General features: G+C 39.1%; 785 protein-coding genes, 8 tRNA genes, 1 rRNA gene, 1 other RNA gene, 3 pseudogenes and 2 riboswitches (1 of these 800 only partly in view). Of the genes and pseudogenes, 379 read left to right on the top strand and 419 right to left on the bottom strand.

What is annotated here, in order from left to right; genetic code table 11:
• Nucleotides 1-616 carry the 3' end of a DNA gyrase/topoisomerase IV subunit A gene (locus E4S40_RS03970; protein WP_135071138.1) on the top strand. The gene continues 1,997 nt to the left of window position 1, outside the view, so only the last 616 of its 2,613 coding nucleotides appear in the window; its start codon lies beyond the left edge, outside the window; the stop codon is at nucleotides 614-616.
• Between the two features lie 8 nt (nucleotides 617-624).
• Nucleotides 625-1,329 carry a TrmH family RNA methyltransferase gene (locus tag E4S40_RS03965; protein WP_135071135.1) on the top strand — a complete coding sequence of 235 codons (705 nt, stop codon included), beginning with the start codon at nucleotides 625-627 and terminating at the stop codon, nucleotides 1,327-1,329.
• A gap of 27 nt (nucleotides 1,330-1,356) precedes the next feature.
• Here the strand turns inward: E4S40_RS03965 and E4S40_RS03960 are convergent, their stop codons facing one another.
• Both E4S40_RS03960 and pckA read right to left on the bottom strand, forming a co-directional pair.
• The gene (locus E4S40_RS03960) at nucleotides 1,357-1,794 is read right to left on the bottom strand and encodes a peptidylprolyl isomerase (protein WP_135071132.1); all 438 of its coding nucleotides are present in this window, start codon (nucleotides 1,792-1,794) and stop codon (nucleotides 1,357-1,359) included.
• Between the two features lie 145 nt (nucleotides 1,795-1,939).
• Nucleotides 1,940-3,541, bottom strand: coding sequence for a phosphoenolpyruvate carboxykinase (ATP) (gene pckA, locus E4S40_RS03955; RefSeq protein WP_135071129.1), 1,602 nt, complete (start codon nucleotides 3,539-3,541; stop codon nucleotides 1,940-1,942).
• Between the two features lie 344 nt (nucleotides 3,542-3,885).
• On the opposite strand from pckA, the gene E4S40_RS03950 reads away from it, so the two are divergent.
• The gene (locus tag E4S40_RS03950; protein ID WP_135071601.1) at nucleotides 3,886-5,379 is read left to right on the top strand and encodes a peptide MFS transporter; all 1,494 of its coding nucleotides are present in this window, start codon (nucleotides 3,886-3,888) and stop codon (nucleotides 5,377-5,379) included.
• A gap of 54 nt (nucleotides 5,380-5,433) precedes the next feature.
• Here E4S40_RS03950 and E4S40_RS03945 read toward each other — a convergent pair whose 3' ends face one another.
• Together E4S40_RS03945 and tyrS are read right to left on the bottom strand one after the other, a co-directional pair.
• A complete protein-coding gene (locus E4S40_RS03945) occupies nucleotides 5,434-6,129 on the bottom strand; it encodes a TetR/AcrR family transcriptional regulator (protein ID WP_135071126.1) in 696 nt (231 codons plus the stop codon).
• Between the two features lie 125 nt (nucleotides 6,130-6,254).
• Nucleotides 6,255-7,550 carry a tyrosine--tRNA ligase gene (gene tyrS, locus E4S40_RS03940; RefSeq protein WP_135071124.1) on the bottom strand — a complete coding sequence of 432 codons (1,296 nt, stop codon included), beginning with the start codon at nucleotides 7,548-7,550 and terminating at the stop codon, nucleotides 6,255-6,257.
• 170 nt (nucleotides 7,551-7,720) lie between these two features.
• Between tyrS and E4S40_RS03935 the strand changes: the two genes are divergently transcribed.
• The gene (locus tag E4S40_RS03935) at nucleotides 7,721-10,948 is read left to right on the top strand and encodes a S41 family peptidase (protein ID WP_135071121.1); all 3,228 of its coding nucleotides are present in this window, start codon (nucleotides 7,721-7,723) and stop codon (nucleotides 10,946-10,948) included.
• 88 nt (nucleotides 10,949-11,036) lie between these two features.
• On the opposite strand, the gene E4S40_RS03930 is transcribed toward E4S40_RS03935, so the two are convergent.
• Nucleotides 11,037-11,366: a BlaI/MecI/CopY family transcriptional regulator gene (locus E4S40_RS03930; RefSeq protein WP_135071118.1), complete on the bottom strand. Its 330-nt coding sequence runs from the start codon at nucleotides 11,364-11,366 to the stop codon at nucleotides 11,037-11,039.
• 157 nt (nucleotides 11,367-11,523) lie between these two features.
• Nucleotides 11,524-12,273, bottom strand: coding sequence for an acyl-CoA desaturase (locus tag E4S40_RS03925; protein ID WP_135071115.1), 750 nt, complete (start codon nucleotides 12,271-12,273; stop codon nucleotides 11,524-11,526).
• 126 nt (nucleotides 12,274-12,399) lie between these two features.
• Here E4S40_RS03925 and E4S40_RS03920 point away from each other — a divergent pair, with 126 nt between their 5' ends.
• Entirely contained in the window at nucleotides 12,400-12,765 is a 366-nt protein-coding gene (locus tag E4S40_RS03920) for a phage holin family protein (RefSeq protein WP_135071112.1), read from the top strand.
• Here the strand turns inward: E4S40_RS03920 and E4S40_RS03915 are convergent.
• Nucleotides 12,748-13,191: an AlbA family DNA-binding domain-containing protein gene (locus E4S40_RS03915; protein ID WP_135071109.1), complete on the bottom strand. Its 444-nt coding sequence runs from the start codon at nucleotides 13,189-13,191 to the stop codon at nucleotides 12,748-12,750. The two genes, E4S40_RS03920 and E4S40_RS03915, sit on opposite strands and share 18 nt — an antisense overlap.
• A 77-nt stretch (nucleotides 13,192-13,268) precedes the next feature.
• On the opposite strand from E4S40_RS03915, the gene E4S40_RS03910 reads away from it, so the two are divergent.
• From E4S40_RS03910 to E4S40_RS03890, 5 genes are all read left to right on the top strand, one after another.
• Nucleotides 13,269-13,829 (top strand): hypothetical protein, encoded by a 561-nt coding sequence (locus E4S40_RS03910; protein WP_135071106.1) that lies wholly within the window; start codon nucleotides 13,269-13,271, stop codon nucleotides 13,827-13,829.
• A gap of 54 nt (nucleotides 13,830-13,883) precedes the next feature.
• The gene (locus E4S40_RS03905) at nucleotides 13,884-14,786 is read left to right on the top strand and encodes a histone deacetylase family protein (protein ID WP_135071104.1); all 903 of its coding nucleotides are present in this window, start codon (nucleotides 13,884-13,886) and stop codon (nucleotides 14,784-14,786) included.
• A 94-nt stretch (nucleotides 14,787-14,880) separates the two neighbouring features.
• A complete protein-coding gene (locus tag E4S40_RS03900) occupies nucleotides 14,881-15,477 on the top strand; it encodes an OmpH family outer membrane protein (protein ID WP_135071101.1) in 597 nt (198 codons plus the stop codon).
• Nucleotides 15,478-15,569: 92 nt separating this feature from the next.
• Nucleotides 15,570-16,541, top strand: coding sequence for a deoxyhypusine synthase family protein (locus E4S40_RS03895; protein WP_135071098.1), 972 nt, complete (start codon nucleotides 15,570-15,572; stop codon nucleotides 16,539-16,541).
• A 1-nt stretch (nucleotide 16,542) separates the two neighbouring features.
• The gene (locus E4S40_RS03890; protein ID WP_135071095.1) at nucleotides 16,543-18,168 is read left to right on the top strand and encodes an OmpA family protein; all 1,626 of its coding nucleotides are present in this window, start codon (nucleotides 16,543-16,545) and stop codon (nucleotides 18,166-18,168) included.
• Nucleotides 18,169-18,197: 29 nt separating this feature from the next.
• On the opposite strand, the gene E4S40_RS03885 is transcribed toward E4S40_RS03890, so the two are convergent.
• A complete protein-coding gene (locus tag E4S40_RS03885) occupies nucleotides 18,198-19,658 on the bottom strand; it encodes a Gfo/Idh/MocA family protein (RefSeq protein WP_135071092.1) in 1,461 nt (486 codons plus the stop codon).
• A 220-nt stretch (nucleotides 19,659-19,878) separates the two neighbouring features.
• On the opposite strand from E4S40_RS03885, the gene E4S40_RS03880 reads away from it, so the two are divergent.
• The 3 genes from E4S40_RS03880 (at nucleotide 19,879) to E4S40_RS03870 (ending at nucleotide 24,087) form a co-directional block, all read left to right on the top strand.
• Nucleotides 19,879-21,486 (top strand): beta-N-acetylhexosaminidase, encoded by a 1,608-nt coding sequence (locus E4S40_RS03880; protein WP_135071089.1) that lies wholly within the window; start codon nucleotides 19,879-19,881, stop codon nucleotides 21,484-21,486.
• Between the two features lie 136 nt (nucleotides 21,487-21,622).
• Nucleotides 21,623-22,981, top strand: coding sequence for an alanine/glycine:cation symporter family protein (locus E4S40_RS03875; RefSeq protein ID WP_135071086.1), 1,359 nt, complete (start codon nucleotides 21,623-21,625; stop codon nucleotides 22,979-22,981).
• The gene (locus E4S40_RS03870) at nucleotides 22,978-24,087 is read left to right on the top strand and encodes a glycerate kinase family protein (RefSeq protein ID WP_135071083.1); all 1,110 of its coding nucleotides are present in this window, start codon (nucleotides 22,978-22,980) and stop codon (nucleotides 24,085-24,087) included. The genes E4S40_RS03875 and E4S40_RS03870 overlap by 4 nt, the downstream gene beginning before the upstream one ends.
• Here E4S40_RS03870 and E4S40_RS03865 read toward each other — a convergent pair.
• The 6 genes from E4S40_RS03865 to E4S40_RS03845 form a co-directional block, all read right to left on the bottom strand.
• A complete protein-coding gene (locus E4S40_RS03865; protein WP_135071080.1) occupies nucleotides 24,072-24,512 on the bottom strand; it encodes a DUF6526 family protein in 441 nt (146 codons plus the stop codon). The genes E4S40_RS03870 and E4S40_RS03865 overlap by 16 nt on opposite strands.
• A gap of 38 nt (nucleotides 24,513-24,550) precedes the next feature.
• Nucleotides 24,551-24,697 carry a hypothetical protein gene (locus E4S40_RS17135; RefSeq protein WP_202615334.1) on the bottom strand — a complete coding sequence of 49 codons (147 nt, stop codon included), beginning with the start codon at nucleotides 24,695-24,697 and terminating at the stop codon, nucleotides 24,551-24,553.
• 84 nt (nucleotides 24,698-24,781) lie between these two features.
• Entirely contained in the window at nucleotides 24,782-24,958 is a 177-nt protein-coding gene (locus E4S40_RS03860; RefSeq protein WP_202615329.1) for a hypothetical protein, read from the bottom strand.
• A 54-nt stretch (nucleotides 24,959-25,012) separates the two neighbouring features.
• Nucleotides 25,013-25,492 carry a hypothetical protein gene (locus tag E4S40_RS03855; protein WP_135071074.1) on the bottom strand — a complete coding sequence of 160 codons (480 nt, stop codon included), beginning with the start codon at nucleotides 25,490-25,492 and terminating at the stop codon, nucleotides 25,013-25,015.
• A gap of 67 nt (nucleotides 25,493-25,559) precedes the next feature.
• Nucleotides 25,560-25,916, bottom strand: a complete 357-nt coding sequence (locus tag E4S40_RS03850) for a response regulator (RefSeq protein WP_135071071.1) — start codon at nucleotides 25,914-25,916, stop codon at nucleotides 25,560-25,562.
• 316 nt (nucleotides 25,917-26,232) lie between these two features.
• On the bottom strand, nucleotides 26,233-26,808 hold the full coding sequence (locus E4S40_RS03845) for a DUF4136 domain-containing protein (RefSeq protein ID WP_202615328.1): 576 nt from the start codon (nucleotides 26,806-26,808) through the stop codon (nucleotides 26,233-26,235).
• A 125-nt stretch (nucleotides 26,809-26,933) separates the two neighbouring features.
• On the opposite strand from E4S40_RS03845, the gene E4S40_RS03840 reads away from it, so the two are divergent.
• Nucleotides 26,934-27,416, top strand: a complete 483-nt coding sequence (locus E4S40_RS03840) for a deoxycytidylate deaminase (RefSeq protein WP_135071068.1) — start codon at nucleotides 26,934-26,936, stop codon at nucleotides 27,414-27,416.
• Here E4S40_RS03840 and murB read toward each other — a convergent pair.
• Nucleotides 27,413-28,426: a UDP-N-acetylmuramate dehydrogenase gene (gene murB, locus E4S40_RS03835; RefSeq protein ID WP_135071065.1), complete on the bottom strand. Its 1,014-nt coding sequence runs from the start codon at nucleotides 28,424-28,426 to the stop codon at nucleotides 27,413-27,415. The genes E4S40_RS03840 and murB overlap by 4 nt on opposite strands.
• 68 nt (nucleotides 28,427-28,494) lie before the next feature.
• Here murB and E4S40_RS03830 point away from each other — a divergent pair, with 68 nt between their 5' ends.
• Nucleotides 28,495-29,442, top strand: coding sequence for a succinylglutamate desuccinylase/aspartoacylase family protein (locus E4S40_RS03830; protein WP_135071062.1), 948 nt, complete (start codon nucleotides 28,495-28,497; stop codon nucleotides 29,440-29,442).
• 69 nt (nucleotides 29,443-29,511) lie between these two features.
• On the opposite strand, the gene E4S40_RS03825 is transcribed toward E4S40_RS03830, so the two are convergent.
• Entirely contained in the window at nucleotides 29,512-31,242 is a 1,731-nt protein-coding gene (locus tag E4S40_RS03825) for a phospho-sugar mutase (protein ID WP_135071059.1), read from the bottom strand.
• A gap of 88 nt (nucleotides 31,243-31,330) precedes the next feature.
• Between E4S40_RS03825 and E4S40_RS03820 the strand changes: the two genes are divergently transcribed.
• Entirely contained in the window at nucleotides 31,331-32,161 is an 831-nt protein-coding gene (locus E4S40_RS03820) for a hypothetical protein (protein ID WP_135071056.1), read from the top strand.
• Nucleotides 32,162-32,197: 36 nt separating this feature from the next.
• On the opposite strand, the gene E4S40_RS03815 is transcribed toward E4S40_RS03820, so the two are convergent.
• From E4S40_RS03815 to E4S40_RS03795, 5 genes are all read right to left on the bottom strand, one after another.
• On the bottom strand, nucleotides 32,198-32,782 hold the full coding sequence (locus tag E4S40_RS03815; protein ID WP_135071053.1) for a DUF502 domain-containing protein: 585 nt from the start codon (nucleotides 32,780-32,782) through the stop codon (nucleotides 32,198-32,200).
• Nucleotides 32,783-32,878: 96 nt separating this feature from the next.
• Nucleotides 32,879-33,973 (bottom strand): 4-hydroxyphenylpyruvate dioxygenase, encoded by a 1,095-nt coding sequence (gene hppD, locus E4S40_RS03810; RefSeq protein WP_135071050.1) that lies wholly within the window; start codon nucleotides 33,971-33,973, stop codon nucleotides 32,879-32,881.
• A 76-nt stretch (nucleotides 33,974-34,049) separates the two neighbouring features.
• Nucleotides 34,050-35,051 (bottom strand): 1-acyl-sn-glycerol-3-phosphate acyltransferase, encoded by a 1,002-nt coding sequence (locus E4S40_RS03805; RefSeq protein ID WP_135071047.1) that lies wholly within the window; start codon nucleotides 35,049-35,051, stop codon nucleotides 34,050-34,052.
• Nucleotides 35,051-35,950, bottom strand: coding sequence for a bile acid:sodium symporter family protein (locus tag E4S40_RS03800; protein ID WP_135071044.1), 900 nt, complete (start codon nucleotides 35,948-35,950; stop codon nucleotides 35,051-35,053). Before E4S40_RS03800 ends, E4S40_RS03805 begins: the two co-directional genes overlap by 1 nt.
• 205 nt (nucleotides 35,951-36,155) lie before the next feature.
• Nucleotides 36,156-36,476 carry a YbjQ family protein gene (locus E4S40_RS03795; RefSeq protein ID WP_135071041.1) on the bottom strand — a complete coding sequence of 107 codons (321 nt, stop codon included), beginning with the start codon at nucleotides 36,474-36,476 and terminating at the stop codon, nucleotides 36,156-36,158.
• Between the two features lie 145 nt (nucleotides 36,477-36,621).
• Here E4S40_RS03795 and E4S40_RS03790 point away from each other — a divergent pair, with 145 nt between their 5' ends.
• A complete protein-coding gene (locus E4S40_RS03790; RefSeq protein ID WP_135071038.1) occupies nucleotides 36,622-37,128 on the top strand; it encodes a hypothetical protein in 507 nt (168 codons plus the stop codon).
• A 22-nt stretch (nucleotides 37,129-37,150) separates the two neighbouring features.
• Here the strand turns inward: E4S40_RS03790 and E4S40_RS03785 are convergent, their stop codons facing one another.
• Nucleotides 37,151-38,734, bottom strand: a complete 1,584-nt coding sequence (locus tag E4S40_RS03785) for an ArnT family glycosyltransferase (protein ID WP_135071035.1) — start codon at nucleotides 38,732-38,734, stop codon at nucleotides 37,151-37,153.
• A gap of 130 nt (nucleotides 38,735-38,864) precedes the next feature.
• On the opposite strand from E4S40_RS03785, the gene E4S40_RS03780 reads away from it, so the two are divergent.
• A complete protein-coding gene (locus E4S40_RS03780) occupies nucleotides 38,865-39,776 on the top strand; it encodes a helix-turn-helix transcriptional regulator (RefSeq protein ID WP_135071032.1) in 912 nt (303 codons plus the stop codon).
• Between the two features lie 34 nt (nucleotides 39,777-39,810).
• Here E4S40_RS03780 and E4S40_RS03775 read toward each other — a convergent pair whose 3' ends face one another.
• The 4 genes from E4S40_RS03775 to E4S40_RS03760 all read right to left on the bottom strand — a co-directional run bounded on the left by E4S40_RS03775 (nucleotide 39,811) and on the right by E4S40_RS03760 (nucleotide 46,414).
• Nucleotides 39,811-41,913: a M28 family peptidase gene (locus E4S40_RS03775; RefSeq protein ID WP_135071029.1), complete on the bottom strand. Its 2,103-nt coding sequence runs from the start codon at nucleotides 41,911-41,913 to the stop codon at nucleotides 39,811-39,813.
• Nucleotides 41,914-42,015: 102 nt separating this feature from the next.
• A complete protein-coding gene (locus tag E4S40_RS03770; RefSeq protein ID WP_135071026.1) occupies nucleotides 42,016-43,317 on the bottom strand; it encodes an amidohydrolase family protein in 1,302 nt (433 codons plus the stop codon).
• An 18-nt stretch (nucleotides 43,318-43,335) separates the two neighbouring features.
• Nucleotides 43,336-44,718 (bottom strand): amidohydrolase family protein, encoded by a 1,383-nt coding sequence (locus tag E4S40_RS03765; protein ID WP_135071023.1) that lies wholly within the window; start codon nucleotides 44,716-44,718, stop codon nucleotides 43,336-43,338.
• Between the two features lie 19 nt (nucleotides 44,719-44,737).
• Nucleotides 44,738-46,414 (bottom strand): amidohydrolase family protein, encoded by a 1,677-nt coding sequence (locus E4S40_RS03760; RefSeq protein ID WP_202615327.1) that lies wholly within the window; start codon nucleotides 46,412-46,414, stop codon nucleotides 44,738-44,740.
• 226 nt (nucleotides 46,415-46,640) lie between these two features.
• On the opposite strand from E4S40_RS03760, the gene E4S40_RS03755 reads away from it, so the two are divergent.
• Genes E4S40_RS03755 through E4S40_RS03735 form a run of 5 tightly spaced genes read left to right on the top strand, consistent with a single transcriptional unit; the run spans nucleotide 46,641 to nucleotide 52,437 of the window.
• Entirely contained in the window at nucleotides 46,641-47,000 is a 360-nt protein-coding gene (locus E4S40_RS03755; protein ID WP_135071020.1) for a response regulator transcription factor, read from the top strand.
• 1 nt (nucleotide 47,001) lies between these two features.
• The gene (locus E4S40_RS03750) at nucleotides 47,002-48,564 is read left to right on the top strand and encodes a HEAT repeat domain-containing protein (protein WP_135071017.1); all 1,563 of its coding nucleotides are present in this window, start codon (nucleotides 47,002-47,004) and stop codon (nucleotides 48,562-48,564) included.
• Nucleotides 48,557-50,020 carry a glycosyltransferase family 2 protein gene (locus E4S40_RS03745; RefSeq protein ID WP_135071014.1) on the top strand — a complete coding sequence of 488 codons (1,464 nt, stop codon included), beginning with the start codon at nucleotides 48,557-48,559 and terminating at the stop codon, nucleotides 50,018-50,020. Before E4S40_RS03750 ends, E4S40_RS03745 begins: the two co-directional genes overlap by 8 nt.
• On the top strand, nucleotides 50,017-51,246 hold the full coding sequence (locus tag E4S40_RS03740; RefSeq protein WP_135071011.1) for a YaiO family outer membrane beta-barrel protein: 1,230 nt from the start codon (nucleotides 50,017-50,019) through the stop codon (nucleotides 51,244-51,246). Before E4S40_RS03745 ends, E4S40_RS03740 begins: the two co-directional genes overlap by 4 nt.
• Nucleotides 51,247-51,249: 3 nt before the next feature.
• Complete coding sequence (locus tag E4S40_RS03735; protein WP_135071008.1) at nucleotides 51,250-52,437, top strand: hypothetical protein; 1,188 nt, start codon at nucleotides 51,250-51,252, stop codon at nucleotides 52,435-52,437.
• On the opposite strand, the gene E4S40_RS03730 is transcribed toward E4S40_RS03735, so the two are convergent.
• A complete protein-coding gene (locus tag E4S40_RS03730) occupies nucleotides 52,434-54,374 on the bottom strand; it encodes an LTA synthase family protein (RefSeq protein WP_161971766.1) in 1,941 nt (646 codons plus the stop codon). The genes E4S40_RS03735 and E4S40_RS03730 overlap by 4 nt on opposite strands.
• Nucleotides 54,375-54,525: 151 nt before the next feature.
• Here E4S40_RS03730 and E4S40_RS03725 point away from each other — a divergent pair, with 151 nt between their 5' ends.
• The 4 genes from E4S40_RS03725 (at nucleotide 54,526) to E4S40_RS03710 (ending at nucleotide 57,703) form a co-directional block, all read left to right on the top strand.
• Nucleotides 54,526-55,071, top strand: a complete 546-nt coding sequence (locus E4S40_RS03725; protein ID WP_135071001.1) for a class I SAM-dependent methyltransferase — start codon at nucleotides 54,526-54,528, stop codon at nucleotides 55,069-55,071.
• 16 nt (nucleotides 55,072-55,087) lie between these two features.
• The gene (locus E4S40_RS03720) at nucleotides 55,088-55,339 is read left to right on the top strand and encodes a DUF3253 domain-containing protein (RefSeq protein ID WP_237563124.1); all 252 of its coding nucleotides are present in this window, start codon (nucleotides 55,088-55,090) and stop codon (nucleotides 55,337-55,339) included.
• A 38-nt stretch (nucleotides 55,340-55,377) separates the two neighbouring features.
• Nucleotides 55,378-55,959, top strand: coding sequence for a peptide-methionine (S)-S-oxide reductase MsrA (msrA, locus tag E4S40_RS03715; protein WP_135070998.1), 582 nt, complete (start codon nucleotides 55,378-55,380; stop codon nucleotides 55,957-55,959).
• A 76-nt stretch (nucleotides 55,960-56,035) separates the two neighbouring features.
• Nucleotides 56,036-57,703: a DUF6909 family protein gene (locus E4S40_RS03710; protein WP_135070995.1), complete on the top strand. Its 1,668-nt coding sequence runs from the start codon at nucleotides 56,036-56,038 to the stop codon at nucleotides 57,701-57,703.
• Nucleotides 57,704-57,849: 146 nt separating this feature from the next.
• On the opposite strand, the gene E4S40_RS03705 is transcribed toward E4S40_RS03710, so the two are convergent.
• Genes E4S40_RS03705 through E4S40_RS03695 form a run of 3 tightly spaced genes read right to left on the bottom strand, consistent with a single transcriptional unit; the run spans nucleotide 57,850 to nucleotide 62,305 of the window.
• Nucleotides 57,850-59,310 carry an amidohydrolase gene (locus E4S40_RS03705; RefSeq protein WP_135070992.1) on the bottom strand — a complete coding sequence of 487 codons (1,461 nt, stop codon included), beginning with the start codon at nucleotides 59,308-59,310 and terminating at the stop codon, nucleotides 57,850-57,852.
• Between the two features lie 42 nt (nucleotides 59,311-59,352).
• A complete protein-coding gene (locus E4S40_RS03700; protein ID WP_135070989.1) occupies nucleotides 59,353-61,227 on the bottom strand; it encodes a gamma-glutamyltransferase family protein in 1,875 nt (624 codons plus the stop codon).
• 10 nt (nucleotides 61,228-61,237) lie between these two features.
• Nucleotides 61,238-62,305 (bottom strand): carboxypeptidase-like regulatory domain-containing protein, encoded by a 1,068-nt coding sequence (locus tag E4S40_RS03695; RefSeq protein ID WP_135070986.1) that lies wholly within the window; start codon nucleotides 62,303-62,305, stop codon nucleotides 61,238-61,240.
• A 164-nt stretch (nucleotides 62,306-62,469) separates the two neighbouring features.
• On the opposite strand from E4S40_RS03695, the gene E4S40_RS03690 reads away from it, so the two are divergent.
• Together E4S40_RS03690 and E4S40_RS03685 are read left to right on the top strand one after the other, a co-directional pair.
• On the top strand, nucleotides 62,470-63,801 hold the full coding sequence (locus E4S40_RS03690; RefSeq protein ID WP_135070983.1) for a DEAD/DEAH box helicase: 1,332 nt from the start codon (nucleotides 62,470-62,472) through the stop codon (nucleotides 63,799-63,801).
• Nucleotides 63,802-63,834: 33 nt separating this feature from the next.
• Nucleotides 63,835-64,290, top strand: a complete 456-nt coding sequence (locus E4S40_RS03685) for a DinB family protein (protein WP_237563123.1) — start codon at nucleotides 63,835-63,837, stop codon at nucleotides 64,288-64,290.
• Between the two features lie 47 nt (nucleotides 64,291-64,337).
• Here E4S40_RS03685 and serA read toward each other — a convergent pair whose 3' ends face one another.
• Complete coding sequence (gene serA, locus E4S40_RS03680) at nucleotides 64,338-66,230, bottom strand: phosphoglycerate dehydrogenase (RefSeq protein ID WP_135070980.1); 1,893 nt, start codon at nucleotides 66,228-66,230, stop codon at nucleotides 64,338-64,340.
• A 216-nt stretch (nucleotides 66,231-66,446) separates the two neighbouring features.
• On the opposite strand from serA, the gene E4S40_RS03675 reads away from it, so the two are divergent.
• The 12 genes from E4S40_RS03675 to E4S40_RS03615 all read left to right on the top strand — a co-directional run bounded on the left by E4S40_RS03675 (nucleotide 66,447) and on the right by E4S40_RS03615 (nucleotide 76,971).
• Nucleotides 66,447-67,013 carry a DUF4920 domain-containing protein gene (locus tag E4S40_RS03675; RefSeq protein ID WP_237563122.1) on the top strand — a complete coding sequence of 189 codons (567 nt, stop codon included), beginning with the start codon at nucleotides 66,447-66,449 and terminating at the stop codon, nucleotides 67,011-67,013.
• Nucleotides 67,013-67,216, top strand: coding sequence for a hypothetical protein (locus E4S40_RS03670; protein WP_135070977.1), 204 nt, complete (start codon nucleotides 67,013-67,015; stop codon nucleotides 67,214-67,216). Before E4S40_RS03675 ends, E4S40_RS03670 begins: the two co-directional genes overlap by 1 nt.
• 84 nt (nucleotides 67,217-67,300) lie before the next feature.
• Nucleotides 67,301-67,672: a DUF983 domain-containing protein gene (locus E4S40_RS03665; RefSeq protein ID WP_135070974.1), complete on the top strand. Its 372-nt coding sequence runs from the start codon at nucleotides 67,301-67,303 to the stop codon at nucleotides 67,670-67,672.
• Nucleotides 67,673-68,310: 638 nt separating this feature from the next.
• Entirely contained in the window at nucleotides 68,311-68,970 is a 660-nt protein-coding gene (locus E4S40_RS03655; protein WP_237563121.1) for a TetR/AcrR family transcriptional regulator, read from the top strand.
• A complete protein-coding gene (locus E4S40_RS03650; RefSeq protein WP_237563120.1) occupies nucleotides 68,960-70,663 on the top strand; it encodes a peptidase domain-containing ABC transporter in 1,704 nt (567 codons plus the stop codon). Before E4S40_RS03655 ends, E4S40_RS03650 begins: the two co-directional genes overlap by 11 nt.
• Nucleotide 70,664: 1 nt before the next feature.
• Nucleotides 70,665-72,020 (top strand): HlyD family secretion protein, encoded by a 1,356-nt coding sequence (locus tag E4S40_RS03645; protein ID WP_135070965.1) that lies wholly within the window; start codon nucleotides 70,665-70,667, stop codon nucleotides 72,018-72,020.
• Nucleotides 72,017-73,411, top strand: a complete 1,395-nt coding sequence (locus E4S40_RS03640) for a TolC family protein (RefSeq protein ID WP_135070962.1) — start codon at nucleotides 72,017-72,019, stop codon at nucleotides 73,409-73,411. The genes E4S40_RS03645 and E4S40_RS03640 overlap by 4 nt, the downstream gene beginning before the upstream one ends.
• Before the next feature lie 16 nt (nucleotides 73,412-73,427).
• Entirely contained in the window at nucleotides 73,428-73,712 is a 285-nt protein-coding gene (locus E4S40_RS03635; protein WP_135070959.1) for a DUF1330 domain-containing protein, read from the top strand.
• A gap of 42 nt (nucleotides 73,713-73,754) precedes the next feature.
• Nucleotides 73,755-74,510, top strand: a complete 756-nt coding sequence (locus E4S40_RS03630; RefSeq protein ID WP_135070956.1) for a hypothetical protein — start codon at nucleotides 73,755-73,757, stop codon at nucleotides 74,508-74,510.
• Between the two features lie 131 nt (nucleotides 74,511-74,641).
• On the top strand, nucleotides 74,642-75,634 hold the full coding sequence (locus E4S40_RS03625; RefSeq protein ID WP_135070953.1) for a sugar kinase: 993 nt from the start codon (nucleotides 74,642-74,644) through the stop codon (nucleotides 75,632-75,634).
• 1 nt (nucleotide 75,635) lies between these two features.
• On the top strand, nucleotides 75,636-76,301 hold the full coding sequence (locus E4S40_RS03620) for a beta/alpha barrel domain-containing protein (RefSeq protein WP_135070950.1): 666 nt from the start codon (nucleotides 75,636-75,638) through the stop codon (nucleotides 76,299-76,301).
• Between the two features lie 58 nt (nucleotides 76,302-76,359).
• Nucleotides 76,360-76,971: a TIGR04282 family arsenosugar biosynthesis glycosyltransferase gene (locus tag E4S40_RS03615; protein WP_135070947.1), complete on the top strand. Its 612-nt coding sequence runs from the start codon at nucleotides 76,360-76,362 to the stop codon at nucleotides 76,969-76,971.
• 91 nt (nucleotides 76,972-77,062) lie between these two features.
• Here E4S40_RS03615 and E4S40_RS03610 read toward each other — a convergent pair whose 3' ends face one another.
• Together E4S40_RS03610 and gap are read right to left on the bottom strand one after the other, a co-directional pair.
• Nucleotides 77,063-78,112 carry a hypothetical protein gene (locus tag E4S40_RS03610; RefSeq protein ID WP_135070944.1) on the bottom strand — a complete coding sequence of 350 codons (1,050 nt, stop codon included), beginning with the start codon at nucleotides 78,110-78,112 and terminating at the stop codon, nucleotides 77,063-77,065.
• A 497-nt stretch (nucleotides 78,113-78,609) separates the two neighbouring features.
• Nucleotides 78,610-79,629 (bottom strand): type I glyceraldehyde-3-phosphate dehydrogenase, encoded by a 1,020-nt coding sequence (gene gap / locus E4S40_RS03605; RefSeq protein ID WP_394345390.1) that lies wholly within the window; start codon nucleotides 79,627-79,629, stop codon nucleotides 78,610-78,612.
• A 184-nt stretch (nucleotides 79,630-79,813) separates the two neighbouring features.
• On the opposite strand from gap, the gene E4S40_RS03600 reads away from it, so the two are divergent.
• Together E4S40_RS03600 and E4S40_RS03595 are read left to right on the top strand one after the other, a co-directional pair.
• Nucleotides 79,814-79,888 (top strand) — tRNA-Glu (locus tag E4S40_RS03600).
• Between the two features lie 32 nt (nucleotides 79,889-79,920).
• Nucleotides 79,921-79,992 (top strand) — tRNA-Glu (locus E4S40_RS03595).
• A 114-nt stretch (nucleotides 79,993-80,106) separates the two neighbouring features.
• On the opposite strand, the gene E4S40_RS03590 is transcribed toward E4S40_RS03595, so the two are convergent.
• The 5 genes from E4S40_RS03590 to E4S40_RS03570 form a co-directional block, all read right to left on the bottom strand.
• Nucleotides 80,107-80,760 carry an outer membrane beta-barrel protein gene (locus E4S40_RS03590; RefSeq protein ID WP_135070941.1) on the bottom strand — a complete coding sequence of 218 codons (654 nt, stop codon included), beginning with the start codon at nucleotides 80,758-80,760 and terminating at the stop codon, nucleotides 80,107-80,109.
• Nucleotides 80,761-80,922: 162 nt separating this feature from the next.
• The gene (locus tag E4S40_RS03585) at nucleotides 80,923-82,098 is read right to left on the bottom strand and encodes a helix-turn-helix domain-containing protein (RefSeq protein ID WP_135070938.1); all 1,176 of its coding nucleotides are present in this window, start codon (nucleotides 82,096-82,098) and stop codon (nucleotides 80,923-80,925) included.
• 83 nt (nucleotides 82,099-82,181) lie between these two features.
• On the bottom strand, nucleotides 82,182-82,739 hold the full coding sequence (locus E4S40_RS03580) for a hypothetical protein (RefSeq protein ID WP_135070936.1): 558 nt from the start codon (nucleotides 82,737-82,739) through the stop codon (nucleotides 82,182-82,184).
• Between the two features lies 1 nt (nucleotide 82,740).
• Nucleotides 82,741-83,763 (bottom strand): HAD family hydrolase, encoded by a 1,023-nt coding sequence (locus E4S40_RS03575; RefSeq protein WP_135070933.1) that lies wholly within the window; start codon nucleotides 83,761-83,763, stop codon nucleotides 82,741-82,743.
• A gap of 47 nt (nucleotides 83,764-83,810) precedes the next feature.
• Nucleotides 83,811-85,373 carry an arylsulfatase gene (locus tag E4S40_RS03570; protein WP_202615326.1) on the bottom strand — a complete coding sequence of 521 codons (1,563 nt, stop codon included), beginning with the start codon at nucleotides 85,371-85,373 and terminating at the stop codon, nucleotides 83,811-83,813.
• Nucleotides 85,374-85,712: 339 nt separating this feature from the next.
• On the opposite strand from E4S40_RS03570, the gene E4S40_RS03565 reads away from it, so the two are divergent.
• Together E4S40_RS03565 and E4S40_RS03560 are read left to right on the top strand one after the other, a co-directional pair.
• A complete protein-coding gene (locus tag E4S40_RS03565; RefSeq protein WP_135070927.1) occupies nucleotides 85,713-89,126 on the top strand; it encodes a HEAT repeat domain-containing protein in 3,414 nt (1,137 codons plus the stop codon).
• Nucleotides 89,123-89,977: a PIG-L deacetylase family protein gene (locus tag E4S40_RS03560; protein WP_135070924.1), complete on the top strand. Its 855-nt coding sequence runs from the start codon at nucleotides 89,123-89,125 to the stop codon at nucleotides 89,975-89,977. Before E4S40_RS03565 ends, E4S40_RS03560 begins: the two co-directional genes overlap by 4 nt.
• Before the next feature lie 78 nt (nucleotides 89,978-90,055).
• Here E4S40_RS03560 and E4S40_RS03555 read toward each other — a convergent pair whose 3' ends face one another.
• From E4S40_RS03555 to pdeM, 9 genes are all read right to left on the bottom strand, one after another.
• Nucleotides 90,056-93,058, bottom strand: coding sequence for a TonB-dependent receptor (locus E4S40_RS03555; RefSeq protein ID WP_135070921.1), 3,003 nt, complete (start codon nucleotides 93,056-93,058; stop codon nucleotides 90,056-90,058).
• Nucleotides 93,059-93,360: 302 nt separating this feature from the next.
• Entirely contained in the window at nucleotides 93,361-93,705 is a 345-nt protein-coding gene (gene gldC / locus E4S40_RS03550; protein ID WP_135070918.1) for a gliding motility protein GldC, read from the bottom strand.
• Between the two features lie 59 nt (nucleotides 93,706-93,764).
• The gene (locus tag E4S40_RS03545) at nucleotides 93,765-94,421 is read right to left on the bottom strand and encodes a CoA transferase subunit B (RefSeq protein WP_135070915.1); all 657 of its coding nucleotides are present in this window, start codon (nucleotides 94,419-94,421) and stop codon (nucleotides 93,765-93,767) included.
• Between the two features lie 33 nt (nucleotides 94,422-94,454).
• A complete protein-coding gene (locus E4S40_RS03540) occupies nucleotides 94,455-95,150 on the bottom strand; it encodes a CoA transferase subunit A (RefSeq protein ID WP_135070911.1) in 696 nt (231 codons plus the stop codon).
• Between the two features lie 11 nt (nucleotides 95,151-95,161).
• On the bottom strand, nucleotides 95,162-96,085 hold the full coding sequence (locus E4S40_RS03535) for a bifunctional riboflavin kinase/FAD synthetase (protein WP_135070908.1): 924 nt from the start codon (nucleotides 96,083-96,085) through the stop codon (nucleotides 95,162-95,164).
• Nucleotides 96,072-96,764, bottom strand: coding sequence for a tRNA pseudouridine(55) synthase TruB (gene truB, locus E4S40_RS03530; protein WP_135070905.1), 693 nt, complete (start codon nucleotides 96,762-96,764; stop codon nucleotides 96,072-96,074). The genes E4S40_RS03535 and truB overlap by 14 nt, the downstream gene beginning before the upstream one ends.
• A gap of 14 nt (nucleotides 96,765-96,778) precedes the next feature.
• Complete coding sequence (locus E4S40_RS03525) at nucleotides 96,779-96,982, bottom strand: DUF3098 domain-containing protein (RefSeq protein ID WP_135070902.1); 204 nt, start codon at nucleotides 96,980-96,982, stop codon at nucleotides 96,779-96,781.
• Nucleotide 96,983: 1 nt separating this feature from the next.
• Complete coding sequence (locus tag E4S40_RS03520; protein ID WP_135070899.1) at nucleotides 96,984-97,874, bottom strand: cell division protein FtsX; 891 nt, start codon at nucleotides 97,872-97,874, stop codon at nucleotides 96,984-96,986.
• A 55-nt stretch (nucleotides 97,875-97,929) separates the two neighbouring features.
• Nucleotides 97,930-98,574, bottom strand: coding sequence for a ligase-associated DNA damage response endonuclease PdeM (pdeM, locus tag E4S40_RS03515; RefSeq protein ID WP_135070896.1), 645 nt, complete (start codon nucleotides 98,572-98,574; stop codon nucleotides 97,930-97,932).
• Between the two features lie 124 nt (nucleotides 98,575-98,698).
• On the opposite strand from pdeM, the gene E4S40_RS03510 reads away from it, so the two are divergent.
• Nucleotides 98,699-99,142: a DUF2147 domain-containing protein gene (locus E4S40_RS03510; protein WP_135070893.1), complete on the top strand. Its 444-nt coding sequence runs from the start codon at nucleotides 98,699-98,701 to the stop codon at nucleotides 99,140-99,142.
• 7 nt (nucleotides 99,143-99,149) lie between these two features.
• Here the strand turns inward: E4S40_RS03510 and E4S40_RS03505 are convergent, their stop codons facing one another.
• The 13 genes from E4S40_RS03505 to E4S40_RS03445 form a co-directional block, all read right to left on the bottom strand.
• Nucleotides 99,150-100,211 (bottom strand): homoserine O-acetyltransferase family protein, encoded by a 1,062-nt coding sequence (locus E4S40_RS03505; protein ID WP_135070890.1) that lies wholly within the window; start codon nucleotides 100,209-100,211, stop codon nucleotides 99,150-99,152.
• Between the two features lie 2 nt (nucleotides 100,212-100,213).
• Complete coding sequence (locus E4S40_RS03500) at nucleotides 100,214-101,518, bottom strand: O-acetylhomoserine aminocarboxypropyltransferase/cysteine synthase family protein (protein WP_135070887.1); 1,305 nt, start codon at nucleotides 101,516-101,518, stop codon at nucleotides 100,214-100,216.
• A 132-nt stretch (nucleotides 101,519-101,650) separates the two neighbouring features.
• Nucleotides 101,651-101,761: riboswitch (SAM riboswitch) on the bottom strand.
• Between the two features lie 75 nt (nucleotides 101,762-101,836).
• The gene (gene can / locus E4S40_RS03495; protein ID WP_135070884.1) at nucleotides 101,837-102,490 is read right to left on the bottom strand and encodes a carbonate dehydratase; all 654 of its coding nucleotides are present in this window, start codon (nucleotides 102,488-102,490) and stop codon (nucleotides 101,837-101,839) included.
• On the bottom strand, nucleotides 102,487-104,031 hold the full coding sequence (locus tag E4S40_RS03490) for a SulP family inorganic anion transporter (RefSeq protein WP_135070881.1): 1,545 nt from the start codon (nucleotides 104,029-104,031) through the stop codon (nucleotides 102,487-102,489). The genes can and E4S40_RS03490 overlap by 4 nt, the downstream gene beginning before the upstream one ends.
• Before the next feature lie 79 nt (nucleotides 104,032-104,110).
• Nucleotides 104,111-105,448 (bottom strand): argininosuccinate lyase, encoded by a 1,338-nt coding sequence (gene argH / locus E4S40_RS03485; RefSeq protein ID WP_135070878.1) that lies wholly within the window; start codon nucleotides 105,446-105,448, stop codon nucleotides 104,111-104,113.
• Between the two features lie 4 nt (nucleotides 105,449-105,452).
• On the bottom strand, nucleotides 105,453-106,529 hold the full coding sequence (locus E4S40_RS03480; RefSeq protein ID WP_135070876.1) for a M20 family metallo-hydrolase: 1,077 nt from the start codon (nucleotides 106,527-106,529) through the stop codon (nucleotides 105,453-105,455).
• Complete coding sequence (gene argB, locus E4S40_RS03475; protein WP_135070873.1) at nucleotides 106,529-107,329, bottom strand: acetylglutamate kinase; 801 nt, start codon at nucleotides 107,327-107,329, stop codon at nucleotides 106,529-106,531. Before argB ends, E4S40_RS03480 begins: the two co-directional genes overlap by 1 nt.
• An 18-nt stretch (nucleotides 107,330-107,347) precedes the next feature.
• Entirely contained in the window at nucleotides 107,348-108,292 is a 945-nt protein-coding gene (locus E4S40_RS03470) for a Rossmann-fold NAD(P)-binding domain-containing protein (protein WP_135070870.1), read from the bottom strand.
• Nucleotides 108,293-108,307: 15 nt separating this feature from the next.
• Nucleotides 108,308-109,438: an aspartate aminotransferase family protein gene (locus tag E4S40_RS03465; RefSeq protein WP_135070868.1), complete on the bottom strand. Its 1,131-nt coding sequence runs from the start codon at nucleotides 109,436-109,438 to the stop codon at nucleotides 108,308-108,310.
• A 61-nt stretch (nucleotides 109,439-109,499) separates the two neighbouring features.
• A complete protein-coding gene (argC, locus tag E4S40_RS03460; protein ID WP_135070865.1) occupies nucleotides 109,500-110,468 on the bottom strand; it encodes an N-acetyl-gamma-glutamyl-phosphate reductase in 969 nt (322 codons plus the stop codon).
• A complete protein-coding gene (locus E4S40_RS03455; protein WP_135070862.1) occupies nucleotides 110,461-111,651 on the bottom strand; it encodes an argininosuccinate synthase in 1,191 nt (396 codons plus the stop codon). Before E4S40_RS03455 ends, argC begins: the two co-directional genes overlap by 8 nt.
• A 17-nt stretch (nucleotides 111,652-111,668) precedes the next feature.
• A complete protein-coding gene (locus tag E4S40_RS03450) occupies nucleotides 111,669-112,352 on the bottom strand; it encodes a GNAT family N-acetyltransferase (protein WP_135070859.1) in 684 nt (227 codons plus the stop codon).
• Nucleotides 112,353-112,725: 373 nt separating this feature from the next.
• The gene (locus E4S40_RS03445; protein WP_135070856.1) at nucleotides 112,726-113,979 is read right to left on the bottom strand and encodes an aminotransferase class V-fold PLP-dependent enzyme; all 1,254 of its coding nucleotides are present in this window, start codon (nucleotides 113,977-113,979) and stop codon (nucleotides 112,726-112,728) included.
• A 223-nt stretch (nucleotides 113,980-114,202) separates the two neighbouring features.
• On the opposite strand from E4S40_RS03445, the gene E4S40_RS03440 reads away from it, so the two are divergent.
• On the top strand, nucleotides 114,203-114,913 hold the full coding sequence (locus E4S40_RS03440) for a DsbA family oxidoreductase (RefSeq protein ID WP_135070853.1): 711 nt from the start codon (nucleotides 114,203-114,205) through the stop codon (nucleotides 114,911-114,913).
• Nucleotides 114,914-114,966: 53 nt separating this feature from the next.
• On the opposite strand, the gene E4S40_RS03435 is transcribed toward E4S40_RS03440, so the two are convergent.
• Nucleotides 114,967-115,884, bottom strand: a complete 918-nt coding sequence (locus E4S40_RS03435) for an SMP-30/gluconolactonase/LRE family protein (RefSeq protein ID WP_135070850.1) — start codon at nucleotides 115,882-115,884, stop codon at nucleotides 114,967-114,969.
• Nucleotides 115,885-115,890: 6 nt separating this feature from the next.
• On the bottom strand, nucleotides 115,891-116,790 hold the full coding sequence (locus E4S40_RS03430) for a TolB family protein (RefSeq protein ID WP_135070847.1): 900 nt from the start codon (nucleotides 116,788-116,790) through the stop codon (nucleotides 115,891-115,893).
• A gap of 49 nt (nucleotides 116,791-116,839) precedes the next feature.
• Between E4S40_RS03430 and E4S40_RS03425 the strand changes: the two genes are divergently transcribed.
• The 3 genes from E4S40_RS03425 to E4S40_RS03415 all read left to right on the top strand — a co-directional run bounded on the left by E4S40_RS03425 (nucleotide 116,840) and on the right by E4S40_RS03415 (nucleotide 118,719).
• Entirely contained in the window at nucleotides 116,840-117,922 is a 1,083-nt protein-coding gene (locus tag E4S40_RS03425) for an oxygenase MpaB family protein (RefSeq protein WP_135070844.1), read from the top strand.
• Nucleotides 117,923-118,031: 109 nt separating this feature from the next.
• Nucleotides 118,032-118,337 carry a DUF2752 domain-containing protein gene (locus E4S40_RS03420; RefSeq protein ID WP_135070841.1) on the top strand — a complete coding sequence of 102 codons (306 nt, stop codon included), beginning with the start codon at nucleotides 118,032-118,034 and terminating at the stop codon, nucleotides 118,335-118,337.
• Entirely contained in the window at nucleotides 118,330-118,719 is a 390-nt protein-coding gene (locus tag E4S40_RS03415) for a TM2 domain-containing protein (protein WP_135070838.1), read from the top strand. The genes E4S40_RS03420 and E4S40_RS03415 overlap by 8 nt, the downstream gene beginning before the upstream one ends.
• A 54-nt stretch (nucleotides 118,720-118,773) precedes the next feature.
• Here the strand turns inward: E4S40_RS03415 and E4S40_RS03410 are convergent, their stop codons facing one another.
• On the bottom strand, nucleotides 118,774-119,478 hold the full coding sequence (locus E4S40_RS03410; protein WP_135070835.1) for a hypothetical protein: 705 nt from the start codon (nucleotides 119,476-119,478) through the stop codon (nucleotides 118,774-118,776).
• A 47-nt stretch (nucleotides 119,479-119,525) separates the two neighbouring features.
• Between E4S40_RS03410 and E4S40_RS03405 the strand changes: the two genes are divergently transcribed.
• Nucleotides 119,526-120,047, top strand: coding sequence for a HEAT repeat domain-containing protein (locus tag E4S40_RS03405; protein ID WP_135070832.1), 522 nt, complete (start codon nucleotides 119,526-119,528; stop codon nucleotides 120,045-120,047).
• A gap of 41 nt (nucleotides 120,048-120,088) precedes the next feature.
• Nucleotides 120,089-120,712 (top strand): hypothetical protein, encoded by a 624-nt coding sequence (locus E4S40_RS03400; protein ID WP_135070829.1) that lies wholly within the window; start codon nucleotides 120,089-120,091, stop codon nucleotides 120,710-120,712.
• Here the strand turns inward: E4S40_RS03400 and hrpB are convergent.
• The 4 genes from hrpB to E4S40_RS03380 form a co-directional block, all read right to left on the bottom strand.
• Nucleotides 120,709-123,198, bottom strand: a complete 2,490-nt coding sequence (hrpB, locus tag E4S40_RS03395) for an ATP-dependent helicase HrpB (RefSeq protein ID WP_135070827.1) — start codon at nucleotides 123,196-123,198, stop codon at nucleotides 120,709-120,711. The genes E4S40_RS03400 and hrpB overlap by 4 nt on opposite strands.
• A gap of 63 nt (nucleotides 123,199-123,261) precedes the next feature.
• On the bottom strand, nucleotides 123,262-123,774 hold the full coding sequence (locus E4S40_RS03390; RefSeq protein WP_135071577.1) for a DUF2911 domain-containing protein: 513 nt from the start codon (nucleotides 123,772-123,774) through the stop codon (nucleotides 123,262-123,264).
• Nucleotides 123,775-123,888: 114 nt separating this feature from the next.
• The gene (locus tag E4S40_RS03385; RefSeq protein ID WP_135070825.1) at nucleotides 123,889-125,037 is read right to left on the bottom strand and encodes a Gfo/Idh/MocA family protein; all 1,149 of its coding nucleotides are present in this window, start codon (nucleotides 125,035-125,037) and stop codon (nucleotides 123,889-123,891) included.
• A gap of 147 nt (nucleotides 125,038-125,184) precedes the next feature.
• The gene (locus tag E4S40_RS03380; RefSeq protein WP_237563118.1) at nucleotides 125,185-126,300 is read right to left on the bottom strand and encodes an MBL fold metallo-hydrolase; all 1,116 of its coding nucleotides are present in this window, start codon (nucleotides 126,298-126,300) and stop codon (nucleotides 125,185-125,187) included.
• Between the two features lie 209 nt (nucleotides 126,301-126,509).
• Between E4S40_RS03380 and E4S40_RS03375 the strand changes: the two genes are divergently transcribed.
• Nucleotides 126,510-126,968, top strand: a complete 459-nt coding sequence (locus tag E4S40_RS03375; protein ID WP_135070823.1) for a (2Fe-2S)-binding protein — start codon at nucleotides 126,510-126,512, stop codon at nucleotides 126,966-126,968.
• Between the two features lie 2 nt (nucleotides 126,969-126,970).
• Entirely contained in the window at nucleotides 126,971-129,133 is a 2,163-nt protein-coding gene (locus E4S40_RS03370) for a xanthine dehydrogenase family protein molybdopterin-binding subunit (RefSeq protein WP_135070821.1), read from the top strand.
• 56 nt (nucleotides 129,134-129,189) lie between these two features.
• Here the strand turns inward: E4S40_RS03370 and E4S40_RS03365 are convergent, their stop codons facing one another.
• Together E4S40_RS03365 and E4S40_RS03360 are read right to left on the bottom strand one after the other, a co-directional pair.
• Nucleotides 129,190-131,229: a glutamine--tRNA ligase/YqeY domain fusion protein gene (locus E4S40_RS03365; protein WP_135070819.1), complete on the bottom strand. Its 2,040-nt coding sequence runs from the start codon at nucleotides 131,227-131,229 to the stop codon at nucleotides 129,190-129,192.
• Nucleotides 131,230-131,712: 483 nt separating this feature from the next.
• Entirely contained in the window at nucleotides 131,713-132,240 is a 528-nt protein-coding gene (locus E4S40_RS03360; RefSeq protein ID WP_135070817.1) for a Crp/Fnr family transcriptional regulator, read from the bottom strand.
• A 310-nt stretch (nucleotides 132,241-132,550) separates the two neighbouring features.
• On the opposite strand from E4S40_RS03360, the gene E4S40_RS03355 reads away from it, so the two are divergent.
• The 7 genes from E4S40_RS03355 to E4S40_RS03325 all read left to right on the top strand — a co-directional run bounded on the left by E4S40_RS03355 (nucleotide 132,551) and on the right by E4S40_RS03325 (nucleotide 143,440).
• Nucleotides 132,551-133,192 carry an RNA polymerase sigma factor gene (locus tag E4S40_RS03355; RefSeq protein ID WP_135070815.1) on the top strand — a complete coding sequence of 214 codons (642 nt, stop codon included), beginning with the start codon at nucleotides 132,551-132,553 and terminating at the stop codon, nucleotides 133,190-133,192.
• Nucleotides 133,189-134,247 carry a FecR family protein gene (locus E4S40_RS03350; RefSeq protein WP_135070813.1) on the top strand — a complete coding sequence of 353 codons (1,059 nt, stop codon included), beginning with the start codon at nucleotides 133,189-133,191 and terminating at the stop codon, nucleotides 134,245-134,247. Before E4S40_RS03355 ends, E4S40_RS03350 begins: the two co-directional genes overlap by 4 nt.
• 159 nt (nucleotides 134,248-134,406) lie before the next feature.
• Nucleotides 134,407-137,889 carry a TonB-dependent receptor gene (locus tag E4S40_RS03345; RefSeq protein ID WP_135070812.1) on the top strand — a complete coding sequence of 1,161 codons (3,483 nt, stop codon included), beginning with the start codon at nucleotides 134,407-134,409 and terminating at the stop codon, nucleotides 137,887-137,889.
• Nucleotides 137,890-137,900: 11 nt separating this feature from the next.
• Nucleotides 137,901-139,328 carry a RagB/SusD family nutrient uptake outer membrane protein gene (locus E4S40_RS03340; RefSeq protein WP_135070810.1) on the top strand — a complete coding sequence of 476 codons (1,428 nt, stop codon included), beginning with the start codon at nucleotides 137,901-137,903 and terminating at the stop codon, nucleotides 139,326-139,328.
• A 222-nt stretch (nucleotides 139,329-139,550) separates the two neighbouring features.
• On the top strand, nucleotides 139,551-140,960 hold the full coding sequence (locus E4S40_RS03335) for a sulfatase family protein (protein WP_161971765.1): 1,410 nt from the start codon (nucleotides 139,551-139,553) through the stop codon (nucleotides 140,958-140,960).
• A gap of 95 nt (nucleotides 140,961-141,055) precedes the next feature.
• Nucleotides 141,056-142,246: a Gfo/Idh/MocA family protein gene (locus E4S40_RS03330; RefSeq protein WP_135070806.1), complete on the top strand. Its 1,191-nt coding sequence runs from the start codon at nucleotides 141,056-141,058 to the stop codon at nucleotides 142,244-142,246.
• 51 nt (nucleotides 142,247-142,297) lie between these two features.
• Entirely contained in the window at nucleotides 142,298-143,440 is a 1,143-nt protein-coding gene (locus tag E4S40_RS03325) for a cysteine desulfurase family protein (protein WP_135070804.1), read from the top strand.
• 2 nt (nucleotides 143,441-143,442) lie between these two features.
• On the opposite strand, the gene E4S40_RS03320 is transcribed toward E4S40_RS03325, so the two are convergent.
• From E4S40_RS03320 to E4S40_RS03310, 3 genes are read right to left on the bottom strand one after another with little or no spacing between them, the layout of a single operon-like run.
• Complete coding sequence (locus E4S40_RS03320) at nucleotides 143,443-144,036, bottom strand: nucleotidyltransferase family protein (RefSeq protein WP_135070802.1); 594 nt, start codon at nucleotides 144,034-144,036, stop codon at nucleotides 143,443-143,445.
• Complete coding sequence (locus E4S40_RS03315) at nucleotides 144,033-145,151, bottom strand: XdhC family protein (RefSeq protein WP_135070800.1); 1,119 nt, start codon at nucleotides 145,149-145,151, stop codon at nucleotides 144,033-144,035. Before E4S40_RS03315 ends, E4S40_RS03320 begins: the two co-directional genes overlap by 4 nt.
• A 6-nt stretch (nucleotides 145,152-145,157) precedes the next feature.
• Nucleotides 145,158-146,417 (bottom strand): sterol desaturase family protein, encoded by a 1,260-nt coding sequence (locus tag E4S40_RS03310; protein WP_135070798.1) that lies wholly within the window; start codon nucleotides 146,415-146,417, stop codon nucleotides 145,158-145,160.
• Between the two features lie 157 nt (nucleotides 146,418-146,574).
• Between E4S40_RS03310 and E4S40_RS03305 the strand changes: the two genes are divergently transcribed.
• From E4S40_RS03305 to E4S40_RS03290, 4 genes are all read left to right on the top strand, one after another.
• Nucleotides 146,575-148,092 carry a M20/M25/M40 family metallo-hydrolase gene (locus E4S40_RS03305; RefSeq protein ID WP_135070797.1) on the top strand — a complete coding sequence of 506 codons (1,518 nt, stop codon included), beginning with the start codon at nucleotides 146,575-146,577 and terminating at the stop codon, nucleotides 148,090-148,092.
• Nucleotides 148,093-148,094: 2 nt separating this feature from the next.
• Nucleotides 148,095-149,240: a DUF819 family protein gene (locus E4S40_RS03300; protein ID WP_202615325.1), complete on the top strand. Its 1,146-nt coding sequence runs from the start codon at nucleotides 148,095-148,097 to the stop codon at nucleotides 149,238-149,240.
• Nucleotides 149,241-149,269: 29 nt separating this feature from the next.
• Nucleotides 149,270-149,737: a hypothetical protein gene (locus tag E4S40_RS03295; protein WP_317129210.1), complete on the top strand. Its 468-nt coding sequence runs from the start codon at nucleotides 149,270-149,272 to the stop codon at nucleotides 149,735-149,737.
• A gap of 386 nt (nucleotides 149,738-150,123) precedes the next feature.
• Entirely contained in the window at nucleotides 150,124-151,353 is a 1,230-nt protein-coding gene (locus E4S40_RS03290; protein WP_135070791.1) for a hypothetical protein, read from the top strand.
• Between the two features lie 102 nt (nucleotides 151,354-151,455).
• Here E4S40_RS03290 and E4S40_RS03285 read toward each other — a convergent pair whose 3' ends face one another.
• From E4S40_RS03285 to E4S40_RS03245, 9 genes are all read right to left on the bottom strand, one after another.
• Nucleotides 151,456-152,340, bottom strand: coding sequence for a glycoside hydrolase family 17 protein (locus E4S40_RS03285; RefSeq protein ID WP_135070787.1), 885 nt, complete (start codon nucleotides 152,338-152,340; stop codon nucleotides 151,456-151,458).
• A gap of 1 nt (nucleotide 152,341) precedes the next feature.
• The gene (locus tag E4S40_RS03280) at nucleotides 152,342-154,690 is read right to left on the bottom strand and encodes an MFS transporter (RefSeq protein ID WP_237563117.1); all 2,349 of its coding nucleotides are present in this window, start codon (nucleotides 154,688-154,690) and stop codon (nucleotides 152,342-152,344) included.
• 42 nt (nucleotides 154,691-154,732) lie between these two features.
• Nucleotides 154,733-156,010: a glycosyl hydrolase family 17 protein gene (locus tag E4S40_RS03275; protein ID WP_237563116.1), complete on the bottom strand. Its 1,278-nt coding sequence runs from the start codon at nucleotides 156,008-156,010 to the stop codon at nucleotides 154,733-154,735.
• A 30-nt stretch (nucleotides 156,011-156,040) separates the two neighbouring features.
• Entirely contained in the window at nucleotides 156,041-157,792 is a 1,752-nt protein-coding gene (locus E4S40_RS03270; RefSeq protein WP_135070784.1) for a glycoside hydrolase family 3 protein, read from the bottom strand.
• Between the two features lie 18 nt (nucleotides 157,793-157,810).
• Complete coding sequence (locus E4S40_RS03265; protein WP_237563115.1) at nucleotides 157,811-161,149, bottom strand: hypothetical protein; 3,339 nt, start codon at nucleotides 161,147-161,149, stop codon at nucleotides 157,811-157,813.
• A 204-nt stretch (nucleotides 161,150-161,353) separates the two neighbouring features.
• The gene (locus E4S40_RS03260) at nucleotides 161,354-163,852 is read right to left on the bottom strand and encodes an immunoglobulin-like domain-containing protein (protein WP_135070778.1); all 2,499 of its coding nucleotides are present in this window, start codon (nucleotides 163,850-163,852) and stop codon (nucleotides 161,354-161,356) included.
• Nucleotides 163,853-163,878: 26 nt separating this feature from the next.
• Complete coding sequence (locus E4S40_RS03255) at nucleotides 163,879-164,706, bottom strand: glycoside hydrolase family 16 protein (RefSeq protein ID WP_135070775.1); 828 nt, start codon at nucleotides 164,704-164,706, stop codon at nucleotides 163,879-163,881.
• A 34-nt stretch (nucleotides 164,707-164,740) separates the two neighbouring features.
• Nucleotides 164,741-166,147 carry an Ig-like domain-containing protein gene (locus E4S40_RS03250; RefSeq protein ID WP_161971764.1) on the bottom strand — a complete coding sequence of 469 codons (1,407 nt, stop codon included), beginning with the start codon at nucleotides 166,145-166,147 and terminating at the stop codon, nucleotides 164,741-164,743.
• A gap of 29 nt (nucleotides 166,148-166,176) precedes the next feature.
• Entirely contained in the window at nucleotides 166,177-169,317 is a 3,141-nt protein-coding gene (locus E4S40_RS03245) for a glycoside hydrolase family 2 TIM barrel-domain containing protein (protein WP_135070769.1), read from the bottom strand.
• A gap of 621 nt (nucleotides 169,318-169,938) precedes the next feature.
• On the opposite strand from E4S40_RS03245, the gene E4S40_RS03240 reads away from it, so the two are divergent.
• From E4S40_RS03240 to E4S40_RS03180, 13 genes are all read left to right on the top strand, one after another.
• The gene (locus tag E4S40_RS03240; protein ID WP_135070766.1) at nucleotides 169,939-170,364 is read left to right on the top strand and encodes an RrF2 family transcriptional regulator; all 426 of its coding nucleotides are present in this window, start codon (nucleotides 169,939-169,941) and stop codon (nucleotides 170,362-170,364) included.
• Nucleotides 170,365-170,408: 44 nt separating this feature from the next.
• Nucleotides 170,409-171,149, top strand: coding sequence for an iron-sulfur cluster repair di-iron protein (gene ric / locus E4S40_RS03235; RefSeq protein ID WP_135070763.1), 741 nt, complete (start codon nucleotides 170,409-170,411; stop codon nucleotides 171,147-171,149).
• A 40-nt stretch (nucleotides 171,150-171,189) separates the two neighbouring features.
• Nucleotides 171,190-171,681 carry a c-type cytochrome gene (locus E4S40_RS03230; RefSeq protein WP_135070760.1) on the top strand — a complete coding sequence of 164 codons (492 nt, stop codon included), beginning with the start codon at nucleotides 171,190-171,192 and terminating at the stop codon, nucleotides 171,679-171,681.
• Between the two features lie 181 nt (nucleotides 171,682-171,862).
• Nucleotides 171,863-172,261 (top strand): fasciclin domain-containing protein, encoded by a 399-nt coding sequence (locus tag E4S40_RS03225; RefSeq protein WP_202615324.1) that lies wholly within the window; start codon nucleotides 171,863-171,865, stop codon nucleotides 172,259-172,261.
• Between the two features lie 11 nt (nucleotides 172,262-172,272).
• Entirely contained in the window at nucleotides 172,273-174,231 is a 1,959-nt protein-coding gene (nosZ, locus tag E4S40_RS03220; RefSeq protein WP_135070754.1) for a Sec-dependent nitrous-oxide reductase, read from the top strand.
• 83 nt (nucleotides 174,232-174,314) lie between these two features.
• Nucleotides 174,315-175,394, top strand: coding sequence for a nitrous oxide reductase accessory protein NosL (locus E4S40_RS17130; protein WP_202615323.1), 1,080 nt, complete (start codon nucleotides 174,315-174,317; stop codon nucleotides 175,392-175,394).
• Nucleotides 175,395-175,404: 10 nt separating this feature from the next.
• Nucleotides 175,405-176,640 (top strand): nitrous oxide reductase family maturation protein NosD, encoded by a 1,236-nt coding sequence (locus E4S40_RS03210; RefSeq protein ID WP_135070751.1) that lies wholly within the window; start codon nucleotides 175,405-175,407, stop codon nucleotides 176,638-176,640.
• On the top strand, nucleotides 176,637-177,335 hold the full coding sequence (locus tag E4S40_RS03205) for an ABC transporter ATP-binding protein (protein ID WP_135070748.1): 699 nt from the start codon (nucleotides 176,637-176,639) through the stop codon (nucleotides 177,333-177,335). The genes E4S40_RS03210 and E4S40_RS03205 overlap by 4 nt, the downstream gene beginning before the upstream one ends.
• The gene (locus tag E4S40_RS03200; RefSeq protein WP_135070745.1) at nucleotides 177,332-178,114 is read left to right on the top strand and encodes an ABC transporter permease; all 783 of its coding nucleotides are present in this window, start codon (nucleotides 177,332-177,334) and stop codon (nucleotides 178,112-178,114) included. The genes E4S40_RS03205 and E4S40_RS03200 overlap by 4 nt, the downstream gene beginning before the upstream one ends.
• A gap of 106 nt (nucleotides 178,115-178,220) precedes the next feature.
• Nucleotides 178,221-179,276, top strand: coding sequence for a hypothetical protein (locus E4S40_RS03195; protein WP_161971763.1), 1,056 nt, complete (start codon nucleotides 178,221-178,223; stop codon nucleotides 179,274-179,276).
• Nucleotides 179,277-180,676: 1,400 nt separating this feature from the next.
• Nucleotides 180,677-182,143, top strand: coding sequence for an SLC13 family permease (locus tag E4S40_RS03190; protein WP_135070740.1), 1,467 nt, complete (start codon nucleotides 180,677-180,679; stop codon nucleotides 182,141-182,143).
• A 213-nt stretch (nucleotides 182,144-182,356) separates the two neighbouring features.
• Nucleotides 182,357-183,766: a sensor histidine kinase gene (locus tag E4S40_RS03185; RefSeq protein ID WP_135070737.1), complete on the top strand. Its 1,410-nt coding sequence runs from the start codon at nucleotides 182,357-182,359 to the stop codon at nucleotides 183,764-183,766.
• Between the two features lie 3 nt (nucleotides 183,767-183,769).
• Nucleotides 183,770-184,447, top strand: a complete 678-nt coding sequence (locus tag E4S40_RS03180; protein ID WP_135070734.1) for a LytR/AlgR family response regulator transcription factor — start codon at nucleotides 183,770-183,772, stop codon at nucleotides 184,445-184,447.
• Here the strand turns inward: E4S40_RS03180 and E4S40_RS03175 are convergent.
• Complete coding sequence (locus E4S40_RS03175) at nucleotides 184,444-185,328, bottom strand: AraC family transcriptional regulator (protein ID WP_135070731.1); 885 nt, start codon at nucleotides 185,326-185,328, stop codon at nucleotides 184,444-184,446. The genes E4S40_RS03180 and E4S40_RS03175 overlap by 4 nt on opposite strands.
• Nucleotides 185,329-185,457: 129 nt before the next feature.
• On the opposite strand from E4S40_RS03175, the gene E4S40_RS03170 reads away from it, so the two are divergent.
• From E4S40_RS03170 to E4S40_RS03155, 4 genes are all read left to right on the top strand, one after another.
• Entirely contained in the window at nucleotides 185,458-188,961 is a 3,504-nt protein-coding gene (locus E4S40_RS03170; protein WP_135071561.1) for a PVC-type heme-binding CxxCH protein, read from the top strand.
• A gap of 2 nt (nucleotides 188,962-188,963) precedes the next feature.
• On the top strand, nucleotides 188,964-189,824 hold the full coding sequence (locus tag E4S40_RS03165; RefSeq protein ID WP_135071558.1) for a sugar phosphate isomerase/epimerase family protein: 861 nt from the start codon (nucleotides 188,964-188,966) through the stop codon (nucleotides 189,822-189,824).
• 105 nt (nucleotides 189,825-189,929) lie between these two features.
• Entirely contained in the window at nucleotides 189,930-191,051 is a 1,122-nt protein-coding gene (locus tag E4S40_RS03160; protein WP_135070728.1) for a Gfo/Idh/MocA family protein, read from the top strand.
• A 186-nt stretch (nucleotides 191,052-191,237) separates the two neighbouring features.
• Nucleotides 191,238-191,960 (top strand): DUF2490 domain-containing protein, encoded by a 723-nt coding sequence (locus E4S40_RS03155; RefSeq protein WP_135070725.1) that lies wholly within the window; start codon nucleotides 191,238-191,240, stop codon nucleotides 191,958-191,960.
• Nucleotides 191,961-192,327: 367 nt separating this feature from the next.
• On the opposite strand, the gene E4S40_RS03150 is transcribed toward E4S40_RS03155, so the two are convergent.
• The 3 genes from E4S40_RS03150 to E4S40_RS03140 form a co-directional block, all read right to left on the bottom strand.
• Nucleotides 192,328-192,400: transfer RNA gene (locus tag E4S40_RS03150), tRNA-Thr, on the bottom strand.
• Nucleotides 192,401-192,509: 109 nt separating this feature from the next.
• Nucleotides 192,510-194,540 carry a DUF349 domain-containing protein gene (locus E4S40_RS03145; protein WP_135070722.1) on the bottom strand — a complete coding sequence of 677 codons (2,031 nt, stop codon included), beginning with the start codon at nucleotides 194,538-194,540 and terminating at the stop codon, nucleotides 192,510-192,512.
• A 48-nt stretch (nucleotides 194,541-194,588) separates the two neighbouring features.
• On the bottom strand, nucleotides 194,589-195,158 hold the full coding sequence (locus E4S40_RS03140) for a YqgE/AlgH family protein (RefSeq protein WP_135070719.1): 570 nt from the start codon (nucleotides 195,156-195,158) through the stop codon (nucleotides 194,589-194,591).
• Nucleotides 195,159-195,264: 106 nt separating this feature from the next.
• Between E4S40_RS03140 and pdxH the strand changes: the two genes are divergently transcribed.
• Complete coding sequence (pdxH, locus tag E4S40_RS03135) at nucleotides 195,265-195,900, top strand: pyridoxamine 5'-phosphate oxidase (RefSeq protein ID WP_135070716.1); 636 nt, start codon at nucleotides 195,265-195,267, stop codon at nucleotides 195,898-195,900.
• Here the strand turns inward: pdxH and bshB1 are convergent, their stop codons facing one another.
• The 8 genes from bshB1 to E4S40_RS03095 form a co-directional block, all read right to left on the bottom strand.
• Complete coding sequence (bshB1, locus tag E4S40_RS03130; protein WP_135070713.1) at nucleotides 195,901-196,620, bottom strand: bacillithiol biosynthesis deacetylase BshB1; 720 nt, start codon at nucleotides 196,618-196,620, stop codon at nucleotides 195,901-195,903.
• Nucleotide 196,621: 1 nt separating this feature from the next.
• Nucleotides 196,622-197,662 carry a peptidoglycan DD-metalloendopeptidase family protein gene (locus E4S40_RS03125; RefSeq protein ID WP_135070710.1) on the bottom strand — a complete coding sequence of 347 codons (1,041 nt, stop codon included), beginning with the start codon at nucleotides 197,660-197,662 and terminating at the stop codon, nucleotides 196,622-196,624.
• 7 nt (nucleotides 197,663-197,669) lie between these two features.
• Nucleotides 197,670-198,614 (bottom strand): thioredoxin-disulfide reductase, encoded by a 945-nt coding sequence (trxB, locus tag E4S40_RS03120; protein ID WP_135070707.1) that lies wholly within the window; start codon nucleotides 198,612-198,614, stop codon nucleotides 197,670-197,672.
• A gap of 146 nt (nucleotides 198,615-198,760) precedes the next feature.
• Entirely contained in the window at nucleotides 198,761-199,624 is an 864-nt protein-coding gene (locus E4S40_RS03115) for a sigma-70 family RNA polymerase sigma factor (protein ID WP_026951708.1), read from the bottom strand.
• Between the two features lie 56 nt (nucleotides 199,625-199,680).
• Nucleotides 199,681-201,828 carry a polyribonucleotide nucleotidyltransferase gene (gene pnp, locus E4S40_RS03110; protein WP_135070703.1) on the bottom strand — a complete coding sequence of 716 codons (2,148 nt, stop codon included), beginning with the start codon at nucleotides 201,826-201,828 and terminating at the stop codon, nucleotides 199,681-199,683.
• A 97-nt stretch (nucleotides 201,829-201,925) separates the two neighbouring features.
• Nucleotides 201,926-202,201, bottom strand: a complete 276-nt coding sequence (rpsO, locus tag E4S40_RS03105; RefSeq protein ID WP_135070700.1) for a 30S ribosomal protein S15 — start codon at nucleotides 202,199-202,201, stop codon at nucleotides 201,926-201,928.
• 60 nt (nucleotides 202,202-202,261) lie between these two features.
• A complete protein-coding gene (locus E4S40_RS03100) occupies nucleotides 202,262-204,052 on the bottom strand; it encodes an LptF/LptG family permease (RefSeq protein ID WP_135070697.1) in 1,791 nt (596 codons plus the stop codon).
• Between the two features lie 68 nt (nucleotides 204,053-204,120).
• Nucleotides 204,121-204,516, bottom strand: coding sequence for an START-like domain-containing protein (locus E4S40_RS03095; RefSeq protein WP_135070694.1), 396 nt, complete (start codon nucleotides 204,514-204,516; stop codon nucleotides 204,121-204,123).
• Nucleotides 204,517-204,730: 214 nt separating this feature from the next.
• Between E4S40_RS03095 and E4S40_RS03090 the strand changes: the two genes are divergently transcribed.
• A tRNA-Met gene (locus tag E4S40_RS03090) sits at nucleotides 204,731-204,804 on the top strand.
• A 259-nt stretch (nucleotides 204,805-205,063) separates the two neighbouring features.
• On the opposite strand, the gene rplT is transcribed toward E4S40_RS03090, so the two are convergent.
• The 5 genes from rplT to E4S40_RS03065 all read right to left on the bottom strand — a co-directional run bounded on the left by rplT (nucleotide 205,064) and on the right by E4S40_RS03065 (nucleotide 210,883).
• Complete coding sequence (gene rplT, locus E4S40_RS03085) at nucleotides 205,064-205,408, bottom strand: 50S ribosomal protein L20 (protein WP_135070691.1); 345 nt, start codon at nucleotides 205,406-205,408, stop codon at nucleotides 205,064-205,066.
• 93 nt (nucleotides 205,409-205,501) lie between these two features.
• Nucleotides 205,502-205,696 carry a 50S ribosomal protein L35 gene (gene rpmI, locus E4S40_RS03080; protein WP_024282492.1) on the bottom strand — a complete coding sequence of 65 codons (195 nt, stop codon included), beginning with the start codon at nucleotides 205,694-205,696 and terminating at the stop codon, nucleotides 205,502-205,504.
• A gap of 25 nt (nucleotides 205,697-205,721) precedes the next feature.
• The gene (gene infC / locus E4S40_RS03075; RefSeq protein ID WP_135070688.1) at nucleotides 205,722-206,273 is read right to left on the bottom strand and encodes a translation initiation factor IF-3; all 552 of its coding nucleotides are present in this window, start codon (nucleotides 206,271-206,273) and stop codon (nucleotides 205,722-205,724) included.
• 83 nt (nucleotides 206,274-206,356) lie between these two features.
• Entirely contained in the window at nucleotides 206,357-208,306 is a 1,950-nt protein-coding gene (gene thrS, locus E4S40_RS03070) for a threonine--tRNA ligase (protein WP_135070685.1), read from the bottom strand.
• 99 nt (nucleotides 208,307-208,405) lie between these two features.
• Nucleotides 208,406-210,883 carry a DUF5686 and carboxypeptidase-like regulatory domain-containing protein gene (locus E4S40_RS03065; protein ID WP_135070682.1) on the bottom strand — a complete coding sequence of 826 codons (2,478 nt, stop codon included), beginning with the start codon at nucleotides 210,881-210,883 and terminating at the stop codon, nucleotides 208,406-208,408.
• Nucleotides 210,884-211,048: 165 nt separating this feature from the next.
• Between E4S40_RS03065 and lhgO the strand changes: the two genes are divergently transcribed.
• A complete protein-coding gene (gene lhgO / locus E4S40_RS03060) occupies nucleotides 211,049-212,251 on the top strand; it encodes an L-2-hydroxyglutarate oxidase (protein WP_135070679.1) in 1,203 nt (400 codons plus the stop codon).
• Here the strand turns inward: lhgO and E4S40_RS03055 are convergent.
• From E4S40_RS03055 to E4S40_RS03030, 6 genes are all read right to left on the bottom strand, one after another.
• Nucleotides 212,248-213,765: an FMN-binding glutamate synthase family protein gene (locus tag E4S40_RS03055; RefSeq protein WP_135070676.1), complete on the bottom strand. Its 1,518-nt coding sequence runs from the start codon at nucleotides 213,763-213,765 to the stop codon at nucleotides 212,248-212,250. The genes lhgO and E4S40_RS03055 overlap by 4 nt on opposite strands.
• Before the next feature lie 46 nt (nucleotides 213,766-213,811).
• Nucleotides 213,812-214,768, bottom strand: a complete 957-nt coding sequence (locus E4S40_RS03050; protein ID WP_135070673.1) for a YheT family hydrolase — start codon at nucleotides 214,766-214,768, stop codon at nucleotides 213,812-213,814.
• 145 nt (nucleotides 214,769-214,913) lie between these two features.
• On the bottom strand, nucleotides 214,914-215,267 hold the full coding sequence (locus tag E4S40_RS03045; RefSeq protein ID WP_135070670.1) for a hypothetical protein: 354 nt from the start codon (nucleotides 215,265-215,267) through the stop codon (nucleotides 214,914-214,916).
• A gap of 7 nt (nucleotides 215,268-215,274) precedes the next feature.
• Complete coding sequence (locus E4S40_RS03040; protein ID WP_135070667.1) at nucleotides 215,275-216,480, bottom strand: BaiN/RdsA family NAD(P)/FAD-dependent oxidoreductase; 1,206 nt, start codon at nucleotides 216,478-216,480, stop codon at nucleotides 215,275-215,277.
• Nucleotides 216,481-216,505: 25 nt separating this feature from the next.
• The gene (locus E4S40_RS03035) at nucleotides 216,506-218,038 is read right to left on the bottom strand and encodes a helicase HerA-like domain-containing protein (RefSeq protein WP_135070662.1); all 1,533 of its coding nucleotides are present in this window, start codon (nucleotides 218,036-218,038) and stop codon (nucleotides 216,506-216,508) included.
• Nucleotides 218,039-218,122: 84 nt separating this feature from the next.
• Nucleotides 218,123-218,530 carry a DUF4332 domain-containing protein gene (locus E4S40_RS03030; RefSeq protein WP_135070659.1) on the bottom strand — a complete coding sequence of 136 codons (408 nt, stop codon included), beginning with the start codon at nucleotides 218,528-218,530 and terminating at the stop codon, nucleotides 218,123-218,125.
• Nucleotides 218,531-218,825: 295 nt separating this feature from the next.
• Between E4S40_RS03030 and E4S40_RS03025 the strand changes: the two genes are divergently transcribed.
• The gene (locus E4S40_RS03025) at nucleotides 218,826-219,425 is read left to right on the top strand and encodes a molecular chaperone DnaJ (RefSeq protein ID WP_237563113.1); all 600 of its coding nucleotides are present in this window, start codon (nucleotides 218,826-218,828) and stop codon (nucleotides 219,423-219,425) included.
• 27 nt (nucleotides 219,426-219,452) lie between these two features.
• On the opposite strand, the gene E4S40_RS03020 is transcribed toward E4S40_RS03025, so the two are convergent.
• Complete coding sequence (locus E4S40_RS03020) at nucleotides 219,453-220,055, bottom strand: tetratricopeptide repeat protein (RefSeq protein ID WP_135070656.1); 603 nt, start codon at nucleotides 220,053-220,055, stop codon at nucleotides 219,453-219,455.
• A gap of 10 nt (nucleotides 220,056-220,065) precedes the next feature.
• Nucleotides 220,066-220,881, bottom strand: coding sequence for a 2,3,4,5-tetrahydropyridine-2,6-dicarboxylate N-succinyltransferase (locus E4S40_RS03015; protein ID WP_135070653.1), 816 nt, complete (start codon nucleotides 220,879-220,881; stop codon nucleotides 220,066-220,068).
• 21 nt (nucleotides 220,882-220,902) lie between these two features.
• Here E4S40_RS03015 and E4S40_RS03010 point away from each other — a divergent pair, with 21 nt between their 5' ends.
• The 10 genes from E4S40_RS03010 to E4S40_RS02965 all read left to right on the top strand — a co-directional run bounded on the left by E4S40_RS03010 (nucleotide 220,903) and on the right by E4S40_RS02965 (nucleotide 230,405).
• Nucleotides 220,903-222,033: a glycosyltransferase family protein gene (locus tag E4S40_RS03010; RefSeq protein WP_135070650.1), complete on the top strand. Its 1,131-nt coding sequence runs from the start codon at nucleotides 220,903-220,905 to the stop codon at nucleotides 222,031-222,033.
• Nucleotides 222,034-222,343: 310 nt separating this feature from the next.
• A complete protein-coding gene (locus E4S40_RS03005) occupies nucleotides 222,344-223,009 on the top strand; it encodes a metal-dependent transcriptional regulator (protein WP_135070647.1) in 666 nt (221 codons plus the stop codon).
• A complete protein-coding gene (locus E4S40_RS03000; RefSeq protein ID WP_135070644.1) occupies nucleotides 223,006-223,920 on the top strand; it encodes a metal ABC transporter solute-binding protein, Zn/Mn family in 915 nt (304 codons plus the stop codon). Before E4S40_RS03005 ends, E4S40_RS03000 begins: the two co-directional genes overlap by 4 nt.
• Entirely contained in the window at nucleotides 223,917-224,705 is a 789-nt protein-coding gene (locus E4S40_RS02995) for a metal ABC transporter ATP-binding protein (protein ID WP_135070641.1), read from the top strand. The genes E4S40_RS03000 and E4S40_RS02995 overlap by 4 nt, the downstream gene beginning before the upstream one ends.
• The gene (locus tag E4S40_RS02990; RefSeq protein ID WP_135070638.1) at nucleotides 224,705-225,997 is read left to right on the top strand and encodes a metal ABC transporter permease; all 1,293 of its coding nucleotides are present in this window, start codon (nucleotides 224,705-224,707) and stop codon (nucleotides 225,995-225,997) included. The genes E4S40_RS02995 and E4S40_RS02990 overlap by 1 nt, the downstream gene beginning before the upstream one ends.
• Complete coding sequence (locus E4S40_RS02985) at nucleotides 225,984-226,883, top strand: metal ABC transporter permease (RefSeq protein ID WP_317129208.1); 900 nt, start codon at nucleotides 225,984-225,986, stop codon at nucleotides 226,881-226,883. Before E4S40_RS02990 ends, E4S40_RS02985 begins: the two co-directional genes overlap by 14 nt.
• 1 nt (nucleotide 226,884) lies before the next feature.
• A complete protein-coding gene (locus E4S40_RS02980; RefSeq protein ID WP_135070635.1) occupies nucleotides 226,885-227,340 on the top strand; it encodes a thioredoxin family protein in 456 nt (151 codons plus the stop codon).
• Nucleotides 227,337-228,719 carry a tRNA uridine-5-carboxymethylaminomethyl(34) synthesis GTPase MnmE gene (gene mnmE, locus E4S40_RS02975; protein WP_135070632.1) on the top strand — a complete coding sequence of 461 codons (1,383 nt, stop codon included), beginning with the start codon at nucleotides 227,337-227,339 and terminating at the stop codon, nucleotides 228,717-228,719. The genes E4S40_RS02980 and mnmE overlap by 4 nt, the downstream gene beginning before the upstream one ends.
• A gap of 274 nt (nucleotides 228,720-228,993) precedes the next feature.
• Nucleotides 228,994-229,611: an NADPH-dependent F420 reductase gene (locus E4S40_RS02970; RefSeq protein ID WP_135070629.1), complete on the top strand. Its 618-nt coding sequence runs from the start codon at nucleotides 228,994-228,996 to the stop codon at nucleotides 229,609-229,611.
• 119 nt (nucleotides 229,612-229,730) lie between these two features.
• Complete coding sequence (locus tag E4S40_RS02965) at nucleotides 229,731-230,405, top strand: ROK family protein (RefSeq protein WP_135070627.1); 675 nt, start codon at nucleotides 229,731-229,733, stop codon at nucleotides 230,403-230,405.
• A gap of 11 nt (nucleotides 230,406-230,416) precedes the next feature.
• Here the strand turns inward: E4S40_RS02965 and rfbA are convergent, their stop codons facing one another.
• The gene (gene rfbA / locus E4S40_RS02960) at nucleotides 230,417-231,286 is read right to left on the bottom strand and encodes a glucose-1-phosphate thymidylyltransferase RfbA (RefSeq protein ID WP_135070624.1); all 870 of its coding nucleotides are present in this window, start codon (nucleotides 231,284-231,286) and stop codon (nucleotides 230,417-230,419) included.
• 182 nt (nucleotides 231,287-231,468) lie between these two features.
• On the opposite strand from rfbA, the gene E4S40_RS02955 reads away from it, so the two are divergent.
• The 4 genes from E4S40_RS02955 (at nucleotide 231,469) to E4S40_RS02940 (ending at nucleotide 233,944) form a co-directional block, all read left to right on the top strand.
• Nucleotides 231,469-231,900, top strand: coding sequence for a (4Fe-4S)-binding protein (locus E4S40_RS02955; RefSeq protein WP_135070621.1), 432 nt, complete (start codon nucleotides 231,469-231,471; stop codon nucleotides 231,898-231,900).
• Nucleotides 231,901-232,129: 229 nt separating this feature from the next.
• Entirely contained in the window at nucleotides 232,130-232,378 is a 249-nt protein-coding gene (locus tag E4S40_RS02950; RefSeq protein WP_135070618.1) for an acyl carrier protein, read from the top strand.
• 68 nt (nucleotides 232,379-232,446) lie between these two features.
• Entirely contained in the window at nucleotides 232,447-233,109 is a 663-nt protein-coding gene (locus tag E4S40_RS02945; RefSeq protein WP_135070616.1) for a CAP domain-containing protein, read from the top strand.
• A 79-nt stretch (nucleotides 233,110-233,188) separates the two neighbouring features.
• Nucleotides 233,189-233,944 (top strand): hypothetical protein, encoded by a 756-nt coding sequence (locus tag E4S40_RS02940; protein ID WP_135070613.1) that lies wholly within the window; start codon nucleotides 233,189-233,191, stop codon nucleotides 233,942-233,944.
• A gap of 50 nt (nucleotides 233,945-233,994) precedes the next feature.
• Here E4S40_RS02940 and E4S40_RS02935 read toward each other — a convergent pair whose 3' ends face one another.
• The gene (locus tag E4S40_RS02935) at nucleotides 233,995-235,374 is read right to left on the bottom strand and encodes an MATE family efflux transporter (RefSeq protein WP_135070610.1); all 1,380 of its coding nucleotides are present in this window, start codon (nucleotides 235,372-235,374) and stop codon (nucleotides 233,995-233,997) included.
• Nucleotides 235,375-235,582: 208 nt separating this feature from the next.
• Between E4S40_RS02935 and mnmA the strand changes: the two genes are divergently transcribed.
• Genes mnmA through E4S40_RS02920 form a run of 3 tightly spaced genes read left to right on the top strand, consistent with a single transcriptional unit; the run spans nucleotide 235,583 to nucleotide 239,051 of the window.
• The gene (gene mnmA / locus E4S40_RS02930; RefSeq protein WP_135071549.1) at nucleotides 235,583-236,794 is read left to right on the top strand and encodes a tRNA 2-thiouridine(34) synthase MnmA; all 1,212 of its coding nucleotides are present in this window, start codon (nucleotides 235,583-235,585) and stop codon (nucleotides 236,792-236,794) included.
• A 7-nt stretch (nucleotides 236,795-236,801) separates the two neighbouring features.
• Nucleotides 236,802-237,518, top strand: coding sequence for a pseudouridine synthase (locus tag E4S40_RS02925; protein ID WP_202615322.1), 717 nt, complete (start codon nucleotides 236,802-236,804; stop codon nucleotides 237,516-237,518).
• A gap of 57 nt (nucleotides 237,519-237,575) precedes the next feature.
• Nucleotides 237,576-239,051 carry a M28 family peptidase gene (locus tag E4S40_RS02920; protein ID WP_135070607.1) on the top strand — a complete coding sequence of 492 codons (1,476 nt, stop codon included), beginning with the start codon at nucleotides 237,576-237,578 and terminating at the stop codon, nucleotides 239,049-239,051.
• A gap of 65 nt (nucleotides 239,052-239,116) precedes the next feature.
• Here E4S40_RS02920 and E4S40_RS02915 read toward each other — a convergent pair whose 3' ends face one another.
• The 4 genes from E4S40_RS02915 to E4S40_RS02900 form a co-directional block, all read right to left on the bottom strand.
• Nucleotides 239,117-240,400: a NupC/NupG family nucleoside CNT transporter gene (locus tag E4S40_RS02915; RefSeq protein ID WP_135070604.1), complete on the bottom strand. Its 1,284-nt coding sequence runs from the start codon at nucleotides 240,398-240,400 to the stop codon at nucleotides 239,117-239,119.
• Nucleotides 240,401-240,485: 85 nt separating this feature from the next.
• A complete protein-coding gene (locus E4S40_RS02910; RefSeq protein WP_135070601.1) occupies nucleotides 240,486-241,082 on the bottom strand; it encodes a bifunctional nuclease family protein in 597 nt (198 codons plus the stop codon).
• 5 nt (nucleotides 241,083-241,087) lie between these two features.
• The gene (locus E4S40_RS02905) at nucleotides 241,088-242,056 is read right to left on the bottom strand and encodes an electron transfer flavoprotein subunit alpha/FixB family protein (RefSeq protein ID WP_135070598.1); all 969 of its coding nucleotides are present in this window, start codon (nucleotides 242,054-242,056) and stop codon (nucleotides 241,088-241,090) included.
• 35 nt (nucleotides 242,057-242,091) lie between these two features.
• Complete coding sequence (locus tag E4S40_RS02900; RefSeq protein ID WP_135070595.1) at nucleotides 242,092-242,829, bottom strand: electron transfer flavoprotein subunit beta/FixA family protein; 738 nt, start codon at nucleotides 242,827-242,829, stop codon at nucleotides 242,092-242,094.
• A 74-nt stretch (nucleotides 242,830-242,903) separates the two neighbouring features.
• Here E4S40_RS02900 and E4S40_RS02895 point away from each other — a divergent pair, with 74 nt between their 5' ends.
• The gene (locus E4S40_RS02895) at nucleotides 242,904-243,239 is read left to right on the top strand and encodes a tetratricopeptide repeat protein (protein WP_135070592.1); all 336 of its coding nucleotides are present in this window, start codon (nucleotides 242,904-242,906) and stop codon (nucleotides 243,237-243,239) included.
• 67 nt (nucleotides 243,240-243,306) lie between these two features.
• Here E4S40_RS02895 and E4S40_RS02890 read toward each other — a convergent pair whose 3' ends face one another.
• From E4S40_RS02890 to E4S40_RS02880, 3 genes are all read right to left on the bottom strand, one after another.
• Nucleotides 243,307-244,305, bottom strand: a complete 999-nt coding sequence (locus E4S40_RS02890) for a zinc-binding dehydrogenase (RefSeq protein WP_135070589.1) — start codon at nucleotides 244,303-244,305, stop codon at nucleotides 243,307-243,309.
• A gap of 2 nt (nucleotides 244,306-244,307) precedes the next feature.
• Entirely contained in the window at nucleotides 244,308-245,885 is a 1,578-nt protein-coding gene (gene dnaB / locus E4S40_RS02885) for a replicative DNA helicase (RefSeq protein ID WP_135070586.1), read from the bottom strand.
• Between the two features lie 66 nt (nucleotides 245,886-245,951).
• A complete protein-coding gene (locus tag E4S40_RS02880; protein ID WP_135070583.1) occupies nucleotides 245,952-246,653 on the bottom strand; it encodes a lycopene cyclase domain-containing protein in 702 nt (233 codons plus the stop codon).
• A gap of 99 nt (nucleotides 246,654-246,752) precedes the next feature.
• On the opposite strand from E4S40_RS02880, the gene E4S40_RS02875 reads away from it, so the two are divergent.
• Entirely contained in the window at nucleotides 246,753-248,108 is a 1,356-nt protein-coding gene (locus tag E4S40_RS02875) for a UDP-N-acetylmuramate--L-alanine ligase (protein ID WP_135070580.1), read from the top strand.
• 1 nt (nucleotide 248,109) lies between these two features.
• The gene (locus E4S40_RS02870; protein ID WP_135070577.1) at nucleotides 248,110-248,916 is read left to right on the top strand and encodes a 3'-5' exonuclease; all 807 of its coding nucleotides are present in this window, start codon (nucleotides 248,110-248,112) and stop codon (nucleotides 248,914-248,916) included.
• Nucleotides 248,917-248,974: 58 nt separating this feature from the next.
• Here E4S40_RS02870 and E4S40_RS02865 read toward each other — a convergent pair whose 3' ends face one another.
• Nucleotides 248,975-249,781, bottom strand: coding sequence for a M48 family metallopeptidase (locus E4S40_RS02865; protein WP_135070574.1), 807 nt, complete (start codon nucleotides 249,779-249,781; stop codon nucleotides 248,975-248,977).
• Between the two features lie 92 nt (nucleotides 249,782-249,873).
• Here E4S40_RS02865 and E4S40_RS02860 point away from each other — a divergent pair, with 92 nt between their 5' ends.
• Nucleotides 249,874-250,380, top strand: a complete 507-nt coding sequence (locus E4S40_RS02860) for a DUF4442 domain-containing protein (protein ID WP_135070571.1) — start codon at nucleotides 249,874-249,876, stop codon at nucleotides 250,378-250,380.
• Here the strand turns inward: E4S40_RS02860 and E4S40_RS02855 are convergent.
• Nucleotides 250,377-251,114, bottom strand: a complete 738-nt coding sequence (locus E4S40_RS02855; RefSeq protein ID WP_135070568.1) for a hypothetical protein — start codon at nucleotides 251,112-251,114, stop codon at nucleotides 250,377-250,379. The genes E4S40_RS02860 and E4S40_RS02855 overlap by 4 nt on opposite strands.
• Before the next feature lie 55 nt (nucleotides 251,115-251,169).
• Entirely contained in the window at nucleotides 251,170-251,835 is a 666-nt protein-coding gene (locus tag E4S40_RS02850; protein ID WP_135070566.1) for a DUF6503 family protein, read from the bottom strand.
• A gap of 30 nt (nucleotides 251,836-251,865) precedes the next feature.
• On the opposite strand from E4S40_RS02850, the gene E4S40_RS02845 reads away from it, so the two are divergent.
• The gene (locus tag E4S40_RS02845; protein ID WP_135070563.1) at nucleotides 251,866-252,744 is read left to right on the top strand and encodes a glutamate--tRNA ligase family protein; all 879 of its coding nucleotides are present in this window, start codon (nucleotides 251,866-251,868) and stop codon (nucleotides 252,742-252,744) included.
• A 47-nt stretch (nucleotides 252,745-252,791) separates the two neighbouring features.
• Here the strand turns inward: E4S40_RS02845 and E4S40_RS02840 are convergent, their stop codons facing one another.
• The 4 genes from E4S40_RS02840 to E4S40_RS02825 all read right to left on the bottom strand — a co-directional run bounded on the left by E4S40_RS02840 (nucleotide 252,792) and on the right by E4S40_RS02825 (nucleotide 256,362).
• On the bottom strand, nucleotides 252,792-254,273 hold the full coding sequence (locus tag E4S40_RS02840) for a S10 family peptidase (RefSeq protein ID WP_135070560.1): 1,482 nt from the start codon (nucleotides 254,271-254,273) through the stop codon (nucleotides 252,792-252,794).
• A gap of 70 nt (nucleotides 254,274-254,343) precedes the next feature.
• A complete protein-coding gene (locus tag E4S40_RS02835) occupies nucleotides 254,344-255,051 on the bottom strand; it encodes a potassium channel family protein (protein WP_237563112.1) in 708 nt (235 codons plus the stop codon).
• On the bottom strand, nucleotides 255,048-255,845 hold the full coding sequence (locus tag E4S40_RS02830) for a PhzF family phenazine biosynthesis protein (RefSeq protein ID WP_135070557.1): 798 nt from the start codon (nucleotides 255,843-255,845) through the stop codon (nucleotides 255,048-255,050). The genes E4S40_RS02835 and E4S40_RS02830 overlap by 4 nt, the downstream gene beginning before the upstream one ends.
• 1 nt (nucleotide 255,846) lies before the next feature.
• The gene (locus tag E4S40_RS02825; protein ID WP_135070554.1) at nucleotides 255,847-256,362 is read right to left on the bottom strand and encodes a DinB family protein; all 516 of its coding nucleotides are present in this window, start codon (nucleotides 256,360-256,362) and stop codon (nucleotides 255,847-255,849) included.
• A 66-nt stretch (nucleotides 256,363-256,428) separates the two neighbouring features.
• Between E4S40_RS02825 and E4S40_RS02820 the strand changes: the two genes are divergently transcribed.
• The 6 genes from E4S40_RS02820 to E4S40_RS02795 all read left to right on the top strand — a co-directional run bounded on the left by E4S40_RS02820 (nucleotide 256,429) and on the right by E4S40_RS02795 (nucleotide 262,340).
• Nucleotides 256,429-257,772, top strand: a complete 1,344-nt coding sequence (locus tag E4S40_RS02820) for a M28 family peptidase (RefSeq protein WP_135070551.1) — start codon at nucleotides 256,429-256,431, stop codon at nucleotides 257,770-257,772.
• A gap of 95 nt (nucleotides 257,773-257,867) precedes the next feature.
• On the top strand, nucleotides 257,868-258,425 hold the full coding sequence (locus E4S40_RS02815) for a ferritin (RefSeq protein WP_135070548.1): 558 nt from the start codon (nucleotides 257,868-257,870) through the stop codon (nucleotides 258,423-258,425).
• Between the two features lie 242 nt (nucleotides 258,426-258,667).
• Entirely contained in the window at nucleotides 258,668-259,297 is a 630-nt protein-coding gene (locus E4S40_RS02810; protein ID WP_135070545.1) for a sterol desaturase family protein, read from the top strand.
• Nucleotides 259,294-259,929 (top strand): hypothetical protein, encoded by a 636-nt coding sequence (locus E4S40_RS02805; protein ID WP_135070542.1) that lies wholly within the window; start codon nucleotides 259,294-259,296, stop codon nucleotides 259,927-259,929. The genes E4S40_RS02810 and E4S40_RS02805 overlap by 4 nt, the downstream gene beginning before the upstream one ends.
• 222 nt (nucleotides 259,930-260,151) lie before the next feature.
• Complete coding sequence (locus E4S40_RS02800) at nucleotides 260,152-261,153, top strand: hypothetical protein (RefSeq protein WP_135070536.1); 1,002 nt, start codon at nucleotides 260,152-260,154, stop codon at nucleotides 261,151-261,153.
• Nucleotides 261,154-261,242: 89 nt separating this feature from the next.
• Nucleotides 261,243-262,340: a formylglycine-generating enzyme family protein gene (locus E4S40_RS02795; protein ID WP_135070533.1), complete on the top strand. Its 1,098-nt coding sequence runs from the start codon at nucleotides 261,243-261,245 to the stop codon at nucleotides 262,338-262,340.
• Nucleotides 262,341-262,380: 40 nt separating this feature from the next.
• Here E4S40_RS02795 and E4S40_RS02790 read toward each other — a convergent pair whose 3' ends face one another.
• A complete protein-coding gene (locus E4S40_RS02790) occupies nucleotides 262,381-262,974 on the bottom strand; it encodes a riboflavin synthase (RefSeq protein WP_135070530.1) in 594 nt (197 codons plus the stop codon).
• Nucleotides 262,975-263,082: 108 nt separating this feature from the next.
• Here E4S40_RS02790 and E4S40_RS02785 point away from each other — a divergent pair, with 108 nt between their 5' ends.
• The 5 genes from E4S40_RS02785 (at nucleotide 263,083) to E4S40_RS02765 (ending at nucleotide 266,368) form a co-directional block, all read left to right on the top strand.
• Nucleotides 263,083-263,748 carry a protein-L-isoaspartate(D-aspartate) O-methyltransferase gene (locus tag E4S40_RS02785; protein ID WP_135070527.1) on the top strand — a complete coding sequence of 222 codons (666 nt, stop codon included), beginning with the start codon at nucleotides 263,083-263,085 and terminating at the stop codon, nucleotides 263,746-263,748.
• A gap of 99 nt (nucleotides 263,749-263,847) precedes the next feature.
• Nucleotides 263,848-264,375: an acyl-CoA thioesterase gene (locus E4S40_RS02780; RefSeq protein ID WP_135070524.1), complete on the top strand. Its 528-nt coding sequence runs from the start codon at nucleotides 263,848-263,850 to the stop codon at nucleotides 264,373-264,375.
• Between the two features lie 70 nt (nucleotides 264,376-264,445).
• The gene (locus E4S40_RS02775) at nucleotides 264,446-265,030 is read left to right on the top strand and encodes a hypothetical protein (protein WP_135070521.1); all 585 of its coding nucleotides are present in this window, start codon (nucleotides 264,446-264,448) and stop codon (nucleotides 265,028-265,030) included.
• The gene (locus E4S40_RS02770; protein ID WP_135070518.1) at nucleotides 265,027-265,362 is read left to right on the top strand and encodes a DUF3817 domain-containing protein; all 336 of its coding nucleotides are present in this window, start codon (nucleotides 265,027-265,029) and stop codon (nucleotides 265,360-265,362) included. Before E4S40_RS02775 ends, E4S40_RS02770 begins: the two co-directional genes overlap by 4 nt.
• Nucleotides 265,349-266,368: a hypothetical protein gene (locus E4S40_RS02765; RefSeq protein WP_135070515.1), complete on the top strand. Its 1,020-nt coding sequence runs from the start codon at nucleotides 265,349-265,351 to the stop codon at nucleotides 266,366-266,368. The genes E4S40_RS02770 and E4S40_RS02765 overlap by 14 nt, the downstream gene beginning before the upstream one ends.
• A 16-nt stretch (nucleotides 266,369-266,384) precedes the next feature.
• Here the strand turns inward: E4S40_RS02765 and E4S40_RS02760 are convergent, their stop codons facing one another.
• The 3 genes from E4S40_RS02760 to accC are packed head-to-tail and all read right to left on the bottom strand — an operon-like array spanning nucleotide 266,385 to nucleotide 269,755.
• Nucleotides 266,385-266,972, bottom strand: coding sequence for a Maf family nucleotide pyrophosphatase (locus tag E4S40_RS02760; protein ID WP_135070512.1), 588 nt, complete (start codon nucleotides 266,970-266,972; stop codon nucleotides 266,385-266,387).
• Nucleotides 266,941-268,251: a DUF1015 domain-containing protein gene (locus E4S40_RS02755; protein ID WP_135070509.1), complete on the bottom strand. Its 1,311-nt coding sequence runs from the start codon at nucleotides 268,249-268,251 to the stop codon at nucleotides 266,941-266,943. The genes E4S40_RS02760 and E4S40_RS02755 overlap by 32 nt, the downstream gene beginning before the upstream one ends.
• A complete protein-coding gene (gene accC, locus E4S40_RS02750) occupies nucleotides 268,244-269,755 on the bottom strand; it encodes an acetyl-CoA carboxylase biotin carboxylase subunit (RefSeq protein WP_135070506.1) in 1,512 nt (503 codons plus the stop codon). Before accC ends, E4S40_RS02755 begins: the two co-directional genes overlap by 8 nt.
• Nucleotides 269,756-269,930: 175 nt before the next feature.
• On the opposite strand from accC, the gene E4S40_RS02745 reads away from it, so the two are divergent.
• Both E4S40_RS02745 and E4S40_RS02740 read left to right on the top strand, forming a co-directional pair.
• A complete protein-coding gene (locus tag E4S40_RS02745) occupies nucleotides 269,931-271,181 on the top strand; it encodes an aminotransferase class I/II-fold pyridoxal phosphate-dependent enzyme (RefSeq protein WP_135070503.1) in 1,251 nt (416 codons plus the stop codon).
• Nucleotides 271,182-271,282: 101 nt separating this feature from the next.
• Nucleotides 271,283-271,459: a histone H1 gene (locus tag E4S40_RS02740; protein WP_135070500.1), complete on the top strand. Its 177-nt coding sequence runs from the start codon at nucleotides 271,283-271,285 to the stop codon at nucleotides 271,457-271,459.
• A 58-nt stretch (nucleotides 271,460-271,517) separates the two neighbouring features.
• On the opposite strand, the gene E4S40_RS02735 is transcribed toward E4S40_RS02740, so the two are convergent.
• Nucleotides 271,518-273,359, bottom strand: coding sequence for a M1 family metallopeptidase (locus tag E4S40_RS02735; RefSeq protein WP_135070497.1), 1,842 nt, complete (start codon nucleotides 273,357-273,359; stop codon nucleotides 271,518-271,520).
• 167 nt (nucleotides 273,360-273,526) lie between these two features.
• Here E4S40_RS02735 and E4S40_RS02730 point away from each other — a divergent pair, with 167 nt between their 5' ends.
• Complete coding sequence (locus tag E4S40_RS02730) at nucleotides 273,527-276,652, top strand: VPS10 domain-containing protein (protein WP_237563111.1); 3,126 nt, start codon at nucleotides 273,527-273,529, stop codon at nucleotides 276,650-276,652.
• Nucleotides 276,653-276,786: 134 nt separating this feature from the next.
• Here the strand turns inward: E4S40_RS02730 and E4S40_RS02725 are convergent, their stop codons facing one another.
• Nucleotides 276,787-277,296 (bottom strand): hypothetical protein, encoded by a 510-nt coding sequence (locus E4S40_RS02725; protein WP_135070494.1) that lies wholly within the window; start codon nucleotides 277,294-277,296, stop codon nucleotides 276,787-276,789.
• Between the two features lie 125 nt (nucleotides 277,297-277,421).
• Between E4S40_RS02725 and E4S40_RS02720 the strand changes: the two genes are divergently transcribed.
• Entirely contained in the window at nucleotides 277,422-279,011 is a 1,590-nt protein-coding gene (locus E4S40_RS02720) for an ATP-dependent DNA ligase (protein ID WP_135070491.1), read from the top strand.
• Nucleotides 279,004-281,463: a ligase-associated DNA damage response DEXH box helicase gene (locus tag E4S40_RS02715; protein WP_135070488.1), complete on the top strand. Its 2,460-nt coding sequence runs from the start codon at nucleotides 279,004-279,006 to the stop codon at nucleotides 281,461-281,463. Before E4S40_RS02720 ends, E4S40_RS02715 begins: the two co-directional genes overlap by 8 nt.
• Here the strand turns inward: E4S40_RS02715 and E4S40_RS02710 are convergent.
• The 4 genes from E4S40_RS02710 to E4S40_RS02695 all read right to left on the bottom strand — a co-directional run bounded on the left by E4S40_RS02710 (nucleotide 281,460) and on the right by E4S40_RS02695 (nucleotide 286,628).
• Nucleotides 281,460-282,905 carry a TrkH family potassium uptake protein gene (locus E4S40_RS02710; protein ID WP_135070485.1) on the bottom strand — a complete coding sequence of 482 codons (1,446 nt, stop codon included), beginning with the start codon at nucleotides 282,903-282,905 and terminating at the stop codon, nucleotides 281,460-281,462. The genes E4S40_RS02715 and E4S40_RS02710 overlap by 4 nt on opposite strands.
• Nucleotides 282,906-282,908: 3 nt before the next feature.
• Nucleotides 282,909-284,255, bottom strand: coding sequence for a Trk system potassium transporter TrkA (trkA, locus tag E4S40_RS02705; protein ID WP_135070482.1), 1,347 nt, complete (start codon nucleotides 284,253-284,255; stop codon nucleotides 282,909-282,911).
• Nucleotides 284,256-284,389: 134 nt separating this feature from the next.
• Nucleotides 284,390-285,622, bottom strand: a complete 1,233-nt coding sequence (gene rmuC / locus E4S40_RS02700) for a DNA recombination protein RmuC (RefSeq protein WP_135070479.1) — start codon at nucleotides 285,620-285,622, stop codon at nucleotides 284,390-284,392.
• Nucleotides 285,612-286,628 carry an alpha/beta fold hydrolase gene (locus tag E4S40_RS02695; protein ID WP_135070476.1) on the bottom strand — a complete coding sequence of 339 codons (1,017 nt, stop codon included), beginning with the start codon at nucleotides 286,626-286,628 and terminating at the stop codon, nucleotides 285,612-285,614. Before E4S40_RS02695 ends, rmuC begins: the two co-directional genes overlap by 11 nt.
• 82 nt (nucleotides 286,629-286,710) lie before the next feature.
• Between E4S40_RS02695 and E4S40_RS02690 the strand changes: the two genes are divergently transcribed.
• From E4S40_RS02690 to E4S40_RS02675, 4 genes are read left to right on the top strand one after another with little or no spacing between them, the layout of a single operon-like run.
• A complete protein-coding gene (locus E4S40_RS02690) occupies nucleotides 286,711-287,946 on the top strand; it encodes an Nramp family divalent metal transporter (protein WP_237563110.1) in 1,236 nt (411 codons plus the stop codon).
• Nucleotides 287,947-287,996: 50 nt separating this feature from the next.
• Nucleotides 287,997-288,545: an RNA polymerase sigma factor gene (locus tag E4S40_RS02685; RefSeq protein ID WP_135070473.1), complete on the top strand. Its 549-nt coding sequence runs from the start codon at nucleotides 287,997-287,999 to the stop codon at nucleotides 288,543-288,545.
• 33 nt (nucleotides 288,546-288,578) lie between these two features.
• Nucleotides 288,579-288,941 carry a hypothetical protein gene (locus E4S40_RS02680; RefSeq protein ID WP_135070470.1) on the top strand — a complete coding sequence of 121 codons (363 nt, stop codon included), beginning with the start codon at nucleotides 288,579-288,581 and terminating at the stop codon, nucleotides 288,939-288,941.
• Nucleotides 288,938-289,378, top strand: a complete 441-nt coding sequence (locus E4S40_RS02675) for a hypothetical protein (RefSeq protein WP_135070467.1) — start codon at nucleotides 288,938-288,940, stop codon at nucleotides 289,376-289,378. Before E4S40_RS02680 ends, E4S40_RS02675 begins: the two co-directional genes overlap by 4 nt.
• 29 nt (nucleotides 289,379-289,407) lie before the next feature.
• On the opposite strand, the gene mscL is transcribed toward E4S40_RS02675, so the two are convergent.
• Nucleotides 289,408-289,833: a large-conductance mechanosensitive channel protein MscL gene (mscL, locus tag E4S40_RS02670; RefSeq protein WP_161971762.1), complete on the bottom strand. Its 426-nt coding sequence runs from the start codon at nucleotides 289,831-289,833 to the stop codon at nucleotides 289,408-289,410.
• A gap of 203 nt (nucleotides 289,834-290,036) precedes the next feature.
• On the opposite strand from mscL, the gene E4S40_RS02665 reads away from it, so the two are divergent.
• The 6 genes from E4S40_RS02665 (at nucleotide 290,037) to E4S40_RS02640 (ending at nucleotide 296,576) form a co-directional block, all read left to right on the top strand.
• Entirely contained in the window at nucleotides 290,037-292,094 is a 2,058-nt protein-coding gene (locus E4S40_RS02665; RefSeq protein WP_135070461.1) for a S9 family peptidase, read from the top strand.
• Nucleotides 292,095-292,183: 89 nt separating this feature from the next.
• Nucleotides 292,184-292,555, top strand: coding sequence for a methylglyoxal synthase (locus E4S40_RS02660; RefSeq protein ID WP_135070458.1), 372 nt, complete (start codon nucleotides 292,184-292,186; stop codon nucleotides 292,553-292,555).
• Nucleotides 292,555-293,541 carry a 6-phosphofructokinase gene (gene pfkA / locus E4S40_RS02655; RefSeq protein WP_135070455.1) on the top strand — a complete coding sequence of 329 codons (987 nt, stop codon included), beginning with the start codon at nucleotides 292,555-292,557 and terminating at the stop codon, nucleotides 293,539-293,541. Before E4S40_RS02660 ends, pfkA (E4S40_RS02655) begins: the two co-directional genes overlap by 1 nt.
• A 133-nt stretch (nucleotides 293,542-293,674) precedes the next feature.
• Entirely contained in the window at nucleotides 293,675-294,181 is a 507-nt protein-coding gene (locus E4S40_RS02650; protein WP_135070452.1) for a hypothetical protein, read from the top strand.
• A gap of 65 nt (nucleotides 294,182-294,246) precedes the next feature.
• Nucleotides 294,247-295,348 (top strand): peptide chain release factor 2 gene (gene prfB, locus E4S40_RS02645; RefSeq protein ID WP_135070449.1). Its coding sequence is split into 2 segments (ribosomal slippage): nucleotides 294,247-294,306 and nucleotides 294,308-295,348, totalling 1,101 coding nucleotides; the frame shifts between segments, so codons are not numbered across the junction.
• 43 nt (nucleotides 295,349-295,391) lie between these two features.
• Nucleotides 295,392-296,576 (top strand): MFS transporter, encoded by a 1,185-nt coding sequence (locus E4S40_RS02640; protein WP_135070446.1) that lies wholly within the window; start codon nucleotides 295,392-295,394, stop codon nucleotides 296,574-296,576.
• A 22-nt stretch (nucleotides 296,577-296,598) separates the two neighbouring features.
• Here the strand turns inward: E4S40_RS02640 and E4S40_RS02635 are convergent, their stop codons facing one another.
• The 5 genes from E4S40_RS02635 to E4S40_RS02615 form a co-directional block, all read right to left on the bottom strand.
• Complete coding sequence (locus tag E4S40_RS02635) at nucleotides 296,599-297,951, bottom strand: M24 family metallopeptidase (RefSeq protein ID WP_135071533.1); 1,353 nt, start codon at nucleotides 297,949-297,951, stop codon at nucleotides 296,599-296,601.
• A 62-nt stretch (nucleotides 297,952-298,013) separates the two neighbouring features.
• Complete coding sequence (locus E4S40_RS02630; protein WP_135070443.1) at nucleotides 298,014-299,357, bottom strand: MATE family efflux transporter; 1,344 nt, start codon at nucleotides 299,355-299,357, stop codon at nucleotides 298,014-298,016.
• Nucleotides 299,358-299,897 (bottom strand): NUDIX domain-containing protein, encoded by a 540-nt coding sequence (locus E4S40_RS02625; RefSeq protein ID WP_135070440.1) that lies wholly within the window; start codon nucleotides 299,895-299,897, stop codon nucleotides 299,358-299,360.
• Between the two features lie 55 nt (nucleotides 299,898-299,952).
• Nucleotides 299,953-300,447, bottom strand: coding sequence for an Lrp/AsnC family transcriptional regulator (locus tag E4S40_RS02620; RefSeq protein ID WP_135070437.1), 495 nt, complete (start codon nucleotides 300,445-300,447; stop codon nucleotides 299,953-299,955).
• Between the two features lie 198 nt (nucleotides 300,448-300,645).
• Nucleotides 300,646-301,860: a tetratricopeptide repeat protein gene (locus tag E4S40_RS02615; RefSeq protein ID WP_202615321.1), complete on the bottom strand. Its 1,215-nt coding sequence runs from the start codon at nucleotides 301,858-301,860 to the stop codon at nucleotides 300,646-300,648.
• A gap of 59 nt (nucleotides 301,861-301,919) precedes the next feature.
• Between E4S40_RS02615 and E4S40_RS02610 the strand changes: the two genes are divergently transcribed.
• A complete protein-coding gene (locus E4S40_RS02610; protein ID WP_135070434.1) occupies nucleotides 301,920-302,567 on the top strand; it encodes a sulfate ABC transporter permease in 648 nt (215 codons plus the stop codon).
• Here E4S40_RS02610 and E4S40_RS02605 read toward each other — a convergent pair.
• Nucleotides 302,558-302,701 carry a DUF2256 domain-containing protein gene (locus E4S40_RS02605; protein WP_135070431.1) on the bottom strand — a complete coding sequence of 48 codons (144 nt, stop codon included), beginning with the start codon at nucleotides 302,699-302,701 and terminating at the stop codon, nucleotides 302,558-302,560. The genes E4S40_RS02610 and E4S40_RS02605 overlap by 10 nt on opposite strands.
• A 1-nt stretch (nucleotide 302,702) precedes the next feature.
• Nucleotides 302,703-304,148 (bottom strand): cryptochrome/deoxyribodipyrimidine photo-lyase family protein, encoded by a 1,446-nt coding sequence (locus E4S40_RS02600; protein ID WP_317129206.1) that lies wholly within the window; start codon nucleotides 304,146-304,148, stop codon nucleotides 302,703-302,705.
• A gap of 63 nt (nucleotides 304,149-304,211) precedes the next feature.
• Here E4S40_RS02600 and E4S40_RS02595 point away from each other — a divergent pair, with 63 nt between their 5' ends.
• Nucleotides 304,212-304,496: a TIGR03643 family protein gene (locus tag E4S40_RS02595; RefSeq protein WP_135070428.1), complete on the top strand. Its 285-nt coding sequence runs from the start codon at nucleotides 304,212-304,214 to the stop codon at nucleotides 304,494-304,496.
• A gap of 28 nt (nucleotides 304,497-304,524) precedes the next feature.
• Here the strand turns inward: E4S40_RS02595 and E4S40_RS02590 are convergent, their stop codons facing one another.
• The 4 genes from E4S40_RS02590 to E4S40_RS02575 all read right to left on the bottom strand — a co-directional run bounded on the left by E4S40_RS02590 (nucleotide 304,525) and on the right by E4S40_RS02575 (nucleotide 306,866).
• Nucleotides 304,525-304,860, bottom strand: a complete 336-nt coding sequence (locus E4S40_RS02590) for a rhodanese-like domain-containing protein (protein WP_135070425.1) — start codon at nucleotides 304,858-304,860, stop codon at nucleotides 304,525-304,527.
• 79 nt (nucleotides 304,861-304,939) lie between these two features.
• The gene (locus E4S40_RS02585) at nucleotides 304,940-305,194 is read right to left on the bottom strand and encodes a hypothetical protein (protein WP_135070422.1); all 255 of its coding nucleotides are present in this window, start codon (nucleotides 305,192-305,194) and stop codon (nucleotides 304,940-304,942) included.
• On the bottom strand, nucleotides 305,173-306,048 hold the full coding sequence (locus E4S40_RS02580) for a sterol desaturase family protein (RefSeq protein ID WP_135071526.1): 876 nt from the start codon (nucleotides 306,046-306,048) through the stop codon (nucleotides 305,173-305,175). Before E4S40_RS02580 ends, E4S40_RS02585 begins: the two co-directional genes overlap by 22 nt.
• 8 nt (nucleotides 306,049-306,056) lie before the next feature.
• Nucleotides 306,057-306,866: a sulfite exporter TauE/SafE family protein gene (locus tag E4S40_RS02575; RefSeq protein ID WP_135070419.1), complete on the bottom strand. Its 810-nt coding sequence runs from the start codon at nucleotides 306,864-306,866 to the stop codon at nucleotides 306,057-306,059.
• 306 nt (nucleotides 306,867-307,172) lie between these two features.
• On the opposite strand from E4S40_RS02575, the gene E4S40_RS02570 reads away from it, so the two are divergent.
• Nucleotides 307,173-307,973, top strand: coding sequence for a universal stress protein (locus tag E4S40_RS02570; protein WP_135070416.1), 801 nt, complete (start codon nucleotides 307,173-307,175; stop codon nucleotides 307,971-307,973).
• Between the two features lies 1 nt (nucleotide 307,974).
• On the opposite strand, the gene E4S40_RS02565 is transcribed toward E4S40_RS02570, so the two are convergent.
• A complete protein-coding gene (locus E4S40_RS02565; protein ID WP_135070413.1) occupies nucleotides 307,975-308,631 on the bottom strand; it encodes a Crp/Fnr family transcriptional regulator in 657 nt (218 codons plus the stop codon).
• Nucleotides 308,632-308,887: 256 nt separating this feature from the next.
• On the opposite strand from E4S40_RS02565, the gene E4S40_RS02560 reads away from it, so the two are divergent.
• The 6 genes from E4S40_RS02560 (at nucleotide 308,888) to E4S40_RS02535 (ending at nucleotide 316,333) form a co-directional block, all read left to right on the top strand.
• Nucleotides 308,888-310,147 carry an NAD(P)/FAD-dependent oxidoreductase gene (locus E4S40_RS02560; protein WP_135070410.1) on the top strand — a complete coding sequence of 420 codons (1,260 nt, stop codon included), beginning with the start codon at nucleotides 308,888-308,890 and terminating at the stop codon, nucleotides 310,145-310,147.
• 104 nt (nucleotides 310,148-310,251) lie between these two features.
• Nucleotides 310,252-310,875, top strand: a complete 624-nt coding sequence (locus E4S40_RS02555; RefSeq protein ID WP_135070407.1) for a hypothetical protein — start codon at nucleotides 310,252-310,254, stop codon at nucleotides 310,873-310,875.
• A gap of 89 nt (nucleotides 310,876-310,964) precedes the next feature.
• Nucleotides 310,965-311,189, top strand: coding sequence for a FeoA family protein (locus E4S40_RS02550; RefSeq protein WP_135070404.1), 225 nt, complete (start codon nucleotides 310,965-310,967; stop codon nucleotides 311,187-311,189).
• A gap of 3 nt (nucleotides 311,190-311,192) precedes the next feature.
• Nucleotides 311,193-313,328 carry a ferrous iron transport protein B gene (feoB, locus tag E4S40_RS02545; RefSeq protein ID WP_135070401.1) on the top strand — a complete coding sequence of 712 codons (2,136 nt, stop codon included), beginning with the start codon at nucleotides 311,193-311,195 and terminating at the stop codon, nucleotides 313,326-313,328.
• A 166-nt stretch (nucleotides 313,329-313,494) separates the two neighbouring features.
• Nucleotides 313,495-314,970, top strand: coding sequence for a lipopolysaccharide biosynthesis protein (locus tag E4S40_RS02540; RefSeq protein ID WP_135070398.1), 1,476 nt, complete (start codon nucleotides 313,495-313,497; stop codon nucleotides 314,968-314,970).
• Nucleotides 314,971-315,412: 442 nt separating this feature from the next.
• Nucleotides 315,413-316,333 (top strand): universal stress protein, encoded by a 921-nt coding sequence (locus E4S40_RS02535; RefSeq protein ID WP_135070395.1) that lies wholly within the window; start codon nucleotides 315,413-315,415, stop codon nucleotides 316,331-316,333.
• On the opposite strand, the gene ypfJ is transcribed toward E4S40_RS02535, so the two are convergent.
• Nucleotides 316,330-317,226: a KPN_02809 family neutral zinc metallopeptidase gene (gene ypfJ, locus E4S40_RS02530; RefSeq protein ID WP_135070392.1), complete on the bottom strand. Its 897-nt coding sequence runs from the start codon at nucleotides 317,224-317,226 to the stop codon at nucleotides 316,330-316,332. The two genes, E4S40_RS02535 and ypfJ, sit on opposite strands and share 4 nt — an antisense overlap.
• 119 nt (nucleotides 317,227-317,345) lie before the next feature.
• Here ypfJ and E4S40_RS02525 point away from each other — a divergent pair, with 119 nt between their 5' ends.
• Nucleotides 317,346-318,125, top strand: a complete 780-nt coding sequence (locus tag E4S40_RS02525) for a 3-keto-disaccharide hydrolase (RefSeq protein WP_135070390.1) — start codon at nucleotides 317,346-317,348, stop codon at nucleotides 318,123-318,125.
• 47 nt (nucleotides 318,126-318,172) lie between these two features.
• Here the strand turns inward: E4S40_RS02525 and E4S40_RS02520 are convergent, their stop codons facing one another.
• From E4S40_RS02520 to E4S40_RS02500, 6 genes and pseudogenes are all read right to left on the bottom strand, one after another.
• Entirely contained in the window at nucleotides 318,173-318,589 is a 417-nt protein-coding gene (locus tag E4S40_RS02520) for an energy transducer TonB (RefSeq protein WP_135070386.1), read from the bottom strand.
• A 14-nt stretch (nucleotides 318,590-318,603) separates the two neighbouring features.
• A pseudogene (locus E4S40_RS17215) lies at nucleotides 318,604-318,924 on the bottom strand (energy transducer TonB); the annotation flags it as partial.
• Nucleotides 318,925-319,143: 219 nt separating this feature from the next.
• Nucleotides 319,144-319,746 (bottom strand): annotated as a pseudogene (locus E4S40_RS17210) (M56 family metallopeptidase); the annotation flags it as partial.
• A 128-nt stretch (nucleotides 319,747-319,874) separates the two neighbouring features.
• Nucleotides 319,875-320,249, bottom strand: coding sequence for a BlaI/MecI/CopY family transcriptional regulator (locus E4S40_RS02510; protein WP_135070380.1), 375 nt, complete (start codon nucleotides 320,247-320,249; stop codon nucleotides 319,875-319,877).
• Between the two features lie 130 nt (nucleotides 320,250-320,379).
• Nucleotides 320,380-321,213 (bottom strand): DUF4249 family protein, encoded by an 834-nt coding sequence (locus E4S40_RS02505; protein WP_135070377.1) that lies wholly within the window; start codon nucleotides 321,211-321,213, stop codon nucleotides 320,380-320,382.
• Nucleotides 321,213-323,600 (bottom strand): TonB-dependent receptor, encoded by a 2,388-nt coding sequence (locus E4S40_RS02500; protein WP_135070374.1) that lies wholly within the window; start codon nucleotides 323,598-323,600, stop codon nucleotides 321,213-321,215. The genes E4S40_RS02505 and E4S40_RS02500 overlap by 1 nt, the downstream gene beginning before the upstream one ends.
• Nucleotides 323,601-323,740: 140 nt before the next feature.
• Here E4S40_RS02500 and E4S40_RS02495 point away from each other — a divergent pair, with 140 nt between their 5' ends.
• From E4S40_RS02495 to dprA, 13 genes are all read left to right on the top strand, one after another.
• Nucleotides 323,741-324,706 (top strand): vWA domain-containing protein, encoded by a 966-nt coding sequence (locus E4S40_RS02495; protein ID WP_135070371.1) that lies wholly within the window; start codon nucleotides 323,741-323,743, stop codon nucleotides 324,704-324,706.
• A gap of 2 nt (nucleotides 324,707-324,708) precedes the next feature.
• The gene (locus E4S40_RS02490) at nucleotides 324,709-325,353 is read left to right on the top strand and encodes a hypothetical protein (protein WP_135070368.1); all 645 of its coding nucleotides are present in this window, start codon (nucleotides 324,709-324,711) and stop codon (nucleotides 325,351-325,353) included.
• Nucleotides 325,343-325,954: a hypothetical protein gene (locus E4S40_RS02485; RefSeq protein ID WP_135070365.1), complete on the top strand. Its 612-nt coding sequence runs from the start codon at nucleotides 325,343-325,345 to the stop codon at nucleotides 325,952-325,954. Before E4S40_RS02490 ends, E4S40_RS02485 begins: the two co-directional genes overlap by 11 nt.
• A gap of 44 nt (nucleotides 325,955-325,998) precedes the next feature.
• Entirely contained in the window at nucleotides 325,999-327,177 is a 1,179-nt protein-coding gene (locus E4S40_RS02480) for an acetyl-CoA C-acyltransferase (RefSeq protein ID WP_135071523.1), read from the top strand.
• A 45-nt stretch (nucleotides 327,178-327,222) separates the two neighbouring features.
• Nucleotides 327,223-328,287, top strand: coding sequence for a toxin-antitoxin system YwqK family antitoxin (locus E4S40_RS02475; protein WP_135070363.1), 1,065 nt, complete (start codon nucleotides 327,223-327,225; stop codon nucleotides 328,285-328,287).
• 81 nt (nucleotides 328,288-328,368) lie between these two features.
• Nucleotides 328,369-329,313: a phosphoribosylaminoimidazolesuccinocarboxamide synthase gene (locus E4S40_RS02470; RefSeq protein ID WP_135070360.1), complete on the top strand. Its 945-nt coding sequence runs from the start codon at nucleotides 328,369-328,371 to the stop codon at nucleotides 329,311-329,313.
• A gap of 8 nt (nucleotides 329,314-329,321) precedes the next feature.
• Nucleotides 329,322-329,711: an STAS domain-containing protein gene (locus E4S40_RS02465; protein ID WP_135070357.1), complete on the top strand. Its 390-nt coding sequence runs from the start codon at nucleotides 329,322-329,324 to the stop codon at nucleotides 329,709-329,711.
• Nucleotides 329,708-330,625: a ribonuclease Z gene (locus E4S40_RS02460; RefSeq protein ID WP_135070354.1), complete on the top strand. Its 918-nt coding sequence runs from the start codon at nucleotides 329,708-329,710 to the stop codon at nucleotides 330,623-330,625. Before E4S40_RS02465 ends, E4S40_RS02460 begins: the two co-directional genes overlap by 4 nt.
• Entirely contained in the window at nucleotides 330,622-331,413 is a 792-nt protein-coding gene (locus E4S40_RS02455) for a queuosine precursor transporter (RefSeq protein WP_135070351.1), read from the top strand. The genes E4S40_RS02460 and E4S40_RS02455 overlap by 4 nt, the downstream gene beginning before the upstream one ends.
• Nucleotides 331,414-331,628: 215 nt before the next feature.
• Nucleotides 331,629-333,362 carry a DEAD/DEAH box helicase gene (locus E4S40_RS02450; RefSeq protein WP_135070348.1) on the top strand — a complete coding sequence of 578 codons (1,734 nt, stop codon included), beginning with the start codon at nucleotides 331,629-331,631 and terminating at the stop codon, nucleotides 333,360-333,362.
• 74 nt (nucleotides 333,363-333,436) lie between these two features.
• Nucleotides 333,437-334,141: an RsmE family RNA methyltransferase gene (locus E4S40_RS02445; protein ID WP_135070345.1), complete on the top strand. Its 705-nt coding sequence runs from the start codon at nucleotides 333,437-333,439 to the stop codon at nucleotides 334,139-334,141.
• Between the two features lie 128 nt (nucleotides 334,142-334,269).
• On the top strand, nucleotides 334,270-334,623 hold the full coding sequence (locus E4S40_RS02440; RefSeq protein WP_135070342.1) for a MerR family transcriptional regulator: 354 nt from the start codon (nucleotides 334,270-334,272) through the stop codon (nucleotides 334,621-334,623).
• The gene (dprA, locus tag E4S40_RS02435; protein WP_135070339.1) at nucleotides 334,604-335,722 is read left to right on the top strand and encodes a DNA-processing protein DprA; all 1,119 of its coding nucleotides are present in this window, start codon (nucleotides 334,604-334,606) and stop codon (nucleotides 335,720-335,722) included. Before E4S40_RS02440 ends, dprA begins: the two co-directional genes overlap by 20 nt.
• On the opposite strand, the gene E4S40_RS02430 is transcribed toward dprA, so the two are convergent.
• The 8 genes from E4S40_RS02430 to E4S40_RS02395 all read right to left on the bottom strand — a co-directional run bounded on the left by E4S40_RS02430 (nucleotide 335,723) and on the right by E4S40_RS02395 (nucleotide 348,748).
• Nucleotides 335,723-336,274 (bottom strand): PepSY-associated TM helix domain-containing protein, encoded by a 552-nt coding sequence (locus E4S40_RS02430; protein WP_135070336.1) that lies wholly within the window; start codon nucleotides 336,272-336,274, stop codon nucleotides 335,723-335,725.
• Between the two features lie 6 nt (nucleotides 336,275-336,280).
• Nucleotides 336,281-337,129: a hydroxymethylglutaryl-CoA lyase gene (locus E4S40_RS02425; protein WP_135070333.1), complete on the bottom strand. Its 849-nt coding sequence runs from the start codon at nucleotides 337,127-337,129 to the stop codon at nucleotides 336,281-336,283.
• Between the two features lie 198 nt (nucleotides 337,130-337,327).
• Nucleotides 337,328-338,065, bottom strand: a complete 738-nt coding sequence (locus tag E4S40_RS02420; protein ID WP_161971761.1) for an energy transducer TonB — start codon at nucleotides 338,063-338,065, stop codon at nucleotides 337,328-337,330.
• 63 nt (nucleotides 338,066-338,128) lie between these two features.
• Nucleotides 338,129-339,082: a methylenetetrahydrofolate reductase [NAD(P)H] gene (gene metF, locus E4S40_RS02415; RefSeq protein WP_135070327.1), complete on the bottom strand. Its 954-nt coding sequence runs from the start codon at nucleotides 339,080-339,082 to the stop codon at nucleotides 338,129-338,131.
• Nucleotides 339,083-339,086: 4 nt separating this feature from the next.
• Nucleotides 339,087-341,774, bottom strand: a complete 2,688-nt coding sequence (metH, locus tag E4S40_RS02410; protein WP_135070324.1) for a methionine synthase — start codon at nucleotides 341,772-341,774, stop codon at nucleotides 339,087-339,089.
• Entirely contained in the window at nucleotides 341,767-342,822 is a 1,056-nt protein-coding gene (locus E4S40_RS02405) for a homocysteine S-methyltransferase family protein (RefSeq protein WP_135071520.1), read from the bottom strand. Before E4S40_RS02405 ends, metH begins: the two co-directional genes overlap by 8 nt.
• A gap of 67 nt (nucleotides 342,823-342,889) precedes the next feature.
• A riboswitch (SAM riboswitch) is annotated at nucleotides 342,890-342,989 on the bottom strand.
• An 86-nt stretch (nucleotides 342,990-343,075) separates the two neighbouring features.
• A complete protein-coding gene (locus E4S40_RS02400; protein ID WP_202615320.1) occupies nucleotides 343,076-344,392 on the bottom strand; it encodes a hypothetical protein in 1,317 nt (438 codons plus the stop codon).
• Nucleotides 344,393-344,446: 54 nt separating this feature from the next.
• On the bottom strand, nucleotides 344,447-348,748 hold the full coding sequence (locus E4S40_RS02395) for a PAS domain S-box protein (protein ID WP_135070321.1): 4,302 nt from the start codon (nucleotides 348,746-348,748) through the stop codon (nucleotides 344,447-344,449).
• A 1,121-nt stretch (nucleotides 348,749-349,869) separates the two neighbouring features.
• Between E4S40_RS02395 and smc the strand changes: the two genes are divergently transcribed.
• From smc to E4S40_RS02365, 6 genes are all read left to right on the top strand, one after another.
• Complete coding sequence (gene smc, locus E4S40_RS02390; RefSeq protein WP_135070318.1) at nucleotides 349,870-353,409, top strand: chromosome segregation protein SMC; 3,540 nt, start codon at nucleotides 349,870-349,872, stop codon at nucleotides 353,407-353,409.
• Between the two features lie 79 nt (nucleotides 353,410-353,488).
• Complete coding sequence (gene dcm / locus E4S40_RS02385; protein ID WP_135070315.1) at nucleotides 353,489-354,724, top strand: DNA (cytosine-5-)-methyltransferase; 1,236 nt, start codon at nucleotides 353,489-353,491, stop codon at nucleotides 354,722-354,724.
• Nucleotides 354,721-355,866: a restriction endonuclease gene (locus E4S40_RS02380; protein ID WP_135070312.1), complete on the top strand. Its 1,146-nt coding sequence runs from the start codon at nucleotides 354,721-354,723 to the stop codon at nucleotides 355,864-355,866. The genes dcm and E4S40_RS02380 overlap by 4 nt, the downstream gene beginning before the upstream one ends.
• Nucleotides 355,867-355,875: 9 nt before the next feature.
• Nucleotides 355,876-356,412 (top strand): hypothetical protein, encoded by a 537-nt coding sequence (locus E4S40_RS02375; RefSeq protein WP_135070309.1) that lies wholly within the window; start codon nucleotides 355,876-355,878, stop codon nucleotides 356,410-356,412.
• The gene (locus E4S40_RS02370) at nucleotides 356,409-358,382 is read left to right on the top strand and encodes an McrB family protein (protein WP_135070306.1); all 1,974 of its coding nucleotides are present in this window, start codon (nucleotides 356,409-356,411) and stop codon (nucleotides 358,380-358,382) included. Before E4S40_RS02375 ends, E4S40_RS02370 begins: the two co-directional genes overlap by 4 nt.
• 3 nt (nucleotides 358,383-358,385) lie before the next feature.
• Nucleotides 358,386-360,701, top strand: a complete 2,316-nt coding sequence (locus tag E4S40_RS02365; RefSeq protein WP_135070303.1) for a DUF2357 domain-containing protein — start codon at nucleotides 358,386-358,388, stop codon at nucleotides 360,699-360,701.
• Here E4S40_RS02365 and E4S40_RS02360 read toward each other — a convergent pair.
• A complete protein-coding gene (locus E4S40_RS02360) occupies nucleotides 360,678-361,163 on the bottom strand; it encodes a very short patch repair endonuclease (protein ID WP_135070300.1) in 486 nt (161 codons plus the stop codon). The genes E4S40_RS02365 and E4S40_RS02360 overlap by 24 nt on opposite strands.
• Nucleotides 361,164-361,420: 257 nt before the next feature.
• Between E4S40_RS02360 and E4S40_RS02355 the strand changes: the two genes are divergently transcribed.
• The 8 genes from E4S40_RS02355 to E4S40_RS02320 all read left to right on the top strand — a co-directional run bounded on the left by E4S40_RS02355 (nucleotide 361,421) and on the right by E4S40_RS02320 (nucleotide 373,914).
• Entirely contained in the window at nucleotides 361,421-361,903 is a 483-nt protein-coding gene (locus E4S40_RS02355; RefSeq protein WP_237563109.1) for a hypothetical protein, read from the top strand.
• A gap of 85 nt (nucleotides 361,904-361,988) precedes the next feature.
• Nucleotides 361,989-362,432 carry a hypothetical protein gene (locus E4S40_RS02350; RefSeq protein ID WP_135070297.1) on the top strand — a complete coding sequence of 148 codons (444 nt, stop codon included), beginning with the start codon at nucleotides 361,989-361,991 and terminating at the stop codon, nucleotides 362,430-362,432.
• 37 nt (nucleotides 362,433-362,469) lie between these two features.
• Nucleotides 362,470-362,946: a hypothetical protein gene (locus E4S40_RS02345; protein WP_135070294.1), complete on the top strand. Its 477-nt coding sequence runs from the start codon at nucleotides 362,470-362,472 to the stop codon at nucleotides 362,944-362,946.
• Nucleotides 362,947-363,188: 242 nt separating this feature from the next.
• Nucleotides 363,189-364,196: a hypothetical protein gene (locus E4S40_RS02340; RefSeq protein WP_135070290.1), complete on the top strand. Its 1,008-nt coding sequence runs from the start codon at nucleotides 363,189-363,191 to the stop codon at nucleotides 364,194-364,196.
• Entirely contained in the window at nucleotides 364,196-366,205 is a 2,010-nt protein-coding gene (locus E4S40_RS02335; protein WP_135070287.1) for a phospholipase D-like domain-containing protein, read from the top strand. The genes E4S40_RS02340 and E4S40_RS02335 overlap by 1 nt, the downstream gene beginning before the upstream one ends.
• A complete protein-coding gene (locus E4S40_RS02330) occupies nucleotides 366,189-369,644 on the top strand; it encodes a helicase-related protein (RefSeq protein ID WP_135070284.1) in 3,456 nt (1,151 codons plus the stop codon). The genes E4S40_RS02335 and E4S40_RS02330 overlap by 17 nt, the downstream gene beginning before the upstream one ends.
• A gap of 1,611 nt (nucleotides 369,645-371,255) precedes the next feature.
• Entirely contained in the window at nucleotides 371,256-371,852 is a 597-nt protein-coding gene (locus E4S40_RS02325; RefSeq protein WP_135070281.1) for a DUF4136 domain-containing protein, read from the top strand.
• Between the two features lie 1,291 nt (nucleotides 371,853-373,143).
• Nucleotides 373,144-373,914, top strand: a complete 771-nt coding sequence (locus tag E4S40_RS02320; RefSeq protein WP_135070278.1) for a DUF3667 domain-containing protein — start codon at nucleotides 373,144-373,146, stop codon at nucleotides 373,912-373,914.
• A gap of 9 nt (nucleotides 373,915-373,923) precedes the next feature.
• Here the strand turns inward: E4S40_RS02320 and E4S40_RS02315 are convergent, their stop codons facing one another.
• Nucleotides 373,924-374,556 carry a hypothetical protein gene (locus E4S40_RS02315; RefSeq protein WP_135070275.1) on the bottom strand — a complete coding sequence of 211 codons (633 nt, stop codon included), beginning with the start codon at nucleotides 374,554-374,556 and terminating at the stop codon, nucleotides 373,924-373,926.
• A 226-nt stretch (nucleotides 374,557-374,782) separates the two neighbouring features.
• Here E4S40_RS02315 and E4S40_RS02310 point away from each other — a divergent pair, with 226 nt between their 5' ends.
• The 5 genes from E4S40_RS02310 (at nucleotide 374,783) to E4S40_RS02290 (ending at nucleotide 381,476) form a co-directional block, all read left to right on the top strand.
• Entirely contained in the window at nucleotides 374,783-375,199 is a 417-nt protein-coding gene (locus E4S40_RS02310) for a hypothetical protein (protein ID WP_135070272.1), read from the top strand.
• 34 nt (nucleotides 375,200-375,233) lie between these two features.
• Nucleotides 375,234-375,656: a hypothetical protein gene (locus tag E4S40_RS02305; protein WP_135070270.1), complete on the top strand. Its 423-nt coding sequence runs from the start codon at nucleotides 375,234-375,236 to the stop codon at nucleotides 375,654-375,656.
• A gap of 757 nt (nucleotides 375,657-376,413) precedes the next feature.
• Nucleotides 376,414-378,396 (top strand): 7TM diverse intracellular signaling domain-containing protein, encoded by a 1,983-nt coding sequence (locus E4S40_RS02300; RefSeq protein ID WP_161971760.1) that lies wholly within the window; start codon nucleotides 376,414-376,416, stop codon nucleotides 378,394-378,396.
• 114 nt (nucleotides 378,397-378,510) lie between these two features.
• On the top strand, nucleotides 378,511-380,274 hold the full coding sequence (locus E4S40_RS02295) for a hypothetical protein (protein ID WP_135070264.1): 1,764 nt from the start codon (nucleotides 378,511-378,513) through the stop codon (nucleotides 380,272-380,274).
• 8 nt (nucleotides 380,275-380,282) lie between these two features.
• Entirely contained in the window at nucleotides 380,283-381,476 is a 1,194-nt protein-coding gene (locus E4S40_RS02290; protein ID WP_135070261.1) for a phosphatidylserine decarboxylase, read from the top strand.
• Between the two features lie 1,101 nt (nucleotides 381,477-382,577).
• Here E4S40_RS02290 and E4S40_RS02285 read toward each other — a convergent pair.
• The gene (locus tag E4S40_RS02285) at nucleotides 382,578-383,666 is read right to left on the bottom strand and encodes an aromatic ring-hydroxylating oxygenase subunit alpha (protein WP_135070258.1); all 1,089 of its coding nucleotides are present in this window, start codon (nucleotides 383,664-383,666) and stop codon (nucleotides 382,578-382,580) included.
• Nucleotides 383,667-383,724: 58 nt separating this feature from the next.
• On the opposite strand from E4S40_RS02285, the gene E4S40_RS02280 reads away from it, so the two are divergent.
• Complete coding sequence (locus E4S40_RS02280; protein WP_135070255.1) at nucleotides 383,725-385,029, top strand: APC family permease; 1,305 nt, start codon at nucleotides 383,725-383,727, stop codon at nucleotides 385,027-385,029.
• Nucleotides 385,030-385,052: 23 nt separating this feature from the next.
• Here E4S40_RS02280 and E4S40_RS02275 read toward each other — a convergent pair whose 3' ends face one another.
• A complete protein-coding gene (locus E4S40_RS02275; RefSeq protein ID WP_135070252.1) occupies nucleotides 385,053-385,502 on the bottom strand; it encodes a GNAT family N-acetyltransferase in 450 nt (149 codons plus the stop codon).
• A 161-nt stretch (nucleotides 385,503-385,663) separates the two neighbouring features.
• Between E4S40_RS02275 and E4S40_RS02270 the strand changes: the two genes are divergently transcribed.
• A complete protein-coding gene (locus tag E4S40_RS02270) occupies nucleotides 385,664-386,377 on the top strand; it encodes a GIN domain-containing protein (protein ID WP_161971759.1) in 714 nt (237 codons plus the stop codon).
• Between the two features lie 303 nt (nucleotides 386,378-386,680).
• On the opposite strand, the gene E4S40_RS02265 is transcribed toward E4S40_RS02270, so the two are convergent.
• Entirely contained in the window at nucleotides 386,681-387,727 is a 1,047-nt protein-coding gene (locus tag E4S40_RS02265; protein ID WP_135070246.1) for an NAD(P)-dependent alcohol dehydrogenase, read from the bottom strand.
• 80 nt (nucleotides 387,728-387,807) lie between these two features.
• The gene (locus E4S40_RS02260; protein WP_135070243.1) at nucleotides 387,808-388,434 is read right to left on the bottom strand and encodes a class I SAM-dependent methyltransferase; all 627 of its coding nucleotides are present in this window, start codon (nucleotides 388,432-388,434) and stop codon (nucleotides 387,808-387,810) included.
• Between the two features lie 308 nt (nucleotides 388,435-388,742).
• Here E4S40_RS02260 and E4S40_RS02255 point away from each other — a divergent pair, with 308 nt between their 5' ends.
• Nucleotides 388,743-388,943 carry a dodecin family protein gene (locus tag E4S40_RS02255; RefSeq protein WP_135070241.1) on the top strand — a complete coding sequence of 67 codons (201 nt, stop codon included), beginning with the start codon at nucleotides 388,743-388,745 and terminating at the stop codon, nucleotides 388,941-388,943.
• Between the two features lie 80 nt (nucleotides 388,944-389,023).
• On the opposite strand, the gene E4S40_RS02250 is transcribed toward E4S40_RS02255, so the two are convergent.
• The 5 genes from E4S40_RS02250 to E4S40_RS02230 form a co-directional block, all read right to left on the bottom strand.
• A complete protein-coding gene (locus E4S40_RS02250) occupies nucleotides 389,024-389,491 on the bottom strand; it encodes a hypothetical protein (protein ID WP_202615319.1) in 468 nt (155 codons plus the stop codon).
• A 207-nt stretch (nucleotides 389,492-389,698) separates the two neighbouring features.
• A complete protein-coding gene (locus E4S40_RS02245; protein ID WP_135070238.1) occupies nucleotides 389,699-391,153 on the bottom strand; it encodes a TolC family protein in 1,455 nt (484 codons plus the stop codon).
• Nucleotides 391,143-394,397, bottom strand: coding sequence for an efflux RND transporter permease subunit (locus tag E4S40_RS02240; protein ID WP_135070235.1), 3,255 nt, complete (start codon nucleotides 394,395-394,397; stop codon nucleotides 391,143-391,145). Before E4S40_RS02240 ends, E4S40_RS02245 begins: the two co-directional genes overlap by 11 nt.
• Before the next feature lie 28 nt (nucleotides 394,398-394,425).
• The gene (locus E4S40_RS02235) at nucleotides 394,426-395,514 is read right to left on the bottom strand and encodes an efflux RND transporter periplasmic adaptor subunit (RefSeq protein ID WP_135070232.1); all 1,089 of its coding nucleotides are present in this window, start codon (nucleotides 395,512-395,514) and stop codon (nucleotides 394,426-394,428) included.
• Between the two features lie 112 nt (nucleotides 395,515-395,626).
• Complete coding sequence (locus tag E4S40_RS02230; RefSeq protein ID WP_135070229.1) at nucleotides 395,627-396,049, bottom strand: hypothetical protein; 423 nt, start codon at nucleotides 396,047-396,049, stop codon at nucleotides 395,627-395,629.
• A 638-nt stretch (nucleotides 396,050-396,687) separates the two neighbouring features.
• Between E4S40_RS02230 and E4S40_RS02225 the strand changes: the two genes are divergently transcribed.
• From E4S40_RS02225 to E4S40_RS02205, 5 genes are read left to right on the top strand one after another with little or no spacing between them, the layout of a single operon-like run.
• Nucleotides 396,688-397,665, top strand: a complete 978-nt coding sequence (locus tag E4S40_RS02225; protein ID WP_237563108.1) for a fatty acid desaturase family protein — start codon at nucleotides 396,688-396,690, stop codon at nucleotides 397,663-397,665.
• A gap of 2 nt (nucleotides 397,666-397,667) precedes the next feature.
• Complete coding sequence (locus tag E4S40_RS02220) at nucleotides 397,668-398,864, top strand: DEAD/DEAH box helicase (protein ID WP_135070223.1); 1,197 nt, start codon at nucleotides 397,668-397,670, stop codon at nucleotides 398,862-398,864.
• A gap of 10 nt (nucleotides 398,865-398,874) precedes the next feature.
• On the top strand, nucleotides 398,875-399,120 hold the full coding sequence (locus E4S40_RS02215) for a cold-shock protein (protein WP_135070220.1): 246 nt from the start codon (nucleotides 398,875-398,877) through the stop codon (nucleotides 399,118-399,120).
• A gap of 4 nt (nucleotides 399,121-399,124) precedes the next feature.
• Complete coding sequence (locus E4S40_RS02210; protein ID WP_202615317.1) at nucleotides 399,125-399,319, top strand: cold-shock protein; 195 nt, start codon at nucleotides 399,125-399,127, stop codon at nucleotides 399,317-399,319.
• 41 nt (nucleotides 399,320-399,360) lie between these two features.
• A complete protein-coding gene (locus tag E4S40_RS02205) occupies nucleotides 399,361-399,555 on the top strand; it encodes a cold-shock protein (RefSeq protein ID WP_024282374.1) in 195 nt (64 codons plus the stop codon).
• Nucleotides 399,556-399,640: 85 nt separating this feature from the next.
• Here E4S40_RS02205 and E4S40_RS02200 read toward each other — a convergent pair whose 3' ends face one another.
• From E4S40_RS02200 to E4S40_RS02170, 7 genes are all read right to left on the bottom strand, one after another.
• Nucleotides 399,641-400,393: an SDR family NAD(P)-dependent oxidoreductase gene (locus tag E4S40_RS02200; RefSeq protein WP_135070217.1), complete on the bottom strand. Its 753-nt coding sequence runs from the start codon at nucleotides 400,391-400,393 to the stop codon at nucleotides 399,641-399,643.
• A 180-nt stretch (nucleotides 400,394-400,573) separates the two neighbouring features.
• Nucleotides 400,574-401,599: a hypothetical protein gene (locus E4S40_RS02195; RefSeq protein WP_135070214.1), complete on the bottom strand. Its 1,026-nt coding sequence runs from the start codon at nucleotides 401,597-401,599 to the stop codon at nucleotides 400,574-400,576.
• A 160-nt stretch (nucleotides 401,600-401,759) separates the two neighbouring features.
• A complete protein-coding gene (locus E4S40_RS02190) occupies nucleotides 401,760-402,719 on the bottom strand; it encodes a hypothetical protein (protein WP_135070211.1) in 960 nt (319 codons plus the stop codon).
• Nucleotides 402,720-402,723: 4 nt separating this feature from the next.
• Entirely contained in the window at nucleotides 402,724-403,839 is a 1,116-nt protein-coding gene (locus E4S40_RS02185; protein WP_135070208.1) for a hypothetical protein, read from the bottom strand.
• Nucleotides 403,840-404,024: 185 nt separating this feature from the next.
• Nucleotides 404,025-404,285: a (2Fe-2S) ferredoxin domain-containing protein gene (locus tag E4S40_RS02180; RefSeq protein WP_135070205.1), complete on the bottom strand. Its 261-nt coding sequence runs from the start codon at nucleotides 404,283-404,285 to the stop codon at nucleotides 404,025-404,027.
• Nucleotides 404,286-404,295: 10 nt separating this feature from the next.
• Complete coding sequence (locus tag E4S40_RS02175; RefSeq protein WP_135070201.1) at nucleotides 404,296-405,549, bottom strand: DUF819 family protein; 1,254 nt, start codon at nucleotides 405,547-405,549, stop codon at nucleotides 404,296-404,298.
• A 61-nt stretch (nucleotides 405,550-405,610) separates the two neighbouring features.
• A complete protein-coding gene (locus E4S40_RS02170) occupies nucleotides 405,611-406,243 on the bottom strand; it encodes an NUDIX hydrolase (protein ID WP_135070199.1) in 633 nt (210 codons plus the stop codon).
• 240 nt (nucleotides 406,244-406,483) lie between these two features.
• On the opposite strand from E4S40_RS02170, the gene E4S40_RS02165 reads away from it, so the two are divergent.
• From E4S40_RS02165 to E4S40_RS02145, 5 genes are all read left to right on the top strand, one after another.
• Entirely contained in the window at nucleotides 406,484-406,918 is a 435-nt protein-coding gene (locus E4S40_RS02165; protein ID WP_135070196.1) for a hypothetical protein, read from the top strand.
• A 464-nt stretch (nucleotides 406,919-407,382) separates the two neighbouring features.
• Nucleotides 407,383-409,107, top strand: a complete 1,725-nt coding sequence (gene aceK, locus E4S40_RS02160; RefSeq protein WP_135070193.1) for a bifunctional isocitrate dehydrogenase kinase/phosphatase — start codon at nucleotides 407,383-407,385, stop codon at nucleotides 409,105-409,107.
• Between the two features lie 66 nt (nucleotides 409,108-409,173).
• On the top strand, nucleotides 409,174-410,295 hold the full coding sequence (locus E4S40_RS02155) for an alpha/beta hydrolase (protein ID WP_135070190.1): 1,122 nt from the start codon (nucleotides 409,174-409,176) through the stop codon (nucleotides 410,293-410,295).
• 7 nt (nucleotides 410,296-410,302) lie between these two features.
• On the top strand, nucleotides 410,303-411,724 hold the full coding sequence (locus E4S40_RS02150; protein WP_135070187.1) for a leucyl aminopeptidase family protein: 1,422 nt from the start codon (nucleotides 410,303-410,305) through the stop codon (nucleotides 411,722-411,724).
• A 1-nt stretch (nucleotide 411,725) separates the two neighbouring features.
• Nucleotides 411,726-412,943, top strand: a complete 1,218-nt coding sequence (locus E4S40_RS02145; protein ID WP_135070184.1) for an ATP-grasp domain-containing protein — start codon at nucleotides 411,726-411,728, stop codon at nucleotides 412,941-412,943.
• 2 nt (nucleotides 412,944-412,945) lie between these two features.
• Here E4S40_RS02145 and E4S40_RS02140 read toward each other — a convergent pair whose 3' ends face one another.
• From E4S40_RS02140 to E4S40_RS02125, 4 genes are all read right to left on the bottom strand, one after another.
• Nucleotides 412,946-413,713, bottom strand: a complete 768-nt coding sequence (locus E4S40_RS02140; protein WP_135070181.1) for a TIGR02757 family protein — start codon at nucleotides 413,711-413,713, stop codon at nucleotides 412,946-412,948.
• Nucleotides 413,714-413,718: 5 nt separating this feature from the next.
• Nucleotides 413,719-414,273 (bottom strand): hypothetical protein, encoded by a 555-nt coding sequence (locus tag E4S40_RS02135; protein WP_135070178.1) that lies wholly within the window; start codon nucleotides 414,271-414,273, stop codon nucleotides 413,719-413,721.
• 60 nt (nucleotides 414,274-414,333) lie between these two features.
• Complete coding sequence (locus E4S40_RS02130; RefSeq protein WP_135070175.1) at nucleotides 414,334-414,909, bottom strand: DUF6992 family protein; 576 nt, start codon at nucleotides 414,907-414,909, stop codon at nucleotides 414,334-414,336.
• A gap of 98 nt (nucleotides 414,910-415,007) precedes the next feature.
• Nucleotides 415,008-416,168, bottom strand: coding sequence for a LysM peptidoglycan-binding domain-containing protein (locus E4S40_RS02125; protein WP_135070172.1), 1,161 nt, complete (start codon nucleotides 416,166-416,168; stop codon nucleotides 415,008-415,010).
• Between the two features lie 176 nt (nucleotides 416,169-416,344).
• Between E4S40_RS02125 and E4S40_RS02120 the strand changes: the two genes are divergently transcribed.
• The 8 genes from E4S40_RS02120 to E4S40_RS02085 are packed head-to-tail and all read left to right on the top strand — an operon-like array spanning nucleotide 416,345 to nucleotide 424,407.
• On the top strand, nucleotides 416,345-417,694 hold the full coding sequence (locus tag E4S40_RS02120) for an NfeD family protein (protein WP_135070169.1): 1,350 nt from the start codon (nucleotides 416,345-416,347) through the stop codon (nucleotides 417,692-417,694).
• Between the two features lie 27 nt (nucleotides 417,695-417,721).
• A complete protein-coding gene (locus E4S40_RS02115; protein ID WP_135070166.1) occupies nucleotides 417,722-418,099 on the top strand; it encodes a globin domain-containing protein in 378 nt (125 codons plus the stop codon).
• Entirely contained in the window at nucleotides 418,092-418,820 is a 729-nt protein-coding gene (locus E4S40_RS02110) for a lysophospholipid acyltransferase family protein (protein ID WP_135070163.1), read from the top strand. The genes E4S40_RS02115 and E4S40_RS02110 overlap by 8 nt, the downstream gene beginning before the upstream one ends.
• A 14-nt stretch (nucleotides 418,821-418,834) precedes the next feature.
• Nucleotides 418,835-419,122 (top strand): Asp-tRNA(Asn)/Glu-tRNA(Gln) amidotransferase subunit GatC, encoded by a 288-nt coding sequence (gene gatC, locus E4S40_RS02105; protein ID WP_135070159.1) that lies wholly within the window; start codon nucleotides 418,835-418,837, stop codon nucleotides 419,120-419,122.
• Entirely contained in the window at nucleotides 419,122-421,902 is a 2,781-nt protein-coding gene (locus E4S40_RS02100) for a tetratricopeptide repeat protein (protein WP_135070156.1), read from the top strand. The genes gatC and E4S40_RS02100 overlap by 1 nt, the downstream gene beginning before the upstream one ends.
• 60 nt (nucleotides 421,903-421,962) lie before the next feature.
• Nucleotides 421,963-422,679, top strand: a complete 717-nt coding sequence (locus E4S40_RS02095; protein ID WP_135070153.1) for an ABC transporter ATP-binding protein — start codon at nucleotides 421,963-421,965, stop codon at nucleotides 422,677-422,679.
• A gap of 57 nt (nucleotides 422,680-422,736) precedes the next feature.
• A complete protein-coding gene (locus E4S40_RS02090) occupies nucleotides 422,737-423,291 on the top strand; it encodes a cob(I)yrinic acid a,c-diamide adenosyltransferase (protein WP_135070150.1) in 555 nt (184 codons plus the stop codon).
• 48 nt (nucleotides 423,292-423,339) lie between these two features.
• Nucleotides 423,340-424,407, top strand: a complete 1,068-nt coding sequence (locus tag E4S40_RS02085; protein WP_135070147.1) for a branched-chain amino acid aminotransferase — start codon at nucleotides 423,340-423,342, stop codon at nucleotides 424,405-424,407.
• Between the two features lie 156 nt (nucleotides 424,408-424,563).
• Here the strand turns inward: E4S40_RS02085 and E4S40_RS02080 are convergent, their stop codons facing one another.
• From E4S40_RS02080 to E4S40_RS02070, 3 genes are all read right to left on the bottom strand, one after another.
• Nucleotides 424,564-425,778 (bottom strand): arginine deiminase, encoded by a 1,215-nt coding sequence (locus E4S40_RS02080; protein ID WP_135070144.1) that lies wholly within the window; start codon nucleotides 425,776-425,778, stop codon nucleotides 424,564-424,566.
• Nucleotides 425,779-425,908: 130 nt separating this feature from the next.
• Nucleotides 425,909-427,591 carry an AMP-binding protein gene (locus E4S40_RS02075; RefSeq protein ID WP_135070141.1) on the bottom strand — a complete coding sequence of 561 codons (1,683 nt, stop codon included), beginning with the start codon at nucleotides 427,589-427,591 and terminating at the stop codon, nucleotides 425,909-425,911.
• A gap of 52 nt (nucleotides 427,592-427,643) precedes the next feature.
• A complete protein-coding gene (locus E4S40_RS02070) occupies nucleotides 427,644-428,801 on the bottom strand; it encodes an acyl-CoA dehydrogenase family protein (RefSeq protein ID WP_135070138.1) in 1,158 nt (385 codons plus the stop codon).
• A gap of 162 nt (nucleotides 428,802-428,963) precedes the next feature.
• Between E4S40_RS02070 and E4S40_RS02065 the strand changes: the two genes are divergently transcribed.
• Complete coding sequence (locus E4S40_RS02065; RefSeq protein WP_135070135.1) at nucleotides 428,964-429,926, top strand: phosphotransferase; 963 nt, start codon at nucleotides 428,964-428,966, stop codon at nucleotides 429,924-429,926.
• A complete protein-coding gene (locus E4S40_RS02060; protein WP_135070132.1) occupies nucleotides 429,927-431,159 on the top strand; it encodes an ADP-ribosylglycohydrolase family protein in 1,233 nt (410 codons plus the stop codon). It abuts the gene before it with no gap.
• Nucleotides 431,160-431,210: 51 nt separating this feature from the next.
• Here E4S40_RS02060 and E4S40_RS02055 read toward each other — a convergent pair whose 3' ends face one another.
• From E4S40_RS02055 to E4S40_RS02040, 4 genes are all read right to left on the bottom strand, one after another.
• On the bottom strand, nucleotides 431,211-431,798 hold the full coding sequence (locus E4S40_RS02055) for a hypothetical protein (RefSeq protein ID WP_135070129.1): 588 nt from the start codon (nucleotides 431,796-431,798) through the stop codon (nucleotides 431,211-431,213).
• 374 nt (nucleotides 431,799-432,172) lie between these two features.
• Nucleotides 432,173-432,688 carry an acyl-CoA thioesterase gene (locus E4S40_RS02050; protein ID WP_135070126.1) on the bottom strand — a complete coding sequence of 172 codons (516 nt, stop codon included), beginning with the start codon at nucleotides 432,686-432,688 and terminating at the stop codon, nucleotides 432,173-432,175.
• A gap of 4 nt (nucleotides 432,689-432,692) precedes the next feature.
• Nucleotides 432,693-433,319: a bifunctional nicotinamidase/pyrazinamidase gene (gene pncA / locus E4S40_RS02045; protein WP_394345389.1), complete on the bottom strand. Its 627-nt coding sequence runs from the start codon at nucleotides 433,317-433,319 to the stop codon at nucleotides 432,693-432,695.
• Complete coding sequence (locus tag E4S40_RS02040) at nucleotides 433,312-434,799, bottom strand: nicotinate phosphoribosyltransferase (RefSeq protein ID WP_135070120.1); 1,488 nt, start codon at nucleotides 434,797-434,799, stop codon at nucleotides 433,312-433,314. Before E4S40_RS02040 ends, pncA begins: the two co-directional genes overlap by 8 nt.
• A gap of 160 nt (nucleotides 434,800-434,959) precedes the next feature.
• On the opposite strand from E4S40_RS02040, the gene E4S40_RS02035 reads away from it, so the two are divergent.
• The 3 genes from E4S40_RS02035 (at nucleotide 434,960) to E4S40_RS02025 (ending at nucleotide 437,149) form a co-directional block, all read left to right on the top strand.
• Nucleotides 434,960-435,571 carry an RNA polymerase sigma factor gene (locus tag E4S40_RS02035; protein WP_161971758.1) on the top strand — a complete coding sequence of 204 codons (612 nt, stop codon included), beginning with the start codon at nucleotides 434,960-434,962 and terminating at the stop codon, nucleotides 435,569-435,571.
• Nucleotides 435,561-436,325 (top strand): hypothetical protein, encoded by a 765-nt coding sequence (locus E4S40_RS02030; protein WP_135070114.1) that lies wholly within the window; start codon nucleotides 435,561-435,563, stop codon nucleotides 436,323-436,325. The genes E4S40_RS02035 and E4S40_RS02030 overlap by 11 nt, the downstream gene beginning before the upstream one ends.
• Nucleotides 436,326-436,423: 98 nt before the next feature.
• Nucleotides 436,424-437,149, top strand: coding sequence for a hypothetical protein (locus tag E4S40_RS02025; RefSeq protein WP_237563107.1), 726 nt, complete (start codon nucleotides 436,424-436,426; stop codon nucleotides 437,147-437,149).
• Nucleotides 437,150-437,198: 49 nt separating this feature from the next.
• On the opposite strand, the gene E4S40_RS02020 is transcribed toward E4S40_RS02025, so the two are convergent.
• Genes E4S40_RS02020 through E4S40_RS02010 form a run of 3 tightly spaced genes read right to left on the bottom strand, consistent with a single transcriptional unit; the run spans nucleotide 437,199 to nucleotide 441,711 of the window.
• Nucleotides 437,199-439,934: a CHAT domain-containing protein gene (locus tag E4S40_RS02020; RefSeq protein ID WP_135070111.1), complete on the bottom strand. Its 2,736-nt coding sequence runs from the start codon at nucleotides 439,932-439,934 to the stop codon at nucleotides 437,199-437,201.
• 19 nt (nucleotides 439,935-439,953) lie between these two features.
• On the bottom strand, nucleotides 439,954-440,829 hold the full coding sequence (locus E4S40_RS02015; protein ID WP_237563106.1) for a hypothetical protein: 876 nt from the start codon (nucleotides 440,827-440,829) through the stop codon (nucleotides 439,954-439,956).
• Nucleotides 440,830-440,883: 54 nt separating this feature from the next.
• Nucleotides 440,884-441,711, bottom strand: a complete 828-nt coding sequence (locus tag E4S40_RS02010) for a DMT family transporter (RefSeq protein WP_262710588.1) — start codon at nucleotides 441,709-441,711, stop codon at nucleotides 440,884-440,886.
• 112 nt (nucleotides 441,712-441,823) lie between these two features.
• Between E4S40_RS02010 and E4S40_RS02005 the strand changes: the two genes are divergently transcribed.
• Nucleotides 441,824-442,273 carry a peroxiredoxin gene (locus E4S40_RS02005; protein WP_135070108.1) on the top strand — a complete coding sequence of 150 codons (450 nt, stop codon included), beginning with the start codon at nucleotides 441,824-441,826 and terminating at the stop codon, nucleotides 442,271-442,273.
• Nucleotide 442,274: 1 nt separating this feature from the next.
• Here E4S40_RS02005 and E4S40_RS02000 read toward each other — a convergent pair whose 3' ends face one another.
• Nucleotides 442,275-442,925 (bottom strand): ABC transporter ATP-binding protein, encoded by a 651-nt coding sequence (locus tag E4S40_RS02000; RefSeq protein WP_135070105.1) that lies wholly within the window; start codon nucleotides 442,923-442,925, stop codon nucleotides 442,275-442,277.
• Nucleotides 442,926-443,065: 140 nt separating this feature from the next.
• Between E4S40_RS02000 and sucC the strand changes: the two genes are divergently transcribed.
• Both sucC and E4S40_RS01990 read left to right on the top strand, forming a co-directional pair.
• The gene (gene sucC / locus E4S40_RS01995) at nucleotides 443,066-444,280 is read left to right on the top strand and encodes an ADP-forming succinate--CoA ligase subunit beta (RefSeq protein ID WP_135070102.1); all 1,215 of its coding nucleotides are present in this window, start codon (nucleotides 443,066-443,068) and stop codon (nucleotides 444,278-444,280) included.
• Between the two features lie 8 nt (nucleotides 444,281-444,288).
• A tRNA-Arg gene (locus E4S40_RS01990) sits at nucleotides 444,289-444,362 on the top strand.
• A gap of 308 nt (nucleotides 444,363-444,670) precedes the next feature.
• Here E4S40_RS01990 and E4S40_RS01985 read toward each other — a convergent pair.
• Complete coding sequence (locus E4S40_RS01985; RefSeq protein ID WP_135070099.1) at nucleotides 444,671-445,552, bottom strand: DUF3078 domain-containing protein; 882 nt, start codon at nucleotides 445,550-445,552, stop codon at nucleotides 444,671-444,673.
• Between the two features lie 39 nt (nucleotides 445,553-445,591).
• On the opposite strand from E4S40_RS01985, the gene E4S40_RS01980 reads away from it, so the two are divergent.
• Complete coding sequence (locus E4S40_RS01980; protein WP_135070096.1) at nucleotides 445,592-445,867, top strand: DUF202 domain-containing protein; 276 nt, start codon at nucleotides 445,592-445,594, stop codon at nucleotides 445,865-445,867.
• A gap of 56 nt (nucleotides 445,868-445,923) precedes the next feature.
• On the opposite strand, the gene ppk1 is transcribed toward E4S40_RS01980, so the two are convergent.
• The 5 genes from ppk1 to E4S40_RS01955 all read right to left on the bottom strand — a co-directional run bounded on the left by ppk1 (nucleotide 445,924) and on the right by E4S40_RS01955 (nucleotide 452,462).
• Entirely contained in the window at nucleotides 445,924-448,050 is a 2,127-nt protein-coding gene (ppk1, locus tag E4S40_RS01975) for a polyphosphate kinase 1 (RefSeq protein ID WP_135070093.1), read from the bottom strand.
• An 89-nt stretch (nucleotides 448,051-448,139) separates the two neighbouring features.
• Nucleotides 448,140-450,098, bottom strand: a complete 1,959-nt coding sequence (gyrB, locus tag E4S40_RS01970) for a DNA topoisomerase (ATP-hydrolyzing) subunit B (RefSeq protein ID WP_135070090.1) — start codon at nucleotides 450,096-450,098, stop codon at nucleotides 448,140-448,142.
• A gap of 217 nt (nucleotides 450,099-450,315) precedes the next feature.
• Nucleotides 450,316-450,690 (bottom strand): CoA-binding protein, encoded by a 375-nt coding sequence (locus E4S40_RS01965; protein ID WP_135070087.1) that lies wholly within the window; start codon nucleotides 450,688-450,690, stop codon nucleotides 450,316-450,318.
• On the bottom strand, nucleotides 450,683-451,666 hold the full coding sequence (locus E4S40_RS01960; RefSeq protein WP_237563105.1) for a GNAT family N-acetyltransferase: 984 nt from the start codon (nucleotides 451,664-451,666) through the stop codon (nucleotides 450,683-450,685). Before E4S40_RS01960 ends, E4S40_RS01965 begins: the two co-directional genes overlap by 8 nt.
• On the bottom strand, nucleotides 451,641-452,462 hold the full coding sequence (locus E4S40_RS01955) for a 1-acyl-sn-glycerol-3-phosphate acyltransferase (protein ID WP_135070084.1): 822 nt from the start codon (nucleotides 452,460-452,462) through the stop codon (nucleotides 451,641-451,643). The genes E4S40_RS01960 and E4S40_RS01955 overlap by 26 nt, the downstream gene beginning before the upstream one ends.
• A gap of 252 nt (nucleotides 452,463-452,714) precedes the next feature.
• On the opposite strand from E4S40_RS01955, the gene E4S40_RS01950 reads away from it, so the two are divergent.
• The 4 genes from E4S40_RS01950 (at nucleotide 452,715) to msrB (ending at nucleotide 457,732) form a co-directional block, all read left to right on the top strand.
• The gene (locus E4S40_RS01950) at nucleotides 452,715-453,611 is read left to right on the top strand and encodes a class I SAM-dependent methyltransferase (protein ID WP_135070081.1); all 897 of its coding nucleotides are present in this window, start codon (nucleotides 452,715-452,717) and stop codon (nucleotides 453,609-453,611) included.
• Between the two features lie 3 nt (nucleotides 453,612-453,614).
• The gene (locus E4S40_RS01945) at nucleotides 453,615-454,799 is read left to right on the top strand and encodes an aspartate aminotransferase family protein (RefSeq protein WP_135070078.1); all 1,185 of its coding nucleotides are present in this window, start codon (nucleotides 453,615-453,617) and stop codon (nucleotides 454,797-454,799) included.
• 59 nt (nucleotides 454,800-454,858) lie between these two features.
• The gene (locus tag E4S40_RS01940) at nucleotides 454,859-457,234 is read left to right on the top strand and encodes a penicillin acylase family protein (protein WP_135070075.1); all 2,376 of its coding nucleotides are present in this window, start codon (nucleotides 454,859-454,861) and stop codon (nucleotides 457,232-457,234) included.
• An 81-nt stretch (nucleotides 457,235-457,315) separates the two neighbouring features.
• Nucleotides 457,316-457,732 (top strand): peptide-methionine (R)-S-oxide reductase MsrB, encoded by a 417-nt coding sequence (gene msrB / locus E4S40_RS01935; RefSeq protein ID WP_135070072.1) that lies wholly within the window; start codon nucleotides 457,316-457,318, stop codon nucleotides 457,730-457,732.
• Nucleotides 457,733-457,759: 27 nt separating this feature from the next.
• Here msrB and E4S40_RS01930 read toward each other — a convergent pair whose 3' ends face one another.
• On the bottom strand, nucleotides 457,760-458,326 hold the full coding sequence (locus E4S40_RS01930) for a Pycsar system effector family protein (protein WP_135070069.1): 567 nt from the start codon (nucleotides 458,324-458,326) through the stop codon (nucleotides 457,760-457,762).
• A gap of 181 nt (nucleotides 458,327-458,507) precedes the next feature.
• Here E4S40_RS01930 and E4S40_RS01925 point away from each other — a divergent pair, with 181 nt between their 5' ends.
• Nucleotides 458,508-459,395: a dienelactone hydrolase family protein gene (locus tag E4S40_RS01925; protein WP_135070066.1), complete on the top strand. Its 888-nt coding sequence runs from the start codon at nucleotides 458,508-458,510 to the stop codon at nucleotides 459,393-459,395.
• Between the two features lie 153 nt (nucleotides 459,396-459,548).
• Here E4S40_RS01925 and lysS read toward each other — a convergent pair whose 3' ends face one another.
• Nucleotides 459,549-461,255 (bottom strand): lysine--tRNA ligase, encoded by a 1,707-nt coding sequence (lysS, locus tag E4S40_RS01920; protein ID WP_135070063.1) that lies wholly within the window; start codon nucleotides 461,253-461,255, stop codon nucleotides 459,549-459,551.
• 88 nt (nucleotides 461,256-461,343) lie between these two features.
• Nucleotides 461,344-462,522 (bottom strand): proline dehydrogenase family protein, encoded by a 1,179-nt coding sequence (locus E4S40_RS01915; protein ID WP_135070060.1) that lies wholly within the window; start codon nucleotides 462,520-462,522, stop codon nucleotides 461,344-461,346.
• Between the two features lie 158 nt (nucleotides 462,523-462,680).
• On the opposite strand from E4S40_RS01915, the gene E4S40_RS01910 reads away from it, so the two are divergent.
• From E4S40_RS01910 to E4S40_RS01870, 9 genes are all read left to right on the top strand, one after another.
• Entirely contained in the window at nucleotides 462,681-463,748 is a 1,068-nt protein-coding gene (locus E4S40_RS01910) for a bifunctional 3-deoxy-7-phosphoheptulonate synthase/chorismate mutase type II (RefSeq protein ID WP_237563104.1), read from the top strand.
• A 425-nt stretch (nucleotides 463,749-464,173) separates the two neighbouring features.
• Complete coding sequence (locus E4S40_RS01905) at nucleotides 464,174-465,274, top strand: chorismate mutase (RefSeq protein ID WP_135070054.1); 1,101 nt, start codon at nucleotides 464,174-464,176, stop codon at nucleotides 465,272-465,274.
• A 183-nt stretch (nucleotides 465,275-465,457) separates the two neighbouring features.
• Entirely contained in the window at nucleotides 465,458-466,492 is a 1,035-nt protein-coding gene (gene aroB, locus E4S40_RS01900; protein ID WP_135070051.1) for a 3-dehydroquinate synthase, read from the top strand.
• 17 nt (nucleotides 466,493-466,509) lie between these two features.
• A complete protein-coding gene (locus E4S40_RS01895) occupies nucleotides 466,510-467,733 on the top strand; it encodes a 3-phosphoshikimate 1-carboxyvinyltransferase (RefSeq protein WP_135070048.1) in 1,224 nt (407 codons plus the stop codon).
• On the top strand, nucleotides 467,730-468,551 hold the full coding sequence (locus E4S40_RS01890) for a prephenate dehydratase (RefSeq protein WP_135070045.1): 822 nt from the start codon (nucleotides 467,730-467,732) through the stop codon (nucleotides 468,549-468,551). The genes E4S40_RS01895 and E4S40_RS01890 overlap by 4 nt, the downstream gene beginning before the upstream one ends.
• A complete protein-coding gene (locus E4S40_RS01885) occupies nucleotides 468,551-469,702 on the top strand; it encodes a pyridoxal phosphate-dependent aminotransferase (RefSeq protein WP_135070042.1) in 1,152 nt (383 codons plus the stop codon). Before E4S40_RS01890 ends, E4S40_RS01885 begins: the two co-directional genes overlap by 1 nt.
• Complete coding sequence (locus E4S40_RS01880) at nucleotides 469,699-470,550, top strand: prephenate dehydrogenase (protein ID WP_135070039.1); 852 nt, start codon at nucleotides 469,699-469,701, stop codon at nucleotides 470,548-470,550. Before E4S40_RS01885 ends, E4S40_RS01880 begins: the two co-directional genes overlap by 4 nt.
• Nucleotides 470,551-470,666: 116 nt before the next feature.
• On the top strand, nucleotides 470,667-471,647 hold the full coding sequence (locus E4S40_RS01875; protein WP_135070037.1) for a Kelch repeat-containing protein: 981 nt from the start codon (nucleotides 470,667-470,669) through the stop codon (nucleotides 471,645-471,647).
• Nucleotides 471,648-471,733: 86 nt separating this feature from the next.
• Nucleotides 471,734-471,943, top strand: coding sequence for a heavy-metal-associated domain-containing protein (locus E4S40_RS01870; RefSeq protein WP_135070034.1), 210 nt, complete (start codon nucleotides 471,734-471,736; stop codon nucleotides 471,941-471,943).
• Nucleotides 471,944-472,509: 566 nt separating this feature from the next.
• Here the strand turns inward: E4S40_RS01870 and tnpA are convergent.
• Nucleotides 472,510-472,971, bottom strand: a complete 462-nt coding sequence (gene tnpA, locus E4S40_RS01865) for an IS200/IS605 family transposase (protein ID WP_135070031.1) — start codon at nucleotides 472,969-472,971, stop codon at nucleotides 472,510-472,512.
• A 102-nt stretch (nucleotides 472,972-473,073) separates the two neighbouring features.
• On the opposite strand from tnpA, the gene E4S40_RS01860 reads away from it, so the two are divergent.
• From E4S40_RS01860 to E4S40_RS01830, 7 genes are all read left to right on the top strand, one after another.
• Entirely contained in the window at nucleotides 473,074-473,484 is a 411-nt protein-coding gene (locus E4S40_RS01860) for an HYC_CC_PP family protein (RefSeq protein ID WP_135070028.1), read from the top strand.
• An 81-nt stretch (nucleotides 473,485-473,565) separates the two neighbouring features.
• Nucleotides 473,566-477,399 carry an efflux RND transporter permease subunit gene (locus tag E4S40_RS01855; protein WP_135070025.1) on the top strand — a complete coding sequence of 1,278 codons (3,834 nt, stop codon included), beginning with the start codon at nucleotides 473,566-473,568 and terminating at the stop codon, nucleotides 477,397-477,399.
• A gap of 3 nt (nucleotides 477,400-477,402) precedes the next feature.
• Nucleotides 477,403-478,701: a TolC family protein gene (locus E4S40_RS01850; protein WP_135070022.1), complete on the top strand. Its 1,299-nt coding sequence runs from the start codon at nucleotides 477,403-477,405 to the stop codon at nucleotides 478,699-478,701.
• A 6-nt stretch (nucleotides 478,702-478,707) separates the two neighbouring features.
• Complete coding sequence (locus tag E4S40_RS01845) at nucleotides 478,708-480,483, top strand: efflux RND transporter periplasmic adaptor subunit (RefSeq protein WP_135070019.1); 1,776 nt, start codon at nucleotides 478,708-478,710, stop codon at nucleotides 480,481-480,483.
• Nucleotides 480,484-480,494: 11 nt separating this feature from the next.
• Nucleotides 480,495-481,058 (top strand): DUF3347 domain-containing protein, encoded by a 564-nt coding sequence (locus tag E4S40_RS01840; RefSeq protein WP_135070016.1) that lies wholly within the window; start codon nucleotides 480,495-480,497, stop codon nucleotides 481,056-481,058.
• Between the two features lie 258 nt (nucleotides 481,059-481,316).
• Entirely contained in the window at nucleotides 481,317-481,748 is a 432-nt protein-coding gene (locus E4S40_RS01835) for a CHY zinc finger protein (RefSeq protein ID WP_135070013.1), read from the top strand.
• A gap of 1,095 nt (nucleotides 481,749-482,843) precedes the next feature.
• Nucleotides 482,844-483,536 (top strand): PepSY domain-containing protein, encoded by a 693-nt coding sequence (locus tag E4S40_RS01830; RefSeq protein ID WP_135070010.1) that lies wholly within the window; start codon nucleotides 482,844-482,846, stop codon nucleotides 483,534-483,536.
• Nucleotides 483,537-484,139: 603 nt separating this feature from the next.
• On the opposite strand, the gene E4S40_RS01825 is transcribed toward E4S40_RS01830, so the two are convergent.
• The 39 genes from E4S40_RS01825 to alaS form a co-directional block, all read right to left on the bottom strand.
• A complete protein-coding gene (locus E4S40_RS01825; protein WP_135070007.1) occupies nucleotides 484,140-485,789 on the bottom strand; it encodes a hypothetical protein in 1,650 nt (549 codons plus the stop codon).
• Complete coding sequence (locus tag E4S40_RS01820) at nucleotides 485,789-486,496, bottom strand: WecB/TagA/CpsF family glycosyltransferase (RefSeq protein ID WP_135070004.1); 708 nt, start codon at nucleotides 486,494-486,496, stop codon at nucleotides 485,789-485,791. The genes E4S40_RS01825 and E4S40_RS01820 overlap by 1 nt, the downstream gene beginning before the upstream one ends.
• Entirely contained in the window at nucleotides 486,483-487,376 is an 894-nt protein-coding gene (locus E4S40_RS01815; protein ID WP_135070001.1) for an SGNH/GDSL hydrolase family protein, read from the bottom strand. Before E4S40_RS01815 ends, E4S40_RS01820 begins: the two co-directional genes overlap by 14 nt.
• Before the next feature lies 1 nt (nucleotide 487,377).
• Nucleotides 487,378-488,682, bottom strand: coding sequence for an MBOAT family O-acyltransferase (locus E4S40_RS01810; RefSeq protein WP_202615316.1), 1,305 nt, complete (start codon nucleotides 488,680-488,682; stop codon nucleotides 487,378-487,380).
• A gap of 116 nt (nucleotides 488,683-488,798) precedes the next feature.
• Nucleotides 488,799-489,905 (bottom strand): glycosyltransferase family 4 protein, encoded by a 1,107-nt coding sequence (locus tag E4S40_RS01805; RefSeq protein ID WP_135069995.1) that lies wholly within the window; start codon nucleotides 489,903-489,905, stop codon nucleotides 488,799-488,801.
• A complete protein-coding gene (locus E4S40_RS01800; RefSeq protein WP_135069992.1) occupies nucleotides 489,905-490,543 on the bottom strand; it encodes a class I SAM-dependent methyltransferase in 639 nt (212 codons plus the stop codon). Before E4S40_RS01800 ends, E4S40_RS01805 begins: the two co-directional genes overlap by 1 nt.
• Before the next feature lie 11 nt (nucleotides 490,544-490,554).
• Nucleotides 490,555-491,754 (bottom strand): glycosyltransferase family 4 protein, encoded by a 1,200-nt coding sequence (locus tag E4S40_RS01795; protein ID WP_135069989.1) that lies wholly within the window; start codon nucleotides 491,752-491,754, stop codon nucleotides 490,555-490,557.
• Nucleotides 491,751-492,890 (bottom strand): O-antigen ligase family protein, encoded by a 1,140-nt coding sequence (locus E4S40_RS01790; protein ID WP_161971756.1) that lies wholly within the window; start codon nucleotides 492,888-492,890, stop codon nucleotides 491,751-491,753. Before E4S40_RS01790 ends, E4S40_RS01795 begins: the two co-directional genes overlap by 4 nt.
• A 50-nt stretch (nucleotides 492,891-492,940) precedes the next feature.
• Nucleotides 492,941-494,092, bottom strand: a complete 1,152-nt coding sequence (wecB, locus tag E4S40_RS01785; protein WP_135069984.1) for a non-hydrolyzing UDP-N-acetylglucosamine 2-epimerase — start codon at nucleotides 494,090-494,092, stop codon at nucleotides 492,941-492,943.
• A 1-nt stretch (nucleotide 494,093) separates the two neighbouring features.
• Nucleotides 494,094-495,308: a glycosyltransferase gene (locus tag E4S40_RS01780; RefSeq protein ID WP_135069981.1), complete on the bottom strand. Its 1,215-nt coding sequence runs from the start codon at nucleotides 495,306-495,308 to the stop codon at nucleotides 494,094-494,096.
• Nucleotides 495,305-496,417, bottom strand: a complete 1,113-nt coding sequence (locus E4S40_RS01775) for a glycosyltransferase family 4 protein (protein WP_161971755.1) — start codon at nucleotides 496,415-496,417, stop codon at nucleotides 495,305-495,307. The genes E4S40_RS01780 and E4S40_RS01775 overlap by 4 nt, the downstream gene beginning before the upstream one ends.
• A complete protein-coding gene (locus E4S40_RS17060) occupies nucleotides 496,395-497,654 on the bottom strand; it encodes a glycosyltransferase family protein (RefSeq protein WP_161971754.1) in 1,260 nt (419 codons plus the stop codon). The genes E4S40_RS01775 and E4S40_RS17060 overlap by 23 nt, the downstream gene beginning before the upstream one ends.
• Nucleotides 497,651-498,181: an acyltransferase gene (locus E4S40_RS01770; protein WP_135069975.1), complete on the bottom strand. Its 531-nt coding sequence runs from the start codon at nucleotides 498,179-498,181 to the stop codon at nucleotides 497,651-497,653. Before E4S40_RS01770 ends, E4S40_RS17060 begins: the two co-directional genes overlap by 4 nt.
• Nucleotides 498,178-499,650: a lipopolysaccharide biosynthesis protein gene (locus E4S40_RS01765; RefSeq protein ID WP_135069972.1), complete on the bottom strand. Its 1,473-nt coding sequence runs from the start codon at nucleotides 499,648-499,650 to the stop codon at nucleotides 498,178-498,180. The genes E4S40_RS01770 and E4S40_RS01765 overlap by 4 nt, the downstream gene beginning before the upstream one ends.
• A complete protein-coding gene (gene wecB / locus E4S40_RS01760) occupies nucleotides 499,651-500,721 on the bottom strand; it encodes a non-hydrolyzing UDP-N-acetylglucosamine 2-epimerase (RefSeq protein WP_135069969.1) in 1,071 nt (356 codons plus the stop codon).
• Nucleotides 500,718-501,692: a Gfo/Idh/MocA family protein gene (locus tag E4S40_RS01755; RefSeq protein ID WP_135069966.1), complete on the bottom strand. Its 975-nt coding sequence runs from the start codon at nucleotides 501,690-501,692 to the stop codon at nucleotides 500,718-500,720. The genes wecB (E4S40_RS01760) and E4S40_RS01755 overlap by 4 nt, the downstream gene beginning before the upstream one ends.
• Before the next feature lie 2 nt (nucleotides 501,693-501,694).
• Complete coding sequence (locus tag E4S40_RS01750) at nucleotides 501,695-502,270, bottom strand: acyltransferase (RefSeq protein ID WP_135069963.1); 576 nt, start codon at nucleotides 502,268-502,270, stop codon at nucleotides 501,695-501,697.
• The gene (locus tag E4S40_RS01745; RefSeq protein ID WP_317129204.1) at nucleotides 502,267-503,433 is read right to left on the bottom strand and encodes a DegT/DnrJ/EryC1/StrS family aminotransferase; all 1,167 of its coding nucleotides are present in this window, start codon (nucleotides 503,431-503,433) and stop codon (nucleotides 502,267-502,269) included. Before E4S40_RS01745 ends, E4S40_RS01750 begins: the two co-directional genes overlap by 4 nt.
• A gap of 12 nt (nucleotides 503,434-503,445) precedes the next feature.
• On the bottom strand, nucleotides 503,446-504,480 hold the full coding sequence (locus tag E4S40_RS01740) for a nucleotidyltransferase family protein (RefSeq protein ID WP_161971753.1): 1,035 nt from the start codon (nucleotides 504,478-504,480) through the stop codon (nucleotides 503,446-503,448).
• 63 nt (nucleotides 504,481-504,543) lie between these two features.
• Nucleotides 504,544-505,728 carry a GDP-mannose 4,6-dehydratase gene (gene gmd, locus E4S40_RS01735; RefSeq protein WP_135069957.1) on the bottom strand — a complete coding sequence of 395 codons (1,185 nt, stop codon included), beginning with the start codon at nucleotides 505,726-505,728 and terminating at the stop codon, nucleotides 504,544-504,546.
• 79 nt (nucleotides 505,729-505,807) lie between these two features.
• Complete coding sequence (locus E4S40_RS01730) at nucleotides 505,808-506,194, bottom strand: four helix bundle protein (RefSeq protein WP_135069954.1); 387 nt, start codon at nucleotides 506,192-506,194, stop codon at nucleotides 505,808-505,810.
• Nucleotides 506,195-506,299: 105 nt separating this feature from the next.
• A complete protein-coding gene (locus tag E4S40_RS01725; RefSeq protein ID WP_262710582.1) occupies nucleotides 506,300-507,271 on the bottom strand; it encodes a GDP-L-fucose synthase family protein in 972 nt (323 codons plus the stop codon).
• Between the two features lie 199 nt (nucleotides 507,272-507,470).
• Nucleotides 507,471-508,091 carry a nucleotidyl transferase AbiEii/AbiGii toxin family protein gene (locus tag E4S40_RS01720; protein ID WP_135069952.1) on the bottom strand — a complete coding sequence of 207 codons (621 nt, stop codon included), beginning with the start codon at nucleotides 508,089-508,091 and terminating at the stop codon, nucleotides 507,471-507,473.
• Nucleotides 508,046-508,360 carry a DUF6922 domain-containing protein gene (locus tag E4S40_RS17320; RefSeq protein WP_135069949.1) on the bottom strand — a complete coding sequence of 105 codons (315 nt, stop codon included), beginning with the start codon at nucleotides 508,358-508,360 and terminating at the stop codon, nucleotides 508,046-508,048. The genes E4S40_RS01720 and E4S40_RS17320 overlap by 46 nt, the downstream gene beginning before the upstream one ends.
• 179 nt (nucleotides 508,361-508,539) lie before the next feature.
• On the bottom strand, nucleotides 508,540-508,959 hold the full coding sequence (locus E4S40_RS01710; protein ID WP_135069946.1) for an adenylyltransferase/cytidyltransferase family protein: 420 nt from the start codon (nucleotides 508,957-508,959) through the stop codon (nucleotides 508,540-508,542).
• A 510-nt stretch (nucleotides 508,960-509,469) separates the two neighbouring features.
• Nucleotides 509,470-510,030: a hypothetical protein gene (locus tag E4S40_RS01705; protein ID WP_135069943.1), complete on the bottom strand. Its 561-nt coding sequence runs from the start codon at nucleotides 510,028-510,030 to the stop codon at nucleotides 509,470-509,472.
• Nucleotides 510,031-510,071: 41 nt separating this feature from the next.
• Nucleotides 510,072-511,430 carry a hypothetical protein gene (locus E4S40_RS01700; protein WP_135069940.1) on the bottom strand — a complete coding sequence of 453 codons (1,359 nt, stop codon included), beginning with the start codon at nucleotides 511,428-511,430 and terminating at the stop codon, nucleotides 510,072-510,074.
• Between the two features lie 311 nt (nucleotides 511,431-511,741).
• Entirely contained in the window at nucleotides 511,742-513,133 is a 1,392-nt protein-coding gene (locus E4S40_RS01695) for a hypothetical protein (protein ID WP_135069937.1), read from the bottom strand.
• 835 nt (nucleotides 513,134-513,968) lie between these two features.
• Entirely contained in the window at nucleotides 513,969-514,931 is a 963-nt protein-coding gene (locus E4S40_RS01690) for a nucleotidyltransferase domain-containing protein (protein WP_161971752.1), read from the bottom strand.
• Nucleotides 514,932-515,240: 309 nt separating this feature from the next.
• The gene (locus E4S40_RS01685; protein ID WP_135069929.1) at nucleotides 515,241-515,690 is read right to left on the bottom strand and encodes a lasso peptide biosynthesis B2 protein; all 450 of its coding nucleotides are present in this window, start codon (nucleotides 515,688-515,690) and stop codon (nucleotides 515,241-515,243) included.
• A complete protein-coding gene (locus E4S40_RS01680; RefSeq protein ID WP_135069926.1) occupies nucleotides 515,674-515,949 on the bottom strand; it encodes a PqqD family peptide modification chaperone in 276 nt (91 codons plus the stop codon). The genes E4S40_RS01685 and E4S40_RS01680 overlap by 17 nt, the downstream gene beginning before the upstream one ends.
• A gap of 285 nt (nucleotides 515,950-516,234) precedes the next feature.
• Nucleotides 516,235-516,957 (bottom strand): hypothetical protein, encoded by a 723-nt coding sequence (locus tag E4S40_RS01675; protein ID WP_161971751.1) that lies wholly within the window; start codon nucleotides 516,955-516,957, stop codon nucleotides 516,235-516,237.
• Between the two features lie 542 nt (nucleotides 516,958-517,499).
• Complete coding sequence (locus tag E4S40_RS01670) at nucleotides 517,500-519,284, bottom strand: ABC transporter ATP-binding protein (RefSeq protein WP_135069920.1); 1,785 nt, start codon at nucleotides 519,282-519,284, stop codon at nucleotides 517,500-517,502.
• Nucleotides 519,268-521,088 (bottom strand): asparagine synthetase B family protein, encoded by a 1,821-nt coding sequence (locus tag E4S40_RS01665; RefSeq protein ID WP_135069915.1) that lies wholly within the window; start codon nucleotides 521,086-521,088, stop codon nucleotides 519,268-519,270. The genes E4S40_RS01670 and E4S40_RS01665 overlap by 17 nt, the downstream gene beginning before the upstream one ends.
• A 38-nt stretch (nucleotides 521,089-521,126) precedes the next feature.
• Nucleotides 521,127-523,571 (bottom strand): GumC family protein, encoded by a 2,445-nt coding sequence (locus tag E4S40_RS01660; protein WP_135069912.1) that lies wholly within the window; start codon nucleotides 523,569-523,571, stop codon nucleotides 521,127-521,129.
• A 1-nt stretch (nucleotide 523,572) separates the two neighbouring features.
• Nucleotides 523,573-524,379 (bottom strand): polysaccharide biosynthesis/export family protein, encoded by an 807-nt coding sequence (locus tag E4S40_RS01655; RefSeq protein WP_135069909.1) that lies wholly within the window; start codon nucleotides 524,377-524,379, stop codon nucleotides 523,573-523,575.
• Nucleotides 524,380-524,975: 596 nt separating this feature from the next.
• Complete coding sequence (locus tag E4S40_RS01650; protein WP_135069906.1) at nucleotides 524,976-526,094, bottom strand: TlpA disulfide reductase family protein; 1,119 nt, start codon at nucleotides 526,092-526,094, stop codon at nucleotides 524,976-524,978.
• 6 nt (nucleotides 526,095-526,100) lie between these two features.
• Nucleotides 526,101-527,561 (bottom strand): Asp-tRNA(Asn)/Glu-tRNA(Gln) amidotransferase subunit GatB, encoded by a 1,461-nt coding sequence (gene gatB, locus E4S40_RS01645; protein ID WP_135069903.1) that lies wholly within the window; start codon nucleotides 527,559-527,561, stop codon nucleotides 526,101-526,103.
• A gap of 19 nt (nucleotides 527,562-527,580) precedes the next feature.
• Nucleotides 527,581-530,205, bottom strand: coding sequence for an alanine--tRNA ligase (alaS, locus tag E4S40_RS01640; protein ID WP_135069900.1), 2,625 nt, complete (start codon nucleotides 530,203-530,205; stop codon nucleotides 527,581-527,583).
• A gap of 260 nt (nucleotides 530,206-530,465) precedes the next feature.
• Here alaS and E4S40_RS01635 point away from each other — a divergent pair, with 260 nt between their 5' ends.
• The gene (locus E4S40_RS01635; protein ID WP_135069897.1) at nucleotides 530,466-531,578 is read left to right on the top strand and encodes an alanine racemase; all 1,113 of its coding nucleotides are present in this window, start codon (nucleotides 530,466-530,468) and stop codon (nucleotides 531,576-531,578) included.
• 458 nt (nucleotides 531,579-532,036) lie between these two features.
• On the opposite strand, the gene E4S40_RS01630 is transcribed toward E4S40_RS01635, so the two are convergent.
• The gene (locus E4S40_RS01630; RefSeq protein ID WP_135069894.1) at nucleotides 532,037-534,217 is read right to left on the bottom strand and encodes an acylase; all 2,181 of its coding nucleotides are present in this window, start codon (nucleotides 534,215-534,217) and stop codon (nucleotides 532,037-532,039) included.
• 62 nt (nucleotides 534,218-534,279) lie between these two features.
• Nucleotides 534,280-535,170, bottom strand: a complete 891-nt coding sequence (locus E4S40_RS01625) for an aldo/keto reductase (RefSeq protein ID WP_135069890.1) — start codon at nucleotides 535,168-535,170, stop codon at nucleotides 534,280-534,282.
• 117 nt (nucleotides 535,171-535,287) lie between these two features.
• On the opposite strand from E4S40_RS01625, the gene pfkA (E4S40_RS01620) reads away from it, so the two are divergent.
• Nucleotides 535,288-536,262, top strand: a complete 975-nt coding sequence (gene pfkA / locus E4S40_RS01620) for a 6-phosphofructokinase (protein WP_135069887.1) — start codon at nucleotides 535,288-535,290, stop codon at nucleotides 536,260-536,262.
• A gap of 1 nt (nucleotide 536,263) precedes the next feature.
• Nucleotides 536,264-536,599, top strand: a complete 336-nt coding sequence (locus E4S40_RS01615; RefSeq protein WP_161971750.1) for a hypothetical protein — start codon at nucleotides 536,264-536,266, stop codon at nucleotides 536,597-536,599.
• Between the two features lie 18 nt (nucleotides 536,600-536,617).
• Here E4S40_RS01615 and miaA read toward each other — a convergent pair whose 3' ends face one another.
• The gene (miaA, locus tag E4S40_RS01610; RefSeq protein WP_135069880.1) at nucleotides 536,618-537,529 is read right to left on the bottom strand and encodes a tRNA (adenosine(37)-N6)-dimethylallyltransferase MiaA; all 912 of its coding nucleotides are present in this window, start codon (nucleotides 537,527-537,529) and stop codon (nucleotides 536,618-536,620) included.
• A 44-nt stretch (nucleotides 537,530-537,573) separates the two neighbouring features.
• Here miaA and E4S40_RS01605 point away from each other — a divergent pair, with 44 nt between their 5' ends.
• The 5 genes from E4S40_RS01605 to E4S40_RS01585 are packed head-to-tail and all read left to right on the top strand — an operon-like array spanning nucleotide 537,574 to nucleotide 541,319.
• On the top strand, nucleotides 537,574-538,329 hold the full coding sequence (locus E4S40_RS01605) for a response regulator (RefSeq protein WP_135069876.1): 756 nt from the start codon (nucleotides 537,574-537,576) through the stop codon (nucleotides 538,327-538,329).
• Nucleotides 538,326-538,703: a response regulator gene (locus E4S40_RS01600; RefSeq protein WP_135069873.1), complete on the top strand. Its 378-nt coding sequence runs from the start codon at nucleotides 538,326-538,328 to the stop codon at nucleotides 538,701-538,703. The genes E4S40_RS01605 and E4S40_RS01600 overlap by 4 nt, the downstream gene beginning before the upstream one ends.
• A 2-nt stretch (nucleotides 538,704-538,705) precedes the next feature.
• Nucleotides 538,706-538,984: a hypothetical protein gene (locus E4S40_RS01595; protein ID WP_135069870.1), complete on the top strand. Its 279-nt coding sequence runs from the start codon at nucleotides 538,706-538,708 to the stop codon at nucleotides 538,982-538,984.
• Complete coding sequence (locus E4S40_RS01590; RefSeq protein WP_135069867.1) at nucleotides 538,981-539,745, top strand: MBL fold metallo-hydrolase; 765 nt, start codon at nucleotides 538,981-538,983, stop codon at nucleotides 539,743-539,745. Before E4S40_RS01595 ends, E4S40_RS01590 begins: the two co-directional genes overlap by 4 nt.
• Nucleotides 539,745-541,319 carry an NFACT RNA binding domain-containing protein gene (locus E4S40_RS01585; RefSeq protein WP_135069864.1) on the top strand — a complete coding sequence of 525 codons (1,575 nt, stop codon included), beginning with the start codon at nucleotides 539,745-539,747 and terminating at the stop codon, nucleotides 541,317-541,319. Before E4S40_RS01590 ends, E4S40_RS01585 begins: the two co-directional genes overlap by 1 nt.
• 2 nt (nucleotides 541,320-541,321) lie before the next feature.
• Here the strand turns inward: E4S40_RS01585 and E4S40_RS01580 are convergent, their stop codons facing one another.
• From E4S40_RS01580 to E4S40_RS01555, 6 genes are all read right to left on the bottom strand, one after another.
• Nucleotides 541,322-541,687 carry a hypothetical protein gene (locus E4S40_RS01580; protein WP_135069861.1) on the bottom strand — a complete coding sequence of 122 codons (366 nt, stop codon included), beginning with the start codon at nucleotides 541,685-541,687 and terminating at the stop codon, nucleotides 541,322-541,324.
• A 1-nt stretch (nucleotide 541,688) separates the two neighbouring features.
• Complete coding sequence (locus tag E4S40_RS01575) at nucleotides 541,689-542,462, bottom strand: LytR/AlgR family response regulator transcription factor (protein ID WP_135069858.1); 774 nt, start codon at nucleotides 542,460-542,462, stop codon at nucleotides 541,689-541,691.
• The gene (locus E4S40_RS01570) at nucleotides 542,413-543,465 is read right to left on the bottom strand and encodes a sensor histidine kinase (protein WP_135069855.1); all 1,053 of its coding nucleotides are present in this window, start codon (nucleotides 543,463-543,465) and stop codon (nucleotides 542,413-542,415) included. The genes E4S40_RS01575 and E4S40_RS01570 overlap by 50 nt, the downstream gene beginning before the upstream one ends.
• Nucleotides 543,466-543,562: 97 nt before the next feature.
• Nucleotides 543,563-545,872: a fasciclin domain-containing protein gene (locus tag E4S40_RS01565; protein ID WP_135069852.1), complete on the bottom strand. Its 2,310-nt coding sequence runs from the start codon at nucleotides 545,870-545,872 to the stop codon at nucleotides 543,563-543,565.
• A gap of 135 nt (nucleotides 545,873-546,007) precedes the next feature.
• Nucleotides 546,008-547,432 (bottom strand): pyruvate kinase, encoded by a 1,425-nt coding sequence (gene pyk, locus E4S40_RS01560; protein WP_135069849.1) that lies wholly within the window; start codon nucleotides 547,430-547,432, stop codon nucleotides 546,008-546,010.
• A gap of 2 nt (nucleotides 547,433-547,434) precedes the next feature.
• Nucleotides 547,435-547,863, bottom strand: coding sequence for an IPExxxVDY family protein (locus E4S40_RS01555; protein WP_135069846.1), 429 nt, complete (start codon nucleotides 547,861-547,863; stop codon nucleotides 547,435-547,437).
• A gap of 152 nt (nucleotides 547,864-548,015) precedes the next feature.
• On the opposite strand from E4S40_RS01555, the gene E4S40_RS01550 reads away from it, so the two are divergent.
• Genes E4S40_RS01550 through E4S40_RS01530 form a run of 5 tightly spaced genes read left to right on the top strand, consistent with a single transcriptional unit; the run spans nucleotide 548,016 to nucleotide 553,240 of the window.
• Nucleotides 548,016-548,252 carry an acyl carrier protein gene (locus tag E4S40_RS01550; protein ID WP_024282156.1) on the top strand — a complete coding sequence of 79 codons (237 nt, stop codon included), beginning with the start codon at nucleotides 548,016-548,018 and terminating at the stop codon, nucleotides 548,250-548,252.
• Between the two features lie 19 nt (nucleotides 548,253-548,271).
• Nucleotides 548,272-549,522 carry a beta-ketoacyl-ACP synthase II gene (gene fabF / locus E4S40_RS01545; RefSeq protein ID WP_135069843.1) on the top strand — a complete coding sequence of 417 codons (1,251 nt, stop codon included), beginning with the start codon at nucleotides 548,272-548,274 and terminating at the stop codon, nucleotides 549,520-549,522.
• A 9-nt stretch (nucleotides 549,523-549,531) separates the two neighbouring features.
• Nucleotides 549,532-550,272, top strand: a complete 741-nt coding sequence (gene rnc, locus E4S40_RS01540; RefSeq protein ID WP_237563103.1) for a ribonuclease III — start codon at nucleotides 549,532-549,534, stop codon at nucleotides 550,270-550,272.
• An 18-nt stretch (nucleotides 550,273-550,290) separates the two neighbouring features.
• Nucleotides 550,291-552,132, top strand: coding sequence for an NAD(+) synthase (gene nadE, locus E4S40_RS01535; RefSeq protein ID WP_135069841.1), 1,842 nt, complete (start codon nucleotides 550,291-550,293; stop codon nucleotides 552,130-552,132).
• A gap of 1 nt (nucleotide 552,133) precedes the next feature.
• The gene (locus tag E4S40_RS01530) at nucleotides 552,134-553,240 is read left to right on the top strand and encodes a prolipoprotein diacylglyceryl transferase (RefSeq protein WP_135069839.1); all 1,107 of its coding nucleotides are present in this window, start codon (nucleotides 552,134-552,136) and stop codon (nucleotides 553,238-553,240) included.
• Here E4S40_RS01530 and yidD read toward each other — a convergent pair.
• The gene (yidD, locus tag E4S40_RS01525) at nucleotides 553,237-553,461 is read right to left on the bottom strand and encodes a membrane protein insertion efficiency factor YidD (protein WP_237563102.1); all 225 of its coding nucleotides are present in this window, start codon (nucleotides 553,459-553,461) and stop codon (nucleotides 553,237-553,239) included. The genes E4S40_RS01530 and yidD overlap by 4 nt on opposite strands.
• Nucleotides 553,462-553,518: 57 nt before the next feature.
• On the opposite strand from yidD, the gene E4S40_RS01520 reads away from it, so the two are divergent.
• The 7 genes from E4S40_RS01520 to E4S40_RS01490 all read left to right on the top strand — a co-directional run bounded on the left by E4S40_RS01520 (nucleotide 553,519) and on the right by E4S40_RS01490 (nucleotide 564,718).
• Nucleotides 553,519-554,961 (top strand): POTRA domain-containing protein, encoded by a 1,443-nt coding sequence (locus tag E4S40_RS01520; protein WP_237563101.1) that lies wholly within the window; start codon nucleotides 553,519-553,521, stop codon nucleotides 554,959-554,961.
• A gap of 105 nt (nucleotides 554,962-555,066) precedes the next feature.
• On the top strand, nucleotides 555,067-555,885 hold the full coding sequence (locus E4S40_RS01515) for a PorV/PorQ family protein (RefSeq protein WP_135069833.1): 819 nt from the start codon (nucleotides 555,067-555,069) through the stop codon (nucleotides 555,883-555,885).
• Nucleotides 555,873-557,975, top strand: coding sequence for a ComEA family DNA-binding protein (locus E4S40_RS01510; protein ID WP_135069830.1), 2,103 nt, complete (start codon nucleotides 555,873-555,875; stop codon nucleotides 557,973-557,975). Before E4S40_RS01515 ends, E4S40_RS01510 begins: the two co-directional genes overlap by 13 nt.
• Before the next feature lie 72 nt (nucleotides 557,976-558,047).
• On the top strand, nucleotides 558,048-560,465 hold the full coding sequence (locus E4S40_RS01505; RefSeq protein WP_135069827.1) for a zinc-dependent metalloprotease: 2,418 nt from the start codon (nucleotides 558,048-558,050) through the stop codon (nucleotides 560,463-560,465).
• A 173-nt stretch (nucleotides 560,466-560,638) separates the two neighbouring features.
• On the top strand, nucleotides 560,639-562,669 hold the full coding sequence (locus E4S40_RS01500) for a M3 family metallopeptidase (protein ID WP_135069824.1): 2,031 nt from the start codon (nucleotides 560,639-560,641) through the stop codon (nucleotides 562,667-562,669).
• Nucleotides 562,670-562,704: 35 nt separating this feature from the next.
• Complete coding sequence (locus tag E4S40_RS01495; RefSeq protein ID WP_135069821.1) at nucleotides 562,705-563,805, top strand: AI-2E family transporter; 1,101 nt, start codon at nucleotides 562,705-562,707, stop codon at nucleotides 563,803-563,805.
• Nucleotides 563,786-564,718 (top strand): tetratricopeptide repeat protein, encoded by a 933-nt coding sequence (locus E4S40_RS01490; RefSeq protein ID WP_135069818.1) that lies wholly within the window; start codon nucleotides 563,786-563,788, stop codon nucleotides 564,716-564,718. The genes E4S40_RS01495 and E4S40_RS01490 overlap by 20 nt, the downstream gene beginning before the upstream one ends.
• Here E4S40_RS01490 and E4S40_RS01485 read toward each other — a convergent pair.
• The 5 genes from E4S40_RS01485 to E4S40_RS01465 form a co-directional block, all read right to left on the bottom strand.
• Nucleotides 564,706-567,621, bottom strand: a complete 2,916-nt coding sequence (locus tag E4S40_RS01485) for an ATP-binding protein (RefSeq protein ID WP_135069816.1) — start codon at nucleotides 567,619-567,621, stop codon at nucleotides 564,706-564,708. The genes E4S40_RS01490 and E4S40_RS01485 overlap by 13 nt on opposite strands.
• A 134-nt stretch (nucleotides 567,622-567,755) precedes the next feature.
• Nucleotides 567,756-568,442, bottom strand: coding sequence for a DUF2490 domain-containing protein (locus tag E4S40_RS01480; protein ID WP_135069813.1), 687 nt, complete (start codon nucleotides 568,440-568,442; stop codon nucleotides 567,756-567,758).
• Complete coding sequence (locus E4S40_RS01475; protein ID WP_135069810.1) at nucleotides 568,442-569,017, bottom strand: hypothetical protein; 576 nt, start codon at nucleotides 569,015-569,017, stop codon at nucleotides 568,442-568,444. The genes E4S40_RS01480 and E4S40_RS01475 overlap by 1 nt, the downstream gene beginning before the upstream one ends.
• Before the next feature lie 81 nt (nucleotides 569,018-569,098).
• Nucleotides 569,099-571,363: an aconitate hydratase gene (locus E4S40_RS01470; RefSeq protein ID WP_135069807.1), complete on the bottom strand. Its 2,265-nt coding sequence runs from the start codon at nucleotides 571,361-571,363 to the stop codon at nucleotides 569,099-569,101.
• Between the two features lie 142 nt (nucleotides 571,364-571,505).
• On the bottom strand, nucleotides 571,506-572,813 hold the full coding sequence (locus E4S40_RS01465; protein WP_135069804.1) for a TIGR00366 family protein: 1,308 nt from the start codon (nucleotides 572,811-572,813) through the stop codon (nucleotides 571,506-571,508).
• An 85-nt stretch (nucleotides 572,814-572,898) separates the two neighbouring features.
• On the opposite strand from E4S40_RS01465, the gene E4S40_RS01460 reads away from it, so the two are divergent.
• Nucleotides 572,899-574,653, top strand: coding sequence for a sensor histidine kinase (locus tag E4S40_RS01460; RefSeq protein ID WP_262710581.1), 1,755 nt, complete (start codon nucleotides 572,899-572,901; stop codon nucleotides 574,651-574,653).
• Nucleotides 574,654-574,660: 7 nt separating this feature from the next.
• Here the strand turns inward: E4S40_RS01460 and E4S40_RS01455 are convergent, their stop codons facing one another.
• Nucleotides 574,661-575,677: an acyl-CoA reductase gene (locus E4S40_RS01455; RefSeq protein WP_135069798.1), complete on the bottom strand. Its 1,017-nt coding sequence runs from the start codon at nucleotides 575,675-575,677 to the stop codon at nucleotides 574,661-574,663.
• A gap of 122 nt (nucleotides 575,678-575,799) precedes the next feature.
• On the opposite strand from E4S40_RS01455, the gene E4S40_RS01450 reads away from it, so the two are divergent.
• The 5 genes from E4S40_RS01450 to cas6 all read left to right on the top strand — a co-directional run bounded on the left by E4S40_RS01450 (nucleotide 575,800) and on the right by cas6 (nucleotide 579,898).
• On the top strand, nucleotides 575,800-576,147 hold the full coding sequence (locus tag E4S40_RS01450; RefSeq protein ID WP_135069795.1) for a 4Fe-4S binding protein: 348 nt from the start codon (nucleotides 575,800-575,802) through the stop codon (nucleotides 576,145-576,147).
• 171 nt (nucleotides 576,148-576,318) lie between these two features.
• Nucleotides 576,319-576,648, top strand: a complete 330-nt coding sequence (locus E4S40_RS01445) for a DUF3276 family protein (protein WP_135069792.1) — start codon at nucleotides 576,319-576,321, stop codon at nucleotides 576,646-576,648.
• 77 nt (nucleotides 576,649-576,725) lie between these two features.
• Nucleotides 576,726-577,814 carry an AI-2E family transporter gene (locus tag E4S40_RS01440; RefSeq protein WP_135069789.1) on the top strand — a complete coding sequence of 363 codons (1,089 nt, stop codon included), beginning with the start codon at nucleotides 576,726-576,728 and terminating at the stop codon, nucleotides 577,812-577,814.
• Between the two features lie 4 nt (nucleotides 577,815-577,818).
• Nucleotides 577,819-578,916 (top strand): redox-regulated ATPase YchF, encoded by a 1,098-nt coding sequence (ychF, locus tag E4S40_RS01435; protein WP_135069784.1) that lies wholly within the window; start codon nucleotides 577,819-577,821, stop codon nucleotides 578,914-578,916.
• A gap of 97 nt (nucleotides 578,917-579,013) precedes the next feature.
• Nucleotides 579,014-579,898 (top strand): CRISPR-associated endoribonuclease Cas6, encoded by an 885-nt coding sequence (gene cas6 / locus E4S40_RS01430; RefSeq protein WP_135069781.1) that lies wholly within the window; start codon nucleotides 579,014-579,016, stop codon nucleotides 579,896-579,898.
• Between the two features lie 67 nt (nucleotides 579,899-579,965).
• Here the strand turns inward: cas6 and E4S40_RS01425 are convergent, their stop codons facing one another.
• Together E4S40_RS01425 and abc-f are read right to left on the bottom strand one after the other, a co-directional pair.
• Nucleotides 579,966-581,234: a type IX secretion system plug protein gene (locus E4S40_RS01425; RefSeq protein WP_135069778.1), complete on the bottom strand. Its 1,269-nt coding sequence runs from the start codon at nucleotides 581,232-581,234 to the stop codon at nucleotides 579,966-579,968.
• Between the two features lie 37 nt (nucleotides 581,235-581,271).
• Nucleotides 581,272-583,197 (bottom strand): ribosomal protection-like ABC-F family protein, encoded by a 1,926-nt coding sequence (gene abc-f / locus E4S40_RS01420; protein ID WP_135069775.1) that lies wholly within the window; start codon nucleotides 583,195-583,197, stop codon nucleotides 581,272-581,274.
• 90 nt (nucleotides 583,198-583,287) lie between these two features.
• Here abc-f and E4S40_RS01415 point away from each other — a divergent pair, with 90 nt between their 5' ends.
• Nucleotides 583,288-584,487 (top strand): PQQ-dependent sugar dehydrogenase, encoded by a 1,200-nt coding sequence (locus tag E4S40_RS01415; protein ID WP_135069772.1) that lies wholly within the window; start codon nucleotides 583,288-583,290, stop codon nucleotides 584,485-584,487.
• 28 nt (nucleotides 584,488-584,515) lie between these two features.
• Here the strand turns inward: E4S40_RS01415 and E4S40_RS01410 are convergent, their stop codons facing one another.
• The 10 genes from E4S40_RS01410 to E4S40_RS01365 all read right to left on the bottom strand — a co-directional run bounded on the left by E4S40_RS01410 (nucleotide 584,516) and on the right by E4S40_RS01365 (nucleotide 599,746).
• Complete coding sequence (locus tag E4S40_RS01410) at nucleotides 584,516-585,910, bottom strand: exonuclease domain-containing protein (protein WP_135069769.1); 1,395 nt, start codon at nucleotides 585,908-585,910, stop codon at nucleotides 584,516-584,518.
• Nucleotides 585,911-585,968: 58 nt separating this feature from the next.
• A complete protein-coding gene (locus tag E4S40_RS01405; RefSeq protein WP_135069766.1) occupies nucleotides 585,969-587,549 on the bottom strand; it encodes an NAD(P)/FAD-dependent oxidoreductase in 1,581 nt (526 codons plus the stop codon).
• A gap of 107 nt (nucleotides 587,550-587,656) precedes the next feature.
• Nucleotides 587,657-589,567, bottom strand: coding sequence for a polysaccharide biosynthesis protein (locus tag E4S40_RS01400; protein ID WP_135069763.1), 1,911 nt, complete (start codon nucleotides 589,565-589,567; stop codon nucleotides 587,657-587,659).
• A 200-nt stretch (nucleotides 589,568-589,767) separates the two neighbouring features.
• The gene (locus tag E4S40_RS01395) at nucleotides 589,768-590,424 is read right to left on the bottom strand and encodes a sugar transferase (protein ID WP_262710580.1); all 657 of its coding nucleotides are present in this window, start codon (nucleotides 590,422-590,424) and stop codon (nucleotides 589,768-589,770) included.
• A gap of 2 nt (nucleotides 590,425-590,426) precedes the next feature.
• Complete coding sequence (locus E4S40_RS01390) at nucleotides 590,427-591,563, bottom strand: DegT/DnrJ/EryC1/StrS family aminotransferase (RefSeq protein ID WP_135069760.1); 1,137 nt, start codon at nucleotides 591,561-591,563, stop codon at nucleotides 590,427-590,429.
• A gap of 99 nt (nucleotides 591,564-591,662) precedes the next feature.
• Nucleotides 591,663-592,829 (bottom strand): MraY family glycosyltransferase, encoded by a 1,167-nt coding sequence (locus tag E4S40_RS01385; protein ID WP_135069756.1) that lies wholly within the window; start codon nucleotides 592,827-592,829, stop codon nucleotides 591,663-591,665.
• A gap of 295 nt (nucleotides 592,830-593,124) precedes the next feature.
• Nucleotides 593,125-594,684, bottom strand: coding sequence for an alpha-amylase family glycosyl hydrolase (locus E4S40_RS01380; protein ID WP_135069753.1), 1,560 nt, complete (start codon nucleotides 594,682-594,684; stop codon nucleotides 593,125-593,127).
• Nucleotides 594,685-594,754: 70 nt separating this feature from the next.
• Entirely contained in the window at nucleotides 594,755-595,816 is a 1,062-nt protein-coding gene (gene fbaA / locus E4S40_RS01375; protein WP_135069750.1) for a class II fructose-bisphosphate aldolase, read from the bottom strand.
• A 17-nt stretch (nucleotides 595,817-595,833) separates the two neighbouring features.
• Entirely contained in the window at nucleotides 595,834-598,632 is a 2,799-nt protein-coding gene (locus tag E4S40_RS01370; RefSeq protein ID WP_135069747.1) for an alpha-amylase family glycosyl hydrolase, read from the bottom strand.
• A 79-nt stretch (nucleotides 598,633-598,711) separates the two neighbouring features.
• Nucleotides 598,712-599,746: a SusE domain-containing protein gene (locus E4S40_RS01365; RefSeq protein ID WP_135069744.1), complete on the bottom strand. Its 1,035-nt coding sequence runs from the start codon at nucleotides 599,744-599,746 to the stop codon at nucleotides 598,712-598,714.
• 345 nt (nucleotides 599,747-600,091) lie between these two features.
• On the opposite strand from E4S40_RS01365, the gene E4S40_RS01360 reads away from it, so the two are divergent.
• The 4 genes from E4S40_RS01360 to E4S40_RS01345 all read left to right on the top strand — a co-directional run bounded on the left by E4S40_RS01360 (nucleotide 600,092) and on the right by E4S40_RS01345 (nucleotide 605,983).
• Nucleotides 600,092-601,129: a LacI family DNA-binding transcriptional regulator gene (locus E4S40_RS01360; RefSeq protein ID WP_135069741.1), complete on the top strand. Its 1,038-nt coding sequence runs from the start codon at nucleotides 600,092-600,094 to the stop codon at nucleotides 601,127-601,129.
• A gap of 183 nt (nucleotides 601,130-601,312) precedes the next feature.
• Nucleotides 601,313-603,751, top strand: coding sequence for a glycoside hydrolase family 31 protein (locus tag E4S40_RS01355; protein WP_135069738.1), 2,439 nt, complete (start codon nucleotides 601,313-601,315; stop codon nucleotides 603,749-603,751).
• Nucleotides 603,752-603,817: 66 nt separating this feature from the next.
• Nucleotides 603,818-605,098 (top strand): MFS transporter, encoded by a 1,281-nt coding sequence (locus E4S40_RS01350; RefSeq protein ID WP_135071481.1) that lies wholly within the window; start codon nucleotides 603,818-603,820, stop codon nucleotides 605,096-605,098.
• Between the two features lie 12 nt (nucleotides 605,099-605,110).
• A complete protein-coding gene (locus E4S40_RS01345; protein WP_135069735.1) occupies nucleotides 605,111-605,983 on the top strand; it encodes an ABC transporter substrate-binding protein in 873 nt (290 codons plus the stop codon).
• On the opposite strand, the gene E4S40_RS01340 is transcribed toward E4S40_RS01345, so the two are convergent.
• The 5 genes from E4S40_RS01340 to dnaG form a co-directional block, all read right to left on the bottom strand.
• Nucleotides 605,954-607,906 (bottom strand): tetratricopeptide repeat-containing sensor histidine kinase, encoded by a 1,953-nt coding sequence (locus E4S40_RS01340; protein ID WP_161971749.1) that lies wholly within the window; start codon nucleotides 607,904-607,906, stop codon nucleotides 605,954-605,956. The two genes, E4S40_RS01345 and E4S40_RS01340, sit on opposite strands and share 30 nt — an antisense overlap.
• 88 nt (nucleotides 607,907-607,994) lie before the next feature.
• A complete protein-coding gene (surE, locus tag E4S40_RS01335; protein ID WP_135069729.1) occupies nucleotides 607,995-608,774 on the bottom strand; it encodes a 5'/3'-nucleotidase SurE in 780 nt (259 codons plus the stop codon).
• Nucleotides 608,774-609,424, bottom strand: a complete 651-nt coding sequence (locus E4S40_RS01330; protein WP_135069726.1) for a hypothetical protein — start codon at nucleotides 609,422-609,424, stop codon at nucleotides 608,774-608,776. The genes surE and E4S40_RS01330 overlap by 1 nt, the downstream gene beginning before the upstream one ends.
• 57 nt (nucleotides 609,425-609,481) lie before the next feature.
• Nucleotides 609,482-610,693, bottom strand: coding sequence for a bifunctional 3,4-dihydroxy-2-butanone-4-phosphate synthase/GTP cyclohydrolase II (locus tag E4S40_RS01325; protein WP_135069723.1), 1,212 nt, complete (start codon nucleotides 610,691-610,693; stop codon nucleotides 609,482-609,484).
• Nucleotides 610,694-610,773: 80 nt separating this feature from the next.
• Nucleotides 610,774-612,714, bottom strand: coding sequence for a DNA primase (dnaG, locus tag E4S40_RS01320; protein WP_135069720.1), 1,941 nt, complete (start codon nucleotides 612,712-612,714; stop codon nucleotides 610,774-610,776).
• A gap of 153 nt (nucleotides 612,715-612,867) precedes the next feature.
• Here dnaG and E4S40_RS01315 point away from each other — a divergent pair, with 153 nt between their 5' ends.
• The 6 genes from E4S40_RS01315 (at nucleotide 612,868) to E4S40_RS01290 (ending at nucleotide 620,308) form a co-directional block, all read left to right on the top strand.
• The gene (locus tag E4S40_RS01315; RefSeq protein WP_135069717.1) at nucleotides 612,868-613,962 is read left to right on the top strand and encodes an Mrp/NBP35 family ATP-binding protein; all 1,095 of its coding nucleotides are present in this window, start codon (nucleotides 612,868-612,870) and stop codon (nucleotides 613,960-613,962) included.
• Between the two features lie 3 nt (nucleotides 613,963-613,965).
• The gene (locus E4S40_RS01310) at nucleotides 613,966-614,214 is read left to right on the top strand and encodes a NifU family protein (RefSeq protein ID WP_135069715.1); all 249 of its coding nucleotides are present in this window, start codon (nucleotides 613,966-613,968) and stop codon (nucleotides 614,212-614,214) included.
• 13 nt (nucleotides 614,215-614,227) lie between these two features.
• Nucleotides 614,228-617,299, top strand: a complete 3,072-nt coding sequence (locus E4S40_RS01305; protein ID WP_135069712.1) for a M43 family zinc metalloprotease — start codon at nucleotides 614,228-614,230, stop codon at nucleotides 617,297-617,299.
• 204 nt (nucleotides 617,300-617,503) lie between these two features.
• On the top strand, nucleotides 617,504-618,178 hold the full coding sequence (locus tag E4S40_RS01300) for a PASTA domain-containing protein (RefSeq protein ID WP_317129201.1): 675 nt from the start codon (nucleotides 617,504-617,506) through the stop codon (nucleotides 618,176-618,178).
• A gap of 5 nt (nucleotides 618,179-618,183) precedes the next feature.
• Complete coding sequence (locus E4S40_RS01295; RefSeq protein ID WP_161971748.1) at nucleotides 618,184-620,010, top strand: T9SS type A sorting domain-containing protein; 1,827 nt, start codon at nucleotides 618,184-618,186, stop codon at nucleotides 620,008-620,010.
• 1 nt (nucleotide 620,011) lies between these two features.
• Complete coding sequence (locus E4S40_RS01290; protein WP_135069703.1) at nucleotides 620,012-620,308, top strand: rhodanese-like domain-containing protein; 297 nt, start codon at nucleotides 620,012-620,014, stop codon at nucleotides 620,306-620,308.
• A 38-nt stretch (nucleotides 620,309-620,346) separates the two neighbouring features.
• Here E4S40_RS01290 and E4S40_RS01285 read toward each other — a convergent pair whose 3' ends face one another.
• On the bottom strand, nucleotides 620,347-621,453 hold the full coding sequence (locus E4S40_RS01285; RefSeq protein WP_135069700.1) for a site-2 protease family protein: 1,107 nt from the start codon (nucleotides 621,451-621,453) through the stop codon (nucleotides 620,347-620,349).
• Nucleotides 621,446-622,075, bottom strand: coding sequence for an HAD family hydrolase (locus tag E4S40_RS01280; protein ID WP_135069697.1), 630 nt, complete (start codon nucleotides 622,073-622,075; stop codon nucleotides 621,446-621,448). The genes E4S40_RS01285 and E4S40_RS01280 overlap by 8 nt, the downstream gene beginning before the upstream one ends.
• A gap of 471 nt (nucleotides 622,076-622,546) precedes the next feature.
• On the opposite strand from E4S40_RS01280, the gene E4S40_RS01275 reads away from it, so the two are divergent.
• The 6 genes from E4S40_RS01275 to E4S40_RS01250 all read left to right on the top strand — a co-directional run bounded on the left by E4S40_RS01275 (nucleotide 622,547) and on the right by E4S40_RS01250 (nucleotide 629,506).
• A tRNA-Ile gene (locus tag E4S40_RS01275) sits at nucleotides 622,547-622,620 on the top strand.
• 49 nt (nucleotides 622,621-622,669) lie between these two features.
• Nucleotides 622,670-622,954, top strand: coding sequence for a GIY-YIG nuclease family protein (locus E4S40_RS01270; protein WP_135069694.1), 285 nt, complete (start codon nucleotides 622,670-622,672; stop codon nucleotides 622,952-622,954).
• 102 nt (nucleotides 622,955-623,056) lie between these two features.
• Nucleotides 623,057-623,350, top strand: a complete 294-nt coding sequence (locus tag E4S40_RS01265; RefSeq protein WP_135069691.1) for a GIY-YIG nuclease family protein — start codon at nucleotides 623,057-623,059, stop codon at nucleotides 623,348-623,350.
• Between the two features lie 114 nt (nucleotides 623,351-623,464).
• On the top strand, nucleotides 623,465-623,629 hold the full coding sequence (locus E4S40_RS17205; protein ID WP_237563100.1) for a GIY-YIG nuclease family protein: 165 nt from the start codon (nucleotides 623,465-623,467) through the stop codon (nucleotides 623,627-623,629).
• A gap of 528 nt (nucleotides 623,630-624,157) precedes the next feature.
• Nucleotides 624,158-627,121, top strand: a complete 2,964-nt coding sequence (locus E4S40_RS01255) for a DNA polymerase III subunit alpha (protein ID WP_135069688.1) — start codon at nucleotides 624,158-624,160, stop codon at nucleotides 627,119-627,121.
• Between the two features lie 174 nt (nucleotides 627,122-627,295).
• Entirely contained in the window at nucleotides 627,296-629,506 is a 2,211-nt protein-coding gene (locus E4S40_RS01250) for an adenylate/guanylate cyclase domain-containing protein (protein WP_135069685.1), read from the top strand.
• A gap of 90 nt (nucleotides 629,507-629,596) precedes the next feature.
• Here E4S40_RS01250 and E4S40_RS01245 read toward each other — a convergent pair whose 3' ends face one another.
• Both E4S40_RS01245 and E4S40_RS01240 read right to left on the bottom strand, forming a co-directional pair.
• Nucleotides 629,597-630,994, bottom strand: coding sequence for a S8 family peptidase (locus E4S40_RS01245; RefSeq protein ID WP_135069683.1), 1,398 nt, complete (start codon nucleotides 630,992-630,994; stop codon nucleotides 629,597-629,599).
• 89 nt (nucleotides 630,995-631,083) lie between these two features.
• Nucleotides 631,084-631,968 (bottom strand): PPK2 family polyphosphate kinase, encoded by an 885-nt coding sequence (locus E4S40_RS01240; protein WP_135069681.1) that lies wholly within the window; start codon nucleotides 631,966-631,968, stop codon nucleotides 631,084-631,086.
• A 101-nt stretch (nucleotides 631,969-632,069) separates the two neighbouring features.
• Here E4S40_RS01240 and E4S40_RS01235 point away from each other — a divergent pair, with 101 nt between their 5' ends.
• A complete protein-coding gene (locus tag E4S40_RS01235; protein ID WP_135069679.1) occupies nucleotides 632,070-633,215 on the top strand; it encodes an acyltransferase family protein in 1,146 nt (381 codons plus the stop codon).
• 81 nt (nucleotides 633,216-633,296) lie between these two features.
• Here E4S40_RS01235 and E4S40_RS01230 read toward each other — a convergent pair whose 3' ends face one another.
• On the bottom strand, nucleotides 633,297-633,863 hold the full coding sequence (locus E4S40_RS01230; protein ID WP_135071478.1) for a DUF3109 family protein: 567 nt from the start codon (nucleotides 633,861-633,863) through the stop codon (nucleotides 633,297-633,299).
• Nucleotides 633,864-634,209: 346 nt separating this feature from the next.
• Between E4S40_RS01230 and rnpB the strand changes: the two genes are divergently transcribed.
• An RNA gene (gene rnpB / locus E4S40_RS01225) (RNase P RNA component class A) lies at nucleotides 634,210-634,626 on the top strand.
• Nucleotides 634,627-634,643: 17 nt separating this feature from the next.
• Entirely contained in the window at nucleotides 634,644-635,801 is a 1,158-nt protein-coding gene (locus E4S40_RS01220; RefSeq protein WP_135069672.1) for a sigma-54-dependent transcriptional regulator, read from the top strand.
• A 185-nt stretch (nucleotides 635,802-635,986) separates the two neighbouring features.
• Here the strand turns inward: E4S40_RS01220 and E4S40_RS01215 are convergent, their stop codons facing one another.
• Nucleotides 635,987-636,982 carry a LuxE/PaaK family acyltransferase gene (locus tag E4S40_RS01215; protein ID WP_135069669.1) on the bottom strand — a complete coding sequence of 332 codons (996 nt, stop codon included), beginning with the start codon at nucleotides 636,980-636,982 and terminating at the stop codon, nucleotides 635,987-635,989.
• 62 nt (nucleotides 636,983-637,044) lie between these two features.
• Here E4S40_RS01215 and E4S40_RS01210 point away from each other — a divergent pair, with 62 nt between their 5' ends.
• Nucleotides 637,045-637,722: a hypothetical protein gene (locus E4S40_RS01210; RefSeq protein WP_135069667.1), complete on the top strand. Its 678-nt coding sequence runs from the start codon at nucleotides 637,045-637,047 to the stop codon at nucleotides 637,720-637,722.
• Nucleotides 637,723-637,856: 134 nt separating this feature from the next.
• On the opposite strand, the gene E4S40_RS01205 is transcribed toward E4S40_RS01210, so the two are convergent.
• Nucleotides 637,857-640,271, bottom strand: a complete 2,415-nt coding sequence (locus tag E4S40_RS01205; protein ID WP_135069664.1) for an alpha-ketoacid dehydrogenase subunit alpha/beta — start codon at nucleotides 640,269-640,271, stop codon at nucleotides 637,857-637,859.
• Between the two features lie 423 nt (nucleotides 640,272-640,694).
• Here E4S40_RS01205 and ald point away from each other — a divergent pair, with 423 nt between their 5' ends.
• Nucleotides 640,695-641,807: an alanine dehydrogenase gene (ald, locus tag E4S40_RS01200; protein ID WP_135069661.1), complete on the top strand. Its 1,113-nt coding sequence runs from the start codon at nucleotides 640,695-640,697 to the stop codon at nucleotides 641,805-641,807.
• Between the two features lie 73 nt (nucleotides 641,808-641,880).
• On the opposite strand, the gene E4S40_RS01195 is transcribed toward ald, so the two are convergent.
• From E4S40_RS01195 to E4S40_RS01185, 3 genes are all read right to left on the bottom strand, one after another.
• Complete coding sequence (locus E4S40_RS01195) at nucleotides 641,881-642,870, bottom strand: SH3 domain-containing protein (protein ID WP_135069657.1); 990 nt, start codon at nucleotides 642,868-642,870, stop codon at nucleotides 641,881-641,883.
• A gap of 86 nt (nucleotides 642,871-642,956) precedes the next feature.
• On the bottom strand, nucleotides 642,957-643,589 hold the full coding sequence (locus E4S40_RS01190; protein WP_135069654.1) for a LysE family translocator: 633 nt from the start codon (nucleotides 643,587-643,589) through the stop codon (nucleotides 642,957-642,959).
• A complete protein-coding gene (locus tag E4S40_RS01185; RefSeq protein ID WP_135069651.1) occupies nucleotides 643,586-645,136 on the bottom strand; it encodes a GH3 family domain-containing protein in 1,551 nt (516 codons plus the stop codon). The genes E4S40_RS01190 and E4S40_RS01185 overlap by 4 nt, the downstream gene beginning before the upstream one ends.
• Nucleotides 645,137-645,183: 47 nt before the next feature.
• On the opposite strand from E4S40_RS01185, the gene E4S40_RS01180 reads away from it, so the two are divergent.
• From E4S40_RS01180 to E4S40_RS01105, 16 genes are all read left to right on the top strand, one after another.
• Nucleotides 645,184-645,855, top strand: a complete 672-nt coding sequence (locus tag E4S40_RS01180; protein ID WP_135069648.1) for a YggS family pyridoxal phosphate-dependent enzyme — start codon at nucleotides 645,184-645,186, stop codon at nucleotides 645,853-645,855.
• Nucleotides 645,856-645,900: 45 nt separating this feature from the next.
• Nucleotides 645,901-646,281: a DUF423 domain-containing protein gene (locus E4S40_RS01175; protein WP_135069645.1), complete on the top strand. Its 381-nt coding sequence runs from the start codon at nucleotides 645,901-645,903 to the stop codon at nucleotides 646,279-646,281.
• The gene (locus E4S40_RS01170) at nucleotides 646,282-647,583 is read left to right on the top strand and encodes a D-alanyl-D-alanine carboxypeptidase/D-alanyl-D-alanine-endopeptidase (RefSeq protein ID WP_135069642.1); all 1,302 of its coding nucleotides are present in this window, start codon (nucleotides 646,282-646,284) and stop codon (nucleotides 647,581-647,583) included. It begins immediately after the preceding gene.
• An 80-nt stretch (nucleotides 647,584-647,663) separates the two neighbouring features.
• Entirely contained in the window at nucleotides 647,664-648,707 is a 1,044-nt protein-coding gene (locus E4S40_RS01165) for a S66 peptidase family protein (RefSeq protein WP_135069639.1), read from the top strand.
• On the top strand, nucleotides 648,704-649,426 hold the full coding sequence (locus E4S40_RS01160; RefSeq protein WP_135069636.1) for an SGNH/GDSL hydrolase family protein: 723 nt from the start codon (nucleotides 648,704-648,706) through the stop codon (nucleotides 649,424-649,426). Before E4S40_RS01165 ends, E4S40_RS01160 begins: the two co-directional genes overlap by 4 nt.
• On the top strand, nucleotides 649,423-650,103 hold the full coding sequence (locus tag E4S40_RS01155; protein WP_135069633.1) for a DUF4377 domain-containing protein: 681 nt from the start codon (nucleotides 649,423-649,425) through the stop codon (nucleotides 650,101-650,103). Before E4S40_RS01160 ends, E4S40_RS01155 begins: the two co-directional genes overlap by 4 nt.
• Nucleotides 650,104-650,238: 135 nt before the next feature.
• Entirely contained in the window at nucleotides 650,239-650,850 is a 612-nt protein-coding gene (locus E4S40_RS01150; RefSeq protein WP_135069630.1) for a fumarylacetoacetate hydrolase family protein, read from the top strand.
• The gene (locus tag E4S40_RS01145) at nucleotides 650,837-652,714 is read left to right on the top strand and encodes a M23 family metallopeptidase (RefSeq protein WP_135069627.1); all 1,878 of its coding nucleotides are present in this window, start codon (nucleotides 650,837-650,839) and stop codon (nucleotides 652,712-652,714) included. Before E4S40_RS01150 ends, E4S40_RS01145 begins: the two co-directional genes overlap by 14 nt.
• A gap of 26 nt (nucleotides 652,715-652,740) precedes the next feature.
• Nucleotides 652,741-653,190, top strand: a complete 450-nt coding sequence (bcp, locus tag E4S40_RS01140; protein WP_135069624.1) for a thioredoxin-dependent thiol peroxidase — start codon at nucleotides 652,741-652,743, stop codon at nucleotides 653,188-653,190.
• A gap of 12 nt (nucleotides 653,191-653,202) precedes the next feature.
• Entirely contained in the window at nucleotides 653,203-654,054 is an 852-nt protein-coding gene (locus E4S40_RS01135; RefSeq protein ID WP_135069621.1) for a transketolase, read from the top strand.
• A 23-nt stretch (nucleotides 654,055-654,077) separates the two neighbouring features.
• Nucleotides 654,078-655,040 carry a transketolase family protein gene (locus E4S40_RS01130; RefSeq protein WP_135069618.1) on the top strand — a complete coding sequence of 321 codons (963 nt, stop codon included), beginning with the start codon at nucleotides 654,078-654,080 and terminating at the stop codon, nucleotides 655,038-655,040.
• Between the two features lie 186 nt (nucleotides 655,041-655,226).
• The gene (locus E4S40_RS01125) at nucleotides 655,227-655,703 is read left to right on the top strand and encodes a GNAT family N-acetyltransferase (RefSeq protein WP_135069615.1); all 477 of its coding nucleotides are present in this window, start codon (nucleotides 655,227-655,229) and stop codon (nucleotides 655,701-655,703) included.
• Between the two features lie 102 nt (nucleotides 655,704-655,805).
• The gene (locus E4S40_RS01120) at nucleotides 655,806-656,537 is read left to right on the top strand and encodes a DUF2092 domain-containing protein (protein WP_135069612.1); all 732 of its coding nucleotides are present in this window, start codon (nucleotides 655,806-655,808) and stop codon (nucleotides 656,535-656,537) included.
• Nucleotides 656,538-656,549: 12 nt separating this feature from the next.
• On the top strand, nucleotides 656,550-657,551 hold the full coding sequence (locus E4S40_RS01115) for a DUF6515 family protein (protein ID WP_135069609.1): 1,002 nt from the start codon (nucleotides 656,550-656,552) through the stop codon (nucleotides 657,549-657,551).
• Nucleotides 657,552-657,643: 92 nt separating this feature from the next.
• The gene (locus E4S40_RS01110) at nucleotides 657,644-660,412 is read left to right on the top strand and encodes a carboxypeptidase-like regulatory domain-containing protein (RefSeq protein ID WP_135069606.1); all 2,769 of its coding nucleotides are present in this window, start codon (nucleotides 657,644-657,646) and stop codon (nucleotides 660,410-660,412) included.
• Nucleotides 660,413-660,561: 149 nt separating this feature from the next.
• Nucleotides 660,562-662,118 carry a glycoside hydrolase family 99-like domain-containing protein gene (locus E4S40_RS01105; protein WP_135069603.1) on the top strand — a complete coding sequence of 519 codons (1,557 nt, stop codon included), beginning with the start codon at nucleotides 660,562-660,564 and terminating at the stop codon, nucleotides 662,116-662,118.
• Nucleotides 662,119-662,146: 28 nt separating this feature from the next.
• Here the strand turns inward: E4S40_RS01105 and E4S40_RS01100 are convergent, their stop codons facing one another.
• Entirely contained in the window at nucleotides 662,147-663,712 is a 1,566-nt protein-coding gene (locus E4S40_RS01100) for a sulfatase family protein (RefSeq protein ID WP_135069600.1), read from the bottom strand.
• A gap of 212 nt (nucleotides 663,713-663,924) precedes the next feature.
• On the opposite strand from E4S40_RS01100, the gene E4S40_RS01095 reads away from it, so the two are divergent.
• Nucleotides 663,925-667,155: a S41 family peptidase gene (locus E4S40_RS01095; RefSeq protein ID WP_135069597.1), complete on the top strand. Its 3,231-nt coding sequence runs from the start codon at nucleotides 663,925-663,927 to the stop codon at nucleotides 667,153-667,155.
• Between the two features lie 194 nt (nucleotides 667,156-667,349).
• Entirely contained in the window at nucleotides 667,350-667,736 is a 387-nt protein-coding gene (locus tag E4S40_RS01090; RefSeq protein ID WP_135069594.1) for a hypothetical protein, read from the top strand.
• 283 nt (nucleotides 667,737-668,019) lie between these two features.
• Here E4S40_RS01090 and E4S40_RS01085 read toward each other — a convergent pair whose 3' ends face one another.
• Genes E4S40_RS01085 through E4S40_RS01075 form a run of 3 tightly spaced genes read right to left on the bottom strand, consistent with a single transcriptional unit; the run spans nucleotide 668,020 to nucleotide 670,529 of the window.
• A complete protein-coding gene (locus E4S40_RS01085; RefSeq protein WP_135069591.1) occupies nucleotides 668,020-669,009 on the bottom strand; it encodes an MlaD family protein in 990 nt (329 codons plus the stop codon).
• Entirely contained in the window at nucleotides 669,006-669,752 is a 747-nt protein-coding gene (locus E4S40_RS01080; RefSeq protein WP_135069588.1) for an ABC transporter ATP-binding protein, read from the bottom strand. The genes E4S40_RS01085 and E4S40_RS01080 overlap by 4 nt, the downstream gene beginning before the upstream one ends.
• Before the next feature lie 3 nt (nucleotides 669,753-669,755).
• Nucleotides 669,756-670,529, bottom strand: coding sequence for an MlaE family ABC transporter permease (locus tag E4S40_RS01075; protein WP_135071475.1), 774 nt, complete (start codon nucleotides 670,527-670,529; stop codon nucleotides 669,756-669,758).
• Between the two features lie 315 nt (nucleotides 670,530-670,844).
• On the opposite strand from E4S40_RS01075, the gene E4S40_RS01070 reads away from it, so the two are divergent.
• Nucleotides 670,845-671,231: a heme-binding domain-containing protein gene (locus tag E4S40_RS01070; protein ID WP_135069585.1), complete on the top strand. Its 387-nt coding sequence runs from the start codon at nucleotides 670,845-670,847 to the stop codon at nucleotides 671,229-671,231.
• Between the two features lie 5 nt (nucleotides 671,232-671,236).
• Entirely contained in the window at nucleotides 671,237-671,707 is a 471-nt protein-coding gene (locus tag E4S40_RS01065; RefSeq protein WP_135069582.1) for a heme-binding domain-containing protein, read from the top strand.
• 124 nt (nucleotides 671,708-671,831) lie between these two features.
• On the opposite strand, the gene E4S40_RS01060 is transcribed toward E4S40_RS01065, so the two are convergent.
• The 3 genes from E4S40_RS01060 to E4S40_RS01050 all read right to left on the bottom strand — a co-directional run bounded on the left by E4S40_RS01060 (nucleotide 671,832) and on the right by E4S40_RS01050 (nucleotide 676,050).
• Nucleotides 671,832-672,626 carry a cation transporter gene (locus E4S40_RS01060; protein ID WP_135069579.1) on the bottom strand — a complete coding sequence of 265 codons (795 nt, stop codon included), beginning with the start codon at nucleotides 672,624-672,626 and terminating at the stop codon, nucleotides 671,832-671,834.
• Between the two features lie 134 nt (nucleotides 672,627-672,760).
• Nucleotides 672,761-675,220 carry a GumC family protein gene (locus tag E4S40_RS01055; protein WP_135069576.1) on the bottom strand — a complete coding sequence of 820 codons (2,460 nt, stop codon included), beginning with the start codon at nucleotides 675,218-675,220 and terminating at the stop codon, nucleotides 672,761-672,763.
• A gap of 5 nt (nucleotides 675,221-675,225) precedes the next feature.
• Nucleotides 675,226-676,050 carry a polysaccharide biosynthesis/export family protein gene (locus tag E4S40_RS01050; protein ID WP_135069572.1) on the bottom strand — a complete coding sequence of 275 codons (825 nt, stop codon included), beginning with the start codon at nucleotides 676,048-676,050 and terminating at the stop codon, nucleotides 675,226-675,228.
• Between the two features lie 1,536 nt (nucleotides 676,051-677,586).
• Here E4S40_RS01050 and E4S40_RS01045 point away from each other — a divergent pair.
• Nucleotides 677,587-678,510 carry a GNAT family N-acetyltransferase gene (locus tag E4S40_RS01045; protein WP_135069569.1) on the top strand — a complete coding sequence of 308 codons (924 nt, stop codon included), beginning with the start codon at nucleotides 677,587-677,589 and terminating at the stop codon, nucleotides 678,508-678,510.
• Between the two features lie 517 nt (nucleotides 678,511-679,027).
• Nucleotides 679,028-680,335 carry a glycosyltransferase gene (locus E4S40_RS01040; protein WP_237563099.1) on the top strand — a complete coding sequence of 436 codons (1,308 nt, stop codon included), beginning with the start codon at nucleotides 679,028-679,030 and terminating at the stop codon, nucleotides 680,333-680,335.
• Nucleotides 680,336-680,628: 293 nt separating this feature from the next.
• Here E4S40_RS01040 and E4S40_RS01035 read toward each other — a convergent pair whose 3' ends face one another.
• The 23 genes from E4S40_RS01035 to E4S40_RS00925 form a co-directional block, all read right to left on the bottom strand.
• Nucleotides 680,629-681,600: a polysaccharide deacetylase family protein gene (locus E4S40_RS01035; protein ID WP_135069567.1), complete on the bottom strand. Its 972-nt coding sequence runs from the start codon at nucleotides 681,598-681,600 to the stop codon at nucleotides 680,629-680,631.
• Between the two features lie 647 nt (nucleotides 681,601-682,247).
• Nucleotides 682,248-682,520, bottom strand: coding sequence for a four helix bundle protein (locus E4S40_RS01030; protein WP_135069564.1), 273 nt, complete (start codon nucleotides 682,518-682,520; stop codon nucleotides 682,248-682,250).
• Nucleotides 682,521-682,746: 226 nt separating this feature from the next.
• The gene (locus E4S40_RS01025; RefSeq protein ID WP_237563098.1) at nucleotides 682,747-683,925 is read right to left on the bottom strand and encodes a hypothetical protein; all 1,179 of its coding nucleotides are present in this window, start codon (nucleotides 683,923-683,925) and stop codon (nucleotides 682,747-682,749) included.
• Nucleotides 683,926-684,374: 449 nt separating this feature from the next.
• Nucleotides 684,375-685,460: a glycosyltransferase family 4 protein gene (locus tag E4S40_RS01020; protein WP_135069558.1), complete on the bottom strand. Its 1,086-nt coding sequence runs from the start codon at nucleotides 685,458-685,460 to the stop codon at nucleotides 684,375-684,377.
• Entirely contained in the window at nucleotides 685,457-687,082 is a 1,626-nt protein-coding gene (locus E4S40_RS01015; protein ID WP_135069555.1) for a glucosamine inositolphosphorylceramide transferase family protein, read from the bottom strand. Before E4S40_RS01015 ends, E4S40_RS01020 begins: the two co-directional genes overlap by 4 nt.
• Nucleotides 687,083-687,092: 10 nt before the next feature.
• Entirely contained in the window at nucleotides 687,093-688,544 is a 1,452-nt protein-coding gene (locus E4S40_RS01010) for a glycosyltransferase family 4 protein (RefSeq protein WP_135069552.1), read from the bottom strand.
• The gene (locus E4S40_RS01005) at nucleotides 688,541-689,413 is read right to left on the bottom strand and encodes a methyltransferase domain-containing protein (RefSeq protein ID WP_135069549.1); all 873 of its coding nucleotides are present in this window, start codon (nucleotides 689,411-689,413) and stop codon (nucleotides 688,541-688,543) included. The genes E4S40_RS01010 and E4S40_RS01005 overlap by 4 nt, the downstream gene beginning before the upstream one ends.
• A gap of 3 nt (nucleotides 689,414-689,416) precedes the next feature.
• Nucleotides 689,417-690,298 (bottom strand): glycosyltransferase family 2 protein, encoded by an 882-nt coding sequence (locus E4S40_RS01000; RefSeq protein WP_135069546.1) that lies wholly within the window; start codon nucleotides 690,296-690,298, stop codon nucleotides 689,417-689,419.
• Between the two features lies 1 nt (nucleotide 690,299).
• Complete coding sequence (locus tag E4S40_RS00995) at nucleotides 690,300-691,151, bottom strand: glycosyltransferase family 2 protein (RefSeq protein WP_135069543.1); 852 nt, start codon at nucleotides 691,149-691,151, stop codon at nucleotides 690,300-690,302.
• The gene (locus E4S40_RS00990) at nucleotides 691,141-692,265 is read right to left on the bottom strand and encodes a glycosyltransferase family 4 protein (protein WP_135069540.1); all 1,125 of its coding nucleotides are present in this window, start codon (nucleotides 692,263-692,265) and stop codon (nucleotides 691,141-691,143) included. Before E4S40_RS00990 ends, E4S40_RS00995 begins: the two co-directional genes overlap by 11 nt.
• The gene (locus E4S40_RS00985) at nucleotides 692,262-693,383 is read right to left on the bottom strand and encodes a glycosyltransferase family 2 protein (protein ID WP_135069537.1); all 1,122 of its coding nucleotides are present in this window, start codon (nucleotides 693,381-693,383) and stop codon (nucleotides 692,262-692,264) included. The genes E4S40_RS00990 and E4S40_RS00985 overlap by 4 nt, the downstream gene beginning before the upstream one ends.
• On the bottom strand, nucleotides 693,370-694,260 hold the full coding sequence (locus E4S40_RS00980) for a glycosyltransferase family 2 protein (RefSeq protein WP_135069534.1): 891 nt from the start codon (nucleotides 694,258-694,260) through the stop codon (nucleotides 693,370-693,372). The genes E4S40_RS00985 and E4S40_RS00980 overlap by 14 nt, the downstream gene beginning before the upstream one ends.
• Entirely contained in the window at nucleotides 694,260-694,967 is a 708-nt protein-coding gene (locus tag E4S40_RS00975; protein ID WP_135069531.1) for a methyltransferase domain-containing protein, read from the bottom strand. The genes E4S40_RS00980 and E4S40_RS00975 overlap by 1 nt, the downstream gene beginning before the upstream one ends.
• 5 nt (nucleotides 694,968-694,972) lie before the next feature.
• Nucleotides 694,973-695,848: a beta-1,6-N-acetylglucosaminyltransferase gene (locus E4S40_RS00970; RefSeq protein WP_135069528.1), complete on the bottom strand. Its 876-nt coding sequence runs from the start codon at nucleotides 695,846-695,848 to the stop codon at nucleotides 694,973-694,975.
• Nucleotides 695,848-696,843, bottom strand: coding sequence for a glycosyltransferase family 2 protein (locus tag E4S40_RS00965; protein ID WP_161971746.1), 996 nt, complete (start codon nucleotides 696,841-696,843; stop codon nucleotides 695,848-695,850). Before E4S40_RS00965 ends, E4S40_RS00970 begins: the two co-directional genes overlap by 1 nt.
• Before the next feature lie 2 nt (nucleotides 696,844-696,845).
• The gene (locus tag E4S40_RS00960) at nucleotides 696,846-697,577 is read right to left on the bottom strand and encodes a hypothetical protein (RefSeq protein WP_135069522.1); all 732 of its coding nucleotides are present in this window, start codon (nucleotides 697,575-697,577) and stop codon (nucleotides 696,846-696,848) included.
• Nucleotides 697,574-698,836: an ABC transporter ATP-binding protein gene (locus E4S40_RS00955; RefSeq protein WP_135069519.1), complete on the bottom strand. Its 1,263-nt coding sequence runs from the start codon at nucleotides 698,834-698,836 to the stop codon at nucleotides 697,574-697,576. The genes E4S40_RS00960 and E4S40_RS00955 overlap by 4 nt, the downstream gene beginning before the upstream one ends.
• A gap of 291 nt (nucleotides 698,837-699,127) precedes the next feature.
• Nucleotides 699,128-700,063 carry a hypothetical protein gene (locus E4S40_RS00950; protein WP_135069516.1) on the bottom strand — a complete coding sequence of 312 codons (936 nt, stop codon included), beginning with the start codon at nucleotides 700,061-700,063 and terminating at the stop codon, nucleotides 699,128-699,130.
• Nucleotides 700,064-700,073: 10 nt separating this feature from the next.
• Nucleotides 700,074-701,582, bottom strand: a complete 1,509-nt coding sequence (locus E4S40_RS00945; RefSeq protein WP_135069513.1) for an MBOAT family O-acyltransferase — start codon at nucleotides 701,580-701,582, stop codon at nucleotides 700,074-700,076.
• The gene (locus tag E4S40_RS00940) at nucleotides 701,572-702,468 is read right to left on the bottom strand and encodes a hypothetical protein (protein ID WP_135069510.1); all 897 of its coding nucleotides are present in this window, start codon (nucleotides 702,466-702,468) and stop codon (nucleotides 701,572-701,574) included. Before E4S40_RS00940 ends, E4S40_RS00945 begins: the two co-directional genes overlap by 11 nt.
• 184 nt (nucleotides 702,469-702,652) lie before the next feature.
• Nucleotides 702,653-703,429 carry an ABC transporter permease gene (locus E4S40_RS00935; RefSeq protein ID WP_135071469.1) on the bottom strand — a complete coding sequence of 259 codons (777 nt, stop codon included), beginning with the start codon at nucleotides 703,427-703,429 and terminating at the stop codon, nucleotides 702,653-702,655.
• 142 nt (nucleotides 703,430-703,571) lie between these two features.
• Entirely contained in the window at nucleotides 703,572-703,958 is a 387-nt protein-coding gene (locus E4S40_RS00930) for a four helix bundle protein (RefSeq protein ID WP_135069507.1), read from the bottom strand.
• A gap of 384 nt (nucleotides 703,959-704,342) precedes the next feature.
• Nucleotides 704,343-704,849 (bottom strand): winged helix-turn-helix domain-containing protein, encoded by a 507-nt coding sequence (locus E4S40_RS00925; protein WP_135069504.1) that lies wholly within the window; start codon nucleotides 704,847-704,849, stop codon nucleotides 704,343-704,345.
• Between the two features lie 320 nt (nucleotides 704,850-705,169).
• On the opposite strand from E4S40_RS00925, the gene E4S40_RS00920 reads away from it, so the two are divergent.
• On the top strand, nucleotides 705,170-706,570 hold the full coding sequence (locus E4S40_RS00920) for a hypothetical protein (RefSeq protein ID WP_135069501.1): 1,401 nt from the start codon (nucleotides 705,170-705,172) through the stop codon (nucleotides 706,568-706,570).
• Here the strand turns inward: E4S40_RS00920 and E4S40_RS00915 are convergent.
• From E4S40_RS00915 to E4S40_RS00855, 13 genes are all read right to left on the bottom strand, one after another.
• Nucleotides 706,531-707,706 (bottom strand): hypothetical protein, encoded by a 1,176-nt coding sequence (locus tag E4S40_RS00915; RefSeq protein ID WP_135069498.1) that lies wholly within the window; start codon nucleotides 707,704-707,706, stop codon nucleotides 706,531-706,533. The two genes, E4S40_RS00920 and E4S40_RS00915, sit on opposite strands and share 40 nt — an antisense overlap.
• On the bottom strand, nucleotides 707,703-709,166 hold the full coding sequence (locus E4S40_RS00910; protein ID WP_135069495.1) for a hypothetical protein: 1,464 nt from the start codon (nucleotides 709,164-709,166) through the stop codon (nucleotides 707,703-707,705). The genes E4S40_RS00915 and E4S40_RS00910 overlap by 4 nt, the downstream gene beginning before the upstream one ends.
• A 47-nt stretch (nucleotides 709,167-709,213) precedes the next feature.
• Nucleotides 709,214-710,689, bottom strand: a complete 1,476-nt coding sequence (locus E4S40_RS00905; RefSeq protein ID WP_135069492.1) for a hypothetical protein — start codon at nucleotides 710,687-710,689, stop codon at nucleotides 709,214-709,216.
• A gap of 83 nt (nucleotides 710,690-710,772) precedes the next feature.
• Nucleotides 710,773-711,966: a dTDP-4-amino-4,6-dideoxygalactose transaminase gene (rffA, locus tag E4S40_RS00900; protein WP_135069489.1), complete on the bottom strand. Its 1,194-nt coding sequence runs from the start codon at nucleotides 711,964-711,966 to the stop codon at nucleotides 710,773-710,775.
• A 68-nt stretch (nucleotides 711,967-712,034) separates the two neighbouring features.
• Nucleotides 712,035-712,727: a GNAT family N-acetyltransferase gene (locus E4S40_RS00895; protein ID WP_135069486.1), complete on the bottom strand. Its 693-nt coding sequence runs from the start codon at nucleotides 712,725-712,727 to the stop codon at nucleotides 712,035-712,037.
• A gap of 46 nt (nucleotides 712,728-712,773) precedes the next feature.
• Complete coding sequence (locus E4S40_RS00890; protein ID WP_317129200.1) at nucleotides 712,774-713,739, bottom strand: glycosyltransferase family 2 protein; 966 nt, start codon at nucleotides 713,737-713,739, stop codon at nucleotides 712,774-712,776.
• Between the two features lie 416 nt (nucleotides 713,740-714,155).
• Nucleotides 714,156-716,609, bottom strand: coding sequence for a leucine-rich repeat domain-containing protein (locus E4S40_RS00885; protein ID WP_135069483.1), 2,454 nt, complete (start codon nucleotides 716,607-716,609; stop codon nucleotides 714,156-714,158).
• Nucleotides 716,596-717,435 (bottom strand): hypothetical protein, encoded by an 840-nt coding sequence (locus tag E4S40_RS00880; protein WP_135069480.1) that lies wholly within the window; start codon nucleotides 717,433-717,435, stop codon nucleotides 716,596-716,598. The genes E4S40_RS00885 and E4S40_RS00880 overlap by 14 nt, the downstream gene beginning before the upstream one ends.
• Nucleotides 717,432-718,010, bottom strand: a complete 579-nt coding sequence (locus E4S40_RS00875) for a hypothetical protein (RefSeq protein WP_135069477.1) — start codon at nucleotides 718,008-718,010, stop codon at nucleotides 717,432-717,434. The genes E4S40_RS00880 and E4S40_RS00875 overlap by 4 nt, the downstream gene beginning before the upstream one ends.
• Nucleotides 718,011-718,032: 22 nt before the next feature.
• Nucleotides 718,033-718,503 carry a nucleoid-structuring protein H-NS gene (locus E4S40_RS00870; protein WP_135069473.1) on the bottom strand — a complete coding sequence of 157 codons (471 nt, stop codon included), beginning with the start codon at nucleotides 718,501-718,503 and terminating at the stop codon, nucleotides 718,033-718,035.
• Between the two features lie 455 nt (nucleotides 718,504-718,958).
• Nucleotides 718,959-719,927 (bottom strand): MraY family glycosyltransferase, encoded by a 969-nt coding sequence (locus E4S40_RS00865; RefSeq protein ID WP_135069470.1) that lies wholly within the window; start codon nucleotides 719,925-719,927, stop codon nucleotides 718,959-718,961.
• The gene (wecB, locus tag E4S40_RS00860; protein WP_135069467.1) at nucleotides 719,928-721,103 is read right to left on the bottom strand and encodes a non-hydrolyzing UDP-N-acetylglucosamine 2-epimerase; all 1,176 of its coding nucleotides are present in this window, start codon (nucleotides 721,101-721,103) and stop codon (nucleotides 719,928-719,930) included.
• The gene (locus E4S40_RS00855) at nucleotides 721,100-722,065 is read right to left on the bottom strand and encodes a hypothetical protein (protein ID WP_135069464.1); all 966 of its coding nucleotides are present in this window, start codon (nucleotides 722,063-722,065) and stop codon (nucleotides 721,100-721,102) included. The genes wecB (E4S40_RS00860) and E4S40_RS00855 overlap by 4 nt, the downstream gene beginning before the upstream one ends.
• A 475-nt stretch (nucleotides 722,066-722,540) precedes the next feature.
• Between E4S40_RS00855 and E4S40_RS00850 the strand changes: the two genes are divergently transcribed.
• From E4S40_RS00850 to E4S40_RS00820, 7 genes are all read left to right on the top strand, one after another.
• Nucleotides 722,541-723,353 (top strand): formyl transferase, encoded by an 813-nt coding sequence (locus E4S40_RS00850; protein WP_135069461.1) that lies wholly within the window; start codon nucleotides 722,541-722,543, stop codon nucleotides 723,351-723,353.
• A 1-nt stretch (nucleotide 723,354) separates the two neighbouring features.
• A complete protein-coding gene (locus E4S40_RS00845) occupies nucleotides 723,355-724,296 on the top strand; it encodes a polysaccharide deacetylase family protein (RefSeq protein WP_135069458.1) in 942 nt (313 codons plus the stop codon).
• A 3-nt stretch (nucleotides 724,297-724,299) separates the two neighbouring features.
• Nucleotides 724,300-724,710 carry a sugar 3,4-ketoisomerase gene (locus E4S40_RS00840; protein WP_135069455.1) on the top strand — a complete coding sequence of 137 codons (411 nt, stop codon included), beginning with the start codon at nucleotides 724,300-724,302 and terminating at the stop codon, nucleotides 724,708-724,710.
• Nucleotides 724,697-725,137 carry a sugar 3,4-ketoisomerase gene (locus E4S40_RS00835; RefSeq protein WP_135069452.1) on the top strand — a complete coding sequence of 147 codons (441 nt, stop codon included), beginning with the start codon at nucleotides 724,697-724,699 and terminating at the stop codon, nucleotides 725,135-725,137. The genes E4S40_RS00840 and E4S40_RS00835 overlap by 14 nt, the downstream gene beginning before the upstream one ends.
• A complete protein-coding gene (locus E4S40_RS00830) occupies nucleotides 725,091-725,666 on the top strand; it encodes an acyltransferase (RefSeq protein ID WP_135069449.1) in 576 nt (191 codons plus the stop codon). The genes E4S40_RS00835 and E4S40_RS00830 overlap by 47 nt, the downstream gene beginning before the upstream one ends.
• Entirely contained in the window at nucleotides 725,663-726,775 is a 1,113-nt protein-coding gene (locus E4S40_RS00825) for a DegT/DnrJ/EryC1/StrS family aminotransferase (protein ID WP_135069446.1), read from the top strand. Before E4S40_RS00830 ends, E4S40_RS00825 begins: the two co-directional genes overlap by 4 nt.
• Nucleotides 726,776-726,944: 169 nt before the next feature.
• Complete coding sequence (locus E4S40_RS00820) at nucleotides 726,945-727,709, top strand: class I SAM-dependent methyltransferase (protein ID WP_135069444.1); 765 nt, start codon at nucleotides 726,945-726,947, stop codon at nucleotides 727,707-727,709.
• Between the two features lie 14 nt (nucleotides 727,710-727,723).
• On the opposite strand, the gene E4S40_RS00815 is transcribed toward E4S40_RS00820, so the two are convergent.
• From E4S40_RS00815 to E4S40_RS00795, 5 genes are read right to left on the bottom strand one after another with little or no spacing between them, the layout of a single operon-like run.
• Nucleotides 727,724-728,608, bottom strand: coding sequence for a glycosyltransferase family 2 protein (locus E4S40_RS00815; protein WP_135069441.1), 885 nt, complete (start codon nucleotides 728,606-728,608; stop codon nucleotides 727,724-727,726).
• A gap of 4 nt (nucleotides 728,609-728,612) precedes the next feature.
• Nucleotides 728,613-729,740, bottom strand: coding sequence for a UDP-N-acetylglucosamine 2-epimerase (gene neuC / locus E4S40_RS00810; protein ID WP_135069437.1), 1,128 nt, complete (start codon nucleotides 729,738-729,740; stop codon nucleotides 728,613-728,615).
• The gene (locus E4S40_RS00805) at nucleotides 729,737-730,528 is read right to left on the bottom strand and encodes a glycosyltransferase (protein WP_135069434.1); all 792 of its coding nucleotides are present in this window, start codon (nucleotides 730,526-730,528) and stop codon (nucleotides 729,737-729,739) included. The genes neuC and E4S40_RS00805 overlap by 4 nt, the downstream gene beginning before the upstream one ends.
• On the bottom strand, nucleotides 730,521-731,558 hold the full coding sequence (neuB, locus tag E4S40_RS00800; protein ID WP_135069431.1) for an N-acetylneuraminate synthase: 1,038 nt from the start codon (nucleotides 731,556-731,558) through the stop codon (nucleotides 730,521-730,523). Before neuB ends, E4S40_RS00805 begins: the two co-directional genes overlap by 8 nt.
• A gap of 2 nt (nucleotides 731,559-731,560) precedes the next feature.
• Entirely contained in the window at nucleotides 731,561-732,244 is a 684-nt protein-coding gene (locus E4S40_RS00795) for an acylneuraminate cytidylyltransferase family protein (protein ID WP_135069428.1), read from the bottom strand.
• 211 nt (nucleotides 732,245-732,455) lie between these two features.
• Here E4S40_RS00795 and asnB point away from each other — a divergent pair, with 211 nt between their 5' ends.
• A complete protein-coding gene (gene asnB, locus E4S40_RS00790) occupies nucleotides 732,456-734,333 on the top strand; it encodes an asparagine synthase (glutamine-hydrolyzing) (RefSeq protein ID WP_135069425.1) in 1,878 nt (625 codons plus the stop codon).
• A 78-nt stretch (nucleotides 734,334-734,411) separates the two neighbouring features.
• Here the strand turns inward: asnB and E4S40_RS00785 are convergent, their stop codons facing one another.
• From E4S40_RS00785 to E4S40_RS00690, 20 genes are all read right to left on the bottom strand, one after another.
• Nucleotides 734,412-745,142 (bottom strand): FG-GAP-like repeat-containing protein, encoded by a 10,731-nt coding sequence (locus E4S40_RS00785; RefSeq protein ID WP_135069422.1) that lies wholly within the window; start codon nucleotides 745,140-745,142, stop codon nucleotides 734,412-734,414.
• A 60-nt stretch (nucleotides 745,143-745,202) separates the two neighbouring features.
• Entirely contained in the window at nucleotides 745,203-745,979 is a 777-nt protein-coding gene (locus E4S40_RS00780; protein ID WP_135069419.1) for a glycosyltransferase family 2 protein, read from the bottom strand.
• Nucleotides 745,980-746,189: 210 nt separating this feature from the next.
• Nucleotides 746,190-747,491 carry a phenylacetate--CoA ligase family protein gene (locus E4S40_RS00775; protein WP_135069417.1) on the bottom strand — a complete coding sequence of 434 codons (1,302 nt, stop codon included), beginning with the start codon at nucleotides 747,489-747,491 and terminating at the stop codon, nucleotides 746,190-746,192.
• The gene (locus tag E4S40_RS00770) at nucleotides 747,475-748,515 is read right to left on the bottom strand and encodes a glycosyltransferase family 4 protein (RefSeq protein ID WP_135069414.1); all 1,041 of its coding nucleotides are present in this window, start codon (nucleotides 748,513-748,515) and stop codon (nucleotides 747,475-747,477) included. The genes E4S40_RS00775 and E4S40_RS00770 overlap by 17 nt, the downstream gene beginning before the upstream one ends.
• 13 nt (nucleotides 748,516-748,528) lie before the next feature.
• Complete coding sequence (locus E4S40_RS00765) at nucleotides 748,529-749,935, bottom strand: O-antigen ligase family protein (protein ID WP_135069411.1); 1,407 nt, start codon at nucleotides 749,933-749,935, stop codon at nucleotides 748,529-748,531.
• Nucleotides 749,935-751,005 (bottom strand): glycosyltransferase, encoded by a 1,071-nt coding sequence (locus E4S40_RS00760; RefSeq protein WP_135069408.1) that lies wholly within the window; start codon nucleotides 751,003-751,005, stop codon nucleotides 749,935-749,937. Before E4S40_RS00760 ends, E4S40_RS00765 begins: the two co-directional genes overlap by 1 nt.
• Nucleotides 751,002-752,117, bottom strand: coding sequence for a glycosyltransferase (locus E4S40_RS00755; protein ID WP_135069405.1), 1,116 nt, complete (start codon nucleotides 752,115-752,117; stop codon nucleotides 751,002-751,004). Before E4S40_RS00755 ends, E4S40_RS00760 begins: the two co-directional genes overlap by 4 nt.
• Nucleotides 752,117-753,259, bottom strand: a complete 1,143-nt coding sequence (locus E4S40_RS00750) for a glycosyltransferase family 4 protein (RefSeq protein ID WP_135069402.1) — start codon at nucleotides 753,257-753,259, stop codon at nucleotides 752,117-752,119. Before E4S40_RS00750 ends, E4S40_RS00755 begins: the two co-directional genes overlap by 1 nt.
• Nucleotides 753,259-754,644: a glycosyltransferase family 28 protein gene (locus E4S40_RS00745; RefSeq protein ID WP_135069399.1), complete on the bottom strand. Its 1,386-nt coding sequence runs from the start codon at nucleotides 754,642-754,644 to the stop codon at nucleotides 753,259-753,261. The genes E4S40_RS00750 and E4S40_RS00745 overlap by 1 nt, the downstream gene beginning before the upstream one ends.
• A gap of 13 nt (nucleotides 754,645-754,657) precedes the next feature.
• Nucleotides 754,658-755,512 (bottom strand): Rossmann-fold NAD(P)-binding domain-containing protein, encoded by an 855-nt coding sequence (locus E4S40_RS00740; RefSeq protein WP_135069396.1) that lies wholly within the window; start codon nucleotides 755,510-755,512, stop codon nucleotides 754,658-754,660.
• A gap of 4 nt (nucleotides 755,513-755,516) precedes the next feature.
• On the bottom strand, nucleotides 755,517-756,635 hold the full coding sequence (locus E4S40_RS00735) for a glycosyltransferase family 4 protein (RefSeq protein WP_135069393.1): 1,119 nt from the start codon (nucleotides 756,633-756,635) through the stop codon (nucleotides 755,517-755,519).
• The gene (locus E4S40_RS00730; protein WP_135069391.1) at nucleotides 756,625-757,281 is read right to left on the bottom strand and encodes a CatB-related O-acetyltransferase; all 657 of its coding nucleotides are present in this window, start codon (nucleotides 757,279-757,281) and stop codon (nucleotides 756,625-756,627) included. Before E4S40_RS00730 ends, E4S40_RS00735 begins: the two co-directional genes overlap by 11 nt.
• Nucleotides 757,281-758,537 carry a glycosyltransferase family protein gene (locus tag E4S40_RS00725; protein WP_135069388.1) on the bottom strand — a complete coding sequence of 419 codons (1,257 nt, stop codon included), beginning with the start codon at nucleotides 758,535-758,537 and terminating at the stop codon, nucleotides 757,281-757,283. Before E4S40_RS00725 ends, E4S40_RS00730 begins: the two co-directional genes overlap by 1 nt.
• A 2-nt stretch (nucleotides 758,538-758,539) precedes the next feature.
• Complete coding sequence (locus E4S40_RS00720; RefSeq protein ID WP_135069385.1) at nucleotides 758,540-759,472, bottom strand: glycosyltransferase family 2 protein; 933 nt, start codon at nucleotides 759,470-759,472, stop codon at nucleotides 758,540-758,542.
• A gap of 3 nt (nucleotides 759,473-759,475) precedes the next feature.
• Nucleotides 759,476-760,432 carry a glycosyltransferase gene (locus E4S40_RS00715; protein ID WP_161971745.1) on the bottom strand — a complete coding sequence of 319 codons (957 nt, stop codon included), beginning with the start codon at nucleotides 760,430-760,432 and terminating at the stop codon, nucleotides 759,476-759,478.
• Entirely contained in the window at nucleotides 760,429-762,219 is a 1,791-nt protein-coding gene (locus E4S40_RS00710) for an ABC transporter ATP-binding protein (RefSeq protein WP_135069379.1), read from the bottom strand. The genes E4S40_RS00715 and E4S40_RS00710 overlap by 4 nt, the downstream gene beginning before the upstream one ends.
• 3 nt (nucleotides 762,220-762,222) lie before the next feature.
• Nucleotides 762,223-764,589, bottom strand: coding sequence for a GumC family protein (locus E4S40_RS00705; protein ID WP_135069376.1), 2,367 nt, complete (start codon nucleotides 764,587-764,589; stop codon nucleotides 762,223-762,225).
• A gap of 1 nt (nucleotide 764,590) precedes the next feature.
• Nucleotides 764,591-765,418, bottom strand: coding sequence for a polysaccharide biosynthesis/export family protein (locus E4S40_RS00700; RefSeq protein ID WP_317129199.1), 828 nt, complete (start codon nucleotides 765,416-765,418; stop codon nucleotides 764,591-764,593).
• 36 nt (nucleotides 765,419-765,454) lie between these two features.
• A complete protein-coding gene (locus E4S40_RS00695; protein WP_135069373.1) occupies nucleotides 765,455-766,753 on the bottom strand; it encodes a nucleotide sugar dehydrogenase in 1,299 nt (432 codons plus the stop codon).
• A 227-nt stretch (nucleotides 766,754-766,980) separates the two neighbouring features.
• On the bottom strand, nucleotides 766,981-768,612 hold the full coding sequence (locus tag E4S40_RS00690; RefSeq protein ID WP_237563097.1) for a capsule assembly Wzi family protein: 1,632 nt from the start codon (nucleotides 768,610-768,612) through the stop codon (nucleotides 766,981-766,983).
• 106 nt (nucleotides 768,613-768,718) lie between these two features.
• Between E4S40_RS00690 and E4S40_RS00685 the strand changes: the two genes are divergently transcribed.
• Nucleotides 768,719-770,044 carry a right-handed parallel beta-helix repeat-containing protein gene (locus E4S40_RS00685; RefSeq protein ID WP_135069367.1) on the top strand — a complete coding sequence of 442 codons (1,326 nt, stop codon included), beginning with the start codon at nucleotides 768,719-768,721 and terminating at the stop codon, nucleotides 770,042-770,044.
• Here the strand turns inward: E4S40_RS00685 and E4S40_RS00680 are convergent.
• The 19 genes from E4S40_RS00680 to E4S40_RS00590 form a co-directional block, all read right to left on the bottom strand.
• Nucleotides 770,038-770,673, bottom strand: a complete 636-nt coding sequence (locus E4S40_RS00680; RefSeq protein WP_135069364.1) for a WecB/TagA/CpsF family glycosyltransferase — start codon at nucleotides 770,671-770,673, stop codon at nucleotides 770,038-770,040. The genes E4S40_RS00685 and E4S40_RS00680 overlap by 7 nt on opposite strands.
• 55 nt (nucleotides 770,674-770,728) lie before the next feature.
• Nucleotides 770,729-771,766 (bottom strand): glycosyltransferase, encoded by a 1,038-nt coding sequence (locus E4S40_RS00675; RefSeq protein ID WP_161971743.1) that lies wholly within the window; start codon nucleotides 771,764-771,766, stop codon nucleotides 770,729-770,731.
• Between the two features lie 20 nt (nucleotides 771,767-771,786).
• A complete protein-coding gene (locus E4S40_RS00670; protein ID WP_135069359.1) occupies nucleotides 771,787-772,971 on the bottom strand; it encodes an O-antigen ligase family protein in 1,185 nt (394 codons plus the stop codon).
• A 52-nt stretch (nucleotides 772,972-773,023) separates the two neighbouring features.
• Nucleotides 773,024-774,088, bottom strand: coding sequence for a GNVR domain-containing protein (locus tag E4S40_RS00665; RefSeq protein ID WP_135069355.1), 1,065 nt, complete (start codon nucleotides 774,086-774,088; stop codon nucleotides 773,024-773,026).
• Nucleotides 774,081-775,037, bottom strand: a complete 957-nt coding sequence (locus tag E4S40_RS00660) for a glycosyltransferase family 2 protein (protein ID WP_135069352.1) — start codon at nucleotides 775,035-775,037, stop codon at nucleotides 774,081-774,083. Before E4S40_RS00660 ends, E4S40_RS00665 begins: the two co-directional genes overlap by 8 nt.
• A complete protein-coding gene (locus E4S40_RS00655; protein ID WP_161971742.1) occupies nucleotides 775,038-775,913 on the bottom strand; it encodes a glycosyltransferase in 876 nt (291 codons plus the stop codon).
• Nucleotides 775,906-776,988: an agl cluster protein AglQ gene (locus E4S40_RS00650; RefSeq protein ID WP_135069346.1), complete on the bottom strand. Its 1,083-nt coding sequence runs from the start codon at nucleotides 776,986-776,988 to the stop codon at nucleotides 775,906-775,908. Before E4S40_RS00650 ends, E4S40_RS00655 begins: the two co-directional genes overlap by 8 nt.
• Before the next feature lie 9 nt (nucleotides 776,989-776,997).
• The gene (locus E4S40_RS00645; protein ID WP_135069343.1) at nucleotides 776,998-777,921 is read right to left on the bottom strand and encodes a glycosyltransferase; all 924 of its coding nucleotides are present in this window, start codon (nucleotides 777,919-777,921) and stop codon (nucleotides 776,998-777,000) included.
• Complete coding sequence (locus E4S40_RS00640) at nucleotides 777,921-778,685, bottom strand: class I SAM-dependent methyltransferase (protein WP_135069340.1); 765 nt, start codon at nucleotides 778,683-778,685, stop codon at nucleotides 777,921-777,923. The genes E4S40_RS00645 and E4S40_RS00640 overlap by 1 nt, the downstream gene beginning before the upstream one ends.
• On the bottom strand, nucleotides 778,672-779,784 hold the full coding sequence (locus E4S40_RS00635) for an ATP-grasp domain-containing protein (RefSeq protein ID WP_161971741.1): 1,113 nt from the start codon (nucleotides 779,782-779,784) through the stop codon (nucleotides 778,672-778,674). The genes E4S40_RS00640 and E4S40_RS00635 overlap by 14 nt, the downstream gene beginning before the upstream one ends.
• A 6-nt stretch (nucleotides 779,785-779,790) precedes the next feature.
• Nucleotides 779,791-780,867 (bottom strand): DegT/DnrJ/EryC1/StrS family aminotransferase, encoded by a 1,077-nt coding sequence (locus E4S40_RS00630; protein WP_135069334.1) that lies wholly within the window; start codon nucleotides 780,865-780,867, stop codon nucleotides 779,791-779,793.
• Nucleotides 780,864-782,303, bottom strand: a complete 1,440-nt coding sequence (locus tag E4S40_RS00625; RefSeq protein ID WP_135069331.1) for a lipopolysaccharide biosynthesis protein — start codon at nucleotides 782,301-782,303, stop codon at nucleotides 780,864-780,866. Before E4S40_RS00625 ends, E4S40_RS00630 begins: the two co-directional genes overlap by 4 nt.
• Nucleotides 782,300-782,905 (bottom strand): PglD-related sugar-binding protein, encoded by a 606-nt coding sequence (locus tag E4S40_RS00620; RefSeq protein WP_135069326.1) that lies wholly within the window; start codon nucleotides 782,903-782,905, stop codon nucleotides 782,300-782,302. Before E4S40_RS00620 ends, E4S40_RS00625 begins: the two co-directional genes overlap by 4 nt.
• 49 nt (nucleotides 782,906-782,954) lie before the next feature.
• Entirely contained in the window at nucleotides 782,955-784,274 is a 1,320-nt protein-coding gene (locus E4S40_RS00615; RefSeq protein ID WP_135069323.1) for a UDP-glucose dehydrogenase family protein, read from the bottom strand.
• 16 nt (nucleotides 784,275-784,290) lie between these two features.
• Complete coding sequence (locus tag E4S40_RS00610; protein WP_135071460.1) at nucleotides 784,291-786,873, bottom strand: SLBB domain-containing protein; 2,583 nt, start codon at nucleotides 786,871-786,873, stop codon at nucleotides 784,291-784,293.
• Nucleotides 786,874-787,161: 288 nt separating this feature from the next.
• A complete protein-coding gene (locus tag E4S40_RS00605; protein ID WP_135069320.1) occupies nucleotides 787,162-787,680 on the bottom strand; it encodes an ArsR family transcriptional regulator in 519 nt (172 codons plus the stop codon).
• A gap of 110 nt (nucleotides 787,681-787,790) precedes the next feature.
• Nucleotides 787,791-788,162, bottom strand: a complete 372-nt coding sequence (locus tag E4S40_RS00600; protein ID WP_135069317.1) for a hypothetical protein — start codon at nucleotides 788,160-788,162, stop codon at nucleotides 787,791-787,793.
• 2 nt (nucleotides 788,163-788,164) lie between these two features.
• A complete protein-coding gene (locus E4S40_RS00595) occupies nucleotides 788,165-790,582 on the bottom strand; it encodes a penicillin acylase family protein (RefSeq protein ID WP_135069314.1) in 2,418 nt (805 codons plus the stop codon).
• Between the two features lie 125 nt (nucleotides 790,583-790,707).
• On the bottom strand, nucleotides 790,708-791,277 hold the full coding sequence (locus E4S40_RS00590; protein WP_135069311.1) for a DUF2911 domain-containing protein: 570 nt from the start codon (nucleotides 791,275-791,277) through the stop codon (nucleotides 790,708-790,710).
• Between the two features lie 193 nt (nucleotides 791,278-791,470).
• Here E4S40_RS00590 and E4S40_RS00585 point away from each other — a divergent pair, with 193 nt between their 5' ends.
• Nucleotides 791,471-792,505, top strand: a complete 1,035-nt coding sequence (locus E4S40_RS00585) for an endonuclease/exonuclease/phosphatase family protein (protein WP_135069308.1) — start codon at nucleotides 791,471-791,473, stop codon at nucleotides 792,503-792,505.
• On the opposite strand, the gene E4S40_RS00580 is transcribed toward E4S40_RS00585, so the two are convergent.
• Entirely contained in the window at nucleotides 792,495-794,756 is a 2,262-nt protein-coding gene (locus tag E4S40_RS00580; RefSeq protein ID WP_135069305.1) for an efflux RND transporter permease subunit, read from the bottom strand. The genes E4S40_RS00585 and E4S40_RS00580 overlap by 11 nt on opposite strands.
• A gap of 119 nt (nucleotides 794,757-794,875) precedes the next feature.
• On the opposite strand from E4S40_RS00580, the gene E4S40_RS00575 reads away from it, so the two are divergent.
• Together E4S40_RS00575 and E4S40_RS00570 are read left to right on the top strand one after the other, a co-directional pair.
• Nucleotides 794,876-795,670: a thymidylate synthase gene (locus E4S40_RS00575; RefSeq protein WP_135069302.1), complete on the top strand. Its 795-nt coding sequence runs from the start codon at nucleotides 794,876-794,878 to the stop codon at nucleotides 795,668-795,670.
• A 17-nt stretch (nucleotides 795,671-795,687) separates the two neighbouring features.
• A complete protein-coding gene (locus E4S40_RS00570; RefSeq protein ID WP_135069299.1) occupies nucleotides 795,688-796,074 on the top strand; it encodes a nuclear transport factor 2 family protein in 387 nt (128 codons plus the stop codon).
• Nucleotides 796,075-796,121: 47 nt separating this feature from the next.
• Here E4S40_RS00570 and E4S40_RS00565 read toward each other — a convergent pair whose 3' ends face one another.
• The 3 genes from E4S40_RS00565 to E4S40_RS00555 form a co-directional block, all read right to left on the bottom strand.
• Nucleotides 796,122-798,938: a S9 family peptidase gene (locus E4S40_RS00565; RefSeq protein ID WP_135069294.1), complete on the bottom strand. Its 2,817-nt coding sequence runs from the start codon at nucleotides 798,936-798,938 to the stop codon at nucleotides 796,122-796,124.
• Between the two features lie 13 nt (nucleotides 798,939-798,951).
• On the bottom strand, nucleotides 798,952-800,868 hold the full coding sequence (locus E4S40_RS00560) for a M14 family metallopeptidase (protein WP_135069291.1): 1,917 nt from the start codon (nucleotides 800,866-800,868) through the stop codon (nucleotides 798,952-798,954).
• Between the two features lie 87 nt (nucleotides 800,869-800,955).
• Nucleotides 800,956-801,486, bottom strand: a complete 531-nt coding sequence (locus tag E4S40_RS00555) for a hypothetical protein (RefSeq protein WP_135069288.1) — start codon at nucleotides 801,484-801,486, stop codon at nucleotides 800,956-800,958.
• Nucleotides 801,487-801,854: 368 nt separating this feature from the next.
• Here E4S40_RS00555 and E4S40_RS00550 point away from each other — a divergent pair, with 368 nt between their 5' ends.
• From E4S40_RS00550 to E4S40_RS00505, 10 genes are all read left to right on the top strand, one after another.
• Entirely contained in the window at nucleotides 801,855-802,331 is a 477-nt protein-coding gene (locus tag E4S40_RS00550; protein ID WP_135069285.1) for an Lrp/AsnC ligand binding domain-containing protein, read from the top strand.
• Nucleotides 802,332-802,561: 230 nt separating this feature from the next.
• Nucleotides 802,562-804,007: a Fe-S cluster assembly protein SufB gene (gene sufB / locus E4S40_RS00545; protein ID WP_135069282.1), complete on the top strand. Its 1,446-nt coding sequence runs from the start codon at nucleotides 802,562-802,564 to the stop codon at nucleotides 804,005-804,007.
• A gap of 41 nt (nucleotides 804,008-804,048) precedes the next feature.
• Complete coding sequence (sufC, locus tag E4S40_RS00540; protein WP_135069279.1) at nucleotides 804,049-804,810, top strand: Fe-S cluster assembly ATPase SufC; 762 nt, start codon at nucleotides 804,049-804,051, stop codon at nucleotides 804,808-804,810.
• A gap of 16 nt (nucleotides 804,811-804,826) precedes the next feature.
• Nucleotides 804,827-806,092: a Fe-S cluster assembly protein SufD gene (gene sufD / locus E4S40_RS00535; protein WP_135069276.1), complete on the top strand. Its 1,266-nt coding sequence runs from the start codon at nucleotides 804,827-804,829 to the stop codon at nucleotides 806,090-806,092.
• A 9-nt stretch (nucleotides 806,093-806,101) separates the two neighbouring features.
• Complete coding sequence (locus E4S40_RS00530) at nucleotides 806,102-807,325, top strand: cysteine desulfurase (RefSeq protein ID WP_135069273.1); 1,224 nt, start codon at nucleotides 806,102-806,104, stop codon at nucleotides 807,323-807,325.
• Nucleotides 807,322-807,753, top strand: a complete 432-nt coding sequence (locus E4S40_RS00525) for a SufE family protein (RefSeq protein WP_135069270.1) — start codon at nucleotides 807,322-807,324, stop codon at nucleotides 807,751-807,753. Before E4S40_RS00530 ends, E4S40_RS00525 begins: the two co-directional genes overlap by 4 nt.
• A complete protein-coding gene (locus E4S40_RS00520) occupies nucleotides 807,746-808,075 on the top strand; it encodes an SUF system Fe-S cluster assembly protein (protein ID WP_135069267.1) in 330 nt (109 codons plus the stop codon). The genes E4S40_RS00525 and E4S40_RS00520 overlap by 8 nt, the downstream gene beginning before the upstream one ends.
• A 21-nt stretch (nucleotides 808,076-808,096) precedes the next feature.
• Nucleotides 808,097-808,519 carry a BrxA/BrxB family bacilliredoxin gene (locus E4S40_RS00515; RefSeq protein ID WP_135069264.1) on the top strand — a complete coding sequence of 141 codons (423 nt, stop codon included), beginning with the start codon at nucleotides 808,097-808,099 and terminating at the stop codon, nucleotides 808,517-808,519.
• A 243-nt stretch (nucleotides 808,520-808,762) separates the two neighbouring features.
• Nucleotides 808,763-810,049, top strand: coding sequence for a citrate synthase (locus E4S40_RS00510; protein WP_135069261.1), 1,287 nt, complete (start codon nucleotides 808,763-808,765; stop codon nucleotides 810,047-810,049).
• Nucleotides 810,050-810,141: 92 nt separating this feature from the next.
• Nucleotides 810,142-810,402 (top strand): acyl-CoA-binding protein, encoded by a 261-nt coding sequence (locus E4S40_RS00505; RefSeq protein WP_135069258.1) that lies wholly within the window; start codon nucleotides 810,142-810,144, stop codon nucleotides 810,400-810,402.
• 50 nt (nucleotides 810,403-810,452) lie between these two features.
• Here E4S40_RS00505 and E4S40_RS00500 read toward each other — a convergent pair whose 3' ends face one another.
• From E4S40_RS00500 to E4S40_RS00490, 3 genes are read right to left on the bottom strand one after another with little or no spacing between them, the layout of a single operon-like run.
• Nucleotides 810,453-811,298 carry a hypothetical protein gene (locus E4S40_RS00500; RefSeq protein WP_135069255.1) on the bottom strand — a complete coding sequence of 282 codons (846 nt, stop codon included), beginning with the start codon at nucleotides 811,296-811,298 and terminating at the stop codon, nucleotides 810,453-810,455.
• Nucleotides 811,299-811,347: 49 nt separating this feature from the next.
• Nucleotides 811,348-812,349, bottom strand: coding sequence for a bile acid:sodium symporter family protein (locus E4S40_RS00495; protein ID WP_135069252.1), 1,002 nt, complete (start codon nucleotides 812,347-812,349; stop codon nucleotides 811,348-811,350).
• Nucleotides 812,346-813,098, bottom strand: a complete 753-nt coding sequence (locus E4S40_RS00490; protein WP_135069249.1) for a TrmH family RNA methyltransferase — start codon at nucleotides 813,096-813,098, stop codon at nucleotides 812,346-812,348. Before E4S40_RS00490 ends, E4S40_RS00495 begins: the two co-directional genes overlap by 4 nt.
• On the opposite strand from E4S40_RS00490, the gene tamL reads away from it, so the two are divergent.
• The 4 genes from tamL to E4S40_RS00470 all read left to right on the top strand — a co-directional run bounded on the left by tamL (nucleotide 813,088) and on the right by E4S40_RS00470 (nucleotide 817,325).
• Entirely contained in the window at nucleotides 813,088-815,541 is a 2,454-nt protein-coding gene (gene tamL / locus E4S40_RS00485) for a translocation and assembly module lipoprotein TamL (RefSeq protein ID WP_449353865.1), read from the top strand. The genes E4S40_RS00490 and tamL overlap by 11 nt on opposite strands.
• A gap of 7 nt (nucleotides 815,542-815,548) precedes the next feature.
• On the top strand, nucleotides 815,549-816,460 hold the full coding sequence (hemF, locus tag E4S40_RS00480) for an oxygen-dependent coproporphyrinogen oxidase (RefSeq protein WP_135069243.1): 912 nt from the start codon (nucleotides 815,549-815,551) through the stop codon (nucleotides 816,458-816,460).
• Nucleotides 816,457-817,032, top strand: a complete 576-nt coding sequence (locus tag E4S40_RS00475) for a phosphatase PAP2 family protein (RefSeq protein ID WP_135069240.1) — start codon at nucleotides 816,457-816,459, stop codon at nucleotides 817,030-817,032. The genes hemF and E4S40_RS00475 overlap by 4 nt, the downstream gene beginning before the upstream one ends.
• 77 nt (nucleotides 817,033-817,109) lie before the next feature.
• On the top strand, nucleotides 817,110-817,325 hold the full coding sequence (locus tag E4S40_RS00470) for a hypothetical protein (RefSeq protein ID WP_135069237.1): 216 nt from the start codon (nucleotides 817,110-817,112) through the stop codon (nucleotides 817,323-817,325).
• A 46-nt stretch (nucleotides 817,326-817,371) separates the two neighbouring features.
• On the opposite strand, the gene E4S40_RS00465 is transcribed toward E4S40_RS00470, so the two are convergent.
• The 3 genes from E4S40_RS00465 to E4S40_RS00455 all read right to left on the bottom strand — a co-directional run bounded on the left by E4S40_RS00465 (nucleotide 817,372) and on the right by E4S40_RS00455 (nucleotide 820,694).
• Complete coding sequence (locus E4S40_RS00465) at nucleotides 817,372-818,754, bottom strand: transglutaminase-like domain-containing protein (protein WP_135069234.1); 1,383 nt, start codon at nucleotides 818,752-818,754, stop codon at nucleotides 817,372-817,374.
• A 61-nt stretch (nucleotides 818,755-818,815) separates the two neighbouring features.
• Nucleotides 818,816-820,285 carry a pyruvate kinase gene (locus E4S40_RS00460; protein ID WP_135069231.1) on the bottom strand — a complete coding sequence of 490 codons (1,470 nt, stop codon included), beginning with the start codon at nucleotides 820,283-820,285 and terminating at the stop codon, nucleotides 818,816-818,818.
• A 13-nt stretch (nucleotides 820,286-820,298) separates the two neighbouring features.
• Nucleotides 820,299-820,694: a DUF302 domain-containing protein gene (locus E4S40_RS00455; RefSeq protein ID WP_135069228.1), complete on the bottom strand. Its 396-nt coding sequence runs from the start codon at nucleotides 820,692-820,694 to the stop codon at nucleotides 820,299-820,301.
• 183 nt (nucleotides 820,695-820,877) lie between these two features.
• Here E4S40_RS00455 and E4S40_RS00450 point away from each other — a divergent pair, with 183 nt between their 5' ends.
• Nucleotides 820,878-821,255 (top strand): hypothetical protein, encoded by a 378-nt coding sequence (locus E4S40_RS00450; protein WP_135069226.1) that lies wholly within the window; start codon nucleotides 820,878-820,880, stop codon nucleotides 821,253-821,255.
• An 82-nt stretch (nucleotides 821,256-821,337) separates the two neighbouring features.
• Nucleotides 821,338-823,608 carry a TonB-dependent receptor plug domain-containing protein gene (locus E4S40_RS00445; protein WP_135069223.1) on the top strand — a complete coding sequence of 757 codons (2,271 nt, stop codon included), beginning with the start codon at nucleotides 821,338-821,340 and terminating at the stop codon, nucleotides 823,606-823,608.
• A gap of 60 nt (nucleotides 823,609-823,668) precedes the next feature.
• Here E4S40_RS00445 and moaCB read toward each other — a convergent pair whose 3' ends face one another.
• The 3 genes from moaCB to E4S40_RS00430 all read right to left on the bottom strand — a co-directional run bounded on the left by moaCB (nucleotide 823,669) and on the right by E4S40_RS00430 (nucleotide 826,912).
• Nucleotides 823,669-824,580, bottom strand: coding sequence for a bifunctional molybdenum cofactor biosynthesis protein MoaC/MoaB (gene moaCB, locus E4S40_RS00440; protein WP_135069220.1), 912 nt, complete (start codon nucleotides 824,578-824,580; stop codon nucleotides 823,669-823,671).
• A gap of 113 nt (nucleotides 824,581-824,693) precedes the next feature.
• Nucleotides 824,694-825,374 (bottom strand): response regulator transcription factor, encoded by a 681-nt coding sequence (locus E4S40_RS00435; protein ID WP_135069217.1) that lies wholly within the window; start codon nucleotides 825,372-825,374, stop codon nucleotides 824,694-824,696.
• A complete protein-coding gene (locus E4S40_RS00430; RefSeq protein WP_135069214.1) occupies nucleotides 825,371-826,912 on the bottom strand; it encodes a sensor histidine kinase in 1,542 nt (513 codons plus the stop codon). Before E4S40_RS00430 ends, E4S40_RS00435 begins: the two co-directional genes overlap by 4 nt.
• 114 nt (nucleotides 826,913-827,026) lie before the next feature.
• Between E4S40_RS00430 and E4S40_RS00425 the strand changes: the two genes are divergently transcribed.
• The 3 genes from E4S40_RS00425 (at nucleotide 827,027) to E4S40_RS00415 (ending at nucleotide 832,392) form a co-directional block, all read left to right on the top strand.
• A complete protein-coding gene (locus E4S40_RS00425; protein ID WP_135069211.1) occupies nucleotides 827,027-827,860 on the top strand; it encodes a GLPGLI family protein in 834 nt (277 codons plus the stop codon).
• Nucleotides 827,861-827,897: 37 nt separating this feature from the next.
• Nucleotides 827,898-830,573, top strand: coding sequence for a carboxypeptidase-like regulatory domain-containing protein (locus E4S40_RS00420; RefSeq protein ID WP_135069208.1), 2,676 nt, complete (start codon nucleotides 827,898-827,900; stop codon nucleotides 830,571-830,573).
• Nucleotides 830,574-830,724: 151 nt separating this feature from the next.
• Complete coding sequence (locus E4S40_RS00415; protein ID WP_135069205.1) at nucleotides 830,725-832,392, top strand: formate--tetrahydrofolate ligase; 1,668 nt, start codon at nucleotides 830,725-830,727, stop codon at nucleotides 832,390-832,392.
• Between the two features lie 49 nt (nucleotides 832,393-832,441).
• Here E4S40_RS00415 and E4S40_RS00410 read toward each other — a convergent pair.
• The 4 genes from E4S40_RS00410 to E4S40_RS00395 all read right to left on the bottom strand — a co-directional run bounded on the left by E4S40_RS00410 (nucleotide 832,442) and on the right by E4S40_RS00395 (nucleotide 833,859).
• Nucleotides 832,442-832,516: transfer RNA gene (locus tag E4S40_RS00410), tRNA-Pro, on the bottom strand.
• Nucleotides 832,517-832,808: 292 nt separating this feature from the next.
• Nucleotides 832,809-833,042: a hypothetical protein gene (locus E4S40_RS00405; RefSeq protein WP_135069202.1), complete on the bottom strand. Its 234-nt coding sequence runs from the start codon at nucleotides 833,040-833,042 to the stop codon at nucleotides 832,809-832,811.
• 97 nt (nucleotides 833,043-833,139) lie between these two features.
• Complete coding sequence (locus E4S40_RS00400; protein ID WP_135069199.1) at nucleotides 833,140-833,550, bottom strand: DUF4174 domain-containing protein; 411 nt, start codon at nucleotides 833,548-833,550, stop codon at nucleotides 833,140-833,142.
• 33 nt (nucleotides 833,551-833,583) lie between these two features.
• Nucleotides 833,584-833,859, bottom strand: coding sequence for a hypothetical protein (locus E4S40_RS00395; protein ID WP_135069196.1), 276 nt, complete (start codon nucleotides 833,857-833,859; stop codon nucleotides 833,584-833,586).
• A 199-nt stretch (nucleotides 833,860-834,058) separates the two neighbouring features.
• Here E4S40_RS00395 and E4S40_RS00390 point away from each other — a divergent pair, with 199 nt between their 5' ends.
• From E4S40_RS00390 to E4S40_RS00345, 10 genes are all read left to right on the top strand, one after another.
• On the top strand, nucleotides 834,059-836,338 hold the full coding sequence (locus tag E4S40_RS00390) for a sodium-translocating pyrophosphatase (RefSeq protein WP_135069193.1): 2,280 nt from the start codon (nucleotides 834,059-834,061) through the stop codon (nucleotides 836,336-836,338).
• Between the two features lie 166 nt (nucleotides 836,339-836,504).
• The gene (locus E4S40_RS00385; RefSeq protein ID WP_135069190.1) at nucleotides 836,505-837,815 is read left to right on the top strand and encodes a D-alanyl-D-alanine carboxypeptidase; all 1,311 of its coding nucleotides are present in this window, start codon (nucleotides 836,505-836,507) and stop codon (nucleotides 837,813-837,815) included.
• 3 nt (nucleotides 837,816-837,818) lie between these two features.
• Nucleotides 837,819-839,888 (top strand): S9 family peptidase, encoded by a 2,070-nt coding sequence (locus tag E4S40_RS00380; protein WP_135069187.1) that lies wholly within the window; start codon nucleotides 837,819-837,821, stop codon nucleotides 839,886-839,888.
• 3 nt (nucleotides 839,889-839,891) lie between these two features.
• Complete coding sequence (locus E4S40_RS00375; protein WP_135069184.1) at nucleotides 839,892-840,317, top strand: DUF1801 domain-containing protein; 426 nt, start codon at nucleotides 839,892-839,894, stop codon at nucleotides 840,315-840,317.
• The gene (locus E4S40_RS00370; protein ID WP_135069181.1) at nucleotides 840,314-841,051 is read left to right on the top strand and encodes a DUF1835 domain-containing protein; all 738 of its coding nucleotides are present in this window, start codon (nucleotides 840,314-840,316) and stop codon (nucleotides 841,049-841,051) included. Before E4S40_RS00375 ends, E4S40_RS00370 begins: the two co-directional genes overlap by 4 nt.
• A 344-nt stretch (nucleotides 841,052-841,395) precedes the next feature.
• A complete protein-coding gene (locus E4S40_RS00365; protein ID WP_135069179.1) occupies nucleotides 841,396-842,373 on the top strand; it encodes a GSCFA domain-containing protein in 978 nt (325 codons plus the stop codon).
• Nucleotides 842,374-842,421: 48 nt separating this feature from the next.
• Nucleotides 842,422-844,449 (top strand): thioredoxin domain-containing protein, encoded by a 2,028-nt coding sequence (locus E4S40_RS00360; RefSeq protein ID WP_135069176.1) that lies wholly within the window; start codon nucleotides 842,422-842,424, stop codon nucleotides 844,447-844,449.
• Nucleotides 844,450-844,453: 4 nt separating this feature from the next.
• Entirely contained in the window at nucleotides 844,454-846,973 is a 2,520-nt protein-coding gene (priA, locus tag E4S40_RS00355; RefSeq protein WP_262710578.1) for a replication restart helicase PriA, read from the top strand.
• Nucleotides 846,974-847,048: 75 nt separating this feature from the next.
• Nucleotides 847,049-847,321, top strand: coding sequence for a DUF6364 family protein (locus E4S40_RS00350; protein WP_135069173.1), 273 nt, complete (start codon nucleotides 847,049-847,051; stop codon nucleotides 847,319-847,321).
• A complete protein-coding gene (locus E4S40_RS00345) occupies nucleotides 847,305-847,727 on the top strand; it encodes a type II toxin-antitoxin system VapC family toxin (RefSeq protein WP_135069170.1) in 423 nt (140 codons plus the stop codon). Before E4S40_RS00350 ends, E4S40_RS00345 begins: the two co-directional genes overlap by 17 nt.
• Here the strand turns inward: E4S40_RS00345 and E4S40_RS00340 are convergent.
• Nucleotides 847,673-848,560 carry an alpha/beta hydrolase gene (locus tag E4S40_RS00340; RefSeq protein ID WP_135069167.1) on the bottom strand — a complete coding sequence of 296 codons (888 nt, stop codon included), beginning with the start codon at nucleotides 848,558-848,560 and terminating at the stop codon, nucleotides 847,673-847,675. The genes E4S40_RS00345 and E4S40_RS00340 overlap by 55 nt on opposite strands.
• Before the next feature lie 130 nt (nucleotides 848,561-848,690).
• Here E4S40_RS00340 and E4S40_RS00335 point away from each other — a divergent pair, with 130 nt between their 5' ends.
• The 3 genes from E4S40_RS00335 to E4S40_RS00325 all read left to right on the top strand — a co-directional run bounded on the left by E4S40_RS00335 (nucleotide 848,691) and on the right by E4S40_RS00325 (nucleotide 851,801).
• Nucleotides 848,691-849,779 carry an efflux RND transporter periplasmic adaptor subunit gene (locus E4S40_RS00335; protein WP_135069164.1) on the top strand — a complete coding sequence of 363 codons (1,089 nt, stop codon included), beginning with the start codon at nucleotides 848,691-848,693 and terminating at the stop codon, nucleotides 849,777-849,779.
• A 79-nt stretch (nucleotides 849,780-849,858) separates the two neighbouring features.
• Entirely contained in the window at nucleotides 849,859-851,115 is a 1,257-nt protein-coding gene (locus E4S40_RS00330; protein ID WP_135069161.1) for an ABC transporter permease, read from the top strand.
• Nucleotides 851,112-851,801: an ABC transporter ATP-binding protein gene (locus tag E4S40_RS00325; protein WP_135069158.1), complete on the top strand. Its 690-nt coding sequence runs from the start codon at nucleotides 851,112-851,114 to the stop codon at nucleotides 851,799-851,801. The genes E4S40_RS00330 and E4S40_RS00325 overlap by 4 nt, the downstream gene beginning before the upstream one ends.
• A 105-nt stretch (nucleotides 851,802-851,906) precedes the next feature.
• Here the strand turns inward: E4S40_RS00325 and E4S40_RS00320 are convergent, their stop codons facing one another.
• Together E4S40_RS00320 and E4S40_RS00315 are read right to left on the bottom strand one after the other, a co-directional pair.
• On the bottom strand, nucleotides 851,907-852,983 hold the full coding sequence (locus E4S40_RS00320; protein ID WP_135069156.1) for an agmatine deiminase family protein: 1,077 nt from the start codon (nucleotides 852,981-852,983) through the stop codon (nucleotides 851,907-851,909).
• A gap of 3 nt (nucleotides 852,984-852,986) precedes the next feature.
• Nucleotides 852,987-853,835 carry a carbon-nitrogen hydrolase gene (locus E4S40_RS00315; protein WP_135071454.1) on the bottom strand — a complete coding sequence of 283 codons (849 nt, stop codon included), beginning with the start codon at nucleotides 853,833-853,835 and terminating at the stop codon, nucleotides 852,987-852,989.
• 89 nt (nucleotides 853,836-853,924) lie between these two features.
• Between E4S40_RS00315 and E4S40_RS00310 the strand changes: the two genes are divergently transcribed.
• Nucleotides 853,925-854,953 carry a nucleoside hydrolase gene (locus E4S40_RS00310; protein ID WP_135069153.1) on the top strand — a complete coding sequence of 343 codons (1,029 nt, stop codon included), beginning with the start codon at nucleotides 853,925-853,927 and terminating at the stop codon, nucleotides 854,951-854,953.
• On the opposite strand, the gene E4S40_RS00305 is transcribed toward E4S40_RS00310, so the two are convergent.
• Complete coding sequence (locus E4S40_RS00305; protein WP_135069150.1) at nucleotides 854,947-856,326, bottom strand: amidohydrolase family protein; 1,380 nt, start codon at nucleotides 856,324-856,326, stop codon at nucleotides 854,947-854,949. The two genes, E4S40_RS00310 and E4S40_RS00305, sit on opposite strands and share 7 nt — an antisense overlap.
• A 273-nt stretch (nucleotides 856,327-856,599) precedes the next feature.
• Here E4S40_RS00305 and E4S40_RS00300 point away from each other — a divergent pair, with 273 nt between their 5' ends.
• Complete coding sequence (locus E4S40_RS00300; protein ID WP_135069148.1) at nucleotides 856,600-857,793, top strand: esterase; 1,194 nt, start codon at nucleotides 856,600-856,602, stop codon at nucleotides 857,791-857,793.
• A 39-nt stretch (nucleotides 857,794-857,832) separates the two neighbouring features.
• Here the strand turns inward: E4S40_RS00300 and E4S40_RS00295 are convergent, their stop codons facing one another.
• Nucleotides 857,833-858,492 carry a hypothetical protein gene (locus E4S40_RS00295; RefSeq protein WP_135069145.1) on the bottom strand — a complete coding sequence of 220 codons (660 nt, stop codon included), beginning with the start codon at nucleotides 858,490-858,492 and terminating at the stop codon, nucleotides 857,833-857,835.
• Nucleotides 858,493-858,679: 187 nt separating this feature from the next.
• On the opposite strand from E4S40_RS00295, the gene E4S40_RS00290 reads away from it, so the two are divergent.
• From E4S40_RS00290 to E4S40_RS00275, 4 genes are read left to right on the top strand one after another with little or no spacing between them, the layout of a single operon-like run.
• Entirely contained in the window at nucleotides 858,680-859,294 is a 615-nt protein-coding gene (locus tag E4S40_RS00290; protein WP_202615315.1) for a hypothetical protein, read from the top strand.
• A 1-nt stretch (nucleotide 859,295) separates the two neighbouring features.
• On the top strand, nucleotides 859,296-859,589 hold the full coding sequence (locus E4S40_RS00285) for a winged helix-turn-helix domain-containing protein (protein WP_237563094.1): 294 nt from the start codon (nucleotides 859,296-859,298) through the stop codon (nucleotides 859,587-859,589).
• A 54-nt stretch (nucleotides 859,590-859,643) separates the two neighbouring features.
• Nucleotides 859,644-859,967, top strand: coding sequence for a hypothetical protein (locus E4S40_RS00280; RefSeq protein WP_135069139.1), 324 nt, complete (start codon nucleotides 859,644-859,646; stop codon nucleotides 859,965-859,967).
• A gap of 48 nt (nucleotides 859,968-860,015) precedes the next feature.
• Nucleotides 860,016-861,260: a DUF4153 domain-containing protein gene (locus tag E4S40_RS00275; RefSeq protein WP_135069136.1), complete on the top strand. Its 1,245-nt coding sequence runs from the start codon at nucleotides 860,016-860,018 to the stop codon at nucleotides 861,258-861,260.
• Nucleotides 861,261-861,270: 10 nt separating this feature from the next.
• Here the strand turns inward: E4S40_RS00275 and E4S40_RS00270 are convergent, their stop codons facing one another.
• Nucleotides 861,271-861,915, bottom strand: a complete 645-nt coding sequence (locus tag E4S40_RS00270) for a response regulator (RefSeq protein ID WP_135069133.1) — start codon at nucleotides 861,913-861,915, stop codon at nucleotides 861,271-861,273.
• Nucleotides 861,916-863,877, bottom strand: a complete 1,962-nt coding sequence (locus tag E4S40_RS00265) for a tetratricopeptide repeat-containing sensor histidine kinase (protein ID WP_135069130.1) — start codon at nucleotides 863,875-863,877, stop codon at nucleotides 861,916-861,918.
• A 182-nt stretch (nucleotides 863,878-864,059) separates the two neighbouring features.
• Between E4S40_RS00265 and E4S40_RS00260 the strand changes: the two genes are divergently transcribed.
• The 6 genes from E4S40_RS00260 to E4S40_RS00240 all read left to right on the top strand — a co-directional run bounded on the left by E4S40_RS00260 (nucleotide 864,060) and on the right by E4S40_RS00240 (nucleotide 870,174).
• Nucleotides 864,060-865,691, top strand: a complete 1,632-nt coding sequence (locus E4S40_RS00260; RefSeq protein ID WP_135069127.1) for a hypothetical protein — start codon at nucleotides 864,060-864,062, stop codon at nucleotides 865,689-865,691.
• A 275-nt stretch (nucleotides 865,692-865,966) separates the two neighbouring features.
• Nucleotides 865,967-867,253, top strand: a complete 1,287-nt coding sequence (locus E4S40_RS00255) for a tetratricopeptide repeat protein (RefSeq protein ID WP_135069124.1) — start codon at nucleotides 865,967-865,969, stop codon at nucleotides 867,251-867,253.
• Entirely contained in the window at nucleotides 867,253-868,170 is a 918-nt protein-coding gene (locus E4S40_RS00250) for an MORN repeat-containing protein (RefSeq protein ID WP_135069121.1), read from the top strand. Before E4S40_RS00255 ends, E4S40_RS00250 begins: the two co-directional genes overlap by 1 nt.
• Nucleotides 868,171-868,251: 81 nt before the next feature.
• Nucleotides 868,252-869,157 carry a sugar phosphate isomerase/epimerase family protein gene (locus E4S40_RS00245; RefSeq protein WP_135069118.1) on the top strand — a complete coding sequence of 302 codons (906 nt, stop codon included), beginning with the start codon at nucleotides 868,252-868,254 and terminating at the stop codon, nucleotides 869,155-869,157.
• Nucleotides 869,158-869,223: 66 nt separating this feature from the next.
• A complete protein-coding gene (locus E4S40_RS17280; RefSeq protein WP_262710576.1) occupies nucleotides 869,224-869,355 on the top strand; it encodes a hypothetical protein in 132 nt (43 codons plus the stop codon).
• A 36-nt stretch (nucleotides 869,356-869,391) separates the two neighbouring features.
• On the top strand, nucleotides 869,392-870,174 hold the full coding sequence (locus tag E4S40_RS00240; RefSeq protein ID WP_135069115.1) for a glycerophosphodiester phosphodiesterase: 783 nt from the start codon (nucleotides 869,392-869,394) through the stop codon (nucleotides 870,172-870,174).
• 361 nt (nucleotides 870,175-870,535) lie between these two features.
• Here the strand turns inward: E4S40_RS00240 and fahA are convergent, their stop codons facing one another.
• Nucleotides 870,536-871,798, bottom strand: a complete 1,263-nt coding sequence (fahA, locus tag E4S40_RS00235; protein WP_202615314.1) for a fumarylacetoacetase — start codon at nucleotides 871,796-871,798, stop codon at nucleotides 870,536-870,538.
• Between the two features lie 157 nt (nucleotides 871,799-871,955).
• Here fahA and E4S40_RS00230 point away from each other — a divergent pair, with 157 nt between their 5' ends.
• A complete protein-coding gene (locus E4S40_RS00230; protein WP_135069112.1) occupies nucleotides 871,956-873,842 on the top strand; it encodes a CocE/NonD family hydrolase in 1,887 nt (628 codons plus the stop codon).
• A gap of 136 nt (nucleotides 873,843-873,978) precedes the next feature.
• Nucleotides 873,979-876,612: a valine--tRNA ligase gene (locus E4S40_RS00225; RefSeq protein WP_135069109.1), complete on the top strand. Its 2,634-nt coding sequence runs from the start codon at nucleotides 873,979-873,981 to the stop codon at nucleotides 876,610-876,612.
• Nucleotides 876,613-876,811: 199 nt separating this feature from the next.
• On the opposite strand, the gene E4S40_RS00220 is transcribed toward E4S40_RS00225, so the two are convergent.
• The 7 genes from E4S40_RS00220 to lepA all read right to left on the bottom strand — a co-directional run bounded on the left by E4S40_RS00220 (nucleotide 876,812) and on the right by lepA (nucleotide 883,939).
• Nucleotides 876,812-877,864 carry a M42 family metallopeptidase gene (locus E4S40_RS00220; protein ID WP_135069104.1) on the bottom strand — a complete coding sequence of 351 codons (1,053 nt, stop codon included), beginning with the start codon at nucleotides 877,862-877,864 and terminating at the stop codon, nucleotides 876,812-876,814.
• A 104-nt stretch (nucleotides 877,865-877,968) separates the two neighbouring features.
• On the bottom strand, nucleotides 877,969-879,852 hold the full coding sequence (locus tag E4S40_RS00215; RefSeq protein WP_135069101.1) for an amidophosphoribosyltransferase: 1,884 nt from the start codon (nucleotides 879,850-879,852) through the stop codon (nucleotides 877,969-877,971).
• 109 nt (nucleotides 879,853-879,961) lie between these two features.
• Nucleotides 879,962-880,501, bottom strand: a complete 540-nt coding sequence (locus E4S40_RS00210) for a DsrE family protein (protein ID WP_135069098.1) — start codon at nucleotides 880,499-880,501, stop codon at nucleotides 879,962-879,964.
• Nucleotides 880,502-880,590: 89 nt separating this feature from the next.
• Nucleotides 880,591-880,673, bottom strand: a tRNA-Leu gene (locus E4S40_RS00205).
• 71 nt (nucleotides 880,674-880,744) lie between these two features.
• Complete coding sequence (folD, locus tag E4S40_RS00200) at nucleotides 880,745-881,629, bottom strand: bifunctional methylenetetrahydrofolate dehydrogenase/methenyltetrahydrofolate cyclohydrolase FolD (RefSeq protein ID WP_135069095.1); 885 nt, start codon at nucleotides 881,627-881,629, stop codon at nucleotides 880,745-880,747.
• A 59-nt stretch (nucleotides 881,630-881,688) separates the two neighbouring features.
• Nucleotides 881,689-882,045, bottom strand: coding sequence for a four helix bundle protein (locus tag E4S40_RS00195; protein ID WP_135069092.1), 357 nt, complete (start codon nucleotides 882,043-882,045; stop codon nucleotides 881,689-881,691).
• Nucleotides 882,046-882,151: 106 nt separating this feature from the next.
• Entirely contained in the window at nucleotides 882,152-883,939 is a 1,788-nt protein-coding gene (lepA, locus tag E4S40_RS00190) for a translation elongation factor 4 (protein ID WP_202615313.1), read from the bottom strand.
• A gap of 334 nt (nucleotides 883,940-884,273) precedes the next feature.
• Between lepA and E4S40_RS00185 the strand changes: the two genes are divergently transcribed.
• Complete coding sequence (locus E4S40_RS00185) at nucleotides 884,274-884,810, top strand: DUF4924 family protein (protein ID WP_135069086.1); 537 nt, start codon at nucleotides 884,274-884,276, stop codon at nucleotides 884,808-884,810.
• A 34-nt stretch (nucleotides 884,811-884,844) separates the two neighbouring features.
• On the top strand, nucleotides 884,845-885,555 hold the full coding sequence (locus tag E4S40_RS00180; RefSeq protein WP_135069083.1) for an exonuclease/endonuclease/phosphatase family protein: 711 nt from the start codon (nucleotides 884,845-884,847) through the stop codon (nucleotides 885,553-885,555).
• Nucleotides 885,556-885,568: 13 nt separating this feature from the next.
• Here E4S40_RS00180 and E4S40_RS00175 read toward each other — a convergent pair whose 3' ends face one another.
• A complete protein-coding gene (locus E4S40_RS00175; protein WP_135069080.1) occupies nucleotides 885,569-887,497 on the bottom strand; it encodes an AAA domain-containing protein in 1,929 nt (642 codons plus the stop codon).
• A gap of 62 nt (nucleotides 887,498-887,559) precedes the next feature.
• On the opposite strand from E4S40_RS00175, the gene E4S40_RS00170 reads away from it, so the two are divergent.
• Entirely contained in the window at nucleotides 887,560-888,156 is a 597-nt protein-coding gene (locus tag E4S40_RS00170) for an acyl carrier protein phosphodiesterase (protein WP_135069077.1), read from the top strand.
• Nucleotides 888,153-888,611, top strand: coding sequence for a hypothetical protein (locus E4S40_RS00165; protein ID WP_135069074.1), 459 nt, complete (start codon nucleotides 888,153-888,155; stop codon nucleotides 888,609-888,611). The genes E4S40_RS00170 and E4S40_RS00165 overlap by 4 nt, the downstream gene beginning before the upstream one ends.
• Before the next feature lie 16 nt (nucleotides 888,612-888,627).
• Here the strand turns inward: E4S40_RS00165 and E4S40_RS00160 are convergent, their stop codons facing one another.
• From E4S40_RS00160 to E4S40_RS00140, 6 genes and pseudogenes are all read right to left on the bottom strand, one after another.
• Nucleotides 888,628-889,167, bottom strand: a complete 540-nt coding sequence (locus E4S40_RS00160) for an inorganic diphosphatase (RefSeq protein ID WP_135069071.1) — start codon at nucleotides 889,165-889,167, stop codon at nucleotides 888,628-888,630.
• Between the two features lie 70 nt (nucleotides 889,168-889,237).
• Entirely contained in the window at nucleotides 889,238-890,329 is a 1,092-nt protein-coding gene (locus E4S40_RS00155; protein ID WP_135069068.1) for a hybrid sensor histidine kinase/response regulator, read from the bottom strand.
• Nucleotides 890,322-891,320 (bottom strand): sensor histidine kinase, encoded by a 999-nt coding sequence (locus E4S40_RS17200; protein ID WP_237563130.1) that lies wholly within the window; start codon nucleotides 891,318-891,320, stop codon nucleotides 890,322-890,324. The genes E4S40_RS00155 and E4S40_RS17200 overlap by 8 nt, the downstream gene beginning before the upstream one ends.
• Nucleotides 891,321-892,424: pseudogene (locus E4S40_RS17195) on the bottom strand (7TMR-DISM family protein); the annotation flags it as partial.
• Nucleotides 892,421-893,107 carry a hypothetical protein gene (locus E4S40_RS00145; RefSeq protein ID WP_135069062.1) on the bottom strand — a complete coding sequence of 229 codons (687 nt, stop codon included), beginning with the start codon at nucleotides 893,105-893,107 and terminating at the stop codon, nucleotides 892,421-892,423. The pseudogene E4S40_RS17195 and the gene E4S40_RS00145, both read right to left, overlap by 4 nt.
• A 4-nt stretch (nucleotides 893,108-893,111) precedes the next feature.
• On the bottom strand, nucleotides 893,112-895,379 hold the full coding sequence (locus tag E4S40_RS00140; RefSeq protein WP_135069059.1) for an Rv1355c family protein: 2,268 nt from the start codon (nucleotides 895,377-895,379) through the stop codon (nucleotides 893,112-893,114).
• Nucleotides 895,380-895,576: 197 nt separating this feature from the next.
• On the opposite strand from E4S40_RS00140, the gene E4S40_RS00135 reads away from it, so the two are divergent.
• Entirely contained in the window at nucleotides 895,577-896,050 is a 474-nt protein-coding gene (locus E4S40_RS00135; RefSeq protein WP_135069056.1) for a response regulator, read from the top strand.
• Between the two features lies 1 nt (nucleotide 896,051).
• Here the strand turns inward: E4S40_RS00135 and E4S40_RS00130 are convergent, their stop codons facing one another.
• Genes E4S40_RS00130 through porX form a run of 3 tightly spaced genes read right to left on the bottom strand, consistent with a single transcriptional unit; the run spans nucleotide 896,052 to nucleotide 899,248 of the window.
• Entirely contained in the window at nucleotides 896,052-897,263 is a 1,212-nt protein-coding gene (locus tag E4S40_RS00130; protein WP_135069053.1) for an alanine dehydrogenase, read from the bottom strand.
• Nucleotides 897,256-897,684, bottom strand: a complete 429-nt coding sequence (gene tsaE, locus E4S40_RS00125; RefSeq protein WP_135069050.1) for a tRNA (adenosine(37)-N6)-threonylcarbamoyltransferase complex ATPase subunit type 1 TsaE — start codon at nucleotides 897,682-897,684, stop codon at nucleotides 897,256-897,258. Before tsaE ends, E4S40_RS00130 begins: the two co-directional genes overlap by 8 nt.
• A gap of 7 nt (nucleotides 897,685-897,691) precedes the next feature.
• Complete coding sequence (gene porX / locus E4S40_RS00120) at nucleotides 897,692-899,248, bottom strand: T9SS response regulator signal transducer PorX (RefSeq protein WP_135069047.1); 1,557 nt, start codon at nucleotides 899,246-899,248, stop codon at nucleotides 897,692-897,694.
• Between the two features lie 58 nt (nucleotides 899,249-899,306).
• On the opposite strand from porX, the gene E4S40_RS00115 reads away from it, so the two are divergent.
• The 15 genes from E4S40_RS00115 (at nucleotide 899,307) to E4S40_RS00045 (ending at nucleotide 914,310) form a co-directional block, all read left to right on the top strand.
• Nucleotides 899,307-900,539: an HD domain-containing protein gene (locus E4S40_RS00115; protein WP_135069044.1), complete on the top strand. Its 1,233-nt coding sequence runs from the start codon at nucleotides 899,307-899,309 to the stop codon at nucleotides 900,537-900,539.
• 15 nt (nucleotides 900,540-900,554) lie between these two features.
• Nucleotides 900,555-901,577, top strand: coding sequence for a UDP-3-O-(3-hydroxymyristoyl)glucosamine N-acyltransferase (lpxD, locus tag E4S40_RS00110; protein ID WP_135069041.1), 1,023 nt, complete (start codon nucleotides 900,555-900,557; stop codon nucleotides 901,575-901,577).
• Between the two features lie 38 nt (nucleotides 901,578-901,615).
• Complete coding sequence (locus tag E4S40_RS00105) at nucleotides 901,616-903,010, top strand: bifunctional UDP-3-O-[3-hydroxymyristoyl] N-acetylglucosamine deacetylase/3-hydroxyacyl-ACP dehydratase (protein ID WP_135069038.1); 1,395 nt, start codon at nucleotides 901,616-901,618, stop codon at nucleotides 903,008-903,010.
• Nucleotides 903,007-903,786, top strand: coding sequence for an acyl-ACP--UDP-N-acetylglucosamine O-acyltransferase (gene lpxA / locus E4S40_RS00100; RefSeq protein WP_135069035.1), 780 nt, complete (start codon nucleotides 903,007-903,009; stop codon nucleotides 903,784-903,786). The genes E4S40_RS00105 and lpxA overlap by 4 nt, the downstream gene beginning before the upstream one ends.
• Nucleotides 903,787-903,791: 5 nt before the next feature.
• On the top strand, nucleotides 903,792-904,409 hold the full coding sequence (locus E4S40_RS00095) for an ABC transporter ATP-binding protein (RefSeq protein WP_135069032.1): 618 nt from the start codon (nucleotides 903,792-903,794) through the stop codon (nucleotides 904,407-904,409).
• 60 nt (nucleotides 904,410-904,469) lie between these two features.
• Nucleotides 904,470-904,958, top strand: a complete 489-nt coding sequence (locus E4S40_RS00090) for a hypothetical protein (RefSeq protein ID WP_237563093.1) — start codon at nucleotides 904,470-904,472, stop codon at nucleotides 904,956-904,958.
• A 192-nt stretch (nucleotides 904,959-905,150) separates the two neighbouring features.
• A complete protein-coding gene (locus E4S40_RS00085; protein ID WP_135069028.1) occupies nucleotides 905,151-905,780 on the top strand; it encodes a hypothetical protein in 630 nt (209 codons plus the stop codon).
• Between the two features lie 70 nt (nucleotides 905,781-905,850).
• Nucleotides 905,851-908,283 carry a heavy metal translocating P-type ATPase gene (locus E4S40_RS00080; protein WP_135069025.1) on the top strand — a complete coding sequence of 811 codons (2,433 nt, stop codon included), beginning with the start codon at nucleotides 905,851-905,853 and terminating at the stop codon, nucleotides 908,281-908,283.
• 1 nt (nucleotide 908,284) lies between these two features.
• The gene (ccoS, locus tag E4S40_RS00075) at nucleotides 908,285-908,470 is read left to right on the top strand and encodes a cbb3-type cytochrome oxidase assembly protein CcoS (protein ID WP_135069021.1); all 186 of its coding nucleotides are present in this window, start codon (nucleotides 908,285-908,287) and stop codon (nucleotides 908,468-908,470) included.
• Nucleotides 908,463-910,589, top strand: a complete 2,127-nt coding sequence (gene ccoN, locus E4S40_RS00070) for a cytochrome-c oxidase, cbb3-type subunit I (protein ID WP_135069018.1) — start codon at nucleotides 908,463-908,465, stop codon at nucleotides 910,587-910,589. The genes ccoS and ccoN overlap by 8 nt, the downstream gene beginning before the upstream one ends.
• A 12-nt stretch (nucleotides 910,590-910,601) precedes the next feature.
• Nucleotides 910,602-910,787, top strand: a complete 186-nt coding sequence (locus tag E4S40_RS00065) for a cbb3-type cytochrome c oxidase subunit 3 (protein ID WP_135069015.1) — start codon at nucleotides 910,602-910,604, stop codon at nucleotides 910,785-910,787.
• On the top strand, nucleotides 910,784-911,707 hold the full coding sequence (locus E4S40_RS00060; protein ID WP_135069012.1) for a cbb3-type cytochrome c oxidase N-terminal domain-containing protein: 924 nt from the start codon (nucleotides 910,784-910,786) through the stop codon (nucleotides 911,705-911,707). The genes E4S40_RS00065 and E4S40_RS00060 overlap by 4 nt, the downstream gene beginning before the upstream one ends.
• Nucleotides 911,708-911,756: 49 nt before the next feature.
• On the top strand, nucleotides 911,757-913,175 hold the full coding sequence (gene ccoG, locus E4S40_RS00055; RefSeq protein WP_135069009.1) for a cytochrome c oxidase accessory protein CcoG: 1,419 nt from the start codon (nucleotides 911,757-911,759) through the stop codon (nucleotides 913,173-913,175).
• 4 nt (nucleotides 913,176-913,179) lie between these two features.
• Nucleotides 913,180-913,605 carry a FixH family protein gene (locus E4S40_RS00050; RefSeq protein ID WP_135069006.1) on the top strand — a complete coding sequence of 142 codons (426 nt, stop codon included), beginning with the start codon at nucleotides 913,180-913,182 and terminating at the stop codon, nucleotides 913,603-913,605.
• Nucleotides 913,606-914,310, top strand: coding sequence for a sulfite exporter TauE/SafE family protein (locus E4S40_RS00045; RefSeq protein WP_135069003.1), 705 nt, complete (start codon nucleotides 913,606-913,608; stop codon nucleotides 914,308-914,310).
• Between the two features lie 2 nt (nucleotides 914,311-914,312).
• Here the strand turns inward: E4S40_RS00045 and hemN are convergent, their stop codons facing one another.
• A complete protein-coding gene (hemN, locus tag E4S40_RS00040; protein ID WP_135069000.1) occupies nucleotides 914,313-915,665 on the bottom strand; it encodes an oxygen-independent coproporphyrinogen III oxidase in 1,353 nt (450 codons plus the stop codon).
• A 164-nt stretch (nucleotides 915,666-915,829) separates the two neighbouring features.
• Between hemN and E4S40_RS00035 the strand changes: the two genes are divergently transcribed.
• Nucleotides 915,830-916,921, top strand: coding sequence for an alkane 1-monooxygenase (locus E4S40_RS00035; RefSeq protein ID WP_135068997.1), 1,092 nt, complete (start codon nucleotides 915,830-915,832; stop codon nucleotides 916,919-916,921).
• Here E4S40_RS00035 and E4S40_RS00030 read toward each other — a convergent pair.
• From E4S40_RS00030 to E4S40_RS00020, 3 genes are read right to left on the bottom strand one after another with little or no spacing between them, the layout of a single operon-like run.
• On the bottom strand, nucleotides 916,910-917,953 hold the full coding sequence (locus E4S40_RS00030) for a vWA domain-containing protein (protein ID WP_135068994.1): 1,044 nt from the start codon (nucleotides 917,951-917,953) through the stop codon (nucleotides 916,910-916,912). The genes E4S40_RS00035 and E4S40_RS00030 overlap by 12 nt on opposite strands.
• Nucleotides 917,934-918,830 carry a hypothetical protein gene (locus tag E4S40_RS00025; RefSeq protein WP_135068990.1) on the bottom strand — a complete coding sequence of 299 codons (897 nt, stop codon included), beginning with the start codon at nucleotides 918,828-918,830 and terminating at the stop codon, nucleotides 917,934-917,936. The genes E4S40_RS00030 and E4S40_RS00025 overlap by 20 nt, the downstream gene beginning before the upstream one ends.
• On the bottom strand, nucleotides 918,823-919,704 hold the full coding sequence (locus tag E4S40_RS00020) for a DUF58 domain-containing protein (protein WP_135068988.1): 882 nt from the start codon (nucleotides 919,702-919,704) through the stop codon (nucleotides 918,823-918,825). Before E4S40_RS00020 ends, E4S40_RS00025 begins: the two co-directional genes overlap by 8 nt.
• A gap of 106 nt (nucleotides 919,705-919,810) precedes the next feature.
• Between E4S40_RS00020 and E4S40_RS00015 the strand changes: the two genes are divergently transcribed.
• Nucleotides 919,811-920,161, top strand: a complete 351-nt coding sequence (locus tag E4S40_RS00015) for a DUF4296 domain-containing protein (RefSeq protein ID WP_135068985.1) — start codon at nucleotides 919,811-919,813, stop codon at nucleotides 920,159-920,161.
• On the top strand, nucleotides 920,161-922,542 hold the full coding sequence (locus E4S40_RS00010) for an endonuclease MutS2 (RefSeq protein ID WP_135068982.1): 2,382 nt from the start codon (nucleotides 920,161-920,163) through the stop codon (nucleotides 922,540-922,542). The genes E4S40_RS00015 and E4S40_RS00010 overlap by 1 nt, the downstream gene beginning before the upstream one ends.
• Before the next feature lie 84 nt (nucleotides 922,543-922,626).
• On the opposite strand, the gene rrf is transcribed toward E4S40_RS00010, so the two are convergent.
• Nucleotides 922,627-922,738 (bottom strand): 5S ribosomal RNA (gene rrf / locus E4S40_RS00005).
• Between the last annotated feature and the right edge of the window lie 8 nt (nucleotides 922,739-922,746).

Raw genomic sequence — 922,746 nt, 5'->3', positions numbered from 1 at the left:
CTTAGATATTTATTATGACCCGGTTGTCGGTCGATTGAATACCGATGAACGTGGACAATTGATTGGTAATTTCTTGGGTGAAGACAAAATTTTGGTTTGCTACAAGTCTGGAGATTATGAGTTGACAGGGTTTGAATTGACTAATCGTTACGAGCCTAATGAGGTGCTTTTGATCGAAAAATTTGATCCTGAAAAAGTCCTTTCAGCTGTTTACTATGATGGAGGTAGCAAAACCTATTATGTGAAGCGCTTCCAGATTGAGACCACCACGATGAACAAGAAGTTCAACTTCATTACAGATCATCGATCTTCTTATCTCAAATTGATTTCTACTGAAAAACAGCCACAAGTCAAGGTTCTTGTTCTAAAAGGAAAAACTGAAGAGGAGCAGGAATACGACCTCGATATGTTGATTGATGTGAAGGGTTGGAAGGCAATGGGGAATAAATTAAGCTCCCATCCCGTGAAGGAGGTGAATTTAATTTCTTCTCAAAAACCAGAACTGAAAGAAAATGAGGGACAAAAGAATAATGACTCAGATGAGTTGGAAGTTGGGAGTACCATTGATCTAAGTCCTAAAAAAGACTCGGATGAAGAACAGTTGGGCTTGTTTTAAATAAATTCATGAGTCAAAAACAACCGGAAATAGCATTTGATCAGGGGCTTTTGGACTATTTGGGTCAATACATTACAGACCATAAAAAGCAACTGATTGATGATGTTCTGGAGAAAAGGACGCGTTCTATTACGGTTGTTTTAGAAAATATCCATAAACCTCACAATGCAAGTGCGGTGATTCGAACTTGTGATTGCTTCGGGATTCAGGATATGCACTTGATCGAAAAAACCAATGCATATAAAGTCAATCCTTATGTCACTAGAGGAGCTGCTCAATGGGTTGATTTGCATAAATACTATCGAAAGGACGGTTCCTCAGTTGATGCTTGCTTTGAAAATCTATGGGAAAAAGGATACAAGATTTATGGAACCAGTCCATCGCCTGATTCCATTCCTATAGGTGAATTGGAGCCCAAAGAAAAAATAGCATTGGTATTTGGAAATGAGCATGAGGGGATTTCAGAGGAGGTAAAAGAAAAGGCAGATGGTTTGGTCCATATTCCCATGCTAGGATTTACAGAAAGCTTCAACATTTCGGTTTCCGCATCCATCTTTCTTTATGAATTGATCAAGAAAGCTGAGAATTATCATCATGCTGATTTTTACCTATCAGAATATGAAAAAGATATACTTCGAATGAAATGGTATCGGTCAATAGTTAAGCGATCGGACCTTCATGAAAAACATTACTGGAAAAATAGGAACACATAAAAAAAATCCCCAACTGGGGATTTTTCATTATTCCTCGTGAATGATAATTTTTTCGATTTTATCTCCTGCTCTGATATCATCAATCACATCCAAACCCTCGTAGACTTTTCCAAAGCAGGTATGGTTACGGTCTAGGTGACGGGTGTTTTCTCGATTATGACAAATGAAAAACTGAGAACCTCCTGTGTTTCTTCCGGCATGTGCCATAGAAAGAACACCTCGGTCATGGTATTGATTGTCTCCAGTCAACTCGCAATCAATCATGTAACCTGGTCCTCCTCTTCCTGTTCCTTCAGGACATCCTCCTTGTATCACAAAATTTGGGATTACTCGATGAAAAGAAAGTCCATCATAGAATCCCTTTTTTGATAAGTCAATAAAATTTTTCACTGTGTTGGGTGCATCTTTTTCGTAGAATTCCACTTTCATGGTTCCCTTTTCAGTGATGATTTCAGCTGTTTTCATGGAATTGGTTGGAGTTTAGTTTGTTAAGGTTGCCAAAAATAAGCCTAGAATCCGAAATATTTGTTTTAAATGAAGATTTGATATAAAAAAAGCCCACTTGAATAAAAGTGAGCTTTTTGGGTTATAGATGGGTTATTGAATATGGTTAAATTTTTGGAGCACCCTTTAGAATGTCTTCAGATGCAAATTCCTCAAACTGCTCAAAATTTTTGATAAAGGATTCAGCAAGAATCCATGCTTGTTTGTCATATTCTTCAGGGTTTTTCCAGGTATTTCTTGGATTTAGAACATCACTTGGGACGCCTGGACAACTTTGGGGAACCTCGAAACCAAATACAGGATGCTTTTCATAAGATACATCCTCAAGCTTTCCTTCCAAAGCTGCTGTAATCATTCCTCGGGTATGGGCTAGCTTCATTCGAGAGCCAACACCATAGTGTCCACCGGTCCAGCCTGTATTCACCAACCAAACATTGGTTTGATATTCTTCCATTTTTTCTCCGAAAAGCGTCGCATAAGCTGTAGGGTGTAATGGAAGGAATGCAGCTCCAAAGCAAGCAGAAAAGGTGAGTTTTGGCTCAGTAATCCCCATCTCAGTACCAGCAACCTTTGCAGTATAGCCTGAAATGAAATGATACATTGCCTGACTTTTATTAAGCCTCGAAATAGGAGGGATGACCCCAAAAGCATCGGCTGTTAGAAAGAAAATATTCTTTGGAATGCCTGCAATGGAAGGGTTTTTCGCATTGTGAATAAAGTGGATAGGGTAGGCCGTTCGTGTATTTTCAGTGACAGACTTATTTTTGAAATCCACTTCTCGACTATTCGGTTTGAATCGTGTATTTTCTACAATTGCTCCAAACTTGATCGCATCAAAAATTTCCGGTTCTTTGTCTCGATTTAAATCAATTACCTTGGCATAACATCCGCCCTCAAAATTAAATACGCCCTTTTCTGCCCATCCATGTTCATCATCTCCGATTAGAGCCCGTTTTGGATCAGCTGAAAGTGTTGTTTTTCCTGTTCCTGAAAGACCAAAGAAAATTGCAGTGTCACCTTCCTCACCTACATTGGCTGAGCAGTGCATGGACAAAGTATTTCTTTCAGCAGGCAAGATGTAATTCAGTACAGAAAAAATCCCTTTTTTCATTTCTCCTGCATATCCTGTACCTCCGATCAAAATCATCCTTTTGCTCAGGTTTAGAATGGCGAAATTTGGGTTTTTAGTACCGTCTATTGCAGGATCTGCCTCAAATCCCGGAGCACATATAATCGTGAAATCATGCTCAAAATTTTCCAGTTCTTCAGAAGTGGGTCTTAGGAACATGTTATTGCAAAAGAGGTTATGCCAAGCCCAAGTATTGATCACTCGAATGTTCAAACGATAATCAGGATCTGCTCCGGCAAAGGCATCACGAACATACAATTCTTTGTCCATCAAGTAGGCCTTCATCTTTTCTAGTAGGCTATCAAACTTGTCTTCGTCAAAGGGGATATTGATATCACCCCACCAAACCGTATGTTCGGTTTTGGTATCTTTGACGATGTACCGGTCTTTTGGAGATCTTCCTGTGAATTTACCGGTATCAGCCATCAAAGCACCGGTGGAAGTCAATGAACCTTCTTTTCGAGCCAATGAGTGCTCAATTAACTCGGCTGGGGTTAGATTGTAGTGGATTTTGCCGCTCGTGGTTAGATCAAGGAAATCCAAGGGAGAGGTTTTTAAATCCATAGCTAAATCCTGCATAAATAATGGGTTTATATACTGAAAATTGTCTGCTCAAAATTAAGTAAATACCTTTTATCAATTACCAAAAAATCTTCATTTTTTGCTCATTCAATCGATTACGAAGAAAAATCAGAAAATTATTTGGTGTTATCTTAAATTTCTATTTTTTAGGCTGATTTTAACCTGATAATTATCATCTCAATAGTTGAATAATCTTAGCAACTGGTAGGCTTTTTTTGGAAGTAAGTACCAAATTGCTTTATCATTGTAAAATCTATACACCCATAAAATCTTGATCCTTGGAAACACCAAATAATCCTGAATTTGAAGGGCCTACCATTTTTGGCCATCCAAAAGGTCTAATGACCTTGTTTTTTACCGAAATGTGGGAGCGCTTCAGCTACTATGGAATGCGAGCTCTCCTAATTCTATTTATGACAGCTGCTATTGCAGAGGGAGGTTTAGGTTTTGATGATAAAACCTCAGGAGCCATCTATGGACTCTACACCATGGGAGTTTACTTATTGGCGTTACCTGGAGGCTGGCTTGCCGATCGATTATTCGGTTTGAAAAAATCCGTTTGGTATGGTGGTATCATCATTGCCATGGGACACTTTACAATGGCTCTACCCGGAATATTCTCCGCCGGAGATTATGCATCCAAAACCGAATTGAGTTCACTGGACATTAATTCATTCTTTTTGGGATTGATTTTAATTGTTTTCGGAACGGGTCTTTTGAAGCCTAATATCAGTTCAATTGTTGGGCAATTGTATCCTGCTGGAAGCACCAAACGAGATGCTGGATTTTCCATTTTTTATATGGGAATCAATCTAGGAGCTTTGATTGCTCCGATTGCTTGTAGTACTCTTGCAGAATATGACTGGCATCTGGGTTTTGGTTTAGCTGGTTTTGGAATGGTCTTAGGATTGATTCAATATAAGTTAACTGGCAGTTCTCTAGATGGATATGGTGAACCACCAATTCCTGTTGATGAAACTGAAAAATCACAGCAAAGTCGCCTAAAGAAATCCGTGAGTTGGATTGGAATGGTGGTTTTAGGAATTCTTGCAATTTTATTTACCGGAGTTGTCCCAATTAATGCAGCTGCCATTGCAAGTCTTTCTGGGACCATTATTGCATTGGTAGCATTTGGATATCTTGGTTATGTTATTCTTTTTGGAGGACTCAATAAGTCTGATAGAAACAAAGTAGGAGTAATTGCAATTTTATTCCTTTTCTCTGCTATGTTCTGGTCTGGATTTGAACAGGCTGGTTCTACATTAAATTTGTTTGCTGAGCGATTCACAGACCGGACCGTATTAGGATTTGAAATCCCTACTGGTTATTTCCAGTCTATTAATTCCATGTTCATTATCATTTTTGCTCCAATTTTTGGAGGAATGTGGGTTTGGCTAGGAAGAAAGAACCTAGAGCCTAGTTCTCCATTGAAATTTACCTTTGGTCTTTTCCTCTTGGGTTTAGGCTTTTTAGTAATGTATTTCGCAGCAAAAATTGCGGCTTCCGGTGAGTTGGCTGCTCCAACTTGGTTGATCATGACTTACATGTTACACACCTTTGGCGAATTGGCTCTTTCTCCTGTTGGTTTGAGTTTGGTTACTAAATTGGCACCAAAGGGATATGGAGGCCAAATGATGGGAATTTGGTTCCTATCAGTTTCTTTGGGTAACCTATTTGCAGGTTTGATTGCAGGTGAAGCGAGTGGTGGAACTGAAGAGGCTTTAGCTCAAATGCCTGACCAATACATGATGATTGTCTATACTGTGATTGGTTCTGCCGCTGTGCTGTTCTTATTGAAACCAATCATAAGAAAAATGATGGGAGAGGTTCATTAATCATACATGGATCCAAAAAAGAAGGCTATCCTCATGGATAGCCTTCTTTTTTTGTTAGAATAGACTCGTTTGAACCGTTGCTGGTCGACTTGCTTGGATGGTGCCTTTAAGCATGTCTTGAAGTAATTTCAGAAATCCATGCTGCCAGTTTTCAGGATTGATTTTGACTTCTTTTCCTTCATAGCCAATTGGTCCAATCATTTTTTCAAAACCAATGATCATACTCCAAACGGTATAGAAGGTTATTTCAGGCTGTAATTCAGGGCGGATACTTCCATCTTTGATGCCTTGGCTTACCATCATCACACCAAATTTTGCAGGTTCATGATGAATTTCTAAAAGCTTTTGGAAATGCTGACTTTCCAAAATCAAAGGGTCTATAGTTTTTCTGGCTTCTTCATCATTGGATTTCTTGACAAGGTCCATAAAGCCAATGATGGAATCGTATAAGATCTGATTTTTTTTCGCGAATTCCACGACCCGAATTACAAGCTCATTGAGCTTTTCCAAGCCGTTTATTCCTTTCATCAGATAAACCTCGCGAAATTCTTCTTTAAAAAGGTCAAATGCCTTTTTGGTCAAAGCCATGAACAAGTCCTCTTTGTTCTTATAATAAAAATAGGTCAATCCCTTACTGATCCCCGCAGACTTCGCAATGTCATCCATTCGGGTAGCTTGATAACCTTTTGTAGTAAAAAGGGAGATAGCAGTATCTAGAATTAATTTCTCTTTGTTCTTCTCCTTTGGCATCTTAACAATTGAAATTTCTTTTGCTCTGTGAAAATATTAAACCTTGGTCAAAAAAATGAATTAAGCTCTGTTCAATTTTAAAAAAAGGCCGAAATAAGGATTTCGGCCTAGAATCTAGATTTGATTTATTTTGTCACTTCGACGATGTAGTAGTTTTTCTTCCCTTTTTGTATAAGAAGATATTTTCCCTGTAATAATTGAGAATTAAATGCTCCATTTGGGTCAGTTTGCTTCTCTTTATTAATACTTAGCCCACCCCCTTGGATCAGTTTTCTTGCTTCGCCTTTTGAGGAAAATATTACACCTTGAGTCATCTCTCCAAAGAGATCCAAAACAGTTGAAATTTCCCCGAATTGAGCTTCAGTAATTTTTACCTGAGGTACTCCTTCGAACACCTGCAAGAAAGTTCTTTCATCTAGTGTAGCTAGGTCTTCTGTGGAAGATTTCCCAAAGAGAATCTGAGAAGCTTTTTGAGCCATTAAATAATCCTCCTCACTATGGACCATGATGGTTACTTGCTTGGCGATTTCATGCTGCAAAATTCGCAAGTGGGGAGCTTCTTGATGCGACTTTTCTAGATTTTCGATAGTCTCCCTATCCAAGATGGTAAAGATGCGGATGTATTTCGATGCATCCTCATCCGACACATTTAACCAGAACTGATAAAATGCATATGGGGAAGTTTTTTCCGGATCCAGCCATACTGATCCGCTTTCAGTTTTTCCGAATTTACTTCCATCAGCCTTGGTAATCAATGGAACGGTTAAGGCAAAAGCAGAGCCTCCGCCCATTCGACGGATTAATTCTGTACCGGTAACGATATTTCCCCACTGATCCGAACCTCCCAATTGGACGGTACAATTTTTATTTTTCCAAAGATGGTAAAAGTCATATCCTTGGATCAATTGATAGGAAAACTCTGTAAAGGATAGTCCATTTCCATCTTCCAATCGACGCTTGACACTATCCTTAGCCATCATGTAATTAACCGTGATGTGCTTACCGACATCTCGGATAAAGTCCAAAAAAGAGAATTGTGACATCCAATCATAATTGTTGACTAATTCAGCCTTATTGGTAGTTTCAGAAGAAAAGTCCAAAAATTTGGAAAGTTGATTTTGGATACAATTCACATTATGGTCTAGGGTCTTTTTGTCAAGTAGGTTTCTTTCCGCAGATTTAAAGGAAGGATCCCCGATCATCCCGGTAGCTCCACCGACTAATGCGAATGGCTTATGTCCAGCCCGCTGAAAATGCAAAAGTGTCATGACACCCACCAAATGGCCAATATGTAAGGAATCCGCTGTAGGGTCAAATCCCAAATAAGCGGCCGCCATGCCTTTATTTAGGTGTTCATCAATTTCAGGAGTCATGTCTTGGAGCATTCCTCTCCAGCGTAGTTCTTCTATAAATGAATTCATTGTTGCCTTTTGGTATTTAGCCTGCAAATATAGGATGCTTGTCTTAGGGATGGAAAGAAAATAGAATGCATTCCTGCCTTAAAGTTGAATTCTTGATGCTCAAAGAAGTTTGTTGGCTAAGGATTGGGTTTTTTCTTACTTTCGGACCCACATCTTATTGATTTCGAAAAATGAAAAAATTCAGTCTTTTAGGAGTTCTTTCGGTTTTGCTGAGCCAAATGGTTTTTGGCCAAGATAATCCTCAATGGATCCGATATCCTGCTATTTCTCCGGATGGGAGCCAAATTGTGTTTACTTACAAAGGTGATTTGTTTACAGTCCCAAGTAAAGGTGGTGAGGCTAAACAGTTGACTTTTCATGAAGCGCATGATTACAAGGCTGTTTGGAGTAATGACGGTCAAAAAATTGCTTTTGCATCGGATCGATATGGAAATTTTGACATTTTCATCATGGATGCTTCTGGAGGTCCTGCCGAGCGATTGACTTTTCATTCCAATGATGAAGTTCCTTATGATTTTTCGTCGGATGGAACTCAGGTAATTTTTGGTACGCAGCGAATGGATATAGCTGCTCATCGTCAGTACCCAACCGGATCTCAACCAGAATTATATCAAGTTCCGGTGAAAGGTGGTCGAGTTGATCAAATTTGGACCATACCTGCAGAATATGTCCAAAGCAGCAAGGATGGCTCTCGGATGATTTATCATGATAAAAAAGGTGGTGAAAATGAATGGAGAAAACATCATGAATCGGGTATCGCTCGGGATATTTGGATGTATGATGCTCCCTCAAATACACATCAAATGCTATCCACTTTTTATGGAGAGGACCGTAATCCTGTATTTTCTCCGGATGAATCGGAGATTTATTATCTAAGCGAGCAAAATGGAAGTTTCAATGTATTTGCCATGCCATTGGAAAATCCATCTGAAGTCAGGGCTTTGACTCAATTCGAAAATTTCCCAATTAGATTTTTGACTGCCTCCGAGGATGGCTTGATGAGTTTCAGTTATGATGGAGAGTTGTATACGCTTCGAGCTGGTGAGACTCCTCAAAAAGTATCTGTAAAGCTATTGACTCAGTCTATTTCCAATCCAGATAATTTCATTTCTATTAATGGTGGCGTTAGTGAAATGAGCCTTTCTCCAGATGGAAAAGAAATTGCTTTTATAGCAAGAGGTGAAGTGTTTGTTACATCAGTAGATGGAAGTTTAACCAAAAGAATTACTGAAACACCCGAGCAAGAGCGATTTGTTGAATTTTCTCCGGATGGGAAATATATCCTTTATTCCAGTGAACGGGATGGCCACTGGCAAATTTTTAAAGCTGAAAAAGTGAGGGCTGAAGAACCCTTCTTCTTTGCTTCTACTTTGATTAAGGAGAGTCCTATGTTGGATTTGGAAGTGGATGCCTATTTATCAAAGCTTTCCCCTGATGGAAAAAAGTTAGCATATGTAGAAGATCGAAGATCCATTGTTGTTATGGATTTGAATAGTAAGGAAAAGGTTACGTTGCTGTCTCCTGAAGAGTTGTTTCACATGAGAGATGGCGATCAATACTTTACTTGGAGTCCTGATAGTAAGTGGCTTTTAGCTACTTATAATCCGACAATGGTTAATGGCGAAGTGGTTCTTTTGGACGCTACTGGAAAAGAACCTTTCCGAAATTTGACAGAAAGTGGCTATGATGATGGCAGCGCAATTTGGGTAAACAATGGGAAGCAAATGCTTTGGTTTACCAATCGGGATGGATTGCGAAGTTATGCAACATCCGGCCGCAGTGAGCGGGACGTTTATTCATTGTTTTTTGATAAGGAAGCCTGGGATTTGTATAATCTGAATGAGGATGATTACAAACTTTGGAAAGAACTGAAAAAGGTTCAGGAAGGTGAGAAAGACGCTGAAAAATCCAAGACAGACGCCAAGCAAGAGAAAGTAGAGCCTTTAAAATTTGACTGGAAGGGAATCGAAGACCGAAAAGCACGTTTGACTATTCATAGCAGCATGCTAGGGGATGCTGTTTTGAGTAAGGATGGTGAAAAGCTTTTTTATTTATCTCGATTTGAAAAAGGATATGATCTATGGTCAACCAATTTGAGAACAAAGGAGACTAAGAAGGAGATTTCACTAGATGCAAATTTTGGAAGTTTGATGTGGGATAAGGATCAGAAAAGTCTTTTCCTGTTAACTAATGGTTCCATTTCCAAGATTAATCCAGAATCCATGAAGAGAGAGTCTATCAAGATTAAAGGTGAAATGACTTACGATAGACAAGCCGAATGGGCTCATCTGTTTGACCATGTTTGGCAACGAACAAAAGGGATTTTTTATACTCCTGACATGCATGGAGTGGATTGGGAAAAAGCTAGAGTCGATTATCAGAAATACCTTCCTCACATTGGAAATAATTATGAATTCGCAGAAATGCTTTCTGAATTGTTGGGAGAGTTGAATGTGTCTCATTCAGGAGCTAGGTTTTCCAAAAGTATTTCTATGCCAGATCAGACAGCTTCTTTGGGGATTTTCTGGGATTATCAGCATGAAGGAAATGGTGTTAAAATCACTGAGGTGATTGCCGGTGGACCGTTGGATAAGTCAGATTTGAATATTCAGCCAGGAATGATCATCCAAAAAATCGATGGTGAGGCCGTTTCTGAATCTGTTGACTTCGCAAAACTATTAAATAGAAAAGAAGACAAATTTACACTTTTGGAAGTAACTGATGCACAGGGTCAAAATATGCAGCAAATCACTGTTAAGCCTATTTCCTTGCGTGAAGAGGGAAGTTTGTTGTACAAACGCTGGGTGAAAAAGAATCAAGAAGAGGTTGCTAAATTGAGTGGGGGTAAGTTGGGATATGTGCATATTCCGGGAATGAGTGATGGTCCTTACCGAAATGTGTATGAAGAAATGATGGGCAAATACCATGATACGGAGGGTGTGATTGTCGATACTCGATTCAATGGCGGTGGAGATTTGGTAGCAGATTTGGCTATGTTCTTTACCGGTGAGCGATTCCTTACTTATGCTACGACTGCTAAGGAAGTTGGCTATGAACCTACCTCTAGATGGACAAAACCGACTTTAGCGATGTTCAACGAGGCTAATTATTCTGATGGACATTGTTTTGCCTGTGGCTACACTGATTTGAATATTGGAAAAACAGTGGGGATGCCTACTCCAGGGACTTGTTCTTTTGCCGGTTGGGAAGGTCTACCGAATGGAGTTCGATGGGGAGCAGTTCCAATTTCTGCTAAAAATAAAGCAGGGGAGTGGTTAGAAAATAATGAGACAAGACCTCAATTTGAGGTGAAAAACATGCCTGGAAAAATTGATCAAGGAATTGATCAGCAATTAGAAAAGGCGGTTGAGGAGCTTTTAAAAGATGTTGATAAATAGTCTTATTGATTTATTATAAAAGAAAAAGGCTGGCAGATAAATTCTGCCAGCCTTTTTAAATGCTTATCCCAAAATTACGTTTTACAATTTACTGATAGTTCTTGTTGTTAAGTGTTTCGTCTTCTTTGAAGAACTTAGTCAACTTAGCAAATGAGCTATCAAAGTATCCTTCAAGCATTCTTTTAATGATGAAGGTCCGATACTCGTCCTTGGATACAATTGGAAAATACTCGTGGCTTTTACCATAGGACTTATGGCTTACGAAACCTTTTCTTTCCAAAATTCGGACGATAGTTGATACCGTATTGTAAGCCGGCTTGGGCTCGGGCATAGGTACAAGGATATCTTTAACAAATCCCCGTTCGATATCCCAGAGGATTTGCATGATTTCCTCTTCTGCTCTAGTTAATGGTTTCATAGGTGTTTGTGTTAAGTTTTTAATCCTCAGAAAATTATTGGTTTAGTTTCTTAATTCCAAAAAAATAATGGAATTAATAATACTATTTAGTTGAAGAATTTTCTAATTGTTTAATAATCAGGGGAATAAAAAAAAGAGCCAAAAGCTCCTTCTTAGTTTAAACCGTTCTTAATCGTATAATCCCTGATGCGTGTAAGAGTTTCACGATAGGATAAGTGGGATCAAATTCATACCATTTTACAGCAAAGTTGGGTCTGTTTGGTAGTTTATGATGATTGTTTTGGAAAAGCTCACCAAGCATCAATACATCCAATAGGAGACTGTTTTTTGATTTATCGTTGTTATCAAAGTTTGCATAACCATATTTATGTCCACTCCAATTAACAATAGCACCATGGACAGGACCCATTAAGAAATGTATTGGAAGTAAGAAATACATCCACCAGTGCGTTCCCGTAAGTTCGAATACTGAGATACAAAGCACATAGATTAAGACATAAAAAATCCCCCAAGCTACTCGCACTCCCATATTATCGGCAAACTTGTCGAAATTCTTCCAGTCTGGGATATCTTTTGAAAAACGCTCTTCAGGTTTTAATCTGAAAGAGAAATAATCATTGTAAATGTTTTTTGTCTTCCACATCATGGTAAACAAGTTTTCAGTATGATGTGGGGAATGAGGATCTTTTGGCGTATCGCTGTAAGCATGGTGCATCCTGTGAAGAATTGCATAAGCTCTTGGAGAAAGGTAAGAGCTACCTTGCCAAATCCAGGTGAAAATGTAGAAAAAGCGCTCCCAATACTTATTCATGACAAACATTTGGTGGGCAGCATATCGGTGAAGGAAGAAACTCTGGCAGAATAAGGAGAAGTACCAGTGCAATAAGAAGAAAATAATGATAATCACTCGTATTAAGTTAATTTGGTTTTTGACAAATATAGCCGATCATCTTGGAAATGCAGGGATGGAATTTGAGCAGTGGTGAATATTTGTTGGAATTGAATAAATTAGAAGTGAAAACTGACAAAAATCATGAGCTCTGAAAGCAAAGCATCCTCTTTTTTGGTGAAAATTATTTTGGGTGGAATCGCCGTATTGATTGCCCAATTTTTGTTACCTGGTATTCACATTGATTCTTGGATCACTGGCTTTTTGTTGGCCGCTGTTTTAATCCTGATCAACATCACCATCAAGCCATTGATGATCATCCTTACTTTTCCTTTGACGATCGTCACACTCGGATTATTCCTGTTGGTCATCAATGCACTTACCGTAATGATTGCCGATTATTTTATTCCTGGATTTGTGGTCGATAGTTTTTGGTGGGCTCTTTTGTTTGCAGTTGTTTTAAGTATCATCAATTCCTTGTTTGGTAATAGTTTAAGTACTGACAACTGAAACTGTACGATCATTTTTTCGGATGTAGTATTTTGAATTTCCCTTCTTATCGAAGCAGTTAATTCCTGGAGATTTCGAAATTTTTACAATTAAAAAGTACTTCTCCATTGGTTCAAGTGGATTGGAATCATAATCCAAGAATTGAATTGTACGAAAATCGAGCTCAGCAGATGGCTTGCAAAATCGTTCATTTGCTGTTCGTATCATGAACATTTCTTCTTCCGGATCTATTCCGATAAGATGGCCTTGATCCGAAATCCCAACCAATAATTCGCCTCCTTCAGTATTGGCCATCGCAGCAATGGTTTTTGCAATTTTTTCTTGGGAAGTGATTTTCAGTTTTCGGTCCAGCCGAGTTCCTTCTTTTGATTTTAGGATAGATTGGAAGCTTTCTTGGTCAAAGTTTTCAAATTTATCTTTATTCATCAGCGATTTGCTATCAATTTTCTTTGTTATTAGTTGGAGAAAGTTAACTTTCTAGTCCGATATAAAAACTTTCAATAATGAATTCTTTGGAAAACCCAGGCTTTGACCCAAAAGAGATTGAAAAACTTCGGAGTTCTCTCGAGTCTTCTGGAAAGCCATACTATTTGGTTCCGGAAGCTGAAAATTCTGACGAATATGTCAATTTCTATTTTATTGGCATGTATGAAGGCAAGGAAGTGATCTATGATGCAGCCCTTTACACGCTAAGACTTCATCATGCGAGTGAGGTTTATGAATTGGCTGAGCATGAAGCTGCTAAGAAATTTCCCAATTTCAATGGTATTCGCTATGAAGAAGATGAGAATGGAAATTTGATTCCATTATCTAGTGAAGAAGAAGAGATTGGTTGGTTTATCACCGAAATGATCATGGAGATAGAGGAAGAGGAATCTGTGAAGGTGCAAGAATTTGTCGATATCGATACCCACCATGATTATGGGATTGGTGTAGACGTAGCTTTAAATGTCGATCATATTGATGATGCATTAATCCAAAAATTTATCTTGGAATTTAATGATGATACAATCCAATTGGACGAAACCATGTATTCTTTCCAATCGGAAGAAGAGGATGTTTAAAAATTAATCGTAACATTTCAGTCTAACGCTTGTTAAAAATCAAGCGTTTTTTTTATGCTTAAAATTGCCTGGTCACCCGAATATGCACACCAATTGCCACCGGGGCATCGCTTCCCGATGGAAAAATACGAGTTGCTTCCTGAGCAGCTAGTCTATGAAGGAACAGTTACTCCAGCGAATTTTTACAGACCAATAGCCTTAGAAGAAACCGAAATAATAAAGGTTCACGATCCCATTTATTGGGGAAAGTTGAAGGGGCTATCTTTGAGCAGATCAGAGGAGCGTGCAACAGGTTTTCCTTTGAGTGAAGCCTTAGTTAAGCGAGAAATTCTCATCATGGGAGGGTCGGTACAAGCTGCTCAGTTTGCCTTGTCAGATGGGATTGCGATGAATATTGCGGGGGGTACTCATCATGCATTTACTGATCGGGGTGAAGGGTTTTGCTTATTGAATGATATTGCTTTAGCAGCTGATCACTTGATTTCTTCCGGTTCAGTTCAAAAAGTTTTGGTCGTTGATTTGGATGTACATCAGGGAAATGGAACAGCAGCTATTTTTCAAAGAAGACCTGAAGTTTTCACCTTTAGCATGCATGGTCAAAAGAATTATCCCCATCGAAAAGAAAAATCTGATTTAGATATAGAGCTTCCGGATGGTATTGGAGATGATGCTTATTTAAAATTATTGGAAAACCATCTTCCTAGATTGATTGAAAAGTTTGAACCGGAGTTTATTATTTACCAGTCAGGAGTAGATGTACTCAAAACCGACAAATTAGGACGATTGGGTATGAGTCTTGCCGGTATTCAAAAGCGGGATCATTTAGTCCTATCTTTGGCCCGAAAAAACAAAATACCGGTAATGTGCTGCATGGGAGGTGGATATAGTCCTCAAATCCGTCATATCATCGAAGCCCATGCGCAGGTTTACCGTTTGGCACAGGAGTTATTTTTCTGATTAGGATTATTTAAGAGTGGGCAAGAGCTTCTGACTCTTGGAAAATCAATTCTTTCTTTATATTTGCGCCCTTGTCAACTATAAAGAATTAATCGTGAAAAAAGTATTACCCATCTTTGTATCCTTTGGAATTTTGTTGGTGGCATTTGCTTGTCAGCCAAAAGCTACTGAAACTTCTGAGACAACTTCACAACCAGAAGCAAATGCTTCATTTTCTGATTTGAAAGTAGCTTACGTTTACACAGATAGTGTAATCAGTAAGTATGAATACTTCAAGGTAAAATCAGAGGAGTTGACCGAAAAAGGAAAAAAATTCGAAGGTGATCTTCAAAGTAGAGCTCGTGGGTTTGAGCAAGAGGTGGCTAATTTCCAGCAAACAGGTGGAAATATGACTCCAAATCAGCAGCGAGCAAAACAAGAAGAGCTTTTGAAAAAAGAGCAAAACTTGATGACGTATCGGGATAACTTGATGCAGGAATTAGCAACTGATGAGTCTTCCCTTTACAGCGAAGTTTACGATAAAGTTCAAGCATATTTGAAAAAATACGCCGATGAACAAGGTTTGGATCTTATCCTTAGCTATACCAGAGGAGGAGCCGTTTGGTATGGAAAAGATGCTTTGGATTTGACTGAAGAGGTAGTGACTGGTTTGAACCAAGAATACGCATCTTCAACTGCTATAGAGAAATAAACTGAATCAATGGAGAACAAACCCGGCTAGTCCGGGTTTTTTTATGCCTTATTTTAGGTATTTTTGTGCTTCAATTTTAAAAAACACATATCATGAAGATCACGGAATTTTTGAAACATCATTACCGCCACTTCAATGCAGCAGCTTTGATTGATGCGGCTGATGCGTATAAAAAACATTTGGATGAAGGTGGAAAAATGATGATCACTTTAGCCGGAGCAATGTCTACTGCTGAGTTAGGTATTTCTTTGGCAGAAATGATTCGCCAGGATAAGGTTCAGATCATTACTTGTACAGGTGCGAATTTGGAAGAGGATGTGTTCAATTTGGTAGCTCATGATTACTACGAGCGGATTCCGAATTACCGTGATTTATCTCCTGAGGAGGAGCAAGATTTGTTGGATCGGCACATGAATCGGGTGACTGATACCTGTATTCCAGAAATGGAAGCAATGAGAAGAATTGAAAATGTGATTTTGGAAGAATGGGTAAAAGCAGATCAAGCAGGAGAGGCTTACTTCCCACATGAATTTTTTTACAAAATCCTTTTATCGGGAAAATTGGACGATTCTTTCCAAATTGATCCCAAAAACTCCTGGCTTTTAGAAGCTGCAAAAAAGAATCTGCCTATCATCGTTCCGGGTTGGGAAGACTCAACGCTTGGCAATATGTTTGCAGGGCATGTTATATCAGGGGATGTAAAAAATGTCCATACTGTTCGTTCAGGTATTGAATACATGATGTATTTGGCTGAATGGTACACCAAGAATGCCACTGAAGAGAGCAAAGTTGGATTCTTCCAAATTGGTGGTGGTATTGCAGGAGACTTCCCGATCTGCGTAGTCCCAATGCTTCATCAGGATTTGCAAAGAGATAACGTCCCACTTTGGGGATATTTCTGCCAAATTTCGGATTCGACCACTTCGTATGGGTCTTATTCTGGTGCGGTTCCTAATGAGAAAATTACTTGGGGTAAACTAGGTTTGGAAACTCCAAAATTTATCATCGAATCCGATGCCACCATTGTAGCACCGCTGGTGTTTGCTATAGTATTAGATCAGTAAAATGAAAATTATTAAATCGTACATTCTTCAGGCAGGCAGAGTTTCTCTGCTTGCTTTTTTTATTTCCACCTTTGTAAAGGCTCAAGAGATTCAAAATTTATCCGGAGCAAACAGTCCTCAGGATGATCAGAATCCTGTTTGGATAGGAGATGGGGTGCTTTTATTTACGAGAGCTAATCACTTTCAAAATCAAGGTGGTATTACTGACCCTGGGGATATTTGGATGACTAAAAAGGATGCGGAGGGCAATTGGTCTGAAGCGATACACAGACCTGATTTAAGTACCTCAGGATATGATATAGCCTTGGGTTTAGAAGACCTTTTGACTCTTTTAGTTTATCATCAAGGGTCTGAAAGAAACGGGATTTTTCAATATTCAAAATTTGGAAGTGATTGGAATTTTCTTCGACAAATATCTATGGAAGGGCTTTCTGAATTCGAAGGGAAGGTTTCTGGAAGAGTTGCTAAAGGTGGGAGTTTGATTTTCTTATCTGGAAATAGAGCTGATTCTAGAGGAAATGAAGATATCTATGTAAGCAAAAAAATTGGGACTGTTCAATGGTCGAAACCAGAACATCTTGGGAATGTGATTAATACACCGGGACAAGAGATTAGTCCATTTTTTGACCCTGATTCAAATCTTCTTTATTTTTCATCCAATATGCAGGTTGGAGCGGAAGGAAAGGATATTTTCATTGCCAAAAAACTTTCAGAATCTTTTGATCAATGGAGTGCCCCAAAGAAATGGGTTCAAATAAATAGTACAGGATCTGAAAGCTCTGTTGCTTTTATTTCAGACCAAGAAGTAGTTTGGACTACCACTCAAAACAGTGATGGTTTTGCCGATTTAGTCACTTTTAGAAACCCTGTACGACTAGAGATTCCTACTGATTTCGAGGCTCCTGCTACTGTAGCAATTGGCCAAACTGAGCAAAGTGAATCCTCGACAAAAGTATCTGAGCTCAAACCGATTTTTCCTTCAAGCGCAGTAGGGATTCCAGAAGTTCGATTGGAAGAGAAAGAAGTGAAAATTGAAGAAGAGCCATTAAGGTGGCTAGTGATTGATCAAAAAAATAGGACTCGAGTTGAGGGTTTCGCGGTTTTTTTGGGAGAAAGTAATTCCAAAGATGAGTTAGATCCAAATTCAATTAGACTATCTGAAATCCAACCAAAAGCCGGATTTTTGAGGTTTGAAGCTCCACAATTTTTCCCAATCACGATATCTATTTCTTCCTTGAGAAAAAGTGAACCCAATGTGATTTTGATGACTAGAGCTGAGGCAGGAAATAGTCTATTACTTGATCAAGTTGGTTTTAAACGAGGTACAGCTGAACTAGAAGGAAGTGCTACCATGGAATTCCTCGATCAAATAGCAAAATTTTTAAATGAAAATCCGGAAGTGATCATTCGGATAAGTGGGCACACTGATAATGCGGGTGATCCAGGACTAAATAAAGCATTGTCTTTGGATCGGGCTACATCTGTCAGAGATTATTTGGTGGAAAAAGGAGTTGCATTTGAGCGTCTTCGCATTTCAGGCTGGGGAGGTACAAGACCCATAGCCTCCAATGCGACTGAAGCAGGAAGAAGTAAAAATAGAAGAGTTGAGATTACGGTAGAAAACTAAAAAAAGCCCGATTCAATCGGGCTTTTTGCTTAAAGGCTATATCCTTCTCGGTAGGTTCTTTTTACAAATTGGTTTGCGGGTTCGAAGTTGGTGATTTTCATATTCGGCCCATCCCAAACCAGCTTTATTCCTCGGCCTGGATAATCAAACTGATTTGCATTTCCACCTGGCCTTTGAACACGATAATCATAACTTCTGATAGCTAAATTTCCCATGAGAACAGATTCAGTCAATGGACCAGCTACACTAAATGGAGAGCTTAAACGCTTATATTCTTCAGAACCATGTCCTGCAATACAAGCTTCTACCCAGTTATTATAATGACCTCTATCTCCACCTGGAACTCGATATTCTGTCTCAGGAACTTGAATGTATTGGTTTTTGGAAGTTGGTAAAAGTTTTGGATCAATTCCATAAGTGGAACACATCATTTTTCCTGCCGTTCCTTCGATAATCACACCATTACCACCATCACCCATTACTTCATTTGGTTCCAGTTCTTCCGGTCTTGTAGGTTGTATTCCTCCATCCATCCAGTGGAACTCCAATTCCTTCCCACCCGGCATATCAAATCTTAAAGTAATGTGTGAGGAGGGAGGGCAACTATCAGGGAAATATCCCCTTTGAAATTCACCGACATAGACAGAACCCACAGAACATTCCGCTGATTTTGGATAACCAAGTCCCAGAACTCGGAATGGTGGCTCCATAATGTGACATGCCATATCACCTAAGGCTCCAGTACCATAATCCCACCATCCTCGCCAATTGAAGGGCACGAGATTTCCAACATAGTCACGATAGGGAGCCGTTCCCAGCCAAAGATCCCAATCTAAATCCGCAGGTGGAGTTTGTGCCTCGGTTGGCCAAGGAATACCTTGAGGCCAAACCGGACGATTGGTCCAGGAATAAACCTTGGTAGCCTCTCCGATAAGTCCAGCATTATACCATTCCACCATTTTACGGACTCCGTCTCCCGATGAACCTTGGTTTCCCATTTGGGTAACCACCTTATATTTTTCTGCAGCCTCTGTTAACATTCTGGCCTCATAAATATCATGGGAGAGTGGTTTTTGTACATAAACATGTTTTCCCATTTTCATAGCCATCATGGCTTGGACTGCATGCATATGGTCAGGTGTTGATACAGTGACTGCATCAATATTATTTTGTTCCTTTTCCAACATCACCCGGAAATCCTTGTAATATGCAGCTTTTGGATGCTCTTCTCTGCTTCTTTTTGCCCTAGTGTCATCTACATCACAAAGCGCCACAATATCTGCTTTTCCGCTTCGAAAGACTCCACTCACATCATTGTATCCCATTCCTCCTACGCCAATTCCTGCAACTCGAAGTTTGTCACTAGGTGCTATAAAACCTGGCCCACCTAATACATGACGAGGAACAATGTAAAATCCCGTCATGGCTAGAGTGGCACCTTTGATAAAGTTTCTTCTTGAATTTTCCGGCTTGTTTGAATTTTCTTTCATATCAGAATTAAGTCAAATTTTCATGCATTCTAAACTATTAAAAAACCTATCATAAATCTTTTGAATTTGGTATTAATTACCAAATTAAATGATGGACGGGTTCTATTTTTTCTATTTTTCTCAGCACTGTTCATTCTTTGATGATTTTTAAAGAAATCTCTTATTGAGGGTCACATTTGAAAAAAAATAGAGTAAGTTTATAGCCCTTATTTATTTGTCTATGAAAAAGTTAAATGTAATTATCGCCCTTATCTTAAGCTCTTTCATCTATAGTTGTCAGCCTTCGGGGCCAGCTTTAGAAGAGAGAGGTATAATCCCAATCCCTAGTGAAGTATCTTCTTCAAATGGTACATTCGAATTAACGAGCTCTTCTGCAATCCAATTGATAGGAGATCAAGCATCTCTTTCGCCAATTGCCAATTATTTTGCAGCTGAAGTGAGCCAATCAACTGGTTTCGATATTCAAGTTGGAGAGACAGGAGACTTGGTTTTCGAACTAACTGGAAATAATCCTTCAGATGAGTCCTACCAACTTGAGATTGGAAAAGATCAAGTCAAAATTCTAGCAAATTCACCAGCAGGTATCTTCTATGGAGTTCAAACTCTTTTGCAGGCTTTTCCAGCTGAGATTCTCTCCAATGAAAAGAAATCTGTTGCTTGGGTAGCCCCAACAGGTACCATTTCTGATTCACCTGAATATGCCTATCGTGGTGCTATGTTGGATGTAGCCAGACATTTTATTGGAATGGAAGATGTCAAGCATTTCATTGATCAAATGGCTCATTTAAAGTTGAATTACTTCCATCTTCATTTGACCGATGATCAAGGATGGAGGATCGAAATAAAATCATGGCCTAGATTGACAGAAGTAGGTGGTAGTACGGAAGTAGGCGGTGGAGAAAGTGGCTATTTTACTCAAGCGGATTATCAAGAGATTGTTAACTATGCCGCCGAAAGATTCATCACGATTGTTCCTGAAATTGACATGCCAGGACATACCAATGCTGCTTTGGCCTCTTATGGAGAATTGAATCCGGGAATTAATTTACCTGATGGTGATTTGAGTACAGTAAATAAACCAGTTCATGGTTCTGAAATTGATTTTTCATCCAAAATGATCATCCGGGAGCCTGCTGAATTGTACACTGGGACCGAAGTTGGATTTAGTACTTTTGATACTGACTTGGAATTGACTTATCAGTTTATTGATGATGTCGTTCGTGAATTGTCAGCTATTACCCCTGGTCCTTACATCCACATTGGTGGAGATGAATCCCATGTGACAAGAAAAGACGATTATATCGTTTTTGTGGAAAAGGTTCAGGATATTGTTCAGAAGTATGGCAAGACAAGTATTGGCTGGGATGAGATAGCTACAGCAAAGCTACTTTCTGGCAATATTGCTCAATTCTGGGCTGACGAAGAGAATGCAGGTTTGGCTGTTGGACAGGGGAATAAGATTTTGATGTCACCTGCTAAAAAAGCCTATTTAGACATGCAATATGATTCTACAAGTAGAATTGGTTTGCATTGGGCAGCTTATATTGAATTAGATTCAGCTTACTTATGGGATCCGGCTAAGTATGCTTCAGGAATTACCAAGAGTGATATCTTCGGAGTAGAAGCACCGCTTTGGACTGAAACAGTAGAAAACAGAACGGACATCGATTATCTTGTCTTTCCTAGGCTTGCAGCTTTGGCTGAAGTTGCATGGTCACCAGCCAATACCAGGGATTGGACCAGTTTCCAAAATAGAATAAGAGAATTAGGAAAAAGTTGGGATAATCAAGGTGTCAAATTTTATCGATCACCAAAGGTTACTTGGTAAAAGATTTCTTCTTAAGACCCGGATTGTAGATCCGGGTTTTTTTATTTCAAGTGCTCTTAAGTTGGTTTTTGAAGAAATTGGGACTATTATGGCAGCTTCTTTTAGAAATTTAACATTAAGAAATTCCAGTTAATTTATGGGTGATATTATTATATCTTTTGCGAATTGGATTTGGGGAACTCCTATGCTCATCTTATTGATGGGGGGAGGTTTAATCTTACTTTTTCATTCGGGTTTTGTTCCTTTTCGAAAAATCGGCCATGCCATCAGTCTCCTTCGTGGAAAGTATGATGATGATTTGGCACCCGGCCAAATCACCTCTTTTCAAGCACTTTCAGCAGCTATTGCGGCAACTGTCGGATTAGGAAATATCAGCGGAGTAGCTATTGCAATTAATATGGGAGGTCCGGGAGCCATATTTTGGATGTGGATGTCTGCTTTTGTAGGAATGGCTACCAAGTATTACAGCTGTAGTTTAGCAATTATGTATAGAGGCACTGATTCTGCTGGAGTTGTACAAGGCGGTCCTATGTATGTGATTGAAGAAGGAATGGGCAAACGATTTAAATTTTTGTCCATCATTTTCTCAGTAGCTGGTGTTTTGGGTTTGTTAGCGATTTTTCAAGCCAATCAATTATCTGCTGTATTTCGAGCGGTTATGTTGGAGCCAGTTGGGATTGAATCTACAGAATCTGTCCGATGGATAATTGGGATTACCATGATGGTCTTGGTGGCTTTTGTGATTTTGGGAGGAATTAAGCGTATTGCTGCGGTAGCTTCCAAATTGGTTCCTTTCATGGTGGCTTTGTATTTCATTACCGTTTTGATCATTGTAGGGAAGAATTTCACTGAAATTCCTGAAATGATCTGGTTAATCATTTCTGATGCATTTACAGGTAAGGCTGCAGCAGGTGGGGTAGTTGGTGCTGTTATAATTACCGGAGCTAGAAGAGCGGCTTTTTCCAATGAAGCTGGAATTGGTACGGCACCTATGGTTCATGGTGCATCCAAAAACCGTGAACCTATTCGGGAAGGTTTGATTGCCATGCTAGGTCCATTTATTGACACCATCGTGGTTTGTACATTGACAGCTTTGGTTATTATGGTAACAGGTGTTTGGCAATCTACTGAAGCAGATGGTGTTCGTTTGACACTAAATGCTTTTGAATCAGCTTTGCCTGGTATTGGTAAGTATCTATTAATGGCTGCCGTCTTAATTTTTGCCTTGTCTACCATGTTTACTTATTCCTATTATGGGCATAAGTGCTTTAATTATCTATTTGGAGCAAAAAGAGCTGATTTTTACAATTACTTCTACCTAATTACGATTGTAGCCGGGGCTGTAGCTTCCTTGGAAGTAGTGGTAAGTTTAGTCGATGGAATGTATGCTGTCATGGCTATCCCGACGATGATATCTACAATCTATCTGGCCCCAAGGGTTAAAGCAGCTTATAAAGACTACTTTCATAGAATGGAAGCCAAACAACAAAGATGAAAGTCTTAATTGCTCCCAATGCTTTCAAGGGAACTTTAAGCGCCTCAGAGGCAGCCTCTATTCTTTCTGAATTCATCCTTGAGCAATATCCTTCGGCTTCAATAGATTCTATTCCTATAGGGGATGGGGGAGATGGGACTTGTGAGCTCTTGACCGATTTCTTGAATCTAGAGAAAATTGCTGCTTGGTCATTGGATGCTTTAGGGAGGCCTGTTTTTGCTTTTTATGGTTTAGATGTCTCTTCAAGGACTATTTACCTGGATGTTTCCTCAGCCAGTGGAATTACTCATTTAAAATTAGATGAATTAAATCCAAGGGTAGCTTCTACTTTCGGTACTGGTTTATTGATCAAAGACTCCCTAAAATATGGGATAAAGAACGTGGTTTTAGGGTTGGGAGGAAGTGCTAGTATTGATTTGGGATTTGGGATACTGCAAGGATTAGGATTTGAATTTTTGGATCAATTAGGTAGAGCCATTTTACCATTTTCCGATCATCTTCTCAGTAATTCCGCTCATATTCAAAGATCTCCTAAAATTCCTGAATTAAGCTTTCAATTTTTATGTGATGTAAATAATCCATTTTTCGGAGAGAATGGGGCTATCCCGGTTTTTGGGCCTCAAAAGGGATTGATTTCGGAAGCTATAAAAGAATTTGAAAAAGATTCCGAAAGGGTAATACAGCTTTTATACAAAAAGGGGCAAAAGAATTTTGTGGATCAAGCTGGATTTGGAGCTGCTGGTGGAATTGCCTTAGGGTTGAGTGCTTTTTTTTCTTCGGAGATAAATTTTGGGGCCTCCTTCTTTTTTGACCAGGTAAAGATGGAAAAAGCTGTAGCCCAAGCTGATATGATACTTACAGGTGAGGGAAGATTTGATGGTCAATCTTTGGGAGGAAAAGGATGTTTTGAACTACTTCAATTAGCCAAAAAATTCTCCAAACCAATTCAAATTATTACATCAGGAGATGAGGCGTATGAATATGGATTTCAAGAAGTTATCCAACTGCCCGATTTGGATTTTTCCAAACCTGATTTTCAGGAAACTGCAAAGGAACAATTCAAAAATACAATAAAGAATAAGCTTCGAATTTATACTCGTCGGTAATCTCCTTGCCAGTCCTTTATTTTCATTTTAATCTCTTTGCTACTCAGATTTTTTGAAATAGTTTCTTCGATTAAGGTTGTTAATTCTTCATCTGAAGCAAATCGAAGGGCTATAATTTGACTTCCTGAGAGTTTTGATTCAATTTCCTTAAATGGCTTCCCCGTCAATTCCGCATATCGGGCTCTCATTTCAGCATAGATAATTCTATTTTGATTTTTGAGTGCATAGATTCTAGCCAAAAAAGGCAGATTTATAACAATCAAAGCCAGGATTAAGGATTTAAGGCTTTCTGATATAGTTTCTGCTGTTGAGAAATCTAGATCAACAATAGTCCAGATAAAATAAATTAGCGTTAGAGGAAAAATGAAAAAATGATGAAATGGATAATATCTAGCGTGATTTTTAAAATTCTGGGCTGTTTTCATGGGGAATAAAAAAAGGAGGCAAGCCTCCTTAATATTAATTAATGATTCTTTTTTCCTTTGGAGAATGTTTTTCTCGCATCCATCGCTGAAAGACCGGCACCCAAACCAATCAAAATGACTACAATCAAAAGGAACAGCTGTGCGCCAGACGCAATTGGGGAACTGAAGATATCAAGCAAGATCATGAGTATGAATTTAAATAATTTTCGACGCCCGAAGATAAAACCAAAGGTTGATTTTCACAACTTTTGGATCATTCCGAACCTTAGTTAAAAGTCATCCTCAAAATCATCCTCCAGATCCTCGTCCTCATCGAAATCTAGAATATTGTCGTCAATAAACTCCGAGTCCTCTTCTAGATCATACTCATCTTCGAAATCGGTGTCGAAATCATCTTCTCCATCGAAATCGTCCATTTCATCAAAATCATCTTCGAAATCTTCCATAGCTCTTTTGGTAAAGGTTGATACGGTGCGAATTAAATTAAAATTTCAATTTGCTCAATGCACCGAAATTGAATTTTTTTTCAATGTATCAATTTTTAACTCAGGTTGCTGGTTTTCCCACTTTTCGCGGAGCAACTTCCCCCAAGTTTCGAGGTAATAAATGACATCTTCTTTTTTGTTATGGGACAGGGAATTTCTCCTGTTTAAAGGCATTTTAGACAATACTTCAGGACTGGAAAGCCTTTCTAAATGTTTCAGGTCTTCCAAAGTCACTCCATAAGCAAGCATACGCTCGATAATCAAATCTAAAGGATATCCACTGCTTGGACAGAACTCAAGAATTTGATCATTCCAATCTCCGGAACGTTCCATGGCATAGCGGTGGATTTCTGCTTTCGTAAAGGGAGTTAATTCTTGGGCCAAATTCCCACAATTGCATGCTCCCATATGACCCCATTGATAGGCAGCACCTTCTTTCAATTTCTTAGCTGTTCGTTCTATTGCAGCTATCAGTTCTGGATGTACTGGTTTCATGATGTTCTCTTTTTTCAAATAACTCAAAAAAAAGAGAATGGTTGAAATAAAAAAAGACCCTATGGGGTCAATGAAAAATGCTTTGGATGTATTTTTTGATAAGAGGCTTTGAAAGATAATCTTTCACCACTTGATATTTGCTAGCCTTACTAATGTCTCGCTCATCAACAGAACTACTTAAAATGTAGATTTCAGCTTCGTTTTTTGCAGAATCAAAATTATCAAGAAAATCCCAACCAGTCATTTCCGGCATATTAAGGTCTAAAAAAAGGTAATTGGGCTTAATGTCGTAGATTTCATTTAATGCCTTCCTTGCACTTTGATACTTAAAAAATTTGCAAGGTTCCTTTACGTTTTTGGCAATAAGCTTTTCAGTCACAAATGTGCTAATTGGGTCATCATCTATGAGAACGATTGTCAACATTAAATGCAAATATCCTAGACTGAAATACAATAATTGTTATACAAAAGTACAACTCTTTCCTGTCTCTACAAATAATTTGCCAAATAAGTTTTTAATAATTAATGAAATTCTGTTGCTTTTTGTCTTTGAACAGTTAAAAAGAAAGGCAAAAACAAAGAATACCTTCAGAATAAGTAACAAATAAGTAAAATAGGTAACTTTTTCAGGCTTCTTCGGATAATGTCATAATCTGAGCTAGGAAAAATGGTTAACAATTACCATTTGGTTAAAAAAATGAAAACCTTCTGAAAACTCTGAGTTTTAATCTATTGGGAAATTAGTTTTGAACGTATTGAGATTCATTGATAAATCTTTCCAAAATTTTATCTGTTGCCTTTAAAACCTTTTTTTCCTTACTCTTTGGGCTGCTTACTTCAGTAACCCCTGTAAGCGTCATTAAGAATTTATCTTCGCCTGAATCTATAAAGTCTACAATCACCTGAACTAATTCATAATTATCCGTGCGGGACCGATTATCGTACATGTAAGGATTATACATCCAAGGATCCCATACACGATAACCCCAAAATGGATAAGGACTATTGAAAGTATTGATTTCTCGCTGTCTAGGATCTTCATTGGAGGTGTATCGGATAACTAATTCCGGCTTGACGCGATCGTAAACTAGGCCCTCCGCTTCAAATATTTCTTGTATTCTATCTTGAACTTTAGCATCCAAAAATTGGGTAGAAAATCCGCTCATGTTCACTTCTTTATTGACAATTACGAAGCTTGTGTAATTCTTCCGAAGCGGGAGTTCAGCGTTTTCTTTAAATACCTCAATGCTGCTGCATGCTTGTATAGCCAAAGAAAATATGGCTACAGCCCAAATAGTTGATAATTTCCAATTCATAGCTCAAAATAATTTTTTTTACCTTTTTCCTCAAAGCCTTACTTTTTAAAACAATTTTTTGAAGCTTTTGGCTTTCTTTTTCTTATGCTTCAAGGCAAATACTATTTTTGAACAAAATTCGCGACATGAATCGACCAGATTTTGATGATATTTTTATGGAATTGGCAGTAAATCTTGCCAAACGATCACATTGTATCAAGAAGCATGTAGGAGCTGTTCTGACCAAAGACACCCGTATCATTTCCATTGGTTACAACGGACCACCTGCAGGAACGCATAATTGTGATGTGGAGTTTCCTGAATCAGGTTGCGCAAGAGATAGCAAGGGAAGTTGTTCACTCGCTCTCCACGCTGAACAAAATGCCATTCTATATGCCGTCAAAAACAATACTTCTGTTGAGGGATCGACTTTATATGTCACCTTGGCACCTTGTCTTGCATGTGCACGTATCATTTTTTCAATGGGAATTTCAAAAGTAGTCTACCTATTTTCCTATGCTGAATACAAGGGGATTGGTAGTGATGAGGGAGTGGATTTTCTAAGAAAATTTGGTGTAACTGTTGATCGGTATTCCAAAGAAGTAAATGTTCAGGATCCTTTGATTTAGAGAAAGTTGACTTCGGGGGTAAGTTGGATTCCAAACTTTTCTTGAACCGATTTTTGAATTTCAGAAGCTAGTTGAGCGATTTCTTTTCCATCCCCTTCACCAAAGTTTACCAAAACGAGGGCCTGTTTATCATGAACTCCAATTTGTCCTTTTTTGAATCCTTTCCATCCGGCTTGTTCGATCAACCAACCCGCAGGTATTTTTATTCCCTGCTCTTGGGGATAGCCTGGAACAGAAGGATATGATTTCTTGATCTCTTCATAAACCTCAAAATCTACAGTAGGATTTTTAAAAAACGAACCTGCATTTCCTATCACTTTTGGGTCCGGAAGTTTGGATTGTCTGATTTTCACTACAGCTTCTGAAATTGCTTGGATTGTAGTTTCAGTAACGTTCATTTCTTTCAAAGTTTCACGTATTGCACCGTATTCCGTTTGAAAAATGGGTTCTTTTGAAAGTTTGAAAGTTACAGAACAAATCACGTATTGATCTTTCAGTTTGTGCTTAAAAACGCTTTCTCGATATCCAAATTCACATTGTTCTGCAGTAAAAATTTCAACTGAAAGCGTATTTCTATTGAAGGCTTTCAGGCTGTGGAAGACGTCTTGAACTTCGACTCCATAAGCGCCGATATTTTGCATAGGGGAAGCACCTACGGTACCAGGGATTAAAGAAAGATTTTCCAATCCAGCCCAGTTATTTTTGATAGCGTATTGCACCCACTCATGCCAAACTTCCCCTGCACCGACTTCGACCAAAAGCGATTCATCATTCTCTTCTAAAACATGGATTCCTTTCAGATCTATCTTAATTACCAAGGCTTCCAGATCTTTTGTGAGAAGGATATTGCTTCCACCTCCAAGTATGATAACCGAAATTTTTTTTCGGTTAGCAAATTCCAAAGCTTCACGCAAATCATCAATGGATTCAACAGCAGTAAAAAATCTAGCTTTCTTGTCTAAGCCAAAGGAATTATAGGGCTTTAGAGAAATGTTTTCTTGTATATTCATAGGCTACTTTGCTGCACTGCAAAGGAAAGAAGTTTTGGAAGAAATTGAAATTTTAGGCTTATCGAGCTATGCGGGAAATAAACATTAATGGTACCAAAATCAGGCCTGGCCAGAAAGTAAATATTGAATTACCCATTGCGAAGCTTCCCAGTCACACCCTCATCGATCTACCTATTTTTATTCGATCCTCAAAAGAGGATGGTCCAGTTATCTTAGTTTGCGGGGGAGTTCATGGTGACGAAATCAACGGTATAGTTACAGCTCGAAGGATTTTGGAGGAGATAGATTCAGGGCTGGATCTCCAAAAGGGTACTGTTATTATCATTCCCTTGGTCAATATTTATGGTTTTTTGTCAAATAGCCGAACATTTCCAGACGGCCGAGACCTCAATCGAAGCTTTCCTGGAAGCAAAAAGGGATCTCTAGCCGGTCAAATCGCACACATTTTAAATGAAGAGATTATTCCGCAGATCGATTATGGGATTGATTTCCATACAGGCGGAAGAATGCTTAGTAATCAACCTCAAATTCGGGTGGATTTTAAGGATAAAAAATCCAGAGAGCTTGCAGAGGTATTCGGCACCTTTTATATCGTCAATTCTAAAGTAATTGATAAGTCTTTTCGAAAAGCCGCTCAAGCTGCAGGAAAGCATGTATTGGTTTTTGAAGGAGGGGAATCTATGCGCTTAGATGATCAAGCGATAGAGGAGGGTGTGGCAGGAATTAAGCGGATACTACAACATTTTGGAATGATAGAAAATGCCCCTGAAAAAAGGGCTAGTATAATTCTAAAAGAATCTAGTTGGATAAGAGCGAGAGCATCAGGAATTTTCAACTCCTCTATTCAATTGGGCGATTATGTGAAAAAGGGACAGGTATTAGCACGGATATCCGATCCATATGGACAGGTAAAAGTCCCGGTTAAATCTCCTTCTAATGGTTTTGTCATTGGGATTAATAATCTCCCTGTTATAAATGTAGGAGAGGCTTTGATTCACCTGGGTAAAGAAGGTTGATTGAAATTCATTCAAATTAAAAAAGGCAGCATTTGAATTGCTGCCTTTTCTTATTCAGATTTCAATAGTTTAGGAGAAATAGCGCTTTAAATCTTCCAAGCGTTTAATCAATTCGCCTTCTACTTTTCGATAATCTCCTACATTTTCTAATGGTGCGTGAACGGAGAAATAATATTTGATCTTCGGTTCTGTACCAGAAGGTCTCGCGGAAATTTTGCTTCCATCAGCTAAATAAAACTGCATTACGTTCGAACGCTCCAAGCCCAGGCTTTCTTTTTCTCCAGTTTTCACATTCAAGATAGTTCCTTCTTTCACATCCACGATTTTTTCTACTGGTATTCCATTCATGGATTTTGGAGGATTCTGTCGAAAGTCCATCATCAAGGCCTGTATTTGCTCGGCTCCATCTTTTCCTTTTTTGGTGATGGAAATCAAAGATTCTTTGTAGAATCCGAATTGATGATAGATTTCTGCCAATACATCAAAGACTGATTTTCCTTGCGTTTTGTAGTAGGCTACTACCTCAGCTACCATCGCACAAGCACTGACACCATCTTTGTCCCGCACAAAATCTCCCACGAGATATCCATAAGATTCTTCTCCTCCTCCGATGAACTTCTCTTTTCCTTCCAAGTCCCGAATGATGGCGGCGATGTTTTTAAATCCAGTTAATACGTTAAAGCATTGCACATCAAATCCTTCTGCGATTCGATTGATCAGCTCTGTGGTAACGATGGTATTGACCATAAATTGGTGGCCATCCAATTTTCCAGCTTCTTTCCATTTGCTCAGCAAATAATAGGAGAGAAGCGTACCCGTTTGGTTTCCATTTAATAATTCAAATTCTCCTGATTCATTTGGTACAACCGCAGCGTAACGATCCCCATCAGGGTCACAAGCCAAAATCAAATCTGCATTTACTTTTTTACCCAACTCAATGGACATGGATAAAGCTTCTGCTTCTTCGGGATTTGGATAAATGACAGTTGGGAAGTTGCCGTCTGGCTCAGCCTGTTCTTTGACTACATGAATGTTTTCGAAGCCAAATGTCTGTAAAGCTGCAGGAACCATTTTCCCGGAAGCTCCATGAATTGGTGAGAATACGATGGACATGTCTTTTTGAGCCTGAATTGCTTCGGGTTCCAGGCTAAGGCCTTTCACTTGATCCAAGTAGATTTGATCAAAGTCAGCTTCGATATATTCGATCAGATCATCATTTTTATTCCAATTAACCAAATCAAAAGATGTAATCTTTTTTACCTCAGCAATGATGTTTTTATCATGAGGTGCTACAACTTGGGCTCCATCTTCCCAATAGGCTTTATAACCATTGTATTCTTTTGGATTGTGAGACGCGGTAATCATCACGCCACTTTTGCACCCAAAATGCCTCACTGCAAAAGAAAGCATGGGGGTAGGTCGCATTTCACGGAAATAGTAAACCTTAATCCCATTTGCTGTTAATACATCTGCCGTTGTTTTAGCAAACAAGGAGTTATTATTTCGACTATCGTGAGTGATTGCTACAGATATTTCTTGCTTTGGAAAGCATTGATGTAAGTAGTTAGCTAAGCCTTGTGTGGCCATTCCCACTGTGTAGATGTTCATTCGGTTAGTACCAACACCCATGAGGCCTCTCAGGCCGCCAGTTCCAAATTCCAAGTCTTGATAAAATGAATCCACTAATTCAGTTGGGTTTTCATTGATCAGTTTTTGGATGGCCTTTTTGGTATTTTCATCTACATTTCCTTCGAGCCAGGCTTGGGCTCGCACCATGATTTTTGGGTCTATTTCGCTCATTGGTTCAAAAATTATTTAGATATCTAATTTATATAAAAAGTGAAAAATGTAAGGCTAAAATGGAAAATGAATCCCTTAAAAATTTCTCATGTTTTCATTCTCCTTGCATATTTTCCTTCCTTCGGGATATTTAAGTAAATTTGAATTCAATCCCCTTGAGTTTATGCTAGCTTTTTTCTTTCGAATCCTCAGTTCTATTGTGATTTGTTTTCTACCATTCCAACCTGGATTTTCAGAAAATAAGTCTATCACATCAATTGAGGAAACTTATTCCTCAGTGATTATTCGGGAATCAACAATAGATATTCAGGTCCGAGCAAATGAACATCTTTATGTTTTTTCAAAATCGGGTGGGATTTTGGAGAAAGTGAAAATTGGAATGGATGTAATTTACTTTTCTCAAGAAAAACTATCTGAAGTTGGAAGTGCAGCATGGAAAAGACTCAAAAATGGAGACGTTCAGATTTTTACCTCTAATCATGGAAAACACCAGGTGTGGACTATTTATGGTTCGGGAAGGTTGAAAATGGAAACTTTAGTAAAGGAAAATAGTGATTCTTCCGAATTATCATTTGAATTTGCTAAATCCCAACTTACTCGGTTGCGGTGGATTGGTGAAGAGCAAACCGAAAAAGTATTGGCCTATCCTCAAGTCGAATCAGAGGTTGAATTACCAATTCAAAGCAATGATATTGATTATGTTGTTTTCGAGTTTGAGTCCGTTGAGCTAAAAGTTACCCCTGAATCCAAGCCGGTTGGTCTTGTAATGGAAGATTCGGATTTAGCCTCCATGAAATTTGAAAGAAAAGTAATGGATCAGTCTTCCAATCTTTCTGAAGAATCCCCCAATCTTCAGTCTCAAAAGATTCCTGATTTTTCTGAAAAATCTTCCTTGATCTTGTGGTTTGATTTTAACTAATTATCAGACTTTCCATTCACCGTTTTTATAAAACCTTCAGCTGAGGTCAATTTTACCTTTTAATACCTGAAGTGATTCAATACCCAGTTTGCGGTTTATTTTAATCAAATCAGCTTTTTGGAGGCTCGTTTTTCTAAGCTTTGATTTTTCAAAAATCACCATGTTTCCACTCCAACTATCGGGAGAGGATGGTACAAAAACCAAGGCATGATTTTCATCCAATTCTTCCATGAGAAAGGCAAACATCCAGCCATCTATTGGAGCTAATACCACAGGAAAATTTTCACTTTGATCTAATCCTAGCTTAGACTCATAGGTGTTTTTAATCAATTGATAGCCAGGGAATAAAGTCAAAATATTGTGCTCTACCCAAGACACAATTCTTTTTCCTATTCCGAATCTAGAAAATGTACCTCCGAGAAAGCAAAGCAGGAGAATTAACAAGATTGTAAGGTAATATGGAGCATCAAATACAGAGGTTTCAATCTGAAAAGCCTCCCCAATTTTAATACTGATTGGCTTCAGGATTTGAAAAAGCTTTTCGATTAAAATAATTACGAGCACTAAGGGAAGTAGAAAGAATATTCCTCCCTTGAGGGTTTGAGCCAGAAAATTTTTCATGAGATTTTATGTTTGAATAAAACAACTTAAGCCATTTAATTCAAATAAAAAAAGCTGCCCAATTGGACAGCTTTCCATGAAAAACTATAATCTATTTTAAAGGTTTCCCCTCAAAGCTTGCTCTCTTTCTATTGCCTCAAAAAGGGCCTTAAAATTACCTTTTCCGAAAGATGTTGCACCTTTTCGCTGAATGATTTCGATAAACAAAGTCGGTCTATCTTGAAGTGGTTTGGTGAAGATTTGAAGCAAATACCCTTCGTCATCACGATCCACAAGAATATTCAAATCTTTCAATGGCTGAATATCTTCATCGATTTCACCAACACGCTCAAATAAATCATCGTAGTATGTTCCTGGCACTTCCAAGAATTCAACACCTCTTCGGCGAAGTTCACTCACAGTATGAATGATGTCATCAGTGGCAATAGCCATGTGCTGAACTCCGGCTCCATTGTAAAAGTCCAAATACTCTTCGATTTGTGACTTTTTCTTTCCTTCTGCAGGTTCGTTGATAGGGAATTTGATGTAGCCATTTCCATTTGAAACCACCTTGGACATCAAAGCCGAATATTCAGTAGAGATATCCTGATCATCAAAGGTGATCAAAAGCTTGAATCCCATGACATTTTCATAGAATTCAACCCACTTATTCATTTCTCCAAGTTCCACATTACCTACACAGTGGTCAATATACTTAAGACCAATAGGAGTGGATTGATAGGTGCTCGTACGAGGAACATATCCCGGAAGGAAAACACCATGATAGTTTTTGCGCTCGACGAAGGTGTGAATGGTGTCTCCATAAGTTTTGATAGAGGCAACTTTCACTTCTCCATTATTATCAGAAATGACCGTCGGTTCTCCTGCAGATTCAGCACCTCTTGAGGTGGTTTCATACCAAGATTTCGCAGCATCTTCTACCCAAAGCGCCAATACTTTCACTCCATCTCCATGTTTCTGAATGTGTTCAGCAATTGGATGGTTGGCTTGCATTGGAGAAGTAAGAACCAATCGAATTTTTCCTTGTTTCAAAACATAAGAAGCTCTGTCTCGAACTCCCGTTTCTGGGCCTGCATAGGCGATCAATTCAAATCCGAAAGCATATTGATAAAACAGTGCAGATTGTTTGGCATTACCTACATAAAGTTCAATGTAGTCTGTACCGTTGATAGGTAGGAAATCTTCACTCATGAGTTCTATATTTTGGGTTTCTATTCGTTTCCTCAAAGTTAAGGATTCTATCCAAATAATATTTGGTGAAGACTTTCTATTCTTGGGGATTTTTATTCCAAAATAGACTGATGATTCCCATGATGAAAAAGGTCAAAGCCCAAGAGCCCCAACTACTTTCTAATACGGATAACCAAAGAATGAAATACCAGATTGGAGCTAGGAAAAAGCCGATTAAAAACTTGAAGGTTGAATAAAAAACATGGTCTTCGATCTTTGGTTTGATGGCTAGCCAAATCCAATACAAAGGAAAGTGAAAGATCTTCATCACCTTGTTTGGAAGAGCAGAAGGTGTATCGATCTTTTCTTCTACTTCTCCTTTTTCAAGAAAGCGATCTACAGCTTCTTTGGACGTCACATCCACTCCCGCATCCAGTAATTTTTGAAGGTTTTGAGAATAATTTTCCTCTGGAATTTCCACCACCATTGACTTTAATGTTCGCTCCACTTTTTTGGTCAATTGTCCCGATTGAGCAGGAGGCATATCGACGGGGATGGGGTTTCCAAAAGTTATTCTGACGATAGAACCGGAATTTTTATGGGCACTGAATTCTAAGGCAGTTGGTAAAATTATAGGTTCCAGATCTGGATATTTATCTTTCAAACCAAAAGCCATTCGGGTAAACCCCTTACTCAAAGGGCGAACGTTTCGGTTATGGCTATGGCTGCCTTCTGCAAAAATTACTACTGTTCCATTTCTTTTTAGCACATCAAAAGTAGCCTCAAACGTCTTTTGGTTTTGAGTAATCGTAGAAAAGCCATCTCTCACTCTGTAAACCGGAAGCATTCGGATGAAGTGAAGGATTTTGGCGACTATGGAATTTTTAAAAACTGAAGCGCGCGTTAAAAACCAAGGATTTAACCTAGTATGAGTTGCAATAAGCAAAGGATCAATCAGGGCGTTTTGATGATTGGCGACGAGAATAATGGGTACATTCTTTGGGATGTTTTCTTTTCCTGACACATAGACTTTTCGGTAAAAAAGATGAAGAGCAATCTTTACCAGAATTCTTAAAATGCCATTGATTAAGTTTTTCATCAGAATTTTCTCCAAAATACTGCGATTCCCATTCCTGAAATTAAGTGCCAAATTCCCCAAAGAGCAGTGATAATGGCCATTCCACCTAAGCCATCAAAATAAGTAAAAATCAAAACTAGCCCCAAGCCGGAATTTTGAATTCCAGTTTCTATGCTTAAGGTTTTAATATCAGGAAGAGGAAGTTTTCCTACAATCCCGGTAAGAAGTCCGGTTCCTAGTGCTACCGTATTATGTGCCAGAACCCATCCGAAAATCAGGGCAATGTATTGTAGAAATAAATCAAAGTTTCCGGCGAAAGCGACTACAACAAAACCTGCAAAAATCAAGATGCTGAGTGGTTGCAATATTTTTTTTGCTTTTTCAGCAAATGTTGGAGCTAATGACCTAGTAAGTATTCCAAGTAACAAGGGAACTCCCAAAATCAAAACGACGGTAATAAAGACCTCATAAAAGTCTAAGCTTATTTCTCGCAATAGCTCTTGAGTCGGAGCATAAAAGCTGGCCCATAATGCAAAGTTTAATGGTGTGAATACCATGGAGGCCATTGTCGAAAAACCAGTCAGGCTCACGGAAAGTGCGGTATTTCCTTTTGCCAAATTCGATAAGAAATTAGATACATTTCCCCCAGGACAGGCAGCTACCAAAAACATACCCAAGGCAACAGAGGGAGGAGGACTCATCACTAAAACTAGCGCATAGGTGACAAGAGGAAGAAAAATAAATTGAGACAATACCCCTAAAAAAAACGGCTTTGGGTGTTTTGCTAAATACTTAAAGTCCTTTACTCTTAAATCCAAGGCCACTCCGTACATGATCAATGCCAAAGCTAGGTTCAGCAGGAGAAGGTCGTCAGGAGAGAAATTTAATCGGACAGAGTCCAGTTCATGGGGTGATGTCATTAATCCAAAAATCTAGGGATTTTGGAAAAAAGCAAAATTTAAGGGAAGTATAAAATGAAAAATCCACCTGTTAAGCCTCCTTTAAGCCTTGAATTTGCTTCCTGCTTATTTAAAGACCTGAGGTTACAGATCTGTCTTAAAGAAATCGTATTTCAGGAATATCAAAAAAAAATAGGCTCCGAATTCGGAGCCTGAATTTTATCCATTATAGCTTTTCTACTTTTACCGCAGTTCCACTTGCTGTCACCATTAGCATACCATCCCGAATGGTTTCATAATCCAAATCAATACCTACAATAGCATTGGCTCCAAAACTTCGAGCTTGCATTTCCATTTCTGTCATGGCTGTTGCCTTTGCTTCTCGTAGTACTCGTTCATAAGCAGAAGATCTACCACCCACGATATCAGTAATACTGGCGAAAAAATCCTTAAAAACATTCGCTCCGATAATTGTTTCACCTGAAACGATGCCCAGATAACTTACGATTTTGTGTCCTTCAAGTGAATTGGTTGTAGTAATTAGCATAGTGTAAATTTTTGGTTAGAAACTGAAGATAAGACGCTTTTTGGGAAATATGGTTACAGAAAGACTTGTTGTCAATTGAAATTTAAGAGGGTGAGAAAAAATAGGGAGCTTGCATTGGAAATAAGAAAATAAACTATCTTGAGTCATGGATTTGGGAAACATAATTTACATCCTCGCAATCATTGCATATTTTATTTATCAGGTTACCAAAGGGAATAAAAAAGCCGAAGAGCAAGAAAACCCACCTAAGGAAGGAATTCCTACTCCTGAGAAGGGAGTCACTTTTGAAGACTTATTGCGGGAAATCCGAGATGCTCAAAGGGGAACTTCTACTCCAAAAACAATCGAAAAACCAAAGCCAAAACCTCAATTTGAACCAGTCAGATCTCAAAAAGCAGAACGGACTGTTTACAAGCCCTTAGAGGAAAATGACGACGAGATTCAATATTACAAAGGGGCATTTGAAAATATAGATCCGAAAAAGGTCAAAACTTCAGAAGGTATTCCTGATATTCCCAAGACTGAGGTCGAGCGATTTGATCAATATGCTTCAAAATCAAAAGCAAATCCTTATGCTCAATTACTGAAAAATAAGAGCTCTGTAAAACAGGCGATTGTTCTGAAAGAGATTTTAGATAGGAAGTATTTTTGATAGGCAAGGAGGTAATTTTCCCTTATTTCTTTTCAAAAAACCTCAACCAGACTTGTCCTTCTTGATTTTCATTTACTTTCCTGTAATTAACCTTGAGCCAAGATTCCAATTTTTCAATATCTTCCCCTTCTTGTGGGTATGCATGCAAGTAATATTTGTAAATCAAAACTCGAATTTGGCTAGGAGAATCAATATTTAAACTATCCACTTTTTCAATGGGAATAAGTAAATCTTGAGCTGAATTCTTTCCTGGAAGAAGAACCTCCTTGCTAAATACTAGGAAATTATTTGTTATTATAATCTGCTGGTTTTTAGAATCTTGTGTTTCTACATTTAAAGTATGTACTAAATCTGGGTAAGTTTTTAATTGCTTTTGATAATAAATTGAATAAAGAGTAGGGGAAATAAGCAGAATTGCAAAAAAGGAAAGATTTAATCTGGGATTAGAAATCCAAATGGGAGCTAAAAATCCAATCTGAAAAAAGCTCATTTTCCAGTCTTTCTGGAATAGACTTATGATTGCTCCTAGAATTATCAACCCAGTTAGTATTTTTTTCCATGAGACAGAGCCTCGCCAGCTAGTCCAACCCATACTTACCAAAAAAGCTAATGGGGGAATTATGATGATAAGATGACGTGGATTCAAGTAGATGGGATTGTAGAGTTCTAGCGTAGAACTCATGAACCAAAAGCCTATCAAAAGGCAAAGAATCCCTAACCCAAATTCTACATTTCCTTTTTGCCTAGTCTTTAGACCAATCGCAATAGCTGGTACTGAAAAAACGATCCAAGGCCAATAGGCTCTTTCGACTAATGTTAAAATGGGTAAATAGGTAATTCGCTCGAGGATCTTTTTCCAACCTTTATCCGCGTAGGTAAATTCAGATATATAGTGACCTGCATTCACGGATTGAATTCTAAAAAATGGATCATCAAATTTGATCCAATAATATCCAAGATATAGAGACAAAAGGAAGGCTCCGGTAATTAATAAAGTAAAATAGAACTTGGAGTTGAATTGCTTCAATCGAAGGTCCATCAAGAACAAGACAATCGGAAATAAGCCCAAAAGGATGATGGTTTCCTTGGTCAAAATGCCAATAATGAAGGCTAAGCTCATTAAAAAACCACTTATTTCTGGTTTTCCAGCACGGTTAACTGCACTCCAAAAGATTGCTGAAATACATAATACCAACAAAGTGTCTGGATAAACCTTTGTTATAAAATGGAGAAAATAGATCGGCGTAATAAACCAAAGCGAAAAAATCAGACGCTCATTATTTTTGCGGAATAAAGAAACAAGCAAAAAGTAGGAGATAAGATAGTACAATAAGGACACTAAAGAAGCCAAATGAGGCTTTATTCCGAAAAAATGGGTAATCAATCCGGCTGGAATATACGCCCCCCAGCGGCTGGAAAAGTGATAGTCATTTACCTCCAAGAGACCATTCCAAAAATCCCTCCCGGCTAATAAATAATAAACGTCGTCGCTAAATGTGATACCATCAAATCCAAACAACCAATAAAGGATAAGAAATGAAGCGCTAAAGACTATAACCTGTCTTTTTGAAAAATGAATTGGTTCTGTTTGGATATTATTTTCCATTCCAAACAAAAATAAAGGATTTCAAGAAGTTTGAATTTTTGATTCTTGAATTAATTTTGACAATATGTGACAAAAGTATAAAGGCTTTCATTCAAAAAACTATCTTTGATTTGTCTTAATCTTTTTCAAAATGGCACAATCCGGAAAAATCGAGCAACAAAAAATTCTTCGTGTATTCAAATTGATAAATCTTCTTCGTGGTAATGTGGGCAAAACGGTTCATCGCCTGGCAGAACTTCTAGAGACAGATGCACGGACGATTTACCGTTATTTTAAACTTTTGGAAGCTTTAGGTTTTCGGGTTGAAAAAGAATTCAGCAAATACAAATTAGCTGAATTTCCTGGTTCCTTAGATACCCTGAATTATGCAACTTTTTCTGCTGAAGAAAGTCAATGGTTGAAAGAGATTATAGAATCTAAAGGAAAGAAAAATCTATTGAAGGATTCTATTCTTCAAAAGCTTCAATTACGGTCTGAGTTGAGAGAAGGAACTGATGAGCTTTTTAAGGCGAATTTGGGGCGCTTTATTGATCAAATTGGAAAGGCCATTGAAGATCAAAAGCAAATCTGGTTGAAGGAATATTATTCGCTTCACAGTGATTCTGTCAGTGATCGCCTAATTGAGCCTGTCGCTTTTTCAAAAAATTACGAATTCATTCATGGATTTGAGCCTGAGAGCAATTCCATGAAGGTTTTTAAAATTGAGCGGATAGGAGAGGTGGTAGTTTCTAAAGATGATTGGAAATATGAAAAAAACCATCAAGTGCCTGAAGAATCATTCTTTGGATATACAGGAAAAAAGCGATTCCATGTTCGTTTAAAATTGAGCAAAAAGGCCTATCAATTAATGCTTGAGGAGCATCCTAATGCACGACCTTTCATGAAGGTTGAAAATAGAAATCATTACTATTTCGAAGGAGAGATTCCACATCTCCCAGGTTTAGGAAGATTCATATTAGGCCTTCCTGGAGAAATTCGCGTAGAGCGGGGAGAGGAAATGAAAGAGTACCTAGCTGCTCAATTGGCAAAAGTGAACTATTAAAAAATGCCGGTGAGAAAATCACCGGCATTTTTATTTAAAGCATTTTACTCATCTTTTCAATTTTTGAACTTAAGTCTAATATGGCTGCAGCGTATCGCTGATCCCATTCTTCCAGCTTTTCTGTTCGATTGATAGCTACTTCGTATTGAATGCCGGGCAAAATCCAGGAAGCATATCCTGAGAATGGGTCATTACATACATAAAGGGATTTGTACCAATCTCCATAGTACATTCCTTTTGGATCAATCCAACTTTTTTCTAAGCCAATCAATCCTTTGTTAATTTTTGCGATTTTTTTCTTAGAAAGCTTTCCTTTTGCTGTCGCATTTTCTAAGGCTTCCTGAAATGCTTTTGAGCTGCTTTCTAATTTTGCTAGGGCAGAATTTACCAAATCAAATTCTTGAAAACTTGGATCAAGACTTTGGACATTTTTTACAGCTTGCTCAAAATGGCCTTTTAAATCCTGAGCATAGCGTGGCACGTCATATGGAATTACCTCGGCATTTGCCATTCTTAATGTTACCAATCCAAATAACTGAGCCACGGCTCCACCCATTTTAAAACTCGGATCAACGAATTTGCTGTAATAGTTAAAGTTGTCATAATTCGAATGGTAGGCTGTAGTTCCTCCCGAACCACCGCTTAAGCTAGGAACACCCACATGCATATAAAAGGCGATGTGATCCGATCCTCCTCCTAAATTTCCGATTCTTGGTTCCTTGTTTTTCCCTGCCCAAACTTCAAAAACAGTTTTTGACGAGTCTGGATACATGATCTCTTGTGAAGCGTCGATAATGAGTTTTTTCAATGTTGGCGCTGCAGAAGCACCAAAATTTCTGCCGGATACTCCACCGTCAAAATTCATGTAAGCGACTGCTTTTGCCTGAAGATCATCTCGAAGGTGTTCAACCCATTCAGTAGATCCAATTACTCCTTGCTCTTCTGCATCCCAATGTCCAATCATGATTGATCGATCAGGCTGAATCCCCTGTTTTACCAATTTTCCTAAAGCTTCAGCCAAAGTTAAAAGCATTGCTGTACCGGAGTTTGGATCGGTAGCTCCAAAGCTCCAGGCGTCAAAATGAGATCCTAAAATGATCCATTCATCAGGGTATTTTGCACCTTTGAAAGTTCCGATCACATTATTGGCTCGGATATAATCAACCGGTTGATCGACCATAACACGAACTTTTAATTCAGGCCCACCTTCGATTTTGTAATCAAATGGCAGCCCACCTTGCCAATCCTCTGGTACAGCTTGTCCTTTCATTCGGGAAAGAATTTCCTGAGCCGCACCATATCCTATAGGAGTGACTGGAATGGTGTGAAAAGCTACATCTTTTGGATCCAGTCTTTCCGGTGAATTTGGATCATCCAAAGGAAGAGCAGGTTCATAAGGTGTCAATGGATCTCCCGTCCAATCTAAGGTTAGCATAGAACCTCTTTGAATGGTGGTTTCATTGTAATAAGGCCCATTTGGGTAAACTTCACCTTTCGTAAAACCATTATCTTTGGGGTCTGTGTAAACGATCAAACCAATTGCCCCATGCTGTTCAGCAAACTTTGCTTTAAAGCCCCTGAAATTTCCTCCGTAGCGAGCAATGACAACCTTTCCCTTTAGATCTACTCCCATCTCTGCCAATTTTTGAAAGTCTTCTCGGCGTCCATAATTAGCATAAACTACTTCCGCTGTCACATCTCCACTACCTGAGTAGGCATTGAAACCTAGGTGTAATCTCTTGTCTGAGCTAAAAGGATCTTCATCTAGAATTTGCTCTTGCTGGGAGAGTTTCATTCGAACAGGTGATATAATTTCCAATTCGGATTTGCCTGGGTCATTTGGTAAATAAACGTCATAGGGATATAGCTTTACCTCCATCCCTGCACCCTCCATAATTTGTTTCATGTATTGCTGGACCAATTCATTTTCGGGTGTGCCAGCTATGTGGGGATTTTTTGTGAGCTCCTGTAGATGGACTTTGAATCGGTCATAATCAACCGATTCTAAAAATTTTGTTTCAATGGATTTTTCTTTTTCTCTGCTTTGAGCAAAAAAGCCATCCTGAGCTATTATTTTATTTCCAATTGTTGAGAGAGTAAGGAAGGAGAGAAAGAGGATTCTAAAATGAATTTTCATATAGCTGGGATTGAAATTATTCCTAATAAATAGAATGGAATACAAATAAAAAACCACAAGCCCAATTATCTCAGAGCTTGTGGTTTTTTGTTAGACTTTAAATCAATTGCTTTTTAAACCAGGACTTCTATCCAAAAACTCCTGATACAAGCGGATATGTCGGTTGCTCAATGGAATTCGATAACCATTGATGAACACATGCATAATTTGAGCTCTTGTCTCGAAAGGATCTTCAGTTGCAACGATTAGGTTAGCAACTTTTCCAGTTTCTACTGAACCCAATTGATCCTGTAGCCCGAATATTTCGGCAGGATTTATCGTCACTGCTTTCCACGCTTCTTCTTTACCCATTCCATAGGCAGCAGCAAAGGCAGCATGGAAAGGTAAGTTTCTTACATTTTCAGAATCGTTAGTTCGCAAAGCTACCTTTACTCCAGCCTTGGCCATTTTTCCGGCATTGGAATAAGCAGCATCATATCTGTCTGATTGTCTAGAAGGAAGGTCTTGAACTGGACCTGTGATCACTGGAATTTTCGCTTTGGCAATCTCGTCAGCTACTCTCCAACCTTCTTTTACCCCTGAGAAAATCACTTTTGCATCCTTATCTGCTACCCAATTGATTGCGTTTTGAATATCAGAAGCGGCATTCACCTCGATCATCAGAGGAAGTTCTCCAGAAACTACTTTTGCCAATTGAGCAATTTCAGGGTAGTAGTCCAATTCAGCGCCTTTACTGATCAATTCATGGTAGGACTTTGCTTTTTCCCATAGCTCATTGGCTTCTTTTAGGGCTTTTTCATTGTCCTTTTTGATGTCATCATCAGATCGTCGGTCCCAACGACCTCTTCTTGCTGAATTAGGGAAATTCATTACAACCGCTTTAAAACCAGCATACATTTGATCCGGTGTATAACCCACCAAATTGATCAAAGCTGCTGTTCCCGGAAATAAACCTCCTTGAGGAACAGTAAGGGTTGTAGTCACACCTGATACTCGTGTTACAGGAATTGCTTCCGTATTTGGATTGACTGCGGTAAGAGCCTGCATATTTGGGGTCACATTTCCGATTTCTTGGTAGTCCACTGTTTCGGGAACAGAGTTTACTTCCACCAATCCAAGGGTAGTCCCACTATCGATCATTCCCGGATAAATCACTAATCCGCTACAATCAATCACTTCTGCATCAGATGCTGAAATATTACTTCCCATTTGGGAAATTTTTCCATCTTCAATTAAGATGGATGTATTAGTCAAAACACCTTTGGTAATGGTATGAACCGTCGCGTTTTGCAACAGAAACTTTCCTCCTTGGGGTTTAATGAATTCCCCATCAATCTGCGCCCAAGACATCAATGGTAGTAGCGCAATTAGGAAGGTCAAAAAGGTTTTATTGAATCTTTTCATTTCTTCTTTATTTGGGGATTAATGATTCATTTGGAAGAGTGCACTGGCTGTTTCAAACAAATGCTCAGTATCCTGCATGCATCGATGATTTTCCTCACTCAATAAGATTGGTTCCACTGCTTCTGTAGGACTTATTCGCTGACGCTGATCATCAGCGTCTTCTTGAATATCAAAATATTTGATACCATCTACGAAAGTCATCTGTGGGATAGCATAAGATGAAAGTGGATGTCCTTCAAAAATCACAACATCCCCTTGTTTTCCTTCTTCCAATGAGCCAACCTTATCTTCTATTCCCAATTGCTTGGCAGGATTGATGGTGATCATAGCCAAAGCTTCATCATCAGTCATTCCTCCATATCGCTGTGTTTTAGCAGCTTCATGGTACAAGTGGCGAATCAACTCAGCAGAGTCAGAATTGATGGAAGTAATAGCTCCGTTTTTCTGCAAAATTGCTGCGTTGAAGGCCGTGGAATAATAAACTTCAAATTTGTATGCCCACCAGTCAGCGAATACAGAAGCACCCATAGTGTATTCTGCAATTTCAGGAGCCACTTTGAAGCCTTCATTGGTATGCTGGAATACAAGCTTCTTGATTCCAAAATCCCGGGCTACATTAATGAGCATGTAAATTTCATCTGCTCGGTAAGAATGGCAATGGATAATGATTTTGCCATCTAGGATATCGGCTAATGTTTGCAAACGCTCATTGTAAACAGGGGCAACTGCAGTACTTCCTTTTTGAGATTTGGCCTGATTGTAATCTTCCCATGCCTTCTTGTATTGGAGAGCTTCGTTGAATCCATTTCTTAGAATCGCTTCTACACCCATTCGGGAACGAGGCTGTTGTCCGTTTCCTCTACCATGCACACGAGTTGGGTTTTCACCCAAAGCAAATTTGATAGTACGAGGAGCCTCTTGCATGATGATATCTGCTGGATCATCCATTCCCCATCGGTGTTTTAACGTAGCATTTTGTCCTCCCACTACATTGGCTGAACCATGCATTGCATGTGAAATGGTAACTCCGCCAGCTAAAGCGCGGTAAATTCCGATTTCAAAAGGGTTAACCACATCTTTCATTCGGACTTCTGCCACAATTGGAGAAGTAGCTTCGTTTACCACATCAAGAGCTACGTGAGAGTGCGCATCGATTATACCAGGCATTACATATTTACCTGTCGCATCGATGGTTGTCACTCCGGATGGAGCGCTTAAATTTTGGCCAATCTTTTTGATTATCCCATCCTGAATCAGGACGTCTGTGTTTTCATAGGTGCCGTTAGTTACCGTCAGGACTGTTCCATTCTTAATGAGAACACTACCTTTTGGTGTTTGAGCCCAAGAGAAATTCAAACTCAAACTCAACAGCAGGGCTAGAAATATATGTCTCTTTTTCATATTCTTACTTTTTTGAATTTTAGTTTGGATTTCGAGTTGCAGAAATTGGGAAAGATCCAAACTGCGAGATATTCATGCTTCCGTCCATGGTGTTACCTGAAACATCTCCTGAAACATCCACCGAAATAGACATTCCTCCAGCATTGACTTCAAATACAAAACTCAAAGTTGATCCTGAAATCGCTATATCAGATAGGGAAGAGGTAGCTTTTCCTGAACCTGCAGGATCGTCATAGGTGATCGTTCCTTCATAGCCATTTCCATTTTTCTGAATGGTGATTGTTCCTCCTGAGCTTCCTGCTGGAGTTTCTGATTTGTACTCCCAATTTCCAGCTACTTCTACAGATGCATTTTCACCATTGCCGTTCTTTTTCTTAGCCTTGATTTCGTAATCGAAGACTTTTCCATCCACAATTACATGTTTGATTTGGCTTTCTGAGTCAAAGATTGGTCCCGTAGACAGTACTAAGTTTGCCAACTTGCCATTTTCTACTGTTCCAGCGATTCTACTTGCGCCAATAATCGTGGCTGCATTTGTCGTCAAAGCTGCCAATGCATCCTTCTCAGTTAACCCTGATTCGATCATAGCCTGCAATGCCTTCATGGCATCATTTGGTTTTGCACCAATGGTTGAGAACGCAAATGGAACTCCAGCAGCAGCTAATTTTCCAGCTTGAGCGATTGTCTTGTCATAAGCTTCTTTTACTCGCTGATATTGAGCTTTCACTGCATCACTTACATCCTCCTTTTGATTTTTAATCGCTTTGTCATCAGGGATTTCAAGTTTCAACAATACACCCACACCGCTGCCTTTCAAGACATCGATAACAGTTTCGTATTCTTCCAATCCAAAAAGAACCAATTGGAAGCCTAGCTCTTTTTGAAGACTAAGAGCTCGGCGTACTTCTAAGTCATTTTCAACTTCAAAGAACACAGGAATTGCTCTGTCTACTACCTCACTCATAGCAGTGTAAGTAGGATTAATTTCAGGACGGGTCACACCATTGTTTGAAGCAAATAATGCCATTCGTTCCTTTGTCAATTTGGTGTTTTGATATACGTCTCTGAATTTAGCCATGACACCAACAGTCGTTCCAGGATACATTCCTCTTGCACCGTTTAGGTTTGCTGCAAGAGCAGTGTTGGTTTTCAGGATATTGGTTGATTCCTTATCCCCCAAAACAATCAATGCACCTTTTCCGGGAATCATTCCGCCATCCGGTAAAACATGCGCCATGGTAAATCCGGCTTTTCTCAAGTCACTTACTTGAGATGATTCGATATCAAACTGATCAACGGCAGATCTCCAAGGAGTAATTCCGGCAATCTCATCAGGTGGATTAGAATACACAAAATCACTTGGTCTTTCTGGATCTTCAGGTTTGGTAATTCCTGCCCTAGATGCGGCATCGATAAATCCTGCATAAATATGCAATGAATCACCAGCGATTACTTTTGCTTCCGCAGGAATACTTAGGTTGTCACCTACTCCCAAGATAACCCCGTTTTTTATTAGAATACTTGCCTTTCTTCCCTCGGTACCGGGAGAACTATGTACCGTAGCATTGGTAATGGCATAGGTATTCGTGATGGATTTTTTTCCTGTAGGATCACTCTGTGCCTGCACAGTTGTCCCACTGAATAAACCCATCATAAATAGCCCAAATAGGCTAGCCTTCCAAAGTGTTTTTCTCATAAGGATTTGATGGTTTAATTAATTTTCTAAGCTAATAAAAGCTTTGAGCCTTTCCTTATTGAATTATTTATTCATCGATTTTTTTTGATTAGTGGCAGTTTATTGCTTTTTACAGGTAGTATTTTGTCCCTCTTTTTAAAGTGAAAAATAGGCGGGTTTTTTATTTGTACATTTTTGTTGGTTTATGGTGTAAGTATTTATATTTAATCCTCAATTCACCCAAAAAATGAAGAAAATTCTGATCATTGAGGATGATCTTTTGATATCTAGTTTGGTACAGTTTCGTCTAAAAAAGGATGGTTATGAAACCATTTTAGTGAAGGATGGAAATGAGGGAATAGAGGCTATTAATACAAGCAACCCTGACCTTATCATTACAGATGTTATGATGCCTTTTAAAAGCGGCATCGAGATTATCAATCATGCAAAAAGAAATTTTCCTGACACACCGATTATTGTATTAAGCTCTTTGGGAGAAGAAGAGGAAGTTGTTTTAGAGGCATTTCATTTAGGAGTAACTGACTTTGTGCCAAAGCCCTTTAATCCAAATGAGCTAGCACTTAGAGTAAAACGAGCTTTGAAATAGAATGAGCAGAAAGCTTTTCCATATTTTCTGCTTTTGGATTAGTGGTTTTTCTGCTTTTGCTCAATCGTATGATTCGCTGTTTACAAGTGAGGATCAATTGGTGTCCGAGCTTGTTCAACATCAAGAAATCAATTCTCTAAAGTACCGATTTCTTTTCGCCGATTCTCCTAAGTCTATTGATTCCCTTGCTGAACAAGGTGTTAATTTTGAATCAGTTGGTTCTGATTATTATTCGGAAATATTTTCAGATTGGAGTAAGCTTGATTCCATTCAGCAGGTTTTTCAAGGAAGTGAATTGGAGTTTTTGATCTATGATGAGCCTTCTGATTTTCAGGGTGTCATTACTTACCTAGAAACACTCAATTCAACGGGTGATTTTGTATTGGCCTCTGCAATGGCATCATCCAATGAAAATATAATTTTAGAAGCAGTAAGTAGCCATTATCAAGCTCAAGAAGATTACAAAAGCTGGTTGAGTTCTGATTGGAAATTTTCAGCAGTTTTGATAACCATTTTTTTGTTTTTGCTCGGTTCGGTTGGTATGGTATTATTCCTTTTGATTTTGAAATCAAAAAGAAACCGAGAGGAAGAATTGCAAAAAGTATATGATGAGTTGGTCGTTGATCCACTTACCTCTTTATTATTTGAAAAGGATTTGGCTGAACTTCAGGCGATAGGTTCTGAAGAATTGAAAAGTTTTTTTCCTAATGCACCTTTTCAAAAGCCTTTATTCCGTCAGGTTTTGATCAATCGGATCATTGGCCTGAACAAAAAAATGAAAGGTGATTTCAAGGATAAATTGAAGCACATTTACAAAAAACTGAAGCTGACCGATGATACAAAAAGGCTGTTGGGTAGTAAAAAATGGTCTGATGTAACGACAGGGATTGTTCAAGTAAATGAAATGGACTTGGTTGAATTTCTACTCGATGTCAAGAAACATACAAATTCTCCCAATTTCCAGGTTAGAAATCAAGCAGGTGCGACCTTATTAAATCTTTCTGAAAATGTTGATCTTACTTTTCTAAAAGAACAAACCTACCCGCTATCTGAATGGCAGCAAATGCATTACCTCCGGATTATCAAATATGTACAATCCAGTAAAGCTCTTAAAATTAGCCTGTTATTTCAATCTGAAAATCAATCTGTTAGGGAGTTTGGTGTAAAGTTGGTTAAAATTTTAGGAAGATTAGACCTTTTGGAGGATTTACGTGAATTAACCAAGCGAGCGAGTCCAGAAGAAATCGTTGAAGTATTAAATACTTATGGGGCTTTAGGTGCTCATATGGAAATTGACTTTATCAATTCCTGTTTGAAAAGTGATAATTCAGAAATCCGAGACATGGCTATTTCTGTTTCAGCAAATTTGGGAAATGAAGAATCAGAAAAGATTCTTATAGAACTATTGTCTTCTAATCCTGAGATACCACTTAGAAAACACCTCCTAAGCAGTTTGTTTCGACTGAATCAACAAGTTTTTGAAGAGTATATTACTACAAACTATCAGGCCGAAAATCAAGCCATTAAAAAGGAATTAATCGACCCCATTTTACAGCATGTATAATTTTCTTTTTTATTTCCTGATTGAGGTATTTGGGGTCATTTTTATGATTCTCAGTTTTTCTGTGATTATAGTCTATCTATTGATCATGATTTTTGCTGCCTTGGAGATGAGAGATTACAGGAGAAAAAATCGATTCATTGATTATCAGGATATCATCACAAGTCCAGTAGCTCCGGGGGTTTCCATTTTAGCACCGGCATTTAACGAAGAGGCTACCATCGTCAATAACGTAAAAAGTCTTTTATCTCTTCATTACGGAAAATTTGAGGTGATTATCATTAATGACGGGTCTAAAGATGGTACACTGGAAAAGCTTGTTGAAGCCTTTCAACTACAGAAAACGGATTTTTTTTACTATTCAGAAATCCAAACTCAAGCCATTCGTGGAGTCTATCGGTCAGAAAATAAATCCTTCAGAAGACTAACCGTCATCGATAAGGAAAATGGTGGGAAGGCAGATGCATTGAATGCAGGTATCAATATTTCTCAAATGGAGATTTTAGCTTGTATTGATGTTGACTGTATTTTGTCAAGTGACTCGATTACGAGGATGGTTCGTCCATTTATGGAAGAAACCAATAAAAAAGTAATTGCTGTAGGTGGTGCTATTGGTATTGCAAATAACTGTGATATCAAAGATGGAACTGTTACGAAATACAGAGTGCCGGATTCCTTATTAGGACGTTTTCAAGTAGTGGAATACTGTCGTGCTTTCTTGATGGGTAGAATGGCCTGGTCTAGAATTAACGGGTTGATGTTGATCTCAGGTGCTTTTGGTTTCTTCAAGAAAGATATTGTTCTCGCGGTAGGGGGCTATTTTCCTAAGACAGTTGGTGAGGACATGGAGTTGGTGGTGAGAATGAGACGTTATATGGAGGAAAAGCGAATTCCTTACCGTGTTGGCTTTGTGCCTGATCCTCTTTGTTGGACTGAAGTTCCTGAAGATGAAGAAGTTTTGGCTAGACAGCGAAATCGTTGGATGCGAGGAACGATTGAAACCTTGCAGTTGCATCAAAAAATTGGGCTTAAATCGAAATATGGCGTTTTAGGAATGGTCTCATTTCCTTTTTGGACGGTATTCGAAAAATTGGCGCCTGTACTTGAACTTGTTGGTTTATTATACACGCTTACGCTATTAGTTTTAGGTGACTTTTCAGCGGTTTATTTTATTGCCTTGTTGCTCATGGTATACCTGCTTTCGATGTTGGTATCGACGTTCAGCGTCCTTTTTGAGCAATTAGCCTTTAACAATTACAAAAATAAAAAAGACTTATACCGCCTAATTGGTACCATTTTACTCGAACCAATCCTAATTCATCCTAAGATTGTATGGTGGGGATTGAAAGGACATGTAGACTTTATTATCGGTCGAGGGGGTTGGGGTAAAATGATCCGAACTGGTTTTAAGTCTGCTGAAGAAAGGAAAAATTTGGACTCTCAATCTATTGCTTCATGAAAAAGGCAATTCTTTCACTCTTTCTGTTCATTCTATTTTTCGCTGCCAAAGCGCAGGATTCATTTGACCCAGACCAATTGCTATTGGAGGCAAGAGAATTAATTTTTGATGGAAAATACCAGGAAGGCAGAAAGGTTGCTTTCAGGGCATTGGAGAGGTATCCAACCTATGCTGATATTTTGATCTTGGTTGGAAGAAGCTATGCTTGGGAAGGAAAAAATGACTCTGCATCCATTTACCTAGAAAGAGCAATTATAGCTTCTCCAAAGTATGAGGATGCCTATTCTGCTTATTTGGATAATTTGACTTGGGCGGATGAATATGAAAAAGCCCATGAAATAGTTCAAAGAGCGAAGCAAAATTGGGATGACAAACTTCCTCAAAGCCTTCAATACAAAGAATCTCGCTTGTTTTATTTTGAAGAAAATTACGATGAAGCTTATGGGATAGTTGAAGAGCTATTTGACCAAGGCTATAGAACCGAAGGGATTTTATCCTACATACAGAATCTACAGCGACTTCGACGGAATTCTGCCATAGGGGCAACCTTTGACTATGACTCTTTTAGAGATGAGATTTCTCCGTGGAATACTTGGTCTGTGTATGGGCGAACGCGTACCAAATTAACAGGAGCCTTGATAGCGAGAGTTACTCAAAGTCAACGTTTTGATTCCTTCGGCACCCAATATGAATTAGATGCTTATCCATCATTAGGTGAAAATTCCTATGCCTATTTGAATGTTGGCGGTTCAAATGCCGGTTTCTTTCCCAAGCTTCGAATGGGTGCTTCCATTTATTTCAATTTGCCCAAAGCATGGGAAATAGATGGGGGTTATCGCTATTTAGGATTCACGGAAATAACTCATATTGCTACTGCCTCGCTTGGAAAGTATACGGGTAATTGGTGGTTGAATTTCAGATTTAATGTGATTCCGGGAAGTAATGGAAGTGGCGTCAGTACTTCTGGAAATTTCCAGGCTCGCTATTATTTCAAAACAGCGGAAGACTTTTTCAGCTTGCAGCTAAGCACGGGAGTTTCTCCGGATGAAGAAAATCGAGACCAATCCCAATTGTTGAATTCTTACCGTTTTCGCCTTGGCTATCAACAATTGGTTTCCCCAAGATTTATGCTTTTTGGATTTACAGGGTATAGCTGGGATGAGTTATCTCCGGAAAGAGTTAGGAATAATTTTAATATCTCTATAGGAACAGAATATAGGTTTTAATCCATGCAGGAAGAACTCAAGATACTTTTCAGTCGATTGCTTCTTTTTGTAATTGTTCTATTGGTAATTCCGGGGCTGAGCTATGGGATTTGGTGGGTTCAACAGAAAAAGGAATTTGGAATCGTCCTTTTGGATAAAACTGTCCCCAACACTTCTTATTCAGAGCATTCTGGCTTGTTTTGGATTCTTGAACATGAGAAAATTGTAAAACCAAACAGTTCAGAATTTTTCCAATTGGATCAAGACTATTTCGGATATTTTCCTGCTTCAGAAAATGAAAAAGAAGGTTTTGTAAAAGATTTTTCTGCTATGGATAATGCAGAAAAATCGCGGCTAGTTTCTGAAAACCAAGTATTCATAATTGCAGACACTTATGGAATTTACAGGCCGAATGATTCAGAAAGTGTTTCCCTGCTCTCAAAACAGAAAATATATGGAGGGCTTGACCCATCCGATTTGGATGTTATTTCGATGGCCCAGCAGCAGGGAAAAACAATCATCGCAGAATATAATTCGATGGCATCTCCAACAACAGCCACTGTTCGTTCTCAATTTGAAAATCAAATGGGAATTAAATGGACTGGTTGGGTAGCAAGATATTTTGATGAATTGGACACTTTGGTAAATGCTGCTTTACCTCAATGGTTGATTTCTAATTATAAATCACAACATGAGAATGGATGGTCATATTCAGGGCCGGGATTAGTATTTGTCCATGAAACTGGTCAGATCGAAATCTTCGATGCTAGAACGGATTATCAAAATGAGGTTCCATTTATCAGAACACCCAGGCAAAACAAAGGCAATTTCATATTGCCAGAGATTGTTCCTTATCCGGATTGGTTTGATGTGGTTTTAATCCAAAGGGACTATGAAGTGATTTCCTACTATGACATTAACCCGACCGATGAAGGATTAGCAAGATTGAGGGGGATGGGATTACCCCGATTTTTCCCTGCCGTTGTTTTTAAGCCTAACCAAAATGGACGTGTTTATTATTTTTCCGGGGATTTTTCAGACTTGAATTTGAATTTCGGTTCCCCTAGATTTTGGGGTTTGGCTACATTATGGAGAGGTTATTATTCAGTTACTGACTTCAGGGACCGACAGAGTTTTTTCTGGAATTATTATGAGCCACTGATGAATCAAATCCTAAATCAAGCTTATCGAGATCAAACCAATAATGATTAATTTTCCACTGGAGGAGGGAGTAGTTTCCGGGTTTGAACCATGTATCCGTTTTTGTTTTTAAACTCTTCAAATTCCCCGATCATTCGATTTAAATCATCCGGAGAATTGATTGGGTCAATGTTTAAACCTTCCGATACATGAAAAACTTGTCCATCCGATAAGAATATTTCCCCGTGGATGTAATCAATTAATTGATTCTTGTTCCTCATCAATGGCATGGCAATTCTTGACTGAAAAAATCGAGCTGTATCTAACACTTGTCCCTGCCAAGTGACAATTTCCGGGATTTGTATTGCTAGTTGCTTTTCAAGGAATGAAAGAATGGAAGGAGTGATTTCATAGTGACTGCTGACCCCTTCAAAATAAGCTTGCCTAGATAAGAGAGGGGAATACATGATTAATGGAACATGGAATCGGTCAATTCGTGAAGACATGGGAATTTCAGGCAGTCGGTGGTCACCTGTGATTATAAAAATGCTGTTTTCAAATTCTGGCCTTTTTTTAAAATCCTTAAAGAAATCACGAACCGCATCATCAGCATATAAAATGGTCATATAAATATCCTGATAGGAGCGATATCCTTCTTTTTGGCTTTCAGATAGATTCAGATAATTCTCCAAATGATTTTCAAATTTTTCAGAATAGTATTCTCGCTCAGGTACTAAATATGGATCATGAGAAGTTTGGGTTTGAAAAATTAAAATTTGTGGGTTTTCTAAAGAGGAAGGCAGCTTTTCTAAGCTATTTTCAAATAATTCTTTATCCGCATAACCCCAAGAAAATCCACTATTTGAAGGAGCTCTTTTATATTTTGAATCAAACTCTTTTTCATCGATAAACTGAACCGGTTCCTGATATTCTATAAATGGTCCGACATGGTCAAAATTCTTATCTGCTCCAATGAAATACCGAGTTTCATAACCATTATCGCGTAGAATACTCAGTAAGGTTTGATGATAGGGATATTCAGGAAATAGCTCCAAAAATCCTTTTTCACCAAAGGGAAGTCCCCCAAAAACTCCCGGTTGAAGACCGAAAGTCCTGCCGGTGGAAGATAAAGCATTCAACCATACCAAGCTATGTTGCTCCAGAGAATCTAAAAATGGAGTAAAACTTCCCAGATAGGCATCTTTCCCTGAATAGGCTTTTCCGAAACTTTCTAAAAAGATAAAAACCAAGTTTGGTGCTTGGGTCAAAGAATCAAAAAATGGACTTAAAACATCCGGGTATTCTGCCCGATGAGCAAAAGGGTAGGTGTCATCCAAAAATTCCTTTTCAACTACCAAGTCATCAGTCCCTGATCTTAGGTAAAAGTCAAAATAATACTCTCCTCCATACATGTAATAATCAAAAGATTCCTCTGTCAAATAGCGGGATTTGTTTAGCGCAATATTGGCCTCCACTTCGCTAGCATACAGGTTTTGTACTCGAGGAAGAAATGTATATACGATTAATAAAAGCAAAAACGAAGCGCTGATAGCTAAATAGGACTTGAGAGAAAAATTTAAGAATCGGGTTCCAAAATGAAATAACCCATAAAGAATTACTAAAAAGACTAATAGGCCACCAATAGTTAGAGCATTCAATTGCCCTGAGGCCTGTACAGTCAACATTAAATCTTCAGGACTATAGGCAAAAAGATCTTTTCCGAGTGGTAAAAGGGTTCTGAAAAAATAGAAAATCAGCGTCAGATGAATAAGCAATAATAGAGAAAAAAGAGTCTGAAGTAGCCACTTTCCAAATCTTACAGAAATGAAGACTAGGGATAAGTAAATAATCAATAAAAGACCAAGGAGATAAATGATCCAGGTAAAATCCTGAATGAGTATAGAAACCCATATGTCTTGAAGGCTAAAGGGCAAAACATGATTAGAAAAAACCAATGCCAATTCAATCCCTCGTAGTAAGATCGATAAGCCTATGAAAATCAAGCTCATCCCCCAAAAGTTTCTAAGAATGATCCTGATTTTTTCTGGTAAAGTTGATTGAATAGATGCCTTTTGAGCCATGGTTATTAGGGTGGATTGGCTTAATAAGGCTAAAATATAGCCTAAAATCGACTATCTTCAAGAATTCAATTTTAGAATAATGACTAAACCAAACCTACTTCTTGAACTCTACAGCAACTTAAGTACAACTGGAGCCTTGACTTTTAGCTCAAAAGCCTTAGTGAAAAAAATGGTCTCGCAGGCAGATTTAAAAGGAGCAAAATTAATTGTGGAAATGGGTGGTGGAGATGGAAGTATTACCCAAGGGATTGTGGATGAAATGGACTCTTCGGCGGAATTGTTGGTTTTTGAAATCAATACTTCATTTTGTGAAGCAATGGAGAAGCAGTTTCCTCAAGAAAATGTCCACATAATCAATGCCTCTGCAGATGAGCTTAATGCTTATCTCAAAGGAAGAAAAGCTGATTTTATTTTTTCTTCTTTACCATTTTCATTGATTCCAAAAGATGTGGTTGATTCAATTTTAAAACAGGCAAATGCCGCATTGGTAGAAGGAGGGGCCTTTATTCAAATTTGTTATTCCTATCTATTGAAAAACCTATTCCAAAAATATTTTAAGAAGGTTTCCATTTCTTTTACCCTAAAGAATCTTCCACCGGCATTTGTGATGGCTTGTAAAGACTAACAATTCAGTAAGATTTTTGTATTTCTACCTAATGGATATACTTCGCATAGCTATATTGGAATTTTGCCGCCAAAGGTCTAAAAGTTCATTTTGTCCTTCTGAGGTAGTAAGAAGACTATATCCTGAATCATGGAGGCATTTTCTTCCGGATGTTCGGGCAAAAGCTTTGGAAATGTATAGAAATGGAGAAATTCTGATTACTCAAAACAATGAACCTATTGATCCCAATGTGGAGCCAAAAGGCCCTATTCGAATTTCGAAACTTTAGCGTAATTATTCTGGTTTGAAGTCCTAAATTGAAAGAAAATGCAAAATATTCCCTCACTTCCTCAAACTCCTGTTGAGATTCCATCAGGTCAATCTGTCATTACTTTGGGAGCAGGCTGTTTTTGGTGTACTGAAGCAGTTTTTCAAAGATTGGATGGGGTGACTAAAGTGATTTCGGGTTATGCAGGTGGATTTGTGGAAAATCCGTCTTATAGAGAAGTTTGTAATGGAACTACCGGTCATGCCGAAGTAGTGCAAGTTTTCTTTCAGCCAGATAAAATCAAATTAGAAGAGATTTTGAAGGTGTTTTGGGCGACACACGACCCAACTACCTTAAATCGACAGGGGGCAGATGTCGGGCCGCAATATCGGTCGGCTATATTTTTCCATAATCCAGAACAAGGAGAAATAGCTCAAGACATCAAAGATGAAATGAATAAACAACAGGTTTTCAATAAGCCGATTGTTACTGAAATTACTCCATTTAGTAATTTTTATCCAGCTGAGTCTATGCATCATAATTATTATAATCAAAACGGTTTTCAGCCTTATTGTCAATTTGTGATCAAGCCCAAAGTGGATAAATTGGAAAAATATTTTTCTGATTTATTGCAAAAATAGTTTGAAAGCGAAAATTTCGCCTCCCAATTTTCTATCCCTCGAATTTGAGGTTTGATAACCCTTAAAAATATCCTTTATGCAGCGAAATAGAGCACAAGAATCCCGAGCAGCTATTGAGAGGCTCTACATTACCATGCGTCACCTTTTTACCAGAGGTACTTATAAGCCTATGGGTGTTTCAGGTGAAAGTTTGGTGAATGCTTTGCGGATTCTTAGCCCAGAAATTTATGGCACCATCAATGACCCTGAAAAGGTAGAGTTGGATGGCTTGCTATATGTAATGGAGCGACTTCCAAAAGGAATTGAGCAGTGCCGATACGTTCGCTTAATCAGTCGAGAAGGTTATGAAACCTCTCATTTAGAGGCAATTGTGCCGCCTAAGCGAAGAAGAAACTGCTATCGATTGGATGAGCATGTGATGTATGTGGAAATGACTCGTGGTAGGTCAGATATCTACGATATTTTGACTCACTTGACGTTTTTGTATATCGAAAGCAATAAAATCTATAATAATAGCACGGATCCAAAGGGTAATATTTCCATTAATTGGCGCATGCTGGAGGAAATTGTAGAAAAGGAGCAGGCCGGGAAGAAATTTGACAAAGAGGCTGCTTCTGCTTATCTCAGCCATTTAATTGGCAGGACCTATGAAGAGACGGTTCGCGCTGTCGAAAAATTTGAAAAAAGCAGTAATTCTAACAGTTTATACTCAATTGTATATAATCTCGGAAAACTTGCAATGGAAGAAATCCGAGAAGATAAAGACCGGGAAATTTCTTTTTCCGCTACGTTAAGAGAGCGGATCGGTCATCACGTTTATGGAGAAAGATGGGCTAAAAAAATCAAACAAAAACTGGATGATTTGAATCTGTTAGAGCGCCCAATTCACATTATTTCGGCAAATCTACATTCGGTATTGAATACGATTTATGCTCCGCAAATTCAAAACCTTACCAGCTTTGAGGATATTGAAAAGGTAGCCTCTTCGATTGCCATGGGTGAAAAAGGAAATCCAGCTAAAAAGATTCATGATTACGCCTTAAAACATGGTTTTGTTGATATTCCCGATGAATCAGGAACCAACATTGGAGCGCAAATCATCGATACAGCCAAACTGGAAAAAGACTTTTTGATTCCGGGTGTGGAACTACCAGCAGAAAAAGAACATAGACCGGTATTCTTGGTCATGGATTATGCATTTGGTGAGCAAGCTTATGAGTGCATGGATGAGCTTTTGAAGCCTTATAAAAAGGATAAAAAAGAAGTTGCTCTAAATATCATATCGGTTTCCATTATGGGGAAAGCGGGGATTTTGTATGGTGGAAAAGGTGATTTGATGATTCCTGATGCCCATGTGTTTGAAGGAACTGCGGATAACTATCCTTTTCATAACGAATTAAAGAAATCTGATTTTGAAGGTTTTGGTCTGGGGGTTTATGCAGGAAGTATGGTTACCGTCTTGGGAACATCACTTCAAAACAAGGATATTCTCAAGTATTTTATGGAATCCTCCTGGAATGCAATCGGTCTAGAAATGGAGGGTGCTCATTACCAAAAAGCTATTCAATCCGCCTCTAAAATTCGAAAAAGTATTCGATCCAATGTAAAGGTCTTGTATGCTTACTATGCCTCTGATAATCCACTAGAAACTGGTAGTACATTAGCTTCTGGTGCATTAGGAATGGAAGGAGTTCGACCTACCTACTTAATCACTTATAAGATTCTTGAGAAGCTTTTGAAATAAAACATGGACTTTTTCAGGTCACTAAAAACTAATTCAGGGTCTTGTAAAAAATAATTACTAGTCAGACTGAGCGGAGTCGAAGTCATTCAAAGTTTAAGGACAATTCGACTTCGCTCAATATAACAGTAAATTTAGAAGGGCATTTTTTAATCCTGAAGGTTTGAGTTGATTGGAGGAGGCCCATCCGGAACAAATCCTTTGTAGACATAGTCTCCCTTTTTCTCTTTGAATTCAGCCTTTACATTTTCAACTAATTCTGGATTTTGAAATAAGTCCACCATGGTCATGGATAATGCCTTGGCAGCATAAGCCATTCCTTTATGCCCGATGGACATTCCGCTTGAGGCTACGACTGCCCAAGAATGCCAAGGAGTTCCATTTGGAGCTGTGGTAGCTGATAATCGGATCGTAGGAACTACCCAACTTACATCACCTACATCCGTGCTTCCTCCCATGCTGTGTTCAGCGGTTTCTTCCATTGGATCAATTTTGGAAACCAATCCGATTTGAGGTTTACCGGTTGCTTCCTGGATTTTTTTAGCAAAATCCTGTTCTTCCTCGGTGTAAGAAATTGGGCCTAAAGACTCTAGATTTTTCTGCAGGGCAGCCGAGCCTGTACGATTCACCAAAACCTCATGAACTCCTGAAATCAAGCTAACTTTATATTCTACGTTAGCCATAATAGCAGCACCTTCTGCCATAGCTTCTACTCGTTTCCATACGGGGATTAATCCCTCTCGGCTACTATCTCTCACCCGCACCCAAATTCTGGAATAATCAGGAACAACATTCACGACTTTTCCAGCATCCTGAATATGATAGTGAATTCGAACTGTCGGTTTGATATGTTCTCGGTAGTAATTGATGCCTGTTGTATATAATTCTAAGGCATCTCCTGTACTTCTACCGTTCCATGGGTCAGCCGATGCATGGGCAGCTTGACCAAAGAATTCCACCTGAAAATCCACTAAGGCCAAACCTTTTTGAACTGCAGTTTTTGTTTCTGCAGCAGGATGCCAATCCATCACCACATCTACATCTTCAAATAGCCCTTCCCGAACCATCCACAGTTTCCCGAAGAACTTTTCCTCGGCAGGTGTTCCATAAAATCGCACCGTACCTTGGATTTCACCTTTTTCAATCAAATCCTTGATAGCAGCAGCAGCACCCAAAGAAGCTGTTCCAAAAAGATTATGACCACAACCATGTCCTGGAGCTCCTTCATGCAAAGGGCTTTTGTATGGTACTGTATTCTGAGAAAGTCCTGGTAAGGCATCAAACTCTCCCAAGATTCCGATGATTGGTTTTCCTGAACCGTATTCTGCTACAAAAGCGGTGGGGATACCGGCCACACCACGGGTAACTTTAAACCCTAAGGATTCAGCGTAATCGGATAATGCAGCCGCAGATTGAGTTTCTTGAAAAGCGATTTCTTCAAAAGACCATATTCGGTCAGATACATCGGTTAACTCTTCAAATCTGTTATCAACTGAAGCGATTACAGCTTCCTTTTGTGGATTTGGTTTTTGTTTTTTCTGTGCTGAAACCGAAATCGAAACTCCCATTAAGGCTACGAGCAAACTGATTCGATAATTGATTTTATTCATAGGAGGGTGGTTTTATATTTTATAATTAAATAAGGAATTGACTTACCAGCCGATACCATAATCTTCGCCATAGTTGGAGCTTCCACCCCAAAAACTACCATGTTTCCAATCAAACCAGATGGCATTGATCGGTCCTGAAGTGCGTGGCCAAAATTCCATTTTATAGCCTTTTTTTACCAATTCTGCCCGAATCCAATTTGGAGTATCTTCCCGCAAAATCATATGACCAGGCTTGATTTCATGTGCTCCGAAAGAACTCTGCATTTGTAAGGAATTCATGTTCGCTGCTTCCACTGCTTCTTGCACATTCATATCGAATTCTACCACATTCAGGAAGAACTGTAGCAAGTTTTGGTCTTGAGAATCACCACCTTGTACAGCAAAGGATAAAAATGGCTTTCCATCTTTTAATGCTAAGCTTGGAGTTAATGTAACCCGAGGTCTTTTTCCAGGTTCCGGAAGGTTATAAGGATTCAGTTTTTCATCCAAAACAAAGCTTTGCATTCGCTGACTCAATCCTACCCCAGTGTTTCCGGCGATGACAGCTGGAACCCAACCTCCGCTAGGAGTCACTGAAACTACCCAACCGTCTTTATCAGCTGCTTGAATAGAAGTAGTGCCGCTAAAAAATTCATCAAAATATGGATCGCTTGGTCCTTGAAGTGGTTCGGAATGCGTGTAGGCAGCAATTGAACCTCCTTGTTTTTCTAATAGATTTTTAAATGGATGCGTTCCTCCTTGAAATGGATAGGGATCTCCAGGGCCCATGTTTGGGTCATTTTGCTCTTTAATCAACTGAGCTCTTTCCTTTGCATATTCTTTAGATAGCAATCCTTGGATAGGACTTTTTGGCTCAAAAGCCGGATCAGAATAATAAAAATCCCGGTCAGCAAAAGCTAAATTCATGGCTTGATAAACAGTGTGTAAATATTCGGCACTGTTGTATCCCATTTTTTTAAGATCGAAGTTTTCTAGGATATTCAAGGATTGAAGTAGTGCAGGTCCTTGAGTCCATTCTTGAAGTTTATACACGTCAATACCCCTGTAATTCACCATCAACGGTTCTTCAATTTTTACTTTCCAATTGGCTAAATCGCTTTCGGTGAATAAACCTCCCTGCTCACGAGTACCTCGAACAATTTCTTTAGCAATATCTCCTTTGTAAAAGCGATCGTTGGCAGCATAAATTGCTTCTTTTCGTGACTTTCCATTAGCTAAAGCTTCCTTCTCGGTGTCAACCAATTTTTTTAGTGTTTGGTAAAGGTCCTCTTGGACGAAAATTTCTCCAGGTTCTGGAGCTTCCCTTTCTTCTCCCAAATGAGGTAAGAAAACCTTTTTGGAGTATGGCCATTGTTTGATTCGCTCTTTGCCGTTTTCTATAGAATTGGCTGTTTGCGCTTCAATAGGGTAGCCTTTCGCTAATTGCATAGCTGGAGCTAATACTTCTTCTAAACTCATGGTACCATATTCTGCTAGCATGGTCATCAGGCCTCCTGGAGTTCCGGGAGTTGTTGCTGCTAATGGACCATATGCAGGAGGATATTCCATTCCTTGAGATTTATAAAAATCTACCGTTGCACCTGTTGGCGCATAACCAAGAGCATTAATGGCTATTACCTTCTTCAATTCAGGATGGTAGATCAAGGCTTGAGTTTCGCCTCCCCATGAGAGCACATCCCACATGGTCGCTGTGGCTGCCAACATGGCACAGGCGGCATCAATTGCATTTCCTCCTTGGTTGAAAATTGTAGCCCCTGCGGTTGCGGCGAGTGGTTTACCGGTGATGGCCATCCAATTTTTGCCATGGAGAACAGGTTTCTGTGTAGAGTTTTGACCAGGTGCTAATCCCGGCAAGCTTTGACCAAAAGTCAATAATGGGATAGCGGCTAATAAGAGAAGTAATTTTATCTTTTTCATATTGGGTGAATTAATTATCGATTCCATCTAGTAATTGATCCATCAAAGGAGTAAATCCAGGAAAAAGGGAATTGTATCGAGTGAATAGTTGAAAAATAGCACTTGGGTCTTTTACAGAAAAGCTATTTTCAGTCGCAAAAGCTTCCATTTCTTCTGCTTTATCTCCGAATAGTTCAAAGAATTTTTTTCGTTTTCTCGGTATTACTATCACGTTTTTGCCTTTTAGATAGTAGTAGGTGTTTCGTTTGATAATCTGATCATTTCGTTCGCCGACCATCAAAGCCTGATTGTAATTGGATTCTTTGAGAATAGCCTCTGTCCTACGCATTAAGGGGAGCTCACCATCAACCAAGACTTCAAAAAAGCCAGAAATAGGGACACCCTCGTCTAGAAAATCCATTCCATTTACAAAATATCGAGGTACCTGATAGGTTGAATCTATCCAGACAATATTTTGAATTCGAAGGCCAGGCATGACGGAAACCAAATTGTTTTCAGGCTCCATCAATTCGAACATGTTTGAGACTATATTATATCTAGCCCGAAAGCCTTCCAAAATTTGCTGATCGCGATAGAGTAGGATGGAAGCTCTATTCCATTTCGAATCCAAATAATTATTCCCTTCTAATTTCTTAGGCTCAGGAGGAATTCCGTAAACCATATTACCTCCAATGAAATTGGGACGTTCATTTAGTAAGCGGACGATATTGTCTGATCGAATGGTTTTTTGAAGGGCTTGACCGCTACCGGATGCCCCAAATCTAATTATTGATATACTACCTAATTCCGTGTCATTTTTAAGCCGAATAACCTGCTCGAGCCGGTTATACCCTTCTAATGTAAGCGAAAGTACATATCGGTCATCTGGAAGATTATTAAACTCAAAATATCCTCCAGCGACTGTGTTAGTTCCATAAGCAGTTCCCCGAAGTGTAACACTTACCCCATCTATAAATTCACCTGATTCCGAATCTATTACCCTCCCAGTAAGCTTATAAGTTTGAGCTTGGCTTCCAATAGAAAAAAGGAATAAGAAAAAGGCAATGCTACCTACAAATAGGGAAACTCTTTTTAACATTCAAATTGGCATTTATAAGTATGGGAAGATAGGGAAAAGGGGACGTTAATTCAATGTGTGATTTTCCAATGGTAGCAATGATTTTAATAAATTGGCTTTCCCAGTTTATTCGCCCTATATTTGATTAAGTTACATCAGTTTTTTATCACTTAATTACCCTCCAATTGGATTTCTCTGAATTTAATTTTGAATCAAGCTTGCAAGAAGGCTTAGATGCCATGGGTTTTGAACAACCCACTCCGATTCAAGAAAAAGCTATTCCCGTGATTTTGAAGCAACGGGATTTGATCGCATGTGCACAAACCGGTACCGGAAAAACTGCTGCGTTTATTCTTCCAGTTTTAAATAAGATTTCTAAATCAGGAAAAACTACTTTAAATACCCTGATTTTGGCTCCAACTCGGGAATTGGCCATTCAGATTGATCAACAAATTCAGGGCTTTGCGTATTTCTTGGGAATTAGTTCAATCCCAATATATGGAGGAGGAGATGGGATTGTTTGGGAACAGCAAAAGAAAGCTTTGGAATTAGGTGCTGAAATCGTAGTAGCAACTCCTGGCCGATTAATCGCTTTGTTAGCTGGTGGGAAAATGGACTTAAGCACCCTGGAGCATTTGATTTTGGATGAAGCAGACCGAATGTTGGATATGGGCTTTTCAGATGATATTCTGAAGATTGTCAACTATTTGCCGAAAAACAGACAAACTATTTTGTTTTCGGCAACGATGCCGCCAAAAATTAGGCAATTCAGTATGAAACTGCTTCAGAATCCGGAGGAAATAACCATCGCCCTTGGTAAAACTGCAACAGGGGTTACGCAAGCTTTTTATTCCGTATATGATGAGCAAAAAGAAGCATTGGTAAAGCATATTCTTTCCCAAAAGGAATATGAGGCCGTGATCATTTTTGCATCTACCAAAGAGAAAGTAAAATCCATTTTCAAAATACTTCGAAAAGGTTTTGATGTCGAGGCATTTCACTCGGATTTGGAACAGGTGGAGCGGGAGAAAATTATGTCCGACTTCAAGAATAAATCCATCAAAATTTTGGTGGGTACTGATATCATCTCCCGAGGAATTGATGTAGTGGGAATTGAGTTGGTGATAAATTATGATACACCCAATGATCCGGAAGATTATGTGCATCGTGTGGGGCGTACGGCGAGAGCTGATATGGAAGGTGAGGCTATTACTTTTGTCAATCCAAAAGATCAATACAAGTTTAGGCGTATTGAGGAACTGATTGGAATGGAAGTGAATCAGATGCCTTTGCCCGAAGGATTCGAAAAGGGACCTGAATATTCAAGGAATGGTTTTTCAAAAAAGAATAAGCCTTCGTTTAAACAAAAAAATCACTCCAAATCAAAATTTAAAAGAAAGCCACATCCTAAATCCTCTCATCAAAAAGAGAGAAATGAAACGAAAAATAATCAGTCGGAAACTTCTCAAAAACCATCGAGTAGTAAGTTTTCAAACCGGAAAAATGTGATTGATTAAGGCTAAATCAATTTTTTTGTCAGTATTAATTTTATGAAGAATATGGTGGAATCAATTGAAATACTTTTTTCGAGGGATTTGGTGCGATTAGAAAATGAATTGCGCTCTTTTCGATCCCCAAACAATCTGTGGAAAATAGAGGGAGAAATCAGTAATAGTGCAGGAAACTTAGCTATTCATTTGATAGGAAATCTTCGGGCATTTATTTGTCATGAGATGGGAGGTTTTGATTATGTGAGAGATCGGGATAGAGAATTTGCAGCAAAAGATATTCCCTTGGAAGATATTTTGAATGAGATTCAATTATTGAAAAAGCAGCTTTCAGCAAGTATAAATCAACTAGATGAAGGACTACTTAATGAAATCTACCCCGTCGAAAAGTTTGGAAAGCCCATGACCTACGGATATTTTCTTTTGCACCTGTATGGGCATTTCAATTATCATCTTGGTCAGATTAATTATTGTCGACGATTGTTGGATAAAGCGTAAAAAAGAAAACCACTTCGATCGAAGTGGTTTTTTTTCTGAAATAATAATCAATATAAAATTCGGAATCGAATGGTCCCCGGAATAGCTTTCAAGGCCCGAATAGCTTCCTCTGTATAGGCTTTGTCAATATCAGTAATTACATAGCCGATTTTTTCATTCGTTTTCAAGTATTGACCCACAATATTGATTTCATAGTCAGCCAAAATTTTGTTGATCTTAGCCAATACACCTGGTTCGTTGTGGTGAATATGAATCAAGCGATGGGCATCTTGAAGGAACGGCAATTGAAGATTCGGGAAGTTGACGGAATTAAAGGTATTTCCGGTATTGATGTATTCCATGATTTTCCCTGGAACGAATCGAGCAATATTTTGCTGTGCTTCTAGGGTACTTCCTCCAATATGTGGAGTCAAAATGGTATTAGGTAATCCGATTAATTCAGAAACAAATGGCTCTGAATTGTTTTTAGGTTCTTCTGGAAATACGTCGACTGCACAACCTGCCAAATGGCCACTTAAGATGGCTTCTTTTAGGGCAACAATATCCACCACATGGCCTCGGCTTAAATTGACCATAATAGCCCCCTTCTTCATCATTTTTATTTTATCAGCATCGATCAGGCATTTGTTTTCCTTTCTGCCATCCACATGCAAGGAAATAATGTCGCAGGTTTGCAGCAATTCCTCTAGGGATTCAAGTTTGGTTGCATTCCCCAAGGCAAGCTTTTCCACAATGTCATAGTAGAAGACGTTCAAGCCCATATTTTCCGCCAGTACAGAAAGCTGTGCTCCGATATTTCCATATCCAATGATCCCCAATTTTTTGCCACGAACCTCAAATGAACCATTAGCAGATTTGTCCCATTTTCCTTCATGCATGGCCACTGATTTGTTGTAGAAATTTCGCATAAGGAAAATGATTTCAGCAATGGCCATTTCCACCACCGAACGGGTGTTACTGAATGGAGCGTTGAATACGACAATACCTTTCTCCTGGCAGGTTTCCAAATCGATTTGATTGGTCCCAATACAGAATGCACCTATTGCCAATAATCGATTCGCATTTTCCAATACTTTTTTGGTCACATTCGTTTTAGAACGAATCCCGAGAATGGACACATTCTTGATTTTCTCACAAAGTTCATCCTCACTGAGGGCTGTACTTGCAATCTCAACTTGATAGCCTTCTTCATTCAAAAGTTCAACCGCGATAGGGTGGATGTTTTCGAGAAGTAAAACTTTGATTCTGCTTTTAGGATATGAAAATTTTGTATTCAACTTGTTGATGTATAAGATTTCGTCAAAACTGGGTGCAATATGGTCAGCTTTAGATGTGACTTTGGGTCGATGCACATTTTCTGTAAATGCATAAAACTTATTCGCCAATCCTGAGGCTTTTATTTCGTAGTCGGTATATCCGTCACCAATTACATAAATATCGCCTTCAAGATTTAAATTTTTGATGGTATGGGCCTTCCCATTGTTTTTTGAAAGTGGATTTTCCCGATTAAAATCTATGATTTTACCTTCTTCATCATAGACAAATTCGTTGGCAAAAACATTGTGTTCTTTGATGCCATAATCCGCTACGATAGGGATTATAAAATCCTTAAAACCATTGGAAATAATGAAAATGTCATTTGCGTTTTCCTGGAGAAATTCACGGTTTCGCTCAAACGACTTTGAAACTTTTCGCTTTAATTCATCGATAAGCCCTGAAATCTGCTTGCGATCGGCTTTCAATATCTCCAGACGTTTTTCTAAGCTTTCCCGAAAAGTCAAAGAACCCTCCATTCCTTGATCGGTGATGTCCTTGATTGCCTGAAGTTTTTGAGGGGATTCAGGGTCATTGGCAAGGGATATTTCACCCAAGATGTCAAGAGCTTCTACTTGGGTAAAAGTACTGTCAAAATCAATTATAAATTTTTTGGTTTGAGGCATGTGCGGGGTTTTTATAAAATCTGATGTAAAATTAAGAGATTGTCAAAATTTGAGAAGTTTTATTGTCATAAATGTTTTAAATCATTTTTATCGCAGCAATAATGGCAATCAGGGCTCAAACTAACTGAAGCAATGTGATCAAATAGTGACATTTCGCACTTAAAATATTTTAGGTCTTCGGGAATTGCCTTTATTTTTGGATAAAATAAAATGAACATGTTGAGAAAATATTTTAGCCTAGCCTTAGCGGCATCTGCGATTACCTTTTATTCCTGCCAAAAATCTGAAACTTCGGAATCCCATCATGAGGGCGAAATGCATCATGATGGAGCGATGCATCATGAGGAAAGTTCTACTGAAGCCGTGATAGGAGTAGCAGAAGTTGTTCCTGGAAATTACGGTGCTGCAATCAGTGGGTCTGAAGCAATCACCTTGGCTGATTTAGTAGAAAAAGTAGAAGCCTCAGGATCTTATGAAGGAAAAATCACTGGAGAAATTCAGGACGTTTGTACTTCTAAAGGTTGCTGGCTGACGATGGAATTGCCTGATGGAGAAAGCATCCGGGTAACCTTCAAAGATTATGGATTTTTTGTCCCTACCAATTCTCAAGGCTTTCCAATTGTATTGGAAGGCGTAGCTGTTTTTACCGAAACGGATGTTGAAACGCTACGTCACTATGCCAAGGATCAAGGTAAAAGCCAAGAAGAGATTGACGCGATTGTTGCTCCTAAAAAAGAAATCACCTTTGAAGCAACAGGGGTTGTGATTCTTGACAAAGCCTAATGCCAATAGCACTTGATAATCTTCGGGTTGGCCGGAAGTACCTCTTTATAAATCAGGGGGAGGTTCGTTATTTAGAAATAATGGCCAGATTAAGTGGGGATAATTTCAAGGTTAAGGATTTAGAGACTTTGGAATATTATACCATGGAAGAACTGCTGAGATGGGGCAAGGGTAAAGATTATGAATTGGAAGAAATTCGGTAATTCATTCTTGTGGAAACACTCATCGTGCCTTATGTCACAGAAATAAGTATAGGCAATACTAGCTTTGCAAAAATTTTCAAAAAAATGTCAAAAGGATTAGGACAAGCGATGTTGGGGGCGAAGTGCCCAAAATGTAGGGAGGGGAATATTTTCCCAGTTCCTGTTGTGAGCTTTCGTAAGTTGACTGCAGTGAATAAGAGCTGTTCTGTTTGTGGAGCGAGTTTTCAGCCGGAACCTAGTTTTTATGACGGGGCCATGTACATCAGCTATGCTTTTTCAGTGGCTTTGTTCATCACGGTTTTTGTAGCAATTAATATTCTGATCGAAAAACCGGAACTTTGGATGTATCTCACAACTATTATTTCGCTCAATTTGCTCCTCGTCCCAGTGATGTTGCGCTATTCAAAAGTGCTTTATCTGTATGGGCTTGGAAAATTGAAATACCGAGGATATTAATTTGTAATAAAGAGAACTGAAAATAAAAAGAGAGCTTGTCGATATTGGCAAGCTCTTTTTCTTTTCAGGCCTAAACAATTCCTTATTAACGAGTTTATAGATTAGCTATTAATTGTTTATTTACCCTCTATGATTTTGAAAGACAGATTAATTACTTGGGGACTATATCTTCAGATCCTTTTTTACTTTGTTGCTGGATTGAATCATTTCCTCAATCCCGATTTTTACCTGCCTTTAATTCCTGATTATTTCCCCCAAAAAAAGGCCTTAAATATCCTGGCAGGAGTGGTCGAAATTTCAGTTTCATATGGCTTGTTTTTTAATAAATCCCGAAAGTGGGCAGTCTATGGTATCCTTTTAATGTTGCTGGCTTTTATTCCTAGTCATGTTTATTTTATTCAAATCGGTGCTTGCATACCCGATAGTCTTTGCACACCAATGTGGGTTGCATGGGGCCGATTGATACTCATTCATCCACTTTTAGTCCTGTGGGCATGGGTATATCGAGACGTTAGTAAGTAATAGTTTGCTTTAAGTAAATATTACTAACAAAAAATTGAATATTACTAAACCTAATCGAAGTATTGCCCGTTATAGCCTCATAATACGAAAAATCAATGGAGGCAATTCTAAGCAAAATGAAGGTAGAGGTGAACCCAAACCTCTATCAAAAAGAGCCTTTCAGTTCGACTTTGGGAATCGCCATTGTCCAAGAAGGAACGCGATTAATCAAAGAGTTAGGACTGGAACACTTTACCTTTAAAAAACTTTCTCAAGAGATAGGTAGTACAGAAGCGGCTATTTATCGGTATTTTGAAAACAAACACAAATTGCTCCTCTATTTGACAGCATGGTATTGGGGATGGATGGAGCACAATTTGGTCTTTGGTACAGCAAACCTACAAGACCCGGCCCAAAGATTGGAATTGGCTATTCGATTATTATCCGATGGTCCAATCTTCCAAAAAAATGAATATCTCAACCCGATTATGCTACGGGAAATCGTCATTAATGAGTCCTTGAAGGGATTCCTGACCAAAGAAGTTGACCATGAGCATGAAGCTGGCGTATTTGCTCAAGTGTACAAGTTTGGAGCGAGAATAGCGGAAATTATTTCAGAATTGAATCCTAGCTATAAATATCCCAAAACTTTGGTTTACACAGTTTTGGAGTCAAGTTTATTGCAATCATTCAATTCTCAGCATTTGCCTGGCATGACTGAAAATTCAATTAATTCTGCCGAGCGATTTAAGTTTTTCTATCAACTGGTTAATAAAACCATTCAAAATGACAACTAATTCTGGAATTACGCCAATGGCTCGTTTGTTCCGTCTTCTCAAAGAAGAAAAGAGCCAGGTTTATTCGATTTATTTCTATGCCGTCTTGAACGGGTTAATCACCCTAACCTTACCCCTTGGTATTCAGGCTATTTTGAATTTTATTCTCGGAGGTAGGATTTCTACTTCTTGGGTGATTTTGGTGGTTATTGTAGCTGCAGGTGTAGCTTTTGGTGGCTTTCTTCAAATCTCCCAATTGCAAATCATGGAAAAACTGCAGCAGCGGGTTTTTGCGAAGGCAGGGCTTTCTTTGGCCTACAGGCTTCCTAGGGTAAAACCGGAATTAATGCATGGAAGTCATGCTCCTGAAGTAGTCAATCGGTTTTTTGATACGGTTAATCTTCAGAAGGGACTTGCAAAGATTTTGATAGACTTCTCCACGGCTTTATTACAGGTGATTTTTGGTTTGCTTTTGCTTTCTATCTACCATTTCACCTTTATCATCTTTGGGTTAGTCTTGATAAGTATTCTAGGCTTGATTTTCTATTTCTCTGGACCAAGAGGAATGGAAACAGCCCTGAAAGAATCAACTTATAAGTATAAAACTGCTTATTGGCTGGAAGAAATTGCCCGTACGATGAATTCCTTCAAGTTGGTTGGAAATACCCGATTACCTATCCTTCGAGCAGATAAGTTATTGCAGCATTATGTAGACTTCCGTTCCAAGCACTTTGGCGTATTGATTTTCCAATACAAAATCATGATTGCCTTTAAGGTTTTGATTGTAGCAAGTTTGCTGATTGCTGGAAGTTTGCTTCTGATGGAGGAGCAGATCAGTATTGGTCAGTTTGTAGCAGCAGAGGTTATTATCATTTTGGTAGTCAATTCGGTTGAAAAGTTGATTCTTTCCTTGGAGACGGTCTATGATACGCTCGTTGCTGCCGAGAAACTCGGACAGGTGATGGATTTGGAGCTGGAAGATGCTGAGGGAAATGAGAAAGTAATTACAAGCTATTCTTCAGGATTAAAATTTGGGATGGAAAATGTAACCTTTCAGCCTAAGGACAATCTTTCACCGATTTTGAAAAATGTTAGTATGAAGATCGAGCCTGGTAAAAAGGTGGCTGTTACTGGACGAAGTGGTTCGGGGAAAAGTGCCATGTTGATGCTTTTCTCAGGTTTATATGAAGAATATAATGGGAAAGTGACGATCAATGACCTTTCCTTAGAAATGATTCAGAAAGAAAAATACCGGTCCATGGTAGGGGATTTTCTAGAAATGCAGCAGGTATTTCATGGATCCATTTTGGAAAATATTACGGTGGGTCGTGAATATGATCAAACTCAATTGGAGGAAATTCTGGATCTAACTGGATTGAAAGATCAGGTTTATCAAATGCCTCACGATTTGGATACGGAAGTTCAGCCTGAGGGTAAAGGATTTTCAAAGAGAGTAATCCAAAGTATTCTTTTGTGCCGGGCTTTATTAGGAAAACCGAAAGCTATGGTGATGGAAAATGCGCTAGATCATTTGTATGCCGATGAAAAAGAAAGGGTGGTACAGTATCTAATCAATGGGGATTGGACCTTGCTTTTGGTGACTCAAGATGAAAGTGCAATTTCTAAAATGGATGAAGTGATTTTATTAGATGACGGAAACCTGATTTATCAAGGTGGTTATTCAGGTTATGTTAAATTGAAAAAGGAATTATAAGATGCTGAATATATCTAGGATTAAAATTAAGGAATCCATTCCTTTCAGTGGAGCCAAAAGTTTGGTGATGACCTTGCCATTGCGGGAAAGTCAGAAGCGAGTACGAATCCTACTTTCCATTATGTTGGTATTCTTCATTATTCTTTTTGTGCCTTGGACACAGAATATTCGAAGCAAAGGGTATGTGACTGCGTTGAGACCAGATCAGCGTCCTCAAACCATTCATTCCATCATTGCTGGTAGGATTGAAAAGTGGTATGTCAATGAAGGCGCATTTGTGCATAAAGGAGATACTATCCTGACAATCTCAGAAATTAAAGATGAATACTTTGACTCCTTGCTACTTCCAAGAACCCAACTTCAGGTTCAAGCCAAAGCATCATCTGCCAAATCCTACGAAGAGAAGGTTCAGGCACTTCAAAATCAGATTGAGGCCCTACAGAGAAATAATATCTTGAAACTGCAGCAGGCTGAAAATAAGCTAAGAATGTCAGAACTGAAGGTTCAGTCTGATAGTATTAAGTTTCAGCAAGCCAAAGTCAATTTTGATATCGGAAAGCAGCAGTTGGAACGGTGGGAAGCACTTTATCAGGAAGGAATCCGATCATTAACTGATTTGGAATCCAGGAGGCTGAAGTTTCAGGATGTGCAAGCGAAATTAATTGCTGCAGAGAATCAGTATTTAAGTAGTCAGAATGAATTGATTACGGCTCGAATTGATTTGGATGCGATTGATAATGAATTCAAGGATAAGTTAGCCAAAGCAGAATCTGAAATGTATACGGCTATGTCTGCCCGATTTGATGCGGAAGCGACCGTCACAAAGTTGGAAAATCAATATTCCAACTATGAGGCACGAACAGGGTTCCGACATATTTTGGCGCCACAGGATGGATACTTAGCCAAATCAATCCAGGTAGGTATTGGCGAGACGATCAAAGAGGGTGATGCCATTTTGAATATTGTTCCTTCCAATGCGGATTTAGCAGTAGAAATGTATGTACAGCCAGTGGATTTGCCTTTGATCAAAGTTGGCAATAAAGTTCGCTTCATCTTCGACGGTTGGCCTGCGATTGTTTTCTCAGGATGGCCACAAATATCCAATGGTACCTTTGGAGGAGTGGTTACCGCCATTGATCAATTTGCCGGACCAAATAATCAATACCGGGTATTGGTTGTTGAGGATCCTGAGGAGGAGCCTTGGCCTGAAATGCTTCGTATTGGATCTGGTGCCGACGGAATTGCCTTACTTAATGATGTTCCTGTATGGTATGAAATCTGGCGTCAGTTAAATGGATTCCCTGCAGATTATTACACTCAAGAACAAAAAGACGCTATAGAGAAAGAGAAAAAATGAGAAAGTATATTCTTTTAGTTCTTCTGTTTTTTTCCTTTCACTGGGCTTTTGGACAAGAGCTAGTTCAAGATACCTTACGCTTTCAGGATTTTCTGGAGTGGGTGAGAGCCTTTCACCCTGTTTCAAAACAAGCTGATATCACGCTTGAAATGGGAGCTATGGAAGTTCGCACCGCTCGAGGTGGCTTTGATCCATTGATTTATGGCAATTTGGACCAAAAGACTTACAAATCCACAGATTATTATGATCGGAGAGAGGCAGGGGTAACAATTCCTACTATGGCTGGAATCGAGCTTTTGGGGACCTTTGAGCAAAATACTGGTCAATTCTTAGATCCAGAGAATATTGTGCCCTCAGGAGGTTTATTTTCTGCTGGTGCAGCTGTGAATATAGGGCAAGGATTGATTTTGGATGAGCGTCGTGCCGCACTTCAGCAGGCAAAAATCTATCAGCAATCAACGGAAGCTGAGCGCTTGGCTTTACTGAATGAACTTTACCTAAAAGGAGCTGACACCTACTGGAAATGGTCTGAGAGCTATTCTAATATGAAGGCTTTTGAAGAGGCTGTTCGATTGACCAGGATTCGGTACGATGCGGTAAAGCGAAGTTTCGAGCAAGGTGATGTGGCGGCAATTGACACAGTAGAAGCTTATACGCAGCTGTTAAGTCGGCAATATAGGCTTCAGGGTTTGCAGAATCAGTTTTTTGTTCAAACACAAATGCTGAGTGCGTTTCTTTGGAATGAAGAAGAGGAGCCAATGATTTTGCAGGAGCAGGTTATTCCACAACCATTGAGTTCTCAGGATGATTTTGTCATCAATAATGAAGAGCTTAGAACCCTTGTGGCTAATCATCCACAGCTCCGAATTGCGGATTTTGAATTGGCAAGTTTGGATGTGGAAAGAAGATTGAAAAGTCAATCTATGCTGCCAGTTGTGAAGTTAAAATACAATTTCTTGGTTGAGTCTATAGATGGTTTTGAACAAGCTCCATTTTTCGAAAACAATTACAAGTTTGGTGTTTCATTCTACACACCTATCCTTTGGCGAAAGGCTAGAGGTTCAGTAGGATTAGCTAAAGCTAAAATTGACTTCAAACAAAACTCCAGGGATTTAAAGGAATTGGAGCTTCGGAATAAACTGGAAGCAGAAATCAATTCTTGGAATACTTACAACATGCAGGTGCAGACAGTAAGGGAAAATGTGAATAACTTGGAGCGCTTACTTTCTGCAGAAATGCGGAAATTTGAAATGGGTGAAAGCAGTCTTTTCTTGGTTAATGCCCGGGAAGTTTCTGTTTTTGATGCCCGTATTACTTTAAATGGATTGGAAGCCAAACGAAAGATTGCCTTTGCGAAAGTTCGCTATGCTTCCGGAATTGGTTTTGAATAAAAAAAATAGCAATCAGATGCCAGCATATGTAATCGTTCAGGTCGATATTTTCGATAATGAAAAGTACGATGAGTACAAGAAATTAACTCCCGATACCGTGAAGGCTCACGGCGGAAAATTTGTTTTAAGAGGTAGTCCTGTAGAAGTGTTAGAAGGGGAATGGGATCATGATCGATTGGTAATGTTGGAGTTTCCAGATAAAGAAAGTGCAAGGAATTGGTACTATTCCAAGGAGTATCAAAAAGCAAAGGAAATCCGTAGTTCCGGGTCCTCTGCAAAATTTATTTTAATTGAAGGTTAGAAATTTGGCATTTTTATTGGTGTATACTTCAAAAATTGGAATATGAAATACAAAATTTCGATTCCAGTATTCTTTAAAGTAAATTCTAACACCTTAAAATGTTCAATCGACCTAAAAAAAATTAAAATGAAAAAGAATTACTTCTTAGGAAAGAATCTTTTGATTCTTTTAACTGGATCCCTGATTGCTACTTCTTGTATGACTGATGCTGAAAGCCCTGTTATTCAAGATGATCAGGTAGAAATAGCACTAGAGGACATCGGACAAACCGGTGAAGAGAACCTTCGGAAAGGTGGTTTTATGGCATACCAAGATGTTTTTTCAAATCAAATTTTTGCCTTGGACAAAAATTTCAAGGTGGTTATAGATCCCGAGAAGAATTTTCCTGATATTAAGTATTTACCAGGTTTTGGATTTGGAAAATCAAGAGGACTTGGAAAATCTTTTTCCTTTATTAATCAAGAGGTTATAGACTTTTCTACTTCTAAAGGGGCTCCTGCAAAATATATTTTTATGAATGATCTAATGAAGTTAGGTTTAAATTTAGATGAAATTCCAGAAAATGCTTCCACAATAATTGTTAATGAAAGGGGGCATGCTTTGTTTATGGTTTCAGGAGAAAATGAAGCATCTTTTCCAGATGCAGATGGTATTAGAACTTTCTCTGCCGATGTTACGATTCTAGGTGGAACAAAGATTTTTAAAGACGCAACTGGTTCAGGAACCGTATCAGGCTGGTATAACGGATCTACCGGAGAAGGTGAATCAACAGTAACTGCTGAGATCAAACTAAAATAGTCATCAACCTTAATTCAATAAAAAAGCAGCCTTAGTGCTGCTTTTTTTATTGCCAAAGCTTTCCAATTTTTATTTAGCTGCATTGGAATTGGACTTGGGAAACTGTAATTTCCATTTTCCTGTCAAATGATATGAAATCAGTTCTTACCCTTGGTGAAGTTATGCTTCGCCTTTCTCCACCCAATCATCAGCGATTTGCTCAAGCCACTTCTTTGGATTTGGAATTTGGAGGTTCCGAAGCAAATGTGGGGGCAGCCTTGGCTAATTGGGGAATTCAAGTTCGACATGTTACTGCCTTTCCTGATAATGATCTAGGGCATGCTGCTGCAGCCCACCTTCGGAAAAATGGAATCGATGATGCGCTGATTCAATTTAGTAGGGGAAGGATGGGCTTGTATTTTTTAGAACATGGAGCTGCTTCCCGAGGATCTAGGATTATTTATGATAGAGCTGGAAGTAGTTTTTCTAGATTTGATGGAGCAGGAATAGACTGGAAAGAAGTTCTGAAAAATACCGATTGGGTTCATTGGTCGGGAATAAGTCCTGCAATCTCTCAGGAGGCAGCGGATTTGGTTTATAGAATTCTACAAGCAGCAAATGCTCTAAACATTCCTGTTTCGGGCGATTTAAACTATCGCTCCAATCTTTGGAACTATGGCAAGCAAGCTCATGAAATTATGCCTGATTTAATGGGGATGACTCAAGTGATTATAGCAGGTACTCGAGATTTTAATCAGTGTTTGAATCGAGATTTTAAAACCATTGATGAGGCTAAATCTTTTACCTTTGATACCTTACCAAAACTTCAAATGATTGTACGAACTGAACGACAAATTCATTCAGCGTCCCATAATGATTTAGCAGCTCATCTTTACACTAAAGATCAAGAACAGAGTACTGAAACTATTAGCGTTCAGCCTATTATAGATCGAGTTGGAACAGGAGATGCTTTTGCTGGAGGTTTGATTTATAGTCTCTTGATGAATAAAAGCCCAAAGCAAAGCTTGGATTTTGCATTGGCTTGTAGCGTATACAAACACAGCATTCCCGGTGATGTTTTAATAGCTTCCATAGAGGAAATAGAAGAAGTTTTGAGAGGAAATAGTGGTGCCATAAAACGATAAAATGAGAAATCCAGAAAGTAAATTCATCCAGAAAATGGGAGCGGCTGGAATGATGCCCATTTTTTATAATCCGGATTTGGAAACTAGCCTTAGTTTGATTGAAGTTTCTTATGAGGCCGGGATTCGCGTGATTGAAATGGTCAACCGTGGAAAAGAGGCCACCAGAATATTCCCAGAATTAAGAAAGTTGGCTGATCAAATGCCCGGCTTGTCTCTTGGTGTTGGTACTATCTATCATCCCTGGCAAGCAGAAGAGTTTGTAGATCAGGGAGCGGAATTTATTGTAGCTCCGGTTATGAATCCAGCATTGGGGAAATGGTGCATGGCAAATGATGTTCCTTGGGTTCCGGGATGTGGAACGGTTACAGAAGTTTGGGAAGCGCAGGAATTGGGAGCTGAATTGGTTAAAGTCTATCCTGCTAATGTCCTAACACCAACTTTTGTGAGTTCAATCCATGCCGTATTGCCTACAATTGAAATCATCCCAACTGGTGGAGTGGAACCTACAGCAGAATCCATGAAGCCTTGGTTTGATGAGGGAGTGTTATTGGTAGGAATGGGATCACAACTTTTTGATAAGAACCTGATCAAAAACAAAGAATGGACAGAGCTAAAGAATCGAATTCAAACTGCTCTAGCTTTGGCAAATAGTTTCAAAGAGATTTAATTCCCAATTAAATTTTCAATTTTCTCTTGATCCAAAATGGATTCAGAGGTTTTGTAAAATGAGAAAAGAAGCAATTATCATTTTTCAGAAGAACCCCGAAAAAGGAAGAGTTAAGACAAGACTTGCAGCTGATATAGGAGAGGATCAGGCTTTGGAGGTTTATCTAAAGCTTTGTGAAATATGCTATAAAACCTGCAACTCCTATCCAGCTGATAAATTCTTGTTTTTTGATTCTTATTTACCTTCTGACATTATTCCTGGAGCAGAAGGTTTCCAATATCTAATCCAAGATGCCGGAGACTTAGGAAATAAGATGAACGAAGCGCTACAAAGAATTCTAGGCAAAGGTTATGAAAAAGTGGTATTGATAGGGACGGATTGTCCTGAACTGACTAGTGAGCATTTGAAGCAAGCTTTCGAGTACTTGGAATATAATGATGTAGTATTAGGTCCTGCTTTAGATGGAGGGTATTATTTGGTTGGTGTAAAAAATAAAGTGCCTGAAATTTTTGATGGAATTCCATGGAGTACAAATGAAGTTTTGAAGAAAACTATTAAAAAATGTACCTCGATAGGTCTTAGCTATAAATCACTTACTGAGCTTTCTGATCTAGATACTTTGGATGATTGGAACCGATTAAAATATTTGATAGTGGGTAATCCAGGCTAACATTATTCCTTTCTTCCCAGCTTTATAATCAGTAAATAAAAAAGTCTCCCCAATTTCAAATTTCAGGGAGACTCTTCTGCTTTTGAAAAATTTATTTGGATGTATCCATGGCTTTGAACTTTTCCAAACCATAGATCATATCATCCATCATCCTTTCGGTGATCGTAGGAAGGCCTTCTGTGTACCACTGGGTAATCTCTCCAGTATTCTTATCCATATCTCCCAAAGGAATCTCTTCTACTTCGAAAAAAGCTGTACTATACATCATTCCCCCTCTATATATATTGACCGTTTTTGCACCAATGACTCCAGAATAATCAATGGATTCATCGTCTGCTATAGGACCGTAAAGTCCCATTTCAATTCCGTTACAGACCAATAATTTTCCTGCCTTTTCTATACTTACTCGTACAGCCATGACAAGCAGGGCATCCACCCCAAGATCCTCTGCCAATAGACCTAGGGTAGAAGGGGCTTTATAATCACTGGATAATATTGATGGGGTAATCGGGTAGAATTCATAGCCATCTGCTGAGACGGTTCCCTGACCATCTTTCTTTCCTTGCAATCTATCTAAAAGTCCTCCGCTAAAAACCTTCAAAATTCCACTCAACTCAATTTGCATTGGGCCTTCATTGTATAATGTTCTTTCTTCCTCATTATCAATGTATTCATCAGGCTCTTGAACTTCTATACCGACTTGAGAAAACTTACTTTCAACCACTGGAAGCATCTGACCTAGTAATTCATTCGAAATAAAATTACTTCCCTCTTCTGTGATAAAGTTCTTTTCGTAATAGACCCAGCCCCCGGCACTAGAGGATTTCCAAGTTGATTCATCCCATAATTGAAAAGTCAAAACCCCAATTTTCTTGGGGTCTGGCATATTTTCTTTTTCGAATAGTTCTGCTCCAATAAGTCCTTCTACCGCATAAATGTGGTTTAAACCCGTTTTATGAGACTTGACCAGTTTATCCCATTGCTTATCATTCATTTCGGCAATTTCGGATAGGCTCTTTTGAGCAAAAGCTGCCTGGCTGAAAAATAAACTTAAACCCACGATTGCGAGTGTGAAAAGAATACTGTTTCTACTTTTTTCAAATGATTTTGATCCGCATAAAATAAATATTGGTTTTTGCATGATTAAAGATTAAAAGGTTGGTTAAAGCCAGAATATAGGCTCAAATATCTTTAAAATGAAAAAAATACTTTAAAAAATAACCAAAATATAAATTAACCATTTTTTGATATAATTATTTGATAAATAAAGTAGTTGGCTCTAGTTTTTACCTATTTATTTCTAAAATCAAAGGATTGGGTATTATTGAATTATATCAAACCAAAAATTCGGTAGTAAGAATTTTATACTAAAGCGATTTAAAATCTTAATTATTGTGATTTACTAGGACTAGTATTTACTGCTATTCAAATTCAATCTGCAATAAAATTCTCCCGAGGCTACAATCAGGCGAAGCATTCATATACTAAAAATGCTAGCCATTGGGCATGATTTCTCCTTGAAAAAGTTATTGGAATAGGGAAAGCTCTCTAAAAAAGGAGTAAAAATCTTCTTGAAATAATTTTAAATGGCTCTTGTCGAATTTTCCATTTAATGGACTTAGAAATTATATCGAAAAACTACTTTTCTCTCATCTTGAAGATATATTCAATTAGATCCACAAGTCTATTAGAGTACCCCGCTTCGTTGTCATACCAACCTACCAGTTTGATTAGTTTTCCTTTGCTGGAAGTCAATGCTGAGTCGATGATGCAAGAATGAGGATTTCCAATGATATCCATTGACACAATAGGATCGTGAGTTACTTCTAAAATACCTTTTAAGCTGCTTGAAGAAACCTTTTCAAATGCCTGATTGATTTCCTCAACAGTGGCCTCTCGCTTTAATTCTACAATTAAATCGGTCAGGGAACCATCGGGAACGGGTACACGCATGGCAGAAGCTTCTATTTTCCCCTCTAGATTAGGCAAAACTCTATCCAATGCTTTTCCTGCATTCGTGGTAGTCGGAATGATGGAATAGGCAGCTGCTCTAGCTCTCCTCAGGTCTCGGTGAGGTGCATCGTGTAGGTTTTGATCATTAGTGTAAGAATGGACAGTAGAAGCATAGCCTTTTTCTACACCAAAGGTATCTTCTAAAACCTGAACCATAGGAGCAAGGCAATTGGTGGTGCAAGAAGCGTTGCTGATAATTTTTTCTTCCCCTGTTAAAATGGAATCATTTACTCCAAGAACAACCATTTTGATTGAAGGGTCTGTCGCCGGAGCAGAAATGATAACCTTCCTAGCCCCAGCCTGAATATGCTTATTGGCTGATTCACGGGATGTAAATCTCCCGGTAGATTCAATCACAATATCAACATTCAATTCAGCCCATGGGAGTAATTCAGGATTTGATTGGGTCAATAACCGAATTTCCTTTTCGCCCACTTTTAATTTGCCATCTTCTAACGCCAAGTCTTTTTCAAATTTCCCATGGATTGAATCATACTTTAGCAAATGAACTAATGAGGCATTGTCTGCTAAATCATTGATGGCTACCAGTTCAATAGATGGATGAGATAGGATTAATTTGGCGGTATATCTACCGATTCTTCCAAATCCGTTGATGGCTACTCGAATGGGTTTTATTGGGCTCATTTAAGCTGATCTTTGATTCAAAATTAGGAATAATTCTATGCTTTTATGGGGTGAAAATTTTTCTTCCTTTGAATCAATCACTTAAGTAGAAAATAAAGAAATTTTTTGGGCTCCTTTGTTATTCTTAATCCAGACTTCTATATTTGCACAACCTTTCGGAAAGGGCATCTTTTCCGATAAAAATGGTCCGTTCGTCTAGGGGTTAGGACGCATCCCTTTCACGGATGAAACACGGGTTCGATTCCCGTACGGACTACCATTTCATGGGTCTATTTTTGACCAAATTACCCCGGTCCGTTCGTCTAGGGGTTAGGACGCATCCCTTTCACGGATGAAACACGGGTTCGATTCCCGTACGGACTACAAGCTCCAACTCAATCACCCGGAGAAAAATCATTTTTATTTATGGTTGTTAGTGGTTAAAGAGAACAGTTCCCGGCCTTTGGTCGGGAACTTGTTTTTTATAGCCTAATGAAATTATTTCTGTGGGATACGGAAAACCAATCCTCCTTCTAAACCAAACTGATACATGGTGGAGTAGGTGCTGAGACCTGCCCCAGATCCACCTGTTCCAAAGTATAATCCTCCCCCAATAGCTTCTACGGCCGAAAACAAGGAAGCTTGTACGCGCAACGCTACATTTTCAGCTAACCATAAATTAGCCCCACCTCTAATATTCCAAGAGAGCTTCGTAGCAGTATTGTTGTTTCCATTGTCTGGATTCTTTACTGAAAAAATACCTAAACCTATTCCAGCGCCTGCAAAAGGTTCCACTTTTTCACTTACTGAAAAATACCTTGTTCCATTGATCATTACATAATTGACCCCTAAATCAAAATCAGTAAACTGAATATTTCCCCCAAAAATACCATCAGCATAGCGGGTAGGTACATTGGTGTTTTGCCTTAAATACTGAATTTCAATTCCGCCCTTATCTTGGATATAATATTCTATTCCCGCTCCCCATCTAAATCCGTCTTGTATCGTTCCCTCGTAAAAAGAAGAGGAGGTGTAGTAAGAGTTTACTGTATTCTTGAATATATAACCCCCATAAGTATTCAACCTTATTTCTTGGGATAGAGCGATCCTTGATACAGAAAGTAGGATCACTAATGCAATTAGCTTCTTCATAATTGTGTTTTTTGATGTAACAGAGAATAACTCTTTCAACGAATTTATCGGATTTCTCCGGATTTTAGATTTGAATTTTGTCTATTTTAAACGATTCTGAACAGCTTTTCTCTTGGGATTTTTAGTCTGGAAACCAGTTAAAAAAGTAGCATAATTTGAGATTTATCCATTTAAAGATTTTGAAAATACAGAAGGTGTGATTCCCATATATTTTTTAAATGAAGAAATAAAAGAATTCCGGTTGTTGAATCCACATGAAATACCTAGGCCTTCTAAAGTGATATGTTGGAGATCTCCATTTTTAATTCTGCTACAACATTCATCCACTCTTTTTTTATTAATGTAATCTGTGAAACTAACCCCGATTACTTGATTCAGATAAATTGTTAAGAGGTAATTGGGTATCTCGGCCTTTTGGGCCAGTTCAGAAATAGTAAGTCCATTTTGAAGGAAGACCTTTTCTTCCTCAATTACCCGATGGAGATTTTTTTCTATAGTTTTTATCTTTTCGGGAGTGAGGGTATGAGATTCTTGCTTTTCATTTTCCTGGAGTTCTTTTTCTTGGGAAAGGATGAAATCAAACTCATCTAATCCATAGAGAACTTTAGGGAAGAATAATACCATGATTGAATTGATCAAAATCACGATAGCCGCAGAAAAATGCAATAGATCAAATCCCAACTGAGAATCAACAATACGGGATAATAGAAGGAAAGGAACGAATAGCAAAAGATTACTGATCAAAAAAGTTTTCATCCATACAATCCACTCTTTACCGAATGCATTTTTCTTTTTTTCAAAAGTTTTCCCAAATCGAAATAGGATAAATACGGATGCAACCCAATAGGCCAAAATCAACAAGGTTCTTGCATAGGTATAAAAGTTGGGCGGAAAGAAACGGCTTTGATTGAAATAAACAAATACCGCAGGATCATCTATTTCTGACTGGATTAAAGCTATTTTTTCTTCAACAGGGATCAAAAATAAAATTGGGAAAAAATCAATAATGAATATTAGGGCAGGAACAAAGTGTAAGATATCCACCAGTTTGAGAGGTCTATCTTCAATGATTTGCCTAATGTATAAGTAAGATAGGGGAGCAAAGATTAACCCGGCAATATTTCCGGTTCTATAGAGCTGAGGAAAATGAACATGATAGCCTGAACTAATCAAAAAGACTAAGAATACCGCATAGGATATAGTTAGGTAGGATAAGCCTATCAGGATGTTTGCTTTTTTCTTTTTAAATCCAAAAATTAATAATACAGTCCCGGTAATAAATCCAAGAAAAATAGATCCTAGGTAAATCAGATCTTTGATTTCAAAAGAAAACTGCATGACTCGTGTTAAGTTCTAGAATTTAAAAATCGGATAACTTCTAAATTTATCTAGAACTTTATAAAAGTCTAAAAAAACTTCATTTATTTATTTTTTTTCCAAATAAGCTTATTGAATGCTATTCCAAAATTCCAGGAGTCATAAATTTCCTGCTTATTTTCGTAGGAGAGATTCAAAGCAATTTCGAAAGTCTCTGTAAGTTCAAAACTGTATTCAGAGCCCAATTTCCATAGAAATAGGTTTTCATTTTTTTCGAATTCCCAACCAGGTCCAAAATAAACAGACCAATGTCTTTTGAAATGGTAATGAGCCACAGTAGCAAGGGAAAAGGGATAGCTTCTTTCCAAAGCTACCCCTTCATGTTCAACTTCAAAACTTTGTAACTTGAGATCTCCTTGTATGGCAAATGACCATCTGGGATGAACAAAATAGTCTACGTCAAATCCCCAATAGGGAATAATTGAAACTTGCTTTTCACCCTCAAAGGCATTGGGAACATGTGAGTTTCCAGTGATCAACGCTACCCTTATAATTGGGCTGAATTCCTCTTCTTCTTCTTTGGACTTTTCTGATTCTATTTCTTGACTAAAGCCTATTTGCCAAACATTAAAAAAGAGAATGGCTAAAAGTATTTTCCTCATTTTATTTAGGATAAACCTGACTCCAATCTTTTGCCATATCAACGATAACCCAGCCTAGACCTGGGCCGTCAATTAGGCCCTTTTTCAGGTTTCCAATATGGGACAAACTATCGTAAGCAAATTCTCTTTCTGAATCGGTATGGTGAATCAATATTCCTAATCTTGGACCGCTACCTTGTGTAGTATACTCTAGCATTTGATAGTCTCCGTCAGAATTACCCGCTGCAATAATAGGGCGCATTCCGATATGCTGGTGGATACCCACAGGTTTTCCTTCCTTATCATCAATAAAGTTCAATTCAGGTGTCTTGACTATTGCTTTTTTACCATCTACTTCTTCATATTTTGCTTTTATTGAAGAACCTACCACTTGATAGGGAGGAATGCCATAAGCTTCTTCAGCCCAAACTCTCAAGAAATCAATTCCTCCTCCCGATACAATAAAGGTTTTATAGCCATTAGCTCTCAGGTAAGAAAGTAATTCCACCATAGGTTGATAAATCATCTGATTGTAAGCCATCCCTGTTTCAGGATGTTTCGCTGTAGCTAACCAATCTTTTACATTTTGAGAAAATTCCTCAGCTGTCATACCTGTATGGGAGGCCATTACCACTTCAATAATTCCATGTTCGCCTTTTGCCAAAATGCCATTGATGTCTCCTTCCATGGCACTTTTTAAAGCTGGGGAATTTTCCCACTCAGGATGATTTGGAGCTTCTTTTTTGACAAAATCAATGGCATATGCTAATTGGAAGTAAAATGGTTTTTCACTCCATAAGCAACCATCATTATCAAAAACGGCTATTCTGTCTTTTTCTGGAACAAAGTCAGGACTTCCTACGGTAGTTGTTTTCTTCACAAATTCCTGAATGGTAGACTTTGAAATTCCTTCATTCCAAGATTCTAAATAATGTTTTGAAGGCGAATTTATCTCTTCAGTTTTTTGCTCTTGTGAAAATTGGCAGCCTGAGAACAAAATAAGCAATGAAAGGGAGGCCTGGATAAATAGATGCTGTAGTTTCATAAATAAAAAGTTAAAAAAGGGTGGATTTCTCCACCCTTTTAAAGCTATTAATTACTGTTTCCCATTTTATTTACTTGCTCTTGGATTTTTTCCAAATTAAATGAGCCTGGTGTTTGACTTGGAGGGTAATCCTTAAATGTCATTAAGAATCTTCCAGCAAATTGCTGCATAGGAATTAGCACATAGGGTCTTTCCAAAAACCAATCGTTATAAGTATTGGAATTGTGCTGTGCTTTCTCAAAAGGATCTCTTCTCAAGTTAAAGAGTAAAGGAACTCTTAGCTCGGTAAATGGCTCTCGCCATACTTCAAATGCCATACCTCTGTTTTCCAAGAATACAGATTTCCAATCATCATATCTAATCGCTACAATTTGTCCATCATCATTCACATAAATCATTTCCCTTCTGGCAGATTCTTTTGTTTTACCAGTTAAATAATCCAATTGATTATGTCCGTCAATGTAGTTTTTATAAGTTCTTCCTATAGCGGAATAACCACTTTTTATCTTATCTGCAATGTTAGGATCACCTGCAACGGCGGCGAAAGTAGGTAACCAATCTTCATGTGAAACAATACCATTTAAGGTTACTCCGGCAGGAATTTTCCCTGGCCATCTTACGAAAGCAGGAACACGATAAGCACCTTCCCAGTTTGAATTTTTTTCAGATCTGAATGGAGTCGTACCAGCATCTGGCCAAGTGTTATAATGTGGGCCATTATCTGTAGAATAGAAGACGATAGTATTGTCAGCAATTCCTAATTCATCAAGAAGTTCCAGCAATTCACCTACTAACATGTCATGCTCCACCATTCCATCGCTGTATTCATCCTGTCCAGAAATTCCTCTATGCTCTTCCTTTACGTGAGTACGGAAGTGCATTCTAGTGGCATTCCACCAAGTGAAGAAAGGCTTGCCATCTTCCACCTGCTTTTTGATAAATTCCTTTGCTGCAGCCAAGGTTTCCTCGTCAATGGTTTCCATACGCTTTTTGGTAAGTGGTCCCGTATCCTCAATACGCTGCCCACCTTTACCACCAGCCCAGCTATGAATTACACCTCTTGGACCGTAGTTCTCCAAGAAGGTTTTTCCGTTGGCCATAACCATATCTTTTGGATAATCTTCATTCTCTGGTTCCTCTTCCGCATTTAAGTGGTATAGGTTACCAAAAAACTCATCAAATCCGTGATTGGTAGGTAGATGTTCATCCCGGTCACCTTGGTGATTCTTTCCGAATTGCCCTGTATTGTAACCAAGGCTTTTCATAACAGCTGCAATAGTGATGTCAGATTCTTGCCAGCCTTCTTGAGCTCCCGGAAGTCCTACCTTGGTCATTCCAGTTCTTACGGGAACATTTCCGCCAAGGAAAGCTGCACGGCCAGCTGTACAGGATTGCTGTCCATAATAATCTGTAAAACTCACACCTTCTCGGGCAATCCGATCAATATTAGGTGTCATGTAGCCCATCATTCCACGGTTGTTATGGCTGATGTTCCAAGTGCCGATGTCATCTCCCCAGATGACTAGAATATTGGGCTTTTTACTTTGGGAAAAAGCAAAAAAGGATAACCCAAATAGTACGAGAAAAAGGGGTAAAATTTTGTTTTTCATTTCAAATAATTTTAAAAACATATTTTGGAATTTATTCATTTTACAAAAATAAAAAAAGCCGAACCCCTGATTCTCAATAAAGATTAATGTTTACGTAATCTTGTTAAGATTCCTTTGATATTGTCAAGAATTGATGAATTCTTAGGAAGAGTATGCCTTTTCAAGCATTCATGAGTGAATTTTCAATTCTTTTATAAACTTTTTGAAGATTGATCTTTTGATATTCCCTAAATAATAAATCGGGATGAAATTCAATTTGAAAACATTGAAATTGACAAATGGAATAGGCTATCAATTGATTTTCATTATTTTAGATTTGATATCTATTAAACCTAAAATATGCCTACTTCACATTCCTATTCAAAGCTCCTTCTCGGTGCTTTTATTTCCACCTCCCTACTATTCGCATGTAAACCCAAGGAACCGGTAGACTTGCGAATAAAGAAACTAAGCAAAGAGGAAATCCTATCTCAAGCTGAAGCCGCCAAAAACCAAGTAAGTCCTGTGATAAAAGAGGGGCTTAATTTATCGGTATGGGCCGTGGATTCATTGGTTTACGATCCTATTTCTATTCACGTCACGGATAATGGAGATATATATTATTCTCGAACAAATCGGCAGAAAAACTCAGAATTTGATATTAGGGGACATCAGGATTGGGAAATCCGCTCCATCAGTCTTCAGACTATTGAAGACAAACGCAAATTTCTTCATGAAGAATTATCTCCCGAACGCAGTGAAATAAATTCATGGTTGGCTGACCTCAATGGGGATGGTTCCCATGATTGGCGAGATATGACGGTTGAAAAAGAGCAGATTTATCGTCTATCTGATACGGATGGTGATGGATATGCAGATGAATCCCAATTAGTTGTGGAAGACTTCAATGATGAAGTTACCGATGTAGCAGGGGCAGTGATGAAAGGAGAGGATGCACTATTCGTCGGAGTAGGACCTGATTTATGGCGATTGATTGATACCAATGGTGATGGAATTATAGACGAAAAAGAATCTTTATCCCATGGGTATGGAATTCATATCGGGTTTGGAGCACATGGAATGTCGGGTTTAGAAATGGGACCTGACGGCAGGATTTACTGGGGGATAGGGGATATTGGATTTAATGGAAAAGGTCCGGATGGGAAAGAATGGAAATATCCCAATCGCGGAGTGATAGCTCGGGCAAATCCTGATGGATCTGACTTTGAAATTTACGCGATGGGTGTTCGAAATACCCACGAGTTTGTATTTGATGCCCATACCAATTTGATCTCCGTGGATAATGATGGAGACCATGCTGGAGAAAAAGAGCGATTGGTATATCTAACCAATGGTTCTGATACAGGTTGGCGAATTAATTGGCAATTTGGAAAATACCGTGACCCTGACAATAATCCTTATAAGGTTTGGATGGATGAACGCATGTTTACTCCACGCTGGGATAAGCAGGCGGCCTTTATTACTCCACCCATTCAAAATTATGTTTCTGGACCAACAGGCATGGTTTTTAACCCTGGAGCTGGCTTAGGACCAAGATGGAAAGATCACTTTTTTGTAGTGGAATTTGTAGGTAATGCATCAAACTCAGCAATCCATGCATTTACCCTTGAACCAAAGGGAGCCACTTTTGAATTAAAGACAACTGAAAAAATCCTTTCTGGAGTCCTTCCAACAGGAATGGATTTTGGACCTGATGGTGCACTATATTTTGCAGACTGGATTACAGGTTGGGGTACAAAGGACTACGGTCGAATTTGGAAACTTGAAGATGATTCCGCAAAGGGCTGGGCTCTTCAAGCTGATACTCAAAAAGAGCTTCAATCAGATTATAAAAAGCTTAATGAATCTGAACTTAAAGATAAACTCTATCATGAGGACTTGAGAGTTCGTCGAAAGGCACAATTTGATTTAGCTAAAAGGAGTAATAAAGGAGCTGAAGTCTTCAGAGAGGTTTTGGCTGATCCATCCAACCAATATGCCCGAATTCATGCGATTGTGGGCTTGAGCCAATTGGCTCGTCTTGAAAATATGGACTATGGGGATTTGATAGTTCCTTATTTGACTGATTCAGACTCCGAAATCCGTGCGCAAGCCGCCAAATGGCTTGGAGATATCCGTTATTCAAAAGCTGGTGAGCAATTGATTAAAAACCTTCAGGATGAAAATGCCAGAGCTCAATTTTTCGCTGCGGAAGCATTAGGCCGTACATCAAATCAAGATGCTTATGACGGTTTGGTGAATTTGCTGGCTGAAAATAATGATGAAGATGCCTATATCCGTCATGCAGCGAGTTTGGCTTTGGCTCGATTAGGCCAGGAAGAAAAATTGATTAGCCTATCCAATCATTCTTCTGCAGCTGTAAGAATGGGAGCGGTCTTGGCGCTTCGAAGATTGGAAAGTCCAGGCCTTTCTCAATTCTTAAATGATGAAAATGAATTAATCGTTACAGAGGCTGCAAGAGCTATTCATGATGATTTTTCGGTAGAAGAGTCTTTGCCCGACTTGGCAGCTTTGATACGAAGTACACCTTTTCAAAATGAACCATTGGTTCGCAGGATAATCAGTGCTAACCAACGAGGAGGAGGTGAGCAACAATTGAATGATTTGCTGGCTTATGCTGCTAGAAATAATAATCCAGAGCCTCTTAAAACTGAAGCGATAGCAGCTATTGGAACATGGGCAAAACCTTCTGTAGTAGATCGGGTGGATGGTAGATACCGAGGAGTTGTAAATAGAGAACCTACCTTACTAAGAGAAAAAGCATACCCTGTTTTACTGGGATTATTGAAAAATAGCAATGCATCCATTCGAATGGAAGCTGCCAAAGCCCTAGGAAAAGCAGGAATTACAGAAGCAGGCCCAGCTTTACTAGCAGAAATTAAATCTTCTTCAGATCCTGATTTGAAAATCGCAGCCCTAGAAGCTTTAGATAGAATGGGGTCTAAGGAATTGTCCGAAGCTATTCCTTTGGCAATGAATGACAGAAATCAAACCGTGCGTGTAGCGGGTCTGTCTTTGCTTTCCCAATCTGATTTAGATTCACAGCAAAAGGAAACTCTTTTGTTGAATATAATTCAAAATCAATCTAATGATGAAAAACGGCAGGCTTTGTTGACTTTATCTACCTTGGAAGGAAGTAGTTCCTTTGGTGGTTGGAATGTCATCTTGGATGAATTTAAATCTGGAAAATTAGATCCAGCAGTTTGGATTGAATTGGAAGAGTCAATTGAAAAAACAGGAAGTCAAGACTTAATTACCCAATTCAATCAAGAGTTAGAAGCTAAATCAAATGGTGAGGCTTGGAGAGTTTTTCAAGGTGCTTTGGCTGAGGGCAGTGTTCGAAATGGCCGAAATATTTTCTTCCAAAATCAAACTGCTCAATGCATTCGATGTCATGCTTATGATGATATGGGAGGAAATGCAGGTCCGCGGTTGAATGGAATCGCCAAAAAGCTTTCAAGAGAGGAATTATTGATTGCCTTGGTTGATCCAAGTGCACGTTTGGCTCCAAACTTTGGCTTTGTCACCTTGGAGTTAAATAATGGAGAAAATGTGAGTGGAACCTTATTGGCTGATGAGAAAGGGTCAGTTACCCTAAGAGCTGGAAATGGTGAAGAGCAAACCTATTCTACAGATCAAATCAAGTCCAAAAAATTGGCACCATCTAGCATGCCAAATATGGGGCAACTATTGAGTAAACGAGAAATCAGAGATTTAGTAAGCTTCTTATCTACCCTGAATAGAGAAGAATGAAAAAAGTTCTGAAATGGGGGATAACAGGATTGATTTTAATAATCTTGCTGTCCCCTTTTATTTTGATAGTTGCTGGAAATCACCTTCTTCATGACCGAGATATTCCGGAAAAGGATTCATTGATTTCAAATCCAGAGTCCAAAGCTATTCTAGCTTTTTTTCCACACCCTGATGATGAAATAACCGTAGCTGGTACTTTGATCTCCTTAAAAAAGGCTGGCCATCAAATCCATTTGGTATGTTTAACTAAAGGAGAAGCGGCTGATACGGAAGGTAAACTCACTAGAGAAGAACTTGGTGTTATTCGAGCAATAGAAATGCAGAATGCAGCAAATAGTTTGGGGATTCAATACCTGCATCATTTAGATTATCCGGATAGCGGGCTAGAGAATTTGGGCTTGGATAGCTTGAAAAAGATAGCACTCAAATGGATAAATCAAATTCATCCTGACATACTTTTGAGTTATGATTCCAAAGTAGGTTTATATGGTCATCCGGACCATCGATTAAGTGGACTTGCTATGGAAGAAGTGTTTTTGGAGAACAAGGACCAAATGGGGTTTTCTCCAAAACAATTGTTCCAAATAACCCTTTCCCCTAAACAAATTCAGTTTGCTTTAAAAGTATCCACTGGGTTCCAAAAGAATTATCCAAAGGACCCGGAAAAAGGCCTTCCTCGGCCAGACTTTTCTTTGGATACTCACTTCTATTTTGATCAAGTTTTAGAAGCCATGCATGCTCATCAAAGCCAACAAAAAGTTTTGAAGGATTTGATGCCTTATCATGATCAAATACCTTCATGGATCTATTCAAGGATTTTTGGCAGGGAATATTTTCACGAAGTGAAATAACTGAATAGGAATTATGAAAGCATAAAAAAAGACCGCCATGCAGCGGTCTTTTTTGTAGGGTTGGTGGTTGATTGTTTATTAGTTCAAGAACTCGTCAAATGTCAAGCTCACGAAATACATGGTTCCAACAGTTGGGTTACCCCAAGCTTGACGGTAACCATTGCTGAATAGGTTGGATCCACCGACTTTTAGGATGGATTTCAAGCTCTTCAACTTGTAGCTAACTTGAGCATCGAAGGTTCCGAATGCTGGCATCACAGATAGTTGGCCGGCAGATACAGCTGGTCCTACGAAAGAAGACTGCCATACAAATTCACCCTGCCATCTGTAAGACATTGCGAAACCGAAGTTTTTCCAAAGTTCACGATTAGCAAAGTTAACTACATAACGGTACTCAGGAGTGTTGAAAGAAGGCTGGAATCCAGTTTCTGCCAATTCATCCAAGTTGGATAGGGTATTGTAAGAAACGTTTCCACCCAAGGTATAGCCTTTGTTGAATTTATAATCCAAGCCCAAAGCCCATCCCCAAGACTTGATTATCTCAGTTCTGTTAACTGGGATAGAGAATACATTTCTTCCTCCAGGACCTACACCGATAAGGTTCAAACCAGTAATTGGATTAGGACCTTGGCTTCCAGTAGTAGGATCTCCGTCTTGAACCAATACCTGACCTCCGATGAAGTTCTCAAAGCGGTTGAAGTAAGCGTAAGCATCTACTAACAATCTGTTGCCCCAGATTCCCTTATAACCTACTTCAAAAGACTTCACTCGCTCAGGCTTGAATTCAGTCAACTCAAAAGGCTGAAGAGAGTCAAGGTTATTCTGAGCAGCCAAAACAGGAACAAGTTGTGGAGTCAAAGCTTGAATAGCTGCAGCAATAGCAGCAGGATCATTAGGAATCTGACCGGCTGCAACTTGCTGAAGAACGATTTGAGTAGCTTGTTGTATTGCAGCTTGGATAATCGCAGGATTAGAAACATCAGCACCCACACCAGCTCCGAAGTTTTGTACAGTAGTTAAAGTATAAACTGGATTGGTGTTAAAGTTATAGCGATCTCTGAATAGAGGTAGACCACCCAACAATCTCGCTTGAGGAGTTAACAAGTCAATGTACTGATCTTGAGTTGTTGGGATTCGGAATCCAGTCTGGTAAGAAGCTCGGAAATTGTGATTTCCTGTAGAGTACACCCCGGAAACCCGTGGAGACCACTGACCGGCAAAGTTTTCATTCTTATCGTAACGTACAGAAGCAGTCAATTTGAATTTGTCGTCAAATAGGGACTTAGAACCTTGTACATAACCGCCGTATTCTTTGATGTTGAATTCGTTTCCATTTTCGTCAGTAGCAAAAAGGGTCTTCTCAGAATTCAATTGATAAACACGATAGTTTGCACCTACTACAAATTCAGCGAATTTGATTTGGTCGCGAAGGTTGTAAGAACCTTCAACGTGATACAAATTGGTCTTGTCCACGAATTGAGCACCTACGCCTGATGCATTTCCAGGAATTGGTCTAGAAGTTACATCAGCCAATGCTTGGTTAAATTCAGCAGTACCTGGCATGAATCTTCCTTGGTCAGCAAATGCTCTTGCAGCTCCGTGAGCTTGGTCAGGAGATAGACCTCCTTGGATACCCTGTACATAAGCACCAACATATTGAGGGAACCAAAGCGTACTTGGCTTCCAAGCTTCGTTGATACCCTGAGCAGCGATACCTACTGCATAAGCATCACCAGAACGCTCCTGAGTAGTATATCCTCTCAAATACCAGTTGGCACCTCGAAGTTCTGCTTTGTATTGACCTAGGTTGAAGTTTGCAATTGAGTATCTGTCAGCGCCAGTGTAAACAGTTGTACCAAATCCATAATTTCCTTGAAGAATGGCTTCCACGCGGTCATTTAATCTCCAATGCAACGCAGCATTCAATTTCAAGGACTTGGTTCCATAATCTGCAACATCGCGCTCGAAATAACCTGTTCTAGAAACATTTACATTTGAAGGAATAATTCCTAATGCAGCTTCAGGAAGAACACCTGCAGCAACCATTCCTTGAGCTACAGAGAACATGTTTACGTTGGTTTCGTCTCCATAAACGTTCACACCATTGTAGCCCGGGTTATTTTCACGAGTACCATTTGCAATTCCAAAACCATTCAATAAAGACTGATCGCGGAAATCATTGGCCTGCCAGTCATCGGCTTTCAAGTATTGTAAGTTTACTTTGAAAGCAACTTTATCATTGAAGGCTTTAGCATAACGAGCACTGAAATCATAGAATCCTGTAGAAGCTGTAGAACGTCCATCTTCACTCATAATACCGGTTCTTACATTTGCAGAAAGACCTTGGTATTGGAATGGATTTTTAGATGTCATCAAAAGGATACCATTGATCGCGTTAGGTCCGTAAAGTGCAGAAGAAGCACCTGGAAGCAATTCAACACTCTCTAGGTCTAATTCGGAAATACCCACAATGTTACCTACAGAGAAGTTAAGACCAGGAGCTTGGTTATCCATTCCATCGATCATTTGAACGGTTCTAACGTTACCGTTCGCATTGAATCCTCTGGTGTTGAAGGATTTAAAGGTGAGCGACTGAGTACTCATTTCTACTCCCTTCAAGTTATTCAGGGCGTCGTAGAAACTAGCCTGAGGAGCCTCACGAATTGCGATAATGTCCATTTTCTCAACAGACACAGGAGATTTCATGACGCTTTCTTCTACACGGGATGCCGAAACGACCACTTCTTGTCCTAAGACTGTGGCTTCAGATAATTGAACATCCAAGGTGCTCATTCCTCCGGTAACCTCGATTTCTTGGCTGCTATATCCAACCATAGAGAAAATCAATGTGAATGGGGGAGCTTGGTTGACATTTAGGGAGTATTTACCATCTAGGTCAGTAATTGTACCAATTACTTTTCCCTTTACGATGATGTTTACTCCGACTAGTGTTTCTTTAGTTTCTGCATCAGTGACTGTTCCGGAGATAGTCGTTTGGGCAAAAACTTTTCCCATTCCTAGGGAAACCAAGAGGAAACATAGAAGTACGCTCCTCTGGAATTTTGAAGTAAAATTGCTCATAGGCTAATTTGGATTTTAATTAATTAAAGCTTGCAGCCTTTGGGTGAAAGCTATTTTTTCAGTCGAAATTTATATCAAAAAGTGAATATTCAATGAAATTGAAAAGAAAAACATTGAGGCAATTTTTGGAAAATTTTTCCTCTAGATAGGAAACTTGAGGGATTTTTAGGAAAACACTTAAGGATTGGTCTTGAAAATTAAGGATTTATCACATGGAGAAGATTTTTTTTAAAAAATCATCAAAAAGTAAAGAATGAGATAAAAAAAAAGAAGTCTGGAAATTTCCAGACTCTTTGAAGTTTTCAGCGGTTATTTCTTGAATTTTCTTCATTGACATGTCTAACTAGTCGATCACAAAGATCTTTCATTTCCTCAGACATGAATTCATCTCCGGTACTATTTAAGATAGTCTGTGCCATTCCTCCTATGATGTCGATGTAAAATCGTTTCATCTCGACTACAGACATTTCATTGGTCCACAAATCTATCCGGAGTGTACTTTGATTTAAATTATCCCACACATTGACACTGATGCTTCTTGTTGATTCAGCACCTTCTTCTTCTTTATCTGTGGCACTCCATAGGATTTCTTTGGGTAGATTATCCTTATCGAGCTCGACTTGAAAATTAATCTCTGATTTTTTCATGCCGCAAATTTGAACCTGATCTTTCCAAAATCCAAGTTAAACCTTTCCAAGAAAAGAGTTTAAAAGGTCATTTCCGGAATTTCGCCCTCTATGATGAGTTTTCCGGCTGTCTTTTGCTGAATTTCTTCTACACTTACACCTGGAGCTCTTTCTTTAAGAATAAAACCTCCATCCGGATGGATTTCTAAAACTGCAAGGTCGGTAACAATTTTTTTCACACAGCGAATACCGGTGATAGGAAGGCTACACTCAGGTAAAAGTTTGGAATCGCCACTTTTAGAACAATGCTGCATGGCAACAATGATATTTTCTGCTGAAGCTACCAAATCCATCGCGCCACCCATTCCCTTCACCATTTTTCCAGGGATTTTCCAATTGGCAATGTCTCCATTCTCAGAAACTTCCATCGCCCCTAAAATAGTCAGGTGGACATGACCTCCTCGAATCATAGCAAAAGACTCAGCTGAATTAAAAATGGCTGAACCTTTCACCATAGTGATCGTCTGCTTTCCGGCATTAATTAAATCCGGATCGATTTCTTCTTCAGTAGGGAAGGGACCTATTCCCAACAAACCATTTTCAGATTGAAGAACAATCTCAAGATCTTCTGGGATATAGTTGGCTACAAGGGTGGGAATTCCAATCCCTAAATTTATGTATTGCCCATTTTTTACTTCTCTAGCGATTCTTTGGGCGATTTGTTGTTTGCTTAGCATGTCTTTGGATATTTGGGTTTACGAAATGATGGATTAGGATCTTGTAGTTCTCTGCTCGATTCGTTTTTCATAATTTTCCCCTTGGAAAATCCGCTGTACATATATACCCGGTGTATGAATCTGATTTGGATCCAATTCTCCGGCAGGAACCAATTCTTCTACTTCTGCGATGGTAATTTTCCCAGCAGCAGCCATCATAGGATTAAAATTTCTGGCTGTTCCCTTGAAAACCAAATTACCAGCCGTATCACCTTTCCAAGCTTTAACTAGAGAGAAGTCTGCTCGTAACCAACGCTCCATTAAATAGACCTTGCCATCAAATTCACGGGTTTCTTTTCCTTTTGCCACTTCAGTTCCTACTCCGGCAGGTGTGAAAAAAGCAGGAATACCGGCACCACCAGCCCTTACTCGCTCAGCTAGAGTTCCTTGAGGAATCAAATCCACTTCTAATTCCCCACTTAATAGCTGACGTTCGAATTCTGCATTTTCTCCTACATAGCTGGAGATCATTTTCTTGACCATCCGCTTTTTTAATAGGAGTCCAATTCCGAAATCGTCTACACCGGCGTTATTTGAAACAATAGTCAAATCCTTGATGTCTCGTTCAAGGAGAGCCGCTATGGAATTCTCCGGGATTCCGCATAACCCGAACCCACCCATCATTAAAAAGGCTCCACTTGGGATATCCTTGACGGCTTCGCGGGCATCTTTTACCGTTTTATTGATCATTATTTTTGGGTTTATAGTAACATTTTCGCTTGCTGCTGATCTTTTAGCAATTGTGCTTGTAGGGCTGCAAGACTTTCAAACTTTTGTTCCTCTCGAAGATAAGCCTTCAAATAAATCGTGATCTGTTTTCCGTATAGATCACCCTGAAAATCAAATAGATGTGTTTCTACACTTTTTTGAGTTCCATCTACCGTTGGTCGATTTCCTATGTTCAACATAGCCTTAAATAGACTCCCATTTACCTCAGCCTCTACAGCATAAACTCCATCTTTTGGAATGAGTTTGTAACTGTTTGGGATATGTACATTAGCGGTAGGAAAGCCTATTGATCGGCCAATTTGTTGACCTTTGATTACAATCCCATTTAATTCATACGACCTACCTAGAAAGGAGTTTGCGGTTTGAATATCTCCAGATTCCAGGGCTTTTCGGATTTTGGTGCTTGAAACCCCAATAGCGTCAACGTCTTGTCGAGAAATCTCTTCCAATTCAAAGCCGAAATCCGCTGCATGTTCCTGAAGATATTCAAATGACCCTTCTCTGTTTTTTCCAAATCGATGATCATAACCTATGACCAACTTTTTGGTATGAATTTTATCCACTAGAATCTTTTGAATAAATTCCTTGGAGCTCATTTGAGAAAACTCCTTGGTAAATGGAATGGTAATCAGGTGGTCTATTCCAAACCGTCGAAGCAGTTTGGTTTTTTCTTCAAAAGTTGAAAGAAGCCGGAGATTATGTTCTTCAGGATAAAGGACCAATCTCGGATGTGGCCAAAAAGTCAATAGGATGGTTTCTCCTTGAATGGATCGGGCGATTTCGCGAATTCGATGAAGGATTTTTTGATGGCCAAGATGGACCCCATCAAAAGTTCCGCTAGTGACTACCGGATTGGGGACAGTCTTGAATTCACTCAGTCCTTCATAGATTTTCATGAGTTCGACGAGATTTTAAAGTTTCTATCAATTCAGGAAGCGCGTGGGCTTCCGATAAACCAAATTCTCCGATTCGGGTTCGACATAGAGATTTCAAATAGGCTCCTACTTGAAGAATCTCACCTAGATCTCTTGCGAGACTTCGAATATAGGTTCCTTTGGAGCAGGAAATTCGAAAATCTACCTCATTTCCTTCATATCGTGTAATTTCAAATTCCCTTACTTGAACGGGGCGAGGATCCAATTTTAATGATTTTCCTGCGCGAGCAGTTTCATATACGCGCTTACCATCCACTTTCACAGCAGAATGCATAGGAGGAACTTGAAGAATATCTCCTCTTAATTGTTCAGCGGCTTTTTGTATATCCTCTAAGGAAAGATGGCTTGGGTCAGCAACCTCAATAATGGGTTTCTCCAAATCATAAGATTCTGTGGTTTTTCCCAAAACGAATGTTCCGGTATATTCCTTTTCTTTCCCCATAAAGGTTTCGATTTGTTTGGTCATTTTTCCTGCACAAACAATCAAAAGCCCGGTAGCTAAGGGATCTAAGGTTCCAGCATGCCCTACTTTTTTGATTTTGAGAGCATTTCGAATCTTTTTTACAACATCAAAGGAAGTCCATTCCAAGGGTTTGTCTACCAAAAAGACTTCAGCGTAAGCCTCTTGCTGCGTATTCATGGAGTAGGGGAGATTTATTCAGACTTGGCCAGAATGGCGTAAATCTCAAACAAAAATCCACTTAAAGTTACAATAGGTCCTATGGTAAGACCAAGGACGCCGTTTCCATGTTGTTCAGGGTCCAAGGCAATCAAGACAAAGCCCAAAATGATTAAACCAATGCCAATAAACATCAGCTTGTAATTCTTTTTAGAAAATGGAAATGAAGCTTTGCTCATATTAATATAGTTCGTCCAATGACATGTTTAAATACTTATTTACAGCTCTCAATGTGCTGAGCACGGATAAAATACCTCCAGCTAAAACCAAAACACCAAATAAGGCAAACAGCAATTCTTGATTTTGGAGAAGTGCAAATCCTTCAATGGCTGATTGGGTATACGAAATCAAGCCATAAAGAATCAATGATGCCATTAATCCAGCAATCATTCCGAATACCCAAGAACGAATCAAAAATGGTTTACGGATAAACCCTCTCGTAGCACCAACCAATTGCATGGATCGGATAAGAAAGCGCTGGGAAAACAAGGCAAGTCGGATGGTATTATTGATCAGCATAACTACTGTGATCACAAGGATCAGGATGAAGCCTCCCATTACCAAACTGATTTTCAACAGATTTTTGTTGATAGAATCAACTAGATCGGTCATGTAGGAAACTTCAAAAACTCCCTCAAGGGATTGAATTTCCTGACTTATTTCCTCCAATTGCTTGGAGGTTTGGAATTCCTCTGCAACGGTGAATACAAAGCTGTCACGAAGCGGGTTGTCTTCCAGAAACTTAGTAAAATCTTCTCCGGTGCTTTGGATGAAGGTCTGTGCTGCTTCTTCATCCGATACAAAACGGAAAGAAACGGAATCATCCTTTCGTAGTACAAAAGGCCTGTTCTTCAGATTATTTTCTAAATCTTCGAGTTCGGAATCTGACAAATTCTTGTCTAAGAAAACTTGTACTTCGATGTTTTCTCGAATCATACTTGTCAACCCTTTTGCCTGGATTAGAATCGTACCAAAAAGCCCGACAATAAATAAGGAAAGGGTAGTGCTAAAAAGAACACTGCCAAATTTAAAATGACCGAGCCGTTTCTTTTTTCGAGGATAATTTGCCATTTAAAAATCAAATTCTAGCCAAAGCTAAACATCCCCAAGGATTTTGCCAATCATTTTAAGAAAGGATAGGAAATACCTTGGATGGGCTAATTCCAAAAATGGATGCTTCATTGGTAGCTTGAACCAAAGCCAGGCCTGTAAATTCTCCGAAAGCGGGAAGTATTAATGTTTGGTTGGTTTTGTAAAAGCAAGGAACTCGAACGGATTGCCTACCTAAACCTTTTAACCTCACACCCGGATGAATATGGCCACATAGATTTAAAAAGCCTTCCTTAATTTCATCTAAAGGTTCATGGGATAAAACCAAGGGTTCAATAAAAACAGGTTGGTTTAAAAGTTCAAATGGAGCATTTTCATAAATACTTCGGGGAAGTATATCATGATTCCCTTTCACCAGATAAAAGCTAATTTCCTTAAACTGCGACAAAAAATCCATCAGCTCTTCCCAGGATTCATTCCAATCGCTATGAAATAAGTCTCCCAAGAAATAAACCTTTGAAGGAGAATAGGTTTGGAATAGCTGCTGAAGTTTATGCAAATCCTTGTGGTGGATAGGTTCTGGAATAGGAATTCCTGATTTCCGAAAATGGGAAGCTTTTCCAAAATGAAGATCTGAAATAAATAAAATTCGCTTTGCAGACCACCAAATAGCTTTTTCCTTTAAAAGTTCTAATTCTGCATTTTCGTGCCTTAGTAGCATTTTTCGCCTTCTTTCACTAAAATGGGTGACAAATTGAAAGACTGTAAACTCAAGAGGAGTTTTTCAGACCTTTGCAAAACAAATTCAAAGCTAAAATGATTTTATTTTCAAATTAATCTTACCTATGAAAGTACGTCAATTCGCTTCAATTTTTACACTGGCTTTATTATTTACTGTTCAGACTGTATTTGCCCAAAGTGAAGAATCAATTCTCGGAGTTTGGTACAATACTGAGAAAACAGCCAAGGTTCAAATTACCCAAAATGGAAAGGAATTTATGGGTAAAATCATTTGGTTGCTGGAACCTGAACGTAATGGTGTACCAGCAATGGATGATCAAAATGATGATGAAAAACTCCGCAAAAGACCTTTGATGGGCTTAACCATTTTAGAAGGACTTCAATACAAGAATGGAGCGTGGAAAGGAGGGAAAATTTACGATCCTAAATCAGGAAATACCTATTCCTGTGAAATCAAACTCTTGAATTCAGATGTACTTGAAGTGACTGGTTATATGGGTTTTTCATGGATTGGAAGAACGGTTGAATGGACAAAAGCCGAAGATTGACTAGGATTCAATTCTTTGATCCATTACTGATATAAAAGGATTGAAGAATGTATCGTAGTTGTTCGAATTCAATCAGAAAAGCATCATGTCCAGCTGTGGCTTTGATTTCTCTGTAGCTTGCCTTAGGAATATATTTCGCTATTTCCATAGATTCTTCAGGAAGAAATAAGAGGTCCGTATCTACGCCAACAGCCAAGGTCCGGGCCTTTATTTTTTTAAGAGCGTCTTGGTAACCACCTCTACCTCGTCCCAAATCATGGCTATCCATCGCTTTACTGAGTATCCAATAAGAGAAAGCAGTAAATCGATTTGCTAATTTTTGACCTTGATACCTCAAATAGGAAGATGATCTAAAATTGTCCAAAGTACCAGAAGGACTTTCCTGTTTTTTTGCAAAATCCCAAGGATGTCTATAGCTCATCATAGCTATTGCTCTGGCAGTTTCGAGTCCTTTTTTACCTGCATCTGCACTTTCTTCTCCCCAAGTACAATCCGATTCAATTGCCATTCGCTGAGTTTCATTGAATCCGATAACCCAAGGGGAGGATTTCGCTGTAGAGGCCAAAATGACCAGATTTTGCAATCGATCTTCCAATAAATAGGCCCATTCCAATGCAACTTGTCCTCCTAAAGATCCTCCCAGCAAAGTATGTATTTGATTTATTCCTAAGGATTGGCGAATCGATTCCAAAGCATTTGCCATGTCCCGTGTCGTCAACAAAGGAAAATCATAATAATAATTCTTCCCTGTTATGGGATTTGAGGACAGAGGGTTGGTTGACCCATAGCAGGATCCCGGCAAATTCACACAGATAATAAAGTAATCAGCCGGATCAAAAAATTGATCCTCACCCACCATACCGTTCCACCAATCGCCGACTCGGCTATCTCCAGTCAATGCATGTACAACCCAAATGACATTGTCTTGGGCAGAATTCAGCTTTCCATAGGTAGTATAAGCCAATTCCAGTTCTGGCAATTCCTGACCAGATTCAAGCACAAATGGAGTTTTTGAATGGAAAATATCAGTCCTCATATTAATGTTTACGATCGAGTGGGTGAGGTTCATAATTAGATTTTACCGAATGCTTGTTCCAAATCAGCTTTGATATCATCAATGTGTTCAATACCAACAGACAGTCTAAGCAGGCTAGGCGTAACTCCAGAAGCTAGTTGTTCTTCTTCAGTTAGTTGTTGATGAGTAGTAGCTGAAGGTTGAATGATCAAAGTTTTAGCATCACCCACATTCGCTAGGTGAGAGATTAAGTTTAAGCTGTCAATGAATTTGGTGGCCTTTTCTTTTTCTCCTTCAATTTCAAAACTCAAAACCCCTCCAAATCCATTTCTAAGATATTTGCTAGCTAATTGATGATAAGGAGAAGAGGAAAGTCCCGGATAATTTACTTTTCGAACTTTAGGATGCTTTTCCAGCCAATTTGCTAAAGCCAATGCATTGTCAACGGTACGCTGTACACGAAGTGAAAGCGTCTCCAAACCTTGCAATAATAGAAAAGCATTGAATGGGCTTTGGGAGGGTCCAAAATCCCGTAAGCCTTCCACACGTGCACGGATAGCAAAAGCTATATTTGGTAATCCTAGTGGATTATTTTTACCGAAAACCTCCCAAAAATTCAATCCATGGTAGCCTTCTGATGGTTCTGAGAATTGAGGATATTTTCCATTTCCCCAATTAAAATTGCCTCCATCTACAATGACTCCTCCGATAGAGGTGCCATGTCCCCCAATCCATTTGGTAGCAGATGCTGTTACGATATTGGCACCATGGTCTAAGGGTCTGAATAAATAGCCTCCGGCACCGAAAGTATTATCTACGATTAACGGGATATCGTACTTCCGTGCCAAAGCGGCGATCGCTTCAAAATCCGGAATATTGAATTCAGGATTTCCAATTGTTTCTAAATAAATGGCTTTTGTTTTTTCATCAATTAGCTTTTCAAAAGCTTCTGGCTGATCTCCTTTTGCAAAGCGTGCCTCAATTCCAATTCGTTTGAAAGCTACTTTGAATTGATTGTACGTCCCACCATAGAGAAAAGAAGTAGATATAAAATTCTCCCCGGCTTGAAGGATATTATTCAAAGCTAAGAATTGAGCTGCTTGTCCTGAAGAGGTAGCCACAGCAGCAACTCCACCTTCCAAAGCAGCAATACGCTTTTCGAACACATCAGTCGTGGGATTCATGATTCGGGTATAGATGTTTCCGAATTCTTTTAATCCAAACAGATTGGCTCCGTGTTCTGCGGAATTGAAGGTGTAAGAAGTGGTTTGGTAAATCGGAACTGCTCTTGAATTGGTAGCAGGGTCAGGTTCTTGTCCAGCATGAAGCTGAAGTGTCTCAAATTTGTAATTGGTAGACATAATTAATAAGGATTAAAGGTTAGAAAAAAGAATACAGTGAGCCCCATAGAATCAAAGCATGATTCTATACATCGAATGAAATGATAAAGAAAAAGGGGAAATAAGTGGGGTATAAATCGTCATATCGTGAAGAATTTATAGTTCCAAGTGAGACCATCTCACCCGGCAGGATTTGGCACCTTTCCACTTTGGAAGGTTGCCAGAGGGTCTTAGAGCCTGTCTCTCGCCTCTTCTTTATAAATCCTCACCAAAAAAGTAAGGACACTTCAAAGTAAGTGTCCCATTTTTAGAAATCAAAATAAAGTAGAAAAGAAATTTTTAATGAGGGATTTTTAATTGCTCCTCACTATACCGGAAAATCGGATCAATATTTTCGAAATCTGCAGGAATAGAGACCAATTCATTTACCAAACCATCTTTGATTCCATAAACCCATCCATGAATGTGTGGGCCTTTTCGCTCCATCCAAGCCTTTTGAATAATGGAAGTCTTGATTAGATCCTGACACTGTTCTATTACATTGTATTCGACCAATTTATCAAGTTTAGCATTTTGGTCCTCCATCATATCAATCTTATCCCGGTAAAGTCGATATACTTCCTTGATATTTCTAAGCCATTTATTGATTAAGCCCAAGTGTCTATTGGAAAGCGCAGCTTCAACTCCGCCGCATCCATAATGCCCACAAACGATGATATGCTCGACTTTAAGTACCTCTACTGCATACTGCAAAACTGACAATAGATTCAGGTCTGTGTGTACAACCATGTTGGCTATGTTTCGATGAACGAAGATTTCACCCGGATCTGTCCCAGTGATTTCATTGGCAGGAACGCGGCTATCCGAACAGCCTATCCATAAAAATTTGGGCTTTTGTTGTTTGGCCAATCGTTCAAAAAAATTCTCATCGATTCCGGTTTTTTCCTCCGACCAGGCTTTGTTTTGTAATAGGAGCTTTTCGTAATCGTTCATAGTGTTTCTTCTAGGTTATATTTTAAACCTTCTGTATCAACCTCGATATTTTTCTCAGAAGCAGAATTGATAAAATCATTCAAGACTTCCTGAATATCGTGATCGATAAATTGGGCTTTAGTGGCATTTATAATCACTTCGCTTCCATCTGGAATAGTTTCTAAAGCTTTTCGTAAAGGGGCTTTATTTAAGAATGAGACGTCCTTTTGAAGCTTTACAAGGTATCTTCCATTCAACTCAGTGACTTGGATTGATTTACGGTAATTTGTTCGCATTACAAAAAATACCCCTGCTATCAGCCCAATACCAATTCCAACAAGCAAGTCCGTAAAAAGAATCGCAAAAACGGTAATGATAAAAGGCAAGAATTGATTGAGTCCTTTTTCATATTCGCTAACAAAAATGGCAGGTTTGGCGAGTTTAAAGCCGACCATAAACAGAACCGCCGCTAAACAGCTTAATGGGATTTGGTTTAAAACTCCGGCAATACCAACCACCAAAACCAATAATAAAACACCATGCAGAATGGCTGCTAATTTGGTTTTAGAACCGGAGGCAATATTTGCGGAAGTTCTTACGATCACAGCCGTGACGGGCAAACCACCAATCAATCCAGAAACAGAATTACCTATTCCTTGAGCAACTAATTCGCGGGAAGCAGGTGTAACCCTTTTCTTAGGGTCCATTTTATCTCCAGCTTCAATACTCAAAAGGGTTTCAATACTCGCAATAACAGCTATGGTAATGGCGATTACCCAAAAATCTCCACTAGTGATTTTCGAGAAGTTTGGAAAAGTTATCAAGCCAGCAAAATCCTCCCATTTTTCAACAACCGGTAAATTCACCAAATGCTCATTGGATAATTCCCAATCTGGAAGGAAAAAGGAATAAAAACGATTAGCCAAAATGCCAAAAACAACGGCCCAAAGAGCTCCTGGAACGATTCCAAGAATAGGATTATTCTTGATTTTAGGCCTTTCAAAAAAGAAAATAATTAGTAGTGAGATAAGGGTTATTGGAATAGCTCCAGGGCTGAAATATTGGATGGCATACCAAATTTCCGAAAAGGTATTGGCATTGTCTATCTGTAAAAAAGCCATATCACCCATAGCATCTTTATCCCATCCAAGAGCGTGAGGGATTTGCTTTAGGATCAAAATCAATCCTATGGCGGTCAACATTCCTTTAATGACAGAGTGCGGAAAATAGTAACCTAAGACTCCTCCTTTCAAAAGTCCAAAAATCAATTGAATAAGCCCTGCTATCACAACTGTTCCTAGAAACAATTCAAATGTTCCTAAAGTGGAGATAGAATCTAAGACAATCACTGTTAAACCAGCTGCAGGTCCACTCACGCTTACATGAGAACCTGAAAGTGAACCGATGATGATTCCTCCTACAATCCCGGCGATTAAACCTGACATAGGAGGAGCTCCACTAGCTACAGCAATTCCCAAGCATAGTGGCAAGGCTACTAAAAATACTACGAGGGAAGCCTTAAGGTCATATTTTAAAGATAAAACGGAAAAGTGCTGGGGCATATTGGTTGAAAATAAATAAGATTTACTTATACCTAATATAAGATAAATCCTAGTGTATTTTCAAAGGGATTTTAAACAATCATTTCCCAATTAACTTATTGACAGCGATTTCTATACTTTCGAAGTCAAACGATCGGATAGCATTTTGAAGTTTTTGATTGATTTCCTCCAAATTCAAATTTCCAATGCTTCCCTCGTGGCTATGAGAAACTTGTGTTTGATCCGGATTGAAATTTCCTGACTCAATATCGAGACCTACCTTTTTGTAGGCATCACGGAAAGGCATTCCTTTCAAGACCAACTCATTGACTACTTCAACAGAAAAGACATGCTGATAAAACGGATCATTCAAAATGTTTTTCCGAATCTGAATAGATTGAAGCATAAAAGTACTCATTCGAATGCAATCTTTGAGACTTTCAATTGCTGGGAATACTTCCTCTTTGAGTAATTGTAAATCCCGGTGGTAGCCTGTAGTAGAATTGGTTAACAAAAGGGAGATGGTCTGAGGAACAGCTTGAATCTGATTGGTTTTGGCACGGATCAGCTCAAATACATCGGGATTCTTTTTATGAGGCATAATGCTGGAACCAGTAGTCAATTCATCAGGAAAGCTCACAAAAGCAAAATGCTGATTCATAAACAGGCAAATGTCGTCTGCCAATCGGTTTAAGGTTGCTGCAATTCCTGCCATGGCAAAGGCTAGCGTCCGTTCTGTCTTTCCGCGGCTATTTTGTGCATTAATTACATTATGATGCAAATCGGCAAATCCAAGTAATTGGGTAGTCATGGTTCGATTGAGCGGGAAACTTGAACCATATCCGGCAGCTGATCCCAATGGGTTTTTATTCGATAAGTCAAAAGCCGTCTTAAGGAGATGGAGATCCTCAGAAAAACCCTCCAAAAAAGAAGCAAACCAAAGTCCGAAACTAGAAGGCATAGCCAATTGCGTATGCGTGTAGCCAGGCATCAAATCAGATTGATGCTTTTCTGAAAGTTGGCTTAAAAGAAGCCCTAAATCAGTGATTTCAGCGACAAGTTCTCGAATTGCAGCACGATAGTACAATTTCAAATCCACAAGAACCTGATCATTTCGACTTCTTCCAGAATGAAGTTTTTTTCCCACAGGACCAAGTCGATTTGTTAGTAAAAATTCGACCTGAGAATGTACATCTTCTACACCTTCTTCAATTTGAAACTCACCATTCTCAATCTCTTGGTAAATTACTCGCAGGCCTTTTTGAAGTGCTTGATTTTCTTCAGAAGTCAAAAGTCCAATCTTTTCTAGCATGGCTGAATGAGCCATTGAACCCAAAACATCATAAGGTGCCAGAATGATATCAAATTCAGGATCTCGTCCTATGGTGAACTGTTCTACCTCTTTTTTATTTCCACTGGCTTTTTGCCAAATTTTCATAAGTCTATTCCGATTTGATTTGAGCGTATTTTTCTAGCAAAACAACGTAATCAACCACTGCTTTCTCAATTTCACTGATATAAATAAATTCATCTGCGCTATGAGACCGAGCTGAATCTCCAGGTCCAATTTTTACGGACGGATAGGGGATAAGCGCTTGATCTGATAAAGTTGGACTTCCAAAAGTTTCCATTCCACATTTTGCAGATGCCCGAATAATGGGATGATCTTCTGGAGTTTTCGAACTTCTAAGTCGGAGGGACCGTGGAACAAGTTTGGCGGAAAGGGAATTTTGGAGCTCTTCCAGTGCCTCCTCTAAAGTGTAGACATCTGTGACCCGAACGTCCAAAGTAAAGGTGCAAAGATCTGGGACTACATTATGTTGACTTCCAGCTTGAATAATTGTTGCGGTAACTTTTGATTTTCCGAGATAAGGAGAAACCTTTTTGAATTCAAAGTTTTTGACCTTTTCCAAGTCTTCCAAAGCCAAATAAATGGCGTTAATTCCTTCATTTCTTGCTGCATGCCCGGGCTTTCCAATTACTTCACAATCAAGTACCATTAGGCCCTTTTCAGCCAATGCCATTTTCATTTGGGTAGGTTCCCCTACAATGACCAATTCTGGTTCGGTAAGGTGCTCCAGAACTAGTGAAATACCTTTTTTTCCAGATATTTCTTCTTCTGCAGAGGCAATAAAAATGAGATTAAAAGGGAGCTCTTTATCTTTCAATATTAGGAACGCCCCTAACAAACTTACTAATGGTCCTCCGGCATCATTTGAGCCCAAACCAAATAATTTCCCGTCTTCTATATCCGGTGAAAAAGGGTCACGCGTGTAGGCCTTATTTGGTTTGACCGTGTCATGATGGGAATTTAGCCAGACAGTTGGTTTGGTAGCATCAAAAGATTTTGCGTAAGCAATGATATTATTCCCAAAACGCTCAAAATCAATTTCTTTCTTAATTAGAAATTTGCTGATCGCAGTTGCTGTTTCTTCTTCTTTTTTTGAAAAAGAAGGAATCGAAATCAGCTCTTGCAAAAGCTGAATGCATTCTTCTGTGACCGGTTCAAAGTTATCCATCAATATAAATCGTAGCGGTGCCGTTCTATGACCGTTCCTGATAATTTACCTTTTGTTGAGAGTAAAAGATTCTCTGCTTTTCCTATCCATACATGATTTACGCCTTTTTGCAAAGCTGCAAATGCATTATCAAGCTTTGGAATCATACCGGAATGGATCACATTTTCCTTTCGCAATTCAGCATAGATATCCTCATTAATCAATGGAATAATGGAGTTTTCATTTTTCTCATCAACCAAGACTCCTGCTTTATTGAAACAAAAATAGAGGTTAACCTCATTGCCTCTTGATAAGCTTGTAGCTACAGCTGAAGCAATACTGTCTGCGTTGGTATTCAAAAGTTGACCATTTCCATCATGTGTAATCGCATTGAAGACGGGAACTAAATCAGCATCCAATAAATGTCGAATCATGGATGTATTCACTTCCTTTACATCACCCACAAATCCATAATCAATTTCCTTGAAAGGACGTTTTTCTGAACGAATTGCATTTCCATCAGCGCCAGTCATCCCAATTGCATTGACACCTAAGGCTTGGAGTGAGGCTACTAGGTTTTTGTTGATCAATCCAGCATAAACCATAGTCACGATATCCAAGGTATCCTTGTCAGTGATTCTCCTTCCATCCACCATTTCTGGCATTACCCCAAGAGACTCACCAAAACGGGAAGCCATAACTCCTCCGCCATGAACCAAGATTTTATAGCCTGGAAATTTGGCGAATTGTTGGAGAAATTCTTCCAGTTTTTCTGGATTGTCAATGACATTTCCTCCGATTTTGATTACGGAAATTTTCATAGGCTGGGACCTAGGTGATTATTCAATAATTTTACTCAAAACAGCTTGAGCAGCGAAGATTCGATTTTTTGCCTGGACCTGTACTAAAGATCTATCGCTGTCCAAAATCTCATCTGATAATTCTAAGTTTCTCCTAACAGGGAGACAATGCATCACTTTAGCATTAGGAGCACTTTCTAAGTGTTTTTGCGTTAGCATCCAACTTGGATCTGTGCTATGGATTTTACCATAGTCTTGAAAAGATGACCAGTTTTTAACATACACAAAATCAGCATCTTCAAGGGCTTTACTTTGATCGTATTCTAACGTAGCTCCTTTTGTAAAACTCTCATCCAATTCATATCCTTCTGGATGGGTTATAGTCAGGTCATACCCCATTCCTAAAGACCATTCTGCAAAGCTATTGGCAACAGCATGGGGGATAGCTTTAATATGAGGTGCCCAAGTCAAAACAACTTTCGGTCTTCGATTTTCCACTTGGTATTCCTGCATGGTAATCATATCTGCCAAGCTCTGCAAAGGATGTCTAATAGCTGATTCCAAACTAACTACTGGAATACCTGCGTACTTGATGAATTGATTAATCACAAAGTCACTCAAATCCTCCTGCTTTTGGGTCAAAGTAGGGAAAGCCCGAACTGCAAGAACATCAAAAAAACTTCCCAAAACGCCAGCTGCATCTTTGATATGCTCCACTGTACCCTTGTTCATGATGGCTCCGTCCTGCATTTCTAATGCCCATCCTTCTTTGTCCATATTGAGGACAATGGCTTCCATTCCTAAATTTTGAGCAGCTATTTGAGTGCTTACTCGAGTTCTTAGCGATGGGTTTAAAAATATACAACCAATTCTTTTTCCTTGGCCTTTTTGAATATCCAATCGTGGATTGAATTTGTACTCAAGTCCAAGGTCAATTAATTCCTGTCCTAAATCCCGGGATTCAAATTGTGTGAATTGTTTCATCGTATGATTAGCCGTTTAGGCCAATAATGCTTTCAAAGCGCTTATAAACGAATTTAATTGATTCCATTCAACTGACAAGGGTGGAAGTAGTCGAATCGTTTCTTTTTTTGAGGCTGATCCAGTGAAAATTTTGTATTTGGAAACTAGTTCAGAACGGATTGATCCCGCTTCTCTGTCTAGATCTATTCCTATCATTAAGCCCTTTCCTCGGACCTCAGTGATATGTGGGATGGATTTTAACTCCTCTATCAATCGATCTCCTAACTTTTGAGCATTTTTCTGAAGCTCTTCAGATTCTAAAACTTCCAAAACAGCTAATCCCGCTGCGCAGGCTAGATGATTTCCACCAAAAGTAGTCCCAAGTAGCCCATAGCTTGCTTCAAAATCAGGCGAAATTAAGAGCCCGCCAATTGGGAATCCATTTCCCATTCCTTTTGCCATGGATATTAAATCCGGTTGTAAACCCTCAGCCCATTGGAAAGCGAAGAATTTTCCTGTTCGGCCAAAACCAGATTGAACCTCGTCCAAAATCAATTTTGCTCCATACGTTTTGCAAAGTTTGGATAGTCCTAAAAGAAATTCAGCATCCGGAACTTGAATTCCTCCAACTCCCTGAATACCTTCTATAATGACTCCTCCAATTGAATTATTTTTCAGAGTTTTTTCGACAGCCACTAAATCTCCGAAAGGCAGTATATAAAAATCCTCCCGAGCATTACATGGTGCTACGATTTTGGGATTATCAGTCAATGCAACGGCTCCTGAAGTTCTTCCATGAAATGATCCACTAAAAGCAATCATTCCAGGTTTTCCTGTCGCGAAGGAAGCTAATTTGATTGCATTCTCATTGGCCTCTGCTCCGGAATTACAAAGGAACAATTGATAGTCAGGAAGACCCGAAAGTTCCCCTAATTTGCTGGCATAAGCTTTTTGAATTGGGATTCGAACTGAATTCGAATAAAAAGCAATAGCATCCAATTGATCTTTTATACGCTTTACAAAATGCGGATGAGTGTGACCAATTGAGATTACAGCATGCCCCCCGTAGAGATCCAAATATTCTTGACCTTTATCATCCCATAGTCTTGCGCCTTGAGCTTTTTCAATGGTGACAGGAATTAAGGGATAAACATCAAATAGTTTCATTTTCAAATAGGATTTGTGAGGCTTGGTTTTTACCTCAGCATGGATTTTTTTAATATTTCCTTTAAAAAGCGATGCTTTTCAAATTCAACCCGGTTTTCTCTTCCAAACCAAAAGCTAAATTGAAGTTTTGAACTGCTTGACCCGAAGCACCCTTTAGAAGATTATCAATTGCGGAATAAACAACCAATTGACCTGCTTCTTTTTGAATTTGAATCAAGCATTTGTTGGTATTCACCGCTTGCTTTAAATCCAAATCCTCAGAGGTTACATGGGTAAAAGGCGAATCCTGATAAAATTCCTTGTATGCTTTTTCTGCTTCCTCCAAACTTCCTTCAAAAGGAAAATAGGCCGTTATCCAGATTCCTCGTGTGAAATTACCTCGGTAGGGGACGAAAAGAAGATCTGAATCAAAACTGACATTTACTTGTCCAAATGTCTGTTTGATCTCTTTGAGATGCTGATGCGTAAATAGCTTGTAAACAGAGATATTATTATTTCGGTAGCTGAAGTGAGATGTGTCTGCTAATTTCTTCCCAGCACCTGTACTACCAGTAATTCCAGAAACATGAATATTTTCTTTCACCCAACCTTTAGCAATAGCCGGAAGTAGGGCCAATTGTATTCCAGTAGCAAAACAACCTGGATTGGCAATTTTCTTGGAAGACTTAATCTTCGATTTATTTACTTCCGGTAAACCATAGACAAAGCCATTTGACTCATCTCTAAAGTCTGTAGATAAATCAATAATTACAGTCGATTCTGGAAAGGGATGTTCCTCCAAAAAAGCTTTGGTTTGGCCATGCGGTAAACCTAAGAAAACCGCATCCAATCCTTCAGTTTCAACTCTGTCCGTGAAAATTAGATCACAATCACCAATCAAATCCGGATGAACAGTAGTAACGGGTTTTCCATTTTGACTATTAGAATGGATGTAAACCAATTCACAGTTAGGGTGATGAACCAATAAACGTATCAACTCACCACCTGTATATCCGGCAGCACCGATGATTGCTGTTTTGATATTAGTCATGATGATTTACTTGGTGGAAAATAGCAGTTTGATTACCCAAGATTCGGGTGAAGCCTTTAACATCCTCTGCTGTATATCCTTTGTTCATTTCCCCATAGCTTCCAAACTTAGAAGACATCAAGTCATGGGAAGAGGAGATTCCTAATAAGGTAAATCGTTTTTCTTCTAAACGAACGAATACATCTCCACTCACAAACTCCTGTGTAGAGGATAAGAATGCTTCCAAATTTCGCATAACAGGATCCAAATAATGTCCCTCATGCAAGTAGTTCCCATAAAATTCGGCCATTTGATTCTTCCAGAAAAGCTGCCATTTGGTAAGCGTATGCTTTTCCAATAATTGGTGTGCTTTAATGATAATTAGTGGAGCAGCTGCCTCAAATCCAACTCTTCCTTTGATACCAATAATCGTATCACCAACGTGGATGTCTCGACCAATTCCATAAGGCGCTGCTATCTCCTGAAGTGTTTGAATAGCATCAACAGGATTATCAAAGCTTTTTCCATTCACACCTTTCAATTCACCTTGAACAAAAGTCAAAGAGACCTTTTTAGGCTCTTTTTCAGTGATTTGAGTTGGCCAAGCTTCCTCCGGAAGATAATCTGAAGAAGTCAAAGTTTCTTTTCCTCCAACTGACGTTCCCCATATACCTTTATTGATGGAATAAGCTGCTTTTTCGAAGTTCATGCTTACTCCATGTTTTTTCAAGTATTCAATCTCTTCCTGTCTGGAAAGTTTCAAATCTCGAATCGGAGTAATGATTTCAATATCTGGAACGATAGTCTGGAAAATCATATCAAATCGAACCTGATCATTTCCGGCACCAGTTGAACCATGCGCAACTGCTTTTGCACCAATGGATTTAGCATAATCTGCAAGCGATTTAGCTTGGAGAATTCGTTCAGCAGATACAGACAGGGGATAGGTCCCATTTTTTAGCACATTACCAAAAATCAAGTATTTGATCACTTCTTGGTAATAGGTTTGAACTACGTCCAAAATAGTAAAAGAGGCGATTCCCAAAGAATTGGCTCTGGCTTCAATCGTTTTTAATTCCTCTTTTGAGAAGCCACCTGTATTTACGATTACAGCATGAACTTCATAGCCTAAATCTTTGGAAAGGTGCAGGGCACAAAAGGTAGTATCCAATCCACCACTATAGGCTAAAACAACTTTTTTCATTTTTCAGGATTTTCTGATTAGATAAATATACTCATGACCGATTTCTTAGAATTGGATAGCTTCAAGAAAACATACTTCTTAAGTCTTACCCAGCGGTCAAATAATTTGATTCGTTTATTAAAATCTTTCCGCAATGCCATTTCCGCCAACTTATTTTTAGGAGCATTGGGATCATAAAGCATAGCAGTGCAAAGGCAGTTTTGACGGTTTTTAGACATCAAAATTTCATAATTGACACAGCTCTGACAGCCTTTCCAGAATTCATTGTCATCCGTCAAGTCAGCATAAGAAACTGGGATATAACCCAACTCGGAGTTGATTTTCATTACAGCCGGACCTGTGGTCAAACCGAAAATCTTGGAATCCGGATATTTACTTCGACTGAGTTTAAATATCTCCTGTTTGATTTTTCGAGCCAAACCATATTTTCGAAACTCAGGTGAAACGATCAAACCGGAGTTTGCCACATATTTTCCATGGCCCCAAGCTTCAATGTAGCAAAATCCTGCCCATCGACCATCTCCAGTAAGAGCAATGACAGCCTTACCTTCCTCCATTTTGGTTTCGACGTATTCGATGCTACGCTTGGCAATACCCGTACCTCTAGCTTTAGCAGAGTTTGCCATTTCATCAGTGATTTCCTGAGAAAAGGATTTGTGGCTGGCGTCAGCCACCAGAATTTTAAAGGTGATTTCTTCCATAATTTTTGGAGAAATTAAATGCTTGACAGCGGGGAATTAATTAAAGAAAAGGGGACGCGTAATATAAGATTTCCCGCGTAGGGAAATAATGCTAGCTATAGGGTCAAACCCTGAAAAAATACCTTCGCCTCCTTACTGGGGAAAAATTAACAACAGGCTCAGAAACTACCATAGATGTTCTATGGAGGTTTTCGATTTGCGCTATGTTAATGAAGGTTTTCATTTGATGCCGTAAAGTTGTAACGATCAGAAAGATTATCCAAAATAATTTTCAGAAAATTCTTCCTTTAAACTGATTTATTGAAAATCTTGCACTCAAATGCTCTATAAATTTTATAAATCGAAAATTTATAAAATATTATTTGGCTGTTTTTTAAGCGTTGCCTGACATTTCTTTTAAAGCTTCTACAAACTTGTCCAGTTCCTCGGTGCTTGTGTAAATATTTGGTGTGATTCTACAGCCCCGTACACCTGAGCCATCAATGGCTACTGTATAAATCTGGTAATCATCCATTAATCGCTTTGCTAATTCAGCAGGTTTCATGGTCGAGATTCCCACATTGGCGATGGCGCAAGATCGATGTGGCTCAATTGGCGTATTTAGATCAATGTTTTTTAACCCCCTTACCTGATCGGACCAGTATCTTTGGACATACCGAAGTCTATCTTCCTTTCGCTTTCCTCCGATTTTTTCCTGAAACTCAATAGCGTTAATCACAGCTAAATCCGTTGCTACCGGATGGGTTCCCGTATGATTTAGATTTAAAATTCCCGGTCTATCTAACTGGTATGGTGCCAATAGGGGTCTGATTTTTTCTGCTTTGCCTTTTTTTACGAATAAAAGACCCGCACCAAGTGGAACACTCAACCATTTATGAAGACTGGAACCGTAATAATCACAGTCCAGATCTTTCATTGAAAAAGTAAAATGCCCAACAGCATGTGCTCCGTCTACCATCACTTCAACACCATAACTATGGGCCATATCGCAGATTTTTCGAACCGGAAGAATATGGCCTGTGATATTGACTATATGAGGGACCATAATTAGTCGTGTCTTGCTGGTAATGGCCTGCTCATATACTGATACTATTTCCTCATCGGATTGAGGGTGCATGGGAATATCAATTTTTTTCAAATGGACGCCATGCCTTCTGTGAGCCAGCTCAAACATGGTAAGCATACTTCCATAATCCTGATTGGACATAATAGCTTCGTCCCCACGATTCCAGGGAAAACCAGCAATTATCAAATCCAGTGATTCAGTAGTATTTCGGGTAATTGCAATTTCTTCGGGGTCAGCATCCACTAATTCGGCGAGTTTCGCCGCAGATTTTGCCTTATTATCCCACTGAACAGTCCGCATGTAATAGGAACCTTGGTAATTTACTTCGCGAATGTGTTCTATATATTTTTCCAGTGTTTCTTGTGGCAAAAAGCAATAGTACCCATTCTCCAAATTGATGTAATCCGGTTTCAGTTTATATCCTTTTCGAATCTGATCCCACAAATCTGGAGCATCAAAATCCAAATTATCCAGTGAAAAAGCACTTGCTTTTGATTCAAAAGAAGCAAAGGATCCTAGGCCTAATCCAGCCAATGACTTGAGGAATGTTCGTTTTTTCATGGTGCAGGGTCAGAGAATGTAGGTTAATATCCAAACGATCAATAAGAGAATAGCCAACCAAGTAATCCAAGGAGAACGCTTAGGAAACTCATATTTACAAATTGGGCAAATAGGTGCCTTTGCATCGATTTCCATGGCACATGATGGGCATTCCTTTGTTTTCAAAATTGTTGGAACTCTTTTATTGGATACGGGTTTTCTCCCTTAAGTAAATCAAAAGTGTATGAAAATCGAAATTTGGTCGGATGTAGTTTGTCCTTTTTGTTATATCGGAAAACGAAAATTAGAACGGGCACTGGAAAAATTTCCTATGAAAAATCAGGTAGAAATCGAATGGAAAAGCTTTCAGCTTAACCCAGATGAAAAAACCAATCCAGCTATCGGAACTTTAGAACATTTAGCCAAATCAAAAGGCTGGTCTATTGAACAAACTCGCCAAATCACTCAAAATGTGGTTGAAATGGCTAAGGAACAGGGACTCCAATTTAATTTTGAAAAAGCGGTAGTTGCTAACACTAAAAATGCCCATCGATTGCTCCAATTGGCAAAAACTCTTGGAAAAGGTAGCGAAATGAAAGAACGCTTACTTCAAGCCTATTTCACCGAAGGGCTGAATGTTGATGATCCAGAAACCCTGATTTCACTAGGCAAAGAGCTTGGTATCCCTCAAGCTGATTTGGATCAATTCGTCCATTCTGAGGATTTTTCTGATGCAGTAGATCAAGATATCTATGAGTCCAGACTCTTGGGGGTTAGGGGAGTGCCATTTTTTGTATTTGATCGAAAGTACGGCATTTCAGGGGCACAACCAGATGAAGTATTTGATGGAACGCTAGAAAAAGCCTGGATGGAATTTTCAAAAGAGAAATCCCCAATAACTTTTGAAAATGGTGAATCCGAAAATTCCTGTGATATTGATGGAGAGAATTGCTAATAGAAAAAGCTCCTATTATGGAGCTTTTTCTTTTGGAGAAATTAAATGTAAGATTACCAAACGCCTCTTACCTTCATTTTAATAGTATACACAGCATCCATGGCTGTGATAAAAAGGGTTTTTCGATCCAAAGCTGCAAAGGTGACATTAGCAGTCCACTTAGCCGGGACGGGAATGTGGGCAATTTTTTCACCTTTGGGACTAAATACTGTCACACCATCTCCTGTCAAATAAATATTTCCACGATTATCAATCGTCATTCCATCAGAACCCATCTCACAGAATAGTTCCTTGTTGATCAAATAGCCATCTTCTCGAATTTCATATCGATAAGTTTTGCTATCTCCGATATCAGCTACATATAGGTATTTCCCATCAGGGGTTCCGATAATGCCGTTTGGCTTGACCAAATCTTCGGCTACCCTGAAAAATTCTGATCCATCTTCTGAAAGAAAATACACATGTTCACCGTCTTGTTCTAATTCATTTCCTCTAATGCCTTCCCAATAAGGCCTTACATAAAGCGGATCAGTAAAATACATTCCACCTTTCGGTCTTACCCAGACATCATTCGGTCCGTTAAGTTTTTTGCCTCTGAAATTTTTGACCAAAACAGTTTCATTCCCTTTGGCATCAATTGCCCACAATTGATTCTCTTCATCCGCACAGGAAATCAAAGTACCATCCAATTTGAAATACATCCCATTGGATCTTCCTGCATATTCTTTGAAGACAGATATTTCACCGGAAATAGCATTCCAATGTAAAATCCGATTATTTGGTTGGTCAGTAAAATAAACGTCACCCACTCGGCTAACAGCAGGTCCTTCAGTAAATGAAAAGCCATCTTGAACCTTTACCAATTCAGCACCTTTTTCAATTATTCCTTTTTTGTCTTCTATCTGAGCCATAAGCCGGGTGGTCATAAATAAGCCTACTAAAGCAAGTAGGAACGTTTGATAGTTCTTCATTCTATGTTATTGATTTATTCTTTCCATTACTAGTACCAAAACATCCAAATCAGGGCTATAGGCCATTCTTGTGATATTTTGGTGTGAATCAATAGAGATTTTTCCGATTTCATTCCAAGTATTTTCATTCCATTTTCTAGAAAAAACCTGGTTTCCTCTCCCCATTAAAAGCGTATTTTTATCCAGCCAAATGAAATCACCTGAACCCGGAAGAGCCAGACCAAGAGTAGATCTGTTTTTCCCCTTCATATCATAGGCTCGCAATTCAAAAGCAGATCCCTCTGGAAATTCTTTGGGGCCATCTTGGGAAAGATAGGTTATTTGATCGGTTCGAGGTCTTCGTTTGATTGATCTCCCGATATTTTCATCCAGCATTAAAATATTGCCCCTCGATTGAGCATATACAAGCTGATTGGGATCTCCTAGGATAAACATAGCAGCTTTGTTGTCATACCAATCATAATATCCGACAGGTTCGATATCGTCATACAACAATTCAGGCTCACCAAAATTGGTAGGGTAGAGCCAGATTCGCTGAGTACCATCTGATTCCATCACTACAGCAGCGATGTATTGTCCACATTCTGTAATGGATGGAGAAAATTCACTTCGATCTGCTGTTTTGGTCAAATTTGTGAATTTCTCGCTTTCAAAATTGTAGACGATAATGTCATGGTTTCCATCTTCATCTGCGGCAGAAAATACCATCTGATATTCGTTAATGAAGCTTGGCTGATTATCGTAGGCGTCTCTGTCAGTAAGCAGCCTCTCTGAACCAGGAACGATTTTTAGATTTTTTCCTTTCCCTTCTGTTTTTACTACAACTAGGTCAAAGGCAGTTTGAGCAAATGAGCTTGTGAATGATATTGCAAGAAAAACGCAGGCTAGGAAAATAAACTTTCGCATAGATGAAGTGAATTTCAGAACCAAATTACAAAATCAAGGTTAGAATGCTGTGGAAAAATTGAAGCTTTACAATCAGGAAGAATTGGATCAACTCCGAATGAGGCAAGATCCCTTGGCAGATTTGGCTGTTATTTCACTGATTGAAAATCCAGAATTAGCACAAGAAATCAATTCCTGGAGTCAAATCCCCGATCAGCTTCCAATACATTTTCCAAAAGTTTTACAAGAGTATTTTTCCTTTTTCAAAGAAGCAGCAGAATTGGCAGATTCTGAACTGTTGAAAAAGGGGCAAGATTTTTTTAGCCAAACTGGAGATATCTACTTGGGGCTTTTAGGATTTTATTCCTTGCCTTATTGCTATGCATTTGGAGATGGAGCTCAGGTATTGGTTCGTTCAAAACGAATTGTCGAGGAAATTGGGATTCGATTGGCGGAAACGGGCCTTTTTGTGATGGAGCTTTTTAAACCTGGAGGATTTTACAGCGATACAAGTCCCTATTTGACATGTGCCAAAGTCCGTTTGATTCATGCCTTTAGTCGTTATTTTATTTCAACTTACTCCAAAGATTGGGAAGTAAAGTTTGGAGCTCCCATCAACCAAGAAGACATGCTTGGAACAAATCTGGCTTTTAGCATGATTGTGCTTCGAGGATTAACTAAAATGGGTTATTCAATAGATTCTCAAACTTTTCAATTGGTTTTGTCCTATTGGAAGTGGGTTGGGGCTTTATTAGGAGTAGATGTGAAATTTTGGCCTGAAACTCCCAAAGAGGCTTTTGAATTGGATCGATTGATTCGAAAAAGACACCTTAAGGAAACTGAGGCGGGTAAAAGACTGATTTTTGCTCTCGCTGAGTATTACAAACAAAATATCCCTGATTCTATCGTAAGAAATCAAGTTGATTCACTTTTTGGATTTTTCTTGGGAAAAGAAGTGGCTCAGGTTTTAAAAATTTCTCATGAAATCAATTTACCGGGTTCCTTGGTAGATTTGATTTTCAAATTTTCTGGTTGGAAGAATTATGGTCCCAAAAAGACCTATCAAAAGATCCGAAAAATGATGGAATCCCAGCAGAAAGAGCAATTTGGAAAACTGGTTCAATTGCAAATCCCAGTCTTCAATCGTCCATAATCGGACAGTTTTTTGTACGTTTATTTAGCATATTTTTAGAAAAACTGCCTGAAAATGCCCAAAAAACAGCAATTTAGGTGCTGGCATCCTTTTCGTATAATTCCAAGACATGAAAGCAATCATCCATAGACTTAAAAAGATTCCGCTGGAACTTGTCTTTTGGATTGGGAGCATCCTAGCGATTCTCACGATTGACCCTTGGGGAGCACAACACTTCACGCTTTGCCCTTTGGAAAATCTAGGATTCGATTGGTGTCCGGGCTGTGGATTAGGAAGATCCATGAACTTACTCGCAAGAGGGGAGTTTCAAGCATCCTGGGACATGCACCCACTGGCTTCTTTGGCGTATGTGGTGATTCTTTCTCGAATTTGGAATTTAATTAACAACCTTAAAGCAACACACAATTATGGCTAATGTATTGAGACACTTGCCCGAACTAGAAGGAATGGAATTAGGCTACATTCAGGGCTTGATGAAAAACATGGACGATGAGCAAGCGTCCCTTTTTGCCCAAGTCTACCGAGCAAGAAGAAAAGACGCTCAAATGATCCTAATACTTACCTTATTAGGCTTCTTTGGATTTGCCGGACTTCACCGATTTATTCTCGGTCAGATTGGCTTAGGTATCCTGTATATCTTGACAGTCGGACTTTGTTTCATCGGTACCATTGTGGACTTGGTGAATTATAAAAGTCTGGCTTATGAGTACAACATAAAAATGGCTCATGAAACACTTGCGATGCTATCCAATCAATTCCCTTCAGCCAACGAGGCTAGCGATAGCTCTAACGCTTGATAAAAGTTCTTAAACCACTAACCGAAAAACTCCAGAAACCTGGAGTTTTTTTATTTACCAATTATCGTCTTCAAGTTCAACATCATTTCCATCCAATCCCTCCCCAAAGTATCTTTTGCCATCTTCTGATAGCAAAAGATGAAACTGGATTAATGAATGATAACTCTTCTGTAATTCTTCGAAAGAAGCCTGCTGATAATGAAATGGGATAGAAATCAAATTTTCCTGTTTGGAAGTAAATGGTGGTGTCAATTCCGCATCAAAGAAATAGGGCCATAAGGTTTTGCTACAGGAAATTCCCCAACGAGTAATGGGAAATTGATCTGCATAAAAATTTAATCGCTCATTTATTTCTAAGAAAAAACGCTCAGTTTCTGCCAATCGAATTCGGGAACCCGCTCTAGATTTACCTTTGGTTTTTAAATGTTTGATTTGCGACTTTCCTTGTTTTTGTCGCACCATATAGGCTCTAAAAACCTTGTGGTCAATTAGATCATGATTGTGAAAATATCCTGTAAATGCTTGCCCAGCTTTAATGGCTACAAGTACTAAATGAAAGTCATCTATTTTTTGAAAGGAATTATTTGTCCATAGATAATCCCATGGAAGGAAAATCTTTGCTAGCCATTTGTGATTTAAACTTAATTCTACCTGATGTTTTGAAGGCAGATAATCCATGTTTATTTCCAACTCCAAGGCTTTTTCAAAGATATTAGACCATTGGTCAAATTGGATTACTTGGTAATTGGGGATTTTCATGGAAGGACTCAATGCGATCGGCTATATTTGCAAATAAAAAGAAAAAAATGGAGGAGGAAATCGAAAAGCTTTTCCAAAAAATGCTGGATCCTGAAGAATCAGAGGCCTACTATTTTGCGGATAAATTAGGACAAAAAGCAGATGAAAAAGTAAAAGACCGCTTAATTGAATTGGTTGCCGATGAGGATTGGGAAAAGGCATATTTAGCTTGCCGAGCTCTCTCCAAAACTCCTTGGAATGAAGAATCATTAGATGCAATTTTTAAAGTCATCTACGATCGGAAAAACAAATTAAAACAAGGGGCTTTCGTGCAGATTCTTGAAGAATTTGACCTTAGTCAACGCTTTGTGGATATTTTTAGAGTTTATCTTTTTGGAAACTTCAAGGCCTCAACTTTGGCAAAGGATTATTTAGACCAAGTTGAATTTGAAATTTCTCCTCGTACCATTCGAAAGGCGGAAAAGCATTGGAATCATTATCTAAACAACCCTGAAGATGCTGATAGCCTTGCAATAAAAAGAATGGAAGTTGAACCTATGTTGCTCGAAATGAAAGAATTATTTTCCTAAAGGCCTACAACATTTGGTTTGTAATGGAGTTTAATAAAAGTATGAGGGAGTTAGATGTTATTGAGCTTCATAGCCAGTTTTTAGGTGAATTTGGATTCGATTTTCATCCTAGCCATCTCATTTTTTTCAAAGACTTCCCTCAGGGGAAACAAGTCATTTTTATCCATTACAGTGAATACCCGGAAGCTAGTTATTTAGAGTATAATTTGGGGGTTAGAATTGATCGGGTAGAGGAGATCATTCATCGGTTTTTACCTACCCTAAGCGATTATGCACAACGTTCGATCACTTTAATTCAGAAGGCAAATAAGATAGGAAAGGAAATACCTGCTCGCTTTGTTTTGGATAATGATTCCCAGCTTGCTGAAGCTATTATGACAGCGGAAAAGTTTTTTGTATCCCATGGGTTTCATTGGATGGATCAAATGATCAACCCACAAGTCCTTGAAAAAGCTTTTGCTGAGCGGAAAGAACGTGCATTTAGCACTCAAAATTTCGTGTATTATGCTTTCCGGGGAATTACGCTTGCCAAATTGTACAACCCGGAAGACTATCCAGTATTACGTAAAATCTATCTGGATGAAATCAAGAAGCAGGGTATGACTCCATTTACGATTGCTTCCTTTTTACAGCTTTTGCATTTCCTAGATAATCTTTCTGATTAAGCTTTCTTTTTCTTCACGCCTCTAACCGCTTCAGATTCAAGGGGATTATCTGGCCAAAAGTGCTTTGGATATCGTCTTTTCAATTCTTTCTTAACTTCAAAATATCCATTTGACCAAAAGCTTTTCAAATCCTGAGTGACTTGTACGGGCTTAAATCCTGGAGAAAGCATTTCAATAATTAGAGGAATTTTTCCATGATTAATCCGTGGTGTATCTATCAATCCGAATAATTCCTGAAGTCTCACTGATAGGATGGGGAATTCACCATCAGGTCTATATTGAATCTTTATTTTACTACCTGAAGGTACCTCAATTCGATCAGGTGCCAACTCAATAAGTAACTGCTGATGCTCAAAATCCAAACTATGCGTTAATATTTGAACAAGGTTTAATTTTTTTAAATCCTCATTTTTAGAAATGGATCCCAAATAAGGATCGAGCCATTCTGAAGCTTTTTTGCATAATTTTTTCACTGACCAATCAGGCCAATTTTGATCTGAATTCCATGACTTCAAAGATTGGACACGATAAAGTAGCTGCATAACCTCCTCGTTCCAATCCAATAAAAGTTCTCCATCATCTTCAATAGCTTCTATTATTGCTTTTTTTGCCAATTCCTTCGGAATGGGATTTAAGGGCCTTGTTCCCAAAATAATGGCACCAATTCGGACTTCTGAATGAGCGATTAATCCACCCTTTTTTCGGTCCCAAATCAAGACTTCTTTGATTTTTAGGAGAGGAGCAAGGTCCTTGGGATTCAAAGGTGCTGCAAGCCAAATTTTACCCATACCCTCACGTGCATCTACATGAGCAACGGCCAACCAAGACTCATGAGCTAAATCATCTCGATGACTTATTTGGGCAATTTTTCCATTGGACAATTGAAACTGGGCATTGTTTCCTGGGCGAGCGGCTGCAATTCGTTCCGGATAGGCAAAAGCCAAAAGTAGACCTGTTTGCCATGGATCCACAGCTTGATTTTCAGCTTTGATTCCAAACATTTTTCGGTATTGAGCAGCTACTTTTTCGATCTTTTTGATCCGCGCAATACTAACTCCACGCTCTCTATATTTTCGAAGGGCTTCGATTCTCAGATTAATATCCACTCCTGAATTTTGTGGTAAAGGATCTCTTTCCTCCAATATTGCTGCAATGTCAGTTGCTAAGGCCAATTGACCTTCCTTTTTTGCAAAAAGTAGCATATGGGCTATCCTTGGATGTAGGGGTAATTGGTGAATTTCCTTTCCATGCTCAGTTATTTGACCATTTTCCAATGCTCCTAATTCTTCCAAAGATTTTTCAGAATGTGCCAGGGTTCCAGAAGGAGGAGGAGTCAACCAGACCATTTCTTGGATATTATCTTTTCCCCAGACTCTCATATCCAAAACCAGTGAGGTTAAATCGGCTTCTAAAATCTCTGGAGTTCTATAATCCAATAATTGGGACTGAGTCCCTTTAGACCAAAGCCGATAGGAGTGACCCGAGGTCAATCTTCCGGAACGTCCACTTCGCTGATCAGCTGAATCTTTGCTGATGCGGTGCAAAACCAATCGGGATAAACCGGATCTCGGATCGAAGCGATTGGATTTTGCAAAACCTGAATCAACCACTACTCGAATACCTTCAATGGTCAAGGAAGTCTCAGCAATATCTGTGGAAAGGACGATTTTACGCTTTCCTGAAGGATGAGGAAGAATGGCTCGTTGCTGTTCTGAAGAAGAGAGTTGACCATAAAGGGGAACAATTACATCCTCTGGCAAAGCACGTTTGAGAATTTCGCCCGCCTTTTTGATTTCATTTTGACCGGGAAGAAAAACTAAGAAATCACCTTCATGTTTTTTAGTGAGTGGAATTACTTGCCTTGCAGTATCTTCACCAATAGCATATTCATCTGCTTCCTGTAAATACTGAATTTCTACCGGATATTGTTTTCCTTGACTTTGTATCACATTTGCATTCAGCATTTCGGACAACTTCTGTGCGTCCAAGGTTGCAGACATGATTAGAATTCTCAAATCAGGGCGAAGAATATCTTGTACTTCCCTTGAGAGAGCCAATGCTACTTCTGAAAATAGATTTCGCTCATGAAACTCATCGAAAATAACTAAGCCCACATCTTCTAAGGCATTGTCTTGGTGAAGCATTCGGGTGAGAATACCTTCTGTAATTACCTCCAAACGAGTCTTGTCTGAAATGGCAGATTCAAACCGAATCCGATATCCGACCGTTTCACCCAATTCCTCACCCAACATGGAAGCCATTCGCTGAGCAATGCTTTTGGTTGCAAGACGTCGAGGCTCCAAGAGAATAATTTTCTTTTCGTTTAACCAAGGTTCATCCAATAAAGCGAGTGGTAAAAGCGTACTTTTTCCTGCTCCGGGGGGGGCTTGAATAATTAATGAATTGGATTGTTTTAGGGACTTTTTAACCGAAGGAATAATCTCAGCTACAGGAAGGTCAAAAGCCAGGGGATCAAAATTGTTCATCTGGGCATAAAATTAAAAAAGCCATCAGGATTCCCGATGGCTTTCTTTCGATTGAATTTAAAATTATTGAGCGGAAGCGATTTTGGCTTCGGCTTTACCGTATTCCCAACGAATCTCAAATCGATCAGGCTTTACTTCGTATACCAAGCGCTCCTCCATGGTAGATGTTTGCTGAGATGGAACATTTACACGAAGTGCATCTTTAGAGGAATCATAATTAAAAGCTCCCCACTGCTTAGCTTCAGTATTGAAGATGAAAGTTGACTCATATTCACCTGGAATGATGAAGAAGGAATAGGTTCCTGCAGGAAGCTTCTGACCTTCAATCATAATGTCCTTGTCGGTAGTGAAGGTAGTCGCTTCATTAGCACCTGCTCTCCATACTTCGCCAAGAGGTACTAAATCTCCCCAGATCATTCGGCCTTTTACGGCAGGAGAGGAATAGTTGATGGTGATGTTGGCTCCACCAACGGAACCTTCAGCAGTTCGGGCTGGACTAGCTTTTTCCTGAGCAGTAGCTGAAAACACAAATGCTCCAAGAGCAATGGCAGCAAAAAGAAGATTTTTAAATTTCATCATGATTTTTTTAAGGAGGGTTAAAGGGAATAATCTTAATTAATTCTAAAAACTGGATTTAGGCTAAAAAGGTTAGCGGAAAGTGAATAATCTTTACTTTCCGCTTATGAATTTTTAGACCTTCACCCAGGCTTGTTTTTTATTACTTTCAATAATTCGCTCACCGATAATTAGTTCACGAAGACCATCCGCAAAAGTCGGGAAACTTGGTTTTTCAGGTTGCTTTCCTTCTTTTACAGCAGCATATACTTCCTTGAACATTTGCTTGGAAGTATCTGGGAATCCTTCATTATGACCACCTGGGAAGCTAATTAAAGCAGAAGCCTCTGCATGGAAAAGGGAAGGATCTTTCATCAATTGGCCATTGGCAGTTTCCCGCTTTCCAATCCATAATTCATTCGGTCTTTCTGAATTGAATTCATAATTGGACTTGGAGCCTGCTATTTCAATGTTTAATCGATTTTTTCGACCGGCATTTACTTGAGAAACCGTGATAGAACCTTTTGCTCCATTATCAAATCGAAGCATCACGGTTGCATGATCCTCCGTATTGATAGGAACTTCCTCATAATCGTCCATTGTAAGCATTTTGCCAGAATAGGTTTCAATGGCTTTTAATGGCTTCAAGCGAGTTTTATGAACTGTTGAAAAGTCTGCCATTACCTCGGTGATTTTCAAGCCTGTTGTATATTCAATTATATCCAAAAGGTGAGATCCAATATCGGCAATTGCTCTTGAATCCCCTGATTTATCAGGCTCTAAGCGCCAGTTGTAATCTGTTTTCAAAAACAACCAATCCTGTAAATAGGAACCCATTACATTGTAAACATCTCCCAGTTCACCCTTTTCACGCATGGTTTTGATTTGACGAATCATTGGATAATAGCGAAGGTTGAAATGAACTGCATTTACCAATCCTTTTTCTTTTGCAATGGCAACTAACTCTTCAGCTTCTTCGATCTTTACAGCAAGTGGTTTTTCACAGATCACATGCTTTCCAGCCTCAAGAGCTGCTTTGGTTTGGGGATAATGTAAAAAGTTCGGTGTACAAATATGTACTACATCGACCTCTGAATCTTTTAACATTTCATCAAAGGTATAGGCCTTCGGAATTCCAAGAAGCTTAGCTTTTTCATCGGCAAGTTCCTGCGTGACTTCCACTAGCCCGATTACTTCGATGTTTGGAATTCTTCGGAGTGCTTCCAAATGAGCAGGTCCAATAAAGCCTGTTCCCACTATAGCAGCATTGATTTTCTTAGACATAGGTTATGTAGGTTTTTAATTATTTGATTGAGTGTTCAAATTATAAAAAATGCTTAGAAATAGCGCATCCGTAAATCCCATTTTTACCTTTCTCTTTCGAATAAAATCGAATTGGTAATCCTGATTAAATTTAGAAAAGAATCGTATTCAGGGCTTAATCCACCATTTTTGATCATAAAGTTTTTCTCCTTGGATATCAAAAAATTCACCAATCAAAGGGGTTTGGACTTTGACTCCCAATTCATCTGCTTTTATTAATAATCGATCAACCGGCTCGGTCCAGCTATGCATAGCCAATCGGAAAGCTCCCCAATGAATGGGCATGATTTGTTCGGCGCCTATATCTACACCCGCCTGAGCAGTTTCCTCAGGCATCATATGAATCTCTTTCCAGTTCTCATTGTATTGGCCACATTCAAGTAATGCTAAATTAAATGGCCCGTATTTTTCCCCAATTTCTTTAAAGTGAGGTCCATATCCTCCATCACCACTGAAGTAAATATTTTCATTTTCTCCTTTTATCACCCATGAACCCCACAAAGTGCTAAAACGATTGGTCAGTCCTCTTCCCGAAAAATGTCTGCTTGGTGCAAATGCCAATTGAATGTTTTCAAAATTGGTTTCATCCCACCAGTCCATTTCCTGAATATTTTCGGATGGAATTCCCCAAGATTCTAAATGAGATCCTACACCGAGAGGTACGAAAAACCTTTTTGTTTTTGACTTTAACCGAATGACGGATTCATAATCCAAATGATCATAATGGTCATGGGAAAATAGGACCATATCGATGGTGGGTAGCTGCTCAATTTCAATGGGTAATTCATCAAAAAAGCGCTCATTCCCTAACCAAGGATGAGGAGCAGGAACATCTCCAAACATGGGGTCAAGCAAAATATTTTTCCCATCCAATTGCAATAAAAAAGCTGAATGCCCAAACCAAATCAATTTATTGACGGGCGATTTTACCAATTCGAGAGAATCCACTTTTTTAATGGGTAATTCAAAATCCGGTTGGCGGCTTGGATCATCTTTGAAAAATTCTGGTAGGAGCCGGAGACTTTTGCCGAAATCCATACTCATTTCCGTTGGAATCAGGTTTTGAAACTTACCATCAGAATAATGAGGGAGTTTCTTAAAGACTGCTTGCTTTTCTTTACTTGGGTTGCTTCCAAATTGAGGACTTATATTGACAAACAATCCTATGGATAATACCAGAAAAACAATCAAGCCCAAAGGAATAAATAGAAGGTTTCGAATCACTTAAGGGAACTGTTTTGAGAAGTGTAGTTTTAGGATTTTCAAGTCAAACAATTTTATTCGAAAATAAATCCAGAAGGTTTATTTTTTTGAATGGAAAAAGGAAAGTTTCGCTAAGTGGAATCTGAATTTCATAGAAATTTCATTTTAGAATTCCACCAATGGCATTTTCATAGGCTTGATTTTTTGTAACTTACCTAAAAAAAATAACCATGGCTAGTTTCAATCTTAAAGTAAACGGAAAGAGTTTCCAAGTAGAGGTCGAGGATGATACTCCTTTACTATGGGTTCTTCGAGATCATTTGGGTTTGGTTGGAACCAAATTTTCATGCGGAATCGCTCAGTGCGGTGCATGTACGGTCCATATCAACGGAAACCCAACTTTTTCTTGCGTAACTCCAATCTCCAGTGTAGGTAATTCAGAAGTCACCACCATTGAAGGACTTTCAGAAAACGGCGATCATCCCGTGCAGCAAGCCTGGAAGGAAGTCGACGTTGCCCAGTGTGGCTATTGTCAAGGTGGCCAAATCATGCAAGCGGCTGCCTTTTTGAAGCAAAATCCTAATCCGAGCATGGAAGAAATAGACAATGCTATGAATAGGAATATTTGTCGTTGCGGTACTTATCACAAAATTCGGGAAGCTGTGGCTTTAGCTGCTAAAAACAAGTAATTATGAAAACTATCACCAGAGAAAGTAGAAGAGATTTCCTCAAGATAGCCGGCACCACAGCTGGTGGATTGTTCATCGGATTCAACTGGTTTAGTTGCGACTCGCCAAAAGTTGAAGTGTTGAGTACCGAAGAAGTACTTGCCCAAGCAAAGCCCTTTAATGCCTACTTGTCCATTTCCCCAAGTGGAGATGTCGTGATTTATTCTCCTAATCCAGAATTAGGGCAAAATATTAAAACCTCTTTCCCGATGGTCGTAGCAGAAGAATTAGATGCTGACTGGGAAAAGGTGCGTGTTATTCAAGCCAATTTGGATACAGAAAAATACGACCGTCAATTGACAGGTGGATCAGGAGCAATGCCTCATAGCTGGGAAAGACTTCGAAAAGCAGGTGCTACTGCCAAATATGTCTTGGTAGCAGCTGCTGCTAAAATGTGGAATGTTCCAGCAGTAGAAATTACAGTTGAAAATGGAATCATCTCCCATAAAGGTTCCGGAAAGTCCGGACATTTTGGAGAATTTGTAGCTGAAGCTGCGCAAATGGAGGCTCCAGAAGATGTTCAACTTAAGGATAAAAAGGACTTTAAAATCATTGGTACTCCAGTAAAGAATGTGGATGCTGATGAAATTTATACTGGAAAGCCACTATTTGGGCTTGACTTTTATCGAGAGGGAATGATGCATGCCATGGTGCAACGAGCTCCTTTCGGAATGAAAATCAAATCCATTGATGATGGTGCAGCTCGGGCTGTTTCAGGAGTCAGTGATGTTGTTCAGTTTGGAAATTCAGTCGCTGTAGTTGGAAATTCTACTTGGCCATTGATGAAAGCTAAAAAGCTTTTAAAAATCGAATATGAAGCTGAAAGCACTGTTGAAAGCTCTGCAGACCATGATAGAATTTTCCAAGAGCTTATGGCCAATGGAAAATCCGAAGTGAAACGGCAAGACGGAGATATAAAATCTGCATTTCAAAAGGCCTCTAAGATCGTTTCAGCTGAATATCAATGTCCTTTCTTGGCTCATTCACCTATGGAGCCCGAAAATTTCTTTGCCCATGTACAAGGAGACCGTTGTGAATTGATCGGACCAACTCAGACTCCTGATCGAGCTAGACAAACTGCAGCTTCCATACTGGGAATTCCTGCAGAAAATGTTACTGTAGAAATCACTCGTTTGGGTGGTGGATTCGGTAGAAGGCTTCGCGCTGATTATGTGGAAGAAGCTGTTCATATTTCAAAAGCAATCAATGCACCAGTTAAGGTAACTTGGAGTAGGGAAGATGAATTGACTGGCGGTGCTTACCGACCGGCTGTTCGTTATCGATTTGAAGCAGCTTTGGATGAAAATGGTAGAATGATTGGTTATAAGCTTCGTGGAGTAGGTATGAATGCCGGAAATACTACACGAGAGCACAATTTCCCATCCGGTGCTGTTGATAATCTTTTGATTGAAACAGTCAATTATGAATCAAGTATTACCACGAATGCTTGGAGAGCTCCAATCACTAATTTCTTGGCATATGCAGAGCAAAGCTTCCTTGATGAGGTGGCTTTAGAAGCAGGTAAAGATCCAGTGGCTTTTAGATTAGAATTGTTAGATCGAGCTAAAAACAATCCTGTTGGGCAGCTTGGCTATGATGTCGATCGGATGATTGGAGTTGTTAAAACTGCTGCTGAAAAGGGTAATTGGGGTAAAAATCCAAATATCAAACAAGGCTTTAGTGTTTATTTCTCCCACCGTTCTTATGTAGCTCAAGTTGCAGATATCGAAATGCAAGGGGGGACTCCAACTTTGAAGAAAATCACGGCTGTAACAGACTGTGGAATGGTAGTCAATCCAACTGGTGCCAATCACCAAGTAAGAGGTGGAATTGTCGATGGTATGGGTCATGCCATGTACACTAATTTGACCTTTGAAAATGGTGTGCCTAAGCAACGGAATTATGATTCCTACAGATTGATTCGCTTGAAGGAAGTTCCTGAAATTGACACACATTTCATTGATTCAGGCTATGATCCTACAGGTTTGGGAGAACCTGCGCTTCCGCCAACCGGTGGCGCTATTGCTAATGCAATTTTCGCTGCGACAGGAAGAAGGCTTCGAAGTCAGCCTTTCATAGAGCAGAAGGAGTTTTCAGACATCAAACTTGAAATAAGAAGATCCTAAAACGTGAAAGCCACTGATCATCTCAGTGGCTTTCTTTTTTATATTTATCCTTAAACTCAGAGGCTATTTACTTTCTCAGCCTCTTCCTTTAACACTTCATTATCATCTGCCAAGGCAGCTTCAATAAAGCCATTAATTGCTTCATTTCTTGCTTGTCCCTTTTTCAGTAGAACACCCAAAGTAAGCATAACGCCGATTCTTGTTCCCACCTTTTTAGCAGCAGTATTAAATAAAGGTTCCAATTCATCGTAGGATACTTCTCCAGCTAATTCCAAAATCGAAGATTTAGCACTTTCTAGTTTTTCTCCAGAGAAATTGGTCAGCTTTTTACTGATTTGTTGAATCTCATTCAACGCTTTTCGTTTCCCTTGATTCGATGGGGCTGGAGCAGCTTTTTGAGCTTGAGGCGCTACTTGTTGATTTTGTTTAGCCCAAGTATCCTTAAGGCCAACGGTTTTGTTGAAAATCAACCGGTCATTTTTAGAATCTAAGTCTAAAGTAAAATAGCCTAAGCGCTGAAATTGGTATTTATCATCCAAAGTTGCATTTGAAAGGTAGGGTTCCAGATATGCTTCTTTAATCACTCTCAAGGACTCTGGATTCACAAAATCCAAGAAGTTTTTGTCTTCATGAGAATCTGGAGCTTCATCTAAAAATAATCTGTCATATTCTCTTACTTCCGCTTTAATAGCATGCTCAATAGATACCCAATGTAGGGTGCCTTTTACTTTTCGCATACTTGCCTCAGTACCGCTTCCGGATCGAGATTCAGGATCATAAATACAATGGATTTCCAAAATATTTCCATCCTTGTCCTTAACAACTGACTCAGCTTTGATGATATAAGCACTTTTCAGACGAACTTCATTTCCTAGAGATAGTCTAAAGAATTTCTTACCTCCATCTTCCTTGAAGTCTTCTCGCTCAATGTATAATTCTCGAGAGAATGGCACTTCGTGAGTTCCAGAATTTGGATCTTCAGGATTGTTTTCCATGGATAACATCTCTGTTTTTCCCTCTGGATAATTGGTGATTACCAATTTCACAGGATCTAAAACCGCCATCACACGGGTAGCTCTTTTGTTAAGATCTTCACGGATACAAAACTCAAGAAGCGATACGTCTGTCACATTATCCCTTTTCGAAATACCAGAAACATCGCTGAATTTTCGGATGGATTCTGGGGTATAGCCTCTTCTTCTTAATCCAGAAATAGTAGGCATCCGTGGATCATCCCATCCAGCCACAATCTTTTTCTGCACTAATTCGAGCAATTTCCGCTTACTCATTACCGTAAAGCTCAGATTCCGACGAGCAAATTCTCGTTGCTTAGGCCTTAGCAAACTTGAATCATAAATCTGATCCAAGTACCAATCGTACAATTCACGGTGAGATTTAAATTCTAGCGTACACAAGGAGTGTGAAACTTGCTCGATGTAATCAGATTGACCATGAGCCCAATCATACATGGGATAAATGCACCAATTTGTACCTGTGCGGTGGTGGGCTGCATTTACTATACGGTATAAAATCGGATCCCGCATATGCATGTTAGGGGAAGCCATATTTATTTTCGCACGGAGTAAATAGGATCCTGCCGGAAACTCCCCATTTTTCATCCGCTCAAACAAATCCAAACTTTCAGCTATTGGTCTATTCCGAAAAGGGCTAGGTGTTCCTTCTGAGGTTGGAGTTCCTTTTTGGGCAGCTATTTCTTCTGAAGATTGTTGGTCAACATAAGCCTTGTCTTCTTTAATTAATTGAACAGCCCAGTCATACAATTGCTGAAAATAATCAGAAGAATAGCACTCATTGGCCCATTTAAAGCCTAACCAAGCAATATCTCGCTTAATCGCGTCTACATATTCCTGCTCTTCTTTGGCAGGATTGGTATCGTCAAATCGAAGATTTACAGGAGCGTTGTATTTTTCTCCCAATCCAAAATTCAAACAGATGGAGGCCGCATGGCCAATGTGCAAATATCCATTTGGCTCAGGAGGAAATCTAAAACGAAGCTTTTCTTGCGGAAATCCATTGGCAAGGTCTTCTTCGATAATATGTTCAATGAAATTGAGTGATGCTGCTGATTCTTTCATTTTTGAAAAATTGAAAAGCAAAATTACTTCAATTGATAGGATTTACAACTTCATCCTAGAATTGCTTTTTGAAAGAACAGGATAGAAAAATAATCAGTTCATCGAAAATTTTTCATTGATTTTCCTGGTAAAAACGGTAAGCAGCAGAGGTAAAGTAGGTTTCTCAAAAACAAAAAAATCCTAAAGGTTCAATAAAATTGAACTGTAAAGGATTATTAAAATGAAAAAGCTCTTCAAATAATGATGATTTGAAGAGCTGATTTTAAAATTGTCAAATAAATAGCTTCCCTATAAAATATATTGCTGGGAAAAAAGCCATGAAAGCAATGCATTTACATGGAATTAAAACCTTCATAAACCAAGCTGGATGTTCTCCGTTGGCTAATCTTGAAATTAGTTTCATAGTGCTTTGGGTATGGTTAAAACAAAAATTACCTTATAAAAATCTTGTTTTTCAAAGCAATTCGAAATAACATTTGTTAATTAATTCAAGTCTTTTGGTTTTCTACTTTTTATTCGAGAAAGTGATACGGTAGTTATCCCGATGTAGGAAGCCAAATATTTTTGCGGTACCCTTAAAATTAATTGAGGACTTTCATCCATTAATGCATGATACCTTTCTTCTGGTGTGAGCACTTGGAAAAACATTATTCTATGTACCGCCTCATTTAATGCCTTGCAAATATTATCATTCCAAAATCGTAGGAGTCGAATATTATTTTGTGCAAGCTCTTTAAATTTTTTTGTATTCACCTGAATTACTAATGAATCCTCAACTGCTTCCAAATATTCAAAGGATTTCCCATTATTCAATAAGCAGTTAGCACATGCTGTAAAATCCTTTTCCATTGCAATCCTGACTGTTCGTTCCTCACCATTACTTTGCTGAACATAAGTTCTAATTACCCCCTTTAGAATAGCTAAAGCATAATCAAAACAATCTCCTTCATGAGCTATTTTTTCACCCGCTTTGTAGGACTTGATAGTGGAAATTTTGTAAAGATCAACCATATCACTCAAATTGAGTTGGCTAAATTTTTCAAAAAATTCAATGAAGGAAGTTTCCAAAATCAGGCTGCTGTTGGTTGATTTTAGTCTTAATTATAAGAAGAAATCATCAGATTGATAATAATCAATGGAGTAAGTATGCTTTTGTTTATTGATCTAAAACTTGCTTAATACTTTATTTTTATTGCGTTTTCCAGATTTATCCATATATCCTGTATGGCAAAAGGATAAAATTTTAATTTTTTTTTAAAAACATGGGGTCATTTGAATAACTTCTTTCTCTTACTACTAAAGAGGCATAGCTACCCTCAGCATGAACAATAAACCCTACCCAAACTATTCCAAATTGGAAGTCGTACATCGGCACCAAGAGATTATTAAGATTTTTGAGTCGAAAAGTGACTCAGAAATCTGGCTTGCTTTTAATGCATCTGATGAAATGGCTTTTAATTACCTTTTTCGAATTTACACGCCTCAATTATTTAAGTATGGTTGCCAATTTCAGGTAGGTGAGGAAATGGTTCAAGACGCTATTCAAAATCTGTTCATTTACCTTCGAGGCAAACGGGGTTCACTTTCACCAGTTGCTTCAATTAAAGCTTATTTATTCAAAAGCCTTCAATATGAATTAATCAAATTAATTAAGAAGGATAAAAATAAGATTATGATTAGCTCAGATGAATTGGAAGCGAATTTCCCTATTGAAATTTCAATTGAAAATTCAATAATAGATTCGGAAGAGAAGCAAGAACAGCTAATAAATCTAAACATAGCTATTAAGAAACTTTCCTCAAGACAACGGCAAGCTATTTTGCTTCTCTATGAAGATGGGCTTTCATACAAAGACATTGCTGAGATAATGGAATTTTCGGAGGTTAAATCAGCCAGAAAATTGATTTATCGAGCATTGGATGCCTTACGAGTAAATATGGGAATTGATAAGAAAAAGAAATGAGTGATAATAAAACATATCTAAATTACAAAGACTACCAATTAGAGGACTTTTTGGCTGATGAGTTTTTTATCGAATGGGTAAAAACACCCAATGAGAATAATAAACATTTTTGGGAAAAATGGCTTTCGGAACACCCCGAGAAGCGACAGATAGTTCTTAAGGCAAGTCAAATCATTAGAAGCATTCAGTACTCAAAAAGAGTGGATCTTTCTGACAGCAATTACGTGAGAATCTTCGAAAATGTAATTAGACAAACTCCTTCTGCAGAGGCATCTTTCGGTTCTAAAACTTCTCGAATGAGAAAGTGGCTGTTTTCCTTTCGTCAGATAGCAGCCGTATTGATTATAGGAGTTTCCCTTTGGTATTTTTGGAGCCTTGGACAAAAGGAAAGAGTACTACCCGTCGAAGAAATTACTACATCAGAAATAGTTCAACGTACTACCCCCAAGGGCCAAAAAGCAACTTTTATTTTGGAGGATGGTACTAAAATTTTTCTGAATTCGAACAGCCAAATTAGATTCCCAAAAAAGTTCGAAAAGGAAAGCCGTCAAGTAACCTTAAAGGGTGAAGCATTTTTTGAAGTTGCGGAAGAAGAAAGACCTTTTATCGTACAGACCGCTGACATAGAGGTAGAAGTCCTAGGCACTTCCTTTAATGTGAAAGAATCTGAAGAGGGATTGCTGTCAGTTGCATTGGTCACTGGAAAAGTTCGGATAGATGATCAAAAAGGAAATCGGCTAATGCTTGCTCCGAATGAGATGATGGTTTTTGACCAATTCGGAGAATTTCGAAAAACTGGATTTGATCCTTTGGAGATGACAGGATGGAAAGATAAAAAGCTGGTTTTTAATAAAAATGACATCCTTGAAGTCAAGTATCGATTGGAAAACTGGTATGGTGTAGAGATTACCATAAAAGGAAAATTTCCTAATAATTGGTCCTATTCAGGAATTTATCAGGATGAGACATTGGAGAATGTCCTTTTGGGATTGAGCCGGGCCACAGATTTGACTTTTTCACTGAAGGATAAAAAAGTAGAAATCGCATATCAATAAACCCTAATAAACCATGAAAGCAAATAATCTAAACAGTAGCTAGATTAAAAAGCAGCTTCTCTTTCGAAAAGCTGCTCTTAAAGCTTGTCTGCCAGAATTGAGACCTCTACAGACAAGTAGTCAAAGTCTAATTCATTACACTTTAACCATTACAATAGTATGAAAAAACCACTACTGAGGCAACTCCTTATGCTGTCCAAACGAATTCTATATGCCTTTGCCATTCAATTGATATTTTGCTCGGTTCTCTTGGCTAATACCGGTAAGGCCCAAATGAAAAGTATTTCAGAAGTTAAAGTTTCCATCAGTTTGGATGACCAACCGCTGAGAAAAGCCTTTTCTCAGTTGGAACGAAAAACGGATTTTAAATTTACTTACAATCCCAACACAATTCCCCTTAATCAGCGAATCAGCTTGGATTTGGAAAATGCAACGGTTTATCAAGTGCTGGAAAATCTTATTCGACAGACCAATCTTTCTTTTGTCCAGATCAATAAAAACATTCATGTCAAACTGCCTTCAGATTCAGGAAAGAGTATTTCAATCCAAGAACTGGAATTTATCGATATCCAAGGTAAAGTAACAGATGCTTCTGGTCAGCCATTACCTGGGGTAACTGTGATAGTAGAAGGAACCACTTCAGGGACAGTGACAGATATTGATGGTAGTTATAGCTTATCTGCATCAGAAGGGGATGTGTTGATTTTTAGTTTTGTAGGGTTTGAATCTAGAAGAGTAACTGTCGGAAATCAGACTACCATCGATATACAAATGGCTGAGGATGCTCAAGCCTTGGAAGAAGTGGTGGTTGTGGGTTATGGAACACAAGACAGGAGAAAAATAACAGGTGCAATTTCGTCAATAGATAGTGAAGATTTGGGAGTTGTACCAGTAACATCATTCGATCAATCATTACAAGGTCGATTACCGGGAGTTCAAGTCACACAAACTACAGGTTCACCTGGTGGAGCTGTAACGGTTAGAATTCGAGGATTTGGGTCAATTTCAGCGAGTAATGAGCCTTTATACGTTGTTGATGGATTCCCAATTGAAAATGAATCAAACCAAGGAAATTCTGGGTCAGGGTTTTCGAGATTAAGTATAAATCCACTCGCTTCATTCGACCCTAATGACATCGAATCCATTGATGTCCTCAAAGACGCGGCTGCAGCAGCTATCTATGGATCTAGAGGAGCTAATGGAGTCGTGATAATAACCACAAAAAAAGGTAAATCAGGAAAGCCTAGTATTGATTTTAATCATTATACCGGATGGCAAGTGGCTACAAATTTACCTGAACTAATGAACTCACAAGAATATTTAGATATGATGGTTGAAGCTAGAAATAATTCTTGGGTAGATGGAGATCCTGATAATCGTTCAAATTCAGATCCGGATGAGATAAGACCCGGTAACTTAAGAGTTGGTCAGTTTCAAACGGCACCTCAACATGATACAAATTGGTTAGATGAGATATTCAGAACAGCAATGATGTCCAACTATAACCTTTCTATTAAAGGTGGAAATCAAAATATTAAATATGCTATATCTGGTGGTTTTTTTAATCAAGATGGGATTATTATAGGATCAGGTTTTAAACGTTACAATTTTAGAGCAAACATTGATATAAAAGCGAATGAAAAACTATCAATGGGCTTTAATTTTGCCCCTAGTATATCTATTCATGATCGAATTAGGACTGAGGGAAATGGAAATTTTGTTCAAGGAAGTGTTATACATGCTGCAATTTCAGCAAGACCATCTTTTCCAGTCTATAATGAAGATGGTACCTACTTTAATCATCGAGCAGGAGGTACACCTCCCTTTCTTTCTAACCCTGTTTTTTTAGCAAATGAATTAGAAGAAGAAGTTAACGTTAGCAGAATTTTAACCAATTATTTCGCCGAGTACAGTTTTATTGAAGATCTGAAACTAAAGGTTAGTCTTGGAGCGGATTTTAATAACATTACCAATTTACAATTTGTACCTCGTTCTCCAAATTGGCCTCCTTTTGAGGCTATAGTTGGTCAGGCATATTCATTTCAATCGCAGGCTTTTTCTTGGTTAAATGAAAATATTTTAACCTATTCCAAGAAAATTGGGAATCATGATTTTTCGATTTTAGGTGGTGCAACTTTTCAAAAATATAGGATAAATAGAATGGATGGTTCGAGTCAGAATATTCCAACTAATTCAATAAAAACTGTTTCAGCTGGAACGGTCATTAATGGATTAAGTCAAAGGATTGAAGAATGGTCTTTAGTGAGTTATTTAGCAAGAGCGACATATGATTATAAAGGCAAATATTTAATTTCTGCATCTGCAAGAACTGATGGGTCATCAAGGTTTGGCTCTGAGACTAAATATGGTTTTTTTCCAAGTGGATCAATAGGTTGGTTATTCTCGGATGAAAGCTTTTTCCCTCAGTCAAAGTTTTTTTCAGAAGGAAAATTAAGGCTTAGTTATGGCCTTACAGGAAATAATTCAATTGGAAATTATTCAAGATTTGCCTTATTGGGAAACACACGCTATGTACTAGGATCGGATCAGCAGGTAGTTGGAGGACTTTCTCCTTCAAGCATAGCAAATGACGAATTAGGTTGGGAAGTTTCGAAATCATTTAATATTGGGACCGACCTATATTTCTTTGATAATAGAATAAGGCTTTTAGCAGACTATTATATAAAAAACACAAATGATTTACTCCTAAATGTTCCAGTTCCCGTTACAACAGGATTTACATCTGCCTTACAAAATATCGGTGAGGTTAGAAATTGGGGATGGGAATTCGCATTGAACACAGTTAATTTTGATAAAGAATTCAAGTGGTCGTCGGATTTTAATATTTCTTTTAATAATAATAGAATAATTGATTTGGGAGGCTCAGGCGTTGATGGAGTACTTCTCATAGAACCCCCCATTTTTGCTATAGGACAAATTTACATTAATCAAGAGGGTCAACCATTTAGTCAGTTTTACGGATTTAAGACAGATGGCATATTTCAAACAGAAGAGGAGATCGCAAACCACAATGCTGAACAACCATTCGCAAGGCCTGGGGATTACAGGTTTGTTGATCTTAATAATGATGGAATTATAGATGCACAAGATAGAACAGTTATCGGAAACCCTTTACCAGACTTTTTTTACGGTTTAAATAATCGCTTTAGTTATAAAAACATTGAATTATCTATTTTCCTTCAAGGAGTAAGTGGAGGAGATATTTTTAATATCAATGGTCGTTCAGGTGCAACTTTAGGAGGTACCACTAATCAATTAAAAGACGCTGTTAACAGATGGAAATCTCCAAGCGAACCTGGGGATGGATTCCATTCTCGTGCAAATGTTAATGATAGAAATGGAAATAGTAGAATTTCAGATAGATGGGTAGAGGATGGTTCTTTTTTACGTGTCAAAAATATAACTCTAAGTTATACATTTAAACCTGCATTATTAAATAGTATCGGATTAAAGACAGCAAGAATATATTTACAAGGAACAAATATCCTAACATTCACTAATTATTCAGGTTTTGATCCAGAAGCTTCTTTTAGCAATAACAATCCATTATTACAAGGTTTAGATTGGCAGGTTTACCCATTAAATAAAACATATACAGTTGGTATAAATGCATCATTTTAAATTATACAGAGATGAAAATTTATAAATATATATTCATAGTTTCGGTTTTGATTTGGACAAGCTCCTGTAATGATTTCCTTGAAATACCTCCCACATTTCAAGATAATTCAGCACTCTTTTATAAAACTCCTCAGGATTTTGAATTAGCAATTGCTGGTGCCTATGATGGACTACAATCAATTTACAATTCAGGACAAAGTGGTGGTCACTGGATTTTCGGAGATTTAACTACCGATATTGCAGAAACTCAGAGTACTGCAGGAGCAAATTGGGAGGCTTTCTCGAATTTCTTATTATTTTCAGATAATATACATGTTGAATTGTATTATAACGCCAGTTTTAATACAATTTATAGAGTAAACACTATATTAAGTAAGTTAGATGAAGTGGAATTATCAACAGAAATTGAAACTCAAATTGAATCAGAGGCCCAATTCATAAGAGGATTAGTCTATTTTAATTTAGTAAGAATATTTGGAGATGTTCCCCTCGTTACCAAGCCTTTAGGCATTTCAGAGTCTTTTTCCTATCTGAGAGAATCAAAAGAAAAAGTATATGAAGTTATTTTGACAGATTTAGAATATGCTTACCAAAATCTTCCAGAAGTTCGTAATGGCAACCAAAATGGAAGAGCTACGAAATTTGCAGCAGCAGGTTTATTAGCTAAAGTGTATTTAACACTAGGGAATTTTCAAGTTGCTGCTAATTATTGTAAAGAAATAATTGATAGCAATCAATTCAAATTATCTGAGAACTATTCTGATGTTTTTAGTCTAAGTTTTCCAAGTGAAGAGTCTATTTTTGAGATTCAATTTGCTGCTAATTTAAATGGCGAAGGAAGTAGATTTTTCCAAGTATTTATGCCTCAAGGCTCAATAAATGGTCAAGGACAAGGTTACTGTATCCCCACAAAACAATTCATTGATGATTTTGAGGAAAATGATTTAAGAAAGGATTTTGTCATTGTATCCAATTTGCCGGGTTCACTTTTCCCAGGTTCTTATGGGGCTGGTAAATATATAGATCCAAGTGCCGGAGTTTCAGATGGTGGAAATAATTGGATAGTACTTAGATATGCAGACGTTCTTTTAATGTATGCAGAAGCCCTAAACAAAATTAGTTATGGGAGTGAACAAGCCTTTTTGGCATTAAACGATGTCAGATCTAGAGCTGGATTGAAGAAATTAAGCCAACAGGATCTTCCTAATCAAAGTGAGTTTGATTTAGCCATTGAAAGGGAAAGAAAATTTGAACTTTGTTTTGAAGGGCATAGATGGTTTGATTTAGTTAGAAGAAATAGATATTTAGAAGTAATGAATAATGAGTACCAACATCCATTAGGCATTACTGTTCCCGAGACCTATCTTCTTTTTCCTATTCCACTTAGTGCAATAAATGTAAATCCGAATTTAACTCAGAATCCGGGTTATAATTTATAACTTATGAATAAAGGCATAACTTTAATTTAAAGTTATGCCTTTATTCATTAATATTTATAATATTATTTTTGATATTTTGAAATATATTTATAATATATATATTCAACAATTTTAATAGGTATTTTAATAATTTAAATTAAATATTTTTTTTATTAAAATTAATTTCGATATAAACAATATAATAAAATGTATTATTTTGTATTTCTTATATTTCAAATAACTGTGTTTATACAAGGTTATAATGAATATAAAAATATTACAGCTATTTCAAAACCCAATATCATTATAATTTACACAGATGACTTAGGTTACGGCGATATATCACCCTTCGCACCAAAAGATGAAATAACTCCAAATTTGGCAAGTCTAGCAAAAGAAGGAATCACTTTGACTAACTTTTATGTTGCGTCTTCTGTTTGCTCTCCTTCCAGAGCTTCTTTATTAACTGGTTCTTATCCTATCCGAGTAGGGATCCCCCGGGTTTTGGCACCCCATGGGATTTCTTGGGCACAGGATGTTTGGAGAACTGGGCTTAACCCTGAAGAACAAACCTTGGCAGAATTAGTAAAGGAAAGGGGATATACTACAGCATTGATTGGAAAATGGCATTTGGGTCATGCCAAAGAGCAGCTTCCTATCCACCATGGATTTGATGAATTTTTTGGGATTCCTTATTCCAACGACATGATTCCTTCTGCAAGCCAATCCTATCCGCCTTTGCCCTTGATCAAAAATGACGTTGTTGTGGAAGAAAACCCTGATCAGCGATTTTTTACAAAAAGATTTACTGAAAAAACGATTCAGATAATTTCAGAAAACAGGAATTCTCCATTTTTTATTTTGCTAACCCATCCGTTGCCGCATGTGCCTTTGAGTACCTCTCCTGAATTTCAAAACAGAACAAAAAAAGGAATTTATCAAGATGTAATACATGAGATTGACTGGTCGGTTGGCCAGATTAAAAAGAAACTCAAGGAATTGGACTTGGAGGAAAATACTATTCTGATTTTTACCTCCGACAATGGACCATGGTTGGCATACCAGACCCATGCAGGTTCTGCTGGAAATCTAAGAGAAGGTAAAAACACGGTATTTGAGGGAGGTTTCAAGGTTCCTTTTATTATCTCATGGCCAAATCAATTGCCAAAAAACGAGAAACTAGATGGTTTGGTAACCAACATGGATTTACTTCCTACTTTGATGTCTTGGGTGGGAGGGAATCAACCAGATCTTGAAATAGATGGACTTTCTATTGGAGATTATTTGATGGGAAGAACAGATCAATCTCCAAGAGATGTTTTTTTGTATTACCACAATGAAAACTTGCGTGGAATCAGAGATAATCGATATAAACTTTTATTGCCTCATATATATCAAAAACCTGCTGGAGACAACATTAAGCCTGGTGAAATGGATCAATTTATTTATGATTCTATTCCTTTGTCTCTTTTTGATTTGTGGGAAGACCCTGAAGAATTAAAAAACATAGCAATTTCTTTTCCAGAAATGGTAGAGGCGCTTCAACAGAAAATGGAAAAAGAGCATCAAGAACTTACGAAAGGGAAAAGGTTACCTGGAATATATCAAGGTGAAGAACCTCCTGTGGGTCAGTTATGGATTAATAATAATTAATTAGATAGATTGGGTATTTTAGATTGAAAGACAGATCCTTCTTGGGTCTGTTTTTTTTGCTCAAAATTCCCTATACTTTAAAAAATTATCAGCTTTTGAAAAGAAGAGATTTTATCCAGAAAGCAGGAGTAGCAGCGGCCGTTTCCAGTCTTCCATTGGGGGTTGGCGCCAGCATTTTAACTCAAAAGCGAAATAAAATCTATAATGTAGGAATCATCGGTTATGGCGACAGAGGCTCCGGTCTGCATCATGTCATGAATGGAATGCCAGAAAAGTTCAACATCAGAGGAATTGCTGAAGTTCTTCCATTTCGGGCAGAACCTGCAGCTAAGAAATACCCACAAATTCCTGTTTACCAGGATTATCGAAGGATTTTAGACGATCGTGAAATTGATACTGTGGTAGTATCCACACCGCTGAATTCACATTTTGAGCATGCAAAAGCAGTATTAGAGGCAGGAAAAAACCTGTATCTAGAAAAGACCATGCTATTTACATTAGAGGAGATTCGAACATTTCAAGACTTGGTGGGGAAATACCCAAATCAAATCATTCAAGTAGGTCATCAATACCGGTATTCACCGCTTTATTTCAAGGTAAAGGAATACATTCAAAAGGGTTGGTTAGGAAAAATCACACAAGTCTCTGCTCGATGGGATCGAAATAATAGCTGGAGAAGACCGGTGCCTTCGCCTGAATTCGAGCGGCAAGTGAATTGGCGCATGTACAAAGAATACTCAGGTGGTCTGGTTGCAGAGCTTCTATCTCATCAAATGGATTTTATCAATTGGGCTTTTGATACAGTACCTGATCAAATCTTTGGGACAGGAGGAATAGATTATTTCCAAGATGGTAGAGAAACCTTTGATAATGTTCAGGTAACCCTGAGGTACAACAAGGCTGGAATGGTAGGGAACTTCGGTGCTACTTGTGGCAATCAATATGAAGGCTATGCATTCAAGATAAAAGGAAGTGAGGGGACTATTTCGCTATTGACAAATGATGGGATTTTTTATCCAGAACCTGAGAAAAAAGCCAAACTTCAAGAAGTCGATGGTGTTTCAGGTGCTACTCCTATCACGTGGATTGCTAATAAAAGTGGAATCAAATTAGTCGATCAACCCACCAAGGATGGGAGTATCTATGCTTTGGAGGATTTTTATCGTTGCTTGGAAGAAAAAGCCGAACCGCTTTGTAATGTCACCAATGCCGGCAATACTGCTAAACTTGTTGCCTTGGCCAATCAGTCGGTTTATGGAGGTGGTATAAAAACCTGGAAAAGCTAAACTCTTACCGCTATTCTGAAAAATTGCGATGGAATTTTCTAATTTAAAGCAATGAACTACCCCATTTACCTAGATTACAATGCCACCACTCCATGTGCACCTGAAGTCATAGATGCAATGCTTCCTTACTTCGGAACACACTTCGGAAATGCAGCAAGTAAGAGCCATCCTTATGGTTGGGTTGCTGAAAATGCCGTAGAAGAGGCTAGGGAAATAATTGCTCAATTGATCGGGGCCAAATCCAAGGAAATCATTTTCACTTCTGGAGCAACAGAGGCTATCAATTTGGGAATTAAAGGCATTTTTGAATCTTATCTGGGAGAAAAACAGCATTACATAACCTGCCAAACAGAGCATAAAGCTGTTTTAGATACGTTTTTAGAAATAGAAAAAAGAGGAGCTGAAATAACCTGTTTACCGGTAGATGGCAAGGGAAACATTAGCTTGAAGGATTTGGAGGACGCCATCCTTCCTCATACCAAAATGATTTGCTTGATGTGGGCCAACAATGAAACAGGCGTAATTCATCCAATCAAAGAGATTTCTGAAATAGCAGAATCTAGGAATATCATCTTATTTATTGATGCGGTTCAAGCAGCTGGCAAAATTCCTGTTTTTACAAAAGGCGTTCATTTAATGGCTCTTTCTGCTCATAAATTTTATGGTCCAAAAGGCGTTGGAGCTTTGTATGTTAGACACAATCATGCTTTGCCAAAACCCTTAGCCCAAATTCACGGTGGTGGGCACGAAAAAGGAATGCGAAGTGGAACGTTGAATGTTCCTGGAATAGTTGGTTTTGGAAAGGCTGCAGAACTTCGGATTTCAGAAATGGAAGAAGAAGGAAATAGACTTAGAGAATTGAGGGATTTTTTAGAAAATCAGCTTTTACAAATTCAAAACACTTCTTTGAATGGAAGTCAGGAAAATAGATTGCCTCATGTATGCAATATTGCATTTAGCGGAGTGGAAGGAGAAGACCTAATAAAAAAAGTAAATCAAAAGGTAGCTGTCAGTTCTGGTTCGGCATGCACCTCTATTTCTCCCAAACCCAGTCATGTACTTCAGGCAATGGGCATAAATCCTGATCTAGGTAGAGCTTCTATCAGATTTAGTTTAGGTAGAAACACAACTTTTGAGGATGTGGAAAAAACAATTAATTGGGTAAAAGAAGTGGTTGAAAAGCTAAGAGTATAGGATTAATCAGTTAATCTTTTAAAATCCTCTTCTGTGTCTAAATCAATTGACCCTTCTGGAAAGTCTATCGTTAAAACATCATCCATATTTTGAAGAATTACCTTTTTGGCACCTTCTTTTCCTTTCAGAGCAAGTAATTCTTCGAAGTATTTTTTATCGAAAATTGCAGGGACGCCAAGCGTTCCAGAATAGCGGCATGCAACGATGCCTTTTTCTGATTCCTCCTTATTCCTAATCAACAGATTTAGCAATTCTGTATCAACCATTACTTGGTCGCAAAGCATGATTAGGATTTGATCCAATTTCCCTATCTCATCTTCCGAATCTAAATACCGTAGCAAGCCAGTCTGCATACTGCCAGTCATTCCCAGTTCCCAGCTTTCATTTTCAACAAAAAGAATTGAATTTGTTTTTACTACTGCTTTGATCAGTTCAGGATTCCAACCTAAAACCACTAATACCGAATCAGCAAAACTTGCCAAAGCAGCTTCAATCGCTCTTTGTAGTAAATTTTTACCTTGATATTCGATTAATTGTTTTGGTCTTCCCAATCGGGAAGAGGAACCGGCTGCTAGAATAATAATTCCGGTTCTCATGCTCCTTTTTCGTGAATCGGCCCAATTTTTTCTCGAAGGAAAATGGGTTGCTTTTTATTGAGAACAGCTTTGATTTCGGCAAAAATGGACAAGGCTATTTCCTCGGAAGTCTCAGCTCCTATATCCAAACCAATAGGAGCATAGATGTTTTCTTCGGAAACCTCAATTCCTTTATTTTGAAGGCGATCAATCAGTTTTTCGGTCTTTTTCTTGGGGCCAAGAATTCCAATATAAGGAATCATAGATTGCTGAAGTTTCTCTAGAATCACGGCTTCATATTCAAAATTATGCGTCATCAAGAGTGCAACCGTATGGATATCTGTTTCAATTTTTTCAACCACCTCATCCGCAGGTCCTAGAATGATTTCCTTACTTTGAGGGAAACGGCCAGCAGTTGCCAGATTCTTTCTCCCATCAATAACAATCAATTCAAAACCAAGCAAATCTGCCATACGAGCTACAGGAATGGTGTCATTTCCTGCACCAAACAAAAGAACTCGAACGGGAGGTTTTACTAATTCAAAAAAAACCGAAATTTCCCCAAGTTCGGGATAGCTACGGATTTCATTTTGATTCTGATCAAAGGATTGAATTTCATGTTTAAGGCGTAACCAAAGTTGCGGGTCTAGCTCCTTAACTTTACCGAATTCATGGATTCCCTTTTTCAAAAAAACAGTTCCAATTTGAGCTGACCTTGAATTAGGTATAGAAAAAATAGTCAACAAGAGGCCCAAATTTCTATCTTTCAAGGCTTCTTGAATCAACTCGACTGGATTAGTAGGATCATTAAAATCAATGGGCTCAATCAAGACATGAATAATCCCATTGCATCCTAGACCTACGCCAAATTTTTGATCGTCCTCATCTGTCGTATCATAGGTCACTAGCATGGATTTCTGCTGGAAAATGACAGCTTGAGCTTTTCGTAATGCATCGCCTTCCAAGCAGCCCCCACTAATTGCTCCTGTCAATTGTCCTTCCAAATCAACTAGCATCCGAGCCCCCGGTCTGCGATAGGCTGAACCCACCACTTTTACAACCGTCGCTAAAGCTACTTGTCGATTTTCCTCTTTGGCAAATTGATAAGCAGTAAGTATTTGCTTTAACTCTTTCATGATGTTTTAATTCGCAAATTGGACTTCATTTTTTCGGAAAGAAAACCAGATAGCTATAATGGCTGATATGCCTAAGTAGGCAATCAATACCGGAAGTGCTCCGGGGAAGTCAGCATTTAATCCAAACCAATCTCCCCGCGTGAAAATGAAGTAAAAAGCATAGGCTGCTTTCAATAATTCCCAAGCCCAGGCATTAGGGTTTCTATCCATCAACTCCGTGTAGGCATATATTGTCAGGAAGACAAAACCACCATAGTAGAAAATATCCGGAGCACCTATTGAAGCGATATTTCCAAACAGATAACTAATCAACAGTAAAAGGACTAACAATTGTCCAAAACTCCAAATCAGCATTCCCTTTGGTAAAAAAGGGTTGTATTTGTCGAAATGATAAACGTCCTGAATTTTGTAAACGGGATATTTTTCGGCCACATCAGCAGGTCTCCAACCCAAAGGCATAAACCAAATTTTAAGCTTGTCAGACCATTTTTTTGCTCTCCAAGCATCCTTAATCAAAAGCCAAAGATGCATAAAGTTGATTTTTATAGGATTCCAGGTCTGCACCGGGCGAGTGACTCCATAGATAGCAGGAATATCATCCTGTTCTTCTTGGTAAGTACCAAACCATTTGTCCCAGAAAATGAAAATCTGCCCATAATTCTTATCCAAGTACTCTGGATTGATGGCATGATGAACTCGGTGATGGGAGGGGGTCACAATGATTTTTTCCAAGAAACCCATTTTCCCGATATGACGGGTATGATACCAAAACTGGGCAAATAAATGCAATGGTGCTACAATGGCAATCACTTGAGGAGGTACTCCAAAAATAGCGGCAGGGATAAGAAAAACGGCGAATATTTTGACAATGGAAGAAATACTCTGTCGAAGAGCACATGCTAAATTAAACTCTTCGCTACTGTGATGAATGATGTGATTGTTCCAGAAAATATTGTACTCATGCGCGATTCGATGCGTCCAATAACCCGCAAAATCAAGTGCAAAAAAAGCAATCACATAGACCAACCAGGTAGCTTGAATCTGAAATAATGCAAAATTTGAATACAACCATTCATAGGAAATAACTACAATACTCAAACCCAATACGTCTTTCGTGACATTGGTAATTCCTGAACTAAGGCTTGAGATCATGTCATTGACGGGAACAGTATCTTTTCCTTTCCACATTCCCCAGAACTTTTCAAACAATACCAGCAACAAAAAAGCCGGCATAGCAATCAATAGTATCTTTCCGTAGGTTTCCATTTTGAGTTTATTTCCTCTTAAACTTAACCAATTACCAAAGTTTCTTCAAAAGCTTTTACAGTTCCGCACCTACAAATTGATTTAAAACAAATTTGAATGCTTTAACAAGGCGGACCTGAATCGAAGAATTCCTATCTTCCATCAATCATCGAAACCCATGAATAAAAGAATCTTAATTGGAATTTTGAGCATTGTTTTAGTTGGAAATACTTTTGGCCAACTTAATAAAAAAACGATTCAGGAATTATCCAGACAAGAATTAAAGGAATCCCTCGAACGTTTTTCAGAATTTTTAAAAATCCCCAATAACGGTCGGATTCCGGAAGATATCCAAGCAAATCTAGCATGGTCTCAAGCCTACCTTGAAGAATTGGGATATTCGACTCAAGTTCTCAGTTCAAATCAAATTCCCCATCTTTTTGCATCAAAAAAGGAAGACTCGAACAAGAAGACTGTTTTGGTTTACATGCAAATAGATGGTCAGCCGGTAGACTCAAGTGCCTGGGATCAAGAAAGCCCGTATCTCCCTGTTATGAAGCATCAAGTGAATGAAAACTGGGAACAAATTCCTTGGTCAAATCTTCAAGGAGAGATCGATCCTAATTGGAAAATATTTGCTAGATCGGCTTCTGATTCTAAAGGACCCGCGATGGTATTTTTTACGGTCTTAGAAATTCTGAAAAAGGAAGGGATAGAACCTGCCGTGAACCTTAAGTTTATCTTGGACTTTCAGGAAGAATTATCCTCTCCAGAATTAGCCAAAGTGATTGAACAACATCAAGATTTGGTTGCTGCAGATGGAATTTTGATCATGGATGGAACCCGTCATGTATCCAATCTTCCAAACCTAACTTTCGGTGCTAGAGGGATTGCAACGGTCACTTTGAAAATTTTTGGGGCAAATCGTGATCTGCATAGTGGCCAATATGGGAATTTCGCTCCTAACCCAGTTTTTGAGGCATCTAGGCTCATAGCCTCACTGAAAGATGAATCTGGAAGAGTTTTGATTCCTTGCTTTTATGAAGGTGTCAATCTCACCGAAAAAGATCTACTAGCCATGAAGCAAGTTCCCGAATCGAAGGATGAAATTTTAATGGATTTAGGCTTGGCCTCCTCGGATGAAGTAGGCAACTCCTATCAAGAAGCATTGCAATATCCTTCTTTGAATATTCGAGGAATACAGGCCGCTTGGGTAGGAGAGGAAGTTCGTACGATTATTCCGTCTGAAGTGATTGTAGAAATTGATATGCGAACCGTTCAGGAGACCCCAGGTGAAAGACAAGTTTCCCTTCTAAAAAAGTATATTCAAGATCAGGGATTTTATCTCATTTCGACTGATGAGCCAAGTCAGGAGGAGCGTAAGAAATACTCAAAAATTGCTGCTTTTTCTTACAGAATTGGTTCGCAGCCTTTTCGTGCTGAAATGGATTCTGATTTTGGAAAATGGCTTGAAAAGGGAATGCAAAAAGTTTTTGAGGAGAATTACATCAAAACTCGACAAACCGGAGGATCTCAACCTATGGCACCATTCATTAATATCCTTGGGATTCCTGCAGTTTCTGTGCGTGTACCAAATCCTGATAATAATATTCATGCACCTAATGAAAATATCCGAATTGGAAATTACATCGAAGGAATTCAGACTGTTTTGGGAATAATTACTGAATCATTTTAAGTATGAATTTCCAAGAAATAATTTCTATTGTACTAGTTTCAATAACAGTATTTATAGTATTGAAAATCAGTACTATAAATAATAGATTTATTCAGGGTATTTTAAATTGGTTTCCTGCAATTTTATTGGCCTATGTTATCCCTGCAGCATTCACGCACATATTTCACTGGGACTTATCCCAAGTAAAACTTCACGCTTGGAGCAGGAATGCAATCATTCCTATCACTCTTTTAGCTGTCATGTCCTCCTTACGCATCAAGCAATTAGCAATAGTAGGTTGGAGACCTTTAATTTTATTTGTGGCAGGGAGTTTATTTATCGCAACGCTCCCAGTTGTTTTGGTGATTTTATCCGGTGCCATCTCTCCCCAATCTGAGGTTTTGTTTATGGAAGAATCCTATTGGAAAGGATTAGTCCCTATTGTTGGAGGGTGGATAGGGGGAAGTACTTCGCAGTTGATCTTAAAAGAATTAGCTGAGACTCCTGAAAACTTATTTTTATCAGTTTTGGTCTTAGATAATATTTTGGTGAATATCTGGACCATTTTAATGTTTCAATTCATCAAAAAAGGGGAGATGCTGAGTCTTTTGATAGGCATACAAGACCAACTTCCTCAAAAGCTGGACGCTGATCCTATCAGAATAATAGAAACCAAGATTCGCCCTTTAATCATCGCCCTAATTTTTTCAGGGATAGCCATCCTGACTTTTTATTTGCAGTTGTCGTTTTTGAATACAGTTATATTACTTTCTTTGGTAGGCTTGGCCTTGGGGAATTTTATTCCTATCTGGAATACTAAATTTTCTCTCAAGTTGGGAGGAATTGGGATTGTTTTGGTGATGGCCATTTTGGGTTTAAAGCTCGATTTTAGCAATTTGACTTTACCATGGACTTTTGTGGGAATCGTGATTCTTTGGTTAATCCTTCATTTCCTAGGAATGCTTCTCGTGTCCAAAATCTTAAACCTAAACCTAATTTGGGCGCCAATTGCATCTATGGCTAACTTAGGAGGGATTTCCACAGCTCCGGCCGTAACTGCAGCCTATCGAAAGGATTTGATGCCTCATGCGGTTTTGCTAGCCATTTTAAGTATGGTAACAGGAACAGCCTGGGGAATGCTCACGATTTCTTTATTTCAAATGATTTAAAAATTATCCATTTCATGCAGGTTCCAAGTTTGGCAGAACTCAAAAAAGAATTAAGCTATTTATCGGAAAAAGAACTGATTTCTCTGATAACAGAACTTGCGAAATTGAGTAGGGACAACAAAGCCTATCTTTATTTCAAAATGAATGAACGGGATGATCCTAGACTTTTTGTTGACTCGGTTAAAGAAGAACTGGATGAGGCTTTCGATTCTGTAAACACAGCGAATTATTACTATACGAAAAAATCGGCTCAAGCCATTCGAAGAAAATTAAATAAGGCCCTAAAGCTGAGTAAAAATAAAGCTGATCAAGTAGAGCTGATTTTATATTTCTGCGAAAAATTAAGAGAGCTTGGTTATTTAAATTTTCGCCATCCCGTAATCAGCAACCTTTACCATATACAAATTGGAAAAGCTCGTCGATTAATAGAGGGATTACACGAAGATTTGCAAAGTGATTTTTCTTTCAAACTCGAAGATCTGGCTGAAAAAAATTAATTCGGATTAAAAGCAAGGCTCGTCTATGATTAGATTGGTATTCTAACTTGGGATCTATGTTCCAGATAAATTTTCTTTAAAAAAGTCAGGTTGTTTCAGTTAAAATTTAAGCTAATCCTAGGGATAAAAGTGTGGTAAAAAAAGATTCAAATTCCCCTTTTTTCATTGTCCAATTATAAGGAGACTTTATCTAGCTATTGTTCTTTTTTGGTTTTTTTCAGCTTGCATCAAATCTTTTCAAACCAAAATATTTTAAATGTAAAAAAGGCTGGTTTTTCATGATGAAGATCAGCTGTGAATGTACCCTCGGTCACCATCGAATTCCTTTTTTATGGTTAATTTAATTCTATAGTTAAATGATTTATTAACCTTAAAATTAGGGTGCCATGAAAACGTTAAAACCAATTTTAACACTAGTCTTTGTGTTGACCAATATCTTGGTTTTCACATCGTGTGACTTAGATCGAATGGCTGAGTTAAATGAGAATATTGTGGCGGAAAATAACAATGACCCCAATATTAACCCATTTGACCCAGATGGTGCTGCATTTCGTAAAGGGGATGAAAGTAGTGTGACACACAATCTTTCTTTTCCCGTTATTTGGGCAGAAGGAACTCCGAAGACATTGAGAACACTACCAGGAGACTATGAACCTGGGTATGTTAAGCTAGACGGAGAATATTGGTATGTATGGGATGAAGATCCCGCAGATCCAAGTTATCCTGTACTAAGCTGTTTGCCTGTTGATGGAGAAGATTTATGTTACCCTGATGATAGAGAAGATGTCTACAAAGCCTGGGTTCAGAAAGATGCCAATAATTTCTGGCAAGCTGATGCTGAAAATGCAATAGGCATAGTCGAAGTTGACGTCTTAGATTGGGGAGACAATTTGGAATCAGTAGATTGGTATTTAACCTCGAAGGTAAGAACTGAAGTGGTTTTATATGATAATCACGAAGGAGCAACCCCATTACGACAATATTTAATGAGACATGTTTCCGGATGGGGATCAGATGAATTACACGGCCTTCAAACTGATTTGGATAATAATCCTTTAATGGGCCCTGGCGATCAAGCTACCATTTATTCCGAACATGCAAGGTTTACCATTCAAAAAATTACTTCTGAAACCCCTGAATTAACCTGGAATGCGGAAACATCAGCATGGGAAGGGGATGCTTTGCCTCCGGTATTTTCAGGAGCAGTTTGGGAAGCTGGCGACGGCCCCGGCTATTACAATGCAGAAATTAACATCAAAGGAAAAATCATTTACGGCTACACTTGGGACGTAAAAAGAGCCAATGATGGCATGGGAGTTTATAGACTTACTTTCAGTTTTGATGATAATGATAACTCAGATGTAACAACTGCCTTAAATACATTCTTCACAGGCTCAACTGTTCTAGCAGGATCTGAACCTGAAGAACCAGGTGAAATAAGTGCCTCTGAAGAAGGTGGCGGAGCTGCTCCTGTTATTGATCATGTTCAAAACATAACCTACATCGATATTAACATCTTAGGCAATAAAGGTGGCGGTAAAGGTGGAAAAGGAACTGATGTAGGAACTCCGGGAAAAGGTGGAAATGGCGGAAATGGAGGTAAACCTTCCAACTAATTGAAGCCTATCTTTTTAAGTAAAAACCCGCATCTTTTTGAAAAAGAATGCGGGTTTTTAATTCTACTTATTTAACTCAGCTTTGAAGAGTGTGATTAAGCATCAATACTTCAGTTTTTCATCCTTATCCCAAATCCCCCAATAAGCGCCGACATCACCTTCTGCGCCTACCTTCCAGGATTCATCAAAGGAAGAAAAATAAAAGACATCTATGGAATCTAGCTTGGACCAAGCCTGAATATTGATGAAGTATTTCATGAAATTTTCATCTGAAGGAACAGCTCCATAAAGCGGAGTTCCCTGACTAGGCCAACCTGTTTCCGTAATAATTACTTTTTTGCCTTTTCCAGCTCTTACAGCACGATTGTACATGTCCTTGATGTATAATAAGGAATAATCCAAAACACAGCCTTCCCAATAAGGGTAGCAATTGGCTAAAATCACATCACAAGCTTCGGTGATTCGAGGTTTTAGCTCAAACTCATAATAGGCATCCACATAGCCTACAGGGACTTTGGGCAATTCTTTTTTCACCATTTCAATGAAGCCGAGTAATTGATCTTCTGTAAGGTCCTTCCGGTACATCACCTCATTTCCAACGGCAGCAATATCTACATAACCTTCCTTGGCAAGCTTGATCAAACCTTTAACTTCTTCTTGATTTATTTCATCATCTTTTCCCAACCAAGCTCCTACCAAGGTTTTCATTCCCATTTCTTTCGCGATCATAGGAATCAACTCATTTCCTTCAGTACAGGAAAAGGACCGGACCCAATTGGTATAGGGGCGAATGATTTCCAATCTCCTGCGTACCTGCTCTTCGGTCAGGGTATCGCCCGGCTGTTGCCCTTCCTCATAGGGGCTAAAGCATAGACCATGCATACCTTGTTGGAGCATTTCGTTAAATGATTCTGCCAGTTCTTGATAGGATAATCCTTGCAGATTTCTTCCTGCAAGTGACAAAACTTTGTCAGCATTAAAAGACATTTTACTTATATTTTAAGGTTTCGTTTTTATTCCAAATTCCCCAGCTTTGTCCAACCTCACCTTCATGGTGTACCTTCCAAGGCTCATCGAAAGAGGTGAAATTGAACAAGGCAATGCCTTCCTTCTGAGCCCAGCGGTTAGAAGCAATAATATACTTCATGGCATTTTCAGGTGAAGGTTTGGCTGATTGTACACTTTCACCGGAGTCAGGCCAGCCTGTTTCCGTGATGATGACTTCTTTCCCGTTGGCTGCATTTTTAGCCATTTCGTACATTTTTTCCAAATAAATAGGTGCTTGATCAACATTGCAACCTTCCCAGAATGGATAGCAATTGGCTAGCACCAAATCACATGCATTGACGATTTCCGGACGCTGTGATAGCTGGAAATAGGTGTCTACATAACTCACGGGTATGGTAGGAAGAGCTCGTTTTACTTCCAATAAATAGTCAAGCACCTCTTGTTCTGTCAATTCATTACGAAGTAGCACCTCATTACCCACCACAGCGATATCCACCAACCCTTCTTTCGCCAATTGAACAAGCTGAGCTATTTCCGCTTCATTTTTGGATTTATCGGTTCCTAGCCAAGCACCAACCATGGTCTTCAAGCCTTTTTCTCGGGCAATCTTTGGAATCAATTCATTTCCATCTGTACAAGAGAAGGAGCGTACCCATTGCGTATGTGGTGCAATGATTTCCATTCGGCGTCTAATCTGATTTTCGGTAAGTGTATCACCAATATTTTGTCCTTCCAGGTAAGGACTGAAGCACATACCATGAAAGCCTCCATCAAGGGTTTCAGCAAATAAGGCTTTTATTTCGGAGCTTGATTTTCCTCCGAATTCTTGCTGAATCTTTTCAACTGCCACCTTATCTTCATCCGTGAGAGATAGAATTTTTCCACTTTGATATCCTGTGTAAACTATTTCCGGTTTTTGATCTTCGGCTTTTCGTTTCTTTAATTCCTCTCGGATTTTATTTGCTCTTTCTTCATCTACATCATAGTCATGCATCAAGTACATGGCGACGATTGTTCCTAGCATAGGTAAACCAGAGAAGAATAATCTTAATCCAGTAACTGCACCTTCGGGTTGCACTGCGGCATTTCCATCGAAACCAACTACCGTCAAAATTACACCACTCAAACCTCCAGCGATAGCAAACCCAAACTTAACCATGTACCAGTAAATAGCTCCAAAGACTCCTTCTCGTCGTTTGCCATAATTCAATTCATCCAAATCAATCACATCGGCAGTCATCGACATCATCAATACAAAGAGACTACCTATACCAAATGAATGAAAAGGAAGGGAGAAAATGAACATCCAAGGCTTTCCGGGAACGAATAGAAACCACAGGGAGGTATAACCAATTAACGCAATAGCCTGAGATACCATAAAGGCATTTTTCTTACCTATCTTTTTGGACATCCAAGCCACAATCGGAATCACAATAAAAGTGGTAACCAATGCTCCGACACTACCGAAAATTGGCGTCCAATAGCCCGCAGCGCCAGCGTCCCCATTGAACAAATACCAAACCACAATAAAGAATACGAATCCCGCTACAGTGTTAAATGCATTGAAAATAAAGAATGTAGAAATACATAGCTTTCGGAAAGGTTTTAGAGAAAAAGCCTCTTTAAATCCTCTGATAATTTGAGAAAGGCTATCGCCAATTGCATTGAAAGTCAGTGGAGAAAAGTTTTCATTTTTAGTGGATTTACTGGAGATAAAAATGGCAGGAACCATAGCACAAATCGCAAAAATAACCCCAACCCAAATGGCTAGCTCCCGAGTAGCGGATTCAGGATTCGGGAACCAGGTAGGCTCATACATGATTACCCAAAACCAAGGCGCAATTACCCATGCCCACTGTCCAATCCACTGAGCGATAGCCATAATTTGAGTACGCTCATGAAAATCTTCACTCATTTCATAACCCATGGCTACATAGGGTACACTGAAAATTGTCAATCCTATATAGAAGGCAAATGACCAGAGTAGAAAATAAGTGAAGTTATAAGTCACACTGTTTTCCCCGTAAAGTTGCCACATCACCGAGAAAGAAATACCCATTAATACGGCTCCAAGTAAGACATATTGCCTGCGTCTTCCCCAAACAGACTTGGTGTTGTCGGAGATGAAGCCCATGATGGGGTCAGTTACAGCATCTAGGACCCGAGGGAGGAAATAGACAATTCCCCACATCCATCCTGGGAAGCCTAAATTTTGAACTAGCACTACCATAAATATCCCAAGTGAGGCTGGGAACATTTGATTTGCTAGCATACCCACACCGAAGGCAATTTTTTGGCCCATCGGTACTTTTTTCACGGTGGTTGACATGGTTATTAAGGGTTATTGATAAAAAGCTTAAATTATTGAATATTAATACTTTGCAGGTGGAGCCATTACTTCCTGCATCAATCTTTCTTCATCTCCATCGAAGGTTTTTACAATTGGATTTCCATCTCGGGTAAGATCTTTGAAAATCCCTTGATCAACCATTTCCCACAAAGCATACTTGGCCTGACCAGTCTCTGTAAATAATCCAAAATGATTTTCCGAACCAATTGGATTCCCTGCGTCCTTCCAAGGCTCATTGAATCCTTCAAAAAAGAAACAAGAGATGCCCGCTTCATTGGTCCATTCACGCATCAGTTGATAATAGCGTGCCTGCTTGTATTCATCGGTTGCATGTGAACCGTCAGGGCCATAAAGCCCATCAGATACGGAAGCCCATCCTGTTTCGCCAATATGCACCGGCTTATTCACACCCAGGCTCTTCATATAGTTGGTAACTGAGTCATATTGAGCCTTTGCGAAATCCAAAGCTCTAAGCATTGCTGCGTCGACTTTTTCAATTTCAGACAATTTGGATTCTTCTATAGGTACTCTCCAAAAGTCCGGGTTGTAGTGCGTATTGTGATAGGGATAAGTATGCATTGAAATATAATCCACTGCCTTCACCAATTTGGCCAGATCTTCTGTGTGATACATCGGATCTCCACCTCCCCAAGAGGAAAAATCATCTGAACTCGTGATCCAAAGATCTTTTGAAAGCTCGCCTTTTGACTTCAAATCCTGAAGGTAATTGACCCATTTCAAAATCACAGATGGCTGCACATAATAACTCGTAGCCCATTTTACCATGGCCTCATTACCCACAGCAAGTACCTTTACGATATCTGGATATTGATTGGCCAAAGCCACAGCTCGTTTGATTTCTCCTTCGTTTTGCTCACTTTCTACATCATGGTCAGGTTCAAGATCTGTCCATGCATTTTTACAATCTATCCAAGCGCCTAACATCACGTACATTTCAAAATCCGGATCCTCACTTTTCATTTCGCTGATAGCTTTAAGCAAGTTGGAAGCATGCGCAAACTGCACATTATATGTTCGGAGCATTTTTATGCCCATAGCAGATAGTATCCGCATGTCTTCTTTGAGTTGGGCTATACTAGGTTGAATATCTCTAGATTTTGCTCGATAGCCTTCATATGAAATTGCCTGATAAGCTGGATTTCCTAGAATTTCTTTTGCAGTCACTACTTTTTCTTTTGTTGAGTTAATTGTTTCCTTTTCTGTTGTTGAATTTCCGCATGAAAAAGCCGCCATTACAGCCATTCCTATGCATATTGATCTGAAGAGCGTCAAGTTCATGGTATTCATATTTTTGGTAACTATACTAAATTATTTGCTTGTACTTTTTTTATAATTCAATCCATAACCCAATGGGAAAAGTGGGTTAATCGATTCATCCCAGAAATTGGGACCGAATTTTCCTTGAAAGTCTTCCACTGATTTAGGCCAGGAGTGAGGAAGTTTTCCTTTGAAATCAAATTGTCCAAATAGAACTTCTGCGATTCCATCTCCTTCAGAACCAGGTAGCCAAGCAGCAACAAATGCATCACTTTTCTTCAGTTGCTCCGTAATCACCAAGGGTCTTCCAGAAATCAATACAACCACTGTTTTAATTCCTTTTTCGGAGTAAGCATCAATATATTTCTGATGTTCTTCGGTTAAAGTGAGTTGAAAAAGATTCATTTCCCCACCTATATCCCCAAAAAACTCGGCATAAGGATTTTCCCCAACCACAATCACCGCAACATCTACATCTTCAATTTCTGCAGTTCCTTCTTGGTCATATACTACTTCTCCCGTGGAAAACTTCCGTATACCTTCCAGGATGGTAGTTGCCCCAGTGTAATTTTCAGTGGATCCTTGCCAATTGATCGTCCAACCTCCCGATTGTAAGCCTGAATTATTTGCAAAGGGTCCGACAACTGCGATTTTGGAATTCTTTTTTAAAGGCAAAGCCTGATTTTCATTTTTCAAAAGAACCAAGGACTCTCTCACCGCTTGCTTCGCAACAGCCCTATGCTCGGGAATTCCAATTTTGCTTATGAGACTTTTATCGGAAAAAGGATTATCAAATAACCCAAATCTGAACTTTTGTCTCAAAATCCTGCGAACAGCATCATTAATTCTTTCCTCTGAAACTGAACCATCCAAAACCGCAGCCTTTAAGCCCTCTTGAAAACCATCTAGATCACCATCTACTGCCATCACCATGTCTATTCCGGCATTGATAATATCATTTTGGCCAAAACGGGAATAGGCTTTCCAGTCAGATACCACAATTCCATCAAATTGCAACTCTTCTTTCAGTAAATCAGTGATTAAGGCCTTGTGCGCATGCATTGGGATACCGTCTAAGGTATTGAAGGAGGCCATGATAGAGGCAACACCCGATTCGATAGCTGCCTGATAGGGTGGAAGAAGTCGCTCAATGACTTCTTCCCGACTGAGTGAGGTATTTCCTCCTTCCACGCCAAATTCTGTCGCTCCATCCCCGATATAATGTTTTGCCGTGGCCATTACACCAATATTCCCGAGTCCTCCCTGATGGCCTTTTACGGATGCTTTGGCCAACCGGGCTGTTAGTTCTGTGCTTTCAGAAAAGGCTTCGTAAACACGTCCCCATTTTTCATTCATCGGAATGGCAACACATGGAGAAAAAACCCAATTAAATCCAGTTGCCTTGGATTCTATCGCTGTGATGGCAGCAGCTTTTTCTACCAATTCTTCATTTCCAGCAGCCCCTAAACCAATATTATGAGGAAATATGGTGGCTCCTTCATAGGTGTTTTGTCCATGAACAGCATCCACACCAAAGAGCAAAGGGATTTTAAGTCTTGTTGACAAGGCAAATCGTTGAAGCATCGCAAATTTTTCTTGCCATTCTTCCGCATTGGAGCCGGGTAGGGGACCTTGGGTATGGATTACCGAACCGATATACTTTGTCTTGATATCTTCAGGACTAATATCATCAAAGTGCCGAACTTGGCTCATTTGACCGATTTTCTCCTCCAGCGTCATTTGAGAGATTAAAGCATCCACTTTTTGCTCCAAATCCAGGTCGCTATTGATTTTTTTTCCCATAGAACAATTAAAAAATTCCTAGAAAAGTGAACCCAGGTCTAAGTGGACAATCAATTTTTCTACCTCACCAGAGCGTGAGAAGATCTTATCAGACACATCCTTTTCCAGCATCAAATTGTCTTCCTGAACGCTTTTTAATCCATTTCCATAAATCGTTTCAACCGCATTTTTAGAGCTCAATTTGTACACGATAGGAACTTGACAGTATGTAAAGCAAAGTGAGTTCTCCCAAACAGGGCTTTGAGTAGCCATGCCATTTACATTGAAATAGTCGAAAACCCGACTCTCTGGTAAAAACTCAGATTTTTTCAACATAAATGGACTGAATAAAAGCTGACCATTTTCTATAAAAACTCCCAGTTCACCGAATCTACAAATGATGTCTTCTTTTACTTGGCCAGTCATACCGGGTTGTTGAGCACCTTTATTGGCGGGAGTGTGAGAATAAGGATCAGTAGGGAAGGCACCATATACACTTGGTGATTTGTGTACCCCGATTCCTTCATTGATTTCATAGTAATGGGCGATTAATTTTTCCAAAATTTCTTTTGGATCTTTAGCTTCATAAGCCTTCACACAATACTCGAGAACTGCAAGCTGAAGCTTAGAAACCATGTGCCAGTAAATCGACCCTAGTCCTTCGTATCCATAAAAAGTACCTGATCGTCCTGTAAAAGCTTTATGGTTAAATACTTTTTCAAAAATCTGAAGTACTTGTTTTTTATCCTCTGAATTGAATACAAAATCCTCCGAATTAATAGCATCCAATGCAAGAGCTAAATCACCAGCATTCTTGAAATTTCCATTGAAATGGTAGTCTCCATTTATGTCCTGATTGATAATGGATTTATTGCCTTTTTCGATCAGCTTTTTCAAAACCGTAGACTTTTCTACATCGGATGCAGAAACATTGTTTTTATCCAAAAATCCTGGTAGCTCCTTGTTTGGATAAAGCAGGTAGCTGTTTTGATCTTCCCGGTAAAGCTTACTATTGCGCAAAGCATCCAAAGTCTGCAATACCTGTTTAGAACTCAAATAACCCGAACTCAAAACTGCAACCTGCCCCTCTAGCATTTCACTGAGATAGGAAATAGATACTTCCTCCTCATTTTCTACAGTCATTAGGTTGTAGGCGTGATAAAGATTGTCCTGACGCTTATTCGCCTCGATTGTATGCTCAAGGTAACGCAGTGATAGCTCAGAAAAATCAATTAATTCTTGAATAGAAATGCCTTTTCGCTCACTGCTGAAGGAATTTTGGTAGATTTTATTTCGATAACGACTGCCAGCTTGACCCAAAGCATCAAGCACCGACTTTCTGTTTTTATCAGTAAATCTTCCAGAAAGTAAATATTGGTGTGAATCCAGAGCCTTCGAAGTTTCTTTAAAGAACTCCAATAATTCTTCGGAAACTTGGACCTCTTGACTTTGGCTTTTTTGAAGTACGTCGATGAAAAAGCTCAAAAATCTTCTGAGATAGTATAGGGTAACCATCGAAACACCATTTCCTACCAAAGCATTGTTGGCATCGTTCCATTCGGGTCTTTGAGTATTCATCCAAATTCCACCCTCAGGAATGAAATTGGAAATTTTGGCTAGTACGGAGGCCAAAATTTTCTCCAAAAAATTAACCTGATGAATAGCACCGCTTTGATTTTGAATCAAAGAAGCATCCGAACCCAAGGTTGCCCATCGCTTTTGAATAGCTTGATCCAATTGATGATCAAAATCTATGGTATCCTTTGGGTTTTTCAGAATGTCCTCATAGGATTTGATTTTGTAGGGAACATTGGCATAAACGAAAAGATCCTCATTGAAATATTGTGTCAATAAACCTGGTTTATAATTCTCAGCAAACTCTAAGAATTTCAGTAAATAGATAATCTGATGATCACCCCAATACCCAATATAAGACCATGGGTCATCTGCTTCGATCCGCTCCCAATCAATCCCATTTTTAGTGATTCGATAAGGATTATAACCATCAAAGGTAGAGGCATTTAAAAACTTAAATATCATGCCTTCGATGAACTCTGGGTAGGAGAGGGCTAATGCCTCCCAATTCTGAAAAATATCCCTCCAGTTTCCGGCATAGTCCAAAACTTTAGACCCATCCTCTTCATTTTTAGTATTTATCGAAAAATGATTCCAAGGTCTGCTTGGATCTCCATGTCTACGGCTGAATTTCAAAGGTAAATACTCTAAACAAAGCCGTTTGAAATCCAAATCGTCGGAACCTTCAGCTAGTTTCTTTAATGTAGAAATAGGAAATTGATCTGGTAGAGAATCCAGACTACTTTTTTGTCTTGAAAAAACATCCCGATTCGCATTTTGGATATTATTTTTTAGATCAGTTTTTTCAATCAAATAATTATTGTCAAAAATACCACCTCGCATGATATTAAACATGGAGTTGGCAAAATGGCGGGTATCTTTTAACCAATCCGCTGTCAATTGTAGCCCATCAGCTGCAGCATTGAGCTTAATTAGTTCCTGGGTACCTAGTTCGACATCATTTTTGACTTGAGAAATCAAGTCTTTTTCATGCTTTATAACATGCGCTAAAGCTCGAATCTGAGATACATTTTGATTGACATCAGCTATAATCATCCACTCCTTCATTTCTCCAGACTTCAATTCAAAATCCGCCTGAACGAAATATGCCCCCCTTCGTGCTTTTACGTCAGTTTCATTTTTGATTTCTTGACCTTTCCTGAATGCATCCAACTGGGAAGATGAAAGGAGTCGCATAGAAGGACTAATGCCAACAGACCAAGCTATGCTTGACTTCAATGCTTCACTTGGCTCGGCTTTATCAACAATAATGGCACTTAAGGCAAAAATTCCAATACCACTTTCTTGCTCTAATTCATTTCGCTTATAGGCATCCACGAGGTTGCTGCGCATGCCTTGAAGAGCACTTCCTACACCATATGGCATGATATTTTGAATCCCATCCAAAATGGAAATATCTACCGTGGATGTAGTGTTGTTTATGATTTTGCTGGTTTTTACGAATCCAAATCGATCACTACTGCTCCACTGATATTGGAATGTGAGATTTAAGTCAAGATTTACCTCTTCAAAAAGGATTTTATTGCCATAGCGATTTTTGTAAAGATTTCTTTTTAAACGATACAGATTGGCATAGTGAATAGAAAAAGGCTCCCAAATAAAAGTTTGATCGTTTTGTTTGACTCTACAAATTGTTTTGGAACCAGTAATTTCTGAGGATTCTAATATTTTATCATCTGTGTAATAAGGGAAAAGCGCACTCTCCGGATCTTTTCTTCCTGCACTGATACCTCCATTACTTCCTATAAACAGCCAATGATTAGCTGGGCTGATGATACTCATGAAAAAAGGAGGTATTTGATCGCAATCAGTGATTTTTAAATATTGCTCGGAGCCTAGCTTAATAAGTTCAAGCTTATCTTGATTAATGAGCTTTTGTTCACTTATGCCTTTCTGCATAGAATAAAATATGTTGGTTGAAATAGTTGAATAGAGCCGAGTTAATCAACCCGGCTCATTTGTGAATTCTAATTAAATATTTTTTGATTATAATTTTTCGATACGCACATTATCTATCAATACCGCACCTGCTCCGCCACCACCAGTTGCGAAGTTGAAGTCAATGATAAACAAAGTACCTTCCGGATCAATGGATTCAATATCCTGAACGACCGTGGTAAAGGTATTGGCATTGATAAGGATTTGAGTATCAAATAAATTGGTGGTTTTAACTCCTCCTTCCGGATTAGGAACCTGGGTTTGCATGTGCAGGGCCGAACCAGTAATTGGGGTCACGACTTTTGCATCATAGCTAATTCTAATATTAGTATTTCCTTGGTAATCCACGGCATCATTGGTATATCTGAAAATATAGGCGCCACCCTCTGTATCATTCAATGTTAATAAGATAGCTCCTGTACCCCCAACGCCGCCATCTGCACTGTAAGCAATTGGTGCATTCTCGTTGTTTTCAGCATTAGCTAGACGGGTCCATTTATCCAGGGCCGATTCAGTATTGAATTCATCAATGAAAAAGGCTTCACCAGTACCACCTGTTCCTCGACCATTTCCTTCCCATCTGATATCATCGAAGTAGTAAGTTTCAGTCGAACTAGTCAACGTACCATCAGTTCCATCAGGATTATCAGGCTTAATAACCAATTGGTTTAATCCTGTATTAGAGCTTGGTATGTCTGTAAAATTAACCTCAACTTCGACCCATGAATTTGCCTCAGCAACGGTTCGGAATTGTGGTGGTGGATTTCCTGAACCAGCCTCTTGGGGTTCACTGTTTAGTTCAAAACGAATCACAACATCCGCTTTGGAAGAATAAACCTTGAGTTTGAGTGTTTGGCTTACATCGAAGTTGTCTGCAAAAGCATTTTGGAAGCCAGCCCATCTATTCGTACCCGCCGCCTTGACTACTTTCAAAGAATTATTTGAAGTGTTGATGCCGGATTGAGATGGGTTAGGGGCTAGTTCTGTAGTTAAGCTTCCTTCTGCAAAGAAGGTACTGATAAATGATTCACAAGTCTCAAACGTAACAGGGAATCCCGTAGCAGCTACCGGCGCACCTTCGCAGCCACCTGATCCACCAGAAGAACTATCGGACTGCGTTATGTCATCTATGTAAAATTCTCCGGCAGTGGTACCTGGACCATCCACAAAGAGGGTTAATTGTGAATAGGAGGCTGTAGCAAAATCAAAATCAAAAGTGAGATCTTGCCATCCAGTCTCACTCGCGGTTACCGCTACTTCCACCGGATCAGCCGTGCCACTCTCAAACTTCATCAATACAGGAACTCCAGCAACAGGGGAGTTGAATCTCATACTGATGATTTTCCCGTTATTGAAATCAACTGGTGTGGCTAAAGAGAAGTACATTCCTTCCCACTCTTTTCCTGAATTGGTCAATTTCCCAACTTGATTACCTGAATTGGTTGGGTCTGAAACTACTTCAAATGCAACTCCATTAAAAGCAGTAGTTTGAACCTCGCCGTTTTCAAAATTAATAGGGAGAGCAGTGGTATTTTGAGATAATAATTCCAATGAAATATTATCTAATACAACCACACCTATATCCGCTCCCATATCAAAAATTACCCGGCTGTTGTCGCTATCAAAATTAGCGGTAAACTCAGCGCTAAATCGTTGAACGTCTGTCGTCAGGGTGAACTCCTGAGTCACATTTGTCCACGGATCTTGATTTAGACCAATGCCTGCTAATATTGTCCTGCCATCTTCTACATCAGTTGAAGCATTAAATGAAAGCTTGTATTTGCTTCCAGATCTAATAGGTAAAACCTGACTAATATTGACATCAAAAGGATTCCCAGCTGTAGTGACGTTAGTGAAAGAAAAAGAATTTCCTCCCTCTTCTCGAACTTCAAGCCCATTTCCAATCCATCCTGTAGTACCGTCTTCAAAATCACCATTTACCAAAAGGCCCTCATCATAATTAACTTTCACAGTTCTTGTCACTTCCTCTGCTGCATTTCCAGCAGCATCGGTCACATTGTAAGCCAATACATACTCTCCTGGTTGGAAGGTGTTTACTTCTCCAGTTACAACAATATTGGCAGATATATCTCCATCTACTTCGTCATTTGCAGTAGCTCCCGGGTCGGTAAATTCTTCACCGATTTCCAATTCAATCGCAGGTTCACCTACCAAGGAAATTACTGGAGGATCCTCATCTGTAATTATGACTATCAATTCAATAGTAAGAGTTTCCTTCACTTCTGTAGAACCACCTTCATTGGTAGCCACGAGAGAAACCTCATAAGTACCATCTTTCATAAAGACCTTTCTTGGATCTTTCAAAGTAGAAAATGTCCCATCACCAAAATCCCACTGATAGGTATCTGCGTTTTGTGAAGTATTGGTAAAAGTTACAATTCCACCTGTTTCTTCATCTATTGAGAAAGTAAATCCCGCAGTAGGAGGAGGGATTATCAAGTCTTCTTCGGTACAAGCAGAGAAGAACAAAAATGACCCGAGTACTAAAAAACTAAGTAACTGGTATAGTTTAAATTTCCTAATCATGATCGTTTAGGTTTAAATGTGATGAATTATTGGTATACTCGGACATAGTCAATGAGCATGGTTTGTGGAAAACGGCTGTTTGAAGAAGGTGAGCCCACAAAATTCCCACCTACAGCTACATTTAACAGGATAAAGAAGGGTTTGTCAAATACCCAATCTGTACCAGCGGGCAAATCCTCTGGCTTCAATCGATTATAAAGCCTTTGATCTACAAAAAAGTCAATAAAATCAGGTCCCCATTCCACCGCAAACACATGAAAATCAGTGTCAAATCTTGAGTCAAAAAGCTGGAATGGTTGAGAGATAGCATTTTCTCCTGAATAGCCGGGGCCATGGATCGAACCAAGTATCTTACTTGGTTCCTGACCTCTCAACTCCATAATGTCGATTTCACCGGTCTGAGGCCATCCAATCTGATCGATGTCTGCACCCAACATCCAGAAGGCAGGCCAAAGTCCCTGACCAAATGGTGTCTTGATTCTTGCCTCAATTCTTCCATATTGGAATTCCTTAAGACCCTTTGTTGTGATTCGGGCAGAAGTGAAGTTTCTGCCTCCAAATGGCTCATTGATGGCTTTAATCACCAAACTTCCACGACCATCTATGTAGATATTTTCGGTCCTGTTGGTGTAATATTGAAGTTCATTATTACCCCATCCTTCATCACCTGTGCCTATATCGTAGTTCCAAAACTCAGGATTTGGCGGATCTCCTGTGGTTCCATCAAATTCATCAGCCCAAACTAAAGTGTACCCTCTATCGGGAAGTTCATTGCTTTCTGTACAGCCACTGATTACAATAAAACCAAAAGTAAGGGTCAGGAAATAACTGAAAATTTTATATGTATTACTCATGATCTTTCTTCATTTAAAATTGAGTATAGACTGATCATCTATAGAAATAAATATTATCAACAAAAATATCGGAAACGGTACCGTCTGATATGAAGAATATCAAATCCACATCATTGGCTGTCCCCAAACCTCCAAAGTCACTCATAGGGATATCATAACTTATCCACTCTTCAGATACCAAGGGTTTGTAATTCCCTAAATTGACAGCACCTGAAGTCTCTGTTGGTCCATTATTGTTTATAATCTGGACGCGGATAAAATCCCCAGGGTCTACATTTTCTCTGACATTGATATCCAAGTGTAGATGAGTCATCTCGGAAGCATTGACATCCGGAGAGTTGAACATGTTTACACTTACAAAATTGAGATTGGTGTAGCTGATGATATTTTCACCTGCAATATTTGTCAGACCACCTTGAGTAGTGGCAAATTGAAAGAAGCCATTGTAATTATCCACCTGAACATTGGTATAAGCATCACTAAAAATTGAAACCACATCTTCAGCATTCCGGGCCGGTGGAGTAGGAGCCCCAATGAATTGTCCTGGAGAGTTTACCGTAAGAGATCCTAACGCATCAATTTCAGTGGCATCAGAACCAAGTGAAGCCGTAATAGTAGAATTTCCTGCACCGATTACAGAAACCTGACCTTGGTTATTGACAGTGGCTACACTTGGATTAGAGGAAGTAAAATTAAAATAGGCTGGAGACGCTACTACAGAAATATCCAGACCATCGAAATTTAGCGTTACACTTGTTCCTGTAACAGGGAAAGTAACCCCGCTAAAGGAATTTACCTCTTGATTTTCACCATTATTAATTTTGGGTAAGGGTTGAGCTAGACTGCTTAGATTTTCAAATCTCAATTCATCAATCCAGAATGAAAACCCTACTTCCTCACCCTCAGGACCAATTCCACCAGCCGCAAATTGAAATACGCCTCTTTCTTCTAGCAGTTTGGAAGGATCAGGAATGGGAATAACAAACTTTTGCCAGTTTGTAGTGAATTTTACATCAGTTCTGAAAGCTCGATAGGTATCTCCCAAAAAATCCTGACCGAATCCTATTTCGGAAATGGTAGCAGCCTGAGATGCTCTGGCATAAAAAGTCAGGGCATTGAAGTCTTGTAAATCTCTCCCAGCTCCATCGATTCTGAATATGGCGCCCGCGAAATTTCCTCCTGGATCATCTGCATCCGGGACATCTATCCTTATCGAGGATGTTCCTTCATAACTTTCATTGTCATCTACAGAAAATACGTCAGGTTTGGCCCCTTGATAGGGGAAATAGAAATCGCTTCCCAATCCCACAAAATTATCTGTGAAAATATCGGCGGTTCTACTATATCTAGCTCTTGGAAGATCATCAAATTCTTCTCTCACACATCCTATTGTGCTAAAAATCAATAGGGAACTAAAAAGGAAAATGTGTTTATTTTTCATGTCCAATCTTTTCTTAATGTTAAAAATCATTACTTCCCAATATGGATATGGATATATGTCCTTAACTCCCATTCATTTCCATTTGGAAAACCGATCGCTTTAGGATCAGGAATCACATTGCCACTTATGTCCACGGTCTGAGCAGGATTATATCTAGGAGAATACTGATCCAGTGATCTCCAGGTAAATCTTATGCCCATGGTTGTATTTGGCAACATGTACCATTCTTGCTTTCCCACCGAGGTAGAAACATCAGCCATTACCTGTACTGGAAATGTCAGGTTAAAATCCCTATGAAAATCAAATGGACCCCAGTCATTAAATTTCAAAAAAGAAGCAACTTTTAAATCTTTATAAATCAAGCGCACATCACCACCAAACCTCTGAATAGTTCTAGGGTCAGAACCATTGGCCTGACCATTTCCACCGTAGAGATTAGCAATAATTCCGAAGCGAGGATTGATTTTAGAAACAATTCGGGTATTGATTTCCCAAAGATCCAGTGCGGGTGGAGCTCCATCTGCAGCCACCGGAATACGTCCAGTTCCAGGAAAGATAATTGCCGCATCCATGGTAGTGGGTAAGTGCCGGTAAACAAATCCAAGACTAGCTGCTAGTGGAGCGTCTTCCTGCATATCATTATCCCATTCATACATCCAGGTGCCCGGTGTAGGATCAAATGTCAATAGTAATTCACCTCCAATAGTCTCCCGGTTAGACCTTACAACAAATGGATCTTCAAGAATATTTCTAGGTCGGGCCGGTCCACCTATGGTTGCTGGGATTGGATCTACCAAGGGCTTTTGCCACATGAAGTTTGGGGCTATTTGAAGATTTCCGGCAGTATAAGTAGCTCCTGTGAAAATGCTGTTTTTGTTTCCACTTCCGCTGTCTTTCAGTGTCCATCCTGTAAAAGTCCGAGTGTAATCTCCACCACCATTCGCTACCAATCCTTGAGATGAAGCCTGCGCATACCAATTGATTCTTCCTTTGGAATAAGAAAGCTTTACTTTTCCTCCCCATAGATCACTCGTTCTTATGCGGTCGGTAAAAGTCTGGTAATTTCCTTCCTCACCCCGAACAATTTGAAATTCTCTTCCTACGAGAGGCTGTCCTGCCCAAATACCTCCAAATTCAAATTTTAAAGTTTCTGAAAATTTGGTTTCAGAATGCAAAGTTAATCTCCTCGTTCGTGGTTGAGGAACAGCAATCGAACTGACTGCTACTGCCGGATCATCCAAATCTTCATGAAAGATACCCGTAACGGAAGTTTTTCCAAGTTCACGTCTATATTTTACTAATAGAGCCGGGTTAGCTCCCCACCATAGTTCTCTACCAAAGGCGAGCTTCAATCCCTTTAATTGTTTTTTACCTGAAATTTCTAATCCAGAAGGCGCTAATGCATTATAGATGTCGATATTGGGACCATAATTTGCCTCAGGATAAAGACCAAAAAAATCACCTTCATAGCCCCAATGATAATGTCCGGTTCGATAGAATCCGTTTAAATCGAATAGCTTGTGGTTCCAAGTATAATCTGCTTGATAAACTGCTACTCGTCCGAGTGCCTCAACAACTTGAGTTCCTGCCTGTGTTTGAATATTTACAGGACGACCTCTGTTTTCATAAAAAATTTCATCAATGGGATTAAGCGCTACATTTCCTAGTACGTTAAAAACCACATTTGCACGGACATTGGAGGAAGGGATAGCTTCAACCCCCACAAAAAAGGATTGCATGTGATCAAATCCCTGCTGATTGGGAAATGTTACTTGGTCCGGATCAGGATCTTTTGGGGTAGTGGTCAGACTTCCACCCGTATTAAAAGTAGTGAACTGTGCCCTTAGCTCACTGACAGAAAGGAGCTGTGATGACTCGCCAAGTAAGGCTGCTTTATCACCTCTTGCTTTTAGAATTGATTCTGTCAAATTTATGGTGGCAAAATGGTTTTGGATGGATTCCAAGGTCATGCCATGGGCATAAGGGTTAATTTGATGAGCTTCTTTCAAAGCATAATAGGCAGCACGAGGATATAGGGTATATAAGCCTCTTACAGTAGTTTGACCTTTAGCAGCAATCCCAAACCACTCTTCATTCATGTTGTTTTCACCTTCTACGTAGTCAAAAGAGTAGCCTCCATTTGCCCACGATGCCTCCGAATTATGGATGTCTAAGTCCACTGTCTGACCGGTTTTCCACCAACCGTCACTGAACTGAAAGGTATAACCTCCTAAAGAATTTCCAGCTTTGCCTAAACCAGCTGCGTTTTCATATATCTCCCGCCAATTATTGACCATGAAATAGGCTTGGGACTCTTGGTCTTCTGCATTATCAATGGCATTGAAAGCATCAGCACCGAATTCAGTAAACAAGATTGGCTTGTTTAACTCATTTCTAACTCGTTCAAAAGCATCTCCGAACGAAACACCACGATACATATTCGTACCGAAAATATCGATGTCTTTACATTCCTCTTTGATGATTTCCAAAAAAAGCAAGTCTCCATTACAAATAGCAATTGGAACACTGGTATCTATACTTTTCATGGCCAGGGTTGCCTCATTAAAAAGTTTATACATAGCAATAGCCCTGGTAGTAGATTCCCTGTCCTCGATAGGAATATCTTCTGTTTCAGCTCCTTCCCAAAACAGCCCATAATTATTTTCATTACCCAAAAGGTAGAGTAGGAGACCTGGAGTGCCTTGATATTCGCGCACCATTTGAGTTACTTCCGTAAGTAAAAGTTCCCTCACCCGTGGATCTGCATATTCGGTATTCGCCATCCATCCTCCATCGATAGTCAGTCCGTAGCGACCAAATGAATGATTTAGCATCGTATAGATGCCATATTTCTCATAGATATACGTAATCCATTTGGCAGGAATACCTGTGTAAATCCGTACAGAATTAACTCCCATGTTTTTTAATAGGGACATTTCTGAATCAAGAGCAGCCATGATAATATCATCAGGTTGCTTCCATAAACTATAGTTGAAATTAGTTCCGATAGGAAAATAATCCCAGTTCATCCCATTGACCATGAAGTCTTTGCCATTGACTTGTAGCTTCATGCCGGTATCATCGTGAACAACGGCGACATGGTTTCTTTGGGCTTCGGCTCTAACTGCAACTAGCAGCAGCGCAAGGGCTGTTAGGTAGAAATATTTCATAACAGTTTCATTTAAAAAGCTGACATCCTTAAACAATTCTTGATTTGGCTTGAGCCATACAAAAATTTATCTAATTAAGTCATTTTGTAGAAAAAATTCCAGTAATGAGACTACATCATTTCTTTCAAAGCACTACTACAAAACCTCAAAAATTGATCTCGCAATCGTTTTATTTTTTTTCAGATTAGAAATTTTCCTACTACAGGATAAATATTTTTGATAAAATATTCCTGATTACGAATAGAGAAATTGATTCATTAATTCCACATAAGAACCCAGCTAAAATTAGAAGTAAGTATATCCTAGAAATTTCAAATTGAATAAATTCTCACTTGGAATCTTGGATTTAATATTATGTTACATAATGTTCACAGTTTTATGTTACATAGCTTGGGGTTCAGCAGGGGTATTTTATTCTAAGCAGCGTTTGGCTAATTAGCCACATAGGAGGGTAGGTAATGGCACACTTATGTGACAAGCTTTGGTGGCGCATGTGTGTGGTATTTAAGTCGACCCATTTCAGTTCTTAACCAGAACCTGACAAAAATCATACTTTTTAATTAAGGATAAGATTGTCCGAAATACTAGATGGTTGTATATTTGAATCAAAATTAGCGCCCTATGTTTTCAAAAGCCTGTGAATATGCCCTAAAGATCATGATCTATCTCCGTTCTGTAGACGGAGCTGGTCATCTGGCAGGGCTGAAAGAAATAGCAGGAGCTATAGATTCACCTACAGCTTATACCGCCAAAATATTGCAGCAATTGGTGCGGGCTAATTTGTTAGAATCTCTCAGGGGTCCAACTGGTGGATTCAAAACGGTCGATCGTTCCATTACATTATTGGAGATCGTTTTGGCGATTGATGGAGATCGATTGATCAATAAGTGTGTACTAGGATTGCAAGAATGTGGCGGGAATCACCCTTGTCCTGTTCATGATAAGTTTGTAGCGATTCGAGATCATTTGAAAGGTGTTTTGACCACTACGAATCTAAGTGATGTACAAGGCGGTATCATTGATGGGAACCGCTTTTTGAAGTTGTAAAAAATTTAAAACAATAACGGACATTATTGTCCTTAATTATGAGCATGGAAAAATTAGCACAAGCAAAAGTAGGAGAGATAGTCGCAACCAACTTTAGAACCTCTAAAGTCTTTACTGCTCACAACATTGATTTTTGTTGTGGTGGCGGAATTACCTTGGCGGATGCCTGCCAAAAACAAGGTCAAGATCTTGAAGAAGTGATTAAGGAGCTGGGGGTGGCCTTAGCTGAAAAAGCAGAAAATGATTGGCAAGCTCTTCCACTAGATCAATTGATCGAAAACATAGTAGAAACGCATCACAACTATGTTAGAGCAACCATTCCGGTTTTGACCATTTATCTCAACAAACTTTGTCGAGTCCACGGTCAAAATCATCCCGAATTATTGGAGATCAACGCTCTATTTGCGAATGGTGCAGAGGCTTTAAGGGTTCACATGGAAAAAGAGGAACTCGTGCTTTTTCCTTATGTAAAAGCCATGGTTCAGGCTAAGAATGCAGGCTTTCCGCTTTCAAAACCGCATTTCGAACACATTGACAATCCGGTTCAATGCATGGAAGCCGAGCATGAAGCAGAGGGCGCAAGATTTAAGAAGATCGCTCAGCTTTCTAACAATTATACAGCACCTGCTGACGCATGCCAAACCTTTAAAGTCACCTATGCTTTGCTAGAAGAATTTGAGCAAGACCTGCATAAGCACGTTCACCTGGAGAACAACATTCTATTTCCATCGGCTCAGCAGATGTTCCAACTTTTTGATTTTCAGACGGCAACAAATAATACTTAATGAAATAAAGAACTCAGTTAACTAACAAATCTCTATTGAAATGAAAAAGCTAATAACCCCATTGATCGTCCTACTAGCCTTTACCATTGCTTCTTGCGGTGGCGGGGAGAGTACTGATACAGCTGATGATGGCTCAGTGAAAAAGAAACCAGCATCAATGCTTGAAAGCACTGTACCTGCCAGTGAAAGAATAACGCTCGATAATAAAGGAGTCGGTAGGATAAAAGACCTTCCTCTTGATGCCACCATTGATGTTGAAATGGTTGCTAGGGGAGAAAAGATCTTCAATACCAATTGTAGTGCATGCCACAAGATTGACAAGCGCTTTATCGGTCCTTCGCCAAAAGGCATCATGAAAAGAAGAAGTCCGGAATGGATCATGAACATGATTCTTGACCCTCAATTGATGGTTGAGCAGGACAGATGTGCCAAAGACCTTTTGATAGAATTTAACGGGGCTGCCATGGCCAATCAAAACATGACCGTAGAGCAGGCTCGCGACATACTAGAATATTTCAGAACACTTGACTAAAATCTCTACAACTATGAAAACTTTTAAGCTTCTAACCGCAGCACTTTTGACCCTGCTGGTCTGTGCTTGCAGCAACACATCCCAAACAGGGTCAGATGCGTCATCCAATGATGCGCAGTCATCGCACCCACAGGGACAGGCATCGGTAGTTGATGATGTCTCTGATCCGAACATCCTTCAGGTGGCCATTTCATCTGAACCTCACAGCACCTTAGTAGCAGCGGTACAAGCTGCTCAGATCGAGCATGTGCTGGTGAACGCAGGGCCACTAACTGTTTTTGCTCCAGTAAATGAGGCATTTGATGCACTTCCGGAAGGAACATTAGAAAACCTATTGAAACCTGAAAACAAGGGCGACCTGGCAACCATACTCACGCGTCATGCTGCCCCGGGTTCTTATGACATTGAAGTCCTCAAAAGAGAGGCACAAAAAGGACGCAAGCTGTATATGGCTACCGGTGACTATTTGGAGGTAACCATTGAAGGTGGCAATGTAAGCGTTGGCGGAGCTAGAATCGTAGCCTCAGTGCCTGCTTCAAACGGCATTATACATGTAATCGAACAAGTGATCTTACCTTAAATAATACGAATATGAAGACCAATATATTTTTAAAGAGTACCCTAATTATTGGTTTAATCACGCTCATTGTGGGCTGTGGTCAAAACGGTAATAATGGTAGTGGTGCACTCGGCAGTAGCATTGCTGAGAAAGTATACGTTGCACCGGGGGAGAGAGATGAGCAGTATGCTTTTCTATCTGGTGGATACAGCGGTAACCTAACAGTCTATGGACTTCCTTCAGGAAGGTTGTTCAAAGAGATTCCTGTCTTTTCGCAGTTCCCAACCTCGGGTTATGGCTATTCCGAAGAGACCAAGCCTATGCTGAATACTTCCTTTGGATTTATTCCTTGGGACGATCTTCACCACCCGGATATTTCGCAGACCAATGGCGAATTAGATGGTAGGTGGATTTTTGCAAATGGTAATAATACGCCTAGAATTGCACGAATCAGCTTAACAACCTTTGAGACTGAAGAGATCATAGAGGTGCCAAATAGTGCAGGTAACCACAGTTCGTCTTTCATTACAGAAAATACAGAATATGTAGTAGCCGGTACCCGTTTTGCTGTTCCGGTTCCTCAACAAGATATGCCAATCAATGAGTATAAAGCGAACTTTAAAGGAGCACTTACTTTTATCGCTGTCGACCAGGAGCATGGTCATATGGATATCAAATTCCAGCTTTTGATGCCTGGATTTAACTATGACCTTTCTCATCCTGGTAGAGGTAAGTCTCATGGCTGGTTCTTCTTCTCAACTTATAATACTGAAGAAGCCAACACCCTTTTGGAGGTGAATGCCTCACAAAATGACAAGGACTTTATTGCAGCCATTAACTGGAAGAAGATTGAAGAGTTTGTAAATAATGGTGGTGGTACTAAGATGGCTGCCAATTATGCGCATAACGTATATGATGAGTCAACTCACATGGCGACTTCTACCATGAAGAAGGAAGTGCTTACAGTAAATCCGATGGATGTTCCAGGTGCTATTTATTTCCTTCCAACACCAAAATCTCCTCACGGTTGTGACGTAGATCCTAATGGGGAATACATTATTGGTGCCGGTAAGCTTTCAGCAAATATTACCGTACACTCATTCGACAAGATGTTGGCGGCTATCGAAGCAGAGAAATTTGATGGTGATGCATACGGTATTCCAATTCTTAACTATGATGATGTATTAGCAGGAAGTGTACAAAGTGGTGGCTTAGGTCCATTGCACACTGAGTTTGATGGTAGAGGGAATGCTTATACAACCTTCTTTATTTCTTCTGAAGTGGTGAAGTGGAAGCTTGATACTTGGGAAGTGGTAGATAGAAAGCCAACCTATTATTCTGTAGGTCACTTGATGATTCCTGGTGGTAACTCTAGAAAGCCTCATGGCAAGTATTTAGTAGCCATGAATAAGATTACCAAAGACCGTTACCTTCCAACAGGACCTGAAATGGAGCACTCGGCACAGATCTATGACATCTCAGGCGAGAAGATGGAGCTTTTATATGATTTCCCTACACATGGTGAACCGCATTATGCTGCAGGTGCTGACGCAGAATTGATCATGAACAATTCTAAAAAGATCTATCGATTGGACGAAAACAATCACCCTTATGGTATCAAGAACCCAGGGGAGGCAAGAATTGAAAGAAAAGGCAAGGAAGTACATATCTATATGTCTTCGATTCGATCTCACTTCACGCCTGATAACATCGAAGGTATCAAAGTAGGAGATAAGGTTTACTTCCATATCACCAACCATGAGCAGGACTTTGATGTGCCTCACGGTTTTGCAATGATCGGGCAAGGAACATCTGAGATTCTGATCATGCCAGGACAAACCAAAACATCGCTATGGGAACCTAAGCAAGTTGGTGTATGGCCGTTCTATTGTACTGATTTCTGTTCTGCACTACACCAGGAAATGCAGGGTTATATCAGGGTATCTCCGGCAAACTCCAATATCGAATTGAGTTGGTCTTTGGATGAGTAAGATGTGGTTCGAGTTTGAGGCAGGTATTCTGCCTGCCTCAAACTTTACTTAAAGCAATTCCTATCACCCTAAAGCAAAAGAAAATGAAAAAAGCCAGTATGCTCATGATACTCGGGAGTAGCCTGCTACTTGGTTTATTTGTCCTACCCATGTGGAACATTCGCTTGGGTGCGCCACAGTATCCTGACCCTTTAGGAATAGATATCTACATCAATGGTCTGAAAGGCGAAAATGAATTCGACATCCAAAATATCGATGGTTTGAACCACTATATTGGAATGAAGACCTTACCAAAACCTGAAGACATGTGGGAGTTCGATGTATTTCCAAAAGTTGTCGGTGGAATGGCCGCACTCGGAATAATCATTGGTATCTTAGGCTTGATCATTAAGATCTCACCTTTCTGGTTTTTGACGTGGTTCCTAGCAATGAGCGTTCTCGGTGTTCTTGGATTCTATGATTTCAACCTTTGGTTAGTAGATTATGGAAGTGACCTTGATCCAAATGCAATTATGAAACTCGTTAATCCTGACGGCACCCCAATGGTTTATAACCCACCGATGATCGGCCATAAAAAACTATTGAATTTTGATGCCTACTCTTACCCAAGGTCAGGCGGGATTCTAATGGGCATCGGATTATTAATGACGCTTGCTGCTTTTTACCTTGGTCGTAAGTCAAAATTAGCGGCAAAAGCCCGTGGCGGGAACAAAGCTTCATTGGCTAGCTTTACTTTGCTTGCATTTCTATTTGTAAGCGCTTGCAGTCAAGAACCTGATCCGATAAGCTACGGTCATGATGGCTGTCACTTCTGTCGAATGACAATTGTTGATAAACAGCATGCGGCACAAATAGTCACCAGCAAGGGTAGAAATTATAAGTATGATGCCATTGAATGTATGGTTTATGACCTGAACAATTGGGATAGACCTGCGCCTAGCAAGATTTTGGTGGCCGACTATGCGGTACCCGGTGAGCTAACCAAAGCAACGGATGCCAGCTTTCTCATAACCGAGAAAATACCAAGTCCAATGGGTGCTTTTTTAACAGCATTTGCCCTTGAATCTGAACTAAATAAAACGCATCAATCAGCCGGGGGAGACAAGCTTTCCTGGGAAGAGGTGAAAATGCGTCTTAACAAAACAGCTTTGGCTGATCATTAGTCGACAGCGAATGAATCAAAAATCAATCATACTGCTTCTTTTTGCACTGTGTAGTCATTTGGCTTGGGCAAACACTTATAAGGTTTGTGCCAGCTGTGATCTATCCACAGTCGAGGCTGCTGTAGCATTTGCAGCACCGGGCGACACTTTGATCTTTGAGCCCGGTATCTACCCAAGTCCGGGAACTGAGATTAAGAAGCCTCTTACGCTTATTGGCAAGGAAGGAACAGTTTTAGATGGTCAGAAGCAGGATTACATTCTAAAAATCCTCTCTGATGACGTGACAATTTCAGGTTTTGAATTGCTCAATTCAGGCCGAAGCTATACCAAAGACTATGCTGCCATTTACATTCATCGAGCAGAAAGATTTTCCATTATTGACAATGAGATCAGGGATTCGTTTTTCGGAATTCTGGTTGAGAAATCAAATCATGGAAGCATCATCAACAATAAGGTGTTTGGTGAAGCAACAAGGGAAGACCAATCCGGAAATGGTGTGCACCTCTGGGACTGTGATAGCGTGCATATCGCTCACAATGAGGTAAAAGGCATGAGAGACGGGATCTACCTCGAGTTTGTCGATGGAAGTACTTTATTAAACAATTACAGTCATCACAATGTGAGATATGGGCTACATTTTATGTTCTCAAACCATGACGAGTACAGACAGAACACCTTTGAAAGCAATGGGGCGGGAGTAGCTGTGATGTTTTCAAAGTGGATCAAAATGATAGAGAATACTTTTGTGCAGAATTGGGGCAGCGCTTCTTACGGACTTCTACTTAAAGAGATCTATGATGGAGAGGTGCTCAACAATAAGTTTGACCGTAACACCATTGCAGTCTATGTCGATGGCTCCTCCAGAGTGAATTACTTCAACAACCTATTTAGGCAAAATGGCTGGGCGATCAAAGTGTCGGGCGGATGCTACACCAATAGTTTTAGCGAAAACGATTTCGAGGGTAATTCCTTTGGTATCTCATACAATTCTAACCTGAATGATAATATTTTCAATGGCAATTACTGGAGCGATTACTCAGGCTATGACCTAGACAAGGATGGTGTGGGTGATGTGCCTTACCGACCTGTAAAGCTCTTTTCTTACATCGCCAATAAAACACCTGAGGCCATCATATTGATGAGAAGCTTATTTGTAGATATTATTAATTTTTCAGAGAAAGTGTCTCCGGTATTTACACCAGACGCTCTTGTAGACAATTCACCTTCAATGCACCCATTCAGATGATACAAGTCAAAAACCTTACAAAATCTTATGGCAAGCTCAAGGTGCTTGAAGACATCCATTTTGAAATTGAAAAAGGAGGGATTTATGCCATTCTTGGCCCTAACGGATCAGGAAAAACCACCTTTCTGAAGATTCTTCTGGGCATGGTCATTCCCGGTAGCGGGGAGATCCATTACAACGGAGAGGACATCTTGAAATCGCATGAATACCGCAAGCACATAGGTTATCTACCACAAATTGCTCGTTTTCCTGACAACCTTACGGTGAAAGAAATCATACACATGATTGCTGATGTAAGGGAAATAGATTCCTTACCTGAGCCATTGATTGCACTTTTTGGACTAGATAGCTTCTTAGATAAAAAGCTAGGCACACTCTCTGGGGGCACCCGTCAGAAGGTTAATATCGTGTTGACCTTTATGTTTGACTCTCCGGTGATTGTGCTAGATGAACCAACAGCAGGCCTAGACCCCGTTTCATTGATAAAGCTTAAAAGCCTGATCAATGAAGAGAAGGAGAAAGGGAAAATCATTCTGATCACTTCTCACATCATGAGCTTGGTGGAAGAGCTGGCCGATGAAGTGTTTTTCCTTCTTGAGGGAAGCATCTATTTCCAAGGTACTATTGACGCACTCAGACGAAAAACTGCTGCCAGCAACCTGGAGCATGCTATCGCTAAAATTTTGGAGCCATGATCAAGATATTTAAATACAGCTTTTCAGACCTAATGCGCAGTAGATGGAGCTTCATTTACCTCGCATTCTATCTGGTACTTGGCTTTGTTTTGCTATTCCTTAACAATGACTTGTCGAAGGCCGTGATCACACTGATGAATGTCATAGTAGTGCTTACCCCAATGATAGGCACCATCTTCGGCATCATGTACTTCTATAATTCACGGGAGTTTACAGAGCTGCTTTTGGCACAACCTGTGAGAAGAAGCACTATATTTTTAGGGCAGTATCTAGGCATATCTATTTCGCTGACGCTTAGCCTTGTGTTAGGACTTGGTATACCATTCTTGGCCTATGGTTTATTTCAGTCAGGAGAGATAGCTAACTTCCTTTTGCTGCTGATAAGCGGTGCGTTCTTGACCTTCATTTTTGTGGCGCTGTCCATTTGCATTGCGCTATTCAACAGCAATAAGATCAAAGGCTTTGGTTATGCCATCCTGATGTGGCTGTTCTTTGCGGTAATCTATGATGGAATCATTCTGCTATCGATGATGATATTTCAGGACTACCCACTCGACAACTTTGCTTTGGTGGCCAGCTTCCTGAACCCAATAGACCTTTCGAGAATTTTGGTTTTGCTAAAGCTAGACATCTCAGCTTTATTGGGTTACACAGGAGCACTTTTTCAACGCTTCTTTGGTACCAGCTTGGGCTTATCAGTTTCTTTAGGTTTAATGCTGCTATGGGTAATTATGCCTGGCGTTTTAATGGTTAGAAAATCTTCTAAAAATGATTTCTAATTAACCATTAAAAGCTATTAAATAAATAAGAATGACAGCACTTAAATCGGGTTATTTCATTTCGAATAATCGCATGAAAGTTTAATCTAATGACTGATTCTCGCCTATGAATTTAGCCAACAACTTAAGCAAACTACCCTTTATGTTGATAATCCTCGCAGCATTGATTTCAGGTATACTTACCGGCTGGTTGCGACTAGGAGTAGAGCTCCCATTGCTTTCAGTCTACCTAGATCATGGCGCCATGATGACCGGAAGCTTTCTTGGTACAGTGATTCTTATCGAGCGCATCATCACCCAAAAAAAAGCCTGGTTGTATGCTTTCCCGCTCATTAATGCTTCGAGCATCATTTTCTACTATCTCGACCTTAGAAATGTCGCCTTTTACTGTCTGATCGTTGGTGCCATCGGCTTGTTCTATATTTACCTCAGAATTAACAACAAACATTCAGACTTACCCCATCTACTGATGTGGATAGGTGCTGCATGTTGGGCTATAGGTAATATACATCTGTTGATGTTTCAGCTTTATGCCCACTCCATTCTCTGGTGGATGGCCTTTCTGTTGCTTACAATAGTAGGGGAGCGATTGGAACTGAGCAGGTTTCTTCCGCTGAGTGCAACAAAGAAGAAACTTCTTGTCGCACTGCTTGTCCTTTTCTTGATCTCCAGCATTTTACCCTTCCATTTTGGTGGAGAGCTGTTGACCGGCATTTCTCTCATTTTGATGGCCTTTTGGCTGTTGCTTTATGATATGGCGCGTAAATCGATAAAGAAACCGGGCATTCATCAATTTACTGCCTTTACATTGATCTGTGGCTTTTTCTGGTTGGCAGTGAGTGGCGTTTTTTATCTGATCAACCACACAGGAGTTATATCATATGATGCGCTAATACACAGTTTCTTCTTGGGCTTTATCATCTCTATGATATTTGCTCATGCGCCCATCATCTTACCGAGTGTTCTTGGTCTTACATTTAAACCTTTTCACCGAATACTGTATGTTTGGGTGGCTTTGTTTCAGCTTTCCTTAGTTATGCGTATAACAGGCGGTCTGTTTACCATATCTGTGTGGAAACTGTATGGCGGTATTGCAAATGGTGTCGCAATAATCTTGTTCTTATTAAGCCTTATGAGCTTAATCGTACTCCGAAAGAAGTAATTTACTAATAGGTTAGAAACAGATCATAAGGTGCCTTCAGATTAGGCGCAAAGCAAGAGAGTTATAAACTCCCGTACGTTGCGAATGTCAAAAACAAATTAATGCGTTTGAGTTTTTTAGCCAAGGTAATCACATCAAAAAGAGAATTCTTTGCAAGAGCTTAAAATGGTACTTGAAAACAAATAAAGGCTTGATGACAACTGAAAAGTAACCAGCCTTGAAACGAATGCTGAGCAAACAGCCACGAGAATTGAAGATAAAGCGAGACATAAATAATAAGCTTTAAGTAAGCGCTCTGAGCAACCACACCCGGGCAATCCTGGCCAGATCGGACGGCATGAGGCAAATGCAAGGGTTCAGGCCGTTTACGGAGCGTTGGGCTGTGCTTGGCTAAAAAGGCCTGGATTTACTTGCCCTTGCAATTTCCGATAGGTTCAGCCGGATATTTGCTATTGGCGGGGAGTGGTAAAACCATATAACTTGATTTTTAGGTAGAAGGGAAGTTGAGTTTTTGAAGGCGGGTGGGTTGAAGGAATCGCGGGGATGCGCCCGCCCTGTGCGGCTGGCCGATTATTCCTTCTTGATTTCTTTGCATACTTTCTGCATCAAGGCAGAAAGTTTGAGCCCAGCGGCTTGAGCGTTCACAAAGGCTACTGAACAACAACAGATCGACCCACAGGCCACCAAAGGCAAATACAGCGTACATAGCAAAAAGAAAGGCTTCAGACTAGCACACATTTCACATGAACAACTAACAGTCAAGGATAGCGCCATCAAAGCGCAGGCAAGCATGTGTTTTAAAGGCTGAAAATCCTAACGCCTGAGAATCGCATATTTGAGAGCAACACGTACAATCGTACAGTACACGAAAAAATAGACAGCCTTTAAATCTTATGCTTAGCGTAGGGAACTGCCGGCACGGCACAGCGGGCGGGTAGAATAAAATAGCAGCTTTGGAACAGGGCGGCCGTGCGGATGCGGATTGGTGCGCGAGAGTTTTTGCTACCAAAAGCAAAAAGCTCTCGTAGCCAATAGCGCTGGCCGAAACGGCTATTTAAAATAAAACTAATTATATAACAATGGCACTAAAGTCAATCGCTTCACGAAACCCAAAAGAGCTTCAATGCGAAACGAAAGGGTTCGGTCCACGCAACTGCGTGGTTAATATAATATAGAATTATATAACAAGCGGTTGGTGGTGAAGGCCGTGTTTTGCTTTTACATAAGATCAGTTATCGCACTGAAGTGACGATAACTGATCTTATGTAAACCACTGCGTGGACGCAAAACATTATAATTGTTATATAATTTATATTATGTTAAGTAAATAATTTTTAGCCTTCAGATTTCATATTTATTTCTAATTTCAAGACGCATAAGCTTCTACCCTTTAGCAACGAATGAAAATCTCTCTTTCCACTGTCGGTCTATTTCTAGGACCAATTTCTTTTCTTGCAATCTTATTTTTTGTTCAATCTCCTGGATTGAATCCTGAAGCTTTATCTATGCTTGCCTTAGCTACCTGGATGGCTATCTGGTGGATTACCGAGGCATTGCCTATTGCAGCAACGGCTTTCCTTCCGTTGATCATCATGCCCACGTTAAAAATTCTTCCTATAAATAATGTTTCCGCTAATTATATGCATCCAACTGTGATGCTTTATATGGGTGGATTTTTAATGGCAACAGGAATCGAAAAATGGAACTTGCATCGTCGAATCGCCCTATCGATCATTAATCTAATTGGAACTGACCTAAGAACGATTGTTTTAGGATTTATTTTAGCCACTGGATTTCTATCCATGTGGATCTCAAATTCAGCAACATCGCTAATGATGTTACCTATTGGATTGGCTGTTGTTAAACAATTTCAGGAACAATTATCCGGTCATCAAGGAAAACTGGCTAAGAAACTGGGCAAAAATATCATGTTGGGAATTGCATACAGCGCATCTATAGGCGGTGTGGCCACCTTAATCGGAACTCCTACCAATACCATATTAGCAGCCGTAGTAAAAGATCTATATGGATATTCCATAGGGTTTAATGAATGGTTACTTTTTGGATTTCCGCTTTCCTTAATTCTAATCGCTATTTGTTGGTGGTATTTAGTCAATTTTGCCAATCCCCTTCCTAAAAATTATCGCCTAGAGGAAGGAAAATCCATTGTTAAAGAACAATTGAAAAAACTTGGCAATATGAAATTTGAAGAAAAAACTGTTCTTGCGGTTTTCGCTTTAGTTTGTTTTTCATGGATTTCAAGAAGCTTCTTATTGGTCAAATTAATTCCGGGAATTGATGATACCATCATTGTATTAACGGGAGTTGTTCTCCTGTTCCTTCTCCCCGATTCAACTAAAACTAAAAGAATTCTCGATTGGAAAACAGCAGAATCCATTCCTTGGGGTATTTTAATACTATTTGGAGGTGGATTGGCTTTAGCTGAAGGATTTAAAGAAACAGGCTTGGCTGAATGGATTGGTCAACGGTTTACATTAATTGAAGGAATATCCTTTTTCTTATTGCTCCTAATTATTGTAGCCGCTGTAAATTTCTTGACCGAAGTGACTTCCAATGTCGCAACAGCCTCCATGCTTCTCCCCATTTTGGCGTCTGTAGCCCTTAAACTTGATCTTCATCCTTTTGGATTAATGGTTGGTGCAACCTTGGCAGCCAGTTGTGCATTTATGCTCCCCGTGGCCACCCCTCCCAATGCGGTAGTATTTGGTTCGGGCTACTTAAAAATGAATGATATGGTGAAAGCAGGCTTCTGGCTGAATATTTTATCAATTCTCATCGTCACGCTTTTGGTTTATTACCTATTGCCTACTCTTTGGAATATTGACCTTCAAACCAATCCATTTTAAGAAATAAAGGGGATTTTCACATTCTGTCCCAAAATCCAGCCCTTTCATCCCAAGAAATTGTGGTTGATCTATTCCGCTAGTAATGTTGTCAAAAAATCAGACAACAAGATGAAACGTATTGCTTCTGTACCCAAAAAACATAAAGGCTTTTATTTTCTTCTTTTGGTTGCCTTGATTTATCACCTTATTTCCATTTTGACTCTTATTTAAAAGATGAAAACGAAAAGTTTTGATTTCCGACAGATTGAATGGTGGATTACCACTTTACTCTTTGTGAGCATTGTGCTCTTCAACCTCACTTCCATCAATTCCCATCGCTGGCTTTCTAGCGGTTCTCCCTCCTACGCCAAGATTTTCATTCCTACAGCTTTGTATATGACTTTTTATATTTTCCACATGCGATTGATTCCCAACTATTTAAGTACAAAAAAAATAGGACCACTCTTAGGCTTTGGAATCTTGACATTAGGATTGGGTTTTCTGTTTTCATCGATTTTAACCATTGGACTCAATTCCAGCTTTGAAAATCTATTCCAGCTTTATTTGGGAGTTATATTTCTGTATATCAGTCATCAGGGAGGCTCTTTGGTACTCAAGGGGATGTTTACACCTCCCCGATTCCCTAATTACTTTTTTTACAATCTCAGTCGACTGATTTTGACCTTTATTGTTTTGATCTTCTTCCTCTTTTTAGGCCAAAAAACAATCATCGGAGAATCAGTGATTATCGTATTCCTGATCTTTCTTCCAGTAATTCTTGGGATTGTTACCTACAATTTTTTCTTGATTTACAAAAAGCGAAAAGCCGGCAAACAACGTCAAGCCAATTGGTTTACAGCACTTTTATTGATCGCAGTATTTATGCTATTCATGATCATTGGAGCTTATAACAATAAGGAAGAAGTTATTTTAATTGGATTCTTGGTGAATGGAATTATTCTATTAATAATCAACCCTTTATCGAATTTAATTTTCAAAAAATATGAATCCATGACCGGGCAAATTTTGAACCTTACTACTGAGGTAAATCAAGGGAATGCCAACCTGGACTTCTTACGCTCCCAGATTAATCCTCACTTCCTTTTCAATGCGCTAAATACGCTATATGCAAGTGCCCTCATGGAAAATGCAGAAAAAACCTCTGATGGGATTCAAAAGCTGGGAGATATGATGCGCTTTATGCTTCATGAAAACCAACAGGCTAAAATTCCTCTTTCCAGGGAAATCGATTATTTGAGAAATTACATTGATCTGCAAATGCTGCGATTTGGAGCTCAATCCAATCTGGAAGTTGATTTCCAGATCAATGATGATTCCTGCAAAGGAATGATAGCTCCTATGCTTTTGATTCCTTTCTTGGAAAATGCTTTCAAACATGGCATTTCTGCAAAGGAAAAATCCTGGATTCGAATGAACCTGCGATGTATTTCAGGTTCGGTTCATTTGGATTTGGTAAATAGCGTTCATGCCTCGAAATCAAAGGAAAAATCACAAGAATCATCAGGAATCGGTTTGGATAATGTCAAAAAGCGTTTGAATTTGGTATATCCCAATCGACATCAATTGAATATCATTTCAAATGATACCGATTTCTTTGTCCATTTTTCGGTTCAAATTCAATAAACCATGATCCAAGCCATCGCTATAGATGACGAATCCTTTGCCCTCGAAGTAATTAAATCCCATGCTGCCAAAGTTCCCTTTTTGGAACTTCAGGCAACATTCACCAATGCAATAGAAGGTTTGGAATACTTGAAAGAGCATTCCATTCCTTTACTTTTCTTGGATATCAATATGCCCGATATTTCGGGGATAGATTTGGTTCAGTTGCTTCCCAAAGGAACCGAGGTAATTTTCACCACCGCATATTCGGATTATGCAGTAAAAGGCTTCGATTTGGATGCTATGGATTATTTATTGAAGCCATTCAGCTTTCCACGTTTTCTGAAAGCCTGTCAAAAAGCTAGAGATTGGTTTTCATCTCATGCTGAAGAAGAGCTTTGGATCTTTATCAAAACCAATGAAGGACAAGTTCGAATTGATTTCTCAGATTTAATCTTTTGTGAATCCAAGGGTAATTATGTCCATTTTCAAACCATAGACGCTTGTCATCAAACCCGGATGACTTTACAAGAGGCCGAGAAATTACTCCCTTCCTATTTCATCCGGACTCACCGTTCTTTCTTGGCAAATAAAAACCACATCAAAGTTGCCGAAAAACATCAATTGCGTCTTGGGAAATTCACAGTTCCTGTTAGTTCCTCGTATGCTGATGAGGTTTTTGAAAAAATCAATTTGGATTAAGAAACAGCCGCAAAAGCATCCAAAAATTCCTTCCTGTATTCTTGTGGTGTTTGGTTCATCCGCTCTTTAAATAGCCTATTAAAATTTGAAAGGGTGAAAAACCCACATTCATAGGCTATCTCACTGATATTCAGGTCACTTTCATGCAATAATTTGCAAGCATGGGAAATTCGAACCTCGGTCAAAAACTCAGAAAAAGTCTTATTCACACGAGATTTAAAATATCGGCTAAAGGCTGATTGGGAAAGATTGGAAATTCGTGCAGCCTCCTTAAGACTGACTTTTCCCTGAAAATTCTGCATCACATATTCATAGACTTGCCCCATTCTATCCTTTTCAGACTCTTTATTGGAGTTGATGTAACCAGCATTGGTAATCAATCTACAATCCGGTGAATCAACCATCAATTCGAGAATTTTCAATAATTGAATAATTCGCTGCGTCCCCTTCAAATGAAGCATTTCTTTCATCATTTCCGTGATTAGCTGATTTGTCTTGCCAGTCACTTCAATTCCCCTTTCTGACTTTTTCAGCATTTGAGCGATTCCTTCAAATTCTTCTAGAGAAAAAACCGATTGATTTAAAAAATTATCTGGAAGATAAATAACGATACCATGAGTACCGAGACCATTTTTAGGATCATGATATTCTTTATCATTTTTCCACAAATGAGGCAAATTAGGACCCGTAAAAACCAGATCACCTTCTCGAAATGCTTGCATATGGTCCCCAATAAAACGAGTCCCTCTCCCCTTCAGCACAACAAATAATTGGTACTCGGAATGAAAATGCCAGTTAACATCAAAAAATGGAGCGATTAATTCCTGAATCACAAAGGCTTTCTGCTCTGGAATACGTGTTTTCTTAACTGGATTTTTCACTGTATCTTTTTGTTTTTATCCCCTTTAGTTCAACAAAATGATAAAATTCAGTCAGTTTTCAAATAAATACAGTGAGCATTGAACCTGAATTATTTAGAATATAGCTTTCCGAAAAAGTAAATCAGAATGATGACCCAATTTAATCGAAAATCACCTCTTTATTCCCTTATAATTCTCTTTCTGTTGCTGGCAGTGTCCTGCAGTAAAAAGAAGGAGACCTACTTATCCATGACCGAACCACGAAGAGTGGAAATTCTAGTTCTTGGACATGAAAGTGAGCATCATAATTCCGAAAAATTAATGCTCCATCTGGGTATCCCCTTATTCCAAAAAGGAATCAACCTAACCTATACGACGGATCCCAAAGATCTAAATGAGGATGTTTTATATAATTATGATGGCTTAATGATTTATGCCAATCATGATGAAATCACATCTGATCAGGAAAAAGCATTAAAAGACTTTATTCAAAGTGGTAAGGCTTTTATTCCGGTTCACAGTGCTTCTTGGTGTTTCCGTAATTCGGATTGGTATGTGGAAACTGTAGGCGGACAATTCAAATCCCATGAAGAGGGGGAATTCACCGCTGAGATCGTAGATCCGTCCCATCCTATCATGCAAGGTATTGAGGAGTTTGAAACTTGGGATGAAACTTACGTGCATTCTCAGCTCAATCCCAATATGCATGTGCTGATGGAGCGTGTAGAAGGTGATCATCGAGAGCCGTATGCCTGGACTTTGGAAGAAGGAAATGGGCGTGTTTTCTACACGGCCTATGGACACAATGAGGAAACCTGGAAGCAACCTGAATTCCAAGAGCTAATTGCGAATGGAATCCTTTGGGCAGTAGGTGACCAAGTGAATCAGCTTTTGACAGATTATCAAATACCTATTCCGGAATTTAGGGATGCTGAAATCCCAAATTATGAGCGAAGAGATCCAGCTCCTCGTTTCCAATTGCCACTGTCTCCAGAAGAAAGCATGAAGCTTGTTCAGATTCCGGTAGGTTTTGAAATGGAGCTTTTTGCTAGTGAGCCAATGATCATCAATCCAATGGCTATGACATGGGATGAAAGAGGAAGATTGTATGTCATCGAAACCGTGGACTATCCAAATGAAGTAAGAACCGAAGGAGGAAATGACAAAATCAAAATTTTAGAAGATACAGATGGCGATGGTAAAGCTGATAAGGCGACAGTCTTTGCCGAAAACCTAAACATCCCAACTTCCATTATGGCAGTCAATGGAGGTGTTTTGATTTCCATGGCTCCTGATTTTGTCTTCTTAAAAGATACCGATGGAGATGATTTAGCGGATGTACGAGAAGTTATCATGACAGGATGGGGTAAAAGTGATACTCACGCAGGGCCATCCAATCTAAAGTATGGTTTTGATAATAAAATCTGGGGCGTATTAGGATACTCAGGATTTAGAGGAGAAGTCAGTGGAAAACAGCATTCTTTTGGGCAAGGTGTTTATCGATTTGAACCGAATGGAGAAAATATGGAATACCTAGGTAATACCTCCAATAATACTTGGGGTCTAGGATTTACCGAGGATTTTGAAACATTCATTTCTACTGCCAACGGTCAACATAGTGTTTATTTTTCAATGGCCAATAATTATGTAAGACGCCCCATATTCCAAGGCTCTGCCAACACAGTACATGGAATCGATAGCCACTATGACATGCCTCACCTCACTCCTTTCCTCCGTCAGGTGGATTGGCATGGAGGATATACTGCAGCTGCAGGTCATAATTTTTACACGGCAAGAAGCTTCCCTGAAAATTATTGGAATCGGATTGCTTTCGTTTCTGAGCCTACCGGCCGCGTTCTTCACCATGCAATTATCAACCCTGATGGTTCTGGATTTACTGAGAAAAACGGCTTTAACATTCTAGCAAGTTCAGACGAGTGGTTCTCTCCGGTTCATGCAGAAGTTGGACCTGATGGAGCTCTTTGGGTAGCTGATTGGTACAATTTTATTATTCAGCACAATCCAACCCCAAGAGGATTTGAAAACGGCGCTGGAAATGCCTATATCAATCCACTTCGAGATAGTCAACACGGTCGTATCTACCGAATCAGCTATAAGGGTGGCGAAGATTCGAAGACATTCAATTTGAAGGACGCTGATGGGGCAACTTTGATTGAAGCACTGAAAAGTGACAACCTGTTTTGGAGAATAACTGCTCAACGATTGATTGTAGAAAAGCAGGACAAATCAATAGTAGAAGATTTGTATGGAATCATTCAGAATCAGGAGGTTGATAAAGTTGGTTTGAATGGACCGGCCGTTAATGCGCTATGGACGCTTCATGGATTGGGTGAATTGGATGGAGGAAATGAAGTAGCTATTCGAGTGGTAGAAAGAGCTCTAAACCATCCTTCAGCAGCGGTTCGCAAGAATGCTATTCGTGTATTGCCAAGGACTGCAACTTCGCTGAAAGCAATTATGGCTTCCAATGTTATTAACGATTCGGATTTGCATACTCGTAAAGAAGCATTTTTGGCAATTTCGGATATGCCATTTTCAGAAGATGCTGCTAAAATGCTCGTAGAAGTTGCCCAAAAAGAAGAGAACGGAGAAGATGCTTATTTACCTCAGGCAATTTTTGCCGCAGTTTTATCGCATCCAACTGAATTTGCAAAACGGGAAATTTCTACAGCGATTCAAGCAGATGAAAACACCGAGCTTTCCTTATCTGATCGGATCAGCAGAAGTTTGGTTGCAGAGCAATATCCACTTGACCAGCGCAATAGTATCCTTTTCCCTCCTGACGTTGCAGGAAAAGAAATCGACATTCGCATGATGGTCTCTAAGGGTGAAAATCCGCTCGAAGGCGTATTAGTTGCACAAGGAAATAACACCAATGGGTATAGCCTTTATATCTATCAGGATGCCTTGCACTTTGCTGTAGCACAGGATAACAATTTGACGATTTTAAGCTCCAAAAAAGGACTTCCTGAAGAACAGTTTACCATTAATGCCTCCTTGTTGGAAGATGGTAGCATGAGCCTAAAAATCAATGGTCAGGAAATCGGCCAAGGAAAGACCAAAGGATTATTCACAGAGTCTCTCAGCCCAAATAGAGTACGTGTAGGACAAAATGATAGCAGAAATGTAGTCGGAAAATATGAAGGTACTTGGTGGTTTGGAGGCCGTCTAAGCAATAAATCCACACTTTCACTTCGCAAACCAGGAACTGCCTTGGATGAGGAAGAAACCACGTCTGCAACAGTAGCTGCAAATGGTACCTCATTTGTCAAAATCGCGGTGGTTCCGCATGAAATGAAATATGACAAGACCAGCTTTACCGTAAAGGCAGGGTCTCAGGTTACCATAGATTTCGAGAATCCTGATTTCATGCAACACAATATGGTGATAGGTCAGAAAGGGTCTTTGGAGATTATTGGAAAAGCAGCAGACGAACTTGCCCGAAATCCTAAAGGAGCCGAGCAGAATTATGTCCCAAGCATACCAGAAGTGATTATTGCAACCCGTTTGGTAGATCCAGAAGGGAGAGAATCATTAGTATTTGTAGCTCCAAGCGAGCCAGGTGAATATCCATTTGTATGTACCGTTCCTGGACACTGGAGAATGATGAATGGAATCATGAAAGTAGAATAGGTATGGCTTTAGATGTAACATTTGGAGTTAGTACCTGGCTATGGACCTCCCCTTTTAATAAGGATACGGTTTCTCTTTTTCCGAAAATCAAGTCGTTTGGATATGATGCTGTGGAAATTCCTGTAGAAGATCCAGAACTCATTGATTTGAAATTGGTAAAAGCTGCTCTGAAGGAAAATGAGCTAAAACCCATCATTTGTGGAGCTTTTGGTCCTACGAGGGATTTTACCCATGAGGATCCGACATACCATCAAACATGCTTTGAGTATCTAGATTCTTGCTTTGAAATCGCTGCCGAACTAGGAGCTGGATTTGTTGCAGGCCCAATGTATTCGGCTGTAGGGAAGGCTAGATTGGTCTCTCCTGAGCAGCGAAAAGTGGAATGGGATCGTGCTGTTCAAAATCTTCGCAAGGTTTGTCATCGTGCAGGTGAATTCGGTTTAGAGATCGCTTTAGAAACCCTCAATCGATTTGAAACGGACTTAATCAACACAGCCGAGGAATTGAAGAAATTAATAATTGACATTAATGAACCTCAGGCAAAAGCTTTATTAGATGGATTTCATGTCAGTATTGAAGAACCAAGTATTGAGGAGGCCATCAGAAGTGTTGGGGATAAATTAATCCACGTACAGGTGTCGGAAAATTATAGAGGTACACCGGGAACCGGACAAACCAACTGGGCTGCTTGGAAAAAAGGTCTTGAAGAAGTTGGCTATAGCGGCACAATTTCTATTGAAAGTTTCACACCCAATGTAAAAGAATTGGCGGGTGCGGTTTGTATATGGAAACCATTGGTTCCAAGTCAAGATGGCTTTGCCAAAGAAGGATTGGAATTCCTTAAAAAGTGGGCAAAAAACTAGATCAAGGATTATCAATAATCTTGTCAGCCTGAGAGGAATCAACAACACTTCGACTCCGCTCAGGGTGACACTTACAAAATTTGAAAACCCAAAATTGATATACTTATGAGTAAAAAACGTATTAACATAGCAATCATCGGTTTAGGATTTGGAGCCGAATTTATTCCTATCTATCAAAAGCATCCTTTGGCAAACATGTATGCAGTTTGTCAACGAAACAAGGAAAAGGCAGAGGCAATCGGAAAGGCTTTCGGTATAGAAAAAGTATATACCGATTATGATGAGCTTTTGAAAGACCCCAACATCGATGCGGTCCATATCAACACCCCTATTCAAAATCACGCAGAGCAATCCATAAAAGCCCTAAAAGCAGGAAAGCACGTAGCCTGCACAGTCCCAATGGCAACTACCGTTGAGGAGTGTAGACAAATAGTAGAGCTGAGCGAGAAAACGGGTCTGACCTATATGATGATGGAAACGGTCATTTACAGCCGGGAATTTCTTTTCGTTAAGGAGCTTTATGAAAAAGGAGAATTGGGCAAGATTCAATTCCTTCGAGCTTCGCATCAGCAGGAAATGGCTGGATGGCCAGGGTATTGGGAAGGCCTCCCTCCTATGCATTATGCTACTCACTGCGTGGGACCAGTTTTGGCCTTGCCTAAAGGTGAAGCAGAATATGTTTCTTGCTTAGGATCAGGACGCATTGATGAAAATCTAATTCCAAAATACGGTTCTCCATTTGCGATTGAGACTTGCCATATCAAATTGAAAGACTCCGATCTTGCCGCAGAAGTAACGCGCTCTCTGTTTAATACTGCTAGGCAGTATCGAGAAAGCTTTGATGTGTATGGATCAAAAAAATCCTTTGAGTGGACCTTGATTGAGCATGAAGATTCTGTAATTCACACGGGCGAAGTGCCTGAAAGAGTCAAAATTCCTGATTATGCTCACTTACTTCCTGAGGGAATCCAGAAATTCACTACTCAAGGCGTATATGACTCGGATGAAAACCAGCATTTATCCTTTATTCAAGGTTCTGGCCATGGAGGTTCTCACCCGCATTTGGTCCATGAATTCCTTACTGCTTTGGATGAAGGCCGTGATCCTTATCCAAATGCTAGACAATCAGCAAATATCACTTGTGTGGGAATTTTAGCCCATGAGTCAGCTATGGAAGGCGGAAAAATCAAGTATCTCCCAGAATTTACGCTTAGCAAAAAAAATTAACCTAATTAACCTGTTGTAGCCGAAAAGCCGCTTTTAATCGAGGCGGCTTTTCTATTTTTTTATCCTTGGTTTTCATTTATACTTCAAAAGAGACTGTTTAAATAAAAAATCTATCAATTCATTTTCTAAAATTTAAATTAGACTTGAAACGTTTCCTTTTATCCTGAACCCTGAGGATAAGAATAAATGCTAAAACCACAGATTCAAAAAATCTTATTAACACTCCTTATTTGTGTGTTTGGACTCTTTTTTTCAAAAGAGGCAAATGCTCACGTAATTGATCAGCAGTTTTGGTTTAACTATTCTTTGAAATTCCCTTTGACAGAGAAAATTTCTTTAGGAGGAGATGCGGGGGTTCGTGGACTTTTCACCAATCCAGATTGGAAACAAACTTTAATCCGTCCTACTGCCACTTTTAAGTTAAATAATCAGCTAAGTCTTTCCGGTGCAGTTGCTTGGTTTGGGACCTCTCTAGAAAACAGCAATGAATTAAATGAATTTCGCCTCCATCAAGGTGTCACTTTGAAAACTCCAACTTCAGGACCTATCGACTTTTTTTATCGTTTCCGAGTTGAAGAGCGCTTTTTTTATTTTCAAGAAAATAACACTTTCAATGTCAGAGTACGAGGTTTAATCGGGGTAAACACAAAAGATATCACCTGGTTGGGAGAAAAACGCCCTATCTTTTTCCAATCTCTTTTTGAAGGCTTTCAAACTATTGATAAACAAGCTGAACAGGAACTTTTTGTCAATCAAACACGCCTTCACTTTGCTTTAGGGCATAAAATCTCAAAGCAATTTCGATACGAGTTTCATTTTATCTCTCAGCGTTACCGCATTTTCAATGAACAAGGAATCCGTCCAGCTCAAAATGTTTTACGGGTTCGTTTATTTCATCGATTGAATTAGAATTTTTACATCCAACCTCCAATTCCTTAGTCTCAGATTTAATCTACAGTACTTTTAATTTGCTTTTTAATAGAAACAAAAGAAAATTCACTTACAAGTGCCATAGGCACGTAAGCTTGGTAAAACAATTTTTAATCAACCTCTAAGGAAGTGCCATGGGCACGAAACATTTGATCCTTAAGATATCCTGAATTCAAAATGTAATTGAAATTGTCATTGAAGTAGCAATAGAAATGGGTGTATTTAGCTTTGCAGGCTAAAATATACTTATTGTTAGAGATAAAGTACGAACATCAAATCCATCTCTACAACTCTAAAAAGGGCAAAAAAAAAGCACCTAGAAGATATCTAAGTGCTTTACTAAAAGAGCCCCTTGCCGGGATCGAACCAGCGACCTACTGATTACAAGTCAGTTGCTCTACCAGCTGAGCTAAAGAGGCTTTCCTTTAACGTGGTGCAAATATATATGCTCGGCTTTTTTGCTCCAAATGCTATTTCATGAATTTTTCCAATTCAAAGCTATCTTCCTCACTTTGAGCAAGAAAAATTTTAAAATTCCCGAAGGATCGAAAGCTTTTTCTTCAGCTTTTCTATCTCTTCTTCTGCTTTCTGGATTTTAGCGTCAAATTGATCCTTCAACTTATCCGCTGTCTTGGAAGCAGCAAAGAATTCCAAGTTATTCTTCCAAAGCGTAATATTGTTTTCCAAGTCTGAAATCTGCTTTCGAATACCATGTTCTTTTTTGTTCATGGTTCTAGTAGCATTTGGATCTCCTTGAATTCTGTTCAAATTCAACCTGAATAAGAAATCTTCCCGATTAAAATCTTCTGAAAGTTTCTCCAAGTAGACATCGACAGCAGCTTTGAATTTATTCTGAACCTCTTTCATATTCTTTCGAGGTACAAAACCAATTTCATTGAACTGTTGAACAAACTCGGTGATTTCTTCCTCAGAAGGATTTCCGGAAGCTGCCTTTTCAATTTGCTCGCAGAGTTCAATCTTCTTTTTGTAATTATCCTCGTATTCAGAATTTGCCTGCTTATTGGCATTTCTACGACTATCAAAGAAATAATCACAAGCTCCTTTGAATCGCTTGTATAAGGAATCTCGATTCTTTTCAGGCATTGGACCTAGCTTTTTCCACTCCTGCTGCAACTTGATCATTTCATTTGCGGTGGATTGCCATTCTGTAGATTCTTTTAATCCTTCTGCTTTTTGAATCAATTCTTCGGCCTTTGCAGCGTTAGTTGCACGGATTTCATCGAGCTCTTTGAAAAACTGGTTTTTATGACTGAAGAATTGCTTGAAAGAACTCCAGAATGCCTTATTGATCTCTCTTCCTTTTTCTCTTGGAACTGGACCAATCTTTTCCCAAGCCTTTTGAATCTCAAGAATCTCTTTGGTTTTAGTATTCCAATCTTTGATTCGGTCACCTTTGAATTCAAGAAATCCTTTCAATTTCTCGATTAGAGCTTCTTTCTCATCTTGATTTTTCTTGAAGACTTCTTTCTGACTATCGTAATAAACCTTTCTACGATCATATATAGCATCAGAGGCAGCTTTAAAACGCTGCCAAAGCGGTTCTTGCTCTTCTCGAGGAACAGGTCCTATATGCTTAAATTCTTCATGAAGCTCATTCAAAGCTTTGATGGCCTCTTTCAAATCAGAAACATCCTTCAAAGCCTCGGCTTTTTCACAAAGCTCCATTTTGCTTTCAAGATTTTTCTTCCGGTCAAGTTCCTTCAGTTCAAAATAGATGCTTCGATTATCGTAGAATCTATCCATTAAGGCGTTATAACTCGCCCAAAGATTTCTGTTTTGAGATGCTGGAACCGGACCAATGGATTTCCACTCTTGCTGAATAGCCTTGATGGCGTTCATGCTAAGTGTAGTCTCTTCTCCATCAACCAGCTCACGAAGTTTATCGAGTATTTCGTTTTTGAGCTCTAAATTCCGCTCTTTAGCTTTTTCAGCTTCCTTACGAATACCACTTACTCGGGTCTTATACTCGTAATAATATTTGTTGAATTCTCTTTCATCATCAGAAGGACGAAAATCAAAATCATCCTCCGCTCCACCTTCAGCCTTGAATTTTTCTAAGGCTTCATCTCTTTCTTTGTGGGTAATTTCATCAAACGCATTTTTGATTTCATTAACAATACGTTCGATTTTGAGGAGATTGGATGCATGGAGAGTCTTTTCTTTGATAAGCTTCACCAAAGCAGATTTGCTAAGTCCCTCCAAATCTAATTCTTCTTCAGAATCATGATCGTCTTCCTCATGCTCCTCCTCTTCATCGGATGAAGAATCATCTTGACTTCCTGCAACTGCATCGGAATCAGTATCATGAGCTTTTACCTCTTCAGATTCTTCTTTCTCTACCGAATCTGATACTTCTACAGCTTCATTTTGAGTTTCCTCAACCTTTTCGGGTTCTTCGGAAAACTTCGCAGATTCTTCCGTCTCAGCTTTGGATGAATTAGTTTCTACTTTTTCTTCTTTCTTACCCGTTGCTTCAATATTTTCAGAAGCTTGGGTCACCTTGTCCTCTTGGGACGTTTCTTTACTTTGATCAGTCATAAAAACATTACTTTTTCAAGTCTCTATGGGCAAATGTATGGATTTTGGCTAATTTAATCGTGGGTCTGTGGGATAATTTGCAATAACCTTAAACTCCCCTCCCATGCTTTTTAATAAGCTCCTCCAAAGTTCTTCGGGCGTGCTGGTAAAAGTCTCCGGATCAAGTTTTTCCCGACAAATAATCCAGACATTTTCCGTTAGCTCATCAATCAATTGACCGGGACCCCATCCCGAATAACCTAAAAAGAAGCGAATAGAATCATCGGAAATAAGACCTGTTTTCAAAGCAGAAACTAACTCTTCGAAATTTCCTCCCCACCACAAGTCTTCACCAATTTGAATACTGCCTTCTAGCATTTTTTCTCCAGAATAGACAAAATGTAGCGTATTTTGTTCCACAGGCCCACCAACATATACTTCTACATTCAAAAACTCCAATTCTTCTACAATTTCATTTAACCGTAAAATGGAGGGTTTGTTAAAGACTAAACCGAAACTCCCATCTTCATTGTGTTCGCACAGTAACACGACTGACCGAGAAAAATTTTCGTCTTGCAAAAACGGCTCGGAAATTAACAAATCACCGGCTTTTGGAGTCGAAATACCATCGTTCTTCATTGGCCTACATTATTGAATAAAACTCAGGAAAAATATAGGTTGAAATTTTATAAATGCAATACTGATTGTACTTTTATTCCGAAAGAAAATAAATAGTCAAGACTTTATGGACATTGCATCGATACGTAAGGAATACACACTTAAGTCATTAGAAATCAAAGATGTAAATGAACATCCATTTACTCAATTTCACAACTGGTTTCAAGAAGCTGTCAGTTCTAAAGTACTTGAAGTCAATGCAATGACCCTTTCGACATTTGGCACGGATGGATACCCAAATGCACGAATTGTACTTTTAAAAGAATTGGATTATGGTTTTGTCTTTTTCACAAATTATAAAAGTGAAAAAGGAAGAGAGCTGCTACAAAGCCCTAAAGCAGCCCTAACCTTCTATTGGGGGGAGTTAGAAAGACAGGTTCGTGTTGTAGGAGACGTAGAGGTAATTAGCGACGAGCAGTCAGATGAATATTTTACAAGTCGTCCTGTAGGTTCGCAGATTGGCGCATGGGCATCCCCTCAAAGTGAAAAGATAAATTCGCGGGAATTTTTAGAAAAACAATTAGAAAATTTTAAAAAGGAATTCGAATCAAAACCTTTGACTCGTCCCCCGCATTGGGGCGGCTTCCGTGTAATTCCCAATAAAATTGAATTTTGGCAAGGAAGACCTAGCCGTTTGCATGATCGAATCCTTTATGAAATAAATGAAGAAGGAACCTGGACCATATCTAGGTTAGCCCCTTAATTATTTCAAATCAAACAAATTATCAACACCCATCATTCGCTCCACGGTAAATCCTTCACCATAGGTAGCTAGAATTTTATGCCCCATTTCGCGTGCTCTTGCCTCGATAAACGGTAAAAAATCAGGATCTGAAATAAAGCTTTCAGGCTCTTTGCTATTCGGATCATAGAATTGAGATTTGAAGGCTAAAATACTTTTGATTTTCACATCCCAATATTCCGTGATATCCACTACAAAATCCGGTTCGATGTAGTTGTTTTGGATAAAATGATAAACAAACTTCGGTCTCCAAGGCTGCTGAAGTTCTCCTTCTAGAGAAGTTTCGATTTTTCTCAAACCGCTCATAAAACAAGCCTTAGAAGCCAATGAAGAACCTTTTCCATGGTCAGGGTGGCGATCACTCACAGCATTCGCCAAAACAATATCGGGTTGATATTTTCGGATTACCTTAACCAAAGCAAGTTGATGACTGGTGTCATCCTGAAAATACACATCCTGAAATCCCATATTTTCCCTAGCAGATAAACCCAGAATTTCAGAAGCTTCTGCTGCTTCTTTAACTCGGGTTTCAGGGGTACCTCGAGTCCCCATTTCTCCTTGGGTTAAATCGACTATTCCAACTTTATATCCCTTAGCAACATGTGCTGCAATAGTACCAGAGCAACCCAATTCTGCATCATCAGGATGAGCTGCAATCACTAAAATATCCAGTTTGTTCATCTTATCGAATCCTTAGATTTTGACCTACTCGTAATATACTTCTAGTAGAAATCCCATTTAGACGGGTAATGGTTCCAACAGAGACCCCATATCTTCTAGCAATACTACTTAAGTTTTCCCCTCTTTTAACACGATGGTAAATTTGTTGCCTTGCTTTTGCTAAGTGAGAAAAGGTTTCTGGGGTAATTAAATATTCCTGACTCAGAATTTTTGATTCATCAAAGTCATAGACCAATTCGGGATCGAAAGCAAGACCTCGATAGCGTAATTCATAATGCAAATGAGACCCTGTACTTCGGCCTGTACTACCGCCTTTTCCGAGTAGATCTCCTGCTTTTACTTCTTGTCCTACATCAACCAATATTTTGGAAAGGTGGCCATATAAAGTCTCTAGGCCGTTTTTATGTCTTACTACTACAAAATATCCATACCCGTACCGATCATAGGATCTGACTCTTACAATCCCATCAAAGGCTGCATAAACCGGATTTCCTGTAATTAAGTCCAAATCCGTCCCATAATGCCATCTCCTCCAACGATAACCAAAGCGGGAAGTAACAGGTGTTTTCTCTAACGGCATTTTCCAATCATAGCCAAAAAATGGATCATATAATCTGACCTTAACTGTGTCTTGAAAATTATTGATATCGAAGTTATAAATGTCAACCTTTTTGGAATCCCAGGTCGCATAGTATTCATAGGCAGTTACCCAAATACTATCAATTAAAACTTGCTCCGAAACTTTCGCAAGGCGGTTGGTAGGTGCCCAAATCATGTAATCTTGATCCTCAGAAACAATGGATCTAGCTTTCCCCAAATTCACATTGTTTTTAAAAATAATTGAATCGGTAATCGAGGAAAGGGTACGTAAATAAGATTCCTGATCAAATCCTCTTAACTCAATGTTCTTTCGCTCCTGAGTCTCTATTTGGGTTTGATTGCGGTCTTTTTTGATGATTTTAGGAAAAATTTGAGCATTGGAATTAGTAATTCCAATGCTCAGCATAATTCCCATAAATAGTATCAATCGAAGATACTTCATGAATGATTTAATGAATTTCCATTTCAGCTAAATATCGCTCTGCATCCAGAGCGGCCATACAGCCTGTTCCTGCAGCTGTGACTGCCTGACGATACACATTATCTTGAGCATCTCCACAGGCAAACACACCTTCTACATTGGTTTTGGTAGTTCCAGGAATGGTTTTAATATATCCAGCTTCATCCATATGAATGAAGTCTTTGAATACCTCGGTGTTTGGCTGGTGACCAATAGCAACAAAGAAGCCAGAAATTTCCAAATCTCGTTTTTCTTGGGTTTTATTATTGACTACGCGTACACCTTTGACTTCTTGATCGCCCAGGATTTCTTCAGTCTCAGTGTTCCAAAGCACTTCGATTTTCGGATTATTTAAGACCCTTTTCTGCATAATCTGAGATGCTCGCATCTCATCTCTTCGTACAAGCATGTACACCTTGTTACAAATGTTAGATAAGTACGAGGCTTCTTCACAAGCCGTATCTCCAGCACCTACAATTGCAACATCCTGTCCTCGGAAAAAGAAACCATCACAAACTGCGCAAGCAGAAACTCCTCTTCCGTTTAATCTGGTTTCGCTTTCAATTCCAAGCCACTTGGCTGATGCTCCGGTAGAAATAATAACAGTCTCTGCTAATAACTGCACTGAATCATCTACTGTAATTAAATGTGGTTTTTGATTGAAGTCAACCTTTGTTACCACTCCATAACGAATCTGCGCACCAAATCGCTCTGCTTGCTTTCGAAAATCCTCCATCATTTCAGGCCCCATAATTCCCTCAGGGTATCCTGGATAGTTTTCTACATCCGTAGTGATTGTCAATTGACCTCCCGGCTGCCCGCCGGTATACAAAACCGGCTTTAATCCGGCTCTGGAGGCATAAATAGCTGCTGTATAACCTGCTGGTCCTGATCCAATAATCAGAACTTTTACTTTTTCTAAATCTTGATTCATCTTCAAATGAAATTAAGAACGTTAAATTTTCACATTTCCTTTAAGCCAACAAAATTAGGGACTGTTAAAATTCCCAAATGTGACTCATATCATTTTTGAAAATTAAAGTTTAAAAAGAAAAAGGGGCCTAAACCCCTTTCTAATTATTAACCTAAATACGGTTTGAGAGTCTTGCTCCTTGAAGTATGCCTTAGTCTTCGAATAGCTTTTTCCTTGATTTGTCGCACACGCTCTCGAGTCAAATTGAACTTCTCTCCTATTTCTTCTAGAGTCATGGCATGCTCTCCGTTCAATCCAAAGTAAAGGGTAATTACATCTGCTTCTCTTTGAGTAAGCGTTGACAAAGCTCTTTGAACTTCCTTACGAAGGGAGTCTGTCATCAAACCATCATCTGGTTTTTCATCACCATCGTTTTCCAACACGTCCAAAAGGCTATTTTCTTCACCTTGAACAAAAGGTGCATCCATGGATACATGACGACCGGAAATTTTCATGGTATCAACCACCTCAGAAGCGGTCACTTCCAAAACTTCTGCCAATTCTTCAGGAGATGGCTCACGCTCAAATTTTTGTTCCAATTCACTAAAGGTCTTGGAAATCTTATTGAGGGAACCTACCCTATTCAATGGTAATCTAACGATTCGAGATTGCTCTGCAAGGGCTTGCAAAATGGACTGACGAATCCACCATACAGCGTAGGAAATAAATTTAAATCCCCTCGTCTCATCGAAACGCTGAGCAGCTTTAATCAAACCCAAGTTTCCTTCATTGATCAAATCTCCCAATGAAAGTCCTTGATTTTGATACTGTTTAGCCACCGAAACCACAAATCGCAAGTTAGCTTTGGTTAATTTCTCCAAAGCCAATTGATCACCTTCACGGATTCGCTTGGCAAGAACTACTTCTTCGTCTGCTGTCAAGAGATCGACTTTACCAATCTCCTGCAGATACTTATCAAGAGACTGACTCTCTCGATTGGTAATCTGCTTGCTAATCTTCAGCTGCCTCATTCAGAATATTATTGGTTGAATTCAATTAAGATAATGAAATTAATATTAATCAGGGGTTACTCTTGATTTTTCGCACCAGTTTTTTCTGGCTTAGGCAAAAGAACCTTTCGTGAAAGCTTAAATTTCCCGGTCTTTTTGTCAATATCAATCAATTTCACAACGATTTCTTCTCCCGGCTCCAGAACGCCATCCATGCTTTCAAGACGCTCCCATTTAATCTCCGAGATATGTAATAAACCATCTTTACCCGGCATAAATTCCACAAATGCACCAAATGGCTGAATATTTTTCACTTTTCCGGTATACACTTCCCCAATTTCAGGTTGTGCAACAATGGCCTTGATACGAGATAGTGCCTTGTTAAGGTTATCTTGATTTGCGGAGAAGATGTTGATCTTTCCTTGATTATCTACTTCCTCGATCACAATAGTGGTAGAAGTATCTTTCTGAATTTCCTGAATTACTTTTCCACCTGGTCCAATCACTGCACCTATCAATTCCTTAGGAATCATCATGGTGAAAGATCTTGGAGTATGAGGTTTCAAATCAGGTCTAGGAGCGGCCAACGTTTTGGAGATTTCTTGCAAAATGTGAAGTCTCCCCTCTTTTGCCTGATACAAAGCTTCCTTCAACACACTGTAATCCAAGCCTTCTACCTTCAAGTCCATCTGACAAGCAGTGATTCCTTTTTCAGTACCGGTTACTTTGAAATCCATGTCTCCCAGGTGATCCTCATCTCCGAGAATATCACTCAAAATGGAATATTTACCAGTTGAAGAATCAGAGATCATCCCCATTGCAATACCTGTAACTGGAGCTTTAATCTGAATTCCAGCATCCATCAATGCCAAAGAGCCGGCACAAACAGTAGCCATGGAGGAAGATCCATTGGACTCAAGAATATCAGATACAATCCGGATAGTGTAAGGGTTTTCCTCTTCTGGCGGAAGAACTTTTTTCAAAGCTCTCATAGCCAAATTACCATGACCTACTTCTCTTCTACCCGGACCTCTGTTTGGTTTTACCTCACCTGTTGAGAATCCAGGGAAATTGTAATGCAAATAGAATTTATTAAAGCCAGAAATTACAGCTCCATCAATCATCATTTCATCCATCTTGGTACCAAGGGTACAAGTGGTCAAAGATTGGGTTTCACCTCTTGTGAATACAGCCGATCCATGAGCGGAAGGAAGATAATCCACTACAGACCAAATAGGACGAATTTCGTCTAGTTTTCGGCCGTCCAATCGCTTCTTCTCATTCAAAGTTAGATTTCGTGCTGCCTCTTTATGAATCTTGTGGAAATAAGGTCCAATTAGGCTTGCTTCGAACTCATGCTCTTCTCCAAGGTTAGCCACAAATTCTTCCTTGATGGCTTGTACTAGGGCCGAACGTTCAGATTTGTTGGCGATTTGCTTGCCTACAGCTTCATATAATTTATCATAAAGCTCTGACCGCATTTTTTCATACAAAGCTGGGTCAGACTTTTCATGACTGTATTCTCTTTTTTCTTCTTTACCTACCAGTTTGGTCAATTCAACTTGAGCCTGGCAATGACGGATGATTTCCTCATGGGCAAACTGAAGGGCTTCAACCATTTCGTCTTCGGAAATTTCAGAAGCTTCTCCTTCTACCATCAAGATGTAATCCAAAGAACCAGCTACAATAAATTCAAGTGTAGCTTTCTCCAATTCCAAAGGTGATGGATTAATTACCAGTTCTCCATCAATTTTCGCTACTCTTACTTCAGAAATAGGACCATTGAAAGGAATATCCGAAACAGACAAAGCAGCGGATGCTGCCAATCCTGCCAATGCATCTGGCAGTACGTTTTCATCGGATGAAATAAGGGTAATATTAACTTGGGTGTCGGCATGATAATCATCCGGGAAAATCGGACGTATTGCACGATCGACCAAACGGCTAATTAAAATTTCGTAATCTGACAATCTTCCTTCTCGCTTCAAAAAGCCACCTGGAATTTTTCCAGATGCTGCGAACTTTTCTTGATAGTCTACAGATAAGGGTAAAAAGTCAACTCCTTCGCCAGCCTCTTTTTTGGATACTACTGTAGCTAAGAGCATGGCCTTTCCCAACTTCACTACAACTGCACCATCGGCTTGTTTAGCAAGTGCACCTGTTTCGATAATAATTTCTCTACCATCCTCTAGGGTGATGGTTTTGGTGATTAAGTTTGGTAACATAAATATTGATAATGATTTTTCTTCTGTTTTAAAAATAAACGCGTCCAGCTGAAAAAGAAAAAAGTAAGGTTCTCGACTTGGAGAACCTTACTTAGGATTATTTTCGAATTCCTAGCTCGGCGATAATGCTTCTGTATCGCTCGATGTCTTTCTTGTAGAGATAGTCTAATAAGCTTCTTCGCTTACCTACCAACTTCAACAAACCAAGTCTTGTAGAGTGATCTTTCTTGTTTTGCTTCAAGTGCTCCGTTAGGTGCTTGATTCGATGCGTAAAGAGGGCAATCTGAGATTCTGGTGATCCAGTATCAGTTTCAGATTTTAACCGTCCATGATTTTTAAACAACTCTTGTTTTTTCTCTGATGTTAAATACATGTTTAGCTAAATTAATTAAAACAGCTACAAAGGTAAGGGTATTAATTTGAAAATAAAACATCAAGTTGTTTTTGCTTTTCGGGATGCAATCCGCTTTCTCATCCCCTTCCACCATTCAATGTAGAAATCGGGTTCAAACAATCTGGCATCTTTCCTAGCCTGCTTTAGGAAAAATAATCCGAAAGGCAAAAGCATGAAACATGAGAACCAAGTGCCAATAATCGGGTCGGTTACTCCCTCTTTTGCCCATTTTTCTCCAGTAATGGTAAGCATATAATAAACAATGAAGAAGATGATAGAAACCAGTACAGGCATTCCTAATCCACCCTTTTTAATTATAGCTCCGAGTGGAGCGCCGATCAAAAACATAACAAAACAAGCAAAGGCCTGTGTATACTTCTGATGCCAAGCAATTTCAAATCGACGATATTCCCTTTCAAAGCCCTCAATTTGGACTTTTTTCTGATTAAAATTATTCTTCAAGTTTCGAGCATTGTTTAAAGCCATCGTGATAGCATTCGATCGATAGCCCCTTTTAAATACGATAGAATCTATCGCGGCTCTTTCGTCTTTGGATAATGGAGTCAAGCTTGGAGCCAATCTTTGCTCCCCCACCTCATCTTCAACAGGATTATCTACAAATTCCTCTTCATCTATTTCAGCGATTGAATCTTGAATCCTAGATCTGCTTAGCTGTTTTAGTTGGAAAATCGAATCACTTTTGGAGAGCGTAGCAGATGCTTTTACATCAAGGGACTTGGTGGAATCAGTAACTATTAAACGAGTTTCTGGAGCTTCAACTTGGAGAACAGTACTATCCCTCTTCAATAAATTTTTTGCTTCCAGCACAGAATCCTGTTTTGCCCTTTCTATCCGGGCTTTTTCTGCACGGAGAGAATCATCTTGAGCCTTTCTTTCCTGAATTTGTTCAACAGGCTCTAATTTTCTGTTCTTTGTATAAAATGGATAGATTCCAGCAGCAGTTTGGTATGTCAGGTATCGCTGATCATTAACAAGCGTGTAGATCGAATCGAGACCAAGCTTTATTTCAGAAATATTCTTGATTGCTCTATTGGTAGACCATAAATCTTCAGGGGTACGATTGAGCTGAAATTCATCCATATCAAAAATGATCACATTCTCATCGAATGTAGTCCTTCGAAACTCGACAGGCTTTTCTGAAATACCTCTCATCGCTCTGGATTCATTGTAATTGATTCCATTATAAAGCGTGAGCTTCATGTAGTTTTCATTAAAAAACTTTTCCATTCTGCCGGAATCAGCAATGGTAACATCTAAATTTCCAAGGATATCATTGTGATTATAAATTATGATATCCTTCAAATCATTGTCTCCTATCTTTTTGTTGACCTTGATACTATATCCTGGAATACCAGCATAAAATATACCCTCCCGAATATCCAATGCCGGAGATTTCATCCGGATATCATACAGCAAACTAAAGGTTTTGAGGTTTACCCTTGGGACAAGGTAATTGTTGGATAAATAAGCTAGAAAAACAAGAACGACTGTAAATATTCCGATTGGTCTTAAGGCACGAACTAATGAAATCCCACTGCTTTTTATGGCGGTCAACTCAAAATGCTCTCCCAAGTTTCCAAAAGTCATCAGACTGGAAAGCAATACCGCCAATGGCAAAGCCATAGGAGAAATACTGACCACAAAGTAGCCAATCAGTTCGGCATAAATCCAAAAGCTTAGCCCTTTGCCAAAAATTTCATCGAAATACTTCAGCATGTTGACTATCAAAAGAATAAAGTCAACTACCACGAAGGTCAATAAAAATGGCCCTATAAAAGAGCCCAAAATAAGTTTATCTAACTTCTTCATACAAACTCAGTTCACCTTCTGAAGAAGGCTACGAGAATCATGGATCAAAGTTGGTGAATCCTCAGCAATTAACCACCAATAATTTCTTTTAGTTTTCCAATCAGCCCATCCCAAATCGCTTCGAGCTCTTCATCATCGTATCCGTCTGAATAGTCAATGACTTTTAGGAAAAGCGTCTGTGTCAATTCATTTTCCTCCAACTTGAATTCTATATAGGAATGATCTTCTTCATCGGGATTGTTAGGATCAAAAAACTCAAATTTTACATGGGAATTATTCCGAATTGAAGCCATTCGAGCATAATGTTCTTCATTGTCAAATTCAAAAATATAGACTTTATCCTCATTGATTTTGACTTCATCGGCAAACCACTCTTCTAAACCACTTGCAGTGCTGATATAATGAAAAAGAATTTTTTTCGAAGCATTGATTTGATAATCAGCGACAAACTTATTTTTAACCATGATTTCTAAAATTACCTGGGTGAAATTTTCATTTTTTTAAAGAACGCCAACTTGCATTTAATAATACAAGGTCTCATATTTGCATTCCCATTCGGAAGGGAGGTTTACAGGGTTGGAAAATACGTTTCCAGCGTCAAAAGAAGTATTGATCGTTGGTGTTTTAATATAGGCATTAATTTGAAATATCAATACCAAAAAAATCTTAAGATATTCTGGCGAGGTAGCTCAGTTGGTTAGAGCGCAGGATTCATAACCCTGAGGTCACGGGTTCAACTCCCGTCCTCGCTACAAAGGCTTTCGGTAACGGAAGCCTTTTTTATTTCACAAAACTCCATTGGAAGGATTCATAAGCCCTACGCCTCGGCATATAGGCGCAGCGGACACGGCCTGAATAAGGCATTTGGGTTCAATTCCCATCTGTGCACCAAATGATTCAAGTAGTTTTCCAAAAGAAAATTTTTCTATCCTAAAACATCATTTAAGCTAACCCTAGAAACAAAAAAAGCCTTCCCGAAGGAAGGCTTCATGTAAAATAAGCGATTGACGCTTATTTCACTCTTTCAACAACTGCTTTAAATGCCTCAGGGTGATTCATTGCCAAATCAGCCAAAACCTTTCGGTTAAGTTCGATATCGGCTTTTTTCAACAACCCCATGAATTGAGAATAGGACAAACCATGCTCTCTAGCACCGGCATTAATACGCTGAATCCACAAAGAACGGAATTCTCTTTTCTTAGCTTTTCTGTCTCTGTAGGCGTACTGAAGTCCTTTTTCGTACTTGTTTTTGGCTACGGTCCACACGTTTTTACCTCTTCCGAAGTAACCTCTTGTGGCTTTTAGCACTTTTTTTCTTCTTGCTCTAGATGCAACTGCGTTTACTGATCTTGGCATAACTTTTTGTTTTTTGACACTAGGTGCTCCGAAGAGTCTTTAATACCAAAGCGTCTGGTGAATAAATAAACCTTAATTTTTTAGACAGATTGATCAGATTCTCAACATGTCTCGTACTCTGCCCTCATCAGACTCGTGTACCAAACCAGTTTTGGTAAGGTTACGCTTTCTTTTGGTGGCTTTCTTAGTCAGGATGTGGCTTTTGTAAGCGTGCTTCCTTTTGATTTTTCCTGTTCCGGTCAAAGCGAAACGCTTTTTCGCGGAAGATTTGGTTTTTACTTTAGGCATTTTAGCTGTATTTAGTTGGTTGAAATTACTTCTTAAATGGCTTTGGTGCGATAAAGATATTCATCCGCTTACCTTCCAATTTTGGAAGCTGTTCTACCACACCATAGTCCTCGAGCGCCTGTGCAAATTTCAATAGAAGCATCTCTCCTCTTTCTTTGAAAACGATACTTCTACCCACAAAATGCACATAGGCTTTCACTTTGGCACCTTCCTTCAGGAAGTTGATGGCATGCTTCAATTTAAAATTGAAATCATGGTCATCAGTATTAGGTCCAAAGCGTATTTCTTTTAAAACGACCTTGGCTGCATTAGCCTTAATTTCCTTTTGCTTCTTCTTCTGCTCGTACTTGAATTTGGCATAATCCAAAATCTTACAAACAGGAGGATCCACATTGGGAGAAATTTCCACCAAATCCAGATCGTTTTCCTCCGCTAGTTTAAGGGCTTTATCCAGAGGCATCAAGGCGTTGCCACCTTCTACATACTCTCCTACTACCCGAACTTGCCTAGCTCGTATTTTGTCGTTTACCTTATATGGTTCTTCTCTTCGACCTCTGTTTGGTTGTTTATTTCTCAAATTATTTTGGTTGTTTTAATGAAATCGACTGCAAATATCGGAATAATTTCTAATTACTGAAATCAGAATAAAATTTTACCAACTTATTCTTTACTCAATGATTCTGAAATAATCCCTTGAAAATACTTTATAAATCCTTCCGGCGAATGACTTCCAAGGTCACCTTCTCCATGTTTTCTTACAGAAACCATTCGATCCTGGGCTTCTTTTTCTCCCACAATTAGCATGAAAGGCACCTTTTTCACTTCTGCATCACGAATCTTTCGACCGATCTTTTCATCTCGATTATCGATGCTTCCTGTGATTCCTGCTTCTTCCAAAAGATCTTTAACCTCAGCTGCGTAGTCAAGGTATTTTTCGGAAATAGGCAAAATCACCAATTGCTCAGGTGCAAGCCACAATGGGAAATTTCCTGCACAATGCTCAATCAATACCGCAACAAATCGCTCCAATGAACCAAAAGGTGCTCTGTGAATCATCACAGGTCGGTGTTTCTGATTGTCAGCCCCGATATATTCCAGTTCAAAGCGATCCGGTAACTGGTAATCAACTTGGATAGTTCCCAACTGCCATTTTCTTCCCAAAGCATCTTTAACCATGAAGTCCAATTTAGGGCCATAGAAAGCCGCTTCCCCTAATTCAGTCACCGTTTCAAGACCTCTTTCGGCTGCTGCTTCAATAATTGCAGCTTCTGCTTTTTCCCAAGCTTCGGTAGATCCAATATACTTTTCCGGTTTTTCTGGATCTCTCAAAGAAATCTGAGCAGTGTAATCTTCGAAGCCTAAAGCTTTGAAAACATAAAGCACCAAATCAATTACCTTGATAAATTCATCCTTTACCTGGTCTGGACGGCAAAAAATATGCGCATCGTCTTGAGTAAATCCTCTTACGCGGGTTAATCCATGCAATTCCCCACTCTGCTCATAGCGATACACAGTCCCAAATTCTGCATAGCGAATTGGTAGATCCTTGTAAGATCTTGGCTTATGCTTGTAGATTTCACAGTGGTGGGGACAGTTCATCGGCTTCAGCAAAAATTCCTCTCCTTCATTTGGAGTGGCAATTGGCTGAAAAGAATCCTTACCGTATTTCTCGTAGTGGCCGGAAGTCTCATAAAGAACTTTATGACCGATATGAGGAGTAGTTACTTGCTGGTAACCTGATTTATCCTGTGCCTTTTTCATAAAAGCCACCAATCGCTCACGCAACAAGGTTCCTTTTGGAAGCCAAAGCGGTAATCCCATTCCCACTTTTTCAGAGAATGTAAAAAGCTCTAATTCCCGACCAATTTTTCGGTGATCCCGCTTTTTTGCCTCCTCAAGCATCGTGAGGTATTCCTGCAATTCTTTCGCTTTAGGAAAAGTCACACCATAAATACGTGTCAGCATTTTACGCTTCTCATCACCTCGCCAATAAGCTCCGGCAATATTGGTAAGCTTAACAGCTTTAATAAAACCTGTATTTGGAATATGAGGTCCTCGGCAAAGGTCCACAAAATTACCTTGCTCATAGAAGGTAATGCTTCCATCTTCCAAACCTTCCAACAAGTCTAGCTTGTATTCATCGCCTTTATCCTGGAAGTAATTGATTGCGTCCTTTTTGGAAATTTCCTTTCGGATATATTCGTTTTTCTCTCTGGCCAACTCAAGCATTTTCTGCTCGATTTTCTCCAGCTCTTCTCCTTCCAATTTGTGGTCGCCAAAATCCACATCGTAATAAAACCCGGTTTCGATTGGAGGTCCGATGCCAAATTTGATTCCAGGATAGAGTGCTTCCAATGCTTCTGCCATTAAGTGAGCAGAGGAATGCCAGAAAGTATTTTTTCCCTCTCCATCATTCCAGGTCAATAATTGTACGCTTGCATCAGAATTAATAGGCCGGGTAGCATCCCAAACCTCTCCGTTTACTTTGGCGGCGAGAACATTCCGGGCCAAACCCTCGCTGATACTGGCAGCAATTTGCAGTCCGGTAATTCCTTTTTCATAGTCCCTAACTGATCCGTCAGGAAGTGTAATTGCAATTGATTTTGACATAAATTTTTTAGGCCTTTACAAACAGGCATTAGTTGAAGGTGCAAATATGCAAAGAGTGTAGGCAAAGGAAAAATTATCCACCCACCAATCCCGTTTCTTTTATAGAATAATCTGTGCACTGACCTTGACAGCAAAGCCATTTGCATCGGGACTATCCAAATAGGTCATACGATGGAAAAAGTCTACTCGGAAAAACTTAAAGATATTTTCTATTCCATAACCCAATTCCAAATAAGGCTTTGTTGGATCTAATCTTCCAAAAGTTTCAATCGGATTTCCTTGCGGATCAAATGTCGGAGCATTTGTGATATTTTTATCACTTACCGAACCGAAAAGGATATTTGCATTAGCCACAGCTCGCCATTTCAACTTCCGCATCAAAGGAATTCGATTCAACAAAAATCCTTCAAAAAAATGCCGGTAACGTAAGCTGATAAATTGATCTGAGGCAAACTCATTAAAATTCATGGTATTGAAAGCAGCCGTAGTGTAGAAAGCCGTCCCGTTTCCAAGATGGTTTTTCAAAATTGGATATGGGACTTCACCAAAGACTTTTCCCGCATCCAGTTCATATCTCGATACCCCAAACAAGCCCATATTCACTCGCTGATAAATGTAGAAGTCCAATTTGCGATAATCTACTTCCCCATTTAACCATTGAATCCCTCTTGCAAATTTCAACTCGAAAATGGGCCATTTAGATGGACCAAAAGAAGCACGCTCATTATCATTTATCAGGATTATTTCATCCCTACCATATCTAAGGCTTGCTCTCAGTTCAGTCGTTTGGAAATCACTTTTGTAATCTCCAGTGCCTTTTTCCAAATAGTAAAAGTCATAAAGTGGATCAAATTGAGAAAGCTTAATACCAGCTTGAAACAAAAAGCCTTTGAAGAATTCCCGCTGAAACTTCAGCTGTTGATTGGTACTGATAAATGGCCTTCGTAAAGTTCCAAAACGGCTAGCTGCCAAGAAAACAGAATTCCCTTCCAGCGATTCCATTTCCAAACCTACTTGATCAATTTCCTTGCTTGAACTTAGTTCAATTGTAGTCCAGCGCTTACGATCTAGAATATTTTTTCCCGAAACAGAATATTTAAAACGCTGGTCTTTAAAACCATAAGCTAAATAACCTTGAAATGCCCATTTGTTGCTAAACTTATAATTGGTTCGAAGCCCAAACCCTCCTCTAAGCCCTTCTACATTATTATAGTTCCCAAATTCAGTCCATGGTCCCAAATCGATTTTTCCTACAGGAAGAAACCCTGTAGCAAAAAACTTTAATCCTTCAGAATAAAAACGAATCACAGGAATTTTCTTCAATGTGTCCACCATTTGAAGAACAGCTAATTCTTCAGAAGAAAGTTGATCTATCCTATTTTCTGCCCAAAACTCCTCGGTTGCATCTCCAAAATCTGGTTTAAGCTCCACTGAGTTGTTAAAAAAAGAAGTGGGTTTAGGGTCGGTAATAAACACACTATCTGTTGCCGTATAAAATTTCGCCAATAAACCAGCTGTATTTGGCGTCACTTGCCCAATTTTGATTTGGACACGGGTTTTTGCAGGAATTAAAGGCCCCATTATCGTAGGTTCCAATTCCTGTTGGATTTTGATTCGTTCGATAAAGTTCAGGTTAGCAGTCTTGGGAATAGTCAAATCAACCTGCTTCAGCGAATAATCTTCCTTTTTGATCCAAATCGTCCCTGAAAAAGCCAAATCCTGCTCTCTTCTTGGATAGACCTGTAGCTGATAGCAGGAGTCTTGCCCCACCAATACCGAATCCATCAAGTCATAATCATAAAAGGTTTTCCAACCGTCTGCTATAGGAGAAACAAAGTCCTTTTCCAGAATTGTAAGCCAATTTTTATAAAAATTATATTCCTGAAAGGCTGAACCAGTAATTTGAGATGTGGTCGATCCATCGGTTATTCCTACCCCCGTTACTTTGGATTTTTCCACAATTTCTTTCTTAAGAAGCGGGTTATTTCGGAAGTAAAAGTGACTCAAGGTTTCAGAGAAAAATACTGGTAAAATTTTCTCTCCTTCATCATTTGTCAACTGACGGATACTATCCAAAACAGAAGTAACTTTTTGGACGGTTTTTCTTTGCCTGAATTCCTCTGATAGGTGATCAATATCAATTTCGATCTTGGTATAATTCTTTGTTTCGTAGGCTTCCAGGCTTCTTTTATCAAAATCTTTCCTTCTTGCCACTGCCTGCCGAATAATTTCAAAGGCAGGGTTTTCTCCTGCTTCAAAAACAAATGCTTCTAATTCAAAATCTGAAGGTCGAAGCTGAAAATTGATTGTTTGTTCAGGGAGTTCTTGAATGGCTTTTGTCTGCGTCACATAGCCCAAATAACTTACTCGAATACTATCAGTCCAAGTTTTAAGATTTAACTCATACCCACCTTCAAAATCAGTGTTCATCCCCACCCTAGCACCAGGGGCATATACCGCTGCAAATGGAATGGGATCTCCGGTTTCCGCGTCAGTGACTTTACCCTTGATTCTATATTGAGCAAAGGTGGATATGGATATAAAAAAGAAAAGAAGAAAAAAGACTGGTCTTTTCATGAATAAAATTTCCCTAGAAACTCTAAGGCAGCAAAATAAATTCATTCTACTCGGAAATGACGGATACTCTCTGTGAATATTTCCTAAATCCCCGAATCGAATGAAAGTCTGAAAAAGAAAAGTTTCCTCTCTCGCTTGTATATTTGGCCATCAAAATTCGAATTCATGGTATACGATATTGCAATAATTGGAGGTGGAATCGTTGGATTGGCAACAGGCATGAAAATCCTGAAAAACAGGCCAGACTTGAAGATAGCTGTTATCGAAAAAGAAGATCAATTGGCTAAGCATCAAACCGGAAACAATTCGGGAGTGATTCACTCAGGTTTGTATTATAAGCCCGGTTCTTTGAAAGCCACCAATTGCATTCGAGGCTATCATGAATTGGTTGAATTCTGCGAAACAGAAAAAATCCCTTACGAAATCACAGGGAAAGTTGTAGTGGCTACGCGTGAAGAGCAAAAACCTCTTCTTGAAAACTTACTGAAAAGAGGCTTGGAAAATGGCTTGACAGGAACGCGGGCAATCACTTTGGAGGAGTTAAAAGAATATGAACCTCATTGTCATGGCGTAGCCGCGATTCATGTTCCACAAACAGGTATTGTTGATTACCATCAGGTTGCATTGGCTTATGGAAGAAAGATAATTCAGCAAGGAGGAGAAATATTTTTGAATCATAAGGTTCTAGAAATCAATCATAAAGAATCTATTAACTACATTGAAACTTCAAAAAAGACTTTCGAAGCAAAATTGGTAATCAACTGTGCTGGTCTTTACTCCGATAAGGTGGCACGATTAACGGATTCTACCATTGAGGATGTCAAAATCATTCCTTTTCGCGGGGAATATTACAAGCTGAAAAAAGACAAAGAATATCTAGTCAAAAACCTGATTTATCCTGTTCCTGATCCTAATTTCCCATTCTTGGGTGTTCATTTTACTCGAATGAAAAAAGGAGGCGTTGAAGCAGGTCCTAATGCTGTTTTGGCTTTCCGAAGAGAGGGATATAAAAAATCACAGATAAACATTTCTGAGCTAGCCGAGACTTTAGCTTGGCCAGGTTTCCAAAAAGTAGCAGCAAAATACTGGAAAACTGGCTTCGGCGAACTTTACCGATCTTTTTCAAAAGCGGCATTCACCAAAGCTCTACAAGAATTAATTCCCGAAATCCAAGAATCTGATCTAGTCGATGGAGGTGCCGGCGTACGAGCCCAAGCTTGTGATCGAAGCGGAGGGTTATTAGATGATTTCGCAATTCGAGAATCCCAATTTGCAATAAATGTCCTCAATGCACCTTCTCCTGCTGCTACTAGTTCGCTTTCGATTGGAGGAACTGTGGCAGAAATGGCTTTGAAGCGCTTTAATTAAACTTGGGTATTTACCGTATCCGGGAAATAGCGATTGGCGAGCTTGATCATTTCATCGCCTTTTACAAGATCATGCACACTCAATTCGCCCGTATGCCTATGTCCTGCTGCCCCCAATAATTCGCTGACAGCTTTAACGGTATTGGAGTGGAAGTTAAAAACCCGTTCAGATTTATCACTGACTACCAAACCTTTAACTAGTCCTTTACGCTGAGTTGCTACTCCAGTTGGGCATTCATTGGTATTGCAGCGGAGGGCTTGGATACAGCCTATGCTAAACATAAAACCACGAGCTGAATTACAAAGGTCTGCACCCAAGGCAATGTTTTTAATGATAGAAAAAGCACTAATTATTTTTCCAGAAGCAATAATTCTAATTTTATCTCGAAGGTTAAATTTATCCAAAGTTGCACGGACAAAAATGAGGGCAGGTTCTAAAGGCAATCCTACACTGTCTGAGAATTCTAAAGGAGCAGCTCCTGTCCCACCTTCTGCCCCATCGACCGTGATGAAATCAGGCCAATTATTTTGAGCTATCATTTCCTTACAGATCTCAATAAACTCTTCGGTTCTACCAATACAAAGTTTAAAACCTACAGGCTTACCTCCAGAAAGGTCTCTCAACTTTGCTAGGAATTGAATCAATTCTTTTGGATTTGAAAACTTCGAATGGGAAGGTGGAGATAAAACAGTTTCTCCTGCTTTTAATCCTCTAATTGCAGCTATTTCTGGGGTATTTTTAACCCCTGGCAAAACTCCTCCATGCCCGGGTTTTGCTCCTTGGGAAATCTTAATTTCAATCATTTTTACTTGATCCCAATTGGCTTTTTCCTGGAATTTATCAGGGTCAAAGTTTCCTTTATCATCCCGACAACCGAAATAGCCCGTCCCAATCTGCCAACATAAATCCCCTCCTTCGAGATGATAGGGAGAAATCCCTCCTTCACCGGTGTTATGATAGAACTTTCCTTTTTTCGCTCCCAAATTCAAAGCTTTAATTGCATTTGAGGAAAGAGAGCCAAAACTCATGGCTGAAATATTAAAAATGGAAGCCGAATAAGGTTGTTTACAAAAATCCGAACCAATTGTCACTCGAAGATCCTCCGGTTTGAGGTGAACAGCATAAATAGAATGTCTTAACGCAACATAATCTTCCCCACCAATATCACTCTGAGTACCGAAAGGATGAGTATCGTTTACGCTTTTTGCTCTCCGATAAGCCAAAGACCGAATATTTCTGCTGAATGGTTTTCCATCCGTATTGCTTTCAATAAAATATTGCTGTATTTCTGGACTGATCGATTCTAAAATATATCGAAAATGTCCCACAACTGGGAAGTTCTTAAGAATTGCATGTTTCTTTTGGAAGGAATCATAAATTCCCAGCGCAGTCAATAAACCCAATACTCCAAGCACTAGATATCCCAAACGGAACTCTCGAAAGGAATATAACCACATTAGAAAAAGGGTAAATGCAAAAAGAAAAAGAATGGAAAAGAAAAATAATTTTCTCATAAGGGAAGTATTTATTTCCCCAATTTAAAAAATGAATGGAAGAAGCCTAAAGGATAAATTTCAAAAGGCGATGTTCTACCCAGGTAAATTCCTGCCCTTTCCACATAAAGCCCGTATGCCCCCCTCTTTTCGGCATTTCCAAAGTCAATTCTTTTTTCCTTCCCACCAATTCGATAGGATAGCATTCCGGCCCTAAAAGCGGATCATTTAAAGCATTGACTATCAAGGTAGGAATGTTTATGTTCTCCATTCGTTGATCAGGGCTTACGCTTTGATAAAAATCCTGGGCATCCTTAAAGCCATGAATTTTGGCGGTAAAATGGGTATCAAAGGTATCGAAGTCATTGACCCTTTCCAGCAATTCCAAATCAATCAAATCAGGAAATTGCTCAGCTTTTAGGTGCATTTTGTTTTTCAATTTTCCCAAAAAGCGATTTTTATAAAAACTATTTCTTTTCTGTTTGAGCGTGGCAGCACTGGAGGGCAAGTTGCAAGGAGTAGAATAAACAGCCGCTTTTTTGATTTCTTTCGGTAATTCTTCTCCTTTTTGCCCTAAATAATTTAAGGTTTGCGCACCTCCCATACTGATGCCTGCTAAAAATATCTCCTGATATTTCCCCAAGCCTAAAACGTGATTAATGGTAGTTTCTAAATCATAACTCGACCCATGATGATACAAAATCGGTTGAAGATTCATTTCACCCCCACAAGTTCTGTTATTCCAACCGAGCACATCCACTTGATGCTGATTAAATAACTTTGCTAAGCCGCGAACATAATGTCGTTCAGAATCCCCCTCTAAACCATGAGATACAATCAGCAGCCGATCGCTTCCTGCCTTTGACCAATCCAAATTCAAAAAATCTCCATCTGGCGTTGAAATCTTTTCTCTGGTGTAGGTTATCCCCTCGATCTTACGATAAAGGCTAGGAATAATGGTTTCCAGATGACCGTTAAACAAATAAAATGGCGGGCCAGGATATGTGGAGGGGAAATCATGCATAGCTTTCCAAAAAGATCACCGAATGATCATTTTGGCTTCAAATTTACAACACATGCTGAAACTACCTTTGTATTAAAGTTTAAAACATAGGGTATTTAAAAAAAATTGGAGCGACAGGTGTCAGCTCCTTTTTTTTGAATAAAATTCAAATTTGATCTACCAGTCTTTTGACCTCATCAATAGCCCGATCTACTTGTTTAATAAACCTTTCGTAATGATCCTGAAATTCAGGACCAAAACCGGTAGATTCCAAAATTTCTTTTCCATTCTGAAGAGAATTGGCCAAGTCCTCAAATTCAAACATTCCCAAAGTGGGTTTGACTTTATGACGGATTTGTTGGATTATTTCCAAATCTCTTTGAATCATCCCTGCGGAATATAACTGCTTTAATTCCATCAAGCCTGCAAAAATGGCTTGTGTCAATTCCTTTTTAAACTCCTCATCTCCATCGGACATTTCTTCTATCCGAAAGTTCAATTCAGGATAAATCAGGCTCATAAAATTTCTATAAATGGGTAGATTTTCCGGCAAGATAACCTGTTGACCATGCAGCTTGAAAGTTGAAACCACCCGTAATTCCGTCCACATTGAGAACTTCCCCTGCGAAGAATATTTTTGGGTGAAAAATACTTTCCATAGTTTCTGGATTAACCTCCTGAAGATCTATACCTCCAGCTGTTACAAATTCTTCTTTGAAAGTAGTCTTTCCTTCGACTTTCAAAATATAGCAAAAAAGATTTTGAACCAGTCTATTTATCTGCTTTTTCGAAAGATTTCCATAGGTATCATTCGCTTCAATGCCTGCATTTTGAACCAAGAATTCCCATAATCTCGTGGGAAGATCATGAAGGGGGTAATTTTTTACCTTTCTCCCCCCATGCAATGACTTGTAGTTTCGAACACTTTGATCCCAGTCTTGCTCCTTTAAATCAGCATTCCAATTGATTACAGCTTGTGCTTTGTAGGAATGATCATAAAGCCATTTGGCTCCAAAAGCCGACAGCTTCAAAACCGCCGGCCCACTTACTCCCCAATGAGTAATTAAAACCGGGCCATGATAAGAAAGCTTTGTCCCTTCCAGTCTTACATGTGCATTTGAAACACTAATTCCCATCAACTCTCTAATCGATTCCTGAGGCGTATTAAAGGTAAATAGTGATGGAATCGGTGGGACAATGGTATGCTTTAGGTTAGATAAAAACTGATAGCCATCCATTTTAGGGCTACCACCGGCAGCAATAATCAATCGGTCGAGCAAAACCTCCGACTTTCCAGAAATAATTTTGAGGCCTTTTTCACTTGGGCTAATTGAATGAATAGGAAAATTCAAATGTAATTGAACTCCAAGTCGATTTGCTTCTTTGGTTAAAGCTTGAATGATGGATTCACTGGAATCAGACTGTGGAAAAACTCTCCCGTCTGCCTCTTCTTTCAAAGCAACTCCCCTACTTTGAAACCAATTTATGGTATCAGGTATAGAAAAATGCCGAAAAACCCGTTTTAGAAATTTTTCTCCTCTTGGATAAAACTTTACAAGTTTGCTGATTTCCATCGGTCGATGGGTAACATTACACCGCCCCCCTCCAGAAATCCGGACTTTAGAAAGAAGCTTCGAGGACTTTTCATAAATGTGAACTTCCCGACCAGGACCTGCTGCATGAATTGCTGCAAAAAAGCCAGCCGCACCTCCTCCAATTACTCCAATTTTCACCGCTTTCAGTTAATTTTTTGAAATATCAACGTTTTCTGCTGAAGGAGCCTAAAATACCTCTTGTTAATTCTCTAAAAATCGTTCTTCCAATTTGACGTACCATGGTGTTTTTACTTAGTTCTTCAAGCAAAGATTCATCATTGGATGTTCGAGTAGCGGTTCGAGGTTTAGGACCTGGAAGGGTGGCTTTTTCTTGCTCTTTCTCTACCTTTTCCATTTTTTGATTGAGGATCTCAAAAGCTGACTCCCTATCCAAATTCACATTGTACTTGGCAATCAAGCTTGAATTAGAAATGACCTCATCAATTTCTGATGGCGAAAGAATATCCATTCGTGTGATAGGCGCTCGAACTAATGTATGGGCAAGCGGAGTAGGAATACCTTTTTCATTTAACGCAGTTATCAAAGCCTCTCCAATTCCCATCGAAGTCAATACTTCGGAAGTTTCATAAAATGGGGAAAGCGGATAGTTTTCGGCTGTTTTGGTAATTGCTTTTCGATCTTTTGCCGTAAATGCACGAAGCGCATGTTGAACTTTCAACCCCAATTGTCCCAATACAGAATCAGGAACATCAGTTGGTGTTTGGGTACAGAAATAAACACCAACTCCCTTAGACCGAATTAATTTGATGATAGCTTCAATTTTTTCCAATAAGTCTTTGGAAGCATTTGAAAATACCAAATGTGCTTCATCGATGAATAAACAAAGCTTTGGCTTATCAGCATCTCCCTGCTCTGGAAAGGTCTCATAAATCTCTGAAAGCAAGCTCAACATGAAGGTTGAGAACAATTTTGGTTTACTTTGAATATCAGTCAGGCGAATAATGGAAATTACGCCTTTGCCATCTTCGGTTCTGACGAAGTCATCTACCTCAAAAGACCGCTCTCCAAAAAACTTAGCTGCTCCTTGCTGCTCCAATTCGATAATTTTACGCATGATGGTATTTACTGAAGCAGCGGATACCTGACCAAATTCATTCTTGATTTGCTCTTTTCCTTCATTATTGATGAATTGGAGGACACGCTTAAGATCTTTCAAATCCAATAAAGGAAGATGATGGGTATCACAGTATTGAAAAATAAGTGCAATAACCCCTCGTTGGGTATCGTTCAAATCCAAAATCTGAGAAATCAACACCGGCCCAAATTCTGAAACGGTTGCCTTGAGTCGAACTCCCTTTTCATCTGAAATAGACATCAATTCCACAGGCAATCCCATCGGCTCATAATCCACACCGATTTTTTCAGAACGACTGATAATAAAATCCTTGACTTCGCCAGGCTGGGCCAATCCTGATAAATCACCTTTTAAATCCATCAAAACTGAAGGAACCCCTTTCAAGGACAGTTGTTCTGCAATTACTTGTAAAGTCTTGGTCTTTCCTGTTCCTGTGGCTCCGGCAATCAAACCATGACGGTTCATAGTTTTCAAAGGGACTTTAACATTTGCTTCGGTAATAGCTTCACCGTCTAGAATACCCGTTCCTAAAATGATGAAGTCCTTTTTGTAAGTTTGACCTTCGTTCAGTGTTTGAATGAATTGATCTTTTCGATTCATGGATTTGTGATTTGAAAAATGAAACTATAAAAAAAACCTTGATGCCGGAGGCAAAAAGGTTCTTTTAAGAGAATTTGTCAATTGTTAATAAGTAACTACTGGTTCCAAAGCTTTCGCTTGAGCAATAAAATCAGCAACTTTTTCTGCATTCGGAACAACCCGTGTCAAACCCTTTTCCTCTTGGGTCTTTACTAAGGCTGCATGAAGATTTTCCGCATTTCTATTTCGAAGTTCCTTTACCGTATCAACTCCGGCTGCTTTTAAAAGCTCGGCAAACTGGCTTGCAATTCCGTTGATTCTGAAAAGATCAGCCATGTTAACCCACTTCAAGATTTGACTAGCATCCAATCCTGTAGCCTCAGCTAGTTTTTGTCTACCTGATTTTGTAGCACCCTTTTCCAAAAGTCCTTCTACAGTTTTAACTCCTGCTTCAGCAAGCTTGGCTTTGTAAACAGGTCCAATTCCTTCAATAGCATCAATTGCTTTTCCCATAATTTGAATAGTTTAAAATGAATAAAATGTCATTTAGAGACATATAAATTTAGGATGATATTAAATAAAGACAATTTTTTTTAGCTTAAATCTTATTCATCAAATAAATAAAAAATCCTCTTTTGGAAACATTAACTTTGTGTATTCATTTTACTACTTAATTTTCCAGAATTACTTGTAGCATATCTTCACCTTGAAAAAATCAGTCCTTTTAATAATAGTATCCCTTTTACTCGCTTTTTCCTTCAGAAGCCAAGCCCAGGGAATTCCTAATCTAGGCCAAACTGACCAATGGATGAAAGGAGCATTGGCCGCTATGGAGCGAAACGATTACCAAACCGCCAATCAAATTTTCAGAAATCTTATTGATTCAGGTCTTCCTCTTCCAAGCGAAATGCCCTATTATTTTGCTTTGACGCTTTTCGAGTTGGGCCAATATGACAACAGTTCCAATTTCCTCAATAAATACTTTGACTTAAATGGATTTAATGGGGCTAATTACGATTTAGCAAAAAAACTACAGCAAGATCTCAAGACCCCTTTAGCGGAGATAAAAGTTTGTCAATTATGCGACAAAAAGGGCTACAGATGGGAAACCTGCCCAACTTGCTCTGGATCAAAACAAATCCAACAGGACTGTAGCTATTGTCGGGGTATAGGTGTAGTTGGATGTAGCCGATGTGCCGGAAAAGGCCTAATAACCAAGCGGAATATTTTCAACATCGTGGAATATTTCGAGTGTGATCGCTGCGGAGGAAAAGGCCGGCTAGATTGCCCAACCTGTAATGGAACTTTGAAAGAAGTGAGCGATTGCAAAACTTGTAACGGGATAGGTTACCTGTCAGGAGAAATAATTTGCGATCACAAAGAACACGAGCATACTACTAAAAAATAAAAATCGGCCCGAAAGCCGATTTTCTATTTACTTACAAAACTTATTCAGAGCATCTTCTGCACCTGGGTATTCCAAACTTTTAGCTAATTGGAAATCCTCACATGCACTTCGCTTTTGCTTAAGTGCAATCTTTAACATGCCCCTGTTGAAATAAGCTTGTGCAAAGTTTTTATCCAATTGAATAGCATTTCCATAAGCCTTCATCGCATCAGCAGTATGGCCCATTTGGTGCAAGGCTCTTGCTTTCATAAAGGAAGCCATTGCCGGTGCTCCAGAGATTTCCTCAGCTTTGGAAGCATAAATCAAAGCCCTGGAATAGTTTTCTTGAGCGTAATGAAGATTAGAAATAGCCAATAGAACCTGAAAATTATTAGGTTCAATTTCCAAGGCCTTTTCAAAATCTGCTATTGCGGAATCCAGCTGCCCCTGTTCCTCGTGGGCTCTTCCCCGATTAAATAGCAAGACCACGTCATTAGGATTGTATTTCAAATCCTGAGAATATTCATTTACCGCTTCTTCATACGCTCCCCGATTGAATGCACGGTCACCTTCACTACTTGATTTACCTGTACAAGCAAAAGTGGCCCCACTGATAAGTAAGGCCACTCCTAAACGATAAATTATTTTCATTCTAGTTGGTTTAGACTGCCACGTTATTTTCTCTTAATGCATCATTTAGAGAGGTTTTGAGGTCAGTAGAAGCTTTTCGCTTTCCAATGATTAAAGCACATGGAACCTGGAATGTCCCAGCTGGAAAATCTTTGGAAATTGTACCTGGAATTACCACTGAACGAGGCGGAACATATCCTTTATATTCAACAGGTTCTGCCCCAGTTACATCAATAATCTTCGAGCTAGCTGTAAGGGTAACTCCTGCTCCCAAAACAGCTTCTTTTCCAACTCGAACTCCTTCTACGATGATTGCTCTTGAACCAATGAATGCTCCATCTTCCACAATCACAGGAGCAGCCTGAACAGGCTCTAACACTCCACCGATACCTACACCACCACTTAAATGAACATTTTTGCCGATCTGTGCGCAAGAACCGACAGTCGCCCAAGTATCAACCATCGTGCCACTATCCACAAAAGCACCGATATTAACATAACTTGGCATCATCACAACTCCACTTGCCAAATGGGCTCCATAACGGGCTACAGCATGAGGAACTACTCGCACTCCCTGCTTGGCATAGTTTGTCTTCAAAGCCATCTTATCATGAAACTCAAAAGGCCCCACTTCAATGGTTTTCATTTTTTGGATAGGGAAATAAAGAATCACCGCCTTTTTGATCCAATCATTCACCTGCCAATCTCCATTTGGAAGTGGTTCAGCTACTCTCAATTGACCGGCATCCAAATCAGCAATGACTGTTTTGATAGCGATTTCGGTATCTTTTTCTTTTAACAATTCCCTGTTTTCCCAGGCGCTTTCGATAATTGTTCTGAGTTCCATGAATTTGATTAGTTTCGTTTAATGAGTGATCAAAAGGCCAACAAAATTTCGGTATTGTTTGCTTCTTCCCTTAAACCACTGGTTGATTCCAGAGCATTTGGGAGGCTAGGCCTTTCGCTGCGTGAAACAAATAAATACCAATTAAACTTCATAGGATTTTCCAGCAAATCACTTCCAAAAACGACAGAAGATCGATTTTTTGTTTCTATCACTGATTACCATTCTCGATGGCAAAGGCTGATTCTTCCGATAAGATTTGGCTTTTTACTCCTAAAAATCAAGCCCAAAATCTTGATTTGCTGCAGTTGGGAAATGCTCCTAATAGCCAAATTTTTGAAGCCTTGGTTGAAGTACAAGCTGATTTACGATGTCCAAGAGAATTTTATCCAAAACCTTACCCTTAATCCAAACTCCACCAAACTAAAAAAGGCAATTGCCACTTGGATTATTAAAAAATCAGAAAAGCCAAAAGGAATTGATTTTCACATATTGGCAGAAGCTTGCTATGCTGTCGAGATGCCGGAAAAAGAACCCAATTTGATTCTTGAAAACAAATTCCCGATTTCTGATTCGCCTCCTTCCATAAAATCTTATAAAGGCAAAAAGTCTTTCCGATTTTTAATCACAGGCACCTTGACTCCAAGTTATGGTGTAATCGAAGCCATCCGATTTTTTGAAAAGATTCTGTCAAGATTTCCTGGATCACAATTACAAATAATTGGACACGTACCTTTAAAAGATTTTGAAAAAACGCTTCAGGAATTTGGAAGAAAAAGTAAGGCCATCCAGCTTGAATTAAGCCCTTCACCCATTGCTCACGAAGTAGTTTTGAAAGCTATCAAAGAATCGGATTTCTTACTACTTCCCTATCAGCTTCATCCATCAATTATCAATAAACTTCCAAGTAAACTTTTCGAAGCTTGTGGTTTGGGATGTCCAGTAATAATCAATTCTAACCCAAAGTGGGAACCCATTATCTCCAAGCACAAGCTGGGAATTTCAGTCCATTTTGATCAAATCGAATTAAGCCTCCAAGAATTTTCTTCAGGTCTCGACACCCAATTTTTCTCAAATCTTGATTCAGATTTTTATCGCTGGAATAAAGAAGCCCAACTCTTTAGCCAATTGATAGAAGAACTTTTAGGCCAATAAATCAAGCGTGGAAAACTATCCACACTTATCCACTTCTATCCCATTTTAGAAACCAATTTTCTAAATCAGGAAACTCAAATTACGTAACCCTTATCCCGGGAAATTCTATGGATTTTTAGGATTTAAAATTCCCAAATCATTCATATTCAATAAAATAGAATTATTTTTATTTTCACCTTAACTTATTTTTAGACTAACCTAAACCCAAAATCACATTTGAAAATAGGTTTTCCACAACCTATTTAGATACCAATAAATATTATTTTAGCTTTATCTAAATTAATTTTTATATTTGTATCAAATTTGATTAATTATGAATCTGACCGCAGCAGAAGAGAATTATTTAAAAGCCATCTATCACCTATCGGATGGTGCGAGCAAATCAGTTTCGACAAATGACATTGCAGCTGAAATGAAGACAAAGCCTGCCTCTGTTTCAGACATGCTTCGGAAGCTTGGAGAAAAAGAGGTGATCAACTACCGAAAATATTATGGAGTTAACATCACCCCTGAGGGTAAAAAACTAGCCCTTCAAACCATCCGAAAACATCGACTTTGGGAAGTGTTTTTGGTTGAAAAATTAAATTTTGCTTGGGATGAAGTTCATGAGGTTGCAGAAGAATTAGAACATATCCAATCTCCCCTACTCATTCAGCGCCTTGATGCTTTTTTAAACTATCCAAAGTTTGACCCCCACGGTGATCCTATCCCGGATGAATTTGGAGATGTGAAGGCTCGGCCTCGAATTCCAATCAGTGAAATGGAAATTGACCAATCCGGACAGATCGTTGCAGTCAAGGACAGTTCTGCGGCTTTCCTTCGCTACATGGATAAAGTCGGCGCATATATCGGAGCGAGAGTAAAAATTCTGGATAAGGTGGAATTCGATGGTTCCGTAGAAATCTTGGTCGATCAAAAGAAAAGCATTTTCATGTCAAAGGATGTGGCATCAAATATCCTAGCAGTTCAGTCATGAGAAAGATTGTTCTGGTCATATTTTTAATCCTTGGGCTTTTTTCTTGTAAAAAATCTTCTCCCGATACGAGAGAGAAACCCATGATTGTAGCCACCACAAGCATCTTGGCTGATGCTATTTCTGAGATTGTGGGAGATTTAGCTGATGTACAACCGCTGATGCCTGCAGGCGTAGATCCTCATTTGTATAAGGCATCCGTACGAGATTTGGATCTATTGACCAACGCCAATTTAGTTGTTTACCATGGTCTATTTCTAGAGGGGAAAATGACCGAAATTTTTGAAAAGTTGGCTTATAGTCAAAATCTCATCAATATGTCTGAGGACTTACCTGAAAGTAAATTGCTTCGATCAGGCCCTGAAGCTCACAGTGTGGACCCCCACATTTGGTTTGATGTTCAACTTTGGGAAATGGCTCTTGATAACACCGTAGAAAAATTAATCAAATGGAAACCGGAATGGGAAAAGCAAATCCGAGAAAATTGGAAAGCTTACCAAATACAACTCCAAGCGTTGAATGCCTATGCTGATAAAGTAACTGGAGAATTGGTTTCATCTGGACAAGCCTTGGTTACAGCGCATGATGCCTTTGCTTATTTTGGAAAAGCCTATGATATCGAAGTAAGAGGTCTGCAAGGTCTTTCCACACTTAGCGAACCCGGATTAAGAGATTTGGGTAACTTGGTTCAATTCATTATCGATCGAAATATTAAAGCTGTTTTTGCCGAGCAGACCATTTCTCCTAGAGCTCTGAATGCTTTGGTTCAGGCCTGTGAAAAGCGCAATCACCCCATCCAATTAGCAGGCCCTTTATTTACGGATAGCCTAGATGCTCCCAATACGGAAGCGGGGACCTACATCGGAATGGTCCAAACCAACCTCAATACCATACACCAAGCCCTTTTACCATGATTAAGCATATAGAGAACCCAATTTTGGAAATCCACGATTTGACGGTCAGCTATGACCAAAGCCCTGTATTATGGAATGTGGATTTCAGTTTACCTGCTGGAAAACTGATAGGAATCCTTGGACCGAATGGTGCCGGAAAATCCACGCTAATAAAAGCTATCATGGGATTGATCCAACCAAGCAGTGGGTATGTAAAGATTTTTGATCAGGACTTGGATAATGTTCGGAACAAAATAAGCTATGTACCTCAACGGGAATCTGTGGACTGGAATTTTCCTGCCTCTGTTTTAGATGTAGTTTTGATGGGGACGTATGGTAAACTAGGACTCTTTAAAAGACCGGGGAAAAAAGAAAAAGAATTGGCCCTCTCCTGTCTTGAAAAAGTAGGAATGACCGCTTACGTTCATCGGCAAATTTCCGAACTATCAGGGGGGCAGCAACAACGGGTATTTATAGCGCGGGCTTTAGCCCAAGAGGCTGATTTGTATTTGATGGACGAACCTTTTGCTGGGGTTGATATGAACACTGAAACGGCGATTTTCAACTTGCTTCAGGAGATGAGTCAAAGTGGAAAAACAGTAATCGTAGTGCATCATGATATCTATTCGGCTGTAAATTATTTCGATTGGTTTATCATGTTAAATCTTCACTTGGTAGCTTCTGGACCCAAAAATGAGGTCGTAACAGAAGAATTGTTAAGGAAGACCTATGGTGGAAAGTTGAATTTACTTTCTAAAGTATCCGAGCTCATTCGTCAGAAAGAATTCAATCCCCTCAAAGACTAATGGAAGATTTTCTCTACTTCTTTTCTTTTCAGGATGCCTCCATAGCCTTTGTGGTTTTGGGAATAACCCTGCTTGGGATTGGATCCGCCTTTGTCGGTACTTTTAGCTTTTTGGATAACAAAGCTTTGCTGGGAGATGCGATCTCTCATGCCATCCTTCCGGGAATCTGTTTGGGATTTATGTTGGCAGGCGAAAAAAACCCTTTCTTCATTGTTGGGGGTGCAATAGCATCGGGAGGGCTTGCTACCTATCTGACCTCCTGGCTAAAAGACAATACAAAACTTAGCGAGGATTCCATTATTGCGGTTGTTTTATCTGTATTTTTTGGAGTGGGCATAGTCTTTTTGACCATTATTCAAAAGAGTGGGAATCCAGAAATGGCGGGTCTAAATCAATTCATTTTTGGAAATGCGATTGGTATCGTAGAGCGAGATCTTTGGATCTATGGAGGCTTATCCTTAGGTATCATAGGCGTTTTGGTCTTCATGCTTAAAGAATTCCAATTATTGGTTTTTAATCCTGATTTCGGAAAAGCTTTGGGACTTCCTATGCATCAGATCCGATTAGTGTTTAACATTCTTATCATCCTTGCCGTGGTTATCGGGATTCAAGCTATTGGAGTTGTGTTAATGGCTGCTTTGCTAATTACCCCTGGAGCAGCTGCAAGATTTTGGACCGACCGTTTGAAAACACTTTTGGTTTTGGCAGCAGTATTTGCAATCATCTCCGGAATATTTGGAACCTATGTTTCCTATACACTTCCACAAATGCCAACAGGCCCTTGGGTGGTGGTGATCCTTTCATTTATAGCACTTCTCTCCTTTCTGTTTGCTCCCAAAAAAGGCATTCTTTACCGCTTTTTTCACCGTAAGAAATACATAGACAAAACGCAGCGGGATCATGTTTTGAAAAGCGTATACAAAGCTGAAGAATTGGGAAGACATGCTTTGTCTTTTGAAGAGCTAACTCAACTTTACCCAAATCAAAAGAAGTCAATTAATAAATCAATTAAAGAATTAGAAAGAGAAGGTCAATTATTTATAAATCAAAATCTTATAAAACTGACTAAACCCGGAAAAATGGAGGCAAAACGTATAGTGAGACTCCATCGTTTATGGGAGCTTTATCTTAATGAATACATGAACATTGCTCCAGACCACGTCCATGAATCAGCTGAAAAGTTAGAACATTTATTGACTCCCGAGCTTGAAGCTTTATTAGAAAATAGGCTGAATTATCCACGCCTAGATCCCCATCAGGAAACAATCCCAAGAGATCATGATGACATTTGACCAAAACGCATTTCTAATCATATTCACCGCTTCACTAATTGCAATTTCTTGTGGTTTGTTGGGAGTCTTTATGATGCTTCGAAAAATGGCTATGACTGGTGATGCTATTTCTCATGCCGTACTACCCGGAATTGTGATTGGCTTTTTGGTATCAGGGACACAGAGAGGTCTGGAAGTTATCATTGGAGCTGGAATTTTGGGAATACTTGCCACCTTAATGATCGATTGGCTCCGAAAAAAAGCGCGAGTTCAATTAGATGCATCCATTGGGATAACTTTCACCCTCCTTTTCGCTATAGGAATTATTTTAATCAGTGCATTCGCCTATCGAGTTGATCTCGACCAAGAATGTGTTCTTTATGGAGAAATTGCCTATCTGCCAATAGATTTGTGGATTACTGATGCAGGAAATAATCTTGGACCTCGAATCATGTGGTTGGCAATCTTGAACCTGACTTTGGTTTTGGCTTTTATCACCTTATTCTATAAGGAATTGAAGCTGACTAGTTTTGATGAAAAATTTGGCGTGGTGATTGGTATTCCTGCATCTGCGATCAACTTGGGTTTGATGAGTATGGTGTCCTATACAACCGTTAGTAGCTTTGAGGCTGTTGGTGCTATTTTGGTTGTTGCACTATTGGTTGTTCCACCAGCCACGGCCTTTCTTTGGACCCGGCAACTCCGTCATTTAATTAAGTTGACATTGATTATTGGGGTCATGGTATCCCTGCTTGGTTATTATTTGGCCTACTTATTGGACTCATCCATTGCGGGCATGATGGTAACTGTCGCAGGAATTATTTTCTTTGCATCAGTTGGATTTACTCGATATCGCTCCAAAATAAATTTCGGAACCCAAAATGAAGCAAAGGCGTTTAGTTCGTAGTATGAAAAAATTATTCCTCCTTTTCGGATTTCTATTCCTTGCATTTACAGGATATTCCCAAGATAAAATCACCTGGTTGAAGTTTGAAGAAGCAGTGGCTGCGAATCAATCCAACCCCAAAATGCTCTTGGTGGATGTCTATACCGATTGGTGTGGATGGTGTAAAAAAATGGATGCAGAAACATTCACTGACCCGAAAGTGATCGAATACATCAATTCGAATTTTTACGCAGTAAAGCTTAATGCTGAGGATACACAACGCACTTTTGATTTTATGGGAAAGAAATTTAGCGAAGCACAAATGGCAGCTGCTATGCGCGTACGCTCTTATCCAAATTTTGTGGTCATCGAACCAAAGCTTCAAAACATAGCTCAACTTCCAGGCTATAGAGAACCTGATGCTTTTCTTGCAGGTCTCAATGAATTGATTGAAAAGGCCTTCCGCCCTAAACCATGAGTTTTTCTTTAGCTGAACAGCAGGATACCATTGTCGCATTGGCAACTCCGCAGGGCGTAGGAGCCATTGCTGTTATTCGTCTTTCTGGAAAAGATGCCATCCGATTAACCAATCAGGTTTTTTTCGGAAAAGACCTTGAAAAACAACAGAGTCACACTATCCACTTTGGAACAATCCGTGACGGTGATCGAATCATCGATGAAGTGCTTGTTTCGATTTTTATTGCTCCCAAGTCCTTTACAAAAGAAAATGTAGTGGAAATTTCTACCCATGGCTCCTCCTACATTATCAATCAGGTAATTCGACTTTTGATCAAAAAAGGAGCACGACCTGCAAAGCCTGGAGAGTTTACTCAAAGAGCTTTTTTAAATGGACAATTTGATTTGGCCCAAGCAGAGGCTGTAGCGGATTTGATTCATGCAGATTCGGAAGCATCCCATGCGGCTGCACTCAATCAAATGCGTGGTGGGTTTTCCTCAGAAATTCAGGAGCTCCGGGCTCAATTGATCCATTTTGCCTCCTTAATTGAATTAGAGTTGGACTTTACAGAGGAAGATGTAGAATTTGCCAGCCGGGATGATTTAAGGGTTTTGGTAGAAAAACTGCTTCGGGCTGTGGAAGAATTGATTCTAAGTTTTGACCTTGGAAATGTTATTAAAAATGGAGTCCCTACCGTCATTGCAGGGAAACCTAATGCTGGAAAATCCACTCTCTTGAATGCACTTCTCAATGAGGAAAAAGCAATCGTTTCGGATATTGCTGGAACTACTCGAGATTTTATAGAAGACGAAATCAACATTGGAGGAGTTATTTTTCGCTTTATTGATACCGCTGGACTACGGGAAACTACCGATACCATTGAAGCTATAGGAGTTAGCCGGACCCAGGAAAAAATGAAAACGGCTTCCCTGATTCTCTATTTGTTTGATTTGAGTGATACCGATTTGGTAGAAATCAACCGGGATATCAATAAACTCGAAAATTTGGGTGTTCCTTATTTGAAAGTGGCTAATAAGATTGATAAAGCGGATCCGGAATTGGTGAAGGAATTAAAGGAAAAACATCCTGATACCATCTTTATTTCTGCTGGGAAAAAAGAGAATTTGGATGGATTAAAAACCAAAATTCTGGAGTTGGTCAATCTAGACAAATTCAAAACAGGAAACACCGTCGTTACTAATATTCGACATTATGATAGCCTGACTAAAACTCGAGAATCTTTATTGGAAGTTCTAGGAGGATTGGATAATCAGGTAACAAATGATTTTTTGGCAATGGATATTCGAAGGTCTCTCTATTTCTTGGGTGAGATCACAGGTGAAATTACAACTGATGATTTGTTGGCAAACATCTTTTCGAAGTTCTGTATCGGAAAGTAAACCTTAAAAACTTCACATATTTTTTCTCGATTTATTAATTCAAAAGTTTTAATCAAATACCTTTTTTTACTGATTTTCAAGCAACTAGAGTTTAATTTTCATTTTTTCAACTTGAATTCAACTTATGAAAATTGAAGTTGAAATAGATTATTTTGGTTTGTACATTATAAACGCCTAATTTTCAAAATTTAATTTTGCAATAATCAAAAATTACAATAGCTTTCGTCTGATAATCAAGTAGTTTTCGAGTTTTTCTACCCTTAAATTAAAACTTATGAAAGTCGGAATATTAGGCGGAACCAACCTAGGTAAAACCCTCGGTAAGAAATTTATGGAAGCTGGTGTAGATGTAGTCTTCGGAGTAAGAAGTGATTTTGATACCGAGCTTCCCGAATGGAAAATCCTCAATAGATTTTACAATCGACTCTGCCCTTATGAATCAGCCATCATCCAATCGGATTTCGTTTTGATCTGCAGTGATGATCAATATTTACCGGCTATCTGTGAAAGCCTACAAAGCGTTGACCTGGATGATAAAATTATTATCGATTGCACCAATCAATTGAATAGTCAAGACTTAACTAACTCAAATACCCTAAGGATTCAAAAAGCAATTCCAAAAGCGGTATTATTTAAAGCTTTTAATAACCTTGGCTTAGATTATCCTGAAGAAGACGTCCTGGGTTTTGTAAAAGAAACTTACTTCTGTGGTAACTCTTTAGATCACAAAAAACAAGTCAAACGATTAATAGAATTGATTGGCTACAAGGCCATTTATGCAGGTATGCTAGAAAATGCCAATCTCTTGGAAGCTTTTTATCATTTGAGTCAGGTAATTCGAAAAAACCGGGAAAATAATGATCATTATCACTTTAAATTGATTGCAGTTTAATTTTTGAATTTTACTAGGATTTAATCACTCTATAAAACCTGCTTTTTCTATTAATTTTTTTAGTTTCGGGTATTAATAGAATACCAATTCGCTTTATACCCTAAAGCATAATCACTCGAATGAAAAAAACCTCAAAAAAAATCCTAGTAATCGACATTGGTGGTTCAAATGTAAAAATCCTTGCTTCTGGTGCGTCCGAACGAATAAAGATTCCTTCAGGTCCTGATTTTACGCCCGAACAGATGGTTCCTTTAGTTAAGGAACATGCCTCCGAATGGGAATATGACCTGATTACTATGGGATATCCTGGGGTTGTCAAACATAACAATATTCTTAATGATCCAGTAAATATGGGGTCTGGCTGGTCCAAATTTGACTTTGAAGCTGCATTTGGAATGCCTATTAAAATTCTCAATGATGCCGCCATGCAGGCTTTGGGGAGTTATGAAGGAAAAAAGCTTCTGTTTATGGGTCTAGGAACTGGTCTAGGAACAGCCATGGTGATGAACCATACCATAATCCCTATAGAAGGGGGGCATCTTCCTTACAAAAAATCGACCTTCGAAAATTATTTAGGAAAAGCCTATTTGCAGAAAAATGGGCAAAAGCGTTGGGAGAAACACGTTAGAAAAGTAGTAGAAATTTTTGCAGACGCCCTACAACCTGACGATATAGTACTCGGTGGAGGTAATTCAAAATTATTACAAGATCTACCTGAAGGATGCAGATTAGGAACCAACCAAAATGCCTTCAAAGGAGGTTTCAAAATGTGGGAAGAAGACTTTTGGATTTAAACCAAAAGTCTTTAGTATTTTAAGGAAACTAATCGTTTTAAATAATCTCCATAACCACTTTTTCCTAGGCGATCCGCAGCTTTTAGGAGTTCCTCTTTCCCAATGAAACCAGATCGGTAGGCAATTTCCTCTATACAGCCTATTTTCAGGCCTTGCCTTTCCTCAATGACTTCCACAAACTGGGCAGCTTGAAGCAGAGATTGATGCGTACCCGTATCTAGCCATGCAGTGCCTCGGTTCAAAATAGCTACCTGCAAGGCGTCCATTTTTAAATAGGCATTATTCACATCTGTAATTTCCAATTCACCTCTGGGACTAGGCTTGATATTTTTTGCAATTTCAACCACTCGATTATCATAAAAATAAAGCCCGGGTACGGCAAAATTAGACTTTGGGTTAGTTGGCTTTTCTTCAATACTGATGGCTTTTTGGTTTTCGTCAAATTCTACGACACCATATCGCTCAGGATCGGTCACATGATAAGCAAAAACCACTCCCCCTTCGGGGTTTGTATTCTCCTTTAAGGTCTTATGCAATCCGGAACCATAAAAAATATTATCGCCAAGAATTAGCGCTACCTTATCATTTCCAATGAATTCTTCACCGATAATGAATGCTTGGGCAAGTCCTTCAGGTGCCGGCTGAACTGCATATTGAAAATTACACCCAACTTGGCTCCCATCTCCTAACAGCTTTTGAAAGGACGCTGAATCTTCTGGAGTGGTGATAATTAAAATATCCCGAATGCCTGCCATCATTAAAACAGAAAGCGGATAGTAAATCATCGGCTTGTCATACACAGGCATCAATTGTTTACTCACCGCTATCGTCAATGGGTACAATCTCGTTCCAGATCCTCCAGCTAAAATAATTCCTTTCATCGCATTAATTTTTTTTAAACAATAGTCAATAAGGTGACATTTTCCGGACCAAAGCTACAAATAGACAGCTATTTCAAAAAATAAATTTAGGACCACAAAATAAAAACCTGCTAGGATAATTTAATCCAAACCCTTAGATAATTATTATTAATTTAAAATCAATAAAGATTAAGAAAACTACCATGGAAAAAGAACCTATCAAAAAAGAATACAGTAACGGTGAAGTCACCATTACTTGGGAACCTCATAAATGCATGCATTCGGGTAATTGCGTAAGAGGACTAGGAAAAGTTTTTGACACTAGGAGAAGGCCCTGGATTGATCAATATGCTGCTTCAACTGAAGAAATTGTAAATCAAATTCAAAAATGCCCCTCTGGAGCCCTTGGATACTATTTTGAAGAAAAAGAGGAAACTACTACTGATAGTACTAAAGAGCAACTTGTAGAGGTAATACCTAATGGTCCCTTGATGATATATGGAAACTTGAAAGTTCAACTTCCAGATGGAAGCAGTAAGAACCAACACAAAATATCAGCATTCTGTCGATGTGGCGGGAGTCAAAATAAACCCTTTTGCGATGGCACACACAAAAAAATCAACTTTCAAGGCTAAGTCATTTCAATGGGAAAAATTTTAATACTGGGATAGTGAGAAAATAAAAGAAGGCCTAAAAGAATCCTGAAATCTTATTTTGTGACAATTGTCCGTTTAATTGATTTTTTGATATTATTCAAAAAAAACAGCATAGGGAATCATTTAACTAAACAAATCCTTATTTCTCCGTTTATATCTGAGAATTGATTAATGAGGCAGTATCGTTTATTAATAGAATCCTGAAAAAATGAACCAACAATATTCTAAACTAAAAAAAGCCATTGAGGTATTTCATACTTATGGAATTACCTTGACTGGGCCCCGCAAGAATGACCATTTTATCCAAAAATTAAACATGGACCCCATCTTTGTAAATGGGTTAATTTTTGAATTGGAGTATCAGCTCCAACTTTATCTTCAGGATGAAAAACTCCGTGAAGCTTCTACTCCAAGAGAATTAATTTCCTTGTTTCTGGAAATACCACAGGACAATTAAGATCAAAACAGGAAACAATAATTTGGCTTCTTCAGCGTGATTACAGAGAATTTGACTCCAAATCACGTATGAAGAAGCTTCTTCTTTTTATCACTCTTCTATTTCCATTTGCTAATTCAGAGGCCCAATCCTGGACCGTTGAAGATTATGATAGAATGAACTGGAAGGACTTTCTTCGTTTTGAAGAAGCATACCGGATTTTGGATCCGAGAGACATCGACTATCCTCTGCTTCATGCTGCAATTTTTTATATAACCAATGAGCAGCGTGAAAATCATGGTTTACCGGCTTTTGAATATTCTTTTAAAATTGAACTTTTAGCTGCCGATCATGCTCGGGATATGGCTCGACTGGGATTCTTTAGCCACCAAAGCAAAATCAGGAACAAGCGGAAACTTCGGGACCGATTTCAGATTCAGGGATTAAACCCAAATCTAATTGCTGAAAATATTAGTAGTACAGCAGGATTGGATTATGAATACGGGAAACAGGTTCGACCTCCCCAAGTTCCTGGAGAATTCATCTATGCAAACAAACATGATCCCGTTCCCCCACATACTTACATTTCCTATGCAAAAGAAGTTGTAAGACTTTGGATGGATTCGCCGGGACATCGAGCAAATATTCTAAATCCATCATTCAAAAAAATGGGATGCGGATCTCAGGTTTATGGTGAAAAATCTTTCTACAACATGCCTTATTTTATGAATGTTCAATGCTTTAGTGATTGAATAGAATACGACAAATGACGTATGGTTTAGGAATGCTTTTTAAGTGAATTTTGGATCGTTACACTAAACTTTCTAAACCATGAAAATCAAGTTTTTTCAAATTTTAATTCTTTCAGCTGCAATTATGTGGCTAGGTACTTCTTGCAACAGTGATGATGATGATCCTCAACAACAAACACAAGCTAATCCGATTCCGACTCCGGGAGATGCTGATGGAATTTTAGCAGCTATCAAAGCCAAATCAAATCTTCCATCAGGTACTCCTTCCGTTCCTGGTATTTCGGACATTTTGCTGGATGTAGCGAATGCAAATTTCTATTCTTCTTCTGGAGGTAGTAGCAGTTTGGTTAATGTTGGGGAGGTAAGCCTCAATGATTTCCCTCTTCAAAATCTCAATAATACTTATGTCAATGACTTCACGGATGTGACCTTGGGAATCAATTCTGGACAAAACAATGACTGGGTAGTAGCGGGCGCAAACGGATTTGATGGCTTCACCCATACTACTGGAAAAGTAATGCCAGGAGTAGTAAGGTTCAGTGCAAGCATTCCTGATGAAATTTCCATTGGAGGAGACGTTTCTTTAAGTATAGAAAGCGTTCCTTCCAATGTTGATAACATCCTTTGGGTAATTTCTGACGGAGACAAAGTAGTCACCAAAGAAGCAAGAAGCACAAGCATTACCTTTTCATCCTCAGAACTAAGCGGATTAAGATCTACAAGCCAAGGAATCGTTCAAGTGGCAGCCTACAATACAGAAAGTAGAACAGTAGGCGGAAAGAAGATTTATTTTATCAATGAAACTGTGGACAGCAAGTTTGTCTCTTTGAATTAAAGTCAAATAAAACTTACCAAAAAGCCGATTTGATCTCAAATCGGCTTTTTTTATACTGAAATTCGTTTCCACCTTCCCTTTCGGAAAAGGTACCAAGCAACGACTGCATGAAGAGAATGCGCTACAGCAATAGCGATGAAAATTCCCAAATATTTTAATTCAAAAACAAAAGCCAAACTGTAGGCAAGAGGAATTTCCAAAAACCATAATACCCCAATATTGATCCAAGCAGGAGTTCGCGTATCACCTGACCCATTAAATGCTTGCGTGAGAACCATTCCAACAGCAAAAAACACATATCCCGTAGCAATTACCCAAAGCCCTTGAGAGGCAATAGCCTTGACTTCAGTTATATCAGTAAATAAACCTGCCAATTGACCAGAAAAGAATATATAAATACCAGTTACGGCAGCCATAAAGATTACACAATAGCGAGTCGTTAACCAGACTGCTTCTTCCGCTCGCATAGGTTGTTTTGCTCCTAAATTCTGGCCAACCAAGGTAGCCGCGGCACCAGAAATTCCCCAAGCCGGTAAGATTGTAAAAATCAAAACCCGCATGGCAATGGTGTACCCAGCCAAGGCTGCCGAACCAAATTCAGCATTCATTCGAGTCAAAGCCACCCAAGAAATGGAATCGATCAGAAATTGTCCCATTCCACCCAAAGCGATATCGATAATCTTTCGAATGGTCCTCCATTTTACCTGAAGACTTTCCCGAGATATCCAAAGTCTATGTTTTCCATTCAACAAGTGAAAAAGCTGAAAAATAACACCTAAGCCTCTTCCAGTAGTCGTAGCCCAAGCAGCACCTTCCAAACCAAACCCCTCAAAACTTCCAACACCAAATATCAAAATTGGATCTAATAGAATATTAAAACCATTGGCTATCCAAAGGGAACGCATGGCGTGATGTGCTTGTCCAGCTCCTCGAAATGCGCCATTTATAAGGAAAAGCAAAAGGATGGCCGCATTTCCACCAAAAATGATACGGGTAAAGCTTGCCCCATTTTGAATTACCTCTTGCTCCGCACCCATCAAGTATAGAATATCAGGGGCAAACAAAACTCCAAGAATGCTAAAAATCAACGAGATAAAACCTCCTACGAGTAAAAGCTGAAATGCTGAAGCGCCGGCTTCTTTATATTCTTTTTCCCCAAACCTCCTTGAAATCAAGGCCGTGGCAGCCATACTAATTCCAAAACCTACTGCATAAACTAATACAATAACGGATTCTGTCAATCCCACCGTTGCAATGGCATCTTCTCCCAGCTTTGCTACAAAGAAAATATCCACCACTGCGAAAAGGGATTCCATCATCATTTCCAAAATCATGGGAAGTGCCAAAACGAAAATAGCTGTCTTCAAGGAGAGCTTTGTAAAGTCCTGCTCCTTTCCAGCCAAAGCATCCTTAATCAATTGGAAATTCATAAAGCGAAGTAAAAAATTATTTGAAGCGCCAAAAGTACTCTTTTTTTCAGAGCCTTAGACTCATCGCTTAAAATTATTCCTAATCTAATTTTGTTGTCTACTCCCCTATTTTCAGGATATTTGAAGAGAATTTGAACTCAACATGAGTTTAGAGGGTTTCCCAAAAACTCGTCCACCTATGGACCTTGAATCCATAACGTGAAATATGATGAATAAAAAACCAAGAGTAGTTGTCGGCCTATCAGGAGGTGTCGACAGTTCAGTAGCAGCAGCCCTTCTTATTGAGCAAGGATATGAGGTCATCGGCATGTTTATGAAAAACTGGCACGATGAATCAGTCACGATTTCCAATGAATGCCCTTGGATGGAGGATTCAACTGACGCCATGCTTGTGGCTGAAAAATTGGGAATACCCTTCCAGGCTATAGATCTCAGCGAAGAATATCGGGAACGAATTGTAGATTATATGTTTGCCGAATATGAAGCGGGACGCACCCCTAATCCGGATATTCTTTGTAATAGGGAAATAAAATTTGATATTTTTCTCAAAGCTGCTCAAAAACTAAAAGCAGATTTTGTGGCAACGGGTCATTATTGCCAAAAAGGAGAAATATTGGTGGATGGAAAGCCTGCTTACCAACTTAAAGCGGGGGCGGATTCAAACAAGGATCAAAGTTATTTCCTTTGCCAATTGACCCAAGAACAGTTATCCAAAGCACTTTTCCCTATTGGACACCTTCAAAAATCAGAAGTACGGCAAATCGCTAAAAATCTTGATCTGATAACAGCTGAGAAAAAAGATTCACAGGGTTTATGTTTTATTGGAAAAGTTCGTCTTCCTGAATTTTTACAGCAACAGCTCAAATCCAAAAAAGGACAAATCATTCAAATTCCCGAAAATCTGCCTGAATTTGTTAGATATCAAGTTCCTGCGGGAATGGAATACTCTGAGCTGGAGCAGGAAACATTGGATAATTTGGCATTGCCAATTCGATACAATAAGGGTCAAGGAAAAGTTGTTGGGGAGCATAATGGTGCCCATTATTTTACCATTGGTCAGCGAAAAGGGCTTCAAGTTGGAGGCACGGGTAAACCTCTTTTTGTAATTGCCACGGATACTGTCGAAAATGTAATCTATACTGGACTAGGAGAAGATCATCCCGGCTTGCTCCGACATGCTTTATTTGTAAAAAATGATCAGGTTCATTGGATTCGTGAAGATTTGCGACTTCTCCCAGGACAAAGTGCCGAATACAGCGCTCGAATTCGTTACCGCCAACCTCTTTCAAAAGCAACTTTAATCCAAAAAGAAAATGGATTATATGTTCTTTTTGATCAGCCTCAGCGTGGGATTGCTTCCGGTCAATTTGTAGCTTGGTATAACGGAGAGGAGTGCATAGGGTCAGGAACCATTTTTTAACTTCTTCTTGAGCATTTCTGTGATTGAAATTTTAAAAGAAACCGAAGATTGGATTGCCATTAATAAGGCAGCTGGTCTATTGGTTCATCGTACCAAATTAGCCGCTGAGGAAAAAGAGAATTTTGCCCTTCAACTTCTCCGAGATCAAATTGGACAAGCAGTTTATCCTGTTCATAGATTGGACAGACCTACTTCAGGTGTTTTGCTTTTTACCAAGAAAAAAGAACTTCTTCCTTTATTCAAAGCTGAGTTTTCTGAAAGAAGAGTTGAAAAAACTTATCTAGCTCTCGTCCGAGGAGTTCCCTCATCAAAAGAAGGATGCTTTGATCGAGCTTTGACTAATGAACGAAGCGGAAAGCTTCAAGAGGCAAGAACAGATTATAAATTGGTTGATTCCGTTGAAATTCCTTTTAATACCACTGGGCGTTACCCTACAAGTCGATATTCACTTTTATCTATTCAGCCATTTACAGGCAGAACCCACCAAATTAGAAGACATTTAGCCCAAGCACGGCATTACATCATTGGAGATAAAAAGCACGGAGACAACAAACAGAACAAATTTTTCGAGAAGCAATTTGATCTCCAAAACCTACTACTCCATGCATTTGAATTACGATTTCAAGATCCGATAACTCAGGAAAATATGGGTATTCATGCTGAAATTCCTGTACACTTTCGGACGATTTTAAAAGAATTGGGATTTCCGAATCAAGAAGTTTAAAAAAGGCTAGTAGCCTTTGTGGCTTTTATTTTATTTTCAGACAAATAAATTAAGACAATGAAAAATATTTGCTTAACCCTAGGGCTTGTTTTGGTCCTTTCTGCTCCTTCTTGGGCCCAAAAGAAGGATATTGAAAAAAAATTTAAAGAAAAAGAAGCCATCGGTCACTTCTCTTATTTGGCCTCAGATGAATTGATGGGAAGGGATCCTGTCAGGCCTGAGATTGCAATGGCATACAATTACATTGCTGATCAATTAAAAAAATATGGCACTCAACCTGTACCTGGGGCTGATGGTTATTTCCAAAACATTCCTTTTCGGCTATCAACCCCACCAAAAGAAGGAAATCTAACTTTAGGAGATTCCAAATTCTCTCAAGGTCAGGAAATGCTAGTCTTAAATGGCGATGCCTTGACCGGGGAGTTTGACGTTGTCGATTTAGGATTTGGAAATCCTGAAGATTTTGCTGGAAAGGACTTAAAAGGAAAAGTAGTAATAACCAATGTAGGAGCTCCGGACCGAATGAGTCCAGCCCAATTGTTTTCTGCAGGTCGAGAAAAAGTCGCTCGAGCTCAAGAGGCTGGAGCCATAGCCATCATTGAGAAATTCAACATTCCTTCAGTTCCTTGGCAATTGATTTCCAATTTCCTGAACCGCCCTACCCTAGGATTGGATCAAGGCGAAAGCTCAAATTTGCCATACCTATGGGTAAAGGATTTGGAAAATTCCCTAGCTAAAAAAATCAGCGATGGAGCAGTCAAAACAGCTCAATTGAACATTAATGGCAAAGAAAACCGGGCAATCGAAGGTAAGAATGTCATTGGTTGGATTGAAGGAACGGATGAAAATCTAAAGAACGAATATATTCTCCTCTCAGCTCATTATGACCACGTAGGAGTCGGAACTCCGGATGCTACTGGCGATTCTATTTACAATGGAGCCAGAGATAATGCGGTAGGAACAGTGGCTGTTTTGAATGCTGCTAAATACTTTGCTAAAAATCCACCCAAGAGATCGGTGATTTTTGCGCTTTGGACAGCTGAAGAAAAAGGACTTCTTGGATCTGCATATTTTGCAGAAAACCCCTTGGTTCCTTTAGATAAGATTGTATTCAACTTGAATATCGATAATGGAGGCTATAATGACACAGAAGTCATCACCGTTATCGGATTGGGAAGAACTTCCAGCGATCCTTTAATCAGTGAGGCTGTTAGTGAATTTGGACTGGAGGCCATTGCAGACCCTGCTCCTGAGCAAGGTCTATACGATCGTTCTGACAATGTTAATTTTGCCAGAAAAGGAATCCCTTCTCCAACCTTCTCATTAGGCTTCCGGGCTTTCGATGACGAAATCAATAAATACTATCATAAGCCTGGTGACCAAGTGGATAATTTTGACTTGGATTATGCTGTCAAATACTGGAAATCTTACATTCTCGCGGCCGAATTAATCGCCAATGATTCCAATAAACCGCTATGGAATGCTGGTGATAAATATGAAGGCGTTTCGAAAGAATTATATGGATTGAATTAACCAAATTCATCTAAACAACAAAGGTCGGCTTGAAGCCGACCTTTTTTTATTTCATCTTTTTCTAGTTAGAAAAGCATTCCAGCGATTGTGGCTGTCATCAAACAAGCCAAAGACGCTGCGAATAAAGATATTAAACCAAGTTTACTTAGCGTTCCCTGCTTATTCGGAGCGATAATTCCGATACCTCCCAATTGAATTGCAATAGAGCTAAAATTAGAAAAGCCACACAAGGCATAGGTTGCAATGACAATTGATTTATCAGAAAGTGTACCAGCAGCTTTCATCTCAGAAAGGCTTAAATAAGCCACAAATTCATTGATTACAGTCTTTTGTCCTAGCAAACTTCCAACTTGCAAGGTATCAGTCCATTCTACCCCGATCACCCAAGCAAAAACCCGGAAAATCTGACCAAAAATATACTCCAAAGAAAATCCCGAAAACTGTCCACCTGTAGAATCAAGCACAAAGCCGTTGATTCCAGTGACTCCTCCTACTATATCCTCCAAAAAGTAATTCACTGCACCGATTACGGCAATGAAAGCAAGAAGCATGGCTCCCACGTTCAAGGCAAGCTTTAATCCTTCTGAAGCCCCAATGGACATGGCATCGATAAGATTCACCCCCATACTTTCCTTGTTCACTTCCAGTTTTTCCTGAACCCTTTCTTTTTCCACTTCAGGAATAAAAATTTTAGAAAGAACGATGGCCGCTGGCGCATTCATTATACTTGCGCCCAATAAATAGGCCGCAAACTTACTTTGCTCTTCCAAACTATCGCCACCCAAAAAAGCAACATAACCAGCCAAAACTCCGCCGGCAATGGTAGCCATACCACCTGTCATCAGACACATCAATTCGGATTTGGTCATGTTAGGGATAAAAGGCCGCACCAGTAAAGGGGCCTCTGTTTGCCCCAAAAAGATATTACCAGCTGCAGAAAGGCTTTCCGGACCTGATAAACGCATGGTTCGAGCCATAATCCAAGCAATCCCAAAGACCACTTTCTGAAGAATACCCAAGTAATACAATCCAGCAGAAACAGTAGAAAAGAAAATAATGGTAGGTAAAACCTTAAAAGCGAAAATAAATCCAAAGCTGTCTCCAGCTAAATCACCAAAAATAAAGCGTGCACCTTCTTCACTAAAGCTCAAAAACTTTACAAATGCACTTGATAGAGCAGAAAAGCCGCTTGCAACAAGAGGAACTTTAGTAATCAACAAACCGAAAACCAACTGTAAACCAATTCCTATGAATACCAGTCTCCAGTCGACCTTTTTTCTATTAGCTGAAAAAATATAGGCAATAACTACAATGACAAATAGTCCAAATGCACCTCTTATATAATCCATAAATATTTGTATGATTCAATCGGGCTTAAAAATAGAGAAGCGAACCACAAGAAAAAAGCCTGATTACTCAGGCTTTCATTAAAATTTAATTTCGCTTATTAATTTCATCCCGAATTCTAGCCGCTTTTTCATAATCCTCATTATTGATTGCCTTTTCAAGCATCTGATTCAGCTTGTCTAAGCTATAATCTTTTAGAGATGGTTCCTTTTTAGCGGAGAAACTCGGTTTGGCGGAAGGCTTCGAAGACTGAGGTTCGGTACTTTCTACATCGAAGTGCTCTACACCGCCTTCAGACATGACTTTTTCACTGCAGAAAATCGGGCAACCAAATCGAATTGCAATTGCAATGGCATCGGAAGGTCTTGCATCAATATCTACCTCCGTTAATTCGCTTTTACAAACAATTTTGGCATAGTAAACACCCTCTTTCATGTCAGTGATCACAATCCGATCGATTTCAAAATTGAATCCATGCGCAAAAGATTTAAACAAATCATGCGTCATGGGACGATTAGGAACAATCTTTTCAATTTCCAAAGCAATGGCTTGTGCCTCAAACATGCCGATGACGATGGGCAACCTTCTAATCCCACCAACTTCCCCTAAAACCAGTGTGAATGATCCTGACTGGGAGTGGTTTGACGAAAGACCTAAAATTTCCAGTTCGATTTCCTTTTCCACAAAAATTAAAGTTCAGCTTTTAATGCTTCATTCAACTTAGGGACTACTTCAAATGCATCTCCAACAATTCCATAATCGGCAGCCTTAAAGAAAGGAGCCTCTGGATCTTTATTAACCACCACAATGCATTTTGAAGAGTTAACCCCTGCAAGATGCTGAATAGCACCTGAAATTCCTATTGCGATATATAAACTTGGAGCAACTTTCACTCCGGTTTGTCCTACGTGTTCGTGATGAGGTCTCCAACCAATATCTGAAACAGGCTTAGAACAGCCCGTTGCAGCTCCCAAAGTTTTGGCTAAATCTTCGATCATTCCCCAATTCTCAGGACCCTTCAATCCTCGACCTCCTGAAACCACTATATCTGCCTCTGGAAGCAAAACTTCTCCAGTAGCACGCTCAGTTGACGTAATTTTGGATGCAAAATCAGCGTCTGACAAAGAAACATCGAAAGTTTCAACTGTAGCATCACCACCATCAGTTTTAAGATCTACCGCATTTTTCTTGATAGCAAGAATCTTATTTTCGGTGGTAACTTCTGTTTCTGCAAATGCTTTTCCTGTGAAAATGCTTCGCTTCACTTTATATCCTGCACTTGTATCAGGCAATTCTACCACATTGGATACCAAAGCAGCATTGATTTTTATCGCCAATCGAGCAGCCACAGCATCACCTAAAGAGGATTTTGCCAACACAACTGTCTTTGCTCCTACTTTTTCGAATGCTTGAGCAACAGCACTTGCATGAGCTTGAATTACTCCAGCGGTCAGACGATCGTCAGAACCATGTAACACCTTTGATGCACCCGCTTTTCCAACAGATGCAAGTTCATCTTGACCAATTGTTCCTAGGGCGAGAGCCACTACTTCTCCTTCTCCAGTCTTTGCAGCAAGTGCATTAGCAAAGGAAACAGCTTCCAAGCTAGTCTTCTTTACTTTTCCTTCTGCATGCTCTATATATACTAAAATTGACATAAATATCTGAATTTAAAATAGTTAAATAATTTGAATTAAAGAACCTTTGCTTCGTTTTTTAACAACTTCACCAATTCTTCTACATGGTCCTTATCTACTAATTTCACTGCACCTTTTGCCGGAGGAAGTTGGTATTGAGTAGCTACGGCCTGAGTTTCATCAGTCACTGGCTCCACTACATTCAAAGGCTTTGTTCTTGCAGACATAATACCGCGCATGTTAGGAATTTTCCATTCAGCGATGGGCTCCTGACAGCCTGCAATCAAAGGAAGACTAGCTTCTAGCATTTCTTTTCCACCTTCAATTTCTCTTGCCATCTTCACAGTAGTACCTTCTACATCCAATTTCATAACTGGTGAAAAAGAAGGCATTCCCAAAAGCTCACCAACCATACCGTGCACCATACCACCATTGAAATCAATGGATTCTCTTCCCATCAAAATCAAATCATAGCCGCCTTCTTTTGCATAGTGAGCAATTTGCTTAGCCACAAAAAAAGAATCTTTTGGTTCTGAATTAACCCGAATCGCTTCATCAGCACCTATAGCCAAAGCTTTCCTTAAGGTAGGATCACTTTCAGCTAGACCCACATTCAAAACCGTCAGTTTACCACCCGTTTGATCCCTTAACTCCACAGCCCGAGCTAATGCATAGTCATCGTATGGGCCGATTATAAACTGAACTCCTGCAGAATCAAACTTCGTGTTATTATCAGTAAATTGAATCTTAGAAGTCGTATCAGGAACGTGGGTGATACAAACAAGAATATTCATTGGTTTAGGATTAGATTATTTTAGATTTATTTCGCGTGAAATTAATAGTAAGACCTTAATTAAAAAAACAATTCATGAGCAATTTGGACCGTTTAAAGCTTTTAGAACAATTTGCCACCGATGAGCCAAAAGACCCCTTCAACTGGTATGCACTAGCCTTAGAAACCCAGAAAAAGCAACCTGAAAAAGCTTTGGAATATTTTCAAAAACTTCTAACAGAATTCCCGGATTATTTGCCAACCTACTACCCTGCTGCCCATTTTTTGGCGAGTTTAGATAAATTGGAAGAAGCTAAATACACCTTCGAAAAAGGCATCAGCTTAGCAAAAGATCAATCTGAATTAAAAACGCTTCGAGAACTTCAAAATGCCTTCCAAAATTTCTTATTTGAAAATGATCTAGACCTTTGACAAATCCTAATATCCAACGGATTCAATTCTAGATTGTTAGGTATTTTTTAAGGGATCAGAGATTAAATTAGGGAACCAGAACAATTTTTCCCATTTGACTTCCGGCTTTCATTCGGTCAAACGCTTGTTCAGCTTCCTCAAATCTAAAAACCTGATCGATTATTGGATGAACTTGCTTTTCATTGACAAAATCAAGCATTGCCTGAAAGTCTTCATCAGAGCCCATGGTACTTCCGATAATCTTCAGCTGATTCCAAAAAATCCTACGAGCCTCCAACTTACCTGGGTTACCCATAGTGGCACCATATATGACTATTCTCCCCCCAGGTCGGCTTACTTTTATAAGATCATTCAACCCATCACCTGCTGCTCCATCAATGATTAAATCAAATCCACCACAAACCGATAAAGCCTCTTCTGTCCAATTTCTTTCTTTATAATTAAATCCCGCTTTTGCGCCTAACTCTATAGCCTTCTTAATTTTTTGCTCCCTGCTACTGCTCACATAAACTTCCGCACCATAATGAATAGCAAATTGAGCTGCGAATTGAGCCACACCTCCTCCAAAACCTGTGATAAGAACCTTATCCGATTTTTGAACATTCCCCTGATAAACCAAAGCACGAAATGCGGTCAAGCCGGCTAAGGGTAAGGCCGCTGCGGCTTCCCAATTGAGATGCTTAGGTTTGGGATGGATTCTATCGGATGAAACAAGGATGGAATTCGCTAAGGTACCATGAGTTGGCATTCCAATAATTTGAAAATCCTTGGATTGGGCTCTTTGATCATTTCCCCAAAAAAGAGCCGGATTGATAATCACTTCATCACCTACTTTCCATTGAGTCACTTCACTTCCAAGCGCAGAAATCACTCCTGCCCCATCCGATCCAAGAATTATTCCATCTGAAATATTAGGATAAAGCCCTTGTCGGCACCATTCATCCCGGTGATTTAAAGCGGCAGCTTTGATGCTTACCCGTACTTGATTGGGTTGAATTGGACTTTCTTCTACCTCTCTAAATTCAATTTTAGAGGGAAGGCTTCGATCTAATACAATTCCTTTCATGATTAGAATGGTGGCTTTTCTCCCGGCGTACCTAAAAAGTCTTCATGATCATCATTCGCCTTACTTGTAAACTTCACAGTATTTGATTGATCAAAACTTGATGCTCCAGAAGATTGAGATGTAAACTTATTTCCATAGAGTGGCTCCACTGCCTGATTCGGTGGGAAATTCCCGAAAGTATCCAAATCAGTAAACTTGGTGTATTTACCAATAAATCGAAGTTTAACGGTATCCAATGAACCATTTCTATGCTTCGCAATGATTACCTCACCTACACCTTGTGTACTTGCATCATTTTCATCCTGCAGAATTCCATAATATTCTGGGCGATACAAGAACATAACCATGTCAGCATCCTGTTCGATGGCTCCAGATTCCCGAAGGTCAGAAAGTTGAGGGCGCTTATCACCTCCCCGGGTTTCTACCGCACGGGATAACTGAGAAAGTGCAATAACCGGAATTTCCAGTTCTTTGGCGATTTTCTTCAAAGCACGGGAGATGCTGGCGATTTCCTGTTCACGGTTTCCTCCGCCACCACCTTTACTATCTCCAGACATCAACTGCAGATAATCGATTACAATCATCTGAATGTCATGCTGGGCTTTCAGTTTTCTAGCTTTAGCTCTGAGCTCCAAGATCGAAAGAGCAGGAGTATCATCTACAAACAATGGTGCTTTGGAAAGTTTGGCTGTCTTATGAACCAACTGTGCCCATTCATGCTCCTGAAGACTTCCTTTTTTAATTTTTTCGGAATCGAGTTCCGCTTCAGAGGAAATTAATCGGTTGACTAACTGAACGGAAGACATTTCCAGAGAAAAAATCGCTACAGGACGACTATGATCAACTGCAGCATTTCGAAGTACGGAAAGCACGAATGCCGTCTTACCCATCGCAGGTCGTGCCGCAATAATTACCAAATCAGACTTTTGCCAACCCGAAGTAACTCGATCTAAAGCTGTAAAACCGGAAGGAACACCTGTCAAACCATCCTTTTGGTCCTTTTTGGATTCCATCTCAGCGATAGCTTCTCGCATGATGGAGCGCATGTCTGAGTAATTCTTTCGAATATTCTTCTCAGAAATCTCAAAAAGAGACTGCTCCATTTCGTCCAAAAGCTCAAAAACATCTGTGGTCTCCTCATACGCATTCTTCTGTATGTCAGAAGATATCCGTATCAATTCCCGTTTGATGGCTTGTTCTGTGATAATTCGAGCATGGTATTCAATATTGGCTGCAGAAGATACCTTTGAAGTCAATTCAGTGATATAGAATGCTCCTCCAGCAACCTCTAATGTTCCATTTTTTCGAAGTTGGGAAGTGACAGTCAGCAGGTCAATGGGTTGGGAATCTTGGAACAAATCTAAGATGGCCTGAAATATTACCTGATGCGAATCCTTGTAAAAGCTTTCAACTTTCAGAATATCAATTACTTGGGTCAGCGCATCTTTTTCAAGCATCAATGCACCTAATACGGCCTCTTCTAACTCAACTGCTTGTGGGGGTATTTTCCCTAAGGTATTTGGATTCTCGTGTATTGGCTTTTTACGGCTATTTCTTTGGTTGGCGGGTCTTTCACTCATAGGAACAAATGTACCTTCTTTCGTCTAGTAGTTTTAAACAAGTTATCCCAAACTTGTCCACAAAAATTAGGCCTGTGATAGTTTTGGAGACTTATAATAAACCCCATTTCTATATCCCCTAAACATGCTGCAAAGCATTGCCCAGGTAAAATGCCAAAGCATTTCGGAAAGGGGGATATTTGCTATTCTAAAGCCTAAAATAGGTTTTTCCAACATTCCGTATTGATCCCAGAAATGCGGGAAAAGAAGATTGAAATTGATGTAGTAAATCAGGAAAGATATTGCCAAGGTCGCAAAGGCTGATTTGATGGAAATGTGAATCAAGTCCGGACGCTGAAACCAAATGTAAACGGACAGGAAAAAGAAAGTCAGGAATGTAACATAACCTGAATGGATTCCCAGCAAAACACTAAAGACAGTAAGACTCGCACAACCGATCAGAAACAGGAAAAAGAAATCCCTGTTCTTAGCGGGAGTTTGCCGATCGTAATCTATTTCCAATTTGGTGAATGCAGAATGGATATAACCTCCTACTCCAAACAAGGCGAATCCGATGATGTAATCCTCAATTCCAGCTACTGCTTCTCCAAACAAAGTTGGCGGCCTCCAATAATCCCGAAAATACCAGACCTCGGCAATCACTCCCATGATTCCACCCACAGCGCCAACTTTGACCATTCCTCTTTTCCAAGGGCTTTTCCAATAAACTATACCCCATGCCACCATATAAAGCAAGGAAAGCATCAAATAGGCATATCGGTCTTCCATAAATAAAGGACTTCTAAAAAACGTTGAAAATAATCCTTATGCAGTTACCATAAGCTTTGGCAAAGATTTAATTTTATGTCGAAAACTAAAACACCCTTTATGAAAAGCTTCCACTTTATTGCGATCGGTGGTGCTATCATGCACAATTTGGCGCTGGCACTTGTCAAAAAAGGCTATCGGGTTACAGGTTCGGATGATGAAATCTATGAACCATCACGAAGCAGACTGGAAAAAGCAGGAATACTTCCTGAAAAATATGGATGGTTTCCTGAAAAAATCCATTCTGGCTTGGACGGAATCATTTTAGGGATGCATGCTCGGATTGATAATCCCGAACTCCAAAAAGCCAAAGAACTCGGTATTCCGATTTATTCTTTCCCAGAGTTCATCTACAATCAAAGCAAAGACAAAAAACGAGTGGTGATCGCCGGTTCGCATGGGAAAACCTCTATCACTTCCATGATTTTACATGTACTCAAGGATCAAAGAATTGACTTTGATTACCTCGTGGGTGCTCAAATTGAGGGTTTTGATTTAATGGTGGGGCTTTCCGATGCACCGATCATTGTCATTGAGGGAGATGAATATCTCACCTCACCGTTGGATAGAAGACCAAAGTTTATTCATTACCATCACGACATTGCGTTGGTTTCTGGCATCGCTTGGGATCATTTAAATGTGTTTCCTGATTTTGAAGTCTACAAAAGCCTCTTCAAAGATCTAATGGAAATGACTCCTGCTAATGGTTCCTTGATTTATTGTGAAGAAGATGCCTTAGTCAAGGAAATGGCAGAAAAAGTATCAATTTCCGGGAAGAAAATTCCCTATCATAAATTACCAGCAAGGATCACTAATGGGCAAACTTTCCTAAAAACAGAGAAAGGAGAAAATCCCATACAACTATTTGGGGATCACAATCTTCAGAACTTAAGCGGAGCTTTAAAAGTTTGTGTTCAGCTAGGTTTGACCGAAAGTCAATTCTATCAATCAATTCAATCCTTCAAAGGTGCAGCAAAGCGATTGGAAAAATTAGCATCCAAAAATGATGCAAACCTATACCGTGATTTTGCCCACGCTCCATCTAAATTACAGGCCACTACGGAAGCTGTAAAAAAGCAATTTCCAGAAAGAAAATTGATCGCTGTGCAAGAATTACACACCTATTCTTCGCTGAATAAAGATTTTCTGCCTAATTATGCAAATACCATGAATGCTGCCGATGAGGCCATTATTTACATGAACCCTCATGCTGCGGCATTGAAAAAATTGGAGTTGATGGACGAAGAAACTCTCAGAAAGGGGTTTAATCAATCAGATTTAAAGCTGTTTACAGACAGTAAAAAGCTACATCAATATTTAATGGAAAAAGATTATTCAAATTGCAACCTCCTGTTGATGAGTTCTGGAAACTATGACAACATGGATCTCCAAACCATTCAGGAAAAATTCAAATAAAATGACCTTAGAGCTAAAAAACCCAATTGTATTTTTTGACCTAGAAGCTACCGGAACGAACATCGGAACAGATCGAATTGTCGAAATTTCCCTTGTAAAACTTTTCCCAGATGGATCACGGAAAGTTTACACGCAAATGGTCCATCCCACCATTCCCATCCCTCTGGAATCTTCGCTTATCCATGGAATTTATGATAAGGATGTGAAGGATAAGCCCTATTTCAAAGACATCGCCAAGGATGTTCACCAATTCATCGGGAGCTCTGATTTGGCTGGATTCAATGTCCTGAAATACGACATTCCCCTACTCGTCGAGGAATTTCTTCGAAGCGGGATTGACTTTGATTTAGATAAGCGAAATCTCTTGGACGCACAGAAGATTTTTCATTTGATGGAAAAGAGAAATCTCTCTGCTGCTTATAAATTTTACTGCGGCAAAAAATTAGAAAATGCCCATAGCGCAGAAGCAGATACTTTGGCCACAGTGGAAGTTTTTGAGGCGCAGGTCAAGCGCTATGAAGGTGAAGAAGTTGAAGATCTTCAAGGGAATAAATTGGGGATTTTTGAAAATGACATGAAAAAACTTCATGACTTGGTTAATGAGAAAATGGTGGATTTAGCAGGCCGGTTTGTCTTCAATTCTGCAGGAATCGAAGTTTTCAATTTTGGAAAGCATAAAGGAAAAACCATCGAACAGGTATTGAAGGAAGAGCCCGGATACTATGATTGGATGATGCGGGGAGACTTTCCTTTGGACACCAAGCGAAAGCTTACCCAAATCAAGCTTCGAGGGTTCGCCAACAGATAAAATTTAAATTAGAAGAATAAAAAAAACCGAATCATTGATCTGATTCGGTTTTTGTTTTTTAATTATTCACTGTTTGACTTGCCTGATAATACTCCACCGCTTTAGGCATATTTTCATTCAGACGTTCAATTCGTCTGTCTGGTCCCGGGTGAGTAGAAAGAAATTCAGGTGGAGCTTCTCCGCCTCCTTGTGACATACGCTCCCAAAACTCTGGCGCTACTCGCGGGTCATAGCCCGCCAGGGCCATAAAAATCAATCCTAATTCATCAGCTTCCAATTCATGCTGCCTTGAAAAAGCCAGCATTCCAATTTCACTTCCTATTCCAACAGATTGATAAAAAATTTGCTGTGTAAGTGTAGGATTTTGACCAATAGCAGTAGAAATCACTGACATACCAAATTGTTGTACCAAAGCCTTAGACATACGCTCTCTTGAATGCGATGCAACCGCGTGAGCAACCTCATGTCCCATTACCACAGCTATTCCATTTTCATCTTGACAAATGGGCATGATTCCAGTGTAAAAAGCCACTTTCCCTCCTGGCATACACCAAGCATTTACCTGATCTGATTCGATCAGGTTAAACTCCCAATCAAAACTCTCTACCAAATCTGAATACCCAGATTCGATAAGATATGATTCAACCACTTGCGCAATTCGCTGTCCAACCTGCACAACTTTTTGCCCATCCAAAGTATTGGTCAAAATCCTGGATTCCTTTTTAACCTTTTCATATTGCTCATTTACAAGAGGCTGAATTTCCTCACTGGGAACCATCGCCAATTGCTTTCTGCCTGTCAGGGGAACAGTCGCACAGGCATAGCATACTAAACCGATTACTAGAAGTGATAAAACCTTTTTCATTCGCTTAATAATTTTGATACAAGCATTTCAAGAAAGGTACCAAGATTAAGGTTGGCTTTCAAATTTTATTAAATTCAGAAAAATTTTAGCGTATGAATATCACCAAGAATGAAATTCAACTTAATGCACAAGCATTGGATTATCAGCGAAAAATGTCAAATCCTTTTATTTTTTGGTTTGCGATGCTGACAAAACTCCCTTCTGCTGTTTTTTGGAGATTAAGAGTCAAGCAATTGAATGCCGAAAAATGTCAAGTGACGATTCCTTATTTCTGGAGATCCCAAAATCCTTTTCGGTCAATCTATTTTGCAGCCTTAGCAGGAGCAGCTGAGTTGAGCACAGGAGCTTTGTGCCAATTAGCACTAGCAGGAAAAGGAAAATTCAGCATGCTTGTCGTGGATTTTCGAGCAGAATATCACAAAAAAGCTGACCAAAAAATCACTTTTACTTGCGAACAGGGAAGTGAATTATTTTCTCTGATTGATTCTCTAGAAGTTAATGATACCGCTCAATTGACCATGATTTCTACGGGAATGAATCAAAAAGGCGAAATGGTGGCTCGATTCTATGTCACTTGGTCTTTCAAGAGAAAAGCCTAATTCAAGAACTGAGTTTCAATTTCAATGAAATCCTCCAGGCTTTTTTGAACCTTTGCTTCAGGCCAGTCCAAAAACTCATGAGAAAGATGGAATTGATTAAAGCGTATGACCAATTGATCCCATTGTTCTATAGACAAGTTGTATTTTTGAATCAAATCTTCACGAATTGAATCAGATTCAATCACTTGATAATATCCTGCTCTTCGTGCATGCCATTGCTTTTTCTTTTCATATTCCCTGGCCAATCGAGCTTTTTTGGTGAAATAAGAAATCACACCACTCACCGCAACTCCTCCTGTCCCATCATCATTTGAAAGCGTTCCCGCAATCACTTCTCCCTTTCGGGAAGGAGCTTCTTTTTCATTCTCATCCTTCAAAACTAATCTTCCATCTTTCAATCGATAGGAATAAGCATTTCCTTGAACCTCGACCTCGGGAAGAAATCTTGCCTCATCCTGAAGCTCGATCATCAAGAATCGATCAGCACCCAAAACAACCTTTTGACTAATAAATCCTGGAAAAGAAATTAATAAGGTATCTCCAAGGAAAGAGTTGATTGAAAAATAGCCTCGGATATTCGTTTCAACCTGAACCCGATTTTGTAACGAAGAAACCGTAACACCCTCCAAAAATCCCTTGTCCTGACTATCCAGAACATTTCCTGAATAAATAGCTTGTCCAAAGGAAGGAAGCGAAAAAGCTAGAAATACCAGAAAAAGAAGATATCGGCCCACTTTTCAAAAATACCTTCCCGATTTCCTACCCGAAAATATTTGGGGTTAAAAGAACTTAATCAGTAAAATAGGCCCCAATCAATTGATCTGTCCCTAAAAACTCATCCACTTCAGTTCTATACCAAGTTCTATTTTGGGGAATCTTCATCCCACCTATTTCCATCAAACCATCTAAATAGATTATCTCACCTTTTTGGGCTTCTAGGTCCTGATAAAACTTATAGGCCTTTAATTCATAGGACGTAGGATGCAAATAAAAATACCAGGTGTCCTTTTCGTATGGCACCTCCACCACCCAATATTCTTCTCCATTTAAAACTTCTTTTTGAGGTTCAGATTTAAAATTTGTTCCCGGGTCAAGAAGTTTCATGGGCAATCCCCACAAATAGGTGTAATAATTTCTAAGCATCAACGCCCTATCTTTTTCTATCTCACCGAGCAAAACTGTAACTGAATCATTCCATACTGTAAAATGAAGGTCATTTTTCAGGTATTCCATTTTTGACTGGCTATTATCAAAGGTTACTCTGTACTGTCTGGATTCTCTTCCAGGCGGCAAACTGTCTTGGATTTCAAGTGTCCCTTTAAAATTTTTCCAATGACCTTGAGGGTCATGAAAAGCGATCGAGTGTTGAATTAAATCCAAGCCAGCAGAAGAAGTTGTTTCAGATCCCTGACAGCCGAAAAAAGCCAAGAAATAAAGGAAGAATAAATAGCGCATTTTTATTTTCAATGTAAGTAATTTCGACCTATGGAATACAAATTAACTCGGATAGCTCCAACGCCCAGTGGATTCCTTCATCTAGGAAATGCCTATTCTTTTTTAGTTACAAAAGCCTTGGCAGAAAAAACGGGAGCTAAAATTCTACTCCGTATCGATGATTTGGACCGGGAACGCTTCCGCATAGAATACCTGGTTGATATTTTCGAAACCTTAGAATTTTTGGAAATTCCTTATGATATGGGGCCTAAAAATCCTGAAGATTTTTTGGTCAATTGGACTCAACTTAACCGTTTGGATTTATACCGAGAAGCATTGGATAAGCTTTGGGAAAAGAAAATGCTTTTTGCTTGTACCTGTTCTCGGAAAAAAATAACTCAGATGGATTCATCAGGCTATTACTTAGGGCACTGCCTAGACAGAAATATTCCAAAAACAAGAAAAGAAGCCGCTTGGAGAATCAATACACTTCAGGAAGATTTGATCAGCATTTCAGATTTCTCGGGAGTTAAAAAGGAAGAGATCCTTCCACAGGATGTTGCTTTTTTTATAGTTCGAAAGAAAGATGAAATGCCTGCTTATCAATTAACCTCTTTGATTGACGATATGCATTTTGGAGTTGATTTGATTGTGAGAGGCAAGGATTTGTACAGTTCAAGTATAGCTCAACTATTTTTAGCCAATTCTATTGATTATCAATTATTTGAAAATACTTCATTTTTTCATCATCCTTTACTAAAAGGCCCAAAAGGGAAAAAACTTTCCAAGTCAGAAGGAGCAACTTCCATCCAGTATTTAAGGAAAAGCGGAAAGAATCTATTGGATGTTTTTCGCCTTATTGGTGAATTATTGGGAAGCACCGAGACAATCGAAAATTTCGAGGATTTTAAAAAAGTGATCCAATTATAGTCTAGAGAAGAAAAAAGCCCGAGTTTGAATCCCGGGCTTAAATAACTTTATTCATACTTGGCTGGAATACCTTCTCCAACCATCGAATTTTGAATAAACTGACGGATATCTTCATTCGCAGTTTCCAAATCTTCAGTTCGCAAATACATCATATGTCCTGATCGATAGCCTTTAAAAGTCATTCGATCTGCCAATTTCCCATTTGGATCAATATGCCACATGCTGTATTTCGCATTGAAGAAATCTGTACCACCATCAAAGTATCCTGACTGAACCATCAAATGCAAATATGGATTCTGACGCATAGCTTGACCTAAATCATAGCCAGTAGTTTCATTGGATCGATCCCAAGGATGAACTGGTCCAAAAAGGTTGTAAGTTAAGTCAGTTTCAAAACCCAATACATTTTTTGCATAATGATTGAATGCTGGTGCGAAAGCATGGTTCCAGCTGGTCAAAGCAGGGTCAAAATCATATCGCTCGCCAGCTTCTGCACGATCAAATCCTTTATAACGGCTATCTAAGCGCCCAACCGTCATTCCTTCATCCCTTAATAGCTCTTTCCAGAATAGGCTGGTTCCAACCATTAAATTATTCTGAAGAAAAACCTCCTTATCCAAACCAGAATAACGAGCCATTTTTGCAGCCATCGCATCTTTTTCAGAAGCAGAAAGGCTTCCCCCTTTAACCATCGCAGGCAAGGCTTCCTCCACGGCAAACTTCTCAACTTCAGGAATGATTTCATCCAAATCTTTGCTTTGAAGATCAGCTGGAAGTTGGCCATGATACCAAGCTGTAGCTGCATAATACGGGAAGTAGTTTGCCATTTTAACCGGACCACCTCTTTCAATCCCCATATCAGTTGGAGAAACCAAAATCACTCCATTAAAATACATCCAATGGGAGTTTTGGAGTCTTGAAACTAGACCAGCTACCCGGGTAGTACCATAGCTTTCTCCGATTAGATATTTTGGAGAAGCCCAACGGTTTTGACGAGTAACGAATGTATTTACCCAATCAGCCAAATAAGCAATGTCGGAATTGATACCAAAGAACTTAGAGCGAGGTGTTTCTTCATTGATGATTCTGGAATAGCCAGTATTGACAGGATCAACATAAACGATATCTGCAACATCCAAAATAGAATACGGGTTGCTTTTTGTCCCATACGGCTGAACAGGATATCCTTCATCATCGATTTTCAAAAGAACAGGGCCTGTATAGGCTAAATGCATCCAAATAGAAGCCGAACCTGGACCTCCATTAAAAGAAATAACCAACGGTCTTTTGGATTTGTCACTTATGTCTGTCCGCTCGTAATAAGTATAAAATAGCGAGGCAATTGGATCACCATTTTCATCCCAAACGGGCTGTGTACCAGCTATAGAACGATAAGGGACCCGTTTACCTTTAATCGTTACTTCAGCTGTTTTCTCGATTTTCGTCTCGACAGGAAGTTTTCTTGTTTCCTGTGCCCAACCTATTTGATAGAGGAAAGCCAGGAAAAGAATCAGCGTAGTTTTTCTCATAGTGAATTCGATTTTTTTGGGAAAATAATCTAAGAATAAGTCAATTTCAGTTGAATTTACACCAGTGGAATTAGCGTCGGGACTCTCCTACCAATTTGGCAATAACCACAGCAGGATATAGAATTCCAATGGTCGATAAAAACACAGAGAGCATTTTAGACAAAATGTTGATTGGATATAAATCACCGAAACCGACCGTGGTAAGAGAAACCATACTGAAATAAATATACTCCGCAAAGTCTTCGTCAAGCCCCACTAACTCCCGGTCAATTCCTTGAATGCTGTTCCCAATAGTCAAGTGGATAATTTCAAAAACAAAGGCACCTAAAATCGCTACACTTAAATAGACATTAATTGCCCCAACAACCCTGTAAAAGTTGATTTCTCGATCACGAAATAAAAGTCGGAAGTTGAGTAAAATGAATACCATCATATTCATGATACCCACGATCCGCTCCAACAGGTAAAATTCAATCGGAATATCACTGAATCGTAAAATTCGCAAACCTAGCTGGGTAAAGAATAATCCGCTAGTAACGAAAACAAATATTTGATTTTTGGATGACCAAATTCCAGTGAAAAAAAGGAAAAGGAAAACCGCATTTACAAACAGCATATGGACATGCCCATATTCTATCAAAATGGGAAGCACAAAAACAGTAAAAAGCAAAATCAAAAGCAGCAAGCCAAAACTGGCATCAGTCAACCAATAGTTGGTAAAGTGCCTAAAATACCGCGACATGGAAATCGGACGTTTTTTTACTACTTCTTCACTCATAATTCCAATTTCATTTCTGCTTGATATACTACAACGGCTTCACCTTGAAGGAGCACACGATCATCATGCTTTTCCAACCATAACTCTCCTCCTCTTCGACTCGCCTGAAAGGCATGTAATTTCATTTTTCCAAGTTCCTGATACCAAAAATCCATCAAAGCACAATGCGCAAACCCTGTCACTGGATCTTCTGGAACTCCGACATTTGGTCCGAAAAATCTGGAAACAATATCAAATTTTTCACCGGCAGCAGTAATTATAAAGCCTTCTTCACTGTGCTTGGCTATTTCCATAAAATCAGGGATTAAGCTTCGAACGGCGTCTTCATTTTCTAATTGAAAAATCCAGTTTTTATTCAACCTAGCTGCCTTTACGATCTTTTTACCAAATAAATAATCGGAATAAACCGGATGTTGATCCTCATAGGTAGGAATAAGGGGAAAGTTCATTTCCAACTTTGATTCGGCTGCCCGAACAATCAATTCTCCACTTCGCGTATGAAAATGAATAGAATCTGATGGAGTAGCCCAACCTTTGCGTAACATCCAGCGACCTGAAGCCAAGGTAGCATGACCACATAAGTCAATCTCTAGGGTTGGAGTAAACCACCTTAAATTATAATGACCAATCTGATTTGTTCGCTGTACAAATGCAGTCTCACTTAGATTCATCTCCATCGCAATTTGCTGCATCAATTCCGAAGAGATTTCTTTATCTAGTAAGCAAACAGCTGCTGGGTTCCCAGAAAAAGGTTTTGAAGTAAATGCATCTACTACTCCGAGTGTCAATTCCATTTTAATATCGATTTTTAAGAATATTCAAGTGATGGATAAAATGACCTGGAATGATCCAAAACAAGGCTCTTGGTGTAATAGGGCTTCCGTTGGCCTCCCCTACAAAATCCAGCATATCTTCTGACAGCGTTCGTATCAGGGTAATTAAAGCTTTTCTTTGAGCAACAAAATCCTCAAAAAGCAACTTTTCCGAAACTTGGCCAAACCGGGCATGAAGGACATAGGGATCTTGATCAAATCCAGGTAAGGAGGACCGCTCCCCTCTTGCAAAGCAAAGACCACGAAAAGTCATAATCCGTTCTGTGTCTATCACATGACCCAAAACTTCTTTGGGTGTCCATTTCCCGATTTCATATGGTGTATTGAACCATTCTTCGGATTTTGTAGAAAATAATTCCTCCAAATCAGCAATTTGATCCTGAATAAGCTGACAATAATCTGACCCACCCAATAAGCTCAGATAATGATCATAATAAGCGGGGTAATCGCCTTTCTTAGGCAAATTGAAGTTATCCATGTAAAAAGAGCTAAACTTTATGTCTCAGTAGATAAATTTAGGGTTTAGTATAAAACCAACCTTACAATGAGAAAAATTTTATTCACCCTTTTTATTTTCAGTACACTTCAAGTTGGTGCCCAAACACTTGTAAATCGCGATCCATTTATTAACCAAATGGTTCAAGAGGTTTCAGCGGACACCCTAGAGGCTTATGTAAGAAAACTTGCCTCTTTCAATTCAAGACATACCCTTAATCGAGACGCAGAAAATGGAATGCTTGCGGCTCAAGCTTGGGTATTAGGCAAATTTGAGTCATTTGCAGCTCAGTCTGGAGGACGAATGACTGCTATCATTGATGAATTCACCATTCCGGCTGATGGAAGACGTATTCAGGAAGATTCTCCTGCCGCCAATGTCATGGCTACATTGAAAGGAACTGATCCAAATGATGACCGAGTTTTTATAGTTTCCGGGCACATGGATTCTCGCAATAAAGACGTCATGGATGCTAATAATCCAGCTCCGGGTGCCAATGACGATGGAAGTGGAACTGCCTTGGTTATTGAATTAGCCCGAGTAATGGCTTCACGAGAATTTCCGGCAACCATCATATTTGTGGCATTTACAGGGGAAGAGCAAGGTCTTAAAGGTGCTACCTATTTATCCGATAAAATCAAGGAGGAAGGAAAAAACCTGATAGCAGTTCTTAATAATGACATCGTTGGGAATAGCGAATCCTCAGGTACTTTGATCAAGGACAATCTAAAAATGAGGATTTTCTCAGAAACAATTCCAGTAGCTGAAACCGAGCGAATGGCAGCAATCCGAAGATATAGTGGTTCTGACAATGATAGTCCTTCCCGACAATTAGCTCGATACATCAAAGAGACTGGGGAGCGCTACGTAGATCAAATGGAGGTAAAATTGATTTACAGACCTGATCGATTCTTGAGAGGCGGTGACCAAACTGCTTTCGCTAGAAATGGATTCACGGCAGTTCGAATGTCAGAAATGAATGAAAACTTCTACTATCAGCATGAAAATGTTCGTGTAGAAGATGGGATTCAATACGGTGATTTACCTGAATTCATGGATTTTGAATACCTGCGAAAAATTTCCGCAGTCAACCTCTCTTCATTGGCCAACCTAGCCCTTTCTGCGGGAATGCCGGAGGAAGTACGAATCGACGTGAGAGGACTTAGCAATTTCTCCAAACTAGTTTGGCAAGCACCTAAAACCGGAAAAGTCAAAGGCTATTATGTATTGATGCGGGAGACAAGTTCACCGATGTGGGAAAAGAAATTTTTCACTACTGACACAGAGATTTCCCTTCCCTACTCCAAAGACAATTACTTCTTTGCAGTGCAGTCTGTATCTGAGTTAGGAGGAGAAAGCTTGGCCGTTTTCCCATCTCCATTAACTAGATAGACTTAATTAAATCAATTCTAAATTTAGTAGATAAAGGAGCTCCATGAAACTTGTTTCCTTAGAATTGGTTTATTTGGTGTATAAATAAGATAGTTATGAAAGAAAGAGAAATAGTCACATTGCAACGATCATTGTTGACAGATACAGAACAGTTGTTGAACAAGCAAATCGAAATGGAGGGTAAAAGTTCGGCTTATTACCTTTCTATGGCGTCTTGGTGTCACAAGATGGGCTATGAGAATGCAGCCAATTACCTATATACCCATGCCGATGAGGAGCGTATGCACATGATGAAGTTGTTTCATTATGTAAATGAGGCTGGAGGTCACGCAATACAGCCGGAAATCACAGGAATTCGTCATAATTTCAATTCTCTTAGAGAGGTTTTTGAATTGATTTTGGAGCATGAGATACAGGTAACCAAATCCATCAATCATATTGTAGACCATGCCTTTACTGTGAAAGATTTCGCAACCTTCAGCTTTATGCAATGGTATGTAACCGAACAGCGAGAAGAGGAAACCATGTCTAGAAGAGCCCTGGAATTGTTCGACATAATCGGAGAAGAAGGCATTGGACTTTGGACGATAGACCAGGAACTTGGCAAACTAAATGCTGCAGCACATGCTGATTCTGGAGGACAAGGGGAATAAAGATTTATGCATTAAAAGTGAAAAGACTGGCCTTATTTAGCCAGTCTTTTTTCTTTTATGTTGTTAGTATTGTTATTACAAAACACTAAATCAATTCTCTTTGAAGGCAAAATTTGCAAATAATAATTATTTAATCTTTTAGTCTTTTCCTTTTTAGGTAATAATCACATTTTTCAACGAGTTAATCAGAATTTTCAATTTCTGGTTGGGCAGGTGAAGAAATAACTTCATCAAAAAAAGCCATGAAAACCAGCATTCAAAGACCTCCCCTTCCATTAAAAGCCTGTTTATTTATCAGTCTAGGAATTTTCAGCAGTTTATTAGTCCTTGAAAAGGTTATAGCATCTGATCCAAAGGTTTCATTCCTAATTCTTTTTAGTACAGGATGGCTTCTTTGGACCTTTTTGGAGTACTTCATTCATCGTTTTTTAATGCATGAATTGATTATTCCAGGTTCAAAGGATAATCTATTTCACCACCACGAACATCACCGAAACCCCCAGGACTTAAAAGTCAAACTACCTCATCGGTTGGTGTTTCTATTGATATTTCTTATCGCACTAAAGCTATCCATACAAAGTGGAGGATATACACCCATTTTTTCTGGATTACTTGGAGGGTTTTCCACATACAATCTAATCCATTACCTCTTACATCAGCCAATAGGTAGATACTTTTTCCCAAGAGTACAAAGAGCCCATATCCTACACCATTATCACAGACCTCATCATGGTTATAGCTTTAGCACCTCTTTATGGGATTGGCTTTTCGGGACTCAACCTCCCAAAAGTGACATTATCAACCAAAGCATGCTGAAAAAGTATTTCCACAAAACAAATTTTCCCATCACTAACCAAAATCAAAAGCTATGAAAACTTACTCAAGGATTACAAGTGTGGCATTGGCTCAGATATACCTGATCCTCCTAATTTCAAGTTGTGTACCGGTTTTTTCTGACCTTCAAAACGCCCGAACTCTGGGATCAGGACAATTAGAAATGACCCCCTACTATACAAATACCGGAAATGATAGTGAGTCAAATGGAGCCTCACATATAGGAGCAAACATTGGCGTCGGATTATCTGATAAGATTGACCTAAGGGCAAAAATTGATCACAACTGGTTAAATGGAGAGGAAGACACAGGAACGACTATCATCGGAATTGGTCCAAAATTCGCATTGGTTCCAAATCGGATTGCTTTTTTCTTACCAGTCGGAACCGGAGTTGGTGGTGGTATGGGGACTACTTGGCAAACTCAACCTACCCTATTTTTCACTCAACCAATCGTTAAAGACAAATTTGAATTAACAATAGCTCCAAAATATATACAGGGACTTTGTGAGGGATGTGGAGGGAATTTTGCAACTAACTTCGGCATAGCCGCAGGTAAGGATTTCAGCAAAGTCTCCTGGAGAGCGGAATATGGAAGAATTTTTACATCAGATGGAGGGATAGGACAATTTAGTATGGGTTTATCCTTTGTTCTAAATCCAAAAAAATAAAAAAACAAGACAGGTCGATTGGTCTGTCTTTTTCATTTTTAAAATCACATTAGAAATATACAATCCTTTATTTGATAGATTATAAATTTAAAGTTCAAGATTATTTTAGATATTTATTTTGCTAGATTAATTAAATCCATATAAAATATAGATCACTGTTTCTTTTTTAACTTTTAATTTTACTTATCTTTATTTATGCAAAATTTTATTTTACGATAAATAATGGATCAAGGAAATTATACCCAAGTATTATTTTTTCAAAACATCAAATCGACTATCCCTTCCTATTCTTCTCTAGTGGATGAGGTTGCGGAAACGCTTGACATTAGCATGGATAGTGCCTATAGGAGGATACGTGGTGAAAAACTTTTGGACTTTCAGGAAATCTTCCTTCTTACAAAGAAATTCAATGTTTCGATAGATAAGTTTTTTAGTATTAATTCTAGCTCCATTGTATTTCAGGGCAACCAAAACATGTTTGGTCCTGATAATTTCCAAAAATGGATGCTTGACGTATTAGCTCAATTGGAAATGGTTAGTAGTTTTCGAGACAAGCACATCTATTTTTTACTAAAAGATATGCCTCCATGGTATCACTACTTCCACAGTGAATTAGCGGCCTTTAAGTTTTTCTTTTGGAAAAAATCAATCCTTTATAATGAGGATATAAAAAATGAACAGTTTTCAATTTCCAATTCAAAATTCCCAGAATTAGAAGAAATCTCAAGAAAGATATTGAAGACTTACAACAAAATCCCTTCAACTGAAATCTGGAATCAGGAAGGGATACAAACAACTTTACGTCAAATTGAACTTTACCATAAAATGGGGATCATTTCTGATAAACAGGATACGATTCGATTATACCAGTGCATGTTTGAGGTGATAAACCATCTAGAGAAGATGGCAGAACATGGTAAAAAATTCCTACCTAATTACGAACCTACGACAGATTCCGCCTCGTATGATTTTTTGGTAAATGAATATGTTCTAGGTGACAATACATTTTTTGTAAAACTGGATGAAACTAAAATCACCTACCTTAATTACAGCGTAATCTATTTTATTGGTACATCCGATAAGGTATTCAATGATGGAATGTTTAAAAACCTGGAAAATCTGATCAAAAAATCAACACAAATCAGCCTAGTTGGTGAATTAGAGAGAAAGCAATTTTTCAATAAACTTCGAAAAAACATTCAGGATAAAATCGATAATTGCTGAATTGTTTTGCTAATCAAGATTTGATAAACAGTTTGCCCCCCTTCATTTCTTGATATTTCTTATTAATTTCCGAAATGATTAAATACTTTATGAAATCGAATAGAGTCAAAAAGATAGTATTAAGTTGTTCAGTACCTTTTTTAATTATTGCCTGTAACCAGGAAAAGAAGACTGAAAACCAAGCCGAAAAGTTTACAATATCAAGCCAAAACAAACCAAAAGAAGAAGCACCAAAGGACATGGTTTGGATTCCGGGCGGGGAATTTACAATGGGTACTGATGAGGTAAATGCTTATGCTGCAGAAAGACCAGCTGTCAATCTTAGCGTAGATGGATTTTGGATGGATATACACGAGGTCACAAATCGTGAATTCGCAGAATTTGTAGAGTCAACAGGTTACATTACCGTTGCTGAAAGAAAGCCAGAATGGGAAGAGTTAAAGAAGCAATTGCCTCCAGGCACCCCAAAACCTGATGATTCGGTTTTAGTACCTGGATCCATGGTGTTTTCTCCACCTCCTTATCCAGTTCCCTTACAGGATATTTCGCTTTGGTGGAAATGGGTTGATGGAGCGAGTTGGAAGCATCCTGAGGGCCCAGATAGTGATTTGAAAGGGAGAGAAAATCACCCTGTTGTTCACATTGCCTATGAGGACGCAGAAGCTTATGCAAAATGGGCAGGAAAGCGCTTACCTACTGAAATTGAATGGGAATTTGCAGCGCGTGGAGGAATGAATGGAAAGAGATTTGCCTGGGGAGATGAATTAACTCCTAATGGGCAATTTTTAGCGAATACTTTTCAAGGAACCTTCCCCAATGAAAATACCGGCAAAGACGGATTCATTGGTACTTCACCTGTAAAAACCTTTGCTCCAAATACCTTTGGATTGTATGACATGATCGGAAATGTATGGGAACTTACCAGTGATTGGTATGACGCATTGAAATATGCCCGACTTGCAGGTCAAGCACCTAAGCTTGACGCAGGCATGAACCCTTGCTACAATCCTGATAATCCCTATGCCATGGAGCGGGTAATCAAAGGAGGATCTTTCTTGTGTGCAGAAAACTACTGCGTGAATTATAGGCCTTCGGCAAGACAAGGACATGCCTACGATTCAGGTACATCCAATGTTGGTTTTCGATTAGTAAAAGACGCGAAAGATCAAAATCTTAGCATGAAGTAATTAATTCTTAAACACAGATTATCAGTATTTTAAGAATTAATTATTCCTCATATCCTTTAAGGATACGTTTGATATATTTCCCAATAATATCAAACTCTAAATTCACTTGATCTCCTACCTGAAGCTGATGAAAATTAGTATGTTCAAAAGTGTAGGGAATGATAGCAACTGAAAAGCCACCTGATCTTGAATTGAAGCAAGTTAGACTGGTTCCGTTCACAGTAATGGATCCTTTTTCAACGGTTACATTTCCCTGATTAGCATCGTATTCGAAATCAAAAATCCAAGAACCGCCCTGATCTGAAATTGCCTTTACCTTAGCCACCTGATCCACGTGACCCTGAACAATATGTCCGTCAAATCGACCATTGGCAGGCATGCAGCGTTCTAGATTAACTTTCTTACCCGGCACCCATGTTGATAAATTGGTCTTTTTTAAAGTCTCATCCACAGCGGTCACTTGGTAACTGTCTGCTTCAGTTTTAACCACAGTGAGGCAAACCCCATCATGGGCAAGCGATTGGTCAACCTTTAATTCTGGAGCTAGGTTTGACTCTAAAATAAAATGGACATTACTTCCTTCCCGGATGATTTCTTGTACAATCCCAAAACGCTCGATGATTCCTGTAAACATGGACTTAATTATTATGAATTGAGGCTCAATTAGTAAGTGATTTTCCCCAAGAAGGGTTTCCAAATAAGGGAAATAATCACTTATCTTCGGTCGAAATTAATACAAAACATGCCACTTCTAAAGCTAGAAGACACCTATTTACACAAAGGAAAGCGAAGAGCCCTAGTAGCTGAATTAAGGCAAAAAGGAATCAAGGATGAAAAAGTACTTCATGCGATCAATACCCTTCCTAGACATTTTTTCTTTGACTCGGCTTTAGTTTCTCATGCTTATGAAGACAAAGCCTTTCCTATCGGTGAGGGACAAACCATTTCACAACCCTATACCGTGGCTTTTCAAAGTGAATTATTGGATGTAAAACCAGGGAACAAAATTTTGGAAATCGGTACAGGTTCTGGGTATCAGGCGACGATTTTACACTTATTAGGAGGCGAGGTTTATACCATTGAATACCAACAAAAACTATTTGAAGGAACCAAAAAATTCCTTGCAAGAATGGGAATCCATGACCTTCACCTCTTTTATGGAGATGGGTCCCAAGGTCTTGCTAAATATGGACCCTATGATCGGATTTTAGTTACAGCTGGAGCACCAATAGTACCTGAATCCTTGATCAAACAACTTAAAGCAGGTGGAATTTTAGTCATCCCAGTTGGTGATCGTAATAGTCAAAAAATGTTGAAAATTACCAAAAAAGCCAATGGCTCATATAACACTGAGGAATTCGACAGTTTTGCATTTGTACCACTTTTGGGAAAAGAAGGCTGGAGATAATGCTTTTCAAAAATTTCTTAGAATAAAATTCTGATTGAACTACCTATTCAAACAAAATTTGAAATAATATTTTTATTTTTGCCTTAAATCAATAAAAACATGGCTAAGAAGAAGTTTGCAAAAGAATCAGCTACCACCATGACCGAAATGGTGCTTCCTAACGACACCAATACCTTAAATAACCTTATGGGTGGGAGATTGATGCATTGGATGGACGTAGTAGCAGCCATTGCTGCCCAAAAGCATTCTAATCGAATTGTGGTTACGGCATCTGCAGACAGCATATCTTTCAAACAGCCAATCGCACTTGGTAATGTCGTTACTTTGGAAGCAAAAGTTACCCGTGCTTTCAACTCATCGATGGAGGTATTTATCGAAGTAACTGCAGAGGATATCCCAGCAAGTAAAAAAACAACTACGCATCGAGCTTTTTTCACTTTTGTAGCTGTCGATCAAAATGGAAAACCTATTGAAGTACCGGAGGTTGTTCCCGAAACCAAAGAGGAAATCGAGCTATTTGAAGGTGCTTTACGAAGAAGACAACTCCGCTTGGTTTTAGCCAAGAGAATGAAGCCAGAAGATGCAGTAGAACTCAAGTCCATTTTCAATATGGATATGCCTCAATAAATTATTCAAGGAGACTCACAAAGTCTCCTCTTTTTTTGGCCAAAGAGCAATTTTTCGGCAATTTTCCAGTATGGAAAAAGACTCTCTTAATTCCTTAAAATTATTTCTTCAGGAGGACCTTTATCTTTTCGGAGAAGAAGTCGATCAGATATTAGACAAACAGAATACTAAAGAGATCTCAACTGAAATTTTGAAAAAGGAAGAAGTTGAGACTGAGGACTCAATTGATGAGCTTGAGTTAGAGGATACTCGCATTCAGGAAGTGTCAGAACCTGTCCCTCCTATCATTAGAGGTGGATTTGAAAAAGGAATTTTGATTCTCCACGAAGAAGAAGCCCTCAATGATGAAATCATGGATATGCTTTCAAAGATTATCATTGCTGTAAACCAATCCATGAATGACGTGGGATTATTGAGTAGCAAGGAACTGGAGGGAAAAAGTTTGGAAGATTTTCAAGCCATCAATGCACACAAAGTGATCAAATTTGGACGAATTTCTCACCCTATCAATGCACTACCAATCCATGATTACCAAATCAAGACGGAAGGAGAAACCGAATATCTTTTTGCTGATTCTTTAACCCAAATCAGCATGGATAAAGCCTTGAAAAGGAAATTATGGGATACGCTTAGAACCCTATTTAATATTTCATGATTATGAATTCAGAACAAATTCGCTGGGCAAGAAGATTTAAATGGATTAGCCTGATTGAAGGGGTTTCCTTTTTGGTTTTGCTATTTATTGCCATGCCGTTGAAATATATCTATGACATTCCCCAAGCGGTAACTGTTGTGGGCTGGGCTCATGGAATACTCTTCATCATTTACATTTACACCGTTTTTCCAACGGCTTCTAAGTTAAATTGGGAGTTTGGTAGAACCTTGTTCGCACTTATTGCTTCTGTCCTGCCATTTGGTCCTTTTATTTTTGACAGAAATCTCAAAAAGAACCAACATGTAGATTTTTTAAAGCATGGCTCTGATTAGCAAAAAAAAGCAAGTTTACCCCATCAGTGATGGATTAAGGGCCTATTTGGAAAAGTACGGTCGGGAAGTCAATATCCCAATCCATTATGATGAATTGCTACGCTATAAAGACTCCATTGCACTTTATGATTCGAAAGACCACGATACCTTATGGGAAACTGTTTTTTATGAGCAAAATGACCGGGAAGAAATCCATCAAAGCGTCAAGCGAATCTATGCCATCCTAAAAGCCGGAGGTGATTCTTCGGTCATGGAACACCTCTACGTAGATCGAATTGACCTCTGCATTTACGGAAATACCCAACCTTTTAGAATTCGGATTGTTAACCGAATTAACGACAACTTCGATTATTTCTACATAAAAAATGCAGATGCATCCAGAGTATATGGCTTAGAACTGGAACACCTGCTTTCTCCTAATCGAATCAGCTATTTGGTCCACAAAAACACCTTAATTGAGGAACATATTGCTGGAATTCCCGGAGATAAGTTCATGCAGCTGTATATCAATGACCAAAACCTCAACCCCATTCGATTAGCCAAAGAATTTGTCAAATTCAATGAGCGATGTTTTGTCCGACTTTTAGGAGATATGCATTCGGCCAATTTCGTAATTGATGTTACTCCGGACTTCGAAGAAACACACTATCGAATTCGAGCGATAGATTTTGATCAGCAATCTTATGAGGGTAAGAAATCCATATACCTTCCTCAATATTTCAAAGAAAACAATGCACTGATCGAACTGGGTATGAAATACATCACTCCCGAATCGATGCGACAATATCAAAAAGAAGAGCGTGCCTTGATTGCTTTCCGGGTTAAATCATCTCAACACGAAATTGACGGGATTCTGCAAGCGATGGAGAAAGATGTAATTGCACCTTCGGAAAATGTCTTTAACCTTAGGAAAGAATTAGCAAGACATTACAAAAACCAAAAATTCATGACTTGTACCAATATGGGACAAATTTTAAGGGTGAGTTTAGAACAAGTTCTTCGGTAGTTTTTTCAAAAAAACCTTACCACTTTTTCAACTGCTCATAAACTAAGTGGAGTGGAAATCCCATCACATTGAAATAAGAACCCTCTAATTTACTTACCCCAATAAATCCGACCCAGTCTTGAATTCCATAAGCACCGGCTTTATCAAAGGGTTGGTACTGCTTGATGTAATGCCAAATTTCCTCTTCTTCCAAAAATCTAAAAGTCACCTTCGTTTCATCCTCCAAGGTGATTCGCTTCAAGCGATCCATGATAGTTACCGCAGTCATAACCGTATGGGTAGCACCAGAAAGGCTCTTAAGCATATCAAAGGCTTCCTTTTCAGAGTTAGGTTTTCCCAACACATGACCATTTTCAATGACCACCGTATCTGAAGTGATCAAAATTTCATTTTCTAATAATTCATCCGGAAATGATTCCGCTTTCAATTTGGAGAGGTACGCTGCCACATATTCCGCAGGGATATCCGATGGAATGGTTTCATCTACAGGATTGGTTCTGATTTCAAAATCAATTTCCAAACCCCGGAGCAATTCCTGCCTTCTGGGAGAATTAGAGGCTAAAATGATTTTTTTATCCTTGATGTTTTCTAAAAAACGCGTCATAGGGAAATTCAAATTCTTCTTGATCAATACTAGCAAATAACAACCCGCTCAAAGTTTTCGGATAAAAATAGGTAGATTTTTGAGGCATTAATTCCCCGGAGCGACAAACTTCCAAGACCTGGGACATTTCTAATTCTCGCGTAATTAAAGCAAAACTTGCTGAGCCGGATCGAACTTCACGGAGACATCGGGGAAAATTTCGTTCATATTTGATTTGGGAAGATTGCCGCTGCTCTTCCCTACCCAAACCTAACACAGCATTGAACACTACCTCATGAAGAACTGTCAAATCAAGTTTGCGAACTACTTCAGGCAAATCTGACTTAATGGCTGAAAACTTTTCTGACTTCAATTCCAAGAAATAGCTATCCTCCCCTATTAATAATCCATAGGTCCAAGGCTTATGGAAAGCATACATTCCTATTTCCTCAGCATCAGGAAATTTTTTTACCAAAAACCACTCGTTTAATCTTTGTAAAAACTCGTTTTGACTGATGGTCAAATCATAAAACAAACGATGTGTCGGCAAAATTTTCAAATCATCCGATGAAGCATTGGTTAAGTACATCAAATGAAACTCGTGGGCTTTCCATTTTTTATCAGGATAAGCGTCGATCCATTCATTTTTTAGAGCAATACTTCCCTCAATTCGATGGTGCCCATCTGCCAAAATAATTTGCTTCTTCGCTATATAATTCACGAATTCGGCAATGATTTCAGCATCATGTATAACGGCTAAAACCTCTCTCACTCCCTGATAATCTTCAATTTCATAAAGTGGAGTTTCCATCGCTTGATCCATGTACTTTTCTAAGTAGAATTCAGGATCATCATACAGACCATGCGTTGGAGAAGCTTGGATTTTGGAGCGCTTCAATAATTCTACCCGATCATTTACAGCCGAAACGATTGTATTTTCATGACGAAGGATCTGCTTTTCTTCCCAATCATAAGCTTTTATCTGAGCAATAAAACCTTTTCTACATCGCTCGATATTTTCTCCGGGAAGTCTGAAATATTGGTAGTACACATAGATTCCAGGGATAGCATCTTGCTGGAGTATCCCCTCCTCTTTCCATCGAACAAGTGTTTTATGGGCTGTTTGAGCAGGCTCTTCCCCTTTTGGAACTGACAGGTGAATACTATTGTAGGGATTTTCATACAATAGCTCTCGCTGCTTTGAAGAAACTACATCAAAAAGAGGAGCTGTCATCTCCTCCATCCTTTCACTTAAGTGCTCAGCGTAGCGCCAAGCCCGTAGCGGTAAAATCTCAGCCATCTATTTTCAACCTTTTTCTCCATGCAGAAGAGCCTGAAGCTACTTCCTGCGTCGTTCCTACCTTCTTTTCTTGACCTTTTTCTTGCAGAAAAAATTCCACTGCCAAGGCAGCTAGCAGCTCTTCTTCCTTTTCTGAAAGACTTTGATCAAGTACATCAGGTTGAAAATATTTCTCAACGAATTTTGTATCAAAATTTCCGCTTGTAAAAGCCTCGTGCTGCAAAGCAAATCGACAGAAATCCAAGGTCGTCTGAATCCCTGTAATTTGATAATCGTCTATGGCACGAATCATCCGGGAAATCGCTTCTTCACGATTCTGACCATGAGTAATCAATTTGGCGATCATGGGATCATAGTAAATAGGAATGTCCATTCCTTCTTCAAACCCATCATCTACCCGGATACCTGGACCTTGAGGACGTCGATATGTTTGAAGCTTTCCAATATCTGGAAGGAAATTGTTCTTTGGGTCTTCCGCATAAACCCGAATTTCCAAGGAATGTCCATTGATTTGAAGATCTTCCTGAGTGAAATTCAAGGCCTTTCCTTCGGCAATCCAAATTTGTTCCTTAACTAGGTCCTTACCCGTAATCATCTCTGTCACAGGATGCTCCACTTGGAGTCGGGTATTCATTTCCAGGAAGTAAAAATTGAGATTTTCGTCTACAATAAATTCAACTGTTCCTGCGCCATAATAATTACAAGCTTTTGCCACACCAACAGCTGCTTCACCCATTGCTTTTCGCATTTCTGGACTTACTACTGCCGAAGGGGCTTCTTCAATTACCTTTTGGTGGCGACGCTGAATAGAGCACTCTCGTTCAAAAAGATAAACCGTATTTCCATGCTGATCTCCTAACACTTGGATTTCAATATGGCGAGGTGAAGTGATAAATTTCTCTATAAATACAGCACCATCTCCAAAAGCAGATTGTGCCTCACTGACGGCTCGCTGCATTTGCTCTTCAAAATCCTCTTCAGATTCAACGATCCGCATTCCCTTTCCTCCTCCTCCGGCTGAAGCTTTGATAAGAATGGGATAGCCAATTTCTGCTGCTCTATGTTTTGCTTCTGCTATATCCGTGATTGCCTCCTCTGTACCAGGAACCAAAGGAATATCATATTTTGAAACTGCCTGTTTGGCCGCCAATTTACTTCCCATCACCTCAATGGATTCAGGAGAAGGTCCCACGAAAATCAATCCAGCATCCGTTACTTTTTTTGCGAAGTCGGCATTTTCTGATAAAAATCCATAACCTGGATGAATGGCATCCACTCCAAGTTCCTTGCAAACCTCTATGATTTTGTCCGATAGCAAATAAGAAAGACTGGAAGGAGGCGGTCCCAAGCAAACTGCCTCATCGGCATACTTTACATGGGGAGACAAACGGTCTGCTTCACTGTACACCGCAACTGTTTGGATTCCAAGTTCTCTTGCAGAACGCATAATTCGAAGTGCTATTTCACCTCGGTTGGCAACCAAAAGCTTTTGGATTTTTGACATATGACTAAAGTATAATTGGGTCTCAGATTCAGAAAACAACGAATAACGGAAATTTATGGGAGTAAAGGTAGGCTAAACCTACAATAAGATTCAAATTTTGCGTGGTAGGTATTTAAGTTGTATTTTTGGCGACTTTTGAAAGCGAAATTATATCATCACATTAAATAAGATCACCTTGGATTTATTTGCTAAACTACAAACAAACCTAGGCCCATTAGGAAAGCACTCACAGTTCTCAGATGGGTATTACATGTTTCCAAAGCTTGAAGGAGAAATCGCTCCTCGCATGAAGTTTCAGGGAAGAGAGGTTTTGACTTGGTCCTTGAATAATTACCTAGGGCTGGCAAACCATCCTGAAGTCCGAAAAGCAGACGCAGATGCTGCTACAAAATGGGGAGCAGCTTATCCAATGGGAGCTCGTATGATGTCAGGCCAAACATCTCTGCATGAAAAGCTTGAAAACGAACTAGCTGAGTTTGTAGGAAAAGAAAAAGCATACCTGCTTAACTACGGATATCAAGGTATCATGTCCGTAATTGATGCCTTGTTAGACAGAAAAGACGTGGTTGTATACGATTCCGAATGCCACGCTTGTATCATTGATGCCTTGCGTATGCACATGGGCAAACGTTACGTTTTCCCACACAATGACATTGAAAACTGTGAAAAGCAACTTGAAAGAGCTACCAAACTAGCAGCTGAAACAGGCGGCGGTATTTTGGTGATCACCGAAGGAGTCTTCGGCATGACCGGTGACCAAGGAAAATTAAAGGAGATCTGTGAGCTAAAGAAAAAATTCGATTTCCGCCTTTTGGTGGATGATGCTCATGGTTTCGGAACAATGGGTAAAACCGGAGCCGGAACTCATGAAGAGCAAGGAGTCATCGAAGAAGTTGATTTGTACTTCTCCACTTTTGCTAAATCAATGGCTTCAATCGGAGCTTTCATTGCAGGTGAAGAAAAGGTTGTACACTATCTTCGATTCAATATGCGATCTCAAATCTTCGCCAAGTCACTCCCAATGATCTTTGTTGAGGGCGGCTTGAAGCGTTTGGAATTGCTTCGTACCCGTCCGGAATTGAAGGATAACCTTTGGAAAATTGTCAATGCACTTCGAAGTGGACTACATGAAAATGGCTTCAGCACCGGAAAATCAAATTCTCCAGTAACTCCAGTCGTTTTGAATGGAACTGTAGGTGAAGCTGCAGCACTTTCACATGATCTACGAGAGAATTACAATATCTTCTGTTCAGTAGTAATTTATCCAGTAGTGCCTAAAGGCATGATTATCTTGAGGTTAATTCCTACGGCTGTTCACACCATGGAAGACGTAAAAGAAACAGTCACTGCTTTCGCTGCTGTAAAAGATAAATTGACTAGTGGTCAGTACCGCAATTCAGAGTTGGCTGAAGCCTTTGGAGAATAAAAATTTTTCCAAAAAAAAGGCCAATAGGATTGAAATAGTAAGTATTTGGGCTATATTGAAACCATAAACTTATCATCAACCTAAAATTAAACACTTTTACTATGAGCAGATTTAGTGAAGTCAAAGATCTTGTAATGAGCTTGGAGGCTGATTTCGAAAAGTTCTACGAAAAAGGTAATCAAGCAGCCGGCACCAGAGTAAGAAAAGGAATGCAGGAGTTGAAAAACATGGCGCAGGATATCCGTAAGGAAGTGCAAGACATGAAAAATGCTGGTTAATCAAAAATAAAAGGTGGCAGAAGCCACCTTTTTTATTTAAAGTATGTAAAGTGGAGCCTTAAAACTCCACTTTATTGTTTTCTGGCTGTACGTCAGCCATGCGTTTGCTCGGATCGATTTCAATGGATTGAATGTTTTCCAGATTTCGATCAATTACCAAGGTTTTCTCAAGATTCACCCAAGGCCAATCTTCGGTATGAATTCTTTTTGGAGCACCAGTTTCCTCTCCTTTTTCACCTCTCATAATTACCAATGGCAAATAGATCATTTCCTGTGATCCATCTTTATATGTGATTACCACATCCAATGGCATTGGCATTAAACCTATCCGTTGAAGCGTCAATTCAGTTTTATCACCATTCGCCTTAACATCTTTGATCGTATAATCGATCGTTTTGGTTGTGTACACAAAATACTCCTTATACCAGTCTAACTCGATCCCGCTTTCCTTTTCCATGATTCGGATCAAATCATTGACATTGGGATGCTTAAACTTCCAAGTATTGAAATACCGAAGCAATCCACGATCTCGCACATCAGCTCCTATCACATAGCCCAATTGCTCCATAAAAACAGCTCCTTTGGAATAAGCTGCAGAACCATAAGCACGATTGGTATGATAATGATCAGAATGCGTACTCATCGGTTCTTCCAAACCGGAAAGAGCCAAAGAAATATAACCCCGGTAACTTCCCTGATGTACATTTCCTTCTCTTCTTGGGAAAATCGCACCCATCGTCAGATTGGTCGCATAAGAAGTAAAACCTTCATCCATCCAAGGGTAAAGTGATTCATTAGTAGCTAATACGCCATGATACCAGCTATGCGCCAATTCATGAACCATTACGCCAACTAAGGAAGGAAGACTTCTTTCGCCTGTTACTAAGGTCGACATCGCGTACTCCATTCCACCATCTCCGCCTTGAACAACAGAGAATTGCTTATAAGGATATTGGCCAAAATGCTCAGACATATAAGAAATGGCCTTAGGCGTGTATTCTTTCAGTTTTTCCCAGTTCTCGGAAGTTTTTTCCCCAGGAATGAAAAAGTGATGAACTGTGATTCCATTGTCCATAAGCACCTTATCATGCTGGTATTTTGGATCAGCTCCCCACATAAAATCATGTACCATTGGAGCTTTAAAATGCCAAGTCAAGGTATTGCCTTGTGGTTCTGGAACAGTTATTCCCTCATCTTCATAACCATGACCGATTTCATTTGGGTTTTGCAAATATCCTGTCCCACCTATTGTGTAGGTTTTATCAATTGTGATTTTAACATCAAAATCTCCCCAAATTCCATAAAATTCACGACCAATGTAAGGATTCGCATGCCAACCTTGTTCGTCATAGTTAGCCATTTTAGGATACCATTGAGACATGGAATAGCGTACACCCTCAGCGGAATCCCTTCCTGATCTCCGAATTTGTATTGGAACTTGGCCAATAAAATCCAATTCCAATAATGCTTGAGAATTTGGAAGAATCGGCTCCGGAAGGTGAACTTCCAAAATGGTGCCCACTTCAATAGCCTGTGCAGGCTTTCCATTGACCGTCAAATTTGAAACATGCAAGTACCCAATCTCCTCCGGAGTGAGATTTGAAATTCGATCTCCCACTCTTCGATCAGGATCAGCAATAGTTCTTGACCGGACATCCATCATGCTTCCGGGCTGGAAAGCATTGTAGTATAAATGATAAAATACTCGATAAAGGGTGTCTGGTGAATTGTTAGAATAAACCAGTTTTTGTTTACCCTCATATTGGTTTGTTTCCACATCCATGAATACTTCCATCTCGTAATTCACAGACTGCTGAAATCTTCCAGATTGGGCAAAGCCAACCCCTCCCAAAAGACAAAGAAAAAGCCCTAAAAAAGGCTTCTGAAAACGATTCAACATAGATTTTTAATTTTTTTCTAAAGAAAAGGAAAATTGCTCAGCCCTACCAAACCGATAATCATATTTTAGAGGTAGAATTAGCTTCAACCGATTTTGTTTCCATTAAAATAAAAGTTGAAAACTAGTTCGGTTGTTTTGTTTTATTTAAAGAAAAAATCATCAACTACATGAAAAAACTCATTACTCTCTGGCTAATGATCCTATTTGGATCATCCGTTCTAGCTCAGGAAGTGGACATGGATTGGTTTAAATCCATGAAAACTCGAAATGTAGGACCTGCTGGAATGAGTGGAAGAATCACAGCAATTGATGCTGTGGACGATAATCCTTCCATCATTTATGCTGGTTCTGCTTCTGGAGGCTTATGGAAATCTACCTCTGGAGGTATCCACTGGGAGCCCATCTTTGACGATCAGGTAGTACACTCTATTGGTGCTATCTCCATTTATCAAAAAAATCCTTCCATCATTTGGATAGGAACAGGGGAAGGAAACCCTAGAAACTCACTCAACCTAGGTTATGGTGTCTATCGTTCATTGGATGCTGGTAAAACCTGGGAATTGATGGGATTGGAAAAAACCCGCGCTATCCATCGAATCATCGTTCACCCTGACGATCCAAACACCATTTATGTGGGAGCAATTGGGTCACCTTGGGGTGAGCAAGAAGATCGTGGTCTCTACAAGACAACCGATGGAGGAAAAACTTGGGAAAAGATCCTTTACATCGATGAAAAAACCGGTGTTGGCGAAATGATCATGGACCCGAATAACCCCAATAAAATTTTCGTCAACATGTGGCAGCACCGTCGATATCCTTGGTTTTTTGAGTCTGGAGGACCTTCCTCTGGTCTTTATGTGACCTATGATGGAGGCGAAAACTGGAAAAAGCTTGACGATAAAAATGGACTTCCAAAAAGTGACTATGGTCGTATGGGACTTGCCATTTCCGCTGCAAACAGCAATAAAGTTTATGCTTTGGTTGAGTCTAAGAAAAATGCCCTTTATGTTTCTGAAGACGGTGGGGAAAACTTCAGCATGGTGAATGACAAGCCAGAAATTGGTGACCGTCCTTTCTACTATTTTGAAATTCATGCAGATCCTAAGAATGAGAACCGCATTTATACGCTTTATTCCAGAGTGGGAATGAGTGAAGATGGCGGGAAGTCCTTCACACAAATTCTTCAATATGCTGGGGTTCACCCTGACCACCACGCATGGTACATCAATCCAAATGATCCAAAACTCATGATTGATGGAAATGACGGAGGTTTGAATATTACTAGAGATGGTGGAAAGACCTGGTACTTCGCTGAAAAACTACCAGTTGGTCAGTTTTACCACGTCAATGTAGACAATGAACTACCCTACAATATTTATGGTGGTATGCAGGATAATGGTTCTTGGACTGGACCATCCTATGTTTGGAGAAGAGATGGAATCCGAAACACCTACTGGCAGGAAGTTTCTTTTGGAGATGGATTTGATGTGGTGCCTCACCCAGCCAATTCCAGATACGGATACACCATGTCACAAGGAGGAAATGTTTCTCGTTTTGACAAGTTGACTGGTCACAACCGGGTAATTCGACCTACTCACCCAGACAAAGATGTATTCTTGAGATTCAACTGGAATGCTGCGATCGCAGCTGACCCACACAATGAAAATGGGGTTTATTATGGTTCTCAATTCTTACACAAGTCCACAGATAGTGGAGAAACTTGGGAGATTATTTCCCCAGATTTGACTACCAACGACTCTACCAAGCAGCGTCAACAACAAACTGGTGGACTGACTTATGACATCACTGGTGCCGAAAATCACACCACCATAATCGCTATCGCACCTAGTCCAGTTGATTCTAATGTAATTTGGGTAGGTACAGATGATGGAAACCTACAATTAACTCAGGATGGAGGTCAAAATTGGACAAACCTAGCTTCTAAGCTCCCCGGTTTGCCAAAGAATAGTTGGATTGCTCAAATACAAGCATCAGATTATGCTGCAGGTGAAGTTTGGGTAATTGCGAACAATTACCGAAACAATGATTTCAGCGCTTATGCTTATCAAAGCTCCGATTTTGGAAAAACCTTTACTAGAATCGCAGACGATTCAAAAGTTTGGGGTTATACACTATCCATCAAGCAAGATCCAGTAGAACCAAATTTGGTTTTCCTTGGAACTGAATATGGCTTGTATGTTTCATTTGATAAAGCCAAAACATGGAATAAGTGGGAACATGGCTATCCTAAGGCAGTTTCAACCTATGACATGGCTATCCAAGAAAGAGAAGCTGATTTGGTAATTGGTACTTTTGGACGGTCTATGTGGGTTTTGGACGATATCCGACCACTTCGAATTTTTGCTGCAAATAATGGCAAAATGCCAGAAGAAAAAATTGTAGCAGTTCAAGCTCCTGATTCCTATCAAGTTGAAATTCAGCAACCTCATGGTGAGCGATTCCCAGCTGACGGAAAATATGCTGGAGAAAACAGAGAAACTGGTGGTAGATTGAGCTTTATCGTCAATGATGATAAAGAAAAACTGGATACCGTTACGGTCAATATTTATGATGAATCAGGTGAGCAAATCCGAACCTTGAAAACTGTTCCAGAAAAAGGTGTAAACCGTATCAATTGGGGGCTTGATCGAAAATCCACTGCAGAATTCTTTGAAACCAATCGAAGAAACAGAAGAGGATTCTTTGAGCCAGGCGGAGCGGATGTAGTTCCAGGTACTTACCGAGTAGAATTTGTGTACGGAGATGAGAAATCCGAAACTTCAATCAATGTACATGCAGATCCAAGAATTGAAGTCAGAATAGCTGATTTGAAAGCTAGGGATGAATTCTTCAAAAAGTTGGAGGCAATGCAAACAGTGATGAATAAAGCTACATATCAGATGAATGAGGCTGAAAAGACCATCAAAAAGGTACAAGATATGGTGAAAGACCTTGAATCTGAAGAGGCCAAATCGCTCGCTGATGCAGCTAAGGAAATCAGTAAAAAACTGGATAAAGTAAAAGAGGCATTCAATGGACCTACTCGTGAGGGACAAGGAATTGTTAGAAACCTTTATCCTACAACAATGAGCCTTCAGTTTGTACCGAGAAGATATGCAGGGTCTTCTTACGCTGCTCCTGGACCAACAGAAGAAAGGACCTATCAGCAAGCAAAAGAAGCGGCTGATGAAGCCTTAGCTGTGTTGGATGAGTTTATGAATGGAGATTGGAAAGCCTTTGAAGAAAAGGTAAAAACCACTCAGATAAACCTTTTCGAAACAGTAAAAGACTAATTCTTTTTAAAGAATCCAATAACAAAATAAGCACCCAAATGGGTGCTTATTTTTTTGTTTTAGTCAATCAAAAAAAGCCTACCCTTTTTGAAGAATAAGCTTTTTTTATTCCTTTTTGAAGGAATATCTATCGATTAAAAATCTTTTCCGCAAACTGCCATTTTTGAAGGATCAAAAACTGATTGTTCGGCTCCTAACCCAATATCACCAGCCACCAAAATGATGTTATAATCTGGACCATCATTGGCAAGGTGCACTTTGACATGCCCATCAAATAGTTTGAAGTCTTCAAAACTCAATTTTGAGCCATCAGATAATTGTCCCAAAACGGTAACACTTTTTAAGTCTTTAGCACTAACAGGATTAAGAACAAAAGCAATTGGCGCATCCTGTAACTGATAATTCCCGAAGTGCAAATGAGCGGGGAAGCTTACATCCGAATCACTGTTTACTCCTTCTAGGTCAATGGTCAATTCTAGGTTCCCTCCCACTAATTCTTTGACGGTTAAATTTCCATTAAAGTCAAAGTCAGAGGATTTATATAATTGGTATTCATAGATTTTGCCTGTATACTGATCCGGCTCTGAATCGGTACAAGCCCAAGCAGACCCTAAAACAATAAAGGCTATCAGTAACTTTTTCATAGTTGTGAAGTTTTCAATATTCAGAACGATTCCAAAACCAAACCTGTTCAATTTTTACTAAAAATATCGATTTTCAGATATTGCCAATTGATAATTGTCACATTATTGTGAATTGATACTTTCCAATGAAGCATTTTGCCCGCCTAATTTCCCAATTAGATCAATCCAATAAAACAAAGGATAAGTTGGCGGCCTTGCATCATTTTTTCAAGGAAGCCTCGGATCGGGATAAAGTTTGGGGAATTGCGCTCTTCACCCATCGACGTCCCAAACGCCAAATTTCTACCAAACAACTTCGGGAATGGTGTATGGAATATTCCGAGACTCCAAATTGGCTATTTGAAGAATGTTACCATACTGTCGGGGATTTAGCAGAAACCATCTCCTTACTGCTTCCTTTGCCTACCAACAGCCATGATTTCGATTTGAGCGATTGGATTGAAAAGCTAAATGGCTTAATCGATAAAGAAGAGGATGAAAAAAAGGAGTTTTTACTAGATGCTTGGTCCCGATTAGATCGAACAGAGCGATTCGTATTTAATAAAATCATCACTGGTGGATTCCGCATCGGAGTAAGCCAAAATTTGATAACCCAAGCTTTGGCTCAATTTCTAGGATATGAAAAATCAGAAATCGCTTATGCCTTAATGGGTAATTGGGATCCTAGTCAGATTCGATTTGAAGAGCTTTTCAACTCAAATTCCTCTAAACAGGATTTATCAAAACCTTATCCATTTTTTCTAGCACATCCCTTGGAAAAGGAACCCTCAGATCTAGGAAAATTAGAACATTGGCAAGCCGAGTGGAAATGGGACGGGATTCGTGGACAGCTTATTTCCCGAATGAATGAGGTATTTGTGTGGAGCAGAGGGGAAGAACTGGTCAATGAAAAATTCCCTGAATTATTGGATTTGGGTCAAAATCTACCGGATGGGACAGTTCTTGATGGTGAAATTTTAGCTTTTCTAGACGGGAAACCGCTTCCCTTTTCCCTCCTTCAAACACGAATAGGCAGAAAGAATATCACCAAAAAAATTCTACAAACTGCTCCTGTCAGTTTTTTGGCTTATGACCTTTTGGAATGGGAAGGGATAGATTATAGAAACCAACCGCTTCATATTCGCAGATCAAAATTGGAATTGATTTATGAAGAAATAAGCCATGAAAGATTGGAAATATCTCCTCCAATTCAGGCTAATTCCTGGGAGGAACTTGCAAAAATCCGTGAAAAATCCAGAAGTGAATTGGCGGAAGGACTTATGCTGAAACATAAAGAAAGTCCTTATGAAACCGGGAGAAAAAGAGGAAATTGGTGGAAATGGAAAATCGACCCTCTGACTATTGATGGGGTGATGATTTATGCGCAGAAGGGACATGGAAGAAGAGCGGATTTATACAGCGATTACACTTTTGCCGTTTGGGATGGGGATCAATTAGTTCCTTTCGCCAAAGCTTATTCTGGACTCACAGATGCTGAAATGCGCGAAGTGGATCAATTTGTAAAAAAGAATACCAAGGAGCGTTTTGGTCCTGTTCGTACAGTCAAACCGGAATTAGTATTTGAAATTGCTTTTGAAGGAATCCAAGACAGTCCTCGTCACAAAAGTGGGATTGCTCTCCGATTTCCTAGAATATTGAGGTGGAGAAAAGACAAACCAAAGGAAGAAGCGAATACTCTTCAGGAACTCCGAGCACTACTCGAACTCTATGGATGAAAAGGAATTAGAACCTGCCCTCTCCTATTTTAGGTCCAAAAACTGGGAGGCCTTTGATTTTCAGAAATCAACCTGGAAGGATTACCTATCAGGCAAATCAGGCCTTCTTAATGCTCCTACGGGTTCGGGAAAAACCTTTGCCTTATGGTTTGCGGTTATTTTAGATTTTATCCGAAAGAATCCAACTGATTGGAAAGAGAAGAAGAATAATGGACTGCAACTGATTTGGATCACCCCTCTTAGAGCTTTGGCTCAGGACATTCAAAAAGCCATGCAGGAAGTATGTGATGTGATGGAGCTTCCTTGGCAAGTGGCTGTCCGAAATGGAGATACGGATCCAAAAACACGTGCCGCCCTAAAGAGAAAACCTCCCGAGGTTTTGATTACAACTCCTGAGACATTGCATATTTTAATCTCTCAAAAAGAGCATCCCAAACTTTTCAAAAACCTACAATGCATTGTTGTCGACGAATGGCATGAATTGGTTGGCAATAAACGAGGAGTACAAGTACAACTTGCATTAGAATACATCCAATCCCTTTGTCCTCAGAATTTTCGAAGATGGGGGATTTCAGCAACAATCGGCAATATGGAAGAAGCATGCCGAGCCTTATTGGGATTCGATTTGCCCATTCACATGATTAAGGCAAAAGTCCATAAACCCATTATTTTAAAATCAGTAATCCCCGAGGAAATTGAAAAATATCCTTGGTCAGGTCATTTGGGAATTCGGATGATGGAGCAGGTTATTCCCATCATTGAGGAAGGGAAAACGGTTTTACTTTTTACAAATACTAGATCCCAAACCGAAATCTGGTATCAAAAACTTCTGGAAGCGAGGCCGGATTGGGCTGGGTGGATCGCAATGCACCACGGTTCCTTAGATATGAATGTCCGGGCTTGGGTTGAAAATTCACTACATGAAGGAAAACTCAAGTTGGTGGTTTGTACCTCGAGTTTGGACTTAGGAGTAGATTTCCGTCCTGTCGACAGAGTTATCCAAGTAGGAAGTCCAAAAGGGGTAGCTCGATTTATTCAGCGGGCCGGACGGGCAGGTCACCAGCCTGGCCTTCCTTCTGAAATCTTTTTTGTTCCTACCAATTCCCTAGAATTGATTGAAGCCGCAGCTCTTCGGAATGCAATAGAATCTGAAGACATGGAGTCACAATTCCCTCCTATTTTGCCCTATGATGTTTTAATTCAGTTTTTGGTGACTTTGGCAGTTGGAGAAGGGTTTTTTGAAAAAGAGATTTTCCTATTGATCAAAAGAACCTATTCCTTTTCCCAAATGAGTCAGGAAGAAATGGATTGGGTCATTCGATTTATCACCCAGGGTGGAGATTCCTTAAGCAGCTACGAAGACTTTTTGAAGGTTGTTCAAGATGAAGACGGAAGCTATCGAGTTAAAAACAAACGGATTGCGATGAAGCATCGCCTTTCCATGGGCACCATTGTTTCTGAGCCCATGATAAAAATCAAATTTAAAAATGGAGCATATCTGGGAACTGTTGAGGAATATTTTATCTCCAAAATGAAAATTGGTGATCGGTTTTTCTTTGCAGGAAGACCTTTGGAATTATTGCAAATCAAAGATCTGACAGCCATTGTAAAAGTCTCCGAAAAGAAAACCAATCACGTGGTAAGTTGGATGGGAGCCCGCATGTCCTTGTCTTCTATGCTTGCTGATAAAATCCTACAAATCCTACAAGAGTATAATCAAGGATTACTTCGATCAGAAGAATTACGACAAATTGCTCCTATTCTAGATCTCCAAAGTAAACTTTCAGTAGTTCCTGATCCAGATACATTTTTGATTGAATCCCATCAAAGCAAACAAGGGTATCATTTGTTTTTCTACCCTTTTGAAGGTAGGATGATTCATGAATTGATGAGCGCATTGATCGCTTACAGGATTTCCATCAGCTATCCCGTCACTTTCAATATGGCCATGAATGATTATGGATTTGAATTACTTTCAGATAGTCCCATTCCCATTGAGGAGATTTTGGAAGAGGATATTTTTTCCTTGAATAACATCGAAGAGGATGCTTTACGCTGTGTAAACGAAAGTGAAATGTCCCGTAGAAAATTCAGAGAAATAGCTGGAATCGCAGGGTTGGTTTTCCAAGGCTATCCCGGAAAGCCGGCCACTTTCAAACACATTCAATCCAATTCTAGCTTACTTTTTCAGGTTTTTGAGCAATACGACCCAGATAATCTACTTTTGAAACAGGCCCAAAAGGAAGCCCTTAACCAACAAATGGAACAGGAGAAATTTGTAGAAGCTATTAAAAAAATAAACCGGCTTCGAATCGATGTTCGATACCCGGTTCAGTTTACGCCTTTTTCTTTTCCAATCATGGTTGACCGACTCAGCCGAACCACCATTTCCTCAGAAAGTTTGGAAGACCGTATCGCAAAAATCCAAGCACAATTTGAAGTGTTGGATTAATTGGCTCTCCAGAAAAACGGCGTGAAGAGTACCAAAATAGTGAAGAGCTCCAATCTTCCCAAAAGCATAATGAAGGCCAAGAATACCTTCGCTGCCGGCGAGAAGAAGGCAAAATTGTCCACCGGCCCCACATCACCGATGGCTGGTCCCACATTACCTAGGCAGGTAGCCACAGCTCCCAGAGAAGTCGGTAAATCATAGCCCATCAATGATAAAACCAACGCCCCCAAAACGAATGTGAGCAGGTAAATCAATAGGAAGTTCATGATATGCGTGATGATTCTACCTGTTACACGGTCTCCATTAATCATCAAAGGAACTACCGCTCTTGGGTGAATAAGGCGCTTAAACTCTAACCAAGAATTTTTTATGAAAGTCAGATGTCTTACAAACTTAATTCCACCTGCAGTCGAACCCGCAGATCCACCAATGAAAAGAAGCATAAAGAAAATGAACGTCAATCCTTGTCCATATTGTGTATAATCATCTGTCACATAGCCAGTGGTGGTAACAAGGGACACAACCTGAAACAAGGATTTTCTAAAAGCCAATTCATAACTACCTCCGTTGGCTGCAATTGGATAAAACACAATCACTGTAATAGCCAAAACGGCTAAAGTGTATGTCTTGAACTCATCACTTTGGAATACTCTTCGGAATTTTCCAAGCAAACCAAAATAGATAACGGTAAAGTTTGTCCCTGCTAAAAACATGAATAGAATCGCCACATATTGAATAAAGGCTGAATCATAATGAGCCATAGAGGCATTTTTGGTAGAGAAGCCTCCTGTAGCAAGCGTGGTCAATCCATGATTAATGGCATCAAAAAAGGTCATCCCCCCTATCCAATAAAGGATTGTAGCTGAAAGAGTCAACCCAACATACACATACCAAAGCCGTTTGGCCGTCTCCGATATTCTAGGGTGAACTTTATCGGAAGTTGGACCTGGAGATTCTGCTACGAAAAGCTCAATTCCGCCGATTCCCAACAATGGAAAAATCGCAACGGTCAACACAATAATACCCAAACCACCAATCCATTGCGTCATACTTCGCCAAAAAAGCAAGCCTTTTGGCATGACTTCAATATCAGTAAGAATGGTCGCTCCGGTGGTAGTAAGGCCAGAAAGCGTTTCAAAGAAAGCGTCTTGAAAGGTCGGAATTTGATGACTCAACAAAAAAGGAAGCATTCCAAACAAAGCCATAAAAGTCCAGCTCAAGGCAACAATAAGATACCCTTCTCGCTTTCTAATATTTTGATCTTGTTTGGAAAAAGAAATAAATAAAATTAATCCTACAAAACCAGTGATTCCCATTGATATAAGCAATGGCCACGGGTCTTCTCCATAGTAATAGGAATAAATAACTGCCGGAAGCATGAGGAGGGCAATCAGCAACAAGAGCGCCCCCATGATTTTGGCAATTTCTTTAAAGTGAATCATGAATTAATGAAATAACTTATCCAAAGCAGCTTTTGCTTGAGGCAAGGCAAGTACAATTGCCTTATCCTTCATCTGCATCTGAAAATCACCATCTGGAATATAAACCTCCTCACCACGAATCACTCCTGCAACAATTGCTGTGTCTGGGAAGTGAAGATCCTTTAAGGGATACCGGGTCAGTCGGTTATTTTTACAAACAGAATATTGAATAAATTCAGCATCCACCCCGTAAATTCCAGAAACAGCCTCAACAGTCCCCTTTCTTAGAAAACGGGAAATTTCATTAGCTGCCACTAATTTTTTATTGATCAAAGAATCCACCCCGATGCTGTGAGAAATATGGATATACTCACGAGTATCTACGTGGGCAATGGTTTTGTAAACTCCGTGATTTTTAGCAGAAAGACTGGTTATGATATTGGTTTCAGAGGATTCTGTCAATGCTAAAAAGGCGTCCATTTGCTCTAATCCTTCCTCAATTAGCAGCTCCACATTTTTATAATCACCGTTGATAATCAGTGTATTAGGCAATTGTTCTGCAAGCCACTTGCAACGCTCTTTATCCCGATTGACCAATGTCACCCGATAGTGATGCTCAAGTCTCAAAGCCGTTGTCAAAGCCATATCATCCCCTCCGATAATCATGATATTTTTGACCTCGCGCTTTTTCTGCCCAATCAAATCCAAAATGCTTTCAGTATGCTTTTTGGTTGAAATGAAAAAAACGTGGTCGTGATTTCGTATGATATTACTCCCTCGAGGAATGATAGTTTTTTGATCTCTAAGAATGGCGATGATTCGAATGTCCTCAAATATGGGGTTGGACTTCATATCCATAATCCGCTGATTAACCAAGGGATTACTATCATCCAAAGTAACTCCAACGATATTCAGCTTTCCTCCTTCAAAATCAAAAACTTCTGTAAAGCTTGAATTTTGAATCATATTAAAAATCTCCTTGCTGCAAAGCATGGTAGGAGAAATCAAATTATCAATCCCTAAATTGTGGAAATATTGGACATTTTCGCTGTTGAGATAAGAGTGATTTCTTACCCGGGCCATCACCATTTTTGCTCCCAATTGCTTCGCAAGTACAGCGGCTACAATATTGGTTTTTTCGGAAGTGGTCACTGCCAACAGCATACTGGCATTGGTGACGTTGGCTCGCTGAAGTACTTCGATTGAAGTAGCATCGCCCATTACTGTTAGGACATCTAGTTTGGAAGAAACATAATCTAAAACCTCCCGCTCTGTATCAATCAGTGTGATGTCCTTATTATCATAACTTAATTGCTCAGCGAGGTGATAACCCATATCACCTGCACCAGCAATTACAATGTGCATCCCCATATAATTTTTTCTGGTGATAAAACTGTCAACAAAAGTAATACCTTTCTAAATGGTTATCAGTATTTAACCCAAAAAATTGAGCTGGTAGAAAAGTATGAAAACAAGCAAAAAACCAATTCCAGACTAAAAAACACTCAATCCTCCAGCAATCTATCCGAGTCTACATCCGGCAATTCTTCGACATCCTTCAATTTTCGTTGAATTACTCGTGTCCTCACTCCTACCAACTTGTCCAAATCCGCATTGGCTTCTTGAAGTTTCTTTTGGGTCTTTTCGATCAAATCTCCGAATTTGGAGAACTCGGTCTTCACAGCACCCAAAATCTGCCATACCTCCGAACTTCTTTTTTGGATAGCCAAAGTTTTGAAACCCATTTGAAGACTGTTCAAAATTGCAGAAAGAGTCGTCGGACCTGTCACCAATACTTTATAATCCTGCTGAAGTTGTTGAGCTAATCCTGGTTGCCGAAGTATTTCAGCATAAAGACTTTCAACAGGTAAAAACAGAATAGCAAAATCCGTCGTGTGAGGAGGATTGAGATATTTTGACTGAATATCCTGAGCAGACTTTTTCACGGCTCTAATCAACTCTGCTCGAAAATATTCGATCTCAGTTGGATTCCCTGTGTCATAGGCATCCACTAAGCGTAAATAAGACTCTTGAGGAAATTTGGAGTCAATAGGAAGTAGAACAACATGATCATTTCCGGGCATTTTTACTGCAAATTCCACCCGCTCGCGATTTCCTTTTCCCACGGCAGCATTGGTTAAATATTGCTCTGGAGAAAGCATATTTTCCAATAAAGCCTGTAGCTGATATTCACCCAAAACTCCACGACTCTTCACATTACTCAAGACTCTCTTCAAATCCCCTACTCCGTTGGCAAGATGTTGCATTTCACCAAGGCCTTTTTGAACAGCCTGTAGCTGTTTACTCACCATTTCAAAGGATTGCCCGAGTCGCGCTTCCAAAGTTTTTTGAAGCTTTTCATCCACGGTTTCACGTATTTTCTCCAAACGCAACTCCGTTGTCTTTTGAAGTTCTTCTTGCTTTTTATTCAAAGCATCCAATTTCTCTCTCTGCAGCTCATTGAAATCCCGGACATTACGGCGAAAAACTTCCCCAAAATCCTTTAAAGCATTTTGCTGATCTTGAGAGCTATTTCTCAGAGAATCAAATACTAATCGAAATTGAGCCATTAAATCCTGCCGACTTTCTTTTCTTCCCTCCAAAAGAGATTGGGCAATCTCTTCCTTTAGCTCTTGTATTTCTTTTTTTTGACCTTGACCAAATACTTTAATGATTAAAAAAACGAGGATAATCAGTTGAAAAAGGAGAACTAGGTATAAAAGAATTTCAGAAGTCATACGTCATAAATTTGGGCTCATCAAGGTAATTTCTCCGAACTTCTACACCCAAAAACGAAAGATATTTTGAGACAGATTCTGTCGGAATTTCTTCCATCGGCACATGTCCCACTCCATCAAAAATCACCAAATGAGAGTCAGGAATGGCTTTTTCCAAAGCGTATGCCTGAGCTACTGAAATCCAAGAATCCTCCTTCCCCCACATTATCAAAGTCGGCATCGTCAATCTTTCAAAGTCAATGTTTGAATTTCTAGGACCCTTTAAACGATCTAATGTTGCCTGCCTATTACCTTCCCGAAGCATTAATTCAAAATAGCGATCGATAGCCTCCTGTTTTATTTTCGATTCATCACCATAGACTTGCTTCAAGTTCATTCCAAACAAAAACTTAGGTGTACATTTCAATAAGACTTTTGAAAAAATTGGATTTTCAGCTACCTGAAAAATCCAAGGTCGTCCAGAACTTGAAGAAGAAGGTTCCCCCTCCAAAGTCCTTGGAGACAATTGAGGTGCACCAGATGAATCTATCAAATTAAGGGATAAAACTTGATCAGGTCTTGTGCTTGCTACTTGTAGCGCAACAGCACCCCCCATAGAATTACCCGCAAGGTGGAACCTTGGAATATTCAATTTCTCAGCTAAGCGAAGGATAATTTGGCTATAATCCATGATGGAATAGCGCTGCAACTCATCAGGTCCAGTCAATCCGTGACCAGGCAAATCCACCGAAATGGTCAGAAAATAGGGACTGAGTTCTCGCTGCCATTCATCCCAAGTATGCAAAGAGGAAAAACTTCCATGGATCAAAATGATAGGTATCCCCTCACCCATGAAACGAACGTGTAGTTTGACTCCATCCACTTCTATAAAATGAGATTCAGGAGTACTGTATTTCTGAATGATTTCCTCTTCGGGAATATCACTTCGAAATAGAAGCAATAGAAAAAAAACCAGAGAGAGTAGTATCCCCGCACAAATTTTTAAAAGAAGCTTAATCCAACGCATAGCTAATAAAATGTAGCCCAGATATTTTGTTTAAACTATAACAAAAATTCTTCCCAAAAGGCTATTTTGCCAAAAAAGGATTTTGTCAGGACTGAAAAATATAATTGAAAAAATAGGCCCAGGGCCATTGGTTGCCGCTGCTTTTATCGGTCCGGGAACAGTAATGGTCTGTACCCTAGCTGGTTTTAATTTTGGTTATGATTTGCTCTGGGCAGTCGGTTTATCAATTTTAATTACAGTTATTCTTCAAGAAATAGCAGGAAGGATTGGGATTGCGACTGGAAAAGATCTCGGGGAATTAATTCGATCTCAGGAAAGCACATGGATATTTAAAGGCATCCAAATCCTTTTGGTTTTTGCTGCCATTGTAATCGGAAATATTGCCTACGAATCCGGAAACTTGACCGGAGCGAGACTGGGCTTAGAAGTCTTTTATACCTTTCCTGAATGGAAAATTGCAGGGCTTTCTATCGAAACAGGCAACTTAATAATCGGCCTTTTAGCATTATTTCTCCTTTGGTTTGCCAACTACCATTTGATTGAACGAATATTGATTTTTTTGGTAATAGGCATGTCTTTTTCTTTCCTTTATACAGCACTTGCACTCGGACCAAACTGGGGAGAAATTTTTGAGGGATTTATCCCAAAAATAAATTCTGAAAATACTGCTTCTATCGTTGCATTAATAGGAACAACTGTGGTTCCCTACAACCTATTTTTGTATGCATCCTTAGCGAAAAACAAATGGAAATCAAGCAGTTCACTATCATGGATGCGTTGGGATATTGGTTTATCGGTTTTCCTCGGAGGGATTGTATCCATGGCGATTTTGGTAGTAGGAAACTTTAACCAAAGCGAAAGCATCAGCAATGCAGCAGCAGTAGCTAAAGGCTTAGAACCTGTATTTGGAAACGCAGGAAAATACTTGATGGGTTTTGGACTAATGGCTGCAGGACTTACTTCTTCGATCACAGCACCATTAGCTGCAGCTTTGGTTATTTGTGGATTATTGGGAAAAGACCAATCTACTCAATCTCCACCTATGAGATGGTCCTTTCTTTTGATTATGGGCTTTGGGCTTATTTTTGCTTCATTTGGAATTCGACCAGTCCAACTTATCACGATTGCTCAAATTGCAAATGGCGTTCTTCTACCATTTATCAGTATATGGTTGATTTGGGTAGCCAACCAAAAAAAGTGGATGGGAATACATCAAAACCCAAAATGGTTACAAATCATTTCCATCCTGATAGTTTTGCTTACCTTTTTGTTAGGAATTCGTGCTTTAAGTTCCGTCTTCAATTGGAATCTTTTTTAAATAATGTGAAAGGAAATAAACCTTCTCATCCAGTCGCAGTCTAAGCAACAATGAAGCAAACAAACGATCAGGAAATTCTGCAACTTATTCGAGATCCAAGCACCAAAGAACTTGGTTTTCGTATCCTGATCGAACAATATCAAAGACGAGTTTATCAAGTCGTGCGAAGAATGGTTCTTATTCATGAGGATGCTGATGATTTGACTCAAAACACGTTTATTAAAGCCTATAGGCATTTAGATAAATTTCAAGAAAATGCGGGACTTTTCACTTGGCTATATCGAATTGCAGTCAATGAAACCCTGACCTTTTTAGAGAAAAAGAAAAAGCGTTTCTTCTTTTCCATTGAAGATCATCAGGACCGATTGGAATCCTACATTGATCGACCAGATAGTTTGAATGGAAATGAAATCGAGAAAAAGTTGGCAAAAGCCTTACTTCAACTACCTGAAAAACAACGGCTGGTTTTTAACCTTAAATACCAAGAAGATATGACCTATGAGCAAATTGCTCAAATTACAGATACAAGCATAGGGGCTTTAAAAGCTAGCTATCATCATGCGGTCAAAAAAATCGAAGAATTTCTAAATCAAGAATAAACCATCAAAAGGAATCAAAGTCTAACAAAGCAAATGGAAAATTTACCCAAATTCTCAGAAATGAAGGCTCCGGAAGGTTATTTCGAAACCCTTCCCGATTCCATCTTTGAAAAAGTACAACCTCAACAAAATTGGGGCTGGGTGAGATGGGCGGCCATTTTCATTGTATTTATTTCGATTGGAGCCTATTTCTTTTACCCTACTGCACCAAGCAATGAATTAATTGCCTTGGAAGAAGAAGTCAATCTTTACATCGACGCAAATTATTGGACAGCAGAAGATATCCTGAGTATGAGTGATCAACCAGACTTAATTCTTGATGAATTAATTGAAGAAGAAATGCCTATTCTGGAAGAATTCCTTAATGACGAATATTTAACACCCACCGAACAATGAAAAAAACCTCATTAGTAATACTCTTTTTTTTCCTAATCATTTCAATTGGTTTTGCCCAGCGAAGAGGAAGTATTGACTCAGAAAGATTGGAAGCGGCGCGAGTGGCATTCATCACTACACGGTTGGACTTGTCAACTGAGCAAGCAGAGAAGTTTTGGCCAATTTTCAACGAATACAACAAAAAAAGAGAGGCCAATCTCAAGGAGATTGCAGATTTGACTCCAAGAAATAGAGAAGAGGAAATTACGGATCAGCAAGCAAAAGAATTGATCTCAAAACGATTCTCCATTCAAAAGCAAATGATTGATGAAGAAGAAAAATTTGTGGACAAAGTCTCTCAAGTCATCAGTTATCAGCAAATTCTAAAGTTGAATGGTTTGAATCGGGATTTTGCTCGAATGCTCTATCAGCGCCAAAGGCAAGAGAGAAGACAATAAAAAAAAGCTCCAAATGGAGCTTTTCTTTTTTATTGCTTCTTCAGCAAATCTCGAATTTCTTCAAGCAATACTTCTGATTTTGGTGGTGGTGGCGGTGGAGCAGCTTCCGCTTTTTTCTCCTCCTTCTTGTTCATCTTGTTGATTCCTTTGACAGCCAAGAAAATCACAAATGCTACGATTATAAAATCCACCACATTTTGGATGAACATTCCATAATTGACGGTAACAGCGGCTGCAATGGTCTCGCCAGACGCGTCTAGTTCAGCATCTTTAAGCGTCCAAGCTAAATCTTTAAAGTCTACTCCTCCTACCAAAAGTCCAATTGGAGGCATTACTACATCATTGACAAAGGAGGAGACAATTTTCCCAAATGCTCCACCAATGATTACACCTACAGCCAGGTCAATCACATTCCCCCTGACTGCAAACTCTTTAAACTCTTTAAGCATTCCCATACGAGTTGAATTAATGGTTGATAAAATTTCCTATCAAGAAATTACTTTTTTCCCAACTTTCACAGTTGATTTTTCTTTTTTTTCAAAATTTTAAAATACTGCACAAGGCTTAATTACACACGAATCAATCTGGTCGTAAAAAAAGGACTTCGGACGAGCCCAAGAATTTCGCTAAAATTGCAAGCGAAAAAATTGATTAGAGCATGAAGCCCGAAGCCAAAAAAATACCTGAAATTTTAGAGAAACACGGACATAGACGAGTGGATCCTTATTATTGGATGCGGGATAGGGAAAACCCTGAAGTCATCCAATATCTCGAAGCAGAGAACACTTATCTAAAAGAGCAGATGAAGGATTCGGAAGAACTTCAAGAATCACTTTTTCAAGAAATGAAGTCCCGAATCAAGGAAGATGACCAAAGTGTTCCCTACTTTAAGAAAGGGTATTTTTGGTATATTCGTTACCAAAAAGGTGGAGAATACCCCATTTATTGTCGAAAAAAAGGAAGCCTTGATTCAGAAGAGGAAATCTTATTGAATGTAAATGAAATTGCCAAAGGCAAATCTTATTGCCAAGTCAGTGGAATGGCGGTCAGCCATAATCAAGAATATCTGGCCTATGCTGTAGATGAGGTAGGCAGGCGGATTTATACCATATTTTTCAAAGATCTAAAAACGGGCAAAGTCCTCACCTATTCTATTCCAAACACTACTGGAAATCTAACATGGGCAGCTGATGATGTTCACCTATTTTACAGTAGACAGGATGAAAAAACACTAAGATCTTATCAGATATATCAGCATATCATTCATTCCAAACCTGAACTTGATCAATTGATTTATCAGGAGGATGATGAAGAATTCACCTGTCATATTCACAAAACCAAGTCTGAGGCCTTTCTTTTCATTCACTCAGAAAGCACCATTTCCTCTGAAATCCGATTTGTGGATGCTAATAACCCAAAAAAAGAGTGGAAGATACTTCAGAAAAGAATCCCCCATCTGGAATACGCTGCTGATCATTATGGAGATCACTTTTGGATCAGAACCAATCATCAAGCTCAGAATTTCAAAGTAGTCAAAGCTCCTATTGACAATCCCTCTTTGGAAAATTGGGAAGATTTCATCCCCCATCGGGAAGAGGTTTTGGTAGAGGATTTTGATCTTTTTGCAGATTTCTTTGTGTCCCAAGAGCGGAGCAATGGGCTTACACAATTGATGATCCAACCATGGGATGGCAGTCCAGGACACTCCTTGGATTTTGGTGAAGAAACTTACACGGCTTGGATTGGTCATAATCCAGAGTTTGAAACCGAATACCTTCGATTTGGCTTCAATTCCCTGATTACTCCTGCCTCTACCTATGACTATCATATGGTCACAAGAGAAAAGAAACTCTTAAAGCAGCAGGAAATTGTGGGAGGATATGATTCTTCTGAATATGAATCGGCCAGAATTTGGGCTAAAGCAGAGGATGAAACCATGGTCCCCATATCATTGGTCTATAAAAAATCCCGCTTTGAGGCAAACGGCAAAAACCCATTGTTGCTTTATGCCTATGGATCCTATGGATTCAGTTTGGACGCTTACTTTTCAAGCAATCGCCTTAGTTTATTAGACCGTGGCTTTGTCTTTGCCATTGCACATGTGAGAGGAGGAGAAGATCTAGGCAGGAAATGGTATGAGGATGGTAAGCTTCTCATGAAGAGAAACACATTTACGGACTTTATTTCTTGCGCCAATCATCTCTTAGAACAAAAATTCACCGCTACCGATCGCTTGTATGCGATGGGAGGAAGTGCTGGTGGATTGTTGATTGGAGCAGTGATTAATATGCGTCCGGATTTATTTGACGGAGTTATAGCAGCTGTTCCTTTCGTAGATGTGGTTACAACTATGCTGGATGAAAGCATCCCTTTGACTACCGGCGAGTATCAGGAGTGGGGAAATCCCAATAACCCAGAATATTACCATTACATGCTTTCCTATTCTCCTTATGATCAGGTTCAACCACAAGTATACCCTAACATCTTGGTGACTTCAGGACTGCATGATTCTCAGGTTCAGTATTGGGAACCAACCAAATGGGTAGCCAAATTGAGAGATACGAAAACAGATCAAAATCTTTTATTGCTACACACGAATATGGAAGCAGGTCATGGTGGAGCATCTGGAAGGTTTCAGGCGCTTAAAGAATTGGCTTTGGAATATGCCTTTCTTTTGAAACTCGCCTCTAAAAAGACTGAAATCGGGTTGAAATAGAATTTCAGCCTGATTTCTTTAATCGTGATCAAAAAGTAAGCAAATAGGATTTTTTTCTAACTTTGATGCGTACCTATTAAACCGAATTTATGAAAATTGCTCTCATTGCTCATGATGGCAAAAAAGCCGATATGGTCCATTTTTTAAGCGGTTTCAAAGACCGTCTTCATAAGGACGATATTGAATTGGTTGCAACCGGCACCACCGGTTCACACATCGAGAAAGCAGGCTTCAAAGTAAAAAAACTCCTATCAGGTCCTATTGGTGGGGATGCACAAATTGCTGCGATGGCTGCTCAAAAAGAATTGGCCATGGTGATATTTTTCAGAGATCCTTTGGACAAACATCCCCATGAGCCTGATGTACAAATGCTCATGCGAATTTGTGACGTACACAATATTCCTTTGGCAACTAATCCCGCATCTGCCGAACTCATGTTTAAAGCCTTAACACAAGCCTAATGGAACCTAAAGTAATTAAACGAATCGGAGTATTGACTTCTGGGGGAGACTCCCCGGGAATGAATGCGGCAATTCGAGCTGCTGTCCGAGCAGGATTCTACTACAATATTGAAATGTATGGGATCTATCGCGGATATGAGGGAATGATCCATAATGAAATCAAAAAGCTCGATTCCAAGAATATCGCTCACGTACTAGAACGGGGTGGAACTTTCTTGAAATCTGCAAGAAGCGAGGAATTCAGAACTCCAGAAGGCCGTCAAAAGGCTTATGAAAATCTCAAAGCACATGGTATTGATGCCTTAGTGGTAATCGGTGGAGACGGTTCACTCACTGGTGCACATTTATTCTATAAAGAATTTGGGATTCCTGCAGTAGGCTTACCTGGAACAATCGACAATGACCTTTCTGGTACAGATTCTACGATCGGTTTTGATACAGCTTGCAACACCGCTATTCAGGCAATTGATAAAATCAGAGATACTGCCACATCCCATGATCGTTTATTCTTTGTGGAAGTAATGGGGCGTGATGCAGGATTCATCGCGATCAATGCAGGAATTGGTTCTGCAGCAGCGGCGATTTTAATTCCTGAGAAGAAAATGCCAATTGAAGATTTGGTGGAAAAATTAAAGGTGCGAACCAAGGCAAAGAAAACCTCAAATATTGTCATCGTTGCTGAAGGTGGAAAAAGTGGTGGCGCGGCAGAAATCGCTTCCAAAGTGAAGAAGCTTCTCCCCTATTACGACATCAAGGTAACCATCTTAGGGCATTTACAGCGAGGAGGAGCTCCATCCTCTTTTGACCGGCTATTGGCTTCCAAACTGGGAGTTGCTGCTGTAGAAGGTCTTCTTCATGGAAAATATGATGTAATGGCGGGTCTGATTAACCACAAGGTTGTTTATACCCCAATCAAAAAGGCCATTGTGGATGACAAAACTGTAGATGAGGATGATTTCAGGGTTGCAAAAATCCTTTCCACATAATTCCTTAAGGCTGTCAATATAGGCAGCCTTTTTTATTGTTTATCCTTAAACCTATTTTATTCTTTTTCTCCCAAATTCAAAATAAAATCCCTAAACTAGTATCTGTATATCAAGGATATTTTAGACTTAGAGGATGAAAAAATTTCTGTTGATTTTTCTGTGTTTTTTTGCCCTTTCTTCGGGGTTTGCTCAATCCTCTGATTTTCTATTATTGAAAAGTGGGACCAACACAAAATCTCAGATTCGGTTTTATCCTGGGGAGCAAATCACTTACAAGAGTGCCAAATTGGGCTATTATGTAACCGACGTTATCAAGGAGTTTAGCTCTGAATATATCTATTTGTCCGAAAACATAATTTCTCCAAATGATATCTTGGAAATCGATATTCAAAACAAGGACAGAAGAAATGGAAGCCTGAAAGCATTAAACTTTTTGATTTTAGGTTCAGGTATTATGCTCCTAAGTGTCGATGCGATCAATTCCATTTACCAGCAAGGAGAACTGACAATTGACCGAGAGGTCGGCATCATTGGTGGGATTTTGGTAGGCACAGGAATAGCACTTCTACCCGTTCGCTATAAAACCTTCAAAAATCAAGGAAGAAATAAGCTTCAAATCATACAAATGCGAATGGATTAAAGGCATCTTACTTGGCAAATGCCGAAATTTTTGAGACTTTTGCAGCTTGAAATTTTAAGAAAAACATGACTTCGGAACAACTGAAAGACTTGAAAGCTCGCACCTCGGCTTTAAGGAGGTATCTTTGACTACGATCGGAAGAAATTAGAAATCCAAGATCTAGAAGCCGTCTCTTCACAACCCGACTTTTGGAATAATCCCGAAGAGGCGGAAAAAACCATGAAACAAATCCAGGTTCGAAAAGGCTGGACCTCTTCTTTTGAAGATTTGGACCAGATTATTCAGGATTTGGAGGTATTGTATGAATTTTACACCGCTGATGAGGTCGGTGAAGATGAAATCAAAACTGAATTCGAGAAAGCCAAAAAGGCCGTAGAAGACCTCGAACTCAAAAAAATGCTCTCCTCAGAAGAGGATCAGCTAAATGCTGTATTGGAAATCAATCCGGGCGCTGGCGGTACTGAAAGTAACGATTGGGCATCCATCCTGATGAGAATGTATATTATGTGGGGTGAGAAAAATGGCTACAAAGTTCGAGAAGTAGACGTACAGCCAGGTGAAGTTGCTGGAATCAAATCTGCAACCTTGGAGTTCGAAGGCCCTTTAGCATATGGCTTTTTGAAATCTGAATCTGGTGTTCACCGTTTGGTGCGAATTTCTCCATTTGATTCAGGAGGTCGTCGACACACATCCTTTGCTTCAGTTTATGCCTATCCGGAAGTGGATGATTCGATTGAAATCGAAATCAATCCAGCAGATGTTGAAATGCAAACTTCCCGTTCTGGAGGTGCTGGGGGGCAAAATGTAAACAAGGTTGAAACCAAAGTTCAATTGACTCACAAGCCAACTGGAATTGTGGTAGTATGTCAGGTAGAACGATCTCAATTAGCTAACCGGGAAAAAGCGATGCAAATGCTAAAATCACGTTTGTATCAAATGGAACTGGAAAAGCGAAATGCTGAAATAGCAAAAATTGAAGCTTCTAAACTGCGAGTTGACTTTGGGTCACAAATCCGAAACTATGTCCTTCACCCTTACAAGTTGGTAAAAGACAACCGAACCGGATACGAAACCTCCGATACTCAATATGTGCTTGATGGTGGCTTAAATGAATTTATGAAGGCCTACCTTTTAGCGCAAAGCGAGGAAGAGGCAAACAAAGAATAATAATAATGGCCGGAAATTTTCCGGCCTTTTTTCTTAATTCACTATGATGCAAAAGTCCTTTTTTCCAAGTTTTTTCACGTTGGATTTTTTCTTGCTCTGTCTGAGCTCTTTCTTGTTTTTCTCTTCTTTCAATATGATCATTCCAGAGCTCCCCTCCTATTTATCATCTCTGGGCGGGGAAGATTACAAGGGTCTAATCATTTCACTTTTTACGTTATCAGCCGGACTCTCCAGGCCTTTTTCAGGAAAATTGGCGGACAAAATTGGTAGAATCCCTGTGATGATTTTCGGAGCGACTGTCTGCTTCATCTCCGGTTTGTTATATCCGATTTTGAGTTTTGTAGGAGGATTCCTCTTTTTAAGATTTATTCATGGATTTTCGACTGGATTTACCCCAACAGGCACTTCTGCTTATGTAGCTGATATTGTTCCTTTTTATAGTCGTGGAGAGGCTATGGGAATTCAATCCTTGTTTGGTTCTTTAGGGATGGCAGCTGGTCCAGCAATCGGAGGTTGGATTGCTACCTTTTGGCCCATCGAATACCTTTTTTATGCATCAGCTTTTACGGCTATATTTTCCATTTTAATTCTAATCCGATTAAAAGAAACTGTCTCAGAACCTGAGCGATTCAGTTTTCGACATTTCCGACTTAAAAAGGATGAAATCATTGAAAAACGGGTTCTTTTGCCTTCCCTCATCCTATTTTTCTCTGTCTTTTCATTCGGAGCAGTTTTGACAATTATTCCAGATTTTAGTGAACATTTAGGGATAGAAAACAAAGGCTTATTCTTTGCAATTTTTACTCTTTCCTCACTTGGAATTAGACTAGTGGCGGGTAGAGCTTCAGATCGATATGGTCGAGTTCCTGTTTTGAGAATGGCTTCTACCATGATGATCTTAGCCATGCTCACAATCGCCATGGCAGACAGCAAATGGATGCTATTTGTTGCTGGAATCTTGTTCGGGTCAGCAGTAGGAATGAATAGCCCTACTACCGCAGCTTGGGTAATTGATCTTTCTTTGGATGCTTATCGAGGAAGGGCATTAGCTACCATGTATATCTTTTTAGAAGCTGGAATAGGTTTAGGAGCTATTTTTTCAGGTCTTATTTATGGAAACAACGATAGCAATTTTCCTTGGGTATTCATTTTCTGTGCATCGATGGCGGGCCTCTCCTTATTGATGTTGCTTTTCACAAATTCATCAAAGTATAAAACAGTTAAATAAAAAAGAGGCTTTCGCCTCTTTATCAATTTCCCAAATAACTGGAAGTTCTTGGTATTGCTAAGATCTTCTTTTGTCTTCCATTATAGTAAGTGACTTTTTCTCCATCAAAAAAGGCTCCTTCCTCAAGCATAATCCGAACGTCTTTTTTCCATTCTTCCACATAGACTACTGCATTTAATTCAATGGCATAACCTGTATTAGGGAAAAGCTTATGATCTCCTGCACCTGGAGTATTACCTTGATTATCCCACATTCCTATCGTAGGCCCTGCCGAGTGACCATAAAAGCCGAGCGGGTGGGTGTAAATGCTGCCTCTGATCCCTTCCATCTCCATTTGTGCACGTGCAGCACGAAGAATCTCATTCCCAGTTTTGCCAGTAACATAACTTTCTGTCAAAATATCTTGAAGTCTATTCCCCACTTCAAAAGCCTTCTGTAAATAAGAAGGCACTTCTGTTTCACCAGCTTTCAAGACATAAGCTAATTCCTGAGTGTCGGTATTAAGTCTCAAATAGGTGATTCCAAAATCAATATGAAGCAAATCACCGGGCATGATTGTCATTTCCGTAGGTCTGGAAGAAAAGGACCGAGAAGCCTCATTTGAACCTGGATCAGGACGCTGAATATCTACTGTTGGATGAAACCAAGTATCCAATTTCATGGATTTGATTTTATCCCGATACCACCAAACCACATCTTCTGTAGTCGTTTTACCAGGAGTAATCACTCGCTCAGAAAGCCCTTCTTGAATAATATAATGTGCCAATTCCTGGATGTGCCGATACGTTGCCATTTCTGATGAGGTACGGGTTTCCAACCATCGAACCGCTAAAGTTTGGGCGGAAACTACCCGATCTTTCATCTCATTGGGTAAGTAATCCATAAAGAATTCATATTCGGTATGGGTTAGTCCATCTGCATGTCCAAAATCTTTCGCGATATTCAAACCAATTTTCTTGGGGTTTTTAGCGGAAATCAAATCCATCAAAGCTTTCCACTGATCTGGCTGTGATTCAGGATCCCAAGCTCTTTTAAAAGCTTTTCCAACATCATATCTCGCAATGGCAAAAGTTTCTACTTCTGAATTCGGCTGAGGTTGATACATGACTAAAATCGTCCTTCTTCGTGCCGCCATCCATGTAGCTGGCAAAAGTGTTCGAATGACAGGGTCTTCGTTATACTCTCGAGAAATAACCACCCACATATCGATCCCGGTTTCTGTCATCAAGCTTGGAAGAACCGTTTCAATCCGTTCATCCAACCAGCTGTCAATCAATTCAGCTTGGGCTTTCATCGGCAATACAGCCGGTTCCTGCGAATAACAAAGTGAAATGGAAAAGAAAACAGTGGCAAAAAGCAAAAATGAGTGCTTCATCATCGGAATTCAGTTATGAAATAAGTTTTTGATTTTCTATCCTGAAAAATAGAAAAAACATTTTAGACCTTGCCCTGTTGAATGGCTTTTTGGCTCAATTTGTAAAATCTATAGAAAAGTAAAATTGCAGTTAGACTAAGCCCAATCAACAATCCATACCAAATTCCTCGCTCACGCATCCCCAGTTCAAAAGCCAATAAATAGCCTAAAGGAAGCCCGATGATCCAATATGCCACAAAGGTCAACCAAGTAGGAAATCGCACATCCTCCATTCCTCTTAAAACACCCAATCCGACTACCTGAACTCCATCTGAAAGTTGAAACATCCCGGCTATTACCAAGAGAACTGCTGAGGTGGCAATTACATCCGGATCATCAATATAGAGTGTAGGTAAAAAGTTTTTCAGACTTATGAATAGGATTGCTGAAGTACTCATAATAATCAATACCATCCCAAAAACCATCATACCTGCCTCACGCATGGTTTTGAAATCATTTCTTCCGATTTGATTACTAACCCGTACCATACCAGCAGTACCCAAACCGGCTGCCATCATGTAACTAATTGAAGCTAAATTAATCGCAATCTGATGGCTAGCTAAAGCAGTAACGCCAATCCAACCCATCATAATAGCCGCAGAACCAAAGGCACTGACCTCGAAAATAAACTGAAATCCAGTTGGTACTCCAATCTTTAAAATCCTGGTAACCATCGGGAAACTGATGTTGTTAAATCCCAATTTCAACTGAAATCCTTGATAACGTTTGGAACCTAATACATAGACTGCCATTAAAATCGCCATCAAAATTCGGGAAATAAGTGTAGCCCAACCAGCCCCCATCAATCCCAAAGCTGGAAATCCCAACTTCCCAAAAATTAAAACCCAATTCAAAAAGACATTGACCAAATTGGAAAATATCGTGACATACATGGCCTGTCTCGTTTGACTCAGGCCTTCTGCAAACTGCTTAAAAGCCTGAAAAATCATAAAAGGCAAAAGCGAAGCACTGATTACAAACAAATAAGGAATCGCTGCTGAAACTACATCCTCGGGCTGGTCCAAGGCAGAAAGTCCAGAGGAAAGTCCCAAGACTATAAAAGTCAAAATTAAGGCAGTAAAAATGTTTATCCAGAGACCATGACGCAGAAGTTGACCAATTCGATTGGATTTTCCTTTCCCTTCTGCAATAGAGACTAAGGGAGTAATTCCCATTGAAACTCCCATTCCAAACATCATCAACACGAAAAATATAGAATTGGCCAAGGAAGCTGCAGCCAAAGGCAAGGCTCCAAGTTGCCCCACCATCATGCTATCGGCTACCCCTACCATGACTTGACCCAACTGACTTAATATCACTGGATAAGCCAAATGAAATGTAATCGAAAAATGCTCTTTAATTTTCATTTAAAAACCCAAAATTTTCGCAGCTTTTAAAATTCCAGCAATACTAATTCCATCAGTAATTTTGCCCTCCATAACCCAATCTAAGGCTTCCTGAAAATGGACTCGTTTAATTTGTAGGACCTCTGTTTCTTCAAACTCAGGTTCTTCCTGCACCAAATCCTCCGCCAAAAAGACAAATCCCTCCTCATCCGTAACCGAATTGGAAGTATGGATTCTCATAATTTCAGTCCATTTTTTTGCGATCAGCCCAGTCTCTTCTTTAAGTTCCCGCTGAGCGCTTTGCAGAATATTCTTTCCGATTGGACCTCCTCCCATAGGAATTTCCCAAGAATACTCCTCTAAGGTATATCGATACTGCCCGACTAACCAAGTGTGCTGTTCAGCATCCACTGGGATGATTCCCAAAGCTTTGTTCTTAAAATGAACTTTTCCATAAATTCCGGGATTTCCGGCAGGATTTAAAATATCATGCTCCTCCAATCTAATCCAGGGATTTTCATATTTCTGATTGATTTTCAGAGTCTTCCAAGGGTTTTCCATAAGCATAAAAAAAGGGTGACTTTCGCCACCCCTTCAATTTTTGTGTTTAATTCTATTAAACGGGAATAGGCAATACTTTTGAATCCTTAAAGGTAGAAAGAATGACCATGGATTGCATGGAATCAACCTCTTTGATTTCGGATACCTTCTCCAGCATTAGCTTTTGGTAAGCGGTAATATCTTTAGCGATGATTTTTAGGATAAAATCCCCTGTACCTGTGATATGATGACATTCGATTACCTCTGGAATACCATTAATTTCCTTCATGAAGGCATCGATGTTTGCTTTGTTGTGTCCAATCAGACTGACTAATACAAAAGTACTTACACCCAATCCTATTTTTTCAGGATCAAGCTTTGCATGGTAACTTTTGATGATTCCTGACTGCTCCAATTTCTTTACGCGCTCTAGGGTTGGCGCTGGAGAAAGTCCGATATCCTTGGACAATTGGGCGTTGGTTATTTTGGCATTGGCCTGTAGAATCTCAAGGATTTTTCGGTCAATTTTGTCAAACTTGATTCGGATGTTATTATCTACGTTCTCTTGCATATACAAAATATAATATGGTGCAAATGTACAATATTTAATGAAAGTTTTAAAAGGGTTAAAACTTTTTTAGAGGGCAAAAATCGAAATTTTATTCAATTTTCAGTCGATTTTGGCAAAGAAATAATTCGAAACTTTCAGTCTTTTTGGAAATTTTCAAATTATCTCTTGTCGCAAAAGTAAAAAACGTAAACTTTTGAGTTAAAGTTTATTCTTTTTGATAAAATCTCTTGCAGCCTGATGAGCGGGGTGTTTTCGCTTTGCGTACTTCTTGACTTTCTTGAAATATTCTTTGGCGAGCTTATTTTGGTTTTCTTCCAATGCGATTTGCCCTAACTGAACCAAAGCATGAAGATAGTAGCCACTCTCTTGAGATTCGGACTCTTCTCCGTAAGAAACAGTCTTCAAATAGTAATACTTGGCTTTTTCCCGATTTCCAATTTTTTCTTCAAACTGCCCCAAATAAAAGGCAGCATGTCTACCACTGTTTGATTCATACCCTACCCAACCTTCATCTATCCGCTTGAGAATTTCTTCTGACTCTTCTACTGCTTCCATCCAGCGACCAACAGTATACAAATGCCTTGCATAAGAACGGTGGAAATAGGGATTATTGGGAAATTTTTCATGCAGATAGGAAGAAATGCGAAGAGCCTCATAGGGTTTCTTTTCCTCAGAAGCATACAGCCTGAATAAAAAATACATGGCTTCAATACGGGTATAAAAAGCATTGCTGGCAACCTGTTCCAGCTGCTGCAAACCCAAGACTTTATCTCCTTTTGGAAATAAAGCCAAGACTGGTTTAAGCAAAGGATAATTCTCTGGAATCCATTCTGCGAAATAATTGAACAAGGCATCACCTAAGAGCAATTCAGGATTGAATTCTTCCTCACCACGACTTAGCTCCATGTATTTCAAAGCATTTTTCCCTGCCCAAGCTGCTTTTGTCCAGCTTTTTCTTTCAGCTAGCAATCTTCCTTTAAACCCATATCCAGCTGCCAAAAAGAATGCTGCCTCTTTATTCGTTGGGTCCTGATCGTAAAGCCGTTCAGCCTTTTCATTTGCGCGATCTAGGTAGTTCAGGAAAATATCATCGTACTTTTCATTGGTGACATCCACTTCAATTCTCCACCAGTAAGCCAAAGCCATTAAAAACTCTGGAAGTGGGTGCTCCGGATATTGATAGGCAATTACTCGAAAATCTCGCTCAGCAGTTTCAAAATCAAAATTGTACATGCTATTGATGGACTTGGTAATCCTATACTGAAGTCCTCTGTCCAACAATAAATAAGGAGAAACTTTAGTCTCAATCAGACTATCCACCGGTGGCGATTGGGCAAAAGCTACCCTACCCTCACCTAAATGAGCTAATCCAAAAAGGACAAGCCAAAGAAAAACCTGAATCTTTCCCCTCATGCCTGCAAAATTACCCCTAAAACTGATAAATATGCTATATTTCCGCATTCCTTAATCCTATGGCACCAACACTAAGCCCTTTATCCAAACGAATCCAAGAGCTTCTTGATTTTGATAAACGACTTTATTTTTTACTCTTGGTCCTATTATTCATTTTAGTTCGCTTTCTTACCAACACACTGATTGTCGAAGCAATTCCAGATTCACAAAATTTAAAGAATACAGGTGCTTTTACTTTTTTCTACATCTTCAATACGCTTGAATATATCTGGACACCTTTCGCTCTCCTTTGGAAATTTACTGTGGTCTCATTTTTAATTTGGTTAGGAGCCTTTGCTCTGGGATATAAAGTTCCTTACAAAGAGCTCTGGAAATTTGCTTTGGTTGCAGAAATCATATTCCTAATTCCGGAATTACTTCGGTTTTTGATTTATTTAAATCCAAGTAGCTCTGTCACCTATTTGGAAATACAGGAAAATAGGCCCTTATCACTATTAAGCTTTATTGGGTATGACCAGGTGGAAGAAAGGTTCAGATACCCATTTGGAAGTATCAATTTCTTTGAACTCCTGTATGGGGCAGTTTGGGTTTTAGGTTTTCATACCATCAGTAGAAGAAGTATAAAGGAATCCATTTGGGTGATTTTGCTTTCCTATTTTCTTCCTCTACTGATTTGGATATCCTGGTACGCGATGGTTTATCGGTGAGATTTCTTCGCCTCACCAGAGCACCTCTTTGAACAATATTTGACCTGATCCCAATTTTTCTCCCATTTCTTTCTCCAAGAAAAAGGCCTATTACAAACTGGACAGATTTTTTGAGGTAAAAATTGTTTTTTCATATCAAGCCCATCGATTTGGTAAGGTGTGTTTTCTTAAAATTCGCTCTGCCTCAATTTTGACTTGAGGAAGCTTTTGCGCTCCCCAGACACGATCTCTTGCCTCTTTCGCTGCTTTCTCCAAATCCACAATCGGAAATGGATAATCTTTACCTAATTGAAAACCCAAACTTTGCATTTCCAAAGGCGGAATTTTCCAAGGCTCATGAATTAAATTTGCTGGCAATTTTCCCAGTTCAGGAACCCACTTTTTAATAAAAATCCCTTCCGGGTCATGATCTTGTGATTGCTTCACAGGATTATAAATTCGAACGGTATTAATGCCCGTCACACCAGCTTGCATCTGAATCTGAGGATAATGGATCCCCGGCTCAAAATCCAAAAATACCCTTGCCAAATGGTCTGCACCATATTTCCAATTTTGATTCAAATGATGGGTTAAAAATGAAACCAACATTGCTCGCATCCGAAAATTGAGATAACCAGTTTGGATCAAACATCGCATACAGGCATCAACCAAAGGAATTCCTGTTTGGCCTTGTTCCCAAGCATGGATCAACCTAAAATCAGCTGCTTGCTCATTTCCTAAAAAGCCCCGATTAATTGGCTCATATTCCATACGACATTCCATTTCGAATTTTTGAATGAAATGACAATGCCATCTCAATCGCGATTGAAAATTGGTGAAGTTTCGGATGTTTTTACCTTCTTTCTTTTTGATTTCAGAAGCTTGAAATACTTGCCTGATTGATAAACATCCCCAGGCTAAATAAGGGGAAAGCCTACTGCATCCTGTTCGACTCAATTCAGGTTTACTGATATGTCGATTATAGTTCTTTACTCGATCATCTAAAAAACTTCTAAGGTAGCGCCATCCCATTCGCTCCCCTCCTTTTTGCATTTTTGGATTAGAGGATTTCCAAGAATCGGGAATAGGTATTTGTTGAATTCCTGAAAGAAAATCTTTCGATAAGGAGAAAAATTGAACTTTATTCAAATCCACTTCGCGAATAGGAGCCTTTGCATAAGCGAACCAACCCTCTCTCCAACCCTTCCGGTTTTTTCTACCCCTTTGAACTCCCTGTTGGGAATATTCAAACCAATCAATATTTCTTTCCTTTAGAAATTTGGAAACCATTTTATCTCTTTCAAAAGTGATTCCTATCCCAGTTTCCAAATGAGAATAAACAGCCTGAATCTGAAAATCTTCAGCTATTTTTTTTAAAATTTCTATAACCTCCGCATAAAAAATTTCTACAGAAGCCTGATAAAGAAGCAGTTGATTATTTAAATCTTCTAGACTTTCCCATACAAATCGCCAATGCCTTTCATCACTTTGGGGAGCTGAAATGAGGGAGGGTTCAAACACATAAAAAATTAAAACAGGATAACCGGCCTTAGCTGCATGCCACAAAGGAGGATGATCATGGAGACGTAGGTCTCTTTTCAACCAAACAATTGAAATTTTTTGCACAGACATAAAACCACTCGGCTGAAAGATGGTTTTCAGTACATGAAGAAAATATCTATGATTTCAGAGGAAGATATAGATCGCGTCATCGAAATGGCTTGGGAAGACCGGACGCCATTTGAAGCCATCGAAAATCAGTTTGGGTTAAATGAATCAGAGGTGATTTCATTGATGCGAAAACACATGAAAGCAAGTAGTTTCCGAATGTGGAGAGCTCGAGTGCAAGGAAGAGCGACCAAACACTCCAAAAAATCTGAGGGAATTTCTTCCCGATTTAAATGCAGCCGACAACGTTCAATCAGCGATAACAAAATATCAAAACGATAAAAAAAAGCGGGCCTCAACCCGCTTTTTTTTATACCACTTCAAATGGCCAGCTCATGATTCCGCGAGCCATATTTTTTAAATTAGTGAAACCCATATCCGCCATAATTTCACAGGCCTGTCCACTACGGTTTCCACTTCGACAATACACCAAATAAGTTTTATCCTTTGGAAGGTTTTTAATTTGGTCTACGAAGTTTCGAGACATGATATCGATGTTTCTTGCTCCTCGAAGTTTACCTGAGGAAAACTCACCTGGAGTACGTACATCTAGAATTACGGTGTCTTTTTGAAGCATCAAATCGTGGAATTCTCCCACAGAGATGTCTTCATAATTTTTAGGTTTTGATTTAAAGAAGTCAAACATGGTTGTAAATTTCAATTTTAAGAACTGCTACAAAATTACCTTATACTAGTAGGCCCTTGCAGTAATTAAAATCACATAGTCAGGCTTTCGCAAATTTTTTCCGTAGAGTGATAACGCTCAAACGAGCCAAAAGCACCCAAGGAAACCCATGTAAAATCAAATCTCCCCAATCAATCAATTTCATTCCAACTGCTCCTCCCATCACCCAGCGTACTTTTCCGAAGAAGTGGGGTTCTGGAAAAAAAGGCATTAAACCCAAGGTCATTGTTAGAATAATGACCGTTCCCCAGTTGTTTAAAGGGTTTGGCTGTTTTATTTCTTCTTTCGTAGCCATGGATAAGTGATTTGAGACCAGAAGGTCTTTGGAAACTCTTCAATTTTTTCGAAGCCTAGAGGTTCGTCTCTGCCTTCATTCGGTATGTATGCGGTTCCAAATAAATAATCCCATAAACTCAAAGAGATCCCAAAATTCACACCATGGCTACCTTCTGGAAGGTGTTTGGCATGGTGCCACAAATGCATGATGGGATTATTCAAGATGTATTTAAAAGGTCCATAAGAAATCTTCACATTGGCGTGATTCAAATGGCCAATGGCAATAGTGAATATGTGCAAAATGAAGAAATCATCTAGACCAAAGCCAATCATTGCAAGTGGGATGTATTGAATGGATTTATATACTATTGTCTCCATCCAATGATATCGTAGGTGGGCCGCAAAACCCATTTGCTCCACTGAATGGTGCACTTTATGGAATTCCCACAACCAAGGCACATGATGCAATAGTCTATGGGTGTTCCATTGGATAAAGTCGGCTACCAAAAACATCAATAAAAACTGAGCCCAAGTTGGCCAAGTCGCCACCTCAATGGCTACAAGATTAGTAACGCCAAATAGACCCAAGAAATCATTAAAAGCCTCAACCACCACATTACTCAAAGAATTGTAAACGATGAGTGAGAAGAGGAAGAAGTTGAAAAACATGTAAAAGGCATCCAGCCAAAAATCCTTTCGGAAAATTGGCTGGTTTTTGCGCCATGGGAAAACTATTTCTAGAAGCCAAACCACCAGGGAAAGGCCAACTAACCAATAGAAGTAATTGTGCCAGGATGGATAGAGAATTTCGCTTTTTAAATAATTCCAATATCCGTAATACCCGTCAAGAAAAATTTTGAAATACTTTTCCAACATTCCTATTATAAGCTCAGTAATTCTTTACCAATGATATAAATTCCCATCACCAAGACAAACCATCCAAAGCCTTTCTTCAAGACTTTGTCGTTGATCTTTTTGGATAGGGTGCTACCAATAAAGATCCCGACTACAGATAGTCCGGTAAATATCAACAGCATTTTCCAATCAATGGTTTGGTTACCTAAGTCTCCCAAGAATCCAATCAAGGATTTGGCAGCAATGATTAACAAAGAAGTACCAACAGCAAGTTTCATAGGAAGCCTAGCCAATAGAACTAATGCGGGGATAATCAAGAATCCACCACCTGCACCGACTATACCGGTGATAACTCCTACAACAGATCCTTCTAAGGCAATCATCGGAATGTTAAATTTTACTTCGCTTTCTACTTCTTCACTGCCATCTTTCTTCTTTCCTTTAATCATGGAATAAGACGCTGCTAGCATGATGATCGCAAAGAAAACCATGATTCCCACATTCTTGGTAATCTCCATTTCCCCAACAGAAAACAAAGGATCAGGTAGCCAAGGCACTAGGAATTTTCTGGTTAAGAAAACGGCAATAAAGGATGGAATTGCAAAAACAACTGCTGTTTTATAATCCACCAATCCTTGTCGCATGTAGTTTCCGGCCCCTACCAAAGAGGTAGTACCTACAACAAATAGCGAATAGGCTGTAGCCAAAACCGGATCGATATGAAGAATGTATACCAGTACAGGCACAGTCAAAATCGATCCACCGCCTCCAATAAGTCCTAGACTTACTCCAATAAGAATAGCGGCTAAATATCCCAAAACAATAATAATGTCCATAGATTTCGAGTTTTCAATTTAAGAACAAAAGTAAGGCTAGCCATCGATGGGCAGCAGTAACAAAAGTTACATTACCCTTCGCCACTACTTTTAGAAATTTCGAATCAACTGGAGCGTCAACAGAAATACACTTTTATTCCGTAGCACGCTTATTTACCGATAGAGATCCGGACCAACTAGTCAAATATTCACTTTAAAAATCTGAATAAAACAAGGCCTAAGGATTAGGGAATATCTCATTCTCAGTTGATTTTTCTCATGTTTATCGAAAGCTTTCATTCTTATATTGAAAAAAATTAGACGAAGATGAAGATTCTGATTCCATTGGATTTTTCCGAAAACTCAAAAAAGGCGCTTGAATTTGCATTAGGTATTTTTCAGGATAGCGAAAACACCTTCATTCTATGCCATGTAGTTGAAATGGTGTATGATTTTGCATCCCAGGCAGCGATTGCTATTGAAGGGTTGCATGCGAGTGCACGAAAACATATGGGAGAACTTATCCTCGAATATAATTCTCCAAATGCAGAATTTCATGCTGAAATTTTGGAGGGAACTCCTTCTATTCAACTTGCGAAACTGGCTGAGGAAAAAGGAGTTGATTTAATCATCATGGGAACACATGGAATCAGTGGAATAAAAAAAGTATTGGTTGGCTCCACGGCTGTCAATGTCTTAAAAGAGTCCTCCATTCCAGTTCTGTTAGTTCCTGAAGAAGCAAACACTTCGAATACCAGAAAAATCAGTTTGGCTTTGGAATTAGCAGATCATGAAGAGGAATTAATAGAAAAAGTAGCAAACTGGTCAAAAGTCTGGAATATGGACATACAAATCATCCATGTGATCAAGGAACAGAATTTTGTAGAAAAATTAGCGCTTTTAGGTTTAGAAAAGTACCTAGATAATCGGTTAGGATATATTCCAACCATACATTCTCGAAGCGACCATGATGTCACGCACGGAATTCAGGAATATGTAAATAGCCACACCGATAGCATGCTTACGATGTGTCATTCTCAAAAAAACCTTTGGGATCAACTGCTTCGAAAAGGCACTTCTATTGAAATGGCATACAAGGCTAAAACACCTCTTTTGGTTATGATCTAGCTTATTTACTGATCAATTCTTCAAAATCATCGCGAATGTAAATCACATTTCGACCTAATTCGATCCATTTTTTCTTTTCCAACTGCTTTAACAGTCGGGAAATCACTTCTCTCGACGTCCCCAGTTCATTAGCTATCTCCTGATGGGTTGTATTTAGTTCATTAGTCTTGTGCTGCTTCATTTTGGTTACTATGTAGCCCATCAAACGCTCATCCATTCGTTTGAATGCCACGGCATCCAATGCAATCAACATTTCATGAAAACGACTTTGATACGTTTCAGATACAAAATCCTTCCATTGTTTGAACTCATCGGTTAACTGCTCATGAAGTGCAACTGGAATCCCAATTATGGTAGTCGGTTCTTCCACTACAGCTTTTATTTCACTTGGTCTAGCTGCCGAACAACAAGTCAAGGATAAAGCGCATGTTTCACCAGCATCCAAATAATAAAGGAATAACTCCTTCCCATCCTCATCCATTCGCATGACTTTAATAGATCCCTCCAGTACAATAGGAACCATTTTGACAAATTTTCCAGGTTCCATCAATACTTTTCCGGGCTCCAATTTCATGACTTGCCCCTTTTCTATTAAAGTCTCAAGAAGTCGAGGGTCTGTAAATTCCGGAAGGAAGGTTTTAAGTTCTTCAGCTGTCATTTTTAAAATTTTGGTTTTCCAATTTTTTGGGTTAGGATTCAAAAAGATACTTCGTCGACAAAAATATAATTCTAGACTAAAATTAAGGCATTTTTTGTAATGTGACTTATATCACACAACAACTAATCTCCCCATAATCAGTCAATTCTTAGAATAATTTCAAAATGAAAAACCACAAGTCATGGGAAAAGGTGACGATTGTCACTAAATTAAGTGTTGGATATTTATACCTTTTATCTGTCAAAATAACCTTGCTATGAAACATTATCAGATTGTAATTATCGGTGGAGGTACCGCCGGAATCACAGTGGCAGCCCAGCTTAAACTAAAAGATAAAAATCTTCAGATTGCCATTATCGAACCGTCAGAAAAGCACTATTACCAACCTGCTTGGACTTTGGTAGGTGCCGGAACCTACGATTTTGAGGACACTGAGCGAAATGAAGCTGATTATATTCCTAAAGGAGTAGATTGGATTAAAGACAAGGCAACAGGAGTAAATCCTCATACAAATACGGTCAGTACAGCTGCTTCAGGAGACGTAACCTATGACTATTTGGTGGTAGCTCCCGGATTAGTGATGGCACCTGAATTAATTCCAGGACTAAAAGAGGCAATGGACAAAGGAGTCGTTTGCTCCAATTACACCGATCCGAAACATACTTGGGAAGTATTAAAAAACTTTAAAGGAGGAAATGCCATTTTCACACAGCCTACTACCCCTATTAAATGCGGTGGAGCCCCTCAAAAAATCATGTACCTTGCTGAAGACTATCTCAGAAAACATGGAATTCGTGATAAAGCTAATGTGGCTTTTTATACTCCTGGAACAATCATTTTTGGGGTTCCCGATTTTGCAAAAACTCTAAATAAAATCATTCATGACCGAAACATTCTTTTCAAGCCTTTCATGGCTCCAGTAAAAATTGACGCAAAAAAGCAAGAAATCTATTTCAAGTACATTAAGCCGGATGAAGAATACGCTATTCCAAGTGACAATCCGGTTGGTGAAGAATTAACCGATACTAAGGAAATCAAAGTTCATTTTGATCTACTGCATTTAGCTCCCCCACAGGCTGCTCCAAAATTTATTCAGGACTCCGATATTTCTATTCAGGAAGGTCCAGGTAAAGGTTGGGTGGATGTGGATATTCATTCACTACAGCATAAGCGATTTTCAAATATTTTCGCTTTAGGTGACGTGGCACATTTGCCTACAGCAAAAACAGGTGCAGCAATTCGAAAACAAGCGCCAGTGGTAGTAGAAAACCTTCTTAAACTGATGAAAACCCATGAAGTTGGACAGGCATCTTACTCTGGTTATTCCTCTTGTCCTTTGGTAACGCGATATGGAAAAATGGTCTTGGCTGAATTTAAGTACGATAATGTACGGGATTCGGATCCAATGATTTCCAAATTTGTGGATACCTCCAAAGAACAATACAGCATGTGGCTGCTTAAAAAATACGGTTTGCCATTTATGTATTGGAACCTGATGCTGAGAGGCAAGGCTTAATGCAAGTAGAAAAGAGAACAAAACCCGGAAAATTCCGGGTTTTGTTTTTATAACCAAATTCGAAAAAACGAGTTTAATCTTTTGTAAATCAATCTATTTTGACTGTGAAGAAGATTTTTCTTACCTCTGCCCTTTTTCTTTTTTTGGCATTAATCCCCATGGCATGCAATGATTTCTGCGGCAATCCTTGTGGGTGTGGGCCTGTCTTTGAAGTAAGCGATTTTCGAGTTCAATCATTTGAAACTATTTCACTAACAGTTGAAGGTCAACAAGTCAGTCCAACTACCAGCTTACCATATAACTTTATCACCAAGTCCTTCCGAATCAAGGAAATTGTCACTTTATCAGAGCGAAACACCGGTACTTCTTCCTTTTTTGGAATGGCTCTAGCTTGCTCTCCCCCATCTCCTCAGTCTCAAGAAAAAATGATTGGGATTCAGATTATCAATTCCAGAGAAGCAGAGCTTGGCGACGGTGAAATTCTAAAAGTAGGTCAGGATTTGACTTCATATTTTGAGATGAATAGTTTTTTCAGTGAACAAACTAAACCAATTCCTGAATTTTTCAACACACCTGTTCCTCTCTTTATGGAAGATTTATTCAAGCTCATTTGGACCAAGGATCCTGAAAAGGAAGTCCAATTAGAATTTAGTATCAGGATTTTGATGGAAAACGGGTTAGATTTTAATCTTTCCAATGAAATTTTGAGCATTCGTTCCCAATCCTGATTTAAATCACCAAATTTCTTTTGAATTTTTACTTAGATTCATTCCAAATAACTTATTTTTGCAGCAATAAGAAGAAAGCCTGATTCTTCATGACAGCTGACCAACTATCCATTTTAGACACCGCAACGATCGAAAAACTCCAAGAATCGCCTTTGAAGGTTAATTTGATGGAATTGGGTTTTCTTCCGGGAAAGAAAATCACCTTAAAGCATATCGCACCCGCCAATGGTCCGATGGCTTTTAGACTTGACGAGACCCTCCTTGCACTTAGAAAAGAAGAAGCTGCTGTCATTCAAGTCAAACTCATTCAATAATTCATGGCTGTAACCCTCTCTTCTCCCTTGACCAAGACCTTGAAAATCGCCCTCATTGGCAATCCTAATGTTGGAAAAACCACGATATTCAATCAGCTGACAGGCTTAAATCAAAAGATCGGGAATTATCCTGGTGTTACAGTGGATAAGAAAAAGGGTGTGATGACCTATCAGGGGAATTCCTATGAAATTATTGACCTACCAGGAACTTATTCCCTCTATCCAAATTCTGAGGACGAAGTCATAGTCCATCGAGTTCTGAATCAATTTAGTGAATTAGAAAAGCCGGATTTTGTCTTGATGGTCATTGATTCAGTTCAGCTTTCAAGGGGCTTATTTTTGGCTACTCAACTCATCGATCTGGGATTAAACCTAGCGATAGTTCTTAATATGTCCGACTTGGCTGAAAAGAGCCATCTAGAAATAAAAACCTTCGAATTATTTAAGAAAATTGGTGTTCCAATACTTCGAACTGATGCTAGACATCAAAAAGGAATTGATCAGATTCGGGAATTAATTCACCAACAAAACTTTTCTAATCCCGGTCCATTCATCGAAGCAAAGGAGTTTTTGGATACAAATGAACTTGTCGATGTTCGAGAATTTTTCGACCTAGATAATGATTACAGAGCTTATCAATTGCTCCGATTTGGATTGAAAGACAAAGGACTTGCTGAAGAAAAGATAGCCTGGATTTCAAAAAAGCTTGAGTCCGTAAAAACTGATTTAGAAGCAGCTCAACTTGAGGAGACGAAAATTCGATACCGAAAAATAAGTTCTGTGATTCAGGAGGTTCTTGTCAAAAAAGAAACCGTTGAACCCGAAGAGTCAAAATTAGATAAAGTCCTTCTTCATCCATTTTGGGGTTACCTTATTTTTGGAGGGATTTTATTGATGATTTTTCAGGCAATTTTTGCTTGGGCATCTGTGCCTATGGATTTGATCGATGGCTTTTTCGCTGAACTCAGCTCTTGGTTGATTGAAACCTTACCTCAAGGACCAATAGCCGACTTATTAGCGGAAGGGGTCATTCCTGGAATTGGCGGGGTGGTAATTTTCATTCCTCAAATTGCCCTACTATTTGGTTTCTTGGCTATTCTGGAAGATACTGGCTACATGTCCAGAGTTGTTTTTTTGATGGATCGTTGGATGAGGCCATTTGGACTACATGGAAAAAGTATTGTGCCTCTTGTATCAGGTGTAGCCTGTGCTATACCAGGAGTCATGGCCGCTAGAAATATTGGAAACTGGAAAGAAAAAATGATTACCATCATGGTAACTCCTTTGATGAGTTGCTCAGCTCGATTGCCAGTATACATTATTTTAATCGGTTTAGTTGTTCCAAACGATCATATTCTAGGATTCATCAATTTACAGGCATTAGCTCTATTAGGGCTTTATCTATTAGGAGTTTTGGGTGTATTGGCGACTGCTTATGGCCTGAAAACCATCCTAAAAACAGATGAAAAATCATTTTTGATGGTAGAGCTACCTACCTATCGTACTCCACGTTGGAAGGACGTTTTGTTAACCATGTACAACAAGTCCCTGACTTTCGTGACAGCAGCAGGAAAAGTCATATTGGCCATTTCCATCATACTTTGGATTTTAGGGTCTTATGGACCTCCTACTACCATGGAATCTATCCGGGCTGATAGGGATGCTAAAATCGCAGTAGCTGAAAATCCAGAACAAGTAGAAGAAATTGAAAGAGAAGCATCCTCTGCTTTATTGGAAAATTCCTTCATCGGTATCATGGGAAGAGCTATTGAGCCTGTAATTCGACCTTTGGGTTATGATTGGAAAATCGGAATTGCATTGATTGCTTCATTTGCAGCTCGAGAAGTTTTTGTTTCCACCATGGCTACTATTTATAGTATTGGAGGAGATCCAGAAGATGATGCAACAATTCGGGAAACCTTAGACAGTCAAATTAATCCAGTTACCGGAAATAAAGTATTCAATAAAGCCACAGCTTTCTCTTTGATGGTTTTCTATGTCTTTGCCATGCAATGCATGAGTACCTTAGCTGTGGTGTATAGAGAAACAAAAGGTTGGAAATGGCCAATAATTCAAACTGTCTATATGACTACGCTGGCCTATTTAGCAGCATTTATTACCTACCAAATCTTCTCCTAATATGTGGCAAGAAATCATTATCGCACTGACAGGAATTGGAGCTTTAGCCTACCTTTGGAAGCATTTTTTTGGAAAGCCTAGCAAAAAACAAGGTTGTGAAAAATGCACTGGCTATTGAATAAGCTCAAATCATAAGCTTTTCCTGATTTTTTGATATTTTCAGCCCATGGGCAAAGTAGCCAATCAAAGCTTTCAAACTGCAATTTTTTCTTATATAGGAGTAGTCATTGGCTATGTCAACGTCCTCTGGCTTTATCCATATGCCCTAGAAGCCGCCCAATTAGGAACATTTCGTACCATTCAGGATTTAGCACTGTTAATCGTTCCTTTTGCTCAATTGGGTTTAGGACATGGAATTACACGGTATTTCCCAAAGCTTGAAAAAGGACAAACGGCATTCCTAAGCTTCAGTTTATTGATTGCTCTTGTGGGATTTTTGATCGTAGCTTGTCTATTCTGGGTTTTTCAAGATCAAATAATTGCCCTTTTTGCTTCTAACTCACCGGAAGTAATTCAATATCTCTGGATCGTTTTATTCATCACCTTTTTAGCTTTAGCAAATTCACTATTGGATGCCTATAGCCGATCCTACTTAAAAGTTTCTATTCCAACTTTTTTCCGGGAAGTATTACTCCGCCTATTGACAGGAATTTGGATTTTATGCTTTCTGGCAAAATGGATTAGTTTCGATCAAATGATGTATGGACTAATCGCTGTCTATGCCATCCCATTACTTGGAATGATTCTGTATTTAGCATGGCTGAAAGTCCTAAACGTAGATTTATCCTGGGATCAATTCCCTACAGGTTTCCGTGGGGATTTTATCCAATTCAGTCTAATCACATTTTTGGCAACTGCGGCATCTACGCTTATCATGAAAATTGACTCCATCATGGTCAGTTCCATGATAAGTTTGGAAGCAAATGCAATATATACGATTGCTTTTAGCATGGCTTTGGTAATCGAGATGCCTCGAAGAGCTATTTCACAAGTAATTATGCCTGTGATTGCTCAGCATTTTTCTGAAAATAAAACTTCAGAAATCAACCAACTTTACAAGCAGGTCTCTCATAGGCAATTATATCTCTGTCTTCTGATTTTCCTTGGGATTTGGATTAACATTGATTCCATTTATTACCTGATTCCCAATCGAAGCATTTATGAAAGTGGCAAATGGGTAGTCTTTTGGATTGGATTGGGAAAGGTGATTGATGCTGGATTTTCAGCAAACTCTGAAATTCTGGTATTTTCAAAATACTACAAATTCAACCTTACTGCGACTGTCATCATGAGTGGGATGATTATCGTATTGAATTACCTATTAATTCCGATTTATGGAATAGAGGGAGCAGCAATTGCTTCTGCCTTGGTTATGCTCGCATTTAACTTAACCAAATTCCTCTATTTAAAAGTAAAATTGGGTTTCTCTCCTTTTGGTTTGGAAAGCCTCAAAATCATTTCTCTAGGAATTCTAGCAATATTTTTTGCAAGTTTTATCCCCGAATTCGCAAACCCAATCTTGAATTTACTGATCAAGAGTAGTTTGATTATTCTGGTTTATTTTCTTGCTGCCAAGATGGGATTTTCTGGAAAAGAGGAGCTGGATTGGCTATCCAAAAAATTAAAAAAGCCTGGACCTTAGAGTGTTACAAACCTCCATATAGACAAGATTTGAGCTGCCTTTAATCCGCAAACTTCCACTGTTATCCTGCCCTAAGGACGAGGTCCCGATCCCGATAATTATCGGGACGGGATGAGGCCTGTTTTTGGAAAGGGCTTCACTCGGTATTGTATTTAATTGTGAAGTTTGAACATGTCAGCGATCCAGGCTTTGGGCAAATATACGGATAATCCGGGCTAGGGTTAAAATCCAGTTTCCAAAAATCAAATTAAATTGCAAGGTCAAACTTTTCTAAAGAATCAGACTTCAATTATTCATGGCATTTATTTGGTAAATGGGAGTATTCTGTAGACTTATTCTGAATAATCATTTAAAATATTGGATTTTTCGATATTTTATTTCAAAATTTATCAAAGCTCTTTCAATAAGAACTTAACTTTGTATCCTAAAATTTTGGAAACCCATGTACTTGATTAAAAAAATGATTGTTTGTCTTGACCAAAGCCCATTGGACAAGACCTTGATTGAGTTCGCCAAATTCGTTTCACAGGTGAATCATACCAAAAAGATTTTTTTTGTGAATGTGATCAAGAACCTTTCCGTTCCTAAAGAGGTATTGGAGGAGTTTCCAAATCTGATTGAAAACATGGTTTCTGAACGGCAAAATGCCATGAAAAAATCAGTACATGAGGTCTTTGGAAATCAAAAGGATATATCGCTCAATTACGTTGTCAAGGAAGGAAATCTTTCCAAAAAGATATTGAAGCTAGCGGAAGAAAAATCCGTGGACATGATTATAATTGGTAGAAAGACCAATTTACCGGGAACAGGCGTAGCTGCTCTTCGCCTAGCAAGAAGAGCCAGCTGTTCTTTATTGATTGTTCCTGAAGACTCCGTTCCAAAAGTGAAAAAAATCTTGGTTCCTTCAGATTTCTCTGAATATTCCAGGGATGCTATGGAAGAAGCGATCATGATAGCGGATCGTCACGGCAAGGCAGAAATTGTCTGCCAAAACGTATACAATGTTCCTTCAGGTTATCATTTTACAGGTAAAACCTACGAGGAATTCACTCAAATCATGCAAATGCATGCTGAGATTAATTACAAGAAATTCATCCGTAAAATCGATACCAAAGGAATCAAAATCACACCTATTTACACCAAGGATGACGACGATGATCCCGTTCAAGAAATAATTTCCAAAGCCATGGAAATCGAAGCAGATGGGATCATTATTGGCGCCAAAGGAAGAACAGCTGCTACGGCTTTATTTATTGGAAGTATGGCAGAACGGCTGATTCAATACAATGACAGCCTTCCACTCCTTGTAACTCGGCCTAAGGGGAAAAATGCCGGCATCTTGGATTATATCCTTGAAATCTAAAGTCTTTCGGCAGAAAAGGTATCCCCTTGGCTTAAATCTCCTGAATCAAATCCTTTTTTAAACCAGCGCATCCGCTGAGCGGAAGTGCCGTGAGTAAAGGAATCAGGAACCACCCTACCGGTAGCTTGCTTTTGGAGTCGATCATCTCCGATTGCATTAGCTGCGTTGAGAGCTTCTTCCAAATCCCCTTGCTCCATCATTCCGCTGATTTTTTGGGAATGATGTGCCCAAACACCCGCTAAGAAATCAGCTTGAAGTTCAAGACGAACAGAATATTGATTGTATTCTGTATCAGAGATCTGACCACGAAGCGATTGCACTTCATCGGTAATCCCCATGATATTTTGTATATGATGTCCTACCTCGTGAGCTATGACATAGGCTTGGGCAAAATCTCCAGGAGCATTCAGCCTTTGCTCCATTTCCTCAAAAAAACTTAAATCAATATATAGTTTCTCATCTGCAGGGCAGTAAAAAGGACCTGTTGCGGCACTAGCGTTCCCGCAAGCGGAAGAAACTGCTCCCGTGAAAAGCACTAAGGTAGGCTCTCGATAATTTTCAATTAATTGACTCCAAATCAATTCGGTATCTGCCAAAATCACGGAGCTAAATTCTGCTAAGCGATCTTCCTCTGCCGTAGGCGTGTAATTTGCTTCGGTGGTAAATCCTTGACCTCCTCCACCCAGAATATTTCCCAAAAAACTCAAGGGATTCGTTCCTGTGAGAAAGGAAAATGCTAAGAGAATTCCAACAATTACCAATCCGGTTTTGGAGAATAAAAACTTGAGAAGTGTACCGATAAGTAGAGGATTCATCCCTCCACCTCCTCCATTCCCACCTTGACCTCTTCGATCTTCTACATTATTACTTTTCCTTCTACCTTGCCACTTCATAATGACTTCTGTTTGAAAAATGAATAACTAATTACCTGTAAATCAAAATCTACTTTCTCGATTAGTTAAAAATAGCCAAATTAGGGTCAATCATTTACAAAAACCCAAAATTAAATACTATGAAGCTCTTCAAAAACCTATTGAATATTTCAGCTGTCTTTATACTTTCATTAGGGCTATCTACATCCATACTTGCCCAAGTGGGAGTTGGAGTAGCACCTATAGAAGAGGCTGAATTAATGCTTGATGGAAGCAAAGAAATGCTTTTAGAAAAATGGCAATACTGGGAAGGCCCGCGATTTTCTGCTCAAGCTCCCATCAAATGGATGGAGGTAAAAGACCCTGTTGATGGAGGAAAAGCAATTAGCAGTAATGACCCAGCGGCAGCCGGTGGTAAGTATGGAGCTGCTGACATTGTAACCAAAAAGGAATACCGAGACTTCAGAGCTCATGTGGAATTCTTGGTCAATAATGAGGGAGGAAACAGTGGAGTATATCTTCAAAACCGATATGAAATCCAAATCCTTGATGGAGACTACGGGCTACACGGTATGGCTGCAGTGATCAATGAGCACCTTCCAAAGGAAGAAGCCTATAACGGAGTTGGAAAATGGAATGCCTATGATATTGTTTTCAAGGCAGCTCGCTTTGAAAACGGAAAATTGACTGAAAAGGCCCGAGTAACCATTTATTTTAATGGAAAGAAAATCCATGAGGACGTTTCTATTCAGCAAGTATGGGGAGGTCCTAACTCAGGAATAGATGGAGGAAATGACGGTGGAAAAGGAATCACAGATCGTCCTGGAGGACTAAAATTACAAGCGGAAGGACATGACGTTTTTTACCGAAATGTCTGGATCAAACCATTGAATCTTGATGGAAAATCAACCGATTTTTAATCATAAAAAAAGGCTTCCAAATCGGAAGCCTTCTTCATTTTAATTAATCAACCTAACTTAAATCGAATGGGAAGTCGCATTTCCGTCCGAAACGGCTGATCGTCTTTTATTCCTGGAGTCCAATTTGGAGAAAGCTTTAAAACCCGAAGTGCCTCTTCATCACACCCTCCACCTATTCCTCGAAGGACCTGGGTTTCAGAAATGGATCCATCCTTTTCAATAATAAATTTCAAAATCACTGTACCCTCTATTTTCTTGGTTCTAGCCGTTGTTGGGTATTTGAGGTTAGTTGCAATATGCGTAAACCATCCATCCATTCCACCTGGCGGTTTTGGTGGGGAATCCAGCGTTTCCATTTCACTAATTGAAACAGTTGATTCCTGAGCCATAATCTCTTGTGAGGCTGCTAGAAAAAGCATTATCAAAACAGTCCCCCCAACTTTTTTAAATAAGTCTTGCATCATAAATAACCAAAGAATTAACTCAATTTGAATCGAATAGGTAACCGCATACGAGTTCTAACTGCTTGCCCTCTTTGCTTTCCTGGCTCCCAGTTCGGTGCATTTTGTACCACCCGATGAGCCTCTTCATCACAACCAGCACCAATTCCTCGAAGAATTTCTACATCCGAGATAGACCCATCTGTATTTACCACAAATGCTAGGACCACAGTACCTTCTATCCCCATTTGTTTTGCCTTATCTGGATATTTGAGATTGGCCATTAAATATTCACCCCAGGCCGACATTCCTCCAGTAGGTGTAGGCATATCCTCCACCACATCAAAAATCTCATCAGCTCCGATTTCTACCAATTTTCCATTCACCATGCCATGGAGTTCGGTATCCCCGTTTTCATTGATGATTTCAACTGTATTTTCAGGCTTAATAGCATTTTCATCCGAAATATTTTGATCACAGGCAAATACCAATACCATCATTGCCACGAGTGGAACAATCATTAAAAAACGGCTTTTTGCCACAGAATTTGATTTTTCTCGATTCATCATCAGAATTCGTTTTTTTGTTTGAAATTGATTGAAACTATGTGCAAGCTGCCATCCTCTATCCTGAACGATCAAGCGAAGAAGCAAGCGGGAATAGTCAAATTGTGAATAAGAACCAATAACTCCATGATCAGCCTGAAACTCATGTACTTCTCGAAGGAGTTTTTCAAAAAGAATGACCAAGGGATTAAACCAAAAAAGTGACTTGAACAGATGGGTAAATAAAAGATCCCAAGAGTGTTTTTTCTTTACATGAACTGATTCATGAAGCAAAATTTGATGGTGATCTGGATCTTCTGGATTAAAGCTGGGAAGCAGAATAATTCCAAAAAATGAAGCCGGTTCAAATTTGGGATGCACTGCTAAAACCAAACCTTGGTATTTAAACTTTTCAACCAATTGAAGTTGAAAAATTAGCTTTACCAATCCCAAACCAGTTCGAATCAAACTTATCCCTACACCTATTATATACACCCATAAAAGCAACTCAAACCAGTTAAAGGTTTGCGATTCAGCTATTCCTTGCCCAAACTCAAATGTAGGGAGCAGAAATTCTTGAAGAACTGGTTGCGATTCAGATAATTGAAAAGAAAGAAAAGGAATCACTAAAGCCATACCCATGATGGAAAGTAAAAAGACTCTATTCCAGTCAAAAAATGTGAGCTTTTCTAGGACCAATTTGTAAAATAACAATCCCAGACTCAAAATGAGACTTCCTTCAACCCAAAAATCAATTAACCATTTCATTTTTTAGGTTTTTGCTCTGCCTGATCAATAAACTTCTGTAGATCTTCTATCTCATCCTTAGAAATCTCCTTCTCCTTTACCATAAAGGACAAGAAATTACTTACCGAACCTTGGAAGAAATTACTGACCATATGCTGAATTCTCCCCTTTGAATACTCTTCTTTCGAAATCAACGGAATATACATGTGTGTATTTCCGTAAACCTTATGCGTCAAATAACCCTTACTTTCCAAAAGCCTTGCAGTTGATGCAATGGTGGTATAAGGTGGCTTAGGCTCTTCCATTTCGTTGAGAATGTCCCGAATTAGTCCTTGGCCTAACTTCCAAAGAACAGCCATAACTCTCTCTTCTTGTGCCGAAATCTCTTTCATAATTTCAATAGTAAGATTTATTTTTTATTTAAACAACTATTTTTTCGTAATTCTACGATAATTGAAAAAATTCCTCAATTTATTAAAAATCAAGAAAAAGCAAAAACCAATACACAAAAAGAAAAAAAGCCTATTCCTCGGCTAGAATATCAATAGATTCTTGCAATACAGGTCCTACCAAAAAATAGCCTAATACTGGCCCCTGTCCTTGAATGATTTGAATATTCGTATCTGGATTCTGAGGTGGTGGACTAAACAATCCACCATCATTGAATAGCAATCCTACCAACTGATTAAAATAATCAAAGACATCTTTATTCATTCGAAACAATTCCAATCGAACCCGATCTCCTTCTTCAAATGCATAATTCAATTCCAATCCTTCTTCAAAAAATTCAACTCCGAAGGTATCATCAAAAAGCAAGTAATCATCGCGATCATTCTTAAGCGTATCATTTTCAATAATGCGAATCCGATAATAATTATCCTCCTCGAAAGGAATCTTCCCAAATGCTTTAATGTAATATCCTTCCTCTCTAAAAATCCTTTCTTCTTGATATTCATAATTTAGGCTGTCCAAAATAGGTGGTGGAAGCATCTCTCCCCGGCTACGATATTCATTTCCCCTCCATTGTACAATCAATTCATATCGCTCCCCTATGACAGCGACTCTACGAGGATCAGCAGGTTTATAAATGGAGAATTGAGATAAAAATTGAAAAGGAATAGCTTCCCCTGTATTCAAATTTCGAATGAACACCTCAGCATCTCCAATTATTGTTGCATCTTCATTATCAAAATAATTTTGCGCAAGGGAAATTTTGACTTCATTCAAACTGGGAACATCAGTCCAATTTCCTTCGATAATGGGAACATCTCCTTCTATCGTCGCTAAAGGAAGATCAACTTCTTCTTGGCACCCAAGATTAGCTATTAGGAAAAAAAGAAAAAGGTACTTCTTCATCAGAATTGAAAATTATAGGTGATAGAAGGCAAAAAGGTAAAGAGGTATGTCATGATAATTCCTTGTCGAGAGGATGTAATAGGTTCTCCATCTCCGGGATTGAAGGCTATATCATCATTATAAATCTCTCGAAACTCGTATGCAAATGGATTCTTTCTTCCATAGAGATTGTAAATACTGAAGTTCCAACTCCCTCTCCACTTCTTACCTTTATTGTCATTTTTCCAAGTAATGGACGCATCCATCCGATGGTAATCCGGGAATCTATCTTGATTTCTAAACGGTGAAAAAAGCGGAAGTTGTTGATTATCTGATTCGTATGTTCCGATCGGAAAAGTCACAGCCTGACCAGTAGTGTAAACAAAGGTTAACCCAGCAGACCATTTAGGCGAAAATTCATGATTTAAAACCAAGGTAACATCATGTGGTCGGTCAAACCGTGGGTTATAAGCCTGCCCTTGACTGATGCCGTCTATTTTACGCCATGCCCGAGACCAAGTGTAGACCAACCAACCGGTTGTTTTACCCATATTTTTCCGAAGTAAAAACTCTGTCCCGTAGCTCCAGCCTTTACCAGAAAGGATCTCAGTTTCTACATTATCAGTAAATAAAACTTGCGCTCCATTTCGAAGATCTATAATGCCATCAAGGGTTTTATAATATCCCTCGATCGACAGTTCCCATTTGTTTTCTTCAAAATTTCTGAAAAACCCGAGTGAAATTTGATCACTCCGAATTGGGCGAACATAGCTATCAGCCAATATCCAGCGATCGATCGGAAGCCCCGCAGAACTATTGGAAGCGATCTGAACGTATTGAAAATTTCGGTTATAGGCTGATTTAATTGAAAATCGATCGTTAATCAAATAACGAAATGCCAGCCGTGGTTCGAGCCCTTGGTAAAACTGAATATTCTCCAATCGGTCGTAACGAACTGAATCAAGGATTTCCACATCCGGCCCAGGTACTTCCCCTTCGTAGAGGTATTTTACTCCCGAGCCAAGTTGATTGTAAAAACCCCCTCGAAGACCTCCTTCAACACTAAGCTTTGAATTGAGTTCAAAGCTTGCCCCGGCAAAAACATTGTTCAGTAAACCGTTCTTTGGATTGGTTGAAATCCCATCAAAACTAGCTCCTGGAGCTGGAATCAACTCTATAGGAGCAAAATGATAAAGCTGGGAGTGGAAACCCCAATAAGTTTGAACTTTATCCCGTATTTGTGACCAAGTTCCTTTGACCCCCGATTCAGAAAGACGACTTCCCCAATCAAAGCCATTATCCGGATCTTCAAATTCCAAACTGTAATAATACCTTGAATGATAGGCTTCTAAGTCAAAAAAAGTTTGCGCATCGATATTTCTTGACCATTGAGCTGAACTTACCCAATTGCTCCAGCCTAACCCAAACTGATCATCCAAGCCCAAAAAGTCTCGACCTTGATAGGAACTTACACTGATACGATCACGATCTCCAACTCTAAAAACAGCCTTACCGCTTAAGTCATGAAAATTCAGCTTGTTGTTTCGTATGTCTTCATCAGATGATAGTCCTAAAAAAACATCTGCATAGGTTCTTCTTCCCGAGATTACAAAAGTGGAGTTTTCAGAAAAAAGTGGTCCATCCAAAGTCAATCGGGAAGAAATAGTACCTATCCCTCCTTCCCCGTGAATTTTGGAATTATTTCCTTCCCGAAGAGATACATCAATCAAGGAGGAAAGCCTTCCTCCAAATGAAGCAGGCATGTTTCCTTTATACAATTCCACCTCACTCAAAGCATCTGGATTGAATACTGAAAAGAATCCAAAGAAATGAGATGGATTATAAACAGGAGCTCCATCAAGCTGAACCAAATTTTGATCGGCAGATCCTCCTCGTACAAATAAACCCGTAGTCCCCTCTCCCGCTGTTTGTACTCCTGGTAGTAATTGAAGGCTCCTTAGGAGATCAACTTCTCCAAAAAGGGCAGGAATATTCTTAATGGTTTGAATGGGTACTCTATTTTTTCCCGTTTCCAAACTTCTCAAATTCTCATCAGGACGTAATTCCTGAATCAAAACCTCTTCTAATGATAATTCTTCAGGACTTAAGAAAAACTTCAATGGCTTATCCAAATCCTTTGCAGTAATCTCACGAGTTGATGTTTCGTATCCAACAAAAGAGACTTTTAAAATAGCTGGGAGATTGAGGATGGAAATAGAAAAGGAACCATCAAGTCCCGAAACGACTCCAGAGCTAATGTCATTTTCCCAAAATACACTCGCCCCAGGAAGCGGGAGTGAATTTTCCCGATCTAAAACAATCCCTGTGAGTTGGGATTGAGGAAAAGAAATCCCAAAAGAAAAAAAGAAAAGAAAAACCGCAATAAGTGCTGAAAATAGGTATTTCATGAGTTAATAAAGGCACGCGTAAATTTCCTACACGTGCTGACAAAATTAATGTTTGTTAATTTTTGGATTCTGTTCCAATTCTAAACTTACCGCCCATCCCAAAGGTTATTTCCTTCCCAATTATTTTTTAATTTCAGGCCATGATTTGGGCATATCCAGATTTCCGACTGATTTTGATACTAGGAACAGTTTTTACACTGCTCTACCTATTTTATATTTCCAGATTTTGGTTGATCAACCTGCGCATGAAGGTTGAAAAAAGGAGATTATTAACCAAGCTAATTCTTCGCACGCTCTATTTTTTATTGTTTTTGGTGGCATTCGCAGGACCATCGATTGGAACTTCCACCAAAGAAGTAAAAGAGGAAGGCAAAGACATCTTCTTGGCCGTGGACCTTTCCCAATCCATGAATGCTACCGATATTGGACCAAGTCGACTTCAGCGAATCAAATTTGAGTTAAAGGAGCTTATCAAAAGTTTCCCTTCTGATCGTATCGGATTGATAATATTCTCTTCTGAAGCATACATGCAATGTCCTTTGACATTCGATCAGAATGTATTGCAACTTTACATCGATGGATTGAACACAGGGCTTGTTCCCAATGCTGGAACAGACCTGAGTGGACCTCTTCGCATGGCTTTGGAACGATTTACTAATGATCCTTCTCCAGAAGTCAAGTCCAAATCAGTCGTCTTGATTTCGGATGGAGAGGATTTTGGTGAAGATTATGAATCAGTAATTTCTTCCTTGGGAGAACAAGGCATTAAAGTCTATTCCTTGGGAATTGGAACTGAAGCAGGCAGCCCAATCCCTCGAGGAAACGGTGTAGTTATTGATCCTAATACCGGAAAACCTGCAGAAAGTCGCTTAGACCGAACTTCCCTTCAGCGAATTGCTATAGAAACTGGCGGCCAGTATTTTGAGATTTCCGACCAAACTCAGGAAATCTCCAACTTGGTGGGAAGTTTAGAACAATTGAAAGGTGGTAGCATTGGAACCCGACAAGTGGAGGCTTCCTCAAACAAGTATTTCTACTTCCTACTGGCAGGCTTAGTGCTATCTATTGTGGATATGATTTTACCCATCAAAACCATTAAACTGTGAGTATGAATTGGGCTAAACTCATTTTCGGACTTCTTCTCTTGATTCCTTCCTCTTGGATTAAAAATTCCAAATTGAATGCAGCTATTGATGTTGCAGCTGAAAGTTTTGCAAATGCCGAATACGAACAATCCTTACAGAATCACCTTGCCATTCAGGAACAATTCGGCATACAGTCATCCGAATTGGATTTTAACCTTGGGCTAAGCGCACAATATGCTGAGAAGCTTGAAGAAGCTGCAGGATTTTATGACAAAGCGAGTACAAGCTCCAATGCCATGCTTGCCTCCTTTGCCTACAATCAAGGTGGCGTTTTATTGGGAAATAAAAAGGAATATGAGGTTGCTTTGAGTAAATTTAAATCAGCCTTAATCCAAGACCCATTGAATGAAGTTGCTCGCTATAATTATGAATTATTGGCGAGATGGTTAAAACGCGATGAAGAGCGAAAAAATCAGGAGGAAAATCCACCGGAACCCTCTGAATTTGCGAAGCGAAACAAAGCGGAAGCCGATAGACTTGTTGAACAATTCAGGTTTAGAGATGCGTTAAATGTAATGACAGAAGCTTTAGAACAAGATTCTACCGTAGCTGCTTATCAGGAGTTTATTACCCACTTACAAGAAGTCACTGAAATCAATGAAAAATAAAAGCATTATTCTTTTCTTTTTTGCCATGATTCTGGGTCTTTCCACTCAAGCACAGACTGCTGGTGATTTTTTCAACAGAGCAGCCCGCTCCTATGTCAAAACCGAGCGGGATCAGGCCTTGAATACCGTCAATGAAGGTTTGAGCAAATTCCCGGGAGATACCAAGCTACAAGCCCTAAAGGAAAAATTAGAGCAAGAACAAGAACAGGAACAAAACCAAAATCAGGAGCAGCAAAATCAGCAAAACCAAGAACAGCAACAACAAAATCAACAAAGCCAAGGCGAGCAGGGAGAGCAGCAGGAAAATCAGGATCAAGGTGACAAAACTGATCAGGATCAGGCAAAGGAATCCCAATCCGGCGATCCTCAAGAAAAAAGTCAAGATCCAGCCAATGAAAACGCCAATGATCAAATGGATGCCAACCTAGTTGATAAGCAAAAGGCTTTGGAAGAATTCAAGGAGAAACTAAAAGCCATGAATCTGACACCTGAACAGGCAGCCCAGATTTTGGAAAGTATGAACGCCGCCGATCTCCGATATATTCAACAAAACCGTAAAAAAGCCACTCAGAGACCTAAGCGTGGAATACCTGATTGGTAAAATTGATTCAAAATATATTTATCAGATAAACCCAAATAAACATGATCAAAGAAGTATATATCGTATCCGCAGTTCGAACTCCCCTTGGCAGTTTTGGAGGGAAATTATCCGGCTTGACCGCAGTTGAATTGGGGACCACAGCCATTAAAGGAGCTTTGGAAAAAGCTGGTGTAAAAGCAGAATCGGTTCAGGAAGTTTTTATGGGAAATGTAATTTCTGCAAATCTTGGACAGGCGCCAGCACGTCAAGCTGCTATCGGAGCAGGCATTGGATACAATGTACCTTGCACCACTGTCAATAAAGTTTGTGCTTCTGGAATGAAGTCCGTCATGCTTGGAGCTCAAACCATTATGCTTGGAATTAATGATGTGGTGGTCGCAGGTGGAATGGAAAGCATGTCTAATGTTCCGTTTTATGTACCTAAAGCACGATTTGGATATAAATACGGGAATGCTGAATTCGTTGACGGATTAGTGAAAGATGGTCTTTTCGAAGTCTATTATAAATTTCCCATGGGAAATTGTGCTGACAATACTGCCCGTGAAATGAATATCACTCGAGAAGAGCAAGATGCCTATGCCATTCAATCTTACCAAAGAGCAGCCGATGCCTGGGCAAAAGGTTACTTTAAAGATGAGGTAGTTCCTGTAGAACTTAAAGGAAGAAAAGGAGAAACCATCCTCATCGATGAGGATGAGGAATATAAAAACGTCATGTTTGAAAAAATCCCTTCCCTCCGACCAGTATTTGAAAAAGACGGAACAGTCACTGCTGCCAATGCATCCACCATGAATGATGGAGCATCTGCTCTTGTTTTGGTAAGCAAGGAAAAAGCAGAGGAATTGGGATTGAAGCCTTTGGCGAAAATCAGAGGTTTTGCCGATGCAGCTACGGACCCGCTTTGGTTTACAACCGCTCCAGCTTTGGCCATTCCAAAAGCATTAGCTCATGCAGGCGTTAATCCTGAACAAGTTGATTTCTATGAAATCAATGAAGCATTCTCTGCTGTAGCTTTGGCAAACCAAAAAGAATTGAATTTGGATCCAGCCAAGCTCAATGTATATGGTGGAGCTGTTTCCTTGGGACATCCTCTAGGCGCTTCAGGAGCTAGAATCATTTCTACACTGAATTCTGTGCTTCATCAACAAAAAGGCAGCATAGGAGTTGCCGGCATCTGTAATGGCGGGGGCGGTGCTTCTGCTATTGTGATTGAAAAAATGTAAACTTTAAAATCAATCCGCGGCAAATTAGCTGTCGCGGATTTTTTTATGAAAAGAATCCTTCTTAGTCTCTTTTCCATTTGCATTCTTAGCTACGCTTCAGCCCAAGAAGCAGTGAGAACCTATTATGATGAGCAAAAAATGATGCTCAAGGAAATTTACTATACGGTTAATGGAAAAGCGGAAGGTCCTCTGAAAAGATATGATGAAGAAGGTCGACTTGTCTTAACCGGTCAATTGAAAAATGATCAGCGAGAAGGACTTTTCGTCGAACTTAATCCTGAAACAGGTGACACACTCCGAATTATCCCATTCATCCAAAACAAGAAACAGGGACTCAGTCAAAGTTTCTTTCTCAATGGTTCCATCCGGCAGGAATTGACTTTTGTTGATGACCAAATTCAGGGAAGGGTAACTACCTACTTTGAAAATGGTCAAATCCAAGATATCACTCAATTCCAATCCGGAAGTCCTAATGGAAAAAGTGAGCGATTTTACGCAGATGGAAAACCAGAGCGAATAGCCTTTTACGAGGAAGGTCAGCTTGATGGAGAACTATTGGAATACTACCCAAATGGAACACTTAAGGTAAAAGCCTTTTACGAAAAAGGTGATTTGGAAGGAAAAGAAATTACCTATTTTGAAAATGGTCAGGTTCAATCTGAAATAGAATTTAGAAGAGGGGTCTATGATGGAGACTTTTTAGAATTTTTCCCGAGCGGTAAAAAAAGAACAGAGTCATTTTATAAAAATGGAATAGAAACAGGTACTACTCGGGAATATTTCGAAAATGGACAAATCCGCTCTGAAATCACCTTTAAAAACGGGATTCCAACTTCTCCATTCAGAAGCTATGACCAAGAAGGCAAGCTTACATTGATTCGTGAATTTGAACCTAAGTCAGATTATGTTTCCAAGGAAACCTTTTACCATCCCAATGGCCAAATTCAACAAGTAATAAATTATGAAAATGGATTGGCCCAGGGAGAAGTCAAAGTCTATAGATCTACAGGAACCTTGGAAGAAATCCGTTATTTCAAGAATGGAAGACCTACAGGAACTTGGCTTTTCTTTGATGAAGAAGGCAATCAAATTCGAACCGAAAAAAAGTAAAACAAAGATTAGGAAAAGGAATCCCCAATAAATCCTCCATAGAAAAGAAAGCTTTTCTATTTTTGTCAAAACATCATCCCCATGAACCAATCGATCAAGGAAACCCATTTCCAATTTCCCGGACAAGTTGACTTTTACAAAGGAAAAGTACGGGATGTCTATATTTTCGAAAAGGAATTGGTGGTCGTAGCCTCGGACCGGATTTCTGCTTTCGATGTGGTTTTGCCACGCGCTATTCCTTTCAAAGGACAGGTCCTTAATCAAATTGCTGCTAAATTCTTGGAAGCGACTGCTGATATCGTTCCCAACTGGGTGACTGCGACACCTGATCCTAACGTGACCATTGGAAAGCGATGCGAACCATTTAAGGTGGAGATGGTAATTCGAGGATATATGTCAGGCCATGCTGCCCGGGAATACAAACTTGGAAAAAGAAGCATTTGTGGTGTTCCAATGCCTGATGGAATTCGGGAAAATGATCCTTTCCCCACCCCTATCATCACTCCCACAACCAAGGCTTCCGAGGGTCATGACGAGGATATTTCTAGAGAAGACATCTTAGCCAAAGGGATTGTCAGTGAGGAAGATTACGTGGTTTTGGAAAAATATACCCGAGCCTTGTACCAAAGAGGTCAGGAAATGGCTGCTGAAAAAGGATTGATTTTAGTGGATACCAAATACGAATTTGGAAAACATGATGGGAAAATCTACCTAATCGATGAAATTCATACACCCGATTCCAGTCGCTATTTCTATGCTGATGGCTATGAAGAAAATCAGCAAAAAGGACTTCCCCAACGACAGCTTTCCAAAGAATTTGTAAGACAGTGGTTGATCGAAAATGGCTTTCAAGGCAAAGAGGGGCAACAAGTACCTGAAATGACGGATGAAATTGTAGAAAGCATTTCTGATCGCTATATTGAATTATTCGAAAAAATAACCGGAGAAAAGTTTCAAAAGGCAATTACGAACAACATTGAAGAGCGTATTGAAAATGCCATTAAAAATTACCTTAAAGAAAACTAAATACAACTATGAAATACAGCATTGATAAGAAAGAGCAATACGTCATATTTACTCCTCTTGAAGAAAAATTGGATTCCCTCTTAGCTCCAAAATTGAAATCCGAACTTTTGACTGTTCATGCAGAAGGCTATGGAAAATTGGTATTGGATATGAGCTATGTAAAATACGTGGATTCATCAGGATTGAGTGCTCTATTGGTGGGAGACCGAGAATATGGAAATAATGGTGGACTATTTTTAATTTCCGGTGTACAGGATCATGTAATGAAGCTACTTCAGATTTCCATGCTGGATAAAAAATTGAATATCGTTTCTGATTTGGAGGAAGCCGGTGAAACCATTTTCATGCATGAAATCGAAAATGGTAGCGGCGAGGAAGAAGAAGAGACAGAAGATTGAAGCCTGAGTTTGAGGTAACGATTTTAGGGAATACTTCTTCTATTCCCGTTCATGGTAGGAACCATACGGCACAAGCTGTTCAAATTGGACAGGAATGGTTGCTCATTGATTGTGGAGAAGCTACCCAAATTCAACTCCGAAAATTCAAAGTCAAAGCTTCCAAAATAGATCACATTTTCATCTCCCATTTACATGGGGATCATTACTTAGGATTAGTAGGCCTGCTTTCCAGTTTTCACCTAGGAAAACGAAGCAGGCCTTTAAGCATTTATGGCCCCAAAGGTCTGGATGAAATCATTACTACTCATTTTAGATGGAGTAATACTAGGTTAACCTATCCTATTCATTACCAAGAAACTAAGGATAATCAGTTAAATCTTTTACTTAACCATCCTAAATTCATGGTCTACAGCTTTCCTTTAAAGCATCGATTACCTACTACGGGCTTTTTGATTCGAGAAAAACCACGGCTTAGAAATTTAATCAAGGCAAAATTGGAGGAGCAAAAACTTCCTATTGAGGCCATTAATTCACTCCGACAAGGAATGGATTACATAGGTGTGGATGGTTCATTTTATGCCGTTAGAGAGTTCTGCTATCCTCCTGAACCTGTGCGGTCCTATGCTTATTGTTCGGACACCATTTTTTGGCCCGAATTGATAGAGTACATACAGGGAGTGGATCTACTTTATCATGAATCTACCTTTCTCGAAGCAGATAAACAACGAGCCGATCTCACCTATCACAGTACTGCATCACAAGCGGCAGAAATAGCTAAATTGAGTAAAGCCAAAAAACTCCTTTTGGGACATTTTTCCTCTAGATACAAGGATTTGAGTCCCATGAAGGCAGAAGCAGAAAACATCTTCCCGGAGGTGGAGTTGAGTGAAGAAGGAAAAACCTACAGCATATGACCCGCTCAGAATCTTCCAAAAAGACCAACCTGTTCATGATCCTAGGATCCATATTTCTTACCAATGCGATATTGGCGGAAATAATTGGAGTGAAGATTTTCTCAGCTGAAAAAACCATTGGCTTTGAACCTGTTAATTGGACCTTTTTCGACGAATATGTCTTGGATTTCAATTTGACTGCAGGTGCTGTTATTTGGCCCATCGTTTTCATTACCACGGACATTATCAATGAGTATTTTGGGAAGAAGGGTGTTCGAAAAGTTAGTTTTATCACTGCTGGACTGATTGCATACATCTTTTTGGTGATTACTGTTGTCACCAAATTAGTCCCGGCTGATTTTTGGCTTGACGTAAATGCCGTCACTCCTTCAGGAGAAGAGTTTGATATTTCTTATGCGTTCAATACCATATTTAGACAGGGATTAGGAATCATAATCGGCTCATTGACCGCATTCTTATTGGGACAATTGGTGGACGTGTTTGTATTCCAACGGCTTCGTGCCGTCACTGGACCAAAAATGATTTGGTTAAGAGCAACAGGTTCCACCTTAATCAGTCAGTTTTTTGACTCATTTGTAGTATTGGGAATAGCATTCTACCTATTTGGCAATTGGAGTATCAGTCAGGTAATTGCCGTAGGAATCATCAATTATGTATACAAGTTTATTGTAGCTGTCGTACTGACTCCCCTTCTTTATGTAGGTCATGGAATGATTGACAAGTATTTGGGGAAAGAATTGGCAGAAAAGATGATGAAGGAAGCATCTGCAGATAAAACCTTTCTTTAAATCGAATAAGACAGATCAACCAAATATTTTTTTATGATTTCTTCCATATTTTAAAGAATATTCTAAATGATTTGAAAGATCACTTGTTTCACGAAATAATTATACATACTTTTGCACCGTCAATTTTGACGCAGAAAATTTTTTCTGAGCCGTGATTTCCTTACTGTCGCTTGTCTGGGATCAAGGAACATGGCAGGAAAAAGTAAGGAAACATCATGGAAAACAACACAAAATTCTCAGACCTGGGGATTTCAAAAGAAATCTTACAGGCAGTGGAAGAGATGGGCTATACCCAACCTTCCCCCATTCAAGAACAAGCTATCCCCTACATCCTAGAAGGTCATGACGTAATTGGTCAGGCTCAAACAGGTACTGGTAAGACTGCAGCATTTGCCATTCCAATTATTGATTTGGTGGATGCAGACTTTCACAAACCTCAAGCTATCATCCTTTGCCCTACTCGGGAACTTGCAGTGCAAGTAGAAGGAGAATTTCAAAAATTAGCAAAGCATCACCGAAAAATCAGTTCTGTAGCTATTTACGGAGGAGAATCAATCGACAAGCAGATTCGAATCTTGAGAAAAGGCGTACAGATCGTAGTCGGTACTCCAGGGCGAGTTCAGGATCATATTGATCGAGGAACTTTAAAATTGGATGACGCAGGAATCATCGTTTTGGATGAAGCGGATGAAATGCTAGATATGGGCTTCCGAGATGATATCGAGGCTATTTTGCAGGAAATGCCTGAAGAAAGACAAACCGTCTTTTTCTCAGCTACGATGGCAAAGCCTATTATGGACTTGACGCGCAAGTACCAAAATGAGCCTCATATAATTAAAATCGCCAAAAAAGAATTAACAGTAGATCGTATCGAGCAAATCTATTACGAGGTAAAACCAACCTTGAAAATGGAACTGATGGTGCGGTTGATGACTGTAAATAACTACAACCTCTCTGTGGTATTCTGTAATACAAAACGAATGACCGACGAGGTTACTGAATCTTTGGGTTCAAGAGGAATCTTAGCGGAAGCGCTACATGGGGACCTTTCCCAAGCTCAACGCGATAAGGTTATGGGCAAATTCCGAAAAGGACTTTGCACGGTATTGGTCGCTACTGATGTGGCAGCTAGAGGTATTGACGTAGACAATGTAGAGGCAGTATTCAATTTTGATTTGCCTTTAGATGAAGAATATTACGTTCACCGAATCGGAAGAACCGGTCGTGCTGGAAAATCCGGAGTTGCTATCAACTTCGTGACGGGTCGTCGGGACATGCAGAAAATCAAGGATTTAGAGCGATTCACCAAAGCAAGTATCACTCGCATGGATCCTCCTTCTGTTACCGAACTGATCGACATGAAAAAGCGACAGTTGGTGAAGGATGTACACAGAACTCTTGCTAAAGACGAGGATAATCAAATTTTCGAAGAAACACTCGGTCAATTATTGACAGAAGGTTTGACTCCTGAGCAGGTAGCACTTGGTTTGATCAAAATGACCATGGGTGAAGCTGTTCAAGAGCTTAGAGATCAGGATTTCTCCTTGCCATCTTATCAAGACCGAAGAAGAGAGCGCGGAGAGCGGTCTGAAAGAGGCGGTCGATTTGAGCGAGGCAGCAGAGACGGAGGCAGAAGAGGCGAAAGAGGTGAAAGAGGTGAAAGACGAGAAGGCGGAAGAGAGCGCAGAGGTGGAGCAAGAACTACTGAAGCAAACATGACCCGGTTATTTTTGAACTTGGGTAAGAAAGACCGAATCCGTCCAAACGATATCGTAGGTGCCATTGCCGGTGAAGCTGGAATTCCTGGAAAAAGCATTGGAGGAATCGATATCTACGAAAACTTCTCCTTTGTGGATGTGCCTAAAAAAGATGCGGATCATGTAATCCGTACCATGAAGCACAACACCATCAAGGGTAAGACCGTTAATATGGAAATTTCAAAAGGTTGATTATAGGTTAAGGTTAATTTGGTTTAAGCACATTTCTTTCGGGAAATGTGCTTTTTTTGTGTAAAAAAGGTCCTATGCCGCTCTTTTTTCAGGAAAACAGTAAAGCCCCCACTATCACACTAAGCTCGGATGAATCCAAGCATTTGATCCGGGTATTACGTCAAAAAACCGGAGACGAAGTTCAAGTGACTGATGGAGAAGGAAATCTATTTCATTGTAAAATATCTAATCCTGACCCCAAAAAGACAGAACTAGCTGTAATTTCAACTGAGGTAATTGAGCCGGATAATTTTGAAATTCACCTAGCCATCTCCCCTACCAAAAGCCCGGACCGAATGGAATGGATGGTAGAAAAGATAACAGAGATTGGTTTTTCTAAGCTTTATCTAATGAAAAGTCAGCATTCTGAGCGATCATTTTTGAAAACCGAAAGATTAGAGAAAAAGGTTATCTCAGCTTGTAAGCAGAGCAAACAATACCGAAAACCTAGCATAGAAAGTGACTGGAATTTTCAGGATTTGATAAAATCGAGTGATTTTGAAGGCTTTCAAAAATTCATCGCTTATGTGGATGAAAATCATCAAAACCATCTTTTTGATGTGGCTCTTCCGGGGAATAAATATTTGATCTTAATTGGCCCTGAAGGGGATTTCGATCCAAGTGAAATTGAGGATGCTTTTGAGCAGGGATTTGCTCCAGTTTCGTTGGGAAAAAGTAGACTTCGAACAGAAACCGCCGGCCTAGCTGCAGTTCAAATGCTTCAGGTAGTCAATCGATAAGCGATTACTTTTTAGAATTCACTTGAAGTTTAATTGATTAAAAAGAGAAATTCTTAATTTAGAGTATTGCAATAAACCTAGCTTCAAAAAGGTTAATATTTTAGGTTCAATTTTTAAAGAATAAGCCCGTGCCTTACAAAGAACGTGTCATCGAAAAAAAGTATCATTCCATTGGTGAGGTGGCATCCATGTTTAAAGTTGCGCCATCACTAATCCGTTATTGGGAAGGTGAATTTGACATCATCCGTCCTAAAAAGGATAAAAAAGGAAACCGTCGCTACACCAAGGATGACATTCAAAAAATCCGATACGTATATCACTTGGTCAAGGAAAAAGGATACACTTTAGATGGGGCAAGAGAGGTAATCGCTCAGGGCAAGGATAAGGGTTTGGATAAAGTGGAGGCAGTTCAAAAACTTCAAGAGATCAAAGACTTTTTAATCAATTTGCGAAACGAAATCAATGGCAAAACCGGATCATGAACATATCCGATATTTTCTAGCCCTTTCCTTAGCTCCAAAAGTAGGCCCTGGTGTATTTAAAGCCATATCTGCATACGCTGGCTCTCCAAAAAACTTCTTCGAAATCCCAAAAGGAAAGGCTTCTAAAATCCCTAAAGTAGGGCCTAAACTTCTTGCCATTCGGGAATCCAAAGACCAGTTGCTTCGCAAAAGCGACTCCCTTCTAGAATTGGCAGAAAAGAAAAATTTTCAAATCCGAACCTACCTCGATCCTCATTTCCCTCAACGCTTAAAATCCATTGAAGATGGGCCTATCGTGCTTTTTTCAAAGGGGGTCGATGATTTGAATTTCGAAAAATCCATTGGTATTGTCGGTACCCGAAGTGCCACAGAATATGGGAAATCTGTTACCAGGAAAATTGTAGAGGATTTAGCGATTTATAAACCTATAATCATCTCTGGATTAGCCTATGGGATTGATATTGAGGCACATCGTGCTGCTTTGCAAGCTGGTCTTCCTACCATGGCGGTGATGGGCTCTCCTATTGACCAAATCTACCCTGCTGTCCATCGAAAAACAGCAGAGCAACTTCAGGAAAATGGAGCCTTGCTAAGTGAATATGCACCGGGAAGTAAAATGATGCCTGGAAATTTCCCAGCTAGAAACAGAATTATTGCCGGATTATCTGACGCTTTGATTGTGGTCGAAGCTGCAGCGAAAGGGGGAGCTTTGATCACTGCTGAAATTGCCTATAGTTATGATAAGGAAATTTTCGCCGTTCCGGGAAATCTTCAATCCACTTATTCAGAAGGTTGCAATCATCTGATTAAGAAAATGAAGGCTTCTATCTACACAGGACCGGATGATATAGGCGAAGCGCTTTTTTGGAGCAAACCGGGAGAAAAAGCTACTCCAAAACCCAAACTCGATTTTTCCAATCGAGAGAAAGAAGAACAAGCAATTTTGAGTCATTTACAGGAAAAAGGAGAATCTGAAATCGATTTGATTTCTTATGCCACAGAAATCCCTTTGGGTATTTTGTCATCCAAGTTACTATCTCTGGAATTTGAAGGAATTGTGAAGTCTTTACCCGGAAAGAAATTCAAATTGCTGGTCTGATTATTTAGACTTCAACCTTCTGATCAATTTCGGATAATACCAAAGGTAAAATCCACTTAGCGCTAAAAATATCAAACCAATAGATGTAAGGGTTGAGTAAAAAAGCTTTGCGCCCTCGTCACCAGTTGTATAATAATCCACGATACTTCCATCATGGAGCTTTTCAATCCAATCTGAATGGCGGGTAGAAATTGACAAAACTTCTCCAGAATATCCATCTATCTGCACTTCAGAAAAATGACTTTTAAAAGTCACCTTAGCAATGCCTTTGTCCGGACGAATGTCAATTCGATCGACTTCTGTCTCTCGTCCCAATTTTCGCATTTCCTCCTCCCCGATGAGTACCATTTCAGAGGGTAAAATCCAAGTTCCGTTTTCTATTTGAGTCTTTTGGGTTGGAGGAAGTAGTTCAACTTTCTTTTTCCAAGCAAGCAAAATAGAAGTGATTCCAATCAACAGAAAAAAGACAATCAAAGGAATCCCCATCCATTTATGAAGGGTTCTAAATAGACGGACAGCTTTAACCTTTTGCTGGATTTGTGAACTACTCATGAAAAATCAAAAAAAGACGGAATTTGAAAGTTTCATCGCCTCCCGAAGTTCGGATTTATCCAAATTCAACTCAAAGCCTTCTTTCTCCAAAGTTTCAATCATCTTTTCTGTGGCCATATTTCCTACCAACTCATCTTTTGCCATCGGGCAACCACCGAATCCTTGAAGCGCACCATCAAATCGTCTACAACCACCTTTCAATCCTGCGATGACTTTCTCTTCGATCTGATCTTTTCGGCTATGCAAATGAGCCCCAAAAGTAATATGTGGAAAAGCCTCAACTTGAACTTTAAATAATTCAGTAATTAATGAAGGCTCAGCAACACCAATGGTATCGCTTAAAGAAATGATTTTGATTTCCAATTCATCCAATTTCTGAACAAATTCTGCCACTAATTCCGGTGAATAAGGGTCTCCATAAGGATTTCCAAATCCCATACTAAGGTAAACCACCTGTTCCTTTCCCTTAACCTCACAAAGATTTTGGATAGTTTCTACGGTTTCCAAAGCCTGCTCAATACTGGCATTTGTATTTCGCCGCTGGAAAGTTTCTGAAATAGATAGCGGAAAACCTAAATAATCAATCTCTTCAAATTGGAGAGCATCTTCTGCTCCCCTAACATTTGCTACGATTGCCAAAAGCTTTGATTTGGATTTATGCAAGTCCAGCATTTCGAGCACCTCTGCCGTATCTCGCATTTGTGGAATTGCTTTGGGACTCACAAAACTCCCAAAATCAATAGTATGAAATCCAACCTCTAATAATTGATTGATATATGCTGCTTTGATAGCAGTATCAATAAAATCTGGTAAGCCCTGCATCGCATCCCGAGGACACTCAATCAATTGAATCATATTCGAAGATAGGGAGAATCAGGAAAAGGAAAATGAAGATTTGGAGGAGTGGTTTATAAATTCATATTTAAAAAAATTAAATGATTTCGAATAAAATACTTTAGCAAACAACGAATCAATTCCCCCTTTGTAAAGAGGGAATCAATTCGAAATAAATTCTATTGTTATCCTTTCCTTTAAATAAATAACCAGTCCTTATCAACTTAACTTAAACCGAATGGGAAGTTTAACTGTCGTCGGTACAGGAACTCCATTTTCCTTTTTGGGAGTCCATTTATGAGGATATATCTCTACTACCCTCACAGCCTCCACCCACAAAGCTTTATGGATGAACTCAGGGTTTCCTACCCGAATTTCTCCTATCTCACCTTTTTCATTCAAATCAAATTCAAGGAGAACTGTCCCTTCGGCTTTAGCAGCCCTAGCTTCTGGTGGATAGCGTAAATTCCGAAGCAAATGATTATTCCATCCATTTTTCCCTCCTTTTGGAGCTGGATCTTCAATGATTGGTTTTGGAATAATATCGCCCGATTCAGAATAGTATACTTCCGAAATCAATTCCCCATCGTTAACGGTAACTTCACTCCTTAAAGCACCACTAGGATAAAAAGTCTTCTCCTCGCTTGCTGAATTTATATTATCAAAACGCTTTGTGGATTCTGTCTCACCATTGGGGAAATATTCTAGTGTTCTCCCACTTTTAATATTCCCATTCTCATCCAAAAGAGCAGTAGTGTGGCGAACTTTAATGGTATCCTTCGTAAAAATTTGAGTATGCCGGACTCCATTTTCCTCCAAAACAATTTTGAAATATTCGTATCCATACTTCGAAATATCCACAACAGGCATTTCCATAAAGTTCAAATACTCTAAGGTTTGGGCAGAGGCTATTGAACTTTGAATCAAAAAGAGAAAGAAAAAAAGGTATTTACGCATAAAATTCATTTTTACTAAAAAAGTAAAAACAAACTAAATTTAAAATATTTTTAATAAATAAGTTTAAAAAACCGCTTTCGCAATTTTATAAGTAGCATCGGCTTTACTCATGGTATAAAAATGGAGACTTGGAACTCCCGCAGCAATCAATTCCTTTGACTGCTCAATCGCCCATTCAATCCCTACCTCTTTAACCTCTGCATTGGTCTTACACTTTTCTAATTCATCCATCAATGCATCCGGAAGATCCAAATAGAAAGTCCGAGGAAGCATGGTGATTTGATTAACAGTGGTAATAGGCTTGATTCCTGGAATAATCGGCACCTCAATTCCTATTTCTCGTACCTTTTTGACAAAATCAAAGAACTTCTGATTGTCGAAAAACATCTGCGTAACAATGTACTCAGCACCTCTATCCACTTTTTCTTTGAGGTATTTCAAATCAAATTTCATAGAAGGAGCCTCAAAATGCTTTTCGGGATAACCTGCTACACCTACGCAAAAATCAGTATGAAAATTAGTCTCCGTTTCCTCATGGAGATATTTCCCTTGATTCATTCGAACGATTTGCTCCACCAATTCACTGGCATAGTGGTGCCCATCTCTTTCAGGAACAAACTTCCCTTCTGTCTTAGGGGCATCTCCGCGTAAAGCCAAAACATTGTCAACCCCAATGAAATTCAAATCGATCAAGGCATTCTCTGTTTCCTCCTTGGTAAACCCTCCACACAACAAATGGGGCACAGCATCCACATGAAACCGGTTCATGATAGCGGCACAAATCCCAACCGTCCCAGGTCGCTTTTTGGTGCTAATCTTTTCCAAAAGACCATTTGGATGTTTCTTGTAAATGTATTCTTCCCGATGATAGGTAACATCCACAAAGGGAGGCTTAAACTCCATCAAAGGCTCAATTCCCTCCAACAAATCCTTCAAGCTCTGACCTTTCAAAGGAGGTAAAATCTCAAAAGAAAAAAGCGTAGACTTCGCGTTTTTTAAGTGTTCAGTTATTTTCATGTACTTATGCTTCTACAATAGGTTTAGGTTGGTAGGCTAAATTTGGGGAAAGCAATCGCTCGGCTTGAGCCAAAGAAATTCCCTTTCTTTTCGCATAGGATGCTACTTGGTCCTCAGCGATTTTCCCTAAGCCAAAATACTTGGCATCTTGATGAGCAAAATAAAAGCCAGAAACAGAGCTTGTCGGAATCATGGCGTAGCTCGAAGTCAATGTAATTCCAACTGTATTTTCCATATCCAAAATTTTGGAAATGGTTTCTTTCTCAGAATGCTCAGGACATGCCGGATATCCCGGAGCTGGACGAATACCTTGATAAGCTTCACGAATCAATTCTTCATTTTCCAATCGCTCTTCGGAAGCATAGCCCCAATAATCCTTTCGCACCAATTCATGCACATATTCCGCAGCTGCTTCTGCCAATCGATCAGCCAAAGCTTTGAATAAAATGTCGTGATAATCATCTCCAGCAGCTTGGAATTCAGCTAATTTCCTTTCCATTCCCAAACCTGCCGTTACTGCAAAACATCCCAAATAATCGGTTTTCTCAGGATGAAGATAATCCACTAAGGATCGATTAGGTACCCCTCTTCCTTTTTTGCCTTGCTGTCTCAAGAAATGAAAATCAGCCACCTTCTCTCCTGCCGAATCCAATACTGACACATCTTCCCCTTTTCTTTCAACAGGAAGTAGGGAAAACACTGCTTTTGCCTGAAGCCACTTTTCTTCGATAATTTGATCCAACATGGATTGGGCATCGGCAAAGAGTTTTTTCGCTTCTTCTCCCACTACCGGATCTTCGAGGATTTTGGGGAAACGACCACTCAACATCCAAGTACTAAAAAATGGGGTCCAATCAATGTATTCTCGAAGAACTTTCAAGTCTAATTCTTCCAACACAGTTCTTCCCAGAACTTTTGGTTGAACAGGTTCAAATTGGGACCAATCTATGTCAACCGGATTAGAAATAGCCTCTTCAAAACTCACCAATTGCTTAACGGATTGCTTCGCTTCATGCTCAATCCGAAGTTGGCGGTAAGTTTCCTTGATTTGTTTATGGTAAGCATCTCGAGTTTCCTCCGAAATAGCCTCTCCGGCAATTGGAACGGATTTACTGGCATCCGTTACATGAACAACCGTTCCTGAGTAAACCGGATCAATTTTCACCGCGGTATGAATTCGGGAGGTGGTAGCACCACCAATTAGCAATGGAATTTTCAACCCTTGTCGCTCCATTTCGGAGGCCACATTCACCATTTCATCCAAAGAAGGTGTAATTAAGCCACTCAAACCAATGATATCAACCTTATTTTTAACTGCTTCATCGATGATTTTTTGAGCATCCACCATCACTCCTAAATCGATGATTTGGTAACTATTGCAGGCTAAAACTACTCCAACAATATTTTTTCCGATATCATGCACATCTCCCTTTACAGTCGCCAAAAGTATCTTTTTCAAAGAGGAGGATTCCTGTCCCTCTTCCGGCAATGGCATGAATGGCTCCAAATAAGCAACCGCCTTTTTCATTACTCGAGCTGACTTGACGACTTGAGGAAGGAACATTTTCCCTTCTCCAAACAAATCCCCCACTACATTCATCCCATCCATCAAAGGACCTTCGATCACCTTCAAAGGATCATTTAATTCCAGCCTCGCTGCTTCGGTATCTTCGATAATGAAATCCAAAATACCCTTTACCAAAGCATGCTCAATCCGTTTAGCAACAGGCTCATTTCTCCAAGCTTCACTGACTGCCTCCTTTTTACCGGAAGATTTTACCGTCTCTGCAAAATCCAATAAGCGCTCAGTAGCATCCGACCTTCGGTCAAAAAGTACGTCCTCTACTCGCTCTAGCAAATCTTTCGGGATATCATCATAAACCTCCAACATGGTTGGATTGACAATTCCCATATCCATTCCATGATGAATAGCATGGTACAAAAATGCCGCATGCATGGCTTCCCTTACGGGATTATTTCCTCGAAATGAAAAGGACACATTGGAAACCCCTCCACTTACTTTAGCACCCGGAAGGTTTTCTTTGATCCATTTAGTAGCCAAAAAGAAGTCCAAAGCATTTCGTCTATGCTCTTCCATCCCAGTCGCCACCGGAAAGATATTGGGATCAAAAATGATATCCTGTGGATTGAATTTGACCTGTTCGACTAGAGTTTTATAGCTTCTGGAGCAAATCTCGATTCTTCTATCCAAGGTATCAGCCTGACCTTTTTCATCAAAAGCCATGACCACTACCGCAGCTCCAAACTTTTTGATAGTCTTTGCTTGCTGAATAAATTCTTCCTCTCCATTCTTGAGGGAAATGGAATTCACAATTCCTTTTCCTTGAATACATTTCAGACCAGCTAGAATAATATTCCATTTGGAACTGTCAATCATGATCGGGATTCGGCTGATCTCAGGCTCAGAAGCAATCAAATTGAGAAAGCGAACCATGGCCGCTTCCCCATCCAGCATTCCTTCATCCATGCAGACATCCAAAACCTGAGCTCCCCCTCTTACCTGATCCAAGGCTACTTCTAGTGCCTCGTCAAATTGTTCGTTGAGGATCAACCGGGCAAATTTCTTTGAGCCGGTTACATTCGTACGCTCCCCGATATTGACAAAATTGATATTCGGAGTAAAAACCAAAGGCTCTAGGCCTGATAATTTCAAATAATTAGACTTAGACATTTTCCTCCCCTTCTATAAGTTCTTCTTCTACTTTTCTGGGTGAATACCTGGCAGCGGCTTTTGCCAAAGCCCGAATATGATCTGGAGTAGTTCCACAGCAGCCTCCCAAAATATTCAACATGCCTTCTTGAAGAAAATGCTCCATTTCTCCAGCCATTTCACCGGCACCCTGATCATAGGCTCCAAACTCATTAGGCAAACCAGCATTAGGATAAGCCGAAACATAATAAGGTGCCTTATCAGCTAAAACTTTCAAATAAGGACGCAATTCTTTTGCTCCCAATGCACAATTCAGACCCACAGAAAATAAAGGAACATGAGAAACAGAAATCAAAAATGCCTCGGTGGTTTGACCGGAAAGTGTGCGCCCGGAAGCATCTGTGATGGTTCCCGAAATCATAATGGGAATTCCCCCTTCATGCGGATCCAAAGGAATATTTCTTTCTTCGAAAACATCCTGAATGGCATATAATGCAGCTTTGGCATTCAAAGTATCAAAAATGGTCTCTACCAATAAAATATCTACTCCACCATCCAAAAGTCCTCGAACTTGCTCCGCATAGGCTTCTGCCAATTGATCAAAGGTGATTGCCCGATATCCGGGATCATTGACATCCGGAGAAATAGATGCTGTCCGGTTGGTTGGTCCCATGGCTCCAGCCACAAAACGAGGTTTGGAAGGATCTTTTGCTGTGAATTCATCGGCTACATCCCGAGCGATTTTTGCCGAGGCCAAATTCAAATCATACGCCAAATATGACAAACCATAATCCTCCTGAGCGATAGAAGTCCCCGAAAAGGTATTGGTCTCAATGATATCCGCTCCGGCCTCCAAATATTCGCGATGAATAGCCTTAATAATATCCGGCCTACTCAAGGAAAGTAAATCGTTATTTCCTTTTAAGGCTTTAGGATGATTTTTAAGCTCAGGAGTTCGAAAATCTTCTTCAGTCAACTGATACCGCTGAATCATGGTGCCCATAGCACCATCAAGTACCAGAATTCTGTTTTTTATTGTTTTTAGGAGTAATTCCGTTCTGTTTTGCATCATTTTCATTCATCATTCAAAAAACTTATCGAGCAAAACACGGAGAAAAGTACAGGGTAATCTTTTCCGCTCATCTTTTTCCGGCGATTCCGGAATGGGAATTAGCACCTTGTTCGCAGGTTGCTAAGACGTCGTAGGGCCCTTCCCTCGGTCTTTCTCGATAAGCCTTCCAAAGGTAATAGCAAAAGCGCAATAAAACTACAGACTCAGGATTAAATAGCAGGCAAAAAGGAATTGAAACTTTCTTTTCCAATTAAGGACGCACTCCTACCCCAAACATCAAATACGGAGCGGTCATGTATTGTGCCATATCCAATTCACCCAATCGGTAATTGGCGAGGGCAAGTTCATAGCCTAAGGAAACATTAAACACCAAATCAAAAAACTTCCGTTTTGTCACCGGATACGCATACTCTAAAAACACTTCAGGCTTGGCCATCAACCCACTATTTTTCAAATAGCCATCGAATTGACGCTGTTCGAAAAGTTCAGGAAAGTTTGGTTTATCCACCTGAGAAAGCGTGTAGCGAATATTTCCAAAACCAATACCTCCTAAGGCTCCCAAGGCCATATTTTTATACTGCAAAAATTTCATTCCTCCATTCGCATAGACACGAAGACTATTCAATGTTTGGGATTTAACTGCATTGGCAGACCCATCCATAGCCAAATTGTAAACTTCCACACCATAGAGAACTCCCTCCGTTTCCCCGGTAATTTTCAAGCCCAAATTCGAAGGTCTTCCTTTCAAAGGATCATACCCTGCTTCTACCAATTGCTCATTCAAGCGGTCTGGTTTGGTAAAATGAAAACCTGAAACCAATTGCAAAGCAATCGAGGCATCCTTGTAAAAGAAATTCCGATCAGGAATACTAATACCTGTTCCCACTCGAATAAAAGCACCGCTTTGGGTATTTTGAAATGACATGTCTGCCAAATTCCATTTTCCCTCAAACGGGCTAAATGCATAGCCTAGCTTGGCGATAACTTCTAGTGATTCCTTCCTTCCAGGAATCGGAAAATCATAACTGAGTTGAAATCCGATCTCTGTCAAAAAATCACCATACTTTATACTTCCCCGATGAATATTGTTTTCTCTCAAAATAAACCCTTGCTCAGGATTAGACAGAAAGTCTTCAAGGTTTGAGGTGGATTGCATGGGAAGCATTTGGAAATTCAAAAATCCCATCCCCAATGACATGTAATGAATCAACTGGAAATTGGACTCCTCGGTGAAGGAATAGCCCACATTTAATAGAACTCGTGAAGTTCTGTAACTCATCCTATAGCCATCAAACTCACTCCTTCCTCCTTGGTTGTGAAACAATTCCAATCCTAAAACAAAATCATTGATTCGGTTTTGGTAGCCAAGACCTAAGGTTCGGTAGCGATTTCTTAGCGGAGAAAGCCCTCGATCATTCAGCATTTCATTGAACTGATTCAATTTGGCACCGCTCGTTCCTACCAAAGCATAAAAAGTACTTCTTTTAGTAATCAAACCTTGTGCATGGCTAATTACCGGAAGGAATACCAATGAAAATAAAAGGAAAACCCTAAAAAAATAGGACATTATAATTGGCTTTGACTAGTACAAATTTACCAAGCCTTAATGGCAAAATTTGTGCTAATCCGATAAAAAGCTTCTCGATCGCAAGTATTTGGATAGTTTCTCATATAAAACTTCCGGTGAAAAAGGCTTTGGAATATAATCATCAATTCCTGCCTCAAGCATCTCATTTTTAACCTCTTCCAAAGAAGAAGCCGTCAATGCCAAAATTGGAATATTGGCCTTTTTTGCATTAGAATGACTGCGGATTTTTTTTGCTACCTCAAAGCCATCCAAGTTTGGCATCTGCAGATCCAAAAGCAAAATATCAAACATATCCTGCTCAAACTTATCCAAAGCACTTCTTCCATCCTCGGCCAACTCCAAATACCCCACATTCCATTTTTGAAGGAATTTTTTGATCAAAACCTGATTAACAGCATTGTCTTCGGCTACCAAAACGGCATATCCTTCCAAGGACCTTGAAGCTACATGAGTAGTTTCTTGGGCCACTTCCAGCTGCTTTTGATATACTTCGAATGGAACTTCAAATTCAAAGATACTTCCACCAGAAGGGTTAGGATAATAGTGAATTTCTCCTCCAAACAATTCTACCAAACGCTTCACAATAGCTAAGCCCAAGCCTGTTCCCCCATATTTTCGTGTGGTATCCGATGAAGCCTGGGTAAATGCATCAAAGATTCGTTCAGCTTTATCTTTTGGAATCCCGATTCCGGTATCTTCAAATCGAAACTGAATCCGGGTCCTACCTTCTGAATCTATCCCATTCTCCTGAAGCCCTATTTTTACAAAACCTTTTTCAGTAAACTTGATGGCATTACTTACCAGATTGTTGATCACCTGTCCCATACGGACAGAATCAGCCAAAACCCACTGAGGAATGGATTCATCAATTTCACAGGAAATCTTCAATCCTTTTTCATGCGACTGGAAACTGTGGGAATGAACGATGCGATGAAGCAAATGACGCAAATCCAATGGTAAATGCTCCAATTCGATTTTTCCTGAATCAATCTTATTGTAATCCAGAATATCGTTGATCAAGGCCATCAGATTTTCGGCTGAAAACTGCAAGGTTTTCAGGTTTTCCAACTGATCAGGCCGAGGGTCATCCTCCATCAGGAAGTGAGAAAGACCAATCACCGCATTCATCGGCGTTCGAATTTCATGACTCATGACAGACAAAAACTGAGACTTGATACGGGAGGCTTCTTCCGCATTCTCTTTAGCCTTTACCAATTCCTTCTGTGCCTGCTTCAATTTGGAAATATCCCGAGCAATCCCAGTGTACAAGCGACGCTTTCCATCCTTATCCCAAATGATTTTACCATTGGAATTGAAAACCCGGATTTCTCCATTTTTGTGAGGAAGCCTGAATTCCAAATATTGATTCTCGGATAGGAAATCCTGACTTTCGTTCAACATATTTTGGAATACATCCAAATCATCCGGATATAGGAAATCAAAGAAACTTCTTCCCAAGACTTCCTCTACTTCATACCCTAGGAATTGCTTGACATTCGGAGAGATATATTCAAAAACATAAGTATCCGTCAAGGAGAAGATAATCTCTGTAGATTCCTCTACCAGCGTTCTATACTTTTCCTCGGACTCCTCCAGTTGCTTCTTGGCAAGATATTCCTCCGTCACATCGCGGATGATGCTCAGTGCATATTCCACCTGTCCATTTTCGAGAATTGGACGGATAACACGATGGTATTTTCGATCTTTAAACTCAAACTCAGATTCTACAACTTCTTGATCTTGATAGACCCGATCTAAAATTTCACTGACCTCCTCCCTATCAGTCAAAGAAATATCTTTCAAATATTTTCCTTCAAAATCCTCTCTTGACAAGCCCCAATGCTCAAAATTGGTACCTTCTGCCAAAATGTATTGGCGATTCTTATCCAAAAGGAAAATATTGGTGCCAGGAATTTGAGAGGCTAGCATTCGGTATTGCTTCTCTTTTTCCTCCTTAAACTGCTCGAAATTTTTCCTTTCGGTAATGTCTTGAAAAATCCCCTGATGGAAAGTGATATGACCTTCGAAATCCTTTACATCGGAAGTTTTATCTTCTACCCAGACATAATCCCCAGAGGCTGTTTTAATTCGATATTCCCCTGAAAATGACAAAATCCCGGAGTCGGTCTTTCGGGAATCCCGAAGACCAATAATACTTTCTCGATCAGCAGGGTGAACCAATTCTAAGAATGAAACCCTTTTCCCCATCAAATCGGCTGATTGATAACCAAACTGACTGATGTTCTCTGAGATAAACTCTATTCGATAATTATCATTAGGATCAACTTGGAAAAGTACCGCCGGACTATTCTCAGCAATCATCCTAGCCCTTGCTGCTAGTTTTTCACTCTCTTTTTTATCCGTCAAACTTCGAAGAATGATGGAGAACCCAATTCTTTTTTGATTCTCTGAGAAAATAGACTTAATGGAAATTTCAAATGGGGAATTCCGAGTATGCTTCGTTTCTACGCTCAACTCTCCTTTCCAGACATTTCCATCCCGAACTTTCTTCATCAGGCGAGAAATCCCTTTTTCACCGTTCTCCAACTGGCAATTGAGCAAATCATCCACATTTCCCCGAAAAGTAGCTGCAGTTTCGGGACAGCAGAGTTGAATGGCAGCTTCATTGAGATAAATGACCTGCATATCCAAATCTGTCACTACAATGGGATCACTTACCTGAGCCAAAATCTGAGACTGCAATCGCAAATGCTCTTCAGCTGCTCGCTTGTGGGTCACATCGGTACAAAAACCTGTCACCTCCATCCCTTGATTCAGGAAGTTTTCCCGGGTTTCGATTTCATAAAAAATATAGGCCGTCCCACCTGTAGGATGCTGAATGGTAAATTCCCCAGACTCCTGACTTTTCTCGGCAATACTCTTTTTTAGTTTTTTGACAAATTCAGAGCGAGTATCCTTATCAATTTTGTAAATCAAAGCGGTAAACTCGCAGGTAAGGGGCTCTACACCAAGTCCAAATAATTCGGCCAAGCCTCCTGAGATATAAAAAAGGTCTTTTTGAGTGCTGTAGCGCCAAGAACCTGATTTAGAAAGCCGCTCGGTGGTTGCTAATAAACTCTCATTTCGCTGAATCCGTCGAGTAAGCAAACTGCCAGCATAGGCGCCAGCCAAAATATCTCCCAATTGCCGGAAAATCTGCAATTGCTTTTCGTTATGCTCGAGCTTTTTCTTATCTATTTCATAGCTCAACACACCCCGCAACTTATTGATAGAAATCATGGGAATAAGAAGTAAGACACGTCCATCTTCTTTTCCCTCAGGACAATCCACTAATTTGATCATCCCCTTTTCCAAACGATTTTTCCTAGCCTGAATCTCTTTCTGGATTTCCACAAATTTCTGTTGGGAATCTACCCGACTAGTCCAGGTATTTAAAAGTTCCAATTCATCTGTTTCCCGATTTAGGATCCAGATATAACCCAATTCGGCATGAAGAAACTGCCCGAATTTTTCCAACAAAAACTGAAATTCGACTTCTGGCTGAGTAAGGGTGGCATTGATCAGATGGGCTGAAACCTGGTTGATCAGGTTTTCGATTTCATATCTCTTTTGTAGGTCGCGATCCATCTGGATAAAATCCGTGATATCCCGACTGGAGAATAAAACCCCATTAATCTCTGGATGATGAAGTAGATTTTTGGCAAAGCTTTCCAAGTAAATTCGTTCACCACTTTGACGATTGATCCAAAAATCCACCGCTACTTCCCGATCAGATTCAAGAACCTCCTCGAAACTTCCCTTAACTAACTGAAGAATCCCAGCCTGAATAAAATCATTGAAATTACGGCCAACAATGGCCTCTACAGGGAATCCCAATTTCTCTCCGACCGAATCAGAAATGAATTTATAATTTCCCTTTTCATCCAAAATGGCGATCAGGTCATGGCTATTATTGAGAATACTCTGCATGTAGCTGAGCTCCTCGACTGCCTGAATATTCTTGTCAATCAGAAAATTTTCCTCGGTATTTTCCCCCATGTATCGAATAGGATTAGCCTTGACGATCAAAAAGCGGGAATTATAAGTAGAAGGAAGGTTCGTAAAAGACCATTCAAACCTTCGCATGGTTCCATCCTTGTATTCCAGAGACTTGAAATACCGGGAATTAGGAACCTCTCCATCTTCAAAGAATTTTTGAATTTGATCAATCAATTCCGGTTTGGAAAACCAGGCCTCCCATTCCAGAGGAAGGTCAACAAAGTGATCCCGAGAGTAATCATTCCAAAAAATAATCTCCTCCTCATCCATCAAGAACAAGGGTTCTTTGATCTCATTTAGGAAATCAGAAATATCAAATTGTTTAAAATTACTCATGAAAAAGTAATAGATACGGGTGTTGGTGGCCCTAATATCATAAAAAGATCAATTAAAAAACAAGTTTAGAGGGTATTAATCATGGTTTTGAATTTGGAAGTTGGGAAAAGGTCGGAAGGGAATTATTGATGAAATACAGTTGAAATACATAGAAATAATCCTTGCTGGGCAAGGGGAAATAGTGGAAGGAGATGAATTGTAAAAGGTAAACAGTGAATTGTAAGCAGTTCAAAACCGATTACCCTTTACCTCTTACTTCTTACAGAACCAAAACTATTCGCTTGCTGAAAACCAAAGTGGCGTTTTGTAAAAAGTAAACCGTGAATAGTAAGCCGTGCTGGGTACAGTTCACCCTTTACCTCTTACTTCTTACAAAACCAAAACCCCTTCCTTTTAGGCTACAAAAGTGGCATTTTGTAAAAGGTAAACAGTAAATAGCAAGCGGTCCTGGGTACTGTTTACCATTTACCTCTTACTTCTTACAACAAAAAAGAAAAAGTACCGTACCTACGGCATTTACCAAAACCCTATAAACACAATCTACACAGCTTCCGTGCCTAACGGCACTTCAAAAAGGTCAAAAGATTTCAAGAAAAATCATTGTCTGGCCAACGTGTGCGGAGGGACGACGCAGCAGCGGGGTGTGGGATAGCCATGCGGGGGTAAGCTTGGATGCGTCTTGTCCCGATTTTTATCGGGATGGTCCTTTTGGATCAAGCCAAAAGGACATAAAATAAAAAATCCTTCGCCGCCGTGCGTGTCCCCACGCAAGGTGATTGCAATAAAAATGTACCGTACCTACGGCACTGCCCAAAATCCCTATACACATAATCTACACAGCTTCCGTGCCTAACGGCACTTTCCCCCAACATTAAAACTTCAATTTATCTGGCTCGACGAAGGAGAGCCTATCTTGCCGTGGGCGTATCTCACGAACGAAGTGAGTATATCTTGCGAAGCGCAGCTGAGCCTATCTCGCGACCGCAGGGAGCATATCTCGCCGCAGGCGTATTTCGGGAACGAAGTGACCTTATTTCCCTATTAGCGTATTTCCCTTTTTCAGTTTAATCTTTCAATTTTTCCTACTATTTTGTTCCTTTTTACAAGGAGGAAAAAACTACATGCTACTTAGTAAACTGGAGATCAAGGGATTTAAGAGTTTTGGCGATCGGATGGTGATCAACTTCGACAAAGGGATTACCGGTGTCGTCGGTCCTAATGGTTGCGGAAAATCCAATGTTGTCGATGCAATTCGCTGGGTTTTGGGTGAGCAAAAAACCCGTATGCTGCGCTCCGATAAGATGGAAAACGTCATTTTCAACGGAACCAAAAACCGCAAACCCTCCAACCTGGCCGAAGTTTCCCTGACCTTTGAAAACACCAAAAACCTCCTCCCTACTGAGTACACGCATGTGACCATTACCCGGCGCTACTACCGCTCCGGTGAAAGTGAATACCAAATCAACGGGGTAACCTGCCGATTGAAGGATATCACCAACCTCTTTATGGATACGGGGATCAACTCCAACTCCTACGCCATCATCGAGCTCAAGATGATAGACGAACTGCTAAACGATAAGAACAACTCCCGTCGGGAGCTTTTCGAAGAGGCAGCTGGAATCTCCAAATTCAAAACCCGTAAAAAAGAAACGCTCCGCAAACTGGAGGACACCGATGCGGACCTGGATCGGGTGGAAGATTTGCTCTACGAAATCGAGAAAAACCTTAAGTCCCTGGAAAAGCAGGCTCGACAAGCATCCAAGTACTTTGAAATCAAAGCGGAATACAAAACGGCTAGTATCAATCTAGCCAAGAAAAGCATCGAGAAGTATACCCAATCTTTGCTCGATAACAATCGCAAAATTCAGGAGGAGTCAGATCGCAAACTGCAAATCCAAACCCAGATTGCCGATCAGGAAGCGCTCCTATCCCAACTCAAAACCGAACTCATCGCCAAGGAAAAACTCCTGGCTTCCAGACAGCGCACGCTTAACGAGCATGTCAATAAAATCCGCTCCTTCGAGTCGGAAAAGAAAATCAAAAACGAGCGCCTTCGATTCTTGGAGGACCGTTCCCAAAAGTTACGCGAACAAATTGAAGCGGATCGAAAATCCAATGATCGGGCTGGTTTCTCCATTCGTTCCTTGCAACAGGAAATGGAATCTGCAGAAAAGCTTTTGGCAGAAAAGGAATTTATCGTCTCTGAATTGAGGGAGGCTTATGATTCCCAGAAATTAATCCAAACCGAAAAGCAACAGCAGCAAAAAAGCTTGCAAACCCGCTACGAGCAGCTCAAAGAGCGGGTCTATCAGCTCAACAAGGACTTAGAGATCAAGCAAATTCAGCTTTCCACTCTCAAGCAGGAATTGGAGCGCACCTCTTCGGATGATTCCAACCAAGAAGCTTCCCTCGTGGACTTCGAAGCCAAAATGGTGGACATCAAATACGAACTTGATCAGGAAATCAAGGAATTCGAAGTACTGAAAAGCAAACAAGAAGATCTGGATCAAAAGATCGAAGAGTCTAGCCGCGTGATCGAGATGATTCGGGAGGAATTGACCACTACTTCCCGCAAACTGGATTCCAAGCAAAACGAATACAACCTCACCAAGTCTTTGGTGGAAAATCTGGAAGGTTTCCCCGAAGCCATCAAATTCCTCAAGAAAAATTCCACCTGGGCCAAGGATGTGCCCCTCCTCTCCGATCTCCTCACCACGGATGAAAAATACCGGGTAACCATCGAAAATTACCTGGAGGGATACATGAATTACTATGTGGTGGAAACCGAAGCGCAGGCCATCGCGGCCATTCAATTGCTTTCGGATGCTTCCCGAGGCAAGGCCAACTTCTTTGTCTTGGAGCATTTTGAGCGGTTCAAACCCAGCCCTACCAAGCTTTTCTCCAATGCCATCGCTGCCACGGAGATCATCGAATTTGATGTCAAATACAGCCGCCTGATCAATTTCATTCTGGACAATGTCTACATCGTGCAGGGGGATTACAAGGATTTCCCGACAGATAGCGAGGCCATCTTTATTTCCGAAAGCGGCAAATTCACCAAGCGTCAGTTCTCCCTTTCCGGAGGTTCGGTGGGGCTTTTCGAAGGAAAAAGAATAGGCCGGGCCAAAAACCTGGAAAAGCTGGACAAGGAGATCAAAGACTTGAATAAAAAGGTGTCAGCTACCCGCGCCAATTTGGACCAAAAGCTTTCCGAACTATCCAAGCTGAAGGAGATTTCTTTCAAAAAACAAATCGAGGAAAAGCAGGCCCAACTCAATGAGCTCAATCAATCCTATGTGTCCATCCGCACCAAAAAGGAACAATTGGCAGAACTCCTTTCTTCCAACGCCAACAAGCGGGAGGATATTCTGGATCGCATCGCCGAACTCGAAGAGAGCCTGACCGATATTCAACCTACCCTGCTGGATGAGCGGGCCGAGTTTGAGTCTTTGGCACAGGACCTGGATATCCTGACGGAGGAAGTGGAAAAGGAATCGCAGTTGCTTTCTGAAAAATCCCAGGCTTACAATCAGGAAAACATCCTCTACCATCAGCAACTCAACCGGGTCAATAGCCTCAATCAGGAAATCGAATTCAAGCAAAACGCCTACGAGTCTTCCAAGGAGCGCATCGAAAAATCCCAGCAGGAACTCATGCATCTGGATTCTGAGATTCGAAGTTTGCTGGAAAACAATGAGGTGCAGGACGAGGAACTGATCGAATTGTATGCAGAAAAGGAAGGAATCGAACAGGGCGTGACCGAGGCCGAAAAAGATTACTATGGCAGCCGGGGCTTGATCGATGAGACGGATCAAAAGATCCGCAGCCTGCAAAAGTCCAAGGAAAGCCATGACCTGCTCCTTCAGGAACTACAGCAAAGCATCAACGAAATCAAGCTAAAAATGACCTCCATGAAGGAGCGTCTCAGCGTGGAATTCGAACTGGACTTGGACCAACTGATGGAGGAAAATCCAGCCCTAGACGAGGAATTTGTGGATTTTTCCGAAGAAGATCTCCGCAACCTGGTGCAAAAGCAAAAGGACAAACTGGAAAAGATCGGCCCCATCAACCCCATGGCCATGGAGGCTTACGACGAGATCAAGGAACGCCATACCTTTATCCAAAGCCAAAAGGAAGACCTGGTTAAGGCCAAGGAATCCTTGCTCACCACCATTTCAGAGATCGATCAGGTCGCCAAGGAGACTTTCCTGGATGCCTTCGGCAAAATCAAGGAAAACTTCGTGAAGGTCTTCCGCTCCCTCTTTACCGAGCAGGACGACTGCGATATCAAGCTCACCGATCCGGACAATCCGCTGGAATCCAGCATCGAGATCATGGCCAAGCCGAAGGGCAAGCGTCCACTGACCATCAATCAGCTCAGCGGTGGGGAAAAAACCCTGACGGCAACTTCCCTCCTTTTTGCCATCTACCTGCTGAAGCCGGCCCCCTTCTGTATCTTCGACGAGGTGGACGCCCCGCTGGACGATGCCAACATCGACAAGTTCAATCAGATCATTCAGAAATTCAGCGAGGAGAGCCAGTTTATCATCGTGACGCACAACAAGCGCACCATGGCCAGCACCGATATTATCTATGGTATTACCATGATCGAGGCAGGAGTTTCACGGGTTGTGCCTGTGGATTTAAGGGAGTTGGCGTAGTGTTAAAAAAAGCGTCATTTATTGTCAAAAGAAAACATCTAATTTCAGATTAATATAAGTTTGAGGAAAAAAAGAAGAGATGAAGCTGAAAGAAAATATAACCATAGAAGAAGTACTAGGTAAAAAATTTAAAGTAAGGACAATTCAACCTCTTGATTATGGGGAAGCAGCTTTAACTCATTACTTGCATAATTCCAAAAACCCTGAATCCAGATACTACAAAGAGGAAGCAATTAATCAAGTCAAAAAATTCCTAGAGTCTACAGAATCTAAAGAAGAAATCGATCATGAAGTTGCCGAAGATGCCTTACAAGGTTTACTTTTTGATTTTCAAGACGAAATCCCATTTAAAGCTCCTGAAAACCCACAGTTCAAATTCATAGATCTATTTGCTGGAATTGGAGGGTTTAGACTTGCCCTTCAAGGATTAGGAGGAAAATGCGTTTTCACGAGCGAATGGGACGAAAATGCAAAAAAAACATATAAAACCAATTTTGGAGAAATTCCTTTCGGCGACATAACTAAAGAAAAAACTAAGGAATTTATTCCTAAGGATTATGACATATTATGTGCTGGATTTCCTTGTCAAGCATTTTCTGTCGCGGGATATCGAAAAGGGTTTGCTGATACAAGGGGAACATTATTTTTCGAAATTGAAAAAATTGCAGAAAAACATACACCTAAAGTTCTTTTTCTTGAAAATGTAAAAAATCTAGTTGGGCATGATGAAGGAAGAACTTTTGAAACCATTTTTGACATTTTAGAAAATAAATTAAATTATAAGGTACATGCTAAGGTTCTAAATTCTATGACCCATGCTAATGTTCCTCAAAACCGAGAAAGAATTTTCATAGTTGCTCTACACAAGGATAAAGTTGAAAGATTTAACGCTTTTGCATTCCCTGAGGAAATTCCATTAACTAGAACCATTCACGATTGCCTAGAAGAAGGAAAACTAGATGAAAAATATTATTATCATCCAAATCATCCTTACTATAAGGATTTAAGTTATGCAATGACAAACCCAAATACAATTTATCAATGGAGAAGGGTGTATGTTAGGGAAAATAAAAACAATGTATGTCCTACTTTAACTGCAAATATGGGTTCAGGAGGCCATAATGTACCATTGATAAAAGATCAATACGGAATAAGAAAACTTACTCCGGCTGAATGTTTTGCTTTTCAAGGATACCCAATTGCAGAATATAAACTTCCAGAAGTTGCAAATAGTCATCTGTATAAACAAGCAGGAAATTCAGTTACGGTACCCCTAATAAGAAGAATTGGAGAACGTATTTTGGATATTTTATGAGCCAATTTGCTAGAATAGACAAAGAAGGTGAACATTATATTAATTTAATTAAAGCGGTAGGAAAACTATCTGCATTATTCAGCGACAATTCTATACCTTACATAAATTATAGAGTTGCTGAAAACATTTTTTGCAAGTGCTTTAACGCAATAAATCTTTCAAGATCTGATACAGCGTTTGATGCCAATTATCAAAAAAAAGGAATAGGAATAAAAACATTTACTTGTCAAACTGGATCAAGTACGGAAAAAGTTGCGGAATTCAATACTTTATCTCACGAATTAAAATCCTATTCAGGCAAAGATTTAGCTAAAAAACTTGCTGAATTTAGAAATGAGAGAATAAAATTAGCTAAAAGAACCTACGATTTAGAAAGTGGATTGTACCATATTGTTGCTAGACAAGAAGCTAAAATAATATTATTTGAAACCGACTACGATGTAATTGATATTTCATCAATTAAAAATGTTGTCGAAAAGCAAGCAAGTCTTCAATTTGAAGATAATAACAATTCTTATTTGTTTAATTTTTCCAAAAGCACCTTATTTAGAAAATTCCATATTGCGGATGACCACACAGCAGTAGATATAGAAATTATAGAAGACCCTTTTGACTTACTTTTAGAACTTTTTGAAAATAAAAAAACAGAAAAAGGCAAAGTTATTAAAGGTATTGATTTTGTGATTTTGCCTCTTTATGGAATTAAAAGAGGAATGAAACATGTGTTTGAAAGAAGCGGACTTAATCAATGGAATGCTAATGGTCGACTAAGAGACTTAGATGAAGTTTATGTTCCTATCCCAAAAGTAATTCATGATAATTACCCAGGATTTTTCCCAGCGAGAGACACTGCATTTAATTTAGAAACACCCACTGGAGAGACGTTATCTGCAAAAGTTTGTCAACAAAACTCAAAAGCATTAATGACAAAGCCAAATAAAGCCTTATCGGACTGGTTATTAAGAAAAGTGCTAAACCTTCAACCAGGTGAACTAGCAACAATAGAAAAATTGGAAATTCTTGGTTTTGACAGTGTAATAGTTACAAAAAAATCTGAAGATTTGTTCTCTATTGATATAGCTAAATCAGGCACATTTGAAAAATTCATCAGTGATCCAAGTTTTACAATTGATGATTTATAAATAATAAAAATGAATTTGCTTCCTCAAATCCAAAAACATTTTTCTAAAGTAGATACTCCTAGATACTTAGATTTAAAAATCCAGGAAATTGCTTTAAATCATTTAAAACTTAAGGACGTTGGAGAATTAAGAGACAAATTTGACGCCCAATTATATTTAAATAACCTTTCGCAAGAAATTAGAGCAGAATTTGCATTTGAAAAATTTTTAGGAATGGAGTTCGACTTTGAAAAAAGGATGAACAAAAATTACAAGAGGCTTGAATACAAATTAAATAATGAGAGAGTTTTATTAATACCATTTTCTTCAAAGAGAGCTCCTATCTTAAATGAAACTGAAAATTCGGTAATTATATATCTAAAACCTGAAAAATTCGCATATATTGGTCCACTTTTTTATAAAAAACAGATTAATAAAATCGTTTCTTTTGAGATGAACCCTTTAGAAAAAAATAAAATCATCATGCTGGATCAAATTAATTTTGATGATTATGAATTCTTCAGGAGTAAACAAGAATTAATAAATATTTTAAATAATAAATCATGAATTTTTTTTCGATTAAAACTAGCCATCAAGAATCTATAAAATCATTATTGAGAGGAACGTCAATAATGGAATTCAAACAACTATCATGGCACCGCACAGAGGTGAAATTAGGAGATTTTGTTTTTTTAGTAATAAGCGGAGATAAGAGCAAAAAAGAAATCAACTATGAAAATGGACTTAGAGCTCTTTCGGAAGTGGTTACACTTCCATTAGATGATGGATCAAAACACTTTAAAATAAAGGTAAAGATTTTGGAACTTTTTGAGGAAAGCATCTCCAGAGATGACTTTTATAAATTTCCAGAATTAAAAAATGCTCCTAGCATAGGTCCTATAACCACAAATGAACCAAATCAATCCTTTAGAAAAATTGATAACCAACAAGCAATTGCGATTCTAAAGGCAACAAAAAAAATCCTAAATAAAAGCGAGTTTCCATCAAAAATTGAAATTCTTCTAGATTCAAAAAGTATAATAGAATTGATTTCTAATGATGAGACTAAAGCTAATACTAAAAAAGAAATTAAATATTCAACTAAAATAATGGATTTTTGGAGGGATTGCTCATCTTCGAATATTATCTATTCTGAAAGCTTAGTAAAAAGATTTATTTCTTCTCTGATATCAAAAAACTTTCTTTTATTAACAGGGCTCTCTGGTTCCGGGAAAACAAAACTTGCACTAGCTTTTGGAAAATGGATATCTAGTTATAAACAATCAAAATTTGCCCTATTAAAAAAAGCTATTCAAAATGAGATATTTCTTGAAAATTATAAAATTGTATCTCTTGATCGTGATTTTCTACAAATAATAAACCTTAAAGGGTCAACAGGTAAGATTATACCTATTCCAGTTAAAGGGATATTTGAGTGGTTTGATTTATTAAAAAATGGAGAAATAGATATCAATGGAGACCCAAAAGAGATAAGACATGAGGTAGGCGAAAGATCTATTTATCAAAAACATATTCACGGGTTTTATACAGAATTTTTCAAAGTTGCTTCATTAATGATGAGAGAAAGTACGGAATTGAAAACCGGGAACTTTATCCTTATTCCAGTAGGCGCGGATTGGACAAACCGGGAGCCACTTTTAGGTTATCCTAATGCATTGAATGAGAATGAATATATTAAACCTGAAAATGGTGCTTTGGACCTTTTGATTGAGGCAAATGATAATCCTGATTTACCTTATTTTTTGATTTTAGATGAGATGAACCTTAGCCATGTTGAACGGTATTTTGCCGACTTCCTAAGTGCCATGGAATCAGGCGAAGAAATTTTTCTGCATAATTATAAAACCCCAAAAAGTGGGATTCCTTCTAAAATCAATATCCCTAAAAACCTATTCATCATTGGAACAGTCAATATCGATGAGACTACTCACATGTTCAGCCCGAAAGTTTTAGACCGGGCCAATACCATCGAATTCCGGATTACACCTAATGAAATGACCAAATTCTTTAATGAACTTGGTGAAATCAACATGGAAAATTTAGAATCCAAAGGTGCAGGAATGGCTAAAAGCTTTTTGGATATGGCTTTGGATACTAATGTTCCTACAGAGGGTATAGATGATGTCAAAGAGCAGTTAGGCAAGTTCTTTGTCGAGCTTAAAAAAGTTGGTGCCGAATTCGGATATCGATCAGCTACCGAAATTCTCAAACTGATAGATCGTTTGGGCAAGATTGATCCAGACCTCGAAATTGATGAAAAACTGGATATTGCTGTTATCCAAAAGCTCCTTCCCAAACTTCACGGGTCTAGACGGAAGCTTGTTCCTGTTCTGACTTCTCTTGCAAATCTATGCCTCAAAGACTCTATCAAATCAGAAATAGAAAATACTAACATTGAGAATAAGGTTTTCGAGGTTGATAGTGAAAAAATCAAGTACCCTCTTTCCTTTGAAAAGCTGTCCCGAATGCATAGGGCAGCAGTCGAGAACGGGTTTGCAAGTTTTGCTGAAGCCTAGACTATGCCAGCTATTTCCAAAATATTGATAGATCTTTCTGAAATTGAAAAAGGTCTAGTCTTAGAAATCTTTGAAAAAAAGGATGAGACGCTTTTTGATGAGGAACAGGAAAGCTTGGAAAACAACGAAGCGAGGTATCAGATCCTTGAAGGCTGCTTCTATGATTTTGAACTCAGCGATCCTGACTACTATTTGGAATCTATTCAGGGAAACATCATCCAACCACATCAAAAGCATCCCAATATGGGAAGCTTGGCTCCCAATATTTATGTGGGGACGCTTTACTTAAACCTACTGAAAAAGGGGAATGATGTCCCGATAAAGAAAATCCCGGTAGAGGTCAGATCGAGAAAAACCGGCTATCGGGATGATTATCGGGATATGCTCGAATACATTACCGAGAAGTGTACTGATCTTCTTCTCCAGATCAATTCCCCAGTCTTTCAGAACTTTGAACCCAATTTTGAAAAAGGAATTTCTGAGCAGGTCCTTTATCAGCGTTTTATTTTTATTAAGTCAATAGTCGGGACTTCAGAATTCCAAGAAGCTATACACCGAATAGTATCTTTTCCCAATACAAAATGGAAAGAAAAAACTGATCTGAAAGACACAAGGAATATTCGACGTTTTTCAAGAAGCACACTTACAGAAATCGTCAAAGGCAAAAATCGATTTAAAATCCCCTCTTCACATCCATTGATAAATCATGGATTAGGTTCATTTCCAAACAAAATCCTTTCTTCTAAAAAAGTGGATTCATTGGATACTCCAGAGAATCGATTTATTAAGTATGCATTAGAAACCTTTTTAAAGTTTTGCGTTGAAATTAATTCAAAAGCAAAAAAACTAAATAAACAAAGCCAATTATCAAGAGAATCAAATCGATTAATTAGCGAATTAGAAAATCATCTCAATCACACAATATTTAGTGAAATTAATGCTCCTCATTTGTTAAAATTAAATAGTCCAGTTCTTCAAAGAAAAGAAGGATACCGTGAAGTCCTAAGAGTTTGGCTGATGTTTGATTTGGCAGCTAAACTGATCTGGAATGGCGGAGAAGATGTTTATGAAGGAGGCAAAAAAGACATTGCGACACTATATGAATATTGGCTATTCTTCAAGTTGCTCGGAATCCTTCAACATCTTTTTGAAATCGAACCCAAACAATTGGAAGAATTGATAACTGTCAAAGATGAAGGATTGAATATCAATCTGAAACAGGGAAAATTCACTGCTCTAAAAGGGATTTTCAATTCGGGAAACCGGAAGTTTCATATTCAGTTCAACTACAATCGTCCATTTAAAGGAAAAAACGATTACCCTAAATCAGGAAGCTGGACTACTACCCTAAGACCTGATTATACGCTTTCCGTTTGGCCATTTGGAATAGGAATGGATCAAGCCGAAGAGGAAGAACTCATTGTTCACATTCACTTTGATGCTAAATATAAGGTGGACGAAATTTTTCAGATTACTGATCAAGAAGATGAATTGGACGAGGAGAAAACGGCCAATAGAAAAGGTATCTATAAAAATGCAGACCTTCTGAAAATGCATGCATACAAAGATGCTATACGAAGAACTGGTGGCGCATATGTCCTTTACCCTGGAACAATTCCTATAGAGAGAAAGGGATTTCATGAAATTATTCCAGGCTTAGGAGCATTCCCTGTACGTCCTTCAAAAACTGATGATGGAACCAAAGACCTTGAATCGTTTATTAAAAAAGTTATTAATCATTTTATCAATAGAGCATCTCAACGTGAAAAAATTGCATTAAAATCATACAAGGTCTATAAAGAGGTACCAAAAGATGACGATAGGGTAAATGAATTCCTTCCAGAAACTTATGGAAAAAACAGAGCCCTGATTCCAGATGAGACCTATGTTTTAGTAGGTTTTTATAAATCTCATGAGCATTTGAATTGGATAGAAACAGAAAGAAAGTACAACTTTAGGACTGGAACAGGAAATGGGTCACTTCCTCTTGATATTGAAACAGTCTCAGCAAAATACCTATTGCTTCATGGGAACAATGAACTCATTTCTAATCGATTATGGAAAATTGTAAGTAAGGGACCAAAGGTTTATTCTTTAAATGATTTGAATAAAGGCAAATTGAAATATCCAAGCGATGAAAAAGAAGGCGAAGAATTAGAAAAATTCTATTTGGTAATTGATATAGAGCCGATTAATGATCCAGAATTGATAGATAAAAAGTGGAACATCGCCTTGTTAAAAAATTTCAAATCAAAACATCAGTCAGGATCACCATTCACCTCTTCACTTTCGGAATTAGCGAAAAGTAAAATCGTTTAACCCCATTTTTTCAAGAATAAGCGAAAGACAGATACCTATCTCGTTTTTCACTTCAAAATCCCAAAAACGCAATACAGTCCACCCTTTTAATTGGTAGTATGCGTTTATTTCTTGATCCCGTTGGATATTCCTCTCGATCTTTGCTATCCAGAATTCTTGATTTGATTTAATGGCATGTTTACGATACTCCCAATCGTATCCATGCCAAAAAGCCCCATCAATAAAAATTACCAGCTTATACTTTTTCAAACTGATATCTGGCTTTCCGGGAAGAAGCTTTTTGGGTGTCTTATATCGAACACCTGCATGCCACAGGGCTTTTTTAAGAAGCTTTTCAGGCTTAGTACCTTTAGATCGAATCCTTGACATGTTATAGGACCGCTGTTCAGTAGTATAAAATCCATTCTCTTCAGAAAACTTGGGAACAGCTACTTTGGGCCTTATGTAGGGTTTGGAACTCACTTTTTAAAATTAATGGGCTTTAGTACTCTTTTCAAACCCTATTTCCTGACAAAAAGTGTCAGAAATCAGAATTGTATTTTGATTTCTAAGAAACTGCTTCCAAATTTGAAACATCATCAAGAATCAGTACGGCTGATACCAACCGAGTCAAACACCACGGTGGTCAATCGATGAGGGTCCCTGCAGACCAAAAATGTTTACCTGCAATCCCCTTTTCCTTCTTGATGATAACATGTTTAACCTAAACCCATGTTATCATGCGTACTTTCAAAACAACACCACCTACTCCAAAGGCAAAAGTCCTAAATGGGTGCATTCCTGATTCACCCTTCGGTCCTAAGCCGGAAAAAGAGGTAATCCATCGTCCTAAAATCGAATTGGACTCAGAGTTCAAGCAAAAGGCCGAAGAATATGCTACACAAGAGCAACAGGTCATCATCCATTGTCGCTTTTATCCCAGCATTTTCTATTCCCCCAGACTCCGTATTTGGCCTAGCACTTTCCTGAAACCCAAAGGGTCTTCAAAACCATCTAAGTTGCTGCAGGCATTTAATATCAGTTTCTATCCTGACTGGAGGGAAATTCATCCTCATAATCCCCATGACTTTACCCTGATTTTTGAAGGTTTACCCAAGGATTGTTTAGTCTTTGATTTGATCGAAGAAATCCCTGAGCCAGGAGGATTTTGCGTCCGCGACATAAGCCGAAACCATTCAGATGTTTATCACATAAAGGTTTAAAGCACTGGCTTTTTGATTGACTTGGCTAAATCCCAAGCCCCCTATCCCCTTTCTTACAACTATTCATCATTAAACAAGAAAAACAATGAATTACTCAAATGATAAACTCACTACTGTAAAAGCCTTTCAAGAAGGTTATGGTGAATTTCCATATATAATCGTGCGATTATTCAGCGCAGTGTACATGCAGATTCCTCTCCAAATCAATTCGGGATACGATCCTGATTTATTCCCAGGATCACAAATAAATGGCATAGCCGATAGTTTGTTGGAAGAATATAGATTCGATAAATATTCCAAGCTGCACACCATTTTGATCAGTCGAGCTAGGATGATCAAAGAGACTTTAGAAGAGGAATACCAGCGGCCAATCCTTTTGTGCCTGGTCGAAGAAAAAGATATGGCTCATTATTTCGAAGGTGAAAAAATTGAATTCAGTACAGTAATTCCTTGGGGAGGAAGTTTAGTGACCCATTCGAAAAAAGTTATTGCAATGAATGCTGCTCATTATAAAGATTCAGATGAATAAACTCTTTCCTAATCCTTAATAATTAAAAAAGATAATCATGAAAACTGTCAAATATCCTCAAAAATTGAATGTGTATTTCCGTAATGGAGAAATCAGAAAAATTCATGTTGAAGAATATATAACCCTTGACTCAATTGTCAAAGTAGCTGATTTTCTCAACGAAGAAGAACAATCAATTCTCTTTTCTTTCATCCATAGTCGATTGAATGTACAATTGGATCTTACAGGAGTTTCCTCCCATATTGTATTACAGTTTGATGGCAAAATGCAATTTGAAGGAGCAAGTCTCAGCTTGGGAAATCCTGAAGGTACTTTTGGAATTCAGGTTCAGGCCCGTCATGTATTGATTTTACCGTTTGATCGCGATTTCAAAATTGAAGCAGTCATTTCTTTTGAAATCGACCAAAGTGAGAAAACCAGAGGTGAAATATTCGTAGAAGGACTTAAAAGATTACCATTTACCCATCCTTCAGAAAGAAAAGAAAAAGGATTTATTATTCTTCGGGGTAAGTAAATATTTACTTGTAAAATGTCATTTCCCTATCTTTAATATATCTAGTTACACCTTCTTAGCTCGTGGTATTTTAATAAACAGTATGCTTTAATTTTATGCTTTTCTTCACCAAGCAAGATCCCAATTTTAGAATTAAGGGTTCTCGAGACCCCTTAGGTTTTCAGCCTATTTGGCAATCCTTAGGCAGAAGTATAATTAAATATTTATCTACGGTCTCAATTAATCTCACCGATTTCCAAGTCATGTCCTATGCTTGGTATTTTTATGGGGAAAGGAATCCGTCTGGTTTTCTGCCTTTCTTCCTCAAATTCGAACAGGCCTGTGGATTTTCCCGGGTATTACATCTTAATGAGGGGGGCTTTAATGGCATCGATTTTATCCGCAAGAAAGTGAGTAACTCACCTTATACTTTTAGCTTAAAACCTGAACATACCTTATTGAGCAATCAAAAAAGCTACGGTATTTATGGTAAATACAATCGACCTTTTACAGAAATAGGAATTCGAAAACGGGATGAGTTTCAGCAGCTGATAGAAAGTTCCTTGGAATCAAAAGTAAATGGTTTACCCCTACGTCCATTAGTCGACAAGCTATTGAAGGAAGATGTAATCACCATGGATGAGGACAACTTATTACTTTTTGCAGAAATGTTACGGTCTGTTACAGAAGTAGAAAAACTTTTTTATCAAAAGGTCCTACTCGAAGTTGATGGAGATCATGTCCAAAATACACTTTTCAATATTTTTAATACACATCCAGAATTAACTCAAGTGGAAGGATTTCAGCTCTATTCTTTTATCGATGATTTATTAGCATTAAGTGATAATGAATCATTAAATCAAAGACTGATACGAATAAAACATGCGGAACAGATACTTACCCCCTATGCATTCCTGTTCCGAACATTACAGGATGAACCCAATTGGTCGCGTTCCAAAATTGAAAAGATGCCCATCTTTAATTCCTTTCCACCCAAATTGAATTATGAATTCAACGATTCTGTGCTGGATTCCCTAAATGCAAGTTTACAAAATCCGCCTTTCGAGATTGTCAAAACAGCTATTGAGCGTAATAAATACATCAGCGAGAACCGTAAAAATGCACCTTGGTTGAAGGAGGAAAACGGAGAAGTAAAGGTCTATTATTCCGATGGGGCCAAAACTATCGAGTCTTTTGATAAAGACTCGGATTTTGAAAATATTTATTTCTTCCCCACTTATATTTCACTTTACAAACAAATTATGTTGTAATGGGGACTGTTATACTCGCTGAACATTTAAAAGAAAAAATGAACGGGCGGAAAGTTCGTGCTGCGGTGTTCCATACCTTCAATTTTGAACCGGACTTTTTTGAAAATTATCTACTGCCACTTTTCTTTCCCGATATTCCGTTTGGTGAAAACCGTATCCAAAACGCTATCCTGTGGCGTAAGTTTCAACACGAACTGCCACCCATCACCGTGTATTGTGATTTCCATGCCAAGGCTCAAAAAGGAATTAACCTAGACTATGTGGTACGAACCATAGATATACCCAAAGTAGCAGGTGTTAAACCTTGCTTTCATCCCAAACATAGTTTTATTCTACTGGAAGATTGGGAGCTTTTGGTGGTTACAGGATCGAACAATATTACAGAAGCGGGTTGGTGCAGTAATCTTGAAGGATTCAGTTATTTGAGTTTAAAGAGTAATGAATTTTTCCCGAGAAAGTTCAAAGATGAACTTAAGGAATACCTTCGTGATCTTAGGAATACATTTTTTAATGAAAGGTTTGATGAGACAGAATCATGGAGTAAGGCAGATAATGAAATAGATAGGTTTTTTCGACAAGTCGGTTATACGAATCAAAATCCGAATTTGTATTATTTCAACAGTGCCCGTAGAAATGAATTTCACGATGGTACATTCGTTAGTTTTATTAAGTTCATCAAGGATGAATTGAACAAGGGCTTACCATTTCAAAGAGTAAATGTAATTTCACCCTACTACCCCACGTCATCGGGGCTTTTTAAGGAATTTAAAGATCTCACGGAGTGTGCTGATATCAGTTTTTCCCTCCCCTTTGAAAATGTAGATGTTGTCGCCATTGATAAGGTTCTATATGAGGAAGTTGCTTCCATGGGAATCAATTGGAAGGAGGTAAACGACGTAGAAGCTACCAAAGGCTACCGAAGGAACCATTCTAAAGTATACGAGTTGATAGGTGATTCTAAAGTTTTCACTATCGTAGGTTCGGTGAACTTTACTAATATGGCCTGGAAAGGGGTTAAAAATGGCGGCAATTACGAATCTGCTATTTTGTATGTAACAGATAAAACAGATTACCAAGAACATGATTTATTAAAACCCTGCGATATTAGTACATTAACCTTTACAGAACCAAAACCAGAAGAACAGATTTCAGAAGATAGAGAAGACGCCTATGATTTGCGCTTTATATTGGATTGGAGTGCAAAAACCTTGGAGGTTATTAACGAAAATGAAGACAATCAACGAGGGTATATTTCCGGCGGTAATTTTTCAAATATTTCGATTAACGGTAGCCGAATTGTTCGACTGAGCGAGGAGCAATTGCGTTACTTTGCCAATCGTCCTTTGATCCCAGTAAAACCTTCTGGGAAGGACACAATATTTTATTACTACCCCATCCACAATAACATAGAAGCCATGCCAATGCCAGAGCGATTGGTATTGAATGACGTGGAATTGCTGGAATTGTGGAAATCGATTGAGCAGGATGATGACCCTTTGTTAAGTTTACAGTTGATCGATCGATTTATTGATAGAATTACTGATGAAGCAGGAGATATTCAAGAAGCCACTTTGATAGAAAACCATAGCACATTGAATATAATGGCAACCCACATAAATGGTTTGTTGGCTTTGCAAAAAAGGTTGTTTACTGAAAAAGGATTGAAACAATACCGAGAACATACTAGAAAGCTTCGGGAATATTATTTATTGGCCAACAACGTGGACACCTTATATGGTTATCGTAAACTGCTTAAAAAAATGGAGTCTGAAGGGAAATTGAACGAAGGTTTTTATTGGCTTTTGTTAAATATCATCGATCTCTTTTTTTATATGAATGTTGAAGCAGATGATTTTCAATTAGAGGATAGTTTTGATAAAATATTATCGATACATAAAGAACTAGCAACTGAAATACAAAATGTTTCCAAGAAAATGATTGGAAAGGACTTGACAAAAAATCATTTGAAATGGGCTCTAAAAATGATAAAGGATGAGGTTGCTAGATAAAACTGCTAGGGAGCTTATCGATTTAAACCCTAAGGGATCTATAGACAAAGAAATTGCAGAGCGTCAATTTCAAGTTATTTTAAAGGGATTTAATTATCTCTATCAAGAGGGCTCGGATTTTTTATATATCGCTGATGAAGTAGGATTGGGAAAAACCTATGTGGCTCTTGGGATTGCTTCGCTTTTGCGGCATTTTTCAACTTTGGAAAGAAGAAATTCATATAAGGATGTAATACTCGTACCTAAACAAAACCTTCAACATAAATGGGTTCGGGAAATAAATAATTTTATTCGACACAATTACTTAAAAGAATGCAACATAGTAAAGTCTGTTTTGGGTGCTCCTGTTGGTGAATGTTCAGAACGAAGCATCCATAATAGACTCACTTATTTTCATGACAACACTCCATCTTATGAGATTTTCCGAATATCATCTTTAAGTATAGCCACGACACAATATTCTGATTGGAAGACGAGGTTGTTGGAAAGTTTACCAATTACTGTACATGATTTTTTCAAAAAAGGAATCAAGCTTTACCGGAAAAAATCGGATGAAATTTACCTAAAACGACTATTTGCTTATTTGCTAAATCTCACTTTACCTGAAATAGATCTCCTTATCGTGGATGAGGCCCATAACTTTAAACATGGCATCGGAAGTGAGGTTGCGATTCGAAATCAAGTAATCTCAAGGATGATGGGAGTAGTACAGGAAGAAGAAGACCAACAACTCTTTGTGGATTTCCCAGAATTAAAAGACCAGATAATCAGGAAGGCAAGGAAGGTTATTTTTCTCTCGGCCACTCCTATTGATAATGGTTTGTACGAATTGAAAAACCAATTCGATTGTTTTATACCCAACCATGCTTACAGGAATTTGGAGGATGTAGAGGCTGAATTAAAGACCGCCTTATCCTCATTTATGATTCGTGGATTGATGAAAATACAAATCGATCAAGAAGGCACGGTGAGTAGAAATATGTACAGGCATGAACACCGCAAAGGTAATGTCGTCAAATTGCCAGATGCAGCACCCCAGAAAATTGAAAGTAATTTGGAGTCAATTATTATTGGTCTACTCCAATTAAAAACCCTAAAACATTTTAATGAATCGAACAATAAGAGTTTTGAGATTGGGATGTTAGCAGGTTTTGAAACCTTTAATACCCAAAGTGAATCCGACAGGGAGTATGAGGATAGTTCAGTACATGAGAATAAATCAGCCGACTCCGAAATTATCAAAAATATGGCTGAATCCTACTTTAATCATTTCGACACCTATTTGCCTCACCCCAAACAGGACAACTTAGTTGAAGTTTTATTTGATGGAATGAAAAAGGGTGAAAAGGCCTTGGTTTTTGTACGTAGGATAGCTTCTGTGATGGAACTTGAACGTAAACTAATCAATAAGCTTGAAAAGTGGGATTATGAACGCATTAAGAAGTACCTATCTAAAAGTAGTCGATTGAAAATTCTTGAAACTGCCTATCAAGAACGCCATCAAATCATGGAAATTGATAGGCTACTATATGAAGTAAGCAAAAAAGTATATGAATTGTATAAATGGGATTTAAGGGAATTAAGTGAAGACGATTCTATTGACCTAGTGCAGCGATCGTATGATATTTTGTTGGAATTATTCAATTCAAGCTTGGATTACGATGAATTTAAACGCTTCCGTAACCAAATAAAGGGACACGTTGGATTAAGAAATATTAAAACAGAACTAAAGAAACTCGCTTTTGAGTTAATAAGAAAGTATTTGACCGACAGGGGAAAACAAGAGATTGAAAATGATTATGAACAAATTGAAGAGCAGGATGATGCTCTTTTTGGTTATTTCTTCTCATCTTATTTCAGTACAAAACGTTACCAGGAAGGTTTCAACTTTAGGAATCGCAGTTCTACAAAGGATTGGTTCCGATTTAATCTTTATTACTTAAGAGATGAAATAAATGAATTGGATTTTGATGAAAATAAACTTAGGAATATAGAGTTTAGTGAAAAAGAGAAAACAGAAGCTAGGCGGATTGAATTGGCAAATGATCGTTTGATGGAGGCCATTGCAAAGGATGGAAGGCCAATGAAGAAAACGTTTCAAGAAATAGATCCATTTTTTTTACGGAAACCCTTTTTAAATTATTTGTTTCAGGAAGAATTGCATAAAGAGTTTAAATTCTGGTTGGACGAACATTGGAATTCAAATTCCGCCATTCATGACTTCTGGGAAAATTTAGAGGCTTTAATCGAAATCATCCGGGGGATTTTTCGAAATGGTTCTGGATTATTGCCGTCTTATATCGCTGAATGTATCTATCCCGAAAATTACGAAAAAGGCCTATTAAAGATTTTAAAAGAGACTTTTCCAGAAGTACTGAACGAGTTAAAAGTTATTATTTGTGATTTTGACAAAATCATTGCAACTAATTTTCCCGATAAAAGTAAGATTCAAAGGGCTTTATATAATCAAACACCGGTAGTAGGAGCGAGTGGATCCCACAAACGTAATATCAGTAGAGTCGCTATGCAATTTAGAATGCCAGGATTCCCTTACGTTTTGATTACCACAGATGTGTTAAAAGAAGGTGAGGATTTGCATCTTTATTGTAGTGATGTCTATCATTATGGAATAGCTTGGAATCCATCCGACATGGAACAACGAACAGGAAGAATTGATCGAATCAATTCGATGAGTTATTTCAAATTGAAAAAAGATGGAAAGCGGACTTTCGATAATTCATTACAAGTTTTTTATCCCTACCTAGCGGATACACTGGAAGTGAATCAAGTGGCAAAAGTTTTTACAAAAATGAATGCCTTTATTGATACGTTTTATGATTTGTCTAATGTAATAGAAAAAGACACCAAGGCAACAACTGATGCAATCATAGAAATAATTCCGGAACAGATTAAAGACTTATTGGAGTCCAAATACGACTATGAAAATTTTCAAGGAATTTCTGATCAAATAATAGATGAACTAGAGCCAAATTATGGAATTGGATTTACTAAACAATCCCTTTTGGAAAAATTGCAAACGACATTTGATTTAATAATTCAGAAATTCAATGACTTTTATGTATTTCCAAAGCAAGACCCTATAAATTTTAGTATATCAGCCAATGTAAAGCTTAATGGTAGAAGAGCCCCTTTAAAAATAATTATGTTGAAGGGAAAATCATTCGATGAAATATTGTGGTCTGTGGAATCTATCATTTGTAGAAGCACAGAGTTACGAAGCAGGACAATCCGAGACGAAATCAAAAATAGTCTACAAGAATTGGGTTTTGATTTAATTGATAACAATGAATCGCTTTTGGTAGAAAAAAGAATCGACCTAGATACACCCAATCAAGAAATGTTTGAAACAATTAAGAGGGTAATCCAAACTGCAGACAAGTTAGAAGAGAGATATACGGGTGGTGATTTAGATATTTAATATTCAATGAATAAAATTTATCATTCTTTAGCACCTCAAAATACAATAGTTACTTACCCTCACCCTTCTTCAGAAACCCTCGAAAGATCTTTAAAAACGATTAAATCCCTACATTTCTTCTACCACCGGTTGTGCCTGCCTTTGTAGCTGGCAGGTCTCCACGAACGGTTTTAATCTAGAATCTTCAATAAGGTTACGTTTCCTTCTTGCTGGCACCAATTTCCCATTTCCAAACAGAAAATCCTGCGCCAGCGCTGGTGTATGGGATGCCTATTGACCCCGGGCTAAAACCCGGGGCTGCCTGCCGGTAGGCAGGGCTACAAAAAGTTAAACTCCTCCGGAGTTATTTACGAATTCTAGGTTTTGCCAACGTGTGCGGAGGGAGGATTTGGCAGCGGGGTGTGCGCGAGCCATGTGGGCTGAAGCTTGGCCAAATCTTGACCTTTTGGTTCTTTTGGGTCAAGCCAAAAGAACAATAAAAACCGTTTCCATCTTGCTGGCACTAAGCCACGTCTCCAATCAAAAAATTCTGCGCCAGCGCTGGGGAATCCATAGATCTCATTTACCCCGGGGTTAAAATCCCGGCCTGCCTGCCGGTAGGCAGGGCTACAAATATTACGCTCCTACGGAGCTTTTTGGAATTAGATCACAACGAAATTAATGATTAGCCAACGTGTGCGGTGGGCTGACGCAGCAGCGGGCCATGCGTTGGGTTTGCGCGAGGAAGCTTTACTGCGTCTTGGCTTTTTGATTCTTTTTTGCCAAGAAAAAAGAATGAAGAAATCCGCTTCTATCTTGCTGGCACCAATTTCCCATTTCCAAACCAAAAACCCTGCGCCAGCGCTGGGGAATCCGTAGATCTCATTTAACCCCGAGTTAAAACCCGGGCCTGCCTGCCGGTAGGCAGGGCTACAAAAAGTTAAACTCCTCCGGAGTTATTTATAAATTCTAGGTTTTGCCAACGTGTGCGGTGGGAGGATTTGGCAGCGGGGTGTGCGCGAGCCTTGCGCGGGGAAGCTTGGCCAAATCTAGACCTTTTGGTTCTTTTGGGTCAAGCCAAAAGAACGAAAAAAAGACTAACTATTCGGGATTTGTAATCCGGAATCCACCTCAAGGTTTCATTTCCATCTTGCTGGCACCAATCCAACATTTCCAAACCAAAAACCCTGCGCCAGCGCTGGGGAATATTGCTACCTATTTCCAGGGGTTGAAACCCCTTGCTATTGATAATTTCACTCCTACAGAGCTTTTGGATTTCGGTAATCATTAAGGATTTTTTACCTAGTTGTAATTGAAAGAGACTAACAGTAGGATATTCGCCAAGTGACATATTTCCTCGTCATTAACTGCAAACTGATAGAATTTGCATCTATCAACACAGTGAAAAATCCCTCAAAATTCCTTCAATTAACAAAAATTTGAAAAAAACTTTATTTGGATTGATTTATATAAACCAAATAAAAGTATAATATATCTATAAATATAAAATCTAATTGTATTATAAAATATATTGTAAAATAATCATGACAACATATAAAAACAGAAATAACAATATATAATTTATGCCGTTAATTATAATAGATAGTATTTAAAACCATAAACCTATTTATTATGAAATATTTAAAAAACAATCATTTATACAAAACCTTATTTGCTACAGTATTTACATTTCTTTTGGCTATTCCTTTAACACTAGCCCAAAAAACTTACACCGATATACGAGAAACAGAATACCTCTCGGACTATCAAACCTATGATTGGGTACTCGCAAAGGATGTAATGTTGGAAGATATTTGGATGAGCGGAGATATGGTGTTTGTATTTAATAATGAGACATCTAATGCTCAAGTAAAAGAAGCTATTGACATGCAAATGTCCGCTCGAGGATTCTCACATGATGAGGAAAATCCCGATATGCTAGTCAATTTTCAGATATTGGAAAAGCCTACTGAGTTGAGAACCTACACCATGACCAATGGTCAGGATTACCTAGGCTTTGGACCTCGCTCCATGAGTACGAAAATGGTACCTGTGAAAGCTGGAACCGTCATTGTCAACTTCATTGATGCCGAAAGCGGTAATCAAATCTGGCAAGGTTTTGCCTCAGGAGCATTTAGCGTTTCTGATCTGAAAGACATTAACAATTTAGAAGCGAAAGTTATATCTATATTCAACGATTGGGATTTTGATCCATTTGGTGAAGAGTAAATGATAAACAACTCTTCAAAGGCGATGTTAGAACCATCGCCTTTTTTTTATTTTCAAATAAAATGATGGCCCCGAATATTAAGGAGGCAAAAGAATAAAAAAACCGTTTCCATCTTGCTGGCACTAAGCCACGTCTCCAATCAAAAAATACTGCGCCAGCGCTGGGGAATCCATAATTCTCATTTACCCCGGGTTAAAACCCCGGCCTGCCTGCCGGTAGGCAGGGCTACAAAAAGTTAAACTCCTCCTGAGTTATTTACAATTCTAGGCTTTGCCAACGTGTGCGGTGGGAGGATTTGGCAGCGGGGTGTGCACGAGCCATGTGGGCTGAAGCTTGGCCAAATCTTGACCTATTGGTTCTTTTGGGTCAAGCCAAAAGAACAATAAAAACCGTTTCCATCTTGCTGGCACTAAGCCACGTCTCCAATCAAAAAATTCTGCGCCAGCGCTGGGGAATCCATAGATCTCATTTACCCCGGGTTAAAACCCGGGCCTGCCTGCCGGTAGGCAGGGCTATGGATATTTCGCTCCTACGGAGCTTTTTGAAATTAGATCACAACGAAATTAATGATTAGCCAACGTGTGCGGAGGGCTGACGCAGCCGCGAGGTGTGGGTAGGCCTAGAGCGTGGAAGTTTAGCTGCGTCTTGACCTTTTGGTTCTTTTGGGTCAAGCCAAAAGAACAAAGATAAATTATTCATTTCCATCTTGCTGGCACCAATTTCCCATTTCCAAACAAAAAATCCTGCGCCAGCGCTGGTGTATGGGATGCCTATTGACCCCGGGTTAAAACCCGGGGCTATTAACATATCGCTCCTACGGAGCTTTTTGGAATAAGATCATCTAGAAAATATTGATTAGCCAACGTGTGGGGTGGGCGGACGCAGCCCTGCCTGCGGCAGGCAGGAGCGGGCCATGCGTTGGGTTTGCGCGAGGAAGCTTTGCTGCGTCTTGGCTTTTTGATTCTTTTTTGCCAAGAAAAAAGAATGAAGAAATCCGCTTCTATCTTGCTGGCACCTATTCCCCATTTCCAAACAAAAACCCTACGCCAGCGCTGGTGTATTGGTTACCTGATAACCAGGGGTTAAAACCCCTGGCTATTGATAATTTCGCTCCTTCGGAGCTTTTGGAGTACGGTATTAATTCAGTATTTCTGCCACCACTCGTTTTGCATTAGACGAAACCAAATCGCTACGAACAGTTTAAAGACCAGCAATTATCAAGTAATTCTTTTTTAAAAAGCTAGCTAATAATTCCTTCCATCCTTTATATTAAAGCTTTGGACATTTGGAATGGAAACACCTAAAAACCTTGCCCCTTCTTGTAAAAACTGCGGAGAAGCGCTGCAGGGTAATTTTTGTTCAAACTGTGGGCAAAGCGCTCATATAGAGCGTGTAAGTTTCAAATCACTTTTAGAAGATCTAAGCTCCAGTATATTTTCCTTAAACGCAGGCTTTTTCTTCACCTATATTCAACTTTTCAAACGACCTGGATTTTCCATCCGGGAATTTCTGGAAGGAAAACGAAAAGCCTATGTCAGGCCCATCGCCTACCTGATTACTGCCTCTACCATCTATTTCTTTCTGGCAATTTTATTAAATCAAAACACCTTTATCAATGATTTTCTAACTGGTTTTAGCAGCGCAGAACAAGCTTCAGCTGATGCATTACCAAAAAACCCAATTTTGGATTGGTTCTCAAAAAATTATGCCTACACGGTCTTATTGTTGATTCCTGTGTTTTCCTTGGCTTCGGGAATCTGCTTCCGATCAGAGCGACGGAATTTCTTAGAACATATGGTGCTAAACTCCTACATCACCGGTCAGCAATCTTTTATTTATGTGAGCTTTAATATATTAAACAGTATCTTCCCTAATGACTTTTTTGAAATCAGCCCCCTATTTATCTCCGTGGCTTACAATTTTTGGGTTTATCAGGAATTTTTCCAGAAGGGAAAAACCTGGGTCAAACCAATCAAGACTCTCTTGACCTACCTTCTGTTTTTGTTCTTTATTTTGATTTGTTTCTTTATTATGATGGCCATTCAAAAATTATATCTGTAGCCAAAAAATCTAACGTAGCTCGTAGCTGATTAAACTTTGTACTCGCTCAAAATCGCTCTTTAGAATTTCGCCTAAGCCATTCGAATAGTAGTAAAGTGTTCGGATTTCAGTAATCCCGACACCTTTTCCAAAAGTGTAAACCCGAACCCTAACATTGGAAGGATTATAAATAATGGAATCCTTTGCATAAATGTAATCCCGACCATTAATTCTCTTTTTGCCTCCTATCATATAGTAAAAAGCAGGCACCGTTCCATCTCGTTGGGATAAAAGAAATTGTTCTGAATTTTCTCGGGATATATAGCGAGTAGTTAGAAATTCTCCTACAACATTATAAATATTGGTGTCAGAACCTATATACATAATTTGGTAGGCTCCATCATAAGAAGGAGAACTACTGGAAATATCAATCCGGCCATCACCCATAGTGTAGGTAATGTAAAAAGGAGAAGAGCTTGTACCGTCAGAATAAACCTGTTTCACCTCATAGTTCCATACGTTCCCCTTCAAAATCGGGAAATAATGTATTGCCATCTCTGGCCTCCTAGGCTCTTGATCTTCACATGAAGTGAAAACAAAAAGCATCAGAAGAGAAGAAATGAATGTGATGATGGATCTATATATGATTGAATTCGGGTCCATTTTCCCAATAACTAGATTTCCTCTGTTTGTATGTTAAAATACAGTAATTCAAAAGGATAGCCAACGAAAATACTCAGGACAATAGCTGATGATTGTCAGGGAAAAGATTTAAGCCAAAATGACTGATTTGCAATTATTGCAAAAATAGAATTTTGGCTTGGGAATAATCAATTGGTGTCTCCTAGGGGAACTAGGTAAATTGAAACTATCTAAGCTCTAGGAAATTATGAAATCAATACTTCTCTTTTTTGTGTGTCTTTGGATTCTTAGCTCATGCAAATCCTATCAAACCATCACCCCAGAAAATCTGGAAGATACTTCAGAGGAGAATCATCAAGAAATTATAAAAGGCAACCTAATGACTTTGGAAAAGGATGCTAAAATCAAGGTTATTAGCAAATCAAGTGCAGAGCTGAGATTAAGTTACCGCTCCTACTCCAGCGATACATTGTATGCGAATTACAACCTACCCAAGAATAAGTTTCCAGTTAAAGTCCCAATTCAGGAAATCGAGGAAATAAAAGTTTTGAAGTCAGATGTCAAGACCACAGTGATTCTTTCAGCAGTGGGTTTAGGCGGGTTTATTTTGGTTACAGCTGTAAGTTTTTCAGACTTTGCCCCTGATATAGGAATTCCATTTTAAGTAAAAATCAATTACAGAATAAAAGCCTTCAAATATGAAAGACATACAAAAAATCACAATCTTCCTATCAATGGTGCTTTTGCTTTCACAATGCAAAACCTATCAACCAATGGGATCAAAAAATTCACAAGAACTTTCTGATGAGAATCAAACAGCGATTATTAAAAGGAATTTATCGGCCTTAGAAAAGGATGAAAAAATTCAAATCCTAAGTAAATCAGGAAGAGAAATGGAATTAAGATATCAGTCCCATTCCAGTGATACTTTGTATGCAAATTACAACATGCCCAAAAATAAATTCCCTACAAAAATTGCTATTGATGAAATTGATGAATTAAGGGTTAAAAAAATCGATCCTTTGGGAACTATAATGGTTTCTGGCTTAGGAATTACATCTATTTTAATTATGATAGGCACATTATATTCAAACATGCAGTTTGGTGGATTTTCAATTTAGGCCAATAGCCTTCACAATCTCATAGTTAATCAAAAAAATGATTATATCCCATCGGCATTTCCATCTTGCTGGCATCAAGCCCATATCTCAATCAACATATTATACCGTAGTGCTGGGGAATCCGGTGATCTCATTTACCCCGGGTTAAAACCCGGGGCTATTAACATATCGCTCCTATGAAGCTTTTTAAGATTAGGTCTCCTATAAAATAATGATTAGCCAACGTGTGCGGCGGGCCGACGCAGCCCTGCCTGCGGCAGGCAGGAGCGGGGTGCGCGTAAGCCATGCGGGGGAACCCCGATAATTATCGGGGTGCGTCTTGGCTTTTTGATTCTTTTTTGCCAAGAAAAAAGAATGAAGAAATCGTTTACATCTTCCTGGCATTATGATACGTTTTCAAATCAGAATCCTGCGCCAGCGCTGGGATATTGGTCATCTTTTAACCAGGGGTTAAAACCCCTAGCTATGGAAGTTACGCTCCTCCGGAGCTTTTTAAGATTAGGTCTCCTATAAAATAATGATTAGCCAACGTGTGCGGCGGGCTGACGCAGCCCTACCTGAAAGCAGACGCTCAAACCACTCCATATTTTTTTTTCACCAAATTCTGATTACTTTCAAAAAAACCAATGGGAACTTTTTATCAGCCTCCCTTTGCCAAACTGCCGATGAAGATTATATGTCCGTTCGTTTGAGAAACTTATTTTTTTTGCTGTTACCCATCCTATTATTTGCCAGTTGTACAGGCAAGAATTATCCTATGGCTGAAAAAGGAGTATTGGATGCGAGTTCTTGGGATTTTGAAGATCAAGGTCAAATCAGCCTTAATGGTGAGTGGGAATTTTACTGGATGAAACTTCTATCCCCAGGAGAATTCTCAGATCAGGAAAACATCAAATACATCAATGTGCCAAGTGTGTGGAATTATGAGACCATTGATGATACTTCCTTGACCGGCACAGGTTACGCCACCTATAGACTTCAAATCAAGACACCCAATTCCGGTGAAAAATTTGGAATACGAGTTCCCTTCCACTTCACAGCCTATAAGCTATGGGTCAATGGAGTAGCTCTTGCTGAAAACGGAAAAGTAGGCACTTCCAAGGAAGAGATGGTTCCCCAAACAGTTCCCCATTATATCTATGTAGATGCCAATGGAAATACCCTGGAATTGGTCCTTCAAGTCTCTAATTTCTATTTCGACAAAGGTGGTACACCTGCCGCTTACAAATTGGGAAATGAGGCTCAGGTCAGCCGATCCCAATTACAAAATATGGCCATTGACCTCTTTTTGGCGGGAAGTTTGTTCATCATGGGGATTTACCATTTGGGCCTCTATTACCTTCGAAGAAAGGAAATTTCTACCCTGTATTTCAGCATCCTTTGCTTTTTGATTCTGCTTCGAACCTTTGGTTTGGGTGAGACCTTTCTCATCTCCATGTGGCCGGATTTCAATTTTGAAGCCTATATCAAATTGATCTTTTTGGGAGCCTTTATGGGTCCGACGATTTTCACCTTGTTTGTTGAAACAATCTTTCCCGAAGACTCAAAGCCTGTATTAGGAAAAGTGGCTCTTATTGGAGGTCTGCTATTCTCCTTATCCTTACTGTTTCCTGCTAGGGTTTCCACCTTTTTATTGAATCCTTATTACCTCTTTCTAGCTGTCACTATCATCTATCAATTGTATGTAGTGATTCGAGCGATTTGGAACAAACGGGATGGTGCTTGGGTGGCTTTTACAGGGATGTTTGTAATGTATTTGGCTTCGGTCAACGACGCGCTTTTCGACATTCAAATCATCAGTAGCGGCTACTACAGCCAATATGGTCTTTTGATCCTGATATTTTGCCAGTCCTTCCTTCTCTCCTCCCGCTTTTCCAAGGCATTTACCTCGGTGGAGAGCCTTTCTCAGCATATCCTCAAAATCTACAAAGCCAACAATCGCTTTGTACCAAGTGAGTTTTTGAGTTTTCTCGGCAAGGAAAGCATTGTAGATGTGCAGTTGGGCGATCATGTGATCAAGGATATGACGATTTTCTTTGCGGATATCCGGTCATTTACGACTATCTCGGAAACCATGACACCCGAGGAAAACTTCAATTTCATCAATTCGATCTTACAGCGTATCAGTCCAATCGTACGGAAAAACGGCGGCTTCATTGATAAGTTTATGGGAGATTCGATCATGGCATTGTTTCCGTCTGATCCCAAAGATGCCGTCAGCACAGCGGGTGAATTGCTCAAGGAACTCGAGCTTTTCAATGATATACGCGCCAAGTCGGGCTACCAGCGGGTGAAAATCGGAATTGGTATCAACTCGGGTTCCCTAATGCTGGGAACTATCGGTGAGGAAGAAAGAATGGATGGAACGGTGATTTCAGATGCTGTAAACTTAGCTTCCCGCCTCGAAAGCCTCACCAAAACCTATGGCTGCAACATCATCGTCAGCGATCATTTGCTTGAGCAAGTCCAGGAAAAAATCCGCATGGAGTATCGTTTTCTCGGTAATGTACAGGTGAAAGGAAAAACCAATTTGGTCCCTATCTACGAAATCTTTTCCTTCGACGAACCTGAGCTATACAAGCCAAAGCACAAAACCAAGGCAGATTTTGAAAAGGCGGTTCAATGCTTTATGAACCAAGAATATACCGAGGCAAAAGCCTTATTTGAAAAGGTGCTTTTGGACATGCCGGAGGACAAAGCCACCTTATATTATTTGGAGCAAATGACTGCTCTTGTTTGATTAGTTGGCTTTTCTCCAAAATACCGGACTCATATTCGGTAATTGCGTTTTTTATAGGCTTTATTGTTATATTGAAAAATAAGAAGAAGTTTTTTCATTTTTCCCCACTCCAATATGAATATTCCATACCGAAATCCCATTGTACATGACTCCGGTCCGTCCAATTTTACAGGCCCTTATGAATTGACAGATTCCGCTCTGGCGAATTTTAAGATTACTCGAGAAAAATTTGGAACCACCGAGATTATCCGACAGGATGGCTCTTCTGTCACCGTCAAAGACTATCAATACAAACTTCCTGATGGAAGCATAGGGATGCATTTTGTCCCAATCAGCGATGATGGTAGCGTGGTAGATCCTTCAGGAAAGCTATTACCGGGTTCATCATTTATAGATGCATTTCTACGTGAAACCATGAACCTGGGACCAAATGACCCCATCTATGCTCTCTTGAATTACTTTCATCCTGAACAAAATAAGGGTACACTTGAAGAGCTACTAACCACAATGGACAAGTTGGAGTTGGGTTTCACGCACTTAGGCGCCTACTATGGAAATGGATACACCACCAATGCACCTATGCTTTACCATGGGCATAAGTTTGGAGTCAATGGAAAAGTGGATGGTACTCCCTTCGGCTATCCTGCCAATGTGCAGGTAATTTCGATGGATGGTGTTCCCCAGGTTACTTTGAATAAAAATTTGCAATATGTAGATACCTGCCTGAACAGTGGGATTATGTTTCCCAAGGATTACAAAAATTCCAAATTCCGGCCTGTAGACCTAAATACAGCCCTGATGTTTTATCGGGACTGGATCAAATTTGAAGGCTATCTGAGAAATGATGACACCTGGTATACCTACTGTGCCGCACACAAGACTTTGGTTGCGACCATTGCCTTAAATCTCCCTCACAACTTGGCTTCTTTTCAGGAAGTTTATGGTAAGGATGAAGGTGCAGACCTCTATCAACGCTTTATAAAATTCTATTCCAATATAATTGGTCCCGATCCCGGATTCATCAAAGAAAATGAGACCTATTTTGAACCATTGTGGAAAAAGCAAGGGTACACAGCAGATCAAATCAAACCCTTCTCCCTCGCAGAATATCAAGCTTATGATAAAGCCCGCAGAGATGGTAAACTAAAAGCATTTAAGGGAAGAAAGCCTCTAGGCCTTTCTGAAGCCACATGCTGGACCGCTCAACGATCTTCTGACGTAATCTATGACATCATTCATTTTTATGCAGACATGCTGGATGTAGGTCCTATCGAGACCAATACAATTATCCTCGGCATGATGGAAAAGATTGACGAAAGAATGGGAATAGGCAAGTTGGAATACCTGATGCATTGCATGCCGATTATTGAAAAGCTAATGATGGCACATGCGAAAATGAATGCTGCCAAGGACCCAAAAAATTACCTTCAGAATACATTTAAGGCACTTTACATCGCTTGGGGAGGAAATCCAGCCGATGAAGTCAATTTTGAAAAGGAGATAAAGTCATTGCATGGTCTTAAAGCCATTGCAGGTGCCCTTTTTAGCTTTATCAAGAGTGATCCTAAGCCCATAGCAATTGCAACTTGGGCACTATTCGATGTAGCAATCCATTATGAAAAAATCATTGCTGGCGGAGTCGTCCAACCAACGGATGCTTATGTAGAAATGATGAAAAAGATTCAAGCGGACTTAGAAAAAGATAGAGATGTCAACGTCCACAAGGAGAACAAAATAGAGTACAATACACCGCCTGCCATTACCCACCTGATGAGTATCGGCATGTACCAGCCAGGAAAGTTCGTCACCGTTCGGGAAGTTTGTACGGTGGTAGATTTCGCAGAGGTACAGTTAAAACAAAAAACAGCAAACAAATAAGAAAAGCTATGAACCAAGGCAACAGCTCAAATCCCACTTTTAAAAATCCTGATCTCACTCCGAGGATGAAAGAACTTTTATTGGAGCTCAGGGAAATCGTCGCAAATCCCGTCGTTGAAGCTGCTTTTAACGATGCAGTAGCGCATGTAGACCCGTATCTAAGTGATGGTACTGACAATCCATGGAAGGATAAAACTATAGACTATTTTGTCGACTATTTTGAGGATTGGTTTACTTTTTTGCCAACCCCTGATGGAGGATTAGGCAAGATTGTTCCTTTCACTTACTTCTACCTTAACAACAGAAAAGCTTTCTATTTTCTCAATACCCTCCAAAGTCGAAGAAGACCGGACCTCCCCTATTCGAAAGAGATTTTCAATTGGACGGTCGAGTTCATTAAAGAACACGGCAAATTCATGGATTCTCCAGCATCCTTGAAATTCCTAGACCAATGGATGAAAGACCCTTCCTCAGAAATCAACGATTTTATCATTCCGGAAGGAGGATTCCAATCCTTCAATGATTTTTTTACCAGGAAATTGAAACCAAGTGCTAATGCAAGGCCTATTTCATTTCCTGAGGATGATTCCATTGTTGTGGTCTCGGCGGATTCAGAGATCAATTTCATCGAATCAGAGCTTACACTTTCTAAGCTTTTGAACGTGAAATCGAGGCAAATCAATGTTAATGACCTGCTGAATGGCTCGGATTATGCGAAACATTTTGTTGGGGGTACGGCTGTATCTTGTGTATTGATGCCAAATAACTATCACCGCTATCATTCACCTGTTACAGGAGAAATTGTAGAATCGGAAGAAGTGCCAGGTATTTACAATGGCATCATAGATGGAGAAGACTGGTTCAACAAGTGGAATGTAGGCGAAAGCACTACAGATTTCAGTATTTTTGAGGATTTTCACCGGGCCTATTTTGTGATTGATACCAAAAAATACGGCTATGTCGCTATGATTCCAGTAGGCTTAAATACCATCAGCGCGATTATGCCATCCATGGTTAATGATCATTCGAGCATGGTTCCTAAAGGCTCAAAGCCAGTCCCTATCAAAAAGGGTCAAGAATTAGGGCATTTTGCCTATGGAGGATCACTCAATATTTTATTGTTTCAAGCAGGGGTATTCAAGTCTATTTCCATGCTCATGGGGCAACGATTGGGAAGAATGTCACCGGTAGCAAAGGAGTAATATTTTGGTATTTCCTGAATAGCTGCGCCTAACTTTAGCTCAGGGTTTGTTCATTCATGCCGGGGTAAATCAGACAATTTGGAGTTGGATTCCTGCCACCGTTCTGCCGCCGTTCGTGCCTGCCTTTGCAGCAGGCAGGTCTTCACGAACGGTAGTTAACAAACACACTATAGCTATTCGGGATTTGTAATCCCGAATCCTTTGCCACCGTTCGTGCCTGCCTTTGACGCAGGCAGGTCTCCACGAACGGTTTTAATCCCGAATCTTTCATAAGGTTACTTTTCCATCTTGCTGGCACTAATTCAACGTCTCCAAACCAAAATCCTGCGCCAGCGCTGGGGAATCCGGTGATCTCATTTACCCCGGGTTAAAACCCGGGGCTATTAACATATCGCTCCTATGGAGCTTTTTAAGATTAGGTCTCCTATAAAATAATGATTGGCCAACGTGTGCGGCGGGCAGGAGCGGGGTGCGCGTAAGCCAGGCGGGGGAACCCCGATAATTATCGGGGTGCGTCTTGGCTTTTTGATTCTTTTTTGCCAAGAAAAAAGAATGAAGAAATCGTTTCCATCTTGCTGGCATCACTTCAATATTTCCAAGCCAAAAATCCTGCGCCAGCGCTGATGAATTGGGAATCCTTTTAACCCCGGGTTAAAACCCGGGCCTGCCTGCCAGTAGGTAGAGCTACCAATGTTACGCTCCTCTGGAGCTATTTAAAATTCTAGGCTTGGCCAACGTGTGCGGTGGGAGGATTTGGCAGCGGGGTGTGCGCGAGCCTTGCGCGGGGAAGCTTGGCCAAATCTTGACCTTTTGGTTCTTTTGGGTCAAGCCAAAAGAACAATAAAAATCGTTTCCATCTTGCTGGCACCTATTTCCCATTTCCAAACACAATAATATGCGCCAGCGCTGGTTTATCGGTTACCTGATAACCAGGGGTTAAAAACCCCTGGCTATTAAAAAATTAAACTCCTGCGGAGTTTCATTAGTATTTCTTACCGTTTACCATTTACAATTTACCTCTTACAGCCCCCGACTTATTCGACATTTGCAATCCAGAATCCTGAAACCACTACCCCTACCATTTACAATTCACCTCCTACATCAACGATTAAGAAACTCAGCCAGCAAACTCTGAAAATGATGCACTCCCTTTTCCATTTTAGGAGAAAATCTCCCTGTCTTATAAACCCGGGAGGCCATTCCTTTGAAAACCCCTTCTACCACAAACTCATCTTCCCTTTCTACTTTATCCAAGGCCGCTCCGGCTCCGGTATCTAACTTTGATTCATCATACACATAGCTGATAAAACTGACCTTTGTTCGATTGGGAGAAATGGGCTTAACCACATTGATTGAGCAACCCCAAGGATAAAAGTTGAACATCATATTAGGAAAGACCCAGAAGTAATAGGCAGATATCTGCTGTCCATAATCTTCATGATCTTTGGGCAGGTCAAATATATGCTCACCACCTGAGGAATGCCCTACTTGCAGATTGCAATGGGAATAAAGAATGGTCTCGTATTTCCGATAATCCAACACCGCATTCAAGCCTTCATGGACAAAAGGGATATGAAAACCCTCCAGATAATTGTCACAGTACAAAGCCCAATGGGCATTGACCAAATAATCCTTATTTCTGCTTTTGTCTTCCTTAAACTCATCCAATGGCAAAAAACCGATCTTTCGGTTCATAGCCTCCAATACCGGCTCAAAATCAAACGCATCCTCCCCCAAAGAAGCAAACAACCAAGGCCCAAGATTTTTAAGCGGAAAGCGGGTCAGATTATCCTCTTTTCTAGGAAAATCCTTCGTGTCCTTAAACTCAGGCATATATTGAAATTCCCCCTGAAGATTGAATCTCCGGGCGTGATAGCCACAAATCAATTGCTTGGTTTTGCATGGGTCATGGCAGAGGATATTTCCACGGTGAGTACAAACATTGGACAAACAATGAATTGTACCTTGATCTTTCGTCAAAAGCAGAGGTTCCTCCAATCCAAACTCCAAAAAAGGTAGAGGCTTCACCTGACCGGGCATTTCCACTTGGCTTTTATCACCAATAAATTGCCAGGATTTGGCAAAGACCTTTTCAATCAATTCCTCAAAAACAGTCTGTGAACGATAAAAAGAAGAAGGTAGGGTTTCTGCTTGGGCAATATCCGGATGGATGTAAAAGGCTTTGGACATAATTATCTATCTTACTATTGCCACAAATTAAGGAAAAGCCACAAAACCCGATTTGCTTTTGAAAAATTCTTCCACTCGACAGCTGGGCCTGATCACTGTTATTTCCCTTGTTGCAGGAGGAATGATAGGTTCCGGGATATTTTCCTTGCCGGCAGTCTTGGGTCAATTAGGAGCCATCAGTTTGTTAGGATGGATTTTAGCCGCTGCTGGAGCTTACACCTTGGCCATTATCCTGGGAAAACTCAGCAAAGCTATCCCAGAAAGCGGAGGGGCTTATGCCTATACGAAATCTGCCTTTGGGGAACTGTCAGCTTTCTTGGTGGCTTGGGGCTATTGGCTTTCCACCTGTACCACCAACGCAGCCATTGCCTTGGCATTCACCGGTTACCTAAGCGTGTTTTTTCCTGTTTTGGAAAGCTCGCTTGCAGGATTTAGCGCAACAGCTTTAGCTGCTATATGGAGTCTGACTGCGCTAAACTATTACTCGATTCGATCCTCAGGTAATCTTCAGGTAGTCACCACCCTTTTGAAAATACTTCCCTTGTTAATTGTGGCTATTGGAGGCTTCTTCTTTTTTGACAGTAGTCATTTTCAGCCCTTAAATCTTTCGGGGGGATCAGATTTCCAAGCCATTACCACAGCCTCCGTGCTCTGCTTTTTTGCCTTTATGGGAATTGAAGCAGCTACCATTCCTGCCGATAACATCAAAAATCCAAAGCGGAACATTCCCAAAGGAACTTTGATTGGAGTGACTTTGGTGGTTTTTCTGTATCTCTTCAGTACGGTATCTCTTTTTGGAGTACTTTCTCCGAGTGAATTAGCAAGCAGCCTTGCACCGCTTAGCGATGCAGGAGTATTGATTTTCGGGAAAAATTCCAGCTATATCATCGCCTTAGGTGCTTGTATTTCTACTTTTGGAGCCTTAAATGCTTGGATTTTGATTCAGGGTCAAATATCCTATGCCATGGCCAAAGACGGACTTTTGCCTAAAAAGCTAGCAAAGAAAAACCGGTTTGGGATCCCTGGAAATGGCTTGATTTTTTCCAGCTTGTTGGTGACTGTGGTGATGATTTTCAATTTCAGCGAAAGCTTTGGGAATGTCTATTCATTCATGATCCGACTGACTACGGTCACTTCCTTATTCTTTTACCTATCCGCCTCATTGGCTTTTGGCTATTTCTGTTACAAAAACCGATTCGGCCTTTACCTGAATACAAAGACCATAATTCTTACCCTTCTAGGATTGGGATTCAGCCTTTGGCTTTTCGCTGGCTCGGGTTTGGAGGCCATTCTTTGGGGAATGGGAGGAATCGCCTTGGGCTTACCAGTATATTTTTGGAGTAAAAAGAAAAATGAAAACTAAAGTACTTTAACTCTCACTTTTTCTTAAACCCTCTTCACCATCTCAATATGCTCAATCCCATCCTCATCATACACACCCCCTTCTGCTTGGAACCCTAAGGATTCATAAAAACCCAAAGCATAAGTTTGCGCTCCTAAACGAATATCACAGGGGCCATAGAGATTCTGACATGCTTCGATTCCTAATTCCATGACCTTTCTACCAAAACCTTTGCCTCTAACTGAGGGAGCGGTCACTACCCGACCTATAGCCACTTCCTGATAGGATAATCCTGCCGGAACGATTCGGCAATATCCAACCAATTCATTATCAAGATTTAAGAGCACGTGATGGCATTTCTGATCCTTATTATCCATATCCAGAAAGACACAGTTTTGCTCCACCACAAACACCTCGCTGCGCAGGCGCAGCAAATCATACAATTCATCTAGGGTGAGTTCGCTAAAAGCTTTAACTGTATGTGTAAGATTCATGGTAAATAGATTAGGTTGAATTTAGGCCAAATATAGCATTTGTAGCCTTGGCCTTGCTTTCATTCATTTTATTCATTGAGTAGCAAATGCTCTAAATATGATATAGGATCCAACACCTCAGTACAGAATTTCGTATTTTCAAATAACCAACCAGCATAATGATGAAAACTAAACACACGCTCCCCATTCTAGTAGCCCTTTTGGCTTTTTCCTGTAACCCCCGAGCTGACAAAAATCTTGGAGAATTGATTACCGAAACCCGTCCAATTAGCGGAATAAGCGAATTAAAAATTGATGGAGTATTCAACATTTATCTCGAGCAGGGAGATGGAGAAACCTTGGAAATCAATGCTTATGAAGAAGTTTTGGACTATTTGGTAATTTCTGAAAATGGCTCCGAATTATTGATTGATTTTGACCCAGAACAAGCTGATTTTCTAGATGATAAAACTCCTGAAATTCACCTAACTCTCTCAGAACTAAATAAATTGGAATTTGATGGTGTTGGGAATATTCAAACAAAGAAGAGGTTTCTCCTAAACGATCTCCAATTAAAAGGCAAAGGCGTTGTGAATTTGGAATTGCAAATTGAAGCTGACCGCTTGGATGCTGAATTTGATATGATGGGGAATACCCACCTTTCAGGGAAGGCAGAAGTTGCTAAAATTAATTTCAGAGGAATGGGAAATCTGGAAGCTTCAGAACTAGTGACCCAAAAAATGGAAATAAATTCTAATGGCATGGGTCATGTGGCTGTGCATTGTGAAGGCGAACTTTCCATAACCGCAGAAGGAATGGGCATTGTGAGTTATACCGGAAATCCAACCATCCTCAAGGAAGAAATCAAAGGATTGGGGGTTGTCGATCGTAATTGATCGATTTCTTTCGATTTATAAGACTAAACCCCGGATAGTAATCTGGGGTTTTTAATTGTCTCATTTCATAATAATAATGTACTTGCCTAAATAGCCACACCATACCTACGGCACTCCTAAATTCAGGTACAAACTTATGCTACATAAATTCGTGCCTAATGGCACTTTCCTCACACAAGGGATCTAAGTTGAAGCAATCACTATTTACCTTCTACCGCTTACTTTTCACATCAATAGTTCCATGCCTAAAGGAATCCCAATCTTGAACAATTCAGTCTTTATTCGAATACCAATCAGTCTTCACTACTTCAACGACGCCATATCAATCACAAATCGATAACGCACATCGGCTGCAATGGTCCTTTCATAAGCCTCATTGATCTGCTGAATAGGAATAACCTCCACTTCTGAAACAATTCCATGCTCAGAACAAAAATCCAGCATCTCCTGAGTTTCCTTGATCCCTCCTACTAAGGAACCCAGAATACTTTTCCTTCCCCGAAGTAAAAGCCCGGCTTGTACAGTGCTAGGTTCAGGTGGAGCTCCTAAAACCACCATCGTCCCATTGGTTTTTAGCAAAGGCAAATACACATTGTAGTCATGTACACCCGAAACGGTATTTATGATGTAATGAAAATAGGACTTCGCCATTTTCATCTGTTCCGGATCTGTAGTCAACACAAAATGCTGAGCCCCTAATTTCTTGGCATCTTGGGCTTTTTCAGGACTTCGGCTAAGCATGGTTACCTCAGCACCCATAGCAGCAGCCAATTTCACCGCCATATGTCCCAATCCTCCTAAACCTACAACAGCCACTCTATCCCCCTTTTTCACATTCAAATGTCTTAAGGGAGAATAGGTAGTGATCCCTGCACAAAGAAGTGGAGCCACTCCTGGAAGTGGAAGATTACCCGGGACTCGCAAGACAAATTTTTCTGTCACCACAATATGAGTCGAGTATCCACCATAAGTGATGGTTTTTTTATCCTGCAATAAGGAATTATAGGTCTGAGAGTGTCCATTTTCGCAGTATTGCTCCAAGTGATCATGACAATTGGCGCAATGCCCGCAGGAATCTACAAATACCCCTACCCCAACGGTATCACCCACTTTATATCGGGTAACTTCGGAACCAATAGCACTGACCTTTCCGACAATCTCGTGTCCTGGGACTACCGGATACATGGTAGCTCCCCATTCATTTCTAGCCGTATGAATATCGGAATGGCAAACTCCGCAATACAGGATTTCAATTTGTACGTCCAAGGGTCCTAAATCCCTTCTTTCTAAATCAAAAGGTCCTAGAGGAAGATCAGCGTGGGTGGCAGCATAGGCTTTTACGGTAGGCATGGCTCAGAATTTTCTTGTGATTGGATGATATGTGATTCTACAAAAAATAACTGAATTGAGCCTGATGAATCATAAAATATCTACGAATCTTTCCTTTGGAAAAGAGCGTAAATATATGGTCGTTCTTGTCCAGAGGGCATGAAATAGCTATGGATAAAGGAATCCAATAAGATAAATTCCTCTCCCAATCGCTCCTGATATATTTTTTCATCATATCTGAAGACCGATAAACCTGAACATTTGTCAGCTCCAGAAAGATGGAATTCAGCAAAAATCACATAGCTTCCTAGCCTTACTTTTTCCTTTAGATTCTGAAAATAGGAGGTCTGCTCTTTCTCTTCCATGAAAAAATGCATCACGGCCCGATCAAACCATAATTTTACTGAAGGAACTCCTTCCAAAGTTTCGGATGATAAAATATCACCTAATCGGTAATTAATACGCTCTCCTAGTCTTGTTTTTACTTCCTGAAGAGCTACTTCACTAATTTCAGAAACCCAAAGTTCGGAAAGTCCATTTGATAATAATTCATCTGGTAATCGGCTACTTCCTGACCCAACCAACAGAACTGCATCATTTGAATCCAGGTTGCATTGATTAATAAGACGGAAACTTGGACTAAAATCATTTTCAAACCATCCCAATTGATCTTCTGAACTATTGAGATAGGCTTTGTCCCAATGATTGGCAATAGAAATTTCTTCCATGCCGGTTTTTTCAGAAGAACAGCAGGATTTGTTTTTATCTTCTAGCTTACAAGAAGGGCCTTGGATCATCCTAATTTTATGAAGGCCAAATATTAAAATTTTGCAAATCAAACTCAGTAAACCTTATCACATAAGTCAATTTAGAGGGAAGTAAAAACCACTAATATGATGAAAATCAGCCATAAAAAAGATTTTTTCAGATGAAAATTGGGTAAATTATAAAGTATTCAAAATCAACAACTTCCCCTTCAAAAAACAGTGATTTTTGGGGTTGTATGTCCAAATGTCAAACTCTAAAATTTAACACCATGTCTATTGTAAAAGTCCTCGAAATTATTGCTTCCTCTGATAAAAGTATTGAGGATGCAATTCAAAATGCAGTTACAGAAGTATCCAAGACCATCCACAATATCGATTCGGTTTATATCAAGGATATCAAGGTTCATGTGAAAGATGGAAAAATCAACTCCTATGGAGTTATTTGTAAGGTTTCCTTCAGAGTGGATTAAATCACTTTTGAAAAAGAAAGAAAAATCTCCAGGATTTGTTTTCTGGAGATTTTTTAATTCAATCCAATACGGAATTATTCTCAAGCGACGCTTTTTCTCCTTACTTCTTCTGCAATAAAATTCTTAGCTATTTGCTCAGGTGATTTGATTGCAACTCTCAATTGGTATTCCTTGAAGATGAGTAAACCAAGGGAGATCAGTGCAAAGTTTTTGATGATGTATTGACCTACCAAGGTTGGTGTAAACCAGGTTTGCCATGTGTCATTCGGTAAGAAAAAGACCGGAAGAAAAGTCATCGACATATGAGCTAATAGTATATACAAAGCCCATTTAGTGAATCGAGGAACCAACCAGCTTATTCCAATCAGACATTCAGCGAGGCCAAAAGCTTGATTGAATAAATCAAATGGGATAAATCCTGCCAAAAGCTGATCGAACAGATTGTGGACCAAAGGTTCAGCTGGAGAAATTCCAATTACTTTTAACAAGCCAAACCAGAAATAAATGATGAAGAGAGAAACTCTTCCAAACGATGCTAGGTGATTCATAATGCATAAGAGTTAATCTCCAAACCTAAGTTTTATCAATCACCCGAAACATGACAATAATCAAGTTAGCTGGTAAGTTTTTTCAGGAAAATGGGTTTTAGCCAAAAATCAGCTCATTTTATATCTGATTAAGGGTCCCTTTAAATCAAAAAAACCATCCAGCCAAAAGCCGGATGGTTTCCCGTCAAAAGCCTATCTTTTTACCTATCACTCAACTACGGCTTCTTTATCCCAGCCACCTCCTAAGGCTCTGTAGATTTGTACTTTGGCTTGAAGCTGCTTCAATTTGGTTTCGATCAACTCCATCTGAGCATCGAGCACCTCTTCTTGCGTCAACAAGACTTCCACATAGTCGGCCTTGGCAAACTGGAATAGGCTATTTGCTACATCAACCGATTGATTTAACACTTCCACTTCTTGAGATTTTGTTTCAAGACTTTGGGTGTAATTATCCAACTTGGCAAACTGATTCAACACATCTGTATAGGCTTGGAGCAAGGTTTGTTCGTAAGAAATAACAGATTGGATTTGCTGAGCTGTAGCCATATTATACTGGGCTTGAATTGCCTTCCTATTAATCAAAGGAGCCATCAAATCTCCTGCAGCATTGAATATTAGAGATTCAGGATTGAACAAATAGGAAGGATTGAAAGCTTGATATCCAATACCTGCCCTTAGATCCAATCGAGGATAGAAATTGGCCTTTGCTGATTTTACGTCCAGTTTAGCGGCAGCCATTTCCAATTCAGCCTGACGAATATCCGGACGGTTTTCTAGCAATTGGGCTGGAATTCCAGCTTGAAGGCTATCTAAGGTAATCTCCATCATCTTATCTGAATTCCTTGGTATTCTTGAAGGATAAGCCCCTGTCAAGAAATAAAGCCGATTCTCCGTCTCTACCAATTTCTGCCGAATCGCATACTGTTGATTCTTGGTATTTAGGTATTGAGCCTCAAATCGATTGACCACCAATTGATTGGCTTTAGCATACTCTTTCAATTGCCGGGCTTTTTCCAAAGCATCCTTTTGAATCTCCAAGTTTTGATTGATGATTTTGAGCAAATTGTCCAAAGCCATCAATTCATAATAGGATTCAGCTATCTCGGAAATCAACTGTGTCACCAAGAAGCTCTTTCCCTCTGTTTGCGCTATGTAACGCAACTGTGCAGCATCCTTGGCATTGCGCAACTTTCTCCATATATCCACTTCCCAAGAAGCAGTAGCTCCCAGCACAAAGTCACCCAGAGGTTCAGGGAATTCTTTTCCTTCTTTGATTTCCAAATTATGCTCTACGGCACCATCCAGAGTGAATCTCCCGGGTTTTTCGGCACCAGCTCCTAAACCAAGATTTACAAAAGGCTGGTATTCCCCTGTCTTTTCAAGGACTTCATTCTTACTGATCTCTATCTCTTGTAAGACAATATTCAGTTCCTGATTGTGAAGCAAAGCCGAATCGATCAAAGCATTCAAATGCTCATCTTCGAAATAATTTCGCCAATCCACCGTAGCAAAGGTACTCGTGTCCTCTGGTTGCTGATCATATTGTTCAGGGAGGTCCAAAGTCGGTTCTTTGAAGGTGATCTCTTGAGACTTACAGCCCCAAAAACCAATCATCATGAGCAAGGAAACTCCTGTATATAGTTTTATACGATTACTTGTCATTTTTTCTGTTGTTTCGTTTTGCGGCTTGAAGTAACACACTGAGTTTGGCAATCTTTTTCAAAAGCGATGCTCTGTTTTGGCCCTCTTCAACAAATGCTTCAGAAAGCGAAGAATCTGCCTCGTTTTGCAACAAACTCTTACCCTCAATCATACTTCCAAAGAAGTAGTAGAGACCAGGAATCACTAAGACCCCGATCATCGTACCCAAAAACATCCCTCCCATGGCTGATGAACCGATGGTTTTGTTTCCCACAGCTCCAGCGCCATGTGCAATAACCAATGGAATCAAACCAGCAATAAATGCAAAGGAAGTCATCAAAATCGGACGGAAACGCATCTTGGCACCTTCGATAGCCGCTGCCAAAACCGTGGCACCTTCACGGTGACGCTGCACCCCAAATTCCACAATCAATACAGCGTTTTTACCCAGCAATCCAATCAACATAATCATACCAATCTGGGCATACACGTCATTAGCCAATCCCATGAGTTTGAGCATGGCGAATGAACCGAAAATCCCTATAGGTAGAGAAAGAAGCACTGCCAGAGGCAATACAAAACTTTCATATTGGGCAGCCAAAACCAGGTAAACAAAGAGTACTACTACAGCGAAAATATAGATGGCCTCATTACCCCGTCGTGATTCGTCAAATGACAAATCTTCCCAAGCGATGTCATAGCCTTTTGGAAGTGTCTGAGCAGCTACTTCCCGAATTGCTTGAATAGCATCACCAGTCGTAAAGCCTTCAGCGGGTAATCCACGAATCGCTGCGGAATTGAAGAGGTTGTATCGAGTAATCTCGTTTGGCCCTTGGGTTTTGGTCACCTTCATAAAAGATGAATAAGGAACCATCTCACCCTCCTCATTTTTCACAAACAAATCCGTCAAATCGGAAGGATAACGTCTGAATTCCGGCGCCGCTTGGGTATAAACCTTGAAGAATCGACCAAAACGAATAAAACCTTGTTCATAGGTACTACCAATGAGGATATTCAGGTTTTCCATGGCTTTCCCGATGGTTACCCCTTTTTGCATGGCAGCCTGATTATCAATCTCCAAATGGTATTGTGGATAATTGGCAGCAAAGAAGGTAAACAATCCTTTGAGTTCTTTTCGCTCACGGAGAGCAGCTAGAAACTCTTGGTTAATCTTGTCAAATTCATCGTAGTCGGTATCTCCACCAGTTTTATCCAACAGACGAAGAGAAAAACCACCAGAGGAACCAAAACCCGGTACTGCAGGGGGCTCAAAATATTCGACTACTGCTCCCAAATCCTTGGTTTCTTCCTCCAACTCTTCCATGATTTCATGCACGCTTTTGTCGCGCTCAGACCAAGGCTTAAGGTTGATCAAGCAGGTACCTGCATTCGAACCTCGGCCTTCTGTCATGATTTCATATCCAGCCAAAGAGGTTACAGATTCGATCCCTTCCACTTCTTCTGCAATTTGCTGCAGTTCTTGGGCAACCTTATTGGTCAATTCCAAGGTTGATCCGGGAGGTGTTTGAATAATGGCATAGATGGTTCCCTGATCTTCATTTGGCACAAAACCGGAAGGAAGAATCTTATTGGTGTAGATAATTCCAGCAATGAATATTCCCAAGATTCCAAAGGTTACAATTCGTCGGGCTACAATCACATTCAACACACTAATGTAGTGGCCTGTGAATCTTTCAAAGATGCGGTTGAAGCCATCGATGAATCGATCGAAAAGGGATTTCTTTCGTTTTCCATGATGATTTCTCAAAATCATCGCACACAATACCGGTGTCAAGGTCAAAGCAACAATTCCGGAAATCACAATAGAGCTCGCCATGGTGATTGAGAATTGACGATAGAAAACCCCAACAGGACCGCTCATAAAGGCAATCGGGACGAATACCGAAGTCATCACCAAGGTAATTGCGATGATCGCACCACTCAATTCTCCTAAAGCCTTTTGTGTTGCTTTATAAGGTGTCAAATGTGGATCTTCTTCCATTTTGGCGTGAACGGCTTCCACCACCACAATCGCATCATCCACTACCACACCAATGGCCAATACCAAAGCGAACAGTGTAATCAGGTTGATCGATAAACCAAAGAGCTGCAGGACAAAAAATGCTCCGATCAATGAAACCGGTACAGCGATGATAGGGATCAATGTTGACCGCCAATCACCCAAGAAAAGGAACACCACCAAAGCCACTAGAATAAAGGCATCACGAATGGTATGAACTACCTGCTCAATGGACGCATCCAAAAATTTAGATACGTCATAGCTGTATTCGTAATGAACCCCTTCAGGAAAATCAACTTCTAATTCTTTGAGTTTTTCCTTTACCTGTTCGATTACCTCACTACCATTACTATCTGGAGTTTGCTTAAGTACGATAGAAGATGATGGCCTACCGTCCAAATTGGAGTAAATATCAAAAAATTCACTTCCCAATTCGACCTCAGCTATATCCTTCAGTTTGATTAACTCTCCTTCCTCATTACTTCGGATAATGATGTTTTCATATTGCTCAGGCTCATTGAATCGACCTTGATAAGTCAATACATACTCCACGGATTGTGCTTGCTTACCAGAACTTTGTCCCAATCGACCTGGACGAGCGATCACACTTTGCTCTTCCATTGCCATAAGCACTTCCTCCGCAGAAATTTTGTAAGCACGCATACGGTCCAATTTTAACCAGACACGCATGGCATATTTTCGGGAACCTAGGATCTGAGCTTGTGCAATCCCGTTGATCCGCTGCAATTCCGGGATAATCCGTGTATAGGCATAGTTATACAGGAATTTTTCATCAATATCAGCGCCCTCTTCGCCGTAGATATCAACGTACAAGAGCATACTTGGCTGAACCGGAGTAATGATCACACCTTCCCTTTGTACCAAAGGAGGTAAGTTTGGCATGACCTGGTCAACACGGGTCTTTACCCTGACCACCGCTTGGTTTGGATCTGTTCCGGGTTCGAAAACCACTCGAATGGTACCCTCACCGGCACTAGTTGCATCAGAAGCAATGTAGCGCATCCCTTGAACCCCGTTGATAGAGGTTTCCAAAGGAATCAAAGTGGACTTGGTCAACACATCCGCACTGGAACCCGGATAGGCCACAAAGATATTGACCGTGGTCGGTGCGATTTCAGGAAACTGCGAAATAGGCAGTTGGGTAATGGCCAGTAATCCCACAAACACAATCATGAAGGAGACTACAATGGCCAATACAGGCCTTCTTAAAATATCTTTAAACATTTCTTTCGGATTTTAAGGTGAATGGAACTTATTCGGCATGCAAATGCAATCCCTCAAATACTTCCTCAGGCTTGACCAATTCGAAATGAATTTTTCCGCCGTTTTGCACCTTTCTAAGGCCTTCCAAAAGAAACTTATCCTGGGTCGTCAACCCAGCACTGACCAAATAAACATGGTTGAGTTCCCCTTCTATTTTGATCTCTTGAGATCTAACATTTCCTTCATCATCCACTAAGTAGACAAACTTCTTGTCCAAGACCTCAAAAGTGGCTTTCTGTGGAATCATGGTTACCTCATCCAAAGGCTTAGGCCATAAGATATTTCCCGTTTGACCATGTCGCAACAAACCATTAGGATTGGAAAAGGTAGCACGAAAAGCAATGTTACCAGTCGCGTTGTTAAAGTCGGATTCGATGGTTTCGATAATACCTGATTCAGGAAAGACCCGGTTATTGGCTAATCGCAACTGAACCATTTCCGCTGTATCCTTTTCGGTCATGGCATAATCCAAATATTCCGCTTCTGGAACGTTGAAGTATACCCACATTTTACTGTTATCAGAAAGCGTGGTTAACAATTCCCCCTCATCCAATAAACTTCCCAAACGCACTTCCTCGAATTTTCCGACAATTCCATCGAAAGGAGCCCGAAGCTCAGTGAAGCTTAAATGAGTTTCTGCCAAAGCCATTTCCGCCTTGGCTTTCTCCAATTGTGCCTTTGCTAAAGCAACTTCGTTTTGGGAAACGATATTTTTGTCTGCTAGCGCTTTAGTGTTTTCATATTCCACCCGCGCAAATTCAACCTCAGATTTTGCCTTTTGAAATTCAGCTTGATAGATCGTAGGCTGAATTTGAAAGAGAAGCTGTCCTTTCTTGACATGTTGCCCTTCATCCACAAATATTTTCTGAAGGTACCCTTTCTCCAAGGCCCGCAATTCAATGTGTTGAATGGCCCGGATTTGACTCACATATTCTTTGATTAAGACTGTGTCTTGTTTAATAGGTTGAGAAACTTTGAATGTGGCAGTTTCTTCATGTGTATTATGTGATGAACCGCAGGATGCCAAAAACATCGCACAGCCCACTGCTAGGAACAGAATATTCCTGTTAGTTTTCATATTTATGAATTTTGAATTGTAGGTAAAAAGAAATTAAATCGGTACCTGAGCGTCGATAGGCATACTTGCTCGGGAACCCATACCATGGACTTTTAGGCCCAATCAAAAAATCCTAAATACGATAAACGCAGTGGTAGATGTGTAACCGATTTGGAATCGGTTTGAAGAAGTTTTTGTAGAAACGTAGAAAACGCGTCTGATCTTTTCCAAGGCTTATTGCCAAAAGGCAAAACCAAATAGCTGAAATTGCAAGCTTGAGTTCTGAATCCAAATCAAGGAAACTTTCCTCGACCTGCTCCAAGCCCTCTGGTTCTACAGAAAAGAGAAGATTTGCTTGAGATTTTAGCTCATCGGAGCTATTTAAAACGATGGTAGCCTCATCAGAAGCATCAAACGAAGCTACTTTTTCTTGATCCTGCTGGATGTAGTTGGAGAGCTGCAACCCAGAAGACAGTCCTGGGACGAAAAAAGTCAGAAGCAGTGAGGAGATCACTGTCATCAGTCCAATAACCCTGTAGGATTTTCTACACATCATTACAAAGGTATTTGAATATTTTTCATATATCCAAAAGATTTTTTTTCAAACCTGCAAAGAATACACCAATTTGATTCAAAAGTGGAAGTTGAGGATAAAAGTTTCAATTTTTGAAAAATATTTTAGAGAACTTTTCAGAATCAATTTTAGCTCAAAATCACCATTTTAAACAAGATGGCTGAGATTCCTTCATTCATTATCAAACCAAATGACCTAAACTTTTGAAAATAAAAAGACACGGATAGTATAAAGCCCGAATGTTTCCGTACCTTTGTAGCGGATAGAAATGCAAAATCTTAAAAGTAAGGCACATCTTTCTATCTTATAGCATCGGTAATTTCCCTGCCACAAGTAGCAAATCAAGAGTTATTTCCCACGGTTTCAATTCTTTTCTTCTACTTTTTAATTCCAATTCTGGATTAGATCCAGCGACGAATTGAATGCCGCAGTTTGATTTAACAACATCTTGAGTACCATTCTTATTTTAATTAACAACCCTTCTTATTAAAGCCATTCGATTTTCGGAATCAGCTCTTTCTGATTTCTCAATTACCCTACGCAGTCGCGTCAATTCCTATTTCAAATCTACCCAACAAAGTAAATTCGGAAATGCAGAGATGGTCCTCAAGACCATTTTCATGCTCTCTATCTATTTTGTACCAGTTTTACTAGTCAGTTCCGGTTGGCTTACCCATACCTGGCAGCTTTTTGCTGCATTCATCCTTAGTGGATTTGGAATGGCCGGTATCGGGATGGGAATCATGCATGATGCCATTCATGGAACCTATTCTTCTAATCCTAAAATCAACAAACTTTTAGGATATACTTTGAACATGGTAGGAGCCAATGCCACTATGTGGAGAGTTCAGCACAATGTGCTTCATCATAGCTTCACAAATATTCACGAAGGAGATGATGACATCAATGTACCACCTGCATTTCTGAGGTTTTCTCCTCATGCCAAGAAAAATCGACTACATCCCTACCAGCATTGGTATACCTGGTTCTTTTATGGATTATCCACCCTTTCTTGGGTGACTACCAAAGATTTTATCCGCCTGAATCGCTACCATAAAATGGGGCTTATCAAAGGAAAAAATAGCTATAGAAATACCTTTCTTAAGATTTTAGCTTGGAAAGTAGTCTATTTCACCTTTACCCTAGGACTACCATTAATCTTCTCTCCTTTTGGGATTTGGGAAATTCTATTAGCCTTCCTTTCCCTTCATTTCGTGACTGGACTTTGTATCTCCTTAGTCTTTCAGACGGCTCATATTATGCCTGATGTGGTATTTCCGCAAATGGACGAACAAGGAATTGTCGAAGGAGAACGGCTTGTCCATCAATTGGTCACCACTTGTAATTACTCCCCTAAAAGCCGAATCTTTTCTTGGATGATTGGAGGCTTAAATTATCAAATCGAGCATCATTTGTTTCCGGATATCTGTCATGTCCACTATCGAAACATCGCTCCTATTGTCAGAAAAACTGCAGCTGAATTTCAACTGCCCTACTATTCTAAAAAAACATTTTTGGAGGCCCTAAAAGCCCATTTTCAAATGCTTCACCACTTGGGAACATTAGAAACTGTCCCTGTGAAAAGCAAATCATTTTAATTATGAACACATTTAGAAAAAATACTCGTCCCAATCGTCGGGACAACCATACATCTTCAGGAAGACAACAAACGAAACGAAAACCTGTCTCTTCTTTGGATCCCAGTCTTTTGGTCAAAAAGGCCAAAGCAACTCCTATTAATTCAAACTCAAAAACTGAGACACGATTCGATGACCTTGAACTTCATTCAAAGCTTCAAGTAAATATTCAAAAGAAAGGCTATGAGTATCTTACCCCTATTCAAGAACAGGCAATTCCTGTGTTGTTAGATGGAAGAGATATGCTTGCCATTGCTAGAACAGGCTCTGGAAAGACAGCTGCATTTTTGATACCGATTATCACTCAGCTTTTGGAGAGACCCTTAGCATCTTCCATTTTGATCGTTGCACCTACAAGGGAATTGGCCTTACAAATTGGAGATGAGTTTCGGGGATTAACCTTAGGAATGAATCTTCGATGCGCAACCTTTATTGGAGGAACAAATATCAATTCTGATTTCAAGCATTTGGCACAAAAGCCTCATGTAATCATAGGTACACCTGGAAGGCTTTTAGACTTATCAAATCAAAAGGCACTTCATTTAAACCAGGTTAAAACACTTGTTTTGGATGAATTTGACCGAATGCTAGACATGGGATTTATCCACGATGTCAAGCGCTTGGTTACACTAATCGGTTCACGGGAGCAAACGCTTCTTTTTTCAGCAACCTTAGACAAAGCCCAGCAAAAACTGATTGATGAATTATTGGATAATCCTCAAGAAATTCATGTGGATTCCGGTACTGTTGCGAATGAGCATATAGAACAGGAAACCATTCGAGTTCCTGAAGGAAAAGATAAGTTTTTGATGTTGCAGGACTTGTTTCAGGATGGAGCTCTGAAGAAGGTTATCCTATTCACTGAGACCAAACGCCTTGCTGATCGACTGTCTAAAAAACTCAATCAAAATGGGATTCCTTCCGGACAGATTCATGGGAATAAATCCCAAAATTTCAGAAATAAAATGCTGAATGATTTCAAATTAGGAACCATTCGGGTACTTGTAGCGACGGATGTCGCCGCGAGGGGAATTGATGTCGCTGATGTAAGTCATGTCATCAACTATCAACTGCCCATGACGATGGATTCATATATCCACCGAATCGGCCGAACTGGGCGGGCTGGAAAAACGGGCCGAGCAATCACCTTTATAAATTGAACATCTCTTTATGTCAAAAAACCAAAACTCATTTATCAAAAAACAAAAAGCCCAGCTCAAGCAGAGAAAGAAAAAGGAAAAATTCGAGAAAAAGCTTGAAAGAAAAGCCCAACCTAAAGACGGAAGTCTTGAAAATATGATGGTTTATGTAGACGAATTCGGAAACTTTTCCGACTCTCCTCCTGAGCCACCCACACCAAAAAAACAATTAAATCAAAACAAATCATACAGCAAAGGTGCTGCACAAAACAAGTAAAATTATGAATGAAGGAACAGTAAAATTCTTTAATGACACCAAAGGTTTTGGTTTCATTACCCCATCTGACAAGAGCGAAGATGTATTCGTGCATTTCAGCGGACTCGTTGACGAAATCCGTCAAAATGACCGAGTTACTTTTGATCTAGTTCAAGGTAAAAAAGGAATCAATGCGGTAAACGTAAAAGTCATTGGCTAATACGATCAACCATCTTTAAAAAGTATTAAAATCAAAAAATCATGAACGAAGGAACAGTAAAATTCTTTAATGAATCTAAAGGCTTTGGATTCATCACTCCAGCGGATAATAGCGAGGACGTTTTTGTCCATATCAGCGGTCTTGTACATGAAATCAGAGAAAATGACAAAGTCACTTATGATACCGTACAAGGAAAAAAAGGAATCAACGCAGTGAATGTGAAGGTTGTAGGATAAAAGCTACCTAGCTTTAAAAATTAAAAGGTGGAATTTTACAATTCCACCTTTTTTGTTTTCCGAACATCATAAAACTCAAGTCTCTTTACTGAGCCAAATAACCTCCATCAATAGGATAATAAGAACCAGTCACAAAGGAAGACTTAGGCGAACTCAACCACAAAATCAATTCTGCAACTTCTTCAGCTTCTCCCAGCCTTCCAATTGGATGCAAAGCTTCTACTGATTTTAAAGTTTCTGCATCTAGATTATTGGTAAGCAATGGAGTTAAAATATAACCCGGACCAATGGAATTCACTCGTATATTTTTTGCTGCGTATTCCAAGGCTGTGGCCTTAGTCAGACCAACAACACCGTGTTTTGCTGATACATAAGCTGGAGACATTCGAGTACCAACCATACCCAAAATAGAAGCAATATTCACGATTACTCCTCCTCCATTTTTTTCCATGGCTGCTAGTTGATAATGCATTCCGTAAAAGACACCAGATAGGTTCACCGAAATTACCTTTTGCCATCCATCCAAGGGATAATCCTCCGTTTCAGCTAAAGGTCCACCAATACCGGCATTATTAACTGCAATATCGAGCCTTCCATATTTTTTCACCGTAGCAGCTACCAGCGCTTCATTTTCCTCAGGTTTGGACGTATCCGCCTTAAAAAAATAGGCATCTCCTCCATCCTTTTTAATATCTTCTACCACTTCCTTGCCTTGCTTTTCATCGATATCCGAAACCACCACTTTAGCTCCTTCTTTAGCAAATAAAAATGCGGCTGCTTTTCCAATACCTGATGCTGCACCTGTAATAATTGCGACTTTATTTTCTAAAGTTTTCATGATTTCTTGTTTTTAAATAGTTGAAAATCAAACTAAATGAGAGATATCACTCCTCTTTTAAAAAACGGATTTTAAAAAAATATGGACTCGATTTTCATCTATTTTTTGATGTTTCTGACAAAAATCAGGAAACAAAAAAACCGGAGAAAAATTATCTCCGGCTTCCTGATTCAATCATTTTTACTTGTTTACCCCAACTACCAAAACCTTGGCAAACTCTTTCGCATAATCACGGAATAAATCCCTTGCTGCTGCTATGTAATCTTCTTTTGTCATTTCAACTATAAAAGGATCGAAATCAATATTTGGGGGATTAACAGCAAAAAACTTTTTAATGAAACTATCGCTTTTTGTTTTGTCCTGATAAATACGGGCCTTGTATGGTTTTTCGGAAACAAAATCACCCTCTAAGTTAGCCGAGACATTATTTGGAGAGCCAATTTTTCCAATGAAATCAAAAGTTGCTTTTGAAATCCTCATTTTTGGGAAGACTTGAACATCCGCTGAAGTCACTTTTCTTTTTACCCCTGCCTCGAGACCTACCTTTAATTCAACTGTTGAAAAATCAATGTCAATGTTTTGAAGTAATATCACAGCATCTGTCTCACCGTAGAATTTCTTCATCATACCCACGAATGCTACGCCTCCACCCCGTGCCACGGATTTATCATTAAATATGAAAATGCTTCCATCAGGAAAAACCTGAATCGTACCTACTCCTATATCCTCTTCTTTAGTTTTTCCTTCTTTGCGCTCAGCTTTCGCATCATAACGCTCAGCAATCTTTCCAAAAGATTCCATAGCTCGTGCATCTGGAAGAGATACTACTTTAAAACCTGCATTTGCAATCTCTTCTTCCATGATTTTTTGAAAATCATTTGCCAGCTGCTGAAAATCGCTCAATTCCAACCCGGCATCTAGAATTGTGGTAGCCCTAGCAGAACCAGTTTGGCCTACATAACTACCTCCTTTACTCATAGCGGAAAAGTTATTCGTTGCTCGACTTAAGCCACTTTCCTGAACCACGACCCCAGTCTCGACAAAAGTCTCAAAATTCAAGCTCATTTGAGGCAAAACAAATGCTTCAGCCCCCTTAATCGTTTTGTTGTAAAAGCCCTTTTCGCCTATACCATTAAACGAAACTTGAGCCTGCAGGTGGGTTGAAAAAAATAACCCTACAGCTGCAAAAAGAATTGATCTCTTCATAATTGATTGTTTTTATTGACCATTTTTAAATTTAAAAACCTGATTATTGAAAGTTTTACAGGCTAAATTTATGATCTGAAGAGATTAGTTTGAAATACGTCAAATGCCCTATTTTTCTGCTGAACAAAAGACGATCTTTTGATCGAAATTTTAAAAAACTTCAATCCTCTAATATTTCAAATTCCTCAGGATAGACATTGTAAATTCCCTCCATTAAAAACCCTAAGATATGCTTACCAGTTGGGTAAGGAGTTAAAACTGTTCTGTATTGATTCCCCCCTATTCGCTGCAGAGGAAGAGCCAAAAAATTTGCCCGTTCATAATTTAAGGTGATATACAGAAATTCTCTTTCTTCTTCCAAAATCAGATCTACAATAATTTCATCTCCTACACGGGCTTTTAAAGTATTAATCTGGGAAATCCGGGGATAACCTACTGTAAATAAACTTGAAAGTATCGCCTCTTGACCTTGAACGTTCAAAACAAGGTCATAGCGTTCGTCATCACTATAGGATTCTTTTAGAATTTTTTTGTTGACCCTTACTCTAAGTGACTCCTTCGAAGATTCTAAAATTTCAAATTCAAAGTAATCTTCTAATCCAGGTACGACTATTCGGTTATTTTGAGGTCTTTGACTGAAATTATTTCCTCGAATGGTAATCTCCAGTCGCATACCTAAGACAGAAGAACTAACTTCTGATATAATCGGCGCTTTTGATCCTTGTGCTGTAAATGACAAAAATTCACCGTATACAGTGAGCTTATTACTTTTTATAAATGGTCGAGCTACATATTCAACTCCCGAAATCAAATCAGTTTCCATTCGAATGGATAAAGCCTCAGAACTTGGCTCTCCTTCCACCTCTTCTACCAAGAAGGGACCTTCAAAGAAGGGTCTTTCAAAAAGTTCTTTTTCGACATATTCTACCCCATAAGAAACAATGGGAAAAATTCCCGGATCAATGATATTAAAGTCTATAGTTGCTCCAGAGGCATCCACTGAATGGATTTCTTGGGATTGGATAAAAGAATAATCCCGAGGGGTGAAATTTTCTGCTTCTTGACATCCGAAAAAAATCAATGGAAGTAGGGTTACTAGGTGGAAAATAAATCGCTTCATAGTCTTAAAATTTAAATCCAACAAACATGGAAGTTTCTGCAAATTTCTCTACACCAGAACTCATTGAAGAATAATGAATTCCGATAATCAAAGCTCTACCTTTACTGAGATATTTTTCGATTCCTAATCCACCAACAAAACCATTATAAAGTCCATTAAGCTCAAAATCCCTGACATATGTAGTGACAGAACCTTCCTGAATTTCAGCAATTTGCAGGGAGCTTTCTTGAAGGTTTATGAATGATATACCATAACCAACTTCCCCAAAAGCTCTCCAAGAATTCGGCACCAAATCCAGGTGAAATTTACCAGAAAGCGGAAGTTGAAAAATTGTTTGGGATAGGTAGCTATCTGTCTCAAAAGCATTCCCTCCATCTCGAAAGATTATGAAATCGGAACCGCTTGAACTCGAAAAACTTGGTCTCAAGTGTAGCGAAACATTTCTTAATCGGTTCACCTGAATTTCCATATCTGTTCCTAGCTGCCACCCAGCTCCAGTAACTCTAGCCAATTGATTGGTATTAGGAAGCTGAAACCTATTTATTGTTTGAATTACTCCAGAAAAGGGCGTTACTCCTACTCGTTTAGAATAAGTTCTGGGCTTTTTGAAAGTACCAGCTTCCGATAAAAAATAAGCCATATCTTCCCCGGTAAAATGGGTGATTTCCAATAAGGGATCCAATTCAGCATTTGCTACAGTTTGGCGAAGAACCTCTCGGTATGATTCATCCAAAAGTTGAATACTCCCCTCCTTCTCCAGAAAAAATTGCATTTTTTGATCCGTTGACCTGTAGAGATTTACACCTTCTAGTTGATTGGGGATAAGTTTAAGGAAGATGAATTCCCTCCCATTTCCCCGCTCAATCTCCTTTGCATAATATTTCCTTTTTGAAAAATAATATTCCTTAACCTGAGTATTAGAATACTTATTCCAAGGTTCTTTTTTGGTTTTTCGGAAGTAAATAGTGGACGTTATCTCTGAATATTCTTGCTTGATATATCCTTCCGAAAAGATAGTGTCATTAAGGACTATGTAGTCATTTCGCTGAGCCAAAAGCTCAGTTGAAAAAAGCTGAATCAACAAAATGATTACAGCAAATTGGAAAAAGAATTTCCTCATAAATAAATTAGAATTTAAAAGAGCCGGGAAAATGGATACAGTCTATTTTAATTTCAAATAGAAATTAAAATAGACGAATGTAAAAGTGAAATTTTTAAAAAATAATTGGTAGCCTAATTTTTTTGATAAAAGATAAATTCGATTTGAATTCGCCAATAATTATTGACTTTTTACTAAATAAAAGTTTAAGCTAATTTATTGGATAATGATTTCTTGAGGATCGTAGCCACCTTTTCTGCATCTGTTTTTTTGCAAAAATGATCCCCTACGATCACCACAGGGGCAGACTTACAAAGATCCATGCATTTGGTTTGGATCAACTTACATTGACCTTTTAGGGGACCGGATTTCAAATCCTCCTTTAAATGCTTCCGAATCGCTTTTGCACCAGCTTTTTTACAGTCCGAACCTGTACAAACAAAGACCAATTCCCGCTTATGCTTCATTTTTATTTTTTTACATGCCCGAAACTGCCTGCATCATTAAGCCGCAAAGATATGCCCCATAGGTACCTACCGCATAGCCAAGTACGGCCAACAAAACGCCTACAGGAGCTAAAGAAGCATCAAATGCTCCTGCAACAATCGGTGCTGATGCGGCTCCACCTACATTCGCTTGGGAGCCAACTGCCACGTAGAAAAAAGGAGCTTTAATTATCCAAGCCACCAACAGCATAATCAGGATATGGAAGAACATCCACAAAATACCGATAACAAAGAGAATAGGGTTATCCAAAACTGCCCCTAGGTCCATTTGCATTCCAATAGTCGCTACCAAAATGTATAAAAAGATTGACCCAAAACGGGAAGCCCCTGCCCCCTCCAAATTTCTGGCCTTTGTGAATGACAAGCCTAATCCAGCTGTCGTGGCCACCACGACAATCCAGAAAAAAGCAGAATCCAAAGAGTAATCCTTCAATTGAGGATAATTTTCTCCAATGAATGGGGCTACTGTATCCGCTATCCAATGGGAAATGCCGGTTATTCCAAAAGCAACACCCAAGATCACCATACTATCTGAAAGCGTTGGGATTCGCATAATTTTGGAACGAAAATCAGCGATTTTATCCCGAAGTTCATAAATGGCAGTAGTATCAGCCTTGAACAATTTATCCAGCTTTTCTGGTTTTGCAGCCCAATACAATAGGAAAGCCATCCATAAATTAGCTACCAAAACATCAACAGCGATCATTTGGGCAAACAAATCCGCATCTGCTTCAAAGACCTCCAACATGGCTGTTTGGTTTGCTCCTCCTCCAATCCAAGAACCTGCGATCGTAGCCAGTCCGCGCCATATTTCCATGGGGCCGCTTCCTCCCAATACTTCGGGCTGAATAAGTCCAACGGTAAACAATGCCATCGGTCCTCCCAACATAATTCCCAATGTTCCAGCGAGGAACATGGTCAAAGCCTTTGGACCTAATTTTAATATCCCTTTGAGATCGATACTTAGGGTAAACAAAACCAAAGAAGCAGGAAGTAAATAGCGGCTTGCAACAAAATACAAGCGAGATGCTTCGCCGGAAATTATACCCAAAGAATTGAAAATAGCCGGAATGAAATAGCAGAGCAAAACAGTAGGAACCACTCTATAAAACTTCTGAAAAAATTTATTCTTACTGGAAGCTGTGCTAAAAACAAATGCTAAAATAGCCAACAAAAGGCCAAATACGATGGCATCATTGGTAATGAGAGGTTGTGCTGATTCCATAATTCCAAGTTGATCTCCTTACAACAATACCAACAAATGGCCAAAAGCCCAACACAAAAAACTATCCCTCTTGGATCAATTTTACCAATTCACTTAAAATCATGGCAGTAGCTCCCCAAACAATCTCACCATGCAAATCGAAATAAGGTGTATCTAATTGAAGGTTATTGCTGAGTTTCAAGAGGGTTCTTTTTCTACGGCTTGGCTCGAGTAATAAATCCAATCCAGTTGGTAAAATAGCATCCACTTCCCGCTCCTCAGGTACAAATTGGGGAATTTCATTAATACTCCCCAATACTGGAGTCACCAAGAAATTCGAAGTTGGAATATACAAGTCACTTAATTGACCCAAAATCTCAATCCTCTCCCGATTTACTGCTACTTCCTCTTCAGCTTCACGCAAGGCTGTATAAATAATATTACTATCCTCTTGATCCATTTTGCCTCCTGGCAAGGCAATTTGGCCACTATGAACACCGGGATAAACTGGCCGCTTAATAAGAGGAAACATCACTCCTTCTTCACTTGGGTAAAGCAATAAAAGTACCGCCCCCTTACGGTGGCTCTCCGGAACCTTAGGCTGAAACCGACGCATATCCACCGGTTGAGGCGCCATTTCTAAATGAGCTACCTGTCCTGGAAGTTTACTAGCCAAGCGCTGTTGAAGGAAAGTGACGATTTCAGAATGGGTCATTGAAAAGAAAAATCGAATATTCCCTCAATTAAGTTTCACCCCAAAAAACATCCAAATTTTTCAAAGTTTTTATCCGCGCCGGAAAACTCGATTTGTTAAAAATTTAGTGAGGTAAAATCCTGATTAATATCACTTTGCAATAAATCCCAAATCAGAAAATAATACCTAGAAATTTTGAAGATTAAATAAATGAATTCTTCAATCCTTGAATTCGAGAAAATCACAAAACCAGAAAATAAGATGAAAACTTTCCTAAAAATCATCTTGGCTCTTATGATCCTCGGACATTTTCAAGCATGTAAGACTTATCAACCCTTGGGAAATAAAGTTACCGAAACTCAACAGAGCTTAAGTGAACAAGAAAAATTGGAATTACAATTGGACCAAGTAAAAGAACATGAGACAATAAAAGTCCTATTACAAAATGGAAAAGAATACGAGTTGGAGTACCTATCCCATTCTAGGGAGGTATTATATGCGAATCTGATCCAAACAGTATCTGAAAAAAAGCAAAAAACAGCTAAAACTCCTTTTGAAATTCCTTTGGATCAATTGGAGACCTTTAAAGTATTGCGAACCAATTATTTGATCTCCATTGGCATTCCTGCCTCTATTCTGATGGGATTCATAATTTATATGTCCACAGTTGATCTCAGTATGGGCCCCATATTATAAGCTAAAAGTGGTGATATGGTTAACTGAATTTGAAGAAAAATCCATTCAAATCGGGGGACCAAAATCAGAATAATAAGGAGTATTAAATTCCAAAACGAGCAAATAAAAAAGGTCGGGCTATTGACCCGACCTTTTCCTGCTCTCAAACCTATTAAACCTATTGTAGATATTCGATTATGAATACCTGCGAAAAGTAGAAAATGTTTTCTATTACTCCAAGCAATCGATTGCGAAAGATTTTCAAAATTTTATTTTCCACCGCTTTTTTGATTTAAATCGTTTAAAATCAAGCCTAAACAGCGAAAAATATTTTTAACCAATTTCTGATTTTTTTAAACTCAACTTCTGGCCGTTTTTTATGCAATCGTGTGCATAATTTCCTTCTGAAACTATGACTACTTAAAATTTGCGTTTCCAGACTTTGAATCTTTTTCAATTCTTCCCAAAATTCAGCTATTTGCAGTATGCCCAAAAGAGCTCTCCCCCTAGCCCAAAAAATTTTCTCTGGTTTTGAAAGTTATATCCGAAGTTTCAATACCTACACGAGATTAGCTCCTGAATATTTTCGAGAGCGGAATTGGGTAGGAATGCAACTCAATCACCGGCAGCGCCTAAGACTTTACAAGGATCTCCTGTTTCAATTAGTTGCCGAGTTCAACGAAATGCTTGGAGAAGATGCTGCTAATCGTCAAATCTGGATTTTAATACGGAAGGAATACCAAGCCATGATTGCAGATCGTCCCGATGTAGAGTTGGCAGAGACTTTTTTCAACTCTGTAATCCGAAAAGCGTTTCCCGGAATGTCTATTGACGAGGAACTTATGTATGTCATGGAAGGGCATCAAATCTGTGAATGGAGAGAAAACAGTCATCTAGTTCATACCTACCCTAGCCAAATGGGTTTGGAGCCCATTATTCGGAAAATACTAGATGATTTCGACCCGGGTGTTCCTTTTCTCAATAAAGAAGAGGATGTTCAATTTTTGATCAAAAGTGTCAAAGAGGTAATTCTAACCCGTTATAACCCGGGACCTGAAACAAAAACAGAGATTCTCAAACCTGTTTTTTATCGAAATAAGGCGGCTTATCTCATCGGAAGAACCTATGTGGGACATAAGTGGATGCCTTTTATCATTCCTATGATGCATGGAGAAAAAGGTGTCTTTGTAGACACACTGATTTTTGATCGAAATATCATGAGTCACCTTTTCAGTTTCACCCGCTCCTATTTTATGGTCGACGCTGAAATCCCCTCCCAAATTGTAGGCTTTTTGAGTTCGGTAATTTCCCACAAAAAAACCCATGAATTGTACAATGCAATAGGTTTTAATAAGCATGGAAAAACACTTTTCTATCGAGATTACCTCTATCATTTGCAATCTTCCACAGACCAATTTGTCGTTGCTCCTGGGGTAAAAGGAATGGTGATGACGGTATTTACTCTTCCTTCTTTTGACGTGGTATTTAAGCTAATTAAGGATCACTTTGAACCTCCCAAAAGCATGACACGGCAGGAAGTCCGAGAGAAGTACAAATTGGTATCGCTCCATGATCGGGTTGGAAGAATGGCCGATACGCATGAATTTGAATATTTCCATATTCCTTTGGACCGTGTGAGTTCTGAACTGATGCAAGAACTTCGAAACACGGCCAATTCCTTGCTAGAAATCAAAAATAACCAACTGATCATCAAGCATCTATATTCAGAACGAAAGATGCGACCACTCAACCTCTATTTGGAAGGATGTAGCAAGGAAAAAGGATGGGATGCGGTAGAAGATTATGGACGTGCCATTCTCCAACTGGCACAAGCCAATATTTTCCCAGGAGACATGATGACAAAGAATTTTGGCTTGACTCGGCAAAACCGGGTCATTTTCTATGATTATGATGAAATCGAGTTTTTGACCGATATGAATTTCCGAGTTAAGCCCAAGCCTGAAACCTATGAACAGATTTATGCTTCCGAGCCTTGGTATGATATTGCCAAAAACGATGTCTTCCCGGAGGATTTCAAACGTTGGATGATAGGTCGCCCTGATTTGAAAGAGCATTTTTTAGATTACCATCAAAAACTCTTCGATCCTACCCATTGGCAAAAGATTCAGAATAGGATTCGAAATGGGGAATTACTTCACGCTTTTCCCTACCCTGAGGAAATTCGATTCAGACCTCAAGAGAAAGTTTAATTTCTTTTTCCTAGCCCCAACGCCTATTTTTGTATGTCATCCTTGGATTGATCCGAAATCCCGTTCATGAACGCCACACAATCACCCGATATTAATACAGCGACCAAAACCAAAAAAATCATTCTTCTCACTCCGAATGATGATGATCGTCCTGTGTACATAGCGGGAAATTTCAACAACTGGGCAACACAGGATTACAAATTCCGGATGGAGAAAATCAAGGAGGGGCGTTACGAATTCACTTTTCCGGATGGGAAAGAATTTGAAGGAGAACTGATTTACAAGTTCACCAAAGGCGATTGGTCAGAAGTGGAGATCGATCGCTATGGGAATAAAACTCCTAACCGGACATGGAATGATTCCGATTTGGTGCGAACGGAAAAAGTAGCGAAATGGCGCCATAATTGGCTTCCTTATCGCCCGAGTCAATTACCAAAGATCCATTTGATCTCTGAGGAATTTGAAATTCCCCAATTGAACAAGACTCGTAAAATTTGGGCCCTCCTACCTCACGACTACGAGACGAGCGATGAGCATTATCCGGTTCTTTATCTCCAAGACGCGCAAAATCTCTTCAATGAAAAATCAGATTTCAATTGGCAGATTGATAAAAAGCTGGCAGTAATGTCCGACTATGGCATCGGTAAAATTATCATTATCGCCATTGAACATGCCGAGACCGAACGAATTCAAGAATACAATGTAGGAAGGACACTTCTAGGCGTGGGGCATGGAAAAAAGTATATCCGCTTCATCACCGATACACTCAAACCTTTTGTAGATAAAACCTTCCGTACCAAGCCTGAGCGTGAGTTTACAGGCATTGGCGGCAGTTCTATGGGCGGATTGGTGAGCATCTTTTCAGGTCTGATTTATCCTGAGGTTTTTGGAAAGCTGATGGTTTTCTCCCCATCCCTTTGGGTAATTCCGAAAATCAAATTGGGCTTTTTGGACTTTTTCGAACCCCAAGAAACCCGAATGTATTTGTACGCAGGTGGCGATGAAAGCGAAACCATGATTGACCATGTCACCAAATTGCGAAAAAGGCTCTTGAAGCGGGAAAGTCTACAAGGAAAAATGAAAATCCGCCTTTCTATCAATATGGAGGGAAAACATAACGAAACCTATTGGAGCGATGAGTTCCCAAAAGCCATAGAGTGGCTATTTTTCAGTGATAAACCTGATTGATTTAATTATGAAATTCCAATTCCAACCTAAAAAAATTAATCAGGGAAGCCTGATTGTTATCCCCGTTTTTGAAAATCAACTAGAAGAATTTCTAAAAGAAAAATTCCCGGATTTATCCTTTCCAAACACCCTATTTTCCGCAAAAAAAGATAGTCATTACCTATTTCCTACTGAAGGGAATTTGGTGATGCTTTTGGGCTTGGGAGAAGATCCAGGCTACAAGGAAATTGAAGTAGCGTTTCGAAGAATTCTTGCCAAAAACGGTGATTTGGTACAGGGACATGTGATTTTAGATTTTCCTAATTCCTTCAATGCTACTCAATTAGAAGCTGCCTTGGTTGGCTTTGGTTTGGGTTCTTACCAAGCAGATTTTTTTAAAAAGACTCGAAAAAACGATTTCCAAAAACTTAAAGTAGGAATAAATCATTCTGACGCAGGAAGTAAAAAAATCCTCCTTCGGGCAGAAAAAATTCTCGCAGCTAAAATCGAGGCTTTTCGAATGGTTGACCTCCCTCCAAATGTCCTTACTCCCGAATACTTAGCTGATTGGGCCAAAAATTTAGCGAAAGAACAGGAAATAAAAGCGCATGTTTTTGATGCTAAAAAAGCAAAAAAAGAGGGTTTGGAGGCCTTTCTTGCGGTAGCTAGAGGATCAGTAAAAGAACCTAGATTTATCATTTTGGAATACCGCCATCCTGACGCCACTAAACATGTGGGATTAGTTGGGAAAGGTGTCACCTTCGATACGGGTGGTTTGAATATCAAGACCCAGGGCATGCACTATATGAAATCCGATATGGGAGGCGCAGCAGCTGTATTGGCTGCAACTCAACTTATCGCCAGTTTAAAAGTGCCTGTAAATTTGACCACTGTTGTTCCTGCTGTAGAAAACGCTGTTGACCAGCATGCCTATCTACCTTCTGAAGTGATTGGAAGCCACTCAGGTAAATCCATTGAAATCGTAGATACCGATGCAGAAGGCAGATTGATTTTGGCTGATGGTCTGTCCTATTTGAATCAGGAATATCATCCTGACCACTTGATTGATTTCGCTACTTTGACTGGTTCAGCTGTAGGTACTTTCGGCCATGAATGCGCTGCCCTTTTCTCCAATGACGATAAGCTTTCTGATCATATTCAACAGGCCGGAATGGCTTTGGGAGAGAAAACCTGGCCTTTGCCAATTTGGAAAGAATATGCCAAAGAAATGGATAGCGAAATCGCCGATATCAGAAACTACCATGGAAAACCCATAGCAGGAGCCATTACAGCGGCAACCTTTTTACAAGCTTTCACGAATGATCATCCATCATGGGCGCATTTGGACATAGCAGGAGTAGCATTCGCGGATAGCGAATTTTCAAAAAGCAAAACCGGAACCGCATATGGTGTGGGTTTATTGCTTAATTTGATAGAAAATCATCTTTAACATGGAAAATCAAGGCCATACTTTTCTTTGCATTTCCAACTATTTTAAAGGAAATGCCTTTTTGGTTTCGCTAAAGAAGCAAGGCAATCAAGTTTTTTTAGTCACTTCTGAAAAACTCAAAGATTCACCTTGGGCTTATGAATACATCGATGAGGTATTCTACATGCCCGGTCAGGATTTAGACTGGGATTTGGATCTTTTGCTGAAAGGAGTTGGCGGTTTGATGAAAGATCATAAGATAGATTCCATCGTCGCTTTGGATGATTATGATGTAGAAAAAGCTACTTTTTTGCGCGAAAATCTTCGAATTCCCGGGATGGGGCAAACAACAGGTCGTTATTTCCGTGACAAGCTTGCCATGCGAATTAAAGCCCAAGATGCAGGAATCAACGTCCCTCCTTTCTCTCCCCTTTTTAATGATGAGGACATTAATCAATACGCAGATCATGTCAAAGCTCCGTGGGTTCTAAAACCTAGATCTGAAGCGTCTGCTCATGGAATTATAAAGGTTCACAACAAAGAGGACCTTTGGAAACATATTCATGAATTGGGTGATAACCGCCTTCATTATTTGGTAGAGCAATTCAAACCCGGCGATGTTTATCATGCAGATGGATTGATTTTAGAAGGAAAAAGTCTTTTCCTCACTGTTTCAAAATACTTAACCACTCCAATGGAAATTTCCCAAGGAGGAGGAATTTTTAGGTCAGCGAATTTAGAATATGGCTCAGAGGATGAGCAAGCAATTAAAAAGGCAAATAAGGCAATCATGAAAGCCTTTGGACTAAAATCCGGAGCAAGCCATACCGAATTCATCAAATGCCATGAAGATGGTAAAATTTACTTTTTGGAAACCTCTTCCCGAGTAGGTGGAGCGCATTTAGCCGAAATGGTAGAAGCAGCTACTCAAATCAACCTTTGGGCAGAATGGGCTAAAATCGAGGATGCTTTGGTAAAAGGAAAAGATTATAAATTACCCAAATCCTCGAAGCACTATGCGGGGATTGTGTTGACACTATCCAAATACCAACATCCGGATTTGAGCAGTTTTGATGATCCGGAAATTTACTTTAGGGTTCCTTTAGATTACCATGCTGGATTGATCGTGAGATCGAAGAGCAGGGATCGCGTATTGGAATTATTGGATAATTATGCAGAGCGCTTGACCAAAGATTACTCTACGACGGCTGCGGCTCCTGAAGTAAAGAAATTCCACTAAGTCTAGAATTTCTCTTCGATTCCTAAGCCAAAGAGTGCAAAATCATATTTCACCGGATCTTGGGGATCGAATTCTCGAAGTCGTTCAGTTAGTTCTACTGCCGTCTGCCAATCCGTTTGCTTTCGAGTAATCAATCCCAGTTTTCGAGCAACACGATCCACATGCAGGTCACAGGGGCAAATCAATTGGGAAGGTTGGATTTTATTCCAAATTCCAAAATCTACTCCCTTCTCATCAGATCGAACCATCCACCTCAAATACATATTCATTCGCTTACAGGCAGATTTTCTAGCTGGAGTAGCAATATGCTTTTTAGTCCGGCTAGGTGCTTCTGCAAGGGAGAAAAACAACTCATGGAAACGAATTAACATTCCCTCCATTGCTTCATTGGAATAATTTGATTTGATCAAAAATGCTTCTTCCAGCGAATGATGTTTCTTGTAAAACCAGGAAAAAAAGTGGATGAAATAAAGCGTATCAATATCATTAAAAGTCAGATGCTTAAATTCCAAAAAAGGTTTGAGGTCTGAATACTGATGATTGACCATAAAGTCATGAGGAGCATTATCCATCAACTTCATCAATTCCAAGCATTTTGAAATAATGGTTTTCCGTTGCCCCCAAGCTAGCATTGCTGCAAAAAAACCAGCAATTTCTATGTCCTCTTTTTTCTGGAATAAATGAGGAATGGAAATGGGATCATTAGGTATAAAAGCAGGCTGATTGTACTGCTCGACCTTTTCGTCCAGAAATCCTTTTAAATCCTGCATTTGAATCACAAAGCGACTTCAACTTCTCCTCCCTGCGTTCCATCAAACCACTTAAAGAAAAGTTGATTCTCATTTTTTTCGGAAACATGCCAATCAAAGCATTTAATGGTGGTGAGAGACCTTAAGGTATCATCATCGGGATTATACAAGCAGATATCAAAATCCGGAAGCTGCTTAGGATCAGTGCTATTCCACTTTTCCAAAATAAATCCTTCCTCAATGACCCGAACTTTATTTCCAAAAACAAAATCCGAAAGTACACTAGGAACTCCGTCTATCCGTCTCAATCGAAATCCGGAAGGCCCAAACATGATAGTTTTGACCAATTTAGCTTCTAAAAGTTCATTTGAATGCGGTAAAGACTCCCACTCACTTTCCTTTAAAACCACTTTTCTTCCTTCAGGTTTGATTCGTGTGAGCAGTTTAGAGAGTTGGGAAAAGAGCCATGTCAGCCCAATGAATAATAAACCAAAACTTGCAAGTATGGGATAAGAAACAATAAAAATCAGATTCCAAATAAAGCGGAATACGTGATGGAAAAACAATTGAAATTTATTCATGGGACTGTACTAGGGAACAAAGGTACCCTAGCTTGACTACAATGACAAACGAGAGCTTAATCAATACAGAGGAATTGATATTGAAAAGCCATTCGGACCTAGGGCCAAATTTTCAAAAATTGCAGGTAGTTCTTGAGCATGCTGATGGTGCATACCGTACATAATTCCATCAAAAGCCAGTAAGAAAGCCCCTTGAAGAATAATTGACTTTCCAAAACCCTGAAGTCTATCGTTTGATTTTCGAAGTCCTCTTTCTTTCAAATACAATCCACCTGCCATGTATGCAACATCCAACGCTGCATTAACCAAAAGTATTTTTTCAATGCTATGCTGAGCTTCCATGCTTTCCATAAAACCTAAGCTTCCTGGGTTTTGGGTTGCCTGCCAATAGCCAAAACCGGCTATGATCAAATTCACAGAATTCCAATACAGGTTCATTTGATGGAAAGCCTTTATCTCTCCACTAGTCTGTCCTGCCGCAATTCCCCCCCACAACATATTCCCTATTGCCCAAGAGCCAAGAATCAGCATTCCTTTTCTATTGTAATCCAAGCGCTGCTGATTAAAATCCATCAATACATCTCCTGTTTGAGCCAAAAGGTCAAAGGAAATAAACATGGAAAAAATCAGAATCATAGAAAAGAAATAGGACCTAGGCGTCATACAAATGGAACTTTAGAAGAGGCATTTGGTTCAAAAAAAGCCCGATTGAAAAACCGGGCTTCAAAAAACATTTAATAAGTGACTTCCACAGGGAAACGCGAATTTACAGCCTTTAGCTGTTCATAAGCGGCTTGAGAAAGCTTAATCACGAGCTTGGAATTATCACCTGTTTCTGGCAATGCTCCCACCACCCGAGCAAATATCGTAATATCATTTTCCTCATTTCTTACTCTCATGATCGTTCCGACAGGAGCAGTTCTATGAAGGACTAGATATTTTTTATGCCCTCCTGTTCCAGGGATCACTTCGGCTTGTCCCATTTCAGATATATTCTTAAAACCTCCGGAACTTGCCCCATCAGGAACCTGATGCATTTCTTCTATGGAAGTTGCTACTTTTGGTTCGCCCACAATAGGCACCTTAGATGGGCCCGGCTCCGCACGACCAACTTTAAGAACTTGACCCACTTTCAAATTATTAGAGCTAAGCGCATTCCAAGTGATCAAATCCTCTATAGGAGCATTGTACTGATTAGCTATGGAAAATAATGTTTCTCCAGATCGAACTTCATGAGAAATCCAGTCTCCAGGTACAATTGGAGTAGCATTGGAAGGCGCAGATGCAGTAGCTTTTGGCGTGGAAGAAGGCTTCTCCTCAACCACTTTCTCAGCTTTTTTCACTTCCTCTTTTGGTGCTTCTACAATAGCAACAGGCTTTTGAGAAACTTCTTTTTGAGGGGTTTCCTGAACAGGAGTTTTTGTCGGAGTAGGTTCTTTTACCTCCGCCAAAGGTTTGGGCTCACCTACGGACTTGCGAATCACCAAAGCCTGACCTACACTTAAATCATTTCCTTTTAAATTATTCCACTGCTTCAACTCATCCACAGAGACTCCATATTTTTTTGAAATCGCAAACAAAGTTTCCCCTGATGCAACCTTATGCAAATCCGAGCCTTCAGGTATCGCTGCCTCGCTGATGTAAGGAACCCTAATTTGTTGCCCAACCTTTAATCCACTTTTGAGGCTTTCATTCGCTTTTACAATATCTCCAACTGAAGTTTTATAGCGTCTTGAAATGGCAAATAGTGTTTCTTTAGCTTCTACCTCATGAATGACAAAGTTTTGTCCTGCAATTCTCTCCGTTCGAAGTGAATCCAAGCTACTCGCTGAAAAGGCACCCCAAGAGGTCAATGTGAGGATGGATGTCAAAGTGAGATATTTGGGAAAATGCATAGTATTAATCGAAATAAAATTCAAGGATAAAATCAAACACTAACTAGTTATCAAGAATTATGCTAAAGAAAATTTGAAAAGGGCAAAAACTAAACTAAGAACAAGAAATTAGCCTTGTAACACATCTTTTGAGATGCTTACATCGTGGAAATTCATTGAAAAAGGTATCTTGCTATATGAGTCGAATCATCTTACTATTCTTTTTGCTTCTGGGAGCATATACCCTTCCCATACAAGCTCAAAATCAACAAATTGAGCGCGTTTATACCTTTAAAATCGATCGGGACATTGACCCTGCAATGAACCGACGAGTAAAATTGGCTTTAGAAAATGCTGAAAAGGAAGAAGCTGATTTGATTATTATTGAGATGGACACCTATGGAGGAGCCGTTAATGATGCAGATGATATCCGAACTATGATTTTGGAGTCTCCTATCCCTGTTTATACTTTCATTAACAAGGATGCTGCCTCCGCAGGGGCTCTGATTTCTATAGCCAGTGATAGTATTTACATGGCACCAGGATCGAGTATAGGCGCAGCAACTGTAGTCAATGGAGTAGATGGAGCTGCTGCCCCCGATAAATATCAGTCTTACATGCGCTCCATGATGCGAAGTACAGCCGAAGCTTCAGGGCGGGATCCCAAAATCGCCGAAGCAATGGTCGATGAAAATATTGAACTTGAAGGAATCAGTGAAAAAGGTTCTGTACTCACCTTTTCTGTTTCCGAAGCAATTCAATACGGATTTTGTGAAGGAGAATACCGATCCATCGATGACATCCTAATTTCTCAGGGCATTATCGATGCAGAAATCATCTCTTATGAGGTCTCTGGGACAGAGCAAATCATTTCTTTCTTTCTTAATCCAGCCATTTCTGGAATATTAATCCTAATCATTATTGGAGGAATATATTTCGAACTCCAAACCCCGGGTGTTGGGTTTCCATTGGCTGCATCCATCATTGCCACCATTTTGTACTTTATCCCCTACTATCTCAATGGAATGGCAGAAAATTGGGAAGTAATTGTCTTCATTGTTGGTGTGGTGCTCCTAGCTATTGAATTATTCGTTGTTCCCGGTTTTGGGATTTTTGGGATTCTGGGAATTATAGGAATTTTCGCAGGTTTGGTCCTGGGAATGCTCCCCAACCAAAACTTTGATTTTCAATTTGTACCTGCAGAACAACTATTCACCGCTTTATTGACCGTAATCCTTGCAGCGATTACCGCCGTAGGACTCATTTTCTGGCTTACCCCAAAGGTAAATTCCTGGAAAGCCTTTAATACCATTACCCTCGCTACTACGCAGGACAGACAGGAGGGCTATACTTCCACATTTTATCCTGAATCATTGAAAGGAAAAATTGGCGTGGTCCACTCCAGGCTCAGACCAAGTGGCCGGATCGAGATTGATGGGGAAATATTTGATGCCTATTCCCGAGGTGAATTCATTGAGCAGGGAGAAAAAATCATCGTTATCTCTACAGAAGGCACTTCTTTGAAAGTGAAAAAACAGGAAGGCTAAACGTACGCTTTTTGCTAAGTTTGAGCCATGAATCCCTTTCAAAGTATTTACGAAGCCGTCGGCGAAAAAAAAATCAAAGACTTGGTATATCATTTCTATCAGGGAGTTTCTAAAAACGAAGACCTTCGAAAACTCTATCCTGAAGAAGATCTTGGTCCAGCTGAAAGGCGTTTGTATTTATTTTTGCTCCAAGTTTTTGGAGGGCCTCAAACCTATTCGGAAGAACGTGGACATCCCCGACTGCGATTGCGTCATATGCAATGGAAAATCGACTCCCAACTTCGAAATCACTGGCTAAATACCATGTTTGAAGCAATGGACAAGGTGGAATTAGATCAAGAAGTCCGGGAAATGATGATGGGGTATTTTATCAAGGTTGCCAATCACATGATTAATCATGCGTGATCTTTTGAGAAGAATTTACACCATTTATGCAGGATTGCTTTTTGTGGTCAGTTTCTTGATCATCTTTCCTTTTTTCCTGATTTGTATTTGGGTTCCCGGCTGGAAGCCATTCGGAAGGAAAATCAATCGATACTGGGCCAAGGTTTATTTCACCCTGATTTTCAAGCCAGTACACCTCGAAATCCGAAGTAAATTGGAAAAACATCAGCCCTATATTTTTGCGGCAAATCACTTTTCTTATATCGATATTCCCATGATGGGATTTATCCCGGGGGATGTTCAATTCATAGGGAAGGCATCAATTCGGAAAGCTCCTCTTTTTGGCTATTATTTCAAAAAACTTCACATCGCGGTAGATCGGTCTAGGGTAAAAAGTAGAGCGGAAACCATGCGTAGAGCAGGACTTGCCATCGATGAGGGAAGCAGCATTGTTATTTTTCCGGAAGGAGGAATTTACACCCATCATCCTCCTGGGATGGTTCATTTCAAAAATGGCGCGTTTCGATTGGCATTGGAGAAACAAATCCCCATTATCCCTGTCACCTTATCGTATAATCATCTAATTTTACCTGATGACGGCCGTCTGCTTTTGAGCTTCCATGCCGCCAAGATGGTCCTGCATGAAGCCATCGTACCTACAGAGGATTCCAGCGAAGAAGATCTGAAGAATGCTTGTTTTGCAGTCATCCAAAAACAATTGAATGAAGATAATGCCGTTTAGAACGTACTTAGATCATGAAAATCGATAAAGATACTATCAAGAAGATCGCTCATTTGGCAAGGCTTGAATTTGATGAAAGCAGTGCTGAGAAAATGTCTCAGGACATGAGTCAGATTCTGGATTGGGTGGAAAAACTGAATGAAGTGGATACTGAAAATGTAGCCCCTCTGACTACCATGTCCTCCGAAGTAAATGACATGCGGGAAGATCAAGTAGGAAACCATTTGGATCATGAAGCTGGATTAAAAAATGCTCCCAAACGTGATTCAGATTATTTCCGTGTTCCAAAGGTTTTAGAATAATGCATAAAGCAAAATCCCCATTCTTGGGCTATTTACCTGCTCTCCTATTCGTTCTTTTAGGAGGGCTTTTTTCATATTACTACCTCCTTTTCGATCCGGTAGCTTACCGGGTTCTCCTACCCGGATATTTTTTGGATAGACTTCCTATTCCTTTCGATTGGGCGGGAATTGGCCCACTTTCCTTCCCTATCTTGATTGATAATTTCCTAGTATTTCAGGAATTCCAATCCTTTGCCCCCAATATTCCTGTAGTGGAAAATCAGGTATTTGGAATCCTGGCAGTTATCTCTATCTCTTTTTTTCTAGCACTGATTTCCTCTTTTAAAAAATGGCAATTTTTAGCTGCGGGAATAGCATGGATCATCCTTTTGGTATTCAGTAATTTAAATGGATTGAATATCAATGGGATTAATAGCAATTACCCATTAATTATTGCAATCATTGGAAACTTAGCGGGTCCTGTCTTTTTCCATTTGGAAGGAAAAAATCGACCTCTACTGCTACGGTGGATTGTAATCTTGCTTTTAGTAATGAGCACAACAGCAATTCTTTTATCCTACAGCCCGCTTCCATATCCAGCTGTATTTCTTTCTGAACATTCCTTTATTCTCTTATTGGGCTTGAGTATAGCTTGGATTTTTTGGAATGGACATGCAATCTTGTCTGGAACTTATATTCTTTTAACCCGAGCTAACAAAAATTTAGGACTAAGGGTCTCCATCCAATTTCTGGTTCTTGGAATTCTTTATTTACTCCTTTTATTCAACATGCTGCTGGACCTTACCGGCTTACCTATTACCTGGATTCCAACTTTCCATCCTTTGGTTTTGGTAATTCCGGTTGGCGTGATGGGCTGGCTAGTCCTCCGAGTAAAATCAAAAAATGAGCTGAATCCAAGCTTCAACCTTTTCACCTTGGAGTCACTTCATCTTTTGGGTTTTGGGATTACATTATGGGTGATTTGGAAATTGAAACTGGTAGGAAATCAACCTGCTGAAGAACTGCTCAAGCATCTTATTACCTATTCCCAAATCGGGTTTTCAGCCTTTTTTATGATTTATGTCTTTTCCAATTTCTTTACCCTCATGGATAGCGGAAAAGATGTGGAACGGGTCCTTTTCAAGCCTTTTTCCTTACCCTATTATCATTTGCGATTAGGTGGCTTGATTGCCATGCTTGTCTTGACTACCTACGCGGATGGGATTATCGGCGTTCAAGTTAATGCCCTCAGCAATCAGGTATTGGGAGACTATTACTACGAAACTGATCAGAAGTTAGAAGCCAGCATTCTTTATGAAAATGCTTGGTTTCGGTGTAGAAACAACCCAAAAGCCAAAAATGCACTAGCTCATTTACTTCTTGAACTGAAACAACCCTCCCTAGCAAAAAGCCACTTGGAACAAAGTTTTTCTGAGGCTCCTCAGGAAGATAACATTGTTCTTTTGGCGGATCGCTACCATCAAGAGCAAAAGCTATTTCAAGCGATTTCTACCTTGGAGCAAGGGCTTTCCTTCTTCCCAAAAAGTGAGGCTATAAGAAACAACTTGGCCTTGCTTTATGTCAAATCCAATAGAACAGAAGAAGCCAAAAACCTCTTAGAAGAAGCACCAATTTCTCAATTGGTTAGCAAGAATAATCTCTTGGCCACTCAATTGAAATCAGGACAATTAGACATGGAAGCGGAGCAGCCAAAAGGCCTGCCTGGTTTTATCAATGAATTGGCGCATCAGCATGCTTTGGGAAATTTCCCATCTAAAAATTTGATTGAATCTACCGAAAAAGCAATTCAGAAAAGCGAAACACCACTATTGACACAAGCAGCTCTTCGAAATCTCTTTTCGATATTAAACCAACCGAATCCAGAGGAGGATTTAGCGCTATTAGATTCCCTTTGGCAAAAAGAAGAGATGAATCCCTATATCATGTCTCTACAGGAGACAGCTGTGATTCGTAGCTTGTCCGCAGGAAGAGTAGGCGAAGCAATCAAAAATCTAAATGGATTAGCCTTTCGGAATCCTGGAGATGCGGGGTATTTTCTCCACCTTTCTGCTTCAATCCTTGCCCAGCAATTGGATTTCAAAAAATCAAGTGCAGAGTTATTGGCAGCAAGAGAAAAAGGTTTTCAGGCTTTTAAAAATCACCATTGGGAAATTTTGGTTCTAGGTGGATTCGAGCAAGAAGCAGAAGAAATCAGATTAGCATATAATTTGGATTTTCCTGCATGGATCCAAAACCTTGATTCTGAAGAAGGAAATTATCTTCAAATTATAGAAAAGCTTCATGAAGCTCTACCTGAAGAGCTTTTTGGAGAATGGGACGGCCTAGAAAATGAAATGCTAAAAGCTGACCTCGCGGCAAAGATTTTAAGAGCAAAATCCCATGGATTAAATGTGAAGCAGATTCAAGAATTGGCTGTAATGGTAAATCAGGTATTTGGAGAAAATGAAGATTTAAAACGTTTTGCTGCGAATCCTGATTTCCAAAACCAAGAATCTGTTCAGGCCTTTTTGAATTGGTTGAAATTAGGAGATGAGCTTACCGGAAATCCTTATTATTCTCCTTTGATTTGGTCTGCTCAACTTATTCAAAGTGATCCTTTGGTTCAATATGAAATCCTGAATGCTGCAACCGAATTTAATCGGGACCCCATACTTTGGATGAAAAAAGTTCAGGTCGCACGGCAAATTGGATTAAGTAATTATGCCACTGATGCTTTGGGGAAAATGAGTGAATGGATAGATGAAGAGACTCTATATCAGCTCCAAATGCGGAAATTTTAAACTCAAATTTCGCATTTCTGATAATTGAATCTATTTTTAAGCAAACTAAACCTGCACCACATGAGTAGAGTCATCGAAACTCACGAAATCAACAAAACCTATAAGATGGGGGCTGAAATTATTCAAGCCCTGAAATCCATTTCCATCACAGTCGACCGAGGTGAATATGTGGCATTTATGGGGCCCTCCGGTTCCGGAAAATCCACCCTCATGAATATCATCGGTTGTCTCGATACCCCTACTGCCGGCACATACATTCTGAATAACAAGGATGTTTCCGACATGAGTGAAAACGAATTGGCCGAGATTCGAAACAAGGAAATTGGATTCGTTTTTCAGACTTTTAACTTACTTCCACGAGCGACTTGCTTAGAAAACGTAGCCCTACCACTCGTTTATGCCGGCTATAGCCGAGAAGAACGAGAAGAAATGGCCTTTAAAGCCCTCGATAACGTAGGTTTAGGTGACCGAACCAAACACAGACCCAATGAACTTTCCGGTGGTCAGCGTCAACGGGTAGCAATTGCCCGGGCTTTGGTAAATGATCCAAGTATTATTTTGGCAGATGAACCTACCGGTAACTTGGACACTAAAACTTCCTATGATATCATGGAGCTATTCCATGAATTGCACAGCAAAGGGAATACTATCATCATGGTAACGCACGAAGATGATATTGCACATTATGCCCATCGAGTGGTTCGCTTGCGGGATGGTTTGGTAGAGTCTGATACGATTAATCCTAATCCGACTCGGGCAGCTACAGCTCAAGTGTAATATCCCCTCCTTTTCCAATAAGATTCTTATTTTTGTGGCAGCAAAGCCAAGCGCTGAATGAAAATTTACACAAAGACAGGAGACGAAGGAATAACCTCTTTATTAGGAGGTATTAGAGTGCCCAAATCAGACCTACGAATTGATGCATACGGGACCGTAGATGAGCTTAATTCATACGTAGGTCTTCTTCGGGATCAGGAAGTAAATGCCAACCGAAGCGATGTTTTAAAAGAAATTCAAGACCGGCTATTTACTCTTGGAGCAGATTTGGCGACTAGCCCCGGTAAAGACAAGGTTAAAAAACCTGATTTATTCGAAAAAGATATCGAATTCTTGGAAGCCCAAATGGACCAAATGGAAGCGAGTCTTCCAGCTTTGACTGCCTTCATTCTTCCGGGTGGACACCAATCAGTTTCTTTTTGTCATCTAGCTCGAACAGTTTGTAGAAGAACAGAACGCTTGGTCGTTGAACTTGCTTCTTACGAAGAAGTCAACCCGCTAGTAATAAAATACCTCAACAGACTTTCAGATTATTTCTTCATTTTGGGTAGAAAAATGGCCCAAGAACTTGGAGTGGAAGAAGTCACCTGGAGTCCAAGAATTCAAAAATAATTCCCAATTGACAGTAGGATCATCAGATCCAATATTTACCAAATTGCCATGAAAACCTCTCTCGCCATTCCGGTTACAAAAACCCAGTCTTCCAAACTGGCGGAAACCGATTTTTCAAACTTGGTCTTCGGAAGAACTATTTCCGATCACATGTTTGTAGCAGACTATAAAAACGGGGAATGGACTGATCTTCGAATTGAGCCATATGGCCCACTTCAGTTAAATCCTTCCAATGCAGCTTTGCATTATGGACAATCCATCTTTGAAGGATTGAAGGCTTATAAAAATGAAGACGGTGAGGTTTTGATTTTTAGACCTGATGCCAATTGGCGGAGAATGAATGAATCTGCAGAACGTATGTGTATGCCATCCATTCCTGAAGAAATTTTCATGGAAGGCATGAGACAACTCATCGAACTGGACAGAGCATGGGTTCCATCAGCCAAAGGATCATCGCTTTACATCCGTCCTTACATGTTTGCTACTGATGACTACATTGGAGTAAAACCTTCGGACACCTACAAATTCATCATTTTCACCTGCCCCGTTGGAAATTATTATTCCAAGCCGGTAAGTGTGAAAGTAGAAACAAAATTTACCCGTGCTACCGAAGGTGGTACTGGGGCAGCAAAAACAGCTGGAAATTATGCAGCTTCTCTCTACCCTGCCCTTCAAGCTCAGAAGGCTGGGTACGATCAATTACTTTGGACAGATGGAAAAACCCATTCCAATATTGAGGAAAGCGGAACCATGAACGTGATGTTCAAGATAAATGGGACATTGATCACTGCTCCTACAAATACTGGAACTATCTTGAAGGGAATTACGCGAGATTCTGTAATTCAACTTGCTAAAGACTGGAATGAGCCAATTGAAGAGCGTTTCTTGAGCGTACAGGAATTAAAAGAAGCGTTGGAAAGCGGAACTTTGGAGGAAGCATTCGGGACAGGTACAGCTGCAACTATTGCTCATATCCAACGAATCCACATAAATGGTAAGGATTATGAGCTTCCAGAAAAATCAGGAGATGCATTTTCACATCGGGTATTGGCCGAGTTGGACGGCATTAAATATGGCAGCAAGGAAGACTCCCACAACTGGATTATGAAGTTCTAAATTAAATTTAAGGGGTTTTCAAATAAGCCTCTCGTGTCACATTGAGCGAAGTCGAAATGTTGCTTTCCTAAATGAAAAATAACTTCGACTCCCTGCCTTCCGTTTAGGTAGGCGCTCAGTCTGACAACAAAAGGAATTTGAGATAGTCTATTTTTATTAAACCCTCGCCCGGCTAATTGGCATTGTCATACAGCGGGGTCCTCCCAATCCACGGCTCAATTCGGAAGAAGGAATTTCCAAAACCTCCACTCCCATATTGCGAAGTGCCCGATTGGTATGGATATTTCTATTGTAAGAAATCACCCTTCTCGGCCCAATTGCAAACACATTTGCTCCATCAAACCATTGCTCCCGAAGGGAATAATCAGGATTACCATCGGCTGTAGCCAAAACTTCCAAGTGAGGAATTTCTCGCTCTAAAACTGTCAATAATGACTCCTCTAAAACTTCTCTTCGAATGTGGACTTTATCCCCTTGAATTTCTTTAAGGGTATAGCAGGAGGTTTTCAATACTGCATTCATGGCATCAGGATAGGTGAGCACTAGATTTTCATCCAAAATGGTAAAGACGGTATCCAAATGCATATAATTTCGACGGGAAGGTAAATGCACCTCATAAACCCTCTTCACTGATCCTTCTGCCAAAAGTCCCTTTGCAGCGTGATAGATGGCTTTTTCATCTGTTCGCTCCGAATTCCCAATCGCCACAGCTTCATGTGACAACACGATGACATCTCCTCCCTCAATACTTGGTGGATTCGTCATTCCATTCGAAGGATAAATTGGGTTTACGTGTTCCTTAAATTCCGGATGGTTTTCAAAAATAGTTCGAAGCAAATCAGCCTCCCGTTGACGACCTTCCATTTTCATGGAAGAAAAAATGATCCCTCCCGGTGTCAAAGCCATGGGATCTCGCTGAAAATACAAATTAGGGCAAGGCGAAATCAAAAAGGCATATTCCAATAATTCCCCAGCATCTAGATTGGGGTATTTTCTTCGAAATTCATGAACTTTCAAACCAGCCGTTAGTATCCCTGCACATTCTGCTGTAGAATATCTATTGAGGATTTCTTCTGCCAAATGAACCAAGCCTGAACGCTTCAAGGAATCCTGAATAAGCTTATACAGAATTTCCCGATCATAAAGTACCCGAATCAGTAACTCTCGCAATTGGTAAACGGTAGCCCCAGTTGCTGATTTTATCAAATTAGAAAATGCATCATGCTCTTGCTGCAAAGCCTCTAAATAAGGAACATCCTCAAAAAGTAAATACTCTTTATTGTAGGGAGTTAGTCTGTCAATTTCTTTTCCTGGCCTATGCATCAAAACGGCTCGAAGGGTGCCATATTCAGAATTTATTCTCAGATTCATTATTGAAAAGTTTTCAAAAAATTAACTGATTTTCTGCAGAAAAAAGAATTGAAATCCGAACAATTTTCAAATGAAATAAAAAAACCCGCAACTCTTTCGAAGCGGGTTTCTTATATAAAGATGAATGATCTTATTCGTTCATTTTTTCAATATGGGCCTCCTTGATTTTTCTTCGAAGGATTTTTCCCACATTGGATTTTGGAAGTTCATCGGTGAAATAAACCTCTCTAGGAATCTTATAATTCGTCAAAGATTCATGACAGTGTTTGATAATCTGATCGGCAGTCAACGAACTATCTTTTGGAACAACATAAGCTACTACCTTCTCGGTAGACTTTGGATCAGGCATTCCTATCACTCCCACTTCCAACACTCCTGCACAGCTAGCAATACAATCTTCCACTTCGTTAGGATAGACATTGAATCCTGAAACTAGGATCATTTCCTTCTTCCTATCTACAATCTTGAAGAAGCCATCCTCATCCATTATTCCGATATCTCCGGACTTAAACCACTCACCATGCATTACATTGGCGGTTTCTTCCGGTCGCTGCCAATAGCCACGCATCACTTGAGGGCCTTTAATGCAAATCTCTCCTCTTTCTCCAACAGGAAGTGGATTACCTTCATCATCTGCTACCATCACCTCAGTATTTGGCAAAGGCAAACCAATTGTTCCGATTCGCTCGGTTCCGTCAATAGGATTACAAGTGGCTACAGGGGAAGTTTCCGTCAATCCATAACCTTCAGCTAAAGGAACTCCAGTCACCGATTTCCACTTTTCGGCAGTTACTTTTTGAACAGCCATACCACCACCAACAGCAATTTTCAACTTACTGAAATCTAATGATTTAAAAGCATCTTGATTAAGCAATCCATTAAACAATGTGTTTACTCCTGTAAAGACTGTAAACTGATGTTTGGATAGATCCTTGATGAAGGCTTTCATGTCTCTTGGATTGGTGATCAATAGGTTGTGAGCACCAATTTTCAGCATAGCCAGACAGTTTACTGTTAAAGCAAAAATGTGATAAAGTGGAAGTGCAGTTACGACAATTTCTTCCTTCTCCCGCAACTTTGGTTTCATCCAAGCAGAGATCTGCTGCATATTAGCCACGATATTTCCATGGGTCAATTCTGCACCTTTAGATACACCGGTTGTTCCTCCTGTATACTGCAAAAATGCCGTATCAGCTAAGGTTAAATTTATCTTTTGGAAACTTTGTCGAGCACCCTTCGCTAAAGCTGATTTAAGTGAAACGGCTCCAGGAATGGAGTATGCCGGAACCATTTTTTTCACATGTTTCACAACCATATTCACAATGGTTCCTTTTAATCCGCCCAACAAATCTCCAAGCTCAGTCACAATCACATGTTTGGCTTGAATTTCATTTCTAATCTTTTCCAGATTGTAGGCAAAATTGGCTACGATCACCACCACATCAGCACCAGAATCATTGAACTGATGCTTCATTTCTGCCGGTGTGTACAAAGGATTGGTATTGACTACCACCATTCCTGCCCGCAATACCCCAAACATTACCACAGGATATTGCAAAATATTTGGCATTTGAATAGCTACCCGAGATCCCTTTGGAAGCTTTAAATCATGAATCAAATAATTGGCAAAATTTGCACTCATTCGATCCAAATCGTTAAATGAAAGCGTTTTCCCCATGCATTCATAGGCGACAGCATCCTGAAATTTTTGGACACTTTCTTCGAATAAATCGCTTATACTTGAATAGGCCTCACAATCAACTTCTTTATCCACCAATTCAGGATAATGCTTGTACCAGGGAAAATCTTTCATACTGTATCAATTTGGGTGAATTGTTAATTTAAATTTTTGCTTCAATATAAGTTTATTTCAAAATTTTTCGGGCAATGAGTTCTTTCATAATCTCATTGGTTCCTGCATAAATCCGCTGAACTCGGGCATCCGCGTAAGCTCTTGCCACTCCATACTCCCACATATACCCGTAGCCGCCATGAAGCTGTACACATTCATCTGCAACTTTGCACTGCAACTCCGTCATATTGTATTTCGCGGCAGATGCCATGGCAGAATCCAATTTCCCTTCATTATGCAGATCCACAAGATAATCGCAGTAAATTCTACCCTGCTCCAAAGCCGCAGTCATTTCCGCCAATTTAAAGCGGGTATTTTGGAAGTCAGAAAGACTTTTGTTGAAAGCTTTTCTCTGCTTTACATATGAAATTGTACTATCCAACATATACTCTCCCAACGCAATGGCCGCCAAAGCTACCACTAAACGCTCTTGAGCTAGTTCAGTCATCAAATACTTAAAACCTTCCCCCTCTTTTCCCAAGAGATTTTCTTTTGGAACTTTTACATCTTCAAAGAAGAGTTCACAAGTATCCTGTGCGTGCAAACCTACTTTTTCAAAAGGTTTACCTTTAGAAAATCCTTCCATATCCCGATCTACAAGCACCAGACTGATACCTTTTGCTCCTTTGGAAGGATCTGTTTTGACTGCTACTACCACCACATCACTGAGGTATCCATTGGTGATAAAGGTTTTGGAGCCATTTACCAAATAATAATCTCCATGATCCACCGCAGAAGTCCGCATTCCTTGCAAATCAGAGCCAGCACCTGGTTCTGTCATGGCTACTGCTCCGATAAAATCCCCGCTTATCATCGATGGAATATAGCGCTGTTTTGCTACCTCTGTTCCATAATGTAGAATGTAGGGCATTACGATGTCAGAATGCAATGGATATCCAATAGCCGGGCCCGAACATCCACTCAAGCCTAATTCTTCAATTAAAATCGCATTGTATCTGAAATCTTGAATATTTAAGCCTCCAAGTTCTTCGGGAGCCTGCATTCCCAAAAAGCCATTCTCACCGAATTTCTTCCAGGATTCTCGGGAAACCATCTTTTGCTTTTCCCATTCATCATTGTGAGGGATGACTTCTTTGGCAATAAAATCTCGAACACTCTGCCGGAAAAGCTCATGTTCTTCTGTAAATAGTTTTCGTGGTAGTCCAAACATTTGGGTTTATATTTTTTCTTCAGGTAAAAATAAAAATTCAAACGTATTCAGAAATGGATTTTTTGATAGAGGAACTTTGTTGCCAAAAAGGCTTTCCTATGAGAATAGAAAATCGAAAAGGATGCTATATGTTTGAAATCAAAATCGAAGAATCTTAAAAAAATGAAGTTTACGCTGGAAAACGACAGCTCCATAGAACAATTACAAGCTTTAGATTGCTGGAACGAAGGGGAAAAAATAACAAACTTATCCGATGTGAATGATAGTAATATGAATAAAGTCCTTCGCATCCACACGGATCAACGGAGTGTAATTGCGAAACAGTCCCGCCCTTACGTTCGAAAATTCCCTCAAATCCCAGCGCCAATAGAGCGGATTCAAACTGAAAAACGCTTCTATGAGGAAATTCAAATGAATTCTGAATTATTAAAATTCAGCCCTAGAATCCTGGCATGGTATCCAGAAAGCTACCTATTGATCACCGAGGATTTGGGTCAATTGGGAGATTTTTCAGGTATTTATTCCTCGGAGAAAAAACTAGAGCCAAAGCAAATCCAAGAGCTCATCACCTACCTAAATCAACTGCATCAAATTCAACCTGAGGATTTTCCGGATAACCTCGCCATGCGGGAATTAAACCATGAGCATATCTTCAATTTTCCGTTCAATGAGCATAATGGATTTGACTTGAACACTATTCAAGAAGGCCTTCAGGAACTCAGCTTACCCCATAAATCGGATAAAGAATTAAAAAATCAAATTTCAGAACTGGGAAAACGGTATTTGAAAAAAGGGAATGTTCTCATACATGGTGACTACTATCCTGGAAGCTGGATGGATGCAGGTGATAGTATAAAAATCATTGATCCTGAATTCTCATTTATGGGTGATGCAGAATTTGACTTAGGAGTTTTCTTAGCACATGCTGATTTTGGAGATCAAGGAGATGAGGTTGAGTTGCAGCTTAAATCCAATTACAACAATCCAATAGATTGGAATTTGGTTCAAGCCTATAGAGGTGTAGAAATTATGCGAAGACTGATTGGAATAGCCCAACTTCCACTGGAATTGAACCTAGTTCAAAAAGAAGCTTTGTTAAATCAGGCTAAATCCTACCTCCTCTAAATGAAATATCCGATTTTAATTTTCCTTCTAGCGGGTTTTATCGCCTGTTCAAGCCCTGAGCCTATTCCTTCTTTCGAAGATAAGCTGATAGAGAGTGGTTTATCAGAAGAAGAGCTTCACGACAAAATATTAGGAATGATAGTCGGAGGAGCCATTGGCGATGCCATGGGAGCACCAACCGAAATGTGGCCAAGAGAGTCTATTCAAGCAAAATACGGTTTTGTCCGGGAATTGGACTCGCTAATAAGAGAAGCATCCCCTGAAGGTACATGGCTTCCTAATCTACCTGAAGGCGGAACTACTGACGATACCAGATGGAAAGTGTTCACTTCGGAATTCCTTACCTCTCAAAAACCAAATCAACTGAATCCCAAGGATTTTGCAAGGAAGATATTAGAAACTTACAATGAGTATTTGGAGGAGTTTTATCAATTGGATAGCCTAGATACCTATCGAATTGAGGAAATGAATCTCAAATTGGGATGGCTTCAAGAGTGGGCAAAAGTCAGCCAACCTTTTATAGCTAATAACCTTTCGGCTTATGCAGACTCCTTGGGAAAATTTTATGGTGGAGAAATGGTTTGTGCAGGCTTACTTTATGCCCCCGCATTGGGAGCCTATTTTCCCGGCAACCCAGAAAAAGCCTATCAGGAAGCCTATAAATTATCCATTTATGATTTGGGCTATGCAAAAGACTTGACTGCTTTAAGTGCTGCCATGACTGCTGCAGGGATGAAAAAGGGTGCAAGTTCTGATTCCTTACTTACTTCTTTACAGATTGACCCAATGCATTATTTCGAAAGCAGATTAGTGGGAAGAACAGCTAATCGAATAATCAATGATGCGCTTTTCATAGTCGAGGAAGCAAAAAAATTAGATTCTTTAGGAAACCACATGGACCCTGAAAGTCCCGCTTTGAATTTCGCCTATTCCCAATTGGATGCTCGAATTCAGGATATGCCATTTCATGCGGGGGAAATTTTCCTTCAGACCTTGACGGCAATGATTTATTCTGACTTCGATTTTATGAACACCCTGATTTTTCTCACCAATTACGGTCGCGATAATGATACCACCGCAGCCTTGGCAGGATCAATTTTGGGTGCTTATTATGGATTTGGAAACTTACCTGAAAAAGAAAAGCATCAGGTTTTATCAGTCAATAAAAATCTACTAGAAATTAATCTTGAAAGAACTGCTGATGATTTGAGTAATCATCTTTTAGGCAAATAAAAAAAGTCCCAAATCAAGAGATTTGGGACTTTTCTATTCAATCTGATGAATTTAGAAGTACAGATTTTTGGTTCTTCCCAAATTATCCGTGATCTCAAAATAAACTTCATCAGGACTTACTCCTTTCAATTTAAAGTCTTTACGGAATCCGTCAGGATGATTGATCGTCTCAGCGTGGATCAATTTGTTTGAATCTGTATAGCGAACTTTTACATCCACTCCAGGTTCTGTCAAACCAATGACAGCAATATTGACGGTTTCATCATCGACAACTTTTCCATAAGCCATCAGAGGATATTCATCCATTTTAGGACGCTTGTCAAAAGTTTCTACCGTGTAAATCACCTCATCCTCTTCCGTAGAGATTTTTACTTGATATTCTCCACATGGAAGATTGTTCAAATCGTAAGGAATCAAAACTTTTTCATCACCTACTTTGACTTTACGTTGGTGAAGGATTTTACCATCTTCATCCATGATGGCCACTTTTGTCTTTCCAATGCCTTCATTTAAAAGGACATTTACTTTCTTAAATTTTGCCCGAGCATCGGTGTTTTCTAAAAGATCCTCGTTTGAATTGGCTGCTAGAGTGCTTGTAGCTAAAAGTCCAGCAAGTGCGAATGTGAATAACGTTTTCATAATGTGTAGTTGGTTTAGTGTTGTGCTTTTCCTGTTGCCAAGCCCGTACCAATACCAATTTGAAAAAATTCACTTTGCCAATTCCAGCTTCCAGATTTTGTAAAAATTAAGGATCCGGCCGAATAAAATTTTGAATACTTGACGAATTTGACGCAAAACCTGTTTTAATTCTGAACTATTCTAAGTACGAATGCCACGAAACCGAACACTTTCAGTAAAAAGTAGCCTATTCCTAGGTTGCATTTTAGTATAGAGATTAAGGAAAATTAATTTTGAAAAATTTTTTCCTTGGCACAATTGACTGACCGAAAAGTAAAAAAGCTGTACACGTGCGTACAGCTCCTGTCCGTCCTGAAACAGATTTTTGATTTATATCAAACTTTTTTCAACTCTTGGCTGAGTTGTTTTACTCGGTCTTTGATGGAAATATTTGAAATATCCATATCCAAAGAGGTGGCTTTTAGAAAATCAACTACCGCGCCTTGATGGTCAGTGGATTTACCTTCTGCCAAAGTCACGTAGCGCATGGTTGACCATAGTACGGTTTTCAATTGAGTCTTACTATCATCTGTCATGTAGTATTCTACAAGAATAGTGTTGTGATTATGCCAGATAATCCGACTCATGATACGTACCCACTCTCCTACCATGGCTGGCTTTACATAGCTGATATTATGATTATACACCACCCAGGCAGCTTTGTATTTTCGAATAAGATCAATGACTTCCATGCCGTAAAGTTTCGGAACCTGATCCTCACGGGCATTGAAGAAGTAATCGAAATATTTGGCATTATTTAAATGCTGCAAAGGATCACAATCCTGAAAACGAATCACAACTCGGCTTTCAGTTTCTTTGGGGTAGTGCTTTTCTGGATTATACTCAAACATGACTTTAAGATTGAAAATAACTTGAATCGATCAACTGGATACCTTTACTCTTCATTTCTTGCAAGGCTTTTTCCCCATCATTTGCATCCAAATTCACTGCTTTGGTCGCATCTTGAATCAAGAAGGTTTCAAAACCTAAAGAATTCCCATCTAAAGCTGTGAACTTTACACAATAATCTTGAGCTAAGCCACATACAAAAATTCGCTCCACTCCCGCTTTTCGAAGAAAATCGGCCAAACCAGTATCTCCTCTTCTGGCATTGTCAAAAAATCCGGAATAAGAATCTACACGAGGATTCATTCCTTTTTGAAAAATAGCTTTCCAATTTGAATTATCGAGGTCTTGATGGAATTCAGCTCCTTTAGACCCTTGCACGCAGTGAACAGGCCAAAGAACTTGGTCAATTCCGTCTAAATCGATGATTTCACCTGGAATTTTTCCCGGATGATTGGCAGCAAAGCTCAAATGTTCAGCAGGATGCCAATCTTGCGTAGCGACAATTAGCTCAAAATAAGGCTGAATCTGATTAATGGCAGGAATAATCTGATCCCCTTCCGATACGGCTAAAGCACCTCCAGGCAAAAAATCGTATTGAACATCTACTATGATTAATGCGTCCTTCTTACTCATTTTCATCTTCAAATTTTTTCGCTTTCAAAACCAAATCCATTCGCAAATGGTGCAAGTTTTCCTCCAATCCAACAGGATAAATGTGTGGATTGACTAATCGCTTGTGAGTCTTGTCAAAGGATCCCAATTGATCTTTGGTTCGCTGCCTGATCTTTTCAATAGGAGGACAAGAATAAATAACCTTCCCATCCTTAAAAATCGGCTTCAACAGATCCTCGCCTTGATAAAAAGCCGGCATGATGCGCTTCCTTCTAGTCGGATCCAAAGGATCAATAATCACCGTACCTCTTGGATTCACTTCTTGATCTTCCAGGAAAATCATATCAGCCACTGCTTTCCCCTGAGAATAGTAACGTCTTACATTATGAATACCCGGAATATTGATTTTTAAAGTTTGCTGAGAGACCTTGATTTTTGGCTGCCACTCTCCTTCCTCAGTTCGAATCGCAGACAACTTATATACCGCTCCCAAGGCCGGTTGATCAAAAGCAGTTACCAATTTGGTACCCACTCCCCATACATTTATAGAAGCTTCCTGAGACTTCAATGAAGCAATGATATATTCATCCAAATCATTGGAAGCTACAATCTTGGCGTTGGGAAATCCAGCTCCATCCAGCATTTCTCTAGCTTGATTAGAAAAATAAGCTAAGTCCCCACTGTCGATCCGTATCCCCACCATTTCTTTTCCCTTGCTTCTCAAAATCTCCCCAACTTTTATGGCGTTTTTGATTCCTTGCAAAGTATCATAGGTGTCTACCAAGAAAACGCATTGATCAGGAAAAGCATCAGCGTAGGCTTCAAATGCTTCCAATTCGCTTTCAAAAGACATAATCCAGCTATGTGCATGAGTACCGGAAACAGGAATGCCAAATAGCTTTCCTGCCATGACATTACTTGTGGAAGTGCAACCCCCTATATAAGCTGCCCGACTTGCTGCCAAAGCTCCATCTATCCCTTGCGCTCTTCTTAAACCAAATTCAAGTACCGGTTCACCTTTTGCAGCAAGCGTAATCCGAGCCGCTTTGGTAGCAATCAGAGTCTGAAAGTTCAAAATATTCAAAAGCGGAGTTTCCAACAGTTGACATTGAATCAATGGACCTTTCACTCTCAAAATTGGAGCATTGGGAAAAACTACCGTCCCTTCCTCCACTGCATCGATATCACAACTAAAACGGAGATTTTCCAGGTAATCCAAAAAGCCTTTCTCAAATTGCGGAGAGCCATCCGGAGCCTTCATCCCCGCGAGATATTCAATATCCTTTTTCTCAAAATGAAAGTTGCGGCAATAATCCACCACATATTCTAAGCCTGCAGCCACAGTAAAACCGCCTTGGAAAGGGTGTTTTCTGAAAAACAAATTGAATACGGCTTCTTCTTCACCTTTGCCCGCTTTCCAATAAGCATAGGCCATGGTGAGTTGATAAAAATCCGTAAGCAGTGCTAAACTTCCTTGGTAGAGGTCTTTAGTAATTTTCATAGAATCTGCTTTCCTTCAAAGTTAATCCAGTATCTACTACTAGCGATGATTTTGGCCTATTTTTATCTGTAAATACTCTCTGAAAGGCAAATCCAATAAAAATCTCAAACTTTATGATTACATTTTTTGAGATAGGTACGACAAAACAATGAATGTTCGAATGAAGGTAAATCGAAAGTGGAGTGATGAGGAATTAGTCCAGATGATCCTTAAAAAACAGGATCAAAACTTGGCGATTTCTCAACTATATGAGCAGCACTATGGAATGTTGGAAAATTTAATCATTCAAAATTCCGGCTCAGCTGACGATGCCGCAGACATCATTCAAGAAACTATGTTGGTATTTGTTCAAATGATAGTAAGTCAAAAATTTCGAGGAGAATCATCCATAAAGTCCATACTCTACAGTATTGCAAAAAACCAATGGATCTCTGAAATAAGGAAACGAAAAAGTACCCAAAAACGGAATGAACACTTCCATACTCAGGGTCAGGAAAATTCAGCCATCATTACAGAAGCCATTTCTAGACAGGAGGATTATAACTTCATCATGAGGCTTTTTGAACAGTTGGGAGAAAGATGCCGAAGAATTCTTCAACTCTTCTATTACGAGGAGCTCCCTATGAAAGAAATCTGTGAACAAATGGAATTCAGTTCTGAGCAGGTGCTGAGAAACAAAAAATACAAATGCTTGAAAGCACTCCATGAATCCGTCCTAGCAAATCCATCCATCAAAACCAACCTCCAAAAAATCCTGAGAAATGAATACTAACATTGACTTAAACGTACTCGAAGATTACTTGGAAAATAAATTGACTCCAGAAAAAAAACTGGAAGTTGAAAAGGCTCTGTCTCAGGATGAAAACCTAAACCTTGAACTGAAAGCACTTGAGATGAGCAGAAAAGCCATTGAGCTTTCCGAATGGAAAAAGCTCATCCATAAGACTCAATCAAGCTTCTTGGAAAATAGAAATACCCGCTCCTTGGATTCGAATGATAGGAAATCAGGGTTTACCTGGCTCCTTCGTATCGCCGCTTCCCTCACACTCTTATTAGTGGGATTGGGATCTTTTCTCTTTTTGACAACCACACCAGAGGGATTACAGGATAATTTTCTGAGCTATCAAGTTCCTTTGATGCGAGGTGAAGCGGAATCCAGTCTAGATCAGATGAAAGAATCCTATCGAAATAAGGATTTCCAGCAAGTCCTTAGCCTAGGAAAAAATCAACAAAGTCTTGAGAAGGAAGGACAATTTTTAGTAGCTATGAGTCATCTTGAAATAGGAAACGGAAAGGAGGCCGTCGAAGAACTTTTGGAACTTCAAAGGAAAAATCAGCAGGAGGAAGCGTCTTTCCTAGATGATGAGATTGATTATTACCTCGTAAAAGGCTATATCCTTCAAGGCGATTATTCCAGTGCTAAGAATCAGGTTGAAAAGATTCGATCAAATCCAACTCATAAATATCGAAGAAACTTGGACAGGTGGGATGCGTTCAAAATTCAAATTCTGGATTTGAAATACTGATCTGCACTAATATTTATTTCAATTCGTTAAAAAAATTGAAAATCGCGGTTACAAATTCTAAATCTGTATCGACCTAAGTAAAACAAATAAACTGAACCATGAAGAATTATCAATTAGTAACAATCGCAGCCCTTATCACAGTTTTTTCATGCGGAGAAAAAGAAGAACCACTTGCCGTTGGAAATGGTGACATCCAATTGGGAGTTGGTGTAAAACTCAGCAACAATTCATCTCCCAATGGTAGAATTTTGGAACAAGGTGTCAGCATTACCAGCGGATTTTTGCAGGTAAAAGAAATAGAACTAGAAGTTGAAGGAAGTGATGAAAATGGAGAGTTTGAGCGTGAAGTTTCCTACCGATTCCCGGAAATCAAAAAAATCACCTTTGATGAATTCTCTTCTGACGTAGACTTTTTCATCAATATTGAATCTGGAAATTACGTAGAAATCGAATTTGAAATAGATCTTATCGATCATCAAAATGAGCCTAGTATCTTTTTGGAAGGAACCTTCGGTAATTCAGACGGAAGCACAGTCCCACTTCGATTGGAAGTATATGGAGACGACGATGATGATTTAGATTTTGAACTAGAATTGGAATCAGAAGATGATCGGCTCTTTTACATTGACGAAATAAACAATCCCCTCGCCCTGATGGAAATCAATGCAGAAAATTGGTTTAGTGGTATTTCCCAGTCTGAGTTGGAAGATGCTGAATTAACCGATGGCGTTTTAGTGATTTCCAGAGATATAAATCGCTCTATTTACTTGAGAATTTTGAAGAAAATTGAAGAATCTTCTGATATCGAATTGGAATTGAACTAAGCCAACATCATTTCAATAAATCCGGCAAATTACTTTGCCGGATTTTTTTTTATTCTCTGAACAAACGGATAGCAATTGCATAAACAATTCCTGAAATCAGCAGAAATATGCCGAAATACAACACGATTCTGAGAATACGATCTTTACCGGAGTTGTATTGTAATTGACCAACCAAAATAAAATTAGTCCAATATGGAGCTTCCGAAAATTGGGCCATTTGAGGGTCATTTATTAATTCAATCTTGGCTAATTGCAGTGCTTTTGCATAGTTTTTTCCATCTTCCAAATGTTCATAAAATCTCTGCGATAAATAAGCTGCGACCTGATCTTCTGTCAACCAAAGCGTGGATACTAACTCCTCTACTCCAGACATCGCAAAACTTCTAGCCAAGGATACCAACCCTTCCGATTCACTAAAACGTCCTGATGCTGTTTCACAAGCACTTAAAAAAACCAACTCTACTCCATCCAAGGGTTGGAAACTCAACTCAGAATCAAATAGTCTAAAATCTTCCGATGGATAAAAAGCAATAAATGAAACAGCTGACTCTTCCCCTGAAGCAATTGCATGTGTTGCCAAATGCAGATAGCGGGATTGACTTGCCTCTTTTAAGAATTGGGCTTTACTAGCTTCTTTTCCAAAGAACTTTTCCCCAGGTAAGTTTTCTATTTCCTGATAAGAACCCGGAAGTGCCGGCAAGTTTTCAAGTTCAGTCTGAGATTCAGAGAAAGGAGCAAAACTAAATAAAGACTCCCCTTCCCATTCTGTTTGTCCCATTTTGCGTAGCTGTAGAGCTGTAAATTGATAGCTAATCGGAATTTTCTGAATCAGGAATTCATTTCCAATAGGAAATTCATCAAAAGAAACACCTGAGAAAACCCCATGTGGAATAATCATTAAAACCGATTTACTATCCCACTCCAAATTAGAAAAAAAGGCATTGCTCAGCTCGGAGAGAATTTCGGGGCTTTTATATGACATCCCTCCTCTCCAGGTTCGAAGATTACGCTTCCAATCTAAGACTTGATTCCTTTTTGTTTCATCCCATGAAACCAATCGCCAATCCAAGCCAGACTCGTCTAGAATAAAGAGGTGGAGCTTTTCTTTTCCTTCAAAAAACGAAAATAGTATATCCCCATCTGTCAATTCTTGTTGAATGGTCTTTACATCAATTTCCATCCTACTTTCCGCTTGAGGATAAAATGATTTGATTCTTTCTCTTGTTCGAGAAAGCTCGATTTGAAGGCTGTTGTATTCCTTTTTTAAATCTTGGATTTCGGAAAGATCTTGAGACTCATATTGATTCCTGTAGTTTATCGCTATTCGCTGCTGAAGTTCTTTTTCCGTCTCTAAAAATGACTTGGGAACACCCGAATCTTCCTTCAGCTTATTTTCCAATACTCCCAATCTCAATGCACTCGATTTGCTTTGTTCTGCCCAGATAAAAGCCTGGTTTTTATATCCCTCTACTGGGTTTTTGGAATAAAAAGAAAATAGACTTGCAATTGAATTTCTATATGCCTCGATAACCTGGTCACCCAAAAATATCCTTGCTTCATCATTGTCGAAATTTGAGGAAAGATAATCTGCCAAGGAAAAGGCTACCTGATAGGTTTCTTTTCCTAGAGTATAATAAGTCTGATTGCTTTCCCTTTCAAAAATTAACCAAGCTGTTTCCGCTTTAGCGATCAAATTTTCAAACAATGAGATGGAAGCCATTCCTAAAGAAAGATCGGATGGGTTAGAAAAATTATCCTCATTCCTAAAATCGGGATGCAATTCCACCACAGCTTGATGAAAATAGGTAAGCGCCTCCTTATCCTGATTCAGCATGCGATAGTAAGTGCCTTTATTTTCAAAATAGGTTCCCCTTTGGTAATTCTTCTCTGGTACGCCTAGTCTATCCAAAGTATAAGCTGTTAGCTCCAAAAGACTATCAGCTTTTTCCAGTGAATTTGTCTGCAAATAGGCTTTAGTTAGGAGATTTAAAAAGGAAAGTATATTTCCTTCTCCGGGGTTTTGAATTTGGTTCAAGGCAGCTAGCGCATCTTCTCCTCTATTTTCTTTCAAAAATGTATTCGCCAAATTGAGGCGAATCTGATTGGTATTGATATTCCAATCCAATAATTGATGATAGATAGTTCTTGCGCTATCATAAAGCTCCAAATGATAGAGTGCTGAAGCCTTATTACTCAAAAAACTATAGCGGGCATATTGGATATAATCGGGGTCCTCGCCTCCCAAATAGCTTTCTGCTTGATCAAAGTAGGTAATACTCTGAAGGTAATTTCCAGTCTCAAAATAATAAACTCCCAAAGCATTGAATAAGCGCTCCGGCAAAGCAGAACTGATTAAGTCCCTCTGAATTCGTTCTGCTTCCTTCAAATGAAGGATAGCCGAATCTAATCGGCTCATTCTAAATAAGACCTCCCCTAAGAATAAATTGGAATTATAGACCAAGGTATCGGCTAGACCAAAGGCCTTTGCATAATTGATTCCTCTTCGATAAGTATCTGCTGCTTCCTGCTGTTGGTTATAAAGCAGCAATAAACTTCCCAGATTCTCCGAAGCTCGAACAAAAGCACTTGCCAAATCTACATCGGGAACCTCACTCAAAACTTGCTTATAGATTTCTATTGCCAACAAATCATCCTCCTCTTGGGGATAGGGTAATTGGTAAAGAGAATCAGCTTTTCGAAGTAGTTTTTCAACTGATTGACTTTTACCTACAAAAGGAAGAATTAATAGGAAGCAAAAAAATATGGGTGCAAGAGTTTTGAACACAGGGGAGCAATTAAGGCCCCTATTCCAATCTAGCCACGATTACTATAAAAGGTGGTCTTGGAACTCTTCGAGGCCTGGTTTCATTCATTACCCTGAAATTAAGAGAATTTCCTGACCTACTTTCATTGATTAGATCACTTTTTTCCTCTATATCATCTAATAAAGCTTGAGGAATATCAGCGACCGTTTCGTAGTAAAAAAAGCGTAAAGGGATAGAGTTTAATGCATTGCTGCTCAAATCAGGTAATTTATAATACAACTCCACATCCAAAGACTCGCCATTTACAGGTATAGCCCCGAAGGTTCCATTTTCTACTGTTTCCAAAAGATCAAAAACCCCCTTACTTGAGATTTCAAATCCTAAATCTTCCAATAAAATTCCTGAAGGGTTTTCTACATCAAAATCACAGCTGTCATCATCCGAACTTCCATCATCCGAATCATCATCCGGACATGGTAGGGGAAGTCCAGGAACCCCATTGTAAATTGGCCCGGCAAGGGTTTCATTTTGATCCAAAACATAAATACCATCTAGGTAATTAACCCCCCCTATGGTTACAAAAGTCTCGCAAACCTGATTGGATCCTGTAGGAGTAAATGTGATTTTATATTTGAGACCTGTTTCACTAGCATTCACATCGATTACACCTGTGTTGGTATCAATAGCCAAGCCATCAGGTGATACTTCAAATGTTCCCTGACCTTCAAGGTTGGTTTGAGGACTTACCAAAACAGACTGAGTGGCGCTGATATAATAGATTGTATCCGAATAGCTTAATTGATTACAATCAAATGCAGCTCCCCCTCCAGGAACTTCCACCTCTTTATCGCAGGAAAAAATAAGGAATGCCATTGCCACTATAGAGGCAAAAACTGAAAACTGTTTAGGGCTCATAGTACTATGCTTTTTCATTAGTCGCACCAACCTACCCTTTTGTAACCATTCCATCTATTTTTCTCTCAAATTCAATAAAATACCCAACAACACTAATCCCATCCCAAGGTACGAAGCCAATTCGAAAGTTTCCCCGAACAGGATAAAACCAAATACCAGTGCATAAACAATTCCCATATAACTTAAACTGGAAACTTTGGAGACATTTGACTTTTGATATGCTACCGTCATAAAGTACTGAGCAGCTTGCGTACAAATTCCAATCCAAAGCAACAAAAGCCAATCAATCCCAACCGGTTGTACCCAAGAAAAATAACTAAAAATGATAGCTATTGGCATGGTTACCAAAGGGAAATAAAAGATAATCACAAGAGGATGTTCAGAGGTCTTTAATTTCCGAATGACATTGTAGGCCATTCCAGAAAACAAAGCAGAGATTATCCCAATGGATGCATAAAGCAGATTCACCCTTGGATCGAATCCTTGAATTACCAAAACCCCAACAAAGGATAGTCCGAAATAAAGGAACTGAATAGGCTTTACCCGCTCTTTCACCACAAAAATCCCCAAGATGGTAGTAAATATGGGTGAGAGATATTGGATAGTTACCGCACTGGCTAGGGGAATTTTTTGAAGGGTATAGAAAAAGGAAATCAACCCAATCGATCCAACTATCCCCCGGATAACCAATAAGAGTTTATTATTTCCAAAAACCGGGACCTGCTGCTTTCGAAGAACAAGAAAACTAAAAACCAAACTAAACAATGATCGAAAAAGAATAATCTCAATCGCAGGGATATGAGGAATATACTTGACGGAGACATTCATCAGGGCAAAAAATATCCCCGCCAATAGCATGGATTGAACTCCTGATAATTTCAAATGAGAGGGAAGTTGAGGTGAAACATGATCCGCGCAAAGTTCGTGGAAAGTTTCGATTTTCCTCAATTTTCGATTTTGACTAACTTTTGGCGAAAATTATTGTTTGGACAGTATGGCATTAAAAATTGGAACAAAAGCACCGGATTTCAAGCTAAAAGGAACTGCTGGAATAGAATTGAACTTACATCAGGACTTAGCAGGAAAAACATTTATTCTTTATTTCTATCCAAAAGATTTTACCCCGGGTTGTACAGCTGAAGCCTGTGAATTTCGCGATCAATTTGAGGCATTCCGAAATTTGGATGTTCCAGTGTTTGGGATAAGTCGAGACAATTTGGAAACTCACGAAAAATTCAAAAAGGCGCATCGCTTACCTTTTGAATTGCTTTCTGATGAAAGCGGCAAGGTATGTAAAGCTTATGATGCCTTGATTCCCTTGATCAAAATGCCTAAACGCATCACTTATTTAATCGACTCGGAATTAAAAATCGTTGGTGTCTTTCAGGATATGTTTGAATCGAAAGCGCACATCCAAAGCATGCTGAATCAGATTCAGAAATAAATCAAACCATCACTCCATCTTTCATCTCGAGTTTCCGGTCAGCCATTTGAGCGAGTTCCTCATTGTGTGTTACAATGACAAATGCCTGCCCTAATTCATCCCGAAGCTTGAAGAATAATTCATGGAGTTGATGAGCATTTCTTGTGTCCAAATTACCGCTAGGCTCATCGGCAAAAACTATTTTGGGATCATTGATTAGGGCCCGAGCGACCGCCACTCGTTGCTGTTCCCCACCTGAAAGTCCTGAGGGTTTATGGTCCAATCGATGAGAAATTCCTAGTAAATCAGCCAAATCAAGTGCTCTTTTTTTCAATTTTTCTTCCGCAGTTCCCTGAATAAATCCAGGAATTTGGATGTTTTCAAGAGCTGTGAATTCAGGAAGAAGATTATGAAACTGAAATATGAATCCAATCTGCTGATTTCTAAATTCAGCTAGTTTTTCCCGCTTCATTCTAAAAAGATCAACGCCATCAACAAGCACCTGACCGGAGTCTGGCTGGTCCAATGTCCCCAGAATATGGAGTAATGTACTTTTTCCTGCCCCCGATGAACCCACAATGGATACTATCTCGGATTGGGATATTTCCAGATTTACTCCTTTTAAAACATGAAGGCTTCCGTAGGACTTATGAATCTCTCTGGCTGTCAGCATACTAGATTGCAATCAAATGAAATTGACTTTCCAATTTTAACTGGAAAATCGAAATAAAGGGCTTTTTTTTCATAAAAAAGGCTTTTTGTAGGTTTGATTTATAAAAAGGAAGGGCTTAACTTCGCCAAAAATTTTGAGCAATGAACATACACGAGTATCAGGCAAAAGAAGTATTGAAAGGTTATGGTGTACGGGTTCAACAAGGAATCGTAGCTGACACACCAGAAGCTGCACATGAAGCAGCAATAAAACTAAATGCAGAAACCGGTACTTCCTGGTACGTAGTGAAAGCTCAAATTCACGCCGGAGGACGAGGAAAGGGTAAAATCCAAGAAACTGGTTCCAATGGTGTGGTCTTGGCCAAGAAGTTGGAAGAAGTGAGTGAAAAAGCCCGAAATATTTTGGGTGGAACTTTGGTAACTCACCAAACTGGTCCTGAAGGAAAAAAAGTAAATAAGGTTTTGATCGCTGAGGATGTATATTATCCAGGTGACTCAGAACCAAAAGAATATTACCTCTCTATCCTACTCGATCGTGCTAAAGGTTGTAATGTGATCATGGCATCAACTGAAGGCGGAATGGACATCGAGGAGGTAGCTGAGAAAAGCCCTGAGAAAATCATCAAAGAATGGATTGATCCTAAGGTTGGTTTGCAGGCATTCCAAGTTCGTAAAGTAGCTTTCAAACTTGGTCTATCAGGAAATGCCTTCAAGGAAATGGTGAAATTTATCGCCGCTCTTTACAAGGCATACGAAGCTACCGATTCTTCTCAGTTTGAGATCAACCCAGTTCTTAAGACATCTGATGATAAGATCTTGGCTGTTGATGCCAAAGTAAATTTGGATGACAATGCCTTGTACAGACATAAGGACTTGGCTGAGCTAAGAGACATCACTGAGGAGGATCCATTGGAAGTTGAAGCTGGAAAATCAGGACTTAACTATGTAAAACTTGACGGAAACGTAGGTTGTATGGTGAATGGTGCTGGTTTGGCTATGGCTACTATGGACATGATCAAATTGTCCGGCGGTGAACCTGCAAACTTCTTGGATGTAGGTGGTGGTGCAAATGCAACTACCGTAGAAGCTGGTTTCCGAATCATCCTTCAAGATCCTAACGTGAAAGCTATTTTGATCAACGTGTTTGGAGGTATCGTAAGATGTGATAGAATTGCTAGCGGGGTTGTTGAAGCTTACAAATCTATTGGCGATATTCGCGTTCCAATTATCGTAAGATTGCAAGGAACCAACGCAGAAGAAGGTGCTAAAATCATTGACGAGTCAGGATTGAAAGTATTCTCTGCGATTACTTTGAAAGAAGCCGCCGAAAAAGTACAAGCTGTACTGAAAGGCTAAAAATAAATGCAGGCGTAGTTCAACTGGATAGAATATCGGATTTCGGCTCCGAGGGTTGAGGGTTCGAATCCTTCCGCCTGTACAAAAGCTCAGACAATTGTCTGGGCTTTTTTGTTTAAAACCTAACCTTTCACCTTCAATTAAGTGCCATTCCAATTCTTGGCAAAATCCAAATTTTAAAAATTGAAATTGGAAGCAGATTTGTTTCTAATTGGATTATTATCCAAAACAAATTGAATTTTTCAAATATGGGCAATAAAAAAGCAGGAGAAAATCCCCTGCCCTTTATTTGAAAACTAAACCAACTATTATTTAACTACCACAATGATTTCAAAAATAATACAATTCTTTTCAAATCAAAATACAAAATAAAAATTTGTTAAAATTTATTTATTCCTTAGGAAACGTACTGCGTTTGAATGCAATTCCCAAAGCAAGGCCTTGGCTAAATTGGATTTTTTCGTCCTGATCCAAATCATAGATACTCAAACTGGTCAAGGAAACCTGAATCAAATCAGAGACTTTTGCGGTCAAAGCCACATCCAATCGTTGATCTATTGACTTGAATGAGAAGGTCTCATAATTAGCAAAAAGTTGATGTCTGATCAGCAAACTTACATTATCCGATAGTTTCTTATTCCATTCCAAAAGCGAACTGAAAGCTAACCATTCAGAGCGAACCTTATCCCCTATCGGTACACCATAATTCTCAGGAACCGTCAAATACAACTCCGTATCAGTTACAAAAGTGAATCGAGGGGAAAAGGGTGAAAGACGAAGCATAAATTCATCATTCGGCTTATATTCTATACCCCAAGAAGACATCAAGTAGGCCGGATTGGCAAATTTCGAAATCAAGGTTCTGTTCCCATCAGAAAAATCATATCCGGGAGCAAACTGGCTTAGAAAGTTGATGGAAGTAAATACGTTCCAGTGTTTGCCAATATTGTAACCAATCTTTGAATCCAGGAAAATCCGGTCATTGGACTTTCGGGTATCTTCACCCTGATTTTTAACTACCCCGTAAATCATATCCAGGGTATTATCCCATGTCCATTTGTCTTTGGCATAATTAGCCCGACCATTTAAATACATGCCGAGAGCTATGGAATTCACACCACCACCGGTCCAGTTGCTACTAAATGAACCCTGATTGAAATTCAATCCCCCTCCAATTTCCTTCAGCCAAAATGTTGTATCTTTCTCTGCCTCTTGCGCAAAAGTCAACCCTGATACAAAAGAGAAAATTAAAATTGCTACAAATCTTTTCATAAAATATATCTCATTGAAAATTAATTGATTGATAAAAATATGGAAAAGGATACTGAAAACGACCTGATTGTAAGAGATTTTTTGGCCCGCCAGCGAACTACCTTGGCAAATGACAGGACCTTATTATCATATATTCGTACCTCTCTTTATTTCTTGGTCAGTGGGACAGCACTCTTTCAGGTGAAAGGTTTAGACCATATTCGAAATTTCGGATACCTAGCTTTTGCCCTTAGCATCGTATTCCTAATCGTAGGCATTATTAACTTTTTTAAAGTAAGGAAGCGACTCCAAAAAGGTCATTATACCAAAATGTAAAAGAAAAGCCACACCTTGAAAAGTGTGGCTTTTGATTCCTTATCATTTGGTTTTCATCAGTTTGGCATCAATTTTACCTGCATGACTTTTTCCGGATCCAAATTAAAAAACTCTTTGTGCACATTGAATACTGGCTCATCTCCTACCGGCTTTTTGGCTACGTAGGTACCATCTTCTTGCATGACATAAGCATTGAAATTATCCTTCAGATTGTATGCTAGAATATTCATCAACTGCTTTTCCAAAAGAGGAGCTTCCACCTTGAATAAACTTTCCAAACGCTTATCAAAACTCCGAACCATCATATCAGCACTTCCTGCATAGGTTCTGGTATCTCCATTATTATGGAAATGATAAATTCGAGAGTGCTCCAGGAAGTCCCCTACAATAGAAATCACCTCAATATTCTCAGACAGCCCTTCTCTACCAGGACGTAGACAACATATTCCACGAACGATTAATTTGATCGTTACGCCGGATTGAGATGCTCTATACAACGCATAGATAGTCTCTGAATCTTCCAAAGAATTTACTTTGATAAAGATTCCGGCTGGCAATCCGTTTCTTGCATTCTCTGCCTCTTGCTCGATATATTCGATTAACTGATTCCGCATATCTCGAGGAGCAGTAATCAAGTTTTGGTACGTAGTAGGCATGGAATGGCCTGTGATTACATTGAAGAACTCTGATACATCATTTGCCAAAATTTCATTGGTCGTCAAAAGCCCAATATCTGTATATAGACGTGCAGTATCTTCGTTGTAATTTCCAGAACCCAAATGAACAAAACGGGTAATCTCATCCCCATCCTTCTTCACTATCAAAAGCAACTTAGTGTGAGTCTTCAAATGGGTGATGCCATAAATCACGAAGCAGCCAGCTTTTTGAAGTTTTTTTGCCTCCCGGATATTGTTTTCCTCATCAAAACGGGCTTTCACCTCAAAAAGAACCGAAACGTGTTTCCCATTTTCAGCAGCCTTTAAAAGTGCTCTGGTAATTCGGCTTTCCTTAGCCAAACGATAAATGGTCATTTTAATGGCCATCACTCCAGGGTCTTCTGCTGCTTTTTCTATCAAATCCAAAATTGAATCGATGTTATTGTAGGGATGATGCAGCAAAATATCCTTTTCCTGAAGCACGTCGAATATCTCCACTTCACCCTCTTCTTGGTAGGAAAGAGGCTTTACCGGATCAGGCATTGGAGGCAATTTATCTTTAAATCGCTTATTCCCAACAATTTGCCATAGCCCTGTAAAGTCAATCATGCTTTGGCGCCTCACATGAAAAACAGAATCAGACTTAAGCTTCCATCGCTCCAAAAGAGAATTAAGCATCCATTTGCTATACCCCTCTTCTATTTCGATTCGAACTACACGGCCTGTCTTCCGCTCCATAAGCTTTCGCTTTACCTCCTCCAAGAAATTAGCATCCATATCTTCTGTCTCTTCCAAGGTAAAATCTCCATTACGAGTAATCCGAAACAGACTTATTGACTGAATATCTACATTTCTAAAGAGTGAAACGATATGCTCTCGGATGACTTCCTCAATAGGAATCAGCATAAGGGAGTTAGCACGCTCTATTTCAAAAAACCGTGGAATATTCGCTGGAATCTGAACGAAAGAAAGCTTTCTCATATCCTTTCGCTCTCCGGGACTGGTTGTAACCACTCCAAAAATGAGAAGCTTGTTCATCAGGATAGGAAAAGTCCGATAGCCATCATAGACCATTGGGGTAAGCATGGGGTAAATAGCCCGCTCAAAATACTGCTTTACCTTTTTTTGCTCAGCCTCCGTCAACTTGGAGATATTACAAAGAGTAATTCCCTCCTCAGGAAGCTTAGGTAAAATATTCTCTGTAAAATGCGTGTGCTGCGCTTCATGGAACTTCTGACAATCTTCCATCAAGGTTGACTTAAATGGCTCCTCTCGAAGTCCCGAGTAATCAACCCGTTCTTTTTCATAATCCAGGTAATTATATAGGGAACCAACCCGAATCATGAAAAACTCATCCAAGTTGGAAGCTGTAATAGCCAAAAATTTAAGCTTTTCGAATAAAGACCGGTGTTCCTTTTTGGATTGATCCAAAACCCGATCGTTGAATTTCAACCAACTCAAATCACGGCTTATCAAATCACTCTGTTGAATGACTGACTCAAAACGTTCTCTAATTCCCTGTTTCATGACCTAATTGCTTAAATAAGCTTTTTAAGAAGAATCACATTCATCAATAATTGATCAAAAAAAAGGGCTTGAAAGCCCTTTTGATAGTTTTAGGTATCGATCTTGGCATATTTGGCGTTGCGCTCGATAAACTCCCTTCTCGGAGCCACCTCATCACCCATCAGCATACTGAATAGATGATCCGCCTCTGCCGCTGACTCTATGGTTACCTGTTTGATAGTACGGGCATTTGGATCCATGGTTGTAGTCCAAAGTTGCTCAGGATTCATCTCTCCAAGACCTTTGTATCGCTGAATATTCACACTATCCTCCTTACCATCTTTGGCCATATCGGCGATTAGTCTCTTTCGCTCTTCTTCTGTCCAGCAATAGCGCTCATCTTTACCTCTTTTTAGTAAATACAATGGTGGAAGAGCAATGTAAACATAGCCTTTCTCGATCAATGCTCGCATGTAACGGAAGAATAGCGTCAAAATCAAAGTTCGAATGTGAGATCCATCGATGTCGGCATCAGTCATGATGATGATTTTGTGATATCGCAAACCCGAAAGGTCAAGCTCCTTGTCATCATTGGCAGTACCAAATTTGACACCCAAAGCTGTCAGGATATTCTTGATTTCATCATTGTCATAAATCTTGTGCTCGTGCGCTTTTTCTACGTTCAAGATCTTTCCCTTCAAAGGAAGGATAGCCTGAAAATCACGATCTCGACCCTGCTTAGCGGAACCACCAGCGGAGTCACCCTCCACCAAGTACAATTCGCATACCGCAGGATCACTATTGGCACAATCGGCAAGCTTACCTGGAAGACCTCCACCGCCCAAGACGTTCTTTCGTTGAACCATTTCACGGGCTTTTCTCGCAGCATGTCTAGCCTGAGCAGCCAAGATCACCTTGCCAACAATAGTCTTCGCCTCTTTAGGATGCTCCTCCAACCAAAACTGTAAAGTCTCGGAAACGGCAGAATCCACGGCACCTACTACTTCGGAGTTGCCTAATTTGGTTTTGGTCTGACCTTCAAACTGAGGTTCAGCAACTTTCACAGAAATTACCGCTGTCAAGCCTTCCCGGAAATCATCCCCGGAAACCTCAATTTTCAACTTGTCCAACATTCCAGACTTGTCGGCATATGACTTCAAGGTACGAGTCAAGGCTCTTCTGAAACCTGTTACGTGAGTTCCTCCTTCATAAGTATTGATGGTATTAACATAAGAAACCACATTTTCCGAATAGGAACTGTTGTAACTCATGGCAACCTGTACCGGTACTTCCTGATCTAAGGATTCGATATAGATCGGTTCATCGATGATTTTTTCTTTGGTTTCATCCAAATACTGAACGAACTCTACCAATCCTCCCTCTGAATAAAACTCATCAGATTTAGGCTTACCATCTTCTTCAATTTCCCGGAGGTCCGTCAAGAAAATCCGAATACCTGCATTGAGGTATGCCATTTCCCGAAGGCGGTTGGCAATAGTCTCATACTTGAATTCGGTAACTGTAAAAATGGAAGCATCAGGCTTGAAATGGATGATAGTTCCTCGCTTATCCGTTTTTCCTACTTCACGAGCCGCATACTGAGGAACACCAATTTTAAATTCTTGCTCTGTAATTACCCCGTTTCGGTGAACGGTTGCCTTCAAATCGGTAGAAAGGGCGTTCACACAGGAAACCCCTACACCATGAAGACCACCGGAAACCTTATAGGTATCTTTATCAAATTTACCCCCTGCGTGGAGTACTGTTAGCACGACCTCTAGGGCTGATTTTTTTTCTTTTGGGTGGATGTCCGTAGGAATACCCCGACCGTTGTCTTCTACAGTGATGGAATTATCCTCATGAACAGTCACATGTATGGTATCACAATGACCTGCAAGAGCTTCATCGACAGAGTTGTCAACAACTTCCCAAATCAAGTGATGGAGCCCTTTGATGCCCACATCTCCGATATACATAGCAGGTCTTTTTCGTACAGCTTCTAATCCCTCTAAAATTTGGATATTCCCAGCCCCGTACTCAGCCGGATTTTTCGGTTTTTCGTCGCTCATATTTCTTAGAAAAAAACCCTTCAAAAGGGCCTCAGTCGGTGATTTTTAAATTTTCAAATGATTTGGCAAGATAAGCAAAAAATGTGAGTTGACCGAGTAAAACTCAGTCATTGGAAAGGGGATTTTTACATTTTTTCAGCTTTTTTGATCCCATTAAAATGACAGAGGAAATTGGATAAATTTTTTCCCTAAAATCTGACGAATAAAACCGAATAATTCAGAACTGGCCTGTACTGAGCATCACCAAATTACATGCAAAAAGAACCTCTATCCCTTCCTGTTTTGCCCTATTGGCAAACTGCATGTTTTCTGTACCGGGATTAAAAATGATTCGTTTGGGTTTGAGGCCGATTAAATAATCAATCCATTCTTCTTGATGCTGAGGGCCAATGTATAAAGTGATCGTGTGAATTCCCTTCAAATCTGGCTTGGTTCGAAGATCCAAAATCTCTTCTCCAAAGACTTCCCCTTTTTTGATTCCGATCGGCACGAATGGAATCCCTCTCTCATGAAACATTCGAGCTGCCATAAAAGCATATCGAGAAGGATTGGTCGTAGCCCCTACAATGAGCGCTTTGTGTAATTCAGACATCTCTAGAACCAAAAACCCGATCTCTTTCAAAGGTATCCATGTGCCTATGCTTTTTGGACTCGTAGATATCATCCAAAGTAATCAGAATCCCTGTCTCTTCCACTTCTCCGAATTCATCATTCAAGGCCGTCCCAAAAGTCATCATGGTAGGCGAAAGATTCATGTAAGTATTAATCAAAGGAGGAATATTTTCCCCATAGGCCCTTACTCGTGAATTCAGCAATTTATAGCCCTCTTTATAATCCAAACCCTCAAATGGATTCGGACCTGTTCCTACTGCTGTTTCATAATTCAACCTCAATTCTGACCTAGGCTCCACTAAATTCCGCTTATCAGGAAAATAATAATTGAGGAAAACAAGCAACAAATCCCTGGCTTCACGATGATAATGCGGATACATGGTGACTTTGCCGAAAAGATACTTCACATCGGGATGAAGTAATACCACTGCTCCCAAACCGTCCCAAAGGTTGTCTAGACTAAAAATACCTTTTCGATTATCTATGCTTGGTTGATATTTAGGTTGTACAAATGACCTTCCCAATTCGATGGTAAAGGGCAAAAAATCCTTTACAAATTCGGGAGAAAACTCAAAAAGGTGAACGGTGGAAAGATTGATTTTTCCATCTTTATCAATGGCATTTTTGCAATGGATAAGGCGGTATCCTGCCACTATCTCCTCATCTTCTGGATTCCAAGTGATCAACTGCTCATAACAATTTGGGCAGGTATCATTGTCATCCAAATCCATACTCATCCCGGTACCTCCACCAGCTGCCCTAAATGTCAATTCCCGCAATCTGCCCACCTCTCGCACCACATTGGGTGAATTGTGGTGGTTGACTAGATAAACCAGATTGTTTCCATTATTTGTGTAACGAAGAAAACGTTCAGGCGTCAATTCAGACTTCAACAATTCCCGATCCACAGGCGGGATGATCGCTTCTTCCTTATCCATTTTTAGATCCGATTTCATACACCTTATTTTTCAAATACTCCGCCCATTTGATTTCTGATCTCTCCTGGGTCAATTGGTCAGGGCTAATAAGCTCTCCCAATCGAATAGTCACCTGATGGCCGCGCTGCTTATACATTTCATCAGCCAAGTAAAACATCTCTAAATTAGCCTTTATCCCCAGTTTTTTTCTCCAATTGGCCAAATTGTAAAAGAAATTTGAGTTTCGGCCTTCAATAAAACATAGGATAATGTCCTTCTTATATTTTTTGGCTTTGGTTACAAAACTCTTTCTCCAAGTCAAGTCCCGAATGCCTTGATTTGATTTTCTGGAAACTAATCCCGCAGGAAAAATCAAAACAACATAATCTCCTGAATAAGCTTCTTCGATTTTATTCAAGGTATCCAAGGAATTCCGACCGTGCTTATTGACGGGGACAAAAAGCGGATCAAAATTATCAAAGGTCATCAGGAGATCATTGACCAAAAAACGAATATCCGGCCGAATTTTGCCGATTGCATGCATAAGTGCAATTCCATCCATGCCACCTAAAGGATGATTCGCGGCAATGATTACCCCTCCCTTTTTGGGGATTTTTTCAGCTCCTTCGAGTCGAACATCCAATTCAAACTCCTCCACCAAAGCATTCACAAAATCCAGCCCTTTCAATTCTCCAATTCGCTCCATGATGGAATTCATCCAAGATTCATGCGTTACATTTTTGATGTAGGACAAGACAAATCCCGGCATCCATTTTAGCAATTTTGGATTTTTGGAGTGTATAGCCTTTTCTACATCAATTAGTTTTTTTGACATGAATCAAATGAAAGGGTTAAACAAAGAAATGCTTTCAACTAGGTGGGGAAAAATACAATTTCTGAGTCAAAATACCTCCATGCCTCGAGTATTTATCCCAGGACTTTTCCTCAGAATCCTGATTTCCAATGGCATATTTTTTCAGCTCTGAAGAAAATAGACATGCATTCCCCCCTATACACTTCGACAAAATCGGGCATGCTCTGAGGAACTCCTTTAAATCCTTTATTTTTGGAGCTAGAAAATTGAAAAATGAAAGAATCCATTCTGTCACTTAGCCCAGGGCTTTGGAAAGATTACGAACTGATCGATACCGGAGGCTTCGAGAAACTCGAGCGTTTCGGTGAATTTATTATCAGTAGACCCGAACCTCAGGCAATCTGGGATAAGTCACTTTCGGAATCAGAATGGAGAAAACGGGCTCATGCTCATTTTGCGAAGGAAAAGAACAATCCTGAAAAAGGGAGATGGGAACAGCTGAGAAAAATGCCACATAATTGGCAGATTTCTTATGAGAATCGAGAAGGCTTAAAAATGAAATTAAACCTTGCTCAGACTTCTTTCAAACACATTGGTTTATTTCCTGAACAAGCGGTAAACTGGGATTACATTTACCAGACGATTCAAAATTTTCCAGGTAGCAAACCAAAAGTTTTGAATCTCTTTGCCTATACAGGTGCGGCTTCCGTAGCAGCAAGAGCTGCTGGAGCAGAAGTTACCCACTTGGATGCAGTAAAACAGGTAGTAACATGGTCCCGACACAATATGGAAGCCTCAGATTTGGATGGTATCCGCTGGATAGTTGATGATGCTATGAAATTTATCAAACGGGAAGCAAGACGGGGAAATCTCTATCAAGGAATAATTCTAGATCCTCCTGCTTATGGCAGAGGACCGGATGGAGAAAAATGGGTACTTGAGGAGCAAATCAATGAGATGTTGAAAGTATGTGCTGAAATTCTGGATCCTAAAGATCACTTTCTCCTTTTGAATATGTATTCCTTGAGTTTTTCCTCCTTGATAGCAGTCAATTTGATCCAATCCAATTTCAAAAACATTCAGAATGCTGAACACGGAGAATTATATCTGGAGGATTCTTTTCACAAAAAGCTTCCTTTGGGAATTTTTTACCGTTTTCGCAGTTTCTAAAGCATGAATCATCGACAACTTTTCCTCTCCCATTTAGCTCAAACCACAGATTTCCCACTTTTAATTGAAGTTGAAAAAGCTGAGGGCATTTACCTCTATGGGCCGAATGGAGAGCAATACATGGATTTAATCTCCGGAATTGGAGTCAGCAACGTGGGGCATCGCCACCCGAAGGTATTGGAAGCTATAAGAAATCAATTGGAACATTACCTCCACTTGATGGTTTATGGGGAATACGTTCAAAGTCCTCAAACCCTCCTAGCCAAAGCTCTTTGCGACACCCTTCCCAAAAAACTGGACAATGTTTATTTGGTAAATAGTGGTTCGGAGGCAATTGAAGGAGCTTTAAAATTAGCCAAACGATATACCGGAAGAGCAGAAATCATTTCCTGTGTGAATGCCTACCATGGAAGTTCCCAAGGCGCTTTGAGTATTGGTGGAAATGAAATTTTCAAACGGGCCTACCGTCCCCTTGTTCCTGGTGTCAGCCATATTACCTATGGATCATTTTCTGATCTGGAATTGATTAATGAAAAAACTGCTGCCGTGGTCATCGAAACCATACAAGGTGAAGCTGGAATCCGGGTTGCTTGTAAGGAATATTTTCAGGCTTTGAGAAAGCGATGTAATGAAACAGGTACTCTTTTAATTCTGGATGAAATACAAGCTGGCTTTGGCAGAACAGGAAAGTTTTGGGCATTTGAGCATTTTGATATCGTTCCGGATATCTTGGTTTGTGCCAAAGGCATGGGTGGCGGTATGCCTATTGGAGCCTTTATTGCGAATCAAGAAATGATGGCTGTATTTAAAAACAATCCACTTTTAGGCCATATTACCACTTTTGGAGGGCATCCCGTCAGTGCTGCGGCTTCATTGGCTACAATTCGAATTTTGCAGGAAGAAAATTTGATCAGCCAAGTACAAGAAAAAGCAACTCTTTTCCGGCAGCTATTGAAGCATCCAAAAATTAAAGCAATCCGAAATAAAGGCTTGATGATGGCTGTAGAATTTGAATCTTTTGAAGTATTAAAGCCGATAATCGACCGGGCAATCGAATTGGGAGTGATTACGGACTGGTTCTTATTCTGCGATGATTCAATGAGAATAGCTCCTCCCCTAACAATCACACCTGATGAAATTCGGAATGCCTGTAGCCTTATTTTACAGGCAATCGATGAAAGTAACTAAGCATTACTGATATACTCATAAATTTTATTTATTTAGGTTTTATTTATCTGAATGATTCTATGAAAAAACTTGGCGCCTTTTTCGGCTTCCTACTTATTCTGCTTACCCTTGGGATTTTGATTTTTACGTTCATCCATTCGCCTCAATACGAAGGAGAAATTTCACTAAACGGTCTTTCGGAAGAAACAACCGTCTATTTTGACGAATATGGGATTCCCCATATTTATGCCGCAAATGAAGCCGATGCTTATCGTGCTTTTGGTTATCTCCATGCTCAGGATAGACTTTTCCAGTTGGAAATGATGCGAAGAGTGGGAACCGGCACTTTGGCGGAATTTCTAGGGCCTGATTTGCTAGAGATCGATCAATTTTTTAGAACCTTAGGAATTCCGGAGCATGCGCGATCTTCCACGGAAGTGTGGAATTCCGAACCAGATTCACCTTGGAAAATAGCTACAGAAGCATATATCGCAGGGGTAAATGAATTCATCCAACAAGGTAGCTTACCGGTTGAATACACGCTTCTTGGAGAAACACCGAGAGAATTTACCATTAATGATATCCATGCTATTACAGGGTACATGTCCTTTACTTTTGCGATGGCCCTGAAAACAGACCCATTAGTAACTCAAATGAGTCGAAAACTGGGACCTAAATATCTTGATGCACTTTCTATCCAAACACTACCCGAACATCATTTTATTCCAAATTTTTATCCGGATACAATCAAAAATGAAAGCTTGATTAGTCTTTTGAAAAAATTACCTGTTCCTCTATTGGAGGGATCAAATGGTTGGGTGATTTCTGGAAGTAAAACTAAAAGCGGGAAAGTCATTTTCGCCAATGACACACACATTGGTTTCTCCTCTCCTTCAGTATGGTATGAAGCGCATTTGGAATATCCCGGATTTAGTTTCTATGGAAATCATCTGGCAGGAGTACCATTCGGTTTGGTTGGGCATAGTAGACATCACAGTGTTGGGCTGACTATGTTTGAAAATGATGATCAGGATTTTTTTGAAGTAGAATTGAACCCGAACAATCCCAATGAATACCGCTTTGGTGAAGAGTATTTGCCTTTTACTAGTAGGCAGGAAAAAATCCCAGTAAAGGACCAGGAACCTGTAGACTTTGAAATAAAAGAAACTATACATGGACCTGTCATGAATTCTGTCGTACCTGAAATTCAGGCTTTGACTTCCAATCCTGTGAGTAGCTGGTGGGTTTACACCCAAGAACCTACTAGAGCTTTGGAGGCTATGTATAAAATCAATCATGCAAAAAACATAGAGGATGTTGCAAATGCAGTTTCATTGATTCACGCTCCTGGGTTGAATATTATGTATGGAGATAGTCTTGGAAATATTGCCTGGTGGGCTGCGGCCAAATTACCTATTCGATCAGAAAAGGTTCATTCTAAGATTTTTGCAAATGGGTCGGATCCTGAAACAATGCCCCAAGGTTGGTATCCTTTCAGTGTGAATCCCATGAGTGTAAATCCTCCTTCTGGATTTGTAGCCTCTGCTAACAATCAGCCTGATACTCTAAGAAACGGCGTGTTTTTTCCTGGATATTATTATCCAGGTGAACGCTGGAAAAGAATTGCTGACGCCATCAATTCAAAAAATGACTGGACATTAGAAGCTATGAAAGCGGTTCAGTTGGAGGTGATCAATTCAGATCATCCCCAGATCGCGAAAATTATGCTTCAACAACTCCCGGATTTTGATTTCGGAGATAAAGAAAGTGTGAAAGCTAAGCTGGAAAACTGGGATGGAAACCATGAATTAAACTCTATCGCTCCGACGGTTTATTATAAATGGCTCTACCATACCCTACGACTTGCCATGGAGGATGAATTGGGAAAGGATGCTTTTGAGAATTATTTGGGCACATTTATGATGATCCGATCGAATTTGCCTTTTGTAAGAAATCTTGAAAATCCTTGGTGGGACAATGTCCATACACCTGAAAAAGAAACTGCTTCAGAGATTTTCGCGGAAAGTCTCAAAATCACATTAGAAGAACTTGAAGCCCAACTTGGTAAAAATGTAAATTCCTGGTATTGGGAAAAAGTGGTTGTGGCAGAACATCCGCATCCTTTGGGAAGTAAAAAGCCTTTGGACAAATTATTCAATGTGATAACATCCCCTATTCCAGCAAATGATGAATCAATCAACAAGCTAGCATTTAAGCTAAATGGGGAGGGAATCTATCGGGTAACTTCGGGACCTGCAATGAGGATTTTGCTTGACTTTATGGATGTGGATAGATCCCTTTCGGTATTGCCTACCGGTCAAAGTGGGAATCGGTTCAGCAAGCATTATAAAGATCAGGCCTCCCTTTATGCAAAAGGGAAATACCGCTATCAACTGATGGATAAAGAGGACATTCTTGAAGAATCAAAGGATCCATTGATTTTTAAACCCAATTAAACTTCTAACTGAAACTTGGGTTAATTAAGAGAGAAAATCGTTCTTATTTCAATGCTGACTGAAAAGTCAAAAATCAGGATTATGAAAAAGAAAGAAAAAAAAGTCTACCCAATAAAATTCACAGAAATAGAACTTCGAGAGAGGTTGGATCCTGAATCATACCACGTTCTAATAGAGAAAGGTACAGAAAGACCTTTTTCAGGAGAATATTACCTTAACCACGAAACCGGAATCTACGAATGCAAGGTTTGTGGAAATGAAATTTTTCATTCATCCAAAAAATATGATAGTGGTTGCGGATGGCCAAGTTTTACCGAACCAATACGACCTGATGCGATAGATGTGCAAATGGATTATTCCCACTTCATGATTCGGGAAGAAATCCTTTGTGGAAAGTGCGGAGGACATTTGGGTCATCGCTTTCCAGACGGACCAAGTGATCGTGGGGGAATCCGATATTGCATCAATTCCGTCAGCATGGATTTTAAAGGAGAATAATTATCCGAAAAGCTTTTGGGAAGCTAATTAGTAAATCAGCTGGATTAAAAAAGCAACAACCCCAATGCTCAAACCTGCCATAAATACCAAATAGGCATAGCTGAGCAAACGGTATTTTTGGTTTAAAACCATGCTTTGATAGTACAATGAGGTGGACATTTGCTCCAAAATCTCATCCTTGGAGTCCATCGCTTTCTTTATACTGTCGATGTACCCATCCTTGGTAAAGTGTGTAACCGAACCAAAAAAGATAAGAGATCGATTTTCTTGGGATTGATTATCTGACCTTCCTACAATTTTTGGTTTGGCTGCTTGAACGGCCAAAACTGTAGAAATCAAGCACATCAACACAAACAAAATAATAGGAACCAGCATCGAAAAATTCTGCATATCCAATTGCCTTGATACCGAACCATAGCCAATCAGAGCCACCATGGAGGAAATCACCAAGGCATTAATACTAATGATGATGTTGGCTTTATTATCGGCAATCTTCAAAAGCTGGGAATTATTATTAAATGTCACCCGAAAGAAAGTCTGTCTTTCCCGGCTAGTTTTGTCCTTAAGCTTCGTTATTATATTCTTCTCTTCCATTGAGAGTGGGTTTGTCTCCTGAAAATAAGAAAAATCAGGCAGGCATAAACAATTATTGTATAAACTCTTTTTTGATAAGGTGCAGATTATCTGAACCTTTAAAATCAAAAATTTTCCTTACAGCATTAGTGGCTATCTATTCTCCTTAAATAATCCTATTTTCTACAAAAAATTTTGTGATATGAAAAAACTGAACAAAGAAGACATCCCTCAGGAAGTATTTGATCTTTATGATTATTACGCTCATAATCAGTTGGATCGACGGACATTTATGGAAAAACTATCGGCCTATGCCGTCGGTGGAATCACTTTGACCACCCTGATGAGTACCATGATGCCGGATTACATTAGCACAGCTACCGTCCAGCCAAATGATGATCGCATGCAAAGCTCGGATTATGTTTTTTACAACTCTCCAAAAGGAGGAGGAGAAATTCGAGGTTTGCTTTCGAAACCTGCTGGTAATGGAAAATTCCCTGGAATCGTGGTCGTTCATGAAAATAGAGGCCTTAATCCCTATATCGAAGATGTGGGCAGAAGATGTGCCGTTGCTGGTTTTATTTCTATTGCTCCAGATGCGCTATGGCCATTGGGAGGATATCCAGGAAATGATGACGAAGGCCGTGAAATGCAGCGAAAAAGAACCCGAGAAGAAATGTTGGAGGATTTTATCGCCGCTTATGAATACCTGAAAAATCATCCCGATTGCAATGGACATGTAGGTGTAGTTGGTTTTTGCTTTGGAGGATGGATTTCGAATATGATGGCTGTTCAAATCCCAGATTTGGGAGCTTCGGTTCCATTTTATGGTGGACAACCTACTGCTGAAGAGGCAGCACAAATTAAAGCTCCATTGATGATTCAGTATGCAAGCTTAGATGAGCGTGTGAATGCAGGTTGGCCTGCCTATGAAGAAGCTCTAAAAGCAAATGGCGTGGAATACGTGATGCACATGTATGAAGGTGTCAATCACGGTTTCCATAACAATACAACTCCGCGCTACGACGAAAACGCTGCAAATTTAGCTTGGGATCGAACCATTGCCTTTTTCAAGGAAAAGCTAAAATAAATCGATGACTGAAGGGGACTGTCTCATTTATCGTCCTAATGTCAGCCTTTTTTTAGTGAAACTTCCACCCAAGAAAAAAGGGATGAAAAACCGGAAACCCGATCAATCATCCCTTTTTTAAAATATTTTAGGTAGAATTTTTTTTATTCAAACTTAGTCCACCAAATCTACAATTAGTGTTTCTCCTTCTTTGGTGACCTTGGCAACTCCTTTTTTGGTCAATCCTTTCATGGAGACATCCCATTTTTTATTGCTCAAACCAGCCTGTTCTTTTACTTCTAAAAGATTTGCAGGATGATTTTTACTCAATAAATCGAAAATAATTTTCTCTTCCTCAGTCAATTCCACTGCCTTTTTCTCAGGTCTCATTTGAGGGAAGAAAAGAACCTCCTGAATCGTGGAGTTATTAGTCATTAGCATAGTTAATCGGTCAATTCCGATTCCTAGACCAGATGTCGGTGGCATCCCATATTCCAATGCCCGCAAGAAATCCTCGTCCATTGCCATTGCCTCGTCATCTCCTCTTTCAGCTAATTTTAGCTGATCTTCAAATCGTTCCCGCTGATCGATTGGATCATTCAATTCAGAGTAAGCATTGGCAATTTCCTTTCCATTGACAAAAAGCTCAAAACGCTCCACCAATCCAGGTTCTGTTCGGTGCTTTTTCGCCAAAGGCGTCATTTCAATTGGATAATCGATGATATAGGTAGGCTGAATCAAATGAGCTTCTACCTTCGCTCCGAATATCTCATCGATCAATTTTCCTTTACCCATGGAGTCATCAACCTCAATAGCAAGCTTTTTACAAACTTCCCGAAGTTCTCCCTCATTCATTTGACTAACATCCACCCCAGCATATTCCTTGATGGAATCAAACATGGTTAATCGACGATATGGCCCAGCAAAGTCAATCTCATTTTCACCTACCTTCACTTTGGTATCTCCGTGAATGGCGATGGTAACTTGCTCAAGCAACTCCTCTACCATCTCCATCATCCAAACGTAATCCTTATAGGCTACATAGATCTCCATTGAAGTGAATTCCGGATTGTGAGTTCGGTCCATTCCTTCATTTCGGAACATTTTCCCAAACTCATAAACGCCGTCAAATCCTCCAACTATCAATCGCTTCAGATATAATTCATTGGCGATTCGAAGGAAAAGCGGCATATCCAAGGTATTGTGATGCGTTTGGAACGGACGAGCCGCTGCACCACCATGTACAGCCTGCAAAATCGGAGTCTCAACCTCTAACCATCCGTGATCATCAAAATAGCGACGCATGGTGGAAATAATCTTTGACCGGGTAATAAAGGTTTGTTTAATTTCCGGATTAACCGTCAAATCCACATACCGTTGTCTATAACGAAGTTCAGGATCAGTAAATCCATCATACACATTTCCTTCTTCATCCCGTTTCACAACAGGCAAAGGCTTCACAGCCTTTGATAAAACCTTTAGCTCAGTCACATGAAGTGAAATTTCACCAGTTTGGGTAGTGAAAATATAGCCTTTCACTCCAATGAAGTCTCCAATGCCTAAAAGCTTCTTGAAAACCGTATTGTATAGGGTTTTATCATCTTCAGGACAGATATCATCTCGACGAACATAAATTTGAAGCCTACCAGTGGAATCTTGGATTTCAGCAAAAGAAGCTGAACCCATAATTCGACGGCTCATCAAGCGACCTGCGATAGAAATATTTTTATAGTCATTCTTTCGGTTTTCATAATTCCGATGAATATCCTCCGCAGTCACATTGATTGGAAAAGCCTCCGCCGGATAAGGGTTAATCCCCAATCGCATCAACTCTTCCCGATCTTTTCTGCGTTCAATTTCCTGTTCGCTCAATACTTGCATTTTATCTATCTAATTATTTATAATTCAATAACTTAAATCCAATCTATTTCCCAACCTCATAAGACGCTCACTGCCCACTGCAAACTGCCTACTGTTTACTTTTTCTCCGTTGCATTTCTCTCCTCACCAATTCAAACTCTCGGCTACTTTGTCCGGCTATTGATGTATTTTCTGCAGCACGACGAGTGAGGTATGGCATTACTTTTTCTACAGGCCCGTAAGGAACATACTTTACTACCTGATAGCCTGCCTTCGCCAAATTGAAGGAAATATTGTCGCTCATACCATACAACTGAGAGAAATACACATGATCGTTTTTAGGTTCCAAGCCAAACTCCTCCATCAACTCAGTCAATTCCATATTGCTCTTCTCATTGTGAGAAGCACAAACTAGGTAAATTCCATTTTCTACACAGAACCTGATTGCTGCATCGTAATCCCGATCTGTGGCCTCTTTATTAGGTTGAATAGGATCCGGATACCCCATTTCTTCAGCACGCTCCCGTTCCTTTTCCATATAAGCTCCACGAACTGGTTTGGCACCCAATAAATAGCCTTTTTTCTTAGCGTTTTCGAAGTCGCGCTTCAACCTACCCAAGGAATCATGACGATACATTTGATAGGTGTTGTAAACCACGCAGCGCTCCTTGTTATATTTTTCCATGGCCTCATAGGCCAAATTATCGATAACATCCTGAAACCAGGATTCCTCTGCGTCAACCAATATTTTCAAGCCAAGGTCATGGGCTGTTTTGCAAAGTCGATCTACCCGGCCACGAATTCTTTCAAAAGCCGCTTCTTCAACAGCACTGAGTTTTTCTCCTGCTTGGATTTTCTCCATTATGTGAAAATCCCCTAATCCTGTGGTCTTAAAAACTCCAAAAGGCATGTAATCCTTTTCTGCGGAGTGAACCATAGTTTGATAAATCTCCTCAGTTGTCTGATCAAAGCTCTCTTCTGTCCCCTTCCCTTCTACCGAAAGATCAAGAATGGACTGAACCCCATACTTTGCCAATTCATGGCAGGCTTGGATGGACTCCTCGATTGTTTCACCCCCACAAAAATGACCGAACATGGTCTTTTTCATAATGCCTTTCACTGGGAGTTTGAGTTTGAATGCGAGATTCGCCAAACCAATTCCTAAATCTGAGATCAGATTATTATTCAGGGTGGCGAAAATCAAGTACATTTTTAGCAGCTCAGCATCCGACTTGGAAGCAAAGGCTACCTCTAAGTTTTCGAAAGAAATTTTGGGTTTCACGGCCATCAAGCGCAAATTAAGTCGCAAAGATATCAAAAAAACAGCTTCTACTTCTATTTTGTTGGGAATAATGGTAAGCCCAAATTGCTTTACATTTGTCCCAAATTTGAATTGAAAACAAAGGCTTTGTCCTAAGGTTTAAAACCACATAAACCCAAATAGAATTGAAGGCGATTTTCCATAAAAATTCATATCAAAAACCACTTATTATTGCTGGTCCTTGTAGCATAGAAACTCCTGAGCAATTGGAGCAAACTGTGAAAGGCTTGGTGCAACAAGGAATTTCAATCATTCGAGGTGGTGTGTGGAAACCTAGAACCCGACCGGGAAGCTTTGAAGGCCTAGGGGGAATCGCTTTGCCTTGGATTCAGGAAATCAAACAAAAGTACCCTGTAAAATTTGCGATTGAGGTAGCATCTGCATCCCACGTGGAAGAAGGATTGAAAGCGGGAATTGATGTTTTTTGGATCGGAGCCCGGTCAACTGTGAATCCTTTCACTGTTCAGGAAATTGCCGAAAGCCTGAAAGGAGTCAATATTCCTGTGATGATCAAAAATCCGGTCAATCCTGACCTCAGCCTATGGATTGGAGCGGTAGAGCGAATAATGAAAGCGGGAATTAATGACTTGGCTGTCGTTCATCGTGGGTTCAGCAATTTTCGGGACACAGTTCATCGAAACTCTCCATTGTGGCAAATTCCCATTGAATTTCGAACTCAATTTCCGGAATTGATGATGATCAATGACCCTAGCCATATTGCTGGCAAACGAAGTTTGGTTCCTGTCATCGCTCAAAAGGCTTTGGATTTGAATTTTGATGGCTTAATGATTGAATCACACATCAATCCCGATCAAGCTTGGACCGATGCCGCTCAGCAGTTGACTCCTGCAGATCTCCAAGTCATGCTTCAGCATCTCAAAACCCGGAAAGTTCACTTTGAAGGATCTGAGGCATTGAATCAATTGGAAGACATTCGGCAGCAAATTGACCAAGCTGACCATGATTTGCTTGAGGCACTTCACCGGAGAATGGAACTGATTGAGAAAATCGGCGAATACAAAAAATTGAACAATGTGGCAGTACTCCAATTAGAGCGTTGGCAAGAAATTCTAAAAACCCGACCAGATTGGGCACAAAAACTCGGCATCAACCCTGAATTGATTGCAGAAATATTCGGTTTACTCCATCAAGAGTCTATTCGAAAACAAACTGAAATTCTGGATAAAGATTGATTTGGGGTCATTTCTCAAACAAAAAAGAAGATTAAGCGATCTATAATTACCGCAAATGAGCAAAGGCTAATTTTTATTAGAAATTATTTTCAATCTTTTATTCTAAAAAATTATCTTTTTGAAGAATATAATTCTGAATCAAATATTTGAAATACCCCATTTTAGAATTTTCAAAAATAACAGCTCACTTTCTTAGCAATTCTTCAATCATTTGCCCAAAAAATAATTTTGCATTTAAAAAACATGCGCTTACATTTACAGCATGTTAATCACAGCAGCGATCTATTTTACTTTCTTTTACTTTTACTTTCGAAGCCAAAATCGAATCGGAGCTGTGTATTGTCCAGTCAAAAATTAAAAGAACATAAACAACACAAAAGCCCGATTCGAAAGAGTCGGGCTTTTTTATTTAAACGCTCAGTCGTATGAAAACGCACAAACAAATCAAAGATTGGGGATTAGGATTGACCACCCCATTGATCATTGCAGGTCCTTGTTCTGCAGAAAGCCCAGAGCAAATCGAAAAAATCTGTTTGGACATGAAGGAAGCCAATGTGGTTCCTCAGCTTTTCCGTGCAGGTATCTGGAAACCACGTACCCGGCCAGGCTCATTTGAAGGAATTGGAGAAGATGGTTTGAAATGGATGGAAATTGTTCGTCATCATTTGAATATCCCAATCACCGTGGAAGTAGGAAATGCAGCTCATGCCGAATTAGCACTTAAGCATGGAGTGGATGTGATTTGGGTGGGAGCTCGTACCACTGTTAATCCTTTTGCTGTTCAGGAAATTGCCGAAGCACTTCAGGGTTCTGATGTTCCAGTGATGGTGAAAAACCCAATGAACCCGGATTTGGATCTCTGGATTGGAGCTCTTGAGAGAATGCATGCGGTAGGTTTGGATAAATTGGCTGCAATCCACAGAGGTTTCTCAGATGCTTACGACAAGCGTTTCCGAAATAAGCCAAACTGGTCCATGCCTATCCACCTGAAGCGCGTTTGGACTGGAATGGAAGTTATTAATGACCCTTCTCATATCGTGGGACGTAGAGATGGAATTCTAGAGGTTTCTCAACGAGCAATCAACTTTGGTTTGGATGGCTTAATGATAGAAACGCATCATGACCCAGACAATGCTTGGTCTGATGCTAAACAGCAGGTTACTCCAAAAGCATTGCGGGAAATCCTGAATGCAATTGATTTCAAAGAGCCATTGGAAAATATGAAGCCTGATGAGCGCCTTCAGGATCTTCGAAGAGCTGTGGACCATTTGGATGATCAATTGCTCGATATTTTGCAGGAGCGCTTTGCCGTCATCGATCAAATTGGTGAACATAAGCGAGAGCATCACCTTACCGTATTCCAATCCAATCGCTGGAAAGAGGTGATGGAAAGCCGAACTCAAAAAGGAATGGCTAAAAATCTCAGCGAAAAATTCATGAAAGAATTATTGTATTCCATTCACGAAGAGTCAGTTAAGAGACAGGAAAAGCAACTTCGGGAATCAGATCCTGTGAAAAAGGCATAATTCTAAGGCTGAACAGAATTTCAAAAGAGTCTTTTCTTTAATTGCTTATGTCACATTGAGCGGAGTCGAAACGCTTTAATTCAATCAAAAATTTACTTTCGACTTCGCTCAAACTGACAAAAAATTCGTCTTTTGAGAAAGCCTCACTTTGAATTCCATTAATTTTATCAAAAAGAAAATCCCGTGAATCCAGTTTTTCATACTGAACAGATTGCAAAAGAGCTTAGAAAGCAATTGGAAAGCCTTTCTTACTCAGCTCTTTTCATTTTAAGCGATGAAAATACTCAGGAACTTTGCTTCCCTTTAATCGAAGAAGCCCTTCCAAAAAAACACTTCCATTTCACTATTCCAGCAGGCGAAAAGCATAAAAATCTTGATACCTGCGCTGCCATTTGGTTTGATATGACGGAAGCTGGTCTGGATCGAAAGGCCTTGATGCTCAACCTAGGCGGTGGTGTTATTGGAGATATGGGAGGCTTTTGCGCGAGTATTTACAAGCGGGGAATTCGATTTGTCAACTTACCCACTACCCTACTTTCACAGGTAGATGCTAGTGTAGGCGGAAAATTGGGGGTGGATTTTGAAGGTCTGAAAAATCATTTGGGAGTATTCAATGAACCTGAATGGGTTTTAATTGCTCCTGAATTTCTACAAACTCTTCCTACTCGCGAACTTCGGTCCGGATTTGCTGAAATCATCAAGCATGGATTGATTCAAGACGAAAGCTACTTTCATGAACTCAATTTTGAAGATTGGCAAAAAAATGATTGGAGTAAACTGATCCAAAAATCCGTCGAAATCAAAAAAGAAGTTGTCCAATCAGACCCCAAGGAAGCTGGACTCCGAAAGATTTTGAATTTTGGTCACACTATTGGTCACGCTTTCGAAACGAATTATCTGGATACTCCTCGCCACCTTTTGCATGGAGAAGCGATTGCTGCCGGAATGATTTGCGAAGCCATGCTATCAGTGGAAAAATGCGGCTTAAGCACATCCGACTATAAAAAAATAAAAGAATCCATTTTGAAAGTTTATGATAAAATAAAAATCAAAGACGAAGACTTGGAGCCCATTCTAGACCTTTGCTTTCAGGACAAAAAAAATGAAGGCAATACCTTGCTTTTATCACTTATCGATCGAATTGGTCACTGCCAGTACAACATTCCTATAAAACCAGAAGAAATCAAAGCAGCAATCACCCACTATCAATCGCTTTAAAGCTTTTTATTCCATCTATGGATATCATTGAATTAAGCCAAAAATCAAATTTCAACTATACTGAAATTCCTCTACCTTCTTCCAAAAGTGAATCCAATCGCGTCTTAATTATCGACGCATTGACCAAAGGTCAAAATAAGATTTCCAATTTGGCAGAAGCTCGGGACACACAGACCATGATTGGTATTTTGCAGACCAATCCACCCATTTATGATGTATTGGATGCAGGGACAACCATGCGTTTTTTGACTGCATATGCAGCTATCACCAATCAGCATAAAGTTCTCACAGGAACGCCTCGCATGTGCCAAAGACCCATAGGAATTTTGGTAGAGGCGCTCAGAAGCGTGGGGGCAGAAATTCATTATATGAATGAGGAAGGCTTCCCTCCTTTGGCAGTCCACGGGCTAAAGCAACAAACAGCTCACCAAATCAAAATGCGAGGAGATGTATCAAGCCAGTACATTTCAGCCATGTTGATGATTGCTCCGCTTTTACCAAAAGGACTGGAAATCGAATTGGAGGGAAAAATTGGTAGCCGAACTTACATTGAAATGACCTTGGAGCTGATGAAGCACTTTGGTATTCAATACAGCTGGGAAGACCGGAAAATCCGAGTTCCTCATCAAGATTACCAACCTGCGACTTTTTCTGTTGAAAGTGACTGGTCTGGAGCCAGCTATTGGTTTAGCTTGGTTGCCTGCGCAGACTCAGGCTCCTTATTCTTGAAAGGATTGAAAGAAAATAGCCTTCAAGGGGATGCTAAGATCGTGGAAATCATGGATCACTTGGGAGTAAAAAGCACCTTCAAAAACGGAGGAGTGCTTCTGGAAAAACAAGCTGTAAAGGGTTTAGATAGTTTTGATTTTACCCACTGCCCCGACCTAGCACAAACAGTTGCGGTAACCTGTGCCATCATTGGAAAAAACTCCAAATTCACCGGTTTGGAAAGTCTAAGGATTAAAGAAACAGATCGGATTTATGCACTTCAGCAAGAATTGGGGAAGTTCAACGCAAAACTGGAAGAGGTTGAGCCTGAAGTATTCCAAGTAATTCCATCTGTTACTATGCCTCATGAGGTCCAAATCCATACCTATGATGATCATAGAATGGCTATGGCCTTTATGCCTCTGCTTACCAAAACCAAGGTATTGGTAGAAGATCCTGATGTTGTCAATAAATCCTATCCAAGTTTTTGGAAGCATTGCAAATTGACTGGAATTCAAATTCAATATTTATGAGTCAAAAAATAGCTATTCAAGGAATTCCAGGCTCTTTTCATCATCAAGTTGCCCTACAGGTTTTTGGTAAGGATTGCGAATTATTAACCTTTTCTACCTTTGAAAAAGTGGCCAAGTCAGTTGCTTTAGGAGAAGCTGACGCAGGGGTTATGGCAATTGAAAATTCCATCGCAGGAGCAATTTTACCAAATTACGATTTGATTGATCGGTATGATTTGACCATTCGGGATGAATATTACTTGCCGATTTCCCATCAATTGATGGCATTAAAAGGAGAAAATCTCCAGGAATTAACAGAGGTTCGCTCCCATCCTATGGCGCTCTTGCAATGCAAATCATTTTTGGAAAAGCATCCCAACCTTCAGCCAAAAGAAGATGTTGATACCGCAAGTGTTGCGAAGCGAATCGCGGATGAAAATCTCCAAGGAGTAGCAGCTATTGCCAGTGAAATAGCCGCGGAAATCTATGGCTTAGTGATTTTAGCCCATGATATCCAAACGGTGAAAAGCAATTTCACCCGCTTTATCATTTTGGAAAAAGAGACAAGCGCAAAGCAGTACGTTCCAGACAAAGCCTCGTTTAAGATTACCATACAAAATGAAGCCGGAGGTTTAGCCAAGCTATTGACTCATTTAAGCGATTATGGGTTGGACTTGAGTAAAATCCAATCCATTCCAGTGATCGAAAAACCTTGGGAATATGCATTTTTCATTGATGCCGTATTTGATGATTACAGGCAGTTTATCCAAGCCATGCAATTGGTGAAAAAGGATTTTGGAACCTTGAAAATTTTAGGAGAATACCAAAGCAAGAGATAATGAAGGGCTTTTCGAATCGAATGAAAACGGCTCAAGAGTATTATTTCTCGGCAAAGCTACGGGAGGTTAACGAACTCATTGCTGATGGGAAACCAGTCATTAATCTGGGAATTGGAAGCCCGGATTTATCACCGGATCCTAGCGTCATTCAGGCATTACAAAATACGGTTTCACAAAGCCAAACTCATGGCTATCAATCCTATCAGGGAATTCCTGAAATGCGGATTGCGATGAGTGATTATTATAGATCCCAATTTCAAGTTGAACTTAATCCCTTCGAGGAGATTCTTCCCTTGATGGGCTCCAAAGAAGGAATTTTACATATCAGTCTGGCTTTCCTTAATCCTGGGGACGCTGTCCTGATTCCCGACCCAGGCTACCCAACTTACACTTCTGTGACCCAACTTTTGGAGTGTGAAGCAATTTATTATCCCCTTCTTGAGGACGGGGCCCCTGACTGGGATTATTTGAAAAACCTGGATTTAAGCCGTATTAAGCTCTTTTGGGTGAATTATCCGCACATGCCAACAGGATACAGAGGGTCAAAGGAATTGTTCGAAAAGTTGGTGGATTTTGCGAAGCGAAATGAACTCATTTTGGTATACGACAACCCATACAGCCATATTTTGAACCCCGAACCCTTGAGCATTTTATCCATTGATGGAGCACAAGAAGTTGCCCTAGAGCTTAATTCACTCAGTAAAACATTCAACATTCCAGGCTGGCGAGTTGGGTTGGTTTGTGGGAAAAAAGACTGGATTCAGGCCATTCTTCGAGTTAAATCCAATATGGACTCTGGGATGTTTCTAGGGATTCAAAAAGGAGCAACTGCGGCCCTTAAACTTGGAAAGACTTGGTATGAGGATTTAAATCAGCATTACAACAATCGAAGAAAATTGGTTTGGGAACTAGCTGATCTATTAGGCTTAAGCTATAAAAAAGATCGATCCGGTCTATTCGTGTGGGGAAAGGTTCCTTCGAACATTCAGGCTGAGGAATTAGTGGATCAATTGCTTTACGAGAAATACATTTTCATCACTCCGGGAAAAATCTTTGGAAATGCAGGCAAGGACTATGTTCGAATTTCTCTTTGCATGCCAGAATACAAAATATTAGAAGCGATCAAACGTATCAAAGCTCAAAACCTATGAAAAAAATACACATTATTGGACTGGGATTATTGGGAGGTTCCTTCAGCTTGGCAGCGCGAAGAAAATTCCCAGAACTCATCGTCACTGGATATGACATTTCAGAAAAGAACCAGAAAGACGCTGAAATCTTGGGGATTATTACCGAAGCTAAAAACCAACCCGATAGCGATACGGATATCGTTTTATTGGCGACCCCTGCTGATAGCTTGGGAAGAATTCTTGAGGAAACTTTAAACCAAATCGGAGAAGAAACTTTGGTAATTGATCTAGGTTCCACCAAATCCAAACTTTGTCAATTAGTCGAAAACCACCCAAAGCGAAAGCAGTATCTGGCAGGCCACCCTATTGCAGGAACAGAGTATAGTGGGCCTAAAGCAGCTTTTGCTGATTTATTGGACGGGAAGGTGATGATCCTTTGCGAACTTGAAAAAACCGACCTCTATCTCAAGGAAAAGGCATACCAACTTTTTGAAGCCTTGAATTTGAAGTTGCGGTTTATGGATCCGGAAGAGCATGACCGTCATTTGGCCTTTGTCTCCCATCTTTCCCATATCTCCTCTTTTATGTTGGGTAAAACGGTCCTTCAAAAAATGGAAGACGACCAAAACATCTTTGATATGGCAGGTTCAGGATTCGCCTCCACTGTACGCTTGGCTAAATCCAGTCCGGCGATGTGGGCACCAATCTTAACCGAAAACAAAGAAAATATTCTGGCTGCTTTGGATGGTTACATCGCCAATTTGAGCGCAATCCGAGATAAGATTGCTTCTAGCGAAAAAGAAAGCATCTATCAAGAATTAGCTGAGATCAACCAGATTCGGGATATTTTGGATTTGGGGAAAGGTTAAGGGTGATGATAGTTAAAGGTTGGAAAGTTGGAAAGTTGTAAGGTGCCTAATGAGATCGTTTTATTTAGGAAGACTTATTGTCAATCCTTAATTTGACAAATCAAAACCCAAAACCTATGAAAACTCAATTTTCCCTCCTACTTATCTTTTTGAGTTTAAATCTTTTCGCTCAGGAAACGTGGCATGAAATCCCCGCAAAGGGAGAAGCCATGAAAAGGCATGAAAACTCTTTTGTAGAATGCAATGGGAAATTTTATGCTTTGGGAGGACGTGGGGATCGCTCGGTTGATGAATTTGATCCTAAAACCTCCACTTGGAAAAAGGTAGCGGATGCACCGATGGAGATAAGCCATTTTCAGGCAGTGAGTTTTGAAAATGAAATTTGGGTTGTCGGCGCCTTTACGGGGGGATATCCACACGAAACTCCTATAGAATATTGTTGGATTTTTAATCCAGAAACCAAAAGCTGGAGGAAAGGCCCTAAACTTCCGGAAGGTAGAGTTAGAGGGTCTGCAGGAGTTGTTGTCAAAGATGGAAAGATCTATTTGGTCTGTGGAATTCAAGATGGCCACTATGAGGGATTTGTTCCTTGGTTTGATGTCTTAGATCCTGAAAGCGGAACTTGGGAATCACTTCCCGATGCCCCGAGAGCTCGGGATCATGTAAGTGCAGCAATCGTAGGAAATCGATTGTACCTGGCAGGTGGTAGAACTTCCCATGCCGCTGTTGGACAGGTTTTGGAAACTACGATAGATGAGATCGATTATTATGATTTTGAAACGGGGAAATGGGAAACAATTTCCACCAAAATCCCTACCCCAAGAGCCGGTAATTCCAATTTGGGTATAGGCCCATACCTAGTTATCATGAATGGTGAAAGTGCCGCTCAGGAATCCGCTCATGCAGAGGTGGAAGTTTTAGATACAAGAAATAATACCTGGAAAACCTTAGCTCCATTAAATCAAGGACGGCATGGAACAGGAACGGTTTATTTGGACGGAAAAATCTATGTGGCAGCAGGTTCAGCAAATAGAGGCGGTGGACCAGAACTGAACACCATCGAAGTGTTGGATTGGGAAAAAGCTATCAAGCAATAAATTCATCCCAGGCTTTTACTTCCAAATTTTAGCTTGAGGGAACATTTTTGCTAAAAAAGAACTTCTTAAAACATTAGATCCAAATTATGAAAACACTAAAATTCAAAACCAATATCAACTGTGGGAATTGCTTGGCAAAGGTCGAGCCTAAATTGAATGCTGAATCCAAAATCCAGTCTTGGGAGGTGGATTTGAAAAGTGATGATAGAATTTTGACAGTTGAATCAGAGGATATTACAGAAGAGGAGGTTTTCAAAACCGTTTTGAAAGCAGGGTTTATTGCGAAGCCTCTTTAGGAGGAATATTAGACAAAAAAGTCCCAGCGGGACGACAGCTGGGTAGAAAGAACGAATGAAGATGAGAAAAAGTCCCGTAGGGACGATACAAAATCATATTTCCCAATCTTGAATCTATCATACCTACGGCATTTTGAACATCTAATAATCCTTTTTTTATCCAGCTAAAGTGCCTACGGCACATTTTCTACAAAAACGTATCAAAGTAAAGATTAAACCCAACACACTAGAGTCCCAACGGTACGAAAGCTGGGTAGCCAAAGAGTTAGTAGAAAACAAATAGTCCCGTAGGGACGATAAATATACAAATTCTAATGGCAGGTTGATTGTATCATGCCTACGGCATTTCGAACATCTAACAATCCATTTTTTTACCTAGCTAAAGTGCCTACGGCACATTTCTTTAGATAAATACCATTAATGGAAAATTCCATTTTTGATTTTTTTAGTCCTAAAGGGACGGTAGTTCGGTGGTAGAGGATTTGGAGAAAACGAAAGTCCCAGAGGGACGAAAGCTGGGTAGACAGAACAATTGAAGATGAGAAAAAGTCCCGTAGGGACGATACCTATTCCAATTCCTTGAAAATATACTTAGGATTGAATTCAATTTGAAGATCAGTCAAAATTTTTTGATACTCCTCAACAAAGGATTTCTTCTGATGGTGCTCCTTTTGATTTTTGATATACTGAATGACCTTCGGAACGTCTGATTTAGTATATGAGAAAGCCCCATATCCTTCTTGCCAAGCAAATGGAAAAGGAGTCAATCTTTCCGCATTTATCCACTTGGTACTAGATGCTTTTACTTTTTGAATCAATTCACTCAGGGCTTGATCAGGCCGGTACCCAAAAAGAATATGAATGTGATCAGGCATTCCGTTTATTGCCAAAACTCTATGGTCATAATGACTAAAAATCCCAATCAAATATTCATACAGGCGATGCTCCCATTTTGAGCTAATTTGTGCATTCCGAAATTTGGTTGCAAAGACTACTTGTAGGTGAATTTGAGTAAAAGTATTTGCCATAAAAAAATATTTAGCAGATTAAAACACTGATATTCAACACTATGAAAATACCTAAAAGAAACAAACATTTGAACTTACCAAATTAAATTTCGTACTTTTACCTTGTTGAAACAGCTGATTTCCATATCGCTATCTCTTTTTATGCTCTTCGCTACCATTGGTATGGCGAAGACGACCCATTTTTGTATGGGTCATGAAGTGAAGTCAGAAATCGGTTTTGGAGAAAAAGATGTGGACTGTGGGATGAATATGGATTCCTCCAAGGATGAAGATTCGCCTAAATCAGATCCCACAAGCTGTTGTCAAAATATCGTTGAACACATGCAGGTGGAAGACGATTTTTCTGCTGAAAAACACACAATTTCTTTTGACCTCGAGTTTGTTGCAGCATTTACTCAGGTTTTCATCTTCGGAATTGAGGAAGTTGAAAAAGAAGTATACACTCCTTTTCATACTGATTCTCCGCCTCCCACTACCCCTCTCCATATACTTTACCAAACCTTTTTAATCTAGGATTCATTCCTGCGGTTTCACCGCGTGAATGCTTTGGAATGCACCAAAGCCATTATTCTTTTTCAATTAAAGGAATGAATCATGCTCAATTCAATTATCAAGTATTTCCTCGAGAATAAACTCGTCACCTTATTACTCCTACTTCTCATTGTGGGATGGGGAATTTCTACAGCTCCCTTTAACTGGGAAACCGGAATCATCCCTCGTGATCCTGTTCCGGTCGATGCCATCCCCGACATAGGTGAAAACCAACAAATCGTCTTTACGGAATGGATGGGGCGATCTCCACAAGATGTGGAGGATCAAATCACTTATCCGTTAACTACCTCTCTTTTAGGGTTGCCGGGGGTTAAAAGCGTTCGAAGTAGTTCTGCTTTTGGCTTTTCCAGTATCTATATAATTTTCGAAGAGGATATTGAGTTTTACTGGAGCCGATCTCGAGTTCTGGAAAAACTCAACTCCCTACCAGCAGGACTTTTACCCGATGGGGTCCAGCCTAAATTAGGTCCAGATGCAACCGCTTTGGGACAAGTTTTTTGGTACACGCTAGAAGGACGAGATGTGGAAGGAAATCCTATCGGTGGATGGGATCTTCATGAACTTCGCTCTATTCAGGATTATTACATCCGATATGCTCTGACAGCAGTTGAAGGGGTATCTGAAGTCGCATCAGTTGGGGGCTATATCAAAGAATACCAAGTTGACATTGATCCGGCTGCCTTGAAAGCAAATGGAGTCAGCTTGATGGATGTCATGGAAGCGGTCAGAAAATCTAATTTGGATGTGTCCGCAAATACCATTGAGGTCAACCGAGTTGATTATTTTATCCGAGGCTTGGGTTATGTGGAAGAGCTTTCGGATTTGGATAAAGCCGTAGTCAAAGTCACCAATAATGTCCCTATCCGAATTCAGGATGTTGCCCGGGTAAATATCGGTCCTCAACCTCGAAACATGGGTGGGATTTTGGACAAATCCGGTGCCGAAGCGGTCGGAGGAGTTGTCATCGCCCGTTATGGAGATAATCCGCTGAAGGTAATCGAAGGGGTTAAAGCCGAAATCGAAAAAATATCCGAAGGGCTTCCAAGCAAAACCCTGAGCAATGGAAAAATCTCAAAAGTCACTATTGTCCCTTTTTATGATAGAACCAACCTCATTTATGAGACTTTAGGAACACTCTACGAAGCCATTTCCCTTCAAATCCTTATTACCATCATCGTCATCATTGTGATGGTTTACAATCTACGGGCTTCCTTATTGATTTCTGCATTATTGCCTTTAGCGGTGCTACTCTGCTTCGTCTTTATGAAATATTTTGGCGTAGATGCCAATATTGTAGCCCTTTCGGGAATTGCCATTGCGATAGGCACCATGGTGGATTTGGGAATTATTTTAAATGAAAACATACTCCGCCATCTCAAATTAGCTCCTTCTGGAAAAAGCAAGTTGACTATTGTTTACGAGGCAACTTCTGAAGTAGCAGGAGCAATTCTTACCGCCGTCAGCACTACCATTGTCAGTTTTCTTCCTGTCTTTACACTTCAGGCAGCTGAAGGAAAACTCTTTGGTCCCCTAGCCTATACCAAAACCTTTGCCTTGATCTCCGCAGTAATCTTCACGCTGCTAATCATGCCTGCTTTTTCGCATTGGTTATTTTCCTGGAAAAGCCATAAGGGAAAATTAGCAAGGTATTGGAACTATGCTTTAGTGCTTGGAGGAATAGTCATCGCCTTTACTATTTGGTCTTGGGCAGGTTGGGTACTAGCTGCTTATGGTTTCATTCATTCTTTGGCCTTTCATTTTCCAGAACAAATTGAACCCAGAAAGAACTTCCTCATCATAAGTGTCACTCTTTTGGCTGTGGCTTCCCTCCTAACCTTGGAGTGGATGCCTTTGGGAGTATCAAATAGCACTTGGATCAATTTCCTATTCATCGCGTTTTTGCTGACTTTGGTTTTGGGAGGTTTTTCACTTTTTATCAAAGCCTATCCCAAGATTCTTCGCTGGTGTTTGGAACACAAAAAGACCTTTATTGCCTTCCCTGCGCTTGTGATTCTTTTTGGAGCCAATGTTTGGTTGGGTTTTGAAAGTGTTTTCGGCTTTGTTCCAAAGACCTTTGACCAAGCGGGCTGGAATATCAGGACCAATTCATTATGGTCCAGCCTAGCTCACAATTTCCCGGGATTAGGTGAAGAATTTATGCCTTCATTAGATGAAGGTTCATTCCTCCTTATGCCTACAACTATGCCGCATGCAGGTGTGCAGGAAAATAAGGAAGTTCTCCAAAAACTAGATATGCTGGTAACGGCCATTCCTGAGGTTGAATTGGTGGTAGGGAAAGCAGGACGAGCTGAAACTGCTATCGATCCAGCACCTCTCACTATGTTTGAAAACACAATCAACTATAAGAGTGAGTTTGCACGGGATGAAAACGGAAACCGAATTCGATTCAAGGTCAATTCAGATGGTCAATATGAATTGAAAAATGGAACCTTGTTTGATCCGGAAACCATGGAACCTCATTTGGTAAATGCTTCTCAATTGATTCCTGATCCCGACGGGGAGTATTTCCGACAGTGGCGATCCCATATCCAAAGTCCGGATGATATTTGGGATGAAATTGTCTCCGTCATTCAAATTCCAGGCGTCACCTCTGCTCCGAAACTTCAGCCAATTGAAACCCGCCTCGTAATGCTTCAGACTGGTATGCGGGCTCCTATGGGGATAAAAGTTTACGGTCCGGATTTGCAGACCATTGAAAATTTTGGACTCCAACTTGAAAAATTTCTCAAGGAAGTTCCTTCCGTAAAAAGTGAAGCTGTCTTTGCAGATCGAATTGTTGGCAAACCTTACCTAGAACTGGACATCAATCGGGAGGCTATTTCTCGATATGGAATGAATGTGGTAGATGTTCAGGAATTCATTGAAACTGCGATTGGGGGAATTCAATTGAGCACTACAGTGGAAGGTAGAGAACGCTATCCTATTCGGGTTCGCTATGCGCGGGAGTTTAGAGATGATCCGTCAGCCATTGAAAACCTACAGGTTCCGACTCCTCAAGGCAATTACATTCCTTTAAGTCAGTTGGCGGAAATCAGCTATCGCAAAGGTCCTGATATGATTCGGGGTGAAAATAGCTTTTTGGTAGGCTATGTACTCTTGGATAAAAAACCGGGCTTCGCCGAAGTAAGTGTGGTGGAGCAAGCCCAGAATTATTTGAAAGAAAAAATAGCTGCCGGTGAATTGGTTGTTCCACAAGGAGTCCGCTATGTATTTTCGGGAAGCTATGAAAACCAGGTTCGGGCCGAAAAGAGACTTTCCATAGTCGTACCCCTTTGCTTGATCATCATTTTCCTAATCCTTTACTTCCAGTTTAGAGCTGTATCTACCAGCCTATTTGTTTTCTCTGGAATCGCAATGGCCTTTGCAGGAGGATTTTTGATGCTTTGGCTTTACGGGCAGGAATGGTTTATGAATTTTTCCCTGTTTGATATTTCTATGAGGGATTTATTCCAAATGAAAGTCTACAACCTTTCTGTCGCTGTTTGGGTAGGATTCATCGCTCTATTCGGAATCGCTACCGATGATGGAGTAGTGGTTGCATCCTATTTGGATCAAAGTTTCAAATCCAACCAACCCCAAACCATTCAAGAGATTCGTGAAGCTGTTTTGGAAGCTGGAAAGCGACGAGTATTGCCTTGCTTGATGACAACGGCTACTACCCTTTTGGCGCTTATTCCGATTTTGACTTCCACTGGACGAGGATCGGATATTATGATTCCAATGGCTATTCCTGCTTTAGGAGGAATGGTCTTGGAATTGACAACTGTGTTTCTGGTTCCTACCCTCTATTGCTGGTGGGCAGAAAGAAAATTATCGACTAATCCATCTGCATTCACAGCAGATCAAAATCAATAGGCCATGAGAAAGAAAATCCTATTCTTCATCCTATTTGCCATTTCTTGGTCTTTTAGCCCAGGCCAAAGCTTAGATGATTATCTGGTGTTGGCTGGTGAAAACAACCCGGAGCTGAAGGCATTTTATCAAGAGTTTTTAGCGGCTTTGGAAAAAGCCCCTCAAGTGGGTACCCTACCAGATCCTGAATTGAATGCAGGAATATTCTTCTCTCCTATGGAGCGATTTATGGGGAATCAGTTAGCAGATATCCGCTTGATGCAGATGTTTCCTTGGTTTGGAACTTTAGGAACTAGAAAAGAGGCTGCAAACCTTCAGGCGGAGGCCCGATACCAGCTCTTTTTGGATGCTAAAAACAAGCTCTTTTACGAAGTGAAATCCACTTGGTTTGAGCTGTATCGCATTCATAAGGAAATTGAAATCAATCGGGAAAACCTTGAATACCTGAAAGAATATGAGCGATTGGCTTTGGTGAAATACAGCAGCTCTTCAAATCAAAGTTCCTTATCTGATATGTCTATTTCCAATACTGGATCAGGCACTCAGATGAGTGACATTCTACGGATCCGCATGCAGCAGTTGGAACTGAATAATTCCATTTTGACGCTGGAGGACGAATTGATTCCTCTTCAGATCAAATTCAACCAATTGCTAAACCGGGACATTCATGAAGAGATTTCAAGTTTAGATACCTTGGAGCCTACAGAATTACTCACTGATAAAATGGTGCTTTTAGATAGCATTCAGGCAAGCAATCCCATACTGGCGAATTTTGATGCACAGTATGCTGCTTTGGAACAAGAAGAACGGATGGCAAGATTGGAAGGGCGACCCATGCTGGGTGCGGGAATTGATTACATGCCTTTCCAACCCAGAACTGAGGGAAATATGATGATTGGCGGAAGAGATATGATCATGCCTATGGTGAGTATTTCCTTGCCTATCTACCGAAAAAAGACCGATTCAAAAATCAAGGAGACAGAATTACTCCGGCAAGCCACGCTTTTGCGCAAAGAAAAAGAACAAAACATGTTGGCTATGGAATGGGCAAATGCCATCCGGGATTTGGAAAATGCAAATCGGAAAATCCAACTCTATCAGGAACAAAAAGAAATCGCAAAGCAAACGTTGAAATTGCTTACTACCTCATTCACTGCAAATGGAAATGGGCTGGAAGATGTGTTGGCAGTTCAACAGCAATTATTGGATTTTCAGCTAAAAGAAATCAATGCTATCGTCATACAACATCAAAGTTTGGCCAAGCTGGAGTCTTTGCTTTCCAATGATATTTCCTCTTTAAACTAATAAGCTATGAAAAAGCTACTTTCAAATAAATGGATAAAAATTGCCGGCATTTTAGTGCTGGGAATAGGAATCGGATGGTTGATCAAACCTAGTTCAGAATCAAATCCGGAAGCTGATCATGATCACGCAGGAGAATTAGCCAGTCAAATTTGGACCTGCTCCATGCATCCGCAAATCAAGCTGAATGAACCGGGAGATTGTCCGATATGTGGGATGGATTTGATTCCACTTTCGGCTGCTTCAAGTAGTCAAAACGACAATCCTTTGGTTTTTGAAATGAGTCCTCAAGCAGCTGCTTTGGCAAATATCAGCACTACCCTAGTGGGTGGGAATGCATCCGGTGGGCAAGTTACTCTTACTGGAAAAATTCAAGCAGATGAGCGAGAAAATGCAGCCATTACTGCCAAATTTCCAGGAAGAATAGAAAAATTATATGTCACGTTTACTGGGGAGAAAGTTCGTGCAGGACAAAAACTGGCCAGTATCTATTCGCCTGAGTTATTGACTGCGCAGCAGGAATTAATTGAAGCAGCCAAATCCAAAGATCGGTTCCCAGAACTTTACCAAGCAGCCAAAGAAAAACTCAGATTATGGAAATTGAGTGAGTCTCAAATCTCCCAAATCGAAGCTACTGGCCAACCTCGGGATCAAATCGATATTGTTGCCGAACATAGCGGTGTTGTCCTAGAGCGAAAAATCGCTGTAGGAGATTATGTTTCCACCGGTTCCGTCTTGTTCAATATCGTAGACCTAAGCAAACTTTGGGTTCTTTTGGATGCTTATGAGTCCGATCTCCCATTCTTAAGTGTGGGAAATGAGGTTTCATTTACAGTGGCAGGATTGCCGGGTGAAACTTTCAAGGCGCAAGTGTCTTATATCGATCCACTGATTAATCCTTCCACAAGAGCAGCATCCGTCCGTGCAGAGGTTTCCAATAGCCAAGAAAAGCTTAAACCTGAGATGTTTGTCACAGCCATATTGAAATCAAAAGCATCAAGCGGTTCCCAAGAAATTTCCATTCCTAGAACCTCTATCCTATGGTCAGGAAAAAGATCTGTGGTTTACGTCAAAGTTCCGGGTTCAGAAGTTCCAGCCTTTGAAATGCGGGAAATTACCTTGGGCTCTAAAGTCGGTGATTCCTACCAAGTGGAAGCTGGAATTCAGGCCGGAGAAGAGATTGTAAGCAATGGGGTTTTTGCTATTGACGCTGCTGCCCAGCTTTCGGGTCAGTTTAGCATGATGAATCGACCAGAAACCAAAACAATAGACGTTTCTCCAGAATTTAGAGCCCAAATAACTCGCCTTGCAGATGCGTACTTTGAGCTTAAAAATGCTTTAGTAGCAGATGAATTTGATGAAAGTTTAGAAAAAGCTAAAAACACTCAATCCATTTTAAATCAAGTTGATATGAACCTATTTGGCGAATCAGCTCATGATGAATGGATGCAAGTTCAAAACCAGCTAAAAAGTGCTATTGAACGACTTCAAACAGCAGAAAATCTTGAAAAATCCAGATTGGCTTTTGCTGGATTATCTGAGGGAATTTTGGAGATGACTGAGCGCTTCGGTCTAGACAAAGAAGTCGTTTACAAAGATTATTGTCCCATGGCTTTTGGGGATCAGGGAGCCTATTGGCTTTCGGAAAGAAAGGATATCACCAATCCCTATTTTGGGGCATCCATGCTAACTTGCGGGGAAGTCAAGCAAACCTATCTTAAAGGTCAGCCTGTTTTGGCTACCCAAACAGTAACAACTCAAATTTCTACAACACATAATCATTAATTTTAAAAACCATGATCAAAAATTCATTATTCGCAATTGCCTTAGGAATGATCCTATTTGCTTGTTCTGAAAGTAAAACCGAACAAGAAACGCAAATTGAAACTCAAGAAATTTCCAGCGAAAGCCCGGCCGTTTCTGAAGCGAAAGGTACTTCTGCCATCATCGATGCTTACCTAGAAGTGAAAGATGCTTTGGTAAATGATAACTCTGGAGAGGCAGCATCCAAAAGTGAAGCCTTGGTAGCTGCACTAAAATCCTTCGATGTTGCCTCTTCCAAGGGTGAAGACATAGAAGAAGCTGAAAGACTGCAAATGGAAGCTGCTATGGTAGCAGAAAATCTTAACTCAGAGGATATCGCAGCACAGCGGGAGAGTTTTCAGACCTTGAGTGTATTGATGAAGGATTTTATTCAAATCGCCGGCACGGATCGCACACTTTATGAGCAATATTGCCCGATGTATAAGAATAATACCGGGGGAGTTTGGTTGAGTGCATCGACAGATATCAAAAATCCTTTATTCGGAAGTTCAATGCTGACTTGCGGTTCGGTGCAGGATACGATTGAGGTGAAGTGAGATTTTGTGGTCAACGGTCGACAGTCCACAGTCGACAGTCCCTAGACCATAGTTGATGGTCAACAGATGACAGTCCATGGACCATAGTCGATGGTCAACAGTCCACAGTCGACAGCTTGAAGCACTAAAAATCTTTGTCAGTCCGAGCATTCTACAGACAGGAGTCTGGAGAAAAGAGGACCCTTCGGCTCCCTGCCTGACGGCAAGGCAGGCGCTCGGGGTAACAAAAAATAAAGTCGCCATTTTAATTATATCCAAATGAAAAAAACAGTCTTCTTCCTCCTTTTCATACTCTCCATCAGCTCATTTGCATTGGCTCAGGAAAGAATCTTGGAGCCTTTGAAGGTTTCTCAAATACGAGGCATCAATGTGTTCGGAAAGCCGGTCGATAATCAAACCCGCTGTGTCCATTGGCATTCAGACTTGGATATTATTGCCATCAAGTTTAAATGCTGTGATAAATATTATCCATGCTTTTCCTGTCATGAAGAAGAAGCGGATCATGAGCATCAAGTCTGGCCAAAAACAGAATTTGATCAGAAAGCCATCCTTTGCGGAGTTTGCGGAACCGAATTAGGAATTCAAGAATACATGAATTCCAACAATACTTGTCCAAAATGCCAATCAGCCTTCAATCCGGGCTGTAGCAAGCATTATCACCTTTATTTCGAAACCGACCCTAAACAGTAAAATCCCCTAGCCATAAAACAGGTTCGAGGTTCAGTGTTCAAGATTTTGGGTAACTGACGAATTGTCGAATTGTGGAAATGGAGAGTTAAACGTTAAGTGTTAAAGGTTAAACGTGGTCAATGCCTAAAAAACGTTGACCGATTAGTCTCACTGTTTAACATTGACGAAATACGCTTCGCGAGATATGCTTCACTTCGTTTAGCGCCTGCCTGCCGTGGCAGGAGATACGCCTGCGGCGAGATATACGCCATTTGGTAATCAATTCAATAGCCCACGGTTTCAACCGTGGGTATAGAGATTCCGGCCCTCTTCCAGCGCTGGGCCCCGTCACATGGTTAGTAGAATAGATTTCAATACCAGCAAGATGGAAATGGATCTTATAAAGGAAGAATTAGGCAGTTTACTTCCGTTCGTGATGACACGAACGGCGGCGGAGAACGTAGCTGCATTTTGCAAGATTGATTCTTATTGCTTTCTTGAATCCACTAATGAGATTTTAAAAGGTCCCGGAGGAACGATATTTTGGTAACCCTGCCTTCGGCAGGCAGGCCCGCGTAAGGCTTTCGACGAAGGAGAAAGACGTAGCCCGGGGAAAAAGCCTACCGCTAATCCCAGCGCTGGCGAAGGATCAAAGTGTTGGAAAAGAAAAGCAATTGCCAGCAAGATGGAAACGAGGAATTGGATAATGGTTATTAGAAGAAATCCAATTCTCGAATCTTAAACGATTGCTTAATTTGTTCAAGGTTTTGGGTTCAAGATTCTGAGTTGGTTTTAAATCTAGCAGGTAATCCATCAATAGCCCGCGGTTTCAACCGTGGGTGACAGTCAACCACCTCCCCCTCAGCGCTGGGCCTTTTAACTTTGTTAAGACATGAGAAATTGGTCCCAGCAAGACAGAGACGAGAAATAAATCAAAAAAAAAGATAATTAGAAGTCGTGAGTGAAGACCTGTCTGACGCCAGGCAGGCACTCACGATGGCAATAAAAATTAAGATAAAATAGAAGTTGTGAATGAAGACCTGTCTGACGCCAGGCAGGCACTCACGACAGCAACAGAGACCGATCCCAAACACTAAATTTCCCCCACCCCTGCCTATGCGTAAAAACAATCAGTACTACATCCGAAGAACACATCGCTTCCTTGGCGTATTTATTGGAATTCAATTCTTCTTTTGGACCCTATCGGGAATCTATTTCTCCTGGACAGATATCGATGAGATTCATGGAGATCATTTTCATGAAACTCATCAAATGCAAGTCAGTGCTTCCAATTTATTAGACCCAGCTTCCCTGGATTCTTCTTTACAGATTTCAAGTTTGGAATTACGCTACGTCAAACAACAACCGTATTTCTGGATCAATGAGAGCCTACTTTTTAATGCACAAACAGGTGATTTAAAGGGAGAGATTTCGGAGATTGAAGCAAGAGAGATAGCTCAAGCCCATATAAAGGGTGATTTTGGAATCAAGTCGGTTGAGTATTTGACAGAAACTGGATCACATCATGAGTTTCGTGAGAGACCTTTACCAGCTTGGGCAATTCATTTTGATCATCCGGAGAATCTTACTGCCTATATCGATGCCAGAAATGGAAGTTTTGAACGTGTCCGACATCGAAGTTGGCGCTGGTTTGATTTTTTATGGATGTTCCATACCATGGATTATGCAGGCAGAGATAATTTCAACAACCTGATTTTAAGAGCTTTTTCTCTTTTTGGTTTGATGACCATTGGTTCTGGGTTTACTTTGTTTTTTATGACAATGAGGAAGCGGAGGAAGAAGGGTTAATGGTTATTGGTTAATTGTTATTGGTGATTAAAGGTGACCTCCAGATCTCATCCAATGACTTGATTTGTTCTAGGTTTTGGGTTCAAGGTTCAATGTTAATTTCACAATCATTATGTGGTCTATCAATAGCTCACGGTTTTAACATTGACGAAATACGCCTTCAATGAAATACGCTTCGCGAAATATGCTTCACTTCGTTTAGCGCCTGCCTGCCGTGGCAGGAGATACGCCTGCGGCGAGATATACGCCATTTGGTAATCAATTCAATAGCCCACGGTTTTAACCGTGGGTGATGGTATTCCAATTCTCCCTGAGCGCTGGGCCAAAAATTAAAAAATGAAAATGAAAATTCAGTCCCAGCAAGATGGAGACGAATATTAGTTTTAGAGAAATGGTAAATAGTAAAAACTACGTAAGCGTAGAACATTGAACCATAATCAAAACCTCATAAACAAAAAAACGCCTCCGTTTCCAGAGGCGTCTCTTAATTTTAGATAAACCAAATCTACAATTTACATTTTACCGATTACCTTTTACAATCTATCCCTCTTGGTACTTAATACTTCATACTTGGTACCAAGACTTGATACTTGATACCTGCTACTACTTATTCTTATTCCAAAAATAAACCACCGACGCCTGCGCCATCACACTCGTCAGGTTCTTTCCCTTCGGGAAGTCGGGGGTACTAGCCGGATCCAACTGCCACTGATAGTTTCGGGCATGGATTAACTGCAACTTGGAACTCAACAAGAGATTCCCAAACTGTTTATCGTATAAAAAGCCAAGAGAAAGGTCGACCCAGGGTTTATTTATTGACTGCTGCCCTAAGGATCTATAGAAAAATCCCTGCCTATTTTCTAATCGTTCTATCACCAATCCTTTCTTCTCAAAATTATTCACCAAAGCAACTTCCAGTGTTTGGATATTCATCCCAGGTCCCATTCCAACCCCTATCGGTTGGCCAAAATTTGTAAACCCTCTTGCCTGATGGTGCATATGCCAACTGCTCAAGCCCTCTAAGCCTTCATACCTGATATATCGATTGACTGATTCTTGCTGATGTGTTATTTCAGATCGGATCTGAATTTTTTCTTTTGAATTTGGTAAGTCAAAGAGCTTAATTAACCCAAAAATGTAAGCTCTTGCATGCTCAGGGTTTAAAATAAATTCCCTCCAAGAAAAGGCATGATCTCTTCTTCCAAATTCAAAATACACCTCCAATTTAGAGGGCTTATTTCTGAAGGAACCGAAAATGGTAAATTGCTGATCCTGACCATTCCTGTCAAAATCTATTGTATTTCCACCCTCAAAGAATCGCTTTTTCTGAAAACCCTGAAAAACCGGAAATAAGTCGATGAACCGTCCAGAAAGTGTTTTACTGTATTGCTGAACTGTTCGGCTAAATCCAAGTGAAATTCCATTTACCCACTTGGGATGCCAAGTGAAGCTAAAGGCATTCAAATACCTCCAATCACTGGAAATAGGGTCAAAAAACGCTTCATCCAATTCAGGAATTCCTGTACCACCAAGATTACTAGAAGCAAGCTTCCCCATCAGAAGCTGTAGTTCAATCCCTCCTATAAAAGTCTTGGCTGGTCTATGCGTATTGATTGTTAAATAAGGAAAACCAGCTGCATTATTTGAAAAAGTCAGGGAATTCCACTGCCCAGGCCCCCACCAGATATTTTTTGTAGAAATTCCTGTTTCAAATGCGCCATATTGAGCTACCAATTTGGTTTGTCCCCACCAAAGTTTTGAATAAATTCCATTCCCAAAGGATTGAGGGAAATCCCCATAGTTTAGGTCAAAATAAAAATCATCAATTTGAGAATCAGACCAATTCCGTAAAAATTCGGGTTCAGCACCTTTACTTCCAAAAACCAATTCCGGATTAAACTCTAGTCTTAAAAATTCCCAAGATGCATTAATCCCTCCTGACCAATAAGATTGGTATCCCTTTACTGGTAAAACACCCCGATCATCCCAACCATAATTTGATCTGCTGCTGATTCTTTGAAAGGAAACAAAAGGACTGATTGAATACCTGACTCCCCATTCGGTCTCTTCCTCTGGAACCTCTTGGAAAAAAGCGTACCTAAAATCCTGAATGGAAGAAGTATCTGAAAAGCTGAGGCTATATCTCCTACTTAATTCCCGCTCATTGGAATAGGTATTTTGAAAAATCTGAGATTTTAAAGAACCCGAAAACAGAAATAAAAAAAGAGAAATGAATAAAATCCGCCGAACCATTACCCCAATTTAGCGCGTATAACTTCAAAAATGAACTGAGGTGTAGAAATTAGGTTTCTACGCCACAATCTTCTCGGTTCCTTGATAAATCTTGGAAACCATTCCAATCCCAAATCTATCCAAAACTGACTTGGCCTTTTTACTGTTCCGGCATAAAAATCGAAAACTGCTCCTATCGAGCAAACAACTTTAACATTTAGATTTTTCCTATTTTTTGCCACCCATTTTTCCTGCTTTGGAGCTGTCATTCCCACAAATAAAATATCTGGGCCAAACTCATGTATAGCTGCCAGCATTTCACGATTTTCCTCTTCGGAAAAATCAGGTTTAAAAGGAGGGCTATAAACCCCCGCTTGAATAGAAGGAAACTCTTTTTTCAAGCGATTCTGAATCAATTCTAGGGTTCTTTCCGAAGCGCCTAAATAAAACACCTTTCCTCCTCCCTTGCTTTCCAACAATCGTAAATAATGGAGGTGTAAATCAAAGCCAGAAATCTTTCTGATTTCCTTCCCTTTTAAAAATTTGCTGGCCCAAACAACTCCCACTCCATCAGGAAATAAAAGATCTGAATCAATCAATGCTTTCTGAAAATCTCCGTCTTCCTTTGCGACGCAATAGGAATGCGGGTTTAGCGTATTGGCTACAGAAAGCTGATCAGGAAGATCTTGTGGAAGATGAAGCGTCAACTTATACTTAAGAAGTTCCATCTTGTAAAATTTTCTTTAAATCAGTAGCAAATGAACTAGTGAATGCCTTTTGACCCACTGGATTTAGGTGAATGGGATCAAAAAAATAATTGAACTGGTCTTCCCAGCCCTCTAAATACTCCAAATAATCAATATTGGAATCTTTATCAGCTAAACTCCTAAAGTAATTCAACTCCTTTCGGAATTTCTCTGGTTCAGCATGATTGTAATACGATATGGTGGGGACATAAACTAAAATCACCCTCTTACCCATTTCCTTCAACTTTTGAAGGGTTTCTTCAAATATCCTACGATTTTCTTCTGAGGAATTAATCTGTCGAAAATTGCCACTTTCGACATTTAATTTTAATTGTAGGGTATCAACTACTCCAAATTTCAGGTTATCCCAGTTATTCAAATACCCTCGAAAAGAACTGCTGATTAAGCCCTCATTATACCGACTTGTTTTGATCAATTTATGCTGCCAATAGTCTAAAAATTCAGCTTCTTTCTTTACATAAGCTGCTGGAGCCTCTTGATCTAAAAAGGGATAAAACAACTTATAGGAATTAGCACTTAGACCTTCCCCCGTAAACATCCATGCATCCACCCCATAAACTACGATTTCCAATTCCGGATTTTCTTCTGAGAGCTGATCGATCATCAAATCCCTTTCAGCCACATTCACTCCTTCTCGAGTGTATTTGGAAACCGGAATTTTCAATTCATCCTCAATAGCTTTTTTATCCAAGCCCAACATCAAGTGGGAATGTCCCACAAAAGCAATTTTAGAGTCTGTCCTTAAGCCATAGTACCGGAATAATCCCTGCTCCAAAAATTTCCCAATGGAGAAATCCAAAAGAAAAAACGCTAATACGAAACTTGCAATCTTAATTTTCAATTTAAAACTGGAAGTAAATGAATGCATTAGAACTAACACCAAATAAGGATATCCCTATTAGAAGCATCAAAAAGGCTGAAGCAGAAAGCCAAGCTGGAAATTTCGAGGGCCTGTAATACATGCCAACAAGCCCTTTGTATTGCCCAAATTGGACAAATGCCAACATGAGAATCAATGCTATAGAAAGTAAAGAGGTGACCGAAGAACTGCCCCACCAAAGGCCTCCTTCCAATTGAAAAATCTTTTGACTGATATACCAAGCATCCCCAATTGAATTTGCCCTAAAGAATATCCAGGCATAGGTCGCCAAAACAAAAACCACAGGAATTTTAAAGGACTTGTAAATCGGACTACCTAATACGCTGATTAGTCCTAGGGCTTTCATTCCCTGTTTCCCTAAAAACTCAACTAGGTAATAAAATGCGTGCAAGGCGCCCCAAACAATAAATGTCCAATTTGCGCCATGCCACAAACCAGAAACCAGAAAAACAATAAAAATATTTACAATCCAACGAGGTACAGATACCCGGTTTCCTCCCAAAGGAATATACAAGTAATCCCCAAACCAAGTGGACAAGGATATATGCCACCTTTTCCAAAACTCAGCGATGGAACTAGACCAATATGGGAGATTGAAGTTTTGCATTAATTTAAACCCCATCACTCGCGCTACACCAATCGCCATATCAGAATAACCGCTAAAGTCACAGTAAATCTGAATAGAAAAGAAAATAGTAGCCATCAATAAGGTAGGCCCTGACCAAAGCTGTGGATTATCAAAAACAGGATCGACATAAAGCGAAAGGCGATCTGCTATGACAACTTTCTTAAATAATCCCCAGATAAAGATCTTCAATCCGGCTATCCCTTCATCCCAATTGAAATATTTTTTCTCTTTGAATTGTGGAAGGATATGGTCAGATCTTTCTATAGGACCTGCCACTAGCTGAGGGAAAAACGCCACAAAGGTTAAAAACTTCGCTAAACTAGGCTCCGGCTCGATCTTTTGACGATAGATATCAATGCTGTAACTCAGAGCCTGAAAAGTGAAGAATGAAATACCTACAGGTAAGATTACTTCCAGTGAAGGAAGCGCTGTGGGCTTTCCAAAAAATGCACTTACATCCTCTACACTTTCCAAAATAAAATTAGCGTACTTGTAGTACAGTAAAGGCAAAATGGAAATAAATGAAGTAAGTGCCATCCACCAACCTTTGTTTTTTCCTTTTGCCACTTGTTTTCCCACATAGAAATTACTAAAAGAAACTCCCAGCATCAGAAAACCAAATTCCCATCGCCAGGACATATAGAAATAATAGGAAGCAACTAAGAGTAGAAAAACTCGAAACCGCTGCGGCAGATTGAAAAATAAAATCAGAACCGCTAAAAAAAACAGGACAAATTCCCAGGAATTAAATAGCATTAACTCTTAGATAGCTTAGTACCAATTTCTGATAAAACGTTTAAAAAACTATTTTCAAATGTCTCCAAACTATATTCCCTTTGAAATTTTTTCCTCCCTGCATTACCAATGCCCTGTCTTAATTCAGGGTTTTCGCACAAAGTGAGAATTGTTTTTGCTAACTCCTTAGGAGATTGAGCAGGGACTAACAGTCCATTCACCCCCTCCTCTATTATTTCAGGGATAGCTCCTTCTTTTGTAGAAACAATAGGCAAACCTGCCTGCATAGCTTCTAATAATACCAAAGGGAAGCAATCTTCATGAGTGGGGTGAATAAATACATCAGCCTTTTGGAGAATACGGATTTTTTCTTCCCCAAACACTTTTCCAATGAACTGAACCCGATCTCTCAGGTTTAATTGGTTAATCTGCTTATTTAATTCTTCTACTGAAATATCCCCCTCACCTCCAGCCAAGGTGCATTTAAAATTGAGGCCTTTGTTTTTTAAAATTTCACAAGCCTTAAGCAAATCCAACACTCCCTTACTTTTGATTAGGTTAGACAAAAAAAGTATGTGTATAAGTTTTTTTTCAACTTCCTTATGATGACTTTCTGAGAATCCTAGGTCTGGAATTCCATTTGGACAAAAATAAACCCGGGACATGGGCACAAAATCTTCTACATCAGAATACAATAAAGGAGAAAGTAAAATCACATGAGCCTTTTTAAAAACAAAAGGATAAAGTCTCTTTCCTATGGGACTCTGAGAATATTCTTTTACTCCTTTATTATGGAAGTGAAAAACATGTGGTACACGAAAAAGCCTACAAGTCCCAACTATAACTGAATCTTTTAAAAATCCTAAACCTGAAGAAGTTAAGGTGATATAGACCATATCAGGTCTATGAAAAAGCACTCGAAAGACTGTCTGAAAAATAATCTTAAAATATCGAACCCACTTTTTTAATCCCGATTTTCCGATATCATCTACCGAATTGGAGGTACTAAGGTTAATATAATAAGCCTGTAAAGACTGATTGATCAGAGTACTTGACTTAATATATTGGCCTACCATAGCCGCACCGTGTATCGGAGGAGGGAAATGAAGGATGAAAAGGATTTTCATCAAATCCCCAAACAATTGTCTTTCCTATAAAAAAGGGTAGTCTTACTAAGGTTCAACTCTTGAGGAATCATTCCAGTAAATGATATTTCTTTAAACCCTAAATCAACCATCATTTTTTTTATTATCGGCCAATCAGGACCATCTGTATTATCCCAAATAACAACACCATAATCATTTAAAAAAGGGATTCCATTTTTTGCAGTAGCTATTCTATCCCCAAGATTATCAATGATAAGAACATCGAATTTTCCTATGATATTGCTTTTATATTCTTCAAATTCTGGAATTGAATTAACTTTAATAATTTTGGAATTAGAGTTAATCTTAGTTCTTATTTCTTCAGCCCAGTCTTGATAATCTTCAATAGCAACCACCTCTTTTACTCTATTACTTAGATAGATAGAACTATTTCCACAACCAAATTCAAGAACACGTAAATTTTTATTTAATCTAGGTTCTAAAAAATCAATAAAAGAATATGTCCACCAAGGTATAGAATTCCCTTTGTTATCATTTACAACCCTAGATCTAAATGATCTAAACCAACCTATTTTTTTAAGAGCGGAGCTAGGATGAATAGCTAAAAATATAAAACCTAAATTAAGTTTTCGTCCTAAGTTAAATAGATAATTATACATAGTTTTCTGAATTAAATTGAGTTATATCTACCTTTCCAAAGTATGGATATAATTTTTCGAAAGAAGAATATATTTTTTTCTTTATTCTCCACGAAGGATATTGAGTTCAATAATCCCAAAGCAAATCGATTTAAATCCCAATCACTTATTATCTTCACCGAAGATTTTGCCATTTTTGCTTTTTCTAGCTCACTTAATTGATGAAACTGAATTAGTTTTTTTTCTAATCCAAAATTATCATCAATATCGAAAATAAATCCATTCTCTCCTTCCTTCACAATTGTATCAGCACAACCCACTTTATTACTTACTATTACTGGTAAACCAGAGGCCATGGCTTCATTTATAACTAGTCCCCAGGTTTCTCCAAAAGAGCTAGGGAGAATAAAAAGAGATGCGTTTTTATAAATAGACCTTAATTTTTCTTGCGATTGAAATGGCAAAAAATAGACATTATTGTGTAGACGCGAATCATTCACATACTTTTCTAGCAATTTTCGCTGATCTCCATCACCAACCAAGAGAAGATTTGGAACATTTTCAAATTTTTTAATTAATTCTTGATAGGCTTTCAATAGTGAAAGAAGGTTTTTCTTTTCAATTTGCCTACCAACGTTTAAGTAATAGCCTTTTCTAAAATATGTGGGTATATCTTCAAGCTCGGCCTTTTTCTGAAAAAAAGAATTATCTACCACATCTACACCATAAAATATTTGTTCTTTTTTTAATCCAAAAAACTTAAACGTTTCGTCCCATGCCGGTGAAGGACAAAAAATTGCATCAACACAAGAATAAAGCTGCTTTTTAATCCAATTCACAAAAAAAGTTCTTGGGACATCCTCGATTCTCGCGTCATCAAAAATAATAAGTGGAATAGCGTGCTTATTCGCATAGTTCAATGCGTTTGCACCGGATGGAAAAGCAATGGCACCAGCGATCAAAATATCAGGTTTTATTTCATTTAGTCGTTTATTTAACCTTTCTCTGATATCTGAAGGCCTCAAATCAGCAATTGGAACATCCTGAAACAAACATTCCCAATATTCAGGAAGCCCAGTTCTGCTCTCAAAATTATAATTACCCCCATGACCGGAAATCTCTAAAACATGTAAACTATATAGGCTCTTATTTAACGAATTAAAAAAATGATGGATCCTAGCAGGCCAATAAATCCTAAAATCAGTGTGTATTAGGACGATTTTTTTTTTCATTCAATTAACGAATTATAAATTTCATTTTTAGCGGAATAGGATAACCCTAAAAGTAGAAACTGTAAATTACCAAAGGAATGTGCATATATAAGTACATTATCTGTGTTCATTACCAAAAGGAAGGGCACAAAAGCAGTTGCTGCTCCATAAGCTAAGATTTGAAGATGAGGATAATGATATTTGAAATCCTTTCGGACTTTTAAAATAAAAAATACTACAGTTAAGAGAAAAACAATCATGCCGATCATACCATAATCAATTCGGATTCTTAACCAATCATTATGAGCCAAATAATTTGAAGAGTATCCAAGTGCTATAGCACGGTCGATTTGGGCGTTAGAACCCGCGCCAATCCAATATTGCCCCTCTTGAATAGTTGCTTCTAATAATTCCCACATATATTTTCTTCCTGTGGTTTGAACCATATCAGGATTATTCAAAGCTTCTTCAAGAGATACGCCTGTCCTATGGAAAGATTTCATTTGAAATCTTTCGGAATGAAATAAAAATAAACCAATTAATACTGATGAAAATAAAAGAATTAATCTTTTAAAAATTCCAAGATTAGCAATAGTTAAAATAAGAATACCTATACCTGCAATTATTGGTCCTCTTGTAACGGCCAATAACGGTATACTTAAAGCCAGCAAATAAAAAAAAAGATGCTTTTTTTCTTTTGAGTAAATAAATAAGACTAGATAATAAGATTGAAACAACAAAGAGGTAATTCCTTCAACAGCTAAACCGGTAATTGATGGAATTATTCCTAATATCAATTGCTGTAGTTTAACAAAAGGAATCGTCAATAACCAAATAATAAAGATGAAATCAAAAAATTCAAAAACTTCCTTCCAATTCAAAAAAAACCTTTGTTTACTAACTGCTAATCCAAATAACAAAGGTGTCAAAATTTGCAAACTAGATTGAAAAGAGAAAATGTGAGGCCTAAATAAACCAAGAATCACTACTATAAACCATGGAATCCAAAATAACAAGGGAAAGTTTATTTTATTTTTGGATATAAATAAAACAAATATGGAATACACTAAAGGAAGAACCCAACCCCAGCCAGTTGCTGAGAAACCTAAAATAGAAAAATTAAGAGTAGTTGATAAAATAAGGATCCATCCTACCATAACAATTGGAAAAGGGAGATTTTTGGATAAGTAGAAAAATCTTCTAAAATTCAAATACTTGAACATAAGTATTTTTCAATAGCATTAGCAATATATCTTGAAGCTAACCCATCACCATAGGGGTTTTCAGAGGATATCATATCCGCATAAAGCTTTGGATCATTTATCAAAGAAGCTACATTATGTACGATCTCATTATGATTTGTTCCGACCAACTTAACAACCCCAGACTTAACGGCTTCCGGTCTTTCAGTAGTATCTCTCATAACAAGTATAGGCTTCTTTAGTGAAGGTCCCTCTTCTTGGATTCCACCACTATCGGTAAGAATAACATAGGATAAACTCATTAAATAAACAAATGGTAAGTATTCTTGAGGTGGTATCAACTTGATATTTTCAATTTTACCGATCTCTGCAAATACTAGATCTTTAACATTGGGATTTAAATGGACAGGATAAACTATTTGAATATTTGGAAACATACTTGCTAAATCCTTCAAAGCCTTACAAATATTCATAAAGCCAATTCCAAAATTTTCTCTCCTGTGGCCGGTTACTAAAATGAATTTGCGTAAAACATCAACTCCTAAACTGTTGAAACCATTCCTAAGTGTATCAGAAATGTCTTGATCATTTTTGATTTTTTCGACAATTAGATTTAAAGCATCAATTACAGTATTGCCTGTAACAACTATCCTATCTTCTGAAACCCCATCTTTTAAAAGATTTTTTTTGGTACTGATTGTGGGAGCAAAATATAGATCAGAAATTTTGTCGGTAATCTGCCTATTAAGTTCTTCGGGCCATGGGGATTGCAAATCAAAGGTTCTTAGACCCGCTTCTACGTGCCCTATTTTAATTTTAAAATAAAAAGCAGCTAATGAAGTAGCCATACAAGTAGTAGTATCTCCATGAACCAACACCATAATCGGCTTATATTCACCAAGAATTTTTTTCATTCCATTTAGGATCTTTATTGTAATATCTATCAAACCCTGATTAGGTTCCATAATATTCAAATCATAATCAGGAGTTACCTGAAAAAGATTCAATACCTGATCTAACATTTCTCTATGCTGAGCAGTTACACAAACCTTAACATGAAATTTACTATTTGATTGTAATTCTTTAACCAAAGGAATCATTTTAATTGCTTCAGGCCTAGTACCAAATACAATCAATATTTTTTGTTTCTCAGTCATACTAAATTGAAAGAATATGGTTTAGGCCCCTATACACTTCATCTTCCGAAAAAAGTGCTTTAAGACGAGTGGAATCAAATTCATTTTTACAATTACGGATAAATTCTTGATTCTCCAATATAAATTTTAATTTATCAATAAGTTCGTTCTTAGAGGAATTAGAAACAATTATTCCACCTCCATAATTTGAAATCAGATCATTCAAAATACCATTAGTTGGAGAAATAGCTAGAATTGGTTTATTCATTTGTAGGTAATCCATTAGTTTGGAAGGGAGAAAGATACCTTCCTCCATTTTAGCCTCAATAATCATAAGTAGGTCTGAATCTTGAATAATATCAAGTGTTTTTTCATAGGGTAGAACTCCTTCCACTAAAATTAGATTTGATAATTCTAATTGATGGATCTTTTCATTTACCGTTTCTTCTGATGGTCCAATAAAACGAATAACAATATTATGATTTGGATACATATCATTGAATGAACGAAAAGCCTCAATAAACAACACTGGAGATCTCAAACCAAATCCTCCTAAATGAGAAATTACAAAAGGTCTATTTCTATTAATGGATTTTTTAGTATGTTTAACATCTAATACAATATGTGGAACTACATAAGATTTACCTTGAATCGAATGGAAAAATTTCTGATAATATAGCATCAATCTATCAGACGGAAAAGTGGAAAAATCACATATTTTAAAAAAATTTTCTAAAATATATTTTTCAAAAAAAAACGGTTTCCCTTTAAGTCCTTTTCCATAAGGAATAGGTGCATTTACTTTGGGTAGAGGATCACTCCAATTACTTACCCATCTTATCTTAGGGTATCTAATTTTTAAAAAAAAAGCAGGATAATGTCCATAAATTGGCATAACTCTAGAAAAAATAATATCTATATTACTTTTTTTATTATACTTTAAACCAAAACTCATTGCTTTAAAAATCCAAAACAAAGTATCTAGTAAATAGATTCTATTTAATAATGGGACTTTTTTTAACTTATTAGATAAGTTCTTTAAAATTTTGTTTTCAATCCCTACTCCATTCGACATTATATTGTAAACATCCTCTCTCGATTTATATTGAAAATCCCTATCATGATAAACAAAAACAACTTCATGACCATGATTTTTCAAAAGTCTAATAAATTTTACAGAAACAATAGATTCAGCACCTGAATAAGGTTTTTCCGGGCTAAACACAAGTATCCTCATAAAAGATCTTTGTTTAAAGTTTTAAATAAATCTTCCCAATAGTTCATAATAGCATTCCCATAAAATCTTTTCACATTCTTAACTGCATTTGTTGACATTTCCTTCCTTCGAGAAAAATCCAAAGCAAGAATTTTTATGTGCTTTGCCAAAGAATCTATATCAGATAAAGGAACTAAAAATCCATCTTCACCATGCCTTATGATTTCAGATGGGCCACACTCACAGTCATAGGCTATGCTGGGCAGACCACATTCCATTGCCTCAGTCAACACCAGTCCAAATCCTTCATATTTTGATGGAAAAACAAAAATGGAAGAATCTATTAAGGCAGTCTGGATATCCTTAAGCGGAGAAGATATTTTTACTTTTCCCTTTAAACCCATCTTAAAAATTAAGGATTGGAGATATTCATAATCTTGCCCTTCACCGATAATTTCAAGAGTCCACCCTTCAATTTCATAATGGATAGTTGAAAATGCTTTTATCAAATCATCAAATCCTTTTTGAGCTATCAACCTCCCAATTGAAATAATTTTTTTATTTGTGACACTGCTTTTCTCTTTCGTCTGAAAGGATAAGGGATTAGGGATTACAAAAGAATTATATGTCGCCCCCCAAAGCTCTTGATCCCTTTTAGACAACAATACTAATGCATCATATTTTTTAGCGTAGTATCTTTCTTTAATCAGTGTGAAATTTGCTTTCACCTTTCTAAGAAACCTTAATCTAATATTAGGCAAATGATTTACCAGATGAATCAGATAATTTTTTGAGAAATGAAATTCTTGAATTTTTTTACTACCATCTTTTAATTTATACAAAAATGGTAACTCTGATCCAAAAAGACCAATTACAACATCCTGTTTATTAGTTGATAAATATTCTGCCAATTTGGTTTCATAATTCTTAAAACAATTCTTTGTCAAATTAAGAGATATAATTTTTACATTATTTGAATAATTGAAAAACAAATCTTTGGGTAAAGCATTTCTTGAAATGATCGTTATTTCATGATTCAATTGGTCACATAGATAATTCACTTTAGTGGAAAGAACCCTTTCCATTCCACCAGGCTTACCTAGAAAATCAATTATGTATAGAATTTTCAAGATAATTGTTAATAATAAAATCTGAAAGAAGTTTCGCTTGGTATTTTCTTGAAAATTTAATAGGGGGGATAATACTATTATCAATAGAAATCCCATTTTTTTTATCATTTATATTTTTCAATAAAAACTTTTTAACTTCCGAAATTTTAGATAAAACATATCCATAATTTTCATTTGATACCAAAGCATCTAACTCATGCTTATCTCCAGGTATAACTACAACCTTTTTCCCAATACCTAAGGATTCAAATAATTTTGTGGTAAGTACTCCTTTTGGACCAACATTGTTAATTATTAATGTATAATCAGAACTATTAATAATAAAATTAATCTCTGAAGCATTTATTATTTCATTCACTATAATAAAATCTTTATTTAAATCATCAATATATTTTTCTAAAATATTCAATTCTGACCCAAAAAATTTAATTTGCAAATCGCCTTTAGAAATAAGCCCTTCTTTATTTAGCTCTGAAATTGCTTTGAAAAGAATCTCTGGGTTCCTAAACCATGAATTTAAAAGTCTACCAGTATAGGTTATTATTAAAGGAAGATGAGAACCTTTATTAGAAAGTTCAAGTGGATAAAAAGAATCATTATCATAACCATTAAAAATAATTACACCTCTTTTCTTTAATTTTGAGCTAAGAATATCATACATATAACTTGAAACAGTTGAGAAAAATTTAGCATTCCTTGTTCTATAAAATCTACCTATTTTAAAACGAAAAACTTGAAGTCTAGTTCTTAAAGATTTATCATAAGAGTCTTGCTCATAAATATCTCGAAAATCAGTTATAAATATGGCGTCATTTTCTTTTGAAATTTTTTCACCTAAAGTTAAACACCAGTTATCGGGAAGGGAAGCAACAACAACATCAAATTTAATTTTATTATATTCATTAAATGCTTTAATTAGTGCTTTATCCAAAAATCCAGGAGGGGATGAATATTCTGGATTAAAGAAGTCTCTTACCAATTTACTATAATTTCTTTTGTTTAAATAATCATTATTATCTTTATCAGAATCAAAGATTCTTAAAACATTGTTATCCATAAATGGGTATAAATTAAAATCAAATCTAGATTTTATTACATCATTTTCATTACGATAAACACGAGTAATAACTTTAACATCCCAACCAAATTCAGAAAAATATTTTGCAAAATAGGCCACCCTTATTCCACCAACATCAGACTGAGGAGGAAAAGCTGGACATATAAATAAAATCTTCATCTATTCTCTTTTAATATTTTTGCAGGAATTCCCCCAATAATTAAATTTGAAGAGCAACTTTTTGTAACCACACTATTAGCGGCAACCACTACATTATCACCCAATTGAACTTCAGGAAGTATAGTAACATTAGCACCAATCCAACAGTTTTTTCCTATGACTATCGATTTTCCATTTTCATGGAATTCAATATTTCCCTTACTATGATTTGCTGAAATAATTTTTACACCAGGACCAAAAATCGTATTATCTCCAATTTTGACTCCGTTTATACCTTGAATATAACAGCCTCCACTTATGGCAAAAGATTTCCAAACATTTTCACCAATTTCAATATTTCCAGTTACTCTTGAGGTAAAATGAACCATCCAAGGAATATCGTTATTTATATCCAATACGGATTGAAAAAACTTATTTACAATCCATAAACCTGGAGGTATGGGACTTTTCCAAAACTTTCCTATCAAACGAATAGGCCACAGCCAAGGTCTTAACTTGGCATTTTTTCTAATAGGGCTTACTTTCATTTATTTCTAAGGAATTGAGGCAAATTGTTTTCTACTCTAGTTGGTAAAACCAAGAAGGATTTTTTATAAAGGATAGCAAAAGTTGAAAAAAAATATACCAGAAATAATCCAATAAACATTATTTCAGGACGTATTGACAGAAATTCTTGAATCAATCCAATGGGAGAAAACATTAAACTAAATACAAAAATTTTTCTTAAATCATGGAATGGCAAAGTTTTTTTTATAGACACATTAAATCCTTTCGAAATCTTATATAAATTAAAAGGAACAGTCCATAGATATATAGTTATAAAAGTAGCAATAGCAGCTCCAAGAAAACCAATTAAGGAAACAAATAATATACTCAATAAGCTATTAATAAGTAAATCGAAAAAACTTCTTATAAGTATCACTTTAGAATATCCAAGAGCCATTAAGGCAGATCCATAAACCACTATCCTAATTGGAAGTAAAGAGGTGAAAATATAAAATGGGACAATGCTCTCAATGTATTTTTCTGAAAATAGGGTGATAATAAATGGTTTAGCAGCAATTAATAAAAAAATCGTTACCGGGAATAATATACTTGCAGAACGAATTGCAGCGGTATGAAAGAGTTTCAAAGCATCCTCCAATTTTCCTTCTTGAACCGATTTGGTCATATCTACTAAAATGACTGATGCAATAGAACCTGTAATAATTCCTATTAAGGGTATCTCTATCGCCCCATTTACATAGGTTGCAAATTCCTCGGGAGTGCCCATCCAGGAAACAATAATCTTATTGGTTTCCAACATGATCATGCTGAGGATAGAGGCCAAGCCTAAAGGAACAGCGTAAGCGACCATGGCCTTCATTTGAATAAAATCAGGTAATCTGAACCAACCAGGTGTATGATTAAAGCAAAAGTACAAGCCTATCGGGAGGAAAGTTAGTGGTAAAAAAATTTGAATTTTTAAAGGCAGTTCATAGCCTTTTGTTATATAAACGGCACCCATGACGCTAAATGTCAAAAGTATTGATGTAATCACATTGTAAGCCACTAGCAAATTAGTCTTATTTTGTGTTAGTAAAACAGCACTTATTACCGATGCGGGCATTACATATATAGGATAAAACTTCATCCAAGACAGCGTTTCTTCTAAATCTGGATTATTAAATCGTCTAGCCAGTAGTGAATCCCCTCCTAAAAACAGAAAAAGGGAAAACAGGGATGCGGAAATAAGAATTAAGACTAAATTATCTACTAATACCCCTCTCTTATTTTTTACCTCTTTTGGAAGGAAATAGTATACGGCATTTGGCAAACCAAGCAAAAGAATGGGAGCTGCAAAATTGTAAGCTAAAAAAGTCTGTTTAAAGGTTGCATAATCCAATTTGGTCAATACTCGAGCAGCGACCATAGTGGACAAAATAGAAGAAATTGAAACCAAAGTTTGCCCAAACGATAAAGCTAAAACTTTAAAAGTACGAGAGTTTTGCTCCATTTAAAGCAATTGGCTTTTTAGAATTTCAAGTATTAATTCCCCTGTATTTCCTGAGCCAAATAAATTAGGATGTTCCTCTGGATGTTCATATTGTTGAAAAGAAGCAAATATTCTTTCACTATTTGCTCCAACCAAAGTGTTCCAGCCGACAGATACTGTTTCTACCCATTCTGTTTCATCCCTTAAGGTAAAGCATGGTTTTTTAAAAAAATAAGCTTCTTTTTGTACACCTCCTGAGTCAGTAAAAATATATTCTGCATTTTCCTCTAAATCCAACATATCAAAATATCCAATTGGCTCTATAATCTTGATATTTTCACTTATTCTTATATCCAAAGTATTAAGTTTATATTTAGTCCTAGGATGAAGGGGTAAAATTATATTCATTGAAATTTGTGATAAACCTTTAAATATCTCTTTGAGTCGATCTGGGTTATCCGTATTTTCAGCTCGATGAATAGTTGCTAGGGAAAATTTTGAGTTTTTAAATCTATTTCCAAACCCACTCTTATTTATTTTTCTATAGAAAAGCGAAGCATCATACATGATATCACCAACCATGTAGACTCCCTTATTGATTCCTTCATTGGCTAAGTTAAGAACTGCATCTTCTGTTGGAGCAAATAAAAAGGTAGATAATCTATCTGTAAGAATTCTATTCTGTTCTTCTGGCATTTTCATATTGAAGCTTCTTAATCCAGCTTCTATATGGATAACAGGGATATGCAGTTTACTTGAGGCTAAAGCACCTGCTAGTGTTGAATTCGTATCTCCATAAACTAAAAGATAATCAGGTTTCAATTGATTAATCAACTCCTCAATCTTAATTAGCATTTCCCCGGTCATCTTCCCATGTCCACCAGATCCTATTCTGAGATTATAATCAGGGGTTGGGATCTCCATCTCTTCAAAAAATACATTTGACATGTTATTGTCATAGTGCTGCCCAGTGTGAACTAAAATCTCCTCAAAAACACCCTCCCAGTTTGAACTTCGGATTAGTCGACTTAAAACTGCAGCTTTAATAAACTGAGGACGAGCTCCAATTACTGTAAGTATTCTTTTTCTCATAGCAGTTTAGACATAAATGGATGAGGTCCCAGAGTTTTAGATGCGAGAGGATGATAATCTCCTTTCAACCCAATGGTTTCTGCATGCCTAATATCATGTACTAATTGTATGCTGTTTCTCGCTTCTTCCAATCCAAAGCCTGCCCTATTTAAAATATGCTCATAGCTATGGGTATGTAATTCTGTAAATCCATCAGAAAACTCAACTTCCTCTCCTTCCATTGTCAATGAACGATACGTACGGGCTCCCTTTGCTTTTACAGAATCAGGCAAAGTATCAGAATTTATACTCAAAAACCATCTTACTCTAGCATGCTCCAGCTCCAAGTAACCAGCCGCTCTATCATGAGTGTGAATATGAACGGCAGTTTGTTTTACTTTTCCAAAAATCCAGGCCAGCATATCGAAGAAGTGAACACCAATATTTGTAGCAATTCCACCGGATTTGCTGACATCACCTTTCCAAGAGGTATAATACCAGTGTCCTCGAGAAGTAATATAAGCTAGGTCTATATCATATATTTTATTTTGTGGACCATTATTTACTTTTTCTTTTAAAGCTATAATCGAAGGATGAAGCCTTAACTGTAAAATATTATAAACCTTATTATTAGACTCTTTCTCGATTTCCTGTAAAGCATCAATATTCCAAGGATTTAAAACTAAGGGTTTTTCACAAATCACATCTGCACCAACCCGTAATCCAAACCGTATATGTGCATCGTGAAGGTAATTGGGAGAGCAAATACTTACATAATCAATCTTTTTTTTCCCACGTTTAATCTTTTCAATATGTCGATCAAAACGTTCGAACTCAGTAAAAAAATCAGCATTGGGAAAATAAGAATCCATCACGCCTACTGAATCAAATTTATCATAGGCCGCTAATAATTGGTTTCCAGTTTCTTTGATTGCTTTCATATGTCTTGGTGCGATATATCCTGCAGCACCAATCAGCGCAAAGTTTTTCATTTTTATTTTAGCTTTTCAACCTTGTTATTTGATAAAAAATACTTTTCTCCGCTTTCTGGACAAGTGGCAACCCCTTGATCATCAAAACTTAACCGATGACCATATTCGGACATCCATCCAATTTGCTTGGAAGGGTTTCCTACTACTAGAGCAAATGGTGGCACATTCTTGGTAACAACTGCTCCTGCTCCTATAAATGCATATTCACCTATATCGTGTCCACAAACAATGGTAGCATTTGCACCAATTGTTGCACCCTTGCCAACATGAGTTTTAGCGTATTCAGACCTCCGATTTATGGCACTCCGAGGATTGATAACATTTGTAAAAACCATGGAAGGACCTAAAAAGACATCATCATCACAGGAGACCCCTGTATAAATGGATACATTATTCTGGACTTTCACATTATTACCCAAAACAACATCCGGGGAAACAACCACATTCTGACCTATATTACAGTTCTCCCCTATTTTACTATTGGGCATAATGTGTGAAAAATGCCAGATTTTGGTTCCATCACCAATCTCACAGCCTTCATCAATAACTGCAGTTTCATGTGCAAAAAACTTACTCATACAAAGAAATTTAAAATTTGCTCAATAATGTATTCTTGCTGGTCTTGTCCCATTTCGGTATGAATTGGTAAGGAAAGAACTTGTTTACAGAGTTTCTCAGCAATTGGAAATCCCCCTTCTTTTCCGCCATAATTCAAATATGCTTTCTGCAAATGCAAAGGAAGAGGATAATAGATCATGCTAGGGATACCTTTTTGAGCTAAATATTCCTTGAATTCATCTCTATTTATAGAACTGTCAAGCCTTATTGTATATTGGTGAAAAACATGACTCGAATTTTTGACACGCTTTGGTATTCTAACTTTTGAATGATTTGCAAAAGCTAAATCATAACGAAGTGCGACTTCATTTCTAGCCTTGGAGTACCTATTCAAATGCTTAAGTTTAACACTTAGAATAGCCGCCTGCATGGTATCTAAGCGAGAATTTACTCCAATAGAGTCATGATAATACTTTTTCTTTTGGCCATGATTTGCAATCATATGTAGCTTTTCAGCAAGTGAGGCATCATTTGTAAACATTGCCCCTCCATCTCCATAACATCCCAGGTTTTTTGAAGGAAAGAAAGATGTTGTTCCGATGTCTCCCATGGTTCCGGCCTGGGCCTTTCTTCCATTTGAAAAAGTATATACTGCTCCTATTGCCTGAGCATTATCTTCAATTACTTTCAAGTTATATAATTCAGCAACCTTTAGGATTTCTTCCATATTGGAGCATTGACCATATAAATGCACCGTTACAATTCCTACAGTTTTATCTGTGATTTTTGATTCTAGTTGATTAAAGTCTAATTCAAAAGTATCTTCAATTACGTCAATGAATACAGGCTTTAGTCCCAAAAGAGCAATTACCTCTACTGTGGCTACATAAGTAAATGCAGGCACTATGACTTCATCTCCAGGTTTAAAACCCAAAGCCATCATTGCAATTTGTAGAGCATCGGTTCCATTTCCACAAGTAACAACATAACCGGCGCCTGTATATTCCCTTAATTCTTCAGTAAACTTCTTTACTTGGGGTCCATTAATAAACGCTGTTTGATCTAATACTTCTTGAATAGCAGCATCTACATCTCCTTTTATTTTTTGATATTGGGTCTTTAAATCGACCATTTGAATTTTTTGCATCGACTTCTTACAAATTGCTGTATTGAGTTTTTCCAATTATGATAATAATTAATCTGTTTTCGATACTTTTCTTTTTCCATAAGAGATATATCGATAAAAATAATACTTCCACCTAGCATTTAGTTCTACATCAGAGAAGTCCTGATGCCTAATCCCATTTCTTGCCATAGACTTAAAAAAAGAAGAGATTCCAGGCGATAGTAAGAAGAAATAGCGTTCGCTTTCTACTATTTGTGAAAAGGACCTTGATTCAGTCCATAGCTCCCCTTCGATTCGCTTCTGAGCATATTTGATGGTTGAAAAGGCAGCTTTAGATTCTATTGGGAAAGGAATTTCTTGTTGAAAGTAGGTTTTCAGTAATTCATTTGCCTGAACTAAAAGGGCTTTGAGATTATATTTTTCTAACAATTGCTTCAAAATAGAGTAATCAACCTTTCCGAAGGGATAATGAAGAATATCTACGAGCCACTTTAAGCGATAATAACCATCTCTTGCTCCATGAACCAATAAGTACATGAACTCCAATTCCGGCTTCAATACCTGTATCTCACGATTTAGAACCTGCATGGATTGTGTATTTCCAGAAATCAATTGTTGCAGTTCGTTTTCTCTCAAATCCAAAAACTGATGATCCAGATTCCAGTGAATTTCCATTAAAAGTGACAGACAGGGATTCCACATCATATGGTGATGGATGTAATCCATGTACCAGCCTCTTCGCTTGGTGTTTTCTATCCATGGATTCTCTTCAGAATCTTCCCAGCCTAGGCTTAGCAGATGCTTTCTTAATATTTCTACGTCTTCTCGCTTAAGAACTAGAATATCTAAATCGCGGGAAGTACGAAAAGTAGGATCTCCATAAATCCTTTGAGATAGAGCTATCCCTTTAAATAGGATAAAAAAAATCTCGGATTGTTCCAGTTGATCGAGAGCAGTTTGAATATTCTTCAATTCCGCTAAAGCTCTTACCTTTTCCTCAATCAATTGTTCTTTTTCAATCTTCCCCCATCCCAATCGCTCAATTTGAGCAAGCGAAAGCCGATGCCTAGTAACTAATTCTGAGATGGAGAATTTAGAGGCCAAATAGATCTAAATAAAATAGAGAATAGGCTTTGAAAGAATTACAGCCAAATTTTAATAATTTATTTACTTAAAATACTCCAAATCCCCCCTCATCATATCCTCCACCAATCCTTGGAGATCATATTCCGGTTCCCAGCCTAGTTGGGTTTTGGCTTTGGTTGGGTCGCCGATAAGGAGGTCGACTTCGGTGGGGCGGAAGTAGGTCGGATCCACTTTGATTAATGTAGAACCAATATTCAAGTTTCCAATTTCGAAGTTCAGTGTTCGGAGTTCGGAGTTCTGGGTTGCCAACTCTGAACCTCGAACCCTGAACTCTTTTCCAGTTGCCTCGAAGTATTTCTGCTCATCCACTGCCTCCAGGATTCCAACTTCGTCGGCTCCGCTTCCTTCCCATCGGATAGTGAAGCCGACATAGGCGAAGGCCATTTGGACGAAGTCCCGAACTTTGGTGGTTTGGCCGGTGGCGATCACAAAGTCTTCCGGTTTTTCCTGTTGCAGGATCAGCCACATGGCCTTCACATAGTCCTTAGCATGTCCCCAGTCACGCTGTGCATCGAGGTTACCTAAGTATAAGCAGTCCTGCTTACCCAAAGCGATGGCAGCTGCAGCCATGGTGATCTTTCGCGTTACGAAGGTCTCCCCTCTTCTTGGGGATTCATGGTTGAAGAGAATCCCGTTACAAGCAAACATATTATAGGCTTCCCGGTAGTTCTTGGTAATCCAGAATCCGTAGATCTTAGCTACCCCATAAGGAGAGCGAGGGTAGAATGGAGAGTTTTCATCGTAGAAACCTGCTGCGTTCTTGTTTTCAGGCATCCCTCCATAGAGTTCGGAGGTGGAAGCCTGATAGACTCGGGTCTTTTTTTCCAGTTTGAGTATGCGCACCGCTTCCAGGATTCGAAGGGCCCCTACTGCATCTACATTGGCTACATATTCCGGAGAATCGAAGGAAACCTTCACGTGGGACATGGCCCCGAGATTGTAGATTTCGTCTGGTTGTACTTCCTGAATGATGCGGATGATATTGGTAGAGTCAGTTAGGTCACCATAGTGCAGGACAAAGTTGACATGAGATTCATGGAGATCCTGGTAGAGGTGATCGATGCGCTGGGTATTGAATGAAGATGCTCGGCGTTTGATGCCGTGGACGATGTAGCCTTTTTCAAGGAGCAGTTCCGCCAAATAGGAACCATCTTGTCCTGTTATACCTGTAATTAAAGCAACTTTAGGCCTTGAAGAGTTATTCATTTCTTTTGTTCGTTGTTCGAGGTTCAGTGTTCGGAGTTCGGGGTTAAATGTTCGAGGTTCTGGGTTCGGAGTTCAGGGTTTAGGAATACTTATTTCCTTTACGTTCCGAGTTTTTGAGATAGATCATTAAAGACTTAATCTTTGTTCTCAGTCTTTCTGTTCGGTTCAAAACTTCATCTAGTTCAATTTGATCAATATATAACGCGTCAAAGGCCCGATAAGCCTGTGATCTAGTTTCGGCATTTGAACCTCTAGCAATAGAAAGAAATTGTATAAACTCTTTATTTCCGTCCCTATCAAATCCTTCGGCTATGTTATCCATTATAGAACCTGATGATCCATTTATTTGACCAACTAATTTGAAATCTTTAGAAAATCTAGGCTTTCTTGTCAAGGATCGAATAACCTTGCATAACTCTCGAGCCTCTTGCCATATTTCTAAATCTTCAAAACGCTCTATTTTCATAAAAAATTGTCGGATTTTCGGGTTAGAAATTCTTGGTTCGAGGTTCAGAGTTCAGAGTTTGAGATTCAGGGTGAACGAACTTCGAACTTCGAACTTCGAACAACTTTAACCCATTTTTACCTGCTTAACCGAATCCTGATTCTCCAAGAACCACTCATATGTCTTCCGGATACCATCTTCGAGTGAAGTTTTCGCTTTCCAGCCAGCTTTTTCCATTTTGGAAACATCCATCAATTTTCGAGGTGTACCATCAGGTTTGGTAGAATCCCAAATGATCTCTCCTGTGTGTCCCACTATTTTTTGAATAAGTAAGGCCAAATCCTTGATTGTCAAGTCCTCCCCTGTTCCCACATTGTAAAGATTATCAGAGAATTTATTTTCCATGGCAAAAACTACCGCCTCAGCTAGATCTTCAACATACAAAAACTCTCTCATTGGAGTGCCCGACCCCCACAGGGTCACTGTGGACTGCTTACTGCCGACTGCATACTGCTTCGCCTCATGAAATTTCCGAATCATGGATGGCAAAACATGTGAGGTTTTTAGGTCGAAATTATCGTGTGGACCATACAAATTGGTCGGCATTAAAGAGATGTAATCCTTTCCATATTGTTTTCGAATGGCTTCGCATGCCTTTACGCCTGCAATTTTAGCGATAGCATACCACTCATTGGTAGGTTCCAAGGGAGCTGTAAGTAGGTATTCTTCTTTTAGAGGTTGGGGTGCCAACTTTGGATAGATACATGAAGAACCTAGGAAAATGAATTTTTCAACTCCAGAATGAAAAGCTGTATCGATCAGATTATTCTGAATCTGAAGATTCTCCATCAGGAATTGGTAGGGGTAGGTATTATTTGCTAGAATCCCACCTACTCGAGCTGCGGCATCGATCACCAATTCAGGTTTTTCGGCTTTGAAAAAATCCTGAACAGCCGCCTGATTTCTGAGATCCAGTTCAGCAGAAGTTTTGCCAATCAGATTGGTATAACCTTCAGCTTCCAACTTTCTCCAGATAGCAGAACCAACCATTCCTCGGTGGCCGGCGATGTAGATGCGGGTATTTCGTTTTGGGTTCAAGAAGTGGGAAGTAAAATGTTAAGCGTTAATTGTTAAGCGTTAAAGCGTTTTGGGTTCGGGGTTCTAGGTTCAGGGTTGTTGACGAACTGTCGAACTGTCGAATTGAGGAACTGATAAGTGGACTAGTATTTTCAAATTATCTTTTCGATTAATCAATTAAACTATTCAACAGTTAGACAATCGACCTGGTCTATACCCTTTAAATGGTTTCAAAGTAATCTTTTACTTTCTTAGCAATAGTCCTTTTTATTTCGTTCCAATCGATTGGAGCAATCATTTTTGGAGATTCGTCTAAATCCGCATCATGGAAATAAGTAAGGCTTTTGAGAACCAAGAATTCAGACCCATCATTATATTTTTGCCTAAAAAATCCTAACATTTCAGCTAGTGAATATTCATTCATTAAAAAATACAAGTCAATGAAATCTTTTTTACTTCCTCTACCTGAAATGGCATTCAGTTTCATCGCGGCAATATCTCTTTTATCAGCCAAACGCAAGTTTTCCGATAATAGACAAGGATTCAACCATAGATAGCGATAGTTTACAAAATCAATTTTTATATTATCTACTGTATAAATCAGAATATTCTTACTTTTTTTTAAGACCCTTGACTCACCTAATTGATCTAGAAATTCGGAAATCATTAATTCATCCAACTCTTTCATTCCGAAAAGATCAATGTCCACGGATTCTCTATGGCCGATCTGTAAAGCAAGACTTGTTCCTCCAACCAAACAGAACTCATCGAAATAAGGGTGATTCATTAAAGCAGTCAGGATTTCCAAAAGTCTGGAATTGACTGTTTCCTTGTGTAGCATCTAAAATTATTTGGTTCCAAATCAAACAGGAGGCATAAAAAAGACAGGGTTACATCATCCATTGACCGAAGTTCTAATGCTATCTTTTTTATTTCTTCCAGACCAAAAATCTCTTTGATTTTCCTCCAATCGCTTAAGAGCCCATATTCTAAAACCCTTTCAATCAACCATTTTTTTGATTGCTCCAAATTGACTTTTTCAATATCCACATCCCAAAAGAGATGCCTTGAAAAATCAGAGGGCTGAATATTGGATTTTGTATCTTTCATTTCCATAAACTTACAGGAATTAGACTAGATTTCCAGCAGTTTATTTGTTTGAGCTCAGAGTTGAAGGTGAACTGAGGAAGTGAATGTTAAGCGTTAATTGTTAAGCGTTTTGGGTTCGGGGTTCTAGGTTCTAGGTTCGGGGTTTGAGGTTACAACGTTGAACATTGAACCTTGAACTTTTAACTGCGAAGCAACCAACTACTAGATTGAATCTTCTCTCCCATTCCATCTAATAGTTCTATGCCCAATTCTTGACAAACTGGAACCTCAGGAATGGATTGATTATTCTGATCTCCTCCGTTTGCGAAGGCAAGTTGGTAGGTAGCTCCTAATTCTTGGTGAACCTTTCTAATCGTTTCACAGACCGTTCTATCCTGATCAATGGAAAGATATACCCGGTCTACACTTTTGATATTGGATACTATAAACATGCGTTCATCTTCCAACTGAAACTCCTTTGAACCCTTCAATGCCCGTTGATGATCACTGTTTACTATGACTATCAATTCATCCCCAGCAGCTTTGGCATTATTGAAATATTCAATATGGCCTTTGTGAAGTGGGTTGAAGTAACCGGAAACAATTATTCCTCTTTTCATAAATAGAGAGTTAGGGGTTCAGAGTTCAAGGTTTTGGGTTATTGGACTCCAACTTATAAAAAAGAGCACTTAATCTTTTAACGTTGAACGTTTAACAATATCAAGAAAGGGATTCCCTAATGTATTCCAACTTAGAAACTTTTTCAGGACCGAAATTCAGTGGTCTACCTACGGCTTCGCCCTTTCAGTCCCATTTCAAGAAAAAAGAGTGGGAAGAGAAGGAGATCTGCCGATGATCTGCAGCTCAGAATCAATCTTCAAACTCGATCTTTTTCTTTCTTTGGTCTTAGCCTTTATTAAAAAGAAATATACCCTTAGGTGGGTTTAGAAAAGCCAATCCAAAACTTCAAAAACGGGGGTGAATTGGCCCTTCAAATATACTAAACTGAGTAGTTTTGGTACTCAGTTTTGCAACTAAAATTTAAGACTTTATACATCCATTTTTTTGCATTTTGTTTCCACTTTTTCCCAATGAAAGAAGGGAAATTCTGCAAATGGATTGTCTTTCAATCAGTTGATTAATTGTTTGATTTGGGTGAAATCTTGAAAGTTCCATACTTGGGGATAGCCAAATTTCTCCAAAAAGAGAACCTTCCCATCGGGATGTTCCCAGGCCCATTTGTCTGTTGAAAGATCCAGGGAATCTTTATGGATGGTAGCCAACTTAAGCCCCAAGTTTTGGTGATAGAAGGATTGATGGTACATGCGGGTGAAGGTTGCGATTTGATCTCCCCCATAGACAAATCGATAATGACTTGCCGGAAAATGGGATATTTTAAATACATATCGAAATACCTCAAATTCTTTCTCATGAAGTTGAATCTTACAATAAACGGAAGCCGAATCGGAATCCTTTGGGAATTCCATGAATCTCGGAAGGGGATCTTCGGTAAAACGGTATTGCAGGCGTTGAACACCGGAGTCCTGATATCGGAAGTTTAATTCCTTTAGCATTTGGATAGGATCGAAAAAAACGGGTTTGTCAGAATACCGGTAGGTATAGGGCCACCCATTGATGGTTTTTCGAACCTCTTTAGATCCTGTAAAAAACTTTTTTAAATAAGAGATCATAGAATAATTGATAAAAGCAAAATTTTGTAATTCCCTAAAGACTATTCTTGTCCGTTGATTTCATACAATAAATAGCGTTTATCCTCCGGGTTCTTTTTGCGGGTAATCAGCGTATAGCCTAATTCCTGTTCACTATGCTGATTTACCTCTTTGATCAACCTTGAGCGCCTTACTTTTTTATTATCCGGATTGGGAAGATGATCGATATTCAAAACCTTATCCAATTCTTCTACTGTCAAAAGCCTTCCCTTAAAAGGGTGAAACTGATGAATCCAGCCATTAGATTCGATTCCATTATCCATATTCTCGGGTAGGCTCGAACCATTAGAAGTACCATTGGAAAAAGTTTTGGCAGCTTTTTGCTTTTTGATGGCATTTTGAAACATGAAAAACAGCACGATCCCGGTAACAATTAGGACGCAACTGATAATCAAAACATAATCACGTTTCAACTCTTCAATTCCATCGGGACTAATCGGAAGAATTTCAGCCTTTCCAACAAACTCCCCCTTTCTAAAAAAATCATCTAAATCAAATTCCTGAATTCCATCCATGTAGGTCTGAATGGATACCAAATTATCCACTTGCAATAGCCAAGTTGGTCTAAAGACAAAATCAAGACCTTTTTCCAACCTGAAAAATCGGATTTCTAAAGAAGACTTTTCCATGATCAAAAAACCGATCCGTCTTTTTTCAGTCCCGATGCAAGCGAAGGCCAGATAATCCTCTGTGTCTAATGGCACGGTAGAATCTACTACAAATTGACTCTCAAATGGGTCGTAAGATACGATACTACCTAAAGACAGATATTTCCAAGCCATTTCATCCAAGTCGAGGAAAAAACCCTGTCCATGTTCTCCTTTTTTATCCTGTCTTAGATTTTCTTCAAAAGGCAAAAGCACCAATATCCCCTTATCACTCAAACCAGCAATTCCCGGCGCAAAATCAATGGGTTGGTTTTTGGGAGTCATAAGAGACCAAGAACCCGTTTCTTTATCAAAGGACAATAAATCCAAATGATTGCGCCAAAAACCATATCCTCCTAAGGAGTAAATCGAACCTTCACGTACAAAATACTTTGCTCCACAGGTATAGCCCTTATTGTCAAAACCGTACAGATTTTTCCATCCTTCAGCAGTCCATTGATAAACATCCAGGTAACATGAAGAAAAGGCGTATATCCCGGATTCATCCCGCATTAATTCAAATGCCCCTGCGATTTCAAATGGATTGGAAAGCAAGGAGTCCAACTGAGCCTCGGAAAAATAAGGTGAAAGCCTATCGAAGTTGTAGGTATCCCCAAACTCCAATGGCCATATTTTCAGTTTGGCAGACTGAGTAGCGGAAAGCATCGGTACCAAACCGATAAACACTAAGAAACTAAAAAACCAAAATCTCATACAGACAAGAGACAATATTAACTTTCAAAGAATTTCGAAGGCAAAAATAATTACTGCTGAAAACTAATTTAATAAAATCAGGTAAAATAGGTAACAGAAATTGTTACCTATTTTGGTAAAATTTATTTTTATCTGAAATTCAATTACTTATAATCATAAATGAAAAAGAAGAATTAAATAAAAACTAATCAAAATCGTCAAATACTTGGATTTATTGAGGACCGAAATAACAAGTAACAAAAAATCTGAATTTAGATTTTTCAAAGTTGACTACTCGAAAGGGAATAAAAAACCCTTGTTTGGACTCTATTTTAGGAATTAGGTTGCTTATTTATTTGAAAAAGGAAAAATCGCTTATCCTCCGGATTTCTTTTTCTACTAATCAAGGTATAGCCCCATTTTTCTTCACTCTGTCGATTGATTTCCTTGATGAGTCGGGATCGCTTTACTTTCCTACGATCAGCGTTTGGTAAGGCATCAATTTGAAAAACCTGATCCAATTGCTCGGTGGTTAGGATTTCACCTTCTAAATACAGCAACTTCTCCCAAATTTTTTTTGCCTCCTCTTTTTCATTTTTCTGAGAGTCTTCTTTCTGAATTTTAAACAGTCTGAATCTGTCTAGGAAAATTTGACTTTGGGTTGGGAATAGTTTAATACCTAAAAAGAATAGCAAAGCAGTGCTGGCAAAAATTGAACTAACAATGAGAATAACATATTCCCAGTTTTTGAGAAAATTGGATTCTACCGAGATGCCTTGAATGGTGGCCTTTCCTACAAATTCAGCTTGTTGATAGGATTCAGCTATGTCTAAGGTTCGAGTTTGATTTTGATTATCGAGGAATTTGATTTGGTCCCCTTCTACAAGTATCCAATTAGCAAAATTGAAAAAGTCGAAAGGAGAATCCCGTTTAAAGAAGCGGAATTCCAGTGTTTTCTTATCAAAAAGGACCATTCCCAAAATATGGGTTTTGGACGTGAAGGCGTTGATCACAAAATAATTTTCTGTATCAACTCCTAGCCCCCGCTGTGCCAGAAACTCAGCTTTTCCCGGAGTTAAAGAAAGTAAGCCATCAAAATTCAGGCGACTCCAGGTTTGAGATTCAAAATCCAGCATATACCCATCATCCTCAAAAACATTATCGATTCCAAGACGGGGATTATGGTGGATACCCAGAAACACAAATGCCGAAGTCTCCCCTATTCCAATCAATTCAGAATTGTAATCCATAGGTTGGTTCTCTATGGTTTCTAAAGACCAGGAACCTGTTATTTCATCAAAGCTCAGGAGATCTGAGTGGTTGTTCCAAAATCCATATCCGCCAAGTAAATGCAGTTGCTCTTTATAAAAAAACACCTCACTCCCACAGGTGTAGCCTTTATTATCAAACTGATAGAGATTCTTCCAGGCTTTTTCTTCCCAGCGATATACATCCAAATAGCAGGATGAGAAGGCATAGACATCCCCATCATGGACTATTAATTCGAAATTCCGATTGTAGGTAAAAGGGATATCCTGCAAGGATAATATCATCTCTTCCGAAAAATAAGGGGCAAATCCTGAAAAGTCGGAAATACTGGAAACCTCAGCGGGCTTTATCCGCAAACTTACCCTTTGCTGGGCAAAGGTTTCCCATCCTCCATTGAAGATTATGAGGAAAAATAAAAAGGCTCCTTTTAGGACAAACCGGGAATCTGTTTGCATTCTCGGGTAATAAAATGGCTTGTTTGGTGAAACTAACTTACTAAATAAAATGAGGATAAAATAGAAATAAATGAAGGTGAGTTTGCAATTTATATGGGTGGTTGATGGTAAAAAAGATAGCTGGGTAGATGGAAAAAGATGGGGCTAGGCCAATAAATTGGATGAAGAGATTTGTGATGATGTACAGTCTTCACCGTTTGTGAGGACATGAAGGGGAACAGTAGATTTAAGGCATGACTGCCAATAGTATTTTAAGATAGCTTCTCAGATAAAAAAAGATATGGCTGCGCCGAGATATTTTAATTACTCTCGCCACCGTTCATAAAACACGAAGGGGAGCATGAGGTTTAGGGCAGGACTGCCAATACTATTCTAAGATAGCTTCGCAGATAAAAAAGATATGGCTGCGCCGAGATATTTTAATTACTGATTTGGGTTCATAATAATTATAGGTAGTAATACAGAAAAGTCCTTCTTTATTGTTTGTAGAGAAATCCCCCTAGCCCCCTTTGGATTACAATTCATCGTCGCTACTTTAATATTGGTCAAAGGGGGAATTGGCGCGGAGCCTATCTTGCTGAAGGCATATCTAACGAAGCGAAGCTGAGTTTATCTAGCTGAACAAAGTGAAGCATATCTCGCTGAAAGCGTATTTCACCGACTGAAAGGAGGTATATTTCGCAAAGCATATTTCGCCGAAGGCATATTTCACGACCGAAGGGAGTATATTTTGCAAGGCGAAGCCGAACGTATTTCTCGACTGAAAGGAGGAGTATTTCCTGACAAGGCAGGCAGGCGCTGAACGAAGTGAAGCCTATTTCGCCGAAGGCATATTTCACTCCCGAAGGGGGTTCATCTTCCTCTTCAACAAAGAATAATACCTATAGAAAAAGTACTGCCAATAGTAGGGTAATTTGACTGCAGATATATCCTGTGGACGTATTCCGATGGTTCGAAAAAGAAATTTGAATGCCTTGCTTTTCTTTTCGAATAAGAAATAGTGATGGTAAAGATATTTGAGGAAAGCTTTCAAATTAGGAAAACCAATTACGACTTCGTTAGCTATTTGCTCCTTAGAATACTTAATTACAAATGGATTTGGCTTACCCTGCATTGGAAGTTCAATCCCTCTTCCAAAATAAAAATTCGCCAATTCATTTGCTTCTGGGAGAAAATGGGTGGCATGAAAACGCTTCAGTAATTTTTGAAATTTTGGTTGATCAATTTTCTCAACCGGATAATGGATAATATCCACCAGCCACTTTAATCGAAACCAGGCATGCCTAGCCCCATGAGCAAAAAGATAGACCAATTCTAATTCTGGGCTTAAGACTCTTATAGAGCGATTTAAAACCTGAATCCTAGTAGTATTCTGTTGAATTAATTCCTGAAATTCTGTTGAAGGCAAATCAAATATTAAGCGATCCAAGTCCCAGTGAATTTCGATATTGATTCCAGTTTCTGGATTTACCAAAGGTTCATCGTTAGCTAAATCCAAATACCAATCCCGCTGAGGCAAGTCCTCAACCCAATAGGAATAAACAGGCTCCCAGCCATTTTCCAATAAAAAAGTCCTAAGTTGAATTACCTCTTCCCTATTTGGAACGAGGATGTCCAAGTCTTTTGAACATCGAAAAGTTGGATCTTGGTAAATACGTTGAGAAAGCCCTATTCCTTTCAATAAAATAAAAGAAATTCCAGATGCTCCAAGTTGGTCAAATGCAGATTGAACTTGTTTTAGTTCAGCTAAGGCTTTTACTTTTTCCTGGATTAAGTCCTCTTTTTTTGTCTTGTGCAATCCCAACTTATCAATTTGAGCTAGGGAAAGGCGATGACGAGAATTTAATACTATAAAATCAACCTTATCAAAATCCAAGAAACTTTTCAAAATATTGAAATGAGAAAATCTAATTCAACTGTAAAATTTTCACAAAGTCAACTTGGCAATCGGTGTGATGGGTTTTCTTGGCTTTTTACAGTAGGACCTCCGTTTATTGAAATTATAGAAATTTGTGGTTTTACCCAAACTTTACTTTTTACCTTTTTCACTGTCAATTTATTCTTTGTTCCGATTGAAATTCTATATAATTAACTGATATTCGGAAAATTAAAATCCATTAAAAGGGAGTCTACTTACAACTATAGTATAGTCTGAAGTATTACAGTATCCTGTTATGAATCTTCCATTTACCTTTACCCAGGAATGACCTTCTAAAAATTTGTTTCTATTTACCCCAACTTGATAGGAATAAGGAATTCTCTTTTTATTGAGAAGATAAACTGCCTGCCAAGACTGATGCCTGCAACGGTTATTCCAAGGAATATATTTAGCTGCTAAATGAATAGCTTTTGAGATTTCAACAGCGAAATCTCCTTTTTCTTCTGAAATGTTATATATCGAATGATCTTTAATGATTTTTTCCGAAAAGGCCTTTCTGGAACCAATAAAGAATAAAATCTCCCTATAGATTGATAAAAAAATCACCTGGAAAAACAGCTTTCTCTCATTAGGAGAAAGGGAGCGGAAGCTTTTCAATTTTTTAAGCACTTTTTTCATCAAGCAACCCTTTCTTTTTCAATAAATCAATCGCCTCCCGAATCCCATCTTCACATTCCTCCTCTGACACTTCGTATTCCTCCATCAATCTTTTCTTAATTTCAGCAAGAGACAATCTTTCTCCCAAATATTTGAAAATGCTATTCAAGGAAGTATTTAATCTCAAATACTCGTTGGATTCCAAATCAAAGAGCACTCCTTCATCTTCGATTTTTGAATACAAAAATTTATCTTCTTTCAGCACAAACTGCCTTCCCATTACTTTACTTTCAATTTTAAGCTTGTTTCAAATAAACTAATAAATAATGTATTTGAAATACAAAAATATAGATTCAAATAAAAAGACTATAATTTTTATTAAGAATTTTTGATTTAAAAAAACTAACTAATTTTAGTAGTCTTATCTTTATTTAAACCGATAGATTTAATACATAACTGGTATTAATCCAGCTTGTTTGAATTACAGAAAAAAATCTTACAATCAAAAAAAACTAAAATACACCCTGCAAAAATTGATTCAATTTTATCAAGAATGAGTGAAAAGTCACCCCTTAACTAATATCTGATCAATAATTTCATCAGTAAATGAATTAAAACTATCCTGATTTTTCGGGCGAATAGCCTTCCAAAAGTTTGTATACCTAATAATTGAAGTTAAAACTTCAAATTGAATTATTTGTTTTTTCATGCCTTCAACCCAATAGCCTCGGTAAATATTATTCCCTAATAAAGGTAGGGCCTCCATCACTCCAATTTTTCTAATTTGTATTTCTTGCCCCTCCTCTTCAAGAAAAATAATTCCTTTGACCTCCCTCGGTATGTCTTGAAAATGCTCATGAAAAAATATTCCATATTTATCAATCTCGGAACGTATTTGGGTGGCTTCTTCAGGTTGAAATACAGATTGCTTATCGAGGGTATTTTTCCAGGCCCGAATCATTGGATAGGAAGGAATGGACCAACATTTTCCTTCCCTAACATAAATCAATGCGGTATCATCCGTGAAAATCTCAAAGCCCTTTTCTTTGAGCTTTAGTGCCGTGGTGGACTTTCCGGTTTGAGAAGGAGCAGCAAACAACCATACTTTACCGTCCGGATCTAGAACACCTGAAACATGAAAGGGAATCAAATCTCTTTGGAATAATAAGGCTCCAAGACAATTCGAATAAAAAAACAGAAGTATACTTTTCCAATCTTCTGAGGTTGGTTCGATCAAAATTTCTTTCCCATTCCGGACCAAATATTTTGCAACTCCTTCAATTTCCAAAAAAAACTCGGTCTCATTGTAACGACATCCCTCCTCGGAAACTAATACTGGAAATTGAAATTCAGGCAGTGACTGAACGAGCTTGACCTCAAAATCAACGCTTTCAGATTCAGACAGCTTAATTAATGCAGGCAGATTTATTTCTGATCTGCATATAAGCCCAAAAACTTTGAAAAAACGGTACATCTTAAATTCCCTACTCAATCAGTCCAAAAATAGAGTTAAAAACCAATTCTAATCAAAGATTTATAGATAATTAAAATCCTGGCCACCATTCATTCCTGCCAGAAATCAAACAAGTCTTCACAAATGTGTAATGAGGTTTACATTGCTGTTCGGAACAATCGCTGTTTGGTATACAAGATAAATATCGGAAGTAATTTAGAATGGTCTTTTAAATATTTAGAATCAAATCCCCCTTGCCCCCTTTGGATATTATTTTTTGGTCTCTTCGATACATACAAGTAAAAGGGGGAATTGGTGCTGAGAAATCCAATAAGTAGAGGGCAAAAACTATTGCTAAACTAGGGTTTATGTTTTAATCAAAAGCCTTGTTTTTGGTATAGGTCTTGAAAAATTCCTTTCTCCTGAATCAAATCCTGAAATGTACCTTCCTGTTTGATTTGACCAGAATCAAGGACATAGATGTAGTCTGCATCTTTTAGATTGTAAAGACGATGTGTAATCCAGATAGTCACCCGTCCAGCCGATTCATTTTTCAATTCCTCAAAAATATGCATCTCTGAAATTGCATCAAGTGCACTTGTAGGTTCATCTAATACGACTAGTTTGGGATCTCTATAAAAAGCTCTAGCCAAGGCCAATTTTTGCCATTGTCCGCCACTTAGTCCTCTTCCTTCATCAAACATTCTTCCCAGTTTGGATTTCCAACCATCCGGCAAATTAGAAACAAAACTCTCTGCTTGGGCTTTTTGAATGGCAGAATGTAACCTTAATTCATGCTCTGCATGCTTATTTTTTCCCAAACTGATCAAATCCTCAATAGATAAAAAATAGCGTTGAAAGTCCTGAAATAAGAAAAGGCTATTTTCCCTAAAACTAGCTGAATCGATATCCTCTAGTTGGTAGTCTCCCAGTTTAATTTCACCCGAGCTTGGCCTGTACAGCCCTGCCAATAATTTAACCAAGGTTGATTTTCCCGAACCATTTGCTCCAACAATTCCAACCACCTTTCCTACTTCAAACTTCATGGAGATATTTTGAAGACTTTCCTGCTCAATCCCAGGATAAGCAAAACTCAAGTTTTGAACCTGTATACCAAAATCGTCAGTAGGAAATTCTAGCTCTTTTCCACCAGCTTCACTTTGGGTAGCAATGTCCAAAAATCGAAATATGTCTTTCAGGAAAATTCGCAATTGGATCAGTTGAACCAAAGAATTCAGGAAATTCTTCAGGTTACTTTGCATGCGTTGAATTCCTTGAATATACACGATCAATAAGCTGACCCCCAATACGCCCTCAAAGGCTTTCCTTGCGACACCAATTAGGATATAAAACAATACGAGCACCTCGAGTAGCTCTGCTATTAGCGAAAACGCCAACAATTTTTTCTGGAGCGCTTTTTTCTGCTCAAAGATGATACCTCTTAATTCGCGAAAACGCTTAAGAAGAGATTGCCCAAAATTCAGGCTTCGAATTTCTTGAGCATAAGATTCACCTGTAAGGATGTAGTGGTAATAATCAGCCTCCCGTTCTAAGGGAACAGTTTTTGACTCCAAGCGATGCAGGGCAAATCCGCTATACCATTTGACAAATGCCAAAGGCAGGGCAATTATCAAAATAACCCAGGCATAGCCACTAATCAAGGAGAAAAAATAGCCAATTAAGAGTGCCAGGGATAGGGAATTACTGAAGGTTCCCTGAATTTGTTGGAATAGCATGGGTAATTTGTAAATGGATTGGCGCTGCGCCAAATGAAGGCTGTCGTAAAAGTTAGGATCTTCAAAAAATGGATAGGAAATTTCAATTGATTTTTCTAGAATCAATCCATTGACAGAGTCGGTAAGTTTTTCCTGATAGATTTCGGAAAAGAATGCGGATCCCTGGGAAAGCAGAACTTGTATAAGCTGAAGCCCTGCCAAGTATAGTAACCACAGCAATACGGTTTCAAAGCTTTTGCTACTCTCTAGAATAACATCGAATAGTTTCTTGGTAGCAATCAATGTCAAAACAGGAACAATAGCCTGTATCAAAAAAAGTAGAACCTGAATTGACACTAATCGGGGTGAAACCCGCCAAAGCAATAAAATAGCCCGATGATAGACTCGTGCGTATCCTTTTATAGAATCCTTAGCTATTCTCCTCATCCGGGGGCCAGTTTAAGTCAATCAGGTAATCTATTTCTTTCCTATAATTCAATCGCTCCTTTTGACAATAGCTGCACTCGGGTTCTCGCTTTAAAAGCTCATCTTCAGAAATAATAAAGCCCAAATGATTTTTTACTTCATAAGCTTGAAATTCCTGAAAATTCTTTTCACATAAGTATTCATAAAATGCAAGGGTAAAAGCCCCATTAGATTTCTTTTGAAGTCGAACCTTATCTGGTAAAATACCCTTACAGATCTCTCTAAAAATGGATCTACTCATCGGTTTGGGCTTAAATAGATGGGAAGGCAAACTGATTAATGCTTCTAAAATCCGAATATCCGCTAAAGGATAGGCCATTTCCATATTATAATCATTAGCATAGAGGTTTTCAGATTCCATTCTGATAGAAGTATCCGGCATACAAATTCTATGCTTTAACCAACCTTTGTAATCTGGAAAAAACTTAAAAGATCTATCTATAAGTTGAAGTTCTTTATCAACCTTAGGATTAAGAAGACTTCTTAATTCTTGAGTTTTATGGTAATCAGGTACAAAGGAACCTACCTTTTTTGCTTTGAAGTAGTTTTTAATCCTAGAGACTCCTCCTCTTCTAAATTCCAGAATATACTTTAGAAGGTTAAAAAAGTCACGTTTGTAAATATAATCTGCAAAAAAAAGACTTCCAGGTTCTGAAACTCCCTCATCGCCAGGAAAACCACTAAACATAACTTCAATTTTGTTATTCTCTGAAGCATTTTTAAACAATGTATCCTGCCAAATACTGTCACTTGAAGTTAGACCTCCCATGATTTCATTTCTTCTTTCCAATTCATCGAATATATCTTGGAAATGAAAACGGGTAATTGGATGGTGATTTTCAGGAAGTAACCCTGCATAATTTATTATCTCTCTTTGTGTTTCCTGCTCATCCACCTTCAACTCTGAATATTCCCTAGTTACATCATCCAAAACAAAGGAATAAGTATGTAGATTTTTTTTATCCATCAACCGGGAAAGAATAACAGTAATGGCGGAAGAGTCTAAACCTCCACTTAGCTGGCTCCCAATTGTTTTTTTGTTTCGAATCCTGGATTGTATAGCCTCAAATAGTATTGACTTTAAATGATTTATGTAATCTTCATCCTTCTTGCAAAATCCTAAATCTACAGGATTTAGATCCCAATATCTTTTTTCTTTATAAGTATTGGTTTTTGAAAAAATAAGGAAATGAGCTGGTTTGAGTCTTTTAATATCCCTAAAGAAGGTACTTTCAATATCGGGGGGATAGTTTTTAAGTTCATTTGCTATAAAAACATAATTTAAGGGAAGTTTCTGCCCTACAGCTTTTTTGATCAAAGTTATACTCGTTCCAAAGAAAAAAAGCCCATCATGCTCTAAATAAAAAAGAGGTCTTACTCCCAGATGGTCCTTGGCTAGAAAAAGATGCTTTTTCTCCTGATCCCAAATCACAAAACTGAAATCTCCTAAAAACTTTTTAAGGCAATCTTCACCCCATCGAAGGTAGGACTGAAGGATTACCTCACTTTCTTGAGCTTGATAAGTTATTCCTAATTGGTCACGCAGCTCTTCAAGATTATCTAGCCTACACCATCCGGCATAGATTAGATTTGGATAATTATTAAGAGAATAAACAGGGAGTTCCTTAGATAGGGATGAAAGAAAAAAATCGGTAGATTTATAAAAAGGAAGGGATTTTAAGTCTGGATAATGATTCAAGAATCGATTTGAACTTTCTTGAATGGGACCATTATCCAAATTCAAAATCCCAAAGAATCCCTTCATTTCATTTTTTCATTTCAACAACTAGAGGATAGAAACACCTAGTTTTGTTTTCTTCCTAATGCCCTTTTCCACCAAGCTAAGGGTTTTCTTTCCTCATGATATCCATAAGAACTTCCCCCGTAGCCATAGCCATAACCATAGCCGTATCCATACCCATAACCCTTATCGATATGAACATCATTCAGGACTCCATAAATCTTCTTGATTCCTCCTTTTTCCACTAGATTATTGAGTACTTCCGTGTGCCCTTTCAAGGAATATCCTTGGCGGAAAACAAAGAAACTGATATCAGCAAAATTGAAGAGCTCCTTGGTTTCAGAGACCAACCCAACAGGAGGACAGTCAAAAATCACCACATCGTAGGCTTCTTTAATTTCATTGATAATTTTTCCAAACTTTTCCTGAAGTAATAATTCGGCTGGATTTGGTGGAATTGGACCGGATAAAATCACGTCCAAATTCTCATAGCCACTAGGTTTTACCACATCCTGCCAAGGTGAATCACTGCTCAAGCAGGTACTCATTCCTTTGTCATTTGCTAGACCAAAATCCTGCGCAATTCTTGGTTTCCGTAAATCTAAACCGAGCAATATGGTCTTCTTACCCATCAAAGCAAAAACCGAAGCCATATTCATGGACACAAATGTTTTTCCTTCCCCGGAAACAGAGGAGGTAAATAAAATAGAAAGATTATCTCGTTTTGTACTTAGATAAGAAAGGTCCGCCCGAAGCGAACGGAAAGACTCTGTAACAGATGATCGAGAATTATTGAAAACAGGCAAGGTTCCCTCGGAATAACTTCTTCCAATCATTCCTATAAGAGGGACCTTTATTCCTTTTTCCAATTCCTTTGGATCCTCAATTTTTGTATTGAGATAATCTTTTACTGTAATAATACCAATTGGAATTATTAACCCTATAATGAGGCCGAAAAGCAAATTTTGGGTTCTTTTTGGACCAACCTGACCCACAGTCTTGGCCTTGTCCAGAACCACATTTTTGGGGAGGTTTGCCGCCAAGGTTATCTCAGCCTCGGCTTTCTTTTGAAGTAGGTAAATGTAAATATTCTCATTTATGGTAAACTGACGCTGAATTCCTATCAGGTTACGTTCGGTCTCAGGAAGTGTGCTGATTTCACGTTCAATTGTACGGATTTGACCATTCAAATCAGCGAGTAAATTTTCGGTATTGCTGATGGCAGAACTTACGTTTTCCTGAAGGGCTCGGGTTGCACTTTCAATTCGCGTCAGAATATCCTTAACTACAGGGGTTTCTTGAGAAAAATTTGCCATCAAGCGCTGCTTATCTGTTTGCAAGTTGGATAAATTTTGCACTAAAGCATTAAGCATTGGATCAGCAACCCCTACCATAGAAGGAGCAACCAATTCCCCTACCCCATTATTAGCAATATAGGATTGCAAAGAACGGTAATACTTGAGATTCAATTCTACCTCTGATCGCCGGGATTCTAATTCTTGCAATCTTCCAAAAATAGCCGATCCTTCTTCTGAAAGATTAAAGATTTTATTCTCAGACCGGTATTGTTGAAGTCTTCCTTCCGAATATTGTAAGGAATCTGTAATACCTCTCAATTGATCAGAAATAAAGGAGATGGTATTCTCAGTAGCTCTATTTTTCTCATTGAGCTCACGCTGCAAATAGGTCTTAACCAACTGATTAAGATAATCTTCTCCCAACTTTCGAAGCGGAGTCTGCATACTTAAGGTCAAAATCGAAGAGTAACGCTCCAAAGGAGCAACTCCCAATTGCCCTCTCATTTCATTGGCAATAGAAGGATCATCTTGAAAACGGAAAAATATCTGATCTCCAGGAAGTGCTGAAATTGAGCTTACTGAAAATTCAAAGGAATCAATTTGAATAGGTTCATCAAAGGAATAAACAGAACGAGGTAATTCCACAATTCCTCTATCTCTTTTATTAAATGGATCTTTAGGATCGAATATGCTAAATCCCTGTTCAATGATGCTCAGTTCAAAACTATCTTCATTAATCACCTCTAATTTGAACATACCTCCTACTAACATGGGTTTGGATTTATCCAAATTCACATATACGGAGGTGTTTCCATAAATCTGTGTGGTTTTAACAAATCCTTCCAAAAAATATTGGACATTCAAATCCATTTCTCGGACAGTTGCCTCGGCAAGAGAATAGGACTTTAGGATTCCAATTTCATCATCAATATTACTGTAGTCCCTTCCAAATCCTCCATTGGCAAACAAATCCGCACCAAATGCAGGGGAATCATCCTTAATCAAGACAGTTCCTTCTACTCGATAAATAGGAGTTGAATACTTATTCACCAAATACCCACCAAAAGCCCCAATTAACGCAAAGCCTATAATCCAAGGCCAATATTGAAGGTATTTGAAAAGAATGATTTTCAAGTCCAAATCATCTTCCTTTTTGATCAAAAAAGGAGATGAGGGATCATTACTTATCTGAGGAGTATTCGGATACATATTAGTTGGCAAATAAATTCACCACAAGTAATGTGGTTGTTAGCACTGAAGTAAATAAAACAAAAGTTTGAACTGCATTTTCTCCGGTTCCTATTTCTCGAACTTTCATTGGTTCGGCATACAATTGATCATTTGGTTGGATGAAATAGTATGGAGATTGAATCAATTGCCTATCATTCAAATTAACTCGATGTAATTTTGTCCCTTCTGGGTATTGACGGATCAACATAATTTCATCCCGCTTGGCCACTGTATTCAAATCACCTGCATTGGCGATCGCCTCAAAAATGGTCATTCTATCCTGTAAAACGACAAATTTTCCAGGTCGTCTGAATTCTCCCAAGGCTGAATAACGAATACCACCTAATTTTACCATTACATACAATTCGGAAGTAACAAATTGACTCAATTTCTTTTCTATCTCAACCCTAGCTTCCTCAATGGTTTTGTCTTTCACATTTACATCTCCTACAATTGGAAGCCTAATGTTTCCCTCCTTATCTACAGTATAACCGGTCATGTAAAACACATCCCCTCCACCTTGTGCACCGACTTGCATTTGATTGTTTTGCTGATTCTGAAAATTAAAACCATTCTTAATCAGGTCTTCTACAGTCTGAATTCGAACATCCAAAATATCATTGTACTGTAATCGGTACTCTGGAATTTCGTAAGAAATCATTTCATCCTCAGAAATCGGTTGATTACCCTCCAAATTTTGCAGGTAAATGATTTTTTCATTCGAAACGCAAGAAAAAAAGCCCAAAAAAGCTAATAGAAAGGCGTATTTGAATATTCGTTGAATCATATAAAACTAATAAGGACGATTGAATTGACCCTCGCAAACATAGAAAAAATTGCCAAAAATCGCTTTAAAACTTGGAGGGGAATAGGTTAAAATTAGGTAACAATAAATAGTCTATAGGGGTAATGGGTTATTATTTTTTGGTAGGTTGAAGATATAGGAATGGACTAAATCTTTTCTAAGATAGCTTCGCAGATAAAAAAAGATATGGCTGCGCCGAGATATTTTAATTACTGTTCGGGGTCAACGATAATTATTGGGAGTAATCCAGAATAGTCCTTTTTTATATATAGAGTCAAATCCCCCTTGTCCCCTTTACAATAGAATGCACCTCTGCTATAACAATAAAAGACAAAGGGGGAATTTGGGCTAAGTCTTTCTCGCCGAAGGCATATCTAACGAAGCGCAGCGGAGTTTATCTAGCTGAACGAAGTGAAGCTTATCTCGCGAAGCGCAACTGAGCATATTTCGCGAAACAAAGTGAAGCGTATCTCGCGAAGCGTAGCTGAGCCTATTTCGCCGCAGGCGTATTTCATGAGGCGTAGCCGAACATATTTCTCCGACTGAAAGGAGGAGTATTTCATGAGGCGAAGCCGAACTTATTTATCAAACAACTCCTGTAGTTTTCTCTCCAATGTTGGTCCTCGAAGATCTTTGGCGATGATTTTTCCTTCCGGATCGATCATGTAGGTAGCTGGAATAGCTTGAATCTGATAGGTTTGAGCAGCTTCTGAATTAAAGTATTGCAAATCAGAAACTTGCGTCCATTCCAATTGATCATCTGCAATGGCTTGAACCCAATCATCCCGATCTCGATCCAAGGAAACACCGAATACCTCAAATCCTTTGGAATTATATTCCTTGTACAACCTAACCACATTTGGATTTTCAGCTCGGCAAGGTTTACACCAGGCAGCCCAGAAATCAATCAATACATAGTTCCCTCTTAAATCTGAAAGTTTCTTGATTTCCCCATCTGGTCCAGGCAAAGCAATTTCTGGCGCAACTGCTCCAATTGCCAAGGCACGCAGTTCATCTAATTGCTGCTTCAATTGAATGATGGTGAGTGTATTTGGATATTTTTGATCCAGTCGATTGATCAATTCATCCAAGAATGGAAAGTCATTTTTTGGATTTAATAATCCAATAGCTGCCAAGGAAGCAAAGCTATCTCCCATACTATTTATGGTCTGTTTAACGCGCTCAGCCTGATTGGCTTCCAAATCCAAAGCCTGAGCCTGAATACTTTTGATGGTTTCCGCATCATTATTACTCATAGCTTCATAATAAGCTTCATTCAAAGCATTGACATCAGCCTGATAATCAGCCATCAACTTTTCCAACTTCAGCATTTCTTGGCTATCCTTCGAGCCTTCGATTTGAATATTTTCTGGCTGGGAAAAATCATAATTCACCTGCACATCTTCTTTCAAAAGTGCCAATCGCACGGATCGCTGTCCAAAGAGGTTCAAGTCATAGAAAGTTGGATCTTCGATTTGTAATTCATAAGAAAAACTGCCGTCAGAATCCAATTCCAAGGTATCCAAAACCCGAGGTCTTCCATCTGTAAATTGAGACAAAACCACCACCCCTTCAGGAGCATTGGAAATTTTCCCTGAGATCTCAACTGTTCCGTCTTGCTCTGAATTAGCACTATTTCCGCAGGAAAAGAGTGAAATTAAACTTAGAATCCAGAGGCTAGTCATTATATTCTTCATCTTATTTTAATTATTCAATAATTCTGTCAATAATTTGGTAGCGACTTTTGGGTCCGCTTTTCCATTTGATTTTCGCATTACTTGTCCCATAAAAAAGCCTGTTAAGCCTTTTTTACCGGATTTATATTCGGCTACTTTTTGCCCGTTTTCTTTCAACACTTCCTCAATAATTGGCTTTAGAGAAGTTTCATCACTTTCCTGAATTAGATTGAGCTTCTGAGCAATTTCAAATGGAGAAACCTTTGGAGTCTTTATCAACTCAGGGAAAATTTTCTGAGATGCAATTGAAGAACTCACCTTTCCCTCCTCTATCAAAGCCAATAATTCTGCCAACCTTTTGGGATTGATAGTAAAGTCATAAATATGTGTAGCTGTCTCATTTAAATAGGACTTGATTGGCCCCATCATCCAGTTGGACGCAGCTTTGTACAAGGAAGTTTCACGACACAATTCATCAAACCAAAGTGCCAATTCCTTGGATTCAGTTAGAAAGGAAGCATCATAATCTGGCAAACCGTATTCTTCCGTAAACTTTTTATACAAATCCCTCGGGAGTGTAGGCATTGCAGATTGAATGGATTGCAGCCACTCTTCGGATATAACAACAGGACTCAAATCCGGTTCAGGAAAATAGCGGTAATCATTTAATTCCTCTTTGGTTCGCATGCCTGAAGTTGTACCAGTATTCGCATCAAAAGTTCGTGTTTCAGAAATGATCTCTTTTCCTTCTTCCAGCATTCCCACCATTCGCTCAAACTCATGTTCTATGGCCCGAACGACATTCCGGAATGAGTTCATGTTTTTGACTTCTACCTTCTTTCCGAGTTCCTTTGCCCCTTTCAACATGACCGAAACATTGGCATCGCAGCGAAGCGAACCTTCCTCCATGTTTCCATCACAGATATCAAGGTATTTTACCAACTTCTTTATCTCGGTCAGAAAAGCATAAGCTTCTTCAGAGGTGTAAATATTTGGTTCGGTAACAATCTCAATTAAAGGCGTTCCAGCTCGATTAAAATCAACCAAAGTATCCGGCTCTCCATCTAGGTGAATGGATTTTCCTGCATCTTCTTCCAAATGGATTCGGTTGAGTTGGATTTCACGGGTACTTCCGTCGGCTAGGCGAATGGGAACTTTCCCTCCTACGCAGATTGGCCCTTTGTCTTGGGTAATTTGATAACCTTTGGGAAGGTCTGGATAGAAGTAGTTTTTTCTGGAAAAAATATTGGTTCGGGTAATCTCGCAATGGCAAGCCAAACCCATTTTCACGGCATATTCAATAGCTTTTTTATTGACTTTTGGAAGCGTACCGGGATGTCCTAATGTAATCACGGAAATCAAGGTATTCGGCAAATTCCCAAATTCGGTGGAATCGGCAGCAAACATTTTACTGGCTGTCAAGAGCTGCGCGTGCACCTCCAAACCGACTACCAATTGATATTTATTTTTGATTTCCTCGCTAAGCATTTAGCTTGATTCTATCCGATTAAAGAAACATTTCTTTTGCCTTCTTAACAACTTGAGGCAATCCCTGAAGGTTTTTTCCTCCTGCTGTCGCAAAGAAAGGCTGGCCACCGCCTCCACCTTGGATTTCTTTCGCCAAATCCCGGACAATTGCTCCAGCATTCCATCCTTTGGACTCGATCAAAGGTTCATCCAAAATCACAGCAATTTGAGGTTTGTCATCAATATTAGCAGCCAAAACAACAAAGGCTTTCTCTACTTCATTTTTCAGTTCATAAGCCAACTTCTTCAAGGCATCTGCATTGGGCAATTCGACTTGTGCAATCAATACCTTTGCATCTCCCTGATCTACAAATTGAGAAAGCAGGTTCGATTTCACCTGAGCAGCTTTTTCCAGATGCAAGGCCTCAAGCTCTTTTTTCAAATCGTTTCGTTCAGAAAGCAAAGACTCAATTGCTTTTTTAACATCCTTTGGATTTTTAAGCAATTCCTGCACTTCTTTGAGTAAGCTCTCTTGTTCTCGGAGGTATTTTTCAGCAGCCACAGAAGTAATCGCCTCGATTCGACGAACACCAGAAGCCACAGAACCTTCGGAAACGATTTTAAAGAACCCGATTTGACCGGTAAAAGGAACGTGCGTGCCTCCACAAAGCTCTACTGAAAAACTTGGATCAAAAGTGATAACACGCACAAAATCCCCATATTTTTCACCAAAAAGAGCCATTGCTCCCATTTTTTTGGCCTCCTCGATAGGGACATTTCGTTTTTCACCCAAAGCAATATTCTCTCGAATCTTCTTGTTGACGATTTCTTCCACCCATTGGATTTCGGCATCCGTCATTTTGCTGAAATGTGAAAAGTCAAATCTCAGGATTCTATCGTTCACCAAGGAACCGCGCTGCTGCACATGTTCGCCCAAGACCTCTCGAAGTGCTGCATGAAGTAGGTGTGTAGCTGAGTGATTATTCATAATCAACTGACGCTGAACAGCATCTACATGAGCTTTGAAAGTTTTTCTAGGTTCAGCAGGCAATTTTTCCACAAAGTGGACAATCAAGTCATTTTCCTTTTTGGTATCAATGACTCGAATTTTCTCAGTATCAGAAACTAGCCAACCGGTATCCCCAACTTGACCTCCACTTTCTGCATAGAATGGCGTTTTATCTAATACCAACTGGTATTTTTCTCCCTTTTTCTCCTTGACAGTTCGGTACTTGACGATGTGAGACTGCGTTTCCAAATAATCATATCCCACGAAGTCCACACCTACCTCCTCTTCAACATGCACCCAATCTCCGGTTTCAGACTCAGAAGCAGCGCGAGAGCGGTTTTTCTGTTTTTCCATCTCGATTTCAAAGCCCTTTTCATCTAAAGAGAAACCGCTTTCTCGGGCAATCAAAGAAGTTAAATCCAATGGAAAACCATAAGTATCATATAATTCGAAGGCGGTTTTGCCTGAAATTACCTTCTCTCCTTTTTCGCTTAATTCAGTTTTGATGCCCGCAAGCATTTTCAAACCATGATCAAGGGTACGAAGGAAAGAGCTTTCTTCTTCCTGAATAACCTTTGCAATGAAGTCTTGTTGCTGTCGCACTTCAGGGAAAATATCTCCAAAATGCTCCGCCATCAATGAGCATAATTCATACAAGAAGGGTGATTGAAAACCTAAAAAGGTATAGCCATAGCGGACAGCTCGACGAAGGATTCGACGAATCACATATCCAGCCTTATTATTGGATGGAAGCTGACCATCCGCAATCGTAAAAGAGATTGCACGGATATGATCTACTACCACTCGGAAGGCGATATCGGTCTGCTCGTCTTGCCCATATTTTTTACCTGATTTCTTCTCAAGGAATGATATAAATGGAGTAAAAATATCAGTGTCGTAATTGGACGACTTTCTCTGAATGGCGCGAACTAATCGCTCAAATCCCATTCCTGTATCCACATGCTTAGCAGGAAGTTCTTTAAGGCTTCCATCCGCCAAGCGATTAAACTGCATAAATACCAGGTTCCAAATCTCAATTACTTGAGGATGGTCTTGATTGACCAAATCTCTTCCCGGAATCTCAGCAATTTCATTTTCTGGCCTTAAGTCAATATGGATTTCCGAACAAGGTCCACAAGGTCCCGTATCCCCCATTTCCCAAAAATTATCCTTTTTGGAACCCATAATGATGCGATCTTCAGCCACAATTTCTTTCCAAAAATCATAGGCTTCTTGGTCCATTTCAAGATTTTCGGAAGGATCTCCCTCAAAAACAGAAACATACAACCTGTCCTTTGAAAGCTGATAGACCTCAGTTAGCAGTTCCCAAGCCCACTCGATCGCCTCCTTTTTGAAGTAATTTCCAAAAGACCAGTTCCCCAACATCTCAAACATGGTATGATGGTAGGTATCCACTCCCACTTCTTCCAAGTCATTGTGCTTTCCACTCACACGAAGACATTTCTGCGAGTTGGCGACTCGAGGATATTTCGGGATTTCATTCCCCAAAAAGGCATCTTTAAATTGATTCATCCCCGCGTTGGTAAACATCAGGGTAGGATCATTTTTTACCACAATCGGGGCCGAAGGAACGAAATGATGGCCTTTGGACTGGAAAAACTCAATAAAGGTGCTTCGTATTTTCTTTGCTTCCATGAAGTTGAGCTTGCGCTAATTAAGGATAATTTAAAAACCACAGCCTGGGGCTTGGATTTAAGCTCACAAAAATAGCAGTTTTAATGGGCTTAGGTAAATGGATTTCAGAAAAACAGCAGGTTTTATGGGATTTTAAAAATTGAGGCCTTTATCATGAATGAAGTCAATCGAATTACAAATACTACAGTAGTCACAATTACTTTCTTATCTTGAAAGGAAACTTAACTTTACTAGTTGCGAAACCAAAACCGGAAAATACCATGGACTACCGATCCCAAATAACCTCTCCAACTTTATTGATAGATGAAAAGATCTGCAGAGCCAATATTCAAAAAATGGCTGAAAAGGCAGAATTGCATCAATTAGAACTAATTCCTCACTGGAAAACAGCTCAATCCAAAAAAATCGGAGAATGGGCCCGGGAATATGGGATTCGGAAAATCACAGCCTCTTCTATCCGGCAAGCGGCTTATTTAAGTAATTCTGGTTGGGAGCTCATTCATATTGCTTTCCCTTTTAATATCAGGGAGATTCCTCTACTCAATAAATTGGCTAAAACCCAGCCTATCTCTGTTCAAATAGTCAACACTTACACAATCCAAGAACTTGCAAAGAATCTTACAAGCCCAGTGGGATTTATGATTGAAATAGATGCAGGCTATGGTCGCACGGGGGTTCATATGAGTGATTTTGCAAAAATTGACGAGATCCTTCAGATAGCATCCACTTCAGAGCATTTATCCTTTTTTGGTTTCTACATTCATCCGGGGCATACCTATTATAAGCCTGATAAAGAACTGATTTATCACGAAACAAGACAGGCTTTGGCGATGCTAAAAACCAAGTATGAATCCCAGTATCCTAATTTGGTTACTCGGATTGGTGATACTCCCGGCTGTTCAGTGGCAACTGATTTTGGAGATATCGACCAGATGGGACCTGGGAATTTTGTCTTTTATGACCTAATGCAAGTGGAATTGGGGAGTTGCAAGAAATCTGATATAGCAGTAGCCTTAGCAGTTCCCGTGGTAGATATCGTTCCTGAGCGTAACGAGATTTTGGTTCATGGAGGTGGCGTTCATCTCGCCAAGGATCATTTGATTGAAGTTGATGGAAGAAAGAATTTTGGTGAGATAGTTATTCTCAAAGAAGATGGTTGGGAAATTCCCGAGAGTCGCTCTTTTGTAAAAAGCATTTCCCAAGAACATGGCTTAATCCAGGCTTCAGAAGAGCTTTTGAACCAGGTTCAAGTTGGAGATTTGTTAGGAATATTACCCGTTCATTCCTGTATGACGGCTGATGCCATGGGGGCTTATCTTAGCCTATCAGGGGAATGGATAGACCATGCAGAAGAGAAAAAGTTCAAGGTTTAAGAATACTCGAGATTTATAGAACCCCTCAATAACCATTAACTAGTAACCAATTTCTCGTGTCCCTCTTGCTGGCATCAACTTTTCGTTTCCACCTCCTAGATCCTGCACCAGCGCTGGGATTAGGGGGAGGCTTTTTCCCCGGGCTGCGTCGTTCCTCCTTACCCGGGCCTGCCTGCCCCAGGCAGGGTTATCTAACTTAGACCCCGCTGGGGTCTTGATATCCCCAGATACTGCCTAGCAAATAATAAAAAGAGTCTTTCCTAGTGGGTAAATTATCTTTCTCGACGAAGGAGAGCTTATCTCGCCAAAGGCATATCTCAGCGAAGCTGTATCTTATTATTATCTCGCGAAGCGTATATTTCACTGAGCGTAGCGAAGTGTATTTCCATTGTATTTCACGATGTATATTTCAGCGAAGCTGTATTTTACGGCCAAAGTAAGGATAAGCAAAACTGAACCTATCTCTTCCCCGGCTTATACCTTTCTTCTGCTCTTTTCTCCACATCTTCTAGATAATAGGCAACATCCTTAAAGTTTGCATCCGCGTAACGTTGAGCTTGATCTAGGAAATGCGGCGAATTTGGATCCCCGCTTTGGCCACCTGCCAAGATGCTTTTAGCTCGTACCTTATCTCCAAACTCTACGACAGCCACAAAGCTATTTCCAGAGCTTCCATAGAGTCTTTTGGTTCCTTCTTTAGTACTCGCGCCATAGGATGCCAAAGCCCCCCATCGACCGGAAGCCATCCCAATTGGGATGTAAGGCCGATCATCATCGTAGGCTAAATCAATATCACCGTTGAGTCGTTGGAATCGGTTTATTTCTCCCCAAGGCGTATTCCAAGTTCCAAAATCAGCATTCATTTGATTCAAAGTTTCTTCGAAAACCTCAACCATTTCTTTCTGGGTTTCTGGTTGAGAAAGAGAAGAAACGGTTTCATTGTCCACCAAATCCTGCATATCCCGGAATTTGCGCTGATGATTCATTCCATAAAAATGAGCCAAACTCATCGCAACCGATTCTTTCCCTGTTTTGAAATCCCAAGCCTTTAAAACTTCAGTAGCCTGTTTGATTTCTGTGTCATTTCCATACTTTTCCAAGGCCTGAACCAAGGGCGGAATCAATCTTTCAAATGCTGGCAAAGTTGGTTCGTAGGCTAATTCAATAAAGGTATCCAAAGTCAAGTCCGAAGCTTCTCTCAATACCTTAACTGCATGAATACCTCGGAAATTTTCACGATCCGGAGCCATGTAAACTGGATAATTTTCTGCTTTAGGGCTGAATTCACCAGCCGCAGTAAATGGCGTAGAGTTACAGTTTTGAATCCATCCTGTAGGCGGATTTAGAAGCGTAATACTTTCATCAACTGTATGGATACCTTGCCAATCTGTTTTTGGATTTGAACCATCCAATGGCCTAGAAAAGTCAAATTGAGGATTTCTTTTTGGAATGAAATTGCCATGGAAATAAGCAATATTTCCTTCCGCATCCGCAAAAACGGTATTGTTGGAGGAGTTGGTACGGATATTCATCATCTCCTTGAATTCCTCATAGTTGGCAAGCTTGGTTCGGGTGAAACTTTGAATCAAAGCATTTACGGGGTCCCAATTGATTTTTGTGGCTACCCATTTATCCTCGAGTTGATGAGTAATGGGTCCATGATGCGTACGATACAGGGTAAACTCCCTTTGCTTCAAGCCCTCCTCGGTTTGATAGGACAAAGTCACAGGAAAGGAATCCACTGCCCTTTTTTCTTCACCATAGCGATAAACTAGCTTACCATTTTCCTCCGATACTTCCTCCATAAACTCGTCGATGAAATCGACACGCGTAGAAGTATGAATCCAACCAGTCTTTTCATTAAATCCCTGATAAACAAAAAACTGTCCCCAAGTCACGGCTCCATAAGCATTCAGACCTTCTTCACTGACTACATGAACTTCAGGTCTGAAATAAAAAGAGGTATGCGGGTTAATTAATAGCATGGCATTCCCAGATGCCGTCATTTCTCCTGATACTGCTATGCCATTACTACCTTTTGGTTCTTCCTCCGGGTCAGGATGACTCAATCCATCCCCAAACTCGGAATAGGCTAAGGCCTCGTTGTTTTCATAAAAAGCCTTAATACGGGAAGTAGGAATCTGCTCAATATCCCCTCCTATTGAGCCTTCGAAAAAATACATCGTAAACCAAGGTTCGTAAACTTTGATGACCTGAGGCTCAACATCTGGGTGGGTATGCAAATAGTAATTGATTCCATCTGCAAATGCCTGACAAAGTTCTTTCAACCACTCTGGAGCCGATTCATAAGCAGCTTTTGCTTCTTCTTCTGTCATGTAGAGATTTGCCCGAACATCTGAATAAAGCGCCTCCTCTCCTTCCAATTCGGCTAACCTTCCCGTTGCCCAGATGTAGTTTCGCTCAACTCTTCTAAAATCGTCCTCGCATTGGGCATAGAGCAATCCAAAAACTGCATCAGCATCGCTTTTGCCATAAATATGGGGTACTCCAAAATCATCCCGAATGATTTCTACACGTTCAGCTTGAGCTTCCCAACGTTTGATTTCAGTAGTCGTTTTTGGCTCACAGGCAATAAATGAAAGTGAAATAAAGAGGAATAGGATTGCTACTCTTTGCATGATTCAGAATTTGGGTGAATTCGAAATTAGGGGATTTTTCAGTTCAGCTGAAAAAAATTGGACTATCGGTGATTTTCGTAAGTGAAGGCAGGTATTTGTTGCCTTAATGATTGAATTAGATTCAAGGGAATGGTTTGACTGAGTTCATAGGCCTTTCCTAGTTTATCAATCTGATCTACCGAACTTGCCCCAACCGATAAGGATGCTACCGCCGGCTGTGAAAGTCCAAATGCTATCAGAACTGCTTGAGGATCAAATCCCTTGTCTCGAATTCCTTCTCGGACATTTTTAACCTCATCAGGACCAAAATTCAGGGAGGCTGTTGGGGTTTTATCTAATAAAAATCCTTTTGCTAACGATCCTCTAACAAGAACCCTACTTGGAGATTTTTCCAAAAAGGGAAAAACAGATTCCTCAGGTCTTCTATCCAAAGGGCTGTATTGCATCATGATTAAGCTTGGAGGATCCGTTGCCAAAACTTTTCGAATGACGTTGGGGCGAATGGAAGAAATTCCAAAAGCTTTGATTTTTCCCTGTTGCTTTAATATTTCAAAAGCTTCAAGTGTCTCATCCCAAGGATCATCGATTGTTCCTCCATGGAGAAGGTAAAAGTCCAAATAGTCCGTCTGTAATCGTTTCAGGCTTTTTTCTACCGCTTCTAAAATGTAGGATTTCCGAGGGTTCCAATCCCAACCGCTTCCGTCTGCTCGCCATTGATTCCCAACTTTGGAACTTAGCAAAACCTTGTCCCTTCTACCTATGATTGCTTTTCCTACATTTTCCTCATTGAGGCCTTTTTGATAGAGATCAGCCGTATCCAATAGATTGATACCTAAATCTAAAGCTCGATGGATAATTTTTTCAGCATCGGAGAAATTCTCAGGCAGAGACATGCATCCTATAGAAATCTGCGGTATTTCAATTTCAGCAAGAGGCAAAAACACCTTTTTCATGTTTTCAGTTTTTCTGATTATGGATTTGACCGAGAGAAAATTTACAGTTTATTCTTTTTAGAAAGTAAGGCTTTCTTTCTTTAATCCATATTTTTGCAAAGCTTTTAACCTATTAAAATGAAAAAAATAGCTGTTTTTACATCCGGTGGAGATAGTCCTGGAATGAATGCCTGCATCCGAGCGGTAGTTCGAACTGCCATCTACAAAGGATTGGAAGTTTATGGTATTTACCATGGATATGAAGGAATGATTGCAGGCGATATTAAGAGACTTTATACCTATTCAGTTTCCAATATTGTTCAGCGAGGAGGTACTATGCTTAAATCCGCCCGCTCGGAAAAATTCCGAACTCCAGAAGGACGAAAAAAGGCATTTGAAAACCTGAAAGCTCACGGAATTGAAGGCTTGGTGGCAATCGGTGGTGATGGAACTTTCACAGGAGCAAAAATCTTCCATGAAGAGTTTGGAATTCCGATGGTAGGTTGTCCTGGAACTATTGACAATGACATCTACGGAACTGATTATACGATTGGATTTGATACGGCCGTGAATACTGCCCTCGATGCAATCGATAAAATTCGAGATACGGCTGCAGCACACGATCGAATATTTTTCATTGAAGTAATGGGGCGTGACGCTGGCTTTATTGCGGTGGAATCCGGAATCGGAAGCGGGGCTGAGTTTGTAATGGTTCCAGAAACCAAAACCGATTTGGATGCTGTGGTTAAATCCCTCAAAAACCTTCGCAAAACCAAAACTTCAAGCATTATTGTGGTTGCCGAAGGAGATAAAGAAGGAGGTGCTGCGGAAATCATGACCAAGGTTAAATCCAAAATCAACGATAAAAACAAAGAATTTAAGGTAACTACCTTAGGACATATTCAGCGGGGAGGAAACCCTACGGCCCGAGATCGGGTTTTAGCATCAAGATGCGGAATGGCAGCTGTAGAAGGTCTGATAGCAGGCAAATCCAACTGTATGGCAGGAATTATGAATCAGGAAGTTGTTTATACTCCATTTGGAGATTGCATTGGCAAAACCAAGCCGCTGATTCCGGATCATTTGAAACTAATTGAGTATTTAAGTATTTAAAATGGGCTATATTCCCTTATTTCTGACTATTGCAGGGGCTAGTCTTCTGTTTTTTATGACTGTAAAATATACGCTGCAGCGAAAGATCTCCTTGCAACGTGATTTATTGAATTCATTAGGAAAGCTATCACCCGAACTTCAGATTCCAGCAGATTCATTTCCAAATCCGGATGAAATTCTAGAGAAATTGAAAGAATCGAAAAAGAAACAGCCTAAAATAGAAGAGGCTTTGGAAATCGTGCGAGAGCTGAAAGTAAATCGAATGCAATACAATCGCCTGATCAAAAAAGCTCCTTACAACTGGGTAGCCGCAATTGGCGGTTTTCGGGAAATTTAAATTTGATTTTGAGGTTGATTAAGTGACCAATTCTTTATCAATCCAATTCATTATCTGATTTAACTCACTAGGATTAAACCATTGAATTTCAGTATCTTTTTTAAACCAAGTCAATTGCCTTTTCGCATATCGTCTGGAATTTCTCTTGAGTAGACGAATAGCTTCTTCTCGATCATATTTTCCTTCCAGGAAACCAAAAATCTCCTGATAACCGACGGTTTGTAATGCGTTCAAGTGTCTTTGGTCAAAGAATTTTTTCGCCTCCTCAAATAAACCTGCTTCAATCATTTGATCCATCCGGGCATCAATTCGTTGATAAAGTTCCTCACGATCTCTATTTAACCCGATTTTCAAAACCCGGAAAGGTCTATCAGTTTTAGTTCGCTTTCGAAAAGAACTGAAAGGTTTTCCTGTTCCCCGGATTATTTCCAAAGCTCGCATCAAGCGTTGAGGATTTTGAATATCCACTTCGGAGAAATAAATAGGATCTCCTTTTTTCACTTCTTCCTGTAGGAATGCCAGTCCCTTTTCTTCAAATTCCTGAATGATTTGAGCTCTAATTCCAGGCTCAACTTCAGGCATTTCATCCAAACCCTCTGTAATTACTTTGGCAAAAAGACCGGAGCCTCCTGTCATGATAACCACTTGCTTTTCTTTAAATAAATCCTCCAAAATCTTCAAAGCATCCTGCTCAAACTGCTTAACGTCATACTCCTCGTAAATAGAAATTGAATTAATCAAATGGTGAGGAACTGTAGCCAACTCCTCAGGGCTAGGTTTAGCTGTACCAATTTCCAACTCACGATAAAACTGCCTACTGTCGCAGGAAACGATGTCTGTTTTGAATTTTTTGGCTAGATTGAGGCATAGTTCAGTTTTGCCAACAGCAGTAGGGCCTACGATCAAAATCAAGGTGGGTTGGACAAGCAAAATGGGCGAGTTTTGGTTTCGTTTCAAAATTCCAAACTTAAGGAATGAAAAGCAAAAGCGTACTGATCGTAGAGGACAATGATTTGAATCGCCGTTTTTTTGAGAATTTGGTGGGACAAATCTGGAGTTATGAAAGCGCACTCAATGGTAGAGAGGCTATTGAGAAAGCCAGCCAAAAAGACTACGATTTGATCCTAATGGATATTCAAATGCCAGAAATCGATGGGATTCACGCACTCAAAAAAATTCGATCTCAAGGCAAAAACAATTGCCCTATCATAGCGGTGACAGCCTTTGCGGATGAAAGTGACCGGAGCGCTTTTATCCAAGAAGGGTTTGATGATTTTATCACGAAACCCATTCGTCCCAAGGAGTTTTTAGAAAAAATAAAGCGGGCCTTAGAAGATAAACCATTAAACAAAGAAAAGGAATACAATCAATTGATTATCAAAGAAATAATTTTTGATAATTCAGTGTTTGAGCAACTTAGTAAATACAACAAACCGGAGACCATATATCAGATTTACCAGGATTTTTTGGATGAAGCTTTTTCCCTTCTAAGGGAATCCAAAGAAGCTATCGAATCTGGAAATCCTGAGGAGGTCGTAAAGCAGGTTCACATTATCAAAGGAAACGCAGGCACACTCGGAATAAATTTGGTTTATATAGCTGCAGCAAAAACAGAGGCCTTTGGAAGAAGTGGGGATTTTGAAAAAATGAAGGAAGTCCTACACCACTTAGAAAAAGAAATTGAATCATTTCAGCAATATTTCAAGGAAGAAATTATTTTTAAGCCATGAGTTTACCAAAAAAGATACTTGTTGGGGAAGATAGCTCCATCATCATCAACCTTACCAAGAACGTTTTAGCATTCGAAAACTATGAGATGACTGCTGCCAGAAACGGAAAGCAGGTCTTGGAAAAACTTGAAAATGAGGATTTTGATCTGATTCTGATGGATATCAGCATGCCTGTATTGGATGGAATCGCCTGTACCAAATTGATCCGGGAAATGAAGGATGAGAAAAAATCCAGCATTCCCATTATTGCAATCAGCGGGAATATACATAACATGACCCATGAGGATTTCAGAAAGGCAGGCTTTGATGATTTTATTCAAAAACCCCTGGATTATGACCGGGTACTGGCTACGGTTAAAAAATTCCTGAACTAGTCATGGCAATCAAATACACCAAACATTTTTTAGACAAATTGGAAAACCTTTTTGCTGCGTCTGATTATATCCTTCGCTATGAAAAAGGAAATTTTAAATCAGGTTATTGCATTTTGAAAGACACCAAAATTGTCATTGTAAACAAATACTTCCCTCTAGAGGGGAAAATAAATGCTTTGGTAGACATTTTGGGAGAATTGCAGTTTAACCCTCAAGACTTCAGCGAAAAGTCCGTTCAAGATTTTCTCAAAGAATTGCAACAAACCCAATTGAAGTTTTGAAAATCCGTTTTTTAGGAACCGGTACTTCACAAGGAATCCCCGTAATTGGCTGTAATTGCGAGGTCTGTAAATCATTGGATTTTAGGGACCAACGATTTCGCACTTCCGCTCATATTGAAATCAATGGAAAAAGCATAGTCATCGACACCGGACCTGATTTTCGGATGCAAATGCTTCGGGCAGGCATTTCTCATTTGGATGCAGTGCTTTTTACACACGAACATAAAGACCATACTGCCGGTTTGGATGACATTCGTCCATTTAATTTTCGGCAGAATCGAGATATGCCCATATATGGGAGACAGCAGGTAATTGATCAAATCAAGCGTGAATTCTCCTATATTTTTTCTGAAGTCAAATACCCAGGTGTGCCGCGAGTAATTACTAACGTGATCGATCATGCTCCATTTGAGGTAGAAGGAATTCGAGTGACTCCAATTCCAGTAATGCACCATAAACTACCTGTTTTGGGTTTTCGAATCGGAGATTTCACCTACATCACAGATGCTAATTTTATCTCTGAGGAATCTAAAAAATTGATTCAGGGCTCAAAAATATTGGTTTTAAATGCCCTCCAAAAGACAGCTCATCAATCTCATTTTACTTTAGAAGAGGCCATAGAACAAGTGGGCTCACTAAATGTTGAGCAGGCTTATTTTACACATATCTCGCATAAATTAGGGCTACACCAAGAAGTGGAGAAGGAACTTCCCGAAGGAATCCATCTTGCATATGATGGACTCGTTTTAAATTTGCCCTGATGCATTTGAATTTTCATTTTCTACGATTCCTCTGTCCCAGGATTCAGGAAGTATTAAAGGGCTTTGAAATCAAAGCTTGTTTTTCTCAAAACAAGGATGAGCTGATTATTGAATTTCAGCGAAACGGGGAACTCAGATACCTTCGAGCACACTTCCTATCCCCTCACATATATTATTCTTTTCCGGAAAAATTCCAGCGGGCTAAGCGAAACTCCATCAATCTTTTTCCAGAACTAATTGGAGAAAAAGTAGCGCATTGCAAAGCATTAAATTATGAGCGAGCCTTTTACCTACAGTTTGAATCCGGAGCTATTCTGTTACTGAAACTTCACGGAAATCGCAGTAATTTATTATTCTACAAAGCCAATGAATTTGAGCCTCTACGGGTATTTAGAAATGAATTTCAGGATGATAATACCTTAGACTGGAGAAGCTTAGAGAAAGATTTGAACCTTAGTCAAGAACGGTTTTGGGAATTGGAGGGGAATGCCTCTCAGTTTTTGCCAACGCTTGGAAAAATCCCTCGGGAATGGCTTAAAAACAAGGGATACCTTTCCGCAAATCTCGAGGAAAAATGGCAGCTCATGCTGGAGGTAATCGATATGCTGGAAAGCCCCATTTTTTCTTTGGTTAAAAAGGATGAAGAGGTTTATCTCAGTTTATTACCCGAAGAGGAGGCTATTGCACAATTCTCCGATCCACTTGAGGCATTGAATGAACTTTTCTACAAGGCCTTGGTAGTTGGAGCTTTTGAGAAAGAAAAACGGCAATTGACCAAACATTTTTCGGAGCAATTAAAGCGAACGGAGAATTACCTGACAAAGGCGAAAAGTAAGTTGCTAGAATTGGAAACCGCTCCTCCACCCTCTCAAATCGCAGATGTGATAATGGCCAATCTCCATGCATTCCAAGATGGAAATTCGGCTCAGAACCTATTAAATTTTTACACACAGGAATCTATTCGAATTGAACTAAAACCGAAACAAAAACCTCAGGACTTAGCTGCTCAACTTTACCGAAAAAGTAAAAACCGACAAATTGAGCTGGATCAGCTCAAAGAATCTATTGAGTCCAAAGAACTTCAAAAACTTCATTTGGAAGAGTTACTAGAAGAACTCCATCAACTGGAAGATTTTCGTGCGCTTAAAGATTTCAAAAAGCGAAACGGCCAAGAAACTAAAATCTCCAAGGAACCTGAAAATCTTCCTTTCAGGCAGTTTCATATTGATGGAATGGATGTCTGGGTTGGGAAATCGGCAAAGGACAATGATGAAATGCTACGGAATTTTGTACATAAAAACGACATTTGGCTGCATGCCCGACAGGCGGCAGGCTCCCATGTGATAATTCGAAATGCTGTAGGAAAAATAATTCCCAAAACTGTATTGGAAAGAGCTGCATCCTTAGCTGCCTATTATTCCAAATTGAAAAATGAAAGCTTGGCTCCAGTGATTTACACAGAAGCAAAATATGTCCGCAAAGTGAAAGGAAGTGCTCCAGGAATGGTACTAGTCGATCGAGAAAGTACCATTTTGGTAAAACCTCAAGGACCTTCTGAAGAAATCGCTAAATAAGGTCAGTAACTAGGAGGTAGAATTGGTGCTTTCAGTGAGATTTTATTAAATCCCTTGACCAGAACTACTGTTCCAACAATACCAGTTGCTCCTCCTACATATAGCAAAGTCTTGCCTACATCTGGATTACTACCCAATAATTGACCGCCAATAATGGTCACCGTATATCCTATTGTTGCGATAAAAATTCCCTTTTTCAGCTGATTTTTGGAACGGTCCAAATTCAATTGAACTTCATACAATTCTTGATCTAAAGCCCGGATTTCTCTTCTCAGAGAGTCTAGATTAGCTTGTTGGGATGTGGTTTGGGAAAAGGATGTGGAGACAAGCAATCCCAAAAAAATGAAAAGAAGGAAAAAGCGACTCATGCTATTGATTAATCCAATTTTTAAATTCATTTACTCGCTCACGGGCCACTACTAAGTTTGCCTCGGCTTTGGTATTCATAGACAATGCTAATCGGCCGTTTACATAAGGTTTAATTTCGATTAAATCATCAAGATGAATAATCATTGAACGATTTATTCTATAAAATTTAAGCGGATCAAGCAAATCAGACTCTAATTCACTCAGGGAATGGTCAATGATATATCGAGTAGAAGAACCACTTTCCACCAAATAAGTCAAGCCATCTTCCGAATAAAAATAGGCAATATTTTCAGCGGAAATAAACACATACCTATTTCCCATTTTCGTCAAAAATCTTTTCTTATAAGACTTTGATTTATAATTATTTAATAAACTATCAATTAATTCTTGATTTAATATAGATTTAGATCCTTGATCATGGTATTTCACTGCTTTTTCAAGAGCTTTGACTAGGCGTTTTTCGTCAATAGGTTTAAGCACATAATCCAGACAATTGTGGTCGAAAGACCGTAGTGCATACTGATCATAAGCCGTGATGAAAATAACGGGAATAGAAAGTTCAGGAGATTCTGAAAATGCACGAAAACTTAAGCCATCCGCTAAATGAATATCACAGAGAATCATGTCAAAATTCCCAGTGTTCTTAAGATGTTCTTTTAAGCTTTTGATACTTTGAATAGCATCAATCACTTCCCAATCGGGGAAGTTTCTTCCAATGATGGACCTAATCCGTTGTTGTGCGAGGGGTTCGTCTTCTACCAACAGTAGTCTCATAAATTTCTATCAAAGGCAAGGTAACTTGAAAAAACTGCTCTCCATCTTTAATCTCAATGGATTGATTAAGAAACCTATATCTTTCAGAAATGTTTTGTAAGCCTATTCCGGTAGATTCTTCTAGTGCTTCTTTAAGTTGCTTTAGATTAGAAATTTTTAACTTATCTGAAACAGCTTCAATACGAATTTCTAAAGGTTCTTCCTCCGTAAAATAATTGTGCTTAACAGCATTTTCTACCAATAACTGCAAAACTGCAGGAGGCACCATTTTCTTTTTCACATCTACTTGGATGTTAATATCGAATGAAAGGGATTTTTCAAAACGTATTGCCAGCAGATCCAAGTAATCGTTTAAAAACTCAAGCTCATCTTCTAATGTGACCAATTCATGGACATTATTATTCAGAAGATAGCGATAAATCCCACTCAACTTATGCAGATAAGTATCTGCCAATTGGACATTTTCATGGATTAAAACAGAAAGGGCACTTAGATTATTGAAGAAAAAATGTGGATTTAGCTGCATGTTAAGGGATTCCAATTTGGCTTCCGTGCTGAGCAATTTCAATCGCTCGGCCTCTAATTTTTTCTCCCCATATTTTTTATTGAAAAAGTAAATAGCATTAACAGAATTTAGAAAAAGATTAATCCGAAAAAGAAAACCCAAGGTCAAAAGGAAGTTGGGCCTAGTCAATCCGAAAGGCCCACCAAATAATACTCCAGTTACCTCAACAGATAACAAAGCTACTCCTGAAATCAGGATAAAACTTGCAAAGAACTGGAATACCAGCGGATGAATTTTGGTGATTTTCGGAAGAATCCATGATTCGATTAAAAAATTTATACCCCATACGAGGTAACACAAGACCAGGATAAGGATGAAAAGTTGCTTTTGGGGTAATGCTGCCTGAAAAAGTCTATCTCCATCCAAGATTAGGATGTTAAAAAAGGAGTAAATCCCCAATAAACCCGGAAAAATCCATTTGTATTGATGGCTGAACATTCCGCTACTTCCTTTCCCCTTCTTTTGAAATTAAATAAGAAAGCAAGGGTTGGGAATTTTTTCCCTCCCCTTGCATGTGGTAGTTAAATCTATAATATTATAAGGTTGGGAGCAATACTCCATTGATTACGTGAACCACTCCATTCTCAATGGCCACATCAGCAACCTGTACTGTATAAGTTTTTCCTCCTGCGTCAGTTACAGTAACAGTTCCACCGGTTCTTGTCACAGTTAAATCTTCTCCTGCCAAGGTTGGAACAGTTTGAGTTCCTTCTGCCAAATCAGTAGAAAATGCGACTGCAGGAACGACGTGGAAGCCCAATACTTTCTGCAATCCATCTATTCCAATCGCATTAACCAATTCGTCCAAAGAAGCAACTCCTAGGTCTCCAAGCAATTGCACAAAAGCATCATTGGTAGGAGCAAATACCGTAATCGCCTCTGCATCAAGCAACGCTTGACCCAAGCCCGCTTCTGTCACTGCATCCAAAAGAATGGTTAGGTTCGCATCAGTAGCTGCTTCCACCAAATTAGGTAGATCTTCTTCTGGCAACAAAACACCATCGATCACATGTACAACTCCATTTTCAATAGCAACGTCCGCAACGGCTACGTTAAAGGTATTTCCTCTAGCATCAGTTACGGTCACAGAAGAACCACTTCTAGTCACAGTCAAATCTTCTCCAGCTAAAGTTGGAACTGTCTGAGCTCCCTCTGCCAAATCAAAGGAGAAGGCAGTAGCAGGCACTACGTGGAAGCCAAGAATTCGAGTAACTTCATCCAAACCAACAGCATTCACCAACTCTTGAAGAGAATTCAAATTCAAGGCAGCTAGAAGATTCAAGAAAGCTTGATTGGTAGGAGCAAATACCGTGATGGCTTCCGCATCAAGTAAAGTTTGTCCTAAACCAGCAGCTGTAACGGCATCTAGCAAAACAGTAAGATTTGCAGCAGTAGCTGCTTCTACCACGTTTGGTAGGCTAAATTCAGGGAGCAATACCCCATCAATTACATGCACGACACCATTAGAGATAGCAACATCAGCCGCAACCACATTTGAAGTATTTCCCAAAGCATCAGTAACAGTTACTCCAGAACCTCCCGCAGTTACCGTTAATTCCTGACCTGCAAGTGTTGTAAATGTATTTGTAGCTGATAAATCAGTTGAAAAAGCTACTGCAGGAACTACATGGAAACCAAGAATTGTCTGCAAATTTTCAATTCCGCCAATTTTGGCAACCAATTGATCCAAATTAGCAGCGTTGTAAGCCTGAAGAGCAGCTCCAAAAGCCTCATTAGTAGGTGCAAAAACTGTAATTGCATCAGCTCCTAGCAAGGCACCACCTAGATTGGCAGCAGTCACTGCATCCAATAATGTAGTCAATCCGGCCGCCTGAGCTGCCTCCACAATATTAGGAAGCATCAAGTCCGGCAACATCATCCCGTTGATGACATGCACTACTCCATTTGCAATTTCAATATCGGCGGCAACCACTTGAGCGGTTCTACCCAATTGATCAATGACAGTTACTACACCACCTGCTACCTCCACAGTGATTTCCTGGCCGGAAAGCGTAGTAAAAGTGTTTGTTGGTTGTAAATCTCCGGAGAAAGCAACAGCTGGCACCACATGGAATCCTAACACCTTCTCAAGATTTTCAATTCCTCCAATTTTCAAGACCAATTCATTTAAATCGGCAGCTCCAAAAACTTCCAAGGCAGCTGCAAAAGCCTCATTAGTTGGAGCAAACACAGTGATGGCTCCTGCGGAAAGAAGTTGATTTGCCAAACCATCCACAGCAGTAACTGCAGTTAATAAGGTGGTCAATCCTGCATCAGTTGCCGCTTCAACCAAATCAGGTTTTGGCAATTCAATAGATGGAATCAAAACGCGGTCAATTACGTGAACAGCCCCATTTTCGATTTTTACATCGGCCATAACAACCTGCGCAACATTACCTACTGCATCTTCAACAGTAATGATGTCCCGGCCTGCACGTCTAACGATCAATTGTTGACCTGCTAAAGTTGTAACCACGTTGGTTTCACTTAATTGATCTTGAAAAATCGCTGTCGGAACAACGTGAAATCCTAGGACAGTCTGCAGATTCATAGGACCTCCTAATTTTTCCACCAACTCGTCTAAACTACTGGCATCAAATTCAGCAAGCGCATTGGCGAAAGCATCATTAGTTGGCGCAAAAACCGTGATAGCATTTTGGTCTTGTAATGCTGCTTCCAATCCTGGAATAGAACGTACAGCAGTGACTAAAGTGGTCAAGCCTGCGTCTTCAGCGGCTTGCATTAACGTTGGAAGCGGGACTGGACCTTGATAGTCTTCATTTTCACAGGAGACAAAGGTCAAAATAAAAGCCCCAATAAACAGGTACTTTAAGAATTTGAACATAGCGATATTGGTTAGTTTTCTTTCAAAACCTCTCAATTGCTAATACTGATTTAGGTAATTCTTTGAATTGTTGAAAATGTGAGTTGAACTGTAGATACTTCCCCTTGAATTGAAAAAAGCCCCGAAGGGCTTTTATTATTTCACGATATGAATCTTCAACATATTGGTTCGGCCTTTTTCTTTGAGCGGCATACTTGCTGTGTTGATAATGATGTCACCAGAATTGACATGCTCATCATTCTTTAAAGTGTTTTCAATATCCTCAAATGTAGCATCTGTGGAAACTTGATTTTCGTAATAGTAGGCGCGAACTCCCCAAACCAATGCCATCTGGGTAATCAATCTTTTATTTCTGGTGAATACAAAAATATTTGCCTTAGGCCTATGAGATGCCAATCGGAAGCCAGTAAAGCCAGAAGATGTAATTCCTACAATAGCCTTTGCTTTTACATTCCTAGAAAGACGGGCAGCCATTAAAATCAAATTATTGCTTAAGAAGGTAGGCTCGTCTTCTTGAATCTTATAGAGATGATGATAAATCTCTGCATTTTTCTCCAAATAGGTAATTATGCTGCACATAGCCTTGACTGCATTGACCGGATAATTTCCAGAAGCAGTTTCCGCTGAAAGCATCACAGCATCTGCACCATCCAAAACGGCATTTGCTACATCGTTGGTCTCTGCTCGGGTTGGCCGAGGATTGTTAATCATGCTTTCCATCATCTGGGTGGCAATGATCACTGGTTTACATGCCAACTTACATTTTTCGACCATTTTCTTCTGCCAAAGCGGTACAATCTCCTGAGGAACTTCCACTCCCAAATCCCCGCGTGCTACCATGATGGCATCAGTCGCCTCGATGATCTCATCAATATTTTCAAGCGCTTCAGGCTTTTCGATTTTGGCTACAATTTTACAGCTCTTACCTGCCTTCTCTATTCGCTCTCTTAAATCTAAGATATCTTCAGGAGAACGCACAAATGACAAAGCAATCCAATCTACTTCCTGCTCAAGGCCAAACTTTAAGTCCTCGATATCCTTTTCAGTCAATGAAGGTGCAGAGACTTTTGTATTTGGTAGGTTGATTCCTTTTCTGGATTTCAAAATTCCACCGTGAATGACGGTACAATTAACATTTTTACCATCTGTATCATCTACCACTAATTCCAAGTTTCCGTCATCAATCAGAATCCGGTCACCTGGAACCACATCATTAGGAAGATTTTGATATACGGTGGACACCAAGGAGGAAGTACCCACCACAGGGTCATTGGTGATGGTGATTTTATTTCCAGGAGCAATTTCCACTCCATTATTCTCAACCTCTCCTACCCGGATTTTCGGTCCTTGAAGATCCTGAAGGATACCCAAGTTCAAATTTTCCTCCTGATTTATTCTTCGAATGATTTCGATTACTTTTTGATGCACTTCGTGCGTCCCGTGAGAAAAATTCAACCGAAAAACATTGGCCCCGGCTGCTGCCAAACTTTTGATAGTTTCATAATTATTGGAAGCAGGACCAATGGTGGCTAGGATTTTGGTTTTATTGAAATGACTCATTTTTAATAGGTTAGTAGGTTTTCTTTCGACTTTAGTTTAGTGATGTCCAATTTGATGACATTTTGAATAAATGGGTTTTTTGAAAGTTCTGAAGCAAAAAACTGGGCATCAATTTGATAGGTTTCATCTTGTACTAGCAGGAAGTAATCCATGGATTTGAGCTCCGGTATCAAATAAGACACTTGTCTTTCGGAGCTTAGCGCTTTATTTTTCAAAAGCTGGATATATCCGTGCGGTAAAGAAAGGAAATATTGGCTAATTTTCAGATTGGGAACGGACAAAAACTCAATTTCCAAATCCTCAGTTCGGATCAAGTTGATATTCAATTCCCGATTGATTAACCAAGCCATTTTGTAATCCTTTACAGGGGATACAATGCCCAAAAGTTCAAAATCATAGGTATGTTCTATTTGTAGTTTTACCTTCTTCATAGGGGCACAACATGGCGCAGTTCAAAGTTAGAAATAAAAAACATTCGAAGGGCAGTCTTGATTCTGTCAAAAATTTACTTGAATCATTTCTTTGTCTATTAGCTTTTAAATATATTTCTTTGCGGAGTGTTATTAACTAAACTGATCACAAAATGTCTGAAATTGCACAAAAAGTAAAAGCCATCATTGTTGACAAACTGGGCGTAGAAGAATCTGAAGTGACTATGGAAGCAAGCTTTACCAACGATTTGGGAGCTGATTCTTTGGACACAGTAGAATTGATCATGGAATTCGAAAAAGAATTCAATATCTCCATCCCAGACGATCAGGCTGAGCAAATTGGTACAGTCGGACAGGCTGTTTCCTACCTGGAGGCTAACGTCAAATAATAACCCTTAAATTCATTCCATGAATTTGAAACGAGTTGTTGTAACTGGTATAGGTGCCCTTACACCCATTGGCAATACTTCCGAAGAATTTTGGAAGGGATTGGTAGCGGGTGTAAGCGGCGCTGCACCAATTACCAAATTCGATGCTTCACTTTTCAAAACCCAATTTGCCTGTGAGGTCAAAAATCTCAATGTAGATGATTTTATTGACCGCAAAGAAGCACGCAAAATGGATCTTTTCACCCAGTACGCAATGATTACCGCCGATGAGGCGATTGTTGATTCTGGGCTGGATCTTGAAAAAATTGAAAAATCCAGAGCAGGAGTTATCTGGGGTTCCGGAATCGGCGGACTTCGTACTTTCCAAGAGGAAGTAGCTGCTTTCGCAACAGGTGATGGCACTCCTAGATTTAATCCATTCTTTATCCCAAAAATGATTGCGGATATCAGTGCTGGATTTATTTCAATTAAGTATGGATTCAGAGGTCCAAACTTTGTAACAGTATCTGCTTGTGCATCTGCAACCAACGCCTTGATTGATGCATTCAATTATATCCGACTAGGAAAAGCTGATATTTTCATTTCAGGTGGTTCTGAAGCTGCAGTTACCGAAGCTGGTATTGGAGGTTTCAACGCCATGAAGGCATTGTCACAACGCAATGATTCTCCAGAAACAGCCTCCAGACCTTTTGATAAAGACCGTGACGGTTTTGTATTGGGAGAAGGAGCTGGCGCACTGATTTTGGAAGAATACGAGCATGCAGTTGCCAGAGGTGCTAAAATCTATGCTGAATTGGTAGGTGGTGGTATGTCTGCTGACGCCAACCATATTACCGCACCTCATCCAGAAGGATTAGGAGCAAGTGAAGTAATGCAGGCAGCACTTCGAGATGCGAATCTGAAACCAAAAGATGTTGATTACATCAACGTTCACGGAACTTCTACCCCATTGGGTGATGTCAGTGAAACCAAGGCTATTGAAAAAGTCTTTGGTGAGCATGCTTACAATATGAATATATCCAGTACAAAATCCATGACAGGTCACCTGTTAGGAGCGGCTGGAGCTATTGAAGCAATTGCCTCTATTTTGGCAATTCAAAACGGGATCATCCCTCCTACCATCAACCATTTCACAGATGATGAGCAGTTTGATCCTCGATTGAATCTGACATTCAATAAAGCTCAAGAGCGCGAAGTGAATGTAGCCTTAAGCAATACCTTTGGATTTGGCGGACATAACTGCTCTGTCATTTTCAAAAAAATTAATTAAGAGAAAAGCTTGAGACTCCTTCAGCGACTCGGATTACAGCGTATTTTATTAAACAAAAAAGATCAAAGGCTTGCCTCCTCCATCAAATTGATGGTGGGTCGCAAGCCTTTAAATATTTCCCTCTATCGACTCGCCCTTACCCCTGCGGGATTAGGGAAGGAAAATGAACGAGGTCACAAAATCTCCAATGAACGTTTGGAATTTCTAGGAGATGCCGTGTTAGGGTCGGTTGTCGCTGAGTATTTATTTCAAAAGTATCCACTTCGAGATGAAGGTTTCTTGACTGAAACCCGATCAAAACTTGTAAATCGGGAAAGTTTGAATGAAACCGGGATCAAAATTGGGCTCCGGACCATCTTACAAGACTACTTTTTGGAAAAACCTTTTACAGGCAGCAAATCCCTTTACGGCGACATGTTGGAGGCGCTCGTGGGTGCAGTATATTTAGATCGTGGATATGCTTTTACCAAGAATTTCATCCTGACTCGAATTTTACTCCATTTCGATATTGAGGGAATGATCTCCACGACCATGAATTACAAATCTAAAATTGTGGAATGGTCCCAGCGGGAAAACAAGAACATCGATTACAAAATTTTAGAAATTAATGGCAACCAACGATACAAAGAGTTTGTTGTTGCCTTGGTTGTAAATTCAAAAGAAGTGGCCACCGGAAAAGGCCCAACCAAAAAGAAAGCGGAACAGGAAGCTTCAAAAAATGCCTGTGAAACTCTCCAAATACCTACCTAAACCAATTTTCACCCATTCATGTCCTCACTTTCGCTCGCACTCGCTACGGTCAATCAGACTCCTTTAGATTGGGAGGGAAATTTGCATCGAATAATTTCAGCTCTGGAAGAGGCTATTCAGCAAAATGCTGACTTGGTCATATTTCCAGAATTGGCCATTACCGGCTATGGTTCAGAGGACCTTTTTCTTAGCTATTGGTATCCAAAAAAAGCCTTGGATCAACTGAACAAATTGATTCCTCATTGTCAAAATACCACGGTTGCCGTTGGGCTACCCTATCGAATGGGTGAAAAAGTCTACAATACCATGGCTATCATTGAAGATGGTGAGTTGTTGGGTTTTGTAGCAAAGCAATTTATGGCCATCGATGGAGTTCATTACGAATTCCGCTGGTTTACCCCTTGGGAAGCAAATCAACAGGTGAAGGTGGATTTCTTTGGGAAGGAAGTTCCATTGGGAGATTTAACTTTTACGAAAAAGGGGGTTCATTATGGATTTGAAATCTGTGAAGATGCTTGGAGAGGTGAGGCCCGTCCTGGATACAGACTTTGCGAACGAAAAGTTGACCTCATCGTCAGCCCAAGTGCCAGTCATTTTGCCATGGGTAAAACCTTGGAACGAAAAAAACTTATTGAAGACAGTTCCAGAATGTTCGATTGCTATTATGGCTATATCAACCTTTTAGGAAATGAGGCTGGTCGAATGATTTTTGATGGAGAAAGTCTCTTAGCCAAATCCGGGAAAATATTATTTAGAAATCAACTTTTATCCTTCCAAGATTACCAAGTAAATGTTGTTCAATTGGAAGAAAAAGAACAGGAAATCGCAGAAATTAGAAGCAAAGAATGGGAATTTACCCAAGCAACTTCATTGGGCTTATTCGATTACTTGAGAAAAAGTAAAAGTCGAGGTTTTGTACTTTCTCTTTCAGGAGGAGCAGATTCCTCCACAGTGGCGGTTTTGGTAGCAGAGATGGTGAAGTTAGGTTTGCAAGATTTGGGACTTCAACGCTTCTGCGAAAAAATTGGGATTTCTGACTATGAAAAATTTGCCAAGAACCCTGAAAAGCAATTGGTAGGAACTCTTCTTACCACTGCTTATCAAGGAACTGCTAACTCTTCCCAAGACACTTTTGAGAGTGCGAAATCCCTCGCTGAAAGTCTAGGGGCGGTTTTTCATCATTGGACCATCGATGAGGAAGTTGCTTCCTACACCGCTAAAATAGAATCGGCAATTGGAAGGAAATTGACTTGGGAACAAGACGATATCACCCTTCAAAATATTCAAGCACGCTCCCGCTCTCCGATTATTTGGATGCTAGCCAATTTAAAGCATGCATTATTGCTTGCAACATCCAATCGGTCTGAAGGCGATGTAGGTTACACCACCATGGATGGAGATACCAGTGGAAGTATTTCTCCGATTGCCGGAGTGGATAAGCATTTCATTTTACATTGGATTCAATGGGCGGAAAAAAACCTGAACCGTCCAGGTCTTGCCAAAGTCAATTCATTGCAACCAACCGCTGAGTTACGTCCTCAAGAGCGAACTCAAACTGATGAAAAGGATCTGATGCCTTATGCCGTTATTGTCGAAATCGAAAAACTAGCCATTCGAGATCGGCGGTCACCTATGGACGTGTTTTTGATTCTCAAAGAAGAACTTGAACTCGAAGAGGGACTTTTAAAATCATATATCAAAAAATTCTTCCAACTTTGGGCTAGAAACCAATGGAAACGGGAAAGACTAGCTCCTTCCTTCCATTTGGATCAATTTAATGTAGACCCTAAAACCTGGTATAGATTCCCGATTTTATCGGCAGGTTTCAAAGAAGAGTTAGAGCAACTAGAGCAACTTTAAAATGAACATTACTTCCATTTTGAATTACATTGTTTGGGATCCAAATCCAGCTGTTTTTGCTGGTTTTGATCGTTTAAGATGGTATAGTTTACTTTTCGCTTTGGGATTTATCATTTCCCAACAATTCATGGTTTACTTTTTCCGGAAGGAAGGTCATGATGAAAATCTGGTTGACAAGCTGACCATTTACATGGTATTGGCGACTATCATCGGTGCCAGACTGGGACATGTGCTTTTTTATGAGCCAGCAAAATATTTGAGCAACCCAATTGAAATTTTGAAGGTTTGGGAAGGTGGATTAGCCTCCCATGGAGCAGCAATCGCGATTTTGATTGCTCTTTGGATTTATGCAAAAAAGACTCCTGGACAAAGCTATTTGTGGGTAGTTGACCGGATTGTGATCGTCACTGCTATGACCGGAGCGTTGATTCGATTGGGAAATTTGATGAATTCTGAAATAGGTGGAAAAGATACTGGAACCGACCAAGGCATTGTCTACGCCTGGGATATTGAAGAAATTCTTCAATCCCTTCGTGTTCCAATCGAATCCATTGATGCCTACAAGCCTGCGGACCGGGAGAATGAGCTACAAGGCAATGGAATTGTGCCGGTAAACATTGAAATCCGAATCAATAAGGGAAATTTCACAAAGGAAACCTTGGAAAACACCCTTAGAAGTGACGTAAAATATGCATTGACTCAATTTAATTCCTCAAAGCAATACTTAGCAGAGCCCCTGGAAAGTGACTTGAATCTGGAATTGAAAGAAGAGCCAGGAATGTATGTGGCTACCATCAAAACTTTTGGAAAAACCAAGCATCCCACTCAAATTTATGAATCCCTCTCCTATTTCGTGATTTTCTTGATTTTACTGTCGATATGGGCGAAATACAAGGAACGGGTTCCCGATGGTCTGCTATTGGGATTATTCTTAGTAATGGTCTTTGGAATGCGTTTCGTATGGGAGTTTTTCAAAGAAAACCAAGTGGAATTTGAAGATGCTATGCAGTTCAACATGGGGCAACTTCTTAGTATTCCGCTAGTTTTGGGAGGAATTATTTTGATCGCAAGAGCTTTGAAAATGGGGCTGAAAAAGCCAGCTAATTAAGGAACCGGGTCATGCCCATGTCCTCCCCATGGATGGCAACGGGAGATTCGTTTGATTCCTAGCCAGCCGCCTTTAAAAGGGCCATGCTTCAGAATAGCTTCCTTCATGTACTGACTACAGGTAGGTGTATATCGACAAGATGAAGGAAAAAGCGGCGAAATGGTATATTGGTATACTAAAACGGGAAAAATGGCAATTTTTCTAACAAGGTTTTTCCACATTGGTTGTTTATGATGCATGGCCTTTTCAAAACCAAAAGTACTAACTGAAAATTCCCTTTGAGACTTTCATTCAGACATATTTCCATTTTAATCTTCATTTTTTGGGGATGGTCTGCCAAAGTCTTGGCACAGGATACGTCCTATTCACCTGTACAGATGGATACACCTGACAGTATTTTTGTGAATAATATTTTTGTAATCGGAAATGAAAAAACCCAAAAAAACATCATTCTGAGGGAATTAGATTTTGGGCAAGGTTATTATTACGATTTAGACACCTTCTTGGAAATAATTCAAGCAGATCGAAATAAAATCTATAACCTCAGGCTATTTACTTCGGTAGAAATCACTCCGCTTTTTACAGGTGGAGATCAGGTGGAGGTTTTAATCGCTGTAAAAGAGCGCTGGTATATTATCCCTTCTATTATTTTCCAATTGGCTGACCGTAACTTTTCCGAATGGTGGACCAATCAAGGAAGGGACTTTTCTAGAGTAAATTATGGACTTCGAGTCTCTCATTCCAATGTCGGTGGAAGGAATGAGAAATTGAGATTCAGCGGTCAACTTGGCTTTACAAGAGCTTTGGATTTGCGATACAGCAAACCCTACATTGACAAGAAACAAAAGCATGGACTTGCCGGTCAGTTCACATACTTTGAGCAAAAAACCATTCCCATTCGATCTGCCAATAATAGACAGCTCTTTTTCACAAGCGAAACAGAAGACGTACTCCGTGAAAATCTGACTGCGGCAATCCAATATACCTTTAGACGAACTTTCTATAATTTCCACTTCTTCACCTTGGGATATACCTCGACCAAAATAGACCCCGAAGTCTTGGTGCAAAACCCAACTTATTTTCAACATGGAGAGAACAAGCTTCAATACCTCTACATGAGTTATTCTTTCCGGCATGATAACCGAAACTTGGCAGCTTATGCCACTAAAGGGGAACTTCTACAACTTTCAGCAACCAAATACGGAATATTTAACACAAAAGATATTGATGAAATCGAGGTCAGTCTGACTGCCAACAAATACCTGAGTCTCAATGATCGCTTTCATTTTGTCACAGGCCTAACTGGCTCTTGGTTTTTGAGCCAAAGACAGCCTTACACTCTGGTTAGAGGAATAGGATATTCACCTAATTTTATCCGGGGTTATGAATTAAATGTGATAGAAGGGCAGCAATTGTATGTCCATAAAAATAGCTTCCGTTGGAAATTTATCGATTGGGAAATTGATGTATCCTCCGTCATGCCTTTGGAGCAATTCAGTACCGTTCCTTTCCGATTTTACCTAAGTGCAAACTTTGACCATGGCTATGTCAAGGACAGAAATTTAATTCCCGAGAATGCTCGCCTCACCAATCGCTATCTTTTCGGATATGGACTTGGTATCGATTTGGTTGGATTCTATGACTCTGTTTTTCGATTTGAATACTCATTGAACAATCAAGGAGAGGGGAATTTCTTCCTGAACTTTAAGGCACCTTTTTAAGACTTTTTTAGTCAAAAACCTCATTGACTTAAATTTCCATTGACTCAATTTGTAGTTTAGACATTTTTTTACCTAAATTAATGGTAGATTTTTCAGCCTTTTTTCATGAAAGCAGGTGGTTTTTTATTCTTTTTCCTGGGAATATTATTTTCAGCTTTTTCCCAAACTGATCCCTTAACGCAGGTCCATGGTGCTCAAAATCAGGGAATCGGAAATCAGCGGGTGCATCTCCCATCTACCTGGTCTTATTTCAACAATATCGGGGCTTTGGATAGAATTAATAAGTCCGGGATTTCAGTTGGATACGACCATCGCTTTGGACTTCAGGAGCTTACCACTTGGAGCCTTGCAGCTGCAATCAAAAATAGGAATGGAACCTTCGGATTTGGAATCAGCCGATTTGGAGGAAAGCTTTTCAATCAACAAGCCATCGGGATTGGCTATTCACATACTTTGGGAATAAACAGCATCGGCTTGAAAATGGAATATTTTCAAACCCAACTAGAAGGTTTTGGAAGTGGCGGATCACTTCTTTTTAGTCTGGGAGGCATAACAGAATTAGGCCCCAAAGTATTCCTTGGAGCCAATATCAGCAATATTAATGGAGCAAAAATCAGTAAAGAAAGTAATTCCCGCCTACCTACTCTGGTACAACTGGGTTTGCATTATCTACCAATCGAGTCTTTAAGCCTTCTCGTCGAACTGGAAAAAGATATACAGAAAGCCCCTCAGCTGAAGGCCGGATTGGAATATCGCCTCCAAAAATGGTTATCTCTACGCTGCGGAATCAATTCACAACCTTCCCGGTTTTTTGCCGGATTCAGTATTCAAAAGGGAAATTTGAGACTGGATTATGCGTATAGTCAATTAGCCCCTCTTGGTTCGACAAATCACCTAAGCCTGAATTACCAATGGGGAGATTGATAACAATAGCGGCATTGCTTATTTGGATTTTAGGAATTCACTCCGCATTTCCCCAACAAGTCCAAAGGCCAGAAATTGATCTGGAATCCCTAATTGAGCGCCTTTTTCCTATACCGGAAGAAGATGTTGACTACGAGCGGATTTATGAAGTTTTGCTCCAACTCTATTTAAATCCCATCAACCTTAATAAAGCAGATTTCGACGCATTGCAGGCAATTTATCTTTTGACTCCCTCCCAGATTGACGGGCTCCTTTCCTATCGAAGTCGGTATGGTAATTTGCTTTCACTTTATGAGCTTCAGGCTATTCCTGAATTTGATTTAGAGACCATTGATCGAATTATTCCCTTTGTCACTTTGGAAGATGGAGAAAAGCGAACAGAACCTTTCTGGAAACGGCTTCGAAATGAAGAACAAACCTTTCTAATTTTTAGACATCGGAGAGTTTGGGAAAAAAGGAAAGGATTTAGCCCTCCTGACACTTCAAGTACAGGAAGAATCAGTAGCCGATATTTGGGCGATCCCAATGATTTGTACCTCCGATTCAGAACCCAACGTTCACGCGATTTTAGTTTGGGATTTACCTTGGATAAGGATGCCGGCGAACAATTCATTTGGAATCATCCTTCCCGTCGGTATGGATTCAATTTCTTTTCTTTCCATTTTCAGAGATACCAAGTTGGAAAATGGAAAACCCTCGCATTAGGAGATTTTCAGGCATCTTTTGGGCAAGGTTTAGTCTTTGGAGCTGGCTATACCCTGGGTAAAGGAGCAGAAACAGTCCCAACAATTCGGAGAAGTTCGGTAGGAATTTTGCCCTACACGGCTTCCCTAGAGTGGGGATTTTTTCGAGGTGGAGCAGCAACTTATCGACACAAGAAATGGGAATTCACGGCCTTAGTTTCTTCGGCTCCGCGGGATGGACGATCGGTGTCGGCAATTGATAGTTTGGCCGATGAAAACTTTTTTATCAATTCTTTTAATCAAAGTGGACTCCATCGAACACCATCCGAAATAAGCACAAAAAATCAATTTCGGGAATACAATATTGGCTCTGCAATTCAATTTCAGGTCAATCCAAAACTTTCTATAGGGAGCACTTTTTTACATACCCAATTCAGTCAAGAATGGATACCAACCTCAAGACCCTACAATCAATTTGAATTCCAGGGAAAGACGAATCAGTTAGGAAGTTTCTATTTCAACTATAACTGGAAAAACTTTTTGTTTTTCGGAGAATCAGCCCTTTCCAAATCTGGTGGAAATGGAAGCGTCTTGGGGTTCATTACTAGTTTAAGCTCACAAGTCGATCTTTCCATGCTTTGGCGAAATTATGACAAAAACTTTCACAGCTTCTATGGAAATGCCTTTGCTGAAAGTAGCAGACCAATTAATGAACGGGGTATCTATATGGGAATGGAAATCAGGCCGATAAAAAAATGGAAGCTCAACGCTTACTACGATTTTTTTCGATTTCCATGGCTAAAATATAGGCTCTATAATCCCTCTTTTGGGAATGAATGGCTGACTCGACTTAGCTATCAAGCTTCAAAATCCCTACAGGTATTTCTCCAATACAGAGAAGAACAAAAGGATCGAAATCTTCCCGATTTAAATGAACCCCAAACCACCTATCAAAGTGCGACTGTAAAAAGGCGAAATGGTCTTTTCAATCTAGACTATCGAATCAACAAAAATCTATTTATCCGAAGCCGAGTTTGGTGGAGTCAAGTCACTATCCAAAGTCAACAAAGCAATGGCATGATGGTGGTTCAGGATATCCGATTAGATCAGAGTCGATGGAAAATTACAGCCAGATACGCCCTTTTTGATACAGATGATTATGACAGCAGAATTTATGCATACGAAAATCATGTTCTTTGGACTTTTTCAATTCCGGCATTTTCGGGGCAAGGACAACGGTATTATTTACTCGGTGAATACGATCTTTCGAAAAAACTCAGACTCTACTTTAGATGGGCAAGGACTACCTATACCGATCGGGAAAAAATAAGTTCCGGGCTTCAGGAAATTCAAGGAAATAGACAATCTGAAACCACCCTTCTTCTTCGATATTTTCTAAATCGCTAAATTTCCATCAATGGTGTGTATAGAAGCCACCATTTTTATAATTTGAACCTCTCGTTATTACCACCAAATCTTATGAATAAATTACTTACAACAGCAATTATCCTCCTTGGGATGATTACTCCTGTTTTCTCCCAAAATCTAGATTTAAGCAAACTTGAGCAAAATGAAGGCTTCGTTGATTTTTATCTAGATAGAGAAAAGGGGAAAATCTATCTGCAAATTGAGGATTTGGAAAAAGAATTTCTCTATGTCAATTCCTTGACTGCAGGGGTTGGTTCCAATGACATCGGCTTGGACCGAGGTCAATTAGGAAATACCCGAATAGTGGAATTTAGAAGATCCGGAAACAAGCTTTTCTTGGTTCACAAAAACTATGATTTCCGAGCCTACTCATCCAATCCTTATGAGGTAAAATCCGTCCAAGATGCATTTGCAGAATCCATACTATGGGGATTTGAGATTACGCAAAAGAGCGGAGATGGATTTATCGTAGATGCCACTAATTTTTATATGCAGGATGCTCATGGCGTATCTGATCGCCTTAGCCAACGCCGTCAGGGCTCTTATCGAGTGGATGCTTCTCGTTCTGGCCTTTACTATGAAATGACCAAAAACTTCCCTCAAAATACCGAAGTCGAAGCCACAATTACTTTGACTGGTAATGCAACGGGAGGACTAATTCGGTCTGTGACACCTAGTCCTGATGCAGTGACTGTTAGACAGCGGCATTCATTTATTCAGTTGCCAGACGATAATTATACTCCGCGGGAATTCGATCCTCGGGGTGGTTTCTTTTCCATCAGTTACATGGATTTCACCACTCCTATTTCAGACCCAATCATGAAGCGCTTCATTTCTAGACACCGATTGGAAAAGAAAGATCCAAATGCAGCAGTATCTGAAGTTGTCGAACCGATCGTCTACTACTTGGATCGTGGTACTCCAGAACCGGTAGCTTCGGCTTTGATTGAGGGAGGAAATTGGTGGAATCAGGCTTTTGAAGCTGCAGGCTTTAAAAATGCTTTCCGAGTAGAGTTGGCACCGGAAGGAATGGACCTGATGGATGTGCGATACAATGTCATTCAGTGGGTACACCGATCGACTCGAGGATGGTCCTATGGAAGCAGTATTCGAGATCCAAGAACAGGAGAAATCATCAAAGGACAGGTTTCTTTAGGTTCCCTTCGCGTGAGACAAGATTACTTGATTGCTCAGGGATTATTACAGCCATTTGAGGATGGAAAACCAGCCGATCCAAAAATGCTGGAATTAGCATTAGCAAGATTGCGTCAATTATCGGCTCATGAAATTGGTCATACTATCGGTTTGGCACATAGTTATGCTACCTCTGCTTCAGGTCGATCTTCTGTTATGGATTATCCTTACCCATTGATCACTCAAGACAGTCAAGGAAATTTGGATCTTTCCGCTGCATATGATGACAAAATTGGAGAGTGGGATAAATGGGCCATTACTTATGGTTATGGGTATCCAAAAGCCGGCGAAGATGAAGCAACTTTCTTGAATAGAACCTTAGAAGAGACTTTCGATGCAGGGTATGAATTCATCACTGATTCTGATTCCCGAGATCCAAGTGGTGCTCACCCACGCTCCCATTTATGGGATAATGGAAAATCAGCTCCTGAGGAATTACTTCGAATGTTGGAATTGAGAAAAAATAAACTCCAATCATTTGGCTTAAATGCTATTCCAAATGGAACTCCTCAAGCTTTATTAGAAGAAGTGCTCGTTCCTCTTTTCCTTATGCATCGCTATCAGGTAGAAGCCACGAGCAAGGTAGTCGGTGGTTTGGATTACTTGTACAAAGTCAAAGGAGACAATCAGCCCAATCATTCTTGGATTGATTCTAAACTTCAAAATGAAGCAGTTTCGGCTCTATTAAAAACCATTGAACCAGAACAACTGGAGGTACCTCAACATATTTTGGCTTTGATTCCTCCACGTCCCTATGGATATGGAAAAAATCGGGAAACCTTTGTTTCTAGAACCGGGCCGATATTTGACCCTATTGCCCCTGCTGAAAATATTGTTGATGCAGTATTCACCTTTCTTTTGGAAAGTGGAAGAGCAAATCGTCTTCATTTACAAGCTTTACAGAATTCCAGTCTTCCTAGTTTCGAAAGCGTCTTGAATCAAATCAGCAATCAGTTGTTTCAAAACAACCTCCCTTCTGGCCTACAGCAGGAAATCAAGATGATGACAGAAGCAAAATATGTTGAATACCTCATCAATCTTTCTAAGAATGGAAACGCCTCCAATTCTGTGAGAGCCATTGCAAGAATGCAATTAGAAAAAATCTCACAATCCCCTTCTCAAAGTGGTCTTTTGGGCACCCATAGAAAATACCTGAGTGATAAAATCCAAGCCTATTTGGATCAACCTCATGAAATAAGCAGTCCGGAAAGCCTCAAGATTCCGGACGGTGCTCCAATTGGAATGGAAAGTATGAGTTGTGATTTAGAATTTTAAATTTGAAAACCTCCGAAATCAAAATCGGAGGTTTTTTATTGAGTTTAGACTTTAAAAGTAAACTGGGAATTCTTCTTCCAAAAACCCTTCAATTCAAATGGGATAGATAAATTTGGAGTTTAATTGAAACCATTACTTGATCCCATCGATTTTTATTAAAAATCAAAGAAAATATGAGTAACCCCCTATTGGAAAAATTTACCAATCCTTTTGAAACAGCACCTTTTGACAAGCTAAAAACTGAACATTTTCTTCCTGCTGTAAAAGAAGCAATACACCTAGCAAAAGAAGAAATTGAAGCAATCAAAGCGAATCCACTTCCAACTTTTGAAAATACTATTGAAGCTTTGGATAGGTCTGGAAATAAACTGAATATGATTTCAGCCATTTTTTTCAACCTAAACTCAGCAGAAACCAATGATGAAATTCAAAAACTAGCTCGGGAAATCTCCCCTCTTTTAACAGCACATTCAAATGATATTCTCCTAGACCAAGAGTTATTTTCCAGAGTCGCTCAGATTTTTCAACAAAAAGATGAACTGAATCTTAGTGCCGAGCAGAAAACTCTCCTAGAAAAAACATACAAGGCATTTGTTCGAAATGGCGCCAATCTCTCCAAAGAAGACGCTACCAAACTGCGAGAAATCGACCAAGAACTAGCTCAGCAATCTTTGAAGTTCGGTGAGAATGTCTTAGCCGAAACAAATCGCTTTGTTCATTTTGTAGAAAACGAAGCTGACGTGGAGGGTCTTCCGGATAGTATCAAAGAAGCCGCAGCACAAACTGCAGAGGAAAAAGGCAAACCCGGCCAATGGGCTTTTACTCTAGCCTATCCATCCTACATTCCCGCAATGACCTATCTCAAAAACCGGGAATTGAGAAAAACCCTTTTCTTGGCTTACAATACCAAATCATGCAAAGGGGATGAACTGGATAATCAAGATACCATCAAACGAATCCTTCAGCTTCGATATGAAAGAGCAAAGTTGCTAGGATACTCCTCCCATGCACAATTTGTATTGGAAGAACGGATGGCTAAAAGCCCAGAGGAAGTTTTAAAGTTTTTGGAAGATTTACTTGAGAAAGCTAAGCCAAAAGCTGAGGAAGAAGTCGCTGAACTTGCAGAATTTGCCAAGAAACTAGACGGAATCGAGAAACTCGAACGGTGGGATTTTGCCTACTACTCCGAGCTTCTAAAAAAAGAAAAATATGAATTAGATGATGAACTGCTTCGTCCTTATTTCCAACTCGAACATGTCATCGAAGGGGTTTTTCAGACTGCAGGAAAACTTTATGGCTTACATTTTACCCCAAATAAAGACATCCCTGTTTACCATTCAGACGTAACGGCATATGAAGTAAAAGACCGAGATGGTAAACATATCGCCGTTTTTTATGCTGACTTTTTTCCCAGAGCCGGAAAAAGAAACGGAGCTTGGATGACAAGCTATAAAAGTCAATTTGAGGCAAATGGAATAGACCACCGTCCGCATATTTCTATTGTCTGCAACTTCACCAAACCAACCAAAACCAAACCGAGTCTATTAACTTTCAATGAAGTGACTACCCTATTCCATGAATTTGGGCATGCGCTACATGGAATGCTCGCCAAAACCCATTACCAAAGTCTTTCTGGAACAAGTGTTTATTGGGATTTTGTGGAATTACCTTCTCAAATTTTTGAAAACTGGTGCTATGAAAAAGAGTGCTTGGATCTTTTTGCAAGACATTATGAAACTGGAGAAAAAATCCCCCAAGATCTCATCGAGCGTATTAAAAAGGCTGCCAATTTCCAACAAGGTTATCAAACGGTGAGACAAATTAGCTTTGGGTTGTTGGATATGGCTTACCATCAAGGAAACCCATCTACCATTGGGAATCTTTTTGATTTTGAGCGAAAGATTATGGAGAAAACAGACCTGCTTCCTAAAGTACCAAATACCCTGATGAGCACTTCTTTTTCCCATATATTTCAAGGTGGATATGCAGCTGGATATTACAGCTACAAATGGGCTGAAGTATTGGATGCTGATGCTTTTGAATTGTTTTTGGAAAGGGGAATTTTCGATCCAGAAACGGCCCAATCATTTCAAAAAAACATCCTGTCTGCGGGAGGCACAGAGCATCCTACTGTGCTTTACAAAAGATTCAGGGGAAGAGAACCAAAGCCTGATGCACTGCTTCGAAGGGCTGGTTTGATTTGATAGAAAAGTCCAGTATATTCTGAAAAAAATTGGATATGCAAAAGCCGTATCAAGCACTCCCCTCCTTTCTCAAAGCCTTACTGGTTTTGGTTTTCATCATTGTCTTGGTATTCTTTTTAATCGTGGGAAAAAGCCTCCTAATCCCATTATTTATGGGAGGGTTTTTCGCGATTCTTTTCACTCCGCTTAACAATTGGCTGGAACAGAAAAAGATACCAAGAACCTTGGCAAGTTTTCTTTCCTTGCTTTTGATGATACTTATAGTGGGAGGACTATTGTCATTTATTATTGGAAATGTTGCAGCATTCACCAATGATTTTGATGATGTAAGCGGCAGAGTTTCAAACTATGCCAATCAAGTCGATGATTGGACCCAAAGCACCTTCGGGATGGACTATGAGATCCGAAAGAAGGCCAATGTGGAATATTTCAGGGAAATTCTTGACGAGCACAGTTCTAGCATTTCCAATTTTGCCTTGAAAACGGTAGGATCTCTTTCTGGTGTTGTATTGATTCCTGTTTTCATGTTTTTCCTGGTTTTATATCGTGATCATCTTACCAAAATGATGATTATGATTTATCGGGATCGTGACCCTACTTTAGTGAAAATGCGGATTACCAGCCTTCGAAAAGTAATTCAACATTACATCGTCGGGGTGGGTAAAGTAATGCTCATTTTGGCACTATTGAATGTGACGGCTTATACAGCATTAGGAATAAAGCATGCGATCTTTTTTGGGGTTTTAGGAGCTATCCTAAATATTATTCCATATGTAGGACCATTTTTCGGAGTACTTCTCCCCGTGGTATATTCATTCTTGACAAAAGATAGTCTTTTTTATCCAGTTGCTATTTTGGTAGCCTACCAGCTAATTCAATTGGTTGAAGGAAACTTTTTGACTCCAAAAATTGTCGGGGGTAATGTCAACCTCAACGCCTTCATCACCTTCTTGGGATTGTTGATTGGAGGTACCATATGGGGAGTAGCTGGGATGATCCTTATCATTCCAACTTTAGCGATTTTGAGAGAAATATTTGATCTCACAGAAGAGACCAAACCTTTCGCTTTTCTACTTGGTGAAGAAAAAGCGAAACCAAAAAAACCTAAACCAAAAGATGAAAAAGATCAGGATTAGTCTCCTATTTCTTCTAGCGATTTCTATTATATCCTGCGATTCAGTCGAAGACAAAAAAGGAAGATTCCTATTAAAAGGGAATGAAAAACTTGATGAAAATGACCCTAGAGGAGCTTTAGAGTTTTATCAGGAAGCACTAGATCTTGATTCCACTTATTCAGATGCTTGGTTTAACAAAGCTGTAGCCCATCTACAGTTGAACCAATTAGACGAAGCAATTCTGGATTTTTCAGCTGCCATCAACTATCAACCGACCTATTCAGAAGCTTATTTCCAACGTGGATTGACCTACTTGGACAATGGAGAGTTTTACAAAGCCCGAGAAGATGCAAATTGGCTTCAAAACAACCAACCCAATGAATGGAAGGGATTTTTTCTTGGAGGACTAGTTCAGGAGAAGCTTCAAAATTATGATTTGGCACTAGCTGCCTTCGGAAAAGCCTTGGAACTAAATCCTGAAAATTCGGATCTAATAGTCAACCAAGCGACTATTTTCTACTATCAGAAAAATTATGCGAAGGCTGATTCTCTTTTGGACATGGCAAAAGAAATCAACCCCATGGAACCATACTTGCATAATCTGGAGTCAATGATTGCTTTTGATCGAGGTAACTATCAACTGGCCTTAGAAGCTGTAGAAAAGGCTATATCCCTCAATACATCCCAAGCCTATTTTTATAATAATAAGGGTTTGTACTTGCTTTACCTCGGTCAAATTGAAGATGGTCTTGAATTTATCAACCGAAGCCTAAAAATGGATGCAAACAATCCGTATGCGCTCCGAAACAAAGGAATTTATTACGTTTTGAAAGGAGATAAAATCTCGGCTCTTCAATATTTACAGGAGCTTTACAGAGATTTTCCTGAGATGGATTTGGTTGCTGAATATTATGAAAAAGCTCAGAAATTGTGATTTTTCTCCGAAATCACTTCTTTGATTCTCTTCAAAAGTTCAGCAGCATCAATTGGTTTTGCCACAAAGCCATCGAATCCACAGGATTCCACTTTTTCCATGATTTCAAGTTTGGCGGCTGCTGTCAATGCTATCACTGGAATGTCCATTATCTTTTTGATTTCCACAGTAGCTTCAAACCCATCCATGACAGGCATTTGAATATCCATTAAAACACAGTCGTATTTCTTGGTCTGTACGGCTTCGACAGCTAAGGCACCATTTGGAACGCGATCAAAAGTATATCCCCATTTCTTAATGATTTTCCCAAGCACCAAAGCGTTGACATCATTGTCTTCAGCCATCAATAAATGAAGACTGGAAAAATCACGATTAAACCCATTAAGGATTACATTCTTTGGTCCCTCATTTTCTACCAAATCAAAATCAATTTCAAAATAGAAACGGCTACCCTTTCCAGTTTCTGACTCCAATTGAATGGATGAATTCATCAAATTGAGAAGCTTTCGGGTAATAGAAAGTCCTAAACCTGTTCCTCCATACTTGGTGCTGAAGGTAGGTTTGATTTGATCGAAATCATTGAAAATCCTATCCTGATGCTCTGGTGCAATTCCGATTCCTGTATCTTTTACCTCGAAATAAACTTTAACCTGTGACGTGTTTTTCTTCAATAGTTTGACTGTCAAATCCACCTTTCCTTCATGGGTAAATTTGAGGGCATTGGTAATCAGATTGTTCAAAATCTGAGAAAGCCGGGTTTTATCGCCTTTGACTTCAAGATCCAAATTAGAGTCAAGATGAAGATTAAGCGAATTTTTGCTATCTCGGGCATGGAAAGAAAGCCCTTTCATGACTTGGTGTACCAACTCCGTCAAATTGAAAGGAGCCTTTTCAATGGAAAGTTTGCCTGCTTCAATTTTTTGGAAGTCAAGTAAATCATTGATCATAATGATCAAATTGTCCACGGCAAAGCTGATGGTATTCAGGGTGTTTTTCTGAGAGTTTGATGGGTTTTCTTGGAGCAAAGAATAAACTGAACCCGAAATAGCATTTAGAGGCGTTCTGAGTTCATGGCTAATCATAGACAAGAAATCGGACTTAATCTGACTCGCCTTTTCTGCAGTTTGTCGGGCCTCATCAAGTTTAGCTTCAAATTCCTTCTGCTTACTAATATCTGTTAGGTATCCATACCAAACCATATCCCCATTTTCCAAGGTCTGTGGTCTTGCCGCACCCAAAATCCACCGGAAACCTCCCGGTTGATGCTCATCCTTGACCCGGAATTGACATTGCCAAGGTTCAAGTTTTCGAGCAGAAGCTACCGAAGTCATGATTACATGAGGCAAATCCTGAGGATGAACTTTGCTTATAGTGGATGATATATCCGTGAATTCTTCGATTTCTGATTCTGAAATTCCTAATACCGATGTAATTCCTTTTGAAAGGAAGGAGAAATTCATTCCGCCATTTTTATCCAAAACTAGCTGATAGAGCCCTCCAGGAACTTGCTCAGTAAGGTTTATCAAAAAGTTACTACTCTCTTCAAGTGTTTTTTCAAGCGACAGCTTTTCCGAGATATTCTTAAAGGAGAATAGGAAATAATGGTTGGAATTTTCTTCAAAAGTGGTGTAACAAATCTCCAGAGTCAAAGGCTTTCCCTTTTGATTGAGTATTGGAGCAATTAAAGGCTGAACTTCCTCTCCTTTTTCTATTTGTTGCAGCCAATCATTCCAAATCTCTGTCTCATCAAAAAGCTCCTCTAATTGGCTCAAGTCTTCAAAAGTAGTTTCCTTTTCCAATCCAAGAAGTTTTCTAGCTGCTTCATTGCAATGGATAATTTTTTTACTTCCCAAAGAAACCATCAAAGGCTCAGGGGAGCGGAAAAGAAAACTTTCTAGTAAAGATTTTTCTGAAAGTAATTCCTGCCTTGAACTATCATCCGCCAAATATCCTATCCAAACTTCCCTGCCATTCGGCAATTCTGTTTTTTCAGCAACCAATTTTAGATCTTGACCCTTCCAATTCAGATTCCCGTCAACTTTGAGTTTGTTAGAATCTGTTTCGATTTTATGCAAAATCTTTTCGAAAAGTAATTTTCGCTCTTTCTTGGACTCAGCTTTGAATTTTTCCAAAGCCTCCTTATCCCAATTGATTTTCCCTTTCGATAAATCCAAATTAAAACTCACCGAATCAGAAAGACTAGGAACTTGCTGCTGAATGCTAAGCAACTTTTTGGAAAGGTCACGTTCCAAATAAAACTCTGTCTGATCTCTCGAAATCAAATAAAAATGAGAATCTGCAAATTGTACCGAACACTCCAATAGAGAATAGCCTCCTCCCTTTTGCTTGATTCGAGTATGGAAAAAGGCCATTTTGTCATTTCCTCCTTTGTTTTTCCAAATTTTCCGAACCTTCTGCAGATCCTCTTCATGGACAAACGAACAAAGACTGGTATCAATCAATTCCTCTGCATCATAACCTAAAATAGGCTTGACCGCATCATTTAAATACGTCAAATAATCATGCTGTCCAACAGCAAGGATATCCAAACCCCTTTTAAAAAATTCCTGAATTTCACGATTAGAAGGAAGGCCTTGGGTTTTTAACTCGACTCCTTTGTAGAACAAATAATAATTAGTCCCATTATCCTCGGGCAATTCAAGCTTAAACAAAAACTCCTTGCCATCATGATTTAGAAGTAATTCCTCCTTAAAGATATAATTGCTGATATCAAGGCCTAGTCCGGCAAGACTTCGATCTTGGAGTGTTTCACCGATTTGGTCCTCAAAGGATTCATTAGCATAAAAAATATTATACGGATAGGAATCGTCAGCAAGAAAGACCATCTCAGAGGACTCATAAATGATCTTCTTAAAAGTGCTATTAATCCCTCTGTCCTTCATCAATCCTTTTCTTACTTATGTTCTGTTCGAGAGTTTTATGGATGAATCCTTACTTATGGTAAAATTACGTCGTAAACATACAGCAATTTGTATTTCATAGCAAATTTTTTACTTTTCAAATATGAAAAAATGCATCAAAAATTATAGAAATAGCCAATTTTCGCCCATAAACGGGTTCTAAAGCCTTCTTGAAAAAATCCATCCGTGCGATAATCCACACTATATTCAATTTTTTGTTGGGAATTAATCAACTTCCCTAAGGTCAAAACAAAGCGATTTTCAAGTCCTAATTCACTATCCTGTAAACTAAAAATAGGTTCTGTAGATATCACCAAATAACTTTCTCCTGGATCTACTTCATCTCCTTGTAAGGGTACATCCAGAGCAATTCGATATCTGAATCTGAATTCAGCAGTTTCACCTGGGGTAAATGTCTGATCCAATCGAAATCGGTGCCCCATTCTAAATCTCCGAAAACGATCCAAAACGGCAAATTGCTGAATCAACCGATAAGAATTGGAACCATCCTGAATTCGATAAAACAAACCCAAAGCCATGCTACTTAAAGGACTGAGCTTCCAATCATAAAATGCCATCAAGTCTGTCCGATAATGCTTGAATTGCCATCGGTCTTCAGGATTTTCAAAATTTCGATAAATAATCTCTTGATTCTCTACTTTGAAATTGACCTTATTCCCATTTGATAGCTTTTTGGTAATGGCTGCTTCCGGGAAAAAACCAGTAAAGAACACCTGATCCTGAGCAAAGGAAGAAAAGGCAAACAAGAACAAAAGCAGCAAAAAGAAAATCCCTCTTCTCATCAAAAAATCAAGTTATCCATGATCCGAATTTCAACTTCTCGCTTAGAAATCAAATTTCCATTTTGGTCAAAAAGACCTTCCCAAAAGGCTTGATTTCCCGATCTATCCTTAGCTATGTATTCGATTTCAAATCGAATAGTTAGTCTTTCTAACTCACCTTCATCAAAAAAATCCTCCAAATCATCAGCATTTCCAGAATACTGCCTTTGGATTCTTTGAATTCGAAATTCAGAATATTCGCTTTGTAAAAATGATAGAATATTGGACTCTGTATCTTTTTCCAATTCCTGCTGTTGGATTTCAACCTCCACATCCTGAATATTCCCCAGGGAATCGAATTCTACACTGTGAAATTTTTCATTCCAGGGAAATTTGGCCTCATAAGAGATTCCTTGGTCTGAAATCTCCAGATACCAACGAACTTTTTTTCTGCCTTCAAAAGAATCCTCTAGCCATTCTAAGGCCAACTCAGGTACTTCCTGCTTTTTTATTCGCTTTTCCTGTTCAATTTTCTTTTGGGAAAAGCCCTTACCTGAAATAAGTAGGAATACCAAAAAAATGATGGTTATTCTCATAGATGATTTGGTTGAATACAAAGAAAAAAACCGTTACCAAAAAATGGCAACGGTTCTTTTGAATTAAGGTTTCCTTTTAAGTTAAGCCAAACCTGCTTTAATCAAGTTCAAGGCTGAACCTGCCTTAAACCATTCAATTTGACCTTCATTATAGGTATGGTTTACTTCGAATTCATCTTTTGATCCATCTGCGTGGTGAAGAACTACCTTCAATGGAACACCTGGAGCAAAGCTTTCCAAACCTAGGATGTCAATAACATCATCTTCCTGCACCTTGTCATAATCCGCAGGATTAGCAAAGGTCAAAGCAAGCATGCCTTGCTTTTTCAGGTTGGTTTCGTGAATTCGAGCAAAAGATTTAACCAAAATAGCACGAACACCGAGGAATCTTGGTTCCATAGCAGCATGCTCTCTGGAGGATCCTTCACCGTAGTTTTCGTCTCCTACTACTAATGTACCGATACCTTCGGCTTTATATTGACGCTGGGTAGCAGGTACTTCTCCATACTCTCCAGTCAATTGATTTTTAACTTTATTGGTCTCATCGTTGAATGCGTTAACAGCACCGATCAACATGTTATTGGAAATATTATCCAAGTGACCACGGAATCTCAACCAAGGACCTGCCATAGAAATATGGTCAGTGGTACACTTTCCTTTGGCCTTGATCAATAACTTCAAGCCTTTCAAATCAGTACCTTCCCATGCAGGGAATGATTCCAATAATTGCAGACGCTCTGACTTAGGATCTACGATTACTTCAACCTTCGAACCGTCAGCAGCTGGAGCTTGGTATCCGGCATCCTCTACTGCGAATCCTATGGTTGGTAATTCCAAACCTTTTGGTTCATCCAACATCACAGATTGGCCTTCCTCATTGACCAAGCTGTCCTTCATTGGGTTGAAAGTAAGGTCACCAGCGATTGCCATAGCAGTAACTACTTCGGGAGAGGCCACGAATGCATGGGTATTTGGGTTTCCGTCAGCACGCTTCGCAAAGTTTCGGTTGAAGGAAGTGATGATGGAGTTTTTCTCTTGTTTTTCAGCTCCATGACGAGCCCACTGTCCAATACAAGGACCACAGGCATTTGCCAAAACCACCCCACCCATTTTCCCGAAGGTATCCAAGAATCCGTCACGCTCAACTGTAAAACGAACTTGCTCAGAACCTGGAGTAATGGTGAATTCAGATTTAGCAATCAATTTTTTATCAACTGCTTGTTGAGCCAAAGATGCAGCTCTGGAGATATCCTCATAAGAAGAGTTGGTACAAGAGCCAATCAAACCTACCTCCAATTTTGCAGGCCAACCGTTTTCTTTCACAGCAGCAGCAAATTTAGAAAGTGGCCATGCTAAGTCTGGAGTAAATGGTCCATTGATATGTGGCTCCAATTCTGAAAGGTTGATTTCGATTACCTGATCAAAATATTTCTCAGGATCAGCGTATACCTCAGGGTCACCTGTCAAGTGCTCAGCAATTCCATTTGCAAGCTCGGCTACATCCGCTCTTCCGGTTCCTTCAAGATAAGCAGCTGACTTTTCATCATAACCGAAAATAGAAGTGGTAGCGCCGATCTCAGCACCCATGTTACAGATAGTACCCTTTCCTGTAGCAGAAAGAGATCTAGCTCCATCTCCAAAATATTCAACAACGTAACCAGTTCCACCTTTCACGGTTAGGATACCAGCTACTTTCAAAATTACGTCTTTAGCAGAGGTCCAGCCGGAAAGTTTTCCAGTAAGCTTAACCCCAATCAATTTCGGAAACTTCAGTTCCCAAGGAAGACCTGCCATCACGTCACAGGCATCCGCACCACCCACACCGATTGCGATCATTCCTAGACCACCGGCATTTGGTGTATGGGAATCTGTTCCGATCATCATTCCGCCTGGAAAAGCATAATTTTCCAAAACAACCTGGTGAATGATACCGGCACCTGGTTTCCAGAAACCAATTCCATATTTATTAGAAACAGATGCCAAGAAATCATACACCTCACGGTTTTTGTCTTTAGCAACTGAAAGGTCTTTATCTGCACCGACTTGTGCCTGGATCAAGTGATCGCAGTGCACTGTAGAGGGAACTGCAACCTTGTCTTTACCCGCCTGCATAAACTGTAGAAGAGCCATTTGTGCCGTAGCATCTTGCATCGCTACTCTATCAGGCTGGAAATCCACATAGGATTTTCCTCTTTCAAAAGATTGAGAAGCTGGCCCCTCAGAAAGGTGGGAATACAAAATTTTCTCGGTCAAAGTCAAGGGTCTGTTGACTGCTTTTCTCGCAGCCGCAATACGCTCCGGATAGCGAGCATACACATCCTTGATCATTTCAATGTCAAAAGCCATTTTATAGGATTTTAAGTGGATAAAAGGTTCAAAATCGAAGTGCAAATATAGAAAATTAGGCCCGAAATCGGTAACCAAATAAATTCATAAACAAGGCCTTCATCCAAAATATTGGAATCATTTTCCAAAAATGCCAAGCGATTTAGAAAAAGAAATAGACGGCAGACATCAAAAAGCCAAAACCTGCTAAAAAAAGCCAAAAGGTGTAGCGGATCAGATGAGAAGCTTTCACTCCTGTGATCGACAGCAATGGCAAAGCCCAAAAAGGTTGTAATAAATTACTTATCTGATCTCCGTAGGAAAACACTAAGATCATTTTAGAAGGATCCATCCCCAAGGTTTTCGTGACTTGCATGATAATTGGTCCCTGAACAGCCCACTGACCTCCACCTGAAGGAATCAATAGATTTACAAATGCGGCGGAAATAAGCGTAAATGGACCAAGAAAACTCTGGTCTGCATTATCCAAAAATAAGTTGGAAAGTTGATCTAGCAAGCCAGAATAAGTGACCATTCCTAAAATCCCCGCATAGAATGGAAACTGTATAAAAATATCCGAAGCGCTTTTTATACCCTCACTTACAGCCTCTGTAAAACTTTTTAAATCGCGAAACACGAAAAGCGTCAAGCCAAAAAGTAGAAAATTCATCAGGTTCAAATTAAAAAATCCCAAGCCATTTTGAGATTCATTAAACGCAATCCAACTGAATAGAACTATCATAAACAAGCCTATCCACAAACCAATTCTTTTGTTTTCTCCAGGGGGAATTGGTCTCAGGGGATGACTGTAAGTAGGATTCTCATCATTTTTTTTGGATCGATACAGAATCGCTAAGACGAGTGAAAAGACAAAAACCAAACCCAAGGTCATCCCTAAATTTTCCAATGAAAAAATGGTCTGATCTACCGAAATTTGACCAATTCTATCTACCAGAAAATGATTGGGTTCTGCCACTTTCAAAGTAGCAGATCCGGACAAACCTCCATGCCAAACAGCCATTCCTAAATATCCTGCAGATGCTAATAAGGCAGAATTGGAAGGGATATTTTTTTCCTCCAAAGCTAAATGGACAAAGCGCGCCAATAGCGCTCCAACGATAAGTCCAAAACCCCAATTCAATAGTCCTGCTAGCATGGTAATAAGTCCTGTGAACAGAATAGCTTGAAGGGCATTTTGAGGTAAATGAGCAATTTTTTTCAAAAAGTGATGAATAGGTTTTGCAATGGCCAATGCATAACCAAACACCAGAATCATCATCATTTGCAAGGTAAATTCCAGAAGACTAAAAAATCCATCCTTCCAAAAAAGAAGGGTCATCTGTATACTTTCTCCCGTTGAATTCCCCTGAGACCGTAAAGCCAAAATAGCAGCTATTAAAACCAATCCACTTAAAATCAAAACAAGATCGAAGGGGCTTGGAAAAGAAATTGCTATTCGTTTTTTATTCAAGTCTTATTTATTTCGGAGTTAATTTTTTTTCTGTAATATTAGGCGAAAATCCACTAAAAGAAAAAACTCCTTAAAGCCCGAATCTGTGCTTGATTTTACATTTAATGTATTTTCGATCATTCTGGTCTTGACCAGCTTAGTGGTCATGATTCTATCAATTTACATTGCCTTAAGTCTTGACCAATTGATCAGATGGTTGGCGACGACAATGATTTTGGTAACTGTTTGGGGATTTTTTTATGGATTGGAGCTAGCCTCAACGTCCCTAGATCAAATGCTCCATTGGGTCAGGTTTGAATACATTGGGATTTCCTTTGCACCGGCTGTTTGGCTTATTTTCACTCTTCGATATACAGGCTACAGAAACTGGGCAAAGCCCGGGGTTTTAATTGGAACCTTTACAATTCCAGCGCTTACTCTTTTCATGGTGATTTCAAATGAACTTCACCACCTTCATTATACCAAAACATTTTTAGTCACTGAAGGAAGTCCTTTTCCCATCTTGGGAATTGAACGGGGCCCCTATTATATCATCCACGTACTTTACTCCTACCTTGCCTTTTTATTGGGGACCATTATTCTCTGGAGAAGATTTCAATTCGCAGATCCTTTATATAAAAATCAAACCCGCCTTTTGATAGCAGGTGGATTCTTTCCACTGATTTTCAACTTTTTTTATCAAACAGGAGTGATCTCTCCATTGGGATTTATTGATCTTACACCCTTTGCCTTTTTAGCAACTTATTTGATACTTGGCTTGGCAATTTTGAAATATGGATTGTTCAGCATAAAGCCCATAGCCCATGGCAAAATTATGGAATCCTTGACCAAAGGAGTCCTAGTGTTCAATGTCCATCAACGAGTAATTGATTTTAATTCAAAGGTTAAATCGTTTTGCAAGGATCCCCAGAAAATTAAAATTGGAGCACAAGCAAAGGACATTTTTCAATCGGAGTTACCTATTTTACAAATATTCGAAAGCCCGAAAGAGCAAACAATCACTTTTAACCCAGAAGGAAGTGATCGGACTATTCGAATCGAAGTGATGTTGATTGAAGACAAAGATTCCGAAAGAATTGGTTTGATTTTACTCTTCGATGATCTAACAGAAGAACTTAAGACTACAGAAAAACTTCGAAAACAAACTGAAGATCTTCAAAAGCTCAATGATTTAAAGGACAAATTTTTTAGTATCATTTCCCATGATTTGAAAGGTCCCATCTTCGGAGTAAAAGAACTGATTCACATGACCCAAATAGGGATGATTTCAAAGGAGGAATTACATGAAATGTTACCTGAAGTTTCTAAGAACATGGAGCAGGTAGCTATCCTTCTAGAAAACTTATTAGCATGGGCCTCCTCACAAATCCGAAAAGAACAGGTAGAAATTCAGGAATTCGACATTATTCAATTGATTGAGCAACAAAAAAAGTTACTAGATCGAATCGCGAACGAAAAACAAATTGAAATAAAAATTCAGGAAAGTGAGCCCATTTCGGTGAAGGCTGATCGAAATATGACCGATCTAGTTCTCCGAAACTTGATCAATAATTCCATTAAATTTTCAAAACCAGATTCGGAAATTTTAGTCAGTGTTGAAAAATTAAATGAGGAAGCAAAAATCTGTATCCAAGACTTTGGAACAGGTATTTCTCCAGAAAACCTTCAAAAAATTGAAGCTGGAATTTCCTTCACAACCCGAGGAGTAGGTCATGAAGGTGGAACAGGTCTAGGCTTAATCTTGGTCCGAGAGTATATCAGCAAAAATCAAGGCAGGTTGAATATAGAAAGTGAACTTAATCAAGGGACAACTTTCTGCATATACCTTCCCCTAGCATAAAGAGTTATTATAAACTCAGCAAAAACTCCATCGTATCCACTCCATCCGCATAATCTTTGGGTCCTGGCATTTGGGCTTTTCCAAAATCTACCGCCCCAGGCCAAGTTTCTTCCTTAGCGACTACACATTGAATTTTATTTTGTTGAGCCCTTAGTTTATCCTCCAGTTCTCCTAGATAATTATAGATTTCATAGTACAGTACCGAAATGGGAGAAACTAGCGCTTCTTCCTTTTTCATGATGAGAAATCCATTATCCAAATGTGGTTCCCCATTGACCAAATAGATGGACTTATTATACTCGTAATTATTATGGTATTTGTGATGGTCAGCAATTCCAGAGAAAGATTCCCAGATTGATAAAATACCCTGAACAAGATTTTCATCAGGCAAAAAGACTTTGGAAACATTTCGGCAGCCTAGCCCAAAATAAGTAAACACATCCTCTCCTAAGGCCAATATCTCCTCCTCACTTTCATCTCCTTTTAATATCCCAACAGATGTTCGATTTTGACGAATGAGCGAAGGGTATTTCCCAAAATAATATTGGAAATAACGGGAGGAATTATCACTTCCTGTAGCGATATAGGCATCCTTTCCTTTTAGCATTTCCGAAACCTGTATAAAATCCTTCCATGCAGGTTCAATTTCAGTCAACTTTTCAATTAACCAATTCATCAAAACTGAATCAGCCGAACTCAATTTTGCACTGATTCCATGGCCAGCCAATAAAACGGACATCAAGTCATGAAAGCCAACAGCAGGAATATTTCCAGCCATCAAAACCCCTACATCTTTACTGTTTCCAATTTTCGAAAAATCATAAGCCGAAAGCCAATCTTCCAATCGAGTGGAATCAAGCATATGGATCAATCCAGAAAAGGCTTTTTCACAACTAGCTCGAGTGAACCAATTATTTTGATTTTCGGCCCTGCGAAATAAAACCTCTTTTTCTTCCCCAGATAACTCTGCTAGGAGATTACCTAAATTAATGAATGCCTGAACTCTTCTATTGAAAGGAATCATGGAGCAAATTTACCTGAATGATCTTAATTCGGATAGAATTATTTTAAATTAGTTAGTATGACAACTTTTTATTGTCGATCTGTGTTGCGCTTATTAATTTTGGAAACAAATTTTGAAATGTTATGGCGATAATGATTACAGACGAATGCATCAACTGTGGTGCATGCGAACCTGAATGTCCTAATACAGCTATCTATGAAGGCGGAGTCGAGTGGACTTGGGGAGGAGGAACGTCCCTTAAAGAAGTAACCCTTGAAGATGGTACCGTTGTAGATGGAAATGAAAAGCAGGAACCTGTTTCAGATGAATTTTATTACATCGTAACGGCGAAATGTACAGAATGCAATGGGTTTCATGAAGAGCCGCAGTGTGCTGCAGTATGTCCAGTAGACTGCTGTGTAGATGATCCGGACCATCGAGAAACCGAAGAAGAATTGCTAGCTAAAAAGGCTTATTTACACGGAGAATAAAGGAGGTAAACCTCCTTTTATTTTTTTCATTTATCATTGATTTTCAACCTTTTATTGACAAAAAACTGTCGCTTCTAGAAAAAAATTGATTGTTTATTTTGATTTCTAGAAGCGGTTTTTGCTATCTTAGTTCCTAATTAATTTACCCAGCAACTAAAAAAATTACGCATTGTGGAAGATCGAAGAGGATTTGATAGGGATGAAATTTTCTCTAAAAAAGTAAAAGCAGGAAAGCGAACTTATTTTTTTGACATTAAATCTACAAGAGGCAACGACTACTATCTTACAATTACGGAGAGTAAAAGAAAAGCCCAAGGAGATTCATTTAGCTACGAAAAACATAAAATTTTCCTGTACAAGGAGGATTTTTTCAAGTTCGTAGAAGCTCTAAATGAGGCTGTAGATCATGTCAAAAATGAATTGATGCCAGATTTTGACTTCGAGCAGTTTGAATCCGATGACCCGGAAAATGAATACCGGGACGAATTAAGATGGGAATAGCATCCCATAGCTGATTTGAGAGAATCAGGGAAATAGTATATTTAAGGAGGCTTTAGGCCTCCTTTTCATTTATAACTATGCAACGGTTTTTTATATACTTGATATTATTTATTGCTGGGTTCATCCTTTTTGCCTGGTATTTTTCCAATATCACCGTTTACCTGGTGCTTTCTCTGATTTTGGCAGCCCTACTTAGGCCGCTTACCAATCGACTTCACAATTTTCACCTGCTAGGTCAACATATCCCCCGATGGTTGGCTGTAATAATTTCTTTTGCAGCCATCATATTTTTTACTGTCCTGCTCGCTTTGTTATTTTTTCCTTTGATCAATGATCAAATTATGGTACTAAGTGCCTTGGATTATGAGGGCATTTATGAGCAAATCCAATCTCCTGTTAACCGGTTAGAAGACTGGTTGATGCAATATCAGCTAGTAGAAACACCGAAAGGTAGTCTTTTTGAGCAACTTCAAAACACAGCACTTGAAACGGTGGCAGGAATGGATTTCGGTAAATTCATCAGCACCATTATCAATACGACTAGCTCATTATTAATAGGAATAATTGCCGTTGCCTTTATTACATTTTTCCTTCTCTTGGAAAATGGATTATTGAGGAGAAATCTTCTGCATTTAACTCCAAACCCCTATTTTGAATTATCGGTAGCCACCTTTACCAAAGTCGAAAAACTATTATCCAATTACCTCTCGGGGCTACTTATTCAGGTGATTGCAATATTTTCTATGGCTAGCTTAGGATTAAGCATAGTCGGAATTGAGTATGCATTAACCATTGCTCTTTTTGCGGCTATTGCCAATTTGATTCCATATGCTGGACCCATTTTGGGAGCTAGCTTTGGGATAATTGTCGGAATTTCTACAGGAAATTTTGCTGAAGGAAGTGAATTGTCTTACATGATTTTCAAGATTCTGACAGTGTTTGCCATTGTGCAGGTAGCCGATAATATTTTTCTTCAACCTTTGATTTTTTCAAAATCTGTCAAAGCGCATCCCCTTGAAATTTTTGTTGTTATCTTTGCCGGGGCAAAAATCGCCGGAGTAGTCGGGATGATTTTTGCCATTCCTGTTTATACCATTTTCCGGGTTTCGGTGATGGAATTTTATCAGGGATACAAATCCTATCAGATCTTTAAAATAAAAACCTAAATAAATGGCCTTACAATGTGGCATCGTCGGACTTCCCAATGTAGGAAAGTCCACTTTGTTCAATGCACTTTCCAGTGCAAAAGCTGAAGCAGCAAATTTCCCCTTTTGCACCATCGAGCCCAATGTCGGAGTAGTTACCGTTCCGGACAAGCGACTGAAAATATTGGAGGGCTTGGTGAATCCTCAACGAGTTTTGCCTACTGTCATCGAGTTCGTAGACATCGCCGGCCTCGTCAAAGGAGCAAGTAAAGGTGAAGGCTTAGGAAATAAATTTTTGGCCAATATCCGTGAAGTTGATGCCATCATACATGTTGTGAGATGTTTTGAGGATGACAACATTGTACACGTAGCGGGAAGTGTTGATCCAATTTTTGACAAAGAAGTCATTGATACGGAACTCCAATTGAAAGACTTGGAGTCGGTAGAGAAAAAGATCAATCGCATTGAAAAAATTGCCAAATCCGGGGATGCCAAAGCAAAAAAGGAACTTGAGATTCTTCAAAAGTTCAAAGAAGGTCTTCAAAGTGGATTGAATGCTCGAGCTATTGATGTTGAAAAAGAAGATTTAGAGGCTGTTCGAGATCTTCATCTGCTCACTATCAAGCCTGTTTTATACGTAGCGAATGTGGATGAGGGAAGCATTATCAGCGGAAATGAGCATGTTGAAAAACTCCGGGAAAAAGTAAAAGAGGAAAATGCAGAAGTAATTATTCTTTGCGCAGCAATTGAGTCCCAAATCGCAGAATTTGAAGATGCAGAAGAAAAAGAGCTGTTCCTTTCCGAATATGGTTTAGAAGAAAGTGGATTGAATCGTCTAATCGCAGCAGCCTATGCCCTACTCGACTTGATTACTTATTTCACTGCTGGTCCTCAGGAGGTTCGAGCTTGGACTATCAAAAAAGGTTGGAAAGCACCGCAGGCAGCTGGAGTGATTCACTCTGATTTTGAAAGAGGATTTATTAAAGCTGAAGTGATCAAGCTTGCGGATTATCAGCAATTCAAATCTGAAGCGGGATGTCGTGAAAATGGAAAAATTGCAATAGAAGGGAAAGAATATATCGTAAAAGATGGGGATATTATGCATTTTAGATTCAATGTTTAACATTTCTTAGAAAAAAATTGTACTTTTGCCTTGCTTATCCACCCAGAATTACGTTTATAATTTTATTAACATTTGTCTCATTCATTTTTAAAAGATCGTGAGAGTTAGACTTATATTTTCCCTAAAAAACAAAGGCTCATACTTGCCTTTTCACCACCAGTACATTTTGGCTCAATTCCTCAAAGGATTGATCGTCAAAGGTGGACGTGAAGAGTTCTTCAATTACAATTACTTCAACTTCTCCGGCCTAAAAGGTCAAACCAAAGTAAGTAGAAGTGGACTGCATTACTACTCCAGTCTTGTCACCCTAGTCCTATCCTCTCATAGTGAGGATTTTATGGACTACTTACTGGAGCAGGTTTTCGCAACTTCAAAAATTGAATTGGGTAACTTGATTCTTTCTCCGGAATACACCGAAATAGAAAACGAACCAGAATTGGAAACTTCCAACAAGTTCGTATGTATTTCTCCATTGGTTTTGATCACCCCAGCCTTCAATGAAGAAATCGGAAAGCGGTTCATTAGCCCTGATAGCGATGAATTTTCCGATTTACTTTATGAATCTACCTTAACCAGAATGGAGCGTTCGGGATGGTATACTCCAGAGCAAATGGAATCATTCTACAAGTTCCAGGTTGTACCTGACATGAATTATGTCAATAAGCTGAAAGAGCAACAGAAAAAATTTGCTCGAATCTATTCAGTTTATGATATGGATGTCAAGTACGAGGTAAGAGGCTATACATTGCCATTTACTCTTTATGCTGCTCCGGAAGTCCAGGATTTTGTATTCAAATGCGGCCTTGGTGCATTTACTCATAAAGGATTTGGAATGCTAGATCTTGCAAACCATCCTTCGGGAGATAGAACCACACCATATAAATTTAAGCGTGAAGGTTTTGTGCCCTACCGACCTACCGAGCGTATGCGACAAAATGTAGCTCCTTCGGAAAGTAGTGAGGAAGAAGGCGAAGAAAATTAATCAATAAGTCTGCAGAGTACTGCAGACTTTTTTTGTTTTTAACCCTTTGAGTTTTTTAAAATTGGATTTATAACCTTCGCCTATTGGGATGCAGGTAAACGTAACCTACCAATTGGTCATAACGCGATCCCAAAGCACGGAAATAAACCATGACCTCATATTCATTTTCCGTTTCAAAAAAACTTCCTTCAAATTCCACCGAATCAAATTGCTGGCCGTCAAGTTTAGCAAACTGATAATCATACCAACCTTGTTTCAACAATAGGGTGGTATCGTAAACCTTGAGTTTTGGATTCCAAGATAACTTCGCCTCTGGTTTTTTCCCCCAGTCGGTGAGCGTCCCCAGCAAATAAATTGGTTGGGAACTTTCAGGAGCAAAAAATCTGAACGTAGTCAAAATGTATTCGCTTTCCACCTCGGGATTACCTCCCGGACGATCATTAGTATAGACAAGGTATTGACCGTTTAAATCCAAATATTGAGAATACACCTCTCCCGTACGGGGAACATCGACTTTCGTTTCTGCATAAATTACATCCGATTCAACCGTAACTGAGGCAATATTTGCTCCTGTAGCTCTAATAAACCGGAGATCAATAAATCGAAATTCATTTCCAGCCTTAAAGGAATTTGTTCCATCAAAATTTTGATAGCGAATAACTTTAGAAATCTCATTCAAAAAAGTGGGCTCCGTCATTAGTTTTGTGTGATCCCAACGTTGGTTCTGGCGAATCACAATTTTTATTTGAGAACTTGGATTGACCACTTCGACCTTTGAATAGTTGACTACTACATCAATTTGCTGGTCTGTTCTCCGATCGCGTGTTTGGGAAGGAGGCACAACGCTAGCTCCAACTGAAAATAGTTCTTCATAAACCATAAAGCGCTTGGTCAAAATAGCCTCTGATTCTTCACGACCTCTATAAACCTTTACTACATAATTCCCAGATTTAGTAACCCTAGGAATCTCAAATCGATAGTGGATATATGGTAACCGCGTATTAACCGAATACTCATAGTCCTGCACATTGAATTGGTTAAAGCCAGATAAAAAATCATTATCCTTCAATTGAGAAGGATTCCAATCCGCATCGCAATGAATCAATTTGGCAGTGTACAGTTCAGGATCAAATGCGATATCGTCAAAAAGCAAGACCAAGCTCCTTGAATCTCTGAGGCTGATTGCCGGAGCATCTATTTGGCTATCAAAATCAAACCCCTGAGGGAAAATTCTAACAGATTGAATATGATCTCGAAATACCTGATCCTCAATCTGGGAGAAAACACTTTGGACAAAAACCAAATAAATCAATAAAAAACTCAGAAAAATCTTCATAAAGAAAAATAGCCAATTTCAAATAGATTGAAAAACATCAAGCAATAGTCTCCTGCAAATCAGCAATCTCATCAACCAATCTTTCCCAAATTTTATTTGCCTCATCCAATTTGGACTTCACCTCTTTATAAGCATCTTGGACCGACTGAGCTTCAGAGTCATTTTGATACAAATCAGGATCAGCAAGTTTTAAACTCAACTCCTTTTCCTCATTCTCCAATTTTTCAACTAACCGCTCGACTTGCTCTAATTCATTTTCCAGTTTCTTTAAGCTCCGCTTAGCTTCCTGAATTTCAGAGTTAGTTGCCTGAGGTTTGGATTTGGCTTTTTTAGCTTGTTTTTCATCAACTTGAGAAGTTTTCTCTTCTTCTTGTTGAGCCTTCCAGAACTCATATTCTTCATACGTACCCGGATACTCTTTTATTTGATGATCTTCGATAAACCAAATTTTATTCGCAACTCCCTTGATAAAATGACGATCGTGGGAAACCGTAATGAAAGTCCCCTCATACTGTTGGAGAGCCTGAATCAAGATATTGACAGACTGAAAATCCAGGTGGTTTGTCGGTTCATCGAGAAGCAAAAAGTTAGCTTCGGAAATAAGAGTCTTGGCTAGAGCTACCCTTGATTTTTCTCCTCCAGATAGTACTTTGATTTTCTTGAAAACATCATCATTGGTAAACAAAAAGCATCCCAAAACATTTCTGAGTTCCGTTTCGGACTTATTGGATCCCTCCTGAGCCAATTCCTGAATTATCTCATTATCAAGGGTCAAAGCTTCCAATTGATGCTGTGCATAAAAGGAAGGAATCACATTATGGCCTTGGGTTCGAGTTCCGGTGATTGGTTCGGTTCCAGCAATGATCCGTAATAAAGTAGATTTTCCTCGTCCATTTGCACCAATCAAGGCGATTTTATCCCCCCTTTCAATGGAAGCAGAGGTGTTTTTCAAAATCACCAGATCACCATAGCTTTTTCCAATATGATCTAAAGTGATTACATGCCTCCCTGATTTTTGAGAGAATTTGAATTTAAAATTCACAAAAGCTTCATCATCAACAACCTCTTGGACTCTTTCCATTCGTTCGAGTGCCTTAATTCGGGATTGCACTTGGTTGGATTTGGTCGCCTTTGCTCTAAAACGCTCGATAAATCGCTCGGTTTGCTTAATCATTTGCTGTTGGTTTTCATAAGCATTTTGCTGGATTTCCATCCTTTCTTTCTTCTCCCTCTTATAGAAAGAATAATTTCCAGGATAGGAAGTCAAGGTATTATTGGCCACTTCTACAATTGAAGTGACACAGTTATCCAAAAAGGTCTGATCGTGGGAAACCACTACCACCGCGCCTTCATAGGTTTTAAGGTAATTTTCGACCCATTGGATAGATGGGAGATCCAAGTGGTTTGTTGGTTCGTCTAAAAGCAATAAAGCAGGTTTTTCAAGAAGTAATTTGGCCAACATCACCCGCATTCTCCATCCACCTGAAAAATTTCGGAGAGGTCTCCCTAAATCTTCTGTTCTGAAACCAATTCCCTCCAATACCTCCTCAGCTTTGGCTTTAATGGTATATCCCTCATTAGCCTCAAAGCGCTCCTGAAGTGAAGCTAAGCGATTAATAATCTCTTCTGAATAATCCGTCTCCATTTGTTTGAGCACGGCATCAATCTCATCTTGTAAGGCTAGAGTTTCTTTAAAAGCTGCCAAAGCAACTTGGAGAATACTTTCATCGGATTGATAGGAAAGCAAATCCTGATTCAAAAAACCTATAGTACAATCCTTTGCCTTTTGAACTTCGCCGCTACTAGGCTGATATTCTCCAGCAATAATTTTTAAAAGTGTAGATTTTCCTGTCCCATTCTGACCGACCAAACCAATTTTATCTTTTGGCTTGATATGTAAGTTTGCATTTTCGTAAAGAGCCCTTCCTCCGATGAAGTATGAGAGATTATTAATCGATAACATGCGGCAAAAATAAGGAATCAACCGCTTATTGAGCTCTTATCGTGAAACAATCCAAAAAGATTTAACTTGTATTCATAAAATCAAATATCCATGAACTACACGAAAAATATTTCACTTGCTGTATGCTTCGGCCTATTGATGGTTCAAGCAAGTTGTCAGCAAAATTCCAGAAAGCTGACCGAGATTAAAACTCCCAATTCAAGTAATAAGCGATCGATCAAAGATGCACAAGCTGATGTAAAATTAGACAGGATAAAACTGCCTGAAGGATTTGAAATCTCTGTTTGGGCAGCAGATATCCCTAACGCAAGGTCGATGGCTTTAGCTGAAAATGGAGTTGTATTTGTCGGAAATAGACAAGAAAATAACGTCTATGCTGTGGTAGATGAAGATGCGGATGGAAAAGCTGACACCAAGTTCATTTTAGCAGAAGGGCTTCGAATGCCAAATGGAGTTGCTTACAAAGATGGGGATCTTTATGTCGCCGAGGTCAGTAGAATTCTCAAATTTCCTGACATTCTAAATAACCTAGGAAATCCAAAATACGAGGTTGTTTATGACCAATACCCTACAGAGAGACATCATGGCTGGAAGTTTATAGCCTTTGGACCAGATGGAATGCTGTATGTTCCCGTAGGAGCACCTTGTAATATTTGTGAGTCAGAGGATGAGATTTTTGCCTCAATTACCAGAATCGATGTGAATTCATCTAACCCAAAACCGGAAGTTTATGCTCATGGAGTGAGAAATTCAGTTGGTTTTGATTGGCATCCGGTAACTGGCAATCTTTGGTTTACAGATAACGGCCGGGATATGATGGGTGATGACATCCCAGATTGTGAACTCAATGTTGCTACTGAAGCCGGACAACATTTTGGTTATCCTTATTGGCATGCTGGAGATGTGAAAGATCCAGAATTTGGGGATAAAGGTGAGTCTCAAGACTTCTACGTTGCTCCTGCTGCAAAACTTGGAGCTCATGTTGCTCCTCTTGGAATTCGATTCTATGAAGGTGGAATGTTCCCCTCAACCTATAAAAATCAGGCAATCATTGCAAAACATGGTTCTTGGAACCGAAGCAAAAAGTCTGGTTACGATGTGGTTTTAGCCAAAATTGACGACACAGGAAAAGTTAGCGGAGTAGAAACATTTGCATCAGGCTGGCTTGATGACGCTTCTCAGGAAGTTTGGGGAAGACCCGTGGATGTTCAAGAACTTCCGGATGGCAGCCTCCTTATTTCCGACGATGTAGCAAACTGTATTTACAGAGTGACCTATACTGGAAATTAATTTGATTTAATATTCGCAATCAAAACTATCAAAAGCCAAGGGGTAATACTTCTCTTGGCTTTTGTTCTATTCGATCAATAATCTCTATTTGCTCAGGCGAAAATTGATGAAAAAATTGCTTAAAAATATAGGCGGTTTCAGGGTAAGGTGATACTGATTTTAATGTAAACGAATCCTCTTTTTCATTTAGGATTTTAAATCCATACTGAATTAAAATCCCCTTTTCGAAAACACAAACTGCTTTTTCATTTTCATTTCTACCCTCTAGTTCGATTTTGACGACTCCTTTTCTATCCTGAATCGATTTCAAAAAGCGTTGTATCTTTTCATTATATTTTTTTGGAGAAATATTTCCCTCGCAGGCTCCCTCGCAGGATTCGTCCATGACACTTCCACATGTGACTGAACGTAATCCAGAAAGTCTTTGACAAAGATTGAAGCTTTGGGCAGCTTCTTTTAAAAACCCTCTTCCCTCCTCTTGGGAAAAGAATGTCTCAACTGGTTGGAGGTTTTTCTTTAAACGTGCCAATTGAAAACGGGTATAACCATTACCATCTAAATAGGAATACAAGCCCCACAGCGCTTTTGGTTTTTTGATAGCTTGATTGTACTTCGGCCAAAGACGTTTAATTTCAAGGGTTTCCAGCAACAAAGCCATAAATTCACTTCCTGTTAATTCCCATTTAAGGTCAGCTACTGCGGCTTTCAATTCTTGTTTTTGAGGAAAATGCAAATTCCCTGAAAAATGGGATCTAAAACGTTCTTGAATATTTATTGCCTTTCCCACGTAAATAATTTTCCCATGTGAATCGAGCATGTAATAAACCCCACATGACTTTGGAAGATCGGAAAATTTATGGGAAGGAAAATTAGGAGGAAGAAATCGAAGAGAGTTTTTTGGGCCCAACATGCCCATCACCGCATCAGGTTGAAGCTTCAGCATTTGATCAAATAGTATTGCTGTTGCTTTAGCATCTCCCATTGCCCGGTGCCTTGCCTCAATTGGAATTTTTTTTGCTTCACAAATTCTCCCTAAGCTATACGAATTAAGTCCTGGAAATATCTTTCGAGCAAGTCGAACCGTACACAATTTTGGATTTACCAAATCCTTACCTAAAGAGGAAAATGCTGTCTTCAAAAATCCGAAATCAAAATTAACCTGATGGGCCACGAAAACCCTTCCTTCCAACAAACCCCAAACTTCCTCAGCGATCTCCTCAAAAAATGGCGCATTTCGGACCATTTCGGAGTCAATACCCGTTAATCCAGTGATGTAGGTTGGAATAGTTTGCCTAGGGTTTAATAGAGTCTGAAAAGTTTCAGTAATCTCGATTCCATTATGAATAAGGACGGCAATTTCCGTAATGCCTCCAGACCTAATGTCTCCTCCTGTAGTTTCAATATCTACTATTGCAAATTCCACGGCTTAATTTAGCAATTAGATATTTGTCGACCGGAATATTGACAGAAAAGGTCATACCCTATAGCCTTACATAAGCCGCGATAAGCTTTTCGGCACAACGCTCTCCATCCATAGCCGCAGATACAATCCCTCCGGCATAACCAGCTCCTTCACCACAAGGAAAAAGACGTTTCAATTGAGGGTGTTCAAAAGAGTCCCGATCTCTAGGAATTCGAACAGGGGAAGATGTTCTACTTTCAACTCCAATCAATTGTGCATCATTGGTTAAATATCCTTTCATTTTTTTTCCAAAGGCCTGAAAGGCATCAACCATCCGATTGGAAATAAAATCAGGTAAAAATTCCCGCATTTCTACTGAATTCAAACCGGGTTGGTATGAGGTATCTAAAAGCCGATTAGAGACTTTTCGCTGGACAAAATCCATCATTCGCTGAGCAGGAGCAGCTTGAGTTTTTCCTCCCAATTCCCAAGCCTTTTTCTCAATATCGGCCTGAAAATGCATGGCACTCAAAGGACCAAATTTCCTGTATTCCGGTAAATCTTCTAATTCAACTGCAACCACCATCCCAGAATTAGCAAATTTACTATCTCTCCTACTGGGACTCATGCCATTGACTACTAATTCTCCAGGCGCTGTGGCTGCAGGAACAATAAAACCACCAGGGCACATGCAAAAACTGAAGACACCTCTCTGCTTTCCTTTAAAATAGGTTTGTTGAACCAATGAATAAGAAGAAGCAGGAAGATATGGACCTCTATCTACTTCACAATGATATTGAATTCGATCAATGAGATTCTGCGCATGTTCAATTCTAACTCCCAAAGCAAAAGGCTTTGCTTCAATCAAAATTTCCCTTTTATGAAGCAAATTAAAAATATCTCTTGCTGAGTGCCCTGTAGCTAAAATTACCCCGAAACCCTCAACTTTCTCCCCATTTTGAGTAATCACACCTTTTAATTCACCCTTTTGAATGATAAAATCTTCTACACGGGTTTCGAAATGAATCTCACCACCAGCATTTAAAATTGTTTCCCTCAGCCGTGTGACTACCTGAGGCAATTTATTGGTTCCGATATGGGGGTGGGCATCCACCAAAATTTCTTCCGTGGCTCCATGATTTACCAGGATTTCTAGAATCCGACGAATATCCCCCCTTTTTTTAGAGCGGGTATATAGCTTTCCATCAGAATAGGTGCCTGCACCTCCTTCACCAAAACAGTAATTAGAATCAGGATTTACTAAATGGGCTTTATTGATAGCTGCTAAGTCCCTTCTTCTAGCTCGAACATCCTTTCCCCTTTCAAGGATAATTGGTTTTACTCCCAATTCGATAGCCCGCAAACCAGCAAATAAACCGGCTGGACCAGCTCCTACAATGATGATAGGATCAGAATTAGTTACTGATTTATAATCATATTCATGCTCTACTCTAGGACTTGGATCTTCATTTAGAAAAACTTCAGCTTCTACATTAACTTTCACTCTTCGGCCCCTTGCGTCAATGGATCGCCGGTTTTGCCTTACATAGGCATGGGCTGAATCTGATGAAATTCCCGCTTTTTGAAGAACTACCTGTTTAAAAACATCTTGATCATAGGCTTCTACCGGATCAAGCTGGAGATTCAAAGTCTTTTTCATAGTAAGGGTTCTATCCTTAAATTATTAACAAAGGTAGATAGAATTGAATCGTGACAATAAAAAAGCCACCAAAATTGGTGGCTCCTATATTCAATTTGTAAACAAAATCAATTCATTCTATCCAAAACTTCAAATCGAGAAGAATTAGAAATAAACTCCGGAACAATAGTCTTTAAATGGCCTACCAGCTCATTTTCAGAGTTTTTCAAGATAATACTCTGGAAAAGCTCAACCTGTCCATCAATCTTATGATAGGCAGAAGGCAGTACTTGGGCAATTTTGATTTTTGGATGATGGGTGATTTTGACGGTTTCAAAATCATTCAAAAGTTCCTCGTACAACTTTTCACCTTCTCGAAGTCCAGTAAAGGTGATTTTGATATCCTCTTCTTCTTTCTTTCCAGAAAGTTGAATCATTTTCTTCGCCAGATCAAGAATCTTGACAGGCTCACCCATATCAAAAACATAAATTTCGCCACCATGTCCCATTACTGCTGCCTCTAAGACAAGCTGACAGGCCTCTGGAATAGTCATAAAAAATCTTGTAATCTCAGGGTGAGTTACTGTAATAGGGCCTCCATGTAAAATTTGCTTTTTGAACAATGGAATTACAGAACCATTGGAACCTAGGACATTTCCAAATCGGGTTGTAATAAATTTAGTATGGTACTTTTTATGATTCACCTCCAGATATTCGTTCAGGGCTTGAACATACATTTCAGCAGCTCGCTTACTAGCTCCCATCACATTGGTTGGGTTAACGGCTTTATCTGTGGAAACAAAAACAAACTTATCTACTTGTGCTAGAACTGATAGGTCCGCGAGGATTTTTGTGCCAATCACATTAGACTGGATTGCTTCCTCCGGATAATTTTCCATCATTGGAACATGCTTATAAGCTGCTGCATGGAAAACAACCTGAGGTTTGAAAGATTTAAAGACCTCTTTCATTTTTCGCTTATTGCGAACATCCCCCAGTACAATTTTTATAGCGCAATTAGCATAGTTTTCCTTAAACTCATTTTCAACATCATAGAGGGCTGACTCAGCTATATCTAACATGATCAAGAGCTTTGGATGGTAATGTGAAATTTGACGGCAAAGCTCACTTCCAATAGATCCTGCAGCTCCTGTAACTAATACAACTTTCCCCATCAAATCCTCATGGATTCTAGGGTTATCCAAAATAATTGGTTCTCTGGACAATAGGTCCTCAATTTTTATTTCCCGAATGGCACCAACAGTAAGTCCTCCATTGATCCACTGGTCAACTGGGGGAACTATTGAAACGGAAATCCCCAACTTAAGACACTCGTCAATTATTTCCCGCTTACGCTTCACATCAAGGTCACGGACAGCTATAATCAGTTCGGTTATACCATATTGTTCCTTTAATTTGGCCAATGGTTCAATCCCATGATAAATTCGAATTCCAGCAATATTCTTTCCTTCTTTTTTTGGATCATCATCCAAGAAAGCAACCGTATTAAATTTGCTATTGCTATCTCTTTTTATGGCCTCTTGAGCAATAAGTCCTGATTCGCCAGCACCGAAGATTACCCCATTTTTTTGTTCTCGGATAATAAAACCATTCTTCAGGTAATCAAATAATTCTTTTACCAACAACCGATAAAAGATCAGCATAAATAAAGACGAAAGACTTGCAATAATTAAAACCGATGTTGGTAATAAAAACCGATCATTTAAGAAATTCCCATGGAAAAAATTAAGGAATAGAAACAATACAAAATTGATAAATACCGTTTTGAAAATATTGGAACCATCTTTAAACCCGGTATGACGAACAATGCCTTCATAACTTCGAGTATTTTGCATAACAAGCAGTCCTCCTATCATAAAGGTAAAACTCCCTGCTACGGCATCGTTTTGTTCAATAAGAGCCAATTCAAAATTGAACCTTACCAAATATCCAAATAAGGCACAGTGAAAAAGAATTAAAGAATCTAGAGTGGCTATGATCCATCTAGGAAGGATTTTTAACCTGGCTAAAAAATTCATAGTAGAAATTTCTTCAAATGGGTTGATTTAATAAAATCTACGATTAAAATAAAATCATGGCAAAATAAGACATTTTACCCATTACCACAAAATAAACTTAGGCAAATAAGAGATGAATCCAATTTTATTTTGCATTTTATTTATAAAAATCAATTTATAATAGATTTAGAACAATTTATAATTGATCAAATAAGAAAAAATTATTTTTCAATTAAGTTTATCTTATGAGTATGATTGATTTCTTTTTGAAAATTAGATCCTTTAAACCTTCCCATGCTCACGTGTCCTTGTTGAGAAACTCCTTTTCCTTTAATTACATTGAAAAATGTTTTGATCAGAATCTTGAAATCGAGCCAGAAATTTAAATTTTCAACATACCATACATCCAACTCAAATTTTTGTTCCCAAGAGATAGTATTTCTACCATTGATTTGAGCCCACCCTGTTATTCCTGGAAGGACATTATGCCTTTTGGCTTGACGATCGCTATAAAGAGGCAAATATTCAACCAACAGAGGCCTAGGCCCTACCAAACTCATTTCACCTCTTATAATATTTATCAATTGGGGGATTTCATCCAAAGAACTTTTCCTGACAAGTCTTCCCAAAAAAGTAATTCGATCAGAGTCAGGAAGAAGATTTCCATCTAAATCTCTCCTATCAGACATGGTTTTAAACTTAAAAATCTGAAATACCTCTCCATTTTTACCAGGTCTTTTTTGCTTAAAAAAAGGTTTGCCACCATGTTCCACCCCAAGAATAATAAGTAAAATGAAAAAAACAGGAGATAAGATCAAAAACATAATAGAAGCGAGAAATACATCAATAACCCGCTTACCAATACGCCGATAGCTCACTTTTAAAACGTTTTTGCTAACTCTTTAAATAAGATCTCCACAATTTTTTCTTGATCATCATAATTAAGATCAGTGGAGCTAGGCAAACAAATTCCTTTATAAAATAAATTTTGGGAAACGGATCCACCAAAAAATTGAATTTCCTTAAAAACAGGCTGAAGGTGTAAGGGTTTCCATAAAAATCTAGATTCTATCCCATTTTTCATCAATGAAATCCGAAGTTGGTCATTACTAAACCCAGTGACCTTTTCATCGATTAATATGGAAGTAAGCCAAAAATTTGACCTTGCCTCTTTGATTTCATTCTGAAATGAAATTCCTGGAATATTGGACAATAACTCCCGATAGGTTGAATTTATTTGCCTTCTTTTCTCAACAAATCCCTCCAATTGCTCCAATTGAGCTAATCCAATGGCAGCACTTAGATTGTTCATTTTGTAATTATATCCAATCTCTAAATGCTGATAATAAGGTAGATCTTCCCTGGCTTGAGTGGATAGATATTTTGCTTTTTGAATTAAAGCTGTACTATTAGAAACTAGAGCTCCTCCTCCACCCGCGGACAGAATTTTATTACCATTGAAAGAGAATACTCCAATATCTCCGAGTGTTCCACAATACTGATTACCATATTGGCTACCAACTGCCTCAGCTGCATCTTCTAAAACTGGGATTTGATATTTTTTAGCAATACTTAAAATCTCGTTCATTTTTGCAGGCATGCCAAAAAGATGAACAAGAACTATCGCTTTTGGCTTTTTTCCATTAGCTAAGCGGTTCAATATTGCATCTTCCAATAATTCAGGGGAAATATTCCAAGTATCTGATTCGCTATCAACAAATATTGGTTTTGCTCCTAAGTAGATGACTGGATTAGCGGAAGCACAAAAAGTAAAAGACTGACAAATCACCTCATCTCCTTTTCCAACACCCAAGAGCACTAAAGCTAAATGCAAGGAGCTTGTGCCAGAGTTTAAAGCAACAATTTGATGCGTTTTTAGTCTTTTATTAAATTTTTCTTCAAAACGATCGATAAACTCCCCATTTGTAGCCAACATTCCCGAATGAATAGCCTGCCGTGAGTAGGCCAATTCATTTCCCAAAAAAGTCGGAGAGGAAAGTTTATAATAAAAGGACATTAAATATCGAGGCTACGTTTTCGAAACATAATTTTATTATCACAAAAACCCAACCAAAATTTCAAAAATATCTGAGGATTCATTTCTCTTGGGCTTTACTTAATTGTAATTGATGGTGTTATTTTGAAAATCCTTAGGATCAATTTTAACACCTTTTTGACTTCCCACTTTATCGATAGATCTTTTTGATAGATCTAAAATTCTAGGTTCGGTTGCCACCTTCTTTTTCACATATTTAACCGCAATTCTATCCAAGCGATAACCTAATAGTAAAACGATAGCAGAAATTATTGGAAGGACAATATGATCCGAAAAATTGATTAAGACTAAAGTTGTAGCTATCACCACTAACTGCACAAAGGCTAAAACTAATGTAACCTGATGGTGCTGTAGCCCCATTCTTAATAAGAAATGATGTACATGGCTTTTATCTGGAGTCATTGGACCTTGTCCTCTTCTAATTCTCCTCGTAAAAACTCTCGCCATGTCATACAAAGGAAAAATCATCAATGCGATTCCAGTTGAAAATGTCGGTTCGAAACGCCAGGAAGCATTGTCCGGAAGACCAGCATTAAATTCCATAAAGGCAATAATCAGGGCCCCCAAAACGAAACCTAACGTTAATGAACCAGTATCTCCCATAAAAATTTTTGCAGGATGCCAATTGAAGAGAAGGAATGCCAAAACACCTCCAAAAAAACTAAAGGATAACACAGCGAAACTATCTAAACCTTGAATGACAAACCAAACCCCTAATAACCCTGATACAATCAAACCTGTTGTACCTGCTAGCCCATCCAACCCGTCTATCAGATTAAATGCATTGGTCAAAACCAGTAAAACAAAAGCTGAGAAAGTATAGGAAAAAAACAAATTCAATTCTCCTATTCCTAAAAAGCCATGAAAATCCTTAATTCTAACATCACCCATAACAACCACAAGGACCACTGCAACCAATTGACCTAAAAGCTTATGGGAGGCTTTTAATTCTACCAAGTCATCTCTCAACCCCACAAAAAACATAAGCGATATAGCTCCGAGCAAATATCTTATATCAGGTAGTGGAAACTGCCATCCCCAAATTGCAATACTTACAGCCGCTGCAACAAAAAAACCAATCCCTCCCATAGAAGGGATAAATTTCTTATGAATCTTTCTACCTCCAGGAGCATCACCAATTCGAGCTTTTTGCAAGATTTTAATGACCACCGGCATAACAAGGAAGCCTATCGAAAAAGCAGTCAATAGTACAAATAAAAATAACATATCACCTCCAATCAATACCGGTTAAAAATACAATTTTTTTAAATTTAAATCCTAAATATTAATAAATTCTTAATTTTAGTGGCAAAAGATTCAATTTTATTGAAATACAGAATTATTAAGACATTCTGTTTATAACAAGACTTGAACTACAAAATTTTTACTTTTTCCCTAAATAAGAAATTTTATTTTTTTCTTGAACCTAATAAAACTAACAGCGGGTTTAATCAATTTCCAAAAATTATACCAAGACTAAAACCACCTGTTCCCAATGATCTTAGTGCTACTGATTTCAACCTTAGTCTTTCAAATATACTCTGGTCGAGTTTGCTCCTAAGGTTAGATTTCCTGAGGTGTTTACACCATCACCAAGTCCAAAAATCACTTCATTAAAGCCCTTTGGAATATCAAAACTTACCTCTGTTTTTCCAATATTGTGAACCACAAAGATTTCTTGATCGCCTGTCTTTCGAAAATAGGCCATAATCGTTTTTGGATATTCATTTTCAGGCAAAACTAATTCTCCGATAGCGAGAGCTGGATAGGAATTTCGCAAAGCAATCAATGTCTTGTAATGATTGAAGTAGCTCTTTGGATCATTCCTTTGAAGTGACAATGGCTCGACTTCACCATCCACACTATACTTCGATTCAATCCAAGAAGCCCTTCCTGTATCCTTATCTTTTTCTTCCCAAAGAAAAGGCTCACGAATATGCTCGTCTGGCTTCAGACCTTTCATTCCAATTTCCTCCCCATAGTATAAATAGGGAGCCCCTGGCATGGTTAATAATATGCTAATCGCCTGCTTATACTTTTGAGGATCATTTCCCAATTCATTCAGCAAACGAGGCTGGTCATGATTGGAAGAAATGGTGGCATCAATAAACTCAGGTGTAATTTCCTGGTAAAAGTCTAAAATTTCCTTTTGCTTCTTTGCGAGAAGCATTCCATCCTCCTCTTTAAATGATTCTAATAAGGTGTAATGAAAGTCAAAATTGAACAAGGCAGGTAAGCCGGGAAGATATGGAGCTACTATTTCTTTTTTATCATATACCTCACCTACTAAATACACATCTGGTTTGATGGCCTCCATTTTAGCACGAAATTCCTTCCAAAACTCATGATTATCCGTTGGTCTATCATCGGGAAAAATATGCTTTGCAGCATCCAATCGAAAACCATCAACTCCAACTTCCTCCAACCAAAACCTTCCAATCTCATAAATTTCTTCCCTGACTTTTGGATTATCAAAATTCAAATCCGGCATACCGCCCCAGAAAAATCCATAATAATAATCCTCTCCGAATCCTGGATCATGCCATTGACGAATATTATCTGAATCAAGAGTAATGACCTTTTTATTTAAAAAGTCTGCAATAGTATCCTTTTGAGCCCAAACATAATAATCTCGATAAGGATTATCCCTTCCCTTTTTAGACTCCTGAAACCATGGATGCTCGGTAGAAGTGTGATTGATGATCATATCAATCACAATTTTTATATCACGCTTATGCGCTTCTTCCAAAAGCTGCTTGAAATCCTCCATGGTACCATAATCCGGATGGACAGCTTTGTAATCAGTCACATCATACTTATGATAAGTTGGAGAAGGCATAATGGGCATAAACCAAATAGCATTTGCACCCAATTCCTGCACATAATCCAACTTTTCAGTTACCCCATTAAAATCACCAATTCCATCTCCATTTGAATCATAAAAGGATTGAACAAAAATCTCATAAGTCACACCAGCCTTTAGCCAATAGTTTTTAACCTCTGGTTTTTCTTTTTGTGCACATGACGATCCTAGTAAAACAACTGTCAAAATCAGGATAATTTGCGTAGAAAAATTTCTCATGGAATTTAGGTATTAAGAGTAAAAAGAAAAGCCACTATTTCAAGTGACTTTTCTTTCTTTTATTCGAAAATCAGTTTCTATTGATTGCGTTGAGCATATCGAAAGCCATTTCAAGGCGCTTTACGAAATTCTCTTCGCCTTTTCGGAGCCAAGCTCGAGGATCATAGTATTTTTTATTTGGACTATCAGGACCTTCTGGATTACCCAATTGGCTTTGAAGATAGGCTTCATTCTTTTTGTAGTAATTCAAAACTCCTTCCCAAGTAGCCCATTGCATATCCGTATCGATATTCATTTTAATGGAGCCATAAGAATTAGCTTCACGAATTTCTTCCACTGAAGAACCCGAACCACCATGAAATACAAAGTTTAAAGGCTTGCCCGTGGTACCATATTTTTGATTGATGTATTCCTGAGAATTTTTCAAAATGATAGGCTTCAAGCTCACATTGCCAGGTTTATATACCCCATGAACATTTCCAAAGGCAGCGGCAATCGTAAATAAATCACCGGTTTTTTTCAAATGCTCATAAGCATAGGCTACTTCCTCCGGTTGAGTGTACAGCTTAGAGGAATCTACGTCGGTATTATCTACGCCATCTTCCTCTCCTCCTGTAACTCCCAATTCGATTTCGATTGCCATTTGCAATCGTTCCATCTTTTTGAAATAAGAGCAGGAAATTTCAACATTCTCCTCAAGTGGCTCTTCAGAAAGGTCAAGCATGTGGGAGCTAAATAATGGTTTCCCATATGCATCATAATGAGCCTGCCCTGCTTCTAGCAATCCATCAATCCAAGGCAATAGTTTTTTCGCTGCATGATCAGTATGCAATATTACAGGAACCCCATAAGCTTCCGCCATTTGATGCACATGATGGGCACCAGAAATTGCTCCGGCAATACTTGCCTGCTGCTTGTCATTCGGTAAACTCTTACCAGCAAAAAATTGAGCTCCTCCATTGGAGAATTGAATTATTACGGGGGAGTTTACTTTTTTAGCCGTTTCCAAAACAGCATTAATGGAATTGGTTCCAATTACATTAACAGCTGGAAAAGCAAATTCATTTTCTTTTGCGTAAGCGTACAGGTCTCGCAATTCCTGTCCGTATTTTACTCCAGGTTTAAATTTCATGTCTGAGATAGGTTTGTTTACTTTTTAATAAAGCGCTGATGAAGCACTCGTCTGTTATCAAACGCTTCAAAGATATAAATCCCATTTTTAAAATTGCCCAAATCAAATTCTAAATTATTCTGAATTTGAGATTGCTGACCAGAAAGCATCAATCGACCACTCATATCAATTATGCGGTAATTAGCCGCTCTCATCCCTTCAGGAAATTGCACATTTAATCTTCCTGTGGTTGGGTTGGGATAAACTTTAAAATCGCCAATAGGCAATTCCTCACCTGGAATATAGGTCACATAATCCTCCTGAAGAATTCCTGGTTCAGGTCTTGGCAATGGCTCAGAGGTAAATAAATAAAATTCAGATGGTCGGAAACTAAAATTGACAGATGAACCACTCACTTGGAGTTCTTCTCCAGTAAAGTAATTATACCAAGTCCCTGGATTTGGAAAAGCTACCGGAACATTCCCCACATTTCCAATCCCAAAATTCCCATGCATTACCACATCAAGATCAGGATGTTCCAGAATTATCGACTTCACACTACCGCTTAGATTTAAAGTTGTTTTTTCTGGATTATTAAATACTTCATGGTCTTTTTTAAGACGAATCATTTCTTGATAAAGCTTAAAAAGCCTTTCCCTTTGTGGATCATTCAAATAATTCCATCGGGTCGGTTTGATCCCCAACCGGTCATTATTCAATTCCTCATCGTATCCAAATTCCCCAAATTGCCAGATCATTTTTGGCCCAGGAATACCAAAATAAAAAGCTGTCAGCAGCTGATTTCGATTGATTGCGTTTTCTAGCTGCCTTAAGTTTATGGGAGATGTTTTTCCAAAATTTAAGGTCTCCCACATTACCCGCTCTTCATCGTGGGACTCTTGATATGCCACCAAATTCGGATTTTTCCATCCGCGATTCCCAAAATAGGCCCAACTGAAATCTTTGTTTTCACCTTTGGCCATTTCTCGGAAATCAAAGTTCATATTCCCCCAGAAAAGTAAGCCATAATCCGCCAATTCCTTCTCTTCATCATTGGCAGATAAATGTTCCAATATTACATAAGCATCCGGATGATGTGACTTAATTCTATCATAAATCCTTTTCCAAATTTTAATCCTACTCGGATCATATTGTGACCAAACCCCTACATCATTTCCAGAATTAACTTGAGTAAATCCTTTACTCAGATCAAACCGAAATCCGTCAAACTTATATTCGCTTAACCAATAATTATTAACTGAATCGACAAAAGAAGCCGTGTATTCACTTTCGTGATTGAAATCATATCCCACATTAAAAGGATGTTTGGCTACTCGATTAAACCATGGATTATCTTCGGTTGGAGCACCGTAATCTCCATCATTGTATAGTCTAACAAATGGACTTTGACCAAAAGCGTGATTCAAAACCATATCCAAAATGACCATGATTCCTCGCCCATGTGCTTCATCAATAAGTTGCTTCAAGTCATTCTTGGTACCATAGAATTTATCAGGAGCAAAGAAAAAGGAAGGATTATATCCCCAAGACAAGTTGCCTTCGAACTCACCAATTGGCATTAATTGAATTGCATTGACGCCCAATTCTTCCAAATAATCCAAACGATCAAGAACAGCTTTGTAAGTTCTTCGATCATCAAAATCCCGGACTAAGAGTTCATAAATCACCAATTCTTCCGGATCAACCTTGGTGTAGCTGATATTTTTCCAATTATATGGCTCCTGAGCAGTTTGCAAATAAGTGGCTTGAAACTCAGTCTTTCCGCTAGGATAGGGTTTCAATCCAGGATATCTCCCTTGTTCAATGATTTCCTGATCATGAAAAGGATCCGATACCTTATCAGCATAAGGATCACCTATTCGAATACTGATGTCGATCAAATACTGGAATATGTATTCTTGTTTAGGTGTAAGACCAGAAATTTTAAGCCAAAAAATTTCTCCATCTGGAGTTCGCTTCATTTGGTATGCTGGAAGGATTTTCCAATCGTTAAAGTCCCCAATTACATGAGCAATCCGCTTACCGGGAGCCTGAAGCGCCAAAATCACTTCAGTGTCTGAGATATAATTTATTCCAAGTCTGGCACCTGAAGGCAACTCCTCTTTCTCCGAAGGAGCAAAAACACTGATCGTTATTGATTCTGAATCTGTCTCTCCACCTGCAGTGGCTTTAGCTGTTAAAGTAAAAGTTCCAGCTTCATTTGCTGTGAGTTGATAGGTCAATGAATTTACAGACTCCGCTTTCTCAACTTCAACTCCATCCAATTCAAAGGAAATGTCAGCAGTAGCAGAAGTTTCAGCTTTAAAATCAAAACTTTCCCCTACCTCAAGGGAAACTTGGCTGGTTGAAGGATTGGTAATATTTACTGTAAATCCCTGAGCTAAGTCTACAAAAAAGTCTTCATTGGAAGAGGTTTTCCCTTCTTTGCTTCCATCAGCATTTCTAAAGACCAATCCTAATCTATAAATGGTTAAGCCATTTGGATTATCAAAAAAATCATTTGGAACCAGTTCGTAGGTATAAAGATTACTCTCCCCATCGACTTTGGTCATTTTTGCCTTTGGATCAGCAGTTCCCCATGAAAAAGGAACTATTGACCATGTATTAGACTGTGGACCTTCGGTAACGGCACCAATATGAATGTAAACATCGCAATTGCAGTCTTTTAATCCTGTAGTCCCTTTGGAGGCATCATAAATCAACTTGACAGATTGTGATGCATTGGGTACGGCAGGTTCAGTTGTTACCTGTGCCTTTGCAAAAGGCCCAATAAACAGGCAAAAAAAGACGACTAGAAGCGAGTTTACTCTTTTCATTGAAGTAAATTAATAAAGACAAACCGACTCTAAAAGCTTCGGCCTTTAAAGTCGGTTTGGGTTATATTATTTGGAAAAATTAATTTTTAGTCAAGGTGTACTTGACTTCACCCGGCGTTCTAAAATCCAAGGTAACAGTATAGTTTCCTGCCTCAGCAACTGGAATATTTGGACCACCTTCAGATAATTCACCATTGGAGCCGCCATAATTGAATCCCCAATCCTGATTTGCACGGAATTTCATCTCACCTGCTTTCAAATCTGTAGTGATGGTCAATACGTTTTCATCACGATCGAATTTCATTTTCGTTTCTGAATCCCATCCACCATCTGTTGCGTCACCAATAATACCCCAATATAGTGGATCACTTAATGTGTAGGTTTTTGCACCTAAGTCTACTTTCATGAAGAAGGTACCGAATTCGGTTACTTTGATGTTGTCACCATCTCTATCTAGCGTTCCATCAGCACCACTATCACCGTAATTAATATCCCAGCTATTCGTTTCATTCACTTTGAATTCGCCTGTTCCTCCAGGCAAAACATGAACATAGCCTTCGTATACATTATCAAAGTTTACGGATTTCAAAACGGTCATTTCGTTTTCTGGATTCCAGCCTTGGTAATCACCAGGTACATACATCACAGGAAACTCAACATCAGAATTATACGGAGTAACAGAAAGGGTTACTGTTTCACCATAAATCGGAGAAAGCGGTTGATTAATACTTGCTTTTACTCTAAAATCTACATCTGCAGGAGTGTCAAACATGGCACCTTTTGCCAATAATTCATCATTGATTGCCTCTGCAGTTACCTCGATGATGTTGGAAGTGGTAGAACCTAGCGTAATAGGATTTGCAAAGCTTGATCCAGCTAAATCCATTTCAAGACTGTATGTAACTGTACCAGTCATTCCAAAATCTGCCGCAGTAACAGTAAATGGAATTACTTCTTCAGTGTTATCGGCACTTAGTACCAAACTTGACCCAGAACTTGGGCTGGCGAGAGTTGAGCCAGTTTGAGGGATAATCGGAGGCATTTCGTAATTATCACATGCCCACAAAGCAGGAATTACAGCTGCAATCCAAGCTATTTTTTTGAGTACTTTCATAAGTTTAATGAGTAATTGTTAATTGATTTGGTTTTTCAAACTTGAGAAGAGAGAATCTAGAAATAATCCAATAGCTAAATACTTTTTTGCACTATCCATGGAAGGTTTCTTTTAATTCCTTACTAAATATTAACGGGCAGCATGCTTCAAAACAATACTTCGTTCAAAAAAAATCGGTCTAAATTTGATGCAATCGTTTGCGTTTTCGTTTGCATTCTTAAACTTTTTTTTCAAAAAATTTTTGAGCTTTTGAGTAAATTCAACGAGTTTGGGAAAGGGCAACAACATAGAACTTCGAAAAGGCTTTAATTTGGCTAACCTTCCATTCTCGGAATAATATAATTTATGAAAATAGGACAAGCGACCATTAAGGATATTGCAAGAGAGCTAAATGTCTCCTCTTCAACGGTTTCTAGAGCATTGAAAGATTATCCTGGAATTAGCGATGAGACTAAGCGAAAAGTGAAGGAATTGGCCGCAAAACTGAATTATCGGCCAAATGCAATTGCCCTCTCTTTGAGGAAAAGTAGATCCTTTACCATCGGAGTAATCATTCCTGAAGTTGTACATTTTTTCTTTTCGACTGTTATATCAGGAATAGAAGAAGTGGCTTATTCAAGAGGGTACAATGTCATTTTGACCCAGACAAATGAAAAATTTGACAGGGAGAGAAGTAGTATTGAAACCATGCTTTCCAATCAAATAGATGGATTTCTGGTCAGTTACTCTAAAGAAACCAAGGAGTTTGATCACTTTTCGAATCTTCTAGAACAAGGATATCCAATTGTTTTTTTTGACCGGGTTCCGGACATCCCCAAGGCAATCAATGTCATGGTAGATGATTACCGTGGAGCCTATGATGCAGTTAGTCATTTGATTAGGCAAGGATATAGGCGGATTATTCATTTAGCAGGTCCAAAAAACCTAACCATTAGTAAAGAGCGGATTCGTGGATATAAGGATGCCATGAATGATCATGGAATGCAAGTAGACGATAGCCTTATTGTGGAATGCCCTAAAGGAACTGACGATGAAAGCAGGAAAATAACGGCAGAAATTTTAAGGAATTCAGCTCAAAAACCGGATGCATTTTTTGGAAATAATGATATGGCCGCAGTCGGGGCAATGATGGCTTGCCGAGATGCAGGCCTTAAAGTTCCGGAAGATGTAGGGGTGGTTGGTTTTTCGAACTGGCAATTTTGCTCGATGATTGATCCAAGCCTTTCATCTGTTGCACAGCCGGGATTCCAAATGGGAGCAAAAGCGACGGAGATACTCTTAGATATTATTGAGAAAAAACTTGATCCCGATCAAATTCATGAGCCTATTACCCTTCCAACCGAGCTTTTAGTCAGAAAATCCTCTGTTCGGACAAAGAATTGATAAAATTTTTAAAAAATTTGAACAAAAAAGTGCAATCGATTGAATAGTTGAAATTTGATCGAATACACTATTTTAATTCTTTAGTAGTTTAAAAAAAGGCCATTTGGAGCTTTTAAATAGATTTTTAGGTTTCAGGAAGCTTTCTAACTTAGCATCAATCCTTTGTATGAATTCCCTAAAATTATGCAAGTATCCCATCCTTCTACAACCCAGATTTCTTCAAATTCAAGGCATATGGGTTTAGGACAAATCCAATCTTGGAGTGAGCACACTTTTGGAATAGCTGGCGAGGCCACGAATGGATTTTTTAAAATCACTATTTACAACGAAAGTATCATCCGCATCCAAGTAAGCAAATCAGAACTCTTTGACTCCAACCCCTACGCTGTGGTAGTGGAGCCAAAAGCTACTGACTTCAAAGCTTCCGAAACTGATCAATATCTCATTATAGAATCAGAAATGATTCATCTTTCTCTACAAAAGTCCAACTCCGCTCTATGCTTTCGAGATCATAAAGGAAACATCCTAAATGAAGATGATTCCTTGGGAATTGCTTGGATTGGAACAGAAGTGAATTGCTATAAAAAGGTTCAGAAAGATGAACATTATTTGGGTTTAGGAGAAAAAACAGGAGGGCTTGACCGAAAAGGAAAAGCATTCACAAATTGGAACACTGATTATTTCGGGTATGGAATTGAAGATGATCCACTCTATATGAGTATCCCATTTTATTTGGGAGTTCACGAGGGAGGTAACTATGGGATTTTCTTTGACAACCCACATAAAAGTGTTTTCAATTTCGGGGCAAGCACAAACCGCTTCATGTACTTTGGAGCAGAAGATGGGGATATGGATTATTATTTTATTCACCGCCCTACCCTCTCCGAAATAATTTCTGAATACACACATTTAACCGGAAAAATGCAAATGCCTCCCAAGTGGGCTTTAGGTTTTCAGCAGTGCCGGTATAGTTATTATCCTGATTCCGAAGTAAAAACATTGGCACAGACATTCCGAGATAAGGATATGCCTGCTGATGTCATTTATTTGGATATCCATCATATGGAAGCCTACAAAGTATTCACTTTCGATGGCGAAAAATTTCCCGATGCCAAAAGCCTTATCAAGGAATTGAAAAAGAAAGGCTTCCGAGTTGTTGTAATCATGGATCCTGGAATTAAGGCTGAAGATAATTATACGCCTTACGTCGAAGGAAAAGAAAAAGGCTTGTTTGTAACTTATCCAGATGGGCAAGAATATCAAGGCCAAGTTTGGCCCGGGTGGTGCGCATTTCCTGATTTCACAAAAGAAGAAACCCGAAACTGGTGGGGTGAAAAAATGAAATTTTATGAGGATGCCGGTGTAGATGGCTACTGGACGGATATGAATGAACCAGCATCTTGGGGCCAATTTACCCCAAATCTCATCGAGTTTAGCTTTGAAGGGACAGGTGCTTCTCACCGAAAAGCACGGAACGTGTATGGGATGCAAATGGCCCGTAGTGCACAGGAAGGAGCTGTGAAACAACGTAAAAAAGAACGCCCATTTATCCTGACTCGATCCGGTTACTCAGGAATTCAGCGTTATGCAGCCGCTTGGACCGGGGATAATGTTGCCAGCGAAGAGCATATGCTCGCTGGAGTACGTTTGGTCAATAGTTTGGGAATGAGCGGTGTAGCTTTCTCGGGTTTTGATGTGGGAGGTTTTGCTGGAGAAGCCAGTAAGTCGCTATTTGCACGCTGGATGAGTATAGGTGCCTTCACTCCCCTATTTAGAGCCCATTCGATGATCAATAGCAATGATGCTGAGCCTTGGGCTTTTGGAGAAGAGGTGGAAGAAATCTCCAGAAACTACATGAAATTCCGATATGGAATTTTACCTACCCTTTATTCCAAATTTTACAAAAGTACGCAGGATGGCCTGCCTTTGTCCCAATCTTTGGCCATTCATTTTCCCTTGGACAAAAAGGTTTATAGCTCTGCTTATCAAAATCAATTTATTTTTTGCGATGCTTTTTTAGTAGCCCCGGTAGAAAGTACCAAAGAGATTACCAAGGTTTATCTTCCTGAAGGAGGTTGGTACTATTTATATTCCGATGATTTCTATTCAGGATCCAAGGAAATATACATGGATTGCCCTTTAAACTATCTTCCTGTTTTGATCAAGTCCGGAAGTACTTTCACCATGCAGTCCCCTGTTTCGCATACTGGTGAAAAACATGATGGAATTCTTCGAGTACATGTCTATAGAGGGGAAAAAGGAAGCACTTTTGTCCACTACGAGGATGATGGGAATTCATTTGATTATACCAAAGGTTCTTATTTCCAGAGAGAAATCAGTTATGATCCAGATCAAAAGGCTTTGACCTTTAAACAATGTGACGGCAATTATCACAGCGATTTTTCGGAGCTTGAGATTTTCTTCCATGGGTTCCAAATGGATACCGTACAGGTGAATGGAAAAAATCATGCGGTCAATCAGCAGGATTTTGCTTTCCTAGGCAAACTGACAGAATTTGATCCCTTGCCCGAGCATGATCATCCATATCATGAGATAAAAAATCTCAAAAGCATCAAGATTAAGCACGACAAAAATGAAATTCTGATTTCTGGTCTTCTTTAAGTCAATTAGCCCAAGCCCACTATGACCGATCAAAAAAAACACCTGAGTTTCTGGCAAATCTGGAATATGAGTTTCGGATTTCTTGGAATTCAATTTGGATTTGCCCTTCAGGGAGGGTTTATGTCCCGAATTTTCCAAACTCTAGGAGCAGATAAAGATACCATCCCATTTCTTTGGATTGCAGCTCCCCTTACAGGTTTATTGGTACAGCCTATCGTTGGGTATTTAAGCGATCGGACTTGGCATCACAAATTCGGAAGGAGAAAGCCCTTCTTCTTTTTCGGAGCCTTGTTTAGTACCATTGCATTATTCTTAGCACCCTACTCTTCTGCCTTGTGGATGGCTGCGGGTGCCTTGTGGATTTTGGACGCTTCCATCAATATCAGCATGGAACCGTTTCGCGCATTGGTAGCAGATAAGCTCCCTGATTCTCAGCGATCTTATGGATTTGTAGTCCAAACCTTGATTATTGGTATTGGTACTTGGGTTGCATCCAACTTACCATGGCTCATGACACAATTAGGAGTACCGAATACGGCGCCTGAAGGTGTTGTACCTGATTCTGTAAAATACGCATTTGGAATAGGTGCCGTGGTGTTGTTTACATCCATTCTTTACACCATTTTAACTACTGAGGAATATCCACCTGAAGACTTGGAAGCTTTCCAAAAAGAAAAAGAAGCCAACAAAGGTTTCTTTAATGGTGTAAAGGAAATTTTCAAAAATATCACAGGGATGCCTCCCGTAATGAAGAAATTGGGTGTTGTCCAATTTTTCTCCTGGTTTGCATTTTTTACGATGTGGAGTTTTGCAACTCCAGCCATTACCGAACACGTATTTGGTGCAACGGATACCACCTCCGAAGCTTATAATAATGCGGCAGATAGTGTGGGGAATTATTTAGGCACCTATGGGTTAGTGTCTATGTTTTATGCCTTAATCTTGGCATTTGTGGCTAGCCGTATCCGAATCAATCGCAGACTTCTACACTTGGGAAGTTTAATTTTAGGAGGGTTTGGCTTTATTTTAATCTATTTCATTTCAGAGCCTTGGATGCTTCATATTAGCTTTTCTTTGGTTGGAATCGCATGGGCCAGTATTCTTTCCATGCCTTATGCGATGCTCTCAAGTTCTGTAAACCCCAAAAAAATGGGCGTTTACATGGGGATTTTCAACATGTTTATTGTGATCCCTCAGATTGTAGCTTCCTTAGGAGGGGTAAATTTCCTTTACAAACTTTTATTCGGAGAAGCTGTAATCAACACCATGCTTTTAGCTGGTACAATGTTGATCTTGGCTGGATTGTCTAACTTGCTGATCACAGACAAAAAAGCAATTCATGACTAGTCAAGACTTTCTATGAAGATTTTCCGAATAGTTGGAGTACCTGAGCATTTCAACCTTCCATTTCGGATTTTAGCGAAGGAGCAGCCCTTTGAAAAGGAAGGAATTCATATCGATTGGATTGAAGAATCAAGAGGTTCTGGTCAAATGAGCCAAATGCTGAAGAGTTCGGAAGCTGAAATGGCCATACTTCTTACGGAAAGTTTTTTCAAGGAGTTTGATCAAGGAAATACATGCAAATTAGTCGGCTACCATGTCAAATCTCCTCTTATTTGGGGGATTCACACAAGGCCTGATTTTCCTTTTGATGATTTGAAATCAATCAATCATCCGAAGTTTTTGGTCAGTAGAATGGGTTCTGGCTCACATTTGATGGCTTTGGTTTTAGCTGAAAAAATGAATTGGTCTCCAAAAAATCTTCATTTTGAGGTAGTAGGGAATTTAGATGGAGCGAGAGATGCTTTTCAACAAGGGAGCAACGGATTATTTCTCTGGGAGAAATATACCACCTCTCCAGAAGTTAAAAATGGAAACATGAATAGGCTGGATGAAATTCCAAGCCCCTGGCCATGTTTTGTGATGGTTACAAGTGAAAAAGCATTAGATGAATTCCCTGAAATTGCTAGAAGGGTAAGAGATCAAATCTATTCTATCATTCAAAAACTAAGGACCCAAGCAAATTTGGCCGAGATTATTTCAGAAGCCTACAAATTAGCTCCCGATGATGTCAAACAATGGCTTTTGCAGACCACTTGGTGTGAGAATAATCAAATAAGCAGGTCTGAACTAGAAAAAATTTTTGGAGATTTGATGCATTTCGGAATTATTTCCCACAAACCAGATATTTCAGATTTTGCTTTAGTGGACTGGCTTGAGATTTTGGACTGATTGGTTGATTGGAAAATAAATGCAGAATTTGGTTCCATGACCAGGCTTGCTTTCGATTTCGATTTTTCCCCCATTCATTTTCACAAACTCCTTCACCAACTTCAACCCTAAACCAGATCCTTTTTCTTTTTGAGTTCCTGGTTGGGATTTGGTTACCAGATGATTTTCAGCCAAAATCTGATTTATCTGCTCTTTTTCCATACCTATACCTTGATCCAAAATGCAGTATTGAATCCACTCATCTCCCTTTTCAGAAAAAATAGTAATTGAATCTCCCGGATTGGAATATTTGATAGCATTACTGATGATATTACGAACAGCTACTTCCAGCAAATCTGGATCGCCATAAACCTTGTCTCTGTCAGTTGTCCTATCGAAAATGGTCAGATTTTTCGCCTTAATAGAAGACTGCAAAAAGTTGAGGGAATTTTTGGTAATACTGCTTAAATCAAATTCATGGGATTGGATCTCAAAACCTTCCATTTGAGACATGGACCATTTCAAGGTATTGACAAGGGTATTATTAATCGAGTCTACATCCTTTTTCAGGAAATCCATCAACTCATAAAACTCTTCCTCGGACAACTGTTTTTGAAGCATTAAATCCAAAGTAGATTTCAATTGTCCAATCGGACTTCGAAGATCATGAGACAAAATTGAAAACAATTTATTTTTGGCCTCATTGATTTCTAGAAGCTCTTTGGACTGCTTTTCTAAAGCGACATTTTGCTCTTCAATTTTTTTCTGCTGAATAGTAAGATTATGATTAATCTTCTTGAGATTTCTATGTAAGAAAAACAGCCGGATACTCAGAAGAGCAATTATTAAAAAGGCAAATCCAAAAAATATCAAATACCTTCTGGAAGTCTGTAATCTATAAGACTGAGCCTCATTTTGAGATTTGAGCAACTCCAACTCGGATCGAGCTAAATCCTCTTCAAACATCCCCTGCATTAAAGCAAGTCGATCTCTTCCAGCTTTATTTAGAAGTGTATCATTTAATACTGAAAATTCATTCAACTGCTCATAGGCAGAAAGGTAATCACCTATTTTTTGATAGACCTGTGATAGATATTTGTGGCTTTTCGCCAATTCATCCATAAACTGGTATTCCTTACAAAAATCGACAGCATATTGAAGCGTTTTTTCTGCTTCTACTAGCTGATTATTAAGCAAGTACGCATTACCCAATCGATGAATCACTCCGGCTTCAAAGGATTTTACATCCTGAGCTCTCGCCATTTCAAGCGCCTTTTCATAAATGATCACTGCGCTGTCATAGTTACCCTCAGCTAAATACACATCTCCAATGACCCGATTAGCAAAAGACAACAAATAAGGTGATCCAGCTTGTTCATTGGTTTTAATTGAAAGATTGGCATAAACCATCGCTGAATCTTGCCTCCCACTTTGGGTGAAATTGAGTGCAACGTTATTTAGGCTTCTGATTTGGGTAGCAACATCACCTGCCTCTTTGGCCAATCTGTAGCCTCTTTTAAATTGTTCGATCGCTTTGTCGAAGTTTTTCTGCTCATAATACAAAGCTCCCAGATTATTCATCAATCGTGCTGCTTGCAGCTTGTTTTCAGCCAATAAAGCCAAATCATAAGCTTCGGTAGAATAATCAAAGGACTTGAGCCATTGACCTCGACGGTAAAAAATCCAGCCTATATTTTCGAGTGCTCGACTTCGTCCGTCATAGTCATCTATCAATTTCGCTAAGGAATCTGCTTCGAAGGAATATTGAATCGCAAGGTCCTGTTCAGACTCCCTGATTTCAGTTGCAGTTCGGTTTAAATAGTCAATTCGCTCTTTCCCTTTCAATTTAATCAAAAGCGAATCGGTATGGGAATCCTGTGCCCTAGAGGCCAAACAGGTAAAAAAGGAAATAAGAATTATAAGATAAAAAGCTTGACGTCTCACAAAATTCAATTTGCTAAATCGGGCACAAAATAAAGATTATCAGCCTAAATGCCGTGCTGATTTAAAAATTCCTAAACAAAAATCTAAATTAAAATTGACTCCAATCCCATTCTTTATTCATTTGAGAAATGGCATGATGGGCTGTCAAATCATATTGGCAGGGCACAATAGAAATGTAATTATTAGCAATAGCCCATTCATCATTATCTTCTCCTTTATCAAAATTGACAAAGTTGCCAGCCATCCAGAAATATTTCCTTCCTGTTGGGTCAAAACGCTCGGAAAACTCCTCCTGCCATTTCGCATCTGCTTGACGGCAAACCTTCACTCCTTTGATAGCTTCATTTCTTTTTGGTGGAAAATTCACGTTTAATGCAACGCCTCTTGATATTCCTCGCTCCAAAACCTGCCTAGCTATTTTCTCTACCCACTCCTCCACGTGAGAAAAATCGGCCTTTGAAGAATAATCGCAAAGGCTAAATCCAATAGAAGGATATCCCTCTAAGGCTCCTTCAATAGCCGCAGACATAGTTCCTGAATACAAAACAGAAATGGAGGTATTTGACCCATGGTTAATGCCACTAACAACCAAATCAGGAGTCCGATCTTTCAATACATAGTGCTTAGCAAGCTTCACGCAATCTGCAGGAGTACCACTTGATTTGTAAGCTAAAACTCCCTCAAAAATATCTTCGTCGTATAATCGGAGCGTTTCTCCTATGGTAATGGCGTGTCCCATTCCAGATTGAGGACTATCGGGTGCGACCACCACAACTTCCCCCAATTTTTTCATGACTTCTACTAAAACTCGGATTCCTTTTGAGGTGATCCCGTCATCGTTCGAGACGAGAATTAGAGGCTTTGACATTAGTTTTTGCTGAGTTCGTTGTAATAGGCTGTAATTCGAAGTAAGTCTCCTCGCTTATCATGCTCCAGGCGATTTTTACGCATAAAAAGACTGATTTCATCATCATAGCCCGGAAGCATATCATACAAATCCTTCTTTTTTAAGCTGTATCGCTGGATTTGATTGTCTTTGAAAAAATAATAATTGAAGGCCAGTCTATAACCCATCATGGTCTGAGGCCCCCAAAATGGGTTCATACCTACAGGACCCCATGCTCCCATATTTCGAGAATCAGTCGCTATATATTCCCTGCAAAGAAGCGCAATATCCTTTCCTTCAGTGAGAACTTCGAAAAATACAGGAGTTTCATAATCTCCATTCAAGGAATAGGGCAAACTGTAAAACTTTCTTATTCCTCCATAAAGCTCATCGTAAATTTCAAAGTAAGCTACATTGGAAGCAGTGAAGGTTATGATGGTCTCATTTTGTAATTGGACCAGATTATTATCAAGGTCATATTTTACAAGGCCCGAAAAAGCCTGACCTTCGGTATCGTAAATATTCCCCTTATGCCAAATTTGGGATGGAAATTTATCTTGGGCTAGAGCCATACCCAGACCCAAGAGCCAAATCCCAATCGTCAAAATGGAAAGTTTGATGCTATTTTTCATATCAATTGATACGATAATTTTATTTACTCTGTTTAATCCAGTTTCCTGAATTTAGTACTATTTAAGAATGTTATGCCCCATTTTATCGCGTTTCGTTTTCAAGTAACGCTCATTATGAGGATTTGGTGCAATCTCAATTGGAACCTGCTCTACGATCTCTAATCCATAACCGATTAGCCCTACCCTTTTCTGTGGATTATTGGAAATCAGGCGGATTTTTCCTACTCCAAGATCTCTCAAAATTTGAGCTCCGACCCCATAATCACGGCTATCCATAGGAAGGCCCAAAGCCAGATTTGCCTGAACAGTATCCATCCCCTCTTCTTGCAATTTGTAAGCTTTCAACTTATTGATCAGGCCAATTCCGCGGCCTTCTTGATTCATGTAGAGAATCAATCCTTTTCCTTCCTTCTCCACCATTTCCATGGCAGCATGAAGTTGAGGACCACAATCACAGCGGCAACTACCGAAAATATCACCTGTCACACAGGAAGAATGAACGCGTACCAAAATAGGCTCATCTTTCTCCCAAGTACCTTTAATCAAGGCCAAATGAATTTCATTAGTGTTGATTTGTCGGAAAGCAATCAGGTCAAAATCCCCATATTGGGTAGGCATATCGACACCAATTTCTCGCTTAATTAAGGATTCATGCTTCAATCGATAAGCAATTAAGTCCTTTATTGAAACCAACTTCAGGTCAAAACGCTTAGCCACTTCAACCAAATCTGGAAGTCGAGCCATGGTTCCATCTTCATTCATGATTTCAACCAAAACTCCAGCTGGTTTCATCCCTGCAAGTCTTGCGAAATCAATCGCTGCCTCCGTATGTCCTGCTCTACGAAGGACACCACCTCTTTTAGCTTTTAAAGGAAAAATATGTCCTGGCTTACCCAATTCGGATGGATCAATATTCTCATCCACCAAGGCCATTATGGTTTTTGAGCGATCAGAAGCCGAAATCCCCGTAGTACATCCATGACCAATAAGGTCAACAGAAACCGTGAATGGAGTCTCAAAAGCAGCGGTATTTTGACCCACCATCAATTCTAGGCCTAATTCCTCACAGCGGTCCTCCACAAGAGGCGCGCAAATAAGGCCCCGCCCATGTTTTGCCATAAAATTGATGATTTCAGGAGTTACTTTTTCTGCTGCACAGACAAAGTCTCCTTCATTTTCACGGTCTTCATCATCCACAACGATGATGACTTTTCCTTCTTTTATAGCTTCGATGGCCTCTTCAATGGAGTCCAATTGGTATTTTTCCACAGATTTTTGCAAGTCGATTTAAAGGACAAATTTAACTGCTTTCGATTCTAAAACAGGACAGTACCAAATAAAGTTTGGTATTATCCAATAACAATTCCGAGTTCCCGGTCAATATCCATCTGTACCTGCTTCAATCCTAAAAATATTTCTTGAAGCTCGATGATCTGATCGTCGGACAATTTTTCAACTTCCGCATTTTTGATTTTCTGAATAGCTTCTTCCATCATTCTACGGACAAATTTTCGTTTTAAGCGAAGAATAGATTTGTAACTCGTCAAGGTCAAATCATCATCTTCTCTAGGAATTAGGATTTGAAATTTCTCAGTCCAATGTACAGAAGCCTCCCTCCTGGGGGTAATCAAATCAATCACTTCATCTCGAATTTCCCGATCTTGAATACCCAAAAAATAATCTGAATCCACGATCACCCCTTTATTGAGATTCTCCCGAAACATTTTCAAAATTTTGGCATAAAGAGGGTTTTCAAATGCTAGCTCTTCAGTTTCGGAAAGCAAATACTGACAAAGATTCAATTCCTCGTCTCCCAATTGTTGCAACCCATAATTCAACAAAAGACGGATTAATTCACGCTCTTGCAGTCTTAGAGCTTCTGAAACAGAAAATCCTTCTTTTTCAACTGGAAAAAACTCCTCAATCGGAGCTGCTTCCAAAGGAGTTTCTTGGATCTTTCTAAATTGATCCCGTTGATTCTTTAGCAGGATTTTATTTACCTCGGCATAGACGATACCTTCTTCGATATCCAAAAACCCAGAGGCTTCTTTTGCGTAGACAGATCGAATAATTGGATCTGGGATTTTAGCTATGCTCTGAACAACCTCACGGATAACCTCAGCTTTTCGAATTGGATCACGCTGAAATTCATCCTTGTAAAGGTTAATTTTAAAGCCAATGAAATCCTTGGCATTTTCTTGCAGGTAGTTTTGAAAAGCTTGAGAACCCACTTTTCTGGAATAACTATCCGGGTCCTCTCCATCAGGAAACACCACCGCCTTGACAGTAAGTCCTCCCTCCAACAACAAATCTATCCCACGCAGAGAGGCTTTGATTCCTGCCGCATCTCCATCATACAAAACAGTAACCTGATCTGTAAATCGTTTGATCAATTTGATTTGACCTTCTGTAAGGGAAGTCCCAGAGGATGCAACCACATTCTCAATTCCCGAAAGGTGCATGGAAATTACATCCGTATACCCCTCTACCAAATAGCAATTATCCTTTTCTCGAATAGCTTTTTTAGCCTGAAACATCCCGTACAAGACATCACTCTTATGATAGACAGGTGTTTCAGGGGAGTTGATATATTTGGGTTGATTTTTATCCTTAGTCAGGATCCGTGCGCCAAACGCAATTGGCTTTCCACTGATGTTATGGATAGTGAAAATGACTCGATTCCGAAACCGATCATACCTTCGGGAAGGATCCCCTTCTTTTTCTAAAATAAGCCCGGCCTTCAAGAGAACATCTTCTTGAAAACCTGCCTTTTTTGCTGAATTGAGCAAATTATCCCAACCTTCTAGCGCATATCCCAAATCGAATTTTTCGATAATCGCTGGAGTAAAGCCTCTTTCCTTGAAATAGCTCAACCCAATAGATTTACCTTCATCGGTTTGAAGGTTTTTGACAAAAAAATCCCGGGCAAACCCCAAAGCAATCAACAAACTTTCCCGTTCATTTTGGGCTTGTTCCTGTTCCGGAGTTTGGGTTTCGTCCTCTTCTACCTCAATCCCATATTTACCAGCGAGGTGACGGATAGCTTCTTGGAAACCAATCCCCTCAATATCCATAATGAATTGAATGGGATCTCCAGCTTTACCGCAACCAAAGCACTTATAGATTTGCTTAGCAGGGGATACAGAAAAAGATGGCGTTTTTTCGCCGTGGAATGGACAGCAAGCCCAAAGGTTTTGCCCCTTTTTTTTCAATGGAACATAATCGGAGATAACCTCCTCAATGTCCATCCGGTCTTTGACTTTGTCTGTTGTATGCTTGCTGACTGCCATAGTTTGATTAGGAACAAAGTTAAGCCTGAGCTTTGATTTGATGGCTATTTCGAAGAACTATTTGCCAAAGTAGTGAGTTTAATCTTCGATAAATTGCCAGTAGCTTTTAGAAAGACATTTCTAGAAACTATCTTGCGAGCAAATTACAAATTCATGCAACTTTCTAAAGAAGCTATATTAAAAACTCTTTCCCGAGTCCAAGATCCAGATCTTAAACGAGATTTGGTAAGCTTGGGAATGATTCAAAATATTCAGATTGAGGGTCAAAAAGTAAGTTTCAAAGTTGTTTTGACTACCCCGGCTTGTCCATTAAAAGAGGTAATCAAAAATAACTGCATTGAAGCCTTGGAAGAAGACTTTGGAACTGGGTTTGAATGGGATCTTACCATGACTTCTCAGGTAACCACGGTGCGGGATGCTACCCCTATCCTTCCTCAGGTGAAAAATATCATTGCGATTGCCTCAGGAAAAGGCGGGGTAGGAAAATCCACCACTTCAGTGAATCTAGCAGTTGCACTTGCTGAAACAGGGGCTAAAGTTGGTTTGATTGACGCAGATATTTCAGGACCTTCCATTCCGACTATGTTTAATGTGGAAGCTGAGCAGCCCGCGGTCAAAAAGGTGGGAGAAAAAAATGTCATTATTCCTATCAATCAATATGGAGTAAAACTGATGTCAATTGGATTCCTGACTCCAGCCGAATCTGCGGTAGTGTGGAGAGGTCCGATGGCAAGTTCTGCCTTGCGCCAATTCATTTCAGACGTGGAATGGGGAGAATTGGACTACCTTTTGATAGACTTACCTCCGGGTACATCTGATATTCACTTGACTATGGTACAAACTGTACCAGTAACAGGCGCTGTAATTGTAACCACACCTCAAAAAGTAGCCTTAGCTGATGCTACAAAGGGTCTCACCATGTTCAAACAGCCACAAATTAATGTTCCCGTTCTAGGTGTTGTAGAAAATATGGCTTACTTTACACCGGAAGAATTACCTGATAATAAGTATTATCTATTCGGTAAAGAAGGCGGAAAACGTTTGGCTGAAAAATATCAGGTTCCATTCTTGGGCGAAATTCCGATCGTTCAAAGTATCCGGGAAAGTGGAGACACTGGTTATCCAGCGGTTTTCAAAAACGGAATAACCAAACAAGCGTATACGGAATTAGCAGAAGCAGTAGCTCGTCAAGTGGCGATCCGAAATGCTTCTCAACAAAAAACTGAAATCGTAGAAATAAAAGCATAAACAATGCAAGCAGAATTAAGAGAACAAATTGAATTTGCTCTGGATGCTATCCGGCCATATTTGGAGGCAGATGGCGGAAATGTAAGGATTGTCGAGCTGACCGACGATATGGTGCTCAAAATCGAGATGACTGGATCATGCAGTTCTTGTCCCATGTCTTCTATGACATTGAAAGCAGGAGTAGAAGAAGCCATCAAACGAGCCATTCCGAAAATCGTCAGAGTGGAGGCCGTCAATCTTACAGTGGCTTAATCAACAGTATTTAATGAATAGAATACCCTTTTTTTCGAAGGCTTTCCTGCTCCTTTTTGGAGCAATTTTTTCTTTGAATGAGGCCTTTGGTCAGCAGTTTACTATTTCACCGCTCGATCAATTTCAAAATAGTGCATCGAGAACTAACCATGAGCACAATGAGAAATGTGGGCATGGAGCCATCGAGCAACTCCTCGTAAAAGAGATGGGGTATTTTGGTACGCGAGATTTTTTTGAAGATTGGATTGATCAAAAAATCGAAGCGCAGCGAAACCAGCCTCAAATTTTAGCTAAGACTCAAGAAGAGAAAAGGCTAATTCCAGTTGTTGTGCATGTGATTCACAATGGTACTCCGGTGGGAGAAGGTGCCAATATTCCCTTTTCTCAAATTGAAAATCAGATTCGGATTCTAAACGAGGACTTCAACCGAATGAATCCGGATGCGGATAGAACTCCCGCAGAGTTTTTGCCTGTAGCTGCTTCAGCCAATATTGAATTCGTTTTGGCAAAACAAGATCCGGATGGTTTACCTACCAATGGAGTGGTTCGAATAGAGGGGCCGAACAATTCATACCTGCCAGATGATGCTACAATCATCGGCCAACTCACACAGTGGAACCCAGAGGAATATCTCAACATTTGGGTAGTTCCTTTGACTCAACCTTACATTGGATATGCATCTTTTCCCATATCAGATCTTCCTGGACTTAACTTCTCCCCCACTCCAGCAATTATTGATGGTGTGACAATTGATTATCGGTTCTTTGGTACAGGAGGAAATGCAATTTCAGCCTCATTAGGGAGGACTGCAACGCATGAGGTAGGACATTACTTTGGATTGAGACATATCTGGGGTGACGGAGGGTGTGGCGTAGATGATTTTGTGGAGGACACCCCTCTTCAAGACAACTCTAACTCTATTTGTAATGCAAATCCAACGAGATTCAGCTGCGACTCCAATGATATGATCCAAAATTTCATGGATTACACCCCCGATGCCTGTATGAATTTATTCACCCTCGGTCAGGTGGAGCGGTTTGATGTGGTTTTGGCAAATAGTCCTCGAAGAACAACTTTGATTAATAACCGGGCAACAGAAGAACCAGCTCTTTTTGATCGGGATTTAGCAATAACAAGAATTATCGAACCGGCAGATTTCACTTGCGATGCAGTGGTAAATCCTAAAGCTCAGATTAAAAATGCAGGATTAGAGGCAGTGAGCAGCGCTCGAGTCAGTTTGTCCTTGAATGGAACTACTATTCAAGCTAAGAACTTTACTTTGAACCTTGAAACAGGTGAAACTTCAGAGATTTCCTTTGATTCATTCGAATTAGTCGGTTCTGAAAATGAGGTAGAATTTGAAATTGTTCAAGTGAATAATTCATCAGATGAAAATCCAGAGAACAATAAGCTTATTTCAAATCCTATTGTCCAAGTAGCTGTCAGTCTTCCTTTAAGTTTGGATTTGAGTAATATCCCAAACTCTTGGACAATTAAAAATCCAGATGATTCCTTTACTTGGGAAACGACCCAACTTAGCATTTCTGAACAGCAAGAGGATTTGATCTACATCAGAAACTATGAGTATGATGCTTCCGGAGAATTGGATTATTTTATTTCTCCAGTAATAGACCTAAGTGAAAATCCAAATGCTCAATTGGTTTTCGAAATGGCTCATGCTCCATACAATCAACAAGGATTTCAGGACGATTTGATTGTCGCTATTTCAGCTGATTGCGGTAATACATTTAATATTCCAGAGGCTACCTATCAAAAATCAGGAACTTCCTTATCCACATCTGCTGCTACCCTCAATGAATTTATTCCTACAAATGCTGACCAATTCCGAACTGAATTGGTTAATCTTCAACCATTTGCAGATTTAGGCAGAATTCGGATTGCATTCATCAACCTAAATGCCTTCGGAAACAATATTTATTTGAAGAATATCCGCGTTTTGCAGGAGGAAGAATTCCGATACAGTTTAAAGATGGAGGAATTGATCGCTCCGCTTCCAATTTCTGATGGAAGATATCAAAATGAAAGAATTGAAGTAACCAATACAGGCAACCTTCCAGTTTCCAATTTTGTGTTTGTAAAAAGTGTAAATGGCGGTAGCCAACAGGCATTCTTAGCAAGCGGAAATCCGGTGGCTCCAGGGGAAACATTCACGCTTACGGGCGGAAACAGCACCAGAGATGGAAAAAACAGATTAGACTACGGAGTTATCCTTCCTAACTTTGACCAAAATGGGGGGAATGAGAGCGAACTCCGTCGCTATGTGATTGAAAATACAGAACGCAGTTTGGTGCCATGGCGACAGAACTTCAATGTTTCTACCAACATTGAGCCATGGCAAAGTATCAATCCTGAAAACGATACTGGCTCTTGGACTTCGGTTCCTGTGGCAGGATCTAGGCCGGGAAATGCCAGCGCAGTAGAAAATCCTCTTACCAATAGATCTTATTGGCTAGGTACTCCGATATTTGATCTCGCTAAGAATACACAAGCATCCTTGTTTTTTGATTATGCAGTAGGAACAGTTGCAGAAGGAACCAAGCTTGAAATTTTGGCAAGTGATGATGCAGGAGATAGTTACGAGGTGGTATGGGAAGCAATAGGTGCTGAACTTTCGACAGTTTCTGGAATTGCGAACCCGAATAATCCCCAAGACTATGAAAGGGTTTATGTTAACCTAACAGATTTTGCAGGAGAACGTAAGAATGAAGTTCGCCTAGCAGCAGTCTTGACTGTTGGCGAGGGAGAAAATTCACCGATTTATCTGGATAATTTGGAGCTTTTCCTCAGTGCAAATCCAAACCCAGTTATTCCAGGAGATGGGGAGGTATTGATTTATCCAAATCCGGCGACTGCCTATTTCAATATTGCGTTCAATTTACCGCAATATGAAAATGTCACCATTCAGATTATCTCTTCAACTGGTTCGGTTGTTCATCAGGTTAATTATGCACAGACTTTAAACCAGACCTACACTTTCCCTAGAGAAATCTTCTCACCGGGGCTGTATTTAGTAAGAATGATCAGTCCTTCTCTGAATGAAATTCAACGGGTATTTATTAAATAATTTAAAATCGAGCCGAATTAAGTAATTCGGCTTATTTTTTGCCAAAAAATGCCTGGCTAAGGCAGCCATCTTTGTCGAGAATGAAATTCCCGATTATCTTTATCAATCTATTAAAAGTCAAAATAGACACTCAATTCCTTGAAAAAGATTCTAATAAACCTCTTGTTAATTTTCGGAGCCTCACTCCTTCTGGGATTTGTTTTTTTGAAAATCTACCTCCCAGCTTATACAAACCATGGAGAAACAGTTTCAGTACCAGATCTTTCAGGCTACACTTTTGATGAAGCTATCAATATTCTGGAAAAGTCCGGGTTGAATTATGAGGTCTCTTTGGATTCTGGATATAGTACCGATGAAAAAGCTTTGGCTGTATTGAAACAAATCCCTCCTGCTAGCGAACAGGTGAAAAATGGAAGAAAAATCTATTTGACTTTGAATGCCAGAAATGCACCTATGATCAAGCTTCCAAACTTGGTGAATATGCCATTGAAAAATGTGCAGGAAATCTTGGCAAATTTGGGACTCGAAAGAGGCGAAATCATCTATGTACCTGATATTGGAATCAACGTAGTTCTCGAACAGCAATACCAGGGTAGGACTGTAACCGAAGGGTTTGAAATTCCAAAAGGTGAAAAGATTGACCTAGTCGTAGGTGATGGTTTAGGGAATCAAATCTTAAGTGTTCCGAATTTCGTTGGAATGGATGAAATCGATGCAGAATTCCTGATTTTGGGCTCTGGTTTACGAATGGGTGAAAAGTTATATTTTAAAAACGACACGGTACCGCCAGGTTTTGTTTTCAGACAGGCGCCTCCTTCAGAAACCCAAGTAAAAACAGGCGAGATGATTGACCTTTGGATATCGGCTAAAGAAAATTAATGATAATGGGAAAACGTCCCCACATATTTTTTTGGAGCGTTCTTTTGACCTTATTTTCTTTTCAGGTCAAAGCTCAGGTGGTGGAATTTGGCCCAATACCCAAAATCCAATTTAAAAATCAATCAAAAGCTGAATTAAACAATCGACTAGCTATTCAAAACCAACTCCCACTCTGGGATGATTTTTCAGGGGGAATGGATACCTTAAAATGGGACTTCTCAGGAAGCACCTACAGTACCACTATGGGAAATCATCCTCCATCTTTTGGCGTGATAGTCTTAGATGGAGTAGATGAAACAGGTCGTCCCTATTCCAGACAAATCCGCGAGCAAGGAGCGGGTGATTACCTCACATCAAAAGCGATTGACTTATCTGCTGTTCCCAGCAATCAACGAGAAAGTACCTTTCTGAGCTTTTTTTGGCAAGCGGGTGGAAAGGCAGAAATGCCAGATGAAGGTGATGCTTTGACCTTGGAGTTTTTATCAGCAGATAGTGTTTGGACTAGGATTTGGCAAATGAATGGCGGGCCGGATAGAGATCGCGAAAATTTTACTCAGGAGATTGTGTCTGTCCCTTCCGAATTTTTTCACTCTGATTTCCGATTTCGATTTGTAAATCAAGGAAGGCTTTCGGGACCATTTGACACTTGGCTAGTAGATTATGTCTATTTTAATTCAGACCGAGATTTTGAAGATCTATTTTATCTGGACAGGGCATTAACGAGAAACAATTACCTTTTTGCTGGAGATTATGCGGCCATTCCATTGGAATTTTATTCTGAATTAAGTTCTGACGAATTACTTCCGATTGCAAATGAATTTAACAATCTGGAAAACAGATTTCGGGCAATGGAATATTCCATTTTGCTTTCAGAAGAATCGGGAAACAGTTCCACAGTAAATCTCAATACCCCATTTAATCCTGTTCCAAATGCACGGGAAAGAAGAGTTTTCGAGAGTAATTCAATAAACAATTTGCCTGAAATCAATCAACAAACAGACCTTGAAATCCTAACTTATTTAACAACAGGCGACAAAAACTATTTTGAAATTTCTCAGGGTGACACCACCATTTTCGAGAGTATTGATTATCGAATAAATGATACTGTCCGAACTTTTTTCCCAGTTCGAGATTACTTTGCTTATGATGTAGGAAGCGCAGATTATTCAGCTGGAATCAATCAACGATCCGGAATGCTGGCTGTGAAATATGAGGTGGATCAACCCATTTTCTTAACGGGAATTTCAATTGATTTTACCAACCCGGCACAAGCTGATCAACCAATAGATATTCTAATCTGGAATGATTTAGAAGCTACTCCTATCTATAGAAAAGAGACGTTGATTCCACTAAAAGAAGCAAGTAAGGATTTGATTTTCTTTCCAATTGATACAAATATTCGGGTCCAAGGAGAATTTTTTGTGGGTTTTGCCCAATTCAGCAACGATTTTTTGTACGTAGGTTTGAGTAAAGAAAATGATCAGGCAGAAAAGATATATTACAATATCAATGGAGCTTGGGCACAGAATGAAGAGGTAAGAGGTTCCTTGATCATTCGTCCGCATGTAAGTTTGGCTCCGCCTTTTGAAGAATTAGAAATTAGTCCGGAAAACTTACGTTATTTCCCAAATCCAGTCGAGAGTAATCTTCACATTCAAGGCAACTTCCAAGAGCTTCGAATTTTTGATTCCTTTGGAAGAGAGATTTTCCCGGAGCGAATCAAAGATGCTCAAGGAGAAATCATTAACTTTATCAAACAAATCCCAGGGATCTATATCATTAACGTCATTACTCCTCAAGGGCCGAAATCAATTCGAATCTTAGTCAAATAAAATGGAAGATATCAACGTAAAAGAACTCAAAGAGCGACTGGAAAAGGGAGACAAGTTCGTCTTTCTTGACGTCCGCGAAGAATGGGAATATGATGATGATAATCTTGGAGCAATCAATATTCCATTAGGCGAACTCCCCCATCGATTAGATGAGTTGGAGGATAAAAAAGACCAAGAAATCATCATTCACTGTAGAAGTGGTGCCAGAAGCGGAAACGCAAAAAAATTTCTGGAAAGTAAGGGCTACGAAAAGGTCCGAAACGTTTTAGGAGGTATCATTGCTTATCGAGATTTATAAGAACAACACTCAAGAAACCCGGGTAAATCCGGGTTTTTTTATTTGAAAATAAATGGCTGTGGCGAAAAGCAAAGCGCAAAAATTAAGATTGCCAGCCATCCGATTAATTTTCTTTTAGAATCCAACGGTTTGTAGCCAGATACTTCAGGGTGCCTTATTCCCATCACCCTTCCCAACAAAAAGGCAAACAATAACCATCCTTGGTATCCCTGCCAAGTTGGTTGAAAAAAGACCAAAGCGTACTGAGCCGCAGCTATTCCCAAAGCTAAGGTCAACTTGTTTTGTACTGAAAGACCTGACTTATGATAACTGATATAAAGGAAGCCTACATAAAGAGGAATTCTGAAAATCAACTCATTTCCAGGGTGATAAGGACTGATAATTCCCAAACCAGCATACATTAAAAACGCGGTAAAGGTCACCAATGAAATCTGTCGATGATGTTTCGGGAAAAGCCCGAAAATCACATGTCCCCCATCTAATTGCCCTATTGGCAGTAAATTCAATGCAGTAAAAAACAAAGCCAGGTACCCTGCAAATAAGAAAGGATAATGGATCAATTCCGACATCTCTGGCATTCGCTCAGGGTCTGCTATAGTTTTGCTCATCGTCCAAAAAAGGAGATTCTGTCCCAGCTCAAAATCAATAGCATCTTCATAACCTTCAAAAGTGGGATCTGCGTACTCAGGATGAATTTCATAGATATAGTCTGTGGGAGGAAGATTAGTAAAACCATAGATTAAAACTCCCAATGCAACTACAAATCCAGCCAAGGGTCCAGCCACACCAATATCAAAAAACTTCTTTCTGGAATTTACAAAGCCTTTCATTCGGATAATTGCTCCCAACGTTCCGATAGAAGGAGCTCCAAGAAAGCCAAACCAAGCTGGAATGAAAAAAGGCAAAGTGCATTTTACCTTATGGTGGATGGAAGTGAATAAGTGCCCCAATTCATGAACCAACAGGATTCCAATAAATGGAATAGAGTATGCTAATGATTTAAGAAAATATTCCCAGGTCAAGGCATTTTCTCCCGAAACCATGATGGATTTACCATAGACCCATTCTCCTCCTGCTAATGTTGCTGCAAGGATGGTTAAAATGAAAAAAAGTCCGTGCTTTAGATACTCTTTGGGACTATACATGCTTCAAATAATCAAAAATAACCTGAGGGCCTGTAACGTGAACAGCCTGTATTCCAAGTGCAGCAGCTCCTTCGACATTTTCTTTCAAATCATCAAAAAACACAACGCGTTCCGGTGCAGTACCTAAATCGGTAAGCATCTTTTCATAGATTTCAGCTTGAGGCTTGGCAAGTCCCATCTCATGACTTAGAAAAACCCAGTCAAAAACAGGATCAAAATTAGCCAGCCCATGGTCGCGCATCAAAATATCATTAACTGCATGAATATGAATCATATTCGTATTGCTAAGGACTCCCACTTGATATTGTTGTCTGACTTTTTTTACCAATTCTAGACGCTCAGGTGGAATCGTACCAAGAAGTGAGTTCCAGAAGAAATCCACCTGCTCATCTGGCCATTCCTGCTGAAAATAAGTTCGTACCTCATCTCGAAATGAGGATGAATCTATCTGCCCTCTTTCATATTTTTTATGAAAGTCTGTCTTGTAGAAATCACCCAATAAATGATGTAATTCGGATGGAAGATGCTGACTGATAAGGGATAGAGATCGATCGTAGTCAATATCGATGATAACATTCCCTAAATCAAAGATCAAAAAGTCTGCATCAGGTGTTTTTTTCATCCAGTGGTTTGGTTGTGAATATCCTTTCAAATATGTAACATTGCAGTCCCAAAACCAAGATTAAATGTGAATAGCTTCATTTAAATGAGGTTTATCACATAACTCCCGATAAAGATCGGGACTCGTTGGTTAGAGCTTCTGACTCTCCCGACAAATCGGGACAGGAGGTCGCTGGAAATATAAAGTATTAATGGGCTCCCGATAACGATTGGGACTCGTTGGTTAGAACTTCTGACTCTCCCGACAAATCGGGACAGGAGGTCGCTGGAAATATAAAGTATTAATGGGCTCCCGATAACGATCGGGACTCGGTGGTTAGAGCTTCTGACTCTCCCGATTCATCGGGACAGGAGGTCGCTAAAAACATAAAATAGTAATGGGCTCCCGATAACGATCGGGACTCAGTGGTTAGAGCTTCTGACTCTCCCGATTCATCGGGACAGGAGGTCGCTAAAAACATAAAATAGTAATGGGCCTATAGCTCAGTTGGTTAGAGCTTCTGACTCATAATCAGGAGGTCGCTGGTTCGAGCCCAGCTGGGCCCACAAAGGCTGGAAAAATCCAGCCTTTCTTTTTTATTGTGTAAATGAATTTTTGCTAATCCTATTTAGTCCCTCCTTGGGGAAATTTTACACTGGAATTACTCAAGAATCCCTAGAAACTAGGATTCAAAAACATAATTCGAATCAATACGGAAAGCATCGATATACTGCTATAGCTTCTGATTGGGAATTATTCCTAAGCATCCAAGCTGACTCCTTTTCTCATGCCAGAAGAATGGAACTCTATATCAAAAAAATGAAAAGTTCTGCATTCATACGAAAACTCAAAGAAGATCCTGAGCTTCTTCTAAACCTTATTCATAAAACAAAAACTTGAGCTTCTGACTCCCCCGATTCATCGGGGCAGGAGGTCGCTGGTTCGAGCCCAGCTGGGCCCACAAAGGCTGGAAAAATCCAGCCTTTCTTTTTTATTGTGTAAATGAATTTTTGCTACATCCTATTTAGTCCCTTCTTGGGGAAATTTTACACTGGAATTACTCAAGAATCCCTAGAAACTAGGATTCAAAAACATAATTCGAATCAATACGGAAAGCATCGATATACTGCTATAGCTTCTGATTGGGAATTATTCCTAAGCATCCAAGCTGACTCCTTTTCTCATGCCAGAAGAATGGAACTCTATATCAAAAAAATGAAAAGTTCTGCATTCATACGAAAACTCAAAGAAGATCCTGAGCTTCTTCTAAACCTTATTCATAAAACAAAAACTTGAGCTTCTGACTCCCCCGATTCATCGGGGCAGGAGGTCGCTGTCCCGACTTGTCGGGAGAGCCCAGCTGGGCCCACAAAGGCTGGAAAAATCCAGCCTTTCTTTTTTATTGTGTAAATGAATTTTTGCTACATCCTATTTAGTCCCTTCTTGGGGAAATTTTACACTGGAATTACTCAAGAATCCCTAGAAACTAGGATTCAAAAACATAATTCGAATCAATACGGAAAGCATCGATATACTGCTATGGCTTCTGATTGGGAATTATTCCTAAGCATCTAAGCTGACTCCTTTTCTCATGCCAGAAGAATGGAACTCTATATCAAAAAAATGAAAAGTTCTGCATTCATACGAAAACTCAAAGAGGAACCTGAGCTTCTTCAATATCTAATTCAAAAAACTAAAGGTTGAGCTTCTGACTCTCCCGATTCATCGGGACAGGAGGTCGCTGTCCCGACTTGTCGGGAGAGCCCAGCTGGGCCCACAAAACCCCGTTTACTCTTAGTATTCGGGGTTTATTTTTTTAGCTTTGAGAAAATCTGAGCTATACTTTCTCTTCAATTTCTGGATTCAGTTCCTCCTACATTGAAAATCATTTTTTTCAAAAATTACTCGACAATTTCCCCGAAAAGTCAACACAGTTTTTGCCTGACTGAATTCTTTTTGATTAAATTATAAACATTAAAATGTTTAAATAATTAACATTTTAAACTCTAAGCTTTTCTCCGAAAAAGCATCAAAATCAAATTTGGTATCAGGAAAAACCGAACAAGGGTAATATTTCCATTTGCTCATACTTCGTATTTCAGTATGTTCTTAAACTGCCATTCTCACTTCAGCTTCAAATATGGGACGATGTCTGTGGAAGCGCTGGTCGCTGAGGCGAAAGGCAAAAAACTCGATGCCCTAGCCCTGACGGACATCAACTGCACCGCAGGTGTATTCCCTTTTATCCGTGAAGCCCAAAAAGCCGGTATCCATCCCGTGATTGGGATTGACTTCCGTAACGGCGTAAAGCAACAATACATTGGCTTGGCTCGGAATCAGGAAGGCTTCTTTGAACTCAACAAACACCTATCCGAATACCTGATCCACAAGCGAGAGTTTAAGTCTCGAGCTCCAGAGTTCGAAAACGCTTTTGTGATCTACCCTTTTTCAGAAAAATATTTCCCTCTCCGGCGAAATGAATACCTAGGTGTACATCCCAACCAACTCAACCGACTGACAACCTCTCCTTGGATTCGAAAAAAGGAAAAACTCGTACTTCTCCAGCCAGCTACTTTTACTTCCAAGCTAGAATTCAATGCACATCGCCTTTTGCGAAGCATGGATCTGAACACCCTATTGAGCAAACTTCCAAGCGAAGAACAAGCCGATCCTACAGATCAGCTTTACTCCTATGCCGACCTGATTGCTCGATGTGAAAGCCATAGCTACCTTTTGGTGAATGCGCAAAAGCTACTTGAACAATGCCAGTTTTCCTTCTATTTCCAGGCCGTCAAAAACAAACGGGATATCTTGGGTTCGGACTGGGAGGATTTTGACTTTCTGAGACAGGAAACCTTCAAAGGAGCTATTCGACGCTATCCAGATCTCAGCCCAAAGATCAGTGAACGAATCACCAAAGAACACGAACTCATCCAGCAAAAGGGATTTGTCTCCTACTTCCTGATCAACTATGATATCGTGACTTTTGCGCAGCACCGCAACTTTTATCATGTAGGCCGTGGATCCGGAGCCAACAGCATCGTGGCATATTGTCTGGGAATCACGGACGTGGACCCGATAGAATTGGATCTTTACTTTGAGCGATTCATCAATCTCTATCGGGAAAACCCACCTGATTTTGATATAGACTTCAGTTGGACAGATCGGGATGAGGTGACGGATTACATCTTTAGAAAATATAACGAGGGACAAGAAGAGCACGTCGCTCTACTAGGCTCCTACAGCACTTTTCAGTACAATTCCATGCTTCGGGAACTCGGAAAGGTATTTGGACTTCCTAAAACCGATATCGAGTCCCTAATCCATCATGCGGACAAGGATGGCTACCAACCTGATCAATTTGGGAAATTGATTATCAAATATTCCAGAGTTCTGCATGACATGCCTTCCCACTTGACCATCCATGCCTGCGGAATCCTGATTTCTCACAAATCCATCCATTACTATACGGCCACAGAAATGCCTCCGAAAGGCTTTCCCTTAGCCCATATCGATATGCATACAGCGGAGGATATTGGATTGCACAAATTTGACATCCTGAGCCAACGGGGGCTAGGCCATATCAAGTCAGCACTCGAAATCATCTACCAAAACCAGGGGGTGAAAGTAGATATTCGTGAAGTGGAGAAATTCAAAAAAGATCCAAGAATCAAGGAGCATCTGCGAACTGGCCATACCATTGGCGCTTTCTACGTGGAATCTCCAGCTATGCGCATGCTATTGGCCAAGATGAAAGCAGATACCTACCTCGAACTTGTGGCTGCCAGCTCCATCATTCGTCCTGGAGTGGCGCGCTCAGGCATGATGCGGGAGTATATTCTTCGCCATATCAATCCCGAGCGTAGAAAACAGGCTCATCCAGTCATGGCTGACATCATGCCGGAAACCTATGGCATCATGGTTTACCAGGAAGACGTGATCAAAGTGGCGCACTACTTTGCTGATTTGAGTCTTGCTGAAGCAGATGTACTTCGGAGAGGCATGAGTGGAAAGTCTCGCTCTAAAGATGAATTTCAGCGGGTAAAAAACCAGTTTTTCAACAACTGCAAAAAGTTAGGCCGGGAAGACAAAGTCGCTGCCGAAGTTTGGCATCAGATCGAAAGCTTCGCCGGCTACTCTTTTGCCAAGGGACATTCAGCTTCCTTTGCCGTGGAAAGCTATCAGAGTTTGTATCTAAAAGCCTACTTCCCTCTTGAATTCATGGTAGGCGTGATCAATAATTTCGGGGGATTTTATCATACCGAGTTTTACGTACACGAACTCCGAATGAACGGTGCAGACATTCAAGCTCCTCACTTGAATGAAAGCGAATACCTAACCCGAATCAACGGAAAGACAGTTTTTCTAGGCTTCATTCACATGAAGTATCTGGAAAAAGCAACCGTGGAAAAACTACTCAAGGAGCGTCGCGCAAATGGGCCTTTTCTGGGTTTGGCCGACTTTGTCTCCCGGGTGGAGATTGGCTTGGAGCAATTACTGATTTTGATACGGATGACTTGCTTTCGCTTTACAGGCAAAACCAAACAGGAGCTCCTTTGGGAGGCACACTTTCTTCAAAATAAGCGAAAGGCCATTGTTAGTACGAATGAGCTGTTTCGAACGGGAGAAATTACCTTCGGCAAAAAACCTCCACAAGTTCCTGACTTGGATGAGACGGATATCCGACAGGATATTCTCGATCAAATTGATATTCTGGAATTCCCACTGGACTCCCCTTTTCATCTCGTTAAAGACCAAAGCATACAAGGAATCAAGGCGCGAGAGCTATCCCAATACCTAGGCAAACAAGTAATGATTCTAGGGTATTTGGTTACCGTAAAATACACCCGAACCGTCAAAGGCGAAGTCATGAACTTCGGGACTTTTCTAGATCGTGATGGGGACTGGATCGATACAGTGCACTTTCCACCCGTCGTAAAAAAACATCCTTTCAAGGGACGGGCAATCTACCGAATCGAGGGGAAAGTCGTAGAAGAGTTCGGTTTCTATTCCATCGAGGTAAATCGACTGGAACGAATGGCTTATTGGAATGCAGGAGAAAACTAGAAGCATTTCATAAAATTTACCTCCACTTTTCCCTCCATTGTAAAAAATTAAGGTAAATTGGATTATTCTGCGTGAGCCGATAAGGCGAACGAAGGACAAAAAGCAAAGGCTAATTTTTGAAAAAACCAAAAGCCTATATCTTTAAGGAATATTGCTCCATCCATAGCCTGTAGAATGAGCCTAGATTATAGTAGAAAGCAATCCGTTGTATTTTTTTCAGATATTGTCGGCTATACTCGCCTGATGGGCAAGGATGAAGACCGGGCATTTGCGCTGATGCGCCAAAACTTACAAATCCATCAAGAAGTCTTATCCAACTATAGAGGTCGAATCATCAAGGAACTGGGAGACGGGATTTTGGCGGTGTTCGAAACGGTCCCTGAGGCCCTTTCGGCAAGTTTGGAGATTCAACGGCAGCAAAGTCTCATTCCGGATATGGCTATCCGCATTGGACTTCATTTTGGGGACATCATATTCGATAAAGGAGATGTTTTTGGAGATGCGGTAAACCTCGCCGCTAGAATCCAAGGAATTGGAGTTCCAAACTGCATGCTCATTTCTGAGCAAGTGAAAGATCATATTCCAAGCGACTCGCAATTCCATACTAGCCGTTTGGGACCTTTTCGACTAAAAAATGTCGATCACCCGGTTGAATTATTCGCCGTAACCAACCCTCCATTGGCCGTTCCAAAGCGAACGGAGATAATTAAGAATATCCAATATCAAGAGAAAAACCCTTGGAAATTCTGGGCGGTTTTGGGAGTTACGGCATTTGTCCTACTGTATCTTATCTATTCTGTTTTTTGGAACAATGCCATCTGGGAAAAGGAAAAATCTGTCGCCATCTTACCTTTTGTAAACAGTTCTGAGAATCCTGACCAAGAGTTTTTTTCAGAAGGCCTTACAGAGGATGTCATTAGTCAGGTTTCAAAAATCGGTAGCATTAAAGTAATTAGTGAGGATGCTGTTCAGGAATTCAAAAACTCTAATTCTCCTCTTGATTCCATTGCAAAAGTCCTAGATGTAAGTACTATTTTAAAAGGTAGCGTACAATGGATGGGCGACAAAATCCGAATTAATGTACAGCTGATAGACCCGGAAGAAAACAAGAACCTATGGGCGGAAACTTATAATCGGGAAGTAACGGAAATATTCAAGGTTCAAGAAGAAATTGCTACTGAAATAGCTCGAGTACTGAATAGCAGCCTGAGTGCGGAAGAAAGAAGCCAATTATCCAAAACACAAACAAGTAGTTTTGAAGCATACGAGCTTCATTTGAAAGGAAGGGAATTGTACTCCAATTACAATAAGCAATCTGTATTGGAAGCGATCGATTATTTCAAAGCCGCGTTGAAAGAAGATCCAAATTATGCTTTAGCTTACGCGAGTCTAGCGGATTGTTATGCCCAGTTAAATTACTTTGGAGAAGGTGATCAATGGCAGGATTCCAGCCTAGAAATGAGCGCCAAGGCACTTGCAATTGACCCTTATTTGGCGGAAGGCTTCAAGTCTCAGGGCAATGTCTATTATTATCGAGGACAGAATGAATACGCCAAGATTTCCTTTGAAAAAGCTTTGGTTCTAAATCCAAATCTAAGTTCTGCCATAGGAAATTTAGCCACTGTCTATTTTGTCTCAGGAAATTTGACCGAAGCACTACAACTTCAAAAAAAATCTGTTTCCCTCAACCCAACCAATTTTATCCCCTATCAGATTTCGGGATGGATTTATCGGGTTTTGGATCAGTTTGATGAGGCAAATGATTGGCTTGATCGTTCTTATTCTGTACAAAAGGATCCAATAACAATCGAACAAAAAGCATTTATAGAAATAGAAAAAGGAAATCTTTCACAAGCCTTGAGTTTTATCGATTCCCTTTTTGTTGGGAAAAAAGATACAACCGCCCTTGATTTTTCGACTGCAGGTACCATTGCCTTCTTTTCTGAAGATTGGGATGCAGCTAAAGAGTTATTGGTAAAAAGCACAGAAAAAACTCCAGAATTCGAGCAAGACGAGTATTTCACCTCTCCCATTTTGCTTTCCTTCATTTATCAGAATGAAAAAAACTACCAAAAAGCAAAATCAACCTGGGAACAGGCCATCCGGATTCGAGAAAATGCTGTAGATGAATTTGGGGACGATTTCAATTTGTACTTAGACTTAGCCCAATTAGAGGCTATTAGAGGCAATCAGTCACAATCCCTGGATTACCTTATGTTAGCAGAAGAGAAAGGACTCCGGGATGATTTTTATATTCTAAACAACCCTATCTTCAAGAACTACCTCAAAGACCCAAGAACCCTTTCCGTCCTGAATAAAATCAATAAGGAAAGAATCAAAACCAACCAGGAACTGGAGTCTAATGACCTGCAACGGAGTAGGTAGAACCTCCAAAATTTACAGGTTGAATACTTCTTCGTAAGCTCGGAAAACACCTGATTCCGAAGAAAATATATCCGAGTTTAGACCTCTTGATTAATTGACTTTTCCGATGATATAATCTGGATCCGGATCACCTGGAGCAGCCCCTCGTTTTACTGTACCTAACACTCCCACTTGGACGTCGTGATATAAAATACCGGAGAAAATTGCCGCTGAGAAAGAAGTACCCGAAACCAACGTATATTTTGCTTCGGACCCTCCTTCCATAGGAGCAGTGGTAAAGATGTATTCACCAGGTTCTACAAAATCAATAATTCTATCCGTTTCACTATTATCATAATTGGAAAAGAAAGAGTAGAGATACGGTTGACCTGAAATTCCTCCTTCCAAAGATCCTATTGTGAATGTTTGGGCTCCGTTGCTATTGGAATAATTGATACATCCTGGAAAATTATCCTCAGATGGTTCCGCATCATTTCCAGCGGACATGACCACAAAAATTCCTGCATCCACCAAATCCTGAATAGCTTGACTGATTTTCCCGGTATTACACAAATTCTGACCATTTGCAGGTTTTCCCAAACTCAAATTGACAATATCGCCAGGAGCCCCTTCTAACAGCACATATTCTAGCGCTAATTCAACGCGCTTATCTGTAGTTTTCACATCTTTAATTTTTGCAAACTTATTTGGACCTGGCTGAAGATCAAAAACCTTTACAGAAACCATTTTTGCTCCAGGATATACTCCATTCATGTGGTAACCCACAGTATTAGAACTACTTGCTCCAATAATCCCCGCTATAAATGTTCCATGGCCTGATTCATCAGTTAGAGGATCGGAATTCTTTTTCGCAAAAGACTTGCTGAGGCTAGCATCTACCGAATTTATATCTGGATGATTGACATCAATTCCTGTATCAATGATCCAAACCTTTGTATTTTTATTAGGATAAGTTGATTCACCAGAGCGAATCAATTGAATAAATTGACTGGTACCATTACTGAAATCATAACGAAGTTGCTCTTGCATCATGGGCCTTCTTCCTTGCTCAATATAGGCAGACTGCATCATAGGTCTTCTTCCCTGAATATCGATTGAATTTTGAGCTTCGTACTTATCAGGCTTTTGGTCAACTTTATCAATAATTGTTTTCTTCGTTGCTTGATCTAAATCCGTAACTAGGACAGAGACTTGCCCCGAATACATTTTTATTAGGAGCTGATTCCTATCAATGTCCAAGGAAAATTCATCTTTCAATTCCTTGGAAACCTTCGCACGAAGTTGATTCATAGCTCCTCTACATGCCCCAGACTGAAAATCCTGACATTCTTGAAGCTGTTTTAGTGGTTTAAATTGATTCACATCCTTAAAGACAATTTCAAGTTCTTCTAATTCTGCAATTGGATCTACCACTGGGTTTTTATCCGGATCGCAGGAACATTTGACAAAAAGAAAAAGGAGCAAAAAAGGAATAAGAATTTTTTTCATACCTATAAAACTTAACAGATTAAAAATCAAATAATTAGAATCAATTTATATAAAATTAGTTAGTAAATCACCAAATATTTTAATAATTATCACTCATTCTCTTTTGAAAGCATCTTTTTGTAATAATCTAATTTTGCTAAAATATCTGCATCGAGTGTAGGTACTTCGATATCCTTCATAGTGGTCATTCGGTCATGAATAATCTTAGCAACAATCACTCGGGCGGCATCTTTATCATCCGCCGGAATCACATACCATGGTGCATGGGGAGCGGAAGTCTCGGCAATTGCCTCTTGATAACATTCCTGATACTTTTCCCAAAGCGAACGCTCTTTTAAATCCCCAGGCGAAAACTTCCAGTTATGCTTTTCATTTTCCAACCTTCTCAATAATCGCTTCCGCTGCTCCTCTTTGCTTAGATGGAGAAAAAATTTAAAAATCACTGTTCCATTCGCAGCTACATGTGATTCAAAGTTCCGTATTTGTTCAAATCGCGCCTGCCAAAACTCTTCAGTAATATCCTCTACCTGATTTATTCCGGGGATATTTTCATTAAGAATATACTCAGGATGAACCCTTGTCACTAACACGTTTTCGTAATGGGTCCGATTAAATACCGCATATTTTCCTCGCTCCGGTAAAGCATTGAAATGCCTCCACAAATAGTCATGTTTTAATTCCAAGGGAGTAGGAGTTTTGAAACTATGCACTACCACGCCTCTAGGATTAAATTCTTGAAAAACCTCTCGAATCAAACTGTCTTTTCCCGCTGTATCCATTCCCTGAAGGCAAATCAAAACAGCATATTTCCCCTGTGCATACTGCGTATCTTGATGCTTGCTCAATTCTTCTCGGTACTTGTTCAGCATCTTTTTCTTCTTCTCATCTGACATATCAATATCTATCAGGGTGGGATAGTCATCTAATTTAAAAGGATGCTTAGCGAGAAATTTTTCTGGAGAAATGTTTTTCATTCTTCTTTATTTTTAAAACAAAAGTTTGGATGGAAATGAAAAACAAGATAATATTTTAACTTGAGAACAAAATCACCTAACCTAAAGAACAATAAACCATTATGACTGAAATCCCTATTCGCACGGGGCTCGGGCAGCGCTACCTTGCCTTGGACGTTCTCCGTGGTCTGACCATTGCATTTATGGTCATTGTAAATACCCCTGGCAGTTGGTCAAATCTATATGGCCCACTTGCCCATGCTGACTGGCATGGCTTCACCCCTACTGACTTGGTGTTTCCTACTTTTCTCTTTGTTGTTGGAAATGCCATGAGCTTTTCCATGAAAAAGTTATCCGAAATGTCAAAAGGAGCTTTTTTCAGAAAAGTTGGCAAACGAACCCTATTAATATTCGTGATTGGATGGCTCCTTAATGCATTTCCTTTTTATGAGTACACAGAATCGGGAGCTATTCAATTCATCAATATCACCGAAGTAAGGCTATTTGGTGTTCTACAGCGAATAGCACTTTCCTATTTCTTTGCCGCACTAATTCTGTACTATGGCGGCATTCGGAGTGGATGGATTTTTTCCATAGGAGCTCTACTCCTATACTGGCCTATTATGTATTTCTTTGGAGATCCTGGGGATCCATATAGTTTAACCGGCAATGCAGCGATTAAGCTCGACTTACTTCTGATAGGTGAAGACCGAATGTATATGGGTGAAGGAATTCCGTTTGATCCAGAGGGAATCCTTAGCACCTTGACCTCCATCGTCAATGTGTTGGCGGGCTATATCGTCGGAAAAATGATTCAAAAAAGAGGAAACAACCTCTCTACCGTTCGATTTTTGCTAATTTCAGGTATTGTCATGGTAGCCATGAGCTACATCTGGGATCTTGGCTTTCCTATCAATAAGAAAATCTGGACTAGTTCTTATGTAGTTTTGACTGTGGGCTGGGATTTGATCCTTTTGGCGGCCTTGGTTTTCCTGATTGAAGTCAAAAACTCTATTTCCTGGACTTACTTTTTCCAAGTATTTGGCAGAAACCCATTGATTTTATATGTCTGCTCTGGAATTGTAATTTCAATTTTCTCTATGATTCCCGTCGGAGATACCACGCTTAAAGGTTTCATTTATTCAACAGCCTTTACCAGTTGGCTCGGTCCAAAAAATGCTTCTTTCCTATTCGCTATTTCCTATATGTTATTGATTTGGCTGATTGGCCTTTGGATGGATAAAAAGAAAATTTATATCAAGGTTTAAAAGGAAAGAATTAGAATCTTCTCTTTAAATAGAAATCCAATGAATTCGGAAAAAGGAATGAATTCATTGGATTTTTTTATTTCAAGCTCCTTCAATTTCTCTTAAAAGTTCCTCGTACCAATCCTCTCCATATTTACGAACCAAGGCTTCTTTTAAAAACCGATAAAGCGGGACTTGAAGACTTTTCCCCAACTGACATGCAGGATCACAGATATGCCAACGATCGTAGTTAACTGCATCAAAATCGCCATATTTTGTAATTCGAATGGGATAAAGATGACAGGAAATTGGCTTTTTGAAATCAACCTTTCCATCCAAATATGCCTGCTCAATCCCGCATTTTAGAATCCCCCGTTCGTCGTAGATGGCATAGGCACACTCTCTGTTCTCTCCAATCGTGGGAGTACCCTTATCGCCATCTTTATCAATCACCCAAGTTCCTTGTTTTTCAATCACCTCAATCCCTTCAGGAGAAAGGTATTCTTTGACTTTGGGATAGATTTCCTCGAGAATTTTGGTTTCCTCTTCTTCAAGCGGAGCCCCAGCGTCGCCTTCTACACAGCAGGCTCCCTTACATGCTTCTAAATCACAGACAAAAAAATTCTCTTTGATATCATCCGACAAAACGGCATTCCCTACTAGAATCATGGCATATACTGATTTCTGCAAAGGTAATTATTCTTCTAGGAAAGCTAGTTGATTGGGATTACCAAAAGAGGTTTTAATAGGAGTCTTTGGACAAAAAAAGAACCGCCCCTTGGTAGGAGCGGCTCAACCCAGCACTATGAAGAAAAGCTATTTTTTAGCCTTTGGAAATAGAAACATCACTTAAGCTAAAAGGTTTTCAGATGTTTAGATTTTTTTCCATTTTTTTTCAAAAGAGCAAATACCTCTTTCTGATTTATCCAAAAATCCCCACTCAAAGTCATCAAGGATTGATTTTCAAAAGGATTTTTTAGAGGAATCAAATGATAAAATTTCACGTTATTTGCATTGTGCAAGTCGGTCTGTCGCCGTTCCGTCCTGATGACCTCAGGATAGGAAAGGAGGAAAGTCCGGGCAACATAGAGCGCCATACTTCCTAACGGGAAGGGAGCTGATTGGAGACGGTCAGCTTACAGAAAGTGCCACAGAAAATATACCGTCCCGATAGCTATCGGGATAAGGGTGAAAAGGTGGGGTAAGAGCCCACCGCCTCAGTGGTGACATTGAGGGCAGGGTAAACCTTATGGGTTGAAAGATCAAATAGGCCTCGGGCAAAGAGCTGCTCGTTCGATTTCTGCTTCGGCAGAATTCCGGGGTGGGTAGATCGATGGATCCTGACTGTGAAGTCAGGGCTAGATAAATGACAGACCATCTCTCCCATTTGGGATGAAGATGACAGAACCCGGCTTACAGACTTGCACATTTCTTTCTATCTTAGTCTTTATGTCAAAAATCTTGATTATTGATGACGAGAAAGTCATCAGAGCTACTCTTCGGGAAATTCTGGAATATGAAAATTTTGAGGTATCGGAAGCCAGCGATGGCGAAGCCGGACTCGAAAAAATTAAAAATGAGGATTTTGACCTTGTCCTTTGTGACGTCAAAATGCCCAAAATGGACGGAATCGAAGTTCTTACCCATGCCAAAGAATTGGGTAAGTCTCCTCAGTTTATCATGATTTCAGCCCATGGAAGCATAGAAACAGCCGTGGAAGCCACGAAAAAAGGCGCCTTTGATTTCATCCCAAAACCCCCAGATCTTAATAGGCTTTTATTGACCGTAAGAAATGCCTTGGAGAAAAAGAATCTTGTAACCGAGACCAAGGTTTTAAAGAAAAAACTCTCCAAGAAATTTGATATGGTTGGTGAATCAAAAGCTATTATCCATGTCAAAGAAACCATTGAAAAAGTAGCTCCTACGGAAGCAAGGGTTTTGATCACCGGTCCTAATGGAACGGGAAAGGAATTGGTAGCTCATTGGATTCATCAAAAAAGCAATCGTGCTTCTCAGCCTTTTGTCGCTGTCAACTGTGCGGCTATCCCTTCCGAATTGATCGAATCGGAATTATTTGGTCATGAAAAAGGTGCTTTTACCTCAGCACATAAGCAAAGAGCTGGAAAATTTGAGCAAGCTCAGGGAGGTACTCTTTTCTTGGATGAGATCGGAGATATGTCTCTTTCAGCCCAATCTAAAGTTCTCCGAGCTTTGCAGGAAAACCTGATAAACCGCGTGGGAAGCGATAAAGATATAAAAGTGGATGTTCGGGTATTGGCTGCTACCAATAAGGATTTAAAGAAGGAAATTGAAGAGGGAAATTTCCGAGAAGACCTTTACCACCGTTTGAGTGTCATTGTCATCCAAGTTCCGGCTCTCAAAGATCGAATCGAAGATATCCCGCTTTTAGTTGAAAAATTCCTTCAGGACATTGCACAGGAAAGTGGAGAAGCAAAACGAAACATCAGTTCCGAAGCCCTCCAAAAACTTCAGGAATATCCTTGGACAGGAAATATTCGAGAATTACGAAATGTAGTGGAAAGACTGGTGATACTCGGAGAAGAACCGATTAGTCTAAATGATATTAAAAAATATGCTGACTACTAAAAGTCAGCATTTTTTTATCCATTTGATCTTTCAACAGTGTCTGCTTTTGCATAGGCTGGACAAGGCTTACTGGAAGCGCAGGCACCCAAAGCAAGAACTCCAATCAACAAGGCAATAGTGGTTAATTTTTTCATGTATTCTATAGTTTTAAAATCAAATATGTCTAATTAATTGTATTCTAACAATTACTGCACCAATAAATTACACCCACGGATTTCAGAATTATCAATTCTACCCAAGACTTCCAACTCCCCTTTTTCATTTATCCTTCCCAAATCCTGCGTCTCAATGAAGGCACAAGAATGAAAGTTGGCCAAATCAATCACGTTAATCCCACCCTGTGACCGAGTGGACCAACTGAAGGGATCATTGATATCCCGAATCATAACGTGCATACAGGAAGGAAGCGTATAAATTCCCTGACCTTTGGAATAAGCCTGAGACATCAATTCGGTCATTCCATATTCGGAATGGATAGTTGAGACTTGAAAAAAAGATTTCAAAATATCATGAACTTCTTCCCGAATCATTTCCTTTCTTCTCCCTTTCATTCCTCCAGTTTCCATGACGATAAGGTTTTTCATAGGCGAAAAATCTTTGCCAGACTCGGCTAAATCCAACAATGCAAATGTCACCCCTAGTAAAAGAACCTGCTTATCACTATGCTGTAGTTCTTTTAACTTTCTGAGCAGTTCGTCTTGATTGTATAAATAAAAACCTGAATGAGCAGAACCTGATTGCTGAATAAAATAATCAGCCATCGCCACCAAACTACTACCCTGTCGCTCCAAATAAGCAGGCAAAAGAGCTAAAACATGAAAGCTTTTTATAGAACCATACTCATTTTCAAACAATTGAAGGGCATGCTTTAAATACCAGTCTTTCGACCAGAAATAATGTCGACTGCTTATCATGCCTGTGGTTCCAGAACTGGTAAACTCCCCTTCAAAACTTTCCTTGGGAGCACAGATAACCGGAAATTCCTTAAAAAATCGAATAGGCAGGAATGGAATAGCGGACAAAGAGGTAATTTCTTCAGCCCGAATTTGTCGCACCTCCAGATATCGCTTATAAATAGGATTTGATTTTGCTTGGAATTGAAAAAGCTCCAAAGCCAGTTTTTCAAAATCAGATTTCTTCAAATCCGTCAGCTTTTCCGAAAAACTTTTAAAATCCTGCATCGTTTTATAATTTGCATCAAATCGGATAGGAAAACTATTCCGCTACTAAATTAATTCGCCACATGCGTTTCAACAGACTTTCAGGTATATTCTTTTCCATTCTTTTGGTAAGTAGCTGTGTCAATCCACCTGAAAATTTCCCATCAATTCCATCAATAACCTTCGAATCCTTGGAATATGTTCCTACTTCAGGTCCGGATTCGTTGATTATTGGTATTGATTTTCAGGATGCTGAAGGAGATTTGGGACTTTCTGCGACAGATATTAATCCTCCTTTTAATGCCTTGGAATATCAAAGGAATGTAGCAGGAAACCTAATCACCTACTCTACTCGGCCTCCGGAAGCTCCCAGCTACAATCCTATAGACTGGGTGATTGATCCTATCATCAACAATCAGGTGGTAAAAGACACAATTTGGGTAAAGCAAAATCCGAATCAGTACAATATTTTCGTAAAGTTTTTTATAAAAAGGAATGGTCAGTTTACTGAGTTCCGTTGGGAGGATCCACCTTTTTATACCACTTTTAATGGACGATTTCCAAGAATTTTGACCACCGATGATGGTCAAGCTGTGGAGGGGAACATCAAATACGCGATGTTGTCTTCAGGTTGGGAATCAATATTCAGAAACGATACAATACGGATTGACATTCAAATTCAAGACCGTCAATTGAATCGAAGTAATGAAGTTTCCAGTGATCAAGTGACCTTAAGGCAAATCACCAGAAACAACCCATAAAAAAGGAGACGGTCTCAAAAATCGTTTTGTCAGACTGAGCGAAGTCAAAGTTTAATTCTAATTGATTTAGAAACGTTTCGACTTCGCTCAATGTGACATAGGTCATTAATGAGACAGTCTCCTTATTTCTTTTATTAAAGTTTTGGGAACTTCTTAGGATCTACCTCATGCATCATGTTGTAGACTTTTTCGACCACATCATCTGCACTTGGCTTAGAGAAGTAATCCCCATCTGATGAATAAGCCGGTCTATGTGCTTTAGCGGCTAAAGTCTGTGGCTCTGAATCCAGATGTTTGAATAATTGCTGACCTTCTATCGACTGTTGAAGCATATAGGCAGAAGCTCCTCCCGGTACATCTTCATCAGCAAAAATCACTCGATTGGTCTTCTTAACAGATTCTCCGATCACACCAAATCGATCAAATGGAATCAGGGTTTGAACATCGATTACTTCTACTTCAATTCCCATGGAAGAAAGTTCTTCTGCAGCTTCCGTCACGATTCGGCACATGGAACCGTAAGTTACCACGGTCACGTCTTTCCCTTCTCGAAGAACCTCCGGCTTACCCATTGGAACAGTATACTCTCCCATATTTTCAGGAAGCCTTTCCTTCAAACGATAGCCATTCAAACATTCAATAACAATCGCTGGATCGTCGGATTGAAGCAACGTATTATACATTCCTGCCGCTTGGGTCATGTCACGAGGTACGCAAACAAGCATTCCCCGAAGCGTAGAAAGAATCATACCCATTGGAGAACCTGCATGCCAAACTCCTTCCAAACGATGTCCACGAGTTCGAACAATTAAAGGAGCTTTTTGACCGCCTTTGGTACGATACTGAAGAGAAGCAAGATCATCAGAAAGCATTTGAAGGCCATAAAGCAGATAATCCAGATATTGAATTTCCGCAATTGGGCGTAAGCCTCGCAAAGCAGTACCGATTCCCTGACCAATGATGGTACATTCACGGATACTGGTATCAGAAACCCGAAGCTCACCATATTTTGCCTGCAAACCGGCAAATGCCTGGTTAACATCTCCGATCTTTCCTACATCTTCTCCGAAAGCAAAAAATCTAGGATCTTGACCTAATTTGTAATCGAAGAATGCTTGCAAAACCTCTCTACCATCAACAAGAGCTGTATTTTCAGAATAATTTGGAGCTACTTCCTTTACTTGGAGAGCAGACCATTCAGATTCAGAATACAAATGGCTACTATATCGGTCAAAATTCTTTTCCTGCTGCTTTTTGTACCAGCTGTGAAGGTTGGCTTTTCCCTCACTTTGGTCAAAACGCAAGTTGAATAAAGCTTTTCGAACAGTAGAAACCACATCTTTCCGAATTGGATTGATGGTTTTGGAAAGGTCTTGGGCCAACTGCTCCAACACTACCTTTCGGTTGCTTTGTTGAGCTGCTTCACGAATCAAAGCAACAGCCTCTGACAATTCCTCTTTGATTTCACCCATGAAGTCAGACCAAGCAGCTTCTTTTTCCTTCTTTACCTGAGCTTTTGCTTCAGCTTCTATTCTATCCAAATCATCAGCAGATGCCAAATCTCTCGAAAGAATATATTCTCTGAATTTTTTGATACAATCCCATTCTTTTTCCCAGTCCAAACGCTCTTTGGATTTGTATCGCTCATGAGACCCCGAGGTACTATGTCCCTGCGGCTGAGTCATCTCTTGCACATGAATAATGACTGGAACATGTTGAGTTCTAGCCAACTCACCTGCTTTTGCAAAAGCATTAAAAAGTCCTTCGTAATCCCAGCCTTTCACTTTAATGATTTCGAAACCGGGTTTATCTTCAGTCCGCTGAAATCCAGCTAAAACCTCGGAAATACTGCCCTTTGTGGTATGAAATTCTTGTGGAACAGAAATCCCATATCCATCATCCCAAATGGCAGTGACCATTGGAACCTGTAGTACTCCTGCGGCATTAATGGATTCAAAAAACATCCCCTCTGAAGTTGAGGCATTTCCTATAGTGCCCCAAGCGACTTCATTTCCATTGATAGAAAAATCCTTAAACTGCTTGAGGTCTTTATTTTCTCGGTAAAGTTTGGACGCAAAGGCAAGTCCCAGAAGTTTGGGCATCTGAGCCGCTGTAGGAGAAATATCTGCAGCTGAATTATAGCGATCTGTTAAAGATTTCCAAGAACCATCTTCATTCAGTGAGCGAGTAGCAAAATGCCCATTCATCAATCGACCTGCACTTGCTGGCTCGGCTTCCACATTAGTATGGGCATAAAGTTGAGCGAAATACTGCTGAACAGTCAATTCACCTAAGGCAAGCATAAAGGTCTGATCCCGATAGTAACCTGAACGGAAGTCTCCTTTTTGAAAAGCTCTTGCCATCGCAATTTGAGCCAGTTCCTTTCCGTCACCAAAAATTCCAAATTTGGCTTTCCCCATAAACACTTCCTTTCTACCCATCAAGGAGGCGTGCCTACTCAATAGGGCAATTCGGAAATCGTTTAATACTGCTTCTCGATCAGCTTGGGAATCCTGTACTTTCTTTGCGCTTTTCTCTGCTATTGCCATTCGGATTTATTCTAAAGTTATTTTGGGTTTTGACGGATTTTTCTCCGAAATCAAAAATAACCAAAAGCATCTATTTTGCAAATATCCAAAGAATATAAATTCAATCAAAAATTTTGATTTACAATATTTTTTAGATCATTTTCAAAATAATATTCCGTGTAATCCACTTTTATATTAAAAAAATCTGATAACAAAACTTCCGTATTATTCTGTCTATCAGGACTTTTCCCAAAAATTATTCTCAGAATTTTTACCTTTTAAAATTTATATTTTGAAATATTATACAAGTAATTCTATGGTGGAGAAATATTATTCTGAATTTTAAAATTTTTCAAAATCATACCAAATACTATTCTAAAAATTGTTTTCTGAACCCACTCCCTGATTATCTTTGCGACAATATAAATCCAAATCAAGCAAGCCATGATAATAGGTGTTCCAAAGGAAATTAAAAACAATGAAAACAGAGTAGCCCTGACTCCTGCTGGGGTGAAGGAATTGGTAAAAAGAGGACATACCGTATATGTACAGCATACAGCTGGAGAAGGAAGCGGATTTTCTGATGAAGCTTACGAATCCGCAGGCGCAAAAATCCTCCCGACTATTGAAGCGACCTACGAAATCGCTGAGATGATTATCAAAGTTAAGGAGCCGATTGAGCCTGAATATGCCCTAATCAAGGAAAACCAACTTTTATTCACCTATTTTCACTTTGCTTCCTATGAACCCCTAACCAAAGCGATGGTTGCAAGCAAAGCGGTTTGTTTGGCTTATGAAACTGTAGAAAAAGCAGACAGAAGCTTACCACTTTTGGTACCTATGTCAGAAGTAGCAGGTAGAATGGCCATTCAAAAAGGTGCAAACTACCTTGAAAAACCATTAAAAGGACGAGGAATCCTTTTGGGAGGTGTACCGGGAGTATTGCCTGCCAAAGTATTGATTCTTGGCGGTGGTGTAGTAGGTACTCAAGCTGCTTGGATGGCTGCGGGATTGGGTGCTGATGTGACCATTATGGATGTTTCTCTTCCACGTATGCGTTACTTGGATGATGTCATGCCTGCCAACGTGAACACCATGATGTCTAATGAATACAATATCCGAGACATGATTAAGTCTGCTGATTTGATCATCGGCGCGGTATTGATTCCAGGTGCAAAAGCTCCGCATTTGATCACACGTGACATGTTGAAGGACATGAAACCAGGAACTGTACTTGTGGACGTGGCAGTAGATCAAGGTGGATGTATCGAAACCTGTAAGCCAACCACTCACGAAAACCCAACTTTCATTATCGACGATGTGGTTCATTATTGTGTAGCTAACATGCCTGGAGCTGTACCTTATACTTCTACCCTAGCATTGACAAACGCTACCCTTCCATACGCCATTCAATTGGCAGATAAAGGTTGGAAACGTGCTGCTAATGAGAATCCAGAACTAGTTCCTGGATTGAACGTCATCAACGGAGACATTGTCTACAAAGCTGTAGCTGATGCGTTTGGAATGGACTACGTACCAGTTGAAAAATATCTATAAACGACTTATACTTATCAAAAAATCCTCGCAGTTTAGGCTGCGGGGATTTTTTATTTTAATTACGAATTGGAAATTATCCTGCAAAATCCAGGTATTGCCTACTCAACCATTTTTCCTCAAGGGCCAGTTTACACCAGCCATTGCTTTCTTCAGAAATAAACACTTCCTCTGATTTCGGTAAATTTCCCACAATAGAATAGGAAGTCCCAGGTCCACTTCTCACCCGAAGAACTGAGGCATTTACGGTAGCTCTTTTTACTTCCTCCACATATCGATTATACACCCAATGGGATTGGCTTTTAGAAATTTTGAGCCAATTATTCACCTCATCATAAATCCGAAGCACCGCTCCACGAGCAACTGGATTTCGATCACTCGCTTTGGAAGCTGATCCTGTAGGTGCCACCCGGACATTTAGAAGATTCGCAGTTACTACCCCATATCGAAGGTCAGAGGGAACCGGCGGAAGGGTTTGACCGGTAAGCTCCTGAAGTACCAAAGGGGCAAAGTTTTGATTAAAATCCTGTACCTTATTTCCATCAAAGAAGTTGGTTCCTGGACAGGATTTATTATTTCCTGAACCATCATTTCTTCTACCAGTCCCTAGCTCAAACCAATGATGGTAAATAATATTGATGGGATTTACGGGAAGATTGAATTTCTGACAAATCAACGCAGTAGTTTTGATTATAGCCTGTCGCTGTTCATTTGTCATTTGATCCCCACCAATATCAAAGTTTCCCAAATGCTCAAAACAAATGGAATGCTGATTATTTCCGTAAATACAAGCCGGAGTAGATTCCAAGGATCTTCCTGTCAAAATCATACCATCTGGGAATATCGTGAAGTGCTGTCCAATATCACTCCAACCATTTGATCCCACATGATGATTTTTCATGGCTAATTGCCTTTCAAAATGATTACTTCCGTTGAAATGGGAATAATTAGGGACCCAGGTATGATGCTGTTGTACATATAGGATGGTCCGTGCAATGCGCTGGGAATTGAGCCAATTTTCAAATTCCGGGAGGCTCATTTTCAAAAATCCATATTTCGATTCCATAAGTTTGAAGGTAAAATTGGATAAAAAGAATAGCTAAAATTTACAAAAAATTAGCGGAATGAACTGATTATAAGCTCCTTATTTGATCACCTTCCCAAAAGTCCCATTGCCCAAGCTATCATCCGCATACCAAATCCAATCATTACCAATCCTACCAATTTATTGAGGCCTTTCATTAAGCGAGGCGTAACGAAGCGAGATAATTTTTTCGCTATAAAAGCCTTTAGAAGGTCAATCGAAAATACCGTTACTAGAATTCCGACATAATAGGAAATAACTGAGCTTGCCCCCCATTCCTCATTCAAGGACACCAAACTCGCAATGGAAATCCAAAAAAGAAGCACAAATGGATTAATGCCATTAATACTAAACCCCTTGGCAAAGGCAGTTCTTTTTCGGTGTTGAGGAACATGAATTCCACCTGTATTAGGGCGATCCACTTGCTTTTTTACCAAAGAACTAATCCCAAACCCAACCAAAATCGCTCCACCTAAATAGCCTAAGCCTTGTTCAAACCAAGTAGCATCTGCTAAAAATCGAATTCCAAAATAGGTAATGACCACATAGATGGTATCACTCAGTAAAATCCCTAAAGCCAACACAGCCGCAAATCGAAATCCATACTCAAGGCTACTTTGAATCAAGGTAAAAAACACAGGCCCTACCATAACAGATAAGAGTAAGCCCATACTGATTCCTTCTAGCAGCGCTGTACTCAATCCCTTACTCCTTTCTCTTTAAGGAATTTCAGCCAGGATTGTGCTTTTTCTCCTTTCAGTACCCTTGGAAATTTATTTTGTCCACCCTCTTTTCCTTGAAGTCGCATCCATTCGTAAAAATCTTCGGCAGGCCTAACCTCGCAAAAAACATCCTTTAGCGCATGGCTTCGCTCGACAGCGAAGTCATCATTCAATTCCTTCAAATGCTGATCTAAAACTCGAGCCAAAAGTTCCCCCTCCACTTCGTCATCCGTACCCACGAACCAATGATGCGCAAAAAGGCTTCCATGAGGAACACCTAGTACAGTAAATTCCTTCACTCGAATATCCAATTCATCAGATGCCTTTTCAATAGCCCGATTCATATTATCCACGGAAAGATGCTCTCCGCAAAGACTCAAAAAATGCTTAGTCCTTCCAGTGATTAGGATTTCACTTTCCTCTTTTGAAACAAAACGAATCGTATCCCCAATCAAATATCTCCATGCACCTGAACATGTGCTGATCAAAAGTGCATATTCAACACCCTCTTCAACTTGATCAATTTTAAATGTCTTGGCATTGAATCGGATATGTCCATCCTCATCAAAATTCTCTTCATTGAAGGGCACAAACTCATAGAATATCCCATTGTTCAGAACCAATCGCATGGATTTTCTATCAGGAAAAGCCTGGAAAGCCAAAAATCCCTCCGAAGCCAAGTAAGTTTCAATGTAGACCAAAGGTCTTCCCAATAGCTTCTCAAATCCTTTTTTATAAGGCTCAAAGGAAACCCCGCCATGAACAAAAATCTGAAGATTGGGCCAGATGTCGTGGATAGTTTCTACCTGATAGTGGGAAATTATTTTTTCTAGTAAAATCTGAAGCCAAGCAGGCACTCCCACTATAATTCCAATATCCCAATCGCGAGCCTTCTCTACGATTTGATCCAATTTATCTCCCCAGTTTCGGTTTTTGGAAATTTTCTTACCTGGCTTATAAAATCGCTGGAACCAAATCGGCAATTTCCCGGCTGTGATTCCACTTAAATCACCTGAGAAATAGGTCCCATTGAATTCCAAATCGGTACTTCCTCCCAACATTAATATCCCTTTGGTAAATAAGGAATCGGGTAAATCATAGTTGGAAAGGCTTAAAATCTGACGAACTCCCGTGCGCCGAATAGCCTTCACCATGTCTTTTGTAATTGGGATGTATTTGGAAGTGGCACCTGAAGTTCCCGAGCTCAGGGCAAAATATTTAACCTTTCCGGGCCAAGTGATGTCTTTTTTTCCTTCCAATAATTTGAACCACCACTCTTCGAAAATCCGGTCATAATCATAGATGGGAACTTGTTTTTTGAATCGCTCATAATATTCCCCGTCATGTTTTCGGAAAGCTCTCAGAATTGAATCAAAGTCATATTTTTCGCCAATAGCAGCTCGATTTCCATGAATTAAAAGTTTTTTGAGCTCATGACGTTGAAGTTCCATGGGGTGAGAATAATCCTGCTCCAAACTTTCTCGGAGTCGAACCCCTTTTTTTAGCAAAGTACTGATGATCGCCATATCTTTGTTGAGGCTGTTTTTCTAAAAATCTTGTTTAAAAATAGAAAATGGATATCAAAGCAAATCTTGAAGCGGTAAAAAAATCATTCAAAAATCCTCAATGCCAACTGATCGCAGTCAGTAAAACCAAGCCTGTGGAATTATTAATGCAGGCATACGACGCAGGAATCCGAGATTTTGGAGAAAACAAGGTTCAGGAAATCCAAGAAAAACAGCCAAAAATGCCAGATGATGTGCGCTGGCACATGATAGGACACTTGCAGCGAAATAAAGTCAAATACATAGCTTCTTTTGTTCACTTGATCCATGGAGTAGACTCCTTCAAATTGCTGAAGGAAATCGAGAAACAAGGCAAAAAAGTAGGGCGGAAAATTCCCGTTTTGCTTCAAATGCACATAGCTGAAGAGGAGAGTAAATTCGGTTTTGACAAAAAGGAGTTAGAAGAAATGCTCGCTGACCCAGAATTCCGGCAACTTGAACATGTGTCCGTTCGAGGATTGATGGGAATGGCAACCTTTACTGAAAACGAAGATCAAATTCGAAAGGAATTCAAAGGCTTGAAAAGTCTTTTTGAGGAGCTCAAAACCAAGGACCTGCCCGATTTCGTAGAACTAGAAGAACTATCCATGGGGATGAGTGGAGATTACCTCATTGCTCAAGAGGAAGGAAGCACCATGGTCCGTATCGGTTCGGCTATTTTCGGTGCCAGAAATTACTAATTCGAATTTTTGAACATCATCATTTTTCAAACCTATTTCGACATTATGAACGGAAAACAAATCATCCAACTAGCTGCAATTTTGGGTGCACTGGCCGTGGCAATCGGTGCCTTTGGAGCACATGGCTTAGAAGCGACTCTGATTAAAAACGGTCGGGTTGAAACCTTTGAAACAGCCGTGAAATATCACTTTTACCATGCTTTGGGGATATTCTTGGTAGGAATTTTAGCAATTCTCAAACCCAACTGGAGAGGACTCAACTTCTCCGCCATCAATCTAGCGATCGGAATCCTCATTTTTTCTGGTTCCTTATATATTTTATCAATATTTGGAATCAATTGGCTGGGAGCTATTACCCCAATCGGCGGAGTGGCATTTATTCTTGGTTGGCTGGGGCTTTTTTGGGCAATGAAAAAGAACAAATAAATGCACGCTAAAGCCAAAGTTTATTTCTTGATTTTTGGGCTTTTTCTATCTGCCTTTCCAAGTTATTCTCAGCTTTCCCGTAGCCAATATGAAAAGATTGAAAATGCATTTCAGGAAACCAGTTTTTTTGGTGGGCATTTAACAGGTTTTGTTTTATATGATTTGGATTCTCAGCAAGTTCTATTTGAAAAAAACTCCCAAATCCGATTCACTCCTGCTTCTACTACCAAGCTTTTTACACTCTTTGCAAGTTTATTGATCTTAAATGATTCCACCCAAACTCTACGGTATGTTGCTTCAGGCGATACACTGAAAATCTGGGGTTCTGGAGATCCCAGCTGGAATTATTTGGATCTACCTCAACCCGAATTCGAAAAGTTTTTTGCTCCATACAATGTCATTCAATTTTCAGATGCCAATGTAAAATCCCCGGCTTGGGGTATAGGCTGGCAATGGGACGATTATCTCTACTATTATTCCGCCGAGCGCAGCAGTCTTCCCATTCATGGGAATTTGCTCCATGTACTTCCCGGAAAGAGAAATCCTCAGGTTTTACCAAAAAGGTTCCAAAGTAAAATTTACACCACCAAACGGGAAATCAAGGATATGGAGCGGGATTTTCACAAAAATGAATTTTACTACAATCCTGATTTCTATCGAGGAAGAGAAGACTATTTACCTCTTATAACCTCACCCGAATTATTCATTGAGTTAGCAGCAGAAGAAACCGGAAAAGAATGGATTTATCAAGCAGACAGTCTTCCTGATGACCATAAAGTTTGGAGAGGGACATCCCTTTTTCCCATCCTAAAGGAAATGATGCTGGAAAGCGATAATTTCCTTGCTGAGCAATTGCTTTATATGGTTTCAGATCGACTTTTTGGAGAAATCGATACTGAGCGGACCATTGAATATTTGATTGAAAACTACTTGTATGATCTTCCAGATGAACCTATTTGGGTGGATGGCAGTGGATTAAGTCGATACAATTTATTCACTCCCCGAGCGATGATTGCACTTTTTGAAAAGTTATATCGAATTGTACCCGATGAAATTCTTTTAGATTTATTGCCTACAGGTGGAGTTTCGGGAACAATCGAAAATGAATACAAGGCCCCTACTCCATACATTTTTGCCAAAACCGGAACCATGAGCAATAATCATAGCTTGGTTGGTCTAATAAAATGCAAAAGCGGGAAACAGTATGCTTTTTCATTTATGAATTCCAACTATCCTTGGAAAGCCTCTGAAGTTCGCCGGGAAATGGAAAAAGTACTCGTGATGCTAAGAGATATGCTCTAAGCAAATCTTTCGATTTATTGGTATTTTGCCCATTCTTCAGTTGATTTTAATAAATAAACCATCATCCTAATTCAGTCTCCATGCAAAAAAGAACCTTTTTAAAAAGTCTCGGGCTTGCGGCAGCGAGTCTACCATTTATGGGGTTTTCTACCGACAAGAACGAGCTTGCAAAAAAGATACGCTATCCAAACCCTCTTCAAAAAGGCGATTTAGTAGGATTGATTAGTCCATCCGCGGCCACAGCAGACCGGATGCAATTTACCTTTGCCAAGGAGGCCATGGAAGCGCTAGGCTTTCGAGTCAAATTGGGAAATAACTTGCAAAATCGTCGAGGGCATTTGGCTGGAACAGATGAGGAAAGAGCAGCAGATTTAAACGGTATGTTTGCCGACCCAGAAGTCAAGGCCATCATCTGTATCCGAGGTGGTTCGGGTGCAGCCCGCATTCTCCCATTGATTGATTATGCTTTGATTCGCAAAAATCCCAAACCCCTACTTGGATACTCGGATATCACCGCTTTACATCAAGCTATTTTTTCACAAACAGGATTAATCACCTTTCATGGTCCAAATGGTACAGGAAGCTGGAATAGCTTTAATGTCAAACAATTTGAGCGGCTTTTCTTCGATCAGGAGCAAGTTCAATTCGAAAACGAACAAGCAAAAGGTGACGACTTAGTCATCAAGTCAAATCGAATTCAAACTCTCTATCCAGGTATAGTCAGTGGACGAATTCTTGGAGGAAACCTAACTGTACTCACAGCTTTATCAGGAAGCCCTTATTACACTGATTTTCAGAATGCTATTTTATTTATTGAAGACATTGGAGAGGATCCATATCGGATAGATCGGATGATGAGTACCTTACGATTAAATGGAACCTTAGACAAAATCAAAGGCTTCATTTTCGGTCAGTGCAATGATTGCGAGCCAGGTGGTGGATATGGAAGTTTGACAGTAGATCAGGTTTTGGATGATTACATTCTCCCACTAAAAGTTCCAGCCTACAGCGGCGCGATGATTGGTCATATTTCCAAGCAGTTTATCGTTCCACACGGCGCCCTGGTGGAAATGAACGCCGAATTGGGTACTTTTACACTAAAAGAATCAATTTTTAAAGTATGATGAAATGGATGCATTTGGCCGGATTTATTCTAGGATTTGCAGCCTGCAATCCCTCTGGTCCAAAAAGTAATGAATCTGAATTAACAGAAATGAAAATCGAAAGTAAAAGCTACTTGGCTTTGGGTGATAGCTATACCATTGGAGAAGGAGTAGCCGAAGAAGATCGCTATCCAAACCAATTAGTCCGAAGACTAAACCAAGAAACATCTACCTCCTGGCTCGATGCAGAAATCATTGCCAAGACCGGCTGGACTGTGGATGAATTGGATGAAGGAATCAATCAAGCTGCTCCGACTGGAGAACCCTACGATCTCGTCACCCTTTTAATCGGTGTCAACAACCAATACAGAGGTCGATCCGTAGATGAATTTCGGGTTGATTTTGAACAAATACTTAGAAGGGCTATCGGATTTGCCGGAAATCTTCCCGATCACGTAGTGGTGCTTTCAATACCGGATTGGGGAGTAACTCCTTTTGCCGCAAAAAGAGGTACCGACCAAGAAAAAGTCAAGGCAGAAATCGATGCCTATAACGAGACCAAAAAGGCAATTTGCAACAAGTTTGGGGTGAAATTCATCGATATCACCGAGGATTATCGAGCAATAGGAAATCTACCTGAAATGGTTGCTCCAGATGATCTCCACCCAAGTGGAAAAGTATATGAGCGATGGACCGAGAAGTTGTTTGATCATATTGTCACTATCTATCCAAACCCATGAAAAATATTCTTTTATTAGCTAGCTTCTTCCTATTTCTTTTTTCTTGTCAAACAAAACCAGATGGAACGGAAGAAACTTGGTGGATCAATTCAGCTAAAGTTGATTGTGTTGGGGTTGGTCCCCAAACCTGCTATCAGATTTTCAAAGGTGAGGAATTAGATAGGCAGAATTGGCAACTTTTCTATGATCAAATTGAAGGCTTTGATTATGAGCTAGGAAACCTTTACCAAATTAGAGTCCTTGTTTCGGACAAAGCTGAGCCTATTCCAGCTGATGCTTCATCGAAAACTTATAAACTTCTTGAAGTGATACAAAAACAATCAGATCCAAGCCTCCGCCTAACGAATAGTTGGAAAGTTATTAAAGTTGGTGAGATTGAATTTCTTCAAGATTTAAAAACTGGAGAGGACTTGATTTTTGAATTCAATGCGAGTGAAAATTCCTATTTCGGAAATATGGCGTGCAACACTGTTCGAGGACAAATCAGGGAAAATGACGGAGAAAACTTGCTTTTTGGTCCAGGAGCTACGACAATGATGGCTTGTCCTGATATGAAAACAGAACAGGCAATCGGAAAGGCATTGATTGAAACAAGGAGCTATAAAATTGAAAATAATGAATTGGTCTTTTTTGATTCAGAAGGAAATGAGCTCATCCGCTTTTTGGCGGTTGATTGATAGCTAAATTTTCAATCAATGAAGCAACCAATCCATCCTTTTCACCATTCTTCAGAAAGTTGCTGGAATCCACAAAATCCCTAGCCGAATCCATTAATTTTATTCTTTGATAATTCTTCTTCTCATCCAATCACCATGAAGATCATTTGCATAGGCCGAAATTATGCGGCTCACATTGAAGAACTTAAAAATGAAAAACCGGGTAACCCGGTTGTTTTCCTAAAACCGGATACAGCCCTTTTGAAAAATGGAGCGCCGTTCTTCTATCCGGATTTCTCCCAAAACATTCACCATGAGGTTGAATTGGTTTTGAAAATAAGTAAGGAAGGAAAATACATTCAGAAAAAATTTGCCCACCGATACTTTGAGGAAATCGGATTAGGAATCGACTTTACCGCTAGAGATCTTCAGGATCAATGCAAAGCAAAAGGCCTGCCTTGGGAAATTGCCAAGGCATTCAATGGCTCCGCTCCAATTGGGGATTTTATGCCTGTAACGGATATCGAATCTCTGGAAGATCTGAATTTTCATTTGACGATTAATGGGGAATTGCGCCAAAAAGGGAATACCAGCTTAATGCTATTTGACTTCGGCACGATCATCGAATATGTTTCCCAATTTTTCACTTTAAAGAAAGGAGATCTCATCTACACGGGGACTCCCGCAGGTGTGGGACCTGTACAAGTTGGGGATCACTTGGAAGGATATATCCAAAACCAAAAAATGCTGGATTTTGAAGTTAAATAAGGCTTTTCCCACCTTTCTAGTCACCTTTTTCCTTTCTATCCTAAGCGCTTGGTCTCAGGAGATAATTCAGGATTATTTCCGTTCTCCTGTCAAACCTGAAGGAAGAAACTACCTATCTGGAAATTTCTCTGAGCTTCGCCCAAATCACTTTCATACAGGTTTGGATTATAAGTTTGGCGGAGTGGAAGGTGAACCTATCTATGCCGCAGCAGACGGGTGGGTTCATCGAATCAAAATCTCCACCTATGGCTATGGAAATGTCATCTATCTAAAGCATCCAACTGGGCATATTACGGTCTATGGGCACCTCCGAAATTTCATCCCTAAACTACAGCGCTACATCATTGAAGAGATGTATAAGCAACAGGTAAATGAGTTAGAACTCATGCCTGCACCTGGAGAGTTGTCGGTAAAAAAAGGTGAGCTAATTGCCAATGGAGGAAATTCAGGAAGCTCTGGTGGCCCTCACTTACATTTCGAAATTCGAGACAGTTTGGACCGAGCCATGGATCCGCTCCAATTTGGCTTTCCTGAAATTCTGGACAATATCCCTCCCACTCCGCAGACCATCGCCCTTGTTCCTTTGGATATCAATTCGCGAATCAATGGAGAATTTGCCCGAAGAGAATTTACATTAGTGAAAAACGGTACTCATTATTCTATTCCTCAAACCATAGAAATAACCGGGAGGGTTGGTGTGGAAATTAGAAGTTTTGATCAATTGGATGGAGCAAGCAATCGAAACGGTTTTCCTCATTTCGAACTTTGGAAAAATGACTCCTTGACCTTTTCTATGTCAGTAGACAAGGTAGATTTCAATTTCACGCGCCAATTCTTACTCCATACCCACCAAAACCGATTTACTAAACTCTATTTCCAGCCGGAGCTAAAGTTTGATTATTTTTTCCCAAAAACTCCCGTTACGGGCCATCTTGAAGCCGAAATTGGAGAGCGAGTTAATTACCAACTTCGCTTGCGGGACGCTTACGGAAATGAGCGAAAGATTGACTTCAAGCTTTTAGGAAAAGATCAGGAGTTTTTTGTGAACCTTTCGGCTACTCCCCAGCGGGCTCAAGTAAATTATCAAGGAAATATTCTCAAAATAGAAGCTCCAAGCAGCAATTTGGGAGGCTTGGCAAAATTCTATGTGGGAAGTAGAATTTTTGAAATGTTACCTTCCTATCAAGATGATCAGACCCGAGTTTATTTATGGGATATGCGATTTGGGATTCCGGAAGAGGTGGACATTTGCTCCGAGGTAGTGATCCCTGAAGTAAAACAGCGAATTCATGTCGGGGAAGAGCATCTTTTTGCAGAAAAATCTGTGCAAATCAGCTTTAATGAAAACACCTTACTTGAAGATTTGTATTTAAGGATTTCTGAAAATGGTTCCTCCACTAATCCACGTCTCCAAATCAATGATACAGACGAATATCTCTGGAATTCCATGGAAGTTCTCTGGAATGTATCTGCAGGAAATTTTGATAAAAGCCGAACCCATGTGTACCAAGTAAGCCCAAGTGGAAGAAAATCTTTTGTAGGAGGCGCTTGGGAGGATGCATCTATTCGGTTTTCGACCAGAAATTTTGGTACTTTTACCCTTACTGAAGATAAAACCGGTCCTATCATTCGTCCAGTCAGAATCAGCAGGGATGAAATTCGTTTTACCATCCGAGATGAACTTTCAGGAATCAAGAATTTCGAAGCATTCGTGGATGGGAAGTGGGTCTTGATGCGATATGAACACAAAAAATCCCTGATTTGGTCAGAAACCTTGGACAAACAACCCTTGTCAGGTCAAGTTATACTGAGGGTCACGGACCAAGCTGGAAACGTCAGCGAATGGAAAGGGACCATTTCTTGAAAATTTTAACTTAAACCTAATAAACTATGTCACTAGAAGTTGGCCAAATGGCTCCTGATTTTGAAGCAAAAATCCAAACCGGAGAAACCATCAAACTTTCCGATTTTCGGGGCAAAAAAGTCATTTTATATTTTTATCCAAAAGACAATACTCCGGGCTGCACAGCTCAAGCATGTAACCTTCGGGACAATTACGAAGCTTTGCAAAAAGCAGGATATGTGGTTTTGGGAATCAGTTCTGATTCTGAAAAATCCCACCAAAAATTTATCGAAAAACAAGCCTTACCTTTCTCCTTGATCGCAGATGAAGACAAGAAGGTTCACGAGCTTTACGGCACCTGGGTAGAAAAATCCATGTACGGAAGAAAGTACATGGGAACTGCCCGAACCACCTTTGTCATCGATGAGAATGGAAAAATCGCCGAAATCATCGATAAGGTAAAAACCAAAGATCATACAGCACAAATTCTTCAATAAACACCCAGCCTAATGGAAAAATTAGCTATCGAACAACTTCAAAAAATCTGCACTCAGATGCGTCGGGATGTACTCCGAATGGTGCATGCCGTTCAGTCCGGTCATCCGGGAGCCCCTTTGGGATGCGCAGAGTTTTTTGTAGGTCTTTATTTTGACAAACTTCGCCACAATCCAGATTTCAATATGGATGGAAAAGGTGAAGATTTATTTTTCTTATCCAATGGTCACCTTTCAGCCGGATGGTATTCGGTCCTTGCACGAAGTGGCTATTTCCCAATCGAAGAACTACGTACATTTAGAAAAATCAATTCCAGACTCCAAGGACACCCTGCTACTGAAGAGGGACTACCGGGAGTTAGAATTGCCTCAGGTTCTTTAGGTCAGGGACTTTCTGTGGCTATTGGAGCAGCTCAAGCCAAGAAACTGAATGGAGATGATAGTCTAGTCTACGTTCTGATGGGAGATGGTGAGTTGCAGGAAGGCCAAATCTGGGAAGCCGCCATGTATGGCGCTCATTATAAAGTCGATAATCTCATCGCGACAGTTGATTATAACGGTCAGCAAATCGATGGACCTACCGAAAAAGTAATGGACCTGAAAAACCTGAAAGCCAAATGGGAAGCCTTTGGATGGGAAGTCAATGAAATCAAACAGGGCAATGACCTTCAGTCTGTTTTGGATGGATTGGAAAAAGCCAAGTCCATGACTGGCAAAGGAAAACCAATTCTCAACCTACTCTACACAGAAATGGGTTATGGAGTAGACTTTATGGTCGGTACACATAAGTGGCATGGTTCTCCTCCAAATGATGAGCAACTTGCAGATGCCTTGAGCCAATTGGAAGAAACGCTTGGCGACTATTGATTTCCCACATTAAAGAAAAGACGATGAGCTTAGACTTAAAATTTACATATACTGAGAAAAAAGATACCCGTTCAGGTTTTGGTGACGGTTTTTTGGAAGTTGGCCGAAAAAACCCAAATGTGGTAGGACTCTGTGCTGATTTGATTGGATCCCTTAAAATGGGTGCATTTCAAAAAGAATTCCCGGATCGCTTTTTCCAAACTGGCATCGCAGAGGCCAATATGATTGGATTGGCTGCGGGTATGACCATTGGAGGAAAAATTCCTTTTGCAGGCACTTTTGCCAACTTCGCAACGGGCCGGGTTTACGATCAAATCCGTCAATCAGTGGCCTATTCAGAAAAAAATATAAAAATCTGTGCTTCCCATGCCGGATTGACCTTGGGAGAAGATGGTGCTACTCACCAGATTCTGGAAGATATCGGCATGATGAAGATGCTTCCAAACATGACTGTGATCAACCCATGTGATTACAATCAAACCAAGGCCGCAACTATCGCAATTGCAGATCATCATGGTCCTGTTTATTTGCGATTTGGAAGACCAAGTTGGCCTATCTTCACTCCTGCGGACCAAAAATTTGAAATTGGGAAAGCCTGGAAAATGATCGATGGAAAGGACGTGACCATTTTTGCAACCGGACATTTGGTTTGGGAAGCGGTGGTGGCTGAGGCCATGCTACGTGAGGAAGGAATTCACGCTGAAGTGATCAATATTCATACGATCAAGCCATTGGATCAGGAAGCTATTTTGGAATCAGTTGCTAAAACCGGTTGTGCTGTTTCCGCTGAAGAGCATCAAATCAACGGAGGCTTGGGGGATAGTATAGCTCAAACTTTGATCCTTCACCATCCTGCCCCATTGGAATATGTGGGAGTTTATGATCAGTTTGGTGAGTCCGGAACCCCAACCCAATTGCTAGAAAAATATGGATTGAATGCAGAAAACATCGTAAAAGCTGCCAAAAGAGCAATTGAAAGAAAGTAAAAGTGAAACAACATCAACTTATAGAAAAACCACAGATTCATTTTCTGTGGTTTTTTCATTTTTAGCAATCATATTTGGATTCAAGTAATTATAAAACTCAAAATCTTGATTTTTCATCTTCCAAATCTCGGAGAAGTTAAACTCGTCCCTGTCCAATCCTCGGACCAAACCAAGATTTACTCCTTAATGAATAAAATCTATAAGGATGCCTATCGCCACATTTGGATAGATGAAGGAGATTGGTATCTGGATTTGATATACTGCCAAAAAACCTTGGATAAAGAGCTAAACCGAGAGCGTTCTCATTATTTTTTTGTAGAGGTTAATGGGGAAATAGCAGGGATTTTCAAATATGATTATCCCTTTTCACCTCGGGAAACCGAGATTCCCAAAGCATTAAAAATCCATAGACTGTACCTTGATTCCAGATACCATGGGACAGGATTAGCCAAGGTCTTAATGGAGCAGGGTGAATCAGTGGCAATAGAAAACGAACTAGAAAATCTTTGGCTGGAAGCTATGGCCTGCCAAGCCCAAGCATTACGGTTTTATGAAAAAATTGGCTATCAAATTGTCCATAGCTATATTTTGCCTTTTGAGAGGGTTTTACCTGAATATCGATTGATTCACATCATGAAAAAGACCTTGCAGAGTGGTATATAATACCTTTCAGTTTTGCCAAAATTTGCCGAATTATAACTATTCAAAATCTTTGATTCGTTGTTCTCTGGATTTTATTTCCGATTTTGGATTAAATCTCAGATTATGAAGAAATTATTCACTTTTGTTTTGGGTATTTTTCTTTCCCAAAGTTTACAAGCACAGAGTACTTTTCATGATTCTACAGCCCTCCTCATTTTAGATAAAGTAAGTGAATATTTTGGGCAGTTGAATTCGGTAAAGTTCAATACTAAGATTTCAGAAGATGTTGCATTTTCTGATAACTTTTTCATCAAGGAGTTTAGAAATGCCGAATTTATTTTTCAGGATAACAATAAAATGGCAGCCAAAATTTCTAACCAAGACAAGGATAAGTTCTTTTTTTATAATGGTCAGCAAGCTGTCTATTTTGCCAAAGAGGATAATTATTTCACGGTAGCTGATGCCCCTGACAATACGCTGGAAATGTTGGATTGGCTCGATCAATCCTTTGGAGTTCATTTATTATTTGCCGATTTCCTTTACCCAGATTTCACCCTATCCCTTGTGGAAAACATGGATTACTTGGAGTTTTTAGGAACTGCCTATCTAGATGGAATAGAATACTATCATATTGGCGGAGCCAATGCTGACTTAAGTTTCCAACTTTGGATTCATCAAGATTTGGAAATGAAACCCAAAAAAGTTGTCCTCACCTATTTTGGCGAACCTTATGCTAGGCAAATGGAAGTGAATTTTGATAATTGGGAAAGCAATGAGATTTATCCTCAGACCATTTTTGAATTTTTACCACCGCCTAATTCTAGACAAATTATCTGGCTCCAAAAAAACCAATAATTCCAACACCTCATGAAGAAGCTCAATCTTTTCATCTTTTTTTCCGCATTTTTGGTCCTTCTCTATGTGCCGGAAGAAGGAATATCTCAGCGAATGGCTGGACGAAAACCAGCTGCCAGACCTGCTGCAAGCCGACCTGCATCAGCTAGACCTACCGCAAGTCGACCGACCTCCACAAGACAAATGACATCCACACCAAGCAGAACAAGGCCTTCAACTTCTTCCCGAAACAGCGATCTAGGTCAAGGAAATACGAGACAAGGTGGATCTTTGAATGGAGGTTCCCAAAGAGCTACCAATTCCAGCCGAGTAGAAAGCAAAGTCGGAAACATAAGTAATGATCGAAGTAATTCAATTAGGACAGGAGACCGAAATTCCAACAATCGAGTAAACGTCGATAAAAGCAGAGGAGACGTCAACATTAACATTGATAATAGTAGAAACACGGTAATCAGGAATCAGAGGAACGTTGCTTATCGCCCCCCTTATCGCCCCTACCCGAGACCTCCTTATATGTGGGGAGGTTTTGGGTTTTCCTGGTATCGGCCCTACTATTATCATCCCTTCACCCCTTTCTATTGGGGACCCGTTTGGCATCCGTGGGGCTTTTTTGTGGCCACTCTTGCTGTCACAGCTATTGTAGTTTCTATCGACAATCAAGACTATCACTACGATGAAGGTGTCTTTTATGTGGAGTCTGATGGAGGCTATGTGGTAGTGGAAGCACCGCAAGGAGCAACGGTGAAAGTCATTCCAAAGGAATCAGAAGTAGTAGAAGTAAGCCCAACAATCAACAATTATTACTACGGTGGAACATTCTACGAACAGAAAGATGGAACTTACACTGTGGTCCCTCCTCCCGCGGGGTCAGTAGTATCTAATTTGCTCGAAGGCGCCGAAGAAGTAAAGGTAGGCGATCAAACCTTTGTGAAATATGGTGATACCTACTATATGCCGGTAGAGGTAGACGGTAAAAACATGTATGAAATTGTGCAGGTAGAAGAGGAAGATTAAATCCACCGATTTACGAAGCCATTTAGAATTTGATTTTTGGGAAAAGGGGTAAAAAATGGTAGCTTCCTTTTTTACTTAACCCTGTAACCTACATGCGCAAATTCCTGTTTGCCATATTTATTTTTTCCAGTTATTGGTCCCAATCCCAAACCATCACAGGTGTTGTTCGAGAAAAAGGAACTGGCTTACCCCTTCCTTACGCAAATGTATTCATCAATAACTCCACCTTTGGCGCAGCAACAAATGAAAAGGGAGAGTTTGAAATCAAAGGAGAAATTCCAGAAGAATTTGAATTAGTTGCTTCCTTCGTTGGATATAAGACATCTAGCATTCTCATTCAGCGAAAAGGAAAACAACTCTATTTTCAGGCTTTTGACTTGGAATTTTTGGAAGACCAACTTTCTGAAGTTGAATTGAAAGCGAAACGGGATAGGTCTTGGGAAAGAAATCTGAAATTATTCACAGACGTTTTTCTGGCAGTTCCAGACGATCCGTATGGAAGAGATATTGAATTGTTAAATCCATGGGTCTTGGAATTCGAGAAAGTCAAACCCGAAAAGGGATTTAATTACACGCAAGCGACAGCTGACTTGCCCCTTAAAATCGTCAACAAGGCAATGGGCTATCAAATTGATTTTTATCTCCAAGACTTCCGAATGCTCCGAAATGCATCACGTTTTTTCGGTCAAGCTTATTACCAAGAATTGGAACCGGAAGACCCCGAAACAGACAGTCTTTGGAAAGTCAACAAGGAATTGAATTACAAAAACTCGGTTCGGCACCTGGCTCTTTCTCTTCTTCTTCGCAATCCCCAAAGCCAAGGTTTTGAATTGTATTTGGTCAAACCGGAAACAGGTTTCCGAGCTAGAACCAATAATTTTTCGGTAGAAGTTGGTGAATCCATTATCCCCTTGGAAATCGACTCCTTGTATTCTAAGCCTTTGGGAAATGGGAGTTACCGAATTTTTCTCCCTGGGAAAATTGAAGTTCATCACCTGAACAAACCCTGGCGAAATGATTATTATTCAGAGATTTATCACGCGATTTCTTGGCTGATTGCTCCCTCAGGCTATTTTGATGTGGATCGAAATGGCACGCTTATTCATCCCGCTCAATTAGTGCTTTCTGGCTATATAGGACGGCAAAGATTAGCAAGGTCATTACCCTTGGACTTTGTGCCAGACGAGAGTTTTGCCGATTTTAAAGAGGAATTGGAAGCCTTGCAAAGTCGTTATTTGAAGCTAGATAAAATGAGGGAAAAACCTTGGCTCACCCTCAATAAACCCTTTTACTATCCTGGAGAGACACTCTGGCTAGGAGGAAAAATGCTTTATCAAAACCCTCCGCTTCAAGACAGCTTAAGTAGGATAATCTATATTGATTTGTTGAATTCCAAACTGGAAACAATTCGTCAGGACAGATTTCCAATTATCGATGGGAGAATTTCAGGAGGAATTGAACTGCCAGACACCTTATCAAAGGGAGATTATCTACTTAGGGCCTATACACGATGGGGATTGAATTTTCTTGAGAAAGATATTATTCAATTGCCTTTTCCGGTCATTTCCACAGAAGAAATATTAGAAAACCCGGTATCCGAAGAGGAGGTCGTTTTCGGGGATATACTTATCAAAAGCAGCTTTAGCTTACAAGACTCCATAAATTATAAACTGCTAGACCTGGAATTATCATTTTTAGATGCCTTTGAAAATCTGGTAGATGCAGAAGTAATCCTATCAGCTACCGAAGGATCAATTCCAGTGGAACTTGACTCAAATTATCGCCTTGAAAATGCCATGGATTGGCTGGATGAGGATTTACCGGAAACATTTGACAGCCAACTTCCCAATTCTATTGACTATGGAATTTCAGTCTATGGTAGGTTTTATCCCTTCAAGAAAAAAGGTCCACTGGCCGAGAAAATAACCTTAGTCCTAGGTGATTTGGAAGATTATGGAAGGGTTAATTCCGATTCCTCGGGAAGATTCTGGGCCACTGGTTTGAACTTTCAAGATTCATCTCAGATTGCCATAGCGGCCCTTGATGAAAAATTAAAACCGCTCGGTAGGATAGAATTAATTCCTTTTAAATCGCCGATTTTTCGAGGTTCTTTTCCCAAACAAAAATATTCCACTCAAAGAGTCCCTGAAGAACAAGAAAGCTTCTTAGACATTAGTGGGGATTACATTCAGTTGGATGAGTTTATAAAAGAAGGTGAAATAAATCTAGAATCTTCTGCTGAACGGAATTACGGCTATGGTGAACCAAATCAAGAAGTGGGGCCTAATGATCTTGAAACCAAAACCATGGCGGAGATTTTGGGTCTTTTGCGCTTCAATATCAACACCCTGAAATTTAGAAATTACACTTTCGGTGAAGCCACAGGTTCACCCCTTTTGATCATTGATGGCAGACAATTTTCATTTTTAGAGCCACAAGCTTTCCGGGAAATTTTGTTAGGTTTTGAACCTTCCCAGCTGAAATCCATCAAGGTGTATAATGATAATATTTCCAATGTAATCTTCGGATTGGCAGGCTATGCAGGAGTCATTATGATTGAAACAAAAAATGGATACCGACGAGAAGCTGAAAGTGAACAAAAGTTCAATCCAGAAAGCTTCCAGATTTTTCCCATCAAAGGATTTTCTACTTTTTCCGAATTCCCCACAAGTCCTCCACAAGATCAATACTTAAGCAAAAAAGCGACGATTTATTGGGATCCCTTAGCTGAAACGGAAGAAGGATCATTGAAAATTAAAATTCCTGTTCCTTATGGAATCAAGAAAATAAATCTGAGAGTTGAGGGAGTTACAGAGGATGGCGAGGCTTTTTACCGAGTTTTAGGTTTTGACATCAATTAGGAAAAAACTCCCTAATTCACTCAATTTAAGCAAGTTTACTAACCCAAATTTGACTTCATCGATAAAAATAAAAATCTTTATTAAGGTTAAATCATGAATTCAATCCAGGTTTTTATTGAAATCATTTTTGCCAATTAAAAAAATTACAAATGAAGACTTTTAGAAAACTTTTCAATCCAGCTTTTGTGGTTTTACTTCTTTTCGGATGCCAAGAAAAGTCAAGCTCTTTTAAAACCTTTCAAGCTGGATTCGGAAATGCACCAATTATTCCATCTTTTATCAATCAAAATTCAGAGGATGAATTGGTAGGCGTTTATTTCATGCCTTCATGGAACACCTCCCCTGACCCCAATGTAGATCGAGACAGTTTTTGGTCCTGCCTTCAGGACCCAAAAAATTGCGCTAGCCTTCAAAATACCGGAATCTGGGGTCCTCGAGGAAGAATTTATAATAGAAGATATCCTTATGAAGGCCCTTATTTGGATCGGAAGCCAATTAAAGAGTTGAAAGGCTTTTACAAGCGAACCGATCCAGAAGTTGCCAGAAAACAACTGCAATACATGAAGGAATATGGGATTGATTTTTTTGCCTATGACTGGTTCTTTGGAAGGCATTATTATTACCATTTATATTTTGGTCCTCAATCAAAAATCTATTATCCTGAGGGATGGAAAATCGATCCCAATCGAGATGGTCGAGTAGCGGTACCAGGTTTGGTGGAATGGGGAGATCAACTTGAAGTTTTGCTTGTAGAAAATGCCAAACTACCCAAGGAAAAGCAGATGAAATTTGCCATTAACTGGTGTGATGATAGTCATGAGCGGTGGATGTTGTGGCTGAAGGTTGGATCTCCTGATGAACTTGCCCGAAAGGCAAATTATCCAGGAGAAAAACCGGATAAAGAACTTTATCTGAAAGTCCATGAAAAAATCACGCAGCTTTGGATAGACCAATACTTTAATCGGGGAGATTATCTGAAGGACAAGGACGGAAGGCCCATTGTCTATTTTTATTTCCCTCAAGATGCTGAATCCAGAGCGGCCTATTATGGTTTGACGCTAAAGGATTTACTTGATCTTTCTCAGGCAACAGCTAAAAAGGCAAAGCTCCCCGGAATTAAATTCATCGCGGTTACAGCCGGTCCCATGCTAGAACGAGAGCGTGCTTATGGCCTTCCCACCCAATGGAAAGCTAAAAATCCAAATCGCCCTTGGGAAGGCGGAAACTATCAAAAGCGACTTCTTTTGCAAGAATATGTACCGAGACTGAAGTCAATGGGATTTGAAGGGATGACAGCTTATGTATACCACAATTTTATGGAAAAAGATAACCGATCCTATGCGGATATGCGGGAAACGTATCGAGGCCATTGGAATATGTGGTCAGAAAAATTCAAGAACGACCCAAGTTTCGAATATCAGGTGCCAGTCGCTATGGGTTGGGATATGCGACCGGCAGGTGGCACTTGGCCTCAGCAAACAGGATTTCCCTCTGAACCCTATAAAGACCGAGTTCACAGCACCAAATCCACTTTTCGGGAAAAGCTTCGCGATGCTGTAGAGGTATCAAGAAAATACCGATCCTCAAATGGAAATACAGTTATGATTTGCTGTTGGAATGAATATTTAGAAGGCAACTACATTGAGCCTACTGAAGGTCATGGATTTGATTATTTAGAAGCCATACAGGAAGTTTTTGGGAAATAAGAGAGCAGGTTAAATAAACATAAGAAGCTTATTTTAGCTCCACCTGTTCTACCTCCATATCTTCCTGATTGCGGATGGCTTCATATTTTTGAATCATTTCCTGTAGCTTCTCAGGATTAGAGTTAGCGAGGTTGTTTTGCTGTCCAATATCCTCCTTGAGATTGTAAAGTTGATAGTCGGAGGAATTCCCCATTTCGATATTTACATTTCCCAATACCTCGGGTCCCGGATATGGAGGAATCATTACCCAATCTCCCTGTCGAAAAGCTGTTCTGCTCGTAGCCTCCAAAACAAACTCAGATCGTCCTTCCTGACTTTTTCCCAAAAAGGTATTAAGTAGATTTTGGCTGTCATTAGATGGAACAGTCGCTCCCACTAATGCACCTATAGAGGCCATCAAATCAATCTGAGTCACCAAAGCATCCGAAACTTGTGGTTGAATTGTTCCTTTCCAAAATACAGCAAAAGGCACTCGGGTGCCTGCCTCAAATAAACTGTACTTCCCTCCTCTCAAAGGTCCCCATGGAGTATGGTCACCCAGCTTTTCAACTGCATCATCATAATAGCCATCATTGATGACTGGACCATTGTCGCTACTGAAAATTATCAGGGTATTTTCTAGAATTCCAGCTTCTTCCAACGTTTTTAAAAACTCTCCTATTACCCAATCTGCTTCCAAAATCACATCACCTCTAGGTCCCATCCCTGATTTCCCCACAAACCGAGGATGTGGGGTTCGGGGTACATGCGGTTGCTGCATGGCATAATACAGGAAAAAGGGTTTGGATGAACTTGAATTTTCATTCACAAAGGTCCTAGCTTTTTCAAGAAAATGATCAGCCATATCCTCATCACTCCATTTTGCCGCATCCCCACCTTTCATGAAACCAATTCGAGGAATTCCATTGACAATGCTGTTATTATGACCATGATGCCATTTCATTTCTAGCATTTCTGGATTAGAAAGAGCAGTAGGCTCACCGGGGAAATTCTCCTGATAATTCACTTCGATTGGATCCTTTGGATCCAGCCCTACTACTCTCCCATTTTCGATATAAACCGTAGGAACGCGGTCTTGCGTAGCAGCTAAAATATACGAGTAATCAAAGCCAACCTGATTGGGTCCCGGCTTGATTTCCTGATTCCAATCTACATTCCCTAAGCCCAATCCTAAATGCCATTTTCCCACAATCCCTGTGCTGTAGCCGTTTTCCTGAAGCATTTTTGGAAGAGTATATTGCGCCGTATCGATCAATAAGGGAGCTGTTCCTGGAAGAATTTTAGCATTTTCATTTCGCCAAGGATAGACACCCGTCAGCAATGCATAGCGACTTGGAGTACAAGTAGCAGAGGAAGCATAGCCATTGGTAAAGCGGATTCCTTCATTGAAAAGTTGATCCATATTTGGAGTATTCAGAGTCCCCGCTTGATAAGCACTGACATCTCCATATCCCAAGTCATCCATGTAGATGATAACAATATTCGGTTTTTTGGCCTCGGTTTGATTTTTTACATCATCAGAATTGGATTGACAAGAAAATTGGAGAAGCAAACCCATTAGGGAAATGAGTAGTTGGATATGCGGTTTTTTCATAAGAAAATTAGATAAAGCGAATACGGGATACGATTACCAATCAATTTGCCGAAAAAGGAAAAGAATAGCTAATCCCTTTATTTTTTCATGAACCAAGAGCTTCTAGGTAAAGCAATTGAAGCAAATTAGAAACCCAAGATTGCTAACTACATGATCGGTTAGCGATGAAGGAATTTTTCCCCTATTTTTAATCAAAGCCAAATCAATTGAGCATGAAAAAACTTATTACTTTCTTCCTTGCCGGAGGTTTGATTTTCTCCGCTTGGGGACAAGGAACCCAGCTACTTAGGCAACCAAGTCTCAGTCAAAATGAGATTGTGTTTGTCTATGCAAACGATCTTTGGAAAGTCTCCCGAAACGGCGGTCAAGCAATCCGTCTTACTTCCAATGAAGGCGAGGAAAGCCTTCCCCATTTTTCTCCCGATGGAAAACACATTGCCTTTACAGGCGAATATGATGGCAATGTGGATGTCTATGTGATTCCATCTGAAGGTGGCGAACCACAACGGCTAACATGGCATCCTGGAAATGACCTAGTTACCGGATGGTCGGCCGATGGAAGCAAAGTCATCTTCTCATCTGGAAGAGAAAGTCATCCTACGCAGGAGTCGAAGTTTTATGAAATTCCCGTCACTGGAGGAATGCCTCAAGCCTTGGTAATTCCGCGGGCTGTAAATGGAGAAATATCTCCTGACGGTTCCCATATCGCCTATCAACAAATTTCTTTTTGGGACCCTGAATGGCGAAACCATCGGGGTGGACAGGCAAAGCCCATATGGATAGTAGACTTGAAAAGTCTTGACTTAAACATGACTCCTCAATTAGACGGAGAGCGACATACCGATCCGGTATGGTTGGGAAATAAGGTGTATTACATTTCCGAGAGGGATTATTTAGCTAACCTTTGGTCATTTGACCCGGCTACCGGACAGGAAAAACAAGAAACTTTTCTCAAAGATTTCGATATCAAAACCATAGATGCCGGACCGGACGCCATTGTATTGGAACAAGGAGGTTACCTCCATTTGTATAATCCTTCTGATGGATCGCTAAAGCAAGTTCCCATTGAAGTAAAAGGAGACTTCTTCTGGGCCAGAGAGCGGTGGGTGGATGTTTCTGCCAATCAGCTCCAAAATCCTCAATTAGCTCCAAATGGCAATCGGGCTGTGTTTGAATTTAGAGGTGAAATCATCACCATTCCCAAAGAAAATGGCGCTGGAAGAAATATCACCAATTCCTCTGCTTCAGCTGAACGCGCACCCGCTTGGTCTCCAGACGGAGAAAAAATCGCTTATTTCTCGGATGAAAGTGGAGAATATCAGTTGGTGATTTCCGATCAAACCGGTACCAAAATCGAAAAAACCATTGCCATTCCTGATCCTAGTTTCTTCTTCAAACCCGAATGGTCTCCTGATGGAAATCATCTCGCATTTACGGATACCGATTACAATATATGGGTAGTGAACGTGGAAAGTGGTAGCGCTAAAATCGTCGAAACAGATCGCTATGCTCATCCGAATCGGAGTATGAATCCAGTTTGGTCTCCTGACGGAAAATGGATTGCATATTCCCGATTAATGGATAATCAGTATAAATCCATTTTCATTTATCAGGTAGAAACAGGAGAAAAAATCCAAGTAACCGATGCCTTGGCAGATGCTATTTCTCCCGCTTGGGATGATAGCGGTAAGTATCTCTATTTCTTGGCAAGCACGGATTTCGGCCTGAATACAGGTTGGCTAGATATGAGCAGCTATGATAGACCGATTACTCGCAGCCTTTATTTGACCATTTTGAATGAAAATGACAAATCACCGCTCTTACCTCAAAGTGATGAGGGAACGAACATGTCTGGAGAGGACAAGAAGTCTGAAGAGAACAAGATGGTTCAAGTCACAGCTTCTGGAATCATGGATCGAATAATTGCTGTGGATATTCCTGCAAGAAATTATACGGGTTTAGCTCCGGGGCCTGAAGGAACGGTCTTCTTCATGGAGAGCATTCCAAACGAAGGAACTGCTTTGAAAAAGTATGATTTCAAAAAAAGGAAGGCCGATGATTTTCTTTCTCGGGTCAATGAGGTAGTTGTTTCAAAAGATCGAAAATCACTCCTCTATCGAAGCGGTTCTACTTGGGGAATTGTGGACACCAATGGAGGATCTAAGAAGCCTGGGGATGGTGCTTTAAAAGCGATTTCTTCCATGAAAGTGAAGATTAATCCTCAAGAAGAATGGCAGCAAATCTATAGGGAGGGCTGGCGCTATCAGCGGGACTTTTTGTATGTCGACAATGTACATGGAGCTCCGTGGGATGAGATTTATGAATGGTACAAGCCTTGGGTAGCACATGTCAGACATCGAACAGACATGAATTACATCATTGATATTCTTGGTGGAGAAGTTGCCGTCGGACACTCCTATACTCGGGGAGGAGACTTTCCAGATATCGAGCGAGTTCCTATTGGCTTATTGGGTGCCGATTTTGAAGTAGTGAATGGAAATTTTAGAATCAAAAAAATCTATACAGGAGAATCCTGGAATCCAAACCTAAGAGCACCACTCTCCCATCCCAGCAATCAAGCAAAAGTTGGAGAGTATATCGTGGCAATCAATGGTAAAGAAATACAACCCAATACCAACCTATATCAATATTTGGAAGGAACTGCCAATCAGTACACCACCATTCACTTGAACAGTAAACCTGGAATGGACGGAGCTCGGATGATTGCTACACTTCCTGTGACAAATGAAAACCAATTACGTTTGATGGGTTGGGTGGAAGGAAATAGAAGAAAAGTAGATGAACTTTCCGGTGGAAAGTTAGCCTATGTCTACCTTCCAAACACAGGTCAACCAGGCTATACTTTCTTCAACCGATATTACTTTGCACAGCAGGACAAGAAAGGTGCTGTTATTGACGAACGAAATAATGGAGGAGGTTCTGCAGCTGATTACATGGTTGATATCATGGCCAGAGAATTACATGGCTATTTCAATTCTAGGGCAAATGACCATAAGCCTTTCACCACTCCTATGTCTGGAATTTGGGGTCCTAAGGTCATGTTGATCAATGGCCGCGCAGGTTCCGGAGGGGACTTACTTCCCTACCTATTCAATAAAATGAAAATAGGACCTTTGATTGGTACGAAAACCTGGGGAGGATTAGTAGGTACCTGGGACACCCCTCCTTTTGTGGACGGAGGTCGAATGGTAGCTCCTAGAGGCGGATTCTATGATATTAATGGTGAGTGGGCAGTGGAAGGAGTTGGTATCTCTCCGGATATTCCTGTAGAGCAAACCCCAGCTGAGGTAGTTGCCGGAAAAGATCCCCAATTGGAACGAGCGGTAAAAGAAGCCTTGGAGCTTTTGAAAACCGAAGGAGTGGAACTCAAACCTGAACCTGCTGCTCCGATCAGATACTTTAGACCTAAAAAGGATAATTAAGAATTAGATTATAAAAAAACCTGCCAGGAATAAAACTGTGGCAGGTTTTTTTATTTAAATGTATACATCCAAGGATGTAACAAAAAGGCCAATAAAGTGCATTAAATCATCCAAATTCAAGTTTTTTGAACAAATGCTTTCTGTTAATTCAATCTCATTTTATTAACTTCCATTTCAATTTTAATCTAACTCTTATGAAATCTAAATTATTCTTACTCGCAATCGTTGGTCTATTTTTCTTTTCTTTTCAGGCTGAAGCACAAGTCAAACTCCCAAAAATGGATCTTTCTTCACAGGTTTTAGACATTCTGGATAATACCAAGGGCTTGGGATTAAACTCTGATCAAGAATCGAAACTCAAAACAAACAATAAAAGCTTTGTGGACGAATTGATGAAAATCACAGGCGGCTCAGGTTCTGATGATGATAAGAAAGCAAGCATCCTGGGATTAAAGGATAAGCGAACCAAGTTCTTGATGGATTTACTAGGAAATGACCTGGTGAAAAAATACACAGGTCAAATCTTGAAAGGGATCAATCCTCTCAAATCCAAGCTGGGTTTAGCAGCATTGGCATTCTGATTTAAAAAAAATCTTACCGAAAGTAAGATTCAATAGCCAAGTTTCTTCTCAATTCAAATCCTAAGTGATTTGAGCTAAAGAGGCAGCTTGGCTTTTTATTTGGACAAAAGAGATTTTATGAAACACATAGAAAAATAGTGAGTATTGAATAAATCCAGGAATTTATGTATCCAGGACTATTCAAATAAAAGAAGCCCCGGCCTATTATGAAATAGTTGAAAATTTTACTTGGACCCCTTGAGAATCACATCGACCACATAGGTTCAGGAATCTCTCTTGAAAACTAGTTCTTATTCTCCTTTTCGGCCTTTTTCTGTTCTTTTTCTAACTTTTTAAAATACTTTCTAAACAGGAAATTGGAGCGCAGTGCCTCCATATTAATATTGAAATTCTCCGAACTATTTTCCAAATTGATTAATGTTTGCATCAGCGTAGCTCGGAACAATGAATCTTCCAGAATCAAGCCTGCGGTCCCTTCACCCCGCTGAACCTCTTCCAAAATCTGATTCAAATTTTTCATCAGTTCTTTCGCTTCCAAGGTAGTTTCTTCCATTTGGCTTAGGGTGCGCTCAAAGTTTTGAGTCATCACAGAATCCGAAATGAGTGAAGCTGCCAAACCATCTCCACTTTGAAGATTCTCCAATAACTCTTTTCCAGCTTGGGCCATTTGGGTTGCTTGATTTCCAGCTTGTGTAAAGGAACGAATCGTACCTTTGAGCTCTTGAACAAGCGTTGTGTCAGAAATCATTTCCCAGAGATTTTCATTTTGATTCAACTTTTCTGAAATCTCTGCCAAATTCATCAAGGTCGTTTCTAGATAATCGCCGGAAGAGTTCAGCTGCTTGAGCATATCTTCGGAGGAAACCTGATCCAATGGATAAAGCACATCCCCCTCCTGAATAGGAGGTGCCAATTCATCTTGTGGGTGGATTTCAATTATCTTATTCCCAATCAATCCGTCCGTATTAATCGTGGTCTTGGAATTATTGGGAATATAAGGAGCCATCGATTTATTTATCAGTAGTCTTATTCGGATTACTTGTTCATCCAGAAATTCAATATCACTTACTGTCCCTACGGTCATTCCTTTATACCGCACATTGTTCCCTGTCAATAAACCATTTACATCATATAGCTCCACATATACACCCATGGCAGTCCCCCAGATATTCTGATTTTTGCCGATCATATATAATGAAAACACCAGGAACATCAGCCCAGCGAGTACCAAGGCTCCTAGTTTGGCATTTGATATTTGTTTCTCGTTTTTCATAACCCTTCAAAGAAATCCCGGACTTTGGGATCCGTGTTTTTTAATAAATCCTCAAAACTTCCCTCCGCATAATTCTTTCCATCAATCAACATGATGACTCGGTTTCCCGTCATTCTTATACAGTTCATATCATGCGAAATAATGATAGCAGCCGTATTGTATTTTTTTTGAATGTTATTCATCAATTCGCTGATTTCCCGACCAGTAATCGGATCCAATCCCGTAGTAGGCTCATCATACAAAATCACCTTTGGCTTAAGAATCAACGTCCTCGCTAAGGCAATCCGTTTTCGCATTCCTCCTGATAATTCCACCGGCATCATATCAATGGTATGGGAAAGCCCCACATCTTCCAAAGCTTCTTTAACCGCAGATTCTGCTTTTTCTTCCCGCTCTTCTTTGGTCCAATGCCTACGCAGTGGAAACTCTAGATTTTGACGGACTGTCATCGAATCATACAGGGCATTACTTTGAAACAAAAACCCCACATCTGCCCGCAACAAATCCATTTCGTCCTGATCCAACAAACTGATATCTTGATCCAAAATGAATATTTTCCCAGAATCAGGTTCGATCAAACGAATTATACACTTTATTAAAACCGACTTTCCAGATCCTGACTTACCCAGAATCACCAAATTCTCCCCCTCAAATAAGGAAAGAGAAAAATCCCGCAACACATGGTTTTCGCCAAAGGACTTGTTCAATTCATCTACCTGTATGATGGGTTTGGACGTTTCCATGGCTTAAGTCAAACCTAGTACATCCGCAATCTGCACCGCTATCAAATCCAAAATGAAGACCAAAAGCGAGGCTACAATTACTGCAGTAGTGGCTGATCTTCCCACTCCTTCTGTTCCTTTTTGGGAATTATATCCTTTGTAGCAACCCACAATTCCGATCGCAAAGCCAAAGAAAATGGTCTTGATCATGGATGGGATAAAGTCTCCATAGATCAGGGCATTAAAGGCTTGGTACCAATACAAGGACCAACTCACATCTCCTTTCAAATTGGTGCCCAAATAGCCCCCATACAAAGAAATGGCAATAGCTATGCTCGAAAGAATAGGAACCATCACGGTAGAAGCCAAAACCCGCGTCACCACCAGGTATTTGTAAGGATTGGTACCGGAAACTTCCATTGCGTCAATTTGCTCAGTTACACGCATGGACCCAAGTTCAGCCCCGATTCCAGAACCAATTTTTCCCGCACAAATCAAAGCCGTTATCACAGGAGCGATTTCCCGAACCAAGGAAACCGATACCATGGATGGCAACAAGGCTTCGGCCCCAAATTCAACCAAAGTCGGTCGGGACTGAATGGTCAGGACGAGGCCCATTATAAAGGCCGTAATCCCCACCAGGGTCAAACTCTTGTAGCCGATCCAATAGCATTGATTGATAAACTCTTCCCATTCCTGCTTGGGCTTACTAACCTCCTTAAAAAACCGAGCCGTAAACCGGGCAATTTTCCCGACTTCCTGAAAGAAAGGATTGTTTATTTTATCCAGTAGCGCCATACGAATTTCTCTTATTCTAATTTCCTCATCTTCTACAGAAATTCGATAGAAGAAACTCAAGTAAAAAGATGATAATTATCAGCTTATTATTAAAAATGTAATCGACTTTTTCTTAGCTGAAATTTTCAATTTGATTTGAAAGGTTCGTGTGCCTTAGAAACAATAAATTAGGCCAGGAGCTGAATTTTTATCCTGAATATTTTGCGTCTATCCTGTATTTTCAGAATTTTATAGAAATTTAAAAATGAAATTACCATTTTTTATTTCGTAAACGTATAATCAATCAAACTAATCTTAAAGAAACCTCAATTTACCATGAAAAAACTAGCACTCTTTTCTGCCTTTGGCTTCGCTCTTATTCTTTTTTTGCAAGCTATGCCAAAAAACGACTCCCCTCTTCAACCTGAAATCAGTGATGAAGCAGCACAAATCCCTGAAAATGTGATGGCTGTAGTCCAGCAAAAATGCTATGGTTGCCACAATGCCGAATCCAAAAATGAAAAAGGAAAGGAAAAATTGGACTGGGATGAACTGAATGCAGCCAAGAAAAGTAAAGCCCTGGCAACCATGAAAAAGATCACTGAAGTTTTAGAAGGGGATGAAATGCCGCCGGAAAAATTCTTGGAGCGTAAGCCTGAAGGAAAATTAACTGATGAAGAAAAAGCAACCCTATTAGCTTGGAGTTCCGGTAAGAAAAAATAAAATCCATGTCAAAACTTTGGAAATATGTTGGGATTGGGCTTTTGATAGTTTTAATCGCTATTCAGCTCGTTCCCAACGAATTACCATCCGTAAAATCTGAAAATCCAGCGGATATTCATGAAAGTCCCTGGATGGAAGAGGAAATTTCCATCGTCATCAAGAAAGCCTGTTATGATTGCCATAGCAATCAAACCAACTACCCATGGTATTCCCATGTTGCTCCTTTTTCTTGGTTGGTGGCAAAGGATATTCGCGAAGGGCGGGAGGAACTTAATTTCTCTGAATGGGAAAATTACGACCCCCTAGACCAATTGGCTATTTTGGATGATATCTACGGGGAAGTTGAGGAAGAAGAAATGCCACTTCCTATTTACACTTGGGTACATTGGGATGCAAAATTAGAAGATTCCGAACGAAAAGCCTTGATGGAATGGGCGGAAAGAACCATGGATAAGATTGCAGAGACGATTGAATAGTTTTATTTGGTCAACGGTCCACGGTTGACGGTCCATGGTTAGAAGACCATGGTCCATAGTCGATAGTCGATGGTAAATAGACTGTGGTCTGTGGACAGTCGACTGTTGACAAAAAATACAAAGCCTACTCCCCCAACTTCAAAATTCTTCTTGCTCCCTGCACGACCAAGACAAAAACAATCGTACCGATTACCAAATCCGGTTTATTGGAATCCAGCCAATGCACCAGCAAACCAGCAGCAATGACTCCCAGATTGATAATCACATCATTTGAGGTGAAAATCATACTGGCTTTCATATGAACCTCATCTTTGCTCTTAGATTTCTGCAAAAGGTAAAGGCAATATCCATTCGCTAAAAAAGAGAAAAAGGAGATGATAATCATGGTGGTGAAATTCGGAAGTTGATCTACCAAGAAAAATCTCCTCAATACCTCCAAGAATCCAAATACAGCCAAAAAGATCTGGAAATAGCCAGCAATTTTGGCAATCTTTTTCTTCCGAATTAAGGTTCCTCCTACAGCATACAAACTGATCCCATACACAAAAGAGTCTGCTAGCATATCCAAGCTATCTGCTGTCAAACCCATGGATTTCGAAATGAACCCCGTGATGATTTCTATTAGGAAAAAACCAAAATTGATGACTAAAACCGTCCAAAGTAGTTTGCGCTGCCGGGCATTCTTTTGAAAATCCTGATGAGCAATCTCCTCGGTAGAAACCAACTCTCCACCTAGTTTCAAATCCAAAATTGCTTTTTCAATGGAATCCAATTTCCCTTCATGAAAAACAGTCAGTGTTCTTTTCGGAATATCAAAATCCAAATTCTTGATGCCCTCTATTCCATCCAGTTTCATTTGGATCAAATTCTCCTCGGAAGGACAATCCATCTGGGAAATATGGAATACACTTTTTTCCATTAAAAACAGGGATTAACTCTATAGGTTTGATTGTAATGCTAAAGTAGCTAGAGCAGGCATGAAGAACCAAGATATTCGAAAAATAAAGAAAAAAGCTCCCAAATTCTTGGAAGCTAAAATATAGGTTTTATAATCTAGCGAGTACGAAAAAGCTTTTTAACTTTGCTTACAAAAGAAGGCTTTTTGGATTTGATTTTCTTCTTTTTAGTCTCCAAATCATCCCCGTAATAATTATACATGTACTTGTTGTTTTGAGAGTACAAGTAGGTATTTCCGTATCCGTAGTTGTAACCTTCATAATGGTATCCGGAATTGATAATACCATTGAAAACCCCATACACATTGGAAACCTGCTTGTTATTGAACAAGTCATTAATCATTACTAAATGATCTTTGACGGTATAATTCTGCCGAACAACATACAAATTGATATCGAACAAACGCATCAAATCAATGGTCTCTGATACCAATCCCATGGGAGGTGTATCGAAAATCACCACATCAAACTCGGATTCCAAGTAGGCTAGGAAATCTTTTAGCCTCTGGGTTTGTAACAATTCGGCAGGATTAGGGGGAATAACTCCTGAAGGAACAAAGTACAGATTTTCATGCTCAGTCGGAATCACAATATCCTTGGCTTCCACTTTCCCAATCAAATAGGAAGAAAGCCCAACTTTATCAGAATGATTAAAGTATTGAGCCAATTTGGGTCTACGTAAGTCACCCCCTACTACCACGGTTTTCTTAGATCCCAAGGCCATAGCAGAAGCTAAATTCAAGGAAGTGAAGGTCTTACCCTCACCGGAAACAGAGGAGGTAACCAAAATCTTCTTGGTGTTTTTTCCACTTGCCAAATAAGTAATCGCAGATCTCAAGGAACGGAAGGATTCGGCAACTGCCGACTTTGGATGCTCCAATACCACCTTATTGGTACCTTTGGTTGAAAATCCAATAATACCCAACTGAGGAATCATGAAGTGCTTCTTCAAATCCCGCTGATCTTTGATACTATCGTCAAAAATATCCCGCATCACTATAAAGCCAAAGGGAATTAAAAAGCCCATCACAATAGCTAAAGCATAGTTTTGCTGCTTCTTAGGAAAGACCAATGTCCCTTGCTTTGCGGTATCCAAAATGGCATTATCAGATACGTTTGAAGCCCTTGCAATTCCGGCTTCTGCTCGTTTTTCGAGCAAATAGGTATAAAGAGATTCTCGCAATTTAAACTCTCTAAAGATCCCTGTGTACTGAGATTCAGATTCAGGAAGCGTTGCAAACTCCGCATCATAGCTGGCAATTTCTCGCTGAATGCTTCGCTGTTGCTTCTTCGTATTTTCAATTAGGTTAACCACATTCTCGAAAAGTGCATCCTGGACTTTTTCCATTTGCACATCGATCTTGATTACCTCAGGATGGTTTTCATTGACCGTAGCCAGTAACTTTCTTCGGTCTTGTGAAAGAGTCACTAAGGTTTGTATCAAACCATTCAATAAGGGGTCTGGAACACCGATTACAGATGGAGCAATCACATCAGAAAAATCCTTACTCTTCTGCTCCATGTAACGTTTGATTTCCTCAAAATAAGCCAGCTGATAATCCAATTCAGCATTTTGCTCATCTAGGGAATTCATTTTGCTCAGGATATTGGAAAACTCTGCTGAGACATCCAATAACTTATTTTCAACCTTAAACTCCTGAAGTTCTCTTTCTTTTTGCTTCAACGAATCCTCCAAATAGCCTAACTGCTCTTCGATAAAGGCGATAGTGTTTTCCTGAATTTTATTTTTCTCATTCAGGTCATAGTCGATGTAGGATTCCATCAAGGCATTGATATAATCCCTTCCTTTTTCCACTACTTTAGTGGTAGTAGTAAGAGTTAAAACGGAGCTGTATTGGTTTTCTAAAGAGACATTTACTGATCGAGCCAAGCGATCCTCCAAAGCTGAGGGGCTGATGAATTTAAAAATAACGATGTCACCAACCCTTCCCGAATTAACCAAATGCACCGTAAACTTGGAACGAGCGGTCTCTACCTCCTGACCAAATGTATAAGTCTTGTTAAACACATTTTCATCTCCAGCAGCTTGAGCAGGATTAAAATCCAAAACACTCCCTTCCGGAGGCATCAACTTGAAGTTTTCATCAGAGAGAATTACCAATTCTACAGGAGTGTCTGTAACCTGCAGGTGATTCCAATCTACATCGATTCGGATGGGAGATCGATCATACAATTCAATATCTTTGATATTAGTCTTTGCATAATACTCTACATCAAAGTGCAATTTCTTTAAAGCCTCACGAGCCAAATTTTTGGAACGAAGCCGGAGGATATCATTTTCAAGGTTGATTCCCGAGTTAAAAATATTGGATCGGTCCAGGATTCTAGCTTCAGGAGAAGTATTTGTTTTAATTACCAAAGAACCCCGAACCTCATATTCCTCCACAGTATATCGATGGAACAAAAAGACCCCAATTAGAAAAATTATAATGAAAAGGGCATACCAAGGCCAAAAGCGAGCATATTTCGCTACGACATAGCGAATCTCTAATGCTTTTTCTTCATTATCTAATTGGCTGAGATCTAACTTCTCCATGGTACTTAATTCCCTGTTACTAAGTTAATGATTAACAAAGTAGATGCCAGCAATCCCGCAAAAAGTGCCAGGGAGGCAGTTAAGTTATCTGCCGTCCCGATTTGACGGATTTTCATCGGTTCCATATACAAAATATCATTGGGTTGAATGAAATAAAAAGGACTAGCTAACAAGGCTCTGTCATTCAAATTAATCTGATGAATTTTTACTCCACCATCGTATTGACGGATGATAAATAGTTTGTTCTTCTTCCCTAACAAAGTCGTCTCACCTGAATTGGCTAAGGCATCAAAAATGGTAGCCCGGTTTTTATAGATAATCTGAACTCCCACATTATTAAACTCTCCTAATGTCGTATAGCGAATTCCCGCTATTCGGAGTTTGACATAGACATCTTCCTTAAAAAACTTATTGATTTCAGTTTCTACCTTCTCTTTGGCCTCCTCCTCAGTCAAGCCGGCAATTTTAATTTTTCCCAATTTAGGGACTTCCACCATTCCATCTTTATCGATGGAGTAGCCCATAAAGTAAAGCGGATCAGAACCTTGTCCACCCCCACCTCCTGTACCTCCACGGATGCCCCCCATATTTCGGCTATTCTGATAAGAAAAAGCTTCGGTTAGCTCTTCATCGGAAGATGCAAAATCGATTTCCACCATATCATAGGGCTGGAGAATATATTCGTAATCCACCTCTGCGAAAGGAATAAACTCATTCAATTCATAGGAGGTGCTATCTGATAAATTTTGAAGGTAGGTAATTCGTTTATTGCTAATGCAGCTGGTACCCAAAAGCAATAAAAAAAGAAAATAAAGTGAGATTTTTCTCATACACATAAAATGCAAAAGCTTCTCAAATATAGATAATTTGTTGGGGTGAAGAAGTAGAAAAAAGGAAAATACGAAGTAGGATTTACGAAGTACGATTTACGAAGTACGAAATACGAGGGGGATTGATGAAAGAATGAGGAATTTTGAATGTAGAATGAGGATTGAGGAATGTTGAATGATTTAAAAGTGAAATCAAGAAGAGAGGGTAGTACTAAGTACGATTTACGAAGGAGGAGGTGGATTTATGGTCCAGATGGGAATTTAGACCTTCAGGGCAAATTGTTATTTCTGACGGGTTAAATATCGAATTTAGAATAATGAATGATGAACATCGAAGTTACTAAATAGACCTCACGAAGAAAAAGACTACTTCTGAGTCAAATTTCAATAGCCCTGCCTACAGCAGACAGGCCAATGTTAAAACCGTGAGTATCTATGACACATATCCTTACCTAGCGCTGGCGAAGGATTTTTAGTTTTAAAACAAAAAATTAATGCAAGCAAGATAGAAATGAGGTTTTAGGGATATTTAGGAATTGAAAATTTCCAAAGTAGAATAGTGAATATTTTAGATTTTCGAGTAGGCTCCAGAGGAGCCTAAGTTTGGTAAACCGGGTGCAAAAAGCCTCCCCCACCAAGCGCTGGCGCAGAATCTAGGAGATGGAAATGAAAAATTAATGCCAGCAAGATGGAAACGAAGTTTTAAGAACAAGAAAGATTTGTTAATTCCCGTTTGTGGAGACCTGTCTGACTTCAGGGAGACACAAACTAGGGAAAAAGAAAATTATTTCACCCTTTCAGGGCTCTTTTATTAGTTGGAAGATTTTCCTCCGGCTACACCGGAGGAGATGAATGACGGCAACCCTTCGGGTCTTTTGCTTGAAATTCAAAAATGCACGGAGAGCGTAATCTATCCTGGACACGGGCGAAACCCGTGGAATAAGAACTACATAATTTTAAAGCCCTGAAAGAGTGATATTTTAGAATATTCTTGAAAATCTTTAATTCAAGATGCAACTGAGCAAAGAGAAAAATTCGTGAGTGAAGACACTTACAATCGCAAAAATTATTCCTTCAAAAGCCCACGGTTTTAACCGTGGGATTCAGGGCAAAACCTTCCCCCACCAAGCGCTGGCGTAAAATCTGAAGATTAGAAATGAGTAATTAGTGCCAGCAAGATGGAAATAGATTTTAAGAGACAATATGAATTGAAAATCCTCAATGTTGAATAAAAATATTTTAGATTTTGAGTAGGCTCCAGAGGAGCCCAAGTTTTGTAGTCCTGGTGAAAAAAACCTCCCCCACCAAGCGCTGGCGCAGAATCTGAAGATTGGAAATGAGTAATTAGTGCCAGCAAGATGGAAATGAAAATTCGGGATTTATAAAGTTTTTAAATATCGAAAGTAGAATGATGAATGACGAATATCGAAGTTTTTTCCATTCACGAGCAGGGTGTGTTCCTTTAGGATTACAATCTCAAATAACACCAAAAAGAAACTCCTAGCCGATTTAAGCAAAGTATCCTATTTTTAGAAGATGTTAATTCGAAAAGGAACCGAGGAAGATATTCCCCAAATCATCCAACTTCTTAAAGAATCCTTGGGGGAAAGCCTTATGCCGAAATCAGAGGCATTTTGGAGGTGGAAACATGAACAAAATCCCTTCGGAAAATCTCCTGTATTATTAGCAGAGGATGAGAGAAAACTGGTCGGTATTCGAACCTTTTTACGTTGGGAGTTTCAAGATCAAAATCAAACAATCCTTTCTGGACGTGCTGTGGACACTGCCATCCATCCTGCTTACCAAGGAAAAGGCCTTTTCACCCAACTCACTCTCAAACTTCTTGAAGAATTACAAAATGAAGGAGTGCAATTCATCTTCAATACCCCAAACGAAAAAAGCCTTCCCGGTTACCTAAAAATGGGTTGGCAAACCTGGGGCAAACTTCCCCTTAAAATCAAGCTAAAAGTTCCCCGAAAATCCAAAGAACCCCTCCCCCCTTCCGATTGGTCTCAAGTAGCCTTATTGATTAAAAAAATCGAAAGTGAATACCCCATTCAATCAGGTATTCATACAAGGTTAGTTCCTGGCTACCTAAACTGGCGATATATGTCCTGCCCAATTACAGACTATCAGTATTTAAGTGATGGAGATACTTTTTTGTTGATTTACCGACTAAAAGATGGTAAAAAAGGAAAGGAACTTCGGATTACAGATTTATATACTTTGCCGAATTTCAAGAAGCAAGAACTCCAAAAACAGTTCAAAGAATTAAGCAAAAAAAGTGGAGCCGTTTGGATTAGTTTCTCAGGCTTAACCTATGATTCTGAAATTCTCAATTTAGGATCCGTTCCTATTTTAACACAAGGCCCGCTTGTTACCCTCCGGAAACTTCAAGATAGGTTCGATCCTAGATTTTTGGATTGGAAATGGAGTTTGGGGGATTTGGAGTTGTTTTGAATTAGTTAGGAAATACGGTTGAAATATGCCTGCGGCGAAATATGCTTCACTTCGATCAGCGAAATAAACCTTGCAATCGTGAAATACAGCTTCGCAGAAATATACTTCGCTACGCTCAGTTAAATATAGCTTTGATGAGATACGCCTGCGGCGAGATAGGCTCCCTTTGGTCGCTAGATATGCCTTCGGCAAAATATGCCCTCCTTCGTCGAGCGAGATAGTTTGGCCTATTTTAAAGACTCGTTTTATAATAAAGGATATGACTAATCTAAAGTAATCAAGGCCCCAGCGGGGTCTAAGCTTGGTAACCCTGGGTAAGGACTTCGACGAAGGAGAAGGATGCAGCCCAGGGAAAAGCCAGCACATCTCCCATCGCTGGCCCGCGATCCTTGAAAGGAAAGGAGAAGTTAGTGCCAGCAAGAGGAACACGATATGTAAATCTTCGAGGTCTTTTTAACTTCGTTTATTTTATTCTCAAGGCACCTTTCCTTAGGTTTGCATCCAAACAGTAGGCACATTGACCCCAAAGATCAAAATACTCCACCTAATTAAATCTCTTGGCCGGGGTGGAGCTGAAAAATTGATTCCTGAAACTGCTTTGGTTCATGACCAAAGTCGCTTTGAATTTCACTGCCTTTACTTTTATCATCAAAAAGAAAATATCGTAGACGAACTGGAAAGAGCCGGTATTCAAGTTCATCTTATCCCTTCTGGAAACCTGGGCCTATTTTTTCAAGTTTCTAAGGTCAAAAAATTCATTCTAGAAAATGGATTCCAAATCATCCATGCCCATCTTCCCTGGGCAGGTATCCTAGCCCGTGCGGTGGGAAGACAAGTAGATATTCCTATCGTCTACACCGAACACAATACCTGGGATCGCTACAATAAGGTTTCCTATTGGGGTAATCGACTAACTTTCAAAAAGCAGGATGTCGCTATTGCCGTATCCAATGAGGTAGCCTTATCCATGCAATTGAACTCTATTTGGGATCCTTATAAAAGAGGGGAAAAGCCCAAAATTCAGGTTGTTCAAAATGGGGTGAATACGGAAGTGTTTAGAAGAATTGAACAAAGTACAATGTACAATGTACAAAGTACTGAGAACCAAGAAAAAATTCTTAAGTATCAAGAAGCAAGTAGCAAGACATTAGATATTAGAAAGAAGGGATTGGAGATTAGGGATTTGGAGGTTTACAGTGAAGTAAATAAAGAAATAGACCGTCCTGAGCTTAATTCACCTATTGATCTAAAATCAAAATTAAAAATCCCAAAAGAGGCGAAAGTAATTGGGAAGGTAGCCGTCTTTCGGTCGCAAAAGCGGCTTTGGTTATGGGTGGAGCTGGCTCTACGAATTTTGAAAAAAAGAAAGGATGTACATTTTCTCCTGGTGGGTGATGGAGAGTGGAGAGGAAGATTGGAAAAGCAAATCTCAGCATCTGGAAAATCAGCACATTTCCATCTCGTAGGAGTTCAAAAAGAGGTAGTCCCCTACCTCAACATTATGGATATTTACCTCAGCAGCTCGGAATTCGAAGGGCTTCCTATCGCGATGCTGGAGGCAATGGCCTGTGAGGTTCCTGTTGTAGCTACCCGAGCTGGTGGAATTGGAGAGGTTATCCAACATGGAGTGCAAGGGTACTTATCTGGCATAGATGACTGGGAAGAATTGGAAGAGTATTGCCTAAAAATCCTGAATGATGATCAATTGCATGAGAAACTAGCAAAGGCAGCCAGATCTCAAGTAGAGCAGAATTTTAGTATGAAGCGGATGGTGGGTGATTTGGAAAAGATCTATTTACAGGTGTTAAAAAATAAATCTATCTAGGAAGAAAGCTTATTAAGTTTGGCAAAAACTAAAAAACACATTTCTACTTACTTAAATCCTCCTTTTGAAATAATATCGAACCTTTAATAAATCATCTTATTCCTTGCTGATTTCTACTGTACTTTTGGCATAGCCCAAAAGTACCAAAAGGCCTAGTCGCCGGCAAAGCTTCCCCCCACATCCCAACGCTCACCTCGCTGCCGCGACTTTCCCACCGCACAGAACTTAAGTTTTGTTTAAAAATTTGAATTACTGGTATTCAAAAAGCATAATGGATATAATTTTTAAACTACTCAAACCCTCTCTAAAATTTCTTCCCCTACTCCTTTCATGGATTTTGATTGGAATCCGAATTCCTCATTCAGTTCGTGAAATTTTTGAAGGATTTGCTCGAGTTCTTTCATACTGCTTTCGGGATTATGGCCGAAATTATGAGGATGCCACCACAGATGATAATATTCTCCATTTCTGGCAGCCCATTCCATCTCCCCCAATACGCGCTTGAGTCGAGCCTGATTAATTAAAGGAAGGCCTGGATTATAAGGTCTAAGAATTCTAGAAGCAGGAATGATTACAGGTTCATTCGGAAAATGTAAAATATCCTCTCTTTGAAAAGTTGTTCGCTCACCCGTAGGAATAAAGCAATCCGCAGAGCGGAACCATTTTTTACTCCAACTCTCATGTTGAGTCTCCTGCCAAAACCAATTTTTGGGATTTCCCCTTACAAATTCATAGCCCTCCTCCAAGCAAATCGGAAGGTATAATTCATTGATATGATTTCTTGGAAAAACAAGAGAACGAAGCTGTACCCCAAACTTCTCTGATGCGATCTTTTGAGTCGCCCGAAGATCACTGCGAAACTGATCAGGACTTTGCCCCCTTACTAAAGTGTAATAATGGGCATAGGAATGCGAGCCTAATTCCTGATAAGGGGTATACAAAATCGACTTTATCAAATCCGGTGCAAAATGAACCTCAGGCCGTATACCATGATTTTTTGCCCATTGATAGGCTGATAATTTTTTATCCCGATAAGAAGGCAAATGTTCGGGAGCATACTGTTCCCATTCCTCCTCATTTTCGGCAAAGAGCATTCCTACCGTAGCCCAAGTGACCGCTATTTCATTTTTGCCAAAAAGATCCAGCATTTTAGGGATTACCGTTCTGGTATTAGAAAAATACGCCGGACTGTAATTTGCCCCCACTTTGTCAAAAATCCCCCAAAGCAGTTCAAAGTCCAGTGAAATGGTAAAAGTTCCAGGCATGGTGTGGTATTACTTTAATTCTTGAAGATAAGAAAAAGAAGAATTACGAAGTACGATTTACGAAGCAAGGTTCTGTCTCTCGCAAAGGCGCAAAGGCGCAACGTTTTTTCCCACGAAGAAGGAAATCTTAATAAAGGAATTTAGAATGTTGAATGAGGAGTGATGAATATAGAGGGTATAATAGGCTGTTGCAGGGTCTAGCCTTTGTAAAATATGAAAGAAGGAACTACCCAGCCCAAAAAAACCCAGACTTTTTCTTAAAAAGGCTCCAGAGGAGCCAAAGATTTGTAGCCCCGGGTTTTAACCCGGGGTATATAGAGGATATTATTATTAGCGCTGGGGAAGGATTTTAGAATTGGAAACGAAAAGCTAGTCCCAGCAAGATGGAGACGATTTTTATGGTTGAAATAGGTATTCCTAGAATTACAAATCCTTTGATAAGACGTTCGGGATTTTTCTACCTCACCCCGACCCTCTCCTCAAGGAGAGGGAGATGGATCAGTGAACAAAAAAATTAAAAAATATTCTTTAGAGTCAAATTTTTGAGTAGCGGATAATCATTCATTAGCCCACGGTTTTAACCGTGGGAATTAGAGACACACGTACACCCAGCGGTGGCGAAGGATCATCGAAATGAAAACGAAAAATTAGTACCAGCAAGATGAAAACGATTTTATGTTGGTTGAGTTTTTCTGCGGATTACAAATCCTATGATAAGAGGTTCGGGATTGCAAATCCTGAACAGCAAGATGGCCGTGCGTGGTGACACGAACGGCGGCAAAAGCTCGGAAAATCTGAGAATATAACTCATACTTTTCAGTTCGTGGCAATTTTGGGAGAACTTCTCTTTTCAACCTACGCTTCAAATTGTAGGCCTTTTGCCAACAGATCAAGTCTTCAAAGCTATCTGACTTTTGCATGATTTTAAAAATTAAATAAAGGATTAAGATATTAGGGATTGAGGAAAGAGAGATTGAGGGATTAAGGGATAAGGGATTGGACTTTATTACCTTATCTCTTTTCTCTAATCCCTTTTCCCTACTCCCTATTCTCTTTTACCTATTCCCTAATCTCTTTTTCCTATTCCCTTCTCCCTATTCCCTTCTCCCTATTCCCTATTCTCTTTTCCCTTCTCTCTTTTCCCTATTATTCCCCACTCCCTACAATCCCCACGGCAACTTCCTCTCTTTCCCTTCTCTCCCGCTCGACGATGCGATTATAGATTTCTGCGCGCTTTTTGATTCGGTTTGTTTTTTCCCAATCCATAAAAGCCACAATCACAAAAAGCATGTAGTACATAATCTGGGACTTCTGACGGATGATAATGCCCAAATTCGACATCACAAAGGTCATGGAGATGGAAATAGACACAAAAACCACCGCCGACATCTTAACCATGGCAGGTGCAATGCTGATGTAATCAATAAAGCTCTTCTTAAAAATCTTAGAAAACATATAGATATATAGGGCATTTTCTAGGGAAACCACCAAGCCCAATGCATTCGGAGAATCCACAAAAAGTGGCCGAAACCAAAATGTAAAGAGCTTCATGGGCAAGCTATAAGAAGTCATATCCACGGCTGAACCGGCAGCCTGCAATCGCTGTGCATTCAATTCGGTCTCTTCTTCAAAGCTTTGCATTACATTATTAGGATCAAAACCTAGGTAAAGCAACAACTTATCATATACCAAAATACTGATTACAATACCTGCAGCAGCAGCTAGGTATTTCTGGTACATAGGAACCTTTTCCCTACCCAGAATAAAGCCTACTCCCATCCCAATCAAAACCGCAAATAGAATATGAGGACGAATCATATAACAGATAAATCCCCCCAAAACCATGTGAAAAATTCGTTTTCCAGGCCAAGAAAGACCATAGGTCAAAAAGGCCAAACCAGCAAAAATATAAGCCCCTTTACCCAAGGAGGCTGTCCAAAAGTGCATATTAGGCAAAAACATAAAAATGGTGATGGCATCCCAACCCTCAAACTTGGGATTAAAGCGAAGGTTTTCCTTCATAAAACAATAAAAGTAGACAAAGCCCCAGAAACCCACCCAAGTGGAAAAGAACATCATCATATCGTAATTGAATCCCAACCACTTTGCAAATGGATAATTAACCCATTCAATAAAAAGCGTCCCCGGTTCGAAGGCATCAAACCAATTTCTATAATGTTCATAGCTTCGGAAATACATGACCGAATCCGATCGATTGAACTGGGAATAAGTCCAATAAACCAATCCAAAAAACATATGATACCAATACATTTGGTTCAATAATCCAGCCTTCAACCATTTATGCTCCTTTTGGAGGTTATTCAAAATGGGTTGAGAGACGAAAAAAAGAAAGATGACTAGAAGGACTGCGCCAAGCACTTTTTAGAGTTTAAAACTATTGTAGTTTAAAGTTAAGAGAAGATTCGAATTAGGAAAAGATCAGGGTTAAACGGTTCTAGGTTTTGGGTTGTAGGTTTTGGGTTGAGGAGTTGAGGAACTGTGGAATTGAGGAACTGATGAATTGACGAATTGATTAATTGTTGTTCAGGGTTCAGCGTTCAATGTTTAGTGTTATTTGTATTATGACCTGTGACTTTATAAAATGAGTGAAAGGGGAATAGGTTGTGAACGTCATTGCGAGGAGCCTTTAATCTAGGGTAGTAATCAAGATTATTTATGCGACGAAGCAATCTCAAAATTAAATCATTGATGGCCAATAATGATTGATTCCTTTTTTGGTCATTTGGATGACAACCAGCAATGATTAAGAGGACCTAGTTTTTGTCTAATAAAGACTTATAAAACTGCTCGAATTGGAGGGTGACTTGAGGGAGGGAGTAGTGGGTGGTTACAAGCTGATGGGCTTGGTCGAGGATTTTTTGTTTGGATTCTTCACCTAGTGTTAATACATCTTGAATGGATTGAATGAAAGCTTGGGAGTCCCTTGGAGGAATGCACCAACCGGTTTCCCCATTTTTTAAAATTTTAGGAATTCCTCCTACTCCGTAGGCTATAACAGGAATTCTATGATACATGGCTTCTAAAAGTACTGAAGGTAACCCTTCAATTAGACTGGGAAGTATTAGGATTGAATTTTTAGAAAGATGAGAGAACGGATTGGAAAGTGCTCCTAAGAGCTCAATTGATTTGATTAACCCTCTTTTTTGGATTTCCTCTTTTATCTGGGGGAAAAGTGGTCCATCTCCTATTAGTTTTAACTTGGCATCAGGAAATCTCTCTTTTATTTCCTCAAAAATACTTAGCAGACCTTGATGATTCTTTTCAAAAGTAAAACCTCCAATATGAACCAATTCCATTGGCCCATTTTTTTGACTTTTTATTGATATTTCAGGAATTTGAATACCAATAGGAAGAACTCCCAAAGTAGGCTTTTTCAATAAAAAAGTTGCATTCAAATCATTTTGAGAGGCTTCACACACTGATGCAATCCCATCCACCTGATTCAACAAAAATTCATTGAATTTCTTTACTCCGATACTTTGGATATAGGTGCTCATGAGGGATGCATTTCGAAAAATGACGGGTGTCTTCCATCCAAAAAGCATTTTAGATAAAACGGTGAATTTTAAGGTATCGGCAGCATTTGCTTGAATCAAGTCTGGTGACTCTTTTTTTACTAATTCCCCAAATTTTTTCCATGCTGACCAATCCCAAAATCTTCTATTGAGGGGTCTGTTTAAGTGAATTTGTTTTCCCGAAAAGGGAAGCTCAGCAGAACCTTCAAAAATTGATATTAAGACTACATCATGACCCAACTTTTGTAATTCTTCGGAGAGTAAAGCAGTAAAAAGTTCTACCCCCCGAGCTTGGGGTCGCTGAATTACCTGAAAGATTTTCATCTTCTAAAAAAGGAATCTGAGAAAATCCACTTGCTGGTAAAGTTAAACGTATGTGTACCCAAAGCTGCTTCCTCAGGTTCCAAAATTCGGACGGTTTTCTCCAAATATAATTTCAAGGTCAATTCTATAATCTCCTGAATTTTAATCCGGTGGCCATACCTTTTTCCGGAATCCTGAGCAGGCCTATATAATTTTCCTTCCCATTCAAAAATCCTTCCAGCCGGGCGAGAGGAGCAAACATCAGAAACAATCGGATTTTGCTCATGAGCTTCCCATTGGGGCTTTAGTAAAGATCTTGAAAAGTATGCATTGAGTTCTACAAAAGGTGAAGCTCCGGGATGAGGTTTTTGATTTACAAACAGCCAATATCCCCCATCCCTCTTGATTATTGTGGGATCGTAAGCTTCTCCCTGAAAAAATAAACCCAGTTTTTTCCAGGTAAAAGGAAAACCCACTGCTTCATAAATAAATAGATTTTCCACCTCACCGGATTCTGGAATCAGATAAAAAGAACCGTTTTCTTCCCAAATAAAAGGATAGGATAAATGCCAATTTTCTTCCAATGCAACTCTTCTATCTATCAAAGATTTTCCATCCCATTTTCCAACGCCTATTCTGCCTTTATTCTTTTTAGCTTCAAATTCTTCATAGAAGACCCAGGTATCTTCCCCTTTTTCAACTGGAAAAGGATCAGCCCAAAAATCTCCTTTCTTATGATCTATTTTTGGAGGTAAAACCGCTTTATAGTCAAAGTTTAGTTCAAGAGGTTTTTGGGAAGGCTTTCGAGCAGCAACTTTTATTTCCCAAAAAGGCTTTTTGGAATTTTCTTGATTCTTTCTTAAAGAATTTCGTTTCCATAAATCAAACCATAGCCCCAGCATTTCTAAGGTTTTTGGAGGAGAAAGAATAGGACCCTTTTCTTTTAGAGAAATTTCTTTTTTCTCGAGGTTCTTCTTCAAAGATTCTAGCCCCTCAAGGTTAATTTGCTTTAAAACTCTTGCAATAAAATAACTGGATTTCCAGAAGACCTTATTTGCATTTCGCTGCACAGACAGCGGATCTGTTTGGGACCAGGATTGATAGAGAATAAGTCCATCATCCAATTTTTCATTTAACTTTTGAAGTACAACCCCTGTTGTCTCCTCCTGCTTCATCACTTCCCAAAAACAGGGAGGGCCTCCTCGGAAACGGCTAGGATCTCCATGATGATAGGACCAAACTCCCAAGGGAGCAAGGTCTAAAATTTCTCCTTTGAGAATTCGAAAACCAAAGCGAATAATCAGATCAGGCTGATAGGATTTGATTTTTGCTAAAGTTTCGGAATTGAAATAATCTGAATACTTTTTTTGAATTGGCTTGACCTTTAATTCAGGAACTTCCCAATGGGGGATTGATTTCAAGTTTTTCTTAGCAAAGGCATCCGGTTGCTTTAGGAACAATTTTCGGTCAGCCCATCGATACAAGCGATATATAAAGGGAGATTTTTTACCGCTGGGTTTGGGGCTTTCATTTACCACTGCCAAAACAATTTGAGTACGCTCCACTTTCATAGTTTGATAAATCGCTTCCCATACCCAGGCGGAAACCTCTAATGAATCCAATAAAAGAACTATTCTAAGCATTTAGATTCTACTATTTTTTGGCAAGACTCAGTAGAGTCTCTTCATACTGTTTCGCTATTTTTTCAATATCAAAGCGTTTGACAGCTTGATTTCTTGCCTCTTGTCCCAATTGATACATGAATTCCGGGGTTTCAATAGCGAATATCATTTTATCTTCTAGGGCTTTATTATCGCAAACCGGAAAAATCAAAGCAGATTTATTGGATTCCACCGCCTCCAAATTCATAGGAATATCCGAAGCAATAATAGGAATCCCTGCCATCATCGCTTCCACCAAAGCACCGGAGAAGCCTTCGTACCAAGATGGGAAGAGGAAGCAGTGGGCTTTTTTGGGTTGTAGGTTGTAAGTTTTACGTTGTACGTTGTCGGAGGAAATCTTAGAATTGGAAGTCACATTTTCATTTTCCCTCTGCTTGTGGCAATAAGGTTCACTTAGGTGAAACCCATGAATTAAAACATCAATCGGATTGGAAATTTTACCAGGGAGAAAGACTGAGTTTTGGAGGTCAAGTTTTTGGATCAAACTTTCCAATTCTTGACGGTATGGTCCTTCACCAAATACGGTCAAAGTGCAATCTGGATATTTATTTAGAACCGCAGCAAATGCCTGAATAGCATCCTGAAAGCCTTTGCGCTCAAGAAGACGACCGTAGGAGATGAAGTTTCGGATCGGTTCGTCATCGCGAGGAACGAAGCGATCTTCCCCCTTCTTTTGAGATTGCCTGCCTGCCGGCAAGGCAGGCTTCGGTCGTTCCTCGCTCCCGCCACAGCGGGCAGGCGCAATGACGTCATCCGTCACTGCGATCCTAACCTTGTCGGTAGAAGCAGTCTTTCTGAAGTCCTTTTCTTCCTCTAGTGCTTTATCCCTATTATCTATTCCCTTATCTCCATTCCCTTTTCCCCTTTCTCCCTTACTGTCCCATACCAATTCAGGAATCATTCTACCACGGTAAACTACTGTAATCTTTTTTCTATCAATCCCCAAAGTCTTAACATGTGAATCAATCAAAGCCTGAGCATTAGAAATCCAGTGAAAGGGAATCCCTGAAGTCAGGCGATCTAACCAATAAACGACCCGATGTTTCCAGCCCTGCTTATCTTTCCATGCTAATGGTGCATAACTGTCATTGACCAAGGTTCCAACTAGTGGGGTATTTGTGAACCAACAGGCAAATCGACTCATGATATCTGCCCGCCATAAGGAGGAAACAACCAAATCAGGTTTCTCTTTTCGAATAAGCTGAATTAATCTCCAAGTTCCTTTTAGTAAATGATATCGCTCAGGGATATTCAAAAAAAAGAGCCGGATTCCGGCTCTCTCATATACTTCTTTTAACTCATGATGAGGATAAAAATAGACCACGGACACCTCCAAATCAGAACTAAATCGAGAAATTAATTCAAAATTACTTCGCTCAGTACCGGCGTTTATTAAGGCGTCTTGTGTGAAGAGAGTCTTCAAAACTCCACCCTTTTAAAGTAATTTTTATTTGCAGTCCCTAAGGGGTTTGAAATAGTCTTTAGAAACTTAAGTTTTCTTAAAATACGAACTCCCATTTTTGCTAAAAAATTGGGTAATAATTGAGACATTCCTTTTTTATCTTTTGGCGAAAAAGAATTTGTATTCCACATGATGTTTTGATAATCAGACTGTTGAGGAAAAGAGGAAAAAATTGATTTGATTTCGGTTCGTTGCGCAATATAAAAAAGAAATGTTTCCTCGGAATTGGAAAGACTGACCCTACTTTTAACATCAACCGGATCTATCACCTCATAAATTGGACTATTTGACCTTGGAAAAAATAGCCACATTGTTTTTAATTCAAATCCATTTTCTTTTGAAAACACTCTATAAAACAACTCGGGACTAAATTGATAGAAACCATGGCCAAAAAAATTATTTGATGGTGTAACTCCAATCATGTGCCCACCTTCCTTTACCATTTCCATACAATTCTTTATGGCTTGAGGAAAATTAAAAATATGCTCAAGCGACCCAGAATCAATAAGTAAGGAATAATTTTCTTTTAAGTCTTGGGGAATGGGTAAATTCATATCCCATATTCTTGTAGCGCCTTCATAATTTGATGCATCAAAAGTATCAATGGAAACGGCACCTAGAGAATTTAAAAATCCTTCAGAATATCTGTTTTTTCGACTAATTATATTTTCTAGATCCTCTTCTTTATATCCATAACTTTTGAACAAATTTTCAAATTCTATAAAAGATCCATTCAAGGTCTGTCTACCAATTGTGGCTACCTTTGAAAAATCCACTCCAAGCTTTTTGGCCTGAATGAGAAGTTCGGTTGTTTTTATATTAAATCCCATAGATTATAGCTTTATGGTCTTTCCCATAATTCCTTTCTTATAGTGGTAAAAAGCTAAAAAAATCAACCTGAAATTTTTTAATCCATAGCCTAAACCAAATCGAAAACCATAAATAGATTTTAATAACCATTTTTGGATTAATCGTTTTTTCATGGATGCTAAGGTCAGAGAGTCAGAGATGTATAAGAGATTTCTTAAGCTATAATATTCCCTATTAAGGTTTACTTTTTTCTGATAGTTGGGTCTTTTAAAATTTGTCCTATCATGAAATCTCCTTGCATTTAAAAACAATTTGCAATCCACAAAAATTTTATATCCTTTACTTTGAACTTTTGTACAAAAGTCTAGGTCTTCAAAACCAAAAAATAAATTGGGATTGGGCGAAATTCCTTCTCTTGCAACTTTTCCACTGACAAGCATACACATTCCTCCTGCAACATAATCAACCTCTAGAGTTTCTTTTTTTTCAAGCAAACGAGTTTGAATCCGTTTAATCACTCCTTTTTTTCTATCAAAAAATTGACCCACTGAACCCAAAATACCTGCAAATGGTTTATCATAACTTATTCTAAGTAGCTGATCAAAATAATCTTGACAAAATGGTGGGTCATTATCATCCCCCCAATATATCCAATCGAGATTTTCATTTGCGCATAAAGCTAGCCCTTTTGCAGCTGCTCCTGCTGGACCAGCATTATAATCCATTCTATAGTATTTAATTCTATCATCCGCTAATGAGGCAATAGCATGATCTGTTTCTAGGTTTTCAGAATTATCAATAACCCAAAGTATTTCTGGTGGATATGTCTGAGATAAGATTTTATCAATAGTTTGCAGAAGAATTTCTGGACGATTGTAGGTGATTATAAAGCCTCCAAACTTCATTTTAGCCAACTTTTTCTGAATAAAGCCTAATGACTAAGAAAGGGAATAGAGAAATAAAAAACCTTACTAGAGTTGATAATTTAAAAGGTTTATATGTGTAAGCTATCCAAAGATTTTTTCTTGCTTCCTTATATCGCCTAAAGCGCAATTGATTAACACCGATGACTTGATGATACAGATGCTTGGTATGATTGGACAAAGTCTCTTTATGCTTTTCAAGGATGATAAGATTAGAATCTATTGAATTTTGAAGATTTTTACTCCCCCCATTATTGGAATCGTGATATGTAAAGCCAATTATTGCAAGCTCCTTAATAATTAAGTTGGAAAGACTAATTCTATGGAAGAGTTCAGTGTTTTCACCGAAATTCAAACTTTCATCAAAACCACCTAATGTTAAAAAAACTACTCTTTTAAAAGCAAATGAACCAGAAAGATTGGGAATATATTTTTCTCCTTTTCTAATAAACGTTTTTGATTTACCATTTTGGAAAACCCAATTAAAACCCCATAATACTACATGGATGTTTTCTGACGTTGATTGAATTAATTCAAAAAAAAGCGAGCTATCTAGCTCATCATCTGAATCCAAAAAAATTAACCAATATCCATTTGCTTTTGAAGCACCTAAATTACGAGCAACACTTACCCCACTATTTTCCTGAAAGAAATAGCTAATTCTAAAGTCTTCCAGAAATGACTTAGCTATTTTTCCTGAATTATCGGAACTTCCATCATCGACCAGAATTAATTCCCAATCAGTAAAAGATTGAGAAATCACCGAGTTTACTGCTCTTTCTAGGTTTTTTTCAGAGTTAAAAAATGGAATGATTACCGAAATCTTAGGACTCATTTAGGATATTTAAAAATTGTTGATCCCAATCTTTAAGAGAAAATTGACTCCTTATTTTTTCCCAAGAAGCTTCATCCCAAGGCTCATTTATGAGTTCTGAAATTTTAGTTAGCCATTCTTTAGGGTTATTTGCTAGTTTTATCTCTCCAGAACTAATCCAATTTTCAAATCCCCTAGCTCCAAAATTGGTAGAAATAACTTTTCTACCCATTATTAGTGCTTCGGCTAATTTCACGTTGCTTCCCCCTCCAGAAAAAATTGGAACAATACATATTGCATGGTTTTTATAAATACTATGAATATTTGGAACATTGATCTCCAGCTTTACATCAGTTGATTCATCGAATAATAATTTGAGTTCACTCTTAGGTTTTACAGAAGAAATGATTGTTAACTTAATATTCGGAATTTCTTCTTTGAGAATTGGCCAAACCTTTTCTAAAAACCATTGAATACCTCTTGCATTAGGTTCATAACTTAATTTCCCAACAAATAGTAAATTTCTAGATCTTGGAGGAGGTAACTCCTGGAATCCTGAAATAAGAATTTGGAAAGGAAGATTTGGAAGTACATGCCCACGTCTATTTTGATTTTTTACCCATATTAATTGCTTTGACTTTAGAAGAATTCTTTTGTAAAAAAATCTATTCAGAATAAAGATTTGACCATATCTAATTTTTTTCCAAAAACTAGTCTGGGAAGAAATCTTTGTTTTCATGAACTCGTAATAATCATCGTCTACATCTAAATAAAAATTGCAATTGCTTGGTAAATCCCTTGCAGAACTGGCATATCTACAGAAAATTTTATCATATGATTTACTCTTTAAAAAATCTTTAAACAACTTCCTATTCGATTTACTAGGAAGAAGAGATAGCCCAATTATTTTTTCCAACCTTGACTCTTTTGAAGTAGGTAAATAAAAGAAATGAAGATTTGGTTTTAATTCATTTTCATTTAATCTACTTATTTCCTGTCTTGAAGCGCCTAAAATCAAAAAATCTACTTCGTAGGCTATCAAAGCCGCATTTAACAAGGCCAATGTTCTTTGCCTTTTTCCATCTCTAGGCGGAAATGGGCTTGATGGTGAAATAAATAGCAATTTTGGCTTCAATACCACCCAATTCTATTTAACCCTGCACCAAATACTTTTCCAAATCGAATATGATTAAGCGTCTTCAATTGAGGAGCAAAGACCATTTTGCTAAGCTTGGAACATTCAGTTTCAGAATAGCCTAAATCTTTGAAAAAATTTATTAGACAAGGGAAAGTCTCATCAAGCAGTTTTTCAATTTTTCCACGTTCAAAAAAATATGCCCATGAAAGGTAGGAGCTTAATCCTTTCCAATCTTCGACTTTTAATTTCCAATTCCATCTTTCTTTTTCTTTTTGATACCACTCCACCGCCTCCAATACTTTTCCTTGATGAAGCATAACACCAAGCATACTTATCAGGTGATTTTTTTGGATAGTAGAATAATCCAAATCAAAGTTTTGATTATAGGGAGCATTCTCAGATACACGAGGATCTTTTTTCCCAGCTCTAAGACTGACTTCTAATAATGACTCATACATTACTCTAGGGTTGCGACTCATACTATTGGGAACATAGCGATAGGCTACCAAAGTCTCGGAAATTGAGTTAATCCTAGCCCCCATTTTACCTGCCCGAATCCAATAATCCCAATCCTCACAGCTCTTCAATGAAGTATCAAAACCTCCTATGCTTTCTGCAAAATCCCTTTTTATTAAAATGGAATGGCAAGGACCGATATTTTGAGTTAATACATTGGGATAGATTAAAACATCTCTACTTGGATTGTGGGCATGATACTTTCTGCCCTCGGGATGATCCCAATAAGCATAACCACATCTCAAGAGTTTGCTTAGAGGGTTATCCTTTAAAAATTTTGAATAGGTATTCAAACATTCCGGATAAAGCCAATCATCCGCATCCAAGAAAAGTAGATATTCGCCCTTTGCAGCTGCCATTCCTGTATTTCGAGCCGCGGATAAGCCTTTATTTTCTTGGTAAATATATTTTACTCTCGATTCACTTTGAATCAACTCTTTTGCAAGCTCCTCAGTATCATCCGTGCTTCCATCATTTACTAAAATGGCTTCCCAATTTTGAAAACCTTGGCAAAAAATTGATTCAAAACAGTCATTCAAATATTTTGAATGATTATAGCATGGAATAATGATCGAGAACTGAATATTATGGTAATCCAAATGTCCCTCCTAGAACTTCTTTATAGTTATCCAATCTTTTAACACCAAATTCTTCCAAGGCAATCATCTGATATTCGTTTCCTCGCTTTCTCAGAGCTTTGTATAATTCCGAATTTGGAGTCCATTGGTCATGAATTACTCCACATTTTCTGGTAGTACCCACCTTGAGTCCAGCTAACTTAGCGCGAATAAAAAAATTCTGATGCTCCCCTCCTTTTAGAAGAGGATTCCAGCCCCCAAAAGCTTTGACTTTCTCGGTTCTAGCCAAAAAGAAATTATGTGTTAAATCACAGACCGTTATAGGATCTTGATATGGCACAGAGAATAAAGAAATCTTTTTCTCTTCAATCTTGAGACCCGCATGGTATTCATAAATTTGATAACTGGGTAGTGACCAGTTAAACTGGTTGAGAAAATTGTTCAACTTAAGCAAGTAATTGCCTATTCGGGTTTTCTTATTATGCTGTCTAAATACACCACCCAAAATATCAAGATTATAATAATTCAGTAATCTAAGCATTAGAGGAACCCTTGTCCGCTTATCAAAGACAAAATCATCATCGCAAAGCAAAAAATAGGGAGTTTCAACCAACTTTAGCATTTCATTTCTTCCCTCTGCCGTACCTGTGTCATAGGGAAGCTCCAAATAATGAATTTGAAGGTTAGGAAATTTAGCTATCACAGATTTTCCATAAGGCACCTTACTATCATCTGCTATCAATATCGGACCTTGAAAACCATATTTTTGGATTGATAAAAGAAGTTGGATTAAATGAGCTTCACGTTCAAGTGTTTTGATCAAAATAGAGACATCCTTAATTGAAGAAAGCTGAAAATTTGAAGCCTTTTCAAAGGGAGCTAAATCAACTATTCGCATTAATTTTGAATTAAGCTTTTTATCCAACGTTTTAATGGATGCACTTTTAATTGCCTTTCTAAAAATGCAATTCTCTTTTCATAAATCTGATTCTTTGCATCATACAATTCCGGATGAACCAAGGAAAGAGAAGAGCTTTTAAACTTAGCAGCTAATTCATGAGACTCTTTGACTACCAAAAATATATTTTGTTTATACCAAAAATCAATTTGTGGATTATCCCAAATTATAGGACGAATAATGTCCAAAAAAACAAAACCATGCTTTGAAAATTTTTCTACCCAATAGACAGGCCATTGTTCATTCAAATGGTTTTGGCCTCCTTGACCCGGAATGGCTGCTGAAAAAAGAATCACATTTGAATGTTTAACAAGAGAATTTATCAAAACATTGGACGAAGATTCTGATAAATGTTCAGCTACTTCAAGGCATAAAATAAGATCAAATTGACGATTCAAATTAAATTCAAAATTTAAATCGAATCCTCGAAAAGATTCCTCATTTATCAAGAGAAGGTCTCTATTTACATATTCTCCATCAATTCCTAAAATATCTAAAACACCTAAGTTAGAACTAGATTTTAACCATGTACCAATACCACAACCAACATCTAATATTGATTTTGGCTTAAAAATTTCAAACAAAATAGGAAGGATAGTATTAGGAGAATTAAGGTTATGAATATCAGATGTATGTATATAATTCATTTATTTCAATTTATCCTCAAAAGCTTACCTTCTAAATAATCAATTACAGATATATCATTAAATTTTCTTGCAAATAAGGCTGGAGATTTTAGCAAATCATCAACATCAGATTTATCAAGGTATTCAGGATTGGCTTTTCTTTCTTTCCATTTAGCGAAACGTAATGAATCATTAATCCAAGTTTGAGGATTATGAATGATCCAAAACAAAGTGTGTGGTAAAATTTCTTCACTACTTAAACAAATCTTTAACCTTTGCCTTAGAAGAAAATTGCCCTTAAATCCTATTAATAATTTCTCAACTGTATCTCGACTTAAATTAAACCAATTTACTCCCACATAAATATTTCTTGGAATACTAAATTTTAAAAAATCGTATTTTATTTGGAGTTTTTTAAAACGATAAAAGAAACTGAACTTAATTTTTTCTAAAAAATTCGAAGGAGACCGTTTTGGAATATGAACAAATCTAAATCTATTTTTAAAATTAATTAACCTAGAATCATTAAGGGCTTCTGACAAAGGGATAACATTAAAAAAATCATTTAAAATGTTTTCTTTGACAAATTCATGTAAATATTCTTTTGATTTTATAGGAAAATCTTCTCCACTTATTAGAAAAAAATATTTTTTTCCGTCATTAAAAGCTTTTTCAAGTAAAGAAAAAGTGGCTAAAGTTACATTATACTCCCCCCAACTACAGGGTAACTGATTTATTAAAGGCCTAAATTCTCCTTTGATGTCAGAAAGTTTAAAATCAGCTGTCTTGTCCAAGTGAATATAAACCTCAAACAATGAATTTTCGAAAAAGGAAATAATACGTTCAAGCTGATTTTTACTTTTATGAGAGATTATTAAAATAGCGTAAGGCTTATTGTACATTAAATTTTCGAAACTTTTAATGAATGATGTTTTTTTGTAGCCCGAAATAGAAAGCTAAGTGAAATTCTTTTATTTATTTTATTAAATAAAAAAGAGATAAAACCAAACAATAAAATGAAAACACCTTCAAATAAGGAAATTGTTCTAAATTGAATAGGGGCGATAAGATATGAAAATAAAGGATATGGACTTTGCTTATTATCTATATTTAACCTATAAATATCCCAGACTCTTCTATAACAATACCAGTTAAAATAAAAATTTAAAACATCACCATTACAAAGATATCTTAACGCTTTGAAATGAATACTAATTTGGGATTTATTTATTAAAAAATCGTTAATCATATCAGATTTATATCCTAAATGATCCAAAGTAATAGATCTCCATTCCCAGTCATTAATAAAATTTAGCTCAAATCTACCAAGATTAATTAAATATATAGAATAGTAGATATCTTGAAAATAAGTTAATTCTGGGATCCAACTTAATTTATTTTTAACCAAAAAACTTCTTTTTATGATCATACTAGGTCCACTCCAAACCGCTCTTAGCATTAGAAAATCATGTATGATATCCTTCTTTCTATTTTTTTTTTCTTTATTATAAAACTTAGACTCTTGAATGAAAACTGAAAAATCTATCTCTGGATTTGAAATATAATTCAACCTTTCCTTTAAAAAAGAATTATACATCAAATCATCACTATCGAACCATTGAATAAATTCTCCTTTTGATAATTCAAAAGCAAAATTTCTACAAACATTTCCACCTTTAGGTAAATGACCAGGTCTTCGATAGATTTTAAACCTTGAATCCTTTTCAGCATAATTCTCCAGAATCTCCCAAGAATTATCAGTACTATGATCATCCACAATAATACATTCCCAATCGGTATAAGTCTGAGCAAGAACTGAATCCAAAGTTTCTTGAATGTAAGGAGCTTTGTTATAGTTGGGAATGAGAATTGAGACTTGCGGCTTTTTTAAATCCACAATTATGAAGGAGATGTGTAATAATCTTGGTTTGATGAAAACCTTGAATATCTATAATACTTTTGAATAGTCATCCTATTTCCAAGTTCAGAAATAATAAAATCCGAGATAACCTTTTCATCGAACCTGTCAGTATCATCTAGGTATATTATAGCATCCTTGGAAAGTCTATCTTTCACAAAGGGAATGAAACCGAACCTAGAAAATTTACTTGATGAACCTTTGGGAGCATCGACAATGACCATGTCATATTTTTCTTTTGTAACGGGGTGATCTGAGGGAATACCAAACCATATTCCTTTTCCTTGAAAAGATAGAGGATTGTTTTCAATTAAAGGAATACAATAAAAATCTACTTCCTTACTTTGGCTTTTTAGCAAATTTTGCCAAGAATTGTCATCATCTAAGCTTATCAATTTGGTTTCCAGCTTTTGCTTTTTGATGAAATTACCTATTATCAAAGTTGAAAGCCCTGACCCAAATTCCAAAATAATTTTGGGCTTATAAATTACTATGTCATTAATTATATGCTGAATAGTTTGAAATGATATAGAATAACTAGTCTCAAAAAGAAACCCATCTGGTAAATATGGTTTTAGAATTTCAATTGCCTTTAGTTCCCTATATTTAAAATCTGCCTTTTGAATTTGTTTTTCACTTTCATTTTTTATCAGAAATGCTATTTTGTCAATCCCAAAAAGTTTGTCTCTAATTTTAGCTAAAAAACTCCTCATTGTATTATTTCAAAAGGGTAAATGATATTTGTTTGTCCTGGAGGAATCTGTAAGCCATTCGAGAAATATTTAGAGTTCTCAACCTTAAAAGTTGTTACTGCTGGTAGCCAATGTGACACCTCTATTCCATCATGAATATAAACTGTAAGCACATACTCATCAGGCACCAAAGGGCAATTTGGAACTTTGAACACAAGCTTTCCTGACCTTAAATCTAATTGATTTTCGACTTTAGTACTCAGCCATAAAAGACGCTGACCTAACTGATTGTCTATTCTAAGATCTACTCTTTCTCCTCGATTAAAAATATTCTCATTAAGTTCTAAATTCAAAGTAATAAATAAATCGAGACCAGAGCAAACCGGAACTTGTTGATTTAAATCGCTTGAAAAAAAAACACTTTTTAAGGATATTTTTCGGCTTCCCTCCCCTAAAACATCACCATTTTTTAATTCAAAAAAATTATCAGGACTTCCAGCGCCTAAATATCTCTTTATAATTTTATCAGTTGGGCCAGTAACAACAATTTTTCCATTTTCTAGCATAATAGTAGAAGAGCATAGGGTTTGAACCGCACTCATACTATGACTCACAAAGAGAACTGTCCTACCCTGATTCTTACTTACATCCTCCATCTTTCCCAAGCACTTTTTCTGGAACTCATAATCTCCCACTGCCAATACTTCGTCAATAATCAGAATCTCTGGATCTAAATGAGCGGCTACTGAAAACCCTAGGCGAACTTTCATGCCAGAAGAATAAAACTTGACAGGTGTATCAATGAATTTTTCTATTCCTGAGAAATCAATAATCTCCTCAAGTTTTGAATCAATTTCCCGACGTGTCATACCAAGAATGGTCCCATTCATATAGATATTCTCTCTTCCGGAAAGTTCGGGATGAAATCCTGTCCCCACTTCCAATAAGGATGCTACTCTACCATGGATTTCGATCTTTCCTGAAGTGGGTTCGGTGATTTGGGACAAAATTTTTAGTAAAGTGGACTTACCCGCACCGTTCTTTCCTATTATCCCTAAGACTTCTCCTTCTTTTACTTCAAATGAAACATCTTTCAAAGCCCAAAAAACTGATTCATCTTCTTGGTCAAATCGACTCAGTTTCCGGAGTTTCTTTAAGTTTTCCCAAGGGGACCGAATAACTTGTGAAATTTGACCTGCAAGGGTTTCAGCTTGCTTTTCTTTAAGGCCAAGACGGTAGCGTTTGGAGAGGTTTTGGACTTTGATTACAGGTTTACTCATTGGTTACAGAAAGACTCTTCATAGTATCTCTTTTTTGTAGTAATTTTGAAAAATCTTTTATTCTAAGGAACAAGGTTCTTATTTAATTTAGGAGGCAATTACAATTTTCTAAACTCCCAAGCTATTTCATTTGGTTAGGGCTTTACTAAGCGATTAAGGAGATTTTTTTAGTGCTCATGAGAAGACTCGAACTTCCCATGGGATTCACTATTTGTTGCCCTACTAGGGCTCCAACCTAACTTACCCTAAACTTTGATCTTATCAGTGATAAAATCTACAAGTTGTTCGATTTTAATTAGTTATTAAATTTTCACTAAACTCCCCCATCCATGAATCCATACCTTGTTGATTTAAGTGTGTGGCATTGTAGAAATTGTTCCGAGAATGACTGATCTCACTGCTGGAATAATCGTAAAAGGGGGCTTTCAATTGACCAGCCGTATCATAAAGGAGTTCTAGGAGTTCCGAGCGGTTGTAAAGAAGTTTGTTGTATTCCTCTAAGTAAGGAGCTACAACCCATTCAATGGAAATCTTCTGATTTAGCAGCTGTTGATTGAGTGCCGTAAAATCATGAAACAGCTCTTCTTTGAAGACTACGTTGTGTCCCTTGGAATTTTGTTTCTTAAACAAATCAAAATTCCCATCCCATTTTTTGTTCTGCTTACGATATCCATAGATTAAAATTGGTTCTCGGTGGTATTTTCCGAAATAGGAATAAATTCCAATCACTTTCATTTTTGGATTATAAGAATATCTAAATAAGGGAATTTGAAATTGGTAGTTTGGGGTTTCATGCATTGAAAGCATTTTTTGAACATAAGAATTTTCCCTATAAGGAACCAACTGTTCAAATCCATAATAATCAGGCACCGAAGTAAAAGAATGATAATCAAGGGACCAAATAAGCTCTTTTGGTTTTATGTTATTGCTTAAATACAATTCCAACATTAATTTCTGAAGAGGATAGGTCGTTCCATCAAATCCCAAATTATAACAAGATTTTCCAGTGGCCTTTTCTATATATTCGCAATCAAAATGTACAAGTGCTCTCGAAGAACCAACTATCAAAATTTCAGCATTTATACCACCTTGGGTAACCTCATTCCATTTGGTGATTTCTCTATAATTTGAAGTTTTTAATCCCTCCTGAATCATATAATCTAAAACATAGGATAGTCCTAAGCAGATAAAGAAAAAAATAAGCCCTTTCAGAAGAAATTTATTCACTAGAACTCAGCTAAAATTGGAAATAAATAAAATCCTGAGGATTAAAGAATGCTCCAAAAAACAAAATAGTCATTACCACCCCCACATATCCGACATAGCGCAGGAACGATAATTTGAAAGCGAGAATTTGTTTTCCTTTGAAAATCCACTCTAAACTTAGCATCATGATTACTGCGGCAAAAGGAAGTTGATAAAGAGAAAATCTAAAACCCTCATTTAATGGATTCTTGAAAAATGCATTTATATACTCAAAAGCAGTTTCTATACTATCTGCTCTAAAAAACACCCAAGCAATTGTGACTAAGGTGAAAGTCCCCATTATTTGAATTACTTCTCCAAAAGAAGGAATCAAATGCCTTCCTTCATCCAGATAAGTTCGGTTCTTGCCTAAGACAAAGAATGGAATAAATAAAGTAGCATGAATAGCTCCCCAAGCTATAAAAGTCCAGTTCGCTCCATGCCAGAAACCTGATACTAAGAATACGATGAAAATATTTCGAATGGCTTTGGGTTTGGAAACTCTACTTCCTCCCAAAGGAATGTAGACATAATCCCGAAACCAAGTGGAAAGTGAAATATGCCATCTACGCCAGAACTCGCCAATATCTCTTGAGAAATAGGGAGTTTTGAAATTAGTCATTAAATCGAATCCAAAGAGCTTAGCTGTTCCAATAGCGATATCTGAGTAGCCTGAGAAGTCTCCATATATCTGAAAGGAAAAGAGCACAGCCCCCATAATTAATTCTAAACCAGAAGCAGTTTGATAATTTTCAAAAATGGGATTGACTACTAAAGCGCAATTATCCGCTATCACCATTTTTTTGAATAGTCCCCAGAGAATCAGCTTCATCCCATCTGACCCCTGTTGGTACTCAAACTCTCTTTTTTTAAGAAACTGTGGTAAAAGATGGGATGCTCTTTCGATTGGTCCTGCTACCAATTGGGGAAAGAAAGCCACATAGGAGAAAAAAGCGACAGGATCTTTTGTTGATTCCATCTTTCCTCGATAGACATCGATGGTATAACTCATTGTTTGGAAGGTATAGAAGCTAATCCCTACAGGTAGAATCAGATTCAGCGTGCTGGGATGAGCCTGGAAACCCAATAAGTTGATAAAGTCAGAGGCTGATTCGATAAAGAAGTTGAAGTACTTGAAAAAGCCGAGGAGACCGAGGTTGAAGGTAAGACTGATGGCTAAATAGGCCTTTCTCGTCAACAGTCCACGGTCAATAGTCGACAGCTGATTGGATGTATAATCGGTATTTGGTGATCCTTTCGGGGAGATTGCTTCGTCGTTCCTCCTCGCAATGACGGCCCCCATCTTCAATCCACAATAATAATCCACTGCCGAACTGGCAATAATTAACCCTAAAAATCTCCAATCCCACCAGCCATAAAACACATAGCTAGCGAGGAGGATAAAAGCATTTTGGGCTTTAAGATTCTTCTGAAATACAAACCAATAGAGTAAAAATACTATTGGAAGGAAAATAAGAAATTCGAAAGAATTAAAAAGCATTCAAAAATTCCTTTGAAAATTTATCTACCCCATTTCTATTCATATGCAATGCATTATAAAAATTTAATGTATCATCAGATATTGTTGAAAACAGAAAGTTGAGATCTCTTACATAATTATTTGAAAATAAAGAGTCATAATAATTTAAAAGATCGTATTTTTCATCATTTACTAGAAAAACTCCTGAATACATAGGAGTAAAGACCATTGTAATCTTTACATTATTTTTTTTTAAGTCATCAATAATCTCTAGATAGGAAGAAAGACTACCCTGACTTATTTCCTTTTCATAACGAAAATTTCCATTTAAATATATGGACTCAAAACTTTCTTTATTCCATTTTAGATTTTGGATTTTATAGTCTAAAAACTCTTTAGGTCTAATTTGATTTTTAACTCCTCTCAATATTACCTCAGTATGTCCTATATAGCGGAAAGTTTTAATGGGATACAACCATTTTGAAATGATTTTAAATTTATTTAGTAAATGAAAAATATTGTATTCGTCAGCTATAGGAAGTAAAAGCTCAAAATCATAGATATTTCTTTCTTTGTTTAGAAAACCAAAATTATACTCCCAAATTATCTCTTTAGGGTATCCGTTATACTTTATGAAGTATTTCAATAGTTCTTTCTGAGTTTGGAACCCCGAGGCATCTAATCCAAGGTTAAAAAACTCTTTACCAGTAGATTTTTCTAATACTTGAGTATCAAAATGCCTATATGCTCTAGAAGTTCCTAAAATCAGTATATCAGTTTTTATTCCTTTTGAAACTGACCCCAATCTTTCCTTTTTAAGACCTTTATCCCCAAAAGCAAAAATCAAAAAAAGTAGTATGAAGGAAATAATAATGAAAAGGAATGTTTTACTAATGAATTGAATCATTTTCTAAAATCAGAAATTCACAAGAATTGACACTCAAAGACTTTTTTAATTTAGAATGTGGAACATTTAACGTTTCAGGTTAAGCGTTTTGGGAGTACGACTTTGCCTATACTGGATCGGGAAAGGCTGCTCAGTTTGACAGGGTTGATGGAACGTAAAACCTTGAACGTAGAACGTAGAACCTTTATGCCACATCGGCAAAAGTGCGTTCCATTTTTCGAAAATACATCATCCCAAAAACAAAGACGACCACCGCAACGATAGTCCCTGGCCAAATCCAATCCCAAGGCATGGGCCTGTTCAGGAAGGCGGCGCGGAAGCCTTCGATTACCCCAACCATGGGATTGAGAATGTAGAACTTTTGATATACAGCCGGAACAGCTGAAGTGCTATATACCACTGGAGCAGCATAGAGCAGGAGTTGCACCAAGAAAGTCAGCGCATGCTTCACATCTCGATACTTTACCGCCAAGGCCGAGAGAAACATGCCGATTCCCAAACTACACATCAAGAGCTGAATTATCAGAAAGGGTGTGAAAAGCACTCCCCATCCCGGAACTTGCTTGAAATAGATCAGCATAAAGATCACGACCACAAAGGCAATGGTGAAGTCCAGCATTTTGGAAAGTAAGGCTGAAAGCGGCAAGACCATGCGTGGGAAATAGACCTTGGTGATCATATTGGCATTTTGGATCAGTGAATTGGCTGATTCAGTGAGCGTGCCGGAGAAATAGTTCCAAGGCCATAAAGCCAGATAAGAAAATAAGATATAAGGCATCCCATCCGAGTCCACCTTGGCCAAGCCTCCGAAAACCAGAGTAAAGACCACCGTTGTAAAAAGCGGTTGGATAATGGCCCAAGAAACCCCAAGAATAGACTGTGCGTAGCGGGCCTTGATTCCGCGAAGCGTCAGGAAATATAGGAGATCCTTATAGCGCCAGAGCTCCTTGAAGTCCACCATCTTCCATCCGGAGGAGGGTTCGATTACTTTGTAGTGTTCCGTGTTCAAAGTTTTGGGTTGTACGTTTTACGTTTTGGGTTCTACGGTGAACGTTGTACGTTTAGGGTTATACGTCGAACATAGAACCTTGAACGTTGAACGTTCAAGTGTATTTGTTTCCTTTTCGATCTGAATTTTTGAGGTATAGCATTAGCGAATTGATCTTCGCTTTGAGCTTTTCTGTTCGGGTAAGGATTTCATTCAATTCAGCTTCATTAATATACTTGTAATCAAATGCTCTATAAGCTTGAGATCTTGTTTCAGAGTTTGATCCCTTTGCTATAGATAGGAACTGAAAAAACTCTTTATTTCCGTCTCGATCGAAACCTTCTGCAATGTTGTCCATTGTAGATCCAGAAGAACTAGTAATCTGGGAGGCAAACTTAAAATCCTTTGAAAAATCTGGCTTTCGGGTTATCTCTTTAATCAACGCACTTATTTCCCTTGCTTCCTTCCAAATTTCCAAATCCTCAAATCTTTGGACTTTCATCTTGAACGTTTTACGTTGGACGTTTTGGGTTTTGAGTTGTACGTGTTGAGTTTTAGGAACGTAGAACTTTGAACATGGAACGTGGAACGACACCACAGCTTCGCCCTTTCACTCCCATTTGGGAGTTAGCATCATCCGTCACTGCGAGGCGATACTCTCCTTTTCAAAGACTTACTTACAGTTCCATTAGGAGCCGAAGCAGTCTCTTTGAGGAGATTGCTTCGTCGGTCATACTGACCTCCTCGCAATGACGACTGAGTAATAAAATTACTCGGTGCTTTGGGATTTGCAAGAGTTCTTGGGTAGAATTCTTATTTTTTCAGTGTTCAAGATCTCGAGTTTATTTTCTACAACCCTGAACTTTGAACCTAGAACCCAAAACCTCTATTTCCCAAAGATCAATATCCCCTGCACATCTCCCGGATCAGAATCCAGGATATCCACCTCCACTTGGCGGTTAACTTTTTCGAAGGTCTTTTGCCGAATGAAGTCCAGATATTCCTGATCCAGATTATTCCCAATCAATATCATTTGAACCGTTCCCGAATCTATTCCTTTTGCATAATCCCCTACTATATAAGCCTTTTCCACATCTCCCATTCGCTTGACGATTCGCTCCATTAAGTCATCCAAACCTAGAAATTTGGAGACCATATTTTTTATTTCTTGAAAGAAGGGATGTCCCTGATTGGCTTTATAGACTTTGGTTTTTCCATCCTCTTCCGACAATAGCAAGCCTGCTTCCGTAAGCCGGTTAAGTTCCACCCGTACCGAATTTGTAGACTCCTCAAATTCCTTGGCAAGGGAACGCAAGTAGCCTGAATTGGTATGAGAAAAAAACTTCAGGAGAAGTTTAATTCGGGTTTTGGATGTGACGAGGGAGTCGAGCAAAGGATTAGGGTTCTACGTTTTGAGTTCAGTGTTCCACGTTTCGGGTTCTACATTGAACGTTGAACATAGAACTTTGAACTTCTAAGGATATTTATCTCTATTACTTCTTGGGACGTTTTTTTTAAGTAATAATTAATAAACTTATATTATTGAGTAAAAAAATTACTCGATGATAAATAAAATGTAGAATTGGAAAAAATGCAAATTCATTTGATAGATATTTTTGTCTTATTATTAAAAAGCAAATGCTTTTGAAATAAAGTCTTCAGGAAATTGTCCTATAATTCTGTTATTTAGCTTCATCACTGAATTTCAAGTTTTTGAATAATCAAAGTTTTATAAAGAAGCAGGACTTCGATAAAAACACCTCCTTGGATAAACTATATATCCTTGGGATTTTGCTTATTCTTTCGGTGTATGCTTTCTTTTTTTTGAAGGTTTCCTCAGGCTTTGGACCATATTATGGAGACGAAGTTTTTTATCAGAAAAATTCGGAGAGTTATTTTCAAAGCAAGGAATTAAGAGCCTCGTTCACTTACTCGGGGAAGGGTTCGAAAATTGGTGCCTTCGATGCCCATGGACCTAGCTATCCCATTATCTATGGCACTGCGTTAAAGCTGGGGATACCTGAATCCATGCATATCCCTTTAGTTAATTACTTCCTTTTCTTTATTGCTATACTTCTTTTAGTCTGGCAAAATCGGAGGCAACCTTATAAGTTTCTCCAGGTAATCTTAATTCTGGGAAGTCCTTATACCCTATTTTATGCCTTCAGTTTTATGCCAGAATTGATCCATCTTGCAATAGCAATTGGGCTTTATCTCCTTCTCACTAGATATTTGAAAGAATTTTCTCGGTGGAATTTAGTAGTGTTGATCCTTGGAATTTTTCTGGCTGGCCTCATTCGGAGTACCTGGTTCTTTACTTTGCTTGCACTAGGATTTTATTTTTTGCCAAAAAAAATATGGTTTGGGATTAGCCTAAGTCTTGTTGGATTAGTTTCTGCTTTTTTATATGCTAGTTTTTTCCATGAACAAACTCCAACTGTTTTTTCCAATGCTATAAGCTTTCTAAAATCAGGGGAATTTGGATCGTCTTTCCATGAAATCTACTTTAACACCAAACGAAACATCTATTTCTTTTTGACCTATTCAGAGGGGAAATATTATTGGGGTTGGAAAATATGGGTGCTTGTAAGTTTGGCTTTAGGAATTGGCTTTCTAAAGAGAAATCAGCTTATCCGCATCAGTACTTACCTCCTACTCATCCAGCTCATCTTTTCCATTGTACTCTATAAAACATATGAATGGACAGATTGGAGAATGCTCAGTTCGGTGACAATTCTTTTGAATTTAGGAATTATTGAATACCATCCCTTCAAATTGAGAAGTAAACTCATGGTTGGAATAAGTCTTCTAAGTTTTCTATTGATTCTTCCTTTTCAGCACAAAGTGATTTCACTTCGTAATGACTATACTCCTACTCCTATAGGTTCAGAAATCATTTCAAACTTAAAGGATTTGAATCATGCTTTGGTTCGGGTAGATTCCAGTCTTTTAGCAGATTATGATCTTGAGTCATTACCCACAATTAATTTTGAAGGCAAGCTGATTCGATATATACTACCTTATTATTCAGTAGAAGAAGTTCCTGCAAGCCATTTTTTAGAAAAACAGGAGAATCAACTGATGATTCGTTCGGTAAAAATTCTTCCCCAATAAGCTATGCCGCTCAGAACATGAAGGGAGAAAAGAGTCAAGAATGTAAGGGTTTTCAAATCATATTTCCCGTTTTTACCTGATATTCTCCGAAAAACAAATCCAATCATTATCACTAAATGAATCAAGTAACTAATAGGAATCTGCCAGTAGAAATTGGCATGCCATTCCCGAAAGCCTGTTTCTGCGAAAAGCCAATAGATGATCAAAGAAAGCAGCAAAAGCGAAAAAGAGAAGGCTAATGGTTTCTGATTTTTCAATAAAAGGTTTTTACCAAAAAGGACAATAAAGGCAATACTTAGTGAAAAGCTTGAAAAAAAATCCCAAATAGGCTCAAAGGCATAATGCAGCCAAACTTTGAAAGGTCTTATTTCTATTTGAGGTTGGTCGGATACTTCATAAAAATCAGTAATCATCGGATCCCAAGAGTAGATTAAATATTTTTCAACCCAAATCAAGCCCAACATCCCAAAAGAAAATAGAAGTGCTTGGAAAAAGACTTTTTGATTGAATCCATAGTAGATACCAGAAAATAAGGGTAATAGAGGAATAAAACAGAATAAATAGCTTGGCTTGATGAGTAAAACAAGCAAAGCCAAAAGCCAAATTTTATAGTAGCTAGAACTTGTTTTTCTCTCCCACCAAACAAGCGTTTGTTTAAATAATAGTAAGGAAAAAGGTAAGGCAGCAATCAGGGTGGAGTTGTGCCAAATCGTAGGGGTAAATTTCCCCAAATACCAAAAATCCTTGTCGATCGATGGAATTACTAAAGGACCAAAAAACATAATCCCTAAGGAAATTATGAAGGCTTTTTTCTCTTTTACCTCAAACTCTTTTATAAGCCATTCCAAAATGATTTTATACTTCCATCCAAAGAAAAATAAAAGGACAAGTATTGAGCTTAACAAAAACTGATACTTCCAGCTAACGAATAAATCCAGCAAATAAATCAAAAAATAATATCCTGGAGGAATAGGGAAATAGCCATTTTCAAGGTACTCGATTAAATAAAAATTATGGATTTTGATATCTACTCCGTATGGAATGAATTTGACTAAAAAGTATAAAGTGTATCCAATTAAAAATAAAAGGGAAAACCAAATTACTTCTTTGTAGGATCGATTCTTTAAGGAGATCATAGACTTCGAATCAAAATAAAATTCTCCAGGCGAACTGCCTCAACTTCTTTATTCAAAAAATAGTCTTTGTTTGAATCATAGGTATTCTCATGTATTAAAAAAGCTGCTTTCTGATATTTTAATTCTGGGTAAAACTCTTTTTCGAACAAAGAGCTCCAACCAAATACCTTAAAAGGGATTGGATTGTCGAAAACAAGATGGTGATACCACTTATTTTCACCCACAAAAATTACCCGATCAAACCCTTCCTTTTTCAATTCAGTAAGAGCTCTGTCGATTTCTTTAGAATCTGGAATATTTTTGGAAGACTGGAAAAAACCTAGCGTGTGAAATGCCAATACTCCAAGCAAAGCAATTTGAAAAGCTCGAAGGATAATAGGTCTCTTTTCTTTACTTAGTTGGGGTTGTAAAAGAAAAATTGCTACTAGAAAGAAGAAAAATGCCAGCGCATAAACCTGAATTTTCAATAAATAGTAAGGCACCAACACCAAGAATCCCAGAAGGATTAAACCAAAAGCTAATAGAGCATTTTTGGGGTTGATCCAAACCGAAAATAAAATTAGGATGATCATTAGGGAGATAAAAAAATGTTCATGCTCGATATAAGTAAAAAAAGCTTTTCGATAGAAATTGAAGTTTAGAAGTTCTCCTCTCTTTTCATCCAAAACTCTTTTCCAAATCTCCAACTTCTCTTCATCCAAACCGTCATTTTCAAAATCCTGCAAACCATTGGAAAAGTGATAAATCTCTGGATTTTCGATTTTCCATTGTTCTTTTTCTAATTGAAGAAAGGGATGATCAAAAACTTGGGATCGTAGGGTATTAAGCTTATTAAACTCCTTTAATTCATTTTTCTGCAAGATGAGATAGTTAGAGATGAGGCCAATTAGAATGATGCTAATGGGAATCAGAAAAGAACGGAAAAACCTTTTCGGTTTCGGATAAATAATAAGTATTCCTAATAAAGCTCCCGTCAATAATATAGTGACCTCGGGTCGAATCAAGACCCCCAAAAGAATCAGGCCATCAGAAGGAAGGATTTTATATGGATGGGCTAGAGACACTTGCAACTTAGCTAATCTATAACTGAGACCTGCGCTAGTGGCGATAGCAGAAACTATAGAAAACTGAAGAAAAAATGCAAAATGAATAATGCAGGCAAAGAGAATCAGATTCCAAATTTGGGTTTGTATTCCAGAATCAAATTTTTCCTTAACTGCAGCCGTGAAAACATGAAAAGAAATGAATAAGGTAAAAAACCAAGTCAAAGGGTACCAGGGAATAGTTGGAAAAAAGTTGTAAAGCTTTGAAAACAACCAACTCAAGACAGGGTGAATGAATACGGCATAAGACTCGGGATGTCCGGTATAAGCACCAGAGACCAGCCACATCATTAGTTCATCATCATTTACTTGGAAACGCCAAGGCAAAAACCAAATAAGTACCAAAGCCAGGAGCATAGCTAATGACCAAAAGTTTGCTCTTATCAAATTTGAAAGACTTTTTTTCATTCGAAAGGCTGAAGCAAAATAGGCTTATTGGTAAAGTTACCAGATAATGAATCAAGAGGAAAATACAGCATATCCTTGGAATAACCTTGGGGGAAATAGTATTCCAACTGCGCCTTATCCCAGAATCCCGGGCTTTTCGGCATAGTTCTTCCCAACAGATAAGGTATACCTGAAATGCGATAGGCAGCAAGTAATTGACTCTCCTCACCCACTTCTTTTTTCAATTTTTGTAATTCCTCGATTTGACTTGGAACCAACTGAATATACTTTCTGGGAAGGTATTTCCATTGCTGTGTAGCATACCAAAGACTTTTTTGTTCAAATGGATGCCACCAAATACCATTGAAGACCAGCAGTAAAGTCATCAAAGAAATCCCAATTCCAAACCATGATTTAAGTTTTTCAGGAAAATCATCCAACAAAAGATAGATTCCTAAAATCCAGAAAACCGCATAATGAATCCCTAATCGAAGCCAATAGACATTGCTCCCTAAATGCAGGATAAAGGGCAGAAAAATTAACAAAACAATCCAAGGAAGCCTTCTTTCCCTTTTTGATTTGGAGGAGAGATTATTAAAAGTAAAGGCCCAAATTCCAGCAACAAGTAATAAGAAGAAGTGATTCCATTCATCGGTAATTTTGGTTTTGAAAAATAGGAATATGAAGATGGGCAAAACAATGGCTAGTTGCAGGAATTGGTTTTTGAGGCTTCTTCTCACTAACCAAACTGCTCCAAAAATCAATAAACTCCAAAGAAGCCCCACCAAAGTGTGTTTGATTAAGATCCAAAATTGATAATCCCCTCTACTGCCTTGGATAGCTATTCCTTCACTCAATCGGCTAATTGCATTCTCTCCCAAAGTCCAGTGGAAAATAAGTTCCAAAACCAAAAATGGAAGAATCAATGCAAGTAGGTGATACCAAGGCCTCTTTTGAATCCAGAAGATTATGATTAATGAAATACCCCCAAGTAGAATGGAGGTGGTCACTTTGACATATACTAACACCGCTAGTACCAAACCAATCAAAATGCTATTGATCCATGTCCATTTTGGTTGGGCAATAAAAGCCAGCCAAAAGCAGGTTAATACAACCGTCAAATGATTGTAGGAAAGACTGGCAGGAAGAAAACCATATCCGGCAAGCAGTCCCAAAAATGAGAGAAAATATACCTTATTAAAGGATGATTTTTGAGGATTTATTGATTGGTAAAAGCTCGTTAAGCCACAAGCTCCCAATGCATAGAATACTAATCGGAGTACTCGAAGCCCGACAATTCCGAAATGGATTCCTGTCCATTCATATATTAGTTTGAAAAAGAGGTCGTAATTGAATATCCCCCCCTGATTTTCCTGGAATGGATGCGCCAACAGGACATACAATCCCTCATCAGACACATCAAAGCCACGATTTATCCCTGCCAAAACGATGGCTATAGCTAAGATCGAGGCTCCGAGGAGGAATTTGGGCATGGTATTGATTGAAAGATCAGAAAATTTAAAGATTGGAAAATTTACCGTTCAAGGTTATATGTTTTGGGTTAAAAGTTTAACACTTAACGTTTAACATTTAACGCTGAACTTACTTGTTTGGGCAGATCATAAAATAGGGGAAGTCGGAGAAGGCAATCACTGAATTTTTCAGCATTGGGGAGACTCTGCTGGAAAGTCTCGGGTTGGGCTCGAGCAATAAAAGCGCTTTTATGAAGGCCTTGGTAATGAAACACGGCCAATATTCCCTTTCTCCTTAATCGCTGTATATATTGCTGCCGTAGTTCTGAGTTTTCAAAAAGCAAGTAAAAGATGTGGTAATTTCCGGTATGGGTTTGAAATATTACGGGCCCTAAGCCAAGTAAAGCTTCTTCTAAAATTTGCAGGTAAGGAATAGGTAAGACTCTCGGTGTTTTTTTATCCCCTGAAAACCAAGCTTGGTAGTCTTCCCAAATTTGCCTTCTCCTATTTTGGATTTCCTCCAATTTCTCTAATTGAGCCCAAAGAAATGCCGCATTGATTTCAGAAAGCAAGAAGCTACTTCCTAAATCTACCCAACTGTACTTATCAATTTCACCCCTAAAATAGGCAGAGCGGTTGGTTCCCTTTTCCCAGATGATTTCTGCACGCTGGATGAAACGCGGATCATTCACCACCAACATCCCTCCTTCCCCACAGTGAATATTTTTGGTTTCATGAAAACTAAAAGTGGAAAGATGACCAATACTACCTAAGGGCTTATCCCCCAAAAAACTATTTATTGCCTGTGCCGCATCTTCAATAAGAAATAAATCGTGTTTTTCTGCCAAGGCCTTAAGTTCAAGAATAGGACATGCAACACCTGCATAATGAACCGCCACGATTGCCTTGGTTTTTGGTGTTATCATAGATTCAATTTGGCTCACTTCAAGATTTGGAAAACCTTCTTGACTATCCACAAAAATTATTTTGGCTCCCCGTAACGCAAACGAGTTGGCGGTTGAAACGAAAGTAAAAGATGGGACAATGACTTCGTCTCCTTCTTGAATATCCAATAATATGGCAGCCATTTCGAGTGCATCTGTACAGGAAGTCGTCAAAAAGCAACGAAGAAAACCATATCTCTCCTCAAAATAGTTTTGGCATTTTTCTGTGTAATAGCCATTTCCAGAAAGTTTTCCAAGATTTTCTGCTGCATCTTGTATATAGGCAAATTCATTACCTGCAAGGAAAGGCTTATTGAATGGGATTTGAATAGTAGGATTTGGAAAAGAGGCCATGAAATGAATTTTCAGAAAGCTATGGTAAGGTAAAAAATTGAATCCAACAAAGCTTTGACTTGTTGTTTCTAGACTCTCCAATAATGGTAAATGAAGGTTTTCTTATCTAAAGAATAGCCCATTTGCTGGTACAAATTCATGGCTGGGGAATTCGCTTCCTGAGTAGGGATTTTTAATAAACTAAACCCTCTTTTGAATACTTCATGCTCTGCCGCATGAATCAATTTTCTCCCCCAAGATTTCCGCCTGTGCTGGGGATGAACAGCGATCAGTCCTATTTGTGCAAACCCTTCTTTTTCATCAAAGGTCACCATTCCGGAAAGATTTTCAGCAACCAATACATTACCCTGAGAAATGGCCTTATCAATCCAAAGCTTGTATAATTTTTCAAACTCTTGAGAATTTTGCCTGGAATCAACTTTGAACCTAGAATAATGTCCGCTTTCAAAAGCTAAGAATTGAAGAGTTTGCAAAGTTTCCTTTTCACCGTATTTCTGAATGGATTCTTCCAAAGTCGAAATTCCTGAAAAGCTCTCTTCTGCTTTTAAATTTTTCTCAAAAATGACTTTAGTGTCTACATGGAGAATATCTGGTGAAGAAAGGGGAAGCTCATGTTCTGAAAAAATATACACCAACTGGAAATTAGAGGCCTCCACTAAAAAGCTTGCCTCTGTCATGGATGAATCCCAATTGATCTTCCCTACTGGATAACCGAAAAGTTCAGAATCAAATGAAAGGGTTTGAATTAATTTTGATTGCATGTTTTTCTACGGACGAAATTTAGGATGGCAAATGGATGAGCTTTTGTCAAAGACCTTTTTCGACTCCTTGTCCATATGTTTTTTTCTCAATGATGTAAATAGGGCGATTTTTCACTCCCTCAAAGGTTTTACCAACATAGAGCCCCACTACTCCCAAGGTGATCAATAAAACCCCGGCAAGCACCCAAATAGAAATAATCAAACTAGCATATCCAGCTACAATAATTTCACCCTGCCAATAACGGATCAAGGTATAAAGCGCAAATAAGAAACCCGTCAGCGCTACGCCTACCCCCAACTTAACAGTCAAGCGAATCGGTTTATCACTATAGGCCAACATGATATCCAAAGCCAAATTGAAGAGCTTTTTGGTATGGTAGGTACTCTTCCTGTTTTGATTGGATTGATGTGCGACAGGAATGGAAATTTGCCGAAATCCAACCCATTTGATCATAGTAGGAAAATAACGGATGGATTCCCGCATACCAATCACCTCCTGAATGACCCGATGATGATATATCCCGAAATTGGCTATCGTTTCATCTTGCTCTGAACCAGTCAAATAGGAAAGGGTGCGATAAAATAACTTGGATCCAAACTTCCTCCAAAAATGGTCTTTCCGATCCACTCGCTTCCCTACAACCACATCATATCCTTCCATAGCCTTCTGATAAAGCCAGGAAATCTCTTCTGGGCTGTCTTGCAAGTCACAATCCATTACCACTACCCAATCCCCTTTTGCCTGATCCAATCCAGCCGTTATCGCATAGTGCTGCCCGAAGTTTCTGGAAAGTTTAATCCCTTTGATAAACCCATCCTCCTGAGCTAATTCCTCGATCTTTTCCCAGGAATCATCGGGGCTTCCATCATCTACCAAGATTATTTCAAAAGTTTTCTCCAATTGCTTCATGACCTGACAGATTCTTTCAGTCAATTCATCGAGGGTATCCCTTCCAAAATAAACTGGAATTACAATCGATATGTGAGGATTAGGATTAATAGCTGAAGGCAATAAATAATGAGACTTCTAAAATAGAAAATGACTTTGACATCCCGGAAAGAAATTAGTGAAGCTCGAACCAAATCTGGAAAAGTAGGAATTCTAAAAACAGAAGATTATAAATCATACATTTTAGAATTCTTTGATTTGTTATATCAAAAACAGATATAATATAAAAATGTGGAAAACTTTTGTCTCTTACTCTCAAAAATTACCCTGTTTATGGTATTTTTTTTTCGCTTGAAGATTCTACCTTTGAAATAGGGTGATTAAGCAACTTTTCTCATAATTGTTTTCGAGAATTACAAAAGGGACTTTTTCCACTACTTTTTAATCCCTTTTTTCCGAATTCAAAATTTGGAAGTCTAACTGAAAAAAGAGCCTGATAAAATTATCAGGCTCTTTTTTTATGCAGGTCAAAAATGAGGTTAATAAAAGCGGACTTCGCAGTTAGGGTTAATTTCTTTAAATCGATCCACTGCCCTGCTTGTCAATCGGGTATTAAAGCAAGAAAGCTTTTGCAAATTCTGTAATCCCTCGATGGGTCTTAATGAGCGCAAATTGGTACTGGCGACATCCAATTCTTCTAAACGAACCAGATTCTCTAGACCTTTCAGACTCTTCAAATTGGTTCCCGAAATATTTAAAGTCCGCAATTCAAGCAAGGAAGCCAAAGGAGTCAAATCCTCAATCCCCGTATTGGAAATATTCAGTTTTTGAAGTTGGAACAAACCCGATAAAGGAGAAAAGTCAACAACCGGCATTTGAGAAAGACTCAAATCCTCCAATAGCTTCATTTCAGCAAGTGCTGAAATATCAGAAATTGGGGCATCAAAAACAGCAAGCTTTCGAAGGTTTACAAATGTTTTTAAAGGAATTAAATCCTGAATGGAAACCCGCTCAAAATTAAGTGAGGCTAAAGCTGTTAAATTGTGTAATTGTTCAGTAGAGGGCTTATCGGGCAGGCTAAACTGTCGACGAAGTAATTCCTTCCAAGAGGTCCCTAATCCTTCCCACCAGTATTCCAACTCAGTCACCCGATAAATCAAAGTCAAATCCGGTTTTTTCAATAATACCTCCGGCACTTCATCCTCCAAGAAAGCTCCTCCATCCACATTCAAATACGACAAGAAAGACATGCCAATAACTGGCAGAATGCTCTCCACAGGACTATCCGCAAAATTTAATACCTGAATGGAATCTTGATTTGCCAAAGGGCTCAGGTCCCGGACTTGAGTCTGAGTAGCCTGAATTTTTGTCAAAGTTTTCACTTCGGAAAGTGGAAGCAGGTCCGAAATTGGATTCTCCGAAAAATCAATTTCCTGAAGTTTCACAAATCGAGTAATTGGCTTTAATGTTTGGATATCCAATCCGGATAAATCCAGTTTTTCCAAACCAATCGTAGAAGTCAAAACCTCAATATTCGGAGAATTTCCTCGAATTTCAGGGTTGGCTTTTCGAAGGGCGTTTTTCCAAGGCTCGGATAAGGCAGCCCACCAACTTTCCAAATCTTTGACGTGGTGTATAAGAAGGACTTGTGGATTTCTTCTGGAAAAATTATCAGCTGACGCAATGGAGAGTTTGGTCTCATCCGCTAATACCTTCCTCAAATTGGGTTTTCCATTAAGCCCAGATATATCAGCTACTTCCGTCCCGGTCAAATCTACTGTTTCAAGTTGATCCAAACCCACCAAAGGAGTTAAATCCTGAATATTTGTCCGGGATAAATCCAGATATTTCAAGGACTTAAGCTGACCAAGATTAGAGAAATTAATCAGGTAATTTCCTTTTAAAGTGAGCTGCTTCAATTGCTTCAAATTCTGAATATTTTCAGCATTGTTGAAGCCACTTTCTGTCAAATCTAAGGATTCAAGGCTATCAAACTCATTCAACACCTGATAGCTCACAATTGGCGTATTGACCAGTTTGAGTGATTTTAAAGACTTCAGATTTTGAAGCTCGTCAATTTCCTGTATTTGGGTTCCGGATAGATTCAAACTTTTCAGTCGATCCGAATATTTGATAAACTGAATATCTGAGGTTGGTGTATTGGATACATCCAAATATTCCAGAAAAGTTACATTGGAGATTGGACCCAAATCCATAATGCGAGTATCACTTAAATCCACGTAACGAAGATCTCGAAGGGATTCGAGAGGACTTAAGTTTAAAAGGGAATCAGTACCAGAAATATCCAAGGAATCCATGGATACAAATCGGTATAACAAATCCAAATTGATGGAATCATTCTCCGAAAGTGAAAACTCTGCCCTGAAGAAGGACTTCCAATGCGGATCCAAAATTTCCCACCACTCCAAAAGCTCTTCGTCTCTGCTGAGTTTGGTGGTATAAATACTAACTATTTTTAGCTCTTGAGACTTTTCATCCAAATTAACCTCTACGAACCGGGGCTTAGTATTATTTACTTTCACACCATCCTTTCCGGTAGCTTCAATTGTTCGATCCAAGGATACTACAAAGAAAACATCTCCATTTTCTTTTTGGCCTGGTTTGACATCCCGGATTTTGAATTGAAAAGCGACATTTTGATAAAAGAACTCAATGTCCTTCATGTAGGCAGTAATATCCTTATTGATGACCACCTTTCGGTCAAGTAAGAGGTCATCTTCTACCTGCACGGTGCCATCTCGGAAGATTTTCAAATAACTTTCCCGGATAATTACATCCTTATCCCGGGTAGGTGTATCCTGGGCTCCAATTGTATTGAGCAAATATTCTAAAAATCGGACCTGATCCTCCACTTTGGAAGTATAGGATTTGATTTCTTCTTCGGTATATCCTTTGAGGGTTTGTGAAAAACCCGAATTGATTCCCAAAAAGAAAACAAAGACTAGAATAAAAAAACCTTTAATTCTGGCCATAAATAAACTTTTGAAGGGTTTCTTTATCTCCTGGGTTAAGCTTGACAAGACTAGAAATCAACCAACCTGTATTAAATCCTGGACGGTTAAACTGGGAAACTTCAAAATACCATCCTTCGATTTGAAAAAAGTGAAACCGAACATCACTTACAGTATCAAATCGTAGATTCCCTTTTTTCATTTCATAGAGAAAGATGGAAAGGTAATCCGGGGAAAATGAACTTCCTGTAAAGGCTTCTGGCAACTCCGAGTCTTGGAAGGCTCTACGAAGATTCATGAATCCCAATTCATGGGAAAGTGGATGTAAGAAGTCTTTTTCATCACCAACGGGCTTATCAAAAAGATTTCGGAATGGTCCAAAATCCACCGCATCGATTACCCATTCATAGCCTAATCCCTGAGGTTGGATTTTAAGGATTAGATTGGCAGTTTCTCGTTTTCCTTGGAAGAAAAATTCCGTCTTTACCTCTGCAAACCACCCTTCTCGGTGGAAACTGAGGTACTGAGGATATATCTCTGACATGACCTGCTCTGCAAATTGGGACTTGAGGGCCGGCGTAATTCCGCTAGTCTGATTATCAAATAAGACTTGAAGAAAGCCTTTCCGAAGGGATGAATTGTGATAAAGTGAATCGCCGGGATAAAAGCGGGTATTTCCGTCTATGGATTCCTCCGCATTGAATCGCCGAAAAAATTGATTGAGTTGTTTGGTCGAGGCGGCAAATCGACCATCATCTTTGATTGTTCCGCCAGAGCCTATGCCCTGAGCGGAAACAATCGAGATGCTTGCGATCAAAATCGCAATGGTAATAAGGGTTATTCTCATGCTGAAGTTTCAGTCACTCGCACATCACCGAGCATTACATCCCAAAATTCGATGGTACGACCAGCAATTTGAGTTTGTTTTTTCTCAACGTAAATGGTGATGTCTTTCTTCGTGGTGTCTTTATAGTTCATTCCTGTTTCAATAGAAGTACCTTCGAAACGCTGGAAGATTGTAATAACACCTACATATCGACCATCGGGCTGACGCTCCAAATCAGAAATATATTGGATATCATACCAAGTAATGTTCACCCGGTCATAGTTCAAAGCCATCAATCGCTCGAAGTATCTTCTGACTTTGTAATACGCAATTTCAGAAGAATTGATGCTAGAAACTCCCATTTCAGCTCCAGGAGCGAATAGTTCTTCCGCACGATCCATTACGCGGTTTGCTTCAGAAAACTGGGTGTCTTTGCTTCCAATGATGGCGATGTATTTACTAAGGTCTTTTACCTTTTCAAGAGCCAAGGAATCAATTGCTTGCTTTCTTGCAGGACTGATATTCTCGGACTGTGCCACTGCTGTTAATGAGCTGGCTAGAAAAAGACCAAGAAAAAGGATTAGGGTATTTTTCATTGTATATAGGTTCTAACGGTGATTACTTTCTTCTTAACTCAAGCTCAGAAACCTTTCCATTGGCATCCAAGCGGATATCGCTAATGAAATTCAGGTTCTTTTTGGTGTCTTTCAAGTATTCAAGATACTTACGGATGGTGGTAGGCTCATCGTAATCCTTTACCCCATTTTCTTCATGAATAACAATCAAAACCGGAGTATCCTGATTGGAAAACATCGCTAAGGTTTGTTCGATAGATTGGTTAGCAATACCAGTATTACCTGCTGCAGCCACAGAATTGAAAGCATTTTCAAGCTTTTCAACAGCTACTTCTTCAGCAGTTGGAGCTGGTGGTTGAGGAGCTGGCTTTTCTTCAACTCGTTCAACCGGAGCTGGTTCAGGCTCAGGCTGCACAGCTTTCTTTTTGGACTTGCAAGCTCCTAATGCTAGTATAAATACTAACGCGAAAACCAGGGAGCGATTCAGCGTGGAGGTGATTAAATTTACTTTCATTGTTTAGGGTTGAATTAATTATTTTGAAAGGTTGATCGATTGTTTCAAATACTTTGAAATTCATAGCAAAGTAAATAAAAAGCATTGATTATCTGGCAAAGGGCGGTCCAAAACCCTTTGATACTTTGTCAAAGATTCTAAAAATTTTTATAAGCGGTGGACGAAAAATGGAATAAGCAAAATTCGAGTGATTTCTATTCCATTTCTAAAGGGAATCCAATATCGAAGGAAAAGCCTGTTTGGATTTCAAACCAAAAATTTAAAAAGCAGGATTTTGAAAAAACCAGACCTCAACCTAATGTTTTAAATGAATTAAAATCATTTTATAGGCAAAAAATACCCATTTTTGGGGATGTTTTCGTGTTTTTTTAATACCGATATTTACAATGTGTTAAGTTTTTAATCAGGCTATGCCGACCGAAAATGTCCAGGGTTTCCTTGGGCATTTTCTTTTTTTACTTAGAATCAGTTGGTGAAAGCCTAGAGGAAATCAAGTGCCTGAAAAGCAAATAGGCGATCCCAGTTCCTATCAACAATATTGAAGCAACTAATGGTGAAGGATAGCTTTTGGTTTGGATAAAAAACAAATAATTAATTAAAAGTTGTAATGAAGCATATCCCAAGGAGATTAACACATGGCTAATTTTAAATTCATTTGCCAGGATTTGATAAAGGTGCGTTCGGTGAGGTTCTGACAACTTTTCCCCATTTCGGTATCTTCGAGCCATTGTTAAAACCACATCTACTCCATAAACCAAAAGAAGAAGAATAATAGTCCACTTCCCTACTTCTAAATACCATTGAGTAAGGAAGTAAATTATCAAATAAGCTAAGCTGATACTTCCCACATCACCTGCAAACATCAAAGCTCGTTTTCTCAGGTTGAAAAGTAAAAAAACGCAAATTGCCAAGATTTCATATTGAATAAGTTGACTCTGGAAAATGGGCAAATAGCTTTGGACTGCTAGTAGGGAACTGAAAAACACTAAGCCATACAATCCACTTATCCCGTTAATCCCGTCCATAAAATTGATTGCATTAATAATACCTAATGCGATGAAGTAAAAGATCGGAAGAATATACCAATCCATTTGACTGAAGAGGTCTAATTGGTAAAACCCAAGGGACAAAGCCACAGACTGCATCAAAAAGCGAAACTTCCTGGAAAGAGAGTGAATATCATCCCAAAAACTAATCAATGATATTAAAACCAGCCCAAGAATCATAAAGGTGTCTTGGAAGCCTGAAATACCCCACCAAATAACTGCAGCAATAGGAAAGATAATCCCTCCTCCCCTGACTGTTACTTTGGTGTGAGAGGAGCGGTGATTGGGTTTATCGACGATATTAAGTCTTTTTGCAAGGTATAGGTATGCAAATCCAATACTTACTAACCCGAAAAATAAGATGACCTCTTTTAACATTTATTTCAAAATTCTATTAAAAATTTCTTCTACAATACGTTTTGAGGCAAACCCGTCACCATATGGATTAAGTGCTTTGGACATTTTATAGTAGAACTCAGGGTTATTTAGCAATTGCTTTGCAGAATCTTTGATTTTTGTTTTATCAGTTCCGACCAAAAGAACCGTTCCAGCCTCTACCGCTTCTGGGCGCTCTGTAGTTTCCCTAAAAACTAAAACTGGTTTACCTAGTCCTGGAGCTTCTTCTTGGATTCCACCTGAATCAGTCATAACAAAATAACAACTCTTTAAAAGGAAGATAAATGGTAAATATTCTAGAGGATCTGTAAAGAACAAATTAGATTTTTCATTTGATTTTGTTCCAAACACATCTTCAACGGAAGCCCTTACATTAGGATTCAAATGAATTGGAAACACAAAGTCTACATTTTCATATTCATTTGATAATTCCTTTAGGGCTTGAAATACATTTTGAAATCCATCTCCGAAATTCTCCCTTCTATGTGCAGTAATAAGAATCATTCTTCGGCTACCATCAAGCCATGGTTGAATAGAATCCCAAGGAATTTTAGGTAGGTAGTATTTTAGAGATGACGGATTCTTTTTTATCTCTTGATCAATTTTTTCTGAAATAATTTGAAGAGAATCGATTACCGTATTTCCTGTTACAAAAATTGAATCTGGTAAGGTACCCTCCTTTAACAAATTAATCTTACTTGACTCAGTTGGGGTAAAATGGAAAGATGATAACCTAGAATTTATCTGCCTATTCAGCTCTTCGGGCCATGGGTTATACATCTTATAAGTTCTTAAGCCGGCCTCAACATGACCTACAGGAATCTTAAAAAAAAATGAGCTTAGGGCTGCTGCAGTAGAGGACGAAGTATCTCCATGAACCAAAACTAAATCTGGATTTACCTCAGCAAGAACTTTCTTCATACCTAGCATAGAAGCAGTGAAGATTTCAAATAAATCTTGCTTTGGCTTCATAATTTCCAAATCAAAATCAGGTTTTATTTCAAAAAGATTCAAAACCTGATCGAGCATATCTTTATGTTGACCAGTAACACATACGGTCAACTTAACTTTATCTGGATGTTTTCGAAATTCGATAATCAGAGGAGCCATTTTAATCGCCTCTGGCCTAGTTCCAAAAACAGTTAAAATTTTTATCATTTATCAATGTAGTTTTCAATAATTCCTTTAAGGTATTTGGATTGTTCCTGAATGGTACAGTAGGTTTGAAAATAATTCTTGCCTCCTTCAGCTATTAATTTCAATTTTTCTTGATCATTGATGATAAGCTCCAGCTGAGGTTTTAAATCTTTTTCAGGCGAAATCAAAAATAATTCTTTTCCATCTTCAGGAAAAATGGGGAGATCAATTTTAAAGGGTAATGAAATAATCGCTACTCCAGAATTTAAATATTCAGCAAATCTCCAACTCAAAGCACCTAATACCGCAGGATTATTAAATCCCACTATTGATTTTCTGCTAAGTTTATTGAATTCGCGTGGAGAATAATTCTTTTTATTTAAAATGTCTCCGTAACCCTGATTTTCTCCATCCCGCCGCGGATTCAATCCACCCTCAAATTTAATGTTTTCATTTTCAATACAGAATCGTATATACTCAGCTCTCATCAGATTTGCTTCCTTTTCTTTTTCCCAAATTGATCCAGAAAAAAAAACAAATGCTTGGTCAGGGAATTTAAAACGGTATTCAAAATAGTTCGGTCTTTTAGAAATCCTCAAAATTTCTCTTAGAAATCTGTAAAAGCTTTTGATTCGTAGATTTTTAAAAAAGAGATAAAAATAGGGTAAAGATAAATTTATTGGGTAGTGTGGAAATAATGAAAAAATCCTATCTTTCTGATAATCAGGATTTTCCTTCAATTTGTTGGTAACAAAATAAAAATTAGAACTTTTATACAATTCGTCAATTATCCCAACAGGATCATTGTTATCAATTACAATTAATTTTCCATCCCACTTAAAAATTAAAATAGGAGAAAAATCATATTTAAAGAATTGAGGTTCAGGCTTATAAATTGGTCTACCAAGAGTGAATAGGACTTTTAGGTAAAAGGTGCTATAGTAGCTTGGAATATTTAAAACATCAATATTATTTGAATTCATAGGATGTTTGGCCTTGAATAGGGAATGTTTTCAAGAGACCAATATTTTATGGGCACACAAATTAAACTAGTATTTGACTTTCCAAAAAATGATCGCAAATTATTCTATAAGGATTTAAAATTAAAATTACAGTAACTTAGAAGGTCGTCCATCCCTCAAATCATTTAAAGTTGCCATTTTTATACTTTCTTTTAAAGAAAAAAAGAAATATTTTTTTTTAATGGTTTAAACCAAATCATAAACCAATTTTTCAATGGGTGCCCGTTTGGCAGAGTGAAAAATTCAATAAGAAAAGGCTGATTGATATAGAGTAAACTTTAGAAAAGGAATTCCTACTACAATCTTTGATATGATTATTCATTATTGAATTTATTATTTTCGTGACGTGAATAAGTTTTCATAGAATTCGATTCAAGAAAACTAAATTTTCTAGACCTAACAGCTGCGCAAGAATCAAACTACCTTTTCATACTCTATGCCAAAAATAATCATCCTTACAGGAGCAGAGCTAAGACATCAATTTTTCAGAACATATCTTGGATTAAATCCAGAAATTAAGGTAATAAGGACTTATTGTGAATCCCCAATCCAAAAAGAAAAACTATTATCCGGTGGAATATCGAATGATCAAAGATTCCATCACCTAACAGCAAGAAATCAGTCAGAGGAAGATTTTTTCGGTCTATTTTTAGAAAAATCCATGGATTTTTCCAATCCTCATCACATCCTCAGAGGCAGTATAAATGATTCTGAAACCGTTAATGAGATTATTGACTTGAAACCCGATCTTTTGATTTCATATGGATGTTCAATAATTAAATCTGCTTTATTAAAGGAATTTTCTGGTCGCTTTATCAATCTCCACTTAGGACTATCTCCTTACTATCGTGGAGCTGGGACCAATTTTTGGCCTCTTGTGAATTTTGAGCCTTTTCTCATTGGGGCTACCTTCATGCATATCGATGAAGGAATAGACACAGGTCCAATTATACATCAAATCCGAGCTAGGATTTACCCTCAAGATACACCTCATAGCATAGGAAATAGACTAATAGCTGATGCAACAAAAACAATTGAAACCATAATTATCAGAGGAGTTTCGACACCAAATCAAATCGATTTCCAGAATTTTAAGGAGGAAAAAGTCTATAGAAATAAAGACTTTAATGAAGAAGCGGTTGCAAAAGTTTATTCTAACCTGAAAAACGGGATGATAGAAAATTACCTTTCCAAAAAAGGTGAATTCGAGCGCCAATTCCCTATTTTCCAAAACCCTAAATTTCTCTGACATGAAATCAATCATGTATCATTATGTGCAAAAGGACAATCTGTTTCTACCCAGTTTTAACCACCTACATGTAGATGACTTTATAAAACAGTTACAGTATTTTGCTTCAAATTTTGGTTTTGTAAGCCAAGAAGACTTTCTAATTTGCCTGGAGAGAGGAACCCCTCTTCCTGGAGTAGTTTTAACATTTGATGATGGATTGAAATGTCATTATTCAGAAGTTTTCCCTATTCTTAAAAATCTTGGAATTTGGGGTATTTTCTATGTCCCAACTGGAGTTTACCAAAAAAAGAAATTATTAGACGTTCATCGTATTCATTTATTATTAGGTTTAGGAAAGTCAGAAGAGATTCTGGATTATTTAAAAAATTCAATTAAACCAGAATACCTTACCGATATTAACCGGAAAGAATTCACTGAAAAGACCTATCAAATCCAGCAAAATGATGAAGCAACTTTTTTAATAAAGAGAATATTGAATTACTATATTTCATATGAATTTCGAGAATCGGTTTTGGATGAAATGTGTGATGTTTTTGTCCCTAAAAAGCTGACGACATTTTCGGAATTTTATGTAAATGAAAATGAATTAGTTGAAATGGAAAAAGAAGGAATGATTATCGGAAGTCATACAGTAAATCATCCTGTTTTGTCGAAATTGGACGATGACATTCAACGAAATGAAATAGTTCATTCATTTGAAGACCTAATTCGAATGGGCTTATCAATTCCTTTGAAAACTTTCTGTTATCCATATGGCGGTTTTCATTCATTTACTTCTGCAACTGAACAAATTCTAAAGGAAGAAAATTGTCTTTTTTCCTTTAATGTGGAATCAAGAGATATTTATAAACATGACTTACTATATAGAAAACAAGCTTTACCTCGGTACGATTGTAATGAATTCCCATATGGTCAGATTAGAAGATTAAAGAAAGCATAAGTCATGAATGACTCGCCAGTCAAAATCATTGAATTTCCGAAAATATCGGATCCTAGAGGTACCTTAACTTTCCTTCAATACCCCAATCAAATTCCATTTGAAATCAACCGTGTGTTTTGGACTTATGACGTACCTGGAGGGGAAATAAGAGGAGGACATGCTTACAAATCACAATCAGAAGTAATAATTGCTTTGAGTGGAAGCTTTGATGTAGTTGTAATGGACAAACTAGGAAACAAAATCAAATACACACTTAACAGGTCCTATTATGGACTTTATATTCCTCCTCAAAACTGGAGGCATATGGAGAATTTTTCAACCAATGCACTCAGCCTTCATATCTCAAATAAAAAGTTTGATGAGTCTGAATATATAAGGGATATTTCAGTATTTATGGAAAATGAAAGACTTTAATTATTCAAGGATAGAAGACTGTAAACTTATTTCTTTTGATAAAAACCATAGAATCAAGGGAAATATTACTGCCGTTAATTCAGGAGAAGAAATACCATTTGAAATTAAAAGAGTTTATTACCTATATGATATTCCTGGAGGAGAAGCCAGAGGAGGGCATGCTCATAAAAACTTAAAACAGTTAATTATTGCTGGTAGCGGAAGTTTTGAACTTATCCTTGATGATGGTTTCAATTCAAAAAAAATTCGATTATCCCAACCTTATGAAGGAATATTAATACCACCAGGAATTTGGAGAGAATTAACTTCCTTCTCAAGTGGATCAATTTGTTTGGTTTTAGCTTCAGAGATTTACCTTGAAGAAGACTACATCAGAGACTATGAGAATTTCAAAAATAAAAAACGTAAAAATTCATCCAACAGCTGAAGTCTATACGAGTAATGTTGGAGAAGATTCCTTTATCTGGCAGTTTTCTGTAATATTAGAAGAAGCGATTATAGGTAAAGATTGTAATATTAATGCCCATGTATTTATTGAAAATAAGGTAAAATTAGGACACAGGGTAACAATAAAATCAGGGGTATATATTTGGGATGGAACTATTATAGAAGACGATGTTATGGTAGGTCCAAACGTGACTTTTACAAATGATAAATATCCTAGATCAAAAAACATAAACTACAAACAACTAAAAACACTTCTCAAAAAGGGGTGTAGTATTGGAGCTGGATCAATAATTTTAGGAGGAATTCAAATTGGCCAATATGCTCTGGTTGCTGCCGGCTCTTTAGTAAGCAAGGATGTTCCTGATTACGCCTTAGTTTTAGGAAATCCAGCAAAAATTGTAGGATGGGTTGGAGAAGATGGGATACCAATGATTAAAATGGATGATATTTGGATAGATTCAAAAGGTAACCATTGGAAAATAAAAGAAGAAAAATTAACCCGCCTATGAAAATCCCCTTTTTGAATTTTGATGAAATGCATTATCCACTTCGATCAAAGATGATTGAGGCATTTACGAATTTTTATGATCGTCAGTATTATGTTATGGGCGATTCTTTAAAGCTTTTTGAATCTGAATATGCCACTTTCAGCCAAGTCAATTATGCTATTGGGACGAGCAATGGCCTAGACGCTCTTTTTTTATCATTAAAGGCTACTGGAATAGGACCTGGCGACGAAATAATAATTCCTTCCAACACATTTATAGCATCTGCACTTGCTGTTTCATTCGTAGGAGCAAGACCAGTATTCGTAGAACCAAGAAGAGATACATATAATATTAATCCAGATCTAATTGAGGATAGTATTACTTCTAGAACAAAGGGGATAATTCCTGTTCATCTTTATGGTCAATCTGCAGAGATGAAACAAATAATGGAAATTGCAAAACACCATCAGCTTTGGGTTATTGAAGATAATGCTCAAGCACACGGTTCTGAATTTAATGGAAAAATTACAGGTAGCTGGGGTCATATAAATGCAACAAGCTTTTATCCAGGAAAAAATTTAGGTGCCTTAGGTGACGGGGGAGCAGTAACCACCAATTTTGAAGATTTGGCGGAAAAGGTAAAAAGCTTGAGAAATTATGGGAGCAGAGTCAAATATCATAATACCGAGCTAGGACATAATATGAGACTTGATGAACTTCAATCTTCATTTCTTTCTATAAAACTACCATTCCTAAAAGAGTGGACACAAAAACGGAGGCAAATTGCCTCATGGTATTCAAATTATTTAAAAGATCTACCTGAAATAATTCTTCCTGAAATTCACCCTAACTCTGATCATGTTTACCATCTTTTTGTTATTCGAACAAAGAAAAGAAACTCCCTCCAGGAGCATTTGAATCAAGAAGGTATTGGCACGTTAATTCATTATCCTATACCTCCGCATTTGCAAGAAGCATATTCATCCCTTGGGTATAAAAAAGGTGATTTCCCAATCGCTGAGGAACTTGCCGAAACTAGCCTAAGCCTTCCAATTTGGCCTGGAATGACAGAGGAAATGGTAATTCAAATAAGTGAAAAAATATGGGAATTTTTTGAGGGTCCTAATTAAATCAAATAGAACCCAAAACATTGTTATTTAATTTATTTTTTAATAATACTTTTTTAAATCAAATCTTAACTTTTTTATAAAGAAGCTTCCGAAAGATTGAAATCCTTTGTGAAAAACAGGTAGTTTTAAACTACTTTAAAACAAGGAAAAACTAAACTCCCCAATCATAATGTGGAAATATTTTGAATATTTAAAATTAGGCAGAAGAATTTCTAGAGACTTTTTCTTTCAGGATGCACAAGTAAAGTCAAGTAATGAATTAAATAAAGTTGGAAAAAGAACAGATGTTATTAACATTTTACTGAGCCTGTTCAAACGGGAAACAGCATATTTAGAGATTGGAGTAAGAGACCCCAAATCAAATTTTCTAAAAATAAATTCGAGGCGAAAATTTTGTGTAGATCCAGGATTTGAAATGAAAGTAAATGAAGCTGATTTCAAATTTACATCAGATGAGTTTTTTCTGAAATTTAGAAATGGTGAGTTCAATAACATCCCTAATAAATTTGATGTAATTTTCATTGATGGATTACATACCGCCGAACAAGTTAATAGAGATATTATTAATTCTTTAGATTTTCTAGCAGAGGATGGCTTTATTGTACTTCATGATTGTAATCCCCCAACAGAATGGCATTCAAGGGAAAAATACAGTTTTAAATTATCACCGGCAGGAGATTTTTGGAATGGAACTACTTGGAAAGCATTTTTGAAATGGCGACAAAAAACAGAAATGTTTTCATGTTGCGTTGATATAGATTGGGGTGTGGGGGTACTCTCCAAACGATTAAATATTGGTGAAGCAAATAAAAATAATAACGAATTTTTCGAATTTGAGAATTTTAACAAAAATAGAAGCGAATCTTTAAATTTAATTAGCTTGGAAAAATTCGAAGCAATACTTTTTAATCAACCAAAATTTGATGTTTCATAAAAAAGAAATTAAAATCAACTTGACCGGAAAGATCGAAAAAGGTTAAAGATTATTGGAGGAATCAAAGATCTCAAAACTGTATTGACTGTCTGAAAACTTGGTTGGTCTTTTAAGGAAACCTTATTGCCAAAGTAATTTTTATAATCTTCATTATTAGCAATCGTATAATTAAACTTTCTCCTTCTGCTAAGCATTTCACTACGATTTGTTGTCATACTAGATGAATGAATCCTAACAAGGACCTGAGCTTTTTTTGCATAGCCCACATGATGGAATTTATAACCTTTGAGAGCACAACGAAAATTAAATTCCCAATCTTCAAAAGCCTTCAAATTTTCATTCAGAAATCCAACTTGAGCTAAAACTGATCTAGGAAACAAGGGAGCACTTACAATAAATGGGTTTTTAATTCTAAATAAAGAAATCACATCATTTTGATCCCACATTGTTATTGGTACTTCCGGAAGTGCCCCATTCTTACCCATCACGCGCTGCTTTTCTACTCCTTCATTATCGTAGAAATATCTATTTCCTGAAACAGGAATCAAATCCTCCTTACAAAAACTGATTTGATTAGATAATTTGTTTTTTTCTAAAATATCATCCGCGTCCAAAAATTGTATATAGTCTCCTTTTATTGATTTAAGTGCTTTATTCCTTGCAGAACTTACACCAACATTTTTCTCTAAATCAATAAACCTATACCTAGAATCTTTATGCACCCAAGAATTTGCAATTCTAACTGTTTCATCTTTACTCCCATCATTAACAATTATACATTCCCAATTTGGATAAACTTGATTTTGAACACTTTCAAGACAATCATTCAAGTATTTACCCTGATTATAACAAGCTACAACAATTGAAACTTTAATTTCTCCAAAGGAACTATTTACCATATTATTACAATGGAAGATCGTTGAATTGTTTTTGATGTGAGGCAGTCCAGAATTCAGGGTTTGAAATTATCTCCAAAAAGAGTTGATTACTATTTCCTTGGCCAAAATCGAAAGCTTTTGCTCCTTTACCTTGAGATCTTGCCTGACTAATTGCTTCTTTAATAGACTCCATCGAAAAATCACTATGGATGATGGAATCCCCTGATGCTCTATTCTTTTGCCTACTTCCAAGGTTTATACTAGGAACACCATAATATGGTGCTTCCCTTATCCCTGCACTACTATTCCCAATAATAAATTCTGCATTTTTTAATAGAGTAAGAAAGTATTCAAATCGGAGAGAAGGAAAAACCTTAAATCTTGGGTGATTATTGAATTTCCCATATGCCTTTAAAATTTGAGAAGTCCCCATATCATTATTTGGAAAAATCACCACATAATTTCCACTATCCTTTAAAAGTGTCTCGGCTAAAACATTAGCATAACCTTCTATTTGATCTACCTCAGTAGTTACAGGATGAAACAAAACCACTGAAAATCGATCAAAAGGGATTTGATAGTATTCTTTAACTTTTACTAACTCCGGCAAAGAATTTGAAAACATCACATCAATATCCGGAGAACCAATAACAAAGACTTGAGATTCTAATTCACCCATTTGCACTAAGCGCTTTTTTGCAAGGTCGTTGGAAACAAAATGAAAATGACTCAATTTACTTACTGAATGTCGGATGAGTTCATCAATTGTCCCTGAGACTTCTCCTCCTTCTATATGCCCCACCAAAATATTATTCAGAGCACCAACAATAGCTCCTGCCAGAGCTTCGACACGATCACCATGAACAATTATTAAGTCCGGTTTATTTTCTTTAATGTAGCCAGAGAATCCATCAATGGTTTTTGCCAAAGTCAAATCCATTGTTGTTTCCGAGGTATAGTTGAAAAACTTGAACAAATTTGAAAACCCACATCGCTCAATTTCTATGACAGTTTCTCCGTACTGTTTATGCATATGCATGCCTGTTACAAAAATATCTACTTCAAACTGTTCTGCCTTATCGCAAATTTCAATTAGGGATTTTATTTTACCGAAATCTGCTCTCGTCCCGGTTAGAAAGAGAATTCTCTTCATTTTTTAGAGGATTGCTTAAATAATATAAAGTAAATAAGGAAGAAATTAGTTTTAGCCATGAAGTATGTCTCAACAAAAAACATTTTGACTAATCCAAGGTGACCAAATACAATTTTTTTCGCTACTTCTGAAAATCTGATTTTAGTACCCCAAAGATCATAATTTCCTTGGGTCTCAGTTTTAAATCTAAAGTAATAAGACGCAGGGGTTCGCTTTAAATCATAACAAAAAATGGCTGGTACCAAATCTAATTCATAGCCTTCTTTTAAAACTCTAAGGGACCATTCCTTATCTTCAAAGGTCACAATAGAATCCTTGAAAGGGATTTTTTCCCAAACTTTTTTTGAAAAAGCAGATCCAGCAAATAAGAGAGCTGAGTCTATCGGACTATCCTCTGGTGCAACACCATTAATATACATCTTGTAATCCCTTTCAGTATGAATGCATCGGACTCCAGCTAATTTTGGATTTTCTTCAAACCTATTTTTAATTAATTTGAAGAAGTCATGACTTATTGGAAAGGCGTGTGCACTAAAAATAACGACAATTTCATGAGAAGCCGATTTGGCAGCCAAATTTGCACTTTTACCATATCCAAAATCAGATATATTTACCCATTTGACCCCGTATTTCTCTCCAATCAATCTACTATTATCTGTTGAATCATTGTCTATGACAACTATTTCATCAATATCTTCAGAATAGCGCTTAGATAAATTAAACAAGGAAAATTCAAGGTTCTTTTCTTGATTCTTATTCCGAATCACTACAGAAACCTTTTTACTCATAGTCAGAGAACTTTAGGTGTTGATCTTTTTTCAATGATTTTTTTGCTTTCTTTCCTAGAATCTCAGAAAACTTTTCAGCCAATATCTCTCCTGTCCCAGGTCTTTTAACCCAGATATTTTCCTTTGTAAACTCCTCTCCTTCTTCAATGTCTTTTATTGTAACCACCGTAGCAAAGGCAAAATCAATGGTGACCTTTTCTTCCTTAGCAGGTTCTTTTCTCCCACCTGACATTTGGAAAATAAGATTTGCACCTTCAATCAATTTTTTTGTTTCTTTTTCATCCATAGAGCAAACAATATCAGGACCTGTTCTTTGCATATGATCTGTAAAATGCCTTTCTAAAATAGAAGCACCTAATGCAACCGCAGCAAAACAGGCGTGATTACTCACAGTATGGTCACTTAATCCTACAGGAACGCCCGGAAAGTTTTCCATTAATTCTTGCATAGCACCTAATCGTACCAAATGATAAGGCGTTGGATATAGATTTGTTGTATGGAGCAGTGCAAAAGGAACATTAAACTTTTTTATAGTTTCTACGGATTTTTTGACACTTTCCAATGTATTCATTCCTGTAGATAATATCATCGGTTTACCAAAAGATGCAATATGTTCAAGCAACGGCAAATTGTTACATTCTCCACTACCTATCTTAAATGCCGGTACATCCATACTTTGAAGTCTATCAGCTGCCGCCCTTGAAAAAGGAGTAGAAATAAAAATCATCCCTTTTGATTCTACATAGGCTTTCAGTTGGCGTTCTTCATCTTCATTCAAAGCACACCGTTCCATAATTTCATAAATAGAAACATCTGCATTGCCAGGAATTACTTTTCTAGCCTCTGCACTCATTTCATCTTCCACTATATGAGTTTGATGCTTTACAATTTCTACACCGGCTCTTGCAGCAGCATCCACCATTTCAAAGGCAGTTTTGAGGCTCCCTTCATGATTTATTCCTAATTCAGCTATTACCAAAGGTGGACAACCTGGTCCAACCTCCCTATCTTTAATTTTAAAGGTTGACATAATTATTTTTTTTCGAAGAGAAATTCGGCTAACAAAAGATCCTTAGGTTCATCAATATCCAGATTTGCAAACACATGGTCTAGGACGAAAGGATACACATCATCACCAATGATTTTTTTTTCTTTTAATATGAGCTTAGAAGAAGATATGTACAACAAACCATTTTCATAAAACAAAGGCTCAATGTCCTGCATCCTCTGACCAGGAGAATAATTTTTAGGTTCAAAATGAGAACCCTTAATGGTCCCAAATTTTTTATTTAATGGACTGAACGTACAGAGGCTGGAAGCAAAAGATTGCTCAAATACTTGCAAAGCTTTTCTAACTAACCCCTCAGGCCTTAGAGGATTTGTTACTTGCAATAAAACCACTGCGTCGCAATTTATATGATGATCTTTAAAATATTTTAATTGATCTTCAATAACATCCACAGTTGGAGTGAAGTCATTAGCCAAACTTGAGTTTCTGGAGTATGTCCTAATTCCAAAATGAGAGCATAATTCTAAAATTTCCTCATCATCAGTATTAACCCAAATGTTTTCAGGTAAAATTCCTTCTGAAATAGCATAGTCAATTGAATGCTGGAATAATGGCTTCCCTTTCAATAGGACTTTATTTTTACCCGGAAATCTTTTAGAACCTTTCCTAGCTGGAATAATAACTTGATAATTTGAGGAAATAAACATGCTACTTTTTTGAAATGAGCTGTTCAAAATTAGCCTAATAGATCGAAAAATCGACCTTTTTTAATCATTTAATAATTAGAATATCTCTTTTCAAGAGAATTTTTAACCATCTGAATAATTAAAAAAATATGATTCAGGTAAAACAGCTTCGCTATTCTTTTAGAAAAAAATTGGAAATACCTTTATATAAATTTTTAAATAAACACTTCGTATGTGTGGAATTGCAGGAATCGCAAATAGTTTTTCCCCAAAAGAAAATACAGAGAACAAAGTCCTCAAAATGTGTCAAATAATGCGGCATAGAGGACCTGACAACACAACAATTTCGAAATATCCAAATGCTGTATTCGGTCATAATAGACTTTCATTGATTGATATAAATGAAAGATCTAATCAACCTTTTCAAAACGGCAATTTTGCTCTGGTATTCAATGGGGAAATCTATAATTATCTAGAACTTAGAAAAAATTTGACTAAGGAGTTCTATTTAGAATTCAAGACTACCTCAGATACAGAAGTTTTATTTTTCTCTCTAATCCATTGGGGAATTGAATTGACTCTTAAAAGATTAAAAGGAATGTTTGCTTTTGCCTTTTATGACATATTAAATGGAAAAGTATATTTAAGTCGAGACAGAACGGGGATGAAGCCTCTTTTTTATTCCGTGCAAGAAGGGCAATTGGTCTTTTCTTCTGAGTTAAAGGGAATTTGGGTTCTTGATGAATTCAAAAAGCTGAATGAGAAATACCTAAGTATCGCAACTTTTGCAGAATTTGAATATTCAAGAAGGTTAAGTGCTATTATTGGGGTAAAACAGCTTGAGCCTGGAACATTTTTAACATTTGATATAGAAACAAGTATTTCCAAAATTGAATACTACTTTAAAATGTCTGATTATATATCAGAACCTGAATTCGAAAGAAGAGCAAGAGCTAATGGAAATGAGATACTAGAAGAGTTTGAATATATTTTCTCTGAAACAATATTCAAAGTAATGGCAGCCGATGCAAAAATGGGAGCCTTTGTAAGCGGAGGAATAGATTCATCGTTGTGTGTAGCAATAGCATTTCAAAAAGCCCCATTAAGTCTTTTTACATCAAATGTAGTAGGTAAACACTCAGAGTTACAAAACTCAACCTACCTATCCAAAATCCTTAATGCAAATCTATATAAACACGATTTTACACCAGAGTTATTTTTGAAGTCGTGGGCCAAAGCTACTTGGTTTTATGAATCCCCTATTTTGTCACATCCTAATGCAGTTCCTTTTCAATATGTAAGTGAACTTGCTAATCTACATTCCTGTAAAGCTGTTTTAACTGGGGAGGGATCTGATGAATTATTCCTGGGTTACCCAAGACTACTGACTAGACAATTTGAAGGTCTAATAAAATCACCATTCAATATTTTAAATTCAATCTATAAAAAAGTCCCAGGCATTTCAAGGTATTTAAATCTTGACAACAACAACTTTCATGAAGACTTTTTTCAATTTTTGGGAGGCTATGAATTGAAAGAAAAACAGCTTGAAAATCTCAAAGCCTATGATTTTCTAAAAAACAAAAATATTGCGTTTGATCAAGCAATGACATTAAATATGCTTGAACGAAGTATTCATAGCCTTCTTTGGAGGAATGACCGCATGGGAATGATGCATAGTATAGAGTCGCGCTTCCCTTTTTTGTATGAGGATATCATTGAGTTTTCCATAAATCTTCCTAGAAAGCATAAAATAGGTATGACTTCTAAAATCTATAATTACAAGCATCCATTCTTGATTGATAAGCATATAGTAAGAAAACTCACAGAAAAAGTTTTGGACAAAAAGTTGGCATATATTCAAAAAAAAGGATTCCCAGTTGCCGGATTAATGAATATTTCAGTTAATTCAGAGTTTTTCTATAACGGCTTTTGGCAAAAAACTTTAGGACTAACTCCGTCTGCACTAAAACTTATTAAAGAAAATAGCCACGCTTATTTTATTGCAAAACTTGCATCAGTAGAAATTTGGGGAAGTTTATTTTTTGAAAATCAGACCATTGATGAGGTTGAGAAAAGAATCTTAGCACACATCAGTTTGACCCCTTAAATCAAAAAATGGTGACAACAAATGGATTAAAAGAAATGATTGAAGGTTAAAAAAAATTTTCAGTTTAATCCTTCAAAATTACCTAATTAAGATAAACACACCTGATTTTTCAATTACTTCACCACCTCTGCTCACAAATCTTCCCCTATACACATAATTACCATTAGGTGCATCCTTTCCATTTAAAGTTCCATCCCATCCCTTATCTTCTAATGAATTGGTTTGATAAATTAATTCACCCCAAGTATTGAATATATAGAATTCCATACTACTAATTCCTCTGAATTCAGGTTTGAAGAATTGATTTTTCAAACCATTTGGAGTAAATGCATTTGGAACGATAACATCGAATTCATCAACGACATTAACAAGCATTTCATAAATAGAAACACATCCGATTTCATCTATTACTCTAAGTTGAACTGTATATGTACCAATCTTATTGTAACTATGAACAGGATTTTGAAGAGTACTAGTATTGCCATCTCCAAAATCCCAATCCCATTTTTGGGCATTCCCTCTCGTCAAATCGTTAAAATAAACATCCTCTCCTAGTGGTATATCCTCTTTCTCAATAATGTTACCTCCACCAAAATCTATAAGGAAGCTGAAATCAGCTTCTAACAGAGTTTCAGCAATTACCACCCGAATTCGTTGAGGTTGATTCCAACAAGAAGTTCCTTTTACTGAACTACTTACTCTATAATCGCCAGAAAGATCAACTGCTGAAATATCTTCAAGGCGCATAATTGTACCTACTGGAGAAACTACATTGTAATCATAAACAGCAGGATTATACCCTTCAATATAATCGGTAAGGTCTACTGTACCAGTTGGATCACACACAATTGATGGGTTAGAAACTCTAAGATTAGGTATTCCTGTTACTAATACCTCGGCCTTTTCTGAAGTAGATCTGCAGACATCTGAGCCTGTAGCTAACACGAAGTATTCATAATTCTGACCCGAAGCTTGAAGTCCTTGTATTGTAAGAATTCCATTTGAATCAATTTGATAACTTACATCACCATAATCTCCTGGAGTTATTATACTGTTACCTTGCTGATCGAAGTACCAGGAATATTGAACATCGGAAGACGCCGAAGGAACCGAAGGAATCAAAACTGCAGACTCTCCTTCACAGATTGCTGCATCATTTACATCAATAATGGTAGGGATAGTTTGAATTTGAACAACATCATCAACTATAGTTTCACAGCCTAAAGCATCTCTAATAATTATTTCATAATCTCCTATCCCTAAATCGGAAAACGACACAACTCCGTCTGAAGAATCAACTGTACTAACTATTACCGAATTTAAGACGAGGTCGATTTCATATCCCGGATCACCTCCCAAAACCATAAAACTTATACTCCCGTCATCTTGTCCACAAGTGGCATCGTTTATTTCCAAATTTTGGACGTTAATTGGTGCTGAAGGACCCTTAATTTCCAAATCAGAAAGAATGGTTTCACAGCCTTGACTTGTTCTTATTGTTACTGAATAAACTCCTTGTTGAACAGAGAACACATTTGAATTCTGGAAATTAACCCCATCAATAGAAAATTGATAGTCTCCAGAGCCTGAGGTAGCATTAATTTCAATTAACCCTCCTTCACCAAAACAAATTTCCTGAGTCAAATTTGCGGTTGCATTTGGCAATTGATTTACCACCACTTCCGTTCTAGCAACAAACCCTTCACAAACATCAGAACCTTTTGCAATTACATAAAATTCATAAGGTAGGGTGGAATAAGGAAGACCAGTGATTATTAATACACCTTCCGGTGAAATCTCATAAATGATACCGCTCGGATCAGGACTTGGACTAGAAATTATTTGTTGATTGGTCTCTGAATCAAAGAACCATAAAAATTCATAATCTGTAGCTGGTGGGTCCAATTGAGGAATTAATCTAATTTCAGAGCCCTCACATACCTCTTGGTTGTCTACTAAAATCTGAGTAGGACCATCTACTAATTCAATTTCCTCTGAACTGACCTTGCAACCTTTACCATCAAGAACTTCAAATAAATACAATCCTGTTTCTAGATCATCAAAAATCAATTCAGAACCAGAAAGCGTAATTGAATTGATCAATTCACCATCTTTAAAAAGACTAACTGAATATGAATCCCATCCTCCTGTGATTTGCGCTTGAATCTTACCATTATCAGCGCCACATCCGGGATCAATTTTAATTACGTCATTAATGGTAAGAGCAGATTCTGGCCCCATAATTTCTATTGATAAACTTTGGGTACAGCCTGCTTGATTTATAACATCAAGAGAATAAATCCCAGACTGAAGATCAAGGGCTTCTAAATCCTCTAAATTCATTGGGGCTCCTCCGTTTAAAGAGTAAGTGAATTCTGGTAATATTCCTGAAACAGGAATAATTTTACCATTTGAATCCCCAAAGCAGGAAACGGGTGAGGTTTCAAACATTGCATCAGGAAATTCAAATACCTCAACCTCAACTTTAATTTCTTGACCTGTACAAACTACATAGAAATAGAAATCATGAGTTCCTGCAGGAAGATTCTCAATATTAAGCTGTGGATTGACCCAATCAGAATCATCAATGGTATAAATGATTGAAGGATCCTCTGAATCAGGTCCATCAGATATTAGCCCTTCTTGTCCAGGTTCCTTATACCATCTAACCTCAGTAGAAGCTGTAGGTTGTGTAGGATTCGGTACAACAAAAACAGGTTTGATGATTGCCGTTTCACCCAAACAAATATCAATTGGATTTATGATTTCATAAACTGGATCAGGAAGCTCATCAACTAAGAATTCGAAAACCTCTTGGCAGCCATTACTATCAGTAATTATAAGGAAATAAACTCCAGGGAAAATATCTTCAATCCCGGTTAAGGTCCCTGATGTTTGGATATCTCCAGAAATAGGATCGTCTTTTCTCCATTCAATGGAATAATCACCCGTACCTCCACTGATAATCAAATTTCGTATGGCTCCATTAGGAAGATCGCATTGTGCATTGATAATATCAGGTTTATTTGATTCTATTTTAGTTGCATTTGTAATTATTTCAACATTCTCGAAACTTGTCAAAATTCCTGAAACAATACTTGCATCCCTTACAAATACCGTATATGTGCCGACGGTTAGATTTTCAAATTTTGGTGAAGTTTGCCAATTCACTTGATCCAAACTAAACTCTACAGGAGCAGTACCTCCCACAATATCCTCTAATGTTATTGATCCATCACTTCCATCGAAACAGGTAACAGGTTCGGTAATAATCTCTGCAGATAATGGTGCTTTAACTACTATCACTGCCTCAGTTATAGTTAAGCATATTCCATCACCTGAAATTTCATAATAATAAGTATAGGTGCCAGGGGAAAGGTTTTCTAAAGAAAGTACACCATTTGAATCTATCAGATATACTACACCATTGGTGTCTGGGTCAGGACTTGAAATAATTTTCTCTGTAGCTTTTGAGTCAAAATACCAGATCAAATCATAATCGACACCTGCTGGAACAGACAAATCGGGAGTCAAGATCCCAACTTCTCCCAGCATAATCTCTTCAAATAGGTCATTTGAACTTATCAATGTTCCGGATTCATTGGTTAAAGTGAACAAATCATCAACTGATTCGACACAGTCATTTTCATCTGTTACTTTAACTGAATATGTATCTGGAGCAAGGCCTTTTATTTGATAAGTATTTCCTGTTTGGATCAAGGCAAAATTTGTATCATTTAATGCTTGACCATTGATCTCAACGGAGTAAATCCCTGTTCCTCCAGCAATTTCAAAAATGATTTCTCCATTTTCTTCATCACAGGTGGGATTGGTGAAATTAATTGCAGAAATAACTAATTCTTCAGGCTCCCTAATCTCAAAATTCAAAAATTGTATACAACCTGAAGTATTTTCTACTTCTAAGGTGTAGTTACCTGGAATCAAATCTAAAAACACTCCTGTTGAATTTGAATCTCCATTATTTAGAGTATACAAATACGAGGAATCATGCCCTGTTTCCACGAAAACAGATCCATCATTAGCTCCGAAACAGGAAATATCCTCTACATTCAACGTAATGTCAGGACGTGCTGTAACAGTTAAAGTAGCAGGTGTAACTTGAGTACAAATACCATCTCCGCTTATTCTTAAGAAATATTCAAATTCACCAACGGGTAAATTCTCCATGCTTAGAACACCTTGGCTATCGATTTGATAAACTATTCCATCCGAATCCGGGGTCGAGGACGAAACGATCTCTTGAGTAGCAGAAGCGTCTCTATACCATCTCAAATCTGCTTGTACACCTGAAGGAACGGTAATATCTGGAACTAATTGTGCTGTTTCCCCTTCACATATTTCTTCAAAAATCGGATTAGAGTTAATAGCAACTCCTGTGTTATTTGTTAAGGTAAACAAGTCTATCTCCTCCACCTGACAACTATTAGCATCAATTACAGAAATCGAATAGTTTCCTGGTGCTAAATTTTGAACCGTGTAAACTCCTCCATTTTCTGCAAAGTCAAAATTTGTAGCATTTAGATCTTCCCCATTGATGGAAATGAGATAAGGCTCTACCCCTCCATTAATGGTGAAAATAAACTCTCCATTAATTGCATCACATGTAGGGTCAGTAAAATCAACTGAGCTAATTAACAATTCATTTGGTTGTTCAATTTGAATCTCTACAATTTGAATACAACTGGTTCCATTACTTACTTCAACCGTATAGTTTCCTGCTGCTAGATTTTCAAACGTACCTGAATCATTGGTTTCTCCAGTATTCAATTTGAAAATCAAACCTGTTTGACCCCCTGATTGGACAGAAATCCTACCCGTATTGGCTCCAAAGCAAAGAATATCTTCTTTTTCGAAGATTACCTCAGGAGTAAAATTCACCTGAAGTTCTGTTTCGATTTTTGGCCCAGAACAAACCAAATCACCTGATACCTCAAGATAAAAGAGATATGGATCCTCTTTTGATGGAACCCCAGTCAGTTCCAATTGCCCTGAGGAATTTATCACTGCAGTTCCTCCAAAAACCTGATCTCCTGAATTGATTTGCACTTCATTGCCTGATTCATTAAAATAAAACCAATTAAACACCGGACTTGAACCAGCTTGGTTAACAGTAATAGGAGACAAAATTCCAGTGTTAGCTAAGCCTGTAATAGGATCAAAAGCACATATTTCATCACCTTGACTATAAAACTCAGGGACTTCCAAAGGAGTGAGTGTAACAGTGATAATTGCTGGAGGACAACCATTTTGATCTGAAAGTTCAAATTGATAATTGCCGCCTGCTAAATTTTCAAGCAGCACTTCTGAGCCTTCTTGGGATAAATCAAACTCAGAAATCTGCGCCCCATTCATTGTTAACGTATAATCCGGATTACCCCCTAAAAGTTGTAGCAAAATCTGGCCATTATCCAAATTACATGAAGGATCTTGCTGAGAAAGTACCTGAATTTCCAGAGGTCCCGACGGTCCCTCAACCTCTACATCCACAATTTGAGGACATCCTGCTGGTGTATTCACCTGAATGGAGTAAACCCCAGCAGCAAAAGTGAAGGACTCTAATTCTGATTGAGAAACAGATGGTGCTCCGTCAATCGAATAAGTGTAATCCGAACTAGTTCCTGATATTGGAAGTATTTTACCATCTAATTCTCCAAAACATGAAACAGCATTAGATTCAAAAGTCACTTCTGGTGTGTCATAGACATCGACGTCAATTTTGATTTCCTGACCCGTACACACCACATAGAAATAAAATTCATGAGTTCCTGCAGGAAGGTTCTCTACCTGCAAAGCAGGATTAAGCCAATCTGTGTCATCGATAGAATATATGATAGAAGGATCATTTGTATCTGGCCCATTCTGAATCAATTCAGTTTGATTTGGCCCTTTGTACCATCTTATTTCAGTAGCAGATGCAGGTGGTAAACTTGGATCTGGGGCGATGTGAATTGGGGTAATCTGAATAGGCTCTCCAAAGCAGGCATTTATAGGATCAACCAATTCATAAAGGGGATCAGACGCGGCAATAATTGTATAATCAAATATTTCAACGCACCCAAACTCATCCGTGATAATAAGATAATAGGTTCCAAGGCCTAAATCCTCAATCCCGGTAATAGTGCCTTGATTCAGCAAGGCACCTGTTGTCGGATCATCTTTTCTCCATTCAAAATTATAATTTCCAGAACCGCCTGTAACCAAAACATCCCTGATTGCTCCGTTATCTAATCCACATGATACAGGTAATTCAACAGCTTGGTTTTCTTCAATTGGACTAGATTCTGTCAGTGTATAGATAGGCGTTTCAAACTGACAAGATGTAGTTGTATTGGTAATCCTCACCTGATAATCCCCAGCAGTAAGACCCGAAAAATTACCGTCTGGAACTGTTTGAATTACACTGCCACTGGAAACCTGAATCAGTTCATAACTGAACGGGCCTGAACCAACCGGAACACCAATCACTTCCAGCGTACCGTCATTTCCACCAAAACAACTTACATTTCCTAGCGCAAAATCTGCTTCAGGAAGTGGATTAACTTGAACATCTTCTGAAAAATCCAGATCGCAGCTACCAACTCCTCTTACTTGTAAGATGAAGGTGTAGGTATTTGGATCAATATTGTTTAGGGTCAATACAGGAGGAGTGATCCCTGTAGTTGATGATACTGAATAGGTACCTCCGGCAAAGCTTCCACTTGTACTACTCAGTGGAGTCCCTCCTGCCACCCAAGTGTAGGTAACCGGATCAACCAAGGTCCCAACCTCTACTATTGTAGGGGTCAGTATAATAGTTTCTCCAAAACAATATTCTGGATTGACTGTAATATCAATATCCGGTACTGGAGTGGTTCCTACCAATTCGGTTCTGGTAACTACACACCCATTCGCATCTTCAAAAATGAATTCATAATTATCAGATTCTAGGTTAGTAAAAGTATAGGTCACTCCAGAAATAACCGGAGTTATCCCCAATGCTGATCCATCCTTGGAAGCACTTACAAATGAATATGGAGCAGTTCCTCCTGTCAAAGTCAAAGAAATAGCTCCGTTATCTACGACCCCACATGTAGTAGGTGTCGAAATTATGTCAAGAACCTCAAACTCTGAAGGTTCGATTAAGGTGTAAACTGCCGTCTGAAACTGACAAGATGTAGTTGCATTGGTAATCCTCACCTGATAATCCCCAGCAGTAAGACCCGAAAAATTACCATCTGGAACTGTTTGGATTATACTGCCACTGGAAACCTGAATCAGTTCATAACTGAATGGTCCTGAACCTACCGGAACACCTATAAGCTCGAGTGTACCATCACTACCACCAAAACAACTCACATTTCCTAGCGCAAAATCTGCTTCAGGAAGTGGATTAACTTGAACATCTTCCGAAAAATCCAGATCGCAGCTACCAGCTCCTCTTACTTGTAAGATGAAGGTGTAGGTATTTGGATCAATATTGTTTAGGGTCAATACAGGAGGAGTGATCCCTGTTGTAGCTGATACCAAATAGGTACCTCCGGCAAAACTTCCACTTGTACCAGTCAGTGGAGTCCCTCCTGCAACCCAAGTGTAGGTAACCGGATCAACCAAGGTCCCAACCTCTACTATTGTAGGTGTCAGTATAATAGTTTCTCCAAAACAATATTCTGGATTGACTGTAATATCAATATCCGGTACTGGAGTGGTTCCTACCAATTCGGTTCTGGTAACTACACACCCATTCGCATCTTCAAAAATGAACTCATAATTACCAGATTCTAGGCTAGTAAAAGTATAGGTCACTCCAGAAATAACCGGAGTTATCCCCAATGCTGATCCATCCTTGGAAGCACTTACAAATGAATATGGAGCAGTTCCTCCTGTCAAAGTCAAAGAAATAGCTCCGTTATCTACGACCCCACATGTAGTAGGTGTTGATACCAAATCAATTACTTCTAAAGGAGCGGGCTCGGTTATAATTAGGTCAGCAGACTCTCCTATACATGTAGCATTTGCCTGATTAAAATACCTAATCCTATAAGTTCCGGGTGAGATATTCTGAAACAATACATCCCCAATTGCCACATCTGAAACATCACTAAATCCAGCAACAGGGATCCCTGAATCTGATATTAGAGTATACGTTATCCCATTTGGTTCATCTGTATCTTGAAGGCTTATAATCCCATCATTAGCTTGGAAACAAGTCGCATCCTGGGTTACAAAAATTGGTGAAGGAATGAGAGATACATCGATTGAAAACTCATTTACTGCTTCTATGAGGTTACAGCCAATGAAATCAAAAACAAATGAAAAAGTACCTTCCGGTAAATTTTCTACAATTAGTTGTTCATCAGCATCAATCGTATAAGTGACTGTTGGGAAATTAGGATCTGAAACGGGAAAAGAAGCCGCTCCGGAAATAATAAATTCCGGTTGTCCACTTACTGCTAATCTTTTCCAGTTTTTTACGGGATTGACTGCCTGATCATCCGAGGTTATAGGAGTCAGAATCAACTGGTTTCCAGGAGTACATAAATTATTTGCAGACGAGGCAATCGAAAATGTCGGGAGGTCCAAAACTGGAACTGCCAAAGAGGTATTGTTTGTATAATTACATTCTAATAATCTATCAGGTGAGTCTACAGTTCCAGTATTATTTGCAATAATTACTAAGTTAAAATCACCTGTAGGGGGAATAAGTGGACTACTAAAAGTCACACCTATATAGTCGACCCATCCATCTGCTTGAGTGATAATTCGATCTGCTGTGATTTTTTCTCCTAAGAAAGTTAATGTTCCGTCAGCCTCCTCTCTATAAAAGGAGATTTCCATATCTGCCGGAATATCTTGTGCTGTGAAATTATTTTTCAGACTAAAGTTAACCTCAATTGACTGCGGTTCGCAGGTTCTTCTAGCAAAAAGACTACTATTGTCAATTTCTACATCAAATGCAGGAATATTGGCTGTCCGGCAACCACTATCATTATAAAAAGTCCCTTGAACTAGGAATGAGTTTAGTGGCTGTGCATTTGGTGGAAAACACCCATCGGCAGGATCTAAATTTGGAAATAGATCAATAGCACGAATCGCATGGTTCAATTGATTTTGAGGAACAGAGAGATCACCTAAAATATTGACATTGAAATACCCATATTGATTCCATACAGGTCTTGCAGGAGCCCATGGATCAGATGCAGTTTCATAAACAGTTAAATATGCATCGGGTGTTGCGGGAAATCCAATTCCCGCAGTTGGATCAAAAATTTCAGCATCAGTAACCACAATTTCTGCTTCTCCATCGTTATCTAAATCAGCGACTACAGCTCCTTCACCAGCTGTGGCTGAATACACCGGGAATTTTGCTAAATCAGTCCCATCCGATCCTCTAATAATTCTTAATTCCTGTTCATCACGATAAACTAACTCTTGTTCCCCATCCTGATTAAAATCGAACATTGTGATCAAGGTATACCCAGATCGGTCATTCGTTGATTGGGGATATCCAGGTACAACCTGTAATGTTGTGGAAGGATTATTATATCTGAACATGGTTAGACGTTTATGAGACGTCACTCCAATTTCAGGAGCCAAATCCCCATCGATATCTCCTATAAAAGCAACACCAGTTCCAGATTCAAACTGATTATCCAAAGGGTTTGAATCTGGTGCTGGAGTATCATTAATTGTATTCCAAGCAATTAATTGAGGACTACTTGTGGGATTCCATACATATACAGTTCTTGAATCAATGACATTCCTTTCTCGAGCTGTCGTTACAATAACATCTAAACGTCCATCATTATTAATATCTGCAATGGATGTAAACCCATCTTTAGCTGGACTACCATTTACATTAAACCCGGCTTGAATTGGAGTCATGGACCAGGTACCCGCACTATTGGATACGTTATAAACAGTGTTTCCAGCCGCAAGTTCTAATCCAGGGCTATTAGTAATATCTGCAGCTACTGAAAGGGAGATCGATCCCCCATACATAAAGGAGCCTTCTCTAGAAACCTGCGAAATCCCTTGCCCCAATCCAACCCCTCCATCAATAAGGAATTCGCCAGTCTCAGCATTGAATATTTCATTATAGATATAAACTTCAGATATACCATCTTGGTCAAAGTCTGCTATTCCAGGGGCTCCTCCTGATCTATATTCGTAAGGTGCAGCTGGTGGCGCAACATTAACTTCTGTACCAGCAGGAACATTTCTTCCATAAATATCAGAAGATACCCATCGCTGAACGAAAGCTGCACCATTAAATTGATATGCAACCAATCTACTCTTATAGATCGGATTGGGTTCTGAACTTGAAACTGCTACAATAATGAAAGGATTCTCGTTCTCTATAACCCTTGCAATTAAAAAAGGATTTGGCCCCTCCATATTGATAAAAAATGGAGTGTTTATAGTATACGTATTATTTAAATTCGAACCATCATATTGATAAACCTGAATATTTCTAGTCTTATACAATAATTCATCTCCAGCAGTCCGGTTCCATGTTCCTGAACTAGCCAGAATTAAGACCTCCGCATTTCCATCTCCTGTTACATCACCGACGATAGGTGTCCCAAATGATGCTACATTTTTTAGTGGAGATTGAGCTGTTTTTTGAATCGAAAAGTCGCTGGTAAAGTCGACGTCAATTTCACAATCTAGGGTTGGGAAATTGATGTAGTCATCTATAAAAGTACCTCCATTAATTTCCTGGTCTTGAAAGGACTTTACCAGAATTGTGGCGAAGTTTTCAAAAAACAGAAAGAATAAAATGACTAATAAAATCTTCCCTCTAGACATCAAATAATTGATTTGCTAGCAACAATCAAAAATAAAGCCAAGGAGTGGCATAAAAAAACTCTACCGCAAATAGTATTTGACAAATCCATTAAATGCCCAAAATCCAGTGTAAAGGAAGGATTTAACCCAACTTAACCCTTGAGTTTCTTTAAGAAACTTAACATGCTTCCAAATTAAAGTCCATTTATTACTTGTTGCAGATCCTTTCCTCTGGCGATAGGTGGCAAGGATATCAACCATACCATAGGCTAAATAGCCTGATTTCAATAAAGATAGCCATAGGCCATAGTCTTGCTTTCGCCTATGTCTTGGCATATAGAATTTACCCGTTTGCTCCAAATCAATCATAACTGTTATTGTAGAGATAATTGTTCTCTTCAACAAAAACTTATAGTCAACAGGTTTGGTGGTAACGATTTCAGGAGCCAAGATTTTCTCACCCTCCTCATTAGTAAAATCATAGGAATGGAAGCTAAAAGCATAACCATTTTGTTTCATAAACTGGAATTGCTTAGCTAATTTGTCTTTATGCCAAGTATCATCACTATCTAGGAAGCATAAATACCTACCCTTTGCCTTATCAATACCTTTGTTTCGAGAAATACCTGAGCCTTCATTTTTTTCATTCTTAATAAGAATAAACCGGTTATCTCTCTTACAATATTCATCTAATATCAATCGAGAATCATCTGAAGAGCAATCGTCTATTAAAATCATTTCCCAATCGGAAAATGATTGATTTAGAACAGAATCTAGACAGGCTTTGAGATATTTTCCCGTGTTATATACAGGGGTTACAATGGATACTTGAGGATTGAGTTCTGAATCTTGGATCATAAAAGCAATTTACTTTTCTGAATAGAATTTATTCAAAAATAAAACAATTATAAGAGGTTAAAAGGAATACAATTTGAATAAGACTTTATTCTAAGTTTATCAAAAGCATCAAAAATAAAAAACCTCTCAAAAAGAGAGGTTTCTAATTTCAAGAGACCAAAAATCTTAAATTAAGAAATAGAAAATTTTGGAAGCCCCATAATTTGAATGTTATTCTATTTTTGAGATAAAATCTCTGAGCTTCCCCTTTTCTAACCTAAAGTCTTTAGCAACTTTAAATTTGACAGTTACTTCATCCTTGAAATATTTATTAGATTCATGAATAACCCAAGATTTTTCGATATCTGTTAATTTTTCCAGAGTCAAAATTTCGAGTCTACCTTTCTCGTATTGTACTGCTTGATAATCAATGGATTTATTATACTGAAAAAAAATATTCTTAAACATATAGTAAAGTGTGAGTGAGGGGAATAATTTGGTTTTACCATAAATGTTTTTCCCTACTCTCCCTTGGATTTCTTTTATTATTCTGTGTTCTCTACCACAAGCACAAGTAGCTGACTCATTTTCTAGAACTACGGCATCTCCCAATTGATAGCGAATGATCGGAAATGACTTTGAAACCAGATTGGTAATAATCAACTCTTGATTTTCACCTACTTCCACATATACTCCTTCTTCAACAATATGCATTTTACCTTCAGGACATTCAAAGGCAATTATCCCAGCCTCCGCGGCACCATACTCACTTCTTAGTTCTATATTAAAAGCTTGTTTTACAGCAGTTTTATAATGAGGAAAAATCTTCTCTGAAGTAGCCTTTACTAGCCTGAGCTTTTTGAAGTCTTTTGAAGCCTTGGGAATTAATTTAGCCATCTCATATATCATGGAACTGTATCCTTCTATATAGACAGCATTTACGCCCTTCTTTTTTAACTCTCTGATCGACTTTTCATTATAATCAAAAATCCTAAATCTATTTACCAAAAAATCGAGAATTCGAAGCCTGAGTTTTTTCAAAAAACTTGAATTATATCCCCAAAAATATATATTGAAATCCCAAGGATTAACATTATACCAACTATAACCTCTCATTTGTGCAGCACGGATAAAACTATCCCAGTTTTCATCTCTTATAAAAGACAAAACCTGCCCACTTGTACCCGAACTTTCACAGTAAAACGTTTTACCAAATTTGGAGGGGGGAACTTGAATAACGCTGTTGTAATTAACAAGATCTGATTTTGTGGTAATTGGAATTTTTTTAAAATTTTTCCAATCAAAATTTTCGAGATAAGGATCGAACCCAGCTTCGACAATTTTTTTCTTATAAAAAGGTGAATTTTCAAAAGACCATACCAAAAGATCCTTTAGCCTCTTTTCTGCAAGTTGATTCAACTTGTTTTTGGGCCAAAAATCGGAGGCTATTAGGTCATCAAAATGATTAATTAAGGAAGGGTTTCTTTTATTTGCCCCTTTTTTAAAAATTATTTTTTTAAGCCAATTCAACATACTTGGCAAAAAGATTAGACCATTGATTTTTTACTGAAGAATTCCAATCTTTCTCTTTTGAGTTAAGGAGTGCTTCTTTTGAAAATTTTGCCCATTTTTCGGGGGCAGAATGGATTTGTAAAATCAGATCCGCTGCGAGGTTTGCATCTCCTGACGGAAATAAAAGCCCATCTAATCCATCTCGAATCAAATAAGGGAGTCCCCCAACATTTGTGCTTACAATTGGAAGACCTAGAGCCATATTTTCAATCACACTTACCGGGGTATTATCTATTGTGGTAGTATTTAAAAAAACAGAACAATTTTTTGCAAGTTTAACCCAATCTTCACGGCTCATTTTTTCGTAAGTTGATATAAATGGACAAAGAGAATACTCTTTTATTTTCTCCTTTACTTTCTTCAATGTTCCATCCTTATCTGGTCCAACCATTATTAATTCTGCCTTTATTCCTTTCTTTTTATGAAGAATATGGATAATTTCTACAGCTAAAACTGGATTATATAGTTTTTGATAGGCTCTAAGCCAAAAAATCCTAGGAATAGTTTTAAATGAAACTGAATTATCTTTTGAAAGGATACCAACACGAATAGAATTAGGAATAACAATAGGTTCAAAATTAAGACTTTCTTTAATTACGTTTCGCAAAAACCCTGATGGAGTAACTACCGTCTTAGCCTCATAAATATATTTTTTTACAAGAAATGGAGATTTTTCAATTCTTTTTTTAAAACTTCCACCATGAATGATTGGGATGTAAGGAATATTAAAAAAATTGCAAATACGTGCTGAGGTCCATGCAAAATGAAAAGCTTTTGTTGAATAGGTATCGATGAGAACCAATTCAATTCTTTTTCTATTAATCCAAATGGTTTTCCACATATCCCAAAGTCGAAAAATTATACCTTTCTTCTCTGAAACCGTCAGAATTTTTGGGTAAATTTCTTTTAAAGAGTGACCAAGAGTATCAATTGTGGTAGGATTTTTCCCGTACCTCTGAAGCTTATTTCCCAGGTAAAGAACCATTATAAGAATTTAGTTAAAGTTTTACTTTGTACTTGTTCTCAGAAATTAGAGAAACCATAGAAAGCGCAAGCAACATAGGAGACATAAAAGTTCTAGTAGCTGCATGAAAAGTTGTATAGAAGGCTAAAATTGCGAAACTAACTAAAAGACCTTTTGCTATAATATTTTTTGTTTTAGAAACATTTATATACAAGACCAATAATAGAGCTAAAAGTATCCCAAAAGAAAAAGCACCGTGTTCAGCAATCATTCTAGATAATTCCACATGCGCCACCATACCTGTGTGAGTAGGCCTTAAATATTTAGAAGCTGCCGCTCCGACACCAAAAATGGGATTCTCCGCATAGAGCTCCATATCTCCTTTGAAAATATCAAATCTATTAGTTGTAATCTGATTCAAGTCTTTGTCTTTTGTCCCTGCTAACGTACCTGCAGTTTCCCCCATATACCTTAATAACAAATTTCCTTGAGTTAGGTAGTTAGTAACAAAGAAACTGATTGTCAGAATGAATATAACTGGCAAAATAAACTTGATTGGGTTACCAAGATTGAGTTTGTATCTCTGCCATGCTGGTAATTGGTATAAATAGTATAAGAAAACAAATAGACCTAGAATGGTCCCAATCATCCCTCCTCTCGAAAAAGTAAGGAGGCCCTGAACTAAAAAGCCAAAAAAGAAAAACACATCTAAGAGAAAATATCCTGTGATTCTAAATTTTAGAATCAACCCTATTCCAAATAAAAATGCGCCAAGACCAAGAACAGTGGACACTTGGTTTGATCCAAAATTTCCGGTTGTTTGAAAATTGGCACCTAAAGCAAACTCTATTTCATCTAGATCAGGAGTTTTTATAAATGTATAAATCAAAATAGTAATGCAAAGAAATGCTAGTGGTTTAATCCAGTTAACTAACTGAATCAGTCTCACTTTAATTGTGCTAAAAAAAAGAATTCCGATACAAATATTAATCAATCCAAAAATATTAAAAACTATATCTTTAAAACTAACCGTCCCACTTAAATCAATAAAGAACGAAGGAATTATTAGAATTATCGCCAAAATATTTACAAAATTGACTTCATTAAATTTATGATTTCGATTAATAAAAAGCCCAACTAAACACAGAAATAAAAATAAATATTTCCCAAGTTCATAGGGGATAAATGGACTTGCAGACACTAATCTACCTAACAATTCGAAAGAACAGGTATAAACAATAAGAGTTGCAATAAAAATAGGTCTTTTACTTTTTGAAGTTTTAAAAAAATAATAAGATGAGTCAAGTAAAATCCAATAAAACCAAAAAATAACAATAAACTTAGATAAGGTCCCCAAAACGCCTAATACAATGTGAAAAATAGTCCATGAAAGAGCATTTTTTTTAATCGAAAGAGACGTAACAAAATTTCCTACCCTCATTAAATTCTTTTTAGAAAGTTGAAGTATTTATCAAAAAAATGGCCCGAACCAAATTTTTTCTCAATATGAGATTTCAATTTTTGATTTCTACCTTTTTTAGCATTTTCTATCGCTTTTTGTAAGGCAAGCGCTAATCGATCAGAATCTTTAGGAGGAACTAATATACCCAATTCAGGTTTTGATAAAACAGAAGAAGATTGGCCTACATCGGTAGCTACAATATGTAAACCAGCCAGTCCGTATTCTAATAAACTTACAGGTAGACCTTCAGAACATGAAGAAAGCACTCCGACATGTGATTTCTCAAGAAAGTGTTCTACATTATCAGTAGAGCCAAAATAGAGAACCATATCTTCCAAACCAAAATCTTTTATTTTGTCCTTTAGGAGGTTAACATAATCTTCTGATTCTCCTAAACCAACAAAAAAAATTCGCCAATCGTCTATTCCCTTTTCCAGCAATTTTATCAAAGAATTTAGAAGCGTCAGATGATCTTTTTGGGGTCTAAAATTAGCTAGGTGTAAAATATTAATAGGGCCGTCCCTTTGTTCACTTAATTCATTTAAATCAACTAATGGAAAATTATTCAATTGAATAATCGAGTTAACATTAATTTTGGTTGCCCTTTCGCTCCATTCCTTGAGCTTATCGTTTACAGCAATTATTCCGTCAATTTTAAATGAAATCAATCTCAACCAAATCCTATCCCCGACAGTTAGGTGTTCCGCTTGACCATAATGATCATGAAAAATTATTTTTGTTTTAGTTCCAAAAAATATCTTGATTAAAGTCGCCCACACAACAGATGAAGAGTGGGCATGAATAAAATCTGGATTAAAACTCTTTACATTCTTATACAGTACCCAAAAGGCTTTTAAATCAGCAAAGTTTTTTTTCCCAAGAACATAAAAATCTACTTTTCCTTTAATTAAATTTTCAAGACCGCCACCCTCTCTGGAAACAATAAGTGAATTTTGGATTCCAAGTTCAGAAAGTTTTAAAGCAATATTGACTGCCATCCTTTCAGCTCCACCTACCTTCAATGAATCAATAAGCTGGAGAATTTTCATAAAAGCTCCTTAATGCTTTTTTCGAAGGTTTCTAGAGTATATGACCTTGACCAATTCATAGCTAATTGGGAAATCTCCTTAAAGGTTTTTGGTTCAGAAATGCATCGCTGAATAAATGCATGGACTCCTTCCAAATTATTGTGCATCAAAAATCCCCGTTCACCATTTCCGAGCATTTCTGGCACACAACTTACCGGCGAAGTTACTGGAATACATCCCCAAAACATAGCCTCAGCCACTGCTTTAGGCCAACCTTCGGATTTAGATCCAAAAATTAAAAAATGAGATTTTTTCAATTTTTCTATGACATCAGAAGCAGGCACATTGCCTCTCAATTGAATAAAATCTTCCATTTTATCCTCTTTGGCAAATTTTGCGATTCGTTCAATTTCAGGCCCCTTTCCTAAAAACTCTAATTGAACTGTTTTCCCTGATTTTATCAGATCTTTCAATAATTCATAGGCCAATTCTGGACGTTTATTTGAAGTCATAGATCCAACAAAAATTAAATTAATACATTTTTGAATATCTGGCTTGATTACTTCTACTATTTGATTTTTCGAATAAGAAGCGGTAAAAAAAGGTAAAATATTTGTGGTTTGATCATTCCATTTACCGTATGCTAGGACCTTCATTTTTCTGGAAATCAATGTATTATTCAAAATCCATTGTTGCATTTTATAAGACCAAGGTTTTGGCGCATTCCTATCCCAATTCCCAGCATATTTCGTTGTTTTGGGTTTAAATGGAAAAAAAGTCTGAATTATACTGCCTAAAAGTCCCATGTTACCAGGACACCTTAGATGAAGATGATCTGCTTTAGCCGAGAAATAAACACCCTTTATCAATACAACCAAAGTAGCTAGTATCGCATTTGGAATATGATAAATACTTGTAATCTGAAATGAAGGAACTTCAATAAACCTAATATTGGGGTGTGAATAAGGCAAGTCTATTGGGTCAGGAGAACCATTTTTCTTTAAAGGTGCTAATACCCAAAGTTCATCCACATACTTTCCCCAAATATTCATTTCTTTCACATATGGACCATAACCGTAAAAAAGACCATTAGCATTTGTATGTAAAACATGTGAAAAAATCAAAAACTTCATTAAATAAGGGATTGATAATAATTAATATTTTCTTTCACCAAAACCTTGACATCAAACCTTTTCAAAATATCTAGGCGGGCGTTTTTCCCCATATCCTGCGCTTTTGGTTTATTTTCTAGCATATAAATGACTTGGTCTGCAATATCATCCGGTGAATAACAGTCAGCCAACAAACCTGTTTCGCCATGAATCACAACCTCTGGTCCAGGTCCAGTTTTACTCGCAACAAAAGGCTTTCCCATCGCCAAAACTTCAAGCCAAGCTAAAGGTAAGGCTTCCATGTGGGAAGGATAGACACAAATCTCACTTTCAGCAATTTTTCCTGGAATTTGAACCAAATCTACCGGTCCAGAAATTTGAATTTTGTTAGAGATTTCAGAATAGATAAAAGATTTTAAATATTCTGTATATGAGGATTTTGTTTTTGGATCAATCCAATCCCTTCCAACAATTTCTAAACTTGCCTCGGGAAATTTTTCTAGGATTTTGGGCATTGCCATCACCAATTGCCTTACCCCTTTTTTCTCACAAACAGTACCCACAAATAGCAATTTATTGGAAATGACAGATTTATCATGATTAGGTTTAAAAAGATCTGCATCAATAGGGTTAGGAATGATTTGAATGTGTCTATCCTTTAAACCCAAAAGGGATTTAGTCGATTCTGCGGTATACTTACTAACTGAAATAAGGTGATCGGCTTTATTAAAGCTTCTTTTTTCCTGAAAACTCTTCCATTTTGATAATTTTTCGCCTGTTGCGAAAGAAAAAAAATGGTGACCACCATTCATTCGAATGACATACTTGATTCCTGGAATTTTATCGATAAATGCTAAGCTTAATTCTGTTCCTTCAATAATATTTACAGGGTTTTCTCTATGAATTTGCTCAATCACTTTATTAATACTCCTTGCACGCCGAAGCCATGTAATTCCTCTTGTTTTATCGAATCGCCTAGTCCTATAAACATGAATTCCTTGAAGCACCTCAAATTCAAATTCATCATTATAATTTGGGCCAACTACTGAAACACGGAATCCATTATTAACAAGAGCAATCCCTAAATTTCGAATAAACGTTCCCACCCCTCCATGCGAATAACCTGGCTTTGGGAATTCAGATGTTAGAAAGCAAATATGCATTAAATGATGTTTGAAATTATTGAAGATATTTTATTTGATGAGGTTATTTTAGGGTTATCCTCCCTGATTACATCTAACCATTTTAATCTATCCCTGCCAACTATTTTAGGAGAATTTATAGCTTCATTTATCTTTTCTTTTAATTGTGTAAAATCGTTTATCCACCCAACAGCTTCCAGATTTCCCATACTCCTAAAATGCTGTCTACCATAAATTTTTGATGGATCCCAAACTTGTTTTTTTCCTCCTTTTGGTAAATAATTCAAATAAAGAGCTGGATGATCAAAGCAAGCAAAATCCAATGCCATGGTAGACCCAACATTCAAAACAGTAGAACAGTGGTATACTAAATTAGAAAGCATTGATATATCTTCATACATTGGCAATGAATAACTCCACATTTCAGAAGTTGACCACATTGGTTTTATGACTTTTATTTGGGGAAATTCCTTCAAAACTAATTTATATCTGCTGGCATCAGAAACAGGTACAGGCCTAAAAATTAACTCTATATCTTCCATGTCACTAATCTCCTGAGCTATATCCCTCAAATAAAGTTCATCGAAAGGAGATGTCGCAAAATCATCACCGCTAAAACAAATCCATGTTTTTCTAGGGTTTAGATCATTCTCAATCGCAAATTCCTCTCTTGTTTTTAAGAATTCTTTTTGCTTGTAAAAATCAAATTGTGGTGTCCCTGAAATAATTACTCTTTCTGATTTAATTTCCGGATAGTATTTACCCATTTCAGCCTTCATATATTCAGACCAAACCAAGAAATAATCTGCCTTAACAGCTAATTTCGCCTTAGGTAAATTATCCCAAGAATAAATTACTGTTATCGTTGGGATTCCTAAATACTTAGCTGCTTCCACAGCTAAAGCAGCTTCTGGTGAGCGCTGATGAGTACAAAAAATTAAATCCGGCTTATTTCGTTTTAAAACTTGAACAGCAGCCTTAAACGCATTAGTTTTTTTTAGGGAAACGGAATGAAAGTTCTCTGCCCAAATAATATTCTCATAGCTCTTTAAAAATTCACCTACATATTTAGAAAAAGTAAATAAAAATCTTCGCCTCCATGAACCCGAACGGTTTACCCAATCTAGAAGGGTGGATGGATTATTATCTAATTCTGCATTTCTTTTTAATCGAGCATAGACACTCGCCTCTTTAAATAATCTACCTAGAAATGACTCCGATGAATAGGATAAAGTAAAGCTTTCTATTTTTATTCCGTGCAAGGACTGAATATCGTTGATGATTTTGTTATCAAGGCGATGCCAAACAGATATGGATGCACCCATCTCTACTAAATCAGAAATCAATGGGCTGAATAAATAATTTCTTACACCGACTCCATCTGGTACTACAAAACAAACCTTCATTATTAACTTATATTCAGTCTTCGAAATAAGCCTTTACCCCTTCTTCAAAATTTCTCGGAGAATACCCCAAGTCTTCTAATGATTCCGGTGTGGATTTTAAAACTTTTTCTTCATTTAATCTGAGAAGTTTTTCCGGGTGCCACTCAGCTAGTTTAAAAAACCGAAGCACTTTTAGCGCTAACACACTGATTTTTAATGGTATTGAAACTACGAATACACGTTTATTTGGAGAAAGCACCCCAACCATCCCACGTAAGGAAATTGGCTGGGCACCGACCAAGTTATAGCATTTTTTATAGGATCTTTCATTTAGCATTGAGGAAATCACTGCACCCACAAAATCTTCAATATGGGTAGGATTCTGTAATACATCCGGTGAACCTGGAACAGGAAGTAAAAATTGATTTTTTAAAAAAGTAAAAAGCTTATAGATGTTTTGGTCATTTTTATGTCCATATACCATATTTGGTCTCAATATCGTCCAATTCACTTTTGATTTGCTAATAAGGTTCTCCTGTTCTATCCTAAGCTCTCTTGTAGGTGCATCTAATTTTGTAAACATAGCTGCAGAACCAATAACGATGAGGTGCTTAACTAAATGTTTTTCGCAGTTCGCTAACAAGACTTTCAAATCAGCTAAAAGAATGTTCGGTATATGAATTACCACATCAAATTTATGTCCTTCAAAAACAGAGCAAAGGAAATTATCATCATTTGAATCTCCCAAATATTGAATTACTCTTGATGGAAAGTTTCCTTTTTTTGATTTGGAAATTGATATAATCTGTTCTGTAGCAGGTGATAATATAAGGTTTTTAATAATAAGTTTACCAAAATTCCCTGTCCCTCCAATTACCAAAACATTCATATAATTATTGAATTTTAGCTAATAAAAAATTTACATGTGCACTTAAGTTCTTATTAGAAGCAGCGAAATTTTGTTCAAAAATATCTCTTGCGTTTTTTGAATATGTTTTCCAATTTTCTTGATTAAGAATAGTTTGAAGATAATTTTCAAACTGCAATATATCTTCAGAATTGAAGAATTCCCCATTTTGCCCCTGAAATAGAATTTCCTTTATCCCTCCCACTTTATTTGCCATTATAGGTGTACCAAGGGAAATAGCTTCGACATTTACCATTCCAAATGCCTCCTGAATGCTATTACTTACATGAATAAGCGAGTCTTCCATTATAGATAAAACTTTTTCGTATGAACACTCCCCCAAAAACTCTACCCTATCCTCAATTCCAAGTTCAAATACCAAATTTCTTAAAAAATTTAATTCATTTCCAGAGCCAGCTATCTTCAATTTAAGACCTGGGAATTTCAAGTGAACTTTTGAAAATGCTCTAAGAAAATTTGCATGACCTTTACTTTGTTCTAGCCTTGATACAAATGATATACAATAATCACGATCATTGAAATCCTTATACTTTCTTTTTAACAATGGGTCAGGCATTAAATAGTGTAAAACATAAATTTTATTTGCTTCTTTTTTAAAAAAGTTTTGAATTTCATTTTTGAGATCAGATGAATTGGTAAGAAAATCAAAGGAAGAAAATTTAAAAAGAATTTTTTTTCTAAAATTCAAAAACAAAAATTTGATTCTACTAATTTTCAAATCAGCAATTAGCTGATCTTGCATCGTATGCCAATAAACCAAAAATTTCGATTTTGGCAAAAACAAAGACACCATCAGAGAAACAGTATTTGAACTAAATTGACTAATTACAAGATCAGGTTTAAAGGATCTACAAAGCTTCAGAAAAAACAAAAAGTCTATAAACTTAGTCGGCCTTTCATTGGGCCACTTTTTTATAGTCAACAATGGATTTGGGGGGAAATTTTCAAAATCCATCATTCCTCCTTGGTCAATAACCAAAGTCACCTCATTTCCTTCTGAGCAAAATTGATTGGCTAGAAGATAAAAATAAAGAGGAATACTCTTTAGGTTAGGACTTGAACAAATTACAATCCTATTTTTCATTTAAAACTTGATATATCGACTCAACTTGGGTGAGGTCGGTAAAAAACAACTTTTTAAAATTATTCAATTCTGAAGGTTCTTTATCCCACCAATTAAACTCTAGTAATTCTTCAATAATTTTTGGACTGTATCTGAATTTTAATATCCTAGCTGGATTGCCCACGGCAATAGCATATGGCGGAATATCTTGTGTAACAATGGAACCTGCCCCAATTATTGCTCCATGACCAATTGATACACCACTTAAAATAATTGCTCCATGACCTATCCAAACATCATTGCCTACTACAATGGGTTTTACAGATTTAAGTTTTGATAGTTCTCCATCAAACAACTTGGAATTGATATAAGTAGTCAAATAATTTACAGGATGGTTCGAAGAATGAAATGCAACGTAAGCACCTACTTGACAATACTTCCCAATTGTAACATCTCCAATGAGATAATTATTTTTTCCTAAAGTAGACCGAAATCCTATTTCAATTTGCCCAGCGAATACGCAAAATTCAGGTATACTATTTTCTCCTCCAAATTGAACATTTTGCAATCCATTACTCCATAAGGAGACTCTTGAACTTCCATAAGCAGGATGATATTTAAAAAATAATTTACGTAAAAACTTGGCAGGTTTGCTTAAAAAAAACATTATGAAAATTGATTAATTACTTTATTCAATGAAATATTAACAGATTCGGGACTTACGTATTCTTGAAGAGTATAAATACGGTTTTGAAGTATCTCTTTTTCATAAGTGTCTTCAACAAAATCCTTTATTTTAGCCAGTATTTCTGATTTATTATTAGACTCAGTTTGAAAAGAGTAATTTTCACCTAAAACCCTTCTAGTTTCTGATTTTTTAGGCGATAATACCAAAAATACTTTACCCAAACCAATAAGTTCCGCAAGCTTGACAGGCATAAATGGACTATCCTCATAAGAAGACTCTATTAATAATGGCAAGTCTGAATTTCTCATTAAAGCTAAACTTTCAGCATGAGAAAATCTTTTATCAACAACATTTAAAAATTCATAATAATTAGTATTAAGTATTTTCTTATGTAAATTATTTATTGGACCGAAAAAGTTTAAGGAAATTTTAGTTTTAAAATCCGGATACATTTTGACGAATTCTTCAATTGCCTCTATTAAGGTTGAAGGATCTCTTCCTGAAAGTAACGATCCACAATGGGTAATATTTATTTTACTTCTATCGTATTTTACTGAAGGTTGAAAGTTTTTTTTTACCAAATCCTCAAAAAACAAATGTGGAAAAGTAAAAGCTGGCTTAAAGTAATCTCCATTAAGTTTAAGGAAGAATTCATTCAATAAATAAGAAGGGCTAGCAATCGCTGTAGATTTAGAAATTATGAATTTAACATGCTTAATTTCTTTTTGATCAAACTTAGGATTAAAAGTTGAACCAGTACTGTATGGATAAGGCATTAAACAAAATGGAGCAGGATCATTAAAATAAATTAGAAGATTATTTTTGATAGATAAAGTAGATGAAATTAAGGCTCTATGAGAACAAATAGAAGTTGCTATAGTTCTAGAGAAAATTAAATCGAATTCCCGATTCTCGAATTTAGAGTTTAAATATTTTTTAAGTCGAAATATTCGATATTCCTTCAAAATTGAAATACCAAAATACTTTGCAAAAAAATTCTTTATTTTAGAATATTTAGAAAAAATAAAATCTAACTTATTATTTTTTAATTGATACAATTTAATCTTAGGATTAATCCAATCTGGATTTGAAATTTCGAATTGTGGGAATTCATAAAAAACACAATCAACGTTAAATTGGTTTGTATCAATAGCATTTAAAAAATTAACAGTAGCTATACCTTCAGAGGATTTATTTTTATTAATACATTCAACAACAATAAGTAAATTTTTCATTATTATTTAATAATTTTAAAAGTATCACCTTTTTTAAATATAACGAATATAAAATAAATAAAGACGGCTCTAATTTTTTGAGTTAAAGTTAGATGATAAGTTTTTAAAGATTTAAAAAATAATTTATACTGACCTTTTTTTGCAATAGTTTTTAATAAAGAATTAATGTCTTTAATCACCAAGTCCGTATAAATAACACTATCAGTATTATTAATATTTTTTAATTTTAAATAAATAATCTCACGAGACTCTATGAGACTTGGTAACTTATTAATAATATTTAATCTGCCGATCGAATCTTGATGAATCCTTTTCAAGACTAAAATATCATTTAAACCATTAATTTTAATTCCTTGGAGCATAAGAAAAATAAAAAACAACCATTCATGAGCATCAATTTGCCCCTCTTTAAATTTAATTTCACCAATTGAAGTTCTTTTAATTAAAGCAGAATTTGTACACCAAACTGCATTCTTAGATAAATATAATTTTAAATAGTCTGAATTCTTTTCAAAATTAACTTTTTGAAGAATAGACTTGAGATTACATTTCCTATCCCTAAAATATTGAGTTTTGCAAACAACCATCCCTAAATTTGGATTAGATTCAAAATATTGAACTTGTTTTTCAATTTTATCAGGCATTAATATATCATCCGAATCAACAAAATTTATAAAATACCCTTTAGCTACAGAAAGTCCAAAATTCCTACAGGAGTTTGCACCTTTAATCAAAAATGATGGCCTCTTATAAAGAATTAATTCATTCCATTTATCTTGTAATTCTTTTAGTTTGTTCCATTCTTTAGAATCACTGTCATCATCTACAACAATTATTTCAATGTTAGTATAAGTCTGATTAAAAACACTTTCTAACGTTTCTTCAAGAAATCCACTCGAATTATAGTGAGGAATTATAATAGAAACCAATTTCATCAATCAGATTAATTTTTTTAAAACTGACTTAAATTTAAGTGCAAACTCCTTTTTTCCAGTTAGTCTAAAAAAATTAGTATACCATAGTATATAAAATTCAAAATCAGAAGAAGAAGATTCTAAATAAATTTTAAGAGCTTCATAAGGATCCATTTGAAATAAGGTATCATAGTAATGACTAATTAACCTTTTTACTTTAGAGTTACATACAGGAACACCTCTATGTTTTAAATAAAGTTTGCAAGTGGAAACATAAAAATCAATAGATCTAGTTTTAAATAAAGAATCGCTAACTATTCTATAGTATGCAAGTTCGTTAAGTACCGCAATAAATTTAAATTCTTTTGATAATCTAAGAATGAAATCAGTATCCTCATAACTTAAATTTTCATCATAACCGCCGATACTTTCTGCTGCTTTTTTTGAGATCAAACAAGTAATGGTATGTATGAACCAAGTTCCCAAAATTTCACAAAAAACATATCCTGAAGGAGGTAAATTCAATTTTGAAAACCCATGCTTTTTAAGTATAAATTGCTCCTCTACTATAGGATTACCCTCCTCATCTATATGGCTGTAATCAGAATAAATAAGCCCTATACTTTCATAATTTCGATCAATCAATTCATTTACTTGAATTGCAATTTTATTCGGGTGAATAATATCATCGCAGGAAATTACTTGGTAATATTCACCATTTATTAGAGATAATGCTAAGTTTAAATTTTCACAGATGGAAGTTTTTCTCTCTTGCCGATGTAGCATCCAAGTTCCAAGATCATTTTCTTTAACGTAATTTTCTATCAACTTAAAAGAACCATCACTTGAAAAAGAATCAATTATTAGAACCTCTAGATTTTGATAAGTTTGATTTCTTATTGAATCAAGTGTTTTTTCTAAAAACCTTGAATGGTTATAACAAATTGCAACTATTGAAACAAGTGGCTTATTCTTTGTCAAAATTCTTGAAGATTTACCATTCTTTGAAATGCCTGAGATGACTCATAAACTTCATCAAAAGTTCCTATAGAAATAATTTCTCCTTTATCTAGTAAAATTAACTGGTCGGCATTTTTAACAGTACTTAATCGGTGGGCAATTACAATTATTGTATACTTCCCTTTTAAACTTTCGATATTTTTTTGAATGATTCTTTCGGTTTCAGAGTCTAATGCTGATGTAGCTTCGTCAAAAATCAAAATAGAACAACGCTTAAATAATTCTCTTGCAATTGAAATACGTTGCTTTTGTCCACCAGAGAATAACATTCCATTATCTCCTAGATTTGTATCTTCCTTTAGAGAAGATTCTAATACCACCGATTTTAAATGAGCCAATTCTAATACTTCCCAAAATAATTTAAGATTTTCAGGTGTTTTGGAGGCCCAAAATGTAACATTATTATATATAGTATCATTGAAAATTACTGGCTCTTGAGTTATATAGCCAAATTTTCGTCGGTAAGAATCCAAATTATAATCGCCTCTAGATTTACCATTAACCAAAAAAAAACCAGATTTTGGACTTAAAAGACCAATAATTAGATTCACTAAACTTGTTTTCCCCCCACCACTTAATCCAACAAAAGCATAAGTTTTATTTGGTTCAATATTTAAATTAATACTAGAAAGTATATTTTTGGAATTGTCATAATTAAAGAAAACCTCTTTCAAATGTAAACCCAATTTTTCTTGAATTAAATTTGGCTTATTTGTCAAATTCTCTTCATTAGTTTTAAATTCTTGAATTAAATCTTTCGCAGCTTCAACTGCACCAATTTGACCAACAAATCCCTGCCAACTTGTTTGAACGGTAAGAAGGTAATTTAATGCCCTATAAAAGAATAATATACTAAGAATTATAGAGGTCAGAGATGCTCCTAATAATTTTGTTTGTATCCAAATTACCAAAACAACAATAAAAATAACAATAGGCTCTCTTGAACTTATTAAAATAGCATTATAATTCCCTATCCGCTTTTGAACTTTTTCGACATCATTTATTTTACCTTTAAGTTGTGATTTAAAGTCATTAAAATAAGAAGTTGCTTTAAGGTATTTAAAAAAATGAATCGATTGCACTAAAAGAGATTGGAAAACATGGCTAATTTCTGTAATTTCTATAGAGGCTATCCTTGTTTTTTTGTAAAGAACTTTAAACAAAAAACTTGTCAAATAACCACCAATAGATACCATTAAAGCAAATTGAAAATTAGAAAGGAAAGCCAAAAATATATATACAAGTAAAAGTACTAGTCCTTGCATTGTATTAAAATAAAAACCAAAAGCACTAATTACTTTATTAACTTCTCCGGACATAGTATTTTGAATACGACCTCCATTAATTTTTAAAAAACTTTCATATGATATTTTACCTAAACCATCTACCAGCTCATATCTTATTTTTCTAACAAATTTAATTTGCAATAACACTCGATAGAACATCTCTAAGTATTTAAAAAATCCTTTAAATAAAAAAAGGATTACTAAAAATGATAAAATTAGAGAGAGGCTTAAGGGAATTCCTAAAGGCTCTATTGATTTAATTAAAAATCCAAAATCTCCAAGCGTCTCTGCTGCTGAATCATACCCAAAATCATCTGCAGCTGCAGCCTGTATAAGAGGAATAAATAAGGATAGACCAAAACCATCCATTAATCCCACTAGAATACTAAGAAAAAGAAGAACAAAGATATTTAACCTTAGATATTTGAAAAAAAACTTAAAATATCTTACTTGATTATACATAAATTATTTTTTCACATCATCACTGTAGTACCCATAACCATAACCATAACCATAGCCATAGCCATAAGAAGACTTTTTAACATCCACACCATTGAATATTGCATATAGATTTTCAAGCTTCTTATTCTTTTTCAAAGCATTTAGAGAATCAATAAATGCACGCTTGCTATAATTTTGCCTAAATACAAAAAGAGTTAAATCTACATGTGAAAGCAAATCAATTGTCTCACTTACCAATCCAATTGGAGGAGTATCTAAAATTACGATGTCATAATTTTCCTTTAAAGATTCAATAAGCTTTGTAAAATTCTCTGAAAACAAAAGTTCTGCAGGATTTGGAGGAGTAGGACCAGACAAAAGAACATCTAAGTTTTCAAACTCTGTTTTTTTAACAACTTCTTTCCAATCATCAATCTGACCACTTAAAATATTCGAAAGCCCCTTATCATTTTGAAGATTAAAATCTTGAAAAATTTTGGGTTTTCTCATGTCACAACCAAGTAAGACAGTCTTCTTACCCGTGAGACTATAAACAGAAGCTAAATTTATAGCACAAAAAGTCTTTCCTTCTCCTGAAATGGTTGAAGTAACAAGAAGGGTGAAATTCGAATCTCGTTGTAACACAAACTTCAAATTTGCTCTTAAAGACCGAAATCCTTCAGCAATTCCAGATTTCCCCTGTTTAAAAACAACTAAATTACTTTCATCTCTATTAAACAATATGGTAGATAAAACCGAAACCTTTAATCGATTTTCTAGATACTTCAAATCCTCTATTTTAGTTCTAAAGACCTCTCTCAGGAAGACAAATAAAACCGGAAACAAAATACCGATAATAAATGAAACAATGTAATTCTGGTTAGGCCTAGGGGAAATTAAATAACCAAAAGATGCAGGTTCAATTATTTTATTATTTACGGTATTTGAAGCTTTTGTGATAGCAGCTTCAGCTCTTTTTTCCTGTAGATAAGTGTAAAGATTTTCACTTAAACTAAACCTTCTTTCTATCCGGATTAAATTCTGTTCCGTTTCAGGAAGAGACCTAAATGAATTCTCCATTTGATTAATTCGTTCCTGCAAATCCTCAATTAACAGTTTAGAATTGTTATCAACATTTTTTAATACCTCCTGAATTGAATTATTGGAATCTTGGATTTTCCGATTGATCTCAATTACAGCTGGGGACATTTCTGTCATTGTCGCTAACATCCTTGATTTATCATTTTGTAATGCTAGCAAATTTTGTATCAAACCATTTAGAATCGGATCATCAATTCCAATACCTGATGGAACTACAAGATCTTTATAATTTTCTCTGATCAAATAATCTTGAAGATTCTGGTAATACCTCCTTTTGAATTGTTCATTGTTCAATTGAGTCTCTAACTCAGACATTTTATCAAAAACCGCAGCTCCTTCAGTACTAAGGTTGTAAATTCTATTCTGAGATCTAAAATTTTCAAGCTCATTTTCAAAAAATTTCAAAGAATCTGCCACTCCAGAAACCTGGGAATCTATAAACTCAATAGTATTTGCATAAACCTCATTTTTTTCTTGCAACTCTTGATCCAAATAAGTTTGCATAAGAGTATTAAGATAAACCATACCCATAATTGGATTGGGAGTAACTATCCCAAGGTTTAAAATTGATGCACCTCTTTCAACAAGTTGAACATTTAGGTTATTGGAATAAATTGAAGCAAGTGTATTGATATCACGTAAAACAAACAAGGTTTTACCTTCCTTGACTATATCAATTTTTGAGATTTTTAATGAAAAGTTATCAGTATTTATCCATTCATTAAATTTATAAGTCTGTGACTCAGGAATATTCTTTAAAATTACGCTTGATCCGTCTGTCAATAATTTTTGATATTTTTCATCTGGAAAACCCAAGGTAAAAATCGAATCATTTTCCCATGAAACTTCAATTAAACCATTGATAACCTGAGGGCTATCCCATTCGGCCTGAATTAACAAAGGCGAATTATTATAAAGTCTAGTATTTCTAAAAGAACCCGCCTGATAATATTCAATATCAAAATCAAGTTTTCTTAAAGTCTGAAGAGCGATAGGTTTAGACTTTAGGATAATCATTTCATTTTGAAGCCCCATACTTCCCACATCTGAGATCGTGGGTCTTTCAAATAGTGCAATTGCAGATTCTTTCTCTTTAATGAAAAACTTAGAGGATGATCTATAAAGAGGATCAGTTACTTTATTAATCAAAAAAGCAATAGAAAAAGCTATCATCAATGATACCAATATCCAAGGCCAAAATTTTATTAGCTTGTTTACAAAAGTTTTGAAGTCAAAAGAGGACTCATTTTTTTCTTGGATTAGGTCGTTATCTATCTGTTCAAAATTCATATCAATTCGAATTCGAAATTAAAGTCAAAATCAGTGCAATCGCAGTAATCGTAGTAGTCAATAAAGTTAATGATTGAATAAAATTAGTGGTATTTCCAATCTCACGAACTTTTAAAGGTTCTGCATATATAAGATCATTGGGTCTTATAAAATAAAACTCCGATCCTAGTAAGGCTTTATCATTAAGATTAATTCTGTGAATTTGTGATCCAGTTGGATATTGCCTCACCAAAACTATTTCATCTCTTTTGGCTAATATACTTAAATCTCTTGCTGCAGCAATTGCCTCAAAAATTGTAACTCTATTTTGAAGTATAGTGATTTTACCAGGACTATTAAATTCTCCAAGAGCACTGAACCTTATTCCACCTAACCTAACTCTAATAAAAAACTCTCCTTCTTTAACATATTTAGAAACCTCTTTTTCAATAACTGTCTGTGCCTGTTCAGTAGTCAACCCAATCAATTCTATTTCACCAATGAGAGGAAGCTCTACAAATCCTTTGTCATCCAATGTATATCCATTCATAAAAAAAGCGTCTCCTCCTGCTTGTCCGCCTCCTCCCATCATCCCCATATTTTGATTATTATTAGTGAATGGTGAAAATAAAGCATTCAATTCTTCGTCTCTAGTTGTAATAGTAATGTCTACTATATCAAATGGTTGCAAAAAATATTCAGCTGTTTGATAAGCAATTAATTCTCCTGTAGAAACAACAGGCGAGTCCTCCTCTACATCCTGCATATAGATGAGCTTCTTATTAGAAATACAAGATGAAAACGCAAAAACTAGCAATACAACATAAACTCTTCCAATGTATTTATTCATAATTTTTTAAATTAACTCTTTTAAATAATGCTATAATTATAGCCTAGCATCCACGTATTTTTTATCTAAAATCCCCTTCACATCAAAAACTACTTGTTGAGGGGATTTTGCTATTTTAAGGTTTTTGAATTCCCGGTGTGCTACAGCCAATATAATTGCAGAATATGATTCTAATACGGGTGAATCCGGAAGTAATTCGATTCCATACTCATGTCTAACTTCCTCTCCATTGGCCCAAGGATCATAAACATCCACATCCATATCAAAGGATCTGAGCTCATGGTAAATATCTATTACTCTGGTATTTCTTACATCCGGACAATCTTCCTTAAAGGTGAACCCTAAAATCAAGACTTTTGAGTCTATCACCTTCAAATCCTTGCGCATCATATGTTTGATAGTCTCAGTAGCAACATGCTTACCCATACTGTCATTCAAGCGACGGCCTGCAAGAATAATCTCTGGATGATAGCCAATTTCCTGAGCTTTTTGCGCAAGATAAAAAGGATCTACTCCTATACAATGCCCTCCTACTAATCCAGGCTTAAATTTCAAGAAATTCCATTTCGTACCAGCAGCCTCCAAAACTTCATGCGTATCTATTCCTAGTAGATTGAAAATTTTCGAAAGCTCATTAACAAAAGCAATGTTAATGTCACGCTGTGAGTTTTCAATAACTTTTGCCGCTTCAGCAACTTTTATCGATGAGGCTTTATGAGTTCCTGCAACGATCACCGTTTTATATAGCTGATCAACATATTCTGCTACTTCAGGAGTACTTCCTGAGGTTACTTTTAGAATTTTGGATACAGTATGTTCTTTATCACCTGGATTAATTCTTTCTGGAGAATAGCCTACAAAAAAGTCTTGGTTGAATTTTTTACCAGAAACCTGTTCCAAAACTGGAACACATTCTTCTTCCGTAACTCCAGGGTAAACAGTTGATTCATAAATCACCACATCTCCCTTTTTGAGATATTTTGCAATATTCTCCGATGCCTTAATCATCGGAGTCAATACTGGGCGATTGTGTCTGTCTGTAGGGGTCGGGACTGTAACAATTAAAATATTGCAATCCTTTAGATCCTCAGAATCCGTGGTATTGTATAATCCTACTGAGCCAGGGATTGGATTAGATTTTGATAAAACTGATTGAAGTAACTCATCCTCGACTTCCAAAGTAAAGTCATGACCAGAATTGAGATCATTGATTCTTCTTTGATCAATGTCAAATCCAACAACAGGGAATTTTTTGGCAAACTCTACTGCTAATGGTAATCCAACGTAGCCCAAGCCAATGATGGCGATTTTTGATTCATTAAGTGGTTTCAACATACAAATTCTAAAATGCTTACTTTTAATTACTTACAGCTTCGCCCTTTCAGTCCCAAAAGAAAAAGACCTAGAAAAGGTTGATGAAGCCATTTTCAAAGTTTTACTAAAAACAATTAGTTAAAGAAAACGGTATAAAATGAATAAATGAGTACCAAAGTTACTCACTTTACATACAGGGCAAAACTAATAGAAAAGCCTTGAAAAAAAACCTTCAATTCTTTCTATTTCTAATGGCTATTTCCTTTTAAAAAATATAGTAGACTAAATTGACCAAAGAAGGCACCCATGTGTTTTCCTTGGTAAAATTCTGGCCTGCTATTCTGTTCAGATTGCCACTGATAATTATATGCATAAATATATTGGGCTTTGGCTGAGAGAATCAAATGACTCCATTTTTGATCCCATAGCAAACCAATACTATAGTCAACCCAAGGCTGCTTGGAAGAATTTCTTACAAATGCCCTGTAAAAGAAATCCTGATGGTTAACCAACCTCTCTAATAGCAAACCTCTCTTATTTAATCCTGTGATTTGGCTGATTTCAAGACTTTGCACATTCGAACCAACACCTGGTCCTGTGCCCAAGGCTTCCCCATAATTTGAAAATCCACGCGCCTGTCCATGAGTGTGCCAAGTATATCCTCCCCCAAATCCAGCATAACGAATGGTTCTATTAACGGATTGCTGCTGATGAAGCATCTCTCCTCTTACTTGAAAATATCTCCCTTCTTTGGATGTGGACCAAAGTTTTTTAAATCCTGCCAAATAAGCTCTTGCATGTTCAGGATTCAGGATTGCCTCCCGCCAATTATAAGCATGGTCCCTTCTCCCATATTCAAAATAAATTTCAAATTTACCTTTAGGAATCACCCATCTGCCAAAAAATGTTACTTGTTGGTCCCTCCCCTCTCCATCCTTATCAAAGCCATAAACTGTTTTTTGAAAAGGCTCAAATATTGGGAAGTAATCGACAAATTTCTCTCCTTGTTGCTCTGAGTATTGTTGATGGGTTCTAGATATTCCAAAATAGAATCCCGATACCCATTTCGGTTGGTAGGTAAGGGTAATTGCATTCAAATATTTGTAATCTCCAGTGAATCGATTAAATAATCGTTGATTCAAATTCGGCAATTGGGATGGGAAATATCCAGAGTCTTCCAACCTGCCAACGATTATTTCTCCCTCAAAACTTCCTAGGAATGTTTTGGCAGGTCTACTAGTCCTGAGGGTAAAGTGAGGAAAACTGCGAGCATTGTTGCTAAATGTCAGTGAGGAAAATTGTCCAGGTCCCCAGAAAATATTTTCAGTAGAAACCCCTGCCTCTAAAAAGCCTGCCTGAATTGTGATTTTGGATTGTCCCCACCAAAGGAATGAGATAGGTTCATCTCCAAAACGCTCCGGATAGTCTCCAAAACTCCAATAAAAAAACCTAGCCCTATTTACAGATTCTGGAAACTCGCCAGAAAATCCTTGAAATGGACGATTCTGTGCATAAACAAATTCAGGAGCTAGCTGAACTCTGAGTATTGAGTATTTTAAAGATATTCCAAGACTTGTGTAGGTCTGAACTCCTACATTGGGTAACATAGGACCATTTCCCCATCCGTAAGGCCTTTTTGTATTAAATGCAACAGTTTGCCTTAATGGAAGAATCGAGAAATACCGGTTTTTAGAATGCGGGATCGAAAGCGTATCATTTTTATAATCCCCATTGAGCACCTTTTCGAAACTTAATTTGGCAAGATCTATAGGGCGAACATTAAATGAATAATTATCTTGATTAAAGCCAAGTACTTGCCCTCTTCTATAAGATTCCTCAAGTACCGGAAAGTTTGGTTGTAAGGTTTGACTAAATCCCAAATTTGAGAGGATAAAAAATACTATTGGGACAAAAAGTATCCGATTATACCCAGTTTTTGCCTTAGAATAACTAAATTGATATCTATAAAACAAAGTTTTCAATATTATGAAAAAGGCTTTTTGGATCGTAATTTTTACTTTTTCCTTAATGTATCCTTCAACCATTTTTTGTCAAGAAATACATGCATTGGATTTCGGAGTTGATCCAAATGGAGAAAAAGATAACAGTATAATTATCAATAAATTAATTGACTCCCTTTCCCAAAAAGGAGGAGGTACCATTCTATTTCCTGAAGGTAAATTCCTATTAGATGATGCAATTATTCTAAAGTCCAACATAAAACTTCAAGGAGTTTCCCAAGATGAGACTCTCTTCTTTCGGAATCCAACGTCCGGCAATTGGAAAAACACTAAAGCCCAAGGCCTAATCACAACCAATCCTTCCATTTTGAATGATCGAATTATTGTTGAGCATATTCGGGTAAATGGGAATTTTGAGAAAAAAGCCAGTGGAGGAAAAGGTGGGATTTGCCTTCGCAATTGCACTAATTCAACCATTCGATCTGTAACTACTGAAAACACTTGGCATGGATCAGCCTTTTATGACTTCAAAGGGGCAAAATCAGGCAATCTAATTGATCAGGTGATTTCCCTCAATGCCCATACCTTTACCTCTAAGGATAATTCGGGTCGTCCTCGTGGAATATTGGTCACCGATGCAGGTTCGCTTGTGAAAAACAGCAAAAGTTCCCATGCTGGTACTGGATTTTATGCAGGTGGAAAAGACATTGTTTTTGAAAATAACCATGCGGAATATTGGTTTGAGGACAATGGCTACTACCTGATAGTCGACAATCTACGAGTTTCAAATTGTACTGCCAAGGGAGGCGATTCTCCCGAAAAAGGATTCGGATCCGGTTTTGCAATTGCCTATAAAAAGGGGGCTTTGATCGAAAACTCTAGAGCTGAAAATTGTAGCAACTATGGCTTTCGAATCCATGTACCGCAATCTGACACCCAACTGACAAATAACGTTGCATTTGGCTGCGGAAATGGTTTTGGAATTGAAGTAGCTTCCCACCCCTTTCCTGAAGTAGCTTCCAACCTTCTTTTCGAAAAAAACACTGCTGAAAATAGTGGTCTTCATGGTTTTCTTTTTCGACAGATGGATCATGTAGAAGTAATAAATAATAAAGCGATTAATGGCAATCAACGTGGTGTCACCCTATCGACTAGAGGTGCTATTGCAATCAAAGAGTATGTGTCAAACAGTATTTTCGAGGGAAATCAATGTCTAGATAATCAATCCAAAGCAACGCAGTTATATGGACTATACGATTATTCGGTGGATCAAATCACCTCGGCAGCCAAAAAAGGAAAAAACAACCGAATCAAACATAAATCTGCTAAAGGATCTGATGTTTTTCAGTAGTTTTTTAAAAGCATGTTTTTAACAAACCCAACCAATTTCAACTGTCTTCCGAGACGTTTGGGTTCAGTCACCAATCGATAAAACCATTCTAACTTTAAATTGATCATCCATTCCGGAGCTCTTTTGGTCTTTCCTGAATAAATATCAAAACTTCCTCCTAATCCAATGTAGATGGCTGGGTGAATATTTGACAACCTGGTCATCAGGCGTTCCTGTGCCGGGGAACCCATAGCCACAAAAACAAAATCCGGTTTTTTTTCAGTAATTGTTTTTTCCAAGCCAAGCATTTCTTCTGGCTGAATGTATCCATTTCTGTATCCTACTAGATTAATGCCTGGGAATTCCGATTTCAGTTTTTCAACCGTAGCTTGGATGATTTCTTCTTTGGCGCCAATGAAATAGAATTTTTTCTCAAGATGATATCTTTGAACAAATTCCAGCCAAAGTTCTACACCTGGGATTTTTGCTACATTTCGTAAGCCTTTTTGACCTAGAGCCCATACAGCCCCCACCCCATCCGGATAGCCAATGTTTTGATTGATTACCTCTTTTAATTCGGGGTCGGCATTTCGGATTTTTTCGGCATTTACTGCCACCAAAATTTTATTTTGGCCTTGCGCAAAATCCATGAGCGAACCTTTATCAGGAAATCCGAAAATTCGAATGCCATTAACCAACCTGAACTCAGGATTGAAAGATGGTATGGATTTTTTTTCGGAGTCTTGAATTAACTTCTTCTGCTCTATATCTGTGGGCTGTAGCAATTGCACTGTTAGATAAATTCTGTCTAAATTCCTGATTTTGAACGTAAAATTCTAATATTTTTTCCTTTAAGTCCTTAACGCTTCCTGGCTCAAAAACGATACCGTTCTTTCCTGAATTCAAATAAGTAGCCATTCCACCTTTTCCACTACCTATTACAGGTAAACCGCAAGCCATGGCCTCGAGTCCGACTAATCCTAAGCTTTCTTCCAATTCCGAAGGAAAAACGAATGCATCCCAAGTCAAAAAGATTTCTCGGATTTTATGCCGGGGAATATTACCTCTGAATTTCACTCTTGAGGTTATTCCAAGCATTTCGCAAAGTTCCTTGAACTCAAATTCTAAATCTCCTGGACCACAAATTTCGAGTAATAAATTTTCTCGAGGCAATTCCGCAAAAGCCCGGATTAAAGTCTCTACTCCTTTTCCTTTATCTAGCCTACCCAAATAACCAACCCGATTGAATAACTTATTTTTAGATTCGCCGGGATAAAATATTTGGGGATTAATTCCACCAGAAGGATAGATCTCAATCTTATCTTTATTCACTCCAATGGCTTCAACTTTGGGGACAAAGAAAGCGGAAGGAACAATCACCAAATCAGCATTTCTAAAAATGGGAAGGTTCCATTTTCTCATCCATTTATAAAACCGTCCTTTTCCCAATATATCCGTCCCATGGGCATTTAGGAAGATTTTTTTGTTATGAGAATTTTTCCAAAAGTGAAAAGGAATCAAGGAATGTTGAAGGAAATGAACATAGACGAGATCAAAGTCTCCACGATTTAATTTTTTGATAGATTCAAAAATAAATCGAACATATTCTAATAGTAACCGAAATCCTTTTTTCTTCCCATAGATTACTGTTTTATCAACTATTTGAATAGAGTCATCGGGAAATTCATGTTCGAAATTTCTTACAAATACCCCAAAATTCGGACTGCTTTCCGAGGGGTACATATTTGAAATCATATAGACTTTTAGCTTCTCCAAATTTTTGGACCAAGCCCATTAACAACGCCAAGGCTAATCCCTAACATAGCAGAGTTAAAAATATGACCTGCTAAAAAAGAGATCAGAAGCAGAATAAGGTTTACAGCCCAAATAGGCGATTCGGTTAAAGAACCACTAAAACTTCGGATTGTAGCCCAAAGAAAAATACCTAAAACAAGGCCTAAACCCAGGAAACCATTCATAAACAACAAATCAAAAAAATCTATTTCTATGGTATGGGGATCCCCATGATAGATTCCCATTAATTGTAAAAACTCTTGGTTTCCTACTCCAAATAAGTAATCCCAAAAACTATAGACAGTCGGAAAAAAGGACATAGCTCCCATGACCATCTGATTCCTGCCCGAGAGAATAAAGGTCAATAAATCTAAACGCTCGTAAAAAAATAAAATCCGGTCTATCAAGCCTGTTGCCTGAATACCCCAAACTATTAAAGCTCCCATTCCCATCGCCAAGAAGGGTAATGACAATAGTCCAACAAACCTTCCTATTGTAATCCTTTTTTTGAGAAACTTGGGTAATTCCAATAATCCAACGATTAGGATTATACCTAAAATGGCTGTTTTTGAAGTATTCAAAACCCCTAAAACAAGAAGAAAGAGAAAAAAGAAAAATCGGAAAATTCCTGTCCAATTTTTTGTCTGAAACCAAGCCGCACTAGCAAAAAGCAAAAAGATCCCAGCGACTTCATTTCCCGCAAAAAAGAAACCTCTTCCTCCAATACCCTGTCCTTCCGGACTATCATATTGACTGTAACCTATTCCCAATACACCCAATAAAATATTTACAGCAATCAGCCAGAAATTAAACCAAATAAAGGCATTCCAAAATTTCTTAAGGCCTTGAGAGTTAAAATCTAAACTATAGAAGAAAAAAAAGGATATTGGGAACAAGATAAGCTTAAGGTTATATCCAAAATTTCCCACGACTGTACGAGTTTCCCCAGTCAGCATCGCTTTAAAAAGTAAGGGTAGTAGAAAAAAAAGTATTAAAGAGAATGAAGCCAAAAATATCATTGGCTTTTTGAATAAAAGATAGCTTAGCATTCCAGCCAACATCCCCATTTTGTACAGTTGAGAAATACTGATGCCTATCCCAATTCGCATCAAAACCCCATTTATGCAATCTACCAATAAATAAGTAATTGCCATAAAAAGAAGAATTCCCTGAATAAGGGAAAAAAGGATTTCGGTAGTCTGATTTTTAGCTAGACTTGTCAAATTGAATTTTGAAATAAGCTACCAATACCCTCACAAAACCAAGTAACAATCCCAAAAAGACAGACAAAGCCAAAATCAATGGAATATTGGGTTTGGATACTTGGTAAGAAACTACTGGGGGATTAATAATTGTAAGTTGTGGAATATCCTCTTGAACCTTGATTTTAGCTTGATCTAGCTGCACAGCCAGGTTATTATAAAGGTTACTTGCTAGGTTATATTCAGCCTGTAAACGCTCTTCTTGAGCTCTTGCAGAAGAAAAGCTCAAATTCTGATTCCTATCCCTGAATACAGATAAATTATTCTGGGTTTGATAAAATTTCTCCTGAGCTTCCTCATAGCGCTCTTGGATAAAATTCAAATTTTGAATAGCCTTTTCCGTTTTATACTCAATGACATATTCGGAAAGCAATTCAAAAACAAAAACAGCCACCTGAGCAGACACTTCTGGCGAAAGCGTCTCAACTTCTAGGGTTATTGTCCCAGTCTTTGCATCATTCGTGAGGGTGATGATCTTACGATACTCATTAAACATCGGTACTAATTCCCTTCTTAAAAAGATTAAGGAATCCTGTAATTCAGTTTCTAAATCCAAAGGAGGAGGATCCTCGCCAAACAATACATTCGGAAGCCCGATGGTGTATTTCTTTATCAAGGAAGGAATAGAGGGTCTTCTATTTTCTTCTACAAAAAGACCTAGTTTTTGATTTTTACCGTCTAATTCAATAGTCTTTTGACTTAGCTTCCAAAGAAATGGGTAACTATAAATAATCTCTTGATACAATTGTGGAGAGATTGAGCCTATTTCCTGTCCTCCATTCATTCCCCCAAGATTCAAACCTGACAATCCTCCTAATTGCCTCATCAAATTATTGGAAGAGGAGCTGCTTTGAGCAATAAATTTTAGGTTGGAACTGTAATGATTTCTTGTCAGAAGAATTACCACCAAACCAAGTCCCAGCAGGGCAAGTATAGCCGTTAAAAATCTTTTCTTCTGATTAGAAAAAAAGCGGATCAAATCTCCGATATCGATGGTTTCATTAGCCATGGAATCGTTGGTTTTTTATTAGGTATGACTTGAAAATTCCCCTAAGTAAACTATTTCTAAGGAGAATTTGCACCGACCTAGATTTTAGATCTGTTTCTGGATAAAGAAATTGAACATCCTCCTTTTGGAATGTTCCTGCAATAAGTGCTTTAGAAAATGCCGAAAACTGATATTTATTGGCAAACTTCTTCCACAACAATTCCAATGTGGGATCTTTTACTTCTTCAATAATTTTTTTAACCGCAGAAAATATGTGGCCTGGAAAACTTACCTGGTAAACCTGACCGGAAAAAAAGCTCTTTGAAGTCATGCTTTCACTATCAATTCGATATTTGGCACTTGGCTTATTGATAAAATAAATCCCCTGCTGCTTATCAAGCAGCTTCGCCCAAAGACTCACATCTTCACCGTGAGCAGGTAAGGATTCTGGAAATCCTTCCACGGAATCAAAAGCTTCCTTAGATACAGCAATTGCAGAAGTCCAAAAAGGTGGAGAATTCAGAAGGTTCAAATTTAAAACCTCAGACAACGGAATAAAACCTTCACTCTTTCCGAAAACAGCCTGAATTGGAGCTTGCCTTTTCTCCTCACTTGACCATATTTCCCAGGCAGTGGAAAAGAAATATTTATTTGGATTCGAATCTATCGCTTTTTTCAAGTTTTGCAGGTGATATTTTTCCCATACATCATCTGCATCCAAAAAAGCTATCCACGGATATTTGGCAGCCTTTACACCTAGATTTCGAGCTGCACCTGGCCCTATCTTTCCTGCTTGAATCAAATGGATTCGCTCATCCATGTAAGATTGAATCACTTCTAAGGAATTATCTATAGAAGCATTTTCGATCAGAACTAATTGGAAATCCTGAAATTCTTGGGCAAAAACAGAATCCAGCGTTTCCTTCAGCTCTTTTTCCTTATTGTGAACCGGGCAGATTATGCTAAACATCTATTCCCTGATTGCATTTTTTTTTCCTAAATGTAAGTTTGCCATCTCCTTAACTCCAACCCATTCCAAATACCATCTAGCTCGGAAAAGACTGAGTTTTTCCTTCCAACTCAATCCTTTGAATCCAAAAATCGTGACTGGTGGTCGGAGTATCCAAAGCGTAAATTGTAATTTCCTGAATGTGGAAAAATCCTTGAAAAAACTATAATACATTCCCCCTGAGGTGCGTCGCTTTTTCTTTATCAAAGCCTGAAAACTTTTCCTAGAGGGGTGTTTCACAATAGCTTTTTCAGCATAAGCAATGGTATTCCCTGCATCAGTAGCACGCTTAGTCCACTCATAATCTCCACCAGACATCAGACTTTGATCGAAGAGACCGACCTGATCAAAAACCTTTCTTTTAACAAAGAGATTGGCTGTAATGCTTTGCTTATTCTGCAAGACATTTCGGTCTTGCCTAAATGAAAAGCGACTTTCAAACAAAAAAGCCTGATGATCTCCGCCTTTGGGTTTGAAAAACTCCATCTTCCCTCCCACTAAATCAAATCCTTGATCCAATAAACCAATCCCTTCCGCTAACCATTCAGGAACGGGTATACAATCCGAGTCGGTAAAAGCAATATATTCTCCCTTAGCGTGATCAAGTCCTAAATTTCTGGCAGCATAAGAACCGGGCTTTGGTTGAGTAAGTATTCTCACATTTTCAGCCCAATCAACATCTGATGGAGGAACGGTTTCCGGATCGTTATTCACTACGATGATTTCAATCTGATCTTGTGAATAGGTCTGATTTATTAAGGCCTCCAAACAGGTCGGTAGCAAATGCCACTCCCGATAGGTTGGGATAATTATAGAAACAAACGGTTGCTTATTCATCAAGCTTTTTCTCAACTTTTGAAAGTTGATACGACTCATAAACCCTTGCAGCAGCAGTCAAAGGATCGATAGGATTCAAAAGCCCCCATTGCTTAGCTTCCGAAGAATAGGATCTTTTGAAATCTTCGGAAAGAAAAAACTGGGCTTTTGCCGGATCTCCAAACTTTTGTAGGGCAAAACCTAATTCAAAACCGGGTGGATTGTAATTATAGCTGTATGGAGATTTGGAAAGACTGCTTTTGAAAGAGACTGTTCCAATCGCTTTAACCATGGACTTAAATAAAGAAGACTTAAAAAACTGCAATTCAGGGTAAACATTATGAATCAAGCCTAAGGCATACAAATTGAATCCATGATACCCAACTGATTTTAAATAAGTGTATTCTTTTTGGTTTTTAGGAGTCCTAAACTCGCGATACCTTTCAAAAAATAAAGCCTTCCTTCCCACTTTTTGATAACCAGTTGGATGATGCATAATGACACCGTCAGGATACACTTTCATGGTATCCTGCAACGCGTTCAAAAAATCAAGGATTTGCGATTGCATATCCTGATCTCCATGTTGTGCCACTAGATTTCCTGATGCAGCAAACCAAAGTTGATGATTAAAAGTCGGATCAAATCCTCTGATACTTCCATCTACGTTGACGGTTTCCCAGGCCTTGTGCCTCGTTGAATAAGGATGAAGCTTAAAGACATCTGAAGCTACTTGAATTAGCTGATCGTCTCCAAAAAATCGATAGGCATACTCCAATGCCTCCAAGGTCCAAGCTTGTCCCATTAGGCCATTAGCAAAGTCTTTTTTGGGATTTTTCCGATGCCAAAAGGTAGCTTTCATGGGCCTAGCCTCCTCTGACATCAAATAACCCAAGCATTTTTCTGCTGCTTCTTTGAATTTCTTTTCTCCGCTCAACTCATGGGATTTCAAAAAAGAAATCAACCAATGAGAGGTATTTCTTACGGGTGTTTCAGGATCTTTATAAGGGCCATTATGCCCAGGCTGAAAAGAACCATCAGAATTCTGTTTGGAAAGGGCGGACCAGCTGGATGTAACAAGTAATTCTTCCGTATTCATCAATAAATCCTAGCGAAAAGGGGCTATCAAATTTCCCAAAAACACCTTTGAAGAATCAATTGGGTTTACTTTTACCATATGTTTCATTTGTGAAAGACTCTTACCAAAATCCTTTTCTTTTGCATATAATCTTGAAAGTCTTCTCCTGATATGGTAAATCCTATTTGAAATAGCTATTTGCTGAAAATCTTTCAAAAAATATAGCTTCATTTTTTCAAATGTATCCAATTGATTTTCAAATTGTTGTATCAAATTTTTCCCTGACCAAATACCACTATTATGTATTCGGTAACAACCTGAGTTAAAATTTAAAAATCCGACAGGTCCGTGTTCAGTAGCTAAAGCGCTTAAAAAATTATCCGCATTGAACACTTCGAAGAATATTTCTGGAAATCCTTTTTTAAAGGCCTCTTTTCTAAATAAAGTTGTGAGGATTTTAGGCTTATATTTTTCTAAAATTACTTCGTGAGAAATAATTGAGGATAATCTTATTCCATCCCAAGCATTAGTTTTTAAAATTTTTCCATCCTCATCAACTTCTGAATAATTAGTACAACATGTAGAATAACTTGGATTAGCCTCTAAAAAATCTACCTGTTTTTGGAGTTTATATGGGTCAGTCCAAAAGTCATCCCCTTCACAAAAAGCAATATATTTCCCTTCACACCTTGGAAAATTATACCTTACAGCTATCCCTCTTACACCTTTAGAATATTGATTTTCTTCTTGAATTAAAACCTTAAAGGTGCTAGGATATTTTGATTCAAATTCCCTTATCACGTCTGAGGTTCCATCATTGGAAGCATCATCATATACAATTATTTCAAACCTAAAATTTACTTTTTGTTTTAAAATCCCCTCAAAACATTGTCTTATATACGGAAAATGATTGTAAGTAATACAAGACACAGAAACCAAAGGCTTATCACTCATTACCCTTTACTTTTCAAAATAAAAATTGGTCTATTTCTAAACTCGCCTAAAGAATCATTCCTTTGGATGTTTTCAGTGGACAACTCTTTATATTCAGTTAATCCTCCGATTTCCTCTGGAACTCCTATTGATTGAATAACCCAATTTCCATCTACCGCTGATTTAACAAAATCAATCATTTCGGACTTAGTTCCATCTTTAAAAAGAAGCTCATTCCGATCACCTTTCCAGCAAAAACCCATTTGCAAAACCATAAGGTTGGTTTTATCTGAAAAGTAATTGATAGCCTCTTTCATTTTTTCTAAAGCTTCCTCTTTTGAAAAACTCTGATCTCCAAAATCATCACCTAAATGGTGGATCACATTAAAGAGCAAAACAACATCTACATGATCATTTTCAAGATCAGTTTGAAAATCAAAGTATTTGTTTTTTACCTGAATATTGAGTCCCAAAAGCTCTTTAGCTTTGGAGACAAATTGAGCATGGTTGGCATTGCCTTCAATGTAGATTACTTCTTCAGCACCTAGATCCATTGCTTCAAAAGTAAAAAAACCTGTATTCCCACCGATATCAACCACACGTTTACCTGAAAAGGAAATTTGACTTGTAACCCAATCAAGCCTTTCCTGCTCAAACCTTGAAATAAATTGTTTTACATCCTGATGGATAAAAGATTTTAGAGCTTTTGGCAAAATTTGATATCCTGAATGCTTGCTATTCTTTTGATACAAATCAACCAATATATCTCTTTCAGTTAAGTTCATTAAGATAAATTTTTAATGTGTCATTCTTTAAGTATATATCACTCGCCATCAGCAGGTGATAATCCAAGTAAAATTGATCCTTGGAGTAATTATATATCTTGGGATTTTTCCCATTTCTCAAATTTGAAGCTAATCCACCAGACCAAAAGTAATATACTTCTGACCTGTAAGGTTTACTGACTTTAGAATCTTTCAAGCCATTATCCCAACAAAAGTCATCAAATAAGGTCATGTTTGAATCCAAAATAAGCTGTGAAGGTCCCCATAATCGAGGATTTGCTTCGATCATTATGAAATCGCGGCCATTAAATTTTACCTCCACCATCACTAATCCATAAAATCCAATTTTTTGGAAAGCTTGGATAAACATTTTTGCAATTTCCTGGCCATGAATAGTAGATGATTTGGCTAAAATCATTGAGGCTCCATCATCCTGTTGTATTAAATTTTCTTGCGAATAAATCGACACCTCTCCACCCCTTGAAAAATGGAATAATAGGTAATAACTAGGACCATCTATATATTCCTGAAAATAATAGTCAGAAAGATTATCCAAGTGATCAGCTTTTTCCAAATCGTTCTTAGAAAAAACTAAAATTGGCTTTTCATTGATTTTTGAGAGTCCTTGACCGTATTGTTTTGGTTTAATTACAAATGGGAATTTATTTGGAATTTTAAGTGAATCTTTAGGAACTGGTATTCCCATTAATCGACAAAACTCAGAAAACTTATGTTTATCTGATACCAAAGCGTATGTATTCTCATCACATAAGCCAAATTCCACACCATCTTCCAAAAACGATTTTCTATTCTTGAGTAGAAAACGATTAAGGAATTCCGTAGATGGCAAAATAAAAATCCGATCTACATTCCGTTTTTGTTTTGCTTTTTGATAAAAATAAGTGACTGACTCTACATCTAACCTATTCTTTGATCTTGTTGCCAAAACGTTTTCGGAAAATGAAGTTTGAAAAATTGTATCATCTTCTCCATTTGCAACAATATCAAAAGGGATTTGCTCCATTTTGGCATACCTACAGAAAGCAATAATTGCTCTTTGATTATTGCCTGAAAAAATAAGTATTGATTTTGAAGTCAAAACAACTTATCTATAAATAGAATTGATTATTCTACAAATCAAATCAACTTCCTCTAAAGACAATTCATAATATAAAGGAAGGCATAATACCTTGGAAGAAATTTCTTCAGTGACAGGTAATTCTTGTTTTGCGATATACGGAAGCTCTGATAAACTCGGGTAAAAATATCTTCTTGGAAAAATTTGAGATTTATTCAATCGGTCCAAACATTTTAACGCTGAATCACTATTTTCAAATAGAACAGGGTAATACGCGTAATTAATATCAGCATGCTTTGGAAATGCAGGCTTAACAATATTTAAATCGGACAGCTTTTGATCATAAAGCTCGGAAAGCAATTTTCGCTTTGCAATAATTTCATCAACCTTTTTCAGATTTACCAAACCCATGGCAGCATGAAACTCAGAATTTTTTCCATTGATCCCCAATTCACTGAATTTATATGGGCCATCGTGGCCAAAATTCCTCATGAAATTCATTCTATCATGAAGTCTTTTATTTTTTGTAAATACTCCCCCTCCCTCGATTGTATGAAATAGCTTCGTGGCATGGAAGCTTACTGTTGAAATATCACCGTATTCAAAAATTGATCTTCCCTTGTAATTCACCCCAAAACAATGGGCTCCATCATATATAACTTTTAAATTATGCTTCTTGGCAATTTGGTCAATTGCTTCAATATCGCATGGATTTCCATAAACATGCGTAGCCAAAATTGCTGTCGTATTTTCTGTTATTGAACCCTCGATTTTAGTCGGGTCAATATTGAGTGTTTTCTTGTCAATATCTACAAAAACAGGTGTACATCCCTCCCAAACTATACTGGAGGTCGTTGCCACATAAGAAAACGGTGTAGTAATTATTTCACCTTTAAGGTCCAATGCCTTAATAGCAATTTGAAGAGCAATTGTACCATTTCCGAGGTATAGAAAATTTTCTACATCAAGAAATTCTGCAATTTTTAATTCCAACTCATTGACCAAAGGACCGTTGTTTGTAAGCCATTGCCTTTTCCAGATTCCCTCCAAGTAATCTTGGTAATCCTTTAAAGGTGGTAAATAGGGTTTGGTAACCGGAATCATTTTTTTAAAATAATTTTTCGAAAATCAACAAAAGGTTCAGATTTGGCACCCCAAGAAATTAGAAAATAAATCATAATTCCGATCAACCCACCGCCTATCAGTTGGATCCAATCAACAGCGGGGAAATTTCCAATACTTCCTTTTACGAACCAACCCCCTATTGCTGCTACCCCTCCAATCAGAAAAATCGGCAGGATATCCCTTAACTGACTCCAAACATTATAGCCAATAAACCTTCCGCTATAAAATGAATTGATACCAAAAGCGACTAGATTCAAAATCACTTGTGTCCAAAGTAATGCGAATATACCATATGGTAGCGCAATAATTATACCTACAACGGTTAATGATTTTTTGATAATTTCCAACTTCAGAAAAAGATCACTCCTTCCTTTCACTTTGAGAATATTGAGATTGTATGAGTGAATGGGAAACATCAACCCGATAAAACATAAAATCTGAAAGTATGGGACTGCAGGAATCCATTTTTCAGTAAGGACAATTCGGAATAGGGGCTCAGCTAAGACTGCTGAAAGTGCCATAACTGGGGTAAGCCAAAACAAAACTTGCTGCATGATGCGCTTGTAGGCCACTTTTAATTTCTCATCATCATCTTGAATTTCTGAGAACATGGGAAAAGTAACTTTAGATAGGGTATTGGAAATATTCTTTACCGGAATCTGCTTTAGCGAATCTGCTTTGGTATAATACCCCAATTGAGTAACTGGAAAAAACTTTCCTATTACCAAATGGTAAATGTTCGAGAAAACGGAATTAATCACTCCTGCGAGTGTCAATTTGGCCCCATAACCAAAATGATATTTAAATCTTTCCCAATCAATCACCCACGATGGCCTCCAGTTGGAATACACCCAAAATTGCACACTCAAAAGTAAATTTTGAGCCAAATTCATTCCCACCAAAGCCCAGACTCCAAATCCTTGAAATGCCAAAACCAATCCCAATAGTCCCCCAACTATCGTTGAAGGGATAGTGATCTTCAATTCAGTTTTAAAATCCATATTCTTCACCAACCGGGTGCGCTGAACTGCAGAAAACGGATAAATAAGAAATGTCAAACAATAGACTTTGATGATAGCTTTTAAAGCTGGTTGATTAAAGAATTCACTGATAAGCCCAGCACTAAATACCATAGCAAGGTAGACCAAAACCCCAACCGCAAGATTGATAAAAAAAACGGTTGAAAAATCCCTTTGATCTGCATCCTTGGTTCGAATCAAACTCGAAGTCATCCCTGCATCAATCAAGCTGTTTCCCAATGCCATAAATACCGCAAGCATTCCAATAAGACCGAAATCTGCAGGCTCCAGTATCCTAGCCAAAAAAATGGTAACCAAAATCATGGTTAACTGAACCCCAAACTGCTGTGTGAGACTCCAAAAAAAACCATGTAGGGTTTTGGTTTTTAAGCTCATCGTGCGGGAACACCCATGATTTTTTTACCAGAAGATTGATTCCTAGTGACAACAGCACCAGCGCCAACAACCACTTCATCTCCTAATTCAACACCTGGGAGAATAATGGCTCCTGCTCCGATTCTACAGGATTTCCCAACTTTAGCTCCTCCCAAAAGCATGGCCCCAGGAGAAATCTCGGAAAATTCACCAACAAAGCAATTGTGATGGATATGAGCGCGAGTATTGATCAAAACCCCTTTTTCAATTAGAACCTCTGGACCCAAAAATGAAAATGGGAATAAATCAAACTCTAGTTCATTTTCAATTGAGGAGATGGAATATTCTCCTTTCAAACCTACAAAATCGCCTCCTTCACTCTTCAAAATAGAAAAGAGGCTTTTTCTAGAATTGGGATTTCCAACTCCCAAACAAAACCGGGAGTCTTTTTTAAAAACCTCACTTAAGGATTTAAGGCTTGTAATTACAGGCATACCACCAAGGCTCAGGCCTTCTTTCTTTTTGTCCTCATCAAAAAAAAGAATGTCTTTTTCATTAAGGCCAGTTCCTTTCAAGAGTTGAAGAACTTCAAGACCATGACCTCCTGCTCCTGCTATTACCATAAAGGTTCATATAGAAAAATCCCCTGAGTAACTCAGGGGATTTAATGGATTATTTAGCCCCAATCCCGTAATGGGAAAAACCCAGGGATTCAAGGTATTTTTTATCGTAGATATTTCGGCCATCAAAGACCACTTTGTTTTTCAAAAGCTTTCCGACAGCATCCCAACTTGGAATTCTAAACTCCGACCATTCTGTCACCAGCAACAAAGCATCTGCATCAACGCAGGCATCATAAGCATCCTTGCAATAGGTAACCTTGTCAAACAAATAATGCTCCTTAGCCTCTTCCATCGCCTTTGGATCGTATGCTCTCACCGTTGCACCGGCAGCTCGAAGTTCATCGATGATCACTGCAGCAGGAGACTCCCGCATATCATCCGTATTCGGCTTAAAGCTCAATCCCCACATGGCAAAGGTCATTCCGCTCAGGTCTTCACCAAAGTGTGATTTCACCTTGCTCGCCAACACATGCTTCTGGTCATCATTCACATCTTCTACAGCTTGAAGAACTCGAAGATCATACCCGTATTCCTTGGCAGTTTTGATGATTGCCTTCACATCTTTGGGAAAACAAGAACCTCCATAGCCTACTCCCGGGTAGATGAATTTATTTCCGATTCGAGGATCTGAACCAATCCCTTTACGTACCATATTAGCATCAGCCCCCACCTTTTCACAGAGGTTGGCAATGTCATTCATAAAAGAAATCTTGGTTGCCAACATAGCATTTGCTGCATACTTGGTCATCTCTGCTGAAGGGATATCCATATAGATGATCCGCTCACCGCTCAATTGGAAAGGCTTGTACAAACGTTGCATGATCTTTTCTGCTCGCTCATCATCCACTCCGATCACGATTCGGTCAGGTTTCAAGAAGTCTTCAACCGCGGCACCTTCTTTCAGGAATTCAGGATTGGAAGCCACTGCGAAAGGAAGGTCAGAACCTCTTTTATCCAAAGCTGCCTTTATCGTAGCTCGAACTTTTTCACCGGTCATCACGGGAACAGTACTCTTAGTGGCTACCACAATGTAATCCGTCATCTTCCGACCGATTTCATCAGCGACTGCCAATACATATTTCAAATCTGCCGAACCGTCCTCACCCGGAGGGGTTCCCACAGCAATAAATGCTACTTCAGCACCTTGGATAGCCTCTCCCAGATCAGTACTGAAATGAAGACGACCACTTTGGTAATTCCGAACCACGATCTCTTCCAATCCTGGCTCATAGATGGGCATAATACCCTGCTTGAGCTTATCGATTTTCTTCTGATCAATATCCACGCAGGTAACTTCGATCCCTACATCAGCAAAACATGCTCCTGAAACAAGGCCTACATACCCGGTTCCTACTACAGCAATTTTCATAACTTAAGCAGTTAAATTAATTAGTAAATAATCGTTCTATTAGAATTCCCAAAGTAGCTAAGCTAGAAGCAATTCCTATCCAACCGGAGGCTGACATTCGCTCTCTGGCCGGTTTTTGTGGAACTACAATTTCTGCTCCGGGCTCAACAGTCGGGTAATTTTTTATTCCTAAAAAGCTACGTGTTTGTGCGGCATCACCATTTGCATAGACCACGTATGATTTACTTTTTCTGGCATTTTCAGTGAATCCACCAGCTTTTGAAATATAGTGCTTTAAAGATTTTCCTTTATCAAAGCGAGTTGTAGTAGGCATCAAAACCTCTCCTACCATTCTTACTGTTTGCAATTGCTTTGGAACTTGTAGAATATCGCCTTCCAATAAAATCAAATCCGCCTCTGAACCGGGATTCTGAAGAATATATTCCAGATCAATTCCCACCAAGTCCTCTTGTTTAAATCTTGCTTGATTTAATTCTGGGTCTATGGATAATGTATCAGAGAAAGTAAAAAATTCATCCATTTCAGGTTGTACACTTTCATCTTCTCTTCTTTTCTGCTCGATTTCAGAAAGCTTCTTATCAACTCGTTCAAAAAGTAGCTTTTCAGCTTCATTCAATTCCCGGTTTATTTCAGGATTTAGTCTTTCCCACATCTGACGCAGACTTTCTTCGCGAAGTTCTTCTTCGGTTTTACCTTTATAATAAACCGTTCTTCGAATCAGGCTTGCTCCTTTAGGATAGGCAAACTGTGATAAACCTCCTGCTCGGGAAATCAAATCTGAAATGCGTTCATTGGCGTTGCCTAAAACAAATTCACCCGGATACCGGACTTCCCCACGAACAGCTACGATTTGCTCCCTCTCAAAACCAGGACTTCTTCTAATAAATACATGATCAAAAGGAGTTAAAGGCTTGGATGCTTCCTCCTCGCTCAACTGCAAGTCGGAATTAATTGTCAAAGTAGAGATTTCTGCAATTTTCCCACTACTCGCATCTCTCGCTCTACTTGCAATTTCGATGGAACTATTGGCTGCCGACTCCAAGAAACCACCAGCGCGAAGTACTAAATCTCCAACTGTCATGTTGGAAGCAAAAGGATAAGTTCCAGGAAAATTCACTTCCCCTGAAATCTTAACATAGTATTCCTCCTGAATATCATATCGGTTAGGAATGAAGAGGAGATCTTCATTTTTAAGAATTGTATTCTCTTCTTGTCCTTCCAAAATTTCTCTTAAATCCAAAGAAATAGCGCCCAAAGTCAGATCTGGATTGGTTCGATATAGGGTAGCTCGATTAGTAAATGCCTCAGGTTTTAATCCATCAGCCTTTTCAATTAATTCCAATATTCCCATGCCCTCCTCAAAAGAATATTCTCCGGGGCGATTTACAGCTCCACTGATTTGAACCCTATTTTGAAATCTCTCCAACACTTCTCCGACTAATATTTCATCCCCATCCTTTGGCATAAAGGATTCAAAACTGGCAGAAGCAACATCAATCACTTTTCGCTGATTGTTCTCAAATCTTCGGATCGTCACCCGATCTTGAAAAGCTAAAGAAGAAAACCCTCCTGCATACTTAAATAAATCTGCCAAGGAGTTTCCCTGTTCCACTTCAAAATATCCTTCCCTTCGTACGGGACCAATCAGTTCAACCCTAGCTTGGTAGGAAGGAACTATGATGACATCATTGTCATGGAGAGTAATATTTGAACTTTGGTCTCCATTGATCAAAAAATCATAGATATCAATAGTAGCAGCCAATTTAGAATCCCTATATACTTGAACATTTCTGAAGGCTCCATTTTCATTAGGACCTCCAGCAGAATACAAGGCGTTAAAAACGGTTGCAAATGAAGGCAGGGTATAAGTCCCAGGCTTAGTCACTTCTCCAACCAAGGAAACTTTAATTGACCGAATGTTTCCCAGTCTCATTTGAAGGAAGGTATTCGGAGAATTTCCTAAAAGACCAGAATATATTCTACCAAGACTAGTTTTTAATCGTGCAACTGCTGCTTCAATCGTAGATCCACCTATTTGTATAGGGCCCACGTTTGGAACAAAAATTCTTCCTTCTGGTGTAACAGTTAAATCATAAGATTGCTGAGAAGCTCCATAAATATCAATCAACAATTGATCACCGGAACCAATTACATAAGAAGATGGAGTTGGAATATTCAAACTTGGACTAAAATCCAATTCCCGGTTATGAAACAGTTTAAAACCAAAAATCTTCTTTTGGTCCGGAGTCAGATCATAATATGGATCTGATTTTCGCAGGGAATCAAATACATCAACAGAGCCTCCAAAATCCGTACTTCGGGAAAAATTACCATTTAAATTTTGGTTTGAGGACTTGGATCCACTCATCAATTCATTTATTCTTCGAGAAAGCTTAGCAGCTTCCGAAGGAGGCATTCCTCTTTCCTGAGCCAAGACAACCAACTGACTTGAATTGATTCCGTTAGCCTCGGCTCGCTTGACCAATTGTTCTATTTGGGCATTGGAAAGATCATCTACTCGTAAATTTTGAATATCAGAAAGGCTTTGTGCCAAACTAGCGTTTACGGTCAAAATGATCACGAAAACGATTAACCAAATCTTTCCAAAGACTGCCTTAAACACGAGTTGGCCTTTTGATTGAATATTTTCCAAGGAATTCAATGAATTAAATTGAAACGTTCCAAAGATGTAAAAATCGTACCGGATACGAGTTGATAATTTTTAAGAAATTGAAGGTAAGAATATTTTGGTTGATTACTATAACTCTATTTTTCAAAAACCAAAACTGTGTTTTCTGTAAGAAATTCAATACCCAATTAGATACAGCTTCGCCCTTTCGGTCCCATTTCACACCTAGCAATCCATGATTTTGAAACCCAGATAATCCTAGATTCCGATATTTTTATCAAAAAGGACCAATCCGGAAGACTCCATACGATTAGCCTTCAAAGTGAATACCACTTTTCTATTAATTAAGTCTTCCAATCTCTTGGTCAACCCCTTGATATAATCTTGATTTAAATCCTCCCCAACTACTACTACATCTATTTTCCCAGAGTCTACCCCTCTCGAAAGATCTCCTACCAGCAATACTTGCTCTACCTCCCCCATCCGCTCCAAAATCTGCTCCAATAGCTTATCCAAGCCCAAATACTTGCGAATAATATCTCTAATGTTGGTGTAGAAAGGATGGCTCGTGTTGGCCTTGTAGGATATTTTATTCTTATCTGATTCTTTTACTAAAACTCCAGCTTGGGTCAGATTATTCAATTCTTTACGAATTGCATTCGTTGATTCACCAAACTCTTCCGCCAAGCCTCGAAGGTGACTCTGGGTGTGGTGATTTACAAAAAACTTAACTAATAGCCTCAATCTGGTCTTTGAGGTGATCAGAGAATCAAGCATTAAAAATTAATTGGAAACCGAGTACCAAAGGTACTCATTAGAAAGAATCGATAAAAATAAATTTCAAGCTAATTTTTCTAAATCAACATTGTAAAACCTAAATAGGTCCATTATCCCCTATAGATGTTTTCAGGTTTCTTTTTTAATAGATTTCGAAGCAATTGCCCACTCCAAGAAGAAAAAGCGCCTAATAAAAAGCCTAGGAAACCAGTAGCTAAAATCAAAAGGGTTCCATTTCCTAATCCAAATAGCTGAGCCATTTTATCTGGTAAACTGCTTCCCGTTTCAATATTCAAATAGACTGCAAGCCCCATCCAAGCGAGTGACATTCCAAATCCTCCTCCAAAAAATGCTGCTGCTCCACCTGGCTGAATTACAAGGGCAAGAACCCCCAACCCAATCATTGCCCCCCAGAAAGGAGTGAATGGATTTAGGAAAAAAACCAAGACAAATGACAATAAAAGGTATAAAAGGAATTTCATGATTAGTTAGTAAAGGTTGTTTGAAACAATAAATCCTCTTCTTGATCCTCGCTTCTTAGATCAAAATTCAAGTAATCTCCATTTGCCCATTTGGAGATAAAGTTACTGTAAAACTTACTTCCTGGATTTCCGGACTGTCCTCCCGGATAGATTCCGAAAGCTTTAATTGGAGTCCCTAGCTCCACCACCATTCTCCAGCTAGCGCCGTGTCTCTCGCTTGTGGCATTCAAAATTCCTCTTCCTCCTCCGGTGTATACATTTTCAACTGAAAAAGGTCTGAATTGAGGAACCAAGTGCTGAATACTGGTGCGCTTATAATTAGCCCAAGTATAATCTCCTTCTTCTTGCTCCCACTCCTTCATAGATTCCACCATTTCTGCAAAACCTTTGCGAACATGGTTTGAAGCCGTTTCCTTAAGCTCTGTGTTTACATGGTCGAAAAATTCACTACTTGGATTATTTTTCAAAAGTCTGACCGTTTCATAATTATTCGGATAAACCACCGGCTCATCCCATTCCATCCAATCATTCCAGATTTGATTATAGGTTTTATTCCACCAAGTGTAAAATAAGGTTGGACCTTTTTGATTGGGATCTGCATAAAAATCCCAGGATTTTAGCTCACTTAAGTACTTTTCAGCTTTTTCATCACCGCCAGTCTCATTTCCCAAAAGTTCCAACATCACGGGTAGCGCCTCTGCGGCATGAAGATAATAATCGTCGAATTGAAGCTCCTTCATTTGATCTACAGTGATCGAATTCATTTCCCGCAATCGATTATTCAGACGTCTGTTTCGGTAATGTTCATAACTATTATCAAAAACATAATAAGGATAAGAAGGATCTACCGGATGCTGATTAGCTGAGGATACAAACCCCCGCTCAGGATTTAGGGTACTTGGATTATGTTCATTTGGAATAAATGCTTGCCATTCCATTTGAGGATCAGCCCCATCCATGAAAAATTTACCTTGCTTATCCCACTTCACAGGGAACTTACCCTGAATTCGCATCGCGATATCCCCTGAAACAGAAGCAAAAACAAAATTTTGGGCTGGAGCTGTAAAATGATTCAAAGCGTCATTGTAATCGTCATGATTCTTTGCCTTATTCATTTTGATAAATGTCAGTTGCTCATTGGAACCCATATGGGCTGTCCATTTCAAAGCAAAATTCATATCCTGTCGTTCACTCCCAAAAGTCCGATCATAAACAACTGGCCCATAGTGGGTGTAAACAACCGTATCATAGTAAGGCTCTTGCCCTTTTACTTTAATCTCTTCAATTCGATGGCTGGCCTCTCTCCATTCATTTCCATATCGGTAAGTTTTTCGCGAATCGTCCTGAAATGTGATTTTATACCAATCCCGTGCATCTTTGGTGGCATTGGTTACACCCCAAGCAATATTTTCATTGAAACCTGAAATTACACCCAGAGCTCCTGGCAAGGTCGCTCCTTTTACCCGATGCTCTGGAGTGCTAAGTTGCATGCTATACCACAAGGAAGGAAGATTTAGACTTAGGTGTGGATCATTAGCCAAAATAGGATTTCCATTTTTGGTTTTTGATCCAGCTACTGCCCAGTTATTTGAACCAACTCCTTCTTCCGGTTGAGGCAAAGGATCGATTACCAATTTATCATCTGGATAAGTGCCTTCTTCAGGACTATTTACCTGAATTGGTTCAAAATCCCATACTCTTTCAGCCTCAATTACTGGATCATTTTCTTCTGGAAACTCAGGAAATAATAAGTCTAATTTTTCCTCCCCAAGAATTTTTCGAAGATTAGAATATTGCAGATCTCGGTCTCCCACAAGCATGTCGGACATGTATTTAAGAAGAAGCAAAGACTTGTAGGAAGACCAGTTTTCCGGGTGATAATTCAAAATTTTATATTCTACTGGAAGCCGTGCATCGTCCAGGGAGGCTATATACTGATTTACACCATCCGCATAGGCTTCCAATAGAACCAACATTTCTGGATGATTTTCTTTTACAAATTCATACCCAAGCTCTGCACCATATGCAAGCCCTTTTCTCCTTGTCATCCTATCCAATTCCAATGCAACTGGACCGACTATTTCGGAAATTCTTCCAGCAGCTGCCATGGTTTGAAACTCCATCTGCCACAAGCGGTGCTGCGCCGTCACATATCCTTGTACTCGATATAAATCCTCCTCGTTTTGAGCAAAAATGTGAGGAATTAGGTTTTCATCGTAAGCCACCTTTACAGGGGCAGAAAGCCCTTCCAACTGAATCGTTTCCTCGGCCAATTGATCCTCACTGTACATATTTTGCCAAAATCCATGGTTTGGATCTAATAATGGCGCAACAGGAGGTGCAGGCCCCATCGGAATAGATACTACATAGCCTAATACAACCGTGATGAGGAATACTAAAACAAAGGAGAAAACTTTCATGAATGAATAGGATGATTCAGAAGCTAGCAATATAAGAAAAACGGGAAAATCTTGATTTGTTTTTCCTTTTGGAAAAAGAAAAAACCCGGCTTTAAAACCCGGGTTATTAAAATTTTAAAGATATCTTATTGTATTCGAATCGGAAGTTTGAGTTTTTCCCAGCGAATAACGATTCCTGGTTCTTCAATATCGATTGAAAGTCTTTCTTGAGAGGCTTCTTCCCATTCCGGACTGACATCCACTCGAAGTACATCTTGTTTTTCATCATACTGGAAATGACCATGCTCCAAATCCCACTCGGAGTTAAGAATTACTGTCCAAGCTCCATTTTCCTTAGGAATGGTAAAAAGAGAATACTTTCCCGGAGCCAAAGGCTTTCCCTCCACAGTCATCTCCTCAGAAAGTTCCACAAAGGTTGCCTCGTTGGCACCTGTTCTCCAAACCACATTGTAAGGTACCAAGTCACCCCAAATTTGTCTCCCCTTTACAGAAGGTGAGCCATATTGAACCTTAAAAGTCTTTCCGGAAATAGTTCCTTCTTTTACTTCCAAAGGACTCGGACGCGTCTCCTGCTCTGATTCTTCCGTCATTTCGGTATTAGAATTTTCTTCCGTTGTTTCAGAGTTTTTGCTACCGCAAGAAACAAAAACAGATAGTGCCACTAAGGCCGGAACAAATAGGTATCTCTTTTTCATAGTCGCTAATTTATCTTAAATAGTCTTCTAATATTCAACAAACAAAATCTGATCCTAATATTTGGAAACGAATTCCACGATACCAAAATAAATAATTTCCATTTTAGCACCACTTTTGTTTGATTACGGATTCATTGGAGGTCATGTTAAGCTTTCTTTACTTTAAAAATTCAATTCATTTAGTTCAAGGTTGATGAGATTTATTGCTTGGTTACTTTTTATCGCCTCCCTCCTGATTTTTGGCAGTGTTTTCATTCGGCCGGTTGACTTCCCCTATGTCGGGCTTCTCCCTTTCTTTATTCCATTATTCTGGCTTTTGAATTTTTTCTTATTCCTCATTTTATTCATCGCTTGGAAAAAATCGGCTTGGATTCCATTCATTGCTCTTTGTATCGGTTTTCGTTTTTTAGAAATCAGCTTTCAATGGCATCCAAAAAATGATGCTGAAGAAGGCCTAAAAGTCCTTAGCTATAATATCCATTTATTTGACTACAAGAGAAGGTCTGGCGGGAAATTCGATCCGAATATTTTTACCTGGATTCAAGATCATCCAGCTCAAATCAAAGCTTTCCAGGAATTCTACCAAGACTACACTTCTGCCTCAAGAAATGCGGTGGATTTATTGGGAGAGAAAAACAATCGGGAGATTTACTACGAAATAATCGAAGGAAACCCCAAACGAAGATCTTTTGGGCTGGCCATTACTTCTGCTTTTCCCATCATTAACCAAGGGAAAGTCTTTGATAATAGCCGAACCAACGGTGCCATTTTTGCCGATGTCTTGTATGAAGGAGACACCATTCGGATTTACAACTGCCATCTTGAATCCATGAAGATCGAATCGGATAAATTGGATGAACTGGAGGAAGTAAAGGCCAATTATCGCCAAACTTTAAAAAAGCTTCATGAGGGAAGTCTAAATCGAAGCCGACAGGTGTCCGTCATTGAAAAGCATATTGAAAGCTGTCCATATCCCGTGATTTTAATGGGAGATTTGAATGAAATCCCTTATTCCAACAACTATTTCAGGTTGAGCAAAATACTATCAAACGCATTTGAAGGAGCAGGAAGAGGCTTTGGCTTTACTTATAATCGAATCCTTTTTTTCCTACGAATTGACCACATATTTGCATCGGAGAAATTGGAACCGATACAATTTGAAACGCATCAAGAGGTAGATTACTCTGATCATTACCCAATCTCAGCAACCTTCCGTTTTAAGGATTAGTAAATCTTTTTTTGACCTTGCTTTCCCAGACTTTTTTCATGGGAAGCAGCAGCAAAGGGAGAAAAAGCAAATCTGCCGATAGTGCAAATAAAAGTGCCATGGCAATTAATAATCCGGTGTAAAAAGTTACTCCGAAATCACTGAATAAAAAGAGGCTAAAGCCTAACACAAGAATGACTGTTGTCAAAACCAAAGCCTTGCCCGTTTCCAAAAAGGTCCGCTTTAAGGCATATAGATAAGTTCTTCCAGAGGCCAATTCTGTTCGCAATCGAGCCATAAAATGAATGCTATCATCCACCGCTATACCGAAAGCTACCGAAAACAAAATCGCAGTAGTCAACTTTAACTCAATATCCATCAAATACATGGCCGCCAGCATCATAAGTAATGGAATTATATTGGGAATGAGTAGAATTAATGAAATTCTCCACGATCGGAAAAGTATTCCCGCAATCACTCCCACTAACAAAAAGGCTACACCAAGACCTCTTGCCATTTGTAATGTCACAGACTCATGACCCCGATCAATTAAATAAGCTGTGCCCGTCCATTTCACCCGCAAAACCTCCGGGTCTATTTCCCCATCTACAAATTCCTGGAAAGAGCTTCTAATTTCTCCCATTTTGAGACTCCCCAAATCCGGCAACCTTCCACTTATCCGAGCCAATCGGTTTTCTGGATTATAAATCGAAGGGACAAATTGTGAGGGATTAGAATTCAATATCTTTTCCATCCGAAGATATTGACCTTTGCTTGGGAATCGGAAAGCTTCCCGATTTCCTTGATTTTGTGCTTGGTTTAAAACTTTTGCGATGGTTAAAGGGGATATCAAGGAAACTCCCTCAAAAATTTCCTGGAGCTTATTTTCAATTTTTTGAATCTCTTCTAAGACAGCGTAATCGAAAATATTGCCTTCTTCAGAAGGGGTCCAAATTGCAATTTCCAATGGATTTGATCCTCCAAATTGTTGATCGAAATACTCAAAATCGGCGCGAATGGGATGATTGGAAGGCAGGTTATCCAATAAAAACCCATTAATTCGAACCTTTGCCCCCAAACCAATAGATAAAACTGAAAGGCCTAAAAATATCCAAATCACCGATTTTCGGTACTGAAGTAGGCCTAGAAATAGTCTGTTTAATCTCCAGACTTTTGAAGAATTAGAAGAATTTTTAAACGATGGAATACGTATCAAAAACAATAATCCTGGGGTAATCAAAATCACCGCCAAAAACATCATAAAAATCCCTATCCCTGTGGTCAAGCCGAAGTCTTTCAATGCCGGAACAGAAGTAAACCACAGCGATAAAAATCCAAAAGCTGTCGTCAACATGGTCAAGCCAATTGGAATCAATAAATGCTTAAAAGTTCGGTGGATGGCCTGTTGTACTGAAAATCCCTTCTCTAGATTTTGCTTTAGATGAGAAAACAAATGAACCAAAGCTCCCAACCCAACAATCAAAAAAATGGTAGGCTGCATCACCGACATCAAAGCTAGCGGTTTTCCTAACCAAAGAATAACCCCAAAACCCCATACAACCCCTATTCCTAACACAAAAATAGGAATCAACACTCCCCACCAAGACCTAAAAAGAAGTATCAACATGATGAGCATTGTCAACAAAGACAAGCCCAGAAAGAAACTAAACTCAGCCTGCATCAATTCAACAAAATCACGCTGGGTTTGAATCTTTCCAGCTACTGCTCGAAGATCAAGCTTCGACTCTGAGATTTTTTCTAAAATTTGTCCATATAGGATGTCTCCTTCCTCTTTGGATATATTCTTCAAATTCCGAACTAAAAGTAAAAGCGCCTTACCGTCTTTTGAAATGAATTTATCCATTAATGGAAAATCCAATCGATTTACTTTTTGAGGCTCTTGTCCGATTGAAACAACAGGGACAAGACGAATACCAAAGGGAGAAATGCGGGGCTGCTTTAGATTTAAAACAGAAAGCGTAGTATCTACATTTTCTAGTTTTTCGATTTCTCTTTGAAGGAGCTGAAAACGATTTAAAAAATCTGTTTCCCAAGGTTCCTTTCCTTGATTTTCAAAGGCTAGCAACAGATAATCATTATCCTCCCCAAATTGTTGGGCATAGCTTTGATAAAACCCCAAATCCTCATCATCCTGAGGAAAAAACTGCTCAAAATCGTAATCAAACCGTGGAAATGGCGGAAAGAGCACAAAACTCAAAGAAAAAACGAGCGAAACGAAAAGGAAAGAAAAAGCTTGCCGCTTTGACCACATGAATAGAGAGACACTTAGATTTATGACAATTATAATCAGATTTGAAGTCCTTTGTTTTCATTCCTATTTTCAAAGGAAGCTTGTATCTTAGATCATCGATTCAATTCAACTTAAAAATCATGAAGCAATACCACGAATTAATGCAGCGAATCCTGGATGAAGGAGTAAAAAAAACAGATAGAACAGGAACCGGAACGCTTAGCATTTTTGGACATCAAATGCGTTTTGATCTATCGGAAGGATTTCCCGTAGTTACTACCAAAAAACTGCATCTTCGTTCGATTATCATTGAATTGCTTTGGTTTTTAAGAGGAAGCACCAATATCGGCTGGTTAAAAGAAAATGGAGTATCCATCTGGGATGAATGGGCCGATGAAAATGGAGATTTAGGTCCTGTCTATGGCTATCAGTGGAAACATTGGCCGGATGGGAAAGGCGGAGAAATTGACCAAATCAAAAAACTGATTGATCAAATCAAAAACAAACCGGATAGTAGACGGCACATTGTCAGCGCTTGGAATGTAGCAGATGTAGACCAAATGGCCCTCCCTCCTTGCCATACCCTTTTTCAGTTTTATGTAGCAGATGGCAAACTTTCTTGCCAATTATACCAGCGAAGTGCAGATGTCTTTCTGGGAGTTCCATTTAATATTGCCTCTTATGCACTATTCACTATGATGGTTGCACAAGTCTGTGATCTGGAACCAGGTGAATTTGTTCATACTTTCGGTGATGCTCATCTTTATTTAAACCATTTAGAGCAAGCTCATCTCCAACTTAGCCGCGAATGCCGCCCACTTCCTACCATGAAGATAAATCCAGATGTCAAAGACATATTTGGATTTAAGTATGAGGATTTTGAATTGCTGAATTATGATCCACATCCGCATATCAAAGCACCCGTGGCTGTTTAAAACAAATACTAACTGAAATGCTTAACCTACAAAGAGAAGCCCTAATTGATGATTACATCACATCATACAACAATTTTGATGTACCGGGAATGCTTAAGGTTTTACATCAAGATGTAGTATTTGAAAATTTTTCCAATGGAGAAAAAACATTAGCTACTCAAGGGATTCAAGATTTTCAAAAACAAGCCGAGAAGGCAGCTAGGCTCTTTGAAAAGCGGGAAATTTCTCCAAAAAAATGGATTCATCAGGCGAGATATACAGAAGTTCATCTTCGTTATCATGCGATACTCGCTGATGATTTACCTGATGGAAGCAAGAAAAAAGGCGATGAAATTAATTTATCTGGAAGGTCGGTTTTTGAATTTAAGGATGGGTTAATTTCAAAAATTCAGGATTTCTCCTAAAACAAAAAAGGCTGTCAATTTGAGATTGACAGCCTTTTTTGATGAATTTAATCCTCTAATTCATACTTCAATGTTCTTCCCTTTTCTACAGCAGGAAGACCTTCAGTCATCCAAAGAGGAGCAGGTGCTCCTTTCAAATAATGATCAAAGAACTGGCTTAGACGGACAGAAAGGTCCTTTCTGTTTTTTCGCTGTCTCAAATTATGATCTTCACCATTATACTGAAGCAACCAAGCAGGACGATTCAAGCGCTTAAGCGCCATAAACATTTCAATGCCCTGATACCATGGAACTGCACCATCTTCATCATTATGCATAATCAAAACAGGAGTCTGAACCCGATCCATAAAGAATAAAGGAGAATTCTCTATATAATAAAGTGGCTTCTCCCAAAGCGTACCACCAATTCGGGACTGAGTTTGCTCGTATTGGAACATACGGCTCATCCCTGTCCCCCATCGAATTCCACCATAAGCAGAAGTCATATTTACTACTGGAGCTCCAGCACCTGCTGCTTTAAACATATTCGTTTGGGTAATCAAGTATGCCACTTGATAACCTCCCCAGCTTTGGCCTTGGATTGCCATATTCTCAGAATCTACAAAACCTCTCGCCACGATGGACTGTACCCCAGGAATAATGCAGTTGTAAGCACTTGGTCCTGGCAAACCTAAATCGTATTTGATATCTGGCACAAAAACCAAATAATCATTACTCACGAAATACGGAATATTGATAGTAGATGCAGAAGGAGCTGGGGTTCGATAGTTGTGTAATCCGTCACTATTTCGCTCATAGAAATAAACCATCATCGGATATTTCTTATTCGGGTCAAAATACTCCGGCTTAAACAGTAAACCCTGTAAAGGAGTACCGTCGTTCGCTAAATAACTTACCAATTCCACACTACCCCATTTGACTTGAGCTTGCTGTGGATTAAGATTGGAAAGCTTTTTAAGGTCCTTCAACTTAAGGTCTCCGATGTACAAATCAGGATTATCCTGATAAGTACTTCTTCTAATTAAAATCTCATCGGAATCTTTGGCTTTTTTCAAACCAAAATAACGATGCGGTGTCATCAGGATTTTCTCCAGTTTCTTTCCTTCATAATCTCCCAAATACATTCCTGACTCTTTGGACATTTCATTGAAAGCTGAAAGGTAAAGTGGAGATTTTGGATCGATAAAACGCTCTTCGGAATCAATGGATTGCCTTCTGAATTCAATCTTGTTTTTCCTGCCCTCTCCTTTGGTTATCATCTGGGCTGCACCTGGATTTTGAGGATCTATTTTCCAAATATCATAGCGATCATTAATCAAAATAGCTGCATCATCAGCTAGCCAACCTCCCGATCCATATGAACCAGGTAAGGAAGGTGAATCGTGAAGTTCTTCATAAAATGGAACTTCAATATTTCCAGTCAGATTGATTCGCTTCATGGATTGCAGATCGTAAGCTACCCATGCACTGTCTCGTGAAGCATACCAAGTGACATATTTCCCTGCCGGTGAAAGGCTAGGCATACCCGGCACATCTTTTTCGATCAGGGTTCGAGTTCCGGTGTTTAAATCAACCAAATAAATGTCCCGCCCGATTTGAATATTCCAGCTGTATTCCCGACGATAAGGTTGATCCGTCCAAGCAATCGCAACTTCATTTTCGATTTTGCTAGGAAGCATCACATTTTTCACTTCTCGATCTTCGAGTTGCTTGATTTGATTAGTAGAAAGGTCTAATACAGCCTTATAAGCACGTTTTTCTTCACGGGATTTGTTGCGGAGCTGCATTGGCTGAATTTCATCATCCTGCCAACCCCAGATATCTAGGCTCACACGATCTTCATCCAAAATAGTGGTGTCTTCCTCGTAAGCATAGCTTTTATAATCCTCTGCCACACCGAAGAAAAGCATCTTTTCATTTTCAGAAAATTGTAGGGATTCATCCTGGCTGATTCTTCCTGATTCAAAAATCCCCTCAGCATCTTTATCTGCTACAGCTTCTAAAGTTCCAGATGCAGTTTGATAAAGCATCAAGGAATAGTATGGTTTTTCAGCTTTGGTGGAATCATCTGTGGTGACAAATGCCAAGTAGGATGAATTCGGAGAAAAACGCATGCGGCTATATTCTGTATATCCTTCATGAATCGTGGATTCAACCCCAGATTCAAGATCCAATAGATGGATTGCTGCATTATCTAAAGTATCTTCCTCTGCTATAACAAATTGCAGGAAATCCCCATTAGGAGAGAATCCAAAGCTTTTTACCCGTTCAAATTCAAAGCTCTTTCCTCCGTCTAAGCTTCGAACCAGAAGTTTGGTACCATCTGTTTTTTTGGGCTTTTCAGCCTTTGCTGTAGAATCGGCTGGATCTTTCTTGACAGGTTTTTCTTTTTCAAACTGAATAGCAATCCAGCTGCCTCCTTTTTCAGGAATTGAAAATGCCTTCACCTCTGCGAATTTTTCCAGAGAGCCTTTCTTCAAATCATAGATAAAAAGACTGTCTTTCGGCATATCATCCTTCTTGGTCTTTTTGAGCTTCAATACCCGAACGGAATCATATTGAGGGACGATTTTCCCTACAGCAAAGGCATCATCTGGGGTGAAATCCCATCCCGAAGCCCGCGGAATAATCATTTTTTTGGAAGGTTGACGAGAAGGCATAATTTCAAATCTTCCATCTCCCTCTTGAGGGGAAATCATGTAACCAATCCATTCCCCATTTTTTGTAATTCGGTCGGAGGATAAACTCTCCCATCCGTCATAGTCCGAATGTGTCAAAGATCGCTTTTGTTGAGCTTGAACATGGAAGCTTAGAAGTAAGGCTATTGCAAGCCCCAATCCTATCGTTCTTCGTAAAATTGACATAAAATAATCCGTATTAGTTTAGTTTAAATTCTTGCACAAATAATCCTCCTCTCGTTGAAGAGAGTTTTATCTTTCCCTCTACAGGTTCATCTCCAGAGACTTCTACTTGGAAAGTAACAGTTTTAAACTCTCCCTTTCCCGTATGTCCAGCATAGATTGTTTTATCATACAATTCCGGAGAAATAATTTTCACTTTAGCATTCTCATATCCTTCCGTCAATTCCTTTGCAAATTCCAAAGAGACACGATCCTCCTGAACAATTTTGACCAATTTTGCCTGCTCCAAAGCTACCGGCAATCCTCCAACATTCGTCCATTGGAGAGTGATTTCATAAAGCCCTTCTTTTAATTTTTCAACTACCGGACTTTCCACCTTTAATTCAGGTAGGCGTTTGGCCATTGCAAGATTGAAAAGAGCCTGCTTCTTGGCCCAGTTTTCTAACTGCCAAGTCGGTCCATTTTGTCCAAAGAACTTCGGATGAAAGCCTCCAATCTCAACTTCGCCTAATTCGGGATGTACGAACGGAGTCCATGATTTAAATCCTCTTCCGCCATTTTCTTGCTCATCCCAAACCAAGCCATCGTAATCATCATATATTCCGTCTTCGTTGTAGTCTTTCATGGCTCCATTATTCCAGAGCTCATCTCCATACCAAATACTACCAAAATAGAAATACCCGAAATCCGGTCCATGACCAAACAATGGTGATGGCTTCAAGGGGTCTCCAGTCATCCGATTGACCTTATATCTGGTTGCATAGGTTTCGTATACATCTCCTGCCCAAGGATAAGCCGTGTAAGACAATCCCAATTCGTCCATTTCCTTGTAAATCGCCAAATCTTCCGGATACATGCGTTCCTCACTTTTTGAAGTTGATGGTGGACGGAGATGCATTGGAACACGAGTATCCATGGAATTGACCACCGAAATATTGGGATGGCTTAAAATCCAAAGAACTGTTGAGCGAGTCTCCGCTTCACTCAATGGATATTCTCCTGCTCCATATTGAGTATAGCCACGACCAGTTAGATCACCGCCAATATCAGGACGCCAGTTTTCTGGATAATTCCTATGCAAATCCAATCCTCCTACTCCATCTTCATTGTAGCTTCCATCGCCATCATTATCGATTCCCTCTGTGTATATTAGGTAATCACCTTTTCCAGGAAAAACCCGCTTCATGAGCTTACCTGAAGGATGTTCAGGATCGATGATGAAATTTGCTTTTTTCTTTTCTTCCTCGGTAACTGCCTTCTTTCGGATTTGATAAATGATTCCATCTCCATCCAAATCCTCCTCAGGATCTTCGTCAATCAACCCATCCCGATCGTTATCATGAGGTTTTACTGTACTTCTATTTCGCTGCGCTGTATAGAGGTAAAGATTAGAACCATCGGGATTATTTTGAGGTCGGAGATAAATAGCCTTCGTATCTATAAGGTGTGTGATTTCTTCATCCTTTCCATAGTTTTCCAATAAATGCTTGGTCAACCAAAGGATGGATTCACTCGAGGTAATCTCTCCAGAATGTCTTCCTCCCTCAAAATATGCCGCAGGCTTATCGGTATCCTTTCCGGTCTTTTTATTCGTGATGGTCAATTGATAAATCGGTCTACCTTCATAAGAGTACCCAATCACATATAAATCCGTAATTTCTGGATAATCTGCAGCCCATTTTTCATACCAATGGTACATCACTTCTACCGTATGGTATTGGTCAAAAGTCAGACTTTCCCCAGGTGTATATTCTACCTCTGGAAAAGTTTCTTTTTTGAAGAAGGAAGGCCCGTGTCTTTCTCCCTGAACTGTATAAAACTTTGCTTTTTGGTTTTTCTCAGGAAATGGTTTTTCCTGTCGAAAATCTTTCACTTGGGAAAAGGCTTGTCCTGAAATCAGGACCGAAAAGGCCAAATAGAAATAATTTCTCATAGGATTGGTGGTTTCTTGACTAGATAAAAGTAAAAAAGCAGGAAAATCCCTGCACCACCATTTAAATAAAAATGAAGAAAATATGTATTACTTCTTGATTGTCAATTCAAAAGCTTCAGGAGAATACGAATCAAATCCCGGAACAGGCTTTAATTCAGGTAGTTTTCGAATCAAATAATCTAATCGTTCTCTTGTGCCACGATCGACATCAGTCATCATTTCGTAGCCTGAAAGCCTTCCCTTGGAATTTACTAACAAGATTACTTTCACCTCTTCGATTCCTTGAGACTTCTTCGTTCTGAACAAAAATGGAGAATATGAATCAATCATTTCCAATGTATACTCGGGCCAAGTCCAGTGAGATTCTAAGTTATTGGCGAGATTTTTTTCAATGACTGTCAAGGGCTCCAAATTTCCTGACTCAAATTGCTTGGAAGAAATGGATTCCAAAGGAGTTTCTACAGTACGCAACCTTATATTATTGTAAGCAACTTCTGGTCCCATGGAAAGAATACTTCTATCTCCCTGTGCAAGAGAAGTTTTTGCAGGTTGAAAAGCTGTTAAGGAAATAACCAAAACTGCCAATAAGTACCGAACCAATGATGCTTTAAATTCCATGACTTTCAATGATTAGTCAAAAATACAACAAAAAATTTTTCAAATACAATTTTTTGCATTTTATTTTTTCAAAAGAAAAACAAAAAAGCCTTACCAACGGCAAGACTTTTTTCAGAATATAAACCCAAATATAACTTTAGAGATTAAAAGTTCGATATCAACTGAAAATTCGGAAAAGAGACTAATAATCAAAATATTAAGCCTCCATTAATAAGTAATTCCAAATTTTCTCAAACTTAATGAATCAGCCTCAAAGTAATAACATTTTGATTTCAATTACAAATTGAAAAAATAATTTTGCAATATTTTGAACAATCTCTAATTTACTGGCAGTTTCTTTAAAAATCATCTAAATCCTAAGCAAAAAGATGGATAAAATTTTAGATATCGACAACATAGACCTCAAAATCATCTCCCTCCTTAACGAAGACGCCAAAACACCTTATACTGAAATAGCCAAAAAAGTATTCGTGTCTTCTGGTACCGTTCATGTCAGAATGAAAAAATTGGAAGATATGGGTGTCGTGAAAAGCGCAACACTAAATATCAACTTCACCAAACTGGGATATGATATTGCGGCTTTCTTGGGAATCTACCTTGAGAAAAGTTCACTCTATGATACTGTCATCGAGCGTTTGAAGGAAATCCCTGAAGTTGTTAACGCCTATTATACTACTGGCAATTACTCCATCTTCGCAAAGATCATTTGCCGCGACACGAATCATCTTCGATTGGTTTTGGATAAAATTCAAAAGGTAGAAGGTATAGATAGAACTGAAACATTGATTGTATTGGAAGAAAGTATCAATAGACCGATTCAGTTTTTTGATAAGGAAAGTAAGTAATCTTACTATTTAGACTAAATCTAAATAAATTTAAATATTCAAAGGAAGCCCATAAAAGGCTTCCTTTATTTTTTTATTTCATCAATCAATAATAAAAAATTGGTATTTCTAGCTCAATTTGATTGACAAACAGCATATCTGATAGAATTTTCAAATGAAATTGAACATTATTTTTTCATTATAAGTTGTACCTTCGCAGTCTAAATGTAATTAGTCTAAATAACTCACGCATGAGCAAAGACAATCAGATTTTAGAGGAGTTCACTTCCAAAGAGTACGAGCACGGTTGGTCGGTCAACTATGAGGCTGACGAGGCCCCCATCGGATTGAATGAAGAAATCATCCGTTGGATTTCCGCCAAAAAAGAAGAGCCGGAATGGCTTTTGGAATGGCGGCTAAAGGCTTTCCGCACCTGGCAAACTATGGAAGAGCCGGAATGGGCTAATATCCATTATCCAAAGGTAGATTTTCAAAAACTCCGCTACTACTCTGCTCCTAAGCAGACTAAAAAGCCTAAATCTCTTAATGAAGTGGATCCCGAATTGTTAGCGATCTACGAACGATTAGGGATTTCCCTCAATGAGCAAAAACGATTGCAAGGTATTGCGGTAGATGCTGTATTAGATTCTGTATCCGTTGCTACTACCTTTAAAGATACTCTTGGGAAACTCGGTATTATTTTCTGCTCCTTCAGCGAAGCTGTAAAAGAACATCCTGAGTTGGTAAAGAAATATTTGGGTTCTGTAGTACCCATGACTGATAATTACTATGCAGCTTTGAACTCTGCGGTATTCTCTGACGGTTCTTTCTGCTATATTCCTAAAGGCGTGAGATGCCCGATGGAGCTTTCTACCTATTTCAGAATCAATGCAGCCAATACCGGACAGTTTGAACGAACTTTAATCGTTGCGGAAGACGAATCCTATGTTTCTTACTTAGAGGGATGTACTGCTCCACAGCGAGACGAGAATCAGCTTCATGCGGCCGTTGTAGAAATTTATGCCGCTGCTCATGCAGAAGTAAAATATTCTACTGTTCAAAACTGGTTCCCTGGAGATAAAGAAGGTAAAGGAGGTATTTACAACTTTGTTACCAAGCGAGGAATCTGTGCCGGAGACCATTCTAAAATTTCTTGGACCCAAGTTGAAACTGGATCTGCAGTAACTTGGAAATACCCTTCCTGTATTTTGAAAGGAGATAATTCGGTTGGTGAATTCTATTCTGTTGCAGTGACTAATAACATGCAGCAGGCAGATACTGGAACCAAAATGATTCACATTGGTAAAAACACCAAGTCGCGAATTGTTTCTAAAGGTATTTCTGCTGGAAAATCCCAAAACTCATATCGTGGTCAAGTTCATGTGATGAAGCGGGCTACCAACGCTCGAAATTTCTCCCAATGCGACTCCTTATTAATGGGAGATCGATGTGGAGCTCATACCTTCCCATATATCGATATTCAAAACCCAACCGCAAAAGTGGAGCACGAAGCAACCACTTCGAAGATCGGAGAAGATCAGATTTTCTACTGTAATCAGCGTGGAATCGACACAGAAGATGCGGTAGCTTTGATCGTAAACGGTTATGCGAAAGAAGTATTGAATCAATTGCCAATGGAGTTTGCTGTAGAAGCTCAAAAACTCTTGGCTCTCACATTGGAAGGATCCGTTGGATAATTCCACTTTGAACTGTTGAATCAAAAAGAAAAAACTCAAATATGCTTACGATAAAAAACCTACATGCCTCTATTGAGGGTACCCCTATTCTAAGAGGTATTAACTTGGAAGTGAAAGCCGGTGAGGTTCACGCTATCATGGGACCAAACGGTTCCGGAAAATCCACTTTGGCTTCTGTACTCGCAGGTAGAGAAGAATATGAAGTCACGGAAGGAGAAGTGATTTTCCAAGGTAAAGACCTACTCGAAATGGCTCCTGAAGACAGAGCTAGAGAAGGTGTTTTCTTGGCTTTCCAATATCCAGTAGAAATCCCTGGCGTTTCTTCCACCAATTTCCTTCGTACTGCCTTGAATCAGGTACGGGAATACAGAGGTCAGGAACCTTTGGATGCGGTAAAATTCCTTTCCTTAATGAAGGAGAAAATGAAATTGGTTGAAATCGACCAAAAACTTTTGAGCCGCTCCCTAAATGAAGGTTTCTCTGGAGGAGAGAAAAAACGAAATGAAATCTTTCAAATGGCCATGTTGGAACCAACGCTGTCCATTTTGGATGAGACTGACTCCGGTTTGGACATCGACGCGCTTCGGATCGTTTCCAATGGTGTCAATCAATTGAAATCAGATAAAAACGCTACTATCGTCGTAACCCACTATCAGCGTTTGTTGGATTACATCGTTCCTGATTATGTACACGTACTATACAAAGGACGAATTGTAAAATCCGGCACCAAAGAATTGGCTTTGGAATTGGAAGAAAAAGGATACGATTGGATCAAGGAAGAGGTAGATTCAGCGGCAGTTTAAATCATAAAACACAGGCATGAATACCTTGACAACACAAGATACATTCGATGTATTGCTAGAATCTGCTCCTCAAAACTTTTCAGTTCTAAGAGCTGCAGGGAAAGAGCTTTATCAAGCAGCTGGACTTCCAGCAGCTAAAGCGGAGGAATATAAATTCACAGCAATCACGAAAAAACTGGAAAAAAGCATTTCTGATTTTAGAGCTGCTGCTCCTATTTCCATTTCTCAAAACCAAATCACTGAATCCACTTTTAAAGGATTTGACGGTTACATTTTGGTTTTTTCAAATGGAAAATTCCTCCCTGAGCTTTCCAGCCAAATTGAAGGCGTTCAAGTAGGAAGCTTGGAAGAAAATAATGAAGGAATAGGAACCATAGCCAAAGCAGAAAAGGATGCTTTTGCTGCATTGAATCAGGCGACTTTTTCCGGTGGAATTTCCATCACTGTTCCGAAAAAGATCCAAGTCGATAAGCCTATCCTTTTGCTTTCTTTCAATCAATCTAATGAAGGTCAGGTGATTACACCTCGATTCTGGATTGAAGTGGGAGATTTTGCAGAAGTTACCTTCATTGATCAAAGTGTAGGCTTAGGTGATTCTTCTTATTTCATCAACAAAGTAGTGGAAGCAAAAGGAGGAATCAATTCTCAGATCAACTACTATCGACTTCAACATGAAGGAGATCAGGTAATTGAAGTGAGCAATATCGAAACTGATGTGCAGGCTGATGCCCGATTTACTTCTGTCAATATTTCCCTGTCCGGAGATATGGTTCGTAATAATTTGAGTCTAAACCTTCTTGGCAGCAATTGCGAAGGAAATATGTATGGCATCTACTTGCTAAATGGTAAAACCCATGTGGACAATCACACCAATGTGGATCACACCATCCCGCATGCAGAATCCAATGAGTTGTATAAGGGAATTTTCGATGGACAGTCTCGAGGCGTCTTCAACGGAAAAATTTTCGTAAGACAGGATGCTCAAAAGACCAATGCATTTCAGCAAAACAACAATGTGTTGCTTTCTCAAGATGCCATTGTCAATACCAAACCACAATTGGAAATCTGGGCAGATGATGTGAAATGTTCACACGGATGTACTGTTGGCCAATTAGATGAAGAAGCTTTATTCTATTTGCAGGCAAGAGGAATAGATAAAACCTTGGCAAAAGGACTTCTACTCTACGCTTTTGTTGGTGAAGTTTTAGAAAAAATCGAAGATGAAAGCTTCAAAAATCATGTTGTCGGCCTAATCACAAATCGACTAGGCAGCAAATTCTAACATTTTTTCATGAGATTTGATATCGATGAAATCAGAGGCCTGTTCCCTGTGCTTCACCAAGAAGTACATGGCAGGCCTTTGGTATATTTTGACAATGCCGCTACTACCCAAAAGCCAAAGGCGGTTATTGAAGCACTTTCAAAATATTACCAACACGATAATTCCAATATTCACAGGGGTGCACATACTCTAGCTGATCGAGCAACACGGTACTATGAGGAAACCCGAGAAGCCATACGCGATTTTATCAATGCTAAAGAATCCGCTGAAGTCATTTTTACAAAAGGCACCACGGAGAGCATCAATTTGGTAGCAAAAACTTTTGGAAACAGATTCATAGGAAAAGACGATGAAATTCTGATTTCTACCATGGAGCATCATTCCAACATTGTTCCTTGGCAAATGCTATGTGAAGAAAAAGGTGCTCATCTAAAAGTCATCCCTATCACTGAAGAGGGAGAAATTATCTGGGATGAGTTTGAAAAATTGCTTTCCCCAAAAACCAAACTGGTCAGTATCGTCCATGCATCCAATGCACTTGGGACGATCAATCCGGTAAAGAAAATCATTGAAGCAGCCCATAATGTTGGGGCCAAAGTGCTATTAGATGGCGCTCAATCTACCTCCCATTTGGAGATCGATGTACAAGATCTGGATTGTGATTTTTTAGCTTTTTCAGCTCACAAACTTTACGGACCTACAGGCCTGGGAATCTTGTATGGAAAGCGTGAATTATTAGAAGCTATTCCTCCATTTTTGGGAGGAGGTGAAATGATTAAAGAGGTAACGTTTGAAAAAACCACTTACAATGAAATCCCCTTCAAATTTGAAGCGGGTACTCCAAATATTGCAGACGTAATCGCCTTCAAAGAAGCTTTGGAATTCATCAATTCATGGGGTAAAACTCAGATCAAAAAGCATGAGGATGAACTGTTAGCTTACGCCAATGAACTGACAAAAGACATTAAAGGGTTTATTCCTGTAGGAACTGCTGCTGAAAAAGTGGCGGTCCTTTCCTTCAATATTAATGGTATGCACCCATTTGATGTGGGACAAATGCTGGATGCGAGAGGCATAGCAGTTCGGACAGGTCACCACTGCACCCAGCCTTTGATGCATAGATTTGGAATTGAAGGAACTGTCAGAGCAAGTTTTGCTGTTTACAACACCAAATCAGAAATTGAAAATCTGGCAGAAGGAATTGCCAGAATTGCTAGAATTAAGAACAAATGAGCAGTATTGCAGCTATACAAGACGAAATTGTTTCAGAATTCGAAATCCTCGGAGATGACCGGGAATCGACCATTTTTTACATCATGGAATTAGGTGGAAACTTGGCTGATTTTCCTAAAGAGGAACAAAAGGATGAAAACCTGATAAAAGGTTGTCAATCCAAGGTATGGCTCATTGCTAAAGAGGAAAATGGAAAAGTTCGCTATCTAGCTGATTCCAATACTGATATCACCAAAGGATTAATTTCTTTGTTGATTCGCGTTTTGGATAACAGAACTCCAGAGGAAATCTTATCCGCAGATCTTAATTTTATCGATCGGATCGGAATGGGAAATCTTATTGGGAGCCAACGATCTAATGGACTTGCAGCCATGATCAAGCAAATGAAATTTTATGCCCTAGCTTTTCAAACCAAACTCAATGCTTGAGATGGAAAACGAGACTAAAAACGAGTTAAAGCAAAAAGTCATTCAGGCAATCAAACAGGTGTATGACCCTGAGATTCCTGTAGATGTATACGAGCTTGGGTTGATCTATGAGATTACCGTCTACCCGGTAAACAATGTATATGTTTTAATGACACTTACCTCTCCAAATTGCCCATCTGCTGAATTCATTCCGTCTGAAGTGAAGGATAAAATCCAGCAAATTCAGGGGGTGAATAATGTGGAAGTGGAAATAACTTTTGATCCGCCATACTCACAAGACATGATGTCTGAGGCGGCAAAACTTGAATTGGGATTTCTATAAAACTTAAAATAATCGACTGATATGTATCCAGAAGAACTAATCGCTTCAATGAGAGCCGAACTTACTGATCTTGGCTTCGAAGAGTTTCGAACTGCTGAGCAAGTTGCTTCTCATTTAGGACCAGACCATAAAGGAACAACCTTCGTGGTGATCAACTCTGTATGTGGATGTGCAGCAGGAGCTGCTCGTCCAGGTGTAAGATATGCACTTGAAAATGCATCAAAGAAACCAACCACTTTAGCTACTTCTTTTGCCGGAAATGACCGGGAAGCAGTTGCAAAAGTTCGTGAAATTGTACTTCCTTATCCTCCCTCCTCACCGGCTATGGCTTTGTTCAAGGACGGAGAATTGGTGCACTTTATCGAGCGCCATCATATTGAAGGTAGAAATGCAAAAATGATTGGAGATCATTTAGTTGAGGTTTTCGAGCATTTTTGTGAATAAATTTAGCCCTTCGGGGCTTTTTTTATTTATTTGGCAAAAGCTGCCAAAAACAGGATAAAATTCCAATCCCTACAACAAAACAATCGGTGGTTTTAAAAACTTTATTTTTTATAAAAAATCACCTTTTACCCTTCACCAAATATTCATTAATGAAATGTAAATATCCCTAAATAAAATAGGGGATTTTATTAACTTAAGGGCAGTATTTGAGTTTTTCTTATTAGCAATCCAAAATAAATTTATATGTCTGAATCTGTTAAGCTGTCCTATGATGGACAGGATTTTGAATTTCCGGTTACAGTCGGAACAGAAAACGAACCCGCAATTGATATTGCTAAACTTCGGGCTTCGACTGGACTAATCACCCTTGATCCTGGATACAAAAACACAGGATCTACAACGAGTGCAATCACCTTTCTAGATGGGGAAAAAGGTATCCTTCGATATAGAGGTTATCGAATCGAGGATTTGGCAGAAAAATCCACCTTTTTGGAAGTTGCCTATCTTCTGATTTATGGAGAGCTTCCTTCCCAAGCTGAATACGAAAACTTCACAAAGGAGATCACCCACCATACCTTGGTTCATGAAGACATCAAAAAAATCTTAGATGGTTTCCCTTCCAATGCACACCCGATGGGAGTTTTGTCTTCTTTGATTTGCTCTCTTTCAGCTTTCTATCCTAATTCTTTGAATCCAAACAGATCAGAAGAGGAAGTTAACTTGAGCATCATTCGTTTGATTGCAAAAATGCCAACTTTTGCGGCTTGGGCATACAAAAACGAAATGGGGCATCCAGTAAATTATCCAGACAATACCTTGGATTATTGCTCCAACTTCCTAAAAATGATGTTTGCGCTTCCTGCTGAAAAGTATGACGTGGATCCTGTAGTTGCTAAAGCCTTGGATCAACTTCTCATCCTTCACGCAGACCATGAGCAAAACTGTTCTACTTCCACTGTAAGAATTGTAGGCTCATCTCAAGCTTCCATCTACGCATCCATTTCTGCCGGTATCAACGCGCTTTGGGGACCACTTCATGGCGGTGCGAACCAATCTGTAATCGAAATGCTAGAAGCTATCAAAGCTGACGGTGGTGATGCTAAGAAATATTTGGACAAGGCTAAAGACAAAAATGATCCTTTCCGATTGATGGGATTTGGTCATAGAGTTTATAAGAACTTTGATCCTAGAGCTAGAATCATCAAGAAAGCCGCTGACGACGTGCTGGGTAAATTGGGCGTAAATGACCCAATTTTGGATATCGCAAAAGAATTGGAGCACGCTGCTTTGAATGACCAATACTTCATCGATAGAAAGCTTTATCCAAACGTAGACTTCTACTCTGGAATCATTTACAGAGCACTGGGTATTCCGACTGATATGTTTACGGTAATGTTTGCTCTAGGTCGTCTTCCGGGATGGATCGCTCAGTGGAAAGAAATGCGTGAAAATGGCGAACCTATTGGTCGTCCACGTCAGGTATATGTTGGCGCCAATGAGCGCGACTATATCTCTATGAATAAGCGCTAATTATTATTTGATTCAGATCAAAGACCAACCCAAAAGGTTGGTCTTTTTTATGCATTATCTTTGACAGACCCTTTACTAATCCAACTAAAAAAATGAAAGCAAACACCCTCGAGGAAGCAGTAGCCCTCACCAAAAAATTCACAAGTAGACCTAGCAATGAAGATTTGCTAAAACTTTATGGTCTATATAAGCAAGCTACCGAAGGCGATAATGAAACTGAAAGACCTGGAGGTTTTGATTTTAAAGCCGCTGCAAAGTACAATGCCTGGTTGAATTTTAAGGGCCTTTCCAAAGAAGAAGCCGCTAATCAATATCTTGAGCTAGTGAATAAATTGGCTGAAAGTCATCTATAAAAAAAGAGCCTGTAACTAATTACAGGCTCTTTTTGATTCAAAACCTATTTTTACTTTTTTCCATATTTTGAGCCAAAAGGCGTTCTTCTTAGCATATAATCCACACTTCCTTTATAGGCTTCAGTTCCAGTCCCGAAAGCATGTCTAGAATTACTATAAAGATTATCCCCGCGGTCATTAAACATCCTCAAATCAACCATGGTATCGTATTCAATGGTCGTGGTAGAAGAACTACTACTGAAAATAGTCCCCTTCTTTGAGGAGCTGTTAGATTTTTGATTATAACTTGAAGAACCATAAGTACTAGAAACCGCACCCTTAGTGGTTACTTTGACTGCTCCAAAAATCACGAACTCTACCTCTAGAAGTTCTGCTAATTCTGCTGGAGTATAGGAGTCCATATTATCTTGATTGATTCCCGCCTTAGCCAAAATTGCATTAGTGGTCAAAGGATCTTGAAGTGTCAACGTTTTATATTCATTCCGTACGGTATTTGCCGCCTGATTTTGAGTAAAATTCCTTAATTCATCAACCGTCAATCCAGCATCATTGGTGATGATAGCGAAAGGTAACACGGCAATCTTGTTATGCCTATCCGGGTGGCTACCCGCATGACTTCCATCAGTTGGAACTTTCGAAGGATTGGATCCAAAACTCTCAATTCGACCACTTGCAAATTTTATTTGGGCAACATCCGATTTTTGAATTTCATAATCAAAATCCTCTCCCACATACCTAAACTTAATTATCGAATCCGTAATCCCTGTTACTTTTCCTTCTTTAGTTTCTCCATTATTTAAAATCAAAACATCCACCTTATCCTGAGCTATGAGTGGACTCTGAATCAGAAAAAGAAAGAAAAAAGTTGAAAGTAAGGTTAATTTAAGAGCTTTCATGTTTGCATTTACTTTGGCGGCATTATTAAAGTTCTAAATCTCAGGAGATTTAACCAAATCGATCCTTATTTTTCTTACTAAAGCGCTCTGCCAAAATCGACCCTAATATCAACTGCTGAAAATGGTACAACATCACCGGAAGCAAAATCAGCCCCAATAAAGCTGGGTCCGGGAAAATCACCTTTCCAATGACAACTCCATGTACCAGTGATTTTTTTGACCCACAAAACAAAGCTGTAATCCGATCGGCCAGGGAAAATCCAAAAAACCGACTAACCAATGAAATAGCTAACCAGATCAATATAAAAAGTCCTAACATGGTCAATGCGATTTGTATCAAGGTCCAAAGGGAATAGGGAGTAAATACCTTTTGGAAAAAGGAGTCCGAAAAAGCAGTGAAAACAATCAACATGATTACAGACTGATCCAAGTATTTCAGTTTGGCTAGGTGAGATTTGATCAAAGGATAAATCAACCCATGAAGTAAAATTCCCAAAATGACAGGAATGATCACTTTAATCGTTAAGTCCAAAAAAGTTGGCAAAAAGTCAACCTCACCTTGCCCCATTCCTTCAGCCAAGACTCCCATCCAAGCCGGCGTAATGACCACTCCCAAGAGGCTGGAAATACTCGCATTGAATATGGCCGCTGGAATATTTCCCCCTGCAATATTAACCATCACCACTGATGCACTAACAGTTGAAGGGAGAGCAGATAAATAACTGATTCCTAATTTAAAATCATCACCTATCCAAGGTAAAAATTGAAGAAGAAAGTAAACAAAAACAGGAAAAATCAAAAAAGTGAATACTTGAATAACTAGATGAAGTTTCCAATTGGACAAGCCTGATTTCAACTGCTGAGGATCCAATTTGACTCCGTAAAAAAAGAAAAGCAAGGCAATCCCAGTATTGATAAAAGGCTTCCAGCTGACAGGTCCTTGAGAACTTCCTATCTCAGGAAAAAGCCAAGCTAGAAATATCGCCAGCATTAAGCCCAGAAGGAAATTGTTGAAGCCGACTTTCTTTAGAAGGGTTTGGATTTTGCTCATGCGTAATTCTCCAGCCTTTTTAGATTATCACACAAAATCGCAGTTGCAATAGCAACATTTAAAGACTCTGCCTGACCAAAAGAAGGAATCGCCAGCTTTTGACTCACTCGATTCTCTATCGCTTTTGATACCCCGTTAGATTCATTTCCCATGACCAAAACTCCAGGTTGGATTTTCTGAAATCCATGAACATTTTCACCATCCATAAATGCTCCATAAACTGGACCTTGGTACTTTTCCAGCCAAGAAAGCAAATCTCCATAGCTAAAATCTATCCTGCAAAATGAACCCATACTCGCTTGGATAACTTTAGGGTTATAGAAATCAGCCGTTTGAGAAGAGAAGAGCAGTTTTCGAATTCCATACCAATCAGCGATACGAATGATGGTACCGAGATTTCCAGGATCCCGAACATCGTCCAATGCGATCATCCACTCTTCTTCTTCTGGTCTAATCGGAAGATTTTCTTTCATTTTCACCAAAGCCAAAGCCATATCATTGCTCTGATAGGACCCCATACTTTCCAGTTGCTTCTGAGTGACTTCCTGAACTTCTAAATCTAGTTTGAGAAGGAATCTCTCATGCTTTTCAAGAAATTGATCTGTGGCAAAAAGCGTTTCAGTCAAAAAATTAGAATTCAATACCTCCAACACACTTTTTTCTCCTTCGACAAAGAAGCGTTGAGAAGAATTTCGGTATTTCTTTTGATGTAAGGATTTTATAAACTTAACTGTATTTTTGCTAAGCATTCCGTTCGATTTATCCGTCTTGAGGTTCACCAAATATATACTTTTTCTTTCGCTGCTTGGATTTATTCAAGCCTGCTCACTGACCAAAAATTTGAAGGAGGGAGAATATGCACTTTTCGAAAATAACCTTGAAGGAGTCGAAAGAGCTGATGAGGAGGCTTTAGCAGGCTTGATTCAACCTGAAACCAATTTTCGTGTCCCTTTGCTTAATGTTTCTCCTGGTGTCAGTATTTATCGGGTAGGTAAATCGTTTTTTGACAGTGCTCGTGTCGCGAGGAAGATTACCGAAAAGGAACTGGAATTAGAAGAAATCAAAGCCCAACTTGATTCTCTTGGAGATGATCGGAAACTGTTGAAAAAGTCGGATAAAATTGAATCCCGAATCGAGTCTCTCAATCATAAAGCGGAATTTGGAAATGGTTTGATGCGGACAGGAAATCCCGTAGCCCTACTTGACTCTTCATTAATTGACCGAAGTATCAAAAACTTATCAGGTTTTCTTCAAAACAATGGGTTTTTTGATTCAAGGCTGGATTATGAAGTAAAAACCAAGGGTAAAAAAGCTTATGTAACCTATCGGGTAACAGAAGGAAGTCCTTACAAGATTGATTCTGTTTATTCCCGAACAGACAATGAAGGCATTAGAAATCTTCTCAATCGAAATAGCTCCAAAAGTTTCTTGAATGCAGGGAAGACCTATTCCCAAAATGATATCATTTCAGAACGAAATCGAGTTGAAGAACTACTCAAGAATAATGGCTTTTACATGTTTTCTAAGAGCTATCTCGAGTATTACGTATACACAGATTCAGTCAATAAAAAAGTACAGATTGAGCAGCGTTTTCAAAAACCGACTTTCGCAGAAAAGCATCGAGTTTATACCGTTGACAAAATCAATTTCCGAGTAAACCCACCTTCCAATGAATTTGCGGACAGACAAGTAAACAGGGAATTAAAAGGCATTGATTTCAATTTTTATAGAGATCGGTATTCAGAAAAAATCCTTGCCTCCCGAGTCCTCTTTAAAAAAGGAGAAGAATACAATCGAAATATTGTCATTGAGAGTCAAAAGCAGTTGAGCAACCTGGACCTATTTCGGTTTGTGAATATCACATTTGATACCCTCGGAAATTCTCTGACTGCAAACATTTTTACTCAACCTGCCCAAAAATATCAATTGACAAACCAGGTTGGTTTGAGTATCACCGAACAGCTTCCGGGGCCATTCTTTAGTACTTCACTTAGAAACCGAAATTTCTTCAGAGGAGGAGAAATTCTTGAATTTAATTTCAGAGCAGGTTTGGAAGGTGTTGCCTCAGCAACCAATCAAGGTGTTTACCAAAGTAGAGAATTGGGAGTTTCAGGTTCCGTGATTTACCCAAGATTCTTAATTCCTTTTGGAGGAAATAGGACTCTCGAAAAATTTGGGAGATATAATCCAAATACAAGGACTCAAATTGGCTACAATTACACAAATCGACCGGAATACACCCGTCAGGGTATCAATGGATTACTCTCTTACACATGGTCTACTTTGAGTAATCGGCAGCAGTTTACAATCAACCTAGCTGATATCAATTATATCAGAACACCTCGAATTACTCCAGAATTTGGACAAATCCTCCTTGATCTTGCCAATCAAGGAAATAACCTCATTTGGTCCTTTCTTCCCTCCTATGTGAGCAGTGTTTCTGGACAGGCAATTATTAATTTCAACCGTTATGGTGATTTCCAGAGCAGACCATCTTCTCTTTTAAGACTTTTTGTAGAAAGTGGAGGAACTCTCCTCAATTTCACAAACACAGAAAACATTAATGAAAACACTGAATTCGCAAATTTCCAATGGCTGAAATTACAGACTGATTTTCGTCGATATTATCCTTTAGATAGAAAACAAACGCTTGCTTATCGCTTGAATTTTGGAATTGCCCAACCCTATGGGGTCAGTAGTGGAATTTTACCTTATGAAAAATATTTCTTCGCCGGTGGGGGAACAAGCATTCGAGCTTGGCAAGCGAGACGATTAGGACCAGGAAGTTTTCAGCCCAGCCAGGGTGAAGGGGGCAAATATGATTACCCATTTGAGCAACCTTCTGAAATGATCATCGAATCCATGCTAGAATATCGAAGAAACTTGTATGGGTATTTTGATATGGCCTTATTCATTGATATCGGTAACTCATGGGTGATTGGAGTAGATCAAACGAGACCAGGCGCAGATTTTAGATTTGATCGTTTTTACAAGGAATTGGCAGTAGGCACAGGGATTGGGCTCCGTATGGACTTTGATTTTCTCGTCATCCGACTAGACCTTGCTACCAAAGCCATCGACCCATCAGAACCTGAAGGAGAGCGATGGGTGCTGGATAATATTTCATTTAATAGACCATTTGGTATCAAAGGGCAAACTGTTCTGAACTTTGGTATTGGATATCCATTTTAACCTCAACATGTCACGAAAAAATAAATCTGAGATAGCGGAAATCTACCAGGGAATGCAGGATTATATCTGCTCCGAACTGGAAAAATATGACGGAAAGGGTAAGTTTCGGGAAGATAAATGGGAAAGACCTGAAGGCGGAGGAGGTAGAACCCGAATTTTTGAAAATGGAGCAATCATTGAAAAAGGAGGAGTTGCCTTTTCGGCTGTTCATGGCCCAACGCCTGAAAAAATCCTTACCAAGCTTGGTTTAGAAAAGGCTGACTTCTTTGCAACAGGTGTCTCAATCGTATTGCACCCTCATAGCCCTATGGTGCCGATCATCCATATGAATATTCGGTATTTTGAAATGGAAAATGGGGTTCATTGGTTTGGAGGAGGAATTGATCTCACTCCACACTACATTGTACCAGAAGACGCTCGCTACTTCCATCAAAGGGTAAAAGAAACTTGTGACAAATTCGACCCAGAGTACTACACAAAATTCAAAACTTGGGCAGATGACTATTTTTTCCTGAAGCATCGGGACGAAACAAGAGGTGTGGGTGGAATCTTTTATGACAGGCTTTCTGGAAAAAATGATGCTCATTTTGAAGATATTTTACAATTCAGCCTGGCAATAGGAAGACTCTTTCCAGCAGTCTATGGATATTTTATGACTAAAAATTCAAAAATTCCATTTGGAGCAAATGAAAAGGCTTGGCAAAACTTGCGAAGAGGACGCTATGTAGAGTTTAATTTGGTTTGGGATGCAGGCACCAAATTTGGCTTAGATACCAATGGCCGTACGGAAAGTATCCTCATGAGTATGCCACCACAGGCAGAGTGGACCTATATGTATCAAGCTGAAATGGGAAGTCAGGAGGAGTTTACCCTTTCCCATTTGAAAAAGAATATTGACTGGCTAAATTTTCAATCATGATCGAATTTCTTGTTCACCTTGATGAGCAGCTTTTTATTTTTTTGAATTCCCATCATTGGGAATGGTTTGATCCGATTGTGGATCAATCCACCAAAACCATTACCTGGGTTCCCCTATTTGCATTTTTGATCTACAAAATCTACAAATACGATCCCAAGAACAGTTGGTGGGTTTTCGGTGGAGTTGCTTTGACCATCCTTCTGGCAGATCAAGCAACATCCACTTTGATGAAACCCTATTTTGAGCGACTTCGTCCTTGTCATGATCCTCGATGGGATGGATTGATTCATACTTATGGGCGCTGTGGCGGGCTATATGGATTTGCATCTTCCCATGCAGCCAATACATTTGGGATGACCACTTTTTTGAATTTCAAAATGAAAGGGAAACTCAAAGGTTTTGGATGGCTTTATTTGTATGCATTTTTTGTGAGTTATACGAGAATTTACCTAGGTGTGCATTATCCACTTGATTTATTGGTTGGCGCATTAGTAGGTGTTCTTGCTGCATGGATTTCATGGTTTTTGATCGTTATTGTAAAGCGTGAAATAGTCAAAAACCTTCTTCGATAATACAGCCAATTATAGAAGTTGGATATTTAAAACAAATCAGGTTAACTTTATCCTATCACCTTAAAAAAGACCTCATTATGAAAAAAGCAAAATCATTTCTATCCCTAATTCTCGCCTTTAGTTTCTTGAGTGCTGTCACTTTTACTTCCTGCGGAGGAAAAAAGGAAGGGGCAAATGAGACCGAAACTGAGCAAAGCAGCGAACATCCATCAGAACATCCTTCTGACAGCAGTGAACACCCTTCTGAACATCCAGCTGATAGTGAGCATCCAGCTGATACCACAAATTCCTAAATAAAAAAGAGGCCCCATTCGGAGCCTCTTTTTGTTTCATGCTCAATCAACTTTTCGACTTTCTCAAAAAAGAGAAACTGGAGTTAGCTTCCACTTCTTTCCCATCTATTTCCAAATATGGAAAAGCGATAAAATTTATAGGACCTGACTCAGGTCCTGGGTACACCTCCAAATCTCTTCCCCTACTCAACTCAATTCGGTTAGCTGGATGTCTTCCAAAATAATAAGTAGCTAAAGCCGTGTATTTATTAGCCTCAGAAATATCAACAGGCCACCACTTGCCCTCTGCATAAAATTCTGCCCAACAATGGTATCCATCTATTCCTCCTTCATCTCTATCTGAGGGAATTGAAGCCCCAATTGCAAATCTCGCTGGAATTCCGACGGAACGAGCCAATGAAATAAAGAACGAATGAAATTCCGAGCAATTTCCGGTTTTGGAATCACAAGCATAATTAGAATCTCCATTCCCATAATCCCCAAACTTCATATAGCGCATGTTATCGATAATGTAATCGTACAATGCTCTTGCTTGCATTAAATGAGAATCATTAATTTTTGGACCTAAAACTTCTTCGGCAATTTCTTCAAATCTCCCTCCTATAGGCATCAGGCGATTGGATACTAAGTATAAATCCGGATCTGGAGCAGGTGCCTCATAAGGTCCTTTTTCTCTTCTTTCCACTGAATAGGTAACTAGTACTTCTTTCCCACTGTCCTCAGGACCCAATTCCATATAAATGAATTGATTCCCAAACTTAGTATCCTCAATTTCTTGAGTTATACCGGCTAATTTCATGTCCAAAACTTGGACAGTTTGATAATGATCAGAAACAGCCACAGGAATCCACATTTTAGCTTTTCCAGAAAGATTTGGAACCTGAACTCGGTAATAAAACTCAAAAGAATCCGCACCTTCCACAATCCCTAAAAGCTGATTGGAAGATTGCTCTAAAGGAACCCTATACCAGGTTTTATCATCCTTATTTTGTTTCCATGAATAAAAAGGTTTCCCATTTAACTTATGAACTGTCGTTTGAGTAACAGTCATCTGTCCTGGTTGTCCTTCCATAAAAAAATCCACATCATAGACATCTCCGCTTTCATCAACCAAATCTACACAGGCAAAATGGCGCTCCGGACCAAGGTTTGAAAGGTATTCCGTGTGAACTCGAACCAACTTCATTTTGAGGTCATGTTCTTCATCTTTTACAGGAAATACACCGTCGTTCTCTTTGGTTTTTTCTGCTATAAATGCTTTGATTCCCTCCTCAATTTCTGCTATGGAAACTTTTTTAACAGCTGGAGGAGTCTCAGTAACTTCTTTCTGCGGTGCTTGGCATGCTATGGCAAAGAACACCAAGACAAAGAAGTACTTCAAACGGTTGAACCTTAACCTTATTTTAGAGTGAATTTCTTTCAATTTCATGCTCAAAAATAGATGAATTTCTAAGAAACATCCATTTCATGAACTCGCCAAAGATTCCAGCCTAGTATCTTGCAAGGAATCGTGAAGCAATTTTTAACTCCCGAAAAGTATAGCGCTTTTTATCCCGATGGGTACCCATGCGTTGAATGATATTTTGAAGAGAATCTAAGACTTCAAGGGTATGGGGCCCTTTGTTGATCATGATGCACTCTGCCATAGTAGCTTGGGAAGCGTCCGTGATTTCGGCACGAGTTGCTAAGCCGGATTTATGAAGAGTTTCCATCACTTGAGTCGCCCAAATAACCGGAACATGAGCGGCTTCGCATATCCAAAGAATCTCATCCTGCACCTCGCTCATCCGCTCGAATCCAACCTCCACCGCCAAATCCCCTCTTGCGATCATTACTCCAAAAAACGGACTTTTCATCCCTTCAAGAAGCAAGGCTGGAAGATTCCGAACGGCCAATGAAGTTTCGATTTTCAAAATAACCGAAGGGATATTCTCACCATATTTTTTCATCTCTGCCATCAAATTGGCAAGGTCCCTTGGCCGGTTAACAAAAGAATACCCAATCAAATCCGCATGCTTTACTGCAAAGGGGAGCACCTCTAAATCATAATCAGTAAGCGGATTGATCTTAATTTTAGAGTCAGGAAAATTGATCCCTTTTTCAGGTTTCAGGCTCGGCTTCTTTTTGATGATTTTTAAAACCCTAACTGAAACCAACTCATCATTGATTTTTTCTTCAATGATTCCCTGAATCTTCCCATCATCAATAAATACCCGCTCACCTTCTTTTAAATATTTGAGAACTTCTATCTCCGTAGGACTAATTACTAACTCTTTTTTGGGGTTTAATCCCTCATAGCTTGGCCCTAGAAATAGTAATTGTCCTTCTTGAATTGGAACCTGATCCCGTTTTTTCTGTTTACCGATGAATTTGGTCCGGATTTTTGGCCCTGCCAAATCCATATAAATTCGACAAGTCTTTTTAGTGATAGACTCTGCTTCTTGAATCAAATCCAAAACCTGGGTCCACTCTTTTTCGGTTTCATGAGCCAAATTAATTCTAGCTACAGTCATCCCTGCTCTCAATAAATCTGAGACAAAATCTACCGAATCAACCACCGTACTATCCAAAGTCACCATGATAGAAGGATGGTGGGGAACCGGGAAAGCAAAAAGATGAGAAACGTTTTCTGACAAAATCTCTCTTGACACCTGATAATTACAGGTAGCAAAATCTTTTTCTTCCAAAGAAACTCCTAATCGTTTTTCCACTGCTTGAACCTGATGGCGGATATGGCTTTCCGAATTGGAAAGGGCTGAGAGTCCCGCATTATGAAGCCGGAGTTGAAGGTCCCTGCGATCCGCCTGACGGAGAGTAAGATAATGGATCAGGTTTTTCCAAGAATTGAATTGCCTGGGATGGATATCATCCGAACACTTTCTCTTTCGCTCCACTTCAGCCACCATTTCTTTTTCCAAAGTGGAAAGCTCTAATCGAAGCGAATCCAAGTCAGTTTCCATACTGAGTCTGTTTTTATGCTCCAATCAATTCAAGTGCTCGCTGCAACTTATCCCCTACTTCACTTGCCAGTGGTTCTATGGCAGGATTTTGGACAGCTGCCATGGCTGCTGCAGGATTCATGATTGCAACCTCAAAATTATCCTTATCCAATTGACGAATAGTTACATTACAAGGTAATAGCACCCCAATATGAGGCTCTGCCGTCAATACTTTATCTGCAAAAACCGGATTGCATGCCCCCAAAATCAGATAGGGTGCATAGTCCTTATCCAACTTCTTTTTCATAGTTGCTTGCACATCAATTTCGGTCAAAACACCAAACCCTTCTGTTTTCAAGGCAGCTTCTACTTTTTCTCGAAGTTCTGCTATGGATGGGGATTTGATAGTAATGGATTGGAAATAGCTCATGGTTTTCTAGTTTATATTAAAATCTCAATGAAATTAGAAGAACAGACGTACAAAGTCGGTAACTATCCTCACTTGAGCCGCTAATTTCCTCGATTTACTGTCATTCAAAGGCGATTTTTGCAATCCCAAAAGGTGATTTTAATCACTTGGGGTTTTTAGGAAAAATGGGATTTTCGTAGCTAAATGTGGAAAATCCTCGCGCATAGCCTGTTTATCCCTCTGATTCTTCTCAATGGAATGGGTTACACCCTGATTCAAGTCCATTTTTATGCAGATCGTGAAGAAATCACAGCCCTGTATTGCGTCAATAAAGACAAACCGGAATTAGAGTGTAACGGACAATGTGAGCTTGGAAAGCGATTGAAAAAAGCTTCAGAGGCCCAGGAAAACGGCGAAGAAATCACCTTGGAAGAATTAAATCTTCAATATTTGCCGATCCCAGAATCCAGCCTCGCATTATCCAAAAGAGCGGTTTTCCCGATTATTCAAAACTCATACCCTTACCTCACAAACGGCAGGGATATAATGGTTGACTTTTTTCATCCTCCCCAGCAATCCTGATTTATTCATTCAGATTACTCTATATCCCTTTGGCAAAAGCTAAATGGGGAATGGAATTCTATTACCACAAATCAAGGATTTAATGAAAAATCTATCAATTAAATTATACATACTTAGCCTATTCCTGACATTTCAATTTTTGGGAATATCAGAGGTTTTTGCACAGGAAAAAATTAACCTACGGCTACAAGATGAAGATCAAAAAATTCCCATTGTCGGAGCTACTTATCGCTTTGGCGATCAAAAAGGAATTTCTGATATCGAAGGACTAATCAGCTTGGATTACAGAGAAAACACAATCCTTTATCTCAATCATTTAAGTTATGGAGCCTGGTTTTTGACTCCAAGTGAAGTTATTACAGCTTCCCAATCAGGAATTATTTCCAGAAAGGAAACCATGCTTGGACTGCAACCTGTGTCTATCATTTCTATCAAAATGACGGAAGAAAAGGACAAGAAAATCATTCTTTCAGATCAAGAGCGGCTTCATCATGATGCAGGAGCCATTCTAATGCTTAATCCTGCCGTATCCGGAATCCGAAAGTCAGGAAGCTTCGCTTTTGATCCTGTAATGCGAGGATTCAAATATGACCAATTGAATGTGGTCATCAATGGTATTCAAACAGCAAATGCTGCCTGTCCAAATCGTATGGACCCTCCTACTTCTCAGGTGGCTTTGAATCGAATTAAGCAGGTAGAAATTCTCAAGGGACCGCATGCCCTCCGATATGGGATAGGATTGGGAGGAACAATCAATTACATCCCAGAAAATCCTGAATTCACTTCCGAAGCAGGAACTTATGGAAGGTTTTCTAGCCTATACGAGTCCAATGGAAATATTTGGAGAAATGAAGGTAGGGTGGGCTTTCAGGGAGCTAATTATGACATAGGAGTCTTGGGGAGTTATTCTACAGGTGAGGATTACAAGGATGGAAATGGAAATCTCATCCCCTCAAATTTCAAAAGAGGAACAGTAGGTCTTTATGGGGATATTCAGGTTACCAAAAAAGATCTCATTCAGCTTTCTGTCAACCGGAATTTCGCTAGAGATGTGGACTTCCCTTCCTTAGCCATGGATCTCCGAACGGATGATACCTGGATGACGAGTTTGTATCACACTAGATCCTTACATGGCCAAAATCTAGTTTCTTGGACAAATTCCATGTACTTCACCAAGGTGGATCATTTGATGGATAACTTACTTCGGGATCTTAATCCAAGAATGGTCAATGCATCAACCCCAGCAAGTACCCAAAATTGGGGATTACGATCTGAAGGAACCTGGCAATTCGATCAAGCTAAACTTTATGCTGGTTTGGATTATCGTTCTGAAAGTGCTGACGGCAGTCGGACACGGGAAATGCTAATGGGACCAATGGCAGGAAAAACCTTTATTGATCCGGTGTGGCAGAATTCTCAAATCAATAAAACAGGAATTTTTGCTAACTACACCTTCCCTATTGGGGCATACACTTTCACTGCCTCCGGAAGATTGGAAGTCAATCAGGCTCAGGCTCATGATCCGGCTGAAGAGTTCACTCAACTCAATGAAGAGGTGGTGAATACCCAGGTAAATCCTGGAATCAGTATTGGAATTCAGAGGAATTTGGGGGGGAATTTCAGTACAGGAATATGGGCGGCTTCTGTCAGAAGAAGTGGAAGCCTCTTAGAACGCTACATCAATTTCCTTCCCGTGGGTTTGGATCCTTGGGAATTAGTGGGAGATCCTCAAATCAACCCTGAGACAAACAATCAATTGGATTGGGTTTTAGGTTTTGAAAAAGGAGGGATTTTCGCTGAAATGACGATTTTTGGATCTTATCTGACAGATTATATTTCATCGGTTAAAACAGATCTTTCCCCTCGCCTTCCAAGTAGTCCAGGAGTAAGGCGCTATGTCAATTTCGACAAAGCTGTAAAAACTGGATTGGAATTTTCCTTCCATCAGAAAATCAGCAGCCGATTCAGTCATTCATTGGATCTTGCTTATACCTATGCGCAGGATTTAGAACGAGATGCTCCCCTTCCGGAAGTTGCTCCTTTGGATGTACGATACCGATGGATGGGGCAATTCTTAGACGGAAAATTGCATTCGGGATTGAGCTTGCGAATGGTTTCCCAACAGAATCGAGTTTCGGAAGCTTTCGGAGAGGCTGTTACCCCAGGATTCACCCTCATCGATTGGGATATCAGTTATCCTTTAGGGGACAAATTCTTCATCAAAGGCGGAGTGCAAAACCTATTAGACAAAGCTTATTATGAACATCTGAGCAGACCGATTGGATCGGATAAAATGCCGATGTATGCACCGGGGAGAAATTTCTTCCTCATGGTGAGTTTCAAATTCCCCTAATTGTCAAAAATCAAAAAGAGCCTGCTAAAACAGGCTCTTTTTCTTTAAATTCTTTCCTATTCAATCATGTCTAGAGCCTTCTCTCGCTTTGAAAATATGTAGGACGGCAGGGAAAATTGCATCCAAGGATTCAGAAGCTCCTTTGGTAGAACCTGGTACGCCCAAAATCAAGGTGTTTTTGATCATTCCTGCAATAGATCGGGAAAGCATAGCCAAAGGAGTTCGCTGCTGCCCATAATTTCGCATAGCTTCCTCGATTCCAGGAACTCGTTGTTCGATAATATCAGATAAAGCTTCAGGTGTTACATCCCTAGGAGACAAGCCTGTTCCTCCAGTAAAAATCACTAAATCTATACCCTCTTCCACAGCTAGCAAGGCTTTCTCTTCAATCTGAATTTTTTCATCCGGGATCACTTCCAAATCATCTACTTCTACTCCAAAACTTCTAAGTTTCTCAGCAATCATTCTTCCTGCTGTATCTTCATTTTCACCTGCAGAAATAGAATCAGAACATACAATCACAGCTGCTGTCAAATGCTTTTCTGACAATTTTTTGAAATCAGATTTACCTCCCTTTTTCTCTACCAGTTTTATCTGCTCTATGCTAATTCCTTTGTCTATAGGTTTCAGCATATCATACATGGTCAAAGCAACTACCGAAGCGGCATGCATGGCTTCAACCTCCACTCCTGTCTTGTAAACAGTATGAATTTCACACAAAATCCGAATCTCCATCTCACTGATTTCATAAGAAATCCCTGTGAATTCAACAGGAAGTGGGTGGCAATCGGGAATCATATCGGCCGTTCGCTTCGCAGCAAAAAGTCCCGCAACTCGAGCACATTCGAGAACATCTCCTTTAGGCACTGTTTTTTCTCGAATAGCTTGAATGGTTTCCGGCAAACTCACCTTTACAATAGCCTGTGCAATGGCTTTTCGAAGCGTGGTACTTTTATGGGTAATCTGAATCATCAGTCAAATATTAGCTTAATCAAATCTAGGACTAAGCTCTAACTTTTCAGGTATGGAACAAAAAATATTCAACAGAAGGTAAAATCCTTTACTAATCCTTAACAAAGAGCTTGTCAACAAACTAGCTTAATTCCATATCCCCGGATATTCAAAATCTGAATTTCCGGGTCGCCTTGAAGCTTTTTTCGAAGCTTGGTGATGAACACATCCATACTTCGGGCATTGAAAAAATCATCGGACCCCCAGATTTGATTCAAAATCAAGGTTCGATCCGTAATCTCATTGGCATGCTCCAATAACATCTGTAGTAATTGACTTTCCCGCGCGGTTAGCGGTGTCTCTGATTCATCCAATTTCAAGACCTGCTTGGTCGGATGAAACTCATACTTGCCTAAAGCGATCCAATCACTTTGATTTTGACGAGTACGAAGTTTATCTAAGTGGGCCTTGATTCTAACAATCAATTCCTCCATGCTAAATGGCTTACGCACATAATCATTAGCACCAATTCCAAAGCCTTTGACCACATCCTCAGTCTGGCTTTTGGAAGTAAGGAAAATAATTGGCGTGTAGGGGTCAATTTTTCGGATTTCTGCTGCCAAGGAAAAACCATCTTTTTTCGGCATCATCACATCCAAAACCAGAATATCCGGTTTATTTTTTTGATAGCTATCCCAGGCAATTTGTCCATTTTCACATAGACTCACTTTGAAATCTCTACTTTCTAGACTTTCCTGTATAATCATTCCCAATGCCAGCTCATCTTCGGCCAGCAATACATGAATCTTGCTCATGGCCAATAGGTAATAAAGGTGGTTAAATTTTTTCCGGTTTCCAGTTGGATTTTCCCTTCATGCTTTTCAATAATCTTTCGGACATAATACAAGCCAATTCCGAAACCCTTCACATCATGCAAATCCCCTTTTGGAATACGATAAAACTGCTCAAAAACCCGTTCTTTCTGTTCGGAACTGATATTTCCTCCATTATCCCGAATCCGAATTTTATTAAGCCCATTTTGATCCAAACAAACCTTGATTTCATTTCCTCCATATTTGACAGCATTATCGATGAGGTTAGAAATGGCATTTTCAAAATGAAATGGGTCAACCATCATGGTTTTTGGATGAGCTGGCAGAATTAATTCCAAATGCTTTTCGGGTGCCAAAGTCTGAAACTTCTGAACCAATTGTCTTAAGATAGGCTCGGGCTCGATGGGTTCTTTTTTCAAAACCAACTGATCTGTGTCTAAGGTAGCTGTCTCCAATAGCTTTTCGACCATCTGATTCAGTTTATGCATTTGAGTCTTCGAAATACCCAAATATCGACTGGTCTTAGCGGGATCATTTTCTGGATTGAAATGCTCCACTCCTTCAATCGCAGAAAGAGTAGTTGCTATGGGGGTTTTGAATTCGTGGGTAATATTCGAAATCAAATCTTGCTTGATCTCAGCAATTTCTTTTTGGTTTTTGATCGTTTGATAGAGATAATAAAATGCATAAGCAATAATCCCCAAAAAGACCAAGGCTGTCAAAATTTCAACAGCCCCTCGTTTTAAAACGGTCAGGGCTGTATTTTCAAAATACATCTCCAATCGTTGTCCTACTGGGAGAAAAGTAGATCTTGAAACGGTTTTAAAAGGCATTTTAGGAGTTTCAGCAAGTAGAAGACTGTCTTCTTCTTTTTCTCCTGTCAAATGAATCAATCGATAATTGATATCTATCCCTCTTCTATCCAATTCCTCAAACAGAAAGGCATTGATTTTATCAAAATCCAGGCTGTCTCGAGTGATGGAAACAATAATCTTACTGGTCAAAAATTCTAGCCTATCAATACTATCCGCATTGGTTTTCCCCATGAAGATTTGCAAGTCATTGTCTTGATCGAGGGCGATTTTTCGTGCAGTATCCAAAATGACAAAACTAGAGGATGAATCATGTTTAGCACCGTTCCAAAACAAAGAATCTAATCCTCCATTTTCAGCATTTTCAATCGCTTTAAATAATCGGGTACTATTTCCGACTCGGTCAATAAAGCTACCTACACTATCGAGATTATTAATCTTTACCCTTGTGACACTTGAGCGGGTTTTAGCAGAGTCATTGGTTTCAGTGGTAATGGACTTGAAATCCGTCAGGGTGATGACATCTGTTTTGGCAAGTTCAGCATAATAATTTTCAACCGCATTATCCAGACACTCTTGAATATCACCTTGCAATTGGGTTTGAATCAATTCAAACTCAGAAGCAATACGCCAAGCCTGAACAGCCACTGCTACTAAGAGTGTAACTCCGATTAAAATTCCGATTCGCTTGAATTCCAGCTTTTTCACAATTCAAAGTTAAGAGTATAAAATAGCCAAAAAACGGGGGTTAACACTCGTTAACAGTGCTTAACGGATTGTTTTCTGCTAACTTTATTGATTTGCTAAAAAAACAGAAACACGATGAAGACGAAACTACTTATTCTACTTGCCTTTATGATGGGGAGCGTTAGCTCGGTCCTTTCTCAGGGTCTTACCGGAAGAGCCTATTACAAATCCTCCTCCTCATTCAGGTTTGAAATGGATTCAACTCAGATGAACCCAGATCAAATGGCGGAAATCCAAGCTCAACTTAAAAAACAAATGGAGCGGGAATATGTACTCTCCTTTACTCCAATCGAGTCTAACTGGAAACAAGTAGAAAGCTTGGGTGGTGGTCCAGCTACCGCTTCCTCCGGAGGAATGCAAATTGTCATCAATACCGGAAGTCAAGACCGTATCCTTTATAAAAATATCGCCGAGCAGACCTATGAACAGGAGCAAGATGTGATGGGAAAAGACTTTCTGATCAAAGATGTACTGGAGCCTGCTGAATGGGAATTGACTGGTGAAACCAAGCAAATCGGAGATTATACTGCCCAAAAGGCGACGTACACCCGAATTGTGGACTCCCAGCGCTTTTCAACCGGAATGACCGAAATGGAAGCTGTGAAAGATACTTTAGAAGTTACCGCTTGGTTTACTCCTGAAATCCCTGTTCCACATGGTCCTGAGAATTACTTCGGCCTGCCTGGATTGATTTTGGAGTTGAACAATGAAGGTCGGGTACTTATCTGCGAACGAATTGAATTGAATCCATCAGCCGAACCAGTTGCTATTGTCCGACCTGACCGTGGAAAAGTAGTAACTCGAGAAGAATTCCGAGCAATTCAGGAGGAAGGAATGAAGCAAATGATGAATCGCTATCAAGGGAAGCCGGGCGATGGCAACCGATTCACTATCCGAATAAGCAACTAAGCAAAAGCCAAAAAAAGATCTATAAACTAAACCAACTATGCTTTTTTTGAAACGATTGCTTTTGCTCTCTTTTTTCGCCGGAATAGTGATTCCAGCATGGGGACAAGGGAAAGCCTTAACCGGAAGAGTTTTGGATTCCCTTGACCGCCCCATACCCTACGCCAACGTGGTTGCCATCAACCAATCCACTCAGAAAATCGGCGGGTTCGGAATTTCCAATGATGAAGGAAAATTCAAGATTACTTTGAATCCCGGATCTGAATACCTTTTACGAGTTTCATTCGTAGGCTATCGACAGTTTGAATTGTCCGTGACTGAATGGGATTCAGAAACTCCTTTTTTGATCACCTTAGAACAAGCCGATACAGAATTAGGAATGATAGAGGTCGTCTCCGAACTACCCGTCACCATGAAGGGAGACACCTTGACATACAAAACAGAAGCTTTTACCACCGGGAATGAGCGGAAATTAGAAGATGTACTCGAAAAACTCCCCGGCTTCCAAGTGGATGAAAACGGTGAGGTAAAAGTGCAAGGAAAAAAAGTCGATAAAGTCTTAGTGGATGGAAAAACCTTCTTTGATGGAGACACCAAATTGGCAACTAAAAACCTACCTGCGAATGCCGTAGACCGCGTTCAGGTTTTAAAAAATTTCAATGAGGTTTCCCCTATTCGTGGTTTGGATAATAATGAAACCCTTGCTTTGAACATCCAATTGAAGGATGGGAAAAAGAATATGGTTTTTGGAGATTTGGAAGCAGGAGGAGGACCTAAAGAACGATACCTGGGACATGCCAATGCCTTTTACTATGCCCCAAAACTCAATCTTAACTTAATTGGAGGAAGCAATAACGTAGGCGAGCAAACTTTCACACTTCAGGATTATTTTCGATTCAATGGAGGGTTGGCAGGACTAAGTTCCCGATCAGGTTCACGTGTTCAACTAAACGGGGATGATATTGGTATCCCACTAGCCAATCGAACGAATGCAGCCCAACTCAACACCCATTTGGGAGCACTCAATTTCAATTACACTCCAAGCAGAACTTGGAGACATGCCGGCTTCCTCATTGGCTCTGCTTCCAAAAATAAATTAGGCAGCAACTCTTTCCGCACCTATTTGAATTCTGGAGAAAATGTCCAGGAAACCCTTGCCTCTGCAAGTGAAGTTGAGAATGCATCAGCTTTGGGAAAATACTCCCTGACCTATACGCCCAAGGAAGAAACTTATGTTCGATACAGTGCTTTTGGAAAAATTTCAGACATCAGCAATATCAATTTACTTCAGTCTAATTTTGGTCAAAACCAGCAAAATCTGGCATCTATTAACTCTCGGAACCCTTATGCTATTCAGCAAAAATTCGAATGGTATCATGCCCCTTCCGAAAGACACGTTTTCTCCACAGAGTTGAATTGGGAACGAAAATTCACTGATCCAATTTTTGATCTAACTACGAATCTGAAGCCGATACTAGGTTTGGCAATCATTCCGGATGCAGAGCAATATCGATTGATTCAATCCCAGGAACTTCGAACCGGAACCTTGGAGGGAGCATTCAATTATTACTACATCCTCAACCCCACCAATCATTTGAATTGGTCTTTAGGATACCAGCAATTCAAGCAAAAATTGGAAGGGGAATTGAATCAGGATGGTTCCGATGAAGAATTCCAAGCCTTTGACAATCAGAACGAATTTGGCTTTCAGGACCTGTATGTGGGAATGACTTGGAAAACCAAGTGGAAGAAATTCATCATCAGTCCATCAATTTTTGCTCATCGCTACACCTGGCAGGATCAGCAATTTGAGAATGAACTTTCTTACCGGAAAATTCTGGCTTTGCCGGGACTCTATGCCAAATGGAATATCAAATCCAACCGTTCACTAACCTATCGCTATCAGGTAGAAGCCAATTTTATGGATATCCAAAAATTAGCTCAGGGACTAGTTTTACAGGATTACAATGCGGTTTTTCAGGGAAATCGAACTTTGGACAATGGGCTTTTTTCCAATCACAACTTGAGTTACAATCATTTCGACATGTTCTCTGGACTGACTGTTTTTGGGAACATGAATTACCAACGAAAGCGGGATGAAATCGTGACTTCTACGGATTTTGCGGGGATCAATCGCCTCCTCTCTTTGCAAAATATTGAGCCTGTTAATGAAACTTTGAATGGGGATATTCGCCTAGACAAGGCCTTGAATAAATTTAAATTCGAAGTCGGTGGAAACTGGAATGCCTTTTCAACCAACTTGCTTCTGGATGATCTCCCGGCGCAGAATAAGCAATTTTCACAAACCTATGACACCAAGCTAACGACGACCTTTTTTAAGGTTTTGGAAGTGGATTTTGCCTATTCTTTCACTACCAATCGCTATAATTCAGGAAATCTTGAAAACACATTTACAACACATAGCCCAAGAATTGAAATAGATTTGGACATTTTCAAGGGGCTGAAATTGAATGCGGATTATACTTACAACACCTACCTAAATCGGGCCGCAGGAACTCAAAGCGATTTTGACTTCTTAAATGCCTTTTTGACTTATCGAGGAAAAAGTAGCCCTTGGGAAATAAAAGTTTCCGTATGGAACCTGCTTGACACACGATCTATTCGTAGAGATAGCTTTAATGAAAACCTCATTAGTACTTTCTCTTACCTGGTTCAACCGAGATACGGATTGCTTACCTTAAAGTACGATCTGTAAAGAAAAAATCCTTTCCATTCTTCCTCTCTTTCCAGGGTGGTAGAATGGAATTTCTTTTTCCTGATTTTTAACTGACTTCTATCATTTTTTTTACAAAAAATAATCAGGCTTCGATAGCTATTTATACCCTTTTTTTGAAACAAAAACGACCATGAATGACCTCGAAATAGCCAAATCCGTCAAACCCATGCCCATTCGCAAAATCACAGAGAGGCTTGGGATTCCGGATGAGGACTTTGAAATCTATGGACGCTGCAAAGCCAAGCTATCCTTAGACATAATTGACGAAGAAAAAATCACCCAATCCAATCTGATTTTAGTTACTGCCATCACTCCTACTCCCGCAGGAGAAGGAAAAACCACCGTCACCATTGGCTTAACCGATGCACTAAATCAATTAGAAAAAAATACCATCGCAGTTATCAGAGAGCCAAGTTTGGGTCCTGTGTTTGGAATCAAAGGAGGCGCAGCTGGAGGAGGTTGGTCGCAGGTCATTCCTATGGAGGATATCAACTTGCATTTTACTGGGGATTTTCATGCAATTGAAAAAGCCAATAATCTTCTATCTGCCCTGATTGATAATAATATTCAAAGTAAAACCAGAAACCTTGGCATTGATCCCCGAACCGTTTTGTGGAAGCGAGTCATGGATATGAATGACCGGGCACTTCGTGGAATCGTTACTGGTCTAGGAGGAAAAACCGGTGGAATTCCTCGAGAAACCGGATTCAATATCACTGCAGCCAGCGAGGTAATGGCTATCCTTTGCATGAGCAAAGACTTGGAAGATCTAAAAAAGCGTTTTGCTAGTATTTACGTTGGTGATCGCTTTGATGAAAGCCCTGTGTATGCAGGTGACCTGAAAGCAGAAGGGGCTATGGCTACTTTGATGAAAGAAGCTATCAAGCCTAATTTGGTACAGACTTTGGGACATCACCCTGCTTTGATTCATGGCGGCCCTTTTGCCAATATCGCACAGGGAACCAACAGCATCATCGCTACAAAAATGGGCCTGAGCTTAGGGGATTATGTTGTGACTGAGGCGGGTTTCGGTTCCGATCTTGGAGCTGAAAAGTTTTTCAATATCAAATGTCGCGAAGCAGGTATTTCTCCAAAAGCAACAGTTCTAGTTGCGACCATTCGCGCATTAAAATACCACGGAGGAAAACCACTTAAGGAACTGACTTCAGAGGATCTAGAAGCATTGGAAAAAGGGTTGCCGAATTTGTTGCATCACTTAGAAAGTCTTAGAAGTTTTGGGATTCCAGTAGTAGTAGCCGTAAATGTCTTTAGTAGTGATACAGCAGCCGAAAAGCAGCTACTGTTGGAATATTGTGAGAATTTGGGTATTCCTGTGGCTTTGAGTGAGGGATGGGAAAAAGGCGGAGAGGGCTGTCTTAATCTTGGCAAACTTGTCATTAAAGCTGCTGAAAATTGCCAATACAAATTCAAGCCGACCTATGCATTGGATGATTCGGTAGAAGAAAAAATTAAGAAAGTCAGCCGAACCATCTATGGTGCATCCGGAGTAGTTCTTTCAGCGAAGGCTCAAAGCCAACTCAAGAAAATCGATAGGCTGGGATATAATCACCTACCTGTCTGCATCGCCAAAACCCAGAAAAGCATCAGTGATCAAGAAAAGTTAATCGGAAGGCCCCGTGATTTTAAGATTACCATTCGGGAATTCGAGATTGCTGCAGGTGCGGGTTTTTTGATTCCAATTGCAGGTGAAATTCTAAGGATGCCAGGCCTATCCGAAACCCCAGCCGCGGAGCAAGTAGATATCTCACCGGATGGAGTAATTTCAGGGTTGTTTTAAAATAAAAAGGAGCTACGATAATTAAAATCGTAGCTCCATCATTTTCAAGTCGGGGTGACAGGATTTGAACCTGCGACCACACGCCCCCCAGACGTGTACGCTAACCGGACTGCGCCACACCCCGAATTAATACTTCTAATTTTCAAGTACTGAAAATCAATTCTATTAAACTTTTAGCTAATTCAACTCTTCTTTAAGATTTGAACATGTAACCATTCTTCCAATCAGGATACACTAACCGTCCCGATACATATCGTGATGCGTCACACCCCGCTAAAAGAAAATAGAGAAATTTTGAAAGAAAGGTGCCTCCCTATTTTAAATCTCTCCTTTGCGGGAGGCAAATCTAAAAGATTCAAAGAAAAAATCCATTTTAGCTATGAAATTATAGCTATCCCAAAAAGGAAGAAAAAGTACTAGTGAGAGATTTTATCTTTGAAGATAATTGAGGCAGTCTCTCCCTGACAGCAGGATCCACAAAGGGTCACATTAGTCTTATTTCTGCTTGCTGTACGGAGAGCTTCAGAACCGTTATTAAAAGGACCTAAATAATCCCTATTGATCGCATTTGGAATTTGAGGACAATCGCGATCGTGAATTTCAAATAAATTATCCTGATTAGGTTCAGAGGAGATATAAAAGAATTTCATAGTCTGATTAAATTTCAAGCAAAAACAGACCCCTAAATTACGGATCTAAAAAACACGAAAACATCCCCTAAAATGGGTATTTTTCGGGGGTTTAATTTCAATTTTTCACTCCTATTCTGATTTCACTTTGTCTCATGGGCATGGAATCAATCTTTCTAAAAATCCAATCCCAATCAAATTCTGATTGTTTCCCGGAAGCTTTTACACCTCCATCCAACCCAATGAGATACCATTGACTTCCACCTTTTTCCTTGTTTTTTACTTTTAAAAATGAATCTTTTTCGAGATCGATTTCCTCTGAATTCTGAACGAGATTTTGACCCTCAAATCGCACAATCAGGAGCTTCCTTTCTGAAATCTTGCTTTCATATTCTTTAAAGTCCACACAAGAATCTTCAGAACAATCAAAAAATAATAGAATCCGCTTTTCCCAGCGAAAATCCTTCAAGCCTTTCGGCTGAGAAATATCCAAACTTAAAACCATCAACAAAGGGATAAGAAAGTTCATGTTTTGAAAACATCCGAATCATCCGAATGTTTGTTACAACAACCGCTCAAGCAGTTCCTCCCATTCCCTATCCAAGGAATAAGTAGGCCGCTCCTCACCTGCTATTCGATACCAATAATCTGCATTCCAGAGGTCTCCTTCCTTTCGATGAAGGTAGGCATGAACCCTGGCCGAAAGCTTTCCTGAAAGATGATCAACCTGAGAATGTGCCATGTCCCAATTCCCATGAAAATCCCACCATAAGGCTAATAATTCAGGTGAAAAAGAAGGATCTGGTTGTTCCAACCTTTTGAATTGCTGAACATTCATTTAGATATGATTTTGATGAATTGTCATTTTTTTAGACAAATTCTAAAAATTAAGCCTGAAAAGCCTAGTAATATTATCAGTTTTTAAAAAAAACTTGTGCAAAAATCACAAAACAGAAAATATTTTACCAGTTGGCTGGAAAGTTAGAAGTCCTATATTTGCCAAATTATTTATCCAAGGAGTCAAAAGAAAAAAATAAATGGAAAACTTAATCTACATTTTACCAGCTTTTGGGGTAATCGGATTAGCCTATATGTTCTATTTAAGAACATGGGTAAACAAGCAAGATCAGGGTGAAGAAAACATGAAAAAGCTTGCTGGTTACGTCAAAGAAGGAGCTATGGCATTCTTAGCAGCTGAATACAGAATGCTATCCATTTTCGTTGTCGTAGCGGGAATTCTGCTAGGTATTGTTTCAATGTTGGTTGAAACTACCCATTGGTTCATCGTTGTGGCCTTTGTAATCGGAGCAGTATTCTCAGCTATTGCCGGTAACATCGGGATGCGAATAGCAACAGACGCCAATGTAAGAACAACACAAGCTGCAAGAACCAGCTTACCAAAAGCCCTTCAGGTTTCATTTAGAGGGGGTACCGTTATGGGTCTTGGTGTTGCGGGATTGGCCGTATTCGGTCTTTCTTTACTGCTTGCACTTCTCGTTCAATTTTTCATTACCGGTGAGCAATCATTCTACATGGAAATGACTATCGTTCTTGAAACACTTGCCGGTTTCTCGCTAGGTGCTGAATCCATTGCCCTTTTTGCTCGTGTGGGAGGAGGTATTTATACTAAAGCCGCGGATGTAGGTGCTGACTTGGTTGGTAAAGTAGAGGCTGGAATTCCAGAAGATGACCCACGTAACCCTGCTACAATTGCAGATAACGTAGGTGATAACGTCGGTGATGTTGCCGGAATGGGTGCTGACCTTTTCGGTTCTTACGTAGCCACCATGTTGGCAGCAATGGTATTAGGTAATTACCTGATTAACGATATCAACAATGGCTCACCAATGAATGACGCCTTTGGCGGAATGGGGCCAATCCTATTACCAGTTTTGATTGCCGGTATCGGTATCATTTTCTCTATCGTAGGTTCTTGGTTTATCAAGATTAGTGACAACAATGCAAAAGAAGCACAAGTACAGGCGGCATTGAATAAAGGAAACTGGGGATCGATCATCTTAACAGGTATTGCTTCTTATTTCATCATTGATTGGATGCTACCTGCAGAAATGCAAATGACATTCTTCGGTAAAGGTTTGCAAACCGTAAGTTCATTCAACGTATTTGCTGCCGTATTAATAGGCTTAGCCGTTGGAGGTTTGATTAGCTACTTTACAGAATACTATACCGGAATGGGCAAAAAGCCTGTGATGACCATTATTCAAAACTCATCTACAGGAGCTGCAACCAATATCATCGCAGGCCTTTCTCAGGGTATGATGTCCACTTTCGCACCAGTACTTCTTTTTGCCGGTGCAATCTGGGGAGCATATGCTTTCGCAGGTTTCTACGGGGTAGCGATTGCTGCATCTGCCATGATGGCTACCACAGCAATGCAGTTGGCTATCGATGCCTTCGGTCCAATTGCTGATAATGCAGGTGGTATCGCCGAAATGAGTGAATTACCAAAAGAAGTACGAGAGCGAACAGATATTCTTGACTCTGTTGGAAATACTACTGCAGCAATTGGTAAAGGTTTTGCGATTGCTTCTGCAGCCCTGACAGCGCTTGCTCTTTTTGCAGCTTACGTAACCTTTACAGGAATTGATGGAATTAACATTTTCAAAGCCCCTGTTCTTGCTGCTCTTTTTGTCGGAGCGATGATTCCAGTAGTATTTTCCGCACTGGCAATGAGCTCTGTAGGTAAAGCGGCAATGGCAATGGTCAAGGAAGTACGACGTCAGTTTAGAGAGATCCCTGGTATCATGGAAGGTAAAGCAGAACCTGAGTACGACAAGTGCGTAGAGATCTCGACGACTGCTTCTTTGAAGGAGATGATGCTTCCTGGTTTATTGACTATTGTTTCTCCAATCTTAATCGCGTTTTTAACACAACTTACGACAGGAGATACCATGCTTGCTGCTGAGGTTCTTGGTGGATATATGGCAGGTGTTACAGTTTCTGGGGTAATGTGGGCTATCTTCCAAAACAATGCTGGTGGTGCATGGGATAATGCAAAAAAATCATTTGAAGCCGGTGTAATGATAGATGGACAAATGACCTTCAAAGGTTCGGAAGCTCACAAAGCAGCTGTAACCGGAGATACTGTCGGAGATCCATTTAAAGATACATCTGGTCCATCCATGAACATCTTGATCAAGTTGACCTGTTTGGTAGGATTAGTAATTGCTCCATTACTATCTTCTCATGATTCTCATGGGGAAATCGCAGATGCCAAAGTAGTCGAAGTCAAAAAAGAAATCAAGTACGAAGACGGAAAGAAGATCGTCACTGAAACCAAAACGGTGGTGAAATAATTTATTTCAACCTTTTTGGAAAGGCTACCATTTTGAAAATGGTAGCCTTTTTTTGTTTTCAATAATTCTCATCTATTTGTAATAAGGTGTTTTAAGTATCGAAAATTTCAACACTATCTGGGATGCCCTAGCCCAAAAGCAGGAGACTTTTTTTTAATTTAAGCTTATGAAGAAACTCCTCCCCTTGCTGATATTTCTGTTATCAGCTTCCTGTACGGTACAAAAAATTCAGAAATCTTTTTCAAAATCTGATGTTTTTGAAAAAGGACATCTGGGATTTATGTTGGTGGATCCTGCAAAAGAAAAACCGCTGGTAGCCATCAATGAAGACAAGTACTTTATTCCAGCATCAAATACAAAACTCTTCACCTTTTATACTGCCTATACTGTTTTGGGAGATGGCTTGGTGAATGGGCTCAACTATCTGGAAAGAGGAGATTCTTTGATTTTTTGGGGAACAGGTGATCCGAGCCTATTGCATCCGGATTTTAAGAATGATAAGGTCATCGAGTTTCTGAAATCCAGCAACAAGGGGCTCTATCTTCTTGATAATTTTGATCAGGTTAATGCCTTTGGCCCAGGATGGGCTTGGGATTGGTATCCGTACTACTATGCTACCGAACGATCGGCTTTTCCCATTTATGGAAATGTAGTGCGCTTTAATTCTAAGATGGATGCAAGTCTTTTTTCAATTTACCCAGAGCGATTTAAGCCTCTTTTAACAGCCAAGCAAACGAATGATTGGAGTGGATTTAGGTTTAGCAGAGAAAGGTTTGAAAACAAATTCACCTATGAGATTTCAGATGAAATTGAAATGGAGGAATTCGAGCGGGATATTCCTTTTATCACTTCAGCAGAATTGACCGCTCAAATGCTCAGTGAGGTTTTGGATAAAAAAATCACAGCTATCAAAAACGACCGATATTTCAATTTTGACCCTATAAAACTTGAAACTGCACCAGCAGACAGCCTTTATGCCCAGATGATGAAAATCAGTGATAATTTCCTGGCCGAACAATTATTGCTACTTGTCTCTGATCAATTAAACAACCACCTGAGCACAAGAGAGGCTATTGATTATGCAAAGGAAAACCTATTGGAAGATCTACCAGATGAACCGATGTGGTATGATGGTTCTGGTCTCTCTTCCCGAAATATGTTTACTCCCAGATCCATTATTGCTCTTTTGGGAAAAATACGAGAACAAGTTCCTTTAGAGAAAATTGAAGCCTACTTTCCAGCTGGAGGAGAATCGGGCACGATCCGAAATTGGTATCCATCAGACCCGGGTCAACCTCCGTACATTTATGCAAAAACAGGAACTCTCAGCATGTCCAATGCCCTAAGTGGTTACCTCATCACCAAAAGCGGGAAAATCCTTCATTTCTCCTGCTTGATGAATAATTACCAAATTCCCTCTAATGATCTCAAAAAGGAACTTCAAAAAGTGCTATACCTCATCCATGATACCTACTAGACCATGAATAAATATCTCCTTTCAATTCTCTGTTTTTTCTTCATCACTCAAAACCTGCTCTCTCAGTCATTTACAATGGAGCAAGTAGGAAAATTCACCTTTCCTTCTGAGTTAACTTCAGATCAATCCGGAACTCAACTCGCCTGGGCATTATATGAGCGGGGAAAGCGAAATATTTATTACGCCAAAGCACCGGAATTCAAGCCTGAAAAACTCACCTTCTTTGACAAAGATGATGGACAAGAAATCACCAGTTTGAGCTTTACACCCGATGGAGAATACTTGGTTTTTGTGCGAGGTGGTGATCATGGAGGAGGTAATGCTTCCTCTACGGTCAATGCCGAAAATCTTCCCAAACTCCCAAAAGTGGAAATCCATTCTATTGATCTGGCTTCAAGGATGATTGAGGAAATTACTGTAGGAGATAACATACATCTTGGACCGTCAAATACCATTTTATTCCTAAAAAATGGGCAAGTCTGGGAAACTACTACACATAATATAGAAGCTCCTAAGCAACTTTTTGAAATCAAGGGGAATGTCACTTCCATGGAATATTCTCCGGATGGAAAAAGCCTTGCTTTCACAGTCAATCGCGGGGGCCATCAATTAATTGGAATTTACCGGGATGAAAATACGCCTATCCAATTCATTGCTCCATCTTTTCATCGCTATTCCCAGCCAAAGTGGTCTCCCGACGGAAGCAAAATCGCTTTTATCAAAACTTTGGGAGGAAGTGGAGCCGCTTTTCCACTGTTAGAACCCAGACATGTACCATGGGAAATTTGGCATGCCGATGTTACAACTGGTGAAGCTGAAATGCTTTGGAAAGCACCAGAAACCTTGAGAGGTTCGTATCGCTATTTCTTTTTCTCCTATCCAAATGAAAAGGAACTGATTTTCGAATCCTATCATGATGGTTGGCAGCACCTCTACAGCTTGGATTTGCAAAGCAAAAAAGAAACGCTTCTTACACCCGGAGATTACATGGTTGAGCAAATCAAACTGAGTCCTGATGGGAAAAGGGTTCTCTTTTCCGCGAACTTTGGCAAGAGCGAATTGGATAGAGATCGCAGGCATATTGGTTGGGTAGATTTAGCTAGCAAAAAACTAAACTGGGAAACTTCAGGAGAAGGAATTGAGGCCTACCCTGTAGCCTTGAAGGATGGAAACTTAGCATTTTTCTCTGCTACAGCTCAAAGACCACATTTGGTCACCCTGAAAACCAAAGACCAAATCATTTTACTTCAGGAAGATCTAATTCCGAGTGATTTTCCTAAGAAATCTCTCGTTACTCCCAAGCAGGTCAAATTCCAAGCTTCCGACGGAACGACAGTCTATGGTCAGCTTTTCGAAAAGGAAGGAGGTCCTTCCCAAAAACCAGGAGTAATTTTTGTCCATGGTGGACCTCAGCGCCAAATGCTGCTCGGTTGGAGCTATATGGATTATTACACTAATACTTACGCTCTAAATCAATATTTGGCAGAGTTGGGATTTGTTGTCCTTTCTGTGAATTACAGATTGGGAATTGGCTATGGATATGAATTTCATAGACCCGCTTATGGCTATTACCAAGGGGCAGTTGAATATCAAGACATAAAGTCTGGAGGAGAATTTTTAGCAAGCCTGCCTCAGGTTGATGAAAATAAAATTGGTATTTACGGCGGAAGTTATGGTGGGTTTTTGACGGCCTTGGCACTAGCTCGAGATTCCGAATTATTCAAAGTTGGGGTAGATATACATGGAGTTCATGACCTCGATGGACGCTATGATTTGCCTGAAGGCTATGAAGTTGCGCCCGACTATAAAAAGGCTTTGGAGGTAGCCTGGAAGTCCTCTCCTATTGCTGATATTGAAACTTGGACAAGTCCGGTTTTATTTATCCATTCGGATGATGATCGGAATGTAAACGTATCCCAAACCACAGATTTGATTCGACGATTTGACGAATTAGGAAAACCTTACGAGGCAATTTTAATCCCAGGAGACACCCACCATTGGATGAAATGGCAAAACATGATTCAGGTTTCCAGCGCAACAGCTGATTTTCTAAAAAAACACCTAATTGACTGATCTATGGCCGAAAATAAAACACAACCAACTGATGCCTCGGTGGAAGATTTCCTCAATAAAGTGGAATCACCAAAAAAACGGGAAGATGCATTTCGCATCAAGCAAATTATGGAAGAAGTAACAGGGGAAAAAGCCGTGATGTGGGGACCTTCCATCGTGGGTTTCGGTCAATATCATTACAAATATGATTCTGGACGGGAAGGAGACTTTTTGATCGTTGGCTTTTCTCCTAGAAAAATTTCGCTATCAGTTTATCTTTTAGGTTGCATGGAAACTAGTTTTGATGAGCTTTTTGCCAAACTTGGAAAACATAAAACAGGGGCCTCCTGCCTTTATATCAATAAATTGGCTGATGTAAACGAAACTATTTTGAGAGAGTTGATCAAAAAATCCTATGACTACATGAAGGCCAAATACCCTACAAAATGAGGGTTCATATCCTAAATGGAGACGCCCTTTTTGAGCATTTTCCAAAAGAGATTACCGGTGAAAAAATCATCTTTAGGGAATGTCTACTAGACGGACCTGTAAATGGAAAATCAGAGGAAGAATTCTGGCAACTCCGAAAAGAATTTATACAATCTGATTTTGGACAGAATACAGATTATGATTCCTACAGCAAGGCTGAAATTTTAAAGATCAAGGAAATAACATCTCATACTGAGGTCTTTCTATGGTTTGAAGAAGATCTTTTTTGCCAAGTCAACTTGTGGAAAGCTATCGATTTGCTTTCGGCTGTCAAAGACGAAGCCTTCCTTGTGACTCCGGGTTCAGAACACCCTTATAGTTTTGCTGCATTGGATACTGAAGGTTTAATTGAAAGATTTCATTCACCTATTCAATTACAAAAGGAAGATTTTCATCTGTTCGCTGAATTATGGACTCATTTTCAAAAGGCCGAAGTTTTCGAAGCAATTCAACTAGCAGAAAAATTCAAGTTAAAATCCCCTTTCTTATTACCTGCTCTAGGAGCTTGGCGAAATATGGTTCCCCTTGGTGATTTCCCCGGCAAACCGGTCCAAACCTTGAAAGACATTCAGAAAGAATTCCAAACGGATGATTTTGGAATTATTTTCCGTGAATTCCAGAAACGACTGCCCATCTATGGGATGGGAGATTTGCAGGTTAAAAGACTTTGGGATGAAATCAATCTTTGGAATTGAAAGGTAAAATGCGGTCTTCATTTTTAACGTAGTGAGTTATAGGAAACCACATAGTCACATAGAATACATAGACAATATTCCAGGAAAAAAGCGCTTTGAATTCATTTAGCAGCTGATAAAGAATATCAAAAACTATGTTCCTTATGATGCTATGTGGCAAAAAACAATCTGATTTTCCGGAATTCTAAAAATAGGGAAATAAAACCTAGGCAAGCATCAATTAAATTTTACTCGAGGTTTTTGATCTTTCTTCAACAGATAAGGAAATGATTATCCCTAACCTAACCTCCTTGGATAATTGCAGGTTCAGTAAAACCTAACATCAGTTTTATTAACTTCATGCCATGCATTGGTTTACCGAATTTGATATTCCACCATCTCCTCTTCCTATCTCCCATCAGTCCAAAATCCTGAGCATGGGTTCCTGCTTTGCTCAAAGCATGGGTACAAAAATGGAAGCGCACAAATTCGACATTTCGATCAATCCATTTGGCACCATTTTTCACCCTATGGCTCTAGCCGACCTGCTGAAAATGGCTCTCGAAAAAGGCCCAATCGATGAAAACCTGATCGTGGAAAGGGAAGGAAATTATTTTCATTATTCGGCTCATTCGGATCTATTTGGAATCAGTAAGGAAGACCTTCTCCAGAAACTCAATAAGCAATTAGAAATTGCCAGAGAATCTTTATTAGAGGTTAGCCATCTGATTTTGACTTTTGGAACTGCTTGGATTTATGAATTGAAGAACTCCAGAAGAGTTGCCAATTGCCATAAACAACCGCAAAAAATTTTTCAAAAGCGACTGACTGAGTTGGAGGAAATGAAAGTTTCCTTGAAGGAAGTATTCAAAGAACTGACAAGCATTAACCCCAATCTAAATATAATCTTAACAGTCAGCCCGGTAAGGCATATCAAAGACGGTATTCCTGAAAATCAGCTTAGTAAAAGTTTGCTCCGGGTACTTTGTCATCAATTAGAGAAGGAATTCGATTCTTTCGCCTACTTTCCATCTTATGAAATCATGATGGATGAATTGCGGGATTATCGCTTCTACAAGGAAGATAGAATACATCCCACAGAAGAAGCAGAAAACTATATCTGGGAAAAATGGATGAAAACTTATTTCTCTTCAGAAACCCAACAAAAAGTAAATGAAATAGCTAAAGTTATGCGAGAATTGGCTCATCGCCCATTGAATCCCCATTCGGAATCTCATCGGAAATTTCTTCAAAACTTACTCGGCAAACTGGAACGATTAAATTCAGAATTCGATTTTTCAATTGAAATAGAAAGAGTCAAAAGCCAACTGAAAACTAGCTAAAAACCGGAAGGTCTTTTTCATTCTTTTCAACTTTACAACCTCATAACTATGCCTAACCGTCTTATCCATAGCCAAAGCCCCTACCTTTTACAACATGCCCACAATCCAGTTGATTGGTATCCTTGGGGACCAGAAGCTCTAAAAAAAGCAGAAGTCGAAAACAAGCCCATCTTGGTCTCTATCGGCTATTCCGCTTGCCATTGGTGTCATGTAATGGAACGTGAAAGCTTTGAGGATGAGGTTACGGCGGAGTTGATGAATGAGTATTTTGTCTGCATCAAAATCGATCGGGAAGAACGACCTGATTTGGATAATATTTACATGGACGCGGTGCAGGCCATGGGCTTGCAGGGTGGCTGGCCACTGAATGTCTTTTTAATGCCAAATCAAAAGCCTTTTTATGGGGGGACTTATTTCAGAAATGAACAATGGACACGTCTCCTCGCTAATATTGGCAACGCCTTTAAAAACCATGCTGATCAATTAGCTAAAAGTGCAGAAGGATTTGGACGATCATTGAATCGGTCCGAAATCGAGAAATATGGAATTGTAGCGAGTGATGAAGAAGCAAGCGCGGATGATTTAGTAGAAATCATCACCAAACTCAATTCCCAATTTGACAAAGAATGGGGAGGAATGAACCGTATTCCAAAATTCCCCATGCCGGTTATCTGGAATTTTGTGCTCGACTATGCCCAGCTCAGTCAACGAGAAGATTTAAAAGAAGCGGTCTATTTCACATTGAAAAAAATCGGAATGGGAGGAATTTATGACCATGTCCGAGGTGGATTTGCCCGCTACTCAGTGGATGGGGAATGGTTTGCTCCTCACTTTGAAAAAATGCTCTATGATAACGGGCAACTTCTGGAATTGTATTCCAAAGCCTATCAACTGAGTAAAGACGGCTTTTTTCTGGAAAAAATTGAAGAAACCATTCAATGGCTACAAGCAGAAATGCTTGATGAAAAAGGAGGATTTCACGCAGCTCAAGATGCAGATAGTGAAGGCGTTGAAGGAAAATTTTACACTTGGCGATATTCCGAATTGGAACAATTAGTTGGCGATGAGTTGCCTTGGTTGCGCAAACTTTACAACCTCAAAATTCACGGAAATTGGGAAGATGGAGTGAATATTTTGTTTCAGACCTCAGATTATGAATCTGTGGCCAGCGAATTCAATATGTCAAAAGATGAACTTTTGCAAAAGCTTGCTGAAGTAAAAGCCACTCTTTTAAAAGTTAGAAATGAGCGGATTTTCCCTGGTAAAGACGATAAAATTATAGCAGGCTGGAATGGATTAATGTCCTCAGGATTAATTCAAGCCTATTTGGCTACTGGAAATGAAAAAGCTATTGATTTAGCCTTAAACAATTTGGACTTCATCCGGGAACATATGATTATCGATGGGGTTTTGCATCGCACTTACAAAAACGGTTCGACCTATACCCCTGCTTTTTTGGAAGATTATGCGGCTGTTATCAAAGCATCCTTGACGGCTTTTGAAGTCAGTGGAAATATAACCTATCTAAAATTTGGAGAGGATTTAACGTCATTTTGCATGGATCACTTTTTTGATGAAAATGAAGGATTTTTCTTCTTCAATGATCCAAAGGCTGAAAAATTGATCGCGAATAAAAAGGAGCTTTTTGACAATGTCATTCCGGCTTCAAATTCCATTATGGCTCGAAATCTTCACAAACTTTCCTTACTCACTTATGAGGAAAAATATGCCGAGATATCGAGAGCCATGCTTAGCAAAATGAAAGATTTGATCCTCAAGGATCCTGGATTCTTGAGTAATTGGGCAAGCTTTTTATTGGAGCAAGTTGTCCCGACTGCGGAAATCGGAATTATTGGAATCGGTGCTAAAGAAAAGGCTTTGGAGTTGCTTCGAAAAGCTCCATCAAATCTGGTAGTAGCCTGGAATGAGGAAGTGACAGAAAATGCCCCAATTTTACAAGGGAAAACTCCCGATTCGACAGGAAATGCCTTAATTTATGTCTGCTTCGACCATGCATGCCGAAGACCGGTCTCGCAGGTTGAAGATGCCATTTCGCAATTACCCAAATTGAATTGATTCTGTGCTGAGCCTTTTTGAAGAAAAAGAATTACCTGAAAGCCAACCTGAATTTTCTTTTGCAGATGTGATTTTACCGGTGCCCATTCCCCGAATGTTCACCTATAAAATCCCAAGAAACCTGTATTCGGAAATTCAAATTGGGGCACGGGTAATTGTCCAGTTTGGCCGAAAAAAAATTCTTACCGGAATTATCGGAAAGGTCCACAACAAGCCTCCACAAGCTTATGAAGCAAAACCAATTTTGGAGGTATTGGACCATCAGCCTTCAGTCAACCCACTTCAAATTCGATTTTGGGCTTGGATGGCGGAGTATTACTGCTGTCACATTGGTGAAGTCATGCATGCCGCACTTCCCTCAGGGCTCCGATTATCAAGCGAATCACGAATTCAAGTCAACCCAAATTTTGATAAAGAAAATAGCCCTTATCCACTGGATGAGAGGGAAGAAAAGATTTTGGATGCCTTGGAAAATCAATCCGAGCTGAGCTATGATGACTGCGAGAAAGTGTTGGGGATCAAAACCATTCACCCCATTCTCAAAAGTTTGGTTACCAAAGAGGCGATTTTAATTTTTGAAAAGGTTCAGGAAAAATATTCTCCTAAAATTGAAACCAGAATCCGGCTTCGCTCTGATTTGGCTCACAACAAAGAAGCCCTTGAGGAGCTCTTCGCCCAACTTAGCGGAAAAGTAAAACAGGAGTCCATTCTACTAAAATACCTACGGGATGTCCCTGTTTTCCAAAAACCGGAATTGAACGAAAAAGGACTGGATAAAAGCACCTTATTGGAGGAAGGGGATTCTGAAAGTTCCTTGAAAACATTAATCAAAAATGGTGTGTTCGAGTCCTTCAAGGTTGTGGTCAATCGATTGGAAGAAATACAACCCGAGCGGACTGCCTCTGAACTTTCCCCTATACAACAAGAAGCTGTAGATTCCATCAAGTCTCAATTTGAGGAAAAGCAGACGGTCTTACTTCATGGAATTACGGGAAGTGGAAAAACTGAAATCTACATTCGGCTCATTCAGGAAGTTTTGGAAAGCGGCTCTCAGGTCTTGCTTTTACTTCCTGAAATAGCTTTGACTACTCAAATTGTAAGTCGGCTTCAGGAAGTATTTGGTTCGCAAATGGGCGTCTATCACTCCAAATACTCAGATAATGAACGTGTAGAAGTTTGGAATGGGGTTTTGAGTGGGCGATTCTCTTTTGTGGTGGGTGTGCGCTCATCCCTATTTCTACCTTTTGATTCGCTAGGGTTGATCATCGTGGATGAAGAACATGAATCCAGCTATAAGCAATTTGATCCAGCGCCACGGTTCCATGCCCGGGATGCTGCCATTATGCTGGGATATTTTCATCAGGCAAAAACTCTTTTAGGGTCCGCTACTCCTTCTTTTGAATCCTATTTTAATGCCCAACAAGGAAAATATGGACACGTTGAACTACATCAGCGCTTTGGAGATGCTCAGTTACCAGAGTTTTATTTGGCTGATTTAGGGGCTGATCGAAGGAAGAACTTACTCAAGGTAGATTCGACTAGGCTTTTGCGAGAGAAGATTCAGGAAGCGCTTGATAAAAATGAGCAAATTCTAATCTATCAAAACCGGAGAGGCTATTCTCCCTATGTTCAATGTGAAGATTGCGGTTGGACGGCAGAATGCGTACAATGTGACGTTAGCTTGACATACCATCAGTTTTCTGAGGAATTGCGATGTCATTATTGCGGCTACAAGGAAAAAGTGCCAACCTCTTGCCCTGCTTGCGGTAGCACCCAACTTTCTACCAAAGGAATGGGAACAGAGCGTATCGAGGAATCCTTGAGTTTGCTTTTCCCTGAAGCAAGATTAGGAAGAATGGATCTGGATACGACTAGAAATAAGTATGGGTACCAGCGGATTTTAGACGAGTTTGGCTCCGGTCAGATCGATATTTTGGTAGGGACTCAAATGATTACCAAAGGGCTGGATTTTGGAAGAGTGACAGTGGTTGGTATTTGGGATGGAGATCGGATTCTGAATTTCCCTGATTTCAGAGCTGGAGAGCGTGCTTTTCAGCAAATTACCCAAGTGGCAGGAAGAGCAGGAAGACGATCTGTAAAAGGCCAAGTCGTAATCCAAACCCGAAATCCAGAACAAGACATTTACGCCAAGGTCATAGCAGGAGATTATAAGAATTTTTTCCGGGTAGAAATGGCTGAAAGAAAGCAGTTCTATTATCCTCCCTTCGTCAAACTAATCAAAATCACCACGCGCCACGCTGATTTCAAAACTGCAGAAAAAGCTGCTATAGCCTTGCACCGGGAAATGGCTCAAATTGCTGTGAAAAAGATTGTTCTAGGACCCGAAAGAGCCTTGATTGGGCGAATCAAAAACCAATACCAATTTGAGAGTTTGATCAAACTAGACCGTTCCGGTGCCACCCAACAGGAATTTAAAAAAAGGCTAGCAGAAATCTTGGAAGAACTGCAGGCTCGTTCAGAGTTTCGATCCGTCCGGTGGATAATTGATGTGGATCCAAGTTGAGCCACAACTTATTGATTTTGAACTTTTTGCATGAATAGTTAATTATGCGTATAATTAGAGAAAAATACGCATGACATGAAGAAGCGCTTAAACATTACCATCGATGAAAAGCTACTTGAGAAAATCAAGCAGTATGCAGCCAAAGAGGAAACCAGCATTTCAAGTTTGGTAGAAGAGCATTTCGAAAAGCTAGTCAGCCGAAAAACCGGACTTCCTGAAGGAATGTCCCTCGTGGAGTATATGCGGTCGCTACCAAAATCCAAAATTGAGTTTCCTGAAGATTTTGATTGGAAGGAAGAATACTACAAAGCTAAAGCAAAGAAATTAGGCTATGAAGATCTTCTTTGATGTAAATGTGATTTTGGATTTTTTCTTGGAAAGAAGCCCAATCCAGCCCTTAATCAATCAACTTTTTGAAAAGTTAGAGGGCGGTCAAATCCAAGGGTTTATAAGTATCAGTGTAATTCAAACCTGTATCTATTATTTAGCACAGGCGAAAGATTACGAAACGACAAAAGGCATCGCTAGGGTTTGTTGCCAAATCTTTGATTTTCTTGATGGAGATAAATTGGATGTAATTAATGCCTTAGAATTAGATCATTTGGATATCGAAGACAGTATCCATTATTCCATTTGCAAATATCATCAAATCGAAGCCATAGTCACCTCTGACAAGGATTTCCTCAAATTATCCAATAATTACTTACCTGTACTGACTCCTGAGGAACTTTCACGTAAGCTTCCATCAGACTGAGATTGGATAAAATCCAAAACATCATCGTAGCCCTTTTTCCAAGTCCAGAAATACTGGGTAATCATCGGAATATGTTTGGTTTTAGAATAAAAGGAATAAGTTAAATCAGTTCCTTTTTCATCAGCTTCCTTTCGGAATCGCTCAACTGTCAAACGAATTCCAGGATAGGTTTTTTCTCCTTCCATCAGAAGCATAGGTATTTCATTTCCTTCCAAAAAATAAATAGGGGAATAAGCTTTCCAAACCTCCGGATTATCGGTAAATGCATCGTAATTGTCAGTTCCATTAGGTCGGTCACGCATTTGCTCTAAAAACCAATACCAATCCAAACCAGCCGGATCGTTCAAAATGGCTCCCTTCAATGGATTGGATAAATTCATCGCCTGCCATGATTCATTTTTTACTGCTGCCAATGCCGCTAAATGACCTCCTGCCGAATGTCCGGAAATGAAAATCTGATTGGGATCTCCTCCATATTCTGATATATTTTCCTCCACCCATTTCACAGCTAAAAGCACAGCCTGCTCCATTTTGTCGACATGGTATGCAGGTGCAAGTGGATAGTCAATAATGACGGTCACCACTTCTCTTCGAGCCATTCGATTTCCCAAAAAGTCGTAAATCTCCTTTCGACCTTTATTCCAACTTCCACCATGAATAAAAATCAAAACCGGTAGGTTATTGGCTTTTTTGGGAGAAAAAACATTCAACTCTTTTTGAGGTAAACCCCAAGAATTCTCGGACTCGATATAAGGAATCTCTTTATCCCGTACCACAGATCGAAATGCGCAGGATTCCAAAAAGAGAAGGAGGATCAATAAATAGTTTTTCATAATCACAGAATTGAAAAAATAACTTGGAGTCGGATTCTTTGTTTGGGGAAATTATTGTTGCTAAGTTGACAATTATCATAAAAAAACCAATCACATAGGTTTTTATTTGATCATTGATTCTTTCCAGAACATGAACTACAGAATCCATTTCATCTTGGGATTTTTTCTAGGCTTTGCTTTTTATTCCTGTAGCAATTCCGAAGAAACTGCCATCAGTCCCCAATTTCAGTCTATCACTGAATCAGTGTATGCATCAGGCAATATAAAAGCCGTCAATCAATATGAAGCCTATGCAATTGGAACAGGACCCATTCAGGAAATTTTCGTGAAGGAAGGCGATTTTGTAGATGAAGGAGATCCTATTTTGGCTGTATATAACGAACGGGAGCGGCTTTCCCGGGAAAATGCTGAACTGGCCCAAGCTTTTGCCGATTATCAAGAAAATCAATCCAAATTACGGGAACTTCAACTTGCCATAGACTTGGCAAAAAGCAAGCTTCAAAATGACTCGCTTCTTTACGCAAGACAACAGAAGCTTTGGGAGCAAAATATCGGAACAGAGGTCGAATTGGAACAGCGCAGACTAGCATTCGAAAACTCCAAGACCAATTACGAATCGGCGGTGATCCAATACGGAGACCTAAAGCGTCAAATCGAATACAATTCAAAATCCGCATCGAAAAGTCTTGCAATCAGCCGCGTTTTGGAAAGTGAATTTGTGGTAAAAAGTAAGATTCATGGAAAGGTCTATGCACTTCCCAAAGAGCAAGGCGAAATGGTGGGACCACAAACGGTCGTGGCCGTATTGGGTGATGAAAAAGACTTCATCATGGAGCTGTTGATTGATGAATATGACATTTCAAAAATAGCCTTGGACCAGCGTGTCATTATTCGAATGGATAGTTACGTCGATCAGACTTTTGAAGGAAAGGTCACGAAAATCTATCCGTTGATGGATACGCAGTCCAAAAGCTTCACGGTGGAAGCTGTATTCACCAAATCTCCCCCTGTCCTTTACCCCAACTTGAGCTTGGAAGCAAACATCATCACAGCTCAAGTTGAAAATGCGTTGGTAATTCCGAGGAACTACCTCTTGAATGATGAAAAAGTGATTTTGGAAGAGGGCGACACCATTGCTGTAAAGGTGGGATTGAAAAATTTTGAATTCGCCCAAATCCTGGAAGGATTGAGCCAAGACCAACAATTGATCAAACCGTGAACCCAAGGATGAAGAAAAGCTGGAATATATCTAATCATGGTTTGAGCCTATTGACCATTAAAAAGCAAATCCCATAAAGATGAAATGGTCTTTGATTTTTGAGTTGTCCAAAGCCCTCATGCTAGCCCGGTTCAAGCAAACGGCAGTTGCAGCTACTGGGGTGATGTTCAGTATTACCATGTTTGTGACTTTGCTGGGATTTATGAATGGATTGAACTCTATGTTGGATGGGTTGGTCCTAAATAGAACACCTCATATCCGCTTTTACAACGAAATCAAGCCAAATCCCAATCAACCGGTTGACATTACCGACGAATTCCAAAACACCTGGAATATTATCCGATCAATCAAGCCCAGCACCAGTCGTCTAGCGATTTATAATTCAGAACAAATCATCCAAAATTTAGAGAATGACTCCAGGGTTTTGGGTGTAAGCCCAAAAGTTTCTGCGCAGGTATTTTTCAATGTTGGCACGATTGATTTGACAGGAATTGTAAGCGGGATAGATGTGGAAAAAGAAGCGCAGCTTTTTGCCTTTACTGATTATGTCACGGCGGGTAATTATGAAGAATTGAATCAGACCAATACCATTATTTTGGGGAAAGGCCTTGCCGACCGAATGCTGACAGGGATAGGTGACGTGATTCAAATTACCACAGCACAAGGAAATAAGATGCAGGTAAGGGTCGTCGGTTATTATCAGTCAGGGCTAGGCGATTATGATAACAGTAATAGCTTTGCTTCCATTGGTACGGTACAAAAAATGCTTGGCGAACCGCCTTCCTATGTAACGGATATTCAGGTTAAGCTTCACAATTTGGACTTGGCTCCTTCCATGGCTCGGGAACTTGAAAAGATTTACAATATTGATGCAGATGATATCCAAACTGTAAATGCCCAATTTGAAACCGGTACCAATATCCGAACATTAATCAGCTATGCGGTTGGGATTACCCTCTTGGTTGTTTCCGGCTTTGGAATCTACAACATCCTCAATATGATGATTTATGAAAAACTGGATACCATCGCCATTTTAAAGGCAATTGGATTTAACGGTTCGGACGTAAATCGGATTTTCATTACCATTGCTCTTTCGATAGGCGTGATTGGTGGTGGAATAGGATTGGTATTTGGGTATTTTGCCTGCTTGGGAATAGATCAGATTCCTTTTGAGACAGAAGCTTTGCCCACCATCAAGACATTCCCGGTGGACTATAATCCCAAGTACTATTTTATAGGAGCAAGCTTCAGTTTAATTACAACCTATTTGGCGGGATTTTTCCCTGCCAGAAAAGCAAGTGGTGTGGATCCAGTAGACATTATTCGAGGAAAATGAAAAATCATCATCCAACGGCATTACAAGCAGAAGGGATTGATAAATTTTTCTTCAACCCCACCAAAACTCAGGTTCTCAAAAAGATAAGTTTTGAGGTGAAACAGGGGGAATTTGTCTCGGTAGTAGGAAAATCCGGGTGTGGTAAATCTACCCTTCTCTATATTCTCTCAACCATGGATACCGATTATCAAGGCAAGCTCCATCTAGACGGAGAATTAATTACTGGCAAGCCTAGAAATTACCTTGCACATCTCCGAAACGAAAAAATCGGCTTTGTCTTCCAGTTTCATTACCTCTTGAATGAATTTTCGGTACTGGAAAACATCATGATTCCAGGCCTAAAATTGGGAAAATATTCTAGAGAGGAATTGGAATATCGAGCGATGGAAAAACTTCGGATTTTTGAAATGGAAGAGCATGCGCTGAAAAAGGCCAATCAACTTTCAGGAGGTCAAAAACAGCGGGTAGCCATCGCCCGAGCCTTGATCAATGACCCTTTGCTGATCATGGGAGATGAGCCTACGGGAAATTTGGATAAGAAAAACTCTGATATTGTCTTCAATAAGTTTAAGGAGCTCGCCCAAGAATTCAAGCAAACCATGCTTGTGGTAACCCACGATCAAGAATTTGCTGAGGGAACTGATCGGATTATTGAAATGGAGGATGGGAGAGTGATTAGGCAGTAGGCAGTTTTCAGTAGGCAGTTTTTTTGGGTCAAAGCCTAAAAAACGTTGACCATTGCACACTGCTTACTGTTTAATGAATTCTGCTTACTGTTTACTGAACCCTGCCTACTTTACCGCCGGTTCCTGCTGACTCAGACAATGGAAAGAACCGAGTCCCCAAATGATATCTGTGGAGTCAATTCCGATTACTTTTCTTCCTTTGAAGCAATCAGCAAGGATGTCCAGGGCCTTTTGGTCGTTTTTATCTCTGAATGTTGGAACTACTACCACTTCATTACCAATATAAAAATTGGCATAAGAAGCCGGAAGTCGCTGATCTTCCCAGATTACCGGAGAAGGCATGGGAAGCTCCACAATGTTGAGTTGCTTGCCGTTTTCAAGGCGCATTTTTTTGAGAAATTCCAGATTTTCGGCAAGGATTTCGTGGTTTTCGTCAGACTTATTTTCCTCCACCACAGTCACCACAGTATCTTCATTCACAAAGCGGGTAATGTCATCAATATGCCCATCCGTATCGTCTCCAATAATCCCATCCGCTAACCATAAAATATTTTGAACTCCATAGTAATCACAGAGGTATTTCTCAATCTGAGATTGATTGAGATGTGGATTTCGGTTTTTATTGAGCAAGCAAGCGGTCGAGGTCAGTAGCGTACCTTTTCCATTGAACTCAACTGAGCCTCCTTCCATAATAATCCCAGGCTTGAAATAAGGAATCCCCAAATATTCAGCAATGCGGATCGGAATCTGATTATCCAGATCATAAGGAGGATATTTATCACCCCAAGCATTATAATTCCACTTGACAATAACCTTTTTCTGCTCGGCTTTTGGATTGATCAAAAAGGCAGGGCCATGATCTCTACACCAAGCATCATTGGTAGGAAATTGATGAAAACTTACATTTTTTAAATTGGCTCCAGCTGCTTCCAAATGCTTGGTAGCAAAGTCTTTCATCTCCTCGCTTCCTACATTAATATTGACTTTTTGAGCATTAGCCACTGCTTTTACAAATTGGGAATAGGGAGCAAAAATCTTTTCGATTTTTCCAGGCCATGACTCCTCCTTATGCGGCCAACTCAACCACATGGAATCTTGTGGAGCAAATTCAGCAGGAAAATAATAACCCAGTTCAGCAGGGGTTACTTCCCCACTTTTTGCCAATTCAAATAAATCTTCCATCAATTAGTCTTCGTCAAGGAAACGCTTGGTGATAGGATCGTAGGAATCAATTCTTCGATCTCGTAGAAAAGGCCAGTGAGTTCTATAACGATCCGAACCTGTCAAATCCAATTCTTCAACGTGAACTTCTTCTTCAAGATGTGGGGCTTTGTAAACCACTCTCCCGAATGGATTGGCCACAAAAGACCCTCCCCAAAACTGCATTTCACCTTCCACACCGGTACGGTTTACGGAAACTACTGGTATCCCATTGGCTACTGCATGAGATCTTTGGATAGTCTGCCAAGCTCCATATTGTTCCTCGTTGGTCAATTCGTCTTGATCCTTATGCCAGCCGATGGCCGTAGGATACACCAAAAAGTCCGCACCTTTCAAAGCCGTAATTCTTGCTGCTTCCGGATACCACTGATCCCAGCAAATCAACACACCTATTTTTCCGAACTTTGTTGGGAACACTTTATATCCTAAATCGCCTGGGGTGAAATAAAACTTCTCATAATACCCAGGATCATCCGGAATATGCATTTTTCGGTACTTGCCCAAATAGCTTCCATCTGCATCCAAAACAGCTGTGGTATTGTGATATAAACCCTCAGCTCGTTTTTCAAAAAGGGAAGCTACGATTACCACTCCCAACTCTTTAGCCAAAGCGCCTAAAGTATCTGTAGAAGGACCAGGAATGGCTTCCGCTAATTTGAAGTTTTCATAATCCTCCACATCGCAGAAATAGAGGGATCTAAAAAGTTCCTGCAAAACTACCACCTGTGCCCCTTTTTGAGCAGCAGTACGGATACCTGCAATAGTTTTCTCCATGTTTTCGGCCACATTCCCAGAGCAACTGAGTTGGACCATACCTACTTTGACGGTTTTATTTGCCACGGCTTAAACGTTAGAATGAAGGAACAAAGATACCGTGGATGGTGGGGATTGACAAATAGGGATTGAAGAATGGAAATAATTTAAGCCAGATAGGAATTTCAACTGTTGACTGGACTGAATTCTCTTTTGTAGTTTTGGGTCCAAAACCGACTATCACCCCATTTATGACTTTGCTTTTCCTTTTCTCTTTTTTGACATTTCTAGAATCCACTTTCTCTTTCCCCTTTTCTCAGGAAGAAAAAATCCCGGTAATCATCGATGCAGACACTGCCAATGAGGTGGATGATCTTTTTGCCTTAGCAAGGGCTTTAGCGGATGAGAAATTGGATATCAAAGCGGTTACTTCAGCCCAATTCCATATTTCTCCATTAGCGAGTGATTCTACAGTAAAAGAAAGTCAAGAAATCAATGAACGCTTAGTGGAGCTAGCAAAGCGACAAGAAATTCCGCTCCCCATAGGTTCAAACGTACCCTTAAAATCAGCCTCCGAACCTCAGCGATCTCCTGCATCCGATTTTATTATTGAGCAGGCTCTCAAAATGGAAGGAGATGAGAAGTTGAATCTGGTTATTCTTGGAAGCTGTACCAACGTGGCTTCGGCCATCCTTCAAGAACCCAGTATCATTCCGAAAATCAAGGTTCATTACTTGGGTATCTGGCATGATCCAGAAACCAACAACTTCAATAAGAAGGAATTCAATTCTGGGAACGATACCCTAGCGGTCAATGTACTTTTTGATACGCCTGATTTGGACTTGACCATTATGTCTGCCACAACCAGTCAGCATTTGGTTTTTGAAAAGGAAAAGGTTGATCAGCAGCTTAGAGGGAAATCCGAATTGGGAGATTATTTGATCAATCGATGGGAAAGATACACCCGTTGGTGGACAAAGGAAGATCCCGGGAAAGAGCGTTGGACTATGTGGGATGTAGCCATTGTAGAAGCCTTAATCCACCCGGAATGGAGCAACGTGGAAGAATTCTGGACTCCTGAGGAGAATACCAGAAGAATAGTAAAAATTCATACCAGGATTAATACTGATAAAATGGAGAAGGATTTTTGGGAATCCTTTGAGCGGGCTTTTCACTGAATTTCATCCGGAACTTCTTCAACCGAAGGCCCCAACTTCCCTTTAGCAGCATTTTTCAAATCATGGGAGGAATAAAATTTCCCGCCTTTTACAACGGTGTGAACGCTTCGTGTTCGATTGATATCTTCGATAGGATTTCCGCGGATGATCATCATATCAGCCCATTTTCCGGGGCTTATTCTTCCTGCTTTATCTGCAATTCCTAAGGCTTCTGCATTTTGCTGGGTAGCTAAATAGATGACTTCGCCCGGAGGAATCCCGATCTCAACCATGGCAGCCAATTCTCGATGAATAAAAAAGCCACCAATCCCTCCGCCTAGATAATTATCCAATAATAAGGGCCTGTCAGTACCAACCGTAATCAAACCACCTGCCTCGTAATACCGCTTCAAAGTTCCCTGCTTGACAGGATAGATCAAGGCGCAAAGTTCGCTGAATGCAGAGGGAGTGTTTTTTGATTTGATGATGTCCTTGGTGAAATCTGTGAAATATTCATTTTCAATGGCAAAATCAAAAAAGATAGGGGAATCAATCATTCCGATCGCACCATAAGTAGCCAACGTTGCATCGAAATATACCCCCTTATCAATATAAAGCTGAATAATTTCATCCAGTAAAGGGTCTGCTGGATCTAGATTTTTCAAGCTTTGATACGCATCAATGGAATCAGCAAGCAATCTCCCTCCCAGAAAATGCTCTACCCGGTCGATTCCCATTTGGATAGCTTCCTGAGGATTGACCGAATTTCTGTAACCTGAATTCAAATGGCCGGTCACAGTTAAATCATTCTTATGCGCCTGATCAATCAGAACTTTCAATTGTTCACTTGTAATTCCCTTGGCTTTGAAACCATAAGCTCCCCTTTTCGCCCAATAATCCACACGTTGACGTATTTCAGAATCGGAAATTTCAGGATTCCAATCCGGAGCAGCCGTTCCAAAATAGGGCCCTGAGTGAAGAATCCTCGGTCCTGGAATTTGGCCAGCATCAATTTTTTTCTGCAAATCCCACATTTTCTCTGGCTCAATTTCTCCAGCTGGAAAAGTACTTGTCACCCCGTTGGCCAGAAAAATCTTCGGCATAGCAACCGTATCATCGTAAGCCTTCCCATCAAAACTTACCCGATAGTGAGCATGCAGATCAATCAAACCTGGAAGAATATAATCATCATCCGATAGCTTTTTTACGTCCCAGTTCATCACCTTTTCACTTCCTGTTCCAAACTTCCCATTGACCAAATAGATGGCCGAATTCTTTTTGAAGCTTTTTGTATCGGTATCATATACCCAACCTCCGGTAATGATTTGATATTGGGAAAAAGCCGGGATTCCTACCAGTAAAAGCAAAAGTGAGAGAAGTATATTTTTTACCATAAGAGAAAAGATAAAAATGAGTTGATTTCTCTTCAATATACACTTTTATAAAATTGAAATTGAATTAGTAATCCGTTGACTTTCAAAGCAATTTTCAACCAAGAAAAAAAAACCAACCTGATTCTCCCCTGATAAGAAACTGTTTTAATGAGCTTGGCCAACGATCTTAAACATACACTTAGACCTCTAAAACCCGGGCTTTGTATTATTTCTCTAGGTTTTCAAATTCCATTTTTCTATTTTCACAAATTGACACAATAGAACCCTTTTAACATGAAGAAACAACTTCTATCCGCATTTTTCTTCCTGTCGTTCAGTCTTTTAGGCTTTTCACAGGAAGCTTTATTTGGAGGACAGCAGATTATATCTCCTGAAGTCCATGAGAACAACACCGTCACTTTTCGACTAATGGCACCCGATGCCGAAAAAGTCGAGATCACCGGAGATTTTTTACCTACTGTAAAAATGAAAACTCCGATGGGTGAAATGGACGGCCCAGGCAAAGTTGAAATGACCAAAAACGAGCAAGGAGTCTGGACTTATATTTCCGAGGTGCTGAATCCGGAATTGTATAATTACTCCTTCATCATTGATGGCTTCAGAACCACTGATCCAAACAATCCATTTTTGATTCGGGATGTGGCTTCAAGCACGAATATCTTCATCATTGGAGGAGGTCAAGCCGAACTCTACAAAACCAATGATATTCCTCACGGTACTATTGCAAGGCGCTGGTATGATTCTCCTGGCTTGGGAATGGATCGTAGAATTACCATTTACACCCCACCGGGCTACGAAACTTCCAATGAAAAATATCCTGTTTTATACTTATTACATGGAGCAGGGGGAGATGAAGAAGCTTGGATTTCGCTAGGTCGTACAGCACAGATTATGGATAATCTAATCGCAGAAGGGAAGGCGAAGCCAATGATCGTGGGAATGCCGAACGGAAATGTGATCCAAGATGGTGCTCCGGGAGAAGGAAGCATGGGCTTCTACAAACCTCAATTTATGGTTCCAAAAACCATGGACGGAACCTACGAAGGAGCTTTCGAGGATATTATCAAATTTGTAGAAGGCAACTATCGTGTAAAAGCTGATAAGGCTGATCGTGCTATTGCTGGACTTTCTATGGGTGGCTTCCATACTTTGCATATTTCCCGTTACTATCCGAACACATTTGACTATGTCGGATTATTTTCTGCAGCAATAATGCCTCGTGAAGATGCAACGGGTAAGGTTTACAGCAATTTTGACGAAACCCTAAAAAAGCAAATGGATAATGGCTACAAGCTTTATTGGATAGCAATTGGAAAAACAGACTTCTTGTACGATGCCAATAAAGAATACAGAGCTAGACTCGATGCCATGGGAATGCCTTATGAATATGTAGAAAGTGAAGGCGGACACACTTGGAGAAACTGGAGAGTTTATCTAAGCCAATTCGCTCCAAGGCTTTTTCAATAGCACAAAAAAACCTTCAGTCAGACTGAAGGTTTTTTTCGTTTAGTCTACAGGAACTGCGCCTGGAGGCAGTTTTTGGACAATTCTAAATTGTCCTTTAGTCACTTTAACTTCTTTTCCATCCTTGGTTTTGAATGTTCCTGCAAATTGGCCCTCAACAGTTCCAATGAATTGACTGAAAGTACCATTCAAAAAACTGTAGGTTGTCTGTTTTCCTTCGAAGGTGATGATTTTTACGGTAGCAGAAGAACCAGGAATCCGCTCTTCTTCCAGAAAGCCATATTCATGAGCGGAGTAAGCGTGATACTTTACTCCATCTTTTTTCACAAATGCAACCATAAAAAGATTATTTCCAAAAGTACCATTTCCAGGACCTAGATCATGACCAGCTTCGTAGGTTCCTGTACCTAAAGGGATCCAATTAAATCCTCCGAAATTGAAGTCATTACTTGGTCCCCAAAAATTAACTGAAATGGACTTATCTACATTGAGCGTATTAAGAATTTCAGCATAATTACTCACCTCCACCCCATCTATTTCCATGACATAGCTACTTTCATCTCCTGAAAGCGTGAATGGGAAATTTAGATCATTTGTCAGCTGCTGCTGATCATCAGGTTCCAAATCTTCTCCATCAGTGCAAGAGACCAACAAGAACCCAGAAGTTAAAAGCAAAATCCATTTAAAAAGATATTTTTTCATTTTTGATAGTGTTTAGTTTCATTCCAAAAATCATCTAAGAGATTAAAAGTAGCTATACGGCAAATGCCTTATTTTGATTAGTGTATTTAGCCAATAAGTCCCAATCAAAATTTTTCAAAAATCTTAAAAGTAAATGAGTGGAAATTCAAAATCATTCATTTACTTTGCATCACAAAGTACTTTTAAAATGAGAAATCCTGAAAATGAATTAGCCGAAATCAAGTCCATGATGGAGCGAAGTACACGCTTCATTTCACTTAGTGGGCTTTCTGGAGTTTTGGCAGGAATCTATGCGTTTCTAGGAGCCGGAATTGCCTGGTATTGGGTTTATTATCCAAGCTCTGGATTAGGGTTTGATTCAGAAATAAACTCCACAGCGGATTTACAAAGCAAATTACTGGTAGTGGCTATATTGGTTTTGTTTCTGGCCATTGGAACAGCCTACCTGCTTAGCCAAAGCAAAAGCCAAAAGAAATCACAGAAATTTTGGTCTCCAGCCAGCAAACGGTTTCTTCTTGCACTATTCATTCCAGTTATTGCCGGAGGGTTTTTCTCCTTCGCTTTAATTCACAAAAGTGCCTATGAATTCCTCGCCCCTGCTACTTTGACTTTCTATGGACTAGGCTTAATCAGCGCTTCGCATTTCACCCTAGGAGAAATCAGGAATTTGGGAATTGGACAATTAGTATTAGGGATTTTGGCTGCCTTTTTCCCTGATTTTGGATTGATATGTTGGGCTTTGGGCTTTGGATTGCTACATGTAATCTACGGCTCCATGATGTATTACAGATACGATCGATAAGGTGAAGGGAGAATACGATAAGGCCTTTGAGAATATAGTCCGATTGCGCATTATGTCCATCTTGATGGCTAATGAGCAATATGACTTTAATTCCTTCAAGGAAATCCTGGAGGTGACAGATGGGAATTTAGCATCTCATCTTCGGAATCTGGAAAATCAAGGATATATCCAGATAGAAAAAACCTTTGTGGGTCGAAAACCCCAAACCAATTATCAAGCCACCAAGGATGGCAAAAAGGCTTTTGAAGCCCATCTTGAATTCCTTGAAAATTTGATCAAATCCAATAAAAGCTAAAAAAATTTAATCATTCACTTTGAAAATCAAAGTACTTTCTAATAAACAAAAACTATGAATCCACTTACTTCCCCACCTCCTATTCGAACAAAAGACCTATTGCTTCCAGCGGTTCTTGGTCTTGTTCTTCCCACAGTTTGGTTGGTTTTTCTTGCATTGGCAAATGAAAACATCTTCCAACCCTGGATGTACCTCCCACTCACCCTTATTCCTTTAAGTGGATCGGCAGGCGCAATATTCTTTTACTTCATGGGATTTCATTGGTTTCCCCATGGAACCAAAAAACTTATCGCCATCATTTTCAGCAGTATCCTATACTTCATAATCCTTTGGCTCACTTCGGTATTTATCTTCAACTACACCGGACACTGGCATTAATTAACCTCTATTTCTTCGTAAATTATTCATCACATAGCCCACTCAAAAATGAAAGAGCTACTCCAAAGCAACCTTGACAATCCGGCAGAACTCGAAAAACTCTACCGCAAAAACAAATCGGAATTCAAGAAAGAATTCGATGTATTGTATCCAGAAATCCAAGATCGCACCCTAGCGGAATTTTGGCATACCCGACTGCACTATGAATCGGACGCCATCAATTGGGGAAGTTTGAAAGACTGGAGAGTCGTGATTATCGCTTCTCTTTTAGCTGGGCTTTATGCAAAACTTCCTGAAATATTCTCCATTGAAAACGAGCTATTTTATGCTAAAAACCTAGGCTTGATGGTTTTCCCTTTTGTATCCATCTATTTCATTTGGATCAACAAACTGACCTCAAAAACCATCCTTACAGTAGGCTCCCTCTTTATCGCTTCACTTCTTTATATCAATATCTTACCAAACGATAAATCCAGCGATACCCTTATTCTAGCCTGTATTCATTTGCCTTTACTCCTTTGGGCAATTTTGGGTTATACCTATGGTTCCGGTAATCTAAAAGACTTAACAAGCCGACTTACTTTCCTTCGATTCAATGGAGATGCTGTCGTTATGGGAGCCATCTTGGTACTATCCGGCATGCTTCTATCCGGCATCACTATTGGCTTATTTGGCTTGATCGGGATCAATATTGAGAAATTTTACATGGAGTATATCGGGATCTTCGGAGCAGCGGCTATCCCCCTTCTTGCTACCCACCTTACTCAAACCAATCCACAATTGGTAAACAAAGTCTCCCCAATCATTGCAAAGATTTTCAGCCCAATCGTATTGGTGATGTTGGTTATTTATCTCGGAGCAATTGTCTTTTCTGGAAAAGACCCTTATAACGACAGGGAATTTCTCCTTCTCTTCAATCTACTATTAATCGGAGTAATGGCTTTGATCTTTTTCTCCATTGCAGAAAGCTCCAATGAAAAAAATAAAAAATCCGGCACCTGGATTCTACTGCTTTTGTCCTTAGTCACTTTGATCGTGAATGCCATTGCACTTTCAGCCATTGTATTCCGAATCAATGAATGGGGATTAACTCCTAACAGATTGGCTGTTTTAGGAATCAATGTTTTGATGATGATTCATCTGGTTTTGGTAGGTAAAAAATTACTTCTAGCAGTCAAAGGAAAAACTGAAACCCAGCAAGTAGGAAATGTAATCTCCTCCTACCTGCCTATTTATTTCATTTGGTCTGCTATCGTCATTTTCTTATTCCCAATCCTTTTTGGATTTTCATAAAAATTAAGGCCTAGGAAACTAGGCCTTCTTGTACCGCTATCCGAACCAATCCGGCAACATTGTGGACGTCTAATTTCCGCATCAAAGACTTACGGTGGGTTTCTATCGTCGAGATCTCCAAACTGAGTTGATCTGCTATCTCTTTGGTGGAAAATGCCTCGGCTATCAATTTTAAAACCTCCCGCTCCCTACCGCTTAATAAATCCAATTGGGAGTTGGATGATTTTTGAATCGATTTAGACTTAGAATTCAAAACCTCAGTAACCGGTGCACTATAATAATTTTGACCTTTACTGACCTTTTCCAGTGCTACTCTTAATTCAAATTCATCCAAGTTTTTAAGGATGTATGCATTCACACCTAAGGACAAGGCTTCTTTTACTGTGGCCTGATCCAAGTGCATAGTTAATAATACAGTCTTTAATTCAGGAATTTGCTGTTTCAATTTTCGAATCAATTCCAAGCCATTTAGACCGGGCATTTCAAAATCCACCATCAAGATCTCTGGCTTCCAAACTGGAATTTTTTGCAAAGCCTCCAACGGATCATGGTAGCTAGTAACCAATTCAAAGCCTGGGATTTCCTGTATTATCCGGCTCAAACCATCGATAATCAATTGATGATCATCTACTAAAACAATTCGTGAATTTTCCATTTATTCGACGGGAACTGTAATCACTGCAACCAAACCACTTTCTGGACTGGATTCATAATTGACCGTTCCTTTTATCAAGTCCAAACGATTTCGAATATTCATCTGTCCGTGACCACTTGTTTTTTCCCCAGTCAAGCCCTTCCCATTATCCTCTACCAACAAGGTCAATTTATTCTTCATTCTTAAAAGTTGCACATTCACAAAACTTGCCTGTGAATGCTTCAAAATATTGTTCAAAAGCTCCTGAAGTACACGATAAATACTAATTTCAATTCGTTCGTTCAGTCTTCCATCCATACCATGATGTTCAAATTCGTAGCGGATATCAGAATATTGGAAGGTATTGCGGAGCAAATCTTCCGAGGCCTGAACCAATCCCTCCTCCATCAATGCGCGAGGCATCATTTGGTGGGAAATCTGACGGATTTCATCTGCAGATTTAGAGAATCTGTCGGTAATCTCCACCAACTCAGACTGCATTTCAGGATCTGCCTTTTTTTGAAGACTAATTAATCCGAGCTTCAAAGCAGATAGCTGTTGGCCTATTCCATCGTGCAAATCCTTACTGATTCGCTTCCGCTCATCTTCAGTAGCCTGAATCACCGCATCAAAGCCTCGCTCCTTCTCTTCAATGATCGCTTGTTGCAAAGCTGCTTTTTGCCTAGAGCGATTTCGTTGATAAATGAATGTTCCACCCAATAACAAAATTCCCAAACCTGAGAGCAAATAGGTCAATTGAGAATTTCTTACAGCCAAAGTTGCTTTTTGAGTCTGAATCTCCACTTCCTGCTCAGCAAGCTGCTTTTCCTTCTCCGAGGTCTCATACTTTAGGAGCAAGTCATTTACATTTTTTATGTTCTCGGAAGATTTTAGAGAGTCTTCTAATTGTTTGAAGGATTTAAAATAAGCCAATGCATTTGCAGTATTCCCACTTTTCTCGTAAAGCGAAGCCAAATTCTCCCTGACGGATTTTAGGTATTGCCGATCATCATACAAGTTGCAAAGTCGTTCTGCCTCTTTCATCTCCGAAATTGCCTGACTATACTGCTTTTTGGCAGCCAATATTTCAGACCGATTGATTAAACCTTCGAGGACACCCAAAGGATATTCTATCTCCTCTGACATGTCAATGGATTCTTGAAACAGGGATGCTGCTGCATCCATTTCCCCCTGCTTCTTTAAGGCTACTCCTTGATTATTTTTTGCAGCAATCACACCATAAGGAAAACCAACTTGCACATAGATACCCTCAGCTTCTTTGGCAAGTAGAATGGCTGATTCGGAAGAATCCATCCCGATGTAAGCATTGCTTAAATTGAGTCGGGCATGTGCATTATTAATTTCATAGGAAGATGGAATTGCAATGGCCATTTTTGTGTATTTGGCTGCATTCTGCCAATCTTCCAGAGACAGGTAATTCTTTCCAATATTATTATAGACACTATTTAGTAATGCGTCCTTACTTACTTGATTTTCAACCAGCTCCCCATATTCTATCGCTTTTAACAAATAGCCGATCGCCTCTTCGTATCGATTCATTTCGTTCAGAGCATTGGCCCGGTTGTTCATTACTCTGGCTAAATCCCCATAGCTTTTTATTCGCTCATAAACCACTTCAGCACTATCGAGATAAGGCATGGCCAAATCCAAATCTCTCAAGCCCAAGGCAACAAATGAAAAGTCCATATAAACTTTGCCCAATAGAGAATCCTGAAGAAAGTCTTGAAAATGACTTTTGATATATTCCCCCTCGGCTCGGTAATAAGAAAATGCTGAATCATACTCCTGAATTGATTCGAAATACCTACCGATATTTTTATAGGCTTCTACAACTTGGAATGGATTGTCTTCTTTTTGAAATTTTTGGAGAGCGTTGAATAAGCTATCGGTCTGGGCGAAAGTTGAAAAGCTAATTCCTAATAGCAATCCCAAAAATGCAGAGACGTGTTTTTTCCGACTCATGGTTGGTAGTGGTTTTCTTAACCTCGGAAATTAAAAAAAATGGTAGAAAAACCATTGAACCAATCACAAAATGAAATGATCAAAGCTAAACCTCCCCGAAAACAGGGAGAAAATTCCCGGAAATCGGGGAGAAATATTTTTTCTCTGAGACGGAATTTTGATTCAACAAAACACTCAAAGCAATGATCAAGAAATTCACACTCGCACTCCTTTTGGGAATCACCGGAATATTTTCCGCCTATTCCCAAGAAATCACAGCAAATGAAGTAGACATTCCATTGAGCCCAGATGCTCAAAAAGCCGCCCAAAAAGGCATGCTTTTTCATGGGGGTTCTTATTGGAATGATGACATGACCCAGCTTTATAATTTTTTCCTTTATGAGGATAAGAAAAACGGGTTGATGTTTTTGGAAGTAACGACAGACGATTCCGGAGAGGTGATTTCAACTGCAGAAAATCCTTACAACGAATCCAACCTTTCCCAATTCTCAAATTTGGCTGCAGAGCCTATGCTTACCGGATCGAAAGTTCCTGAGAATTTAGCAGGCAAGGAATTTGGCTACTTCCAAAAAACGGTTTTGGCTGGCAAGCCGAAATTGAATATAGGAAAATTTGAAAACCGCTATTACAATAATTTATGGGCTGGATTCAAATTCAAAAAAGAGGATCAAATCCAACTGGAAGATAAATTCTGGCCTTTTGTTTCCTTTGCCCTGCAAGGTGAAGGCGTTGACAACCAAAACTATCAAACCCGAAGGATGAACCGCTTTTTAAGAGCATTGGATGGAGAAACGGATTACATCCCCTTGGACGGAAAGGCCTTTATCGCAGGTTTGATGGCTACCTCCAATCCTCAATATATTTCTGGGGTTTATGATATGAGCAGCAAAACCTGGGACAATCAGGTGACAACCAATATGGAATCCAATCCCATTGGAATAACCTATTCTCAAACGCCCTATGGTGTGCTGGCATTGGTATCACAAGGAACCAAAGACGACAGTGACTTGATGGCTATCCGGATGGATCCTCAGGGAAATATTCTGAAGCAAATTCGACTTCCATTTGCAGAAGGCCCTAAAAAAAGACCCACGGTGGATGTGAAAATCATGGATGCCGGAAATGCGCAATTTATTATTGCTCCTTATTACCCTGAGGGACTGAATAAAAAACCAAGCATTGCCATCTATAAGATTGAGGAAGACCTCGTTTTTGCAAAGCAAATCTTAAATAGTGACATCGAAGCCAAACTCAACATTCCTGCAGGATCGAAAGCAAAAATGAAGGATTTGAATGTCGCTTCTGTAGAAAACATTCTTGCTCTTTCCAATGGGGATTATATCCTGAGCTTTGCAAACCAGCAAACACCAGTATCCACTGTTTTCCTTCAGCTTTCATCTCAGGGAGATTTAAAATCCGCTTATTTAACCGAAGAAATCGAAGGAGATAATAATGAGCCGGTTCGATTAATCGGGAAAAACCCTATCCATTTGCCTTCGGAACTCCTGGAAGTAAATGGGATGGTCTATGCATTGATCCGAAGTGTACCCGCTGAGCTGGAGCAAGGTATACAAGCTTCCCGAGAAGACTTCGGAAGTGTACTCAGAATCACTACGGTAAGAATTGATGAGGTAATGGCTGAAGCAAAGATTTTTAAGATTGATCCTCAAAACCAAAAAATCTCAAGCAGCTATGATTTTAACGATCAACTAATTGTAGGAACTATCCCTTATCTAGTTACTCCATCCGGAAAACTTATTTTCAAGACAGTTGATCCGAAAAAGGGAACACGAAGACAATTGATACTGAACTGAGAAGGGCGCTTTTTGCTTTGAGGTTAAGCTTCTCGGTGGATGGAGAGTGAGGGCGAAATCCCTCCTCTTCTTTTCCCAAAGCTTCCCTCCCAAAAAGCTAGGATTGTTTTAAGGGGGTAATCATAAAGCCCCCTTTGTCATTCAAGGTTCAGAATTGATTCCATCTCTAGATTTTCATCAATCTCCTTCAAAAAAGGAATTATCTATCGGGAATTTTAATAATCTTGAATTATAATTTAAATAAGATTACATTATTAAAATTTTATTTTACAGTTATGAAAAATTACATCATCATTCTACTTTTTCTTTTTGCCTTTTCAGCAAAAGCTCAAAGTTATGAATCACTTCGGGACCAGGGAACCGAAGCTTTTTTGGCGGGAGATTATCAAACGGCTTATGATTTTTTTCAAAAAGCCGCTCAAGGGTATCCTACCAACCCAGAAGCACTTGTGAATTACGGATATTTACAGGCCATGTTTGGAGAAATTGAGGTGGGAATCGAAAATTTGAACAAAGCCATTTTAGGAGCTCCAGACAGTGTCAATTGGTTAATTAGCCGTGCCCAAGTACTTTCCTATTCGGGAGATTTTGAAGGGTCTAATCGGGATTACCTGAATTTCACCAAACGATCAGAAAATCCCGAACAGGTTTTTATACCCATTGCAGCTAACTACAATAATTTAGGTGATAACGATAAAGCCTTGGAATACCTCCAAAAATTTGAAGATACTTCCTCAGAATTAACACCCGAATTTTATTACACCAAAGCATCTGCCCATTTGGGTAAGCGGGACTATTTATTGGTAATTCAAGCTGCCACCATGGCAATAAATGGCAATCCTGAATTGATTGACTCCTATTTCATCCGAGGTTTTAGCTTATTCCAATCTGGAAAATACGAGCCGGCGATCCGGGATTTTGATGAATACTTGAAAAGTGACCCGGAATCTAGTCTTATTTGGATGCTAAGAGGAGAGTCGAAAGAAAAATTAGATGACCTTTCAGGTGCCTTAGCAGACTTTCAAAAATCCATAGAACTAAATAGCCAAAATGCCACAGTTTACCTAAAACGTTCTGAAGTATATAGAAAACAAGGGGAATTAGAAAAGGCACTTTCCGACCTTAATTTATCGGATAAAATCCAACCGAATAATAGGGACGTGATTTCAAGTAAAGCTAGCCTTTTGGCCGATATGGGGAAATATTCCGAATCAATCGCGGAATATTCAAAAGCCATTCAACTGGCTCCAAAAAATGCAGCCAATTATTACAGTAGATCCTTGGCCTATTTAAAAGTAGACAGATACCAGGAGGCTTTAAGTGATGCGAAAAAATCACTGGAACTTGCGCCTGGTAATAACAACGGCTATTTGAATGGAGCAACAGCACTTTTTAATTTGAATCAGTTTTCAGATGCACTCGCCTTTATAAGTGAAGGGATTTCAAAAAACCCGAATGATGGAATGATGTATTATTTGAGATCCGCAATTCACAAAGAATTGGGAAATGAGGAGCAAGCCGCCTCAGATGATGCTAAGGCTAAAGAATTATTGACCAACTGATGAAGACTGTACCATTTACGCTTATTTTCTTTCTTACTCTTTTTGCACTAAAAGCGCAGTGCCTAGAAGGTGATTGCAAAAATGGATTCGGAAAAATGGATCTGATCTACTGCATTTATGAAGGAACTTTTGTAAAAGGAATGCCCGAAGGAGCTGGAACTATGTACTATGAATCCTATCGCTACGAAGGAGAAGTAAAAAAAGGGTTAGAGCATGGATTTGGGAGAATCATTTTCGAAGATGGTTCTTATGAAGAGGTAGAATACTACATGGGAAAAAAAGTCGAAAGCCAATACTATAAGGTAGAGGCCCAAGATTATAAATCCTATCAGGCAAAGCGTGATCCTCGTTGTGTTTCAGGCGACTGCTCGAATGGAAAAGGAGAATATCATTTCCCTTCCGGAAACAAATACGTAGGCAACTTCAAAGATTTCCAACCCAATGGAAATGGAGAATGGGATTTTGCCAACGGTGATCGCTACGTGGGCAATGTAGCTAACGGCATGAAGCAGGGAGAAGGAACTTACTATTACTCAAATGGTTGGAGGTATACAGGATCTTACCAAAGTGACGAGGAGTTTACCGGGACCTATTTTGCCCCCAATGGCCAAACTGTAAAGGTAATCAGTGGTCAAATCCAAGTTCCCAAACCAAGCGTCACTTACTCTATTACCAAAGGAGGCAGTCCACAACATCCCGATCATGAACGCTGCCCCATGTGTGATGGAAAAGGAACCATGATGATTCCTGGAAGATCCAGACAAGTTCAGGGAAGTCCTTCCTATAACGTTTATCGATCTACAGATGGAAAGGTCTCAAGAGAATATGCCGGTAGTGCACCTGTCTACACCGTCCGTTCTCCAGACCGAGAATCCACCTGCAGTATTTGCGGGGGTTCGGGAGTGGTTAAGTGGTAAGAAAAATTCAGGAAGCTTTTTAGCAGCATATTCTTAAAGAGTCTCTTTTTTGGGTAAATTAGTGACCAAATGCTTATCACTATGAAAAAATACCCCTTCTTATTGAGCGCCTTATTGGCAGTCGGGCTGGCTTCTTGCAGCCAACAAACCGCAGAGACAACTGAATCGACAGAAACGAAAGAAACTACCGAGATGACTTCTTCTAATTTTGGAGGCTTGGCCCTATACACATTACGAGATGCGATGGGTACTGACCCTAAAGGAACCCTTCAAAAAGTTGCAGATGCAGGCTACGCTTATGTTGAAGCTGCAGGTTATGCTGACGGAAAATTCTATGGTATGGAACCAGCAGAGTTCAAAAGCTATCTAGAATCTATTGGCCTTGAACCAAAAAGTACCCACATGGGTGGCGTAACTTTGGAAAATGCAGATGAACAAATCGCAGCAACCAAGGCGGCAGGATTTGAATACTTTGTGATCCCTGTCCCTCCTATGGGTATGTTTACCTTCGGACCAGATGGTATGGGAATGAAAGGTACCAAGGAAGATTTGGTGAATATTCTTTCCACCATTGGCGAAAAGTGCAGTGCTGCAGGACTGAAACTTTTATACCACAACCACGACTTTGAATTTAAGCCTATGGAAGACGGTACGATTTTGACAGATTACATCCTAGAAAATACTGATCCAGCTCATGTGAATTATCAGATGGACCTTTTCTGGGTTACCAAAGCAGGTGCAGATCCTTTGGCCTACTTTGAAAAATATCCTGGCCGGTTCAATGCATGGCATGTAAAAGACATGAATGACGAAGGCAACTTTGCTCCCGTAGGAACAGGAAACATAGACTTTGCCAAAATCCTGGCAGAAAAGGATAAATCAGGAATGGTTTACTACTTGGTAGAGCAGGACAACACCTTTGGATTGGATCCATTGGAAGCGATAAAAATTAGCCATGAAGGCTTGAAAAAATTTGGTTTCCAATAAACAATCTTAACTAGCCAACCTTCGGGTTGGCTTTTTCATTTAGAAGTTTTTCTCTTCCAAAAAACCATGCAAGACAATACCACCCTAATCATAGTCGTATCTATCTTGGCACTTCACTTTGTGGTTGGAATCGGCTGGCTGATATATAAAATGTCAGGTTCGGATAAAAACGAAGGCTCCAAGCAAGAAGAAAACTGATTAATCAAAAACCTTATTTACTTCAAGCGATTTCTCATGCAACGATTACTCTTAATCATGTTTTTCCTTTTCTCACTTTCTCTCTCCACACTTGCTCAGTCAAGTTTCATTCAAAACAAAGTGATTGCTCACCGTGGAGCTTGGAAGAAGAATTCATTTCCTCAAAATTCCCTCGCTTCCCTTCGCGAAGCTATTCGATTGGGCTGTGAAGGTTCTGAGTTTGATGTCTGGATGACAGCTGATGAAGTTTTGGTAGTCAATCATGATGCGGAATTTGAAGGAATGGATATCGAGCACGTCACCTATGAAGAACTTCTTACAAAGAAACTTCCGAATGGAGAAAAAATCCCTACCCTTAAAGAGTACCTTCAGGAAGGGATGAAGCAGCAAAAAACCAAGTTGATCTTGGAGTTTAAGCCATCTGAAATCAGCGTAGAGCGAAGTGAAAAAATCGGAGAATTAGTTGTAAAGATGGTTCATGAACTTCAAGCGCAAGATTGGGTAGAATACATAACCTTTAGCTATGAAGGAGGATTGAAAGCAATAGCGACAGACCCCCAAGCTAAAATTTCATATCTCACAGGAAACAAATCTCCAGCTGAATTGAAGGAAGCCGGTTTTTATGGATTTGACTACAATTACCGCGTTTTAAAAATGAAACCTGAATGGATTCAGGAAGCAAGAGAGCTTGGGCTTATCACCAATTCCTGGACAGTAAACGACCCAGAAACTATGACCTGGCTATTGGATCAAGGAATTAACCAGATAACTACCGATGAACCTGAGTTATTGCTGGAAATTCTAGAATCTAGGAAATAGAAAACAATTATTGGATTTCTTAGAGGTATGAAAATTTAGCTTCTGAAATGCCTTAACAAAGTCAGAATTTTTTTCACCACATAGAATCATAGCTCACATAGCGTCTTGGAGAAGAAAATGCAGCTATTAGCTAAATTCAAAGCATCCTAATTATTGGCGATTTTTTCTATGTTTTCTATGTAACTATGTGGTTATTTTGCCTTTGAACCGAAGAATATGAGACCTTATTTATTTCATAGGAACATGTTGCATAACTTTTTTGTAAACTGATTTAATCCTCTTAAACCATCTGAATTACAGTCAAAAAAAATCCCTGATTGCTAACGATCAGGGATTTTGCTTTCTCTAAAATATACCTTATTTACTTCGCAGGAAGCAGCTTAGACCTCACCTCTCCGAATCCAACACGAATTCCATCTTTTTCGGCATAGCCTTTCATGATGACCGTATCTCCGTCTTCGATAAACTTCCGCTCCTCCCCTGTTTCCAATTTGACAGGTTTACTTCCTTTCCAGCTTAATTCCAACATAGATCCAAAGGAATCCTCCGTTGGACCTGAAATAGTTCCTGAAGCCATCATATCGCCCACATTGATATTACAGCCATTGACTGTATGGTGAGCCAATTGTTGGGCTATATTCCAATACATGTATTTGAAATTGGATCGACATACTCGACTCGCTTGCTTCGCTCCCTCAGGCTGTATGTAAGCCTCCAGATTAATATCAAAACTATGAGCACCTTCACACTGTAGATAAGGCAAAACTTCCGGGTCTTGCTTTGGTCCTTCCACTCGGAAATAATCCAAAGCCTCCAAAGTCACTACCCAAGGAGAAATGGAAGAAGCGAAGTTTTTACCCAAGAAAGGTCCTAGGGGAACATATTCCCATGCTTGAATATCACGCGCAGACCAGTCATTGAATAGCACAAAGCCAAAAATGTAATCTTCTGCTTCGGCAGTAGAAACCGAGTCGCCTAATTTGGTTGGTTTGCCGGTGATAAATGCCAATTCCAGCTCGAAATCCATTCTTCTACTAGGTCCGAAAGAAGGGCTTTCCATATCAGGATCCTTAAACTGACCTTTTGGTCTGTGAATATTTACCCCTGAAGGAATGATGGAAGATGCCCGACCATGATAGCCAACAGGCAAATGCTTCCAGTTTGGCAAAAGGGCATTTTCGGGATCGCGGAACATTTTACCCACATTAGTGGCATGTTCCATGGAGCTGTAAAAATCTGTATAATCACCAATTTTAACGGGTAGAAGCATTTCGGCCTCCTTGCGGTTGACCATTACTTTCCCTCGGATTGAATGATCACGAAGTTTCTCATTATCAGTAAGCAATAAATCCTGTACCCGCTCTCGAATTTTTCGAGTTTGGTTTTTGCCTAAAGCAATGAGTTCATTGAGTGAATCCTGAAGAAATATTCCTTCAGGAAGGAAAAGATCCGAGAAGAAGCCCTCTTGATCCAATACACTCAAGTCTACAATTTTATCTCCAATTGCAATTCCAATTCTGGGACTAAGGCGCTTATTTTTAAAAACACCAAAGGGTAGGTTGTAAATTGTAAAATCGGAGTTTTTCGGTATTTCAACCCACGTTTTCAGCTCAGACATCATCATTCGTTTCGCTACAAATTAAAAATTTGAGAGGGCAAATTTAAGGCTTATCCATGAAATGAAAAGTGAAAGGAAAATTTACTTGGAAAAGAAAATCTCAAAGCATTATCTAATCTTTTGAAGCTTTCCAGTAAATTCAGTCAGTCCAAAATTTAATCTTATGTATAGATTCAATCCTCGAGCTCTCGTGCTCTTTTTGTTTTTCCTCTTTACGCTGCAAATTCAAGCCCAGGAAATTTCGATCCTGGATCAACTTGAGCAAGTAGCAATTGTCGATCAAAAGGTCATGATGCCAATGCGGGATGGTATTCGTTTGGCAACAGATATTTATCGGCCTAAAACAGATCAACCTGTTCCTATTGTATTCTCCCGGACCCCATATAATTTCAATACCTATGGAGATGGAGAAATGCGAACCCGTACTCTCCAAACTGCCCTGGATTGGGTAAAAAAGGGTTATGCCTATGTCGTTCAAAATGAACGAGGAAGATTCTTCTCAGAAGGAGAATGGGATATTCTCGGAACACCTCTGACGGATAGTTATGATGCTTTTGATTGGATGTCAAAACAAGCCTGGAGTAATGGCAAAATCGGCCTGTTGGGCTGTTCTTCCACAGCTGAATGGCAAATGGCTGCCGCTTCCTTAAATCACCCAGCTTTGGCAGCTTTGGTTCCTCAGGGATATGGTGCCGGCGTGGGCCGAATTGGAGAATATTTTGAGCAAGGAAACTGGTATAGAGGCGGAGCAGGTCAAATGCTTTTTACAGCATGGCTCTATGGCACACAACATGATCCTTTGGCACCTAAACTGCGAAGAGGAATCAGTCAAGAAGACTTACTCCGCCTTCAGCGATTTTATGATATGGCTCCAGAATATCCACGAGTGGATTGGAAGGAAGGATTGGCACATTTACCTATTCAGGACATCATCAAAAATGTAAATGGACCTCAGGGAATCTATGAAGAAATGATCACCCGGAAACCAAATGATGCGCGGTGGTATCAAGGCGGATTATACCATGATGATATGCCTTTTGATAAGCCAAGCATGTGGTTTGTGTCTTGGTATGATGTCTCCTCTTCTCCAAATATTGCTTTGTACAATCATGTGCGCCAAAACGCCATCAGCCAAATGGCCAGAGATAATCAATACTTGGTCATTGCGCCTGTTTTGCATTGCTCCTACACTCGAGCAACAGAAAACACAGTAGTTGGTGAGCGAAGTATGGGCGATGCGCGCTGGAATTACGATGAAGTAATCACAGCTTGGTTTGACAAGTGGCTCAAGGGAGAATCCAATCAGACAATTGATGCATTACCAAAGGTTACCTACTTCACCATGGGTACAAACGAATGGCAGTCTTCTGATGTATGGCCTCCGAAAGACGCGGTCATGACTTCCTTTTATTTGGACTCAGAGGGAAATGCAAATACCCGAAATGGAGATGGAAAACTTGTTTCAAAAGCTCCAAAAAAAGAAAATCAGGACACCTTTACCTATGACCCGATGAATCCTGTTCCTTCCTATGGAGGGAATGTGTGCTGTACCGGAAATGCCGTCCAAGGAGGCGCTTTTGATCAATCAGAAATGGAATTGCGGGATGATATATTAGTTTATACCTCCGAGCCATTGGAAGAAGGGGTCGAAGTATCAGGATTTATTGAATCCTATCTATACCTCAGTTCAGACGTAAAAGACACTGACGTTACAATCAAGTTGATTGATGTCTATCCAGACGGAACGGCTTACAACTTGGATGAAACGATCCAGCGTGTTCGCTATCGCGAAGGCTATGATAAAGAGGTTTGGATGGAAGACGGGAAGGTCTACGAAATAAAAATGACCCCTATGAGTACATCCAATTACTTCGATAAGGGACATAGAATTCGGATTGAAGTCACAAGCTCAAACTTCCCTAGATTCGATCGCAATATGAATACCGGTGGGAATAATTATGATGAAAGCGAAGGAGTAGTTGCTACGAATTCTATTCACCATGGCGGAAAGTTTCTTAGCCGAGTGGTATTGCCAATGATTAAAAAGTAAAAATATATTTTGAATCCTTATTTGAGGCTGTCTAATTAGTAGAGACAGCCTCTTTTTATTTTTTACAAACCCATTCAATCAAGGCCTTTTCCCCTTTTTCTGCTATTTTTGCGACTTCGAAAAACAAAATCCGAGCATGTCTATTTCCAGTAAATACGATCCGTCACAGGCCGAGGCCAAATGGTATGCCTATTGGATGGAACATAAGCTTTTTTCATCGAAAGTTGATTACAGCAAAGAACCCTACACTATTGTGATCCCGCCACCAAACGTAACCGGCGTCCTTCACATGGGGCATATGCTGAATAATACCATTCAGGATGTATTGATTCGTCGCGCTCGTATGCAAGGTAAAAATGCCTGCTGGATTCCCGGAACAGATCATGCTTCCATTGCTACTGAAACCAAAGTCGTTCAGCTTTTAAAAGAAAAAGGCATCGACAAAAAAGATATTTCCCGGGAAGATTTTCTCAAGCATGCTTGGGAATGGAAGGAAAAGTATGGAGGAATTATCCTGGAGCAATTGAAAAAATTGGGTGCTTCTTGCGACTGGGATAGAACTGCCTTTACCATGGATCCGGGATTAAGCGATGCAGTGAATTCTGTTTTCGTGGATCTCTATCGAAAAGGAAAAATTTACAGAGGCATCCGTATGGTAAACTGGGACCCAAAGGGACAAACTGCCCTTTCGGATGATGAGGTGTTCATGAAGGAGGTCGCATCGAAATTATACTACATCAAGTATAAAATCGAAGGCTCTGAAAATGAATATTTGACAATCGCCACTACCAGACCGGAAACTATCATGGCTGACTCAGCCATTTGCATCAATCCAAATGATCCACGATTTACCCATTTGAAAGGAAAAAAGGCGATTATTCCTTTGATCAATCGATCCGTTCCTATCATTGAGGATGAGTATGTGGATATGGAATTTGGAACTGGATGTTTGAAAGTTACTCCAGCTCACGATCTGAATGACTACGAACTTGGAGTAAAACACAGACTTGAGGTAATCGACATTCTCAATGATGACGGCACCTTAAATGAAAAGGCTCAAATCCTCGTAGGTGAGGACCGATTTGTTGCAAGAAAGAAAATCGGAAAGCTTCTCGAGGAAGCTGGTCAACTGGAAAAAATCGAGGACTATAAGTCAAACGTTGGACACTCCGAGCGTACGGATGCAGTCATTGAACCTAAACTTTCGTTACAGTGGTTCCTGAAAATGGATGAAATCACCAAACCTGCATTTAAGGCTGTAATGGATGATATCATTCAACTTCATCCGCCGAAGTTCAAAAATATGTACCGGGTTTGGATGGAGAACGTTCGGGATTGGTGTATCTCACGCCAACTTTGGTGGGGGCATCGAATTCCTGCCTTTCATCTACCAAATGGAGAATTTGTGGTAGCGAAAACCGCTGAAGAAGCCCTTCAGCTTGCCAATGAACAATTCAATGCAAACTTCACCTTGGAAGATCTAAAACAAGATGAAGATGTATTGGACACTTGGTTCAGCTCTTGGTTGTGGCCGATTTCGGTTTTTGACACTGATGTCTTCACTACCGGAAAGCCAAACGAAGACCTGAAATATTATTACCCGACCAATGACCTGGTGACGGCACCGGAAATTCTCTTTTTCTGGGTTGCCCGAATGATCATTGCTGGCTACGAGTACATGGGTGATAAACCATTCCGAAATGTCTATTTGACTGGTATCGTACGGGATAAATTGGGTAGAAAAATGTCTAAGTCTTTGGGCAACTCGCCTGATCCTTTGGAATTGATTGCTCAATATGGAGCAGATGGTGTCCGTACCGGAATGCTCTTCTCCTCTCCTGCTGGAAATGACCTACCTTTTGATGAAAAGCTTGTTGAACAGGGAAGAAATTTTGCCAATAAAATCTGGAATGCTTTCCGCTTGGTAAAAGGCTGGGAGGTTGACGCTAATTTAGATGGATCAGCAAATGATGCCAGTATAGAATGGTTCGAAAACCGATTCCAACAGGCTTTGGCAGAGATAAATGATCATTTCGAGAAATTCCGAATTTCGGATGCCTTGATGGCTACGTATAAATTGGTTTGGGATGATTTCTGTTCTTGGTATCTAGAAATGATCAAACCTGCCTATCAGCAGCCAATTGACCAAAAAACTTACGATCAGACCATCGCTTTCTTTGAAGGCATCTTGAAGGTTTTGCATCCTTTCATGCCTTTCTTGTCGGAGGAGATTTGGCATCAAATTCAGGAAAGAAGCGTGGAAGAATCCCTGATTTTGGCGAGCTGGCCAAGTCAAACATCTTTTGATGAGAAAATCATCGAAGAAGCTGCTCAGGTATTTGAAGTGGTATCTCAAATCCGAAATCTTAGAGCTTCTAAGGGAATGTCTCCAAAAGAAGCTTTGGATCTAACTATCAATTCAAAGAACCCGGATTTGTATGCTCGATTTGAGTCTGTATTGACGAAATTGGCTAACTTATCTTCTTTGAATTTTGCAGAGAAAGTGGAAAACGCCATGAGCTTTGTTGTAAAGGCTGATGAGTGTTTTATCCCTATGGGAGATTCTATCAATGTTGAAGAAGAGAAAGCCAATTTGCAGAAGGAGTTGGAGTACACGAAAGGCTTCTTGGCAACTGTGATGAAAAAACTTTCCAATGAGCGCTTCGTCAACAATGCTCCTGCTCAGGTAGTGGAAACGGAAAAGAAAAAGCAGGCAGACGCAGAAGCCAAAATCAAGGCTTTGGAGGATAGCTTGGCAAAATTGGGATAAAAAACTCTCCCTACTTATTCTAGGGAGAGTTTCCGATTTATTTCAAGAGGTTTTTTCAAATGAATAAGGTTCGTCATCACTAGTGAAACATAAGGATCTCATCGTTGATTAAAATAAAATCAGTTAAGATTGCCTGCCCTCCGGAAGGCGGGCTTCACTTCGTTCGCAATGACGGAAATCTTTTTTAACAGCCTCTTTTTTAATGGCTCCAATTGTATTCATCAATCTGCTCAAGGCAAGCAATGAGCAACTGAATAGAATCTGCAATATCTTTTTTATTCGCCATTTCAATTACCTGATGCAAGTGACGGGTAGGAATTGAAATCGCACCGGCAATCGCACCTTGCTTACCCATTCGCTGTACACCGGCAGTATCAGTTCCTCCGGCAGTGAGAATTTCAGGCTGCCAGGTGATATTTTCTTTATTGGCAGTCTGCTTCATAAACTCCACCATGCGGTAATCGCAAATCGTCATGGCATCCATAATTTTGATAGCTGTACCCTTTCCAAGTTCCGTTACTTTCTCGTGAGGCTGAGCTCCCGGCACATCAAAGGCGATCGTGGTATCTAAAGCGATTCCAAAGTCCGGGTTTATCCCATGGGCAGCGACATTGGCTCCCCGAATTCCAACTTCCTCCTGAACCGTGAAGGTTGCATAGACATCATAAGCAGGATTCTGGATTTTTTTCAAAGCCTCAATCAAAATATAAACTGCCACTCGGTTATCGATGGATTTACAGTTGACGCAGCTTCCCATTTCCACCAAATGGCGCTCTCTCGTTATTGGATCTCCCACGGAAACATACTTTTCAACCTCTTCTTTGGACATTCCCAAGTCAATAAAAAAGTCTGTTGTTTTGGGAAGTTTATTTCGCTCTTCTGGACTCATAACGTGGATAGGCTTCGTCCCCATTACTCCAATCAAGTCCTGCTTACCGTGCACAATCACTCGCTGAGCTGTCAAAGTTTTTGGGTCAAAACCGCCTAGCGTATGGAAGCGAACAAAGCCTTGATCATCTATATGAGTCACAATAAAACCAATCTCATCCATGTGGGCGGCAACCATTACTCGCTTTCCATCCGGATTTCGCTTTCCTTTTTTTATCGCGATCACGTTTCCAAGATTGTCCGTTCGGATTTCATCTACATAAGGCCGAACCAGGTCAATTACTAAATCACGGATGCGTTTTTCAAAACCGGGTGCGCCGGCGATTTCACATACTTGTTTCAATAAGGAAATATCGATAGTCATTTGTCTTGAGATTTATCTTTTTTGAATCAATTGCTAAAATACTAAAATGAAAAAAGGCGTAGAGATTTTTCCCAACGCCTTTGAAATTTTTATAATCAATTCGATTAATACGCTCGAATGGTCTTTCCTTCCATGTAGTTTTTGAAGGCTTTATTCACAACCCAAGTTCCTCCATCGGTAGGATAATCACCGGTGAAATACCAGTCTCCCAAATGATTTGGAATACAGTTGTGCAAAGCATCTACGGTTTGGTAAATAACCTTTACTTCGGCCCTGATTTCTTCAGAAGTGACGATTTCGGCGATCTTATCAGAGATCTCTTCATCAGTAAACGGCTCATAAACCTTCTTCACAAAGTTCTCTGAGGCTTTTGGATTGGCATGACATGCTTCGTAGACTTCTTCTAAGATATTATCAATCTTCCGCTCTTTGAGCAAAGCAGTAGCCGCTCGGAATGCGATAAAGTCCTTCATTCGGGACATATCAATTCCATAACAATCCGGGTAGCGAATCTGTGGGGCAGATGATACAATGATGATTCGTTTTGGATTCAATTTATCCAAGGTGGTCAAAATACTCTTTTCCAAGGTAGTGCCACGAACGATACTATCATCGATTACCACCAAGGTATCCACTCCGGGTCTTACCACTTCGTAAGTCGTGTCATACACCGAACTTACCATGGTATCCCGATCATCATCATTGGTGATGAAGGTCCGGAGTTTGACGTCTTTGCTAACCAGCTTTTCAACTCGTGGACGGAAATTCAACAATTCCTCCAAATCCCCCATATGAGGCTTACCTTCTAAGAAGACCTCTTTTCGCTTAGCCACAAGGTATTCTTCCAAGCCTTCGATCATCCCCAAGAAGGCTGTCTCAGCAGTGTTGGGAATGTAAGAGAAGACGGTATTCTTCAAATCAAAGTCAATAGCCTTCAAAATCTGAGGAATCAAGGCCTTACCCAAATTTTTTCGCTCTTGATAGATATCCGGATCTGTTCCTCTTGAAAAATAAATACGCTCGAAAGAACAGGACTTTTTCTCACGCGCTGGGATAATTTCTTCCTCAGAATAAGAGCCATCCTTATTGATTACCAAGGCATTTCCTGGTTGGATTTCTTTGATCGCTTTAAAATCAATATTGAAAGCGGATTTAATCGCAGGTTTTTCGGAGGCAACTACGATGATTTCTTCATCGGCATAATAGTAAGCTGGACGGATACCAGAAGGGTCCCGCACTACGAAACTGGAACCGTTTCCGATTAAGCCGCACATAGCATACCCTCCGTCAAAGTCTCTACAGGATCTTCTTAAAATTCGAGCCACATCCAATTCATCTTCAATGAATTGGGTGATTTGTTCATTGGTGTACTGATGCTTGTATTTATCAAAGATCCGCTGGTTTTCTTCATCCAAAAAGTGACCGATTTTTTCCATCACGGTCACGGTATCTGTTTTTTCCTTCGGATGCTGACCTAGCTGAACCAACTTTCCAAAAAGCTCCTCCACATTGGTCATGTTGAAGTTTCCGGCCATGACCAAATTTCGGCTTCTCCAGTTGTTTTGCTTCAAGAAAGGATGACAGGTTTCGATGCTGTTTTCACCGTGTGTTCCGTACCGCAAGTGACCCAGCCAAACCTCCCCGGTAAAGGCGATATTTTCTTTCAACCATTCTGCATCGCTTAAGCCATCATGGCCTCCAAGTTTTTTTGCCTTTTTGTACTTTTTGCTGATTTTTTCAAAAATGTAATTAACAGCGGAAGGCTCAATGGATCGGTATCGGCTGATGTAGCGGGTACCGGGCTTGGTGTTGATTTTGACATTGGCGACACCCGCACCATCCTGACCACGGTTAATCTGCTTTTGCATCAGGACATACATCCTGTTGGAAGCATAGGCAGGCGTACCATATTTATCAATGTAATATTGGGGTGATTTGCGGAGCCTCACCATGGCTATACCGCATTCGTGTTTAATTGCGTCACTCATTGACCGGGAGATAAGTTAGCTTTATGGTACAAAGGTACAGCAATTTAAAGGAATTTCGGGGCGAAAAGTTCAAATCTCGATTGGAGATTCAAACATTCCTCTCAATGCCTTAAAAACGAAGCATCACATAGCCTTGAGGCACGTAGGTAGTAGCTGTAGTTAGCATAGAATGAGCGACTTCTACACCTGGCCAAAGGTCTTCCTTGCTTAATTTTCGAACCACCATGGACTGTCCACAAACCAAGATATCCGCACCTGCTTCTTTCAAGGCATCGAATACTTTCAAATTCGGATTTTCCACATCGTAGCGGTCCTTGTAGTTTTTATCATTCAAAAGGGAAAAAATTGCTCCTCCATGTACCACTACTTTGACGTGAAGTCGATCTTTCGGCACGCCAGCCAAGCCATGCAAATTCATTAAGCGAGCAACATTATCCACATAGCGGTTGATGGCTTTTGGATCCTCTGCCCCACTGATTAGGTCAACCAGAATTTTGTATTCCAAAGTTGGGTCAGGTCGTTCGGTCGCATCGGGCACTTCGTAAATGCCTCCAAAACCCTTTACAATGGGATAATGTTGCGTCTGAGCCTGAAGACTAGAAACACCTAGGAAAACGAGGAATAACAGGGAGAGAAAGATCTTTTTCATGACAAGTTGATTTGATCGAAAAATAGCCAAAAATCCAGTTTAAAAACTTGCCATTAATAAAAAAACCTTCCCGATTTGGGAAGGTTTCGTGCGCATGAGAGGATTCGAACCTCCACGCCCATAGAGCACCACCCCCTCAAGATGGCGTGTCTACCAGTTTCACCACATGCGCGGATTAGGATTGCAAAAGTAGAAAGGGACAGCATCCCATGCAAACCCTTTCCCTGCTTTTGCGAAAATATTTTAATGGTAAATTTTACCCTCTGCAGCTAGCAAAGTATTGTACAAAAGAGAGGCAATTGTCATCGGACCTACTCCTCCCGGAACAGGTGTAATGGCAGAAGCTTTTTCGGAAACTTCATCAAATTTCACGTCTCCGATCAGTCTAAAACCGGATTTTTTACTAGAATCTTCGATTCTGTGAATTCCCACATCAATAACCACAGCGCCTTCCTTCACCATATCGGCAGTTACAAATTCAGGCTTACCAATCGCCACAATCAGAATATCAGCAGTTTTTGTGATTTCTGCCAAGTTCTTGGTTCGGCTATGAGTCAAGGTAACAGTTGCATTTCCTGGATAGCCATTTCTAGCCATCAAGATACTCATCGGGCTACCGACAATATGACTTCGACCAATCACCACGCAGTGTTTTCCTGAAGTTTCAATTTCATAGCGCTTCAATAGCTCTACAATTCCATAGGGTGTAGCTGCAACATAAGCAGGCCAGTGGAGAGTCATCCTTCCAACATTGGCTGGAGTAAAGCCATCCACATCCTTTTCAGGTTTGATTTTATCAGTTACACGCTCGACGGAAATATGTTTTGGAAGAGGCAATTGAACGATCAACCCGTCGATTTCAGGATTATTATTGATGTCTTCCACCACCCGAAGCAATTCACTTTCCGAAACGCTTTCCTCCAAACGTACCAAGGTAGATTCAAAACCCACTTGCTCACAGGCTTTCACCTTTGCCCCAACGTAGGTTTGGCTAGCACCATCATTACCTACGAGTACCGCCGCCAAATGAGGAATTTTTCCACCTTCAGCTTTTATTTCGGCTACCCGAGCAGCAATTTCATTTTTGATGTCTTGTGAGGTTTTTTTTCCGTCGATGATTGTAGACATAGGATTTACGATGTTTGATTTACGATTTACGATTTACGAAGCTAAATACTTATCAATCGTCAATTAGTAACTCTTGCTGTTTTTATACTTGATACAACTATCGCAATAATCTCATTTGATTCTTTTAATAGTCGCTTTATTTCACTTGATAACTCTTGGTTTTTATTGATTTCCTCTAATAATTCTAAAAAGAACTGACTTTCATCTGCCTCCTCCTCAACTATCTTCAATTTATTTATGAAATCAGCTTTCGATTTTGCTCTTCCTACTGCCCGGTAATTTGCAGCAACAGAACTTGAGCAACGAATCAATTGATTTACATAGTTATTATATTCTCTCGATTGAGGCAATTTGGAACATAAATACCAAACATCGATCGCAAAACGCTTTGTTCGTTCCTTAATTTGGCTCCTCATATAGTAATTGTTTAGATATCATGAAAACTAAAAACAATTGCTATGGAATTTTAGGAATGCAATTCAATTATTCGCCGTAAATCTTAATTCGTAAATCGTAAATCCCTTAATCTAGCTTCAGAACCGCCATAAACGCCTCCTGAGGAACCTCGACATTTCCTACTTGGCGCATGCGTTTCTTACCTTTTTTCTGCTTCTCGAGCAATTTACGCTTACGGGAAATATCACCACCATAACACTTCGCCAATACGTTTTTACGCAAGGCCTTAATTGTTTCTCGGGCAATAATCTTAGTTCCGATAGCTGCCTGAATGGCAATTTCGAACATTTGACGAGGTACTAATTCCTTCAACTTCTCACAAAGTCGCTTACCCCACTCATAGGCTTTATCTCTGTGAACGATTGCTGACAAGGCATCTACAGGTTCTCCATTCAACATGATATCTAGACGAACCATGTGAGATGGCTGGAATCCTTTCAATTCATAATCCAAAGAAGCATAACCTCGGGAAATGGTCTTCAACTTATCAAAGAAGTCAAATACAATCTCTGCCAAAGGCATATCAAATTGCAGCTCAACTCGATCGGAAGTCAGATAAACTTGGTTTTTGATCTGCCCCCGCTTTTCCATACACAATTGAATCACCGGCCCCACGTACTCAGCCGCTGTGATAATGGAAGCTTTTACAAAAGGTTCTTCAATATGCTTGTATTTATTCGGGTCAGGCATGTCAGAAGGAGCATTGATGACATTGTAGGTATTGTCATTCATCAAGGCTCGGAACTGAACGGATGGCACCGTCGTAATCACCGTCATATCAAACTCACGCTCCAAACGCTCTTGGACGATCTCCATGTGTAGCATTCCCAAGAAACCGCATCGGAAACCAAATCCCAAAGCTGCTGAAGTTTCAGGTTCCCAAACCAAGGATGCATCATTCAACTGAAGCTTTTCCATGGAAGCCCGCAATTCCTCAAATTCAGAAGTATCTACTGGATAAATACCTGCAAATACCATAGGCTTTACGTTTTCAAAGCCTTGAATCGCTTTTTCGCAAGGCCGCTTAGTGTGGGTAATAGTATCACCTACTTTTACTTCCTTCGCCACCTTGATACCGGAAATCAAGTAACCTACGTTTCCGGCGCTCATGGCCTGTTGAGGGATTTGATTCAAACCAAGGATTCCGATTTCATCGGCATCGTATTCCCGTCCAGTATTGACGAATTTAATTTTATCTCCTTTTCTGAGGGTTCCGTTAAAAATCCGGAAGATTACCTCTACCCCACGGAATGAGTTGAATTCCGAATCAAAAATCATTGCCTGCAAAGGCGCATCAGGATCTCCTTTTGGAGCTGGGATTTTCTCAACCACTGCATTCAGGATATCCTCAATTCCGATTCCTTCTTTTCCTGAAGCCAAAATGATATCTTCTCGATCACAACCAATCAAATCAATCACCTCATCAGCTCGCAATTCTGGATCAGCACCAGGTAGGTCAATCTTATTTAGGACAGGGATAATCTCCAAGTCATGCCCCATCGCCAAATACAAATTGGAAATAGTCTGAGCTTCAATACCTTGAGAAGCATCCACGATCAATAGCGCTCCTTCACAGGCAGCAATGGAGCGGGAAACTTCATAAGAAAAATCGACGTGTCCCGGAGTATCGATCAAATTGAGAGTATACTCTTCTCCCTTGTAATTGTATTTCATCTGGATCGCATGAGATTTGATCGTGATTCCTCGCTCACGCTCCAAATCCATATCGTCCAATAATTGATTTTGCATCTCCCGGTCAGTTACCGTATTGGTAAACTGCAACAACCTATCCGCCAGTGTACTCTTCCCATGGTCAATATGGGCGATGATACAGAAATTTCGAATGTTTTTCATAGCCAATTGTGCCGCAAAAGTAGGGAAAAAGAAGGAGAATATTCCCTGAAACTAGGTGAAATACCTTAACAATAAATGGTTCCAAATGTTGAAAGAACTTGCTTTGCAAGATATGCTTCACTTCGTTTAGCGAGATATGCCTTCGGCAAGATATTTTGCAAAGCTTTAACATTTAATTTACCCCGAAGCTATCTTTTCCCTATCTAGGCAAAGCCATATCTTAAACTATCTGCGTAGCTATCTTTCCTGATCTTGGCGAAGACTATCTTAAAAATTATCTGCGAAGCTATCTTATGGAGATTTTTTACCTTTGTCCATCGTATTCAACCATTCCATGAAATCCATCGCTGACAGAAAAAAATCACAAAATATTGGGGAGTATATTATTTACCTCTACCAACAGGAGGACTTGATTCGGTCTTTTCAGGGAAATCTGGAAGAAATCCGTCAATATGTAGTTTCACATTTTCCTGTCGAAGAGGTAGAAAAAGAATCCATTTTCGAATGGTATCAAAATCTTCGAAATCAGATGGAAAGCGAAGGAATTTTAGATAAAGGACATCTATCGGAGACCAAAAAACTCGTCGATGAACTCTCTTCTTTGCATTGGCAACTTGTCAAATCGGACAAGACTTATTTTGAGACTTTTCAAAAGGCCAAACCACATATTCTTCAAGCTGTGATGGATGCCGAAGGCCAAGATTTGGGAAATGAGGTTCAGATTTGCCTCAACGGAGTCTATGGACTTTTGCTTTGCAGACTACTGGGCAAGAAAGTTTCGGATGAGCAATTGAAATCAGCTGAGGCCTTTGGTGAAGTTCTAAGCTTATTGAATTTGGTTTATCAGCAAGAGATTATTTCTAGGAATTGAATGGGCGAATTATAAAATTAGAAAATTGAAAAATTTGAAAATTACTACTTGGAATTGCGCAGGAGCCCTAAGAAAAAAATTTCATCTTTTAAGAGACCTAGATTCTGATATTTATATCATCCAAGAATGTGAGAACCCAAGCCAATCAAATGACTTTGATTATAAAAATTGGGCAAAAAATCATCTTTGGATTGGCGACTCCATACATAAAGGGCTCGGAATTTTTGCAAATATTGAAATTAAACTAGAAAGATTAAATTGGACTAATACATTTAAGGATAATTCAGTTAAATATTTTTTACCCTGTAAAATCAACAATTCCTTTCAACTACTTGGTGTATGGACCCATCGAAATAATTCTCCTAATTTTGGATATATAGGACAATTTTGGAAATACCTTCAAACCAACCTAGAAAACTTTGAAGAGATAATAATCGGGGGAGATTTTAATAGCAATGTTATCTGGGATCAATGGGACAGATGGTGGAATCATTCAGATGTAGTAAAGACTTTAGAAGAAAAAGGGATAAAAAGTCTTTACCATGAATTTTTTAACGAAAGGCAAGGAGATGAAAAAAATCCAACTTTTTACCACAGAAAAAATCTGAATAAACCCTATCATATTGATTATATTTTTGGTTCATTTTTTTTTCATGAAAATCTTATAAAAGTTGAAATCTTAGATCAAAAGATTTGGATTCATCATTCTGATCATATCCCGGTTTCAGCAATTTTTCAATTTTAAATTCTTTAAATATTTAGCCTACCAAAAACTCCCAAACACTTCTATAGCCTCCCTTTTCTTCAAAATAACCCAGTAAAGAATCAAAGAAGGAGTTGCTAGCCAAAGTGCTGCTATCTCCGATCAGGACCAGCTTGCGCTTGGCGCGGGTCAGGGCGACATTCATCCGGCGCTCATCAGCCAAAAAACCGATCTCTCCCCGCTCATTGGACCGGGTCAAGGAAATTAGCATCAAATCCCGCTCCTGACCCTGAAATCCATCTACTGCATCAATGGTAATCAAGTCTGAAAAAGCCTTGAGATTGGGAAAATCATAGCTTTCGAAAATCAAATACCTTAAATACCGAACTTGAGCGGAATAGGGAGCGATCAAACCAATCGTCCATTGATTCTCTTTGAATTTGGCAACTCCGATTCGCTTGATCAGATCCTCCAAATAGCGACAGGCAAATTTTCCCTCCTCAGGATTAAAGGTGCTCAGACTCTCCTCCTCTTGTCGGTCAGTATAGCCAGCGCCTGCCGTATCAATCCATTCTAGGACGGGTTCATTCTCAAAAAAATGAGCTTGGGTATTTTCAGCCGCCTCTAATTTTCCTCTATAAAAATATTCATTCGAGAAGCCCATGATCTCTTCCTTCATTCGATATTGAACCTGAAGCATTTGAGCAGTTTGCGGTTTTCTCTGTATTACTTTTTCGAAAAGTGTTACTTCCAACCCTGATTTGGCAGCCTCAAATGATTTGATGGTCGGTGGGAGTTGGAGATGATCTCCCGCAAAAACCACTTTCTTAGCTTTCAAGAGGGGAATCCAAGTAGCGGCTTCCAATCCCTGAGCTGCTTCATCAATAAAAACCACATCGAAAGTCATTCCCTTCAAATGAACCGAAGAAGCCCCTACTAGCGTACTTGCGAAAACCTGTGTTTTCTGGAAAATATCATAAGAAATATACTCTTCCAGATGCTTTGCTGCTTCCCGGATTCTTCCTACCTCATCGAAAAGTAATTTTCGCTGTCTACGCTCCTCAGGACCAAAGTTTCGCTTGTATTGTTTGGCTAGCTTCAGGTATTGATCGATTTCTTTTCGAAGTTTCTTGAGATCGCGAAAACTTTCATGAAAAGCAGTTTTAGCATCTAGGGTTTGATTCAATATCTTTTCCTCTACCCGAGCAGGATGCCCAATTCGAAGTGTATTTATTCCTTGATCGGTGAGCTTTTCAACCAATAAATCTACCGCAGCATTACTTGGTGCACACACCAAAACAGATTGTCCAAGCTGCACCGCTTCCGAAATTGTCTGAATCAGCGTGGTTGTTTTTCCGGTTCCGGGAGGTCCATGAACAACGGCAACATCTTTTGCCTCCATTACCTTTTGACAAGCCTGGATTTGAGAAAAGTTTAAGTTCCCTCGATTCAAAGTCGGTTGACTCGAAAATGAAGGTTCTTTATCTCCCAAAAGAATTTCTCTCAATTCACGAAGACGGATATTTTCAGGATTAATCACTTTTTTCAAGGCAAATTCCATTTCCCGATAGCTGCCCTCATCAAATAATAAATCCACACCTAAACGTGTGCTATCCATCCACTCAGGCAGTTCATCAACTTGGAGCGTCACAATCATGGAGTCTTTTTTGACCTGATTGATCACGCCATTGATTCGATTTTCAGATTTTGAAAAGCCTTCTTGTGTGGAGAAAAACGCCACGGATTTTCCGGACTGAAAGGCTGAGTTTTGCTGAGGATCCAACTTTTCTATCTCCACCAAAAGCCGCTCTCCCATTCCGATTTTTGCCTTTTTTACTTGAATAGGATGCCAGGTAATTCCCTCCTTTTTCTTATCGGAAAGGGAAGTATTCAAAAATTTTTTCTTGTACTGGGCTAAGTCTTCCTCCCATTCCAAGCGCAAAAGTTTCAGTCCTTTTTTTAATTCCTCAGTGACTTTGTCCATCAATCCGTATTTTGTGGACGAAACTAATCAAAACCAAGAGAGTTTTCCGATAGTCCTCGATCATGAATTTCCTAGCTCATGCTTTTCTGTCATTTGGTCATGAAAAAATTCTTGTTGGGAATTTCATAGCCGATTTTGTCAAAGGAAAGCAGATGGGAAATTTTGAAAAACAAATTCAATTAGGAATTCAGCTTCATCGATCCATCGATTCTTTTACGGACTCCCATCCGCTCGTAAAAGCAGCTCAAACTTACTTAAGGCCTAAATTCGGACATTATTCCTCTGTGATTACGGATGTTTTTTTTGACTATTTCCTAATCAAAGATTGGAGTGAATTTTCTGAAGAACCCTTAGAGAAATTTATCCAAAACATTTATATCACCCTTGATCGCTATGCGCTGATTTTTCCTGCTCGGTTTGCGGGAATGTATCACTGGATGAAAAAGGAAAATTGGCTTTTGAATTATGGTAAAATCGATGGAATTCGTCGTTCATTGTCCGGTATGGCCAAAAGGACCCAATTCGATTCGAAAATGGAGCAAGCTCATCTGGCCTTGATCGAAAATGAAGATGAATTTGAAGTCATTTTTTTCGCTTTTTTCAGGGAATTAGAGAGTTTTGCCTATCAAAAATTAACCGAACTAGAAAAAGAAGCATGATTGTCATCAAACCAAAAGGTTCTACCTACTTCTCATTGGGACTTATTGTCCTTGTTTTGATAGCAGGACTCATCATGATTCTTCGAGATTTCGCTTACAAAGGGAGTTTTGGGCTTTGGTTTTATTTGGTTTCCGCCACGATTATCACCCTCGTGCTATTAATGCTTTTAGTCAAAATGATGGCAGGGTTCCGGTTTATCACCGCTGGCAAAGATCATATCGTACTCAAATTACCTCTAAGAAGCTTTCAAAAAGCTTACCCCATTTCTGAAATTCTAGCTTGGGAGGAGGAAACCGTGATCGCGAATAAAAAGGAATTCCGGCAGCTGACGGTAGCTTTTTCGGATCAACAGTCATTTTCCGTATCAAACCATGAACACAATTCCTACACGGAATTGGTAAAATACCTTCGCAAAAAAGCACCTAAAAAAGAGGTGAAAAACAAAAAAGCCTGATTGCTCAGGCTTTGTCTTATCGTTGATTTCTGAAGTGCTTATCGTAGAGTTGAATACTCTCAGTGATAATCCGCAAGGCTTCCTCTTTTCCTAGAAAGTCCTCCACTTTTACTTCTTTATTTTCAAGCTTTTTATAGTCTTCAAAGAAACGATGAACCTCTTTCATCAAGTGAGGAGGAAGCTCATCTATGTCATTGATGTAATTCACCGACTGATCGCCTGCTGCGACAGCAATTATTTTATCATCAGCCTCACCTCCATCAACCATTCGCATCACACCAATCACTTTTGCCTCCACCAAAGTCATGGAAGGAATATCGATCTGGGAGATAATCAGAATATCCAAGGGGTCATGGTCCTCACAATAGGTCTGAGGAATAAATCCATAATTTGCCGGATAATGTACTGCTGAAAACAATACCCTATCCAGCATCAGCATTCCGGACTTTTTGTGCAGTTCATATTTGCCCTTACTTCCTTTTGGAATTTCCACCACGCCCATTACGATCTCGGGCGCATTTTTCCCGATGTTCACATCGTGCCAAGGATTTATCATACGGATTTGTTTTGTTGAGTAAAAAGTTTCCTGCAAAGATAGGCTTTCAAGGGCAAAAGCCCAGCCTTCATCAGAAATTCAATGAAGGAAGAACCACTCGAACTGTCGTTCCTTCATTTAGAATCGACTCAAGTTCCACATTTCCACCCAATTGCTCGACGGCTTCTTTGACCATATACAAGCCCAAACCCGTACCCACGTTTTTCTGGGTTGCTCGTGTAAAAAGATTAAATACTTCCGGATGGTGTCGGTCTTCGATTCCTATTCCATTGTCCTCCAACATGATAAATGCTTGACCATCTCGTACATCCACAGTTAAGGCAATTCGCTTTTCTCCAGGTTCGTTTTTTTGAAACTGCACGGAATTGGAAAATAGGTTATTCAAAATCACCCGAATTTTGGAGTCATCGGAGTAAAATTCTTCATTTTGATTGACCTGCACCTCTACATGAAAATGGGTTAGGTCAAATTTTGCCCGATAGGCTTCCATCTGTTGATTGATCACTTCCTTGAAATTGATCGAAGTGATTTTATGATCAATTTTCGTAGAGCGATAAAAGTCGAGCATCTTATAAATAAAATCGTCCAGCTTAGTAGTAGCCGAATCGATCATTTCAAAAAACTCCAATACATGCGGATCTGAGATTTCCATTTTGGCGAGCTTGGAAACCCCAGAAATACTCATCAAAGGTCCTCTCAATTCGTGCGATAAACTATACACAAACTGATTCATCTCCGTGTGGAGTTTTTGAAGTTTTATGTTTTTATCCTTCAACTCTTGACGCATGAAATAAATATCTGCGGCATTTTTAATGGAGTTTTTGATTTGCTCAATATTCCAAGGCTTATCAATAAATCGATAAACCTCCCCTTTGTTGATCGCGTCAATAACTGAAGCGATATCCGAATAACCTGTCAAAAGAATACGGACAGGATCCGGATTGATTTCAATCATTTTTTCGAAAAATTCAGTACCTGTCATTCCCGGCATTCGCTGATCAGCAATGACTACATGAATTTCTTCCTCTTGGACAATTTTTAGTCCTTCAAATGCATCGATGGCAGTAAAAATTTTGAAATCTCTTCGTAAGGTTGCCCGAAAAGATTTCAGGTTGTTGTCTTCATCATCGATGTAGAGCACGCGAATGTCACTACTATTCATGCTTTACGTTGCTTTGGTGTACAGGTAGTGTAATTTTAAAAATAGTTCCTTGGCCGACTTCGGTTTCAACTTCCATCGTACCCTTATGATTTTCAATTATAGAATAAACAATTGAAAGCCCCAAACCTGTACCCTTGCCAACTGCTTTTGTGGTAAAGAAAGGTTCGAAAATTCGTTGCTTGACATGTTCCGGCATGCCTGGACCATTATCTTCTATTTCTATCGAAACTGTCTCCCCAAAAGATCGGGTACGGATCTCGATTTTCGGATCTTTTATCTCGTCTATATGATCGCTCAGGGCATGAACTGCATTGTTGATAATGTTCATGAAAACCTGATTGATTTTGCCTGCCAAGCATTCTACCATTGGCAGCTCTCCAAATTCCCTCACAATTCTAATTTTTCCAGGAATAGAGCTATTCAATAGAATCAAGGTACTGTTAATTCCATCGTGCAGATCCACTTTTTTGACATCCTGCTCATCAACACGTGAGAATAGTCGAAGCCCTTTGACAATTTCAACTGTCCGTTTTGCCCCTTCTTCCATTCCTTTGAGAAGCTGGTTAACTTCCTCCAAGACATAATCCAATTCCAGTTCCTCTTCCAAGTCTGCTGCTTTCTTCTTAGAACCCTCCTGGAATTCTTTCTGTGCAGTTTCCCGATAGAATTCAATGACCTCCATGATATCATTAATATCACGTTTTAGAGGAGTGATATTAGAACTCACAAAGTTGATAGGGTTATTAATCTCATGAGCAATACCAGCTGTCAACTGACCAAGTGAAGCCATCTTTTCCTGACTCACCAACTGACTTTGGGTATTTTGAAGATTTCGAAGAGCCTGCTCCAATTCGTCGGTACGCATCCGCACTTTTTCTTCCAACAAGGTATTTTGCTCTCTCACCAACTCTTCGTTTTCCTTCAATACCTTCAACCGCTCGGCTTGTTCTCTTTCCTTTTCTTTCTTTAAAATGTTGATCTTATCTGCCAAAGCAAAGGATAGTAACAGAGCTTCAAATGTCGACCCAATTGTGAAAATATAATTTGTTAAAAAATTATGAGGCAGAATATTTAAATCACTCAAAAGAAAAATAACCATACTACAAATCAAAAGGAACCACGAAATCAAAAAGAATTTTGCCGGTCTATATCCTTTTTTAAGGCTGTAGAATGATATTGATAGTAAATAAAAAGGAACAATTCCTAAGAAAACTTGAAGAAACCTGAATTTTAATTGCCCAATTCCTAGATCAAAAAGAAATGAAAATAAAATAAAAAAGTATACCCCTATAATCAATCTACCGAAAAAGAAAACCTTCCGATTAAAATCTTTTATTTTAAGAAATTTAAGCGAATAATAAATTCCTACTATATTAACAATTGAGGTGCTTATATAGAAACTATAATTCCTTAAGAAGAAGTTATTTGACCAAAAATAGCTATCTATGTAACCCCCTAATATCCCTTGAGTTAACCCAACAAAGAATATATACGAAATATATAAACCATAAATATTATCCTTTGTAGAAATCCACAAGAATAGATTATAAAAAAACATTGCGAAGACTACACCGAAGTAAATTCCAAAAAATAAATTCCTTTCATTAACAGAAAAGGATATATCGTCAGTAGTTACAATTTCAAGAGGAATATTATTATTCCCAAAACTAGAGACTTTCAGAAAAAGCGTATTCCCTTGGAAATCTGACAAATCCATGAAATTAAAAAAGCTATCATAATCTTCCTTCGAAAAATTTAGCCTACCTGTTTTTTCGTATAAAGCTCCATTTGAATCATATAACTCTATACTATTAAGCATAGGATTTGGAACTGACAAATACTTATTAGAAGTATCTTTTTCCAAATCACTTAATTCAATTTTAACCCAGAAAGGCTCATCTGAATAACCTAAAGAAAGATAGCTTTCATTGGATTCATTAAAATCATTATTTGATAAATCAACAATATTTTGAATTTCGGATAAATTTTCTGATGATTTAACCCATCCAATAAATTCAAAATCTTCTTTCTCCTTTTGTTTGCAAGAAAAGATAAGAAGAAGGATTAAAAATAAAATTAAATTCCTATTTATCATTCTATATATGAAGTGTATTCAAGAGAAACATCTCGTCCTCTATAATTTTCCTTAATCAATAACCTTTTATTATTTCTAATTTCAAAGATTGACTCTCTATGTTCTTCTGAGGTTTTAGGCAAATTAACTGCATCATGAAGTTTCATTGCGGTTGCAATCAAATCTAATTTTGGATAATAAAACGTCCCATTATTTCCTACCTCGGTCAACACTTCATACCCCATTTCTAAACCGAGTTTTACTGTTGTGGGAGCAAAAAGTGCATAAAGTGATGTTAATCCAAGTTTTGGTGTCAATGCTAGGCAAGCTTTTGACATAAAAATTGCTCCTATACCTAATCCTGTTACTTTCCTAGAATTCCATAACCCACATATCTCTCCAGTACCAGCATCTAAATCTTTATTGATAACCTCCTTGATACTGCTATCTAGGTCTTCAATTGCCTCCACCATAGGTAAAGGATATTGTTCGTTCGCTTTATGAATCCTAGCTCCGCCATACACCATGTTGTCTTCGCTTGATTCTACGATTACCACAATAACATCAGGATTGAACATCCAGTCATTATTAGCCGAAGTCACCTTTTTAACTCCTATACTTTCTAATACCTGACGATGGCCTTCGATGAACTTCTCACACCTTTCGCGATCCTCTACCGCCTTAAAAGCAATCAAACGAAACATTCCTTCATATCCTAATAAGTGTCTCACTTACATCCCTGCGGTAAGAGCGCATACTTGGCTCTCCAGCAAAATTCAACCTGAACATAAAAATTTCTTCCATACCATCCTTGACCCCATACAATTTTTTTAAAGCTTGGTAGTGTTCCGCAATCAATTGAGTTTCCGGTTCTTCAAAACCATGGTCCTTTTCACGCTTGACTCTTTGGAAGATAAACAAGGAAGCAGTAACAGGCTGGAACGCTATTCCCATCATATTAGCTTTTATCCAAATGCGTTGAAGAATTTTTCCTGCTTCCAAAATTGATTCCGGGGTGTATTTTTTACTCTGTAGCAAAAATATGGCCGAGCTTGCCATCAAGGTGGAATGAGATATTTTTGTCAACCCATATCCCATCAAGAATTTTCTGAAAAACTTAACTGTTCGAGGATCTTTCAAAAGTCCCATGGCTGCTCTTTCGGCACCACTCAGTTCCAAGGTGGCTAGATCTATCCCATCCTTTGTTTCCCGTGCCTCTTTATCATTCCATCTCACTTCTTGAATAAAATCCTGAAGACCTTGCTCATGAAACAATCGCATTCGGTCCATTCCTCCCAAAATCTCAGAAAGCTTTTCGAGGTCTTTTTCATCAGTCAAAAAATCAAGACTCATTTCTTTAGAGTCCACTAAAGAAAGTATACTGTCCAATTGATCCTCGTTTAATGGTTTTCTTTTTGGATTTTTTCTATTAGTGCAACGGATGCCTACTCCGTCAAATAAATCCAAATGAGGAATATTTAAAGATTGATTTTGCTTGCTAACAAATCGAACACTTGCGATCAAATCGTCATCAAATTCTCTGATTTGAGGTATTACTTCGATTTCAATTCCATGCTTTCCGCAGAAAATTCTCAAGTTCTCCAAAGCTGCTCCAAAAGCGATCAAAGAACCAGTGCCCTTATAATCCAACAAGGAAAAACTTCGGACTTTATCGTGGAAGAGATGCAAAATCCCCCGCTGATCCAAAACCCAAATCCAAGGTTGAATATTTCCTCCCGATGGAGCGAGGTTAGCAAAGGAAATCATTTCTTCTAGTTCCTTTTCCGAGGGGAGATAGCCTGAAGGAAGAATGTCATCTGGAATTGCAGCTTTGAAATCCCCATTTTGTACGTTTTTCAGATCAGGAACCTTGATTTCCTCCAGAGCCTCCAAATGCACAATCTCATCCAAGTCCACATAGTACCGGCCTGATTTTACCTGATCTCCTAGCAACAGTCGTCTACCAACATGAGCTACCGAAGCTCCTCCCAAAAAAACCGCAGATGCAAGCTGTGGCCAGCTACTGATGGTTTGGCCAACCTCCAATAGTGAGGCTTTCATCCTAGGAGAAAGGGTATCAGTTCCGGTTATTTTTAAACCTATACCGACTTTTTGCTGAGTGGTAAGGTTTTTCAATGAGCTTAAGTCAATATTCCCCATCAATCCGTGGAATATGGGGCGATCAGGCTCCAAATCAAAGCGCTCCACATCAAGCATTCCTCGGTCGGATGTATCCATTAAAACCGGAATCCCATAAAACTTGGCCTTCTCGCGAAGCAAAATCTTCATGTCAAGACTATCGCATTCATCGATCACCAAGTCCAACTTGCCATTTGCTGTAAAAAAGTCGTCTATGTTTTGTTCAGTAACTCCCTTACGATAAAGTGTAAGATTGAGATATGGATCAATTTCAGAAATTTCTCTGGCGGCGATTACTACTTTTTCAAGCCCTAGACTGGTTACACCTGCCTTCAAGCGATTTAGGTTACTGAGTTCGAGCGTATCAAAGTCAGCAAGCCTCATTTCGCCACAGCTTCGCTCCAAAGCCATAGCCAAAGCTATGCTTTGACCTACGGAAAGTCCTACAATACCAATTTTCTTTCCTGCCAAATACTCATGTTCCTGGGGAGTGATTTTATAATTATTTCGAATAGTACGAATTCGAATAAAATCTTCTTTAGGAAGAATATGCACTAGATGATTCTTCCATGGATAAAACACCCAAATCCCATAAGTCTCTGATTCCTCTTTTTGAAAAAAATCCTTCGCTTTATTAGTAAGTTCTTCAGAAGAATAGGAAACCGAAGGCGATGCAGCCTTAATAAGGTCTTTTACCTGACTTTCAATTTGATCGACAATTACTACATAAGGCAACTCCTTCAACCTCAAAATCTCCTCCATATGCTGGGGCAGTTTTGGATCAAGAAGTATAGGAAAAGCCAGACTCTCCAGATCAATTTTGGGTGAAGCTAACATTTAGGTAGCATAATTAGGGTGATATGCAAAGTAAAGTTAGTTTTTGATTTTTATTCTCAAACCAAATTCAAATTAAATTTTATAAGTTTAATTTAAGAACTTGATAGAGAAAGAATGAAAAACAATTGTTGTTTGTTTTTGCCAAGAAAAAATAATTATTTGGAGAAATTTTAATTCGTTCCCAGCTGGGTCAACAAATGGAAGATAAGAAAGAAGAGAAAATCAGAATTCTATATGTGGACGATGAAGAAAATAATCTTCAAGCGTTTAAGGCCACTTTCCGAAGAGATTACAAGATTTTTTTAGCCATTTCAGCCGAAGAAGGCAGAGAAATCCTAAAAAATGAGGATATCGAAATCATCATTACTGACCAACGGATGCCCGAGCAAACTGGCGTAGAATTTTTGGAATCTATTATCCCTATTTATCCTAATCCTATTCGTATTCTCTTGACAGGATATACGGATATTCAAGCTGTGATCGATGCTATCAATAAAGGTCAAGTGTATCACTACCTCACCAAACCCTGGGAAGAGGACTATCTACGTACAGTGATCAAAAATGCTTATGAGGTATTCTCCCTTCGACGTGAAAACGAGAGATTAACTCAAGCGTTGATTAAAGCGAATGAGCAATTGGAATTTTTGCTTCGACAAAATCTTCTTTCCTGATTTAGTATCTAGCAGCTAGCAAAAGCTGAAGCTCTTTATGGGTGAGGTCAAATTTCCTAGCTAAATAGGCATTAGTTAGGCTACCTCGGTAGGTATATACCCCTCTCAAAAACCAGCGATAGTTGAAAATCATTTCTTCAGCACCTCCCAAATCTGCCATTTGTAAAATGATAGGGGTAAAAATATTGGATAGAGAGTAAGAGGCGGTGCGGGATACTCTGGATGCAATATTTGGGACGCAATAATGAATTACATCATGAACCATAAAAGTAGGATTTTCATGCGTAGTCATTCTTGCTGTTTCGATACATCCCCCTTGATCAATCCCCACATCAATAATGATGCTTCCATGCATCATGTTGGCCACCATTTCCTCATTAACCACGATTTTATTTCTTCCCTTCTCAGCGCGAAGAGCCCCGATGACCACATCAGCCTCGGCTAGGGCTTGAGTTAAAGTAAGATTGTCAATGGTGGAAGTATAAATCTGTTGTCCTAGGAGCTGCTTAAGCCTTCTCAGCTTGTAAATATGGTTATCGAAAACCTTGATATTTGCTCCAAGCCCCAAGGCCGTTCTTGCAGCATATTCAGCTACAGTGCCTGCGCCGATAATCACCACTTGAGTAGGAGGAACTCCAGTTACGCCGCCCATAATTAAGCCTTTTCCATCATTGACACTAGAAAGGTACTCGGCGGCGATGAGCATAACAGTACTTCCGGCTATTTCAGACATCGCGCGAACAACCGGCATCCCACCTACTTTATCTTCCAAGTATTCGAAAGCAATTGAGGTGATTTTTTTTGCATTTAGGGCTTCAATAAACTCCCGATTTTGCCTACCAATTTGAAGTGCAGAAATCAAACAACTTCCTGGAGTCATTTTCTCGATCTCAGATAAATCAGGTGCATCAACCTTCAATACCACTTGAGCTTGAAGAGCTTCTTCTGGAGAATAAACCACTTTGGCACCAGCATCTGAATAATCTTGATCTGAGAATTTGGATGCTTTTCCAGCCCCCGTCTCCACCACTACTTCCAAACCATTATTGGTGAGAAGTCCCACAGCTTCCGGAGTCAACACCACCCTTCGTTCTTCAGATGATTTTTCCTTTGGTAAGCCAATTGTGATCGATCGCTGTCCTTTTTGAACCATTGCAGGGGCCTCCTTCGGTATTAAGCTTGCTGCTGCGATTTCTTTGATTTCGTTAGGCATCTTGGAAATGTTCTAGGGTGATTTTTCGGCTCGTAGGACTATTATAGTCAATTTTTACCAGAAGAAAATGATCCGGGAGATAGTCACCCAGTTTTTCAGGCCATTCTATCCAGCAATAATTTCCACTATAAAAATACTCTTCTATTCCGATATCCAAGGCTTCTTCCGGATCATCAAGACGATAAAAATCAAAATGATAGATGGTTTCACCCCCTATAGTCTCATAATGATTTACCAGAGAAAAAGTAGGACTGCTAACTTCATCAACCAATCCTAATTTTTTTCCTAATATCTTAATCAGGGTGGTTTTACCTGCCCCCATTTGGCCTTGGAAAATCCAAATCTTCTCATCTGAAGCTTGGTCGATGAGCCATTGCGCTACCTCTTCCAAGTCCTTCAATTCATAAACCTTCGAATCCAACGTCTTCTTATTTTGACCTGAGATATAATATCGGAACGATCATTTCCTCCAAAGATACACCACCATGCTGAAATGTATCCTTGTAATAGTTGACGTAATAATTATAATTGTTTGGATAAGCGAAAAAATAGTCCTCCACAGCAAATACGTAGGCACTCGAAACATTCAGCTTTGGGAGTTTTGCTTCCTCAGGTTTAGAAATCTCAAAGACTTTCCCATGCTCAAAACTGAGGTTTTTACCCTGCTTGTATCGAAGGTTAGTGGTCACATTTTTATCTCCAACGATCCGATAAGGCTTGTTTACCCTTTTTGTCCCATGATCTGTAGTGATAATAACTTCCGCCCCTGCCTGCTGGATTTTTTTCAGCATTTCAAAGAGTGTTGAGTGTTCAAACCAACTTTTGGTCAGGGATCTATATGCTGATTCATCTGGAGCCAATTCCCTGATCATCTTCATATCGGTCCTGGCATGGGACACCATATCCACAAAATTGTAAACCAAAACGTTCAAATCATTTTGAAGCATGTTGTGGAACTGGTCCAGAGCATTTTTCCCTTGGTTTGCCTGAAGAATTTTGGTGTATGAAAATTTAATATTGAGTCTATTTTTCTCCAGATTGATACGAAGCCAATCTTCTTCAAAATTATTTTTCCCCTCATCGGAATCCTCATTTTCCCAGTATTGAGGATAAAACCGGGCCATATCCATGGGCATCATTCCACTGAATAAGGCATTCCTTGCAAAAGCAGTAGTCGTAGGTAAAATACTATAATAGGTATCTTTCTCTTGAATCGTAAAATATGGAGCAATCAAAGGCTCCATATCCTCCCACTGATCCAATCGCAAATTGTCAATAACAATGAAAAATAAAGGATTTCCTGTTTTTATTCGAGGAAACACTTTTTTGCGCATAACCTGATTTGAAAGTAAAGGCTTTTCAGCATTTCGCTCATCCATCCAACTCAAATATTCCTTTTTTATAAATCGAGCGAAATTCGCATTTGCCTCCGTCTTTTGGGTTTCCAATACCTCCTGCATGCTTTTGTTTTCAGTCTGATCAATCTGAAGTTCCCAATAAGTCAACTTCTTGTAGATATTAGACCAGTCCTCATGATCAACTGCTTCTCCCAAAGAGGTGCTGATATTCATGAAATCCTGCTGATAGCTCAGTGTGGTTTTTTCTTCAATGAGCTGTCTATTTTGAAGAATTTTCTTAACAGAAAGCCAAATTTGACTTGGGTTGAGTGGTTTGATCAAGTAATCAGCAATTTTTCCCCCAATCGCATCATTCATAATCTGCTCTTCTTCGCTTTTTGTGATCATGACTACTGGAATTTGAGGTTTGATCTGCTTGATCTGCTGAAGCGTCTCTAGTCCGGTCATTCCCGGCATCATTTCATCCAGAAAAACTAAATCGAAGGATTCCTTTTCGATTTCATCTACGGCATCCACCCCTGAATTCACCGTAATGATTTCATAGCCCTTTTGTTCCAAAAATAAGATGTGAGGTTTGAGCAGGTCTATTTCATCATCTGCCCAGAGAATCCTTGCTTTTTGAGTCATGCTGATTTCTGATTCTTTTAAAATTATAACTACTTTTGGGTAAACAAAATAGGCCTCCTTGAAAAGCCAGAAAATACTCAATGATCCTGTTTATGGTTTTATCACTATTCCCAGTGAGCTGATTTTTGAGATCATTGACCATCCTTTCTTTCAGAGATTACGCCGGATCAAGCAATTGGGTTTGACTGATTTTGTCTACCCGGGCGCTTTGCACACCCGATTTCATCATGCATTGGGAGCTATGCACCTGATGCAGATTACTTTAGAAAACCTCAGAAATAAAGGTACTGAAATCAGCGATAAGGAATTCGAAGCTGCTCTCATTGCTATTTTGCTCCATGATATAGGTCATGGACCCTTTTCACACGCCTTAGAATACAGCTTGCTCCAAGGGGTACCACATGAAAAGCTCTCCTTGATGATCATTGATTTGCTGAATAAGGAACTGAATGGTGGATTAGATCTGGCACTGAAAATTTTCAAAAATCAATACGAACGGAAATTCTTCCATCAATTAGTTTCCAGTCAATTGGATATTGACCGACTGGATTATTTGCAGCGGGATTGCTTTTTCACGGGAGTTTCAGAAGGAACGATCGGAGCTGATCGTATCATCAAAATGATGGATGTCAAAAATGACCAAATTGTCATTGAAGAAAAGGGTATTTATTCCATCGAAAATTTCCTCAGTGCAAGGCGATTGATGTATTGGCAGGTTTATCTGCACAAAACAACCGTCAGTGCGGAGAAAATGCTTATCAATTTGATCCAACGGGCAAAGGATCAAAAAGCATTGGGAGCTAATTTTCCTATTTCAGATGAATTCAACTTCCTTCTGGAAAATAATTTACAACTAACTGATTTTGAGAAAAATCCAGAATTGTTGCGTATTTTCCTCGAGTTGGACGATTTCGATATTTGGGGAGCCATCAAGCTTTGGAAAAAATCGGGAGACTATGTGCTCAGAAACATTTCCTCCATGTTTTTAACAAGAAACCTTTTCAAAATTCAACTCAGCAATGATCCTTTTGAAGAGGAAGTATTGGAAGCTTCCCGAGAAAAGACCATCAAAAAGCTGGGAATCCCGGAAGAGGATTTGACTTATTTCTTTTCGTCAGGCTCCTTGAGCAATTATGGGTATTTAGCAAAAGACCGGATCTCTATTTTAACAAAAAAAGGCGAAGTGGTAGATGTAGCCCAAGCTGCTGATTTACCCAATATCAAGATCATGAGTAAAGTCGTGAAGAAATACTATATATGTAAGGCCAAAAACCTAATTTTAGATCGTTAAACCCAAATTTGCTGCATGGAATTCACCTTAAGGCAACTTGCCGAACTGCTTGGCGGAAAAGTAGAAGGAGATGAAAACGTAAAGGTAAACCGGCTGGATAAAATTCAGGAAGGTAAACCTGGGGGGATAAGTTTTTTAGCCAATGAAAAATACGAAACTTACCTCTATCAGACTGCTGCTTCAGCTGTAATCGTCTCAGAGGGTTTCAAGCCAACAAAATCCTATCAAACCAACCTCATTTGGGTAAAAGACGCCTATTCCAGCTTTACCCAAATCTTGGAGACCTACTCCCAATTTACCAAGGCATCCTTTCAGGGTGTAGAAGAACCGAGCTACATGGATCCAAGTAGCCAAATAGGCGATGGTCATTACCGAGGGGCATTTTCCTACATTGGAAAAAATTCCCACATCGGAAATCAGGTGAAAATTCACCCACATGCATACATCGGAAATCAGGTAAAAATCGGAGATAACTGCATTATCCACCCTGGAGCTAAAATTTGTGATGGTACAGTGATCGGGAATCATTGCGAAATCCACCCCGGAGCAGTTATTGGCTCCGATGGTTTTGGCTTTGCGCCCCAAGAGGACGGCAGTTACAAAGCCATTCCTCAGATTGGCAATGTGATTTTGGAAGACTGGGTGAGTATTGGAGCGAATGTCACTGTAGACTGTGCCACCATGGGTTCTACTATTATTCGAAAAGGAGCCAAAATTGATAATTTGGTTCAAATCGCCCATAATGTAATCATAGGAGATAACACCGTGATCGCTGCACAAGCAGGAGTTTCTGGTTCTTCCGAGTTAGGAAAGAATTGTGTCATTGCAGGAAAAGCAGGAATTGTGGGACACATTAAGATTGCCGATCAAACCACTGTAGGAGCTAATACTGGAGTGATAAAATCTATTCGAAAGCCTGGTCAAACCATTTTTGGATACATAGGCATGGAAATGAAGCAGTTTTTGAAATCCTACTCAATCTTCAAAAATCTGGAGGACTTGGAGAGCCGAATCAAAGAACTCGAAAAAAAGCCTTAATTTTGCGCCCCAAAGCAATCCAATTGGTTGACTAACAAATGAAAGTAAAACAGCATACTATAAAAAAGCAGGTGGAACTTTCCGGTGTGGGACTTCACACTGGCGTGATTTCAAACATGACCTTTTTGCCTGCACCTCCAAACCACGGGATTAAATTCCAAAGAGTGGATTTGGAAGGAAGACCTACCGTTGATGCAGATTGTGATCTGGTTGTAGACGTATCAAGAGGAACCACTTTGGAACAAAATGGAGCCCGTGTCTACACTGTTGAGCACGTATTAGCGGCATTGGTGGGGATGGAAATTGACAATGTTTTGATCCAATTAGATGGTCCTGAACCTCCTATCATGGACGGGTCTTCCATTCAATTCATTGAGGTTTTGGAAGAAGCTGGACTAGAGGAGCAAAATGCGCTCAGAAGATTTTTTGAAGTTCAGGAAAGCATCCAATACAAGGATTCTTCTCGTGAAGTAGAGATGGTAGCACTTCCTACGGATAATTACCGAGTGACAGTAATGGTAGATTATAATTCTCCTGTCCTAGGAAGTCAGCACGCCTCTATCACAGATATCAGTCAATTCAAACCTGAGATTGCATCCTGTAGAACTTTCTGCTTCCTACATGAACTTGAGATGCTATACAATTCCAACTTGATTAAAGGTGGAGATTTGAATAATGCAATTGTGGTTGTGGACCGGGTAGTTGAAAAAGAGGAATTACAGCACCTCGCCAAGATGTTCAACAAACCACATGTGGAAGTCAAAAAAGAGGGAATTTTAAACAATGTTGACCTTCGCTACCGAAATGAACCGGCTCGACATAAGCTTTTAGACGTGGTTGGAGATTTGGCTTTGGTGGGAAGACCCTTAAAGGCACAAATTTTAGCAGCCCGACCTGGACATGCTGCCAATGTGGCTTTTGCAAAGAAAATCAAGCGAGCGATGGAGAAATCCTCCACTTCTCACATCCCTTATTACGATCCAAAGTTGCCACCGGTGATGGATATCAACCAAATTAGTAATATCCTTCCTCATCGCTATCCTTTTCAGCTTTTGGATAAGATCATTTATTTGGATGATACTGTGGTAGCTGGCGTGAAAAATGTCACCATGAATGAGCCTTTCTTCTTGGGACATTTTCCTGGAAATCCAGTAATGCCAGGTGTACTTCAAGTAGAAGCAATGGCTCAAACGGGAGGAATCTTGGTTTTGAGTACTGTAGATGATCCAGAAAATTACTGGACTTACTTTCTAGGAATCGAAAGCTGTAAATTCAGGAAAATGGTACTTCCTGGAGATACATTGATTTTTAAGTGTGAACTTTTGGCCCCAATCCGTCGTGGAATCGCCAAAATGAGAGGAGAAGCCTATGTTGGTAATACTCTTGTGTGTGAAGCGGTCATGACAGCCAGCATAACCCGTAAGGAATCATGATTAGTCCTCTCGCACACGTAAGCTCAGACGCCAAGATTGGCAAAAATGTAAAAATTGACCCTTTCACCATGATCCATGAGGACGTGGTTATTGGAGATGATACTTGGATAGGTCCGAATGTCACTATCTTTCCAGGTGCTCGTATTGGAAAAAAATGCAAAATTTTCCCGGGGGCTGTTATTGCAGGGATTCCTCAAGACTTGAAATTCCAAGGCGAGGATTCAACTGTAGTGATAGGGGATAATACTACCATCAGAGAATGTGTAACCATCAGCAGAGGGACAGTAGATAAGCAAACCACTGTTGTTGGAAGCAATTGCCTATTAATGGCTTATGTGCACGTAGCTCATGATTGTGTAATCGGAAGCAATGTCATTATTGCAAATTCAGTACAGATTGCCGGTCACGTTTCCATTGATGATTGGGCTATTGTTGGAGGATCAAGTGCTATTCACCAATTCGTGAAAATCGGAATGCATGCAATGATTTCCGGCGGTTCCCTGGTTCGTAAAGATGTTCCTCCTTTCACCAAGGCTGCTCGTGAACCCCTTTCTTATGCTGGTGTCAACTCTCTTGGCTTACGCAGAAGAGGTTTTACTTCAGAAACCATCTCGCACATTCAGGAAGTCTACCGCTATCTATTTTTAAATAGCATGAATAATTCCCGGGCTTTGGAAGAAATCGAAGTAAACCTTCCTGCTACTAAGGAAAGAGACGAAATTCTAAATTTCATTCGCTCTTCTGAAAGAGGTGTAATGAAAGGTTATATCAACTAAAGTCCATGAAAATCCAGGTTGTAGAAGCCTCCAAACGCTTTCAATATGAATGGATTTTCAAAAACCTTTCGATCAACCTCGAATCAGGTGATTCTCTAGCTATCACAGGAAGTAATGGCTCCGGAAAATCCACCTTGCTAAAATGTTTGACTGGATCTATCCCTTTGAGCTCCGGAAAGATTGAATACTCAATCGACGGTAAAATCTTCGAAGAAGAAAATTGGTTTAGGCATCTGAGTATTGCAGCTCCTTATTTGGAGCTTCCCGAGGAATTTACTCTTTCTGAATTACTGGATTTTCACTTCAAGTTTAAAAATCCTATCAAAGGGATTTCTTTAGAAGAAATTCTTGAATTGGTCTATTTAAAAGAACATCACGGGAAATTCGTGTCTCAGTTTTCTTCAGGAATGAAGCAGAGACTGAAATTGGTGCTGGCTCTTTTGTCAGAGTCCGATGTGATTTTCCTTGACGAACCGACATCCAATCTGGATAAAAAAGGGATAGCTTGGTATCAGGATCTCATAGAAACCTATCAAATGAATCGAATACTAATTGTTTGCTCAAATGAGCAACGTGAATATGATTTTTGCCAACAAAAACTGGTTTTAGAAGATTATAAATAAAATCCCTGCTTTGATCTTAATGGGATATAGCTAATTTTAAAGTTCTAATTGAAACAGAGTATGATGAAGACAGCTGGAAGGTGGTTTTTATTCACCTTTTTAATCACTTTTTTTTGGGCCTGTGGAGGTGATAGTCCAACACCTCAGCCACCACAAAAAACACCTGAAGAACTAGCAATTGAAGCACTAACTGGTACTGGGACGCAGGCTTGGTCTATTTCCGGAGGAGGGTCGGTAACCCGAAGCGGTACAAATGTTACCGATTTATACCAGAATTTTGAATTAATCATGAATTCAGGTTCCTCGAAAACATACACAACCTTAAACAACAATGACCTCTTCGATGCTTCCGGAAACTGGAGTTTTTCAGGAACTAATTTTGATAAATTCACTTTGACAGGAGGAAAACCGGCTGCAGGTCGAGAAATTTCTTTTACTCGTACAGGAGATAATTTGAGGTTAGAATTCAATATCCCTGCTCCTGGAGCAAGGATTAATGGTGTACAGGCTGTAGCAGGCAGCTATGTCTTCAATCTTTCCAAAAAATAAAATTACTAACAATTGACTAAAGAGGGCACTAGCCCTCATTTTTTTGCCCTTTCCATAATTTTTTCTGGTTTTTTGGAATTGCTTACTTCCAAAAACAAGCTCATAAAACCTGACTTTAATCATACGAGCTTATGGAATTGGTCAGACCGCTTCGGGGAGACTACCTGTAGATTTGTACAAATGCCGAAGTCTATGGAAATCAAAACACCCTTAAGCATAAAGTTTCATCTTCCTGATGAAATCATGCGAGAATATAATTGTCCGGTTCTCGCTCGGGATTTTTGGCCTGGACAAGAAGAGAGCCTAATGTGCGATTCGCTCGATGGTGATCCTTCCTTGGTGACAATAGACCTTACCAAAATTTTGGATTGGCTTCGTCAAGAAGAACTCCCTAAACCTTTGGAAAAAGAAGTATGTGACATTCCTGTTTTACTATTCGTTCCAGACTTCTCCACCAATCATTTACTCTTTCATTATGATGGGACTCCCCAATCGGCACAGTTGATACGGCATTTTATCAACTTATTCCAAAACAAAATCAAAAACAGCAAAGCGACTATCATCTCCCCTTCCTTCATTCCCAAATCAAAAATAAAGGAAGAACAAGAGCTCATTCAATTGGTTGCAAAATCTACTCGGGAAACCAGTTTCATAAAATTCAACTTTATGCGAATTGGTGATTTTTGGTCTTATGCTGTCAAACACCATTGTACACTTTTAGTGACCACGAAAAACTACCAATCGGATCTGACCAAAGTCCTCTATCATTTTTATAAAAGCAAACTCTGGAGCGATCAACTATCCTTTTATCTATCCATATAAGTCATCTTAAAAGCTGATGAATGTCATGTTTATCGGATGATTATTCGGTAATTTTTGTAAAAAAGTAAGTATGCCCATCACTACCCAGACAGAAAAAACGAAATGCTATCATTGCGGTGAAAACTGTGAAAATGAAGCCTTGGCGGTGGGCGACAAGGTTTTTTGTTGTCAAGGATGCAAACTTGTCTATGAAGTGCTTTCTGAAAATGACATGTGCACCTATTATGACTTGGGAGCACATCCTGGAGAAAGCCAAAAAGAGAAAAACAGCCGGAGCAATCGCTTTGATTATTTGAAGGATCCGGAGACAGCTAGAAAACTGCTGGATTTCCAAAATGAAACCGAAAGTCACGTTACTTTTTATATTCCTTTAATCCATTGCGCATCCTGCATTTGGCTTTTAGAAAATCTTTATCAAATCCATCCTGGAATCACCTTCAGTCGGGTTGATTTTATTAAGAAAAAGGTTCAGATTAAGTTTCAGCATCAGAAAATCAGCCTTCAGGAATTAGTAAGCCTATTATCCACGATTGGCTACGAACCGAAAATTTCTCTTTCAAATCTTGACAAAAAAGCAAAAAACAACACCGTCGATAAGCGAACTGTGAAGCGATTGGCTGTTGCGGGTTTTTGCTTTGGAAACATGATGTTGTTTAGCGTTCCGGAATATTTTTCAGAGGTTGAATTAATCGCTGAGAATTTTCGAGGACTTTTTAATTATCTGAATGTGCTTTTGGCCATTCCTGTAGTCACTTACGCTGCAAGTGATTATTATATCTCAGCTTGGAATTCGGTCAAACAAAGACGAATTAATATGGATGTTCCCATTGTCCTAGGCATCATCTCACTTTTTGTATACAGCCTTTGGGAAATCTTCGCGCATGGAAATGCAGGCTATATGGATAGCTTGGGAGGCTTATTGTTCTTTTTATTATTAGGAAAAATCTACCAGCAAAAGACCTTTTCTGCACTAGAGTTTGATCGGGATTACAAGTCCTATTTTCCAATTGCTGTAACCAAATTGGTCCAAAACCAGGAAGAAGTCATTCCTCTTACCAAACTGGAAGTTGGGGATGTGATTTTAGTTCGGGATGAGGAATTGATTCCAGCTGATTCTCTTCTTTTAAGCGATTCCGCTCAGATCGACTACAGCTTTGTAACAGGCGAAGAAGTTCCTGTCCCAAAAAGAAAAGGAGAATTGATCTATGCCGGTGGTCGTCAAAAAGGAGATCCTATCCTATTGACCATCCAAAAGTCTCCTTCACAAGGCTATCTGACAGATCTTTGGAACAATGAAAGCTTCGAAAAACCTAAGGATAAATTACTCGAACCTCTTTCGAACAAAATTTCAGGAATCTTTACTTGGACTGTTCTGAGCATAGCCTTTGCCGCTTTCCTTTTCTGGGCACCTACTGACTTTTCATTTGCCATCAAAGCCCTTGCTTCTGTATTGATCGTGGCTTGCCCTTGTGCTTTGGCAATGTCGACTCCATTTACGCTTGGTAATACCCTTCGAATATTTGGAAGAGGGAAATTCTACCTAAAAAATGCCAGTGTCGTTGAGCGCTTGGCTTTGGTTGACACGGTAGTATTTGATAAAACAGGAACGCTTACTGATCCAGCAAGAGCACAGATTTCATTCTTTGGAGAAGAATTATCTGATGAAACTAAAGCTATTCTCAAGGCAATGGTTTCGCGGTCTACTCACCCTCTTAGCAATCGAATCAATGGATGGCTTGGAAATATTTCAGCTAAAAAGCTAGAATCTGTTCATGAAGAAAAAGGCCTGGGCATCAGAGCAATTTATTTAGATCAGGAAATCCGTCTAGGCTCTGCTGCATTTTGTGAAATCAAGAACCCAGTCCATTTAAAAGAGGGAAATGTGGTTTATCTGAGTATTTCGGGCGTAGAGTTAGGACACTTCCATATTTTATCTGGCCTTCGGGAAAAGGCACCTGAGGTTGTGAATTCGCTGGAACCTGTTTATGACCTCCATCTTTTATCCGGAGATCATTCTCATGAATTGAATTCCTTAAAACAAAACCTTGGGAATGGAATCCATTATCATTTTCAGCAAAGCCCTTTAGAAAAACTGGATTACCTGAAAGAGCTCAATCAAGAAGGAAAAAGAACCCTTATGATCGGGGATGGACTCAATGATGCTGGGGCATTGCAGGAAAGTGAAGTTGGAATAGCGGTATCTGATCGAGTAAGTCATTTTTCACCTGCGAGTGATGCGATTCTTGACGCAAGCTCTTTCGACAAGATTCCAAGCTATTTGAGCTTTGCTAAAAAAAGCCGGAACATCATCAAAGCGAGCTTTGCTTTGAGCTTTTTATACAATGTAATAGGAATCAGCTTGGCGGTACAGGGAATTTTAAGCCCTGTGATTTGTGCGATTCTGATGCCACTTTCAAGTATTTCTGTGGTGGTTTTCACTACCCTATCTACCAATGCCTTAGCCTGGAAGATGGGATTAATTCAATCTAAAACCGAAAAATAATATGGAGGTCATATTTCTTTTAATCGGTGTAAGTCTAGTTCTGGCAGGAAGCTTTTTATACCTGTTTTTCAAAGCGGTAAAAAGCGGTCAGTTTGAAGATGACTACACCCCTTCTGTTCGGATTCTCTTTGATAATCATAAAAAACCAAATAAAAATCAACCAATAAAACCTAAGTCCAATGAATGACGCTACACTGGAAAGGTTCCAATACGACAATAAGATTGTCAAGTATTTTGGAGCCGCTACAATTATCTGGGGCCTAGTAGGTATGCTCGTGGGGGTGATTGCCGCCACACAGCTATTTTGGCCTGAGGCAAATTTGGGCAATCCCTACACTACTTTTGGTAGGATTCGTCCACTGCATACCAATGCAGTAATTTTTGCTTTTGTGGGAAATGCCATTTTCGCTGGGGTATACTACTCCATGCCGAGATTGCTTAAAACCCCGATGTGGAATAAATCCCTTAGTTGGTTCCACTTCTGGGGTTGGCAATTAATTATTTTGGCCGCTGCCATTACCCTACCACTTGGTCTGACGACCTCCAAAGAATACGCTGAATTGGAATGGCCAATTGATATTGCCATTGCCTTGGTATGGGTAGCTTTTGGGGCAAATATGATCGGTACTCTGATCAAAAGAAGAGAGCGTCACATGTATGTGGCTATCTGGTTTTATTTGGCCTCTTTTGTCACGGTAGCTGTTCTGCACATTTTTAACTCCCTTGAACTTCCGGTTTCCTTTACCAAAAGTTATTCTGCCTATGCGGGCGTTCAGGATGCTTTGGTTCAATGGTGGTATGGGCACAATGCAGTAGCATTCTTCCTGACCACTCCATTCTTGGGGCTGATGTATTATTTCCTTCCAAAAGCCGCCAATAGACCAGTTTACTCCTACAAACTTTCCATTGTACACTTTTGGTCTTTGATATTCATTTACATGTGGGCTGGCCCACACCACTTGTTGTACACAGCGCTTCCAGAATGGGCTCAAGTACTCGGAACTGTTTTCTCTGTCATGCTAATTGCTCCTTCTTGGGGTGGTATGGTGAATGGTCTTTTGACTCTAAGAGGTGCTTGGGACAAAGTTCGAAATGAACCAGTATTGAAATTCATGGTAGTAGCAGTTACTGCCTATGGTATGTCAACCTTCGAAGGTCCAATGCTTTCCCTTAAAAATGTGAATGCGATTGCCCACTATACTGACTGGATCGTAGCTCACGTACACATTGGAGGTTTGGGATGGAATGGGTTCTTGACCTTCGGTATGCTTTACTGGATGTGGCCAAGACTATTCAAGACTACGATTTATTCTCAGAAAATGGCCAATGCTCACTTCTGGATAGGAACCCTGGGAATTATTTTCTACGCCCTTCCTATGTACGTATCCGCCTTGACTCAATTCTTGATGCTTCGAGAGTTTGATGAAATGGGTCGCTTGGCTTATGGCAACTTCCTTCAAACTGTCGTGGAAATCGTTCCGATGTACGTTCTTCGAGCATTTGGTGGCTTGCTTTACTTAAGTGGTGCCATCATGATGGTGTACAATATGTACAAAACAGCTCAAAAAGGAACATTTGAAGCTTATGAGGAAGATCAAGCTCCTGCACTTGCTAAAAACTACAATCCTGCTGGAGAATTCTGGCACAGAGCATGGGAAAGAAAACCTGTTTTCTTTACTGTTTTAGCAACAATCGCAATTGCTATAGGCGGTGCCATCGAGATTATCCCTACCATTTTGGTAAAATCCAACGTTCCAACCATTTCTTCTGTGAAGCCATATACTCCTCTTGAATTGGAAGGAAGGGATTTATACATCGCCAATGGTTGTGTGGGTTGTCATTCACAAATGATCCGACCATTCCGCTTCGAAACAGAGCGATATGGAGAATACTCAAAAGCAGGTGAGTTCGTTTATGACCGACCATTCCTTTGGGGATCCAAACGAACCGGACCTGATTTGCACCGAATCGGTGGCAAATACCCGGATTCATGGCACTATTTCCACATGGAAGACCCTACCTCCATGTCTCCTGGATCACTAATGCCTCCATACCCTTGGATGAAAGAAAATGTAATGGATTACTCTGACCTCCCTGCGAAAATCAGAACGCTTCAAAAATTAGGGGTGCCTTATCCAGAAGGATATGATGAACAAGCCATGGCCGATTTGGAAAATCAAGCCAATCAGATTGTGACTAATTTGAAAGATGCCGGAGTAGAGGTAATGCCGAATACGGAAATCGTGGCATTGATCGCTTATCTACAGCGACTAGGTACGGATATCAAAGCAACAGCATCTAATTAAACCCGGGAAATCATGTATAAAGAAGTATTAAGATCTATCGAAAATATCGAAATCTACCCAGTGATTTCCTTGCTCATCTTTGTGCTGTTTTTTCTGGGAGTATTCGTTTGGGTAAGAAGCTTACCCAAGGAACTTGTGGACCATATGAAGTCCCTACCAATGGAAAATGATGATGAATTAACCAAACCCCAGCCATGAAAAAGTTTCTAACACTCTTAATGACCATCGGGTGGCTCCCCACCCTGAGTGCTTTTGCACAGACCGAAAGCTCTGATTGGTATGCAAATCTTCAAGCTATGGACCCTGCTCAAATGACCCTTTTGATAATTCTGGGCATTGTTCTACTTGTGATTGTGCTGTTGCTCCTTTTAATGGTCTACCTAATGTCCTTCATGGTTGCTGTTTTCAAAAAGGAAAACCCTGAATTAGCCAATGAACCGACTTGGTGGGAAAAATTCAAGGAGCGGTTTGTTACCGGAAAAATGGATACAGTCGGTGGAAAGGAAGAGAAGGCCAAAATGATGGCAGATCATTCTTACGATGGAATTACCGAATTAGATAATTTCATGCCACCATGGCTCCAATGGGTATTCATTCTCACTATTGTGTTTGGGGTAGTTTACTTTGTGAATTACTCGGTTCTAGGATTTGGAAAAACCGGAATTGAGGAATACGAAGAAGAGCTCCGATTAGAAGCAATTGCAGCAGAGGCAAGAATGGCCACAATGGCAGCTTCAATTGATGAAACCAATGTAACCTTCGATGATTCGCAAGCAAGCATAGCAACTGGTAAATCCATCTTTGAAGCCAATTGTGCAGCTTGTCATGCAGCTGATGGAGGTGGCGGAGTTGGCCCTAACCTTACCGACCAATATTGGATCCATGGAGGATCTATTCAAGATGTATTTACAGTAGTGAAGTATGGGGTAGTGAGCAAGGGTATGGTTCCTTGGGAAGACCAACTTTCACCACAGGAGATCCAACAGGTTTCTAGTTATATCCTTACACTTGTTGGCACCACTCCTGCTAATCCAAAAGAGCCGCAAGGAGAACTCTTTGCTCCTGAATCTGAGGTTGAAACAGTGACCGAAAGCACATCGGAAATTGCCACCCTTTGATACATTTGGACTACCGGGCATTTTCCGGTAGTCCTAAATTTTAATTCCAATGGCACAAAAGAATCCACACCTCAATCCAGAAACCTTTCGAGATGCACTTTCCACTGTAAAGGATGATGGAAAACGAAATTGGGTATATCCCAAAAAAGTTAGAGGTTTTTTTTACCGTTATAGAACTTACCTATCCTGGATTTTATTAGCAATCCTATTTGTGGGACCCTTTATCAGAGTAGATGGAAGGCCCTGGTTATTATTCAACATTTTTGAGCGCAAATTCATCATCTTTGGAGCCGTTTTTTGGCCTCAAGACACGCATCTACTGATTTTTCTATTATTAATCTTCTTTGTCTTTGTCATTTTATTTACTGCCATTTTTGGAAGAATTTGGTGTGGTTGGGCTTGTCCCCAAACCCTATTCATGGAAATGGTTTTCCGAAAAATAGAATACCTCATCGAAGGGGATGCCAACCAACAGCGAGCCCTAGATGCAAGTCCTTGGAATACTCAAAAAATAGTCAAGAAAGGCTCGAAATTACTCGTTTTCTTAGCTATCTCCTTATTAATCGGACACTTGGTAATGGCATACTTAATTGGAATTGACCAAGTAAAAGAAATCGTAACGAAGCCGCCTTCTGAGAATTTAGCTGGTTTTATCGGTTTGGTTGCATTCTCAGGGATCTTCATGTTCGTTTTTACTTGGTTCAGAGAACAAGCCTGTACAGTAGTTTGCCCATACGGAAGACTTCAGGGAGTGCTTTTGGATAATAATTCCATCAATGTGATGTACGATTATGTTCGAGGAGAACCTCGGGCTCCAATCAGAAAAAACAAGGTGGAAGAATCCCCAAAAGGAGATTGTATTGATTGTGGAATTTGCGTGCATGTCTGCCCTACTGGTATCGATATCCGAAATGGGGTGCAGATGGAATGTGTAAATTGTACAGCTTGTATTGATGCTTGCGATGAAGTAATGGTCAAAGTTGACCGTCCGACAGGATTAATCCGATACGCCTCCGAAAACAGCATTCAGCAAGGCTTTCAGAAATTGATCACAGGACGTGTAAAAGCCTATTCCGTAGTCTTGGTACTCTTACTAGCAGGATTCATTGCCTTGATTGCCACTCGGGACGAACTTCAGGCTACCATCACTAGATTTCCTGGCATGACTTACCAATTGAGGGATAATGGAACCGTATCGAATTTATACCAAATTACTCTGATAAATAAGACCTTTGAACCACAGACAGTAAACCTGTCTTCCCTAGTAGACGGGATCGACGTGGAAGTAGTTGGTGGGAAAGAATGGGTTTTGGAACCTCAATCCAAAGTGGAAGGACGTTTTTTCTTGGTAACTGATCAAGGAGATGTTCATTCTCCACAACAAGACGTTGAACTTTCTCTTATCCACAAGGAAAAATCAATCGATAAAATTGAAACCAGCTTTATGGCACCAGTATCTAAAGATTAAAAATATGAATTGGGGAAAAGGAATTTTACTATCCATCATTGCATTCATCGGTATCATCATGACCATGGTTGTGATTTCTGTCCGAATGGATGGGATAGAATTGGTTAGAGATAATTATTACGAAGCCGAAATCAAGTATCAAGATCAAATTGACAAGGAAGCTTCTACACTCGCATTAGATCGTGAAGTGCTTCGATATGACATCCAATCGAAGTCTATGATTCTGGATTTGCCGGTTGGAGCAAAAGGTAACCTCCAACTCTTCCGACCTTCAGATGCAAGCTTGGATAAAGCTCTCCAAATTGAAATCACAGAGGATGGGAAAAAGCAAGTATCAATGGCCGACCTAAAACCAGGGTATTGGAGAGTTCAATTAAACTGGACCGAAAACGGAATCGAATATTATCAAGAAAAGAAAATCACCATCTAAATGCTTTGGACTGCCTTTCTTTTGGGTTTTTTAGGATCATTCCACTGTGTAGGAATGTGTGGCCCTATTGCATTGGCAGTTGGAAATGCAGGAAACTCCGGTTTCCTTTGGAACAAAATTCTTTATAATCTCGGTCGAAGCGTTACCTATGCTGGCCTAGGGTTGATAATCGGATTTTTGGGATTTTCTCTCTCTCTAGCTGGAATACAGCAAGGCTTTTCAATTGGAATGGGAGTTCTTTTGGTTATTCTTTCTTTGAACTATAAACGCTCAGAACAGATTTTGACAATCCCTTGGCTTTCCGGAGTAGTCCATTGGATAAAAAGCAAACTTTCTTATTTCTTGAAAAAAGGTGGGAAACCAGCATTTTTCGCAACTGGTTTAGCCAATGGTTTACTTCCCTGCGGAATGGTGTATGTGGCACTTATTGCGGCTTTGGGATTCCAGAATCCATATCTCGGAGCTTCCTACATGTTTTTCTTTGGGATTGGCACAATTCCCCTCCTACTCTTTTTGATGTATTCGGGAAAATTAATCAGCGTTAAAACCCGCATAAATTTCCAAAAAGCGATTCCCTATTTGGGAGTGCTCTTGGGAGTGCTTTTTATTTTCAGAGGTCTTGGTTTAGGCATTCATGGACTTAGCCCAGACATTCAAGTCTTTAATTATGGGGCTGAACAAATTGGGATTACCCTTTGCCGGTAAGTTTAAATTGCTTTGCTGAAAACAAGATCCTTCTTTTGATCTTGAAGCCGAACATCAAACAACTTACAGATTTGACGAATGAACATAATTCCATCTTCGGTAACCCGAATTTGATCTCCCTTTAAATCCACCAATTTCTCTTCTTGCATCTCACTCAGTCGATCTAATTGGTTTTCACCCAAAACTTCCCAAATTTCTCTAGAAATAACAGCGCTGTGATTGCAAATCAAGTCCAGAATAAAATCCCTGATTTTCAAATCCTGTTCTGTCATCTGATGTCCTTTGCTTATAGCCCAATCTCCTTTTGCAATGGTAGATTGATAAGAATCGATACTTTTTTCATTTTGGGCATAAGCCAAATAAATATCACTGATACTACTCGCACCCAACCCTAAAAGTATCTTGGAAGGAGAGGTAGTAAAGCCCATGAAATTTCGGTGTAAAGTCCCTTTTTGAAGGGCTAAATACAAAGGATCTTCTTGCTTTGAAAAGTGATCCATTCCTATCTCTACATATCCTACTTCCTTCAACTTTTGCTTTCCAAATTCATAGAGTTCCCGCTTTTCTAGTTCACTTGGCAAGTGCGCCTCATAACTTTTTTGGGCTGGAAAGGAACTTGGAACGTGTGCATAACTGTAAAATGCTATCCGGTCTGGAGCAAGCTTTACTACTTTCTCAAAGGTATCGGCCAAGGTTCTTTTAGTCTGAAAAGGCAATCCGTAAATGAGATCAAAATTGATGGATGTATATCCAAGTTGTCTTGCCTGTTCGGTTGCTTGCTTGACTTTTTCAAAAGGCTGAATTCGGTGTATAGCATTCTGAACTTTTTCGTCAAAGTCTTGAATCCCATAACTCACCCGATCAAATCCTAAATCAGCTAATACTTGTAGATGAGCTTGAGTAGTATTATTTGGATGACCTTCAAAACTGAATTCCGCATTTTCCAATACAATCGATGAATCCAAAATGTTGGAAAGAAGCATATTCAATGACTCTGGAGCAAAAAATGTAGGAGTTCCCCCTCCTAAGTGAATGCCTGCTAGTTTTGATTTTTCTCCAAATAGTTTCAGATAATTATTCCACTCATGGAGAACAGCATCTATATATGGATCCTCGACAGCATGGTTTTTTGTAATTCGTTTGTTGCAGCCGCAATAAGTACACAAGCTCTCGCAAAAAGGTAGATGGATATATAGGGTAATTCCTTCCTCTTTTCCATACAGTGAAAATGCGCTAGAAACCAATTCGTTCCAATCCTTTGAATTCACATTATTCTCCCAAAGAGGGACTGTAGGATAACTTGTGTATCTCGGCGCCGGTGTGTTGTATTTTTGAATAAGAGCGGGAGTAATCATAAACTGTTTTTTTGCAAAAATGGCCTGTATTGACTTTTCAAGATGTGACAGCAACTAGGTCAAGGACTGACAAAAATCAGGAATGAATTCACCCTGATTTACCATTCAGAACCCATTGACTTTTTTAGGTGATTGAACTAGATTCGGATATTCTGAGATTTACTATGCGTTTCATTAAAAAAATCGGGTTTTTCAGTGCTTTGATCCTGCCCTTTTTGCTGGTTTCAGGATATTATTTGGGTGGAATCAACCGGTGGTTGATCCATATTTTTGTTTTTATCGCCGTTCCATTGATGGACTTTATAATCAGCACAGATACTTCCAATATCCCAAAGGAAGCTGTATCTCAAGTAGCAAAAGAACGATTTTACAAATTGGTGACATTTTTTTGGGTTTATATTCAACTAGCCATCCTCTTTTGGGGGTTTTATGTGGTTGCTACTGAAACTTTATCCGCTTGGGAATGGGTGTCCTTAACCACTGGAATGGCCTTAATTACTGGTGGGATTGGGATTACCGTAGCTCATGAGTTGGGACATAAAAAAGGAAAGCTTGAACAATTTTATGCAAAAATTTTACTGATGACCGTATGCTACATGCACTTTGTCATTGAGCATAATCGTGGACATCATGTAAAAGTAGCCACGCCGGAAGACCCGGCGACAAGTCGTTTGGGAGAGAATTTTTATGCCTTTTGGTTACGATCTGTAAGAGATGGTTATAAAAGTGCATGGAAACTGGAAAGAGAAAAGTTGGAAAGAAAATCCATCCCATTCTTTTCCTTCAAAAATGAGATGATCCAATTTTCTCTGGCACCAATCATCTTCATAGGAGTGATATTCATAGGCTTCTCATTGGCTTTAGATCGATGGGTTTGGGAAGTGCCTGTTTTCTTCTTTATGCAAAGCTTCTTGGCTTTTAGCTTGTTGGAAGCTGTGAATTATTTGGAACATTACGGAATGGAGCGAAAGCTTCTAGCTGATGGTCGGTATGAAAGAGTTACTCCCATTCATTCATGGAATGCCAGCCACCGAGTGAGTAATTTCCTTTTATTTCAACTTCAGCGGCACTCAGACCATCATGCTTTTGCTCACAAGCCCTACCAAGTCTTGAATCATTACGATGAAAGTCCCCAACTTCCAGCAGGTTACTCTGCTATGATTATCTTGGCCTTCTTTCCGCCAGTTTGGTTTTCAATTATGAATCCAAGATTGGAACAATGGAAGGAAAAAACCTTCCAAGGATCAGTCCAATAAGAAATTATTGAGAAAGCTGCTCTTGAGAATCAGCCACAATAGGAAAAAGACCATTCCCCAGAACAAATAAACCCGGTAATAATCCGTGGTCTCCCGGTATCTATTTTCCATGATTTCACTTTTTTCAAGCTGATCAATCCGGTCAAAAATAGCCTGAAGAGCATTTCCATCAGAAGCCCTGAAAAACTCCGCCTGAGTCAAGTTTGCAATTTCCCGCAGGTTGGTCTCATCTAAGTAACTTTCCACCATTTGAGGTCTTCCAAAAAAGTCCGTACCATAGGGTACCATCCCATCTTTTCCAACAGCAATGGTATAAATCTTAATTCCCAAAGCTGAAGCTAATTGAGCGGCAAATAGCGGATCGACGTTTCCTGCATTACTCTCTCCATCACTCAATAAAATCATCACCTTGGAGACAGATTCGGCATCCTTCAAGCGGTTGGTACCTGCAGCGATGGCAGAACCTATGGCAGTTCCTTTCGCCTCCATGATATTGAAGGATATCTCCGAAATCAACTCGGTCAACAACTTATAGTCATTCGTCAAAGGTGCTAAAGAAAAAGCTTCTCCTGCAAATACCACAATTCCAATTCTATCCCCGAGCCTTCCTTGAATAAAATCGATAGCAGTTTGCTTTGCTGCCTCCAATCTATTTGGTGAAAAATCCTGCAAATCCATGGACTCAGATATATCCATCACTAACATGATATCAATACCTTCCGTGTACTGCTCCACTCGCTCATTGGTTCGCTGAGGCCTTGCCAAAGCAATTATGATAAAGACTAAACTGAAGAAAAAGAGAAAGGATGGAATGAGCCTTAAATAGGTCCAAGGGTTATTTTGAGCTACTTTTTTGGGAAGGGAAAGCTCCAAAACGGGATTCTTCAAAAATTTGACTGCTTTCCTTAATAGCATCAATAGCAAAATCACCCAAATCAAATGAAGTAAAAGGGGATTTTCCCATTCAAAGCTTCTGAATGTATCTAGGGAAAACCATGAAAGCCTAAAAAAATCAGACAGTTGCTCGATCATGTTTGATATTTTTTAGTTTTTGCTCATACTTTTCCTTAGCGATTTGCAAAAGATATTCCGAGGAATCTTTAATCTCGGATTTTGCACCCGCATAAATAATCAATTCAATAGTTCTTAAAGAACTAAAGATTTTTATATCACCCAATTTTTCACCCAATTCACTAGAAGTCCATTCTCTAATTGGAAGACCAGTGATGGACTCCATGTATCCTTTCCAGATTCCCAGAAGCTCATCTGCCGCTTCCATACTTGGATTGGATTCAAGACTGCCTGTAGCTTCCTTCCAGCGTTTCTCAAACTTCTTCCATCTTCTTCTCTCATTTCGTTCGAATAGGAATCTTCTAATCCTATCTCCAAATAACCAATAACCTCCTCCTACAAACATCAAAGCAGCCAAGGTTATTAATCCTATTAAGACCCAATCCCAAGATTTGGGAATCGGTTGATAAATATTATTTTCTTGAAACATCAACTCTTCAGGAATAGAGTCTATGGTCCATTCTACCGCAACGCTAGCCTCAAGAGGAAAATGGGTAATACTATCATACCGAGAAAGTTCGAAAACAGGAAGTGTCAAATAAGCCACCGAATCCAATTCGAAATTGGACAAAAAATAAATCGTACTATCAGATGTCACAGAATCCTGAGTACTACTTAGAAAGGTTTGCTTTTCCAGCAATACAAATGGCGAAAAATCAAAGGTAGAATCGGGGAAAATTAATTGCCGATCTGCAGGATAGCTTGCTTTCAAAACATAGCCTACTCGCTCACCCAATTTGGCAGAATCAGCCAAAAAATAGGCATCGACTTTAACCTCCTGTGCGATCAATGAGAAAGGAAACCAAAGGAAAGCTAGAAGAATTCTGACTTTAGCCACGTTTCATTGATTTGTTTCGGTACTTAAACAATTCCATTAATGGCAGAACGATATCCTCAGTTGTATCAATCGCCAGGTAATTGATCTGATTCTTTTTGCAGATCAATTTCAAATGATCCCGTTCAGTGGTGAAGGTTTCAGAAATTTTTTTGGAAAAGCCTCCAAAAGCCGTATTTACCCAGGTAGTTCTTCCTTTTTCCTTATCAAAAACCGGAATGATCCCTAAAGAAGGCAGGGCCGATTCTCTAGGGTCAGTTAATTGAATGGCTACTAAATCGTGTTTTTCAGCCATAGCCCGGAAAGGACGCTCATAACCCTCATCTATAAAGTCCGAAATCACGACGATGATACTTCGCTTTTTGATCAGGTTTAAGGCATAAGAAAACATCCCACTCAGGTCAGTTTTGAGGGAGATATTTTGATGATCAAAAATCCCTCTTACCACCTTAACCGCTTGTTTACTTCCCTTTCCCGGAAGAATGACTTTTTCTTTTTGGTCGGAATAACTAATCAAACCAACCTGACTTCCTTCGAATATGGCAGCCAAGGTTAAAACCCCGGCAATGATTTTTCCCTGATCTATTTTCTTTTGCCCAACTTGCCCGATATCCTGACTGCCGGAAATGTCGAGTAGAAAGTAAACAGATTGCTCCTTATCCTCCCGAAAGGTCTTGACAAAAGTCCCGTGTCCCTTTGCTGAAACCTTCCATTCTATAGTCCGGACATCATCACCGTATTGATAAGGGCGCAAATCGTCAAATTCGAGTCCAGAACCTTTGAAAAGAGATTGATAATCCCCCTGAAGGTGATTATTGGCCACCTTCCGAATCATGATTTCATATTTACGAAGCTTGCTAAAAAGCTGCTGATTCATCTCTTCTCATTTTGACGGCCTAAGATAAACCTCCCTGCCCAATAATAAAATCAAGCTTACAGGAAGGGTCATTCGATTTTCAGTTAAAAAAAGCTAATTTTGATCCATGAAATCACCTATTTGGGCCATTCTGCTACTTTTTCTGATTCTTAGCTGTGAAAGCAAAAAAAAGCCCTCTTATGTACTTTCTAAAGAAAAAATGATCAGCGTACTGATAGATATTCATCTTACTGAGGGAATCGCCAGTGCTCTTCCTATTTCTTATGATTCCTCCCAGACTGTCTATTCTTTGATGGAACAGGAGGTATTTGATAAACATCAGGTAAGCGATTCGATTTTTCAAGAAAGTATGCGGTATTATTTACAGTTTCCAGATCAAATGGATGAACTTTATGCCCGAGTCATTGATTCCTTGGTTGTAAAAGAATCTGCCCCGGATAGTCAAGAACCATTCTAATGCTATACCCAAAAAATCTTGAACAGAAGATAAATTTTCAAAAGATTAAGGATCTCATCAAAGAAGAGTGTACATCTTCTTTGGGAAAGGGATTTGTAGATAAAGTTTCATTCTCCTCAGACATAAAGCTTGTCCAAAAGCTCCTGGATCAAACTGCAGAGTTTAAAGAAATCCTTGTTTCGGGAGAGTCCTTTCCAAGTTCTAATTTCACAGATTTGAATTTTTACCTGGAAAAGGCCAAACTGGAAGGTACTTTTTTGGATGAGGAAGAATTTCACGAAATCAAATTAGCCTTACAAACGCTCCAAGGGTGTTTGAATTTTTTTGCAAAAAATGGCGAACAATTCCCTGCCCTTTCCCAGCTCCTGGGAATGGTGATGGAAGTAGACCTTTCCTTATTGAAAGAAATCAATCGAATCATTGATGAAAAGGGAAAAATAAAGAGCAATGCTAGCAAAGAGCTTCAATTAATTCGAGGTCAAATAATCTATGAGGAATCCAGACTTCGAAAAGTCATGGAGCGAATTTTTAAGGAGGCTAAGGCAAAAGGCTTGACAGTAGAAGATGCAGGAATTACGATTCGCTCTGGAAGGATGGTAATCCCCGTTGCTGCAGAAAATAAACGAAAGCTTAGGGGGTTTATCCATGATGAATCAGCCACAGGACAGACTGTTTTTATGGAACCGGAAGAGGCTTTGGATATCAATAATGAAATCCGAGACCTTGAATATATGGAGCGAAGGGAAATCATTCGGATTTTGACCGAATTGACAGATAGAGTTCGCCCAAGCATCCCAGCATTGCGAAAAGCTACCAACTTTTTGGGTTTGATTGATTTCATCCGTGCCAAGGCAAAATTTGCTTTAAAGACCGATAGCAATAAACCCCAACTTTTTAAGGAACAACAGCTTTCTTGGACCAAAGCTAGGCATCCTCTATTGGAGCTTGCTCTAAAGGCTCAGGACAGAAAAATAGTCCCACTCGATATCGAATTAACCAAAAACGCAAGGTTGTTGGTGATTTCCGGTCCCAATGCAGGAGGTAAATCTGTAACCCTAAAAACGGTAGCTCTGCTTCAGTACATGCTGCAATGTGGTTTATTGATACCGGTTCACCCCGACTCAAAATGCACGCTTTTTAAAAACTTTTTCATTGACATTGGAGATGAGCAGAATTTGGAAAATGATCTTTCCACATATAGTTCTCATCTCATGAGTATGCGATACTTTACCGATTTTGCCGACAAAAAAACCATTTTATTCATTGACGAATTCGGAACAGGTACAGAACCTCAATTTGGAGGTGCAATTGCAGAGGCAGTTTTATTGGAATTGAACAGGAAAGGAGTCTTTGGGATAATTACGACCCATTACGGAAATCTCAAGCAAACTGCAGATAAAAACCCTGGATTGGTAAATGGGGCCATGCGATATGATGTGGATCATCTTGCCCCTTTATACCAGCTTCAAATCGGAAAACCCGGATCCTCTTTCGCTTTGGAAATAGCTTCAAAAATTGGAATACGAAAAGAGATATTGAATTATGCTAAATCTCAAATTGGAGATGAAAGAGTAAGATACGACCGCCTTCTTACCCAATTGGAAAATGAAAAAAACCAGTACAACCAGTTAATCAAAGAGGCTAAGGAGAAGGAGGATTTACTTAAAATTCGCCTTCAGGAGTACAATCAACTCAAAGAGACTTTAGAACAAGCAAAAAAGCGGGTTATTCAAGAAGCCAAGTTGGAAGCCAAAAGGCTATTGGATGAAACCAATAAAAAAATTGAAAAGACGATTCGAATCATAAAAGAGGAAAAGGCGGATAAGGAAAAAACCAAAGAAGCTAGAAAAGTCTTGGAACAATTTAAACAAGAAGTAAAACCCGAAAAACCCGTAGTAGAACAGCAATACAAAACAATTGGTGGCGAAATCAAAGTGGGTGATTGGGTACGAGTCAGGGATAATGGGGCAATTGCGGAAGTATTAACACTCAAAAACAAAGAAGCAGAGATATCTATTGGTGACCTCAAGTCTATGGTGAAGTTATCACGGCTTGAAAAAGTCTCTCGAACAGAAGTTCGAAAAAAAACACACTCTAAAAGTTCTGCTGCTTATCAGGCCCAGCAAAAGTTAATGGATTTTTCAACCAACTTAGATTTGCGAGGAAAAAGAGGAGAGGAGGTTCTTCCTTTGATTCAAAACTTTATTGATGAAGGGTATATGCTTGGAATCAAAGAATTAAGGATAGTCCATGGAAAAGGAGATGGAATCCTTAGAGAAATCACTCGCAATTTATTGCGCACCATGTCGAGCGTTCAAAAAGTTCAGGACGAACATGCTGACCGAGGTGGTGCAGGAGTCTCTCTGGTAACCTTGAAGTAAGGCACAAAAAAATCTATTTCTTACATTCGAATACCTAGTCGGTAAAGGGCAAAAAAAAAGCCCCGTGATCGGGGCTTGTAATCAATGAGGCGGCGACCTACTCTCCCGGGTGTAACCCCAGTACCATCGGCGCTGCAGGGCTTAACTTCTCTGTTCGGGATGGGAAGAGGTGGGACCCCTGCGCCAGGCCGCCTAAATTGGAAG

Origin of the sequence: Algoriphagus kandeliae (assembly GCF_004571135.1) — a bacterium.
GTDB lineage: Bacteria > Bacteroidota > Bacteroidia > Cytophagales > Cyclobacteriaceae > Algoriphagus > Algoriphagus kandeliae.
This window is presented reverse-complemented; position numbering and strand designations above follow the sequence as displayed.

Coding starts and splice junctions, on each gene's coding strand:
- E4S40_RS03965 (WP_135071135.1), top strand. CDS start 625: ATGAGTCAAAAACAACCGGAAATAGCATTTGATCAGGGGCTTTTGGAC.
- E4S40_RS03960 (WP_135071132.1), bottom strand. CDS start 1,794: ATGAAAACAGCTGAAATCATCACTGAAAAGGGAACCATGAAAGTGGAA.
- pckA (WP_135071129.1), bottom strand. CDS start 3,541: ATGCAGGATTTAGCTATGGATTTAAAAACCTCTCCCTTGGATTTCCTT.
- E4S40_RS03950 (WP_135071601.1), top strand. CDS start 3,886: ATGACCTTGTTTTTTACCGAAATGTGGGAGCGCTTCAGCTACTATGGA.
- E4S40_RS03945 (WP_135071126.1), bottom strand. CDS start 6,129: ATGCCAAAGGAGAAGAACAAAGAGAAATTAATTCTAGATACTGCTATC.
- tyrS (WP_135071124.1), bottom strand. CDS start 7,550: ATGAATTCATTTATAGAAGAACTACGCTGGAGAGGAATGCTCCAAGAC.
- E4S40_RS03935 (WP_135071121.1), top strand. CDS start 7,721: ATGAAAAAATTCAGTCTTTTAGGAGTTCTTTCGGTTTTGCTGAGCCAA.
- E4S40_RS03930 (WP_135071118.1), bottom strand. CDS start 11,366: ATGAAACCATTAACTAGAGCAGAAGAGGAAATCATGCAAATCCTCTGG.
- E4S40_RS03920 (WP_135071112.1), top strand. CDS start 12,400: ATGAGCTCTGAAAGCAAAGCATCCTCTTTTTTGGTGAAAATTATTTTG.
- E4S40_RS03915 (WP_135071109.1), bottom strand. CDS start 13,191: ATGAATAAAGATAAATTTGAAAACTTTGACCAAGAAAGCTTCCAATCT.
- E4S40_RS03910 (WP_135071106.1), top strand. CDS start 13,269: ATGAATTCTTTGGAAAACCCAGGCTTTGACCCAAAAGAGATTGAAAAA.
- E4S40_RS03905 (WP_135071104.1), top strand. CDS start 13,884: ATGCTTAAAATTGCCTGGTCACCCGAATATGCACACCAATTGCCACCG.
- E4S40_RS03895 (WP_135071098.1), top strand. CDS start 15,570: ATGAAGATCACGGAATTTTTGAAACATCATTACCGCCACTTCAATGCA.
- E4S40_RS03890 (WP_135071095.1), top strand. CDS start 16,543: ATGAAAATTATTAAATCGTACATTCTTCAGGCAGGCAGAGTTTCTCTG.
- E4S40_RS03885 (WP_135071092.1), bottom strand. CDS start 19,658: ATGAAAGAAAATTCAAACAAGCCGGAAAATTCAAGAAGAAACTTTATC.
- E4S40_RS03880 (WP_135071089.1), top strand. CDS start 19,879: ATGAAAAAGTTAAATGTAATTATCGCCCTTATCTTAAGCTCTTTCATC.
- E4S40_RS03875 (WP_135071086.1), top strand. CDS start 21,623: ATGGGTGATATTATTATATCTTTTGCGAATTGGATTTGGGGAACTCCT.
- E4S40_RS03870 (WP_135071083.1), top strand. CDS start 22,978: ATGAAAGTCTTAATTGCTCCCAATGCTTTCAAGGGAACTTTAAGCGCC.
- E4S40_RS03865 (WP_135071080.1), bottom strand. CDS start 24,512: ATGAAAACAGCCCAGAATTTTAAAAATCACGCTAGATATTATCCATTT.
- E4S40_RS17135 (WP_202615334.1), bottom strand. CDS start 24,697: ATGATCTTGCTTGATATCTTCAGTTCCCCAATTGCGTCTGGCGCACAG.
- E4S40_RS03860 (WP_202615329.1), bottom strand. CDS start 24,958: ATGGAAGATTTCGAAGATGATTTTGATGAAATGGACGATTTCGATGGA.
- E4S40_RS03855 (WP_135071074.1), bottom strand. CDS start 25,492: ATGAAACCAGTACATCCAGAACTGATAGCTGCAATAGAACGAACAGCT.
- E4S40_RS03850 (WP_135071071.1), bottom strand. CDS start 25,916: ATGTTGACAATCGTTCTCATAGATGATGACCCAATTAGCACATTTGTG.
- E4S40_RS03845 (WP_202615328.1), bottom strand. CDS start 26,808: ATGAATTGGAAATTATCAACTATTTGGGCTGTAGCCATATTTTCTTTG.
- E4S40_RS03840 (WP_135071068.1), top strand. CDS start 26,934: ATGAATCGACCAGATTTTGATGATATTTTTATGGAATTGGCAGTAAAT.
- murB (WP_135071065.1), bottom strand. CDS start 28,426: ATGAATATACAAGAAAACATTTCTCTAAAGCCCTATAATTCCTTTGGC.
- E4S40_RS03830 (WP_135071062.1), top strand. CDS start 28,495: ATGCGGGAAATAAACATTAATGGTACCAAAATCAGGCCTGGCCAGAAA.
- E4S40_RS03825 (WP_135071059.1), bottom strand. CDS start 31,242: ATGAGCGAAATAGACCCAAAAATCATGGTGCGAGCCCAAGCCTGGCTC.
- E4S40_RS03820 (WP_135071056.1), top strand. CDS start 31,331: ATGTTTTCATTCTCCTTGCATATTTTCCTTCCTTCGGGATATTTAAGT.
- E4S40_RS03815 (WP_135071053.1), bottom strand. CDS start 32,782: ATGAAAAATTTTCTGGCTCAAACCCTCAAGGGAGGAATATTCTTTCTA.
- hppD (WP_135071050.1), bottom strand. CDS start 33,973: ATGAGTGAAGATTTCCTACCTATCAACGGTACAGACTACATTGAACTT.
- E4S40_RS03805 (WP_135071047.1), bottom strand. CDS start 35,051: ATGAAAAACTTAATCAATGGCATTTTAAGAATTCTGGTAAAGATTGCT.
- E4S40_RS03800 (WP_135071044.1), bottom strand. CDS start 35,950: ATGACATCACCCCATGAACTGGACTCTGTCCGATTAAATTTCTCTCCT.
- E4S40_RS03795 (WP_135071041.1), bottom strand. CDS start 36,476: ATGCTAATTACTACAACCAATTCACTTGAAGGACACAAAATCGTAAGT.
- E4S40_RS03790 (WP_135071038.1), top strand. CDS start 36,622: ATGGATTTGGGAAACATAATTTACATCCTCGCAATCATTGCATATTTT.
- E4S40_RS03785 (WP_135071035.1), bottom strand. CDS start 38,734: ATGGAAAATAATATCCAAACAGAACCAATTCATTTTTCAAAAAGACAG.
- E4S40_RS03780 (WP_135071032.1), top strand. CDS start 38,865: ATGGCACAATCCGGAAAAATCGAGCAACAAAAAATTCTTCGTGTATTC.
- E4S40_RS03775 (WP_135071029.1), bottom strand. CDS start 41,913: ATGAAAATTCATTTTAGAATCCTCTTTCTCTCCTTCCTTACTCTCTCA.
- E4S40_RS03770 (WP_135071026.1), bottom strand. CDS start 43,317: ATGAAAAGATTCAATAAAACCTTTTTGACCTTCCTAATTGCGCTACTA.
- E4S40_RS03765 (WP_135071023.1), bottom strand. CDS start 44,718: ATGAAAAAGAGACATATATTTCTAGCCCTGCTGTTGAGTTTGAGTTTG.
- E4S40_RS03760 (WP_202615327.1), bottom strand. CDS start 46,414: ATGAGAAAAACACTTTGGAAGGCTAGCCTATTTGGGCTATTTATGATG.
- E4S40_RS03755 (WP_135071020.1), top strand. CDS start 46,641: ATGAAGAAAATTCTGATCATTGAGGATGATCTTTTGATATCTAGTTTG.
- E4S40_RS03750 (WP_135071017.1), top strand. CDS start 47,002: ATGAGCAGAAAGCTTTTCCATATTTTCTGCTTTTGGATTAGTGGTTTT.
- E4S40_RS03745 (WP_135071014.1), top strand. CDS start 48,557: ATGTATAATTTTCTTTTTTATTTCCTGATTGAGGTATTTGGGGTCATT.
- E4S40_RS03740 (WP_135071011.1), top strand. CDS start 50,017: ATGAAAAAGGCAATTCTTTCACTCTTTCTGTTCATTCTATTTTTCGCT.
- E4S40_RS03735 (WP_135071008.1), top strand. CDS start 51,250: ATGCAGGAAGAACTCAAGATACTTTTCAGTCGATTGCTTCTTTTTGTA.
- E4S40_RS03730 (WP_161971766.1), bottom strand. CDS start 54,374: ATGAGCTTGATTTTCATAGGCTTATCGATCTTACTACGAGGGATTGAA.
- E4S40_RS03725 (WP_135071001.1), top strand. CDS start 54,526: ATGACTAAACCAAACCTACTTCTTGAACTCTACAGCAACTTAAGTACA.
- msrA (WP_135070998.1), top strand. CDS start 55,378: ATGCAAAATATTCCCTCACTTCCTCAAACTCCTGTTGAGATTCCATCA.
- E4S40_RS03710 (WP_135070995.1), top strand. CDS start 56,036: ATGCAGCGAAATAGAGCACAAGAATCCCGAGCAGCTATTGAGAGGCTC.
- E4S40_RS03705 (WP_135070992.1), bottom strand. CDS start 59,310: ATGAATAAAATCAATTATCGAATCAGTTTGCTCGTAGCCTTAATGGGA.
- E4S40_RS03700 (WP_135070989.1), bottom strand. CDS start 61,227: ATGAAAAAGATAAAATTACTTCTCTTATTAGCCGCTATCCCATTATTG.
- E4S40_RS03695 (WP_135070986.1), bottom strand. CDS start 62,305: ATGTTAAAAAGAGTTTCCCTATTTGTAGGTAGCATTGCCTTTTTCTTA.
- E4S40_RS03685 (WP_237563123.1), top strand. CDS start 63,835: ATGAAGAATATGGTGGAATCAATTGAAATACTTTTTTCGAGGGATTTG.
- serA (WP_135070980.1), bottom strand. CDS start 66,230: ATGCCTCAAACCAAAAAATTTATAATTGATTTTGACAGTACTTTTACC.
- E4S40_RS03675 (WP_237563122.1), top strand. CDS start 66,447: ATGTTGAGAAAATATTTTAGCCTAGCCTTAGCGGCATCTGCGATTACC.
- E4S40_RS03670 (WP_135070977.1), top strand. CDS start 67,013: ATGCCAATAGCACTTGATAATCTTCGGGTTGGCCGGAAGTACCTCTTT.
- E4S40_RS03665 (WP_135070974.1), top strand. CDS start 67,301: ATGTCAAAAGGATTAGGACAAGCGATGTTGGGGGCGAAGTGCCCAAAA.
- E4S40_RS03655 (WP_237563121.1), top strand. CDS start 68,311: ATGAAGGTAGAGGTGAACCCAAACCTCTATCAAAAAGAGCCTTTCAGT.
- E4S40_RS03650 (WP_237563120.1), top strand. CDS start 68,960: ATGACAACTAATTCTGGAATTACGCCAATGGCTCGTTTGTTCCGTCTT.
- E4S40_RS03645 (WP_135070965.1), top strand. CDS start 70,665: ATGCTGAATATATCTAGGATTAAAATTAAGGAATCCATTCCTTTCAGT.
- E4S40_RS03640 (WP_135070962.1), top strand. CDS start 72,017: ATGAGAAAGTATATTCTTTTAGTTCTTCTGTTTTTTTCCTTTCACTGG.
- E4S40_RS03635 (WP_135070959.1), top strand. CDS start 73,428: ATGCCAGCATATGTAATCGTTCAGGTCGATATTTTCGATAATGAAAAG.
- E4S40_RS03630 (WP_135070956.1), top strand. CDS start 73,755: ATGAAATACAAAATTTCGATTCCAGTATTCTTTAAAGTAAATTCTAAC.
- E4S40_RS03625 (WP_135070953.1), top strand. CDS start 74,642: ATGAAATCAGTTCTTACCCTTGGTGAAGTTATGCTTCGCCTTTCTCCA.
- E4S40_RS03620 (WP_135070950.1), top strand. CDS start 75,636: ATGAGAAATCCAGAAAGTAAATTCATCCAGAAAATGGGAGCGGCTGGA.
- E4S40_RS03615 (WP_135070947.1), top strand. CDS start 76,360: ATGAGAAAAGAAGCAATTATCATTTTTCAGAAGAACCCCGAAAAAGGA.
- E4S40_RS03610 (WP_135070944.1), bottom strand. CDS start 78,112: ATGCAAAAACCAATATTTATTTTATGCGGATCAAAATCATTTGAAAAA.
- gap (WP_394345390.1), bottom strand. CDS start 79,629: ATGAGCCCAATAAAACCCATTCGAGTAGCCATCAACGGATTTGGAAGA.
- E4S40_RS03590 (WP_135070941.1), bottom strand. CDS start 80,760: ATGAAGAAGCTAATTGCATTAGTGATCCTACTTTCTGTATCAAGGATC.
- E4S40_RS03585 (WP_135070938.1), bottom strand. CDS start 82,098: ATGCAGTTTTCTTTTGAAATCAAAGATCTGATTTACCTAGGATCTATT.
- E4S40_RS03580 (WP_135070936.1), bottom strand. CDS start 82,739: ATGAGGAAAATACTTTTAGCCATTCTCTTTTTTAATGTTTGGCAAATA.
- E4S40_RS03575 (WP_135070933.1), bottom strand. CDS start 83,763: ATGAAACTACAGCATCTATTTATCCAGGCCTCCCTTTCATTGCTTATT.
- E4S40_RS03570 (WP_202615326.1), bottom strand. CDS start 85,373: ATGAAAAACAAAATTTTACCCCTTTTTCTCGTACTATTTGGGTTATCC.
- E4S40_RS03565 (WP_135070927.1), top strand. CDS start 85,713: ATGCCTACTTCACATTCCTATTCAAAGCTCCTTCTCGGTGCTTTTATT.
- E4S40_RS03560 (WP_135070924.1), top strand. CDS start 89,123: ATGAAAAAAGTTCTGAAATGGGGGATAACAGGATTGATTTTAATAATC.
- E4S40_RS03555 (WP_135070921.1), bottom strand. CDS start 93,058: ATGAGCAATTTTACTTCAAAATTCCAGAGGAGCGTACTTCTATGTTTC.
- gldC (WP_135070918.1), bottom strand. CDS start 93,705: ATGAAAAAATCAGAGATTAATTTTCAAGTCGAGCTCGATAAGGATAAT.
- E4S40_RS03545 (WP_135070915.1), bottom strand. CDS start 94,421: ATGCTAAGCAAACAACAAATCGCCCAAAGAATCGCTAGAGAAGTAAAA.
- E4S40_RS03540 (WP_135070911.1), bottom strand. CDS start 95,150: ATGATCAATAAAACGGTAAAAGATGCCCGCGAAGCCGTCAAGGATATC.
- E4S40_RS03535 (WP_135070908.1), bottom strand. CDS start 96,085: ATGAAAATCTATGAAGGACTGAGTGAATTCAAGACTGTCCCCAATCCG.
- truB (WP_135070905.1), bottom strand. CDS start 96,764: ATGAATACGCAGCAAGAGGCTTACGCTGAAGTCTTTTTGGTAGACAAA.
- E4S40_RS03525 (WP_135070902.1), bottom strand. CDS start 96,982: ATGAGCAAAGCTTCATTTCCATTTTCTAAAAAGAATTACAAGCTGATG.
- E4S40_RS03520 (WP_135070899.1), bottom strand. CDS start 97,874: ATGGCAAATTATCCTCGAAAAAAGAAACGGCTCGGTCATTTTAAATTT.
- pdeM (WP_135070896.1), bottom strand. CDS start 98,574: ATGCTACTAAGGCACGAAAATGCAGAATTAGAACTTTTAAAGGAAAAA.
- E4S40_RS03510 (WP_135070893.1), top strand. CDS start 98,699: ATGAAAGTACGTCAATTCGCTTCAATTTTTACACTGGCTTTATTATTT.
- E4S40_RS03505 (WP_135070890.1), bottom strand. CDS start 100,211: ATGAACCTCACCCACTCGATCGTAAACATTAATATGAGGACTGATATT.
- E4S40_RS03500 (WP_135070887.1), bottom strand. CDS start 101,518: ATGTCTACCAATTACAAATTTGAGACACTTCAGCTTCATGCTGGACAA.
- can (WP_135070884.1), bottom strand. CDS start 102,490: ATGAACGATTACGAAAAGCTCCTATTACAAAACAAAGCCTGGTCGGAG.
- E4S40_RS03490 (WP_135070881.1), bottom strand. CDS start 104,031: ATGCCCCAGCACTTTTCCGTTTTATCTTTAAAATATGACCTTAAGGCT.
- argH (WP_135070878.1), bottom strand. CDS start 105,448: ATGAAAATTTGGCAAAAAGCCAGTGGAAATAAAAAAGAGGTAGAACAG.
- E4S40_RS03480 (WP_135070876.1), bottom strand. CDS start 106,529: ATGGATAACTTTGAACCGGTCACAGAAGAATGCATTCAGCTTTTGCAA.
- argB (WP_135070873.1), bottom strand. CDS start 107,329: ATGAAAATTTCCGTAATCAAAATCGGAGGAAATGTCATTGACAATCCA.
- E4S40_RS03470 (WP_135070870.1), bottom strand. CDS start 108,292: ATGAAACAATTCACACAATTTGAATCCCGGGATTTAGGACAGGAATTA.
- E4S40_RS03465 (WP_135070868.1), bottom strand. CDS start 109,438: ATGAAACTATTTGATGTTTATCCCTTAATTCCTGTCACCATTGAAAAA.
- argC (WP_135070865.1), bottom strand. CDS start 110,468: ATGACTAATATCAAAACAGCAATCATCGGTGCTGCCGGATATACAGGT.
- E4S40_RS03455 (WP_135070862.1), bottom strand. CDS start 111,651: ATGAAAAAAGTTGTTTTAGCCTATAGTGGTGGATTGGATACTACCTTT.
- E4S40_RS03450 (WP_135070859.1), bottom strand. CDS start 112,352: ATGGAAGAAATCACCTTTAAAATTCTGGTGGCTGACGCCAGCCACAAA.
- E4S40_RS03445 (WP_135070856.1), bottom strand. CDS start 113,979: ATGAAAAAACGAACATTCCTCAAGTCATTGGCTGGATTAGGCCTAGGA.
- E4S40_RS03440 (WP_135070853.1), top strand. CDS start 114,203: ATGAAAATCGAAATTTGGTCGGATGTAGTTTGTCCTTTTTGTTATATC.
- E4S40_RS03435 (WP_135070850.1), bottom strand. CDS start 115,884: ATGAAGAACTATCAAACGTTCCTACTTGCTTTAGTAGGCTTATTTATG.
- E4S40_RS03430 (WP_135070847.1), bottom strand. CDS start 116,790: ATGCGAAAGTTTATTTTCCTAGCCTGCGTTTTTCTTGCAATATCATTC.
- E4S40_RS03420 (WP_135070841.1), top strand. CDS start 118,032: ATGAAAGCAATCATCCATAGACTTAAAAAGATTCCGCTGGAACTTGTC.
- E4S40_RS03415 (WP_135070838.1), top strand. CDS start 118,330: ATGGCTAATGTATTGAGACACTTGCCCGAACTAGAAGGAATGGAATTA.
- E4S40_RS03410 (WP_135070835.1), bottom strand. CDS start 119,478: ATGAAAATCCCCAATTACCAAGTAATCCAATTTGACCAATGGTCTAAT.
- E4S40_RS03405 (WP_135070832.1), top strand. CDS start 119,526: ATGGAGGAGGAAATCGAAAAGCTTTTCCAAAAAATGCTGGATCCTGAA.
- E4S40_RS03400 (WP_135070829.1), top strand. CDS start 120,089: ATGAGGGAGTTAGATGTTATTGAGCTTCATAGCCAGTTTTTAGGTGAA.
- hrpB (WP_135070827.1), bottom strand. CDS start 123,198: ATGAACAATTTTGATCCCCTGGCTTTTGACCTTCCTGTAGCTGAGATT.
- E4S40_RS03390 (WP_135071577.1), bottom strand. CDS start 123,774: ATGAAATTTAAAAATCTTCTTTTTGCTGCCATTGCTCTTGGAGCATTT.
- E4S40_RS03385 (WP_135070825.1), bottom strand. CDS start 125,037: ATGTCTAAGAAAATCAATGCTGCTATAGTGGGAACAGGCTTTATTGGA.
- E4S40_RS03375 (WP_135070823.1), top strand. CDS start 126,510: ATGGCTAGTTTCAATCTTAAAGTAAACGGAAAGAGTTTCCAAGTAGAG.
- E4S40_RS03370 (WP_135070821.1), top strand. CDS start 126,971: ATGAAAACTATCACCAGAGAAAGTAGAAGAGATTTCCTCAAGATAGCC.
- E4S40_RS03365 (WP_135070819.1), bottom strand. CDS start 131,229: ATGAAAGAATCAGCAGCATCACTCAATTTCATTGAACATATTATCGAA.
- E4S40_RS03360 (WP_135070817.1), bottom strand. CDS start 132,240: ATGGTTGATCTTTACAAAATTTCCACTATCAAGTCCTACAAAGCGGGT.
- E4S40_RS03355 (WP_135070815.1), top strand. CDS start 132,551: ATGAACAATAAACCCTACCCAAACTATTCCAAATTGGAAGTCGTACAT.
- E4S40_RS03350 (WP_135070813.1), top strand. CDS start 133,189: ATGAGTGATAATAAAACATATCTAAATTACAAAGACTACCAATTAGAG.
- E4S40_RS03345 (WP_135070812.1), top strand. CDS start 134,407: ATGAAAAAACCACTACTGAGGCAACTCCTTATGCTGTCCAAACGAATT.
- E4S40_RS03340 (WP_135070810.1), top strand. CDS start 137,901: ATGAAAATTTATAAATATATATTCATAGTTTCGGTTTTGATTTGGACA.
- E4S40_RS03325 (WP_135070804.1), top strand. CDS start 142,298: ATGAACTACCCCATTTACCTAGATTACAATGCCACCACTCCATGTGCA.
- E4S40_RS03320 (WP_135070802.1), bottom strand. CDS start 144,036: ATGAGAACCGGAATTATTATTCTAGCAGCCGGTTCCTCTTCCCGATTG.
- E4S40_RS03315 (WP_135070800.1), bottom strand. CDS start 145,151: ATGAAAGAGTTAAAGCAAATACTTACTGCTTATCAATTTGCCAAAGAG.
- E4S40_RS03310 (WP_135070798.1), bottom strand. CDS start 146,417: ATGGAAACCTACGGAAAGATACTATTGATTGCTATGCCGGCTTTTTTG.
- E4S40_RS03305 (WP_135070797.1), top strand. CDS start 146,575: ATGAATAAAAGAATCTTAATTGGAATTTTGAGCATTGTTTTAGTTGGA.
- E4S40_RS03300 (WP_202615325.1), top strand. CDS start 148,095: ATGAATTTCCAAGAAATAATTTCTATTGTACTAGTTTCAATAACAGTA.
- E4S40_RS03290 (WP_135070791.1), top strand. CDS start 150,124: ATGAAAACGTTAAAACCAATTTTAACACTAGTCTTTGTGTTGACCAAT.
- E4S40_RS03285 (WP_135070787.1), bottom strand. CDS start 152,340: ATGTCTTTTAATGCTGACAAAGTTTTGTCACTTGCAGGAAGAAATCTG.
- E4S40_RS03280 (WP_237563117.1), bottom strand. CDS start 154,690: ATGTCAACCACCGTGAAAAAAGTACCGATGGGCCAAAAAATTGCCTTC.
- E4S40_RS03275 (WP_237563116.1), bottom strand. CDS start 156,010: ATGAACTTGACGCTCTTCAGATCAATATGCATAGGAATGGCTGTAATG.
- E4S40_RS03270 (WP_135070784.1), bottom strand. CDS start 157,792: ATGGGAAAAAAAATCAATAGCGACCTGGATTTGGAGCAAAAAGTGGAT.
- E4S40_RS03265 (WP_237563115.1), bottom strand. CDS start 161,149: ATGAGTATCATCAGCCCAGCTAATCATTGGCTGTTTATAGGAAGTAAT.
- E4S40_RS03260 (WP_135070778.1), bottom strand. CDS start 163,852: ATGATTAGGAAATTTAAACTATACCAGTTACTTAGTTTTTTAGTACTC.
- E4S40_RS03255 (WP_135070775.1), bottom strand. CDS start 164,706: ATGAGTAATACATATAAAATTTTCAGTTATTTCCTGACCCTTACTTTT.
- E4S40_RS03250 (WP_161971764.1), bottom strand. CDS start 166,147: ATGAAAAATAAACACATTTTCCTTTTTAGTTCCCTATTGATTTTTAGC.
- E4S40_RS03245 (WP_135070769.1), bottom strand. CDS start 169,317: ATGAAATATTTCTACCTAACAGCCCTTGCGCTGCTGCTAGTTGCAGTT.
- E4S40_RS03240 (WP_135070766.1), top strand. CDS start 169,939: ATGTTTTCAAAAGCCTGTGAATATGCCCTAAAGATCATGATCTATCTC.
- ric (WP_135070763.1), top strand. CDS start 170,409: ATGGAAAAATTAGCACAAGCAAAAGTAGGAGAGATAGTCGCAACCAAC.
- E4S40_RS03230 (WP_135070760.1), top strand. CDS start 171,190: ATGAAAAAGCTAATAACCCCATTGATCGTCCTACTAGCCTTTACCATT.
- nosZ (WP_135070754.1), top strand. CDS start 172,273: ATGAAGACCAATATATTTTTAAAGAGTACCCTAATTATTGGTTTAATC.
- E4S40_RS17130 (WP_202615323.1), top strand. CDS start 174,315: ATGAAAAAAGCCAGTATGCTCATGATACTCGGGAGTAGCCTGCTACTT.
- E4S40_RS03210 (WP_135070751.1), top strand. CDS start 175,405: ATGAATCAAAAATCAATCATACTGCTTCTTTTTGCACTGTGTAGTCAT.
- E4S40_RS03205 (WP_135070748.1), top strand. CDS start 176,637: ATGATACAAGTCAAAAACCTTACAAAATCTTATGGCAAGCTCAAGGTG.
- E4S40_RS03200 (WP_135070745.1), top strand. CDS start 177,332: ATGATCAAGATATTTAAATACAGCTTTTCAGACCTAATGCGCAGTAGA.
- E4S40_RS03195 (WP_161971763.1), top strand. CDS start 178,221: ATGAATTTAGCCAACAACTTAAGCAAACTACCCTTTATGTTGATAATC.
- E4S40_RS03190 (WP_135070740.1), top strand. CDS start 180,677: ATGAAAATCTCTCTTTCCACTGTCGGTCTATTTCTAGGACCAATTTCT.
- E4S40_RS03185 (WP_135070737.1), top strand. CDS start 182,357: ATGAAAACGAAAAGTTTTGATTTCCGACAGATTGAATGGTGGATTACC.
- E4S40_RS03180 (WP_135070734.1), top strand. CDS start 183,770: ATGATCCAAGCCATCGCTATAGATGACGAATCCTTTGCCCTCGAAGTA.
- E4S40_RS03170 (WP_135071561.1), top strand. CDS start 185,458: ATGACCCAATTTAATCGAAAATCACCTCTTTATTCCCTTATAATTCTC.
- E4S40_RS03165 (WP_135071558.1), top strand. CDS start 188,964: ATGGCTTTAGATGTAACATTTGGAGTTAGTACCTGGCTATGGACCTCC.
- E4S40_RS03160 (WP_135070728.1), top strand. CDS start 189,930: ATGAGTAAAAAACGTATTAACATAGCAATCATCGGTTTAGGATTTGGA.
- E4S40_RS03155 (WP_135070725.1), top strand. CDS start 191,238: ATGCTAAAACCACAGATTCAAAAAATCTTATTAACACTCCTTATTTGT.
- E4S40_RS03145 (WP_135070722.1), bottom strand. CDS start 194,540: ATGACTGATCAAAGTAAAGAAACGTCCCAAGAGGACAAGGTGACCCAA.
- E4S40_RS03140 (WP_135070719.1), bottom strand. CDS start 195,158: ATGAAGAACGATGGTATTTCGACTCCAAAAGCCGGTGATTTGTTAATT.
- pdxH (WP_135070716.1), top strand. CDS start 195,265: ATGGACATTGCATCGATACGTAAGGAATACACACTTAAGTCATTAGAA.
- bshB1 (WP_135070713.1), bottom strand. CDS start 196,620: ATGAACAAACTGGATATTTTAGTGATTGCAGCTCATCCTGATGATGCA.
- E4S40_RS03125 (WP_135070710.1), bottom strand. CDS start 197,662: ATGAAGTATCTTCGATTGATACTATTTATGGGAATTATGCTGAGCATT.
- trxB (WP_135070707.1), bottom strand. CDS start 198,614: ATGAATCAAGATTTAGAAAAAGTAAAAGTTCTGATTATTGGATCAGGA.
- E4S40_RS03115 (WP_026951708.1), bottom strand. CDS start 199,624: ATGAGGCAGCTGAAGATTAGCAAGCAGATTACCAATCGAGAGAGTCAG.
- pnp (WP_135070703.1), bottom strand. CDS start 201,828: ATGTTACCAAACTTAATCACCAAAACCATCACCCTAGAGGATGGTAGA.
- rpsO (WP_135070700.1), bottom strand. CDS start 202,201: ATGTATTTAACATCAGAGAAAAAACAAGAGTTGTTTAAAAATCATGGA.
- E4S40_RS03100 (WP_135070697.1), bottom strand. CDS start 204,052: ATGAAGAAGTTAGATAAACTTATTTTGGGCTCTTTTATAGGGCCATTT.
- E4S40_RS03095 (WP_135070694.1), bottom strand. CDS start 204,516: ATGGTTAAAAATAAGTTTGTCGCTGATTATCAAATCAATGCTTCGAAA.
- rplT (WP_135070691.1), bottom strand. CDS start 205,408: ATGCCAAGATCAGTAAACGCAGTTGCATCTAGAGCAAGAAGAAAAAAA.
- rpmI (WP_024282492.1), bottom strand. CDS start 205,696: ATGCCTAAAGTAAAAACCAAATCTTCCGCGAAAAAGCGTTTCGCTTTG.
- thrS (WP_135070685.1), bottom strand. CDS start 208,306: ATGTCAAAATCAATTGCAATTACACTTCCTGACGGATCAGTTAGGGAC.
- E4S40_RS03065 (WP_135070682.1), bottom strand. CDS start 210,883: ATGAAAAGACCAGTCTTTTTTCTTCTTTTCTTTTTTATATCCATATCC.
- lhgO (WP_135070679.1), top strand. CDS start 211,049: ATGGTATACGATATTGCAATAATTGGAGGTGGAATCGTTGGATTGGCA.
- E4S40_RS03055 (WP_135070676.1), bottom strand. CDS start 213,765: ATGAGAAAATTATTTTTCTTTTCCATTCTTTTTCTTTTTGCATTTACC.
- E4S40_RS03050 (WP_135070673.1), bottom strand. CDS start 214,768: ATGCATGATTTCCCCTCCACATATCCTGGCCCGCCATTTTATTTGTTT.
- E4S40_RS03045 (WP_135070670.1), bottom strand. CDS start 215,267: ATGAGCCTGATTTATCCTGAATTGAACTTTCGGATAGAAGAAATGTCC.
- E4S40_RS03035 (WP_135070662.1), bottom strand. CDS start 218,038: ATGAATCGAAAAGATCAATTCATTCAAACACTGAACGAAGGTCAAACT.
- E4S40_RS03030 (WP_135070659.1), bottom strand. CDS start 218,530: ATGGGAAAAGCAATTGATGCTATTGAAGGAATTGGACCTGTTTACAAA.
- E4S40_RS03025 (WP_237563113.1), top strand. CDS start 218,826: ATGAAAGGAGCATTGGCCGCTATGGAGCGAAACGATTACCAAACCGCC.
- E4S40_RS03020 (WP_135070656.1), bottom strand. CDS start 220,055: ATGAAAATAATTTATCGTTTAGGAGTGGCCTTACTTATCAGTGGGGCC.
- E4S40_RS03015 (WP_135070653.1), bottom strand. CDS start 220,881: ATGGAACTCAGAACAATTATCGAAAGCGCCTGGGAAAACAGGGAATTG.
- E4S40_RS03010 (WP_135070650.1), top strand. CDS start 220,903: ATGAGTGATCAAAAGGCCAACAAAATTTCGGTATTGTTTGCTTCTTCC.
- E4S40_RS03000 (WP_135070644.1), top strand. CDS start 223,006: ATGAGAAAGATTGTTCTGGTCATATTTTTAATCCTTGGGCTTTTTTCT.
- E4S40_RS02995 (WP_135070641.1), top strand. CDS start 223,917: ATGATTAAGCATATAGAGAACCCAATTTTGGAAATCCACGATTTGACG.
- E4S40_RS02990 (WP_135070638.1), top strand. CDS start 224,705: ATGGAAGATTTTCTCTACTTCTTTTCTTTTCAGGATGCCTCCATAGCC.
- E4S40_RS02985 (WP_317129208.1), top strand. CDS start 225,984: ATGATGACATTTGACCAAAACGCATTTCTAATCATATTCACCGCTTCA.
- E4S40_RS02980 (WP_135070635.1), top strand. CDS start 226,885: ATGAAAAAATTATTCCTCCTTTTCGGATTTCTATTCCTTGCATTTACA.
- mnmE (WP_135070632.1), top strand. CDS start 227,337: ATGAGTTTTTCTTTAGCTGAACAGCAGGATACCATTGTCGCATTGGCA.
- E4S40_RS02970 (WP_135070629.1), top strand. CDS start 228,994: ATGAAAGTCGGAATATTAGGCGGAACCAACCTAGGTAAAACCCTCGGT.
- E4S40_RS02965 (WP_135070627.1), top strand. CDS start 229,731: ATGAAAAAAACCTCAAAAAAAATCCTAGTAATCGACATTGGTGGTTCA.
- rfbA (WP_135070624.1), bottom strand. CDS start 231,286: ATGAAAGGAATTATTTTAGCTGGAGGATCTGGAACGAGATTGTACCCA.
- E4S40_RS02955 (WP_135070621.1), top strand. CDS start 231,469: ATGGAAAAAGAACCTATCAAAAAAGAATACAGTAACGGTGAAGTCACC.
- E4S40_RS02950 (WP_135070618.1), top strand. CDS start 232,130: ATGAACCAACAATATTCTAAACTAAAAAAAGCCATTGAGGTATTTCAT.
- E4S40_RS02945 (WP_135070616.1), top strand. CDS start 232,447: ATGAAGAAGCTTCTTCTTTTTATCACTCTTCTATTTCCATTTGCTAAT.
- E4S40_RS02940 (WP_135070613.1), top strand. CDS start 233,189: ATGAAAATCAAGTTTTTTCAAATTTTAATTCTTTCAGCTGCAATTATG.
- E4S40_RS02935 (WP_135070610.1), bottom strand. CDS start 235,374: ATGAATTTCCAATTGATTAAGGATGCTTTGGCTGGAAAGGAGCAGGAC.
- mnmA (WP_135071549.1), top strand. CDS start 235,583: ATGAATAAAAAACCAAGAGTAGTTGTCGGCCTATCAGGAGGTGTCGAC.
- E4S40_RS02920 (WP_135070607.1), top strand. CDS start 237,576: ATGAAAAATATTTGCTTAACCCTAGGGCTTGTTTTGGTCCTTTCTGCT.
- E4S40_RS02915 (WP_135070604.1), bottom strand. CDS start 240,400: ATGGATTATATAAGAGGTGCATTTGGACTATTTGTCATTGTAGTTATT.
- E4S40_RS02905 (WP_135070598.1), bottom strand. CDS start 242,056: ATGTCAATTTTAGTATATATAGAGCATGCAGAAGGAAAAGTAAAGAAG.
- E4S40_RS02900 (WP_135070595.1), bottom strand. CDS start 242,829: ATGAATATTCTTGTTTGTATCACCCACGTTCCTGATACGACTTCTAAG.
- E4S40_RS02895 (WP_135070592.1), top strand. CDS start 242,904: ATGAGCAATTTGGACCGTTTAAAGCTTTTAGAACAATTTGCCACCGAT.
- E4S40_RS02890 (WP_135070589.1), bottom strand. CDS start 244,305: ATGAAAGGAATTGTATTAGATCGAAGCCTTCCCTCTAAAATTGAATTT.
- dnaB (WP_135070586.1), bottom strand. CDS start 245,885: ATGAGTGAAAGACCCGCCAACCAAAGAAATAGCCGTAAAAAGCCAATA.
- E4S40_RS02880 (WP_135070583.1), bottom strand. CDS start 246,653: ATGGAAGACCGATATGCCTATTTGATGCTTTCCTTGCTTTATATGGTG.
- E4S40_RS02875 (WP_135070580.1), top strand. CDS start 246,753: ATGAAAAGCTTCCACTTTATTGCGATCGGTGGTGCTATCATGCACAAT.
- E4S40_RS02870 (WP_135070577.1), top strand. CDS start 248,110: ATGACCTTAGAGCTAAAAAACCCAATTGTATTTTTTGACCTAGAAGCT.
- E4S40_RS02865 (WP_135070574.1), bottom strand. CDS start 249,781: ATGAAAAAGGTTTTATCACTTCTAGTAATCGGTTTAGTATGCTATGCC.
- E4S40_RS02860 (WP_135070571.1), top strand. CDS start 249,874: ATGAATATCACCAAGAATGAAATTCAACTTAATGCACAAGCATTGGAT.
- E4S40_RS02850 (WP_135070566.1), bottom strand. CDS start 251,835: ATGCGCTATTTATTCTTCCTTTATTTCTTGGCTTTTTTCGGCTGTCAG.
- E4S40_RS02845 (WP_135070563.1), top strand. CDS start 251,866: ATGGAATACAAATTAACTCGGATAGCTCCAACGCCCAGTGGATTCCTT.
- E4S40_RS02840 (WP_135070560.1), bottom strand. CDS start 254,273: ATGAGAAAAACTACGCTGATTCTTTTCCTGGCTTTCCTCTATCAAATA.
- E4S40_RS02835 (WP_237563112.1), bottom strand. CDS start 255,051: ATGAGTGAAGAAGTAGTAAAAAAACGTCCGATTTCCATGTCGCGGTAT.
- E4S40_RS02830 (WP_135070557.1), bottom strand. CDS start 255,845: ATGGAATTGACACTCGGAGTAGTAGATGCATTTACTTCAAAACCTTTT.
- E4S40_RS02825 (WP_135070554.1), bottom strand. CDS start 256,362: ATGGATAACTTCAATTTGCCTAAGAAAGGCGATTACCCCGCTTATTAT.
- E4S40_RS02820 (WP_135070551.1), top strand. CDS start 256,429: ATGAGAAAAATTTTATTCACCCTTTTTATTTTCAGTACACTTCAAGTT.
- E4S40_RS02815 (WP_135070548.1), top strand. CDS start 257,868: ATGAAAGAAAGAGAAATAGTCACATTGCAACGATCATTGTTGACAGAT.
- E4S40_RS02810 (WP_135070545.1), top strand. CDS start 258,668: ATGAAAACCAGCATTCAAAGACCTCCCCTTCCATTAAAAGCCTGTTTA.
- E4S40_RS02805 (WP_135070542.1), top strand. CDS start 259,294: ATGAAAACTTACTCAAGGATTACAAGTGTGGCATTGGCTCAGATATAC.
- E4S40_RS02800 (WP_135070536.1), top strand. CDS start 260,152: ATGGATCAAGGAAATTATACCCAAGTATTATTTTTTCAAAACATCAAA.
- E4S40_RS02795 (WP_135070533.1), top strand. CDS start 261,243: ATGAAATCGAATAGAGTCAAAAAGATAGTATTAAGTTGTTCAGTACCT.
- E4S40_RS02790 (WP_135070530.1), bottom strand. CDS start 262,974: ATGTTTACAGGAATCATCGAGCGTTTTGGGATTGTACAAGAAATCATC.
- E4S40_RS02785 (WP_135070527.1), top strand. CDS start 263,083: ATGCCACTTCTAAAGCTAGAAGACACCTATTTACACAAAGGAAAGCGA.
- E4S40_RS02780 (WP_135070524.1), top strand. CDS start 263,848: ATGGCTAAGAAGAAGTTTGCAAAAGAATCAGCTACCACCATGACCGAA.
- E4S40_RS02775 (WP_135070521.1), top strand. CDS start 264,446: ATGGAAAAAGACTCTCTTAATTCCTTAAAATTATTTCTTCAGGAGGAC.
- E4S40_RS02770 (WP_135070518.1), top strand. CDS start 265,027: ATGATTATGAATTCAGAACAAATTCGCTGGGCAAGAAGATTTAAATGG.
- E4S40_RS02765 (WP_135070515.1), top strand. CDS start 265,349: ATGGCTCTGATTAGCAAAAAAAAGCAAGTTTACCCCATCAGTGATGGA.
- E4S40_RS02760 (WP_135070512.1), bottom strand. CDS start 266,972: ATGACGCGTTTTTTAGAAAACATCAAGGATAAAAAAATCATTTTAGCC.
- E4S40_RS02755 (WP_135070509.1), bottom strand. CDS start 268,251: ATGGCTGAGATTTTACCGCTACGGGCTTGGCGCTACGCTGAGCACTTA.
- accC (WP_135070506.1), bottom strand. CDS start 269,755: ATGTCAAAAATCCAAAAGCTTTTGGTTGCCAACCGAGGTGAAATAGCA.
- E4S40_RS02740 (WP_135070500.1), top strand. CDS start 271,283: ATGAGCAGATTTAGTGAAGTCAAAGATCTTGTAATGAGCTTGGAGGCT.
- E4S40_RS02735 (WP_135070497.1), bottom strand. CDS start 273,359: ATGTTGAATCGTTTTCAGAAGCCTTTTTTAGGGCTTTTTCTTTGTCTT.
- E4S40_RS02730 (WP_237563111.1), top strand. CDS start 273,527: ATGAAAAAACTCATTACTCTCTGGCTAATGATCCTATTTGGATCATCC.
- E4S40_RS02725 (WP_135070494.1), bottom strand. CDS start 277,296: ATGAAAAAGTTACTGATAGCCTTTATTGTTTTAGGGTCTGCTTGGGCT.
- E4S40_RS02720 (WP_135070491.1), top strand. CDS start 277,422: ATGAAGCATTTTGCCCGCCTAATTTCCCAATTAGATCAATCCAATAAA.
- E4S40_RS02715 (WP_135070488.1), top strand. CDS start 279,004: ATGGATGAAAAGGAATTAGAACCTGCCCTCTCCTATTTTAGGTCCAAA.
- E4S40_RS02710 (WP_135070485.1), bottom strand. CDS start 282,905: ATGATTCACTTTAAAGAAATTGCCAAAATCATGGGGGCGCTCTTGTTG.
- trkA (WP_135070482.1), bottom strand. CDS start 284,255: ATGGGGATGCACATTGTAATTGCTGGTGCAGGTGATATGGGTTATCAC.
- rmuC (WP_135070479.1), bottom strand. CDS start 285,622: ATGACTTCTGAAATTCTTTTATACCTAGTTCTCCTTTTTCAACTGATT.
- E4S40_RS02695 (WP_135070476.1), bottom strand. CDS start 286,628: ATGCGTTGGATTAAGCTTCTTTTAAAAATTTGTGCGGGGATACTACTC.
- E4S40_RS02685 (WP_135070473.1), top strand. CDS start 287,997: ATGAAGCAAACAAACGATCAGGAAATTCTGCAACTTATTCGAGATCCA.
- E4S40_RS02680 (WP_135070470.1), top strand. CDS start 288,579: ATGGAAAATTTACCCAAATTCTCAGAAATGAAGGCTCCGGAAGGTTAT.
- E4S40_RS02675 (WP_135070467.1), top strand. CDS start 288,938: ATGAAAAAAACCTCATTAGTAATACTCTTTTTTTTCCTAATCATTTCA.
- mscL (WP_161971762.1), bottom strand. CDS start 289,833: ATGGGAATGCTTAAAGAGTTTAAAGAGTTTGCAGTCAGGGGGAATGTG.
- E4S40_RS02665 (WP_135070461.1), top strand. CDS start 290,037: ATGAAGCCCGAAGCCAAAAAAATACCTGAAATTTTAGAGAAACACGGA.
- E4S40_RS02660 (WP_135070458.1), top strand. CDS start 292,184: ATGAAAATTGCTCTCATTGCTCATGATGGCAAAAAAGCCGATATGGTC.
- pfkA (WP_135070455.1), top strand. CDS start 292,555: ATGGAACCTAAAGTAATTAAACGAATCGGAGTATTGACTTCTGGGGGA.
- E4S40_RS02650 (WP_135070452.1), top strand. CDS start 293,675: ATGAAAAAATTTCTGTTGATTTTTCTGTGTTTTTTTGCCCTTTCTTCG.
- E4S40_RS02640 (WP_135070446.1), top strand. CDS start 295,392: ATGATGCAAAAGTCCTTTTTTCCAAGTTTTTTCACGTTGGATTTTTTC.
- E4S40_RS02635 (WP_135071533.1), bottom strand. CDS start 297,951: ATGAAGCACTCATTTTTGCTTTTTGCCACTGTTTTCTTTTCCATTTCA.
- E4S40_RS02630 (WP_135070443.1), bottom strand. CDS start 299,357: ATGAAAATTAAAGAGCATTTTTCGATTACATTTCATTTGGCTTATCCA.
- E4S40_RS02625 (WP_135070440.1), bottom strand. CDS start 299,897: ATGGAAAACCCTTGGAAGACTCTGAAAATCAATCAGAAATATGAAAAT.
- E4S40_RS02620 (WP_135070437.1), bottom strand. CDS start 300,447: ATGCAAGAGAACGTAGATAATAACATCCGAATCAAGTTTGACAAAATT.
- E4S40_RS02615 (WP_202615321.1), bottom strand. CDS start 301,860: ATGAGGGGAAAGATTCAGGTTTTTCTTTGGCTTGTCCTTTTTGGATTA.
- E4S40_RS02610 (WP_135070434.1), top strand. CDS start 301,920: ATGGCACCAACACTAAGCCCTTTATCCAAACGAATCCAAGAGCTTCTT.
- E4S40_RS02605 (WP_135070431.1), bottom strand. CDS start 302,701: ATGAAAAAACAATTTTTACCTCAAAAAATCTGTCCAGTTTGTAATAGG.
- E4S40_RS02595 (WP_135070428.1), top strand. CDS start 304,212: ATGAAGAAAATATCTATGATTTCAGAGGAAGATATAGATCGCGTCATC.
- E4S40_RS02590 (WP_135070425.1), bottom strand. CDS start 304,860: ATGTTTGACTTCTTTAAATCAAAACCTAAAAATTATGAAGACATCTCT.
- E4S40_RS02585 (WP_135070422.1), bottom strand. CDS start 305,194: ATGGCTACGAAAGAAGAAATAAAACAGCCAAACCCTTTAAACAACTGG.
- E4S40_RS02575 (WP_135070419.1), bottom strand. CDS start 306,866: ATGGACATTATTATTGTTTTGGGATATTTAGCCGCTATTCTTATTGGA.
- E4S40_RS02570 (WP_135070416.1), top strand. CDS start 307,173: ATGAAGATTCTGATTCCATTGGATTTTTCCGAAAACTCAAAAAAGGCG.
- E4S40_RS02565 (WP_135070413.1), bottom strand. CDS start 308,631: ATGACAGCTGAAGAACTTAAAACCTTCCTTCCGGAATTTACAGACCCT.
- E4S40_RS02560 (WP_135070410.1), top strand. CDS start 308,888: ATGAAACATTATCAGATTGTAATTATCGGTGGAGGTACCGCCGGAATC.
- E4S40_RS02550 (WP_135070404.1), top strand. CDS start 310,965: ATGACAGCTGACCAACTATCCATTTTAGACACCGCAACGATCGAAAAA.
- feoB (WP_135070401.1), top strand. CDS start 311,193: ATGGCTGTAACCCTCTCTTCTCCCTTGACCAAGACCTTGAAAATCGCC.
- E4S40_RS02540 (WP_135070398.1), top strand. CDS start 313,495: ATGGGCAAAGTAGCCAATCAAAGCTTTCAAACTGCAATTTTTTCTTAT.
- E4S40_RS02535 (WP_135070395.1), top strand. CDS start 315,413: ATGTACTTGATTAAAAAAATGATTGTTTGTCTTGACCAAAGCCCATTG.
- ypfJ (WP_135070392.1), bottom strand. CDS start 317,226: ATGAAGTGGCAAGGTAGAAGGAAAAGTAATAATGTAGAAGATCGAAGA.
- E4S40_RS02525 (WP_135070390.1), top strand. CDS start 317,346: ATGAAGCTCTTCAAAAACCTATTGAATATTTCAGCTGTCTTTATACTT.
- E4S40_RS02520 (WP_135070386.1), bottom strand. CDS start 318,589: ATGATGCAAGACTTATTTAAAAAAGTTGGGGGGACTGTTTTGATAATG.
- E4S40_RS02510 (WP_135070380.1), bottom strand. CDS start 320,249: ATGAAAGAGATTTCGGCACAAGAAGAGAGAGTTATGGCTGTTCTTTGG.
- E4S40_RS02505 (WP_135070377.1), bottom strand. CDS start 321,213: ATGAAGAAGTACCTTTTTCTTTTTTTCCTAATAGCTAATCTTGGGTGC.
- E4S40_RS02500 (WP_135070374.1), bottom strand. CDS start 323,600: ATGAAATACCTATTTTCAGCACTTATTGCGGTTTTTCTTTTCTTTTTT.
- E4S40_RS02495 (WP_135070371.1), top strand. CDS start 323,741: ATGATTTGGGCATATCCAGATTTCCGACTGATTTTGATACTAGGAACA.
- E4S40_RS02490 (WP_135070368.1), top strand. CDS start 324,709: ATGAATTGGGCTAAACTCATTTTCGGACTTCTTCTCTTGATTCCTTCC.
- E4S40_RS02485 (WP_135070365.1), top strand. CDS start 325,343: ATGAAAAATAAAAGCATTATTCTTTTCTTTTTTGCCATGATTCTGGGT.
- E4S40_RS02475 (WP_135070363.1), top strand. CDS start 327,223: ATGAAAAGAATCCTTCTTAGTCTCTTTTCCATTTGCATTCTTAGCTAC.
- E4S40_RS02470 (WP_135070360.1), top strand. CDS start 328,369: ATGAACCAATCGATCAAGGAAACCCATTTCCAATTTCCCGGACAAGTT.
- E4S40_RS02465 (WP_135070357.1), top strand. CDS start 329,322: ATGAAATACAGCATTGATAAGAAAGAGCAATACGTCATATTTACTCCT.
- E4S40_RS02455 (WP_135070351.1), top strand. CDS start 330,622: ATGACCCGCTCAGAATCTTCCAAAAAGACCAACCTGTTCATGATCCTA.
- E4S40_RS02450 (WP_135070348.1), top strand. CDS start 331,629: ATGGAAAACAACACAAAATTCTCAGACCTGGGGATTTCAAAAGAAATC.
- E4S40_RS02445 (WP_135070345.1), top strand. CDS start 333,437: ATGCCGCTCTTTTTTCAGGAAAACAGTAAAGCCCCCACTATCACACTA.
- dprA (WP_135070339.1), top strand. CDS start 334,604: ATGGCAAAACCGGATCATGAACATATCCGATATTTTCTAGCCCTTTCC.
- E4S40_RS02430 (WP_135070336.1), bottom strand. CDS start 336,274: ATGAGTAGTTCACAAATCCAGCAAAAGGTTAAAGCTGTCCGTCTATTT.
- E4S40_RS02425 (WP_135070333.1), bottom strand. CDS start 337,129: ATGATTCAATTGATTGAGTGTCCTCGGGATGCGATGCAGGGCTTACCA.
- E4S40_RS02420 (WP_161971761.1), bottom strand. CDS start 338,065: ATGCGTAAATACCTTTTTTTCTTTCTCTTTTTGATTCAAAGTTCAATA.
- metF (WP_135070327.1), bottom strand. CDS start 339,082: ATGAAAATAACTGAACACTTAAAAAACGCGAAGTCTACGCTTTTTTCT.
- metH (WP_135070324.1), bottom strand. CDS start 341,774: ATGTCTAAGTCTAATTATTTGAAATTATCAGGCCTAGAGCCTTTGGTT.
- E4S40_RS02405 (WP_135071520.1), bottom strand. CDS start 342,822: ATGCAAAACAGAACGGAATTACTCCTAAAAACAATAAAAAACAGAATT.
- E4S40_RS02400 (WP_202615320.1), bottom strand. CDS start 344,392: ATGTCCTATTTTTTTAGGGTTTTCCTTTTATTTTCATTGGTATTCCTT.
- E4S40_RS02395 (WP_135070321.1), bottom strand. CDS start 348,748: ATGAGTAATTTTAAACAATTTGATATTTCTGATTTCCTAAATGAGATC.
- smc (WP_135070318.1), top strand. CDS start 349,870: ATGCTACTTAGTAAACTGGAGATCAAGGGATTTAAGAGTTTTGGCGAT.
- dcm (WP_135070315.1), top strand. CDS start 353,489: ATGAAGCTGAAAGAAAATATAACCATAGAAGAAGTACTAGGTAAAAAA.
- E4S40_RS02380 (WP_135070312.1), top strand. CDS start 354,721: ATGAGCCAATTTGCTAGAATAGACAAAGAAGGTGAACATTATATTAAT.
- E4S40_RS02375 (WP_135070309.1), top strand. CDS start 355,876: ATGAATTTGCTTCCTCAAATCCAAAAACATTTTTCTAAAGTAGATACT.
- E4S40_RS02370 (WP_135070306.1), top strand. CDS start 356,409: ATGAATTTTTTTTCGATTAAAACTAGCCATCAAGAATCTATAAAATCA.
- E4S40_RS02365 (WP_135070303.1), top strand. CDS start 358,386: ATGCCAGCTATTTCCAAAATATTGATAGATCTTTCTGAAATTGAAAAA.
- E4S40_RS02355 (WP_237563109.1), top strand. CDS start 361,421: ATGCGTACTTTCAAAACAACACCACCTACTCCAAAGGCAAAAGTCCTA.
- E4S40_RS02350 (WP_135070297.1), top strand. CDS start 361,989: ATGAATTACTCAAATGATAAACTCACTACTGTAAAAGCCTTTCAAGAA.
- E4S40_RS02345 (WP_135070294.1), top strand. CDS start 362,470: ATGAAAACTGTCAAATATCCTCAAAAATTGAATGTGTATTTCCGTAAT.
- E4S40_RS02340 (WP_135070290.1), top strand. CDS start 363,189: ATGTCCTATGCTTGGTATTTTTATGGGGAAAGGAATCCGTCTGGTTTT.
- E4S40_RS02335 (WP_135070287.1), top strand. CDS start 364,196: ATGGGGACTGTTATACTCGCTGAACATTTAAAAGAAAAAATGAACGGG.
- E4S40_RS02330 (WP_135070284.1), top strand. CDS start 366,189: ATGAGGTTGCTAGATAAAACTGCTAGGGAGCTTATCGATTTAAACCCT.
- E4S40_RS02325 (WP_135070281.1), top strand. CDS start 371,256: ATGAAATATTTAAAAAACAATCATTTATACAAAACCTTATTTGCTACA.
- E4S40_RS02320 (WP_135070278.1), top strand. CDS start 373,144: ATGGAAACACCTAAAAACCTTGCCCCTTCTTGTAAAAACTGCGGAGAA.
- E4S40_RS02315 (WP_135070275.1), bottom strand. CDS start 374,556: ATGGACCCGAATTCAATCATATATAGATCCATCATCACATTCATTTCT.
- E4S40_RS02310 (WP_135070272.1), top strand. CDS start 374,783: ATGAAATCAATACTTCTCTTTTTTGTGTGTCTTTGGATTCTTAGCTCA.
- E4S40_RS02305 (WP_135070270.1), top strand. CDS start 375,234: ATGAAAGACATACAAAAAATCACAATCTTCCTATCAATGGTGCTTTTG.
- E4S40_RS02300 (WP_161971760.1), top strand. CDS start 376,414: ATGGCTGAAAAAGGAGTATTGGATGCGAGTTCTTGGGATTTTGAAGAT.
- E4S40_RS02295 (WP_135070264.1), top strand. CDS start 378,511: ATGAATATTCCATACCGAAATCCCATTGTACATGACTCCGGTCCGTCC.
- E4S40_RS02290 (WP_135070261.1), top strand. CDS start 380,283: ATGAACCAAGGCAACAGCTCAAATCCCACTTTTAAAAATCCTGATCTC.
- E4S40_RS02285 (WP_135070258.1), bottom strand. CDS start 383,666: ATGTCCAAAGCCTTTTACATCCATCCGGATATTGCCCAAGCAGAAACC.
- E4S40_RS02275 (WP_135070252.1), bottom strand. CDS start 385,502: ATGAATCTTACACATACAGTTAAAGCTTTTAGCGAACTCACCCTAGAT.
- E4S40_RS02270 (WP_161971759.1), top strand. CDS start 385,664: ATGAAAACTAAACACACGCTCCCCATTCTAGTAGCCCTTTTGGCTTTT.
- E4S40_RS02265 (WP_135070246.1), bottom strand. CDS start 387,727: ATGCCTACCGTAAAAGCCTATGCTGCCACCCACGCTGATCTTCCTCTA.
- E4S40_RS02260 (WP_135070243.1), bottom strand. CDS start 388,434: ATGGAAGAAATTTCTATTGCCAATCATTGGGACAAAGCCTATCTCAAT.
- E4S40_RS02255 (WP_135070241.1), top strand. CDS start 388,743: ATGTCTATTGTAAAAGTCCTCGAAATTATTGCTTCCTCTGATAAAAGT.
- E4S40_RS02250 (WP_202615319.1), bottom strand. CDS start 389,491: ATGAATCACCTAGCATCGTTTGGAAGAGTTTCTCTCTTCATCATTTAT.
- E4S40_RS02245 (WP_135070238.1), bottom strand. CDS start 391,153: ATGACAAGTAATCGTATAAAACTATATACAGGAGTTTCCTTGCTCATG.
- E4S40_RS02240 (WP_135070235.1), bottom strand. CDS start 394,397: ATGTTTAAAGATATTTTAAGAAGGCCTGTATTGGCCATTGTAGTCTCC.
- E4S40_RS02235 (WP_135070232.1), bottom strand. CDS start 395,514: ATGAAAACTAACAGGAATATTCTGTTCCTAGCAGTGGGCTGTGCGATG.
- E4S40_RS02230 (WP_135070229.1), bottom strand. CDS start 396,049: ATGATGTGTAGAAAATCCTACAGGGTTATTGGACTGATGACAGTGATC.
- E4S40_RS02225 (WP_237563108.1), top strand. CDS start 396,688: ATGCTCTCTATCTATTTTGTACCAGTTTTACTAGTCAGTTCCGGTTGG.
- E4S40_RS02220 (WP_135070223.1), top strand. CDS start 397,668: ATGAACACATTTAGAAAAAATACTCGTCCCAATCGTCGGGACAACCAT.
- E4S40_RS02215 (WP_135070220.1), top strand. CDS start 398,875: ATGTCAAAAAACCAAAACTCATTTATCAAAAAACAAAAAGCCCAGCTC.
- E4S40_RS02210 (WP_202615317.1), top strand. CDS start 399,125: ATGAATGAAGGAACAGTAAAATTCTTTAATGACACCAAAGGTTTTGGT.
- E4S40_RS02205 (WP_024282374.1), top strand. CDS start 399,361: ATGAACGAAGGAACAGTAAAATTCTTTAATGAATCTAAAGGCTTTGGA.
- E4S40_RS02200 (WP_135070217.1), bottom strand. CDS start 400,393: ATGAAAACTTTAGAAAATAAAGTCGCAATTATTACAGGTGCAGCATCA.
- E4S40_RS02195 (WP_135070214.1), bottom strand. CDS start 401,599: ATGAAGAGATCAATTCTTTTTGCAGCTGTAGGGTTATTTTTTTCAACC.
- E4S40_RS02190 (WP_135070211.1), bottom strand. CDS start 402,719: ATGAAGCGATTTATTTTCCACCTAGTAACCCTACTTCCATTGATTTTT.
- E4S40_RS02185 (WP_135070208.1), bottom strand. CDS start 403,839: ATGAGGAAATTCTTTTTCCAATTTGCTGTAATCATTTTGTTGATTCAG.
- E4S40_RS02180 (WP_135070205.1), bottom strand. CDS start 404,285: ATGAAGCATAAGCGGGAATTGGTCTTTGTTTGTACAGGTTCGGACTGT.
- E4S40_RS02175 (WP_135070201.1), bottom strand. CDS start 405,549: ATGGAATCAGCACAACCTCTCATTACCAATGATGCCATCGTATTTGGC.
- E4S40_RS02170 (WP_135070199.1), bottom strand. CDS start 406,243: ATGACCCATTCTGAAATCGTCACTTTCCTTCAACAGCGCTTGGCTAGT.
- E4S40_RS02165 (WP_135070196.1), top strand. CDS start 406,484: ATGAAAACTTTCCTAAAAATCATCTTGGCTCTTATGATCCTCGGACAT.
- aceK (WP_135070193.1), top strand. CDS start 407,383: ATGCCCAAAAGAGCTCTCCCCCTAGCCCAAAAAATTTTCTCTGGTTTT.
- E4S40_RS02155 (WP_135070190.1), top strand. CDS start 409,174: ATGAACGCCACACAATCACCCGATATTAATACAGCGACCAAAACCAAA.
- E4S40_RS02150 (WP_135070187.1), top strand. CDS start 410,303: ATGAAATTCCAATTCCAACCTAAAAAAATTAATCAGGGAAGCCTGATT.
- E4S40_RS02145 (WP_135070184.1), top strand. CDS start 411,726: ATGGAAAATCAAGGCCATACTTTTCTTTGCATTTCCAACTATTTTAAA.
- E4S40_RS02140 (WP_135070181.1), bottom strand. CDS start 413,713: ATGCAGGATTTAAAAGGATTTCTGGACGAAAAGGTCGAGCAGTACAAT.
- E4S40_RS02135 (WP_135070178.1), bottom strand. CDS start 414,273: ATGAATAAATTTCAATTGTTTTTCCATCACGTATTCCGCTTTATTTGG.
- E4S40_RS02130 (WP_135070175.1), bottom strand. CDS start 414,909: ATGATTCTGATTTTTTCCATGTTTATTTCCTTTGACCTTTTGGCTCAA.
- E4S40_RS02125 (WP_135070172.1), bottom strand. CDS start 416,168: ATGCATTTTCCCAAATATCTCACTTTGACATCCATCCTCACATTGACC.
- E4S40_RS02120 (WP_135070169.1), top strand. CDS start 416,345: ATGAGTCGAATCATCTTACTATTCTTTTTGCTTCTGGGAGCATATACC.
- E4S40_RS02115 (WP_135070166.1), top strand. CDS start 417,722: ATGAATCCCTTTCAAAGTATTTACGAAGCCGTCGGCGAAAAAAAAATC.
- E4S40_RS02110 (WP_135070163.1), top strand. CDS start 418,092: ATGCGTGATCTTTTGAGAAGAATTTACACCATTTATGCAGGATTGCTT.
- gatC (WP_135070159.1), top strand. CDS start 418,835: ATGAAAATCGATAAAGATACTATCAAGAAGATCGCTCATTTGGCAAGG.
- E4S40_RS02100 (WP_135070156.1), top strand. CDS start 419,122: ATGCATAAAGCAAAATCCCCATTCTTGGGCTATTTACCTGCTCTCCTA.
- E4S40_RS02095 (WP_135070153.1), top strand. CDS start 421,963: ATGAGTAGAGTCATCGAAACTCACGAAATCAACAAAACCTATAAGATG.
- E4S40_RS02090 (WP_135070150.1), top strand. CDS start 422,737: ATGAAAATTTACACAAAGACAGGAGACGAAGGAATAACCTCTTTATTA.
- E4S40_RS02085 (WP_135070147.1), top strand. CDS start 423,340: ATGAAAACCTCTCTCGCCATTCCGGTTACAAAAACCCAGTCTTCCAAA.
- E4S40_RS02080 (WP_135070144.1), bottom strand. CDS start 425,778: ATGAATCTGAGAATAAATTCTGAATATGGCACCCTTCGAGCCGTTTTG.
- E4S40_RS02075 (WP_135070141.1), bottom strand. CDS start 427,591: ATGAAAGATTTTCCCTGGTACAAGCATTATCCTGAATTGGTGGATAAA.
- E4S40_RS02070 (WP_135070138.1), bottom strand. CDS start 428,801: ATGTTTGGACTACCACGAAAACTATTTACAGAAGAACATGAGCTTTTC.
- E4S40_RS02065 (WP_135070135.1), top strand. CDS start 428,964: ATGAAGTTTACGCTGGAAAACGACAGCTCCATAGAACAATTACAAGCT.
- E4S40_RS02060 (WP_135070132.1), top strand. CDS start 429,927: ATGAAATATCCGATTTTAATTTTCCTTCTAGCGGGTTTTATCGCCTGT.
- E4S40_RS02055 (WP_135070129.1), bottom strand. CDS start 431,798: ATGAAAACGTTATTCACATTCGCACTTGCTGGACTTTTAGCTACAAGC.
- E4S40_RS02050 (WP_135070126.1), bottom strand. CDS start 432,688: ATGTTTGAGTATAATCCAGAAAAGCACTACCCCAAAGAAACTGAAAGC.
- pncA (WP_394345389.1), bottom strand. CDS start 433,319: ATGAGTAAGAAGGACGCATTAATCATAGTAGATGTTCAATACGATTTT.
- E4S40_RS02040 (WP_135070120.1), bottom strand. CDS start 434,799: ATGAAAATTACTAAAGACCTCTACCAAGGAAGTTTAGCACTGCTTACG.
- E4S40_RS02035 (WP_161971758.1), top strand. CDS start 434,960: ATGAAGGTAAATCGAAAGTGGAGTGATGAGGAATTAGTCCAGATGATC.
- E4S40_RS02030 (WP_135070114.1), top strand. CDS start 435,561: ATGAATACTAACATTGACTTAAACGTACTCGAAGATTACTTGGAAAAT.
- E4S40_RS02025 (WP_237563107.1), top strand. CDS start 436,424: ATGAAGAATTATCAATTAGTAACAATCGCAGCCCTTATCACAGTTTTT.
- E4S40_RS02015 (WP_237563106.1), bottom strand. CDS start 440,829: ATGAGCCCTAAACAGTTTTCAGTTTTTGCCTCTATAGTGGCAATGGCA.
- E4S40_RS02005 (WP_135070108.1), top strand. CDS start 441,824: ATGGCATTAAAAATTGGAACAAAAGCACCGGATTTCAAGCTAAAAGGA.
- E4S40_RS02000 (WP_135070105.1), bottom strand. CDS start 442,925: ATGCTGACAGCCAGAGAGATTCATAAGTCCTACGGAAGCCTTCATGTT.
- sucC (WP_135070102.1), top strand. CDS start 443,066: ATGAACATACACGAGTATCAGGCAAAAGAAGTATTGAAAGGTTATGGT.
- E4S40_RS01985 (WP_135070099.1), bottom strand. CDS start 445,552: ATGAAAAGATTTGTAGCAATTTTAATTTTCTCTTTTGTATCAGGGTTG.
- E4S40_RS01980 (WP_135070096.1), top strand. CDS start 445,592: ATGGAAAAGGATACTGAAAACGACCTGATTGTAAGAGATTTTTTGGCC.
- ppk1 (WP_135070093.1), bottom strand. CDS start 448,050: ATGAAACAGGGAATTAGAGAACGTTTTGAGTCAGTCATTCAACAGAGT.
- gyrB (WP_135070090.1), bottom strand. CDS start 450,098: ATGAGCGACGAAAAACCGAAAAATCCGGCTGAGTACGGGGCTGGGAAT.
- E4S40_RS01965 (WP_135070087.1), bottom strand. CDS start 450,690: ATGTCTGAATTACACAAAGCGCTCATTGTAGGGGCTACGACCAATCCT.
- E4S40_RS01960 (WP_237563105.1), bottom strand. CDS start 451,666: ATGAAATCGGATCTAAAAATGGATAAGGAAGAAGCGATCATCCCGCCT.
- E4S40_RS01955 (WP_135070084.1), bottom strand. CDS start 452,462: ATGTCAAAAAAACTAATTGATGTAGAAAAGGCTATACACTCCAAAAAT.
- E4S40_RS01950 (WP_135070081.1), top strand. CDS start 452,715: ATGAAAGAATCCATTCTGTCACTTAGCCCAGGGCTTTGGAAAGATTAC.
- E4S40_RS01945 (WP_135070078.1), top strand. CDS start 453,615: ATGAATCATCGACAACTTTTCCTCTCCCATTTAGCTCAAACCACAGAT.
- E4S40_RS01940 (WP_135070075.1), top strand. CDS start 454,859: ATGAAAAAACTTGGCGCCTTTTTCGGCTTCCTACTTATTCTGCTTACC.
- msrB (WP_135070072.1), top strand. CDS start 457,316: ATGAAAAAGAAAGAAAAAAAAGTCTACCCAATAAAATTCACAGAAATA.
- E4S40_RS01930 (WP_135070069.1), bottom strand. CDS start 458,326: ATGGAAGAGAAGAATATAATAACGAAGCTTAAGGACAAAACTAGCCGG.
- E4S40_RS01925 (WP_135070066.1), top strand. CDS start 458,508: ATGAAAAAACTGAACAAAGAAGACATCCCTCAGGAAGTATTTGATCTT.
- lysS (WP_135070063.1), bottom strand. CDS start 461,255: ATGCAAGTATTGAGCGAACAGGAAATTGAACGCAGAAAAGATCGGGAA.
- E4S40_RS01915 (WP_135070060.1), bottom strand. CDS start 462,522: ATGGCCGTGAAACCCAAAATTTCTTTCGAAAACTTAGAGGTAGCCTTT.
- E4S40_RS01905 (WP_135070054.1), top strand. CDS start 464,174: ATGAAAACGCACAAACAAATCAAAGATTGGGGATTAGGATTGACCACC.
- E4S40_RS01895 (WP_135070048.1), top strand. CDS start 466,510: ATGGATATCATTGAATTAAGCCAAAAATCAAATTTCAACTATACTGAA.
- E4S40_RS01890 (WP_135070045.1), top strand. CDS start 467,730: ATGAGTCAAAAAATAGCTATTCAAGGAATTCCAGGCTCTTTTCATCAT.
- E4S40_RS01885 (WP_135070042.1), top strand. CDS start 468,551: ATGAAGGGCTTTTCGAATCGAATGAAAACGGCTCAAGAGTATTATTTC.
- E4S40_RS01880 (WP_135070039.1), top strand. CDS start 469,699: ATGAAAAAAATACACATTATTGGACTGGGATTATTGGGAGGTTCCTTC.
- E4S40_RS01875 (WP_135070037.1), top strand. CDS start 470,667: ATGAAAACTCAATTTTCCCTCCTACTTATCTTTTTGAGTTTAAATCTT.
- E4S40_RS01870 (WP_135070034.1), top strand. CDS start 471,734: ATGAAAACACTAAAATTCAAAACCAATATCAACTGTGGGAATTGCTTG.
- tnpA (WP_135070031.1), bottom strand. CDS start 472,971: ATGGCAAATACTTTTACTCAAATTCACCTACAAGTAGTCTTTGCAACC.
- E4S40_RS01855 (WP_135070025.1), top strand. CDS start 473,566: ATGCTCAATTCAATTATCAAGTATTTCCTCGAGAATAAACTCGTCACC.
- E4S40_RS01850 (WP_135070022.1), top strand. CDS start 477,403: ATGAGAAAGAAAATCCTATTCTTCATCCTATTTGCCATTTCTTGGTCT.
- E4S40_RS01845 (WP_135070019.1), top strand. CDS start 478,708: ATGAAAAAGCTACTTTCAAATAAATGGATAAAAATTGCCGGCATTTTA.
- E4S40_RS01840 (WP_135070016.1), top strand. CDS start 480,495: ATGATCAAAAATTCATTATTCGCAATTGCCTTAGGAATGATCCTATTT.
- E4S40_RS01835 (WP_135070013.1), top strand. CDS start 481,317: ATGAAAAAAACAGTCTTCTTCCTCCTTTTCATACTCTCCATCAGCTCA.
- E4S40_RS01830 (WP_135070010.1), top strand. CDS start 482,844: ATGCGTAAAAACAATCAGTACTACATCCGAAGAACACATCGCTTCCTT.
- E4S40_RS01825 (WP_135070007.1), bottom strand. CDS start 485,789: ATGGTTCGGCGGATTTTATTCATTTCTCTTTTTTTATTTCTGTTTTCG.
- E4S40_RS01820 (WP_135070004.1), bottom strand. CDS start 486,496: ATGGAACTTCTTAAGTATAAGTTGACGCTTCATCTTCCACAAGATCTT.
- E4S40_RS01810 (WP_202615316.1), bottom strand. CDS start 488,682: ATGTCCTGGCGATGGGAATTTGGTTTTCTGATGCTGGGAGTTTCTTTT.
- E4S40_RS01805 (WP_135069995.1), bottom strand. CDS start 489,905: ATGAAAATCCTTTTCATCCTTCATTTCCCTCCTCCGATACACGGTGCG.
- E4S40_RS01800 (WP_135069992.1), bottom strand. CDS start 490,543: ATGTATAATTATCTATTTAACTTAGGACGAAAACTTAATTTAGGTTTT.
- E4S40_RS01795 (WP_135069989.1), bottom strand. CDS start 491,754: ATGAAAAAAAAAATCGTCCTAATACACACTGATTTTAGGATTTATTGG.
- E4S40_RS01790 (WP_161971756.1), bottom strand. CDS start 492,890: ATGGTAGGATGGATCCTTATTTTATCAACTACTCTTAATTTTTCTATT.
- wecB (WP_135069984.1), bottom strand. CDS start 494,092: ATGACTGAGAAACAAAAAATATTGATTGTATTTGGTACTAGGCCTGAA.
- E4S40_RS01780 (WP_135069981.1), bottom strand. CDS start 495,308: ATGAGGATACTTGTGTTTAGCCCGGAAAAACCTTATTCAGGTGCTGAA.
- E4S40_RS17060 (WP_161971754.1), bottom strand. CDS start 497,654: ATGAAGATTTTATTTATATGTCCAGCTTTTCCTCCTCAGTCTGATGTT.
- E4S40_RS01770 (WP_135069975.1), bottom strand. CDS start 498,181: ATGAAAGTAAGCCCTATTAGAAAAAATGCCAAGTTAAGACCTTGGCTG.
- E4S40_RS01765 (WP_135069972.1), bottom strand. CDS start 499,650: ATGGAGCAAAACTCTCGTACTTTTAAAGTTTTAGCTTTATCGTTTGGG.
- wecB (WP_135069969.1), bottom strand. CDS start 500,721: ATGAGAAAAAGAATACTTACAGTAATTGGAGCTCGTCCTCAGTTTATT.
- E4S40_RS01755 (WP_135069966.1), bottom strand. CDS start 501,692: ATGAAAAACTTTGCGCTGATTGGTGCTGCAGGATATATCGCACCAAGA.
- E4S40_RS01750 (WP_135069963.1), bottom strand. CDS start 502,270: ATGAGTAAGTTTTTTGCACATGAAACTGCAGTTATTGATGAAGGCTGT.
- gmd (WP_135069957.1), bottom strand. CDS start 505,728: ATGAATAACTCTTCAAGGCCTAAAGTTGCTTTAATTACAGGTATAACA.
- E4S40_RS01730 (WP_135069954.1), bottom strand. CDS start 506,194: ATGAAAATAGAGCGTTTTGAAGATTTAGAAATATGGCAAGAGGCTCGA.
- E4S40_RS01720 (WP_135069952.1), bottom strand. CDS start 508,091: ATGCTACACAAGGAAACAGTCAATTCCAGACTTTTGGAAATCCTGACT.
- E4S40_RS17320 (WP_135069949.1), bottom strand. CDS start 508,360: ATGAAAGATACAAAATCCAATATTCAGCCCTCTGATTTTTCAAGGCAT.
- E4S40_RS01710 (WP_135069946.1), bottom strand. CDS start 508,959: ATGAAAAGAGGAATAATTGTTTCCGGTTACTTCAACCCACTTCACAAA.
- E4S40_RS01705 (WP_135069943.1), bottom strand. CDS start 510,030: ATGATCTCTTATTTAAAAAAGTTTTTTACAGGATCTAAAGAGGTTCGA.
- E4S40_RS01700 (WP_135069940.1), bottom strand. CDS start 511,430: ATGAGATTTTGGTTTTTTAGTTTCTTAGTGTTTATCGGTTTGGTACCG.
- E4S40_RS01695 (WP_135069937.1), bottom strand. CDS start 513,133: ATGCAAACAGATTCCCGGTTTGTCCTAAAAGGAGCCTTTTTATTTTTC.
- E4S40_RS01685 (WP_135069929.1), bottom strand. CDS start 515,690: ATGAAAAAAGTGCTTAAAAAATTGAAAAGCTTCCGCTCCCTTTCTCCT.
- E4S40_RS01680 (WP_135069926.1), bottom strand. CDS start 515,949: ATGGGAAGGCAGTTTGTGCTGAAAGAAGATAAATTTTTGTATTCAAAA.
- E4S40_RS01670 (WP_135069920.1), bottom strand. CDS start 519,284: ATGAGGAGAATAGCTAAGGATTCTATAAAAGGATACGCACGAGTCTAT.
- E4S40_RS01665 (WP_135069915.1), bottom strand. CDS start 521,088: ATGAAGGGATTCTTTGGGATTTTGAATTTGGATAATGGTCCCATTCAA.
- E4S40_RS01660 (WP_135069912.1), bottom strand. CDS start 523,571: ATGTATCCGAATACTCCTCAGATAAGTAATGATCCCTCATCTCCTTTT.
- E4S40_RS01655 (WP_135069909.1), bottom strand. CDS start 524,379: ATGATTCAACGAATATTCAAATACGCCTTTCTATTAGCTTTTTTGGGC.
- E4S40_RS01650 (WP_135069906.1), bottom strand. CDS start 526,094: ATGAAGAATATAATGACTAGCCTCTGGATTCTAAGTTTAATTTCACTC.
- gatB (WP_135069903.1), bottom strand. CDS start 527,561: ATGCTTAGCGAGGAAATCAAAAATAAATATCAATTGGTAGTCGGTTTG.
- alaS (WP_135069900.1), bottom strand. CDS start 530,205: ATGGAAGCAAAGAAAATACGAAGCACCTTTATTGAGTTTTTCCAGTCC.
- E4S40_RS01635 (WP_135069897.1), top strand. CDS start 530,466: ATGGACTACCGATCCCAAATAACCTCTCCAACTTTATTGATAGATGAA.
- E4S40_RS01630 (WP_135069894.1), bottom strand. CDS start 534,217: ATGCAAAGAGTAGCAATCCTATTCCTCTTTATTTCACTTTCATTTATT.
- E4S40_RS01625 (WP_135069890.1), bottom strand. CDS start 535,170: ATGAAAAAGGTGTTTTTGCCTCTTGCTGAAATTGAAATACCGCAGATT.
- pfkA (WP_135069887.1), top strand. CDS start 535,288: ATGAAAAAAATAGCTGTTTTTACATCCGGTGGAGATAGTCCTGGAATG.
- E4S40_RS01615 (WP_161971750.1), top strand. CDS start 536,264: ATGGGCTATATTCCCTTATTTCTGACTATTGCAGGGGCTAGTCTTCTG.
- E4S40_RS01605 (WP_135069876.1), top strand. CDS start 537,574: ATGAAAAGCAAAAGCGTACTGATCGTAGAGGACAATGATTTGAATCGC.
- E4S40_RS01600 (WP_135069873.1), top strand. CDS start 538,326: ATGAGTTTACCAAAAAAGATACTTGTTGGGGAAGATAGCTCCATCATC.
- E4S40_RS01595 (WP_135069870.1), top strand. CDS start 538,706: ATGGCAATCAAATACACCAAACATTTTTTAGACAAATTGGAAAACCTT.
- E4S40_RS01585 (WP_135069864.1), top strand. CDS start 539,745: ATGCATTTGAATTTTCATTTTCTACGATTCCTCTGTCCCAGGATTCAG.
- E4S40_RS01580 (WP_135069861.1), bottom strand. CDS start 541,687: ATGAGTCGCTTTTTCCTTCTTTTCATTTTTTTGGGATTGCTTGTCTCC.
- E4S40_RS01575 (WP_135069858.1), bottom strand. CDS start 542,462: ATGAGACTACTGTTGGTAGAAGACGAACCCCTCGCACAACAACGGATT.
- E4S40_RS01570 (WP_135069855.1), bottom strand. CDS start 543,465: ATGTTCAGCCATCAATACAAATGGATTTTTCCGGGTTTATTGGGGATT.
- E4S40_RS01565 (WP_135069852.1), bottom strand. CDS start 545,872: ATGTTCAAATTCTTAAAGTACCTGTTTATTGGGGCTTTTATTTTGACC.
- pyk (WP_135069849.1), bottom strand. CDS start 547,432: ATGAGTCATTTCAATAAAACCAAAATCCTAGCCACCATTGGTCCTGCT.
- E4S40_RS01555 (WP_135069846.1), bottom strand. CDS start 547,863: ATGAAGAAGGTAAAACTACAAATAGAACATACCTATGATTTTGAACTT.
- E4S40_RS01550 (WP_024282156.1), top strand. CDS start 548,016: ATGTCTGAAATTGCACAAAAAGTAAAAGCCATCATTGTTGACAAACTG.
- fabF (WP_135069843.1), top strand. CDS start 548,272: ATGAATTTGAAACGAGTTGTTGTAACTGGTATAGGTGCCCTTACACCC.
- nadE (WP_135069841.1), top strand. CDS start 550,291: ATGTCCTCACTTTCGCTCGCACTCGCTACGGTCAATCAGACTCCTTTA.
- E4S40_RS01530 (WP_135069839.1), top strand. CDS start 552,134: ATGAACATTACTTCCATTTTGAATTACATTGTTTGGGATCCAAATCCA.
- yidD (WP_237563102.1), bottom strand. CDS start 553,461: ATGTGGAAAAACCTTGTTAGAAAAATTGCCATTTTTCCCGTTTTAGTA.
- E4S40_RS01515 (WP_135069833.1), top strand. CDS start 555,067: ATGAAAGCAGGTGGTTTTTTATTCTTTTTCCTGGGAATATTATTTTCA.
- E4S40_RS01510 (WP_135069830.1), top strand. CDS start 555,873: ATGGGGAGATTGATAACAATAGCGGCATTGCTTATTTGGATTTTAGGA.
- E4S40_RS01505 (WP_135069827.1), top strand. CDS start 558,048: ATGAATAAATTACTTACAACAGCAATTATCCTCCTTGGGATGATTACT.
- E4S40_RS01500 (WP_135069824.1), top strand. CDS start 560,639: ATGAGTAACCCCCTATTGGAAAAATTTACCAATCCTTTTGAAACAGCA.
- E4S40_RS01495 (WP_135069821.1), top strand. CDS start 562,705: ATGCAAAAGCCGTATCAAGCACTCCCCTCCTTTCTCAAAGCCTTACTG.
- E4S40_RS01490 (WP_135069818.1), top strand. CDS start 563,786: ATGAAAAAGATCAGGATTAGTCTCCTATTTCTTCTAGCGATTTCTATT.
- E4S40_RS01485 (WP_135069816.1), bottom strand. CDS start 567,621: ATGAAGGACAGAGGGATTAATAGCACTTTTAAGAAGATCATTTATGAG.
- E4S40_RS01480 (WP_135069813.1), bottom strand. CDS start 568,442: ATGAGAAGAGGGATTTTCTTTTTGCTGCTTTTGTTCTTGTTTGCCTTT.
- E4S40_RS01475 (WP_135069810.1), bottom strand. CDS start 569,017: ATGAGAATAACCATCATTTTTTTGGTATTCCTACTTATTTCAGGTAAG.
- E4S40_RS01470 (WP_135069807.1), bottom strand. CDS start 571,363: ATGGCTTTTGACATTGAAATGATCAAGGATGTGTATGCTCGCTATCCG.
- E4S40_RS01455 (WP_135069798.1), bottom strand. CDS start 575,677: ATGATTCCTTTCAATAGAAGAGTTCAGGCATTCATTAATTTAGGTAAT.
- E4S40_RS01450 (WP_135069795.1), top strand. CDS start 575,800: ATGGCGATAATGATTACAGACGAATGCATCAACTGTGGTGCATGCGAA.
- E4S40_RS01440 (WP_135069789.1), top strand. CDS start 576,726: ATGCAACGGTTTTTTATATACTTGATATTATTTATTGCTGGGTTCATC.
- ychF (WP_135069784.1), top strand. CDS start 577,819: ATGGCCTTACAATGTGGCATCGTCGGACTTCCCAATGTAGGAAAGTCC.
- E4S40_RS01425 (WP_135069778.1), bottom strand. CDS start 581,234: ATGAAGATTTTTCTGAGTTTTTTATTGATTTATTTGGTTTTTGTCCAA.
- abc-f (WP_135069775.1), bottom strand. CDS start 583,197: ATGTTATCGATTAATAATCTCTCATACTTCATCGGAGGAAGGGCTCTT.
- E4S40_RS01415 (WP_135069772.1), top strand. CDS start 583,288: ATGAACTACACGAAAAATATTTCACTTGCTGTATGCTTCGGCCTATTG.
- E4S40_RS01405 (WP_135069766.1), bottom strand. CDS start 587,549: ATGAAAAAGACTTTGAATCTCCAGCTTGATCCGGTAGAAGCCTATGAT.
- E4S40_RS01400 (WP_135069763.1), bottom strand. CDS start 589,567: ATGAATTTTTTAGCCAGGTTAAAAATCCTTCCTAGATGGATCATAGCC.
- E4S40_RS01390 (WP_135069760.1), bottom strand. CDS start 591,563: ATGTCCTTTTATTATAAACTTTCCTCTCCGACTTTTTTGGGAAATGAA.
- E4S40_RS01385 (WP_135069756.1), bottom strand. CDS start 592,829: ATGTTATTTTTATTTGTACTATTGACTGCTTTTTCGATAGGCTTCCTT.
- E4S40_RS01380 (WP_135069753.1), bottom strand. CDS start 594,684: ATGAGAAATTTTTCTACGCAAATTATCCTGATTTTGACAGTTGTTTTA.
- fbaA (WP_135069750.1), bottom strand. CDS start 595,816: ATGAAATTTAAACCTGGAGTAAAATACGGACAGGAATTGCGAGACCTG.
- E4S40_RS01370 (WP_135069747.1), bottom strand. CDS start 598,632: ATGAAAAGAGTAAACTCGCTTCTAGTCGTCTTTTTTTGCCTGTTTATT.
- E4S40_RS01365 (WP_135069744.1), bottom strand. CDS start 599,746: ATGAAAGTACTCAAAAAAATAGCTTGGATTGCAGCTGTAATTCCTGCT.
- E4S40_RS01360 (WP_135069741.1), top strand. CDS start 600,092: ATGAAAATAGGACAAGCGACCATTAAGGATATTGCAAGAGAGCTAAAT.
- E4S40_RS01355 (WP_135069738.1), top strand. CDS start 601,313: ATGCAAGTATCCCATCCTTCTACAACCCAGATTTCTTCAAATTCAAGG.
- E4S40_RS01350 (WP_135071481.1), top strand. CDS start 603,818: ATGAGTTTCGGATTTCTTGGAATTCAATTTGGATTTGCCCTTCAGGGA.
- E4S40_RS01345 (WP_135069735.1), top strand. CDS start 605,111: ATGAAGATTTTCCGAATAGTTGGAGTACCTGAGCATTTCAACCTTCCA.
- surE (WP_135069729.1), bottom strand. CDS start 608,774: ATGTCAAAGCCTCTAATTCTCGTCTCGAACGATGACGGGATCACCTCA.
- E4S40_RS01330 (WP_135069726.1), bottom strand. CDS start 609,424: ATGAAAAATAGCATCAAACTTTCCATTTTGACGATTGGGATTTGGCTC.
- dnaG (WP_135069720.1), bottom strand. CDS start 612,714: ATGGCAGTCAGCAAGCATACAACAGACAAAGTCAAAGACCGGATGGAC.
- E4S40_RS01315 (WP_135069717.1), top strand. CDS start 612,868: ATGCAACTTTCTAAAGAAGCTATATTAAAAACTCTTTCCCGAGTCCAA.
- E4S40_RS01310 (WP_135069715.1), top strand. CDS start 613,966: ATGCAAGCAGAATTAAGAGAACAAATTGAATTTGCTCTGGATGCTATC.
- E4S40_RS01305 (WP_135069712.1), top strand. CDS start 614,228: ATGAATAGAATACCCTTTTTTTCGAAGGCTTTCCTGCTCCTTTTTGGA.
- E4S40_RS01295 (WP_161971748.1), top strand. CDS start 618,184: ATGGGAAAACGTCCCCACATATTTTTTTGGAGCGTTCTTTTGACCTTA.
- E4S40_RS01290 (WP_135069703.1), top strand. CDS start 620,012: ATGGAAGATATCAACGTAAAAGAACTCAAAGAGCGACTGGAAAAGGGA.
- E4S40_RS01285 (WP_135069700.1), bottom strand. CDS start 621,453: ATGTATAGTCCCAAAGAGTATCTAAAGCACGGACTTTTTTTCATTTTA.
- E4S40_RS01280 (WP_135069697.1), bottom strand. CDS start 622,075: ATGAAAAAAACACCTGATGCAGACTTTTTGATCTTTGATTTAGGGAAT.
- E4S40_RS01265 (WP_135069691.1), top strand. CDS start 623,057: ATGAATTTTTGCTACATCCTATTTAGTCCCTTCTTGGGGAAATTTTAC.
- E4S40_RS17205 (WP_237563100.1), top strand. CDS start 623,465: ATGAATTTTTGCTACATCCTATTTAGTCCCTTCTTGGGGAAATTTTAC.
- E4S40_RS01255 (WP_135069688.1), top strand. CDS start 624,158: ATGTTCTTAAACTGCCATTCTCACTTCAGCTTCAAATATGGGACGATG.
- E4S40_RS01250 (WP_135069685.1), top strand. CDS start 627,296: ATGAGCCTAGATTATAGTAGAAAGCAATCCGTTGTATTTTTTTCAGAT.
- E4S40_RS01245 (WP_135069683.1), bottom strand. CDS start 630,994: ATGAAAAAAATTCTTATTCCTTTTTTGCTCCTTTTTCTTTTTGTCAAA.
- E4S40_RS01240 (WP_135069681.1), bottom strand. CDS start 631,968: ATGAAAAACATTTCTCCAGAAAAATTTCTCGCTAAGCATCCTTTTAAA.
- E4S40_RS01235 (WP_135069679.1), top strand. CDS start 632,070: ATGACTGAAATCCCTATTCGCACGGGGCTCGGGCAGCGCTACCTTGCC.
- E4S40_RS01230 (WP_135071478.1), bottom strand. CDS start 633,863: ATGATTCTAGTAGGGAATGCCGTTTTGTCGGATGATATCAAAGAGAAT.
- E4S40_RS01220 (WP_135069672.1), top strand. CDS start 634,644: ATGTCAAAAATCTTGATTATTGATGACGAGAAAGTCATCAGAGCTACT.
- E4S40_RS01215 (WP_135069669.1), bottom strand. CDS start 636,982: ATGCAGGATTTTAAAAGTTTTTCGGAAAAGCTGACGGATTTGAAGAAA.
- E4S40_RS01210 (WP_135069667.1), top strand. CDS start 637,045: ATGCGTTTCAACAGACTTTCAGGTATATTCTTTTCCATTCTTTTGGTA.
- E4S40_RS01205 (WP_135069664.1), bottom strand. CDS start 640,271: ATGGCAATAGCAGAGAAAAGCGCAAAGAAAGTACAGGATTCCCAAGCT.
- ald (WP_135069661.1), top strand. CDS start 640,695: ATGATAATAGGTGTTCCAAAGGAAATTAAAAACAATGAAAACAGAGTA.
- E4S40_RS01195 (WP_135069657.1), bottom strand. CDS start 642,870: ATGGAATCGAAATATGGATTTTTGAAAATGAGCCTCCCGGAATTTGAA.
- E4S40_RS01185 (WP_135069651.1), bottom strand. CDS start 645,136: ATGGCGATCATCAGTACTTTGCTAAAAAAAGGGGTTCGACTCCGAGAA.
- E4S40_RS01180 (WP_135069648.1), top strand. CDS start 645,184: ATGGATATCAAAGCAAATCTTGAAGCGGTAAAAAAATCATTCAAAAAT.
- E4S40_RS01175 (WP_135069645.1), top strand. CDS start 645,901: ATGAACGGAAAACAAATCATCCAACTAGCTGCAATTTTGGGTGCACTG.
- E4S40_RS01170 (WP_135069642.1), top strand. CDS start 646,282: ATGCACGCTAAAGCCAAAGTTTATTTCTTGATTTTTGGGCTTTTTCTA.
- E4S40_RS01165 (WP_135069639.1), top strand. CDS start 647,664: ATGCAAAAAAGAACCTTTTTAAAAAGTCTCGGGCTTGCGGCAGCGAGT.
- E4S40_RS01160 (WP_135069636.1), top strand. CDS start 648,704: ATGATGAAATGGATGCATTTGGCCGGATTTATTCTAGGATTTGCAGCC.
- E4S40_RS01155 (WP_135069633.1), top strand. CDS start 649,423: ATGAAAAATATTCTTTTATTAGCTAGCTTCTTCCTATTTCTTTTTTCT.
- E4S40_RS01150 (WP_135069630.1), top strand. CDS start 650,239: ATGAAGATCATTTGCATAGGCCGAAATTATGCGGCTCACATTGAAGAA.
- bcp (WP_135069624.1), top strand. CDS start 652,741: ATGTCACTAGAAGTTGGCCAAATGGCTCCTGATTTTGAAGCAAAAATC.
- E4S40_RS01135 (WP_135069621.1), top strand. CDS start 653,203: ATGGAAAAATTAGCTATCGAACAACTTCAAAAAATCTGCACTCAGATG.
- E4S40_RS01130 (WP_135069618.1), top strand. CDS start 654,078: ATGAGCTTAGACTTAAAATTTACATATACTGAGAAAAAAGATACCCGT.
- E4S40_RS01125 (WP_135069615.1), top strand. CDS start 655,227: ATGAATAAAATCTATAAGGATGCCTATCGCCACATTTGGATAGATGAA.
- E4S40_RS01120 (WP_135069612.1), top strand. CDS start 655,806: ATGAAGAAATTATTCACTTTTGTTTTGGGTATTTTTCTTTCCCAAAGT.
- E4S40_RS01115 (WP_135069609.1), top strand. CDS start 656,550: ATGAAGAAGCTCAATCTTTTCATCTTTTTTTCCGCATTTTTGGTCCTT.
- E4S40_RS01110 (WP_135069606.1), top strand. CDS start 657,644: ATGCGCAAATTCCTGTTTGCCATATTTATTTTTTCCAGTTATTGGTCC.
- E4S40_RS01105 (WP_135069603.1), top strand. CDS start 660,562: ATGAAGACTTTTAGAAAACTTTTCAATCCAGCTTTTGTGGTTTTACTT.
- E4S40_RS01100 (WP_135069600.1), bottom strand. CDS start 663,712: ATGAAAAAACCGCATATCCAACTACTCATTTCCCTAATGGGTTTGCTT.
- E4S40_RS01095 (WP_135069597.1), top strand. CDS start 663,925: ATGAAAAAACTTATTACTTTCTTCCTTGCCGGAGGTTTGATTTTCTCC.
- E4S40_RS01090 (WP_135069594.1), top strand. CDS start 667,350: ATGAAATCTAAATTATTCTTACTCGCAATCGTTGGTCTATTTTTCTTT.
- E4S40_RS01085 (WP_135069591.1), bottom strand. CDS start 669,009: ATGAAAAACGAGAAACAAATATCAAATGCCAAACTAGGAGCCTTGGTA.
- E4S40_RS01080 (WP_135069588.1), bottom strand. CDS start 669,752: ATGGAAACGTCCAAACCCATCATACAGGTAGATGAATTGAACAAGTCC.
- E4S40_RS01075 (WP_135071475.1), bottom strand. CDS start 670,529: ATGGCGCTACTGGATAAAATAAACAATCCTTTCTTTCAGGAAGTCGGG.
- E4S40_RS01070 (WP_135069585.1), top strand. CDS start 670,845: ATGAAAAAACTAGCACTCTTTTCTGCCTTTGGCTTCGCTCTTATTCTT.
- E4S40_RS01065 (WP_135069582.1), top strand. CDS start 671,237: ATGTCAAAACTTTGGAAATATGTTGGGATTGGGCTTTTGATAGTTTTA.
- E4S40_RS01060 (WP_135069579.1), bottom strand. CDS start 672,626: ATGGAAAAAAGTGTATTCCATATTTCCCAGATGGATTGTCCTTCCGAG.
- E4S40_RS01055 (WP_135069576.1), bottom strand. CDS start 675,220: ATGGAGAAGTTAGATCTCAGCCAATTAGATAATGAAGAAAAAGCATTA.
- E4S40_RS01050 (WP_135069572.1), bottom strand. CDS start 676,050: ATGAGAAAAATCTCACTTTATTTTCTTTTTTTATTGCTTTTGGGTACC.
- E4S40_RS01045 (WP_135069569.1), top strand. CDS start 677,587: ATGTTAATTCGAAAAGGAACCGAGGAAGATATTCCCCAAATCATCCAA.
- E4S40_RS01035 (WP_135069567.1), bottom strand. CDS start 681,600: ATGCCTGGAACTTTTACCATTTCACTGGACTTTGAACTGCTTTGGGGG.
- E4S40_RS01030 (WP_135069564.1), bottom strand. CDS start 682,520: ATGCAAAAGTCAGATAGCTTTGAAGACTTGATCTGTTGGCAAAAGGCC.
- E4S40_RS01020 (WP_135069558.1), bottom strand. CDS start 685,460: ATGAAAATCTTTCAGGTAATTCAGCGACCCCAAGCTCGGGGGGTAGAA.
- E4S40_RS01015 (WP_135069555.1), bottom strand. CDS start 687,082: ATGCTTAGAATAGTTCTTTTATTGGATTCATTAGAGGTTTCCGCCTGG.
- E4S40_RS01005 (WP_135069549.1), bottom strand. CDS start 689,413: ATGGGATTTAATATAAAAACAACCGAACTTCTCATTCAGGCCAAAAAG.
- E4S40_RS01000 (WP_135069546.1), bottom strand. CDS start 690,298: ATGAAGTTTGGAGGCTTTATAATCACCTACAATCGTCCAGAAATTCTT.
- E4S40_RS00995 (WP_135069543.1), bottom strand. CDS start 691,151: ATGAGTCCTAAGATTTCGGTAATCATTCCATTTTTTAACTCTGAAAAA.
- E4S40_RS00980 (WP_135069534.1), bottom strand. CDS start 694,260: ATGCGAATAGTTGATTTAGCTCCCTTTGAAAAGGCTTCAAATTTTCAG.
- E4S40_RS00975 (WP_135069531.1), bottom strand. CDS start 694,967: ATGAATTATATACATACATCTGATATTCATAACCTTAATTCTCCTAAT.
- E4S40_RS00970 (WP_135069528.1), bottom strand. CDS start 695,848: ATGTACAATAAGCCTTACGCTATTTTAATAATCTCTCATAAAAGTAAA.
- E4S40_RS00960 (WP_135069522.1), bottom strand. CDS start 697,577: ATGAGGAGTTTTTTAGCTAAAATTAGAGACAAACTTTTTGGGATTGAC.
- E4S40_RS00955 (WP_135069519.1), bottom strand. CDS start 698,836: ATGAGTAAACCTGTAATCAAAGTCCAAAACCTCTCCAAACGCTACCGT.
- E4S40_RS00945 (WP_135069513.1), bottom strand. CDS start 701,582: ATGCTTTTTAATTCTTTCGAATTTCTTATTTTCCTTCCAATAGTATTT.
- E4S40_RS00940 (WP_135069510.1), bottom strand. CDS start 702,468: ATGATTCAATTCATTAGTAAAACATTCCTTTTCATTATTATTTCCTTC.
- E4S40_RS00935 (WP_135071469.1), bottom strand. CDS start 703,429: ATGGTGGACTTCAAGGAGCTCTGGCGCTATAAGGATCTCCTATATTTC.
- E4S40_RS00930 (WP_135069507.1), bottom strand. CDS start 703,958: ATGAAAGTCCAAAGATTTGAGGATTTGGAAATTTGGAAGGAAGCAAGG.
- E4S40_RS00915 (WP_135069498.1), bottom strand. CDS start 707,706: ATGATCTCCTTAAAGAATCGATCCTACAAAGAAGTAATTTGGTTTTCC.
- E4S40_RS00910 (WP_135069495.1), bottom strand. CDS start 709,166: ATGCTCCTGGCTTTGGTACTTATTTGGTTTTTGCCTTGGCGTTTCCAA.
- E4S40_RS00905 (WP_135069492.1), bottom strand. CDS start 710,689: ATGCCCAAATTCCTCCTCGGAGCCTCGATCTTAGCTATAGCCATCGTT.
- rffA (WP_135069489.1), bottom strand. CDS start 711,966: ATGGCCTCTTTTCCAAATCCTACTATTCAAATCCCATTCAATAAGCCT.
- E4S40_RS00895 (WP_135069486.1), bottom strand. CDS start 712,727: ATGCAATCAAAATTAATTCAAACCCTTTCATTTGATTCTGAACTTTTC.
- E4S40_RS00885 (WP_135069483.1), bottom strand. CDS start 716,609: ATGGCCAGAATTAAAGGTTTTTTTATTCTAGTCTTTGTTTTCTTTTTG.
- E4S40_RS00880 (WP_135069480.1), bottom strand. CDS start 717,435: ATGAGAATAACCCTTATTACCATTGCGATTTTGATCGCAAGCATCTCG.
- E4S40_RS00875 (WP_135069477.1), bottom strand. CDS start 718,010: ATGAAAAATACCCTAATCCTTTTTCTTGGTCTTTTTCTAGCCAGCTCA.
- E4S40_RS00870 (WP_135069473.1), bottom strand. CDS start 718,503: ATGAAAGTAAATTTAATCACCTCCACGCTGAATCGCTCCCTGGTTTTC.
- E4S40_RS00865 (WP_135069470.1), bottom strand. CDS start 719,927: ATGTTAAAAGAGGTCATCTTATTTTTCGGGTTAGTAAGTATTGGATTT.
- wecB (WP_135069467.1), bottom strand. CDS start 721,103: ATGATAAAAATTTTAACTGTTTTTGGAACTAGGCCAGAGGCGATTAAA.
- E4S40_RS00855 (WP_135069464.1), bottom strand. CDS start 722,065: ATGAATTCAAATAATATTGATGTTTTAAATATTCCAAGCTACTATAGC.
- E4S40_RS00850 (WP_135069461.1), top strand. CDS start 722,541: ATGCCAAAAATAATCATCCTTACAGGAGCAGAGCTAAGACATCAATTT.
- E4S40_RS00845 (WP_135069458.1), top strand. CDS start 723,355: ATGAAATCAATCATGTATCATTATGTGCAAAAGGACAATCTGTTTCTA.
- E4S40_RS00840 (WP_135069455.1), top strand. CDS start 724,300: ATGAATGACTCGCCAGTCAAAATCATTGAATTTCCGAAAATATCGGAT.
- E4S40_RS00835 (WP_135069452.1), top strand. CDS start 724,697: ATGAAAGACTTTAATTATTCAAGGATAGAAGACTGTAAACTTATTTCT.
- E4S40_RS00830 (WP_135069449.1), top strand. CDS start 725,091: ATGAGAATTTCAAAAATAAAAAACGTAAAAATTCATCCAACAGCTGAA.
- E4S40_RS00825 (WP_135069446.1), top strand. CDS start 725,663: ATGAAAATCCCCTTTTTGAATTTTGATGAAATGCATTATCCACTTCGA.
- E4S40_RS00820 (WP_135069444.1), top strand. CDS start 726,945: ATGTGGAAATATTTTGAATATTTAAAATTAGGCAGAAGAATTTCTAGA.
- E4S40_RS00815 (WP_135069441.1), bottom strand. CDS start 728,608: ATGGTAAATAGTTCCTTTGGAGAAATTAAAGTTTCAATTGTTGTAGCT.
- neuC (WP_135069437.1), bottom strand. CDS start 729,740: ATGAAGAGAATTCTCTTTCTAACCGGGACGAGAGCAGATTTCGGTAAA.
- E4S40_RS00805 (WP_135069434.1), bottom strand. CDS start 730,528: ATGAGTAAAAAGGTTTCTGTAGTGATTCGGAATAAGAATCAAGAAAAG.
- neuB (WP_135069431.1), bottom strand. CDS start 731,558: ATGTCAACCTTTAAAATTAAAGATAGGGAGGTTGGACCAGGTTGTCCA.
- E4S40_RS00795 (WP_135069428.1), bottom strand. CDS start 732,244: ATGTTTATTTCCTCAAATTATCAAGTTATTATTCCAGCTAGGAAAGGT.
- asnB (WP_135069425.1), top strand. CDS start 732,456: ATGTGTGGAATTGCAGGAATCGCAAATAGTTTTTCCCCAAAAGAAAAT.
- E4S40_RS00785 (WP_135069422.1), bottom strand. CDS start 745,142: ATGTCTAGAGGGAAGATTTTATTAGTCATTTTATTCTTTCTGTTTTTT.
- E4S40_RS00780 (WP_135069419.1), bottom strand. CDS start 745,979: ATGATCCAAGATTCAGAACTCAATCCTCAAGTATCCATTGTAACCCCT.
- E4S40_RS00775 (WP_135069417.1), bottom strand. CDS start 747,491: ATGTTGAATTGGCTTAAAAAAATAATTTTTAAAAAAGGGGCAAATAAA.
- E4S40_RS00770 (WP_135069414.1), bottom strand. CDS start 748,515: ATGGTTCTTTACCTGGGAAATAAGCTTCAGAGGTACGGGAAAAATCCT.
- E4S40_RS00765 (WP_135069411.1), bottom strand. CDS start 749,935: ATGAGGGTAGGAAATTTTGTTACGTCTCTTTCGATTAAAAAAAATGCT.
- E4S40_RS00760 (WP_135069408.1), bottom strand. CDS start 751,005: ATGAAAATTCTCCAGCTTATTGATTCATTGAAGGTAGGTGGAGCTGAA.
- E4S40_RS00755 (WP_135069405.1), bottom strand. CDS start 752,117: ATGAAGTTTTTGATTTTTTCACATGTTTTACATACAAATGCTAATGGT.
- E4S40_RS00750 (WP_135069402.1), bottom strand. CDS start 753,259: ATGCATATTTGCTTTCTAACATCTGAATTCCCAAAGCCAGGTTATTCG.
- E4S40_RS00745 (WP_135069399.1), bottom strand. CDS start 754,644: ATGAAGGTTTGTTTTGTAGTACCAGATGGAGTCGGTGTAAGAAATTAT.
- E4S40_RS00740 (WP_135069396.1), bottom strand. CDS start 755,512: ATGAATGTTTTGGTAATTGGAGGGACAGGGAATTTTGGTAAACTTATT.
- E4S40_RS00735 (WP_135069393.1), bottom strand. CDS start 756,635: ATGAAAAATAGGATTGTAATTTGTTCAAGTCCTAACCTAAAGAGTATT.
- E4S40_RS00730 (WP_135069391.1), bottom strand. CDS start 757,281: ATGTTTTTTTTAAGCAAACCTGCCAAGTTTTTACGTAAATTATTTTTT.
- E4S40_RS00725 (WP_135069388.1), bottom strand. CDS start 758,537: ATGAAAAATTTACTTATTGTTGTTGAATGTATTAATAAAAATAAATCC.
- E4S40_RS00720 (WP_135069385.1), bottom strand. CDS start 759,472: ATGAAATTGGTTTCTATTATAATTCCTCACTATAATTCGAGTGGATTT.
- E4S40_RS00710 (WP_135069379.1), bottom strand. CDS start 762,219: ATGTATAATCAAGTAAGATATTTTAAGTTTTTTTTCAAATATCTAAGG.
- E4S40_RS00705 (WP_135069376.1), bottom strand. CDS start 764,589: ATGAATTTTGAACAGATAGATAACGACCTAATCCAAGAAAAAAATGAG.
- E4S40_RS00700 (WP_317129199.1), bottom strand. CDS start 765,418: ATGAATAAATACATTGGAAGAGTTTATGTTGTATTGCTAGTTTTTGCG.
- E4S40_RS00695 (WP_135069373.1), bottom strand. CDS start 766,753: ATGTTGAAACCACTTAATGAATCAAAAATCGCCATCATTGGCTTGGGC.
- E4S40_RS00685 (WP_135069367.1), top strand. CDS start 768,719: ATGAAAAAGGCTTTTTGGATCGTAATTTTTACTTTTTCCTTAATGTAT.
- E4S40_RS00680 (WP_135069364.1), bottom strand. CDS start 770,673: ATGGATTTTGCGCAAGGCCAAAATAAAATTTTGGTGGCAGTAAATGCC.
- E4S40_RS00675 (WP_161971743.1), bottom strand. CDS start 771,766: ATGTACCCCTCGGAAAGCAGTCCGAATTTTGGGGTATTTGTAAGAAAT.
- E4S40_RS00670 (WP_135069359.1), bottom strand. CDS start 772,971: ATGGCAATTACTTATTTATTGGTAGATTGCATAAATGGGGTTTTGATG.
- E4S40_RS00665 (WP_135069355.1), bottom strand. CDS start 774,088: ATGGCTAATGAAACCATCGATATCGGAGATTTGATCCGCTTTTTTTCT.
- E4S40_RS00660 (WP_135069352.1), bottom strand. CDS start 775,037: ATGTTTAGCATAATCTGCCCGGTTCACAATAAGGAAAAAGAGCTGAAG.
- E4S40_RS00655 (WP_161971742.1), bottom strand. CDS start 775,913: ATGAATAAGCAACCGTTTGTTTCTATAATTATCCCAACCTATCGGGAG.
- E4S40_RS00650 (WP_135069346.1), bottom strand. CDS start 776,988: ATGAATACGGAAGAATTACTTGTTACATCCAGCTGGTCCGCCCTTTCC.
- E4S40_RS00645 (WP_135069343.1), bottom strand. CDS start 777,921: ATGAGTGATAAGCCTTTGGTTTCTGTGTCTTGTATTACTTACAATCAT.
- E4S40_RS00640 (WP_135069340.1), bottom strand. CDS start 778,685: ATGAACTTAACTGAAAGAGATATATTGGTTGATTTGTATCAAAAGAAT.
- E4S40_RS00630 (WP_135069334.1), bottom strand. CDS start 780,867: ATGATTCCGGTTACCAAACCCTATTTACCACCTTTAAAGGATTACCAA.
- E4S40_RS00625 (WP_135069331.1), bottom strand. CDS start 782,303: ATGAGCTTAAAAACCAAAACCCTACATGGTTTTTTTTGGAGTCTCACA.
- E4S40_RS00620 (WP_135069326.1), bottom strand. CDS start 782,905: ATGGTAATAGCAGGAGCAGGAGGTCATGGTCTTGAAGTTCTTCAACTC.
- E4S40_RS00615 (WP_135069323.1), bottom strand. CDS start 784,274: ATGAAAATTGCTGTAGTAGGAACCGGGTATGTAGGCCTTGTTTCAGGA.
- E4S40_RS00605 (WP_135069320.1), bottom strand. CDS start 787,680: ATGCTTGATTCTCTGATCACCTCAAAGACCAGATTGAGGCTATTAGTT.
- E4S40_RS00600 (WP_135069317.1), bottom strand. CDS start 788,162: ATGAAATTCCTTTTATACCTTTTATTGTCATTTGTCTTGGTTTTTTTC.
- E4S40_RS00595 (WP_135069314.1), bottom strand. CDS start 790,582: ATGAAAGTTTTCTCCTTTGTTTTAGTATTCCTCATCACGGTTGTATTA.
- E4S40_RS00590 (WP_135069311.1), bottom strand. CDS start 791,277: ATGAAAAAGAGATACCTATTTGTTCCGGCCTTAGTGGCACTATCTGTT.
- E4S40_RS00585 (WP_135069308.1), top strand. CDS start 791,471: ATGAGATTTATTGCTTGGTTACTTTTTATCGCCTCCCTCCTGATTTTT.
- E4S40_RS00580 (WP_135069305.1), bottom strand. CDS start 794,756: ATGTGGTCAAAGCGGCAAGCTTTTTCTTTCCTTTTCGTTTCGCTCGTT.
- E4S40_RS00575 (WP_135069302.1), top strand. CDS start 794,876: ATGAAGCAATACCACGAATTAATGCAGCGAATCCTGGATGAAGGAGTA.
- E4S40_RS00570 (WP_135069299.1), top strand. CDS start 795,688: ATGCTTAACCTACAAAGAGAAGCCCTAATTGATGATTACATCACATCA.
- E4S40_RS00565 (WP_135069294.1), bottom strand. CDS start 798,938: ATGTCAATTTTACGAAGAACGATAGGATTGGGGCTTGCAATAGCCTTA.
- E4S40_RS00560 (WP_135069291.1), bottom strand. CDS start 800,868: ATGAGAAATTATTTCTATTTGGCCTTTTCGGTCCTGATTTCAGGACAA.
- E4S40_RS00555 (WP_135069288.1), bottom strand. CDS start 801,486: ATGGAATTTAAAGCATCATTGGTTCGGTACTTATTGGCAGTTTTGGTT.
- E4S40_RS00550 (WP_135069285.1), top strand. CDS start 801,855: ATGGATAAAATTTTAGATATCGACAACATAGACCTCAAAATCATCTCC.
- sufB (WP_135069282.1), top strand. CDS start 802,562: ATGAGCAAAGACAATCAGATTTTAGAGGAGTTCACTTCCAAAGAGTAC.
- sufC (WP_135069279.1), top strand. CDS start 804,049: ATGCTTACGATAAAAAACCTACATGCCTCTATTGAGGGTACCCCTATT.
- sufD (WP_135069276.1), top strand. CDS start 804,827: ATGAATACCTTGACAACACAAGATACATTCGATGTATTGCTAGAATCT.
- E4S40_RS00530 (WP_135069273.1), top strand. CDS start 806,102: ATGAGATTTGATATCGATGAAATCAGAGGCCTGTTCCCTGTGCTTCAC.
- E4S40_RS00525 (WP_135069270.1), top strand. CDS start 807,322: ATGAGCAGTATTGCAGCTATACAAGACGAAATTGTTTCAGAATTCGAA.
- E4S40_RS00520 (WP_135069267.1), top strand. CDS start 807,746: ATGCTTGAGATGGAAAACGAGACTAAAAACGAGTTAAAGCAAAAAGTC.
- E4S40_RS00515 (WP_135069264.1), top strand. CDS start 808,097: ATGTATCCAGAAGAACTAATCGCTTCAATGAGAGCCGAACTTACTGAT.
- E4S40_RS00510 (WP_135069261.1), top strand. CDS start 808,763: ATGTCTGAATCTGTTAAGCTGTCCTATGATGGACAGGATTTTGAATTT.
- E4S40_RS00505 (WP_135069258.1), top strand. CDS start 810,142: ATGAAAGCAAACACCCTCGAGGAAGCAGTAGCCCTCACCAAAAAATTC.
- E4S40_RS00500 (WP_135069255.1), bottom strand. CDS start 811,298: ATGAAAGCTCTTAAATTAACCTTACTTTCAACTTTTTTCTTTCTTTTT.
- E4S40_RS00495 (WP_135069252.1), bottom strand. CDS start 812,349: ATGAGCAAAATCCAAACCCTTCTAAAGAAAGTCGGCTTCAACAATTTC.
- E4S40_RS00490 (WP_135069249.1), bottom strand. CDS start 813,098: ATGCTTAGCAAAAATACAGTTAAGTTTATAAAATCCTTACATCAAAAG.
- hemF (WP_135069243.1), top strand. CDS start 815,549: ATGTCACGAAAAAATAAATCTGAGATAGCGGAAATCTACCAGGGAATG.
- E4S40_RS00475 (WP_135069240.1), top strand. CDS start 816,457: ATGATCGAATTTCTTGTTCACCTTGATGAGCAGCTTTTTATTTTTTTG.
- E4S40_RS00470 (WP_135069237.1), top strand. CDS start 817,110: ATGAAAAAAGCAAAATCATTTCTATCCCTAATTCTCGCCTTTAGTTTC.
- E4S40_RS00465 (WP_135069234.1), bottom strand. CDS start 818,754: ATGAAATTGAAAGAAATTCACTCTAAAATAAGGTTAAGGTTCAACCGT.
- E4S40_RS00460 (WP_135069231.1), bottom strand. CDS start 820,285: ATGGAAACTGACTTGGATTCGCTTCGATTAGAGCTTTCCACTTTGGAA.
- E4S40_RS00455 (WP_135069228.1), bottom strand. CDS start 820,694: ATGAGCTATTTCCAATCCATTACTATCAAATCCCCATCCATAGCAGAA.
- E4S40_RS00450 (WP_135069226.1), top strand. CDS start 820,878: ATGTGGAAAATCCTCGCGCATAGCCTGTTTATCCCTCTGATTCTTCTC.
- E4S40_RS00445 (WP_135069223.1), top strand. CDS start 821,338: ATGAAAAATCTATCAATTAAATTATACATACTTAGCCTATTCCTGACA.
- moaCB (WP_135069220.1), bottom strand. CDS start 824,580: ATGATTCAGATTACCCATAAAAGTACCACGCTTCGAAAAGCCATTGCA.
- E4S40_RS00435 (WP_135069217.1), bottom strand. CDS start 825,374: ATGAGCAAGATTCATGTATTGCTGGCCGAAGATGAGCTGGCATTGGGA.
- E4S40_RS00425 (WP_135069211.1), top strand. CDS start 827,027: ATGAAGACGAAACTACTTATTCTACTTGCCTTTATGATGGGGAGCGTT.
- E4S40_RS00420 (WP_135069208.1), top strand. CDS start 827,898: ATGCTTTTTTTGAAACGATTGCTTTTGCTCTCTTTTTTCGCCGGAATA.
- E4S40_RS00415 (WP_135069205.1), top strand. CDS start 830,725: ATGAATGACCTCGAAATAGCCAAATCCGTCAAACCCATGCCCATTCGC.
- E4S40_RS00405 (WP_135069202.1), bottom strand. CDS start 833,042: ATGAAATTCTTTTATATCTCCTCTGAACCTAATCAGGATAATTTATTT.
- E4S40_RS00400 (WP_135069199.1), bottom strand. CDS start 833,550: ATGAACTTTCTTATCCCTTTGTTGATGGTTTTAAGTTTGGATATTTCT.
- E4S40_RS00395 (WP_135069196.1), bottom strand. CDS start 833,859: ATGAATGTTCAGCAATTCAAAAGGTTGGAACAACCAGATCCTTCTTTT.
- E4S40_RS00390 (WP_135069193.1), top strand. CDS start 834,059: ATGGAAAACTTAATCTACATTTTACCAGCTTTTGGGGTAATCGGATTA.
- E4S40_RS00385 (WP_135069190.1), top strand. CDS start 836,505: ATGAAGAAACTCCTCCCCTTGCTGATATTTCTGTTATCAGCTTCCTGT.
- E4S40_RS00380 (WP_135069187.1), top strand. CDS start 837,819: ATGAATAAATATCTCCTTTCAATTCTCTGTTTTTTCTTCATCACTCAA.
- E4S40_RS00375 (WP_135069184.1), top strand. CDS start 839,892: ATGGCCGAAAATAAAACACAACCAACTGATGCCTCGGTGGAAGATTTC.
- E4S40_RS00370 (WP_135069181.1), top strand. CDS start 840,314: ATGAGGGTTCATATCCTAAATGGAGACGCCCTTTTTGAGCATTTTCCA.
- E4S40_RS00365 (WP_135069179.1), top strand. CDS start 841,396: ATGCATTGGTTTACCGAATTTGATATTCCACCATCTCCTCTTCCTATC.
- E4S40_RS00360 (WP_135069176.1), top strand. CDS start 842,422: ATGCCTAACCGTCTTATCCATAGCCAAAGCCCCTACCTTTTACAACAT.
- E4S40_RS00350 (WP_135069173.1), top strand. CDS start 847,049: ATGAAGAAGCGCTTAAACATTACCATCGATGAAAAGCTACTTGAGAAA.
- E4S40_RS00345 (WP_135069170.1), top strand. CDS start 847,305: ATGAAGATCTTCTTTGATGTAAATGTGATTTTGGATTTTTTCTTGGAA.
- E4S40_RS00340 (WP_135069167.1), bottom strand. CDS start 848,560: ATGAAAAACTATTTATTGATCCTCCTTCTCTTTTTGGAATCCTGCGCA.
- E4S40_RS00335 (WP_135069164.1), top strand. CDS start 848,691: ATGAACTACAGAATCCATTTCATCTTGGGATTTTTTCTAGGCTTTGCT.
- E4S40_RS00330 (WP_135069161.1), top strand. CDS start 849,859: ATGAAATGGTCTTTGATTTTTGAGTTGTCCAAAGCCCTCATGCTAGCC.
- E4S40_RS00325 (WP_135069158.1), top strand. CDS start 851,112: ATGAAAAATCATCATCCAACGGCATTACAAGCAGAAGGGATTGATAAA.
- E4S40_RS00320 (WP_135069156.1), bottom strand. CDS start 852,983: ATGGAAGATTTATTTGAATTGGCAAAAAGTGGGGAAGTAACCCCTGCT.
- E4S40_RS00315 (WP_135071454.1), bottom strand. CDS start 853,835: ATGGTCCAACTCAGTTGCTCTGGGAATGTGGCCGAAAACATGGAGAAA.
- E4S40_RS00305 (WP_135069150.1), bottom strand. CDS start 856,326: ATGGTAAAAAATATACTTCTCTCACTTTTGCTTTTACTGGTAGGAATC.
- E4S40_RS00300 (WP_135069148.1), top strand. CDS start 856,600: ATGAAGAAACAACTTCTATCCGCATTTTTCTTCCTGTCGTTCAGTCTT.
- E4S40_RS00295 (WP_135069145.1), bottom strand. CDS start 858,492: ATGAAAAAATATCTTTTTAAATGGATTTTGCTTTTAACTTCTGGGTTC.
- E4S40_RS00290 (WP_202615315.1), top strand. CDS start 858,680: ATGAGAAATCCTGAAAATGAATTAGCCGAAATCAAGTCCATGATGGAG.
- E4S40_RS00280 (WP_135069139.1), top strand. CDS start 859,644: ATGAATCCACTTACTTCCCCACCTCCTATTCGAACAAAAGACCTATTG.
- E4S40_RS00275 (WP_135069136.1), top strand. CDS start 860,016: ATGAAAGAGCTACTCCAAAGCAACCTTGACAATCCGGCAGAACTCGAA.
- E4S40_RS00270 (WP_135069133.1), bottom strand. CDS start 861,915: ATGGAAAATTCACGAATTGTTTTAGTAGATGATCATCAATTGATTATC.
- E4S40_RS00265 (WP_135069130.1), bottom strand. CDS start 863,877: ATGAGTCGGAAAAAACACGTCTCTGCATTTTTGGGATTGCTATTAGGA.
- E4S40_RS00260 (WP_135069127.1), top strand. CDS start 864,060: ATGATCAAGAAATTCACACTCGCACTCCTTTTGGGAATCACCGGAATA.
- E4S40_RS00255 (WP_135069124.1), top strand. CDS start 865,967: ATGAAAAATTACATCATCATTCTACTTTTTCTTTTTGCCTTTTCAGCA.
- E4S40_RS00250 (WP_135069121.1), top strand. CDS start 867,253: ATGAAGACTGTACCATTTACGCTTATTTTCTTTCTTACTCTTTTTGCA.
- E4S40_RS00245 (WP_135069118.1), top strand. CDS start 868,252: ATGAAAAAATACCCCTTCTTATTGAGCGCCTTATTGGCAGTCGGGCTG.
- E4S40_RS17280 (WP_262710576.1), top strand. CDS start 869,224: ATGCAAGACAATACCACCCTAATCATAGTCGTATCTATCTTGGCACTT.
- E4S40_RS00240 (WP_135069115.1), top strand. CDS start 869,392: ATGCAACGATTACTCTTAATCATGTTTTTCCTTTTCTCACTTTCTCTC.
- fahA (WP_202615314.1), bottom strand. CDS start 871,798: ATGATGATGTCTGAGCTGAAAACGTGGGTTGAAATACCGAAAAACTCC.
- E4S40_RS00230 (WP_135069112.1), top strand. CDS start 871,956: ATGTATAGATTCAATCCTCGAGCTCTCGTGCTCTTTTTGTTTTTCCTC.
- E4S40_RS00225 (WP_135069109.1), top strand. CDS start 873,979: ATGTCTATTTCCAGTAAATACGATCCGTCACAGGCCGAGGCCAAATGG.
- E4S40_RS00220 (WP_135069104.1), bottom strand. CDS start 877,864: ATGACTATCGATATTTCCTTATTGAAACAAGTATGTGAAATCGCCGGC.
- E4S40_RS00215 (WP_135069101.1), bottom strand. CDS start 879,852: ATGAGTGACGCAATTAAACACGAATGCGGTATAGCCATGGTGAGGCTC.
- E4S40_RS00210 (WP_135069098.1), bottom strand. CDS start 880,501: ATGAAAAAGATCTTTCTCTCCCTGTTATTCCTCGTTTTCCTAGGTGTT.
- folD (WP_135069095.1), bottom strand. CDS start 881,629: ATGTCTACAATCATCGACGGAAAAAAAACCTCACAAGACATCAAAAAT.
- E4S40_RS00195 (WP_135069092.1), bottom strand. CDS start 882,045: ATGAGGAGCCAAATTAAGGAACGAACAAAGCGTTTTGCGATCGATGTT.
- lepA (WP_202615313.1), bottom strand. CDS start 883,939: ATGAAAAACATTCGAAATTTCTGTATCATCGCCCATATTGACCATGGG.
- E4S40_RS00185 (WP_135069086.1), top strand. CDS start 884,274: ATGAAATCCATCGCTGACAGAAAAAAATCACAAAATATTGGGGAGTAT.
- E4S40_RS00175 (WP_135069080.1), bottom strand. CDS start 887,497: ATGGACAAAGTCACTGAGGAATTAAAAAAAGGACTGAAACTTTTGCGC.
- E4S40_RS00170 (WP_135069077.1), top strand. CDS start 887,560: ATGAATTTCCTAGCTCATGCTTTTCTGTCATTTGGTCATGAAAAAATT.
- E4S40_RS00165 (WP_135069074.1), top strand. CDS start 888,153: ATGATTGTCATCAAACCAAAAGGTTCTACCTACTTCTCATTGGGACTT.
- E4S40_RS00160 (WP_135069071.1), bottom strand. CDS start 889,167: ATGATAAATCCTTGGCACGATGTGAACATCGGGAAAAATGCGCCCGAG.
- E4S40_RS00155 (WP_135069068.1), bottom strand. CDS start 890,329: ATGAATAGTAGTGACATTCGCGTGCTCTACATCGATGATGAAGACAAC.
- E4S40_RS00145 (WP_135069062.1), bottom strand. CDS start 893,107: ATGTTTCGTTTGATTGCTTTTAAGGCGGTAGAGGATCGCGAAAGGTGT.
- E4S40_RS00140 (WP_135069059.1), bottom strand. CDS start 895,379: ATGTTAGCTTCACCCAAAATTGATCTGGAGAGTCTGGCTTTTCCTATA.
- E4S40_RS00135 (WP_135069056.1), top strand. CDS start 895,577: ATGGAAGATAAGAAAGAAGAGAAAATCAGAATTCTATATGTGGACGAT.
- E4S40_RS00130 (WP_135069053.1), bottom strand. CDS start 897,263: ATGCCTAACGAAATCAAAGAAATCGCAGCAGCAAGCTTAATACCGAAG.
- porX (WP_135069047.1), bottom strand. CDS start 899,248: ATGACTCAAAAAGCAAGGATTCTCTGGGCAGATGATGAAATAGACCTG.
- lpxD (WP_135069041.1), top strand. CDS start 900,555: ATGGAATTCACCTTAAGGCAACTTGCCGAACTGCTTGGCGGAAAAGTA.
- E4S40_RS00105 (WP_135069038.1), top strand. CDS start 901,616: ATGAAAGTAAAACAGCATACTATAAAAAAGCAGGTGGAACTTTCCGGT.
- lpxA (WP_135069035.1), top strand. CDS start 903,007: ATGATTAGTCCTCTCGCACACGTAAGCTCAGACGCCAAGATTGGCAAA.
- E4S40_RS00095 (WP_135069032.1), top strand. CDS start 903,792: ATGAAAATCCAGGTTGTAGAAGCCTCCAAACGCTTTCAATATGAATGG.
- E4S40_RS00090 (WP_237563093.1), top strand. CDS start 904,470: ATGATGAAGACAGCTGGAAGGTGGTTTTTATTCACCTTTTTAATCACT.
- E4S40_RS00085 (WP_135069028.1), top strand. CDS start 905,151: ATGGAAATCAAAACACCCTTAAGCATAAAGTTTCATCTTCCTGATGAA.
- E4S40_RS00080 (WP_135069025.1), top strand. CDS start 905,851: ATGCCCATCACTACCCAGACAGAAAAAACGAAATGCTATCATTGCGGT.
- ccoS (WP_135069021.1), top strand. CDS start 908,285: ATGGAGGTCATATTTCTTTTAATCGGTGTAAGTCTAGTTCTGGCAGGA.
- ccoN (WP_135069018.1), top strand. CDS start 908,463: ATGAATGACGCTACACTGGAAAGGTTCCAATACGACAATAAGATTGTC.
- E4S40_RS00065 (WP_135069015.1), top strand. CDS start 910,602: ATGTATAAAGAAGTATTAAGATCTATCGAAAATATCGAAATCTACCCA.
- E4S40_RS00060 (WP_135069012.1), top strand. CDS start 910,784: ATGAAAAAGTTTCTAACACTCTTAATGACCATCGGGTGGCTCCCCACC.
- ccoG (WP_135069009.1), top strand. CDS start 911,757: ATGGCACAAAAGAATCCACACCTCAATCCAGAAACCTTTCGAGATGCA.
- E4S40_RS00050 (WP_135069006.1), top strand. CDS start 913,180: ATGAATTGGGGAAAAGGAATTTTACTATCCATCATTGCATTCATCGGT.
- E4S40_RS00045 (WP_135069003.1), top strand. CDS start 913,606: ATGCTTTGGACTGCCTTTCTTTTGGGTTTTTTAGGATCATTCCACTGT.
- hemN (WP_135069000.1), bottom strand. CDS start 915,665: ATGATTACTCCCGCTCTTATTCAAAAATACAACACACCGGCGCCGAGA.
- E4S40_RS00035 (WP_135068997.1), top strand. CDS start 915,830: ATGCGTTTCATTAAAAAAATCGGGTTTTTCAGTGCTTTGATCCTGCCC.
- E4S40_RS00030 (WP_135068994.1), bottom strand. CDS start 917,953: ATGATCGAGCAACTGTCTGATTTTTTTAGGCTTTCATGGTTTTCCCTA.
- E4S40_RS00020 (WP_135068988.1), bottom strand. CDS start 919,704: ATGAATCAGCAGCTTTTTAGCAAGCTTCGTAAATATGAAATCATGATT.
- E4S40_RS00015 (WP_135068985.1), top strand. CDS start 919,811: ATGAAATCACCTATTTGGGCCATTCTGCTACTTTTTCTGATTCTTAGC.
- E4S40_RS00010 (WP_135068982.1), top strand. CDS start 920,161: ATGCTATACCCAAAAAATCTTGAACAGAAGATAAATTTTCAAAAGATT.